The organism is Burkholderia cepacia (assembly GCF_001718835.1).
GTDB lineage: Bacteria > Pseudomonadota > Gammaproteobacteria > Burkholderiales > Burkholderiaceae > Burkholderia > Burkholderia cepacia_F.
The window spans coordinates 401,715-1,324,460 of sequence record NZ_CP013444.1 but is presented as its reverse complement, the minus strand read 5'-3'; the positions used below and the strand labels follow the sequence as shown (position 1 = coordinate 1,324,460).

General features: G+C 65.1%; 784 protein-coding genes, 3 tRNA genes, 43 pseudogenes and 1 riboswitch (2 of these 831 running past the window's edge). Of the genes and pseudogenes, 302 read left to right on the top strand and 528 right to left on the bottom strand.

All coding sequences use genetic code 11. The features are described from left to right. The 5 genes from WT26_RS26155 to WT26_RS26135 form a co-directional block, all read right to left on the bottom strand. On the bottom strand, positions 1-468 hold the start of the coding sequence (locus tag WT26_RS26155; RefSeq protein ID WP_069271138.1) for a carbamoyltransferase. It extends 1,353 nt beyond the left edge of the window; the window shows 468 of its 1,821 coding nt (coding positions 1-468); its start codon is at positions 466-468; its stop codon lies beyond the left edge, outside the window. Beyond that, positions 461-2,602: an iron-containing redox enzyme family protein gene (locus WT26_RS26150; RefSeq protein ID WP_069271137.1), complete on the bottom strand. Its 2,142-nt coding sequence runs from the start codon at positions 2,600-2,602 to the stop codon at positions 461-463. Before WT26_RS26150 ends, WT26_RS26155 begins: the two co-directional genes overlap by 8 nt. A gap of 53 nt (positions 2,603-2,655) precedes the next feature. Further along, on the bottom strand, positions 2,656-4,038 hold the full coding sequence (locus tag WT26_RS26145; RefSeq protein WP_080424596.1) for an MFS transporter: 1,383 nt from the start codon (positions 4,036-4,038) through the stop codon (positions 2,656-2,658). Positions 4,039-4,246: 208 nt separating this feature from the next. Further along, positions 4,247-5,257, bottom strand: a complete 1,011-nt coding sequence (locus WT26_RS26140) for a hypothetical protein (protein ID WP_045565141.1) — start codon at positions 5,255-5,257, stop codon at positions 4,247-4,249. Positions 5,258-5,357: 100 nt separating this feature from the next. Continuing rightward, complete coding sequence (locus WT26_RS26135; RefSeq protein ID WP_059533092.1) at positions 5,358-6,293, bottom strand: phytanoyl-CoA dioxygenase family protein; 936 nt, start codon at positions 6,291-6,293, stop codon at positions 5,358-5,360. A gap of 415 nt (positions 6,294-6,708) precedes the next feature. Between WT26_RS26135 and WT26_RS26125 the strand changes: the two genes are divergently transcribed. Then, on the top strand, positions 6,709-8,124 hold the full coding sequence (locus tag WT26_RS26125) for a PLP-dependent aminotransferase family protein (protein ID WP_059624951.1): 1,416 nt from the start codon (positions 6,709-6,711) through the stop codon (positions 8,122-8,124). Positions 8,125-8,189: 65 nt separating this feature from the next. Here WT26_RS26125 and WT26_RS26120 read toward each other — a convergent pair whose 3' ends face one another. Further along, positions 8,190-10,541 (bottom strand): cytochrome P450/oxidoreductase, encoded by a 2,352-nt coding sequence (locus tag WT26_RS26120; protein WP_069271135.1) that lies wholly within the window; start codon positions 10,539-10,541, stop codon positions 8,190-8,192. A 73-nt stretch (positions 10,542-10,614) separates the two neighbouring features. Between WT26_RS26120 and WT26_RS38610 the strand changes: the two are divergent. Continuing rightward, a pseudogene (locus WT26_RS38610) lies at positions 10,615-10,755 on the top strand (aromatic alcohol reductase); the annotation flags it as partial. Positions 10,756-11,028: 273 nt separating this feature from the next. Here the strand turns inward: WT26_RS38610 and WT26_RS36455 are convergent. The 3 genes and pseudogenes from WT26_RS36455 to WT26_RS36445 all read right to left on the bottom strand — a co-directional run. Then, positions 11,029-11,403, bottom strand: coding sequence for a cytochrome c (locus tag WT26_RS36455; RefSeq protein ID WP_080485821.1), 375 nt, complete (start codon positions 11,401-11,403; stop codon positions 11,029-11,031). Positions 11,404-11,597: 194 nt separating this feature from the next. Beyond that, positions 11,598-12,731: pseudogene (locus WT26_RS36450) on the bottom strand (IS3 family transposase). 523 nt (positions 12,732-13,254) lie between these two features. Continuing rightward, a pseudogene (locus tag WT26_RS36445) lies at positions 13,255-13,443 on the bottom strand (phage late control D family protein); the annotation flags it as partial. A gap of 20 nt (positions 13,444-13,463) precedes the next feature. Here WT26_RS36445 and WT26_RS36440 point away from each other — a divergent pair. From WT26_RS36440 to WT26_RS36430, 4 genes and pseudogenes are all read left to right on the top strand, one after another. Beyond that, complete coding sequence (locus WT26_RS36440; protein ID WP_230461741.1) at positions 13,464-13,724, top strand: glycoside hydrolase family protein; 261 nt, start codon at positions 13,464-13,466, stop codon at positions 13,722-13,724. A gap of 22 nt (positions 13,725-13,746) precedes the next feature. Then, complete coding sequence (locus tag WT26_RS26100) at positions 13,747-14,550, top strand: lysozyme inhibitor LprI family protein (protein WP_230461740.1); 804 nt, start codon at positions 13,747-13,749, stop codon at positions 14,548-14,550. 63 nt (positions 14,551-14,613) lie between these two features. Beyond that, positions 14,614-14,895: pseudogene (locus WT26_RS36435) on the top strand (PAAR domain-containing protein). A 727-nt stretch (positions 14,896-15,622) separates the two neighbouring features. After that, positions 15,623-16,255: a LysE family translocator gene (locus WT26_RS36430; protein ID WP_059630688.1), complete on the top strand. Its 633-nt coding sequence runs from the start codon at positions 15,623-15,625 to the stop codon at positions 16,253-16,255. A gap of 73 nt (positions 16,256-16,328) precedes the next feature. On the opposite strand, the pseudogene WT26_RS39165 reads toward WT26_RS36430, so the two are convergent. From WT26_RS39165 to sapR, 11 genes and pseudogenes are all read right to left on the bottom strand, one after another. Further along, positions 16,329-17,265, bottom strand: a pseudogene (locus WT26_RS39165) (DUF4158 domain-containing protein); the annotation flags it as partial. Next, positions 17,262-17,695: pseudogene (locus tag WT26_RS39160) on the bottom strand (site-specific integrase); the annotation flags it as partial. The pseudogenes WT26_RS39160 and WT26_RS39165, both read right to left, overlap by 4 nt. A gap of 627 nt (positions 17,696-18,322) precedes the next feature. After that, on the bottom strand, positions 18,323-19,606 hold the full coding sequence (locus WT26_RS26080; RefSeq protein ID WP_069271131.1) for a D-amino acid dehydrogenase: 1,284 nt from the start codon (positions 19,604-19,606) through the stop codon (positions 18,323-18,325). 145 nt (positions 19,607-19,751) lie between these two features. Then, the gene (locus WT26_RS26075) at positions 19,752-20,903 is read right to left on the bottom strand and encodes a porin (protein ID WP_069271130.1); all 1,152 of its coding nucleotides are present in this window, start codon (positions 20,901-20,903) and stop codon (positions 19,752-19,754) included. Between the two features lie 207 nt (positions 20,904-21,110). After that, the gene (locus WT26_RS26070; protein WP_059955102.1) at positions 21,111-21,896 is read right to left on the bottom strand and encodes an ABC transporter ATP-binding protein; all 786 of its coding nucleotides are present in this window, start codon (positions 21,894-21,896) and stop codon (positions 21,111-21,113) included. After that, a complete protein-coding gene (locus WT26_RS26065; RefSeq protein ID WP_059949644.1) occupies positions 21,893-22,789 on the bottom strand; it encodes an ABC transporter ATP-binding protein in 897 nt (298 codons plus the stop codon). Before WT26_RS26065 ends, WT26_RS26070 begins: the two co-directional genes overlap by 4 nt. 1 nt (position 22,790) lies before the next feature. Continuing rightward, positions 22,791-23,705, bottom strand: coding sequence for an ABC transporter permease (locus WT26_RS26060; RefSeq protein ID WP_059803924.1), 915 nt, complete (start codon positions 23,703-23,705; stop codon positions 22,791-22,793). Between the two features lie 49 nt (positions 23,706-23,754). Further along, positions 23,755-24,771, bottom strand: a pseudogene (locus WT26_RS26055) (ABC transporter permease); the annotation flags it as partial. A gap of 117 nt (positions 24,772-24,888) precedes the next feature. Then, positions 24,889-26,490 carry an ABC transporter substrate-binding protein gene (locus tag WT26_RS26050; RefSeq protein ID WP_069271129.1) on the bottom strand — a complete coding sequence of 534 codons (1,602 nt, stop codon included), beginning with the start codon at positions 26,488-26,490 and terminating at the stop codon, positions 24,889-24,891. Positions 26,491-26,571: 81 nt separating this feature from the next. Beyond that, positions 26,572-27,135, bottom strand: coding sequence for a D-alanyl-D-alanine dipeptidase (gene ddpX / locus WT26_RS26045; RefSeq protein ID WP_069271128.1), 564 nt, complete (start codon positions 27,133-27,135; stop codon positions 26,572-26,574). 24 nt (positions 27,136-27,159) lie between these two features. Continuing rightward, complete coding sequence (sapR, locus tag WT26_RS26040) at positions 27,160-28,011, bottom strand: sap1 transcriptional regulator SapR (RefSeq protein ID WP_045565153.1); 852 nt, start codon at positions 28,009-28,011, stop codon at positions 27,160-27,162. Between the two features lie 861 nt (positions 28,012-28,872). Here sapR and WT26_RS26035 point away from each other — a divergent pair. Continuing rightward, a pseudogene (locus WT26_RS26035) lies at positions 28,873-29,103 on the top strand (VOC family protein); the annotation flags it as partial. A gap of 96 nt (positions 29,104-29,199) precedes the next feature. Here the strand turns inward: WT26_RS26035 and WT26_RS26030 are convergent. The 16 genes from WT26_RS26030 to WT26_RS25955 form a co-directional block, all read right to left on the bottom strand. Continuing rightward, on the bottom strand, positions 29,200-31,209 hold the full coding sequence (locus WT26_RS26030) for an SMI1/KNR4 family protein (RefSeq protein WP_196222201.1): 2,010 nt from the start codon (positions 31,207-31,209) through the stop codon (positions 29,200-29,202). A 105-nt stretch (positions 31,210-31,314) separates the two neighbouring features. Then, a complete protein-coding gene (locus WT26_RS26025) occupies positions 31,315-32,370 on the bottom strand; it encodes a NucA/NucB deoxyribonuclease domain-containing protein (protein WP_069271127.1) in 1,056 nt (351 codons plus the stop codon). Between the two features lie 230 nt (positions 32,371-32,600). After that, positions 32,601-34,001: an MFS transporter gene (locus WT26_RS26020; RefSeq protein ID WP_059522431.1), complete on the bottom strand. Its 1,401-nt coding sequence runs from the start codon at positions 33,999-34,001 to the stop codon at positions 32,601-32,603. 30 nt (positions 34,002-34,031) lie between these two features. Continuing rightward, positions 34,032-35,276, bottom strand: a complete 1,245-nt coding sequence (locus tag WT26_RS26015) for an NAD(P)/FAD-dependent oxidoreductase (protein ID WP_059522430.1) — start codon at positions 35,274-35,276, stop codon at positions 34,032-34,034. Further along, entirely contained in the window at positions 35,273-36,235 is a 963-nt protein-coding gene (locus WT26_RS26010) for a VOC family protein (RefSeq protein WP_069274254.1), read from the bottom strand. Before WT26_RS26010 ends, WT26_RS26015 begins: the two co-directional genes overlap by 4 nt. Before the next feature lie 18 nt (positions 36,236-36,253). Then, positions 36,254-37,744, bottom strand: a complete 1,491-nt coding sequence (locus WT26_RS26005; protein ID WP_069274253.1) for an aldehyde dehydrogenase — start codon at positions 37,742-37,744, stop codon at positions 36,254-36,256. A gap of 22 nt (positions 37,745-37,766) precedes the next feature. Further along, on the bottom strand, positions 37,767-38,594 hold the full coding sequence (locus WT26_RS26000; RefSeq protein ID WP_059522427.1) for an aspartate dehydrogenase: 828 nt from the start codon (positions 38,592-38,594) through the stop codon (positions 37,767-37,769). Continuing rightward, positions 38,587-40,254: a thiamine pyrophosphate-binding protein gene (locus tag WT26_RS25995; protein WP_069274252.1), complete on the bottom strand. Its 1,668-nt coding sequence runs from the start codon at positions 40,252-40,254 to the stop codon at positions 38,587-38,589. The genes WT26_RS26000 and WT26_RS25995 overlap by 8 nt, the downstream gene beginning before the upstream one ends. Next, positions 40,247-41,044: an SDR family oxidoreductase gene (locus WT26_RS25990; protein WP_059522425.1), complete on the bottom strand. Its 798-nt coding sequence runs from the start codon at positions 41,042-41,044 to the stop codon at positions 40,247-40,249. The genes WT26_RS25995 and WT26_RS25990 overlap by 8 nt, the downstream gene beginning before the upstream one ends. Before the next feature lie 79 nt (positions 41,045-41,123). Continuing rightward, the gene (locus tag WT26_RS25985; protein ID WP_059522424.1) at positions 41,124-41,981 is read right to left on the bottom strand and encodes an IclR family transcriptional regulator; all 858 of its coding nucleotides are present in this window, start codon (positions 41,979-41,981) and stop codon (positions 41,124-41,126) included. After that, the gene (locus WT26_RS25980; protein WP_069274251.1) at positions 41,978-42,874 is read right to left on the bottom strand and encodes an alpha/beta fold hydrolase; all 897 of its coding nucleotides are present in this window, start codon (positions 42,872-42,874) and stop codon (positions 41,978-41,980) included. The genes WT26_RS25985 and WT26_RS25980 overlap by 4 nt, the downstream gene beginning before the upstream one ends. 18 nt (positions 42,875-42,892) lie before the next feature. Then, positions 42,893-43,420, bottom strand: a complete 528-nt coding sequence (locus tag WT26_RS25975; protein ID WP_034180369.1) for a cupin domain-containing protein — start codon at positions 43,418-43,420, stop codon at positions 42,893-42,895. A 33-nt stretch (positions 43,421-43,453) separates the two neighbouring features. Further along, positions 43,454-44,224 (bottom strand): SDR family oxidoreductase, encoded by a 771-nt coding sequence (locus WT26_RS25970; RefSeq protein ID WP_059668082.1) that lies wholly within the window; start codon positions 44,222-44,224, stop codon positions 43,454-43,456. After that, positions 44,217-45,287: an aromatic ring-hydroxylating oxygenase subunit alpha gene (locus WT26_RS25965; RefSeq protein ID WP_059522421.1), complete on the bottom strand. Its 1,071-nt coding sequence runs from the start codon at positions 45,285-45,287 to the stop codon at positions 44,217-44,219. Before WT26_RS25965 ends, WT26_RS25970 begins: the two co-directional genes overlap by 8 nt. A 60-nt stretch (positions 45,288-45,347) precedes the next feature. Continuing rightward, complete coding sequence (locus WT26_RS25960; RefSeq protein WP_011354711.1) at positions 45,348-45,659, bottom strand: recombinase-like helix-turn-helix domain-containing protein; 312 nt, start codon at positions 45,657-45,659, stop codon at positions 45,348-45,350. 1 nt (position 45,660) lies between these two features. Continuing rightward, positions 45,661-45,978: a non-heme iron oxygenase ferredoxin subunit gene (locus tag WT26_RS25955; RefSeq protein ID WP_021161517.1), complete on the bottom strand. Its 318-nt coding sequence runs from the start codon at positions 45,976-45,978 to the stop codon at positions 45,661-45,663. A 452-nt stretch (positions 45,979-46,430) separates the two neighbouring features. On the opposite strand from WT26_RS25955, the gene WT26_RS25950 reads away from it, so the two are divergent. Next, complete coding sequence (locus tag WT26_RS25950) at positions 46,431-47,510, top strand: porin (protein WP_069274250.1); 1,080 nt, start codon at positions 46,431-46,433, stop codon at positions 47,508-47,510. Between the two features lie 61 nt (positions 47,511-47,571). Here WT26_RS25950 and pssA read toward each other — a convergent pair whose 3' ends face one another. The 5 genes from pssA to WT26_RS38595 form a co-directional block, all read right to left on the bottom strand. Beyond that, a complete protein-coding gene (gene pssA, locus WT26_RS25945) occupies positions 47,572-48,198 on the bottom strand; it encodes a CDP-diacylglycerol--serine O-phosphatidyltransferase (RefSeq protein ID WP_059526605.1) in 627 nt (208 codons plus the stop codon). A gap of 85 nt (positions 48,199-48,283) precedes the next feature. Next, positions 48,284-49,237 carry an IclR family transcriptional regulator gene (locus WT26_RS25940; protein WP_069274249.1) on the bottom strand — a complete coding sequence of 318 codons (954 nt, stop codon included), beginning with the start codon at positions 49,235-49,237 and terminating at the stop codon, positions 48,284-48,286. Between the two features lie 225 nt (positions 49,238-49,462). Then, positions 49,463-50,587 (bottom strand): DUF2827 domain-containing protein, encoded by a 1,125-nt coding sequence (locus WT26_RS25935; protein ID WP_060153379.1) that lies wholly within the window; start codon positions 50,585-50,587, stop codon positions 49,463-49,465. Beyond that, the gene (locus WT26_RS25930; RefSeq protein ID WP_059885216.1) at positions 50,581-51,726 is read right to left on the bottom strand and encodes a DUF2827 family protein; all 1,146 of its coding nucleotides are present in this window, start codon (positions 51,724-51,726) and stop codon (positions 50,581-50,583) included. The genes WT26_RS25935 and WT26_RS25930 overlap by 7 nt, the downstream gene beginning before the upstream one ends. Before the next feature lie 29 nt (positions 51,727-51,755). Further along, positions 51,756-52,073, bottom strand: coding sequence for a YadA-like family protein (locus tag WT26_RS38595; protein ID WP_080494104.1), 318 nt, complete (start codon positions 52,071-52,073; stop codon positions 51,756-51,758). On the opposite strand from WT26_RS38595, the gene WT26_RS38590 reads away from it, so the two are divergent. Both WT26_RS38590 and WT26_RS38585 read left to right on the top strand, forming a co-directional pair. Further along, entirely contained in the window at positions 52,072-52,299 is a 228-nt protein-coding gene (locus tag WT26_RS38590; RefSeq protein WP_175551915.1) for a hypothetical protein, read from the top strand. The genes WT26_RS38595 and WT26_RS38590 overlap by 2 nt on opposite strands. Positions 52,300-52,353: 54 nt before the next feature. Beyond that, positions 52,354-61,128 carry a hypothetical protein gene (locus tag WT26_RS38585; RefSeq protein WP_069271121.1) on the top strand — a complete coding sequence of 2,925 codons (8,775 nt, stop codon included), beginning with the start codon at positions 52,354-52,356 and terminating at the stop codon, positions 61,126-61,128. 449 nt (positions 61,129-61,577) lie between these two features. Here WT26_RS38585 and WT26_RS39155 read toward each other — a convergent pair. From WT26_RS39155 to WT26_RS25830, 20 genes and pseudogenes are all read right to left on the bottom strand, one after another. Beyond that, positions 61,578-61,709 (bottom strand): annotated as a pseudogene (locus WT26_RS39155) (ESPR domain-containing protein); the annotation flags it as partial. 19 nt (positions 61,710-61,728) lie between these two features. Next, complete coding sequence (locus WT26_RS25915) at positions 61,729-63,312, bottom strand: tetratricopeptide repeat protein (protein WP_080485737.1); 1,584 nt, start codon at positions 63,310-63,312, stop codon at positions 61,729-61,731. Between the two features lie 141 nt (positions 63,313-63,453). Next, on the bottom strand, positions 63,454-63,843 hold the full coding sequence (locus WT26_RS37615; protein WP_155123214.1) for a hypothetical protein: 390 nt from the start codon (positions 63,841-63,843) through the stop codon (positions 63,454-63,456). Positions 63,844-63,920: 77 nt separating this feature from the next. Further along, complete coding sequence (gene tecA / locus WT26_RS25910; RefSeq protein WP_069274246.1) at positions 63,921-64,400, bottom strand: type 6 secretion system effector deamidase TecA; 480 nt, start codon at positions 64,398-64,400, stop codon at positions 63,921-63,923. A gap of 53 nt (positions 64,401-64,453) precedes the next feature. Next, complete coding sequence (locus WT26_RS25905) at positions 64,454-64,654, bottom strand: hypothetical protein (RefSeq protein WP_059919551.1); 201 nt, start codon at positions 64,652-64,654, stop codon at positions 64,454-64,456. A 13-nt stretch (positions 64,655-64,667) separates the two neighbouring features. Continuing rightward, positions 64,668-65,144: a hypothetical protein gene (locus WT26_RS25900; protein WP_069274245.1), complete on the bottom strand. Its 477-nt coding sequence runs from the start codon at positions 65,142-65,144 to the stop codon at positions 64,668-64,670. 61 nt (positions 65,145-65,205) lie between these two features. Further along, the gene (locus tag WT26_RS25895) at positions 65,206-66,639 is read right to left on the bottom strand and encodes a Do family serine endopeptidase (protein WP_081333766.1); all 1,434 of its coding nucleotides are present in this window, start codon (positions 66,637-66,639) and stop codon (positions 65,206-65,208) included. 35 nt (positions 66,640-66,674) lie between these two features. Continuing rightward, positions 66,675-67,043, bottom strand: a complete 369-nt coding sequence (locus WT26_RS25890) for a hypothetical protein (protein ID WP_231130522.1) — start codon at positions 67,041-67,043, stop codon at positions 66,675-66,677. A gap of 41 nt (positions 67,044-67,084) precedes the next feature. Next, positions 67,085-67,876: a hypothetical protein gene (locus WT26_RS25885; protein ID WP_069274244.1), complete on the bottom strand. Its 792-nt coding sequence runs from the start codon at positions 67,874-67,876 to the stop codon at positions 67,085-67,087. 8 nt (positions 67,877-67,884) lie between these two features. Then, entirely contained in the window at positions 67,885-68,742 is an 858-nt protein-coding gene (locus tag WT26_RS25880) for a peptidylprolyl isomerase (RefSeq protein WP_069275143.1), read from the bottom strand. Between the two features lie 17 nt (positions 68,743-68,759). Further along, positions 68,760-69,218 carry a hypothetical protein gene (locus WT26_RS25875; RefSeq protein WP_069274243.1) on the bottom strand — a complete coding sequence of 153 codons (459 nt, stop codon included), beginning with the start codon at positions 69,216-69,218 and terminating at the stop codon, positions 68,760-68,762. Continuing rightward, positions 69,215-69,781 (bottom strand): YbjN domain-containing protein, encoded by a 567-nt coding sequence (locus WT26_RS25870; protein ID WP_069274242.1) that lies wholly within the window; start codon positions 69,779-69,781, stop codon positions 69,215-69,217. Before WT26_RS25870 ends, WT26_RS25875 begins: the two co-directional genes overlap by 4 nt. A 63-nt stretch (positions 69,782-69,844) precedes the next feature. After that, positions 69,845-70,531, bottom strand: coding sequence for a hypothetical protein (locus tag WT26_RS25865; RefSeq protein ID WP_069274241.1), 687 nt, complete (start codon positions 70,529-70,531; stop codon positions 69,845-69,847). A gap of 12 nt (positions 70,532-70,543) precedes the next feature. Further along, positions 70,544-72,358, bottom strand: a complete 1,815-nt coding sequence (locus WT26_RS25860; protein WP_069274240.1) for a putative porin — start codon at positions 72,356-72,358, stop codon at positions 70,544-70,546. A gap of 93 nt (positions 72,359-72,451) precedes the next feature. Beyond that, positions 72,452-73,150 (bottom strand): TonB family protein, encoded by a 699-nt coding sequence (locus tag WT26_RS25855; RefSeq protein ID WP_053076265.1) that lies wholly within the window; start codon positions 73,148-73,150, stop codon positions 72,452-72,454. A gap of 4 nt (positions 73,151-73,154) precedes the next feature. Continuing rightward, the gene (locus WT26_RS25850; RefSeq protein WP_027780971.1) at positions 73,155-73,565 is read right to left on the bottom strand and encodes an ExbD/TolR family protein; all 411 of its coding nucleotides are present in this window, start codon (positions 73,563-73,565) and stop codon (positions 73,155-73,157) included. A gap of 24 nt (positions 73,566-73,589) precedes the next feature. After that, positions 73,590-75,426 (bottom strand): annotated as a pseudogene (locus WT26_RS25845) (DUF2341 domain-containing protein). Between the two features lie 40 nt (positions 75,427-75,466). After that, positions 75,467-77,095, bottom strand: coding sequence for a ShlB/FhaC/HecB family hemolysin secretion/activation protein (locus WT26_RS25840; protein ID WP_155774697.1), 1,629 nt, complete (start codon positions 77,093-77,095; stop codon positions 75,467-75,469). Positions 77,096-77,246: 151 nt separating this feature from the next. Continuing rightward, positions 77,247-77,900, bottom strand: coding sequence for an adenylyl-sulfate kinase (gene cysC / locus WT26_RS25835; protein WP_069271113.1), 654 nt, complete (start codon positions 77,898-77,900; stop codon positions 77,247-77,249). A gap of 7 nt (positions 77,901-77,907) precedes the next feature. Further along, positions 77,908-79,053, bottom strand: coding sequence for a TIGR03032 family protein (locus WT26_RS25830; protein WP_069271112.1), 1,146 nt, complete (start codon positions 79,051-79,053; stop codon positions 77,908-77,910). Between the two features lie 471 nt (positions 79,054-79,524). On the opposite strand from WT26_RS25830, the gene WT26_RS25825 reads away from it, so the two are divergent. Then, complete coding sequence (locus WT26_RS25825) at positions 79,525-80,040, top strand: hypothetical protein (protein ID WP_069274239.1); 516 nt, start codon at positions 79,525-79,527, stop codon at positions 80,038-80,040. A 53-nt stretch (positions 80,041-80,093) separates the two neighbouring features. Then, a complete protein-coding gene (gene gspK, locus WT26_RS25820; protein WP_069275141.1) occupies positions 80,094-81,086 on the top strand; it encodes a type II secretion system minor pseudopilin GspK in 993 nt (330 codons plus the stop codon). Here gspK and WT26_RS25815 read toward each other — a convergent pair. Continuing rightward, positions 81,076-82,752 carry a type II toxin-antitoxin system Phd/YefM family antitoxin gene (locus WT26_RS25815; protein ID WP_231130521.1) on the bottom strand — a complete coding sequence of 559 codons (1,677 nt, stop codon included), beginning with the start codon at positions 82,750-82,752 and terminating at the stop codon, positions 81,076-81,078. The two genes, gspK and WT26_RS25815, sit on opposite strands and share 11 nt — an antisense overlap. A 164-nt stretch (positions 82,753-82,916) precedes the next feature. On the opposite strand from WT26_RS25815, the gene WT26_RS25810 reads away from it, so the two are divergent. After that, complete coding sequence (locus WT26_RS25810; RefSeq protein ID WP_069275140.1) at positions 82,917-83,744, top strand: hypothetical protein; 828 nt, start codon at positions 82,917-82,919, stop codon at positions 83,742-83,744. 276 nt (positions 83,745-84,020) lie between these two features. Next, positions 84,021-84,287 carry a hypothetical protein gene (locus WT26_RS25805; protein ID WP_059982577.1) on the top strand — a complete coding sequence of 89 codons (267 nt, stop codon included), beginning with the start codon at positions 84,021-84,023 and terminating at the stop codon, positions 84,285-84,287. 10 nt (positions 84,288-84,297) lie between these two features. Here WT26_RS25805 and WT26_RS25800 read toward each other — a convergent pair whose 3' ends face one another. The 6 genes from WT26_RS25800 to gspF form a co-directional block, all read right to left on the bottom strand. Next, a complete protein-coding gene (locus WT26_RS25800) occupies positions 84,298-84,549 on the bottom strand; it encodes a FecR/PupR family sigma factor regulator (protein ID WP_059957397.1) in 252 nt (83 codons plus the stop codon). Between the two features lie 231 nt (positions 84,550-84,780). Further along, complete coding sequence (locus WT26_RS25795) at positions 84,781-85,773, bottom strand: FecR family protein (protein WP_069274237.1); 993 nt, start codon at positions 85,771-85,773, stop codon at positions 84,781-84,783. An 11-nt stretch (positions 85,774-85,784) separates the two neighbouring features. Then, positions 85,785-86,333, bottom strand: a complete 549-nt coding sequence (locus WT26_RS25790; RefSeq protein WP_011354683.1) for an RNA polymerase sigma factor — start codon at positions 86,331-86,333, stop codon at positions 85,785-85,787. A gap of 6 nt (positions 86,334-86,339) precedes the next feature. Beyond that, entirely contained in the window at positions 86,340-87,080 is a 741-nt protein-coding gene (locus WT26_RS25785; protein WP_069274236.1) for a secretin and TonB N-terminal domain-containing protein, read from the bottom strand. A gap of 183 nt (positions 87,081-87,263) precedes the next feature. Beyond that, the gene (gspH, locus tag WT26_RS25780; RefSeq protein ID WP_081333765.1) at positions 87,264-87,791 is read right to left on the bottom strand and encodes a type II secretion system minor pseudopilin GspH; all 528 of its coding nucleotides are present in this window, start codon (positions 87,789-87,791) and stop codon (positions 87,264-87,266) included. Between the two features lie 25 nt (positions 87,792-87,816). Then, positions 87,817-89,034, bottom strand: a complete 1,218-nt coding sequence (gene gspF / locus WT26_RS25775) for a type II secretion system inner membrane protein GspF (RefSeq protein WP_069274235.1) — start codon at positions 89,032-89,034, stop codon at positions 87,817-87,819. A 521-nt stretch (positions 89,035-89,555) separates the two neighbouring features. Between gspF and WT26_RS25770 the strand changes: the two genes are divergently transcribed. Together WT26_RS25770 and WT26_RS25765 are read left to right on the top strand one after the other, a co-directional pair. Beyond that, positions 89,556-90,863: a substrate-binding domain-containing protein gene (locus WT26_RS25770; RefSeq protein WP_069274234.1), complete on the top strand. Its 1,308-nt coding sequence runs from the start codon at positions 89,556-89,558 to the stop codon at positions 90,861-90,863. A 253-nt stretch (positions 90,864-91,116) separates the two neighbouring features. Next, positions 91,117-92,448: a substrate-binding domain-containing protein gene (locus tag WT26_RS25765; RefSeq protein WP_069274233.1), complete on the top strand. Its 1,332-nt coding sequence runs from the start codon at positions 91,117-91,119 to the stop codon at positions 92,446-92,448. Positions 92,449-92,597: 149 nt separating this feature from the next. On the opposite strand, the gene WT26_RS25760 is transcribed toward WT26_RS25765, so the two are convergent. From WT26_RS25760 to WT26_RS25725, 8 genes are all read right to left on the bottom strand, one after another. Then, a complete protein-coding gene (locus tag WT26_RS25760) occupies positions 92,598-105,302 on the bottom strand; it encodes a filamentous haemagglutinin family protein (protein ID WP_069274232.1) in 12,705 nt (4,234 codons plus the stop codon). 324 nt (positions 105,303-105,626) lie between these two features. Next, positions 105,627-107,888 carry a tetratricopeptide repeat protein gene (locus tag WT26_RS25755; RefSeq protein WP_069274231.1) on the bottom strand — a complete coding sequence of 754 codons (2,262 nt, stop codon included), beginning with the start codon at positions 107,886-107,888 and terminating at the stop codon, positions 105,627-105,629. Next, positions 107,885-110,137, bottom strand: coding sequence for a tetratricopeptide repeat protein (locus WT26_RS25750; RefSeq protein ID WP_069274230.1), 2,253 nt, complete (start codon positions 110,135-110,137; stop codon positions 107,885-107,887). Before WT26_RS25750 ends, WT26_RS25755 begins: the two co-directional genes overlap by 4 nt. Positions 110,138-110,185: 48 nt before the next feature. After that, positions 110,186-112,408 carry a tetratricopeptide repeat protein gene (locus WT26_RS25745; protein ID WP_069274229.1) on the bottom strand — a complete coding sequence of 741 codons (2,223 nt, stop codon included), beginning with the start codon at positions 112,406-112,408 and terminating at the stop codon, positions 110,186-110,188. A 217-nt stretch (positions 112,409-112,625) separates the two neighbouring features. Further along, positions 112,626-113,288 carry a PulJ/GspJ family protein gene (locus tag WT26_RS25740; RefSeq protein ID WP_069274228.1) on the bottom strand — a complete coding sequence of 221 codons (663 nt, stop codon included), beginning with the start codon at positions 113,286-113,288 and terminating at the stop codon, positions 112,626-112,628. Further along, positions 113,272-113,706 (bottom strand): type II secretion system minor pseudopilin GspI, encoded by a 435-nt coding sequence (gspI, locus tag WT26_RS25735; protein ID WP_069275138.1) that lies wholly within the window; start codon positions 113,704-113,706, stop codon positions 113,272-113,274. The genes WT26_RS25740 and gspI overlap by 17 nt, the downstream gene beginning before the upstream one ends. A gap of 550 nt (positions 113,707-114,256) precedes the next feature. Next, positions 114,257-114,463, bottom strand: a complete 207-nt coding sequence (locus WT26_RS25730) for a hypothetical protein (RefSeq protein ID WP_069274227.1) — start codon at positions 114,461-114,463, stop codon at positions 114,257-114,259. Between the two features lie 210 nt (positions 114,464-114,673). Next, the gene (locus WT26_RS25725; RefSeq protein ID WP_069274226.1) at positions 114,674-115,282 is read right to left on the bottom strand and encodes an alpha-ketoglutarate-dependent dioxygenase AlkB family protein; all 609 of its coding nucleotides are present in this window, start codon (positions 115,280-115,282) and stop codon (positions 114,674-114,676) included. 266 nt (positions 115,283-115,548) lie between these two features. Here WT26_RS25725 and WT26_RS25720 point away from each other — a divergent pair, with 266 nt between their 5' ends. Continuing rightward, positions 115,549-116,133, top strand: coding sequence for a malonic semialdehyde reductase (locus WT26_RS25720; RefSeq protein WP_059866387.1), 585 nt, complete (start codon positions 115,549-115,551; stop codon positions 116,131-116,133). A 65-nt stretch (positions 116,134-116,198) separates the two neighbouring features. On the opposite strand, the gene WT26_RS25715 is transcribed toward WT26_RS25720, so the two are convergent. After that, positions 116,199-117,347 (bottom strand): metallophosphoesterase, encoded by a 1,149-nt coding sequence (locus WT26_RS25715; RefSeq protein WP_069275137.1) that lies wholly within the window; start codon positions 117,345-117,347, stop codon positions 116,199-116,201. Between the two features lie 420 nt (positions 117,348-117,767). Between WT26_RS25715 and WT26_RS25710 the strand changes: the two genes are divergently transcribed. The 5 genes from WT26_RS25710 to WT26_RS25690 all read left to right on the top strand — a co-directional run bounded on the left by WT26_RS25710 (position 117,768) and on the right by WT26_RS25690 (position 123,793). Continuing rightward, entirely contained in the window at positions 117,768-118,061 is a 294-nt protein-coding gene (locus tag WT26_RS25710) for a hypothetical protein (protein ID WP_059522388.1), read from the top strand. After that, positions 118,058-119,107: a multidrug transporter subunit MdtN gene (mdtN, locus tag WT26_RS25705; protein WP_069274225.1), complete on the top strand. Its 1,050-nt coding sequence runs from the start codon at positions 118,058-118,060 to the stop codon at positions 119,105-119,107. The genes WT26_RS25710 and mdtN overlap by 4 nt, the downstream gene beginning before the upstream one ends. Beyond that, positions 119,088-121,202 carry an FUSC family protein gene (locus tag WT26_RS25700; protein WP_069274224.1) on the top strand — a complete coding sequence of 705 codons (2,115 nt, stop codon included), beginning with the start codon at positions 119,088-119,090 and terminating at the stop codon, positions 121,200-121,202. The genes mdtN and WT26_RS25700 overlap by 20 nt, the downstream gene beginning before the upstream one ends. Further along, positions 121,189-122,736 (top strand): TolC family protein, encoded by a 1,548-nt coding sequence (locus WT26_RS25695; protein WP_069274223.1) that lies wholly within the window; start codon positions 121,189-121,191, stop codon positions 122,734-122,736. Before WT26_RS25700 ends, WT26_RS25695 begins: the two co-directional genes overlap by 14 nt. Before the next feature lie 349 nt (positions 122,737-123,085). Continuing rightward, a complete protein-coding gene (locus WT26_RS25690) occupies positions 123,086-123,793 on the top strand; it encodes an MgtC/SapB family protein (RefSeq protein WP_021162348.1) in 708 nt (235 codons plus the stop codon). Between the two features lie 33 nt (positions 123,794-123,826). On the opposite strand, the gene WT26_RS25685 is transcribed toward WT26_RS25690, so the two are convergent. Then, positions 123,827-124,546, bottom strand: a complete 720-nt coding sequence (locus tag WT26_RS25685) for an autoinducer binding domain-containing protein (protein ID WP_069274222.1) — start codon at positions 124,544-124,546, stop codon at positions 123,827-123,829. 73 nt (positions 124,547-124,619) lie between these two features. On the opposite strand from WT26_RS25685, the gene WT26_RS25680 reads away from it, so the two are divergent. From WT26_RS25680 to WT26_RS25670, 3 genes are all read left to right on the top strand, one after another. Further along, positions 124,620-125,063 (top strand): DUF4902 domain-containing protein, encoded by a 444-nt coding sequence (locus tag WT26_RS25680; RefSeq protein WP_069274221.1) that lies wholly within the window; start codon positions 124,620-124,622, stop codon positions 125,061-125,063. A gap of 206 nt (positions 125,064-125,269) precedes the next feature. After that, on the top strand, positions 125,270-125,878 hold the full coding sequence (locus WT26_RS25675; protein ID WP_069274220.1) for an acyl-homoserine-lactone synthase: 609 nt from the start codon (positions 125,270-125,272) through the stop codon (positions 125,876-125,878). A gap of 47 nt (positions 125,879-125,925) precedes the next feature. After that, positions 125,926-126,723 carry a hypothetical protein gene (locus tag WT26_RS25670; RefSeq protein WP_196774826.1) on the top strand — a complete coding sequence of 266 codons (798 nt, stop codon included), beginning with the start codon at positions 125,926-125,928 and terminating at the stop codon, positions 126,721-126,723. A gap of 148 nt (positions 126,724-126,871) precedes the next feature. On the opposite strand, the gene WT26_RS25665 is transcribed toward WT26_RS25670, so the two are convergent. Then, entirely contained in the window at positions 126,872-127,099 is a 228-nt protein-coding gene (locus WT26_RS25665) for a hypothetical protein (protein WP_230461737.1), read from the bottom strand. Positions 127,100-127,243: 144 nt separating this feature from the next. Next, complete coding sequence (locus tag WT26_RS25660) at positions 127,244-127,939, bottom strand: TetR/AcrR family transcriptional regulator (protein WP_059803097.1); 696 nt, start codon at positions 127,937-127,939, stop codon at positions 127,244-127,246. 64 nt (positions 127,940-128,003) lie between these two features. On the opposite strand from WT26_RS25660, the gene shc reads away from it, so the two are divergent. Beyond that, on the top strand, positions 128,004-130,040 hold the full coding sequence (gene shc / locus WT26_RS25655; protein WP_196774825.1) for a squalene--hopene cyclase: 2,037 nt from the start codon (positions 128,004-128,006) through the stop codon (positions 130,038-130,040). Positions 130,041-130,145: 105 nt separating this feature from the next. Further along, positions 130,146-130,535, top strand: coding sequence for a VOC family protein (locus WT26_RS25650; protein WP_069274217.1), 390 nt, complete (start codon positions 130,146-130,148; stop codon positions 130,533-130,535). Between the two features lie 25 nt (positions 130,536-130,560). Here WT26_RS25650 and WT26_RS25645 read toward each other — a convergent pair whose 3' ends face one another. Together WT26_RS25645 and WT26_RS25640 are read right to left on the bottom strand one after the other, a co-directional pair. After that, positions 130,561-130,992, bottom strand: a complete 432-nt coding sequence (locus WT26_RS25645; protein ID WP_230461736.1) for a GNAT family N-acetyltransferase — start codon at positions 130,990-130,992, stop codon at positions 130,561-130,563. A 396-nt stretch (positions 130,993-131,388) separates the two neighbouring features. After that, positions 131,389-132,675, bottom strand: coding sequence for a Wadjet anti-phage system protein JetA family protein (locus WT26_RS25640; protein WP_230461735.1), 1,287 nt, complete (start codon positions 132,673-132,675; stop codon positions 131,389-131,391). Positions 132,676-133,340: 665 nt separating this feature from the next. Here WT26_RS25640 and WT26_RS25635 point away from each other — a divergent pair. The 4 genes from WT26_RS25635 (at position 133,341) to WT26_RS39150 (ending at position 138,058) form a co-directional block, all read left to right on the top strand. Then, positions 133,341-133,541, top strand: a complete 201-nt coding sequence (locus WT26_RS25635) for a CopG family transcriptional regulator (protein WP_060293093.1) — start codon at positions 133,341-133,343, stop codon at positions 133,539-133,541. A 14-nt stretch (positions 133,542-133,555) separates the two neighbouring features. Further along, a complete protein-coding gene (locus WT26_RS25630) occupies positions 133,556-136,210 on the top strand; it encodes a TrlF family AAA-like ATPase (RefSeq protein WP_060293104.1) in 2,655 nt (884 codons plus the stop codon). Between the two features lie 8 nt (positions 136,211-136,218). Beyond that, positions 136,219-137,457, top strand: coding sequence for an RNA-binding domain-containing protein (locus tag WT26_RS25625; RefSeq protein ID WP_060293092.1), 1,239 nt, complete (start codon positions 136,219-136,221; stop codon positions 137,455-137,457). Positions 137,458-137,713: 256 nt separating this feature from the next. Further along, the gene (locus WT26_RS39150) at positions 137,714-138,058 is read left to right on the top strand and encodes a helix-turn-helix domain-containing protein (RefSeq protein WP_080430798.1); all 345 of its coding nucleotides are present in this window, start codon (positions 137,714-137,716) and stop codon (positions 138,056-138,058) included. Here WT26_RS39150 and WT26_RS36400 read toward each other — a convergent pair. After that, positions 138,021-138,309: pseudogene (locus WT26_RS36400) on the bottom strand (aminocyclopropane-1-carboxylate deaminase/D-cysteine desulfhydrase family protein); the annotation flags it as partial. The gene WT26_RS39150 and the pseudogene WT26_RS36400 sit on opposite strands and share 38 nt — an antisense overlap. Positions 138,310-138,485: 176 nt before the next feature. Between WT26_RS36400 and WT26_RS25620 the strand changes: the two are divergent. Beyond that, a pseudogene (locus WT26_RS25620) lies at positions 138,486-138,917 on the top strand (Lrp/AsnC family transcriptional regulator). Positions 138,918-138,965: 48 nt separating this feature from the next. On the opposite strand, the gene WT26_RS25615 reads toward WT26_RS25620, so the two are convergent. After that, positions 138,966-139,865, bottom strand: coding sequence for a LysR family transcriptional regulator (locus WT26_RS25615; RefSeq protein ID WP_060293091.1), 900 nt, complete (start codon positions 139,863-139,865; stop codon positions 138,966-138,968). Positions 139,866-140,095: 230 nt separating this feature from the next. Between WT26_RS25615 and WT26_RS25610 the strand changes: the two genes are divergently transcribed. The 6 genes from WT26_RS25610 to WT26_RS25585 are packed head-to-tail and all read left to right on the top strand — an operon-like array spanning position 140,096 to position 146,785. Continuing rightward, complete coding sequence (locus WT26_RS25610; RefSeq protein ID WP_060293090.1) at positions 140,096-141,634, top strand: ABC transporter substrate-binding protein; 1,539 nt, start codon at positions 140,096-140,098, stop codon at positions 141,632-141,634. A gap of 34 nt (positions 141,635-141,668) precedes the next feature. Further along, complete coding sequence (locus tag WT26_RS25605; RefSeq protein ID WP_060293089.1) at positions 141,669-142,586, top strand: ABC transporter permease; 918 nt, start codon at positions 141,669-141,671, stop codon at positions 142,584-142,586. A 19-nt stretch (positions 142,587-142,605) separates the two neighbouring features. Beyond that, positions 142,606-143,538, top strand: a complete 933-nt coding sequence (locus WT26_RS25600) for an ABC transporter permease (protein WP_060293103.1) — start codon at positions 142,606-142,608, stop codon at positions 143,536-143,538. Then, positions 143,535-144,533, top strand: a complete 999-nt coding sequence (locus tag WT26_RS25595) for an ABC transporter ATP-binding protein (protein WP_060293088.1) — start codon at positions 143,535-143,537, stop codon at positions 144,531-144,533. The genes WT26_RS25600 and WT26_RS25595 overlap by 4 nt, the downstream gene beginning before the upstream one ends. Then, positions 144,530-145,357, top strand: a complete 828-nt coding sequence (locus WT26_RS25590; protein ID WP_059969665.1) for an ATP-binding cassette domain-containing protein — start codon at positions 144,530-144,532, stop codon at positions 145,355-145,357. The genes WT26_RS25595 and WT26_RS25590 overlap by 4 nt, the downstream gene beginning before the upstream one ends. 15 nt (positions 145,358-145,372) lie before the next feature. Continuing rightward, entirely contained in the window at positions 145,373-146,785 is a 1,413-nt protein-coding gene (locus WT26_RS25585) for a M20 family metallopeptidase (RefSeq protein WP_060293087.1), read from the top strand. 343 nt (positions 146,786-147,128) lie between these two features. Here the strand turns inward: WT26_RS25585 and WT26_RS25580 are convergent, their stop codons facing one another. The 5 genes and pseudogenes from WT26_RS25580 to WT26_RS25560 all read right to left on the bottom strand — a co-directional run bounded on the left by WT26_RS25580 (position 147,129) and on the right by WT26_RS25560 (position 150,404). Next, positions 147,129-147,620, bottom strand: a complete 492-nt coding sequence (locus WT26_RS25580; protein ID WP_060293086.1) for an Lrp/AsnC family transcriptional regulator — start codon at positions 147,618-147,620, stop codon at positions 147,129-147,131. Between the two features lie 208 nt (positions 147,621-147,828). Continuing rightward, positions 147,829-148,637 (bottom strand): annotated as a pseudogene (locus WT26_RS36395) (IS5 family transposase); the annotation flags it as partial. 83 nt (positions 148,638-148,720) lie between these two features. Beyond that, positions 148,721-148,855: pseudogene (locus WT26_RS36390) on the bottom strand (helix-turn-helix domain-containing protein); the annotation flags it as partial. Positions 148,856-148,918: 63 nt separating this feature from the next. Continuing rightward, a pseudogene (locus WT26_RS36385) lies at positions 148,919-149,787 on the bottom strand (IS3 family transposase); the annotation flags it as partial. Between the two features lie 89 nt (positions 149,788-149,876). After that, entirely contained in the window at positions 149,877-150,404 is a 528-nt protein-coding gene (locus WT26_RS25560) for a TetR/AcrR family transcriptional regulator (RefSeq protein ID WP_060293083.1), read from the bottom strand. A 147-nt stretch (positions 150,405-150,551) separates the two neighbouring features. Between WT26_RS25560 and WT26_RS25555 the strand changes: the two genes are divergently transcribed. Further along, complete coding sequence (locus WT26_RS25555) at positions 150,552-151,493, top strand: oxidoreductase (RefSeq protein ID WP_069271099.1); 942 nt, start codon at positions 150,552-150,554, stop codon at positions 151,491-151,493. 73 nt (positions 151,494-151,566) lie between these two features. Next, positions 151,567-152,616 carry an aldo/keto reductase gene (locus tag WT26_RS25550; protein ID WP_060293081.1) on the top strand — a complete coding sequence of 350 codons (1,050 nt, stop codon included), beginning with the start codon at positions 151,567-151,569 and terminating at the stop codon, positions 152,614-152,616. 412 nt (positions 152,617-153,028) lie between these two features. On the opposite strand, the gene WT26_RS38895 is transcribed toward WT26_RS25550, so the two are convergent. The 5 genes and pseudogenes from WT26_RS38895 to WT26_RS39145 all read right to left on the bottom strand — a co-directional run bounded on the left by WT26_RS38895 (position 153,029) and on the right by WT26_RS39145 (position 157,182). Beyond that, entirely contained in the window at positions 153,029-154,750 is a 1,722-nt protein-coding gene (locus WT26_RS38895) for a methyl-accepting chemotaxis protein (RefSeq protein ID WP_080430796.1), read from the bottom strand. Positions 154,751-154,875: 125 nt separating this feature from the next. Continuing rightward, positions 154,876-155,190, bottom strand: a complete 315-nt coding sequence (locus tag WT26_RS25540; protein ID WP_155123211.1) for a methyl-accepting chemotaxis protein — start codon at positions 155,188-155,190, stop codon at positions 154,876-154,878. Between the two features lie 496 nt (positions 155,191-155,686). Next, positions 155,687-155,935 carry a hypothetical protein gene (locus WT26_RS25530; protein ID WP_060292763.1) on the bottom strand — a complete coding sequence of 83 codons (249 nt, stop codon included), beginning with the start codon at positions 155,933-155,935 and terminating at the stop codon, positions 155,687-155,689. Between the two features lie 152 nt (positions 155,936-156,087). Next, a complete protein-coding gene (locus tag WT26_RS25525) occupies positions 156,088-156,615 on the bottom strand; it encodes a 2'-5' RNA ligase family protein (RefSeq protein ID WP_069271096.1) in 528 nt (175 codons plus the stop codon). Positions 156,616-156,694: 79 nt separating this feature from the next. Further along, a pseudogene (locus WT26_RS39145) lies at positions 156,695-157,182 on the bottom strand (nucleotidyltransferase family protein). 325 nt (positions 157,183-157,507) lie between these two features. Here WT26_RS39145 and WT26_RS36370 point away from each other — a divergent pair. Genes WT26_RS36370 through tnpB form a run of 3 tightly spaced genes read left to right on the top strand, consistent with a single transcriptional unit; the run spans position 157,508 to position 158,261 of the window. Beyond that, entirely contained in the window at positions 157,508-157,891 is a 384-nt protein-coding gene (locus WT26_RS36370; protein WP_332455132.1) for a transposase, read from the top strand. Beyond that, entirely contained in the window at positions 157,864-157,995 is a 132-nt protein-coding gene (locus tag WT26_RS38945) for a transposase (protein WP_069271095.1), read from the top strand. The genes WT26_RS36370 and WT26_RS38945 overlap by 28 nt, the downstream gene beginning before the upstream one ends. A gap of 35 nt (positions 157,996-158,030) precedes the next feature. Continuing rightward, positions 158,031-158,261: an IS66 family insertion sequence element accessory protein TnpB gene (tnpB, locus tag WT26_RS39140; protein WP_418220542.1), complete on the top strand. Its 231-nt coding sequence runs from the start codon at positions 158,031-158,033 to the stop codon at positions 158,259-158,261. A 200-nt stretch (positions 158,262-158,461) separates the two neighbouring features. Here the strand turns inward: tnpB and WT26_RS39135 are convergent. Beyond that, positions 158,462-159,247: pseudogene (locus WT26_RS39135) on the bottom strand (recombinase family protein); the annotation flags it as partial. A gap of 73 nt (positions 159,248-159,320) precedes the next feature. Next, positions 159,321-159,455 carry a hypothetical protein gene (locus tag WT26_RS38845; protein ID WP_257785715.1) on the bottom strand — a complete coding sequence of 45 codons (135 nt, stop codon included), beginning with the start codon at positions 159,453-159,455 and terminating at the stop codon, positions 159,321-159,323. A 375-nt stretch (positions 159,456-159,830) separates the two neighbouring features. Between WT26_RS38845 and WT26_RS36365 the strand changes: the two are divergent. Beyond that, positions 159,831-160,061, top strand: a pseudogene (locus WT26_RS36365) (transposase domain-containing protein); the annotation flags it as partial. An 89-nt stretch (positions 160,062-160,150) separates the two neighbouring features. Then, complete coding sequence (locus tag WT26_RS25495; RefSeq protein WP_060292768.1) at positions 160,151-160,798, top strand: glutathione S-transferase family protein; 648 nt, start codon at positions 160,151-160,153, stop codon at positions 160,796-160,798. Here WT26_RS25495 and WT26_RS38565 read toward each other — a convergent pair. Together WT26_RS38565 and WT26_RS37605 are read right to left on the bottom strand one after the other, a co-directional pair. After that, the gene (locus WT26_RS38565; protein WP_230461731.1) at positions 160,751-161,215 is read right to left on the bottom strand and encodes an alpha/beta fold hydrolase; all 465 of its coding nucleotides are present in this window, start codon (positions 161,213-161,215) and stop codon (positions 160,751-160,753) included. The genes WT26_RS25495 and WT26_RS38565 overlap by 48 nt on opposite strands. Positions 161,216-161,760: 545 nt before the next feature. After that, positions 161,761-161,961, bottom strand: a complete 201-nt coding sequence (locus WT26_RS37605) for a hypothetical protein (protein WP_155123209.1) — start codon at positions 161,959-161,961, stop codon at positions 161,761-161,763. Positions 161,962-162,226: 265 nt separating this feature from the next. Here WT26_RS37605 and WT26_RS38890 point away from each other — a divergent pair, with 265 nt between their 5' ends. Then, positions 162,227-162,661, top strand: a complete 435-nt coding sequence (locus WT26_RS38890) for an ATP-binding protein (RefSeq protein ID WP_269466179.1) — start codon at positions 162,227-162,229, stop codon at positions 162,659-162,661. Positions 162,662-163,218: 557 nt separating this feature from the next. Then, entirely contained in the window at positions 163,219-163,563 is a 345-nt protein-coding gene (locus tag WT26_RS37595; protein WP_231130519.1) for a hypothetical protein, read from the top strand. Positions 163,564-163,865: 302 nt separating this feature from the next. Here WT26_RS37595 and WT26_RS25490 read toward each other — a convergent pair whose 3' ends face one another. Both WT26_RS25490 and WT26_RS36350 read right to left on the bottom strand, forming a co-directional pair. Then, a complete protein-coding gene (locus tag WT26_RS25490; RefSeq protein WP_155123207.1) occupies positions 163,866-164,921 on the bottom strand; it encodes an AI-2E family transporter in 1,056 nt (351 codons plus the stop codon). Positions 164,922-164,957: 36 nt separating this feature from the next. Beyond that, the gene (locus WT26_RS36350; protein ID WP_060292770.1) at positions 164,958-165,575 is read right to left on the bottom strand and encodes a hypothetical protein; all 618 of its coding nucleotides are present in this window, start codon (positions 165,573-165,575) and stop codon (positions 164,958-164,960) included. A gap of 4 nt (positions 165,576-165,579) precedes the next feature. On the opposite strand from WT26_RS36350, the pseudogene WT26_RS36345 reads away from it, so the two are divergent. The 4 genes and pseudogenes from WT26_RS36345 to WT26_RS36340 all read left to right on the top strand — a co-directional run. Beyond that, positions 165,580-166,028, top strand: a pseudogene (locus WT26_RS36345) (IS5 family transposase); the annotation flags it as partial. 246 nt (positions 166,029-166,274) lie between these two features. Continuing rightward, complete coding sequence (locus tag WT26_RS25475; RefSeq protein ID WP_063806927.1) at positions 166,275-166,727, top strand: hypothetical protein; 453 nt, start codon at positions 166,275-166,277, stop codon at positions 166,725-166,727. Positions 166,728-166,975: 248 nt separating this feature from the next. Then, positions 166,976-167,302 carry a hypothetical protein gene (locus WT26_RS25470; protein ID WP_155123206.1) on the top strand — a complete coding sequence of 109 codons (327 nt, stop codon included), beginning with the start codon at positions 166,976-166,978 and terminating at the stop codon, positions 167,300-167,302. A gap of 75 nt (positions 167,303-167,377) precedes the next feature. Further along, positions 167,378-167,677, top strand: coding sequence for an H-NS family nucleoid-associated regulatory protein (locus WT26_RS36340; protein ID WP_080430756.1), 300 nt, complete (start codon positions 167,378-167,380; stop codon positions 167,675-167,677). Positions 167,678-167,697: 20 nt separating this feature from the next. On the opposite strand, the pseudogene WT26_RS38555 reads toward WT26_RS36340, so the two are convergent. Continuing rightward, positions 167,698-167,865: pseudogene (locus WT26_RS38555) on the bottom strand (P-loop NTPase); the annotation flags it as partial. A gap of 671 nt (positions 167,866-168,536) precedes the next feature. On the opposite strand from WT26_RS38555, the gene WT26_RS25465 reads away from it, so the two are divergent. After that, positions 168,537-168,887, top strand: a complete 351-nt coding sequence (locus WT26_RS25465) for a hypothetical protein (RefSeq protein ID WP_069274214.1) — start codon at positions 168,537-168,539, stop codon at positions 168,885-168,887. Here the strand turns inward: WT26_RS25465 and WT26_RS25460 are convergent. Together WT26_RS25460 and WT26_RS25455 are read right to left on the bottom strand one after the other, a co-directional pair. Then, positions 168,874-170,142 (bottom strand): IS256 family transposase, encoded by a 1,269-nt coding sequence (locus WT26_RS25460; protein ID WP_069271092.1) that lies wholly within the window; start codon positions 170,140-170,142, stop codon positions 168,874-168,876. The genes WT26_RS25465 and WT26_RS25460 overlap by 14 nt on opposite strands. Before the next feature lie 315 nt (positions 170,143-170,457). After that, entirely contained in the window at positions 170,458-171,957 is a 1,500-nt protein-coding gene (locus tag WT26_RS25455; protein ID WP_060292773.1) for an aldehyde dehydrogenase, read from the bottom strand. Positions 171,958-172,598: 641 nt separating this feature from the next. Between WT26_RS25455 and WT26_RS25450 the strand changes: the two genes are divergently transcribed. From WT26_RS25450 to WT26_RS25435, 4 genes are all read left to right on the top strand, one after another. Then, entirely contained in the window at positions 172,599-173,939 is a 1,341-nt protein-coding gene (locus WT26_RS25450; RefSeq protein ID WP_060292774.1) for an MFS transporter, read from the top strand. A 228-nt stretch (positions 173,940-174,167) separates the two neighbouring features. Beyond that, entirely contained in the window at positions 174,168-174,533 is a 366-nt protein-coding gene (locus WT26_RS36330) for a Rieske (2Fe-2S) protein (protein WP_080430757.1), read from the top strand. After that, positions 174,520-174,882 carry a hypothetical protein gene (locus tag WT26_RS25440; protein WP_155123204.1) on the top strand — a complete coding sequence of 121 codons (363 nt, stop codon included), beginning with the start codon at positions 174,520-174,522 and terminating at the stop codon, positions 174,880-174,882. Before WT26_RS36330 ends, WT26_RS25440 begins: the two co-directional genes overlap by 14 nt. Before the next feature lie 13 nt (positions 174,883-174,895). Further along, positions 174,896-176,140 carry an amidohydrolase family protein gene (locus WT26_RS25435; RefSeq protein WP_069271090.1) on the top strand — a complete coding sequence of 415 codons (1,245 nt, stop codon included), beginning with the start codon at positions 174,896-174,898 and terminating at the stop codon, positions 176,138-176,140. A gap of 91 nt (positions 176,141-176,231) precedes the next feature. On the opposite strand, the gene WT26_RS25430 is transcribed toward WT26_RS25435, so the two are convergent. From WT26_RS25430 to WT26_RS25410, 6 genes and pseudogenes are all read right to left on the bottom strand, one after another. Continuing rightward, the gene (locus tag WT26_RS25430) at positions 176,232-177,227 is read right to left on the bottom strand and encodes an aldo/keto reductase (protein WP_232442199.1); all 996 of its coding nucleotides are present in this window, start codon (positions 177,225-177,227) and stop codon (positions 176,232-176,234) included. A 179-nt stretch (positions 177,228-177,406) separates the two neighbouring features. Next, positions 177,407-178,147, bottom strand: a complete 741-nt coding sequence (locus tag WT26_RS25425) for a hypothetical protein (protein WP_230461729.1) — start codon at positions 178,145-178,147, stop codon at positions 177,407-177,409. A gap of 69 nt (positions 178,148-178,216) precedes the next feature. Further along, positions 178,217-178,471, bottom strand: a pseudogene (locus WT26_RS39130) (Rieske 2Fe-2S domain-containing protein); the annotation flags it as partial. A gap of 185 nt (positions 178,472-178,656) precedes the next feature. Then, entirely contained in the window at positions 178,657-179,412 is a 756-nt protein-coding gene (locus WT26_RS25420; protein WP_060292779.1) for a response regulator transcription factor, read from the bottom strand. Between the two features lie 74 nt (positions 179,413-179,486). Then, positions 179,487-180,884, bottom strand: a complete 1,398-nt coding sequence (locus WT26_RS25415) for an Nramp family divalent metal transporter (RefSeq protein WP_069271088.1) — start codon at positions 180,882-180,884, stop codon at positions 179,487-179,489. A gap of 503 nt (positions 180,885-181,387) precedes the next feature. Next, complete coding sequence (locus WT26_RS25410; protein WP_196222198.1) at positions 181,388-182,356, bottom strand: LysR substrate-binding domain-containing protein; 969 nt, start codon at positions 182,354-182,356, stop codon at positions 181,388-181,390. A 717-nt stretch (positions 182,357-183,073) separates the two neighbouring features. On the opposite strand from WT26_RS25410, the gene WT26_RS36325 reads away from it, so the two are divergent. Both WT26_RS36325 and WT26_RS25405 read left to right on the top strand, forming a co-directional pair. After that, complete coding sequence (locus WT26_RS36325) at positions 183,074-183,511, top strand: MarR family winged helix-turn-helix transcriptional regulator (protein WP_157654285.1); 438 nt, start codon at positions 183,074-183,076, stop codon at positions 183,509-183,511. A gap of 27 nt (positions 183,512-183,538) precedes the next feature. Then, positions 183,539-184,210: pseudogene (locus WT26_RS25405) on the top strand (IS5/IS1182 family transposase); the annotation flags it as partial. A 126-nt stretch (positions 184,211-184,336) separates the two neighbouring features. Here the strand turns inward: WT26_RS25405 and WT26_RS25400 are convergent. Both WT26_RS25400 and WT26_RS25395 read right to left on the bottom strand, forming a co-directional pair. After that, positions 184,337-185,149, bottom strand: a complete 813-nt coding sequence (locus tag WT26_RS25400) for an IclR family transcriptional regulator (protein WP_060292782.1) — start codon at positions 185,147-185,149, stop codon at positions 184,337-184,339. A gap of 166 nt (positions 185,150-185,315) precedes the next feature. Continuing rightward, complete coding sequence (locus WT26_RS25395) at positions 185,316-185,882, bottom strand: VOC family protein (RefSeq protein ID WP_060292783.1); 567 nt, start codon at positions 185,880-185,882, stop codon at positions 185,316-185,318. A gap of 146 nt (positions 185,883-186,028) precedes the next feature. Here WT26_RS25395 and WT26_RS25390 point away from each other — a divergent pair, with 146 nt between their 5' ends. From WT26_RS25390 to WT26_RS39125, 5 genes and pseudogenes are all read left to right on the top strand, one after another. Then, positions 186,029-186,880: a fumarylacetoacetate hydrolase family protein gene (locus WT26_RS25390; protein WP_060292784.1), complete on the top strand. Its 852-nt coding sequence runs from the start codon at positions 186,029-186,031 to the stop codon at positions 186,878-186,880. 57 nt (positions 186,881-186,937) lie between these two features. Beyond that, positions 186,938-188,461 carry a bifunctional 3-(3-hydroxy-phenyl)propionate/3-hydroxycinnamic acid hydroxylase gene (locus WT26_RS25385; protein WP_069271087.1) on the top strand — a complete coding sequence of 508 codons (1,524 nt, stop codon included), beginning with the start codon at positions 186,938-186,940 and terminating at the stop codon, positions 188,459-188,461. A 90-nt stretch (positions 188,462-188,551) separates the two neighbouring features. Beyond that, positions 188,552-189,877 carry an MFS transporter gene (locus WT26_RS25380; RefSeq protein ID WP_060292786.1) on the top strand — a complete coding sequence of 442 codons (1,326 nt, stop codon included), beginning with the start codon at positions 188,552-188,554 and terminating at the stop codon, positions 189,875-189,877. Between the two features lie 402 nt (positions 189,878-190,279). After that, a pseudogene (locus WT26_RS25375) lies at positions 190,280-190,984 on the top strand (IS3 family transposase); the annotation flags it as partial. A gap of 23 nt (positions 190,985-191,007) precedes the next feature. Further along, a pseudogene (locus tag WT26_RS39125) lies at positions 191,008-191,187 on the top strand (hypothetical protein); the annotation flags it as partial. A 38-nt stretch (positions 191,188-191,225) separates the two neighbouring features. On the opposite strand, the gene WT26_RS25370 reads toward WT26_RS39125, so the two are convergent. Both WT26_RS25370 and WT26_RS25365 read right to left on the bottom strand, forming a co-directional pair. After that, positions 191,226-192,440, bottom strand: a complete 1,215-nt coding sequence (locus WT26_RS25370; RefSeq protein ID WP_420480954.1) for an ABC transporter substrate-binding protein — start codon at positions 192,438-192,440, stop codon at positions 191,226-191,228. A 236-nt stretch (positions 192,441-192,676) separates the two neighbouring features. Beyond that, on the bottom strand, positions 192,677-194,176 hold the full coding sequence (locus WT26_RS25365) for an aldehyde dehydrogenase (protein WP_069271086.1): 1,500 nt from the start codon (positions 194,174-194,176) through the stop codon (positions 192,677-192,679). Positions 194,177-194,552: 376 nt separating this feature from the next. On the opposite strand from WT26_RS25365, the gene WT26_RS25360 reads away from it, so the two are divergent. The 3 genes from WT26_RS25360 (at position 194,553) to WT26_RS36315 (ending at position 197,625) form a co-directional block, all read left to right on the top strand. Then, positions 194,553-194,843: a PaaI family thioesterase gene (locus tag WT26_RS25360; RefSeq protein ID WP_335622473.1), complete on the top strand. Its 291-nt coding sequence runs from the start codon at positions 194,553-194,555 to the stop codon at positions 194,841-194,843. Between the two features lie 236 nt (positions 194,844-195,079). After that, positions 195,080-196,051 (top strand): LysR substrate-binding domain-containing protein, encoded by a 972-nt coding sequence (locus WT26_RS25355; protein ID WP_230461728.1) that lies wholly within the window; start codon positions 195,080-195,082, stop codon positions 196,049-196,051. An 8-nt stretch (positions 196,052-196,059) separates the two neighbouring features. Continuing rightward, positions 196,060-197,625: a class I adenylate-forming enzyme family protein gene (locus tag WT26_RS36315; RefSeq protein WP_080485733.1), complete on the top strand. Its 1,566-nt coding sequence runs from the start codon at positions 196,060-196,062 to the stop codon at positions 197,623-197,625. Between the two features lie 411 nt (positions 197,626-198,036). Here the strand turns inward: WT26_RS36315 and WT26_RS25350 are convergent, their stop codons facing one another. From WT26_RS25350 to WT26_RS25315, 8 genes are all read right to left on the bottom strand, one after another. Next, a complete protein-coding gene (locus tag WT26_RS25350; protein WP_069271085.1) occupies positions 198,037-198,888 on the bottom strand; it encodes an IS4 family transposase in 852 nt (283 codons plus the stop codon). A gap of 339 nt (positions 198,889-199,227) precedes the next feature. Next, positions 199,228-200,577 (bottom strand): MFS transporter, encoded by a 1,350-nt coding sequence (locus tag WT26_RS25345; RefSeq protein ID WP_080485732.1) that lies wholly within the window; start codon positions 200,575-200,577, stop codon positions 199,228-199,230. A gap of 17 nt (positions 200,578-200,594) precedes the next feature. Next, positions 200,595-200,975, bottom strand: coding sequence for a RidA family protein (locus WT26_RS25340; protein WP_069271084.1), 381 nt, complete (start codon positions 200,973-200,975; stop codon positions 200,595-200,597). A 10-nt stretch (positions 200,976-200,985) separates the two neighbouring features. Beyond that, positions 200,986-201,714 (bottom strand): CoxG family protein, encoded by a 729-nt coding sequence (locus WT26_RS25335; RefSeq protein WP_080485731.1) that lies wholly within the window; start codon positions 201,712-201,714, stop codon positions 200,986-200,988. A 34-nt stretch (positions 201,715-201,748) separates the two neighbouring features. Beyond that, a complete protein-coding gene (locus WT26_RS25330) occupies positions 201,749-202,237 on the bottom strand; it encodes a (2Fe-2S)-binding protein (RefSeq protein WP_069271083.1) in 489 nt (162 codons plus the stop codon). A 2-nt stretch (positions 202,238-202,239) separates the two neighbouring features. Further along, complete coding sequence (locus WT26_RS25325) at positions 202,240-204,549, bottom strand: xanthine dehydrogenase family protein molybdopterin-binding subunit (RefSeq protein WP_069271082.1); 2,310 nt, start codon at positions 204,547-204,549, stop codon at positions 202,240-202,242. After that, positions 204,546-205,412 carry an FAD binding domain-containing protein gene (locus WT26_RS25320; RefSeq protein ID WP_069271081.1) on the bottom strand — a complete coding sequence of 289 codons (867 nt, stop codon included), beginning with the start codon at positions 205,410-205,412 and terminating at the stop codon, positions 204,546-204,548. The genes WT26_RS25325 and WT26_RS25320 overlap by 4 nt, the downstream gene beginning before the upstream one ends. Next, on the bottom strand, positions 205,412-206,359 hold the full coding sequence (locus WT26_RS25315) for an alpha/beta fold hydrolase (protein WP_230461727.1): 948 nt from the start codon (positions 206,357-206,359) through the stop codon (positions 205,412-205,414). The genes WT26_RS25320 and WT26_RS25315 overlap by 1 nt, the downstream gene beginning before the upstream one ends. 119 nt (positions 206,360-206,478) lie before the next feature. Here WT26_RS25315 and WT26_RS25310 point away from each other — a divergent pair, with 119 nt between their 5' ends. Continuing rightward, the gene (locus WT26_RS25310; protein ID WP_069271079.1) at positions 206,479-207,240 is read left to right on the top strand and encodes an ABC transporter substrate-binding protein; all 762 of its coding nucleotides are present in this window, start codon (positions 206,479-206,481) and stop codon (positions 207,238-207,240) included. Positions 207,241-207,331: 91 nt separating this feature from the next. Then, complete coding sequence (locus tag WT26_RS25305; protein WP_069271078.1) at positions 207,332-208,360, top strand: XdhC family protein; 1,029 nt, start codon at positions 207,332-207,334, stop codon at positions 208,358-208,360. Between the two features lie 244 nt (positions 208,361-208,604). Here the strand turns inward: WT26_RS25305 and WT26_RS25300 are convergent, their stop codons facing one another. Continuing rightward, entirely contained in the window at positions 208,605-209,534 is a 930-nt protein-coding gene (locus WT26_RS25300) for an IS3 family transposase (protein WP_257785714.1), read from the bottom strand. Here WT26_RS25300 and WT26_RS25295 point away from each other — a divergent pair. Then, on the top strand, positions 209,533-210,582 hold the full coding sequence (locus WT26_RS25295; RefSeq protein ID WP_069271077.1) for an IS110 family transposase: 1,050 nt from the start codon (positions 209,533-209,535) through the stop codon (positions 210,580-210,582). The two genes, WT26_RS25300 and WT26_RS25295, sit on opposite strands and share 2 nt — an antisense overlap. Before the next feature lie 221 nt (positions 210,583-210,803). Here the strand turns inward: WT26_RS25295 and WT26_RS25290 are convergent. The 7 genes and pseudogenes from WT26_RS25290 to WT26_RS25260 form a co-directional block, all read right to left on the bottom strand. Beyond that, positions 210,804-211,079: pseudogene (locus WT26_RS25290) on the bottom strand (transposase); the annotation flags it as partial. A 168-nt stretch (positions 211,080-211,247) separates the two neighbouring features. Further along, entirely contained in the window at positions 211,248-213,050 is a 1,803-nt protein-coding gene (locus WT26_RS25285) for a feruloyl-CoA synthase (protein ID WP_069271841.1), read from the bottom strand. Between the two features lie 185 nt (positions 213,051-213,235). Next, entirely contained in the window at positions 213,236-215,005 is a 1,770-nt protein-coding gene (locus tag WT26_RS25280; RefSeq protein WP_069271076.1) for an acyl-CoA dehydrogenase, read from the bottom strand. Positions 215,006-215,017: 12 nt separating this feature from the next. After that, positions 215,018-215,779, bottom strand: coding sequence for an SDR family NAD(P)-dependent oxidoreductase (locus tag WT26_RS25275; protein ID WP_069271075.1), 762 nt, complete (start codon positions 215,777-215,779; stop codon positions 215,018-215,020). Between the two features lie 30 nt (positions 215,780-215,809). Then, positions 215,810-216,742: an amidohydrolase family protein gene (locus WT26_RS25270; RefSeq protein WP_069271074.1), complete on the bottom strand. Its 933-nt coding sequence runs from the start codon at positions 216,740-216,742 to the stop codon at positions 215,810-215,812. 93 nt (positions 216,743-216,835) lie between these two features. Beyond that, a complete protein-coding gene (locus tag WT26_RS25265) occupies positions 216,836-217,627 on the bottom strand; it encodes a crotonase/enoyl-CoA hydratase family protein (protein WP_069271073.1) in 792 nt (263 codons plus the stop codon). 662 nt (positions 217,628-218,289) lie between these two features. Continuing rightward, entirely contained in the window at positions 218,290-219,966 is a 1,677-nt protein-coding gene (locus WT26_RS25260) for a GMC family oxidoreductase (RefSeq protein ID WP_069271072.1), read from the bottom strand. Positions 219,967-220,409: 443 nt separating this feature from the next. On the opposite strand from WT26_RS25260, the gene WT26_RS25255 reads away from it, so the two are divergent. Together WT26_RS25255 and WT26_RS25250 are read left to right on the top strand one after the other, a co-directional pair. Then, entirely contained in the window at positions 220,410-221,537 is a 1,128-nt protein-coding gene (locus WT26_RS25255) for an aromatic ring-hydroxylating dioxygenase subunit alpha (protein WP_080485729.1), read from the top strand. A 45-nt stretch (positions 221,538-221,582) separates the two neighbouring features. Continuing rightward, a complete protein-coding gene (locus tag WT26_RS25250; RefSeq protein WP_060292500.1) occupies positions 221,583-222,548 on the top strand; it encodes a PDR/VanB family oxidoreductase in 966 nt (321 codons plus the stop codon). Between the two features lie 405 nt (positions 222,549-222,953). On the opposite strand, the gene WT26_RS25245 is transcribed toward WT26_RS25250, so the two are convergent. From WT26_RS25245 to WT26_RS25195, 11 genes are all read right to left on the bottom strand, one after another. Then, entirely contained in the window at positions 222,954-223,895 is a 942-nt protein-coding gene (locus tag WT26_RS25245) for a VOC family protein (RefSeq protein WP_060292513.1), read from the bottom strand. A gap of 79 nt (positions 223,896-223,974) precedes the next feature. Further along, the gene (locus WT26_RS25240; RefSeq protein ID WP_060292499.1) at positions 223,975-224,823 is read right to left on the bottom strand and encodes a fumarylacetoacetate hydrolase family protein; all 849 of its coding nucleotides are present in this window, start codon (positions 224,821-224,823) and stop codon (positions 223,975-223,977) included. 58 nt (positions 224,824-224,881) lie between these two features. After that, the gene (locus WT26_RS25235; RefSeq protein ID WP_060292498.1) at positions 224,882-225,856 is read right to left on the bottom strand and encodes an alpha/beta hydrolase; all 975 of its coding nucleotides are present in this window, start codon (positions 225,854-225,856) and stop codon (positions 224,882-224,884) included. After that, positions 225,853-227,418 (bottom strand): FAD-dependent monooxygenase, encoded by a 1,566-nt coding sequence (locus tag WT26_RS25230; protein WP_063806912.1) that lies wholly within the window; start codon positions 227,416-227,418, stop codon positions 225,853-225,855. Before WT26_RS25230 ends, WT26_RS25235 begins: the two co-directional genes overlap by 4 nt. A 28-nt stretch (positions 227,419-227,446) precedes the next feature. Continuing rightward, positions 227,447-227,809: a Rieske (2Fe-2S) protein gene (locus tag WT26_RS25225; protein WP_060292497.1), complete on the bottom strand. Its 363-nt coding sequence runs from the start codon at positions 227,807-227,809 to the stop codon at positions 227,447-227,449. Continuing rightward, a complete protein-coding gene (locus WT26_RS25220; RefSeq protein ID WP_060292496.1) occupies positions 227,796-228,743 on the bottom strand; it encodes a VOC family protein in 948 nt (315 codons plus the stop codon). Before WT26_RS25220 ends, WT26_RS25225 begins: the two co-directional genes overlap by 14 nt. 35 nt (positions 228,744-228,778) lie before the next feature. Next, positions 228,779-229,939 carry an alpha/beta hydrolase family protein gene (locus WT26_RS25215; RefSeq protein WP_069271071.1) on the bottom strand — a complete coding sequence of 387 codons (1,161 nt, stop codon included), beginning with the start codon at positions 229,937-229,939 and terminating at the stop codon, positions 228,779-228,781. 79 nt (positions 229,940-230,018) lie between these two features. After that, a complete protein-coding gene (locus WT26_RS25210) occupies positions 230,019-230,573 on the bottom strand; it encodes a cupin domain-containing protein (protein ID WP_060292512.1) in 555 nt (184 codons plus the stop codon). Positions 230,574-230,622: 49 nt separating this feature from the next. After that, positions 230,623-231,747 (bottom strand): FAD-dependent oxidoreductase, encoded by a 1,125-nt coding sequence (locus WT26_RS25205; RefSeq protein WP_060292494.1) that lies wholly within the window; start codon positions 231,745-231,747, stop codon positions 230,623-230,625. Positions 231,748-231,927: 180 nt separating this feature from the next. Then, a complete protein-coding gene (locus WT26_RS25200; protein WP_157654262.1) occupies positions 231,928-233,133 on the bottom strand; it encodes an MFS transporter in 1,206 nt (401 codons plus the stop codon). A gap of 82 nt (positions 233,134-233,215) precedes the next feature. Then, the gene (locus tag WT26_RS25195; RefSeq protein ID WP_080430728.1) at positions 233,216-234,304 is read right to left on the bottom strand and encodes a porin; all 1,089 of its coding nucleotides are present in this window, start codon (positions 234,302-234,304) and stop codon (positions 233,216-233,218) included. Positions 234,305-234,665: 361 nt separating this feature from the next. On the opposite strand from WT26_RS25195, the gene WT26_RS25190 reads away from it, so the two are divergent. The 4 genes and pseudogenes from WT26_RS25190 to WT26_RS38140 form a co-directional block, all read left to right on the top strand. Then, positions 234,666-235,586, top strand: a complete 921-nt coding sequence (locus WT26_RS25190) for a LysR family transcriptional regulator (protein WP_060292492.1) — start codon at positions 234,666-234,668, stop codon at positions 235,584-235,586. An 18-nt stretch (positions 235,587-235,604) separates the two neighbouring features. Continuing rightward, positions 235,605-236,540, top strand: a complete 936-nt coding sequence (locus WT26_RS25185; RefSeq protein WP_060292491.1) for a LysR family transcriptional regulator — start codon at positions 235,605-235,607, stop codon at positions 236,538-236,540. 559 nt (positions 236,541-237,099) lie between these two features. Further along, positions 237,100-237,681, top strand: a pseudogene (locus WT26_RS25180) (IS66 family transposase zinc-finger binding domain-containing protein); the annotation flags it as partial. After that, positions 237,673-238,017, top strand: a pseudogene (locus tag WT26_RS38140) (cation:dicarboxylate symporter family transporter); the annotation flags it as partial. The pseudogenes WT26_RS25180 and WT26_RS38140, both read left to right, overlap by 9 nt. Before the next feature lie 80 nt (positions 238,018-238,097). Here the strand turns inward: WT26_RS38140 and WT26_RS36310 are convergent. After that, positions 238,098-238,396 (bottom strand): annotated as a pseudogene (locus WT26_RS36310) (integrase); the annotation flags it as partial. 657 nt (positions 238,397-239,053) lie between these two features. Here WT26_RS36310 and WT26_RS37580 point away from each other — a divergent pair. Together WT26_RS37580 and WT26_RS25170 are read left to right on the top strand one after the other, a co-directional pair. Beyond that, complete coding sequence (locus tag WT26_RS37580; RefSeq protein ID WP_155123201.1) at positions 239,054-241,111, top strand: insecticidal delta-endotoxin Cry8Ea1 family protein; 2,058 nt, start codon at positions 239,054-239,056, stop codon at positions 241,109-241,111. Between the two features lie 797 nt (positions 241,112-241,908). Next, positions 241,909-242,196 (top strand): annotated as a pseudogene (locus tag WT26_RS25170) (IS481 family transposase); the annotation flags it as partial. Between the two features lie 4 nt (positions 242,197-242,200). On the opposite strand, the pseudogene WT26_RS39120 reads toward WT26_RS25170, so the two are convergent. The 7 genes and pseudogenes from WT26_RS39120 to WT26_RS25135 all read right to left on the bottom strand — a co-directional run. Further along, positions 242,201-242,987, bottom strand: a pseudogene (locus WT26_RS39120) (alpha/beta hydrolase); the annotation flags it as partial. 637 nt (positions 242,988-243,624) lie between these two features. Then, complete coding sequence (locus WT26_RS25160) at positions 243,625-245,718, bottom strand: PIN-like domain-containing protein (RefSeq protein ID WP_155123200.1); 2,094 nt, start codon at positions 245,716-245,718, stop codon at positions 243,625-243,627. 15 nt (positions 245,719-245,733) lie between these two features. Then, the gene (locus WT26_RS25155; RefSeq protein WP_155123199.1) at positions 245,734-247,257 is read right to left on the bottom strand and encodes a hypothetical protein; all 1,524 of its coding nucleotides are present in this window, start codon (positions 247,255-247,257) and stop codon (positions 245,734-245,736) included. A 9-nt stretch (positions 247,258-247,266) separates the two neighbouring features. After that, a complete protein-coding gene (locus tag WT26_RS25150; RefSeq protein ID WP_060292486.1) occupies positions 247,267-248,424 on the bottom strand; it encodes an AAA family ATPase in 1,158 nt (385 codons plus the stop codon). A 281-nt stretch (positions 248,425-248,705) separates the two neighbouring features. Beyond that, the gene (locus tag WT26_RS25145; RefSeq protein WP_060292485.1) at positions 248,706-250,694 is read right to left on the bottom strand and encodes a DUF3732 domain-containing protein; all 1,989 of its coding nucleotides are present in this window, start codon (positions 250,692-250,694) and stop codon (positions 248,706-248,708) included. Further along, complete coding sequence (locus tag WT26_RS25140; protein WP_060292484.1) at positions 250,694-251,188, bottom strand: three component ABC system middle component; 495 nt, start codon at positions 251,186-251,188, stop codon at positions 250,694-250,696. The genes WT26_RS25145 and WT26_RS25140 overlap by 1 nt, the downstream gene beginning before the upstream one ends. Positions 251,189-251,190: 2 nt before the next feature. After that, positions 251,191-252,264 (bottom strand): ABC-three component system protein, encoded by a 1,074-nt coding sequence (locus tag WT26_RS25135; RefSeq protein ID WP_231130518.1) that lies wholly within the window; start codon positions 252,262-252,264, stop codon positions 251,191-251,193. A 771-nt stretch (positions 252,265-253,035) separates the two neighbouring features. On the opposite strand from WT26_RS25135, the gene WT26_RS25130 reads away from it, so the two are divergent. Next, positions 253,036-253,869, top strand: coding sequence for a DUF932 domain-containing protein (locus WT26_RS25130; RefSeq protein WP_060292510.1), 834 nt, complete (start codon positions 253,036-253,038; stop codon positions 253,867-253,869). A gap of 125 nt (positions 253,870-253,994) precedes the next feature. After that, positions 253,995-256,226: a ParB/RepB/Spo0J family partition protein gene (locus tag WT26_RS25125; protein WP_069271070.1), complete on the top strand. Its 2,232-nt coding sequence runs from the start codon at positions 253,995-253,997 to the stop codon at positions 256,224-256,226. Here the strand turns inward: WT26_RS25125 and WT26_RS25120 are convergent. From WT26_RS25120 to WT26_RS25110, 3 genes are read right to left on the bottom strand one after another with little or no spacing between them, the layout of a single operon-like run. Then, positions 256,124-256,936, bottom strand: coding sequence for a hypothetical protein (locus WT26_RS25120; protein ID WP_196222197.1), 813 nt, complete (start codon positions 256,934-256,936; stop codon positions 256,124-256,126). The genes WT26_RS25125 and WT26_RS25120 overlap by 103 nt on opposite strands. Continuing rightward, positions 256,936-257,634 (bottom strand): P-loop NTPase, encoded by a 699-nt coding sequence (locus tag WT26_RS25115; protein ID WP_069271068.1) that lies wholly within the window; start codon positions 257,632-257,634, stop codon positions 256,936-256,938. The genes WT26_RS25120 and WT26_RS25115 overlap by 1 nt, the downstream gene beginning before the upstream one ends. Positions 257,635-257,643: 9 nt before the next feature. Next, positions 257,644-258,108, bottom strand: coding sequence for a hypothetical protein (locus WT26_RS25110; protein ID WP_069271067.1), 465 nt, complete (start codon positions 258,106-258,108; stop codon positions 257,644-257,646). Between the two features lie 920 nt (positions 258,109-259,028). Between WT26_RS25110 and WT26_RS25105 the strand changes: the two genes are divergently transcribed. Beyond that, on the top strand, positions 259,029-259,460 hold the full coding sequence (locus tag WT26_RS25105) for a hypothetical protein (RefSeq protein WP_060292509.1): 432 nt from the start codon (positions 259,029-259,031) through the stop codon (positions 259,458-259,460). A 229-nt stretch (positions 259,461-259,689) separates the two neighbouring features. Here WT26_RS25105 and WT26_RS25100 read toward each other — a convergent pair whose 3' ends face one another. The 28 genes from WT26_RS25100 to WT26_RS24970 form a co-directional block, all read right to left on the bottom strand. Continuing rightward, positions 259,690-260,700, bottom strand: coding sequence for a relaxase/mobilization nuclease domain-containing protein (locus tag WT26_RS25100; RefSeq protein ID WP_060292478.1), 1,011 nt, complete (start codon positions 260,698-260,700; stop codon positions 259,690-259,692). A 1-nt stretch (position 260,701) separates the two neighbouring features. Continuing rightward, positions 260,702-261,238, bottom strand: a complete 537-nt coding sequence (locus tag WT26_RS25095) for a plasmid stabilization protein (RefSeq protein WP_069271066.1) — start codon at positions 261,236-261,238, stop codon at positions 260,702-260,704. Between the two features lie 8 nt (positions 261,239-261,246). Beyond that, entirely contained in the window at positions 261,247-262,773 is a 1,527-nt protein-coding gene (locus WT26_RS25090) for an LPD7 domain-containing protein (protein WP_060292476.1), read from the bottom strand. Positions 262,774-262,830: 57 nt separating this feature from the next. Next, complete coding sequence (locus WT26_RS25085; protein WP_060292475.1) at positions 262,831-264,687, bottom strand: PriCT-2 domain-containing protein; 1,857 nt, start codon at positions 264,685-264,687, stop codon at positions 262,831-262,833. Then, positions 264,684-266,402: a type IV secretory system conjugative DNA transfer family protein gene (locus WT26_RS25080; protein ID WP_060292474.1), complete on the bottom strand. Its 1,719-nt coding sequence runs from the start codon at positions 266,400-266,402 to the stop codon at positions 264,684-264,686. Before WT26_RS25080 ends, WT26_RS25085 begins: the two co-directional genes overlap by 4 nt. After that, positions 266,399-266,773, bottom strand: a complete 375-nt coding sequence (locus tag WT26_RS25075; RefSeq protein ID WP_060083577.1) for a hypothetical protein — start codon at positions 266,771-266,773, stop codon at positions 266,399-266,401. The genes WT26_RS25080 and WT26_RS25075 overlap by 4 nt, the downstream gene beginning before the upstream one ends. Before the next feature lie 9 nt (positions 266,774-266,782). Then, a complete protein-coding gene (gene virB11 / locus WT26_RS25070) occupies positions 266,783-267,901 on the bottom strand; it encodes a P-type DNA transfer ATPase VirB11 (protein ID WP_060292473.1) in 1,119 nt (372 codons plus the stop codon). Then, on the bottom strand, positions 267,898-269,115 hold the full coding sequence (virB10, locus tag WT26_RS25065; RefSeq protein ID WP_060292472.1) for a type IV secretion system protein VirB10: 1,218 nt from the start codon (positions 269,113-269,115) through the stop codon (positions 267,898-267,900). Before virB10 ends, virB11 begins: the two co-directional genes overlap by 4 nt. Next, positions 269,108-269,932, bottom strand: coding sequence for a TrbG/VirB9 family P-type conjugative transfer protein (locus WT26_RS25060; RefSeq protein ID WP_060292471.1), 825 nt, complete (start codon positions 269,930-269,932; stop codon positions 269,108-269,110). Before WT26_RS25060 ends, virB10 begins: the two co-directional genes overlap by 8 nt. Beyond that, positions 269,929-270,633, bottom strand: coding sequence for a virB8 family protein (locus tag WT26_RS25055; RefSeq protein ID WP_060083568.1), 705 nt, complete (start codon positions 270,631-270,633; stop codon positions 269,929-269,931). The genes WT26_RS25060 and WT26_RS25055 overlap by 4 nt, the downstream gene beginning before the upstream one ends. A gap of 210 nt (positions 270,634-270,843) precedes the next feature. Continuing rightward, entirely contained in the window at positions 270,844-271,518 is a 675-nt protein-coding gene (virB5, locus tag WT26_RS25050; protein WP_418220541.1) for a P-type DNA transfer protein VirB5, read from the bottom strand. A gap of 37 nt (positions 271,519-271,555) precedes the next feature. Further along, positions 271,556-272,713, bottom strand: a complete 1,158-nt coding sequence (locus WT26_RS25045; protein WP_060083566.1) for a type IV secretion system protein — start codon at positions 272,711-272,713, stop codon at positions 271,556-271,558. Further along, positions 272,710-275,178, bottom strand: a complete 2,469-nt coding sequence (locus WT26_RS25040; RefSeq protein WP_060292470.1) for a VirB4 family type IV secretion/conjugal transfer ATPase — start codon at positions 275,176-275,178, stop codon at positions 272,710-272,712. Before WT26_RS25040 ends, WT26_RS25045 begins: the two co-directional genes overlap by 4 nt. Position 275,179: 1 nt before the next feature. Beyond that, complete coding sequence (locus WT26_RS25035; protein ID WP_060292469.1) at positions 275,180-275,500, bottom strand: type IV secretion system protein VirB3; 321 nt, start codon at positions 275,498-275,500, stop codon at positions 275,180-275,182. Between the two features lie 17 nt (positions 275,501-275,517). Next, the gene (locus tag WT26_RS25030; RefSeq protein ID WP_060083560.1) at positions 275,518-275,811 is read right to left on the bottom strand and encodes a TrbC/VirB2 family protein; all 294 of its coding nucleotides are present in this window, start codon (positions 275,809-275,811) and stop codon (positions 275,518-275,520) included. Between the two features lie 96 nt (positions 275,812-275,907). Further along, positions 275,908-276,588, bottom strand: coding sequence for a lytic transglycosylase domain-containing protein (locus tag WT26_RS25025; RefSeq protein WP_060083558.1), 681 nt, complete (start codon positions 276,586-276,588; stop codon positions 275,908-275,910). Then, positions 276,585-277,133, bottom strand: a complete 549-nt coding sequence (locus WT26_RS25020; RefSeq protein ID WP_060083556.1) for a hypothetical protein — start codon at positions 277,131-277,133, stop codon at positions 276,585-276,587. The genes WT26_RS25025 and WT26_RS25020 overlap by 4 nt, the downstream gene beginning before the upstream one ends. Further along, positions 277,126-277,983 (bottom strand): ParA family protein, encoded by an 858-nt coding sequence (locus WT26_RS25015; RefSeq protein ID WP_069271065.1) that lies wholly within the window; start codon positions 277,981-277,983, stop codon positions 277,126-277,128. The genes WT26_RS25020 and WT26_RS25015 overlap by 8 nt, the downstream gene beginning before the upstream one ends. Positions 277,984-278,738: 755 nt before the next feature. Further along, positions 278,739-278,987 (bottom strand): helix-turn-helix transcriptional regulator, encoded by a 249-nt coding sequence (locus WT26_RS36295; RefSeq protein WP_080430723.1) that lies wholly within the window; start codon positions 278,985-278,987, stop codon positions 278,739-278,741. 278 nt (positions 278,988-279,265) lie between these two features. Next, positions 279,266-279,724 carry a hypothetical protein gene (locus WT26_RS25010; RefSeq protein WP_060292467.1) on the bottom strand — a complete coding sequence of 153 codons (459 nt, stop codon included), beginning with the start codon at positions 279,722-279,724 and terminating at the stop codon, positions 279,266-279,268. A gap of 153 nt (positions 279,725-279,877) precedes the next feature. Continuing rightward, a complete protein-coding gene (locus WT26_RS25005; RefSeq protein ID WP_063806910.1) occupies positions 279,878-280,915 on the bottom strand; it encodes a porin in 1,038 nt (345 codons plus the stop codon). A 62-nt stretch (positions 280,916-280,977) separates the two neighbouring features. Next, entirely contained in the window at positions 280,978-281,532 is a 555-nt protein-coding gene (locus WT26_RS25000) for an amino acid synthesis family protein (protein WP_060083491.1), read from the bottom strand. Beyond that, positions 281,529-282,941 (bottom strand): amidase family protein, encoded by a 1,413-nt coding sequence (locus WT26_RS24995; RefSeq protein ID WP_060292465.1) that lies wholly within the window; start codon positions 282,939-282,941, stop codon positions 281,529-281,531. Before WT26_RS24995 ends, WT26_RS25000 begins: the two co-directional genes overlap by 4 nt. A 52-nt stretch (positions 282,942-282,993) precedes the next feature. Beyond that, positions 282,994-284,172 (bottom strand): ABC transporter substrate-binding protein, encoded by a 1,179-nt coding sequence (locus WT26_RS24990; protein WP_060292506.1) that lies wholly within the window; start codon positions 284,170-284,172, stop codon positions 282,994-282,996. A gap of 8 nt (positions 284,173-284,180) precedes the next feature. Beyond that, positions 284,181-284,951 carry an ABC transporter ATP-binding protein gene (locus WT26_RS24985; RefSeq protein WP_069271064.1) on the bottom strand — a complete coding sequence of 257 codons (771 nt, stop codon included), beginning with the start codon at positions 284,949-284,951 and terminating at the stop codon, positions 284,181-284,183. Beyond that, on the bottom strand, positions 284,938-285,672 hold the full coding sequence (locus WT26_RS24980; protein ID WP_060083486.1) for an ABC transporter ATP-binding protein: 735 nt from the start codon (positions 285,670-285,672) through the stop codon (positions 284,938-284,940). The genes WT26_RS24985 and WT26_RS24980 overlap by 14 nt, the downstream gene beginning before the upstream one ends. Beyond that, the gene (locus WT26_RS24975) at positions 285,672-286,745 is read right to left on the bottom strand and encodes a branched-chain amino acid ABC transporter permease (protein WP_060083483.1); all 1,074 of its coding nucleotides are present in this window, start codon (positions 286,743-286,745) and stop codon (positions 285,672-285,674) included. Before WT26_RS24975 ends, WT26_RS24980 begins: the two co-directional genes overlap by 1 nt. 3 nt (positions 286,746-286,748) lie before the next feature. After that, positions 286,749-287,624: a branched-chain amino acid ABC transporter permease gene (locus tag WT26_RS24970; protein ID WP_060292464.1), complete on the bottom strand. Its 876-nt coding sequence runs from the start codon at positions 287,622-287,624 to the stop codon at positions 286,749-286,751. 255 nt (positions 287,625-287,879) lie between these two features. On the opposite strand from WT26_RS24970, the gene WT26_RS24965 reads away from it, so the two are divergent. Further along, complete coding sequence (locus WT26_RS24965; RefSeq protein ID WP_060083480.1) at positions 287,880-288,119, top strand: helix-turn-helix domain-containing protein; 240 nt, start codon at positions 287,880-287,882, stop codon at positions 288,117-288,119. 341 nt (positions 288,120-288,460) lie between these two features. Then, positions 288,461-289,885 (top strand): amidase family protein, encoded by a 1,425-nt coding sequence (locus WT26_RS24960; RefSeq protein WP_060292463.1) that lies wholly within the window; start codon positions 288,461-288,463, stop codon positions 289,883-289,885. A gap of 229 nt (positions 289,886-290,114) precedes the next feature. On the opposite strand, the gene WT26_RS24955 is transcribed toward WT26_RS24960, so the two are convergent. Further along, positions 290,115-290,951 carry a FadR/GntR family transcriptional regulator gene (locus WT26_RS24955; RefSeq protein WP_060083720.1) on the bottom strand — a complete coding sequence of 279 codons (837 nt, stop codon included), beginning with the start codon at positions 290,949-290,951 and terminating at the stop codon, positions 290,115-290,117. Positions 290,952-291,185: 234 nt separating this feature from the next. Here WT26_RS24955 and WT26_RS24950 point away from each other — a divergent pair, with 234 nt between their 5' ends. The 12 genes from WT26_RS24950 (at position 291,186) to WT26_RS36285 (ending at position 303,383) form a co-directional block, all read left to right on the top strand. Continuing rightward, positions 291,186-292,445, top strand: a complete 1,260-nt coding sequence (locus tag WT26_RS24950) for an acyl-CoA dehydrogenase family protein (RefSeq protein WP_060292462.1) — start codon at positions 291,186-291,188, stop codon at positions 292,443-292,445. A 32-nt stretch (positions 292,446-292,477) separates the two neighbouring features. Beyond that, positions 292,478-292,756 carry an acyl carrier protein gene (locus WT26_RS24945; protein WP_060292461.1) on the top strand — a complete coding sequence of 93 codons (279 nt, stop codon included), beginning with the start codon at positions 292,478-292,480 and terminating at the stop codon, positions 292,754-292,756. Further along, positions 292,740-293,777, top strand: coding sequence for a 3-oxoacyl-[acyl-carrier-protein] synthase III C-terminal domain-containing protein (locus WT26_RS24940; RefSeq protein ID WP_069274211.1), 1,038 nt, complete (start codon positions 292,740-292,742; stop codon positions 293,775-293,777). The genes WT26_RS24945 and WT26_RS24940 overlap by 17 nt, the downstream gene beginning before the upstream one ends. Further along, positions 293,774-294,721 carry a 3-oxoacyl-[acyl-carrier-protein] synthase III C-terminal domain-containing protein gene (locus WT26_RS24935; RefSeq protein WP_060292460.1) on the top strand — a complete coding sequence of 316 codons (948 nt, stop codon included), beginning with the start codon at positions 293,774-293,776 and terminating at the stop codon, positions 294,719-294,721. The genes WT26_RS24940 and WT26_RS24935 overlap by 4 nt, the downstream gene beginning before the upstream one ends. A 50-nt stretch (positions 294,722-294,771) precedes the next feature. Continuing rightward, positions 294,772-296,391 carry an acyl-CoA ligase (AMP-forming), exosortase A system-associated gene (locus tag WT26_RS24930; RefSeq protein WP_060292459.1) on the top strand — a complete coding sequence of 540 codons (1,620 nt, stop codon included), beginning with the start codon at positions 294,772-294,774 and terminating at the stop codon, positions 296,389-296,391. Further along, positions 296,388-297,596 carry a pyridoxal-dependent decarboxylase, exosortase A system-associated gene (locus WT26_RS24925; protein WP_060292458.1) on the top strand — a complete coding sequence of 403 codons (1,209 nt, stop codon included), beginning with the start codon at positions 296,388-296,390 and terminating at the stop codon, positions 297,594-297,596. The genes WT26_RS24930 and WT26_RS24925 overlap by 4 nt, the downstream gene beginning before the upstream one ends. A 29-nt stretch (positions 297,597-297,625) precedes the next feature. After that, positions 297,626-298,735 carry an acyl-CoA dehydrogenase family protein gene (locus WT26_RS24920; RefSeq protein WP_069271838.1) on the top strand — a complete coding sequence of 370 codons (1,110 nt, stop codon included), beginning with the start codon at positions 297,626-297,628 and terminating at the stop codon, positions 298,733-298,735. After that, the gene (locus WT26_RS24915; RefSeq protein ID WP_069274210.1) at positions 298,732-299,325 is read left to right on the top strand and encodes a GNAT family N-acetyltransferase; all 594 of its coding nucleotides are present in this window, start codon (positions 298,732-298,734) and stop codon (positions 299,323-299,325) included. The genes WT26_RS24920 and WT26_RS24915 overlap by 4 nt, the downstream gene beginning before the upstream one ends. Continuing rightward, the gene (locus WT26_RS24910; RefSeq protein WP_063806909.1) at positions 299,322-300,362 is read left to right on the top strand and encodes a hypothetical protein; all 1,041 of its coding nucleotides are present in this window, start codon (positions 299,322-299,324) and stop codon (positions 300,360-300,362) included. Before WT26_RS24915 ends, WT26_RS24910 begins: the two co-directional genes overlap by 4 nt. Then, complete coding sequence (locus WT26_RS24905) at positions 300,359-301,285, top strand: 3-oxoacyl-ACP synthase (RefSeq protein ID WP_069271063.1); 927 nt, start codon at positions 300,359-300,361, stop codon at positions 301,283-301,285. The genes WT26_RS24910 and WT26_RS24905 overlap by 4 nt, the downstream gene beginning before the upstream one ends. A gap of 310 nt (positions 301,286-301,595) precedes the next feature. Further along, positions 301,596-302,408 carry a LuxR family transcriptional regulator gene (locus WT26_RS36290; RefSeq protein ID WP_335622472.1) on the top strand — a complete coding sequence of 271 codons (813 nt, stop codon included), beginning with the start codon at positions 301,596-301,598 and terminating at the stop codon, positions 302,406-302,408. Positions 302,409-302,648: 240 nt separating this feature from the next. Next, positions 302,649-303,383 carry an acyl-homoserine-lactone synthase gene (locus tag WT26_RS36285; RefSeq protein ID WP_196222196.1) on the top strand — a complete coding sequence of 245 codons (735 nt, stop codon included), beginning with the start codon at positions 302,649-302,651 and terminating at the stop codon, positions 303,381-303,383. Here WT26_RS36285 and WT26_RS36280 read toward each other — a convergent pair. Further along, the gene (locus WT26_RS36280; protein WP_196222195.1) at positions 303,368-303,946 is read right to left on the bottom strand and encodes a hypothetical protein; all 579 of its coding nucleotides are present in this window, start codon (positions 303,944-303,946) and stop codon (positions 303,368-303,370) included. The two genes, WT26_RS36285 and WT26_RS36280, sit on opposite strands and share 16 nt — an antisense overlap. 682 nt (positions 303,947-304,628) lie before the next feature. Here WT26_RS36280 and WT26_RS24900 point away from each other — a divergent pair. Next, complete coding sequence (locus WT26_RS24900) at positions 304,629-304,922, top strand: H-NS family nucleoid-associated regulatory protein (protein WP_069274209.1); 294 nt, start codon at positions 304,629-304,631, stop codon at positions 304,920-304,922. A gap of 350 nt (positions 304,923-305,272) precedes the next feature. On the opposite strand, the pseudogene WT26_RS24895 reads toward WT26_RS24900, so the two are convergent. The 8 genes and pseudogenes from WT26_RS24895 to fdnG form a co-directional block, all read right to left on the bottom strand. Beyond that, positions 305,273-306,527 (bottom strand): annotated as a pseudogene (locus WT26_RS24895) (tyrosine-type recombinase/integrase). Between the two features lie 170 nt (positions 306,528-306,697). Beyond that, a tRNA-Sec gene (locus WT26_RS24890) sits at positions 306,698-306,793 on the bottom strand. Positions 306,794-306,813: 20 nt separating this feature from the next. After that, a pseudogene (selB, locus tag WT26_RS24885) lies at positions 306,814-308,738 on the bottom strand (selenocysteine-specific translation elongation factor). Next, positions 308,735-310,174: an L-seryl-tRNA(Sec) selenium transferase gene (selA, locus tag WT26_RS24880; RefSeq protein WP_069274208.1), complete on the bottom strand. Its 1,440-nt coding sequence runs from the start codon at positions 310,172-310,174 to the stop codon at positions 308,735-308,737. Before selA ends, selB begins: the two are co-directional and overlap by 4 nt. A 26-nt stretch (positions 310,175-310,200) precedes the next feature. Beyond that, a complete protein-coding gene (fdhE, locus tag WT26_RS24875) occupies positions 310,201-311,133 on the bottom strand; it encodes a formate dehydrogenase accessory protein FdhE (RefSeq protein WP_196774822.1) in 933 nt (310 codons plus the stop codon). Positions 311,134-311,224: 91 nt separating this feature from the next. After that, positions 311,225-311,851 (bottom strand): formate dehydrogenase subunit gamma, encoded by a 627-nt coding sequence (locus tag WT26_RS24870; protein ID WP_069274206.1) that lies wholly within the window; start codon positions 311,849-311,851, stop codon positions 311,225-311,227. After that, positions 311,848-312,762: a formate dehydrogenase subunit beta gene (gene fdxH / locus WT26_RS24865; protein ID WP_059521383.1), complete on the bottom strand. Its 915-nt coding sequence runs from the start codon at positions 312,760-312,762 to the stop codon at positions 311,848-311,850. The genes WT26_RS24870 and fdxH overlap by 4 nt, the downstream gene beginning before the upstream one ends. A 10-nt stretch (positions 312,763-312,772) precedes the next feature. Then, positions 312,773-315,844 carry a formate dehydrogenase-N subunit alpha gene (fdnG, locus tag WT26_RS24860; RefSeq protein ID WP_155774696.1) on the bottom strand — a complete coding sequence of 1,024 codons (3,072 nt, stop codon included), beginning with the start codon at positions 315,842-315,844 and terminating at the stop codon, positions 312,773-312,775. Between the two features lie 175 nt (positions 315,845-316,019). On the opposite strand from fdnG, the gene WT26_RS24850 reads away from it, so the two are divergent. The 4 genes from WT26_RS24850 (at position 316,020) to WT26_RS24835 (ending at position 319,948) form a co-directional block, all read left to right on the top strand. After that, positions 316,020-316,934 carry a YihY/virulence factor BrkB family protein gene (locus WT26_RS24850; protein ID WP_069274204.1) on the top strand — a complete coding sequence of 305 codons (915 nt, stop codon included), beginning with the start codon at positions 316,020-316,022 and terminating at the stop codon, positions 316,932-316,934. Positions 316,935-317,309: 375 nt separating this feature from the next. After that, on the top strand, positions 317,310-318,485 hold the full coding sequence (locus tag WT26_RS24845; RefSeq protein ID WP_069274203.1) for a porin: 1,176 nt from the start codon (positions 317,310-317,312) through the stop codon (positions 318,483-318,485). Positions 318,486-318,746: 261 nt separating this feature from the next. Further along, on the top strand, positions 318,747-319,400 hold the full coding sequence (locus WT26_RS24840; protein WP_155774720.1) for an XRE family transcriptional regulator: 654 nt from the start codon (positions 318,747-318,749) through the stop codon (positions 319,398-319,400). Continuing rightward, complete coding sequence (locus tag WT26_RS24835) at positions 319,400-319,948, top strand: GNAT family N-acetyltransferase (protein ID WP_069274201.1); 549 nt, start codon at positions 319,400-319,402, stop codon at positions 319,946-319,948. Before WT26_RS24840 ends, WT26_RS24835 begins: the two co-directional genes overlap by 1 nt. Positions 319,949-320,128: 180 nt before the next feature. On the opposite strand, the gene WT26_RS24830 is transcribed toward WT26_RS24835, so the two are convergent. Then, positions 320,129-320,581 carry an HU family DNA-binding protein gene (locus WT26_RS24830; RefSeq protein WP_069274200.1) on the bottom strand — a complete coding sequence of 151 codons (453 nt, stop codon included), beginning with the start codon at positions 320,579-320,581 and terminating at the stop codon, positions 320,129-320,131. A gap of 257 nt (positions 320,582-320,838) precedes the next feature. On the opposite strand from WT26_RS24830, the gene WT26_RS24825 reads away from it, so the two are divergent. Together WT26_RS24825 and WT26_RS24820 are read left to right on the top strand one after the other, a co-directional pair. Next, a complete protein-coding gene (locus WT26_RS24825; protein ID WP_069274199.1) occupies positions 320,839-321,957 on the top strand; it encodes an acyltransferase family protein in 1,119 nt (372 codons plus the stop codon). A 100-nt stretch (positions 321,958-322,057) separates the two neighbouring features. Beyond that, entirely contained in the window at positions 322,058-323,053 is a 996-nt protein-coding gene (locus WT26_RS24820) for a dienelactone hydrolase family protein (RefSeq protein ID WP_069271837.1), read from the top strand. Positions 323,054-323,145: 92 nt separating this feature from the next. Here WT26_RS24820 and galU read toward each other — a convergent pair whose 3' ends face one another. After that, entirely contained in the window at positions 323,146-324,033 is an 888-nt protein-coding gene (gene galU / locus WT26_RS24815) for a UTP--glucose-1-phosphate uridylyltransferase GalU (RefSeq protein ID WP_059521389.1), read from the bottom strand. A 240-nt stretch (positions 324,034-324,273) separates the two neighbouring features. After that, positions 324,274-324,417 (bottom strand): hypothetical protein, encoded by a 144-nt coding sequence (locus WT26_RS38135; protein ID WP_006479318.1) that lies wholly within the window; start codon positions 324,415-324,417, stop codon positions 324,274-324,276. A gap of 216 nt (positions 324,418-324,633) precedes the next feature. On the opposite strand from WT26_RS38135, the gene WT26_RS24810 reads away from it, so the two are divergent. After that, positions 324,634-325,809, top strand: a complete 1,176-nt coding sequence (locus WT26_RS24810; RefSeq protein ID WP_059665542.1) for an acyltransferase family protein — start codon at positions 324,634-324,636, stop codon at positions 325,807-325,809. Positions 325,810-326,048: 239 nt separating this feature from the next. Here the strand turns inward: WT26_RS24810 and WT26_RS24805 are convergent, their stop codons facing one another. From WT26_RS24805 to WT26_RS24795, 3 genes are read right to left on the bottom strand one after another with little or no spacing between them, the layout of a single operon-like run. Then, on the bottom strand, positions 326,049-328,517 hold the full coding sequence (locus WT26_RS24805; protein WP_069274198.1) for a glycosyltransferase family 4 protein: 2,469 nt from the start codon (positions 328,515-328,517) through the stop codon (positions 326,049-326,051). Continuing rightward, complete coding sequence (locus tag WT26_RS24800; RefSeq protein ID WP_059521392.1) at positions 328,514-329,980, bottom strand: flippase; 1,467 nt, start codon at positions 329,978-329,980, stop codon at positions 328,514-328,516. Before WT26_RS24800 ends, WT26_RS24805 begins: the two co-directional genes overlap by 4 nt. Positions 329,981-330,010: 30 nt before the next feature. Beyond that, entirely contained in the window at positions 330,011-332,227 is a 2,217-nt protein-coding gene (locus WT26_RS24795; RefSeq protein ID WP_196774821.1) for a hypothetical protein, read from the bottom strand. Between WT26_RS24795 and WT26_RS37575 the strand changes: the two genes are divergently transcribed. Genes WT26_RS37575 through WT26_RS24780 form a run of 4 tightly spaced genes read left to right on the top strand, consistent with a single transcriptional unit; the run spans position 332,227 to position 335,734 of the window. After that, entirely contained in the window at positions 332,227-332,619 is a 393-nt protein-coding gene (locus WT26_RS37575; RefSeq protein ID WP_155774694.1) for a hypothetical protein, read from the top strand. The two genes, WT26_RS24795 and WT26_RS37575, sit on opposite strands and share 1 nt — an antisense overlap. A gap of 4 nt (positions 332,620-332,623) precedes the next feature. Then, entirely contained in the window at positions 332,624-333,703 is a 1,080-nt protein-coding gene (locus tag WT26_RS24790) for an acyltransferase family protein (RefSeq protein ID WP_069274196.1), read from the top strand. Between the two features lie 35 nt (positions 333,704-333,738). Then, positions 333,739-334,788: a GDP-mannose 4,6-dehydratase gene (gene gmd / locus WT26_RS24785; protein WP_069274195.1), complete on the top strand. Its 1,050-nt coding sequence runs from the start codon at positions 333,739-333,741 to the stop codon at positions 334,786-334,788. Positions 334,789-334,825: 37 nt separating this feature from the next. Then, entirely contained in the window at positions 334,826-335,734 is a 909-nt protein-coding gene (locus tag WT26_RS24780; RefSeq protein ID WP_231130533.1) for an NAD-dependent epimerase/dehydratase family protein, read from the top strand. A gap of 55 nt (positions 335,735-335,789) precedes the next feature. Here WT26_RS24780 and WT26_RS24775 read toward each other — a convergent pair whose 3' ends face one another. From WT26_RS24775 to WT26_RS24720, 12 genes are all read right to left on the bottom strand, one after another. Further along, the gene (locus WT26_RS24775) at positions 335,790-336,980 is read right to left on the bottom strand and encodes an O-succinylhomoserine sulfhydrylase (RefSeq protein WP_069274194.1); all 1,191 of its coding nucleotides are present in this window, start codon (positions 336,978-336,980) and stop codon (positions 335,790-335,792) included. Between the two features lie 245 nt (positions 336,981-337,225). Next, positions 337,226-338,758: an amidophosphoribosyltransferase gene (purF, locus tag WT26_RS24770; RefSeq protein WP_021158732.1), complete on the bottom strand. Its 1,533-nt coding sequence runs from the start codon at positions 338,756-338,758 to the stop codon at positions 337,226-337,228. A gap of 51 nt (positions 338,759-338,809) precedes the next feature. Further along, a complete protein-coding gene (locus WT26_RS24765) occupies positions 338,810-339,304 on the bottom strand; it encodes a CvpA family protein (protein WP_027782633.1) in 495 nt (164 codons plus the stop codon). Positions 339,305-339,310: 6 nt separating this feature from the next. Continuing rightward, entirely contained in the window at positions 339,311-340,147 is an 837-nt protein-coding gene (locus WT26_RS24760) for an SPOR domain-containing protein (protein ID WP_059905099.1), read from the bottom strand. 29 nt (positions 340,148-340,176) lie between these two features. Beyond that, positions 340,177-341,487 carry a bifunctional tetrahydrofolate synthase/dihydrofolate synthase gene (gene folC / locus WT26_RS24755; protein WP_059665552.1) on the bottom strand — a complete coding sequence of 437 codons (1,311 nt, stop codon included), beginning with the start codon at positions 341,485-341,487 and terminating at the stop codon, positions 340,177-340,179. 100 nt (positions 341,488-341,587) lie between these two features. After that, complete coding sequence (gene accD / locus WT26_RS24750; RefSeq protein WP_059521400.1) at positions 341,588-342,460, bottom strand: acetyl-CoA carboxylase, carboxyltransferase subunit beta; 873 nt, start codon at positions 342,458-342,460, stop codon at positions 341,588-341,590. A gap of 64 nt (positions 342,461-342,524) precedes the next feature. Next, positions 342,525-343,340, bottom strand: coding sequence for a tryptophan synthase subunit alpha (gene trpA, locus WT26_RS24745; protein WP_027791147.1), 816 nt, complete (start codon positions 343,338-343,340; stop codon positions 342,525-342,527). Positions 343,341-343,427: 87 nt separating this feature from the next. Then, on the bottom strand, positions 343,428-344,279 hold the full coding sequence (locus tag WT26_RS24740) for a DNA-methyltransferase (RefSeq protein WP_059905095.1): 852 nt from the start codon (positions 344,277-344,279) through the stop codon (positions 343,428-343,430). A 9-nt stretch (positions 344,280-344,288) separates the two neighbouring features. After that, the gene (gene trpB / locus WT26_RS24735) at positions 344,289-345,482 is read right to left on the bottom strand and encodes a tryptophan synthase subunit beta (protein ID WP_059521402.1); all 1,194 of its coding nucleotides are present in this window, start codon (positions 345,480-345,482) and stop codon (positions 344,289-344,291) included. A gap of 55 nt (positions 345,483-345,537) precedes the next feature. Continuing rightward, complete coding sequence (locus WT26_RS24730; protein WP_069274193.1) at positions 345,538-346,230, bottom strand: phosphoribosylanthranilate isomerase; 693 nt, start codon at positions 346,228-346,230, stop codon at positions 345,538-345,540. After that, positions 346,227-347,039, bottom strand: coding sequence for a tRNA pseudouridine(38-40) synthase TruA (gene truA / locus WT26_RS24725; protein ID WP_027791143.1), 813 nt, complete (start codon positions 347,037-347,039; stop codon positions 346,227-346,229). Before truA ends, WT26_RS24730 begins: the two co-directional genes overlap by 4 nt. Beyond that, a complete protein-coding gene (locus WT26_RS24720) occupies positions 347,039-349,069 on the bottom strand; it encodes a FimV/HubP family polar landmark protein (RefSeq protein ID WP_069274192.1) in 2,031 nt (676 codons plus the stop codon). Before WT26_RS24720 ends, truA begins: the two co-directional genes overlap by 1 nt. Before the next feature lie 917 nt (positions 349,070-349,986). On the opposite strand from WT26_RS24720, the gene flgE reads away from it, so the two are divergent. Next, positions 349,987-351,237, top strand: coding sequence for a flagellar hook protein FlgE (gene flgE, locus WT26_RS24715; protein WP_069274191.1), 1,251 nt, complete (start codon positions 349,987-349,989; stop codon positions 351,235-351,237). A 106-nt stretch (positions 351,238-351,343) separates the two neighbouring features. Here flgE and asd read toward each other — a convergent pair whose 3' ends face one another. From asd to leuC, 5 genes are all read right to left on the bottom strand, one after another. After that, complete coding sequence (asd, locus tag WT26_RS24710; RefSeq protein WP_027791140.1) at positions 351,344-352,465, bottom strand: aspartate-semialdehyde dehydrogenase; 1,122 nt, start codon at positions 352,463-352,465, stop codon at positions 351,344-351,346. Between the two features lie 81 nt (positions 352,466-352,546). Next, positions 352,547-352,666 carry a hypothetical protein gene (locus WT26_RS24705; protein ID WP_021158720.1) on the bottom strand — a complete coding sequence of 40 codons (120 nt, stop codon included), beginning with the start codon at positions 352,664-352,666 and terminating at the stop codon, positions 352,547-352,549. A gap of 97 nt (positions 352,667-352,763) precedes the next feature. Next, the gene (leuB, locus tag WT26_RS24700) at positions 352,764-353,831 is read right to left on the bottom strand and encodes a 3-isopropylmalate dehydrogenase (protein WP_069274190.1); all 1,068 of its coding nucleotides are present in this window, start codon (positions 353,829-353,831) and stop codon (positions 352,764-352,766) included. Between the two features lie 79 nt (positions 353,832-353,910). Beyond that, complete coding sequence (gene leuD, locus WT26_RS24695) at positions 353,911-354,561, bottom strand: 3-isopropylmalate dehydratase small subunit (protein WP_059521407.1); 651 nt, start codon at positions 354,559-354,561, stop codon at positions 353,911-353,913. 11 nt (positions 354,562-354,572) lie between these two features. Next, entirely contained in the window at positions 354,573-355,982 is a 1,410-nt protein-coding gene (leuC, locus tag WT26_RS24690) for a 3-isopropylmalate dehydratase large subunit (protein WP_059732008.1), read from the bottom strand. A 243-nt stretch (positions 355,983-356,225) separates the two neighbouring features. Here leuC and WT26_RS36270 point away from each other — a divergent pair. From WT26_RS36270 to WT26_RS24680, 3 genes and pseudogenes are all read left to right on the top strand, one after another. Beyond that, positions 356,226-356,659: pseudogene (locus tag WT26_RS36270) on the top strand (hypothetical protein). Positions 356,660-356,731: 72 nt separating this feature from the next. Next, a complete protein-coding gene (locus WT26_RS24685) occupies positions 356,732-357,898 on the top strand; it encodes a DUF1624 domain-containing protein (RefSeq protein WP_080485728.1) in 1,167 nt (388 codons plus the stop codon). After that, entirely contained in the window at positions 357,880-359,040 is a 1,161-nt protein-coding gene (locus WT26_RS24680) for a porin (protein ID WP_230461722.1), read from the top strand. Before WT26_RS24685 ends, WT26_RS24680 begins: the two co-directional genes overlap by 19 nt. Before the next feature lie 317 nt (positions 359,041-359,357). Here the strand turns inward: WT26_RS24680 and WT26_RS37570 are convergent, their stop codons facing one another. Beyond that, positions 359,358-359,654 carry a hypothetical protein gene (locus tag WT26_RS37570; protein WP_155123196.1) on the bottom strand — a complete coding sequence of 99 codons (297 nt, stop codon included), beginning with the start codon at positions 359,652-359,654 and terminating at the stop codon, positions 359,358-359,360. A gap of 74 nt (positions 359,655-359,728) precedes the next feature. Here WT26_RS37570 and WT26_RS24675 point away from each other — a divergent pair, with 74 nt between their 5' ends. From WT26_RS24675 to WT26_RS24645, 7 genes are read left to right on the top strand one after another with little or no spacing between them, the layout of a single operon-like run. Beyond that, positions 359,729-360,709, top strand: coding sequence for a 3-oxoacyl-[acyl-carrier-protein] synthase III C-terminal domain-containing protein (locus WT26_RS24675; protein ID WP_059803867.1), 981 nt, complete (start codon positions 359,729-359,731; stop codon positions 360,707-360,709). Further along, complete coding sequence (locus tag WT26_RS24670) at positions 360,706-361,719, top strand: NAD-dependent epimerase/dehydratase family protein (RefSeq protein ID WP_069271050.1); 1,014 nt, start codon at positions 360,706-360,708, stop codon at positions 361,717-361,719. The genes WT26_RS24675 and WT26_RS24670 overlap by 4 nt, the downstream gene beginning before the upstream one ends. Further along, entirely contained in the window at positions 361,697-362,503 is an 807-nt protein-coding gene (locus tag WT26_RS24665; RefSeq protein ID WP_059714845.1) for an MBL fold metallo-hydrolase, read from the top strand. Before WT26_RS24670 ends, WT26_RS24665 begins: the two co-directional genes overlap by 23 nt. Next, positions 362,503-363,804, top strand: coding sequence for a F390 synthetase-related protein (locus WT26_RS24660; protein WP_069271049.1), 1,302 nt, complete (start codon positions 362,503-362,505; stop codon positions 363,802-363,804). Before WT26_RS24665 ends, WT26_RS24660 begins: the two co-directional genes overlap by 1 nt. Then, positions 363,801-364,403 carry a phosphatase PAP2 family protein gene (locus WT26_RS24655; RefSeq protein ID WP_059528180.1) on the top strand — a complete coding sequence of 201 codons (603 nt, stop codon included), beginning with the start codon at positions 363,801-363,803 and terminating at the stop codon, positions 364,401-364,403. Before WT26_RS24660 ends, WT26_RS24655 begins: the two co-directional genes overlap by 4 nt. Beyond that, a complete protein-coding gene (locus WT26_RS24650; RefSeq protein WP_059828042.1) occupies positions 364,403-365,515 on the top strand; it encodes a sterol desaturase family protein in 1,113 nt (370 codons plus the stop codon). Before WT26_RS24655 ends, WT26_RS24650 begins: the two co-directional genes overlap by 1 nt. Beyond that, on the top strand, positions 365,515-366,642 hold the full coding sequence (locus tag WT26_RS24645) for a fatty acid desaturase family protein (protein WP_069271048.1): 1,128 nt from the start codon (positions 365,515-365,517) through the stop codon (positions 366,640-366,642). The genes WT26_RS24650 and WT26_RS24645 overlap by 1 nt, the downstream gene beginning before the upstream one ends. A 61-nt stretch (positions 366,643-366,703) precedes the next feature. Here the strand turns inward: WT26_RS24645 and WT26_RS24640 are convergent, their stop codons facing one another. Both WT26_RS24640 and WT26_RS24635 read right to left on the bottom strand, forming a co-directional pair. Then, positions 366,704-367,102 (bottom strand): DUF4440 domain-containing protein, encoded by a 399-nt coding sequence (locus WT26_RS24640; RefSeq protein WP_069274189.1) that lies wholly within the window; start codon positions 367,100-367,102, stop codon positions 366,704-366,706. Between the two features lie 10 nt (positions 367,103-367,112). Continuing rightward, a complete protein-coding gene (locus WT26_RS24635) occupies positions 367,113-368,498 on the bottom strand; it encodes an MFS transporter (RefSeq protein ID WP_069275135.1) in 1,386 nt (461 codons plus the stop codon). 170 nt (positions 368,499-368,668) lie between these two features. On the opposite strand from WT26_RS24635, the gene WT26_RS24630 reads away from it, so the two are divergent. Continuing rightward, positions 368,669-369,583, top strand: coding sequence for a LysR family transcriptional regulator (locus WT26_RS24630; RefSeq protein ID WP_069274188.1), 915 nt, complete (start codon positions 368,669-368,671; stop codon positions 369,581-369,583). 39 nt (positions 369,584-369,622) lie between these two features. On the opposite strand, the gene WT26_RS24625 is transcribed toward WT26_RS24630, so the two are convergent. The 5 genes from WT26_RS24625 to WT26_RS24605 form a co-directional block, all read right to left on the bottom strand. Next, positions 369,623-371,146, bottom strand: coding sequence for an amino acid permease (locus tag WT26_RS24625; protein ID WP_069274187.1), 1,524 nt, complete (start codon positions 371,144-371,146; stop codon positions 369,623-369,625). A gap of 113 nt (positions 371,147-371,259) precedes the next feature. Then, positions 371,260-371,724: an Lrp/AsnC family transcriptional regulator gene (locus WT26_RS24620; RefSeq protein WP_021158710.1), complete on the bottom strand. Its 465-nt coding sequence runs from the start codon at positions 371,722-371,724 to the stop codon at positions 371,260-371,262. 99 nt (positions 371,725-371,823) lie between these two features. Next, positions 371,824-372,582 (bottom strand): dimethylarginine dimethylaminohydrolase family protein, encoded by a 759-nt coding sequence (locus WT26_RS24615; RefSeq protein ID WP_069275134.1) that lies wholly within the window; start codon positions 372,580-372,582, stop codon positions 371,824-371,826. Positions 372,583-372,755: 173 nt separating this feature from the next. Then, a complete protein-coding gene (locus WT26_RS24610; RefSeq protein ID WP_069274186.1) occupies positions 372,756-374,000 on the bottom strand; it encodes a DUF1479 domain-containing protein in 1,245 nt (414 codons plus the stop codon). Between the two features lie 107 nt (positions 374,001-374,107). Next, positions 374,108-374,497 carry a VOC family protein gene (locus WT26_RS24605; RefSeq protein WP_069274185.1) on the bottom strand — a complete coding sequence of 130 codons (390 nt, stop codon included), beginning with the start codon at positions 374,495-374,497 and terminating at the stop codon, positions 374,108-374,110. A 72-nt stretch (positions 374,498-374,569) separates the two neighbouring features. Between WT26_RS24605 and WT26_RS24600 the strand changes: the two genes are divergently transcribed. Next, positions 374,570-375,541: a helix-turn-helix domain-containing protein gene (locus WT26_RS24600; RefSeq protein ID WP_069275133.1), complete on the top strand. Its 972-nt coding sequence runs from the start codon at positions 374,570-374,572 to the stop codon at positions 375,539-375,541. A gap of 90 nt (positions 375,542-375,631) precedes the next feature. Here the strand turns inward: WT26_RS24600 and gltA are convergent, their stop codons facing one another. The 7 genes from gltA to WT26_RS24565 form a co-directional block, all read right to left on the bottom strand. Then, positions 375,632-376,933 (bottom strand): citrate synthase, encoded by a 1,302-nt coding sequence (gene gltA / locus WT26_RS24595; RefSeq protein WP_011355741.1) that lies wholly within the window; start codon positions 376,931-376,933, stop codon positions 375,632-375,634. 53 nt (positions 376,934-376,986) lie between these two features. Continuing rightward, positions 376,987-377,259 carry a succinate dehydrogenase assembly factor 2 gene (locus WT26_RS24590; RefSeq protein WP_011548107.1) on the bottom strand — a complete coding sequence of 91 codons (273 nt, stop codon included), beginning with the start codon at positions 377,257-377,259 and terminating at the stop codon, positions 376,987-376,989. Between the two features lie 12 nt (positions 377,260-377,271). Then, positions 377,272-377,973, bottom strand: coding sequence for a succinate dehydrogenase iron-sulfur subunit (locus WT26_RS24585; protein WP_006479352.1), 702 nt, complete (start codon positions 377,971-377,973; stop codon positions 377,272-377,274). A gap of 21 nt (positions 377,974-377,994) precedes the next feature. Then, positions 377,995-379,770: a succinate dehydrogenase flavoprotein subunit gene (gene sdhA / locus WT26_RS24580; RefSeq protein WP_027791121.1), complete on the bottom strand. Its 1,776-nt coding sequence runs from the start codon at positions 379,768-379,770 to the stop codon at positions 377,995-377,997. Positions 379,771-379,773: 3 nt separating this feature from the next. Further along, a complete protein-coding gene (gene sdhD / locus WT26_RS24575) occupies positions 379,774-380,142 on the bottom strand; it encodes a succinate dehydrogenase, hydrophobic membrane anchor protein (protein ID WP_011355745.1) in 369 nt (122 codons plus the stop codon). Between the two features lie 5 nt (positions 380,143-380,147). Continuing rightward, positions 380,148-380,564 (bottom strand): succinate dehydrogenase, cytochrome b556 subunit, encoded by a 417-nt coding sequence (gene sdhC / locus WT26_RS24570; protein WP_034185792.1) that lies wholly within the window; start codon positions 380,562-380,564, stop codon positions 380,148-380,150. A gap of 175 nt (positions 380,565-380,739) precedes the next feature. After that, the gene (locus WT26_RS24565) at positions 380,740-381,576 is read right to left on the bottom strand and encodes a GntR family transcriptional regulator (protein ID WP_069274184.1); all 837 of its coding nucleotides are present in this window, start codon (positions 381,574-381,576) and stop codon (positions 380,740-380,742) included. A 287-nt stretch (positions 381,577-381,863) separates the two neighbouring features. Between WT26_RS24565 and WT26_RS24560 the strand changes: the two genes are divergently transcribed. The 6 genes from WT26_RS24560 (at position 381,864) to WT26_RS24535 (ending at position 391,363) form a co-directional block, all read left to right on the top strand. Further along, entirely contained in the window at positions 381,864-382,847 is a 984-nt protein-coding gene (locus tag WT26_RS24560) for a malate dehydrogenase (protein ID WP_069274183.1), read from the top strand. A 167-nt stretch (positions 382,848-383,014) separates the two neighbouring features. Next, on the top strand, positions 383,015-384,082 hold the full coding sequence (locus WT26_RS24555; RefSeq protein ID WP_231130517.1) for an HpcH/HpaI aldolase/citrate lyase family protein: 1,068 nt from the start codon (positions 383,015-383,017) through the stop codon (positions 384,080-384,082). A 169-nt stretch (positions 384,083-384,251) separates the two neighbouring features. Then, the gene (locus WT26_RS24550) at positions 384,252-384,764 is read left to right on the top strand and encodes a hypothetical protein (protein ID WP_059521420.1); all 513 of its coding nucleotides are present in this window, start codon (positions 384,252-384,254) and stop codon (positions 384,762-384,764) included. A gap of 22 nt (positions 384,765-384,786) precedes the next feature. Further along, a complete protein-coding gene (locus WT26_RS24545; protein WP_059521421.1) occupies positions 384,787-386,238 on the top strand; it encodes a bifunctional 2-methylcitrate dehydratase/aconitate hydratase in 1,452 nt (483 codons plus the stop codon). A 52-nt stretch (positions 386,239-386,290) separates the two neighbouring features. Continuing rightward, positions 386,291-389,008: an aconitate hydratase AcnA gene (acnA, locus tag WT26_RS24540; protein ID WP_069274182.1), complete on the top strand. Its 2,718-nt coding sequence runs from the start codon at positions 386,291-386,293 to the stop codon at positions 389,006-389,008. 621 nt (positions 389,009-389,629) lie between these two features. Beyond that, on the top strand, positions 389,630-391,363 hold the full coding sequence (locus tag WT26_RS24535; protein WP_069274181.1) for a S53 family peptidase: 1,734 nt from the start codon (positions 389,630-389,632) through the stop codon (positions 391,361-391,363). A gap of 103 nt (positions 391,364-391,466) precedes the next feature. On the opposite strand, the gene WT26_RS24530 is transcribed toward WT26_RS24535, so the two are convergent. The 5 genes from WT26_RS24530 to WT26_RS24510 all read right to left on the bottom strand — a co-directional run bounded on the left by WT26_RS24530 (position 391,467) and on the right by WT26_RS24510 (position 397,551). Further along, entirely contained in the window at positions 391,467-392,873 is a 1,407-nt protein-coding gene (locus tag WT26_RS24530) for an MFS transporter (RefSeq protein WP_081333796.1), read from the bottom strand. A gap of 195 nt (positions 392,874-393,068) precedes the next feature. Further along, on the bottom strand, positions 393,069-393,905 hold the full coding sequence (locus WT26_RS24525) for an ABC transporter permease (protein ID WP_069274180.1): 837 nt from the start codon (positions 393,903-393,905) through the stop codon (positions 393,069-393,071). Between the two features lie 40 nt (positions 393,906-393,945). After that, the gene (locus WT26_RS24520; RefSeq protein ID WP_069274179.1) at positions 393,946-395,208 is read right to left on the bottom strand and encodes an ABC transporter permease; all 1,263 of its coding nucleotides are present in this window, start codon (positions 395,206-395,208) and stop codon (positions 393,946-393,948) included. 107 nt (positions 395,209-395,315) lie between these two features. Beyond that, on the bottom strand, positions 395,316-396,362 hold the full coding sequence (locus WT26_RS24515) for an ABC transporter substrate-binding protein (protein ID WP_069274178.1): 1,047 nt from the start codon (positions 396,360-396,362) through the stop codon (positions 395,316-395,318). 82 nt (positions 396,363-396,444) lie between these two features. Further along, the gene (locus WT26_RS24510; protein WP_059521427.1) at positions 396,445-397,551 is read right to left on the bottom strand and encodes an ABC transporter ATP-binding protein; all 1,107 of its coding nucleotides are present in this window, start codon (positions 397,549-397,551) and stop codon (positions 396,445-396,447) included. Between the two features lie 108 nt (positions 397,552-397,659). On the opposite strand from WT26_RS24510, the gene WT26_RS24505 reads away from it, so the two are divergent. Continuing rightward, a complete protein-coding gene (locus tag WT26_RS24505) occupies positions 397,660-399,183 on the top strand; it encodes a PLP-dependent aminotransferase family protein (RefSeq protein WP_069274177.1) in 1,524 nt (507 codons plus the stop codon). A gap of 19 nt (positions 399,184-399,202) precedes the next feature. Here the strand turns inward: WT26_RS24505 and WT26_RS24500 are convergent, their stop codons facing one another. The 5 genes from WT26_RS24500 to WT26_RS24480 form a co-directional block, all read right to left on the bottom strand. After that, a complete protein-coding gene (locus WT26_RS24500) occupies positions 399,203-400,234 on the bottom strand; it encodes a lipase secretion chaperone (protein WP_069274176.1) in 1,032 nt (343 codons plus the stop codon). A gap of 3 nt (positions 400,235-400,237) precedes the next feature. Then, positions 400,238-401,332 carry an esterase/lipase family protein gene (locus tag WT26_RS24495; protein WP_069274175.1) on the bottom strand — a complete coding sequence of 365 codons (1,095 nt, stop codon included), beginning with the start codon at positions 401,330-401,332 and terminating at the stop codon, positions 400,238-400,240. Between the two features lie 221 nt (positions 401,333-401,553). After that, positions 401,554-403,629 carry a TonB-dependent copper receptor gene (locus WT26_RS24490; protein WP_069274174.1) on the bottom strand — a complete coding sequence of 692 codons (2,076 nt, stop codon included), beginning with the start codon at positions 403,627-403,629 and terminating at the stop codon, positions 401,554-401,556. Positions 403,630-403,799: 170 nt separating this feature from the next. Beyond that, on the bottom strand, positions 403,800-404,165 hold the full coding sequence (locus WT26_RS24485) for a DUF2946 domain-containing protein (protein WP_069274173.1): 366 nt from the start codon (positions 404,163-404,165) through the stop codon (positions 403,800-403,802). Between the two features lie 157 nt (positions 404,166-404,322). Continuing rightward, positions 404,323-404,859, bottom strand: a complete 537-nt coding sequence (locus WT26_RS24480) for a cytochrome b (RefSeq protein WP_069274172.1) — start codon at positions 404,857-404,859, stop codon at positions 404,323-404,325. A gap of 227 nt (positions 404,860-405,086) precedes the next feature. Here WT26_RS24480 and WT26_RS24475 point away from each other — a divergent pair, with 227 nt between their 5' ends. Beyond that, entirely contained in the window at positions 405,087-405,728 is a 642-nt protein-coding gene (locus WT26_RS24475) for a Pr6Pr family membrane protein (protein WP_069274171.1), read from the top strand. Between the two features lie 52 nt (positions 405,729-405,780). On the opposite strand, the gene WT26_RS24470 is transcribed toward WT26_RS24475, so the two are convergent. From WT26_RS24470 to WT26_RS24425, 10 genes and pseudogenes are all read right to left on the bottom strand, one after another. Beyond that, positions 405,781-406,515 carry a peptidoglycan DD-metalloendopeptidase family protein gene (locus WT26_RS24470; RefSeq protein ID WP_069274170.1) on the bottom strand — a complete coding sequence of 245 codons (735 nt, stop codon included), beginning with the start codon at positions 406,513-406,515 and terminating at the stop codon, positions 405,781-405,783. Between the two features lie 380 nt (positions 406,516-406,895). Next, the gene (locus tag WT26_RS24465; protein WP_042587395.1) at positions 406,896-407,249 is read right to left on the bottom strand and encodes a DUF4148 domain-containing protein; all 354 of its coding nucleotides are present in this window, start codon (positions 407,247-407,249) and stop codon (positions 406,896-406,898) included. 211 nt (positions 407,250-407,460) lie between these two features. Further along, positions 407,461-408,873 carry an NADP-dependent phosphogluconate dehydrogenase gene (gene gndA / locus WT26_RS24460; protein ID WP_044845293.1) on the bottom strand — a complete coding sequence of 471 codons (1,413 nt, stop codon included), beginning with the start codon at positions 408,871-408,873 and terminating at the stop codon, positions 407,461-407,463. Between the two features lie 97 nt (positions 408,874-408,970). Next, positions 408,971-409,609, bottom strand: coding sequence for a DUF938 domain-containing protein (locus WT26_RS24455; RefSeq protein WP_069274169.1), 639 nt, complete (start codon positions 409,607-409,609; stop codon positions 408,971-408,973). Next, entirely contained in the window at positions 409,606-410,508 is a 903-nt protein-coding gene (locus tag WT26_RS24450; protein ID WP_069274168.1) for an NAD-dependent protein deacetylase, read from the bottom strand. Before WT26_RS24450 ends, WT26_RS24455 begins: the two co-directional genes overlap by 4 nt. A 1,064-nt stretch (positions 410,509-411,572) precedes the next feature. Then, positions 411,573-412,502, bottom strand: coding sequence for a LysR family transcriptional regulator (locus WT26_RS24445; RefSeq protein WP_069274167.1), 930 nt, complete (start codon positions 412,500-412,502; stop codon positions 411,573-411,575). A gap of 124 nt (positions 412,503-412,626) precedes the next feature. Then, complete coding sequence (locus tag WT26_RS24440; protein WP_069274166.1) at positions 412,627-413,094, bottom strand: GNAT family N-acetyltransferase; 468 nt, start codon at positions 413,092-413,094, stop codon at positions 412,627-412,629. A gap of 140 nt (positions 413,095-413,234) precedes the next feature. After that, positions 413,235-413,558, bottom strand: a pseudogene (locus tag WT26_RS36265) (alpha/beta hydrolase fold domain-containing protein); the annotation flags it as partial. Positions 413,559-413,583: 25 nt separating this feature from the next. Next, the gene (locus WT26_RS24430; RefSeq protein WP_059666177.1) at positions 413,584-414,564 is read right to left on the bottom strand and encodes an NADPH:quinone oxidoreductase family protein; all 981 of its coding nucleotides are present in this window, start codon (positions 414,562-414,564) and stop codon (positions 413,584-413,586) included. Further along, positions 414,561-416,246, bottom strand: coding sequence for a long-chain fatty acid--CoA ligase (locus WT26_RS24425; protein WP_069271033.1), 1,686 nt, complete (start codon positions 416,244-416,246; stop codon positions 414,561-414,563). The genes WT26_RS24430 and WT26_RS24425 overlap by 4 nt, the downstream gene beginning before the upstream one ends. A 159-nt stretch (positions 416,247-416,405) precedes the next feature. On the opposite strand from WT26_RS24425, the gene WT26_RS24420 reads away from it, so the two are divergent. Next, on the top strand, positions 416,406-417,224 hold the full coding sequence (locus WT26_RS24420) for an IclR family transcriptional regulator (RefSeq protein ID WP_059528082.1): 819 nt from the start codon (positions 416,406-416,408) through the stop codon (positions 417,222-417,224). 25 nt (positions 417,225-417,249) lie between these two features. Here the strand turns inward: WT26_RS24420 and WT26_RS24415 are convergent, their stop codons facing one another. From WT26_RS24415 to WT26_RS24400, 4 genes are all read right to left on the bottom strand, one after another. Next, positions 417,250-419,079, bottom strand: coding sequence for an acyl-CoA dehydrogenase (locus WT26_RS24415; RefSeq protein WP_069274164.1), 1,830 nt, complete (start codon positions 419,077-419,079; stop codon positions 417,250-417,252). Between the two features lie 357 nt (positions 419,080-419,436). Further along, positions 419,437-420,270, bottom strand: coding sequence for a hypothetical protein (locus WT26_RS24410; RefSeq protein WP_420480952.1), 834 nt, complete (start codon positions 420,268-420,270; stop codon positions 419,437-419,439). A gap of 114 nt (positions 420,271-420,384) precedes the next feature. Continuing rightward, positions 420,385-421,202, bottom strand: a protein-coding gene (locus tag WT26_RS36260; protein WP_155123195.1) for an IS5 family transposase whose coding sequence is annotated in 2 segments (ribosomal slippage) — positions 420,385-420,854 and positions 420,854-421,202 — 819 coding nt in all. Because the reading frame shifts where the segments join, the coding sequence is not laid out codon by codon here. 453 nt (positions 421,203-421,655) lie between these two features. Next, positions 421,656-422,678: an IS30 family transposase gene (locus WT26_RS24400; protein WP_059807745.1), complete on the bottom strand. Its 1,023-nt coding sequence runs from the start codon at positions 422,676-422,678 to the stop codon at positions 421,656-421,658. A 60-nt stretch (positions 422,679-422,738) separates the two neighbouring features. Here WT26_RS24400 and WT26_RS36250 point away from each other — a divergent pair, with 60 nt between their 5' ends. Both WT26_RS36250 and WT26_RS37565 read left to right on the top strand, forming a co-directional pair. Then, complete coding sequence (locus tag WT26_RS36250) at positions 422,739-423,053, top strand: DUF4148 domain-containing protein (RefSeq protein ID WP_080485726.1); 315 nt, start codon at positions 422,739-422,741, stop codon at positions 423,051-423,053. Between the two features lie 65 nt (positions 423,054-423,118). Further along, on the top strand, positions 423,119-423,304 hold the full coding sequence (locus WT26_RS37565; RefSeq protein WP_155123194.1) for a hypothetical protein: 186 nt from the start codon (positions 423,119-423,121) through the stop codon (positions 423,302-423,304). Positions 423,305-423,359: 55 nt separating this feature from the next. Here the strand turns inward: WT26_RS37565 and WT26_RS24390 are convergent, their stop codons facing one another. The 7 genes from WT26_RS24390 to WT26_RS24360 form a co-directional block, all read right to left on the bottom strand. Next, positions 423,360-425,042 (bottom strand): adenylate/guanylate cyclase domain-containing protein, encoded by a 1,683-nt coding sequence (locus tag WT26_RS24390; RefSeq protein ID WP_069271030.1) that lies wholly within the window; start codon positions 425,040-425,042, stop codon positions 423,360-423,362. Between the two features lie 173 nt (positions 425,043-425,215). After that, positions 425,216-425,291 (bottom strand) — tRNA-Ile (locus tag WT26_RS24385). A 134-nt stretch (positions 425,292-425,425) separates the two neighbouring features. Next, positions 425,426-427,852 carry an RNA polymerase sigma factor RpoD gene (gene rpoD, locus WT26_RS24380; protein ID WP_081333763.1) on the bottom strand — a complete coding sequence of 809 codons (2,427 nt, stop codon included), beginning with the start codon at positions 427,850-427,852 and terminating at the stop codon, positions 425,426-425,428. Positions 427,853-427,940: 88 nt separating this feature from the next. Further along, positions 427,941-429,818: a DNA primase gene (gene dnaG / locus WT26_RS24375; RefSeq protein WP_069274161.1), complete on the bottom strand. Its 1,878-nt coding sequence runs from the start codon at positions 429,816-429,818 to the stop codon at positions 427,941-427,943. A 70-nt stretch (positions 429,819-429,888) separates the two neighbouring features. Continuing rightward, on the bottom strand, positions 429,889-430,335 hold the full coding sequence (locus WT26_RS24370) for a GatB/YqeY domain-containing protein (RefSeq protein WP_021160855.1): 447 nt from the start codon (positions 430,333-430,335) through the stop codon (positions 429,889-429,891). A gap of 163 nt (positions 430,336-430,498) precedes the next feature. After that, positions 430,499-430,711 (bottom strand): 30S ribosomal protein S21, encoded by a 213-nt coding sequence (gene rpsU / locus WT26_RS24365; protein WP_006479415.1) that lies wholly within the window; start codon positions 430,709-430,711, stop codon positions 430,499-430,501. 75 nt (positions 430,712-430,786) lie between these two features. After that, positions 430,787-432,007: an NAD(P)/FAD-dependent oxidoreductase gene (locus tag WT26_RS24360; protein ID WP_069274160.1), complete on the bottom strand. Its 1,221-nt coding sequence runs from the start codon at positions 432,005-432,007 to the stop codon at positions 430,787-430,789. A 130-nt stretch (positions 432,008-432,137) separates the two neighbouring features. Between WT26_RS24360 and tsaD the strand changes: the two genes are divergently transcribed. Further along, the gene (gene tsaD / locus WT26_RS24355; protein ID WP_042975834.1) at positions 432,138-433,178 is read left to right on the top strand and encodes a tRNA (adenosine(37)-N6)-threonylcarbamoyltransferase complex transferase subunit TsaD; all 1,041 of its coding nucleotides are present in this window, start codon (positions 432,138-432,140) and stop codon (positions 433,176-433,178) included. A gap of 116 nt (positions 433,179-433,294) precedes the next feature. Here tsaD and folE2 read toward each other — a convergent pair whose 3' ends face one another. The 4 genes from folE2 to WT26_RS24335 all read right to left on the bottom strand — a co-directional run bounded on the left by folE2 (position 433,295) and on the right by WT26_RS24335 (position 437,420). Further along, complete coding sequence (folE2, locus tag WT26_RS24350; protein ID WP_059521933.1) at positions 433,295-434,104, bottom strand: GTP cyclohydrolase FolE2; 810 nt, start codon at positions 434,102-434,104, stop codon at positions 433,295-433,297. Between the two features lie 155 nt (positions 434,105-434,259). Beyond that, positions 434,260-436,164, bottom strand: a complete 1,905-nt coding sequence (gene dxs, locus WT26_RS24345; RefSeq protein ID WP_059521455.1) for a 1-deoxy-D-xylulose-5-phosphate synthase — start codon at positions 436,162-436,164, stop codon at positions 434,260-434,262. Positions 436,165-436,245: 81 nt separating this feature from the next. After that, positions 436,246-437,130 (bottom strand): polyprenyl synthetase family protein, encoded by an 885-nt coding sequence (locus WT26_RS24340; RefSeq protein ID WP_059521456.1) that lies wholly within the window; start codon positions 437,128-437,130, stop codon positions 436,246-436,248. Beyond that, positions 437,127-437,420, bottom strand: coding sequence for an exodeoxyribonuclease VII small subunit (locus WT26_RS24335; protein WP_059665605.1), 294 nt, complete (start codon positions 437,418-437,420; stop codon positions 437,127-437,129). Before WT26_RS24335 ends, WT26_RS24340 begins: the two co-directional genes overlap by 4 nt. A 272-nt stretch (positions 437,421-437,692) precedes the next feature. On the opposite strand from WT26_RS24335, the gene WT26_RS24330 reads away from it, so the two are divergent. Further along, a complete protein-coding gene (locus tag WT26_RS24330; RefSeq protein WP_069274159.1) occupies positions 437,693-438,799 on the top strand; it encodes an aromatic ring-hydroxylating oxygenase subunit alpha in 1,107 nt (368 codons plus the stop codon). A 117-nt stretch (positions 438,800-438,916) separates the two neighbouring features. After that, positions 438,917-439,786 (top strand): sulfurtransferase, encoded by an 870-nt coding sequence (locus tag WT26_RS24325; protein WP_069274158.1) that lies wholly within the window; start codon positions 438,917-438,919, stop codon positions 439,784-439,786. 54 nt (positions 439,787-439,840) lie between these two features. Here WT26_RS24325 and WT26_RS24320 read toward each other — a convergent pair whose 3' ends face one another. The 3 genes from WT26_RS24320 to polA form a co-directional block, all read right to left on the bottom strand. Continuing rightward, positions 439,841-440,716 carry a dienelactone hydrolase family protein gene (locus tag WT26_RS24320; protein WP_059521459.1) on the bottom strand — a complete coding sequence of 292 codons (876 nt, stop codon included), beginning with the start codon at positions 440,714-440,716 and terminating at the stop codon, positions 439,841-439,843. Positions 440,717-441,055: 339 nt separating this feature from the next. Further along, positions 441,056-442,402, bottom strand: coding sequence for an NAD(P)/FAD-dependent oxidoreductase (locus WT26_RS24315; protein WP_069274157.1), 1,347 nt, complete (start codon positions 442,400-442,402; stop codon positions 441,056-441,058). Positions 442,403-442,679: 277 nt separating this feature from the next. Then, positions 442,680-445,433 (bottom strand): DNA polymerase I, encoded by a 2,754-nt coding sequence (gene polA / locus WT26_RS24310; protein ID WP_059521461.1) that lies wholly within the window; start codon positions 445,431-445,433, stop codon positions 442,680-442,682. A gap of 1 nt (position 445,434) precedes the next feature. Between polA and WT26_RS24305 the strand changes: the two genes are divergently transcribed. Further along, a complete protein-coding gene (locus tag WT26_RS24305) occupies positions 445,435-446,193 on the top strand; it encodes a TIGR00730 family Rossman fold protein (RefSeq protein ID WP_034185732.1) in 759 nt (252 codons plus the stop codon). A gap of 384 nt (positions 446,194-446,577) precedes the next feature. Next, complete coding sequence (locus WT26_RS24300) at positions 446,578-446,868, top strand: hypothetical protein (RefSeq protein ID WP_069274156.1); 291 nt, start codon at positions 446,578-446,580, stop codon at positions 446,866-446,868. A gap of 119 nt (positions 446,869-446,987) precedes the next feature. Here WT26_RS24300 and WT26_RS24295 read toward each other — a convergent pair whose 3' ends face one another. Next, positions 446,988-448,514 carry an AMP nucleosidase gene (locus tag WT26_RS24295; RefSeq protein ID WP_059521464.1) on the bottom strand — a complete coding sequence of 509 codons (1,527 nt, stop codon included), beginning with the start codon at positions 448,512-448,514 and terminating at the stop codon, positions 446,988-446,990. A gap of 139 nt (positions 448,515-448,653) precedes the next feature. Between WT26_RS24295 and WT26_RS24290 the strand changes: the two genes are divergently transcribed. The 5 genes from WT26_RS24290 (at position 448,654) to WT26_RS24270 (ending at position 452,100) form a co-directional block, all read left to right on the top strand. Beyond that, complete coding sequence (locus WT26_RS24290; RefSeq protein WP_021160838.1) at positions 448,654-449,049, top strand: hypothetical protein; 396 nt, start codon at positions 448,654-448,656, stop codon at positions 449,047-449,049. Between the two features lie 111 nt (positions 449,050-449,160). Further along, entirely contained in the window at positions 449,161-450,159 is a 999-nt protein-coding gene (locus WT26_RS24285) for a homoserine kinase (protein ID WP_069274155.1), read from the top strand. Further along, complete coding sequence (locus tag WT26_RS24280) at positions 450,150-450,974, top strand: BPSS1780 family membrane protein (RefSeq protein WP_069274154.1); 825 nt, start codon at positions 450,150-450,152, stop codon at positions 450,972-450,974. The genes WT26_RS24285 and WT26_RS24280 overlap by 10 nt, the downstream gene beginning before the upstream one ends. Positions 450,975-451,089: 115 nt before the next feature. After that, on the top strand, positions 451,090-451,542 hold the full coding sequence (locus tag WT26_RS24275; RefSeq protein ID WP_069275130.1) for a MarR family winged helix-turn-helix transcriptional regulator: 453 nt from the start codon (positions 451,090-451,092) through the stop codon (positions 451,540-451,542). Between the two features lie 138 nt (positions 451,543-451,680). Next, the gene (locus WT26_RS24270) at positions 451,681-452,100 is read left to right on the top strand and encodes an organic hydroperoxide resistance protein (RefSeq protein WP_069274153.1); all 420 of its coding nucleotides are present in this window, start codon (positions 451,681-451,683) and stop codon (positions 452,098-452,100) included. A gap of 109 nt (positions 452,101-452,209) precedes the next feature. On the opposite strand, the gene WT26_RS24265 is transcribed toward WT26_RS24270, so the two are convergent. After that, positions 452,210-452,386: a DUF3563 family protein gene (locus tag WT26_RS24265; protein ID WP_069274152.1), complete on the bottom strand. Its 177-nt coding sequence runs from the start codon at positions 452,384-452,386 to the stop codon at positions 452,210-452,212. 81 nt (positions 452,387-452,467) lie between these two features. Beyond that, positions 452,468-453,580, bottom strand: a complete 1,113-nt coding sequence (locus tag WT26_RS24260) for a PHB depolymerase family esterase (RefSeq protein ID WP_069274151.1) — start codon at positions 453,578-453,580, stop codon at positions 452,468-452,470. 248 nt (positions 453,581-453,828) lie between these two features. Between WT26_RS24260 and WT26_RS24255 the strand changes: the two genes are divergently transcribed. The 4 genes from WT26_RS24255 (at position 453,829) to WT26_RS24240 (ending at position 456,942) form a co-directional block, all read left to right on the top strand. Next, positions 453,829-454,527 carry a phosphatase PAP2 family protein gene (locus WT26_RS24255; protein WP_069274150.1) on the top strand — a complete coding sequence of 233 codons (699 nt, stop codon included), beginning with the start codon at positions 453,829-453,831 and terminating at the stop codon, positions 454,525-454,527. A 164-nt stretch (positions 454,528-454,691) separates the two neighbouring features. Next, on the top strand, positions 454,692-455,492 hold the full coding sequence (gene modA, locus WT26_RS24250; RefSeq protein ID WP_069274149.1) for a molybdate ABC transporter substrate-binding protein: 801 nt from the start codon (positions 454,692-454,694) through the stop codon (positions 455,490-455,492). Between the two features lie 15 nt (positions 455,493-455,507). Beyond that, a complete protein-coding gene (modB, locus tag WT26_RS24245; protein ID WP_059665621.1) occupies positions 455,508-456,185 on the top strand; it encodes a molybdate ABC transporter permease subunit in 678 nt (225 codons plus the stop codon). 55 nt (positions 456,186-456,240) lie between these two features. Beyond that, complete coding sequence (locus WT26_RS24240) at positions 456,241-456,942, top strand: sulfate/molybdate ABC transporter ATP-binding protein (RefSeq protein ID WP_069274148.1); 702 nt, start codon at positions 456,241-456,243, stop codon at positions 456,940-456,942. A gap of 91 nt (positions 456,943-457,033) precedes the next feature. On the opposite strand, the gene WT26_RS24235 is transcribed toward WT26_RS24240, so the two are convergent. From WT26_RS24235 to WT26_RS24225, 3 genes are all read right to left on the bottom strand, one after another. After that, a complete protein-coding gene (locus WT26_RS24235) occupies positions 457,034-457,867 on the bottom strand; it encodes a TOBE domain-containing protein (protein ID WP_069274147.1) in 834 nt (277 codons plus the stop codon). A gap of 34 nt (positions 457,868-457,901) precedes the next feature. Next, positions 457,902-459,566 (bottom strand): CHAD domain-containing protein, encoded by a 1,665-nt coding sequence (locus WT26_RS24230; protein ID WP_069274146.1) that lies wholly within the window; start codon positions 459,564-459,566, stop codon positions 457,902-457,904. Between the two features lie 125 nt (positions 459,567-459,691). Further along, positions 459,692-460,075: a tautomerase family protein gene (locus WT26_RS24225; protein WP_069274145.1), complete on the bottom strand. Its 384-nt coding sequence runs from the start codon at positions 460,073-460,075 to the stop codon at positions 459,692-459,694. A 109-nt stretch (positions 460,076-460,184) separates the two neighbouring features. On the opposite strand from WT26_RS24225, the gene WT26_RS24220 reads away from it, so the two are divergent. From WT26_RS24220 to WT26_RS24200, 5 genes are all read left to right on the top strand, one after another. Continuing rightward, positions 460,185-461,042, top strand: coding sequence for a LysR family transcriptional regulator (locus WT26_RS24220; RefSeq protein WP_069274144.1), 858 nt, complete (start codon positions 460,185-460,187; stop codon positions 461,040-461,042). Positions 461,043-461,083: 41 nt separating this feature from the next. After that, the gene (locus WT26_RS24215; RefSeq protein WP_059521476.1) at positions 461,084-462,007 is read left to right on the top strand and encodes a DMT family transporter; all 924 of its coding nucleotides are present in this window, start codon (positions 461,084-461,086) and stop codon (positions 462,005-462,007) included. Between the two features lie 76 nt (positions 462,008-462,083). After that, positions 462,084-462,851, top strand: coding sequence for a sensor histidine kinase (locus WT26_RS24210; protein ID WP_069274143.1), 768 nt, complete (start codon positions 462,084-462,086; stop codon positions 462,849-462,851). Between the two features lie 80 nt (positions 462,852-462,931). Continuing rightward, positions 462,932-464,275, top strand: a complete 1,344-nt coding sequence (locus tag WT26_RS24205; RefSeq protein WP_059521478.1) for a hemolysin family protein — start codon at positions 462,932-462,934, stop codon at positions 464,273-464,275. A gap of 40 nt (positions 464,276-464,315) precedes the next feature. Further along, positions 464,316-464,900, top strand: a complete 585-nt coding sequence (locus tag WT26_RS24200) for a thiamine phosphate synthase (protein ID WP_069274142.1) — start codon at positions 464,316-464,318, stop codon at positions 464,898-464,900. Between the two features lie 29 nt (positions 464,901-464,929). Here WT26_RS24200 and WT26_RS24195 read toward each other — a convergent pair whose 3' ends face one another. Further along, on the bottom strand, positions 464,930-466,561 hold the full coding sequence (locus tag WT26_RS24195) for a DUF3459 domain-containing protein (RefSeq protein ID WP_069275129.1): 1,632 nt from the start codon (positions 466,559-466,561) through the stop codon (positions 464,930-464,932). A 192-nt stretch (positions 466,562-466,753) separates the two neighbouring features. Next, entirely contained in the window at positions 466,754-467,407 is a 654-nt protein-coding gene (locus tag WT26_RS24190) for a DUF1345 domain-containing protein (RefSeq protein WP_069274141.1), read from the bottom strand. 121 nt (positions 467,408-467,528) lie between these two features. Between WT26_RS24190 and WT26_RS24185 the strand changes: the two genes are divergently transcribed. Next, positions 467,529-468,260: a metallophosphoesterase gene (locus WT26_RS24185; protein WP_069274140.1), complete on the top strand. Its 732-nt coding sequence runs from the start codon at positions 467,529-467,531 to the stop codon at positions 468,258-468,260. Positions 468,261-468,291: 31 nt separating this feature from the next. Here the strand turns inward: WT26_RS24185 and WT26_RS24180 are convergent, their stop codons facing one another. Continuing rightward, the gene (locus WT26_RS24180; RefSeq protein WP_069275128.1) at positions 468,292-468,972 is read right to left on the bottom strand and encodes an RES family NAD+ phosphorylase; all 681 of its coding nucleotides are present in this window, start codon (positions 468,970-468,972) and stop codon (positions 468,292-468,294) included. 17 nt (positions 468,973-468,989) lie between these two features. After that, positions 468,990-469,409, bottom strand: a complete 420-nt coding sequence (locus tag WT26_RS24175; RefSeq protein ID WP_069274139.1) for an MbcA/ParS/Xre antitoxin family protein — start codon at positions 469,407-469,409, stop codon at positions 468,990-468,992. A 216-nt stretch (positions 469,410-469,625) separates the two neighbouring features. On the opposite strand from WT26_RS24175, the gene WT26_RS24170 reads away from it, so the two are divergent. Beyond that, positions 469,626-470,408 (top strand): ABC transporter substrate-binding protein, encoded by a 783-nt coding sequence (locus WT26_RS24170; RefSeq protein WP_059665634.1) that lies wholly within the window; start codon positions 469,626-469,628, stop codon positions 470,406-470,408. A 90-nt stretch (positions 470,409-470,498) separates the two neighbouring features. On the opposite strand, the gene WT26_RS24165 is transcribed toward WT26_RS24170, so the two are convergent. From WT26_RS24165 to WT26_RS37560, 16 genes and pseudogenes are all read right to left on the bottom strand, one after another. Continuing rightward, positions 470,499-471,473 carry a type II secretion system F family protein gene (locus tag WT26_RS24165; RefSeq protein ID WP_069274138.1) on the bottom strand — a complete coding sequence of 325 codons (975 nt, stop codon included), beginning with the start codon at positions 471,471-471,473 and terminating at the stop codon, positions 470,499-470,501. 54 nt (positions 471,474-471,527) lie between these two features. Beyond that, complete coding sequence (locus tag WT26_RS24160; RefSeq protein WP_069274137.1) at positions 471,528-472,505, bottom strand: type II secretion system F family protein; 978 nt, start codon at positions 472,503-472,505, stop codon at positions 471,528-471,530. Between the two features lie 48 nt (positions 472,506-472,553). Continuing rightward, positions 472,554-473,921, bottom strand: a complete 1,368-nt coding sequence (locus WT26_RS24155) for a CpaF family protein (protein WP_069274136.1) — start codon at positions 473,919-473,921, stop codon at positions 472,554-472,556. Positions 473,922-473,941: 20 nt separating this feature from the next. Continuing rightward, entirely contained in the window at positions 473,942-475,150 is a 1,209-nt protein-coding gene (locus WT26_RS24150) for an AAA family ATPase (RefSeq protein ID WP_069274135.1), read from the bottom strand. A gap of 22 nt (positions 475,151-475,172) precedes the next feature. After that, the gene (locus WT26_RS24145) at positions 475,173-475,634 is read right to left on the bottom strand and encodes a TadE/TadG family type IV pilus assembly protein (RefSeq protein ID WP_069274134.1); all 462 of its coding nucleotides are present in this window, start codon (positions 475,632-475,634) and stop codon (positions 475,173-475,175) included. Continuing rightward, positions 475,631-476,164 (bottom strand): TadE/TadG family type IV pilus assembly protein, encoded by a 534-nt coding sequence (locus tag WT26_RS24140; protein WP_069274133.1) that lies wholly within the window; start codon positions 476,162-476,164, stop codon positions 475,631-475,633. Before WT26_RS24140 ends, WT26_RS24145 begins: the two co-directional genes overlap by 4 nt. Before the next feature lie 11 nt (positions 476,165-476,175). After that, the gene (locus WT26_RS24135; RefSeq protein WP_069274132.1) at positions 476,176-477,459 is read right to left on the bottom strand and encodes a pilus assembly protein TadG-related protein; all 1,284 of its coding nucleotides are present in this window, start codon (positions 477,457-477,459) and stop codon (positions 476,176-476,178) included. A 24-nt stretch (positions 477,460-477,483) separates the two neighbouring features. Continuing rightward, on the bottom strand, positions 477,484-477,777 hold the full coding sequence (locus tag WT26_RS24130; protein WP_069274131.1) for a hypothetical protein: 294 nt from the start codon (positions 477,775-477,777) through the stop codon (positions 477,484-477,486). 20 nt (positions 477,778-477,797) lie between these two features. Beyond that, positions 477,798-479,915 carry a pilus assembly protein N-terminal domain-containing protein gene (locus WT26_RS24125; RefSeq protein WP_069274130.1) on the bottom strand — a complete coding sequence of 706 codons (2,118 nt, stop codon included), beginning with the start codon at positions 479,913-479,915 and terminating at the stop codon, positions 477,798-477,800. A gap of 119 nt (positions 479,916-480,034) precedes the next feature. After that, complete coding sequence (gene cpaB / locus WT26_RS24120; RefSeq protein WP_069274129.1) at positions 480,035-480,874, bottom strand: Flp pilus assembly protein CpaB; 840 nt, start codon at positions 480,872-480,874, stop codon at positions 480,035-480,037. 35 nt (positions 480,875-480,909) lie between these two features. Further along, positions 480,910-482,308 (bottom strand): annotated as a pseudogene (locus WT26_RS24115) (ATP-binding protein). Positions 482,309-482,348: 40 nt separating this feature from the next. Beyond that, positions 482,349-482,888 (bottom strand): A24 family peptidase, encoded by a 540-nt coding sequence (locus WT26_RS24110; RefSeq protein ID WP_059955685.1) that lies wholly within the window; start codon positions 482,886-482,888, stop codon positions 482,349-482,351. Between the two features lie 31 nt (positions 482,889-482,919). Then, positions 482,920-483,102: a Flp family type IVb pilin gene (locus WT26_RS24105; RefSeq protein ID WP_042588746.1), complete on the bottom strand. Its 183-nt coding sequence runs from the start codon at positions 483,100-483,102 to the stop codon at positions 482,920-482,922. A 111-nt stretch (positions 483,103-483,213) separates the two neighbouring features. Continuing rightward, entirely contained in the window at positions 483,214-483,426 is a 213-nt protein-coding gene (locus tag WT26_RS24100) for a Flp family type IVb pilin (RefSeq protein ID WP_042588745.1), read from the bottom strand. Between the two features lie 89 nt (positions 483,427-483,515). Then, positions 483,516-483,686 (bottom strand): Flp family type IVb pilin, encoded by a 171-nt coding sequence (locus tag WT26_RS24095; protein WP_042587335.1) that lies wholly within the window; start codon positions 483,684-483,686, stop codon positions 483,516-483,518. 86 nt (positions 483,687-483,772) lie between these two features. Continuing rightward, positions 483,773-483,928 carry a hypothetical protein gene (locus tag WT26_RS37560; RefSeq protein WP_155122644.1) on the bottom strand — a complete coding sequence of 52 codons (156 nt, stop codon included), beginning with the start codon at positions 483,926-483,928 and terminating at the stop codon, positions 483,773-483,775. Between the two features lie 812 nt (positions 483,929-484,740). On the opposite strand from WT26_RS37560, the gene WT26_RS24085 reads away from it, so the two are divergent. From WT26_RS24085 to WT26_RS24070, 4 genes are all read left to right on the top strand, one after another. Continuing rightward, positions 484,741-485,979: a glycosyltransferase family 87 protein gene (locus WT26_RS24085; RefSeq protein ID WP_069274128.1), complete on the top strand. Its 1,239-nt coding sequence runs from the start codon at positions 484,741-484,743 to the stop codon at positions 485,977-485,979. Then, entirely contained in the window at positions 485,979-487,319 is a 1,341-nt protein-coding gene (locus WT26_RS24080) for a glycosyltransferase family 87 protein (protein ID WP_081333795.1), read from the top strand. The genes WT26_RS24085 and WT26_RS24080 overlap by 1 nt, the downstream gene beginning before the upstream one ends. A 65-nt stretch (positions 487,320-487,384) precedes the next feature. Next, positions 487,385-488,449, top strand: coding sequence for a glycosyltransferase family 2 protein (locus tag WT26_RS24075; RefSeq protein ID WP_069274126.1), 1,065 nt, complete (start codon positions 487,385-487,387; stop codon positions 488,447-488,449). A 22-nt stretch (positions 488,450-488,471) separates the two neighbouring features. Next, positions 488,472-488,870 carry a GtrA family protein gene (locus WT26_RS24070; RefSeq protein WP_069274125.1) on the top strand — a complete coding sequence of 133 codons (399 nt, stop codon included), beginning with the start codon at positions 488,472-488,474 and terminating at the stop codon, positions 488,868-488,870. A 22-nt stretch (positions 488,871-488,892) separates the two neighbouring features. On the opposite strand, the gene WT26_RS24065 is transcribed toward WT26_RS24070, so the two are convergent. Together WT26_RS24065 and WT26_RS24060 are read right to left on the bottom strand one after the other, a co-directional pair. After that, positions 488,893-490,380 (bottom strand): sigma-54 dependent transcriptional regulator, encoded by a 1,488-nt coding sequence (locus WT26_RS24065; RefSeq protein WP_069274124.1) that lies wholly within the window; start codon positions 490,378-490,380, stop codon positions 488,893-488,895. A 493-nt stretch (positions 490,381-490,873) separates the two neighbouring features. Further along, positions 490,874-491,794, bottom strand: a complete 921-nt coding sequence (locus tag WT26_RS24060; RefSeq protein WP_069274123.1) for a metal-dependent hydrolase — start codon at positions 491,792-491,794, stop codon at positions 490,874-490,876. 405 nt (positions 491,795-492,199) lie between these two features. On the opposite strand from WT26_RS24060, the gene WT26_RS24055 reads away from it, so the two are divergent. Beyond that, on the top strand, positions 492,200-492,541 hold the full coding sequence (locus WT26_RS24055) for an FKBP-type peptidyl-prolyl cis-trans isomerase (protein ID WP_027791040.1): 342 nt from the start codon (positions 492,200-492,202) through the stop codon (positions 492,539-492,541). 32 nt (positions 492,542-492,573) lie between these two features. Further along, positions 492,574-493,353 (top strand): AraC family transcriptional regulator, encoded by a 780-nt coding sequence (locus WT26_RS24050; protein ID WP_069274122.1) that lies wholly within the window; start codon positions 492,574-492,576, stop codon positions 493,351-493,353. 211 nt (positions 493,354-493,564) lie between these two features. On the opposite strand, the gene WT26_RS24045 is transcribed toward WT26_RS24050, so the two are convergent. Then, positions 493,565-494,026 (bottom strand): winged helix-turn-helix transcriptional regulator, encoded by a 462-nt coding sequence (locus WT26_RS24045; protein WP_069274121.1) that lies wholly within the window; start codon positions 494,024-494,026, stop codon positions 493,565-493,567. Between the two features lie 99 nt (positions 494,027-494,125). On the opposite strand from WT26_RS24045, the gene WT26_RS24040 reads away from it, so the two are divergent. Beyond that, positions 494,126-495,352, top strand: coding sequence for an MFS transporter (locus tag WT26_RS24040; protein ID WP_069274120.1), 1,227 nt, complete (start codon positions 494,126-494,128; stop codon positions 495,350-495,352). An 18-nt stretch (positions 495,353-495,370) separates the two neighbouring features. Here WT26_RS24040 and WT26_RS24035 read toward each other — a convergent pair whose 3' ends face one another. The 10 genes from WT26_RS24035 to WT26_RS23990 form a co-directional block, all read right to left on the bottom strand. Continuing rightward, positions 495,371-496,534 (bottom strand): glycosyltransferase family 4 protein, encoded by a 1,164-nt coding sequence (locus WT26_RS24035; RefSeq protein ID WP_069274119.1) that lies wholly within the window; start codon positions 496,532-496,534, stop codon positions 495,371-495,373. Beyond that, positions 496,534-497,718 carry a glycosyltransferase family 4 protein gene (locus WT26_RS24030; RefSeq protein WP_048022243.1) on the bottom strand — a complete coding sequence of 395 codons (1,185 nt, stop codon included), beginning with the start codon at positions 497,716-497,718 and terminating at the stop codon, positions 496,534-496,536. The genes WT26_RS24035 and WT26_RS24030 overlap by 1 nt, the downstream gene beginning before the upstream one ends. Further along, positions 497,715-499,181 (bottom strand): O-antigen ligase family protein, encoded by a 1,467-nt coding sequence (locus WT26_RS24025; protein WP_069275127.1) that lies wholly within the window; start codon positions 499,179-499,181, stop codon positions 497,715-497,717. The genes WT26_RS24030 and WT26_RS24025 overlap by 4 nt, the downstream gene beginning before the upstream one ends. An 11-nt stretch (positions 499,182-499,192) precedes the next feature. Then, positions 499,193-500,332, bottom strand: a complete 1,140-nt coding sequence (locus WT26_RS24020) for a glycosyltransferase (protein WP_069274118.1) — start codon at positions 500,330-500,332, stop codon at positions 499,193-499,195. 32 nt (positions 500,333-500,364) lie between these two features. Next, positions 500,365-501,324, bottom strand: coding sequence for a glycosyltransferase family 2 protein (locus tag WT26_RS24015; RefSeq protein ID WP_059665649.1), 960 nt, complete (start codon positions 501,322-501,324; stop codon positions 500,365-500,367). 64 nt (positions 501,325-501,388) lie between these two features. Beyond that, positions 501,389-503,614: a polysaccharide biosynthesis tyrosine autokinase gene (locus WT26_RS24010; protein WP_069274117.1), complete on the bottom strand. Its 2,226-nt coding sequence runs from the start codon at positions 503,612-503,614 to the stop codon at positions 501,389-501,391. A gap of 49 nt (positions 503,615-503,663) precedes the next feature. Next, positions 503,664-504,842: a polysaccharide biosynthesis/export family protein gene (locus WT26_RS24005; RefSeq protein WP_069274116.1), complete on the bottom strand. Its 1,179-nt coding sequence runs from the start codon at positions 504,840-504,842 to the stop codon at positions 503,664-503,666. Further along, a complete protein-coding gene (locus WT26_RS24000; RefSeq protein WP_069274115.1) occupies positions 504,836-505,279 on the bottom strand; it encodes a low molecular weight protein-tyrosine-phosphatase in 444 nt (147 codons plus the stop codon). The genes WT26_RS24005 and WT26_RS24000 overlap by 7 nt, the downstream gene beginning before the upstream one ends. A 15-nt stretch (positions 505,280-505,294) precedes the next feature. Beyond that, the gene (locus WT26_RS23995) at positions 505,295-506,707 is read right to left on the bottom strand and encodes a UDP-glucose dehydrogenase family protein (RefSeq protein ID WP_069274114.1); all 1,413 of its coding nucleotides are present in this window, start codon (positions 506,705-506,707) and stop codon (positions 505,295-505,297) included. A 74-nt stretch (positions 506,708-506,781) separates the two neighbouring features. Further along, on the bottom strand, positions 506,782-508,155 hold the full coding sequence (locus WT26_RS23990) for an undecaprenyl-phosphate glucose phosphotransferase (RefSeq protein WP_069275126.1): 1,374 nt from the start codon (positions 508,153-508,155) through the stop codon (positions 506,782-506,784). Positions 508,156-508,582: 427 nt separating this feature from the next. Here WT26_RS23990 and WT26_RS23985 point away from each other — a divergent pair, with 427 nt between their 5' ends. Next, positions 508,583-510,109 (top strand): mannose-1-phosphate guanylyltransferase/mannose-6-phosphate isomerase, encoded by a 1,527-nt coding sequence (locus WT26_RS23985; RefSeq protein ID WP_069274113.1) that lies wholly within the window; start codon positions 508,583-508,585, stop codon positions 510,107-510,109. A 94-nt stretch (positions 510,110-510,203) separates the two neighbouring features. Here WT26_RS23985 and WT26_RS23980 read toward each other — a convergent pair whose 3' ends face one another. The 8 genes from WT26_RS23980 to WT26_RS23945 all read right to left on the bottom strand — a co-directional run bounded on the left by WT26_RS23980 (position 510,204) and on the right by WT26_RS23945 (position 517,105). After that, positions 510,204-511,160 carry a transposase gene (locus tag WT26_RS23980; RefSeq protein ID WP_069274112.1) on the bottom strand — a complete coding sequence of 319 codons (957 nt, stop codon included), beginning with the start codon at positions 511,158-511,160 and terminating at the stop codon, positions 510,204-510,206. Positions 511,161-511,832: 672 nt separating this feature from the next. After that, the gene (locus WT26_RS23975; protein WP_069274111.1) at positions 511,833-512,414 is read right to left on the bottom strand and encodes a DUF3501 family protein; all 582 of its coding nucleotides are present in this window, start codon (positions 512,412-512,414) and stop codon (positions 511,833-511,835) included. Positions 512,415-512,448: 34 nt separating this feature from the next. Further along, the gene (locus WT26_RS23970; protein WP_059521939.1) at positions 512,449-513,786 is read right to left on the bottom strand and encodes a heterodisulfide reductase-related iron-sulfur binding cluster; all 1,338 of its coding nucleotides are present in this window, start codon (positions 513,784-513,786) and stop codon (positions 512,449-512,451) included. Positions 513,787-513,904: 118 nt separating this feature from the next. Next, positions 513,905-514,327, bottom strand: a complete 423-nt coding sequence (locus WT26_RS23965; RefSeq protein ID WP_027791020.1) for a rubrerythrin family protein — start codon at positions 514,325-514,327, stop codon at positions 513,905-513,907. A 164-nt stretch (positions 514,328-514,491) separates the two neighbouring features. Beyond that, positions 514,492-515,760, bottom strand: coding sequence for an RNA polymerase sigma factor (locus WT26_RS23960; protein WP_069274110.1), 1,269 nt, complete (start codon positions 515,758-515,760; stop codon positions 514,492-514,494). Beyond that, a complete protein-coding gene (locus WT26_RS23955) occupies positions 515,757-516,173 on the bottom strand; it encodes a VOC family protein (RefSeq protein ID WP_069274109.1) in 417 nt (138 codons plus the stop codon). The genes WT26_RS23960 and WT26_RS23955 overlap by 4 nt, the downstream gene beginning before the upstream one ends. 26 nt (positions 516,174-516,199) lie before the next feature. After that, positions 516,200-516,622, bottom strand: coding sequence for a YciI family protein (locus WT26_RS23950; RefSeq protein ID WP_069274108.1), 423 nt, complete (start codon positions 516,620-516,622; stop codon positions 516,200-516,202). Positions 516,623-516,751: 129 nt separating this feature from the next. Further along, positions 516,752-517,105, bottom strand: coding sequence for a YciI family protein (locus WT26_RS23945; RefSeq protein ID WP_069274107.1), 354 nt, complete (start codon positions 517,103-517,105; stop codon positions 516,752-516,754). 282 nt (positions 517,106-517,387) lie between these two features. Here WT26_RS23945 and WT26_RS23940 point away from each other — a divergent pair, with 282 nt between their 5' ends. From WT26_RS23940 to WT26_RS23925, 4 genes are all read left to right on the top strand, one after another. Beyond that, positions 517,388-519,283, top strand: coding sequence for an ExeM/NucH family extracellular endonuclease (locus WT26_RS23940; RefSeq protein ID WP_155774691.1), 1,896 nt, complete (start codon positions 517,388-517,390; stop codon positions 519,281-519,283). A gap of 188 nt (positions 519,284-519,471) precedes the next feature. Next, a complete protein-coding gene (locus tag WT26_RS23935) occupies positions 519,472-519,855 on the top strand; it encodes a DUF883 family protein (RefSeq protein ID WP_069274106.1) in 384 nt (127 codons plus the stop codon). Between the two features lie 51 nt (positions 519,856-519,906). Beyond that, positions 519,907-520,491, top strand: coding sequence for a YSC84-related protein (locus tag WT26_RS23930; RefSeq protein WP_069274105.1), 585 nt, complete (start codon positions 519,907-519,909; stop codon positions 520,489-520,491). Between the two features lie 486 nt (positions 520,492-520,977). Further along, positions 520,978-522,030: an AI-2E family transporter gene (locus WT26_RS23925; RefSeq protein ID WP_069274104.1), complete on the top strand. Its 1,053-nt coding sequence runs from the start codon at positions 520,978-520,980 to the stop codon at positions 522,028-522,030. Between the two features lie 117 nt (positions 522,031-522,147). Here the strand turns inward: WT26_RS23925 and WT26_RS23920 are convergent, their stop codons facing one another. The 5 genes from WT26_RS23920 to WT26_RS23900 all read right to left on the bottom strand — a co-directional run bounded on the left by WT26_RS23920 (position 522,148) and on the right by WT26_RS23900 (position 527,327). Beyond that, positions 522,148-522,657, bottom strand: coding sequence for a hypothetical protein (locus WT26_RS23920; protein ID WP_069271013.1), 510 nt, complete (start codon positions 522,655-522,657; stop codon positions 522,148-522,150). A gap of 209 nt (positions 522,658-522,866) precedes the next feature. Beyond that, positions 522,867-523,883 (bottom strand): NADP-dependent oxidoreductase, encoded by a 1,017-nt coding sequence (locus WT26_RS23915; protein WP_059665661.1) that lies wholly within the window; start codon positions 523,881-523,883, stop codon positions 522,867-522,869. 37 nt (positions 523,884-523,920) lie between these two features. Beyond that, on the bottom strand, positions 523,921-524,709 hold the full coding sequence (locus tag WT26_RS23910; RefSeq protein ID WP_059521513.1) for an SDR family oxidoreductase: 789 nt from the start codon (positions 524,707-524,709) through the stop codon (positions 523,921-523,923). 182 nt (positions 524,710-524,891) lie between these two features. Further along, positions 524,892-526,208, bottom strand: coding sequence for an Nramp family divalent metal transporter (locus tag WT26_RS23905; RefSeq protein ID WP_069274103.1), 1,317 nt, complete (start codon positions 526,206-526,208; stop codon positions 524,892-524,894). A 192-nt stretch (positions 526,209-526,400) separates the two neighbouring features. Beyond that, a complete protein-coding gene (locus tag WT26_RS23900) occupies positions 526,401-527,327 on the bottom strand; it encodes a helix-turn-helix domain-containing protein (protein WP_069274102.1) in 927 nt (308 codons plus the stop codon). A gap of 811 nt (positions 527,328-528,138) precedes the next feature. On the opposite strand from WT26_RS23900, the gene WT26_RS23895 reads away from it, so the two are divergent. After that, a complete protein-coding gene (locus tag WT26_RS23895; RefSeq protein ID WP_069274101.1) occupies positions 528,139-529,086 on the top strand; it encodes a LysR family transcriptional regulator in 948 nt (315 codons plus the stop codon). Between the two features lie 71 nt (positions 529,087-529,157). Continuing rightward, entirely contained in the window at positions 529,158-529,559 is a 402-nt protein-coding gene (locus tag WT26_RS23890; protein WP_069274100.1) for an OsmC family protein, read from the top strand. Between the two features lie 71 nt (positions 529,560-529,630). Here WT26_RS23890 and WT26_RS23885 read toward each other — a convergent pair whose 3' ends face one another. Then, positions 529,631-530,512 carry a Dyp-type peroxidase gene (locus tag WT26_RS23885; protein ID WP_069274099.1) on the bottom strand — a complete coding sequence of 294 codons (882 nt, stop codon included), beginning with the start codon at positions 530,510-530,512 and terminating at the stop codon, positions 529,631-529,633. A gap of 448 nt (positions 530,513-530,960) precedes the next feature. Here WT26_RS23885 and WT26_RS23880 point away from each other — a divergent pair, with 448 nt between their 5' ends. Further along, entirely contained in the window at positions 530,961-532,823 is a 1,863-nt protein-coding gene (locus WT26_RS23880) for an ABC transporter ATP-binding protein (RefSeq protein WP_069274098.1), read from the top strand. 59 nt (positions 532,824-532,882) lie between these two features. Here WT26_RS23880 and WT26_RS23875 read toward each other — a convergent pair whose 3' ends face one another. The 11 genes and pseudogenes from WT26_RS23875 to WT26_RS23825 form a co-directional block, all read right to left on the bottom strand. Then, positions 532,883-534,121, bottom strand: a complete 1,239-nt coding sequence (locus WT26_RS23875; protein WP_069274097.1) for a voltage-gated chloride channel family protein — start codon at positions 534,119-534,121, stop codon at positions 532,883-532,885. A 94-nt stretch (positions 534,122-534,215) separates the two neighbouring features. Beyond that, positions 534,216-534,320: riboswitch (Fluoride riboswitch) on the bottom strand. A gap of 63 nt (positions 534,321-534,383) precedes the next feature. Beyond that, complete coding sequence (locus tag WT26_RS23870; RefSeq protein WP_069274096.1) at positions 534,384-535,403, bottom strand: chemotaxis response regulator protein-glutamate methylesterase; 1,020 nt, start codon at positions 535,401-535,403, stop codon at positions 534,384-534,386. Further along, positions 535,400-537,717: pseudogene (locus tag WT26_RS23865) on the bottom strand (hybrid sensor histidine kinase/response regulator). Before WT26_RS23865 ends, WT26_RS23870 begins: the two are co-directional and overlap by 4 nt. Continuing rightward, the gene (locus tag WT26_RS23860) at positions 537,714-538,433 is read right to left on the bottom strand and encodes a chemotaxis protein CheW (RefSeq protein ID WP_069275125.1); all 720 of its coding nucleotides are present in this window, start codon (positions 538,431-538,433) and stop codon (positions 537,714-537,716) included. Before WT26_RS23860 ends, WT26_RS23865 begins: the two are co-directional and overlap by 4 nt. Positions 538,434-538,454: 21 nt before the next feature. Further along, on the bottom strand, positions 538,455-539,828 hold the full coding sequence (locus tag WT26_RS23855; RefSeq protein WP_069274095.1) for a CheR family methyltransferase: 1,374 nt from the start codon (positions 539,826-539,828) through the stop codon (positions 538,455-538,457). Continuing rightward, entirely contained in the window at positions 539,825-540,352 is a 528-nt protein-coding gene (locus WT26_RS23850) for a chemotaxis protein CheW (protein WP_069274094.1), read from the bottom strand. The genes WT26_RS23855 and WT26_RS23850 overlap by 4 nt, the downstream gene beginning before the upstream one ends. Further along, complete coding sequence (locus WT26_RS23845; RefSeq protein WP_069274093.1) at positions 540,349-542,025, bottom strand: methyl-accepting chemotaxis protein; 1,677 nt, start codon at positions 542,023-542,025, stop codon at positions 540,349-540,351. Before WT26_RS23845 ends, WT26_RS23850 begins: the two co-directional genes overlap by 4 nt. A gap of 145 nt (positions 542,026-542,170) precedes the next feature. After that, positions 542,171-543,304, bottom strand: coding sequence for a hybrid sensor histidine kinase/response regulator (locus tag WT26_RS23840; RefSeq protein WP_069274092.1), 1,134 nt, complete (start codon positions 543,302-543,304; stop codon positions 542,171-542,173). Between the two features lie 374 nt (positions 543,305-543,678). Further along, positions 543,679-545,262, bottom strand: coding sequence for a Na+/H+ antiporter (locus WT26_RS23835; protein ID WP_069274091.1), 1,584 nt, complete (start codon positions 545,260-545,262; stop codon positions 543,679-543,681). A gap of 155 nt (positions 545,263-545,417) precedes the next feature. Then, complete coding sequence (locus WT26_RS23830; protein ID WP_069274090.1) at positions 545,418-546,851, bottom strand: aldehyde dehydrogenase family protein; 1,434 nt, start codon at positions 546,849-546,851, stop codon at positions 545,418-545,420. A gap of 29 nt (positions 546,852-546,880) precedes the next feature. Next, the gene (locus WT26_RS23825; RefSeq protein WP_059665687.1) at positions 546,881-548,521 is read right to left on the bottom strand and encodes an acetolactate synthase large subunit; all 1,641 of its coding nucleotides are present in this window, start codon (positions 548,519-548,521) and stop codon (positions 546,881-546,883) included. Positions 548,522-548,933: 412 nt separating this feature from the next. Here WT26_RS23825 and WT26_RS23820 point away from each other — a divergent pair, with 412 nt between their 5' ends. Then, positions 548,934-549,251, top strand: coding sequence for a type II toxin-antitoxin system RelE/ParE family toxin (locus WT26_RS23820; protein WP_069274089.1), 318 nt, complete (start codon positions 548,934-548,936; stop codon positions 549,249-549,251). Between the two features lie 3 nt (positions 549,252-549,254). Further along, on the top strand, positions 549,255-549,554 hold the full coding sequence (locus WT26_RS23815) for an addiction module antidote protein (RefSeq protein WP_021157290.1): 300 nt from the start codon (positions 549,255-549,257) through the stop codon (positions 549,552-549,554). Positions 549,555-549,602: 48 nt separating this feature from the next. Here the strand turns inward: WT26_RS23815 and WT26_RS23810 are convergent, their stop codons facing one another. The 5 genes from WT26_RS23810 to andAc form a co-directional block, all read right to left on the bottom strand. Next, on the bottom strand, positions 549,603-550,889 hold the full coding sequence (locus tag WT26_RS23810) for a DUF445 domain-containing protein (protein ID WP_069274088.1): 1,287 nt from the start codon (positions 550,887-550,889) through the stop codon (positions 549,603-549,605). 89 nt (positions 550,890-550,978) lie between these two features. Beyond that, a complete protein-coding gene (andAa, locus tag WT26_RS23805) occupies positions 550,979-552,199 on the bottom strand; it encodes an anthranilate 1,2-dioxygenase system ferredoxin--NAD(+) reductase (protein WP_069274087.1) in 1,221 nt (406 codons plus the stop codon). Beyond that, the gene (gene andAb, locus WT26_RS23800) at positions 552,189-552,515 is read right to left on the bottom strand and encodes an anthranilate 1,2-dioxygenase ferredoxin subunit AndAb (RefSeq protein ID WP_006479527.1); all 327 of its coding nucleotides are present in this window, start codon (positions 552,513-552,515) and stop codon (positions 552,189-552,191) included. The genes andAa and andAb overlap by 11 nt, the downstream gene beginning before the upstream one ends. A 19-nt stretch (positions 552,516-552,534) precedes the next feature. Next, entirely contained in the window at positions 552,535-553,020 is a 486-nt protein-coding gene (andAd, locus tag WT26_RS23795) for an anthranilate 1,2-dioxygenase small subunit AndAd (RefSeq protein ID WP_059521536.1), read from the bottom strand. Positions 553,021-553,037: 17 nt separating this feature from the next. Beyond that, complete coding sequence (andAc, locus tag WT26_RS23790; RefSeq protein WP_059521940.1) at positions 553,038-554,309, bottom strand: anthranilate 1,2-dioxygenase large subunit AndAc; 1,272 nt, start codon at positions 554,307-554,309, stop codon at positions 553,038-553,040. A gap of 211 nt (positions 554,310-554,520) precedes the next feature. On the opposite strand from andAc, the gene andR reads away from it, so the two are divergent. Next, positions 554,521-555,480 (top strand): anthranilate 1,2-dioxygenase regulatory protein AndR, encoded by a 960-nt coding sequence (andR, locus tag WT26_RS23785; RefSeq protein WP_069275124.1) that lies wholly within the window; start codon positions 554,521-554,523, stop codon positions 555,478-555,480. Positions 555,481-555,556: 76 nt separating this feature from the next. Here andR and WT26_RS23780 read toward each other — a convergent pair whose 3' ends face one another. Further along, positions 555,557-556,447: a LysR family transcriptional regulator gene (locus tag WT26_RS23780; RefSeq protein ID WP_069274086.1), complete on the bottom strand. Its 891-nt coding sequence runs from the start codon at positions 556,445-556,447 to the stop codon at positions 555,557-555,559. A gap of 91 nt (positions 556,448-556,538) precedes the next feature. Here WT26_RS23780 and WT26_RS23775 point away from each other — a divergent pair, with 91 nt between their 5' ends. The 3 genes from WT26_RS23775 to catC are packed head-to-tail and all read left to right on the top strand — an operon-like array spanning position 556,539 to position 558,936. Next, on the top strand, positions 556,539-557,672 hold the full coding sequence (locus WT26_RS23775; RefSeq protein ID WP_059521539.1) for a muconate/chloromuconate family cycloisomerase: 1,134 nt from the start codon (positions 556,539-556,541) through the stop codon (positions 557,670-557,672). Between the two features lie 32 nt (positions 557,673-557,704). Further along, positions 557,705-558,607 (top strand): catechol 1,2-dioxygenase, encoded by a 903-nt coding sequence (gene catA, locus WT26_RS23770; RefSeq protein WP_069274085.1) that lies wholly within the window; start codon positions 557,705-557,707, stop codon positions 558,605-558,607. 38 nt (positions 558,608-558,645) lie between these two features. Next, positions 558,646-558,936: a muconolactone Delta-isomerase gene (catC, locus tag WT26_RS23765; protein ID WP_069274084.1), complete on the top strand. Its 291-nt coding sequence runs from the start codon at positions 558,646-558,648 to the stop codon at positions 558,934-558,936. Between the two features lie 163 nt (positions 558,937-559,099). Here catC and tssJ (WT26_RS23760) read toward each other — a convergent pair whose 3' ends face one another. The 16 genes from tssJ (WT26_RS23760) to tssB all read right to left on the bottom strand — a co-directional run bounded on the left by tssJ (WT26_RS23760) (position 559,100) and on the right by tssB (position 580,498). Beyond that, complete coding sequence (tssJ, locus tag WT26_RS23760; protein WP_196222191.1) at positions 559,100-559,630, bottom strand: type VI secretion system lipoprotein TssJ; 531 nt, start codon at positions 559,628-559,630, stop codon at positions 559,100-559,102. A 13-nt stretch (positions 559,631-559,643) separates the two neighbouring features. Next, a complete protein-coding gene (gene tssG / locus WT26_RS23755) occupies positions 559,644-560,783 on the bottom strand; it encodes a type VI secretion system baseplate subunit TssG (protein WP_196222190.1) in 1,140 nt (379 codons plus the stop codon). After that, entirely contained in the window at positions 560,747-562,561 is a 1,815-nt protein-coding gene (tssF, locus tag WT26_RS23750) for a type VI secretion system baseplate subunit TssF (protein ID WP_069270998.1), read from the bottom strand. Before tssF (WT26_RS23750) ends, tssG (WT26_RS23755) begins: the two co-directional genes overlap by 37 nt. 9 nt (positions 562,562-562,570) lie before the next feature. After that, positions 562,571-564,151, bottom strand: coding sequence for a type VI secretion system protein TssA (tssA, locus tag WT26_RS23745; protein WP_069270997.1), 1,581 nt, complete (start codon positions 564,149-564,151; stop codon positions 562,571-562,573). Between the two features lie 8 nt (positions 564,152-564,159). Continuing rightward, complete coding sequence (locus WT26_RS23740) at positions 564,160-567,657, bottom strand: ImcF-related family protein (protein ID WP_069270996.1); 3,498 nt, start codon at positions 567,655-567,657, stop codon at positions 564,160-564,162. Beyond that, positions 567,654-568,937: a hypothetical protein gene (locus WT26_RS23735; protein WP_069270995.1), complete on the bottom strand. Its 1,284-nt coding sequence runs from the start codon at positions 568,935-568,937 to the stop codon at positions 567,654-567,656. Before WT26_RS23735 ends, WT26_RS23740 begins: the two co-directional genes overlap by 4 nt. A 3-nt stretch (positions 568,938-568,940) precedes the next feature. Next, complete coding sequence (locus WT26_RS36230; RefSeq protein WP_080400962.1) at positions 568,941-569,198, bottom strand: PAAR domain-containing protein; 258 nt, start codon at positions 569,196-569,198, stop codon at positions 568,941-568,943. Between the two features lie 63 nt (positions 569,199-569,261). After that, a complete protein-coding gene (locus tag WT26_RS23730) occupies positions 569,262-571,502 on the bottom strand; it encodes a DUF2235 domain-containing protein (protein WP_069270994.1) in 2,241 nt (746 codons plus the stop codon). Next, positions 571,495-572,286, bottom strand: a complete 792-nt coding sequence (locus WT26_RS23725) for a DUF3304 domain-containing protein (protein WP_069270993.1) — start codon at positions 572,284-572,286, stop codon at positions 571,495-571,497. The genes WT26_RS23730 and WT26_RS23725 overlap by 8 nt, the downstream gene beginning before the upstream one ends. 95 nt (positions 572,287-572,381) lie before the next feature. Next, positions 572,382-573,173: a DUF3304 domain-containing protein gene (locus tag WT26_RS23720; protein ID WP_069270992.1), complete on the bottom strand. Its 792-nt coding sequence runs from the start codon at positions 573,171-573,173 to the stop codon at positions 572,382-572,384. A 95-nt stretch (positions 573,174-573,268) separates the two neighbouring features. Beyond that, positions 573,269-574,057 (bottom strand): hypothetical protein, encoded by a 789-nt coding sequence (locus WT26_RS23715; RefSeq protein WP_196222189.1) that lies wholly within the window; start codon positions 574,055-574,057, stop codon positions 573,269-573,271. Positions 574,058-574,152: 95 nt separating this feature from the next. Next, complete coding sequence (locus WT26_RS23710; protein ID WP_069270991.1) at positions 574,153-574,944, bottom strand: DUF3304 domain-containing protein; 792 nt, start codon at positions 574,942-574,944, stop codon at positions 574,153-574,155. After that, positions 574,937-575,929: a DUF4123 domain-containing protein gene (locus WT26_RS23705; protein ID WP_069270990.1), complete on the bottom strand. Its 993-nt coding sequence runs from the start codon at positions 575,927-575,929 to the stop codon at positions 574,937-574,939. Before WT26_RS23705 ends, WT26_RS23710 begins: the two co-directional genes overlap by 8 nt. Continuing rightward, positions 575,929-578,280 carry a type VI secretion system Vgr family protein gene (locus WT26_RS23700; protein WP_069270989.1) on the bottom strand — a complete coding sequence of 784 codons (2,352 nt, stop codon included), beginning with the start codon at positions 578,278-578,280 and terminating at the stop codon, positions 575,929-575,931. Before WT26_RS23700 ends, WT26_RS23705 begins: the two co-directional genes overlap by 1 nt. Before the next feature lie 81 nt (positions 578,281-578,361). Beyond that, complete coding sequence (gene tssC, locus WT26_RS23695) at positions 578,362-579,912, bottom strand: type VI secretion system contractile sheath large subunit (protein ID WP_059533150.1); 1,551 nt, start codon at positions 579,910-579,912, stop codon at positions 578,362-578,364. 73 nt (positions 579,913-579,985) lie between these two features. Then, on the bottom strand, positions 579,986-580,498 hold the full coding sequence (tssB, locus tag WT26_RS23690) for a type VI secretion system contractile sheath small subunit (RefSeq protein ID WP_010093655.1): 513 nt from the start codon (positions 580,496-580,498) through the stop codon (positions 579,986-579,988). Between the two features lie 590 nt (positions 580,499-581,088). Between tssB and tssK (WT26_RS23685) the strand changes: the two genes are divergently transcribed. From tssK (WT26_RS23685) to tssE (WT26_RS23660), 6 genes are all read left to right on the top strand, one after another. Continuing rightward, positions 581,089-582,441 (top strand): type VI secretion system baseplate subunit TssK, encoded by a 1,353-nt coding sequence (gene tssK / locus WT26_RS23685; RefSeq protein WP_069270988.1) that lies wholly within the window; start codon positions 581,089-581,091, stop codon positions 582,439-582,441. Continuing rightward, on the top strand, positions 582,438-583,193 hold the full coding sequence (locus tag WT26_RS23680; RefSeq protein ID WP_069270987.1) for a DotU family type IV/VI secretion system protein: 756 nt from the start codon (positions 582,438-582,440) through the stop codon (positions 583,191-583,193). The genes tssK (WT26_RS23685) and WT26_RS23680 overlap by 4 nt, the downstream gene beginning before the upstream one ends. Next, complete coding sequence (locus WT26_RS23675; RefSeq protein WP_418220540.1) at positions 583,190-584,968, top strand: OmpA family protein; 1,779 nt, start codon at positions 583,190-583,192, stop codon at positions 584,966-584,968. Before WT26_RS23680 ends, WT26_RS23675 begins: the two co-directional genes overlap by 4 nt. Positions 584,969-585,060: 92 nt before the next feature. After that, positions 585,061-585,546 carry an Hcp family type VI secretion system effector gene (locus WT26_RS23670; RefSeq protein WP_006479553.1) on the top strand — a complete coding sequence of 162 codons (486 nt, stop codon included), beginning with the start codon at positions 585,061-585,063 and terminating at the stop codon, positions 585,544-585,546. A gap of 137 nt (positions 585,547-585,683) precedes the next feature. Next, positions 585,684-588,413, top strand: a complete 2,730-nt coding sequence (gene tssH / locus WT26_RS23665) for a type VI secretion system ATPase TssH (protein ID WP_069270985.1) — start codon at positions 585,684-585,686, stop codon at positions 588,411-588,413. Continuing rightward, positions 588,410-588,835: a type VI secretion system baseplate subunit TssE gene (gene tssE, locus WT26_RS23660; RefSeq protein ID WP_059481107.1), complete on the top strand. Its 426-nt coding sequence runs from the start codon at positions 588,410-588,412 to the stop codon at positions 588,833-588,835. Before tssH ends, tssE (WT26_RS23660) begins: the two co-directional genes overlap by 4 nt. A 7-nt stretch (positions 588,836-588,842) precedes the next feature. Here tssE (WT26_RS23660) and WT26_RS23655 read toward each other — a convergent pair whose 3' ends face one another. Beyond that, a complete protein-coding gene (locus WT26_RS23655) occupies positions 588,843-589,631 on the bottom strand; it encodes an NAD(P)H-dependent oxidoreductase (RefSeq protein WP_069274083.1) in 789 nt (262 codons plus the stop codon). 87 nt (positions 589,632-589,718) lie between these two features. Between WT26_RS23655 and WT26_RS23650 the strand changes: the two genes are divergently transcribed. Continuing rightward, positions 589,719-590,612 (top strand): LysR family transcriptional regulator, encoded by an 894-nt coding sequence (locus tag WT26_RS23650; protein WP_069274082.1) that lies wholly within the window; start codon positions 589,719-589,721, stop codon positions 590,610-590,612. Positions 590,613-590,737: 125 nt separating this feature from the next. Here the strand turns inward: WT26_RS23650 and WT26_RS23645 are convergent, their stop codons facing one another. The 6 genes from WT26_RS23645 to WT26_RS23620 all read right to left on the bottom strand — a co-directional run bounded on the left by WT26_RS23645 (position 590,738) and on the right by WT26_RS23620 (position 600,687). Beyond that, positions 590,738-592,195: a TolC family protein gene (locus tag WT26_RS23645; protein WP_059955777.1), complete on the bottom strand. Its 1,458-nt coding sequence runs from the start codon at positions 592,193-592,195 to the stop codon at positions 590,738-590,740. Beyond that, positions 592,185-593,603: an HlyD family type I secretion periplasmic adaptor subunit gene (locus tag WT26_RS23640; RefSeq protein WP_060156902.1), complete on the bottom strand. Its 1,419-nt coding sequence runs from the start codon at positions 593,601-593,603 to the stop codon at positions 592,185-592,187. Before WT26_RS23640 ends, WT26_RS23645 begins: the two co-directional genes overlap by 11 nt. Before the next feature lie 15 nt (positions 593,604-593,618). Then, positions 593,619-595,745 (bottom strand): type I secretion system permease/ATPase, encoded by a 2,127-nt coding sequence (locus tag WT26_RS23635; RefSeq protein ID WP_069270983.1) that lies wholly within the window; start codon positions 595,743-595,745, stop codon positions 593,619-593,621. Between the two features lie 212 nt (positions 595,746-595,957). Further along, positions 595,958-599,200: an RHS repeat protein gene (locus WT26_RS23630; protein WP_155123192.1), complete on the bottom strand. Its 3,243-nt coding sequence runs from the start codon at positions 599,198-599,200 to the stop codon at positions 595,958-595,960. Positions 599,201-599,219: 19 nt separating this feature from the next. After that, positions 599,220-600,080, bottom strand: a complete 861-nt coding sequence (locus WT26_RS23625; RefSeq protein WP_155123191.1) for a hypothetical protein — start codon at positions 600,078-600,080, stop codon at positions 599,220-599,222. A 127-nt stretch (positions 600,081-600,207) separates the two neighbouring features. Further along, a complete protein-coding gene (locus WT26_RS23620) occupies positions 600,208-600,687 on the bottom strand; it encodes a DUF2844 domain-containing protein (protein ID WP_060156897.1) in 480 nt (159 codons plus the stop codon). 1,063 nt (positions 600,688-601,750) lie between these two features. Here WT26_RS23620 and WT26_RS23615 point away from each other — a divergent pair. After that, positions 601,751-602,155 (top strand): DUF2471 family protein, encoded by a 405-nt coding sequence (locus WT26_RS23615; protein WP_069274081.1) that lies wholly within the window; start codon positions 601,751-601,753, stop codon positions 602,153-602,155. A 27-nt stretch (positions 602,156-602,182) separates the two neighbouring features. On the opposite strand, the gene WT26_RS23610 is transcribed toward WT26_RS23615, so the two are convergent. Then, positions 602,183-604,216, bottom strand: coding sequence for an NADPH-dependent 2,4-dienoyl-CoA reductase (locus WT26_RS23610; RefSeq protein WP_069274080.1), 2,034 nt, complete (start codon positions 604,214-604,216; stop codon positions 602,183-602,185). 75 nt (positions 604,217-604,291) lie between these two features. Between WT26_RS23610 and WT26_RS23605 the strand changes: the two genes are divergently transcribed. After that, the gene (locus WT26_RS23605; protein ID WP_069274079.1) at positions 604,292-605,401 is read left to right on the top strand and encodes an AraC family transcriptional regulator; all 1,110 of its coding nucleotides are present in this window, start codon (positions 604,292-604,294) and stop codon (positions 605,399-605,401) included. Between the two features lie 134 nt (positions 605,402-605,535). On the opposite strand, the gene WT26_RS23600 is transcribed toward WT26_RS23605, so the two are convergent. The 3 genes from WT26_RS23600 to WT26_RS23590 form a co-directional block, all read right to left on the bottom strand. Continuing rightward, positions 605,536-606,042, bottom strand: coding sequence for an aconitase X swivel domain-containing protein (locus tag WT26_RS23600; protein WP_069274078.1), 507 nt, complete (start codon positions 606,040-606,042; stop codon positions 605,536-605,538). Beyond that, the gene (locus tag WT26_RS23595) at positions 606,035-607,282 is read right to left on the bottom strand and encodes an aconitase X (protein WP_069274077.1); all 1,248 of its coding nucleotides are present in this window, start codon (positions 607,280-607,282) and stop codon (positions 606,035-606,037) included. The genes WT26_RS23600 and WT26_RS23595 overlap by 8 nt, the downstream gene beginning before the upstream one ends. Positions 607,283-607,536: 254 nt before the next feature. Next, positions 607,537-607,965: a MarR family winged helix-turn-helix transcriptional regulator gene (locus tag WT26_RS23590; protein ID WP_069274076.1), complete on the bottom strand. Its 429-nt coding sequence runs from the start codon at positions 607,963-607,965 to the stop codon at positions 607,537-607,539. 101 nt (positions 607,966-608,066) lie between these two features. On the opposite strand from WT26_RS23590, the gene WT26_RS23585 reads away from it, so the two are divergent. The 5 genes from WT26_RS23585 (at position 608,067) to WT26_RS23565 (ending at position 613,701) form a co-directional block, all read left to right on the top strand. Beyond that, complete coding sequence (locus WT26_RS23585) at positions 608,067-609,005, top strand: LysR family transcriptional regulator (RefSeq protein ID WP_069275123.1); 939 nt, start codon at positions 608,067-608,069, stop codon at positions 609,003-609,005. A 49-nt stretch (positions 609,006-609,054) separates the two neighbouring features. Then, on the top strand, positions 609,055-609,486 hold the full coding sequence (locus WT26_RS23580) for a MarR family winged helix-turn-helix transcriptional regulator (protein WP_069274075.1): 432 nt from the start codon (positions 609,055-609,057) through the stop codon (positions 609,484-609,486). 64 nt (positions 609,487-609,550) lie between these two features. Further along, positions 609,551-610,642, top strand: a complete 1,092-nt coding sequence (locus WT26_RS23575; protein ID WP_069274074.1) for an HlyD family secretion protein — start codon at positions 609,551-609,553, stop codon at positions 610,640-610,642. A 31-nt stretch (positions 610,643-610,673) separates the two neighbouring features. Beyond that, complete coding sequence (locus tag WT26_RS23570; protein WP_069275122.1) at positions 610,674-612,248, top strand: DHA2 family efflux MFS transporter permease subunit; 1,575 nt, start codon at positions 610,674-610,676, stop codon at positions 612,246-612,248. A gap of 16 nt (positions 612,249-612,264) precedes the next feature. After that, a complete protein-coding gene (locus tag WT26_RS23565) occupies positions 612,265-613,701 on the top strand; it encodes an efflux transporter outer membrane subunit (RefSeq protein ID WP_069274073.1) in 1,437 nt (478 codons plus the stop codon). 28 nt (positions 613,702-613,729) lie between these two features. Here the strand turns inward: WT26_RS23565 and WT26_RS23560 are convergent, their stop codons facing one another. Next, positions 613,730-614,161, bottom strand: coding sequence for a TIGR02594 family protein (locus tag WT26_RS23560; RefSeq protein ID WP_231130514.1), 432 nt, complete (start codon positions 614,159-614,161; stop codon positions 613,730-613,732). A gap of 720 nt (positions 614,162-614,881) precedes the next feature. On the opposite strand from WT26_RS23560, the gene WT26_RS23555 reads away from it, so the two are divergent. The 4 genes from WT26_RS23555 to WT26_RS23540 are packed head-to-tail and all read left to right on the top strand — an operon-like array spanning position 614,882 to position 621,536. Beyond that, positions 614,882-616,345 (top strand): HlyD family secretion protein, encoded by a 1,464-nt coding sequence (locus tag WT26_RS23555; RefSeq protein ID WP_059715187.1) that lies wholly within the window; start codon positions 614,882-614,884, stop codon positions 616,343-616,345. Between the two features lie 20 nt (positions 616,346-616,365). Beyond that, positions 616,366-617,703 (top strand): hypothetical protein, encoded by a 1,338-nt coding sequence (locus tag WT26_RS23550; protein ID WP_059724016.1) that lies wholly within the window; start codon positions 616,366-616,368, stop codon positions 617,701-617,703. Between the two features lie 2 nt (positions 617,704-617,705). Beyond that, the gene (locus WT26_RS23545; RefSeq protein WP_069270977.1) at positions 617,706-619,673 is read left to right on the top strand and encodes a glycosyltransferase family 2 protein; all 1,968 of its coding nucleotides are present in this window, start codon (positions 617,706-617,708) and stop codon (positions 619,671-619,673) included. A gap of 45 nt (positions 619,674-619,718) precedes the next feature. Further along, positions 619,719-621,536 carry an efflux transporter outer membrane subunit gene (locus tag WT26_RS23540; RefSeq protein ID WP_080485818.1) on the top strand — a complete coding sequence of 606 codons (1,818 nt, stop codon included), beginning with the start codon at positions 619,719-619,721 and terminating at the stop codon, positions 621,534-621,536. Positions 621,537-621,793: 257 nt separating this feature from the next. Here the strand turns inward: WT26_RS23540 and WT26_RS23535 are convergent, their stop codons facing one another. The 3 genes from WT26_RS23535 to WT26_RS23530 all read right to left on the bottom strand — a co-directional run bounded on the left by WT26_RS23535 (position 621,794) and on the right by WT26_RS23530 (position 623,503). After that, positions 621,794-622,177: an avidin/streptavidin family protein gene (locus WT26_RS23535; protein ID WP_059532241.1), complete on the bottom strand. Its 384-nt coding sequence runs from the start codon at positions 622,175-622,177 to the stop codon at positions 621,794-621,796. 142 nt (positions 622,178-622,319) lie between these two features. Next, positions 622,320-622,646, bottom strand: a complete 327-nt coding sequence (locus tag WT26_RS39115; protein WP_196222188.1) for a hypothetical protein — start codon at positions 622,644-622,646, stop codon at positions 622,320-622,322. Then, on the bottom strand, positions 622,643-623,503 hold the full coding sequence (locus WT26_RS23530; protein ID WP_059956246.1) for a hypothetical protein: 861 nt from the start codon (positions 623,501-623,503) through the stop codon (positions 622,643-622,645). Before WT26_RS23530 ends, WT26_RS39115 begins: the two co-directional genes overlap by 4 nt. A gap of 588 nt (positions 623,504-624,091) precedes the next feature. Between WT26_RS23530 and WT26_RS38765 the strand changes: the two genes are divergently transcribed. The 3 genes from WT26_RS38765 (at position 624,092) to WT26_RS23520 (ending at position 626,218) form a co-directional block, all read left to right on the top strand. Continuing rightward, positions 624,092-624,703, top strand: coding sequence for a tyrosinase family protein (locus tag WT26_RS38765; protein ID WP_250637561.1), 612 nt, complete (start codon positions 624,092-624,094; stop codon positions 624,701-624,703). Then, positions 624,700-625,698: a tyrosinase family protein gene (locus WT26_RS23525; RefSeq protein WP_250637560.1), complete on the top strand. Its 999-nt coding sequence runs from the start codon at positions 624,700-624,702 to the stop codon at positions 625,696-625,698. The genes WT26_RS38765 and WT26_RS23525 overlap by 4 nt, the downstream gene beginning before the upstream one ends. An 88-nt stretch (positions 625,699-625,786) precedes the next feature. After that, a complete protein-coding gene (locus tag WT26_RS23520; protein ID WP_069274072.1) occupies positions 625,787-626,218 on the top strand; it encodes a hypothetical protein in 432 nt (143 codons plus the stop codon). 107 nt (positions 626,219-626,325) lie between these two features. Here WT26_RS23520 and WT26_RS37555 read toward each other — a convergent pair whose 3' ends face one another. Beyond that, positions 626,326-626,526: a hypothetical protein gene (locus WT26_RS37555; protein ID WP_155123190.1), complete on the bottom strand. Its 201-nt coding sequence runs from the start codon at positions 626,524-626,526 to the stop codon at positions 626,326-626,328. Between WT26_RS37555 and WT26_RS23515 the strand changes: the two genes are divergently transcribed. After that, positions 626,513-626,944: a hypothetical protein gene (locus WT26_RS23515; protein ID WP_155123189.1), complete on the top strand. Its 432-nt coding sequence runs from the start codon at positions 626,513-626,515 to the stop codon at positions 626,942-626,944. The genes WT26_RS37555 and WT26_RS23515 overlap by 14 nt on opposite strands. A 142-nt stretch (positions 626,945-627,086) precedes the next feature. On the opposite strand, the gene tssJ (WT26_RS23510) is transcribed toward WT26_RS23515, so the two are convergent. From tssJ (WT26_RS23510) to WT26_RS23475, 9 genes are all read right to left on the bottom strand, one after another. After that, the gene (gene tssJ, locus WT26_RS23510) at positions 627,087-627,731 is read right to left on the bottom strand and encodes a type VI secretion system lipoprotein TssJ (protein WP_069270975.1); all 645 of its coding nucleotides are present in this window, start codon (positions 627,729-627,731) and stop codon (positions 627,087-627,089) included. A gap of 46 nt (positions 627,732-627,777) precedes the next feature. Beyond that, positions 627,778-628,758, bottom strand: coding sequence for a type VI secretion system baseplate subunit TssG (gene tssG, locus WT26_RS23505; RefSeq protein WP_059956095.1), 981 nt, complete (start codon positions 628,756-628,758; stop codon positions 627,778-627,780). Positions 628,759-628,856: 98 nt separating this feature from the next. Next, a complete protein-coding gene (tssF, locus tag WT26_RS23500) occupies positions 628,857-630,671 on the bottom strand; it encodes a type VI secretion system baseplate subunit TssF (RefSeq protein ID WP_069270974.1) in 1,815 nt (604 codons plus the stop codon). Positions 630,672-630,687: 16 nt separating this feature from the next. Beyond that, positions 630,688-634,257, bottom strand: a complete 3,570-nt coding sequence (locus WT26_RS23495; RefSeq protein WP_231130531.1) for an ImcF-related family protein — start codon at positions 634,255-634,257, stop codon at positions 630,688-630,690. Beyond that, on the bottom strand, positions 634,235-635,395 hold the full coding sequence (locus WT26_RS23490; protein ID WP_069270972.1) for a hypothetical protein: 1,161 nt from the start codon (positions 635,393-635,395) through the stop codon (positions 634,235-634,237). The genes WT26_RS23495 and WT26_RS23490 overlap by 23 nt, the downstream gene beginning before the upstream one ends. 32 nt (positions 635,396-635,427) lie before the next feature. Next, on the bottom strand, positions 635,428-636,231 hold the full coding sequence (locus WT26_RS23485; protein ID WP_069274071.1) for a hypothetical protein: 804 nt from the start codon (positions 636,229-636,231) through the stop codon (positions 635,428-635,430). Positions 636,232-636,325: 94 nt separating this feature from the next. Beyond that, the gene (locus WT26_RS23480) at positions 636,326-636,586 is read right to left on the bottom strand and encodes a hypothetical protein (RefSeq protein WP_155123188.1); all 261 of its coding nucleotides are present in this window, start codon (positions 636,584-636,586) and stop codon (positions 636,326-636,328) included. Between the two features lie 18 nt (positions 636,587-636,604). Then, positions 636,605-637,594 carry a hypothetical protein gene (locus WT26_RS37550; protein WP_155123187.1) on the bottom strand — a complete coding sequence of 330 codons (990 nt, stop codon included), beginning with the start codon at positions 637,592-637,594 and terminating at the stop codon, positions 636,605-636,607. A 40-nt stretch (positions 637,595-637,634) separates the two neighbouring features. After that, complete coding sequence (locus WT26_RS23475; RefSeq protein WP_069270969.1) at positions 637,635-640,100, bottom strand: DUF2345 domain-containing protein; 2,466 nt, start codon at positions 640,098-640,100, stop codon at positions 637,635-637,637. A 261-nt stretch (positions 640,101-640,361) separates the two neighbouring features. Here WT26_RS23475 and tssC (WT26_RS23470) point away from each other — a divergent pair, with 261 nt between their 5' ends. From tssC (WT26_RS23470) to WT26_RS36225, 5 genes are read left to right on the top strand one after another with little or no spacing between them, the layout of a single operon-like run. Continuing rightward, on the top strand, positions 640,362-641,750 hold the full coding sequence (tssC, locus tag WT26_RS23470; RefSeq protein WP_069270968.1) for a type VI secretion system contractile sheath large subunit: 1,389 nt from the start codon (positions 640,362-640,364) through the stop codon (positions 641,748-641,750). 57 nt (positions 641,751-641,807) lie between these two features. Further along, positions 641,808-643,154: a type VI secretion system baseplate subunit TssK gene (gene tssK / locus WT26_RS23465; protein WP_069274070.1), complete on the top strand. Its 1,347-nt coding sequence runs from the start codon at positions 641,808-641,810 to the stop codon at positions 643,152-643,154. Continuing rightward, the gene (locus WT26_RS23460) at positions 643,151-643,813 is read left to right on the top strand and encodes a DotU/TssL family secretion system protein (RefSeq protein WP_060371273.1); all 663 of its coding nucleotides are present in this window, start codon (positions 643,151-643,153) and stop codon (positions 643,811-643,813) included. Before tssK (WT26_RS23465) ends, WT26_RS23460 begins: the two co-directional genes overlap by 4 nt. Before the next feature lie 12 nt (positions 643,814-643,825). After that, positions 643,826-644,257, top strand: coding sequence for a type VI secretion system baseplate subunit TssE (tssE, locus tag WT26_RS23455; protein WP_059975721.1), 432 nt, complete (start codon positions 643,826-643,828; stop codon positions 644,255-644,257). 31 nt (positions 644,258-644,288) lie between these two features. After that, positions 644,289-644,588 carry a PAAR domain-containing protein gene (locus WT26_RS36225; protein ID WP_080485725.1) on the top strand — a complete coding sequence of 100 codons (300 nt, stop codon included), beginning with the start codon at positions 644,289-644,291 and terminating at the stop codon, positions 644,586-644,588. Positions 644,589-644,728: 140 nt separating this feature from the next. On the opposite strand, the gene WT26_RS23450 is transcribed toward WT26_RS36225, so the two are convergent. Beyond that, positions 644,729-644,977: a hypothetical protein gene (locus WT26_RS23450; RefSeq protein ID WP_042587237.1), complete on the bottom strand. Its 249-nt coding sequence runs from the start codon at positions 644,975-644,977 to the stop codon at positions 644,729-644,731. A gap of 291 nt (positions 644,978-645,268) precedes the next feature. On the opposite strand from WT26_RS23450, the gene fusA reads away from it, so the two are divergent. Beyond that, positions 645,269-647,320: an elongation factor G gene (gene fusA / locus WT26_RS23445; protein ID WP_069270966.1), complete on the top strand. Its 2,052-nt coding sequence runs from the start codon at positions 645,269-645,271 to the stop codon at positions 647,318-647,320. A 34-nt stretch (positions 647,321-647,354) separates the two neighbouring features. On the opposite strand, the gene WT26_RS23440 is transcribed toward fusA, so the two are convergent. Together WT26_RS23440 and WT26_RS23435 are read right to left on the bottom strand one after the other, a co-directional pair. Then, entirely contained in the window at positions 647,355-650,831 is a 3,477-nt protein-coding gene (locus tag WT26_RS23440) for an adenylate/guanylate cyclase domain-containing protein (RefSeq protein WP_069270965.1), read from the bottom strand. Positions 650,832-650,906: 75 nt separating this feature from the next. Then, on the bottom strand, positions 650,907-652,055 hold the full coding sequence (locus WT26_RS23435) for a branched-chain amino acid ABC transporter substrate-binding protein (protein ID WP_059927399.1): 1,149 nt from the start codon (positions 652,053-652,055) through the stop codon (positions 650,907-650,909). A 333-nt stretch (positions 652,056-652,388) separates the two neighbouring features. Here WT26_RS23435 and WT26_RS23430 point away from each other — a divergent pair, with 333 nt between their 5' ends. Continuing rightward, positions 652,389-653,165, top strand: coding sequence for a crotonase/enoyl-CoA hydratase family protein (locus WT26_RS23430; RefSeq protein WP_060115535.1), 777 nt, complete (start codon positions 652,389-652,391; stop codon positions 653,163-653,165). A gap of 102 nt (positions 653,166-653,267) precedes the next feature. After that, positions 653,268-654,311, top strand: coding sequence for a lyase (locus WT26_RS23425; RefSeq protein WP_069271829.1), 1,044 nt, complete (start codon positions 653,268-653,270; stop codon positions 654,309-654,311). Positions 654,312-654,369: 58 nt separating this feature from the next. Here WT26_RS23425 and WT26_RS23420 read toward each other — a convergent pair whose 3' ends face one another. Next, positions 654,370-654,714: a hypothetical protein gene (locus WT26_RS23420; protein ID WP_069270964.1), complete on the bottom strand. Its 345-nt coding sequence runs from the start codon at positions 654,712-654,714 to the stop codon at positions 654,370-654,372. 3 nt (positions 654,715-654,717) lie between these two features. Continuing rightward, complete coding sequence (locus tag WT26_RS23415) at positions 654,718-655,515, bottom strand: alpha/beta hydrolase (protein WP_069270963.1); 798 nt, start codon at positions 655,513-655,515, stop codon at positions 654,718-654,720. A gap of 179 nt (positions 655,516-655,694) precedes the next feature. Here WT26_RS23415 and WT26_RS23410 point away from each other — a divergent pair, with 179 nt between their 5' ends. Continuing rightward, the gene (locus WT26_RS23410; protein WP_059629350.1) at positions 655,695-656,063 is read left to right on the top strand and encodes a DUF2784 domain-containing protein; all 369 of its coding nucleotides are present in this window, start codon (positions 655,695-655,697) and stop codon (positions 656,061-656,063) included. A 52-nt stretch (positions 656,064-656,115) separates the two neighbouring features. Here the strand turns inward: WT26_RS23410 and WT26_RS23405 are convergent, their stop codons facing one another. The 7 genes from WT26_RS23405 to WT26_RS23375 all read right to left on the bottom strand — a co-directional run bounded on the left by WT26_RS23405 (position 656,116) and on the right by WT26_RS23375 (position 661,218). Beyond that, positions 656,116-656,787, bottom strand: coding sequence for an OmpA/MotB family protein (locus WT26_RS23405; protein WP_069274069.1), 672 nt, complete (start codon positions 656,785-656,787; stop codon positions 656,116-656,118). A gap of 19 nt (positions 656,788-656,806) precedes the next feature. Further along, entirely contained in the window at positions 656,807-657,571 is a 765-nt protein-coding gene (locus WT26_RS23400) for a flagellar motor protein (protein WP_069274068.1), read from the bottom strand. A gap of 19 nt (positions 657,572-657,590) precedes the next feature. Beyond that, the gene (locus WT26_RS23395) at positions 657,591-658,835 is read right to left on the bottom strand and encodes a cyclic nucleotide-binding domain-containing protein (protein ID WP_069274067.1); all 1,245 of its coding nucleotides are present in this window, start codon (positions 658,833-658,835) and stop codon (positions 657,591-657,593) included. Positions 658,836-659,122: 287 nt separating this feature from the next. Further along, positions 659,123-659,551: a lytic transglycosylase domain-containing protein gene (locus WT26_RS23390; RefSeq protein ID WP_230380756.1), complete on the bottom strand. Its 429-nt coding sequence runs from the start codon at positions 659,549-659,551 to the stop codon at positions 659,123-659,125. Positions 659,552-659,598: 47 nt separating this feature from the next. After that, a complete protein-coding gene (locus WT26_RS23385) occupies positions 659,599-659,982 on the bottom strand; it encodes a hypothetical protein (RefSeq protein WP_069270962.1) in 384 nt (127 codons plus the stop codon). A gap of 14 nt (positions 659,983-659,996) precedes the next feature. Next, complete coding sequence (locus WT26_RS23380; RefSeq protein ID WP_060136759.1) at positions 659,997-660,377, bottom strand: hypothetical protein; 381 nt, start codon at positions 660,375-660,377, stop codon at positions 659,997-659,999. Between the two features lie 178 nt (positions 660,378-660,555). Then, positions 660,556-661,218, bottom strand: coding sequence for a glutathione S-transferase family protein (locus WT26_RS23375; protein ID WP_069274066.1), 663 nt, complete (start codon positions 661,216-661,218; stop codon positions 660,556-660,558). A gap of 289 nt (positions 661,219-661,507) precedes the next feature. Here WT26_RS23375 and WT26_RS23370 point away from each other — a divergent pair, with 289 nt between their 5' ends. From WT26_RS23370 to WT26_RS23360, 3 genes are all read left to right on the top strand, one after another. Then, positions 661,508-662,857 (top strand): polyhydroxyalkanoate depolymerase, encoded by a 1,350-nt coding sequence (locus WT26_RS23370; protein ID WP_069274065.1) that lies wholly within the window; start codon positions 661,508-661,510, stop codon positions 662,855-662,857. Between the two features lie 392 nt (positions 662,858-663,249). Beyond that, entirely contained in the window at positions 663,250-663,573 is a 324-nt protein-coding gene (locus WT26_RS23365; RefSeq protein ID WP_332309751.1) for a helix-turn-helix transcriptional regulator, read from the top strand. Further along, a complete protein-coding gene (locus tag WT26_RS23360; protein WP_059586986.1) occupies positions 663,557-664,816 on the top strand; it encodes a type II toxin-antitoxin system HipA family toxin in 1,260 nt (419 codons plus the stop codon). Before WT26_RS23365 ends, WT26_RS23360 begins: the two co-directional genes overlap by 17 nt. Before the next feature lie 69 nt (positions 664,817-664,885). Here WT26_RS23360 and WT26_RS23355 read toward each other — a convergent pair whose 3' ends face one another. From WT26_RS23355 to kdpF, 10 genes are all read right to left on the bottom strand, one after another. Next, positions 664,886-665,653, bottom strand: a complete 768-nt coding sequence (locus tag WT26_RS23355; RefSeq protein WP_069274064.1) for an ABC transporter ATP-binding protein — start codon at positions 665,651-665,653, stop codon at positions 664,886-664,888. 43 nt (positions 665,654-665,696) lie between these two features. Next, positions 665,697-666,410, bottom strand: coding sequence for an ABC transporter permease (locus WT26_RS23350; RefSeq protein WP_011355969.1), 714 nt, complete (start codon positions 666,408-666,410; stop codon positions 665,697-665,699). Further along, positions 666,407-667,096 carry an ABC transporter permease gene (locus WT26_RS23345; protein WP_069274063.1) on the bottom strand — a complete coding sequence of 230 codons (690 nt, stop codon included), beginning with the start codon at positions 667,094-667,096 and terminating at the stop codon, positions 666,407-666,409. Before WT26_RS23345 ends, WT26_RS23350 begins: the two co-directional genes overlap by 4 nt. A 57-nt stretch (positions 667,097-667,153) precedes the next feature. Next, positions 667,154-667,927, bottom strand: coding sequence for an ABC transporter substrate-binding protein (locus tag WT26_RS23340; RefSeq protein ID WP_059665725.1), 774 nt, complete (start codon positions 667,925-667,927; stop codon positions 667,154-667,156). A 293-nt stretch (positions 667,928-668,220) separates the two neighbouring features. Then, positions 668,221-668,946, bottom strand: a complete 726-nt coding sequence (locus WT26_RS23335; RefSeq protein ID WP_069274062.1) for a response regulator — start codon at positions 668,944-668,946, stop codon at positions 668,221-668,223. After that, complete coding sequence (locus WT26_RS23330) at positions 668,943-670,646, bottom strand: DUF4118 domain-containing protein (protein ID WP_069274061.1); 1,704 nt, start codon at positions 670,644-670,646, stop codon at positions 668,943-668,945. Before WT26_RS23330 ends, WT26_RS23335 begins: the two co-directional genes overlap by 4 nt. 42 nt (positions 670,647-670,688) lie before the next feature. Continuing rightward, on the bottom strand, positions 670,689-672,773 hold the full coding sequence (kdpB, locus tag WT26_RS23325) for a potassium-transporting ATPase subunit KdpB (protein ID WP_420480951.1): 2,085 nt from the start codon (positions 672,771-672,773) through the stop codon (positions 670,689-670,691). A 22-nt stretch (positions 672,774-672,795) separates the two neighbouring features. Further along, positions 672,796-673,494, bottom strand: coding sequence for a potassium-transporting ATPase subunit KdpC (gene kdpC, locus WT26_RS23320; protein ID WP_081333760.1), 699 nt, complete (start codon positions 673,492-673,494; stop codon positions 672,796-672,798). A 10-nt stretch (positions 673,495-673,504) separates the two neighbouring features. Then, entirely contained in the window at positions 673,505-675,208 is a 1,704-nt protein-coding gene (kdpA, locus tag WT26_RS23315) for a potassium-transporting ATPase subunit KdpA (RefSeq protein ID WP_069274059.1), read from the bottom strand. 139 nt (positions 675,209-675,347) lie between these two features. Then, positions 675,348-675,428 (bottom strand): K(+)-transporting ATPase subunit F, encoded by an 81-nt coding sequence (gene kdpF, locus WT26_RS39110; protein ID WP_010100205.1) that lies wholly within the window; start codon positions 675,426-675,428, stop codon positions 675,348-675,350. A gap of 371 nt (positions 675,429-675,799) precedes the next feature. On the opposite strand from kdpF, the gene WT26_RS23310 reads away from it, so the two are divergent. The 3 genes from WT26_RS23310 to hutC all read left to right on the top strand — a co-directional run bounded on the left by WT26_RS23310 (position 675,800) and on the right by hutC (position 678,259). Next, positions 675,800-676,150 (top strand): hypothetical protein, encoded by a 351-nt coding sequence (locus WT26_RS23310; RefSeq protein WP_230461717.1) that lies wholly within the window; start codon positions 675,800-675,802, stop codon positions 676,148-676,150. A 113-nt stretch (positions 676,151-676,263) separates the two neighbouring features. Next, on the top strand, positions 676,264-677,391 hold the full coding sequence (locus tag WT26_RS23305; RefSeq protein WP_069274058.1) for a porin: 1,128 nt from the start codon (positions 676,264-676,266) through the stop codon (positions 677,389-677,391). Between the two features lie 172 nt (positions 677,392-677,563). Continuing rightward, positions 677,564-678,259, top strand: coding sequence for a histidine utilization repressor (gene hutC / locus WT26_RS23300; RefSeq protein ID WP_059521945.1), 696 nt, complete (start codon positions 677,564-677,566; stop codon positions 678,257-678,259). On the opposite strand, the gene WT26_RS23295 is transcribed toward hutC, so the two are convergent. After that, positions 678,243-679,508 carry a glycosyltransferase gene (locus WT26_RS23295; RefSeq protein ID WP_069274057.1) on the bottom strand — a complete coding sequence of 422 codons (1,266 nt, stop codon included), beginning with the start codon at positions 679,506-679,508 and terminating at the stop codon, positions 678,243-678,245. The two genes, hutC and WT26_RS23295, sit on opposite strands and share 17 nt — an antisense overlap. 96 nt (positions 679,509-679,604) lie before the next feature. Here WT26_RS23295 and WT26_RS23290 point away from each other — a divergent pair, with 96 nt between their 5' ends. After that, positions 679,605-680,207, top strand: coding sequence for a TetR/AcrR family transcriptional regulator (locus WT26_RS23290; RefSeq protein ID WP_069274056.1), 603 nt, complete (start codon positions 679,605-679,607; stop codon positions 680,205-680,207). A gap of 195 nt (positions 680,208-680,402) precedes the next feature. Beyond that, positions 680,403-680,753 carry a hypothetical protein gene (locus WT26_RS23285; RefSeq protein WP_069274055.1) on the top strand — a complete coding sequence of 117 codons (351 nt, stop codon included), beginning with the start codon at positions 680,403-680,405 and terminating at the stop codon, positions 680,751-680,753. Positions 680,754-680,860: 107 nt separating this feature from the next. On the opposite strand, the gene WT26_RS23280 is transcribed toward WT26_RS23285, so the two are convergent. From WT26_RS23280 to WT26_RS23270, 3 genes are all read right to left on the bottom strand, one after another. Next, the gene (locus WT26_RS23280) at positions 680,861-681,763 is read right to left on the bottom strand and encodes a hypothetical protein (RefSeq protein ID WP_069270954.1); all 903 of its coding nucleotides are present in this window, start codon (positions 681,761-681,763) and stop codon (positions 680,861-680,863) included. A gap of 19 nt (positions 681,764-681,782) precedes the next feature. Continuing rightward, positions 681,783-682,583 (bottom strand): alpha/beta fold hydrolase, encoded by an 801-nt coding sequence (locus tag WT26_RS23275; RefSeq protein WP_069275119.1) that lies wholly within the window; start codon positions 682,581-682,583, stop codon positions 681,783-681,785. Positions 682,584-682,687: 104 nt separating this feature from the next. Next, the gene (locus tag WT26_RS23270; RefSeq protein WP_069274054.1) at positions 682,688-683,605 is read right to left on the bottom strand and encodes a LysR family transcriptional regulator; all 918 of its coding nucleotides are present in this window, start codon (positions 683,603-683,605) and stop codon (positions 682,688-682,690) included. 202 nt (positions 683,606-683,807) lie between these two features. Here WT26_RS23270 and catA (WT26_RS23265) point away from each other — a divergent pair, with 202 nt between their 5' ends. From catA (WT26_RS23265) to WT26_RS23245, 5 genes are all read left to right on the top strand, one after another. Continuing rightward, entirely contained in the window at positions 683,808-684,728 is a 921-nt protein-coding gene (gene catA / locus WT26_RS23265) for a catechol 1,2-dioxygenase (protein ID WP_069274053.1), read from the top strand. 101 nt (positions 684,729-684,829) lie between these two features. Beyond that, complete coding sequence (benA, locus tag WT26_RS23260; RefSeq protein WP_069274052.1) at positions 684,830-686,197, top strand: benzoate 1,2-dioxygenase large subunit; 1,368 nt, start codon at positions 684,830-684,832, stop codon at positions 686,195-686,197. Further along, the gene (gene benB, locus WT26_RS23255) at positions 686,194-686,685 is read left to right on the top strand and encodes a benzoate 1,2-dioxygenase small subunit (protein ID WP_060118255.1); all 492 of its coding nucleotides are present in this window, start codon (positions 686,194-686,196) and stop codon (positions 686,683-686,685) included. Before benA ends, benB begins: the two co-directional genes overlap by 4 nt. A 26-nt stretch (positions 686,686-686,711) precedes the next feature. Continuing rightward, a complete protein-coding gene (benC, locus tag WT26_RS23250; RefSeq protein ID WP_069274051.1) occupies positions 686,712-687,746 on the top strand; it encodes a benzoate 1,2-dioxygenase electron transfer component BenC in 1,035 nt (344 codons plus the stop codon). Then, a complete protein-coding gene (locus tag WT26_RS23245; RefSeq protein ID WP_069274050.1) occupies positions 687,743-688,534 on the top strand; it encodes a 1,6-dihydroxycyclohexa-2,4-diene-1-carboxylate dehydrogenase in 792 nt (263 codons plus the stop codon). The genes benC and WT26_RS23245 overlap by 4 nt, the downstream gene beginning before the upstream one ends. A gap of 26 nt (positions 688,535-688,560) precedes the next feature. On the opposite strand, the gene WT26_RS23240 is transcribed toward WT26_RS23245, so the two are convergent. Together WT26_RS23240 and WT26_RS23235 are read right to left on the bottom strand one after the other, a co-directional pair. Continuing rightward, positions 688,561-688,806, bottom strand: coding sequence for a DUF3717 domain-containing protein (locus WT26_RS23240; protein WP_069274049.1), 246 nt, complete (start codon positions 688,804-688,806; stop codon positions 688,561-688,563). 152 nt (positions 688,807-688,958) lie between these two features. Then, on the bottom strand, positions 688,959-690,500 hold the full coding sequence (locus tag WT26_RS23235; protein WP_069274048.1) for an amino acid permease: 1,542 nt from the start codon (positions 690,498-690,500) through the stop codon (positions 688,959-688,961). 513 nt (positions 690,501-691,013) lie between these two features. Between WT26_RS23235 and WT26_RS23230 the strand changes: the two genes are divergently transcribed. The 3 genes from WT26_RS23230 to argG all read left to right on the top strand — a co-directional run bounded on the left by WT26_RS23230 (position 691,014) and on the right by argG (position 695,378). Next, on the top strand, positions 691,014-692,549 hold the full coding sequence (locus WT26_RS23230) for a sensor domain-containing diguanylate cyclase (RefSeq protein ID WP_069274047.1): 1,536 nt from the start codon (positions 691,014-691,016) through the stop codon (positions 692,547-692,549). 142 nt (positions 692,550-692,691) lie between these two features. Beyond that, positions 692,692-693,762, top strand: a complete 1,071-nt coding sequence (locus WT26_RS23225; protein WP_069274046.1) for an FUSC family protein — start codon at positions 692,692-692,694, stop codon at positions 693,760-693,762. Between the two features lie 281 nt (positions 693,763-694,043). Continuing rightward, positions 694,044-695,378 (top strand): argininosuccinate synthase, encoded by a 1,335-nt coding sequence (gene argG, locus WT26_RS23220; RefSeq protein ID WP_069274045.1) that lies wholly within the window; start codon positions 694,044-694,046, stop codon positions 695,376-695,378. A 122-nt stretch (positions 695,379-695,500) separates the two neighbouring features. Here the strand turns inward: argG and WT26_RS23215 are convergent, their stop codons facing one another. Further along, positions 695,501-696,256 (bottom strand): hypothetical protein, encoded by a 756-nt coding sequence (locus WT26_RS23215; protein WP_059705039.1) that lies wholly within the window; start codon positions 696,254-696,256, stop codon positions 695,501-695,503. A gap of 103 nt (positions 696,257-696,359) precedes the next feature. Further along, positions 696,360-697,268 (bottom strand): hypothetical protein, encoded by a 909-nt coding sequence (locus tag WT26_RS23210; protein ID WP_230461716.1) that lies wholly within the window; start codon positions 697,266-697,268, stop codon positions 696,360-696,362. Between the two features lie 763 nt (positions 697,269-698,031). Here WT26_RS23210 and WT26_RS23205 point away from each other — a divergent pair. Further along, positions 698,032-698,403 (top strand): SH3 domain-containing protein, encoded by a 372-nt coding sequence (locus tag WT26_RS23205; RefSeq protein WP_080485723.1) that lies wholly within the window; start codon positions 698,032-698,034, stop codon positions 698,401-698,403. Positions 698,404-698,585: 182 nt separating this feature from the next. On the opposite strand, the gene WT26_RS38940 is transcribed toward WT26_RS23205, so the two are convergent. The 3 genes from WT26_RS38940 to WT26_RS37545 form a co-directional block, all read right to left on the bottom strand. Continuing rightward, positions 698,586-698,906, bottom strand: coding sequence for a VENN motif pre-toxin domain-containing protein (locus tag WT26_RS38940; RefSeq protein ID WP_327783026.1), 321 nt, complete (start codon positions 698,904-698,906; stop codon positions 698,586-698,588). 138 nt (positions 698,907-699,044) lie between these two features. Continuing rightward, positions 699,045-699,524, bottom strand: a complete 480-nt coding sequence (locus WT26_RS36215) for a hypothetical protein (protein WP_080485722.1) — start codon at positions 699,522-699,524, stop codon at positions 699,045-699,047. 223 nt (positions 699,525-699,747) lie between these two features. After that, positions 699,748-700,059 (bottom strand): hypothetical protein, encoded by a 312-nt coding sequence (locus WT26_RS37545; protein ID WP_155123186.1) that lies wholly within the window; start codon positions 700,057-700,059, stop codon positions 699,748-699,750. Between the two features lie 351 nt (positions 700,060-700,410). On the opposite strand from WT26_RS37545, the gene WT26_RS23195 reads away from it, so the two are divergent. Then, complete coding sequence (locus tag WT26_RS23195; RefSeq protein ID WP_069270948.1) at positions 700,411-700,767, top strand: SH3 domain-containing protein; 357 nt, start codon at positions 700,411-700,413, stop codon at positions 700,765-700,767. Positions 700,768-701,285: 518 nt separating this feature from the next. On the opposite strand, the gene WT26_RS23190 is transcribed toward WT26_RS23195, so the two are convergent. After that, positions 701,286-703,988: a tetratricopeptide repeat protein gene (locus WT26_RS23190; protein ID WP_231130512.1), complete on the bottom strand. Its 2,703-nt coding sequence runs from the start codon at positions 703,986-703,988 to the stop codon at positions 701,286-701,288. Positions 703,989-704,221: 233 nt separating this feature from the next. Continuing rightward, positions 704,222-705,610, bottom strand: coding sequence for a hypothetical protein (locus WT26_RS23185; RefSeq protein ID WP_069270946.1), 1,389 nt, complete (start codon positions 705,608-705,610; stop codon positions 704,222-704,224). A 448-nt stretch (positions 705,611-706,058) separates the two neighbouring features. On the opposite strand from WT26_RS23185, the gene WT26_RS23180 reads away from it, so the two are divergent. The 3 genes from WT26_RS23180 to WT26_RS23170 all read left to right on the top strand — a co-directional run bounded on the left by WT26_RS23180 (position 706,059) and on the right by WT26_RS23170 (position 709,008). Continuing rightward, on the top strand, positions 706,059-706,583 hold the full coding sequence (locus tag WT26_RS23180) for a shikimate kinase (RefSeq protein WP_069275118.1): 525 nt from the start codon (positions 706,059-706,061) through the stop codon (positions 706,581-706,583). 69 nt (positions 706,584-706,652) lie between these two features. Beyond that, on the top strand, positions 706,653-708,479 hold the full coding sequence (locus tag WT26_RS23175; protein ID WP_069274044.1) for an alkaline phosphatase D family protein: 1,827 nt from the start codon (positions 706,653-706,655) through the stop codon (positions 708,477-708,479). 253 nt (positions 708,480-708,732) lie between these two features. Beyond that, positions 708,733-709,008, top strand: a complete 276-nt coding sequence (locus WT26_RS23170; protein ID WP_059587048.1) for a hypothetical protein — start codon at positions 708,733-708,735, stop codon at positions 709,006-709,008. Between the two features lie 73 nt (positions 709,009-709,081). On the opposite strand, the gene WT26_RS23165 is transcribed toward WT26_RS23170, so the two are convergent. Continuing rightward, positions 709,082-710,392 (bottom strand): MFS transporter, encoded by a 1,311-nt coding sequence (locus tag WT26_RS23165; RefSeq protein ID WP_069274043.1) that lies wholly within the window; start codon positions 710,390-710,392, stop codon positions 709,082-709,084. A gap of 126 nt (positions 710,393-710,518) precedes the next feature. Further along, entirely contained in the window at positions 710,519-711,601 is a 1,083-nt protein-coding gene (locus tag WT26_RS23160) for a tartrate dehydrogenase (RefSeq protein WP_069274042.1), read from the bottom strand. Between the two features lie 108 nt (positions 711,602-711,709). Between WT26_RS23160 and WT26_RS23155 the strand changes: the two genes are divergently transcribed. The 4 genes from WT26_RS23155 to WT26_RS36205 all read left to right on the top strand — a co-directional run bounded on the left by WT26_RS23155 (position 711,710) and on the right by WT26_RS36205 (position 715,235). Next, complete coding sequence (locus WT26_RS23155) at positions 711,710-712,630, top strand: LysR substrate-binding domain-containing protein (protein ID WP_069275117.1); 921 nt, start codon at positions 711,710-711,712, stop codon at positions 712,628-712,630. 103 nt (positions 712,631-712,733) lie between these two features. After that, positions 712,734-713,360 (top strand): LysE family translocator, encoded by a 627-nt coding sequence (locus tag WT26_RS23150; protein WP_069274041.1) that lies wholly within the window; start codon positions 712,734-712,736, stop codon positions 713,358-713,360. An 88-nt stretch (positions 713,361-713,448) separates the two neighbouring features. Next, complete coding sequence (locus WT26_RS23145) at positions 713,449-714,852, top strand: hypothetical protein (RefSeq protein WP_069270943.1); 1,404 nt, start codon at positions 713,449-713,451, stop codon at positions 714,850-714,852. 227 nt (positions 714,853-715,079) lie between these two features. After that, positions 715,080-715,235 (top strand): hypothetical protein, encoded by a 156-nt coding sequence (locus WT26_RS36205; protein ID WP_196222187.1) that lies wholly within the window; start codon positions 715,080-715,082, stop codon positions 715,233-715,235. A 3-nt stretch (positions 715,236-715,238) separates the two neighbouring features. On the opposite strand, the gene rtcR is transcribed toward WT26_RS36205, so the two are convergent. Both rtcR and WT26_RS23135 read right to left on the bottom strand, forming a co-directional pair. After that, on the bottom strand, positions 715,239-716,861 hold the full coding sequence (rtcR, locus tag WT26_RS23140) for an RNA repair transcriptional activator RtcR (RefSeq protein WP_069274040.1): 1,623 nt from the start codon (positions 716,859-716,861) through the stop codon (positions 715,239-715,241). 35 nt (positions 716,862-716,896) lie between these two features. Further along, positions 716,897-717,214: a hypothetical protein gene (locus tag WT26_RS23135; RefSeq protein ID WP_155774690.1), complete on the bottom strand. Its 318-nt coding sequence runs from the start codon at positions 717,212-717,214 to the stop codon at positions 716,897-716,899. Between WT26_RS23135 and WT26_RS23130 the strand changes: the two genes are divergently transcribed. The 4 genes from WT26_RS23130 to WT26_RS23115 all read left to right on the top strand — a co-directional run bounded on the left by WT26_RS23130 (position 717,200) and on the right by WT26_RS23115 (position 720,832). Next, a tRNA-Cys gene (locus WT26_RS23130) sits at positions 717,200-717,272 on the top strand. The two genes, WT26_RS23135 and WT26_RS23130, sit on opposite strands and share 15 nt — an antisense overlap. 259 nt (positions 717,273-717,531) lie before the next feature. Next, positions 717,532-718,671 (top strand): slipin family protein, encoded by a 1,140-nt coding sequence (locus WT26_RS23125; protein WP_069275116.1) that lies wholly within the window; start codon positions 717,532-717,534, stop codon positions 718,669-718,671. Between the two features lie 59 nt (positions 718,672-718,730). Further along, the gene (locus WT26_RS23120; protein ID WP_069275115.1) at positions 718,731-719,954 is read left to right on the top strand and encodes an RtcB family protein; all 1,224 of its coding nucleotides are present in this window, start codon (positions 718,731-718,733) and stop codon (positions 719,952-719,954) included. A 62-nt stretch (positions 719,955-720,016) separates the two neighbouring features. After that, positions 720,017-720,832: a nucleotidyltransferase domain-containing protein gene (locus WT26_RS23115; protein WP_069274038.1), complete on the top strand. Its 816-nt coding sequence runs from the start codon at positions 720,017-720,019 to the stop codon at positions 720,830-720,832. A gap of 74 nt (positions 720,833-720,906) precedes the next feature. Here WT26_RS23115 and WT26_RS23110 read toward each other — a convergent pair whose 3' ends face one another. Further along, entirely contained in the window at positions 720,907-721,575 is a 669-nt protein-coding gene (locus WT26_RS23110) for an O-methyltransferase (protein ID WP_069274037.1), read from the bottom strand. A 132-nt stretch (positions 721,576-721,707) separates the two neighbouring features. On the opposite strand from WT26_RS23110, the gene WT26_RS23105 reads away from it, so the two are divergent. Then, positions 721,708-723,003 (top strand): O-acetylhomoserine aminocarboxypropyltransferase/cysteine synthase family protein, encoded by a 1,296-nt coding sequence (locus tag WT26_RS23105; protein WP_069274036.1) that lies wholly within the window; start codon positions 721,708-721,710, stop codon positions 723,001-723,003. Positions 723,004-723,028: 25 nt separating this feature from the next. On the opposite strand, the gene WT26_RS23100 is transcribed toward WT26_RS23105, so the two are convergent. From WT26_RS23100 to WT26_RS38530, 10 genes are all read right to left on the bottom strand, one after another. After that, positions 723,029-723,235: a hypothetical protein gene (locus tag WT26_RS23100; RefSeq protein ID WP_060227693.1), complete on the bottom strand. Its 207-nt coding sequence runs from the start codon at positions 723,233-723,235 to the stop codon at positions 723,029-723,031. A gap of 14 nt (positions 723,236-723,249) precedes the next feature. Next, positions 723,250-723,579, bottom strand: a complete 330-nt coding sequence (locus WT26_RS23095) for a DUF4148 domain-containing protein (RefSeq protein ID WP_415868043.1) — start codon at positions 723,577-723,579, stop codon at positions 723,250-723,252. 241 nt (positions 723,580-723,820) lie between these two features. Beyond that, positions 723,821-725,269 carry a GDL motif peptide-associated radical SAM/SPASM maturase gene (locus WT26_RS23090; protein WP_059805037.1) on the bottom strand — a complete coding sequence of 483 codons (1,449 nt, stop codon included), beginning with the start codon at positions 725,267-725,269 and terminating at the stop codon, positions 723,821-723,823. Between the two features lie 128 nt (positions 725,270-725,397). Then, positions 725,398-725,985, bottom strand: coding sequence for a DUF1842 domain-containing protein (locus WT26_RS23085; protein WP_069270941.1), 588 nt, complete (start codon positions 725,983-725,985; stop codon positions 725,398-725,400). Positions 725,986-726,032: 47 nt separating this feature from the next. Beyond that, the gene (locus WT26_RS23080; RefSeq protein ID WP_059958767.1) at positions 726,033-726,650 is read right to left on the bottom strand and encodes a DUF1842 domain-containing protein; all 618 of its coding nucleotides are present in this window, start codon (positions 726,648-726,650) and stop codon (positions 726,033-726,035) included. Between the two features lie 49 nt (positions 726,651-726,699). Next, entirely contained in the window at positions 726,700-726,888 is a 189-nt protein-coding gene (locus tag WT26_RS23075) for a DUF1843 domain-containing protein (RefSeq protein WP_059749228.1), read from the bottom strand. A gap of 351 nt (positions 726,889-727,239) precedes the next feature. Then, positions 727,240-729,579, bottom strand: coding sequence for a sigma-54-dependent transcriptional regulator (locus WT26_RS23070; protein WP_059805046.1), 2,340 nt, complete (start codon positions 729,577-729,579; stop codon positions 727,240-727,242). 406 nt (positions 729,580-729,985) lie between these two features. Continuing rightward, a complete protein-coding gene (locus tag WT26_RS23065; protein WP_059946194.1) occupies positions 729,986-730,192 on the bottom strand; it encodes a hypothetical protein in 207 nt (68 codons plus the stop codon). A gap of 14 nt (positions 730,193-730,206) precedes the next feature. Continuing rightward, positions 730,207-730,575 carry a DUF4148 domain-containing protein gene (locus WT26_RS23060; protein ID WP_415872275.1) on the bottom strand — a complete coding sequence of 123 codons (369 nt, stop codon included), beginning with the start codon at positions 730,573-730,575 and terminating at the stop codon, positions 730,207-730,209. 230 nt (positions 730,576-730,805) lie between these two features. Next, the gene (locus tag WT26_RS38530) at positions 730,806-731,021 is read right to left on the bottom strand and encodes a hypothetical protein (protein WP_231130511.1); all 216 of its coding nucleotides are present in this window, start codon (positions 731,019-731,021) and stop codon (positions 730,806-730,808) included. Between the two features lie 281 nt (positions 731,022-731,302). Here WT26_RS38530 and WT26_RS23050 point away from each other — a divergent pair, with 281 nt between their 5' ends. Further along, entirely contained in the window at positions 731,303-731,575 is a 273-nt protein-coding gene (locus tag WT26_RS23050; protein WP_069274035.1) for a DUF4148 domain-containing protein, read from the top strand. Positions 731,576-731,636: 61 nt separating this feature from the next. On the opposite strand, the gene WT26_RS23045 is transcribed toward WT26_RS23050, so the two are convergent. The 11 genes and pseudogenes from WT26_RS23045 to WT26_RS22995 all read right to left on the bottom strand — a co-directional run bounded on the left by WT26_RS23045 (position 731,637) and on the right by WT26_RS22995 (position 746,410). Then, on the bottom strand, positions 731,637-733,058 hold the full coding sequence (locus WT26_RS23045; protein WP_069274034.1) for a heavy metal sensor histidine kinase: 1,422 nt from the start codon (positions 733,056-733,058) through the stop codon (positions 731,637-731,639). Then, a complete protein-coding gene (gene irlR, locus WT26_RS23040) occupies positions 733,055-733,738 on the bottom strand; it encodes a heavy metal response regulator transcription factor IrlR (protein WP_034205392.1) in 684 nt (227 codons plus the stop codon). Before irlR ends, WT26_RS23045 begins: the two co-directional genes overlap by 4 nt. Continuing rightward, positions 733,738-736,962, bottom strand: a complete 3,225-nt coding sequence (locus WT26_RS23035) for an efflux RND transporter permease subunit (protein WP_069274033.1) — start codon at positions 736,960-736,962, stop codon at positions 733,738-733,740. Before WT26_RS23035 ends, irlR begins: the two co-directional genes overlap by 1 nt. A 32-nt stretch (positions 736,963-736,994) precedes the next feature. Next, the gene (locus WT26_RS23030; protein ID WP_069274032.1) at positions 736,995-738,458 is read right to left on the bottom strand and encodes an efflux RND transporter periplasmic adaptor subunit; all 1,464 of its coding nucleotides are present in this window, start codon (positions 738,456-738,458) and stop codon (positions 736,995-736,997) included. A 9-nt stretch (positions 738,459-738,467) separates the two neighbouring features. Next, on the bottom strand, positions 738,468-739,766 hold the full coding sequence (locus WT26_RS23025; protein ID WP_069275114.1) for a TolC family protein: 1,299 nt from the start codon (positions 739,764-739,766) through the stop codon (positions 738,468-738,470). 132 nt (positions 739,767-739,898) lie between these two features. Further along, on the bottom strand, positions 739,899-741,101 hold the full coding sequence (locus WT26_RS23020) for a phosphotransferase enzyme family protein (RefSeq protein ID WP_069274031.1): 1,203 nt from the start codon (positions 741,099-741,101) through the stop codon (positions 739,899-739,901). A gap of 24 nt (positions 741,102-741,125) precedes the next feature. Beyond that, positions 741,126-741,737, bottom strand: coding sequence for a nicotinamide riboside transporter PnuC (gene pnuC / locus WT26_RS23015; protein WP_069274030.1), 612 nt, complete (start codon positions 741,735-741,737; stop codon positions 741,126-741,128). 33 nt (positions 741,738-741,770) lie between these two features. Continuing rightward, a complete protein-coding gene (locus tag WT26_RS23010; protein ID WP_069274029.1) occupies positions 741,771-744,023 on the bottom strand; it encodes a TonB-dependent siderophore receptor in 2,253 nt (750 codons plus the stop codon). A gap of 408 nt (positions 744,024-744,431) precedes the next feature. Beyond that, complete coding sequence (locus WT26_RS23005) at positions 744,432-744,635, bottom strand: DUF2970 domain-containing protein (protein WP_059484177.1); 204 nt, start codon at positions 744,633-744,635, stop codon at positions 744,432-744,434. A gap of 140 nt (positions 744,636-744,775) precedes the next feature. Further along, positions 744,776-745,732 (bottom strand): annotated as a pseudogene (locus WT26_RS23000) (pyridoxamine 5'-phosphate oxidase family protein); the annotation flags it as partial. Between the two features lie 33 nt (positions 745,733-745,765). Further along, complete coding sequence (locus tag WT26_RS22995; protein ID WP_069274027.1) at positions 745,766-746,410, bottom strand: glutathione S-transferase family protein; 645 nt, start codon at positions 746,408-746,410, stop codon at positions 745,766-745,768. A gap of 126 nt (positions 746,411-746,536) precedes the next feature. On the opposite strand from WT26_RS22995, the gene WT26_RS22990 reads away from it, so the two are divergent. Further along, positions 746,537-747,493 (top strand): LysR family transcriptional regulator, encoded by a 957-nt coding sequence (locus WT26_RS22990; RefSeq protein WP_069274026.1) that lies wholly within the window; start codon positions 746,537-746,539, stop codon positions 747,491-747,493. Positions 747,494-747,516: 23 nt separating this feature from the next. Here the strand turns inward: WT26_RS22990 and WT26_RS22985 are convergent, their stop codons facing one another. Further along, the gene (locus WT26_RS22985; RefSeq protein ID WP_196774819.1) at positions 747,517-747,684 is read right to left on the bottom strand and encodes a hypothetical protein; all 168 of its coding nucleotides are present in this window, start codon (positions 747,682-747,684) and stop codon (positions 747,517-747,519) included. Next, positions 747,681-747,953 carry a type II toxin-antitoxin system Phd/YefM family antitoxin gene (locus tag WT26_RS22980; protein WP_069274025.1) on the bottom strand — a complete coding sequence of 91 codons (273 nt, stop codon included), beginning with the start codon at positions 747,951-747,953 and terminating at the stop codon, positions 747,681-747,683. The genes WT26_RS22985 and WT26_RS22980 overlap by 4 nt, the downstream gene beginning before the upstream one ends. Before the next feature lie 462 nt (positions 747,954-748,415). Here WT26_RS22980 and WT26_RS22975 point away from each other — a divergent pair, with 462 nt between their 5' ends. After that, positions 748,416-750,422, top strand: a complete 2,007-nt coding sequence (locus tag WT26_RS22975; protein WP_069270935.1) for an ATP-binding protein — start codon at positions 748,416-748,418, stop codon at positions 750,420-750,422. Positions 750,423-750,434: 12 nt separating this feature from the next. Here WT26_RS22975 and WT26_RS22970 read toward each other — a convergent pair whose 3' ends face one another. Next, on the bottom strand, positions 750,435-751,082 hold the full coding sequence (locus WT26_RS22970) for a TetR/AcrR family transcriptional regulator (RefSeq protein ID WP_069274024.1): 648 nt from the start codon (positions 751,080-751,082) through the stop codon (positions 750,435-750,437). An 88-nt stretch (positions 751,083-751,170) separates the two neighbouring features. Between WT26_RS22970 and WT26_RS22965 the strand changes: the two are divergent. From WT26_RS22965 to WT26_RS22955, 3 genes and pseudogenes are all read left to right on the top strand, one after another. Beyond that, positions 751,171-751,428: pseudogene (locus tag WT26_RS22965) on the top strand (SDR family NAD(P)-dependent oxidoreductase); the annotation flags it as partial. Between the two features lie 86 nt (positions 751,429-751,514). Continuing rightward, a complete protein-coding gene (locus tag WT26_RS22960; protein WP_069274022.1) occupies positions 751,515-753,116 on the top strand; it encodes a flavin-containing monooxygenase in 1,602 nt (533 codons plus the stop codon). A gap of 28 nt (positions 753,117-753,144) precedes the next feature. Beyond that, positions 753,145-754,131, top strand: coding sequence for an alpha/beta fold hydrolase (locus WT26_RS22955; RefSeq protein WP_069274021.1), 987 nt, complete (start codon positions 753,145-753,147; stop codon positions 754,129-754,131). A 36-nt stretch (positions 754,132-754,167) separates the two neighbouring features. On the opposite strand, the gene WT26_RS22950 is transcribed toward WT26_RS22955, so the two are convergent. Further along, complete coding sequence (locus WT26_RS22950; protein WP_069274020.1) at positions 754,168-754,566, bottom strand: carboxymuconolactone decarboxylase family protein; 399 nt, start codon at positions 754,564-754,566, stop codon at positions 754,168-754,170. A 417-nt stretch (positions 754,567-754,983) separates the two neighbouring features. Between WT26_RS22950 and WT26_RS22940 the strand changes: the two genes are divergently transcribed. The 3 genes from WT26_RS22940 to WT26_RS22930 all read left to right on the top strand — a co-directional run bounded on the left by WT26_RS22940 (position 754,984) and on the right by WT26_RS22930 (position 759,519). Beyond that, a complete protein-coding gene (locus WT26_RS22940; protein ID WP_081333759.1) occupies positions 754,984-756,762 on the top strand; it encodes a collagen-like triple helix repeat-containing protein in 1,779 nt (592 codons plus the stop codon). Positions 756,763-756,865: 103 nt separating this feature from the next. After that, a complete protein-coding gene (locus WT26_RS22935; RefSeq protein WP_069274019.1) occupies positions 756,866-758,149 on the top strand; it encodes an isoprenylcysteine carboxylmethyltransferase family protein in 1,284 nt (427 codons plus the stop codon). A 572-nt stretch (positions 758,150-758,721) separates the two neighbouring features. Next, the gene (locus WT26_RS22930) at positions 758,722-759,519 is read left to right on the top strand and encodes a histone acetyltransferase (RefSeq protein WP_069274018.1); all 798 of its coding nucleotides are present in this window, start codon (positions 758,722-758,724) and stop codon (positions 759,517-759,519) included. A gap of 18 nt (positions 759,520-759,537) precedes the next feature. Here the strand turns inward: WT26_RS22930 and WT26_RS22925 are convergent, their stop codons facing one another. The 10 genes from WT26_RS22925 to WT26_RS22900 form a co-directional block, all read right to left on the bottom strand. Beyond that, positions 759,538-759,975 (bottom strand): hypothetical protein, encoded by a 438-nt coding sequence (locus WT26_RS22925; RefSeq protein ID WP_059958811.1) that lies wholly within the window; start codon positions 759,973-759,975, stop codon positions 759,538-759,540. Positions 759,976-760,112: 137 nt separating this feature from the next. Then, positions 760,113-760,496 carry a VOC family protein gene (locus WT26_RS37540; RefSeq protein WP_155123184.1) on the bottom strand — a complete coding sequence of 128 codons (384 nt, stop codon included), beginning with the start codon at positions 760,494-760,496 and terminating at the stop codon, positions 760,113-760,115. Between the two features lie 89 nt (positions 760,497-760,585). After that, positions 760,586-761,212, bottom strand: coding sequence for a VOC family protein (locus WT26_RS37535; protein WP_155123183.1), 627 nt, complete (start codon positions 761,210-761,212; stop codon positions 760,586-760,588). A gap of 90 nt (positions 761,213-761,302) precedes the next feature. After that, the gene (locus WT26_RS37530; RefSeq protein ID WP_155123182.1) at positions 761,303-761,929 is read right to left on the bottom strand and encodes an Imm43 family immunity protein; all 627 of its coding nucleotides are present in this window, start codon (positions 761,927-761,929) and stop codon (positions 761,303-761,305) included. A gap of 350 nt (positions 761,930-762,279) precedes the next feature. Beyond that, positions 762,280-762,795 carry a hypothetical protein gene (locus WT26_RS36190; protein ID WP_080485718.1) on the bottom strand — a complete coding sequence of 172 codons (516 nt, stop codon included), beginning with the start codon at positions 762,793-762,795 and terminating at the stop codon, positions 762,280-762,282. Further along, positions 762,795-767,036 carry an RHS repeat-associated core domain-containing protein gene (locus WT26_RS22920; RefSeq protein WP_069270928.1) on the bottom strand — a complete coding sequence of 1,414 codons (4,242 nt, stop codon included), beginning with the start codon at positions 767,034-767,036 and terminating at the stop codon, positions 762,795-762,797. The genes WT26_RS36190 and WT26_RS22920 overlap by 1 nt, the downstream gene beginning before the upstream one ends. Before the next feature lie 15 nt (positions 767,037-767,051). Next, complete coding sequence (locus tag WT26_RS22915) at positions 767,052-767,525, bottom strand: DUF1795 domain-containing protein (protein ID WP_060135311.1); 474 nt, start codon at positions 767,523-767,525, stop codon at positions 767,052-767,054. A gap of 187 nt (positions 767,526-767,712) precedes the next feature. Continuing rightward, positions 767,713-768,159, bottom strand: a complete 447-nt coding sequence (locus tag WT26_RS22910) for a hypothetical protein (RefSeq protein ID WP_060135314.1) — start codon at positions 768,157-768,159, stop codon at positions 767,713-767,715. A gap of 108 nt (positions 768,160-768,267) precedes the next feature. Next, positions 768,268-768,831 carry a hypothetical protein gene (locus tag WT26_RS22905; protein WP_231130510.1) on the bottom strand — a complete coding sequence of 188 codons (564 nt, stop codon included), beginning with the start codon at positions 768,829-768,831 and terminating at the stop codon, positions 768,268-768,270. After that, positions 768,803-771,637 (bottom strand): type VI secretion system Vgr family protein, encoded by a 2,835-nt coding sequence (locus WT26_RS22900; protein ID WP_069274017.1) that lies wholly within the window; start codon positions 771,635-771,637, stop codon positions 768,803-768,805. The genes WT26_RS22905 and WT26_RS22900 overlap by 29 nt, the downstream gene beginning before the upstream one ends. A 467-nt stretch (positions 771,638-772,104) precedes the next feature. Between WT26_RS22900 and WT26_RS22895 the strand changes: the two genes are divergently transcribed. Next, positions 772,105-772,677: an NADPH-dependent FMN reductase gene (locus WT26_RS22895; protein WP_069274016.1), complete on the top strand. Its 573-nt coding sequence runs from the start codon at positions 772,105-772,107 to the stop codon at positions 772,675-772,677. Positions 772,678-772,700: 23 nt separating this feature from the next. Here WT26_RS22895 and WT26_RS22890 read toward each other — a convergent pair whose 3' ends face one another. The 4 genes and pseudogenes from WT26_RS22890 to WT26_RS22875 all read right to left on the bottom strand — a co-directional run bounded on the left by WT26_RS22890 (position 772,701) and on the right by WT26_RS22875 (position 777,786). After that, positions 772,701-773,321: a DUF2894 domain-containing protein gene (locus WT26_RS22890; RefSeq protein ID WP_155774689.1), complete on the bottom strand. Its 621-nt coding sequence runs from the start codon at positions 773,319-773,321 to the stop codon at positions 772,701-772,703. Then, positions 773,311-773,957, bottom strand: a pseudogene (locus WT26_RS22885) (OmpA family protein). Before WT26_RS22885 ends, WT26_RS22890 begins: the two are co-directional and overlap by 11 nt. A gap of 3 nt (positions 773,958-773,960) precedes the next feature. After that, positions 773,961-777,008, bottom strand: coding sequence for a DUF802 domain-containing protein (locus tag WT26_RS22880; protein ID WP_069274015.1), 3,048 nt, complete (start codon positions 777,006-777,008; stop codon positions 773,961-773,963). Positions 777,009-777,018: 10 nt separating this feature from the next. After that, a complete protein-coding gene (locus WT26_RS22875) occupies positions 777,019-777,786 on the bottom strand; it encodes a DUF3348 domain-containing protein (protein WP_069274014.1) in 768 nt (255 codons plus the stop codon). Between the two features lie 263 nt (positions 777,787-778,049). Between WT26_RS22875 and WT26_RS22870 the strand changes: the two genes are divergently transcribed. Further along, complete coding sequence (locus WT26_RS22870; protein ID WP_069274013.1) at positions 778,050-779,252, top strand: DUF1444 family protein; 1,203 nt, start codon at positions 778,050-778,052, stop codon at positions 779,250-779,252. A 14-nt stretch (positions 779,253-779,266) separates the two neighbouring features. Here the strand turns inward: WT26_RS22870 and WT26_RS22865 are convergent, their stop codons facing one another. Beyond that, positions 779,267-779,905 (bottom strand): LysE family translocator, encoded by a 639-nt coding sequence (locus WT26_RS22865; protein ID WP_069274012.1) that lies wholly within the window; start codon positions 779,903-779,905, stop codon positions 779,267-779,269. Between the two features lie 216 nt (positions 779,906-780,121). Between WT26_RS22865 and WT26_RS22860 the strand changes: the two are divergent. From WT26_RS22860 to WT26_RS22850, 4 genes and pseudogenes are all read left to right on the top strand, one after another. Continuing rightward, positions 780,122-781,505 (top strand): annotated as a pseudogene (locus tag WT26_RS22860) (FAD-containing oxidoreductase). Positions 781,506-781,537: 32 nt separating this feature from the next. Next, a complete protein-coding gene (locus WT26_RS22855) occupies positions 781,538-781,969 on the top strand; it encodes an acetyltransferase (protein WP_069270922.1) in 432 nt (143 codons plus the stop codon). A 372-nt stretch (positions 781,970-782,341) separates the two neighbouring features. After that, complete coding sequence (locus tag WT26_RS38840) at positions 782,342-782,464, top strand: hypothetical protein (RefSeq protein ID WP_257786183.1); 123 nt, start codon at positions 782,342-782,344, stop codon at positions 782,462-782,464. 58 nt (positions 782,465-782,522) lie between these two features. Further along, on the top strand, positions 782,523-783,476 hold the full coding sequence (locus WT26_RS22850) for a leucyl aminopeptidase (RefSeq protein WP_069274011.1): 954 nt from the start codon (positions 782,523-782,525) through the stop codon (positions 783,474-783,476). 13 nt (positions 783,477-783,489) lie between these two features. Here the strand turns inward: WT26_RS22850 and WT26_RS22845 are convergent, their stop codons facing one another. From WT26_RS22845 to WT26_RS22810, 8 genes are all read right to left on the bottom strand, one after another. Then, positions 783,490-783,987: a GNAT family N-acetyltransferase gene (locus tag WT26_RS22845; protein ID WP_069274010.1), complete on the bottom strand. Its 498-nt coding sequence runs from the start codon at positions 783,985-783,987 to the stop codon at positions 783,490-783,492. 86 nt (positions 783,988-784,073) lie between these two features. Then, on the bottom strand, positions 784,074-785,654 hold the full coding sequence (locus tag WT26_RS22840; RefSeq protein ID WP_069271823.1) for an aldehyde dehydrogenase (NADP(+)): 1,581 nt from the start codon (positions 785,652-785,654) through the stop codon (positions 784,074-784,076). Next, positions 785,654-786,637 (bottom strand): amidohydrolase family protein, encoded by a 984-nt coding sequence (locus tag WT26_RS22835; protein WP_155123180.1) that lies wholly within the window; start codon positions 786,635-786,637, stop codon positions 785,654-785,656. Before WT26_RS22835 ends, WT26_RS22840 begins: the two co-directional genes overlap by 1 nt. After that, a complete protein-coding gene (locus tag WT26_RS22830) occupies positions 786,615-787,562 on the bottom strand; it encodes a YncE family protein (RefSeq protein ID WP_045564409.1) in 948 nt (315 codons plus the stop codon). The genes WT26_RS22835 and WT26_RS22830 overlap by 23 nt, the downstream gene beginning before the upstream one ends. A 78-nt stretch (positions 787,563-787,640) precedes the next feature. After that, a complete protein-coding gene (locus WT26_RS22825; RefSeq protein WP_069270919.1) occupies positions 787,641-788,939 on the bottom strand; it encodes an MFS transporter in 1,299 nt (432 codons plus the stop codon). Between the two features lie 75 nt (positions 788,940-789,014). After that, positions 789,015-789,932: a dihydrodipicolinate synthase family protein gene (locus WT26_RS22820; protein WP_069270918.1), complete on the bottom strand. Its 918-nt coding sequence runs from the start codon at positions 789,930-789,932 to the stop codon at positions 789,015-789,017. A 2-nt stretch (positions 789,933-789,934) separates the two neighbouring features. Further along, the gene (locus WT26_RS22815) at positions 789,935-791,107 is read right to left on the bottom strand and encodes an L-rhamnonate dehydratase (RefSeq protein WP_059794362.1); all 1,173 of its coding nucleotides are present in this window, start codon (positions 791,105-791,107) and stop codon (positions 789,935-789,937) included. Between the two features lie 41 nt (positions 791,108-791,148). Further along, a complete protein-coding gene (locus WT26_RS22810) occupies positions 791,149-792,234 on the bottom strand; it encodes a 4-hydroxythreonine-4-phosphate dehydrogenase PdxA (RefSeq protein ID WP_059988207.1) in 1,086 nt (361 codons plus the stop codon). Positions 792,235-792,359: 125 nt separating this feature from the next. Between WT26_RS22810 and WT26_RS22805 the strand changes: the two genes are divergently transcribed. The 6 genes and pseudogenes from WT26_RS22805 to WT26_RS22780 all read left to right on the top strand — a co-directional run bounded on the left by WT26_RS22805 (position 792,360) and on the right by WT26_RS22780 (position 799,899). Next, a complete protein-coding gene (locus tag WT26_RS22805) occupies positions 792,360-793,292 on the top strand; it encodes a LysR family transcriptional regulator (protein ID WP_010097392.1) in 933 nt (310 codons plus the stop codon). 295 nt (positions 793,293-793,587) lie between these two features. After that, positions 793,588-793,767 (top strand): annotated as a pseudogene (locus WT26_RS38525) (PAAR domain-containing protein); the annotation flags it as partial. Between the two features lie 97 nt (positions 793,768-793,864). Further along, positions 793,865-796,621, top strand: a complete 2,757-nt coding sequence (locus WT26_RS22795; RefSeq protein ID WP_196222185.1) for a type VI secretion system Vgr family protein — start codon at positions 793,865-793,867, stop codon at positions 796,619-796,621. Positions 796,622-796,662: 41 nt separating this feature from the next. After that, complete coding sequence (locus WT26_RS22790; protein WP_155123179.1) at positions 796,663-797,838, top strand: hypothetical protein; 1,176 nt, start codon at positions 796,663-796,665, stop codon at positions 797,836-797,838. A gap of 1 nt (position 797,839) precedes the next feature. Then, positions 797,840-798,715 (top strand): hypothetical protein, encoded by an 876-nt coding sequence (locus WT26_RS22785; protein WP_069270914.1) that lies wholly within the window; start codon positions 797,840-797,842, stop codon positions 798,713-798,715. Between the two features lie 173 nt (positions 798,716-798,888). Continuing rightward, positions 798,889-799,899 (top strand): hypothetical protein, encoded by a 1,011-nt coding sequence (locus tag WT26_RS22780; protein WP_155123177.1) that lies wholly within the window; start codon positions 798,889-798,891, stop codon positions 799,897-799,899. Positions 799,900-800,005: 106 nt separating this feature from the next. Here the strand turns inward: WT26_RS22780 and WT26_RS22775 are convergent, their stop codons facing one another. Then, the gene (locus WT26_RS22775; RefSeq protein ID WP_069274009.1) at positions 800,006-800,908 is read right to left on the bottom strand and encodes a hypothetical protein; all 903 of its coding nucleotides are present in this window, start codon (positions 800,906-800,908) and stop codon (positions 800,006-800,008) included. A 115-nt stretch (positions 800,909-801,023) separates the two neighbouring features. Here WT26_RS22775 and WT26_RS22770 point away from each other — a divergent pair, with 115 nt between their 5' ends. From WT26_RS22770 to WT26_RS22760, 3 genes are all read left to right on the top strand, one after another. Continuing rightward, positions 801,024-801,185 (top strand): hypothetical protein, encoded by a 162-nt coding sequence (locus WT26_RS22770; RefSeq protein WP_155123176.1) that lies wholly within the window; start codon positions 801,024-801,026, stop codon positions 801,183-801,185. A gap of 255 nt (positions 801,186-801,440) precedes the next feature. Further along, the gene (locus WT26_RS22765; RefSeq protein ID WP_069274008.1) at positions 801,441-801,773 is read left to right on the top strand and encodes a type II toxin-antitoxin system RelE/ParE family toxin; all 333 of its coding nucleotides are present in this window, start codon (positions 801,441-801,443) and stop codon (positions 801,771-801,773) included. Continuing rightward, a complete protein-coding gene (locus WT26_RS22760) occupies positions 801,770-802,099 on the top strand; it encodes an addiction module antidote protein (RefSeq protein WP_069274007.1) in 330 nt (109 codons plus the stop codon). Before WT26_RS22765 ends, WT26_RS22760 begins: the two co-directional genes overlap by 4 nt. Before the next feature lie 15 nt (positions 802,100-802,114). Here the strand turns inward: WT26_RS22760 and WT26_RS22755 are convergent, their stop codons facing one another. Both WT26_RS22755 and WT26_RS22750 read right to left on the bottom strand, forming a co-directional pair. Further along, positions 802,115-804,130 carry a VTT domain-containing protein gene (locus tag WT26_RS22755; RefSeq protein ID WP_069274006.1) on the bottom strand — a complete coding sequence of 672 codons (2,016 nt, stop codon included), beginning with the start codon at positions 804,128-804,130 and terminating at the stop codon, positions 802,115-802,117. Positions 804,131-804,228: 98 nt separating this feature from the next. Continuing rightward, positions 804,229-804,681, bottom strand: a complete 453-nt coding sequence (locus WT26_RS22750) for a hypothetical protein (protein WP_069274005.1) — start codon at positions 804,679-804,681, stop codon at positions 804,229-804,231. 318 nt (positions 804,682-804,999) lie between these two features. Here WT26_RS22750 and WT26_RS22745 point away from each other — a divergent pair, with 318 nt between their 5' ends. Both WT26_RS22745 and WT26_RS22740 read left to right on the top strand, forming a co-directional pair. Beyond that, positions 805,000-805,647: a response regulator transcription factor gene (locus tag WT26_RS22745; protein ID WP_069274004.1), complete on the top strand. Its 648-nt coding sequence runs from the start codon at positions 805,000-805,002 to the stop codon at positions 805,645-805,647. After that, positions 805,644-807,410 carry a sensor histidine kinase gene (locus WT26_RS22740; protein ID WP_069274003.1) on the top strand — a complete coding sequence of 589 codons (1,767 nt, stop codon included), beginning with the start codon at positions 805,644-805,646 and terminating at the stop codon, positions 807,408-807,410. The genes WT26_RS22745 and WT26_RS22740 overlap by 4 nt, the downstream gene beginning before the upstream one ends. A gap of 29 nt (positions 807,411-807,439) precedes the next feature. Here WT26_RS22740 and WT26_RS22735 read toward each other — a convergent pair whose 3' ends face one another. The 4 genes from WT26_RS22735 to WT26_RS22720 all read right to left on the bottom strand — a co-directional run bounded on the left by WT26_RS22735 (position 807,440) and on the right by WT26_RS22720 (position 810,509). Then, positions 807,440-807,739, bottom strand: coding sequence for a type II toxin-antitoxin system RelE/ParE family toxin (locus WT26_RS22735; RefSeq protein ID WP_069274002.1), 300 nt, complete (start codon positions 807,737-807,739; stop codon positions 807,440-807,442). Next, the gene (locus tag WT26_RS22730; RefSeq protein WP_059958024.1) at positions 807,736-808,011 is read right to left on the bottom strand and encodes a YlcI/YnfO family protein; all 276 of its coding nucleotides are present in this window, start codon (positions 808,009-808,011) and stop codon (positions 807,736-807,738) included. The genes WT26_RS22735 and WT26_RS22730 overlap by 4 nt, the downstream gene beginning before the upstream one ends. Before the next feature lie 125 nt (positions 808,012-808,136). Beyond that, the gene (locus WT26_RS22725) at positions 808,137-809,447 is read right to left on the bottom strand and encodes an MFS transporter (RefSeq protein ID WP_069274001.1); all 1,311 of its coding nucleotides are present in this window, start codon (positions 809,445-809,447) and stop codon (positions 808,137-808,139) included. Positions 809,448-809,492: 45 nt separating this feature from the next. Next, positions 809,493-810,509, bottom strand: coding sequence for an ABC transporter substrate-binding protein (locus WT26_RS22720; protein WP_069274000.1), 1,017 nt, complete (start codon positions 810,507-810,509; stop codon positions 809,493-809,495). A gap of 227 nt (positions 810,510-810,736) precedes the next feature. Between WT26_RS22720 and WT26_RS22715 the strand changes: the two genes are divergently transcribed. The 3 genes from WT26_RS22715 to WT26_RS22705 are packed head-to-tail and all read left to right on the top strand — an operon-like array spanning position 810,737 to position 813,489. Further along, positions 810,737-811,402: a response regulator transcription factor gene (locus WT26_RS22715; RefSeq protein ID WP_059521686.1), complete on the top strand. Its 666-nt coding sequence runs from the start codon at positions 810,737-810,739 to the stop codon at positions 811,400-811,402. Continuing rightward, positions 811,389-812,831 (top strand): sensor histidine kinase, encoded by a 1,443-nt coding sequence (locus WT26_RS22710; protein ID WP_069273999.1) that lies wholly within the window; start codon positions 811,389-811,391, stop codon positions 812,829-812,831. Before WT26_RS22715 ends, WT26_RS22710 begins: the two co-directional genes overlap by 14 nt. Positions 812,832-812,886: 55 nt before the next feature. Continuing rightward, positions 812,887-813,489: an N-acetyltransferase gene (locus WT26_RS22705; protein ID WP_069270909.1), complete on the top strand. Its 603-nt coding sequence runs from the start codon at positions 812,887-812,889 to the stop codon at positions 813,487-813,489. Between the two features lie 223 nt (positions 813,490-813,712). Here WT26_RS22705 and WT26_RS22695 read toward each other — a convergent pair whose 3' ends face one another. Further along, positions 813,713-814,564, bottom strand: a complete 852-nt coding sequence (locus WT26_RS22695) for an SDR family oxidoreductase (protein WP_069270908.1) — start codon at positions 814,562-814,564, stop codon at positions 813,713-813,715. A gap of 139 nt (positions 814,565-814,703) precedes the next feature. Between WT26_RS22695 and WT26_RS22690 the strand changes: the two genes are divergently transcribed. Next, on the top strand, positions 814,704-815,627 hold the full coding sequence (locus WT26_RS22690; RefSeq protein WP_069270907.1) for a LysR family transcriptional regulator: 924 nt from the start codon (positions 814,704-814,706) through the stop codon (positions 815,625-815,627). 15 nt (positions 815,628-815,642) lie between these two features. On the opposite strand, the gene WT26_RS22685 is transcribed toward WT26_RS22690, so the two are convergent. Next, a complete protein-coding gene (locus tag WT26_RS22685) occupies positions 815,643-816,074 on the bottom strand; it encodes an Lrp/AsnC family transcriptional regulator (protein ID WP_059237585.1) in 432 nt (143 codons plus the stop codon). A 343-nt stretch (positions 816,075-816,417) separates the two neighbouring features. On the opposite strand from WT26_RS22685, the gene WT26_RS22680 reads away from it, so the two are divergent. From WT26_RS22680 to ctlX, 3 genes are all read left to right on the top strand, one after another. Beyond that, positions 816,418-817,437, top strand: coding sequence for an IS110 family transposase (locus tag WT26_RS22680; RefSeq protein WP_069270906.1), 1,020 nt, complete (start codon positions 816,418-816,420; stop codon positions 817,435-817,437). 288 nt (positions 817,438-817,725) lie between these two features. Next, the gene (locus tag WT26_RS22675) at positions 817,726-818,805 is read left to right on the top strand and encodes an ornithine cyclodeaminase (RefSeq protein ID WP_069273998.1); all 1,080 of its coding nucleotides are present in this window, start codon (positions 817,726-817,728) and stop codon (positions 818,803-818,805) included. 56 nt (positions 818,806-818,861) lie between these two features. After that, a complete protein-coding gene (gene ctlX / locus WT26_RS22670; RefSeq protein WP_069273997.1) occupies positions 818,862-819,797 on the top strand; it encodes a citrulline utilization hydrolase CtlX in 936 nt (311 codons plus the stop codon). 235 nt (positions 819,798-820,032) lie between these two features. Here the strand turns inward: ctlX and WT26_RS22665 are convergent, their stop codons facing one another. The 3 genes from WT26_RS22665 to WT26_RS22655 are packed head-to-tail and all read right to left on the bottom strand — an operon-like array spanning position 820,033 to position 825,274. Then, the gene (locus tag WT26_RS22665; RefSeq protein ID WP_069273996.1) at positions 820,033-822,837 is read right to left on the bottom strand and encodes an Hsp70 family protein; all 2,805 of its coding nucleotides are present in this window, start codon (positions 822,835-822,837) and stop codon (positions 820,033-820,035) included. Positions 822,838-822,842: 5 nt separating this feature from the next. Further along, a complete protein-coding gene (locus WT26_RS22660; RefSeq protein ID WP_059667008.1) occupies positions 822,843-824,684 on the bottom strand; it encodes an Hsp70 family protein in 1,842 nt (613 codons plus the stop codon). Next, positions 824,681-825,274: a DUF2760 domain-containing protein gene (locus WT26_RS22655; protein WP_069273995.1), complete on the bottom strand. Its 594-nt coding sequence runs from the start codon at positions 825,272-825,274 to the stop codon at positions 824,681-824,683. The genes WT26_RS22660 and WT26_RS22655 overlap by 4 nt, the downstream gene beginning before the upstream one ends. 507 nt (positions 825,275-825,781) lie before the next feature. Between WT26_RS22655 and WT26_RS38120 the strand changes: the two genes are divergently transcribed. Together WT26_RS38120 and WT26_RS38115 are read left to right on the top strand one after the other, a co-directional pair. Beyond that, positions 825,782-825,913: a hypothetical protein gene (locus WT26_RS38120; RefSeq protein WP_332451842.1), complete on the top strand. Its 132-nt coding sequence runs from the start codon at positions 825,782-825,784 to the stop codon at positions 825,911-825,913. Continuing rightward, positions 825,849-826,259, top strand: a complete 411-nt coding sequence (locus WT26_RS38115) for a hypothetical protein (RefSeq protein WP_059959807.1) — start codon at positions 825,849-825,851, stop codon at positions 826,257-826,259. The genes WT26_RS38120 and WT26_RS38115 overlap by 65 nt, the downstream gene beginning before the upstream one ends. Positions 826,260-826,289: 30 nt before the next feature. On the opposite strand, the gene WT26_RS37525 is transcribed toward WT26_RS38115, so the two are convergent. Together WT26_RS37525 and WT26_RS38110 are read right to left on the bottom strand one after the other, a co-directional pair. Beyond that, positions 826,290-826,475 carry a hypothetical protein gene (locus WT26_RS37525; protein WP_155123175.1) on the bottom strand — a complete coding sequence of 62 codons (186 nt, stop codon included), beginning with the start codon at positions 826,473-826,475 and terminating at the stop codon, positions 826,290-826,292. Between the two features lie 296 nt (positions 826,476-826,771). Next, positions 826,772-826,993, bottom strand: coding sequence for a hypothetical protein (locus WT26_RS38110; protein WP_157660473.1), 222 nt, complete (start codon positions 826,991-826,993; stop codon positions 826,772-826,774). Between the two features lie 40 nt (positions 826,994-827,033). On the opposite strand from WT26_RS38110, the gene WT26_RS22640 reads away from it, so the two are divergent. The 6 genes from WT26_RS22640 (at position 827,034) to WT26_RS22615 (ending at position 834,854) form a co-directional block, all read left to right on the top strand. Continuing rightward, on the top strand, positions 827,034-828,116 hold the full coding sequence (locus WT26_RS22640; RefSeq protein WP_063801521.1) for a 3-deoxy-7-phosphoheptulonate synthase: 1,083 nt from the start codon (positions 827,034-827,036) through the stop codon (positions 828,114-828,116). A 189-nt stretch (positions 828,117-828,305) separates the two neighbouring features. Further along, a complete protein-coding gene (locus WT26_RS38105) occupies positions 828,306-829,319 on the top strand; it encodes a reactive intermediate/imine deaminase (protein WP_157633529.1) in 1,014 nt (337 codons plus the stop codon). Continuing rightward, positions 829,309-830,229 carry a glutathione binding-like protein gene (locus WT26_RS22630; RefSeq protein WP_059825465.1) on the top strand — a complete coding sequence of 307 codons (921 nt, stop codon included), beginning with the start codon at positions 829,309-829,311 and terminating at the stop codon, positions 830,227-830,229. The genes WT26_RS38105 and WT26_RS22630 overlap by 11 nt, the downstream gene beginning before the upstream one ends. 17 nt (positions 830,230-830,246) lie before the next feature. Further along, a complete protein-coding gene (locus WT26_RS22625) occupies positions 830,247-831,401 on the top strand; it encodes an MFS transporter (protein ID WP_157649792.1) in 1,155 nt (384 codons plus the stop codon). 54 nt (positions 831,402-831,455) lie between these two features. After that, entirely contained in the window at positions 831,456-832,871 is a 1,416-nt protein-coding gene (locus WT26_RS22620) for a phenylacetate--CoA ligase family protein (RefSeq protein WP_155123174.1), read from the top strand. A gap of 120 nt (positions 832,872-832,991) precedes the next feature. Further along, on the top strand, positions 832,992-834,854 hold the full coding sequence (locus WT26_RS22615; RefSeq protein WP_059717085.1) for an asparagine synthetase B family protein: 1,863 nt from the start codon (positions 832,992-832,994) through the stop codon (positions 834,852-834,854). 22 nt (positions 834,855-834,876) lie between these two features. Here the strand turns inward: WT26_RS22615 and WT26_RS22610 are convergent, their stop codons facing one another. Beyond that, positions 834,877-836,076 carry an MFS transporter gene (locus WT26_RS22610; protein WP_069273994.1) on the bottom strand — a complete coding sequence of 400 codons (1,200 nt, stop codon included), beginning with the start codon at positions 836,074-836,076 and terminating at the stop codon, positions 834,877-834,879. A gap of 67 nt (positions 836,077-836,143) precedes the next feature. On the opposite strand from WT26_RS22610, the gene WT26_RS22605 reads away from it, so the two are divergent. From WT26_RS22605 to WT26_RS22585, 5 genes are all read left to right on the top strand, one after another. After that, entirely contained in the window at positions 836,144-837,214 is a 1,071-nt protein-coding gene (locus WT26_RS22605) for an AraC family transcriptional regulator (protein WP_069273993.1), read from the top strand. Positions 837,215-837,360: 146 nt separating this feature from the next. Then, the gene (locus tag WT26_RS22600) at positions 837,361-838,713 is read left to right on the top strand and encodes an MFS transporter (protein ID WP_069270900.1); all 1,353 of its coding nucleotides are present in this window, start codon (positions 837,361-837,363) and stop codon (positions 838,711-838,713) included. A gap of 5 nt (positions 838,714-838,718) precedes the next feature. Further along, positions 838,719-839,366, top strand: a complete 648-nt coding sequence (locus tag WT26_RS22595; protein ID WP_059717115.1) for an RraA family protein — start codon at positions 838,719-838,721, stop codon at positions 839,364-839,366. Between the two features lie 89 nt (positions 839,367-839,455). Beyond that, positions 839,456-840,262 (top strand): class II aldolase/adducin family protein, encoded by an 807-nt coding sequence (locus WT26_RS22590; RefSeq protein ID WP_080406071.1) that lies wholly within the window; start codon positions 839,456-839,458, stop codon positions 840,260-840,262. A 52-nt stretch (positions 840,263-840,314) separates the two neighbouring features. Next, positions 840,315-841,241, top strand: a complete 927-nt coding sequence (locus WT26_RS22585; RefSeq protein ID WP_059717081.1) for a 2-hydroxyacid dehydrogenase — start codon at positions 840,315-840,317, stop codon at positions 841,239-841,241. A 15-nt stretch (positions 841,242-841,256) separates the two neighbouring features. Here WT26_RS22585 and WT26_RS22580 read toward each other — a convergent pair whose 3' ends face one another. Beyond that, entirely contained in the window at positions 841,257-842,219 is a 963-nt protein-coding gene (locus tag WT26_RS22580) for a LysR family transcriptional regulator (protein ID WP_069273992.1), read from the bottom strand. Between the two features lie 142 nt (positions 842,220-842,361). On the opposite strand from WT26_RS22580, the gene WT26_RS22575 reads away from it, so the two are divergent. From WT26_RS22575 to WT26_RS22565, 3 genes are all read left to right on the top strand, one after another. Continuing rightward, positions 842,362-843,591, top strand: coding sequence for a Zn-dependent hydrolase (locus tag WT26_RS22575; protein WP_069273991.1), 1,230 nt, complete (start codon positions 842,362-842,364; stop codon positions 843,589-843,591). A gap of 95 nt (positions 843,592-843,686) precedes the next feature. Then, entirely contained in the window at positions 843,687-844,625 is a 939-nt protein-coding gene (locus tag WT26_RS22570) for an HpcH/HpaI aldolase/citrate lyase family protein (RefSeq protein WP_059877881.1), read from the top strand. A 112-nt stretch (positions 844,626-844,737) separates the two neighbouring features. Next, positions 844,738-846,054 (top strand): MFS transporter, encoded by a 1,317-nt coding sequence (locus tag WT26_RS22565; protein WP_069273990.1) that lies wholly within the window; start codon positions 844,738-844,740, stop codon positions 846,052-846,054. A gap of 18 nt (positions 846,055-846,072) precedes the next feature. On the opposite strand, the gene WT26_RS38100 is transcribed toward WT26_RS22565, so the two are convergent. Both WT26_RS38100 and WT26_RS22560 read right to left on the bottom strand, forming a co-directional pair. After that, positions 846,073-846,240, bottom strand: a complete 168-nt coding sequence (locus tag WT26_RS38100; protein WP_196774818.1) for a hypothetical protein — start codon at positions 846,238-846,240, stop codon at positions 846,073-846,075. Positions 846,241-846,334: 94 nt separating this feature from the next. Beyond that, a complete protein-coding gene (locus WT26_RS22560; protein WP_155774687.1) occupies positions 846,335-848,248 on the bottom strand; it encodes a DUF3857 and transglutaminase domain-containing protein in 1,914 nt (637 codons plus the stop codon). Positions 848,249-848,539: 291 nt separating this feature from the next. Between WT26_RS22560 and WT26_RS22555 the strand changes: the two genes are divergently transcribed. Continuing rightward, a complete protein-coding gene (locus tag WT26_RS22555; protein WP_010096698.1) occupies positions 848,540-848,728 on the top strand; it encodes a hypothetical protein in 189 nt (62 codons plus the stop codon). Between the two features lie 115 nt (positions 848,729-848,843). Next, the gene (locus tag WT26_RS38095) at positions 848,844-849,005 is read left to right on the top strand and encodes a hypothetical protein (protein WP_176727283.1); all 162 of its coding nucleotides are present in this window, start codon (positions 848,844-848,846) and stop codon (positions 849,003-849,005) included. Positions 849,006-849,220: 215 nt separating this feature from the next. On the opposite strand, the gene WT26_RS22550 is transcribed toward WT26_RS38095, so the two are convergent. From WT26_RS22550 to WT26_RS22475, 15 genes and pseudogenes are all read right to left on the bottom strand, one after another. Beyond that, positions 849,221-849,541 (bottom strand): DUF1840 domain-containing protein, encoded by a 321-nt coding sequence (locus WT26_RS22550; protein ID WP_069271821.1) that lies wholly within the window; start codon positions 849,539-849,541, stop codon positions 849,221-849,223. A 312-nt stretch (positions 849,542-849,853) separates the two neighbouring features. Further along, positions 849,854-850,279 (bottom strand): DUF3617 domain-containing protein, encoded by a 426-nt coding sequence (locus WT26_RS22545; protein ID WP_059958559.1) that lies wholly within the window; start codon positions 850,277-850,279, stop codon positions 849,854-849,856. A gap of 65 nt (positions 850,280-850,344) precedes the next feature. Beyond that, entirely contained in the window at positions 850,345-851,346 is a 1,002-nt protein-coding gene (locus tag WT26_RS22540; RefSeq protein WP_060021232.1) for an OmpA family protein, read from the bottom strand. Between the two features lie 168 nt (positions 851,347-851,514). Further along, positions 851,515-853,485, bottom strand: a complete 1,971-nt coding sequence (locus tag WT26_RS22535; protein ID WP_069273989.1) for an APC family permease — start codon at positions 853,483-853,485, stop codon at positions 851,515-851,517. A 169-nt stretch (positions 853,486-853,654) separates the two neighbouring features. Beyond that, a pseudogene (locus WT26_RS22530) lies at positions 853,655-854,653 on the bottom strand (glucokinase); the annotation flags it as partial. 48 nt (positions 854,654-854,701) lie between these two features. Beyond that, positions 854,702-855,643 (bottom strand): aldo/keto reductase, encoded by a 942-nt coding sequence (locus WT26_RS22525; protein WP_059667024.1) that lies wholly within the window; start codon positions 855,641-855,643, stop codon positions 854,702-854,704. Beyond that, positions 855,631-857,049 carry a maltoporin gene (locus tag WT26_RS22520; protein WP_196485564.1) on the bottom strand — a complete coding sequence of 473 codons (1,419 nt, stop codon included), beginning with the start codon at positions 857,047-857,049 and terminating at the stop codon, positions 855,631-855,633. The genes WT26_RS22525 and WT26_RS22520 overlap by 13 nt, the downstream gene beginning before the upstream one ends. 148 nt (positions 857,050-857,197) lie before the next feature. Then, positions 857,198-858,346: a Gfo/Idh/MocA family protein gene (locus tag WT26_RS22510; protein ID WP_069273986.1), complete on the bottom strand. Its 1,149-nt coding sequence runs from the start codon at positions 858,344-858,346 to the stop codon at positions 857,198-857,200. After that, a complete protein-coding gene (locus tag WT26_RS22505) occupies positions 858,343-859,152 on the bottom strand; it encodes a ThuA domain-containing protein (protein WP_059521725.1) in 810 nt (269 codons plus the stop codon). Before WT26_RS22505 ends, WT26_RS22510 begins: the two co-directional genes overlap by 4 nt. A 371-nt stretch (positions 859,153-859,523) precedes the next feature. Beyond that, positions 859,524-860,660 carry an ABC transporter ATP-binding protein gene (locus tag WT26_RS22500; protein WP_069273985.1) on the bottom strand — a complete coding sequence of 379 codons (1,137 nt, stop codon included), beginning with the start codon at positions 860,658-860,660 and terminating at the stop codon, positions 859,524-859,526. A 24-nt stretch (positions 860,661-860,684) separates the two neighbouring features. Beyond that, on the bottom strand, positions 860,685-861,515 hold the full coding sequence (locus WT26_RS22495) for a carbohydrate ABC transporter permease (RefSeq protein WP_059521727.1): 831 nt from the start codon (positions 861,513-861,515) through the stop codon (positions 860,685-860,687). 1 nt (position 861,516) lies between these two features. Continuing rightward, positions 861,517-862,452, bottom strand: a complete 936-nt coding sequence (locus tag WT26_RS22490) for a carbohydrate ABC transporter permease (protein WP_069273984.1) — start codon at positions 862,450-862,452, stop codon at positions 861,517-861,519. Positions 862,453-862,541: 89 nt separating this feature from the next. Beyond that, positions 862,542-863,819 (bottom strand): ABC transporter substrate-binding protein, encoded by a 1,278-nt coding sequence (locus WT26_RS22485; RefSeq protein ID WP_081333758.1) that lies wholly within the window; start codon positions 863,817-863,819, stop codon positions 862,542-862,544. Positions 863,820-863,967: 148 nt separating this feature from the next. After that, positions 863,968-866,559: an ATP-binding protein gene (locus WT26_RS22480; protein ID WP_231130530.1), complete on the bottom strand. Its 2,592-nt coding sequence runs from the start codon at positions 866,557-866,559 to the stop codon at positions 863,968-863,970. Between the two features lie 16 nt (positions 866,560-866,575). Then, positions 866,576-867,298, bottom strand: coding sequence for a response regulator (locus WT26_RS22475; RefSeq protein WP_059521730.1), 723 nt, complete (start codon positions 867,296-867,298; stop codon positions 866,576-866,578). Positions 867,299-867,674: 376 nt separating this feature from the next. Here WT26_RS22475 and WT26_RS37520 point away from each other — a divergent pair, with 376 nt between their 5' ends. After that, positions 867,675-868,103 (top strand): hypothetical protein, encoded by a 429-nt coding sequence (locus WT26_RS37520; protein ID WP_155123172.1) that lies wholly within the window; start codon positions 867,675-867,677, stop codon positions 868,101-868,103. 104 nt (positions 868,104-868,207) lie between these two features. Continuing rightward, on the top strand, positions 868,208-869,071 hold the full coding sequence (locus tag WT26_RS22470) for a crotonase/enoyl-CoA hydratase family protein (RefSeq protein WP_069273982.1): 864 nt from the start codon (positions 868,208-868,210) through the stop codon (positions 869,069-869,071). A 39-nt stretch (positions 869,072-869,110) separates the two neighbouring features. On the opposite strand, the gene pdeR is transcribed toward WT26_RS22470, so the two are convergent. The 4 genes from pdeR to WT26_RS22450 all read right to left on the bottom strand — a co-directional run bounded on the left by pdeR (position 869,111) and on the right by WT26_RS22450 (position 877,892). Continuing rightward, positions 869,111-871,114 (bottom strand): cyclic di-GMP phosphodiesterase, encoded by a 2,004-nt coding sequence (pdeR, locus tag WT26_RS22465; RefSeq protein ID WP_069273981.1) that lies wholly within the window; start codon positions 871,112-871,114, stop codon positions 869,111-869,113. Between the two features lie 657 nt (positions 871,115-871,771). After that, a complete protein-coding gene (locus WT26_RS22460) occupies positions 871,772-875,440 on the bottom strand; it encodes a hydantoinase B/oxoprolinase family protein (RefSeq protein ID WP_069273980.1) in 3,669 nt (1,222 codons plus the stop codon). Positions 875,441-875,589: 149 nt separating this feature from the next. Then, the gene (locus tag WT26_RS22455; RefSeq protein WP_069273979.1) at positions 875,590-876,888 is read right to left on the bottom strand and encodes an MFS transporter; all 1,299 of its coding nucleotides are present in this window, start codon (positions 876,886-876,888) and stop codon (positions 875,590-875,592) included. Between the two features lie 230 nt (positions 876,889-877,118). Further along, positions 877,119-877,892: a putative hydro-lyase gene (locus WT26_RS22450; protein ID WP_021161673.1), complete on the bottom strand. Its 774-nt coding sequence runs from the start codon at positions 877,890-877,892 to the stop codon at positions 877,119-877,121. A gap of 205 nt (positions 877,893-878,097) precedes the next feature. On the opposite strand from WT26_RS22450, the gene WT26_RS22445 reads away from it, so the two are divergent. From WT26_RS22445 to WT26_RS22430, 4 genes are all read left to right on the top strand, one after another. Beyond that, positions 878,098-879,030: a LysR family transcriptional regulator gene (locus tag WT26_RS22445; protein ID WP_069273978.1), complete on the top strand. Its 933-nt coding sequence runs from the start codon at positions 878,098-878,100 to the stop codon at positions 879,028-879,030. 452 nt (positions 879,031-879,482) lie between these two features. After that, the gene (locus WT26_RS36170; protein ID WP_230461713.1) at positions 879,483-882,176 is read left to right on the top strand and encodes a type VI secretion system Vgr family protein; all 2,694 of its coding nucleotides are present in this window, start codon (positions 879,483-879,485) and stop codon (positions 882,174-882,176) included. Beyond that, complete coding sequence (locus tag WT26_RS38520; RefSeq protein ID WP_230461712.1) at positions 882,146-883,339, top strand: hypothetical protein; 1,194 nt, start codon at positions 882,146-882,148, stop codon at positions 883,337-883,339. Before WT26_RS36170 ends, WT26_RS38520 begins: the two co-directional genes overlap by 31 nt. A gap of 1 nt (position 883,340) precedes the next feature. Beyond that, positions 883,341-884,210: a hypothetical protein gene (locus WT26_RS22430; protein ID WP_059885038.1), complete on the top strand. Its 870-nt coding sequence runs from the start codon at positions 883,341-883,343 to the stop codon at positions 884,208-884,210. Between the two features lie 32 nt (positions 884,211-884,242). Here the strand turns inward: WT26_RS22430 and WT26_RS22425 are convergent, their stop codons facing one another. From WT26_RS22425 to WT26_RS22400, 6 genes are all read right to left on the bottom strand, one after another. Further along, entirely contained in the window at positions 884,243-884,569 is a 327-nt protein-coding gene (locus WT26_RS22425) for an antibiotic biosynthesis monooxygenase family protein (protein WP_069273977.1), read from the bottom strand. 62 nt (positions 884,570-884,631) lie between these two features. Then, on the bottom strand, positions 884,632-885,618 hold the full coding sequence (locus WT26_RS22420) for a YkgJ family cysteine cluster protein (RefSeq protein ID WP_069273976.1): 987 nt from the start codon (positions 885,616-885,618) through the stop codon (positions 884,632-884,634). After that, a complete protein-coding gene (locus WT26_RS22415; protein WP_069275109.1) occupies positions 885,612-886,382 on the bottom strand; it encodes a MetQ/NlpA family lipoprotein in 771 nt (256 codons plus the stop codon). The genes WT26_RS22420 and WT26_RS22415 overlap by 7 nt, the downstream gene beginning before the upstream one ends. 101 nt (positions 886,383-886,483) lie before the next feature. Next, positions 886,484-887,533 carry a formylglycine-generating enzyme family protein gene (locus WT26_RS22410; RefSeq protein ID WP_069273975.1) on the bottom strand — a complete coding sequence of 350 codons (1,050 nt, stop codon included), beginning with the start codon at positions 887,531-887,533 and terminating at the stop codon, positions 886,484-886,486. A gap of 15 nt (positions 887,534-887,548) precedes the next feature. Further along, a complete protein-coding gene (locus WT26_RS22405) occupies positions 887,549-889,498 on the bottom strand; it encodes an arylsulfatase (protein WP_069273974.1) in 1,950 nt (649 codons plus the stop codon). Positions 889,499-889,884: 386 nt separating this feature from the next. After that, positions 889,885-890,826: a LysR substrate-binding domain-containing protein gene (locus tag WT26_RS22400; RefSeq protein WP_069273973.1), complete on the bottom strand. Its 942-nt coding sequence runs from the start codon at positions 890,824-890,826 to the stop codon at positions 889,885-889,887. 119 nt (positions 890,827-890,945) lie between these two features. On the opposite strand from WT26_RS22400, the gene WT26_RS22395 reads away from it, so the two are divergent. Continuing rightward, a complete protein-coding gene (locus WT26_RS22395) occupies positions 890,946-891,965 on the top strand; it encodes a zinc-dependent alcohol dehydrogenase family protein (protein WP_069273972.1) in 1,020 nt (339 codons plus the stop codon). A 64-nt stretch (positions 891,966-892,029) separates the two neighbouring features. Here the strand turns inward: WT26_RS22395 and WT26_RS22390 are convergent, their stop codons facing one another. Beyond that, on the bottom strand, positions 892,030-892,815 hold the full coding sequence (locus tag WT26_RS22390) for an ABC transporter substrate-binding protein (RefSeq protein WP_069273971.1): 786 nt from the start codon (positions 892,813-892,815) through the stop codon (positions 892,030-892,032). Positions 892,816-892,868: 53 nt separating this feature from the next. After that, positions 892,869-894,038, bottom strand: a complete 1,170-nt coding sequence (locus WT26_RS22385) for a M20 aminoacylase family protein (protein ID WP_069275108.1) — start codon at positions 894,036-894,038, stop codon at positions 892,869-892,871. Positions 894,039-894,173: 135 nt separating this feature from the next. Between WT26_RS22385 and WT26_RS22380 the strand changes: the two genes are divergently transcribed. The 5 genes from WT26_RS22380 to WT26_RS22360 all read left to right on the top strand — a co-directional run bounded on the left by WT26_RS22380 (position 894,174) and on the right by WT26_RS22360 (position 898,238). After that, positions 894,174-895,133, top strand: coding sequence for a LysR substrate-binding domain-containing protein (locus WT26_RS22380; protein WP_069273970.1), 960 nt, complete (start codon positions 894,174-894,176; stop codon positions 895,131-895,133). A 199-nt stretch (positions 895,134-895,332) separates the two neighbouring features. Continuing rightward, the gene (locus tag WT26_RS22375) at positions 895,333-895,623 is read left to right on the top strand and encodes a co-chaperone GroES (RefSeq protein ID WP_011356207.1); all 291 of its coding nucleotides are present in this window, start codon (positions 895,333-895,335) and stop codon (positions 895,621-895,623) included. Between the two features lie 12 nt (positions 895,624-895,635). Then, the gene (gene groL / locus WT26_RS22370; protein WP_069273969.1) at positions 895,636-897,279 is read left to right on the top strand and encodes a chaperonin GroEL; all 1,644 of its coding nucleotides are present in this window, start codon (positions 895,636-895,638) and stop codon (positions 897,277-897,279) included. A gap of 403 nt (positions 897,280-897,682) precedes the next feature. Beyond that, a complete protein-coding gene (locus WT26_RS36165) occupies positions 897,683-897,979 on the top strand; it encodes a type II toxin-antitoxin system Phd/YefM family antitoxin (protein ID WP_059717108.1) in 297 nt (98 codons plus the stop codon). Beyond that, the gene (locus tag WT26_RS22360; RefSeq protein ID WP_045564357.1) at positions 897,933-898,238 is read left to right on the top strand and encodes a Txe/YoeB family addiction module toxin; all 306 of its coding nucleotides are present in this window, start codon (positions 897,933-897,935) and stop codon (positions 898,236-898,238) included. The genes WT26_RS36165 and WT26_RS22360 overlap by 47 nt, the downstream gene beginning before the upstream one ends. A 335-nt stretch (positions 898,239-898,573) precedes the next feature. Here WT26_RS22360 and acnB read toward each other — a convergent pair whose 3' ends face one another. The 12 genes from acnB to WT26_RS22300 all read right to left on the bottom strand — a co-directional run bounded on the left by acnB (position 898,574) and on the right by WT26_RS22300 (position 913,287). Then, positions 898,574-901,159 (bottom strand): bifunctional aconitate hydratase 2/2-methylisocitrate dehydratase, encoded by a 2,586-nt coding sequence (gene acnB, locus WT26_RS22355; RefSeq protein ID WP_059522438.1) that lies wholly within the window; start codon positions 901,157-901,159, stop codon positions 898,574-898,576. A 446-nt stretch (positions 901,160-901,605) separates the two neighbouring features. Beyond that, positions 901,606-902,493, bottom strand: coding sequence for an ABC transporter permease (locus WT26_RS22350; RefSeq protein ID WP_060228398.1), 888 nt, complete (start codon positions 902,491-902,493; stop codon positions 901,606-901,608). After that, entirely contained in the window at positions 902,490-903,413 is a 924-nt protein-coding gene (locus WT26_RS22345; protein ID WP_069273968.1) for an ABC transporter ATP-binding protein, read from the bottom strand. The genes WT26_RS22350 and WT26_RS22345 overlap by 4 nt, the downstream gene beginning before the upstream one ends. Positions 903,414-903,538: 125 nt before the next feature. Continuing rightward, positions 903,539-904,594: an ABC transporter substrate-binding protein gene (locus WT26_RS22340; RefSeq protein WP_069270881.1), complete on the bottom strand. Its 1,056-nt coding sequence runs from the start codon at positions 904,592-904,594 to the stop codon at positions 903,539-903,541. Positions 904,595-904,638: 44 nt separating this feature from the next. After that, entirely contained in the window at positions 904,639-905,541 is a 903-nt protein-coding gene (locus WT26_RS22335; protein WP_069270880.1) for a TauD/TfdA dioxygenase family protein, read from the bottom strand. 242 nt (positions 905,542-905,783) lie between these two features. Beyond that, positions 905,784-906,575, bottom strand: a complete 792-nt coding sequence (locus WT26_RS22330) for an alpha/beta fold hydrolase (protein WP_069275107.1) — start codon at positions 906,573-906,575, stop codon at positions 905,784-905,786. Between the two features lie 93 nt (positions 906,576-906,668). Then, on the bottom strand, positions 906,669-907,004 hold the full coding sequence (locus tag WT26_RS22325; RefSeq protein ID WP_069273967.1) for a DUF4148 domain-containing protein: 336 nt from the start codon (positions 907,002-907,004) through the stop codon (positions 906,669-906,671). A 513-nt stretch (positions 907,005-907,517) separates the two neighbouring features. Further along, positions 907,518-908,555 carry an IS110 family transposase gene (locus WT26_RS22320; RefSeq protein WP_060093842.1) on the bottom strand — a complete coding sequence of 346 codons (1,038 nt, stop codon included), beginning with the start codon at positions 908,553-908,555 and terminating at the stop codon, positions 907,518-907,520. A 750-nt stretch (positions 908,556-909,305) separates the two neighbouring features. Beyond that, the gene (locus WT26_RS22315) at positions 909,306-909,851 is read right to left on the bottom strand and encodes a cytochrome P460 family protein (RefSeq protein WP_059521779.1); all 546 of its coding nucleotides are present in this window, start codon (positions 909,849-909,851) and stop codon (positions 909,306-909,308) included. Next, complete coding sequence (locus WT26_RS22310; RefSeq protein ID WP_069273966.1) at positions 909,851-910,891, bottom strand: alpha/beta fold hydrolase; 1,041 nt, start codon at positions 910,889-910,891, stop codon at positions 909,851-909,853. Before WT26_RS22310 ends, WT26_RS22315 begins: the two co-directional genes overlap by 1 nt. A 227-nt stretch (positions 910,892-911,118) precedes the next feature. After that, positions 911,119-912,396, bottom strand: coding sequence for an epoxide hydrolase family protein (locus WT26_RS22305; RefSeq protein ID WP_069273965.1), 1,278 nt, complete (start codon positions 912,394-912,396; stop codon positions 911,119-911,121). Between the two features lie 186 nt (positions 912,397-912,582). Continuing rightward, positions 912,583-913,287 (bottom strand): SDR family oxidoreductase, encoded by a 705-nt coding sequence (locus WT26_RS22300; RefSeq protein WP_059732361.1) that lies wholly within the window; start codon positions 913,285-913,287, stop codon positions 912,583-912,585. A gap of 134 nt (positions 913,288-913,421) precedes the next feature. Between WT26_RS22300 and gcvA the strand changes: the two genes are divergently transcribed. Further along, positions 913,422-914,315, top strand: a complete 894-nt coding sequence (gcvA, locus tag WT26_RS22295; RefSeq protein WP_069273964.1) for a transcriptional regulator GcvA — start codon at positions 913,422-913,424, stop codon at positions 914,313-914,315. Positions 914,316-914,356: 41 nt separating this feature from the next. On the opposite strand, the gene WT26_RS22290 is transcribed toward gcvA, so the two are convergent. The 5 genes from WT26_RS22290 to WT26_RS22270 all read right to left on the bottom strand — a co-directional run bounded on the left by WT26_RS22290 (position 914,357) and on the right by WT26_RS22270 (position 918,473). Further along, complete coding sequence (locus WT26_RS22290; protein WP_069273963.1) at positions 914,357-914,956, bottom strand: pyridoxamine 5'-phosphate oxidase family protein; 600 nt, start codon at positions 914,954-914,956, stop codon at positions 914,357-914,359. 56 nt (positions 914,957-915,012) lie between these two features. Beyond that, positions 915,013-915,201 carry a hypothetical protein gene (locus tag WT26_RS22285; RefSeq protein WP_059853879.1) on the bottom strand — a complete coding sequence of 63 codons (189 nt, stop codon included), beginning with the start codon at positions 915,199-915,201 and terminating at the stop codon, positions 915,013-915,015. 20 nt (positions 915,202-915,221) lie between these two features. After that, positions 915,222-916,421: a PLP-dependent aminotransferase family protein gene (locus WT26_RS22280; RefSeq protein WP_069273962.1), complete on the bottom strand. Its 1,200-nt coding sequence runs from the start codon at positions 916,419-916,421 to the stop codon at positions 915,222-915,224. Between the two features lie 386 nt (positions 916,422-916,807). Further along, complete coding sequence (locus tag WT26_RS22275; protein WP_060093447.1) at positions 916,808-917,104, bottom strand: hypothetical protein; 297 nt, start codon at positions 917,102-917,104, stop codon at positions 916,808-916,810. 346 nt (positions 917,105-917,450) lie between these two features. Further along, positions 917,451-918,473: an IS30 family transposase gene (locus WT26_RS22270; RefSeq protein WP_059807745.1), complete on the bottom strand. Its 1,023-nt coding sequence runs from the start codon at positions 918,471-918,473 to the stop codon at positions 917,451-917,453. A gap of 298 nt (positions 918,474-918,771) precedes the next feature. On the opposite strand from WT26_RS22270, the gene WT26_RS22265 reads away from it, so the two are divergent. After that, a complete protein-coding gene (locus tag WT26_RS22265) occupies positions 918,772-919,203 on the top strand; it encodes an STM2901 family protein (RefSeq protein WP_059741738.1) in 432 nt (143 codons plus the stop codon). Positions 919,204-919,205: 2 nt separating this feature from the next. Then, positions 919,206-919,565, top strand: a complete 360-nt coding sequence (locus WT26_RS22260) for a DUF1493 family protein (RefSeq protein WP_059741737.1) — start codon at positions 919,206-919,208, stop codon at positions 919,563-919,565. A 251-nt stretch (positions 919,566-919,816) separates the two neighbouring features. Here the strand turns inward: WT26_RS22260 and WT26_RS37515 are convergent. Next, positions 919,817-919,981: pseudogene (locus tag WT26_RS37515) on the bottom strand (PLP-dependent aminotransferase family protein); the annotation flags it as partial. A gap of 551 nt (positions 919,982-920,532) precedes the next feature. Here WT26_RS37515 and WT26_RS37510 point away from each other — a divergent pair. Continuing rightward, positions 920,533-921,483: a hypothetical protein gene (locus WT26_RS37510; protein ID WP_069270875.1), complete on the top strand. Its 951-nt coding sequence runs from the start codon at positions 920,533-920,535 to the stop codon at positions 921,481-921,483. Positions 921,484-921,790: 307 nt separating this feature from the next. Here WT26_RS37510 and WT26_RS22250 read toward each other — a convergent pair whose 3' ends face one another. Further along, the gene (locus WT26_RS22250) at positions 921,791-922,123 is read right to left on the bottom strand and encodes a cupin domain-containing protein (RefSeq protein WP_059806541.1); all 333 of its coding nucleotides are present in this window, start codon (positions 922,121-922,123) and stop codon (positions 921,791-921,793) included. A 139-nt stretch (positions 922,124-922,262) separates the two neighbouring features. Here WT26_RS22250 and WT26_RS22245 point away from each other — a divergent pair, with 139 nt between their 5' ends. After that, positions 922,263-922,451 carry a hypothetical protein gene (locus WT26_RS22245; protein ID WP_045565369.1) on the top strand — a complete coding sequence of 63 codons (189 nt, stop codon included), beginning with the start codon at positions 922,263-922,265 and terminating at the stop codon, positions 922,449-922,451. A 294-nt stretch (positions 922,452-922,745) separates the two neighbouring features. Then, position 922,746, top strand: partial view of a hypothetical protein gene (locus WT26_RS22240; protein ID WP_069270874.1) — a 1-nt sliver only. 698 nt of this gene lie beyond the right edge of the window; just 1 of its 699 coding nucleotides falls inside the window; its start codon straddles the right edge of the window (only 1 of its three bases is visible, at position 922,746); the stop codon falls past the right edge of the window.

Sequence of the window (922,746 nt, the reverse complement as noted above, 5' to 3'; positions counted from 1 at the left end):
GACGCCATCGATGCAGAGGACGGCCGCATTCTCGAATGGCGACGCAAAAAACGCCGAGGCCGCGTGCGAGCGATGATGAGGAATGGCGGTCGCGCGAGGGCCGCGGCCCATTCCCAGCTGATCGAGTTCCTGATCCACGGTGCGCAGCACGTTGCGCTTCCATTGGAGCCATTGAGGCAGGGCCCGGGAAAACGCCGGAAAGCCGCCTGGACCGGCACTGCCGAAGGACGACAGCATGCGTCGAAACTTGACGTTCGACTCTTCGTAATAGGTCACCGATGCAAGGTCGGACAGTTGCATCCCCGCCTCGCTCAGGCAATAACGTACGGCGTTCCCCGGAAACGCGGAATCGTGACGCTTGCGCGTGAAGCGCTCCTCCTGCGCAGCGGCGACGGGAATACCATCCACGACCAGTGCCGCGGCGCTGTCGTGATAGAACGCAGACAATCCCAGATGGGCTTTAGGCATGTGACGGCTCCCGCGCTGTCCTTGCGCGCCATGAACGCTTCTGCTGTTTGAAGAAATCGAGTTCATTACTGCGCTTCGTGACGGGTGCAAGGGCCGCGTATCCGGCCCGGATGCGATCCCATTCGTCATCCTGATCGACGAACTGAGCGGCAACGGCCATGTGCGCGTCGATGGCATCGGCTGCCCATGCCGAGTGGCCGGTCGAAACGTTGTCGATCGTGTTGTGCAGGTCGACGAACTGCGTCGAAAACCCGTGATGCTTCAGAACCTTGCGGGCGGATCGATAGCTTCCTCCGACACCGGACAGCTCCATCGCCAGGTTGAGGCCGAGAATCTCGGGCCGAAGCGTGGCGGGCAATTTCCCCAGGCACAACCAGAAGACCGGCAGCCTCAGCGACTCGCATCGCAGCCGCGGATCGTGCGCAAACTCCCGCGAACCCGTGGGCGCGAGCTCGACGCCCATCGAGACCAGGAGATCCCGGTAGATCCTCGGATGGTTGATCGACCGGTCGCCGTTGCCGAGCTCGTCCCAATAGATCCGGAAAAGCGGCGCACCGACCCGGCTCGACGCATACGCCACTTCGCTGAAGCCCTGAAGCCAGGCGCCGTCGATCAGCGTCAGCGGCGCGAGCTGCAGCGTCTGGTCGATCAGCGTCTCGCGACTGGGCATCGATTGCTCCTCGGTGCGTTGAAACGCCTCGTCGTGCAACGCGTGCGCATCGAGCAACCAGCTTCTCAGCAAGCCTTGTTGCCATTTTTCCGGCAACGATCGCGCCGATGCACCGATCGAGCGCCGCGCGACGGACAGCCAGAATCGCGCGTAATCGAGCGCAAAGCGGCGTGTGCGGGGCGCAAGCGCACGGCCCTGGAGCAGATGATACGCATCGCGAATATTCTCGGGCACCGCGCCGAGCTGGAGATCGCCGGCTTCGATCGGCCGCCGGTGCTCCGGCGGCGACGCCGTCGCGCTCACGCGTGCCGCGGCCGGCTCGGCGGGGGCGTCCGGCTCCGCCAACGACAGAATCCACCGCCGGATCACGTCGAGATCCTCGGGCTGGAAAATCCGAAACATGCGGCCGTCCGGCCGCAGCAGCGAACCGAGCAACATGCTCCGGTCAGGATCGCCTCGACAGATCAGCCGGCTTCTCGCCAGCGCGTCGACCAGCGGCTGTGGATCGCATTTCGCCTCGACGAACCAATGCTTCAGGGACTTGCCCTCCAGCGCGAAGTCCTGGTGATAGACGGCAGCCTCGCCCGCGCGCTCCTGAATCAGCCGCGCCATCGCCCGCGCCGGGTCGGCGGCAAGCCTGACGACCGCCACGAAATCGGCCGCATCGGCCGCGAGCGCGTTGATTGCCCAGACCATGCCGTCGCGGATGCGTGAATGACGCTCCGGGCTGGTGTCGTGGCGATCCAGGATGTGACGCGACAGGGAAGCCGGCGTATGGCCGCGCGGAAGCGCATCGGTTTGCTGCACGGCCAGATCAAGGCGCTCCCACCCGGACGCATGCATGGTTTCGGCCAGCACGCGCCAGACAGGAAGCAGGCCGACCGTGCGAAGCGCATAGTCCAGCCCCGCGATCTCGGGCACGAACATCTCGCTGCGCCGGCTCAGGGCAAACAGGATCGCAGGCAAACGAAAGACGCCATCCCGCAGGCTGCGATCCGCCACGATGTCGCTGGGCTGCCCGGCCGCACTCACCAGGTCGATGCTTCGCGCGATCCGGCGGAAGCCGTCGGTCCTGGACATCTCCGCCTGACCGGCGCCCGCGTCATCGGCCAGCAAAGCGAGCGCCTTGAGCTGCAGGTCGTCTTCGAAATCGCACGGACAGCTCAGGCCCTGCAGCCATCGGCCGAGCGAAGACGCGACCGGCGCACTGTGCGCGAACAGGCACCGAGCGGCATGCCGGGCATTGTCGCCATGCCCCGTCGCATGGACGGCCGAACGAAGCTCCGCCTCGTGGCGACGCGTGCTCTCGACGAGAAAATCGCGAAGCCCGTCGACGCTTTCAGCGACCGTCGGGGGCATCATGTCCACCGAAGCGAATCCCGCTTCGTCGATCAGGCGCCGCACGTTGCCGGACTCCAGAAACAGTTCAGGCGTCTGCGTCAGTCTGTAAATGTCACGCCACATCACCCGTATCCCGTTGGCCATCGTTGTCGATCACGGCATGCCCTGTTCGACCGCTACATGATTTTTCTGTCGCGCTTCCCGGTCGGACTGGAGAAGTCCGCGCTGTCTTCGGGCCGGATGCCCAGCCACACCATGACCCCGGCGCAGACGAGCATGACGACCGACGCACCGGCCGCATCGCGCAGGCCGCTCACGATGTGATCGTCGCCGCCCGCGACCAGCGCGCCGAATACCGCCACGCCAATCGCGCCGGCCGCCTGGCGCGCCGCATTGAGCACGGCCGATGCGGTGCCCGACCACGTCGGCTCGACGCTGGCCAGGATGGTCGCGGTCATCGCCGGCACCACCAACGCCGCGCCGCCGGGAATCAGCAGGAACGGCGCCAGCATCGACATATAGCTGCTGTTCTCGTCCAGCCGCGCGAGAAGCAGGTAACCCAGCGCGCCGATCGCGCTGCCCAGCAGCATCGGAAGCCGCGCCCCGAAGCGGCTGTTCAACCAGCCGCTCACCAGATTGGCGATCACGGACGTAGCGGTCAGCGGCACGAACGCCAGCCCAGCCTGCAGCGCGCTGTAGTGCTTCACGTGCTGCAGATACAGGCTCAGCACGAACACCAGGCCGTAGTAGGTCAGGTTCACCGCGACACCGAGCAACACCGCCTGGCTGAAATGAGGTAGCCGGAAAAATTTCAACGGCAGCATCGGATGCATGATTCGCCCTTCGACCAGGACGAAGGCCGCACCGCTGACGACTGCCAACGCGAAGCCGCCGAGTATCAGCGGATGCCCCCAGCCCAGCGCCCCCGCTTCGATCGTGACGCCGCACAGGCTCGTCAGCGCCAGGACCGCCAGCACCTGGCCGGGCAAATCCAGCGGACGGCGGGTTCGAAGCGTTTCGGGCAAGCGCAACGTGAGTCCGATGCCGAGCGCGCACAGCGGAAGGTTCGCGAGAAAAATGCTTCGCCATCCAAAGCTTTCGAGCAACACCCCGCCGATCACCGGGCCGACCGCGATCGATCCGCTGCCGGCAGCCGTCCACAATGCGATTGCCCGGGCACGCAGTTTCCGGTCGTGGGCGCACGCATGATTGAGCAAGGCCAGCGAAGGCGGCACCAGCAACGCCGCGCCCAAACCCTGCACGGCGCGGGCAGCGACCAATTGCGTCACGGAAGTCGCCGCACCGCACGCCGCGGACGCGACACCGAATACCGCGAAGCCAATCAGATACGCGCGCCGCGCCCCGAAACGATCAGCCAGCGTACCCGCCGACAACAGCAGCACCGCAAACGCCAGCGTGTAGGCATCCACGACCCATTGCAACCCGGCCAGCGGACTGTGCAGCGCGCCGCCCAGCCTGGTCAGCGCCACGTTGACGATCGTCACATCCAGTTGCACTACCGCGAAGCCAAGACCCGTGGCGATCACGGTCCACGTCATGGACGGATTCCGGTCGGTCATGCCGGGCACGGTGAATCTGACCAAAGGTTCGGCTGGATCATGGTGCGTCGTCTCGATTCGTCTGTTTGCAGTATTGCGACAAGATCATCCCCCCATCAAAACATCGGATAGATGGACGCATCCTTCTGTTTTCCGTTCTTCTTCTTTTTGATCCCCAATGCCCCGAGAATGAAATTCCACACCCTTTTCATGATTGATCTCCGTTGTTCAGTTCTCGAAGAAGAAGTTTCGCGACCACGTCGGAGCCCTCGTCGGTGAAGTGAATGCGATCGACAAAGAGCCACTGGTCAGGCCGAGCCGCTTTCGCCAGCACCGAAGTGAAATCCACGAAGTTGACGCCCATTTCCGTCATGCCGGGCTGCAAGCGTTCCAGGAATGCCTGGTGGGTCGTCACGGAACAGACGTCACGGTAGGTCTCCCTGAAGGAGCCCTGGGTATCGAGCTCCGCGAAAATGGCCTGTTCCTCGACCGAGCCGCGGGGGCGGACCCAGTTCGCCAGCGGCTGAAGCACGTAGGACAGCCGCGCGCCAATCGCATCACACAGCATCCGCCACGAGTCCACGTGCCGAAGGATCAGGTCCGCCGTATAGGCGATCTGCGCATCAACCGGGAGGATGTCATCCGGCTTCGCCTCCTTGACCTCTTTCTTGAACCACGTCGTCAGCCCCGACGGTTTCTTTCCCGTCAGGCGATCAAAAAATTGCTGGCTGAAGAAAAAACCGCCATGTTCGCCGCGCAAATGCGACGGCAAACCCGACAGCACGAGATCGTTGAGTCCCGAGAAAATCACCACCTCCTTGATCGGAGGCAACTGGTGGCGGTAAAGCAGAAACTGAAACAGTTCCTGCATCGAGTTGAAAGCACGGCCGCCGAAGTTGACCCATGGCTCGGGCCGGGGATCGTTCTCGGTCAATCGCGACGACAGCGTATGACGATCGGCGGTCGCTCCCGTCCCGAATACCGTAGAGCTTCCGACCAGCAAGCGCACCGGCTCCGACCGATCCAAGGTGGTCGCGGAATGCCGTTTGTTTCGAGCCTCGGTATAGCGAAACCCCGATCCGTCGGTCGATACGATGTCGGTCTTGAAATTGGCCGGATGAAAATACATGACGTAAGGCAACCAGCCAAGGTTGTCCGGGTCCATGAACTCACCGACATAACCCTGCATTTGTGGCGTGAGATCGGAAACAGCAGACATCGGTGTCCCTTATCCTTGTTTTGATGCGGTCCAGAAACGTGACGAGAAAGCACTGCCCGTCGCGCATGTCGCACGAGAAATCCACGCTGCGCGCGAAGGACTACGCTTCGGAGCGCAATTCCTTCGTCGTTCCGCTTTTCAGCCGGGCCAGCATCCGCCGCACGATTTCCTGCACCGGTTCGTCGTCGTGCCGCGACGGTACGAATTCAGGATGCCGGGCGTTGACCTCCTGACTCTTGTGCGTCCACGACTCGCAGCCCGCGAACTGCATTGACTTGTCGGCATCGAACGACGGCCACGCTCGATACTGGTTGATGCCCGGCACGGCCGCGCCTCGAACCAGGATGGGGTTCAGATAAAGCCCTTCACTCTCGATCGCCGTGGACGTACCGATGAAGGCGATATCGAGCCCGCATCGACGCTTGGACGATCGGTTCGGATCGGAACCATGAATGACATTCGGATGGTGCACGGACACATCGCCGGGCTGCAATTCGATGTTCACGGCGCTGCTGATATCGACGTGCCGATCCTCCATCGACGACATCAGCAGATTCGGCGTGTCGTCGCGCAGTATCAATTTCTGCAGCGGGAGCTTGTGGGTGCCCGGAACGACCCGCAGGCAGCCGTTCTCGGCGGTGCTCTCGTCGACGGCAAGCCACAAGGAGGTTGCCTCCATCGGAGACAGTTTCCAGTAGGCGCCGTCCTGATGCCAGAGAACCGCCTGACCGTCCCGCGGCGGCTTGCAAATGTAGTGGGCCGTAAAGCAGGCAAGGTCGGGCCCCAGGAAAAGCTCGGCAATGTCCAGCAGGCGACTGTCGGTCACCAGCCGAACCCAGAACGCATCGTCGCGCATCAGGGGATGATGAAGATGCTCCGGGCGAAATTCGGGAAATTTTTCGCGGAGCCAAAGCAAGTGATCTCTCGCCTCGGCAATCAGCTCGGGATCGATGACGTTTCTGAAAACGGTAAACCCGTCTTTATTATATTCCTCGAGATTACGCGAATATTGCTCTTTATTCTGCACGCTAAGCATATTCTCTCCTCGCCATTGCGAGACGAAACAGTCGGATTTGGATAACAGACTCGAACACACAAGACAGATGCCCCGCTCGCGACGCGAGCGGGGCCCCTATCGCACGGCCCCATGAAAATCTCGAGTTATCACGCAGAAGTTGGAATTTTTATTTTCAGAAACGACAACGACCATCACATATGAAAAAATGGCGCCTCGTGCGCGTAAGACTCAAAGCCCCCCCAATACCGGATCGATTCATAAATCCGCTGCACCGGGGTGTATTTATCTCCGCGCTTTATTGTCGGAACGATTATTGCCATGCGATGTTCGTGCGAACATGCACAGTTCGTGATAGTTTTGTCTGAACTGTTCAGCGAAAAAAAGAAACACTTGCCCAGACGACCTGGCCCGTGCGGCCGCTCAGGAGTATTTGATGAAGCTCGAACTCGTTCTTGACCGCGGCAGCAACCTTCCGCTTACCGACCAGATCGTCAACGGTGTCGTTCATTGGTTACAAAATCATGCAGTCGGCGCCGGCGTGAAACTGCCGTCGATTCGGCGGTTCGCCGCCGACCAGGGGGTCAGCCGTTACCCCGTGATCGAAGCCTACGACCGCCTGGTTGCACTGGGGCACGTCGAATCCCGGCACGGCTCCGGGTTTTACGTGGCAAGCCATCACCATCAGCACGTCGCGGCCGCACTGGGCCTGGCCGATCCACGTCGTGCGGAACACGAATCCGAGCACATTCTCGAACAGCTCAACCATCCGAGCGAATCGCTGAAACTGGGCAGCGGCTTCATCCCGGAGATCTGGCGAGACAAGGAAGGCCTCGGACGAGCCATCCGTCACGTATCGCGCACGGAGGGCGCCAATCTCGCCGACTATGCGTCTCAGCACGGTTATCCGGGGCTGCGCGCGCATCTCCTGCACCGCATCGCCCAGTTGGGCATCGAGGCGCAACCGTCCCAGATTCTGCTGACCCAGGGCGCGAGCCAGGCGCTTGATCTGCTGATGCGCTACATGCTCAAGCCGGGCGACACGATGTTCGTCGAGGACCCCGGCTATTACAGCCTGTTCGGCTTGCTCAAGCTGCACGGCGTCAAGCTGGTCGGCATCCCGCGCACGCGCATCGGCCCTGACCTCGACGTGCTGGAAGCGCAGTTGAAGCAGCATCGCCCCAAGCTCTTCTTCGTCAACACCGTGTTCCACAACCCGACGGGCACGACCGTCGCACCGCAGGTCGCGTTCCGCCTGCTGCAACTCGCGCGTGAACACGGCGTCACGCTCATCGAAGACGACATTTACGCCGACTTCCAGGCGACGCCGACCGACCGGCTCGCGACGCTCGACCAGCTCGAGCACGTGATCTATGTCGGCGGGCTGTCCAAGACCCTCTCGTCGTCGCTCAGGGTCGGCTACGTGCTTGCTCCCCCGTCGGTGATCAAGGACCTGGCCGACATCAAGATGCTGACGAGCCTGGGCGGCTCGCGTTTCATCGAAGCGGTCGCCGCGGCGATGCTCGAGCGCGGCACCTATCGGAAGTATCTCGAGAAACTGCGCCTGCGCATCCAGTACGCGATCGGCGCGACCGTGCAGATGCTGGAGAGCTGCGGTTGGGAGCTGTTCGAAAAGCCGGTCGGCGGTACGTTCATCTGGGCGCGCTTGCCCCATATCGACGATTCCACGCGCCTCGCCGAATACGGCGCGCCGCGCGGCGTGACGATCGCGCCCGGCAGGTACTTCCGGCCGAATGCCGAAAAATGCCCGTGGATTCGCATCAACGTCGCGTATGCCGGCGATCCGCGCGCGCAAGCGTTCTTCCAGTCGGCGGCCTTGCTCCGGCCCTGAGCCGCCATCATCAGCAGGCCGGCGACCCGCGTCGTGCACCGACGGTCGCGAGCCGGCCTGCGCGCCTACAGTTCGAGCACCAGCCGTTCGCCGCCGCACGCGCGCGAACAGCAGGTCATCATGCGGTCGTGCGCGTCGCGTTCCGCGCGCGTGAGCACCCTGTCGCGATGGTCGACCCTGCCCGCCAGCACCCGCACCTCGCACGAGCCGCACAGGCCTTCCCGGCAATCGCTCTGCACGTCGATGTTCGCCTGCTGCAGCGCCGCGAGCACCGTCTGACCGGCGGCAACCGGAATCACCAGTCCGGAGTCCTTCAGTTCGATCTCGAACGGCTGTTCCTTCGACGGATCGAAGGCTGGCTTCGTCGCCGTGAAATGCTCGACGCGCAGCGCGTCTTCCGGCCAGTGCGCGCAGCACGCCTCCAGCGCGTCGAGCATCCGCGCCGGGCCGCACGCATAAATGTGCGTGTGCGCGTCGGGCTGCGCGAACAGCGACGCGAAATCGTTCCGCGTGCCTTCTTCCGATACGTGCAGATGAAGACGCTCGCCATGCAGCGCGGCCAGCTCGTCGAGCATCGCCATCGATGCGCGGCGCGGCCCGCTGTAGTGAATCGCGTAGTCGATGCCGCGGGCCTTTGCCTCGCGCGCCATCGCGCTGATCGGCGTGATGCCGATGCCGCCCGCGACGAAGATCGCCCTGCACACGTCGCCGGCGAAGCGGAAGTGATTGCGCGGGCCGCGAATCTTCAGCACCTCGCCTGCATTGACGCTCGCATGAATCCACGCCGATCCGCCGCGGCTCTCCGGCTCTCGCAGCACCGCGATCTCGAATGCACCGCGATCGGCCGGATCGCCGCACAGCGAATACTGGCGCGACAGCCCCGTGTCGCCGCAGAGCACGTCGATGTGCGCCCCCGGCGCCCAGCGCGGCAACGGCTTGCCGTCGGCGCAGACGAGCCTGATCCGCACGATCCGCTCCGCGCACGCCGACACGCGCTCGACCGTCACCGCGCGGCTCACCGCATGCGACGACGGCTCGCCGATCCGCACCACCGCGCGCGGCTCCAGCACCGACGCATCGCGGCGCTCGGGGTTTTGCGCCGGGTCCCATTCGACGATGAGATGCTCCGGCCCGCGAAACGACGTGTTCGGCACATACGTGAAGCGCTGCTCGGCCAGCCGCATGTGCGGCAGCCGGCGCGTGAACTCGTCGAGGAAGACCTGCATCTCCATGCGCGCCAGGTTCTTGCCCATGCACTGATGCGCGCCGTAGCCGAACGTGAGCTGGTCGCCGGCGTTCTCGCGGCGGATGTCGAACAGATCGGCATCCGCGAACTGGCGCTCGTCATGATTCGCCGACGACGTCACGATCAGCAGCTTCGCGCCCGCCGGGATGTCGACGCCGCCGATCGTGACGTCCTTCGTCGCGAGCCTGCGCCACGCGGCGACCGAGCCGTTGTGACGCAGGCACTCCTCGACCGCGTTCGGAATGAGGCTCGGGTCCTCGCAGATGTCGCGCCACGCCTCGCGGTGCTGCAGCAGCAGCTTCATCGCGTTGGCGGTCGCGTTGGCCGTCGTCTCGTGTGCGGCGACGATGCCGGCCATCATCATCGAATGCAGATAGGAATCGGTGACGACGTCGGGCAGTTCCTGCTGCTTGCGGATGCCGTACTGCATCCAGCCCGGGCCGGACGGGTCCGCGCGCATCCTGTCGAGCACCTTGCCCGCGTACTGCCAGAACTTGCCGACCGCGTGCGCGACCGCAACCTGCTCGTCCGGCTTCGGGCGGCCCCAGGTGTTCACCGTATGCGCGATCGAATACGCGCGCAGCGTGTCCATGTCCTCTTCCGGCACGCCGAGAAAATGCAGCGCCACCGTCAGCGGGACTTCCCACAGCATCTGGTCGACGAGGTCCGCGCGGCCGTCGTCGATGAAGCGGTCCACGTACTCGCGCGCGAGCCGGCGCACCATCGGCTCGTGGTGCTCGAGCGCATCGGGCGTGAACGGGTCCATCAACGCGCGCCGGCGCGGCATGTGCGCGGGCTCGTCTTCGTTCACGAGCGTGCGGCTCATCGCGTAGCCGTACGACGCCAGCACCGCGTTCGCTTCGGGGCCGGTCGGCGTGATTTTCTCGAGCGCGATCGACGGGCTGAACGTGAGGTTGTCGCGAAAGATCGCCTTGATGTCGGCGTAGCGCGTGACCACCCAATAGCCGAGCCCGGGGCTGTAGAACACCGGCTCCTGCTCGCGGGCCCAGCGCAGGTAGTCGGGCGGGTCCTGCTGGTAGCCGTCCCCGAACGGGTCGAATGCGGCGGCGCGCGCGCTTACCTGGCAGTTGCCGGGCGCGGGCGGTGCTGCCGGCGCCGCGTCGTGGAAGGGGCACTTCGGGACACCGGGATCAGGGGTGCCTGCGGGCATGGTTGTCTCCGAATGGGATATGCGTTGCGTGAATTTAATACACGTTGCGTATCATCGGGATCGTTGTCAAACGCGAAAGTACCGTGCGGCTTTTGCTCAAGGGCGGGGTGTCGCATGGGACAAGAGCGGGACGCTCAATCAACGCCACGCCATCCCGGTCACCGACGTGGCATCGTGGATCAATGCAATCCTTACTTCGGGCCGCAGCGAGTAATCGCGAGTCCGACCATCCAGGCAACCGGCATCGACGGCAGCTTCCCTGAACACTTCAAAAAAACGACCGACCCGAATAAGTCGTCAGCCACTCCAGCGCCAACGTGCTGGTACTCCTGGAATATAACCTCGCATGAGATTTCCTTGACACCGGCAGGGCGGGCAAGTGCTGCACAGCCTTTCACGTCCGGAACCGGTCAAAACTTGTCGTTTACCAGTTCAATAAATCAGACCGAAAACGAAATTTATTTTAACCGAATTTCATATGGGCTATTCAATTTTTTAAAATCAATTCACTCATGTATTGATTCAAATCGCGAAAGTCCTTGACTGTCCAGGAGTGGGGCGGCAGTTTTATGCCATTTTCTCGTAACGTTTTTGGAATCAGGTCCCCGTTCGGGCGAAGTATGATTGATGAGACAATGACGCCCGGGTAATCGCTGAGCCGTTTTTTGAAGGCCGGTGTCGTGAGATCGGGTGTGGGTGGGCTGCTTTTGTTTGCCAATGGCCCTGTTCCTCTGGCATCTGCTCCGTGGCACATCGCACATCTCGCCAGGAAGAGTTTTTTCCCGTTGTCGCCATCCGCAAAGGTTGGTGATGTTTGGGCAAGCAACGAAATGCCTAATGAGGCAATGAGGAGCACTTTCATTTTTTGATTCGTTTTTACAAACATTTTGAATGTCTCTTTTTGGTCGGCGAGCGACATCCTCGGAATTCCACGAAGCCCCTAAAAAAAAGCGCTCTCTCGCAAACGTCGGCCCCCTCGCAGGCCACGCACTCACAAACGTGGCCTCGCTCGTTCGGACAGGTTTTCGATATTTTTAAGTGGAATGCCCAAGGCAGTCATGCTGCCGATTTGATCGCAGGCAGCGTCGCGAAGTATGCCTCATCCGGCGTCTGATCCGCCAGGCTCGAATGGAGCCGCTTCCGGCTGTACAACTCGATGTATCCGCCGATGAAACGCCGGGCATGGCTGACCGACTCGTACGCCTTCAGGTTGACCTCTTCATACTTGATGCTGCGCCATCCCCGCTCGACGAACACGTTATCGCGCCAACTTCCCTTGCCGTCCATTGACAGTCGGATGCCCCGGCCCAGCACGGCCTCGGTAAACGCGCCCGCCGTGAACTGGCTGCCCTGATCGGTGTTCATGATGTCGGGCCACCCGTAACGGGCGAACGCTTCTTCTAGTGCTTCGACAGCATGCACGGCTTCCAGCGTGGTGGCGACCCGGTGCGAGAGTACCTTGCGGCTCGCCCAGTCCACCACCGCCGTCAGATACACGAAGCCGCGCGCCATCGGAATGTACGTCGTGTCGAGTGCCCACGCCTGGTTGGCCCGGTCGATCTTCACACCTCGCAGCAAGTATGGCCAGATCTTGTGCTGGGCGTTGCGGCGGCTCCTGTTCGGCTTGCAGTACAGCGCCTCGACACCCATGCGCTTCATCAGCGTGCGCACGCGACGGCGGCCGATCTCGTGCCCCTCGCGACGCAGCAGTCGCGCCAGCATCCGCGCCCCGGCAAACGGAATCTATGGTCAGTTCGTCGATCCGCCGCATCAGTATCTGATCGACCTCGCTCATCGGCCGCGGCCGGCAATACGCGCTCGATCTTGCAATGCCGACCAGCCGGGCCTGCTGCGAAACCGACAGCGCATGCGTACGGTCGATCATCGCTTTGCGCTCAGCAATCCCGACTTGGTGAGCACGCCGCTTAAAAAATCATTCCGCAGCGTCAACTGGCCAATCTTCGCGTGCAGCGTTTTCACATCCACTGGCGGCTCGCTCGACGGCGCGCCTGCCGCGCCAAACACGTCTGCCGCGCGCCCCTGCAACTGCCGCTTCCACTCCGTGATTTGGTTCGGGTGCACATCAAACTGCTGCGCCGGTTCGGCCGGCGTCCGTTCGCCTTTGACCGCTGCAAGCGCCACCTTCGCTTTGAACGCCGCTGAGTGCGTCCGTCGGGTTCTCTTCGTCATTTCCTCGGTTCCTTTGCCAGCATTATCGCCGGCTCAGGCCCCGGCCAAACCACTTATCCGACTGTCCGAATTTGCGCGGCCACCTCTGTCCGGTGTGGCCACCGGAATCGTGGTTGCGGCGACACTCGACTGCATCTGCGATTTTGCGAATATATATGAAAGAAAATAGTTTGCAATATGTAATTGCGATGATCTTAACCACGTCAAGCCTAACCGCCTCGCAGGCAAGTGTATGGGTTTTTGTCAGACCATATTGTGGTTTTCTCGACCAAGGTACATTCTCATGACCTGTCGACGTCGCTAAAATTGCGGCGATATAACGGGGAAGCCGTTCCCGTGAGAGCGCTGGCCATTGCAGGCTTGCAAAAAACAAGAAGATGGATAACGCATGAACATGACCGAAGTGGCTCAGGCGATTCGTGGTGGCCTGATCCAGCAAGATCGCCTGCTCAAGACGAGCATTCCGTCGCTGCCAGAGAACGCGCTTGTTCCGCGCCGAGCCGTGACTTATTCCGAGCTTGGCCGACCTGGAGAATCCGACTGGATTGGGAGACACCTCATCACGCGAGTAAATGTCATCGGTCACGATGAACCTATGCGAATTTCCTTCCTTGTCCTGACGCCAGAAACCGAATAAGCCTTCTTCCTCCATCAATCGATGGACAAAATTCCAATCAGTCTCGCTCTGACGGCAGTACGAGCGCGAGGGTAACCGTCGCGGAGGCTCAGACATTGTTTGACGGCGATGTCATAGCAATCGAAGCTCGCGTCAAGAAGGCGATCCACGTACCCCTCTATCAACATGAGTACGATGCCCTTGTCTCGCTCGCTTTTAACATGGGCAGCCTCAAAAAAGCGCCTAGTCTGTGTCGCAAACTGAACTGCTGCGACTACACCGGCGCGCCCGTCGAATTCTTGGATATCGAAAACAAGACGCGTCGGGAACGAGAGCACGATATGTTTTGCCTGGCTACTTACAATTCAAACCATTGAACGAACGATGTCTATTTTCTCCATGAAGAAACTCAAGCAGTGCCTACTCCTCCTGATGTCGGTAGTCTTGGCGCCGATTTGTGCTGCGGCTCAGGACACGTATCGGATGACGGGCGCAGCACAATTTGAACAAGGCCGTGATACGCACAATCTGCCTTTTCCGGTCAATCCGCAGATAGCAGGATTTCTCACATTTAATGATGGCGCGTTCGTATTTCATTACACTGGGCACAGTTGCAGTGTAAAGGTCGACAAGAAGATGAATTTCCATGTTGATCCGGTTATCTCTCACTCATTTGGCTCCAGAGATAAATTCAATGCCTTCTTGAGCACCAAGTTTCACGCGAAAGGCACCGCACTAACTGATACCTACATCCTCGGAGATGCCGACGCACCACTCTGCTCGGGGCTAGGTTTTGCGATGATCTACAGGTCACCAGACGAAATGGTGCTGCTCGACGGTTCCTGGGCATACCTATTCGAACGTCAGACGCATGTGCCAGCAAATGCTGAGCAAAGTTTCGATTGCAGCAAAGCCAGCACGAATGTTGAACATCTCATATGTAAAAATCCGGAGCTGATTAGGCTGGATGCAACCGTCAATCGCGGCTACGTTGCGATGCTGATAACCAATTCGAAAGAAATTTCATATCAGGACCCAGTTCGATTGGATCAAATCAACTGGATCAGGACGGTGCGGAATTCCTGCAGTGATAACGCGTGCTTGCTGAAAGCATATCGCAGCCGCATAGCCTACATCAAAGGTAGGATAGCAAGCACCTACCCGTCTTATCCGGAAGAGGACTCCAATCAGGAAAGCGATTGATGTACGCGTGCGTCTATCCAGGCGACACACGGAAATTCGTTCTCAACTTTGCCGAGGTGCAAGATGGCACTACCTATCATCGTGGTCGGAGATATGACATCGCATGGGGGACGCGTGATCAGCGGTTCGGATATCCATACGATTTGAGGTAAGGCGATTGCCCGCCTGCACGATCTCGTCGACTGTCCACAGAAATACCCTGATGGCAAATCGCACGGCATCAATAAGATCATTGAGGCGCATCCAACGTTGACAATTGGCGGCGAGCGTGTTGCGCTACATGGTCATCACACCGAATGCGGTTGCATGTTGATTGGCAGCACCGCCACGCAGGTTGAGGACTAGTATCAGCCCAGTGATCGGCTTAGCTCGGATTTGCATGCTGCGCTGTGGAAACCGATCACTCACGGATGAACGATGTCCTGCACGAAACCCCAATTGAGTGGGATTTATTGTTGGTGACCTTTACATCGCAATCAACCGGCCTCCCAGGGCAACCAGTCCTTCCGAGTATGCCCACATCGTGCCGAATATCAGGGCACCCCAGTTGAAGCCGTGTTTCACACGGCGCTCGGGCATGATTAGATGAATCATCAGTCTGGTCGGCATCATTGCGCGTCCACAAAATGAGTATGGGACGATTGATTATCGTCGTGAAAATGGCACTCTTTAATGTGTTCGAGCTTGCTTGCCATATGACTGAATGTGCCATTGCCGAAAGGCCCTCTCGGAACTGGACTCAGGTCTCGGTCATCGGGTGAATCCAGCGCTCCGTCAATCCATGACGAACCAAAAACGAATCGGCCCAGACGTCGCCCGGGCCGCCTCGCTTGCATCTACTCACCGCCGCGCGCCTGCGCCTCCATTTACCGGAACACGCGGGGCAGACCGTCGGAGTTCGGCCAGTGGCCGCCATTGCCGATTACCTCGTGAACGTCCGCTTGCGATAATCTCGCGGAATTGCCGTCGCAACGGAGAGGGTTGCGAACGACTGCGACTGGCAGGTGATAGTGCAGCGCTATACTTGGCAGCCACGTGATCTATCCCATCCATTCCGCCGGAGAGAAGCGCCATGCGTGAAAGTACGTTGCTGATCTTTGCCGCTGTAGCCTTTGTAGGTATCGCAACGCCTGGACCGACGGTTCTGCTGGCGTTGACCAATGGCTCCCGCTATGGCCTTCGTCGCGCTGCTTATGGGTTTGCCGGAGCGGTCGCATCCGACTTCGTGCTGATTTTCGCGGTGGCGCTGGGTCTTGGTGCGCTGCTGGCGGCGTCGGCGTTCTGGTTCACCGTCGTCAAATGGGTCGGCGTGGTCTACCTTGCGTACATTGGCGTCAAGCTATTGATGTCAAAGGGTGCGTTGAACCTCGCGAGCACGCAGGGTGAAACAAGCCGCGAAAACAACTCGGCGATTTTCCTGAAAAGTTTCCTTACCGCAGTCACCAACCCGAAAGGGTATCTGTTCTTCTCCGCATTTTTGCCCCAGTTCATCACGCCGTCCGCGCCACTTGCGCCGCAGTACGCAGCACTCGCGATAACGTTCGCGATGCTGGATTGCCTGATCATGTTCGGCTATTCGCTGCTCGGCGCGCGAGCAATTCGCCTGCTGAAGGAGTCGGGAGCGCTATGGCTGGAACGGTCCTGCGGCGCTGTCCTTGTTGTGCTCGCGGGGTCCCTGGCCATGTATCGGCGTCACACCGCTTAACGGATTCGCGGAAGCGGCCGATGAAATTCGGCACTTGAACCGCTCGGCGTAGCGATTGCGTCGGAGGGACCGCCGACAGCGTCGCTGCAGGGTCGCCGAGCGCTTCGCGGATTTTCGGCAAGCGCTGCCGCTCGGGAACGTCTTCATCCTGCGGAATCTGCAACACGTCCCTGAACTGTCCGACGAGACCTTCCTGCACGTCGGCATGTTCAAGCTGGTATTTTTGCAGCCGGACCTGCGCATACGACTCGAACTTGCGCATCACCTTGATGAAGATCTCGGCGACATCGTCGGGCGCCTTCTGCAGCTGCGCCTGGATGAACAGCACCGCGAGCGCATGACGCTTCGCGGTCTTGAGCGATCGCAGTTCCGCAACGTCGAGCGCCCGCGCTTCGGTGACCAGTTGGGTCCGCTTGCAAACGGACAGGATCGCGGGCGGCACCGGCGAGCCTTCGGCCAGTTTCCTGATCTCGTCGATATGCTTGAGAAAGCTGGCGATCGCTCCATAGATTGCCTCGTTGCCATCGTTGCGCGCGCGCACGGCGAGGCGCTGCAGCGTCGCCAGCGGCGGCAGTTCGTACCGGCGCCGAATCAGTTCCTCGATAAGCACGTTGAAGATGTCGGGCAGTTCGGTCTTGGTTCCGGCTTCAGCCGCCGCAAGCTCGCTCAACCACGTCGTTCCGGCGGCATCGAACGCTCTGATGTCGGGCCAGCTACGCAGCAGCTTCTGGTGACGGATACGGGTGCCTGATACGTCGTATCGCGCGACCGATTTCCGGGGCAAGGTGCGGGCCCGCATCGCGGTCCGGATGTGATCGATGATGACGGGGGGCACGTCCACGAGCATCGGAAAGTAACCGAGGCGTTGCAGCAGCTTGAGTTGCACCATGATCAACACGGCGGTAGCTTCCTGCCGGGATTGCCGGCGCACGAAGCGGATTTCCGCGACGCTCGGCGGTGCCTGGATCTGCAGGCAGCACCGGGTAGATGGTCTCGTGGACGGTGCTCATGCCGGCGTGCGTCGCGCAAAGATCCGCTCGATCTGCCAGGCGCGCATAACTTCGTCGTCGTCCAGGTAGATCGACGTAGTCGTGATCGACGCGTGACGCAGGTTGTCCCGCACGCTCGTCAGCGTCGCGCGCCGTCGGCGGCCGTCCGGAAGAACCGGCGCAGAACCTCGCTCAAGCGCTGTGTGGTAATGCCGCCGGGTTCGTCGAGATGACCGAGCAGCGGCGTATCCGGTGTCCAGCTCGCCGGACTTACGGGCAGACCGCGCTGCATCAGGTACTGGTCCAGTGCGAAACGCGCGAGCGGCGGCAGCACCACCTTGCCCGCTTTCGCGCCCTTGCCAGTAAGGTGAAGCCCCCGCTCACCGCGCGCACCGGTCTCGATACCGCCCAGCGTGACGCCAACGAGTTCGCCCGCGCGCAGACCGGCCGCATCAGCGCGGGAAGATAGCCAGACATCGACCGGATCGCTCACCTGCGGCTCTGGCAGAGGTCAAGAAGAAAGGAGATCCATCGCCCGGTTGGCGGCCAGGCGGCAGCGGGTACGGTCGCCGGCCGCACACTGGAGCAGGCGGGCGAGATCGGCCCGGTGCCGGCTGAGGGCAAAACCGGCGAGCTGCCGGCGAATCCGGCCGATCACGCCACGCGCCGACTAGCCGACCCCGAGCGCCTGTGGGCAGTAGCGCTCGACAGCATCGCGCGACCCGACCACCCGCGTACCATACGCGCAGCGCGGACAGGGACGCAGGGTCGGGAAACGGTAGCGACGGCGAAACGTTCGGCATCCCGGGATTATAGGTATCAGGGTAACAACGGCGTGACGGCCAAGTGTGACGCGTTTCGCGAAACGGCAGTTTCGTTCAGAAATGCATCCATATCGCTAATACAAGTTATCGATGGGACAACGTCTTCAATACATTCAGTGCCGTGCCGCGGCGGCTGGTCGACTTTCATGCAACTAAAGCCCTTCGGCTAAAATTCGACCGTACTTGCTCGAGCGATGAAAACTTCACTTCTCGGCGAAACCGTCGGCTTTGAGAGAAGTCTTGATGCAGTGGCGTCAACCGGTGGCGAAAGCGGCCCTATCGACCGATCCAATATAACGATGGACCGATAGATCGTCTGCCTGAATCGCAGGCTCCCTGCCGGACATCAGGTCGGCTAACAATTGGCCGGCGCCGCATGACATGGTCCAGCCGAGCGTACCGTGGCCCGTATTCAGGAACAGATTCGGCAATGGCGTACGACCAACTATCGGCGTGCCGTCGGGCGTCATCGGTCGAAGTCCGGTCCAGAACGTCGCCTTCGACGTGTCGCCGCCATGCGGGAACAGGTCGTTTACGCACATTTCGAGCGTCTCACGGCGTGCCGGCTTCAACGTTGAGTCATACCCGACGATCTCCGCCATGCCGCCGACACGAATTCGGTCATCGAAGCGAGTTATCGCAATCTTGTAGGTTTCGTCGAGCACAGTCGACACTGGAGCAGCATCCCCGTTCTCGATCGGCACAGTGATCGAATAACCCTTGAGCGGATAGACCGGAATCCTAAACAGACTGCCGAGCAACTTCGTCGAATGGGACCCAAGTGCGACCACATACGCGTCTGCCTGTACAAACTCGTGACCACAATGCACGCCAACGATCCGGTTGTCTCGTATAGAAAGCGCGTCGATAGGTGTGTCATAGCGAAACTCGACGCCGATATCTTCTGCCATGGCGGCAAGACGTGTCGTGAACATATGGCAGTCGCCAGTCTCGTCGTTCGGCAAGCGTAGGCCGCCCGTCAGCTTGTGCGATACCGCTGCGAGTGCTGGTTCGGCCTTGAACAGATCGGCAGGCGTGAGTAACTCGAATGGCACGCTCTCGTCCCGCAGCACGGCGATGTCTTTCGCTGCGCCATCGAGTTGCTGCTGTGTGCGGAACACTTGTAGTGTGCCGCCCGTACGTCCCTCGTACTGTATACCCGTCTCGGCACGTAGAGATTGAAGGCATTCGCGACTGTATTCGGCAAGACGGACCATGCGGCCTTTGTTCACCGCGTAACGCGCCTTCGAGCAGTTTTGCAGCATCTGCCACATCCATTGCAACTGGAACGCACTGCCGTCGAGGCGGATCGCTAATGGCGCGTGCTTCTGGAACATCCACTTGATAGCCTTAAGTGGAACGCCCGGCGCTGCCCACGGGGAAGCGTATCCGGGCGAGATTTGGCCGGCATTGGCAAAACTCGTTTCGAGGGCGGGGCCTTGCGCCCGATCGATAACAGTGACCTCGTGCCCCGCGCGGGCCAAGTAGTACGCGTTGGTAACGCCAACGACGCCGCTTCCGAGAATGGCGACTCGCATAACTGGCTCCATGAAAACTCGAGATGGTTTCTGACCCATGCGTCTTCTACGTTCAAACGAAGATCACACGGTCAGTGGATATGCCGGCACATTAGCCGGCGAAAGGAAACCGGCCAGAATGCTCCGGCCGGCAAGGCTTGCTGCTTTAGAACTTGTGGCGAATGCCCAGCGCAACATACTCTTGCGATGCGCCGTTCGCGCCTGCAAAACCGTACGACCCAATGGAAGCCTGCGCTTGATTGCCAGCAGGGTCTTGTTGACCCGACGCATGTTGCCACGCACCAACAAGATAGAAGTCCGTTCGCTTCGATACGTTATAGTCCGCGCCCAAACTGACCTGATTGTATTTCGCCGAAGAATTGCCGGAGCTCTTCGTATAGCTATACCCGATCCCCGTCAGGAAGGCAGGAGTCACTTGATATGTGGCGAATGCGTTGCCAGTGTTGTACTTCTGGGTTTGGCCAAACGACGAGTGCGAATCGGCTGTGTACTGGGCGTTACTGTACGAGGCGCCAAGATTGAACGAACCGACGGTGTACTGTCCGGCTACACGTGCGATCTTCACCGACGCGGCGGAATCGTAGCTCGCATTGATCGGCCCGTTGAATATCGAATCACTCGTCGTGTTCGTGCCACCGTTGAATTTACGAACAACCGTAACGTTGCCGCCGTTATAGTATTGGTAGCTTGCGGCCAGAGCCACCGGACCGTTCGTATAGGCCAGCGCCGCACCCCAGGCACGACGATCACCAATCGAGCCGGCCTGATTGCCGAAAGCGTACATCGCCTCCGCCTGGAACCCTGCGAACACGGGGCTGATGTATTTCAGCGAATTGCTTACCCGCACACTGTTGTCGTAATTGTCGACGTCTCCAGGCGTGGCAAACACCGAACCGAAGTAGTTGTCGCCTGTGATGCCTTGGACCAGGTCAGTGTCCGGCACGAATTGTCGACCGGCCTTGACTGTACCGAACCTGTCGTCGGACAAGCCAATATATGCCTGGCGACCAAATTCGGCGCCACCCTGGCCCAGTTTTCCGGTGTTCGGGTCGAAGCCATTTTCCAACTGAAAGACCGCCTTCAGGCCGCCGCCGAGATCCTCGGCACCTTTCAGCCCCCAACGCGAACCCTGGAGGTTGCCGTTGACCATCGCCACCGTGTTCTTGCCGCCGTCGTTGTGTAAGTACGTAATGCTGTTATCAATCAAACCATAGAGAGTGACAGAGCTCTGAGCGTGCGCCGCTGAGGTAGCAGCAAGCATGCCGAGCGAGATAGCTGATAGCGCCATTCGTTTCATTAAAGTTTCTCCAAACTCATCGTAAAAAATTAGCTGTTCTTATTTCGCTATACTTACGCATTACATGGAACAACCCCTTCATGTTTTGACTGTCAAAAACATCGGAAAAACAAATTTCGGCATCTATATATAATTTCGCATTACTAATTCATATGCCAAAAAAAATTCCCCCGCCGTCTGCAAGCGGGGCGAAATTAACCAGCGGCACTAGCTTGCAGACTGCATATACGGGTCTTGTACGACCGATTTTCGTGTATAGCCTTCGGTTGCAAGCATCAGACGACGCGTGTATTCGTGCTCTACACGATGCTGCCGGATATCATCAACGCTCACTCGTTCGACGATCTCTCCGTTACGCATTACCGCCACTCGCTGACATAGAAAACCCACAACAGCGAGATTGTGGCTGACCAGGATCATTGTTAAGTGGCGTTCCCGATGCAGTCTCTTCAGCAGGTTGAGAATCTCGGCCTGCACCGAGACGTCCAGTGCAGAGGTCGGCTCGTCAAGCAGCAGGACGTTTGGCTCAACGATCAGTGCACGAGCAATCGCGACTCGTTGCCGCTGTCCGCCTGACAGCTGGTGTGGGTAACGAAAGCGAAACGCCGGGTTGAGGCCGACCTCCCGAAGGGCGTTGACGATGCGTTCGTCCTGTCGGTCTAAGCGATTAATCGCCAACGGCTCACGCAAGGTTTGATCAACCGTGAAGCGCGGATGCAGCGAGCCGTAAGGATCTTGAAACACCATCTGTACCTGCCGCCTAAAGGTACGGTCAATCCTGTCCGTCAGCGCATGAGAACCAATGCGCAAGCTCCCTTCGGCAATGGGCGTGAGCCCGCTCAGCGCTCGCAGGATCGTTGACTTCCCGGAGCCGGACTCGCCGACGAGACCGAATATCTCTCCCTCGTCGACATGAAAGCTCGCCTGGCGAACTGCGTCGAAATAGCCGGTGTCGGTTTTGAACCTGATCCGGACATCCTTGCCATCAATCATTGCATTGCCTCCGAAAGCCAAGCCGGGTCACGCTTGAGGGTCGGCAGCTCGTCAGGTGGATTATCGAGCGGCGGATTGGCCGCGAGTAGTCCCCGCGTATAAGGATGCCGCGCGTGGACTAAGTCGCGGGCCGCGCACTCCTCGACCACCCGTCCGGCGTACATGACAACGACGCGGTCGCAGAAAGACATCACGAGCGGCAAATCATGGCTAATGAAGATAAGGCCGGTGTCGTGCCGGGCTATCATTTCATCGAGGATGCTCAGCACCTGAATCGACACGAGGACGTCGAGAGCGCTGGTCGGCTCGTCAGCGACCAACAGCCGCGGTCCGCACGAAACCATCATTGCAATCATGACGCGCTGGCCCATGCCACCGGACAGTTCGTGCGGATACGAATCAGCGACGCGAGCGGGGTCCCGGATGTGCACCGCCGCCAAAGCGTCGACGATCTTCTCGCGCATTGCGCGGCGCCCGAGCGTCGGATAGTGCATTACGAAAGCCTCGCGCATTTGCTGAGCGACGGTCATCACCGGGTTCAGGGAGTATTTCGGGTCTTGCAGGATCATCCCCATATGTTGACCGCACAGGCGCCGATGCCCATGCGGTGGCATCGCGAGCAGATCCTCGCCGTCGAATTTCATGGTCTGAGCAGACCACTTCGCGCTGGGTGGCAAGAGCCCCATCAGCGCCCGGCCTGTCATGGATTTTCCTGACCCGGATTCGCCCACAATGCCGAGTCGCTCCCCTTTCTGAAGCTTCAGCGTCATGCCGCGCACGGCCTCTGCTATGCGACCGTCGGCACCGCGAAATCCCACGCGTAAGCCATCGATTTCACAAAGCGGCTCGGGCGATCGCTGAGACGCCAAATGCACATTCGCTACTGGTTTCATTTCACGCTCCATGTCGCGGATCAAGGACGTCGCGCAGACCATCACCAAGCAGGTTGAAAGCAAGACTCACCAGCAGGATGGCAAAGCCCGGAATGGTGGCCACCCACCACGCGTCAAGCAGGACATTACGACCTGACGCCACCATAAAGCCCCATTCCGGGCTCGGCGGTTGCGCACCGAGGCCAAGGAACCCAAGACCGGCGACCGTAAGAATGATCCCGGCCATGTCCAGCGTGGCACGCACAATGACCGATGACGAACATAGGGGCACGATGTAACGCAGGAGAAGGCGCAGAGACGATGCACCTTGTAGCCGCGCGCTATGAATGAAGTCCGCCTGCACCAGTTTCAGCGTTTCCGCGCGCGCGAGCCGAGCGTAAGGCGGCCACGCAGTAATGGATATCGCGATTACCGCATTGATTACGCCAGGACCCATCGCGGCCGCGAAAGCCAACGCCAGGACGATTTTTGGAAACGACAACGCTACATCGGTAATCCGCATCAGAACGGTGTCAACAGCGCCTCCGCAAAAGCCTGCGGTCGTACCGATCAACAGTCCGACGGGCACGACCAGTATGACGGTAAGAATCGCTATGCTCAGCGTCAGTCGGGAACCGTAGATAAGTCTGGAAAGAATGTCGCGGCCGAGCTGGTCAGTCCCAAGCCAATGCGATGGCGAGCCAGGCGGCAGGAGGCGATCAGACAATATCTGACGCAGAGGATCATGCGGCGCCATCATTGGGCCGACGATCGCAAGCACAATGAGCAGCGACAGAACGACAAACCCGAAAACGCTCAGCGGATTACTACAGAAGCGTTTCCACCGGCGGTAAGCGAGTCCCAACGCCGCTTGTCGGCGCGACGCTGGAGTGTCGCTCAGAAGCCAACTCTTCCAATGATGTGATGTAGTGCTCATCGTATGGTCCTGTGTCTTTGAGTGTAGGGGCTGTAGCACGGAACGATCCTTATGCGCGTTGTCGTGCGCGCGGATCGAAGACCCGGTACAAGGCGTCGGTAAGCAGGTTCAAACCGATGAAGGTTGCGCCAATCACAAGCGTGCTGCCAAGCACGGCATTCATGTCTGCACTAAGCAATGCATTGGTGAGATAGGAGCCGATGCCAGGCCATGCAAAGACGATTTCAGTCAGCACCGAACCTTCCAGTAAATAGCTGTAACTGAGTGCGATCACTGTCAGGAGCGGGACCGCTATGTTGCCGAATGCATGGCGCCAGATAACCCGCCGCTCCGGCAGTCCTTTCGCGCGGGCAGTGGTGATGTATTCCTGATTTAGCTGGTCCAGCACAAATGAGCGTGTCATGCGACTCAGGTAGGCGACTGAGTAGTACCCCAGGATCATCGCCGGAAGGATGATGTGCGACAGAGCGTTAAAGAACACCTCCCACTCGCCTGCCAAGACTGAGTCAATCAACAGACTACCCGTCTTGGCGTCAACCATGCCGTCATAGACAGGATCGAGGCGGCCGGACCCTGAGACCCAATGCAGCTTTGCATAGAAAAGGAGCAAGCCCATCAGCCCTAGCCAGAACACCGGCACGGAGTTCCCGATCAAACCGATAAAGCGGGCGACGTGGTCAATCCAGCGATTATGTCGAACCGCGGCAATGACGCCGAGCGGCACCCCGGTCAGTACGCCGATGAGCGTCGCAATCGTGGCCAATTCAACAGTTGCGGGGAACACACGTTTGATGTCCGTCAGTACGGGATTCGAGGTCAATAGCGAGATGCCAAGATCGCCTCGCAGCACATCGTGTGCATACATTGAAAACTGGACAACGAGAGGCCTGTCGAGCCCTAGCGCGATTCGCTCCGCCGCGTAAGCCTGAGCTGATGCCCGATCACCGAGCACTGCCAACACCGGGTCTATCGGGATCTTGCGGCTGATAATAAACGTCACTGCGAGCAGGCCGAGGAACGTGATGAACAGTGTAACGAGCCAACGCACGAGACGTAGTGTCCAGCGTGCCCAGGCATGATCGACGGATAGCAAACGGATCCGGTCGAAGAAGGCTATTGGAGTCGACATGATGGCTTTCCACAAGGATGCGGCGCAGTGGTCGACTGCGCCGACAGGCAATGCTTACTGTTTCTTCAGATCGCGATATGAGACGAGGTCGTTAATTGGGCCCACTTTCAGGCCTGTCACCCCTGGACGCACGGCTACCTGAGCGACCTTCTGGAACATGATCACGAACGGCGAATGAGCAAGAACGTCCTTTTGCATCGCCTGATACATCTGCGCTCGCTTCGTCGTCGATGATTCAGCCAGTGCGGCCTGAGTTTTCGCAGTCAGTTGCGGAATGTTCCATGCGTTACGCCACGCGAGCATCTTGTAGCTAGAGTTGTCGGAATTGTCTGGATTCCACGTAAAGCCCTGTGCATTGCTGTGCGGATCAATATAGTCTGCGGACCACTCCCCGATGTAGATGTCGTGCTGACGGGCCCGATATTTGGCCAACGTCTGCTTGTTGTCACCGGGAACGAGTTCGACCTTGATGCCCGCCTGGGCCAGGTTGGCCTGAATCGCCTGCGCAATCTCGGTGTATGGATAGTCGTTGCGGACGTCCATCTTCACCTTGAAACCATTCGGCAAGCCGGCCTTCGCAAGAAGTGCCTTGGCCTTCGGAACGTCTTTGTGATACGGATTGCTGTTCAATGCGCCAAGGAAACCTTCCGGAATGAAGGCTACATGGATCTTGTATGTAGACTTCACGATGTTCTGCTGGATGCCGCTGTAGTCCACCAACCACTTGATCGCTTCCTGAACCTCGGGTTTCGCGAGATACTGATTCTTCTGGTTCAAACCAAGATACATGAGCGTCGCTTGCGGAACGGCCGTAACGTTCACTTTCCCGGCGTTCGACAGAGAGTTGAGATCGTCCGGACTAAGATCCCGCGCCACATCAACATCGCCATTCTCGAGCAGCAGACGTTGGCTCGACGATTCCGGCACGTGCCGCAACACGATGCGCTTCATTGCCAGCGGAAAGCGATAGCCGTCGAACCGTTGCAGAACGATACTGTCGCTGGCGTTCCATTTGACTAGCCTGTAGGCACCCGACCCAGCTTCATTTGTCTTGAGCCAGCCGTTGCCGAAGTCGTTTCCATTCTGATGGGACATCAGCAACTTCTTGTCCAGTACGGAGGCTGGCCACGAGCCCAACACATTCAGCACGAACGTTGGCGCGTACTTCTGGTCGGTTTGCACCGAGATAGTTGCGTCATCGATTTTTTTGACATGCTGGAGCACGTTTTCTTTGGTCAGTCCGATGCCCTGCAACACGGCTGCGGGCCCCTTGTCGAGCAAAACGGTGCGCTGAATCGACCAAGCCACGTCATCGGCAGTCAACGGATCGCCGGAGTGAAACTTGAGTCCCGGCTTCAACTTGAACGTAAACGTCAATCCGTCCGGGCTGACGGTCCAGGACTGAGCAACGTCGCCATTGAATTTTGACGGGTCATGCAAGTCGACCCGTACGAGGCGATCGTATGTGTTCGCTACATACTCTTCCGGTACAAGTTCGTAAATCTCACCCGGATCAAGTGATGTGAATTCGTCCAACAACGTAGCCATGACGAAGAAATCTTTCGGGGTAGCGGCCTGCGCGCCACGACCAGGCATTGCTGCAAAAACCGATGCCACTGCCGCTGCAGCGAGTGCATTTCGCAACGTGAGTTTCATATGTACTCCCAAATACGATAGTTGATTTGTACGAGAATGACGGTGTGACGAAAAGCGCGAAACAAATTTGAGCAGGCAGAACTACATCAGACGCAAGGAACCACAATTGTCGTTTTCAATCATGGGAAACTGCTGCGAATCAGGGAGTTCGTAGTGCCACCACTCGCTATCAATATGGACAAACCCCGCAGCATGCATCAGCCCTAGCAGCAAGAGTCGGTTGCGCTGCACGTGAGGCGGATGGTCGTTATAAAAATGGCTCGACGCCGCAGTCATCGCGTCGAAACGAGTACCCATGTCAAGCTCCTCACCGTTAGCATCGACCAGCGTCAAATCGATCGCCGTCCCCCGGCTGTGATTTGACCCGAGTCCGAGATCGGCGACGTAGGTGGGGTCCGGGAGGAATTCCCATAACGCTCGTTGAACCTCGGGTGGGCGGTACGCATCGAAGATCTTCAAATTCACGCCGGCACTGACTGCTAAAGCGATCGCCTTGCGCAAGCAGGTTTCAGCTGGTTCCAGCAAAAGACAGCGTGCGGCCCGATAAATCGGCTTGCCGGTAAGGTTCCGCTCGCTTGCGTACACAAGATCGATCTCGACGCCGTGGCTGGCTCGGGTTACTTCGATAAGGCGATGCTGTGGCATCAATGAAATTTGAAAAAATGGATGTTAAAGATCGAACTGGTCAAGTTCCCGCTGCAATTCCTTGTTGCGGGCAACACGTTCGTCGATGCCAGGACCCAGCCGTTCAACAGTGGCTGTAATGAGGGAGTTGAACAGGCAGGTCAACGGCGCAAGCGAGTCCCAAAATTGACCAACATCAGTCTTGACCTGAAGAACGTCACACGGGAATTCGCGCGCCCAAGGGCAATAGACGTCCGTGACCAAGGCGTACTGCAAACCACGTCGCGACGCAGCTGCGCAAAGTTGACGAGCGACACGCGAATAAGCCCGTGTGTCGGTGATGATGAGGTACGGAGACTCGAATTCCGAGTTAAGCGCGTCAACGTATGATCCAGACATCCCGTCGGAATAGAAGACACGTGGACGGATATATTCGAGGTAGCTGTGAAACGCGTTACTGATGCCCCGAGTTGATTGAATTCCAAGGATGTACACTGCGTCCGCGGTGGCGATGTGGTCGGCAACCCGTGCGAAAGCGGGTGACTGGGCCAGTTCATACGCATGCCGGATAGCCCCCAGTTCGAGTTCGAGCGAGCGCGGCGACGTGTCTGCACGTCCCGCCATCCGACGATACTCGTCAAGCCGGTCCGTGATCATCCAAGGACGTTCTTCGGAGCCTCGTAACTCCAGTTTGAGGTCGTCCAGATTGCGATAGCCAACGCTACGCAAAAATCGCCCGACAGAAATGCCGCTGGTGCCGGTCTGCTGGGCAATTTGGTCGGCTGTTTCCAACCCGAGGCGGTCGAGATTCGCCAGCATATAGCTGGCAATCCGCTTGCTGGTCGGTGTCAGTTCAGCAAAGCGCGATTCAACGGTGTGGGCGAAGGTTAGCGACATGGAGCACCATCTCTGTTACTTTGTTGTCAAACGATCCACTCATGACACCGATATAACAGCGACAAATTTACCTACGCAAAGTAACAATATCTATTGTTTTCCGTAGTCAATAGAGCGCGCCTACTGCGTCGCGACTTTCCCGGGCTCGCCTTCGCGCCTACATTTGGGCCTGCTTGCTGACGGACGTGATCGCCAGCGGCGCCGACAGGCCTTCCGTGAGGTTTGCTGATCTCGTTAGATCGCGTTGTATCAGGTACTGCTCCAGCGCGACCGTGCGAGCGACGGCCGCAGTACCTTGCCAACCTTCGCGCCCTTGCCGTCGAGATGCAGCTGACGCTCGCCGCGTGCACCGATTTCGATACCCGCTGAGCGTGACGCCGACCTAGCTCGCCCGCGCTCAGGCCGCTCGTGTAACCGGAGTCGAGCACAAAGCGCAGGCGCTACAGGGTGGTCACCATCCGGCCGTGCGACCATTCGAGCCCGTCAGCAGTCGTCCGGATTAGTTCCCATTCGCCAACCGCAAATGGGCGCAGGATGTCCAGTCCCCCATTGAGCCGCGCTCACTTTGAGTGCCGGCGAATGAATTCGCGAGGACCTACTGCTGCTCGATCGACCAGCGGAACGTCGCGCCGAGGACAGATAGCGCATAGGCGATCGAATCGACCGACAGCGCCCCCGGAGAAGGGACGCCACTCGGACGACGATCTCGGCCGCCCGGGCGAGCATATCAATCGGCTCGGGAACGACCTGCTTGAACTTCAGCGTGCCGTGCCGCCGCTCGATCCGACCATCGATTTCGCTTTCAAATCAGAAGCGTAGGTCGAGATGCGGCGGATTTTTCGCTTTTCCCGGCCGACCTTCTCCTTGTGCCCGTACCAGACCGACGAGAAGCCCGCGCATCTTCACCTGGCGTTCGTGGCCGAGAATCGCCGGCAAGCTGAAGCTTTCCATCGCGCGGCGCTGGAGGCGGGCGGCAAGGACAACAGTGCACCTGGCCTGCGCCCGCACTACCACGCGAACTACTACGCAGCGTTCGTCATCGGTCCGGACGGGCACAACATCGAAGTGGTTTGCCACGCACCCGAGGCCTGATCCTTCCATCGAGCCCCGCCAACCGAACCGGATTTCGTCGAGAAATCGCCCCGACGAAACGCCGGCTTCCATTTTTTCGCAGCCCCCAGCCGCACGTCAGCCCGGCACCCCACGCGCCAACCATTCCCCCACACCCTCCGCCACGAGCTCGCGCTCGGGACTGTCGTGCCACACCCTGATCACCTGCCCGATCCTCCCACCCTCGTCCGGGTCGAGATCGACGCACAGATGATCGCCGCTGCCGTTGTGCGTGAGCGGAATCCATTTCAGGTTGTACCAGTCGCCGCGAATGCCCGGCTCAGGCTCGCCCTCGCAGTCCGCCAGATCGCCGCTCACGACCAGATCGCGCCAGATGGACCACTGCGCGAGGATCTGCCGCGCGGACAGCAGCGTCTCGCCGGCAAACGGCTCGGTGCGCCCGGCTTCCTGTCCGTCGTGCAACCGCAGGCTCGCGCGCCACGCCTCCGGCAACGCGACGCCCAGCCCCGCCTCGAGCGCGCGCAGATCGTCGTCGCTCGCCGGCCCGCGGAACGGCTCCGGCGCATCGGCCGGCAGCGTGCGCCGCCATGCGTCGAGACGCGCCCAGGCCGCCGCGATCGTGTCGCCCGGCGATGACGCGACGGCCGCGCTCGTCGCATCCTTGCGTGATGAATCAGGGGTTGCCGCATGCGATACATCCACCGCCGGAGATTGAGCCGCTTGCGCAGCGTCCCCCACAGCGCGCATCGGCCTGTGCGACTGGTCGAGCCGCATGAACAATACCGGCGAGCCCGCTGCCAGCGGCGTCGCCCCCGACTCGATCGCGACGAGCGCATCGGCTCCGGCGAGCGCGCCGAGCGCATCGGCCCGTTCGCCCGCGAGCGGCGTCACGACCGGTTCGCCCGCCGCACCCGCCGCGAGCGTCGCCCAGCGCAGGTCATGCCGCGCCGGATCGCGCGACGTCGGCGCGCCGAGTACGCCCGTCTCCCAGTACGGTCCCGGCATGTCGGCAAATTCCAGCAGATCGATCAGCCGTCGCAGGATCGTGTGCGCGAGGATCGCGACGTCGCCGGGATAGCCCGGCAGGTTGACGAGCGTCGCCTGGTCGAAATAGGTGACGACGCGCGACCCGCGCGGCCGGCCCGCCGCATCGGTCAACTCGAACGTCCGGCGCTGCGCCGGCGAACGATCCTCGCTGCGGCCGAAATTGAAGCGCGCGCCACGCACCTGCGGCAGCGTCACGCGCGCCTCGCTGACCGGAAACACCGGCAACCGGTTCAGCGCGGCATCCTGGTGCGGATCGTCCGCCAGCACCCCGGTGCCGACCAGCAGGTCGTAGCGCTGCGCAAGCGCAGCAAGCTGGCGGCGAAACGCCAGCTCGGCATCGCGGGACGCCAGCGGCGGCAAGGTCATGTCGGGCGGCGCGACATATTCGAGCGACGCGTCGTAGCCCCACTGCTTCAGGAGCGCGCACAGATAGGGGCCGTTCGCGTCGGGACGCTGCCACGGCTGCCGCTCGCAGGCAGACGGCACGAGGTCGTAGCTCGCGACGACCACGCACACGCGCGGCCGCCGGCTGACCTCGACCGTACGCACGCCGGCGGCGATCAGCAGCGCCTGCTGTTCCGCGCCGATGCGCTGTCCCTTGTCGAGCAGCAGCGCATCACATGCGTAATCCGCGCCACGCGCGATCACGCCCTCTCCCTCGACCGGCGGCGCGTCAAGGTCGAGGCGCGCATGCTGCTGCCCGTCGGGCGCGCGATTGCGCGAGCGCGGCACCACGGTGTCCGCATGCGCCGGCAACGGCGCGAGCGCCGGCAGCCATTCGGCATCGCCCGCCGACAGCGCACGCGCCGCCGGATCGCCGCCGCGATGAATCAGGATCGGATAGTGCCGGCGCACGTTCAGCGTCGCCGGCCGCGCGGGCGATGCGTGTGCGGCGTCGATCGCGCGCAGCGCATAGCCTTCGATCGCCGCGAGCGCAAGCCGCGGCAGCGCCTCGGGCGCGGTCACGGCCTGCGCGAGCACGCGTCCGCACGCGTGCTCGACCGGCACGGTCTCGACGCGCATGCCGCCCGGCACGGCGTCGGCGCAACGGCGATAGGCGTCGGCCAGCCATGCCGGCATCGGTAAAAGCTCGTTCGTCATCATCATGTCAATACACTACGGGCGCGCGCATCATCGGCAAGCAGCCCGATGATGCGTGCGTTCGATCAGCTGCAGCGTGGCGAATCAGCGCCGCTTCGACGTGGGAACGGCACCGCCCGGTTCGACGTCGACGTAGAACTCGTCGCCGTCGAGCACGCGCTGCGCGCTGAAGAAATTGCCGAGCAACGCGCCGGCGCGACGATTGTCGCTGGCGTCGATGCGCTTGACCGAGAACCTGCCGCCCGCCGCGCCCTGGTTGGTTGCCGCGAACGGATACTCGTCGCAATCGCAATCGCTCGGCGTTTCGTCGGAATCGCCGGTGAACGTGCATTGTCCGGTGACCCGGCCGTACTGCGCAATGCACTGCTGCCTGGACGCATCGCGATTGCTGGCGCGCAGCGCTGCGTCGCGGGTGCGCGTCAGCGCACGCGAGTCCGACCCCGGCAGGATCGTGCCGTCGTCACGCGGCACGAAGTTGCCCGGCAACCCCTGCGCCTGCGCCTCCTTGATATGCTTCGCGGATTCGTCGACATCCGGGTTGTTGGTCTTGACCGAGCGCATCACCGCCGGCGCCTTCCAGTAGATGCATCCTTGCGTGCCGCTTTTCGCGACGCCGACGTCGCAGCGCAACTCGGGCACGTAGCTCATGCCCGAATGCGTGGTCAGGCTCGAACCGTTCTCGAACGAGTCGCCGGTCTTCACGATCCGGTACTCGACATACGGGCGCACATACAGCGGATTGCCCCCGCTCATGTTCGGCGTGATGGTGACGATCGTTTCGCCGGACAGGCCGCCCGGCACGAGACCTACGCCGGCGCTCGGCGACACGGTGCACTGCGACCCGCATTCGATGACCGGCTTGATCTGCAATCCGCCGCCATTGCCGGACAGGGTCGTCGTGCGGAACCGGAACCGGACCTGCCACGACAGTTGGTTGAGCGGGTTATCCGAATAGGTGTAGGCGTCGATGCGGACCCGGCCGGTCTCGCTGTTGTCGTCTCCAATCAGCACCCGCTCGAAGGATTCCGACTTCTGGCAATGCGATCCGCGACTGAGCAGGGAGTTGTCGCTGGTCTCCTGGAATACCGACGTGCAAATGGGCGACACGTCGGGCGCGCCCCCCGCGTGCGCCGAAGACATGAATAACGGCCAGCATGCACTGACGACGATCAAGCCCCGTCGTATGACTCCATTCATTCATCTTCTCCTTTTTCTATTTATCGATTTCCGTTTAAAGGAGAATTGAAATTATCACCCCACTTATTGAAAGCAAACCGTCAACAATGACAGGATTGTAATAATTCCCGATTATTCCCGCATTCGGGAGTCGCACCTGTCAAAGTTTCGCCCCGGCGCGGAATCGTCCGCGCCTACGCCTCGAGCGCCTCCAGCACCTTCCCCTTCGTCTCGATCCCGACGAAGTGCACGGTCACCGCCGCGATCAGCGGCACGATGCCGATCAGGTAGAACGCCGGCGCGAGGTTCCCGCCGATGATCGCGTGCGGCACCACCATCGGCGCGACGAACGACGCGATCTTCAGCCACGCGCTGCCGAGCCCGCAGCCCGACGCGCGGATACTCGTCGGATACTGCTCAGGCGTATAGACGTACGCGGTGATGAACCCCGACGCCATCAACCCGAGCGACAGCGAGCAGAAGATCGAGACGACATACACCGACGACGCGTGATAGAAGCCCGCGAACGCCAGCGACAACGCGCACAGCACGAACGACCATACGATCACCGGCTTGCGGCCGAGCTTGTCGACGAGCAGCGCCGACGCCAGCGACCCGAGCACGCCCATCACCGAGCCGATCACCGCCAGGTTCAGCGCGAGCTGCAGCGGCGCGTGATAGAAGTTCTTGTAGATCGTCGGCAGCCACGTCGACAGCCCGTACTGGATGAACCCGCAGGTCGCCCACAACGTCGCCACCGCGAGCGTGCGCTTGCGATACGCGGCGCTGAACAGGTCGCTCATCCGGCGCTTCGGGTGCTGGCGCACCATCTCGTCGAACGCGGCCACCTGCGTGACCGGCGGCAGTTCGCCGCGCACCGACGCTTCGAACGCGCTCGTCGCCTGCCCGGCTTCCGCGAGCCGCCCGCGCGACGCGAGCCAGCGCGGCGATTCCGGCACGAGGCGCGTCAGCACCAGCGACAGGATCAGCGGCAACCCGCCGACGAAGTACATGATCTCCCAGCCGAAGCGCGGCACGAGCCACGCGCCGAGCGCCATCGACACGAGCAGGCCGATCGGGAACACGATCTCGTACAGCAGCACGAAGCGGCCGCGGCCATGTGCGCGCGTGATCTCGTTGATGTAAGTCGCGGCGACCGGCAGCTCGCCGCCCAGGCCGAGGCCCTGCAGGATCCGCAGCAGCACGAAGATCTCGAACGTCGGCGCGAAGCCGCATGCGATGCTCGTGATGCCGATCACGGCCGAGCTCCACGCGATCGCCTTCACGCGGCCGTGCTTCTCCGCCAGCGCGGGAAACAGGAATGCGCCGATCAGCTGGCCGATCGCGCCGGACGCGATCAGCAGGCCGATCTGCGTCGGCGACAGCCCCCATTTGTGAATCAGCAGCGGCAGCGTCGCCGCGATCGTGATCACGTCGAAGCCGTCGAAGAACGTCGCGGTGCCGATCAGCACGCGGGCGCGGATCTGCATCGCGTTGGCCGGAAGCCGCTCGAGCCGCGCGATGATCGCGCCGGGCGTGGAGGCGGCAGCTTCCATCGTGGCGCGACCGGCCACGACATTGTCGAAAGTGCTCATGCGGGGTGTCTCCTGTGTCTCGTCGCCCGGTCAGGCCAGTGCCTTGCTCGTGTCTGCCAGCGCTTCCGTATCCACTGCCCGGCCCTGGTTCATCCACTTGCGCGCGAGCTTCAGCTCACGCGCGTTGTTCACGGCGATGACACCTCTCACATGCCCTTCGCCCACGAAAAACAGCGTCGCGCGTCGCGCGGCAAGCTCGCCACGCACCACGAGCTGCGCATCCGCCGGCAGATCGCCGAGGATCTGCAGGTTCACGTCGTACTGATCCGACCAGAACCACGGAATCTCCGCGTACGGTGCGCGTACGCCCAGCACGGCCTTCGCGGCCGCGATCGCCTGGTTCTGCGCATTGGCCCACGATTCGAGCCGCACGCGCCGCTTCAGCCAGCCGTTGTGATGGTTCGCGACATCGCCGCACGCGAAGATCGCCGGGTCGCTCGTCGCGCCGAATTCGTCGACGACGATGCCGTCGTCGATCGCCAGCCCCGCATCGCTCGCGAGCGATGCGTTCAGCGCGAGGCCGATGCCGGCCACCGCGAAATCGGCGTCGATCGTCGTGCCGTCGGCAAGCGTTGCGCGAACCTTCGACGCGTCGTCCGGCTGCGCGTCGAGCGACGCCAGCGCCGCGCCGAGCCGTACGTCCACGCCGTTCGCGCGGTGCAGGTCGAGCAGGAAATCCGACACGATCGGCGGCACCGAGCGGCCGCACAGCCGCGGCGCGCCTTCGACCACGACCGCCTCGACGCCGAGCTTGCGCGCGGTCGCCGCGACTTCGAGGCCGATCCAGCCGCCGCCGATCACGAGCACGCGCCGGCTCGCGCGCAGCTTCTCGCCGAGCGCGGCCGCTTCGTCGAGCGTGCGCAGGTAATGCAGGTTCGGGGTCCTCACGAGTGCGTCCGGCAGGCGGCGCGACGTGCCTCCGGTCGCGATCACGAGACGGTCGTATCCGATCTCGCGGCCGCTTTCGGTCGTCACGACGCGGCGCGCCCGGTCGATCGATGCGGCGCGTTCCGGCTGCCACGCTTCGACGTCCAGCGCGTCGAATTCGTCGGGACGCACGACGCGCACGGTTTCGATGTCGGCGTCGCCGGCCAGCACGGCCTTCGACAGCGGCGGGCGCTCGTACGGCAGATGCGGCTCGTCGGCGATCATCACGAGACGGCCCGCGAACCCTTCCGCGCGCAGCGTCTTCAGCACCCAGCCGGCGGCCTGGCCGCCGCCGATCACGACGACCGTGCCGGGCGCGGGCTGCGCCTGTGCGTTCTCTTCGCTCACGATTTGCGCTCCGTCATGAACTTGCCTTCCGGCGCCTTCGCGTTCTTCTGCCGGCGCGTGTTGCCGTCGAGGCCGCCGTCGACGGCCCATTCGGCGAACACGGTCGGGCCCGGCTCGAATTCGCGCGGCTGCCACTCGGGCGTCAGCACGTCTTCGTCCGCGTAATACTCGATCAGGCCGCCGGCCGGGTTCTGGAAGTACCAGAAGTACGCGGACGACACCGGATGGCGCCCCGGGCCGAGCTGCGTTTCCCAGCCGCAGCGGTCGATGTGCATGCCGCCGCCGAACACCTCGTGGATGTCGCGCACGGTGAATGCGACGTGGTTCAGGCCGCGCTTGGCCGTAGGCAGCGCGAGCAGGAACAGGTCGTGGTGGCCGCCGTGCGGCGCGCAGCGCATGAACGCGCCGCGGCCCGGGTAGCGATCCGACGTCTCGAAGCCCAGCAGCTCGTGATAGAACTTTTCCTGCGCGTCGAGGCAGTTCGTGAAGAACACGACATGCCCGACCTCGACCGGCTCCGCACGCGCGTAGATCGGGCTCGGCTGGTCGACGCGCAGCGTCCGGCCCCACACGTTCGACGGCGAGCCGGTGATGTCGAGTTCGCGCTTGCGCGTGACCTCGACACGGATCGCCATCCCGTTCGGATCGATGCAGCCGAGCGCATCGTCCTGCACGTAATACCCGGGCTGGCCGGCGAGCTTCGTGCGCAGCGCGTCGAGTGCCTGCCGCGTCGCGACGCCCCACGTGACTTCACGCAGCGTCGGGCCCGCCTCGAACGCGGGCGGCAGCGCCGGATCGTCGGCCTTGACGGCCAGCACGGTGCAGCCGTTCAGCGTCTCGAAGCGTGCCCGCGTGTCGTCGTGCGAGACTTCCTTCAGCCCCCAGTCGGCGAAAAAGCGCCGGCAGGTCGCGAGATCGTCGACCCCATACGTGATCTGCTCGATTCCCAAGATGCTCATTGCGTTTTTCCCCTTCGCTCAGTTCGCCCACGGCAGCGGCGCGTCGTTCAAGCCCCAGTAGAGGCTCTTCTGCTGCATGTACTCGCGGATGCCGAGACGCCCCTTCTCGCGGCCCATCCCGCTCTCCTTCCAGCCCGAGAACGGCGTGGAGATCGAGAACAGCTTGTACGTGTTGATCCAGACGGTGCCCGTCTCGAGCGCGCGCGCGATGCGCCATGCGCGCTTGTAGTCGCGCGTCCAGATGCCGGCCGCCAGGCCGAACACGCTGTCGTTCGCCTGCGCGATCAGCGACGCTTCGTCGTCGAACGGCATCGCGACGAGCACGGGGCCGAAAATTTCTTCCTGGCAGATGCGTGCGCTGTTCGGCAGGCCTTCGAGAATCGTCGGCTGATAGAAGAAGCCATTCTCGCGACCGTCGCCCGACGGCCGCTCGCCGCCGCACAGCAGGCGGCCGCCTTCGTCGAGGCCGAGCGCGACGTAACGCTCCACCGATTCGCGATGCTTCGCGGTGATCAGCGGCCCCATCTGCGTGTCGGGGCGCGTCGGGTCGCCCACGCGCAGCTTGCGTGCGCCGGCGACCAGCCGCTTCATGAATTCGTCGTACACCGCGCGCTGCACGAACAGCCGCGAGCCCGCGATGCACGCTTCGCCCGACGAGCTGAAGATGCCGTACAGCACGCCGTTGACCGCGTGATCGAGATCGGCGTCGTCGCACACGATCGTCGGCGACTTGCCGCCGAGTTCGAGCGACACCGGCATCAGCTTTTCCGCCGCGATGCGCGCGATACCGCGGCCCACTTCGGTGCCGCCCGTGAACGACACCTTCTTCACGAGCGGATGGCGCACGAGCACGTCGCCGATCACCGAGCCCTTGCCCGGCAGCACGCTCAGCACGCCCTTCGGCACGCCCGCTTCCTCGCAGATGCGGGCCAGCGCGAGCGACACGAGCGGCGTGACTTCGGCCGGCTTGAGCACCACCGCGTTGCCGCCGGCGAGCGCCGGCGCGAGCTTCTGCGCATCGGACGCGATCGGGGAATTCCACGGCGTGATCGCCGCGATCACGCCGATCGGCTCGTACACGCTCATCGTCAGGTAGTCGCCGCGCGACGGCGTCAGTTCCTCGTCGAGCGTTTCGAGGCACGCCGCGAAATAGCGGAACGTGTTCGCCGCGCTCGCCACCAGCACGCGCGTCTCGCCGATCGGCTTGCCGTTGTCGCGACGCTGCAGGTTCGCGAGCCCTTCGTGGTTCGCGTGGATCAGCTCCGCGATGCGGTACAGCACCTGCGCGCGCAGGTGCGGCTTCAGCCCGGCCCAGTCGGCGCGGCGCCACGCGGCGTCGGCGGCCACGACGGCTTCGTTCGCATCGGCCGCGTCGGCCATGTGGATCTCGGCGTTCAGCGACTGGTCGGCCGGATAGAAGTTCGGCGTGCGCGCGCCGCGGCCGTTGCGCCATTCGCCGCCGACGAGAATCTCGCCGTTCGGCACGAGGGAAGAATCGAATGCAGTCATGTCGTTTGCGTCCGTGGCCGGTTCAGATCACGCAGCGGGCCGCGCGGTTGCGCAGCGCGCGGATCGCGCTGTACGCCGTCAGCGCGGACGTCTTCGGGTTGTCGGGCAGCGGCTTGCCGCTCATTTCCAGCGACATCTCGCCGAATGCGCCGCGCGCGGTGATGCGGTGCACGTTGCGCTCGACCGCCGGATCGGCGATCAGGCGCACGTGCGTCGCGTCGAGGCCGAGGCCCGCGAGCGCCACGGTGGCCGCGACGTTCGCGTTCTTCGGATACAGGCGCGCGGCATCGCGCGCGGTGCCTTCGAAGATCACCTTTTCCGCCGTCATCGCGCGCAGGTCGCACCTCTCCTCGGCGGGCGTGCCGAGCCAGCCGAGCGGCGGCTTGCGGCCGACGTACAGCACTTCGTCGAGACCGCCCTGCTTCGCGGAGGCCAGCGCGTCGATGCCGCCGATCGCGCCGGACAGCAGCGTGACCGTCGCGTCGCCTTCGTCGGCCGCCTGCGCGAGCGCGTCGAGCAGCGCGAGGTCGGACAGCGCGCCGATCGACGCGACCGCGCAATCGGTACCGGCCTTCAGCAGCGGCACGACGTGGTCGACGAGCGCACTGTGGCCCGCGCATTCGAGCGCGAACTCGGGGCGGCGGGCCAGTGCGTCGACCGACGACACGACCTCCACCGCACCGCCCAGCACGCCCTGCACCGCCGCGCGCTGGTGTTCCGGCACGATCACGTGCGCGACGCGCAGCGACGCATCGTGCTCGACCGCGTGGTACACGGCCGCGCCGATCGCACCGAAGCCGATCATCGCGACGTCGACGGGGGCATGGGCCCGCTTTTGCGCGTCAAGCATACTGGCGCTCCGTCGGCGCTTCCTTCTTCACCGGCGGGCCGGCGAACTGCGATGCGAACGAGCCTACCGACAGCATGTCGACCTCGACCATCACCGGCCCTTCCTTGGCCATCCCTTCGCGCACGATCGCTTCGGCGTCGTCGAGCGACGTGATCCGGTAATGCGTGAGGCCGAAGCTCGCGCAGAACTGCGCGAAATCGGGCTGGTGCAGCTGCACGAAGCAGCGGCGGCCGCCGTAGTGCGCGTCCTGGATGTTGCGGATCACGCCGTAGCACTGGTCGTTCATCAGCACGATCATCACGTTCGCGTTTTCCTGCACGGCCGTCACGAGCTCGCCGACGTTGACCATCAGCCCGCCGTCGCCGACCAGGCAGACCGTCTTCGCCGCGGCGCCCGCCAGCGCCGCGCCGATGCCCATCTGGATGCCCTGGCCGATGCCGCCGCCGAGCGCATGCACGCCCGAGCGCGGCTCGAAGATCTTCAACAGGCGGTTGCCCCACGTGCTGTTCGAGATCGTCACGTCGCGCACCCAGTTGTAGTCGCGGCCGACGGCACCCTGCAGCGTGTCGACCAGCTTCTTGTACGGCCCGAGGCCCTTCGACACGTCGGCCACCGCCTGCTCGCGGGCCGCCGCGAGATCGGCCGCGAACTGCGGATCGACCGACAGGCGGCCTTCGAGCCGGTCGGCCAGCTCGGCCAGCACGCGCTTCGAATCGCCATGCACGAACAGCTCGTTGCGATAGCCGCGGTTGTCGGCGAGTGCCTCGGCATCGACGCGGAACAGCGGCTGCGGCAGCGCGAGCCTGTATTTCAGCGTTTCGTTGCCGCGCAGGCGCGAACCGACGACGACGAGCGCATCGCAGGTCTTGTAGAACGCTTCGACGGACGCGTGCACGTTGAACGCTCCGAGCGTCGCCGGGTGATCCTCCGGCAGCACGCCGCGGCCCTGCACGCTCGTCACGACGCCGAAGCCGAGCTTCACGAGGCGCTCGACTTCCTCGCGTGCATGGCGCGCGCCGCCGCCGAGCCACAGCAGCGGGCGGCGCTTCGCCGCGAGGGCATCGGCGAGCTTCGCGACGCGTGCGGAATCGTGCTCGCGCACCGTGACGTGCGCCGGCGCGAGGTCTTCCGGCCATTCGATTTCGGCTGCCTGGATGTCGATCGGAATCTCGACCGACACCGGGCCGGTCGGCGCCGTCTGCGCGATGCGCACGGCTTCGCGGATCGTCGGCAGCACGGTTTCGACGGTGCGCACGCGGAAGGCGGCCTTCGAGATCGAGTCCAGCATCGACAGCTGGTCCGGCGCTTCGTGGATATACGCGAGATCCTGGTCGAGATACGGCGTCTCGATCTGCCCCGTGACGTGCAGCAGCGCGGTGCCTGCCGTCAGCGCCTCGACCATCGCGCCCGCCGCGTTGCCTGCCGCCGTCCCCGTACTCGTGAACGCGACGCCGAGGCCGCCCGACACGCGGGCCAGGCCGTCGGCCATGTTCAACGCGCCGGCTTCGCCGCGTGCGCCGACGTACCGGATGTTGCCGCGCGAGTTGATCGCGTCGAGGATCGGCATGTTGTGGATCGAGATGACACCGAATGCGGTCTTCACGCCGCATTGCTCGAGAAAGGCGGCAATCAGCTCGCCAACCGTGGTTTTTTCAGACATGGCGTGCAAAGCCTCCAGAAACGTCGATATGGCTGCCCGTCGTGTAGGACGACAGATGCGTTGCGAGATAAAAAAGTGCCCAGGCTGCCTCGTCGGGCTTGCCGAAGCGGTTCAGCGGAATGTGCTTCGTGCGGGCGATCGCGCCCGTCCAGTCCTCCCAGCTTTCGCCGGCCTGCGCCTGCGCTTCGTAACGGCGGCGCCACTGGCCCGACTCGACGATGCCGATCAGGATCGAGTTCACGCGGATACGCTGCGGCGCGAGTTCGGTCGCAAGCGACTTCACGAGGCTCAGCACGCCCGCGCGCGCCGACGACGTCGCGACCATGTGCGGCTCCGGCTGCAGCGCGAGCAGCGAGTTCACGCAGGTGATCGTCGGCGCCTGCGCATCGCGCAGCAGCGGCAGGAACGCGCGTGTCGGGCGGATGATGCTGAAATACTTCAGTTCGAGCTCTTCGCGCCACGCGTCGTCGGTCGTGTCCGCGAAGGTCGACACGCGGCCCTGGCCGGCGTTGTTGACCAGCATGTCGGCGCGGCCGAAACGCGTGGACACGGCCTGCGCGAACGCGGCGACGTCATGCTCGTCGAGCACGTTGCAGCGCGCGGCGAGCAGCTGCGCGCCCGGGTATTTTTCGTTGAGCATCGCCTCGGCACGCGCCAGGCGCTCGCCGTCGCGGCCGCAAATCGCGACCGACGCGCCTGCCTGCAGAAACCGTTCGGCAGTCGCGAGGCCGATGCCGGACGAGCCGCCCGTCACCACCGCCACCTGCCCGGTCAGATCGATCTGGATCATGTCGTCGGCCCTCGCCGGGCCGCCCCAAGAGGGCCGACCGCCCCCTCGGGGGGCAGCGTGCAAAGCATGCGTGGGGGTCTCATTTCAATCCTAAAGCCTTCAAAAACGTGTGCTCGTCATCCGAGCGGTAATTGAGCCGCCGCGACAGTTCCGCCGCCGCGCGCTGTACCTTGTCGATCAGCCCGTCCGCGATCAGCGCCGCGTCGATTTCCGGGCGCGGCACCGTCACCGTGATGCACGCGACGATCTTCTGCGTCTCGTTGCGCACCGGCGCCGTGACCACCGAGATGCCGCGCTCGAACGACGAATTGCTGACGCCGTAGCCGCGCAGCGCATCCTCGCGGATCACTTCGTACAGTGCGTCGACCGTTTCCGGTGTCGCGTTCGTCATCCGGTTCAGCGTGCCCTCCGGATAAAGCGCATGCAGTTCCTTCAGCGACAGGTCGCCCATCAGCACGTGGCCGTGGGTCGTCGCATGCGCGGGCAGGCGCGTGCCGACGTTGACGCGGATCGAGCTGAACACCGGCGCCTGGCTCTGCGCCTTCGCGACGAACACCACGTCGCGGCCGTCGCGGATCACGATGTGCGTCGTGAAGCCGGTGGCGTCGCGCAGGCTCTCGATCACGGGCAGGCCGAGATCGGTCAGCTCCAGCGAGCTCAGGTATTCGAAGCCGAGCCGCAGCACGGCGATGCCGAGCTTGTAGTTGCGATCCTTGTCCGCGCGCTCGAGGAAGCCGAGCGATTCGAGCGTCTGCAGCAGGCGAAACACCGTCGTGCGCGGAATGCCGAGCCGCTTCGACAGCTCGGGCGCACCGAGCACGGGCTCGCGCGGCGAGAATTCGGCGAGGATCCGCAGCCCGCGTTCGAGGCCGGGCACCACGTAGCTGGCTTCGGCCTTTTCGTTGTCGGGTTCGGGTCGTTGCAGCGGTTCGTTCATGCCAGCCCCCGCTGTTGGTCGCACTGACGGCAGAACGCGTCGATCAGGGCGGAATAGACGGCCGGAGCCTCGACATAACCGGCATGACCGGCTTGCGGAATCACCTGCAGCCCGACGTGCGCGGCCGCGGCGATCCGCTCGCACGCGGCGGGCGGCGTGATCGCGTCGTTCGCGCCGACGGCCACGGCCGTGCGACCGCGAAAGCCGGCGAGATCGGCCGCGAGATCGGCGTTCGCGAGCAGATGCGTGGCCTGCGCGTAACCGGCCGGCACGATGCGCGCCATGTTCCAGCGCACCCACGCCTTTGCCTCGTCGTTCGCGAAACCGGACAGCATGTTGCCGCTGCGTTGCTCGGCAAGCCCGGCCGGGCCGAGTTCGGCGAGCATCGCGAGCCGCGCGTCGCGGCGCGATTCGCGCGTTTCGGCCGGTGCGCTGCCGTAGCCGCCCGCGGGCGACACCAGCAGCAGGCCGGCGATCCGCGCGGGCATCACGCGGGCGAGGCCGCCCGCGACGATCGCGCCGAGCGAATGGCCGACCAGCACACAGCGTTCGATGCCGAGTGCCTCGAGCCACGCGTTCAACGCTGCCGCGTAATCGGCGGCGGCCGGCGACGCGCCGTGCACGGGCGTCGACACGCCGTAACCGGGCGCGTCCCACGCGAGCACGCGCCGCGATGCGCCGAGCGTGTCGAGCTGGCGAACCCACGATGCGGCGCCCGAGCCGATGCCGTGCAGCAGCACGACGGGCAGCGCACGGCCCGCATGCTGCGCGCCGGCCTCACGGTAGCCGATCGTGCCCGCCGCGCCGGCCGCGCAACGCTGCTCGGGAAACTGCCCGAGCAGCGCGGCGAACGCCGCGGTGCGGTCGCGCTCACGCTTGTCGATGACACTCATTGCTTCACCCGTTCCGTCTCAGCGCTTGATCTTCGCGAGCGGCGAATCGGGCGGATACGTCGGCGTGATCGGCTTCGGCGAACCGAGCATCACGCACATCAGCGCGTCTTCCTCGCCGATGTTGATTTCCGTGCGGTACACGCCCGGCGGCACCGAGATCAGGTCGCGCTCGCCGAGGATCGCTTCCCAGGTCTCGCCGTCGCGCTCGCAGATCACCTTCATCTTGCCGCGCAGCACGAAGAAGATTTCCTCGACGTCGATGTGGATGTGGCTCGGGCCGATGTTGCCGGCCGGGATGACCATCGTCGAAAACGTGAAGTTGCCGGCCGGCACCGTGTTGACGTCCTTCGCGACGCCCGTGCCGCCCGTGCCGACGTAGCGCATCTGCGCGCGGCGGTACTTCGGGTCGTAGTCGGCCTGGAACTTCAGTGCGTCCCAGTCGTAGCGCCGCGTCGCGTAGCGCGCGACGCGCCCTTCCATCCAGTCGTTGAAGCTTGCGCCTTCCGGCTGGTCCCACGACTTGCGTTCGAGATCGGCGTCCGCCATCGTCCTCTCCTTCATCAGAGTGAAAACTTCAATTCAATTCATTACGAAGCCGCCGTTCACCGGCAGCAGTTGGCCCGTCACGAAGCGCGCGCCGTCCGACAGCAGGAACAGCACGGGGCCCGTCACGTCGTCGGGCACCTGCGCGCGCGTCAGCGCGCGGCCCTGCATGTAGAACGCGTGGCGCTCGGCCGGCACGTAGGCCGTCGCCTCGACTTCCGTCAGCCCCGGCGCGATCGCGTTGACCGTCACGCCGTGCGCGCCGAACTCGCGCGCCTGCGCATGCGTCATCGCGATCACCGCGCCCTTGCTCGCGACGTACGCGAGCAGCTTCGGCGCGCCCCACAGCGCGGTGTCCGATGCGAGGTTCACGATCGCGCCGCGGCCCGACTGCGCGAGGTGCGGCAGCGCCGCATTGCTGACGAGCCACACGCCGCGCACGTTCACGTTCATCACGGCGTCCCAGGTCGACACGTCGAGCTCCGTCGACAACTTGCCGCCCGAGTTCGTGATCGCCGCGTTGTTGATCAGCGCATCGATGCCGCCGAGTGCCGCCGCGCCCTGCGCGACGAATGCGTCGACGCTCGCCGGATCGGCGAGATCGAGCGTGAAGAAATGCGCGGTGTGGCCGGCTTGCGTGAGCTGCGCGGCCAGCGCGCGGCCCTCTTCGGCCAGTACGTCGCCGAACGCGACCTGCGCGCCCGCCGCGACCAGCGCCTTCACGAACGCCGCGCCGAGCCCGCGCGCGCCGCCCGTGACGAGCACGCGGCGCCCCGGCAGCGACACGACCGGAGCACGCTCAGCCATTCGACGGCTCCGCCGCGGCCTGCGCCGCACGATGCGCATCGAGCGCGGAAAGATGCTCCTGGGCGCGCTGGCGCAGCATCCGGCGCACGCGCGTGATGCCGACGTCGTGCTGGTACAGGTATTCGTGATCGCGTGCGTGCGGCGCGAGGCTTTCGAGGACGTAGCGGTCCTGCTCGAGCACGTCCCAGTGCAGGCCCTCGAGGCGGTTGCGGTACATGAAGCGCCACACGTCGCGCTGCCAGCCGCTGACCTTGCGCGTGCGCCAGAAATAGACCTGGCAGTTGTCGCCGTCGACCGGCGTCGCGAAACCGATGATCCCGAAGTTGCCGCCGGGGCCGAACTTCTGCTTGTACGGAATCGCGAGGCGCATCCACAGGCAGCCCGTTTCGCCGAGCTCGACCCAGTCGAAGTTCACGTCGCGCTGGCCGATCTTCTCGAACATCAGGCCCGTTTCCGTCTTGCGCACGCGCATGTCGGCCTGCTTGTCGCCTTCGGCCATCGAATGCGACGTCGCGTGCAGGTACGCGCCGTGCATCGGGTCCATCACGTTGTCGATCGCATACTGGTAATTGCACTTCCAGTTCGACACGCACAGGAAGTGGCCGTATTCGTCGGCGACCAGTTCTTCCGGCAGGTTCAGCGGCGCCGGCTCGCCGTGCGCTTCGTCGCCGAACCACAGGAAGATCGCGCCGGCCTTCTCCTCGACCGGATACGACTTCACGCACTTCGTGCCTTCGAGCGGACAGTTCGACACGGCCGGCACGCGGTTGACCGTGCCGCCGCCGTCGACTTCGATGCCGTGATACCAGCATGCGATGTTGCCGCCGAGGTTCCAGCCGAGCGACAGGCGTGCGCCGCGGTGCGGGCAGCGATCTTCGAGTGCGTGAACCTTGCCTTCGTGATCGCGCCACAGCACGATCTGCTCGGACAGGCGCGTGAGGCCGACAGGCGCGTTCGACACTTGCCAGCTCGGCGCGACGGGATACCAGTAGTTCTTGATGCCGCGGTCGAGATAGTCACGGACCGGGTCGGGTTGGACTGCGTGTTGTACGGGGGACGTCATCAGTGTGCTCCGGATGCGGTTGTCGGGTCGGCGCTCAGGCGCGCGGCGCGGTCGGCGCGTTCATTCCGCCAGCGAGGCCATTTCGGCGCGGAAACGCTCAGGTGTCCAAACCGTGCCGTCCGGTGCGCGAAAGCCGATGCGGTTCAGGCCCGCGACGACATCGTCCAGCTCGATCGCGCCGGCTTCGAACACGCGTTCGAGCGCATCGCCGAGGTCGTTTTCGTACTGGGTCGGGGCTGCCTTGCGGTTCTGCCAGACCTGGTTCTCGACCTGACCGGGGATCTCGATCTGCCCCTTGCCGGCGACGTTGTTCGGCTGCGGCGCCACCCACGGCTTCAGGAAGGGGTTGAAGTTGACGGTCGCTTCTTTCATGTCATTCCACCTTGATCTGGATTTCCTCGCCGGCCAGGCGCACCGCGTACTGCTTCAGCGCGCGCCCGCCCGGGCCCTTCAGGCATTCGCCCGTCCTGATGTCGAACACGGCCTCGTGCAGCGGGCATTCGACCGTGCCTTCGTCGACGAACCCCTGCGTCAGCAGCGCGTACGCATGCGGGCACACGTTCTCGAGCGCATACACGTCGTCGCCGACGCGGTAGATCCCGATTTCGACGCCGTCGGTCCGCTTGAACTCGATCGGCGTGTCTTCCGACAGCGCGCCGGCGTGCCCGGCGCAAACCCATTGTTCAGACATCTCACACCCTTCCTTCTGATCGACTCTCGGTTTGTTCCGATTCCGATTTGTTCCATACCCGGAACAGCAGTTTATGGATGGTGATTATAGGAGCGACTTTTCACGAGTAAAACAAAAAGCTGCACACCCTAGGGAAAACACCGACCAACAAGTCGGCGATCGCGGAGACGCGCTTGAAGTCTCGGAAATCTGCTTATGTTTCGCGGATTTGCGGGCCATGTCCGGATGCGCTTCGGCCACGCGGGCCACCTCCGGCCGCTGCTCCGGCCCGATAAATTTATTTTTTTCCGCGTTTCCCGCCGCCCTATACTCCATTCCATCAGAGGCACATTGTTCCTTGTATGGAACATAAAAATGCCCATCTTGCGGTGGATGTGCGCGACAGGCAGGTCGGCCGATGCGCGCACCCCGCCCCGTATTCATTCGAGCGAGAGCGTCAGGAAGGAGATCAAATGGTCAAGCAAGCAGTAGCGGCGGCGGTCGTCGGGTTCGGCGTCGCGTCCGGCGCGTGGGCGCAGAGCAGCGTGGTGCTGTACGGCAGCCTGGATGCGGGGGTCGCGTACGTGAACAACGTCGGCGGCCATGCGAAATGGGCGATGATCCAGGGCAATACGCAGCCCGACCGGTGGGGCCTGAAGGGCAAGGAAGACCTCGGCGACGGCCTGTCGGCGATCTTCCAGCTCGAAAACGGCTTCTATACGAACAACGGCCAGTTCGCGACCGCGAACACGATCTGGAACCGCGCGGCCTTCGTCGGCCTCAGCTCGGAACGCTACGGCACGCTGACGCTGGGCCGCCAGACGCCGCTGTCGTTCGACTATCTCGATCCGCTCAGCACGGCCTACCTCGCGATGAGCTGGTATGCGTTCCACCCCGGCAACATCGACGGGCTCGCCGCGACCGGCAACGTGCCGTACAACAACGCGGTCAAGTATCGTTCGCCGACCTTCGCGGGCTTCTCGGCCGCGGCGACGATGGCGCTCGGCAACACGACGAACTTCTCGACCGGCAAGTCGGTCGGCGTCGCGCTGAATTATGCGAACGGGCCGTTCAAGGCGTCGGCCGTGTACTCGAACGAGCACGACCGCTCGATCCTGATCAGCACGACCGGCATCACGTCCTTCCAGGGGCAGAACACCGCGAACGGCTACATCGCGAACAAGGTCGAGAACATCGGCGCGGGCGCGTCCTACCAGTTCGGCGACTTCCTCGTGCATGGCCTGTACACGCGCACGAAAATGCAGTCGAACGGCTATTCGGACACGTTCCAGAGCTACGACGCGGGCGTGAACTATCGCAGCAGCGCGTTCAACACGATCGCGGGCGGCGCGGCAACCACGACGCTGGCCGGCCGCCGCTGGACGCAGGTCGAACTCGGCGACATCTATGCGCTGTCGAAGCGCACGCAGCTTTATGCGAACGTGTTGTACGAGCACGGTTCGGGCGGTGCAAAGGCCGCGTTCTTCACGGCCGGCGTGTCGAGCACCGCGAACCAGGTGGTCGTGCTCACCGGGATCCACCACTCGTTCTGACGCGGTGGCCGTGCATCGCGCGGCCGCGTGCGACCGCGCGTGCCGGAGCGGCTGCGGGCCGTCAGGGTTTCGGAATGCGGATGCGGCTGATCATCAGCGAGCCCGACAAGCCGAACACCAGCGTCAGCGGATGAAAGAGCCCGCCGGGCGTCGCGATCTCGCCGAGCCACATGGTCGGGCCGATCCCGCCGTAATAGGTGGCGACGGCCAGCATCAGCACGATGACGATCGAGGTCGGAATCGGCGTGCCCTCGAAGTACGTCACCTTGCCGGTTTCCTGCGACAGCGCTTCCGCCGTCACGTTGTAGCGCGCCAGTCGCGACACGCCGCACGCGACGAAGTAGACGAGCAGGAACCGGTCGACCATTCCGCGCATCCCGCACCCGTAGCCGATGACGGCCGGCGCGACGCCGAACGAAATGACGTCGGCGAGCGAGTCAAGCTCGCGCCCGAGCACCGACGACTTCTGGCGCCAGCGCGCGATCCTGCCGTCGAGGATGTCGAATACCAGCGCGGCGACGATCAGGCCGGCCGCGTAGTACACGTGCAGCACATCTTCGGTGGCGATGTACGAGATGATCGAGAAAATGGCGCTGGTGCCGCAGACGGCGTTGCCGAGCGTGAACCAGTCAGCCAGGTGGAATTCCCGGATCATCGAAAAGCGCCGGACGGGTTTGGTCTTGTTCATCGTTTCCACGAAATTTCCAGGGATCGCCATGCCGGCGCGGACCCGCTCGCGCTGCTGTGCGCGGCGTTCCCGCGCCGCCCGCGCATCAGAACATCGCGACCTTGTGGCGCGCGTGCGCGAACGTCGGGTCGCTTTCGAGCGGACGATAGTTCAGGCGCTGGGACAGGTCGACCGCCGCGCCGCACACGGCTTCGACGAGCCGCTCCTTCTCGCCGGCCTCGCCGATCTCCGAGCGCGGCACCGTCGCGGTGATCGCCGCGACGATCGAGCCCGAATGATCGCGCACGGGCGCCGTGACCGCCGAAATGCCGCTCTCGAACGCCGCCTCGCTGACCGCATAACCGAGCCGCGCGTAATGGCGCACGCGCTCGTACAGTTCGTCGACGGTGCCCGGCGTGCGCTCGGTGAACTGTTCGAGTTTCTTCTCCGGATAGAGCTGGCGCAGCGCGTCGCGCGTCAGGTCGCCCATCAACACGTGGCCATGCACGGTCGCATGCGCGGGCAGGCGCGTGCCGACGTGCACCTTCACCGAACCGAACATCGACGCGTTGCTCTGCGCCTTCGCGACGAACACGACGTCGCGCTGGTCGCGGATCAGCAGATGCGTCGACAGGCCCGTGGTATCGCGCAGCCGTTCGAGCACGGGCGTGCCGAGATCGGTCAGCTCGAGCGAATTCAGGTATTCGAAGCCGAGCCGCAGCACGCCGACGCCGAGCCGGAAATAACGGTCGCCGTTCACGCGCTCGAGGAAACCGAGCGCTTCGAGCGTCTGCAGCAGGCGGAACGTGGTCGTGCGCGGAATGCCGATGCGCTTCGACAACTCGGGCGCGCCGAGCACGGGCTCGCGCGCGGAGAATTCGGCGAGGATCCGCAGCCCGCGTTCGAGCCCCGGCACCAGGTAGGACGATGCGCCGCCGGACGATTCGTCGTCGCCGGCCGCGACGGGTTCCGGCGCGTCGTGCTCGGCCGCGGCCCGGCGCGACGGCCGCGCCTTCGCGGCAGGGGGTTTGGTCGCGCCGCTCATCGTTGTCTTGGCCATGTGGACATGGACGGAAGGAAATCAATCACGAAACGGGTCATGGATCAGCGTGGAGATTCAGCCATGCTACCTCAGCGCGCGCCGCGGTTTGCACCCGCGGGCATCGCCGGGACGCGGCACGCGTCGCCACGGTCCATTGAATAGTCAGACACGATCGAGAGGATATCAGCGATAGACGGCGCGACGCTATACGGGTCATCGAGCTTCGCCCGTCGCGATTCCCCGTCACTGATAGAGTTCCGCGAGCGCCGCACCGTATTGCTCGACATTGCGCTCGGCATGCGGATCGAGCGTCTTCAGGAATTCACGCGCGGTGCGCCTGTAATCGTCGAGTTGCGCATCGTGTCCCGCGAACGCCTGACGCAGCGCCAGCGCGCCGTCCTGGGGATCGAAGTCCGCATATCGGTATCCGCAGTCCCCAAGCAGCGTCGAATTGTGGATCAGCGGGTAGCCGCCATGCAGCGCCTCGTAATACAAATAATTCTGCGCATTCTCCCAATGGTGGGAAATGATCGCGTCGGCGTGCTGCCCCATGATTTCGTACGTCGGAAAACGTGCCTCGAACGACGCAAGCCCGTGGCGCACGAGGTCGAGGCTGGTCGCGAATCCGACGAACAGCGGGTCGTTTTTCAGATGAAACGTGTTGTAGACGCGCAGCACGTCGATGAAGCCCGGGGACTGGCGGTAGGCGACGTCCGCAAGCAGCATCGCAACATGGCTGGTCTTCACCATGCAGAGGTTGGGCTCGAGGATCGCGAGGCGCCAGCGCGCGTGGCCGGGTGCATAGCCGAACGGCCGGGCCGACACACTCCGGCCAACTGCGCGCTCGACGAGCAGCGGGCTCCAGATATGCTGGACGGTGCGCACCGGCGCACGCAATGCTGCTTCGTAATAGGCGGCGCACGTTTTTTCAAAGGCAGGCAAGGTCCAGATCACGTCGTATTCCGCGCCGGAGACCAGCATGCCGTGCGGGCGGCCGAAAATCATGCGCTCGACATCGATTGCGTAATCGTTGGCCACGCGCATGCCGACGACCCGCCCGCCGCGGGACTGGAAGTCCTGCGCCCACTGCGGATCGAGTTGCGCGCTCAGCTCGACGACCACGTCGAGCTGCGTGCGTGCCGTCTGCAGGTCGATTACCTGCGCCGGCGCGTCGGCCAGGAATTCGCCCGCGTCCTCGACGCGGCCATCGCCCCCATTGACCAGGAATACTGTCTCGACGAGCGGCGATTTCGCGAGCAGCATGACCAGGAAGAAACAGTTCTGGAAAATGCCGTTTTCCCACAGGGATTGCTGGCCTGCACGCACGAAGATCGTCACCCCTACCTTGAGCCGCCGTCCGTTCAACATGTCGCCCCCCGATCGCCCACCGATGTCAATCGCAACAGGCTGCGGGCATACGCAGCCAGGTTCGTCGTGTGAAGCGGATTCAGCGTGCCCAGGAACTGCGTTGCCGAGCGCCGGTAGGAATCGAAATTCTCGTCATGGTTTCGCGACGCTTCGATGAGCCGGCATGCGCCGCCCGGTATGTCGGAATCCGGATAGTAGTATCCCGCCGCACCCAGCCACGACGAGTTGTGGATCAGCGGGTAGCCCCCGTAGAGCGCGTCGAGATAGAGCGTGTTCTGGTCGTGCTGCCACTGATGCGTGACCACGGCGTCGCCGAACTGGCTCATGTAGCCGGCGAAATCGTGCCGCTGCTCGAAGCGCACTTTCCCGTTCTTCGTCAGATCCAGCGAATTGGCCAGATGCACGAACGTCGGATGATCCTTCATCTGAATCGTGTTGAGCAGATGCAGTTCGGCAACGGCATCCTCGTTCGTCCGGAAAGCCGCATCGCAGATCAGCATCGGAATGCTGCAAACCTTCGTCACGGAGATATTCGGCTCCAGTACCGCGACCCTGAGCGCGCGAAACGTATAGTCCTTGCGCGGCTGGGGACGATAGCCGAATTCGATCCCGTGATCGCTGCGCAGCGACGCGGCGCGCCGCTCGAGAAATTCCGGCGCCCACAAGTAGGGCACGTCGTACACCGGGCATCGGTACAGGGATTCGAGCATCCGGTGAAAGCCCCGGTCTCTCGGCAAGGTCCAGATTTCGTCGCAGCGCTCCGAACGGGAAAAAAAGCCTCCCCCACCGAAAATCGTGGGCTCAATCAGCGCGGTATAGGGCTGTCCGCAACAGTGGTAGACCACCTTCTTTCCCTGCGCGCGCAAATGGTCAAGCCAGCTCACGTCGAGCCCGCCCGCCATTTCGATGGCCACGTCGATCAGGTCGGTTGCATCGCGCGGCGCGATCAGCCGAAAGCCGGCGCCGTCCGCCTCGACGTCGCCGGGCAGGCACGACTGATCCCCGCAATTGAGCAGCAACACGTCCTCGACGAACGGCAACGCGCGCAACAACCGGGCCAGATGGAAGACGTTCTGGCCCAGGCCGTTTTCCCAGATGTTCTGGCCGGCGTGCGTGAGAACCGAAATTCCGATTCGCATGGCTGTTGACCTCCGCGAGTATGCGTTGCTTACCACTGGTACGATGCGCCGGCACCGTAAGTATTGCCGCCCGCGCCGTTGATCGCTACGCCTCCCTTGATCTTCAGGTTGTTGGTGATGCGTGCCGTGAAGCCGATGGCCACCGCCTGATAGCCCTGGTAACCGGCCGTTCCGAAGCCGACCGAGAGTGTCTTCCCGGGGTCGACCTCGGGAATCATCGTCAGCGCGGCGGCCCCGGCTATTCCGGAATAGGCGAGCCTTGCGACCTGGTTCATGTTCGACTGCACGGCGCTCAGTTGCGACATGTTGACCGCGTCCGTCGGGTTCATGCCGGGCGCCACGTTCATGATCCTGCGCTCGTTGCCCGGCGAACCCACCGACACCGTGTTCGCATCGGTCGCGATCGAGCTCGCGCCCAGCGCGACCGAATTCGGCGCCATGGCCATCGCGCCCGAGCCGACCGCAACCGAGTTGCTCCCCGACGCGACCGCATTGGCGCCCATTGCCGTCGCGGAATCGCCGGTGGCCTGTGCGCTGGCGCCTGTCGCGACCGGGCTTGCCAACGCGCTTTGAACGAGCTGCGCGGAAACGACTGCCTTCGCGCCCGTCGATTGCGAGCCGGCGCTGGTGGACAGGGAGCTCGACGCCGTCGACGTTGAACTTTGCGCGGTGCTGGTGCTGGTACTGGTGCTGGTACTTGCCGTGGTCGAGGTAGACGTAGAGAGCGCCGCGGAAGTCGACGTACTCGTCGTGCTCTGCGCTCCTTTCCCGAACCCCGGGGAGTTCATCTGCGTGGACAGGGAAGCGATTCCCGTCGACAGGGACGTGACGGCGGTACTCAATTTGCTGTTGGTCGTGCTCAAGCCGGTCGACAGCGACGCAACGCCGGTGAAGAGCTGGACCACGCTGGTCGACGTGGAAACACTCAGTGTCGAAAGGTTGTTGTTGACCGTGCTCAGACTGTTCATCCAGGAGGCGATCGAGCCGGAAAACGAGCTCGACAACGACGCCAGATTGCTGTTCGTCGTCGACAGGCCCGTGGACAGCGAAGTCACGCCGCTCACCGCCGCGCTGATCCCCGTCGAGGTCGACATCGACAGGCTCGTGAGGTTGCTGTTGGTCGTGTTCAGACTCGTGGACAGCGAACTGACTCGGCTGGTCGTCGTGTTCAGGCTCGTGGAGAGCGAGCCGACCGTGCTGTTGGTCGTGTTCAGGCTGGTCGACAGGGAGGTGACGTTGCTGTTGGCCGTATTCAGGCTGGTCGACAACGAACCCACGTCGGTCGATTCCCGAGTCGACAGCGCACCGAGGCTGCTGTTGGTGGTGTTCAGGCTCGTCGACAATGAGGTTACACCGCTTTGCGCCGTGCTGATCCCCACCGCCGCCGAGGTCGACAGGCTCGTCACATTGCTGTTCGTCGCGTTCACGCTCGTCGACAGCGAGCTCACGCCGCTTTGCGCCGTGCTGATTCCCGCCGCGGCCGAGGTCGACAGGCTAGCCACATTGCTATTGGTGGCAGTCACGCTGGTCGACAGCGAGTTCACGCCGCTTTGTGCCGTGCTGATTCCGGCTGCGGCCGAGGTCGACAGGCTCGTTACGTTGCTGTTCGTCGCGTTCACGCTCGTCGACAGCGAGCTCACTCCGCTTTGCGCCGTGCTGATTCCCAGCGCAGCCGCAGTCGACAGGCTCGTCACATTACTGTTGGTCGTGTTCACGCTCGTCGACAGCGAGCTCACGCCGCTTTGTGCCGTGCTGATCCCCACTGCGGCCGAAGTCGACAGGCTCGTTACGTTGCTGTTGGTCGCGTTCACGCTGGTCGACAGCGAGTTCACACCGCTTTGCGCCGTGCTGATTCCCGCCGCGGCCGAGGTCGACAGGCTAGCCACATTGCTATTGGCGGCAGTCACGCTGGTCGACAGCGAGTTCACGCCGCTTTGTGCCGTGCTGATCCCCAGCGCAGCCGCAGTCGACAGGCTCGTCACATTGCTGTTGGTCGTGTTCACGCTCGTCGACAGCGAGTTCACACCGCTTTGCGCCGTGCTGATCCCTGCCGCGGCCGAGGTCGACAGACTCGCCACATTGCTATTGGTGGCAGTCACGCTGGTCGACAGCGAGTTCACGCCGCTTTGTGCCGTGCTGATCCCCACTGCGGCCGAAGTCGACAGGCTCGTCACGCTGCTGTTCGTCGCATTCACGCTGGTCGACAGCGAGTTCACACCGCTTTGCGCCGTGCTGATTCCCGCCGCGGCCGAGGTCGACAGGCTAGCCACATTGCTATTGGCGGCAGTCACGCTGGTCGACAGCGAGTTCACGCCGCTTTGTGCCGTGCTGATCCCCAGCGCAGCCGCAGTCGACAGGCTCGTCACATTGCTGTTGGTCGTGTTCACGCTCGTCGACAGCGAGTTCACACCGCTTTGCGCCGTGCTGATCCCTGCCGCGGCCGAGGTCGACAGACTCGCCACATTGCTATTGGTGGCAGTCACGCTGGTCGACAGCGAGTTCACGCCACTTTGTGCCGTGCTGATTCCCGCTGCCGCCACGGTCGACAGGCTCGTCACATTGCTGTTGGTGGCAGTCACGCTGGTCGACAGCGAGTTCACGCCGCTTTGTGCCGTGCTGATCCCCAGCGCAGCCGCAGTCGACAGGCTCGTCACACTGCTGTTGGTCGCATTCACACTGGTCGACAGCGACACCACATCAGTCGATTCCTGCGTCGACAACGCACCGAGGCTGCTGTTTGTAGCGTTCAGGCTCGTCGACAGCGAGCTCACCCCGCTTTGCGCCGTGCTGATCCCCAGCGCCGCCGAGGTCGACAGGCTCGTCACGCTGCTGTTCGTCGCATTCACGCTGGTCGACAGCGACACCACGTCAGTCGATTCCTGCGTCGACAGCACACCGAGGCTGCTGTTCGTCGCGTTCAGGCTCGTCGACAACGAGCTCACCCCGCTTTGTGCCGTGCTGATTCCCGCTGAGGCCGAGGTCGACAGGCTCGTCACGGTGCTGTTCGTTGCATTCATGCTGGTCGACAGCGACACCACATCAGTCGATTCCTGCGTCGACAACGCACCGAGGCTGCTGTTCGTCGCGTTCAGGCTCGTCGACAGCGAGCTCACCCCGCTTTGCGCCGTGCTGATCCCCAGCGCCGCCGAGGTCGACAGGCTCGTCACGCTGCTGTTCGTCGCATTCACGCTGGTCGACAGCGACACCACGTCAGTCGATTCCTGCGTCGACAGCACACCGAGGCTGCTGTTCGTCGCGTTCAGGCTCGTCGACAACGAGCTCACCCCGCTTTGTGCCGTGCTGATTCCCGCTGCCGCCGCGGTCGACAGGCTCGTCACGGTGCTGTTCGTTGCATTCATGCTGGTCGACAGCGACACCACGTCGGTCGATTCCTGCGTCGACAACGCACCGAGGCTGCTGTTCGTCGCGTTCAGGCTCGTCGACAGCGAAGTCACCCCGCTTTGTGCCGTGCTGATCCCCACCGCCGCCACGGTCGACAGGCTCGTCACGTTGCTGTTGGTCGCATTCACGCTGGTCGACAGCGATCCCACATCGGTCGACTCCTGCGTCGACAGTGCACCGAGGCTGCTGTTCGTCGCGTTCAAGCTCGTCGACAGCGAAGTCACCCCGCTTTGTGCCGTGCTGATTCCCGCTGCCGCCGCGGTCGACAGGCTCGTCACGCTGCTGTTGGTCGCATTCACGCTGGTCGACAGCGACACCACGTCGGTCGATTCCTGCGTCGACAGTGCACCGAGGCTGCTGTTCGTCGCGTTCAGGCTCGTCGACAACGAGCTCACCCCGCTTTGTGCTGTGCTGATTCCCGCTGCCGCCACGGTCGACAAGCTCGTCACATTGCTGTTGGTCGCGTTCACGCTGGTCGACAGCGATCCCACATCGGTCGATTCCTGCGTCGACAGTGCACCAAGGCTGCTGTTGGTGGCGTTCAGGCTCGTCGACAGCGAAGTCACCCCGCTTTGTGCCGTGCTGATTCCCGCTGCCGCCGCGGTCGACAGGCTCGTCACGCTGCTGTTGGTCGCATTCACGCTGGTCGACAGCGACACCACGTCGGTCGATTCCTGCGTCGACAGTGCACCGAGGCTGCTGTTCGTCGCGTTCAGGCTCGTCGACAACGAGCTCACCCCGCTTTGTGCTGTGCTGATTCCCGCTGCCGCCACGGTCGACAAGCTCGTCACATTGCTGTTGGTCGCGTTCACGCTGGTCGACAGCGATCCCACATCGGTCGATTCCTGCGTCGACAGTGCACCAAGGCTGCTGTTGGTGGCGTTCAGGCTCGTCGACAGCGAAGTCACACCGCTTTGTGCCGTGCTGATCCCCACCGCCGCCGAGGTCGACAAGCTCGTCACGTTGCTGTTCGTCGCATTCACACTGGTCGACAGCGACACCACGTCGGTCGACTCCTGCGTCGATAGTGCACCAAGGCTGCTGTTGGTAGCGTTCAGGCTCGTCGACAGCGAAGTCACACCGCTTTGTGCCGTGCTGATCCCCACCGCCGCCGAGGTCGACAAGCTCGTCACGTTGCTGTTCGTCGCATTCACACTGGTCGACAGCGACACCACGTCGGTCGACTCCTGCGTCGATAGTGCACCAAGGCTGCTGTTGGTAGCGTTCAGGCTCGTCGACAGCGAGCTCACACCGCTTTGTGCCGTGCTGATTCCCGCCGCAGCCGAAGTCGACAGGCTCGCCACATTGCTGTTGGTCGTGTTCAGGCCGGTCGACAGTGAGCTGACGTTGCTGTTGGTCGTAGTCAGGCTGGTCGACAGCGAACCTACGTCGGTCGATTCCTGCGTCGACAGCGCGCCGACGGCGCTGTTCGTGGCGCTCAGGCCCGTCGATAATGAGCTCACGTTGCTGTTGGTCGTAGTCAGGCTCGTCGACAGCGAACCCACGTCAGTCGATTCCTGCGTCGACAACGCACCGACGGCGCTGTTCGTGGCGCTCAGGCCCGTCGATAATGAGCTCACATTGCTGTTGGTCGTAGTCAGGCTGGTCGACAGCGAACCCACGTCAGTCGATTCCTGCGTCGACAGCGCGCCGACGGCGCTGTTCGTGGCACTCAGGCCCGTCGACAGCGAGCTGACATTGCTGTTGGTCGTAGCCAGGCTGGTCGACAGCGAACCCACGTCAGTCGATTCCTGCGTCGACAGCGCGCCGACGGCGCTGTTCGTGACGCTCAGCCCCGTCGACAGCGAGCTCACCCCGCTTTGCGCCGTGCTGATTCCCGCTGAGGCCGAGGTCGACAGGCTCGTCACGGTGCTGTTCGTCGCATCCACGCTGGTCGATAGCGAACTCACACCGCTTTGTGCCGTGCTGATTCCCGCTGCGGCCGAGGTCGACAGGCTCGTCAAGGTGCTGTTGGTCGCATTCACACTGGTCGACAGCGACACCACGTCAGTCGATTCCTGCGTCGACAGTGCACCGAGGCTGCTGTTGGTCGCGTTCAAACTCGTCGACAGCGAGCTCACGCCGCTTTGTGCCGTGCTGATTCCCGCTGCGGCCGAGGTCGACAGGCTCGTCACATTGCTGTTCGTCGCGTTCAGGCTCGTCGACAGCGAAGTCACCCCGCTTTGCGCCGTGCTGATCCCCGCCGCCGCCACGGTCGACAGGCTCGTCACGCTGCTGTTGGTCGCATTCACGCTGGTCGACAACGACACCACGTCGGTCGATTCCTGCGTCGACAACGCACCGAGGTTGCTGTTCGTCGCGTTCAGGCTCGTCGACAGCGAGCTCACGCCGCTTTGCGCCGTGCTGATTCCCGCTGCCGCCACGGTCGACAAGCTCGTCACATTGCTGTTCGTCGCATCCACGCTGGTCGACAGCGAGTTCACGCCGCTTTGTGCCGTGCTGATCCCGGCCGCCGCCACGGTCGACAGGCTCGTCACGCTGCTATTGGTCGCATTCACGCTGGTCGACAACGACACCACGTCGGTCGATTCCTGCGTCGACAACGCACCGAGGTTGCTGTTCGTCGCGCTCAGGCTCGTCGACAACGAAGTCACCCCGCTTTGTGTCGTGCTGATCCCCGCCGCCGCCGAGGTCGACAGGCTCGTCACGGTGCTGTTCGTCGCATCCACGCTGGTCGATAGCGAACTCACACCGCTTTGTGCCGTGCTGATCCCCAGCGCAGCCGCAGTCGACAAGCTCGTCACACTGCTGTTCGTCGTGTTCACGCTGGTCGACAGCGACACCACGTCAGTCGATTCTTGCGTCGACAGTGCACCAAGGCTGCTATTCGTCGCGTTCAAGCTCGTCGACAACGAGCTCACCCCGCTTTGTGCCGTGCTGATCCCGGCCGCCGCCACGGTCGACAGGCTCGTCACGTTGCTGTTGGTCGCGTTCACGCTGGTCGACAGCGACACCACGTCAGTCGATTCTTGCGTCGATAGTGCACCGAGGCTGCTGTTCGTCGCGTTCAGGCTCGTCGACAGCGAAGTCACACCGCTTTGCGCCGTGCTGATTCCCGCCGCGGCCGAGGTCGACAGGCTCGTCACATTGCTGTTCGTCGCGTTCAGGCTCGTCGACAACGAAGTCACCCCGCTTTGTGCCGTGCTGATCCCCGCCGCCGCCACGGTCGACAGGCTCGTCACGTTGCTGTTGGTCGCGTTCACGCTGGTCGACAGCGACACCACGTCAGTCGATTCCTGCGTCGACAGTGCACCAAGGCTGCTGTTCGTCGCGTTCAGGCTCGTCGACAACGAGCTCACCCCGCTTTGCGCCGTGCTGATTCCCGCTGCCGCCACGGTCGACAAGCTCGTCACATTGCTGTTGGTCGCATTCACGCTGGTCGACAGCGACACCACGTCGGTCGACTCCTGCGTCGATAGTGCACCAAGGCTGCTGTTCGTCGCGTTCAGGCTCGTCGACAGCGAAGTCACGCCGCTTTGTGCCGTGCTGATCCCGGCCGCCGCCACGGTCGACAGGCTCGTCACGCTGCTATTGGTCGCATTCACGCTGGTCGACAGCGACACCACGTCGGTCGACTCCTGCGTCGATAGTGCACCAAGGCTGCTGTTCGTCGCGTTCAGGCTCGTCGACAACGAAGTCACACCGCTTTGCGCCGTGCTGATCCCCACCGCCGCCGAGGTCGACAGGCTCGTTACGCTGCTATTCATCGTGTTCACGCTGGTCGACAACGACACCACGTCAGTCGATTCCTGCGTCGACAACGCACCGAGGCTGCTGTTGGTCGCGTTCAGACTCGTCGACAGCGAGCTCACCCCGCTTTGTGCCGTGCTGATTCCCGCTGCGGCCGAGGTCGACAAACTCGTCACGGTGCTGTTCGTCGCATCCACGCTGGTCGATAGCGAACTCACACCGCTTTGTGCCGTGCTGATCCCCGCCGCCGCCGAGGTCGACAGGCTCGTTACGCTGCTGTTGGTCGCATTCACACTGGTCGACAGCGACACCACGTCGGTCGATTCCTGCGTCGACAGCGCACCGAGGCTGCTGTTCGTCGCGTTCAGGCTCGTCGACAACGAGCTCACGCCGCTTTGTGCTGTGCTGATCCCCGCCGCCGCCACGGTCGACAGGCTCGTCACGCTGCTGTTCGTCGCGTTCACGCTGGTCGACAGCGAGCTCACCCCGCTTTGCGCCGTGCTGATCCCCGCCGCGGCCGAGGTCGACAGACTCGTCACATTGCTGTTCGTCGCGTTCACACTCGTCGACAGCGAGCTCACACCGCTTTGCGCCGTGTTGATCCCCGCCGCGGCCGAGGTCGACAGGCTCGTCACATTGCTGTTCGTCGCGTTCACGCTCGTCGACAGCGAGTTCACACCGCTTTGCGTCGTGCTGATCCCCGCCGCGGCCGAGGTCGACAGACTAGCCACATTGCTGTTGGTCGTGTTCACGCTCGTCGACAGCGAGCTCACGCCGCTTTGCGCCGTGCTGATTCCCGCTGCCGCCACGGTCGACAGGCTCGTCACATTGCTGTTGGTCGCGTTCACGCTCGTCGACAGCGAGTTCACCCCACTTTGTGCCGTGCTGATTCCCGCCGCGGCCGAAGTCGACAGGCTCGTCACATTGCTGTTCGTCGTGTTCACACTCGTCGACAGCGAGTTCACGCCACTTTGCGCCGTGCTGATTCCCACCGCGGCCGAAGTCGACAGGCTCGTCACATTGCTGTTGGTCGTGTTTACGCTCGTCGACAGCGAGCTCACGCCGCTTTGCGCCGTGCTGATTCCCGCTGACGCCACGGTCGACAGGCTCGTCACATTGCTGTTGGTCGCGTTCACGCTGGTCGACAGCGAGTTCACGCCACTTTGTGCCGTGCTGATCCCCGCTGCGGCCGAGGTCGACAGGCTCGTCACATTGCTGTTCGTCGTGTTCACACTCGTCGACAGCGAGTTCACGCCACTTTGCGCCGTGCTGATCCCCGCCGCCGCCGAGGTCGACAGACTCGTCACATTGCTGTTGGTCGCGTTCAGCCCTGTCGACAGCGAGCTCACGCCGCTCTGCGCCGTGCTGATCCCCGTCGAGGCCGAAGTCGACAGGCTCGTCACATTGCTGTTGGTCGCATTCAGCCCTGTCGACAGCGAGTTCACACCGCTCTGCGCCGTGCTGATCCCCGTCGAGGCCGAAGTCGACAGGCTCGTCACATTGCTGTTGGTCGCATTCAGCCCTGTCGACAGCGAGTTCACACCGCTCTGCGCCGTGCTGATCCCCGTCGAGCTCGAGGTCGACAGGCTCGTCACGTTACTATTCGTCGTGCTCAACCCCGTCGACAGCGAGTTCACACCGCTCTGCGCCGTGCTGATCCCCGCCGCCGCCGAAGTCGACAGGCTCGTCACATTGCTGTTGGTCGCGTTCAGCCCTGTCGACAGCGAGCTCACGCCGCTCTGCGCCGTGCTGATCCCCGTCGAGGCCGAAGTCGACAGGCTCGTCACATTGCTGTTGGTCGCATTCAGCCCTGTCGACAGCGAGTTCACACCGCTCTGCGTCGTGCTGATCCCCGTCGAGGCCGAAGTCGACAGGCTCGTCACATTGCTGTTGGTCGCATTCAGCCCTGTCGACAGCGAGCTCACGCCGCTCTGCGCCGTGCTGATCCCCGTCGAGCTCGAGGTCGACAGGCTCGTCACGTTACTATTCGTCGTGCTCAGCCCCGTCGACAGCGAGTTCACACCGCTCTGCGCCGTGCTGATCCCCGTCGAGCTCGAAGTCGACAGGCTCGTGACGTTGCTGTTCGTCGCGTTCAAGCTGGTGGAGAGGGAGAAAAGCTGCCCGCCGTTCACCGCATCCGTCGAGCCCGACGCCACGTTCCCGCTCGACACATTGACGATCTTGCGCTGCAGCGAGCCGTTGCCCACGCTCACCACGTTTGCCGCGCCGCCGTCGGTGCTGTTGGAACCCAGCGCGACGGAGTTTGTCCCCGTAGCCGTCGCGCCGTAGCCAATCGCCGTGGTGTTGGTGATATTGAGCGGGCTGCCGCTCGTTCCCGATCCCGCAGATGCGCCCAACGCCACATTTCCGCTACCGTTGACGTACTGACCAGCGCTCGCTCCGATCGCCGTGTTGTTGCTGCCCGTGACGGCATAGCTGGAATTGGCTCCGCTTCCGGTGTTGTTGCTGCCGGTGACGTTGTAGCTCGAATTAGCCCCGCTACCCGTATTCGAGTCTCCCGTGACGTTGTAGCTCGAATAGGCCCCGTTACCCGTGTTCGAACTGCCAGACATGCCGGTGCCGCTCGCATATCCGTAGAACGTGTCATTGGTCCCGCTCCCCGTGTACATCGCCGAAGTGCTTCCACACGTGTCACTGACGGGACCCTTGTTATAACAAACGCTATCCGCCCACGCCAACTGCGGCAGGGGCATGCACGTACCGGCCGCCAAAGCTGCGGCAGCCACAACCCGCACTCGCCTGACCGCACGAGACCGCCCCCCTGACTTACCCTGCCCCGCCGTGCTCTCCGCGACGACAACCATCTGGTTCAGCCTGCGGCTGAAAATGCACTTGTAGATCCTGTTCATGTTCCCCCCCCCGTATTTGTCAGCGCCAGTTCGCGGAAAGCGCTTGCAGACAGGTTCCCCAGTCCGCGCGCGTCTCTTGCCTGTATGTCACGACGTCGCGATACCATCCGGTATCCCCACACCACCGCCAGTCCGCATGCTTTTGCAACAGCACATGCGTTTTCAGTCCGAGCGCCCCCGAAAGATTGGCGCTCGATGTGCACACCGACACGATTTCATCCAGACACTGCATCGCCGCCGCAGTCCGGCTGAAGTCGGTCAAAAAGAAAGCAAGATCGGTAACGTGCAAATCGGGCACGCCGGCCAGAGCCGCGCCATGTTCAGCGGGCATCAGCGAATAGAAGCGCACGCCGCGAATGTCCTTCAGCCACGCGTTCAGCTGCTCCGACGGCACATTGCGTGCGCGCCGATTCGATGCGCTCGAGAGCGGATTGGCCGACCACGCGATGCCGATATGCCGGCAGCCATCGCCCGCGCGAGACGACGCAATCAACCGCCGGGCGGCGCGCTGATCTTCCGGCGCAGGCTTCAGATAAGCTGCCGGCTCAGGCTTGTCCAACCACAACGGCAGATCGCCGATCGGGATGTGCCAGATACGTAAGGACTGTTTAACGATGTCGCCAAGATCCGGCTCTTTCGTGACCATCCCCCCCAATACGCGTGCCGACGGAAAACTCTCGCGGAACAACCGCACCAGTGCGGGCCTGCATACCACCACCACGCGCATGTCGGCAGACCTTGCCCGGCGCACCAGCGAAGGCAGAAACGCGGCAAACAGGATCTCGTCGCCGGCGCCCTGCTCGCAGGAGACAATCAATGTCGATCCGGCTTCGAACTGGCCGCACCACGACGGGTACGGAAAGCGCATGCCCTTGAGGCCGATCCTCTCTCCCGCATCGAAACGCCTCGCATAATGTGGCCACGCCTCCGTGAACCGGCCCCTGCCAAGCAGAAAATGCGCGTACTCCCAATGCGTGAGCGGATCGTCGTCTTCGGAGATCTGTTTCTCGAACAACGCCCGTGCGCGATCGTCCAGCCCGAGATGGGCGCAGCACACGGCCATCCGGTGTGCGGCCTTGTCGCGCAATCCGCTCTCGACACGAACCAGCCGGTCAAAGCAATCGAGCGCCTCGTCGAAATGCTCCCGGAGCCGCAGAAGCTCGCCGTAATTCCATAACGCGTCGGCACAAGCCGGATCTCGTTCCAGGCACGCGCGATATTCATCCATCGCGCGCGCCTGCTGCCCGGATTCGTGCAACGCGACCGCGAGGTTGTAGCGAATCTGCGGATCACGCGGCGCAAGTACGGCAGCCCACGCGAGTTCATCGAGCGCTTCGCGTCGTAGGCCGACCCGGTTCAATGCCACGCCGAGAATCAGCCGCACGAAGCCGCTGCCCGGGTCAATGGAGACGGCCTGCCTTGCGCACGCGGCACTTTGCTCGAAGTCCCCGCCATTCAGAAGTTGCCACGCCCGATTCGCAAGCGCGTCGGCTTGCGTCGACACGCCCGGCGCGAAGCCCCCTGGTCCGGCACGAACCGACGACACATCGGCAATGCATGCCGGCGTGACAGATGGCGCATGTAATTCTTTTCCGCCTTCCATACTCCCCCCGAACACATCGTTGATTGAATCTTCTGCGTGCGCGTGAGCGCGACTCAGTCGACGTGTACCGGGAGGTAATGCGTGAAAGCAGCCGCGTGGCTACCCGTAGCGTACTTGGACATGATTTCCCCGATCTGCGCGTTAGTTGTTCATTGCCGACATCGGGCCGTATGGCCGTGCGGCTTGTGTGTTCGCAGAAGACGAGAGCAAGGAACGGACCATCACGCAGCGGCGCAATGAACAAGGGGCTGCGCGATCGATGGTTGGTGTGATGAAACGTTCGGACCGCTGCGTTGTTTCAGTTCTGAAACGCAAGGCGAACGCACCCATTCGCCCAGTCCCGCGCGCGGCAAGGAAACGCAGCAACGGCGCGGCTTCACGGGCGACGACGAGCATTCGATTCAGCGCGCGCCGTTGCTGCGATGCATCGAGAATTGTTTCAACCGTGTAACGCGCGGCCGTTTTCGCCGACGTATGCGCGCGCGGATCTTCCGTGTCGTCCGTTACGGATGCGTCCGGGACCGCGGACATCCATGGGGATCGTGTTCAAACACGCGTTCACGCCCAAGGGCTGAGCTTCAGCCGCGATACCACGGCCATCTGGTCGTTTACAGGCGCGACAGGTGCACCCGAATGTTGGTCCTGTCATACAGGAAGGTTCCGTCGTCGCCGGGGGCAAGCACGCGCGCGAGGTCCACCGGAACCAGCCACCCGTTCCCCAGGCGCCCGCCGTTCACCGCGCGTATCCTGCTGCCTCCAATGGCTATCGCGGCATGAAAGACATTGCCGTTTCGGGAGAAGCCGATTGCGGTTCCCGCGGGAATGCTTCCCCGCCCATCCCATTGATTGCCCGCCTCGAAATTGAACCGCGGTCGCCAATTCTGAGCGTTCGTGTCGATCAGCATATTGGGCGTGATGAACGCAGGCCCCTGGAGCAGATACCTGACAAAGGCGGCGGCATCGTAGCAGATGCCCCTGGACACATACTCGGAGATGTTGGCCATGCCGTACATCAGCGCCTGCGCGTGCTTCTGCCGTTCGGCGAAACCGGATTGGGCGACATGCGAGCCCAATCGAGTGAGTTCCATGGTCAGGTCCTTTCAAGGGTGAGGGTCGCCACAGTCCGGCCAGCGGATCAAGCTCATATCATATTACGAAACCAACCGGCACTATCCGGGCGTCGGCGCAGCGCCGCCCGCTGCAAAGCAACCTCCCGGCGCAAGCGCTCGAACTGCACCCGCGCCGGCTGCCGGCCGATCCGGCCGGTCAGCGCGTCCACATGCGCGGCGAATCCGAACAGCACGCCGATCGCCAGCACGATCAGGACCAGCACGACCGTCATCGCGCCACGCCCGTCATGGAGCCGCCGCCGCTGCCCCGGAAGCCGCGACCGGCGCGTCGGGATTCGGCGTCAACCGCAAACGCACGCGCAGCGGCTGGCGCATGTCGGGCGGCGGCGGCTCGGCCAGCGGCCCGGCGGTCAGCAGCTGCCGCAACGCGGCATCCGCGTTCGGGTCGCCGAGCGACGCGAACTCGACACGCGTGACGGCGCCGTTCGGACCGATCCACGCGCGCACGACGATCGCGGGCGGCGGCGCGGCGGCGCTCGCGTTCAGCACGCGCACCTCGAGATAGCGGTGCAGCCGATCGGCCGCGTCGCCGTCGGCTTCGAGCCACGCCTGGAACTGCTGCCCGGCGAGCTGTCCGTAGCGCATCCAGGCCTGCGGTACGTCGGCGGTCTGTGCATGCGCCGGCGCGCTCGCGACGAGCGTCCATGCGACGGCGAGCGCCGCGCCCCAGCCGCGCGCGCGATACCCCTGGTTTCGCTTCATGAGGATTCCTGTTTTCCTGTCCGCTTGCGCGCCGCGCCCGTCCATCGTCCCGCTCCCGCCGTCAGCCCGGATCGACCGGCACGTACAGACGCGTGCCGCCGCGCTGGACGAGCAGCGCGATCGCGCCGCGCGCACGGTCCAGTTCGCCGATCAGCGCGCCGATGTTCGCGACCGGCGTGCCGTTGACCGACAGCACGATATCGCCGGCCTGCAACCCCGCGCGCGCGGCCTGGCCGCTCGCCTGCTCGACGACGAGCGCCTGGCCGACGCCGACGCGCCGGCGCTCCTGCTCCGTTGCCGCACGCAACGCGAGCCCGAACCGCGCGAGCGCCTGCGCATCGCCGTTCGACGCGACGCCGCTGTCGAACACCCCCACCGTCGCGTGCAGGTGCCTCGCCTGCCCCGCGCGCCACACCAGCAGATCCGCGCGATGCCCGGGCCGCATGAGCGCGACCGGGCCGAGCAGGTCCGCCGATCCGGCGACCGGCTTGCCGTCGACCGCAAGCACGACGTCGCCCGGTTGCAGGCCCGCCTGCGCGGCCGGGCCGTCCGGTTCGACCATCGTGATCAGCGCGCCGTCCGGGCTCGCGAGGCCGAACGAACGCGCGAGCGCCTGGCTCACCTCCTGCACGGCCACGCCGAGCCGGCCGCGCGTGACCTTGCCGGTGCGCAGCAGTTGATCCTTCACGTCGAGCGCGATGTCGATCGGAATCGCGAACGCGAGCCCCTGGTAGCCGCCTGTCTTCGAGAAAATCATCGAGTTGATCGCGATCACGCGGCCGCCGAGATCGAACAGCGGGCCGCCCGAATTGCCGGGGTTGATCGGCACGTCGGTCTGGATGAACGGAATCGCGCGCTCGCCGGGCAACGAGCGCGATTTCGCACTGACGATACCCTGCGTGACCGTGTTCGCGAACCCGTACGGCGAACCGATCGCCATCACCCAGTCGCCCACCTCGGTGCGTGCCGGGTCGCCGGTGACGACCGGCAGGTCGTGCGCGTCGATCCGGACCACCGCGACATCGGTCAGCGGATCGCTGCCGATCACGCGCCCCTTGAACTGCCGCTTGTCGGTGAGCTTCACGTCGATCGCGACGGCGTCGCCGACCACGTGCCGGTTGGTCAGGATCACGCCGTCCGCACTGACGATGAAGCCGGAGCCGAGGCTCACTTCCTCGCGGTTGCCGATCACGCGCCGCGCGAGAAACGGCGCGAGCGGATGATCGGGTGCAATGCCCGGCGGCAGCTGGATGCCCATCTGCGTGACTTCGCGCGTGACGCTGATGTTGACGACCGCCGCGCCATACCGTTTGACGAGCGCGGTGAAGTTCGGCGGGGCCGCCTGAGGCGGGGCCGCCGGCGTCGCGGCGAGCGCCGGCCGTTCGGCGGCGACGGCCAATCCGTCCGCATCGCCCGCGCCGGTCAGCGCGATCGCGCCCAGCATCGCGAGCGTCGCGCCCGCCCGACTGCAAATACCCGATTCCACGATGATCATCCTCGTCGTTTCACGCGCGAATGACGCGCATTCGCTCATTTCGGCGGCACCGCGACCGGCGCATCCGGCCGCTGCGGCGCCACCGACCGGCCCCAGTTCGAGCCGAACCGGTTTCGCTCGGTCGACAGGTTGAACGTGCCGAGACGGTTCGACGGCGCCGTCGCGAGCCCTTCCGCGGCCGTCTGCGACGCACCCGCGTGCGGCGTCGCCTTCGGCTCGAGCTGCGCGCTCAGGCAGTCGTACGACAGCGCACGCTTGCCGTCGACTTCCGCATCGACACAGACCGGCTTCGCCGCCGAACCCGGCTGGCTGCCAGCCGCCGACGGCCGACCAGCCTGCGCATGGACGGCGCCCGCCAGCAACGCGCACCCCCATGCCATGCTCCACTTCCGCCATTCGCCCATATCCGCCTCCTTCGATGCGCGCGGCCTCGTCGCGGCCGTCGTCAGATTGCGTCGCGCCGCGGCGAGCGGGCGACGAAGCGCGCAAACGCCGCGCGCCCGGCCGGCTCGACGGCCGGCACGGGTGCGCGCTGCTGCTGCGCCCAGGCGTCGCGCATGCCGTCGACCGGCTGCCACGCATGCACCTGCGCGCCGGTCGGATACGGCGTCGCCTGCGGTTCCCGGTAGTCGACGCGAAAGAACCGCGGCGCATCGGCGCCGGCCGCCCACAGATCGCCGACGTCGCGCACGCTCGCGTCGAACCAGAATCGCACCCAGCGTGCCGGACCGCCGGCCGACGCATCGGCCGGCTCGTGCGCCCCCGGCGTCCGCATGAACCCGGCCAGCACGAGCAGCACGGCCGCCAGATCGTCGTCGCGCAGCGACGGGTACGACCACAGGTCCTGCACGTCCGCGCAGGCCAGCACCGCCGTGAAGCGCCCGATCGTGAGCGCGGGCCACGCGCGCCGCATCAGCGCGTAATGACGCGCCCAGTCCGCTACGAAGCGCTCGCGATGACGCGCCGCCACCCGCGCGTCGCGGCCGCCGTGCACCGCCACCTCGTCCGGCTGGTACTGGCGCGTCGTGAGCACGCACTGCGCGGAGCACCGCGCGCTCCGGTGCCGCGCGCGGCCCGGCATGCCGGGCATCGGCTCGAGCGTGCCGAAACAGAGCGGGCAGTGCGACGGCAGCACGCCCGGCGCGCCGGGCCATGCGTTGGCGGCAACGGGGCGCGCGGGCGCCGGGCTGCGCGGCTCGGGCGCGGCCGGTTTCTGCGCGGAACGGGTGACGGTCATGAGCGTGCCTACCGGGCAGACGCGAGCGCTTTCTTCAGCGCGTCTTCGTTGATCGGTGCGTTCGCGGCGAGCTTCGCGAGATACGCCTGCGCATTCTGCTGCGTGCGCTGCGCGCGCAGCATCGCGCGCAGTTGCTCCTTCACGTCGGCGAGCGGGCGCGGTGCGGCCGCGCGTACGTCGATCAGCTTCACGACGTGAAAACCGGCCGGCGTCTGGATCGGCGCGGAGACCTGGCCCGGCTTCAGCGCGTCGGCCGCCTGGCGCACCGCGGGCAGCAGCATCGTCTCGGGCACGAACCCGAGATCGCCGCCGTTCGCGGCGCTCGCCTTGTCCTGCGAATTCGCCTTCGCGAGCGCCGCGAAATCGCCGCCGCGCGCGCGGTTCGCGAGATCGGCCGCCTGCTTGCGCGCCTTGTCGACGGTCGCCGCGTCCGCGTCGGGCGCGACGGCGACGTAGATCTGCGCGACGTGCAGCGCGCGCGGCGCGGTGAACGCGGCGCGGTTCCTGTCATACGCGGACTGCAGTTCCGCATCCGACGGATAGTCGGCCGGCGGCGCATTCGCCGACGCCAGGTAGCTGCGCACGACGATCTCGCGCTGCGCCTGTTCGACGGCCGCCTGCACCTGCGCCTGCTTGTCCCAGCCCTTCGATTTCGCCTCGGCCAGCACGGCCTTCTGCGCGAGCGTCGAACGCACGACCTGGTCGAGCGCCGCGGGATCGGCCGCGAGACGCTCGCGCCCTTCGTCGCCCGCCGCCTTCAGCAGCGCGGCAATGTCCGACTGCGTGACCGACGCTTGGGGCCCGTTCGCGATCACGTCGTCCTGCGCGGCCGCCATCAGCGGCACGCTCAGCAGCAGGCCGCCCATCATCGTTGCAAAGTTCTTCACGATCGTTCCTGTCCTGTCTGACTGCTGTCCTGAACCGCAACGCGCACCCGCACGACCAGCGGCTGCGCCATCCCGCGTGGCGGCGCCGCGCCGACCGCCCGGCCGACCAGCGCCGAGCGCAGGTCCGCGGCGACGTCCGGCGCGAACGCCGGCGCGCTCTCGACCCGCTCGATGTGGCCGCGCCGGTCGAGCCACGCCTTCAGCCGCAGCGCCGGGGGCGCGTCGCCGTGCTCGTCGTCCTCGCTGCGCGCCGCATCACGTTCGAGCTGCGCGCGCAAGCGGGATGCCGCCGCGTCCGTGCCGTCGAGCGCCGCTGCCAGCCGCTGCGCGACGCGCTGCGCATAGTCGGCCCACGCGGCCGGCGCGTCGCCGACCGCCACCGGGCCGCGCCGCGCCGGCCGGCCGCGTGTCAGCAGCGCACGCAGCGCCGCGCCGATCCGGCCGGCGCCGGTCATTGCGCGGCGGCTTCCGCGCGCCCCTGCCCTGCGTCGTCGGTCTGCGGGTCGCTACCCGCGCGGGCGGCGGCTTCCTGCTCGGCCATCGCGGGACGGTTGCGCAGGTGCAGCAGGAATTCCTGGATCAGCCGGTCCCACAGCTCGATCGTCGAGCGCAGGTAGCGCTCGGACACGCCGCCCGCGACGATCACGTCCATTTCCAGCGCGAGAAACTGCCCGTGGCTCGCGAGACGCGCGAAGCGCTTGGTCCGGTTCCAGTCGGCCACCAGCTGCGCGGGCAGGTCGCCCTGCACCTGCAGCACGCAGCCGAGCGTGTAGTCGAGGTAGCGCGCAATCGGCGCGCCCGCGGCCTCGCCCTGCGGCGGCGCGGCGTTGCCGAAGCGCACCGCGAAGCCGATGCCCTGGCTCGCGCTCATCAGCTGCACCGCGCCGTTCTGCTCGGCCGCCGTCACGCGGTAGCCCGCATTGCGGAACACGTCCGCGAGTTCGTCGACGCCGATCGCATCGATCAGCGCATCCTGTGCCGGGCGGTCGCCCGACGTTCCCATCTTGCTGTCCAGCATGGCTCTCTCTTCCTTGTTTCAACGAATCGATCGGGTCGCCCGCGCGATGGAAGCCCCGCTCCGTCACTGAGCGCCGGCGGGCGCGGACGCCGCAGCGGTCGCGCTTGCCGGGTTCGCCGCGCGTGCGGCCGGATCGTACTTGCCCGCATACAGCGCATCGCCGTAGCGTTGCGCGAGATCGTCGTACTTCACGCGCGCCGACTGCGCGAACGGCTGACGCGACGAGAACAGCGTGCCGATGCCGACATGCTCGTACGCGTCGAGAATCTCGTGCCCCACGCGATACAGCTCGGCATTGTGTGCCTGGCAGGTTTTCAGCTGCGTGTCACGCGCGGCAACGTCCTTCTGCAGTTGCGTGTGCTGCGCATCGCGGGCACGCGACACGGCCAGCAGGTCCTCGTAGGACGATTTGTATTTCGCCAGCGACTTCGCGTCCTGCTCGCGGCCCGCCCGCTCCTGCGCCAGCGCGCGCCTCGCGGCCGCTTCGCCGCCCGACTGCCCCTTGGCCGCCGCGAGTTGCGCCTGCGCCGCCTTCAACTGTGCGAGCGCGTCGTCGCGCTGCTTCTCGGCCGCCGCCTTGTCGCTCTGCAACTGCGCCTGGCTGTCCTGCAGCTGGCGCAGCTCCTGTACGGTCGAGCGCAACTGGCTGCGCAGCTTGTCCTCGATGCTCTGCGCGCCGGCGCCGCCGGCGGCCAGCAGCAGCGCACCGGCGAGGCCGGCCGCGACGATCGCGTGTTGCGTGGTCTTCATCCGCGGCTCCGGTCAGAAGCGAGCATTCAGCTCGATCTGCAGCACGTCGATCGATACCGGCGGCCCGTACACTTCCTTCGAGCTCAGGTAACGGGCCGACACCCACGTATCCCGCGCAACCGCGTAGGCGGCGCCGAGCACGTAGCCGCGCGCGTTGGTGCCGCCCAGGTGGAAGTCGGGATCGTTGAACGCGTCGAGCACGGCGTCCGGCTGCAGGTACTTGTATGCGATCGAGAAGTTCCACTGGCCCTTCTCGCGCGGCTCCGGCTCGCCGAACGTCGCCTTCGCGAGGAAACCGTTCGGGCCGCTGCGGTAGTCGGCACGCGTCGCGTTGACCGACGTCGATTCGTAGTTGTTGACCGGCAGTGACGCCGCCGCGAACGCCTTGTTGTCGTTGTACGCGAGGTTGCGCACGTATTCGCCGTCCAGACGCAGCTTGAAGCGGTCGGCGACGACCGTATCCCACTGCGCCTTCAGGTCGAGCAGCCGGTAGTTGTACGCGAGCCCGAAGAGCTGCGGCTGCGGCGTCATGCCCGGCGCGAGGTTCGGGTTCTGCACGATGTTGCGCAGCGCGATCAGCGTGTTGCCGCCCTGCATGAATGCCGGCGCCTCGTTGTCGGTGCTGCAGCTCGTCGCGCCGAGATACAGCGCGCACGGCGACGACAGCGTGCCGCGCATGTTCTGGAAGTCGTAGTACGCGACCGCGCCACGCAGCCGGTTCTTCGCATCGATCTTCCAGTCGGCGCCAAATTGCGCGCCGAACATCCACTTCGTGTCGCTGCCGGCCTTGTCGGTGCTGTTCGACGGGAAGTTCTCGCTCGTGTACTGGATCGGGAACACGCCGAGCGTGCCGAACAGCGTGACGTCCGGATTCCACGGCAGCGCATGGCGCAGGTTCGCGGCGAGCCCGTCCATCATCAGGTCGTCCGAGAACACCAGGTCCGACTTGAAGAACGGATTGTCGAAACGGCCGGCCGTCAGGTTCAGCCACGACGTCGGCCTGTACGCGAAGAACGCCTTGTTCAGCCAGATGTTCTTCTTCGCGAAGCCGCCGCCCGCGGTCGCGGTGGTCGACACGGGCCCGTTGTCGTTGCCGCTCGCGAGCTGGATGCCGGCGATCATCTCGTCGGACAACGTCGCCGTCACGCCGAGCCGTGCGCGGTAACGCAGCAGGTTGTTGCGGTTCTGCGTGGTGTTCTGCGTCGGCAGCTGCGTCGTGTTGGTGTTCGGGTTGATGTCGAACCCGTTGCCCTGGTTGATCGCCGCGAAGTTCGTCACGTTGTTCGCGTTGCGGCTGCCGTAGAAGTGATACTCGTCGCGCACGCGCAGGTCGCCGTCGAGCTTGATGCGCGACACCCAGTCGGGGAACGTGTTCGGCTGCGCCCAGTTCTCGGCCTTCGCCTGCGCGATCACTTCCTGCTTCACCTGGTCGCGGATCTGGTCGCGCACGAGCTGCGGTACGTACGGCACCGCGACATCGCCCGGCTGCGTCGGCGGGTTGACGATGCCCGCACCCGCCACGACCGGCGCACCCGGCGCGCGGGCCGCCTTCGCCTGCACGGCTTCCGTGCGTGCTTCGCTGATCAGCTCGTTCGCGTTCTGCTGCGTGAGCACGCCGCGCTTCACGAGCAGGTTGATCAGGTTGATCACCACGCTCTCGGTCGGCGCGGCTTTCCCCGAGGCCGCCTGCGCCTCGAGCGATTGCCCGTGCGCGGCGGACGCGCACGTCAGCCCGAGCGTGAGCACCGCCGCGCCGACGCGCGACAGGCGCGCGGGCAGCGCGCCGCTGCGGGGTACCCCACCCCGTCCGTTCATCTTCCGCTTCATCAAAGGACTCCGAACAATATCCGTTTCTTTTCCGGCGGCATCCGTGCGACGGCGCCACCCCATGATTCCTTCGTCGTTTTCGCGCGCGCATCGTCATGCCGGCTTGCGCCCCTGAAGCTTGACGAGCACCGGATACGCGGTCGCGGGCGGCGGCACCTCGTCGACCCTGCCGAGCGCCTCGACCGCCGCGACGACGGCCGCGTCGATCTTCGCGTCGCCGGTGGACTGCGCGATCGTGACCTTCGTGATCCGCCCCGACGTGTCCATCCACAGGTTCAGGCTGCCCGCGAAACGCGCGCCGCCGGCCTCCTGCACGCCCTTGTCCTGCTCGATCGCGCGCTGCAGCACGTACACCATGTATTGCGCGTAGCTCGCGTTGCCGAACTTGCCGCCCCCGCCGCTGCCCAGCATGCCCGAGCCGTCGCCCGCGCCGATGCCGAAGTTGTCGCTGCCCGCCTGCGCGTCGGCATTCATCGTCATCTGCTTCGGCTGGTTGTCCGACGGCTTCGGCGCCTCGGACGGCTTCGGCGCGATCGTCGGCCGCTCGACCGGCGTCTTGACCTCCTCCTTCACCTTCTCGGGCGGCGGCTTCTGCTTCGGCGGCGGAGGTGGCGGCGGCAGCGGGATCACCGTCGTCACCTGCGGCGCGCTCACGCGCTTCACGCCTGCCGTATCGCCCGCGAAACGCCAGATCAGCGCGGCCACGCCGGCAAGCACCAGTGCGATCGCGACGGGCTTCACGTAGCGGCCGGGGCCCTTGTCCGGCGGGCCGCCGTTGTAGGTCATTTCCATCGCGTCAGCCGCCCTGCTTCGCCTTGCCGGTCACGAGCCCGACCTGCGACAGGTCGAGGCGGCGCAGCAGGTCGAGCACGTCCATGACCTTCTGGTACTGCACGGCCGCGTCGCCCTTCAGCACGATCGGGAATTCCGGGTTGGTCGCCTTCTCGGTGCGCAGCCGGCTCTCGAGTTCGTCCATCGTCACCGGGTACGCGTCGAGGAACACCTGCCCCGAATCGGCGACCGTGATCGCCTTCGTCTTCGGCTTCGCGAGGCTCGCGGACGAGCTCGCCTTCGGCAGGTCGACCTTGATGCCCTGCACCGACGCGGTCGTCATGATGATGAAGATGATCAGCAGCACGTATGCGAGGTCGAGCATCGGCGTGATGTTGATGTCGTCGTACGGCTTGTCGTCGTCCTGAACCTGCATGGTGGTCTCCTGCGTGCGATGCGGTCAGTCGGCCAGCACCGCGTGATCGGGCGCGCGATGGGCTTCGGCGAGGCGCGTGACGAATTCGTCGACGAACACCTGCATGTTCGCGGTCACGTTCTTGTTGCGGATCAGCAGGTAGTTGTAGCCGAACAGCGCGGGGATCGCGACGAACAGGCCCGTGACCGTCGCGAGCAGCGCGGCCGCGATACCCGGCGCGATCGCGTTCACGTTGACGTCGCCGGCCGCCGCGATCGCCGCGAACGTGATCATCACGCCGACCACCGTGCCCAGCAGCCCGAGGAACGGGCCGCCCGAGATCGCGATCGTCAGCAGCACCATCGACTTCGACAGCCGCTGGTTCTCGCGCACGAGCGTCGCGTCCATCGACGCGCGGATCGCCTCGATCGATTCGGACGTGATCACCGTACGGCCGTTGCCGTCCACGCGGCTGTGGATTTCATGCACGCCGGCCTTGTACAGCCGGTACAGCGACGACTGGTACAGCCGGCGGCCGTCGGCGCTGCGCTTCGTCGACATGCGCAAGACCGACCAGGTGGCGGCCCGCCACTTCGCGGAAACGCTGCACGAAATACTGGTTCGCCTTGTCGACGGTGCCGACGTAGCGCGCCTTGGTCCACATCACGATCCACGAAACGAGCGCCATGCCGAGCAGGATCGTGATGACGACCCACGCGTCGACGGTCACCGACTGCACGATCACGCCGAAGTAGCCGAAGCCGAAGCCCGACTGCTTCTCGTCGGCGCCGTACGCGACGAGCTTCGATTCCGAACCCTGCGCGAGCGCGTCGACCGCGATCGCGGCCGGCGAGCGCGCGATCTTCGACAGGCGCAGTTCGTCGAGCGCGCCGGCGTAGCCCGTGAAGCCGGCCGGCGCGCCCGCGACGTCCGCGCCGACCGCGGCCGCGCCCGTCAGGGCCGGCAGCGCCGCGGCGACCTGCGCGGCCGGCTTGCCGTTCACGTAGACGGTGAGGTTCTTGCCGTCGGCCGTGACCGCGAGATAGGTCCACTGGTTCGCGGCGACCGGCGACGCAGCCGGCGTGCGCACCGGCGCCGGATTGCCGGCCGCGCCCTGGACTTCCGCGAACGGCACGCCGTTGTCGAGGCCGATCAGCAGCGCATTCGCGCCGTCGCGACGGCTGTAGAGCAGCGTGTTCGGCGCCAGCGCCGAGGGCTTGACCCACGCGCTGAACGTGAAGCTGCCGCCGGCGGCTACATTCAGCGATGCGCTTGCCGGCAACGTCAGCGACCCCGTACCGTCGAACCGCGCGCCCTTGCCGACGATGCCGTCCTCGACCGTCCGGAACGACGCGTTCTGCGCGTTGTTCGCATACGCGGTCGCGTCCTTCGGCGGCGCGCCCGCCGCACCGTTGAAGTGGTAGACGAGCGTGTAGTCGGCATCGAACGTCTCGGCCGGCTTGCTGCCGTCGGGCGCCTTCTTGTTGCCGTAGTACATCCAGATCGACTCCGCGGCGCCGGCCGGCATCTTCGGCACGTCGACCCAGATCAGCGCGACGCCGAGCACCGGATCGTATTGTTCGACGTGGTAGTTCAGCGGCGTCTTGTCGTCGCCGGCGACGAAGCGGATGTCGGCGCCGTTGTCGGCCAGCCCGTCGAACTGGAAATTGCCCGAGTGCAGGCGGATCAGCAGCGGCACGCGGCCGGCCGACTCCGCGAGGTTCGCGCCTTTCGCGCTCGCGTCGATCGTGATCGCCTTCCGGTACGACCAGTCGTTCTGCCACCATGCGTTCGCGATGCCGGGCAGCACGCCGAGCATCACCGCCAACAGGAAAAACAAGACTCGCTTCACGATCCACTCCCCGAATGCGCCGCCCCCCATACGCAGATATGCGGATGCGCGGCACGATCAAAAAAATCCGTCAGAACCCCAGCCTTACGTAGAAATCGAACCGCGGGCTGTACTGCCGCGTATAGACGCCCGCCTTCAACGGCCAGCCGGCCTCGAAATCCGCGCTCGCATACTTCATGATCTGCACCCGTGTGCCGACGCCGACACTCATCAGGTTGAAGCGCGCCGTCTGCTCCGGCAGCGGGCTCAGCAGCCACAGGTGTGCCGCGTCGAAGAACGCGTGGAAACGCCACTCGTTCACGCGGCTGCCGACCGCGCCGCCGAGCCATTTCGCGAGCGACGGGCTGCGCAGCTCGAGCGACGCGATCACGCCGCTGTCGGCCGTGTCCTCGGCCTGCATGTAGCCGCGCACGCTGTTCATCCCGCCCGCGGCGAACTGCTCGCTCGACACGAGCGGCGAGTTCGAGATCTGGGCGTTCACGTGCGCGTTGGCCTGCATGTCGTTCGCGAAGCGCTGCGTGTGGTTCACGTCGAACTTGCCGTACACGAAATCGGGCGTCGCGTTGTAGCGCTTGTTGTCCCATGCGCCCCAGTCGCTGCCGAGGCCGCGGACGTTCGTCGTCACCGATGCCGAGAACGATGTCTGCGAGTTCTTCAGGCTCAACTGGCCGTTGTACGACAGCGTCACCGGCACGTACGTGAGCGGCGCCGTCGAGCCACCCTGCCCCGGCAGCGACACGTCTTCGTCGTAATGCTTGCGATCGATCTCGATGCTGACCGAATGCGCATAGGTCTCCGTCGCCGGCAGCGAATAGATCGCGGTGAAGCCGTACGTGGTGCCCTTGCCGAGCACGTTGGTGTTGCCGACCGACGCGACGTTGCTGTCCGAATGCACGACCGTCGCGAGGAAGCTCCAGCGCGAATCCTTGATCGGCGCGAGATACGAGAACGCATAGACACGCGCATCGTTCGGATGCTGCGGCGCGATCACGTAGGTGCCGGAAATCACGTGGCCGAGCTGCCACAGATTCGAATAGCTGAGGCTCGCGGTCGTGCGCAGCGTCGACGTGCCCGGGCTGCTGTCGTTGTTCAGCTCGAGCGAGCCGTGCAGCGGGCTGTGATCGTCGACCTTCAGGTCGACGTCGACCGTCTGCGGCAACGCGCCCGGCTTGAGGACCGGAATCACCTGGCGGTCCGCCGAGCGGTTCAGGTCGGTGAGCTGCTGCTGGGCCTGGTTGAAATCGGGCACCTGGCCTTCGGCGAGCGCGGGCACCGCGTCGCGGATGTTCTGCGGCGAGTTGTATTTCGCGCCGTCCACGCGCAGGCGCCCGACCTTCGCCTCGGTCACCTGCAGCAGGATCACGCCGTTCTTCACCTGCTGCTGCGGCAGCTCGACGACGACCGACTGGTAACCGCGATCCTGGTACGCCTTCTGCAACGCATCGCGCGCCGCGTTCACGTCGGCGAGCGTGCGGCCCGGCCCTTCGAACGGATACACGGCCTTCTCGATCTCGAGCGTCGGCAACGTCGTGTTGCCGCGCACCACGAAGGCATTCACGTCGAACGTCCGCGGCACGCCCGCCTCCTGCGCGTGGACGCCGGGCGCGAAGCTCAGCCCTCCGACCAGCGCCGCGCCGGCCAGGCACCGGCGTCGGAGCCGCCGCGGCTCGCGTGATTTACGGTCTGCTGTTGGCGGCATGCGCCATTCCCCTTTCTGTTGCGGATCATCCTCGCGCTGACGCGGACATCCGGCACGTCCCGCTATCAAAGCGTTGTTTCAATTCGATGACGCTTTATCAGCCATCCTTAGTAAAGCGCTCAGGTCCCAGCCCTGTCCGTTTCCGCCATCGTCAGCCGGTCTCGGTCTCGCGCACGACCGGCTGCGTGTCGCCGACTCGGCCGAACCGCTGCAACGCAAAGCCCAGCAATGCGTTCAGGCAGTCCGCAAGCGGCCGGCTGCCGGTCTCCAGCACGAGGTCCGCGGCACGCGGCGCCTCGTACGGCGACGACACACCGGTGAATTCGCGCAGCTCGCCGCGGCGCGCCTTCCGGTACAGCCCTTTCGGATCGCGCGCCTCGCACACTTCGAGCGATGCGGCGGCATGCACTTCGCGAAAGCCCGCGCCGACGATGCGCCGCGCGTCGTCGCGCATCGCCGCGCGCGGCGAGATCGCCGCGACGATCGCGATGAAGCCCGCATCGGCGAACAGCGACGCTACTTCCGCGATCCGCCGCACGTTCTCGAAGCGGTCGCGCTCGGAGAATCCGAGATCGCGATTCAGCCCCGCGCGCAATCGGTCGCCATCCAGTACTGTGGCCTGCAGTCCCCGGCGCCGCAGCAGGTCGGCCAGCGCATCCGCCAGCGTGCTCTTGCCCGCGCCCGACAGCCCAGTGAGCCACAGCACGCCGCCCGCGCCGTCCACGCCACGCGCATCGCCGCGATCGCACGCGTCTACCGGTAATGACGAAACAGGCGCGGAAAACCCGCAGTGATCGGCGTTCATCGGCGGCTCAATCGTCATGATTCGCGGGCTCGTCCTGCTCGCGCGGACGCGTCTGCCAGAAGCCGCCCTGCATCGTCACGATCGACGGCGTCTCGCTCCACTGGTGCGGGCTCAGGATCTCGCCGCGCAGCATGTTCGGCATCACCTGCACGTCGAAGATCTCGTCGACGCCGTTGAAGAACTGCAGGATTCCCAGCACGTCGCCGCTGCCCGCGTCGAGCGCCGCGACGCCCGCGACGAGCGCGTCCGCGTCGCGTTCGATCGGCAGGCCCTGCGGCCCGCGCTTCTCGCGCAGCTTCGACAGCCCGACGAACAGCACGCCGCCGTATTCGGCGAGACCGTGCGTGAAGCCGGGCAGCGTCGCGAGCACGCGCTTCGCGCCCGTTTGCGGGTCGATCTGCAGCACCCGGCCGCGGCCGCCCTCGAGCACGTGCAGGCGGCCGCCGATCACACGCGGCGAATGCGGCATCGACAGGCCGGTCGCGACGACGCGCCCCGACGGCACTTCCATCACGATGCCGCCGTCGGCCATCCCGCCGCGCCAGCCGAACGGCGTGTCGGTTTGCGCGAGCGCGGTCGCATAGCGGACCTTGCCGTCGCTGAATGCCATCCCGTTCAGGTGGCAGCGGTCGTCGGGCGCCAGCGCGGTCACGAACGGCGGCTGCCAGATCGACGTGAAATTGAAGTAACCGTCGATCACGCAGATGGACGAATAGCGCGTGTTGACCGCCAGCACGACCTGCTTGTCGAACGCCATGTCGTGCAGGTCGAGATCGCCCGTGTAATACGCGATGCGCGGCACGAACACCGCGTCGTAATGCGCGGGACGGGCCGGATAGTGCGGCGCGAGCGTCGACACGTTCGCGAACACCATCAGCTCGTGCTTCGTCGCGACCGCGAGCCGGTTGCCGGCCACCGCCATTCCCATCGAGCGCGGCAGTTGACACGCGGACAGCGTCGGGACGCCGTCGTCGACGCCGATCAGCGCGACGCCGGACGGGCGGTGGCTCACCGCGAGCGAGCACTTGAGCGCGGCGAGCACCTGCAGGAAACGCCCCGTATCGCGCAGGTTGATGACCGGCGACGCGGCATCCGCGTCAGGCGACGCCGCGTCGCCGGTCGATCGGCTTTCGTCGAACTGTTCCACGTTCATGATCCTGTCGGCTGTGCGCCGCCCGATGAAATGAATGCGCGTGAGCCGCGACCGGATGCATCCGGTCGCCGCCCTCACCTACCTAGACGGAACGAGATGCGCATTGCCGCAGTTTTTTTGCACGCGGCCGCCGGCCCGTCGTTGCGGCCGCGCCGGCGAGCGACCGACGATGCGCGTGCAACGGGTTCCGCGCCGGCTTCGCGCGGCGCGTTGCGCAGGAATGTACGTGGCCCCCGTTTCGTGTGCTTGTCGTTCTGCCCGGCGCTGCGATGCGTCGGCCGCCGCGTTCTCGCGCGGCACGACAATCCTCGGGTTTCAACCGGGAAGTTTTTGTGACATCCCGCTGAAGATTCGCACGAGCTTGCGCGTGCGTCCCACTTATCCGGGTCCCCGATGCGACGAAATCCTGCGGCTTGCGGCCGGCCGTTACGTCCTAGCTATTGAGAAAAACGTCAACGATGGGGAACGCCCATGTGGCTCGCTACGATGCTCGCACGCCCGTTCGCCGCCCGCGTCGCGCACCGCCCGCTGCGCTGGCGCGCGCCCTGGCTGGTCTGGCACCTGCTGTCGTGGGTCCTGCTCACGTTGCTCGCGCCGCCGGTCTGGACGATCGGCACGCTGCTGCTGATCGACGCGTCCAGCGACCAGCCGCTGTTCTGGATGCTCGTGATGGCGATCGTGCCGGTCGCCAACGGGGCCGCGATCGTCGCGGCGAACCAGCGCCATCACCGCACGCCGTTCCTGCGCCGGACGGCGGTCGCGCTCCACGCGTTCGGCGTCGCGATGGCCGTCGGCTGCACGCTGTTCGTGCTGCTGCTGTGGCAATCGCACGCGATTGCCGGCCTCGTCGGCCCGCTCGCGGCGTCGGCCGACGGCACGCGGCGCGCGCCGCTCGCGCTCTGGGTGGCCGGGCTCACCGCGATGTTCGGCGTCACGTCATCCGCGCATGCGAGCATCGCCCATGCGTGGCTGGCATTCGAGGATTGACGGCCGGCCGCACCGGCACGGCGGGCACCGTGGGCATTGTCGGGGACACGCGAATGCATCGATACGAACGGGGGCGGACGGCAGCCGCGCGGCGCGAACGCGGCATCGCGATCGTCACGGTGCTGCTCGTCGTCGCACTGGCGGCGACGCTCGCGGCGAGCGTGCTGGGGCGCCAGCAGGTGGCGACGCGCGACGTCGAGAACCAGCGGCTCGCGACGCAGACGATGTGGGTCGAGCGCGCGGCGGTCGAATGGGCGCGTGCGACCCTGCGCGCGCAGAGCGCGACGTCGAACGTCACGTTCGTCGGCCAGCCGTGGTCGCTGCCGGCCGCCGACGTGCGGCTTGCGGACCTGCTGCCGCCCGACGCCGCGGCGGTCAACGCGGAGCTGTCGCGAGCGTGGATCTCCGGCCATGTCGAGGATGCGCAGGCGCGCTTCAACCTGACGAACCTCGTGACGCGCATCGCGCCCGGCAAGCCGTGGCAGGCCAACGGCGAAGGCGTGCTCGCGTACCGGCGGCTGTTGAGCCAGTTGTCGCTCGACCCCGCGCTCGCGCAGCAGACGGCCGACTACATGCTGCGCTCGCTGCGCGACACGAACGGCCCCGACGGCTGGCCGCTGCAACTCGTGTCCGTCGACGATCTCGCGCGCATTCCCGGCTACGATGCCCGCGCGATCGCCGCGCTCGCGCCGCTCGTGACGATCCTGCCGGACCTGACCACCGTCAATGCCAATACCGCCGCCGAGCCCGTGCTCGTCGCCGCGATCCCGACGCTGTCGCCCAGCCAGGCCCGGCGGCTCGTCGACCGGCGCGGCACCGCGTACTTCGTCAGCACCGGCGACGTCGCCGAGTATCTCGCGCCGGTCCAGGGCAACGCGACGCTGCCGGACGGCTCGAGCGTCGGCGTCGACAGCCTCTACTTCATCGTGCATTGCCGCGTGCATTCGACGCGCATCAATGCACGCGTCGACACGCTGATCGCGCGCTACGGCAGCGGCAATTTCACGTGGACGTCGGTGATCTGGGTGCGGCGCCTCACGAGCTGAGCGCGGCCACGGCGGGCACGACGGCCGCACGCGCGTCCTGATTCGGCGACGCGTCGCCGAGCGCGACCGGGCGCAGGTTCTGCATCGCGCCCGCGTAGTCCAACGACAGCCGCGTGAGGCTCGTCTCGCGCACTTCGCCGAGCAGCCGGTTCCAGTCGTCGATCGACACGAGCAACGCGATCGGCCGGTTGTATTTGGTGACCATCACGAGCGCCTCACCCGCGTGCCGCAGCGCCTTCGACGGATTGCTGCTGAAGTCGCGCGTCGCCATCGCGATCGTGCGCAGGCTGAACACGTTCGCGGCCGGATCGCCGCCGTCGTCATGCAGCAGGCGTTCAAGCGTCGCCGCGCGCAGCAGCGCCTGCGACTTCGCCGATAGCCGGTTGTCGCGGCGCCTGCGCCGCGCGCTGCGCGGATCGACCTGCACGGCGAGCATCCGCACGATCTGGCCGAGCGTCGCCGCAGGCAACCGGTCGTAGCGTCGCCACCAGTCGGGCGGCAGCGCGATCATCATCCCGGCATAGGTGGCGGCGACGCCTTCGGCGATATGCGACGGCACGCGTTCGGCGTCGCGCGCGTCGAGTTCGAGCGCAGCGCGAACGACATTCGTCATCGCGGCGAACGCGTTGTACGCGAGCGCCGCGATGCCGCTCGCGAGCAGCGACGCGCGCGCGGGCACGCCGCCGAACAGCGCGCCGTCGAACACCGGCCCGAGCGGCAGCGCGTCGCGCCACGGCCGGCACGCGAGCCGCACGACGTGCCGCGCATCGAACTGCGCGGCCGGCAGGTCCGTCAGCAGCGTCGCCACGGCGTCCGGCGCGCTGCGCCATTCGATGCGCCGCAGCGCGGCCGACGCGTCACGCTCGCCCGCCAGGCCGACCGCCTGCTCGCGCACCGCGCCGCCGTCGTGCGTCCCGGCATCCCGCCAGTCGCCGAGCGCGCGGCACGCGGCCGCGCGGCCGTGCTCGCGCACGATGAACGCGCCGCCGCGGCGCGGCCAGCCCGACACGATCGCGTCGATATCGAAACGGCCGTCGACGATCCACAGCTCGCCCGGCCGAACCGTTTCCAGCAGCGCGCCGACGAATGCGCGTTCGTGCATCCGGCCGCGCTCGTGCGGCAGCAGGTCGACGATCATTGCGAGCTCCGGATCGTAGACCGGCAGCACCCGCGCATGCGCGGCGGCCTCGCGGCCGGGATTGCCGCACCCGCAGCCGCAGCCGGCGGCGTCGTGCCCGCACGGCATGCCGCCGTCCAGCACACGCAGCCGCATCCCGCCGGTGGAGCGGGACCCTTCGCGCGGGCGCGGCGCCGTCGCGGGCAACAGCAGATCGACGCTGTCCCTGACCAGCGCACGCCCCCAGCCGGCGCGCAGCCGGCTCATGCAGTCGTGCAGCGCCGCGACGGCCGGACCGAATCCGGCTGCCAGGCCGCCGTCGAACGCGTGCGGCGCACGGGGCGAACCCGGCTGCCGCGCCGCGATCGCCACGATCGCGTCGACCGCCAGCGCGAACAGCGTCTCGCGGATCGCGTCGCCGTCCGGCTCGTCGTCCGTGCCGGCGTCCGTGCCGTCGATCCAGTCGTCGTGCAGCGCGCACTGCAGCACGAGCCGCGTCATGATCGTCATCGAGCTCTGTTCGACGAAGCGTTCCACAATCGTGCGCATCACCTGATCACCTCGTCTCGGTTGGATTGGACGCATGCGCGACGCGCTCGGGCCGGCCGCACTTGACGCGCCGCTTGCGACGCCGCAGCATCGTGAGCGACCGGATGCGCGCGACGACGTCGCGTCGCGGCGGTCCACCCGCAATCGATGCACGAGGCACCGGCATGTACGTAGATCCCCGCGTGGCCCATGGCCGCGCCCGGTTCGACCTGAGCGGCTCCCCGCGGCTCGTCGCCGACGAGCGCCGCTGGGAAATCAGCGACGTGGTCACGCGCGGCCTCGACGATTACACGGGCGCGCGCAACCGCCGCAACCTGCTGCGGCTGCTCGAACGCCAGATCGCGCCGAAACTCGCGCGCCTCGGGCTCGAGCCGTACGTCGGCGCGCTCGGTCATGCCGAAGGGTTGTTCGTCAACTTCGCGACGATGAGCGCCGAGCACGGCCTGCGCGAATTCCAGCTGCAACTGACGGTGCCCGACCTCGTGCTGCGCAGCTTCGCGTCGAACGTGATCCGGCCGCACGCGGTCGCGCGCTGCATGCAGCGCAACGGCGTGATGTCGCTGGCGGAAATCGAACATGAGACGCGCATCGCATTCGTCGCGGCGCGCGTGATGCGCTCGCTCGCGCTCGCGGAAGGCTGGCGGCAGATCGGCGTGCCGACGCCGCACGGGTTGTTCGTCGGCACGCTGACCGACGCGGACGACGTCGCGATGAACACCTATTTCCGGCCCGGCGACAACGACCGGCCGTCGCGCTGGAGCGGCTTCTCCGCGCTGTTCTCGACGATGCCGGAGTGGCGCCCGGAACAGGTCCGGCACGGCGGCGAACTGCTGCATTGGATGGTCAACCATATCGTGGCCCTGCAAGAATCCGCACCGTTCGTCGAACGCTTTCCGTTTCTGCGCGAGCCGCTGCGCGACGCGGACGATCCGCTCGATGCCGCGTGGGCACGCGCACGCGCCGGTGCGCAGGACGATCCGGCCGCGCGCTGATGCCGCCGGCGCGCGGCTCGGCCCCTGACTGCTCTTGCCTTGTCGTTGCACTCTCTCGGTCGCGGCGATCCGGGGGCCGGTCTCGCCCGGCCCCCGGTCCCGCTTCACGGCCCCTCGCTCTCGTTTACTAGGTCGAAGCGGGCTCGCATAACCCGCAGACTTTCTTGCGACGCGGGCATCGTCGCGCATCGAATCCATCGCCAAACCGACAACGTTGCGGTAGTGTTGTCGCGTCACGCTGCCGTCACATTCGCGACACTTCAACGGACCTCCGACATGCCCTTGCCCAGCATTTACCTCACTGCACCGATGGCGTCGACTGATTCGGAAATCTGGTTTTCGGCCTTCGGATTCGGATGGGGCTACGCCGCCTACGCGCTAACGCCCGACACGCTGCGCGAGCACCTCGGCGCGGCGGACACGAGCCATCGGCAGTTGCTGCTCGCATTCGAGCTGAACCGGCAGCGGATCCTGCGTGCGGTCGCGCTGTGTCCGCTGCCGCTCGACGGCGAGCGCGTCACGCTGCTGCCGTCGGACCTGTAGGGCGGTCGCGTCAATGCACCTGCGTCGAGCCGTCCGGCTCCGCTTGCCCGAGCATGCCGAGCACCGCCCATAGCCAGATCAGCTCGTGGGCGGTGCGCGCATGCTCGGCGCTGCGCATTCGCCAGCGCCGGAAAGCGTCGAGCTCGCGCGCGGTCGCGTCGCCGGCGCGCAGCCACAGCAGCCAGCGGACGGCACCCTCGCGAATCTCGTCGGCGAGCGCCTGCGCGTCGCCGGAATATTCATCCCGTTGCGAAATGCTCATGGTTACGCCACCGCCCGAAGCCAAATGAACGCGTTCTTCCCGTGCAACGCAGCGATGCGCTGCGCGGGGCGCTTGCCACCCACGCCTCGGGTCCGACGACGTCACACCGGCCGCCACGAAGGACGGCCCGGCGTTTGCCGGCCCTCATTGACGATGTCGTATCGAAGACGCGCAACCCGCAGGACACGGGACGCGATGATGGAGATGCGGCGCGTCGGCGCTCAGCTCAGCTCAGCTCAGCAGCACGATATTGCCCGGCAGGCGCGTGATGCGCGCACCGTACAGGCGGCCGACCATGTCGATCACGTCGTCGAGCCGCGTGATCGGGAACTGCGCCTGCATCCGGTTCTCGCCGAGCGATGCGCTGCGCAGGATGACCTTGCCGCGCCGGTAGCGGTTGATCTCGTCGACGACGTCCGACAGCGGCACGCCGTTGAACACCAGCATCCCGCGCCGCCATGCGCTGACGGCGCCCGGATCGATGCGCGACACGGGCTGCACGCCGCGATCGTCATAGACGACCTGATCGTCGGCGTTCAGCGTGCGCGCGCCGCGCGGATGCTCGAGCGCGACCGTGCCGGACAGGCAGGTCACGCAAACCTGCGTGCCCGTGCGCCGCACGTTGAAACGCGCGACGCTCGCCTGCATGCGGCCGCCGCCCGCCACCACGACGACCGGCTGCATCGCCGCCGCACGGCCGGACGCCGGGGTCGCGTCGATCTCGGCTTCGCCGGCGACGACCTCGACGCCGTGCGCGGCATCGCTCGCGCGCAGCACGTCGAGACGCGTCTGCGTATTCAGCTCGACCGTCATGCCCGCCGCCAGCGCGACCTGGCGCTGCTCGCCGGTGCCCGTGTGGTAATCGGCGGCGATGTCGCCAAGCGACGGCCACAGCTGCATCGGCGGGCGTACCGCGAGCCACGACGCGCCGGCCGCGACCGCGAAACCGATGAACGCGCGCCGCCCGGTGCGCATCGTGCGCTCGCGCTTTGCAACATTTGCCCACGCGGCGGCCGTGCGCTCCTCGTGCGCAAGCTCGGTCGCCGCCGTGCGCAGCGAGCTCCAGGTGTCGCGCAGCAGATCGGCGGCCTGCGGACGATCGGCGCACCAGCGCTCGAACGCATCGGCTTCGGCCTGGCTCGCGTCCCCCGAGCGCAGACGCAGCAGCCACGCACTCGCTTCGTCGAGTTCGTCGTGGGCAGGTTGGGCCTGGGCTTTCGTCATCGTCCTGATGCTCAAAATTTACGCGGGCCGCCTCGCGTGCCCGTGTACGGATCACCGTCTTCCTGCATGCGCTGCAGGCAGTACTTCATCGCCGCGCTCAGCTCGCTTTCCACGAGCCGCAGCGAAATGCCGAAATGCTCGGCGATCTCGCGGTTCAGCAGGCCGTCCACGCGGGCGGCCAGCAGGATCGCGCGACGCCGCGGCGGCAGGCCGCGCAGCACGTCCTTCAGGGTCTCGACCTTGCGGCGCGCCGCCACGATCCGCTCGGGATCGGCCAGCTCGTCGGGCATCTCGAGCAGCGTCTCGACATCGTCGTCGTGCAGATGGCGCCGTTCGCGGCGATGCTGGTCGATCGCGACATTGTTCGCCATCCCGAGTATATAGGCGTCCGCATTCGTCACCTGCGTGGAGACGTTCGCGTTCTCGAGGCGCAGCCAGGTTTCGTGCAGCGCATCGGCGGCGCCGTCCTTCGACCCCGTCACGCGTTCAAGCCGCCTGACCAGGTACGCGTAGCGCGTCGCCAGCAGATTCCGGAGCCCGGAGCGGTTGCTGTCGGACATGACCGCCTAGTTCCGTTCGGCTGTCCGCGGACAGCGGAAATGCACGCCGTTGCCGGCCGGCCGCAGCAGGATCGTGACCGGCTGCGGCAAGTCCGCAGGCGGCGCGTCGTCCAGCTTCAGTGCGCGCAGCGCGCGCATCACCGCCGCGTCGCGCGACGCCAGACCACTCGATGCCACCATGTTGACCGCCACCACCGCCCCCCTGTTGTCGATGCGCACCTGCGCGACGAGTCGATAGCTGCCCGGCACCGCCGCCGGCTGCGCGCACAGCGCATCGATCAGATGCGCCTGCAGCAGGCCCGCGAACGTGCGCAGTTCGTCCGAAGCGCCGACGCCGTCGATCGGCAGCGCGGAATCCGCCGGCGCCTCGACCGTGGCCGGCGCCGTGTCGGCCGCCGGCTGCGCGACGATGATCGCTTCGTCCGGACGCGAGAATTCCGCACGCAACCCCGTTCCGGCCAGCATCCGCTCGAGCGCGTCGCGCGGCGCGAATTCGCCCTGGACCGGTGCACTCGTGCGCCCGTCCAGCAGCGGTGCAGGCGCCAGCACGATCAGCTCGGTCAGCCGCGCGAAGTCCTGCAAGGTCTTCGCGAGCGGCTGAGCGGGCAGATCGAAGTGCGCCGTGGCGCCCGGCTGACGTCCGGCGGTTCCGGTCTCCTGCGCGTGCACGACACGCATGAACAACGCGGCAAGGGTGAACCACGCGACGAGCGCCAGGACACCGGTCGGCGTCCGTGAACGAGTCATGAATCCCTGGACGGAAGTGGAGTTGCACGTTGCCGGCGAATCCCCCGCACCCCCGTGAGCGACTCCGCGGCAAGCGAATGACGGATTGTGAGCGGAGCATGTGACAGTCAGGTGAATTGTGACGGCGAGCGGCCAGACCGCGAGGCGTTCGGCAAGCCGTTCATAGGCCGGTCGTTCGGCTGCTCAAGGCTGTTGCACGACGAAGCTGCCGATTCCCGTGCCGACGACGCGAAGCCGCGTCGAACCGGACGACAGCGTGATCGTCACCGGCACGTCGATGCTTTCGCTGCCGAGCACGACGCGCTCGATCGCTTCGCCGCCGCCCGTATGGCGGACCGACACGCCCGTCACCGCGGCGCCCCAGCGGCGCGCACGATAGAGCTCGTCCGTCATCGGCGCCCACGCGCCGCTCTCGGTGCGCTGCACGAACCGGTAGCCACCGCCCACCGGCTGCCACGCGATCGGCATCGACCGCACCTGCGCTTCGTCGCCGGCCGATTCGAGCAGGTTCGCGAGCCGCTGCGCTTCCTCGGCCAGATCCGTGCGGCGATTGCGCGACGGCGCCAGCGTCACGACCGCGACCAGCAGCCCGACGATCACGAGCACGACGAGCATTTCCAGCAGCGTGAAGCCGCGCTGTGCACGACGTGTGCCGCAGGTTCGGCGCATTGCGTCGTGCGCCGGTTCGGTCTCGTGGTCTCGCGTCATCATGTGTTCATTCACGCTCGCGTCAGGATCACTGCACCATGTTGTTCAGCTCGATGATCGGCATCATCACCGCGAGCACGATCACGAGCACCACGCCGCCCATCGCGAGAATCAGCAGCGGCTCCAGCAGGCTCGTCAGGAACATCGTGCGGCGCTCCAGCTCGCGCGATTCGCCTTCGGACGCGCGATCGAGCATCGTCGTCACGTCGCCGGTCGCCTCGCCCGAGCGGATCAGGTGCACCAGGACCGGCGGGAACGTCTTCGTATGGGCGAGCGCACGCGACAGTGCCGAGCCTTCGCGCACGCGCACGATCGCATCGTCGACGTTGGCGCTCATCGCGCGGTTCGACAGCGTCTCGCCGGCCGCCTGCAGCGCGCGCAGGATCGGTACGCCGGCGGCCGTCAGGATGCCGAGCGTGCTCGCGAAGCGCACCGTGTTGTAGCCGCGCACGAGCTTGCCGGCGAGCGGCGCGGTGAGCAGCCAGCGGTCGAACGCGAGGCGCGGGCCCGTCTGCGACAGCACCTTGCGGATCGCGAAGACCACCCCCGCGAACGCGGCGAGCGCCGCCCACCACCAGTGCCGCACGAAATCGGACAGCGCCATCATCACGACCGTCAGCGTCGGCAACTGCTGTTTCGTGCTGGTGAACACGTTCGCCACCTGAGGCACCACGTAGCTCAGCAGGAACGTGACGATGCCGAACGCGATCAGCGTGACGATCCCCGGGTACGTGAACGCCAGCAGGATCTTCTGCTTCAGCGCGTTGCTCTGTTCGATGTAGTCGGCCAGGCGCGACAGCACGACGCCGAGCTTGCCCGTGTGCTCGCCGGCCGCGACGAGTGCGCGATAGATGTCGGGGAAATCGCGCGGATGCTGGCCCAGCGCATTCGCGAACGAATGGCCGCCGACGACTTCCGCGCGGATCGACGCCATCAGCTCGCGCAGGTATGCGCGCTCGGCCTGCTCGCTCAGCACCGACAGCGATTCGTCGAGCGGCAGCCCCGCAACCAGCAGGCTCGCGAGCTGGCGCGTGAGGATCGCCTGCTCGCGCTGCGACAGCTTGCGGCCGAGCGCGAGGCGCTGGTTGCGCTCGCCGTGCAGCCGCGACGCGGCCAGCTCGACGACGAGCGGCGTGAGGCCTTGCGTGCGCAGATGGCTGCGGCCTGCGCGCGCGCTGTCGGCCTCGAGCACGCCCCTCAGCGTCTTGCCGACGCGATCGATCGCTTCGTAGCGAAATGCCGACATGTCAGCGGCCTCCCGTCACGCGCAACACTGCCTCGAGCGACGTCGCGCCCGGTGGATTCGCGGGCAAAGACTAAAGCGTGAACCGGCGCAGATTTGTGACGGATGTTGGGCTACCTTTTTGGGCGGCGGGGATTATGCGGCTTGATTCTTTTTTATCGATATTGGCGATTTGCGTTATTCAGTAAATTAGTTAATTAAATCCCATTTTTTCAGCCCGCGCGCCGATCGACAAAATGGTCCGTAACATCTGCCACGAAAATGACTCGGGGCTGCGCTAGCGCGATTCGGAGTGACGCTCCGCCACGCTCCATCGACCTCCCGGCCTGAATTTTCGTTGATTCGACGATTTATCAGCCGGAGCAACGCAATCGGCTTTTCATCAAAAATGTTACGGACCATTCTTTACGAAAAATTCACACGCGCATTGCGAATTCCCTCCTACAGTTACTCCGCGGCCGATATCGCATTCGGGCCGCAGCAGCAGGCTCCCCGTCGTTCATCTTCGTCCAAGGAAATTTCTCATGAAATCCAGCAAGCGCAAGATCTGTCAAGTCCTCGCTCTTCTCGTTTCGAGCATCGGCGCCACGGCCGCGATGGCCGCCGGCCCCGTCATTCAAGGCGGCGGTTCGTCGCTCGTCGCACCGACCCTCGGCTCGGTCAGCAACACCGCCACCGAAATCGGCCTGTTCGGCACGTCCAACGCCACGTTCACGTACTTCTCGGTCGGCTCGGGTGCCGGCCAGAACGCGTTCCTGAACAACCAGCCGACGTATTTCGGCGCGGGCGTCACGGGCACGGTCGACTTCGCGAACAGCGATGCCGCGCTGACGACCGCGCAACTCACGGCGTACAAGGCCGGCCTCGGCGCGACCAGCGGCCCGCTGATCCAGATCCCGTACATCGTCACGGCCATCACGGTGCCGGTCGTCAACGGCCCGGCCGTGACGAGCTCGATCACGCCGCAAACGACGCCGGGTCAAGCGCACAGCATCGCGCTGAACGACGACGACCTGTGCGGCATCTTCTCGGGCAAGCTGACGAACTGGAATCAGGTCGTCAACCCGGAAACCGGCTCGGCCTACGCGCTGAACGCGCCGATCAAGGTGATCTACCGTTCGGATGGCAGCGGCACGACCGAACTGCTGACCCGCCACCTCGCAGCCGTCTGTACGCCCCTCAACACGCAAACGGGCGTCACGTTCGTCGACTCGCTGACGTTCACGGCATCGTTCCCGGGCGGCGCCGTGCCGGCGAACTTCGTCGCTGCTACGGGCAGCGGCGGCGTGCGCACCCAGCTCGTGAACCTCTCGTCGGCCGGCACGTCCGCCGTTGCTTACCTGAGCCCGGATTACACGAACACGTTCCTCGCGCCGTCGAGCACGGTCGTGACGGCGGCCGGCGCGCTGCAACTGCCGGTGGCGAGCCTCGTGAACGCGAAGAACGGCGCCTACTACGCGCCGACGTATGCGAATGCATCGACGGCACTGGGCACGATCGCGGCGCCGGCAACGAAGCTCCTGGCCTCCAACCAGGCAAACTGGGTACCGAATGCCGGCAATCCGGCCGCCGGCTACCCGGTGTCGGGCACGAGCCAGATTATCCTGAGCCAGTGCTATGCGAATGCGTCGGTCAAGAGCGCGGTTCAAGACTTCCTGAACAAGCACTACACGAATGCCGGCTTCGCATCGATCGTGCATGGCAACGGCTTCGACACCGTCCCGTCGAACTACCAGACGGCCATCTCGAACGACTTCCTGAGCAACGCGAGCGGCTTCAACCTCGACATCGGCAATGCGAGCGTCTGCACGGGCACGGTCACCGGTCGTTAAGCGTTCGGCGGACTGATTTCCCGCAACATCGACGCGACTGCGCCCCTGGGCAACCAAGGGCGCAGTTTTTGTTTGCATGTTCAATCCGCGCTACCGATCGAAGCCGCATCGCGGTAGTGCTGCGAAGCCATACACGGACGGGCCCGGAATGCAATTCGCATCGACGCTCCCACGCTGGTTGCCACTCGAGGGCACGCGACAGATTCCGGACGTTCGGTTGGCGCTCCGTCTTACATTCAATGGAAACACTCACATGAGACTCCATCAGCGCAAGCTCTGTCAGATCATCACCCTTCTCGTCTCCGGCATGGGCGCGTCGGCCGCGATGGCCGTAACGAACGTGCAAGGCGGCGGTTCGTCGCTCGTCGCTCCGATGATCGGCCTCACGGGCAACCCCGCGACCGAACTTGGTCTGTTCGGCACCGCCGAAGGCTCGTTCACGTATTACCCGTTCGGCTCGGGCGCCGGCCAGAACGCGTTCCTGAACAACCAGCCGACGTTCTTCGGCGCGGGCGTCACGGGCACGGTCGACTTCGCGAACAGCGATGCCGCGCTGACGACCGCTCAGGTCACCGCGTACAAGGCCGGCCTCGGCGCGACCAGCGGCCCGCTGATCCAGATCCCGTACATCGTCACGGCCATCACGGTGCCGGTCGTCAACGGCCCGGCCGTGACGAGCACGACGACGCCGCAGACGACGCCGGGCCAGGCGCACAGCATCGCGCTGAACGACAACGATCTGTGCGGGATCTTCTCGGGCCGCATCACCGACTGGGCCGGCACGGGCGCCAACCACACCGACGCGGTCATCAATCCGGAAACGGGCGTTCCGTACACGACAGCCCGCACGCCGATCTCCGTGATCTATCATTCCGACGGCAGCGGCACGACCGAACTGCTGACCCGCCATCTGGCCGCTGTCTGTACGATGGCCAATACGGCTCAGGGCGTCACGTTCTTCGATTCGATGACGTTCACGGCCTCGTTCCCGGGCGGCGTCGTACCGGCGAACTTCGTCGCGGCGTCAGGTGACGGCGGCGTGCGTACCCAATTGGTACGCCTTGCTTCGATCGGCACGGCCGCCATCGCCTACCTGAGCCCGGCCTACACGAACACGTTCCTCGCCCCGTCGAGCACGGTCGCGACGTCGGCCGGCGCGCTGCAACTGCCGGTGGCGAGCCTCGTGAACGCGAAGAATGGCGCCTACTACGCGCCGACGTATGCGAACGCTTCGGTGGCGCTCGGCACGGTGTCGCCGCCGTCCACCAAACCAATCGCATCCAACCCGTTGAACTGGGTGCCGAACGCAGGCAACCCGACCTCCGGCTACCCGGTGTCGGGCACGAGCCAGATTATCCTGAGCCAGTGCTACGCGGATGCGTCCGTCAAGACGGCCGTGCATGACTTCCTGAACAGCCACTACACGAACGCCAGCTTCGCATCGATCGTGCATGGCAACGGCTTCGACACGGTTCCGTCGAACTACCAGACGGCTATCTCTAACGACTTCCTGAGCAACGCGAGCGGATTCAACCTCGACATCGGCAATGCGAGCGTTTGCACGGGTACCGTGACGGGTCGCTGACAGCAAACGGGCCCGCCCCGCTTGTCTGCTTCGGCGCCGTGCTCCGGTCCAGGGTCGCGGCGCGCTCGGCACCTGTCGACGTTTCATCATCCCAAGAAGACACGGGCCGCCAATCACACCGGCGGCCCGCCACACGCTTCCCGTTCAGCTCAGATCTTCCCCAACCTCGCCCGCTCCTGCGCCGTCAACGCCGCCTGCTGCGCCGGCCCCGGCTGCCCGAAGCCGAGAATCGACACCGCGTTCAATGCGTCATAGCCGATCTGCTCGCGCTTGCGCTTCTTCGACCCATCGTCGCCCGCATCGCCGAACCCCTCGACCTGCACCGAGATCGTCCAGCGACGCGTCGAACCACCGGACGCGTTGTTCTTCGCGATGTCCTGCGCGACCTGGGTCGCGGCCGACGCCGCCGCGCTGGCCGCGGTCAGCGCGCCGCTGTTCACTGCCTGCACGAGCGGAATACCGGTCGCCTTGCCCGTCACCTGGATGTTGTCGGCGTTCACCACACGCAAAGCAGCAACGTTGAGGTTGCCCGCGCGAATACCCGCATCGCCCGCATCGACGGTGCCGCGCGGTGCGATCAGGTTGATCGTGCCCGGCGGCACGCCCGGCACGCTCTGCAGCGTGGCGATGCCGGCGCCCGTCACCTGTCCGCGCGCATCGACCGTACAGTAATGGTTCGCATCGCAAACATACTGTGGCGCCGGCGTGTCGGCCGACGTCTTCGCGCCCTTGCCCGCGTTGATGTCGCCGTTCGAGCTCCAGATCGTCATGTCGCCGCCTTGCTCGGTAAAGATCCGGCTCTGTGCGAGCAGCACGCTCTGGTCCGTGAAGATGTCGACATTGCCTTTCTCGAGCGTGAGAATGCCCATCTTCCCCGGTCCCGCGACCACGTTGCCTTGCGCGTCGACGATCTGCGGCGGCGCTGTCGTACTGCCGACGAGCGCCTGCCCGCCCGGCCCGAGTATCGTCACGTCGCCGCCCTGCTGCGTCTGGATCGTCGTGCTGCGGATATCGAGATCGCCCGTGTCGCTCACCTTGTTCGCGCCATTGCTTCCGCCACCGAGATTGTTCGCGGTATAGCCGTACGAAGCCGGGAACAGCGTGTTGATCGCCTCGTATCCCCGTGCGTATTTCTGGAAATACGGACTGGCAGAATTGTTGTAATCCTCGCCGACTCGCGTCAGTACGCTGAACAACACCTGTTCCGCAAAGAGTTGCTGGACGTGCTGCGGCAGCGCCTTGAACTTCGTCCACGCGTCCGCCACGCTCAGCGGCCGGATGGCCGGCTGGCCGTTGACGAGCCCCGTGTCGACCGTGAGACCCGCCTCGTACTGCTCCATGAATGCGACCAGCGCGGGCGCCGTGCTGGGCACGCCCGCCACCGACCTCGCCGGATCGATGTACGTCGAGACAAACGCCGCCGTGTCGATGCCCGGGCCGACGCCGAACAACACGTTGACGTTCGCGCTCTCATGCGGCAGATACGGGTTGTTTGCGTTGCCGACAGCGTTGATTCCCGTCTGAAGCCCGACAACCTTCGGTCCGCCGAGGCTTGCATAGGCCTGTGCCTGACTCGTCAGCGGACCGATGTTCCTGCCTGCCTCGATGTCGAACGTCCCGGGGCCGCCAAGCGCCAGTACCGGCACGATCGCGTTGACGTCGTGCACCAGCGGCGTGTCGTAGATGTCACGTCCCGCCACGATACGCGTGACATCCGACTTGCGCAGGTTCTGACCAGTGAACGACAAGTTGACGATGTCCTGTCCGGCCTGGATCAGCGCCGGCTTGTCGATCGCGACAGGCACCAGACTGCCGTAAAAGCCGGCACTGGCCCCCGTCGTCAGCAACGTGCCGTCGACAATATTTCCGTTCAGGCTATAGATTCGCGCCGGAACGGTATCGTCGCCGTGCAGCGCGACGGAAGCATGCGCCGCCCCCGACGCATCGTTCGGGTTCGCGACGAAGACATACGGCCTCGCCGCCGACGGCATCGCCAACGGGTCGACGTCGAGCAGGCCGAATACCGGCCCGTCCGAACCCATTCCGCGCTCGCTCGACAGATTCACCGACCGGTCTGCGATCAGATTCAGATTGCCCGACGGCGACGGGTAGAGTGCGCCGCTGGCCGCCACCGTGATGCCGCCGGTGAACGCGGTCAGATTCACCGACGCGGGCAAGACGAACGACAGGTCGTTCATCCCCGGCGTCGCCGTGAAAGTCGCGTCTCCGCCAATCACGCCTGCGGTGAGCGTGCCGAGTGCCACGTCGCCGGTCGTCGACGCCACGTTGACGGCGGACGTCGTCGAGTACCCCTGCATGTCCGCCTGCTGACGATACGCGTTCAACAACGCATTGCCCTGCACATACGACGGATTGAACACGCGCCCGATGCTGACGCCCTGGCGCGCGTTGACGTCCAGCACGCCATCCTGCGTCGCCAGCAGCGTATCCACCACCGTGGGCGGCCGTCCGATGAAATTCGAAGGCACCGCGATATCCGATCCGATGCTCCCGCCAGCCGATATCGTCCCCGCGCCCTTCGCGACGAAATAATCGCCACTCAGAATGTCCCCCCCGGCATGCACGGTCAGGTTGCCGCCGCCGACCGTATTGATCGTGGGGGTGTCGGTATTGGTGCCGGTCAGGTACCACGTCGTCGGCAGCGACACCGACAGGTCGGCAATATTCCCGCCAGCCGACACGGATACGTTTCCGCCAGCGCTCATCACGCCCTGATCGAACTCGCCGAAGTTGATCGACGTTCGAACGACCTGGGTGACAGGATTGGTCGCGCCAACGGTTCCCGTCGGATTGCCGATCTGCATCCACTGCCACCAGTACTGGCTGAAGTCCTTGCCTTGCTGCCCCGTTACGGCGCCCGTCGCGTCCACCAGACGTTCGGCGCCGGCAATGTCTCCCTGTGCGCGAATCGTGATGTCGCCCGCGGAATCCGGGTTGACGGTCGGGGTAATCAAAATGTCCGGATTTCCCGACGTTTGCGGATGCAGGATCGTGATGCCGGTGCCCACGGCGGGTGCCCCCGCAGCGGGCGCGCCCGCCGTGTAGATCACCCCGGGAACGATCATCGAATTCGGGTCGTTCTTCGGCGTCTCGGTCGCATCGAACAGTGCGACGTCGTTCGCGGCGGCGACATCGATCGCCCCCATGCCGGTTCGAATCATCGTCGGCGCAAGCAACGCCAATCCACTCGCATCCACATAGGTCGTATGCGCGCCAAGCGTCACGCTCCCACTATGCGTCGTCGCGTCCGAAGGCAAAGGCGGCCGCAGCGCAAGGGGGTTCGTGCTCCCGACATCCGCGCCCGCCACCACGCGGAAGGAACTGCTCGCGCCTCCCGCCAAGGACGCCGACAACAGCGGAATCGGATTGCCCGCCACCGGGACGGGCGAAGGCGTATTGTCGGTCACCGCCGGCAAGTCGATCGTCGTCGTCGCGATCACGGCAACGGGCTGTACAGCCGGCGGCGTCACGGTATCCGCATGCGGCGCCATCACGATGCCATGTTGCACGTAATACTGCGCGGTCGCAGTCAGGTAGGTTCTGTACTGATTCAGATAGAGCAGATAGGACGCCGGATTGGCGGCCTGTTCCGCCGCCGACGGCGCAACCGGCGCGACCGGTTGTCCGGGCTGCATTCCGTTGCCGCGCATCGACGAAATGATGTCGGCGGTGGACGAGTGCGGGTTCTGTCCCAGCAACGAGCTCAGCGAGGTGGCTTGCTCCGTCAGATAGCTCGCGTATGCCGAATACAACGCGTAGTACTCGGCAATCTCGTCTGGCGTCCCGCCTGTAGGCTGCCCCGGCCCGAATGCCAGATTGTGATTCGCACTATATCCGCTTTCGCCGAAATAATTGAGCCCGAGATGGTAGAGCTCCCCCAGGACGCCCGAGGGCATCGTGTAAAGCGTCTGCGTTGCGCTGAGGGTCGACAACGGCGGCACCGGAATCGTCCCCCCGCCGCCCAGCGGGTTCGCGATCTGGAAGAACCCGTCCGTCAGGCTCGCCTTGACCTTCACGTCGTTCCCGGCGCGCAGCGTCACGATCGGCGCCTCGCCCTGGTAGCGATAAGCGAGATTCGTCGGCGACGTGCCCGCGCCGAGGTTCCAGTTGGTCAGCACCTGGATGTCGCCGCCGTTGATCGCGGCGCTCGGGTTGTCGAGCTCGATGCCCGGCACGACGCGCGCGTTCGCCACGTTCTTTCCGGCGAACGGATTCGCCGTCGCGCCGAGCCCGTTCTGCACGAACCCCATCAGCGTGCCCGGCGTCGTCGCGGTCGCGCCGCCCGCCAGATAGCCGTAGAAGCTCTGATGATCCGCGTTCGCCACGCCCGTCGCCGGGGCGAAATACATGTTGTCGAGCCCGCCGAAGCCCGGCAGGAGTTGATCGGTGACGCCGCCCTGCAACTGCGCCTGCGTCACCCTGGCCGTCGCGCCCGTCGCCTGGTTCGTCACGGTGCCGCCGCCCGTGCCGTCGGGCGTGAACGAGAACGTCGCGGGCGTGCCGGACGTGGCCTGCGCGGTAAATGTGCCGGCCAGCAAATGTCCACTGCGGTCGTACCAGCCCGCCGGATCGACGATGCCGTCGAAGTGCTGCGCGCCCGACGTCGCGTCGGTCGTGCTCCATGTCGCATACGCCTCGAGCGTCGTCGCGCGCGACCCGGCAATGCCCTTGCCGTCGTTGAACGCATCCGGCAGGCTGACCTTCACGCCGTTGTCGATCAGCAGCGGCGCGCGGAAATTCACGGTGCCGCCCGACAACCCGCCGGCCGTCCCGCCCGATACGTCGATCAGTGCATTCGCGCCCAGCGTGATCGCGCCCGCGTTCGCGCGCAGGAAATTCTCGTAACCGTACGTCGCGTTGTTCGCGATCGCGTTGCCGCCCGCATCGACGATCGTCGGATCGAACACCGCGCTCGTGCCGATATTTACCTTGCCGCCGCGCTGCGTCGGATCGGAACCGCGCGCAAGCAGCGTGCCCTCCACGTCGACGCCGCTGCGGCCATACAGGTCGATCTGCCCGCCTGCCTTGCCCGATGCGTCGATCGTGCCCAGCACGTTCACGTTGCCGTTCGCGGCGTCGGGCGCGCGGCCCGCGCCGCCGTCGGCCGTCAGCGCCACCGAGCGTGCGGTCAGCGCGTTGCCGGCCGACAGCGTCAGGTTGCCCGACTTCGTATGAACCGCAATCGACTGGTTCACGCCGCTCGACGCGAGCGTCTTCGCCAGCGAATCGAGATCGGCCGCACCCGCCGTGTCGAGGGACAGCGAGCCGCCCGCGTAGCCGTTCGTCGCACCGCCCTTGATCGTGCCGTTCAGATTCACGACCTGCTTCGGCGCCGACAACGTCAGGCTGCCCGCCGCGCCGCCGCCCTTCGCGCCAGAAAAATCGAGCGTCGAGCCGGCCTGCACGTCCACCGTGCCCGCGTCGGCCGTCAGCGTGATCGAACCGGCCGGTGCGTATTGCGTGACGTCGAAGAACTGCTTCGACACGCCGGCCGAACTGACCGTCGACCCGCCGCCGATCGTCAGGTTGCCGGTGGTCGCTTCGAGGCTCACGTTGCCGGCCGGTGCGGCGATCGCCGCGCCGTTGTCGGTCACGGCACCGCCGACGAACTTCCACGCGCCGCCGACCGCGTTGCGGGTCAGCGCCGTGCCGGACGCGCCGTTCAGCGTCAGCGCGCCGGTCGTCTTCACGGTCGACGCGGAACTCGTATCGGCGAAATACACGGGCGCATTGAGCGTCACCGGCAGCGAACCGAAGTCGAACGTCCCCGTGCCTTGCCCGACGATGCCGCCCGTCGCGTTCAGGGTCGCAGAACCGAAGCCGCTCACGTTCTTGCTGCCCGTGCCGAAATCGATCTCCTTCGCGTTGACCGTCAGCGTGCCGCCGCCCGGCACGGCCGCGCTGCCGATCGCCCCCGTCTCGTTCGTGAATGCGACCTGCTGCCCGTTCAGCGTCACGCGGCCGCCGTCGCTCGTGAACGTGCCCGCGCTCAGGTCGACGCGCTTGCCGAACGTCGCGTTCACGTCGCCGACGAAGCCCATCGCGCCGTAGCTGCGCAGCGTGACGAGATCCGCATTGGCGAGCTGCGCAAGCCCGGCCTGATCGATCACGAAGCCCGGCAGGCTCGCCGCGGCCGCGCCGCTCGCATTGGTGAACGTGATCGCCGAACCGTCCGCGGTGATCGACTTGCCGGACAGCGTCGCCGTCGGGTCGACCTTCAGGTTGCCCGACGAATCGAGCATCAACGCCTGGCCACCCGACAGCGTCGCGCCTGCGCCGACTGTCAACAACCCGGTGCCGGTGCCACCGGTGCGCGTGAGCGGCGCCATTGCACCGTTCGACACACGCAGCAGCGCACCGTCGCCGGCGATCGTGATCGGCTGGTCTTTCGCCGCCGGATAGTCGCCCGCCGCCACGATCGACGCACCCGCGTCGACACGCAAGCCGTTCGCCGCATTCGAATCCGTACCGCTCGTGTCGGTCTTCGTCACGAGCAGGATTTCCGGGCCCTTCAGCGACGAGTTCGCATCGTTCGACACCACCACGCTGTTCGCGATCGGCGTGATCGTCACGCCCTTCGTCGTCGCGACGCGCGTGCCGCCGATCAGCAGGCTGCCTGCGTTCAGCGAATCCAGCGCATCGCCACCGATCTGCAGATAGCCCGGCAGCACCGCACTGCCGTTGCCGGTGATCTGGATGTCCTGCGACGCGACGTCGACCTCGGCCGGCGCACCGCCCGCACCGGCGGCCGCGTTCAGCGTCGCGCCGAGCGTCAGCGCCTTCGTCGCGGCCAGCACGAGCTGGCCGCCGTCCACCGGCAGCGGCGGTGTGACGTTGCCCTTGCCGGCGGCAAGCTTCGTGAAGTATGCGTTCGCCCCCGTCAGCATGTATTGCGAGTACTGCTGCCACACCGGCCCGGACTGCACGCTGAACAGCGTCGGCGTCGCGCTGCGGCCGCCCGTCACCGCATCGGCGAAGTACCCGGCCGTCGTCACCGTGCCGTCCGGCAGCACCTGCGACGCGCCCGGCACGACGTTGCCGGCGGTGTTCGATACAGTGACGCGGAACGCGCCCGGCAGCGTCGCGTACTTGCCCGGCAGCAGCGTGTAATAGCCAGGCGCCAGGCCCGGCACGCCGGACAGGTACACGGCCTTGCCGATCGGGTCGTTCAATCCGGCCTGACCGACGCCGAGCGTCGCCGTCGTGGTCGTCGCCGTGCCGTTGTCATTGGTCGACGGCTGCAGCGTTTGCGCGAACGTCGGGTCATACGCGGCGACGGGCGATTGCGCGCCCGGCACGATTGCATAGACGTTGCCGGCACCGGAGTTGACCGGCACCGCCGTCGCACCCTTGCCGTTCGCGTAACTCACGTTGTATTGCGACAGCACGTCGCGCGTGCCGCCCGTGCCCGGCACCCATTCGGCAGCCTGCAGGTCGCCGCCACCGGACAGGTCGATCGTCGCGCCCTTGTTGAGCGCGACGCTGGTGCCGTTCACGCCGATGTACTTGGCCGGCGGCGCATTCAGGTCGGTCGTCGTCGTGCCGACGACCGGGTTGAACTGCCATTCGACGCCGTCGATCGTCGTGCCGTAAGGAATGATCGATCCGCCGTTCGAAACCGACGTCACGCTGCCGTTCGAGAACGTCACCGAATCGGTCGCGACGAGCGGCAGGCCGGCGAACTGTGCAAGCGTCGCGCTGCTGGTCGGATCGCCGACGCCGAACACGAGCGTGCCCGACGGCGCGCGCACGGTGCCGCCCTGCACGATGTTCGTCGCATCGACGAGCAGCGTGCCGCCGGCCGACAGCGGCGTGCCCGATGCGCCGTTCGACGCGAACGTGACCGTCGTCGGCGCCGGCTTGCCTGTCGCCGGATCGGTCGGGCCGACCGCATCGACGATGAACGTGGCGCCGGTCGCCGGATACAGGTCCGCCGCCTTGAAAGTCAGGTTGCCGGGGGTGTAGAGGATTCCCGGAGCCAGACCGGACGCCTGGGACTGGCTGGCGTTCGTCGAACCCAGGCGGATATCGCCGCTGCTGGTGAAGTTCGCCTGACCGAAATTGTTCAACTGAACCTGGTTCTTCACGTCGAGGAACGACGCGTTGACGTTCAGCGTCGCATCGGACAGCGTCGCGACCGGCGTGAACCTGGGCGACTGCGACGTGAGCGCCGGCCCCGACAACGCGACATACGGCGCGTCGATCTCGACCGTCGTGCCGAGCGGTGCTTGCGGCGGCTGCGCGAGCAACGCATCGACGGCCGACGTGCTCGTCCCGTCCGGCTTGCGCGCCGGCGTCGACAGCAGCGTCGACAACTGCCCCATGCCGATGGCCGCGATACGCCCCGTGTTCAGCGTCACCGACTCCGGCAGCGCCACCGTCACATCACCGGCAAACACGATCGGCGGCACCGGTACGCCGGACGGAGGGAATGACGCGGCATCGCCGAGCACCAGGTTGGCGATCCCGGACCCGCTCAGACGGTCGACGGCGAACTGAATGACGCCCGTCGGCTGGCCGATCGGCAACCCGGTCGTCGGATCGAGCGCCGACGTGAAGTCCTGCCCCGGCGCCAGTCCCGCCGGCACGAGCGTGCCGCCTTGCCGCACGACCAGGGCCGTGCCGGTCGCGCCGTCGTTCTGATGCGGCAGGATCGTCAGCGTGCCGCCGCGCGCTTGCGCCGCGCCCGCATGCGCCGCGAGCGTCGCATCGACGAACAGGCCGTTCGCCGCCGACAGCGTGATCGCGCCCGCATCGCTCCACACCGGTTGCGACGCAATCGTGCCGTTCGCCTGCAACTGGTCGAAGTTCCCCGACCCGCCCGACACGTCGATCGTCGAACCAGCTTGTGCAACGACGTAGCCCGAATCGCTCGACAGCGTCACCGAACCGCCCGGCAGAACCTTGCCGGTATTCGGCAAGACAGTCGCTCCACCGAGCTTGACCGGCACGGCAAGCGGATTGGCCAATGCCGTGCCCGAGACGTCGAGCGACGCATCCGCGCCCAGCCAGACCGATTTCCCCGGGCTCATGAAGCCGGCGCCGAACTGCCCCGTCTGCGCAAAGGTGCCTTTCGAATCCGCGCTCAGCGTGATCGCCCCGCCCGGCGCGACGATCGAGCCGAGCACCGTGACCTGCGCCGGCGAGCCGAGGCCGATGCTTGCGCCGGCGTCCGCATGGATCGACGCGCCGCTCGACAGCGTGACCGCGCCGGTCACACCCGGATACGACGGCGGCGCCGCGCCGGTCGTCGATCCGAGCCATGACGTGTAATTGCCGGCCGTCAGCACGAGGCTCGTCGCCTGCCGGTGATACGCATCGAGCTGGCCGATCGTCGTCAGGCCGCCCGCCGCCAGGTTCGCGCCCGTGCCGGCCTGCTGAAGCGCGATCGCGTCCGGGATGCGGTTCAATTGCGTCACGCCGACCGCGGCGCCCGGCGCGACGATCGTGTCGTAGAACGCATTCAGCACATACTTGCCGAACCCCTGTCGCGCGAAGAAGCGCTCGGGGAGATACACGTCCCACGGCGACGCTGCCGCCGCATCGCCGCCGATCCTGAAACCGAGCGCCTCGAGCGTCAACGTGCCGCCCCCCGAAAAACCTTCGCTCAGAATCGTACCGCCCATCGCGATCGTGCCGGCCGACGGCTGCGCGGTGGGCAGGTTCGCGCCGCCGTCGACGATATGGCCGAACTGTTTCAACGGCGATGCCGCATACGTGCGCAGCGACACGCTGCCGCCGCGTCCGGCCGGCACGCCGTTCCGCATCAGCAACTGACCGTTCGCGAGCATTTCTCCACCGCTCGATACGTCGAGCACACTGCCCGGTTGCAACAGGATCGAACCCGTCACATCGGCAATGTCGGTGCCGCTCGCGGCTTGAGACCCCTGGAGCGCCGACAGCGAGACCGTGCCGCCGTCGATGAACTGGCTGTTGCCGGGCGTCGTGCCCGGCGCGGCCTGCACGTCGTTGTTCACCCACTGGCCTGCGGCATTGATCGCCTGCGGCCCGACGACCACATTGCCGCCGCTCGTGATCGAAATCGAACCGGACGGCGCGGACAGCCGGCCGGCCACGTCGATGTCGGCGCCCACCGCGACGCTGCCGAGCGAAATCGAGCCGCCCGGCTGCAGGTTCAGTTGCGTGCCCTGCGCGACCGTGATGCCCTTGCCTGCGTCCTTGTCCTCGGTCACGTTCAGGTTCGCGAAACCGCCGTTGTTCAGCTTCGCGACCGGCACCACCGTGGTCGACAGCACGTTGCGCGGGTCGGTCGCCGGCAGCGCCTGCAACGTCTTCGTATCGAGCGGCGTACCGATCGAGAAACCCGGCGCGACTTCGTCGAGCCTCGGCGCGTTGTCCTGCAGCACGACGAGGCCGGCGGTGCCGCTCGCGGTATCGTGGTTGTTCGACGTCAGGTTCACCAGCGCCGTGCCGCCGAGCTTCGGATCGGCGCCGAGGTTGAACGTGCCGCCGGACGGCAGGCTGTTGCCCTGCATCTGCTTCGCGCCGCCGAACGCCTGCGCGCTGATGTCGCCATCGAGCACCAGCGCCTGCGACGCGAACAGGTCGAGCGTGCCCGCGTTGCCGCCGACGATATAGTCGGACTGGTAAGTGCCGCCCGTCTGCAGCGGGTTGAACCACGACTTCGTCACGCCCCAGCGCGGGTGGGATTCGGTGAATTGGCCCGCGATGCCGACGTAACGCTCATAGGGGCTCGCCTGCCCGATCGGCACGATCGCGCCGTTGGCGTCGACGAGCCGCGTCGTGTTGACCATCCCGCCGTTGTAATGCACATACCCGCCGTTCAGGTTCATCGACGAACCCGCTGCGGTCATCACCTCGTTGCCGGACAGCGTGATCGTGCCGCCGTTGGTCAGCAGTTGATCGACAGTGCGCGGAATCAGGTTCACGTAACCTGACAGGTTGAGGATCGGGCTGCCGACCCACTGCACGCCGTCGCTGCGCGTGCCCGTCAGCGTGCTGTCGACCACGACGCCCTTCAGCCCGAACAGGAAGCTGTTGCGCAGCAGCGGCGAATCGGCCAGCTCGTTCTGGCCGATCCGGTCGATCGTCACGAGCGTCTGCGAGATCGGCGCCTGCACGTTTGCGAGCCCCGATACGTCGATCGTCGCGCCGTCATCGACGTAGATGCGACCCGGCACCGCGGTCTGGCCGGGCGGGGCCTTCGACAACGACGTGGACGGCGTCAGCGCGGCGACGGAAACGGCCGAGCCGGGCGCCTCGATCAGCGAGCCGCCGTGGAACCACACGGAACCGGCCGTCATCGCGATGCCGCCCGGCGTGAACGTCGTGCCCGGCGTCGACGTCGCGGTCTGGCCGTTGTTGTCCGGCAGCACGGTCGTCACCGATCCCGGCCCGAAGCTCAGCAGGCCGGCGCGATGCGTATCGCCGCCGCCGCCGATCGCGTCGTAGGTCGCGATCGGGCGCCCGAGATACGCCCCGCCGGCCGGATTGTTGGCGAAGTATTCGTCGACCGTGGAGATCGTGATCGTGCCCGGCGTGTTGACGCTCGTCGTCACGCCCACCACGCCGTTCTGTGCGACCCGGCTGCCGAGCAGGTTCACGTTGCCGCGGGCGGCCTGGACGATGCCCGTATTCGTCAACGTACCGGCCGGCGTGATGTCGGTCGCCTGGCCGTTCGGTCCCAGCAGCGTGATCTGTCCGCTCAACTCCGGCAGCAGGACCTGCGGGTTCCCCCTGATGCCGCTGTTCGGCCGCAGGCTCACCCCCACGCCGGCCGCGAGCACGACCTGCCCCGACGTCGCCGAAATGCTGCCCGCGTTCGTCACGTTCGGCGCGGCAACCAGCACGAAGCCGCCATCGCTGACGTTGCCGTTCGCGTGTGTGATGATCGACGCGCCCTGTTCGATGGCGACGTCGCCCCACGGCTGATACTGGCTGGCCGACGCGAGGTTGACCTGGTTGCCGAGGCCGAGCACCTCGTTCGGAATCCTGCCGTCGCCGTTCACGCCGGTCGAACTCCCCGACTCCGGATAAGCGAGCCCGCCGGTCGTCCCCGCCGGCAAGCTCAGGAACTGCTGATTGCTCGCGACGATCCCGGCGGCGTCCTGCGCGAGACTGCCCGTGACAACCGGAACCTTGTTGACCATGGCCTGGTTGTAGTTGTTCATGTTCAGCAGGTTCAGCGACGACGCCACCAGCGAATGCACGTTGACCTGCGACCCCGCGCCGAACAGCACGCCGTTGCGGTTGATCACGTACACGGCCCCCTGTGCGGTGAGGTTGCCGAGGATCTGGCTCGGCCGCCCGCTCGGGTCGTTGATCCGGTTCAGCACGGCCCAGTTGTTCGCACCGTTCGTCTGCGTACCGCCCGACTGGTCGAAATTCAGCGTCGTCTGCCGGCCGACGTTCATCGTCTCCCACGTCAGCACCGCGTTCTGCCCGGTCTGCTTGACGTCGACGTTCACGTGCCCGTTCGCGTCGACGCTCTGCTGCGGCGCATTCGCGTTGAACCACAGCACCGGGTTGTTCGGATCGTTGGTCGCGCCCGCCGCGACCTGCAGGCCGCCCGGCGCCAGCCCGTTCGGCACGGCCGACGGCAGCTTCGCCGCCGCCGCGGCCGCATTCTGCTGCGCGGCAATCTGCGCGGCGATCGCGTGTGCGGCATACCCGAGGTTGCGGATCGACGGCTGGCTCGCCTGCAGCGCCTGCTGCGGCGACACGCCGAGATTCGGCACGCCGGCCAAGCCGCCTGCGCCGCCCGCGCCGCCGCCGGCCGCGCGCGCGCTCGCCTGCCCGAGGTTCACGATGCCCGCCGCCTGCGCGTGCGCGGTGACGCCCGCCGCCAGCATCACGGCGACCGACCGGCATAGCGGACGCAGGTCCGATCTCAGGACGGACCGCGAACGAATCGGGTCATGTTGTCGTACTGCGCGTGCGCGTGCTGCCATTCTTCACCCCGAACCCTGGAAAATTGCGCGTTGCCGCGATCGCGCCGAGGCCGGCGCCGATCCATGGCCGCGCGTGTCGATGCGCGTTGAACAGGCCACTGGAATCCGAAGACCATACGAAGCGCGCGTGGCAGCGGCATGGCGGGTGCTACGGACCATTCCGGCCGCGCATGAAAGGTCCGTAGCTTTTGTCATATGCGCCGGAGCACGCCGAGTCATGCCGGGTCATGCCGGCTCGCGGTGCGACCGCGCGAGCGCGGCGAGCGCCGCGCCGACGCGCGCCACGACCGCCGGCCAGTCGCCGGGCAGACCTTGCCGGAACAGCGTCGCGCTCGGGTACCACGGGCTGTCGTCGCGCTCGAGCAACCAGCGCCAGTCCGGCACGCGGGGCAGCAGCACCCACACGGGGCGCCCGAGCGCGCCGGCCAGATGCACGACCGAGGTATCGACGGCGATCACGAGGTCCAGCGCATCGACGAGCGCGGCCGTTTCCGCGAAATCCTTCAGCGCGTCGTCGAACGACACGACGCCGCTCGCCGCGAAGGCTTCCACATCCCGCGCGCGCACCTGCGGCTGCAGGCTCACGAACGTCGCATCGAGCGCGACCAGCGGCGCGAGTGCGGCAAACGTCATCGACCGGTTTTCGTCGTTCGCATGATCCGGATTGCCCGACCATGCGAGCCCCACCCGCAGGCGGCGCGGCGGCGCAAGCGCATCGAGCCGGCCGGCCCACGCCGCGCGTCGCCGTGCGTCGGCGCGCAGGTACCGCACGCCGGCCGGCACCGTATCGAGCGTCGTCCGGAACGCGAAAGGCAGGCTCATCATCGGGCAATGGAGATCGAAGGCCGGCGCAGGCTGCCCGTCGGCGATGACCCGACTCACGCCGCGCAGCGTGCCGAGCAGCCCGGCGAGCGCGGCCGGCACGTCGAGCAGCACGGTCGCGCCGCGATCGTGCGCAAGGCTCGCGTAGCGGCAGAACTGCAGCGTGTCGCCGAAACCCTGCTCCGCGTGCAGCAGCACGGTCCGGCCCGCGATCGACGCATCGCCGTGCCACATCGGCCGGTCCGCGTGACGCCGGTGCAGCATGACGTCGGCGGCATCCCAGCGCGATTCGTGTTGCCGCCAGCCCGCGTCGAAGTCGCCCATCACCAGGCGGCAGAACGCCTCGGAGCGCCGCGCCGCGCCGTGATGCGGATCGCGTTCGCACGCGCGCACGAAATCGGCGAGCGCGGCGTCGTAGTCGCCGAGCTGCTGGCGTGCGACTGCGCGCGTGAACAGCGCCTGCGCGGCGTCCGCGGGCGCGCCGGCCGCCGCGGCATAGCTCGCGAGCGCATCGTCGTAGCGACCGAGCTGCTGCAGCGTCAGCGCGCGCTGGTAAAGCAGTTCGGGCCGCGGCCCGGTCGTCGCGAGCGCCCGGTCGTAGTGGACGAGCGCGTCGTCGAATGCGCCGAGCGCGCGCAGCGCGGCCGCGCGGTTGCGCAGCGCATCGATGTCGTCGGGCCTGCGCGACAGCGCTTCACCGTAAGCGTGCGCGGCGTCCGCGTGTCGTTCGAGCCCGAGCAGCGCGTTGCCGCGGCCGACCCACGCGCCGACGTTGTCGCGGTCGTGTGCCAGCAGCCGGTCGCTACGCTTCAGCAGTTCGTCGCGCAAATGCAGCAGATCGAGCGCGACACAACTCACGAACAGCAACTGCATGTCGTCCGGCGTGCGGGCCAGCCCTTCGTCGACGCACGCCAGCGCATCGGCCGGACGCCCGAGTTCGGTCAGCACGACGCCGCACGCGTAGACGAGATCGGGCGTCTTGCCGCGCACCACCATCGCGAGCTGGTAGGCATGCAGCGCCTCGTCGCCGCGGCCAAGCGCGCGCAACGCATGGCCGCGTTCGGCGAGCGCAGCCGGGTCGTCGGAATCGATCCGCAGCGCGCGCTCGATGCTGATCAGTGCGTCGGCAGGCCGGCCCAGTATCCGCAGCGTCTCGCCGCGCTTGCGCCACGCGAGCGCATGCCCCGGCTCGCGGCCGAGCACGCGATCGTACGCGGCGAGCGCGGCGTCGCCGTCCCCGAGCGCATGCAGCGCGTCGCCGCGCGCCGCGTTGGCCTCCGCATGGCCCGGGTCCTGGGCAAGCGCGCGCTCGCACAAGGCGAGCGCGTCGCGATGGCGGCCGATGCCCGTGAGCGCCGCCGCATGGTTCGCGAGATTCCACGGCTGGCTCAGGCCGGACCGCATCGATCGCGCAATCAGCGGCTCCGCGCGAGCCGGGTCGCCGACGCGCAGGTATGCGAAGCCGAGCAGGTGCAGCGCCTCGACGTGGTCGGGCACCATCGCCAGCACCCCCTCGTAGAGCCGCGCCGCCCCCGCGAAGTCGCGTTGCTCGAGTTTCGCGCGCGCATGGCGCAGCGCATCGTCGAGCGCGGCTTGCAGCACGCTAATGCCCGCGCCCGGCGTAAATTCCGGCGTCGGTCCCGGCCGCGCGGTCTGCGCGCTCATCGCGCGGCTCCGCCGACCAGCGCCGGCAGCGTGTCCCGAATGCGTTCGACGACGCTCGCCCACTGTCCGCCCTCGGGCTGTCGGAACAGGCGCGCGCCCGGATACCACGGGCTGTCGTCGCGATCGAGCAGCCAGCGGAAGTCGGGCGTGTGCGGCAGCATCACCGCGAGCGACCGGCCGAGCGCGCCGGCCAGGTGCGCAACCGACGTATCGACGCTGACCACGCAATCCATCAGCGCGGTCAACGCGGCCGTTTCCGCGAAATCCGTCAGTTCGTCGCCGACGAAGCAGACCGGCCCGCCTTCGAGCTGCGGGCGCTCCTCGTCGCGAATCACCTTCTGCAGGCTGATCCATTCGTAGCGGTCGTCGAGCAGCGGCAACAGGTCGGCGAGCGTGATCGAGCGGTTGCGGTCGTTCAGGTGCAGCGGGTTGCCGGACCACACGAGGCCGATGCGCGGCCGCGCGGACTCACCGAGCCGCTCCCGCCAGCGGGCGACGCGCGCCGGGTCGGCGTGCAGATACGGCGCGCCGGACGGAATCGACGCGAGATCGGTGCGGAATTCGAGCGGCAGGCTCAACAGCGGGCAATGCAGGTCGAACGGCGGCAGCGGGTCGCCGCGCGCGACGAGCACGTCGACGCCGTCGAGCGTCGCGAACAGCGCCTTCAGCTCGACCGGCGCCTCGACCACGACGCGTGCGCCGAGCGCCTTCACGAGCGGAACGTAGCGGCAGAACTGCAGCGTGTCGCCGAGCCCCTGCTCCGGATACAGCAGGATCGTCTGCCCGTCGAGCGGCATGCCGTGCGTCCAGCGCGGCTGCGCAAAATCGCGCCGGCTGCCGTCGAGCTGGCTGTCGCGCCAGCGCCATTCGTATTCGGCCCAACCGGCCTCGAAATCGCCGATCGACAGACACAGGAACGAACGCATGCAATGCGCGTGCGCATAGTCGGGGTCGATGTCGATCGCTTGCGCATACGCGCGCAGCGCGTCCTCGTGCCGCCGAAGCGCGCGCAACGCGCTGCCGCGGTGGAAGTGCGCGAGCTTGTCGCGTGGCGTCGCGGCGATCACGCGCGCGAAGTCATCGAGTGCGTCGCCGTAGCGGTGCGTTTCGAGCCGCACGCGGCCGCGCGTGAACCACGCGGGCGTGTAGTCCGGTTCCGCCGCCAGCGCGCGGTCGCACGCATCGTGCGCGTCGCCGTGGCGGTCGATCCGCATCAGCGCGCTCGCGTAATTGCACAGCACGCCCGTGTTGTCCGGCTCGACCTCGAGGGCTCGCGCATAGCTGTCGGTCGCGTCGCGGTAGCGCGCCAGATAGCTCGCCGCGTTGCCGCGATTGGCGAGCGAGCGCGCATGGCGCGGATCGATCGCGAGCGCGCGGTCGCAACGCACCAGCGCTTCGTCGTGCCGGCCGAGCTGCTCGAGTGCGATCGAGCTGTTGAAGATCGCATCGACGAAACCCGGGCTTGCGGCGATCGCCGCGTTGAAATCGGCGAGCGCGAGCGCCGGCTCGCCGAGATCCAGATGCGCGACGCCGCGCAGGAACAGCGCGTCGGCGCTACCCGGCCGCAGCGCGAGCGCGTGGCCGTAGCTGTCCACCGCATCGCGGAAGCGGCCGAGCTCACGCAGCGCGAGCCCGCGCGCGCGCATCGCGTCGAACGTGCGGCCCGCGAGCGCGATCGCGCGATCGCAATCGGCGAGCGCGTCGTCGCAGCGGCCGAGCGCGCGCAGCATGTCGCTGCGCTTCACGTAACCGTCGGCGAACTGCGGCGCGAGTTCGAGCAGACGGTCGTAAGCCGCGCGCGCGTCGTCGTGGCGCGCGAGTTGCGCGAGCAGCCCGGCCCGCTGAAACAGCACGCGCTGATGCAAGGGATTGATCGCGAGCGCCTCGTCGAGCCGCGCGAGCGCATCGTGCTCGCGCCCGAGCCCGGCCAGCACCGCCGAGTAGTTCGCGAGCGCGAGCGGCACCGGCTGGCGCTCGATCGACTGCCGCATCAGCGTGTCGGCCTCGGCCAGCCGCCCCTGCTGGAAACGTACCGCGCCGAGCAGGTGCAACGCCTCCGGATGCTCGGGATCGAGCGCCAGCAACTCCGCGTATGCCTTTTCGGCATGGTGCAGCGCGCCCTCGTGATGCGCCTTGCGCGCACGCACGAGCAGCCGTTCGAGCTGCGCGGCATCGGGCCGACGGATCGCGGGCGGCGGCCCCGGAATCGTTGCTGCCGCGAGCGGCGTCCCTGCCCCGTTCGATGTCATGCTCTGGCCCCCGGTTGTCGCATCGTGTCGTCGTGTTTTGGGTCGGTTCTAACGCGTGATCCGGTCGAGCGCGGCGCACACCGCGTCGATCACGCTCGCCCAGCGGCCCGCAACGGCCTGCCGGAACAAGCGCGCGTCCGGATACCATGGGCTGTCGTCGCGCCCGCGCATCCAGCGCCACGCCGGCGGGTCGGGCAGCAGCACCCACACCGGATGGCCGAGCGCGCCGGCCAGGTGCGCGACCGCCGAATCGACGGAAATCACGAGATCGAGCGAGCGGACCAGCGCCGCCGTATCCGCGAAATCGCCGAGCTCGTCGCCGCAGCGCCGCACCGGCGCGTTCGCCAGCAACGCGTCGTCGCGCGCGGTCACGGCCTTCTGCAGGCTGATCCAGTCGACGTCGAGATCGAACAGCGGCGCGAGTCGCGCGAAATCGATCGAGCGGTTGTGGTCGTTGCGGTGTTCCGGATTGCCGGCCCATGCGAGCCCGATGCGCGGGCGGCGCGATTCGCCGAGCCGCTCCGTCCACTGCCGGACGCGCTGCGGGTCCGCATGCAGATAAGGCGTCTGGCGCGGCATGTCGGGCAGCGTCGCGCGCAGCGCGAACGGCAGGCTGGGCAGCGGACAGTGGCAGTCGAACGGCGGCAGCGATTCGCCGCGCGCGATCACCTGCGCCGGCCCTTGCAGCGACGCAACGAGCTCACGCAGCGGCGCCGGCACTTCGAGCACGACGCGCGCGCCCTGCGCGGCGAGATGCGGCACGTAGCGGCAGAACTGCAGCGTGTCGTCGACGCCCGGTTCCGCATGGATCAGGATCGTCCGGCCGGCGAGCGGCGCGTCGCCGCGCCACGACGGCTGCGCGAACGCACGGTCGTGGCGCGCCAGCGCCGGATCGCGCAACCGCCATTCGTACCCGCGCCAGCCGCGCGCGAAATCGCCTTCGACGAGGTGCAGCGACGCCCGCGCGACATGCGCGTCCACGTAGTCCGCGTCCAGCGCGATCGCGCGATCGTAGGCCGCCAGCGCATCGTCCGCGCGTCCGGTCGCGTAGTGGAGATTGCCGCGGTTGAGCCAGTTCGCCGCATGGTCCGGGCGCAGTTCGAGCGCGCGGTCGAGCGAGCGCAGCGCGTCGTCGTAGCGATGCAGGTCCTGCAGCACGCTGCTGCGATGAGTCCAGGCCTCGCCGAAGCGCGCGTCGTTCGCGAGCACGGCGTCGTAGCTTTGCAGCGCTTCGTCGAAACGTTTCAGGAAGCGCAATGCGGTGCCTTGATTGCAGCGGACCTCGTGCGCGCCCGGGTCGATGTCGAGCGCGCGCGCATAGCTGTCGAGCGCGGCGTCGTGGCGCTTCAGCTGCAGCAGCGCGTTGCCGCGGCACGCGTGCGCGCGCGCATGCGCCGGTTCGAGCGCGAGCACGCGTTCGCAGCGCGCGAGCGCCTCGCCGGCGCGGCCCAGCCGTTCGAGCGCGACCGCACTGTCGTAGAGCGCCTCGACCAATGAAGGGTCGGCCGCGATCGCTTCGTTGAAGGCGCTCAGCGCTTCGTTCAGGCGTCCGAGATCGACGAGCGTCTGGCCGCGCATCGACAGCATCACCGCGACGCCGGGCCGGATCTCGATCGCGCGGTCGACGCACTGCAGCGCGTCGGCCGGGCGCTGCAGCGCGCGCAGCACCAGCGCGCGGTTGAACCACGATTCGAACGAATGCGGATCGACCATCAGTGCGCGATCGTAAGTGTCGAGCGCTTCCTGATGACGCCCGAGCGCGCGCAGCGCGCCGCCGCGATTGCAGAGCGCGTCGAGCACGAGCGGCGACACCGCCAGTGCACGGTCGAACGACGCAAGCGCGTCGTCGTAGCGGCGCAGGCCGATCAACGTGTTGCCGTGGCGCACGAGTGTCTGCACGTCGCGCGGATCGACGCGCAGCGCCGCGTCGAACTGCGCGAGCGCTTCGTCCGCGCGCCCGCCGTCGCCGACGAGCGCGCCGAGATCCGACAGCGCGCGTACGTCCGGCGCGATCGCGATCGACCGGCGCAGCAGCGCTTCGGCCTGATCGGCCTCGCCGCACTGGAATTGCAGTACGCCGTACAGGTGCAGCGCCTGCGGATGATCGGGTTCCTTCGCGAGCACCGCGAGATAATCGCGTGCGGCGTCGTCGAGGCGCCCCGCGCTGTGCCAGTTCAGCGCGCGGGACAGCATCGCCGCCGGCGCGCGGGTTCCGGACGCATCGCGCGCGGATGCGCGTGCGTGTGCACCTTGTGAGTACTCGCCCGCCACGTTGGCCCCCTTGCCGTCTCGCGGAATCCGTTGCCGGTCGACCGTCCGGAGCGGCGGGTCGCGGCAATCGCTGTCGAAGCGAGACTAGCGGACGAGCGGTAACACGCGTATGACGAAAGTTACGGACCATTTTGACGGGCGGGCCGGACGCGCACCCCGTGCCGCCCCGCGCGGCCGATGCATGCGGTGCGCGGTGTGTGCGCATCGGCCGCCGTGCTTACTGCCCGATCGGAATCGTCCGTTCGTATTCGACGGACGGCGTGCCGAGCGCGACCGCGAAGCGGACGCCGCGCGGCAGCGGCATCCCGAGCGACGTGATGTTGCTGATGCCGTGCTGCGCGAGAAACTGCGCGTAGCTCTGCTCGATGGCGGCCTGGCTGGCGGTCCATCCGCCCGGCGCGATCCACACCGCCAGTTGCATCGCGCGCGCGTCGCGGCTGACGACCACCTTCGCAAAATCATCCATGTGACGCAGCGCGTCCTCGACTTCGGCCAGCGACGCGAGCGGCTGCGACGCGCTGCGCACGAGCTCGCGCCCCTTGAGCTGGTAGCGCACGACCTGCATCTGCGCCGGCCCGCCGCCGACGCCGAGATGACGCACCATCACGAGATCGTTCGGGCGAATGCGCAGCGGCGGCCCGAACACTTCGTCGGCCGTGACGAGGTTCATCAGATCGAACTGCAACTGGGAGAAGTAGCGGCCGAGCAGACGCGTTTGCGCCAGATTCGACGCGATATCGTCGCGTCCTCGGATCGTCGCGTCGAGGCCGCGCCACGACAGCAGCGCGATCACGGCGAGCAGCGCGATCGCGACCAGCATCTCGATCAGCGTGAAGCCGCGGGCACGCGCCGCCGCGCGCGGATCAGCGGCGCGCTTCATTCTGGATCACCGTGACGACTTCGGCGAGCACGTTGCGGCTCGACGCGGACGGATACACGCTCACGGTCACGCGCCGCACGAGCGGGCTCGGCAACGCGGCCACCGACTGGCGGCACACGAACCGGTACGGCCCTTGCGGACACGCGAACGTGCTGGCGCCGACGGGCGGCCAGTTCGCGGCGATGCGGATCTCGCCGAGCGCGTTGTCGGCGCTCCACAACGCGAGCAGGCGCATGCGCGCCATGTCGGTATCCGACGCGAGCGCGCCGATCGCGCGCATCACGGCACCCAGCGCCACCGCGACGATCGCCAGCGCGATCAGCACCTCGATCAGCGTGAAACCCGTTTGCGGCCCCCGCGCCGCCGACGCCCCGCCGCGGACCGGGCGATCGTCACAGCCTGTCTTGTCGTCGCACATGAACCACGTCCGTCGGTTGTCCGTCATGCCGGCGCGGCTCGCGCAGCGCGCGTCCGGCCGGATGCGCGCCTACGTTAGGCGAAACCTGTGGCAGTCGCGTGTCGAAAGATACGGACCATTCCTGACGGGACGGGAAGGCGCACGCGCGGCGCGGCGGCCGGCGTCGCGACCCAGGGCCTGTTCACGCTAATAACGGGCTTGCGCTGGCCGCCAGAAGGGCCGAGCGCGAGGAATGCGACGCAGCGAATACCGGGCGTATTCGCAAGGAGCATGACGCGGCGATCGGCCCTTCTGGCGGCCAGCCCCGCGAATGAATTTTTTAAGATCAGGGGAACTTGCCTTGCCGGCCGCATTGCGGCGTCGCGCGTCGCTTGTTTGGCTCGGCCAAACGGCGCTCCTTGCTTCTTGCACTGCAGCCGGCAAGGCAAGTTCGCAAGCCCGTTATTAGCGTGAGCAGGCCCTGGGATGAAGAAAAAGCGGAAGACCCGGCCGCCGCGGCAACGCGCCACGGTCGGCGTGCGCCGCAGTCTACGGGAAACGACGGGAAGCGTCAGGCGAGCACCGCGCCGTCGAGCGCCGCGCGCGCGCGTTCGCCGGCGGCGTGCGCGTCGGCCTCGCGAACGAAACCTTCCCGGCTGAACGCCACGACTTTCACGCCGACGCCGGTCGCCCGCTTCACCGTCAGCGCCCATTGCCATCCGCCGTCTTGTTCAAAGACGTGCAGCGAGGGTTCGAGGGATTCACTCAGTCCGGTCACGCGAAGTTCTCCCGCCGCCCGTCGTCCGGCGCCGGCCGGCCCTCGGGCATGCGATGCAATCATTCCGGCAGCGATCGGTACGCGCCGGTCCATCAGACAGTCTACACGGAATATGTTGCGACGCACCATCAGAGGTTTCACTGGGCTATCTCAAAATAAAACCGATAGCCGGGCTGCATGGGCCATCGGCATTCGCGCGCCGGGCTTGCGTCAGGCAGCGTCCGCCGGTCCCGCGACGACCCGCCGGAACGTCAGGTTCACGCGCTCGCCCTGCACGCCCGGCGCCTTCGGCACGCGATGCTGCCATTCGGCCTGCGTGCGCCCGCGCATCACGAGCAGGCTGCCGTGCACGAGGCGATACGCATGCGTGACACCGGTCGCGCGATGGCGCAGGTCGAACACGCGCATCGCACCGAGGCTCACCGACGCGATCACCGGCGCCTCGCCGAGCTCGGGCTCGTTGTCCGCGTGCCAGCCGAGGCTGTCCAGCCCGTTGCGGTAGCGATTGAGCAGCACGCTGTTGAAACGCGCGCCGCACGTCGCCTCGACCGCGCGCTTCAGGTCGAACACGGCCGGCGTCCACGGCGCCGGCACGTTGCGGATCCCCGAATACACGTAGACGGCATCCGGCTCGCCCTGCCATGCGGTGAGCCGCGGCAACGGAATGCGTCCGCGCGGCGTGCGGATCGTGTCCTGACGCCACGCAACCTCGTCGATCAGCGCGTCCAGCGCGCGATCGGCATCGGACGGCGCCAGCCAGTCCGGGTACCAGTCCACGTCGGGCGCGGGCGTGTCAGCAAAGAGATCGAACGTGGACATATCGGGCGGGTCAGGCGGAAAACATCGACGGGCGACGCATGATTGCATGGTAGCGAACCGCGCACGCGGCCGCCATGCTCGTTCATTCGCGGCGCGAGGCCGTTCCAATCCGGTGCCGCTGCCCGGCCGACGGCTGCCGCCGGGCATGCGCAGGCGCATCACGCTATCATCGCGCCATGTCGCGCGGCCGCCCCTGCCCGGCCGCGCCACGTTCCCGTTCAACCCGGCCGGCGCGCTTCGCCGGCCCTTTTCCGGACCTCATCATCATGACGCTTTCCGATTCCGCGCTCGACCAGTTGTTCCTGACCGCGCGCACGCACAACACCTGGCAGGACAAGCCGGTCGAGGACGCGCTGCTCCACCGGCTGGTCGACGTCGCGAAATTCGGCCCGACGTCGGCGAACTCGAGCCCCGCGCGCTTCGTGTTCGTCAAGTCGCCGGAAGCGAAGGCCCGCCTGAAGCCGGCGCTGTCCGAAGGCAATCTCGCGAAGACGATGGCCGCGCCCGTCACGGTGATCGTCGGCATGGACATGGCGTTCTACGAGCAGTTGCCGCGCCTGTTCCCGCACGCGGACGCGCGCAGCTGGTTCGCGGGCAACGACGCGCTGATCCAGGCCACCGCGTTCCGCAACTCGTCGCTGCAGGGTGCGTACCTGATCATGGCCGCCCGCGCGCTCGGCCTCGACGCCGGCCCGATGTCCGGCTTCGATAACGCGGCGGTCGACGCCGCGTTCTTCGCCGGCACCACGGTGAAGAGCAATTTCCTCGTCAACCTCGGCTACGGCGATCCGGCCGGCCTGTTCCCGCGCAGCCCGCGCTTCGACTTCGACGACATCGCCCGCATCGCGTGACGCTCGCGCGGCGCGCATGAACGCGCGCGCCGCGGCGAGTGCGCCACGCCGGCGCGGGGCGCCGGCTACGCACCCCGCGTCAGCCGGATCAGCGTGATCTCGGACGGCACGCCGAAGCGGTTCGGCGGCCCCCAGTATCCGGTGCCGCGGCTCGTATAGAGCCACAGATCGCCGAAGCGGCTCAGCCCGCCGATCACCGGCTGCTGCAGCCGCACGAACGGCGGCCACGGCAGGAACTGGCCGCCGTGCGTATGGCCCGAGATCTGCAGCGAGAACCCGGCCCGGCTCGCCTGTTCCGCGCTGCGCGGCTGGTGCGCGAGCAGGATCTTCGTGGCCACCTCGCGCGGCGCACCCGCCAGCGCGCGCTGCGGGTCGCTGCGGTGTGCCGGGTCGAACGCCCCGGCCGTAAAGTCGGTGACGCCCGCGAGCACCGCGTGCGCGCCGTCGTGCTCGATCAGCACGTGCTCGTTGAGCAGCACCGTCAGCCCGATGCGCCGGAATTCGTCGATCCACGCGTGCGCGCCCGCGTAATACTCGTGGTTGCCCGTCACCAGGAAGCTGCCGTGCCGCGACTGCATGCGGCCGAGCGGCGCCGTGTGCTCGCGCAGGCGCTTGACCGAGCCGTCGACCACGTCGCCCGTCACGACGACGAGGTCGGCATCGAGCGCATTGACCGCGCGCACGATCCGCTCGACATAGGGCCGCTTGATCGTCGGCCCGACGTGGATGTCGGACAGTTGCACGATCGTCAGCCCGTCGAGCCCCGCCGGCAGCCCGTCGACCGGGATCGACACGCGCTTGACCGCCGCCGTGCGGCGCGCGTTCACGAACCCGATTCCCGTGATCAGCAGCGCGCCGGCCAGCACGCCCGACGCGCTGTCCGCCGCCGCCCCGCCCCATGCGCCGGCGTGTCCGAGCGCGCGCCACGCGGCCACGCCGAGCAGCATCAGGTCGCGCACGAACGTCAGCAGGAGCAGCGACGAGAAGAAGCCCATCACGACCGAGCCGGCCCAGCCGGCCAGCGTCGCGGCCCAGCCTTCGTCGAAGCGGCGCGAGAACATGCCGACCGGGATCAGCACGACGAAGCTCGCCAGCACGAGCGCCGCGATCGTGCGCGCGACCGGCGACGCGAACGCATCGGGAATGATCCGCATCCCGACGTACAGATGGAACAGCACGCCGATTGCAATGAACCGGACAAAAAAACTTCGCATGGCGCGCTCACCCACGTTGCGGCGCGACTGGCCAGCGAGGCCCGCGCCGTACGCCCGATGGTACACACATCCCGCCGAACCCGACGCCGGCGGCAGATGACGGGCCCGGCCGGCAGGATCGCGCGGATTCACGCCGGTTCACGCCGGTTCACGCGGGAATGCGCGGTTCGCGCGCCGATTCGATCGCGACGGCGCATCAAACGCATCGATTCAACTTGCCTTCCGCGTCCTTGCAGTCATAAGCAGCCCTATACGTCCGTGCGCCCGCGTCGCGCGGCCCTGACGAAAGCGCCGCCCGCCATCGCGGATGCCGAACAAGCCCCGGCTGGCCGTCCACGTCGCGCTGATTTATTATCGGCTCCGTATCCCGGAATCGTCGCCACGGCGCGCCCGGCCCCCATTCGTCAAGCTCGTCACACCATGAGAAAAACAACGCCGCGCGCGCCCGTGCGCGTCGCCGCCGTCCTGGCGCCCGCCCTGCCGCTCGCGGGCTGCGCATCGCGCGGCGCACCGTCGTACGTCCTGTTCGGCGCGTATTTCCCGCTTTGGCTCGTCAGTGCGATCGTCGGTGTCGTCGGCGCGATCGTCGCGCACCGTATCTTCGTCGCGACCGGCTGGGCCGCCACGGTGCCCTACCAGCTTGCCGTCTGCACCGCGATCGGGCTCGTGGTCGCCGTGATCGTGTGGCTCACCGGCACGGGGCCGTTCGCATGAAACTCGCCGGCATCAGCCAACCCTCGACCAAAGGCCGCGTGATCGCACTGGCGATCGTCGCGCTCGGCATCGCCGCGCTCGCGTACGCGTACCACCGCACGACGGCCTACCCGTCCACCGACGACGCGTCGATCGACGCGGACGTCGTGCACGTCGCGTCGCCGGTCGGCGGCCGCATCGTGCAGCTCGCGGTGCATGAAAACCAGCGCGTCGCGAAGGGCGACCTGCTGTACGTCATCGATCCCGTGCCGTACCGGCTGACGGTTGCGCAGGCGCAGGCCGACCTCGAGCTCGCGCGCGCGTCGCTCGACACGCGCCGCCGTTCGCTGATCGGCGAGCGCTCGAACGCCGCCGTGGCCGCCGAGCAGGTCAAGCGCGCGACGCAGAACCACGATCTCGCGACGCGCGACGTGAACCGGCTCGCACCGCTCGCCGCGCAGGGCTACGTCAGCGCGCAGCAGTTCGACCAGGCGAAGGTTCGCCAGCGCGACGCAGCCGTGTCGCTCACGCAGGCGCAGGAACAGCAACGCGCGTCCGCGCAGACGATCGGCGACGAAGCCGACGCGATCGCGACGCTGCATGCGCGCGAGGCCGCGCTGGCGCGCGCGCAGCACGCGCTCGAGGACACCGTGGTGCGCGCGCCGCACGACGGCCTCGTCACGGGCCTGTCGGTACTCGCCGGCGAAACCCTGACGCCGAACCAGTCGATCTTCACGCTGATCGACGCGCGCGAATGGTTCGCGGTCGGCAACTTCCGCGAGACGTCGCTGAGCCGCATCGCGGTCGGCGACTGCGCGACCGTCTATTCGATGATCGACCGCAGCCGCCCGCTGACGGGCAAGGTCGTCGGCATCGGTGCAGGCATCGCCGACAGCGCGCGCATCAACCTGCCGCGCTCGCTGCCGATCGTGCAGAACTCGGTGAACTGGGTGCACGTCGCGCAGCGCTTCCCGGTGCGCGTGAAGCTCGACGAACCCGACGGCACGCTCGTGCGCGTCGGCGCCAGCGCGATCGTCGAGGTCCGGCATGGCACTGCCTGCCGCTGAGGTTCGCTCGCCGGGCCCGCGCGAAGTCCTGCGGCTGCTCGCGCCGTTTCCGGGGCGCGCGTCGATCGCCGCGCGGGTCGCACTGATCTGCGCGCTGACCGCGTTCGTGACGGCCGCATACGGCACGCCCGAAGCCGCACTGTCCGCGTACGTCGTGTTCTTCATGATCCGTGCCGACCGCGTGACGAGCGTCGTGCTCGCGGCCGCGCTGCTGCTGATCGTCACGATCGTGATCGGGCTCGTGCTCGGCATCGCGATCTTCAGCATCGACTATTCGATCCTGCGGGTCGCGTGCATGGCCGTGCTGTCGGTCGCCCTCCTGTACCTGACTTCCGCCAGCAAGCTGCGCCCGGTGGGCGCGATCCTCGCGATGATCGTCGGCTTCGGGCTCGACCAGCTCGGCCTCGCGCCGTTCGGCGAAGCCGCGACGCGCGCGCTGCTGTACATCTGGCTGACGATCGCGATCCCCGTCGGTGTCGCGATCGTCGTCAACCTGCTGATCGCGCCGTCGCCGCGCAAGCTCGCGCACGCGCAGCTCGCGAAGCGCCTGCGGCTCGCCGCGCAGCGGCTGCGCGGCGACGATGCGGCGCGCGACGCATTCGATGCCAGCCTTCACGAAGGCGACAAGCAGCTGCTCACGTGGCTCAAGCTGTCGACGCTCGAAGGCTCGTCGTCCGCCGCCGACTTCGCGGCGTTGCGGCAGGCCGTGGCATCGAGCACGGCGATCCTCGTCGCGGTCGCGCTGGCGGATCGCGAACCGGGCGCGCGCCTGCCCGGCACGTACGCCACCCCGATCGCCGCGACGCTCGACGAGATGGCCGACATCCTCGACCAGGGCGGCTACCCCGTCGACGTGACGCTCACGCTGCCGCCGGCCGATGCGCTGGCGCCGCTCGCCCGCGTCGTCGCGACGGACCTGCACGCGGCGATCACGCGCTTCGCGGAACCCGGCGCGACGGCCGCCGCGCCGCCCGTCGACGCGAACGCGAGCGCCGCGTGCAACGCCGCCGAACCTACCGCGCCGCCGCCCGCGCCGCGCGGCGGCTTCTTCCTGCCCGACGCGCGCACCAACCCCGACCACATCCGCTACGCACTGAAGACGACCGCCGCCGCGATCTTCTGCTACCTGCTGTATTCGCAGCTCGACTGGTCGGGCATCCATACCTGCGTCGTCACCTGCTATATCGTGTCGCTCGGCTCGACGGCCGAGACGGTCGAGAAGCTCACGCTGCGGATTCTCGGCTGCATCGTCGGCGCGCTGCTCGGCACGGCGGCACTCGTCTTCGTCGTGCCGTCGCTGTCGTCGGTCGGCCACCTGATGGCGCTGGTGTTCGCCGGCGGCTGGCTCGCCGCGTGGGTCGCATTCGGCTCGCCGCGCATCGCGTACGCGGGCTTCCAGATCGCGTTCGCGTTTTTCCTGTGCGTGATCCAGGGCGCCGGCCCCGGTTTCGACCTGACGATCGCGCGCGACCGCACGATCGGCATCCTGCTCGGCAACGTCGTCGTGTATCTCGTGTTCACGCGCATCTGGCCCGTCAGCATCGGCAAGCAGATCGACGCCGGGCTCGCCGCGCTGACCGACCAGTGGCGGCGCCTCGCGCAGGTCGCGCAGCCGGCCGAGCGGCGCGCGCTCGCGGCCGACGCGTTCGCCCGCCACGGCGCGATCGCGCAGGCGCTCGGGCTGGTTCACTACGAACCGTCGTGGGTGCGGCCGGCCGCCACGTGGCTCGCCACGCGGCGGCGCGCGCTCGCGGAACTCGGCGCGCTCGAAGGCCCGCTGTTCCTGCTCGCGGAACGCAGGCCCGGCGACACGGCGATCGCCGCGCAGCTCGCGCGCGTGGCCGGGCTGCGCGACGCGGAGTCAGAGACGGGCGCCGAGCGTCATGCGCCCGCCGCCGCGCGCACGCCCGACGACGCACGGCCGCCTGCGCCGGACGCGCGCCCCGACGCCCCGCCGTCGTCCCGACCGTCCGGCGAGCGCGCCGACCCCGCGCGCGACGCGCTGCTGAACCTGATCGACACGCGGCTCGCGCACATCGCCGACGCCGCCCGTCAAGCCACACCGAAGGAGCCTGCCCCCCATGCGCCTACCTGAACCGCCGGCCGCCTCGATCGCCGCCGCCGCCCTCGCGACCGCCGTCGCGCTGGCCGGCTGCGCGACGTCGTCGATCGATCTGGCGCCGGAGGCGTCCGACCGCCCATGGCAGCCGCAAACGTCGGCTGCAGGCGACATCGTGCCGGGCGCGGCGCCCTCACACGCGCCGCGCGCGCCGCACGACTACACGCTGCCCGCGTCGCCCGCGCTCGCGTCGGTCTCGCCGCCGGCCGCGCTCGATGCCACGCACGCGTATACGCTGCCCGAACTGATCGATCTCGCCGAATCGGCGAACCCGCTGACCCGCATCGCCTGGAACGACGCGCGCAACGCGGCGCTCGCGGTCGGCATTGCGAAGACCGCGTATCTGCCGCACCTCTCCGCGACCGCGATGGGCGCCTACCAGAGCAGCCACGGCTCGACCTCGACGCCGCTCGGCACCGGCTCGAGCGACACCACCGTTCACGGCACGATCTCGGCGCTGTCGCTGCAATGGCTGCTGTTCGATTTCGGCGGCCGCGCGGCGCGCGTCGAGGCGGCCGAGCAGGCGTCGATCGCATCGAACGTCGCGTTCACGGCCGTGCACCAGCAGGTGATCCACGACGTGACCGTCGCGTACTACCGCTACGAAGCCGCGCGCTCGCGCGCCCTCAGCGCGCAGCAGGGCCTCGCGAACGCGGACGCGATCCTCGCGGCCTCCCGCGCGCGGCTCAAGCACGGCGTCGGCACGGTCGTCGAGCTCGCGCAGGCGACGCAGAATCGCGCGCAGGCGAACCTCGCGCTCGTGCAGGCGAACGGCGCGGAGAGCGACAGCTACCTCGCCCTCGTCTCCGCGCTCGGCATTTCGCCGCTGTCGAAACCGACCATCGCCGCGCTGCCGAAGCGGCCGCTGCCGCCGGCGCTGCGCGCGTCGGTCGATTCGATCGTGTCGGACGCAATCGCGCGCCGCCCCGACCTGCAGGGCGCGTTCGCGCTTGAAAAAGCCAATCGCGCAAAGATCAAGGCCGCGGAAGCCGCGTTCATGCCGAAGATCTTCCTGTCCGCGTCGACGTCGTACGCGAGCGGCGGCACGTCCATCTCCGCGCTGCCCGCGATCGGCGACCAGTCGCCGACCGTCAACCTGAACGGCAGCCGCTACGGCGGCGGCGTGTTCCTCGGCGTGACGATCCCGCTGTACGACGGCGGCCTGCGCTCGGCCGTGCTGATGCAGGCGCGCAACGACGCGGAAAGCGCGTCCGCGCGACTCACGCGGACCAAGGAGGAAGCCGTCCGCCAGGTCGTCGCCGCGCAGAACGCGGTGCAGACGAGCCTTGCGTCGCACGACGCCGCGAAGGCGCTCGTCGATGCCGCGCAGACGAGCTACGACGCGGCGCTGACCGCGTACCGGAACGGCGTCGGTTCGGTCACCGATGCGACGATCGCGCAAAGCCAGTTGCTCGCGGCGAAGAATGCGGACGTCGACAGCTACTGCGGCGCGTTGTCGGCCGCCGCCTCGCTCGCACTCGCCACGGGGACGATCGGGTCCGCGCAATGAGCGGCGCGGGAGACGGCTTGCGCCGCGCCGCCTCCCGGCCGCCGCCGAACCCGCCGCCGACCGGGTTGACGCGCCCGAGCGCCGCCCACTAGAATGCCGCCCATTCTTCCTTCAGGAACCATCGTGGACAGTTGCAGCACTCCGTTGCGTGCGCCGCTTGCCGCCTGAACGCCTGTCCGACGCAGTTCTCCTGCCCGGCTCGCGTTCCGCGAGCCGCACGCCTACCGTTTCACACTGAATGACGCATTCGCGCGGTACAGTACCGCGCGGCGACCGCCATCGCGCCGCCGCCCGGCCGGGTGTCGACGCGATGCCGGGCTGCATGCGCGCCCCGTACGGCAGGACAACCATGACTTTCGATTTCGCACTCCGTCTTTTCACCGCATTCGCCTGCGGCGTCGCCATCGGCCTCGAACGCCAGATGCGCCAGCGCACGGCCGGGCTGCGCACGATCACGCTCGTCGCGAGCGGCGCATGCCTGTTCGTCACGCTCGGCGTGCTGACCGGCAACGGCGTCGCGGGGGTCACGCAGATCGCCGCGTACGTCGTGTCCGGCGTCGGCTTTCTCGGCGGTGGCGTGATCATGCGCGACAAGGGTTCGATCCAGGGCATCAACACGGCGGCGACGCTGTGGTGCTCGGCCGCCGTCGGCGTACTGGCCGGCTCCGGTCATTACGTGCCCGCGCTTGCCGGCACGGGCGTCGTACTCCTCACCAATACCGTGCTGCGCGGCGTCAGTCAGGCGATCAACGCAACCCCGGTGTCGAACGCCGATCTCGTGCGCGAATACCAGATCACCGTGATCTGCCTGACCGCCGACGAAGTGCACATCCGCACGCTGCTGTCGAACTCGATGTATGCGAAGCCGCTGTCGTTCCAGAGCCTCACGAGCGAGGACGTGCCCGACCAGCCGGACCGGCTGAAGGTGACCGCGACATTGAAGCTGCATCCGAAGGATCAGCAGAAGCTCGAGCAGATCGCGAGCCGGATGAGCATGGAGAAGAGCATTTCCAGCGTGAGCTGGACCGCGAAGGAAGCGGAGCCGATGATGGAGTGACGCGGGCGCAACCGCGCGCGCCCGCGCCGCCCGTCAGGGCGCGTCGATCAGCCCGGCCGAGATTGCCTTGACGACCGCCTGGACCTTGTTCGTCGCGCCCAGCTTCTCGAGGATGTTGTTGACGTGGAAGTTGACCGTTCGCTCCGAGATGCTGAGGATCTGGCCGATTTCGCACGCGGTCTTGCCCTCGGCCGTCCAGCACAGCACCTCGCGCTCGCGCGCGGTCAGCGTGACGCCCGCTGCCGGCGACAGCTTCGGCACCATGAAGCGGCTCATCAGCGAATGCGACAGGTTCGCGAGCCAGTTCGTCTGCAGCGTCAGCATGTTGATTTCGGCCGGCGTCAGGCGGTCGGCATGGCGTGCGATGCTCAGCAGGCCGAACGCGCCACGGGCCGCCCAGCTCGATTGCGCGACGCCGACCGCGAGGCCGGATGCACGCGCATCCGCCCACAGCGGCGACGCGCCGGCCTTGTCCGCGTCCGGCCAGACGATCATGTTGGTGCTGAGCGCGCCGTCGCGAACCGTCGAATCGATCTCGATGTAGTTCTGCGCCTGATAGTGCGCCATCCAGCCGTCGGGATAGGTATCGAAGATGGCTACCGACGGCTTCGATACCGGCAGCGGCACGCGAATGCCATAACAGCAGTATTCGAATCCCAGCCGTTTGGAATAGGCGGCGATCCGCTGGAAGAGCTGCTGCTCGTCTTCCGCGGCACTGAATTGTTGATAGGCATCCTGCCAGCGCAGTTCCATTCATTCTCCGACAGCGTCACGCTGTCATACTTGTCAGGTTCCAGCACCCGTTCGACGCTGATACATTCCGCGCATGACTTCACCTTTGCTGCACCCGGTCCCCGGCCCGTCCCCGGACGGCTACGTACGCCTGTCAGAAAGCGCACTGGCCGTGCTTGCGCTCGACCATGTCGCAAGCGGCCTGGATCCGGCGCTGCTCGCGGAGCTGCAAAACTGCGCGGTCGATGCCCGCCTCGCCGGCTACACCGAGTGGCAACGTCCCGCCCGCGCCGGCGTCGCTTACGTGACGGTCGGCTGGGACTGGTACCTCGAACGCGCGACGGGCACGTTCGTGATCGCGGGCGGCGACGTCCGCAGCAACGTGATGGCCGTCGACGCCACGGGTGCCGATATCGGCATGCTCCGCACGGCCGCCGCGCTCGTGGCCCGCCTCGCCCGCCTCGACTGGCCCGCCGCCGTCGCGTCCGCCGTCTTCGCGCATCACGACGCGCATCATGCCCGGCCGACGCTCCAGTGACGACCCGATGCAGGAATTCATCCGACGATTGACGCCCAGGCGCTCTTTATAAGCAAAAGCGGCACGGTTTTCAATCCCGTTGATCAAGAAACCGTTACCACGTCGCGGTCGGTTTTTTTCGCTCGTCACCTGTAAGAGTTACCAGTTACCCCCCCTCGGGACGCGCGCTGTAATGCACGCACTCCAAGCAAAGACCCGAGGACACCATGCGGACCTTCGTTCACGAGGAAGGGCGGTTGCCACACGAACTTGCAGCGGATCTCGGGCGCTATCGGCGCCGTGTGTTCGTCGAACAGCTCGGTTGGGCGCTCCCGTCGGCGAACGAAAGCTTCGAGCGCGACCAGTTCGATCGCGACGATACCGTCTACGTGTTCGCGCGAAACGCCGGCGGCGACATGTGCGGATGTGCGCGCCTGCTGCCGACGACGAGCCCCTATTTGCTGAATACCTTGTTCGCGGATCTGCTCGCGGAAGGCGTGACGCCGCCGCAGTCGGCCGCGGTGTGGGAGCTGTCGCGCTTTGCCGCGACGGGCGAGGCCGGTTCGGCGGAAGCCGCCGCGTGGGCCGTGCGCCCGATGCTCGCGGCCGTCGTCGAATGCGCGGCGCAGCTCGGCGCGCGGCAGCTGATCGGCGTGACGTTCGCGAGCATGGAGCGGCTGTTCCGACGGATCGGCATACACGCGCACCGCGCAGGCCCGCCGAAGATGATCGACGGCAGGATGGTGGTCGCGTGCTGGATCGACATCGATCCGCAAACGTTTGCCGCACTAGGAATCGAGCCGGGGCAGGCCGCCCGGCAAGCCATCGCCGCCTGAGCACATCCATGCCGCTCGGGCGCAATCGTATTCGAAGGAGAATCAACGTGGACCAGTCTCAGGTCTTTCGCGCGATGATGCCCGGGTTGACGAGCGCCAGCGGCGCCCGCATCGCGGTCGCCTACCCGTCGTTTCCACGGCCGCTGCCGCTCGTGCGGCTCGACCGTCGCGGCCTCGTGTTCCGTGCCGCCGGCGCGGCGCCGCTGGTCTGCGGGCTGCCGCGTGCGGCGACGTTGCTGGTCGCGGACGAGCCGCTCTGCTCGCTGCGCCTCGTGATCCGCGACGTCGCCCCGGCCGGCGAAGGCCGGCATGACCTGACGATGCAGCCATCCGGCGCCGCCGGTGACGAATTGCTGTGGCATGCGCTGCGCGATCGCGAGCCTTACCGGCACATCCGGCACCCGCTCGCGCCCGTCGCCGGCTCGGCAGCCGGCCCGAAACACGATCGGCACGACCCGGCGCCCGCGCTGATCGCAGGCGCCGACGGCACCGCGCGCCTGTCGCGCAGCGCGGCCTTCCGGCTGCCGTGCCACAGCGACGCGCTGTTTTTTGCCGACTGGCTCGAATATCACTTCGACGAATTGCGCGCGCTGTCGCAACAGCACGGGCCGCAACTGCAGCTCAACCAGCTCGAGCGACAGGTCGCCGACGACGAGGTCGGCGTGCGCTTCGTCTACGACATCGACGGGCACGCGACCCGGCACGAATTGAACGACTGCGCGCGCGAGGCCTGTGCATGGATCGAGACGGAGATGCGCGACAAATTCGCGTTGCCGATCGCCCACGAACGGCTCGGCAGCAATCGGGCGCGCGGCATGGACATGCGTGCGCACCGGGCCCATTGAGTTGCAGGAATACAACAGACGATCGATTGCCGGTTGCCGACGCTAGGGTTTTCCCTTAAATTCACGTCTGTCTCCTCCATGTCTCCAAACATGGATTCAGCCCGCTCCAGCAGCGGGCTTTTTTATTGCCTGCGCGCGGCGCACCGCACTACTTGCCAGCGAAATCCGCGCTGCCCGGCTCCATGAAGTAAAACACGGCAAAGACGAGCGCAATCACTGCCGCCAGCACGAGCAGCAAGCGCATCCATCCTTTTTTCGTTGTCGGCAGACTGACGAGTTCGAGCCCCTCGCCGGAAAGGATCGCAAGAACCACGGCGATCAGCGCAGCCAGCGCCATCGTGCCCTTCGCGACGAATCCGAACAGGCTTTCCAGCACTGCCGCCCATCGAGACTGACGGTATGGCCCTGCGACGGGCCGTCGAAGCTCCGGCTTACGATCGTTCACATTGTTTACCGGCAACCGGGTTCGTCCCAACGTGCGGCAAGCGCATCATCGGCGCGCACACGAGCCCAACATCCGTCATCGTGTCGGCGCCGAACCTGCGTCGACGGTCATGCGCTCCAGTTGCCGGATGATTTCCGCACGCAGTTGATCCGGCATGCGCTGGCAACCCAGCAGATCCCAGAGCCACAGGCCGTCGGCGGCGAGCCGGCAGATCATCAGCGTCGCGGCCTGCTCGAGCGGCACCGGGTCGGGGCGGCTCAATTCGCTGATCGGCGCTGACCAGCGTTCGCGCGCCTCCGGTTCACTCACCATCGACGCAACCAGGACGCGCAGCACATCCGTGCTGGCCGCCGGATTCTTCTGGTCGAGCATCGTGTGCATATAGGCGCGCGAAGCTGCGCCGGCCGGCTCCGGATCCGCGGCGATCCGTTCCGCCATCTGCCCGGAAAACCGCGCGACCGTTTGCTCGAAGAGCGCGTCGAGCAACCCTTGCTTGTTCGCGAAGTGATACTGCAACGCGCCCTTGGTCACGCCGGCGCGCTCGGCCACCGCGTCCAGCGTGAGCGCCTGCACGCCATGCCGGGTGGCAATATCCGACGCTGCAGCGAGAAGCTGCGAGCGCACCTGCTCCGGCGCCTTCTTGCGCCGCACGCCGGAAGCGACCGACGCGGCTGGCGTCGATGCTCGTTCTGCGGCGTGTGCGCTGGCGGCCTTCGCCACTTCGGCCTGCATGGACGCGTTGCGCGGCGCTGTGTCGGGATGTTTTTTCATAGGCGGATCTTAGCATCGCCCCCTCTCCGATCAAACATTCCATCCAGATGGTATTATTCGCGCCATGAAACCGAACCACGCCTTCTCCCCGTCCGCGCTCGACACCGCCATCGCCCGCGGACGCGACGCCCTCGTGCGTCTCCAGCAGCCCGACGGCAGCTGGTGTTTCGAACTCGAATCCGACGCGACGATCACCGCGGAATACATCCTGATGATGCATTTCATGGACAAGATCGACGACCTCCGCCAGGAAAGAATGGCGCGCTACCTGCGCGCGAACCAGCGGCTCGACACGCACGGCGGCTGGGCGCTGTACGTCGACGGCGAGCCCGACGTGTCGTGCAGCGTGAAGGCGTACTTCGCGCTGAAGGCGGCCGGCGACAGCGAGCACGCGCCGCACATGGTCCGCGCGCGCGACGCGATCCTGAAGCTCGGCGGCGCGGCACGCTCGAACGTGTTCACGCGCATCCTGCTCGCGACCTTCGGCCAGGTGCCGTGGCGTGCGGCGCCGTTCATGCCGATCGAATTCGTGCTGTTCCCGAAGTGGGTGCCGATCTCGATGTACAAGGTCGCGTACTGGGCGCGCACGACGATGGTGCCGCTGCTCGTGCTGTGCTCGCTGAAGGCGCGCGCCCGCAACCCGCGCAACGTCTCGATCCGCGAGCTGTTCGTCACGCCGCCCGACGAGGAGCGCCACTACTTTCCGCCCGCCAAGGGCATGCGCAGGCTCTTTCTGGCGCTCGACCGCACGGTGCGTCATGTCGAGCCGCTGATGCCGAAGGGCCTGCGGCAGCGCGCGATCCGCCACGCCGAGGCATGGTGCGCGGAACGCATGAACGGCGAGGACGGGCTCGGCGGGATCTTCCCGCCGATCGTGTACAGCTACCAGATGATGCAGGTGCTCGGCTACCCGGACGATCATCCGCTGCGGCGCGATTGCGAGAACGCGCTGGAAAAACTGCTGGTCACGCGGCCGGACGGCAGCATGTATTGCCAGCCGTGCCTGTCGCCGGTGTGGGATACCGCGTGGAGCACGATGGCGCTCGAACAGTCCCGCGGCGCGACGCCCGCCGCGCCGGACGCGCAGGTCTCCGATCGCGACCTCGACGCGCGCATTTCGCGCGCGTACGACTGGCTGGCCGAACGCCAGGTGAACGACCTGCAAGGCGACTGGCGCGAAAACGCGCGGCCCGGCACGCAGCCGGGCGGATGGGCATTCCAGTACGCGAACCCGTACTACCCCGACATCGACGACACCGCGGTCGTCACCGCGATGCTCGACCGCCGGGGCCGCGCGCAGGCCAGGACATCGGGCGAGAATCCTTACGCGGAACGCGTCGCGCGCGCACTCGACTGGATGCGCGGGCTGCAATCGCGCAACGGCGGCTTCGCGGCGTTCGACGCCGACTGCGACCGCATGTACCTGAACGCGATCCCGTTCGCCGATCACGGCGCGCTGCTCGATCCGCCGACCGAGGACGTGTCGGGCCGCGTGCTGCTGTGCTTCGGCGTGACGAAACGCGCGGACGAACGCGCGTCGCTCGCGCGCTGCATCGAATACGTGAAGCGCACGCAGCAGCCCGACGGCAGCTGGTGGGGCCGCTGGGGCACGAACTACATCTACGGGACGTGGAGCGTGCTGGCCGGCCTCGCGCTCGCCGGCGAGGACAAGTCGCAGCCGTATATCGCACGCGCGCTCGACTGGTTGCGCGCGCACCAGCATGCGGATGGCGGCTGGGGCGAGACGAACGACAGCTATATCGACCCGAAGCTGGGCGGCACCAACGGCGGCGAAAGCACGTCGAACTTCACCGCGTGGGCGCTGCTCGCGCAGATGGCGTTCGGCGACTGCGAGTCCGACTCGGTGAAGCGCGGCATCGCGTATCTGCAGTCGGTTCAGCAGGACGACGGGTTCTGGTGGCATCGCTCCCACAATGCGCCCGGCTTCCCGCGCATCTTCTACCTGAAGTATCACGGCTATACCGCGTACTTCCCGCTGTGGGCGCTTGCGCGCTATCGGCGCCTCGCCGGTGCGCAGACCGCGCCATCCGCGCCGGGCCCCGGTACGGCCGCAACGATCGCCGATCCGGCTGTCGCGTAACTGCGCGGCCCGGCCGGCACACGCGGCATCTGGAGAATGCCGCGCGTGCTGCGCGCCGGCCGGCGGCCTATCATTGCAGCTTCGCCGACCGCGTCATCCCCGCTCATGCATGCCCATCTGCGCATTGCCCGCCCGGTCAGCAACCTCGCCCGAACCGAGCGCATGTATTGCGATGCGTTCGGGCTCGCGGTACTCGCCAGGTTTCAGGACCACGACGGCTTCGACGGCGTGATGCTCGGGCGCGAAGGCATGGACTACCACTTCGAGTTCACGCACTGCCAGACGCACCCCGTCGCGCCGACCCCGACGCCGGAAGACCTGATCGTCTTCTATCTGCCTGACGGCGAAACGTGGAAGGCCGCATGCGACCGCGCGACGGCGCACGGGTTCGTCCGCGTGACGGCGCTCAATCCGTATTGGGAAGCGTCCGGCCAGACGTTCGAAGACCTCGACGGCTACCGGATCGTGCTGCAAAACGCCGCGTGGCCTCGATGAGCCGACGCATCGATACGCGGATCCGTCAGCGGGAAGCCGCGCGCGACCACGCGACGTACACGACATGCCGGCGCAACGGATGCCCGCCCGCAAGCGCCGGGTGGTCGAAATCCAGCATGGGCTGCCGCTGCATGCCGATACGCTGCATCAGGCGTTGCGATCGAAGATTGGCATCCGCCGTCCACGCGAAGATGTCCGCCAGCCCGATCCGCTGAAACCCGTCGGCCAGTACGCACGACGCTGCTTCGTTCATGTACCCGTGCCCCCATGCGGCACGCGCTTGCCGCCATGCGATCTCCACACAAGGCGCCAGCGGATGACCGTCCCGCTTCTCGTGATGCCAGCCGCAGAGGCCGATCAACAATTCGTTGCCCGGATTATTTCGTCGACCGCACTGCCGCCGCAAAACGTTGCGCACGCGACCATCTCGCCGCGCATCACCATCGGCACGACGCATGAAAAAAGCCGGACGAACCGGCTTCGATTGCGTACCGCGGCGATCCGAAGCTCCGCATTGAAATGCAGGTCACGGCGACGCGCCGATGCGCGTCACTCGTTTTCTTCAAAGTAGTGAAGAGGCCTTTTGCGGCGAGCCTTCGCCTGCAAACCTACGCCAAAACCTACGCTGAATTCCCTCGCGACTCTTTGGCATATTAGCGTCGCATTTCGGCAACAGAGGATCCGAAAGTTCAGCATTTGCCCCTAAATGACCGGACAGGATGTGCCCATTGGCCACCCCGCCCGCGCCACATCCAGCTGACGCCGTAGGAAAAAAGTCGAATGAGCAGCTCCCGGAAGCGTTCCTGCTTCATGTTGATCAGCGCCAGTTGGTCGCGAATGACGGAGGACAAGTTCATTTTTTCAGTTCGATTTCGTAGTCACTGCCGGAATAAGCCGGATTGTCCAGGCGCGTGGGCAGCCTGCGCACCAAGAAGTCATCACCACTGGCCCGCGCAGCTTCGACAGCCTGCATAGCCTTGAGCACATCTTCCGCGCTTTCGGCTGGAAGAGCTGAGAGCCTCACCGGATGCCGGAAGATGCGCAGGTCCGCGCGGAGGCCTTCGGCCACAAGTTCGTTCGGGAGTGAGAAAGCCTCTGCCTCTGCGCGTGCGAGAACGGCTGCGAGGCGTTCCTCTCGCGTAGCCCGCGGTCGAATGGTCACGGTGACGGCCTTGCGGCGCTGCGTCGCGGTGCGCAGCCTGAAGCTGGCCGGGTCGAGCAGACGGACCTCAGCATCGGTGAGGTAAGCGCCGTAGTGCCGGAGAAGCCGGTCCTGCTCCTCCCTGTCTTCAGCCTGCGCCACGCGCTGAATGCCTTGCAAATAGGCATGGCGGGTCTGACCTGCTCGCAGCATCAGCGATTGCATCGCCAACCCGTTGATGCGCTTCAGGTAGGTCTCCATCGCCTTGAGAAAGCCGGGCTGCTTGGTCTCACAGGCGGCGTCGACAATGGCCTCTATGCGGCCGAGGAGCCACTCATAGACCGAGGCACCGGTGTGCTCCTTCACTGCCCAGTGTGCAATGTCGTGAAGCTGCTCGTCCATTCGGCTGAACTTCGCGTCGTTTACCTGGCGAAGCCTGTCCAAGTTTTGACGGATGGCCTGCCGGTTTAGCATCGCGTTGTCCGCGGTCAACTGCTTGGAGTACTCCCGCTGGAACCGGTCGAGGAACTCAACGAACTCGCCCCACTGGCGCTGCGCCGATGCGGCCTGCATTAGGTGGCGCACAAGCTCCTGGAAATAGTCGATGCCCTCAGTCAGGTCCTCGATGACCTTCTCGGCGTATTCATAAGCGTCGACCAGGTCATGGGCGTCACCGCGAGGCTGCAGGGCCGCTTCCAAGGCGTTTCGGCAACCGCGCATGTTTCGCTGCCGGCTTCGGCTCGGGCGGTCCAGCGTCCACAGCGCCTCGGCGAAGAGCTTGCCCGGGCGTGAGAACCGGAACGCCGTGACCAACCCCTCTCGGTCGGCGAACTGCTCGAGCCAACCGTCGGTAAGCAGCGTCCTCATCACGAGGTTTGTCAGTTGTAGAGGCTCATCGTCAGCGATACTGAACTCGTCGGCTTCTGCTTCTGTGATCAATCTGTCGGGGTTATCTCGCGCGACTGCCATGAGGAGCTCGCGCAGCGAATCTCGCGTCATCGTGTGCGCGTAGTCAGCTGCCGGCCCGTGCAGGCGCTCATACAGGGCACGGAGGCAAGCGACAACGAACTCCCTACGGGAGCTATTCAGGGGTCGGAAGAAACGCTTGCGCTCAGCCTCGAAGAACGCGGGTTGACTCATGGAATGGTTGCCCCGGGGTATGGTGCCATGCCGGCCATGGCTGCTCAGCCGCCACTATGATAAAGCTCAATAGCCGCTGTCACGAACGGTAACTCCCGTTGGGTCCTATATGGTCGCTGTCGAACACGAACATCTCGCCTGCCTCGATGATCTTGGCCCAGGCCTCGGTGAACCAATGGTTGGTGCGGTGTCCCGACGCCAGGCATCTTGTTTCTTGATATTCGCCGCCGTGCTCCATGTTGTACTAATTCAATAGCGAAAGAAGGTAGCTTTCCGTGACTCCGGGTTTGGCATGCTGCCGCATCTGGCCTATCGTGGGACTCGATGCCCAATCTGCGGCGTTATCGCTTCTAGGCGACCTAGCCATCGCGACTTTTGCTCGCCGGGTCAACGCAACGCGTCCACAGTTTTTGCTCCAGTCCCGCCCCGGCCCGACGCCCCCATCTTCTCCTGCGATTCCAGCGCCCGGTGCAGGACATTTGCAGTAAAATTATGCGCCCTGATGCAAGTTGCAGCAATCAAAAATGACCCGTCCAATCGACCCGGAAATCAAACGCGTGACCGTCACGCTGCCCAAACACCAACTCGATGCGCTGCAGGCGATTGCGCAGCAGGAGGATGTTAGCGTTGCATGGCTCGTGCGCAAGGCCGTAGATAAACTTCTGCGTCAGGGTCCGGCAGCCCCTTTGACCAACTACCGCTCGGAAGGCAAGGCGCGCCCATGAAAAACGAGGTTCTCATGCCTGCCCAGTACACGATGGCGCGATTCTGGCGCTGCGCCCTGCAGGTCAATCCGTCGGACTACCAGGCACGATATCGCGGCAGTGACCACGGGCTGAGCGAAGCTGACTACAACCAGCAGTTGCTTGACCAGTGTTTCGCCCGGGGGATAAGGATTGTCGGTCTCGCCGACCATGGCAACGTGGATGCTCTCGATGGTTTGCGAAACTTTCTCGAGCCGCACGGCATCGTCGTCTTTCCCGGGTTCGAGATCGCCTCGAGCGAGAAGATCCACATGGTGTGCCTGTTCCCGGAGGGTACTACCCGGGATCAGCTTAACCGCTATCTGGGCAAGCTCGATCTCACGCAGGTGCAGGACACCGTGGCACCATCACGCAAGACTTGCCTAGATCTTGCCCAAATCATTTTTGATCTCGGCGGGTTCTGGTATGCCGCACATATGACGGGGAGTAACGGCCTGCTGCGGCTTAATCAGGACGGCGGAGGCCTGTCGCACGTTTGGAAAGACGAAATGCTGGTCAAGGCCGGACAAATACCGGGGCCGACCACTGACCTGCCTGTCAACTACCGCGACATCATCCTGAACCGGAACCCGGATTATCGCCGCGTACATCCCATCGCCGTGCTTAACGCGAAGGATGTCGCCAAACCGGAAGATCTCGCCGACCCGGGCGCGACCTGCTGGATCAAGATGACGCGACCGGGCTTCGAAGGCTTCGTGACAGCATTCAAGGACCCTGAGTCACGCATCCGGCTCGGTCAGTTGCCCGAAGCCCACTACTCGCGAATTGAGCAGATCAATTTTCATGGGGGATACCTCGACGGCATCGCAATAGCCCTATCTGCGCACCTGAATACCGTGATCGGCGGTCGCGGAACCGGCAAGTCCACGCTGATCGAATGTCTGCGGTACGCGCTCGATCTGCCACCGCGTGCCGCCACGGCACGCCGGCAGCATGAGGACATTGTCAAGGCCAATCTCGGCGCAGGTGGTCGCATTGAACTGTCGATATGCTCGCACGCACAGAACGGTCGCGGATATCTCATCTCCCGCCGCTATGGAGAACCACCCGTCGTCAAGGATGACGATGGGCAGGTGTCGACCCTGCAGCCGCATGACCTACTGCCCCGCATCGAGATCTACGGCCAGAACGAGATTTTCGAGCTCGCACGCGACCCTGCCAGCCAGACGGCGATTCTCAACCGCTTTATGCCCAGCGGCACTGCATTGACGGGCGAGCTTCACACGGTCGGCAGGCGACTGGCAGAGAACCGGGAAAAACTGCTGGCAGCCGCCCGGCAGAAGGATGATCTGCAGGCCCAGGTCGCACGTCTGCCCAAACTCATGGAGCAGGTTCAGCAATTCCAGTCACTCGGACTCGAAGACAAGCTCGCGCTGGTGCCAAAACTCGAGCGCGAGCGGCAGCTTTCCCTGCGGGCAAGTGAAGAAATGGATCGCGTCGGAGAAGGTCTGTCCGTTCTCGAAGGTAACCTTCCAGACACTGCCTTCCTCAGCGAAAAGGCTCTGGAAGGAATGCCGCATGCGGACATACTCGCCCGGATTCGCCATGCACTTGATACCCTGCGAACGCAGATCGCACAGCAACTGGTGAATTTGCGCACACTGCATGGTGAAAACAACGCAGCCATCAGGGCGCAGCAGACGGAACTCAATGCGCGGCTCGCCGAAGAGTCGGCGACCCTCGAAAAGGTTTTTGCCAGCCTGCCCGCCTTTGCTGGCAAACCAGGTCGCGATGTCGGGCGCGCCTATCAGGAACTGCTGCGCGAAATCGAAACTATCCGCCCGGGTGAAGCCCGAATGGCGACAATCGACAGACTGCTGGGAGAACTCGAAGCCCAGCGACGTAACCTGCTGGACGAATTCGCCCAAGTGCGCGACAGACGTAGCGATGAACTACGCACCGCCGTCAAGAAGCTCAATCGCAAGCTTGATGGCAAACTAAGGCTGAATCTCAAGATTGGTGGTCAGCGTCGGGCGCTGAAAGAACTGCTGCTGCAGCTACCCGGTCTCGGTGAAAAGAAGCTCGCGTGGATCGACCAGTCCGGTGATGAGCTGACCATCCCTGCCCTCGTAAAGGCCATCCGGGAAGGGGAATCCGCGCTCAAGACGTTGACCTACGACTGGGGCATGCAGAACTCAGTCGTCGAGGCCCTCGCGCGACTCGACCGTGGCCGCGTACTGGAACTCGAAGAGATCGACCTACAGGACCGAATCCTGATCGAATTGAATGTTGCCCATCAGGGCGAAGTATTCAAGCCGCTGGATCAGCTATCCACTGGACAGCAATGCACGGCAATCCTGCACCTGCTGCTGCTCGACAACGATGATCCGCTCATCATGGACCAGCCCGAGGACAACCTGGACAATGCATTCATCGCCGAGCGAATCGTGACTCAGTTGAGGGAAGCCAAGACTGAGCGCCAGTTCCTCTTTGCCACCCACAATGCGAACATCCCCGTCTTCGGCGACGCAGAGTGGATCGGGATATTTTCGGCATCCGAGGCGCAGGCACATATGTCTCCTGACGCGCAGGGTTCCATTGACGTCCCGCAGATCCGCGAGCGCGTGGCCGACATTCTGGAAGGCGGTCGCGAGGCATTCTCCCAGCGCAAAGAGAAATACGGATTCTAGGAACGACCATGCTCAAGACGGAATTGCTGGAGATTGTCGCCAACGGAGAGAATTCCGGCATCGAATTTAAGCGCGACGACCTGCGCCCCGAAGCGCTTGCCCGTGAAATTGTCGCGATGGCAAACCTGCGCGGCGGCATGATCCTGCTGGGTGTAGATGATGACGGAACGATCTCCGGCATCCAGCGCGAGGATCTCGAAACGTGGGTCATGAATGCGGTGTTTGCACACGTGCATCCGATGCTGCTGCCCTTCTATGAAGTTGTGACCATGGACGACGGTCTTCGTGTCGGTGTCGTGTCCTTCACGATGGGCACGAGCAAACCCTATGTGCTTCGCCACAATAACCGGGAAGATATCTACATTCGCGTCGGCAGCACGTCCCGGCTCGCGGATCGTGAGACCCAAGCCCGCCTTTTTGCAACGGGCGGCCTCTTTCACAGCGAAACCTTGCCGGTATCCGGCGCCGCACTCGACGCACTCGATCGCGCGCGGCTCGAAGATTACCTCGTGACTTTTGCCGGTGACCGCGAGTTACCGCAGACCGATGACGCCTGGCAGCAGCGCCTGGTAGGGCTCGGGTTCATGACCGACGTCGAGGGCCGTACACCCGTCTGCAGCATCGCCGGACTGGTGCTGTTCGGACGCTCACCACGCCGTTTTCTGCGCCAGGCTGGCATCCGCTGGATGGTATTCAATGGCATCGACAAGGGCTACCAGGCACTCGACGATACGCTGCTGGATGGTCCACTCGTCGGACGGTTTGCACGTCGCGAAGGTGGCGGACTCGGCGAAGTCGTCGAAAACGGTCTGATAGAAGATCTGCTGGATCGTATGCAGGGTCAACCTCTCGTCAGTACCGAAGGGGAAGACCTGGGAGACGGGCTACGGCGCGAGCGCATCTGGCACTACCCACCTGATGCGCTTCGCGAGGCGATTGTCAATGCACTCGCGCATCGCGACTGGACTCGCAATCTCGAAGTCGAGATCGTTGCCTACTCCAATCGCCTGGAAGTACTCAGCCCGGGCGCCTTACAAAATTCGATGACCGTGGAAAAGATGCTTGCCGGACAACGCTCGCCCAGGAACACCACAATCGTCGGCGTACTGCGCGACTACGGCTACGTGGACGCGAGAGGTATGGGCGTGCGCAACAAGATCGTTCCGCTGGTAAGGGCCGCAGCCGGCATCGAACCCGCCTTCGAAGCAACGGAAGACCATGTGCGGGTGGTCCTGCCGCGTGCCTGAACATCCCACGCCGCTTCGTATCCGTGCGACGATCACCGCACGCTCACCGGCTCGGGATTCATGCGCACACCGACGCCACCTCGTTGATTGTGACAACCGGCAGGAATGCCGATGGTAACGCCTCGACGCTTACCGCCGCAGCAGCGTAAGCGGTCCAGTAGCGACATCTATCCGGAAGTGCTCTGAACGAGGAGCATAGGTGTCCACCTATTCGTGAACTGAACCCCCGAAGGTTGGACCCTGACCTGAAAGGGCTATGGGAAAATACACGGACCGAGCCAAGCTAGCGGCCGTCAGAGCTTACTGTTCCGGCGAGGCCGGCCTAAAGGCTGTTGCTCAACGGCATGGCGCCAACATTTCATTGCTGCGGCAATGGATTGCCCGCTATCGGGCTCATGGTGAGGAAGGCGTGCGGACGAAGAAGCGAGCTCCCACGAATTTCAGCGCTGAATTCAAACTTTCGGTCCTGAAGCGGATGCGCGAAGGCTTGTCCCAGCGACAAACGGCAGCCCTGTTCAATATCCGCCGCTTCAACGTGATCGGCGAGTGGGAAGATAAATTCAATTGCCAACGCGGTCATACACGGCATCCGAATAATTGACCCAGTTCTCTTGCACCAGCACGCACTTAATCCCGAGATGCGCGGCAACGGCAGCCACCTGGCGCGTCTGGTTCGACTGAATACCGCCGATCGACACGAGCGTGTCGCAACCTTGCGCGAGCGCTTCGGGAATCAGGTATTCGAGCTTGCGGGCCCTTGTTGCCGCCGAGATGGGCGCTCAAACGCTTCGTCGGCTGAATCGGCGTCGGGCCAAACGTGAGCGGATAGCGGAGGAAACGTTGCAGGTTCATGGGGGAGATTCCTCTCGATATGTGGTCGGACATCGCCACGCGGTCGTCGCAGCAGGTGTGTATCATCATGGAGAAGCCGGCGTTCTGACGGGTTGCGAAAAAATGTTTACGCATAACGTCATGAAACGAAACACCGCTTCAATCCATTTTTGTTTCTTCCGATTCACTTCATCGCAATGAAAAAAACTACAGCCTCCACGAAGCCACACCGACCGGACGTCCAGACCGACCACGCGTATCACGCGATCCTGCGGCAACTGCAACACGATGCATGTCACACTGGCGGCGAAAGTCAAGTTGAGCGCACCGGCGTGCCTGCGCCGCGTCGAGCGGCTCAAGGAGGCCGGCGTGATCCGCGCGACGGTCGCGCTGCTCGATCCGAAGAAGATCGACGCGGGCATGTTGGTGCTGATCGGCGTGATGCTCGACCGCTCGACGCCGGAGTCGTTCACGGTGTTTGAAAGAGTTGCATGCTGATCCGCACGCGTGACAGCGACAGCTTCAACCGGCTGCACGCAGAAAAGCTGCTGTATCTGCAGGGCGTGCGGCAAGTCCGAGCCTTTATCGTGCTGCGAGAAATCCTGACGACCACCGAACTGCCGGTCTGAACACGAGAGCGGCGCTGCTCAGATCCTCGGAAAAGACGCGCTCGGAAGTCACAGCAGCGTGAGGAGGAACTCCACGAACAGCTGCACGTTTTTTGGCAGCGTGCGCCCGACGAGCGTCTGCACCTCGATATAGCGCTCGCCGAGCCCGGGATCGCGGATAGGCACCGCGGCAATCTCGCCACGTGCGGCGCGATGCCGGATCGTGACCTCGGCCGCGATCGACACCGCGTCCGACGCCGCGACGAAATTGTGCAGCGACTCTGCGTAATTGCTGACCATCACCGGCTCGAACACGAGACGTTGCTGGCTCGCGGTAATGTCGAACAATTGCCTGATCGTCGTGTTCGTATCCGACAGCGCCAGCGGATACTCGCGCAGCTGCGCGAGGCTCAGGCGCTCGAAACGCGCGAGCGGATGCTCGCGGCGCATCACCGCCACCACCGGCGCCGGGCTGCGATGCACGACCTTGATGTCGCCGTGCGTGGTCCGGCTGAAGGTCAGCCCGATGTCGACTTCCCCTTCGCGCACGCGCCGCGTCACTTCTGCCGGAGCGCTGACCGCGAGGTGAAAGTGAATGCTGGGATAGTCCTTCCGGAATGCAGCCATCGCCTTTGGCAGTAGCTCGATCGCGCCGCCGTCAGACGATGCAATCCGGATCTTGCCGCGGCGCACGCCCTGCAACGCCTCAATGTCCTGCACGATCCGATCCGCCTCCAGCGCCAGCCGCGATGCATAGGCGGCGAGCAATTCGCCCGCCGCGGTCGCGACCATCCCGCGCGGCCGGCGCTCGAACAGCGGCGTGTCCAGCGCGCTCTCGAGTCCGGCGATCTGCCGGCTGATTGCCGACGCCGCCACGTTCAGCCGCACCGACGACTCGCTGATCGATCCGGTGCGCACGACGTCGAGGAAATAGCGCAACGCCGTTTCCTGCAGATGATGCTGTTTCATTCCCGATCCTTACCGGCATGGCGCTTTCGGCGCCGGCCGAACTAGTTCGCTACGCGACGACGACCTCGCCGCGCGGCGCGCGCCGCGTAGCGAGGGGGCTCGAACCGCCGCTTTGCCGATCCGGCAACGCAAAGTTATTTAATCAATAATAGTCTCGGCAAAAATCGCCCGATAGTCTCGCTACCAGCATCCGACGTTCAACAGCGAAGTCCTGTTCCGGGGGGCGATTCATGAAGCTTCATGCTGGTCTGATCCGCAACGCAAGGCGTGCATTCGTATGCGTATCCGTACTGCTCTATACCGCGCACGCGGTTGCAGGCAAAGCGAACGATACGCTCGTGTATGCATCGGATAGCGAAGTCGAAAATATTTCCGCGTATCACAACAATTTGCGCGAAGGCGTGATTCTCGCTCATCTGATCTGGGACAACCTGATCTACGCGGATCCCGCCACCGGCCAGTTCAAGCCCGCGCTAGCCACGTCGTGGAAATGGGAATCGCCGACCTCGCTGCTGGTCGATTTGCGCCGCGATGTGAAGTTTCAGAACGGCGATCCTTTCAGCGCCGCCGACGTCGCATTCACCTTCAACTACATGAGTTCGCCGAACTCGAAGGTCGTGACCCGGCAAAACGTCGACTGGATCAAGCGTGCCGAGAAGGTCGGCGATTATCAGGTGCGCATTGTGCTGAAGGCGCCCTTCCCCGCCGCGCTCGAATATCTGGCCGGCCCGCTGCCGATCTACCCGGAAGCCTATTTCAACAAGGTCGGCCTGGACGGCTTCAGCAAGGCGCCGATCGGCACCGGACCGTATCGCGTCACGTCGATCCAGCCCGGCGTCGGCGTGACACTCGCGAAGAACGCCGCCTATTTCAGCGGCAGTCCGCTCGGCCAGCCGAAGATCGGCACGCTGCGCTTCGTCGTGATCCCTGATCCGGAAACCCGTGCCGCGCAATTGATGACCGGCGCGGTCGACTGGATCTGGCGCGTGCCGGCCGATCAGGCCCAGTCGTTGAAGGCCATCCCGAATCTGACGGTGGCCGGCGGCGAAACGATGCGCATCGGCTTCCTGACGATGGACGCCCAGGGAACCTCGGCGCCGAACTCGCCGTTCAAGGACGTGCGCGTACGCGAAGCCGTCAACCACGCGGTCAACCGCGCCGCACTGGCGACGAACCTCGTGCGCGGCGGCAGTCAGCCTATCCATGCGCCGTGCTTTCGCACGCAGTTCGGCTGCGACGCGAGCGTCGCGGTCAAATACAACTACGATCCGGCGAAGGCGCGTGCGCTGTTGAAGGATGCCGGCTACCCGAGTGGCTTCGAGACCGACCTGTATGCATATCGCGAGCGCGAGTACGCGGAAGCCATCATCGGCGACCTTCGCAAGGTCGGGATCGTCGCGCACCTGCACTACCTCCAATATGCGGCGCTGCGCACCGCGTATCGCGCCGGCAAGACGCCGATGACCTTCCAGGCTTGGGGTTCGTATTCGGTCAACGACGCGTCCGCGTCGCTCGGCGCGTTCTTCAAGGGCGGCCCCGACGACTCCGCAAAGGATCCGGGCGTGATGAAGGACATCGGCATCGCGGACGCATCGAACGATCCGGCCGAGCGCAAGGCCCGCTACGCCACCGCGCTCAAGCGCATCAGCGAGCAGGCGTACTGGGCGCCGCTGTTCTCGTACTCGACGAATTACGCATTCACGTCGGACCTAAAATTCCAGCCTTGGCCCGACGAACTGCCGCGTTTCTCGCAGGCGAGCTGGAAATAACCGGGCCCCGCCCCTTCACGTCACGGAGCCCGTCATGCTCTCCTACGTCGCACGCCGCTTCGCGCTCGCGCTCGCGGTGGCCTTCACGGTGTCGCTCGTCAGCTTCGCGCTGCTGCACTTGTCCGGCGATCTGGCCACCTCGATCGCGGGGCCCGAGGCGTCCGCGCAGCAAGTCGCGGAAATCCGCGCGCAGTACGGGCTCGACCGGCCGCTCCCGGCGCAATATCTCGACTGGTTGTGGCGGGCGGTTCACCTGGATTTCGGCCGCTCGTTCTTCTTTCAGGACACGGTGATGGACCTGATCGGACAACGCCTGCCGATCACGCTGAAGCTCGGCACGGTGTCGCTCGCGCTGGCGGTGGCGATCGCGATTCCGCTCGGCGTGCTCGCGGCGATCTTCCGCGACACGTGGATCGATCGCCTGTCGCTGTTCGTCGCGGTCGTCGGGCAGGCGATGCCGAGCTTCTGGTTCGGCCTCGCGCTGATTCTCGTGTTCTCGATCTGGCTGCGCTGGCTGCCGGTCGCGGGCAACGCACAGTGGCAGAACTTCGTGCTGCCCGCGATCGCGCTCGGCTATTACGCGACGCCATCGATGATGCGCCTCACGCGCGCCGGGATGCTCGACGTGCTCGGCGCCGACTACATTCGCACCGCGCGCGCGAAAGGGCTCTCTCCCGCGCGCGTGATCTTCCGCCACGCGCTGCGCAACGCACTGATCCCGGTGGTCGCGCTCGCGGCCGTCGAGTTGGGCTTCATGCTCGGCGGCTCGGTCGTGATCGAATCGGTGTTCTCGCTGCAAGGTCTTGGTCAGCTCGCGTGGGACGCGATCGCGCGCAGCGACTTCCCGGTCGTGCAGGCGGTGGTGCTGCTGATCGCGATGTTCTATATCGGCCTCACCTTTCTCGCCGACGTCGCGAACGCCGCGCTCGATCCGTGCCTGCGCGTGGGCTAACCCGAGGACCCGACTGATGATGACAGGACACTCTTCGTCACGCAGTGACGCAACCGCTATCAACCTGTGCACGCCCGCGCCCGCATGGCATCGGGTGCTGCGGCGCATCGTCGGCCATCGCGGCCTCGCGATCGGTGCGGCGCTGCTCGGCGCGATCGTGCTCGCCGCGCTGCTGGCGCCGTGGCTGGCGCCGCACGATCCGTATGCGCAGGACCTCGGCAGCCGGCTGATTCCACCGGTCTGGCACACGAACGGCGATTGGCAGCATCCGCTCGGCACCGACAAGCTCGGACGCGATTACCTGAGTCGACTGCTGTACGGCGCACGCGTGTCGCTGACGATCGGTGTCGCGGCCGCCGCGCTGTCCGGCCTGATCGGCACGACACTCGGCGTACTCGCCGGCTACTTTGGCGGCCGCGTCGACAGCGTGATCAGCTACGTGCTCACGACGCGCCTCGCGATGCCGGTGATCCTGGTGGCGCTCGCGCTGTCGTCGCTGCTCGGCACGTCGCTGAGAACGGTGATCCTGCTGCTCGGCTTCCTGATCTGGGATCGCTTCGCGGTCGTATCGCGCTCGGTCACGCAGCAACTACGCGACGCGGAATTCATCGCGGCCGCGAAGGCCGTCGGCGCGTCGACGCCGTACATCCTGCTGCGCGAACTGCTGCCCAACATCGCGAACGCACTGATCGTCGTGCTGACGCTCGAAATGGCCCACTCAATCCTGCTCGAGGCCGCGCTGTCGTTTCTCGGGCTCGGCGTGCCGCCGCCGCTTCCTTCGTGGGGGCTGATGATCTCCGAGGGCAAGACGTACATGTTTTTCCAGCCGTGGGTCATCGTCATTCCGGGCGTCGCGCTCGCGGTGCTCGTGCTCGCGGTCAATCTCGTCGGGGACGGCCTGCGCGATCTGAATGCGCCCGACGGCCGCCATCATGGAGGAAACGGGCGATGAGCGCGCTGCTCGAAGTGCAACAGCTGCAGGTGGAACTGCCCACGCCGAACGGTCCGCTGCGCGCGGTGCGCGGCATCGACCTCGAGATCGCGCGCGGCGAGATGCTGTGCCTGGTCGGCGAATCCGGCTGCGGCAAGTCGATGACCTCGCTCGCGCTGATGGGACTGCTGCCGCGCCGCGCTCGCCGCACCGCGCAGCGGCTGCGGCTTGCCGGCGAGGATCTGGGCGCGCTTTCGGACCGCGACATGGCAAGGCTGCGCGGCAACCGGATCGCCATGATCTTCCAGGAGCCGATGACCTCGCTGAACCCGTCGCACACGCTCGGCAGCCAGCTCGTCGAGGCGCTGCGCCAGCATCACCGGGTAACGGCCAGCGAGGCCCGCGACCGCGCTGTCTATCTGCTCGAACGGACCGGCATGACGCACGCCGCGCAACGGCTCGGCCAGTATCCGCACCAGCTTTCCGGCGGCCTGCGGCAGCGCGTGATGATTGCGATGGCGCTGATGTGCGAGCCCGATCTGATCATCGCTGACGAGCCGACCACGGCGCTCGACGTGACGATCCAGGCGCAGATACTCACCATGCTGCGCGAGCTGCAGCAAGAGTTCGGCACCGCCGTGCTGTTCATCACGCACGACCTCGGCGTCGTCGCGCGCATCGCCGACCGGGTCGCCGTGATGTACGCGGGGCAGATCGTCGAGACCGCGGCGGTCGGAACCTTGTTCGCGCAGCCGGTGCATCCGTACACGCGCGGACTGCTGAACTGCATTCCGGTGCGCGGCAGGCAGCAGCCTGGCACTCACCTGAGCGCGATCCCGGGCGTCGTGCCTTCGCTGCTCGGCGAGCTGGCGGGCTGCGCATTTGCGAACCGCTGCGCACACGCATGCGACGCGTGCTCGCAAACGCCCCCTTACCTCGAAACCGGGGCCGGCCATCGAGTGCGCTGCCTGCTCGCCGCCGAGCCCGCGCCGATGCCGGCGGAGGTGCCGCAATGAACGACGAAATCGCCCTCGAACTCTGCTCGCTCGCGCGCACGTTCACGCTGCGGCGCGGCTGGTTCGGCCCGGCCACCGAGTTGCGTGCGGTCGACGACGTGTCGCTGCGGCTATATCGCGGCGAAACGCTCGGACTGGTCGGCGAATCGGGTTGCGGCAAGAGCACGCTCGCCAAGATGCTGCTCGGCCTGCTCGAGCCGACGGGCGGCAACGTGTTGATCGGCGGCAGGGAAATCGATCCGCGCGAACGGCGCGCGATGGCTCGCCGGATCCAGCCGATCTTCCAGGATCCGTACTCGTCATTGAACCCGCGCAAGACGGTCGAGCAAATCGTCGGCCTGCCGCTGAAGCTGCACAGCGAAGGCGATGCCGCAGCGCAGCAGGCCGAAGTCCGCAGGATGCTCGATCTCGTCGGGATGCCGGAGCGCACGCATGGCCAGTATCCAAGCCAGTTGTCCGGTGGCCAGCGGCAACGCGTGGCAATTGCGCGCGCACTGATCCTGCGCCCGGACATCCTGATCTGCGACGAACCGACTTCCGCGCTGGACGTGTCGGTCCAGGCGCAGATCCTGAATCTGCTGCTCGACCTGAAGGCGGAATTCGGGCTCAGCTATCTGTTCATCAGCCACGACCTCGGCGTCGTCGAGCATCTCGCGGACCGCGTCGCGGTGATGTATCGCGGACAAATCGTCGAGCTCGCAGACCGGGGGACGATCTTCGAACGCCCCGCTCACCCGTACACGCGCCGACTGTTGTCGTCGGCGCTCACGCCCGAGCCCGGCCTCGGGATTCCGAAACTTGCGCCCCTTCTTCCCACGAACTGACCGAGGATTTTCTTCATGAGCCGCGAGCAAGCCATTGCATACGCAACGGGGTATTTCGACGACGGCAGTTTCCGGCAAGTTTTGAGCGAACGCGTCGCACACCGAACCGAAAGCCAGTCGAAAAACAGCCTGCCCGCGCTGCAGGCCTATCTGGACGAGAATCTGATTCCCGCATTCGAAGCGCTTGGTTTCACGTGCCGCTGCGTCGCCAACCCGGTGCCGGGATGCGGCCCGTTCCTGCTTGCCGAGCGAATCGAGGATCCGACCGCCCTCACGCTGCTCACGTATGGGCACGGCGACGTCGTCCACGGCTACGACGCCCAGTGGCAGGCCGGCCTCGCGCCGTGGCGACTGAGCGTCGACGGCGATCGCTGGTACGGCCGGGGCACCGCCGACAACAAGGGACAGCACACGATCAATCTTGCCGCGCTGGCGCAGGTGTTGCGCGCGCGTGGCGGCAAGCTCGGCTATAACGTGAAGGCGATCATCGAGATGGGCGAGGAAGCCGGCTCGCCGGGCTTGGCCCGGATGTGCGAAATCAATCGCGATGAACTGCGCGCCGACCTGTTCATCGCGTCCGACGGGCCGCGCGTGAGCGCCGCGCGCCCGACGCTCTTCATGGGCTCGCGCGGCAGCGCGAACTTCACGCTGTCGGTGGAATTGCGCGACGGCGCGCATCACTCCGGCAACTGGGGCGGGCTGCTGCGCAGTCCCGGGATCCGACTCGCGAACGCGCTGGCGTCGATCGTCGACGCGCGCGGGCAGATTCGTGTCGACGGCCTGCGTCCGCCGCCGATTCCGCCGAGCGTGCGCGCCGCACTCGCGTCGCTGTCCGTCGGCGGCGGTTCGAACGATCCGGCCATCGACCCCGACTGGGGCGAGGAAAGCCTCACGCCGGTCGAGCGGGTATTCGGCTGGAATAGCTTCGAGGTGTTGGCGTTCAAGACCGGCAACCCGGAAAGTCCGGCCAATGCGATCCCCGGACACGCATACGCGCATTGCCAGATGCGTTTCGTGGTCGGCAGCGATGCCGCGCATTTTCTCGCTCACTTGCGCGCCCATCTGGATGCGCACGGCTTTACCGACGTGCAGGTGTCCCCGTACACGAGCTTCATGGCGGCGACGCGCCTCGATCCGGACGACCCGTGGGTCGAATGGTGCGTGCGCTCGATCGCCGCGACGCTCGGCGTGGCGCCTGCGCTACTGCCGAATCTCGGCGGCTCGCTGCCCAACGACGTGTTCGCCGACATTCTCGGCCTGCCGACGCTGTGGGTGCCGCACTCGTACCCGGCCTGCTCGCAGCACGCGCCGAACGAGCATCTGCTCGGCAGCGTCGCCCGCGAGGGCCTGCAAATCATGGCGGGACTGTTCTGGGACCTCGGCGAAGCAGGCCAGCGGATCGGCGCGGAGCGACAGAACCGGCGGTGAATGTGCTCAACTTCTCGGTCAGCATGCCCTGACATGGCCCAGCCATCTCGGGCGTTTTCGCTTGGAAAATGGGAGCGCCGATGAGGTCCAGAAATCTCGTTGCGACGTTGATTCGAACCATAGCGGACGGAGTATTAATCTGATGCCAAGTGAAGGCTAGCCGTACCTCAGGTTTTAGACTTCGGTACAGGCAAGTTTTGCTGCAAGACGCCCCCTTAGCAAAGTACGTCGTCACCTTTCGAGGAATTTCGATATCCAGCTTTACACTGGTGGCTGCTTGGCCATCAGTTTATGCCACACACACAAAATTTCTGATAGGCTCGTTGCGGCAAGTCTCACGACTTCATTCCGCAGGAGAACTTGCATCAAGACGAAAGCCGCTCTTTACTATTGGCGACGCAATGACCACATAGCTGAAATACTTTTCGATACCGATATCACGTTTCAACAGCCCCTCCATCACGTCACGGAAATGCCCGATGTCACGCGTGACGAGCTTGAGCAAATAATCGTAGTTACCCGTCGTATGATGGCACTCCATGATTTCATCGACGTCGTTTATTGCGTCGATAAAGCGCACGAAGTATTCACGACGATGATCGGTGAGTGTAATCTTGGCAAACACGATTTGGTACGCGCCTATCTTCTCGATCCGGATTGTCGCGCCGTATCCAGCAATGAATCCCGCGCTCTCGAGCCGCTTGATGCGTGCCAGGCATGGGCTCCGAGAAAGGCCGACGGCGTCAGCCAGCTCCACATTCGTTATGCGACCGTGGCTCTGCAACTTGGCCAAAATGCGCAAGTCCAGCCGGTCAAGTATGCTATTCGCTTTCATATTCGCCCTGCCGTCGTCCGGTCCAATTGACTCTAGACGAGCGCGTCGGCGCTCGCCTCATGATGGATAGTATCCCAGCCCACCAGCACAAAAATATCGTTATCTTGCGTTCTGTCCCTCATGCTTAGCATCGCAGATCTCACATCGCAGAAGCCGCGTTGTTGCATAAGTCAGGCGTGAGGACGAAGTAGTGCCTATGTTCATGATCTCAGGCGATGCGGACGGACTGCGGGCAGGCGAGCTCAATCATGCGGCTGAGCTCGCCCACTCGAGCAGCATCTTCGGTCGCCTGCGTATCGGTACGACGTGCCCACAGCCATGGCCCCGTGAGCGTCTTGAGTCGCTACATCGCGCGCTCGGCCAGCGAACGACGATGGTAGTCGCTTTGTAGCCTCCATTCGCCTCAGCTGCCTCGATCAATGGCGTCACCAGCATCGTTGCGCTGAGCCGCACCGGGCGTGATGGGCGGTCAGTGAACGGCACCTTCGCGAGGCGGAATCGAGGGCATCGCGTCGCGCGCGGCGATTGCGGTGTAGCAGTCCTGCGTGTCGTATGCGCCATCGCCGCCGATGGTGTCGATAGGCTCGTCGGTCGGGGTTTGATCAAGCAATTCGGGCAGCACCTCGCCGTCCGCGATATCCTGGTGCGTCATGAACGCCGCGCGCAGTTGGCCGGTGTTCGCGCCGAGTGCAAGATGGACCTTGCGCCAAGTGCGGCGCTTCGAGTAACCATGCCGGCGAACCTTCCATTCGTCTTCGCCGTAGACTTTCACGCTCGTGCTGTCGACGACCAGGTGCAACGGTTCGCCGCTATGGATGACTCGCAGTTTCACCGGTAACGGCTGTGCACAACGGCACACGGTCGTGTAATTTGCTGCAGGCAAATCGGCAAAAACAGATCGCACAGGCTTTCTGCAAAGCCCTGGAAGGCGCGCAGCGGTAAATGGAACACGGTCTTCAAGCCGAGCAATTCCTGAACCAGTGCATCGCTACTCAGCCGCGGACGGCGCAAGGCAGGGGGATAAGCATGGTGAATCGGCTCGATCGCTCGACCAGCGTTCCGATCGCAGATCGGTTCAGGGTCAACCCGGCAAACAGCGCCGCCTTCCGCTGTGCGACTGATGCCTGATAATCGAGGCCGCCGCTACGAGTTGCGGCATTACGCGTGAGCTCTCGTGAGACCGTTGATGCGCTGCGGCCAATACAGCAAGCGATCTCACGCACGCCGACTCCTCGATGGACGACCCATGAAACACCTCCTAGAGTAAGGTGTTACGGCGACCGGTTGAATTCACCTAGGGCATCGCGATCGGAATGCAGCAACAATCCCGGTAGCGGTTTGCGTTGCCAGCACGCGCTACGCAACGCCTGGCAGACCTGATCCCGCTTTGATCCGCTCGGACATCGACCAGCCGACGATGCGTCGGCTTGCCAGATCCAGGATCGCCGCCAGTTGCGACGAACGCTCGCCGGTCTTCAAGAACCTAATGTCGCGTACTCAGGCATGATTGGGCCGCCAGCCATCAAAAAAAACGCCGATCTAACAGATTCGGCGCAACCGACAGGCGATGCGTCGAATCCGTCATCACCCGATATGGGCGCTTGTAGAACCGGACGAGCCCCTGACGTTGGAGGCTGCGGCGCACGTGTTCGGCGCTCACCGGCCGGCCTTGAGCACGCAACTGCCCCACGATTCGAGGACGGCCATTGCGGCCACGGTTGACCGGGTGAATGGCGACGACCTCAGCGTCCAACATGGCATTGGCCAGTGACTTGGATTTCGGCTGCGCCACTGGCAATAGTCGTTGCGCGACACACCCGAACCCGGTAAAGCCGATCTACGCTGTAACGGTCGCGATGTGCGTCAATCCAGGCCAACCTCACCACGCCCCCTTTGTCAAGTACGCCGTCGCCCTTCGAAGAATTTCGATATTCAGCTTTGCGCCGGCCAGTTCCTTCCGCAGACGACTGCTCTCGGCCTCCGGGTCGCTGACCGGACGACGACTGGAGACGGTGCGCTCGTCGCCGGCCAGCTGTGGCCTGCGAGCGCCTTCATGCTGGCAGACGCTCTCAGCAAGCCACATCACTTCAACCTTGAATTCCTTCGTATATTGCCGGCCCAATACAACGTTCTCCGCTATCCTCTCCGTATAGAGCGTTTTATTCAAATACCAGGAATCAACTGGGAAATCTGTACCCTAATTACCCTGCGCTCTCGCTTGAACGTGAAACGATCTCGTTCGCTTTCCTCGCATTGTCAACGTCCTGTCGTAATCGGGCATGTGATCGCACTGATCAATATTTCGATCAACTTCGCCATTTCAGCGCCGGTTTGCGCAGTGTCCTTGAATCCACGAATGCTGAAAACGATCACGCGCGCGAGTTCGTCGACAGACTGGCCAGCCCATTGCGCGTCGGCGGACTCGCGCAAGATTTCGGCCAGCAGTTGCCCGAACCGCGCGTAGCTGGCACGAATCGACGGAAACGCGAGATTCATCAGGTCACGAGCGTCGGGATTCGCGAGCATGTTCTCGAACGCGTCGACGCTCCATGTCGTGCAGGCAAACAGCAGCTTGTCGTGCAAAGTCGGATGCCCGTCGAGGCCGGCGCGGATGAGCGCCAACTTGCTGTTCGTAAACGCGTCGGCGACCGCCGCGAATATCTCGTCCTTGCCGGGATAGAGTGTGTAGACGGACGGGCGCGAGACACCCGCTGCCTGGGCGATGTCGCCCATCGTGGTGCGTGCGAACCCGTATCGGCCGAACATCTCGGCGGCGGCAGCCACGATTCGGGCTCGTTTGGGGTCAAGTTGGGTCGATTCGTTCATACCTGCATGTTGACACATTGACAAAAAATGTCCATGATCCCGTTTGCCTTGACGATTTGACGAAAAACGTCATGGCGTATTTTCGCTGTTATTAAGGGGCTCAACATGAGCAAATGGTCAGAACAGGATGTGCCCGATCTCCACGGCAAGGTTGCCGTGGTGACCGGTGCCAACAGTGGCTTGGGACGGGAAACGACGCGCGTGCTGGCGAGCCGCAATGCGACGGTCGTGATGGCGTGCCGCAGCACCGAGAAAGGGCAAAAGGTCGCATGCGAGATTCGTCATGTATTTCCAGGTGCGGACTTGAACGTCCTGTCGCTCGATCTCGCCAGCCTGGTATCGATCCGCGGGTTCGTCGACGCATTGACCGCCAGCTTCCCGGCGATCGATCTGCTCATCAATAACGCGGGCGTGATGGCGGTCCCGCTAAGCCGGACGGAGGACGGATTCGAGAGCCAGTTCGGCACGAACCACCTCGGTCACTTCGCGCTCACCGGATTGTTGTTTGACTACATCCGGCCGAACGGTCGGATCGTCTGCGTGTCTAGCATCGAACATCGACGCTCGAAGGGCATCGACCTATCCGACCTGAACTGGCAGAAGCGCCCGTACAGGCCGTGGGCGGCCTATCGCGACAGCAAGCTGGCCAATCTGCTCTTCATGCTCGAACTGAGCCGCCGCGCCAAGGTGGCCGGGCGTACCGTGACGGTGGTCGGCGCACATCCGGGCTATTCCGACACGAACTTGCAGTACGTCGCGTCCGAGCAGAAGCGCTCCACCCTGGAGGCATGGTTCTGGCGGGTGGCAAACGGCATCCTTGCCCAACCCGCGACGAAGGGCGTACTGCCTCAGCTCTACGCGGCGACCACGGCGGACGTGATCAGCGGCGATTACATCGGTCCCGACGGCTTTCTGGAATTGCGCGGTTATCCGACAAAGGTCGGCCGGACAGCCGCCGCGCGCGACGAGCAGGTTGCTCGGCAGCTTTGGAGCTTGTCAGAGCAATTCACTGGCGTACATTGCTTATCGGATCACGTCGGAGCGTGATCGACTCAGCTTTTTCCTGTGGACGGGCCGCGATCGTCGTGATGCCGTCCATTCAGCCCACGGAGTCCAGCTCATGAAATACAAGCAGCTTGGCCAGACCGGCCTGTTCGTTTCGGAAATCTGTCTCGGCACCATGACCTTCGGTGGTAACGAGGAAGCCGGCATGTGGAAGGCCATCGGGGCACTGGAGCAGCGTGAAGTCGACGCGATTGTCGGTACCGCGCTCGAGGCTGGCGTCAATTTCATCGATACAGCGGACGTGTACTCGTTCGGCGCATCCGAGCAGCGGCTCGGCCAGGCGCTGAAGAATCTCGGTGTCGCGCGCAAGGACATCGTGATCGCCACCAAGGTCGGTAGCCCGGTCGGCCCCCGCCCTAATGACCGCGGCGCATCGCGCGGACACATCATGGACAGCGTACAGGCCAGCCTCGACCGACTCCAGCTCGATCACATCGACCTTTACCAGATTCACGCGAACGACAGCGTGACCTCGGTCGACGAAACCCTGCGCGCACTTGACGACCTGATCCGGCACGGGCTCGTGCGCTATGTGGGTGTCTCGAACTGGGCTGCCTGGAAGATCGCAAAGGCACTCGGATTAAGCGATGCGAAGGGCTACGCGCGCTTCGCTAGCCTACAGGCCTATTACTCGATCGCGGGTCGAGACCTTGAGCGGGAACTAGTGCCGATGCTGAATGAGGAAAAGCTCGGTCTGCTTGTCTGGTCGCCCTTGGCAGGCGGCCTGCTGTCCGGCAAGTTCGGTCCGGGCACGAGTGCACCGGAAGGTTCGCGGCGCATCGGCTTCGATTTTCCGCCGGTCGATCGTGATCGCGCGTGGGCCAGTGTCTCCGTCATGCGCGAGATCGCCGCCGCACACGAGGTGTCCGTTGCGCGCGTCGCGCTGGCGTGGGTCTTGGCGAAGGCGCACGTGACGAGCGTGATTGTCGGCGCGAAGAGCATCGGACAGCTCGAAGACAATCTAGCGGCCGTCGACCTCGTGCTTTCTCTCGATGAGATTGCCAAGCTTGATGAAGTGAGTGCCTTACCGATCGAGTACCCGGGATGGATGGTCGCGATGCAGGGAGCGGTACGCGTACCACAACCATTCAAACCGAAAGATTGATACGTTACCTCGCTGACCGCGATTGCCCGCTTAGATATTTTTGCGTTCACGACTTTTTCGTCCGATAACCTGAAAGGGAAACATAGTCTTTACTATGTTTCCCCTTTCAGATTTTGCCATCGGGGGTGCAACATAGCAAAGCCGATATCCCCTCCCGCGAACTCGTCTCCATCCTAGATTTTGACGGCCCAGGGTCAGTGTCTGCATCAACCTAAACCAACCGACCTCCACGATTTCCGGTGTAGTTCAGAGAGGAGCCGATCAACGGGCCAACATCGGTTGGATGCGCTGCAAAATGGTCATTTTGAATTGCCGTCCTGACAGATCGCACCCAAGCCATCCGGTTCCAATTTCATACCTTCAGTGAAGTCAGTTCAGTACCGGCACAACATCTCTACCCGTGGGACTCCCGTCAGAACGTTTCCCACGCGTCGGCGGTCGAGCCTTGCGATGCCACGGCAACAACACTCGTCGCGTTGTCGGATTTCTGCAGAGCCGGGTTAGTTTTCGTCCGCACTGCTGATACTTGAAGCACGGGACTGCGGGGCTTGCCCTGCGGCAAAACCTCGCGCGACAAGGACGGTGCGGTGTCAGCAACCTTGAATACCGATACCGCTTCCTTCAGATTATTCGCCTGCTCTTCAAGCGAGTGCGCCGCCGCTGCCACCTGTTCGACAAGCGCGGCGTTCTGCTGCGTAACTTCGTCCATCTGGCTGACCGCCTGATTGACCTGTTCGATGCCACGGCTTTGCTCTTCGGATGCAGCGGCGATCTCACCGACGATATCGGATACCTGCTTGATCGCCTGCTTAACCTCCCCCATCGTCGTACCAACTTGCGCGGCCTGCTTCGCGCCGCCCTGAATCATCGAGACGGATGAACCGATCAACTCCTTGATTTCCTTGGCGGCCGACGCGGAACGCTGTGCGAGACTGCGAACCTCGCTTGCAACCACGGCAAAGCCGCGACCCTGCTCGCCGGCACGTGCGGCTTCAACGGCCGCATTGAGTGCGAGAATGTTTGTCTGGAATGCAATACCTTCGATGACACCTGTAATTTCGGAGATCTTGGTTGAACTCCCATTGATCTGACCGATGGTCTTAGCCATCTCTTGCACGGCCTCGTTGCCTGCGTCGGCCATGTTCGTCGCACGGCTCGCGAGTGTGTTGGCCTGTCGCGCGTTATCGGCATTTTGCTTTACTGTCTCGGTCAATTGCGTCATGCTCGCGGCAGTCTCCTCTAGTGAGGCGGCCTGTTCTTCCGTCCGCCCGGAAAGGTCGGTGTTCCCGCTCGCGATCTCCTGCGATGCAACTGTGACTGATTCGGCATTCGTCTGGATTCCGCGCACGGTCGAACCTAGGCTTTGCTGCATACCGCGCAAGACTGTCAACAATTTACCTATTTCGTTATTGCTGGTAATCTGAATATCTGCTGCCAAATTGCATTGAGCGACCAGGCCAAGCTGGGTGACAGCATAGTCAAGTGGCTTCATGACGACGGTCCTCAGTAGATAAAGCACCGCTGCAGCGAGGACGAGCGCAATGCAGATGGATACCCACACAACCCAACGCATGGTCTGGAATTCCTGACGGCGTGCGCTCTGCGTCTGGGTGATATTATCCTTCTCGACCTTTTGGTATCTCTCAAGCGCCTTGGAAAAACGGCCTCCGGCCTTGTCGATCTTGTCAATATTGAGCGTATAATAGCCGTCGGCATCACTGGACTTAAGTAACTGCTGCCCCTGGTCGAGAAGTCGCGCCAGCGAGTTGGCTGAATCGATCAGTTCCGCTCGGAGGGCTTCATCGTCGGTAGGCAAGATTGGCAGGCTGTTAAATTCCTGCAATTTGCTCAGCATTCGATCACGGGTCGTCTTGATGTTGTCAAACACCCACGGCTCCGCCTTGGTGCCCTTCATCAAACCGGCATAGGCCAGTGCAAACCCAGCGCGGGTACGCGCCGAGTCTTTATAGACATCGTTGATAAGAATGACCCGCCCCGAAGTGTCATGCACAAAATCCGTCGACTCGTTTGATCTCGTCAGCAAGACAATCCCGGCGATCAGGCAGGAGACGACCAACAGCGTAAAGATCGCGATGACAGCTGTAATGGTAAACCGGACGGAAATATTATTCATACTCCAACACCCCCATCAATATCGGAATAAATACAAGATAGATTTTATAAATTCGTATAAAAACGCATGAAAATTACAGTTTCCGCCCTTGGCCTATAAGTGCCCCGATTTAGATTTTCGTTGCATTATTTGTGCGCGAATGCAACGTTCTGCTGCGTAGCTTCGTCCATCCGACAGATTGCCTGATTGACCTGTTCCGGCGCGAGGCGTTTCAAAGTCGCATTAAGTGCGAGAACGTTGGTCGGGAACGCAATACCTTCGACGGCTCCGGTGATTTCGGATATCTTTATCGAACTCCAATTTATTAGGCCTATTCTTCCGATTATTCCCTGCACGGTTTCGTTACCCGCATCGGCCATGCTCGTCGCACGGCTCGCGAGAGTGTTGGCCTGACGTGCATTATCAGCGTTGTGCTTTACTGTTTCAGTCAACTGCGTCATGCCGGCGACTGTCTCGTCAAGGGAGGACGCCCGCGCTTCCGTCCGCGTGGCGAGGTCAGCGTTCCCGCTTGCGATTTCCCGCGACGCAACCGTAACCAACTAGTGGTAGTGCGAATGCCAGTCAAGACATTAGTCAGCTTGCCATTCATCGTCTTCAGCGATTCCAAGAGTTTCCCTATTCTGCAAGGACTTCCTGCAAGCTTCGCAGAGCAACCAATAACCTCTTATCGACCACTACGTCCTCTTTCTTGAGTAGACACACCTTGCCTACTGCGCGAATCCGATCCAGAAGATCGGGCCCTGTTTGCGTTTGAACGTCACGGGAATCCGAAACGGCGCAGGACACCCCTTGGAAGTCAGCCCCTCTACGGACGCGAAGCGCATGTCGCAGGCAAGAACGAATTCGCTGCCGGCACCACGCACGCGCCCATCGATCTGAGCGATGGTGACGGCTCGAGTTGTGCGCAAACGCCGGAACAGCAGCCCAAATGAATTCTCACCGATCAGGGCTTCTGCTTCTTTTTCGATACTCCTTCACCTGCATTACATCTACGTGCGGAATGAAGAAGTCGGCGTGCGCGCTGGTGAAGAGCACGACTCTGTAATCGCCACGGTCCAACACGTTGATGATCGACACAATGTCCCTCACGAACTTCGTGCCAATCAGGTTCATCGGCCCGCTGTCGATCTCGGCGAACAGTACACCGGCATCGCTATGGGTTCGTAGCGTTTCAAAGGCTTCCACTGTGGCTCCCCAAAAAAGTTCAATAACGAAACCTTTAGACAGCGTAGAACCATGTTTTAGATTGCAACACATGAGAAAGCGGCCGGTCACTCCAAACGGGCCTGACGCCTAGTGTCATGGAACTGTCCAGACCGGACTGCGGTCGATCGTCACTACACGTCGACCTTTAGAAGCTCAATCACATGCATCTTCCTCCAGCAGCCCGACGAGTTCTCCAGTAGAGCGACCGAGCTACAGCACGTTTGAATCGTCTCCCGCGCAGACAGACGATATTCGAGCTCGACGGCAGCCAATAGTGCTGTCGCAGCATCCCCATGTGCGACAGTCAGATGCGGAACGATGCCGTCGTGTGCACCACCATAGGGCCAAAACATGGGGAAGCGCTCGACCAGTGCAGTCGTCAAGGCGACGAACGGTTCTGGCGGATCGGGTGCAAGATAAGTGGTGACCGCAAACCGCTCGACCCTCGTCAACGAAAATTCGAATGGCTGCACAACACTCAGCGCGCTTTGGGCTTGACGAAGGACGTCGGGCGTAATTTGGTCAGGCGGCATGAAGGGAAACAGAACCGTGACATGCGCCGGCACGCCTAGGTTGGAGGTAGCATCAAACCGACTCCGAAGGTCCGCTACAGCTGATTCGGCTGCGGGAACCTCAACGACGAACGCTGTTGTGAGCATTCAGGAATCCTCTCACGTCGATTGGCCATTGATGATGGACTTCTTTCGGTAACACGCCCTTTGACTGCCTGCGGCATTTCTACACGATGATGGTCACACGGGGCCAGCGGTCCTTGTATCTTTTCTGCTGGATTCGCCGATGATAGGTATCCACGCTGACACGCACTGGATTGCGTCGTACCACCATGGAAAAAAGGTCGTCGAGTCCGTATGGCGCGCAGACATCGACTGTCCCGTCGCCCAGCAGAGTGAGTCCCACCGCCCTCGTGTACTCCGACCACGACGCAACGGCTTGGGTCAATGAACTGAACGGGGACACCGGATGCCCCAAGGCGCCCTCGAACCAGAGATGAACAGCGGCCTGATTTGTGACCTCCACGGAATTTCGGGACATTGCGCCGTGAGGCTGCGCTGGATTTCGGCATCGCGAATCGACGACAAATCGGACGGGTCGAAGTAGGCCAAATCGACGTCGGCTGGACGTGCCGGAGTCACATATCCGTGAAGCGAGTCCCAGACCAAATTTCGAATGGCCCCGGCGCCAATGCACCAGGATTTCAGGCCCATCGCACGTGCCGCCGACAGCGCAGACATACACCAAGATGACTGTCGGGCTATGTCGATTAATCTTTCATCGAGATTCATCGCGGATCTACATGACCTAAACGAGCAGGACGGTTGAGATGGTCACCAAATTCGATCGCCCCGTCGAGTCACCGAAACCGGCCCATTCTTCCCCGGCAGCTTCGTCCTTTTCTAATCTGACTGCGATACCGTGAACCGGGCTACCGACAACTTGCTCGATCGTAAGCGATCGAATAACGGCGCCCTTGTGTAGAAATCGCTGCACTCTGATGCTACGTGTCCACGTGGACAGCTGGTATCAGAGTGTATGAGTGAGAAACAAGACCTACGGAGCCGACTGGTCGTCGGACGGAAACGAGATGGCCGCCGGGAATATGACGATGCGGCTCGTGATGAACTGGTACAGATCTGCCTCCAACCAGGCGTTTCAATAGCCCGGACTGCGATGGAGCACGACCTCAATCCGAACCTGCTACGCAGCTGGATTGCGCGCTACCAAAAGATCCAGGCCCGGCTCGAACATGAGCTGGTAGCCCGGACGCCTGCAATTTCCGACGGCGTTGCGATCGACCTCCCTAATGCACCATCGGCGTTCGTGCCAGTTGTCGCGGCTCCCCCTTCGTCACCAGCACTGCTACAGAGCCGTTACCTCCGATTCGAGCAATGGCACTATCGCTGCACGTGCGTCTGACCAATGGTGTCGAGCTTGAGCTTGGCGAAGCAAGCTTCGATGAGCTCGCCACGGTGATCCAGATGCTGTGGAGGTTACCGTGTTCCGGTTCGACGAAGCGCTGAAGATCTATCTGCATCGCGATCCGGTCGACTTCCGCATGGGCATCAACGGGCTGTCAATCCTGGTCGAACAGGCGATGCGCCTTAACCCGATGACCTCGGCGCTGTTCGTGTTTGGCAACCGACGTCGTGATCGAATCAAGATTCTCGGCTGGGGTGGCAACGGCTTCTGGTTGCTGCTCAAGCGTCTCGAAGCCGATCGCTTCATCTGGCCAAACGGAGGTGAGCCGCCGAAGCTCATGCACTTCGGTGGCAGGTCAAAGCGATAGCATCGGTAGACCGGTCGCGGTGTGCGTCCAGTATAGGCCACCGATAGACGGCGTCCGCAGCGCGCGCATCCAAGTAGCCCTGCCAGCAGGGCTCGCCCACCACGCCCCGATTTTACGTCGCCTGCCTTGCCATAGGCGTTGGCGGCGAGCAGCTTCTGATTACGCTCGAATTCTGCCCAGTCGATGTAGCCTTCGTGGTGCTCTTTGAGCAGAACCTCCCACTCCTCGAACGGCTTGCGGTGCTTGTAGGTCTTGTGTGCACGGCCATCGACGATGGTCGTCTGCTTCCCGCTCTTGCCATATGCGTAGGCCCCGGCATAGAACGGATTCCTGAGCACCGAGATCACGGTGCGGTAGCGTATCAGCGTCCAGTCGAAGTGCGTCAGGGTCCTGCCATCGGTCGGACGCGGAAAGTGGACCTGTTCGGCCCGTAACGACAGGAATGCCTGCCGTGCGCTACCCAGTTCACGAAAGCGAGTGAAGATCAGGCGTATCACTTCCTGCAGCCGCTGGTTGGGATCAAGACCCAGGCCGACCTCACGATGCCAGAGATAGCCAATCGGCACGCTGATGCGCAATTCACCGCGCTGAGCCTTGGCACGCGCGGCATCCAGCATGCGCGTTCGAAGCACGTTGAGCTCGAATTCGCTAATGCTGCCCTTCATGCCAAGCAGCAGTCGGTCGTTCGGCCGGCAGGGATCGTACACGCCATCAAGGTCGATGACCCGCGCCTCGACTAGACCACACAGTTCGAGCAGATGGTGCCAGTCGCGCCCGTTACGGGCAAGACGTGATGCATCCAGGCAAAGGACGGCGCCGACTTCGCCGGCACAGAGCAATGCCACCAGGCGCTCAAAGCCGGGCCGGGCCACCGTTCCGCTCGCCGATCGACCCAGATCATCGTCGATGACCTCGATATCGCGAAACCCGCGGCGCTTTGCTTCTCCCACGAGCTCGTACTGGCGACGCTGGCTCTCGAGGTTCATCTGGACCTGGGCCTGCGTCGACTGACGGACATAAACTACCGCCTTGCGCTGGAGAAGGGGCGCCGGCAAACGATCAGCGTTCGTCATCGTCATGCTCCTTCCCGGTAGTTACGCCGGCGGCTTGGATCAGCAGGCTTGCAAGACGCGCGACTACCTTTGCGCGCTGCGCCGCGTTCATTCCCTGAAGCTCGGCGTTGTCGAACACCATGCTCATCTGGCGTGGTGTCACCGCCGGCGATTGCGGTCGTGCTGGAACACCCCTTGGTAGCTGGCCCATTGCGTTTCTCCCGGACGATGGTGGAACCGTCCGGCGAGTTTGCTCGCAAGCGCTGATCAACAAGCAGCCGATGCAGGGCGCATAGCACCGCCACGGTAACCCTCGGCTCGCCGAGCTCCATGGCTGAACACACGGCCCGATCGAGCATCCACGCTGCCACAACCTTGACTACGCCAGGGCCGGCGTCGACATGCACCACGCGGCCGCCGCTGCGTTGCTCGACATCTCGAACCTTGACGCGGTGACCATACAGCGGATGCCAACGATAATGGACTTCAACTTCTTGCCCGATAAGGGCAGAATGAACGCGAGCTTGCCGTCGGCCGCAAGGGCTGGCTGTTCTCGGATACGGTTGCCGGCGCGCAGGCCAGCGCCAACCTGTACTCCCTGGTCGAGACGTGCAAGGCGAACGGCGTCGAGCCGTATCACTATCTGGTCTCGCTGTTCACCAAGTTGCCGCTCGCTGCCACTGCTGACGACTATGCGACACTTCTTCCTTGGAACACACCTGTTTCAGCTAATACTCCCCGAGATTGAAGAACGCAACAGGCACAGTTGCCGCATCAACTGGCGTCCTCCATTGCTAACATAATGCCGGCAGCTCAACCCTAAACCGGAATCAGACTATGTCCTACATTCTGTATTACACACCGGGTGCGGCAAGTATGGTGGTGCACTGGATGCTACTTGAACTGGGCGTACCCTTTGAAACAAGGCTCGTTGACCTTGACGCGGGTGCACAGCGCAACCCTGAGTATTTACGCTTGAATTCCTCCGGTCGCGGGCCAACTCTCGTAATCGATGGCATACCACGAGGAGAATCGACCGCATTGCTGATGCTCCTTGCTGAACGACATCCTGAGTCCGGGCTTGCACCACAACCGAACTCACCTGAGCGTTCCGAGTGGTTCGAGATGATGATCTATCTCGCGAACACGTTGTTACCGGCGATGCGAAGCTGGTCCTATGCGGAGGTTGACGGTGAACCTGGAAAAGCCGCAGCAGTGAAGGAGTTTGCGCGTGGGCAAATCGAAGGGGCCATGGAGCATCTGAATTGTTTGCTCGGGGATGGCCGCCTGTATCTGATCGGCAATCAATTGAGTACCGTTGACTTTCTGGCGCTCATGCTTATGCGCTGGACGCGCAATATGCCACGCCCAGCGACATCGTGGCCGAACCTCATGCGCTACATACAGCGACTTCGTGGAAGGCCGACGTTCGTCGAGCTAAATGCGCGGGAAGGATTGACAGAATGGTTGAACGAGACGCCGTGAGAGGGTGAAAGCCAGGCGGACCCGAGTATTTTGCGCCGTCGCCTTCACTTGATGGGCGCCGCAGAATGATCGCTTACGCTCGATCAGCCAGTTTCGAGAAATGTCGGTGCAGAGCGATGGCCGCTCCAGCGTTGGAAAATGCCCGCATCCTTCCAGCGACTCGAATCGAGCATGGGGCATCAGCTTGGCGATACGAAGGCCGACATCGACCGGAACGAAATGGTCCGCCTTGCCCCATATGAGCAACGTTGGAATCGTGCTGGTTGCCAGCGTCGGCCACCGATCCGAACGGGTCAACGTCGCATCGGATTGTCGCGCGAACATGTCCGAACCGGCATCGTGAGCCATTTGAACGAACGCTGCTCTCGACCCGACATCTTCCGAAGGATTGGCATTCTCGGCGAATTCAGCAATCACCTGCTCATGCTCGCCCGCCCGCCCGAATCCTGCGACTCGTGGCGCGAACCCTGTCCGGATACGGATGTACCCCCGGCTGACAATTCATCAACCAGAGCCCACGTACACGTTCGGGCGCGCGCGCCTGCACTTCCATCGCGAGACAGCCACTGTAGGCGGTGCCTGCAATGATGAATGGGCCGTCAATGGAAGCGAGCAAGCGCTCGGCACTTTCCGCGAACGTAGGACAGGCAAGCACTCGAACAGACGGCGCGACCAGATCGCTCAACCTTTCGAGTTGATCGGCATACATCCGTCCGTCGCACGGCATTGTAGGCAAAAATATGAGCGGTAGAGGCATGACTACTGGCGAGGACGAGTTGGACAACGCCGAACACAGGTTCACGACCTCGCGCAACCAGGCAAGGCCCCGACGATTGTCGCGGATCCGGATCGGCGACTGACCGCTTCCGGCCGAACTGAGTCAGATGAACTGACGCTGTCTGTTTGGTCTAGTCCAGCTCGATACATATATCCCCGAGCAACGTCTCATTCAGGCGCCACAATCAATCGCATTGTCGGTTCGCGGCCGCGGTCGTGCCTACCGGCAAATCGGTCCATCGTGCGGCCGCCGGATCGGCCGGCACCAACCAGCGCTTTTCGCTGACCGAGAGCCCTGCCTCGATTGCCGACGCAACACTACGCAGCGCCAGCGTGATCTCCGGAACCGCCAAACCACGTTGCGCGGCGCAGCGGTGCAAATCCATTGCGGTCATTCGTTCTGAGGCACGCCATCGCCCGTTTCGTACATCAGCACGAGATCACTTTCCGCCTATTGCGCCCCAGCGGCGACCCCGATTTCGAACCATGTCGATGCGGCCTTCGAGTCGCCGGCGACGCCGCGACCGTGAAGATAGGTATGGACCTGGCAACTTCCGGCTCGCAAGGTCTCCAACCACCGGCGTCCCGTCTTGCCCGCGAACAAGATGGGTGCTCGCTCAAATAGAAGCCATCCGATACGCCGGCAGCTTGATGGCCGGCATCAACCACCTGCGTCGGATAGCGCTGGCCCATTTGTTCGTCGCACGGCACGCCGGTAATTCCCAACAGATACTGATAGCCGATCCAGCGTGCCGCATCGACGTTGCCTCGATCTGGGCAGACCTGAACCATTCCATTCCTTGCGTACGGTCGATGCTCGTACCCTCTCCGCCATGCCACGCCGGCAGCCATGAGTATGGCCGATCCGTCACCGCGATCCGCGCCGTGCTTCGCCAACCGAAAGGCCTTGCGCAATCCAGCTTCGGCGAATGGGGCGAAGTGTTCAGCGACAGCGTGATCGCTACAGCGCTACTCGATCGGCCGCTGCATCACGCGGTCGTAGTGCAGATCGAAGGCTCATCGTTCCGCCTGCGAGCACACGCCGATCTGCTGCCGGACATTTACGTAACCGTCCGCCCACCTTGAATCCCGTGCCGGCCGAACCAGTTCTCCGGAACCTGGGCCGGCCTCGAAGGAACCAACCCGATCACACCGCCGGTTGATTACCGTTCGGACAGGTGGGGGATTTTACTTCGATACTGGAGAAATTACGTCCGACGTTGACACTCGAGGCACGTCGTCCTTTCCAAAGACGAGATGAAGCAACTGGCTATCGGTGCCCTGCGCCGTGTCCAGAAGTTGCTAGCACTGGTGAAGTCCCTCTTCCGCCAAACCGAACATCAGTACGTCCCCGCGTAATATTTCTTTCAGAAATATTAGTAAGTTAATTGCTATTCAATTGGAATTTCCAGCGTGCTAGCCTGACTCCATCATACAAGGACTAGGTAGGTTTCGGTATTCAGTTCGTCCCCGCGACGAGACAGACAACACCGGGCATATCTCGCTCCACGGAGGTTAATTGAATACCTTCCTATCGAATTGGTTTGCAACAAGCATGGAATCAAGCGCCTCACCGCAATGGACAAGGTGTGAATTTTATTCTCATTGAATAATATTGTTCATATTTAAAATGCGCCGGACAGTTGGCTTTCCTCGGCGAGCAGTCACTGCAGCAGCATTCGTTGGAAGAAGTAACCTGCCGGCCAACAGACACCTCTGTCGGACGGAACAATGAAATTCTTCATTTTTCAAATCAACAAGCCGGAATCCGCCGGCTTACGCCATGGAGAAAAAAGGAAATGGCCTTGAGCGATCACGACGCACGTAACCTTGCTGCGGACCTTGTCAAACAAGCATTGGCGACCAACATCCTGGAGCCCGCCCCTATCTCCAATTGGATTCGCGGCCCCGATGAATGTGGGAAACGATTTGGTCTTTTCTTGGCTGCCGCCGTTGACGCGCTAGCGAAGGAACTCCAAAAGGAATAAACAAAAATCCCGCGGGCTTTCGCTCAATAGGCCATTAATCCGTCTGATTTATTGGGGCCAGTTCAGTTTGAGAATTGGCCTCAGAAATCGGCGCAAACAGTGCCTCATGCGTAACTCTTCGCTTGAATCTTCTCTTGCGTATTCGGCGGCACGCAATAACCCGCGTCACAATCTTTATAATCGTATACGACAGCTAGGCGTGCTCCTATGCAGTTGTTCTTTTCGTAACATGCCACACCTGACCAAGGGATGGGCGTTGGTGTTCCTGCAGCCCAACGAGGTACGGGCGGCTTAGCGGATGACTACTCCGCGTCGCTCCCCGTCGCCGGTCGTCCATCATGCGAGAGCAATGCCGCAAACCACCGGCTACTCTCGAATTGCGCCATCGTAATCATGATCAGCATCATGAGCGGCGTGGCAAGCAGCGCACCCCACACACCCCATAACAACGTCCAGATTCCAAGCGCGAGCAGCCCGGCGATCGGATCGATGTTCTGGCTTTTCGCCTGGAGCTTCGGCAGCACGAGATTGTGAAGCACGGTAAAAATCACCTGCACCGCTACGAACACGGCAATCGCTTGCCATTCCGTCGACGACTGAACGAGTGCCGAAAGCGCTGGCAACACGCTCGCAACGATCGGCCCGACCACGGGAATAAACGCAAGAATAAACGATGTGGCCCCCCAGAACATCGCGGCTTTCAGCCCAATCGCAAGGCACGCAACGGCTACCGCGATCCCGATCGCCCCGTTGGTCGCCAGTTGCACGACCATATAGTTCTGAATACTGCTTGTAATGTGCGCAATGATCGCCCGCTGTCTCGCCGCTCTCGCGGCGTGACGCACGACGAGATCAAGCTTTGGATTGTTCTCCGCATTGGGCGCAGTCAGCATGAAAGCGGACATGAGCAATGTCAGCAATACGATCTGGAACGGCTCGTGGATGCCCGAGGCCAGCCACTGCAAGAGGGCCGGTCCGTCGACGTGACGGATGGCGGCACTGAATAAATCGGCGTCTTTCGAACCCGTCACGAACGCGAAGTGCCGCGAAATGGCGTCGAGCTTCGAGACGATTGCCGGAACTTGCGAGACAACCGATCCGATGCCCTGCGTGACCACGTAGCAGATCGCCATGATCGCCGTGCCCATCACGCCGCCTGTCGTCAGTCTGATCGTCCATCGGGGGGCTTTGGGCAGCACATTCGCTACCAACTGCACGACAGCATCCACCCCGATCCGAAGGAGCGCCGCAAGAAAAAATGGGACGAGCACGGGCCGCAGATAATGCGCGAGCGCCATGCCGGCCGCAATGCCCGTAATCGTCGCTGCGACCGAAGAAGGCGCAGTCGAATTAGCCATACCGAATTCCAATATCAAGTCGTCGCACGACCCGGCTCAATGCGCGTGAGTCGTATCCGCCGCGCGCTGCGGCCGCGGTGCGAACCACACGGCAATCGCGGCCAGCACGAATGTGACGCCCGCAATGGCGAAGAGCTGTGACGTCGCAATCGTCACGGCCTGGCCCTGTACGACGTTGTTGATCTGACTTCGGGCCACCCCGAGCGGTGTTCCCGAATCCACCAGAGCATTCAAGTAGCGATACGAACGGTCGACGATATCGGCCAATTGCGCAAGACTGACTTTGGTGCGATCTTCCCACATTTTATTGACGAGCGCAGTCGCAATCGCACCCGAAAATGTCCGGCAGAAGCTCGTCAGCCCGACAGCCGATGCCGTCTCGGGCTCGTCCACGCTCGCAAGTGCCAGCCCCGTCAACGAAACGAAGAAGAACGGTAAGCCCAGCCCGAGCAGCAGCAACGGAATGGCGATCTGCCAAAGCGTCATGTCGGTATCCGCATACGAACGCGCGAGCGTCACCACGCCCATCCAAAACATCCCCGCAAACACGAGCGAGCGGCCGCCGAACCGTGATGCCATATTCGGCGCCATCGGTGCGGCAAGCACGGCCAGCACGCCCGTCAGCGCGCTCGCGCAGCCGGACCAGGTCGCCATGTATCCCGCCCCGACTGATCGAGGCAAGCTCGGATCGGAGCGACACGTCGTCGTAGATGCACGCGGCATCCCGCTGGCTGTCACGATTGCGGTAGCCAACCGGCACGATGCGATTGCATTCGAGCCCACGCTTGATTCCATCCCTGCGGTACCAGGCCTGAACGGACAGCCTCGCAAACGTCCGAGCAAACTGCACGCCGACAAAGGGTATGACTTCGCTCGTTGCCGGCGCTATCTGAGACAGCGCGGCATCAAGGCCCGTATCGCCGCCGTGGTATCGAAAACAGCGAGCGGCTCGGGCGGCATCGTTGGGTCGCCGAGCGCACGCATGCCTGGTTCGCCGGATTCGGCAAGCTTCGGATTCGCTTCGAACGGCGCCTCGATATTCATGCCGCTTTGCTTGTTCTGGCTGCCGCCGTCATCTGCCCGAGATTTGTGGATGACCTATATTAGCGGCTCGAAGCAAGGGGATTCATCCGCTCGAGGTTGCACGGGTGTCCGGCTATCGAGCCGTTCAGATGCTCTTCCGGTACGACCGCTTGTCTGCTGCCGACCAAGCCGAAGAAATAGACTGTTGACGCGCATTAGCACAAGCACCTCTGCGATATTTGCGTCAATCTAATTGGGCACACCCTCGGTTACACTCGACCTACTGAATCCACCAATACCAAGGCGTACCGAACGTACGTCACGATCAAAATGAAGCACCGCACGAAATCGACGTCCCATCGCAGCAAAAAGCCGCTGAGCAAAGACCTGTTGCTGCCTCTGCCAGCGGATGTGGCCCGAAAAAAGTCATTGGAACATCATCTTGCACTTGCTTCGTTGCAGAGCGGCAACGGCAGCACGGACGCGATCGGGAAGCTGTTTCACGCGCTCTACGTTGCGTATTACGTGCACGTAGCAACGATCGGGTATCTCGATCTTGATCAGTTCCGGACGGCCGAAGTTGCCCTGCACGACGGTGCAGCGATCTGGAAGGAAACCGGAAATTTCGACATTCCGGAAGGCAGTCGAGTTGCGATTGAGTGCGTACTACTTTTGTACGATCAGCAACTGGCGGACCAGCCCGCCCACCGATTTTCGTCTGCTGCTGACAAGTTGGCTCGCTTTCTTACGACACCGGACATCTCGCCGATCGTAACCGGGTAGTCGCACGTTGTTGAATGCCGTACCTGCCCCCCATCAACACATCCAAGCCCACGCGGCGCTTGAATTTGCACTCGCAATTCTAGCGTCCTACACTCGTTCCATCGACTTCACTTTGGCTCGACGCCGTGCGATACAGCCACCATCTGACGCTCGACGAACTTCAGCAACCGTTCTCTGCTGAGATATCACACGCTAAGTGCGTCCAGACCGCTAACACGTATTACACGCTAGCAGCAGGCGAAGGCGACATGCTGACTGTCTCGTATCTACTCGGTGTTGTTTACACCACTTATTTTATTGATGAGATGACGGACGGCAATTTCCCGCTCGAATTGTTCCGTGTTGCGGAAACAGCGCTGCGCGAGTGTAAGGCCAGAGGGCAACGCTCAGGGAAATTTGACATGCCTGTCGCCTTGCAGATTGCGATACAGTCTGTGTTGGGCCTGTACATTCAGCATCTTACGCACGCGCCCATTTTTGTTCACATTTATGCCGCAGAACGCGCTGCCGAATTCCCTTCGTCCGACTCCGCTTCGCCGATCCCACGGGAACCCACGCAACATTCGACACGCTAATTTTACTGTGACCGCGCATGATAATGGCGCTCCAGCATCCGCGCTCTTTTCCCACCACTACCGAGAACCTATCAAATGGCGACATACACCGAACTGAAAGCACAACTCGCAGCGCTGCAACAAGAAACGGAAGCGGCACGAATTACGGAGCTACAGACCGTCATCCAACAGGTCCGCGATATTGTTCAACAATACGGGATCACCGCCGAAGATATTTTCGGCCGTCAACGCGTACCGCGCGGGAAGGCTGCAAAAGCTCCCGTGCCACCGAAATACCGCGATCCGAAAACCGGCGCGACGTGGAGCGGTCGCGGTCGTGAACCGTCTTGGATTAGGGGCAAGAAACGCAAACCGTTTTTGATCGAGTCCGAGTAGGTTCGCGTGAAGTTATGCCCCTCGTCCTGAATCGCTTTCATCACGTCGGGATTGGACGTATCGGTTTCGACCAGCGCAACAGGAAAATCACGACGCTGGAGGTGGTCGGCCAGCGCAAGCGAGACAAAGATTTTGCCCACACCGCCCTTGCTGCCACCCACCAGATCGATAGGGTATGTCGTTGCCACGCTCGTTCTCTACAGGCTCTCGGTGTCCGGCGCGATCTCGGACGAGAACGCATCCTGAATTGATCTGCTCTAGAAATCCGGGACACAAATGAGTGTTAGTGTTTCGGAGGCAAATATCGCCACAAAAAATGTATGGTCCGCCCCGGCTTTGCAAGGCGAGCGTTGTCGATTCGACGCTGTCAGTTTGCGTAAATGTATCCAACCTCTCGCGAGTCGAACGCTTTTGGCGTTCAGGCCATGATGATGACCCTGAACCAGAATTAGTCCCTGTCGGAAGTGGAGATTTCCGGTTTGGTTGAGTTGTCAGGCGAGGCGGATTCCCTTGCCTACTAAAAAAAGCAGACCCATAAAAGCGGTCCGCGAAAAGGTCCTGGCGATACGAGGATGATGTTTGCCAGAACCAAGGCACTGAACTACAACGTCCTTTCCGCCGGCACAATTAAAATGTGGCCGGGTTGCGATGCAGTGAGCGGACACGTCCTTGAAGTCCCGAGCCGCTCGCGGCACGTCAGTATCGCGACTGCCATGTCGACATCACCCAAAAACAACGTGTTGAGTTTGCGTGACAGCTTTGGCGCTTGTCCGAGCAACTCACCTGCGCTCATTACCTATCCGATCGCGCCGGAGCGTGATCGACACCGCTTTCCTTTTGACGGGCCCCAATCGCCATAATGCCGTCCACTCAGCGTACGGAATTCATTTCACGAAATACAAGCAGCCAGACTGGTCTGCTGGTTTCGGAAATCTGCCTCAGCAACATGACCTTTGGCGGCAACGAGCATGCTGGCATGTGGAAAGTCATCGGCGCACTGGAGAAGCGCGAAGTCGATGCAGTCGTCGGCACCGCTCTCAAAGTCGGCGCCAACTTCATCGATACGGCGGATGCGTGTTCGTTCGGTGCGTTCGAGCAGCGGCTTGGTCAGGCGCTGAGGATTCTCCGCATCGCTATGTCCGGCCCTCCGTTGCCAGCCACGGCGGCACACCAGGGGGGTGTCAGGATTTCCGTGTTCAAGGCAGGTTGAGTAATTGCACGGAAGGCCGAACGAATCGATCTGAGTAAAGGATAGCGAACTGGTTCATGGCCGTCTTCCAGTCATGCGCGGCACTTCCCCAATTCGCGGTGATGTTGCGCAAGGCCAGCCAGATGAGTTTGGTCGCGGCCTCGTCGCTCGGGAAGTGACCACGGGTCTTGATGATCTTGCGCAACTGCGAGTTGATATTTTCAATCGCGTTCGTCGTGTAGATGATCTTGCGCACACCCGGCGGAAACGCAAAGAACGGGATCACCCGATCCCAGGCGTTGCGCCACGCGCTGCTGACGGTCGGGAATTTCTGGCCCCACGGCCCATCAGCAAACGCATCGAGTGCGGCCTGGGCCGCTTCCGCGCTGGGCGCGGCATAGATCGGTTTGATCGCGGCAGCCAACCCCCGGCGGTCTTTCCAACTGGCGTAATCGAGGCTGTTACGGATCAGATGGACGATACAGGTTTGCAGTGTGGTGGCCGGAAACACCGCTGCCAAGGCTTCGGGCATGCCCTTCAGACCGTCGGTGACGGCGATCAGGATGTCGTGAACACCGCGCGTCTTCAGATCGTTGAATACCTTCATCCAGAATTTGGCCCCCTCGGTATTCTCGATCCACAGGCCCAAGATCTCCCGCGTGCCGTCGGGCAGCACGCCTAGCGCCAGGTACACCGCCTTGTTGCGCACGACGGCGTCTTCGCGAATCTTCACCCGCAGTGCGTCGAAAAACACGACGGGATACATCGGCTCGAGCGGCCGGGCCTGCCAGGCGGTTACTTCGGCTATGACCTCGTCGGTGACCGAGCTGATGAAGTCGGGCGAGACCTCGGTGCCGTACTGTTCCAGCAAGAAGCCCTGAATCTCGCGTACGGTCATGCCTCGGGCATACATGGCGACGATCTTGTCGTCGAAGCCGGTGAAGCGCCGTTCGTGCTTGGGAATCAGGATGGGTTCGAAGCTGCCATCGCGGTCACGCGGCACCTCGATACGGATCGGACCGTCTTCGGTCAGAACCGTCTTGGCCCCTTTGCCGTTGCGCTGATTCGTGGCGTTGGCCGGCTTGGCAGCACCGGGAGGGTAGCCGAGATGATGATTCATCTCGCCGCCCAGTGCCCGTTCGATCAGCGCCTTCTTGAGCGCCAGCGTTGCGGCGTTGATGGCTTCGGCCGTCATCGGACCGTTGCCGAACTGCTCGAGCAGCTCGGCCGGAATCGCCGGCAGTGCCACCGGCAGGGCTTTCGGTTTGCGAGGCATACACTCTCCTTGGGAGCATGTTATGCCTTAAACACAAAATTCCTGACAGGCCCGCACACCAGTTGCCCAGCGGCGCAGCACCGTCTAGCCGACGCCGACCGAATGACTCACCTCCATATGGCTATAGCCCTGGTCGAGCACGAGACACGCGTCGGCTGTTTGAACCCCGGGGGAAAATGTCCGACGCTGCTTGGTCATCAGACACCTCTTCATGGCGAGCATCCTTTCCAAAATCAGTGTCCGGATTCATTAGACCAATACACATCCCCCTCCTCCCGAAGGTTCAAAAACGAAAAACGTCGGCCACCATCCGAACTAGCCCATCGTGAACGGATCACGAAGAGCCCCGCTAAGCTCAACCCAGACCGTCTTTGTTTCTAGAAACTCAGACATACCATCTCGACCATTCTCCCGCCCGATGCCACTGTGTTTGAAGCCTCCGAAGGGCGCAAACGGCGCCGTCACGCGATAGGCATTGATCCAGACATTGCCCGCGCGCAGCTGCGCTGCAACACGATGTGCTCGTTGCACGTTGAGTGTCCACACTCCGGCTGCCAACCCGTAGCGAGTATCGTTTGCCAGCTGCACAGCTTGCTCTTCGGTATCAAAAGTCAGCACTGATAAGACGGGACCAAACACTTCATCTCGCGCAATGGTCATGGAGTTTGTTACGCCAGTCAGCACCGTCGGTAAGACAAAGAACCCGCCCTCTGGAGCCGGTTTTCCACCGTAGGCAACCGTCGCTCCCTCGGCTTCAGCGGCCTTAACCATCGAGAGAACTTTGTGGAATTGCGGCTCAGTGGCGGTCGGCCCCATCTCCGAACTCAGATCCATGGGATCGCCAAGCTTGATGCTTCTGATGCGGTCGACCACTCGCTCAACTATCTGGTCGTGCACGGAACGATGTACGATTAGTCGCGAGCCTGCCATGCAGGTCTGTCCGGTTGCGGCGAACACCCCCGATATAACGCCGTTAGCGGCTGCCACCACATCGCAATCGTCGAAAACGACTTGCGGCGATTTGCCCCCTAGTTCGAGCGAGACGCGTGTGAAGTTCTCCGCGCCTGCATGGGCGATCGCCTTGCCTACTCCGTCCGAACCAGTAAAAGTAATTTTGTCCAAGCGCGGGTCGGACACTAGCCACTTCCCAACATCGGGTCCACCAGTCACGACATTGAAAACACCGGGGGGGAACCCAGCCTCTTCCATCAACTCTGCGAACTTCAACGTCGAGACGGGGGTGTGCTCCGACGGCTTCACAATAAAAGTACAACCCGCAGCAAGCGCCGGTGCTAGCTTGAACATCATGAGCAGACACGGGGAGTTCCAAGGCGTAATCGCCGCGACCACACCGATCGGCTCTTTTCTGGTAAAGGCAAGATAGTTCGGGCGGTCGCTCGGCAAAACCTCACCGCATGATTGCGTCGCGAGGCCCGCAAAGTAGTACAGCCATTCGGGAAGGTACTTCCACTGGCCAAGCATCTCTCGTAGCAGCTTCCCATTGTCGGACGATTCGACTCTCGCCATTCTTTCAGCATTGCTAGCAATCAAATCGCCAAGCTTACGCATCATCGCGGCGCGTTGCTGCGGCGTGGTACGCCGCCATGGCCCGTTATCGAAAGCGGCTCTTGCTGCAGAAACCGCGGAAGCAACGTCCTCTTGCGATGCGTCCGGCACAACAGCCCAGACCTTCTGCTGATATGGATTCAAGCTCATCAACGTTCGACCGTCTGACGAGTCCACCCATCGCCCGTCAACATACATTTTGAGTTGCTCTGGTGTTTTCAGTTGGCTCTCAAGATTCGCGCTCGTCATAGAAAAGTAGCCTCAGTTCGGTAAAGTAGAAGTTGGCGTTGAAGTGAGTGCACCACGTTAGAACACAAGAAGAGCGTACCCGGGACGAATCGGTTGCACGAACGATAATTTTTCATCACACCATGAGCGCTTGCTTGTACGTTCGCACATGAATATCGGCCACCAACGGACTGAACTGCCGCGCGTCTAAAGCAAATGACCTTCTGAGCTTCGCCACGTTCACCAAAGCGGTCCGTCGTTCATTCCGCTTGTGGGAGAGGCGGCTGATATCGCCTGCCGGCCGTCCGCTATTGCTTCGGTGAATCCACTCCGAGCAGCCGCAAGACTTCTTGCCCTTCTGCCTGTTCGCTGACCTCGTCCGTGGCCGTGATGAAAACGTCATTCCGCCATGACAATCTTTCGTAACAGTCGAATTTTTGCTGTCCTAGCATCGCTTGACTCAGCACGCATCGATCCAAACCTTCCGTTAAAGCACAGCAACGATCGAATCGAGTCGGTCAGGATCAGCGAATTTGAGAAGAAGCCCTGAGTATGGGCGTACCCTGCTTGGATCTAGCCTCAATGAGCGTTCGTTCAAATCCTGCAAGGTCACACTTCCACGTACTTCAGGTAAGCGACAAAACAGAGACTTAGGAGACGATATGAATGATATTCAAAAATCTGGTAGCGCTCTGGCTACACCGCAATCTCGCGATATATACCACTCCGATCTTGAAGCCTCGCGGCGCGTCAAGCGCATCATTTCCGCTGGCGCGTTCGGCACGATCGTCGAGTACTTCGACTTTAGTGTGTATGCGTTCCTCGCGACCACGATCTCCGATGTCTTCTTCTCATACAACAACTCAAGCGCAGCATTGCTCTACACCTTGGGGGTCTTTGGCGCCGCCTTTGTGTTGCGCCCCGTGGGCGGCATTCTGATCGGCCACGTGGGTGACCGGTACGGCCGTAAGCCGGCCCTGACGTTCTCCGTCGCAGGCATGGCCTTCGCAAGTACGTTGATCGGCCTTTTGCCCTCCTATGCGGCCATCGGCATCGGCGCTCCAGTGCTACTGCTGTTGCTTCGGTGCGTTCAGGGCCTGTCTGCCGGCGGTGAGCTGGGTAGCGCAGCATCCTATGTCGTGGAGGCGTCGCCTGGCAGGAAACGCGGCGCATTCACCAGCATGATGAACATGGGGGCCTTGATTGGCACGATGTGCGGCGCATTGATCGTTGCCGTTCTTCGTGGCGTGATGCCTACCGGCGCGTTTCAGGATTGGGGGTGGCGAATCCCGTTCCTCGTATCCTTGCCGCTCGGCGTGATCACGTTGATCTTGCGCTGGCGCATGGAAGAGTCCCAGGAGTTCGGGCGCATCGAGGCAACGGGTACCGCAGTGCGCGTCCCCGCTCTGGAGGCACTCAAGTCCAACCCGAGAGGGGTCCTTGGCGTCTGTGGATCATCGCTGGTGACGCTCATATCGTTCTACATTACCTTTGCCTATTTGCCCACGTACTTTCAGCGGCAACGCATCATGCCGGGCACCGCGGCAGCCTGGTCAACAACCGCCACGCTGTTTCTGGCCGCGCTTGCGATCCCGCTGTGGGGAAGGCTCTCAGATAAGGTCGGCCGCAAGCCGCTGCTCATCGCCGGTTGCATCACACACCTCTTGGCGGCCTATCCGGCATTCGTTGTCATGTCGCATTCCACGAGCGCGGCCATCGCTGCTCAAATCTTGCTCGGACAGCTCGAGGCCCTATACATGGGCGTCTTCATTTCGGCCTACTGCGAACAGTTCTCCACGCGCGTTCGCGTGAGCGGATTCAACCTCGGCTACAACACCGCCGCCGTGCTAGCAGGCACGGGCCCGTACCTGGCAACGTGGTTGATTGCCTCAACAGGACAGCCTCTTGCTCCCGTATGGATCCTGCTCGTCGCCGCCGCAATCTCGCTTGTTGCGACACTCACGCTGCGAGAAACCGCCAACCGACCGCTGACGAGGACTTGATCGCGGACAACCCGCAACTCCACGAATAGCGTTGAGTATGGCTTTGATCCTCCTCATGAACAACGCTGCGCGCGCAAAACCCGCAGCGTCAATCGATCAACGCGTGCTTGCGAGATCGATGGGCATTGGCCTATATGACGATACGTCATCTCTCGATCAAGAAAGATCGTTTGAGATGCGAATATTAATTCTCTTTAATATTCCCACGACTAACTCTGTGGAGCAGATATGACTGAGATATTCGTCGCGCCATCCGACGAAATTCACGAGGGCCAGCGTCAATTGGTGACGCACAACGACCGTCAGATCTGTGTGATGCGGGTTCAGGGGCAACTGCGCGCCTACCTCAATGTCTGCCCGCACCAAGGCGGACCGGTTTGCGATGGTTTGCTGATTCATAAGGTCGAAGAAGTCATCGACGAGCGTCGCTGCTATCGCGGCATGCGCTTCAACCCAGACACACTGCATGTGGTATGTCCGTGGCACGGTTGGGAGTTCAATGCCATCACCGGAGCCAATGCAGGCGATGAAAGCGTGACATTGAAGCAATTTGAGGTCACTGAACGGGACGGAAATGTCTATGTCGTTCTCTAATCCAGCCGTCACGGCGACGTCTTCAATGGCCGTTGAGAAGGGGCTTCCGGCCACATGCACCGCATCTCGACTGGATGAAACGGCGACTGCGCTGGCAGAACAACTGCGCCAAGCGACTAGTGCCGACCCATCGCAAGGCATCACGCTACTGGCCCTGCAGAAGCTGTTCGCAGCGCTGTGCGAGTTCTATGCACATGATGTCGCACAGCGCGGGGCAATTACCCCACTCAATACGCTGGACGGTGCCAGTCCCACAGCGATTCTCATGACAACGACAGCCCTGCTACGCGGCGCAAACCTAGAGCTTTTTGAGCTTGGCATGTGGCAGACGTGGTCGGGCATGAAGTAACAGGAGCCAAACGATGCTGATCGAATCCAGCGAAGCAACCTATCACCAAACGATCGATAACTATCACACCGGCAGACATCTCAAAAACGCTCGGAAGCAAGCCGAACAGCGTGGACTCGATGATGTACTCATCATTGACGTCGACTGCCATCACTACGAAACCGACAATCTTCTGCCGATTATCGAGCGCATCGAAGACCCCGCGTTGCGGCAGAGCGCGCTAAACATGTACAAATACAGGGGCGCGTCAGCTGTTCTTATTGACCAGCCGGGATATCAAGATGGCGGTGGCCGGATCGCCCGCTATCTGGGACGGAAGGTCGAGAACATTCCCAATGCTCCGGGCGTTCAGCGTGATCTCCAGCAAGCCTATCGCTGGATGGATGCACTCAGCGTCGACTACGCCTGCCTGTTCCCAACACCGATGCTGTTCCTTGGCCTTCATCCTCAGGTTGAAATTGAGGTCAATATGGCGAAGGCCTACAACAGCTGGATGGTTGAAGAAGTCTTGCCCGGCAACAGTCGCCTGCGATCGATGCTCTATCTGCCGTTCAATGACCCGGAGGCGACGTATGAAATGGTCAAGAAGTATGCCGGCACAAAAGGGGTGATTGGATTCATGGTGGTGTCGACCCGCTATCGGCCAATTTACCACAACGACTACATGAAGACCTACGCGCTTCTCGAGGAAGCCGGGCTGCCCATCTCATTCCATGCGTCCTACAGCTGGAGTGACCCGCTGACCTCGATGACCAACCGCTTCATTACGGCACACGCGGTGGGTTTCACGTTCTTCAATGCTGTGCATTGCGCGAACTGGGTGATCAACGGACTGCCTGAGCGCTTTCCGAAGTTGAAGGTGATCTGGATCGAGTCGGGGTTGGCATGGATTCCGTGGCTCATGCAGCGTCTCGACCACGATTTCCGGATGCGTACCTCGGAGTGTCCGTCATTGCGCAGACTGCCAAGCGAGTACATGCGCGAGATGTTCTACACCAGCCAACCTATGGAGATGGTGAACAACCGCGAAGCGCTGGAACTCACGTTCAAGATGATCAACGCAGAGTCCCAACTCCTCTACTCGTCTGACTATCCACATTGGGACATGGACTTGCCGAGCGTGATCTGGGATCTGCCATTCCTGTCGGATGATGCACGTCGACAAATCTTGGGAGGCAATGCCAAGAAACTGTTCAACATTGATACGTCCGATCGCTTTCCCGCCTCTACCGAAAATGTCGCTGTGGCAACGCGTTGAGACAGCAGCTCAAAAAGAAAACCCCGCGATTCGTTCGCGGGGTTTTCCTTTCAACTACGGGTAACGCGAGTCGTGTCGAAATCTTCGCAATCTAAACGTTCACGCTTGCCATTCCTGCCGCCGGCAGGCGTTCACCACGTACGGACATGAGCTGCAGTACGTCATCGATTCGTCTGACTTCTTCGTCGCTCAGTGACATGGTTGCCGAGGCGGCGTTCTCTTCCAGTCGTTCAACATGTCGCGTCCCCGGAATCGGAACCACGCCTCGATGCAGAAGCCAGGCCAAGGCCAGCTGGCCAGGGGCACAACCACGCTGCTTTGCCAACTGCACTACGGCGTTCACGAATAACAGGTTTTCTTTCAAATTGTCAGATTGAAATCGTGGAACCTGCCGCCTCCAGTCACTCGGATCCAGTTCGTCCTCACTCTGGAGGGTCCCCGTCAGGAAACCACGACCGAGCGGGCTGTATGCCACAAAGCCGATGCCCAATTCCTGGCATACCGGCAGCGCATCATTCTCGACCTCACGCGTCCATAGCGAATACTCGCTCTGCAGTGCGGAAATCGCGTGCACTTTGGCGGCGCGACGCACGGTTTCCCCGGAGGCTTCAGATAAGCCCAGATAGCGGACCTTCCCTTCCTTCACCAAGTCCGCCATCGCGCCCACCGTTTCCTCGATCGGGACATTGCGATCAACGCGATGTTGATAGTACAGGTCGATATGATCCACACCCAAACGCCTCAGGCTTGCGTCGCAAGCTTGTCGCACATACTCGGGTCGACCATTGATGCCGAGATAGGCGCCTTCGGGCGATCGGACAAAACCAAACTTCGTGGCGATTGTCACTTCATTGCGGCGCTGGCGCAGCAATTGGGCCAGCAAGCGCTCGTTGGCACCCATTACTCCATACATGTCGGCAGTATCGAGAAAATTCAAGCCGATATCCACTGCATGATTCAACACCTGCAAGGAAACCCGATCGTCCGCCGGCCCATAGAAATCCGACATTCCCATGCATCCTAAACCCATAGCCGAAACCTCTAGCCCGTGAACGCCGAGTTTCCGGCGGGGGATCGCTACATTCATGGTTCCTCCAATTTGCGTAGCAGTTGACAGTTCAGGCGGCCGCAACGCCCTCGCGGTCCGTGACTAGCGTGCCTTACACTCCCAAGAGATTTCGACCGCTCACGCGCGAAATGCATAGCAGTAGCCGGCATTAATGACTGAGCCATATCCGTACTTACATGCCAACCAACACCCCAGCGCTAGCCATCTTGGCCAGCCAGTTGCTCGGCCTCGATCAGGGAGCGGAGAACACGTTGGTACCTCACCGGCCCGACATCGATTTCCAAATGCACGCCGCTATCCGATTGATTGCGTGTCTTCAAACCACGCAAGATGGCTTGTTGCGCTTTGATAATGGCTTGGTCTTGGTCTTGGAAGGCGATACGTCGTAGCTTCGACACTTGCGCCTGGATCTCACTATCAAGTGCCCCACCCCAAGAGATGGGATTTCTCCGCACGGCGACAAACAGGTAGTACGTGGTGTGTTCGGTTTCTGGCGTCAAGAAGTGCATCCCATAGAAGCCCGTGCCCTGCTCTCTGGATGCCCCTGGATCTGTTACACCCGTGTCATTGATCAAACAGCCGGGGACATGCCACGTCATATCCATCCAGAGGTCCACATCGCGTCCGTCGCGCTTATAAAGCAGATCATAGAGGCCCACCGCCGGAGCGTTTGGCACACTGCGTCCGACAGTCACCGCGGTCCCGTTCTGAGCGATCGTCAGATCCGCCTTGACTGTGCTTTCGTCACCCAATATGCCCTCATGAACGACGGCCGTGTGGCTGAGATCCATCAAGTTGTCCGTGATCAACTCGTACCCTGCCTCCATGAGGATCCAGTCGCGCTTGCTGACGACCTTGGTGGGGTCCGGGTCCAGGATGCTGAAGTCAGGAATCAAGGACGCGTCCGCCTCTTTGCTTCCTAACCAGATCCAGATCATCGAGTGCTTCTCGACAACGGGGTAGCTTCTCACCTTCATCTGAGGAGAGATCCGTCCACTGCCATGCGGATTGAAAACACAGGCGCCAGACCCATCGAACTCCAATGCGTGGTATGGACACCGAATGTTACCGCCTTTGACGATTTTCCCCATGGACAGGGGGGCAAATCGATGTGCACAAGCGTCCGCCAGCGCAGCAACTGTCCCATCGTCTCGCCTAAACAGCACGATAGGCTCATTGAGAAATGTTCGAGAAATTGTCTGTCCCGGCAAGAGATCCTGGGACCACAGTGCGACATACCAAGTGTTACGCAAGAATGCCATTTCGACTCCTCTCTAGCTCCCGGTACATGACCGTCTCGCCGTCCAACAATGACGTCCGGCAATGTCCGCTTTGGTGTCGTGGGTCAAGCGATTCGCGAAGGCTTCCACGAGAAGCAATGCTCCATCGATACCGCCGTACTGACAAGTCACCCCGATGAGGGACAGAGTTCATGCGCTACGAAGGCTCACTGGGTCAACCTCGAGGCGCCTCGCTCCGCGTTCAGGATGATCGAGAAAAGCTCATTTTGGGAGGTCACACCCAACTTCCAATAGGCCCGCTTTCTGTACGTTCGAACGGAATGCACCGACAACACCAGATCGAGCGCAATGGCCTCATTCGAATACCCGGACACAATCCGGGCACATACTTGCGCTTCGCGTTGGGATAGATCGCGACCGCTTTGAAGCAGCAGTGCAATATGCATTAGATTCTGGGCACGGCTCGCGGGTGTCAATTCGGCATGGCGCTCGCTTGCTGCAGCAAGCGGTGCCTTGACGTTGTCAATGACGTTTACCACACAAAAATCTCCCTCTTGCTTGTCCCGGTAGAGCGACAAACAGATGGCGCCATCTGGGCGTTGGACGATCACGCTCAACTTCCCGACAATTCCGGGTTCGACAAACATCCTCTGGGAATATTCGTCTTCGGCGATCTCCCTCACGGTGAATCGCATCCATTTCACGTTTCGCGTGGGAGCTGCGATGCATTGCTTTCTGAATGGGTCGAAAGCATGGTAACGCGTAAAATACTTCTGAACCAACAACAACGCAGAATGGTCATCGCGATCATCTCTGGCTGCCAAGGATGCAATCGAAGACGGATCCGAGAATTTAAACAGCACAACTTGGCGGACGCGCATTTCCCTACGAAACGCATCAAACAACACATCGCCGAACTCCGGTCGTCCGATTGAAAGAATGATGTTGTCCAGCACATCCATCTCCTCGCCACGTCAAGAGAGAGTTCAGCGACGCGTCGGATCAGCGCCATCTATCTCTATGGTTTCTTCTGCTACTAGGCGGACAGTTCGGCGAGTTCGTCGGTTGCGGCATCCGCCCGACCGTGCATCAGTGGCACCAAAGCGATCCAGACCAGCAACCCACAAAGAGGTGCGAGCGAGCAAACAGCCCACCACCACCACCCCACCACCGCTTCACTGATGACACCGATCACCAACCAGGCATTCATCGCGATGATGGCCAGCGCCGCCCCCCAGATCAGACACTGTATCGAGCGCGAGATCACAAATTCGCCCATGATTCCTGCGTGAGTCGTGCATCTGATAAGAGGGACCATTGCAAATGGAAGCTGGAGGCTCAACACGATTTGGCTGAGCACTAACAGGCTAAGCCCACCTCGCTCTCCACCAATGGCAAGCGCCATCGTGGCGGGAACCACAGACAGACTGCGCGTGAGGAGCCGACGTCTTACCGGGCTCATCCGCAGTTGAATGAAGCCCTCCATCACCACTTGGCCTGCCAATGTCCCCGTGATCATCGAACTTTGTCCGGAAGCCAACAACGCAATCGCAAAGATCAGGGCAGGCAACATGGTGCCCAGCATCGGCGTCAGAAGCTCATGGGCTTGACGCAACTCGGTCACCTCAACACCTCGAGTGTGGAACACTCCCGCAGCAAGAATGAGAATCGCTGCGTTGATAAACAGCGCCACATTCAGTGCCAACACGATGTCTATGCAACTGAATCGAAGTGCGAAACGCTTCTCCTCGGCGGTCCGTTCGATTCGTTCTGCCTTCACTAGCCACGAATGCAGGTAAAGGTTATGGGGCATCACCGTTGCTCCCAGGATACCGATAGCAATATACACGCTCTCCTCTCGTACGCGGGGTACCAACCCGGTCACCACTTCGCCCCATACCGGGTGAACAAAGAACAACTCAGCGACCATGCACGCGCCGATCGTGAACGCCAATACCGCGACAAACGCCTCCAGCTTGCGTATTCCATATTTCTGAAGCACAAGAATCAACATGACATCTAGACCTGTCACCGCAGCCCCCCACGCGAGGGGAATTCCGAAGATGAGATTGAGTGCGATCGCGCTACCCAGAACTTCTGCAAGGTCACATGCAATGATCGCGCCTTCGCTAAGCACCCAGAGTGCGATTGCAATGGGTGGGGAGTAGTAGCGTCTACATGCCTGTGCCAGATCCATTCCGGCCACAATACCCAATCGCGCTGATAGGCTTTGCAACAGAATAGCGATCAGGTTCGAAACCACTACCACCCACAACAATTGGTACCCGAATCGTGCGCCGCCCTCCAGATCAGTTGCCCAGTTTCCCGGATCCATGTAACCAATGCTCACCATGGTTGCTGATCCGATATAGCCGAACAGATAAGATCGCCTCACAGGCGAGCGCAATTTCCCTCCGTTTTCGAGAGGCATCATCGAGCGGAAACTCCGTGTGAATCATGCGGTCCGCACGCGTCATCGATCACGAAACATCGTTTTGAAAAGGACGAATTGAAATAATGAACAACTTGGGGCACCTGTACCGCGATACCACCCGCGACGATTGCAGCGCCCACCATACGCTTGCACAGTCGCCTCATACGAAGCGAGTCGATGAAAAGCGCTCTCTTTTGCATTGCACTCATGTTGCCTTCCTTGCGACAATCCGCGCGGCACCCGCGCGAGACGTGGATTAGGCTCCCGTGTGGCCGCCAATAAATTGAGCCGTCGTACAAGCTCACGAATCAGCGTAATTCCATCTGCGGCGCAAGGAAAATGAAAAAACATGTGGGAACCGTGACAAATTTTCATCCGTCGGCCCATCGTCACAACAGTGGTGCGACTGCGCCGCCGAGTGCTCCCCTAAAATCACCCCACCATTTTTTATGCTGACGTCGGCCAATGGCTTCTGCACAAAATCAACTCGCCCTGTATTCCAATCAGGATTCGGCATGTGTGAACTGCTCAAGCAGCCACTCCACGAACATCTTCACCGTCTTTCGCCTTGCGTGTTCTGGCGTGCTGGTGACGTAATACCCAGTATTCGACTTCAAACGCCGCTGGAAAGGCTCGATCAGTCGTCCTTCCCGGATATCGCGATCGACTAGGGGTGTTCTCCCCATGGCAAACCCGAGTCCGTCGATGGCGGCCTGCGACGCCGAGAGCATGGTGTCGCAACAAACCCAGTCGGCGAACTCGTCAGGAGAGCAACCGTAAAGGGCTAGCCATTCCGGCCAATCGTCCCGGAATGCCAATGAACTGGTGCAGATGGCCGTGTGTCGCAACATGTCGCGGTGCGATGTCACGTTCGAACTTGCGAGAAGGGTCGGGCTGCACACTGGAAAGAGTTCTTCAGGTGCAATGCGATGCGTGACCATACCCGGCCAGTCACCAAAGCCATAACGTATCGAAACGTCGTAGTTGTAGCTCGCTTTAGCATCGTGGGAGACCACGCTCTCGAAGCGAATACGTATGCTCGGATACCTGCGCCGGAAGTCTGGCAGCAACGGAAGCAGGCATTTCAAGCCAAATCCGGCAAGCGAAACGATGGAAAGCGTTCCTTCATCGCTCTGGTCGACAATTCGCTGAGTGGCTGCAGACAGCATGTTCAGCGCGCCCCTGACTGCAGGCAGATACTGCCTGCCTGTATCGGACAGCCGGACGGCATCACGATCTCGAACGAACAACTTGGCTCGAAGGTGGTGTTCCAGCTTGCGGACTTGGTGACTGACGGCGGTTTGCGTCAAACTCAATTCAACCGCGGCTTTCGTAAAGCTCTGGCGGCGTGCAACCGCTTCGAATGCTCGCAGACTTGCCAGTGAGTTTGGAAGACGACGGGGTCCGATATAAGGGCGGTCGTCAGACCCCTCCTCGTCACTGCCGTCATGGACCGCTTGAGCTGATTCCATCGCCGAACCAAATTCATTGTTGAGCGCACCGAAGTGCCCGAAGGTCCACCTCGTAGCCGAAGTTACCGGACTACAACTATACGATTCAATCTCATACCTGCAGCACAGGCTAGCAAGCCGGATTGGCGATCGCCAACGAAAATTGCTCATATCCAGTATGAGATCGTCCTTATCCAGGTGAGCGGAACGAAGCTCTTTTGCGCAAAACCCAAGGTGCCGCGCTTGTCGGCACCTAGCAGCGATCCGAGGACGGTGCTGGTACCAGGAAGTGTTCGCACCGATTACTTACACGCCAGGACCTGCCACACGGACACAGGTGGAGAGTACGCATTGGAACAAACGATTTAACGCCATCAAGCCTGGCGTGTGCCCACGTGGCGGCATACCAGATGTTGCGGATAAAGCGATCGGTCGCCGCAATGGCGGCTGGCGCGCGTTGCGGCGACTTGGCCACCACGACCGGATTGACGGTCGTCGGTACTTCGCTCATCGCGTCCACGCCGAGCATCACATCACGATGCAAATTAATGATTACCTTAGGTAATCATTATAAGTGCTACACTACCGATACAAGTTCCCGCGTTTAAGTAGATTCCCTACCCCACACCCAAGACGATGGCTAGCCGCAAGAAAACCCTTGAAACGGACACACCGAACCGAGCCCGCGCCAACACGTCAGCCGTGAACGGTCAAGCACGGCGAACGCCAAAGACGACGTTGGATCCGCTGCAGCAACCAGACCTGCTGGATTGCTCACTTGGTTATGCAATCAAGCGCGCACAAGTGCGCTGCGTGGATGCAATGTTTCAATTGCTGCCTCCTGAGCTGTCACCCGCCCGCCTGACTGCCTTGCTGACGATTGACGCCAATCCTGGTATCAGCCAGGTAGCGCTGGGAACGGCATTGAACATTGCGGGGCCTAATGTAGTGAAGGTCGTCGATGCTCTTGAAGCGCTGTCTCTAGTCACGAGACAGCCGAGCGAGACGGACCGCCGCGTATATGAACTTGAGTTGACCCCTGAAGGGCGGTCCGAGGTCAAGCGCGGCCGCGCCATCATGGCTGAGTTCGAGCATGTCATCGCCTCCCAACTGACGCGCGCCGAACGTGAACAACTACTCACCTTGCTTCCCAAGGTCGCGGGAGCAGTTCAATAGCGTGCGGTTTCACTGACTTCGAAAAGGAGAAAAGCCGCACACCGTGTGATGCGCGACTTCGAGCGACAGCTCGATGGCGTGGCGCAGCAAAGCCGCGCGGCGCTGGAAGAACTGATCGGACACACGAAACGGATTGTGTCGCAGAAGCAAAAGGACAAGAACAAGCTGTACACGCTGCACGCGCCGGAAGTTGAGTGCCTGGCGAAGGGCAAAGCGCGAAAGCCTTACGAAATCGGCGTGAAGGTGTTGATCACGACGACGCACCGGGAGGGCTTGGTGGTAGGAGCACGCCCGATGCGGGGCAATCCGTACGGTGGGCAGACGCTGGCCGAAGCGTTGGAACAAGCGGCGATCCTCAGCGACGTTCAGCCGGAGATTGCTGTCGTCGACCGAGGCTACAAGGGAGTCGCCGTCGATGGTGTGAAGGTCTATCACCCAGGCTTGCGACGCGGTATTACGCGCGGGCTGCGAGCAACGATTCGGCGTCGCAGCGCGATAGAGCCGGCCATCGGCCACATGAAGGCCGACGGCAAGCTGGATCGCAATTGGCTCAAGGGTTCGTTGGGCGATGCGATCCGCGCAGTGCTGTGCGGTGCCGGCCACAACCTGCGGATGATCCTGCGCAAGCTGCGGCTTTTTTACGCCCTGATTCTCGCCGCTTTGCTCAACTTCCAAACCGCTGCGCTGTCGGCGGCATAGCTTCAACTGCGCGACAAAACGAATTGTTCAGGGCCGACTAGCTAATGCCAGGTGCAGCGGCAACGAGTTGAGTCTTCGAAAGCGATCCAATTGCACCGAACCCTTGTAGGCGCAAATGGTCATGAATTATGCCGAGCGCCTTGTTGAAGACACGGCGTGCGACGACCCAGACGTCGCGATCGCCCGGCTTTCAATAGCCGCGCGCGTGCGCTGCGAAGTGCGCGCCGCGGCTTCGCGCAGCGATTCGACGAGACGCTCCAGATTAGCGAACTCAAGACGTTGAGTCGGGACGATCAACGCAAGCGATCCGACCGCTTCACCGGCGTCGTCGGTGAACAGCGGCGACGCGAGTGCCGAAACCCCGTGCTCCAGTTCGTCTTTTGAGAGATAAAAACCCGCGCGTCGGATTTTGAGGAGCGAAGCCCGAAACTCTTCAAGCGTCGTCCCAAGGCCGCTTTGTGCAATGTCCTCGGGATATTGTTCGAACAGGATCGCGAGCTTGGCCTTCGGGAAGGTGGAAAGGATCGCCTTCGGAGCGGCGCCAAGAAACAGGGGCCTCGGTCGGCCTCGGCCGTAGCGGAGGTCAAGCGCCGCGTCGTGAGTCTCCCGATGCGTGTCAACAAGCTCGTTTCCGTACCAGCGCGACATCACAACATCGAAGCCGGAATGCTCGCTTAACTCGTGCATGATCGGCTGGCCAACGGCAAGCAGCGGATCCGACGCGCGCAGGTGGTAATCCAGCCTGATGATGCGAGGACCGAGACCGTACTCTCCGCCCGTGAACCGGACGAGCAAACCCGCATCCACAAGCTCACGCACGTAGCGATAAGCCGTCGGCGCCGAGCAATCGAGTTCGGCAGCAACGTCTTCGGCGGACAAGAACGGCCTGGCCTCCGAAAACAGTTCGAGTATGGATAACAGCCGGGTGATGCTCGACATCTGGATGCTGAACTCCTTCTATGTGAGCGGATTATGCCACTAGCGCGTTTGCCCGTCGGTCTTCCCGGTTCACGGAAAGCGGTTGGATGCGCGGCTGCCAACCCGTTTTGCGCCGGGCACTGCGTTTGCGCTTGCCCGATGCGCAGCCGATCGGGCAGGCAACATGTTAGACAAGGCCCATGCGCACGGCCATCTCGGCCTGCCAATCGGTTCGTGACCTGAATCCCGGCAGCGCACTCGCGTGGTGCTCAACGGCCGCCATCAGTTCCGCGTCAGGCAAGTCAAAATCGACCGGTACCCGCATCGGTTGATCGACGTACCAGGGCGTGTCGATGAAGATCTCCAGCCGGTTGCCCTCGGGGTCGCGCACATAGATCGAAATCGCGTTGCCATGCGTGACGGGGCTGATCTCTTGCAAACCTTCCGAGACAAAGCGCGCGTGAAACTGCCTGAGCGTGTCAAGACTGTCCGCTTCGAACGAAATCTGATTGATCGGATTGAACGCCAGGTGCTCCGGCCGACCGCTCGCAAGCACGATCTGGTGATGAACCGCGGGATCACGGCTCAGGAACACCAACCGCATTTCGCCGTGCGGCGCCTGCAGCGTCCCACGATCCGTCACGGTGAACTCCAGCACCCGCGAATAGAAGTCTTCCACCCGTGCCATGTCGCTCACGTAGAAGCCCATATGGCTCAGCGATAGCCCGCGTCGCGCTTTCTTCGTACCTTCCATGCCTGTCTCCAGTAGTGATAACCCCTAACGAAAAACACGTTGCACCCACCGATAAATATATTTTATTCTCAAATAATGATAAATGCACGACTTTTTGTAGGTCGTTAGCATCGATCTGCCTGGATCTTTATCTACTTGGAGCATCAATGAAACTCGTCAGCTTTTCTACCCATCAAGGCCCCTCCTTCGGCACCGTTCGCGACGACAGCGTGTTTGACCTCGGCAAACGCCTGAACGGCCGTTACGCCGACCTGAAGGCACTGATCGCCGCTGACGCACTGGATGAGGCTGTCCAAGCGGCCCAAGGCGCTCAGGGCGACTACCTATTGGCGGCAGTGACGCTTCTGCCGGTGATTCCCAATCCCGGGCAGATATTCTGCGTGGGCCTCAACTACGCGGAGCACGTCAAGGAAACCCATCGCGAAACCACCGAGCAGCCCGTGATCTTCATGCGGCTTCCGGCTTCGCAAGTGGGCCATGGGCAGCCAATGTTGCGTCCGCCCGAGTCGCAACAGTTCGACTACGAGGGCGAAATCGCCGTGATTCTCGGGCGCGGTGGGCGGCGCATCGCTGAAGCCAACGCATGGAATCACGTCGCCGGGTACGCCTGTTACAACGATGGTTCAGTGCGTGACTGGCAGCGTCACACCACCCAGTGGGGACCGGGCAAGAACTTCTATCGCACGGGCGCCTTCGGACCGTGGATGGTGACGAGCGACGAGATCGAGCCGAACGCGCTCATGACCGTCGTCACTCGCCTGAACGGGCAGGAAGTGCAACGCGCGACCACGCAGATGCTGATTCACGGCATCGCCAAGCAGATCGCCTACTTGTCGACCTTCACGCCGCTCGCACCGGGCGACGTCATCGTCACCGGCACGCCCGGCGGCGTCGGTGCAAAGCGTAATCCGCCGTTGTTCATGAAGCCCGGCGACCGGGTCGAAGTCGAAGTAGACCGGATTGGCGTCCTCTCCAATCCGATTGCCGACGAAGCCTAAAGATTCGTTGCCGGACGCGCCCCTGCGAGTCCGGCGCCTCATCAAGCGGATGTAGACATGTCAGATAAAACCATTTCGATGCACGCATGCGACTACGATGTCGCCATCATCGGCCTCGGTCCGACCGGTGCGACGCTGGCCAACTTGCTGGCGATCGAAGGCGTGCGGGTACTCGTGCTGGAGCGAGACAAGGACATTTTTGCGCTGCCCCGCGCGGTGCATTTTGACGGCGAATGCATGCGGGTGTTTCAGAGCATTGGGCTCGCAGACACACTGCTTCCCAAACTGTTTGTCGGTCCCGGCATGAAATTCGTGAATGCCGCGGGCCAGCTTCTCATCGACTGGGCACGCCCCACGTGCATTGGCCCGCAGGGCTGGTGCGCAAGTTACAAGTTTCATCAACCGGACCTCGAAAACGCGTTGCGCGATCGCTTGGCTGCTCAGGCAAACGTAGACGTACGGCTGCGTCACGAAGTGTTTGTGCTTGACGAAACGGACGATTGCGTCCAACTGCGCTTTGAAGACACCAGTTGCGGCAAGCTCGGGCGTGCGACGGCCCGCTACGTAGTCGGCTGCGATGGCGCGCGCTCGATTGCGCGTCGGTTCATGGGTACCGAACTCACCGATCTGAAATCGCATGAACGTTGGGTCGTGGTCGATGTCTTGCTCGACACCCCGCGACCCGATCTCGGAGATTTCTCCATTCAGTATTGCGATCCGGCGCGCCCGACGACCTATACCCGTGGTCCGGGAAATCGCCGCCGCTGGGAAATCATGGTCATGCCGGACGACGATGCGACGCAACTCGCGTCTCCCGAATGGCTGTGGGATAAGCTCGCCCGCTGGATTTCCCCGGCCAACGCCCGACTTGAGCGTTCCGCGATTTATACCTTCCACTCGGTCGTGGCGAACGGCTGGCGCCGCGGACGACTGCTGCTTGCTGGCGATGCCGCGCATCAGACACCGCCCTTCATGGGACAGGGGATGGCGGCCGGCATCCGCGACGCGTCGAATCTTGCATGGAAGCTCGGCACCGTCATTCGCGGCACTTCGCCCGACGGTCTGATTGATACCTACGAATCGGAGCGTTCGCCTCATGTGCGCGAGTTTATCGAAACCGCGGTGCAACTTGGTTCGGTCATTCAGACGACCAGTCCTGAGGCCGCGAACAACCGCGATAGCGAAATGAGCGCCGCGATTCGCAACTTCGTCACCCCGCAACCGAAGCTGGGCCCGGGAGCCTGTCTCGACGCATCCTCGTCGGCCGTGGTTGGACAGATCGCGCCCCAACCGCGCCTGGCGGATGGACGTCTGATGGATGACGTCGTCGGATACCGGTTTGCACTCGTCGTGTTGCCCGAATTTCTCGCCGGACGTGACGACATTGCCGATCGTGCTGAACGGGCGGGGGTCCAGATCGTCAGCGACGGGGATGCGGTGAATGCGTGGTTAGTGGTAACAGGCGCCGCAGCGGTACTGATCCGTCCTGACCGCTATGTGTACGGCGTCGCACATGACATCGCATCGTTGAACAGCTTGCTCGAACACGCATTCCCTGCACTGCAGACAGCCTGTGCGTAACCGGCCCGGCGCACCGACGGCGTTGAGCCGCTGATGCGTCCGACCACACAAACCTATTAGACGAAGAAGCCAACAATTTTTGGAGGAGTCATGGAGCTATCTCATCACCCGGTTGGCGCCGCTGACCATTCACACTCTGCCGGCTTATCGCGGGCGCAGTGGAAGATGATTCTCATCGCGAGCCTTGGCGGGTCGCTGGAATTTTACGACTTCATCGTATACGGTTTCTTCGCCCATTACATCGCGGCCCAGTTCTTCCCGAACGCCTCGTCGTTGATCAGCATGCTGGCCGCGTTCTCGGTGCTAGCGATCGGCTATTTCATCCGACCGCTTGGTGGTATCGTCCTCAGTAGCTGGGGGGATCGTTACGGCCGTCGTCCGGTCTTCCTGGGCTCCATCATCGTGGTCACCTCGGCTACGATCTGTCTGGGCTTGCTGCCCAATTACCAGAGCTGGGGCGTCACGGCTTCAATCCTGCTCATCTTGTTGCGCATGCTGCAAGGCTTCTGCGTCGGCGGTGAAATGCCGGGCGCAATTACTTATGCGGTGGAAGCGGCGCCACATCGTGCAGGATTGGCCGCAGGCATAATCATCTGTGCAGTCAACGTGGGCGTCTTGCTTGCGACGTTCGTTAATCTCGGCATCCAGAGCTACCTCTCCAGCGCTGACGCGGCGGCCTATGGCTGGCGGATCGCGTTCCTGTTCGGCGGCTTCTGTGGACTGTTGTCCTACTGGATGCGTCGCAATCTGGACGAGTCCCCCGAGTTCAAGGAGATGCATGGTGCGGTCGTCAAGCGACCATTTCGCGAGACGCTGCGACATCATGGCAAAGCTGTCGTCGCGGGAGCGCTCACGATCGCAGTGATGGCTGGCGTCAACGGCATCCTCTACGGTCACATGCCGGCCTATCTGGTCCAACAGCTGCACTATTCGCCACGCACGGCGGCGATCGCCCAGAATGCCTATCTGGTTGTCAGTTCCTTCGGGCTGCTCGCTGCGGGCTGGCTGGGGGACAAGGTCGCGCGCCGATACCTGTTGCGAACGTCAGCGGCGCTGCTGATTGTGCTGAGCTACCCGTTTTACTTGGCGCTTGTGAATCACACCGTCAATCCGGTCGTTCTATTCGTCCTTGCGGCGGTGGTCTTTTCACTGGCAAGCGGTACGTGGCCCTCTGTCCTCGCCGATCAGTTCCCGGTCCAGGTCCGGTTCAGTGGCATCGCCCTGGCGTATAACATCTCGGTGGTCGTGTTCAGCGGTTTTGCACCGTTGCTCGCCACCATGCTGGTTCGTGAGACAGGGGCCTTGACCACACCCGCTTACTACGTCATCGGTGCATGCGCAGCCGCCTTGCTCGCGAGCTTTGCCTTGCCAAAGGCAAGTCTGCTGCCGAGCTCAGTTCACCGGGAAGCCGAATGACGTGTGTGGTTGGCTCGAACCATCGCGAAACAACCTAGCCGCCCGACACCGCTCTCCGATTCTGTTTTTTTCCCGAGCCGAAGGGCGACCTGCTGGTAGATCGTCTGCCGTGATCCGTGCTTCGGCGGCTCTCGCCTGTCTGCACGGATGCCGATTCGTGAATACAAGTTGGGCCGGTACTTCGGTCCAAAGAGCCCCGCACATCAGCGCCAATCTTCTCAAAACCTATGTTGCCAAATATAACGAGACCCAGAATGAAGGTAAGTGCCTTCCCTCCACCGTCTTGCAGAAAAACCGCCATAGCAGGCGGAATGCTAATCTGATACCAAGTGAAGGCGGCACACGAAGCGGATTTCCGCGGAGCTCGGCGTGAACGCCGCTTTCAGCACTGACCTGACGTTTCGGCGTCTGGGCGAGCAACTGATTGCGGCCGCGCAGGAGGTGCCGCGCTTCGACTACCGGCGGATGTCGGCTTGGCTGACGCTGGGCGAATCGCGTGTGCGACGAATGTGGCGAGCCTTGCAGCTCAACATTCCGCGGCGGCGCCCTCGCCGACGTCGTTGTGGCAACGACATACGCCTGCCAGGCACCGCCCAGCCCAATTCGGTCTGGAGCTACGACTTTGTGCACGACCAGTTGGTGGATGGGCGGGCGTTGAAGATGCTTTGTGTGATCGATGAATACACCCGCGAGTGCCTGGCGATCGAGGTCGGCGCCAGCCTGCGTTCGCAGGATGTGATCCTGACGCTGTCGCGACTGATGCGCCTGTACGGCAAGCCGGTATTTGTGCGGTCGGACAACGGCGCCGAATTTACCGCCGCCAAGGTCATGTGCTAGCTAAGAGATGCTGCAATCGTCCCGGCCTTCATCGCGCCCGGCAGCCCGTGGCAAAACGGATTCGTCGAGAGCTTCAACGGCAAGCTACGCGACAAATTGCTGAATCGCGAATAGTTCCGCAGCCGGGCCGAGGCCAAGGTACTCATCGAACGTTGGCGACAGTTTTACAACGAGCGTCGGCCCCATAGCGCTCATCGCTATCAACCTCCTGCCACGGTCCATCGAGCCTGGCTGGATTCCGATAATATCGACGCGAGACTCACTGCTTGATTGGTCACAAAATTCCACCTCAGGTAACAGCGACTGCTGCACGAAACCTGGCCATCGCGTTCGAGCACTACAACGAAAAACATCCCCATAGCGCGCGGAAATACCGCTCGCCTCGCGAGTTCCGGCGCTCGATGGATTCAGCAATCCTTAGTGTGACGCTTTGTCCGGAGTTACAGGGTCAACTCCACCTGTTCTCCTCCTAGTTCTATTTATTTGAGTCGATTTTAAACTCAAAAGACAATCATTTCCAGAGAGAACATTTTGACTCCGCCTTCGTGTTGAATGCTTGCTCCCCTGGCACCGTTTTCACCACCTTGTAGTAGTCCCATGGATACTTGGATTCCGACGGCTTCTTCACCTCCATTAGGTAATAGTCATGCACCATGCGCCCATCCGACCGGATGTAACCGTTTTTTGCGAAAATGTCGTTAACCTTCGATTCCTTCATCTTTGCCATCACCTTGTCCGCGTCCGTCGCACCAACGCTTTTCACCGCATTCAGATAATGCAACGTAGCGGAGTAGGCGCCCGCCTGAAGCACGGTCGGCATTTTTTTTGTTTTTTCGAAGAACCGCTTTGACCATGCACGCGTCTGGTCGTTTAGATCCCAGTACCAGGCATCCGACAAGTACATGCCTTGGGTCACACCGAGCCCCATGGCGTGCGTGTCGGAAATGAATTGCATGAGCGCCGTCATCCGCATGCTCTTATTGATGCCGAACTCGGTTGCGGTCTTGATCGCGTTGTGCAAATCGCTGCCGGCATCGGCCAATGCGAGCACTTGCGCCCGGGAACCTTGCGCCTGCATCAGGTAGGACGAAAAGTCTGAAGCCGAAACAGGGTGACGCACCGAACCGATTACCTTGCCACCGTTGCTCCTCACTACTTCGGAGGTGTCTTTCTCAAGCGAATGTCCAAAGGCGTAGTCGGCAACCAAGAAGAACCAGGTTTTCCCGCCTTGATTCGTGACTGCCTTTCCCGCCACGCGAGCTTGCGCAATGGTGTCAAGCGCATAGTTGATGGTGTACGGCGTACATTCCTCGTTAGTCAGCCGTGCCGTACCGGCACCGACCGAGATATAGACCACCTTCTTCTCGGCCGCGATCTTCGACATTGCAAGGCCAACGGCAGAGTTCACGCCGCCCAGCAGCAGATTGACCTTCTGAACATCAATCAGCTCTCTTGACCTTGTGGAGGCAACGTCCGGCTTGTTTTGATGATCGAACGCAAGCAGTTCGATCTTCTTGCCCGCGACTTGCCCGCCAAAGTCGGAAATCGCCATCTTCACTGCCTCCACCCCGCCTGCACCATCGATATCGGAATAGAGTCCGCTCATATCCGTCGCGAATCCAATCTTCACGGGAGTTGTGGGCACCTGTGCCCGAACCGGGTACGCAGTGGCCACACCAAACGTCGCCACAGCCATCATTACGGCAAAGAGTTCCATTCTCTTCATCGCCTCCTCCGATAGTTAAATAAATATTCTATTTTTATCAGACATAACAAGCCATCGCCACTTGCATGGCAATATGAAAATACAAAGATTTATCTCATAATTAAAAACCTTGTGCCGACACAAGCGGCACATCGCGACACTCGCTTTCAAGTGCAATGGAAATAGAGCCGCGATACCACTCCTAAAGTGCCGTTTTCTACGACACAGGCGACACCGCAGGAACAATGATGAATGGGCTAGCCCATGGTGAACGGGTCGCGCAAATCCCCGCTCAGCTCGACCCAGACAGTCTTTGTCTCAAGAAATTCAGCCATGCCGTCGTGGCCGTTTTCACGCCCGATACCGCTGTGTTTGAAACCACCGAAAGGCGCAAAGGGTGCGGTCACCCGGTACGCATTGATCCAGACCGTGCCGGCGCGCAATTTCGAGGCGACGCGATGCGCCCGCTGCACGTTCAGTGTCCAAACGCCCGCGGCCAGGCCATATCGAGTGTCGTTGGCGATGCTGACAGCCTCATCCTCACTGTCAAAGGTCAGGACTGACAACACCGGCCCAAACACTTCATCCCGGGCAATGCTCATGGAGTTCCGGACACCGGTCAGCACCGTGGGCAGGACAAAAAAGCCGCCCTCCGGAGCCTGCCTGCCGCCATACGCAAGCGTTGCCCCCTCCGCTTCGGCCACCTTGACCATTGAAAGAACCTTGTGGAACTGTGGCTCTGTCGCTGCGGGCCCCATTTCCGTCGCCAGATCCATGGGATCACCAAGCCTGAGCTCCCTGATTCGGCTGATGACACGCTCAACAACTTCGTCGTGAATAGATCGATGCACAATCAAGCGGGAACCGGCCATGCAGGTCTGCCCGGTCGCCGCGAACACGCCCGAAATGACACCATTTGCAACCGCCTCGACATCGCAATCGTCGAAGACGAGTTGCGGTGACTTTCCACCGAGTTCAAGCGAAACGCGCGCGAGGTTTTCTGCTCCCGCACGGGCAATGGCTTTGCCAACGCCATCCGACCCAGTAAACGTGATCTTGTCCAGGCGGGCATCGGACACCAGCCACCGGCCCACGTCCGGTCCCCCGGTGACAACATTGAAGACGCCAGGTGGGAATCCCGCCTCTTCCATCAGTTCGGCAAACTTCAAGGTGGAAACCGGTGTGTGTTCCGAAGGCTTGACGATGAAGGTGCAGCCCGCTGCAAGCGCAGGCGCGAGCTTGAACATCATCAGCAGGCACGGTGAATTCCATGGCGTAATTGCTGCCACCACACCAACCGGCTCTTTACGGGTAAAGGCCAAGTAGTTCGGTCGGTCGCTGGGCAGGAGCTCCCCACAAGCTTGCGTAGCAAGGCCGGCAAAGTAGTACAGCCACTCGGGCAGGTATCGCCACTGGCCGAGCATCTCTCGATACAACTTGCCGTTGTCCGAGGACTCGATTCGCGCCATTCGTTCAGCATCGCGGGCAATCAAATCACCAAGCTTACGCATCAAGGCGGCACGTTGCTGCGGCGTAGTACGCCGCCAGGGGCCGTTATCAAACGCATCCCGAGCCGCGGTTACCGCCGACTTGACATCGTCCTCCGATGCGTCCGGCACGACCGCCCACACCTTTTGACGATACGGATCGATGCTCTCGAGCACCTTGCCACTTGAGGACTCGACCCAAGCCCCACCAATGTACATGTTAACGCGTTCGAACGTTGTTAACGGATTTGCGGAAGACGTGATTGCCATGGGAGGGTAGCCTCATGAGTCGCTTTGGAAAGTGAGAAAAGACTAGCTCCTGCGCCGCACCCGTGCGAACGATAGTTTTTCATCCCAGCTATGAGCGGTCATTGGAGTCGCCCCTACGCCAACAATACTGCTGTTGGCTACGCAGTGCTCGCAGCAATCAAGCCGATCTCATGGCTCACATGAATGGCTTTCGTTCGCCATACCTGCCCGGACCTACTACGCTACATGAGTCCTGCGTGCATATAGAGAGTGAGATTCCGTGGAAATTCACGACAGTCCCATCATCATTGACAATCCATTCCTCGCCTTAGTCGGTGCGTCATGCACCGAATGGTTCGAGGGCTACTGCGAATTCCACCTACCAATCGGTGCGAGTATGCTCAATAGACAGCGGGTTCTTCAGGGCGGGGTCATCTCCACGCTTCTGGACGTCGCGTGCGGGTACTCCGGGTTGTATAACCTTGCGTCGCACGAACCCGTTCATGGGCGCACAGTGTCCTTGGCACTGAACTTCCTCAACAGTGGGACAAGCGGTACGGTCATCGCTAAAGGTTTTCTCGAACAACGAGGCCGGTCGCTATATTTCGCGCGCGGGGAGGCTTGGTTGGATCACCGAGTCCTTCTGGCGACAGCGCAAGGTAGTTTCAAAGTGACTAGACAGCAGTGATTCCCCGCCATACGCAGGCTCGAACTGTGAAAAATCGTTGTGCCACGGCAAGCAACGCACCGGATCACTCTCATCTCTCCATAGGGTCGAATCGAAACGTTTCGGTCATGGATGTACCTAGGGAATTTACCGAGCCCGGATTTCCTTGCTTTCAACACGCCCTGCAGTAAACTAATTATACTGGGTAACAATTATTTATTAAATGTGCTGCGACCCGACTGGCTACGTAGCGCACGATGCCAACGCCGCAATTGCACACCATGAGACCGTTTATCCCTTCCCTTCAGAGTCTGATCGCCTTCGAGTCGGCGGCTCGTCACTTGAGCTTCACGAAGGCTGCTCGAGAACTCGACATCACCCAAACCGCGATCAGCCATCAGGTGAAAACGCTCGAAGATCGGCTCGACACGAAGCTGTTCGTCCGCCAGCGGAACATGCTGACGCTTACGCCTGCGGCGGTGGAATACCTGCGATCAGTCAATGAGGCGATCAGCATGCTCGCCATTGCCAGCGAGAACACGCGCAAAAAAAAGGCCAATACAGTGCTCACGATCGCGTGCTTGCCGACCTATGCCGTCAAATGTCTGATTCCAAAGCTCCCCGACTTCCAGCGCAAACATCCAGACATCGCGCTTCACTTGTCGACGAGCTCAAACTTCGACGACTTCGAAAGCAACAACTACGATGTAGCCATCAGATATGGGGCGGGAAGATGGGGAGGCATGCGCGCCGACCTCATCCAGGGCGAAGAATTCTTCCCGGTTTGCTCCCCTCGCCTGCTTGAAGAGATCGGTTCCCATGGGAGCATTGAAGACAAGCTAGCCCGGTTTGTGAGGATCCGGACTTATTTCTACTCCCTATACCAGGACGACTGGCCGGCATGGCTCGATGCCGCGGGCTACAGTGAAGTAAACTTCGCTGGCGAAGCCGTTTTCCAACTCCAGCTGACCTCACTCACTGCGGCGATCGAGGGCAGTGGCCTTGCGATTGGACGTACTCCGCTAGTCGACCGCGACCTCGTTCAGGGTACTCTCGTCCAGCCCTTTGGTCCGCGTGTCTCGTCTGGTTCCAGCTACTACATTACGTCAACGATGGCCAAAGCGAAGGTCGGGAAGGTCGAGCTTTTTAGGGAATGGGCACTGACACAGCTGACACACGTGGATACTCAGCCCATCCCTCACAAGCTCACTGCTGTTAACGACTCTTGAAAGGTGCGATGGACAAGTCAAGCACTGGAACACCATGGCGCTCCCTGGCCGAAGTGCTAGCCGGGCATCGCAATCGGCACCCCGCCAAGATTGCTATCGTAGACGTCGAGCGTGAGCAGCACATCAGCTTCGCTGAGCTTGCAGGTGTGGTGGATGGCATAGCGCTTCAGCTGAAGAAATTCGGCGTATCTGAGCGTGTCCGAGTTGCCCTACTGATTGATGACGGCATTGAGACCGTACTGATGTGGCTTGCATTGTGGCGCCTTGGCGCCATCGTGTGCCCCTTCGACACCTCTCAACTTGGAGCCGTCGCAACGCAAGTCGCATTCAATGCGTTGAACCCGGCACTTGTACTCTACGGTGCCAGCATCATGGCGGCTGATTTGCCAGCGGGTATTCGCGCAAGCGCTCGATATGGCCGCTGGGGAAGCTGCTCGAAACCATCGCAGCAGGCAGAAACAATCCATCTTTCGGCATTGCCTTCAAATACCACCCTGGCCATGCCAAACACAAAGCCGGACGACATTGCCGCGGCGTGCTGCACCTCCGGTAGCGCGGGAGCGGCAAAGATTGTCTTGCACGATCACGCATCGTACTGGCTCAACGGCCTGGATAGCGCTTACCTACTGGAACTTAGCGAAAGCGATCGCATTCTCGAATACCGCTCACTCAGTTGGTATTCGCCCCAGATTCTTTCGCTGATGCCCTTTCTCCAAAGCGGCGCAACCCTGCATCTTGCACGTCAATTTTCACGCAGTCGATTTCCTGCCTGGATAGCGAACCACAAAATCACGATCTCCGCCGGTGTACCTACCGTTCTCAACATGCTGCTGAACGGCCCAATCGAGGAGCTACGGGCTTGTGCGTCGAGCCTGCGTCTAATGACCTGCAGTTCTGCACCATTGTCACGCAGCACTTGGCTACGCTTCGAGCAGGAAACCGCTATCGCAGTTCTCAACATGTATGGCTCAACAGAAGCCGGCTGGATCTGCGGCAATCGCCTATGCAATCGCAAGATCGGGACCGTGGGTCTGCCCGTTCCATATACGGCTTTCGACGTCGTGGATTTCGAGGGCCAATCATGCCCCGCTGGAATGGCAGGACAAGTTGTATTGGAAGGCCCAAAGTTGGCCGCTGGAATACTTGAAATCGACGGTTCAATACGTGCCGTCCGCGGGCGACGGCTCTACTCCCGTGATCTCGCACAACGCGATGAAGATGGTTTCGTACAACTGCTGGGGCGCATGGACGACCTGGTGATACGAGGAGGCATCAAAGTCGCACCAAGTGAAATTGAAGATGCCCTGTTGGCGCATGGTGACGTTGTAGAAGCCGCTGCCGTGGGTGTCCCTGATCCGATCTATGGACAGGACATCGTTTGCTATGTTGTCCTACGCGAAGATGCTAGCACTAAGCCGGACATGCTACGAGCCTACTTGGCAACCAGACTGCCGAAAGAAAAGCGCCCCGCCAATATCTGGTCAATCGAGGCACTTCCTCGCTCCTCCCGGGGCAAGCTGCGGCGGGACGCGCTCCTTGCTCGATGGCATCGAGTAGTTCTACGTCGTCAATAGTCGGCCCGACAAATCTCATCTGCCGGCCCTGGCCAGACGGCCCTCGCGAGTTTCTCTGATCCCCATCGCCGCTATCCGAGCAAGCAGAGAACACGGGCATGGCCCGTACGCTGACAGTTGCAACGCAACAAAGCCTCTGAGTGCAGACGGGCAGCACTCAGCGGATGGCCGACGCGTGCCTGGTGGTGATATCGGAACACGGTCTGGTGCCTTCGGTTCAGGCGGCACGCGTGACCTTGGCCTCTGCCCCGAACACCCCGAAGGCGCAGTCGCGGCCGGGCTGCTCGGACGCGGGTCGGGGATTCTAGGTGCGGCCGAAGACGTCGGAAACATGCTGGTTGACGTCCTCAGCAACACGAACCGGTCCAGTATGGAAGCCTTCGCCTTGAATGCTGGGTTTTACCCGCAAAGTTACGGACCTGAATTAAAGATGCGAAACATCTCGGTGATTTCTTGCAGGACGAGGAAGCCTCTCCAGATGACAGTTGCGCCGGGCGGAGGATCATTGTGACGATTGAGGTAGCCGCCCACCAGCAGTTCCATGTGACCGGCTGCTGGGGTATCGAGCACGACTTGCCAAAGATTGCCTTGGGGATCGCGGGCGCGGCGGTTCCATGCCGCGCGCACCAGCCAGTGCACGCCCTCTGGTCGTTGTGCGGCGAACAGTTCATAGACATCGCGTTCACGATCGCCGATGCCAATGAGTTGCGTGTGTGCACATCGCGCCTTCAGGGCCGACAGATGCGCAAGCCCCTCGAGCCACTTGACGCTTTCCTTCTCGTGGATGGGGCGGGACTTGCGCTGCGCGGCACTGCCCATGGCTGCTGCAGTGCGCACCCATGTCTTCATGCCGAGCACGCCCAAGGACAAGCCCTCCGGACTGACCGCCAGCAGGCTGTGCATCAGGAAACCACGCTCATTGCCCCCGGTACAGGGACCCAGGCCGTCAGTGGCATGCAGATGCGTCAGGTTGAATTCGGTGGTGTCCTGTATGGCCAGCACTACCGGAATCTGCTCCATGCGGCGCAGCGTTTGTGCGATATGCGGCGCCAGCACACCATCAGTGTCGACCAAGTCGTTGTCGAAGAATCGATAGCCCGCCTTCAGTTCAGCGGGCGACAGCGCTTGGGGCAGCGACGTGTGCGGACTTGCAGCAAGTTGACGAGCCAAGGCCACCAGGTGCTGCGACAGGCCCGCATCGCCAAGTTTCGCCTGCGCGAACTCCTCACTCGCCCAATCGGCCGTGTCGTTCTCAATCGCCAATTTGCCACCGATGCATCAACAGAACGGGAAAAAGTTAACACCGACGGCCGAGGTTTACAACCTCACTTATGGGTAATCCTCAGGCCTTGAATGCGATGCAGCAACGCACAACGGCGCAATTGTCGGTGCCAGGGTTTGGCCATTCCGTACATAAGAACGGAGATCCTAGGGCGGAGCGCCTTTTGGCACTCGCGCCAGCGTTAGACGTGGACGGCCGATACGTGGGAACGACATCACGTGCTTGGCAGAGCGGATAATGGTATTCGTGCAACTTGCCGGGCGGCTCTGCGAAGGCTGCGTACCACTGCTTGAGACCGACACTGCCTCGTCCCCGAATGGCTACCGTGGTAACGGCTTGCCATTCGTTTCGGGTAAGGCCGGTGCGGCAAAGATACCAACCAGGTAGACGCACGCCAGCGCCAGAGCGGCTTGACCATATCCGCCGAACGCGTGGATCATCGTACCGGCGAGCAACGGGCCAAGAAATGCCAAAAAGCGTGGCGCATTGAACGCGAAAGCAAGCGCCGTCGAGCGCATCCGTGTCGGATAGAGTTCCGGCAGCCACACCGGCATCCACGTGTACTGGCCATTGGCAAAGATACCGCTGACAAACGCAAAACCCAGCAATACGTACACATCGGTGGTCGTGAAAAACAATACAGGCGTCGTCAGCAAGGCCAGGACGTAGAACGCGATCGTGACTGGTTTGCGGCCGTAGGCATCGGACAGGAAGCCCAATGCGACATAGCCGGTGATTGATCCGACCGTAAACGCCATTCCGGCGTAGCTCGCCCACTTGGCCGCCACCAAGCCATTGGCGCCAGCCGTGGCAGCGATGAATGGCGGCACCCAGGTCGAAATACTCCAGAAACCTACCGTCGTAGCCAAGGACATGAGGAACACGGCAACTGTCCGCCCACGGACTGCCCGGTCGACAAATAAATCGGACAGCGTGAATTTGACCAGATGCGCATCCTCCGAGGAGAGCGCGACTCCGCTCTGCTGCTTTTTTTGTGCAGCTACGCGCTTCGCCTTCACCGCTTCCCAAAGCGCCGACTCTGGAATGGCGCGGCGAATCCATAGCGTGAGGAGCGCAGGCAACACACCCAACAAGTACATGTAACGCCAAGCATGCTCACCCAACGGTGCGATGAGCAGCCACGCCAGGGAGGCAAAGAAGAACCCCAAGCCGAGTCCGCACTGCATGAGCCCGGCGCCTTTTCCTCGCGCATGGTCCGGCCAAAGTTCCGCCATCATGGAACTGCCTGTGGCCCATTCCGAGCCGACGGCCACGCCGACCAGGAAGCGCAGCACAGCCAACGACTCAAAACTCCATGCAAACCCGGACAGGCCCGTCGTCACCGAGTACGCCAGAATGGAGGCGATCATCATGCACTTGCGTCCGATGTAATCCGCAAGGATCCCGCCCAACATGCCGCCAACACCCCAACCTAGTAGATTGATGGCGATAAGCGCGCCGATGTAGACCGGCAAGGAGCCTTGCGCGGAGGGCTCGACCAACTGGTGCAATGCTACGCCAGCCGTCAGGATGAGTGCATAGTTCTCGAAGCCATCGAACATCCAACCAAAGTTCGAGGCGGCGAGAATGCTCCATTGCCTGCGCGAGAGCGTCTTGTACCAGGGAAGCTCGCGCGTTCGTGACGCGTCAACGCCCATGTTCGTCGTCATGTCAAACCCTATGCTTGCTACGCGTCGTGGCCACGGTGAGCGACCAATTGAATCTCCGTGAGCCACCCGTGATGGAGCTCCGCCACAGGCACAACCGTACGGGCGGGGCGATGGTTGCCCAGAACCTCGGCATAGACCGCGTTGAATTGCGGCCAATGGGCCACGTCGACGATGTAAGCCGTGCACTGCACGACATCCGCCAGACGATATCCAGCGGCCTGCAAAACACGCTCGCACTGCGCAAGGGTTGCCCTGACTTGCCGCTCGAAATCGTCCTGCTCACCCGGAAGCGGAGATGTCGGCAACACACCTGAGAGAAAGAGGAAGCCGTTCGCCTCCACGGCGTGGGAATAGTGGCCAACCGGCGTCGGCGCCCCTTCAATTGATACGGTTCTCACGCGTCACCCATTAACGTGCGCCATACACAGAAGCGAATGCGGCAAGCACCGCGACAGCTGCGGCGATCGTGGAAACGGCCGCGCTCAGCGTGGCCAGCATCGTCGCAAGCGTACTTGTGCGCCGGGCATCGTGCAGCGTCACATGTACTGCTGGGCTGCCTGCGGCACCTGTGAAACTCACCGGCACCGCGCTCGCACTAGCCAAGCTCTCCTCGCCCAACGCCGTTGACGCTGTCGTCGCGGAGGGCCTTGCGGCAGTGGCGCCCACCTGCTCCGTGTCACCACTCGCCGTCTCACCCGGCTCAATCGCCCTCGCAAAGCGGCCAAAGAATTCTTCCGACATTTTCTTGGCGACACCGTCCACCAAACGCGCACCAACTTGCGCTAGCCGTCCACCCACTTGCGCGTTCACGCCATAAACGAGCTTCGTACTGTCGGCGCCGTCGGCTTCCAGTGAAACCTGCGCGGAACCTTTCCCAAATCCAGCCGCCCCGCCGGACCCTTCAAAGGCGAGTGCGTAGCTGACCGGCGGCTGAATGGCAGACAGCGCGAGCTTTCCGTGAAAGCGAGCCTTGATGGGGCCAACCGTGGCAGTCATACCGACCTTGTAGCGATTCTCTCCTTCACTCTCAAACAACTCGCAACCCGGCAAACAGCGCTTCAAGATTGCTGGATCATTCAAGGCTGCCCACACACGCTCACGTGAAAGCGCAAGAGTCCGCTCCCCAGTTATTTCCATGTTCTTCTCCGACCTCAAATTTCGAAGATGCGCTTCAGCGCGCACCACCACGAATACGTTCAGCTGCGAGCTTCACTGCCGCGATGATTTCTGGATACGCGCCGCAGCGGCAAAGGTTTCCAGAGAGATAGTTGCGGATTTCAGCATCCGTCGGATCGGAGTTCTGCTCCAGCAACTGCTTGCTCATCAGAATGAACCCGGACGTGCAAAACCCGCATTGAAATGCACCGCATTCGATGAAAGCTTGCTGTACCGGGTCAAGCTCACCATCCTTTTCAAGACTCTCGATGGTAGACACCTCTGCGCCATCCGCGTGGATGGCAGGGTAAATGCATCCTGTAATGGCGTTGCCGTTGACCCGGACAGTGCAACAGCCGCACAACCCCTGGCCGCAGCTTTCGCGCGCGCCATACAAATCGAAACGGTTTCGCAGTACCTCCAAAATCGTCTCGTAGCCTTCAATGTCAGCGGTGACACGCTCACCGTTAAGAACGAACTGAATCTGTGTACTGGTGTGGCTCATGTTTACTCCTGGCCGATCGCTTCGCCGCAAACCTTCGCCATCGCGCGGAATACGGCTTCCGGCTTGAGTGGCAACGATTTCAGGCGAACGCCAACTGCATCTTCGATTGCGGCTGCAATGGCAGAGGCCACACCGAATGTCGCGCTCTCACCAACGCCCTTTGCACCATACGGACCATTCGATTGCGTGGCTTCAGCAATCTCGCACCCAATGGTTTCCGGAATATCGTGAATGCCGGGGATCTTGTATTCGGAAAAGGATGCGTTGCGTAGCTGACCTTCGTCGTCGAACTCCATCTGTTCCTGGAGTGCCATTCCGAGCTGCATTATCGCGGCACCTGAGATTTGGGTCTCAACGATCTTCGGATTGATCGGCGTACCGCAGTCCACAACGTTCTCGAAACGAATCAACCGAAAATGCCCTGTCTCGGTATCGACTTCTACCTCTACCCCTGAGGCGCCGATCATCCAGTTCGGCGTAATGTCACGTGACTGTCCGCTGTCGTGGTCCGGCGACTGGTAGCGAGGGATAAAGCTACCGATCCCGATGATGTTTCCAGCCTGCATACCGTACTTTTTGCGCAGCAGGTCTCCGGCAGACGAAACGCCCCGCCAGGGTTCACCAAGCTCCTCGGCAAGCTGTTTCAGTTGTGCCACCACATGTTCCGCCGCAAGACGCACGGCGTGTCCCATATGAAACGTCGATCGCGAACCCAGCGTCGCCATGTCATAAGGCGTGGTATCTGTATCCGGCCGCGTAACGTGAATGCGCTCGGCCGGCATACCAAGGACTTCGCCCGCAATCAGAGCCATCGCCGTGTCGGACCCTTGGCCCATGTCGACCGTGCCGACCTGCAGAATGCAACTGCCGTCACCTTGCAAGCCGATCGTTGCCAACGACGTGGTGGGCGCAACCACCGCTTTAAAGCCGATCCCAATCCCTCGCCCGCGACGCAGTGAGCCATTCCCCTTGTCGAAAGGCGCGGTCCACTGCATTCGCGCAGCCACCCGGTCCAGCACCAACTCGAGTGCTGCGTCCTGCATCACGGTTCCCGTCGCATGCGGACGTCCATTCTTCAACAAGTTACGTCGCCGAAATTCAATCGGGTCGATCTTCAACGCGCGAGCGATGATGTCTGCCTGGCATTCGTAACCCCACACGACCTGAGTGATGCCGAAACCGCGGAATGCCCCTGCAGGAGGGAGGTTCGTATAGACTTGATACGAATCAATCTGAACGTTCTCGATGTCGTACGGCCCTGAGGCTGTAAATCCCGACTTTTGCGTCACACGCGGGCCAATGTCCGCATATGCGCCGCCGTTCCACCAGACTTCACATCGACGGCCGGTGATGATCCCGTTCTTGTCCACCGCACTTTGAATACGGAACGTGGTGGCATGCTTGGTAATGGTGAAGAACTGCTCTTCCATGGTCAGCGCCACTTTCACGGGACGCCGAGCCAACAGCGCGAGCGCCACAGCCAGTGCCTCCAGCTTGATGTAAAGCTTGGCGCCAAACCCACCACCCAAATGGCGCGTTTTCACTTGCACTTGGTTCTCTCGCCACCCCAGCAGTCGGGCAATCTCAATACGCACGAATGAAGGGCTTTGCGACGCGGTGTGCAAAATCATGGTTCCGTCACCTGGCTCCGCGATGGAGATCATGGGCTCCAACGGGACGTGCATCACCTGTTGCGTCGTGAATGTGTCATCAAAGACGTGTTCCGCCTCCGCGAAGGCTTTGTCCACATTACCCCGCCGAACACGGAAGTCCAGCGCGACATTGGTCATCCTGCGTCCCGCCAGATGCTTGAGATCGGGAAACGTGCCCGCGGGCTTCAGTTCGTCGTGAACCACAGCAGTCGAGCTTGCAGCTTCAACCTCATTGAATACAGCTGGCAACGGAGCGTACTCCACATCGATCAGATGCGTCGCCGCTTCTGCCACGTGCGGGTCTACGGCGAGCACCACTGCAACTGGCTCACCCACATAGCGCACCTTGTCGATCGCCAGGATCGGCTGATCGTGAAACGCCGGGCCAAAGTACGGTTCGGGAATCACGCGCAAAACGTCTGCGCCCGTGACGACCGAATGCACCCCTTCCGTTGCCTTTGCGGCTTGCGCGTTGATCGAGACAATGCGCCCGTGAGCGACTGTGCTCCGCAGGATCTTTGCATGCAGCATGCGAGGCAGCACGACATTGTGCGTATAGTCTGCCCGCCCAGTGACCTTGGTCCTGGACTCCAGTCGTTCCATGCGACGCCCAACCTGGTGGATCGCGCTATCGGCCGTTTCGGGAGGAAATTTCGTCATGAAGCGCTCCTTGACTGAACAGCGAGACGTACGGCGCGCCCCAGCATGACCTTCAACAGTTGGCGCTTGTAGGCGGCGGAGCCATGTTGATCGCCAATCAGATCGACTTCCTGTACTCCGGCTTCACCGGCCCGCAGCAGCGTAGCGTCTTCAATTGTCGCCCCGTCGAGCACAGCCTGTGCCGCCGTCAATCGTGTCGGCCGGTCCGTCGCTGCACCAATGAATACACTCGCCTTGCTGATTATGTTGTCGCGGACATCCATGGCGAGCGCGAGGCCGAGCGCCGGCCAGTCATGCGACGCTCGCGTTGTAACTTTCATGTAAGCGGTATGACTGGGCTGCGCCGGCACCGTGACCGCCGTAATGAGTTCATCGCGCGCAACAACTGTTTCGTAGTACCCCGTGCAAAGATCCGCCACTGGAACACTCCGCGTACCGTGGGGCCCCGAAATGGATACGATTGCCCCAAGGGCCGACAACACGGGAGGCAAATCCATATGGGGGTCGGCATGTGCAAGCCCTCCCCCGATGGTGGCCACACTGCGAACCCGTACATTCGAGAGCGTTCGCATCGTCCGCGCGAGCATGGGCCACCCACGCTTGACGTCGGCATCGTTCTCGATGGTTGAAAGGCGCGTGAGACCGCCGATTACCAATGCTCCGCTTGCATTGACGTGGAGCTCAGTGTAGCGGCGCTCGACAGCATGAAGACTCACGAGCCGCGTTGGCCTTAGCACACCAGCTTTCATCATCAGCATGACCGCCGTTCCACCGCCAACAGGGCGAATGCCAGGGTCTTCCGCATCCAGCAAACTCAATGCTTCTTCGATTGAGTAGGGAACTAAAAACTCAAACGGGACCATTACGCACCCCTCCTTCCTTCGCGAATACCGGCGCCTGCGATGAGCAGTTCGCGCAGCTCCGACGCAATGACATCGGGAGTCTCCAAGGGCGTGAGATGACGCGCTGCTGGAATGACCGTCAACGTTGACCTGTCGATACCATCATGAAGTGCTTGTGCCATCGGAAGCGGAGCCGCATAGTCCTCCTCCCCAACGATGACTGCCGTCGGCATCCGCAGGTTTTCCATCAGGGCACGGCCATCGAACCTCCCGAGCATTTCGCATGTCGCGGCGAACGCTTGCACATCGTTGCGCAGGAATGTCTGCACGCAGGCTTCGACGACTTCCGGTCGTGCGGCTCGAAACGCGTCGCTGAACCAGCGCGTCGTTTGGAAATCGACCATCGCGGCCAATCCTTCGGTACCCGCGCGCTCGGCACGCGCGCTCCAGTTCTTTTTTGCTTCGGGGCCATACCACGCCGTGGTGTCAATCAACCCTAACGCGCTCGTCCGATCGCTATGCGTACCCGCAAACTGGAGTGCCACGCATCCACCCATCGAAGCACCGGCAACGACGACGTCAGGCCAATCGAGCCAGTCGATCACATCCTTAAGATCCCCAGCCATTTGCTCAGCCGTATAAGGCCCGACCGGCTTATCCGACGCTCCGTGACCTCTCGCATCAATGGCCAGCACCGATGCTTCGGCTGCCAATCGCTCAAACATTGGCGCCCAAAAGGCTCGGTCCATGGCTAGGGAGTGCAATAGCACTATTCGAGGCAGATCCGCCGGCGCACGAGACACACTGGCAGCGATCCGTACCCCATCACGGACAACGATGCTCTCTGACGATGTTTTCATGTTCATTTGTTTCCGATATTCAAGATTGCAGCGTGTAGTGGCATCGTGAATCTCGAAAGAAACATCCGCAAACGACAAATTTGAAGAGCGCGCATGAACTGCGCTCATGCCGAACCGCATGTCTAGGACAGGCTATGAGGGACTGTCATAGTGAGGGCAAAAAAATTTCGTTTGCTGTGCCTGATCGGGACGACACATGATCTCTTCGAGACGATAAGGTGATTCGTATGGCGCACATTGACCATTCCATTGCAGACCTGTTTACATCAGCTGGCAAGCTGCGTGCCGCCATCAATCTCGGTAATCCAATCCTCGCGCGACGCGATCCGGCAACGGGAACACCTGCTGGCATCTCGGTGGACCTGGCACACGCGTTCGCGCACCGCCTTAATTCCTCTCTCGAAATGGTGGTGGTCGAATCCGCAGGGAAATCGGTCGATGCTGTCGCAAACGGCATCGCTGATATCGGTTTCTTCGCGATCGATCCTGTCCGAGCCAAGGACATCGCATTCACGGCGCCGTACATCGTCATTGAAGGCTTCTATCTAGTACGAGACACCTCTTCGATCACCCAAAATGATGAGGTGGACCGCGAGGCGCAACGAGTCGTTGTTGGTAAGGGAAGCGCTTACGACTTGTTCCTAACCCGAGAACTAAAGCACGCACAGATTGTTCGGGCCCCGACATCTCCCGCAGTCGTAGACACGTTCGTTAGCCGGAATCTGGATGTCGCGGCAGGCGTCAAGCAGCAACTGGAAGCTGATGCGCGGCGCGCTCCTGGCTTACGGCTGTTACCAAGCCGCTTCATGGAGATTCACCAAGCGGTTGGATTGCCCAAGCACTTTGGTGGCGAAGCAGCGCTGGTGCTCCGCACGTTTGTCGAGGAAATGAAGGCCAGCGGTTTTGTCGCCGCGAGGCTTGCCCACCACGGCATGGACCCGGCACTTGCTGCACCCGCGGAGTACGAAAAGCAGCGCGGTGGGGCGTAAGTTCATCTCCGATCCGCAGCTAAGCAGGGCTTGACTACGAGCCGAGCCCATCAACCTCTGGCCCACAATCCCACCGAAGGAGGCACCCTCAGTGGACAGCGTCGACCTGGAAGTCCTAAAGGCCGCGACACAGTGGATCGAATCGGGTTACGGCGTAACACTCGTCACCGTCATCCGTACCTGGGGTTCGGCACCACGCCCCGTTGGTTCCATGCTGGCCATTCGTGAAGATGGATATTTGGTTGGTTCGGTATCTGGAGGATGCATTGAGGACGACCTCGTGGAGCGGGTTCGGGCTGGCGATTGGCCACGTCAATCGCCCGAGTTGACGACCTACGGCGTGAGTGCCGACGACGCACACCGATTCGGCCTGCCGTGTGGTGGAACACTGCAACTCGTACTGGAGCCTGTTCGGAAGCACTCGCACATTGAAGACTTGCTCGCTGAAGTCTCCCAGTTTCACCTGGTCACGCGTGAACTCGACATGACTACGGGTAAGACCTGCCTGAGGCCAGGACAATACGTTCCCGCTGTCTATTTTGATGACAAGCGCCTGATCACCTCGTATGGCCCGCGGCATCGCCTGATCATCATCGGTGCTGGACAGCTGTCGCGCTATGTTGCAGAGATGGCGCTGGCGCTGGACTATCACGTTATCGTCTGCGATCCACGCGAAGTGTATGCGGACGAATGGAGCGTAAAAGACACCGAACTGTCACGCGAAATGCCGGATGACCTTCTGCTGCGGTTGGGTCTCGATCCGCACAGCGCTGTGGTCACATTGACGCACGACCCCAAGCTCGATGACATGGCACTGCTGGAGGCACTCAAGTCGTCCGCGTTCTACATCGGAGCCATCGGGTCACGTCTCAACAATTCAAAGCGACGTGAACGTCTTTCGCTGTTTGACCTGTCTGCTGAAGAAATTGCACGTTTGCACGGCCCAGTGGGTCTTCATCTAGGCGCGCGTACGCCCGCGGAGATTGCAATCGCGATTCTTGCCGAAATCACGGCGATCAAAAACGGCATAGCTGTAACACAGACGTTCCCTGTTGGAGCAACACAAACGTCCATGATGGAAGACACCGCCAACTCCACAATCTGTCAGCCGCAACCGTAGATTGACCAATCTGCAGCTGTCGTCTTGCGGTGGCCAGACCTCAACTGTCACCATCCACTGAAGCTAAGACGATCTGCTGCGCACGCGGCGCGGCATGTAGCCTACGCCGAACGCCGCGCCGAGCGAGCAGGCGGCGGCGCCCAATAGCTCGAAGAACATCAATCAAGCTCAAGGGAATTGTCTCGTCATTCACGTGAACAGAGACCGCGGGAGCGTCTGACCTGCCTGATTTCTTCGTGCCATTTCAATCTTGGAGAACGGCCTCGGTTGCTTCAGTTGAACAATGCCGCTGCTTGGACTCGTTGGGCGTCAGATAGGCCAGACTCGAATGTGGTTGGATGGCATTGTAGTGACGTCGCCACTGCTCGATCACAACTTTCGCTTCCATACGGGTTCGAAACCATTCCAGGCTCAGGCATTCATCTCGGAGCTTACCGTTGAAGCTCTCGTCCGCGCCGTTCTGCCAAGGCTTGCCGGGGTCGCTGAGTGCCATGTCCATGCCGTTCTGTGCAGCCCACCTCAGGATGGCCCTCGATACGAACTCTGGGCCGTTGTCCGAACGCAAGTAACGAGGCGCACCATGAAGGCTGACCAATTGGGACAGGACTTCGATGACACGTCCGGAACAAATCGATCCGGCCACGTCGATTGCCAGGCATTCACCCGTGTACTCGTCGATCACCGTCAGACACTTCAACTGTTGGCCGTTGGCGCACGCGTCGAATACGAAGTCGTACGCCCAGACGTGTCGTGCCGCCGTCGCCGGCTGCGGCCGAGGGCGATGGATCGACACGCGCCGACGGGGTCGCTTGCGCGGCACCTGCAACCCGGCAAGACGCCACAGCCGCCAAGCCCGGTCGGCGCTCATCGGGTGACCCTGCCGCTCCAGAAAGATCTGGATGCGGCGGTAGCCATAACTCGGATATTGCGCCGACAGGATGTTCATCGCTGCCAGCACCGGCGCGTCCCGCGCGGCTAGTGTCGATTCGTAATGCAGCGCCGATCGGGCGACAGACATCAGCGCGCACGCACGCCGCTCCGACAGGCCCCGGGCTTTCGCGTAGGTGACCTGCTGGCGTCGGGCGGGCGTGCTCACCACTAATAGGATGGTCCGCCCCTCCCGTAATCGCGTAATCTGGGCCGACGCCTGTTTCCGTCCTCGGAGGTGTGCCATGAGCCAACAATGCTCTACTGCGATCGCCCGCATGGGCATCGATATCGGGAAGTCCGTGTTCCACGTCGTCGGACTCGATGCCAACGGCAAACCGGTGTTCCGGAACCGATTTACGCGTGAGCGACTGCTCGAGTTCCTGGCGCGTGCATCACCAACCATCATCGGGATGGAGGCGTGCCCTGGTAGCAACTGGCTCGCTCGTAAAGCGATTGGCCAGGGACATCAGGTCCGTATCGTGCCCGCACAGTTCGTCAAACCGTTTGTTAAGTCGAACAAGACCGATATCGTCGACGCGGAGGCTATTGCCGAGGCGATTTCCCGTCCCACAATGCGCTTCACGCAGCCGAAGACAGAAGCACAACTCGATCTGCAGGCACTACATCGAGTTCGGCAAAGACTGGTTTCCAGCAAGACCGCCATCGTCAATCAGGCTCGTGCATTTTTGCTTGAGTACGGCCTGACTATCGGAGCCGGCCCCGCATACTTTGTTCGCGATATGCCAGGCATCCTCGCCGACGACGGCAACGGTCTAACGCCTGCGATGCGCGATCTGTTGCAGGAGCAGTGGCAGGAATACCGCTCCATTGAGGCACGTCTTTTGCAATTACGCCACCAGATCGAAGCAATCGCAGGGGCCGACGATGTCACCACACGATTGATCTCGATACCGGGTATCGCGCATCTGACCGCAACCGCGATTACTGCCTTCGCAGGTACCGGTACGCAATTCAAATCCGGCCGCCATTTCGCTGCCTGGCTAGGCCTTGTTCCCGGTGAATTCTCCACCGGAGGCAAGCAGCACTTGCTCGGGATCACCAAGCGAGGCAATCCATATCTGCGCAAGCTGTTGATTCACGGTGCCCGAGCGTGCGTGCTGCACCTCGATCGGACCAAGGATCATCTCGGGCTCTGGATCTCGGAGATGGAGGCGAAGGGCATACACCGCAACAAGGTCATCGTCGCACTGGCCAACAAGCTCGCGCGTATCGCGTGGACCATTCTCACGCGACGAGGAACGTTTTATCTTCGGCAGCCGCAAGCACAGTAGGCTGCCGATCACCCGTCAAGGTTTGCAGACGTGCAATTGATGACGAAACAGCGCACCGGCGTTCGGTAAGCCCGGGACAAAAAAACGGCCTTCGAGGTCAGTCCACTTATTGGGAACCGAGCGCGCATATCCCATCATGGCCTTGCCGCCAAAAGCGGCTGACTCGCGAGAGGCCGGATACATTTACGCAAACTGTCTCGTCGGAGAACGCCCGCTTGCAAAGCCGGGGCGAACCATACATTTTTTGCGTTGATCTCTTTCATCACGTCCAACTCGAGATCGCGCTCGGCAAGCATCTTCTTCAGCCGCGCATTCTCTTGCTCGAGTTGCTTGAGCCGCTTCACGTCGGTAGCTTCCAGCCCGCCGAAATGCTGGCGCCAGTTGTAGATCGTCTGCTCGCTGATCCCGTGCTTCTTCGCGACCTCAGCCACAGGCGCCTTGTCGGCCTCGCGCAGGATGGTGACCATCTGTTCTTCGGTAAACCGGCTCTTCTTCATGACTTCCTTTCTCCGTTGGAAGCCATTCTCTCAAGTTTCAACTGGTCCGAAAATTCCAGGGCAGGTCACGTCCACACTGATCCTGAATTGACCGAGGGTCTCCGGGAACTGGATTATTTAGGAATGGAGTGGACTTCCATCGATCGGACTGGCAAACCTATATGACGATCAGGAGAGAGTGATTACGCGCGGATCACAAGGCGTGGTGTACAGTGTTTCGACATCTGCCGCCCGCCTGTCAATCACAGCGCGCTGGTTGATGTATCCCTTATCCGTGATCTCCCCTGCCTCGATACTCGGCGGTTCAGTCAGCACGAGCGCCCGAGAGGGGCACTGCGACGACCCGCCGCCCTCGCTGCGCAGCGCATGGAGCGCAGCGCCGACCTTGGATGCCACCTGCTCCACTGGCAAAGCTTTAAGTTGAGGGCTTGGGAAAATCAATACACCGAGTTCGACACGATCGTGTCCCGTGATCACAACATCCTGGGCAAGCGGGGCAAGCGCCGAGACAATCTTCACCCTCAGCGTCCCGACCGACACCCATGTGCCGGACGTTAGCTTGAAGTCTTCAGCAACGCGGCCATTGAAGACAATGCCCTTTTCCGGGTGGTTCTCGTCGACAAGGAAGCCAGCATCGCCAATACAGTAGAACCCCTCGTCATCAAAAGCTTGGGCCGTTTTTTCTGGCGCATTGCGATAGCCTGGGAAGACGGAGACACCCCGAACACGCATTTCCAACTTGCGGCCGTTTGGCACAAACTTCAACTCAACGCCTGGTAACGGCAAACCGACAACACCGGCACGCTCAAGCCACCAGTGCGGATTCGTTGCGACCGGGGCAGTTTCGGTGGAGCCCCAAGCGGTGGTAAACCAAATCGGCCGCCCACGCACTCGACGAGCCAGCGCATCCAGCCGCTCCCACGTCGACTGAGGTAGCGTAGCGCCCGCGTAGAACACCATTCGGATACGCTTGAAAAAGTCTCTCGCCAACGACTCGTCCTGCTCGAGCAAAGGCAAGATCATGTCAAAACCGCGGGGCACATTGAAGTACAACGTCGGCTGAATTTCGCACAGATTCCGCACGGACTTTTCGACTTGCCCTGGCAACGGTCGGCCTTCGTCAATGACCATCGTGCCACCGTTGCGCAGAATCATGTTCATGTTGTGATTACCGCCGAACGTGTGGCTCCACGGCAGCCAATCTACGGTGATCGGCCTTTCGAACTCAAGAAAGCGCCAAACCTGCGCGATCATCTGCTGATTAGCACACAGCATCCGGTGAGTGTTGATCACCAGCTTGGGCTGGCCACTTGAACCCGATGTCAGCAGATACTTAGCCGAATCGTCTGGCTCAATCCCATGGAAAGCCTCCATGACGGCTGAACGCTCTACAGTGCGGGTCAGATGGTCGAACGCGAGTGCACCTGGGTATTTGTCGGCGCCCTGGCTAAACACTGTCACCGGCCGCAACCCGGAGCTTGCCAGAGGCGTCCCGTAGACTGAGGCATCGGACGCATACACCAGCGCCGGCGAAAGTGACTGGAGAATGCCGTGAATTCTTCCAAAATCCTTCGCGACCCGGCAATACGCACTGGAAACACTGCAGATCGTACGCCCGACATGCATGGTCGCAAGCATGAGAAGTGCATGATCAATCGCGTTATCCGAAAGCACAACAATCGACTGCTCCGCAGGCAGATCGAGGTCAATCAAACTCTGCCCGATGGCGCCAACGAGCCTCCGTAGCTCTTCGTAACTAACACGCCGCCATTGCCCATCAGGATCACGCTCTGCAAAGGCTATAGCGTCTGGCGTTTCCACAGCCCAACGTTCCACCCATTCGCCAATGCAACGCGCATACGGCTTGAGTGGTTCTGGAGACCTCAAAGTGAAGGTTCCGTCTCCACGATCGACCTTGACTGTGCGCGGCGGCGCCAGTGAATCGGCATCGATGAATTCCTCAGTGCTCATCGTTGTCTCCTGTTCTATATATAGACTCATTGGCAAGCGGATGCTACCGACTCACTTTCGCACCAACGCGCCAGGAATCACTCACGTGCGGTGATACGAACGGCCGGTGGAGGCAGCTCCCAGGATGCGCGGGGTCTCGGTGTGCCTCGGTTTGATCAACCCAGGACGTACCACGCATCGCGACCTCAGACAAAGCAATCGATGGATAACGCGCCAGGATCGTTATGTATTCTCAGTACAGACTGTTCCACCTCCGGCAGTAAATAGGTGAAGTAGAACTGAGCCGTCTCGATCTTGTTCGCATAGAAGACGTTCTCGCTTTGCGGCAGCTTGAGCGATGCAACTGCTGCAGTACGGGCCCATGCCACGGCTAGCATTGTGTGCCCCAGCATGCGAAGTACATCGGAAGCAACGCGATAAGGATAAGCGGCGTCTTGACCTGTACGCTGCCCGACGAAATCGACCGCCTCCAACACAGTCGCGGACAACGCTGAAAGCTTGTCGGCAATGGCCTGAAGTCGCTCATCATTGACCGCCGTCTCCCTGCACTCGCCCAATGCTGTCTCAACGAGATCTTGAATGTGTGCAAGACCCCGGCGCGTCTGCAGAAGCTTACGGACCAATAGGTCGATGGCTTGTATTCCTGTCGTGCCTTCGTAGATTGGAAGAATGCGGGCATCGCGCACAAACTGGTCGATGCCCGTCTCGCTGATGAAGCCATGCCCTCCATGGATTTGCAGAGCGAGGGACGTGCATTCCTGCACGTTCTCGCATAAGAATCCCTTCAGGATCGGCGTGAATAGTGCAACCAGTTCGGCTGCCTCGCTGCGGACAGCCGCGTCGGGGTGCCGCTCCGAGCGGTCCATCTCAAGCGCGCTCCAGTGAATCAACACTCGCGCTCCCTCGTTGTACGCTTTTTGCACCATCAGCATGCGTTGAACATCTGGGTGGTCGCAGATACGCGAAGGGCCATGCTCAACGGTGGCAGAGCCCGCCGCCCTACCTTGCCGACGCTCCAAAGCGTACGCGAGTGATTGCTGGTAGCTGACCTCTCCAAGCCCGACGGCCTGGGCCGCACACATCAAGCGAGCAGCATTCATCATATGAAACATGGAGGCCAAGCCACGATGAGGCTCGCCCACCATCCACCCTTGTGAGGCTTCGAAGCGCAGCGAACACGTAGCGCTCCCACGCAATCCCAGCTTGTGCTCGACACCATCACAAAACACCCCGTTCCATTGACCCTCTTCCGTGAGCTTTGGCACGAGGAACAGCGACAACCCCTTGGTTCCCTCCGGAGCTCCAGGCAATCGAGCCAACACGAGATGTGCGATATTCGCCGTCAGATCCTGATCGCCTCCGCTGATAAAGATCTTAGTCCCTGAAATCGCGAACGAGCCGTCCGGCTGCGCAACGGCACGCGTTCGAATCTGGCCGAGATCAGAACCAGCACCCGGCTCCGTCATCGCCATCGTTGCGAGGACACTGCCGTCTAGAAGACGAGGCAACCAGCGAGCCTTCAACTCTTCCCCGGCCTCATTCCACAGGCATTCGGATGCGCAGCAGTTAATCCCGGCGTACATGGCGAATGCGTGTGACGCGCCGCTCAGGAGCTCGATCAGAATGCTGAAAGTGACTCGCGACAGCGCCTGGCCACCGTAGCGCTCTTCGGCACAAAGCGACGACCAGCCTTGTGCTCTAAATTTTTCGTACGCTTGCCGAAAACCGGGAGGGGTCAATACATGTTCCCCGTCGAAACGACACCCCTCCCTATCCGCGACTCGATTCAGAGGCTGAACTACTTCGCTGGCAAAAACCCCTGCAGCCTCGACAATCTGGCGCAGGGTGGTCTCATCCAGCGCCGCTTCCGCGCCCATCGACGCAAAGTGTCGCGTTACATCCAGCAGTTCGAATAGGACAAAGCTTTGGTCCGCGCCCGGCGCTCGAAAGGCCATCCTTCTCTCCTCTTACCGTGGTGCCAAGCGAATGGCACCGTCCAATCGAATCACTTCGCCGTTGAGATAGCGATTGACCACGATATGCCGAACCAGGTCAGCAAACTCGGAAGGATCACCAGTGCGTCGCGGAAACGGAATTGCGGCCGACAATGATTCCTGCACCTCTTTCGACGCGGCTTGCAGCAGAGGTGTCTGGAAGATGCCGGGCGCGATGGACATCACTCGGATACCAAACTGTGCGAACTCTCTGGCCAGTTGAATGGTGAGCGATACGATTCCCCCCTTCGAGGCTGCGTACGCGGATTGACCAATCTGGCCTTCGTAGGCGGCCACGGACGCGGTCGACACGATAACGCCGCGCTCGCCGTCGCCGCTGTCTGCGAGACCCGCCATGTCGGCTGCAGCCAGGCGGATCATGTTGAAGGTGCCGAACAAGTTCAGGCTCACGATTTTCACGAAGTCATCGAGCTGCATCGGGCCGGCCTTTCCGACAACACGCTTTGCGTGCCCACCGCCCGCACAATTCACGAGAATCCGCGCATGGCCATGGGCCTCACGCGCGGCTGAGACAGCAGATTCCGCGCTCGTGAGATCCGTCACGTCGCACTCCAGCGCGAGACCGCCAATATCGTCGGCAATCCGCTTCGCTCCATCGGCATTAATATCCAAGAGCGCCACGCGAGCGCCCTGGCCGGCAAGGTGACGCGCGGTCGCCGCCCCAAGCCCGGACGCAGCACCTGTGACGAGTACGGGAGTATCTTCCAGCCTCATTGCGTCGACTCCTTTGAAAATCGATGATGGTCAGCAAAAGTCACCGTCTCTCTGGGACGGTGGTTGCAGCCGGCGGTATACCCCAAGCTCGCCTTCACGATCGAGCCCCAGAAGACGAATCGCGTTCTCTTTAAGCACCAGCGGTTTGACTTCCGGTTTGATCGGAAGGCCTTCGAAATCCTCCATCCAACGATCTGGCGTAATCACTGGGAAGTCCGAAGCAAAAAGCATCTTGTTCTTCAGCAACCCATTGATGTACTGAATCAAAATCGGAGGGAAATACTTTGGCGACCAGCCTGATAGGTCGATGTAGACGTTCGGCTTGTGCGTAGCCACTGCCAGAGCGTTCTCTTGCCATGGAAATGAAGGATGAGCAATCACAATCTTCATATCCGGAAAATCCACTGCCACGTCGTCTAGGTAGATCGGGTCCGAGTACTTCAGGCGAATTCCGCCGCCCGCTCGCATGCCGGCACCAGCCCCAGTCTGGCCGCTGTGGAAAACGGCTGGCAGGGCGTACTCCGCAATCACCTCGTAGAGGTCATACGCACAGCGATCGTTTGGGAAAAACGCCTGCAGCGAGGGATGAAACTTGAAACCTTGAACCCCATACTCCGTGATAAGCGTTTTTGCCTCGCGTGCTGCCATCTTTCCACGTCTAGGGTCAATGCTGGCAAAGGGAATGAGAACGTCTCTATTCTCTGCAGCCTCCTCTGCAATCTCCTCATTCCGTATCCGTGTCTGCCCAGTTGCGCTTTCAGTGTCAACGGTAAAGATGACCGCCATCATCTTTCTGGCGCGATAGTAGGCTGCAGTCTCCGAGATCGTCGGCTTCGGCATGGCCTGTTTGAAATACTGCGCCATTGCGTTGTCAAACTCGATTGCAACGGGATCCGGCGGATTTCTCGTTGAGACCATGGCATGCGTGTGCACGTCAATGGCAACCACATCTTGGAGATTCATGGAGATATCATCCTAAGATTGATGTAACCGTTAACGCTGACTCCCCTCATCGAGTGAAATCGTTGTTAACCGGATCAATTCCCTTCGATCGATTCATTCAGGCATGACTTTTGCTGCTCGCTTTCCAAGGAATGCGCAAATACGGGAATGCGCCTCTTCTTCTGCTTCCGTAACGCCGGCCATTAGCGCTTCAGTTAGCAAGCCATGCTCCATCGTCTGTTCCGCTATCAACGGCAGAGCATGCATAATCGCGAAATTGGATACGGCGGCGTTTGACGCAACATGCTCAGCAAGTGCGAGCGCCTTATTGGGCCCTTGGCCAGGCCGCATAACGTAGTGCACTAGGCCAATACGAGATGCATCTTCGGCACCGTAGACCCTACCTGTCAGCATCATCTCCATCACCCGAGAAAATCCGATCAGCTTCGGGATACGCACCGAACCTCCGCCGCCAAGGAAAATGCCGCGCTGGCCTTCCGGCAAGCCAAAGTAGGCTGAATCTTCAGCAATTCGGATATGCGTGGCGGAAGCCAGTTCGAGTCCACCACCGATGACCGCTCCTCGCATCACGCAGATGACCGGGACTCGCCCGAATTGAATGCTCCGGAATGCTTCATACCATTGTCGCGAGTGGTAAACGCCCTCCGCCGCTGTGACCGATTGAACCTCGGCGAGGTCTAAGCCAGCGCAGAAATGCTCGCCACGTGCATCGAGAATGGCCACTTTGACCGTATCCGGGAGAGACTCAAAAACAGTCTTCAGCTGGCGAACGGCCGACAAGCTGAGTGCATTCCGCTTATGAGCGCGATTCAACGTAACCTGCGCAACCGCTTCATTAATTTCGACCACAATCAACGGGTCGTCGATCGAATGTGAACCGTGCATATACGTCCCCCTTAAACGCACAATCGTTGCCTACCGATCATTCGCCGTGATTCATGGCGAGCCATCTTGAGCAAGCGTGGAGTTCCTGCGAACTCCAAGGTCGGCCAAGGCGCTTCGGTAGATAGACTCCTTGGCTCGCTACACACGGCATGCATATCTCATATAATCATTACTCTATATATGCATACTATGCAGACCTTCCTCTGTGAGGCAAGCGCGCGCAACTAGGTGAATTCCCCAGTTTCGATTGATAAGGAAAGGCGCTGGGCTTGACCTATGCGACCGTACGATCGGAGCGAGAAGCGACTGGAGCACCAAACGGCGTTAGGAAGCGTTGTGGCGATTAGCTGATGGCGTATCAACTCCGCGCTGTCCATCGCGATGTGACGGACCATTCGGCACGGTGCGCAAACCCCAGCCGCGTCTGCCCCAAGGGCATTCACAAACACATAGCCAGCAATCGAGAAGTACCACGCCTTGCCGCCTAGCTTAACCACCGTACGCGCCGTGCCATTTGCCAGTACATAGGTATCGAACGCATAGTTCACTGCGTCTGGGGAGCGCACTCAGCGAACAATGTCGGGATATCTCGGGAAACTGGCGACCGGCCCATTGACCGAAGATGAAGCTAATTCCCGGTTGCACCGACATGCGAGCCGTCGTCAGATCATTGGCACATCTAATCCGCGGAAGGGTGCTTGCTCTGATTTTTCCGCGGCCATCTTCGATGAAATCAAGTCCTCACGAATCATGTCGGCAGCTTTTTCCGCGATCATGATCGTCGTTGCATTCGTGTTGCCCGAGATGATGGTCGGCATGATTGAAGCGTCGACGACTCTCAGCCCGTCGACGCCATGGACGCGCAAGCGCGAATCGACGACCGCTAGAGGGCCGTTTCCCATTTTGCACGTACCAACCGGATGGAAGATCGTTCCGGCGAGTTTGGAGATGCCTTGGATGATTTCCTCGTCGCTTTGGAGATTCGCGCCGGGCGCGAACTCCTCAGGCGCGTAGCGGCTCATTGCCGCAGACGCACACACTTGGCGCACCTTCCTCAAGCCAGTGATTGCCTTCGCCCTATCGGCCGGCTCGGTGAGGAAGTTCAAGCGGATCGCAGGGGCATCAAAGGGATTGGCACTCTTCAACTTGATTTGCCCCCGGCTCTCCGGATGCAGCAGACAAACACTTGCCGAGAAGCCCGCAAACTTATGCGGAGGATCGCCCACCGCGTCATACGTCAGCGGATAGCAGACCAATTGCAGATCCGGCGTTGCGCGTGATGCGTCACTCTTGAAAAAGGCCGTGACAAGGGCGGGCGGAATGGTCAACGGCCCCCTGCGATGCAGCAAGTACTCCCAGCCCATCTGCAACCGTCCCCAGAGGCTTGAAGCTTGCTGGTTCAGTGTCGTGGTATTGTGGACCCTATACATGGTGCGCATCGCCAGATGATCCTGTAGGTTTTCACCGACACCTGGCAAGTGACGAATGCTACCTATCCCGAGCTCCTGAAGGGCAGCGCCATCCCCGATACCTGATAGTTGCAGGAGTTGTGGCGAACCGACCGTACCACACGCCAAGATCACCTCCCGTTCTGCACGGACAAAGGCATCTTTTCCGCCATGCTGCAGTTCGATGCCAGTCGCCCGGCACCCGTCAAACCGAATGCGTTTCGCCTGAGAATTCGATAGCACTGTGAGATTTAGCCGCCGGCGGGCCGGTTTGAGGAACGCGCGAGCGGTACTCATTCGGAATCCCCCCTTCTGCGTGACCTGAAAGTAACCAGCGCCCTCGTTTTCTCCTGCATTGAAATCGGCGGTAGGCGGTATTCCGCACTCAACCGCAGCAGCACAAAAGCTATCGAGCACGTCCCACGAGGCTCGAAGATCTTCAATGCGAAGCTCTCCCCCTACACCATGAGCCTCGCTCGCACCTCGCGCCTGATCCTCTGACTTCTTGAAGTAAGGCAACACGTCGTTCCAAGCCCAACCCACATTGCCCTGCGCACGCCACCCGTCGTAATCTGCTGCGTGTCCGCGGATGTAAACCATGCCGTTGATGGAGGACGACCCGCCAAGTACCCGTCCACGTGGATACTTAATACTGCGCCCGCTAAGGCCTGGTTCAGGTTCAGTACGGAACCGCCAGTCCGTTCGAGGATTGTCGAACGTATGGAAGTACCCCACCGGGATATGAATCCACGGGTACCAATCCGCGCCACCAGCCTCGATTAGGCACACCTTGACATTCGGATCCGCGGAGAGACGATTCGCCAGGACACATCCAGCCGAGCCCGCGCCAACGATGATGTAGTCGAATCTCCCGAGCAAAGCCTCTTTCATCGTCTGGATCTCTTTTATTTGCTGATGCGTGGTGACAAGGAATCGGGGTACTAGAGCCTTAACTCGTGAGCAGACAAGGACGTGAGCAAGGCCGCAACAACGCTCTGTCGTCTATACGAGGCGATCAGGTACCTCATTTGAAGCGAAGGCTAGCAAACCGCTTCAAAGTTCACCAACGAAAGTTGCTCATAGCAGATATGAATCAGGACGAAGCAAGGCACTCCCGTCAGACATCGAAAAACCTTGGTAAGACCGAGACCGCGAAAAGACCTTGCACTGGCAGCTGACCTGGAACGACATCTCCTCATGCTCGGTATGAAGAACTGTCGTTTGCCAGCTTCCACGCATTTTTATAGCCTTTGGCCTACACCGATCGCACATGCCTTCCTCTTTATCGTGGCGTGCGTCGATCGCCATGACTATTGGCTAACAAGGAGACATCGATGAGCGAAGCACCCACCACCGTCATTCCCGTTGCGGTGGCCAAGCCGCTGCAACGCGCGCCAGCAGCCGTTGCGGCAACTGATCGCTTTATCCGCAACACCTGGTATGTCGCCATGTGGGCAAGCGACCTGCCGCCAGGGAAGCTGGTCTCCCGCACCATCTTGAACGAACCGGTCCTGCTCTTCCGCAAAGAGGACGGCTCCGTCGCCGCGATCGTCGACCGTTGCTCGCACCGGTTTGCTCCTCTCTCCATGGGCAAGCTGTTACCCGGCGATCGTGTGCAGTGCATCTATCACGGGCTCGAATTCGGCCCAGACGGCGCCTGCGTCAAGAACCCCCATGGCAATTGCATGATCCCCGCGGCAGCGCATCTGCGCAGCTACCCGGTCGAAGAACGGCATTCACTGATCTGGATCTGGATGGGCACCAAGACAGCTGATCCGGCGACCATCCCGGACTACAGCTGCCTGGACAACCGCCCTGTCCTGCACGTGACACAGCCGGGGTACCTGAAGGTCCACGCCAATTACGAGCTGGTTGTGGACAATCTGCTGGACCTGAGCCACACCTCGTACGTGCATGCCGGCATCCTGGGCACCTCTGACACGGTTGAGGCGGAGATCAGCGTGACGCAGCAGGGCGACGTTGTCAGCGTCAGCCGACCGTCCAAGAATGCGGACACACCGGGCATTCTCAAGATGATGAGTCCCTCGGGCTTTGAGAAGGGTGACCAGTGCAGCACCATTTCCTGGTATGCGCCGAGCAATCTAATCCTGGAGTTCGGTGTGAGCAAGCCTGGCCAGCCCAAGGAGAAAGGCACCGGCTACTACGCGATTCACCTGCTCACCCCCGAGACAGAGCGCACAACCCACTATCACTACACCGCCGCACGCTGGAACGTGCTGACCGAGGGGGATGAGAAGAATGCCCAGATCCGGGACAGGATCTTCGAGATGCGCACCTTTGCCTTCGCCCATCAGGATGTGCCGGTCATCGAGGCGCAGCAGCAGCTCATGGATCAGGCCCGCGAGCCGCTCACCCCCACGCTGCTGGCCATCGATGCTGGTCCTGCTCGCTATCGCCGCATCCTCGAGCGCTTGCTTAACGAGGATCAGAAGGCGGACTAACGGCATGACACGCTCTCATACGCCAAGCAACCACGCGAGGTTGGCATGATTACTCACGAACGTTGCCTGAATGTTCTCATCGCAAATCGAGATGACACTGCCGAGGGAATCATCTCGCTGGAACTTGTCTCGCCGGACGGTGGCAATTTGCCGCCCTTCGAGGCTGGCTCCCATGTAGATGTCCATATTGCCCCCGGACTCATACGACAATACTCACTATGCAACGACCCCTCTGAAAGTCGTCGCTATCGCTTGGGAATACTGCGTGATGAAGCATCCAGAGGCGGTTCCGTAGAAATCCATCGCACATTCGTGCCCGGTCAGGTCATTCGAATCAGCGAGCCGCGTTGCAATTTCCACCTTGCGACAGCCACTGACCGGGCGGTTCTGCTCGCAGGGGGAATCGGTATCACCCCTTTGCTGTCGATGGCGTATAGGTTGCATGCGCTGGACGTACCCTTTACGATGCATTACTGCACGCGGAGCAGTCGTCGCACCGCTTTCGCGGCTGAGATCGCGTCGTCTGCCTTTGCGCCTCAGGTCGATTTTCACTATGACGAAGGCGCTCCTGCGCAGCGTTTCTCGCTGGATACATGTCTGCCGGATGTAAGAAAAGGGACACACCTTTATGCCTGCGGTCCGGAAGGTTTCATTCGTTTCGTCACCGATGGCGCCATCTCACGCGGTTGGGAGCCGGAGCAGATCCATTCCGAGCATTTCAAGGCTGAGATTTCGACCAACGGCAGCACCTTTACGGTTGTCGCCGCAGTGAGCGGGGTTTCGGTGACTGTACCCACTGGCGTCACGGTCGCGCAGGCCCTGATGAACGCGGGCGTTTCGGTCCCACTTTCATGCGAGCAAGGCGTCTGCGGGACCTGCCTGACGCATGTTATCGAGGGGGTCCCCGACCATCGCGATCAGTATCAGACCGACGATGAGAAACGAACCAATACTCAGATGACACCATGTTGTTCACGCTCACTCAGCGAAAAGATCGTGCTCGAAATTTAGCAGTTGGAGCTTTCATCTTTTTCGAGTCTTGCTGGCCCTCGCAGCTGGCAGCAAGGGCCAGCAAGACTCCTCCTAAGTTACTATGAGCGCGCCCTCAAAGTCGGTTCCGCGATCACCTTTGACACGGATTCATGTGACGAGCTCGGATACGGCATGGAAATGCTTGCAGCAGCGGCAGACCTCCTCTCAAACATTTAACTTTTCGCTATCCGAATTATTTTTCACCGCGGCCAGACGTTCCCAGCACGTCGCGTGTGCCGCCGATTGGTTCCGAATCCAGGCTCAAGCCCTTGCCCGTTCAATGGTCACTTCTTCCTTGCGTTTACGTGCCATAAAGTGGCTGCTTAGCCATCAGGCTATACCGCACACAAACGTCAGGATAGGCTCCGATCTGACGCATCCCGGCTACGCCTCACTGTTGCGTGTGAAGTTCTCAGGAACTGCCGGTCCCCACAAATACAATGAATCTTCCGGCTCGTAATTTCCCGCTCGCCACGTTCTGCCAGCAGAAATGTAATCGATATCTGCCGAATATTCACAGAACGAACCCCACGGATCCTCAACGTAATGGAAATAGTTCGATCCGAGCACATGTCTTCCTGTACCCCAACCACGCACATATCCTGCCGTCGCCATCTGGGCCGCTCCTTCGCCGACACGATCAACGTTGTCAACGTCCCACGACGAGTGATGCCATCCGCGTGCCGAGCTTTTGGCGAACGCGATCAGATGGTGGTCGCTGCCGTGCGGCGCATGAGTAAATGCAATCAGGTCCGCTGAGCGGTCAGAAAGCCGCAGCCCGAGCGCCCGTTCATAGAAATCGACGGCCCGCGGCACATCCGGCGTGAACAGCAATACGTGGGACAGGCGGTTAGGCCGAATCCTCGACATCGACGATCGCGTACACGCGCCTCGCTCGTCCGCGGCCACACCACGGGTAACACAACGCGCTTTCGATGCAGGGGTCGTCTTCACCCCTGGCCGGACATGAACGCGATTGCCGTCCGGGTCGCTGAACCAGAACCCGGACGAATCGTCTGTCGGGGCACCCGGCTCGATGACGGCGCGAGCCGCCTCGACCTGATCGCGCAGCACAGCGAGGTCCGCATCGAAACAGTTGAAGCTAAGGTATGCAAGCCGCTTGCCGTCCGACGGCAAGATGCGTGCCCATCGGTGACCATCGCCCGCGCGCAATTCGAGCATGTCTCCACGCTCGCCAGTGCGTACGACATCCAGGCCGAACGCGTCGAAAAAGCGCTCCGCGTCCCCGATCGACGGCACGCTGAGCGCGAAGTGGTCGATCGAATGCACCGCAGCACGCGCATGCATCGCGTTAAAGTCGTTCATTTCCGTCTCCTGCTCAAGCATCCCGTTTCGTGTCGGCGTCGTGGCGGCGATGAAGGCCGTTCAGCACCGCCGCGCTTGCTCAGGCAGCCGGCTCGTCAATGATTGTGTTCCGCAGCGTTCCGATGCCTTCGACGCTGATCTCGCAAACATCCCCTGCCTTCATCAGTCGTTTCGGCTCACGTGCCCAGCCGATGCCGGACGGCGTGCCTGACACGATCACGTCGCCGGGTTCCAGCGTCATCGCTTCGCTGACGATACTGATCAGCGTCGCAACGTCGAACACCATCTGATCGGAATTCGCCGACTGTACGACTTCCCCGTTCAGGCGAGTTTCGAGACGAAGCCCCTTGGCACCCAGAGGCAGTTCGTCCGACGTCACGAGATCCGGCCCAAAGGCGCCGGTACCATCGAAGTTCTTTCCGACCGTCCACTGCGGCGTCTTGAACTGATATTCGCGAACTGAACCGTCGTTGAAAAGCGCGTACCCCGCCACATGCGACAACGCTTCATCCTTCGCGATATGCCGGCCCCCTTTGCCGAGCACGACGGCAATCTCCCCCTCGAAGTCCAGCCCAGCGGAATCGGTCACGCGTGGGCGCACCATCGGCTGTTCGTGCGCGATCAGGCTCGTATTGACGCGGAAGAACAGCGTCGGATAGCCCGGCTGCTCGTACTTGCTTTCCTTCGTGTGATCCGCATAGTTCAACCCGACACAGATGATCTTCGGCGGCCGGCGCAGCGGCGGCAACCAGGTGACCGCGCCAGGATCGACGAATTCCGCGTTCGAGCAGGGTTGACCATAGCTCACCAGATCAACGCCACGTGCGAGCAACGATTCGAGACTTTCGTCGCCAACCAGGCGAATACGCGCTGCGTCGCGCACACCCAAAAGCGCCTTGCCGTCCTTCAGAAATGAAACAAAACGCATACGCGCCTCCGAAATAATTTGAATTGAAACAGTTGCCGGTCTATTCGGCGCTTGCCTATCACGATGATTGCCCACGCAGCAACCGGGAAAATTCCCGGCAAATCTCGTCATTGGCCCGACGTGCCGAAGTGGATACCTCAAAGAACGCGAAGAACGGATGGAACATGTCGTCGAATTGCAATAGCCGGACTGGAACGCCAGATTCGGCGAGACATTCGGCATAGGCACGCCCTTCGGCGCAAAGCGCGTCATGCCCTGCCACCGCGACGAGCGCTGGCGGCAGCCCCGCGTGACTGTCCGCGCGCAGCGGTGATGGCGGGCTGTATTCGGCGTCGCCCCTTCGCTCGCCCATGTAGAGCCGCACGATATCTTCCAGATCCTGCGGAGCAAGCATCGGGAAGTCGCGTTGCAACCTCCTCAACGCAGCAACGTCGCGGGCCATGTCGACACCCGGCACGACCAGTAGCTGGGCCGCGAGCGCCTGCCCCCGATCGCGTAGCGCCAGCGTCGTCGATGCGGCCAGGTTGCCTCCCGCGCTTTCCCCCGCCACGGCCACGCATGCAGCGTCGCCGCCCAGCACAGCTGCGTTCTCGATCGCCCAGAGCGTCGCCGTCAACGCGTCGTCGTGCGCTGCGGGATACGGATGCTCGGGCGCGAGTCGGTATTCGACGGAAACGATCACTGCTTCGATATCGCGGCACAACTTGCGAGCGATGTCGTCCATCAGTTCAACGCTGCCCAGCACGAACCCGCCGCCATGGAAGAACACGACTGTCGGGAGCCGTCCCGTCGCTGTCGGTCGATAGATTCGAACCGGAACACTGGAATCCGCGTAGCAAGCAACGGCATCTTCAACCGCCCTCACCAGTGGCATCGGCGTACACTCTCGTGCAGCCATGATCGCCAAACGCATCCGTTCGCGGGCCTCCGTCGGCGTTCCGGAAAACGGCGGCGGGGCGCGCCGTGCCCGCATGGCCGCCACCATTCCGGCCAATTGCGGATCGAGCGGTGTAGCGTTTTTCTCCTGACTCATTCGATCCCCGATCGGTCATCTCGCGATGCCGTGCCGGTCGCCTGAAACGCGGCGCGCGTCGCCGGCCCATGCATCCACTTGCATATCTGCACCCGCAAATCGTCCACTCGGCCAACCTCCGACGACGCCCACGCGACATACGCGTCCGGCCTCACCAGCATGCCGGTCACGCCGTTCATCGAGGCGGGTACGCACGCAAGCCGGGCCGGCACGAGATCGACCGGCAGACCTTGCGTCGCGATCGACGCAAACTGGTGGCTTTCTCCCTCGAGGTCGAGCAGCAAGAAGCGCCGATTGCGAAGCAGCTCCGCGACGCGCACCGATTGCCCGTCCAGCATGACGACGTCGAAATCCGGAACACGTTGCCCGGTGAGCGGATGACTGCCAGCCTCGCGTGGATAGGGTTTTTCGAGGCCGCTCAATTCGAGCACGAGCTTGCGCTGCACATCCGGAAGCGGAATGACGTGTTCTGCCATGCGCCGCTTGAGTGCGACCGCATCCGGCTCGAAGTTGAACTGCAGCGCACATTGGGCCTTTACACTTTCGAGCAGCGCGCGCATCACCGGCTGCCGTTCCGCGTCGTAGCTGTCAAGAATCGACTCGTCGGCCGTCCCGTTGATCACGTTCGCGAGCTTCCAGCCGAGGTTGAACGCATCCTGCAGGCAGAAATTCATTCCAACCCCGCTCGCCGGGTAATGAATCCGTGCAGATTCGCCGACGAGCATCACCCGCCCTGATCGGAAGGTCGGCACGCTGCGCATCGTGTCGTCGAACCGCGATGCCCAGCGCAATTCCTCGATGCCGTAGTCGGTTCCGTGGATGTCGCGCAGGCACTGACGAATTTCGTCGACAGTGACCGGTTCGTCCTTCGGTGCGCGACGCCGGTCGCGATGGACGATGTTGAATCGGGTGATGCCCGCGCCGAACGCGTAACCACGTGCCCAGCCCATCTCATTGTTTACGTCGGTGCGCTTTCCGTGCCAGGGTGCATCCAGCACGGTATCGACCGCAATCCCGCGAAACGTTCCGGATTGTCCTTCGAAAGGAATGCCCGCCTGGGTGCGAACCACGCTGCGACCACCGTCCGCACCGATCAGGTAGCGCGCACGAAATGTCGTGGTCGTCCCCGATTCGCCAACCGTCTCGACATCGACGCCTTCGTCGTGCTGCCGCAACTCGCGTACCGCCTCTCCCTTGCGAATTTCAGCACCGCTTTCGAGCGCCCAGGACCAGAGGATTTCCTCGGTCAGATTCTGCGGCAGGCCCAGCGTGAATCCAAAACGCGAATCCAGGTACTGCCACTGGATCCCCGGAAAACCCGCCCAGATATGCGCGCGGCGGAATGGAAAATCGACGATGGTTCGCGTGCGCTCGATAAAGCGGTCCGCGATGCCTCGTGCATCGAACAATTCCAGCACGCGCGGCAAAATCGTCCCAGCGCGTGATTGGACACCACCGGATCGACGCTCCAGCACGAGCGTCCTCACCCCCATGCCGGCGAGCTCCGCCGCTATCGTCAATCCCGACGGCCCGCCGCCGACCACAATCACATCCCATTCCATCCTTCGTCTCCTTTCACTGATTCGTCGATCACGATCGAAGCCATACGTCGTCCCGTTCGTCGACGTCCAGACTCAACGGTGTCAATGCCTGACCGAGGCACGGTCCAAGCACGCAGGCTCCGGTCGCAATGTCGAACTGCGCGCCATGTCCGTGGCACACTATGCGCGTGCCGTCTCCGTTCAGATACGCGTCCTTGCGCCATGCCATCGGCGCGCCCGGGTGATGAGGGCAGGAATCCGCGTACGCATACACGCTGGCACCGTCGCGCACCACGAGCACCATGTCCCTGCCGATCGCATGCGGATCAAACCCTCTCGATCCGCGGTCGGGCAGTTCATGCAGATTGCACAACCTCACGCACATGACGCGCGGTGCGTTACTGGTCGACATGCTTGGGTGCGGGGCGTCCCGGCGCCCATCGCTCCTTCGCCGCGAACAGGAACAGTTGCGACGAGTCAGCACCGGCTTCGGCCTCCCGCGGCGTCCAGTGTTCGTCATGCAAATCCATGTCGGCGTCGTATTCGACGTGACAGCCGAGCGGGCTGTTGAAATACCAGAACCAGTTCGAGCCAAACTTGTGACGCCCCGGCCCCCAGAACGACTGGTATCCGTTATTCGCAAGCCGGGTGCCGGCCTGCATCAGCTCGGTCGGACCACCGAGGTGAAACGTGAAATGCTCGCAGCCCTGCATGAACGGCGGGGTTTGCAGCAGGAACAGCGTGTGGTGATCGAGCGTGCCCGCCGGCCGCAGAAACGGTCCCACGCCCGTAAAGCGGTCTGTGCAAACGAAGCCCAGCCGCTCAACATAGAATGCTTCTGCCTTCGCCGCATCCGGCACGAAACACACCACGTGCGACAGGGTCCGCGGCAGTGCCACGGCATGCTCGTCGGCCGCGACGGCGTTGACTGCTCTTCCGGCAGGCGCGCCGGGCGCGTTGATCGTTTCGGCGGGCAGCTTGATCGTCCGACGACGCGTCACCCGGAACCCCAACGCGAAACCGACATCATCCACCGTGTCGAGCGAACCGTCGGCAAGGCGCGTAATCGTCCGATCCCGGCCCAGTTCGTCCATGATCGCGTGAAGCGTCGCCTCGTCCGCCACGCCATAGACGGTCTTGCGCAACATCGTTGCGGTCGGGAGGGGCGCCGGCAACGACGGATCGTCCTTTTTCCGGAGCGTGATCGCGGTGCCGTCCAGCGCCTCGAAGCGACCGCCGTCGGCAGTCGCATCGACCGGTCTCAAACCATAGTCAGTCAGGAACCGCGCGCATGCGCTCACGTCGTCCACGCCGAAAACCAACTCGTCCAGTCCAATGATGTTCATCTGTATCCTCCAACTCGGAAATCAATCGTTCTCGATCAATATGCGGTCCTGCCACCGAGCGTTTCAGCGACCCAGTCAGCGATGTATGCGCAAGCGTTCGCCGAGTTGTCGAAGCTGCCGTGCTGAACACCGCCTTCGCGCTCGGTAAACACCTTCAACTCCCGCTTCGGGCTATTGGTCAGTTGCTCGTAAGTTTGCATCGCCCAGTGCAGCGGAATCTGCGAGTCCTTCTCGCCATGCGTGACGAGAAAGGGAACCTTGATCTGGTCGAGAACACCGTCGAGATGCACGTTCTCCGCAATGCGCATGAAATCATCGAGATCCTTCGCTCCCCACACCCATTTCACGTGCTCCCAGTAATGCGGTACCGGGAAACTCCCTTCCCGTGCGAGCCGTTTTTTCTGCACATCTCGCCAGTCGTGGTTCGCGCCGAGCGTCACGCCGCACGCGAAACGCGGCTCGAACGCGACCGCACGCGGGCAAAAATACCCGCCGAGCGAAACGCCCTGCAGCCCAATGCGCGCGGCGTCGACGTCTACGCGCGTCTCCAGCCAATCGACGATCCTGCTCGCCCACCTTTCGCTGTCGTAGACCGCAGTCATCCCGTTCAGGCGCAACGCTTCGCCAGTACCGGGCTGATCGACGATGAGGGAAGCTACGCCGCGCTGCGCGAGCCATCGCGGCAGACCGACTCGATAAAGCATTTCTTTGGTCGAATCGAGACCGTTGATCTGCACTAGGATCGGCGCAGGTCCGTCGGTGTTCTCGGCACGCACGTAAAGTCCAGCCAAGCGCGCGTCTCCATATGGAATCTCGACGCGCTCGCAGTTCTCGCCGGTTTGTGCGATGCCTCGCGCGAACAAGTCGAGAAAGCGCTGGTAGAGCATGACGCGGCCTTCTGCGCCGTGCGCCTGAAGTCGTTCCGCCGTGATGAGGTAAATCGCCGCGCGGTTGTACTTCTCGCCGGCGGAGATCAGCCGGCCGCGCGACTCGTCCTCTTCGGCAAGTTCGCACAGCTTGTCCGCCATGCGGACCCACGTTTCCCGGAACGCCTGCGTACCGGTGGCATCCGGTTGCCTCGATGCATCCTGCAGCGGCGCGCACATCTCCTCGATTTCGCCGATACGTGCGCCCATCTCGATCGCCAGATCCACCGACAGGTTCCAGACATAATTGCCAGGAAAATACTTGAACACCGTGTTTGCTCCCGTATGTGACAGATTCGATGGCAGCTCGGAATCGATGCGCCATCGACTTGATGCGACGCCGCAGCCTTCAGGTGAGCGGTGCCAGTTCCGGCGCGAATCGCCCGTCGAGCAGAATGAAGACCATGCGCGCGTTCCGGTCGCTGCGATTGCTCCATGCGTGATTCGTGCCTCGTTGCACGACGATGTCGCCGGGCTTCAACAGGGTCTCGCCCTCATCGACGACCAACCAGATTTCACCTTCGATCACGATCCCGTAGTCGACGGTCTCGGTACGATGCATCAACTTATCGGCCGACTGCCCCGTGGAGGTCGATGCGCTTGCCGCGGCGATTTCCGAAAACAGTTCATCGGCCTTGAAAGTCGAGTGATCGGGATCTGGCGGCATGTCGACGACGCGAATCACCGAACCGCTCCGGTTCGGTGCGAGACGCAGCGGACCCACAGTCGGATCGACTCCGTTATCGATCGGCACCGGCATGCCGACCGTGCGCCATACCTCGGAGAACACGAGCCCGGGCAACGCCTGGAGCGGGAATACGGCCGCCGGCGCGCCATCGCTGACGATGATCGCGTTGCCATGCCCGTCATGTCCGGTCACAACCCGGCGAACAGGAGAATTCATGTTGCTCTGCTCCATATGATTCGATTGAAGGCACATCTTGACCCGTGGGTCATAACGGCTGCGCCGTCACCTCGACCATTTGCTTGAGAATTTCGATTCGCCCGTGCGGGGGTTCACCGTGCATCTCCCATTCGCCGATCTGCACCGAGCTTTCGTGGATGAACCTGCATCGTCCGAGACGCCGACTCATGAACTGCTCCATCAAGCGTTCGATCGGCTCGCCGGAGGGCAGCAGTTCGGCAAGCACGACTGCATCCTCGATCGCCATGCCCGCCCCCTGCCCCAGATGCGGCGTCGTCGCATGCGCTGCATCGCCGATTAGCAGCACACGCCCGCGGTACCAATTTCCGGGTACGAAAACCACTTCCAGCGGCTTGTAGACGACCTGCGCCGGGTCGACGATCTCTTCGCGCAACTCACCGATCAATCCGCCGAAATCCCTCAGCCGCTCGCGCATCTGAACGGCAAGTGTGGATGGCTCCATCCACGGATTACCGGGCTCTTGCGACGTGACGAACATGTACATCAGATCCTCGGCGAGTGGCACGAGCCCCGCGTTCGCGCCCGATCCGCGAAAGCCCGCAAGGTGATCGATCTGCGGCACGCGCCCGAAGTTGTGCCGCCAGACCGCCTGCCCGGTGTAACGAGGCAGGAATTCATCGCCGAACAGCAACTGTCTGACTTTCGAGTAGACGCCATCGGCACCCACCACGAAATCGTATTTACCAATGCTGCCGTCGGTGAACGTCACGTCGACGTGATCGGCGGCCTGGTCGAACTCTGCAACCGTCAGCCCAAGCCTGATCTGTACGCCCTTTTCTCGCGCCGCATCGCTCAACACCTGATGCAGCGCGAGCCGCGAAATCCCGACGTTCGCCGGATATTGCGGCCCTGCGAGTCGCAGTCCCGGAATGACGCCCGTCCTGTTGCCTGCCGCGTCGTAGAGCATCGCGTCATCGAACGGAAACGCAACCGGCAAATAGCGATCGAGCAGACCGAGCTTTGCCATGTCGCGCACCACGTTGCTTTGCTGAATGATCCCGACACCATAGACCGTCCATTCACGCTTGATCTCGACGAGATCGACATCGATACCACCGTCGCGCAACCCGATCGCCGCCGACAACCCGCCGATGCCGCCGCCGACAATCAAAACCTTGGTGACACGTGCCATCTATTCCCCCTTTTCTTTCAATACGAGTATTCGAAAACACTTCGCCATCGATACCAGCTGCCGCGAATCGACATCGGCCGAACAGCGCCTTGAATGGAGGTCATTCAGGCAGGTTCGCCTGCCGGAGCGACAGATTTCCACTCGACATCCGTACTGCTCTCCGTCAATTTTCGCGATCGCTCATGCTTGTGCCGACGACGCCTTGCGATCGGCCAGCCACTGCGCCGCACAGATTGCTGCAAGCACAAGCAGCACCAGACCCAGCACCTTGATCGCTCCCATCAGTCCTCCGACAACAGCCGCGACCCCCGCGACAACGAGTGGGCTCATGAATTCGCCGAAGTAGATGCTCGCCATGAAGCCACCCGATCCGCGACCGCGCAATTCAGGCCGCAAGCCGGAGAGCGCCCAGGCGACCAGCGTTGGAATCATCAATCCGGCACCGAGCCCGTTCAGCAATACGGCGATCATGACCTGCGGATACCTGGATGCCCCCGACAGCGCGAGCAGGCTGCCTCCGGCCAGGGCAAAGGCTATGCACAGGGCACGCACCGGCCCGAGACGACCCAGCCAGCGCGTGCAGATTGCGCCGGCGAACACCGCCGCATGAGAGGTGCCGATCGCGGCCCCGATCATTCCGGGCGCGCGCACGCCCATGCCGCTCAACAGGAATCCGAGTTGAACCGCGACGATGAACAGGCTGACCCCGCCGCACCAGCTCAGGACATACAGCCATGCGTGACGTTGCCACGGAAAGGCCGCGACATGCGTCGTGCCGCCTCGCTGGCGAGTGTCGATGCGGAGCGGCTCCCACAACGCCGCGCTCGAGAACGGAACCATCAGGACGCCCGCGAGGTAAAGCCAGAATGGCACGCGCCACCCCAGTTCACCCACCACACCGCCGACGAAGAAGAAGATCGCCGCGCACACGGATCCGGTCATGGTCTGCCATGCGAGCATCCGCGCTCGCGATTCGTCGGCGTAGTAGTCGCCGATCAGCGCAGTGCAGCACGTGATGATGACTGCCTCGGCAACGCCCAGGCCGAGCCGGCTGGCGAGTACGCCATAGAGGTTGTCGAGCCAAAGCGGGGCCGTGCCGAGCGCGCTGTAACAGAGCAGCCCGACGATCAATGGCGTCTTGCGGCCGAACTTGTCGACCACGAGCCCGGCGAAGGGGCCGAGAAGGCCGACCATCAGCGCCGGCGTGGTCAGGACCAGCGGCACCAGCACATCGGCGTGAGCGACGGCTGCGAAATGCAGCACCATCTGCGGTAGCAGCGGCGCGATCAAAACCGCTCCCAGAATCGGAAGGCAACTGCCTATGAGAAGCAATGCCCCCTGCATCGTATGCGGCTTCTTCACCTGGCCACCCAACGTCGATTCCATACTCATAAGGATTCCTCTTTTCATTGCCCGATTCCGCTCTGTCAATTCAGCAATGCTTCCGCCGGCCCTGCGCGGCGGACGTTCAGAAAAAATGACGGATACCGGCGACGGCGCCAACGGTCGTACCCGCTGGCGCATAAGACGAAGTCGGGGCATCGCCAAGCGCGAGGCCGAGATTAGACGCGCCGTGATTGTTGACCACGCCGACCTGCGCGTAGAGAGCCGTCGCCTTCGAAAGAAAATACCCGGTGCCGAGCGAAGCCATCAGCGCGTGGCTCGACGTGTCATTGCGGTTGCTCACGTACCACACGCCGCCGTTCAGATCGACCGCGGGCGTCAACGCATAATCGATGCCGCCGCCGTAGACGTTGTTGTTGGTCCCGGTACCGGTGACTTTGTAGTTCGTGAACGACGCCTTGGCTGTCAGTCGACCGAATGCGTAGCTCGCGCCAATCATGCGACCTTCGAATCCGACAGTCGTCGGAGGAATCGTCTGAATCGTGCCTCCCGGATTGCCGTTGTAGTAAGCGGCATTGAGCCGCAAGCCGCCCCATTGATACGACAGACCAGCCGAATACTGTCGACCTGCCGAAAAATTCCCGGCCTCGCCGCCGAGTGCCAACATCGCGCTACCGCGCAGGCCGGCAATCAGCGGCGTTGTATACGATAGTGCATTGGAATTGAATGCGCCCGTCGCGCCGATGTTGTTCGCGTAGATCAACAGGCTGCTGCCGAAGTTCGACATACCGACGGGATCAAGTGCGAACAACGCGTCGAAAAACGGGGAGAACTGCAGACCGGCCTTGATCTCGCCGAATGCGCCCGTCAACCCGACATACGCTCGGCGCCCGAGAAAGTTCCCATTGGAATTGTTGTAACCTCCGCTGCCTATATTGATTCCGCTTTCGAGCCGGAACTCGGCCGACAGGCCGCCTCCAAGATCTTCGACCCCTCTTAGACCGAACTGCGACGGAAGTTGGCCGCTGTCGGTAAAGGCAAACAGCTTTCCCCCTTTACCGCCCGACGCATTCACGGTCTTGTTGAGATAGAGCAGCCCGCCATCCACGATGCCGTAGAGCGTAACGCTGCTTTGCGCGCAGGCTTCGATCGCGCACGTCAAACCTAGTGCCAGAACCGTTGCCTTGCCCAACAGATGCTTGTTGACACCCATGCCTTGTCTCCGGATTTTTCAGATTTTTTGTGATTGACTCCACCCGAGCTCGGGATCGGTCGAATCCTGGAAGTCATTATTGCGACGAGGATGCTCGCCGTAAAATCGAACCGTTCAATGCCAGGTATTGATCCGGCCGATGGTTCCCGCACAAGCGTAGCCGTGCCACCGGCCGACCACGTCGGCACGACCACCCTACCCTTTTAGGGTATTCCCCGAACTGCTCGAGCCGGGAGGAAGATCACAATAGGTGGGCGCTCCGAGTCACTTGCGGGTGACGCGCCCTTCCGCCCCAAGGTGATTGAACGGCGCTCGGATTGCCACGAACTATTGACGACGTTGATGATATGGAAACCGCTGTATGCGACTCAAAGGCCTCGACCTCAATCTGCTGAGGGTCCTGGATGCGTTGCTGAAGGAGCGCAGCGTATCGCGCGCGGCGACGAGCCTCGATCTCGGTCAGTCGGCCGTCAGTTCCGCTCTTGCGCGGTTGCGCGAGCATTTCGAAGACGAGTTGCTTGTGCCACTCAACCGCCAGATGGCGCCGACTGCGCTGGCGCTCGATTTGCACGGCCCGGTCAAGGAATGGCTGCAAGGAATCGACTCGATCGTCCATGCTCAGCCAGAATTCAATCCGCGCGACCTCCGCCGCGAGTTCGTCGTGCTTTGCTCGGACTACGTCGCGGAAACTTTTATTCCGCGCTTGATCCGCCTGCTCACCGAAGAGGCGCCCGGCACGACGATCGCAGTGCGACCGCTCGACGCATCGGTGACGGCGCTCCCGGAAGGATTGGCGCGACGGGGCGCACACTTCTGCATCCTCCCGAGTGAGCACTGTTCTCCGGCTCGCCCTCGTGCACATCTGTTCCATGAGCGCTTCTGCGCGGTCGTTTGGCAGGACAACCCAAACATAGGTGAGACGCTGACATTGGGGCAACTGCGTGAACTCCCGCACGTCGCCGTTCAGTTCTCCGACGATAGTCCTGACGCGCTAGACGCAAGGCCGCTCGTTTTATCGGGGGTCGTTCGCAAGACGCGCGTCGTGGTCGATCAATTCATGCTGGCGGCGCAGGCCGTCATCGGGACCACCTATATCACGCTGATTCCCTACCGCCTCGGACGTCAATGGGCAGACTCGCTGCCGCTACGCCTGCTTGATTTGCCCGAAGGGTCGCCAAACATCGAATTCGACGAGGCACTCCAATGGAACGAGGCACAACTCGCCGATCAGTCGTTGCACTGGTTTCGCGACCTGATCCGCGAAGCCGCGAACAACCACTAAATTATCGTTGCAGCCCACATGAACTACCGCGACCTCGACCTGAATCTGCTAATCACGCTGCATGCGCTACTCGAAACCCGAAGCGTGAGCCGGGCTGCGGAGATGTTGCACATCGGGCAGCCAGCGTGCAGCGGTGCTCTCTCCCGCTTGCGCGATTACTTCAGTGACGACCTTCTGGTGCCTGTCAACCGGCGCATGGTTCCCACACCGCTTGCCCTGCAACTGCAGCACCCCGCGAGCGAAGCGATCAAGCGCGCCGAAGCGATTGCAGCAACGCGAGCCGGATTCGTTCCGAACTTCGCAATGCGCCGCTTTTCGATAATCTGCTCCGACATGGTGACCAAGCTCGTACTGACACACGTGATACGCGCGCTCGAACTCAGCGCGCCGAATGTGTCGTTGATGATCCATTCGGCCTCGCCCCTGCGCTCGTCGCGAATGCTGGTGGAAGAGGCACTCGACCGACGCGGCGCAGATTTCGTCGTCGTGCCGGCGCGCTACGTCCCCCCCGGATATGCAAGCCTGCCGCTATTAGGCACCGACTATAGCTGTATCGTGTGGACCAAAAATTCGCTAGTGCATGAAACGATCACACGCGATCTGTTCTATTCCCTCAAGCATGTCGCGCCTACGTTCGGCGACGGTCGCGTGATGTCGGTCGAGAGCGAGGACGGGCTGCGCCGACGAATGTTTTCGGCGAAGAGCGAATACGCGCTTTCGCTGCCGTCAATGGTGGTTGGAACAAATCTCATCGCAACGATTCCGACGCTACTCGCACGCGCTTATGAATCGCAGTACGACCTGCGGGTCTTTCCTGTACCGATTCCAGTGCCAATGCTGGAAGAACGGTTGGTATGGCCCAAACATCTCGATGGCGATCCAGCTTCTCTTTGGCTGAGGAAACTGATCCATAGCTGTGCGGCGAATAGCACACTGCACGTCGCGGACGGCTGAATATGGTAGCCTTCCACGCCTCCAACAAGTACATACCGGATGTGATCAATCGGGCAAGTCAGCTGCTGACGTTCCGATTCTGACCTGCGCCAACACCTTCAAATTTCTCTCGACCAATAGTACCTCCAAAACACGAGCACTAGGACTGTGCATGTCTGGACCGGCCATCGGTGTAAGCGCGCCGTTGACTGTGCCAAATCCGAGGATTTTGTGATCGACTCGATTCCCTTCTTCGAAGGGACAGACTGAACCGCTTTTAGATTGTTCTTTCATCTGATACGGGTCCTCGTAGATGCGGTCACTTACCCCCTGAAGGTCGGTTGCGCGATAAACACCGGGCTGACCACGTCGCGAATTTGGTTAAGCCCCGCGAAGAGCAAGTCATACTGCTCAGTCCCCACTAAAACTACGTACGGCCGCAGGCCACGAGCGGGACAGTCGTGCTTAGCCCGGTACAACGTCGATGCTGCTCGAAGGTGTCGACTATCGTCAGCCCACGCGCACTGCGCAACCCACTTCCGCGTTGTAAACGTCGTTGCCAGCACGTAAACTGTCGGCCATGAGTTCCAACGCCCTTACCGATGACATCGAAAGCTCAAGGCGTTGCTGTGCGCTCGCGATGCGCACGTCGGGCACTGCAGGATGTCGTCGATTTACAGAAGGCGGTCATCGCCACCGGCAAGGGACAAAGCGAACACTTGACGCTGCTGATCGCGAAGCTGCGTCGCATGAGTTCGGTCGCAAGTCGGAGAAGCTCGATCGCCAGATCGAGCAGCTTGAGCTGCGCCTGAAAGAACTCGAGGCCAACGTAGGTGTCGCACCCATCGAAATCCCGAAGATGCCACGCACGGCGCCGGAGCAGATCCAGCGCAAGCCATTGCCGGAACACCTGCCGCGTGAGATTCAGACGCACCTACCAACGTCGGGCGAAACGTGCACCGAATGCGGCGCGACGATGAAGCTGCTTGGCGAGGATGCCTGCGAGCAGCTCGAATACGTGCCGGCAAGCTTCCGCGCGATCCGCCACATACGGCCCAAATCCGGCTAATCGCGCTGCGATCACATCTCGCAGGCGCCGGCGCCGAGCAGGCCGATCGAACGCGGCATGGCGGGTCCAGGGCTGCTGGCGCATGTACTCATGGTGACTTCAAAAGGCTCTGTCGCTGTGATGGGCTCAGGCTTCGTTACGCTGGCTGCCACCCTTGCATCTATGGGCAAGATCCCTGTGGCCGGCATGGTGCTGCTACCTGGTGTCGAGCGCTTCATATCTGAGGCGCAGGCCATTACAAATACGATCGGCAATGCAGTCGGCACCCTGGTCGTCGCACGCGGGTTGGATGCAGTCGACCGCTTCAGGATGAAGCGAGTTCTTGACGGTGAAGCGGTCGAGGTCGAACGGCTCTCCGGCTCGCTGGAGAGCGCGGCACACGACGACAGCGCAGGCGAATTGATAAAGCAACAGAATGCACAGACCTGATCTGGCAAGAAAGCGCGGTTGGCTCTCGTAGATCAAAAGAAAGACGTCAATTCGAGATGCTGGCTGCGGATCGGGGGTGTCAGGCTCGCGACAAATAGCATCCCTGATCTCCAGCGTGTCGGCGTAACCAGCAGCCCGCGCTGCACGATATATTAATCCAGCGCGAGTCGAGCGAGCGATGGCAACACCACCTTACCGCGCTTGCCTCCCTTGCCCGATTACGTGCAGCCAGTGATCGCCGCGCTCGTCGCGGCGGATATTGCCGAGCGTCGCGCTGACCAGTTCGCCCGCGCCCAGACCGGTCGTGTAGCCGAAATTCAGGAGAGACCGCAAGCGCTGCCCCGCCGGTACTCCAGCAGCATGACCACTCGAGACCATCGGTAAAGCGTAAGCCCCCCGGTGAAGCCATCTTGTCCAGTCGCCTCATGACCGCGAGAATCGTGTCCACCAGATTGAAGTAACGGGCATCACTTTGGACACCGGCTTCAGCTCTGTCCATGCGGCCACGAAATGACTCTTACACATAATTGACACTCTCGTCCGGAACGCATACCGCAACCTTCGCGATCCCGTGCGCGACCCCGACACCACAGCCGCTCACTCGGAGTTGCGCATTCGTCGACCGTGCATTCCGTGTCGATTAATGTTCGCCTATCCGCGGCGGAATTGACGACCCCAGCGCAACATACTGTTTCAAAAACAACGACAATCGTCTCATTTTTTTATTGTTAGCCTGCGCTAGCCAACATTTCGTCTAGTGATTTCTAGAAAGAGCATCCTGCGATCGCGCGAAAGGATGTTCCGCGATTTGCAGCAGTCTTGCGGTTTCCGCCGAAGTACGGGCTTCACTGCCGATAAATCGGCTTGACGTTGGCATTGGCGCCTTTAGATGATTTCGCGCCATTACGCAATGTTTTAATAAATAAAAATGAATTGCCGGACATTGGGCTTGATTTTTATATTTTAAAATAAATACGGCCACGCATCATGGCATCGGCAACATTAAAATTGCTATATTAACTTAACAGGTGGGTTTATGAAGAACTTTAAATATCTTAACTCCAGGCGAAAATTCCTTATCTACGCGTCCACTTCCGTTTGCGTGCCATTTCTTCACGGATGTGGCGGCGACAACGACAAAAGTTCGTCCAATCCGAGCACGATGGACTCGGCTGCCGCCCAATTGGCTAGTGTGCATGCTGCATCCTCAGCATTAAATTTCAACGTTTTATCACTAAGGCCGGCGAATTTTTTAAATTCCATTGACAACACGATGACCCAACTTTACAAGTCAATTGGAAGCGGTGGGTTTTCCAATGTAACCTTGGTTAAAGACGTAACATCTGGAGACACATGGGGTGAACTTGCGGTACTCGGGGAAACTGCAACGCTAGCATTTACTTTAGCCACATTCCCAGATGCGTTTCTATTAACCGGAATTTTAACAACATTATTTAATGCACTAAACTCCGCGATGAGTGGAGGGGCAACCCAGCAGGAAAGCTATAGCGACATAATTAACAGAATAACAGCCGAGAAAATTTCCTCTTCCAATCTCAGCAGCTTGACGAGCCTCATTACTGGAATTGATAACACGCTGAAAGATTACGAAACGTATCTTCAATCGATTTCTGGCACGTCGTCATATAGTAGTTCGCAATCCAGCACGCTAAAAACTAAGGAAACCACTTTTTCAGACAGTTCTTGTGAAACGAACCTCCCGCAATTCATCAATAGCAACGTAGGTGTGTCCGGCGCTCCTCTGTATGCTCACGTCGCCGCTTGCCAGCTCATGGCAAATTATGAATTCCTTGCGAACAGTGGCAAGATGGATAAGGGTGTTCTTAGTTCGTCTGATGCGCAGAACTATCGAAATGAGTCGGTAAATAGATTTTACCGACACCAGAACGCACTGGCCACGCTGGTAAATAACTGGGTTGCGCCTTTGAATACTTCATCAAATGATGCGGACGCGGCCAAGAAGTTTAATTTGCTAAATGGTCTGATTGTAAATGGATTATCCGAGTTTTATCAGGCATATAAAACACTATTGATGACAAAATACGGATCAAAAATAAAAACAAGAAATTCGGTGGAAATATATCGGTACGTCAATATGTACATCAATGATACAAATTTTTCAATGACTAACGTTGAGGCGGCCCTGAATCGAGATCTCGTTTCCAGAACGTCCCTTCTCACCAATCTGAATGTCGTCGGCCACCAAGGAACGGGTGACCCAGCGGTGCTGAGAATCGCTCAGAGTTTTGTTGATGGCACGGGGAATTTGAGCTCTTTTTCAGTCGAGACTTGCACCGGGAATCCTCCCTCGACAGGAACTACAATAATTAATTCGACGTTCCCCACCAATCAATTTTCAACCTTCACCGTCGACGGCACCGATATACCAGATTCAATTAAGGTCTGGAACGGTGGATCAATACTTCATGCGCTCAATATCTCCTATTCGAATTCCAATCTGCCGGCCCTAATTTCAGGGCAGACATTGAGTGGCACCAATTTCCCAATATCTTGCGAAACCGGATATTACATCGGATCGATTATTACTTATCCCCGCTCGGCAAGTGCAACGTGTTCAGCGAACTCGGGCGAGCCAGTGAATATTGCCGCCATATCGTTTCGTCATTGGAGTTCAGTTGAACACATCGCGAAAGTGAACAAGGTGCTTGGTGTCGAAGTTGATCTCACGTGCGGATTTGATAAGAAAAATAGCTCTCCCGGAGTTTCAGCATATTCCGATTCGCTCGTTGCGAAGAGTGTTATTAATATCCCAAGTGGGAGTAGCATTGTATTTAATATAAATAATACCGAGACGGTGGCCGTTAATGTTAAAATTGTTATCTTTGCTGGCGCGGCATCTTCAAATCAAAATTCAACGATGGTTGTGAATGGCCAATCCACTTCAATTCCAGCAAATCCGACAAATTTTCATATTGGATTGTATGGAAGAAAATACGCAGAGATTGAGTTGCCGCAGGTTGTTTCGCTAAATAGTGGAACGAATAGCATAAAAATTAATGCACAATCTGGCGGCATCAATTTTATGGGAGCTCTACTATTCCCGGTATCGTAGGCGCTTATGCGCGAAGCATGCTTAATTAAACTTCACGGATGAGGTAACTGACCCTGAGCCGGAATGCGTCCCGGTAGGAAGTGGAGATTTCCGGCTTGGTTGAGTTGTCAGGCGAGACGAATTTACTCGCCTGACTCCTCTCTTGGCAAATTTAACACTCCTAATGATTGGAATGGCGATCTGAGGCCTTCGACTACCGCCCGCTTCAGGTTCATCTGATTCATCATCGCGTGCACAGCGCCCGTCAATCTACGTGATGTCACGTGCAACTGCTCGGCTTGATCAAAAAAATATGAAATTGGGACGCTATAAGCGTCGTCGTTTTTACAATCATCCGCTGACGCATGTCGGAGGCAGGGATATTTTTTGTTTTCACTAGATGAGTCGAATCACCATGAACAACGTCGACACGACGGAAGATCTCACCATCCGCGCTCTACTATGACGACGCAACTCAGGTAGTCAACGTTGGCGATGCCCCGGCATCACGTCCATCACACGACAGCCATGAAAGAAAGCGATATGAGCTTGGCCAAGACTGCATGGATGGACGCACAGGGGCGCGGCTGGACGGCACCCGATACCTACGTGTGCGCTAACTGCGTGGACGACGCTATCTCAAATTGCTGATTCAAGACAACGCCAGTTCTAACACCTGCGATTACTGCGAGCGTCAGGGCACTGAATACATTGGTAAGCGCTCGACACGTACCATCTGTTCATGAGAGCGCGGCACAGGCAATCTGATTCCCATCAGATGTAATGGGAATCAGATTGATGAACCGAGTGGTGCATGGAAGACAACCGGGATCGTCGAACGACTGCACAAGACTATGCTCAACAAGTTCTATCGCATCGTCTTCCGCAAGAAGATCTACGACTCGATCGCCGCTTTGCAGGCAGACCTTGATGGATGGCTCGACCAGTACAACTATAAACGAGAGCATCAGGGGCGCTGGTGTTACGGCAAGACGCCGATGCGCACTTTCCTCGATTCGCTCGAGCTCGCCAAGGAGAAACCCATCCCCCAATTGATGACTCGTTCTTTGTCGGTCCGACTAGCTGTCAGTTCGAGTCCCGGCTAATACATATAAGCGGCACGCGCAGATCCGTTGCTCTCTCGTTTTGGAGCCCCTTGGTCTTGTGTTTCGGGACAGTCCACACGAGGGCCGTCAGCCTCCTCCGCGACCTCGGTGCTCTCCATGGCAACGATCTCGCCGCCCCTCGTGCCGGTCCAAAGGTAGAGCGTCAACGCATCGGCCACAGTCAAGCTGAAATTCGTCAGCCACCGGATCAGTGTGCCCAGTTCGTCCATCGAAAGCACTCGCTTCTGTGTCCCGGTGTATCCCCCCTTGACCTTGCGCCCTTTGCTCTTCAAGCGCCCTTTTAGAACATCCTTCCACCAATTCGCGGTGTTTTCGGGAAGGCGCCCGGCATCAAGCGCATAGTTCTAGGCACCGCCGAGCTTCATGCGAAGACGTGCCGCGAGAACAGGCGTCGACCGGTACGAATCAAGGAAATCAAACGCTCAGGCTCGCGTGATACTCGCCGCGCTAGCGTCTGCGATCGGTCCCAGCATCGCCTTGAATATTCGGGCGACTTCGACCGCTCCCTTCGACTTCCGATGTACTTCTACATGCCCTTCCAGATAGTCGCGGCACAGCTGCCTGACTGTATAGGTAGCCGGGAATGGGAGAGCAGTCGGATCTCCCTTCTTTCGACGCAGTGCAGATAGTTCAGCGTCAGAATCGCGCTCAACGCGGTTCTCTTCCCACGCGGAGATCGCCCCAGCAAATGCCATCGCGGGCCACTCGCCGAGTTTCACTTGCCGCATGCGGCCATGGAGCGGCGACTTGTAGCAATATGTCCACGACTTCGAAGTAATGAATTGGCCTTATCTGGCAACACTCCCGTCGACAGACCTACGCCAAAACCTACGCCGGATCACATCGTCAGTTTTTGGCACCTTGTGTCGCGTTTCCACAACAGCCTCTGCACGGCGGGATAAGCAGTCACGAAGCAAGTGTGCTCGCGCCGCCCAATACCCACTCGATTGTCAACCCAATGGCTGAAGCCTTGCAGGCACGGCGTTTTCGCCTGGTCAGCAACGTGGATACCGTCAGCGATACCGCAAATCCTGCTCAGCACTCAACGGCTTTCGTCGGACCGCACCGGAGAATCCACGCTCACTTTGCTTTCAAAAATCGCGGACACTGGCCGTCTCGGGGCGATTTGTGAGCGCGATACCGTCGCTGATACCGTCAGCCTCTTTCGAACGCGCTCCTCGATCCCGTCACACCACACCAAACGAGGGAATGAAGTCAGGAAAGAAGCCTGAAGAGACAACCGGTCGCAGTCGGTGCATACGGGCCCGCCCTGAAGTCTGAGCGCCCGCCAGCTCCTTGACGGCCGCGACTGCCACGCATAATCTGCCGCCGTCCATCGTGAACTACTGGCTGCAAACTGACGAGCTCTCCTCAGATTGTCAACCAGATCTGCTCCGGTTCATGCGTTCATGCTGGCAGCGGGGCACTGACAAGCTCCGTATTGATGAAGTGGTCCGCTGGCAACACCAGTACTGGCGCACTTTGCGTGCTTCCCGGAAGCTGAATTTCAACCCGCTCATCTGGCAGCAACGACAATCGCGAGAGTGCCGCTCGAAGCGTCGCCAGGTTGACCGTGTTGGCAAGATAGCTCGACTGCAGTTCGCTTTGCTTCGGTCGCAGCAGTTCGATGTCTTCCCTTCCCGGGTAAGCTGCCGTTACGCTGCGGACGATAATCGATTCGCCTTCAGGTTCGCTGGCAATGCGAACCTGAAGCACCTGTTGCGCCGTACCAGGGATCCAGAAGAATCTCGCGGCGAACGGAGCAAGCTGCGCGTTAATGAATTGCCGTGCTGATTCCCAACCCGGCTGCGAAACGCGATCCAACAGCATCGGCAGGCCTTCCCTCAAAACGCTTTCCCGAAGTTGCCCTATGGATTCGAAGAAGGCCTCGAACAGTCCCCCTGCGACAAACGCCTGCTCGGCAGGCGAAACAGTCGAGCCCGCCATGTGCGCTCCGCCAAACAGGCTTGCCGCCTTTGAAGCACCATATTGCAGGGCGACAAACATAGCCCGGCCAACGGCGAATGCAGCATCCGGCCGCGGCGGCGCGCCCATGAGCAGAACCCTGCGCACCGCCATCTCCTCCGTCTTTCGGCTCTCCGAAAGAAGATTCGTCACCACCTGTACGTAGTCGGTCACCAGCGGCATCGTAGCGAGCCGGTTCCTCTCGACCATGACCGCCTCGTCTATCGGCAACACGAACGCGGCTTCGGTGTCGACTGGCACAATCTCTGGCGGCAAGGCACCCTGTTCCGGCACTACGGCCGGGAGCTCTGGAGTTGACTCAACACCGCCCTGCGCATCGCTATCGACCGGCAAATCCACGGAGACTTCGCCTGCAGGCACCTCTTCTCCAGCGTCTCGCCGCGTGTCGGCAGCGCGCTTCTGCTTGCGAATCGCGGCAATGAACAGCCCCACAGAATCCTGGAATTCCCTTTCCGCTATCGAAGCTAGTGCTCCCGCGGCGAGTGACTCCAGGTTCACGAATGCGACACGGCGGTGGCCAACCCGATGTTCGAACTCCGAGACGAGCCGCGGGTCAATCAGCCTGATGTCGGGATTTTCTTCGATCCCGATCTTTTTTGCTGCTTCGGCTATGCGTAGCCTCGGCCGATATAGGAAGTCCTCTTTCTTCTCCTGGGAAATGACAAGGACATTGAAGGGCGACTGCGCGTCAGCGGACGACTTGCCGGTCACCGAGTGTGTTTCGGACAGGGAGAGAATCTCGAGCCAAACCGCAAGGTCACCGTCTGCATTGCCTGCGGCCTCTTCGTCGCCTTGGGCGACGCCCTTTTCGGCGTCGGTCAATCCCGGAGGAATCCGGCTTGCCCGGCGATGGGCAGCCTGTTCGGCAAGCATTCTGGCAATCTGACCAAGGTCATTTGCCACAAAAGCAGGACGCAGTTCCGTTAGCAGTTCTCGGTGCACGGCGTCGATCGCGAGGTCGCCGCCTGCATCACCCAGCGCGTTCGTCAGTTGCTCAACGCGAGCGTTCAGTTCACGGCTCGCCTCGGCAGGTGTGACGTTCAAACGCTTCGCGATTCTCTCCATGTCCCGCACGGACGCAACTTGGTGCAAAATCGCGGATAACTGCTTCGTCGCTGGCAGCGAAGCACGCAAGCGCTCCAGATCCGCCTCGCGAAAACCATGCGTTTTTTTGGCGGCCTTGAATGCGTTATGCACATATTCGTTCGCGACCCACGCCGGCACAACGAGGCGCTTGGCCGCCAGTGGTATGCGCAGCAGCTTGAACAGCCCTTCCCTTGCCTCCTGATGAAGCCTGAAGGCCGCAGAGAGAACGTTGGTGTCCAGGAATACCAGCGTCCTTTCGTTCACCAACGCCCGAAAGCACGCAGCTTCGTACTGGCTGGGCGAAAGGGGAAGCTCCCACAGTCCGATTGGCTCGTTAAGATCGAAGAGACTCGACACAGCGAATTTCACGCCTTTGAATGACAGGTTGCCTGTACTGCCGCCCATTGCGCCCTGCCGGGCAGCACCCATGTTCCACGCGGCGCATCACTTGCGCGCGCTCGCCTTCCTCGACGTCTTTCGGCTCGCCGAAGTCCTCTTCGCGGCAGCAGGTGGTGGCTTGAGCTCGAAGTCCTCATCGGGGACAGCGGGCTGCGGGCTGCGGGCTTCATCGAGCAGGGACGACAGCGTCGCCACGGCTTTGGCGATGGCGTCAATTTGCTCCGGCCGCAAGGACCCGCGAGCAGGCTCGCGAGTCGGCACAGGGGCAGTCGACGGGCCAGGCGTGCCAGCAGTAACAGCCGGTTTCAACTGTCTTGTTGCGGCTGGCTCGAACCGGGCTGCATCGCCATGGGTGCCATGCCCCTCGTCGGCCGACAGACGGAATGAGGCTGGCGCGCCGGGCAACACATCGACAGAAACGACTTTCGGGGAAGCACGCGGAACGCGTGATAAAAGGTCAAACTGCCCTACGGACAGCAGCCACTCGAACTCCGCCCACGCGAGGTCTGCGGTTGACGGCGCTGCAATGTCGAAGCCATTGCGCAACTGCTTCGAGATGGCTGCAGTGGTCCGCGCCCAGTCCGCATGCCAGCAAGCTGGGCCCAGAGCACCAGCGAACGCGCCGAACCAGGCATACGTCGCCGGCAGCTTTTCCGCCACCTCCGCCAGCAGGCTAACATGACCTGTACCGGATCCGACCCACAGTGCGAGTGCAGCCAGCAGTGCGGGCAGCCGTGCATGCGCGACGCTGCCCACTGCGTGACTGTTCGCAAGCAGGGCAAACGTGGCGCGCTCGAACTCCTCCACACGATATTCCAGCGGACCGGTTGCCAGCTTGCGAAGATTCAGCGATATCGCCTGCAGTTCCTCGGGCAACGGCGGCTGCGGCCCCCGCTGTTCGCGTTGCCGTTCGAACGTCCAGGAAATGAGACTCACGAGTTCGCGTGTGAAGACATCTTGCCCGAACGCATCCTCTGCCAGCCCCCAGGTCGCGCGCAGTACGTCGACGCCGACCACACGCCATCTCTTCTCGGCTTTTTCCAGCAGTTCAATCCGGTCGGCTGCGACCCGAAGCGCGTGGCTGTCGCTCCGGAAGAGCGCCGAGACTCTTGCCTGGGTAAAGCCAAGACAGAACTGCACCCGGGACAGGGGGACGGCTGTTATCCCGGACTCCGGATTGCCACCCTGTGCGAGCAGTTCGCCAAGGATGAGCGATGGCCAAATGGCGTCTGCACCGACTGATGCTGACGCCGTGATTGGCTCGGACAGCCTGAATTCATCGTGGTCCAGCAGGCGCACGTACTGGCTGATCGGGAACACGTCGGGCGAATAGGTCGCCAGCCACGCGAAAAGGTCGTCCGATCTGAACCGGTCGAGGACCGCCACCGCTGGAAACGGTGCCCCGGTGTTACCGCTGAAAAAACCAACAGTAAGGTCACCTTCGCTGGCCGGACCGCTCAGCGGCGTTGCGCAGTCGTCGTTACCGGACGCCGGGTACGAGGCACCAAGAAGCGCCTTCGAAATGTCGCTCCGTTCAACGGCAAACCAGGTAATTGAGCGTGAGGTCATTATCGGATGTTAAAAAAGGTCTTCTAGGGTAGGCTCCGCAGGTTCCGCGAACGCGGCGTCCAGCAGCGGTGGCACCGAGCCAGTCGAATAGGCGGAAAGGCTCGTCTTGGCACGCGTCACGGCCGTGAAGAGCTTTTCGGGACGTGCGGTTCGCAGCTTTTCCACAAACATGAGATGCGTCGCGCGAAACTCCAGCCCCTTGGCCGAATCGATTGTGACCACACAGACTCTCTGGTTCGCGGTGAAGGAGCGGTCCCCATCCCGTCCGCTTTCGTGGTAGCCAACGACGTTGGCAAACTCGCAGCCTGACAGGCACTCCTTCACGCGCTGAACGTCGTTATTGGATGGCACCAGCACACCAATCAGTTCATTGGGATAGGCTTTCAGCTGCCGCCGGATCGCAGCCACGAGTTTCTCAAGCTGCGCGTCGATGGAGGCGCACGGAAAGAGCTTCGCAGAGGACGGCAGTGCATCTTCATCGTACCTGCACGTTGCGAGCAGACTTTCTGCCGGCGGGACCGGCGGACGAATCCGGTCTGCGACTGTGCAGATTGCATGTCCGATACGATAGTGGAACGGCAGAGTGAACTGCTGAAGGCCAAGACCCATCGCCGAAGCAATGCCCTTTCCTGCCTGCAGCTGCTGGTTCCCGTCGCCTGCGAGAATAAGTCGCGGCGTAATCTTCCTCATGAAATCCAGTTCCTCGCCGCCAAGATCCTGAACTTCATCCACAAGGATCGCCTGATATCTTTCAGGGCCCAATTCCGCCGCCACCTCTGAAAGAATTTCTGCGCAGCGCCGGCTGCTCTGTCGGAAGTCCCCTTCCGTCGCTTCGGACAGTCGATGCGGCCTGTTCTGCCGGATAAGGTCAATAGACCATTGCCGATGCGTAGAGATATGATCGATCTCAAGCACCTGCTTGACCGCAATGCCCGTTCTGATGAACTCTGTCAGGGACCGCCCCACGGTGAGCACGACGATGTTCTTGAATCGCTTCAAATAAAGGTACTGGGCCCGAAGCAGCAGGATGTTTGTCTTCCCTGAGCCGGGACCTCCAGTAACGAGAAACGAATCGTCAACGCCCACCTTGTTGACGATGTGAGCCTGCTGCGGATCCAGTTGCTCTGATTTTGTCCACCATCCCGCGTCCACGATTTCCCCCCGCATGTACTGGCAACGTACCTGATCAAGCGGCCGTCGCCGCACAGATCGGAGTCTGGAAGCCTCTTTATTGACTGCTTAGCAGTATATCCATTTCGCTCGCCGCACCGCGAGCATAACCATGCTAAATCGCTGCACGCATGAGAAGCATGGCGACGTTTCAAGGTAGGCTGATTGGTTCGACAGCGGCTGGTCCTATAGCCGCTGACGGCAACATCGACGCTCCAGCGCACAGACCACGACCTGACCGTATAATTGTTGAGCGGCGTTGTTCCCTGCGTCGGGCCTCATGCATTATCCAGCCAGGTCATCGGCACAAGCTTCACACCGTTGCGCCACTCGGGCAGGCCGACCACGCCACCAATATCGCCCCACACGTCGTGCGAAGCATGGTCGAGCACGATGAGCTGCAGACCGCCTCGGGCGGCCAGCGTCACCTGCCCCATCACCTGGAACGCTTGTCGGACCGCGTGCACGTCTTCGTCGCGCAACAGTGGCTCCTCGAGCGGGTCGTCGTCCGCATCTTCCGCCCGTTCCACGACGCGCTTTGGGAAGTAAACCTGGCTCGGCTGGTCAAGCACGAGAAACGCTGGAACAGGACTTTTGCGCTGCGACAAGAAAAACTGGTGCAGCGCCAGCAGCACCGCCAAGTGATACGAGAGCCAGTTTGAGCCACTGCCAATCTCGGACAGGTAATCGTCACGCTCGCTGCCATGCACCTTGATCGTCAGGTCGTTGATTTCGAGCGAAACCGGATCGTTCGGGCTCTCGACATCAAGATGCGGCAGCAATCGTCCCGCATTGTTGCTGATCGCATGCAGCGCCCGGCGTTTGTGCGCCTCGATATCCTGCTCCCGCAGCTCAGCGTCCAGCTTCTGTACCAGCTCTCTCAGCCGCGCGACCTCATCGACAAGCTCGCTGTCACTGCCCAGCCGTCGATGTAGATCCAAGGCAGATTCGAGGTTGCCGACAAACCGCTCCGCCCGTTGCGCAGCAAACTGTCGCTGCCGCGCCGCGTCCGAACGGCCCGCCAGGGCCCGCTTGCGAATCTGGACCGACCGCAGCCGCTCGGTTGCCTCTCCGACTTCCGCGGTTACCCGCTGCAGTTCACGGTCAAAGGCTGCCGGCAACTCCTTGTCAAGGCCAGCCTCCGCCTCGACTTCCTGCAGGCGCCCGGACAATGCCGTAAGCCTTCGCCTGGCTGAATCCGTTTGGCTGCCGCACACCGGACAATCCGCCTCGTCGTCGGCGTGCGACAACAGCCAGTTCGACAACTGCAGACGACCGCGCTGCAGCACCAAGGCACTCTGATACTGGTCGACGCCAATGCGCATGCGGTTCATCTCACCTAACCGGTGGCGCAAGGTCGTCAGCTCACGCGAGACCTCACGCTCTTCGGCCTCAAGGTCGCTGAGCTCATGCAACGCCTCCGAGATGGTTGAGGTAGTCACCGACAGGGTGAGATCCGTGCGCGCAACGACTTCTTCCAGACGCTCGATCATCTGGTCACGTGAGAGCTTCTCCTGTGGCCTGGCGGCAAGCCCCAGTTCCTGCGCCTCACTGAATTTTGCCTCCAGGTCGGCCAGCCAGCGCGCGGACACCTCCAGGACGTCCTTGAGTTCCCGCTCCTTGCGGCGCAGTTCCTGTCGCACGCGCGCGAACTCGAATTGTCTCGCCATCAACGCGGGCGTCACGGCGCCAAGCACATACGGGAAGATCTTGCGCAGCTTCTCCCGGTGCTCGTAGGTATTGGCCTTGAAGAAGAGCACATCGGGATTGGCGACGACGTTCTGCGGCTGAAATGTGAACGCAGCAAGATCGCGGAAGCTCGCGCGACCGTCAAATCCCGCCGGCTCGTCACCGCCGGAAAAATCGAGTCGGGACAAGCCCGCAAGTTCGTCCAGCAGGCGCTTTACCGCGTCCGCGTTAGTGTTTCTGGTAATGCGCCGAGGGATCTCCGCAATCCGCGAGGCTTCCAGCAGGTACATGTCATCGGTACTGCGCTGCGCACCGGGTTCGCGCCGGGCAAGCAGCTTGTCGCCCTGGGCCGTCGCCAACACGACGCCGAACCACTCGCAATGCTTGCGGATGGTTTTGACAGGGATCGAACAGGTGCCCGCTCCAAGGCAATAGTCGATGATGGGAATGACAGCGGACTTGCCGGTGCGAGACGCACCGCTGATGACGTTGACTTTCCCCAGTTCGAATTCAAGCCGGCGCGGCTCGAAGTTCGCATTGCGCGGCCAGAGCACAATCTCACGGATCTGCAGAAACATCAGAGCCTTACCTTTAGCGTTGTCGTTATCTCGTGCAGCGTCAGTTGGCCGCACCAGGCGCCGAGCTTTTCTGCATCGGCCATGAGTTGTTTCACGTCATCGGGAAGACCGCGCGCCCTGGTGCGCGACAACGGACTGACTTCACCGTCGTGGGACAGCTGGACTAAGTGCCCGGCCGCAGCCAGTTCGACCGACTGCAGAGTGAGCTCACGCCAGCGCACCGCGCGCTCGTGAATCTGAAGCAGAAGGTCCTGCTTTGAGACCTGCGAATCCCCGAATTTCGTTGCGAAAGCGCGAAGCCCTGAGCTCTGCCGGGTGCGCCGCAGCAGCTCTGCCGTCGCGCGGTGCAACACAACGGGCAGGACAAGGAACAGCAACGGCAATTGCGGCGAGGCACTCTCCGGATGGCTTTCGACATATCCGCAGCAAAAGCGCCAGACGATGGCCGCGCCCAGCGCTGGATTCTGGATGTTCTGCGCTTCACGGGCTAGCATCGTCACGCAGCCTTCCAGAGCTTGATCTGCCGCTCGTAGTCAGGATGCCAGCCGATCAACAGGTCATCGGCGAGCCGGTGAAGACATCCCGGGATGAAATGACCGGGCGGCTGCATCGCCTGCACCGGCACGGAAATATCCATGCAATCCGCATACAGTGCCTGCCCCTGCTGTTCATCGACCTTGCTGCCGTGCGCAACTGTGCAGGCGCGCTTCTTGTTTTTCCAGCCGCGCTTCAGCACCGCGTCCAGTTCATCGAAAGACGACGGATCGACCTCTCCGCTCAGTGCCCAGATTGTCCGGTCGGCAGCGGCCATCAGATAGTCACCGACAGCTTCGAGCTTGTCCTCGAAGTCCATGCCAATCAGATCGAGCTGCTGCACGAAGACCTTCGGCAACTGGCCGCGCGACTCCTCCTCGCTCGGTCGCCTAGCGCGGCTAAGCAGCACCGTGTCCCGATCGATCCTGCGTACGTAAGAAGCATAAGCTTCATGAAATGCGTCACGGGCGATGACCGCCGGCTTTCCCTCCTCGAGCAGTTGGTCCACCATCCGCTTGACGACGCCACACATATGGTCGGCAATGTCGCCGACCCTGGCGGGGGAAACCGGATGCGTGCGGATGATCGCCTCGACGTCAGCCTGCGGGCTACCGGTACCGACGGTGAGCTGGAAATTGCATATGATCAGCTCCAGACAGCGGGCATGCGCATTGAATACGCATTCCAAGTACGGGGCAATATCGTCGGCCACCGTGCCCTTGAGCGCAAAATCGGGCGGCGGCCCCCATAACATGTCCCGTGCATGGGCGATGGCCGCCCGCGCCTGCTCCTGCGTGCGTGCTCTCGCAAATGCCTCGACGATCTGGCCGCCAACCGGACGGGAGACATAGATCTCGAAAGCCACCCTTTTCAGGTCGCACCCGGTGTCCGTCGCCAATGTCGCCCAGTTCGATAACGTCTTCCACAGCGACTTTGCGCGATCGGCGACTGGATTGGCCGTCAACGCGCTCTTGCTCTGGATCAGACGCACGCCTGTGTCGGTGTGCTCTTGCGCAACATCGTCAAGATGCTCCATGCTGCAAAAGCTTCCCGCTGGTGCCTGAAGGAGCAGTTGCGTCAAGCGTGTGTACTGCAAGCCATAGCCCAACGCCTGGCCTGGCACCTCGGTTCTTCGACTTCTGGCGCGGGAAGACCCGCCCCGCCTGGATGTCGCCATTCAGTTCGCCCCCGACTGATCTGCATATCATCTTACAACAGACAATCCGGCGCGAGTACGCTGAGAAGGGGATCAAAGCCCGTTTTCAATGCCAGAACCGCAGGTCCCGTCCGTGAGGCCGCGTGGAAGATCAAGTGGCAGGCTGGTTCTCTCTCACGGAAGCGGTTACCCCCTTGCGCGGGGGCTCACGCGCCGTGACCGGGCTTTCGCGCTAAGCGTCAAGCCCCGTTCCGCGTCTCGCCCCTGACGGGCATCAATCCCTGGCTCAGCAGTCAACCCCGTCGCTTTCGAGGTAGGCGTGGCGCACGGCCGCGCCTTCTGCGCGACACCACTACTCGGTCTGCTCGGGACGCGGCATGCATCCGACTCCCAGCTTCCCGCCCTTGACGCGCGACCGTAGCCGATAGCGGGCAAGCATCAAGGGGCGAGGGACCGTGTTGCCCGCACCCCTCCCTCGCCTTTCTCCTTGACGCCTGCCCGCTATCGGCTCCCCGAGTCGCACGGGCGGGAACCCGGGAGTCAGGCGGCAGCAAAGCCAACCCCGAGTTCCACCGGGAGGTGTCCAGCCGCAACGACAAGGCATCTCTCTTCGCCCGGTTCAGGTCCTCAACCTTGACTGTGGAGATCACCATGCAACTCGCTTCCTCTTTCCATTACAGTGCACCGATGCTGCGCGCCGAGTCGCCCCTCTCGGACGATCAGATTCGACGCGTCGCCCCATCCATTTTCGCGGACGGCAAGCACGAAAGCCGCTCCGAACGCTACACCTATATTCCCACCATCGACGTGCTGCGCGGCCTGCGCAACGAAGGCTTCCAGCCGTTCATGATCTGCCAGACCCGCGTGCGCGATGCCCGCAAGCGCGAATTCACCAAGCATATGCTGCGGCTGCGCCATGCCGACCAGATCACCGGCGAGGAAGCCGACGAGATCGTGCTGCTGAACTCGCACGACGGCACCAGCAGCTATCAGATGCTCGCAGGCACATTCCGCTTTGTGTGCCAGAACGGCATGGTCGCGGGCGAGAACATCGCCGATATCCGCGTGCCGCACAAAGGCAACGTAGTGCAAAACGTGATCAACGGTGCGTTCGACGTGCTCGACGGCTTCACCCTGATCCGCGAGCAGAAGGACGGTATGCGTGCCGTGTCACTTGAGCGCGACGAACAACATGCGTTCGCGCGCTCCGCGCTCGCGCTGCGCTATGACTCGACCGATGCCGACGTCCCAGCCCCCATCAGCGAAAGCCAATTGTTGGCCCCGCGCCGCTTCGAGGATCGCCGCGACGATCTCTGGACCGTCTTTAACCGGGTGCAGGAAAACCTGACCAAAGGTGGCCTGCATGGACGCTCCCGCTCGGGCCGCGCGATGTCGACACGGCCCATTACGGGTATCGACCACAACGTGAAGCTCAACCGTGCACTGTGGATGCTCGCGGACGCCATGCGCCAGATGAAGGCGTAGCGACTTCAGGGCGACGCATTTGCGTCGCCCTGCTTCGTAGCTTTGCGCCATGACGCCCGTCGGGTCACGTCCTGACGCATCCAGTCCTTACTGGCCCGGCATCTTCTTACTCTCAGGAGTCGATCATGCAAGCCCCATCTGTTGAAACCGTCGCCTCGGCCGATGACGCCGTCGAATTCACCGCCGAACCCGCGGCCGCGCTCGAAACGAACTTCGGCAACGAGCAGCCAGTCGTGACGGTGCCGTATTCCAGCCTGCAACGTTCGCCGCTGAACGTGCGCACGAAGGCACCATCCGGCATTGCCGGATTGGCCGCCAACATCCGTGCCAAAGGCCTGCTGCAAAACCTCGTGGTCCATGAAATCAAGGGGGCACGCGGCAAGCAGCGCAAATATGGCGTGTGCGCGGGTCAGCGGCGCGAAGCCGCACTTGACCTGCTGTTCGAACAGAAGCACATCGCGGCCGACTATCCGGTGCCGGTGCGCATCGTCAGCGAAGGCGAGGCGCTCGCCATCTCGCTGATCGAGAACAGCGAACGCGAAGGACTGGACCCGCTCGACGTGCTGCGCGCCTACCGGATGCTGGCCGATGAAGGCCGCAGCGTCGATTACATCGCCGCGCTGTTCTCCGCGTCGCCCCTCACCGTCAAACGGCGCATGAAGCTCGCCAGCGTGTCGCCCACGCTGCTCGCGCTGCTCCGGGAGGACGCAATCACGCTCGACCAGCTTGCCGCCCTCGCGCTTGCCGACGATCACGATACGCAGGAACGCCTGTGGTTTGAGGCGAACGAGTGGCAGCGCCAGCCGCACTATCTGCGGCAGGCAATCACCCACGCCGAGATTGATGCGAGCCGCAACCGCCTCGTGCGCTTCGTCGGCCTCGCCGCCTACGAGGCAGCCGGGGGCTACGTGCGCCGCGATCTCTTTTCCGACGACGAGCATGCGGGCTATATCGCCGATGCCGACCTGCTGCAGCGTCTGGTCGCGCAGAAACTCGATGCAGCGGCGGCAACGGTGCGTGCCGAAGGTTGGGGCTGGACGGAAACGCGCGTGGAGCGTGACGTGCTGGAACTGAACCGTTACGGCCGACTGCGCCCGGGTCAGCGCCCGTATACCGACGGCGAGCAGCGCGAAATCGACGCCCTCACTGCGCGCCATAATCAACTGACCGCCACGCTCGACGCGCTGCCGGAGGACGACGAGGACGCCTACAACGAAGCCGAGCGCCTCGATGCCGAAATCGGGAACGTGGAAGCCGCGATCCGTGCGCTCGAAAGCCGCGCCATCGAGTGGGATGCGTCGCAGATGGCGGAATCCGGTGCGTTCGTGATCGTCGGCCCGCAGGGCGAATTGGTCATCGAGCGGGGTCTTGTGCGCCGCGAGAACTGCGCGGCACTCGACGCAGCAGGCGCGACCGTGACCGGCACACCCGAAGCGGATGCACCGGACACGACGGATCCGGCTGATGCAGCTGACACGCCGGCCAAGGCCAAGCCGATCCATAGCGCGACGCTCTGCCAGCGGCTGACCGCGCACCGTACCGCCGCCATCCATGCTGAACTGGTCGCGCAACCTGCCGTCGCGCTCGCGGCACTGTTGCGCCATCTGATCCCGCAGGCACTGCCCGAGCACTATCGCCCCGCTTTCGCACCCCGCTATCTGGCGCTGACGGGCGATAACAACCGCGACCGCCTGCTGCACGCGGCCGACGACTTGCCGGTCAGCCCGGCGTGGAACGCCATCGAGACGCAGCGCACGCGCTGGATCGGCGAGTTGCCGGCGAACCCGGCCGATCTGCTACCGTGGCTGCTCAGACAGGATGCGCATACGACGCTGCTCGACCTGCTCGCCTTCTGTACAGGCACCCTGCTCGACGACATCGCGACGTCCGACACGCCGCACGCGATCAACGCGCTCGCCGACGCGCTGAACCTCGACATGACGCGATATTGGGCACCGACCCGCGCCGCGTACTTCGACCATGTCAGCAAGGCGCGCATCGTGGAAGTCGTCTCCGACGCGGTGTCGCCCAAGATAGCGGCCGACCTCGCCAAGATGAAAAAAGGCGACGCGGCGGCCGCCGCGGAACTGCGCCTCGCGAACGTGGCATGGCTCCCGAATATCCTCACCGATCGCGCGCTTCCGGCGACGCCCTCATGGACGGTCACGGACGACGACGAGGATAGCGACGGCTCCGAGGAAGTGGATAACGATGAGGATGCAGAACATGACAACAAGCGCGTCAATCATGCGGCTCACAATATTGAGCGGTCCACCGACACCGCCGAACGGCCGCCGTGGCCCTTCCCGACCACCGAATCGGTAACGGTCGCACGCACTGATCCGGACGTCGCGTAACCCGATTGCGCCGTCTGACAGTTCGTGCCCGACGGGTGGCGCCCCAGCCACCCGTCCATCCACCCGCCTGTTACCAGCAACGTCACACTGAGGATGGCTACGCCCGTCGGCCATAGGCGGCGCATCGCGCGTGCAAAACGCCGCTCCATTGCCGCTGTCATCGCATCCACCCGCGCCACCGCCGCGTCAGTCGATTGTTCGAACGCACCCATCGCCTCATCCAGCCGCGCGCGTTGTTCGCGCCCCGAAATCGCCGCCGCGCCGAGCAGCCGATTGCCCGCCGAGCGCGCGACCTGACTGGCCAATCGTTCGCTTAGGGCGGTCAGTGCCGTCTCGTTGAGCGTGCCCAACGCTTCCCGGTACCGCGCCTCATGTTCCTGTATCAGGTGCTCCGCCAACGTGATCGTTGCCTTGCACCGCTCGAGCGCGTCGCGATGCTGCTGCAACAGCGCGTCAGTGGTACCACCGACTTCTCGGCGTGCAGCTTCGAGGCTGCCCTCGCTCGCCCATCGAATACGCTCCGGCATCGCCTCGTACAGGCGCGCATAGTATTCGAGCACCGCGAGGATCGACCAGAGCGCGTCGTTGTCTTTCAGATTCAGGACGCTCGACACCCGACGCATACGGGCCAGACTTGCCTCGTCTGGCACTTCGCCGGACACCGCCTGAAACAAACCAACGAGCGGATCGACTGACCGCCTACGACTCATTACCCTTCCCCGGTGGTGCCGATCATGGTCGAGAACATCGCGTCGCACCGCGATCGCCAGCGCAGCAGTTCCGCCCGTTCGCCGATATGCAGGGTTTCCGACGCCGCGCGAATCGACATCCGCTGGCTACGCAGCTCATCCGCTACGCGGTCTGCCAGATCCGGGAAGTCGAGCGTGTGGCCTCGTGCTTCGATCGTCTTGCGAAGCTGCGACGCCTGATAGAGCGTGAACTTGTCCGGTGCACCGAAATAGCCGTTACGCACCACATGGATCGTCGCGTCAGGAAAGGTTGGACTGAACGCCCGCAGCAGTTCCAGACTGTCGCGCTGCCGGTTGATCACCCATAGCACGACGAGCTCACGCCGCAGTTCACCGAGCGTGTCCGCCAGCGTCGCGCCAAAGCGCGCGACACCCGTCTGGCTGCGCGCCGCCGTGTTCACAACGATCGCAGCATCGCGGCGTTCGTCGCAGAAGTTGACCAGGCCGATCCAGCCCGCGGCCTCGTCCAGGCTGTAGGCGATGCACGGCAGCTCATCCTGAACCGCCTTCATCACGTCTGGATTGGACGTATCGGTTTCCACCAGGGCAACGGGGCAGTCGCGACGCTGCAAATGGTCGGCCAGCGCGAGCGAGACCAGGCTCTTGCCCACACCGCCCTTGCTGCCGCCCACCAGATAGATCGGGTAAGTCGTCGCCATACGCGTCCTCTACAGGTTCTCGGTGTCCGGCGCGATCTCGAACGAGAACGCGTCCTGAATCACCATGGTCCCCGGGTTGGTCGCCGCGCTTCCCCCGTCCTGCCGACCTTGATCTTGTGCGTGATCCACGCGCGGCGGCCTCGTTTGCTGGGGCTTCTTGGTGCGCGGCGATGGAGTCGTCCGAGCCGCCTGGCCGGTCTTTGCTGCGAGCTTGGCCCGGCTGTCTTTCGCAGTGCGTTGCATTGCGTAACGCAAGGTGCTGGCGCTGATTTCGACACCCGCTTCCGCCAATTGCTGAATAATCTCGTCGAGCGTGTAGCCCTTTTGTTGCGCGCCACGGATCTGCGGTTGCATCGACTGCACCGCATCGCGCACCGTGACGTGATGCTCGTGTGCGGGCTTGTCCGGTAGTGCGTCGAGACGACGCGCGGCGGCGTCCCATTGAGCCTGAGTAAAGCGCTTCACGACCGGCATGATCCACCTCAATGCACTGCCTTCATGTCATCTTGCTGATGCGACTGACGGCCGTCAATGCCCGAAAACAGGCCCGATTTGTAGCATCGGAATGCATGAGAACGGCCTGGAATGGCACGGCATCGGAAATTATTTTGTGTCGTCGCGCAGAGGCAACATGAACGCACGATCCATAGGTTATGCCCTGCGCTTGAAGACGAGCGTTCACGATTGTGTGAGCGATGATTCGCAGAGCCGCAGCGGTGTATGCGACCGGCACCCTCTCCTGCACTTGTGCTTGAATGCCGACTTGTTCGGTTTGCGTTCGCACCGACAAGTTCACGTACTCGATCCGATGCTTTTCTTGCGCCACACGAGGCCGACTCGATCGCTGAGGTCTTGCGCACCGATGAGTTTTCCTACGACAGGTGGTCGACGGATTGCCATGACGCGACTCATATTGTTCGCGTTTTTTCCGCTGCCTTCAGTTCATCTTGTTGCGCGAAAGACGCGTTTTTCCTGCGCGTATGAACGCGTCTTTTCACGGCTATGGCTCCATCTTTCTGCATGACTACCGCTCGCTACGCTCAGCAATTGATGAACAGCGAGAATAAAGACAATAGAACAAGGGAGCGCAGGATAGGCGACCGCCGGTTTCGGGCGCCATTGCGATACACCGAGAAAAACAATCCCTTCCAGCTGACTCAAGCATGCGAAATCTGCCTCCTAAACACCTGTACCATCCCAAGCACCTCGGTGTTTCCCGAATACATGCCAACGTAAATAGCAGCGTCGAAAATTCTGGATAACAAAGTTTTGTGTTCACGACACGGCCTCCTATATTGGAGGGAAGGACAGTCGACACATCACCTTTCATTGCGGATCCCCTCCTGTCGACAAAGGAGGCGGACCGACCGAGCCGAGCTCTGGGGAAATATTCCGTGGGATTTCTTAAACTTGCGATCGTCTTTGGTGCAATCGTCGTGATTGCAAAGAGCATTCAGCTCTTTAGTCGTCACGCGCGACGTCAGTACCGTCACAGCTTTTTCGCGGCACGCGGATTTTGGCTTGCCGCGATCGGCATTAATCTCACATGGTGGGGATACATCGGCTGGGGAACCGCATTGCTGCATCACGAACCGACTTGGGGCGGTCTCGTCCTCATAGCAATGGGGATTGCAGCAGTCGTCCGGTTGATCTACGAAAACGTCCGGAACACGGGGCCTATATACGGTTTTTTCGGGTCGATTCTGCAACTCGTCCTGTTTTTCCCGGTGGCGCTCTACGGCATCCCGCTTCTCGCAATCACCTTACTGTTTCTGCTTTTCGCGACGTTCAAGGCCGGACCAGCGTGGTTTGCGGATCATGAATGAATCCGGCGCCCCGAGACAGCAGTCGCGAGTCGCCACACAACGGAAATATCGTCGCCACCGATCAAGATCACCGTCAAAACGGAGCCTACAGGTGCCCCTCTGGTTGGAACTGTAGAAGATCGCTCTCCACGTGGAGCAAAAGACGCCGCGTACCCGAACGTGTACTGGATTCCACACACATGGAATCCAACCCCGCAGCACAATAGGTACGGCCAAACCGCTTCGACCATCAACGCTCCACATCCCGCCCGGCGTCGTCTAAACGATCTATATCGGGCACCCGCCGGTCCGGCTGCTCGCGCCTATCACCGGGCTCACGCCGTACAGCCGGACGATCTCGTTGCACCGGCATGGATCCTACGAAGTACGCCATTTCAATGGCCATCGCGCGATCCTCACGCGCGGGCGATCTCGCCATCGCGTAGGCCATCTCTCGCCACGCGGCGAATACGCCGCCCTGCGCGATCCATCCTGCGTCGCGTTGAGCGTCAGTCTGCATTGGATTCCAGTATCGTGGCGTTTCACCGCGCGCGACCAGATGGACGACGGCAGGCTTTGGATAGCGCTGCGTCACGCCGCGCGCACGGCGAGGCGTCGCGTTAGCCTCGATACCGTGCTCGCGCAACATCTCGGCAAAACGCTCGCGCCAGCGCTGAAGGTCCTTGTGGCGCGGATTCAGACGACGACCGTCCGGACCACGCACTTGGACGCTCAGATGTACGTGTGGATGCGCTTCGTCGTCGTGCGCCGCGAAGACATACGCGCGGCCGTCGCCGAACTCCAGCGCCGCGAAGTCCCGCGCCGCATCACGCACACCCTGCCGGTCCGTTGCCGGCGGCATCGACAACAGGATGTTGAAGACCTCGCGCCGTGTGCTAGTTTCCGGGATGCCCCACCCGCCCAGCTGCCAGGTCTTCGTGAGATCGCGCAGCGCGTCCTTGCCAGCAACGCGGTCACCGTTCTGGTCTTCCAGTTCGACCCTGCCGTTACGCGAGATATAGCGCAGGTGCCGACGCACCGCCCCCATGCCCTGCGCGCTGGCTGCCTTGTTGGTGATCTTGACCATGACCTCCGGACTGCGCCTGAGCGTGCGGGCGAGCTGCGCGCGCACGCGGGCGGCACTATCCCGAATGTCCACACGCGAGAGCCTCGATGCGCGAGCATGCCGCAACGGATCCTGAAACAGTCGGTCGCCCCAGTTCACAAGCATCGCGTCAATGTAGATTTTCGGGTAAGGCATGTCAGCGGCTCCAGCGATCGAGGTTCGCGCGAATGACGGCCGCCGCTGTACGCAGATGGTCGTCAATGTGTTTTCGCATCTCCGCCCAGTCGGGCATCGGATCCCGACGCGCGAGCTCCGTTCCGCCCCCGCGCGCAAACTGACCAAGCAAGCGGCTGATCCCGGCAAGCTGCTGACTGGATACTGACAATGCATGCAACTCGTGCTCGCCCAACTGAGGTTCCCGCGTCAACTGCGCACGGACCAGCGACACGATCCAGCGATTGCCACTCAGGCCCAACGCAGCCGCGCGCTGTTCGACTGCGCTCAGTTCCGCCGCGGTCAGTCGGACTTCGATGCGACTGCGCGGCTCCCCGACGATCGGCCGGGGCAGGCCCGAGATAATCGTGCAGGATTCCTCATTCATATCGTCGCGGATGGCGATTGCGATCAACTGGCGAACGCCCTCGCCCGCCGTCAAACCGCGGCGGGCGCACCAGTCGTCCCAGCGCAACCTGATTGCCCCGAGTTCGACACACAAACGCTCGCGCACGATCACGATTCACCTCAACGAGACGGTGATGGGGGTGACGGTTCGAGTGGCGTCCGGTCGATCTCGCGGGCAGACGTGCGCTCCTGAGCAGGACGCTTGCGACGATCCCGGCCCGATGGCGCGTTCGGATCGAATACCTTCGGTGTCGGGACCGGAATGCCGTCGTGCTGGAACGCAACCAGCATGCGTTCGGCACGCTGCTGCACGCGGGCAACGGAACGTTCGCTGAAACCCTGCTCGCGCATGGCTGCCGTCAGCACGGCCAGATGCAATGTCCGTTCGCTTTCGGAATACTGCGCGTCACGACGACGATGCGGTGCTTGTGCCGCAATAGGCTCCGCGTGGGCATCAAGGGAACGTGGCTCGCCGCCGGCAAGACCGCCGGATTGTGACGGCGAGACGGAGGTGGTGCGATCTCGCTGCACGACTTCTACCTGCCAGGTATTGCGATATACGTCTTTCTCCTCTTCGCCGATCACCCTGCCTTCATCATCCAGGATGGGTGCACGCACAATGACGAAGCGTTTGCCAAGATTTTCGAGCGTCACCTGATGTCCGATTTGAGCATTCGCTTCACGCACCGCGCGCTCGAGATCCACGCCCCACACGACCTGATCGATTCCGGCGTCATCGCGAAACACCACGTAGTATGAGTGGCTGCGTGCCGGATTATGCTGGTACGGGGCGCCACCGTGTTCCCGCAGTTCGCCGGCGTACCGCCGCGGTGCGTCAGCCTCGTCATTTGCGCCGTTCCGGTTCACTTCCGGAATAATAGGTGCCGACGTGGACACATCGACTGGCGCGGATGGAGAAGTTCCGTTGACGGCCGCACCTCGGTCACTCTGAGGCGCTGACGAAGCCACGGCCTGAACCTCTGCGCGACCCTGCGCGCCCGTGGCAGCCGTCGCACCGACATCCGCCGCGACCTCGATGCGGTTGTCCAACCGCGCCTGTCGAGCTTCCGCCAGACGAGCCAGGTCCGCGGCCTTCGGCTCGTAGCCGCTCACCTCGATGCCGAGCAGCGTGCCCTGCAGCCACGCCTCGCTGCGAAATGCCTCGTGACCCGACACGCGAATGCGCAGCCACGATTTCGCGCGCACCATGTCGATCATCGACTCGACCACGTCCGGGCGGTTGTGCTCGGTGACGAGGTACGGCCCGAGATCCTCGAACGCAAGCTGATACGGCGCATCCTTCAGGAAATACTGATTGCCCGCACGCAGGTAGCGCTTGCGCACGCGTTCGGGCGGCTGGTCGAGCGGTGCACGCCCGCGATCCACCTCGGTCGTCGTCCCGCTCCGCGATCGGGTGTCAGCCTGTTGCGACGCAGCCACATCGTCACGGATCGCCTGATCCCGCAATCTCGCCCGGGCAGCATCGAACTCACGTCGGCGCCGAGCGGATACGGCGTCCATCGCGGCCGATTCCAGTCTATCCCGACGTTCGTCCGACGGAGCCTGGCCGCCACTGTTGTCCGGCACGTCCTGTTCGATCACGTTGATGACCGGATCGGCCTCGTGAGCGGAGTTTGTCTGCGCCATGTCATCACCTCGCATCCTCAAAATCGACGTTGCGCTTAGGCACTACGCCGCCGCACCTCATCGTTCAGGCGACGAACCCGCCTCACGGGACGCATCCTGTTCCCTGGATTTCTCCAGCGCGGCCGCTCGCGCCTCCCGGATACGCGCCCAGGATCTCGTCTGCAACTGATCGAGCATCCCTTCCAGATTGGGGCTGTAATTCAGCTCTCGGGCGGATTTCTTCAGCGAGGCCACCGTGCGCTCCAGCAGATCGCGCGCACGGTCCCACGGATAGACCTTGGCCTGGGCGCCGTCATAACCGACCTGCAACTCGGAACCGTTCAGCCGCGCGTTTTCGTCCATCCATTTCAGGCGATCGGACGTAAACGTCATCTGATCCTTGCGATGGAACACGACGCTGCGCGTCGCGACTTCCTGGATCAAATAGTGTTCCGTGTTGAACACCTCGCCACGATACGGCCCACCGTTCTCACGCGGCGTCCCCATCCTGAGCGGCGAGCCGAACCGGTGTTCCGCCAACGCCCTGACTTCGTTGGGAACGTCACCCACGCCAAACAGCGGCTCACCGACCGGCGGGCGCGTCGACGCAAACCGAGGTGGATCGGAAACAGGAGGGACAGTTGGTGCCGATGCAGCAGGCAGGGGATCAGTCACTGGTTGCGCTGAGCCGGATGCGCCGTCCGTTGCCGGCACATCCGGCACGGCCTGCTTCGGTGCACTGCGCTTCGAGGACCGGCGACGCGGCGTCCCTTCGTCGTCGGCCAGCAGCTTTTCCTTGACGTTGCCCATTTTTCCGTCCTCCTCGCGATGCTCCACCTCAACCACAGTCATGCCGGATACGGTGGAGACATCCGGTTGACCATTCGCCCTCACAACCGAACGGACCACGGCGCGCAGGTGTTCGCCGACCGCATCGAATCCCGACAACACCGCCATATCGCTGAAATCGTTCGGTACCTTGTCGTTGATGCGCGCGTCGGCGGCGAACTCCGGCCAGGCCACGCGTGCCTGCGCCGCTTCCGCAGCCAGCCGGGCCTGCGCCTCGCCACTGCCCAGTTCGCCCAGCACGATCAGATCCGCATCGGGATACCGTTCGCGCAGGCTTTGCGCCACCAGCACCAGATTCCCGCTCGACAGTGCCGCCACTGCGAACCAGTCGGTCGCGCGTGAAGCGGACAATGCCGTCGCCATGCCTTCAGCGATCAGGATCAGCGAAGATTCGTTGGCCGGAACCAGCGTCGGCTCCGTCATCCAGTAGCCGCCCTTCTTCACGCCACCGGCCAGTGACGATTTCCACCCGTGTTCGTCGATCAGTTCCAGTGTCGAGATCGGTCCGTTCCAGACAGGCACGATCAGCACGCGCCCGGTCAGCGGTTCCTCCTCGCTGGCTGGCATATAGCCGAGCAGTGCACGCAACTCCAGTGCATCTAGTTCGCGCAGCGTGTCCATCGGCTCAAGGTGCTTGCGCACGAGATAGGGATGCTCTGGCCCAACCGGCCTCGCCCACTGCCAGATCGACGTGGCCTCGCGGGCGACAGCCGCATGGCGTGCCTGCCGCAGCGCTTCCTCGCGCTCCCGCTCCGCCAGTACCTCGGGAGATGGCGCAAGTACGGCGGTCATGCGGTCCGGATAATTCGTTCGCTTCAAGTCGAAGCCGTGCTGGCGCGCCTGCCAGAACAAGGTGGCAAGCGTCTTGCCGCCCGACGCGCTGACCGAGCGCCACGTCGTCCGGGCCGCGCGCTCGTTATAGTTAGCGGCCGTGCGACTCCACGCGTCCCAGATTTCAAAACCCTCGTCGCCGAATCCCTGCTTGAGTGCGAACGCCATGTCGACCCAGGTCTCGTAGTCATCAGCCGGAATCACGGCAAGCGCGGCGCGCGCACGGTCCGCCTCATCCACGTGGGGTATCGTCATTGCAAGGCTCCCATGACTCGCGAGGCGCTCGCGGCTGCGCGCCGCGCCGGCTCAACAAAATCGAGTTCCGCCACGTCAAGATCGTCCGCGCTCAGGTGACGTCTCGCCTGCACAACCTTGCTGGCCGGCACACCCAGCAGCATGAAATGCCGTTCCACATAGGCCACGGCCTCCTCCTCGCTGATGTCGGCCAGGTTCGGCGGCAGATCACGCGGATCCCACGCCTGCAGCACTTCCAGGTACTCGGGCGGCAGATGGATCAGCCCCGCGCCGTCTGGATCGATCTCATCAAGATGCAGATCGCGCAACCGACGCTCGACCACAGCACTGAAGTGGGTCAGGTTCATGGCCGGCACGGATGGCGCGGCCACGACGCGCGACGCAAACTCAGGATCGCGCCAGTAGCAGATTTTGTTGGCCAGGATCGGCTTGGTGTTTTCGAGCACGATGATTTCCTTGTCTCGCCCCAACTCCTTGAGCTCCTGCGGCAACAGCAACGGCCGGCGCTGCTCCGACACGCTTTCGCTCAACCCACCCCGGCCGCCGAAGAACGCATTGGGGCGACTCACGCTGCGCGACTGGTCGGTGAACGTGCCGAGCATTTCCGAGTATTCGTTTGCGTCCTTCTGCTCGCGCGGCGCATAGAGGATCTGCATCGCGTGATTCGTGATGAAGGTCCGCGCATCGGCTCGCCCGTAGACGGACTCGAGTTGCGCGATCGACTGGACGATTGACAGCAGGCGCAGGTTGTAGCCCGCCATATAAGCGACCGCGCGCGCGATGATGTGGATCTTTCCGATCGAGGTCATCTCGTCGAGTAACACGAGGCATTGGAATTTCAGCGTGGGATCGGCTTCCGGCAATTGCTTCGTGTTCAGATTAACGAGTTGCGAAAACACGAGATTGACGAGCAGCGCCGCCTCGGACAGATGGTCAGGTGTGATGCCGATATAGACCGACATGCGGCGGCGGCGCACTTCGCCCAGATCGAAATCGTTCGCGCTGGTTGCCGCGTCGACGATCGGATTAGCCCAGATCGTGAGCGGCGCGTTGAACGTCGCGAGAACGCTCGCCAGCACCTTGTCGTCATTCGACAGGAAGCGATTCAGCGCATCAACGCATGGCCCCGAGAGCAGATCACGATGTTGGACCAGCGCACGCTGCAGGTAGGTTTTGACCGGCATGCCATTGCCTGACGACTGCCGCAACACCTCGCCCATCGTGACGGGGAAATCGGGAATCGACGTCCCCTTGCCGGACCGGCGCGCATCACGCCATTCGCACAGCAGGAGCACGATGCCGAGGAACAGGTTTCGTGCCTGATCCTTCCAGAAATCGTCGTGGCCGCCTGGCGGATACAGCGCGTAGCCGATCGCGAGGATGTCGCCCACCTGGAACAAGCCATCCGAGATCGCCGACAGCGGGTTGTAGCGATGCGTGCGGCCGTCTTCGGCAAACGGGTTGAAAAGGTACACGTCCTGTCCGTGCGCACGCCGGAAGCCGGCCGTGGCAGCATAGTTTTCCTGCTTGACGTCGAGCACCACCACCGAATCGGGGAAACTGAGCAGATTCGGAATCACGATGCCGACGCCCTTGCCTGAGCGGGCAGGCGCCGCGAGCAGCACAAACTGCTGACCGGCGAAGCGCAGGTAGCGACCGCGCCATACACCCACGACAATCGCAGGCGGAGTATCGAGGTGCGTGCGCATCGTCATAACAGCCCCGCCTGACGGATTTCCGACCCGCTCGCAAAGCGAGCGCTACCGTAGAGGCGACGTCTGCTCGAGCTCGCCCATAGGGCATGCAGGCCGAGGACCGGGCCACCCAAGGACAGGAGCACGCCAAACAGCGCCGCCCCCGCGAGCTTGCGACCGACGTTCGGCATCATCCCGTGTCGCCAGGCCAGCACCGCATCGGACCAGCCCCACAGTCCCGCGTGCAGCGGATTGATCCGCAGGCTTGCATACAGGAAGAACGACGCGAGCCAGAGCGACGCGGCCAGTCCGCCAAGGAGGCAAGCCAGCACGGCCAACGTCATTGCGGCCGCCCGGGAATGCTGAAGCAAAGGGGAAGACGGATGATTCATGGCCGCTCCCTACACGAACGCGGTGCGCGCCTTGCGCACCGGATCGAACCAGACTTCCGTCATGCCCCACTGCCTGCCGGTCCGCTCGCCCGCCGCATTGAAGACCGGACGCACTTCCATGTGCGCGACGACGTCGATGGTCAGGAACAGCAAACGCTTGAGCGCGGTATCGTCCCAGGTGGCGGCTTCCGGGTGTTCCTTCGCCATCAGCGCGAAGCGCTCGATCGCGACCGTCACATTGGGCGCGTGGTAGCTCGTGATCGAACCCGCGTGTCCCGTCGTCAGGAGTTTCAGGAAGTCGTAGGCTTCGGCGCCGCGCAACTCAGCCAGCAGCACGCGATCCGGACGCATGCGCATCGTGCTCGCGATCAGATCAGCGGGCGTCACGCGGGCCTGGCCGTGCCCGCCCTTGCTGTACAGCAGGTGAACGCAGTTCTCGATGTGCCGGATGAATAGCTCGCGGACATCCTCGATCGTCACGATCCGCTCGGTCGCCGGAATCGAGCGGCACAGGGTTTTCATGAAACTGGTCTTGCCGGACCCCGTATTACCGACGACCGCGATGTTGAGCCGGCCCGTCACCGCGCCGACAAAGAATGCCCCCCAGTCCCGCGCATCCAGACACTGTACGAGCCTTCGATCATCGGCACGCAGTCCGGGCAATACCGAGTCGAGCCCATCCGGGCGATGCCAGGCCGTGTCGTCAAATAACCCCTCGTCACGGTAGGCATCGAGCGTCTTCTCGCGAGCGGACGGACGGCGGATCGTGACCGACACCGTTCGCGGCGGCACGACCGGCGGCACCACGATCTGGATGCGCCCGTCCCCCGGCAGCAGCGCGGACAGAACCGGATGCTGGGCCGAGATTTCCTGGCTGGTCAGCGTGGCCACCGCTACGGCGAACGACATGAGCCGGTCGAAATCGAGATCATCGCAATCGTGACCGTGCCAGCCGAGTTGGTTCTCGGTCATGACACGCTGCGGCCGGTTGATCACCAGTTCCGTCACGTCGGGATCGTCGAGCAATGGCGCGAACGGTCGCATCAGTTCGCGGACCGACGCGTCGTCGGGCAGCCGAGCGAATACGGCATCGGCGGATCGATCCTGCATGTCAGCACGGGCAATCATGGCGCACGCTCCGGTTGAAGCGCATAGACCGTTCCGAAATCCAGATCACGCGCGACGACGATGGTGAATTCGTCCCCCTGGTTCTGCGTCAGCGTCGGTGGGATGTTGATCGTGCTGTCGAGCACGCGCGTGGCCATGTCGTTGCCCTGCTGCTGCGTGCTCTGGAACACCACCGATCCGTTGGTGTTGCCGCCGCGTGTCGACAGATAGCCAATCGCGTCCTGGGTGATGCCGAGCAGCATCGCTGCACCGATGCGCTGGCGCCAGTGGTTGTCCACGTAGCCGTCGATACCCATGCGGCCGAGCGCGTCGGCCGCGGGCGAGTCGATCTCGACCGTGACGCCGTGAGGCGTCTTGATGCGGGCCGACAGCACGAACACCCGTTTCTGGCCCGGAGACAGGTTCGAGCGATACTGGCTGTTGATCTGCGAACCCCGCTCGATCAGCACCACGCGGCCATCGTCGGAATACACGTTCTTCGTCACCGTGCAGGTCGAGATGCCGGCCTCGGTCGAATCGAAGGCCGTATCGCCCACACAGTCGATCTTGGCGCCCTGCGCGACCACCAAACTCCGGTTGCCCAGCGTCCCGGCCTGAACGCGGGACGTGACGGTCGGCGTCAGCGCCTGGGCGAGCGCGCCGCCCGCCTGTCCCGGCCCCTGGGCTGAAGACCCTGCACCACTGCTCATCGCGACCGCAACTGATGAAGCTGGGCCCGCCATCCCGTCCACAAACTCCTGTCCGCCGCCCGTGGCCAGCAGCGGCGCGTCGTAGTAGCTCCGGGACGCGACAGCGTGCTTGGTGCGCACAGGCCCGGCAGCCACCGCCGTGCCCGACGCCGGCGTGGAGCGAACAGCAGCGGCGCTCGCGGGTACCGAGGCCGAAGCCGCACGACCGACCGCCGACGCGGGCAGATCCTTGAACTCGCGCCCCTGAGACGACGTATCGGCTACCGAATCGCGCCGCGCCTTCGCTTCAGCATCATGCCGCGCGAGAAAACCGTGCACCGTCCAGACGGCACCGGCGCCGACCACCAGCACGATCACGACCGGCGTCAACCACCAGGCGCGCGGACGGGCACCGCGGTATTGGCCCAACGCCGGCATACCACGATCCGCAGATGCGCCCGATGCACCCTCGGCCTGGCCGCGTCCAGGCTGCGAGCCGGAGGCATCGTCGGGCTCGATCACATTGCGCGGAGTATCGTCATTCATCGCCGTGACTCCGCATAACACGCTTCACGCCGTTGACCGTCGTGCCGTCATGGGGCGGCACGCCGTCCATGTCGTAAGCGTCGTTCCAGATTCCAACGACCTCATTGCCGAGCCGCAGCACGAAACGTTTCGCGACCTCGTGCACGACGATCGTGTCGCCTTCGACGTGTTTGTCGACCACGCTTTCCGTGCCATCGTCGGCCACCCGGAAAATCGCCGGCATGCGCCGGTTGTTCGGAATGCGCAGATAGGTAAAGCGCCCGTCATCCCATGCTGCGGTCGGCGCGATGTCGTCCGAGTCCGGCATGACCTGCGTCGAGTACCGTGCGTTGCGCACGGCCGGCAGCTGCGCCAGGCGCTTCGCGACCCACCCAGCATCCGAATCCCCATGCGCCTGTTTCGCCAGTTCGTCCGGATAGACGAAGGTCACGCGGTACATCACACGGTCGTTGCCGAACTTTGCCTTGAGCGGCAACACCACCAGATCGAAGCTGTAGCTGCGCCGGTCAGTACGGATCTCGAGGTTCGAGTCGTGCGCGGCGAGCTGCGGCTTCAGGTATACGTCGTGATCACCCTTGTTCGCGACCACCTGCCAGCCATCCCGGTCTCCGGGCGCGACGACCTGAATGTGCTCGTGTGGATCGAGCGCAATGTGCGTCGCAAAGCCGCGCTGCGCCTCAACGCGTACGACCTCATCCGCGCGATAGATCGCCTGACGGACGCGCGAGTCGTCGTTCCACCCCGGCAGATCGAACGCGCGAGCCACACCCGCAAACAGCAGGCTCGCCAGCGTGATACCAAAGGGAAGCGTCTTCATGGCGTGCCTCCGGTAGCCGCTGCGGACGCCGGTGGCGTATATTCCGCGTCACGGCTGTAGGCCGTCACCTTGAAGCCGAACGGGTTCGCAATCGCCACGCTCTCACGTGTGAATACGGGCGGCCGGTACGTATAAGCCAGTGTGATCACGAAACGCTGCGCGGGTACGGTATGGGCTTCACCATTCCTGAGCGACGTACGTTCGACATGCACGACCGCATGACCGGGTTCGTCGGGCGGCAGCGTAACCGACAGAATCCGGATGCGCCGCTCGAGGCCGGGCCCCAACTGCCGATCCAGTGCATCGGGACCGCTGTAGATACCGCGATAATCACGGGCGACCACGTCATCGCTCATCGCGAGCACGCTGTCGTAGTCCATCTGCAGCAGGCCCCAGTCGTAGCGCTCGCGTGCGCGCACATAAGTCTCGACCCAGTGCTTGTCCTGGATTTCCTTCGTATGCACATGGCGCGCGTCGAGCACGTCGATCACTTGGGATTCGCCCGTCAGGCGATCGACCTCGATGGGAAGCGGTACCACGCGATAGAACGGCACCATCACCGCGAGCGCCGTGGTGCTGAGCACCGCGACGCCAATCGCCGCATAGGTGACATGCCACGCGCGCCGTTCGGAGCGCTCCTGCAGGTGGGTCAGCGACGCCTCAATGTCGAGCACGCGCCCATAATCGTGCGACGCGCTCATGACCGGTCTCCCGCGTCCGGGAAAGTGGCCCGGTCCGGAGCGGCCGGCACTGTAGTTGGCACATCAGGCGTCGGCGGCACGCGGTTGACCGGCACACGATGCAAGCCGTCCGGCAATACCAGCTTCGGCGGCCCGCTGCTGCAGGCGGCCAGACTCCAGGCAAGGCACCCGGCCAACGTCAGGGAAGTCAGCATGGACATGGTGATCGCCTCAGTTTCCGAATGACGCGGGCACCATCCGATCCTGCAGCCGGTTGGTCTTGCCCGCTCGGCTCAACACCAGTTCGCTCTGCTGCTCGACCATGAGCTTGTCCTCGGTCTCGGCCAGCATCCGGAAGAGCTGCAGTTTCGTCATCTCGTTGCCGACCGCCGTGGATTCGGCCTGGATGCGCGCCTGCAACTCCGCGACGCCCTTCGGGTCCTGGGTCGCGTCGATCTGTTGGGCCAGGCTCTGGATCTGGTTCAGTTCCTGCAATTCGGTCTGGTAGGCTTGCAGGCCGAACGCCTTGTCCTGGTAGGGCTTGTTGAGCGCGCGCTGGCACACCTGCTGATCGACCCCGGTCTGGTCCTCGCAGTTGTAGATCTGGCTGGCCGAACGCAACGCCTGTGCGTTGCCCGTCAGGCCTGCGTAGCCGCCGTTCTGGATCGCCGTATAGACGCTCTGCCAGTTCGATGGCAACGAGTTGGCGACGACCGGATTGCTCAGGAGCGCGCCGAAGCCACGCGTGCCGACCGTCGATTGGAAGATCTGGATCTCCTGCTGCACTTGCTGCTTGAGCTGACCGACGGTGGCGATGGCCTGCACCACGTTCTGCGCGTCATAGACCGGGATACCCTGCGACTGGGCACCGGCGCACCCTGCCGCCCACATGAATGCGGCACTCATCCATCTGCTTCGTCCATTCATGGTCATCACCTCCTCTTCAACTGACCTGCTGGCCCAGATTCGCGCATGCAGCGCGCTGGTATGCCGGCACCCCACTACCGCCCGATCCTCCACCTGAACCCGTCCGGTCGTGAATCTCTCCACCGGGCCGTGGCCCGCGGCCGTTGCGGCTGACCGCCCGTCCGATCGCCGTGACGAGGCTTCGCGACGCCATGCCCGCCACGAACGCGCCGAAGCCCGACAGGGTCGCGCCACCAGACAGCCCGGCCGCAACGGATGGCAACTGCCAACCGACCATCGCGAGGAACACACCGGTCGCAAACAGACCAATCGCGGCAGCCGCCGGGGCGGTATCGTCAAGGGAGGCGGAAATGGCTTGCATCAGGGCCGACGCATCAGCACCGGGTGAACTGCTCGTCGCATGGAGGGATGTGAGATCGGCCGAGAACGCCGTGAGCGCCATACCGAGAAAGGCGGCGACGAGAACCTGCAGCAACGCGTAATTGGCGAGCTTTGCGGTCCACGCTTCGAAAAAGCGTGCGGTCGGCGCAAACGCTGCACAGGCAATAAAGATCGGGCCGAGGCCGAGCACGAGTTCGAGCAGCATCCTCGCCATCACGACCTCGAAGGCCAGGACGATCAAAAAGATCGAGCCGCCGAGCGCGGCAATCAGGCCACACAGGAAATCCCCAATCGCGGCGGCCAGGCCGCTCGGGCTGATTCCCTCGTGTGTCGCCTTGTTGAAGTAGGCGTCCATCACGAGGTCGACCTGTTGGTCGTAGCAGTCAAGCGTCTGGTAGATGGTGGTCGCAGCACCCTGTCCCGTCACACTGCTGCCGTTGGCCGAGCCGCATCCCGGATTGCCACCGCCCGTCGTGTTCGCCGCGTTCTGGATTGTCTGGGCCAGCCCCGCCGTCGCGCCGTTGACAGCGCTGACGACTTGCTGCTGGTAAATCCCGGAGCTCAGCGCGAACGCCAGCGTGATCGCCACTTTCAGCCCACGCCAGGCAAAGGCCGGCACCGCCTCGTGGGCTTCGCCACGCACCACCGCGAGGCCATAAGAAAGTACCCAGATCGCGACAGCCGTCGTCACAACAGGTACGAGCGCACCGGAAAGCGCCGACGACACGTTCGTAACGTAGGTCGACATGCCGTTCTCGAGGGTGCCGCCCACGGCGGTAAAGAGGCCGCTCATCGCCCACCTCCCGGCCCCAGCAATTGAGCCTGGCGCGCGCTGACCTGAGCCGCGCGACGCTTCGCAAGCCGCTCATGGAACACGGGCAACCAGTCTCGCGGCGCGTCGCCGACCTGGGCGCGGATCGTGTCGAGCAACTCCACGTTGTCGGTCGTACCCGATAACACATCGAGCACATCGCCAAGACCCGCGAGATCGAGTCGGCCGATGGCCGAGCGATGGCCCTGCTTGACGAGGAACAGGCGGCTGTTCTCGCCCAAGTTGCGCACGATGTTGAATTCGGCCTCGGTCAGCTTGAAGCCATGCACGTAATCGTCGTAATCGGCACGTGGATTCGGCAGGAAGAAGAATGTCGCGCTCTGCTCGATCAGCGCGCTCGCGATCTCGCTGCGCAGCACGTCGGCCGGTGACTGGGTATCAAAAATTCCGAGCCCGTTCTGCTTGCGGATCGTCTTCTGCTTGTTCTTCGCAAAATCCGTGAAGACCGGATCGCCCAAGCGCTTCCAGAACTCAGTCATCACGTAGATGAAGCGCCGCCCATCGATCAGGTTTTCGGTCCGGTGTAGCAGGTACATCGTGACGGGCGTCGAGACCTCTGCGTCGTCAAGCAGCTCGGTGTCATCGAAACCGAACACGTCTGCATGCGCCAGATCGATATGGTCGGTCGGGTTGTCGAGCACCCACCCCAGACGCCCGCCCGCACACCATTTCGCGAGGCGCGCATGCAGGCTGTTCTCGCCCACATTCGGCAGGAGTTGCCGTACCATCGACAGGCGACGCAGGGGCTTGTCCATGCGCGCGACCTCGCGCACGGCGCGCGAGATGTCGAGTTCGTCCCTCGCGAACAGCGGCTCACCGATGTCGACGAGCTTGCGTACCAGACGCTCCCAAAAATCGATCACCGGCTCATCCGGTACCATCTGGAACGGGTTCAACCCGGTTGGCTCACCACGGCGGAACACGGTATAGGTGCCGCCCATCGCCCGAATCGCAATCTCCGTGCCGCGATCCTTGTCGAACAGCACCGCGGTGATGCCGTACTTAGTCGCCATCGCTAGCAGGAACAGCTCAAGCACCGTCTTGCCCGCGCCAGCCCGGCCGATGATCTGGGTGTTGGCGAGCGCCTTCTCGTCGAGCGAGTCCTGCTTATCCGATGTCGCGTGGAAGTTCAGATAGAGCGGCTGGCCGCTGGGTGTCTTGACGATCGTGATCGCCTCGCCCCATGGATTGCCGTCTCGCTTGCCGGTTGCGAAGTTGTGCAGGCTCGACAGGCCGCAAAAATTGCGCGACGTGAGCTTCGCCTCGCGCGGCCGGTAGCGCCAGTTAGCCGGCAGTTGCGCGAACCAAGCAGCATCAGCCACGAGATCGATCAGCGCCGTCTGGAAGCCGGCATCGGCCAGTTGCGTACGGGCCTTCGCGACACTTCGGGACACCTCGTCCAGCGAGTCGCCAAGCACTGCCAGCGAATAGTGATACTCGCCGAGAACGAAATTCCCGTTGATCAGGTCATCGAGCGCGTGGTCGATCGCCTCGACTTGGGACACGGCCACATCCTCACCCGCGATGAGCTGATTGCGCTGCCGCTCGAGCGCTTCCTTCGCCGTGGGCTTGTCCAGGATCGTGAAACTCTGCGTCTCGATATACTCGAAGTCGCCGTACAACAGGCCATTAAGCAGGCCGGGTTCGGTATCTTCCGGGTAATCCTTGAGGTCGAGCATCGCCGCGAAGCGCGTCGCCGTCGGCATGCGAATCTCGATTTTCTCGGCGCCGACGAAGAGCCGAGAAATCGGCAGTGCCTCGCGAATCGGGCCGGCTGGCACGGGCTCGAACTCCCAGACCCCGTTGACCAGATAGCCGAGCAGTTCCAGCGCTGACGAAAAGCGGCGCGCGGTCGGCGCGGCGGGACTCAGCCGGCGATAGACGCCGAGCGCAACTGGATCGTAGGGTTTGAGGCTCGATTCGACCTGAGCGGCAAGCTCCGCCATTACCTTCAGTGCGTCGAGCTGATCGCGACGGATATCGTCGCGCGTACGGCGTGCCGCACGGCTGAAGACACGTCCGAGGCGAGTGCGGTTTGGCCGGTAAACCACCGTCAGATACAACTCGTTGGCCATCATCCGGTAGCCCGCAAAGCTCGCGTAGTAGCGTGTCGCGAGCTCCTCGCAGAAACGGTTGCGGTAGTGCGTCGAAAACCGTTCCGACACCCGTCGACGCAGACGATGCGACCACAGCGCGACATGGCCGCCCGCGAGCCCGCGCACGAACTGGTTGAACCCGTCATGCCGCGCGAGGATGTCGGCGGGGTCGGCCGCCTCAAACGCGATGCCGGCGATCTTCCAGATCTGCAGGTAGTCGCCTTCGCGCGTCTTGATGACATGGTCGGTCACATGCGTCGAGTACGGGATATAGCCAGCCAGCGGTACTTCCCGGCTCGCGACGGACATGATTTGTGATTTAGCCCGCATGTCACGCCCTCCTCTTCAGGCGCACCGGCACATAGGCATGCACGCCCCAGAAGCGGCGATTGCGCTGGCGCAGCGCCATGCGAACACGTTGCGCGCGCTGCGCTAGCCGCTGGTCGTCATGGCGCGTGATCACCCGCATCGCAACGAACACGGGAATCATCAGAAGGAGGATCGCGACGCCCAGCGGGGGGCTAGCTAGCAATGCCCAGATGGCAGGAATCAGCATGCCGCCGCCGACCATCAGAAAAGGCACCAGCGGCACCCCCCAGAGCATCGCGGGACGCGTGCAGCCCTTGAAGACGGGATCCTTGAGTGCGCGCATGGTTCGGCGCCCCCGAATCAACTCGTCGGAATCAGCATGCCGGCGATGACGGTCGCGCAACCGACGAACAGGCCGCCGATAAACACATTCGCGATATCGCCGAACCGGGCGTGCTGGAACATCATCCGGAAACCCGCCCAGATGATGGCAATCGAACAAATCACGCCACCGACGCCCAACAGCGTCGTCTGGATCGTGTTCAACAGCGTATTGACCTGGGAGAGTTGCGCCCAAGCCGGAGTCGTGAACATCAGGGACGAAGCAGCAAGAGCAATTACGCGCGCCGCCGTTCGGTCGGACCGCGATTGCATCGACCATCCACCGAATCTTCGTGATTTGAATCGCATTCCTAAATACACGTTTTGCTCCTGTTCGCTTGATCGCTACTCGATTCTTTAAATGGCGAGTTAGAACACCACTGCACTACCGTCCGGTTCGCGCTGCGGATCCGTCGCGGGCGACGCCGCATTCACCCCATCCTGACCTTGTCGCGATGGCTGCGGAATCGCAGATCGAGACCAAGGTGCCCGGATTGGTGCCGCCGAATCAATCGGCACGACCGGAATAGGAGCGATCGCCGGCACGGACGGCTTCGGAGAGGATTGCGCCGCCGCGTTCTCCACGACACGGTGTACGTATCTCGTCTGGTAGCCGGTCGAGAAATTGCCACTCGCATAGCAGGACAGGCCCGCGCGCAGCGCTGTCTGTACATCAACCTGATAATCGGCCGCTGGATGGAACTGTCTGAACTTCAGCGCCGCGGCAAAACAGCGCTCGAGGATCGCGGCGCCTGTCGTCAGGTTGCGGCAGGGCTCGAACGCGTTCTCGGGGGTCAACCCATAGGCCAGCCAGTTCGCCCGATTCACCTGCGCGAGTCCGACACTGAAGTTCCAGCCGGCCGCCTCTAACATGCGCACCGTCGCCACTGCTTCGGCGGCATTCGATGGCTGTCGACGCAGCCGGCCATGTACGACGCCGATCGCGTAGGGATTGAATCCTGATTCAGTACGCACGATCGCCGTCATCGTGGCCGGGGCGATCTGCGGCGCGCACTGTTGCGCGAGCGACAAGAAATCGAGCGGCATCATCGATTCTCCCGGCCAAGGCGATCGACCTGCTGCAGGAAATACGCCGCTGACTTCGCAGGGTCATAGGCCAACTGCGTGCTGCCCTCGCCATAGAATTCCGTGATCGTCGGTCCCTGTCCGTCGACGCCCCACCAAACGCGGGTATAGAGTTGATTGCCGAACGTGACGTTGATTGCGCCAGTTGCTCGGCACAGCAGTTCGCTCTGCTCCGGCCCGCCCCAGACCAGCAAGTCTTCACGGCAATAACCGACGCTGGCGAACGTGTTGGTTGCCGATCCAACCTGCGTGCCACCTGTACCGAAATCACAGCTTGGAAAAGGATCGCCGTGTCGCAGCGCGGCCCACAATCTTTCGATTGGTGGCTCGCATTCGGTGTATTGCTCCGAGCCACCCGGGTTCGACAGACACAACATCACCTGACAGCCCCATTCATCCGCCCGAACAACATCGGGCCACGTCATCGACATGCCAAGTACGACAGCAAGCGACGCCACACCACGCCAAAGCGCTCGTCGCACGTCCAGAATCAACGCGAAATTACGCATGGCACGCCTCGACCCGTTTCGGCTGCGACGCCACTTCATCAGCCGATACACCCGCCGAATCGAGCCGCCGAGCGAGCACGTCGAAACACGCGCTCAGGCCCTCCCACTCGCGATTAGTTGCCAAATCAGCGTGAACGAGATCCGCAATCGATATCCCATCCGCCTGAGCTTGCGAAATGACGTCGAGCCGAGGCAGCAGTAGAGAGCCCCCAGGACTTTGATCGTGCGGAACCAGCCATGCGCCCATGGACGCCTCGAACCACTTGAGCTGGGTCTGCTGCCGTGGCGTTGGCTCGACGCAGTTGGGGACCATGCCGATAAAGCACAGCGACGGGTTGAGCCGGGCTCGTACATTGCGCACACCGTTGCCGCCATTGATGAAATCGACGACCTGCTCCAGCGTGTCCGGCGACAAGAAAACCGGACTGACCAGCGCGTCCACCAGCGCTGCCGCGCAAATGGCACGCGAATCAGGCCACGGCGGACTGTCGATCAGGCAGACGTCGAACAACGGAGCGACCTGGGACAGCAAGTGTCGCAAGTTGGCGTAACAACGCGCGCCAGCCGGATCGGCGTGATACGCGATGCCCGCAATGGCGTGTGCGGCAAGCACGCCAATGTACGGTATGGTCGTATCAGGCAGTCGGTCGGACCGAACATTGAGCGGCCGGCGCTTCATCATGCGTGTGCCCGCGCCTCGCGTGAGCGAAATGGCACTACATGCCGGCTCGGCCAGATCAATCACCAACACCCGATATCCACGCACGAGGCGAAGATAATGGGCGAACTGACACACCAGCGTCGTTCTGCCTGTACCACCATGGGCCGAAGCCACCAGAAGCGATTTCATGACCGTCGTTCCTCGGATTGAGCTCCGAGCATCGACGTCATTGCATGAAAAAGAGAACCCGCAGCACCACGAAGGCCACTGCGGGTTCAACGGGGAATCTTGAAACCACGTCAGAAAACGTAAAAGCCTGCGGTTGCAGGCTTTCTCACGCGCGCTACGGCACGCCACTCCATCAGTCAGACATTGATGCTGCGGGGCCGCTGACGCGTACTCGGTCGTGCTACGCACGTTGACCGGATCAGATTGTTGGCTTCACTGTAGGTCAGCCGTCACGCCGATTCAAGAGCCGACGTTCGTCAACGGGATGACCCGAGTTCCCTGTCGCGTCGCGGAGCTCCTCGCTGTTCCTATATTTATTTCGCGTTTGGAGTGAACGCGAGCTTGTCCACGACGCATCATCATGAAGCGGCTACGATTCATACCGCACGAGCAGCGCCCATACAATGGAAATCGCCTAACACTCGTCCCGGGAATGTCCCTGTTGTGTCTCGCCCGCCTCAAGGGCGCGAGCAAGCGCGGACCGCGCCGCACGGAGTTCGAGATCGAAAAGGTGACGGGGGTGGCGAACAATCTTCAGCCGTCGACACACGACTTCTCGGCTCGCATGCCAGAGGTAGACCATCTGCAGAAAATCCCGATGTCGTGGCGACAGCGTTCGCCATGCGCGGGTCACGCACTCGGCATCGACGGGATCGTACGCACCGCGATTCGACTGCCCCCAGTTACGAAGACGCTCATCGAGCGACAGCTGCTCATCACGCTTCACCGCCGCCTCCCTGCTCTTCCGCCTCGTGCACCTGGGAAGCCCGATATCGCGCAGGATTTGCCAAGAACTGTTCGATATCCGCTGCCCGCCACCCTACCATCCTCCCGCCGAGCGGAATGGCGGGCGGGAACGTTCCGTCTCGCATGCGTTTATAGATCGTCGATCTGGATAGACCCGTGCACTGCTCGACCTGTCGTCGGCGCAAGATCGTGCGCGTTCCGTCATCATTCCAAGACATGATTCGCCCTCCATACCCGGCACGAACATGGCCGGAACTGAAGGGCATTCAAGCAGTAAAGGCGACCCGTCGCCAAACCCGTCTTATCGACGGGACATTCCGTCGGTTCAGCACGGCATCTCGGCGAAGATCGCATATCGCGTGCCCGTGGCCCGTCGCATCCGTGTCGCTGCAAGGCCATTGCGCGTTGACGCGACCTTCCGCAGCGACCGACGTCGCGCTTGCCCCGCAGGCTGGGAGGAAGATCTCAGGGTATTTTTGCGAGAGACTGTTCTATCTCACGACGGCACATTCAGCGTCGGAATGGGTGACCGGATCTGCCCGGTCATGAATCGTTGAAGGTTTTCCCAAGCGGCGCAGTACCTGTGCATCGGCACGGCCGCCAACTGTTCGTCATGAACGACCAAGATCTGCTCGATCGTCGACTGCTCACGATCGAGCAACAGCCAAGCGGTGCCCTGCTCCGCGCGTGCAATGCATGCGTCCAAAGCGGCCTCGGCTTGCCGGTAAACACTCAGATCTGCTCCCGCCTCGGTCTCGCCGCGCATATAGAACGCGAGATAGACGACTCGTAGCAGACAACTGATTTGCTCTTCTCCCCCATGACCGGCCCGTATCGCGGCTAGCGCCATATGATTTTCGAGAGACAACGCACGGACCTTCGCAGTCGGCAAAGGCAGGAGGTCGCTTTTCGTGAGCGGCTTGCGATCAGCGCGCCTGACTTTCGGCAAAACCATGAGCCATGAAGTATTCGTGATGACGTTGCGACATGATACCGCGAGCCTCACATCGAGCCGAATGCATCCGGTTATCTCGAATCGAGCACGCACGAGGCGGCCGAGGTCGGATAGCCGGCCCGGCCGCGTTCCGCCGCAACGGCATAGTGCGGCTCAAAACTTGACCCGTATCCCGGCGCCCACGCTATTTCCTGACGACACACGCGTGATCGTGTCATAACGCCAAGCTGCATACACATCGGTCCGCTTCGACAGTGGGTAGTCGTAGCCGAGCGCGGCCGTCGACCAACGGATACGATTCCCAACCGACGGGCGTCGCTGTGTTCCCGCCCACGACATCAGTACGCTCCCGAGCCCGATTCGAACGCTTGCTCCGATCTGCACCGTGTCGTCCGTGACGTGATTGTTGTTGTCCACGCGTTGGTACTGCGCGAACAGCTTGACCGCACGCAACCGATACGCGCCACCCACCATCCAGGCGGTCTGGGCCGTGGCGCCGTTGAGAAACAGCGATGCCGTGTGCAGACTCTGCACGGCGGCCGTAGCCGAAAACGGGCCGGCGAAGTACAGCACGTTCGCGCTATAGTTGGCCTGCCCGACATGACCGGCGACGCCGGCGTTGCTGTAAAGCAGGCTGCCCGACAGGCCGCCCACCTCGGGCGTCTGATAAAGGATCGAATCGTCGATCGCCGTATCGCTCTGGAGCGACGCAGCGCCCATGGCCGAGCCGAGAAAACTGTGCACGACGATCGGCGAGAAGACGAATGAATTACCGAACGGATTGAACAGCAGCGTCGAGACGAACAGCGGCGCCGTATTGCGCCCCAGCGTCAACTCCCCAAAATGGCCGCTCAAACCAACGAAGGCATTCCGCCCAAAAAATGACTGCCCCGGAAACGAGCCGGCCTGACCGCCGTTGATACGATAGAAACTCTCGAGCGTGAAGATGGCCTTCATGCCGCCGCCCAGATCCTCCGCGCCGGACATCCCCCAGTACGAAGTCGTCATCCCGCCAGAACCCACCTGCCATGCATTGCCAGCTGCACCAGCCGGATGCAGTTCGCCAACGAATGCGTCAGCCAAGCCGTACAGCGAGACCGATGATTGTGCATGTGCGATCCCGGCGGATGTGCACATGCCCAACATGACCGCCCACTTCCCTGCGCTACCCCGAAATTTTCTTATCTGCATGACGTCTCCTTCCTCTTTGTGATTGTTTGTCCGTGTCGCGGTATCTAGGCGGCGGCTGTGGTTCAGTCCGGTCGCACCCGCGCGAGCGGTCGACCGCTGTCGGCCAGCGCGACCGCCACCACGATCTCGTTCGACGCAGGCGCGTCGGCCAGCGCCAGCGATACCGTGTCGAAGTGGTCGAAGCTCCACATGTCGGTGCTCCCGTGCAACGGGATGTCCAAGCACGCGCCTGGCGCGGCGCGCTTGGTCACCGACGGGATCAGCGACGTGGCGCCAGGCAAGCTCGCGCGCATGGCCTTACCCATGCGCGGATGCAGGAGCGCCGCCGCACACTCCAGCGGCACCGCACTGCCCACCAGCGCGGCCTTGCCGTAGGCTTGGATCGCCGATGGCGCGACATCCAGTACCCATCGCGCACGTCCAGTCAGCAACGTACCGAGCTCGGCGCCGAGTTCATAGAGCGGCTCGAGCGCCGTGCGCGGCGCGTCCGCGCGCCATTTGTCGAATCGGAGAACTGCCGCCGCCACGACCTGCCGATGTGGCGGGTCAACCGGTACGTGCAACTCGGTGCGCCGCTCGAGGAGGTGGACGACAATTTTGGTGATGGGTGAATTCACGCGCGAACCTCCGCGTCCCCAGTCTGGTCTCGCATGGCCTCTACCGGCGCCAGAAACGGACCGCGTGCGGATTCGTACGCACGGGCCGCACGCAGGACTAGCGCATCGCGGCCCCGCGGTCCGATGATCTGTAGTCCGGTTGGCACTCCCGCCGGCAAACCACAGGGCACGCTCGCCGCAGGCAGCCCGGTCTGGTTGCACCATGACGTCAAGGGCGGCGCCATGCGCTGATGTTCGGGCAGCCCCGGCGCGAGCGGCGGGCCGCAGTGGAACGTCGGTGTCACCAGCAGGTCGTACGCTTCGAAGAACGCGGCCATTGCAACCGTGAGGGCGTGGCGCGCCTGAAGCGCATCGACGAAGCTCGAGGTGCTGATGCTATCGCCCGTCTCGGCAAGCACACGCACGTCCGAATCGAGCTGCGGCCGCGCGGAAAAATGGAGCTGCCTGACCCGCTGGGAAAAGAACACGGCCCACTGGATCGCGTGCATGCGGCTCTCCACATAGCCCGCGAGCGGCGCCACGTCCGTTTCCTCGATGGTTGCCCCGAGCGCCTCAAGTAGCTCCACCGCGTGCCGGACGGCATTGGCAATGTCGGGCTCAACCTGTACACCCGCAGGCGCGGGGCAATAGGCAATACGCAAACCGGCGATGCCGTCGTCCAGACCGACACGGACATCCAGGCAGGCACAAGCGGGACAGCGCGCGTCGCTTTCGCGCGCCATCACGGTGAGCATCAGCGCCGCGTCGCTCACGGTGCGCGCCATCGGTCCGAGCGTTGACAGGCCAGTCCAGCTCCCTGCCGCCCCGGTAGGCACCCGATCGAACGTCGGTTTCATTCCCACCACGCCGCTCCAGCAGGCTGGAACGCGGATCGAACCGCCACCGTCGGTGGCCAGCGACAGCGGCCCTACGCCGAGCGCAACCGCTACCGCGGATCCACCGCTGCTGCCGCCCGGCGAGCGCCGCAAGTCCCACGGATTGCGTGTAATGCCGGTAAGCGGACTGTCCGTGACAATCTTATTGCCAAACTCCGAGGTCGTGGTTTTGCCGAACAGCAGTGCACCGGCCTGCCGCAGCCGCGCAACGGCGGGGGCATCCTCGACTGCCGGGGCGCTCGCCGACGTACACGAACCGTACCGGGTCGGTAATCCCTGCACGGCAATCAGGTCCTTGACCGAGACCGGCACACCATCCAGCAATCCGCTGGGCTCGCTTCGCATCCAGCGCCGCTCCGACTCACGGGCGGCAGCGAGCGCACTGTCCTCGTCAAGACTACACACGCCGTTCACGATGGGATTGAACCGTGCGACCCGGTCCAGCACCGCACACATGACCTCAACGGGTGAAAGTGCACGGCATCGATAGGCAGCGATCAACTGACTGACGCTCATTTCGATTACGTCGCTCATATGTATTCCTAATTATCAGAAAGAAAAAATGCCGAATCGACACGTGCAGCAGCTATCCTTCGCACGTGGGCAGGATCGGCCTGGCCGAGTCCAGAATCGCAAAGCTGTTGTCCGCCAGGGCGCGCCCGATGCGGGTTTGACACATCACGTGATCGCCGTCCCGGCTCACGCCCGTCTTGCCACGCGGCAGGCTCAGCGATACGCCCGGCAGCGCAGCCTTCACGCGAGCCACGTCGACGCTGCCAGCCGCCTTGACCGCCTCTGCGAACAGGCGTATCCCGGCGTAAGTACACTCCCCGTGTGGCAGCACCGTCGCATACGGGCCCAGTCTCGGATCATGTGGGCCGGCCGCGTGCGCGGTATAGCGCGCGAGAAAATCCCGGTTCTCGGGGTTATCCAGACTCATGAAGTAAGACGACACCCCTACGATCCCAGTCGACGCGCCAGCGGTCGCGATCGACAGTGATTCGTGTGCGATGTCGGTCGCGAGCTGCGGCTTCATGCCGAAAGACCGATACTGCTTCACGAACGTAACCGGATCGTCGCCGATGCTGTGCCAGACAATCTGCGGGTGCTCGCTGGCGAGCTGCTGCAGCACGGCCCCGTAGTCGCGCGTGCCGAACGGCAACCAGTACACGTTGAGAAACTGCCCGCCGTGACGCTTCACCGCCGCCTGCAGCTCGGGCACCAGTACCTTGCGGTTGCTGCCAATGTCCGAGACCACCGCACAGACCGAGCGGCCACCCTGGCGCATCAGCCAGCCGATCAGCGGGTCGACGCGCTGGTTGACGGCCAGGCCAGTGGTCAGCAGGTGCGGGTCGCATCGCCCCTCGTCGAAGTTCGGGTAGATGACGAGGCGTCCGGCGGACTTGGCGGCCTGCAGTGCGGCTTCACGCTCCGACGGCAGCACCATGCCGGTCAAAACCGCGACCTCGTCGCGCATCAACAACTGCCGCGCTTTTTGCAGCGTCACGGCAGTCGACATCTGGGTATCCTCGACGCTCAATTGCAGCGGACGGCCCAGCAGTCCGCCAGCAGCATTGATTTCGTCGATGGCCAACTTCGCGCAGTTGCGGTTGGTCTCGCCCACGCGCGTGAGCGGGCCGCTCAGCGGCGCAAGCAGGCCGACCTTGAGCGGCGTAGCGGTCCGCGCCCACGACGGTACGGCGGAAGTCGTGAGTGCGCCGACGGCGCTGAATAAGGCGGTTCGGGTAAAGGCACGGCGGTTCATCGTGGTCTTCATCGGGTGAGATCCAGGTGAGAATGCGTCGAATGTGGCGCAGGCATTGAAGGTGTGTCCGGCTCGGCAGCCGGCGACAGGTATTGCGCTAACGGGTGAGCGCCGGCGGCGCCGCGTCGGGGCTCAACGGGTCCTGCATGTGCGAGTCGCCCGTTCTTGAGCACAATGCAGCGCTGGGCGCTACGCAACACGAGATCAAGGTTTTGCTCGACGAGGAGCACGGAAAGCTGCGATCGGCGACACAGTGTCGGGATAACCTCGCCGATCAACTCGACCAGATTCGGCTGCACGCCGTCGGACGGTTCGTCCAGCAACAGCAGTTTCGGCCGGCCGCACAGCGCGCGGGCAATCGCCAGCACCTGCTGCTCACCGCCTGATAGCGTGCCGCCGTGCTGCCCAAGCCGGGACTTGAGAATGGGGAAATACTCGAACACCTCATTGAGGATCTCCCCACCGCCAGCGGCCTGCGTGCCCATCATGAGGTTCTCGCGCACGGTCAGCTTGGGGAAAATCCAGCGCCCCTGCGGGACCAGCCCGATGCCGCGCCGGGCGATCGCATGGGTACGCAGGCCGTTAATGGATTGCCCCTGAAACTGCATCTCGCCTTTCACGCGTGGCAGCAAGCCCATGATCGCTTTGACCAGGGTCGTCTTGCCCGCGCCATTGCAGCCGAGCACGCCGACGACTTCGTTTGGCCTGACGTCGAGGTCGATCTGATGCAGCACCGCGACGTCGCCATAACCGGCCGACAGATTCTCAACGTGTAACATGGCCTGCTCCCTGACCGAGATAGATGCGCCGGATTTCTTCATCGCGCGCGATGTCTGCATAGGAACCTTGTCGCACGATCTGGCCGCGGTGCATGACCCAGGTCTCGCACTGCAGTGCCTCGACAAAGCTCAGGTCGTGCTCGATCGCGAGCACCGCACAGTGCTCGCGCAGACGATGGATCAGGCGCACGAGACGCTGGGCGTCATTGGCCGACAGGCCGGCGGCCGGCTCATCGAGCAAGAGCAACGCGGGTTGGCACATCATCGCCATGCCGATCTCAAGCCACTGGCGTTCGCCATGCGGTAGGGCCATCGCGCGCAGATCCGCCTGGGCCGACAGTCCGATCTCGTACAGAATCGCGTCCGGGTCGGGCATAGGCGTGTCCCGGTACGCGGCGACGCCGAGACCGGCGACGATGAGGTTCTCGCGCACGCTCATTGAGAGGAATGTGTTGGTGCCCTGGAACTTGCGGACCACGCCGCTTCGGCAGAACTGGTGCATCGGCCTGCCGGTCACCCGCTCGCCGGCAAGATACAACTCCCCGGAGCCCGGTGCGTTCGCGCCGGACAACAGTCCGACCAGCGTGCTTTTGCCAGCGCCGTTCGGGCCAATCACGCACAGCAGGTCGCGCGCACCAATCGAGACGTCGACGTTGTCGACCGCGTGAATGCCGCCGAACGTGCGTTGCAACCTCTCACCTTTCATCAACGGCGTGTCCATTACCGCCCTCCTTCCACACGTCCGGCACGATGCAAGGGACTGCGTCCCCGTCGACTCCGACCGAATCGACGCGCGCCAGCGATCAAGCCACCGAGCCGTACACCATTGGGCAGGAACAGCACGCAGCCGAGGAACAATGCGCCGAGCAGCAGCGGCCATCCGTCAGTGCTTGCGCTCGATACGGTCTGCTTGAGCAGCGTCAACCCGACGGCGGCGAGCACGGGACCGCCGAGCGTACCTCTACCACCGACGGCGACCCAGAGAATCACTTCGGTGGCCAGTACCGGCGAGAACACGTCCGGCGCCACTACCCCCGAGCAGGCGGCCATCAACGTTCCCGCGACCGCAGCGAGTCCGGCTGAGACGACGAACACCAGCAACAGGTGTCCCGACGTGTGATAACCGCAGGCCTTCGCGCGCCATTCGTTGGTCGCGATCGCAGCCAGAACCTTGCCGTACCGACTGCGGCACACGAGCCAGATCGCGACGAGCAGCACGGCGAGCGCGGCCGTTACCGTGTACCAGGAGCCGCGCGCTCCGCTCAAATCGAGCGTGTGCCCGGCCAGTGACAAGGACAATCCCGGAATACCTAGGAGGCCCGTGTCGCCGCCCGTGACCGACTGCCAGCTCGTCGCCAGTTGCTGGACAATAATCAGCACGGCCATGCTGATAATGGCGAAGAAGTGCAGCCGGACACCCGCGAACAGGAGAAAGTAGCCCAGCACGGCCGCGACGGCCATCGCGCAGACCAGCCCCGCGATCATTCCGATGGCGGCCGTCTGCCCAAACTGCACGGTGGCGACTGCAAAACCGTACGCGCCGAGTCCGAAGAAGGTCGTATGCCCGAGCGTGAGCACACCGGCCCTGCCCCACAGCAAGTCGTAGCTCAGTGCGAGCAGCCCCATGATCAGCGCGTCGCGCACGGTCGAGAGCAGGTAGGGCCCCAGGCAAAACGGCAAGATCAATGCGGTAACAACAATCGCTACGCCGATTGCCATTGGAGAGGCGTCTTCGATACTGATCGCCGGCTGCGACAGCCAGCGGCGCGTGCGCGCAAAAGGTTGTTGGAGCATGACTTAACCTTTACCGTGGAGCTGATGAGCGGCGCTGAAGCTAGGCAACAGGCCTTGTGGGCGGAACCGGATCAGAACAATGGACAGGATCAGCACGATCGCCGAGGCGAGCGACGGATCTACGTGATAGCTGAGCAGCGTTTCGGCGGTGCCAACGACGGCGCTGCCCAGCAGACTGCCGGCGATCGAACCGATACCACCCAAAACGATCACGAAGAACGACTTGGCCAGATAAGCGACGCCAAGGTGGGACTCCACCGAGACCATCGGCGCGACAAGTACGCCGGCCAGCGACGCGAGCGCGGCCCCGCCACAGAACGCCAGTCGGTTCAGCCGCCGCGTGTCGATGCCGACCGCCTCGGCCATCGCAGGATGCTGGATCACTGCACGCAGTTGCGTACCGAAACGCGTGTAGGCGAACAGCAGCCAGCAACCGGCCGGCACCGCCACTGCCACGCCAATCACGAAGAGTCGATAGGCCGGATAACTGCCCCCGGGCACGGGAAGCGCCCCGCTCAACGGCGCGTACACCAGCATTGGATGGGTGCCGAAGATCAGCTCGAGGGCCTTCTGGACGATCAGGCTGATCGCGTAGGTGGCAAGCAGCGTGTCGAGCGGCCGGTCATAGAGCAGCCGGATCACGAGGCGCTCAAGGCACCATCCGAGCACCGCACCCACCGCAGGCGCCGCAAACAACGCCAGCCAAAACGCATGCGGCCCGCCCAACGATTGCGCCACTGCCAGCGTGTAGGCGCCGATCGTGACCCACTCTGCGTGCGCGAGATTCACGATGTCCATCATGCCGAAAACAATGGCGAGCCCCAAAGCGATCAGCATCAAGAGGCAGACATAACTCATTATATTTAGGATAACTACCATATAACCCTCACTTGCTCACATTAATCAAAGGGGCACGTCCCCTCTCAACGTGGTACGTCGCTCTAGGGGTATCGACTTCCAGCTACCGGTGCAACGCGCGATGACGCCCCACCGTTCGCCTCTCGACGAACATCACGATCGAAACTCACAATATATTGTTAATCATAGGACAAAACAGATCGAATTCACAATTTGTTGTGAATTTCAGGGCGAATGCTCGCCGATACTCGATTTGCCTAATCAAATCGAGTTGGCATGACCACAGAATCATTCATCAAGGCGCTCGGCAACGAGATCCGCAGCCGTCGCAAAAGAAAAAAGCTGACCCAGGTCGGACTCGCCGTTCGCGCACAGGTCCACCCCAATACCGTCTCGCTCATCGAACGCGCAGAGACCGTTGCCGGACTCGACGCCCTGCTCGTTTTGGCCGAGGCACTCGACACGCCGCTATCACAAATAATCAAAGGCGCCGAGGATCGCATCAGCTCTCGTTGACCTGCTCTATTTCGGCTCCCCACCTCTGCAGAACACCTCCGCTGTCGCAATACCTCCCGAAGACCCAACCACAAGCGCACCGCTGCCGGTCGGCGTGACACGCGTTCGCCGATCATATTGGACTGCACCCATCCAGTGGGTGGCGAGCACTGGCCATACACACTCGGCTCGACCACCAGATCGTTACGCCCCAATTTATTATCATCAATTTACGGGCGTGAAAATTACCTGTCAACGCCGACATTCATCACGTTTACCCGACAAAATTTGCCAATCTCTCGCGCTTGACATACGCCATGGCCACGCCTATCGTAAATTTATTATAATTAATTGGAGTCACCATGGCTGGCAACCTTTGCGAGCTGACGACGCGCGAGCTCACCACACTCTACGAAAACGGCGAAGTGTCGCCAGTCGACGTCATGCGTGACGCGCTCGACCGCATTCGGTCGCTTGACCGCGCAGTCAACGCGGTCTGCCATGTCACCGACACTGCGCTCAGCATGGCGCGGGCCTCCGAGGCCCGATGGCAACGTGGCATACCGCTTAGTCCGCTCGACGGCGTACCGGTCAGCATCAAGGACAATGTTTCCATCGCAGGTGTCGCGACGCGGCACGGCTCTCGCGCTACCACGCCGGAACCGGCGCAGTCGGACAGTCCCTGCGTTGCAAGACTGCGTGAAGCAGGCGCAATCTGTTTTGCCAAGACCACGCTACCCGACTTTGCACATAAGATCGTCACCGACAGCCCGCTTACCGGTATTACACGCAATCCGTGGGATCTCACGCGCACACCCGGCGGAAGCAGCGGTGGCGCTGCAGCAGCAGTTGCGCTCGGGATGGGCCCCGCAGCGATCGGGACCGACGGAGGGGGCTCCATTCGTATTCCCGCCGCATTCACCGGAACCTTCGGGTTCAAACCTAGCTTCGGGCGGGTCCCGCACGCACCTCGCGGCCCATTCGGGTTGTTCAGCCATGTCGGGCCCATGACGCGCTGCGTCGAAGATGCCGCTCGTATCCTCACCGTGATCAGCCTCCCCGACAGCCGCGACTGGTACGCCCTGCCGTTCGATGGTGGCGACTACGCACGCGGGCTGCAATGCCGGCCCGTCCCCAACGGCATCCGTATTGCCTGTAGCCCAACGCTCGGGCTACCGGTCGCGGTTGAACCAGAAATCCACGCCGCCGTGATACGTGCCGCAGCAATCTTCCGCGAATTGGGCGCTCGGGTTGATGCTGCCGACCCACCGACCATTTCTCGATGCAATGCCGTCCACGCGACCCTGTGGCGCGCGTGCTGCCGACAGCTTACGTCCAGCCTGCCACGCGGCACTGACGAACTGGATCCATCGCTGCAGGCGTATGCTCGCGCAGGAGATGACTTGTCGCGTGAGGCATTGCTGGGCGCGTTGATCGAACGCGGTGACCTGGGTGCTGCGGTCAATGGCTTTTTCGAGCAACACGATATCCTCATCTGCCCCGTGTATCCGCGGGTCGCCATGCCGCTCGCCGAGTTGACGTCAAACAAAGAACTGTTTCCTCATTTCACGGCATGGTGCAATCAACTAGGCTTACCTGCAGCCAGCCTCTATGCCGGCTTAACGGAGCGGCAACTCCCCATCGGCATACAGATTGTCGGCGGTCGTCACGCCGATGCATTGGTCCTGTGGGCGAGCCACGTTCTCGAGCTCGCGTTCGGACGAGCACCGTTTGCCGAGATGACGCACGCCCTGTTTGCTTCTGCTGCCGTCACGGCGCCCAAGTGAGAACGAGACACTCACAACTGACCACGCCCGCGCACAGCTATCGTGCGCGGAAGTCTCGTGCGACTGACGGTCGCCAGCGGAAAAAGCCGCGATCTCCGTGCACTCTCGAATCGATCAAACCGAAGCCGCCATTGCTGTGGCTTCAGGTCGGTAGCCAAGCTCCCGCATGTGCGGGAAGTGCGGCAACGTCGTTCCGCTGAACGCAGCGAATGTCGAGTTCTTCCGGCATTCACGGCGCGCTACGGCCCGTGTCCAAATCTAGTTCAGAGTCCAGCACCAGCTTCTGCTGCAGCGCAGCGTGGACCGTGCGTAGCTGCGCTTGCGCTTCGTCCATGTGCGCCGCCATGAGCTGTGCGACCGCATCGGCATCTCGTCGCCGCGCGGCGTCCAGGATCGCGCGATGGGCGGCGACCGTGTGACGGCCGAACGCCTGATAGTCCTGCTGCGTCACGTTTCCGGCCACGATCACCAGCGTGTGCAGCATCTGGTTGATGATCTGGCATAGGCTGCGCAGAAACGCGTTCGGATGCGCAGCCGCCAGTACGTCGTGGAAATGGATGTCCTCGTGGCGCTGGTCGAGTGCCTCGGCGTGACGCGCCTCGAACGGCTCGCAGACGGACACGCTGCGCTCGAGCGCTTCGAAGTCCGCGTCGCTCAGATAGGGAACCGCGCCCGCCGCCACCATGGGTTCCAGTGTGCGACGCACCGCATAAATGTCCTCAAGCGTGACGCTCTCGAAAAACAGATAGTTCTGCAGCGACTGGAACGCCCGCGCGAGCGGTACGCGTGTGATCGTCGCCCCGCCATCCGGACCGGTGCTCAGGCTCACGAGCCCCTGTATCTCCAGCGCCTTGAGCGCGTCACGCATCGAGCCTCGGCTGACGTTGAACATCTGCTGGAGCTCGGCCTCCTTGTTCAGGCGCTTTCCCGGCCGTGCCTGTCCGTCATTGATCCAACGCTTGATCTGCTCAGCCACCTGATCGCCGCGCTTGATCGCGCGCGTGCCCCGTTTATCCGGCTGCGCCGGCGGCATCTTCTTTTCAGTTGTCGGTTTTCGCCCTGCCATATCCGTCACGTCCGTCGTTGGCCATTCGCTGCTGTATCCCGGCGCCATTATCGGGCATCCGCGTTCAACACGACCAGATTTCTGGCTCCATGACCCAGCCCCTCCCAACGTTGGGAGGTAGCCAAGACGACGACCAGCACCTAGGCTGCAGTCCGAGCGCCATACACCAAGCGCCTGCTACTTCCGTACATGTCGGTCGTGCGATATAGCGGCACCAACAGGAGGAAATCGCGCATGTCACAGTCGATGAAGCCGCCCCAGGTGCCGCCCTCGCTTGCGGCAATCTGGTCAAACCTCTCGGCCTACGGGCTGGAGCTGGATCGGCTCGCAGCGCGCATGCGTGTGCACGGCCCCGAAGCTGACCGGACACGACAGATTCCGGACGCAGTGTGCGCGCCTCAGGACCTACCCGCACTGAATCTGAATCTCGTCCCGTCCGCCTACGGGGGGTGTCCGGACGTACAGTCGCTGACATCACGCGTCACACTGATGGAATATCTCGGGTACGCCGACGCCGCACTGGCGCTCGCCCTGCCCGGCCCCGGTCTTGCAATGCCGCCTGTTCTCGCGCTCGGCAGCAGTGAGCAACAGGCTCGCTTCTTCGAACGATTTCGCAGCCATACACCACGTTGGGGTGCATTTGCTATCACGGAGCCTGATTGCGGTTCGGATGCCACCGCGATGCGGACAACCGCCCGCAAGACAGCACACGGCTGGGTGCTGAACGGCACCAAGTGCTTCATCACCAATGGCGCACGCGCGGACGACGTGATCACGTTCGCCACCATCAACCGGCACGCTGGTCGTTTCGGGGTTCGAGCGTTCCATGTCGATCGCAACATCCCGGGCTTCTCTGTCGATCGCGTCGAGCAAATGGTGGGGCTGCGCGCCAGTCAACTCGCGGTTCTCTCCTACAACGACTGCGAAGTACCTGACGACGCGCTTCTCAGACGCGGTGACGAAAAGCCCCTCAACGACGCGTTTTCGGGCGCACAACACGCATGGGACTACTTCCGCCCCCTACTTTCCTCGGTCATGGTCGGCGCATGTCGACGAGTACGCGACGATCTCGCGGCCTACTTCGAGGCAGGCGGACATCCTGTGAATCAACGTCAGCGCACTGCCGACGTGAACGAAGCGCTGCTCGATATCGATCGGCAAATCACCACAGCCCAGTCGCTGTTCCGACACGCGGCGTGGAAAACAGATCAAGGAATGGTCACTTCGGTGGATGCATCGATGGCCAAGGCGTATGCATCACAAGTAGCCGCCCGCGTCACCCGAGCGGCGATCGATCTCGCCGGCCTTGATGGCGTCGCTGCCTTTCCGTCGCTCGAGCAAAGCTATCGCGATGCAAAGGCCTTCGACATCATGGAAGGCACCGGGGACCTGCAGCGGCTCATGATTGCTCGCGCCGCACTACGCTCGGCATCACTACCCTGGGAGGCCATCTCTCCCACGTCGCACCGTTCGACGCAAGCGCACCCATCCTGACCCCGTCCGAAATTTCGCACTGGAGATCGTTCATGGCAACCCATCCCGCCTCCCCCGGCTCCGCCAGCGTGTCCGAGACAGTGAAAGCTTGCTTGCTGTCGGTACTTGGCAGCACTCTGAGCACCGATCTCATCGTAGACGACACCAACCTCTTCGATGTCGGCGTGGATTCGATGAATATGACGGACCTGCTGCTGCAACTCGAACAGCGCTTCGGCTTCACGCTAGCGCCCGAGGATCTGTCCGCCGATCTATTCCTGCGTTTTGGCAATCTCGTCTCGTTCGTCGAATCCCATGCGTCCTTCGACTAACTTCACTGGTGTCGAGCCGCGCATTGTCGCCACGGCACGATATATCCCATCGCCCGATGTCTCGCCCGATGCACATGTCGAACCATTCATGGTTTCGGGCGGGTCCGCACGGGAGGATGTGATGCAAGCAGTGTATGCCGATACGCTGCGGTGGCGCGACAGTGGTGCCCCGTTCGGCGTGGCCGGTATGCCGTTGCCGCAAGTATCACCGGCTGCCAATAACCGGGGCGCTGTGGAATCCGCCCTGACATTGTCCGACATGGCACTCGCCACAGTGCGAGCGCTGCTTGACTCGTCGCCTCAGGTCGCCGCGGCCACACCCGATCAAATCATCGTATGCACAACGAGCTTCGAGCATGATCTGGCATTGTCGTGTGCCTGCCGTCTCCATAGCGAAATTGGATCAACCCGAGCCCCGCTCGCGATCGGTCAGCTTCAAGGCGTGTCGTTCCTGATGGCGTTGGAGATTGCCGTGGCGATGATGGCCGATGACTCCCGACTGAATACCGTCGTGATTGTCGCCGCGGAACGCTGGCGCCGGCCGTTCTCGCGTCGGATCGGCGCAATGATCGACATGGGAGACGGGGCCGCTGCTGTACTGATCGCGAGACACCCCGGCCCGGGATGGCGCGTGAGCGGGCTCACCGTACGGACGCCCGGAATCCCACCTCTCGCAAGTGAGCGCGAACCCATCTATACATCTACGCTCACGGACGTCATTAGCGAGACGTGCGCAAGCGCGGGTTTTCAACCTGCCAATGTCGACTGGGTACTTCCGGCGCCAATCGACACTCATCTGGCTCGCGGAATCCACACGCGCTGTGGATTGCGGCCCGAACGTGCCTGTCACATACGCATGGACGCGCCCGGCCATTTCTGCGCCGCCGACACGCCTGCGCGGCTCGACGCACTGCTGCGGTCGATCAACCCTAGCGAGGGACAACATGCCCTCGTTTGGTCCGCCGGCTTCCAAGGGCAGGCTGGTTGCGCTCTCCTTGAGTTTCGTGGAGGTGGATCATGATTGCGTCGCAACAGGCCAGCTCGCTCGTGCTGTCTGCCATCGCATGCAGTCTACCGGAGCAAACAGTGGATGCACATCGCTGGGCGGAGCGATGTGGTCAGCCGTCGGCTCGCGCGCGTGCACTGATCGAAAACGGCGTGACGCAGTTCCATGACGCAGCTGGCGAATCACCGGTGACGCTTGCCGTCGACGCCATATCGTCCCTGCTGCGCGACACCGGAATAGCGCCTGAAACAATCGATGCGTTCGTGTACACGCACACGATTCAGACCAGCGTTATCGCACCACCAGCAAGTACCGCCCAACAGATTCAGTCCCAAACGGACCTGAACCGTGCGCTGGCATTCTCAGTCACGCAGCAGCACTGCGTCTCACCAATGGCCGCGATCCGTGTATTGCAGGCGCTCGTCATGCGACGGCCCTCCATCCGGCGCGCCATTGTGGTCTGCGCCGATGTGATCGGATCCCACTGCGACCGGCTGCGAGCAATCCAGGATCTTGCCCTCCATAGCGACGGTGCCTGTGCGCTGTTGCTCGATCGAGACGGTCATCGAAACGCCATTGCGGGCCTGCACTTGTATACAGACGGACGATTCTTCCACGGCACCGACGAGGATCTGCAGCCCGTTCCCGACGATCGGTACTACTGGTCTGCATTCACGACCATGCGAGCCGCCATTCAACAAGCAGGCATCACGACACGTGAGATTACGCACGTACTGCCTCATCACGCCAATCTTCCTGGCTGGTCCAGGCTGATGGCAATGCTGGCCATCCCTCGCGAGCGGCTGTTCACTGCGAACTTCGCACCAATCGGCCACGTCTTTGGCGCCGATCCCTTCATTAACTTCCAGACGTGCTCGAACCGGGAACCGGGCGGTTGGTCGTTGCTGTTCTCGTGTGGCCTGGCAGGTTGCTTCGGTGCGATGGTGGTCCGCCACTGATCATCTGAACGATTTCCTTTCAACGCTCGACATTCGATCCGGATACCATCATGAGAAACATCCTCGACCTCGTGCACGCCACGGCAAACCGCACCCCTGATGCGGAAGCGCTCGTCTGCGGCTCCTCCCGAGTCACCTATCAGGACCTGGTACACCGCGCGCGAGGCATGGGCAATGCGCTCTACGCGCTTGGATTCACCGGCGGCGCGCGCATTGCGATCTATCTGGACAAACGAGTCGAAACCGTCGTGTCGATGCTGGGTGCCGCCGCCGCGCAATGCGTGTTCGTTCCCATCAATCCGCTCCTCAAACCCCAGCAGGTCACACACATCCTGCACGACTCCGGTGCCGATTGCCTGATTACGAGCGCGCTACGCGCGCGGGTCCTTGACGAACATGGACTCACAGGCGTTTCCTACACGATCCTCGTCGACGATGCCGGCTCCGCCAGCCGGCACCTGCGAACAACAACGCACATCCAGACCTGGCCCGAATCGGCAGGCGTGGATCGCGCAAAAAGCGATGGTAACCATCCGCCGCACTCACCGGCGCCGACCAATGTCGACACGGATCTAGCCGCCATCCTCTACACCTCAGGCTCGACTGGACTGCCAAAGGGCGTGATGCTAAGCCATCGCAACCTGCTCGAGGGCGCCTGGAGCGTTGCCCATTATCTGAAGCACACATCATCCGATCGAATCCTCGCCGCCCTGCCGCTCAGTTTCGATGCTGGCCTGAGTCAACTCACATCCGCCTGGGCGGCGGGGGCCACTGCCGTGCTCATCAACTATCTTGCACCGCAAGACGTGATCGATGCCTGCGTGAGCGAGCGTATTACGGCAATCACAGGCGTACCGCCCTTATGGATGCAACTGGCGCGTGTGGCCTGGCCTGAGCCGGCACGCCGGGCACTGCGCTACTTCGCGAATACCGGCGGCAAGCTGCCGACGCCCGTCTTGCAGCGACTCCGGGCGTTGTTTCCGCAAGCCAAACCCTATCTAATGTATGGCCTGACCGAGGCATTTCGCTCGACGTTTCTCGATCCCTCAGAGGTAGACCGCCGTCCCGATTCAATCGGAAAAGCTGTCCCCAACGCCCGAATTCTGGTCGTGCGCGATGACGGCTCGCCTTGTGGGCCCGACGAAACCGGAGAACTGGTCCATGTCGGAGCCTGCGTCACGCTCGGTTATTGGAACGACGCGACGCGCACAGCCCAGCGCTATCGACCGTCGCCCGAACTGAAACCTGGCGGCGCGCCCCGCGATCGTGCGATCTGGTCAGGCGATCTGGTACGGCAAGACGCGGAAGGATTCCTGTACTTCATCGCGCGCAACGACGCGCAAATCAAGAGCTCCGGGTATCGCATCAGCCCTGAAGAAGTCGAAGAAGTCGTTCACGACAGTGGTCTGGTCACGGAAGCGGTTGCCTTCGGCATCGCTGACGATGAACTCGGCGAAGCTGTCGTTCTGTTGGTCGTGCCGGCCGCCACGGATTTCGATACTCAAACGCTTCATGCCTGGTGTGTCGCGCATTTGCCGCGCTACATGGTGCCGCAGCGCATCGTGGTACGCGAGACAGTTCCGCGCAACCCCAACGGGAAATTCGATCGAGCCGCATTGCGCGCCGCCCTCGCCGGTCCTGACACCGCCTCCGAAGTGAGGCAATCATGAACGCGCGGTTTGGCGAGCGTGAAGGTATCCTCACCGTCGGCGGCGTCGAGATCAATCGCCTGGCCGATCGCGCAGGGCGCACGCCGTTCTTCGCCTATGATCGCGCAATACTCGACGAGCGCGTATGCACGCTGCGCGATACGCTGCCGGCCGGTATCGACCTACATTACTCGATCAAGGCCAACCCAATGCCCGCGGTCGTCCATCACCTCGCGCCACAGATAGACGGGTTCGACGTGGCATCGGCCAACGAGATGGAACTTGCGCTGAATGCGGGCATGCCCGCAGAACTGATTGGCTTCGCCGGCCCCGGAAAGAGTCGCGACGACTTGCGCCGCGCCGTCGCAAGCGGTGTCAACATTCACCTCGAATCGATTACCCAGCTGCACCTCGTGACAGCACTTGGCTGGGAGCTCGGCGTTCAGCCCAAGGTCGCCATTCGAGTCAATCCAGACTTCCACATCGATCGCAGCGGTATGCGCATGGGCGGCGGGGCCACCCCTTTTGGGATCGATGCTGAGCAGGTACCCGTGCTACTTCGCGAGTGCGATGCCAGAGAAGTATCGTTGGCCGGTTTTCATATATTTTGGGGATCCCAGTGTCTACACGCCCCGACCGTCATCGAAGCTCAACGCAAGAGTGCCAACCTGATCGTCAGATTGGCCAGTAACCTCTCGGCCGCGCCGCAATACGTCAATTTTGGGGGCGGTTTCGGCATCCCCTATTTCCCAGGGGAAACGCCACTCAACCTCGCCGCGGTCACCGGGGCCATGCATGATTGGCTCGAGGTATTTCGCAGCCGCTTTCCGGCCACGCGCGCAATCCTGGAATTTGGGCGATATGTAGTCGGGGAAGCCGGCATCTATGTCTGCCGCGTGATCGATCGCAAGGTATCCGGAGGGCGAACGTTCCTGATCACCGATGGCGGCCTGCACCACCATCTGGCTGCGTCCGGGAACTTCGGGCAGGTCCTGCGCCGCAATTTCCCGATCATCCTCGGCAACCGCCAAACAGAAGTCCCGACGGAGCGCTGCCATATCGTCGGATGCCTATGCACGCCGCTCGACCGAATCGCTGATGACGTGCTGCTTCCCGAAGCTCGCATCGGAGACTTCGTGGCTATCCTCCAATCGGGCGCGTATGGACGCTCGGCCAGCCCCAGAGACTTTCTCGGCCACCCTGATGCAATCGAGATGCTCGTCTGACACCCCCTTGTTCCTTGTGGAGGATTGTGATGTTCTCCCCTGATTCCTTCCCGCCGGGGCCAGCTCCGGCGCCGTGGGCACTGACCGATGATCAACGCAACCTTTATATGGCGAGCCAACGCTTCGCCCGGGACCGACTAGAGCCCCTGCTTGCCGGACCGCCCAATGAAGCTGCGTGGCAAGAAACCGTCAGACTGGCCTCAGCCGCACTTGATCTCGGCGCAATGGTTCTGCCCGAGGCGTTGGGCGGCCTGGGGATCGATCGTCACGGTCTGGCACTTGTAGTCGAAGCGCTCGCGGCTGGACCGCTCGAGCGTGCGTTGGAGTTGACGCTGACCGTGCCCGCGATCATGGTACTCCGGACACACCATGTGCTCGGTCCGGTGCTGGCTCGGCCAATTCAGGCATATTTCGATGGCACAACAGCGATCGCGTTGTGCGTGCCCGGCATCGACAACACAACAATATGGCAACTCGGTCCACTGGTCGGTGCGGTGCCCCTCACCATGCGAATCGATGACAAGCGGCGGCTCATCCTCGCAGAGCATCCATGTAATCAGCAATCTTCGCGATCGGCAGGCATCGCCACACTCGGCGGCCTCGTGTTGGAGCAAGTGCATTCTGACGAGGCCGCGACGGAAACGCTGCTCGCCGTGATTGCGCGCGCTGACGGCGACAGCGCTCCTCCCGCGCAAACGTACATGATCGAAATCGGTCTCCATCTCTCTGCGCTCGTGACGGGCGCCATGCAACATACGGTGCGGTTCGCGTTCGATTACGCGGCGAGTCGGCAAGCGTTCAGAAAGCCGTTGGCAAACCATCAACTCGTCGCGGCGCGATTATCTGACATGTTGATCGCCGTCCATGGCACCCAGCTCTTTCTGCAAGCGATCAGTGCAGCCGGCCCGTCGGCGCCGGTCTCGCTGGTCCGTCAGTTGCTGCGACACGTCGCGGCCGAGTCAGTCAACGTCAGTCGAGAATTCGTGCAGCTTTGCGGCGGCCACGGCTATGTTGAAGGTCTTCCGCCGGCCGCCCGCTTTCAAACCAGCCATTGGTTTGCCCAACTCCTGCTGCGCATCGACACAGCGCTCGAGTGGCTCGCGGAACCGCGGAAGGCAAATGGGGAGGTCGACGTATGAAGGGCCGCGCCCCTACGGACAGCACGCTTCAGCCTTCAATGGACAACGCTGCATCGCATGCAACGGCCTCCACGTGCTGGTTACGCGATCCAGGGCCGAATGACATCGACGACATCGTCGCCTGGCTCGCGCAGCCGACCATCAGTCGCTGGTTCGACTTCGGGCTCGGCCGCCAAACCCTACCCGCATTGGCGGTGCAAGCGATGGTCCATAGCAGACAGCATCGAATACGCGTGTTCGGTTCGGCTGGCTATACCGTGCCGAGCGGTCTAGTCGCCGTCAGTGATGTCACGCACCGCTTCGCGACCGGCTCATTCTGGATCCTTCGCGACCGATTGCGACCAATCAGCATCAATATGGCTTACAACGCCGCGACATATCTCCTTCATGAAGCGTTTGCCCGTGATCAGCTGCAGTGCATCACTGCATGGGCTGTCGACTGCAATGTTCCGTCGCAACGTCTGCTCGCGCGCTTGGGTTTTCATCTAATCGGACTGCAACGAGACTGCCATCTCGTCGATGGCACGCGCGTCGGGCGGCTTCTTTATGACCTGCTGCCCGACGACCTCGCGCTACCACGCGCACCATGAATACACCCGTGATCACGGCACTTGCCAGCTATGTGCCGCGCTCAGTCGCTATACATCGCGAGTGCGGAATCAAGCCGACGCACGGTGCTTCGATATATTCCGGTTGGCGCGCGTGGGTCGCGTCGTGGCAAGCCGATTACGCCGCCCACCCGACAAATAAAGCGGCTGTAACCAGACTCGCTGCAGTCAACGCAGCGCCGGACGAATTATGTTGCGTGCCTGTTGAGCGCGATACCGATCTATCCGGGCTCGCCGCCAAAATGGCGCGGACAATATGTGCTGCGCGGCCAGCCAATGCAGCGCCGATCGATATTGCAATGTTCTGCCACAGTAGCCTCAACGAGCACGTGTCCACAACAACCGCTGGACGCTTGCGTGCAGTAATCGGCGCGCCGTGCTTCCCGTTCTCCATCTCCCAACAGCAGGGGGCCTCCACGTTCACGGCCCTCCAGCTGGCGAGTGATCTGCTGATTGCGGAGCCCGAAATCCACACCATCTTGATCGTCGCTGCAGAAAATTGGCGTCCGCCGTTCTCGCGATGGACCGACCAGGGAATCGTGCAGGGCGATGCAGCCGGCGCCATCCTAATTGAACGCTCCGGACCCGCGTCTTGCGGACTGATGGTGATCGACGCGCGCGCCAGCCGCCTCCGCCGGCTCGCGACACCCGCCTCGCTCTCAAGCCTAGACATCGGCACCGATTGGCTTGCGGCGCTGCGATCGACGATCGACGCGATACTGCACCGACACGCGCTTCAACCCAACGACCTTGGCACCGTCGTGGGCGGAGGCTTCAATCCTCACCTCGATGCAGCCATCTGCCGGTACCTCAATCGCCGTGCCATCGAATCGCCCAGCCGCGGCTGCGTCCATCTAGGTGCGGCCGAGCCTATTGCGCAGCTCACCGATACGCTCAAATCTCGTGACCTGCCAATGCGCGGGCGAATCCTGATGTGGGACATCGGCCTCAGTGGTTTCGTCGGTTGCGCACTGTTCGAATCGCATGGCAGGCCGCTCTTATATCGTAATCCGTCATGAGCGCTTCTATCGGGATCGTCCATACCACTTACTATCTGCCTGAGCCGGCCGAGGATGTCCGCAGTTGGGCCCAACGAACAAGGCAGTCCGCTGAGACCATCAAACGCCTCGAAGAAGCGGGAGTGCGCTCGTTCTACGACGCTCGGGGACAGACTGCGCTCTCGCTAGCCGCTAACGCCATCCAATCGCTCGTCCGAGCGACCCAGCTTGCGCCCGACACGATCGACTTTCTCATCTATGTTCATACGCTTCAGGGCAGCGTCGCCCCACCGCCCCTGTCCTTGCCACGCCTGCTGTGCGAACGCTTTGGTTTCGAAAAGGCTGAGACGTTCTCGTTGGCGCAACAGCATTGCGCCTCATCACTGGCAGCCCTACGGATCATTCGCGCGATGTTTGCCGCCCGTCCGGCGATCAACCGCGGCCTGCTGGTCGGAGCAGACATCATGCGACTCGCAAGCGACCGGTCAATCGCCGGAGCGGGATTGCTCAGCGACGGCGCATGTACTGTGCTCATCGAACGCGATGCTTCGATCAATCGATTGGTCTCGCTGGCATTTCACGCGAGTGGAGAAGGTTGGCGCGGCACACTGGGGGAAAATGAATCGCGGTTCGCGGCGCAATACTTCTTTGCGGCGCGTCGACTCGCGACGCAAACGAGCGCTGAGGCGAATGTGCCGCTAGCCGAGATTCAGCGAATCTTGCCTTCCCATCTTGATCTGCCAACCTGGCGCCGAACTGTCGCATCGCTTGGTCTTCCAGCAAGACGCCTGTTTACTGATAACTTTACCCGCGTCGCGCATGTAACGGTCAGCGATCCATTCATCAATCTCGCCGACTGCGATGATCTTGTTTCCGGTAAGCCTTTCCTGCTATGCGCCCGCGGAGTGGGAGGATTTTCCGCAGCGGCGCTCTTCGTACGCTAACAGGATCTTGAATCCAGGCAATTACGCCGGGAACACGGCACACGATCACTAATACGTCTCAATAGCGTTTCCGCTCCGGACGGTGCCTTTTAAAAACAAAATCACGTATTAAATTATTACAATCCATAAGATGACATTCCGATCCAAACCATTAGACTCCATACTAGTTACACGCACAACGTCCGTCTCGACGCAACCTCCGGCGTCCGCCACAGCATAGTAAGTTCGTGGGCATTCATCGCCCCATTACCATACTGTTTGTCCGAGTCGCTGCCATGGTGCTGGAACCCTGCCTCCGAATTTATCTTGAATGCCACAAGGCTTAATTAAGGTAGAAGCCATGAGAATGCGATTTCGGCATCGTACGAACAAAAAATTGTTCAAGCCGCCACCATGGAATGTCACATTAGCCGACCGAATGTCGCCACTTCTGTCACTCTTTACCAACGCAAATGATATTTCTTCGCTTTCTGATTTGCTTGGCAATGCGGTACTTCCATTAGGTTTTCCATGTTACGCCGTCACCCGGATCTCCCTGACTTGCATCCACTCTCGACCGAGCATGTCTATGGAGGCAATCTGCTCGCATTATCCCAATAATTGGGTGCAGCACTATCTACAGCACGACTATGGCCTCGTCGATCCCGTACATCGAGTGGCTTTTACTGCCTCCGGACCTTATCGCTGGGGTGATATTACCGATTTGAATCCCACAGAGCGACATGTGCTGGCGGAAGCATGCGACGCCGGACTCAAAAACGGCCTGAGCATCCCAATTCGCGAGGTCGGGGGCAGTGTTTTGCTCATCAATCTATCAGGGCCGTCATCCCGTATCAACGCAGAGACGAGCCGGCGGTTCGCGAGCGTAATCAGCAACCTATTTCGTCTAGAGTTGGACCGGCTCGCGCCTCCCCATCCGAAGGCATTCGTTGAACTTTCTCCGCGCCAGCGTGAATGTCTTTCATGGGTCGCACGAGGAAAAACGTCGGCGGATATCTGCATGATTCTCGAAATATCCCGACATACCGTCGAATATCATATCACTGAAGCAATGAAGATCTTGAATGTGAATAGCAGGATAGCAGCCGCCGTTATTGCCTCCAATTACGGCCTACTTGATTAGCCCCCTTATTTTCAGTCAAATTTTTTCGGTATGTGAGCACGCCGCTGGCATGATTTAACCATGCCCCGAGAGTCTCTCGAATCCCATATATTGAATAATTCTGAACCAGCCATAGATATTCAATATCGCACGGATAATTCGTGGCCAATGTTCATTTGCGCCTCCTCCCAACATCACTAGTTCCAGCCTTGGTTTCGACTTGATACGGTGGCACCCATTGATAAACGATGGAGAATACAAATGCCACTTATTATCGCGGGTAGGTTGAGCGACCTGCCGCTTGAACTTCGTGATGGACTTGGCGCGTTCCGGTACGACGTGTTCGTGCGCCGCCTCCGCTGGCCGCTACCCGATGTCAAGGAAAATGAAACCATAGAATGGGATCACTTCGACGGTGAAACCACCATCCAGATTGTTGAACTCACTTCCGCAGGGCAGACTTCCGAAGGGCAGGTATGTGGTTGTGCACGTCTGATGCCAACTATTGCCCCGTACCTGTTGCGAGAACTACTTCCTCGATCGTCGAACCTCGACTTTCCCTCCTCACCCACCGTATGGGAGCTCTCGCGGTTCGCCAGCTCGGGCATGCAACTCTTTCCTTATGTCATGGCCGTCGCGGCATCGCTCGGCGCGACCCGCATCATTGGTGCCGTCACCCACGCCATCGCACGACTGTATCGCCGCTTTGGCCTTGATCTGCAATATATTGGACCGCATCCGGAGACCGCTACCTCTCCGTTCGTGGTCTGCGCGATTGATCTGACGCCCGTCGCGTTCGCCAGCCTTGGAGCGAACATCGACAGCCTCCGATCGTCAATCACGTGGTGTCGACCGCTCACGCAGAATGCTCCTGCCTCGCTGGGGGCAGCGCCACGTGCCGCGCGTTGTGCGGCAGATGTGCAATCGATCCCGTCCCGGCCGGGACCATCACACTGCGCCGAGATTGGTGCGCTCGACAGTCAAGGCCGCGACTGAGATGTGGATCGCCGGCGGTGATGCCGATTATCCCCATCCTTTACCCAATCCGGTCGGATGGCGGACGCGTAGGCCTGGCCGGTGCGTGAACCTTCGCCGCTTGCCTGTGCACGCAGTCCGAGACGTTCGTCAATGGCATGAGCGACAGCCGACGATTTTGGAAGGCGGCCGCCATCGCAGCCCCCCCAAAACACATGCATCGTGTCGAACAACACTGACAGGATCTCGGTCAGATAAGGCAGCCTGACGATCACACCGCTTCCCATTGAATCGGCATCAACAGGGCCGTAGTGCTCGCTCGGCACGCCGGCTGGCATATCAATCCGTAGCGCATCGAGTTCGCGCTGCAATCGTTCTTCAATACAATAGTGCGCGCTCGCCGAGTTCGCCAGGACCTTGCCAAGCTCGCACAGCTTCTCATCTTTCAGTTGAATACATCTCGTGAGGCGCCGAATCTGCGTTTCGGCCCTTCGCAAACGGATCTGTAAGGCCTCGCAATCGCAGGCCGGTGCCGAGCATGTGCTTGTATCGCTCGATCGCCAAACATTATCGCGTTGCTCCATAACGTGCCTCGCCTGAAACGTGGCGATATGTACGCCACACACCGCGAGAAATCGGACCAATGAAGCACCGAGCTAACCGGAATCATCGCCTCAGCCCGAATCGCTGTGTCTTTTTTCGTTCCTTCGCGCAGCAGTGTCAACTGTGAGGATTGGGGGGTACCGATCAGCGCGTCTGCGAAGTTGAACGATATGGAACAACGAAACGTCCCATCACAACATCGCCGGAGAATTGGGCTGTCAAATGCACGGGACCACGCACGTCCCGAAAAAGTAAGGTGGCTGTCTGAAGTTTTACACTTTGGCAGAGCTGGCGATCGGCAGGTTTCCTCATTGTGCCTCCAACGCGACCCGATGGATACGATCCCAATGCGCACTGGCGGAACAGCGTGGTTGAGCGCACGTCGGCACACAGCGTGCGACCGTCTAACAATCCGCTGATGATCATCGGCAATTTTTGTATCCAACTGCAATAGCCCAATGTACGGTTTTCGATTGCCTCGCCAGATTCACGGCCTCGGAAACGATAAATGATCGACTCCAGGCCCAAACGATGAGAAAATCGCGGAATTGTTCTAATTGCGCTGCCGACAATGACATGTCGCAGACATGGTGCGTCGCGCCGAATTGGACTCTTCGAAGCGACCATTTCAATACTGTTTCCTTTAACCACGTGGAGTGAAGAATGGCCACCTATCAAGAGTTGAAAGCCAAGGCTGAAGCACTGCTCGTGCAAGCAGAAGAAGCCAGGCAGGCCGAACTAGAGACCGTGCTCGAAGAAGTTCGTGCGCGCATTCAAGAGTATGGCCTCACGCCGGAACAGCTCTTCGGCCGTAAGCGCGCACGTGGCGCGAATGGCCGTCAACCTGCGACGGCGAAGTATCAGGATCCGAAAACGGGCAAAACGTGGAGCGGGCGTGGCCGCGAACCGTCATGGATCAAGGGTAAGAAACGTGATCGCTTCTTGATCGCCGAATGATCGCCGCAGCGTAGCGATCCGTCGCCCTACGGACGCTCTCTGGGCCAACAGCTTCATGCTGAAGGCCCGGTTGAATCTGTATCAAGCCGTTCCGGCTCAAGCGATTCCGATTCGTCTCAGCAGCCCCAACGCGGAAGACTCCTCCGCAGTCCTTGGGAATCCATGTCGTTCGTCTCGGCAGTGACTCTATTTCATACATAGCAGCGATACCGCCAGATATCGGTGAATTCAGCCTCCATTGCATCGGGATCAAGCGACATACTGACGACACCACCTCGCACTCGCGATACGCGGCGAGCGCGAACCTGCCCGGCCCGCAGCACCGTTTCTAGAACAGAAGCAGCGTCGATTCAGGCAGCGAACGTTTGCGGCACGACCGGCGCCATTGACTCTTCAAGGATACGTGCACTGGAACAATACGCACCCCAGTCTTCCATCATGAGCCGCCGTCTTTCGAGTTGATCGCGACGCCGATAAGCCGCTATCGTCTGCGAAGTAATGATGTGCGCCAAGGCTTCCTCTGCCAAAGAATCCGGATAGTCAGTGCATTCGGCGACCCAGTCACGAAATGTTGACCGGAAACCGTGCACGGTGATGCCGGAGTACGACATGCGTTTCAGCAGGGACAGCATCGCCATGTTCGACAGTGGACGCCCTTCCGTGCAACCGGGAAACAAATATCCATACTTCGCCTTCGGCAGCGCACTGCGCACGATCTCGACGGCCTGCTTGCAAAGCGGCACGCGCAGCGGTCGACCGCTCTTCGTACGATCGCCCGGGATACTCCAGACACGGTTGTCGAGGTCAAACTCCTCAACCCGCGCAAACCGCGCCTCGTTCGTGCGAGTCGCCGTCAAGACAAGCAAGTGCAACACTCTTGCCGCCCGTCGCGGGCGTTGTTCCAATTCCCGAATGAATGTGGGGAGGTCCTCCCAAGGCAACGCAGCGTGATGCCGGACCTGCGAGCGCTTCTTCGAGCCCGGCAATACTAATTGCAGATGGTCAACGTACCGGGCAGGATTGCTGCCGGTGCGGTGCCCCATCACGGTCTCCGCGTCCAGGATCGCCTTAATGCGCCCCCGCACACGGCGAGCCGTCTCTGCCTTTTTGGTCCAAATCGGCTGCAGAATGCGGACAATCATCGCTGTATCGATGTCGCGCACCCGCACATCGCCGATGATGGGATAGGCGTAGGTCTTGAGCGTATTGCCCCACTGCTGACTGTGCGTTCGGTTTCGCCACTCTGGTTCGTGTGCTCGAATGAACCCTTCAACTGCCTCACGGAACGTCACGTTGGTATCAATGGAGATATCGAGCAATCGCCGATGCTGCTCTTCGCGCCGTGCGAGGATGGGGTCAATCTGGTCCCGAACCATCTCGCGGTACTGAGTGGCCAGCGTTCGTGCTTCACCAAGCGAGACTCGCGAAAGCGGTCCGAGGCCCATTTCGCGCACTCGCCTGTCGAGCGTGAAGCGAAACACCCACGATCCGTGCGCCACTGCCGGCAATCTGCATGAAAAGGCCACCGCCGTCGGCATAGTGTCCCGGGTCCACAGCCTTCGCGACACGCAGCGCGCCAAGCCGATGCAATTGTCGTCCTGCCATGCCGCCGTCCTTTCCTACCCACAAAACCCATGTCGCCACCCATGTTTCGTGAGGAAATTGTGGGGGACGCGGCCGGACCTCGCAAGCACATCGTCACCCACAAAACCACGCAAAATCATGGGGTTACGGACTTTCAGAGGAAGTTCAAGGAACGCCGCGGAAGCCCGGCATGGCGGAAGGCAGCAGGAGTCGAACCTACCCGGGAGTGTCTGACACCCCCAACTGGATTTGAGGTCCAGCCGTACCACCGGATACGAATGCCTTCCTTGGGGGAAAAAACAGATACCTACGCCGTCGTATCGAGCCAGCCGCTGTCAGGCCGCAGGAAGTGAAGATCGCGGTGGAAGCGAGTATACCCAACCCGATCGAAGAACTCGAGAATCTGGATCGCACGCTTGCGGCCCAGCCCCGTCGCGTCGCGGAACGTCGCGGCATCGAGGCCGCCTTCGCGCGACGGCGCGAGATGCGCAACCAGTTCCGCGAGTTCGCGCACGACGTCCGCGTGATAGAACAGGTCGCGCACGACCTGGTGCGCGTCGCCGCGACGTGCGAGCTTGCGCAGCAAGGTACGCACCGCCTCCTCGGCCGCACCGGTCGTGCCGGCGAGATCACGCACCCACGGCGGATCGAAACGTCCCGCGCGCACGAGCGGCAACAGCGTCTGCGCAAGCGCTTCCTCGCGCGGCTCGAGGCTCACCGAATGCGACGGCAGGTGCAGCCACGGGCCGCTTCGCGCCACTTCGCCGCCGGTCACCAGCGCATCGACGAGCGCGCGCCACAGCACGTCGTCAACGAGCGGCGCGGCCATCCGGCGCAAACGCGCCGCATCGAGCCCCTGCTCGTCGGGCATGCGTTCGTGATACGCGCGCAGCGTGTCGAGCGTTTTCACCTGCAGCGCGCGCCAGTGCTCGCGCGCGATCACGCAGCCGTCGTTCGCCGCGGGGCCGTGCTGGCCGATCGCCAGCGCGTCGTCCGGCAAGACCAGCGCGTTCGGCGCAAAACCCGTCAGATGCGTGAGCATCGCGCGCGGGACGCCGAGCGGCGCCTGCGCGAGCAGCGCATCGAGACGGCCTGCGTCGAGCCATTCGGCCAGCGCGTCGAGCCACGCGCGGCGCTGGGGCGTACGACGCTTGCGCGCCGGCCCGAACGGGTCGAGCACGCGGCCGCCGCCGACCGTGCGCGTCGCCTGCGGATTGCGGACGATGAAGCGGTCGCCCGGCAGCGCAAACACCGGCTCGTCGAAGACCAGTTGCACGCGCATCCGCTGGCCGGCCGCAAGCGTATCGCCGTCGAGCAGTGCGACATGTGCGACGCGATGCAGCGTGCCGAGATGCACGTGCAACGGTGCCCAGTGCGTGAGCGTCAGCCCCGCATCCGCGAGCAGCGTCAGCTCGACGTCGAGACGCGGCGACGTCGCGACGAGCCGCGCATCGGCCACGGTATCGCCGCGCTCGACATCGGCCTTGTCGACCCCGGCCAGGTTCAGTGCGCAACGCTCGCCCGCGCGTCCGGCCTCGACCGGACGGTTCTGCGCATGGATGCTGCGCACGCGCGCCGCGCCGCCCGTGCGCACGATCGCGAGCGTGTCGCCGGTCGCGACGCGGCCCGCGAACGCGGTGCCCGTCACGACGGTGCCCTGCCCCGCGAGCGTGAACACGCGATCGACCGCGAGCCGGAACAGCCCGTCGTCGCGGCGGGCGCGCCACGCGATCGCCGCGTCGGCGAGGTGACGCTTCAATGCGGCGACGCCCGGATCGTCCACGGCCGTCGCCCGCGTTTCGAAGATCGGCACGCCGGCCAGCGTCGAATCGCTCAGCCACGCGGCGATCTCGTCGCGCACCTCGGCCACGGCGCGGCGTCGACGCGATCGCACTTCGTCAGCGCGACGGCGCCATGCGTGACGCCGAGCAGCTGCAGGATCGCGAGATGCTCGCGCGTCTGCGGCATCACGCCGTCGTCGGCGGCAATCACGAGCAGCGCGAAGTCGATCCCGCACGCGCCGGCCGCCATCGTGTGAATCAGCTTCTCGTGGCCCGGCACGTCGATCAGGCCGAGCACGTCGCCGTTGTCGAGCGGCGTATACGCGTAACCGAGTTCGATCGAGATGCCGCGTGCCTTCTCTTCCTTCAGGCGGTCGGTATCGACGCCCGTCAGCGCGCGCACCAGCGTCGTCTTGCCGTGGTCGATGTGTCCGGCGGTACCGACGATCATGCAGCGGGCCCCGCGAGCGGCACGCATTGCGCGACGAACGCCGCCTCGTCGGCCGCTTCGAGGCAGCGCAGGTCGAGCCGCAGTGCATTGTCGGCCACGCGGCCGATCACCGGGCGCGGCCATTCGCGCAGCCGCTTCTCGAGCTGCGCAAGCGCGCGGCCGCCGCGCTTGCCGTCCGCCGTGCGCACGACGAGCCCGGCGCTCGGCAGCTGGTCGACCGGCAGCGCACCGCTGCCGATCTGGCTGAACATCGGCTCGACCGCCACGACGAAACCGCTGCCGAGCGCGGCCTGCAGCGCCGGACGCACGCGCTCGGCGGCCGCGGCGATCTCGCCGTGCGGGCGCGTCAGCAGGCGCAGTGTCGTGAGCCGGTCGCGCAGGAATTCGGGGGACTGGTAGAGGCGCAGCACGGGTTCGAGCGCCGCGAGCGTGAGCTTGCCGACGCGCAGCGCGCGCTTGAGCGGATGTTTCTTGATCTTCGCGATCAGCGCGCGATCGCCGACGATCAGGCCGGCCTGCGGCCCGCCAAGCAGCTTGTCGCCGCTGAACGTGACAACGTTTGCGCCGGCGGCGACGGTTTCCTGCACGGTCGTCTCGTGCGGCAGGCCCCATTGCGTCAGGTCGGCGAGCGTGCCGCTGCCGAGATCGACGGCGACCGGCAGCCCGTGCTCGCGCGCGAGCGGCGCGAGTTCGGCGAGCGACGTCTCCTTCGTGAAGCCGCTGATCGCGTAGTTGCTGCAATGCACCTTCATCAGCAGCGCGGTGCGCGGGCCGATTGCCTCCGCGTAGTCGCGCGGATGGGTGCGGTTGGTCGTGCCGACCTCGCGCAGCCTGGCGCCCGCGCGGCTCATGATGTCGGGAATGCGGAATGCGCCGCCGATCTCGACCAGCTCGCCGCGCGACACGACGACTTCCCGCTTCGTCGCCAGCGCCGACAGCGCCAGCAGCACGGCCGCCGCGTTGTTGTTGACGACGGTCGCGGCTTCCGCGCCCGTCAGTTCGCACAGCAGATCGTCGATCAGGTCGTCGCGATCGCCGCGGCGGCCCGTGGCGAGGTCGAATTCGAGGTTCACGGGGCGCGTGAGCGCGTCGACCACCGCGCGCACCGCGTCGTCGGGCAACAGCGCGCGCCCGAGGTTCGTGTGCAGCACGGTGCCGGTCAGGTTGAACACGGTGCGCACCGCGCCCGCGCTCTGCGCGGCCAGCGTGCGCGCGACGGCCGCGGCGATGCGCGGTTCGTCGAGCGGTTCGGCCCGCGCCGGATCGTGCTGCGCGTCGGTACGCCAACGTTCGAGCTCGGCGCGCACCGCGTTCAGCACGCGCGTACGGCCGTAGTCGGCGAGCAGCGGTTGCAGCGGCGCCGACGACAGCACGCGCTCGACCGACGGCACACGCGCCAGCAGCGCGTTCAGCTCGTTGAGGCCTGGTTCAGTCACGTGGGGGTGAGCTCCATGCAAAACCTTCAACCTTCGCGCGGCGCTTCAGGCCACAGCAGCGGGTTCGGCGAACTGCGCTGGTAGCCGGCCTCGTTCATCAGCAGGTCGAGCGTGAGGCTCGCGAGATCGTCCGCCAGCGGCTCGAACTCGTAGTCCTTGTCCTGATAACCGATCTTGCGATAGGTCTTGCACTCGTCGCACGATTCGGCCTTGACGGCTTCGCTGCCGCCCTCGATCCCGTGATACGCGATGCCCTTCGTCGAATCGCAGTGCGAGCACTTCGTGCGCACCATGTGCCACTCGGTCGTGCACAGCCCGCATTGCAGGAAACGGTAGCCCTGGTACTGGCCGCCGACCCGCACGACGCTCGCGACCGGATGCGTGCCGCACACGGGGCACAGGCCCGGCTGGTCGAGGAACGGCACGTCGGCCGGCCGCGTGCGGCTCGCGAGGTCCGTCCAGACGACCTGCAGCGCGGCCATCAGGAACGGCGCGGTGGCCGGATCGACTTCGGCGAAGCGCAGCGCGAGGATCGCGTCGGCCTGCGCGTCGAGTTCGGCGGGCGCCATCAGGCGCAGCCGGTCGAGCAGCTTCGCGAGCTGCGGGTTGACGAGCCCGGCGCCTTCGACGCGGTCGAGCAGTTCGTACAGCACGGCACGCCATTGCGGGTTGCGCTCGCCGTCGAGCGCCGGTATGAGCGGCATCGAATGCTGCTGCGCGAGCGCGATCGCTTCCTTCGACGGCATCTGCGCGGCGAAGTCCTGCAGCACCGCATGCTGCGCGTCCGCGACCACCGCCATCAGCCGCAGGTAGCCGCTGATCGGGTTCAGGTCGGCCAGCTTGCGCAGGCGCGCGGCGCGCGCCGAGAACGCGGTGGCGCGCTCCGGCAGGCGAAAGCGCGGGATGGCCGAATGATCGAGTGCCGATATCTCGGTCGGTTCGAGGATGCGTTGAGTCACGAGAGTGTTGTCCAAAAAACAAGCGCCGACGTATCGGCGCTTCGGCGGTTCCGACGACGGACGGAGCGGCGCACCGCCCCGTCCCGGCGCACTACTTCACGCTTTCACGGAACCACTTCGGGTGATGCTTGCGAGCCCAGCCCAGCGTGACGGTGCCGCGCACCATCGCGCCGATCGAGCCCTTCACCCACAACGCCGCATAGATATGCGTGACGATGCCGACAATCAGCACGAACGCCGCGACGGCATGGACTACCGCCGCGAGCCGGATCACCCCGATCGGGAAGTAGAACGAGAAGTAGCGCCGCCAGATCACGACGCCCGACAGCAGGAGCAGCAACAGGCACGCCACCAACGTGAAGAATAGCAGCTTCTGCCCGGCGTTATAGCGGCCGATCTCCGGCAGCTTGTCCTCGCGGTTCGCGAGCACGTCGTCGATCTGGCGCAGCCACTGCACGTCGTCCCGGTCGAGCACGTTGTGATGCCAGAAGCGCACGACCAGGATCGCGAACGACACGAACATCACGAGTCCGACGAACGGATGCAGGATCCGCGTCCACTGGCCGCCGCCGAACAGCGCGGTCAGCCAGAACATCGACGGATGAAACAGCGCGAGCCCGGACAGCGCGAGCAGCACGAACGTGATCGCGGTGATCCAGTGGTTCGTGCGCTCGTTCGCCGAGTAGCGGACGATCAGGTTCGGGTCGTCGTGGTTCATTTCGCGTCCTCCTTGATGCGTCGCGCCTCGTCGCGCGCGGCCGATTCCTCTTCGTCGCTCACCTCGTTCGGACCGACGCGGACGTAGTGGAAGAAGCCGGCGAGCGCGGTCAGCGCGATGCCGGCCACCGCGAGCGGTTTCGCGATGCCCTTCCACAGCTTCACCATCGGGCTGATCGACGGGTTGTCGGGCAGCCCGTGGTACAGCGACGGTTTGTCGGCGTGGTGCAGCACGTACATCACGTGGGTGCCGCCGACGCCCTGCGGGTCGTACAGCCCCGCATGCTCGAAGCCGCGCTCCTTCAGGTCCTCGATCCGCTCGGCCGCGTGCTGCTTCATGTCCTCCTTGGTGCCGAACACGATCGCGCCCGTCGGGCAGGTCTTCACGCAGGCCGGTTCCTGGCCGACCGCGACGCGGTCGGAACAGAGCGTGCACTTGTACGCGCGATGATCCTTCTTCGAGATCCGCGGAACGTTGAACGGGCAGCCGGTCACGCAATAGCCGCAACCGATGCAGTTCTCCTCGTGGAAATCGACGATCCCGTTGTTGTACTGCACGATCGCACCCGGCGACGGGCACGCCTTCAGGCAGCCCGGATCCTCGCAGTGCATGCAGCCGTCCTTGCGGATCAGCCACTCGAGGTCGCCCGCCGGGTTCTCGTATTCGGCGAACCGCATGACCGTCCACGAATGCTCGGTCAGGTCGGCCGGGTTGTCGTACACGCCGACGTTGGTGCCGACTTCGTCGCGCAGGTCGTTCCACTCCATGCATGCCGTCTGGCATGCCTTGCAGCCGATGCACTTCGATACGTCGATCAGCTTCGCGACGCTCCCGGTCACCGGTTCGCGCACCGTGGGCGGTGGCGTCGTGGTGGCCGAGACGCGCTTGATATCCAGCGATTGCAATGCCATCTCTTTCCCCTTACGCCTTTTCGACCTTCACCAGGAACGACTTGAATTCCGGTGTATAGGAGTTGCCGTCACCCACGGACGGAGTCAGGGTATTCGCGAGATAGCCGGGCTTCGTCAGACCCTTGAAGCCCCAGTGCAACGGGACACCGACCGTCTGGACCTTCTTGCCGTCGACCGTCAGCGGCTTGATCCGCTTCGTGACGAGGGCGACCGCGATGATGTAGCCGCGCTTGGACGACACCTTCACGCGATCGCCATGCACGACGCCGACTTCCTTCGCGAGGTCTTCGCCGATCTCGACGAATTGCTCGGGCTGGATGATCGAGTTCAGCCGCGCATGCTTGGTCCAGTAGTGGAAATGCTCGGTCAGCCGGTACGTGGTCGCCGCGTGCGGGAACTCCGGCGCCTGGCCGAACGACGCCCGATCGTCCGGGAACACGCGGGCGGCCGGGTTGTTCAGCGCCAGCGGGTTGTTCGGATGCAGCGGGTTCGTGCCGATCGGCGTTTCGAACGGCTCGTAGTGCTCGGGGAACGGGCCTTCGTTCATCCCCGCACGCGCGAAGAAGCGCGCGACACCCTCCGGATTCATGATGAACGGCCCCATCCCGTTTTCGGGTGGTTCGTCCGCCTTGAAATCGGGGATGTCGGCGCCCTTCCACCCGCTGCCGTTCCAGCCGATCAGCTTGCGGGTCGGGTCGAACGGCTTGCCGCTCACGTCGCACGATGCGCGGTTGTACAGGATCCGCCGGTTCGCCGGCCAGGCCCACGCCCAGTTCAGCGTCTGGCCGATGCCGGTCGGATCGGAGTTGTCGCGCCGGCCCATCTGGTTGCCGGCCTGCGTCCACGCACCGCAGAAGATCCAGCAGCCGCTCGCGGTCGTCCCGTCGTCCTTCAGTTGCGCGAACGCGGCCAGTTGCTCGCCCTTCTTCACGAGCGTCCTGGCCGGATCCTTCGGATCGGGCAGATCGGCGAGCGCGCGACCGTTGAACTCCATCGCGAGCTCTTCGGGCGTCGGGCTTTCCGGGTTCGCGTACGGCCAGGTCAGGTTGACGATCGGGTCCGGATACTTGCCGCCGTCCGTCTGGTACATCTTGCGCATGCGCAGGAACAGCCCCGACATGATCTCGAGGTCGCTACGCGCTTCGCCCGGCGGCTCCGCGCCCTTCCAGTGCCATTGCAGCACGCGGCTCGAACTCACGAGCGAACCGTTTTCCTCCGCAAAGCACGTGGTCGGCAGACGGAACACCTCGGTCTGGATCTTCGACGCGTCGACGTCGTTGTAGTCGCCGTGATGCTTCCAGAACTCGGACGTCTCGGTCGCGAGCGGATCCATGATCACGAGCCACTTCAGCTTCGCGAGCCCTGCCGCCGTCTTCACCTTCGACGGCGCCGCCGCGAGCGGATTGAAGCCCTGGCAGATGTAGCCGTTCATCTTGCCGGCATTCATCAGCTCGATCGCCTGCAGCAGGTCGTACTGCTTGTCCAGCTTCGGCAGGTAGTCGTAGGCCCAGTTGTTCTCGGCGGTCGCCGCGTCGCCCCACCAGGACTTCATGAAGCTGACGTGGAAGGCCTTGTAGTTCTTCCAGTAGCTCAGCTGGTTCGGCCGCAGCGGCTGCTGCACGCGCTTCTTGATGTAGCCGTCGAAATCCTGCTCGGCCTGCATCGGCAGCGTCATGTAGCCCGGCAGCAGGTTCGACATCAGCCCGAGGTCGGTCAGCCCCTGGATGTTCGAGTGGCCGCGCAGCGCGTTCATCCCGCCGCCGGCGATGCCGATGTTGCCGAGCAGCAGCTGCACCATCGCGCCGGTGCGGATGATCTGCGCGCCGATCGAGTGGTGGGTCCAGCCGAGCGCGTACAGCACCGTGCCGGCGCGGCCGGGAACGGCGGTGGTCGCGAGCATCTCGCACACCTTCAGGAACTTCTCCTTCGGCGTGCCGCAGACCTGCTGGACCATGTCCTGCGTATAGCGCGCGTAGTGCTGCTTCAGCAGGTTGTACACGCAACGCGGATGCTGCAGCGTCGGGTCGACCTTCACGAAGCCGTCGTCGCCGCGCTCGTAGTCCCAGCTCGATTTGTCCGGGTACGCGTGTTTCTCCGCGTCGTAGCCGGAATAGATGCCGTCGTTGAACGCGAAATCCTCGCGCACGATGAACGAGAAGTCCGTGTAGTTCTTCACGTACTCATGCTGGATCTTGTCGTTCGTCAGCAGATAGTTGATCACACCGCCCAGGAAGACGATGTCGGTGCCGGTGCGGATCGGCGCGTAGTAGTCGGCCACCGAGGCCGTACGCGTAAAGCGCGGGTCGACGACGATCAGCCGCGCCTTGCGGTGCGCCTTCGCCTCCGTTACCCACTTGAAACCGCACGGATGGGCCTCGGCTGCATTGCCGCCCATCACGAGAATCACGTCCGCGTTCTTGATGTCGACCCAATGGTTCGTCATCGCTCCACGGCCAAACGTCGGGGCAAGACCTGCCACCGTCGGGCCATGTCAGACACGCGCCTGATTGTCGAATGCGAGCATCCCCAGACTGCGGATGGTCTTGTGCGTCAGGTAGCCGACCTCGTTGCTGCCCGCCGACGCGGCCAGCATGCCGGTCGTCAGCCAGCGGTTGACCTTCGCACCGTCCTCCGCCGTCTCGACGAAGTTCGCGTCGCGGTCGGCCTTCATCAGCTTCGCGATGCGGTCGAGCGCGTCGTTCCACGAGATCGGTTCCCACTTGTCCGAGCCGGGCGCGCGATACTCGGGGTGCGTCAGGCGGTTCGGGCTGTGGATGAAGTCGATCAGGCTTGCACCCTTCGGGCACAGCGTGCCGCGATTGACGGGATGGTCGGGATCGCCTTCGATGTGGATGATGCTCGGCTGCGCGTTCTTCGCGCCGTCTCCGAGGCTGTACATCAGGATGCCGCAACCCACTGAACAGTAAGGACAGGTATTGCGCGTTTCGACGGTGCGCGCCAGCTTGTACTGTCGGACTTCGGCGAGCGCTTCGGACGGAGAGAAGCCCATCAGGGCTAGACTCGATCCGGCAAGCGACGTAGCCGTCACCTTCAGGAACTGGCGCCGGGACATTTGTAGCATGACTGGTCTCGGCGTTATTGTGGGGGTGGGGAAACTGAAAGGAATTATAGACAGTTCGCGCAACTATGGCCGTTTCCTCGGATCAATACGAAATTGTCCTATTAAAAAACGCGAGCGTCTCGAACTTGTCCCGCTTCCAACGCTCACCAGCACACTGCGCTGCGACCGACTACGCATGAAACGACAGATCACCTCCGAAGCCACCCGTCTCGCGCAACAACAGGCCAACTGGGCCCTCACGGCGTTCAGGCGCTTCTCGTCCGACCGCTGCACGACGATGGCCGCGAGCATCGCGTTCTTCTCCGCGTTCTCGCTCGCGCCGATGCTCGTGATGGTGATCGCCGTGGCCGGCTGGTTCTACGGCGACGATGCCGCGCGCGGCCAGGTGTTCGAACAGGCGCATCAGCTGATCGGCGACGACGCGGCGGCCAGCATCCAGACGATCGTGCAGAACGCGCACCGCAGCGGCAACCGCGGCGGTCTCGCGGCGCTGATCTCGTTCGCCGCGCTGGCCATCGGCGCGTCGGCCACCTTCGCGTCGCTCAGCGCCGCGCTCAGCGTGATCTGGCCGGCCACCGAGAACCGCTGGTCGAGCATGCTCGGGCTCGTGCGCGTGCGGCTGATCTCGTTCGGGCTCGTGCTCGGCGTCGCGTTCCTGCTGATCGTGTCGCTCGTGCTCGACACCGCGATCACGTTCGTCGGCACCTGGCTGTGGGGCGATTCGCCCTATATCGCGATCACCGACCTGCTGCAGTTCTTCGTCGGCATCGCCGTGCTCGCGGGCGCGTTCGCATCGCTGATGAAGTTCCTGCCCGATGCGCGCGTCGCGTGGCGCGACGCCGCGATCGGCGGCATCGTGTCCGCGATCCTGTTCTCGGGCGGCAAGAAACTGTTCGCGCTGTACCTCGCGCACGCGGGCACCGCCAGTGCATTCGGCGCGGCCGGATCGTTCGCGGTCCTGCTGATGTGGCTGTACTTCTCCGCGATCGTGCTGCTGCTCGGCGCGGAATTCGCGGCGGCCCGCGGCGCGGTGCGCGAACGGCGGGCCGAAACGCAGGCCGAAGCGTCGCCGGGTGACCGGTCGCGCTGACGCCGGCGCATATAGCACAACTCGGCCATCCAAGTCTCTTCGTGTCGTCACGCAGTCGCGTGAGGAGCGGACTGCATCCATCGCGCGCGCAAGCGCGGCCGCAAACGTTTGTCTACCCCACTTTCCTCGCATCATTGCGCGAAATCCGTTCGCTCCCCATGCACCACGATGGAACGCGCAACAATCGCGCCGCAGCAAATGTCAACTATTTCAAAAATCGGAATGACCGCCAATGCCCTTGATCTATATGGCTTTTTCGTCGCTGTGATGTTTTGGAGACACTTTATTTTTTAAGCTTTCTTGCGTCTACGGCACTGAGCTATTCTCCAATCCGCAACAAATAACGACGAATCACTTGCGTGGAGAAACTCAACGATGAAGAAACTTGCTCTCTCGACCCTCTCGCTCGCCCTGCTGGGCGCCGCCGGCGCTGCTCAGGCACAGTCGAGCGTGACGCTGTACGGCGTGATCGACACGTCGATCGCGTGGGTTCACGGCAATAACGGCCAAGGCAACAACGCGTGGAAGATGCAGTCGGGCAACCTGTCCGGCAGCCGCTGGGGCCTGAAGGGCTCCGAGGACCTCGGCGGCGGCCTGAAGGCGATCTTCCAGTTGGAAAACGGCTTTGACGTCGGCAACGGCACGCTCAACCAGGGTGGCCGCATGTTCGGCCGTCAGTCCTACGTCGGCCTCGAGCACGCCCAGTACGGTACGGTCACGCTGGGCCGCCAGTATGACCCGCTCGTCGACATGGTCCAGGCAGTCACGGCAGACAACTATTTCGGCAGCGTGTTCGCCACGCCGGGCGACGTCGACAACAACGACAACAGCCTCCGCGTCAACAACGCGATCAAGTACACGTCGCCGGTCTTCTCCGGCCTGCAGTTCGAAGGCATGTATGCACTGAGCGGCCTGGCAGGCCAGCCGGGCACGGGCCAGTCGTGGAGCGCGGGTGTCGCCTACAACAACGGTCCGTTCGGCATCGCCGCGAGCTTCCTGCGCGTGCAGAACAGCAACGATCGCACGATCAAGAGCGACGGCTCCGGCGGCTGGAACAGCCCGACGGCGACCGGCATCGGCACCGATAGCAACCCGATCCTCGGCGCATACGCAACGGCAAAGGCAGCCAACATCGCGCAAGTCGCAGCCCAGTACGGCATCGGCCCGGTGACGGTCGGCGCCGGTTACAGCAACGCGCAATACAAGGCGGACAGCCTGTCGTCGTTCACGTCGCAAGAGAAGTTCAACACCGGCCGCGGATTCGTGAACTACCAGGCAACGCCGGCGCTGCTGCTGGGCCTCGGCTACGCGTACACGAAGTCAAGCGGCGACACGGGCGCGACGTACCATCAGGTTTCGCTCGGCGCGGACTACTCACTGTCGAAGCGCACGGACGTCTACCTGCTTGGTGCCTACCAGCACGCCAAGGGCCAGCAGCGCGACGGCGTCACCGGCGCGGTGCACGACGCGCAAGCGTCGGTCGGCTCGTGGGGCTACGCCGGCAAGAGCTCGCAAGAGCTGGTCGCACTCGGCCTGCGCCACAAGTTCTAAAAACAACATTCCCGGCACGCGGCGTCTCCGGACGCCGTGCCGCCGGCCTGCAAAGCCAGTCATCGGTTTCGGCCATGGCTGGCTTTTTTCTTGCTTGCTTCCCGCCGCGTGCCGTCGCAGCACGGCCGATACATTCCGACCGCTATCCCCCAACTGCAGCCGACAGGCCGGACCGCTAACCAACGAACGCGAACGGCCTCGAATCAACCGGGACATTTGCCGCCGCGATATTCCACTATACTGGATCACAAATTCATCATGATGGAGTCGCCCGTGTCCACCGACACCCCTGCCGACACCGGCATCAACGAACGCATCGCCCGGCGCGTGCGCGCATTGCGGGCGACGCGCGGCCACACGCTCGACGCGCTGGCCGCGCGCTCCGGTGTCAGCCGTTCGATGATCTCGCTCATCGAACGTGCATCGGCCAGCCCGACGGCCGTCGTGCTCGACAAGCTCGCGGCCGGGCTCGGCGTGTCGCTGGCCGGGCTGTTCGGCGGCGACCAGGACGATGCACCCGCGCAGCCGCTCGTGCGCCGCGCGCAGCAAGCGCAGTGGCGCGACCCGGCCTCCGGCTATGTGCGCCGCAACCTCTCCCCGGCTGGCTGGCCGTCACCGATCCAGCTCGTCGAGGTGGATTTCCCGCCCGGCGCGCGCGTCGCGTACGACAGCGGCGGGCGCGAAAGCGCGTTGCATCAGCAGGTGTGGATCATCAGCGGCCGCGTCGACGTCACGTTCGGCGATCAGGTCCACGCGCTTCGCGACGGCGACTGCCTGGCCATGCGGCTCGACCAGCCGCTGGTCTTCAGCAACCCGACGTCCCGTCCCGCGCACTACGTCGTGGTCCTTTGCGAAGGACACGCCGCCACGTCCATCCGCTCGAACAACACTTCCTCCAGTCAACAGGAACGCTAATGCCCCCCACCGAACATCACGACGACGTGCGCCTGATCGATTGCAGCGAGGCCGAGCATGCGCCGGCCATCCTCGAGATCCTGAACGAGGCCATCGTCAATTCCACGGCCCTGTACGACTACGCGCCGCGCCCCCCGCAGGCGATGGCGACATGGTTCGCGACGAAGCGCGCAGGCGCCTTCCCGGTCATCGGCGCGGTCGACGCGTCGGGCACGCTGCTCGGCTTCGCGAGCTGGGGCACGTTCCGCGCGTTTCCCGCCTTCAAGTACACGGTCGAACACAGCGTGTACGTGCATCGCGACCAGCGCGGCCGCGGGCTTGGCGAGCGCCTGTTGCGCGAGCTGGTCCGCCGCGCGCGCGACGCGCAGGTCCATGTTCTGGTGGGCTGCATCGATGCGAGCAACGCCGGCAGCATCCGCCTGCACACGCGGCTCGGGTTCACGCATGCGGGCACGCTCGCGCAGGTCGGCTTCAAGTTCGGCCGCTGGCTCGATGCAGCGTTCTATCAGTTGACGCTCGACACGCCCGATCAACCGCAGGACGGTTGATCGAATGGCGGCGCGGCAGCAGCGCGTGCGTCGACGTATCGTGCCCGCCGTCGTTCGCCACGTCGCCCAACCCGCTTCCCGTTGCGCGCCGCAATAAAAAATCCCCATGCGCTTTCGCGCACGGGGATCGTGGGACACTCGACGGCCACCTGCACGCAGCAGGCAACCGTTGCGCCGCAGTTAAGCAGCCGCGTCCTTCAGCTTCTTCAGCGCACGTGCCTTCACGCGCACGCTGGCCGGCTTCGCCGGGAACCAACGCTCTTCGCCCGTGAACGGATCCTTGCCGAAGCGCTTCTTCTTCGCCGGCACGACTTGTGCCGTGATCTTCAGCAGACCCGGCAGCGTGAACTCGCCCGCGCCCTTCTTGTGGACCGAGCCGAGCACGACGTTCTCGAGTGCGACGAGCACTGCCTTGACCGCCTTCACTTCGACAGCCGCGCGCTCAGCGATGTGCGTTGCGAGCGATGCCTTCGTGAACTTGTCCTTCAGCGGCGTCGGAGCGGCCGGTGCTGCCGCCTTCGCGACAACCTTCTTTGCCACTACTTTCTTCGCGGGCGCAGCCTTTTTGGCAGCCACTTTCTTGGTGGCCGGTGCGGCAGCCTTCTTGGCCACCTTTTTTGCGGAAGTCGCCATGTTTCTCCTACCAGGTGTGGTCGTTGGATACACGAAGCGTGCAACGCGCGCGCTTCAACGCCGGATTCTACAAGCGCCTTGACGCTTCGTGCAGTACTTTTGTGCGTTTTCGCGGGGTTTCCCGCAGGTTTTTTTGCATGCGGGCGATTTCATCGACGCTCCAGCATCAGAAAACGCCTTCACGTATGCATCCGAACGCGAATTACGTTCGATATTTGCGCACCTATACTGGGCTCGCTCAATGCCCGGATGTCTCCATGCGCGAAGCCCGATACGTCAAAGGACTCGACGGCCTGCGAGCCCTCGCCGTCATCCTCGTTTTCCTGTCCCACAAGGGCCACGTCCTTGCCGTCGACGTCGGCAAGCTTGGCGTGTGGACGTTTTTCCTCATCAGCGGATTCCTGATCGTCGGCGAGCTGCATCGCAATCGCCAGGCGGTCGAGTGCGGCACCATGACGCGCCGCCATGCGCTCGCGCTGTTCCTCGCGAAGCGCGCGCTGCGGATCTTTCCCGTCTATTACCTGCTGCTCGCCGCGCTCGCGATCGCGCACGCGCTGTTCTACCAGCGCGGCGTCAATCTCGGGCTCGCGTGGCACGCGGTGTTCCTGTCGAACTACTGGATCGGCGTCGTGAAGGACGGCTGGCCGGGCTCCACGTCGCATTTCTGGAGCCTCGCGGTTGAACAGCAGTTCTATCTGATCGCACCGCTCGCGCTGCTCGCGGTGCCGGCCGCGCGACACGTCGCGCTGGGCATCGCGGCCGTCGTGCTGTGCGCGCTCGCGCATCTCGCGCTCTACCTGTGCGACGCGTCGCCGGTGCTGATCTACGCATTTTCCCCGTGGAATTTCGCGCTGATCGCGCTCGGCGGCGTCGGCGCGATGGCGCTCGCCGAGCACGGCCCCGCGGTGGCGCGCTGCGCGCCGCCCGGCTGGCTCGGCGCGGCAGGCGTCGTGTTCTTCCTCGTGCTGCCCGCGTGCGTCGCGCTGCCAGGCGCCGCTTCGGCGCTCGCGGATCTCGGCCTGTCCGCGTCGCTCGGCGCGCTGCTGCTGTGGATCGTCAGCGAGCCCGGGCATCCGGTCGTGGCGCTGCTCGATCGGGCGCCGCTCGTCTATCTCGGCACGATCAGCTACGGCTTCTACCTGTTCCACAACCTGATTCCCGCGCGCTTCGGTGCGACGCAGGCGCTCTACCAGCACAAGCGGCTGCCGCCGTTCGCGCTGGACGTGCTGCCGCCAATGCTGCAGTTCGCGCTCGCCGTGCTGCTCGCGCACCTGTCCTGGCGCTACCTCGAAAAGCGGCTGCTCGACTTCAAGAAGCCGATTGCCGAACGGCTGACGCGCCATTTCGCGGCGCCGCAGCGCTCGTCCGCGCGCTGACGGCAGCGCCCACCCGCCGGCCGGCTTGCAACGAGCCGGCGATGCACTACGCTTTCAGCAGCAGGTCGGCCGCCGATACGCGGTGAACGAGGACGTCGCCATGCTTACGCGTGAAAGCCATTGTGCGTGTTTCCGCCGTGTCGCGCCGGCCTTGCTCTGCCTCGTGCTCGCACTCGCGCCGCCGATCGCGCGGGCGCAGGCGCGGATGGAAGTGATTCCGTTCGAGTCGCTGACGATGACCGACGACGCGTTTCTCGCGGGCCGCGAGGACGGCAAGCCCGTCACGATCGCCGGCGAACTGCGCCTGCCGCGCGCCGGCAGCGAACGCTTCCCGCTCGTGATCCTGCTGCACGGGTCCGGCGGGATCAGCAGCTACGTAACCGACTGGGAACGCGAACTCCTCGCGATGGGCGTCGCCACCTTCGTGATCGACAGTTTCACGAGCCGCGGCCTCGTCAGCGTGAACGACGATCAGGCACAGCTCGGCCGGCTCGTGCAGATCGAGGATGCGTACCGCGCGCTCGCGGTGCTGGCGAAGCATCCGAGAATCGATCCCGCCCGGGTGATGCTGATGGGTTTCTCCCGCGGCGGCCACAGCACGCTGTATGCGAGCCTCACGCGGTTCCAGCGGATGCACGCCGTGTCCGCGGCCCGCTTCTCCGCGTACGTCGCGTTCTATCCCGGCTGCCCGACCGCCTACCGCGACGACGAGGACATCGCCCCCCGGCCCGTGCGCGTGTTCGCCGGCACCAGCGACGACAACACGCCGATCGCGCCGTGCCGCGCGTACGTCGAGCGGCTGAAGGCCGCGGGCCGCGACGTCAGCCTGACCGAATACCCCGGCGCCCGGCACGTCTTCGACGGACGCGCGTTCAATCCGCCGCTGACCATGCCGAAAGCACAGACGCTGCGCCACTGCCGGCTCGCGGAAAACGACCTCGGCCAGGTGATCAATGCCGACACCAGGCAACCGTTCTCGTATGCCGACGCGTGCGTCGAGCGCGGCACGACCATCGGCTATGACGAAAAGGCCGCGGCCGACGCGAGGAAGGCCGTCGCGGCGTTCGTCGCGGAAACGCTCAAGCCGGCGCGCTAGGGCCGGCCCGCGCCCATGAAAAACGCCCCGGCGCACAAGGCGAACCGGGGCCAACGGAACAACCACCACCTGAAACGTGACGCGCAGGGCTGCTAAGCGACAGCAGCCAGCGCGGGCAAGCAGGTACGCAGGTAGGCCTCGAATTCGCGGCTCACTTCCGGATGCTGGAGCGCGAGCTCGACGGTGGCCTTGAGATAGCCGATCTTGCTGCCGCAGTCGAAGCGCGTGCCGTAGTAGCGATAGGCGAGCACCTGCTCGTTCGCGAGCAGCGACTGGACCGCGTCGGTCAGCTGCAGCTCGCCGCCGGCGCCCGGCTTGAGCTTGCGCAGGTGATCGAAAATCGTCGGCATGAACACGTAGCGGCCGACCACGCCGAGATTCGACGGCGCATCCTCGGGCGCGGGTTTCTCGATGATGCCCGACAGCTTGATGATGTCCTCTTCCCATTCGCGGCCTTCGACGACGCCGTACGAACGGCTGTCCTCGCGCGCGATCGTCTCGACCCCGATCACCGAGCTGTGATAGTGGTCGAACACGTCGACGAGCTGCTTCAGCACCGGCTGTTCGCCGTGCAGCAGGTCGTCGGCGAGAATCACCGCGAACGGCTCGCCGTGCACCAGCTTCTCCGCGCACAGCACCGCGTGGCCGAGGCCCAGCGCTTCCGGCTGGCGCACGTAGAAACAGTTGACGTGGCTCGGCTTGATGCCGCGCACGAGCTCGAGCAGCTTTTCCTTGCCGCGCGCCTCGAGCTCGGCCTCGATCTCGTACGACTTGTCGAAGTGATCCTCGATCGCGCGCTTGCTGCGCCCGGTGACGAAGATCATCTCGGTGATACCGGCGTTGATCGCTTCCTCGACCGCGTACTGGATCAGCGGCTTGTCGACGACGGGCAACATTTCCTTCGGGCTCGCCTTCGTTGCCGGGAGGAACCGCGTGCCGAGACCGGCGACGGGGAACACGGCCTTGGTGACTTTCAACATGTTCGCATCCTGATTGCGTTGACTGCGCCGCGTCGCATCGTTTCGCGACACGGCACAATGAATGTCCGGATGGCGCGGCACGATTCAACGGCACATTGAATTCAGCCCGCCGCCGCTATTTACGACAACGCTTAATCGCGCCGCCGGTTCGATTAATGGATAATCGTCGCCAAACCGGTCGATATTGCCGGTCAGCCGTTTCGACCAGCGACAATTTACCGATTTTCCAGATACAAATTCTTACGATTCGAATTCCTCGATATAGGGCACGCCGCCCCGTTCGAGCCCCGGGCGAATCGGTTCGTTCTTCAGCGCCTCGCGGTACGCCGACAGCACGGCCATGACCAGCAGTACTGCAGCGCTCGCGATCCAATGCATGTCCATCTTGCCGCTCCTTGCATCAATCAACTGGAGCTTCAAACTATCAGAAAAAAATCGGTAAATAATTGGCCGCGGGCTGAAACCGATATCGTCCCTACATAAGACCGCAATCCGGAATGCGATTATTCCACGACGAGATTTTTTTATTCATTGATCGAATTCTTGCGCATTACGATTGGATGAAACTTCCCGTCCATCCGTCGCAAGGAATCGAATCGCATGCAAGCTTTCAGCGGATCGTCTCTGGCCGCGCCGCCCGTCGCCGACCACAAGGAACACGTGATCGACGCGATGCGCGGCTTCGCGGCGCTGCTCGTCGCCTATTTCCACTGCCGGCAGGTCGTCTGGGTCGGCATGCAGAGCTTCCATCACGCTTACGGCCATGCGCTCAACCCGGGCGCGATCGCCGGCTACCTGACCTTTCCGTTCGCGTGGGGCTCCGCCGGCGTGCCGATCTTCTTCGTGATCAGCGGCTACTGCATCCACCGCAACGCGGCGCTCAAGCTCGCGGCCGATCCCGCGTACCGGCTCGACGCGCCGAACTTCTGGATGCGCCGGTTCGCACGCATCTACCCGGTGCTGCTCGCCGCGCTGCTGTTCACGCTCGCGCTCGACTCGGTCAGCCTGCAGATCGAGCCCGTCAGCCATAAGATCCGCGACGTCGGCCTCGTCGCGTTCCTCGTGAACCTGTTCTCGCTGCAGGGCGTCGCCGGCTACACGTACGGGTCGAACGGCGCGCTGTGGACGCTGTCGCTCGAAGTGCAGTTCTACGCGGTGTACCCGCTGCTGTTCGCGGTACGCCGGCGTATCGGCATGCCGGCGGTCGTGGCCGCGGTCGCGCTCGTCAACGTCGCGTCGGCGTGGCTGCTCGAACGGCACGACCTGCAGTTCTTCACGTCGTACTGGCTGTCCTGGACGATCGGCGCGTGGATCGCCGACGTGCGCGCACAGTCGCCGCGCGACGCGGCCGCCGCGCCGTCGCGCGCGTGGTACGGCGCGGCCGCCGTGCTGCTGGCCGCCGGCTGCGGCGCGTTCCATTTCGGCCAGTACGGCGCGTTCCAGCTCTGGTCGGCCGGCTTCGCGTGCTTCCTGTACCGCGCGCTCGCCCGTCCGCCGCGCACGACGCCGCCGCTGCGCGTGCTGAGCTGGTTCGGCGACTTCAGCTATTCGCTGTATCTGATTCACCTGCCGCTGTTCGTCTGCCTCGGCTCGGTGCTGTTCCATTCCGAACTGCAGTTGTCGATCTGGCCTTCGTTCGCGTTCATGGCCGTCGCGATCCCGGTCGCGTACCTGTTCTACCGGATGTTCGAACGGCCCGCGATGACGTGGTCGGCCAGCTTCAAGCCGACCCGACCCGCCCGCGTCGTCGCGCCGGCGCCCGAACGGGCCGCGTGATCGCCTGACCATTGCCGGTCGCAAGCAGGCTCCCGCGCGGCACGTCGCTGCGCGGGGGCTTTTGCATGGCCGCTGTCGTGCCCGACGCGAATCGCCGCGGCGGCGCCCTTCGGCACGCCCTCACATGAGCAAAGCCCCCGCGCAGCGCATCGCCGCGCGGGGGCCGATTCATCCCGCCGATTCATCCCGCTGCTTGCCGCCGGGGCCGAACGCCGGCCCCCGCATGCGACGCGCTACCGCTACTTCTTCGCCGCCCGCGCGGTATCCGAGAGAATCTTCTCGACCCGCTCCACATAGGTCTCCGTGCCGAACCGGCGCACCGCCGTCGCACGCCCGCTCGCGACGAGCCGCTCGCGCAGCGCGCGATCCGACTGCAGCGCGGCCAGCGCATCGGCCAGCGCGCCCGCATCGCCCGGCGCGCAGAGCAGCCCGTTGTCGCCGTCCTCGATGATCTCGACGACCCCGCCCGCGCGGGCCGCGACGACCGGCCGGCGCGCGAGCATCCCCTCGACGATCACGCGCCCGAACGGCTCGGGCGTGATCGACGTATGCGCGACGACGTCGACCGCCGTCATGCACGCGGCCACGTCGCGCTGGAACCCGAGGAAATGCACGCGCTCGTCCATCCCGTGCCGGGCGACGAATTCGTGCAGCTGCGCGGCGTAGTCGTCCTCGCCGAACAGCGGCGCACCGACCAGCACCACGTGCATGTCGGGATGCCGCGCGGCGGCCTCCAGCAGCACGTGCTGCCCCTTCCAGTGCGCGAGGCGGCTGAACGAGCCGACGAGCCATGCGTGCTCGGGCAACCCCAGCCGTGCGCGCAGCGCGGCCTGGCTGACGCCTTCCAGCGCATCGAACGGCTCGGCCGAAATGCCGTTGAACACGACGTCGACATGCTGCGGCGTGAAGCCCGTCAGTGCGCGGAACGCCTGCGCGGACGCGTCGGAGTTCGCGATCACGCGCGTGACGCCGAGCCGCGCGCAGTACTTGATCGCCAGCAACTGCTTGCTGCCGAAATGGTCGGTGCTGACGATGTCGCGCAGGTGCCACACGACCGGCTTGCGCGCGAGCCGCCCGGCCAGCGCGGCGACCACCATCGCGCGCTGCGTGTTCGCGTAGATCACCTCGGCGCGGCGAGCACGGCGCGCGACGTCGCGCACGAGCCGCACGAGCTGCTTCAACGCGCCGACCGACACGCCGCCCTGCTTGCGCACGCCCGCGAGCGCCCCCTGGTCGACCACGTCGACGCGCGCGCCGATCTCGTCGAGCGCCGCACGGAACGGGCCGTCGTCGAACAGCAGCACGTCGGCGTTCGCGCGCATGTGCTTCATGATCTCGAGCAGCGACAGCTCGGCACCGCCGAGCACGCCGCTCTGGTCGAGCACGAGCGTCGCCGGGCCGCGCGCGGCCGGCGTCGGCGCGGACATCTGCGCGACCCCGGCGCCCTGCTGCGCGGTCGAGCCGGGCAGCGCGGCTTCCACGTAGTCGAGAAAGCGCCGCCGGAACGTATCGGCGGAAAACCGCTCCGCGTTCGCGCGGCATGCGTCCGGCGTGAAGCGCTGCGGTGCGCGCTCGAAATCGTCGACGGCCGCAACGATCGCATGCGGCGTCTGCTCGTCGAAAAAGAGCCCGGTCGGATTCCGGTTCGATTGCGGGTCGAGCACGGTTTCGAGCGCGCCGCCCTTGCCGTACGCGATCACGGGCGTGCCGCACGCCTGCGCCTCGACGACGGAGATCCCGAAATCCTCCTCGGCCGCGAATACGAATGCCTTCGCGCGCCGCATCCGGTCGTGCAGCACCGCGAACGGCTGGTAGCCCATGATCTCGACGTTCGGGGCGGCTTTCGCGCGGATCTTCTGCATCTCGGGGCCGTCGCCGATCACGACGAGCTTGCGCTCGGGCGTCTTCGAGAACGCCTCGACGATCAGGTCGATCTTCTTGTAAGGCACCATCCGCGACGCAGTCAGGTAGAAATCGTCCTTCTCCGCGTTCAGCGAAAACGCGTCGACGTCGACCGGCGGGAAGATCACCGCCGCGTCGCGGTGGTAGACCTTCCTGATGCGCCGCGCGATGAACGCGGAGTTCGCGACGAAACCGTCCACCGCGTTCGCGGTGCGCGTGTCCCAGTTGCGGATGTAATGCAGGATCATCCGCGCGAGCAGCGATTTCGGCCCGTGCGTGAGGTTCGACTGTTCCAGGTACTGGTGCTGCAGGTCCCACGCATAGCGGATCGGCGAATGCACGTAGCTGATGTGCACCTGGTCCGGCCCCGTCAGCACGCCCTTCGCGACCGCGTGGCTGCTCGATATCACCAGGTCGTATTCCGACACGTCGAGCTGCTCGATCGCGAGCGGCATCAGCGGCAGGTAGCTACGGTACTTGGTGCGCGCGAACGGCAGCTTCTGGATGAACGACGTCGTCACCGGCTTGCCGCGCACGAACGCGCGATCGTCGAGGAAATCGACGAGGCTGAACAGGTCCGCGTCGGGAAAACACGCGACGATCTGTTCGAGCACGCGCTCGGCGCCCGCATAGGTGACGAGCCAGTCGTGGACGATCGCCACGCGCAGCGCGCGCGCCGGATGGCGCGCGCTGGCGCGCTCGGCCGGCACGGGCCGGCGCAGTGCGGCGACATCGCCGGCTTCGGCCGCGGCGGCATCGGCCGTGGCGAGATTCATCAAGGCGTGTTCCGCCAGGTCGCGATTCATGCAGTTCTCCTCGCATTGAGACGGACAAACAGGTCGCGCACGAGCGCGCGCAGCCCCGGCGTCATCGTGAGCGACCACGCGACGTTCAGCAGCAGCACGACCGCGCACATGCCGATCGATTCGACGAGCCCCGGCCACGCCTGCGCCAGGAACAGGCTCGCCAGCAGGAAGGCCAGGTGCGCGAGCATGTCGAGCACGATCGCGCGCATCCGGATCGCCGACAGGTACAGCAGCACGCCGTAGTCGACGAACGCGCGCGCCGCGACGACCACCGCCGCGCCGATCAGCCCGAAGTGATGGATGCCGAACCACAGGCCGCCGACGAAGAACGGCATCTGGACGAGCCCGGCAAATGCCGCGCGGGACGGATTGACCTGCGACTGGATCAGGATGCGCGTGACGCTCGCCTGGCCGACGAGCCACACGCTGATCACCAGCACGCGGCCGACCGGCGCCGAATGCGCGGCGAGATCCGCGCCGACCCACAGCGTGAGGAACGGCGCAAGCGCGAAGATCGCGACGATGCCGACCGGCGTGAACACGCCGTTCAGGAATTCGAGCGACTGGCGCGCGAGCGTGTCCGCGTGGTCGCGGCCGACCGCCGACAGGCGCGGGAACAGCGTGCGCACGAGCGCGTTCGGCAGCATGTTCAGGCGCGTGACGAGGTTCTGCGGCACCGTGTAGTAAGTGACGAACTTCGCGCCCATGCCGGCGCCGAGCATCACGCGGTCGAGCGTGTCGGCGATCATGCTCGTCGTGCTCGCGATCAGCATCCAGCCGCCGAAATTGAACAGCCCCTTCGCGGTGCCCCACTGCGGCGGATCGATGCGCCGGATCCCGAGCACCTTGATGCTGGCATGGCCGAGCATCGCCGCCGCGATCAGCCGCGCGACGACCGCCGCGGCGAGCACCGTCTGCAGGTTCGGCGCGATCCACCACGCCGCGCCGAGCGGCAGCAGCTGGAACAGGAACGTGCCGATCGTCTGGTTCGTGTTGAACACGCCGAAGCGTTCGGCGCCGTTGATCGCGCCGGCGAACACCCACGACACGTTCGCCAGCGGAATCGCGAGCGCGAGCCAAGGCAGCGCGAGATACACCTCGTGCTGCATCGCCGCCGACACCTTCGTGAAGTAAGCGGTGTAGATGAACGCGCCGAAATAGATCAGCAGCCCGCCCACGATGCCGGTGCCGAGGTTCAGCCAGAACGCGCTCCAGAACACGCGCGCGCTTTCGTCGTCGTTGCCGCTCGCGAGCGCCTTCGAGATGTGGTTCTGCGCGGCCATGCTCATCCCGAGATCGAGGATCCCGAAATAGCCGATCAGCGTCCACACGAGGCTGACGACGCCATAACGTTCGACGCCGAGCGCGTGGATATACGCGGGCACCGTCACCAGCGACACGAAGGTCGGCAGGATCAGCCCGATGAAGTTGATCGAAACGTTCTTGAGTATGCCCTTGTCCATGCTTGTGTGTGCCTCGAGTGACGTCGTCCGTCACGGTTTCCAGCGATACATCAGCACCTTGCCGCGCGCATCTTCCTCGACGAAGACGAGGTACTCGCCGTTCTCGCGCCGGAACGCGCTGATGCCGAACGGCACGTCGACCCAGCCGGATGCCTTGCCGACCTCGGCGCCCGGGCTCATCACGCCCACTTCCTTGCCGGTTTCCTTGTCGTACACGTGGATCTTGCCGACCGGCTCCACCCCGAAGAGGTAGCGGCCCTCGACCGTGATCCCGATCAGGTCGAAGATCGGCTTCGCGTCGAGCTGCCACGGCAGCGCGACCTGGTAGCGCACGACCGGCGAACCCGTCGACCACTTGTCGAAGCGGACCAGCACGCGGCCCACCTCCTTGTTGATGCCCGGCTGCGGCGGGGCATCGGCCGTGTAACCGGTCACGTACAGCGTGTCCGTCTGCGCGTCGTAGATCGAGCGGCGCAGCTGCGTGAACGGCTGCGGCATCGGATAGGTCGTGACCTTGTCGTACGCGTAGATCGGGTTGCCGGCCTTGTCGACGCCGCCGTACTGGAAGCGGTGGATGCCGCGCACGTCGCTCGTGCGCCAGATGTCGCCCTTCGTGTCGACCCACCAGCCCCAGCCGCCCGCCTTCGCCTTGCCGGTGGTATTGATCTCGAACTCGTCGGCATCGAGCCGGCCGTTGCCGTTCGCGTCGCGCCACAGCCAGTCGCCGCCCGGCGGTTTGTTCGGCACGTTGTCGACCGGCCGCGCGCGGCCCGCGATCAGGCCGGACGGAATCGCGACTTCGCCGTCGCGCTTCGCGTCGAAGCGGTAGATCTTCAGGTGATCGGCGTACATGTCCGTCAGGTACAGGAACGTGCGGCCGTCGAGGCGACGCGCGATCGGCATGCCGGGCCACTGGTCCGTATGGAACACGGGGTCGTCCGGATACTTGAAGCGGTTCGACAGGAAGCCGGCGTATTTCCAGTCCTGGCCCGGCGGCTTCGACAGGTCGAGCTCGAAGCGCTTGTTGCCCGTGTACACGCTGTTCGGCCGCGCCGGGTCGAGCCACGCGCCGTCGACGAACAGCAGCCCCTGCACCTGCCAGCGCAGCTTGCCGTCCGGCGTGTAGCTTTCGAGCACCGCGCCGAGGCCCGCACCGATCGTGTCGTGACGCGGCCCGATGCCGTTCATCGACACGTAGATGTTGCCCGCCCGGTCGACGCCGACACCCGTCAGCCCGTTGAAACGCTGCGGCCCGGGCCGGCCCGGCACCGGGCCCGCGAAGATGCCGCCGCGCTCGCCGAGCGTGCCCGACTGCGCATAACCCTTGCCGCCTTTCGAGAAAATCAGGATCTGCTGGCGCGGCCCGTTGTCCGCGACGAGCACGCGCCCTTTCGCGTCGACGGCCACGTCCACCGCGTCGGTGCCGTCCGGCAGCGTGGGGGCATCGTCGAGCTTGCGGCCGTCGGCGCGCACGTGCGCGAGGTGCGCGGGCCCCTTGATCGTGTCCGTGAGCAGCCACAGCGTGCCGTCGCCCGCGAGCGCGATGCGGCCCGGCTCGTGCGCGCTCCACGTGCCCTTCTGCTGCATCGTCTCCGCGTCGTACACGTCCACCGCGTCGCGCGACGGGTTCGTCGCGAACAGCGTCTTGTCGTCGGCCGCGAGGCCGCCGACTTCCGCCTTCTGCTCGCCCGCGTCCGGCTTCGCGCTGGCCGGCACCTCGTTCATCACCATGAAGCTCGCGGCCATCCGTGCGCGGCCGGCGTCGGCACGCCCGCCCGGGGCCACCTGCGGCGCCGCGCGGAACGGCGCGGGCTGCTTCATGTCGCCGATCGTGCGGCGCGAGATGCCGAACCACTGCTTGCCCTTGTCGGGCCAGATGCCGGGCGACTGCAGGTGGCCGCGCTCGTTGCCGACACCGATCGCGACGTACGCATATTTGCCGTTCACGGCGATCGCGCTGCCGCCGAGGTTGCCCCAGCCGTGCGTGCCGCCGGCGAAGCCGAGCATCTTCCCGTCCTGGTAGACGCTCGCCTCGGCGCCGCTCTCGTCCCATGGCGCATTCGTATACACCTTGCCTTCAGGCGTCACCGCGATCGCACGGATGTCGATCTGCGTCCAGCTGCCGTCGCCATAGCCGAACGTATTGCCGATCCACGACGTCGTCGCGGGCAACACCGTTTCGGCCGGCGCGGCCCACGTCAGCCATGCCGCGCCCATCGCGATGGCGGCCAGTATCAGACGTCGCAATGCGCTTCTCCACTCGATGCTTCAGCGATCCGGCACAGCGGCCGCAGCCGCGCGAATGCCGCATCGCTAAATGGGTTTCAAACGTCGCGATGCAGGTTACAAGCAAAAATAATCACAAGAAATTTGGAAATATTTGGGGATGTTTCCGCCTGAAATATCGAACCGGAACCCATTCCGAAATACCCGGCGAGGCGGCAAGAACGACCGCCCGATGCGCTCGAAGTTGTAGAAAATGCCGCGCGGGAGCGTCCGGCCCAGGCATCCCGGCCGTGAAATTATCTTCAAGCAATGCGCGTGAAAGGAAATCGGATGATTTCCATCAACCCAATGACGCGCGTTTTTTTGCCGATTTCTTTTCCCTAGAATCGATTTCGATTCGATATATCACCTAATCGCATGAATGACGTTCACGCATCGATTGCGCGGCGCGCCGCCGACACGCCCGTGCCGCAACACGGCCGCATCGTGCAGCTCGACGGGCTGCGCGCGATCGCGGTGGGCGCCGTGTTCCTGCAGCACGCGCTGAAGGCGCCGCTGTGGATGGGCGTCGACCTGTTCTTCGTGCTGAGCGGCCTGCTGATCACCGGCATCCTGCTCGATCGCAAGGCGCGCGGGCAATCGTACTTCAGCCACTTCTACGCACGCCGCGTGCGCCGCATCCTGCCGCCGTACGTGTTGCTGCTGGCGGTGTCGACGATCCTGTTCGGCGCGGGCTGGCTGCCGCACTGGCCATGGTTCGCGTTCTTCTCGACCAACATCGGGCTGTCGCTCGGCAGCATCGGCCACGACAGCCTGAACGTGCTGTGGTCGCTCGCGGTCGAGGAGCAGTTCTACATCTTCTGGCCGTTCGTCGTGCTGTGGTGCTCGGAGCGCGCGCTGCTGTGGGTCGCCGCCGCGCTGATCGTCGCCGCACCGGTGCTGCGCGCGATCGCGACGCCGTGGTTCGACTCGTTCTGGCCGATCTACTACCTGACGCCGTTCCGGATGGACCTGCTCGCCGCCGGCGCACTGCTCGCGATCGTGCTGCGCCGCGACCGGCGCGCGCTGGAACCGTTCTATCCGCTCGCGATCGTCGGCGCGCTCGTGTCGCTCGCGATCCTCGGCTGGCTGCACCTGTCGTTCCCGCGTTTCCGCGCCGCGAACACGCCGCTGTCGAACGCCGCGCTCTACAGCATCTCGCTGCTGCTGTGCACGTCGATCGTCGTGATCGCGCTGCGCGGCCGCGGCCTCGTGCAGCGCGTGCTGACGAACCCGATGCTCGTCTACGTGGGCACCGTCAGCTACACCGTGTACCTGATCCACCTCAGCGTGCTGTACGCGCTGTGGCCGCTGCACCTGAACCGCTTCGTCACGGCCGCGCTGGCGCTCGCGATCACGCTCGCGTACGCGACCCTGAGCTGGTACGGCTTCGAACGGCGCCTGACGCGCGGCCCCGCACGCCGCGCGCTGCCGGCCGCCGCCGGCACGACCGCCTGACTTTCACCCTCCATCGTTTCTACCAGGACAACGTCATGAGCCAAACTCGCAAGAAGAAGGCCATCATCACCGGGATCTCGGGGCAAGACGGCGCTTACCTGACCAAGCTGCTGCTCGACAAGGGCTACGAGGTCACGGGCACCTATCGCCGCACCAGCTCGGTGAATTTCTGGCGCATCGCCGAGCTCGGCGTCGACACGCACCCGAACCTCACGCTCGTCGAACACGACCTGACCGACGCCGGCTCGAGCCTGCGCCTGCTCGAACGCACGCAGCCCGACGAGCTGTACAACCTCGCCGCGCAGAGCTTCGTCGGCGTGTCGTTCGACCAGCCGGCGACGACCGCCGAAGTGACCGGCCTGGGTCCGTTGAACCTGCTCGAGGCGATTCGCGTCGTGAGCCCGACGACGCGTTTCTACCAGGCGTCGACGTCGGAGATGTTCGGCAAGGTGCAGTCGATCCCGCAGACGGAAGCGACTTCGTTCTATCCGCGCAGCCCGTACGGCGTCGCGAAGCTGTACGCGCACTGGATGACGGTGAACTACCGCGAGTCGTACGGCCTGTTCGGCAGCAGCGGCATCCTGTTCAACCACGAATCGCCGCTGCGCGGCCGCGAGTTCGTCACGCGCAAGATCACCGACACCATCGCGAAGATCAGGCTCGGCAAGGCGACCCGCCTCGAGCTCGGCAACCTCGACGCGAAGCGCGACTGGGGTTTTGCACTCGAATACGTCGAAGGCATGTGGCGCATGCTGCAGGCCGACGAACCCGATACCTACGTGCTCGCGACCAACCGCACCGAGACCGTACGCGATTTCGTGCGGATGGCGTTCGCGGCGGCCGGCTACCAGATCGAATGGACCGGCAAGGGCGAACAGGAACGCGGCCTCGACGCGTCGAACGGCAACGTGCTCGTGGAAGTGAATCCGAAGTTCTACCGCCCTGCCGAGGTCGACCTGCTGATCGGCTGCGCCGACAAGGCCAGGTCCAAGCTCGGCTGGGAACCGAAGACGACGCTCGAACAACTTTGCCAGATGATGGTCGAAGCCGATTTGACGCGGAATCAACACCATGACACGTTCTGAAGCCTGACGCCCGTCGCGCCGTGCGTTCGTCACGGGCCTGACAGGCTTCACGGGCCGCTACATGGCGCAACGCCTCGAAGCGGCCGGCTATGAGGTCTGGGGCACGGTCGCGCCCGGCGCGGCACGCCCCGACGATCCGGCCTTCGCGCACTGCACGCTGCTGCCCGTCGACCTGCTCGACGCGCAGGCGCTGCGCGCGGCGGCCGCCGACGCCCGGCCCGATGCGGTCGTGCATCTCGCCGCGCGCGCGCATGTCGCGCAGGACGAGCCGTCGCAAACCTACGCGGTCAACATCGTCGGCACCCGCAACCTGCTGGCCGCACTCGCGGGCCTCGACCGCCGCCCGTCGGCCGTGCTGCTCGCCAGCAGCGCGAACATCTACGGCAATTCGACGGCCGGCGTGCTCGACGAAACCGTCGCCCCCGCCCCAGCGAACGACTATGCGGTCAGCAAGCTCGCGATGGAATACGCGGCGAAACTGTGGGCCGACCGGCTGCCGATCGTGATCGCGCGGCCGTTCAACTACACGGGGGTCGGCCAGAGCGATGCGTACCTGCTGCCGAAGCTCGTCGCGCACTACGCGCGCAACGCCCCGCGGATCTCGCTCGGCAACCTCGACGTGAGCCGCGATTTCTCCGACGTGCGCGACGTGACGGCCGCGTACCTGAAGCTGGTCGAAGCCGCGCCGGCCGGCGAGACGTTCAACGTGTGCTCGGAGCGCGCGTATTCGCTGAAGGAAGTGCTGGCGATGCTGTCGCGTATCGCCGGATACGTGATCGACGTGACGATCGATCCGCGTTTCGTGCGGCACAACGAGGTGAAGAGCCTGTCCGGGTCGCGCGACAAGCTGCGGCGCGCGGTGGGCGAGCTGCCCGTCACGCCGCTCGACGACACGCTGCGGTGGATGGTGGAGGCGATGCGCGGCGCGCAGGCCGCGCACGGCTGACACGTTCCGGCGGGTGGCGAGCGTCGTCAACCGCCCGCCACGCCGCGTGCCGCGCTCAGCCTTCCAGCCCGCGCGCGAGATCGCGGCGCAAGTCCGTCGCGTCTTCGAGACCGACCGCGAGCCGGATCAGCCCTTCGCTGATCCCCGCTGCCGCGCGCGCCTCCGGCGTGATGCGGCCGTGCGTGGTGGTCGCCGGATGCGTGATGGTCGTACGCGTGTCGCCGAGGTTGCCGGTGATCGAGATCAGTTTCGTGTTGTCGATCACGCGCCATGCATTCGCGCGCTGCTGTTCGGGCGTGTCGCCCTTCAGCTCGAACGACAGGATCGCCCCGCCCGCCTTCTGCTGACGCTTCGCGAGTTCGTGCTGCGGGTGCGATTCCAGGCCCGGATGAAACACGCGCGCGACGGCCGGATGCGAATCGAGCCAGCGCGCGATCTCCAGCGCGTTCGTCGATTGCTTCTCGACGCGCAGCGACAGCGTCTCCATCCCCTTCAGCAGCACCCACGCATTGAACGCCGACAGCGTCGGGCCCGCGCTGCGCACGAACGGGAACACCTTGCCCATGATGAATTCCTTCGAGCCGACCAGCGCGCCGCCGAGCACGCGGCCCTGGCCGTCGAGGAATTTCGTCGCCGAGTGCATCACGACATCCGCGCCGAGCTTCAGCGGCTGCTGCAGCACCGGGCTGCAGAAACAGTTGTCGACGACGAACAGCGCGTTCGATGCCTTCGCGATCTTGCCGATCGCCTCGATGTCGGCGAGTTCGGTCAGCGGGTTCGACGGCGTCTCGAGGAAGAACATCTTCGTTTCCGGACGCACGGCTTCCTTCCACGCGTTCAGGTCGGTCGGGTCGACGAAGGTCGTCGTGATCCCGAACTTGCTGAAGATCTGCGAGAACATCCCGAGCGTCGAGCCGAACAGGCTGCGCGAGCTGACGAGGTGGTCGCCGGCCTGCAGCGCGGCCATCACGGCCGACATGATCGCGGCCATCCCGGATGCCGTCGCGATGCAGGCCTCGCCGCCTTCGAGCGCCGCGAGGCGCTCCTGGAACATGGTGACGGTCGGGTTCGTGAAGCGCGAATAGGTGAAGTAGTCTTCCGAATTCGCGAAGCGCTCGGCCGCGTCGGCCGCGCTCTGGAAGCAGAAGCTCGACGTGAGGAACAGCGCTTCCGAATGCTCGTTGAAGTCGCTGCGCAGCGTGCCCGCGCGCACGGCAAGCGTGTCGAAGTTGAGGGAGTCGTCCATGTTCCGTTTTCCGTATTCGATGGTCGCGCGCGAGGCGCGAATCCGGTCAAGTCCAGGCCAAAACAAAAAGCCCGCTATGCGTCGGCATCAGCGGGCTTCGGTGCGGTACGACAGCGATCGACTCGGGCCGGTTGCCACCGGCCTTCGCTTTAGCTGTTTTGGGAAGTCGCCCCGCGTCCGCAAGCTGATATCAAATCGACGCAAGGCCACATCCTATCACGCTTCGTCAAAAGCGTGCGCCGGTGTCACTCGACCGACAGCTGCAGGTTCATCTGCGAGCGCTCGGTGTCGCCGGCCGTGTCGCGATCGGCCTGCGATGCCGGCGTGAGGCGCGCGCGCTCGATCGCATCGAGATACTCGGGCGTCACGTCGCCGGTGATGTAGTTGCCGTCGAAGCACGACGCCTCGAAGCGTTCGAGCTTCGGGTTGATGTCGCGCACCGCGCGGCGCAGGTCGTCGACGTCCTGGTAGATCAGGTGGTCGGCGCCGATGATCTTCGCGACGTCTTCATCGGTGCGGCCGTGTGCGACGAGTTCGCCGCGCGTCGGCATGTCGATGCCGTACACGTTCGGGAACTTCACGGGCGGCGCCGCCGACGCGAAGATCACCGACTTCGCGCCCGCATCGCGCGCCATCTGCACGATCTCGTGCGAGGTCGTGCCGCGCACGATCGAATCGTCGACGATCAGCACGTTCTTGTCCTTGAACTCGATGCTCATCGCGTTGAGCTTCTGGCGCACCGACTTCTTGCGCACGGCCTGCCCCGGCATGATGAAGGTGCGGCCGACGTAGCGGTTCTTGAAGAAGCCTTCGCGGTACTCGACGCCGAGCTTCGCGGCGACCTGCATCGCCGCCGGGCGCGACGAATCGGGAATCGGCATCACGACGTCGATCGGCACGTTCGGCAGTTCGCGCTTGATCTTCTCGGCGAGATAGTCGCCCATGCGCAGGCGCACGTTGTAGACCGGCACGCCGTCGAGGCACGAATCCGGACGCGCGAGGTACACGTATTCGAACATGCACGGGTTCAGCGTCGGGTTCTCCGCGCACTGCTGGCTGTGGAAGTTGCCGGCCTTGTCGATGAAGATCGCTTCGCCCGGCTCCAGGTCGCGCACGAATTCGAAGCCGATGCCTTCGACGGCCACCGACTCCGACGCGACCATCCATTCGGTACCGTGCTCGGTCTCGAGCTTGCCGATGCAGAGCGGGCGGATGCCGAACGGGTCGCGGAACGCGAGCAGGCCGTAGCCGGCGATCAGCGACACGATCGCGTACGAACCCTGCAGGCGGCGATGTACGCCCGAGACGGCCTTGAACACCGACGCCGGGTCGAGCTCGAGGCCCGTGGTCGACAGTTGCAGCTCGTGCGCGAACACGTTGAGCAGCACTTCGCTGTCGGAATTGGTGTTGATGTGCCGGCGGTCGATCCGGAACATCTCGTCCTTCAGTTGCTGCCAGTTCGTCAGGTTGCCGTTGTGCGCGAGGATGATCCCGAACGGCGCGTTCACGTAGAACGGTTGCGCCTCGGCTTCGCTCGACGCCGAGCCGGCGGTCGGGTAGCGCACCTGGCCGATGCCGTAGGTGCCGGGCAGGCTGCGCATGTTGCGCGTGCGGAACACGTCGCGCACCATGCCGTTCGCCTTGTACATGTGGAAATTGCTGCCGTCCGCCGTCGCGATGCCCGCCGCGTCCTGACCGCGATGCTGCAGCAGCAGCAGGCTGTCATAGATCAGCTGGTTGACCGGGGATTGGGAGATAACGCCTACGATGCCGCACATGGCATGTCCTTCAGAATGACAAAATCGGTTCCGTCCTGCCCGGCCGCGTCGTCACACGCGTACGTACTGGGCCATGCCGTCGGGCAGGAGCTGCTTCAGCTCGTGCACGCCCTGTTCGGCGAAAGGACGCAATAGCGCATTGCGCCAGAAATCCTGTTTGGGCAGTTCGGTCAGCCCGGCCGCCGCGACCAGCAGCACCACCAGCACGCAGCCGCGGACGAGCCCGAACATCATGCCCAGCGAGCGGTCGACGCCGCCCAGGCCACTGGCCTGCGCGATCCGCGACAGCAGCGCGTTGGCGACGCCGGCGACCAGCACCACGCCGATCACCAGCAACGCGAAGGCGATCACCCACTGCGTCAGCGCACCGCCCGGCCAGTTCGCCGGAATATACGGTACGACCAATCCGACGTAGCGGCCCGCGATCACGATCGCCGCGATCCAGCCGATCAGCCCGAATATCTCGGATACGAAGCCGCGCCACGCACCGCGCAGCGCCGACAACACGATCACCGCCAATACAGCGTAGTCGAAAGCCGTCAGCATCGTGCGTTACTGCGTCAGACCGGCTTCGCGCACCTTCGCGATCGCGGCGGAAGCCGCCGCGCGATCCGCGAACGGGCCTGCACGCAAGAGTGTAGCTGTGCTGCCATCCGACTGCTTGCGATGCTCGACATATGCGGGCACGCCCGCCGATTTCAACTTGGTGGCCCATGAACGGGCCGTCGCGTCGTCCTTGAACGACCCGAGCTGCACCGCGAAGCGCGCACCGGCCGGCGACGACGGCGACGACGCGTCGCCGCTGTCCGGGCTCGCGGCGTCGGCATTCGCGACGGCCGCGGGGGCGGGCTTCGGCGCAGCCGGCTTCGCCGCGGGCGCAGCCGGTTTCGGCGCGGGCTTCGGCGGCGTCACGCTCGCCGTGGTCGTGGTATCGGGTTTCGCGGCCGGCTTGGCGGCATCCTTCGGCGCGGGCGCCGGTGCGGCCGCAACGGCCGTGTCGGATGCCGGCGGTTCGTCATGCGCGACGCCGGCCTGCACGTCGGACGCATCGTCGTCGCGCGGCGCGACCGCCTGATGCGCGGGCCGGTTCGGGATGTCGATCGCGATGTCGTCCGTCACCGGCTTCGGGTGCGAATCGAGCACCATCGGCAGCACGATCACGGCGGCGACGACGAGCGCGATCGCGCCGACGAGGCGACGGCGCGCACGTTGCTTTTCTGGAAGGGTCGGATCGAGGAGCAGTGCGTCCGATTCCGGACGCTCGGTGCGGCGCGAGCGTCGCTCGACGCGTTCAGTGCGCTCCGTGCGCACGTTCCGGGAGGCCCCGGTGCGACCGCCGCGCCGCGGGGGCGCGTCGTCGTCTTTCTTGCCGAACGAGAAAATTCCCATGAATGGCTGAGTCCGAAACTGCCCGTCAGTCAGTGTTGCTGCGATTTACGGTAGGCCAGCACGCCGGCAACCGTATGGAAACTGCCGAAAACCACGATTCTATCATTCTCGGATGCTCTTTTTAGTGCATCGCGAAACGCTTCGGCGGGCGACGTGTAACGCGTGACGCTCGAATCGGGCCCCTCCTCCACGCCGGCCTTGCGCAGCGCGGCTTCGAGCTGCTCGGCGGTGGCCGCACGCGGCAGCGGCAGGTCGGTCACGCACCAGTGGTCGATCTCGCCCTTCAGGTGCTGCAGCACGCCGTCGATGTCCTTGTCGTGCATCGCGCCGAACACCGCGTACGTGTACGGGAAGAAACCCATGTTGCCGAGGTTCTGCTCGAGCACGGCCGAGGCATGCGGGTTGTGCGCGACGTCGAGCACGATCGCGGGCTTGCCCGGCAGCACCTGGAAGCGCCCCGGCAGCTCGACGTTCGCGAGGCCGAGCCGGATGTCCTGCGCCGACACCGGCAGCACCGGGCGCAGCGCCTCGAGCGCGGCGAGCGCGGCCGAGGCATTGATCAGCTGATTCGCGCCGCGCAGCGCCGGATACGCGAGCGCCGGATAGCGCTTCTCGCGACCGAGGTAGCTCCACTGCTGGCGCTCCGCGCCGGCCTGCGCCTCGTAGCGGAAATCGCGGCCGACGAGCCACAGGTCGGCGCCGATCGCTTCCGCGTGGTCGATCAGCGTTTGCGGCGCGGCCGGATCGCCGCAGATCGCCGGCTTGCCGGCACGGAAGATCCCGGCCTTCTCGAACGCGATCTTCTCGCGCGTGTCGCCGAGGTATTCGGTGTGGTCGATGTCGATGCTCGTGACGATCGCGCAATCGGTATCGATGATGTTGACCGCGTCGAGCCGCCCGCCCAGGCCGACTTCGAGGATCACCGCGTCGAGCCCGCGCGACGCGAACAGGTGCAGGATCGCGAGCGTCGTGAATTCGAAGTACGTGAGCGACACGGGCTCGGGCAGCGACGTGCGCGCAGCTTCGACGGCCTCGAAGTGCGGCAGCAGTTCGTCATCGGTGACGTTCTGCCCGTTCACGCGCGCGCGCTCGTTGAATTCGAGCAGATGCGGCGACGTATGGCAGCCGACCTTGTAGCCCGCGCGGACGAGGATCGTCTCGAGGAACGCGCACGTCGATCCCTTGCCGTTCGTGCCGCCGACGGTGATGACGGGGCATGCGAAATCGAGCTGCAGCGCCGCCTTGACCTGCCCGATGCGGGTCAGGCCCATGTCGATGCCGACCGGGTGCGCGCGTTCGAGATGCGAAAGCCACGCGTCGAGAGTGGGAAAAGTGCTCATCGGATCAAATCTGGATCGGTACCGCCACTACGCCAAAAAACGAAGCGCGCCGCCTGACGCTGGAGCCAGGCGACGCGCAGAGTTCACAACCTTGCGCCGGTCAGGCCAGCGCGTCGGCCGGCTGTCGCTGCAGCAGCGCGAGCAACTGCGCGATTTCGTCGCGCATCTTGCGACGGTCGACGATCATGTCGATCGCGCCCGTCTTCAGCAGGAATTCGGCGCGCTGGAAGCCTTCCGGCAGCTTCTCGCGGACCGTCTGCTCGATCACGCGCGGGCCGGCAAAGCCGATCAGCGCCTTCGGTTCGGCGATCACGACGTCGCCGAGGAATGCAAAGCTCGCCGACACGCCGCCCATCGTCGGGTCGGTCAGCACCGAAATGAACGGCAGCTTCGCTTCGGCCAGCTTGGTCAGCATCGCGGTGGTTTTCGCCATCTGCATCAGCGACAGCAGGCTTTCCTGCATCCGTGCACCGCCCGAAGCGGTGAAGCAGATGAACGGCACCTGCTGTTCGAGCGCGTTCTGCGCGCCGCGTGCGAAGCGCTCGCCGACCACCGAGCCCATCGAGCCGCCCATGAACGAGAACTCGAAGCAGGCCGCGACCACCGGCAGCGTGTGGATCGCACCGCCCATCACGACCATCGCATCGGTCTCGCCCGTGTCGTCCATCGCTTCCTTCAGACGATCGGGATACTTGCGGCTGTCCTTGAACTTCAGCGTGTCGACCGGCACGATTTCCTGGCCGATTTCATAGCGGCCTTCCGGATCGAGCAGCCCGTCGAGGCGCTCACGCGCGCCGATGCGCATGTGGTGATCGCACTTCGGGCACACGTGGAGGTTCGCGTCCACGTCGTTGCGGTACAGCACGGCCTCGCAGGACGGGCACTTGACCCACAGGCCTTCCGGAATGCCCTTGCGGCTTTTCGGGTCGGTCTGCTTGATCTTCGGCGGCAACAGTTTGTCGAGCCAGCTCATCGTATGGTTTCCTGTTCCGTGGCGGGCCGGGCCGCATGGCCCGTTCCCGCTTCCTGTGTTGTGTTTATCGCGCCGTCTTGCCCGCGCCGTCCAGGGCGGCGCGCAGCTCGGCGATGAAAGTCTTCAGCGCGGCGGCGGCACCCTCCGGCGCAGCGCTTTCGAGCAGCTGCACGAGGCGGCTGCCGATCACGACCGCGTCCGACACCTCGGCCACCGCGCGCGCCGTTTCGGCGTCGCGGATACCGAAGCCGACGCCGACCGGAACCGGCACGCGCGACTTGATGGCCGGGATTTTACCCGCAATGCTCGAAACATCCAGATTTCCTGCGCCGGTCACGCCCTTGAGCGACACGTAATACACGTAGCCGCTCGCGATCTTGCCGACGTCGGCGATGCGTTCGTCGGTCGACGTGGGTGCGAGCAGGAAGATCGGATCGATCTGCGCGGCGCGCATCTTCTCGGCGAACACGCCCGCCTCTTCCGGCGGATAGTCGACGACGAGCACGCCGTCGACACCGGCCGCCTGCGCTTCGGCCGCGAACGCGTCGACGCCCATCCGCTCGATCGGGTTCGCATAACCCATCAGCACGACGGGCGTTTTGGGGTCGGTTTCGCGAAAGCGCTTCACGTCGGCGAGCACGCTTTTCAGCGTGACGCCGCGCGCGAGCGCGCGCTCCGACGAGCGCTGGATCACGGGGCCGTCGGCCATCGGGTCCGAGAACGGCACGCCGAGTTCGATCACGTCCGCGCCGCCTTCGGCGAGCGCATGCATGAATTCGACGGTTTTCGCGGGATCGGGGTCGCCGGCCGTGATGAACGGGATCAGGCCCTTACGGCCTTGTTCGGCGAGCGCGGCGAAGGTCTGCTGAATACGGGACATGGCAATTTTCCTGTGTCGATCGGAGTCAGCGCTTGCGCGCTGATTCGATCCCATACAAAGTAGCGTTCGGCGAGGCGGCGGCGCGATTCACGCGCACGCCGGCGCAGCGAGCGCGCTCACGCGCTCGTGCGCGATCGCACAATAGCTTTCGTTGATCTCATAGCCGACGAAGTCGCGCCCCTGCCGTGCGCAGGCCACCGCGGTCGTGCCGCTGCCCATGAACGGATCGAGCACGCGGCCGCCCGGCGGGCAGCTCGCGAGCACCATCCGCTCGATGATTTCCAGCGGCTTCTGGGTCGGATGATCGACGCGCTCCGCGTGCTGCCGGTGCAGGCGCGAGACCGACCAGACGTCCTTCGGGTTGTAGCCCATCTCCAGCCACTTGCTGCCTTCGAACAGCTTGCGCGAGCGGGCCTTCTTCGTGTCGGCGTCGTACGGGATGCGGACCGGATCGAGATCGAAGTAATACGCCCTGGAAACCGCGAAAAAGCCGATGTTGTCGTGCACCGACGTGAAACGGCGCGTCGTGCCGCCCATGCTCGGCACGCGTCGGTCCCAGATGATCTCGTTGACCATCGTGAGCTGCGTCTTCAGGAAACTGAAGATTTCCGGCGCGTACTGCCACGTGCAGAAGATGTACATCGACCCGCTCGGCTTCAGCTTCGGAATCGCGAGCTCGAGCCACTCGCGCGTCCACGCGAGAAAATCGTCGCCCGAACGCTTGTCCGAGTCGTTGCCGTAGTCCTTGCCGAGCCCGTACGGCGGATCGGCGACGATCAGGTCGATCGACGCGTCCGGCAGGTGCGCGGCATCGGTCAGGAAATCGCGGTTGTGCAGTTCGATCCCGGACGGCAGCGCGCGCGGCACGGCGACGGCGGGCTGAACCGCCCCCGCCTCGCTCGCGGCACCGCCGCCCGGTTCTTCGATCAGGTCACGCATCGGTCGGGGTCAGAGCTCGATGCCCGATCGCTCGGCGACCGTGTGCATGTCCTTGTCGCCGCGGCCCGACAGGTTGACGAGCAGGATCTTGTCCTTCGGCAACGTCGGTGCGAGCTTCACGCCATACGCGATCGCGTGGCTCGACTCGAGCGCGGGAATGATCCCCTCGATCCGGCAGCAGTCGTGGAACGCCTTCAGCGCTTCCTCGTCGGTAATACCGACGTACTGCGCGCGGCCGCTGTCCTTCAGCCATGCGTGCTCGGGGCCGACGCCCGGATAGTCGAGGCCCGCCGACACCGAATGCGTCTCGATGATCTGGCCGTTGTCGTCCTGCAGCAGGTAGGTACGGTTGCCGTGCAGCACGCCCGGGCTGCCGGCGATCAGCGACGCCGCGTGATGACCCGTGTCGAGGCCGTCGCCGGCTGCTTCGACGCCGATCAGCTGCACCGACGTGTCGTCGATGTACGGATAGAAGATGCCCATCGCGTTCGAGCCGCCGCCGACGCAGGCGATCACCGCGTCCGGCTGCCGGCCCGCGAGCTCGGGCATCTGCACCTTGCACTCGTCGCCGATCACGCGCTGGAAGTCGCGCACCATCATCGGGTACGGGTGCGGGCCCGCGACCGTGCCGATGATGTAGAACGTGCTTTCGATGTTCGTGACCCAGTCGCGCATCGCTTCGTTCAGCGCGTCCTTCAGCGTGCGCGAGCCCGATTCGACCGGCACGACCGTCGCCCCGAGCAGCTTCATCCGGTAGACGTTCGCGGCCTGGCGGCGCACGTCTTCCGAGCCCATGTAGACGACGCACTCCATCCCGAAGCGGGCGCAGATCGTCGCGGTCGCGACGCCGTGCTGGCCGGCGCCCGTCTCGGCGATCACGCGCTTCTTGCCCATGCGCTTCGCGAGCAGCGCCTGGCCGATCACGTTGTTGATCTTGTGCGCGCCCGTGTGGTTCAGGTCCTCGCGCTTCAGGTAGATCTGCGCGCCGCCGAGCGTCTCGCTCCAGCGCTGCGCGTGATAGATCGGCGACGGGCGGCCGACGAAATGCTTCAGCTCGCGCTCGAATTCGGCGACGAAATCGGGATCGTTCTGGAATTGTTCATACGCCGCGCGCAGTTCGTCCAGCGCGTGAATCAGCGTCTCGGCGACGAACACGCCGCCATACGGGCCGAAGTGGCCGCGGTCATCAGGAAGGTTGTACATGGTGTCTCTCTCGATCGGTCGGGGCGCCCCGCGTTCGGGGCCGCGCCGGCTTGCATCACCCGGCGTCCGCTTCGCGCACCGCGCGTACGAACGCCGCCATCCGGGCATGATCCTTCACGCCCTTCGCGCCCTCCACTTCGATGCCACTCGAGACATCGACAGCAAACGGGCGCAACTGGCGAATCGCATCACCGACGTTTTGCGCGCTCAAGCCACCACTCAAAACGGCCCGATGCGCGAGCTCTGCGGGAATAAGAGACCAATCGAAGACCTTGCCGCTACCGCCGTAATCCGGCACCAGGGTGTCGAACAGGAGGCCGCGCGCTTTCGAATAATGAAGCCCCGATTCTACCAAATCGGCCGATTGCGTCGAGGGGCCGACGCGCACCGCGCGCAACCACGGCAGGCGTGCCGCGCGACCGAGCGCGTCGCACTGCCCCGGCGTCTCGTCGCCATGGAACTGCAGCAGCGTGAGCGGCACGTCGCGCACGACGGCCTCGATCTCGGCTTCGGTCGCATTCACGAACAGCCCGACCACCGACACGAACGGCGGCGCGAGGCGCGCCAGCTCGGCCGCCTGCGCGATCGTCACCGCCCGCGGGCTCTTCGGGTAGAACACGAGACCGATCGCGTCGGCGCCGAGCGCCGCCGCGTGCAGCACGTCCTCGGGGCGCGACAGCCCGCACAGCTTGATACGCGTGCGCGGCGGCGCGGCGGCGGGATCGGAAGAGCGCGCGGTGTCGGTCATGGTTGTGGATCCAGATCGGCCCAGACGCTGCTCCACGGCACGCTGCCGAGCTGCGCGGGCGGGACGGCGAATTCCGCCGGGTAGCCGACGTGGGCGAGGTACAGCCCGTCGGCCATGAACGTGGGTGCCGCGAGATTGCGGTCGCGCCCGGCCAGCACGTCGGCCAGCCAGTCGGCCGGATAGCGGCCGCGACCGACCGCGACGAGGCAGCCCATCAGGTTGCGCACCATGTGGTGCAGGAACGCGTTGGCGCGGAACCGGAAATGAATGAAATGGCCCACGCGCCGCACGTCGATCTGGTACAGGTGTTTGACCGGCGTCTTCGACTGGCATTCCGACGACCGGAACGACGAGAAGTCGTGCTCGCCGATCAGGTGCGCGGCGGCGGCGCGCATCGCGTCGTCGTCGAGCGGCGTATGGATCCAGCCCGCGCGCCCCGCCAGCATCGGCGAGCGCACGGGATGCACGTACAGCGCGTAGTAATAGGTGCGCTCGAACGCCGAGAAACGCGCGTGAAACGTCTCCGGCATCGGCTTCGCCCACTGCACCGCCACGGTCGGCGGCAGGAACGCGTTGGTTCCGCGCACCCACGAGAACACCTCGCGATCCAGGTCGGTATCGAAATGCACGACCTGCCCGAGCCCGTGCACGCCCGTATCGGTCCGCCCGGCCACCGTCGTATGCAGCGGCACGCGCGCGAACTCCGCCAACGCGTGCTCGAGCCGATCCTGCACGGTCTTGCCGTGCGGCTGCGCCTGCCAGCCGCAGAACGCCGCGCCGTCGTACTGAATGCCGAGCGCGATCCGCATCACACCTCGTCCGCCAGTTTCGCGAGCAGCGCACGCGCATCGTCGCGCGTCGCGGTGTCGTTCGCGTCGACCACTTCCTGCAGCAGCGTCCGTGCGCCGGACAGGTCGCCCAGCTCGACGTATTCGGTCGCGAGGTCGAGCTTGTTGCGCGCGATGCGGGCAAGCTCGTCCGGTGTCAGCGCCGGCAACGCGGCGCCCGGCGTCGACGGCAGGTCCAGATCGAAGTCGAGCTTCAGCGCGCCGAACTGCGCGCCGCCGAGCGGTGCGAACGCGGGCGCCGAGGACGTCGCGCCCGAACGGCCGTGCAGGGTCGCGCCGCCGTCCCATTCCGGCTCTTCTTCCTGCTCGGCAAGTTGTTCCGGGGTCTGATCGCCAGCGCCAACCGGCGGGCGCGAGGCGGATTGACCGTTAGTTGCGCCCTTGTCGTCGACAAAAAGCCCTGCCTTCGGGGCCGGTTCGGTCGTCGACAGCGACGCTTCGTCCGGCATGCGCGGCGGCAGCGGCATGTCGAGACTGTCGAGCGCGGCGATCGCGCTCTGCATGAGCGCTTGGTGCGTGTCCGCCGTCGGGGCGGCCGGCGCGTCAGCCGGTGCGTGGGCAGGCGCTTCGAGCGGCTTGTCGGCCGGGGCGTCGACCAGGGTGTCGGCCGGCTGCTGCTTGTCGTGGCCGGCGTCCACCGCTTCCGCCACCTCGCCCGCGTCGTGCTCGTGCGGCGTGGAATCGACATGGCCAGGCTCGGCGGACGGCAACGCCACCTGAGCATCGTGGGCTTCGTGCGCCTCCCCAGTCTCCACCGCCTCCGCGGTCGCGGCCGCCAGATGCACGTCGGCTGCCGCATCGCGCGACACCGGCGTCTCGGGCTGGATCGGCAACTCCTCCACGACCGACGGCTTCACGTCGTCGGCGCCGGAAGCCGCCTCGGCAGCGCCGCGCCGCGCGTTGCGGCGCTTGCGCCACATGAAGCCGGCCACCAGCAGCGCCGCTGCCGCGCCGGCCGCGGCAACGGGGCGCCAGTCGACCCGCGCGGCCGCGCCGGTCGTCGTCACCGGACGCACCGGCGGCGTCTGCGGTTGCGCCGCGCTTGCCGCGCCGCCGGTCGCCGCGGCCTCGCTGGCTCCCGGCGCAGCGGCGGACGCGCCTGCGTCGCCGGCCGCCGGCCGCGGCGCGGACGGCGCCTGCGGACGCCCCGCGTCGGCCGCCGCGCCGGTTGCGGCCGGCTTGCCGATCCCGTGTTTCTGCAGTTCCATCAGCACGCGATTCTTCAGTGCGAGCAACTGCTGCAGACTGGACGGACGCGCCTGCGACGCGGCCGCCACCGGCGCCGCGCCCGGGGCGGCATGCGAGCCGGCCGCCGGAACGCCCGGCGTCGACGGCGCAACCGCTTCGCTGGCAGACGACGGCGCAGCCTGGATCGAGCCGCTCCACACGTGCGGCCCGCTCGCGCCGGCCTGCTGCGCCGCAGGCTCGGCGCCGGGCCCGGACGCGCCGACGGCAGCCGACGCGCCTGCGGTTGCCGCCGCAGCATGCGCGTCGCTCGTCTGCGCCGGATGAACGGCGGATGCCGCGGGCGCGCCCTGCACCGCCGACGCCGCATGCGCCGCCGAAGCGGGATGCGGCGCGGACGCCGCGCCGGCGGACGCCGCCGTCGTCACGGAAGCCGCCGACGCGCCGGACGCGATCGCCGCGCCTGTCGCATCGAGCGCGGGCACGGTCAGCGTCGCACCGACTTTCAGGCGGCTCGCGTCGTGCTTCATGAACGCCTGCGGATTGGCGTCGAACAGCGCGCGGCCAGCGCGCGCGAGCACACCGGGATCGCGCGACTGCGTGGCCGCTTTCGCGATGTCGTTCAGCGACTGGCCGGACTGGACCGTGATCGTGAGCGGCGCGGCAGCGCCAGCAGCGGTCGCCGCGGTGTCGCTGGCGCCGGCCGCCCAGGCCGGCGCGACGGCGCCGAGCGCCAGAATCGCCAGCGCGCCACGCACGGCGCGCGACAGACGGGACTGACGCGGAAACAAGGAAATTCGGGACATCGTTGGCTCTATCGCCGCGCGTGGGCACGGCTCGGATTCGCGGTTGAAAGCGTCAATAAAGTTGCCGCAGAAATGCAAAAGCGTCGCGTTGAACGCGACGCTTTCGGCGGGTCTGTGCGTCGTAACCGCGTAGTTTACTTCACGTGATCGGGTTCGGGCCGAATTCGTCCCCGGTTGCTGCGCACCGGCCCGCACGCACGCGGCGTTTCAGGCGGCGCCCGCACGGTCCGGCGGCCAATCGGGGCCGCCCCGCCCGGTTCGCAAACAAAACCTCGGCAATTGCGGCAACCCCCTACATTAACCTCCTGCCGGGAACGAATCCACCGGCTTATACTTCGCGACGCATCCTCTCCTCGTGCCAAAGGAATCGATGCAAGAAAGCCCCGGCCGCGCAAGCGGTTCGGGGCTTTCACGTTTTTGCGCCGGGCATTTCGCGCGCGACCGGCGCCGCCCCCAAACCGCCGGCGAAAACCCGCAGCCCGAGAACAAAGTGTCATCTCCACCATCAATAATTCGCCGCGCCTGCCGTTAATGAAATCAAGGCAGAAAATTCAAATAAATCCAGCCCCCGCATCCAAATCACATTCAAAATAATTTCAATCGATCGATAAGAAGTCAATTCTTCCATCTAATCGACGAATTGACCATTCGTCCCATCAAATCTCCCGCCCAGCAAGGCTCACAAGCCCATCAGAGCGCCCCCAGCCCCCTCAAAAATCGACCTTTCGTTTGCTATTCACCCGCATTACACAAATTTACACAAATTCGAGAACGATCATCGCTACGATCAACCGCAAATAAGAATCAGCGCAATTCGACCATTCCGATCGGCCGGACTGACGCGACGAGATTTCAGGGAGTTTTACCGTGCAGTCGCGCGACTGCATTCCTTTACCAGCTCGTTACGGGGATCGAACATGGGCTATCAACAGGGTTTGAGCGGGTTGGCCGGCGCGGCGAACCATCTCGACGTGATCGGCAACAACATCGCGAACGCAAACACGGTCGGCTTCAAGCAGGGTCGCGCGAACTTCGCCGACATGTACGCGAATTCGGTTGCGACGTCGACCAACACGCAGATCGGCATCGGCACCCGGCTCGCGTCGATCAATCAGCAGTTCGGCCAGGGGACGATCAACACGACGAAGTCGTCGCTCGACATTGCGATCAACGGCAACGGCTTCTTCCAGATGTCGAACAACGGCGTGACGACGTATTCGCGTGACGGCGTCTTCCACCGCGACAAGAGCGGCGCCATCGTCGATTCGCAAAACCGCAACCTGATGGGCTACAACGCGACCGCGGGCGGCGCGATCAATACGGCGGCGACCGTGCCGCTGCAGGCGCCGACCACCAACATCGCCCCGACCGCGACGACCAAGATCACCGGCCAGTTCAACCTGAATTCGCAGGACAAGGTGCCGGCCAAGACGCCGTTCGACCCGAACGACAACACGACGTACAACTACAAGACGTCGATCCAGGTCTACGACACGCTCGGCGGCGCGCAACAGGTCGACATGTATTTCGTGAAGAGCGGGGCGCCGGCGCCGGCCGGCACCTGGCAGGCCTACGCGGGCGTGCAGGGCCAGACGCCGACGAATCTCGGCACCGTCACGTTCGACACATCGGGCCAGATCGCGAGCACGACGCCGGTCGCGCCCGTCACCGGCTCGACCGGCCAGTTCCAGTTCACGATCCCGGCCACCGGCGGCTCCCTGACGCCGCAGAAGCTGACGCTCGACCTGGGCGGTACGACGCAGTTCGGCGGAAAGAGCGGCGTGACCAACCTCGCACAGGACGGCTTCGCGAGCGGCACGCTGACGACGTTCTCGATCGGCACCGACGGCAAGCTCACCGGCAACTACTCGAACGGCCAGAGCGCGGTGCTCGGCCAGATCGCGCTCGCGAACTTCAACAACCCGAACGGGCTCGAGAACATCGGCGGCAATCAGTACGCGGAAACCGCCGCGTCGGGCGTGCCGCAGATCTCCGCGCCGGGCAGCACGAATCACGGCACGCTGCAGGGCAGTGCGCTGGAAAACTCGAACGTCGACCTGACGTCCGAGCTCGTGAACCTGATCAAGGCGCAGCGCGATTACCAGGCCAATGCGCAGACGATCAAGACCCAGCAGACCGTCGACCAGACGCTGCTGAACATGCGCTGACGCGCACATGAAAAACGCGCCGCGCCAGCCTTGATAGCGTCAAGGCCGGCGCGGCGCGCTTGTTGCGTGGACCATTCGTCCCGCGGGCCGAATGCCCCTTTCGGGCTTACTTGTCGAGCAGGATGCGCAGCATGCGGCGCAGCGGCTCGGCCGCACCCCACAGCAGCTGGTCGCCGACCGTGAACGCGGACAGGTATTCGCCGCCCATCGCGAGCTTGCGCAGGCGGCCGACCGGCACCGTCAGCGTGCCCGTGACGTTCGCCGGCGACAGGTCGCGCATCGACGCTTCACGCTCGTTCGGCACGACCTTCACCCAGTCGTTCGCCGACGCGAGGATGCCGTTGATCTCGTCGAGCGGCACGTCCTTGTTCAGCTTGATCGTCAGTGCCTGCGAGTGGCAGCGCATTGCGCCGATCCGCACGCACAGGCCGTCGACCGGGATCGAACCCGGCTCGCCCATCGCCGGCTTGCCGAGGATCTTGTTGGTTTCCGCGCCGCCCTTCCACTCTTCCTTCGACATCCCGTTGCCGAGATCCTTGTCGATCCACGGGATCAGCGAGCCGGCGAGCGGCACGCCGAAGTTGCTGGTCGGCATCGCATCGCTGTTCATCGCGGCCAGCACGCGGCGGTCGATGTCGAGGATCGCGGATGCCGGATCGGCGAGCTGCTCCTTCACCGCGCCGTTCAGCGTGCCCATCTGCGACAGCAGTTCGCGCATGTTCTGCGCGCCCGCGCCCGATGCGGCCTGGTAGGTCATCGCCGTCATCCAGTCGACGAGGTTCTCGCGGAACAGGCCGCCGAGCGCCATCAGCATCAGGCTGACCGTGCAGTTGCCGCCGATGAAGTTCTTCGTGCCCTTGACGAGCGCGTCCTTGATCACGTCGAGGTTGACCGGATCGAGGATGATGACCGCGTCGTCCTTCATCCGCAGCGACGAGGCCGCATCGATCCAGTAGCCGTTCCAGCCCGCTGCGCGCAGCTTCGGGAACACGTCGTTCGTGTAGTCGCCGCCCTGGCACGTGATGATCACGTCGCACTTCTTCAGCTCGTCGACGTTGGTCGCGTCCTTGAGCGTAGTCTCGTTTTTCGCGAACGACGGCGCTTTGCCGCCCGTGTTGCTGGTGCTGAAAAACACCGGTTCGATCAGGTCGAAATCGCCCTCTTCCTGCATGCGCTGCATCAGGACGCTGCCGACCATGCCGCGCCAACCTACGAGACCTACGTTCATGACTAACCCTTTGATGGAGCTTCCCCGCCATTTCCGTCCCCGGTGTGACCGCGCGGGGAAATAGGCGGGCACGACGGACGATCAGCGTTTAATGATCGTTTTCGTGGTAATGGTTTTCGTGATGACGATGGCGCGCGCACCCGCACGGGCAATGTTGCCGTGGAGTTTCAAGACCGGGGAGATCAGGGAAATTTGCGCCATCGTTCGAGTCTACACAAAGCCGGTTGCCCGCACAACGGCCAACCGCGCGCGAACCGGCCGTTTTTTCACGGCCGCGTTCGCACCCTTTACCGCCTTCTTACAGCGCCGCGACCACCGCGTCGCCCATCGCCGTCGTGCCGACCTGCCGGCCGCCCGGCGTCGCGATGTCGCCCGTGCGGTAGCCCTGTTCGAGCACCGTTTTCACCGCGCGCTCGATGCGATCGGCCTGCTCCACACGATTCAGCGAGTAACGCAGCATCATCGCGGCCGACAGGATCGTCGCGAGCGGGTTCGCGATGCCCTTGCCCGCGATGTCCGGCGCCGAACCGTGCGACGGTTCGTACAGGCCCTTGTTGTTCTTGTCGAGCGACGCCGACGGCAGCATGCCGATCGAGCCCGTCAGCATCGACGCTTCATCCGAGAGGATGTCGCCGAACATGTTGCCGGTGACGATCACGTCGAACTGCTTCGGCGCCTTCGCGAGCTGCATCGCCGCGTTGTCGACGTACATGTGCGACAGCTCGACGTCCGCGTACTCCTTCGACACGTCGATCATGATGTCGCGCCAGAACTGCGACGTTTCGAGCACGTTCGCCTTGTCGACCGACAGCAGCTTCTTCGCGCGCTTGCGGGCCGCCTGGAACGCGACGTGCGCGATGCGACGCACTTCCGGTTCCGAATAGCGCATCGTGTCGAAGCCTTCGCGTTCGCCCGCGAACGGGCCGTCCGGCGCGGCACGCACGCCGCGCGGCTGGCCGAAGTAGATGTCGCCGTTCAGTTCGCGCACGATCAGGATGTCGAGGCCCGCGACCAGTTCCGGCTTCAGCGGCGATGCGTCGACGAGCTGCGGGTAGCAGATCGCCGGGCGGAAGTTCGCGAACAGCTCGAGATGCTTGCGCAGCCCGAGGATCGCCTGCTCGGGGCGCAGCGCGCGCTCGAGCGAGTCGTACTTCCAGTCGCCCACGGCGCCGAACAGGATCGCGTCGGCTTCCTTCGCGAGTTTCAGCGTCGCCTCCGGCAGCGGATGACCGCTTGCCTCGTAGCCCGCGCCGCCGACCGGCGCCTGTTCGAGTTCGAACGTCTCGTCGAGTGCGTTCAGCACCTTCACCGCTTCATTGACGATTTCCGGACCGATGCCGTCGCCGGGCAGCACTGCAATCTTCATGCGAAATTCCTGACTGGGTAGGTTTTTATGGAGGCAGGCCGGCGAACGCGCCTTCGGCGCGCCCGCCCGAAAGGCTCGATCAGCCGACCAGCTTGGTGTCGAGCCACGGCTGCTTCACGAGGCGCTCGGCCTCGAACTGGCGAATCTTGTCCGCGTGGCGCAGCGTGAGGCCGATGTCGTCGAAGCCGTTCAGCAGGCAGTACTTGCGGAACGCGGTGATCTCGAACGGATACTCGCGGCCGTCGCCCGCACGCACGACCTGTGCGTCGAGGTCGATCGTCAGTTGAAAACCGTTGAACGCCACCGTCTCGTTGAACAGGTGATCGACCTGCTGCTCGGTCAGCACGATCGGCAACAGCCCGTTCTTGTAGCAGTTGTTGAAGAAGATGTCCGCGAAGCTCGGCGCGATGATCGCGCGGAAGCCGTACTGCTGCAGCGCCCACGGTGCGTGCTCGCGCGAGCTGCCGCAGCCGAAGTTCTTGCGCGCGAGCAGCAAGGATGCGCCCTGGTAGCGCGGCTGGTTCAGCACGAAATCGGGATTCAGCGGACGCTTCGAGTTGTCCTGGCCCGGCTCGCCGTGATCGAGGTAACGCCATTCGTCGAACGCGTTCGGACCGAAGCCCGTGCGCTTGATCGACTTCAGGAACTGCTTCGGGATGATCGCGTCGGTGTCGACGTTCTCGCGATCGAGCGGCGCCACGACGCCGGTATGCACAGTGAATTTTTCCATGATCCGTCCCGTTACCCCAGCTGGCGAATATCGACGAAATGACCTTCGATCGCCGCGGCCGCCGCCATCGCGGGGCTCACGAGGTGCGTGCGACCGCCCGCGCCCTGCCGGCCTTCGAAGTTGCGGTTCGACGTCGACGCGCAGCGCTCGCCCGGATCCAGCCGGTCCGCGTTCATCGCGAGGCACATCGAGCAGCCCGGCTCGCGCCATTCGAAGCCGGCATCCGTGAACACCTTGTCGAGCCCTTCGCGCTCGGCCTGTGCCTTCACGAGGCCCGAACCCGGCACGACCATCGCGAGCCGCACGTTCGACGCGACACGACGGTTCAGTTTCTTCACGACGTACGCGGCTGCGCGGATGTCCTCGATGCGCGCGTTCGTGCACGAACCGATGAAGATCTTGTCGACCTTGATCGACTCGATCGGCGTGTTCGGCTCGAGCGCCATGTAGGCCAGCGCACGCTCCATCGCGTCGCGCTTGACCGGATCCTTCTCGCGTTCGGGATCGGGCACGCGACCGTCGATCGACGTGACCATTTCAGGCGACGTGCCCCACGTGACCTGCGGCACGATCTCGGCCGCGTTCAGCTCGACCACGCGATCGAACTGCGCGCCTTCGTCCGACTTGAACTGACGCCAGTATTCGACGGCCTGATCCCATTCCGCACCGGTCGGCACGAACGGACGGCCCTTCAGGTAATCGATGGTCGTGTCGTCCACCGCGACCATGCCCGCGCGCGCGCCGGCTTCGATCGCCATGTTGCAGACGGTCATGCGGCCTTCCATCGTCAGCGCGCGGATCGTCGAGCCGCCGAATTCGATCGCGTAGCCCGTGCCGCCGGCCGTGCCGATCTTGCCGATGATCGCGAGCACGATGTCCTTCGCGGTACAGCCGCGCGGCAGCGCACCCTCGACCTTCACGAGCATGTTCTTGCTCTTCTTCTGCAGCAGGGTTTGCGTGGCGAGCACGTGCTCGACTTCCGACGTGCCGATGCCGTGCGCGAGCGCGCCGAACGCACCGTGCGTCGACGTATGCGAATCGCCGCACACGATCGTCATGCCCGGCAGCGTCGCGCCCTGCTCCGGCCCGATGATGTGGACGATGCCCTGGCGCACGTCGTTCATCTTGAACTGCGTGATGCCGAACGCATCGCAGTTCGCGTCGAGCGTGTCGACCTGCAGCTTCGAGACGGGATCGGCGATGCCGTGGCTGCGATCGGTGGTCGGCACGTTGTGGTCCGACACGGCCAGGTTCGCGCTGATGCGCCACACAGGACGCTGCGCCATCTTCAGCCCTTCGAATGCCTGCGGGCTCGTGACTTCATGCAGCAGCTGACGGTCGATGTAGAGCAAAGTCGTGCCGTCTTCCTCGGTGTGGACCACGTGGGTGTTCCACAGTTTGTCGTAGAGAGTCTGTGCCATGGGTATGCGGGGTCGTTGTGACTACAAGCCTTGCGGATGCGGTCGATTATGCCACGCAGATCGCGCCCCGGCGCGCACCTCGCGAGAAAAAACCCAATAAAAACAGCATCTTGGCTGGTAGTGCCAATACCTGTATCGGCATTACCCGGCAATCGTTGTCGAACTTGATCAGATGTGGATACATCTCTCGATTAGATCTGGATACAGCACGTCGGAGACGCCTGCGAAGCCTTACACGGCAAGGTGTATCCAGAACCATTCGAGGACACGAAGCATTCTTTCCATCTACATGGGCAGGATCGCGCGCGCAAAGTCGTGTTTCGCAAGAAGATCTCGCGGAAGCAGCTGCTTGAGTTCTTTGCCACGTTCCATCCTTGTACCGTTGTCGTGAAGGCCTGCGCAGGTGCGCATTGGATGGCACGCAAGCTCAGCGAGTTCGGACACGCCGTCAAGGGGACAAGAATATTCGGCACCTGTTGGTCCAGTGTGCCAGAGCATTTATGCTTCGGCTGGACAAGCAGTCCGGCCGCATGGCCGACTGGGTTCGCTCAATGCTGGCGCGACGACATTCCAGCGTGGTCGCCTGTACGCTGGCCAGCAAGCTTGCACGAATTGCATGGGCGATCGTGATCCGGCAAAGCGACGACGCGAACGTGACGGTCCGCACACAGCGATGAATATTACAATGTGTAATGCAATGTTATATCATCTCGATACCATTCGCTTCCGCTCATCGAGCGTCCCATTCAATGTCCGCTTTTTCCGCGACCGCCGCCCCTGCGGCCTCCCACCGCCTGATCGCGATCGACGCGCTGCGCGGCTTCGTCATGCTGCTGATGCTCATCGATCACGTGCGAGAGACGTTCTTCCTGCATCAGCAGGTATCGGACCCGATGGATGCACTGTCCGTCGATCCCGCGCTTTTCTTCACGCGGCTGACGAGCCAGCTCTGCGCGCCGGCGTTCGTGTTTCTGACAGGACTGTCGGCCTGGCTCTACGGCCAGGACCGCTCGCCCGCCGCGACCGCCGCGTTTCTCGTGAAGCGCGGCGCGTTCCTGATCGTCCTCGAGCTGACGCTCGTCTCGTTCGCGTGGACGGCCGAGTTCCCGCCGTCGACGCTATGGCTGCAGGTGATCTGGGCGATCGGCCTGTCGATGGTCGCACTCGCGGCGCTGCTGCGCTTGCCGCGCGGTGCGCAGTTCGCGCTCGGCGCCGTGATCGTCGCCGGCCACAACCTGCTCGACGGCTTCCGGCTCGGGCCCGATTCGGCGGGCTTCGTGCCGTGGTCGATCCTGCATCAGCGGGTGTTCATCGATCTGTGGGACGGCATGCGCGCGCGGACGACGTACCCGGTGCTGCCGTGGATCGGCGTGATCCTGCTCGGTTACGCGGCCGGCCCGTGGTACGCGCGCGGCACCAACCCGCACGCGCGGATTCGCCGCCTCGCCGGCGTCGGCATCGGGCTCGTCGCGGCATACGTCGCGTTGCGCGCGCTGAACGTCTACGGCGACGCGCCGTGGCGCGCGACCGGCGACGCGTTGCGCACGGCCATGAGCTTTCTCGCCGCGACCAAGTACCCGCCGTCGCTGATGTTCCTGCTGCCGACGCTCGGCGCATCGCTGCTGTTGCTCGCGTGGTTCGAGCGGCGCGAGCGGTGCCCCGTCGCGCATCGCCTCGCGCTGCTCGGCGGCGCGCCGATGTTCTATTACCTGCTGCACCTGTACGTGCTGAAGGCGTTGTATCTGGCCGCACTCGCGACATTTGGCGCGAACCAGGGCGTCGTATTCGGCTTCAGCGCGCTGTGGGGCGTATGGCTCGTCGCCGCGCTTCTTGTCGTGCCGCTCTACTGGCCAGTGCGGTGGTTCGCGCGGCTCAAGCAGCGCCGCAAGGATCTCCCGTGGCTGAAATACCTGTGAGCGGCCGCGCGCGATGGCGCGCGGCCGCTCCCGCCGGCGCCGCGCTTGTGCTGATCGCCGCCGCCGACGTGCATGCGTCGTCGGTCACGCTCTACGGCATCGTCGATACGAGCTTCGTCTACACGCGCAACAGCGGCGGAACGCCGGATCGAATCGAACTGCAAAGCGGCAGCCTGTCCGGCTCCCGCATTGGACTGAAGGGCGTCGAGCAGCTCGGTGGCGGTGCCGTGGCCGTGTTCCAGCTCGAGAACGGCTTGAACGCCGGCACCGGCCAGATGAACCAGGGACGCCGGCTGTTCGGCCGCCAGAGCCATGTCGGCCTGCGCTCGGCGGGCGGCCACATGATCGTCGCGGGCCGCCTGTACGACCCGCTGACCGATCTCGTCCAGCCGCTGCAGGGCGACGGGTATCTGGGCCAGACCTTCTCGACGCCCGGCGACGTCGACAACGCGGATGCGAGCGCCCGTTTCAACCACGCGGTCAAATGGACGAGCCCGCGCGCGGGCGGCCTGCAGGCGTCGGCGATGGCCGCGCTCGGCGGCGTGCCGGGCGCGGCGGGTTCCGGGCTCTCGCACGGCGCCGCGCTGGCGTACCGGCGCGGCCCGTTCGCGGCGGCGGCCGGCTATCTGCATGTCGACCTCGGCAACCCGGCGCATGTGCGGCGCGGCGCATCGAGCGCCGATTCGCTGTTCAACAGCGCCGTGAACGCCGCGTACGCGTCGGCGGCGGCCGTGCGCATCGTCCGCGTCGCCGCGCAATACACGTTCGGCGCGGTCACGGCCGGCGGCTACTACAGCGACGCGCGTTACCTGCCCGACGGCGCGTCCCTGTTCGGCCGCGCGCAGCACTACCGCAACGTGTCGATCCACGGCGTGTGGCAGGCCACGCCCGCGCTGAACGCGGTGCTCGCGTACAACCACCTGCATGCATCCGGCGATTCGTCGGCCCGCTATCGGCAACTGAGCGCGGGCGCGGCCTGCCTGCTCAGCAAGCGCACCGATCTCTATGCGATGGTCGGCTACGCGCACGCGACCGGCTCGAACGGCAGCGGTTCGGCGCAGGCGGTCGTCGGCGCGACGGGCGTCGATGCGGGCGGGCCGTCGCAGCTGCGGGTGAACGCCGGGCTACGGCATCGCTTCTAGGCAGTGTTCTGCCCCAGAAACAACTTTGCATAGCCGAGCCACTTTCTGAACGATGGAATCGGCGGTTGCCGTCCAGACGAATGGACGTTTGTGCTGGTTGTACTGCTAGCGGCTTGTATCCGCTTCTAATCGAGTTTTTCATCGTGCGTGCCGAACCGCCGAACCGTTGCCGGGCGGCGGCGTCGCTGGTCCGTTTCTCGTCTGAGTGAATCGCCGTGATGACAGCGACCGGCGAAATCATTCGCAGCGCGACTTCGGACGCGAAGATGGCTCGATATAACGACTGGTAAGCACGCGTCATATCTCGCCGGTCACGTCTAAAATTCCAGGCCGGCCAACTTCATTGCGAAAGTGATTTCTGCTCCAAGACTCTCGTCAGCACCATAATGCGTGCCGCGGAGTAACGCGAGACGGCCTTGCGCAACTGCGCCACCCTGTCGGCAACCAATTTTGGTAGCATTCGGCCGGCTGGCGATATCGCATCCCGGTTTCGTCAGCAGCGCGCTCCCCGCACCAGCGCGATAACGATCAAGATAATCAAACTGAGAGAAAGAAAGGTGTCCTGTTTCATCGAATGCTTCTCGCCTGACATCCATTCCGCAGGAATCGGTCATCGGCCCTCGAAGTCAAGCATCGCGCGCCGCGTTCGCGCATGACCGCAGGCATCCCGCTTCCACTGTTCCCCGCCATGCTGCCCATTCGAATCATTTGCACCGGCAAGGCGCTGCCGTCGCGGCGCGTCACGTCCGGCGAGCTTGACGCGCTGCTCAAACACAAGCCGGGTTTCTCGCGCAAGAAGTCGGGCATCGACGTCCGCTACTACGCCGACGACGCCGAAACGCAATCCGGGCTCGCCGCGGCCGCGCTGCGCGACGCGCTGCGGCGCGGCCAGGTCGCGCCTGCGTCGATCGACCTGCTGCTGTCCGCGTCGGGCGTCGGCGAGCAGGCGCTGCCCAGCACCGCGAGCCGGATTCTCGGGCCGGCCGGGCTGCCGGCCGGCACCGCCGCATTCGACGTGAACGCGAGCTGCCTGAGCTTCGTGGCCGCACTGCAGGTCGCGGCAAGCCTGCTCGCGAGCGGCGCGTACCGGCGCATCGCGATCGTCGCGTCGGACCTGGCGTCACGCGGCATCGACTGGAACGACCCGGAAGCGTCGCTGATCTTCGGCGACGGCGCGGCCGCCGCGATCGTCGAACGCGGCGACGCGGCAACCGGCATCGAGGCGTTCCGGATGGAAACCTACCCCGCAGGCAACGCGTTCTGCGAAATCCGCGCGGGCGGCACGCGCCGCAATCCGCGCATCGGCGCCGAGCCGGCCGACTACCTGTTCCGGATGGACGGCAAGCGCGTGTTCAGGCTTGCGTCCACGGTGATCGGCGGCTTCCTCGAGCAGCTGTTCGGCGGCAACGCGCACGCGGCGCGCGACGTCGACGTCGTGATCCCGCATCAGGCGAGCCACCTCGCGATGGAACACATCCGCAAGCGTCTCGGCATGCGTCCGGACTCGCTCGTCGACATCTACGCGCAGCACGGCAACCAGGTCGCGGCGTCGATCCCGACCGCGCTGCACGAAGCGATCGAGCAGGGACGCTTCACGCGCGGCACCCGCGCGCTGCTGATCGGCACCGCGGCCGGACTGACGGTCGGCGGGATGGTGCTCGTCGCATGAAGATCCTCGTGACCGGCGCGACGAGCGGGCTCGGCCGCAACGCCGTCGATGCGCTGCTGGCGGACGGCCGCGCCGTGCGCGCAACCGGCCGCAATCTCGAAGCGGGCGCCGCGTTGCGCGCGGCCGGCGCCGAGTTCGTGCCGGCGGAACTCGCGACGCTCGACGACGCGCAGGCCGACGCGCTGCTGCGCGACGTCGGCGCGGTCTGGCACTGCGCGGCGCTGTCGTCGCCGTGGGGCCGGCGCGACGATTTCGTCGCGTCGAACGTGACCGCGACCCGCCGGCTCGCGCAAGCGGCCGTCGCGCGCGGCGTGCCGCGCTTCGTGCACGTATCGACGCCGTCGATCTACTTCGACTACCGGCATCACCGCGACATCGACGAGTCGTATCGCGCCGCGCGCTTCGTGAATCACTACGCGGCGACCAAGGCGCAGGCCGAAGACGAACTGTGCGCGCTCGCCGGCGCGCATCCCGGCACGACCTTCGTGCTGCTGCGCCCGCGCGGGCTGTTCGGCCCGCACGACCGCGTGATCGTGCCGCGCATCCTGCAACTGCTGCACGCGCGACGCGGCGTGCTGCCGCTGCCGCGCGGCGGCACCGCGCTCGTCGACCTGACCTACGTCGGCAACGTCGTGCATGCGCTGCGCGTCGCGACGCACGCACAGGTCGCATCGGGCGCCGCGTTCAACATCACGAACTTCGAGCCGTGCACGCTCGCGTCGCTGCTCGCGCGCCTGCTCGGCGATGCGCTGAAGCTGCGCTACCGGATCCGCGCGCTGCCGTATCCGCTGCTGGACGCGCTCGCGCGCGCGTCCGAGCTGAGCGGCCACCTGCGCGGCCGCGAGCCGCTGCTCACGCGCTACGGGATCGGCGCGCTCCATTTCGACATGACGCTCGGCAACACGCGCGCCGCCGCGCTGCTCGGCTACCGGCCGCCGATCTCGATCGACGACGGCATACGTCTCACCGCGGACTGGATTCGTACGCATGGCAACCATTACGGCATTTGAGGCAGGCTACTGCACCCATCCCGGCTGCGTCGCGCTGCAAGGCGCCGGCTTCTCCGCGTGCGCGTTCCCGTCGCGCTGCTACCTGCTGCAGGCGAACGGCCGGCGCTGGCTGTGGGACACCGGCTACGCGTCGCACTTCCTCGACCACACGCGACGCGGCGTGTTCGCGCTGTACCGCAAGGTGACGCCCGTGCATTTCGACGCCGCCGACGCGATCGCCGCGCAGCTCGCGCGCGAAGGCCTGCGCCCCGCCGATCTCGACGGCGTCGTGGTGTCGCACTTCCACGGCGACCACATCGCGGGACTGCGCGACTTCCCGGGCGTGCCGATGATCTGCTCCGGGGACGGCTGGCGCGCGACACGCCCGCTGCGCGGGATCGCGGCGCTCAGGCGCGGCTTCGTGCCGGGCCTGATGCCGGACGACTTCGACGCGCGCGCGTGCTTCGTCGAAAGCTTCGAGCGCGTCGCGCTGCCCGCCGAGCTCGCGCCGTTCGAGCACGCTTACGCGCTGCCGAACGCCGGCGGCGACATCCTGCTGGTCGAATTGCCCGGCCACGCGGCGGGCCATCTCGGCGCGTTCGTCGCGACCGACAGCGGCTGGGTGCTGCTCGCGTCGGATTCGGCGTGGTCGCCGCAGGGCTACCGCGAGCCGCGCGGACCGTCGCGGATCGCGCACCTGATCATGGACGATCCGCGCGCCTATTACGCGACGCTCGACCGCCTGCATCAGCTCGACGCCGGCGGCCGCGCGACGATCCTGCTTACACACGAGGGCGCACTGTGATGCAACCGCACCGCCTGCTGTGGGCCTACGCCCGCACCCGCACGCACCGCTTCGCGGACCGCGCGGCGCTCGAGCGCCACCAGGCGCGCGGGCTCGAACGATTCGCGCGCACCGTGCTCGCGCGCAGCCCGTGGTTCGCGCCGCACGCGAGCCAGCCGCGCGACGCATGGCCGCTGATGGACAAGGCGGCGATGCTCGCGCACTTCGACGCGATGAACACCGCGGAGCTCAAGCTCGACGATGTGCTCGCGTGCGCGCATCGCGCCGAGCAGTCGCGCGACTTCAGCCCGATGCTCGGACGCTACAGCGTCGGCCTGTCGTCGGGCACGTCCGGCAGCCGCGGCGTGTTCGTCGCGAGCCCGGCCGAGCGCGCGACATGGGCCGGCGTGCTGCTCGCGAAGCTGCTGCCGCATGGGCTGCTGCATCGCGAACGGGTCGCGCTGTTCCTGCGCGCGAACAACCGGCTGTACACGACGGTCCGCACGCCGTGGCTGTCGTTCGCGTTCTTCGACCTGTTCGAACCGTTCGAGTCGCTGGTCGCGCAACTCGACGCGTACCGGCCGACGATCGTCGTCGCGCCGGCCCAGGTGCTGTGCTCGCTCGCCGTCGCCGTGCGCGAAGGCCGGCTGGCCGTGCGCCCGGCTCGCGTCATCGCGGTCGCCGAAGTGCTGGAGCCGCTCGACCGCGTGCTGCTGGCCGAAACGTTCGGCCGCGTCGACGAGGTCTACCAGGCGACCGAGGGCTTCCTGGGCGCGACTTGCGCGCACGGCACGCTGCACCTGAACGAGGCATTCCTCCACGTCGAGCCGCAGTGGCTCGACGACGCGCGCTTCGTGCCGGTCATCACCGACTTCACGCGCGCCACGCAGCCGATCGTCCGCTACCGGCTCGACGACGTGCTCGCGGTGCGCCGCGCGCCCTGCCCTTGCGGCAGCCCGGCGCTCGCGATCGAGCGGATCGAGGGGCGCTGCGACGACATGCTGGTGCTGCCCGCCCGCGACGGCACGCCGCGCACCGTGTTCGCCGACGTCTGCGCGCGGGCGCTCGCGCAAGCACTGCCGCTGCACGCCGACTACCGGCTGACGCAGACGGCGCCCGCCGCGCTCTCGCTCGCGGTCGACACGTGCGTGGACGGTGCGGGCGCCGGCGCGCTCGCCGCGTGCCGGCAGCATCTCGTCGACGTGTTCGCGCGGCTCGGCGTCGCCACGGACGCGCTCACGTGGACACTGAGCCCGGCCGTGCCCGCGCGCGACTTCACGCAGAAGCGGCGCCGCATCGTCCGCGCGAAGGAGGCGCGATGATCGCTCTGCCGCCGCGACTGCGCGCGCTGGCGCTCGGCTGGGGCGCGGTCGGCGTCGCCTATACCCTGTCCAGCCTGCTGCAGGGCCCCGGGACGGTGCTCGCCGAAAGCGCGCTCGACCGGCTCGTCCCGTTCGATCCGCGCGGCGTGTGGCTCTACCTGTCGTTCTTTGCGCTGATCCCGTACGCGTACCTTCGCGCGGACGCCGCACGCGTGCCGTGGCTGATGCGCGCGATGCAGTTCGGCGCGCTCGTGTCCGGCATCGTCTTCGTGCTGTTCCCGACCACGCTGCACTACCCGCCCGTCGCCGGCGCGTCGTTGAGCGCCGCCGCGTTGCGGCTCCTCGCGGCGGGCGATTCCGCGCAGAACTGCCTGCCATCGCTGCACGCGGCGCTGACCTGCCTCGCGGCGCGCGCGCTCGTCGACGCGCGCCGTCCGTGGCGCAGCGCGCTCGTCGTGCTGTGGAGCGCGGCGATCACCTGGTCGATCGTACAGACGCGCCGCCACCTGGCGCTCGACATTTCGGCGGGCGTGCTCGTCGCGCTCGTCTGCGGGATGCTCGCCGCAAGGCTGCCCGCGTTCTCCCGGAGGGCCATCTGATGAATGTGTTCGCTTTGCCGCTCGCCGTGATGCTGGCGCTCGTGGTCGCCGACGTGGCCGGCCTGCGCTGGCTGCGCGGGCAGCGCGCGCCGTGGCGCGACGTGATCTTCAACCTGAATTCCGGGCACATCGTGCTGTGGCTGTTCCGCGGCGCCGAGGTCGCGGTGTTCGCGTGGCTGTCCGCGCACGCGAACCTGCACTGGGTCGACCGGCTCGGCGTGCCCGGCGTCTGGATCTTCACGTTCTTCGCGTGGGATTTCTGCTTCTACTGGCTGCACCGGCTGCATCACAAGATTCCGCTGATGTGGGCGGTCCACGTCGTCCACCACGAAGGCGAGCACTTCAACCTGTCGCTCGGCGTGCGCAATTCGTGGTACTCGTCGCTGACGTCGATCCCGTTCTTCGCGGGCCTCGCCGTGCTCGGCGTGCCCGTCGAGGCGTTCGTGCTGGTGGGCGGGTTCCACTATTCGGTGCAGTTCTACAACCACTGCGGCACGATCTACCGGTCCGGCTGGCTCGACCGCTTCTTCGTGACGCCGGCAAACCACCGGGTTCATCACGGCCTGAACCCGGAGTACATCGACAGGAACTTCGGCGGCACGCTGCTGATCTGGGACAAGCTGTTCGGCACCTACCAGCGCGAACTGCCGCATGCGCCGATCCGCTACGGCGTGCACGACGCGGTGCGCTCCGACAACCCGTTCTGGGCGAACAACATTCCGGTGCTGCGCTACCTCGGGCTCGCGGCGCCCCGGCTGCCCGCGCGCGATCCGCTGCGGATCGGCGACGGCTGGATCGCGACGGGAGGGCTCGCGTTGTTCGCGGTCGTCATTTACTACGTGCACCGGCAAGGCACCTTCCCCGCGCCGCAGGAGCCGCTGCTGTTCGGCTGGATCGCCGTGCAGACGATCGCGCTCGGCGCGCTGTCGGACGGACGCGCGTGGGCGCGCGCCGCGTGGAGCGTGGCGGCGCTCGCGATGCCGGCCTGTTTCATCGTCGGGTTCGGCTGGCGCGATCCGCTCGGCTGTGCGCTCGTCGCGCTGGTCGGGCTGCACGGCGCCGCCTGCCTGTTCGCGCGCGAGCGGCACCGCGCGATGCTCGGAGCGCGCTGATGGACCCGCGGCCCGCCACCTACGTGTGGCCCGAAGGCACACCGCCGTTCGACACCGAGCTGCGCGTCGCATCCGCCGCCTACCTGCGCGGGACGGGCGACCACCGCTACGCGGACGCGCGGCAATGGCTCAAGGGCGCCCTCCTGCTGACCGCCGCGCTCGGCGCAGGCGGTGTCGCGCTGACGGCCGGCGGCCCGGCACGCTTCGCGCTCGGGTACGTCGCGTTCGTGTTGCTGTTCGCGGTGCTCGCGATCAACTTCATGCATGACGCCGTGCACGGCACGCTGATCGGGCCGCCTCGCGTCTCGCCCGCCGCGGGCCGCCGGCTGAACGCGTGGATCGCGCGCGCGGTCACCGTGCCGCTCGGAATCGAGCCGGCGTACTGGCGCGTGCGCCACATCGCGTTTCATCACCCGTACGCGAACATCGAGGGCCGCGATCTCGATCTCGAGGAAAACTTCTTCCTGTGCCAGACGCCGTTCCAGACGCGCCGCCCGCACCACCGCTACCAGCACCTGTACTGGCCGCTGATCGCGGCACTGTCGATGCCGTACATCGGCTGGATCTACGACTGGTCGGATCGGCTCGGCAAGACGCCCGTCGCGCGGCACCGCGCGCTGCCCGGCGTGCGCGGCTGGCTCACGTTCGTCGGCACGAAGCTCGCGCACTTCGCGCTGATGCTCGCGCTGCCCGTCTGGGCACTGCACGGCACCGGCGTCGGATGGGGCGGCGTCATCGCCGCATACGTGTTCGCGCAGATGTGCGCATCGTGCTTCGTCGTCGGGCTGCTGCTCGGCACGCATTGGGCCGACGTCGCGTTCTACCGCGCGCCCGACTGCGAGCCGCTGCCGCACGGCTGGCGCGAGCACGGGCTGCATACGGCCGTCGACTGGCTGCCCGAGCCGCGCTGGCTCGCGTTCTGGCTCGGCGGGCTGCACCGCCACGCGACCCATCATCTGTTCCCGACCTGGCACCATCGCCACTGCGACGCGCTCGCGGCGCTCGCCGCGCCGATCGCCGCGCGCCACGGCGTGCCATACCGGGTGCTCACCTACCGCGAGCTGATCGCCGCGCAGCGGCGGTTCCTGAAGCAAATGGGCGGGGCGACCGGGACGGAATCGGAATGACGTCGCCGAGGTCCGGTCCTCCTCTTGCCGATGCGCAAGCTGGAGGCCACCCGACGCGGCATCAGCCGGCAACCGGCGTCTCGTGCAGATGCCGCCACACGATGCGCCCGTGCGCATCGCGCTCGAATACGACGGTCGAGCGCCTGACGGTGCGTCGCCCCGTCCCGTCGGTCTGTGTCTCGCGATAGCCGATCACCGCGCCGCCATCGCATGCGGCGATTTCCCGACATTCGTCGATCTCGATCCGCAGCCCGGGACGCGCATTCCATCCCTGCGAAAACAGCGCGTCGACACCCGCGTAATCGATCGGCGCGCCTTGCAGCGCAATCATCGAGAACTGCGGCGAGAAGCGCGCCATCAGCGTCGCGAGCCGCCCGGGCTCCGCGCGGCCGGACAGCCATGCTTCGATGTCGACGTGCGCGTCGACGACTTCCTTGAAATACGGATTCGGCAAATTCATGATGTGACTCTCAGGATCGTTGGGAAACCGGTTGCGCGAGCGCAGCGGGACGAGTTGCAAGCCGCGCGACGAGCCACAGCGGGATCAGCGTCAGCGCGGCCGCGAGCGCGAAGCTCTGCCGGTAAGGCAGCAACGCCGGGCCGCCCGCGTCGAACCCCAGCAACGCATTGAGCGCGCTGCCGAGCACGGCCACGCCGACGCAGAAGCTCAACTGGCGGTTGATGTTCCACAGTGCGCTCGCGTCGCCCATCCGGTCAGCAGGCACATCGACGAACGCCGCGCTTTGCGACGTGCTCGTGCACAGGCTCGCACCGAACCCCATCGCCGCGAACGCGGCCACGCGCCCCGCCTCGAGCGCGGCCAGCGGCGTCGCGAGCAGCACGATGCCCGCGCAGTCCACCACGATGCCGACGACGAACAGCGGCTTCGCGCCCCAGCGCGGCAAGCCCCGGCGCGTCGTCGCGATGGCGGCGAACGACGCGATCGCCCACGGCAGCATCAGCGCGCCCGCGTGCGTGGCGCTCAGCCCGAGGCCGTTCTGCAGGTACAGCGCGGCGACGAGGTTGACGCCCGTGAAGATGCCCGGCACGCACAGATAGACCACCACGCCGGTTCGCAGCAGCGGCTGGGCAAGCAGGCCGAGATCGAGCAGCGGCGCGGCCGCGCGGCGCGCGTGCCACACGTAGCCGATGCCGGCGGCAAACGCGGCCGCGAGCGTCGGCATCGCGAGCCGTCCCGCGCCGGGCTGGCCGGCGAACGTCAGCCCGAGCAGCAGCGCGACGAGCGTGACCGCGCTCAGGCCGAGCCCCGGCCAGTCGAGCGGCTCGGGCCGCGCTCGCGCGCCGTCGCGCGGCAGCCATGCGAATGCGAGCGCGCAGGTCGCGACGGCGAGCGGCAGCATGCCGGCGAAGATCGTCCGCCACGACACCCGGTCGACGACAATGCCGCCGATCGCCGGCGACAACGCCGGCACGAGCAGCGCGACCATCATCACGACCGACGTGAGCCTCGCCCGCGCCTGCGGCGGATACGCGCGATAGGCCATCGTCTGCCCGACCGGAATCAGCAACCCGCCGCCGAGCCCCTGGACCAGCCGCCACGCGAGCAGCGTCCCGATCGACGCGGACAGCGCGACGCCGAGGCTCGCGCATCCGAACAGCAGCAGCGACGCCGACAGCACCCGCCGTTCGCCGAACCGGCGCGCGAGCCACGTGCCGAGCGGAATCACGACGGTCTGGCCGAGCACGTACATGTTGCCGACCCACGCAAGCTGCGCGACCGACGCGTGCAGTTCGCGCTGCAGCGCCGGATACGCGGCATTCAGCATGAACATGTTCGCGAGGTCGATCGCGAAGCCGAGCAGGTAGACGGCGGCGATCCTGGAGCGGTCGGACATGTCGGCGGAACTCGAACGAAACGCCGCAGTGTAAGGTCCGAAGGCCGCGCGGATAAGGCCGGCGATGCGAACGGTCCGGTCGAAAAATTTTGACAATCCGCGCGCGCCGCCGCGCATTCCCGGTACCCTTCGATCCGGATATCGTTTTTCGCACGGAGATCGACACAACCATGGTGAGCCTCGATCGTTTCGCCGTTTTCCGTGCCGTGGTCGAAGCCGGTTCGTTCACGGCCGCCGCCACCGCGCTGAACCAGGCGCGGGCGGCCGTCAGTTTCAACGTGAAGCAGCTCGAAGCCGAGCTCGGCGTCACGCTGCTCACGCGCACGACCCGGCGTGTCGAGCTGACCGACGCGGGCGAGCGCTTCTACCAGCGCTGCCTGCGCGTGCTCGACGAAGCCGAAGGCGCGATCGACGAGGTGCGCGGCGAGCATGGCGGGATGCAGGGCATGCTGCGCGTGACGTCGACGGTCGAATATGCGTCGATGGTCGTCGCGCCGGCGCTGCACGCGTTCACGCAGCAGCATCCCGCGTTGCGCGTGCGGCTCGAAACGCATACGTCGCAGGCCGATCTCGTGCGCGACCGCTTCGACGTCGCGATTCGGCTCGGACGCGCGGAGCAGTTCTCGGACCTGCCGTATCGCGGCGTGTGTCTCAGCAGCTACGACGTCCGGCCGGTCGCGTCCCCGGCGCTGCTCGCGACGGTGGGCGCGGCGCGCATCGACACGCCCGATGCGCTCGCCCGCCTGCCGCAGCTCGGCCACAGCCGGCTCGAGCGCGTCGCCGCGTGGCCCCTCGTGAGCCGCGACGGCAGCGAGCACGTGTTCCGGCCGAACGCGAAACCGCGGCTCGTCGTCGACAATGCTTCGGTGTTGCGTGAGCTCGCGCGACAGGGCAGCGGCGTCGCGCTGCTGCCCGAATGGCTCGTGCGCGACGATCTCGAAAGCGGCACGCTGGTCGACGCGCTGCCCGCATACCGGTTTCCGCAGCAGAATGTCTACGCGCTGTACGTCGCGACGCGGCACGTGCCGCAGAAAGTGCGCGCGTGGGTGGACTTCATGAAGGCGTACCTGAAGAAAGCGCGCTGACGCGGCGGTGCTGGCGATGCCCCGGCACCCGGCGTCCGGTCAACGCTTCGTGCCGGCCGCCGCGTCGACCGCTTCGACGGACCGGTTCAGCCACGGCCCGATGTCCATCTCCTCGTAGCGCACGAGCCGGCTCTTGCGCGCCCGGCGATAGGCCCACCAGATCGCGACGAACAGCGGAATCCACACGTAGATCGACAGCACTTCCATCCAGTCGGTTTTCTCGGCGAAGAACGCCTGGTAATCCTGTCCGAGCGAGATCACGATGCAGATCGCGATCGCGAACAGCGGCCCGAACGGGAACCATTTCGCGCGGTACGGCAGTTGATCGAGCCGGTAGCCCTGCTTCAGGAACCCCTTGCGGAACCGGTAATGACAGACCGCGATGCCGAGCCACGCGATGAAGCCCGTGATGCCGACCGTGTTCAGCAGCCACAGATAGATGCTCTGGTTGTTGGCCAACGACGTGAGGAAACACAGCCCGCCGACGGCCATCGTCGCGTACAGCGCGTTGCGCGGCACGCCGCCCGGCGACAGTGTCGCGAACATCGCCGGCGCGCGCCCTTCCGTCGCGAGGTTGTACAGCATCCGCGTCGCCGCGTAGGTGCCGGAGTTGCCGGCCGACAGCACGGCCGTCAGGATCACGAGATTCATGGCGCCGGCGGCGAGCCGGAAACCCGCATGGCTGAACACCAGCGTGAACGGGCTCACGCCGATGTCGGTCACGTCGCTCTTCAGCAGGTTCGGGTCCGTGTACGGCACCAGCAGGCCGATCACGAAGATCGCGAGCACGTAGAACAGCATGATCCGCCAGAAGATCTGCTTCACCGCGCGCGGGATCGTCTTGCGCGGATTCTCCGATTCGCCGGCGGTGATCCCGACCAGCTCGGTGCCGAGAAACGAGAATCCCGCGATCAGCGCGACGCTCATCATCGCGTGCACGCCGCCGACGAACGGCGCGTCGCCGGTCGTGAAGTTGCGCAAGCCGACTGGACGCCCGTTCCCGATCAGGCCGGCGGCGATCAGCAGCCCGGCCGCGATGAACGCGACCACGGTCACGACCTTGATCAGCGAGAACCAGTATTCCGATTCGCCGAAGCCGCGCACCGACAGCGTGTTCAGCAGGAAGATCAGCACGAGGAAGCCCGCGCCCCACCAGATGCCGGGCACGGTCGGAAACCAGTAGCGCATCACGATCTGCGCGGCGACCAGCTCGATCGCGATCGTCACGGCCCAGCTGTACCAGTAGGTCCAGCCGAGCGCGACGCCGAAGCCTTCGTCGACGTACTTCTCGCCGTAGATCGCAAACGAACCTGACACCGGCATCAGTGCGGCCATCTCGCCGAGGCCCGTGACGACGAAGTACACCATCAGCCCGATCGCGATATACGCGGCGATCGCACCGCCCGGCCCCGCCTGCGCGACCGACGCACCCGACGCGACGAACAGCCCCGTGCCGATCGAGCCGCCGATCGCGATCATCGCGATGTGGCGGCCCTGCAGACGGCGCTTCAGCGTCGTTGTCGACGGCGCGACCGCCCGTTTTGTCGCTTGCAATGCATCCATGTCGTTCACCCAGGGAAGATCCGATTCGATCCTTTCGATTCGGGATGCCAATTAACCGGCATGATCTTTTGCGTCGATTGCCTGCGGATTCAGATTCGAAGCAGCGCGCGACGTTACACGACGCTACGCTTGATCGCCTGCAGTTCGGCCGTCGTCACGATCTTCTCGATCCGGAATCGCGGGCTTTCCAGCCACACGTTCGCGATCCGCCGGTATTCGTCGAGATCCTCGCACGCAAGCCGCACGAGAAAATCGAACGTGCCGCTGACGAGCCAGCAATCGAGCACGGCCGGATTCGCCCGCATTTCGTCTTCGAACGGCGCCTGCGAACGCCCGTGGTCGGCCAGCACGATCTGCGCGATCACGACGATCGGCTTGGTCGCGCGCGGCGCCTTGATCACCGCGCGGTAGCCCTCGATCACGCCGAGCGCCTCGAGCCGCTCCACGCGCGCCTGGCAGGGCCGCGGCGTGAGGTTCACGAGCTCCGACAGCTTCCGGTAGGAAATGCGCCCGTCGGTGCGCAGGATGTCGAGGATCCGGAGATCGATCTTGTCGAGCTGCATCTTCTTGTCGGTCATCCGCGTTCGCTCCGGTCGGGTGATGGCTGGCGCACGCCGCCGCTCCGGCTTCGCACGCGCGCCCCATTATCCGGCCGAACCGCAGCGCATGCCATCCGGTCAGAACCGCAGCGACAGGCAGGTCAGGCCGCCGTCCATCTTGCGGAATTCGCTCGTATCGATCACGTGCAGCGGCAGGCCCAGCGGTTCGAGGCTGGCATGGACGCGCGGGTAGCCGGCCGGCGTGATCAGCGTGCCGTTCACGCGCAGCGTGTTGCCCGCGTATTCGTCGGCCGGCGCGACCACGATCCGCCGGAACCCCGCGAACGCGGCGTGCCCGGCCAGCGCCTCGGTCACGAGCAGCGTGTCGTCGCCGAGCGCGTTGACGACCGACTTCAGGTGCAGGCCGGCGCCCACCGGCACCGCGACGACCGAATAGCCGTAGCGCGACACCAGCGATTCGAACGCGGCGATGCCTTCCGCGTCGGTGCGGCCCGTCAGGCCGATGTAGAAGCGCTTGCCGACCAGCATCACGTCGCCGCCGTCGAGACGGCCTTCCTGCATCGGCAGCAGGTCGCGATGCGCGGCGAGCGCCGCTTCGATGTGCGCGGTCTCGCCGCGCCGGGCGGGCGCCCCGGGGCGCGTAATCACCGCGAATTCGGGTGTCACCACCGCGACGTCCTCGACGAAGTGCGAATCGGGAAACGCGTCCAGCGGCGGCAGTTCGGTCAGATCGACGCCGAGCGTACGCAGCGCGTCGCAGTATGCGTGGAACTGCGTGAGCGTCTTGTCGTAGTCGGGCGCGCCGAGCTGCGCGGTCGTGAGGCCGGCGGCGCACGATGCGGCCGGGCGGCGAACGATCGCTTGCGTGAATTGCATCGACTCCTCCATGGTCATGGGTCGCGGCGGGCGCGAAGCGCCGTGCCGCCGCCCTGTGTTCCAGACCATTATCGGGAGTCAAAATAGGCCGGTTGCGTCGATTTCGGCTGCGCCGACAGCCGATTGCGTCGAATTGACGAAGGCTCGCGGCCGATTCGGCGGCGCGCCGGGCGTTACAGCCCGCACCCCATCTGCGCGCGGCCGAGCGGCGTCAGGTCCGCTTCCCCGCCACGTCCGTCGAACTCGACCTCGAAATGATCGGCCGGGAAATCGGGCGGGCTCTCGCCGCGCAGGAACGCGGCCCGCTGGCGCAGCAGGTACGCGTCGTTCTTCGCGCAACCGGGCGCGGCCGCGATGTACATCACGTTGCTGTCGCCGCTGCCGCGGTGCGCATCCTCGACCGCGTGCACGACGTCGCCGTGCCAGAACACCGCGTCGCCCGGCTCCATGTGCGGGATCGGCACCAGCGCGTCGAGCAACAATGCGTGCCATTCCGGTCGGATCGACAGCGCGCGGCCCGGACGCGCGCCGCACAGGTCGTCGTCGGCGACATCGTCCTGCAGCGCGCGCAGCACGACATAGGCCATCGCGTTCGCAACCGGGATCAACTGCAGCGTGCCGTCGCCCGGCCCCTGCGGCGTGAGCGCGGTCCAGCCCTGGAACGTGCGGAACATCGAGCACACGGCCGGCGACGGAATCTCCTCGACGTCCGGACGGAACGCCGCATCGAACGGGTCGTAGTCACGCCAGCGGCCGGCCAGCACGTGACGGTAGACCTGGCGGAAGTTCGCACCGAGCCAGCGTTCGACGGAACCGCCGTCGACATGCGGCGACAGCCCGAGCGACGTCGAACCGGGCGGGCGGCGGCGAATCCGGTCCACATAGGCCGGCACCTGATCGGGATCGAAGTGCATACGCCCGCCGTCGGCGTGCCGCCACAGGCGGTTCAGGAACACGCGCGCCTGCGTCAGTGCCGGCGACTGGCGCGCAGCCACCTGCGGCTTCGACCAATAGACGCCGTAGATCTGCGGCTTGCCCGACGCAAGGTTGCCGAAATAGCGGTCCTCGGCGCGCGCGTCGAGCCGCTCGGCGAAGCGGTTCGCGTCCAGGTAGGCGCCGATCTCGTCGTTCCAGTCGCGCGCCTGCCGCGCATCGAACACGCCGCGAATCACGCACGCTCCGCGCGCGCGGAGCGCGTCGATCGCGAGTGGATCGACGGTCCCGCCCGCGATGTCCGCGAACGGCACCACCGGAATCACGTCGTGGCCATGCGCATGCGCGCGCCGGATCGCGTCGACCTGCCGCGCGATGTCGCCCTCCAGCTCGCGGAACGTGGCCGCATAACCGGGCAGATCGGTGCGCAGCCCCTTTTTCGCGTCGCGAATCGCGGCAGGCAGGTCGTCAATCGTCAGTTGCATCGTGGTCTCCAGTCCTGGGGTTGGAACTTGACGCCAGCTTAGTGCCGCCGCATCCCGCCCCCTACCGCGATCCGGCCAACTATCGATACAATCCTGACAACCCTGGATCACTCGGGACGATGACAGACCACACACAGCTTGTTGCCGTCCGGATCGCGGAAATAGGCGCCGTAGTAATCGCGGTGATAGTCCGGCCGCAGGCCCGGCGGCCCTTCGCAGGTGCCGCCGTGGCGCAGCGCGAGCGCGTGGCAGCGATCGACAAGTTCGCGCGTGGCGGCGTCGAACGCGATCGTGTGACCGTTGCCCGGTTCGGGCGCGCGGCCGTCGAGCGGCTGGCCGAAGAAGAACAGCGGCCGGTCGGCGTCGGCCGGCATCCAGCCCGACCAGCCGTCCGGCTCGCGGAATTTCAGGCGCAGCCCGAGTTCCGCGAACAGCGGCGCGTAGAAATCGTAGGCGCGCGCGGTATCGCTGACGCCCACGCAAACATGTGAAAACATGGCATTGCTCCGTCGTGACGATCGACCTCGATCATGCCACGGCGCGACGCGTGTCGCAGCCCGGAGGCCGCGATGAAACCGCAGTACGAGCACGTGACGTTCGCCCCCGGCTGTTCGATCCGTGTCTATCACCGCCAGCTCGCGCGCATTCCGTTCGAATGGCATCGCCATCCCGAGTACGAACTGACGCTGACGCTCAACAGCCGCGGCCGGCGCTTCATCGGCGACCACGTCGCGCACTATGCGGACGACGACCTGGTGCTCGTGCCGCCGAACCTGCCGCATACCTGGTCGTCGAACGCGCGCATCGATCCGCACGCGCCGCAGGTCGCGCTGGTGGTCTGGTTCGACGGCGACTGGGTACGGCGGCTGGCCGACTGTTGCCCCGAATACGCGCCGCTGCGTTCGCTGCTGCGGCGCGCCGCACCGGGCTTGCGCTTCGACACGGACACGGCCCGCGCGATGCGGGCACGGCTGCCGCACTTGCTCGATCCGTCGCCGCGCGAACGACTCGCCGCGGCGCTCGATACGCTCGCCGATCTCGCGGAAGCCGGCGGCGAACCACTCGCGACCGCACCGGCGTACGACCGGACCGACGAGCGCACACGCGCCTCCGACGCGCCCGAAGCCGAGCGCCTCGACCGCGTGCTCGACGCGATCGACCGGCACTTCCACGAACCGCTGCGCGTCGACGCGCTCGCTGCCGCTGCGCACATGTCCGAACGCACGCTGCAGCGCCTGTTCGTCCGGCATCTCGGCGAAAGCGTCGGGCGCTACGTGCAGCGGCTGCGGCTCGCGCACGCGTGCCGTCATCTCGTCGGCACCGACTGGCCCATCGCGACCGTGGCCGCGCGCTGCGGCATCCCGAATGCCGCGAACTTCAACCGCCAGTTCCTCGCCGCACGCGGGATGACGCCCGGCGCCTACCGGCAGTTCTTCGTGCGGCACGGCCATCCGCCCGCGGACGACGCGCGGGCGGATCTCGACACACGGCCGCCGTCGCTGGAGCGCGCGGCTACGACTGCAACCACGCCGCGCAAATGAAAACACCCCGACGGGATGACCCGTCGGGGTGTCGTGGCGTTGCGATTGCCCGACGCGAGCGGCCTGCCGGCCGTTCGCGCCGCACACGGCTTAACGTGCGTTGAGCGGCTTCGCTTCGCGCGGCGTATCGCCGATGAACAGCTGACGCGGGCGGCCGATCTTCTGCTCCGGATCGCCGATCATTTCGTTCCACTGTGCGATCCAGCCGACCGTACGTGCCATCGCGAAGATACACGTGAACATCGACGTCGGAATGCCCAGCGCGCGCTGGACGATGCCCGAGTAGAAGTCGACGTTCGGGTACAGCTTGCGCGACACGAAGTATTCGTCTTCCAGCGCGATCTTCTCGAGCTGCATCGCGAGCTTGAACAGCGGGTCGTCGTGCAGGCCCAGTTCGTTCAGCACTTCGTAGCACGTTTCGCGCATCAGCTTCGCACGCGGATCGTAGTTCTTGTACACGCGGTGACCGAAGCCCATCAGCTTCACGCCCGAATTCTTGTCCTTCACCTGCTTGATGAATTCGGGGATGTTGTCCGGCGAACCGATCTGCTCGAGCATGTTCAGCGCGGCTTCGTTCGCACCGCCGTGCGCCGGGCCCCACAGACATGCGATACCGGCCGCGATACATGCGAACGGGTTCGCGCCCGACGAGCCGGCCAGGCGGACGGTCGACGTCGATGCGTTCTGCTCGTGGTCGGCGTGCAGGATCAGGATGCGGTCGAGTGCGCGGACGAGCACGTCGTTGACCTTGTACTCTTCGCACGGGTTCGAGAACATCATGTGCATGAAGTTCGCGCTGTACGACAGCGAGTTCTTCGGATACACGAACGGCTGGCCGATGCTGTACTTGTAGGCCATCGCGACGAGCGTCGGCAGCTTCGCGATCATGCGGATCGCCGACACTTCACGGTGACGCGGATCGTTGATGTCGAGCGAGTCGTGGTAGAACGCCGACAGCGCGCCGACGGCAGCGACCAGGATCGCCATCGGGTGCGCGTCGCGGCGGAAGCCACGGAAGAAGAAGTGCATCTGCTCGTGCACCATCGTGTGCTTCGTGACGGTGTCGACGAATTCCTTCTTCTGCGCGGCGTTCGGCAGTTCACCCTTCAGCAGCAGGTAGCAGCTTTCGAGGAAGTCCGCGTTTTGCGCAAGGTTGTCGATCGGGTAGCCGCGGTACAGCAGCTCGCCCTTGTCGCCGTCGATGTACGTGATCGCCGAATTACAAGCTGCCGTCGACATGAAGCCCGGGTCGTACGTGAACTTGCCGGTCTGGCCGTACAGCTTGCGGATGTCGATCACGTCCGGGCCCATCGTGCCCTTGTAGATCGGCAGTTCGACGCTCGGCGAGTTGTCGCTGAACGATAGCGTGGCTTTAACATCAGACGGAGTCATGGCACATCCTCAATCGAAATAAAGAAACGGGATTCGATAACGGGCACAACGTGTTACACGTTGCGCAGCATCTCCAACAGCCGGTGAATGTCCGGGCTGTCTAGGTCGCCTTCTGGTTCCTTGCGCGCGAGGAGCAAGTCCATCAGGTCGTTGTCGCTCAGATCGAGCAGGCGCGACAACGCGCCTACGTCTGCATCGGTGAGGTCATGCTCGTATCTGCCGAAGAAACGCTCGAATACGATGTCGTTTTCCAGCAGACCCCGCCGCGCGCGCCAGCGAAGGCGCGCGCGGCGGTGCGGGTCGGATTGATGCGAATCGTCGCTCATTGCAGCCCGGCCTTAAACCGCGCGGCGGACCATCAGTTCCTTGATCTTGCCGATCGCCTTCGTCGGGTTCAGGCCCTTCGGGCAAACGTCGACGCAGTTCATGATCGTGTGGCAACGGAACAGACGGTACGGGTCTTCCAGGTTGTCGAGACGCTCGCCGGTGGCCGTGTCGCGGCTGTCCGCGATGAAGCGGTAAGCCTGCAGCAGGCCGGCCGGGCCGACGAACTTGTCCGGGTTCCACCAGAAGCTCGGGCACGACGTCGAGCAGCTCGCGCACAGAATGCACTCGTACACGCCGTCGAGCTCGTCGCGCTCTTCCGGCGATTGCAGGCGTTCCTTCTCCGGCGGCGGCGCGTCGTTGATCAGGTACGGCTTGATCGAGTGGTACTGGTTGAAGAAGTGCGTCATGTCGACGATCAGGTCGCGCACGACGGGCAGGCCCGGCAGCGGACGCAGCACGATCTTCTGCGGCAGGTCGTTCAGGTTCGTCAGGCACGCGAGACCGTTCTTGCCGTTGATGTTCATCGCGTCCGAACCGCACACGCCTTCACGGCACGAACGGCGGAACGACAGCGTCTCGTCCAGTGCCTTCAGCTTCACCAGTGCGTCGAGCAGCATGCGCTCATGCTGGATCTCGAGCTCGTACGTCTGCATGCGCGGCGCTGCGTCCTTGTCCGGATCGTAGCGGTAGACTTCAAAAATGCGTTTTGCCATTTCGGATTCCTTTGACTCGGCTTAGAACGTGCGCGGCTTCGGCGGCACGGAGTCGACCGTCAGCGGCTTCATTTGAACCGGCTTGTAGTCGAGGCGATCGCCTTCGCTGTACCACAGCGTGTGGCGCAGCCAGTTCTCGTCGTCGCGGTGTTCGTAGTCGCTGTGTGCGTGCGCGCCACGGCTTTCCTTGCGCGCTTCCGCCGACACCATCGTGGCGCGGGCCACTTCGATCAGGTTCTCCAGCTCGAGCGCTTCGACGCGCGCGGTGTTGAACACCTTCGACTTGTCCTTCAGGTGGATGTTTTCCACGCGCGCCTTCAGGCCGGCCATCTGGTCGACGCCTTCCTTCAGCAGCTCCGACGTGCGGAACACGCCTGCGTGCTTCTGCATCGTCGAGCGGATGTCGTTCGCGACGTCCTGCGTGTATTCGCCCGAGGTCGACTTGTCGAGCTTCGCCAGGCGCGCCAGCGAGAATTCGCCTGCATCGGCCGGCAGCGGCTTGTGTTCCTTCTGGTTCTTCACGTGCTCGACGATGTGGTTGCCGGCCGCACGGCCGAACACCACGAGGTCCAGCAGCGAGTTCGTGCCGAGGCGGTTCGCGCCGTGCACGGACACGCACGAGCACTCGCCCACTGCGTAGAAGCCGTTGACCGGATCCTTGTGACCGCGCGACGTGCCGACGACCTGGCCGTGGATGTTGGTCGGGATGCCGCCCATCTGGTAGTGGATCGTCGGGACGACCGGGATCGGTTCCTTGATCGCGTCGACGTTCGCGAACTTCAGCGCGATTTCACGGATCGACGGCAGACGCTTCATGATCGTCTCGGCGCCGATGTGCGACAGGTCGAGCAGCACGTGATCCTTGTTCGGACCCACGCCGCGGCCTTCCTTGATTTCCTGGTCCATCGAACGCGACACGAAGTCACGCGGCGCCAGATCCTTCAGCGTCGGTGCATAGCGTTCCATGAAGCGCTCGCCGTTCGCGTTGCGCAGGATACCGCCTTCGCCGCGCACGCCTTCGGTGATCAGCACACCCGCGCCGGCCACGCCGGTCGGGTGGAACTGCCAGAACTCCATGTCCTGCAGCGCGATGCCCGAACGCGCGGCCATGCCGAGGCCGTCGCCGGTGTTGATGAACGCGTTGGTCGATGCCGCGAAGATCCGGCCTGCGCCGCCCGTCGCGAACAGCGTCGTCTTGCCTTCCATGATGTAGACGTCGCCCGTCTCCATCTCGAGGGCCGTCACGCCGAGCACGTCGCCGTCCGCGTCGCGGATCAGGTCGAGCGCCATCCATTCGACGAAGAACTGCGTCTTCGCCTCGACGTTCTGCTGGTACAGCGTGTGCAGCAGCGCGTGACCGGTACGGTCGGCGGCCGCGCATGCGCGCTGGACCGGCTTCTCGCCGTAGTTCGCGGTGTGGCCGCCGAACGGGCGCTGGTAGATCGTGCCGTCCGCGTTGCGGTCGAACGGCATGCCGAAGTGTTCGAGTTCGTACACGACGTTCGGCGCTTCACGGCACATGAACTCGATCGCGTCCTGGTCGCCGAGCCAGTCGGAGCCCTTGATCGTGTCGTAGAAGTGGAAGTGCCAGTTGTCTTCGCTCATGTTGCCGAGCGACGCACCGATACCGCCCTGCGCGGCCACCGTGTGCGAACGCGTCGGAAACACCTTCGACAGCACGCCGACCGACAGGCCCGCGCGCGACAGTTGCAGCGCTGCGCGCAAGCCGGAGCCGCCCGCGCCGACGATCACGACGTCAAACTTGCGGCGCGGGAGGTTAGTTTTGATTGCAGCCATTCTTTACACTCTCCAGAGAATCTGCGCGGCGTAGCCCGCACATGCGAGCAGCCAGACGATGGTCAGCGATTGCAGCAGCAGGCGCACACCGACGGGCTTCACGTAGTCCATCCAGATGTCGCGCACGCCGACCCATGCGTGGTAGAAGAGGGAAAGCAGCATCACGAAGGTCGCGAGCTTCATCCATTGCGCGGCGAAGATCGACGCCCAGCCTTCGTACGAGAAATCGTGCGCGCCGAAGAAGAGGACGAGCAGAATGACCGTGTAGACCGCCATGATCGTGGCGGTGATGCGCTGCGCAAGCCAGTCGCGCAGGCCGTAATGTGCGCCGACGACGAGGCGCTTCGAGCCGATTCGGTTATTGGCTGCCATTTTTCTTAGAATGCTCCGAACAGTTTGAGTGCCATGGCGATCGTCAGGGCGATCGAGACGACAAAGACGACGACTGCCGTCCGCTTGCCGCCTTCCTTCGTGACGGCGTCGTGGTTGACGTCCATCAGCAGGTGGCGAATGCCGGCGCAGAAATGGTGGAAGAAGGCCCACGACAGTGCGAGGACGATCAGCTTGACGATGATGTTGGAGAGGAAAGCCTTGAAGACTTCGAAGCTGAGCTCGGACGTGAGGCTCTGGTCGAAGAGGAACAGCAGGAACGGCAGGAACAAGAACAGCAGCGCGCCGCTGACTCGATGGAGAATCGACAATATCGCTGCCAGCGGCATGCGATATTTCATCGTGATATCGCCGAATCCGATGTTCCGGTATTCCGGCCTCGGCTTTCTTACTGCATCAGTCATGCTAGACCCCTACTATGTTGTCACACTAATCCGCGATTTTAGCGCCTTTTTATATCGCGCTGCAGCGAAAGTCTGCTCTGGATAGTTGCGCGAACTAGAACAAAAGGCGGCCCGAAACGTGCTTCGCGAGCGTGGGGAACGCGAATGCACGAGACACGAGCCGATACCCGCATCGTCAGCTCAAGTCATTCTGATAGTAGTACCCGGTTGTGACATACCAGCCGCGACGCACCTCCACCGGCCGGTCACCATATGTATAGGACACGCGCTCGACCGACAGCAACGGAAAACCCGCCGGCACGTGCAGCAGGTCGGCCACCGCCGGCTCCGCCGCCACCGCGCGGATCTTCTCCGTCGCGCGGATCATCCGCGTGCCGAACTCCGTCTCGAACATCGCGTAGAGCGGCCCCTTGTACTCGCTCAGCCGCTCGAACGTGAGCCCGCGGAACATCGCGCCCGGCAGCCAGATCTCGTCGAGCACCGTCACTTCGTTCTCGAACTCCAGCAGGCGGCGCACCTGCACGACCGGATCGGCCGGCTTCAGGTCGAGCTGCCGCGCGATCTCGGCCGGCGCGCGCAGGCGCCGGCATTCGAGCAGGCGGCTCACGTGCGGATGCTCGGCGCCGTCGTCGGCCAGCAGGCGCAGGAAGCGGAACTGCGCGCGATCCTCATTGTGCGTCGCAACAAACGTACCCTTGCCCTGCCGCCGGACCACGAGGTTTTCCGCGGCCAGTTCGTCGATCGCCTTGCGGACGGTGCCCTGGCTGACCTTGTAGCGGGCCGCGAGCTCCACCTCGCTCGGGATGATCTCGCCCGGCTTCCATTCACCGGATTCGAGACTTTGCGTGATCAATGACTTAATCTGCTGGTATAACGGGCTGAACGTCGGCGACGGCGGCGCCGCGGGCGAAGGTGCGGGAGAAGGTGCGGGATCGCTCGCGCCCGGCTGCCCTGGGCCGCCTGCGCCGGTCTGATTCGCGGTATTCGCCTGGTTCGATGTCATGGCGCGCATTTCATCACAAACCGCACTTTTTCGTCCACTCAATTTCCGCAAAACATCTGTCTTATATAAGACATATGATACCGTTTGACTTTGCGCGTGACGGCTCCTACACTCCGGGTCGAGCAAGGGTTCGCGGGTGCAAAAGCGCGTCCCCGGCTACGTGCCACGGCGTCTCCAGGTTCACCGCGTCTGCCATCGCGAGTCCTCCGCCCTGCTTCAATGCAACGCTACGCACAACGCGCATAGAATGGCGTTTTCGCTAGCGTCCAACGCTTCACCCGTCCTGGAGATTTTCAATGGCTAAGCCCGCAAAGCGCGTTGCCGTCACCGGCGCCGCAGGTCAAATCGCTTACTCCCTGCTGTTCCGCATCGCGAACGGCGACCTGCTCGGCAAGGATCAGCCGGTCATCCTGCAACTGCTCGACCTCCCGCAAGCCCAAGCCGCCGTCAAAGGCGTCGTGATGGAACTCGACGATTGCGCGTTCCCGCTGCTGGCGGGCGTCGTGATCACCGACGATCCGAAGGTCGCATTCAAGGATGCCGACGTCGCACTGCTGGTCGGCGCACGTCCGCGCTCGAAGGGCATGGAGCGCAAGGACCTGCTGTCGGCGAACGCCGAAATCTTCACGGTTCAGGGTGCTGCTCTGAACGAAGTCGCCAGCCGCGACGTGAAGGTGCTGGTCGTCGGCAACCCGGCGAACACGAACGCGTACATCGCGATGAAGTCGGCTCCGGATCTGCCGAAGAAGAACTTCACGGCCATGCTGCGCCTCGACCACAACCGTGCGCTGTCGCAGCTCGCGGCGAAGTCGGGCAAGCCGGTCGCATCGATCGAGAAGCTCGCCGTGTGGGGCAACCACTCGCCGACGATGTACCCCGACTTCCGCTTCGCGACCGCCGAAGGCGAATCGCTGCTGAAGCTGATCAACGACGACGTGTGGAACCGCGACACGTTCATCCCGACCGTCGGCAAGCGCGGCGCGGCGATCATCGAAGCGCGCGGCCTGTCGTCGGCGGCGTCGGCAGCCAACGCGGCGATCGACCACGTGCGTGACTGGGTCCTCGGCACGAACGGCAAGTGGGTCACGATGGGCATCCCGTCGGACGGCTCGTACGGCATCCCCGAAGACATCATCTACGGCGTGCCCGTCACGTGCGAAAACGGCGAGTACAAGCGTGTCGAAGGCCTGGAAATCGACGCGTTCTCGCGCGAGAAGATGGACGGCACGCTGGCCGAGCTGCTCGAAGAGCGCGATGGCGTTGCCCACCTGCTGAAGTAAGGCGCCGGCCGTGCCGCCCGCGGGCGGCACGGCTGCGGCGCGGGCCGGCGGCATGCCGCCGGCCCGCTGCGCCCCCGATCCGATCCGGACGCGTTTTGCCGCCACCGGCCCAGAACGCGCCCGAATCCGATTTTTCCACGCTGGCCTGCCTTCTAGACGTAGAGACGATGTCCGCGCTCACTCCTGCACAAGTGCTGTACGACGGGGCGTCCCCGCCCGCGATCCTGCCCTGTTGCGATCACTACGCGGGCAGCGAAAAGCTGATGCGCAAGTCGCTCGCGCTGCAGGCCGAAACGGGCCCGGTGTTCGACATCACGCTCGACTGCGAAGACGGCGCGGCGGTCGGCCAGGAAGCCGCGCACGCGGCACTCGTGGCCGACCTGCTCGGCAGCGACGAGAACCGCTTCGGCCGCGTCGGCGTCCGCATCCACGACTTTTCCCACCCGCACTGGCGCGACGACGTGCGCATCGTGCTGCGCGCGTCGCGCGCACCCGCCTACATCACGCTCCCCAAGATCGCGACTGCCGCCGACGCGGCCGAAATGACCGCGTTCATCGAAGGCACGCGCCGCGAGCTCGGCATCGCGCAGCCGATCCCGGTCGACGTGCTGGTCGAGACGCACGGCGCGCTGGCGCAGGCGGCCGCCCTCGCCGCGCTGCCGACGGTCGGCACGCTGAGCTTCGGGCTGATGGATTTCGTCTCCGCGCACCATGGCGCGATTCCCGATGCCGCGATGCGCTCGCCCGGCCAGTTCGAACACCCGCTCGTGCGCCGCGCGAAGCTGGAAATCGCCGCGGCCTGCCACGCGCACGGCAAGACGCCGTCGCACAACGTGACGACCGAGGTACGCGACATGAGCGTCGTCGCCGCCGACGCACGCCGCGCGCGCGACGAATTCGCCTTCACGCGGATGTGGAGCATCCACCCCGCGCAGATCCGCCCGATCGTCGACGCATTCGCGCCGCGCACCGACGAGGTCGCGCTGGCCGCCGAGATCCTGCTGGCCGCGCAGGCCGCCGACTGGGGGCCGACGCGCCACGGTGATACGCTGCACGATCGCGCGAGCTACCGGTATTACTGGTCGGTGCTGCGCCGTGCGCGGGCCACCGGCCAGCCGGTACCGGCCGAGGCCGCGCCGCTGTTCGGCCCGGCCGCCGCGGGGCAGCGCGCCGTAAGCGCGCGGCGCCGGCCGATACGCGAGTTTCATGCATTCGACGATGCGCGAACCGGATAGAGGTTTGCGAAACGACAAAAAACGTAACGGAGCCCGAAAACCTGATATGGACGCGGCCAAATAGGTGAAAATAGCGGCCGCTGCGCGCTTTCGGGGCGCGTGCAGTTTCAAACCGGCCGGCAGTTCGATGCCGGCCCTTGTCAACTGATTATCGAAAGGTTCTGACTCCATGAAGAAACTCCTGATCGCTACCGCCATCGGCGCCTTGTCCGCCACGATGCTGGTGTCGGCTCCGAGCGCGTTTGCCCAGGGTACGACCACGACGGCGAAGAAGGCAACGGCCAAGCGCCCGGCGCCGGCCAAGCGCATCATCCCGCGCAGCAAGAAGGCGCAGGCACGTGCCGCAGCCAAGGTCGATCCGGTACCGGACGGCGCGGTCAAGTGGTCCTGCAAGGAAGGTCTGTCGTTCGACCTCGCCGGTGACATGAAGCGCGACCAGGTGGTCACGGTTCACTGGGCGAAGAAGAACTACAAGCTGCCGCGTCAGGCCACGACGACGGGCGCCGACACGTTCTACGATCCGGCAGCGGGCTTCAAGCTGATCGTGATCCCGACCAAGGCGATGCTGTTCTCCGACGCAAACGGCGGCGAACGCCTCGCGGACGAGTGCGTGACGCCGGAAATGGCACAAGGCACGCCGGCACCGACGCAGTCGAACGAGCTGAAGCCGGCAACGAACTAAGCGCGTTCCCATCGGCCCCTCGATGTCCGCCCCGGTCTCCAACGTCCGCCCTGCTCCGGATACGGTACTCGTCGATATCGTCGACTACGTGCTGAATGCCGGCATCGACAGCGCGCTCGCGCTGGAGACGGCGCGTCATTGCCTGATCGACACGCTCGGATGCGGACTCGAGGCGCTGTCCTACCCTGCCTGCACCAAGCTGCTCGGCCCCGTCGTGCCCGGCACGATCGTGCCGAACGGCGCGAAGGTGCCCGGCACGTCCTTCCAGCTCGATCCCGTCCAGGCCGCGTTCGGCATCGGCGCGATGATCCGCTGGCTGGACTTCAACGACACCTGGCTCGCCGCCGAATGGGGCCATCCGTCCGACAACCTCGGCGGCATCCTGGCGACGGCCGACTGGCTGTCCCGCACGGCCGTCGCGGCCGGCAGGAAGCCGCTTGCCATGCGCGACGTGCTCGTCGCGATGATCCAGGCCCACGAGATCCAGGGCTGCCTCGCACTCGAGAATTCGTTCAACGCGGTCGGGCTCGACCACGTGCTGCTCGTGAAGGTCGCATCGACGGCCGTCGTCGGCCGGCTGCTCGGGCTCACGCGCGACGAGCTGATCAACGCGGTGTCCAACGCGTTCGTCGACGGCCAGGCGCTGCGCACTTACCGCCACGCGCCGAACACGGGCTCGCGCAAATCATGGGCGGCCGGCGACGCGACCTCCCGCGCGGTGCGCCTCGCGCTGATCGCGAAAACGGGTGAAATGGGCTACCCGTCGGCACTCACCGCAAAGACCTGGGGCTTCTACGACGTGCTGTTCGACGGCAAGCCGTTCCGCTTCCAGCGCCCGTACGGCACGTACGTGATGGAAAACGTGCTGTTCAAGATCGCGTTTCCTGCCGAGTTCCACGCGCAGACGGCCGCCGAGGCCGCGCTGCAGCTGCATGCGCAGCTCGCCGCCGCCGGCCGCACGACCGACGACATCAGCCGGATCACGATCCGCACGCATGCGGCCGCGATCCGCATCATCGACAAGCAGGGCCCGCTCGCCAATCCGGCCGACCGCGACCACTGCATCCAGTACATGGTCGCCGTGCCGCTGCTGTTCGGCCGGCTGACCGCGGCCGACTACGAAGACTCGGCCGCCGCCGATCCCCGCATCGACGCGCTGCGCGCGAAAACCGTGTGCGTCGAGGATCCGCAGTTCACGAAGGATTACCACGACCCGGACAAGCGCTCGATCGCGAACGCACTGACGATCGAGTTCGCGGACGGGTCGAAGCTTGCCGAGGTGGCGGTCGAATACCCGCTCGGCCATCGGCGGCGGCGTGCGGAAGGCATCCCGCTCCTGGTCGAGAAGTTCAGGACCAACCTTGCCCGCCGCTTCCCGGCAAAGCAGCAACAAGCGATTCTCGACGTGTCGCTGGACCAGGCAAAGCTCGAAGCGATGCCGGTCGATGAGTACGTCGACTTGTATGTGATATAGCCGTCAGATACAGGACTGTTTGTTTCCTAGCCTTAAACCCAGGAAAATCACCATGGCCCACAATCTCCACAAGACCCTCAAGGAATTCGACAGCGGTTCCGGCAAAGGCAAGTTCTACTCGCTGCCGCAGCTCGGCAAGGAACTGAAGACGAAGATCGAACGCCTGCCGGTGTCGATCCGTATCGTGCTCGAGTCCGTGCTGCGCAACTACGACGGCAAGAAGATCACCGAAGAGCACATCGAGCAGCTCGCGAACTGGAAGCCGACCGCGAAGCGCGTCGACGAGATTCCGTTCGTGGTGTCGCGCGTCGTGCTGCAGGACTTCACGGGCGTGCCGCTGCTCGCCGACATCGCGGCCATGCGAGGCGTCGCGGAGCGTACGGGCAAGAACCCGAAGAAGATCGAGCCGCTGGTGCCGGTCGATCTCGTCGTCGACCACTCGGTCCAGATCGACTACTTTCGCCAGAAGGACGCGCTCGACCTGAACATGAAACTGGAATTCCAGCGCAACAACGAGCGCTACCAGTTCATGAAGTGGGGCATGCAGGCGTTCGACACGTTCAAGGTCGTGCCGCCGGGCGTCGGCATCGTCCACCAGGTGAACCTCGAATACCTCGCGCGCGGCGTCCACAAGAAGGCGGACGGCGGCGACACCGTGTACTACCCGGACACCCTCGTCGGCACCGACAGCCACACGACGATGATCAACGGCATCGGCGTGGTCGGCTGGGGCGTGGGCGGCATCGAGGCCGAAGCCGGCATGCTCGGCCAGCCGGTGTACTTCCTGACGCCGGACGTCGTCGGCGTCGAGTTGAAGGGCAAGCTGCGCGAAGGCGTGACGGCCACCGACCTGGTGCTGACGATCACCGAAATGCTGCGCAAGGAGAAGGTCGTCGGCAAGTTCGTCGAATTCTTCGGCGAAGGCACGAAGTCGCTGTCGCTGCCGGATCGCGCAACGATCGGCAACATGGCGCCGGAATACGGCGCGACGATGGGCTTCTTCCCGGTCGACGAAAAGACGATCGACTACTTCGAAGGCACGGGCCGCACGAAGGCGGAAATCGCCGCGTTCGAGAACTACTTCAAGGCGCAGAAGCTGTTCGGCATCCCGAAGGCCGGCGACATCGACTACACGAAGGTCGTGACGCTGGATCTGACGACGGTTGCCCCGTCGCTGGCCGGCCCGAAGCGTCCGCAGGACCGCATCGAGATCGGCAACGTCAAGTCGACGTTCACCGACCTGTTCTCGAAGCCGGTCGCGGAAAACGGCTTCGCGAAGAAGGCGGACGACCTGAACGCGCAATACACGACGAGCAACGGCGTCGACGTGAAGAACGGCGACGTGCTGATCGCCGCGATCACGTCGTGCACGAACACGTCGAACCCGAGCGTGCTGCTGGCCGCCGGCCTGCTCGCGAAGAAAGCGGTCGAGGCCGGCCTCACGGTCGATCCGAAGATCAAGACCTCGCTCGCGCCGGGATCGCGCATCGTCACCGAGTACCTGACGAAGACGGGCCTGCTGCCCTACCTGTCGAAGCTCGGTTTCGAAGTCGCGGCCTATGGCTGCACGACCTGTATCGGCAACGCGGGCGACCTGACGCCGGAACTGAACGAAGCGATCACGAAGAACGACATCGTCGCGGCAGCCGTGCTGTCGGGCAACCGTAACTTCGAAGCGCGTATCCACCCGAACATCCGCGCGAACTTCCTCGCGTCGCCGCCGCTGGTCGTCGCGTACGCGATCGCCGGCAACATCACGCGCGACCTGATGACGGAACCGGTCGGCAAGGGCAAGGGCGGCCGCGACATCTACCTCGGCGACATCTGGCCGACGAGCGAAGAAATCCACGCGCTGCTCAAGTTCGCGCTCGATCCGAAGAAGTTCGAGGACAACTACTCGAAGCTGACCAAGAAGGGCGACCTCTGGAGCAAGATCGAGGGCGAATCGGGCCAGGTCTACGACTGGCCGAAGTCGACGTACATCGCCGAGCCGCCGTTCTTCGGCAGCGACTTCTCGATGGAACCGGCTGCATCGATCCCGACGGTCAAGGGCGCGCGCGCACTGGGCATCTTCGGTGACTCGGTCACGACCGACCACATCAGCCCGGCAGGCTCGATCAAGGAAGACTCGCCGGCGGGCAAGTGGCTGAAGGAAAACGGCGTGCAGAAGGCCGATTTCAACAGCTACGGCTCGCGCCGCGGCAACCACGACGTGATGATGCGCGGCACGTTCGCGAACGTGCGGATCAAGAACCTGATGATCCCGGCGAAGGCGGACGGCACGCGCGTCGAAGGCGGCCTGACGATCCACCAGCCGAGCGGCGAACAGCAGTCGATCTACGACGCGGCGATGCAGTACGTCAGCGCCGATACGCCGACCGTCGTGTTCGCGGGCGAGGAATACGGCACGGGCTCGTCGCGCGACTGGGCCGCGAAGGGCACGCAGCTGCTCGGCGTGAAAGCCGTGATCGCACGCAGCTTCGAGCGTATCCACCGCTCGAACCTGGTCGGCATGGGCGTGCTGCCGCTGCAGTTCAAGGGCTCGGACAGCGTCCAGTCGCTCGGCATCACCGGCGACGAGACGTTCGACATCGAAGGCCTCGGCGACGACTTCAAGCCGCAGCAGGACGTCACGCTCGTGATCAACCGCAAGAACGGCGAAACCCAGCGCGTGCAGGTACTGCTGCGCATCGATACGCCGATCGAAGTCGACTACTACAAGCACGGCGGGATCCTGCCGTTCGTGCTGCGCTCGCTGCTCGCAGCGTAAGCGCTCCGCTTTTGCAGGTGCCGTATCCCGCTTCGGCGGTTGCGGCCGATTTGGATGCCCGACCTCGTGTCGGGCTTTTTTTCGCCCGCGCGTCCGATAGAGCGTTCACTCTAAAGTGGGGTCCGGACGCGTAACCCGAAAGCCGCCTGCAAGACTGCGCCGCGCACTGTTCCACCATTCGGCACGCCTCGCCCCGTTCAGGCGGATTTCTCCATGTTCCGGCGACGCCGAGACGCCATGGCGGAAAGCTTGCCGCAAGCCCCGACCACATAGTGCGACGCGGCGCGGCGCACGCGACTCACGGCCCGAACCACCGTGCGAACCATCGCACGCCGCCGCAACGCACGATTCGCCGTCCGCGCGGCTGCCGCGCCTGCTCGATTGACGCACGCGCCGCCCGCCGCCACGCGATGCACGCGCGAACCGGTTCCGCCGTCCGCCCCGACGCGCCGCCCGCCACTGCCCCGCGCGACCGTCGCGCAGGACGCGCCTTGTCAGAACTGACAGCTGACGTTTCTCTCAGCTACCCGAAGTGATATGGCGTCCTACGCTCCACTGCGCTCGCGACCCCACAAGGGTCGAGGGCTCCAGCAACGTCGTCTCTCCTAAAAAGGACTCCCGATGAAAAGGAACGCCTGGTTTGCCCTGCCCCTGCCGTCGCCCCGCCGTCTCGCCTGCGCATGGCCGCTCGTACTTGCCGCCGGCGCGGCACACGGCGCGACGGACTGGGTCGATACCCATACGAAGGCCTTTCTGACCGGCCCGCAGTTGATGGCGCGCAGTGCGGCGCCGTCGCTCGAACTCGCAGCCGGCGAAACGACCCACGTCGTCGTCAGCCTGAAGCTGCGCAATGCCGCGCAACTCAAGCAACTGGCGCGCGACGTGAACCGGCCGGGCAGCGCGCATTACCGCCAGTACCTGACGCACGAGCAGTTCCTCGCCAGCTACGCACCGACCGAAGCGCAGGTGAAGTCGGTCGTCGACTATCTGCACAAGAGCGGCTTCGTGAACGTCGAGGTCGCACCGAATCGGTTGCTCGTATCCGCAAGCGGTACGGCCGGCACGGTGAAGACCGCATTCAACACGTCGCTCGTGCACTTCGAATACGCGGGCCGTTCGGGCTTCGCCAACACGTCGACCGCGCAAGTGCCGCGCGCACTCGGCGATGTCGTCGGCTCGGTGCTGGGGCTGCAGAGCGTCGCACACGCGCGGCCGCTGCTGCGCATCGGCAACGTATCGAAGCCGCAGGCACTCGCGGCCGGCACGGCGACCGGCCACTATCCGAAGGAATTCCCGGGCCTCTACAATGCAACCGGCGTGCCGACTGCAGCCGGTGTCACCGTCGGCATCATCACGATCGGCGGCGTATCGCAGACGCTGCAGGACCTGAAGCAGTTCACGTCGAGCAACGGTTACGGCAGCGTCTCGACGCAGACCGTCAAGACCAACGGTTCGGGCGGCAGCTATACCGACGACCAGGACGGCCAGGGAGAATGGGATCTCGACAGCCAGTCGATCGTCGGCTCGGCCGGCGGCCAGGTCGGCAAGCTCGTGTTCTACATGGCGGACCTCAACGCCAGCGGCAACACGGGCCTCACGCAGGCGTTCAACCGCGCGGTGTCGGACAACACCGCGAAGGTGATCAACGTGTCGCTCGGCTGGTGCGAGACCGACGCGAACGCAGACGGCACGCTCGACGCCGAGGAGCAGATCTTCACGACAGCCGCGGCGCAAGGCCAGACGTTCTCGGTGTCGTCGGGCGACGAAGGCGTGTACGAGTGCAACAACCGCGGCTATCCGGACGGCGCGAACTACACGGTGTCGTGGCCGGCTTCGTCGCCGCACGTGCTCGCGATCGGCGGCACGACGCTCTACACGACGTCGTCGGGTGCGTTCTCGAACGAGACCGTATGGAACGAAGGGCTCGACGGCAACGGCAAGCTGTGGGCGACGGGCGGCGGCGTCAGCACGATCCTGCCCGCACCGTCGTGGCAGTCGGGCAGCAACCGCCAGTTGCCGGACGTGTCGTTCGACGCCGCGCAAAGCACCGGCGCGTACATCTACAACTACGGCCAGTTGCAGCAGATCGGCGGCACGAGCCTCGCCGCGCCGATCTTCACGGGCCTCTGGGCACGCCTGCTCGCAGCGAACGGCACGGGCCTCGGCTTCCCGGCCGGCAATTTCTACGCCGACATTCCGTCGAACCCGTCGCTCGTACGCTACGACGTGGTGTCGGGGAACAACGGCTATCAGGGGTATGGCTACAACGCAGGCACCGGCTGGGATTACACGACCGGTTTCGGCAGCCTGAACATCGCGAACCTCAACCAGCTGATCAAGTCGGGCGGGTTCTAAGCGAGGTGTGTAGAGCCGGCGCGCGGGGCGTTTCTCCGCGCGCCGGTTTTTTGCTTCTTCACTTGGATGCAACGGACCGACCGGGCGTCTGCACGCCCCGCCGTCACTTCGTCGCCCGCTCCGATGCAACCGCCACGCCGGCCCGATGCGACGGCGCAAACAGCCGCAACCCGCTCGCGACACTCGCCGCCCCGGCGAATCCCGCACCGAGCATCAGCGCAAGCGTCGGCCCGTGGCGCCCCGCGATGCCGAACGACAGCGCGACGAGTGCCGCGCCCGTCGCCTGCCCGATCAGCCGCGCGGTCGCGATGATCCCGCTCGCGCCGCCGCTGCGCTCGGGCGGCGCGCTCGACATCAGCGCCTTCAGGTTCGGCGACTGGAAGAAACCGAAGCCCGCGCCGCACAGCATCATCCGCCAGCCGATGTCGATCACGCCCGGCGCCGCCGGCAACGCCGCGAGCGACACCATGCCCGCGCTCAGCAACGCAAGACCGATCGCGCCGAGCAGGCCCGGCGGATAACGATCCGACAACCGCCCCGCGATCGGCGCGGCAAGCGCGACGATCGCCGACCACGGCGTCATCAGGAACCCCGTCTCGACCGCGTTGCGATGCAGGACGGTTTCGAAATAGAACGGCAGCGACACGAACGCGAGCCCCTGCGCGGCGAACGCGCACACGGCGGTCAGCGCGGATAGCGTGAACACCGGCCGGCGAAACAGGTCGACCGGCAGCATCGGCGCCGGGTGCCCGGCCTGGCGGCGGATCAGCAGCCAGCCGAATGCGAGCGCGACCGCGGCCGACGCGAACACGATCGAAAGCGGCCCGCGCTGCGCGAATTCGCCGAGCGCGAAGATCAGCGACGCGAACGTGATCACGTTGAACAGCGCAGCGACCGGATCGAATGCATGCTTGCCGCGCGCCGTCTGCGGCAACGACGGAATCGCCACGGCCAGCGCGAACACGCCGAGCGGCACGTTCACCGCGAACAGCCACGGCCACGCGGCGACCGACAGGATCAGCGATGCGATGGTCGGCCCCACCGCGAACGACACGCCGACCACGAGCGCATTGAAGCCGACACCGCGCCCGAGCCGGTGCGCGGGGAACAGGCCGCGGATCAGCGCGACGTTGACGCTCATGATCGCGCTCGCGCCGAAGCCCTGCACGATCCGCGCGGCCGTCAGCATCGGCAGCGTCGACGCGAGCGAGCAGCCGAGCGACGCGAGCGTGAACACCGCGAGCCCGGCGATATACACGCGCTTGTGGCCGACGATGTCGCCGAGCGACGCGAACGGCAGCAGCGTCGCGACCATCGCAAGCTGGTATGCGTTGATGATCCAGACGGACGCTGCAGGCGACGCATGCAGGTCGGCGGCGATCGCGGGCAGCGCAGTGTTCGCGATCGCGGTGTCGAGCGTCGCGAGCGCGACGGCCAGCAGCACGGCGGACATCGCGCGCCAGTTGACGGCCGGCTCCGGGGTGCGGGCGGCGGAAGCGGTTTCGGACAAGATGTGACTCTGCTGGCGGGCGACGCGATGCGACGCGTCGCGGTTGGACCGGCTCGGCATCGCGCGTGTCGTCCGGTACAACCGGTGCGCGCGCCGCCGCGCCCCGTATTGTTGCAGAGCCGCATCGAACGTGCAGGCGGTCGCTTCGTCGGTCAGCCAAACGAAAGCCGGCGCCGCCCCCGGTTCGTCACCGCGTCACGCAACCGCGCGCCGCGCATTGCGCCCGCGCAGCCATTCGAGCGCAAGCAGCAGGCTCGTCGAGAAAATGATCAGGATCGTGGCGAGCGCGGCGATCGTCGGGCTGATGTTCTCGCGGATGCCCGTGAACATCTGGCGCGGCAGCGTGGTCTGGTCCGCGCCCGCGAGGAACAGCGTGACGACGACTTCGTCGAACGACGTCGCGAACGCGAACAGCGCGCCCGACATCACGCCCGGCGCGATCACCGGCAGCGTCACGCGGAAGAAAGTCGACACCGGGTTCGCACCGAGCGACAGGCTCGCGCGCACGAGGTTCTGGTTGAAGCCCTGCAGCGTCGCCGCGACCGTCGTCACGACGAACGGCACGCCGAGCGCCGCGTGCGCGGCGATCAGCCCCGTGTAGGTGTTCGCGAGCCCGAGTGGCGCGAAAAACAGGTACATGCCGACGCCGACCACGACGACGGGCACGATCATCGGCGACAGCAGCACGGCCATCAACAGCCCCTTGCCGCGGAAGTCGGCCTTCGTGAGACCGATCGCGGCGAGCGTGCCGAGCACCGTCGCGACGACGGTCGCCGACGGCGCGACGATGAAGCTGTTCTTCGCGGCCATCCGCCATTCGTCCGACGCGATCAGGTTCTCGTACCAGCGCATCGAGAAGCCCGGAATCGGATAGACGAGGAACGTGCTCGACGAAAACGACAGCGGCACGATTGCGAGCACCGGAAGGATCAGGTACAGCAGCGTCAGCACGACGAGCACGCGCAGCGCGACGTACCACGCGCGCTCGACGAACGACATGTGCGGCGCGAACAGCGGCCTGGCGAGTTTCATGGTCGGATTCCCCTTCCCGTTTCGTTGTGCGCGGCGGCGCTCAGCCGAGGCTCACGTTCGTGCGCGTGAAGCGCCCGTACACCGCGTACAGCACGAGCGTCGCCGCGAGCAGCAGCCCGCCGAGCGCGCACGCCATGCCCCAGTTGATCGTTACGTTCGTGAAGTACGCGACGTAGTAGCTGACCATCTGGTCGTTCGGCCCGCCGAGCAGCGCGGGCGTGATGTAGTAGCCGATCGCGAGGATGAACACCAGCAGCGCGCCCGCGCCGACACCCGGGTAGGTCTGCGGTACGTACACGCGCCAGAACGCGGCGAACGGATGGCTGCCGAGCGACACGGCTGCGCGCTGGTACGTCGGCGGAATCGACTTCATCACGCTGTAGAGCGGCAGGATCATGAACGGCAGCAGGATGTGCGTCATCGAGATGTATACGCCGACGCGGTTGAACAGCAGCGTCAGCGGATGCGAGATCAGCCCGCTGCCGATCAGCGCCTTGTTGACGAGCCCTTCGCTCTGCAGCAGCACGATCCACGCGGCGACGCGCACCAGTACCGACGTCCAGAACGGAATCAGCACGAGGATCATCGCGAGGTTCGCGCGGCGCTCCGACAGCGTCGAGATCCAGTACGCGAGCGGATAGCCGAGCAGCAGCGCGAACAGCGTGACGGCAACGCCGATCACGAACGTGCGGCCGAAGATCGCCAGATAGATCGACTGGTCCGGATCGGCCTGCACGATGTGGCCGAAGCCGTCCTGCTTGTGGTCGAGCGCGGCGAGCAGGTAGAACGGCGACACGGTGCTGCCGTTCTTCGCGATCGACTGCCAGTAGGCGACATCGCCCCAGCGCGCATCGAGCTCGACGAGCTTGCCGCGCTGCTGCGCGGGCGTGAGCGCTTCGCCGTTATCGCCCTTGAGCGGCATCGCGCGCGCCGTCTTCGCGACGAGCGAGCGATAGCCGGGAATCTCGGTGTTCAGGCGCCGCGCGAGCGCACCCATCGCCTCGCTGTCGGCCACCTTCGTCATGTCGGCCGCGAGCGCGACATACGCGGCGTCGGCCGGCGGCGCCTTGCGGTCCCAGCCCGACAGCGCGGCGACCGTGCCCGGCAACGCGGTCGCGATCTCCGGGTTCTGCACTGCGCGCGTGAGCAGCGTGCCGATCGGCACGACGAAAATCAGCAGCAGGAAAATCGCGAGCGGCGCGACCAGCAACAGCGCCATCGTGCGCTTGCGGGCTTCGGCGGCCTTCAGCTCGCGCTTGAGCGCGGCAGTCGACTGCGTCGACGAAGAAGTGGCGATCGTCATCGTATTCAACGTTTCTCTCCGGCCGGACCGGAGTCCGGCGGCATGCCGCGCGAAGCGCCGCGACGCGTGCGCGCCGCGCGGCCGGTTGCGTCACGACTGCGACGCGCTTACTTCGATGCCCAGGCGGCGAAACGCTGCTCGAGCTCGTCGCTGTGGTCGGTCCAGAAGCCGATGTCTTCCAGCACGGCGTTCTTGCCGTTGGCCGGCGAGTTCGGCAGGTTCGCGAGCGTCTTCGCGTCGAGCGACTTGATCGCCGCGATGTTCGCGGGGCCGTACGCGATGTGCTGCGCATACCCTTGCTGCGGCTTCGGTGTCAGCGTGTACGCGATGTACTGCTCGGCCAGCGCCTTGTTCGGCGAGCCCTTCGGAATCGCCCAGTAGTCGAGGTCGTAGATGCTGCCGTTCCACACGACCTTCAGGTTCTTGCCTTCCTTCTGCGCGGCGTCGATGCGGCCGTTGTACGCGGTCGACATCACGACGTCGCCGGCGACGAGGAACTGCGGCGGCTGCGCGCCCGCTTCCCACCACTGGATGTACGGCTTCAGCTCGTCGAGCTTCTTGAACGCGCGGTCCTGGCCGGCCTTCGTGCCGAGCACCTTGTAGACGTCCTTCGGCGCGACGCCGTCGGCCATCAGCGCGAATTCGAGGTTGTAGCGCGCACCCTTGCGCATGCCGCGCTTGCCGGGGAATTTCTTCACGTTCCAGAAATCGGCCCAGCCGGTCGGTGCCGACTTCAGCTTGTCCGCGTTGTACGACAGCGCCGTCGACCACACGAAGAAGCCGACGCCGCACACCTGCGGCGATTCCGGAATCAGGTCGGACTTCTTCGCGATCTTCGACCAGTCGAGCTTCTCGTACAGCCCTTCGTCGCAGCCGCGATTCAGGTCGCCCGACTCGACTTCGACCACGTCCCAGTTGACGTGCTTCGCCTCGACCATCGCCTTCACTTTCGCCTGCTCGCCGTTGTATTCGACGGCCGTGACCTTGTTGCCGGTCGCCTTCTCGAACGGCTGGTTGAACGCGGCCTTCTGCGCGTCGCCGTTCGCGCCGCCGAAGTTGACGACCGTGAGCTCGGCGGCCGATGCCGATACGCCGACGACGGCGAGCGCGAGTGCCAGCGCGGTACGGCGCGCGGTAAAGCTTGCTCGGTTCATGGTGGTTCCTCTCCTCTCCTCTCGTGGTGGAAGTGGACAGTTGTTGTTGACGACGTACAGCGGGAAATCGGGAAAACCCTGCTCAAGCGAACACGCGCAGGTGTTCGGGCGCGAACGCGAGTGCGACCGGTGCGCCGGGCGAGAACGCATCGAGCGCGCCGGTGCCGAGCGGCACCTTCACGAAGCACTCGTCCTGACCCGGCAGCGCGCAGCGCATGCGCACGTGGTCGCCGAAATAGATGAGGCTGCGCGCCTCGCCGCTCAGCCGGTTGGCGGCTGGGCCGTTCGCGTGCCCGTTCGCGCCGTGCGCGGCGAGACTCATGCGTTCGGGGCGGATGCACGCGACGGCCGGCGCGCCCTCGGCCGCATCGCCGATGCGGCGGCCGACGAGCTGCGTGCCGTCGTCGAGCCGGAATTCGCAGAATTCGCCGTCGACGCGCGCGATGGTGCCGCGCAGCCGGTTGCTGTCGCCGATGAAGTTCGCGACGAATTCGTTGCACGGCGATTCGTACAGGCGGTCAACGGTGTCGAGCTGCTGCACGATGCCCTTGTCGAACACGGCGACGCGGTCGGACATCGTCAGCGCCTCGCCCTGGTCGTGCGTCACGTACACGAAGGTCACGCCGAGCTTTTCGTGCAGCGCCTTCAGTTCGTACTGCATGTGTTCGCGCAGCTGCTTGTCGAGCGCGCCGAGCGGCTCGTCCATCAGCACCAGCTTCGGCTCGAACACGAGCGCGCGCGCCAGCGCGATGCGCTGCTGCTGGCCGCCCGACAGTTGCGCCGGGTAACGTTTCGCGAAGCGCTCCATCTGCACCATCTTCAGCGCGTGCGCGACACGTTCCGCACGCTCGGCGGCCGGCAGCTTGCGCACGGTCAGCGGATACGCGACGTTCTGCTCGACCGTCAGGTGCGGAAACAGCGCGTAGTTCTGGAACACCATGCCGATGTTGCGCTTGTGCGGCGGCACGTTGTTCAGCAGCTCGCCGTCGAGGCGGATTTCGCCGCCGGTCGGGAATTCGAAGCCGGCCAGCATCATCAGGCAGGTCGTCTTGCCGGAGCCCGACGGCCCGAGCAGCGTCAGGAATTCCCCGCGGTGGATATCGAGGTCGAGCGATTTGACGACCAGCGTTTCGCCGTCGTAGGTCTTCCGCACGCCGCGAAAGCTGACGATCACATCATCGGACTTCATCGTGGCTGTCCCCTTGCTTCGCGACAATTGATTTTGAGATGCGAGCCACTATACGGTGCCCACGGTTCTACAATAGGGAACCATTTCAATATTACTAGTAGGACCACTTTGGATACCGTGATCCTCGCCGACTGGCTCTCCGCGCGCCTCGACCGTAGCTCGCCCGAGCCGATGTACCGGCAGTTGCTGCAGTGGATGCAGCAGGCCATCCTGACCGGAGAATTGGGGCCAGGAACCAAGCTGCCAAGTTCACGCACGCTCGCGGCCGACCTGTCGATCGCGCGCAATACCGTGCTGCACGTGTACGACCAGCTGACGGCCGAAGGCTATGTGCTGACGACCACCGGCAGCGGCACCTATGTGGCCGACACGCGGCCGGATGCCGCCGCGATCCACGTGCCGGGCGCCGCGCCGCCGCCGTCGAGCGCCGATGCAGCGCCGCAGCCGGACGCGCAGGGCGGCCTGTCGATGCGCGGCCGGCAACTGATCGAGCATGCAGGGGTATCGCGACGCCAATGGGGCGCGTTCATGCCGGGCGTGCCGGACGTGTCGGAGTTCCCGAGCCGGACGTGGAGCCGCCTGCAGGCGCGGCTGTGGAAGGAAGCGAATCCCGAGCTGCTGACCTATGCGCCGGGCGGCGGCTACCGGCCGTTGCGGCGCGCGCTCGCCGATTACCTGCGCGTCGCGCGCTCGGTCAAATGCTCGCCGGACCAGGTGATCATCACGACGGGCATCCACCAGTCGATCGATCTCGCGGTGCGGCTGCTGTCCGACATCGGCGATCGCGCGTGGGTCGAGGAACCGTGTTACTGGGGGGTGCGAAGCGTCTTGCAGGCGGCCGGCCTCACGCTGACGCCGGTGCCGGTCGACCAGGAAGGGCTCGACCCGCGCGCCAGCGACATGCAGCATCCGCCTCGGCTCGTGCTCGTCACGCCGTCGCACCAGTACCCGCTCGGGATGGTGATGAGCCTCGCACGGCGCCGGATGCTGCTCGAATACGCGCGGCAGCACCGCTGCTGGATCATCGAGGACGACTACGACAGCGAGTTCCGCTACGGCAGCCGCCCGCTCGCGTCGCTGCAGGGGCTCGACGACGGCGGCCGCGTGATCTACGTCGGCAGCCTCGGCAAGATGCTGTTCCCGGGGCTGCGGATGGGCTACATGGTCGTGCCCGAGCATCTGGTCGACACGTTCCGCACCGGGTTGTCGGAGCTGTACCGCGAGGGCCAGTTGATGCAGCAGGCCGTGCTCGCCGAATTCATCATGGACGGCCACCTGACTTCGCACGTCAGGCGGATGCGCACGCTGTACGGCGAGCGCCGGCAGCTGATGATCGACGCGATCCGCGCGCGCTTCGGCGACGCGCTGCCCGTGATGGGTGACGAGGCCGGCCTGCATCTCGTGCTCGGCCTGCCCGACGCCTGCGACGATCGCGCGGTCACGCAGAGCGCGTTCGATGCGGGCGTGATCGTGCGCCCGCTCACCAGCTACTACAGCAGCCTCGACACCGCGCGGCGCGGCCTGCTGCTCGGTTATGCCTGCGTCGCGCACGAAGGCATCGGGCCGGCGTTCGACACGCTCGCGACGACGATCGAACGGCACCTGCCACGGCGGGCGACGCGCGCGGCATGAGCCCCCTCGCGCGGCGCGGTTACCGAGGGGCCGCCGCGCCGCGATCGAGCGACGCCGCGCGCACGGCTTCGCCGGGCTTCGTGAACACGCGCTGCCGCAGCGCGGCGATCTGCGCGTCGCGATCCTGCGGCGACAGCCCCAATGCGGAAATCTGGTCGCGTTGCGCCGCATAGTCGGTGTAACGGCGCTGCCACGCGACGTCGTCCTGCTGCATGCGCGCGGCGCGCTCCGCCACCTCCGGGCCGAGCGACTGGGTCAATTGCGCGCGCATCGCGTCCGGCGTCGCACCCGACTTCTGCAGCTGCGCGATCTGCGCGATCGCAGCCTGTTGCTGCGCGACGCGCTGCCGTTCGGCGCGTGCGCCGGGCGGCAGCTGTTGCTCCAGCGCGGCAAGCCGCTCGGCTTTCTGCGCGTCGGTCAGCGTGCGGTCCTGCGCGATCTTCAGCCGCGCGAGGTCGTAGCGCTGCCGCCACTGTTCGTCACTGAAGAACGGTTCGTTCCATTCGCCGAGCGTGCGCCGCGCGATCGACATGCGCTGGTCGAGCGCGAGCTCCAGCGCGCCGATATCGGACTTGTCGGCGACGGCGCCCGCGGCCGGCAGCTTCGCCAATTCGGCCAGGTACGTGCGGTACCGGTGCCAGACGTCGAGCGCTTCCGGCTGCGCAACGGTACCGTCGAGCTGCGCGGCGATCTCGCGCGCGACCAGCGCGTCGAGCGCGGCCGCACCCAGGTCGCTCTGCGCGGTCAGGCAGTAGTCGAAGAAATCCCGCACCGCGCGCGACTTCGCGAGATGGCCGCCGGCCTCGAGCGGCAAACGGGGCGCGCTGGAGCCGGCGAGCGACGGCGGCAGGCCCGCGCTCGCCGCGTCCGGCGGCAGCGCCGGGGCCGCGCCGCCGAGCGTCATTGCATCCGCCGATGCGCGCGCGGAACCCGCGTCGTGATGCAACGCGGCGCCGCGCCCGATCCACACGCCGCCCGCGACGACCAGCGCCGCGACGGCCACCGCTGTGGCGCGCCGCCAGCGCGGCGCGCGATCGTCACGTGCCGTCATCGATTACACGCCCGCCAGCTTCAGCCGGTTCGCATGCGCGCGGATCACCGCGACCGGATCTTCCGCATATGCGCCACGCACGCCGAGCAGCTGGTTGATCTCGTCGAGGTGGTTCCACTTGTAGTTCGTGCTCAGCACCTTGCCGAACAGCGCACTGCATTTCGACACGACGCCGTCGTTCGGACCGGCGCCGCGGTTGATCATCACCGTGCCGCTGCCGAGCAGTGCGAGCGTCGACGAGTCGAGCGCGTTCGCCGGATCGACGAGCGCAAGGGTGCTCGTGTCCGTCGCGCCCGTGACGCCGAACACGGAGATCGTCGGCTGGATCGCCGTGCCGGCCCACGAATACAGCAGGTGCGTGTTGCCGCCGACGGTTTCGGTCGGCGCACCGGTCTGGCACGAGCCCGGCGCACCGAGACCCGCGCTCGGGAATTTCTGGTTATAGGTCGCGGCCCGCGCCGTGGTCAGCGTCTGCAGTGCGGCGAGCGCGTCCTGGTTGGTGTTGTGGCTGCTGCTCGTCAGGAGACCGAACACATTGACGAACGCGGCGATCACCGACGACGACAGCCCGGTCGGATCGTACGACAGCACGTTCTGCACGAAGTCGGCGAATTCGGAGCCGCGATGCGGCGTGCCGATCGTCGTCACCGACGCAACGAGATCGGGCGCGACGGCCGCGACGTAGCGCGACGTGAGGCCGCCCTGGCTGTGGCCGATCAGGTTGACCTTGGTCGCACCCGTCGCCGCGAGCACCGTCTTCACGTAAGCGAGCAACTGTTCGCCGCGCCCGTTCGGGCCGTCGTCGCTCTGGAAACCCGACAGGTTCGCGACGTAGACGGTCGCACCGTTCTGTTGCAGGTCCTCCTGGATGCCGTACCAATACTCGAGCACGCCGGCGTACTTGTCGGTGCCCGTCAGCCCGTGCACGAGAATGATCGGGTAACGCGTCGCCGCGTAATCGTCGGCCGGTGCGGTTGCCGCCACCGCCGCGCGTGTCGTCGCAACCGTCGCGAGCGCGGTCATGCCCGCGAACGGCGCGATGCTCATCGCGCATGCCACTGCCCCTGCCGCCACCCTGGAACGCATCGTTCTGGCCATGCATGTTCTCCTGTTTATATCCTGCTGGTGCGAGAGAGATTGTCTCGGCGCGGCAGGCGCCCTCGTCCGGCCCGCGCGTCGAATGCGGGAGTGAATCACGACTCGCGAACGTTTGCGCCCCCTTTAGACACGGCTCTCTAGTCGATTGACGCGGGCGGCCGAAACCGGCGGGCCGCCGCCCGCGGATGCGCATGCTGCGCCGCACACAGCATGCGCACCGTTCACATCTTCGCGCTGACGCGCACCCACGCCGTGCGCCCCGGCTCGGTCACGGGCGTGTTGGCCGCGTAGCCGAAGCCCGCGTTGCCGGCGAGGTTCAGGTGCTCGGTATAGGCCTTGTTCAGCACGTTGTCGACGCCCACCGAGATCTGCACGGTCTTGCTCACGTTGTACTGCGCATGCAGCGCGAGCACGCCGAATCCGGCGCTCGGGCCGAAGTCCTTGCCGACCACGTTGCCCTCGTTCAGGGCATAGCGATGCTGCGGCGCAACGATGCGCCACAGGCCCCCTGCCGACCACGCACCACGCGTGTATTCGAGCCCGACGCGCGCCTCGAGCGGCGGCATCTGCGGCAGCGGATCGCCGCTTGCCACGTTGCGCCCCCACGCATACGCGAGCGACGTCTCGACGCGCAGCGGCGCAACCGGCCGCCACGACACGCCCGCCTCGCCGCCCATGATCTGCGCATTGACGTTGGTCGCCTGCGTGGTCGGGCCCATCATGCCGGCCGAATAGTTGAACAGGATGAAGTCCTGCACGTAGCCCGCGTAGGCCGACACCCACGCATCGAGCCGGTCGCTCTTGTATTGCGCGCCGATGTCGAGCTGCGTGGTCTTCTCCGGCTGCACCGCCGAGAACGCGTTGACCGAACCGGCCGGCCCGCGCTTCGCCGAGAACAGCTCCCAGTAGTCGGGATAACGCTCCGTATGGCCGATCCCCGCGTACCACGTGACGGGCAGCGACGCGAGATCGCGTTCGTAGCGGATGAAGCCGCTCGGCAGCACGCGCGTGCGATCGTCGTCGAAGGTCGGATTCGGCTTGCTCTTCATCATGCCGCTCGTCGTCGCGCGCTTGTCGCGTGCGCCCGCATGGTCGACGCGCACGCCGCCGATCACGCGCGACACTTCGCTCGCGTACCACGTCAGTTCGCCGAACACGCCCGCGTTCCACATCGTCGCCTGCGCATCCCACGGCTGGTCGCCGTAGTTCTGCCGCCCCATCGCCGAGCGCGAGTCGAGCCGGTTCGACTGCGCATCCATGCCCGCCACGAGCTTGAAGTCGTCGGCAAAACGGAACGTCGCGGCTGCGCGCGCGCCGAACGTGCGACGCCGCACTTCCGACGCCATCCGCATCGGCATGCTGCTGGTCGGGTCCGGTTGCCGCAACGTGTAGTTGTCCATCACGTGATCGGCTTCGTTGTAGTACACGCGCGCCTCGATCCGGTCGAGCACGTCGCCGATATGCTCCTTGTCGAACGACAGGCCGAACGTCTCGCGGCGGAAATGCGCGCCGTCCATTCCGCGCCCCGCGTAGCGCGCATAGCCGTCGCCGGTGCCGGCGGTCAGTTCGACGCGCGTGTGGTCGTCCGGCGTCCAGCCGAGCGCCGCATCGGCGTTCCATTTGTCCCACTGCGACGGCACGGTGTTGCCGTTGCCGTCCTTGTAGTCCTGCGAATGCGCGTGGTTCGCGGTCACGCGGCCGTAGACGTCCGGCGTGCCGGCCGTCACGTCGATGTTCTGGTCGTTGCGGCCGAACGACCCGCCGACCAGGCTGCCCTCGAAGCGCATGCCGGGCTTGTCGAATCGCGGTGTCACGCGCTCGAACAGCACGGTGCCGGCCGATGCGCCGGGGCCGTACAGCACGGTCTGCGGCCCCTTGAGGACGGTGACCTTGTCATAGCTTTCCGGTGCGATATACGACGTCGGCGCATCCATCCGGCCCGGACATGCGCCGAGCGTCGACATCCCGTTCGCCAGGATGTTCAGCCGCGAGCCGAACATCCCGCGCAGCACGAGGTCGCCGTTGGTGCCGCCGCTGCGGATCGACGTGAAGCCCGGGATGGTCTTCAGGTAATCCGCGCCGTCGCTGGCGGGCAGCGGCTGGCGCGGGGTCTTCGGATCCGTGACGACGACGAGCGGCGTCGTCAGCGGCGATGCGACGACTTCGATGGCCGGCAGCAGGTCGGCTGCGCCGGCTTGCACGGCCGGCGCAGCGCCCTCCGCACGCGCGGCGCCGGTTGCCGCGCAGGCGGCCGTCATCGCGCTGGCGGCCAGCGCGGGCATCGTGAGTTTCAGCATCAGCGGCAGGCGCCGCGAAGGGGTATTGCGGGTTATGCGCGAAGCATTGCGCGACGCCGATTGCGCGCACAAGGGGAAGCGAATCATGATCGAAAGCCCGAGTGACGCCCTCCACGCGATCGACGGATCGCACGGATGGCGGCAAGAAAATGAGACCGGAAGAAAACGCGTCAGGCGTTCTCGGGCGGCGCGCGTGGATAGGCGCGCGGATAGCGTGCGACGCTCGCGGCGACGGCGACAGGCGCGGCCGCGGACGTGGCAGAAATGACGGAGAGAGGCGCCGGCGCGGCGGAAACGCCGCCGATCGCGGGACTGTGCGCGAAGAAGCCGCAGTAGCCGCACGCATCGAGATGCAGCGCATGGTGCGCATTGCCTGCGCCGGACGCGCGATGACCGCCATGCTCTGCACTGCAGACGATTGCGTCGGGCGCAGCCGCCTGCGCGACGCGCCACTGCGACACCAGCGGCGCCGCGATCGCGAACCAGATCGCGAGCACGCCAAGCCAGGCGGTCAGGTTGCGATGTCGGTTCGTCATGCGTGGCGCCGGGTAAGCAGAATGTAAATCAGACGGGATGTTACAGAATGTTCAGCACAATGGCCAGCCTGCGCATCCACAATGCGAACCGGGGGCGCATGGTTGCATGAACAACCATGCGCCCCCGGTTCGCTTGTGCGGTGGCCGCGACCGCAGATCAGGGCGCCATGCGCTTCAGCATGCCGTCCCGCAGGAAGAAGTGATGGTAGAGCGCGGCCAGCGCGTGCAGTCCGATCACGAAATAGAACGCGTTGCCGATCAGCTCGTGCGCTTCCTTGATCGTCGGCCGCAGCGCCTTGTCGGGGCCGAACAGCGTGAACGACACGCCGAGCCAGTCGAGCGACACGGGCTTCCCGCCCAGGTTGATCATCAGGATGCCGAGCAGCGGCTGCGCGATGATGAACGCGTACAGTGCGACGTGGGTCAGCCGCGCGAGCCATTGCAGCAGCGCGGGCTGCCGCATCGGCTCCGGCACGCGGCTGACCGCCCGCCAGACGATCCGCAGCACCGACAGCACGAGCACGAGCGTGCCCGCGGTGAGGTGCACGTTCATCCAGAACACCCGGCTGTCGCTGCCTTTCGGCCCGCGGATCTCGATGGCCAGGTAGGCCAGCGCCACCAGCAGGAACACGGCCCAGTGGAAGAAGATCGCGGGCGAGCTGTAGCGCGTCTGTTTCGCGAGGATGTTTCTCATGCTTCGTCTCGTGTTGTATGCGGGGGTGGGACAGCTTGCCGTGGGCCGGCCGGTGCACGGCATGCTGCAGCGATTGTAGCGGCACGGGCAGCGGGATTCGACGGGCGGGATCAAATATCCGACGATTCGGTCGCGCCGACCTCGCGCGACGAGGGTGCAGAATCGTGCGCCATGCGGATCCGACTGTGGCACGATGGAGTCTTCAGCGTCGTCCGTCGTACCGCATCATGAGCAAGGCGTTCTTCGTTGCGGCCTACCGGCTGACTGCCGCGTTGCTCGCGGTGTCGACGACGTTGCACAGCATCGCAGGCCGCCTGGACATGCCGATGTCTCACGTCGGCAACTACCTGAGCTACTTCACGCAACTGAGCAGCCTCTACGCGGCCGCGATGCTGTTCGCGGGGCTGCGGCGGGCGGCTCGCCTCGGGTCCGCGCGCTACGAATCGATGCGCGGCGCCGCGGTGCTGTACGTCCTGATTACCGCGATCGTCTACGAGCTCCTGCTCGCGCGGTCCGACGCGCTCCTGCACATCACACCGGCCTACCACAACTGGGTGCTGCACCGGATCGTGCCGCTCGTCGTGCTGTGCGACTGGCTGTACGTGGAGCCGCGCCTGCCGATCCCGCGGCGCAGCGCGTTCGCGTGGCTCGCCTTTCCGGTCGTCTATCTCGGTTACACGCTCGTGCGCGGTGCGCTGGAGAACTGGTATCCGTACCCGTTCGTCGATCCGCGGCCGCATGGCTACCTGCCGGTCGCGCTGCAATGCACGCTGATCGCGCTTGGCTCGGCCGCCCTCGCACTGGCAATCTGCTGGCTCGGCAACCGGTCGAAACCGGCCGTCGAAGTGCCGGCGACGAAGGACGGATGAGCGGCGGCCGACGCATGCGCACGCTGCGGCGCACACGCCCCGGCCAGCCCGGTCAGCCGCCGTTGCGCGGCAGGAAGTTCATCGGATCGACGACCTTGCCGTTCTGGCGCACTTCGAACTCGAACGTCGCCCGCCCGCTCGCATCGGTGTCCATCTCGGCGACCGGCTGCCCGGTCCGCACCGCGTCGCCTTCGTTGACCAGCAGTTTGCCGTTGTGTCCGTAGGCCGTGATGAGCCCGTTCTCGTGCTTCAGGATCACGAGCGGGCCGTAGGCCTTGACGCCGGAACCCGCATAAACCACGCGTCCGGCCGCCGCGGCCCGCACCGAATGGTCGGGCCCGGACGCGGCGATCACGATGCCGCGCGACCTGCCGGCGGCGAACGGCGCCACCACGACGCCGGATGCGGGCCACGCCAGCGTACCCGGCTGGGCCGCCGCCGCGGCAGCAGGCGGCGTGATCGACGTCGCCGCAGGCGGCGGCGCGACGCGCAGCACCTGGCCGGGATACACGGCATCGGTCGGCGCCATGTGGTTCCAGCTGGCCACGTCCTGCACGCGCTGCCCGTACGCGTTCGCGACGCCCGCGAGCGTATCGCCCGGATTCACGCGGTAATAGCCGGCGATCACGCTGCCCGCCGGCGCGGCCGACGTCGACGGCCGGTACGGCTGCCAGGTATCGGTCCACGGCGTCATCGTACAGCCCGTCAGCGCGATGGCCGCCGCGGCCAGCGCCAGCCGCGGCAGCCAGCGTTGCGGGGAAAAGTGGATGGGATCATGTTCTCTCAAGGGTCCTCCCGGATTTGCGTCGTTGCGCCGCCCACCGCCCCCCGGCGCGCGACGCACGATGTCCGGCCGGACGGCCGGACCAATCAGTATCCGACCGCGGATGCGGCCGGCAGTTTCCGAATCGGAAACGGCGCGCGGGTTCGTGAGCCCGTTTTGCGTCGTTCCGATCGGCAAAGATACCATTTGTGGCGGTCGGGGCTGCGTCAGGCGCCTGCGGCCGGCAACAGTCTTGCGGTGCGCCGGGTCGTCGCAGCCCGCGCCGCGCCACAAAAGAGAACAGCCCATCGTTCCTTATCGTGGAACGATGGGCTGCGGGAGACGACCGGGACGGGAGGATCGAATCCGGCGGGCAGCCGGTCGCGGCCTCGCGGCCGCGTCGATCAATGACCCTTGTAGACCGGCGCGCCGTCGGCGACGCGCTTGATCCCGTTCGGCCAGCCAGCGGCCGGGGCGCCCGACGGCGCGCCCGATTCCTGCTGGGCTGCCGGCTGCGCGCCGTAGCCGCTCGTGTCGGCCGCGGCAACGTTCTGCTGCGGATGCACGCGCGCTTCGGCCGCGAGGATGCCTTCCGGATAGGTGGTGCGGTCGCTGCCCAGCTTGTAGCCGGCCTGTTGCAGCGCCGACAGCTCGGCCTTGACCTGGTCGCGGGTGACCGGGCCGTTTTGTTGGGCGAACGAGACGGCGGGAACGGCGAGAACGGCAGCTGCGGCGAACGTTGCGATCAGCGATTTCATGATGACCTCCGGGATTTTTTTGCTCCGCCGCACACACCATGTCTGCAGCGATGGAACAGAGTTTAGTCCCGGGAACACCTAGGGAAAACCATGAAACAACGAAAACACTGTTTCCCCGGAGCCAACAATGTCACGATCTAGTGCGAAAAGACCCTATCGATACGATAGGTTTTCGCAACAATTGCCACCCTCGGCCACCCTCGCGGGTCCGTTACGACCAGTTTGCGTGGAAGCTGCCCGGCTTGTCGGTACGCTCGAACGTGTGCGCGCCGAAGAAGTCTCGCTGCGCCTGCACAAGGTTCGCCGGCAGCCGCTCGGAACGATAGCTGTCGAAGTACGCGACGGCCGACGCGAACGCCGGTACCGGCACGCCGGCCTTCACCGCGGCCACCACGACGTCGCGCAGCGACGCCTGGTAATTCGCCGCGATGTCCTTGAAGTACGGATCGAGCAGCAGGTTCGCGAGCGCCGGATCCTTCGCGTACGCGTCCGTGATCTTCTGCAGGAAGCGCGCGCGGATGATGCAGCCCGCGCGGAAGATCTTCGCGATCGTCCCGAGATCGAGGTTCCAGCCGTACTCTTCGGATGCCGTGCGCAGTTGCGCGAAGCCCTGCGCGTACGAGATCACCTTGCTCAGGTACAGCGCGCGGCGCACCGCTTCGACGAACGCGGCGCGATCGCCGTCGAACGGCGCGGCGGCCGGGCCCGACAGGATCTTGCTGGCCGCGACACGCTCGGTCTTCAGCGACGACAGCACGCGCGCGAACACCGACTCGGTGATCAGCGGCAGCGGCACGCCGAGATCCAGCGCGTTCTGGCTCGTCCACTTGCCCGTACCCTTCTGCGCGGCGCGATCGAGGATCACGTCGACGAGGTGCTTGCCGGTCTCTTCGTCCTTCTTGCCGAAGATCTTCGACGTGATCTCGATCAGGTAGCTGTCGAGTTCGCCCTGGTTCCATTCGGTGTACACCGCGCCGAGCTCGTCGTTGGTCAGGCCCGCGACGTCCTTCAGCACCGCATAGCTTTCGGCGATCAGCTGCATGTCGCCGTATTCGATGCCGTTGTGGACCATCTTCACGTAATGGCCCGCACCGTCCGGGCCCATGTAGGCGACGCAAGGCTCGCCGTCCGACGGCGCCTTCGCGGCGATCTGCTTGAGGATCGGCTCGACGAGATCGTACGCGTCACGCTGGCCGCCGGGCATGATCGACGGGCCGCGCAGCGCGCCCTCTTCGCCGCCCGACACGCCGGTGCCGATGAAATGCAGGCCCGATTGCGCGAGCTCCTGGTTGCGGCGGATCGTGTCGGTGAAATGCGTGTTGCCGCCGTCGATCAGCACGTCGCCCTTCTCGAGCAGCGGCTTGAGCGATGCGATCGTCGCATCGGTCGCTTCGCCGGCCTTCACCATCATCAGGATCCGGCGCGGCGTTTCGAGCGACGCGACGAATTCCTCGAGCGTATAGGTCGGCACCAGGTTGCGGCCGGGGAATTCGGCGATCAGTTCGTCGGTTTTCTCGCGGCTGCGGTTGTACACAGACACCGCGTAACCGCGGCTCTCGATATTGAGTGCGAGATTGCGGCCCATCACCGCGAGCCCGATCACACCGATTGCTTGTTTGCCCATTAGTCAATTCTCCGGAAAAAACGGGGCGCGACCCGAACCGGGTCGCGCGCACAGGCGAAAGGATAGTGGAAACCCGGCGGCGATGCGCGGCTGCGTGTCATTGCTCCGCGTGCGGCAGCCGCCGGAACACGACGCTCAGGTTGTTCGCCGGCATCTCGACCACCTCGATGCAGTCGAGCCCGCGATCGAGGCCGAGCGCGACGACGGTTTCGAGATCGCGCACACCCCACGACGGGTCGCGGCTTCTGAGCTGCGCGTCGAATGCCTCGTTCGACGGCGCCGTGTGCCGGCCCTCGCGGCGATACGGCCCGTACAGGAACAGCACGCCGCCCGGCCGAAGCAGGCGCGACGCACCCGCGAACAGCGCGTCGGTGCAGGCCCACGGCGAGATGTGGATCATGTTGATGCAGACGATCGCGTCGAGCGTATCGACCGGCCAAGACGCGTCGCGTACGTCGAACGCCAGCGGCGCGTCGACGTTCGACAGCCCCGCCTGCGCGATCCACGCGGCGATCGAGCGCCGCGCCTGCGCGTCGGGATCGCTCGGTTGCCAGTGCAGGCCCGGCAGCCCCGCCGCGAAATGCACGACGTGTTGGCCCGTGCCGCTCGCGATCTCGAGCACGCGGCCGCTCGCCGGCAACACGCGGCGCAAGACGTCGAGGATCGGCCCGCGATTGCGTTCGGCCGCCGGCGCGGAAAGCCGCATCGACGGATCGTCAGGGGTCGTGCCGGTCATGGTGCGCAACACTCCGTTTCGGAATCGGCAATGCCCAGTCGCGCGGTCAGCGCGTCGAGCGCGGGTGCGCAGCGCGCCTCGACCTTCAGCGTCAGCATCGGATCGGCGCGCGTATGGCCGAGATTGAGCGCGGCGACCGGCTTGTGCTGCGCCTGCGCCCACACGCAGAAGCGGTAGCCGGAATACACCATCAGCGACGAGCCCACGACGAGCAGCGCATCGGCCGCATCGAGCGCCGCGGCGGCCACGGCGACGCGCTCGCGCGGCACGTTTTCGCCGAAGAACACGACCGCCGGCTTCAGCATCCCGCCGCACGCGGGGCACGCCGGGATGCGGAACGTATCGAGCCCCGCCCATTCGAGATGCGCATCGCCGTCGGCGGCGGGCTGCGCCTGCGCGCCCAGCAGTTCGGGGTTCTCCGCTTCGAGCACGGCCTGGATCGCCGCGCGCGCATGATGCGCGCCGCAGTCGAGGCACGTGACGCCGTCGATGCCGCCGTGCAGTTCGATCACGTCGCCGCTGCCCGCGCGCTGGTGCAGGCCGTCGACGTTCTGCGTGACGAGACGCTCGATCCGCCCCGCGCTGCCGAGCCGCGCGAGCGCGACGTGCGACCCGTTCGGCTGCGCGCGGCCGACGACGGGCCAGCCGATCATGCTGCGCGCCCAGTAACGCCGCCGTGCGGCATCGGAGCCGAGGAATTCATGGAGCTGGATCGGCGGCGAGCGCATCCATTGGCCGTTGCGGTCGCGATAGCCGGGAATGCCGGAGTCGGTGCTGATGCCCGCGCCGGTCAATACCAGCAAGCGCGGATGACGTTCGACGAACGCGTGGAGCGCATCGAGCGCAGCGGGATCGATGGAAACGGCGGAAGACGGGCCGAGCGCGGCGGAATCGGTCATGACGGCGGCGGATGAGCGGGCGGGATCGGCCGGCCGGGAACGCGCACCGGCGGGCCTGCATGTCCGCACATGATACCGAACCGCGACGCGCCCGGTGCCGGCGGTCCGCGGCACACCCGAACCGCGCGCCGCAAAAAAAGGCGCCCATCCTCCAAAGGGTGATGGGCGCTTCAACAATTGATCCATCGGGGTAGTGGATCAACTGGAAACCTGGCGTTGTTGAATCCGCGAAGCCGTGCCCGGCGGATGATCCCCGGTCAACGCCAATTCTTGTGTGTCATGCGCGTCGCCGCACGCTGCCTACCCTCCCTGCTCGCTCCGGTTGTCGTCTCCCGATGTCTTTCAAGGTGCCTCCCTTCGGCAGGCGCGTTCGGTTTCGGTTTTGAATCACACCGCCCGGCCGTCGCGCTCGATGCCGGTTCGGGTCTGCCGCGCCGCCCGCCGGCATGGCGTACGGCTTGCGAGACCCGCACCAAGTTCATCAGGATGACAAATCAAATTTCGTGGTTGGCCGTCCGTCGGCCGGAGCCTGCTTCGATGTCCGTCGATGCCGGCGGTGTGCGCCTGGCCGGATGGTCATGCGCGCGACGCATGCGCGTGGCGAACGGATGAAACGGACGCGGATTGTCGGACGGGATTCGGTGCCGAGCGTGATCAGGTCACTTCGGACGGAAGCGACACGGGCACCCGAGGTTTTCGGCGGTTCATGCTTGCAACGCAGTGCCTTGCGACTCGATCTTTTTTCATTATCTTGTCCCCGATTGGAAGTACTCCCTGACCGCCGGCTTGCGATCGTCGATCCAGTTCGGTCGACATGCACGCTGGCGGCATCCGGATATACGCAAGGAACGCACCATCTGGCGTAGCGCCATGCCTGGCGGGCCTCCGTAATCGGACGCCGCGGAACGCGGGGGTCCGAAGGGGCGGAATGTTTCAGAGTTGAAACACGGCGCCGGAAAAATCGTTTCGGGAACGCGTCGCGGCAGGCCGTGGCACGCCCGTCACGCGACGTGGCGGGCCGCCGTCGACCGGCTCGCGCAAGCCGGACTTTCGCGCAATCCGGCTTACGGACGCGACGCCCATCCGGACGGCTGCCGCGTCGCCCCGTTGGCGTCGATCGCGTTGATCAGGTAATCGACGAACGACGCGATCCGCGACGAGATCGCGGTATTCCGGTAATACACCGCATGGATCGGCTGCCGCACGTCCTGCGTCTGGCGCGCGAGCACCTGCACGAGCCGGCCCGCGTCGCGATCCTGCGCGGTCATGAAATCCGACAGGCAGACGACACCCGCGCCTTCCAGCGCGAGCTGCCGCAGCGTCTCGCCGCTCGACGAACAGATGTCCGGCTCGATGCGGCACGCTTCGCCGTCCGCGCCGAGGATCGGCCACACGTTCAGCGATTCGGGCTGCGTGAAGCCGAGCAGCGTGTGCTTGTCGAGATCCTCGGCCTTGCGCGGCTGGCCGTGCGCTTCAAGATACGCAGGGCTCGCGAAGATGCGCAGCCGGCTGTTGCCGATGCGCCGGCTGTGCAGCGTCGAATCCTTCAGCCGCCCGATCCGGATCGCGACGTCGGTGCGCCGCTCCAGCAGGTCGATGATGCCCTCGTTGCTGTTCAGCTCCAGCTCGACTTTCGGAAAGCGTTCGCGATAACCGCGCACGAGCGGCACGATCACGTGCAGCATGAACGGCGTCGCCGCGTCGACGCGCAGCCGCCCCGACGGCATCTCGCGCCGCGCGAGCATCTGCTCTTCCGCCGTCTCGACCGATTCGATGATCGCGCGCGCGTCCTGCAGGAACGCGCGCCCTTCCTCGGTCAGTTCGAGCCGGCGCGTGGTCCGGCGCAGCAGCGTGGTCTTCAGCTTCTCCTCGAGCCGCGCGAGCGTGCGGCTCGTGGCCGACACGGTGAGGTCGAGCTGCTGGGCCGCCGCGGTGATCGAACCGGTGTCGACCACGGCGGCAAAGGCCTGGAGTTCGTCGAGCGTGATCTTCATTGTTGATCTGAAATCAAAACAGGCTCTTTTATATTTCAGCTTTTGTGCAAAAGTAAAGCACGCACGCCGTGCGCCATCGGTCGCCGGAACCGGGAAAGCTCAGCGACGCTGCACAAGGAAGGCATCAGATCGGTGCAACATCCTGCTGACGCGCCCCACAAGGCGGTCTGACATAGTAGATATCCCATTCCGCGTCAGCGACTTTCACAAAACCATGCTGCTGGTAAAAGCGGTTCGAATCGCTGCCGCGCAGCGCGCCGACCTTGACCGGCAGCGCGCGCGAATCAGCATCGGCGAAGACCGACTCGAGCACGGCCGAGCCGATTCCCCTTCCCTGATGCGCGGGCAATATGTACAGGTGTTCGAGCATCAGATGCGTGTCGGCCGGCCTCACCAGAAGGAAGCCGACGGTGACGCCGTTTGCGACGATGAACCGGCAGCATGCAGGATCGAAGGACGACAGGAATCGCGCCCTCGCACGCTGCGGATCGAAGCGGCCGATGCGCTCGAGGCTGTCGCGCATCGCGGCGATGCGCATCGCAACCAGCGTTTCGGCATCGTCGTGCGTCGCTTTTGCGTATGTCAGTTTCATCGGCCAACCCTCTTGTCGGTGCGCGTCGCGATTCACTATCCCACGGAAATTGTCGCCGACGATCGCGCCGAATTCCAGCACCACGCTCATGCCGTCGTCGCCGGCAAGTTGACGGCGACAGGCAAAGCCGGCCGGCGCGCTCATCGCCGGAAAGCCGCTCCGATGCGCGCGCCCGCCACATCGAACACGCGTCGCGCCCCGGGCGTCAATCCGCTCATGTGGATGCATGCGTGGATCATCCCCGGCAGCCGTTCCACTGCCACCGGCACGCCAGCCTGCCGCAGCTTTTCCGCATATGCGTCAGCCTCGTCGCGCAACGGATCGCATTCGCAGACCAGCAGCGTCGCCGGCGGCAGTCCCGCATGACTTGTCGCCAACAAGGGCGACACATATGGAGAGCGTCCTTCAGCCGGATCGGTCAGGCACATGTCGAAGCAATACCGCATGACGTCGGATGTGAGGTAGTCGCCTTGCCCGTCAGAAGCCGGCTCACGCGTCCGGCAGAATCACCACCTTGCCCTTCACCTGCCGGTTCGCCATCCGCGCGATCGCGTCGGTCGCACCGGCCAGCGGCACGCGCTCGGTGATCGCGGGCCGCACCTTGCCGGCCGCGAACCATTCCGCCAGCAAGCGCATGTTCGCGACATGCTGCGCCGGGTCGCGACGCACCGCGTCGCCCCAGAACACGCCGAGGATGTCGCGCTCCTTGAGCAGCGCGAGATTCAGCGCGATCTTCGGGATCTCGCCCGCCGCGAACCCGACGACGAGGAACCGGCCGCGCCACGCAGTCGCGCGCAGCGCCGCCTCGCTGTATGCGCCGCCCACCGGATCGTAGACGACGTCGGCGCCGCGCCCGCCGGTCAGTTCGTCCACGCGGCGGCGCAGGTCTTCGTTCGCATAGTCGATCGTTTCGTCCGCGCCGGCTTCACGGCACAGCGCGAGCTTGTCCGCGCTCGACGCCGCCGCGATCACGCGCGCGCCGAGCGCCTTCGCGATCTCGATCGCGGCGAGCCCGACGCCGCCCGCCGCGCCCAGCACGAGCAGCGTCTCGCCCGCCTGCAGCCGCGCACGCTGCTGCAACGCGTGCAGCGACGTGCCGTACGCGAGCACGAGCGCCGCGCCCTGCTCGAACGTCATTCCCGGCGGCAACGGGGCGATCCGGTGCGCATCGGCCACGCACTGCTGCGCGAACCCGCCGTGCCCCGTGAACGCGACCACCGAATCGCCGGGCCGCCATGCGGTGACACCCTCGCCGACCGCGTCGATCACGCCGGCAAACTCGGCGCCCGGCGAAAACGGCAGCGCCGGCTTCACCTGATACAAGCCCTGGACGATCAGCGCGTCGGGAAAATTGAGCGACGCGGCCTTCACCTGGACCCGGACCTGGCCGGCCGCCGGTTCGGGAATCTCGACGTCTTCGATGCGCAGGCTGTCGATCGGGCCAAATGCGGTACACAACAGGGCTTTCATGCCTTCCTCTCTTCGTGCGCGGCCCGGCGAGCCGCTTCCTGTTCCTGCAACTGGCGCCACTGGATCTTGCCGGTGCCCGACTTCGGCAGCGCATCCACGAATTCGACGATGCGCGGCGCCTTGTATGACGCCATGTGCTCGCGCGCCCACGCGACGATCGCGTCTTCGGTCAGCAACCCGCGCCGCGCCGGGTCCGCCACGATGACCGCCTTGACCGTCTCGCCGCGATACGGGTCGACCGAGCCGATCACGCAGACCTCCCGGATATCCGGATGGCCGTACAGGATCGCCTCCACTTCCGCCGGCCACACCTTGTAGCCGGACGCGTTGATCATCCGCTTGAGGCGGTCCACCATCAAAAAGTAGCCGTCCTCGTCCATGTAGCCGAGATCGCCGGTACGCAGGAACGCTTTCCCGTCGATCTCGACGAATGCATCGCGCGTCGCGTCGGGGCGCCCCCAGTAGCCGCGCATCACCTGCGGGCCGTGCACGACGATCTCGCCCGTCTCTCCGCGCGGCATCGTGTCGAACGTGACGGGATCGACGACCCGCGCGTCGACGTCGAACACCGGAATGCCGAGGCATTGCCGCTTCGGCCGCTGCGGCGGATTGATATGGGTGGCCGCGATCGTCTCCGACAGCCCGTAGCCTTCGATGTAGTCGATGCCGATGCGCTCCGCGAGTCGCTGCGCGACTGCGTCCGGCATCGCCGCGCCGCCGCCGCTCATCCAGCGCAGGCTCGACAGGTCGAATTCGTCGAGCCGCGGGTTCCACAGGAAGTCGACCGCCATCGTCGAGATCGACTGCCAGTTGGTCACGCGGTAACGCTCGATCGCCCATGCGGCCGCGTCACGGTCCCAGCGCGGCAGCACGACGACCGTCGCGCCGCTGTACAGCGGCGCGTTCATGCCGCCCTGCATGCCGGTCACGTGGAACAGCGGCAGCACCGACAGCATGGTCGCGTCCTGCGTGCAGCCGAACCACTGAACGCCGCCCACGGCCGTGCACATCACGCTGCGATGCGTATGCATGCAGCCCTTCGGCCTGCCGGTCGTGCCCGACGTATAAGGCATCACGCACAGGTCGTCCGGCCCGGTGGTAAGCGGCCCCGGCGCGAGCTGCGCGTCCAGTACGTCGCGCCAGTGCGTCACGCCGGGACCGCTCGCATTCCGCGGCGCCGTGATGAAATCCGGCGGCACGAGGCCCGGCGGCCGCTTGAGGTAATCGCTGTAGGTCGCGACGACCACGTGTTCGAGCCCGCTCGCGCCGACGAGCGGCCGCACGCGCGGATACAGGTCCTGCGCGGCGAACATCACGCGCGCGCCGCTGTCCTCGATGTAATGCTGCAGTTCGTCCGTCAGGTTCATCGGATTGATCGGCACGACGACTGCACCGGCGCGCAGGATGCCGTAGTAGGCGATCATCCATTGCGGGCTGTTCTGCATGTACAGCAGCACCCGGTCGCCCGTGCACACGCCGTAGCGCTGCTGCAGAAAACCCGCGATGCGCTCGGCCTCGTCCTTGAACTCCGCGAAGGTGACCGCCGTGTCGTAGAAGACGATGAACGGCTTGTCGGGATAGCGCGCCGCCGCCACCTCCGCGTTGTGGAACAGGTTCGTTTCCGGCAACGTCAGATGGCCGGGCAGATGCGCCGGCCAGTTCGGCGACCTTTCGATGGGCATGGTTCGGCTCCTGTTTCAGTAGCGGGCGCGATCAATCGCAGCGCGGACGTCGCGACGGCGGCCGCGCGCGTGCCGGACGCTTTCCGGTAGAATCCTCGCAGCCCGCCGCCCGGCACTCGCCGGCCGCGCCGGGCCATCTCGATCCCGCACCGCACACGCATGGGTAATCCGAAGCGCGACGCCATCACGCTGCTGTCCGCCCCCAACGAAGACCATCCGCAATTCATCACCGCGCTCGCGCGCGGGATGGCGGTGCTGCGTTGCTTCACGCGCGGCGAGCGCTTTCTCGGCAACCAGGACATCGCCCGGCGCACGCACCTGCCGAAGCCGACCGTGTCGCGCATCACGTTCACGCTCACGCAGCTCGGCTACCTGCATTACTCGGCGGAGCTCGAGAAATACTCGCTCGGCATCGGCGTGCTGAATCTCGGGCACGCGTTCCTGCAGAGCAACGAGGTCGTCGACATCGCGCGCCCGTTCCTGCAGTCCTATGCGGAGTACACGCAGGCGGCAGCGATGCTCGGCGAGTTCGACGGCAAGCAGATGATCCTGCTCGACGTATGCCAGGGCGATCCGCTGTTCCAGCTGCGGTTCGAACCCGGCTCGCGCGTTCCGCACGGCGCGACCGCGCTCGGCCGCGCGCATCTCGCGGCGCTGCCGGACGAGCTGTTCGAGCGCTATCTGCGAACCACCCGCGCGAGCAGCCCGCCGGACCAGTGGCCGCAACTCGAGGCCGGGATCGTCGCCGCACGCGAAGACTACGAAAAGCTCGGCTTCTGCCTGTCGCTCGGCGACTGGATGCCCGACCTGTTCGCGGTGGGCGTGCCGATGGTGTCGGCCGATCGCTCGCGCATCCTCGCCTTCAGTTGCAGCGGCCGCGTGTCGACCGTCACGCGCGCGCGCCTGATCGACGATTTCGGCCCTCGGCTCGTTGCGCTGCGCGACGAGGTGTTCGCGCGCGTCGGCGGGCATTTCTAGTCGCCGTGCCGGCATCGGCGCGCGCTCAGAACCATTCATCGCGCATGTCGAGCGTCGTCGTGTCGACGCTCGACAGCAGATCGAGCTGCGTGTCCACTTTCGGCAACTCCCAGCGGAAGAAGTAGCGGGCGGCCGCACGCTTGCCGTCGTGGAAATCGCCGGCCTGCCCGTGCGCGGCGAGCGTCACGTCGAGCCACAGCCACGCGACGACGAGATGTCCGAACGCTTCCAGATAGACACTCGCGTTCGCGAGCCGCGCCTGCTGATCGCCGATCGCGCCGAGCTGCCGCGTGACGTCGACCAGCCGTGACCAGCGCCGCGCCAGCGCATCGGCCTGCTCGCGCAGGCCGGCATCGGATGTCCGCGCGCGTTCGACGGTCGCGCCGATTCTCGCGTCGAGTACGCGCAGCAATGCGCCATCGTCCTGCGCGACCTTGCGGCCGAGCAGGTCGAGCGCCTGGATACCGTGCGTGCCTTCGTGTATCGGGTTGAGCCGATTGTCGCGATAGAGCCGCTCGACCGCGTAGTCGCACGTGTAGCCGTAGCCGCCGTGCACCTGGATCGCGAGGTCGTTCGCCGCGAGGCACCACTGCGACGGCCAGCTTTTCGCGATCGGCGTCAGGATGTCGAGCAGCCGCTCGGCCTGGGCGCGCACGGTCGCGTCGTCGTGCGCGCGTGCTTCGTCGACCAGCTTCGCGCAGTACAGGATCAGCGCGAGGCCGCCTTCGACATAGGCCTTCTGCGCGAGCAGCATGCGCCGCACGTCCGGATGCTCGACGATCGGCGCCTGCGGTGCGGCGGCATCCTTGCCCGCCGGCCCCAGCGGACGCCCTTGAGGCCGGTTCCGCGCGTAGTCGAGCGCGTGCAGATAACCCGTGTAGCCGAGCGCCACCGCGCCCGCGCCGACACCGATGCGCGCCTCGTTCATCATGTGGAACATGTACGCGAGGCCGTGGTTCGGCCGGCCGACCAGATAGCCGATGGCACCCGCCCGTCCTTCCGGCCGGTAGCGCGTGCCTTCGCCGAAGTTCAGCAGGCAGTTGGTGGTGCCGCGGTAGCCCATCTTGTGGTTCAGCCCGGCGAGCACCACGTCGTTGTGCTCGCCCTGCGCGGCGCCGTCGGTACCGGGCAGGTACTTGGGCACGATGAACAGCGAGATGCCGCGCGTGCCGGGCAGCAGCCGGCCGTGTTCGTCGGGGATCTTCGCGAGCACGAGGTGGACGATGTTCTCCGTCAACTCGTGTTCGCCGCCCGAGATCCACATCTTGTTGCCGGTCAGCCGGTAGCGCGGGCCGAGCGGCGAGTCGCACTCGAAGTCCGCGCGCGTCGCGATGTCGGACAGCGACGAACCGGCTTGCGGCTCGGACAGGCACATGGTGCCGAAGTAGCGCCCTTCCAGCTCCGGGCGCGCGAACGCGTCGATCTGTGCGGCGGTGCCATGCGCGACGAGCAGGTTCGCGTTGGCGACGGTCAGGAACGGATAGGCGGCGGTCGCGATGTTCGCGGCCTGGAAGAACAGGAACGACGCGGCTTCGACCAGCTTCGGCAAGCGCATGCCGCCGAGCGCTTCGTCGTGGCCCGCGGCGATCAGCCCGGCGTCCGCGAAGGCGCGCACGGCCGGTTCGACGTCCGGGATCAGCGTCACGCGCTCGCCGTCGAAATGCGGCTCCTCGCGATCGCCGCGTGCCGCATGCGGCGCGAACAGGTCTTCGGCAATCCGCTCGCTGGTATCGAGCACCGCGTCGAAGGTCTCGCGACTGTGCTCCGCGTAGCGCGGCAGCGCGACGAGCGCTTCCGCATCGAGCCAGTCGTACAACAGGAACGCGAGATCGCGTCGCGACATCAGAAGGCTCATAGCGCGGCCTCCTGGCGTGCCTGAATCGCTGCGGACCGTCGCTCGCATCGTGCGCTATGGGCATACGAGTCGGTCTGCATGCGCTCGATCGGGGCATGCTCCATCACTTGTCTCCTGTCGGGCGGTACGATGGCGTACGACCTGATAGTTCCGACTGTCGAAACTTCTTGATTGGCTTTTCGGCTGGAAGTGCTGGCGAAAAATTTAGCACTGTCGTTCGAAAATCGCAACGCTCGATTCACCGCGGCGATATTTACGCTTTTGCAATTATTCCGTTGACCCTCTCTTGGCCAGTTGGATGAGAACTCGCGGCAGCGTTTTAGTTTTGTCTGTCGAAACTATCCTGCTAATCGCCGATCACCGTTGCTCGCTGCGCACGTCGTGCGAATCGACTCTGGAGAACCCGTTTCGCAGCAGGCCTGCTGCAAAGGCAGCCCCAATCAGCGACAGATAGCCGATGACGAGAAAATGTCGCCATGTGTCGAGCGCGGCGCGATGCGCGACCAGCGCCGCATCGGGCGCCGGTACGGCAAGACTGTCCGGCACGATCGCGCGGGTCATCTGCACGAAGCCCGCCGCCGACAACAGCGGCAAGAGAACGAGCACGGCCAGCAGCACAAACTTCGCGCGACGCACAAGCGCGTGACGGCGCAGATGAAACCACAATCCGAGACTGCCGTGCACCCACCCCGGTGCAAGCAGCGCGATCTGCAGCCCCTGCGTGCCGCTCGTGAGGAGCGACACGATGACCCGTTCGTAACTTGGATCGAAGCCGTAGAACGAGGTCGCCACGCGGGTCCCGACGACATGGCGGATCAACAGCATGGGCAGGCTGAGTCCCGCCCAGAGACGCAGCCATTCGGCGGGCGGCAGCGACCAGTGCCGGCGGCCGTAAATGGTGCGAATCGCCAGCGCGAAATGCAGGCCGGCCGCGCCGTACAGCGCAATCGTTCCGGGCAGGCTTTGCCAGAGGCCGATCGCCAGGTGCAGCCCGCGCTCGGCGATATCGATGGACCAGATACCGAGCGCGTGATTGACCATGTGAATCGAAATATAGAGCCACAGCAGGATGCCGGACCCGAGCTGCAGCCTTCTTGCGGCCTGTCGTATCACGCCGTACTCCGGTGTCGGCTTTCCGGCATCGGAGCCATTCGCGTGCTTCATGGCGGCCAGCCTCTTTTCGTCGCTCATCGGCATATCCCCCAGTGCTCTCGGCGCCTGATCGACATACCGGAGAGCGGGCCGATTTATTCCAGCGATGTGCTTTTGTACATGCCCACGGAACTGAAGGAATAAGAGGCCAGTTCAAAACCCCTGCTCAGCACGCCTGAAGATATTCCAGCAGACGAGCGAGCAGCCGAGTTTCAAGAATGCTTCGTGAATGTCTGCGCGACGATCGAAGCGCGTGCGTAGACGACGGAAATTATGGAGCCAGGAGTGAGTACGTTCGACCACCCAGCGATAGGTACCAAGGCCGCTACCGTGTTCGGTGCGACGCTTCGCTATCACGGGTTTGATGCCGCGCTCGCGCAGTGCGCGTCGGTGTCGCGTGGAGTCGTAGCCGCGATCAGCGTAGACGACGCCGGGCTTCTGAAGTGGTCGGCCACGCATGCCCAGAATCGGTGGAATCGCATCAACCAGGGGCAGCAGTTGCGTGACGTCATTGGCGTTCGCACCGGTCAGGATCGCAACGACGGGAACGCCGTTGGCATCTACGAGGATGTGGTGCTTGGAACCCGGGCGCGCACGATCCGTGGGGTTCGGGCCAGTTTTTCGCCCGCCCCAACGGCCCGTACCGATGATGAATCGACCACGGCATATGAGAGATCGAGTTGGCCAGCCGCACGCAATTTGTCGAGCAGCAACTCGTGCAATCGCTCCCACACACCGGCCTTTTGCCAGTCGTCCAATCGTCGCCAACAAGTTGCGCCCGAGCCGAAGCCCAGCCGGGTCGGCAAATGGTTCCAACGGATGCCCGTCTTGAGCACGAACAGGATGCCGTTGAGCGCCGCGCGATCTGACACACGCGGCCGCCCCGGATCGCTCTTCGCGCGAGGCTTCACGACAGGCAGCAAGGGCTCGATCAGTTTCCACAATTCGTCGTCAATGATCGGCGCTTCCATCCTTGGGTTCCCGTTGCTCAGGTGCCCAAGGTTAACAGTTCGCCGAGAAAGTAAACAGTCCCCTCACGGGGTTTTTGAACTGGCCTCTAAGTGGCGACCGTGCCGGGTATACCGTCGTGTGAGCACGCCGGATGACGACTGCAGCGTTTCGGTTCCCTCACATCGAAGCGCGCAGAGAAAAGGAGACCGCCGTGTCCAACGTTCTGTCCCACTGGATTCTGATCGGTTGCGACGCATACGACGAGTATGTGTTTGTGCCTTGGCTCAATCAATCCGTGTATCAGCGAACGGTCTCTTTGCGTCGGGTCTGTCTTTTATAGGCGCAGCCGCTCGTGTTTTCCGCGCACTTCCTGTTTCAAAGTTTTCACCTTTCCGTCATCCATATCGGAGTCCAAAGTGAATAAGCGAACCATGATTGGGCGGTTTCAAGGGCGAAGTGCAACACCTCGCGGGTTACTGAACGGGAAGCCGGTCTATGGGGTTAGCCAGGACTTGGGCAAGGATTTCCAGAGGGGTGTGCCAGTTCAGTGTGGCGCGCGGTCGGGTATTGAGTTTGTCGGCAATGGCGTCGAGGTCATCTTGAGAGTAGACGGACAAATCAGTGCCTTTTGGCAGGTACTGCCGCAGCAGGCCGTTGGTGTTTTCGCAGGTGCCGCGTTGCCAAGGGCTGTGCGGATCACAGAAATAGACGCGCACATTGGTCGCGGCGCTCAGTTCGGCGTGTCGCGCCATCTCGCGACCTTGATCGTAGGTCAGCGTCTGGCGCAGCGGTTCGACGAGCGATTGCAGCTTGGTCGTGAACGCGGCCAGCGCCGAAGCGGCCGTCGCGTCGGGCATCTTCGCCAGCAGGACGGCGCGGCTCATGCGTTCGACCAACACGGCCACCGACGATTTGTTCTCGGCACCCTTGATAAGGTCGCCCTCCCAATGGCCCGGCATGAGGCGATCATCGATTTCGGGCGGACGCACGTGGATGCTGATCATGTCGGGAATCGTCGCGCGCCGATCGGCGCCACGCGATCGCGGCAGGCGTTTGTTGCGATGCTGGCGCAGGCAGGCAATCAGTTCGCGGCGCAACTCGCCGCGAGGCTGGGCGTAGATGGCGTTGTAAATCGTTTCGTGGGACACGTGCAGGCTCGGGTCGTCGGGAAAGACACGCTTCAGAGTACCGGCGATTTCCTGCGGCGACCACTGACGTTCGCAAAGCAAGCGACGAACGAGGCCCCAAAGGATCGAATCTGGTGCGAGCTTCGGATCCGGCCGTCCAGCCTGTCGGCGCGCGTCGCGAGATGCCTGCGCGGCGCGCGGGCAGTACAGGCCGTTGGATTGGGTATTGCGGGCCAACTCGCGACTGAGCGTCGACGGCGCGCGCTTGAGCTTGCGGGCGATCGCCCGCAAGCTCAAGCCTTCGTCCCGCCAGAAATCGATTCGCATACGTTCTTCAGGTTGCAGTTGTTGGTACGTTCTCTTTGCCATTCGCGGACATTACCGGATGGCGAGAGTGTTGCACTTCAGATTTGAGGCCGCCTTGCCTCCCTGATTCTCTTCGCCGGAGCAGCCATTGCCATCAGCGCACCCGCTCAGGAAAAGACCCGAGCGCAGGTACGCCAGGAACTGATCGACGCTCAGCGCAATGGCCTGAATTTCATAACAGACACGTCGTACCCCGTCGTTGCACCGATCTTCGAACAACAAGTCAACCGGCTCAAGCAGCAAAACAGCGATAGCGGCATGGGCGCCGCCATGACTGGCACAAGCGAGACCGGTCGCGTCAAGCGGCAAACGCCTCCGTCCGATCCGGCGACCTGCGTCGGACCGGTCAGCTTCTGCGACATATATTCCGGCTCTTGAGCCGCACGCTACTGTTCCGCTCATCTCCTTGAAAATTTAGCACTTGATTGGCAGGAGTCCGCATCATGAACGACGCGAACTATCCTGCGGATATCCAGGCCGCGGAGGCAAAGGCAGCCGCTCACGACGCTGCCAGCAGCGACCAGCAGGTGGCGACTGAATCGATGGGCGGAATGCCGGAGCACGGCACATCCGAAGCCGGGAAACCAACGGTGAGGAGTCCGGTGCGTTCCATCCATTCCGGCCATTGACCTTGCCGCGCTCGGGGCGGCGTCGCGAAATCGCCTCGGTGCTGCCGGTCAAGGATCAGCGTCGAGGCATCTGCGCCGCCCTGGACAGCACCCGCACGGGCACCGGGTCATCGCGGCCTCTTACGCGCGCGGCAAGCTGCGGCAGACCCTCGGCTGAAATTCCGGCATGCACGAAGACCAGGTCCGAGATGATCGCCTCGCAGGCGACTTCCTTGGTCAATTGCTCGAGTCGCGACGCCACGTTCAGCGGATCGCCGATTGCGGTGAAGGTGACATGCTCGCGAAAACCAATCTCGCCCATGACCGCGCGACCGCAATGCAATCCGATGCCGAACCGGATCTTCGCATTCAGCTGCTGCTCGAGCGCTGCGTTGAGCGCGTCGATATTGGCCGCCACCAGCGGCACCGCGTCGATCGCCTGGCGGCACGCGGCGGCCGGATCGCTGCTCAAGCCGAATATCGCGAGCACCGCATCCCCCATGAACTGGTTCGGCAGGCCGCCGGCCTGGACCACCGCGGAGCTGACTGCGCTGAGGAAGCGACTGACCACGAACAGGCTGTCGAACGGCAGTTGCGCCGCTGCAAGATTCGTGGAATCTCGCATATCCACGAACATGAACGCCGCGAATCGCTCTTGCGGCATGACATCCCGCTGGCGCCGCTGCAGGAAGGCCGCAGAGGCCGCCGGCGGCACCAGCGGCCACACGGAGAGATCGTGGGTTGGCCGCAACTGGCAGGCAAGGCGCACGACCCGCAGATCGGCGCCCAGCCGCTCCAGTACGCGACGCTCGGTCTCGCCAGGCTCGGGCAGTTGTACATCGCTGAGTACGCGCACCCTGCACAACGTACATCGGGCGCGCCCGCCGCAACTGCTGGCATGGGGAATGCCGGCCATGCGGCTTGCCTCGAGCACCGAGAATCCGAGTGGCGCCCGTACCTTTCGTCCATCCGGATACAGGACACTGAACCGTCCTGCGCGGCGTTCACGCACCGTGCGCGCCAGTCTCGCACCGAGCACCAGCAACAGCGCCCCGCCATCGAATATCAGGAAGTCGTTGCGCAATTCGGCGAGCCACCGGTTCTGCAATCCCGTGCCGACCTTGGCCGGCCGAATCGCCACGGCACGCCAGACGGGATCCCGCGCAAGCGCTACCACTTCCCGTCCGCCCTGCAGGAAGCCGAGCAGTGCGAGCACCGGGAGCAGAACGGCGGCGCTCAGCAGCACGCTCCGCCATGCGCCAAACCATGGCTTCAATCGCAGCCAGAACCAGATGCCGTAGCATCCATGCAGCCATGCGACAACCAGGAGCGTCAGCTGCACGCCGCCGAAGAACGGCGAATCGATCCAGAATGCGTAGAGCAGCTGCGCATACCCCTTGTTCAGGCCGAACTCGGCAAAGGCGATCCGCGTGTTCACGAGATGGTTGGCGAGCAGCGGCGGGATACACAGGCCGAGCACGAGTTGCGCCAGCTCGGCCGGCGTCCAGTGCAACGCGCGCCGCTCGTATAGCGCCCATAGACCGAGGAAGAAATGCGTTGCCAGTGCGCCATACAGCACGGTCGTGCCAAGCCATCCCTGCCAGACGAACTTCTGCACGAGCAGATCGCGCTCCATCCACGCGAGCGAGACGTTCCCCAACGCATGATTCACCAGGTGCGTACCGACGTAGGTGAACACGACCAGCCCGGTGGTCAGCCGGATCGATCGAATACCCACCTGCCGCAGCCGTTGACGCATGGGGCAACTCCTTTCCACCGCATCGAGTTACCGCTAAAGCTACCCCCATCGAATGGAGGAAATCAACGGAGCCAGCCAATCGTCCCGAGAACCGGGGATGCCCGAAAACGCATTTGCAGCAAGGGCTTGGGAACCCCTGGCGGAATGCCGAGAAACCTGGCGAAAGAAGGAGATGGTGGGCCCGGCGGGGTTCGAACCCGCGACCAATCGATTATGAGTCGACTGCTCTAACCGCTGAGCTACAAGCCCTGATGAGAAGAGAAGTGAAGCGTGCTGCACGCCACCCGGGCGAAGACGCCGGGCCGGCATTGTAACAACAAAGGAGACAAACGCCACCGGTACCGTATCGATACCGGTGGCGTTCAGAGGGGAAACGCCGGAAATCAGTTCCCTTCGAGGAACGACTTCAGCTTGTCGGAACGGCTCGGGTGACGCAGCTTGCGCAGCGCCTTGGCCTCGATCTGACGGATCCGCTCACGCGTGACGTCGAACTGCTTGCCGACTTCCTCGAGCGTGTGATCGGTGCTCATCTCGATACCGAAACGCATCCGCAGCACCTTCGCCTCGCGCGGCGTCAGCGAATCGAGCACGTCCTTCACGACGTCGCGCATGCTCGCATGCAGCGCGGCATCCGCCGGCGCGACCGTGTTGGTGTCCTCGATGAAGTCGCCGAGATGGGAATCGTCGTCGTCACCGATCGGCGTTTCCATCGAGATCGGCTCCTTCGCGATCTTCATGATCTTGCGGATCTTGTCTTCCGGCATCTCCATCTTCTCGGCGAGCGTTGCCGGATCCGGCTCGAGACCGGTTTCCTGCAGGATCTGCCGCGAGATGCGGTTCATCTTGTTGATCGTCTCGATCATGTGAACCGGAATACGGATCGTGCGCGCCTGGTCCGCGATCGAGCGCGTGATGGCCTGGCGGATCCACCACGTCGCATAGGTCGAGAACTTGTAGCCGCGACGGTATTCGAACTTGTCCACCGCCTTCATCAGGCCGATGTTGCCTTCCTGGATCAGGTCGAGGAACTGCAGGCCTCGGTTCGTGTACTTCTTCGCGATCGAGATCACGAGACGCAGGTTGGCCTCGGTCATTTCACGCTTCGCCTGGCGCGCCTTCAGTTCGCCGGCCGCCATCTGGCGGTTGGTTTCCTTCAGGTCCTTCAGCGGCAGCACGACGCGCGCCTGCAGGTCGAGCAAGCGCTGCTGCTGCTCGCGGATCGCCGGAACGTTACGCGACAGCACCGCGCTGTACGGATGGCCTTCGGCCGTGATCTTCTCGGCCCAGTCGAGGTCGGTTTCGCTGCCGGGGAAGCGCGCGATGAATTCCGAGCGCGGCATGCCGCACTTGTCGACGACGATGTGCAGGATCTGGCGTTCGACCTGACGCACTTCATCCACCTGCGCCCGCAACGTGTCGCACAGGCGTTCGACGGTACGCGCGGTGAAGCGGATCGTCATCAGTTCGGTCTGGATCGTTTCCTGCGCCTTCAGGTAGGCCTTCGACTTGTAGCCTTCCTTTTCGAACGCGCGGCGCATCTTGTCGAACCACTCGCTGATCTGCGAGAACTTCTCGAGCGACGCACGCTTGAGGGCTTCGAGCTGGGCGGCGTTGGCCGATGCCTGTGCGGCACCGTCATCTTCCTCCTCTTCCTCTTCTTCCTCTTCCTCTTCGGCTTCCTCGTCCTCGTTCTCGATGGCTTCCGCTTCCTTCGCGGAGAAGCCGTCGGTATCGGCGGAGTCCGAAGCATTCGGATCGAGCAGGCCGTCGACGAGCTCGTCGACGCGGATCTCTTCGTTCGCGACGCGTTCGGCCATCGCGAGGATGTCGGCGATCGTCGTCGGGCACGCGGAGATGGCCATCACCATGTGGCGCAGGCCGTCCTCGATCCGCTTCGCGATCTCGATTTCGCCTTCACGCGTGAGCAGTTCGACCGTGCCCATTTCGCGCATGTACATCCGGACCGGATCGGTCGTGCGGCCGAATTCGGAATCGACGGTGGACAGCGCGACTTCCGCTTCCTCTTCGACTTCATCGTCCGACGACGCGGCGGGCGCGTTGTCGTTCAGGAGCAGCGTTTCCGCGTCCGGCGCCTGCTCGTAGACCGCCACGCCCATGTCGTTGAACGTGCCGATGATGCCCTCGAGGGCTTCGGTCTCGGTGAAGTTGTCCGGCAGGTGGTCGTTGATTTCGGCGTACGTGAGGAAGCCGCGCTCCTTGCCGAGCTTGATCAGCGCGCGCAGCTTCACGCGGCGCTCTTCGAGCTCCTCGGCCGTACCCGGCGTGCTCGTCGCGAACGCTTCCTTCAGCAGCGCCTTTTCCTTGGCGCGACGGTCGCGCACCTTGGATTTGCCCGGTGCAGCCGCTGCTGCTGCGGCTGCGGGCTGCTCGTCGCTCTGATTTGCGTCGTCTTCGACGGATACTTCGTTCAGCTTTTTGGTCATGGAGTTCGCCGTACCGGCTATATCGACTCGCGGCTGCTGGACGACAGCCGGTTGAACCGTGGGTGCATGAGTAGTACGTACTGCCGTTTCGTCCGCGGCGGCAGTCGTGTCCCTTGCGCTTTTCGCACTTGCCCGCTTCGCCGCCGGCTTGGCCGGCCCGGAGTCGGGTCTGGCGGCAGCCCGTGTTCTGGCTGCCGGCGCCGGCGCAGCCTGAGCAGTGCCGGCCGCGGTTTTTTTTCCTGCAGGGGCTGACGTGGCTGAAGACGTTGTCCTGGTGGAAGAAGCAGACTTGGCCGCTGTGACCTTCTTGGTCGGCTCCGTCGAGCCCTTGCCTGTTGCTTTCTTTCCGCCTGTCGTCTTTGCCATCGCGATTCTCGCCTCTGCTTGGAAAACAAACCGCTGGAAACCTTATATTATAGCACGCTGGGGAACCCTCTCTAAGCTCCCCGGCCGCCTACAGCCCGAGCCGACGCTTCATGTCGGTTCGCTGCTGGTTCAATTCCGTCAATTCGGCCAATTCCTCGGGTGTGAAGGTGGATTGCCGCGCCAGCCTGTCAAGCCGGTCGCAGCAGGCGTCGTAACGCATCTTGAGCACCGCGGCCTGCAACTCCTCCCCCGCGATCCGTTCCTGTTCACGCTGCCGCTCGGGCACCGTTTCGTCTTCCGGATTCTGTAACAACAAATCGCGGACGTTTTCATCATAGTCCAGAATTTCGCGGAAGATTTCCTCGTAAGTCGCTCCATTCGAGGACGTCCGCAGGACATCGGAAAGCAGCCGGAACTCCGCGCCGTCGCCTAGCGCCCGGGCATGATCGACGACCTCCGCGAACAGTTCGCCGATACGCGGCAACGCACGCAGGGTCGCAAGCTGTTCATCGTCGAGCTGCGACGCGATGCGCGGGTGCATCACCAGCGTGCGCAACGCACGCTTTTCGCTGTCCGTCACGCGGCGCCGCTCGCTGCGTGCAGGCGCCTGGCGCGGCGGTGCCGCGATCCGCGTATCGACGTCGGACAGCCCCGCGACCTCTTCGAACGGGATATCGAGGCGGTCGGCGAACATGTGCATGATCTGCGCGCGCAACGCGTTCGCGGGCAGCGCCTGCAACATCGGCTTCGCATCGAACAGCGCCTTCGCGCGGCCTTCCGGCTGATCGAGCGCCTTGCCGGCAATTGCTTCGTTCAGCAGAAATTGTGACAGCGGCATCGCGCGCTCGACCTGTTCGGAAAACGCCTCCGCGCCGAATTCGCGCACGTAGCTGTCCGGATCGTGCTCGGCGGGCAAAAACAGGAACCGGATCGTACGGTTGTCGCCGGCATGCGGCAGGCATGCCTCGAGCGCGCGCCGGGCCGCCCGCCGCCCGGCCGAATCGCCGTCGAAACTGAAAATGACCGTATCGGTCTGGCGCAGCAGCTTCTGCACGTGAATCGGCGTACACGCGGTGCCGAGTGTCGCGACCGCGTTCGGGAACCCGAGCTGCGCGAGCGCGACGACGTCCATGTAGCCTTCGACGACCAGCACGTACTTGCGCTCGCGAATCGCGAGCCGCGCCTCGAACAGGCCGTACAGCTCGCTCCCCTTGTTGAACAGCGGGGTTTCAGGCGAGTTCAGGTACTTTGGCTCGCCGCTGCCGAGCACGCGGCCGCCGAAGCCGATCACCTGCCCCTTCACGTTGCGGATCGGGAACATGATCCGCTCGCGGAACCGGTCGTAGCGGCGCGCGACGCCCTGCGCGTCGGTCTTCTCGCTGACGATCACGAGCCCCGACTCGACGAGCGACTCGTCGCGATAGTCGGGGAACGCGGCTTCGAGGTTCTGCCAGCCGTCCGGCGCATAGCCGAGCCCGAAGCGCGCGGCGATCTCGCCGGTCAGACCCCGGTTTTTCAGGTACTGGATCGCGACGGCCGCACCGCGCAACTGCCTGCGGTAGTAGTCGCACGCGGCGGTCATTGCATCGGACAGCGCGGTCGAAACCGATTTCGACACCGGCGCCGGATAGTCACCACCGCCGCCTCCGCCCCCACCGCCGCCACGCATCGACGGCTCGTGCGGCACGGTCAGGCCGACCGACTGCGCGAGCTCCTGCACGGCTTCCGGGAACGTGAGCCCCGCGTGCTCCATCAGGAAGCCGATCGCCGTGCCGTGCGCGCCGCAACCGAAGCAGTGATAGAACTGCTTGGTCGGGCTGACCGTAAACGACGGGCTTTTCTCGTTATGGAACGGGCACAGCCCCATGAAGTTGGCGCCGCCCTTCTTGAGCTGCACGTACCGGCCCACCACGTCGACGATATCGACGCGGTTCAGCAAATCCTGCAGGAACGAATGCGGAATCACCGTGGGATCGAGCGAAAAAAGACAATACGACACCCCGGCGCACGCACCGCGCGCGCCGGGGAAACAGGTGTTACTTCGAGAGCGCGGCCTTGACCAGCGCGGAAATGGCCGTCATGTCGGCACGGCCGGCGAGCTTGCCCTTCAGGACGCCCATCACCTTGCCCATGTCCTGCGGACCTGCGGCGCCCGTCTGCGCGACCGCGGCCTGGACTTCGGCGGCCACCTCCGCCTCCGACAGCTGCTCGGGCATGTAGCCGCTCAGCACGACCAGTTCGGCCTGCTCCTTCGCGACGAGGTCGTCACGGCCGGCGGCCTGGAACTGGCTGATCGAATCCTTGCGCTGCTTGATCATCTTGTCGATCACGGCCGTGATGCCCGCGTCGTCGAGGGTGATCTGATCGTCGACTTCGCGCTGCTTGATCGCGGCCATCAGCAGGCGAATCGTTGCCAGGCGCTCGCTTTCCTTCGCGCGCATCGCGGCCTTCATGTCTTCGCTGATCTGCTCTTTCAAACTCATCTTTCACCCGGGAAGGAAACGTGAATCCGACGCCCACTCACAGGGCGTCAACACAAAAACCCGCTTGGGACAGTGTCTCAAGCGGGTTGCTCGAATCCGGCATCGGCGGCTCGCGACGGAACCGCCGGTGCGCCGCTCAGCGAACCGCGCGGCGCCCAATCGTTCAGTACAGTTTCTTCGGCAGCGTCTGGCTGCGGATACGCTTGTAATGACGCTTCACCGCTGCCGCCTTCTTGCGCTTGCGCTCCGCGGTCGGCTTCTCGTAAAACTCGCGCGCGCGAAGCTCGGTCAGCAGACCGTTCTTCTCGATCGTGCGCTTGAAGCGACGCATTGCAACTTCGAACGGCTCGTTCTCTTTAACGCGAATGATCGTCATGATCCGACACGAATAAAGGTTTGCAGGGAAAGATTATTAAGTATAGCAGACCCTTTACACAAACGCATTATTGCGTCAAGCGCCGCGTGCGAACTCCGCGGCAGCCTGCCCGGCCGCCGTGCCGGACGCCCACGCCCACTGGAAGTTGTAGCCGCCGAGCCAGCCCGTCACGTCCACCGCCTCGCCGACGAAGAACAGCCCCGGCACGCGCGCGCTCATCATCGTCGCCGACGACAGGTCGCGCGTATCGACCCCACCCTTCGTCACCTCGGCCTTCTTGTAGCCCTCGGTGCCGTTCGGCGTCAGCGTCCAGCCGCCGAGCGCCTCCCCGACCTGCCGCAGCACCTTGTCCGGCAGATCGGCGAGCCGCATGTCGGCGGCCACCCGATGCGTGTCGAGCCACGCATGCGCAAGGCGCGACGGCACCCAGTCCGCGAGCAGCGAACCGATCTGGCGCTTCGACGTGCGCTTCGCGTCGAGCAGGTCGGCCACCGTATCGCGCTGCGGCAACAGGTCGACGCGGATCGGGTCGCCCGGCTGCCAGTAACTCGAAATTTGCAGGATCCCGGGCCCGGAGAGGCCGCGATGGGTCAGCAACAGGTCCTCGACGAATTCACCGCCGCGCTTCTTGTCGCCGGTCGATACGCGCACTTCGAGCGATACGCCCGACAGCGCCGCGAACGGCTCCCAGTCCTGCTGCGCGAACGTCAGCGGCACGAGCGCGGGCCGCGTGTCGATCAGCTTGTGGCCGAACTGCTTGGCGAGCCGGTAACCGAAGTCGGTCGCGCCGATCTTCGGAATCGACAGGCCGCCGGTCGCGATGATCAGCGCACGCGCGCCGATCGTCCCCGCCTGCTGCGTGTCGAGCGCGAAGCCGTCGGCCGGCGCGTGGCGCACCGCGTCGACGACGACGGGCCTGCGCCACGCGATGCCGCCCGCGTCGCACTCGTGCTTCAGCACGTCGATGATCGCGTCGCTGCCGTGGTCGCAAAAGAGCTGGCCCTTGTGCTTTTCGTGCCAGGTCACATGATGGCGCTTGAGCAGCCCGAGGAAGTCGCGCGGCGTATAGCGCGCCAGCGCCGAGCGCGCGAAATGCGGATTCGCCGACAGATAGTTGTCGGGGCCCGCGTAAAGATTCGTGAAGTTGCAGCGGCCGCCGCCCGAGATGCGGATCTTCTCCGCGAGCCGCGGCGCGTGGTCGATCAGCACGACGCGGCGGCCGAGCTGCCCGGCAACCGCAGCGCTCATCATCCCGGCGGCGCCCGCGCCGATCACGGCGATGTCATAAGTTTCCATGGCGCGGATTGTACCTGCCCGGCCTCCGGCCCGGGCCGCCTGCGGCGGCGGCCCACCCTCGCCTGCTATAATTTCCGGTTACGTTGACCTTCCTGCGGCGCGCTCGATACGGCGCGCCCTGCCCGCACCCATGCTCGTTCTCGGCATCGAAAGCTCCTGTGACGAAACCGGCCTCGCGCTCTACGACACGCAGCGCGGCCTGCTCGCGCACGCGCTCCATTCGCAGATCGCGATGCATCGCGAGTACGGCGGCGTCGTGCCCGAGCTTGCGTCGCGCGACCACATCCGCCGTGCGCTGCCGCTACTCGAGGAAGTGATGGCGCAAAGCGGCACGCGCCGCGACGACATCGACGCGATCGCATTCACCCAGGGCCCCGGCCTCGCCGGCGCGCTGCTGGTCGGTGCGAGCATCGCGAATGCGCTCGCGCTTGCATGGAACAAGCCGACCGTCGGCATCCATCACCTCGAAGGCCACCTGCTGTCGCCGCTGCTCGTCGACGAGCCGCCGCCGTTCCCGTTCGTCGCACTGCTGGTGTCCGGCGGCCACACGCAACTGATGCGCGTGACCGACGTCGGCGTGTACGAGACGCTCGGCGAAACGCTCGACGACGCGGCCGGCGAAGCATTCGACAAGACGGCCAAGCTGATCGGCCTCGGCTACCCGGGCGGCCCGGAAGTCTCGAAGCTCGCCGAAACCGGCACGCCGGGCGCGGTCGTGCTGCCGCGCCCGATGCTGCATTCGGGCGATCTCGATTTCAGCTTCAGCGGCCTGAAGACGGCCGTGCTCACGCAGATGAAGAAGTTCGAAGCGGCGAAGCTGGAGGGCGTTGCGCTCGAACGCGCGAAGGCCGACCTCGCGCGCGGCTTCGTCGACGCGGCCGTCGACGTGCTCGTCGCGAAATCGCTCGCCGCGCTGAAGAAGACGAAGCTCAAGCGCCTCGTGGTCGCGGGCGGTGTCGGCGCGAACCGCCAGCTGCGCGCCGCGCTGTCGGCCGCCGCGACCAAGCGCGGTTTCGACGTGCACTACCCCGACCTCGCGCTCTGCACCGACAACGGCGCGATGATCGCGCTCGCGGGCGCATTGCGGCTCGGCCGCTGGCCCGAGCAGGCGAATGCCGACTACGCCTTCACGGTGAAGCCGCGCTGGGATCTCGCGTCGCTCGCACGCTGAGCACGCCGACCCGCGTCGCGCACGCTGCCCGCACAAACGAAAGGCCGCTCGAACGAGCGGCCTTTCTCTTTCTGCCTGAGCGAACGAAACGGTGCGAAGCGGCGCGAAACGGCGTGTTATGCCGCCTGCCGCTTGTCGCGTTCGATCAGTGCATACGCGCTGTGATTGTGGATCGACTCGAAGTTTTCTGCTTCGAGCACATACGCGACCACGCGCTCGTCCGCGTCGAGACGCTGCGCGACGTCGCGCACGAGATCCTCGACGAACTTCGGGTTCTCGTATGCGCGCTCGGTGACGAACTTCTCGTCCGGACGCTTCAACAAGCCCCACAGCTCGCACGAGGCCTCTTCCTCCGCGATGCGGATCAGCGCCTCGACCGGCAGGTCGGCCGCGAGCTCCGCGTCGATCGTCACGTGCGAGCGCTGGTTGTGCGCGCCGTATTGCGAGATCTTCTTCGAGCACGGGCACAGGCTCGTCACCGGCACGAGCACCTTGAGGAACAGGCGCGTGTCGCCGTTGCGGCTTTCGCCCGCGAGCGTCACTTCATAGTCGAGCAGGCTCTGCACACCCGACACCGGCGCCGTCTTGTTCACGAAGTACGGGAACGTGACCTCGATGCGGCCCGCCTCGGCTTCCAGCTTCTCGAGCATCGACGCGAGCATCGCGCGAAAACGCTCGACCGTCAGCGGCGCGCGGTTCTCTTCGAGCAGCGCGACGAAGCGCGACATGTGCGTCCCCTTCTGGTCGGCCGGGAGGCGGACGTCGAGATTCCAGACGCCGACGGTCGGCTGCACGTCGCCGGCTTCGGTACACACCGTCAACGGATGCCGGACCGCCTTCACGCCCACGCGCTGAATCGGAATCTGGCGGGTATCCACCGTGCTCTGCACGTCGGGCATCACGAAGGCGGGATTCATCTGGTTCATCTTGTTCAATCCTTGTAAGCCGCGCGTTCGATGACGCGCACGCCGCGTCATGCGGCAGGCCGGAAAAGCAACATGGGCCCGCAGGCCCATGTTTTCCGCATCAATGAAGACCGGTTGCGCCAGTCGCATCGACGCCGCCTTGCGGCGGCGCCAGCTTATGCGACGCGCTTCGCCTGACCGGCGACATCGGCCGCCGGATTCAGAAAGCGTTCGCGAATCGATTTCGCGATACCCGCGCCGTCGAGGCCGCATTGCGACAGCAGCTTCGCGGGGTCGCCGTGATCGATGAACAGGTCAGGGAGGCCCAATTGTAGTACGGGTCGGATAACCCCACTCTCCATCAGGGCTTCCACGCAGGCCGAGCCCGCACCGCCCATCACGCAACCTTCCTCGACCGTGACGAGGTAGTCGTGCGTCTCGGCGAGTTCACGCACGAGCGCCGCGTCGACCGGCTTCACGAAGCGCATGTTCGCGACGGTCGCATCGAGCTCCTCGGCGGCGGCAAGCGACGGCGCAACCATCGTGCCGAACGCAAGGATCGCGACACGCTTGCCTTCCGGCTGCGACGTGTGGCGACGCACTTCACCCTTGCCGAGCGGGATCTCGGTGAACTCCTTCACCGTCGCCACGCCCGTACCCGCGCCGCGCGGATAACGCACCGCGGTCGGGTTCGGCTGTTGCAGCGCCGTGTGCAGCATCTGGCGGCATTCGTTCTCGTCGGACGCGGCCATGATCGTCATGTTCGGGATGCAGCGCATGAACGCGAGATCGTATGCGCCCGCATGCGTCGCGCCGTCCGCGCCGACGAGGCCCGCGCGGTCGATCGCGAACACGACCGGCAGGTTCTGCAGCGCGACGTCGTGGATCAGCTGATCGTACGCACGTTGCAGGAACGTCGAGTAGATCGCGACGACCGGCTTGAGCCCTTCGGTCGCGAGACCACCGGCGAACGTCACCGCGTGCTGCTCGGCGATGCCGACGTCGTAGTAGCGATCCTTGAAGCGCTTCTCGAACTCGACCATGCCCGAGCCTTCGCGCATTGCGGGCGTGATGCCGACGACGCGCGTGTCGCGCTCGGCTTCATCGCACAGCCACTCGCCGAACACCTGCGTGTACGTCTTCTTCGCGGGCGTGGCGGACGGCTTGATGCCTTCGGCCGGATTGAACTTGCCCGGGCCGTGGTAGAGCACGGGATCGGCTTCGGCGAGCTTGTAGCCCTGGCCTTTCTTCGTCACCACGTGCAGGAACTGCGGGCCGCGCAGCTCGCGGATGTTCTGCAGCGTCGGGATCAGCGAATCGAGATCGTGACCGTCGATCGGGCCGATGTAGTTGAAGCCGAATTCTTCGAACAGCGTGGCCGGCACGACCATGCCCTTCGCGTGCTCCTCGAGCTTGCGCGCGAGTTCGAGCACCGGCGGCGCAACGCTCAGCACGCGCTCGACGCCCGCGCGCGCAGCCGCGTAGAAGCGGCCCGACATCAGGCGTGCGAGATGGCGATTCAGCGCACCGACCGGCGGCGAGATCGACATGTCGTTGTCGTTGAGGATCACGAGCACCTTAGCGTCTTCCGACACGCCGGCGTTGTTCATCGCCTCGAACGCCATGCCGGCCGTCATCGCGCCGTCGCCGATCACGGCGATCGAGAAGCGGTCGTCGCCGTTCAGCTGGCTGCCGATCGCCATGCCGAGCGCGGCCGAGATCGACGTGCTCGAGTGCGCGGTGCCGAACGTGTCGTATTCCGACTCCGAACGGCGCGGGAAACCCGAGATGCCGCCCTGCTGACGCAGCGAATGCATCTGGTCGCGGCGACCCGTCAGGATCTTGTGCGGGTAGGTCTGGTGACCCACGTCCCAGACGATGCGATCGTTCGGCGTGTTGAACACGTAGTGCAACGCGATCGTCAGCTCGACCGTCCCGAGGTTGGACGACAAATGGCCGCCCGTCTTCGACACGCTGTCGAGCACGAACGCGCGCAGTTCATCCGCGAGCGGTTGAAGTTGGCGACGATCGAGGCGGCGCAAGTCCGCCGGGTCGTCGATGGTTTTCAGCAAGTCGTACATCGTCGTTCCATTGTAGGAAATCAAACGCGCCCGCATTCTGTTGCACGCACCGTAGCATGTGCGCGGCGGCGGGCTTTCGCGTCAGCTGACCCGGTTCACTACCAGGTCGGCAAGTTCGGCGAGACGCTGAGCGCGTGCGCCGAACGGTTTCAGCGCGTCGTGCGCTTCGGCGCGCAGTTGTGCTGCAAGCTCGCGCGACGCGTCGAGGCCGAGGATCGATACATAGGTCGGCTTGTCGTTCGCCGCATCCTTGCCGGCCGTCTTGCCGAGCGTCGCCGAATCGGTCGTGACGTCGAGAATGTCGTCGACGACCTGGAAGGCCAGACCCACGGCCCCCGCGTACACGTCGAGCGCCGCCATCGTTTCCGCCGACGGCGTCTCGCCGGCCAGTGCGCCCATCCGCACGGCCGCGCGCAGCAGTGCGCCCGTCTTCATCCGGTGCATCGTCTCGAGCTGCTCGCGCGTCAGCTTGAGGCCGACGCTCGCCAGGTCGATCGCCTGCCCGCCGGCCATGCCGATCGAGCCGCTCGCGAGCGCCAGCTCGCGCACCAGCGCGGCCTGCTGCACCGGCGACAGCGCAGCGGCGTCGGTCAGCGCGACGAATGCCTGCGACTGCAGCGCATCGCCGACCAGCAGCGCCGTCGGCTCGTCGTACTGCACGTGCACGGTCGGCTTGCCGCGACGCAGTGCGTCGTCGTCCATACATGGCATGTCGTCGTGCACGAGCGAGTAGACATGGATCATCTCCAGTGCCGCCGCCGCCGCATTGCGCGCCGCTTCCGTCGCGCCGGTCAGTTCGCCTGCTGCATGGCACAGCAGCGGGCGAACGCGTTTGCCGCCGCCGAGGACCGCGTAGCGCATCGCCTCGTGGAGTTTCACCGGCACCGCGGTTTCAGCGGGCAAATAGTGGCCGAGTGCGTCCTCGACACGGTCAAGCACGGACCGCATCCATTGTTCGAATGTCATAGATCGTCGTCTTCGCCGTCCGTGGCGGCCGCTCCGGACGAAAGCGGCTTCAGCGTCGCGCCGTCGAGCACACGAACCTGCTGTTCCACTTTCTCGAGCTGCTGTTGGCAAAACGCAACGAGGGTCGCACCGCGGCGATAAGCCGTCAGCGAATCCTCGAGGCTCAACGCGCCGCCTTCCATCCGGGCAACCAGCGTCTCGAGCTCCGCGAGCGCCATCTCGTAATTGTCCGGCAACGGTTCGGTGCCATTACCGGGCGGCGTGGCGCCTGGGGATGCGGTTTTCGCCATGGACGAGGGGTGTCAAATTTCAAAACAAGTCGGACATTCTACGGCAAAAGAGAATTTTCCGACCTGCCGTCTTGGGCACCCGGCTACATATTCCGGCCCCACCTTCGACGCACATTGTGCGCCTTCCGATTGTCGCCCGACAAAAAATTGACACAAATCAGGCACTTAATCCTAGCCTTGCGAGGCGAACCGGGTATAATTCCCCGTTTCCCTAAATCGATTTTTCGATGGTTGGGTTGTTCACTGCTTTCACGCTAACACCGGGAGTGGGAATGTCCAATCTGAGCGATGCGCTTCAGTTGAAGTCGGCCCACAGCCAGCTTCCAGTCACTGCATATTTCGATGAGGCGCTACTCGAGCGCGAGATCGAAACCCTCTTCAAGAAAGGACCTCGTTACATCGGGCACGAGTTGATGGTGCCCGAGGCGGGGGATTACTTTGCGCTGCCGTCCGAGAAGGAAGGCCGCGTGCTGGTCCGCAATCCCGCGAACCAGATCGAACTGCTGTCGAACGTCTGCCGCCACCGGCAGGCGATCATGCTCAACGGGCGCGGCCATACGCAGAACATCGTGTGCCCGCTGCACCGCTGGACGTACGACCTGGAAGGCCAGCTGCTCGGCGCGCCGCACTTCCCCGACAAGCCGTGCCTGAACCTCGGCAAGAGCCCGCTGCAGAACTGGCAGGGGCTGCTGTTCGAAGCCGAAGGCCGGAATGTCGCGCGCGATCTCGCCCATCTCGGCACGAAGCATCACTTCGACTTCTCCGAGTACCACTTCGACCACGTCGAAGTGCACGAGTGCGATTACAACTGGAAGACGTTCATCGAGGTCTACCTCGAGGATTACCATGTCGTCCCGTTCCACCCGGGCCTCGGCAGCTTCGTGTCGTGCGACGACCTCAAGTGGGAGTTCGGCGACTGGTACAGCGTGCAGACGGTCGGCGTGCACAACGCCCTCGCGAAACCAGGCAGCGCGACTTACCAGAAATGGCACGAGCAGGTGCTCAAGTTCCGCAACGGCGTGCCGCCGGAGTTCGGCGCGATCTGGATGGTCTACTACCCGGGCCTGATGATCGAGTGGTATCCGCACGTGCTCGTCGTGTCGTGGCTGATCCCGCGCGGCCCGCAAAGGACGACCAACATCGTCGAGTTCTATTACCCCGAGGAAATCGCGCTGTTCGAACGCGAATTCGTCGAGGCGGAACGCGCCGCCTATATGGAAACGGCCGTCGAGGACGACGAGATCGCCATGCGGATGGACGCAGGCCGCCGTGCGCTGATGGCACGCGGCGAGTCGCAGGTCGGCCCGTACCAGAGCCCGATGGAAGACGGCATGCAGCACTTCCACGAGTTCCTGCGCCGCCATCTCGGCGACCTCTGACAGCCGGTGCGGCGCTTTGACGCCGCACGGCATCCGGCAGACGAAAAGACGGGCTTCGGCCCGTCTTTTTTTGTTTAGACTTGGAATGTCAGGCCATTCGCACTCCAGGGAGCCGTCATGCCACACACCCACTACACCACGCTCATTTCCGCCGCCAATCTCGCCGAGCGCCTGGCGGCGGCGCCCGGCAGCGTCGCGCTGTTCGACTGCCGCTTCGATCTCGTCGACCCCGCCGCCGGCGAAGCCGCGTATGCGACCGGCCATATCCCCGGCGCACAGTATCTTCATCTCGACCGCGACCTGTCGGGCCGCAAGACGGGCACCAACGGCCGCCATCCGCTACCGACCCGCGACGCGCTCGTCGCCACGCTCGTCGACCGGGGGCTCAAGCAGGGCCAACAGGTCGTCGCGTACGACGCGCAGGGCGGCGCCTATGCGGCGCGCCTGTGGTGGCTGCTGCGCTGGCTCGGCCACGATTCGGTCGCCGTGCTCGACGGCGGCCTGCAGGCCTGGGAAGCAGCCGGCCAGCCGCTGGCGACCGAAACGCAGCATCCGTCGCGCGGCGACTTCCGCGCGCAGGCGCCGCTCGAATCGACGGTCGATGCGCAGGCCGTGCTCGCGAACCTGACGTCGCATGCGCGCGTCGTGATCGATGCACGCGCACCCGAGCGCTACCGCGGCGAAAACGAAACGATCGATCGTGTGGGCGGCCACATCCCCGGTGCGCGCAACCGCTTCTTCAAGGACAACCTCGCCGCGGACGGCCGCTTCAAGACCGGCCATGAACTGCGCGAAGCGTTTTCCGCGGTGCTGGCGGGCACCGAACCGAACCGCGTGATCCTGCAATGCGGCTCCGGCGTCACCGCATGCCACAATGCGCTTGCACTGGAGGTGGCGGGCCTGCACGGCGCGTCGCTGTATCCGGGCTCGTGGAGCGAATGGAGCGCCGATCCGTCTCGACCGGTCGCAACCGGCCCGAATCCGTAAGCCATCCGACGGACGCACGTCGACGACGCGGCGGCCCCGGCCGCCGCGTTTCGTTTACATCACGCCGTACTTGTGGAACCACGCGATCGCGCGCTTCCAGCTCTCCTCCGCATCGGCCTTCACATAGCTCGGCCGGTAATCGGCAAAGAACGCATGGCCGGCATCCGGATACACGACGATCTCCGATTCGCGCGCGAGCTTCGAATCGCTCGCCTGGATCGCCTTGCGCATGTCGGCGAGCGATGCCTGCGTAATGTTCGCGTCCTTCTCGCCATAGAGCCCGAGCACGGGCACCTTCAGCAACGACGCATGATCGACCGGGTTGAACGGCGTCATCTCGTCGGTCTTGCCTTCGACGAACCCGTACCATGCAACGGCCGCGCGCACGTGCGGGTTGTGCTCGGCATACAGCCAGCTCTGACGGCCGCCCCAGCAGAACCCGGCCACACCGAGACGCGACAGGTCGCCGCCGTTCTTGCCGGCCCACGCGACGGTCGCATCGAGATCCTCGGTCACCTGCCGGTCCGGTACCTTGCTGACGATGTGCTCGGACAGATCCTTGATCGTCGGATACTTCGCCGCATTGCCCTGCCGTGCGAACAGGTCGGGCGCGATGGCGAGATAACCGAGCTTCGCGAAGCGGCGGCAGACGTCGGCGATGTGCGCGTGCACGCCGAAAATCTCGTGAATCACGATGACGACCGGCAGGTTCGTCTTGTCCTTCGGCTGCGCGCGATACGCGGGCACGCTCGCGTCTCCCGAGCGGATCTCGACGGTGTCGACGTCCAGCCCTTCGCTGTCGGTGGTGACCGTCTGCGCCGACACGGGCAGCACCGCCGCTGCGAAGGCACCGCCCAGCGCGGCCTGCATGAACTTGCGGCGCGAAAACGGAACGTGGGGAACCAGGCTGTCGACTTCGGGTTTCAACATGAATGCACTCCTCGATTGGGCGCCGCCGTCACGCCGACGACGGCTTCGACATGACGGGGCATCGCGCCGGCCCACGACGCGGGCGCTGCGGTTGTTGGCACACGCCGCAAACGGAAACCCGGACAAGATGCCCAATAATCCGTTGTCACGTCAACTGTCCGAGCGCAAGAGACCATCTCGATACGCGCAATCGACGTGTCGCCCGATCAGGCTCGACGCACTCGGCACGCGTCGCCGGAACGACTGAAGCCGGCTGCGCGCGTACGCCCCCAAACGGCGACGGGCGGGGAATCCGCTCGTCGCGCATTCCCCGCCCGCCAGGACCGCATCACGCCGTCGTCAGTGCAACTTGACGCGCGGCAGCGTCGTGCGCCGCAGCCAGTGCGCAACCGTGTCGAGCATCATGCGCGGATAGCCGTGCAGCGCGGCGATGTGCATCCGGTACAGCGACATGTACATGAAGCGCGCGAACAGCCCCTCGATCAGCATGTTGCCGCCGATCAGCCCGCCCATCAGGTTGCCGACCGCGCTGAAATGGCCGAGCGACACGAGCGAGCCCAGGTCGCGATAGGTGAATTCGGGCAGCGGGCGCCCGTCGAGCCGACAGCCGATCGCCTTCAGCAGGAAGCTCGCCTGCTGGTGAGCAGCCTGCGCGCGCGGCGGCACGTTGCGCTCGTTGCCGGGCCATGCGCATGCCGCACAATCGCCGAGCGCGAACACGTTGTCGTCGGTAAAGGTCTGCAGCGTGCGGCGCACGTCAAGCTGGCCGAGCTTGTTGACCTGGAGGCCATCGAGGCTGGCGAGCACGGACGGCGCCTTGATGCCCGCGGCCCAGACCGTCAGGTCGGCCCGCACCATCTTGCCGCTTGCAGTGCGCACGACGCCCGGCGCGACTTCGGTCACGCGCTCGCTCAACATCAGCCGCACGCCGATCTTTTCGAGCAGGTCGGCCGTCGCCGACGACACGCGCTCCGGCAACGCCGGGAGTATCCGCGGCCCCGATTCGATCAGCACGATGCCGACGTCGTGCCGCGGGTCGAGCTTGTGCAGCCCGTAGGCCGACAACACCTGCGCGGTGTTGCGCAACTCGGCGGACAACTCGACGCCCGTCGCGCCGCCACCGACGATCACGACCTGGATGCGCGGCTCGGCCGGCGCCGACGGGTCGCCCGACACCTCCACCGGCGCGGGATTCTGATGCTCGGCGCGCATGCACGCGGCGATCAGCCGCTTGCGGAAACGCTCGGCCTCGCCGACCGTATCGAGCGCGATCGCGTTTTCCGATGCGCCCTGCACGCCGAAGAAGTGGGTCGTGCTGCCGATCGCGATCACGAGCGTGTCATATTCCAGCTCGCGCGCCGGCAGCAGTTCCTCGCCGTCGCTGTCGTTGATGGGTGACAGCGTCAGGCGTTTCGCCGCGCGGTCGAGCCCGGTCAGCTCGCCCTGCTGGAATTCGAAACCATGCCAGCGCGCCTGCGCCGCATATTCGAGCTCCTGCGTGAACGGATCCATGCTGCCGGCCGCGACCTCATGCAGCAGCGGTTTCCAGATGTGGGTCGGATTGCGGTCGACGAGCGTGACAAGCGCACGCGCGGGACGATTGCCGCGCGCGCCGTAACGGTCGCCGAGCCGCGTCGCCAGTTCCAGGCCGCCCGCGCCTCCGCCTACGATGATGATCCGATGCATCTGTTCCCCCTTGCTGTTCAAAACCGGCCGCGGCCGCGCGATACCGATCGCGGCTGGGCGGCTCCGTGGCGAACCAGTTCGGACATCATCGATGTGCAGTTCGAACCACATCCGCGCGCCCGCTCCCGGCGCACGAAGCGCGCCGCGCTTCGCCGTCAGGCGATGCCTGACATGCATTGTCCGGGAGCTTGCGCGTTGACCACAAGCAAACAGTTTCAAGAAGTGACGCCTCTGCAACAATATGTCGCAGGTCACAGGGGGCGCGTAGCGGCGCCGGTCAGTGTGCCTCTTCCCAGTTCGCGCCGGCACCCACTTCGGCGACGAGCGGCACCTTGAGCTTCGCCACGCCGCACATCATTTCCGGCAGTTTCTCGCGCACCAGCGACAGCTCGCCGTCGGGTACCTCGAGCACCAGTTCATCGTGTACCTGCATGATCATCCGCGACGCCAGCTTGTCGCGCGTGAGCCAGTCGTCCACCGCGATCATCGACAGCTTGATCAGGTCGGCCGCCGTGCCCTGCATCGGCGCATTGATCGCCGCCCGCTCGGCTGCCTGGCGACGCGGCCCGTTGCCGCCGTTGATCTCGGGCAACCACAGGCGGCGACCGAAAACGGTTTCGACGTAGCCCTTCTCCTTCGCCACCGAGCGCGTGTCTTCCATGTACTGCGCGACGCCCGGATAACGGGCGAAATACCGGTCGATATAGAGCTTCGCCGCATCGCGCGTAATGCCGAGGTTCGACGCGAGCCCGAACGCGCTCATCCCGTAGATGAGCCCGAAGTTGATCACCTTCGCGATTCGGCGCTGGTCGGAATTGACCTCCAGCGGCGTCACGCCGAACACCTCGGCGGCCGTTGCGCGGTGAATGTCCTCGCCCTGCGAGAACGCGCGCAGCAGCGAAGCGTCGCCCGAGATATGCGCCATGATCCGCAGTTCGATCTGCGAATAATCGGCCGACACGATCCGATGGCCCGGCGATGCGATGAACGCCTCGCGGATCCGCCGGCCTTCGGCCGTGCGCACCGGAATGTTCTGAAGATTGGGATCGTTCGACGCGAGACGGCCCGTGACCGCGACGGCCTGCGCGTAGTTCGTGTGCACGCGGCCCGTTGACGGGTTCACCATGCGCGGCAGCTTGTCGGTATAGGTCGACTTCAGCTTCGACAGCCCGCGATGCTCGAGCAGCAGCTTCGGCAGCGGGTAGTCCTCGGCCAGTTTCTGCAGCACTTCCTCGTCGGTCGACGGCGCGCCGCTCGGCGTCTTTTTCACGACCGGCAGTTGCAGCTTCTCGAAGAAGATCTGCCCGATCTGTTTCGGCGAGCCGAGATTGAATTCGCCGCCGGCCAGTTCGTACGCCTGCCCTTCGAGCTCGATCAGGCGCGTCGCGATTTCGGTGCTCTGCGCCTGCAGGCGCGCATCGTCGATCAGCACGCCCGTGCGCTCCATCTTGCGCAGCACGAGCGACACGGGCATTTCGATTTCGCGATACACGCGCTCGAGGCCCGGTTCGCGTGCAACCTGCGGATACAGCACGTGATGCAGCTGCAGCGTGATGTCCGCATCTTCGGCCGCGTATGCGGCGGCCTCCGCAAGCGCCACTTCGTCGAAACCGATCTGCTTCGCGCCCTTGCCGGCCACGTCTTCATACTTGATCGTCTTGACGCCCAGATGACGCAGCGCGAGGCTGTCCATGTCGTGCGTGCGGTGCGATTCGACCACGTACGATTCGAGCAGCGTGTCGTGCTCGATGCCGTTCAGTTCGATGTCGTAGTTCGCGAGCACCTGCGCATCGTATTTCAGGTGCTGGCCGACCTTCTTGCGATCGGCCGATTCGAGCCACGGCTTCAGGCGCGCGAGCACTTCGTCGAGTGGAAGCTGCTCGGGCATGTCGGGACCGCGGTGCGCGACCGGCAGGTACGCGGCCTTGCCCGGCTCGACCGAGAACGACAGGCCGACGAGCCGTGCGAGCATCGGGTCGAGCGAGGTCGTCTCGGTGTCGAACGCGGTCAGCGCAGCCGTGTCGATCTTCGCGAACCACGCGTCGAATTGCGCCCAGGTCTGGATCGTGTCGTATTCGCGGACGATGTCGGCCGCCACCACCGGCGCCGGCTCGCCTTCCGGCGCATCGGCGCCGCCGCCTTCCGCCGGCGCGCTGTCGACTTCGCGCAGCCAGGTCTTGAAGCCGTAGCGCGCGAAGATGTCGCGCATCAGGTCGCGGGCTTCGCCGTCGGTCTTCAACGACGCTTCGATCGACTCGAGATGCGGCGCGAGATCGCAGGCCGTCTCGACGGTCACGAGCTTGCGGCCGAGCGGCAGGAAGTCGAGCGCGCGGCGCAGGTTGTCGCCGACCACGCCCTTGATGTCGCCCGCGTGCTCGATCACGCCGTCGAGGCTGTCGTATTGGGCCAGCCATTTCACGGCCGTCTTCGGCCCGCACTTCTCGACGCCCGGCACGTTGTCGACGGTGTCGCCGATCAGCGCGAGGTAATCGATGATCCGCTCGGGCGGCACGCCGAACTTCGCGATCACGCCGTCGCGATCGAGCGTCTCGTTGGTCATCGTGTTGACGAGCGTGACGCGGTCGGTCACGAGCTGTGCGAGATCCTTGTCGCCCGTCGACACGATCACGTTCATCCCGTGCCGCTCGGCTTCGCGCGCGAGCGTGCCGATCACGTCGTCGGCCTCGACGCCTTCGACCATCAGCAGCGGCCAGCCGAGCGCTCGCACGGCACCGTGGATCGGCTCGACCTGCAATGCAAGGTCGGGCGGCATCGACGGACGGTTTGCCTTATAGTCGGCATAAAGGTCGTCACGGAACGTCTTGCCCTTTGCATCGAACACGCAAGCGCTATACTCTGCACTGACTTCCTTGCGCATACGGCGCAGCATGTTGATGATTCCGTAGAGCGCTCCGGTCGGCTCCCCGCCAGGGCCACGCAAATCAGGCATCGCATGGTAAGCCCGATACAGATAGCTCGAACCGTCAACCAATAGCAGGGTCTTACCTTCCAGATTTCGTTCTTCAGGCATTATGAACAAGAGAAAAGTGATTCCGAGTCTGCGTTCGCTCGCAGATCAAGAACGCGCGACGGCCAAGAAGGCGCGCGCATCGTGGCAGATGTTCACGATTATGGCAGAGTTTATCGAGGCGACCGAGTACCTGTCGGAGATCCGCCCGGCCGTCAGCATCTACGGTTCCGCCCGCCTCAAGCCCGACACGCCGCACTACAAGCTCGCCGTGCAGATCGCACGCAAGCTGTCCGACGCCGGCTTCGCCGTGATCTCCGGCGGCGGCCCCGGCATCATGGAAGCCGCGAACAAGGGCGCGCACGCCGGCAAGGCGCCGTCGGTCGGCCTGAACATCGAGCTGCCGCACGAACAGGCCGGCAACCACTACCAGGACATCTCGCTGCGCTTCCGTCACTTCTTCACGCGCAAGGTCACGTTCGTGAAGAATTCGGATGCGGTGATCGTGATGCCGGGCGGCTTCGGCACGCTCGACGAGCTGTCGGAAGTGCTCACGCTGATCCAGACGAAGAAGTCGCGCCTCGTGCCGATCATCCTCGTCGGCAGCGAATTCTGGAAGGGGCTGCTGCAGTGGTTCCGCGACCAGCTGATCCCGATGGGCCTCATCAATCCGGACGACATGGACCTGATGCAGGTGATCGACGATCCCGACCAGGTGCTCGACGCCGTGCTCGCGTTCTACGAGGACAGCGGCGAGGAAGAAGGTTCGGACGACGATGGCCATCCGCCGCGCCCCGAAGAAGACCGGATGTTCTACCTGTAAATCGCCCGGCCCGAGCCCCGCCACCGGGGCTCGCCGGGCACGCGCGGCGCGGTTGCCCGCCGCGCCCGGCAGCGGGCGATTTGCGTCATTTTGTAACGCCGCGCGAAGCCGTTCGGCGCAAAAACGTCAAATCCGGCTGCCGTTCGCCGCATGCTGCGCTACAGCAAATGCAGCGTTGCCGCGCGCCATTGTCAAATCACCTGATCCCGCCCGGCCCCGCGTCGGCGACGCGCCGTCAATCTGCGGTAACAGAACCTGCTCGCTTTTCCCTCGGTGCAACGGCACACTGCGATCCAGCGGTGCGCATTGCGGCGCGGAACAGGTCCGCTGCCTCCGGCGATCCGCTTCGTCGCCCGCGATCTCCACACCATTCGGGAAAACAACATGAAACGCTCGCTGCTCGCCGCCGCCCTCGCAGGTCTCGGCATCTCGCTGTCCGGCCTCGCCCACGCCGTCAACGTCGACGTCAACATCGGCACGCCCGCACCGGTCGTCGTTGCCCCTGCGCCCGTCGTGGTCGCGCCGGCGCCCGCGGTCGTGATCGGCTGGCACGGCGACCGCTACTGGGACGGCCACCGCTACTGGGAACGCCGCGAGTGGGAAGATCACGAGCGCCATCGCGGCCACGGCGGCTATCACTGCCCGCCGGGGCACGCGAAGAAGGGCGAGTGCTGAGTCGCCGTTGACGTCCGGGCGCCGTGCGCGCCCGGTGCTCCAGCAACAAGGCCGCTCGCGAACCGAGGTTCGCGAGCGGCCTTCGTCGTTGCGCGGACGGAATGCCGGTGCGTCCGCCGTTACTGAAACGCCACTTCCGCAAAGCTGCGCAGCTTGCGGCTATGCAGCTTGTCGAGCCCGTTCGTGCGCAGGATTTCCATCGCCCTCACGCCGATCTGCAGATGCTGGTCGACCTGCCCGCGATAGAACGTGTCGGCCATGCCCGGCAACTTGAGCTCGCCGTGCAGCGGCTTGTCCGACACGCACAGCAGCGTGCCGTACGGCACGCGGAAGCGGAAGCCGTTCGCGGCGATCGTCGCGCTTTCCATGTCGAGCGCGATCGCGCGGCTCTGCGACAGGCGCTGCACGGGTTCGCGATGATCGCGCAGCTCCCAGTTGCGGTTGTCGACGCTCGCGACGGTGCCCGTGCGCATCACGCGCTTCAGTTCGACGCCGTCGAGCTGCGTGACGTCGGCCACCCCGCGCTCGAGCGCGAGCTGCACTTCGGCGAGCGCCGGAATCGGCACCCACAGCGGCAGGTCGGCATCGAGCACGTGATCCTCGCGCACGTAACCGTGTGCGAGCACGTAGTCGCCGAGGCGCTGCGTGTTGCGCAGCCCCGCGCAATGACCGAGCATCACCCACGCGTGCGGACGCAGCACCGCGATGTGATCGGTGATCGTCTTCGCGTTCGACGGACCGACGCCGATGTTGACCATCGTGATCCCGCTGCCGTCCGCGCGCTTCAGGTGATACGCGGGCATCTGCGGCAGCCGCGGCGGCGCGGCGCCCTCGGCCGGCTCGCTGCCGAGGTTCGCGTTGTAGGTCACGACATCGCCCGGCTCGACGAACGAGCTGTACTGGCTGCGATACGCGCGCACCTCGGGATCGTCGCTCTCCGTCATCACCGTGCGGCCCAGCTTCACGAACTCGTCGATGTAGAACTGGTAGTTCGTGTAGAGCACGTAGTTCTGGAAATGCGTGGGCGACGTCGCCGTATAGTGGCGCAACCGGTGCAGCGAGAAGTCGACGCGCGCGGCCGTGAACAGCGCGAGGGGATGCGGCTCGCCCGGCGCCGGCTCGAACGTGCCGTTGACGATGCGATCGTCGAGATACGACAGGTCGGGCGTATCGAAGATGTCGCGCATCGCGAGCAGGCGGTCGCGGTCGAGCTCGCCCTCGAGATGGATGCCTTCGGGAAACGCGAAATGGATCGGAATCGGCTGCGACGACACGCCGATCTCGATCTTCACATGGTGGTTCTTCGCCAGCAGGCGCAGTTGCTCGCGATAGTAGTTCGCGAAGAGGTCGGGGCGCGTGACCGTCGTCTCGAACACGCCGGGGCCCGCGACGAAACCGTACGAGCGGCGCGAATCGACGTGCGTGTTGACATCGGTGCGGATCCGCACGAACGGGTAGCACGCGCGCACGTGCTCGGTGATCGGTTCGTGGCGGCGATAGCGCGCGAACGCGTCACGCAGGAAGCCCGTGTTCGTGTCGTAAATGGCGGACAGCCGCGCGACGGCGGCGACCGGATCGTCGAAAGCCTCGACCGACGGGCTCTCGGGCGTCAGCACACGGTGCCGGCGGCTCAAATCGTTCTTCATTTTCATCACCTCGTCTGATCCGACGACATTACCACGGAACCTTGTCGCGCAGACGGTCGCGCCCCGCCAAGCCGACAGCCGGACAGCCGGACAGCGCGCAGTATTTGCTAAAATTGAGCAGTTAATTGGGAGAGTCACAATGAAGCCGCTCATTCTCGTCGTCGCTGCCGCCGCGTTTGCCGCCGCCAGCGCCGCTTACGCCGCCGGCGGCACGCCTGACGCCGACGCGCAGGCACGGGCCGAGGCCAACGAGGCCGCCGGCCTGCCCGATCTCCGCAAGATCAACCGGCCGGGCGCCGAAGTCACGTCGAAAGTCGACTTCGCCGACATCCGCCGCACGCCGAGCTTCCACGAAAAGAGCAAGAACGGCACCGAAGTCACCGAGTACCGCGATCGCGGCAAGCCGGTCGAGATCGACGTGAAGTCGAACTTCGGCACGCGCTACCAGATGAGCTCGACGCCCGACACGTCGCCGAAGCCGCACGACGCGGGCATCCCGATCACGCGCCTGCCGTCGCTGAACCTGCGCTACTGACGCTCCGCCCGCGCCGCGCCGGCCCCGGCGGCGGCGCACGGGCTCTCCCCGCTTCCCTTTCGCGCCGCACGCGGCACGCGTGCCCGCCCAACCTGACTCGACGTATCTCGCATGGCCGTTTTCACTGCTGTTTCCGACTCCGATCTCGCGCAATGGATGCGCCACTACGAACTGGGCGACGTGCTTGCGTTCCGCGGCATTCCGTCCGGTATCGAAAACAGCAATTTCTTCCTGACGACGACGCGCGGCGAGTACGTCCTCACGATCTTCGAAAAGCTGACGGCGCAGCAACTGCCGTTCTACCTCGACCTGATGCGCCATCTGGCCGGCCACGGCGTGCCGGTGCCGGATCCGATCCCGCGTGACGACGGCGCGCTGTTCGGCGAACTGCACGGCAAGCCGGCCGCGATCGTCACGAAGCTCGACGGCTCGGCCGAACTCGCGCCGGGGGTCGAACACTGTATCGAGGTCGGGCAGATGCTCGCGCGCATGCACCTTGCCGGCCGCGACTATCCGCGCAACCAGCCGAACCTGCGCAGCCTGCCGTGGTGGCAGGAGAACGTGCCCGCCATCCTGCCGTTCATCACCGACGCGCAGCGCGCGCTGCTGGAAAGCGAACTCGCGCACCAGGCCGGCTTCTTCGCGTCGGACGATTACGCGGCGCTGCCGGCCGGGCCGTGCCATTGCGACCTGTTCCGCGACAACGTGCTGTTCGCGCACGCGGCGCCCGGTACCGGCCATGACGTGCGGCTCGGCGGCTTCTTCGACTTCTATTTCGCGGGCTGCGACAAGTGGCTGTTCGACGTCGCGGTCACGGTCAACGACTGGTGCGTCGACCTCGCGACCGGCGTGCTCGACGTCGCGCGCGCCGATGCGCTGCTGCGCGCGTACCAGACCGTGCGGCCGTTCACGGCCGGGGAGCGCCGTCACTGGAGCGACATGCTGCGCGCGGGTGCGTACCGCTTCTGGGTGTCGCGCCTGTACGACTTCTACCTGCCGCGTGCGGCCGAAATGCTCAAGCCGCACGACCCCGGCCATTTCGAACGCATCCTGCGCGAGCGTATCGCGCATACGCCCGCGCTTCCCGAGATCCAAACCGCATGCAACTGATCGAAGTGCCCGCGAAAACGGGCTATGTCTGGTTCCGTCAAGGCATCTGGCTGTTCCGCCGGAATCCGCTCGCGTTCATCACGCTGTTCTTCACGTACCTGCTGGCGATCACGCTGGTGTCGATGGTGCCCGTGATCGGCTCCGCGCTGCCGCTGGTGTTCATTCCCGGCATCGCGGTCGGCTTCATGGCCGCCTGCCGCGACACGGTGGCCGGCAAGCCCGTGATGCCGACGATCCTCGTCGACGGCTTCCGCTCGTACGGTACCGTCGCGACCCAGCGGCTGCTCGTGCTCGGCGTGATCTACGTCGCGTCGATGGTGCTCGTGGTCGCGGCGGCGGCGATGGTGGACAGCGGCGCGATGTTGAACGCGATGGTCGGCGCAACGAGTGACGCAAGCACGAACACGAGCCCGGACGCGCTCGTGGTGCCGCCGGGCTCGCTCCTCTCGCTGCTGGTCGCGACGCTGCTCTACCTGCCGGTCGCGATGCTGTTCTGGTTCGCGCCGGTGCTGGTCGCGTGGCACGACGTGCCGCCCGCCAAGGCGCTGTTCTTCAGCGTCGTCAGCTGCTGGCGCAATCGCGGCGCATTCGTCGTGTACGGCGTGCTGTGGTTCGGCGTCGCGCTCGGCACGTCGCTCGTCCTGTCGCTGGTCTTGCAGGCGGTCGGCGCGGGCATCGATACGCTCAAGCTCATGATGCCGGTGTTGATGGCCATCATCGGCGCGATGGTCTATTGCTCGTTCTACGCGACCTATCGCGGCTGCTTCGGCGTGCAGGAGCCGAATGCGCCGGCCACGCCGTCGTCGGGCCGCTGATCCTTCCCCACGGCCGGCGCATCCGTCGCCGGCTTCGCTCCCCTGTTCAAGCGAATCATTTGCGCGCAAAATCATTTGCATGCAAATCTTTTGCGCCGACACCGCACGCCGCATCATGGACCGCCTACCCACCCTGCCCCAGACGCTCGACGAGCAACTCTGCTTCGCCCTCTACTCGACTTCGCACGCGATGACGAAGGCGTACAAGCCGCTGCTCGACAAGCTCTCGCTGACCTATCCCCAATATCTCGCGATGCTCGTGCTGTGGGAGCGCGATGACATCGCCGTCAAGGACATCGCCGCGCGGCTCGACCTCGACCCGGCCACGGTCACGCCGCTGCTGAAACGGCTGGAGGCGCTCGGCTACGTCGAGCGCGTCCGCAGCGCGGCCGATGAACGCGTCGTGAACGTGCGCCTGACAACGGACGGCCGCGCGCTCAGGGAAAAGGCGCGCTCGGTACCCGCCGATCTGTTCTGCGCGATGCAGCAGTCCCCCGAGTTCCTGGTCAGGCTGCGCACCGATCTCCACCAGTTGCGCGACGCGCTGTCGGCCGCCAACGAACGCTGACCATCCGAGCCCGGCCTCGCCGGGCAATTTTTTTGAAATTTAGTTTGCACACTAATGATTTGTGTTCTATATTTTGTCCGTGGCCGGTAGTAAGCATCTGACCGGACCGCTTCCCTCTATCCCGACAGGAGCTGCACGATGAACATTCTGTACAAGACCAGCGCCACGAGCACGGGCGGCCGCGACGGCCGCGCGGTATCCGCCGACAACAAGCTGGAAGTGAAGCTGGCCGCGCCGCGCGAACTCGGCGGCACGGGCGCGGAAGGCACGAATCCGGAGCAGCTGTTTGCCGCAGGTTACTCGGCCTGTTTCCTGAGCGCGATGAAATTCGTCGCCGGCCAGGACAAGAAGGCGCTGCCGGCGGACACGCAGGTCACGGCGGAAGTGGGCATCGGCCCGAACGATGCAGGCGGCTTCGGGCTCGACGTCGAGCTGCGCGTGTCGCTGCCGGGGCTCGACAGGGCCGACGCGCAAGCGCTGGTCGAAAAGGCGCACCACGTGTGCCCGTATTCGAACGCGACGCGCAACAACGTGCCGGTGCGCCTGACGGTCGTCTGATCGCCCGCTGCGCCAAATGCAAAAAGGGCGCGTGCGGCATGTGGCCGCACGCGCCCTTTTTTGCGCGATGCCGGATCGGATGGCGGGCTGTGCTCCCGCCTGACGACGATTAACGCGCGGTCATCCAGGACGGACGGCCCGATACGCCTTCGCGATCGATCTTGCGCATGCGGAATTCGAGGTCATACAGGTCGGAAGCGCCGGCGAGGTAAGCATCGGCGCGCTCTTTGGCGGCCTGCTCGGCATTCTTGGTCAGCATCAGGAAGAGGTGGCTCAGCAGGTACATGATCGATCTCGCAATCCAAGGGTTCTTTGACTAGGGTTTTCCCGAATTATAGGGAAAACCCTAGTCCTTGGCCAGCGTCGATCAGACGATGCGTCGTTCGGTCGCCACAGTGCGCCGCTGTGCCTCGAAAAAGGCCCAGATCATCGCGCTCGCGTCAGGGCCGACCGCGGCATGAAACGGCACGGCCTCATCGCCGCCGGCCCACGCATGCTCGAGCCCCTTGACGTGACACAGCCGGACGACGGAGGCGCCGCCGCGGCGATAGTCGCGGACCTGCGCGCCGCGCTCGGGCATGTCGACCCGCTCGCCGCCGCGCAATGCACCGCGGCTGTCGGCGAGCCCGTTCAGCCGCAGGAACTGGATCGCAAGCTGATCGGCGTTCTTCGGGGCAACCACATGATCGCCGTCGCCCTGGACGATCAGCGCGGGCATGCCGGGATGCGCGTCGTTCGCGCTGATCAGTGCGTCGACGGCCGCGGCCGGGTTCTGCCGCACGCCGCGCCGCATCACGTCCATCGCGGTAATGCCGGAATTCGCCTCGCCGAGCGCGGGGCCCGAGTGCAGCGCCACTGCCGCGAAGCGGTCCGGGAAATGCAGCGCAAGAAGCGACGCGAGACCCGCACCGGCCGACAATCCCGCGACGTAGACACGCGACGCGTCGAAACCGTGTTCGTCGACGAGCGCGTCGACCAGCGACGCCACCGCGTTCGCCTCGCCGCGGCCCGCGCGGTCGGTATCTTCATACCAGTGCCAGCAGCCGTGCGCGTGCGCGCGCAGCGACTGCTCCGGATACAGCACCGCGAAACCATGCTTGTCGGCCAGCAGGTTCATCCGCGTGCCTTGCACGAATTCGTCGACGGACTGCTGGCAGCCGTGCAGCATCACGACGAGCGGCATCGCGCCGCGCCGGCGGCCGGGCGGCACGTAAAGGCCGTAAGCGAGGTGCTGGACGAGGCGCCCGAGCGCGGGTGCCATCGGATGTTCGCCACGCGTCCACTCGCCTGCCGCCCACGCGGCCGCACGTGGCCGGACCCGCGACTCGCGCACGGGCGGTAGATCAGCGGCGGCAGGCGGCGCGGCGGCTTCGATCACGTCGAGCGCCATGCGCTGCGCATCGCGCGCCGCGCGTTTGGCGGCCGGAGACAGCATGCGTTTCATGCCGCCCAGCCACACCTTGGTCAGACTTTTGGTCATCGATCGGGCTCGCAGTCAGGAATTGGGGACGCTACAAAGAGCGCATCGTTCCGGGTTTGTGCAATGCACAATAACACTGTTTGTGGGATTTATCCTGCGCAGGGAGAGTTCCCGCCCGCGCAAAAATCGGGCGCCATGCATACGCGGCGCTATACTGGGGCTTCGCCGCTTGTATCCGTTGTAGTCGTTCTTTCCGGCTCGCGCGTTAATTAAGCATTCGTCCCGCCCCTGCTTGCTCTCCTGCCCCGATGTTCGACCTGTCGTCTCACCTGTGGATCATGATCACCGCGTTCGGCGGCGCCGGCCTGACCTTGCCGCTCGCGATCACGATCGCCGTCTGGCTCGCGCTCGGCTACTCGTGGCAGCGCGCGGCCGCGTGGCTCGGCGTGCTCGCGGCCGCGATCGGCGTGGTCGCGCTGACGAAGATCGCGTTCCTCGGCTGGGGCATCGGCATCCGCAAGTGGGATTTCACCGGCTTCAGCGGCCATGCGATGCTGTCGACGTCGGTTTATCCGGTCGCGATTTTCCTGGCGCTGATCCGCACGCGCGCGCCGGTGCGGATCGCCGGCATCGCGCTCGGGCTCGCGGCCGGCGTCGCGGTCGGCGTGTCGCGCGTCGCGCTCGACGCGCATTCGCCGTCCGAATCGATCACCGGCTGTATCGTCGGCGCGATCGCCGCGCTCGCGTTCATCGCGGGTTCATGGCGCGCGGTGCCGCACCGCTGGTCGGTGCCCGCGGTCGTCGCGAGCCTCGCGCTCGTCACCGTGGCGCTGCACGGCATCACGGTGCCGTCGCATCGCTGGGTCACCAAGGTGGCGCTGCAGCTGTCGGGCCACGAGCGCCCGTTCGTCCGCGCGCGCTGGAAAGCCAACCCGAACTACCGCCCCGCATCGCAGCCGTCGTCGCTGCAGCGCACCGACTCACTGCCCGGCGCGCTGCACGCGTAGCCCGCGACACGTCGCCGCAGCCGGCGGCGGCGTGTGCGCCGCCGGGCCCGCCCACTTCCCGCTCCGCAACATGACCATGCCGTTCGCCGCATGTGCGGTATGTCGAGCGTTATAACCCGCCCTATATTACGATTACGGTTTCCGCCCATTCAAACGAACTCGCCATGCGCTCAACCGTCCGTCCGCTTCGCCGCACCCTGCTTCGCCTGCTGCCGATCGCCACGCTGGCCGCCGGGGTCGCGTTCAGCGCGCCCGCTTCCGCCGCCGATGAACTCGTCGTGTCGGCCGCCGCCAGCCTGACGAACGCGTTCAAGGCCGTCGGCGATGCGTACGAGAAGCAGCATCCGGATACCAGGGTGCTGTTCAACTTCGGCGCGTCGGACGTGCTGATGCAGCAGATCGCCAAGGGCGCGCCGGCCGACGTGTTCGCGTCGGCCGACCAGAAGGCGATGGATCGTGCAGCCGACGAAAAGGTGATCGTGCCCGGCACGCGTCGCGATTTCGCAGCGAACTCGCTCGTGCTGATCGTGCCGACGGACAGCCACGCGGCCGCGCCGACGTCGTTGAACGACCTGACCGCGCCCGGCGTGAAACGCATCGCGTACGGCGACCCGGCGTCGGTGCCGGTCGGCCGCTACACCGAAGGCGCGTTGCGCGCGGCCGGTGTGTGGGACGCCGTCAGCGCGAAGGGGGTGCTGGCCGCCAACGTGCGCCAGAGCCTCGATTACGTCGCACGCGGCGAAGTCGACGCGGGCTTCGTGTTCGGCACCGACGCGGCGATCATGCCGGGCCGCGTGAAGGTCGCGCTGACGGTGCCGACCAAGACCGCCATCACCTACCCGATCGCCGTGGTCAAGGACAGCCGCCACGCCACGCAGGCGCAGTCGTTCATCGACTTCGTCGCGTCGCCGCAAGGCCAGGCCGTGCTGTCGACGTTCGGCTTCAAGCCGGCCACCGGCAAGTAACAGGCGAGTTGCGACATGCAAGACGCCTGGATCCCGCTGATGCTGTCGCTGAAGGTTGCCGGCTGGGCGACCGCGCTCGACATCGTGCTCGGCGTCGCGGCCGCGTTCATGCTCGCGCGCTGGCGCTCGCCGCTGCGCGACGTCGTCGATTCGGTGCTGACGCTCCCGCTCGTGCTGCCGCCGACGGTGCTCGGGTATTACCTGCTCGTGCTGCTCGGCCGGCGCGGCGTGTTCGGTGCGTGGCTCGACAGCCTCGGCATCGAGCTCGTCTTCACGTGGCAAGGCGCGGTGATCGCGTCGATGGTCGTCGCGTTTCCGCTGATCCTGAAATCGGCGCGAGCGGCGTTCGAAGGCGTCGATCCGCAGCTCGAACGCGCCGCGCGCACGCTCGGGCTCGGCGAAGCGGCGGTGTTCTTCCGCGTGACGCTGCCGCTCGCCACGCGCGGCATTCTCGCGGGCGCGCTGCTCGCGTTCGCACGCGCGCTCGGCGAGTTCGGCGCGACGCTGATGATCGCGGGCAACCTGCCCGGCCGCACGCAGACGCTGTCGGTCGCGATCTATGCGGCCGTGCAGGCCGGCGACGACAACACGGCCAACTTCCTCGTGCTGGTGACGTCGATCACCTGCGTGCTCGTACTGCTCGCGACCGGCTGGCTCGTGCCGTCGCGTGCCCGGCGGAGCCAGCTGACATGACGCGCCTGCCTCGCCCATCGTCTTGCGGGGCCGGCCGGCTTCGGCGGAGGCCCGCATGAGCCTCGTCGTCGACATCCGCAAGACCTACGCGAACGCCGAGCGGCGCTTCACGCTCGACATGTCGTTCACCGCGGCGACGCAGCGCGTCGTGCTGTTCGGGCCGTCCGGCGCGGGCAAGAGCATGACGCTGCAGGCGATCGCCGGCCTGTTGACGCCCGACGAAGGCACGATCGTGCTGAACGGCGAACCGCTGTTCGACGCCGCGCGCCGCATCGACGTGCCGACCCGCGAACGCCGCGTCGCGTACCTGTTCCAGGACTACGCGCTGTTTCCGCATCTGAACGTGCGCCAGAACATCGCGTTCGGGCTCACGCCCGGGCTGCGCAACCCGCGCGCGAAAACAGTGTCGCCGGAAGTCGCATACTGGCTGCAAGCGTTCGATCTCGAGGCGCTCGCGGGGCAGTATCCGTCGCAACTGTCGGGCGGGCAGAAACAGCGCGTCGCACTCGCGCGCGCGCTGGTGGCGCAGCCGCGGATCCTGCTGCTCGACGAACCGTTCGCCGCACTGGACGGCGCAATGCGCCAGCGCATGCGTTACGAGCTCGCCGAGCTGCAGGCGCGGCTCGACATCCCGATGGTGCTGATCTCGCACGATCCCGACGACGTCGCCGCGTTCGGCGACCAGGTCGTGCAGTTGAGCGAAGGACGCGTGCAGGCGGCGACGCCGCACGCCGGGTGGCCGACGCGCGTCGTGTAACGACACGCGTGTAACAGTCGCGTGTAACAGTCGCGTGTAACGGACGTGTGTAACGGACGCGTGTAACGGGCGCGTGTAACGGGCGCGGGCCTCAGCCCGTCACCGCAAGAATCACGCTCGACGCCTTGAACAGCGCGATCGCGCGCCGGCCGGCGCCGAGCTGCAGCGCATCGACGCTGTCGTTGGTCACGACGGCCGTCAGCGTCCCGCCGCCGTCGAGCGCCAGGGTCACCTCGCTGTTCACTGCGCCGCCCTTCACGGTCTCGACGGCGCCACGCAGCTGGTTGCGCGCCGACACCCTGACCGGCGCGCCGTCGTCGACCGCGAGCACGACCCAGGACGCCTTCACGAGCGCACAGGCGTCGGCGCCGACCTGCAGTCCGAGCGCCTCGGTGCTTTCATGCGTGACGACCGCGACGATCGTCTGGCCGCCGGGCAGCGTGAGCGTGACCTCGTCGTTGACGGTGCCGCGCACGATCGCCGCGACCTTGCCGAACAACTGGTTGCGCGCGCTGGTCTTCATCCCGATCCGGCCGATCAGCGCCCAGTCGACGTCGAACCCGGCCACGGCCGCGCTCGCGGCCTCGATGAACCGCCGATGCTCGCGCTCGATCGTGCGGAACGCGGCGATCAGCGACGTCGCGCGCGGCGTCAGCGTCGTGCCGCCGCCGCCCTTGCCGCCCGTCGAACGCGCGACGAGCGGTTCGCCCGCGAGATTGTTCATCGTGTCGACGGCATCCCACGCGGCCTTGTAGCTGAGGCCGACGGCCTTCGCCGCGCGCGTGATCGACCCGGTGTCGCCGATCGCCGCGAGCAGCGCGATGCGCGTGGCGCCGCCGAGCGTCTGCTCGCCGGCGCGCAGCCACAGCTCGCCGCCCAGTTCGAGCGGCTCGGTACGGGAAGGCGGTGGCGGATCGGCACTCATCGGTCGGCGTGGCAAGGACGGGCCGCCATTATAGTCAGCGCCCGCGCCCGGCCACCGCCTTGCCGCCGAGCTTCGGCGGCCGCAGGCCGGCAAGCAGCGCCTCGGCGTCGCGTGCGGCGCGCTGCTCGAGCGCCGCACCGTAGCCGCGCACGAAACCGAGCTGATACGGCGGCGCCGCCAGTTTCTCGAGATGATGCAGCGCGACCATCGTGTCGTTGGCTTCGCCGAGCACGCTCTGCACGCGCGTGAGCGTCTTGACCGTCTCGGTGCGCGTGCGGCGCGACGCCAGCGACGCGAAGAACTCGAGCGCATAGCGCAGCCGCTTCGCATCGATCCGCACCTGGTGGCGCGCAGCCGTGTCGAGCGACGTGAGCGATGGCGACGCGTACAGATGGCCGAACAGCCGCCGCACGCGCCTGGTCACGTGCCGCTTCAATGACGGCGCATCGTCGCCGTCGGCGGGCGGCAGCACGAACGCGCTCAGCCATTCGAGCCAGCCGAGCGTCAGCCGCGCGTAGCGGGCCGAATGCAGCGCCTGCCGCAGCTCGCCCCGCGCCGCGACACACTGCGCGCGCGCGGCGTCGAGCGTGCCGTTCCATTCGCCGTCGCCGCCGTCGGCTGCGATCAGCGCGGGCAGGCTTTCGGTCGCGAACACGTCCCAGTCGCGCACCGTGCCGAGCAGCGCGGCAAGCCAGCGCAGGTCCGCCCCGAACGCATCTTTCCAGCCTTCGTTCGCATAGCGCGGGAAGAAGCGCATCAGCGTACGCAGGCGGCGCAGCGCGACCCGCATCTGGTGCACGAATTCGGGATCGTCGTACTCGAGCACGCCGCCCTCGTTGCCGAGCCATTGCGCGGTGATGTCGCCGGACAGCGCGAACAGCGCGGCGCGCTGCGTGCGGACACCGCTCAAGTCGACGAGCCGCGCCTTCACCGGCGCGGCCTCGGCCAGCGCACCCGCGCACGCGCGATCGATCACGCTCGTCAGCTGGACGAACGCGGGCCACGCGCCGCTCAGTTCGCGCGCCGCGGCAAACAGCGCGTGCAGCGCGGCCGTGCGCGCGTCCAGGGTTTCCCAGTCGGGCGCGGCAAGACGCAGTTCGCAGTACCGTCGGGGCGATGCGTCGACACCATGGATCTCGACGTCGTCGAGCGTCATCTCGACCACGACGCCGCTGTCGTCGGCCCACCGCCCGCGCCGCCGCTCGCTGACGAGCCGCACGCGCGCGGCCGCGGCATCGGCCTGCGCAGGGGTTTCGCTCGCGACGGCAATGGCCACGTCCGCCGCCTCGGCCTCGTCGGCATCGGGCGACGGGTTCGAATCGGACGGACCGTCCGGCGCAGGCGCCGCCGGCTGCGGCGCCGCAACGACGATGCCCGCGTGTTCCGTGTCGAACACGTCGCGCAGCGTCACGCCGGGCGCGAGCGTCCGCGTGCGCGCCGCGATGACGCGCCGCTCCCGCGCGGTCGATTCGACCCAGGTCCACCAGCTTGCGCCGGGGCTCGGCTCGGCCTCCTCGATCTGGCACGGCTCGATCGTCACTCGCTCATGGCCGCGGCGCATCCGGACCTGCGGGCAGATCCGCCATGCGCGCACGAGTTCGGCGCCGAAATCGCGCTGCGCGCTCCGGGCCCGGCTCGTCGATGCGGCCGGCCACCCTTCCAGCGACAGCGACAACACGATTTCCAGCACACGCGACATGGAGGCTCCTGCACATGAAGAATCGCCGGCGTCTCCCCTGAGCCGGCGTCGATCGTGATGCAGTCTCCATAGTACACGTCACCAAACCGCACGCGAGCCGGACCCGGCCGGCCGCTTGCCGTGCGTCAGACGACGTATTGCGCGAGGCCGTTGCCGAACGACCAGTCCTCCTTCAGCACCTCGACAAGACTGATGAATACGTCCTGCTGCCGCACGCCGGGCTGCTGCGCGAGGTTGTCCGCGATCGCCCGGTACAGCGCGCGCTTCTGCTCGAGCGTGCGCGTGTTGTTCGCGGTGATCTGGATCATCACGAGATCGTCGCTGCGTTCGATGTCGAGGTAGTGGCGGCCGTACACGAAGTTCTCGGCCGCATGCTCGGTGACGACCATGAAGATGTCGTCCTCGGGCACGTTGAACGTGTGCATCAGCGCGCGATGCACGCCGTCGACGAGCGCCGCGCGGTACGCGGCCGGTTTGCCTTCGCGGACTGCGATACGGGTGAATGGCATGGTCCTGCTCCTGTCGGTGACGTTGAGGGATGGAAACGCCACGTCAGGTTAAAGACGCCGAACTATAATGAACAGTCATTGATAAATATTTCATCAATTTACATTGAAAATGAAAGTCCTCGACCTCGATGCCGTACGCGCGTTCGTGCTGGTCACCGATCTCGCCAGCTTCACGCGCGCCGCCGATGCGCTCGGCACCACACAGTCGGCCGTAAGCCTGAAGCTGAAACGGCTGGAAGCGCACCTCGGCAAGCCGCTGCTCGCGCGCACGCCGCGCGTGGTCAAGCTGGCTGCCGACGGCGAGAATTTCCTGCCGGCCGCCCGCGCGCTGCTCGACGCGCACGACCACGCGCTCGGCGCGATCTCGGCCGGCACGCACCGGCTCGCGCTCGGCGTCAGCGAGCATGTCGCCGTGCCCGACCTGCCGGCCGTGCTCACGAGCCTGCATCGGCAGGACCCGGGGCTGTCGCTCGAGATGCATCTCGGCATGTCCGCCAGCCTGCTCGCGCTGTACGACGAGCGCCGCCTCGACGCCGCGATCGTGCGGCACGAGCCGGGCGAAGACCCGCCGCGCGAAGACGGCACGCTGCTGTTTTCCGAGCCGCTGGCCTGGCTCGCCGCGCCTGACTGGGCACCGCGTGCGGGCGAACCGCTGCCGCTCGCGGTGCTGGCCGGCCCGTGCGGCGTGCGTGCGGCCGCGCTGCGCGCCCTCGATCACGCGGGGCGGCCGTGGCGAGAACGCTTTACGGGAGGCGGCGTCGCGGCGGTCACGGCCGCCGCTGCCGCGGGGCTGGCGGTCTGCCCGCTCGCGCGGCGTGTCGCGCCGCGCACGTTGGCCGACGTCGGTGCGAAATTCGGGCTGCCGCCGCTGCCGCTGTCGCAGGTCGTGCTGTATTCGCGCGTGCGCGACCCACGCGCCGCCGCCGCGCTGCGCAGGTTTGCCGACAGCCTTGCAATCTCGGCGTAAACTAGCGGGTTCCGCCGCCCGCAATCTCCAGAAGAATTCCAATGAAGCCCGAAGCCCGCAAGCACCTCCGTGCCAACCTGCTGATGCTCGCCGCCGCCGCGATCTGGGGTTCGGCTTTCGTCGCGCAACGCCTGAGCCTCGACGTGATCGGGCCGTTCCTGTTCACGGGGCTGCGCTTCCTGCTCGGCGCGCTGGTGCTGGTGCCGCTGCTGACGCTGAACTCGGCGTCGCGCGCGCAGCTCGCGGCGATCCGCCGTGCGCCGGCGCTGCTGCTGCCCGGCCTCGCGCTCGGCGGGCTGCTGGCGGTATCGATATCGCTGCAGCAGATCGGCCTGCAGTACACGCGCATCGCCAATGCGGGGTTCATCAGCTCGCTGTACGTCGTGATCGTGCCGCTGATGGGTGTGTTCGCCCGTCACCGGATCGGCGCGGGCACGTGGTTCGGCGCGCTGCTCGCGGCGATCGGCCTGTATTTCCTCAGTATCGACGAGCACTTCTCGGTGCTGTACGGCGACTGGTTCCAGCTCGCCGGCGCCGTGATCATCGCCGCGCACGTGATGGCCGTCGGCCATTTCGCCCAGCGCCACGATCCGCTCGTGCTCGCGTTCCTGCAATTCCTCGTGTGCGGCGTGGCATGTCTCGCGGTCGGTCTCGCCGTCGAGCCGGTCAGCGGCGCCATGCTGCGCGGCGCACTGCCGACGCTGCTGTACGGCGGGCTGTTGTCGGTGGGCGTCGGCTACACGCTGCAGGTCGTCGCGCAACGCGACGCCGCGCCCGCGCACGCAGCCGTGATCTTCAGCATGGAAGGCGTGTTCGCGGCGATCGCCGGCTGGGCGGCACTCGGCGAAACGCTGACGCTGCGCGCGCTCGTCGGCTGCGCGCTGATGCTGGCCGGCCTGCTCGCGTGCCAGTTGCTGCCGAACGGCGACGCCCGGAAAAAGGACGAGGACGCGCTGCCGGCGTGACGCGCACCGTCCCTATAATGGCAGTTGCCGATTCACTTCCCGATTCAGGTCCAACCGCTTCCGACAGGCCCGCTCCGTGACGCCCGACCCCGCCGACCTGCTGCGCGAACGCGCAGCGCACTACGCCACCCAGGCGGCGCTGTTCCTGCGCGACCAGGCGCTCTCCATCGCGTCGCACGACCTGCGCAGCCCGCTGAATGCCATGCATAGCTGGGCGTACGTGCTCGAGCGCCAGCTCGCCAACGCCGATCCGACCCTGCAGCGCGCGCTCGCGGGTATCCGCACCGGAATCGACCAGCAGGTCGCGCTGATCGCCGACGTGCTCGATGCGCCGCGCGCGGAAACCCGCACGCTCGCACTCGTGCCGCAGCCGTCCGCGCTGCGCGCGCTGCTCGACGACACGCTCGCACTCGTCCGTTTCGCGCTCGCCGACGCGCGACAGGTCACGCTCGACGCGACGCTGCCGGACGGCGAACCGTCGCTGACCGCCGACCGCGAACGCATCGCGCAGGCGCTCTGGACGATGCTGACGGTCGCGGTCGAAGCCAGCGCCGCCGGCGGCCGCGTGACATTCGCGTGCGCGCGCGACGGCGCGCGGCTCGTCGCGCGCGTGGCCTGCGGCGTGGATGTCGCGGCGCTCGCCGATCCGGCCCGCCCGCACGTGTTCGAGACCTTCGCGCGCCGCGAGCTGCTGCGCGAGCGCGACGCGAAGCGCGTCGCCTGGGCGCTTGCGCTCTGCCAGCGCGTCGCGCTCGCACACGGCGGCACGTTCTCGCACGACGCGTTCGCCGATGGCGCGGCGGTCACCCTCGCGCTCGACCTCCCGTGCGAGGCGCCCGTGTAAGCCTGCAGCGACATCCACCCAATATTACGTTTGCCTTTCTGGCTCTATACTGACGGGCCTGTCATAACCGGAGTGATTCTTTGTTACAGATCTTCGCGCTCATCGGCGCGTTGTTCCTGGTGGCCCTGAACGGGTTCTTCGTCGCGGCCGAATTCGGCCTGGTCAAACTGCGCGCCACGCGCGTCAAGACACTGGCCCGCAAGCACGGCCTGCGCGGCCGCATCCTCGGCATCGTGCACGGCCGGCTCGACGCGTATCTTTCCGCCTGCCAGCTCGGCATCACGCTCGCGTCGCTCGGCCTCGGCTGGGTCGGCGAACCGGCGTTCGCGCAACTGCTCACCCCGCTGCTCGACCTGATCGGCGTGCAGTCGGAGCGCGTCGTGCACCTGATCTCGCTGGTGTTCGCGTTCTCGCTGATCTCGTTCCTGCACATCGTCGTCGGCGAACTGGCGCCGAAGTCGATGGCGATCCGCCAGTCGGAGAAGGTCGGCCTGTGGGTCGCGCTGCCGCTCTATGCGTTCTACTGGGCGATGTACCCGGCGATCTGGGTGCTCAATACCAGCGCCAACGCGGTGCTGCGGCTCGCCGGGCTGTCGACCGACCATGGCGGCGACGCGCACTACTCGACCGACGAATTGAAGCTGATCCTGCGCAGCCGCCGCAGCACGGCCGGCAACACCGCGCAGCCGGCGCGCGGCACGTACAGCAACGACGAGTGGAACACGCTCGCGCATTCGCTCGATTTTTCGTCGATGACCGTGTCGGACCTGATGCGGCCGGCCCATGAAATGATCGGCCTGCGCCGCGACCTGCCGCTGCCCGACAACATGGAGATCGTCGCGCGGCACCGCTTCAGCCGCTATCCGCTGTTCGAGGATGCGTCGCGTGAACAGGTGAGCGGGCTGATCCACCTCAAGGACCTGCTGCTCGCGCGTCACGCGGGCGCGGCGCTCGAAGACCTGTCCGACTACGTGCGCCCCGTGCAGTACGTAAAGCCCGACACGCCGGCCCTCGACCTGTTCCGCCGTTTCCGCAAGGGCGCACCGCACTTCGCGCTGGTCGGCAACAAGGGCGAGAAGCCGATCGGTTTCCTGACGCTCGACAACCTGCTCGGCGCGCTGGTCGGCCAGATCCACGACGAGTTCCGCCAGGGCGACGCCGACTGGAGCCGCCTCGACGACGGCACGCTGATGGGCAAGGGCAGCCTGCCCGTCGTGTCGCTCGAACAGGCGCTCGGCATCGACATCGACGAAGGCCGCGCGGAATCGGTCGGCGGCCTCGTGATCCAGGCGCTCAGCGACCTGCCGACCGAAGGGCAGCGTGTGTCGTTCGACCGCTTCGACGTCGTCGTGAAGAAGATGAACGGGCCGCGCATCGTGCTCGTGCGCGTCTACCCGAAGATCGCGAAAGAGGCCGACGAATGACGGCGCCCGCCCGCCGCTCCGGCCGCCGGCGCGTCGCGCGATGAGCACGCCGCTGCCGCGCTGCTATGTGATCACGCCGGAGCCGGCGTCCGCGTCGGCCGCCGATTGCGCGGCGTTCCTCGACCGGCTGTCGGCCGTGCTCGCGCACGGCGAGACGCTCGTGCAACTGCGCGTGAAATCGCTCGACGCTGCGGCGTTCGCGCGGCTCGCGGCCGACGCGCTGGCGCGCTGCGAACCGAGCGGCGCCCGGCTGGTGCTCAACGGCAGGATCGATGCGCAGACGCTGGCGCAACTCGGCGGCGCCGGCTGGCATCTCGACGGCCCCGCGTTGCGCGCCGCCGCGCAGCGGCCGTTGCCGCCCGCGCGGCTCGTGTCCGCCGCATGCCATACGCTCGACGACCTGAAGCACGCCGAGCGCATCGGCGTGGATTTCGTCACGCTGTCGCCCGTGTTGCCGACGCTCAGCCATCCCGGTGCGCCGACGCTCGGCTGGGCCCGCTTCGCGGAATGGGCCGCGCAGGTCGCGGTGCCCGTCTACGCGCTGGGCGGGATGACCCGCGACCAGCTCGCCGACGCGCGCCGCCACGGCGCACACGGCATCGCGGGCATTCGCGGGTTCTGGTAGCGGGTTCGCGCGCGGCAGAACCCGGACACTCAGGCAAGCATCCCGCGCCACGCACCGTCGTCGATGCGACGCGCGTCGTGCGTGAGCGCATACCGGTTGACGTCGCCCGTCAGCCACGCGACGAGCGAATACGGCGGCAACTCCCCTTCATCGACCCGGTCGCGCGCACGCGCCGGCGTCTCGAACACCACCATCCCCGCCGGCGCATCGAACGGCACCGCCTCGGGCGACAGGTTCAACGCGATCGTCAGCGTCTCGTCGTCGGCGAGCCGCCACGATGCAAGCAGCGCGTCGGCATCGCCGGTGCTGCCCGTGCGCAGCGGGTGCGCATCCTGCGGCCGGCAATCGGACAACCTCGGCGCGATCAGCTTCGCGCGCACCGCCAGCGCCGACTGCACGAAATGCGCGCGATCGGCGTCGCGCGCGGTTTCGTCGAAGATCAACGGAATCTGCGGCGTGAGCAGCGACAGCGCAAGCGCGGCGAGGCCCACTTCGCGATCCTGCCCGCTGTCGCGCCACGCGCCATCGGACAGCACCAGCGACGTCAGCGGCAGTGCCGTATCCGCCGGTCCGCCGTCGCTCGGCGCCGCCGGCTGGAATGCGGCCCCGGCCGCGGTCAGCGCGCGGGCGAGCGTGTGGATCGACTGGTGCGCGGAAATGCCTTCGTGACCCGACGTGTCGCGCCCCGTCAGCCGGTGCAGCGCGCGTTCGCCGCAGCCGTTCCACTGCGCATCGAAATGGGTATCGCCGAGATGCGCCGGATGCCGCTCGCTGCCGAGTACGAGATGGATGAGCCGGTCGGCCGGCACGGCCGCGCGCACGCGGTCCGCGATTTCGCGCAGCCACGACACGCCGATCCGGTCGGCTTCGCGCAGGCGCAGCCCGTCGCAACGGTATTCGTCGATCCAGTACAGCGCGTTGTCGCAGAAGAAATCGCAGACTTCCGGATGATCGAGCGCGAGCGGCGGCGCCTGCAGCGGATCGTCGCGCGTATGGAAGAACGGCGCCGCGTAGTGGCGCAGCGCATCGGTGCCGCTGCCGAAGCGCGCGTAGTCGAGCTCCAGCAGCACCGCGAGGCCGTAGCCGTGCGCATCGTCGATCAGCGCCTTCAGCGCGTCGGGGCCGCCTTCGGCCGCGAGCGGCGCGAACGGCAGGCTGTCGTGCGGCGACGCGAGCAGCTCCAGCGCGGTCACGCCGAGGCGCGCGAGTTGCGGCAGGCGCCGGCGCACGCCGCCGAAGCCGCCCACCGCGTGCGGCTGGATCGCGTACAGCGAGATGTCCTCCCATGCGCGCCCGCGCCAGAACGTGTTGCGCCACGTGAACGCGCGCGGATCGACGACCTCGCTCGGGCCGTTGAGCCCTTCGGGTTGCGAGCGCGATGCGGGATCGGGAATCGATACCGTATCGTCGAGGCGGTAACGATAAAGCGCACCCGCGCCGCAATCGGCAAAGACTTCGAACCAGTTCGTGCCGGCGGGCGTCATCGGCACCAGCGTCATGCCGCTGCCGGTATCGAGTTCGAGCTGGACCTGCGTGCTGCCCGGGGCCCACACGCGAAAATGCGTGCGCGGCGTCGCGCAGAGCGCGCCACAGGGCTGTGCGCCGAACGGCAAGCAGTGAATGTAGTGCTGCGCATACGGGTCGTGCGGACAATCGGACATCATGCGCTCCTCGTGCATGCCGGGCTGCACGGATGCGCCGTCGCGGCGGCGCAGTGGGACTGGCATGCGGGTTGCCAAGCGGGAGGGAGAAAGTGAGTATGCGCTGCTTTTTCCGGTGGCGACGCGCGCCGCCGGACATTATTAAATGCGAATCGACCCCGGCGGGGCGCCGGGCGCGGCGCGCTACGCGGCTCAGCTCAGCAGGCCGGCTGCCACGTTGATCGACAGCCCGAGCACGGCCATGTTGAAGTAGAACGACAGGATCGACTGCGCGAGCACCGCGCGCCGCGCCGAGCGGTTCGCCAGCGACACGTCGGCCGTCTGCGACGCGACCGCGAGCGTGAACGCGAAATACAGGAAATCCCAGTAATCGGGTTCGAGCTTCGTGTCCGGGAAGCGGAGCGCACGCTCGCTGGCCGGCGACGCGTAGTAGAGCCGCGCGTAGTGCAGCGTGAAGATCGTCGGAATCAGGAACCACGCGCCGAACAGCGTCGCACCCGTGATCGCGTAATGGCTGAGCCCCGCGCGGAAGCCGACGCTCTTGGCGGTCGCGAGTTCGATCGCGATCGCGGCGACGCTCGCGACGGTCGCGATGCAGATGACCGTGAGTACGGTCGTCGCGTTTTCGTCGTCGCGGATCGCGATTTCGCGCACCTTGTGGTGGTGCGCGGTGACCATGCGCACCCACATCAGCGCGAGATACAGCCAGATCGCGCAATCCCAGCCGATCAGCGCACGCACGGTCGGGCGCAGCGGAAGCGGCAGCAGCAGCGCACACAGCACGCCGGCGGCGAACGCCGCGACCATGCGCGGCCGGTTGCGTAATACCTGCGGATAAAGGGTCATAGTGCGTTTCCGAAAGCGAATGAAAGGCGCCGGTCAGTCTCGGGGATTCCGGCGGGTACCGCCCCGATTATCGTCATTCCGTCGTGACGTGGCGATGGGCGCGAGCGCCTAAGATAATGGGATGACTGCCGCCCCTGCCCTCTGCCACCATCCCGCGAATACAGCCGGCCGCGACTTCGTCGTCGGCGACCTGCACGGCTGCGTGGATGTGCTGCGCGCGCTGTTGCACGACATCCGCTTCGACCCGGCTCGCGACCGCCTGTTTTCGGTCGGCGACCTCGTCGACCGCGGCCCCGCCTCCGAAACCACGCTCGACCTGCTCGACCGCCCGTGGTGCCACGTCGTGCGCGGCAATCACGAGGAAGTGCTGAGCCTCGTGGCGCGCGGCAAGCTGTCGCCGGACGCGTGGCGCGGGATCGGCGGCGACTGGGGCGCCGACCTGCCGGCGGAACGGCTGCACGCCCACGCGGCGCGCGTCGACGCGCTGCCGCTGGTGCGCGTCATCGGCGACGGCCCCGGGCGCTTCAACGTGCTGCATGCGGAATTCTTCGGCTCGGACGCCGATCTCGACACGGGCAGCTATTCGCACGACGTGCGCGAACGGCTGATCTGGGGCCGCGATCTCGTCCAGGGGCTCGCCGACCCCGGCCTGCAGCACGGATTGTCGCTCACGTGCAGCGGCCATACGCCGGTGCGCGCGCCGCAGCGGATCGGCGCGCAGTGGTTCATCGACACGGGTGCGTTCGCACCGGCCGGGCGGCTCACGCTCGCCGAGCCGCGCACCGGGCGCACCTGGTCGATGACGCAGGCGCAAGCGCGCGAAAGGCGCGCGGAGCAGTGGCCGTTGCCGTGACGCGCGGCAGCGCCCGCCCTGCCGGCCGGCGCTACCCGACCTGGTTCAGTTCGAACACCGCATCGACGGCCGAGCCGTTCCAGTTGTATTCGAGGTATGCCGCGTGATGGCAATCGCGCAGCAGCGCGGTGCGGAACGCCGCCAGGCACTCGCCGCGCGGGTCGCGCACCGACGGATAGACGATCCCCGCACCGCCGGCATTGCGCACCGCGCGACCGAGCGCCTGCCCGGCGCTGTAATCGAGCGGGTGCAGCAACGCCGGATCGCGTGCCGGCCACATGCGCACGTCGGCCACGTCGCCTTGCGCGATCACCGTATAGAGCCGCATCTGCTGGCGCATCGGCGGCTCCTTCGTCGCCGCCAGGAACAGCGCGCTGTGATAACGCGTTTCGGCGATCGCCGTATCGCGCGAGCGCGCGCAGTAGAACACGCCGTAGCTGCCGTCGGAAAAACGGCTGCCCTGCGGATTCAGGTGCGTGAACGCGGCCATGATCGGCCCCCAGCCCTGCCCGTAGCGACGTTCGGCGGGCGGGACGAGGTCGAGCGTGCCGACTTCGTTGCGAATGCGGTCGTTGGTCAGCGATTCGAGTGCGTAAAGCGCGTCGAAATCGTCCGCCGACGCCACGCGGTCGAACAGGTTGATCGCCGGGAAACGGGTGGGGATCACACGATAGGCAGGCGCCCAGTCGAGGGCCGTCGTCGGCCAGTTCATCAACGCGTCGGGAGTGTTCACGCCCAGCCACCTCGCATCGCGTCGAGATATTGCCGGACGGCGACCAGATCGCCGACGTTGCCGGCGAGCATCCGGTCGAGTGCGCGCTTGCCGCCGAACGGCGCCGCGTCGTTGGGCCGCTTGACCCACGCATCGGCCGCGGCCGGCTGCGGCAGCAGGATCTGCAACGCCTTGTAGATGCCGAGCAGCAGCGATAGCCGCTCGAGCGTATCGCGCGGCAGCCGCGCCGATTCCGGCGTGGCCTTCCACTTGAAGAACGTCGAACGGCCGGGCGACCCGAGCAGCACGATCTGTTCGTCGATCGTCAGTTCCCAGTCGCGCGCGATGTTGAAAAACGCACGCAGGCCGGCCGCCGACATCTGTGCGACCGAGGCCTGCGGCGGGACGGGATGCGGAACGTGAGCGGGCCGGGACATGATCGTTAGTCTCGAAACGAATTTACTAACAAGATTAGTCCATTTTCGTATTTTTGCAAGGGTCGGCACCCGGCATTCGACGCTTGCGTGCGCCGAATCGATATTTTTTGTCCATTCTGGACTCATATTTTATTTTCTGCGCTAATAGCGGCACGGGACAGCGCGGATGTCTCCCGTCCGCGCCGGAACCGGACAGACCACGCCAAGGAACGCACCATGAAGAGACTGATTGCCGCTGTTTCGATCGCCCTGCTCGCGGTATCCGCAGGCCCCGCCGCCGCGAAGGACTGGACCACCATCCGCTTCGGCACCGACGCCAGCTACGCGCCGTTCGAGTCGAAGGCGCCCGACGGCAAGCTCGTCGGCTTCGACATCGACCTCGGCAACGAGATCTGCGCACGCCTGAAGGCGAAGTGCGTGTGGCTCGAGAACGATTTCGACGGGATGATTCCGGCGCTGAAGGCGAAGAAGTTCGACGCGGTGCTGTCGTCGATGTCGATCACGCCGCAGCGTGCGCAGCAGATCGGCTTCACGACGAAGATCTACAACCAGCCGACGCGGCTCGTCGTGAAGAAGGGCTCGCCGCTGCTGCCGACGGCCGAATCGCTGAAAGGCAAATCGATCGGCGTCGAGCAGGGCACGACGCAGGAAACGTACGCAAAGGCGTACTGGGGCAAGCAAGGCGCGAACGTCGTGTCGTACCAGAACCAGGACGGCGTATACGCCGACCTGACCTCGGGCCGCCTCGACGCGGCGCTGCAGGATGAGGTGCAGGCCGCGATCGGGTTCCTGAAATCGTCGCGCGGCGCGAACTACGCGTTCGTCGGCCCGGAGCTCGTCGACGAGAAGGTGCTCGGCATCGGCGCCGGCATCGGGCTGCGCAAGGAAGACACCGACCTGAAGGCGAAGATCGACGGCGCAATCCTCGACATGGTCAAGGACGGCACCTACAAGCGGCTCGCGTCGAAGTACTTCGACTTCGACATCTACGGCGGCTGACGCGGCGCGCCCCAAAAAGACGCGGCCGGACAAGCCGGCCGCCTCCCCTCCCCGCCGCCGTGATCCGGCGGCGCCCGTCGTCCGGAATTCTCAGCCGCCGTTCATCGACGCAAAGGTCGGCAGCAGGATCCGGTAGATGTGGATGAACGCCGGCCCGAGCAGCACCACCATCAGCGCGGGGAAGATGCAGAAGATCAGCGGAAACAGCAGCTTCAGCGCGATCTTCGCGGCCCGCTCCTCCGCGCGCATCCGGCGCCGCGTGCGCAGCATGTCGGACAGCACGCGCAGCGATTCGCTGATGCTCGTGCCGAACCGGTCGGCCTGGATCAGCATCGCGCAGAACGCCTCGATGTCCTCCACGCCGGTACGCAGCGCGAGATTGCGCAGCGCCGTCTCCTTCGTGAAGCCGGAGCGCATCTCGAGCAGCAGCAGGTCGAGTTCGCTCGCGACCACCTCGCTGCTGAACCGCAGCTCCTCGCTCACCTTCATCAGCGCCGCGTCGAGCCCGAGCCCCGCTTCGACGCACACCGTCAGCAGGTCGAGCGCATCCGGGAAATCCTCGAAGATCGCGCGCTGGCGCGACGCGATCCTGCGCGCCAGCACGACGTTCGGCAGGTAATAGCCGATCGCGCCGAACAGCACGAGGATCATTGACAGCGTGTAGCGGCTCTCCGCGAGCCTGGTGGTGATCAGCGCCGGCAGCAGCATGGCCGGCAGCGCGATCGCGAGCAGCGTCTTCGCGCCGAAGTACACGCTCGCGGCGTTCGGCGTGCGCCAGCCGGCATTCATGAGCCGGATGCGCAGCGGCGAATTCTCCCAGCCCTGCTTCGGCACCGACAGCCTCGAGATCGGCTTCGACATTTCGGCGAACTTCGCGATCCATTCGGACGCGCCGCCGCCCGTCGAGCTGCCGTCGCCGAGCGTCACGGCGCTGCCGCCCGCCTGCTGCACGCGGCGCTGCATGTTGCGCGGCACGAACACGAGCAGCGCCACCAGCGCGCCCGCGAACACCGCCGCGAACAGCCCGCCGAGCATCAGGATTTGCATCAGGTTCAGGTTTTGCATGACAACTCCTCGATCAGAGCGTGAAGCATCCGGCCACGTTGCGCGCGCCGCGCGTCAGACACGGATCCGGATGATTCGGCGCATCCACAGCACGCCGAACGCCATCGACACCAGCGTGGAGACGACCAGCTTGATCCCGGCCGGATCTTCCCAGAGCACCGACAGGAATTCGCGGTTCAGCAGCATCATCGCGCCGGCGGCGGCGAACGGCAGCAGCCCGAGAATCCATGCCGACAGCCGCCCTTCCGCGGACAGCACGCGCACCTTGTCGAACAGCTTGAAGCGCTCGCGGATCAGCGCGGCGATGCTGTCGAGCAGCTCGGCCAGGTTGCCGCCCGTCTCGCGCTGGATCAGCACCGCGATCACGAAGTAACGCAGGTCCTGCACCGGCACGCGCGTGGCGAGGTTCATCAGCGCGTCGTGCAGCGACACGCCGTAGTTGACCTCGTCGAACGTGACCCGGAACTCGCCGCCCATCGGGTCGGGAAACTCGTCGCCGACCATCCCGAGCGTGCTCGTGAACGAGTGACCGGACCGCAGCGCGCGCGCGATCATGTCGCAGATGTCCGGCAACTGCCGCTCGAGCTTGCGCATCCGGCGCCCGCGGTTGCGCATCACGAACAGCAGCGGCAGCACGCCGGTCGGCAGCGCGGCCAGCACCGCCACTGGGAACGGCAGCGTCGTGAAGCTGAGCGCCGCCAGCGCGAGCGGCGGCAGCGCGAGGCTCATGCCGACCAGCTTCGCGACCGACCAGCTCATGCCGGACTGCTGCAGCAGCAGGTCGAGCGCGTGCACCCGCGGCATCGCCATCAGCAGGCGGTCGAACGGCTTCGATTCGTCGAGCATCCGCTTCTTCAGGATCGACAGCCGTTCCTGCTGGACGTTGCCGCCGGCCGACATCGAGCGGATGCGCGCCTCGATGCGCTTGGCCGCGACGCCGTGCCGGGCGTTCCACCACTGGTAGAGCCCCTCGAACGCCAGCACCACCGCGACGAACAGGAGAATCACAAACGCGTAGAAGATCGGATCCATGGTCGTTCCTCGTCTTCGGAACGCGGCCGGCGCACGCCGGCCGCGCCGTCAGTTCGCCTCGTAATGGCGCGCCGGGTCGTACAGCGAATCCGGCAGGTTGATGCCGAATGCCTGCAGCCGCTCGACGAACTTCGGCCGCACGCCGGTCGCGCAGAAGTGGCCGCGTACCGAGCCGTCGCGATCCACACCCGAGCGCTTGAACGTGAAGATCTCCTGCATGTTGATGATGTCGCCTTCCATCCCGGTCAGCTCCTGGATGCTGACGATCTTGCGCTTGCCGTCCGTCAGCCGCGCCGCCTGCACGACCACCGAGATCGCGGACGCGATCTGCTGGCGCATCGTCTTCGGCGGCAGCGTCAGCCCGGAGATGCTGATCATGTTCTCGAGCCGCGTCAGCGCGTCGCGCGGCGTGTTCGCGTGGATCGTCGCGAGCGAGCCTTCGTGGCCGGTGTTCATCGCGTTGAGCATGTCGAGCGCTTCGGCGCCGCGCACTTCGCCGAGGATGATCCGGTCGGGGCGCATCCGCAGCGCGTTGCGCACCAGCGTGCGCTGCGTGATCTCGCCCTTGCCCTCGATGTTCGGCGGGCGCGTTTCGAGCCGCAGCACGTGCGGCTGCTGCAGTTGCAGCTCGGCGGCGTCCTCGATCGTCACGATCCGCTCGTTGCGCGGAATGTAGCCGGACAGGATGTTGAGCAGCGTCGTCTTGCCGCTGCCGGTGCCGCCCGACACCAGCACGTTCACCTTCGCGCGCGACAGCGCGTCGAGCAGTTCGGCCATCGGCGGCGTCAGGCTGTGATAGCGCACGAGGTCGTCCATCTTCAGCGGGTTCACCGCAAAGCGCCGGATCGACATCAGCGGCCCGTCGATCGCGGACGGCGGGATGATCGCGTTCACGCGCGAGCCGTCCGGCAGGCGCGCATCGACCATCGGGCTCGATTCGTCGATGCGGCGCCCGACGCGCGACACGATCTTCTCGATCACCTTCATCAGGTGCGCATCGTCGTAGAACGTCACGTCGGTCAGTTCGAGCTGGCCGGCGCGCTCGACATAGACCTGCCGGTACGTGTTCACGAGGATGTCGGAAATGCCGGGGTCGCGCAGCAGCGCCTCGAGCGGGCCGAAGCCGAACATCTCGTCGTACACGTCGATCGCGAGCTGGCGCCGCTCGATGTCGTTCGCGGGCAGCCGCTCCTCGTCGAGGATGCGCGCGATCAGCATCGAGATCTCGTGGCGGACCTGCTCCTGCGGCAGGCGCGACAGGCGCTCGAGCTCGACGCGTTCGAGCACGGCCAGGTGGATTTCGCGGCGCAGCTTCTGGTATGCGTCGCGCACCATCGCGCCGCCGGGACCGCCGTGGTCGGCGCGTGCCGCGACCGGCGGCAGCCGTTGCATGGACAACTGTTCGCGCAGTGACATGGTCGACTCCTCGAATGAATTCACATGGACTTGAGCTTCGGCGTGGCCCTGCGGCCGAACAGCCGCGACATCAGCGGTTCAGTGCGTGGCGCGCCGTGCCCCGCGCGCACCTCCCCGTCGACCAGTTGCTTCGCACAGCCTTGCAACGCGCGGGCCACCGTGCAGTTGCGCGCGAGGCGCGAAATCGGGTGCCCCTGGTTGACCGATTCGAGCACGGTGGCGGGATCGTCGGGAATCACGTCCGTCGCGCGCATGCCGAGCACTTCCTCGAGCGCGGACCGCGTGCGCTCGCTCGCGCGCGCGTTGCGGTTCACGATCAGGCGCAGGCGGTCGAGCGGATAGCCGAGCGACACGAGGATTTCCAGCAGCCGGCGGCCCGCGCGCACGTGCGGCATCGCGGGCTGCAGCACCAGCTGGATCTGGTCGCTGCGATCCAGTGCGACCATCGACAGCGGATTGATGCAGACGCCGACGTCGAAGATCACGAAGTCGTAGCGCGGCGCGGCAACACCCAGGATCCATTCGAGCGCGTCCTCGCGCATCTCGGCGGCCTTGACCGGGTCGCCTGCGCCCGCGAGCACGTGGAAGGTGTCGCTGACCCGCGCGACGCTCGCGTCGAGGAATGCGCTGTCGAGCCGCTCGATCTGCGTGCACAGCTGCGGCAGCGTCGACGGCGGGGTTTCGTCGCTGACGAGAAAGGCCGCGTCGGCGAACTGCTGGTTCAGGTCGATCAGCAGCACGCGCCGCTTGAAGCCTTCGGCGATCTCGAACGCGATGTTGCTGGCCGCGAAGCTCGTGCCGGCCCCGCCCTTGCACGACATGAACGACACGATCCGCGTATCGTCGGTGTCGCGCCGCGTGCTTTGCGCGGCCGCGCGCTGCAGCGCATCGGTGAGCGAATGGACTTCGAGCGGCCACTGCAGCACGTCGCGCGCGCCCGCGCGCATCGCGTCGAGCAGCATGTGCTGCGACGTGTCCGCCGTCACGAGAATGCAGGTCAGGCCCATGTGCAGCCGGCACATCCGTTCGATCGCGGCCAGCTCGGCCGCGTCGAGCGACGTGCCGTCGACCAGCAGGATGTCGAACGCGTCGAGCCCGTCGGTGCGATGTTCGATCTGCGACGGGCGGCCGGTCGCGCGCGTGGCGCGATAACGTCCGCAGTCGGCCACGAGGCGCGCGATCTGCGTGAGCCGCGCGGTATCGTCGGAAGCTACGAGGATGTTGATCATGTTGTTCCCCTCGCCAGTTCGGTTAATTGCAGACCGTTCCGCCCGTCGAAGACGCAAGGCTTTCGCGCGGCAGCGTCGTCGCGAACGCCGGCATCCTGACCGAGACGTTCACGAACGGAATCAGAGTGGTGACGGTGATGTTCGTCACGCTCACCGTGACGAACTCGCAGGTGCTCCGCGCGGTGGCCGCATCGGAATCGCAGCCCGCCGGCGCGTAGCTGAGCGCCACGTTCGCGGACTTCAGGAGCGGCATCAGCGACGTGATGCGCTTCTTGATGACCGTCGCGTCCGCATCGCAGACCGTCGCGGTGCGCGCGCCGAGACGCACGGCTTCGCTCGCGGTGTTCCAGTAGAACAGCACGCGGCCGAATTCGAAGATGCCGATCAGCACGGTGCAGAAGATCGCCGCGATCATCGCGAATTCGACGGCAGTCGCGCCGCGTTGCATGCGGCGGCGCAGCGGGACATGAGCGCGCGATTTCATGACACTTGCCTCATCACGGTGACGATGTTGCCGAAGGTGAAGGCCTGCAACCCGTAGAACGCGGGAATCGGCTGGTACTTGTAGCCCGCGATCTTCACTTCGACGACGTTGATGCTGCCCGACGGCGTGCCGGTCGATGCGCCGTTGTTCGAGTCGTAGGTCGGCAGGTTCGCGAACTGCGACGGATCGGACGTGTCGCTGCACCCCGTCGTGTGCGCGGAGTCGCAGACGATCACCATCGAAGTCGTCAGGCCGGGCGCGAGCTCGGTGCCCGACGAGCCGCACGTCGTGCTGCCGTAGACGACGAGACACTGCGCCGACGCGATCGGATAGGCGGGGTCGCTCGGCTGGAATGTCGACAGGTAGCGTGCGGCATTGCGCGTCGACTTGGTCAGCGACTCGTACTGGTAGATCGCGCGGCCGAACTCGGCCACGCCGGTGACGAGCAGCACGAGCGGGATCAGCACGAACGCGAACTCGACAGCAGCAACACCGCGCATGCGGGAACGGCGAAGCGGGGACCGTTTCATGATCGTCTCCGTTACTGGATGAGCATCGGCACTTTCGGGCCGGCCGACGTGGAATCGCCCGGCACGCCTTCCGACGCACATGGGTTGTTCGCCGCCGAGCTCGACGAGCCGAGGTATTCGAGGTGCGCGGTGATGCTGCCGGAACCGCCGGAACTGTTCGACTGCACGGGATCCAGCATCAGCACGCAGTCCCACTGCAGCACGGCTGTCTTGTGAGCACCGCCCGTGCCCAACGACGAGCAATCGACTTCGGGGGCGATCACGATGCGGCGGTCGGCGCCATAGCTCTGGTAGCCGCTCTTGGTCAGGGCCGTTCCGGCGGTGCTGATGCCGGTGGTCGAATCGCCCTGATAGACCTGGTTCTGCGACCGGTCATTCAAGAAATGCGCATAGGCGTCGGGTGCGGCGTCGGGGTTCGACGTCTGCGAGAAGCCCGTCGCCGCGTTGTACGTATAGCCGGTGAAGTCCGGCGTATTGCCGCTCGACCCGGCCGTCGGGGCCTTGAAGCCGTGCCCGTAGATGCCGAAACGCGTATTCCACGCGTCCGCGCTCGCGGACATGTTCCCGGGCGAGCCGATCTGCGCGGTGCCCGACGGCAGGTCGCAGTAGTTGCCCGTGAGTTCGTTGGTGATCGACGAATTGCTGTTCGATCCGTCGAGCGCCGCCCAGCCGAAATTCCCGCCCGACCACGACGTCGCGCCGCCCAGCGCGGTGATCCAGTTGCCGGGCGCGTAGCCGCCCGCCTTCTTGCAGATGAACACGGGAATCGCGCAGTTGGTCTGCGCGGGGCCCACCGTCGCGACGGCCATCGCCGACACCGACGCGTTCGCGATGTTCACTCCCGGCATGGTGTTCAGCACTTGCATGAACCAGTGCGCGATGTTGCTCAGCGTCGCGGTGCACTGCACGTACTTGATGCTCGACGGCGACCCGACCGAACCCTTCGGCAGGAACGAATTGGTCAGCGAATCGCTGAAGGTCACGTTGGAATCGGTGTTGAGCTGCACCGGCGCGCCCTGGAAAAACGCGTAATTCAGATGACCGGCCGTAATGCCGTCCGCTTCCGCGATCGACAGGTTGATCGCGCTCGTCAGGTCACGCGCAGCCGACAGCGCGCATGCATCGGCGCTGTTCTGCAGTTCGCTGCGCGTGACGTACAGCTTGCCGAGATCCAGCGCCAGGCCGACGAACCCGATCATCACCGCCAGTGCAAGACCGACGATGATCGCGACGGCACCGCGCTGGCGGCGCTTGCCGCGACCGGCGATTCGAGCATGTTGAGCGACGCGGGACATGGCACTCTCCCTGGTTGACTGTCGTTACTGGGTGGCCTTGCCGATGCCGATCACGAACGTGTTCGATTTCGGCTCGATCGTCTGGAACGACTTGTCGTAGTTGTCGAGCGCCGACGCCGCGGCGCTGCCCGACACGGCCGGCTTCGGCGCGTGCTCCGCGGCATGCGGATCGATGATCTGGGCCTGCGTCACGGCGCGGACCGATTCGCCGAAGCGGGTGTCCCACACCGGGGTCGACGACATGCAGCCGGCAAGCGCGAAGGCAAGCGGTGCGGCGAGCGCCGCACGGCGCACGAATACGAGGTAGGCGGATTTCATGAGTGTCCCCTTGGATGGCATCAACGATCGGTGGACGACGGCGCGGCGTTCGCGCCGGCAACCTGTTGCGGGTGGCGATTGGCCGGGCTCGGCGGGTTCGCCTGGGTCGCCGCGGCGATGCGGGCCGCGGCCGCCTCGATGCGGGCGACGCGGGCCGCCGTCGCGTCGGCGGTGGACGGTGCCGCGGCGGCGGCCGGTGCCGGTTCGGCCTTCACCGGGGCCGGCGTTGCCGCGACCGGCTTGGCCGGCTCGACCTTCACCGGCGCCTGCGCTGCCGCGACCGGCTTGGCCGGCTCGACCTTCACCGGCGACGGTGCTGCCGCGAACTGCTTGGCCAGCACAGCCTTCACCGGCGACGACGACGCGATCGGCTTGGCCGGCACGTCCTGCGTCGTCACCGGCAGCGCCGTCACGGCCGGCTGCGCGGCCGGATCGGCGTGCGGCGCGCGCGGCGCCGGCAGCGCGGCGGAGGCGGCGGGCTCGTCCGACTGCGGCGCGGGCGCCGGAGCCGGCACCGGCGCAGGAGCCTGCGACTGCGGTTGCGCCGGCGCGGCCTCGCTCGCCGGCGCCCTGCCGTGCTTGCGCAGCCCGCCGCGGCCTTCCATGTCGCCCGTCGCGTACACGTCGACTTCGTTCGTCCGGGTGAAGCTGTCGGTCGGCAGCGGTACGTCGGCGGTCTGCAGCGGCTTCACCAGGTGCGGCGTGATCAGGAAGATCAGCTCCGTGCGATCCTGCTGGAACGACGTGCTGCGGAACAGCGCGCCGAGCACCGGCACTTCGCCCACGCCCGGGAGTGCCTTCAGCGCGCCCGTCACGTTGTCCTTGATCAGCCCGCCGATCGCGAACGATTCGCCGTCGCTCATCTGCACCGTCGTCGATGCGCGCCGCGTCGTGATCAGCGGCAGGATCGACGTGCCGCCGATGTTGGTCGCGCTCAGCGTGACACCCGTCTGCGACAGCTCCGACACTTCCGGCGCCACCTTCAGGCTGATCCGGCCGTTCGCGAGCACGGTCGGCGTAAACTTCAGCGCGACGCCGAATTCCTCTTCCTGCAGCGTGATCGACGACGTGCCGTTGCCGCTATTGCTCTGCGGGATCGGGATGAAGATCTTGCCGCCGGCGAGGAACGTCGCCTCCTGGCCGCTGATCGTCACCAGGTTCGGCTCCGCGAGGATCTTGACCAGGTTGTCGGTGTTCTGCGCGTCGGCCGCGAGGTTGAACGGCTTGTTGTTCGCCTTGTTCGCGACGATGCCGCTCGCCACCCCCGCGAGCAGGTTGCTGACCAGCGCGCCGCTCCACGAACCGAATCCGCCCTGGATGTTGAGCGCGCTGCCCATCTGGTTGATCAGCGTCTTCGACACCTCGGCCACCTTCACCTCGAGCATCACCTGCTGCGGCGACGTGACGGCCAGCATGTTCAGCACGCCGCCGCCGCTCTTGCTGTCGCCGTTGGCGCCGCCGCCGCCCGCGTTCGCATACGCCTTCGCGATCGCGGCCGCCTGCTGCGCGGCCTGCGAGCTCGACACGGTGCCCGACAGCACGATCGTGCCGGCCGCGGTCGTCACGCGGATGTCGCGCTCGTTCGGCATCAGTTGCAGCAGCGACGCCTGCAGGCCGCCGGCGTCCGCGCCGACCGCGACGTCGATCACGCGGCATGCGCCGCTCTTGCCCTGCACGATCATGTTGGTCGTGCCGACCGCGAGCCCGAGGATGTACAGCGTCTGCGGCGACACCATCGTGGCCTGCGCGACCGCCGGATTGCCGATCGTCCGATTGCGGACCGGCTCCGGCATCGGCACCAGCAGCGACTTGCCGAGCGGCACGCTGACGCTGGTGGATTCGCGCACGGCGCCGACGCAATTCGGCCCGCGCAGCGGCCCGTTCGCGGCGGCGGCTGCCGCTGCCCCTGCTGCAGGCGCCGGCGCCATGCTGATCGTCATCTGCATCGGCCCCTTGCCGACCGCGGCCGGCGCGCTCGCCGGGCCGCCCTTGAGCAGCGCCCCCGCCTCGGCGCCGACCTGCGCGACCGCGCTGTAGACGTTGAACCAGCCGGCGCAGAGAATTGCCGCCACCATCGCGCCGTGCAGGGCGCGATGGCGCGCCGGTCCGGCTCCAGAACTTTGCGGTTTGATCTTCATTTCGTCTGATCCCCCGAATTCCCGGCGAAGCGCCGGGCTTGACTGTCAAAGGCCGCCGCTTGCGGCGAGCGGCCTGGTTGCTGTCCGTGTTGTTGACGCCATGCCTGTTGTTGACGTGCTCAGAAGCATTCGACGCTGCCGGCCACGCCCGTCAGCACGCCGACGCAGTCGCGCCGCGCTTCCGGCGCCGCGTGCGATGCGACGTGCACGCGCACCGGCTTCGCACGGGCGGGCGCCGGCGGAGCCGACGGCGCCACGGGCCTGCCGAGCAGCGTCAGCTTGGTCGCCCCGTCGGTGTTCAGCGTCTTCTGGTCGACCTGGTTGCGCAGCACGAGCGACAGCGTGCCGACGCTGCGCGCGAGGTCGAGCCGTTCGGCCTGGTCGGGCGTGACTTCCAGCGTCACCGCGTTGACGACCTTCGGCGCCGTGTCGTCGCGGCTCACCTGCTGCGCGACGGCGAGCACGAGGATGTGCTCGAGCACGATCTTCGAGATGCTCTGCCCGTCGGTCTTGCCCTGCTGTTCCTGCGTGTTGACGATCACGTCGACGTAGTTGCCCGGCAGCGCGAAGCCCGCGACGCCGACCACGTCGTTCACGCGCACCGTGATCGCGCGGCTGCCGTCGGCGATCACCGCGGACAGCCCGCCCTTGGTGCCGACCGGCGCGAGCTTCGTCTCGATCACCGGCTCGCCGCGTGCGAGGCTGGTGCGCACGACGCGCCCTTCGAGCGCCTTCGTATCGGTGAACGCGCCGGTGGGCACGCTGCCCGACGGCCAGCTGACCATGTGGATCTGGTTCGGCCCGAGCGGTTCGCCCAGGTTCAGGTCGGTGGCCGCGACGGCAACTTGCGTGACGGCGCTGGTGGACGTTTGAACGAGCCACCGCGATGCGAACGCGACAGCGGCAAGGCCGGCCACCATGGCGATGATCAGCATCGTGATTGCGCGAGTGTTTTTCATGGCAATGCTCCTCGACGAATCGTGAAAGAAACGGCTCAACCGGAAATCAGCGTGCGGCCCATCCGCTCGCCCGCCGGCGGATGCGGGCTGTCGCGCTCGGGCGCGGAGCCGAAGTAGCCGGCCCAAGCCTCATGCAGCCCCTCCGGCGTGACTTCCATCGGGTCGCCGCGATAGCGCGCCGGCGGCCACGAGACGCAGCAGGTCCGCCGGGAAACAGGCGAGAAACGCCTTGCCGGTCGGCAGGTGCAGCTTGTGCGCGAGGTAGTCGAACGCGTCGTTGGCCGGCACGAGGCCGAGCGAGCGGCACATCGCGTCGAACACCGTGTGGTAGTCGTCGATCGCCATCGCGCCGACGTGCAGCTTCGAGCCGAGCCGGCGCAGGAACGCGTCGTCGCAGAACTGCTCCGGCGCGAGGTTGCTCGAGAACACCGGCCAGACATCGAACGGCATCACGAAGCGGTTGCCGGATTCGAGCGTCAGGTAATCGACGCCGCGATCGAGCGGACGCAGCCAGCGGTTGAGCAGGTCGCGCGGCTCGACGCGCTGGCGGCCGAGATCGTCGACGACGTACATGCCCATGTTCGCCTTCATGTGCGGCGGCGCCTGGTAGAAGCCGGCGGCTTCGTCGCGGCGCAGGTCGAGCTCGTCGAGCGTCAGTTCGCCGCCCGACATCACGACCGGCCGTTCGCACAGGCGCCAGCGGCGGTCAACCGACTGCCCGTCCGGCTGCTGCGCCGCGTCGACGTGCACGAGCGGGTCGTGGATCTGGATCACTTCGCCGGCCGCGCAGACCGCGTACGGCACCGGCACGCAGCCGCGCATCAGCGAACCGAGCCGCTCGGCGAGGAAGGTCTTGCCGCTGCCGGCGGGGCCGTAGATCAGCAGCGGCCGGCCCGCGTTCAGCGCGGCGGCCGCGGCTTCGATGATCGCCATGTCGTACACGATGCCCTCGAACGCGGCCATCACGTCGGCGCGCGCGATGCGCTGCCTGCGGACCGAATGGAGGTCGACCATCTCGATATACGCGTCGAGCGTCACGGGCGCGGGCCCGCTGTAGCCGCTGCGCGCCCGTTCCTCGAGCGCCAGCACGCGGCCCGCGTCGGTCAGGCGGAACGTCACGTCGAGATCGGTCGCGCCTCGATGGGTAAGCTCGACGAGATGCTCGCGCACCAGGAACGCGAAGACGTCGTCGAGCACCGCGAGCGGCAGGCAGTGCCGTTCGACCAGGTCGCCGTACGACGGGCGGCCGAGCATCAGCGTCGACTTCAGCACGAGACCGGCGACGAACGTGTCCTTGAGCCCGGTATCCGCGAGCGTGCGCGGCGCGCGCGGCAGGCGCGGCTGGAATTTCGTGTGAGACCCGCGCGACGGCGCCGGATCGGGCAGATGAGCGATCTGCGCGTCGCGTCTCGGCTCGTTATGGTCTGCGTTCATGATCGCTCCGTTGTCAGCATCGATTGCGCAGGCGGCCCGCTTACACGGCGGCCGCGAACAACATCCCCAGCGTGCCCGCGGCGATTGCGACGCCGTATGGCAACGCCCCCACCGACGCGACCTGCGCCGGCATGTCGGCCGCGAGGCCCTGCTGCCTGAGCGCGCTGCGCGCGAGCAGGTAGCGGATGTTCGCGAACAGCTGCCGCGCGCGGCCTCGCCACAGCACCACCGCCAGCGCGCCGACGCCGCCCGCGACGAAGGTCGCGAGCACGATCCAGACCGTGAGCGCGGGGCCGACCCACGCGCCGACCGTCACCATCAGCTTCACGTCGCCGGCCGCCATCCCGTGCATCAGGTACAGCGGCAGCAGCAGCGCGAGCCCGGTCGCGGCGCCGGCGAGCCATGCGAGCACACCGGCCCACGGCCCGAGCAGCACGCACTGTGCGGCCAGTGCGCCGCCGAGCCCGACCGCGAGCAGGCGGTTCGGAATGCGACGGCACGTCAGGTCCGTGCTCGCCGCGACGATCACGAGCGTCGTGACGCACAGCGGCACCGGATGGGGCGGCATGGCAGGCAGCATGACTGGCCTCTTCGATCGTGAGCGGGATGATTCAGGTCGCGGCCGTGATGCGGGCCGCGACGTCCTGGTAAAGACCGTCGAGCGACGTGCCGAGCGTCGCCACGGCAGCGACGATGGCCATCGCGATCAGCGACGCCAGCAACGCGTATTCGATCGCCGTGACCCCGCCCCTGTCGTCAATCCATCTCGCTACCGCCTTGATTCCCGTTCGCATGGCGATCTCCGTTTCTTCAGTATTCGTGCTGCTGCACATGCGCGACGTGTCTGCCGATACACGTCCGGGCTGGCCTGCCCGGACGCCAGACCGTGCACCATGTCATGTGCGCTACAGTTCGTTCCCTATGGTCGTGAACACTCCGTTCAGGTCCTGGCCGACGAGCTGCACGGCGCCGATGATCACCACCGCGATCAACGCGGCGATCAGGCCGTACTCGATCGCCGTGACGCCGCTGTCGTCCCGAAGGAAACCCGAGCGGCGCACACCGGCCAGCAGCTGACGCAAACTGCTGGAGTGCTGCACAAGGACTGTCTGCTTCATGACATGCTCCTCATCGCATACGAAAAACATCACTCATCGAATCGAGGGAATGACGGGCGAATCAACCGTGAACTCGCCCGTCGGCGGGTTCACAGTTCGTTGCCGATCGTCGTAAAGACGCCATTGAGATCCTGGCCGACGATCTTCACCGCGCCGATGATGACGACGGCGATCAACGCGGCAATCAGGCCGTACTCGATGGCGGTCACGCCGTCTTCGTCACGGACGAACTGCTTCAGTTGCTGAACGAGCTTGGACATGTCTTCTCTCCCTTCGGATCGCTAAACAAAACCCCTTGCCACCATTGACGCGGGGGACCTACTTCTACTGCTGGCACTGCAAAAAATCAGAACGTGAAAATCGGCCGCATCGGCACGGGCGCGCGGGCGCACATGCCCTTGCGGGCCGTTTCGACGAACGAGGAACTGCTGCTCGGGTGCGCATGCGTGGCGATCTGCCGGATGCGCTTGCCGCCCGAAGCGGCCTGGAGCCCGGTCGACACACGCCGGCCGGAAGAATGAAGCGCAGTCGCCCGGCGTGGCGCCGTTGCGCTGCGTTGGCGGCTCGCGAGCCGCGGCATGGCTTGGTCAATCATTTTGTTACCCCCGACTTCGGTCCTGCTCCTTGTTCTGGCGACCGGACGATGCCGGCGCCCCGCTGGCCAGACGGCGACTTGCCCAGTGAGACCGGATGCGGCGCTGTTCTGCGTGGCTCCGGACTCCAACCCCGTGGGCGCGCCGGCGTCGATCCTGGTGTAGTCGATGTCTGGATCGGCCGGACGTCGCGTCGTCGACTTCCGCGAGTCAGCTATCGCAAAGAGCGGGCCAGCCGGCCCACGATCCCGCCCGCGCAAGGGGTTCGGGACGGGGGGTGGTCGAACGGGGGGAGCGCGGCCGGCCGGAAGTTGCGCTTCTGATACATCCGCGCCGCCGCACGCAGCCGCACGACCCGCGCAGAGCCCCGCCGGACAAGGCTCAAAAAATTTTCTCGGGATTTTCCCGGATCGCGCGGGCCGCGAGCGCACGGCAGCCGGTGTACGGGTTTGCATCGGCCGGCCACGAGAAATGTTTCATGCCCGTAACACCGAGGCCCGATTCGTCCTATCACGAGCCCGCCGCCGGCCCGTTTTCGCCGGATTTTCCTTGTTTAAACATCCGGTTAAACCGGGGGCGATTTGCATCGCCGGACGTTTTTTTCTATCAATGGAATGGCCGGACGCTGCCAGAAAGCGAACACGATTCGAAGTCCGTGCGATACCACACGATACCAACGGGCTGCATCGACGATGCAGCCACCACCTGCAGGCGGGGCATCATGTACGTAGCAAATCGGGGGGCGCGCTGGCGCGCGCTGCGCAGCACACAGTGGCTGACAGCCGACCGGATCGTTCCGTACAGCTGCGCGATGCTGCTGCTCATCGCGCTCACGCTGGGCGCATGGGCGTGGACGACGCACGGCTTCAGCGCCGACACGGCGGTGCGCCCTGGCGTCGACTTCGCGGTGTTCTGGACGGCCTCCGACCTGATCCTGCACGGACAGGTCGGCTCGATCTACGATTTCAGCTTCTTCACGCACGCCGAACTGCTGCGGTTCGGCGCGTACCTGCATCGCGGCTTCCTGCCGTGGCTGTATCCGCCGACGATGCTGCTGCTCGTCGTGCCGCTCGCTTTCGTGCCGTTTCTGCCCGCTTTCTTCCTCTTTTTCGCGGGCAGTCTTTTATGCTATGCGCGAGGCGTCGCCGGCCTGTCCGGGCTGCGCGCGCACCTCGCGCAACCGGGCGCCGTCACGCTCGCGCTGCTGGCGTTCCCCGGCGTGTTCGTCGCGATCGCGAGCGGCCAGAACGGCCTGCTCACCGCCGGCATCGCGGCGCTCGCGCTGCGCCATCTCGAACGGCGGCCGGTCGCAGCCGGCCTGCTCGTCAGCCTGCTCGCGATCAAGCCGCAACTGGCCGTGGTGTTCCCGGTCGTGCTGATCGCCACGCGCGCGTGGCGGGCGTTCGCCGCCGCAGCAGCCGGCTCCGCGCTGTTCGCGGCGGCCAGCGTCGCGCTCGGCGGCGGCGCCGCGCTGCGCGGCTTCGCGAACGGCATGACGATGGTGCGCGAGATGATCGTCGAGTACGGCGTGGAGTACTGGCTGGTGTCGCCTTCGCCGCTCGCGGCGCTGCGGCTAGCCGGCGCGTCGCCGACGCTCGCGTACGCGGCGCAGGCCGCGATCGCGCTGGTCGCCGCGACGGCCGCGGTTGCCGTGTGGCGCCGCACGCCCGACATGCGCCTGCGCGGTGCGGTGCTGGCGGTCGCCACGCTGCTGACGACGCCGTATCTGTGGAACTACGAACTGACGTGGCTCGGCATCGCGATCTTCTGCCTGATCGCGCACGGCCTCGACGAAGGCTGGCTGCCGGGCGACCAGCCGGTGGTCGTGCTCGCGTGGCTGCTGCCCGCGTTCGAGTTCGTCAACCGCCTGTTCCTGCTGCCGCAAATCGGCCCGGTCGTGCTGCTGAGCCTGCTGTTCGTCGTCCTGCGCCGCGCGTCGCTCGCGCCGGGAGCCGCATGATGCAGCTCCGTCACTCCGGCCGCGACGCGCTGCCCGCGTTCGACGCGCATCCCGAACTGCCGGCGGCCGGCCCGCGCCGCCGGCCCCACTGGCTCACGCTGCGCCGCGTGCGCGCCTATGCGTGCATCGCGCTGTGCTGCTACCTGCTGTTCGCCGGAATCTACGTCGTGCGCCTGCTGGGCCCGCACGGCGACACGCTGACGCCGCCCGCGTCCGATTTCGCGCCGGCCTGGAGCGCCGCGTGGCTCGCCGCGCACGGGCGTGCGCTCGACGCATGGCATGGCGCGGCGCTGCACGCGGTCGAGGCGCAGGCGATTCCGGCGCTGCACGGCGCGTCGGCCGCGATGCCGTGGCGCTACCCGCCCGGCACGCTGTGGATGGCGATGCCGCTCGGCTGGCTGCCCTACGCGCTCGCGGCGGCCCTGTGGCTCGGCGGCGGGTATGCGCTGTTCGTCGCCGCGAGCCGCCTGATCGTGCAGCGCCGCTCCGCCGCGCTGTGCGCGTGGGCGTTCCCCGGCGCGTTCCTCGCGACCGTCACCGGGCAGGACGCGCTCGTCACCGCATCGCTCGCCGGCTTCGGACTGTTGCTGCTGCAGCGGCGCCCGCTCGCCGCCGGCGTCTGCTTCGGGCTGCTGAGCATGAAACCGCAGCTCGCGGTGCTGTTCCCGCTCGCGCTGCTGTGCGCCGGCCAATGGCGCGCACTGGCCGCGTGGGCCGCGACGATCGCGGGCAGCGCCGCGCTCGCGACACTCGCGTTCGGCCCGCACGCGTGGCTCGCGTTCGCGCAGGCGATCGACGACGCGCGCCGCGCGGCCGGCGCCGCGCCCGCGCTGCTCGCGCGCATGCCGACCGCACAGGCGATGGCGGCGCTGGCCGGCTGGCCGCCGTTCGTCGCGCGGACGCTGCAGGCGCTGTCGATCGTGTGCGCGGCGGCGGCCGTCGTCTACGCGTGGCGCGGCGACTGCGCGTACGCGCTGCGCGCCGCGACGCTCGCGTGCGCGTGCCTGCTGGCCGGCCCGTCGCTGATCGACTGCGATCTCGCGTGGTACGGCCTCGTGATCGCGTGGTACGCGCGTCACGCGTTCGCGTTCGGCTGGCGGCGCTTCGACCGGGAGTGGCTGGCGCTGCTGTGGGCCGCGCCGCTGGCGAGCCTCGCCATCGCGCATCTGCACGTGCAGTTCATGCCGCTCGTCACGGCCGTGTCGCTGTTGCTGCTCATCACGCGCATCGCGCACGAACGCCACGACGCGCCGTGCATGCCGGACGCGCACGACAGCGCGACCGACACCGATTTCGCGCACGCCGTGCGGCCGCGCCACGCGGCGCCGCGGCTTCATTGATTCGACCGCTCGGCCGCTGCCGTCCGGCAGCCGGCACCGAAGCGGCATACACAGGGGGAAACGTCATGCGGGCTCAACCACAACCACCACTCGTCTCGCTGGTCGTGCCGTTCTATAACGAAGGCGAGGCCGTCGAGCGCTTCTTCGACGTCGTGATGCCGCTGATGACGTCCATCGACGGCATCCGGTTCGAGATCGTCTGCGTGAACGACGGCAGCCGCGACGACACGCTCGAGCGGCTGATCGCGATCGGTGCGAAGGACCGCCGCGTGCGGGTGATCGACCTGACCCGCAACTTCGGCAAGGAAGCGGCGCTCACGGCCGGTCTGGACGAAGCGCTCGGCGACGCGGTGATTCCGCTCGACGCCGACCTGCAGGACCCGCCGAGCCTGATTCCCGTGATGATCGAACACTGGCGCGACGGTGCGGAAGTCGTCGCCGCGAAGCGCAGCAACCGCGCGTGCGATTCGTTCGCGAAGCGCACGGCGGCCGCGATCTACTATCGCGTGCACAACCTGCTGTCGGACGTGAAACTGCCGGAGAACGTCGGCGATTTCCGGCTGATGGACCGCAAGGTCGTGAACGCGCTGCGCAGCCTGCCCGAGCGGCATCGCTTCATGAAGGGGCTGTTCGCGTGGGTCGGCTACCGGACGGTCATCGTCGAATACCAGCGCGACGCGCGCAGTGCCGGGCACTCGAAATTTTCCGGCTGGAAGCTGTGGAATTTCGCGCTGGAGGGCATCACCAGCTTCAGCACCGTGCCGCTGCGCAGCTGGACCTACATCGGCGTCGGCATCGCCGCGCTCGCGTTCCTGTACGGCGCGTTCATCATCTTCCGTACGCTGCTGTTCGGCAATCCGGTGCTCGGTTATGCGTCGCTGATCTCGGTCACGCTGTTCATCGGCGGCATCGAGCTCATCGGGATCGGTGTCGTCGGCGAATACATCGGGCGGATCTACGACGAGTCGAAGCAACGGCCCGTCTACCTGATCCGCCGCCGCTACCAGGCGCACGGCAAGGTGACGACGCTGCCCGTGTCGCGCGACTCGCTGCGCCAGGCGGCGGCCACCGCGCGCGCCGACCTTGCGCGCCGCCGCGCGCTGACGCGTCATCGCGTCGCTGTACACTGAACACCGCGCACCGAACACTGCCATGGAGATCCAGGTGATTCGCGCCCTCTACGCCGCCGAACGCGGGCGGCTCATCCGCTTCGGCGTGTCGGGCCTCGGCTCGACCGCGCTCCACGCGCTCATCGCGTCGGCGATGTTCGCGCTGCTCGACGCGACGCCCGTGACCGCGAACGCGGTCGCGTTCGTCTGCGCGACCGCGTTCTCGTATCTCGCCAACACGCTGTGGAGTTTTTCGTCGACCGTGCAATGGAGCAACCTCGTGCGCTTCCTCACGGTCGCGGTGTCCGGGCTCGCCGAGACGATGCTGCTCGCGCGCGGCACCGAGGCGCTCGGCCTCGCCGCCGGATGGAGCGTCGTCGCGGTCGTGCTGTGCGTGCCGCCCGTCACGTTCGTGCTGCACCGGCTCTGGACCTATCGCTAGTCAGCGCGGCCGCCACCGCCGTTCAACCGACCCGGCGATGGCCCTCGTCGCCTGACGGCGGCTCGGTCGGCGCGCCGTCCTTGCCGCCGTCGCCGTTGTCGTGATCGTTCAGCCCGTGCTCGATCATCATCCGGTAGAGCGTGACGCGCGAAATGCCGAGTTCGGCGGCGGCCTTGTTGATGCGGTGATCGTTGCGCAGCAGCGCATTCTCGATCGCGGTGCGCTCGGCGAGCGCCCGCGCCTGTTCGAGCGTCACGGGTTCGGTCTCGCCCGGCGTATCGAGCCCGAGATCGTGCGGCGTCAGCAGCCGGCTCTCGGCCATCACGATCGCGCGCCGCACGCGGTTGATCAGCTCGCGCACGTTGCCGGGCCACTCGTAGCGCCGCATCGCGTCGAGCGCGGCCGACGTGAAGCCGCTGATCTTGCGGCCGCTATCGGCCTTGTACTTCTGCAGCACGTAGTGCGCGAGGATGTCGATGTCCTTGCCGCGCGCGCGCAGCGGCGGCTCGTGGATGCGCAGCACGCACAGGCGGTGATACAGGTCAGCGCGAAAACGCCCGGCCTCGACCGCGCCGTCGAGATCCACGTGGGTGGCCGAGATGATCCGTACGTCGACCGGAATCGATTCCTGCCCGCCGAGCCGCTCGATCTTCCCTTCCTGCAGGAAGCGCAGCAGGCTCGCCTGGCTTTCGACCGGCATGTCGCCGATTTCGTCGAGGAACAGCGTGCCGCCGTTCGCCGATTCGATCCGGCCCGCGCGACGCTGGTTCGCGCCGGTGAACGCGCCGCGCTCGTAGCCGAACAGTTCCGACTGCAGCAGGTGATGCGGAATCGCGCCGCAATTGATCGCGATGAACGGCCCCTTGCCGCGGCCGGAACGCTCGTGAACCGCGAGCGCCGTCAGCTCCTTGCCGGTGCCCGACTCGCCCGAGATGAACACGCTCGCGTCCGTCTTCGCGACCTTGCGAATCGTGCTGAACAGCTGCTGCATCGCCTCGCAGTTGCCGATCATCCCGTGTTCGCCGATCGACGCCGCGTAGGCCGCGCCATCGACGCGATCGAGCGCGGCCATCCCGCGCGCGTGGCCGAGCACGTGCGAAATCCATTCGTAGGGCAACGGAAGGGTCACGTAGTCGAAGCAGTAGCTGCGGATCAGCTCGCGCACGGCCGGGCCGATCGTGACGCCGGCCTGGGCGATGGAAATCCAGCCGATCGACGGCTGGCTCAGGCACGCCTTCAGCGCGGGATAGTCGCGCGACGTGAACCCGGAGAAATCGACCAGCCCCGCGGCGACGCTCACGCCGGACGTCATGTTCTGCGCGGCGCCGGCTGTCTTCGCGACGGAGATTTCCCAGCCCAGCCCGCGCAGTTGCGCAAGCAACGGCTCGTCGGGCGAACGCATGATCACGAACAGCTTGCGTCCGTCCTCGGGCGCGGTGATGGATACCGGCGGCGCGTCGGTTGCAGCGGACGCCGCCCCCCTGGTTGCATCGGGTGACTTTGACACCATCGTTGTTCCCCGCTCTGCGTTGGTCGCGCGCTTCGGCTCGACGCCGTGGCGCGCGACAGACCAGACAATCGAACCGACATATTGGCCGCATTTCCGTCCGAATAAAATACCCCGGCGCAATAATTGCCTCGGCTCGAAGCCTGCCTTAAGCGGTATATCGGCGCCGGCACGGTGCGGCTAGATGGGTGTTATCCCGGTGGCACAGCGGCCGCGAAACGGGCTGGCGCCGCGCGGAGGTGGCCGGGCGTTGGGGGCCAGGGTCGGACGCGTGGCGCAGAAGGCCGCGCAGCCGGCGCCGTCCGCGATGCGCCGGGCATGGCGGCGGCCGCCGCGCCCGCCACGCCGGCGACCGTCGATTCCGGGTCCGATTCGAAGCGGGCGAACGCGATCGGGGGCGGATCGCGACGATTGACCGAGGTCAATCGTCAGACGCAGCCGACTGATGTGCGGGCGCAACACGGCGCCCTCGGCGGTCAATGCCGATCAGCGCCCGTCAGCGTCCGGACGTCAGCGGCGCGAGCGCATTCGCGCGGCCACGGCCGGCCGGCGTGCCGCCGTGTTCGCCGTAGGTGGCGGCAAGCGCGTCGACCCGCGCGAGATGGTGATGATTGTCGTGGTCCCACGGATGGAAGCCCGGCCGGAAGAAGCTGAGCCATTCGCCGGCGATGCGCGGGAACAGCCCGCGGCGTGGCCCGTACAGGAACGCGATCATGCTCAGCGTCCCGCGCACGCGGTGGCGCCGGGCGGCCGGATCGCGCCACAGCAGCGTCGCGTGCATCAGGAACACGGTCGGCCAGAACGTCAGCGTCGTCAGCAGGTACACGCCGATGCGCACGCAGTAGCGCCGCGCGCCCGGCTTCATCACCGCGTTCCACACGTCGAACGACACGGCCTTGTGCTCGGTTTCCTCGAGCGCGTGCCAGATCCACATCTGGCGGTAGCCCTCGACCGAGCCTTCCAGGCGCGTCGGATCGCGCAGCAGCCAGTCGGCAAGCATCGCCGTGTAGTGCTCCGCCGCGACCGTGTGCGCGAGCTGCACCGAATGCGGCAGCTTGCGCTTCATGTAGCCGAGCACCGCCCATACGCGCTTGTCGAGCTTGCGCGCGGGCAGGCGGTTCGCCTGCATCAGCTCGTTGTACTCGACGTGCTCGCGCGTGTGCATCGCCTCCTGGCCGATGAAGCCGAGCACCTGCTGCTTCAGCACGGGATCGTCGATCCGGTCGCGATAATTGCGCACCGAATCCATGAAGAAGCGCTCGCCGGCCGGGAACAGCAGCGACAGCGCATTGAAGAAATGGGTCACGTGCGACCCGAGGCCATGCCAGTCCTTCGCGCGTTCGACCGGCAGGTCGAAGCGCAGGTCGCGGCGCACCGGCATGATCCCGGCTGCGGTGGCGGAAGCGGCAGACTTCATGTTGGTTCGTCTCCTGTCCCATGCTTCGTGCACGGGTCTCGTGCCATGCCGTTCCGGGCCGGTCCACGCCATCGGCAATGTTGACATTGACAGATGTAAAGATAGGTCGCAGCGCCCCGCACGCGCAAGCCGCGCGGTAGACGCACGCTTCCAAACACCTTGCAGTGCAAGCGACGGAACGAACGGCGCCGAAACGGCGCGCATCGACAGGGAAATTCGAACGCGCGTCCGGCGTCGCAGGAGGTGCGTGCGCCTACGCGGAACCGGATTCATACGCGCGCGCCGGCCGTGCGCCGCGAGGCGGGCCATGCGGCCGCCGATCGGTCCGGAACGATTCAAACGGGCCGGTCGAGCGCCGTGCTCGCCTACAATAGCGGTTTTACCCATCCTTTTTCAGGAGAAGTCATGTCTGTCATCACGACCGAATCGGGCCTCAAATACGAAGACCTGACCGAAGGCACCGGCGACGTAGCGCAAGCCGGCCAGACCGTCAGCGTCCACTACACGGGCTGGCTGACCGACGGTCAGAAATTCGATTCGAGCAAGGATCGCAACGACCCGTTCGCGTTCGTGCTCGGCGGCGGCATGGTCATCAAGGGCTGGGACGAAGGCGTACAGGGCATGAAGGTCGGCGGCGTGCGTCGCCTGACGATCCCGCCGCAACTCGGCTACGGCCCGCGCGGCGCTGGCGGCGTGATTCCGCCGAATGCGACGCTCGTGTTCGAAGTCGAACTGCTCGCCATCTGACGCCCCACGGCCCGCCGTCCGCCGTCCGCCCGATGGAACGCGTCGCGTCCCCCACCGTCGCGCTGCAACGCTACGACGCGCTCGAAGCGTCGGACGTGCACGACTTTCACCAGATCGTGCTCGGCATCGACGGCGCGATGGTGATGGCGGTGGACGGCGTCAGCCAGCGGCTCGACCGGCACCGCGCCTGGCTGGTTCCAGCCGGCGCGCGCCACGATTACGCGGGCCTCGGCGAGAATCGCCAGCTCGTGCTCAATCTTCCCCTCGCGTCGCTCGCGGTGCCGCAGCGGCTGTTCGACAGCGCGCGCGCCGTGGCAATCGATCCGGCCCTGACGTCGCTGGTCGCGCGGGTCGCGGCCGCCGCCGAACGGCTCGACGCCGCGGCCGGCGACGCGCAGCGCGCGGCCGCGCACCGTTTCCAGTGGCAGGCCGCCGCCCGGCTGTGCGGCGCACTGCTGGGCGGCGGCGGCCTCGCAGCGGCAGCGCCCGCGGCGGGCCTCGATTTCGCGCGCATCGACCGCTGGCTGCGCGCGCGGCTCGCCGAGCCGCTGCGCATCGCCGATCTCGCCGCGCACTGCGGCTACGGGATGCGCCGCTTTCATCAGCTGTTCGTCGATGCGTTCGGCGAAACGCCGCATCGCTACCTGCAGCGGCTGCGTCTCGACGCGGCCGTGATCCTGCTCGCGGACGGCCGGCATCCGCTCGTCGATATCGCCGGGATGGTCGGCTTCGCGGATCAGAGCACGTTCACGCACGCGTTCACGAAGCGCTTCGGCGTCGCGCCGGGTCGCTGGCGCGGCGATCGTCATTGAGCGGCTGATTCGCGCGTTCGCGCGCATCGTCGCGGCCGTCAGCGCCGGCCTTCGTCGTCACGCTTCGCCGGGATCCTGCTGAACCAGATGCCGCCACGGAAAGACGTCGCGCTTGAAGTGGCTCACGTATCCGCCGTGCGCGGCCTGGATCACCATGAATTGCAGCCGGGAATGCTGCGCCTGCCGCGCCTCGAGCTCGGCAAGACCGTCATCAGGCCTGGCCGTCGCCGCCGACCTTCCTGACGACCGTCTCGCCCGCCTTCACCGGCCGGCCGTCGTCGTGGCGCAGCGCGAGCTTGCGGATCGCGCGCCCCGTCTGGCGGTCGACCAGCACCGAATGCGGCTCGCCTCGCGCGAACAGGTTCGCCTCGCCCCACTGCCGCAGCATCACGATCACCGGGAACAGCCCTTCGCCCTTTTTGGTCAGCGCGTACTCCTGATACGCGCTGCCGTCCGACGCCGGCACGACGTCGAACACGCCCGCAGCCACGAGCATCCTGAGCCGGTCGGACAGGATGTTGCTCGCGACGCCGAGGCTCGCGCGGAAATCGCCGAACCGGCGTACGCCGTCGAACGCATCGCGCACGATCAGCAATGCCCAGCGATCGCCGACGATATCGGTCGCCCGTGCCACCGGGCACGGCGAATCCGCAAGACTTTTCTGCTTGGCCATCCGTTCCTCCGCTCACACGTCAACAGGTTGCATTTTAAAACTACTTTTCCTACACTCACACCAGTTTCAATTTGCAACTACTTTGCACGAGGGGCAACGATGGATACTTCCGTGACTTCAGCGACGGCCGGTCGCGCGCCCGACGCCGATGCCGCGGGCAACCGCCTGTCGACCGCGCGCGTCGCGTCGCTGGCCGCGTGCTGCGCGGCCAGTGTCGCGAATGTCTACTACGCGCAGCCGCTGCTCGATTCGATCGCGCGGGATTTCGGCGTGTCGCAGGCGGCCGTCGGCGGCGTCATCACCGCGACGCAGCTGGGCTGTGCGCTCGCGCTGCTGTTCGTCGTGCCCCTCGGCGACCTGCTGAACCGCAAGCGCCTGATCGCCGTGCAGCTTCTGTTGCTGACGGCGGCCTGCATCGGCGTCGCCGCATCGTCGACGCGCATCGCGCTGCTGGCGGGGATGGTCGCGGTCGGGCTGCTCGGCACCGCGATGACACAAGGGCTGATCGCGTGCTCGGCCGCGCTCGCGGGCGCCGGCGAACGCGGGCGCGTGGTGGGCGCCGCGCAAGGCGGTGTCGTGGTCGGGTTGCTGGCCGCACGCTCGCTGGCCGGCGTCGTCACCGACATCGCGGGCTGGCGGGCCGTCTATCTCGCGTCGGCGGCGATCGCGATCGTGATGGGGGTCGTGCTGTCGCGGCTGCTGCCCGACGCGCGTGCGCCGCGCGAGCGCATCGGCTATGCGGCACTGCTCGCATCGATGGGCTTCCTGCTGCGCCGCGACCGCGTGCTGCAGGTGCGCGGCATGCTCGCGCTGCTGATGTTCGCGGCATTCAGCATCTTCTGGAGCGCACTGGTGCTGCCGCTGAGCGCGCCGCCGCACGCGATGTCGCATACGCAGATCGGCGCCTTCGGCCTCGTCGGCGCACTGGGCGCGGCGGCCGCCGCCCGCGCGGGCCGGCTCGCGGATCGCGGGCGCGGCGAAACGACGACCGGCGCCGCGCTCGCGCTGCTCGTCGCGTCGTGGCTGCCGCTCGCGTTCACGACTTCGTCGATTCCGCTGCTGATCGTCGGCATCGTGCTGCTCGACGTCGGCGGGCAGGCCGTCCACGTCGTCAACCAGAGCATGATTCTCGGCACACGGCCCGATGCGCACGCGCGCCTCGTCGGCTGCTACATGCTGTTCTATTCGGCCGGCAGCGGGCTCGGCGCGATTGCGGCGACGATGATGTATGCGCGCGCCGGATGGACGGGCGTCTGCGTGCTCGGCGCGGCGGTCAGCACCGCCGCGCTCGCGTTCTGGGCGGCAACGCTGAAACGCGCGCGCTGACGACGAACGCAGCGGCGCTCAACCGGCCTGGATCGCCTCTTCGTACACGCCGGCAACGCGCCGCGCGATCACCGCGTTGTCGAAATGATCGCGTGCATAGCGCTTGCACGCGGCCTCGTCGGGCAGCGTGATCGCGCCCGACAGCGCGGCACCGAGCCCTTCCGCGATCGCGTCCGCGCCGGTGGACGGCAGCACGAGATCGTCGGACAGCCCGGCCACCGCCTCCGGCAGCCCGCCGACCGGCGTGACCAGCACGGGCGTGCCGGACGCGAGCGATTCGACGGTGATCAGCCCGAAGCCTTCGAGCGCGACCGTCGGCACGACGCTGACCGTCGCCGCGCGGTACAGCGCCGCGAGATGGTTGTCCGGCACGAAGCCGAGCAGCTTCACGTTGTCCTGCAGGCCCGCCGCATCGATGCGCTGCTGCAGTTCCTCGCCGATCTTGCCCTTGCCGGCGATCAGCAGCAGCACGTCCGGGTGACGGTGCTTGAGGAGGCCGATCGCGTCGATCAGGTCCTCCAGCCCCATGCGCCGCACGAGCCGGCGCACGGCCAGCACGATCGGCCGGTCCTGCGGCAGTTGCAGCTTGTGCCGCGCCTCGGCAGGCGTGAGCGGCGTGTCGAACTGCGCGGTATCGACGCAGCCGGGAATCACGCGCACACGCGACGGGTCGATCCCGTAGCGGTTCGTCAGGATCTGGCCGAACGCCTGCGACAGCACGATCAGCCGTGACGAGCGCGTATAGACGGCCTGCTCGAGATAACGCTTCGCGCGCTGGCCGAGCGACGCGGCGCCCTCGACCTGGCTTTCGTCGGCCCACGGCCCCTGGAAATGCGACACCTGCGGAATCCCGCGCGTGACGTCGAGGCCCGGGAACGTGTAGAGCGCGAAGTGCGACGAGATCACGTCCGGCCGCTCGCTGCGGACTTCCTCGCGCAGCGCGCGTCGCGCGGCGAGCATCCGCCGTGCGAGCGGCTCCGATGCAGGGCCGAAGCCCTGGATCGCGCCACCCGTGTCGTCGGAGACTTTCGGCGAGCCGGCGACGAGCCCGCGCACCTCGACACCCGCGCCCGGCAGCGCGCCGACGAGCGAGTAGTACATCCGGTCGAGGCCGCCCGCGCGTTCGGGGAACCAGTGCATGCCGATCTGCAACGATTTGATCGGCCGGGAAGAGTGGGACATTACGATTGCTCCTGCGTCACTGCATGCTCGACCCGCTCGAAGGCGGACGGCTGCGTGGGTTGGCCGATGCGCCGGTAGAGCGCGACATACTGGGCGCCCATGTGCGCCCAGCCGAAACGGGTCATCAATTCGCGGGCCGCGTCGCCCATCGCGCGGCACGTGTCGCGCGACGCCGCGAGCGAGCCGATCGCCTGCGCGAGCGCGGCCGGATCGTCCGGGTCCTCCAGCACGATCCCGCATTCGCGCGTGATGATTTCGGCGCCGCCCGCCGTACGCGCGGTGACGACCGGTAGCCCGGCCGCCATCGCTTCCAGCAACGACAGGCTCATCGCTTCGTAGCGCGACGGGAACACGTAGGCGTCGACCGAGCGCATCAGCGTCGGCATGTTTTTCACGAGGCCGAGGAAATGCACGCGCGCGTCGATGCCGAGCGCGCGCGCCTCTTCCGGATACGGGCTGCCGGGCAGATAGCCGGCCACCGCGAGGTGCACGTTCGCCGGCAGCTTCGTCAGCGCCTTCAGCACGGTGCCGAGGTTCTTGCGCGGCGTGCGCAGGTCGCCGACGAACAGCAGCAGGAACGCGTCGTCCGGCAGCTTGAACGCCGCGCGGTCGGCCTGCGCACCGGCGAACGCGCTGCCGTCGACGCCGTTGTAGATCACGCTGATCTTGCGGCTGTCGATGCCGAGCCCGGCGATCTCGTCGGCCACCTTCTGCGACACGGCCGTGATCGCGCGCGAGCGCTTGTACGCCCAGCGCTCGAGCGTGGTGTTCACGCGCGTATAGACGTACTGATAGGCCGACCACAGCCCCTTCGTCGGCCCGAACGGATAGTACGGACTCTTGAACCAGCCGCCGTGCACGAAGTGCGCGGTATTTACGTCGGCCTTGATCCACGAGATGAAGCCGTTCACGTGCAGCACGTCGTATTCGCTGCGGTGCGCGCGCAGCCAGGCCGCGCTCTTCAGCGCGAACACCTGCTGCTTGACGAGATTCGACGGCCAGAAGCCGCCGACCTTCACCGGCACCCAGCGCACGCGCGGGTCGGCCAGCAGCTCGGGCGCGACGTGCGACGCAACCAGCGTGACCTCGTAGTTCTCGGCCAGCGCCGCGCGCGCGATTTCGTAATTGACGCGGCCCTGGCCGTCGTTATGTCGCACGACGTGCGTGACGATCGCGATTCTCAATGGTCGCCTCCCCGTGAATGCGCGGCGGCCAGCAGGCGTTGTGCCTTTTGCCAGTGCGCCGCGGCTAGTATCGAAAAAATGGCCGTGAACATCAGCAGGCCGCCCGTGCCGATCAGCGAGTTCGTGAATACGAGCATCGCGAAAGTCGACAGGCACAGGCTCAGGCACGCGCCGACGAACTTGTCCTTGCGCAGCCTGAACGCCGCGCGCAGCGTGCGGCCGAACAGCATCACGACGCCGGAGAGATACAGCAGCGTACCGGGCCAGCCGAGCACGAACGGCACGTTCATCACGCCGCTGTCGAAGCTGCCGTACTTGCCGAGCTCGCCGCTGTCGCTCGACAGCTTCGTGGATGCACCCGTCGCGCCCATCCCCTCGCCGGCGACGTCGGTGAACGCCGTCTGCGCGAAGGTCGCATAGAACTTGTTGCGGTCGTCGTAGCTGCGGTCGTCCTTCAGGTTCGTGATCGACTGCAGGCGCGCGCCGAGACGGTCGGCCACCGGCCCGACGGTCAGCAGCGGCACGCACAGCCCGACCAGCACGACGCCGCTGATCAGGATCCGCATCCGCACGCGGTTGCTCGACTGCACGAGCTGGATCGCGAGCGCGATCACCCAGCCGCCCCACGTCGAGCGCACGAGACACAGCGCGAACGACACGAAGCCGGCCGCGCCCGCGAACCAGCGGATCTTCTGCGGCGCGGCGAACACGAACACCAGCGCGCCCATGATCGCGAACGCGAACGGCCCGGACGAATTCATCGTGCTGAACACGCGCACGCCGTACGGCACCGGCTCGCCCTGCGAACCCATGTCGGAGCCGATCATCCACAGCACGTCCCACTGCGGCATCACGAAGTACTGCACGACGCCGTACAGGCCCATCACGAGCATGCCCCACATGAACGTGGACAGCAGCACGTCGCGGTATTCGGGATAGTCGCGTGCGTTGACCATGATGTGGAAACCGATCAGCACCGGGTACACCCAGTTCGCGAGGTCGTAGGTCGCGGCCATCACCCCGCTCGACACGATCCCGACGAGATACGCGTACGCGAGCCCGAACAGCATCAGCAGGATCGGGATTCCGCGCCGCTGCGCAAGCACGCGGTAATGCCGGATCAAGCCCAGGCCGGCGATCATCGTCACCGCGAGCGGCGCGACCTGGATCAGGCTCGTCGGCGTGAACGCGCCCTTCGACCAGTCGGCGAGACGCCGCACTTCCGGGCTCAGGAACCACACCCACCACATGAAGCCGACGTAGCGCGCCGGGCTCTTGAAATACAGCCAGATGCCGACCGCGATGGCCAGCACCGGAAACGCGAGCGTCAGCACCTTGCCCTGGTGAATGGCGATCAGCGCGGCGGTAAACGACCACAGCGCGGCCTGCCCGACCCAGTGCTTCGGCTCGGCAAACCGGCGGCGCGCGCGGGACGGTTCAGCGGCGGCGATCGACGTACTCATCGCACCCGTGCTCATCGCGACGACGACGCACGGGAATCCGCGAGCGGCATCGCCAGGCCCGCCGCCGCCGGCGTCCGGCGCCGGCGCAGCATGTCGCGCGTGATCCGCACGTGCTGCTCGGCGAACGCCTGCGTGGTCAGGTCGCGCTCGCGCAGCCGCGCCGCCGCGGCCTGCGCGGTCGCGAGCGCGCGGCGCGGGTCCGCCGCGAAGCGATCGGCGGCCTGGCGCATCGCCTGGGCGTCGAAGGCCGGCACATAGGCGGCCGTGTCGTGCGGGAAGTAGTCGCTGAGCCCGCCGACGTCGGACACGATCATCGGCTTGCCGACCGCGGCCGCCTCGAGCATCACGGTGATGCCCGACGCGTGGAAGTTCGGCCGCAGCGGCACGACGATCACGTCGGCCCACGCGTACAGCTCGTGCTGCTTCGCGAGCCCCGACGCCGAGCCGATCTTCACGTTCGGCGCATGCCACTCGCGCGGCACGCGGCGCCGGGTCGCCAGCCGCACGTCGTAGCGCGCATCGCCGCCGAACGCGGCGAGGAACGTGCGCCAGTCGCGGTCGCGGTCGTTGCCGATCGCCGCGATCCGCAGCGGCCGGTTCGGTTGCCATTGCTGCGGCTCCGTGATCGGGAAATCCTGCGTGTTCAGCCCGTAATGGACGAACAGCGCGTCGCGATGCAGATAGCGGCGGCACAACTGGGCGTTGTCGCGGGCCAGCGTGGTCAGCGCGTCGGCGCGCGCGATCAGCTTGCGGTACAGCCAGCGGCGCGGGCCGCCGAAGCTGCCCCACTTGTCGAACAGCCACACGCTCTGCGCGAGCAGCAGCGGACGCTTGCCCTGCGCGCCGGCCAGCTTCAGGATCAGCGAGGCGGCCAGGTGCTCCTGCTCCGTGTGCGTCCAGATCACGTCGGTGTTCAGCAGCGCGGCACGGTTGCGCCATGCATGCACGACGTCGAAGCCGAGCGCCGCCTTCAGCGCGCGGCGCGCGAGGCTGGCGACGCGGCCCTCGCCGCCGTCCTGCGAATAGGTCAGCCGGAATTCGTCGGATTCGGCGTGGTGATAGCCGTACAGGCAGCCGATGTTCTCGCCTTTCCGGTAGGTACGCGGATCGGCGCCGTGGAACAGATGGACGTGCACTTTCGTCGCAGTCATGCGAGTCCTCCAGATTTGGCCGCGCGAGCCGTTCAAGACGTCACCGGCGGCATCGCCGCACGGTGGGGGGCAAGGTTCGCGCGGCGGGCGTCGCGCGCGCCGCGGCGCACCGCGCGCCAGTGCTCGCGGATCCGCTCGCGCTTCGCCGTATGCAGCGACAGCAGCACGTGCGCGAGGCCCGGATAGACGCGCGTACCGACCAGCGTCCACCACCACCAGGCGATTTCGCGCCGCACGGGCGGCAGGTGCTCGCGCAGGATCAGGTGCAGGTTGTATGCGCCGTTGCTGATCGCGTTCAGCGACGCGGCATCGCGCCGGTCGTCGTCGAAGCGTTCCGCCGGAAAATGATCGACCGCGATCGCCGGGTCGTAGACGAGCTTCCAGCCGTCGCGCTGCACGCGCATGCTGAAACCCATGTCGTTGTGCACCTGCGCACCGGCGCCGCGCAGCCGCGTGTCGAAGCGCAGCCGCTCGATCGCGGCACGGCGGTAGCTCATGTTCGCGCCTTTCAGCATGTCGACTTCGCGCATGCCGCCGACGCCGAGGTGATGATTGCCGACGATCTTGCCCGACAGCGTGAGCTGGCCGACGAGCTCGCGCGATTCGTCGAGCACGCGGCCCTTCTCGTGCACCCAGTCGCGCCCGCCGACCGCGCCCACGCGCGGGTCGGCCTCGAACGCCGACTCGACGCGGGCGAGCCAGTCGGGATGCGGCGCCGCGTCGTCGTCGGTGATCGCGACGATGTCGCCGTTCGCCGAGTCGAGCCCCTTGTTCAACGCGGCGACCTGGCCCGGCACATCGACCGGCACGATGCGCAGCGGCAGCGCGCCGCCGACCGCCGGATCGGCGAGCCGTTCGTGCGTGGCATCGTCCTCCGGGCGCGCGACGACGATCACCTCGTCGGGCAGCCGATGCTGCCGCTGCAGCGCCAGCAGGCAGCGCGCGAGGTCGGCGGGGCGCCGATAGGTCGGAACGAGCACGGAAATTTTCATCGTTGGTTCTCCTGTCGACCGGGCAGGCGGCACGCGCGGCCAGCCCGGTTACGTGCGATTCGGATCAGGCGCTCAGGTATTCGTGCACGGCCGCATAACCGCGGCCGTAGCCGCGCGCCTTCGGCGGCACGCCGTTGAAGATCCCGCCTTCGAGGTCGACGCCCGCGGTGCGCAGGCGCTTGATCGCGTCGGCGATCTCGCCTTCGGTATGCATGCCCGAGCGCAGCACGAGGAACGTCGAGCCGGCCATGCGGCCGATGATGGTCGCGTCGGTCACCGCCAGCACCGGCGGCGAATCGATCAGCACGACGTCGTAGCGCTTGCCGAGCCCTTCGAGGTATTGCGGCAGGCGCGTCGACATCAGCAGCTCCGACGGGTTCGGCGGGCGCGTGCCGGCCGAGATGAACGACAGGCCCTGCACCGGCGTCTCGCGCACGGCGTCCTCGAGCGCCGACTGGTCGCTCAGCAGCTCGGACAGGCCAGGCTGCGACGTGAGGCCGAAGTAGCGGTCGAGCAGGCCGCGGCGCATGTCGGCGTCGATCAGCAGCACGCGCTTGCCCGAATGCGCGAGCAGCACCGCGAGGTTGACCGTCAGGAAGCTCTTGCCGATGCCGGGCGTCGGGCCCGTCAGCACGATCACGCGGTTCTTCGCGTCCATCATCGCGAACTGCATCGCGGTGCGCAGGCTGCGCAGGCTCTCGACGCTCAGATCCTTCGGACGCAGGCTCGCGAGGATCGGCCGTGTGCGGCTGCCGCCCTTCTCGGCCGCCGCGTCGAGCTTCACCTGCTCGGCGCTTTGCGGCACCAGCCCGTACAGCGGCAGGTTGAACGCGCGCTCGATGCGGTCGGGATCCTCGATGCCCTGGAACAGGTTGCGGCGCAGGAACACGACGCCGGTGCCGAGGATCAGCCCGAGGAACACCGCGGCCGACAGGATCAGCACCTTCTTCGGCTTGACCGGGTCGCCCGGGCGCAGCGCCGAGTCGACGAGGTGGATGTTGCCGCCCGTGCCGGCCTTCTGCACCGACAGCTCCTGCACGCGGTTCAGCAGCAGCACGTAGATGTCCTCGGCGACCTTCGCGTCGCGCTGCAGCTGGACGGCCTTCACTTCGGTGGCCGGCAGGCTGCGGAAACGGTTGCTGAACTTGTCCTTCTCGCCCTGCAGCTCCGCGAGCTGCTGCTTCGCGGCGATCACCATCGGGTGCGAATCGGTGAAGCGCTGCGCGAGCGACGCGAGCTGCAGGCGCTGCGCGGCGATCTGCTGTTCGTACTGCACGCTGCCCTCGAGGTAGACCTTCGCCTCGTCGCTCGCGTTGATCGACCCCGACGTGCGCTGGTACTGCGTCAGCGCGGCTTCCGCCCGTTCGAGGTCGGCCTTCAGGCGCGGCTCCTCGCCCTTCAGGAAGTCGAGCATCTTGGTCGCTTCGGCCTGCTTCGCGACCACGTGCTGGTTCAGGTACGACTGCGCGAGCGCGTTCGCGATCGCGGCGGTCTGGTCCGGGTCCTTGCCTTCGAGCGAGATCTGCACGACGCCCGTCTGCTTGCCCTGCTCGGTCACCTGGATGCCGGTCTGGAAGCCGCTGATCGCGTCGAGATCGTTGTAGCGGACCACCGTGAACTGCGTGCCGGGTCGCGCGACGAGTTTCGACACGAGCAGCGTCACGCCGCCGCCCTGCTCGGCCTCGCCGACGCGGCCCGACAGGATCCGGCCGCCGTTCGCGTCCGCGAGCGTGTAGGTGCCGTTCGGGCCGGCCGTCAGCGTGAGCTTCTTACCTTCGAGCGCGGGCACGACGCTGATCGAATCGACGTCGGCCACTTCACCGCCCCATGCATACGATTTCAGGCCGAGCCACGCGTTGGCCGGCTCGCCCGGCGTCGCGACGCGCGCGGCGAGGCTGCCGATCACCGGCAGCGTCTTCGGCACGACCGAGAAATTCAGCTTGAACTGCTCGACCACCGGCGAGACCACGCCGCGGCTCTTGATGATCTCGATTTCCGCGTCGGTCTGCGCCTGCTGCGGACCGGTGTTGATCGTCGCACCGGTCTGCGTCTGCGTGAGCGCCTGCGACGTGTTGTCGTTGCTCTCGACCCGCACGTGCACGTCGGCCTGATACACCGGCTTCGCGACATAGCAGTAGAGGCCGGCGAGCGCGACGACCGTCACCGCGATGCCGAGCAGCAGCCAGATGTCGTCCATGATCACCTGGAGCAACTGGCCGAGGACGACATCCTCTTCCTCGGTTTTCACGGACAGATCCGCGTAGGAGTGTTTCGCTTGCGTGTTCACCATTCGTTCCCGCTTGAGTTGGGCTGGGACGGCCGGGCCGTCCCGCGATTCGTCAACGCGTGATTTGCCGCATGTAGAAGATCGTCTGGATCGTCGGCAGCACCTGCTGCAGCACACGGTTGAACTGCACCGAGCTGGCCGTGCTGACGTAGACCACGTCGAGCGGCTGAAGCGGGAAGCGGCTCGACAGCATCAGCGCATCGGGCTGCGTCATGTCCAGACGGAACACTTCAGGCTTCGTCGGGTTGTCGCGCATGCCGCGCATCACGTAGATCTTGCGCGGGTTCGCATCGGTGTCGAGGATGCCGCCGCCGGCCGTCAACGCGTCGGCGATGGTCAGCTTGCCCTTGAGCATCGGCACCGTGACCGGCGTCTTGACCTCGCCCATGATGAACACGCGGCTGTCGCTGCGATCCGGCACGTTGACGATGTCGCCCGGCTGCAGCATCACGTTCTGCCGCACTTCGCCGCGATCGAGCACGCCGTTCGCGTCGAGCGTGTAGAGCTTGCCGTCGCGCGTCAGGCGCACGCGCTGCAGGTCGGCGTCGGTGGTCGAGCCGCCCGAACGCGAGATCGCGTCGACCAGCGTCAGCGGCACGTCGCTCATCGCGAGCGGGCCCGGCGTCTTCACCTCGCCCGTCACCTGCACCTTCTGGCTGCGGAACGACAGCACGCGCACGTCGAGCTGCGGATTCTTCACGTAGCGCGCGAGTCGCGTGGCCAGCTCGTCACGGGTCTGCGCGATCGTCTTGCCCGCCACGTGGATGCGGCCGACGAACGGGAAGAAGATCGTGCCGTCGGCGGCCACCGTCTGGCCGTACGGATCGGCCTGGCCCGGCAGCGACGACGAATAGGGTTGCTGCAGCGCGCCCGCGATCGTCTGCGTCGTGTTGCCGCCGCTCGAGAACGATTGGCCCTGCGGCGTCGTCAGCTCGGGGTGGTCCCAGACGGTGACGCCGAGGATGTCCTGCGGACCGATGCGGTACACGTATTGCGACGGGTCCGCGAAGCGCGACGGCGGCAGCGGGTGCGACACGCGCTGCTGCTGGAGCTGGTCCATGATCAGCTTCGCGTCGATGTAGTGGACCGTGTAGGTCTCGGACGGTTGCGCGCGCTCCTCTTCCTTCAGGCGCGACGCATCGAGGTAGTTGCCGGGCGCGGTTGCACAGGCTGACAGGAAGGTCGTCAGCGCGACGGCAAGCGCCACCGGGCGCATCGGGCGTTTCAGCATAGTTTCTGTAGCCATCCTTGAACCAGACGTTCGATCAATGTGTAGCTTCGGCGATAGCCGGCTTCAGGGCCGCCGTGCGGATCGGCAATCTCGGCCCCTTCCCACTTGCCGAGCAGGTGGACCTTGCCGCGCGCGAACGGATCGACCTGTTCGACGGCCGCGATCTGTCCGCGCTCGCTGACGAGAATCAGGTCGGCGTCGCGCACGATCCGGCGCGACAGCCGCCGCGAGCGGTGGGTCGTCGCATCGACGCCCCGCTCGGCGAGCAGCTGGCGCATCACCGGATCGATGCCGTCGCCGTCGTTCGCATGCACGCCCGCCGAGTGAAACGTCGGGCGCGGGCCGCCGCGCGACGCGGCGTGCGACTTGAACAGCATCTCCGCTGCCGGGCTGCGGCAGACGTTCGCGTGGCAGACGATCAGGATGTTCCGGAACATGGCGTATGACCGGCCTCACGCGTTCGCGCGGGCGGCTCCGGAAAGGCGTGCGGCGAGCGCCTGGCGCGAGCCCGGCCGGCCGATCGGGTGGTACTCGATGCCTTGCTCGCTCATCGTCTCCGGCTCGTACAGGTTGCGGCCGTCGAAGATCACCGGCGCTTTCCACAGACGGCCGAGCGCGACGAAGTCGGGGCTCTTGAAGATCTTCCATTCGGTGACGATCACGAGCGCGTCGGCATCGCGCGCGGCCTGCGCCTCGTCGTCGACGAAGCTCAGGCGCTCGAGCCAGCTCGGGTGATCGGCGAGATCGAGCGCGATCACGCGGCGCGCTTCCTGCTGCGCGACCGGGTCGTACGCGGCGACGCGTGCCCCGCGCGACAGCAGCTCGGCGATCAGCTCGCGGCTCGGCGCTTCGCGCATGTCGTCGGTGTTCGGCTTGAACGCGAGGCCCCAGATCGCGAACGTGCGGCCGGTCAGGTCCTCGCCGAAGCGCGCGACGATCTTGTCGGCGAGCACGCGCTTTTGCGTGGCGTTGACCGACGACACGGCCTTCAGGATCTGCAGCGCCTGCCCGTGCTCGTCGGCCGTGCGGATCAGCGCCTCGACATCCTTCGGGAAGCACGAGCCGCCGTAGCCGCAGCCGGCATACAGGAAGTGATAGCCGATGCGCGGATCGGAACCGATCCCGCGGCGCACGGCCTCGATGTCGGCGCCGAAGCGATCGGCGAGGTTCGCCAGCTCGTTCATGAACGAGATGCGGGTCGCGAGCATCGCGTTCGCCGCGTATTTCGTGAACTCGGCCGAGCGCACGTCCATGTACAGCGTGCGTTCGTGGTTGCGGTTGAACGGCGCATAGAGCTTCTTCATCAGCTCGCGGGCGCGTTCGCCCGGCACGTCGTCGTCGCAGCCGATCACGATGCGGTCCGGCCGCGTGAAATCGTCGACCGCCGCGCCTTCCTTCAGGAATTCCGGATTCGACACGACCGAGAACATCTGGTCGCCGCCGCGCTTCGCGAGCTCTTCCGCCACCGCCGCGCGCACGCGCTCGGCCGTGCCGACCGGCACCGTCGACTTGTCGACGATCACCTTGAAACCCGTCATGTAACGGCCGATGTTGCGCGCCGCCGCGAGCACGTATTGCAGGTCGGCCGAACCGTCCTCGTCGGGCGGCGTGCCGACCGCGATGAATTGCACGTCGCCGTGCGCGACCGCGGCCTCGATATCGGTCGAGAAGCGCAGGCGGCCCGCCGAGCGGTTGCGCGCGATCACTTCCTTGAGGCCCGGCTCGTGGATCGGCACGCCGCCATTGTTCAGGACGTCGATCTTTGCCTGGTCGACGTCGAGACAGAACACGTCGTGCCCGATGTCGGCGAGACAGGCGCCGGTGACAAGACCTACGTAACCGCTGCCGATGATAGTCAGATTCATGATGTGTCGGGACCTCTTGACCAATGATTCGAAATTCGTAAAACCGCGATGCCTGCGTGGCGCGGCCTCGGTACTCAGTACGCGTTGCTGCCGGTGAAGCCTTTCCAGAGCGTCAGCACGACGATCTTGATGTCGAGCCAGAACGACCAGTTCTGCATGTAGTACAGATCGAGCTTCACGCGTCCCATCATCTTCTCGATCTGGTCGGTCTCGCCGCGATAGCCGTTGATCTGCGCCCACCCGGTGATGCCCGGCTTGATCCGGTAGCGGAACATGTAGCCCTTGACGAGATCCTTGTAGATGTCGTCGTGCGCGAGCGCATGCGGACGCGGGCCGACGACCGACATCTCGCCCTTCAGCACGTTGATGAACTGCGGCAGCTCGTCGAGGCTCGTGCGGCGCAGGAACCGGCCGACGGGCGTCACGCGCGTGTCGTTCTTGGTCGCCTGCGTGACCTGCCCGGCCACTTCCTGGTGCACCTTCATCGAGCGGAACTTGTAGATCTCGAACTCGTGCCCGTCGATGCCCTTGCGCTTCTGGCGAAAGAACACCGGCCCCGGCGAGGTCGCCTTGATCAGCAGCGCGATCAGCAGCATCACGGGCGCGAGCACCACGAGCGCGTTCAGCGCGAACAGCCGGTCGAACACGAACTTCGGCAGGATCCGCACGTCGGTGATCGGCGACGCCGCGAGGTTGATCGCCGGCACGCCGAGCACCTCGACCACTTCCTGGTTGAAGAACGACAGCGTGCGCACGTCCGGAATGAAGCGGATGTTCACGAAGTCGTGGCGAAACACGGTCACGATCCGGTTGATCTGCGGCTCTTCCGACAGCGGCAGCGTGAGCCACAGCTCGCTGATCGCGCGGCTGCGCACGAGGCGCACGAGCGTGTCGAAGCGGCGCTCGATCGCCACGTCGTCGAGCATCGCTTCACCGGGCGGCGCGCTTTCGTCGTACACGCACACCGGGTTGAAGCCGGCTTCCGGCCGCGCCCGCATCTGCGCGATCAGCCGCCGCGCCGCCGGCGTGCCGCCGACGATCGCGACCGCCTTCAGGTTGTAGCCGCCGCGGCGCAGCTGCCGCAGCACGACGTGCACGCAGGCTTTCGAGCCGGCGAGCAGCGCCATCGTCACGAGCGCCCAGTAACCCAGCCACAGCCGCGACAGGTCGCCCGACTGATGGAAGCTGAAGCTCATCAGGATGCCCGCGAGCTCGACCACCAGCCACGCGAACGCGACACGCCCCACCAGCCCGACGAGACGCTTGCCACGCCACGACTGGTAAATGCCGATGGCCGGAAAGAACACGACGACGAGCAGGCAGTCGAACAGCACCGTCGTGCGCTGCAGGTCGTTGAGCCAGATGCTGCCGCCGTGCAGTGCGGCGGCGATCAGCGCCCCCGCTACGACCATCGCGATATCGATGACTCTCGCCAGCACGCTCAACATGTCTGCTTCCTCTTTGAACAGGCGTTTGCCGAACAGCTCCTTGTGCGACCCGTGCCGCACATTCGATTCAAACGTTGCATGACGCTATTGAAGCGGTAAGAAAATTCCGCCTCAAGCGCACAAGTATTTCGAAAAATAATCGGTAATTACTGCCCGACCGAAGGCGATTTATATCGGCATCTTTTCCCGGACCGAGAAAAGATAAAGATGTTCACGAATCGGCCGAATCGCCGCGTCAGCCATGATGGACGGGCATCAGACCCGAATTTTCCGAATTATTTTTTTATTTTTTATTTGCGCCTTCCGGCATCTGGAAAATTTTTCTCTTACGGGCGATCGACGAATATCGAACGAGCCCCCACGGTTTTATTGTCGATTTACTTCATGCTACAACGACAGGCATTGACATCAAACGAGGAGTGCGATCATGAATGCTCCGGCCGTGGCTGCCGAAACGCGCCATTCTTCTTCCGCCGCCGCGCCTGCCGGCACGCGCGTCGCCGTGCAACCGGTGATTCTCGCCGGCGGCTCCGGCACGCGCCTGTGGCCGATGTCGCGCGAGCGCTTTCCGAAACAGCTGATCGGCTTGCTCGGCGAACATTCGTTGCTGCAGTCGACCGCGCTGCGCCTCGACGGCCTGGCGGGCGATCATCCGCTCGCCGACGACGTGCTGATCGTCTGCGGCGAGGATCACCGCTTCACGACCGCCGAACAGCTGCGCCTGACCGGCAAGTCCGCGTCGATCATGCTCGAGCCGGTCGCCCGCGACACCGCGCCCGCGCTGACGCTCGCCGCGTTGCGGCTCGTCGCCGACGGCAACGACGCGGTGATGACCGTGATGCCGGCCGACCATGCGGTGGCCGACCTGCCGCGCTTTCACGCCGCGGTCGCGGCCGGCGTGCACTGCGCGAAGCAAGGCCGGATCGCGACGATGGGCATCGTGCCCAGGCACGCCGAAACCGGCTACGGCTACATCCGCGTCGGCACGCCGCTCGGCGACGCCGCGACGGGCGGCCTCGACGTACGCCGCCTCGATCGTTTCGTCGAGAAGCCGCATCTCGAACTCGCTCGGCAGTACGTCGCATCGGGCGAATACTGGTGGAACAGCGGGATCTTCATCGTGCGCGCATCGGTATGGCTGAAGGCGATCCGCCAGCTCGAACCCGCGATCTACGCGGCCTGCGAACAGGCCGTCGCCCAGGGCAAGGCCGACGGCGATTTCTTCCGCGTCGATCGCGACGCATTCGCCGCGTCGCCGTCGAACTCGATCGACTACGCGGTGATGGAGCCGCTCGCGAGCCTGCCGCAACTGTGCGAGAGCGTCGTCGTGCCGCTCGACGCGGGCTGGTCGGACGTCGGCTCGTGGGATGCGATCTGGCAGATCTCGGAGAAGGACGAAGCCGGCAACGTCGGCCGCGGCCACGTGCTGCTCGAAGACGCGGAATCGACGTTCGCGCATTCGGAAAGCCGGCTCGTCGCCTGCGTCGGCACGCAGAACCTCGTCGTCGTCGAAACGCCCGACGCCGTGCTCGTCGCGGACAAGTCGCGCGTGCAGGACGTGAAGAAAATCGTCGGGCGCATCAAGGCGCAACGCGGCGCGGAAGCGTCCGATCACCGCAAGGTGCATCGCCCGTGGGGCCACTACGATTCGGTCGACATGGGCGAACGCTTCCAGGTGAAACGCATCGTCGTGAAACCGGGTGCGCGACTGTCGCTGCAGATGCACCACCACCGCGCCGAACACTGGATCGTCGTGCGCGGCACCGCGCGCATCACGCGCGGCGACGAAACGTTCCTGCTGTCCGAAAACGAATCGACGTACATCCCGCTCGGCGTGTCGCATCGCCTCGAGAACCCGGGCAAGATGCCGCTCGAGCTGATCGAAGTGCAGTCGGGCGCGTATCTCGGCGAGGACGACATCGTCCGCTTCGACGATACCTACGGACGGCAGTGACGAGTGCCGGATGAACAAGGGCGCCGTCGACGGCAGCGCCCTTTGTTGCAAGCATCGCGCGCGGCGCGCAACGCACCGCGCGCGGGACTCGACCTCAACCGACCCGATAGGCGAGCCGGTCGCTCTGCACCGGATCGTTGCGGCCGTCGGCCAGCGACGCCGAGTGGCGCTCGGCGATGAAGCGCTTGATGTCCGACTCCGCCTGCGCGAGCGCGGACAGCCCGGCGAGCACGGGCACGCTCTGCGGCGCGCGCGCCGGTTCGTCGCTCGCGCCATGGCGATCGATCCACTGACGTGCCCAGTCGAGCGCGAACTGCTCGGCTTCCTCGGCATCGGTGAAGCGCGGGCCGATGAGACCCGAACGCTCGACGCGCCGGTCGTCCTGCGAGATCTCGGCCCACGCGCGATACATCAGGTTCTGCACGGGCTGCGCGATGCCGCGGATCGTATAGCCGCGATACGTGTCCACCTGCGGCTCGGTCGTGAAGCTCGCGGTGGACGCGCGCGAATGATGGCGCTCGCTCAGGCCCGCGGCCGGCTCGGCGGCGGCAGGCGCGCCGGGCACGATGAACGCCGGCTGCGCCGGCACGTCCGTTTCGCTGCGCGACGTCGCATCGTCGCGACGCCAAACGTTTGCCTGCATGCCCTGCAATTGCGGCAATTGCCACGACTCGGGGTTCTGCCAGAACACGCCGCGCAAGCGATCGTTGTCGGGCACGGGCTCGGCACGGCGTGCGGGCACGACCGGCACCGGCGGCGGCGGGATATACGCGAACGTGCGCCCGCTGAACTGGGTCAGCACGTCGATCATCTGCAGCAGCGTGCCGGACGCCAGCCACTCCTCGTAACGGCGACGGCACGTCGGCCCGGACGGATAGCGACCGGGCAGCTTCGACCAGGCTTCACCGGTCGTCAGGATCCAGAGCACCGCGTTCGCGACGACGCGCGGTTCGGCTCGCGGACGCCCACGACGGTTCAGCCGGATGGGTTCATCGGCGATCAGCGTTGAAAGACGAACCCACTCTTCATCGTTAAGCTCATCGAAGAACATAGTAGATCTCTCCACGCAGCCAGGCCGGGGCTGCGATTGGCGGCGCCGTCGCGACACATCGCGTCGCGGGGCGGCCAGGTTGCACATTATGGTTATCCGGTGTTGTGCATGCCATCGCAACACGCACTAAGGCGGTGCCGCGAATCGCGGCAATGATGCACAAATCACGGTCTCACTCCAATGTGGGAATTTTTGTGCACGAAGCATACCATCCCTAGGGTTTATCTCAATATGACAATGACTTAATGTTACGCACTGAAACAACATGGGATCGATCAAGATCAAATTTATAGATGAATTTCTTTACGCGAACTTTATTCGACCGCCTGCGAAGCCCCGTCTGGCGGGGCTGTTCCGGATGCCTGCCGCGCCCGCCCGGCGGCGCTGCCGATACGGTTCAGACCCCTTCAAGTAATATTCACCGGATCAATGGCTCAAAATCGGTAATTCACGGAAAATTCGTAACAAGATATTTTCCGATCGGTAATTCATTCGATTGCACTTGATTGGACTTTTCCTTGTGCACAATCTTTTTATTGTTTCTCGCCGGACAGTGACAGGGATCTGACGCCGCACGCGTCATTGCAGGAATGCGAATGCAGCGAAGCGCCGCTGCATGTTTCGATGCAGTGGCGCGCAGGCGCTTGCAATATGCCGAGCCTTGTCGCGCAGCTAGCGCAGATCTCCGACGAGCGATGCCGCGACGTCTTCCTCGATGCGTCGTGCCGGCACGGCGTAGGCCGGGTGATCGCAGCCGATCGACAGCGCCGCCCCGCCCTTGAGCGCCGCGCGCATCGGCGCGTCGAGCTCGAAGCGCACGAAGTGCACGGCCGACGTCTTCTCGGCGTTGTCGCGCTCGAGATCCTCGTCGGCGATCGCATAGATGCGCGCGTGCCCGTCGACCTGCAGGTACACGCGATCCTCGACACCGATCAGCCGCGCGAGCGCCGCGCGCCGTTCGACCTCGTGCTCGTACTCGATCTGCATCGTCGCCTTCAGGTTCGTGCCGTCGGGCACGAGCGGCAGATACGCTTCCAGCTCCCCTTCGATGCCGGCCTGGTCGAAGATCTTCTCGATGTGCAGCATCTCCTGGATCTGATAGCGGATCGTCGTCTCGTCCTCGAACAGGAAGCGCAGGTGGTTGCCGAGCGCTACCGCGCGACGGCGCTTGTACGCGACGAGCCGCGCGTGTTCGGCCTTGCGGATCTTCGCGTACGCTTCGAGCGTCAGCAGGGAGTCGCGGGTGAGCGTCATGAGCTGTCCTTCGTTGATCTGGAATTGATCTGGATCAAATGCCGTACGCGCGGCGCAGCAGCGTGAGCGGATGCGCGAGCGGCGCGGCCGGCAGCCCGTTGTCGTCGATGCCCTGCACGATGTGATGGCCGGCCAGTGCGCAGTCCGACGACACGAAATCCGGCTGCGGCTCGGCCATCGCCTTGAACACGGGCCCGCCGATCCGCATCGCGTCCGCATGAAACGCCTTTTTCACGCCGAACGTGCCCGCGTGGCCCGAGCAACGCTCGACGACGTTCACGCGCGTATCGGGCACGAGCGACAGCGCGTCGGCCGTCTTGCGGCCGATGTTCTGCACGCGCGCATGGCACGGCACGTGATACGACACGGTGCCGAGGCCCGTCTTGAAATCGGTCTTCAGCAACCCGTCGCGATGCCGCGCGATCACGTATTCGAACGGATCCCAGAATGCGTCGGCCACCGCGCGCACCGCGTCGTCGGCGGGGAACATCAGCGGCAGCTCGCTCTTGTACATCAGCACGCAGCTCGGAATCGCGCCGATCAGCGCATAGCCTTCGCGCGCATAGCGTTCGAGCACGGGCAGGTTCACCGCCTTCTTCGCGGCCACGCCGGCGAGATTGCCCTGCTCGAGCAGCGGCATTCCGCAGCAGGCTTCGCGCGTGACGAGCTCGTAAGGGATGTCGTTGTGCGCGAGGATCGCGAGCAGGTCGTGGCCGATGCCCGGCTCGTTGAAATTCACGTAGCAGGTCGCGTAGATCGCGACCTTGCCTGGCGTGCGTTCGCCGTCGCGCACGGGCAGGCCGTCCGACGGTTTCGCCGCGCGCCGGAACTTGCGCGGCGCGAATTCCGGCAGCCACGCGTGGCGATCGACGCCGAGCGTCGCTTCGAGCGCGTGGCGCGCGGGCGGCGTGCGGTTCACCGCGTTCACCGCCTGCGTGACGATCGGAATGCCGGCAAAGTGGCCGAGCGCGTCGGTGTTCGACAGCACCTTGTCGCGCAACGTCGCTTCGCCGCGCTGGTAGCGCGCGGCCTTGCCGCGCAGCATCAGGTGCGGGAAGTCGACGTTCCATGCGTGCGGCGGCACGTACGGGCATTTCGTCATGTAGCAGAGGTCGCACAGGTAGCACTGGTCGACGACCTTGCCGAACGCCTCCTTCGGCACTTCCTCGATATCGCCCATCGGCGTGTCGTCGACCAGGTCGAACAGCGTCGGAAACGCGCCGCACAGCGACACGCAGCGCCGGCATCCGGCACAGATGTCGAACACGCGCGTCATTTCCGCGTCGATCGCGGCCTGGTCGTAGAACGCGTCGGACTGCCAGTCGAGCGGATGCCGGGTCGGGGCTTCGAGACTGCCTTCCTTGTGAGGCATGGGGCGCTCCAGCGGGACGAAGAGGCGCGCGCTCGCGCGCCGCCCGCGTCACGCGAGCGTCACGTGAACTGCGAGCAGCGGCGCACGGCAAACGGCGGGCGGGCGCCGGCCGCGCGGGTCAGTCGACGAGACTGTCCAGCGCCTTCGTATAGCGGTTCGCGTGGCTGCGTTCGGCCTTCGCGAGCGTCTCGAACCAGTTCGCGATTTCGTCGAAGCCCTCGTCGCGCGCCGTCTTCGCCATGCCCGGATACATGTCCGTGTATTCGTGCGTTTCGCCGGCGATCGCCGATTCGAGATTCTGTCGCGACGAACCGAACGGCAAGCCCGTTGCCGGGTCGCCGACGGCTTCCAGGTATTCGAGATGGCCGTGCGCATGGCCGGTTTCGCCTTCGGCGGTCGAGCGGAACAGCGCGGCGACGTCGTTCTGGCCTTCGACGTCAGCCTTCGAAGCGAAATACAGATAACGCCGGTTCGCCTGCGATTCGCCCGCGAATGCGGCCTTCAGGTTCTCTTCGGTTTTGCTGCCCTTGAGTTGAGCCATTTGCGCCTCCGTGCATGCCGGCGCGGCCGAGCGCCGAGCCAGCCGTGGATATGTGGGGAACGATGCGTGCGCCACGGCGCGCGCATCGTGCTCTTCAATCTAGGCGTTGACGCCGGCATCCCCCAATAGGCTTTTTCAATCCGCACGATAGCCGGGCGGCGGGCTCACGCGTCCGTCGCGCGCCTGAGCAGCAATTCGCGCTCGCGCTCGTTGCGCGTCATTTCCGCCGCGCGGCGGAATTCGGCCTTGGCCTCGTCGGCGCGGCCAAGCTTCGCCAGCAGGTCGCCGCGCACGCTCGGCAGCCAGTGATAGCGCGCGAGCGCGGGATCGTCGCGCAGCACGTCGACGAGTTCGAGCGCCGCGGCGGGCCCGAACGCCATCCCGACGGCCACCGCGCGATTCAGCTCGACGACGGGCGACGGCGCGACTTCCGCGAGCGCATCGTACAGCGCGACGATCTGCGCCCAGTCCGTATCCGACGCCTGCCGCGCGCGCGCATGGCAGGCGGCCAGCGCGGCCTGCAACGCATACGGCCCGCGCATGCCGCCGAGCTTCGTCGCGCGTTCGAGCGCCGCGAGGCCGCGCCGGATCAGGAGCGGATCCCAGCGGCTGCGATCCTGGTCGAGCAGCAGGACGGGCCGGCCCTGCGCGTCGGTACGCGCGTGCATGCGCGACGCCTGCAGTTCCATCAGCGCGACGAGCCCGAGCACCTCGCTCTCGTCGGGCACCAGCCCGGCCAGCACGCGGCCGAGCCGCAGCGCCTCGTCGCACAGCGCCGGGCGCGTCCAGTCGTCGCCGGCGGTCGCCGCGTGGCCTTCGTTGAACACGAGGTAGATCACCTCGAGCACCGACGCGAGCCGCGCGGGCCGCGCAGCGGCGGCCGGCACCTCGAACGGCACGCGCGCGGCCGCGAGCGTGCGCTTCGCGCGCACGATCCGCTGCGCGATCGTCGGCTCGGGCGTCAGGAACGCGCGTGCGATCTCGCCCGTCGTCAGCCCGCCGAGCAGCCGCAGCGTCAGCGCGACGCGCGCATCGGTCGACAGCACCGGGTGGCACGACGTGAAGATCAGCCGCAGCAGATCGTCGCCGATGTCGTCGTCGCTCGCGTCGGCGAGCACCTCCGCGATGTCGGGCACGACGTGCGCTTCGAGCGCGTCCATCTCGTGGCCGAGCTGGTCGCGCTTCGCCGCGTGGAGCGACTCCTGCCGGACCCGGTCGAGCGCGCGACGCTTCACGGCCGTCATCAGCCACGCGGCCGGGTTGTCGGGCACGCCGTCGACGGGCCAGTGCTCGAGCGCCGCGACGAGCGTGTCCTGCGCCAGCTCCTCGGCCACGCCGACGTCGCGCACCACGCGCGCGGCGCGCGCGATGATCTTGGGCGCCTCGATCCGCCAGACCGCTTCGATCGCACGGTGAGTCGCCTCGAGCGTCACGACGCCGGCCCCGGCGCGGTAGCGTCCTGCGCAATATGCGTCAGCTCCCATGCGTGGCCGTCCGGATCGTCGAACGAATGGCCGTACATGCCCGGATACTCCAGCGGCGGACGCGGCGTCGTGCCGCCGGCCGCGAGCGCCTTCGCGACGATCGCGTCGACCTCGGCGCGGCTGTCGCACGACAGGCACGTCAGCGCCTGCACCTGCGTCGCCGGATCGACGATGGTCTTGCCGGTGAAGGTCTGGAAAAACGGCCGCACGAGCAGCATCGCGAAAATCGTGTCGCTGATCTTGATGCAGGCGGCCTGTTCGTTGGTATAGGCCGGCACCGGCTCGAAGCCGAGCGCCGCATAGAATGCCTGCGCGCGCGGCAGGTCGGCCACGGGGAGGTTGATGAAGATCTGCTTGTGCATCGCTTGCGCTCCTCGTGAATGTGCGTTCAGCGGCCGAAGCCGCGGGCGGCCTGAAGCTCGCGGAACCGCTCGACCGCTTCGCTCGGCGTGAGGTCGTCGAGCTCGAACAGCGGCCGCACCTCGATCTCGCAGTCCATTTCGGCGCCGAACGGCGCGGGGAACCGGCGCGTCCATTCGAGCGCCTCGTCGCGCGAACGCACCTGGATCAGCGTATAGCCGGCGATCAGTTCCTTCGTTTCGGCGAACGGGCCGTCGATCACCGTGCCCTTGCCGCCCGTGTAGCGCACGCGCCAGCCGCGCGCGCTCGGCCGCAGCCCGTTCGCGTCGAGCAGCACGCCGGCCTTGGCCAGTTCCTCGTGGTAGACGGTCATGGCTTCGACCAGCCGGTTGTCCGGCAACGCGTCGGATTCGCTGACGGCGTTCGCCCGGATCATGATCATGAATCGCATCGTTCGCTCCTTGTTTCGATGGTCGGAGGCGCCGCGCGCCGGCGCCCTATCCGAACGACGCGCGAGTCGCCGGCGGATCGACGCACGGCACGATGAATCAGGGTAAACACCAAGACGATTCGCTCGACGTCACAGGAAGCACGGGCCGACCGCGCGCACCTCGACCGTGCACCATTGCGCGGCCGGGCACTGGCGCGCGATCTCGATCGCTTCCTCGCGGGTGTCGACGTCGACAAGGAAGAAGCCGCCGACCATCTCCTTCACCTCCGCGAACGGGCCGTCGAGCAGGCGCGTCTCGCCGTCGCGCACCTGCACGCGCGTGCCGCGCTCGGAACGCTCCAGCGACTCGACGCCGCGCAGCACGCCGCGCGCCTTCAGGTCCTGCGCGAAATCCTGCATCCGCGCGTACAGCGCCTGGCCTTCGTCGAGCGTGCGCTCGGCGCGCTGGCCGGTCGGCTCGACAATCAACAGCATGTACGCCATGAAATTCTCCTCTGGGTAGTCCGGTGGTGTGGCTGCGGGCGCGGGGTACGCCGCATGGCCCGCTTCATCGATGGCCCGCCATTCCGGGCCGGCGCCGCCCGGCGGTCCATTCGATCGCGCCGGGCGCGGACGCCCGAACGCCGTCACGCGACCGCATTGCGCCATTCTCCGCCGGACGGCCGCCGCCCGACACCTGTCCGGACGGCCTATTTCGACCACTTCATTACATCTTCCTGTCACCATGCGACCCTGACCTTTCGATTTTTTCAGCCGAGTCGCGCCATGGATCTCTCTTTGCCGTCATACGCCCTTGCCGCTTCCCTCGTCACGTCCGCCCCGGCGCTCGCGGCCGCGCCGCCGGTCAGCGCCGGCTGCGGCGGCGCGGCGACGCCCATCGCCGCGATTCAGGGCGGCGCAGGCCCGTCGCCGCTGGCCGGGCAAACGACCTCGATCGAAGCGGTCGTCACCGCGGACTTCGGCGGCGCCGACGGTTTCGGCGGGTTTTTCGTCCAGCAGGCCGACGCGCAGCGACGGCACCGGCCGGGCGTATCGGAGGGCCTGTTCGTCTATGCACCGAAGGCGCGCGCGACGGCCGGCGACGTCGTCCACGTGACCGGCAGGATCGAGGAGAAATACGGGCAGACGCAATTCACGCTGTCGGGCGGCGTGACCGTCTGCGCACGAGGGCAGACCGTCACCCCGGCGACGCTCACGCTGCCGGTCGACGCCGCGTCCGTGTTCGCCGCTCACGCGGGCATGCGCGTGCGCCTGCCGCAAACGCTGACGGTCAGCGATACCCACGCACTCGGCCGCTACGGCAGCGTCGTCCTCAGCCACGGCCGGCTGCGCGCGCCGACGCATCTCGTCGAGCCGGCCCGGGCCGCCGCGCAGGCGGACGCGAACGCGCGCAACCGCATCGTCCTCGACGACGGCTCGAGCAAGCAGAACCCCGCGACCGTGCGCTATCCGCCACCCGCGCTCAGCGCCGCCAACACGCTGCGCGCGGGCTACACCGTGCGCGGCGTCGAGGGTGTGCTCGAGCGCCGCTACAACACGTGGCGGCTGCAGCCGGTGCCGGGTGCGGCCGCGCCGGTATTCGAGCGCGCAGCGAATCCTCGCGCCGACGCGCCCGCGCGGCATCCCGATGCCGACGTACGCATCGTGTCGTTCAACGTATTCAACTATTTCAATGGCGACGGCCACGGCGGCGGATTCGATGCGCCCGCCAACCGCGGCGCGAAGACGCCGGCCGATTTCGCGCGGCAGGAGGCGAAGATCGTCGCGGCATTGCGCGCGCTGCGTGCCGACGTGATCGGGCTGATGGAAATCGCGAACAACGGCCACGGCGACGCGAGCGCCGTGCGGCGTCTCGCCGCGCAGCTTGGCGAAGGCTGGCGCGCGGTCGAACCGGGCGCCGCGCGCCTTGGCGGCGACGCGATCGCGGTCGCGCTGCTCTACGACAGCCGCGCGGTCGCACCGGCCGGGCGCGCGGCGACGCTCGCGATCGGCAACCTGAACCGTCCGCCGCTCGCGCAGACATTCCGGCGCATGGGCGGCACGCGCGCGTTGACGGTCGCGGTCAATCACCTGAAATCGAAGAACTGCCCGAACGCGACCGGCGCCGATCTCGACCGGTCGGACGGCCAGGGCTGCTGGAATGCGGCGCGCACGCGCGCGGCCGAACGCATCGCCGGCTGGCTCGCGGGTAATCCCACCGGCGCGACCGCGGAAGGCGTACTGCTGATCGGCGACCTGAACAGCCATGCGAAGGAAGATCCGGTTCGCGCGCTCGAATCGCGCGGCTACGCGAACCTCGTCGCGCGTTTTCGCGGCGACGACGCGTACAGCTACGTATTTGGCGGCGAGGCCGGCAGCCTCGATCACGCGCTCGCGACGCCGGCCCTGACCGCGCGCGTCAAAGCCGTGCACGTCTGGCACATCAACGCCGATGAACCGGTCGCGCTGCAATACACGCCGGGCTACAAGACGCGCGAGCAGCAATCGCGCTACTACGCGCCTGACCCCTACCGCTCGTCGGACCACGATCCGGTCGTGATCGATCTCGCGCTCGGGGATCGCGCCTGCGGCCATCGCCGGCTAAATTTACCTGCATTCCTTACAAATTCCGTCATTTTTACCTGCGCGACGGATTCACCTGAATCGGCCGCGCGTCGTTGACTGCACGCCGGCCCTGCGGGCGAAAAAAAATGCTCCTCCCGTCGCGCCATGCCTGGCGGGGCTTCGCGCGTCGTGCACCGACGAAACTGAAAGCGTGTGACGAAACTCCCCCGCGTCGGGCGAATCACATAAGTTGGAGCGACTTTTTCGTGTCTTCAATTCTGCTTGGTTCACGGAGGATAAACACCATGGCGCTCACCGACTCGATCGAACACAAGCTGGACCGCGGCCTGTCCGACATCCGTCGCACCGGACGCCGCGTGGGGCGCAGCACCCGTTCCGCTGCGCGTAACCTGAACGCGGATACGCAGGACGATCTGCGCGAACTCGTCAACGAACTCGAGGATTTGTTGAAGAACGATGGAGACGACATCGCCGCGCTGCGCAAGCGCGTGCAGTCGCGTCTCGATGAAGCGCGCAGCACGCTCGACGTCGCATCACATTCCGCGGCCGCCCGGCTGCGCGATTCCGCCGAACGCGTGTCGCAGGTCGTGCAAGACAACCCGTGGCAAACCGCCGGCGTCGTTGCCGGCCTCGCGTTCGTTGCGGGCCTGCTCCTTGCTCGTCGTTGATCCCGATCGGCCATTGCGTCGTTCCCAACCCGACAACGAAGGAGAACAAACATGCGAAAGACTCTCGTGTTCCAGGCCGCCGCCGCCGTCCTGCTCGGCAGCCTCGCGCTCGCCGGCTGCACGACCACCCCCGACAAGAGCCCGCCCGCCGCGGCGAGCGCGTCGAAGCGCCAGTCGATCGACGCCAGCGTCAACGCGACGCTCTCGCGCCTCTATTCGACGGTGCCGGGCTCGCGTGAACTCGTCGCGAAATCGCGCGGCGTGCTCGTGTTCCCGAGCGTGCTGCAGGCCGGCTTCATCGTCGGCGGCCAGTCCGGCAACGGCGCGCTGCGCGTCGGCGGCAGCACGGTCGGCTACTACAACACGTCGTCGCTGTCGGTCGGCCTGCAGGCCGGCGCGCAGTCGAAGGCGATCGTGTTCCTGTTCATGACGCAGGATGCGCTCGATTCGTTCCGCAAGTCCGAAGGCTGGTCGGCTGGCGCCGACGCGTCGGTGGCGGTCGTGAAGGTCGGCGCGAACGGCGCGGTCGACTCCAACACGGCCACCGCACCGGTCGAGGTGCTGGTCCTGACCAACGCTGGCCTGATGGGCGACCTGTCGGTGAACGGCACGAAGGTCACGAAGCTCAACCTCTGACGCCGGGCGGCCGCGCGCCGCACCCGCGTCGTTCCTCCAGCGCCGCTGGCTGAGGGCCTGTTCACGCTAATAACGGGCTTGCGCTGGCCACCAGAAGGGCCGAGCGCAAGGAATGCGACGAAGCGAATACTCGACGTATTCGTGAGGAGCATGACGCGGCGATCGGCCCTTCTGGCGGCCAGCCCCGTAGGCCGGCCCCCACGAATGAATTTTCAAGATCAGGGGAACGTGCCTTTCCGCCCGCATGGCGGCGTCGTTCGTCGTTGCAATAGCTACGGCTATTGCGCCTCCTTGTATCTTTAAGTCTGCGGGCGGAAAGGCACGTTCGCAAGCCCGTTATTAGCGTGAACAGGCCCTAGCCCGCGGCGTTTTCATGCGCACGCCGTCCGCGGCAACTATGACTTCCGCGCCTTTGCGGGCATACTCCGGTTCGGGCCGTCCCGGACACGCCGGGCCGACGGATTTCACCCTCACGCGGTTGCCACCATGGATAGCGGACACGACCACCAAAAATTCTTCTATTTCCTGCTGGCCGCGGTCACCGTCGGACTCTGCTGGATCCTCGCGCCGTTTTCCGGCGCCGTGTTCTGGGGCACCATACTCGCGATCCTCTTCCAGCCCGTGCAGCGGTGGCTCGCCGCACGCTTCGGCAAACGGCGCAACCTGGCCGCGCTCGTGACACTGTCGCTGATCGTGCTGATCGTGATCCTGCCGCTCGTGTTCGTCGCCGCGACGCTCGTGCAGGAAATCGCGTACGTGTACCAAGAAATCAAGACCGCGCAGCCGAACTATTCGCAGTACTTCCAGGACATCATCCACGCGCTGCCGACGTCGATCCAGCACCTGCTGCAGAAGTACGGGCTGACCAACATCCCGGGCATCCAGAAGAAACTGACCGACGGCGCCGCGCAGATCAGCCAGCTCGCGGCCACCCAGGCGCTCAGCATCGGCCAGAACACGTTCCAGTTCGTCGTGAGCTTCGGCGTGATGCTGTACATGGTGTTCTTCCTGCTGCGCGACGGCGGCGAGATCGGCCGACGCGTGCGCCGCGCGCTGCCGCTCGACGACGAGCACAAGAACCTGCTGCTGGCCAAGTTCACGACGGTCGTGCGCGCGACGGTGAAAGGCAACATCGCGGTCGCGCTCGTGCAGGGCGCGCTCGGCGGCCTGATCTTCTGGATCCTCGGGATCGAAGGCGTCGTGCTGTGGGGCGCGCTGATGGCGTTCCTGTCGCTGCTGCCCGCGATCGGCGCGAGCCTCGTATGGGTGCCGGCCGCGCTCTACTTCCTGATGATCGGCGCGGTGTGGAAATGCGCGATCCTCGTCGCGTTCTGCGTGGGCGTGATCGGCCTCGTCGACAACCTGCTGCGCCCGATCCTCGTCGGCAAGGACACGAAGATGCCGGACTGGGTCGTGCTGATCTCGACACTCGGCGGGATGGCGCTGTTCGGCATCACCGGCTTCGTGATCGGGCCGCTCGTCGCCGCGCTGTTCATGGCGAGCTGGGACATCTACGCACGCGCCGAACAAGCCGAGTGACGCAAGCCGCGCCCGCGGGCGCGGCTTGCGTCACATTATCGCCGGCCGGTTGCGAATGACAGGCCGCGCAATGCAATATCCACATCCGGGCCGGGAAATACGGGCGAGTTCCGCCCGTCACGGATGAAGAATCTTCATCACGATCGGCCCGGCCGCACCGGCATCCGACGCCGCAACCGTCATCGTTCCGCCATGCGGCCCGACCCGATACGCGCCGTCGGCGCGCGGCGGCACGATCCGCCGGCTGGCCGCATCGCGCCACGTCGCGCGCACGCCGAACGCTTCCGGCTGCCCCAACGGCACGCCGAGCACATCGGCCAGCACGATGCGCGCGCCCGGCAAGCGCCGGTCGTGCGCATCGAACGTCACCGCCACTGAAGCGTCCCGTACATCGACATCGGCTGCCCGTTCGCTCACGGCGACGGACGGCGCCGCGAGCGTGACGTCGTATTGCGCGACGAGCGCGCCGGAAAAGCTCACCTGCCCGGCCGCACCTGCCCCCGATGCGAACAGCGCGGCGCACATGCCCGCCAGCAGCGCGCACAGCGTGCGGTTGCGCGATACCGCACCGGTTGCGCCCGTTGCGTTCGTGATCGCCGTTGCTTCCCGCTGCCGCGCTGCCTGCATCTGTCGCCTCTCCCTTGCCGTTCATCCGGAAACGGCGGCGTGACGCACGGGTCATGCCGCCTTGCATGTCGGCATTCACTTTAGGGAGAAACGTCGAGACAACATATCGGACGAGTCCGAAAACGAGATCGGACAATACAGACACCGTCCCGATATGACGTTTCATGACAATCTGGCCGTCGCGGCAGCACGCGCTCGGCTCATGCGGCTCACGCGTCCGGATCGACGCGCAGCACGAGCTTGCCGCGATGGTCGCCGTCGAACAGGCGATTCAGCACGTCGGGCGCGTTTTCGAGACCATCGGCAACGGTTTCCTCGGCCTTGAGCCGGCCGTCGCGCAGCCAGCCGGAAAGCGTCTGCACGGCCTCGCGGCTCTTGCGATAGTCGAGGATCAGGAAGCCGCGCATCGTCAGCCGCTTCGAGATCAGCACGCCGACGTCGTCCGCCGCACGGCCGCTGTTGTAGTTCGAGATCACGCCGCACAGCGCGACGCGCCCGCCGATCACCATCCGCGAAAGCACCGCGCGCATCACCTCGCCGCCGACGTTCTCGAAATTCACGTGCACGCCGTCCGGCGTCGCGGCCTTCAGCTGCTGACGGAAATCGTCGGCCTTGTAGTCGACGGCCGCATCGAAGCCGAGCGTCTCGGTCAGGTAGCGGCACTTGTCTGCACCGCCCGCGATACCGACCACGCGCGCGCCATGGATCTTGCCGATCTGGCCGGCGATCGAGCCGACCGAGCCGGCCGCGGCCGACACCACGAGCGTCTCGCCCGGCTGCACCGGCGCGATGTCCGTCAGCCCGTAATACGCGGTCAGTCCGCTCATCCCGCACGCGCCGAGCAGCGTCGGCAGCGGCAGGCCCGACTGCGCGGGCAACGTCACGAGCTGCGCGGCCTGGTCCGCCGGCACGAGCGCGTAGTCCTGCCAGCCGACGAGCCCCTGCACGAGATCGCCTGCCGCGAAACCCGCGTTGCGCGACGCCACCACGCGCCCGATGCCGAGCGCGCGCATCACCTCGCCGATCGCCACCGGCGGCAGGTACTGCGGCACGTCGCTCATCCACACGCGGTTGGTCGGGTCCATCGACAGGTACAGCACGCGCACGAGCACCTCGCCGTCCGCGAGCGCCGGCACGGGCGCTTCGACGAGCGAGAAATGTTCGCGGCCGACCCGCCCTTCCGGGCGCGTCTTCAGCAGCAGTTGGCGGTTCACGGGTGTGGACACGATGTTCTCCTCCGGTCGTTGTTGTTCGGGGTGCGCGTCAGACCGCGCACATGCCGCCGTCGATCACGAGTTCGGCGGCCGTCACGAAACGGCTCTCGTCGGACGCGAGATACACGGCCGCGTGCGCGACGTCGTCCGGCTCGCCGAGCCGGCGCAGCGGAATGCCGCGCGCGAGCTTGCGCGTCGCGTCGCGTTCGCCGAGCGACTGGAACAGCGGCTCGACGATCCCCGTGCGAATGAACGCCGGGTGAATCGAATTGCAGCGCACGTCGATCTCGCGGCGTGCGCAGTCGATCGCGACCGACTTCGTGAGCGACGCGACCGCCGCCTTCGATGCGTTGTACGCGGTGAAATCCGGCTCGACCTTGAACGCGGCGACCGACGAGATGTTGATGATCGATGCGGGATGGCTTTCGGCCAGATACGACAGCGCATGCTTGCAGCCGAGCACGATGCTCTCGACGTTGATCGCCATCACGCGCCGCCATTCGTCCAGCTCGATTTGCGCGGGCGAGCCGATCGAGCCGACGCCCGCGTTGTTGACGAGCACCGACAGCCCGCCCATCGCATCGACCGCCTGCGCGAGCAGCGCCTGCCAGCGCGCTTCGTCGCGCACGTCCTGGGTCGCGGCGAACGCGACCGGCGTCGCATGGCCTGCGTTGAGTTCCTGCGCGAACGCGTCGAGCACCGCCGCGTCGGCGATGTCGGTCACGAACACGCGCGCGCCCTGCTCGACCATCCGGCGCGCGATCGCGCGGCCGAGGCCGCCTGCGGCGCCCGTGATGTATGCGCACTTGCCGGCAAGGCGCGAAGAAACCACAGTCATCTGTCCGACTCCCGTAAATGATCCGGCGCCGCCGCAGCCCTGCGCAGCGTGCGCCCGGCGGCAAACGCACGGCCAGCGTACGCGAATGCCGCCAATCGATGAAATGAATATTCGTTATGCCCGGTCATAGGCCGTGTTCATGACCGGCGAAGCGGCGCGCACCCCGGCCGCCCCGCCCGCGCTCACCCGGCGACGCCCGTGATCAGCAGCAGGTTCGTGCCGGTGATGACGACGAACAGCGCCCACGCGACGGCCTGCATCCCGCGCCCGATCGTGTGCTCGCCCATCGTGTTGCGATCGCTGACCGAGCGGATCAGCGGCCACATCGCGAACGGCAGCTGCAGGCTCAGCAGCACCTGGCTCCATACGAGCAGCTTCCCGACCGAGCCGTCGCCGAGCCACAGCACGCCGATCAGCGCCGGCACGAGCGCGAGCCCGCGCGTGATCAGCCGGCGCTGGTAGCACGGAATCTTCGTGTGCAGGAAGCCGTCCATGATCACCTGGCCGGCGATCGTGCCGGTGAGCGTCGAACTCTGCCCCGACGCGAGCAGCGCGATGCCGAACAGCAGCGCGGCCGCGCCGCCCGCGATCGGCGTGATGAGCCGGTACGCCTGCTCGATGTCGGTCACGTCGTGCTGGCCCGTCGCATGGAATGCCGCGCCCGCGACGATCAGGATCGCCGCGTTGACGAGCATCGCGACGAACAGCGACACGCAGGTGTCGATGCGCACCAGCGCGAGCGTGTCGCGGATCACCCCGCGCGCACCGCCGACCACCCGCCGCGTCTGCACGACCGACGAATGCAGGTACAGGTTGTGCGGCATGATCGTCGCGCCGACGATGCCGAGCGCGAGCACGATCGCGTCCTTGCGGTCGTGGCCCGGATCGCCCGGCACCAGCCCGCCGGCCACCGCGTGCCAGTCGGGCGGCGTGATCGCGACCTGCGCGACGAAGCAGAACGCCATCGTCGCGATCAGCGCGAGCACGATCGCCTCGATCTGCCGGAACCCCTTGCCCTGCAGGCCAAGCACGATCACCGTGTCGAGCGCGGTCAGCACGATCCCCCATGCGAGCGGCACGCCGAGCAGCAGCTTGAACGCGAGCGCGCAGCCGAGGACTTCCGCGATGTCGCACGCGATGATCGACACCTCGGCGGTCACCCACTGCACGACGCGGCCGAACCGCCCGTAGCGGTCGTAGCTGGCCTGCGCGAGATCCCTGCCCGCCACGAGGCCGAGCCGCGCCGCGAGCATCTGCAGGAAGATCGCCGCGAGGCTCGAGAACGCGACGACCCACAGCAGCGAATAGCCGAACTGCGAGCCGGCCTGGATGTCGGTCGCCCAGTTGCCGGGATCCATGTAGCCGATCGCGACCAGCAGGCCGGGGCCGAAGAAGCGCTTGAGCTTCTGCCAGCGCGGCGCGCCGGCATCGATCGTGATGCTGCCCTTTACTTCCGACGGGCAGAAAGGGGCGGTGGCGGTGGTGGGAAAAAAGGGCATGGCGCGGCGTCACTGAGACCGGAACGCCGTGATTGTACGAAAGCCGGCCCGCCCGGCGCCAACACCGCTCGCCGTTCGCCCGTCGGGGCGAGCGTCAACCGCGATGCTCCGCCATCCTTGCCGCCTCGGGGAAAACGCCGTGAAATCCGCGGGGCCCGACCTCGATCACGCCGCGAACCGCTTCGCCCCCCGTCAGGGCGCGAGCCCGCAGGACCGCTGCATCGGCGGCGCATACGGCAGTGCGATGCCGACCTTCGAGATCCGCGCGCGCTCGCTGGTGCGGTATTCGGTCGGCGACATCAGCATCCGCTGGCGGAACAGCTTCGCGAGCCGCTCGCCGCTGCCGAACCCGGTGCGGCGCGCGACCTTGTCGGCCGGCAGCGTCGTGTGGACCAGCATGTGGCAGGCACGCTCGAGCCGCACGTGCTGGACGAATTCGGTCGGCGTCACGCCGATCTCCTTCTTGAAGCGCCGCAGGAAATTGCGCTCGCTCATCGCGGCGGCCTGCGCGGCGTTCGCGATCGAGATGCGGTTGACGCTCTGCGCGCGCAATTGCTGCATCGACGTGCGGATCGACGGGCTAGCGCTCAGTTCCCGGATCGCCCACATCGACTGGACGAACCGCTCGTCCACCGGCCGCGAGATATGGCGGGTGATCTCTTCCACCGCGCCGTCGCCGAGATCGTGCCGAAACATGTCCATGACCGCCGACAGCACATCCGCCGCCTGCTCGGACGGCTCGACGTCCTTCGCCGCCGATACGAGGCTCGCGGTGGCGAGCGACGCGGCGTCTTCGCGCGCGCTCTCCCACTTCGACGCCGCGATCGTCGCGAGCTTCATCCCGTCCGCGACCCAGCGGGCATTCGCCTGAAGGTCCCGCAGCCGGCGCAGCAGGTCCTCGTTCCACGCCACGAGCGCGTGATCGCCGTGCAGGTGAAAGAATGCGTAGGCACGCCTGCCATGATCGTCGTCCAGCGCATCGGTCGCGACCTGCACGCCCGATGAAGACTGGAGCAATCCGCCGTTCGCGGACACGAATCTCAACTGATACGCCGCGCAGACGGTCTGCGAGCGATTGGCGAGATTGAAGGCCTCGACCAGACGCGCGGCCTGTGCCATCGAAAACCCCGCGCTCAAAAAAATGACGACTATGCGTTGTTCATTTGCATCCACTTGCCGAGCCCTCGACTCTTACTGCCTTTTCTCTCAGACACGCTTATGTATTTTTCGAAGCTTGCGCGCGACAGCCACCTGTTCCAAAGCGTTCGCATCATATCTTCTGAGGTACGTTTCTTGACAGTATTGTCCGACCCGGACAGGGTTATGGCGGATTGAAACAAGACGACCCGCCACCTGATTCCCGCCATTCCACTAAGGAGCGGAACAACGCGCGATCCTATATTCCGCCCGGCCGCTGCTTAATATCGATGCAAACGAGGCCCCGTGGCGCTTGCGCCAATCCCTCCAATTCAACTTAACGATCTCAATATTTCTTAAACACAATCCATCCGAAAGCATCCTTCACTTAAATCAATCAAAATTGAGCAATTAAACCAACGACGCAATCGCAAACGTGCAAACGTTTTCGTTTCAAAATTGAAAGCCCTTTGAATACACATATTGCGGCGGGAACCCGTCCATGCATTGTCGGAACTCGACAGGACGTCGACATATCCGTGTGCGCGTGCGCCTCTTATACTCGCTGCGCCGATCCAGCCCCATCTGGATCGGACGCATATCCTACGGATATCTGGCCTGGGTTCCGGCTCGTCCCTCGTGCGGTCGGGCCCCATTGCGCCGACCGGCCGCCGGTCGGCTTTTTTTTCGTCCGCCGGGTCTCCGCCGAACGCGTCGAACGCCCGCACGCCGCGCGGCGCCACGACGCGCATCCATTAGAATCGACCTCCGCGATCCACCACTCCCGCGTCCCGTGCCCGTCGATCTCCGTCTCGACCTGAACCTGTTTCGCGTGCTCGACGCCGTCTACGTGCATGGCGGCATCGGCGCGGCCGCCCGCGCACTGCACCTGACGCAACCCGCGATCACGCACGCGCTCAATCGCCTGCGCATCCAGTTCGACGATCCGCTGTTCGTGCGCCAGGGCAACCGCGTCGTGCCGACCGAGCGCACCCGCGCAGTCATCGCCGATGTCCAGCGCCACCTGAAGGGCCTGCAGGGCACCGCGCGCACGCCGTCGGCGTTCGATCCCGCGACGCTCGACCTGAGCATCGCGGTGGGCATTCGCGACGTGCTCGAATCGATCGCGCTGCCGCGGATCGTCGCGGCGTTCGCCGACGAGGCGCCGGGCCTGCGGCTCGTGAGCCGGCGCGTGCCGATCCGCGACGTCGAGCGCGAACTCGCAGCGGGCAACCTCGATCTCGCCGTCGATCGCCGCGTGCCGACCGGCCCGCGCATCGCCACCGAACACCTGCTCGACGATTCGCTCGTCGTCGCACTGCGCCGCGATCATCCGCTCGCGAACGGCCCGCTGCGGCGCGGCGACTATTTCGCGGCGCAGCATGTCGCGGTATCGTCGCTCGGCGAGCCGCAATCGCTCGACGTGCTGCTCGGCAACGACGGCCGCTTTCGCGATATCCGGCTCACCTGCCAGCACTATTTCGCCGCGCGCCAGATCGCCGCGACCGGCAACCTGCTGGTCACGCTGCCGCATTCGTACGCGCTGCGAATGACGGACCTGCTGCTGATCGCGGTGCGGCCGCTGCCGTTGCGGCTCAAGCCGTTCCCGCTCCTCGCGTACTGGCACGAATCGCGCGACGTCGATCGTGCGCACCAGTGGGTACGCGAACGCGTGAGCGCGCTCGTGCGCGGCTGCGTCCCGCCGGCCCAGCCGGCGCGCATCGGCACGCCGCGCGCGTGAACGGGTATGCTGGCGGCTGCGGCCGCCGCGCAGCGCGGCCGCTTTTCGTTTATTGCCATCGGAGCTCCGCCATGTCGCTCATCCATGCCGCCGCCGTCCTCGACGCCGATGCGCCCGATTACGTCGTCAACCTGCAAGCCGGCTCGCATGCGCTGACCGGCGACGAAGCGGAACGCGAAGGCGGCCGCAACCGCGGGCCGGCGCCCTATGAATTCGTGCTGGCCGGCCTCGCGCAATGTACGGCCGCGACGTTGCGCATGTACATGCAGCGCAAGGCATGGCCGGCCGCACGCATCGACGTGCGCACCGAGCTGCATGCCGATCGCGAAGGCACGCAGTACGTGCGCCGCGTCGTGACGCTCGACGGCCCGCTCGACGACGCGCAACGCCAGCGCCTCGCTGAAATCTGCGAAAAGACGCCGGTCACGCAGTTCATCAAGCGCGGCACGCGGATCGAGACCACGCTGCGCTGACGCGCCGCCACAATGAAACGGGCGGGCCGCGCAGCGCGCACGGCCCGCCCGTCAACTCCGTCGCGCGGCGCTTACAGCCCGAGCGCGGACAGGTCGAGCTTGCCGTCCTTCATCGGCGGGCACCAGAAATACGCGCCCGTCAGCGGCCGCGTGAAGCGGAACAGGCCGTCGACGATCCCGTCTTCCGCGCCGCTCATCCGGCGCATCTGCACGTCGAACGCGCGGAACGAGCAGCCGAACGCCACGAAGTAGAGGCCCGCGCGGCGCGCGTCCGCCCACGGCGACGAACGGCGCAGCATGAACGCTTCGGGCTCGAAGCTTTCCTGCGCGGTGCGCTTCACGTGCGCGAACTCGGGTGCGTCGTCGAGTTCTTCGTTGTCCGAGCGGCGGCGCCCGATGATGTTGTCCATGTCGCCCGACGGAATACGCTCCATCTGCTCGAAGTCGTGCAGCCATTGCTGGACCGCGACGAAGCTCGCACCGTCGAGCCCCGCGCCCTGCCCGGCGACGATCGCCGCGGCCACGGCTTCGTCGCCTTCGGGGTTCTCGGTGCCGTCCTCGTAGCCGGACAGGTCGCGATCGTTCGAATAGCGGAAACCGTCGACCGCATCCTGCAGCGCAAACGCCGGCGCGAGCGCGCGTTCGATCGCCCGCGCGCGCAGCACGATCTCGCCGCGATCGTCGCCGCGCAGCCAGACCCACACGTCGGCCGGCGTCGCCGGCAGCGCGCGGTCCTTCACCGCGAACGCCGGGAATCCGGTCAGGCCCGCGATCGAGCGGCCCAGGCCCGACGCGAGCGAACGGCCGAACCCGACGACCGTGTCGCGTCCGTCGACGATCTCGCGCAGCGCGGCCAGCGCCGCCGCCACATTGCCGTCGTTCGACATCGTGAAAGTGAGGTATCGGGCCGCCGTATCGATCGGGGTCAGGATGCCTTGCTGAACGTCGCTCATCGTTTCCTCAGGAATGTATCGTGAATCTGCGAATCTGCGTTTGGCGGCCGCTTGGGCCGGCGCGCGCCGGGCCTGCGTCAGGCCTTCGCACGGCGCGCAGCCAAGCAGTTTAATCGATGCGCACGCCCGTATCGACGCCGCAACGCCGCATTCGTCAGACATTGCAACCGCCTTGCGACTGCTGATAGAATCGCTCCACGTCTTTTCGGCGTCCTTTCAACCGTTCACTTCAGGGGAGGTGCAGATGTTCCCAATGCCAGCATCCTTCCCGAACGTGGTCCCACGGCGCAGCTGATCCAGCCCGCCGTCCGCGCCGGCGCCTGAAGGCCCGCGCACGTTCCCGACAGCCCACTCTTTCGATCCGCGTCTCGCACGCGGGTCCGGCTGTCGCGTTTCGACGTTCTCTGATCCGGAAAGTCCCGTCGCGCGATGCGCCGGGCAACGATAAATGACCAGAAAAACCACCCATCTGGGCGGCCAGGCATTCCAGGCCGTCTTCGGCTTCACGTTGCACTACTGGCGCCGGCAACCGGCGCGCATCGCCGCCGTCGTGGCGTTCTCGCTGCTCGCCGCGCTCGCCGACGTGCTCACGCCGCTGTTCGCCGGCCGCCTCGTCGACGCGCTGTCGACCGGCCTCACCGACCGGTCGGCCGCCTGGCACGCGGCGCTGTCGGCGTTCGGCACGCTCGCCGCGCTCGGCCTCGGCGCGACGGTGTTGCGGCAAGGCGTCTACCTGAACATCATCACGCTCACGCTGAAGATGATGAGCGAGATCGCGGCCGCATCGTTCCATCGCGTGCAGCGCTTCTCGACCGACTGGCACGCGAACAGCTTCGCGGGCTCGACCGTGCGCAAGATCACGCGCGGCATCTGGGCGCTCGACCTGCTGAACGACACCGTGCTGATCGCGCTGTTGCCGTCGGTCACGATGCTCGTCGGCGCAACCGTGCTGCTCGGCACGCACTGGCCCGTAATGGGGCTCGTCGTCGGCGCGGGTTCGCTGCTGTACATCACGGTGACGGTCGCGGTGTCGCTCGGCGTCGTCGCGCCGGCCGCCCGGCTCGGCAACCTGTGGGATACGCGCATGGGCGGCGCGCTCGCCGATGCCGTGAGCTGCAACGCGGTCGTGAAGGCGTTCGGCGCGGAAACGCGCGAGGAAGCGCGGCTCGCCCGCGTGATCGGCAAGTGGCGGCAGCGCACGCGCCGCACCTGGGTGCGCGGCACGCTCAACGGCGGGTTGCAGGGCGCGATGCTCGTCGCGATGCAGGCCGCGATGATCGGCGTCGCGCTGCGGCTGTGGGTCAACGACGAGGCGAGCGTCGGCGACATCGCGTTCGCGCTGACGATGTTCTTCATGCTGCAGGGCTACCTGCGCGACGTCGGCATGCACATCCGCAACCTGCAGCGCTCGGTGAACGACATGGAAGAACTCGTCGAGCTCGAACGCCAGCCGCTCGGCATCGACGATCGTCCCGGCGCGCCGGCCATCCGGATCGGCCAAGGCGAGATCCGCTTCGAGCACGTGACGTTCCGCTACGGCAACCATCCGGTGCCGCTGTACGACGATTTCTCGATGCGCATCGCGCCGGGCGAACGCGTGGGCCTCGTCGGCCACTCGGGGTCGGGCAAGACGACGTTCATCAAGCTGATCCAGCGCCTGTACGACGTGTCGGGCGGCCGCATCACGATCGACGGCCAGGACATCGCGCAGGTGCGGCAGGATTCGCTGCGCAGCCAGATCGCGATCGTCCAGCAGGAGCCCGTGCTGTTCCACCGCACGCTCGCCGAGAACATCGCGTATGCGCGCCCCGGCGCGAGCCGGGCCGACATCGAGCGTGCCGCGCGGCTCGCCAGCGCGCACGACTTCATCGCTACGCTGCCGGACGGCTATGACACGCTGGTCGGCGAACGCGGGATCAAGCTGTCGGGCGGCGAACGCCAGCGGGTCGCGATCGCGCGCGCGTTCCTCGCCGATGCGCCGATCCTGATCCTCGACGAAGCCACGTCGAGCCTCGACAGCGAAAGCGAGCTGCTGATCCAGCAGGCGATGGAGCGGCTGATGGTCGGCCGCACGACGCTCGTGGTCGCGCACCGGCTGTCGACCGTGCGCGCGCTCGACCGGCTGCTGGTGCTCGACCACGGCAAGGTGATCGAGGAAGGCAGCCACGACGCGCTGATCCGCATCGACGGCGGCATCTATCGCCGGCTGTTCGAGCGGCAGGCGCTGGAGCTCGCGAAGGGGCTCGCGGACACGCCGCGCGGCCATGCGTCCGATGGCGCCGAACCGCGCGGGCAGCCGGCCGAAGCCTGACGGCAAGCCGGACGCGACGCGGGGCGGCCATACAGGATGGCCGCCCCGCCGCTCACGCGTCACTCGCCCGGCCCGTGCACGCCCTTTTCGACGGCCACGCGCTGCGCGCGATAAATCCCCGCGTGCCCCGAGAACAGATACGCAACGACACACGCGACGATCGCATACACGCCGATATCCGCCCCGAACAGTTCGATCGCCATGATCGTCGACGCGATCGGCGTATTGGCCGCGCCGGCGAACACCGCGACGAAGCCGAGCCCCGCAAGCACGGGCACCGGCAGCGCCAGCACCTGGCCGAGCGCGTTGCCGAGCGTCGCGCCGATGTAGAACAGCGGCGTCACTTCGCCGCCCTTGAACCCCGACGCGAGCGTGACGACGGTGAACGCGAACTTGCCCGCGAAATCGTAGAGCGGCAACGGGCCGTGAAACGCGGCCTCGATCGTCGGAATGCCGAGGCCGAGATACCGCGGCACGTTCAGCGCGCTCGCCGCGACCGCCACGAGCAGACCACCGACCACCGGCTGCAGCGGCGCGTAGCGGATGCGCCGGCGAAACAGCGCCGACAGCGCATGCGTCGCGAATGCGAACAGCCGCCCGACCACGCCGAACGCCACGCCCGCGACGACCGTCGCGCCGAGCCCCGCCGCGCTGACGGGCGGCACGAACGGAATCGCATAGGCCGTGTGATGCACGCCCCATGCGCGGCAGACGACGTCCGCGACGATCGCGGAGGCGACACAGGTCAGCAGCGCGTCGTACCGCACACGCCCGATCGCCAGCACCTCGAGCCCGAACACAGCGCCCGCGAGCGGCGTGCCGAACACCGATGCGAAACCGGCCGCGATGCCGCCCATCAGCAGCACGCGGCGATGTTCGCGATCGAGACGGAACACGTGCGTGACGCGATCGGCGAGCGCGCCGCCCATCTGCACGGCCGTGCCCTCGCGGCCCGCCGAGCCGCCGAACAGGTGCGTGACGACGGTCGCGACCAGCACGAGCGGCGCCATCCGTTTCGGCACGAGCGCCTTCGGGTCGTGGATTTCGTCGATCAGCAGGTTGTTGCCGCGCGCGACGGACTGGCCGAAGCGATGGTAGACCCAGCCGGTCGCGAAACCGGCCGCCGGCAGCCCCCACAGCAGCCACGGGTGCGCGACGCGCGTGCCGGTGGCCCAGTCGAGCGCGATCAGGAACAGGGCGGAAGCCGTGCCGGCCAGTGCGCCAAGCAGGGCCGACAGCGCGAGCCAGCGGCACACGTAGCGCACGGTCGCGAGGAAGTCGGCAGAAGTGTTGAACATCGGGTGATTCCAGATTCGACGGAACATCAAAACCTGGGCGGCGGGATGCCGCTTGGATGGTGCATGACCGGCCTGCGACCTCCTGAAGACCCAGGAACACGCAGGCATCATCAGCCGGACGACCGGCGGTTGAGGGCCTGTGCGCGCTCGTGGCGAGCAAGCCCGGACCCCGGGGAGGCATGCCATCTCCGAAGCGCGCATTTTACGCGACGGCCGACGCCCCGCGCAACGCGCGAGGCCGGCCGCGAAATCAGCCGCGAAATCAGCCGCGCGATCGGCCCATCACGCGCGCGACCAATTGCGGCGCGATCCGTTCGAGCGGCAGGATCGCCGACGCCGCCCCGATCGCGGCGGCCGCCTTCGGCATTCCGTACACGGCGCTCGTCGCTTCGTCCTGCGCGATCGTGTAGCAGCCCTTCGCGCGCATCGCCTTCAGGCCGAGCGCGCCGTCGCGCCCCATGCCCGTCAGCAGCACGCCGAACGCTTCGCCCTGCCAGCCGTCGGCGACGCTGTTGAAGAACACGTCGATCGACGGCCGGTACGGTGTCTCGACCGGATGCCGCGTATAGCCGAGCACGCCGCGCGGCGACAGGTAAAGGTGATCGTTGGTCGCCGCGAGCAGCACCTCGCCGGCCTGCGGCACGCTGCCCTGCCGCGCGACGCGCACCGGCAGCCGCGTATAGCCGTCGAGCCACTCAGCCATCCCGAGCGCGAACGCCTGGTCGACATGCTGGACGATCACGATCGCCGCCGGAAAGTCGGCCGGCAGCGCGCGCAGCAGCGCGGTCAGCGCGGTCGGCCCGCCCGCCGACGCGCCGATCGCGACGAGCGTCGGCTGGCCGCGCTCGGGCGCGGGCCCCGGCGGCACGAGCGCCGCGGAACGGCTTTCGAGCAGCCGGCCGATCTGGTCGATCTTCGCGAGCAGCGCCTGCGGCGACGCGTCGGCCGACAGCCCGAGCGCGAGCGTCGGCGTGTCGACCGCATCGAGCGCACCCGCGCCCATCGCCTCGTAGACCGACGACGTGTTCGCGCTGACGCTCGCCGTCACGATCAGGATCGCGCACGGCGCACGCGCCATGATCCGGCGCGTCGCCGCGACACCGTCGACCTTCGGCATCACGAGATCCATCAGCACGAGGTCGGGCGGATGCGCGACGCAGAAATCCACCGCCTCGTCGCCGTCGGTCGCGACCCACAGCACGCGATGGTCGGTGCGCAGCGCGATCACGCGGCGCAGCGCCTCCACGGCCAGCGGCAAATCGTTGACGATGCCGATGTTCATCCTCGCGCGTCCCCGATCAGGTCGTGCACGGCGTCGAGCAGCGCCTCGTCGTGGAAGCTGCTCTTCGCGAGGTAGTAGTCGGCGCCCGCATCGAGCCCGCGACGGCGATCCTCGTCGCGATCCTTGTACGACACGATCATCACCGGCACGCGCTTGAGCATCGGGTCGCCCTTGATCAGCGTGACGAGTTCGATGCCGTCCATGCGCGGCATGTCGACGTCGGTGACGACGAGATCGAACGCATCGCTGCGCACCGCGTTCCAGCCCTCCATCCCGTCGACCGCGACCGTCACGTCGTAGCCGCGCTTTTCCAGCAGCTTGCGTTCGAGCTCGCGCACCGTCAGCGAATCGTCGACGACGAGCACGCGGCGGCGCCGGTCGGCCAGCGCCAGTTGCGGGTCGCGCGTGAGCCGCGCGAGCTGCCCGCCGCGCACGAGCTTGTCGACCGAACGGATCAGGTCCTCGACGTCGACGATCAGCACCGGGTCGCCGTTCTCGAGCAGCGCGCCGGCCGCGATGTTCTGGATCTTGTGCAGGCGGCTGTCGAGCGGCTGCACGACGAGCATCCGCTCGCCGAGGAAGCGGTCGACCGCGACGCCGTACAGCTCGGGTTCCCCGCCGACGACCACGACCGCCGTGCTCGTGTGCGCGCGACGTCGGGCTCGCCCGCGTCGAGCAGCTGATGCGCGGCGACGAGGCCCGCGCGCCGGCCGTCGAACGGGAAATGCGGCTGCCCTTCGAGCACGTCGATATCGTCGTGCGAGAGTTCGAGCGTGCGGCGCACGTGCGCGAGCGGGAACGCATACGGCTCGCCACCGACCTCGACGAGCAGGCTGCGGATCACCGACAGCGTGAGCGGCAACTGCAGCACGAAACGCATGCCCGCGCCCGGCTCGTTGAAGATCCGCACCGCGCCGCGCACGCCGCGCACCATCTCCTGCACCGCGTCGAGGCCGACGCCGCGGCCCGACACGTCGGTCACCGCATCGCGCATCGAGAAACCCGGCAGCAGCAGGAATTCGAGCAGTTCGGGATCGGACAGCCGCGCGGCGGTCTCGTCGTCGGTCAGGCGCTGGCGCACGACGGCCGCGCGCAGCGCGTCCATGTCGACGCCCGGGCCGTCGTCGATCACGCTGACCAGCAGCGAGCCGGCACTGTGGCGCGCCTCCAGCGTCACGCTCGCCTCGGCCGGCTTGCCGCGCGCGCGCCGCGCCTCCGGCGAATCGACGCCGTGGTCGATCGCGTTGCGCAGCAAATGGCCGAGCGGTGCGTCGAGCAGGTCGAGGATGTCGCGGTCGACCTGCGTGCCCTCGCCGACGATCGAGAAACGCACCTGCTTGCCGAGCGAGCGCGCGAGATCGCGGACGATGCGCGGATACGCACGCGTCGCGTCGCCGAACGGCCGCATCCGGCATTGCAGCGCCTCGTCGTACAGTTGCTCGGCGATATGCGTGCTGCGCCGCTCGAAGCGGTCGAATTCGTCCATGCGCTCGGCGAGCGAGCGCTGCAGGTCGTTCAGCATGTGCCGCACTTCGTTCATCGACGCGAGCATGCCCGCGTCGAGATCGTCGGCGAAGCGCTCGACCAGCGTGTCGAGCGAACGCGCGGCGTCGCGCTGTGCGCGTTTCACGCGCAGCATCGATTCGGCGAACGGCTTGAGCCAGCGCGATTCGACCAGCGATTCGCCGGACAGGCTCAGCAGCCGGTTCAGCGTATCCGCGCGCACGCGGCGGATTGCGCCCGTGCTTGCGCCTGTGTTTGCGCCCACGCCGCGCGCGGACTGCGCCGGATCGGCGGCGCTCGCGGCCGGGGGCGGCGCGGCGTCGCCGCCGAATTGCGCCGCCTCGCGCGCCGGCCGGCCGGATTCGCGCGGAACGTCGTCGTGCGGCGGCGACACCGCCGTCAACGTTTGCGTCGTGCCCGGATCGCCGGCCGCGGCCAGCGCCGCGGCGAACGTCTCGATCTCGGCCGGCGCGACCGGCTGCGCCTGCGGATCGCCGACGCGCACCAGCAAATCGACGCCCGCCAGCAGCACGTCGACGTGCGTGGCCGTCAGTGCGATCGTGCCGGCCTGCGCGGCGACGAAGCACTCCTCCATCCGCCCCGCGATGTCGACGCCGAGCGGCACGCCGACGATGCGCGCGGCCCCTTTCAGCGAATGCGCGGCGCGCATGCATGCCTCGAGCGCCGCCGCGTCCGGCGCGCCGGATTCGAGCGCGAGCAGCCGTTCGGACAGCGCCTGGGTCTGCGTGCGCGTCTCCTCGCGATACAGCTCGAGCAGCGACAGGTGGCTCAGGTCGTCATCGCCGCTCATCGCATGCTCCGTGTGACTGCGTCGAACAGGCGGTCGTCGTCGAGCAGGCCCACCGACTTCCCGCGCCACGACAGCACGCCGCGCGACAGGCCGGCGCTCGCGCGCCCGACCGTGGCCGGCACGGGCACCCAGTCGGATGCGCCGAAACGCAGCACGCCCTCGACTTCGTCGACCGGAAACACGACCGGCTCGCCCTGGTGCGCGGCGACCAGCAGCCGCGTGAAGCGGCCGTCGGCGCCGGTGCCGCCCTGGCCGACATCGAGTCCGAGCAGCGCGCCGATCGAGATCGCGATGCGCAGCGTGCCGCGGATGTTGACCACGCCGCGCACGGCCGAATGGCGGCGATGCGGCAGCGAATGGATCGGGCGCGTGCCGGCGATCTCGCGCAGCACGCCGATCGGCAGCGCGAGCCATTCGTCGGCCACGCGAAACGCCAGCGCCGCATGGCGCGTATCGGCGCCGGCGTCGCTGCGCTCGCGCCCGGCGCCATACGCGCCGTTCGTGTCCATGCGGCGCGTGGCGTCGGCCATCTCCGCCCCGTCGAGCGGGCGCTCGAGCAGCTTCGCCGCGTGATACGCGTACACCGGGCAGTTCAGGCAGCGCAGGCACTCGTTCAGCCGCTCGCACGTGCGGTCGCCGCGCGTGCCGATCCGGTTCCAGCAATCGTCGACGTCGATCGCCGTGTCGTCGGTTGGGTCAGCGGCCTCGCGGTTCATCATGTTTGTCATGCCTTCGTATTATCCCGCCGAGCGCCGTGCACGCTCGAGCAGCCATTGCGCGCCCGCGCGATCGCCGCCGACGTCGAGCAGCGTCGCGAGATGGGTCAGCGCTTCGTGATGCGTGGGCCGCAGGTACAGCGCCTTCCGGTAGAAGTCGCCGGCTTCCGATGCGCGCCCGCGCGCATCCGCGATCAGCCCGTTCAGGTAGAACGCATCGGCATGCGGCCCGACGCGCGCCGAGAACTGCGCGAGCACGCGCTCCGCCTCGTCGAACGCGCCGGCATTCGCCAGCGCCTGTGCGTCTTCCAGCGTCGGCGGATCGCCCCCGGCCGCCTGCGCCTGCACATCTCCGCCATGGCTTCCATGACCGCCGTCCGCCGCCCGTTGCGGTGCGGCGGCGAGCGCGGGCGCGTGCGCCGCCGCACCGGCGAACCACCCGGACGGCGCCACGCGCGGCGCGGCGACACGCGCCGCCGTGAAGCGGTCGGCGCGCCACGGCCGCACGGCCGGCGGCAGCGCGGCGGCGAGCCCGTCGGCCAGCCGTTCGGCGACGCTCGCGCGCTGGAACGCGAATGCCAGCGGCACGCGCGCCGAGCGCATCCCGTGCCGCATCGCGACGCCCGTTTCGGCCGGCCCGACGAACAGCACGCCGTCGTCGGCAAGGCGGTCGCCGAGCGAGCGGATCACGCGATCCTGCGCGTCGCGATCGAAGTAGATCAGCACGTTGCGGCAGAACACGAAATCGTAGCGGGTGAGCGCGTCGCCGACCGGCTCGAGCAGGTTCCCCTGCCGGAACTGCACACAGGCGCGCACGCGCTCGTCGAGCAGCCAGCCCTCGCGGGTCGGCGTGAAATGCCGCGCGCGAAACTCCGTCGCGGTGCCGCGAAACGCGTTGCGCCCGTAACAGCCGAGCCGCGCCTGCTCGATCGCGCGCGTGCTGAGGTCGATCGCGTCGATCGTGAAACTGGCCGGGTCGAGCCCCGCGTCGAGCAGCGCCATCGCCGCCGAAAACGGCTCCTCGCCCGTCGAGCACGGCGCGCTCAGCACGCGGATCACGCGGCCGGGCTGCGCCGCGAGCCGTTCGGCCGCGAGCCGCGCGAGCGTCGCGAAGGCCTCGCGGTCGCGGAAGAACCAGGTCTCGGGCACGACGAACAGCTCGATCAGCGCACGCCGTTCGTCGGCCGACGCGTTGAGCTGCTGCCAGTAGGCGTCGAGCGCGTCCGGCGAGACCGGCGGCCGCGCGGCGCAGGGCATCCGCTCGCCGTCCGCCGCCTGGGTCGCGTAGATGCGCTCGGTCACCGCGCGCAGCAGGAAATCGTTGCCGAGCGAATCGGGGTCGATGCCGGTCTCGCGCAGCAGCCACGCGCGAAAATTCGATGCGATGGATGTCATGCCGGCGCCCCTCCGTTGGCCGATGCGTCGTCGAACAGGTGCAGGCACGCGACCGAATCGACGATGTCGCGCACCGATACCTGCTGCACGACGCCGTCGGGCGTATGCGCGACGGGCCCGAGCCAGCGCGTACGCGCGGTCGAGATGCCGCTCGCGCGAAACGCCGCGCGATCGATCCGCATCGTCTGCGTCGCACGCTCCACGATCAGGCCGAGCATCCGCTCGCCGGCGTCCGCGTCGTTCGCGCAATCACGAACCCTGTATCGGACCATCACGAGCCGCGTCGAGCGCAACGCATGCGCGCGGCGCCCGAGCGCCAGCATCGGCACGTCGATCACCGGCACCGGCTGGCCGCCGCGCATCAGCAGCCCGGCAATCCATTCGGGTGCGCCGGGCACGGCCTTCGTGGCCGCGAGCGGCAGCACCTCGTCGATGCCGGCCGCGTCGAGCGCATAGCGTTCGCCGTCGAGCTCGAACATCAGGAACAGCGCATGCGCGCCGTTCTGCGTGTCCGCGCGCATCACGCGTCGACCTTGAAGCGCGACACGCTGGTGCGCAACTGGTTCGCGACGAGCGTCAGGTCGTCGATCGCCTGCGACGACTGGCGCAGCGACTCGGCCGTCTGCTGCGCGGCCTCCGACAGCTGCGACAGCGCCTGCGTGATCTGCTCCGCGCCGTTCGCCTGCGTCTGCATCCCTTCGTTGACCATCTGGAAGCGCGGCGCGAGCGTCTGCACCTCGGCGATGATCTGCGACAGCTGCCCGCCGACCTGCTGCACGTCGAGCATCCCCCGGCGCACTTCCTCCGAGAATTTGTCCATCCCCATCACGCCCGCCGATACCGCCGACTGGATTTCCTTCACCGTCTGCTCGATGTCGTAGGTCGCGACCGCCGTCTGGTCGGCCAGGCGCCGGATCTCGGTCGCGACGACCGCGAAGCCGCGGCCGTATTCGCCGGCCTTCTCGGCCTCGATCGCCGCGTTCAGCGACAGCAGGTTGGTCTGGTCGGCCACCTTGGTGATCGTCGCGACCACCTGGTTGATGTTCAGCGCCTTCTCGTTGAGGATCGCGAGCTTCGCGTTCACCGAGCCGGCCGCGTCCATCACGCTGCGCATCGTCTCGCCCATCCGCGTGAGCCCGCTCTGGCTCACGCCCGCGAGCGTGGCCGACTGCTCCGCCACGCCGGCCACTTCGTTCATCGTGCGCACCAGGTCGCGCGAGGTCGCGAAGATTTCGCGCGAGGTCGCGCCGATCTCGGTCGTCGTCGCCGCGGTTTCGTTCGCGGTCGCCTGCTGCTCGCGCGACGTCGCCGCGATCTCGGCGACCGACGTCGTCACCTGCAGCGACGACTGCTGCGCACGCGCGACGAGCTCGGTCAGTTCGTCGGCCATCCGGTTGAAGCCCGTCTCGAGCGTGCCGAATTCGTCGCGGCGGCGCAGGTCGAGGCGGCGCGTCAGGTTGCCGGTACGCATCACGTCGTGCACCTCGACGAGCCGCGCCATCGGCACGGTCACCGAGCGGTACAGCATGTAGCCGAACCCGAGCGCGGCCAGCAGCACGACGGTCAGCGCGACCGCCAGCACCACCTCGGTGTCCTGCACGGATTCACGGATCAGCTTCGCCGACTGATCGGCGAACTTGCGGTTTTCCTGGACCATCGTATTCGCGTTGCGCACCACCTCCGCCCACGCGGGCAGCACGGCCGCATATGCGGCGGGCGCGTCGCCGCGCGACCCGCGGCTCTTCTGCACCGCCTCGTTCAGCAGCGGCAGGTAGTGGTCGTACGCGGAGCGGAACGACAGGAAGCGCGCGCGGTCGTCTTCGCGGAACGTCGTGTTCTGATAGTCGATCGACAGCTTGTCGATCTCCTTCGTCACGTCGGCGATCTTCGCGAGGTCGCGGCGCGCGGCGTCGGGATCGGTCTCGACGAACGTCGCCTGCTGCAGCTGCATGAATGATTCATTCACCGCGCCGCGCAGCGACGACGCGAGGTAGACGCCTGGCAGCGAGTCGCGCTCGATGCTGACGGCTTCGCTGTTGATCGCACGCAATCGCTCGTAGGACACGCCGGCTGTCACCAGCATCAGCACGAACAGCACGCCGAAGCTGAGCAGGATGCGATTGCCGAGCGTCAGCCGGGCAGCGCCGATCGTCGGATGCAGGCTTTCATTGGTCGCGCGGGGCGTCACGGTGGCCATGTTCGTTATGGGCTTTCAAAGTCTGCGTTGAGAAAAGGTCCGCGCCGGCCGGCGCCCGCCGGAGGCGGCGCGACCGGTGCGCGTGGGGAGCCGGGCGCGCATGCGCGCGGCGGGGCCTGCGGGCAAGGCCGCACGGCCCGCGGGTTCACCGCTCCGCTTGCGCCGGCAGCCGAAGCGCGACCATGAAGCCGCGCGCCGTATTGCGCATCAGGATCTGGCCGCGATGCCGCGCCGCCGTCGCGCGGACGAACGCGAGCCCGAGGCCGAAGCCGCCGCGCGCCGCGCCATGCGCGGATTCGAGCTGCACGAACGACTCGGTCGCGGCCGTGCGCTGCTCCGGCGCGATGCCCGCGCCGGTATCCTCGACGCCGATCAGCCAGGCACCGTCCTCGCTGCTCAGCGTGCAGTGCACGTCCGTACCGGCCGGGCCGTACTTCAGCCCGTTGTCGATCAGGTTCGCGACCGCGCGCGTCAACATCATGCGGTCGCCCATCGTCACGCACTCGGTATCGGGCACGTGCGCGGCGACCCGGCTGCCGAGCCCGGCCGCCTTCTCCCACAGCTGGTCGACGGCGTCGAGCACGATCTCGTTGAGACTCACGACCTCGTGCGCGCGGCGCTCGGACTGCGCACGGGTCAGGTGGATGAAGCCGTCGGCAAGCGCGAGCGCGCGCCGCGCATGGCCGGCAATGCGTTCCATGATCGCCGGCATCTCGCCGTGCTCGGCCCGGTAGACGTCGAGCAGCGCGAGGATCGACGTCTGCGGCGAACGCATGTCGTGCGACAGGAAATCGAGCGCCTCGTCGCGCTGCCGGGACATCAGGTACGAATTCGAGTGATAGCGGATCCGTGCGGCCAGCTCCATCGCGTCGGGGAGCTTCACCAGATAGTCGTTCGCGCCGGCGATGAACGCCTCGCGCTTGACGATCGGCTCCTCCTTCGCGGACAGCACGATGATCGGCACGCGAGCCGTGCCGGCGTCCGCGCGCCACGCCCGGACGAGATCGAGGCCGTCGATATCCGGCATCACGAGATCCTGCAGGATGACCGTCGGCTTCACGTCGCGCGCGACCGCCATCGCCCGGTGCGCGTCGGTGCACACGTGCAGGTCGATGTCGTGTTCGTTGCGCAGCGCGCGGCGAATCACCTCGCCGACGAACGGTTGATCGTCGACGAGAAGGACCGATAAACCGGACTCGAGGTAATCCGATACCTTTTCACCACTCGATTCGTTCATAAAAGTTGTTTCAAACGCCGATTCTCCAATCGATTCTTTCATGAGAGTTGATTATCCGACTTAAGCACGATCTTATTCTTGCGGAGGAATGATCCGCTTGCTGACGCCGACCGGGCCCGTCGGCGCTAACGCGCAAGGCCATCGGATGCCGATTTTCCCCGTCGACAGCCGGCGCTCGCCCCGCGCGATTTCTCTCAATAAACATAACCGGCTGATTCTAAATGAAATTAGAACACAGCATCTATCTGCGTCCTGTTTGGTTAAGCCACGCGGGCAAAAATCCCCTCGCGTCGGATTAAATCCGATCATTTACCAAATTGAAATGACGCATGCGAATGCAGCAGGCGCGTGCATGCTCGCGCGCTGCCGACGGGCGAGGCGGGAAAGACGGCGGGCGCGCCGCGCCCGCCCGGCGTTCATCCGCGCGCGTGCTGCGCGGACACTTCCTGCAGGTCGAGGTCGCGTTCGAGCGCGTGCAGCATTTCGTCGTGAATACGGCCCGAACGATGCAGGCGCAACAATTCCGCTCGCCCGGCCCGGATCGCGGCCAGCACGACGTCGTAGTGCGAGGCGCGATCGCTGTCCGGAAACGCGGGCTCATGCTGCAGGCGCTGCGTCAATTCCGCGCGATACGTGTACTGCTCGAGCAGGCGCGGATGGATCACGACCCCGTTCTCGTCGCGCACGAGCGGCTGGATCGCCGCGAGTTGCGCGGCCTCGACGTACGCCCACGTCTGCGGCTCGGTCAGGTGATGCGCCGCGCGCGCTTCGCGCTGCGGCAGGCGCAGCAGCCGGATCAGCGGCCCGATCGTCGTGCCCTGCAGCAGCACGGTGACGAGGATCACCGCGAACGACGCGACCAGGATCACGTCGTGACCGGGCATCGCATCGGGCAGCGACAGCGCGATCGCCAGCGTGACGACGCCGCGCATCCCGGCCCAGCTCATGATCGTCGCGGCCCGCCAGTCCGGCCGGCACGCGCTGCGCGTGAGCCGGCGCGTCGGCCCTTTCAGCGCCTCGACCGCGTAGATCCACACGAAGCGCGACACGATCACCGCCGCCAGCACCGCGAGCGTCGGCGGCACCATCGTGGCGAGCACCTGCTCGAAGCCGCCGAGCCGGTGGATCGCGCCGCGCAACGACAGCCCGATCAACACGAACACCATCGCCTCGAGCAGGAACACAATGACCTGCCAGAACGCGGTGCCGCGCGTGCGCACGGCCGCCGAGAACACCTCGTGCTGATGCCAGCCGACGATCATGCCGACCACCACGGTGGCGATCACGCCGGACACCTCGACCATTTCACCCGCGATATAGGCGATCCAGCCGGCGATCACCGCGACGGTGATCACGAGGTAGTCGTCGTCGAGCTGCTTCAGGAACCACACGACGAGCCAGCCGATCACGAAGCCGACCACGACGCCGCCCATGCCCAGCTCCGCGAAACGCACGACCGCGTGCTCGAGGCTGAACGCGCCGGTGAGCGCGGCCGCGACCGCGAAGCGGAACAGCACGAGGCCGGCCGCATCGTTCAGCAGGCTCTCGCCTTCGAGCAGCACCATCAGCCGGCGCGGCAGCGCGACGCGCTCGAGCACGGCCTTCGCGGCGACGGCGTCGGGCGGCGACACGATCGCGCCGAGCGCGAAGCACGCGGCCCACGGCAGCGACGGCGCCACCCAGTGCACGGCCAGGCCGACCGCGAACGTCGTGAACACCACCGCGCCGATCGCCAGCAGCAGGATGCCGCCGACGTTGCGCTTGAACTCCTCCCACACCGAGAAGTACGCGCCGTCCATCAGCAGCGGCGGCAGGAACACCAGCAGCACCAGTTCGGGATCGAGATCGATCGGCGGCAGGCCGGGAATGAACGCGATGCCGATGCCGCCGACCAGCAGCGCGGCCGCGGGCGGCAGCCGCAACCGCTTGGCGAGGCATTCGAGCGCGACGATCGCGAGAAATGACAACAAAACCAGCTTGAATGCCGAGACGGGAGACATGAATCGACCTCGTGAAGAAATAATCCGCCGGCGGCCGGTGTCATGCCCCGGCGCGCCGTGTCGCGCGATTACATCACGATGCCGTGCGTGCGGTCGAGACCGTTCAGCGGATGGGCGGCGCATTCGCGCGCCGCCCGATTTCCCCCCGCCCCGCGTTACCGGCGCCGCACGACCATCAGCCGCGGCTCGGTCATATCCTCGATCGCGTAGCGGATCCCTTCGCGGCCGAGGCCCGAGTCCTTCACGCCGCCGTACGGCATGTTGTCGACGCGGAACGACGGTACGTCGTTGATCACGACGCCGCCGATCTCCAGCTCGTCCCACGCGCGCTGCGCATGCGTGAGCGAATCGGTGAACACGCCGGCCTGCAGCCCGAAGTCGCTGTCGTTCACGCGGGCGAGCGCATCGTCGAACCGGTCGAACTTCTCGAGGATCGCAACGGGGCCGAACGCCTCCTTCCGGTACAGGTCCTGCTCGTGCCCGACGTTTTCCAGCAGCGTCGCTTCGAACATCGCGCCGTCGACCTTGCCGCCCGCGACGATCTTCGCGCCCGCCGCGACGGCCGCGTCCATCCATCCCGACAGCCGGCGCGATTCGGATTCGGAAATCATCGGCCCGACGAACGTCGACGGATCCTTCGGATCGCCCATCTTCAGCGAACGCGTCTTCGCGATCAGCTTCTCGCGCAGCGCGTCGTACAGATCGGCATGGACGAGGATCCGCTGCACGCCGATGCAGCTCTGGCCCGACTGGTAGTACGCGCCGAACGCGAGGCGCTCGACCACGTAGTCGAGCCGGTCGAGCTGATCCGCATCGACGATCGCGGCCGCGTTGCCGCCGAGCTCCAGCACGACTTTCTTCTTGCCGGCCTTCTCCTTCAGCGCCCAGCCGACGGCCGGCGAGCCTGTAAACGACAACAGCTTGAAACGCTCGTCGGTCGTGAACAGGTCGGCGCCGTCCCGATGCGCGGGCAGCACCGAGAATGCGCCCTTCGGCAGGTCGGTTTCGGCGAGTACCTCGCCGATGATCAGCGCGCCGACCGGCGTGCGGCTCGCGGGCTTCAGCACGAACGGACAGCCGGCCGCGAGCGCCGGCGCAACCTTGTGCGCGGCGAGATTCAGCGGGAAGTTGAACGGCGAGATGAACGAGCACGGGCCGACCGGCACGCGCTTCGTGTAGCCCGTATAGCCCTGCGCACGCGCGGAGATCTCGAGGTTGATGATCTCGCCGTCGATGCGCACCGACTCCTCGGACGCCACGCGGAACGTGTCGATCAGCCGCGTCACTTCGCCCTTCGAATCGTTGATCGGCTTGCCGGCCTCGATGCACAGCGCCTCGGCCAGCTCGTCGAAGCGCTCGCGAAAACGCGCGACGCAATGGTCGAGCACGGCCTGCCGCTTGTAGGCCGGCAGCTCGCGCATCGGCTTCGCGGCATCGACCGCGGCGCCGATCGCCGCGTCGATGGCCTTCGCGTCGGCCAGCGCGACGCGCGTCGCGACCTCGCCGCTGAACTTGTCCGTCACGTCCAGATCGGTGTTCGCGTAGACGGCTTCGTTGGCGAGGTAGTACGGATAGGTTTCCTTCAACATGGAACGACTCCTTCCTGTGGACGGGACATTCAGAGTTGCGCCGACAGGCGCTTGATCTCGCGGTTCAGCACGCGCTCGTTGTCCGAATAGTCGATCGGCACGTCGATCACGTGCACGCCCGGCGTCGAGAAACACTCGCGCAGCAGCGGCTCGAGATCGTCGGCCGATTCGACGCGGTGCCCGTGCGCGCCGTAGCTTTGCGCATACGACACGAAATCGGGGTTCTGCAGCGTCATCGCGAAATCGGGGAAATTCATGTTCTCCTGCTTCCAGCGGATCATCCCGAAGGCATCGTCGCGCAGGATCATCACGACGAGGTCGAGCTTCAGCCGCACGGCCGTCTCGAGCTCCTGCGAATTCATCATGAAGCCGCCGTCGCCGCACACGGCGATCACCTTGCGCTGCGGGTGCACGATCTTCGTCGCGATCGCCGACGGCAGGCCCGCGCCCATCGACGCGAGCGCGTTGTCGAGCAGCAGGGAATTCGGCTCGTGCGCGCGCCAGTAGCGCGCGAACCAGATCTTGTACATCCCGTTGTCGAGACAGACGATGCCGTCGACCGGCAGCGCGTTGTAAAGATCGTTGACGATCCGCACCGGGTACATCGGGAAGCGCGGATCGTGCTGGCCCTTCTCCAGATGGGCGTCGAAATGCGCCTTGATCATCGTGAAGCGCGAGAAATCCCAGTGCGGCTGCGGCGCGAGCGCCTCCTTCATCTGCCACACCGCGTTCGCGATGTCGCCGACCACCTCGATCTGCGGGAAGTAGACGGGATCGACCTGCGCGCCGAGGAAGTTCACGTGGATCACGGTCTTGTCGTCGGTACGCATGAAGAACGGCGGCTTCTCGATCACGTCGTGGCCGACGTTGATGATGCAGTCCGCATGCTCGATCGCGCGGTGCACGAAGTCGCCGTCGGACAGCGTCGCGTTGCCGAGCCACAGCGGGTGCGTTTCGTCGATCACGCCCTTGCCCATCTGCGTCGTGAAGAACGGGATGCCCGTCTTGTCGACGAATTCGAGCAGCATCTTGCAGGTGGTCTTGCGGTTGCCGCCCGCACCGATCATCAGCAGCGGATGGCGCGCGGCCTGGATCGCGTCGACCGCATGCGCAACCGCCTTTTCCTCGGCCACCGGCCGCCGGCTGTAGCTGCGCGGAATCGGCTTGCCGTCGCCCTCCTCGTGCGCGATGTCTTCCGGCAGCTCAAGGTGCGCGGCGCCCGGACGCTCCTCCTCCGCGCGGCGGAACGCCTCGCGCACGGCCGACGGGATGTTGCCGATCGACACGATCTGCCGCGTGAACTTCGTGAGCGGCTGCATCATGTCGACCACGTCGACGATCTGGAAGTGGCCCTGCTTGCTGGACTTGATCGGCTTCTGCCCGGTGATCATCAGCATCGGCATCCCGCCGAGCTGCGCATACGCGGCGGCCGTCACGAAATTCGTCGCGCCGGGCCCGAGCGTGGCGAGACACACGCCGGTACGGCCCGTCAGGCGGCCGTAGGTGGCGGCCATGAACCCGGCCGCCTGCTCGTGCCGGGTCAGCACGAGCTTGATCTTCGATCGCCGCAGCGATTCGAGCAGATCGAGGTTTTCTTCGCCGGGAATGCCGAACACGTACTCGACGCCTTCGGCTTCCAGCGCCTTCACGAACAGATCCGATGCTTTCATGGGGGACTCTCGGTTGATGCCGCCTGCCCGGCCTACGGACACGCAGCGTTCAGAACGCGCGCCGGCCTACGGCACGCGGACGCTTTACCTACCAGACACTGACCACACTGCACTTGCCCGCCGCGCAGCGCGCGGCGGCGTCTCCGGAAACCGGAGGACGAACGGATCCGCCGCCGCGCAACCCATGCGCGCCGGCGGCAAAGACGTGATTGATTGTAGACGGATTCGGACATTCCCGACTTCCGTCACCGCCCCGTCCGATCGCCGCGGAGGGATCGTCCCAACGGCCAATCGGACCGGTAAACAACGCAGACGGCTCTATAGTCAGACGTCGCGCCGCCCTCCGAGCGACGGAAAAGGGGCGCGGCGACCCGTTGACATTCTGTGAACCGTGGTTGACACATCTCGATCGATGCCCTACAGTCCTCCTGTATTCACCATCCGAACCACCGAGTTCTTCGACGCCTGGTTCGACGCGCTGCAGGATCGCGTCGCGAAGCGACGCATCCAGGCACGCATCGACCGCCTGTCGATGGGCAATCCGGGCGACTGGAAATCCGCAGGCTCGCCGGTCGTCGAAATGCGGATCGACCACGGCCCAGGTTATCGCGTCTACTACGTGCGGCGCGGAACGATCTGGGTCATCCTGCTCTGCGGCGGCGATAAATCGACGCAACAGGCCGACATACGCGCCGCGCACGCGATGCTCGCGCACCTCGACATGGAGTAATCGATGGACAAGATCAGCACCCGGCCGTGGGATTCGGCCGACCATCTGAAGACCGAAGACGACATGGCCGACTACTTCGAAGCGTGCCTGCAGGAAGCCGGCGACGATCCGGCCTTCATCGCGCACGCGCTCGGCGTGATCGCACGCGCACGCGGCATGTCTCAGGTCGCGCGCGACGCGGGCCTGTCGCGCGAAGGGCTGTACAAGGCGCTGTCGCACGACGGCAACCCCAGCTTCGGCACCATCCTGAAGGTCATCAAGGCGCTCGGCCTGCAACTGCACGGCGCGAAAGCGCACGCGTGATACGCGGGCGCGCGCCATTGCGCCGTCTGCGCGATGGCCGTGGCCGCATCAATGCAGCCAGCCGGCCGCCCAGCGCGGCACCAGCGACACCAGGTACAGCCCGAGCCCGATCAGCCCGCCGACCAGCGTGCCGTTGATGCGGATGTATTGCAAATCCTTGCCGATGTTCAGCTCGATCTGCCGCGACATCTCGCGCGCATCCCAGTTGCGCACCGTGTCGCGGATATGGCGCATCAGGAAATCCGCGAAATCCGGCGCCATCTCGTGCACCGCCTTCTCGACATGTTCGTTCAGCGACGCGCGCAATGCCGGGCTCTCCGCCAGCCGCGCGCCGAGCCAGCCGCCGAGCGTCGCGGCCTGCCGGTGCAGCACCGAATCGGGGCGCGCGAGATCGGCCTTCAGCCACGCGCGCAACTGATCCCACAGGTCGCGCGCATATTCGTTGAACGCGGCGCCGTCGCGGACATAACGCTTGATCTCCTCGCCCTTCGCGATGAACGCGGGATCGTGCTTCAGGCGCTCGACCAGCTTGTCGACCGTCGCGTCGAAGCGCTGCCGCAGTTCGTGCTCGGGGTCCGCGGCGACCTGTTCGAGCACGCGGTTCACCGCGTTCGCGATCAACTCGGCGCCGTTCTCGCCGAACCACTGCGTGGGCATGATCTTCTCGACCTTCGGATACTGCGTCTTCAGCCATTCGACGATGAAGCCCGCGATCACCTCGCGGTTTTCCGGCTGGTCGAGCAGGTTCGTCACCTGCCCGATCGCGTCGTCGAGCAGCGCCTGGTGGCGGCCGTCCTTCGTCAGCGTGTCGAGGATCGCGCCGGCCGATTGCGACAGGTCGACCCGGTCGATCACCGCTCGAAACGCGTCGTGGACGAACGACTGGATCCGCGCGTCGTCGGTCATGTCGAGCGCGAAACTCATCAGCTTCGTCACATAACCGCCGAGCGCATCGGTGTTTGCCGGCTCGCCGAGCCACGCGCCGAGTTTCTGCGCGGGATCGTGCTGGCGGATCTGCGCGGCGAGCGCATCGGGGCCGAGGAACTTCTCGCGTACGAATACCGCGAGGTTGTCGGCGATCTTGTCCTTGTTCTTCGGGATGATCTCGGTATGACGCGACACGAACGGGATCGGTACACGGCGGAACAGCGCGACGACCGCGAACCAGTCGGCAAGCGCGCCGACCATCGCGGCTTCGGCCACGGCCTTGACGCCGTCGACCCACGGGCCGCGCGGCAGCAGGATCGTCGTGACGAACACCGCGACGGCGGCCAGCAGCAGCCATAGCGCGCGGCGCTTGCTGCGTTTCAGTTCGAGGGCTTTGTCTGGCGTCATGGCGGCAGGCGAATCGGCGATGCCGCTAATATCCCCGATTTCGCACCGGCCGACAAACGCGACATGCCCGCGCCGCCCCCTCCCCGCCGTCAGAGAAACGCCTTCAGGTTCACTGCCGGATCGGCCAGCCGCTCCGGATCGGGCACGGCGTCCGCCGCGATCAGCCGGCGCGATGCGCCGATGTCGCGCCCCTGGTTCGCCGCGGCCACCGCGACGATCCTGCCGTCGTCACGCAGCCCGAACACCGTGAACGAACCGTTCGCCGGATCGCCGCGCACGACGATCGTGCGTTCGTTGCCGAACAGGCCGAGCATCTGCAGGTTGCAGTCGTACTGATCGGACCACAACCACGGCAGCTCGGCATAGGTTTCGTCGGCACCGAGCAGGTTCGCCGCCGCGACGGCCGGCTGGTTTTCGGCCACCTGCCACGATTCGATCCGCACGTGACGCCCGAGCAACGGATTGAAGTGCATCGTCACCTCGCCGGCCGAGAAGATCGCGGGATCGGCCGTGCGGCAGCCCGCGTCGACGCGTATCCCGTTGTCGACCTCGAGCCCCGCTGCCTGCGCGAGCTCGACATTCGGCACCACCCCGATACCGACGACCACGATATCGGCCGTCACGTCCCCGCCATCCGTCTCGACCACCGCGCCGCCCGCCGCGCCGCGCCGGATCGCGCGCGGCAGCGCCGACAGCCGGAATTCGACGCCGCGCCCGTCGTGCAGGCGCCGCGCGAACGCGCCGACGACTTCCGGCAACGCGCGCTGCAGCAGGCGCGGCGCCGGATCGATCACCGTCACCTCGCAGCCGAGCTGGCGCGCCGCCGCCGCGACCTCGAGGCCGATGAAACCGCCTCCGAGCACCGCGACGTGCCTGCCGGGCGCGAGCGCCGCGCGCAGCGCCCGCGCATCGGCGACCGTGCGCACGTAATGCAGCGGCACGCCCGCGTCCACCGGCCCGCCGAACGTGCGCACCCGCGAGCCCGTCGCCAGCACGAGCCGCGCATAAGGCAGCGTCGTGCCGTCGTCGAGCCGCACACGCAGCGCATCGCGCTCGATCGCCTCGACGCGCGTGCCGAGCCGCAGCTCGATGCGCTGCGCGTCGTACCACGCGGCATCGCGCACGAACGCACGCTGCTCGCCGCCCTCGCTCAGCAGCGCATCCTTCGACAATGCGGGCCGGTCGTACGGCAGCTCGCGTTCCGCACCGATCATCACGATGCGCGCCGCGGCGTCGCGCTCGCGCAGCGCTTCGGCCGTGCGCCGCGCCGCGTGGCCGGCGCCGACGATCACGAAAGGATCAGCCGACATTGACTTCCACCTGCCCGTCGACGATCCGGATCGGATAGGTCCGCACCGGCTCCGTGATCGGCGCGCATTTCGGCGCACCGGTGCGGATGTCGATCAGCCCCTGGTGCAGCGGGCATTCGACGCAGCCGTCCTCCACATAACCCTCGGACAGCCGCGCGTGGCCGTGCGTACAGAGATCGTGCATCGCGAACAGTTCGTCGCCGATCCGGAACACGGCGATCGGCTTCTGGCCGGCGACGCGCGCCGCCGGTTCGTCTTCGGAGAATTCGTCGAAAGCGCCGAGCGGATGCCACTCGGCGAGCGTTGCTTCGGTCATGTCGTTCCTCACATTCCGCTCAGATCGGGGTCGCGAGCAGCGTCTGCACGCGCGACGTGTCGTAGATCACCCGCTTGGTCTTGTAGCGCAGCCCGTCCGGCGTGCGCACGACCGTGTCGTAGTACTTGCCGGCCTGGTACACGTTCGACTCGCCGTTGCTGCGCGTCTGCACGACGACGTAGTTGCTCTCGGTGTCGATCTCGCCGTCACGTTCCGCAACGATCGTCAGGCCCGACGTCATGTGCCGGTACGTATGCTCCTCGTAGATGTTCGCGTGCCGCAGCGACACCACGCGGTCGCGCAGCATCCGCTGGTTCGTGCAGTGGACGATCCCGACCGGCAGCCCGAGGTCGGCGTTCTCCTTCGGCACGATTTCGTACGTGCAGTCCTCGGTAAACATCGTCGGCCATGCCTCGAGCCGGTTGTTGTCGAGGTGCCCGATATAGCGGTTCTGGAGCATGTAAATCTCGAACCACGTCTTCATGTCTTCCGTCAGGTTTTCCATCGTTCCGCGCTCCCGCTTCAATAGCCCATCAGCTTCTGGTAGCCGACCCAGAACTTGCGGATCAGGCTTTCGGTGATCACCGTGTCCTGCTGGTCCGGATTGCCGCGCGACATCTCGATCACCGACGTCGCGTCGCCGTCGCGCACCGTGCCGCGCTGCACGAGCTCGGTCGCCTCCGTGTCCTCCATCGAGATATAGCCGGCCGGCCCGACGAGGTTCGCCTGCTTGATGCGCAGCGCGCGCAGCTCGGGCGTATCGTCCGCGTAGCCGAAGAAATGGAAGATCAGCTCGAAGTTGTCGGGGCCCTTCGGCAGGATCTGGCGTGCGACCAGCGTGTTGTGGATCTGCTGGATCACGAGCTGCGGGAAGATCGGCTGGATATGGTTCGTGCAGTCCTCGTCGTATTCCGACACGAGATCGAGAATCGATTCGTCTTCCAGATGGAAGCCTTCGTCGAACGAGCGAATGTTCTGCTGCTTGTACGCGGCCGACGTGTCGTCGCCCGTCTTCGTCACCGTGATGATGCTGTGCAGCCCGTGATTCGCATCCGGAATCGAGCGCGCCTTCATCCCGACGCGGAAGATGTTGAAGGTCGTATGGAACAGGTGCAGCATGCTCGCGTGATACGGGTCCTTCACGTTCTCCATGTACAGCTTCCAGTTCGACTTCGAATACTGGCGCGTGCAGCCGAGATACTCGATCGGCTTGTGGAAGATCCGGTCGATCCACGGGCGCATCTGCTCGCCGAGATAGTCGGGCAGCGGCATCACGTCGTCGCTGAAGGTGGCGAACACCAGCCCGCGATAGCTGTCGACGCGCAGCTTGCGCAGCCCGTGCTGCTTCGGGTCGAAGTCGGCCGGCATCCCGGACATCCCCTTCTGGCCGCGCCGGAACGGCACGCCGAGCAGGTTGCCCGCGTTGTCGAAGCTCCACTGGTGATACACGCACGTGTGCGAGCTCGCGTTGCCGCGCGACTTGCGGCACACCTGCGCGCCACGGTGCGCGCAGCGGTTCACCCACGCGGAAAGCGCGCCGTCCTCCGTGCGCGTGACGACCACCGGCGTATCGCCGACGAACGTGCTCTTGAAGTCGCCGGCCTTCGGGATTTCCGCTTCCAGCGCGACGAAGTTCCACGTCGGGCCGCGGAAGATGCGTTCCTGCTCGCGATCGTAGACCGCGCGCGAGCTGAACACCTTGTACGGCACGCGCGAGCCGTCTTCGTGCGGAAAGCTCACGTCGGACGCGTCGTCGCGCGCGGCGAATACGACGGGCGATTCTGTCTGCTCCATGTCGGACTCCTTGTCGATCCGTTTCGTTGAATGCATGGAGCCGATTTTTGAAAAGCTAATATTCCCCGTCTATCCGGAAAGTGCGATTGCGGCGGCGCAATATCCACTTTCGGCGGATTTCTGCGCTAGCATGACGGCACGCGTGACGCCGGCACGCGATCCCGCCCCATTCGTCGGATCGAAGCACGCGTCCAAAACCAGACTGATGCCCATGTCCCCAACGTCGTTCGAGCCGCTCGCGCTGCGCGCGCACCGGCTGTTCGAATCCCGCGATCTCGACGAGACGCGCGAGCGCATCTCGCGCGTGATGCAGCCGCATGCGCTGCTGCCGAACGGCCGCACGCACGGCGCGTCGCACATGGATTTCGTCAGGCTCGGCGGGCTCGGGATCGGCACGATCGCATTCGGCGACGCGATGCGCGTGCAGGTCGACGCGGTCGACGGCTACTACCTGCTGATGTTCTGCCTGTCCGGTCAGGCCGAGGTGCGCGCGATGGGGCGGCAGCTCGGCGTCGACGGCCAGACCGGCGTGCTGTGCGCGCCCGGCGAGCGCTTCGACGCGGTGCTGTCGGCCGATTGCGAGCAGTTCGTGCTGCGCATCGATGCGGCCACGGTCGGCTCGCTGACGGGCGACCCGCGCGCGACGCTCGATCCCGTACTGCATGTCAGCGACGCCGCGCTCGCCGCGTGGCGCCAGCAACTGATGCTCGTCGCACGCTCGCCCGAGCTGCTCGAGCGCGCGAACGCGAACCCGCGCGTCGCGTCGCAGCTCGAGCACCTGCTGATCGACCTGCTGATCGAAGGCCACCCGCCGTCGGTCATTCCCCCGTCGCGCCACGACCCCGTGCCCGGCTTCGTGCGGCGCGCGCAGGAGTTCGTGAACGCGCACTACGCGCAGCCGCTGCAACTCGCCGATATCGTCGGCGCGGCCGGCGTGCCGGAGCGCACGCTGCGTGATGCGTTCATCCAGTTTCGCGGGATGAGTCCGATGCAGTACCTGCGCCACGCACGGCTCGAGCATGCGCGTGACCTGCTGCGCGCGGCGGGCAGCGAGCAGCGGATCGCCGACGTCGCGCTCGATTGCGGGTTTACCCACCTCGGACGGTTCGCGATCGCCTATCGGGAAAAATTCGGCGAGTCGCCGTCGGAAACGCTCGACGTGAAGCGCTGAGGCGGCGTCCGTGGCTGCGCCTGCGCAGGGCTCCGAAATCGACCGTTAGTTGCGGTATACGGCGCAACAGCGGTCGTCAGCCCGCCGGCGCGATCATCGCGCGGGCGATCGCGCAGAACGCGGCCGTGGCGGCGCTTTCGCCGTGCAGCCGGCGGCTCATGATGATCGGCGACGTCGCGCCCGGCTCCGGCAACCGCCGGTAGACCACGCCCTTCACGCGCACGCCCTCCACGCTCTCCGGCACCAGCGACACGCCGACCTGCGCGGCCACGAGCCCGAGCGCCGTCTGCAGCTCGCGCACCTCGTGCACGGCCGCCGGCACCAGCGCGCCGTCGCGCAGCGCGGACAGCTGCTGATCTGCGAAGCTCGGCCGCGGCGTGCTCGGATAGACGATCAGCGTCTCGCTCGCGACGTCGGCCAGCACGAGCGGCCGATGCGGATCGGCGAGCGGATGCCCGACCGGCAGCGCCGCGATCAGCTTTTCCTCGATCAGCGCCTCGCGCACCAGCTGGTCGTCGTCGAACCGCAGCCGGCCGAACCCGACGTCGATCCGCCCGCCCTTCAGCGCACCGAGCTGTTCGAGCGTGAACATTTCGATCAGCGACAGCTCGACGCCCGGATGCGCCTCGCGAAACGCACGGATCACGTCCGGCAGCGCGCCGTACAGCGTCGACGGCACGAAGCCGATCACGATCCGATCCGACAGCTGCGCGAGCCGCCGCGTCAGCGGGCCGAGCTCGTCGGCCTGGTCGACGAGGCGCTTCGCCTGCGCGTAGAACACGCGTCCGGCATCCGTCAGCTTCAGCGGCCGCGCGCCGCGCTCGAACAGCGGCAGCCCGATCTCATCCTCGATCGCCTGGAGCTGGCGGCTCAGCGGCGGCTGCGTCATGTGCAAGCGCTCGGCCGCCCGCGTGATGTTCATTTCCTCGGCGACGGCGATGAAGTAGCGGAGCTGACGCAATTCCATTGCATGCCTCAAAGGTATGGAAGTAGTCGGAAAGAGTGTTGGACGGCGCGGGGCGGGAATTCCTACCATGTGCACCAACAGGAGGAATCGCATGATAGCAACTGCCGCCACCATCGAACGCATCGAGACGCTGCTGGTCGACGTGCCGACGATCAGGCCCCACAAATTGTCGGTCGCCACGATGAATTGCCAGACCCTCGTGCTGGTTCGTGTTCGATGCACGGACGGTATCGAAGGCGTCGGCGAGGCGACGACCATCGGCGGCCTCGCTTACGGCGAGGAGAGCCCCGAAAGCATCAAGATCAACATCGACACCTACTTCGCGCCGCTGCTGCAGGGCATGGACGCGACACGCCCGGGCGCCGCGATCGCGCGCGCGCGCAAGCTGTTCCAGGGCAACCGCTTCGCGAAGTGCGCGATCGAGACCGCGCTGTTCGACGCGCAGGCGCGCCGCCTCGGCGTGCCGCTGTCGGAACTGTTCGGCGGCCGCCGGACCGATGCGGTGGACGTCGCATGGACGCTCGCGAGCGGCGACACGCAGCGCGACATCGCGGAAGCCGAAGCGATGCTCGACGCGCGACGCCACCGCGCGTTCAAGCTGAAGATCGGCTCGAACGCGGTCGCCAGCGACGTCGCGCACGTCGTCGCGATCAAGCGCGCGCTCGGCGAGCGCGGCGACGTGCGTGTCGACGTGAACCAGGCATGGAGCGAAACCGACGCGATCTGGGCCGGCGCACGGCTCGCGGAAGCGGGCGTGAGCCTCGTCGAGCAGCCGATCGCCGCGACCAACCGCGCGGGGCTGAAGCGCCTCACGCAGCTCGCGCAGGTGCCGATCATGGCCGACGAGGCGCTGCACGGCCCCGTCGATGCGTTCGCGCTCGCGCAGGATCGCGCGGCCGACGTGTTCGCGGTGAAGATCGCGCAATCGGGCGGCCTGCAGGGCGCGGCGAGCGTCGCGTCGATCGCGGCGGCGGCCGGCATCGAACTGTACGGCGGCACGATGCTCGAGGGTGCGGCCGGCACGATGGCGTCCGCGCAGCTGTTCAGCACGTTCGACTCGCTGAAATGGGGCACCGAGCTGTTCGGCCCGCTGCTGCTCACCGAGGAAATCCTCGTCGAGCCGCTGCGCTACGCGGATTTCAAGCTGCACCTGCCGGCGACGCCCGGCCTCGGCATCACCTTCGACTGGGCCCGCATCGAACGCATGAAGCGCGACGCCCGCTGATCCCCACACGACAACCGAAACCGGAGACACACATGGACAAGCAAGCCATCGACGCCCTGCTGAAGACGTTCGACGACGCCGCGGAGAAGCCCGGCAACCCGCGCGTGCGCGCGATCGTCAACCGGATCATGAAGGACCTGTGCTACACGATCGAGGATTTCGACGTGCAGCCGAGCGAATTCTGGACCGCGCTCAACTACCTGAACGAAGCGGGCAAGGAGCTCGGCCTGATCGCCGCGGGCCTCGGCCTCGAGCGCTTCCTCGACGTGCGGATGGACGAAGCCGAAGCGAAGGCCGGCATCGAGGGCGGCACGCCGCGCACGATCGAAGGGCCGCTGTACGTTGCCGGCGCGCCGGAATCGGTCGGCCATGCGCGCCTCGACGACGGCACCGATCCGGGCCAGACGCTCGTGATGCGCGGCAAGGTGCTCGGCCACGACGGCGCGCCGATCGCGAACGCGCTCGTCGAGGTGTGGCATGCGAACCATCTCGGCAACTACTCGTACTTCGACCAGTCGCAGCCCGCGTTCAACCTGCGCCGTTCGATCCGCACCGACGCCGAAGGCCGCTACAGCTTCCGCAGCGTGGTGCCGGTCGGCTACAGCGTGCCGCCGGGCGGCAAGACCGAGCAACTGCTCGACCAGCTCGGCCGCCACGGCCATCGTCCGGCGCACATTCACTTCTTCGTTTCGGCGGACGGTTATCGTAAGCTGACGACGCAGATCAACATCGAGGGCGATCCGCACCTGTGGGACGACTTCGCATTCGCCACGCGCGACGGGCTGATCCCGGCCGTGAAGCAGGCCGAAGGCGCGGAAGGCAAGCCGTATGGCGTCGACGGGCAGTTCGCGCTGATCGACTTCGATTTCTCGCTGGTCAAGGATCGTTCGAACGTGCCCGAGAGTGAAGTCGAACGCGTGCGCGCGCAGGCCTGACGGGCGTCGCGGCAAAACGATAACGCAAGGAGCGTGTGATGCTGTTTCATGTGGAAATGACCGTCCGTCTGCCGACGGACATGGATCCGGTCAAGGCGGCCACGCTGAAGGCCGAAGAAAAGGCGATGTGCCAGCGGCTGATGAACGAAGGTGTCTGGCGTCATCTGTGGCGGATCGCCGGGCAGTATGCGAACGTCAGCATCTTCGACGTCGACAGCGTGCAGCAGCTGCATGACCTGCTGAGCCAGTTGCCGCTGTTCCCGTATATGAGCGTCGAGGTGCGCGCGCTGTGCCGGCATCCGTCTTCGGTGCGGGACGACGATCGGTGATGAGAAGCGGATGGATGCCGTCGGCGACCGACTGCATCCATCCGCTGTTGCAGACAGCGCGCGGTTACGATACCGAATCCTGGCTGTCGTATCGGAATTGGGCGCACTCCTGCATCTTATGAGCCGGATTAGCGCTACAACGGCCCGCAAGAATGCGTATGTGTCACCTTGATGCCTTCCTCTGCGCATCGTCATCGGCAAGCCGAAGCTGATCGGCCAATTCAACTTTCAACGGCTTGCTCGGGTCCAGTTTCTTCTTTCCGATTACATATTTCCAGCCATCTCCGTTGCCAGGGTTACGGTAAAACGCAACGATCGCGATGTACATCGTGTCGGCCTGCATCGGTTGCGAGAGGCTTGCGGACGCGCCCGGATTCAATACCGTCGACATGTTCGCCTGCTGATCCTGCGCAAGCACCGTCTTGTCGTTCTTCAGCAGGTCTTCGTATGAGGCGCCATCGAACATCTTTCGATCCTTCAATTGGTAGACCCGCACGGCAACCGACGTCGCCCGGCCGGATTCATCGGGATTCAGCGCGGCGCGTGCCGTGAAATCGACATTCAGCACCTTCACCTGCTTGAAGAACACGGCGCGATAGGCGCTCGCCGACGCATCCGAGACGGATTGCCACGCGCCGCAGGCAGACAGCAGCACGACGGCTGCGATGGTTGAAACGGCAAAACGGATGGTCATGAAAGTTTCCTGGTCAGGCATGTTGGGTCAGGTGCGGATTGGGTCCAGGGGAAGGAAATGCCTGATAGACCCCAAGCGCGATATTGATCAGACGCGCTTCATCGGCAGGCAGCACGGTCGTCCAGCCGAGGCGTGGCGCCGAGCCGTGATGCGTCGGACCGATTGCCGGCAATGGCGCAAGTCGCGACGACACTTCCATCCGCAGATGCACATCTGCCTTGACGCCGACATAAAGCTGCATGAAGGCCATCAGCTCGCGATGCAGCGATGCGCCCGGCAGCAGTGCCTGAGCCTGTTGCGCATCGGCAGGCTGCAGCGTCACACGAACCGCGCGGCCGCGATACGCCATTCGCTTGCCGAGCACGTAGCCGCGACCCAGCCCCTTGCGCTCGCCATTCACTTGCGTCTGCGCGATGCGATCCACCGCCGTGAGCGGCTGCGGCCGCCCCGTCGACGTCACGACGGGCCAGAACTCGTCAACGCGAACGCCGACACGCGGAACCGCCAGCGCAATCACGCCTGCCAACCCTTCCGGGGTACGGGTTCGCTGAATCAACAGCCCCAGCAGCGCCAGCATCCGCGAATCGGGTAAGCCGGCTCGCTTCGGCTTGTCGCCCCAACCGAACCCGACCAGCGACAGCAGGTTGCGCGAATGCGCGTCGCTGCCGCCCGGTCGAAAGCTCTCCGGATAGCGGTACTTTTTCCATGCGCGGTACAGCAGCGTGACGAATCGATGATTGAACTGGTCGAGAAATGCCTCGACGACCTCGTGCCCCTCTTCGCGCAGCGCGATCTCGTCGACCATGTGCGACGGTACCGCTGCGTCGACGCCATACAGCCCCATGAACGTCGTGCGCAGGGTCGGTCGAGCATCGAGGCCGAATGCGTCAGACCCGTCATCGAACTCGACCGACGCGACTTCGCCAGCCGGAAAACCCATGCGCGGCCTCGGTCGGAAACGCACCGGCTCATGCTCGACCGCATCCTGCATGCCGAAAACCGGCCGATCCGACACGCGCAGTTCGAGCAGTCTGCACAATTGCATGAAGCTCATGCGCGGCGCGCGCGCCAGCAGCGACGCAACCAGCGGATCGAGATTGGGCAATTCGACCGATCTCATAGCGGGGCCCGCTGCGCCTTGCTGCGCGGCCATTCGATCCGGGCCTGCGTCGGCAGGCTGATGATCGCGAGCTTCGTGAACAGGTTGATATCGGCATACAGCGCGAAGAACCGGTGCAACAGCTCGCCGAACAGCATGACGTCGCCGTCGCCCGCGAACGCATGACTGTCGAGCGTGACTTCGATCAGCGCGCCGCGCTCGACCGAGCCGCCCGACACCTCCTCGATCAGCTCCTGCGATACCCAGAGAATTCCGGCAAGACGCCGGCGATTCAGTTCGTCGTTCGTCCAATCGTAGAGTGCGAGTGCGCCGCGCAGCACCTCTGCATCCATCATCGACAGGAAGTTCGGCGCCAGGTGCGACAACACACGCCACTGGAACCGGTCTCCCGTGGGCGGATACAGCGGCAACGTCGGCGGCACGAGATTGCGCACGCCGGCGACGTTCTGCGTGCTGACCGAAATTTCATCGAGGCTCGCCTCCCGCAGCCCCTTGCGCGGCAGCATGCCGTTCGTGCCCGTGACACGCAGCGACAGGCTTTCCTCGGGCAGCGTGTCCATGCTTTCCCACGCATGACCACCGAGAATCACCCACGTTTCGTGCAGCCCGGTCACGCCCGGTCGCACACGCGTGTGGAAATAGCGCTCCGGCGCCTCGTGCCGCAGCATGCCGCCGCGGTGCCTGAACGTCGCGAACGGAACGTACTCGTACCGCTCGGCGGTGTCGTGGTCGAACGTCGCGATCGCGTCGACCGAATAGGTTTCGACATGCTCGCCCTGATGGCCGGCCGGCACCACGCGATACTCGGTTTCGTGATGGTCGATCTCGATCGGTTCGGCATCGAGTTCGAACAGGTTGATCACGGGACTGCAGAACAGCCGCACGTTCTCCGCGCTGAAGCGCTGGTCGGACGGCCACGCATGTTTCAGCACGATCTCCAGTTCGAAACGGGTCGATTTTTCGGGCAGTTTCGCGATGTCCAAGCCGCACAGATCGACGAACAGGAATTTCTCGCGGAACGTGAAGTACTCGAGCAATAGCTGATACCCGGAGAAAGCCGCATCGGCCTTCGGCCACAACCGTTCTTCGGTCGAGAAGCCGGCGGGCTCTATCGTGATGCCGGCGAGCGGCACCGCTTCGCCGTCGCGGACTTCCGGAATGCGCCAGTGGATTGCATCGATCTGCCGTGTGAGCGCGAGGTGCATCGCGAACGCGGTCGGCAAATCCGCGCTCAGGTGCAGGCGCAGCCGCGACAGATCCGTTTCCGTGCGCAGCGCAGATCCTTCGACCGCGAAGCCGATCCGGATCACCGAACGGCCGTCGTGGCGCACGGCCGGTCCGGCGTGCGTGATCACGACCGGCTGCAACGCGACGGCTTGCGTGGTTCGATACATGCACTGGACCGCTCGCGGTGTCGTGCGTTCCGCCCCCTCCGGGGATGGCACGTTGATCGGCGCCGAGCGTACGGGCACGCCGGCCGGCACTATTTCGGTTTTCTGCAATTTTTCCGCGGGCGGAATCAGCTCGACGATCGACAACGACGGGATCATTCGCAGATAGTGCGGCCACAGAAGGCTCACGAACCCCTCGGTAAGTTCCGGCAGTTCATCGTCGAGCTTCTGGCGAAGCCGGCCGGTCAGGAACGCGAAGCCTTCGAATAGCCGCTCGACATAGGGATCGCGATCACCGACGCGGTCGAGGTTGAGCAGGCGTGCACGGTCAGGATGCGCTTTCGCGAATTCCTTGCCGGACTCGCGCAGGTAGCGCATTTCCGCTTCGTAATAGCGCAGGATGGGATCGTTGTTGTCCATTGAATACCGTTATGAAAGAGTCAGCGCGCGGGCAGGATCGAGCACGGTCAGTTCCGCCTGCAATTCAACGATGCGGCGTGCGAGCGCCGGCTTGTCCGCGTCCTTGCGGTTGCTCGTCGCCTTCAACGCCCGGACCAGCTGCTGCTTGACCTCGAAGACCAGCGCCGGCTCCCAGCGCATCAGCGGCAGCGATCGGGACGACGCGTCGAGTTCCGCAAGCAGCGCGAGCGCCGTATCGGGCCGGCCGGAATGATCGGCGAGGCGCGCCATCACGAGCCGTTGCAGGTAGCGATGGCGATCGGTCCTCATGCCGGGAAGCGCTTCAAGCCACGCGAAAGCAGCCTCGACACCTTCGCGCGCAGCCAGCTCGCGCGCCTGCGCCTCGATTTCCGGCCAGTCGCCGGCGGCATCGCCCTCGCTATCGGCCGACACCGGCAGCGGCGCAACGGTCTCGCCCGCTTCGAGGTCACGCACGACGGCATGCCGCGCGATCCATTCGAGCGTTGTATCGTCGGCGAACGGCGTGCCGTCGTTGAACGCCAACCGCTCGATGCCCGGCAACCGTTCGAGGAACAGCGCGAAATCCGCCCGCAGCAACGCACGCCAAGTGCTGTACGGCGCGCCGACGTGATCGAGCGCGACGTGCTGGAAGTACTGCAAGTCGAACCAAAGGTGATTCACGCCCTCCATGAACGCGCCTTCGACACGTTCGAGCAACTCGTGCCACTGCTTCTGCAACACAAGCCGCTTCATCTGCTGGCGCAGCTCGCTCCGCGGCGGCACGAGACGCGTCCGGGCCGCGACATCCGCCGGCGGAACCTCGTGCAGCGTGTCCCAGCGGACACTGCGCACGAGTCGAACCGAGGGCAGATAGCCGCTTTCCTGATCGCGTAACCAAATCGCCATCCTGCGCGCCTGATCCAGCAGGTCGCGCGTCGACGCGATTGCGTCCGACGAAGCGTGAGACGTCGCAGTCAACGACGTCACCGGCTCATGGGTCGTGTTCCGTGCAGATTCATCGTTGCGCGCGAACCGGGCAACGAGTGGCTGGAGGTTCGGGCGCGCGGCTTCGGGCCAGGTAGCCATGTCGGCCGACAACACATCGAGCGCGGCGAGCGCCCGCTCGAGATCGGCCGGCGCGAACGCGCCGCGGCTGTCGAGCAGATCGAGCATGCGCGTCGTCGCCAGCATCTCGAGCGCGCCCTTCTTCGCCTCGGCGCGCGCGGGCAGCACTGCCGCACCGAATCGGTCGACGAGCGCGGCTGCCAATTCGAGTGCGTCCGCGAAGCCGGCCGGCCCATCCTGCCTCAGCCGGGCGAACGCGTAGTAGCCGGCCAGTCGCAGGTCCTTTCCGGTTTCCTTGATCAGTTGCTCGCAAGAGCGGACGATCAGCCCGTCGTCAATGCCGGAGAGCTTTTGCGTTTCATCCCGCAGTTCGAAGAACGCGTCCTCGTAGCCGGGGTCGCGACCGACGCCGGAGTCGCCCGCGAGTGGTTGCAGCCACGCATCCCACGCGTCGAGCCGCGCTTTTTTGAGGGAATCGTCGCGATTCCCGCCGACGAGTGTTTTGACAAAATTGGCAAGCGTCATGGGAGACCTCAATGAAGGCCCGGCGGTAACGGCACCGCGGCATGTCGTGCAGCCGCGATCGCCGACGGCGGCAGCGGCGGCGGATTGATGGCCGAGAGATTGGGACCGCCCGTTGCCGCCCCCGTCACGAATACCCGCTTCGGCAATGAAAAATTGCGCAACTGGAGCACGTCGAGGGGCCCGGCGCCCGCTTCGCTGCGTAATTGCACCTTGAGCGGAATCCCCTGACTCGTGTCCGGCGTCCAGGTCAGCAGATAGCGCGCGTTATCCTGCTGCGACACCTTCGCACGCTCCAGCAGCCGGATCAGGCCGAACCGGCCCTGTGAATCGAGTGCCGTGCGCAAGCCGCCCTGCTCGGTCTGCCATTCGATATGCGACAGGTTTTCGAGCGACTGGCCTGGCCACTCGAACGGCACCCACTCCTGCTTCTGGTTGAAATAGTGCAGTTCGCGTCCGGACAGCACGAACTTCATGTCGGTGACGCCCGGCGTCTGCACGGCCTGCAACTCGTAACGCACGCGTGCGTCGCCGGCCGGGAACAGCACGGTTGCGATGCGCGTGAGCTTGTTCAGTCCGGACAGGAACGCCGGATCGATCGTCAGCGCGCCATGGTTCGCGCCCTGCGCGACGACCCAGCGGTCGCCTTGCCGTTCGACGACACCGGCGAGCTGGGTCGCCACGAATTGCGTGATCACGCCATTGTCCGGCCGCATGAAGCGCGCCATTTCGGGCAGCGATGCGTCGTTGTCGGAGTCCGCAAACGGATAGCGGCCGCCGAACGTCTTGTTCCAGTCGGCCGCGATTGCGGTGCTCCAGATTTCGTTCAGGCTCGACGCAGCCGGTCGCACGACAACCTGCCAGGCCTGATCGAACGGTGCGCGAAACAGCTCGCCGAAACCCGACCATTGCTCGCCGAGGCTCGCGGCCAGGCGGCTCGCATAGTCACGGCTGTCGGCAATGTCGGACGTCTTGCCCTGCAGAACTGTCTGTGCGGCCAGCCGCGCCATCGCGTCCGGATCAGCGTGCGAGACGATCTGCGACGCCTTGAGACGCATCGCCGTGACCCTCTCGAGGTAGCGGGCGAGACTCAGGTCGCCCGTTGCGGCCAACTGTACGGCCGCCTTGCCGGCGGCGGGCGTGACTGAAACCAGATCGCTGCCGGTCAAGCGCAGGATCGGCCCGAATGCCGCTGCCAGCGGCGCGAACTGAGGTTGGACCTGCTTCGACGGATCTTTCTCGTCGGCGCCGACGAGTTGTTGAGCCTTGCTGATCAGGGTGTCCGACAAAGATTGCGCGTTCGCGCCCGCTCCGGCCTGGTAAATGATCGCGTTCATCAACGCGACGAGCGGCGAGCGTTGCGCGTCGCCCAGCAGCGTCAACTGATCGGCCGTCGCGGACAGCGTCGGCGCCTGTTGCCAGCGCAGGCTATTGAGGAACTGCGCCCAGGCGCGTGCGTAATCGTCGAAGTAGCGCTGGCGGAGTTCGGCTTTCAGCGTCGGCGGAGCCTGCTTGCCGGTTTTCGCGTCCGAGAGCACCCAATCGCCTGCCGTGTCGTGCTGCCCGCTCGCGTCGTCGATCGCCTTCGAAATCCGCTCATCCCACGCCGCGCGCGTAAACACGCCGGGAACGGTCGCTGTCGTATTGAACAGCCCCCGGCTGGTCGTATCGCCTAGTAGCGTGGCGAGCGACACTGGCGGATACTTCGGCGTCGCGTCGTCGAGGATTTGCTGGTAAACCGCGTCGGTCGAGTTCTGAATGCCACGTACACCGATGACCGTCTGGCGCGTTGAAGCGACGAGTCCGAGATCCGGAGTAATGGCGGGCAACTTGCTTTGGCCCAGGTGATTGGCGAAGAATGCGATCGTCCGCCGGCGGAGGTCATCCCAAGCGCCCGGCGACAATGACGAGTCGGTCGGACGTGCGGGCGCGGCCGTCGCCACGAGCTCCGGCGTCAGGAAGGCGGCCATGGCGCGCTCGGGCTTCGCCAGCATCATGTAGGCCTTGAGCGTGTCGTAGGCGGCCTGTACCTGGGTATTGCCGCCGCTGGCGATCTCGGCGTCCGACAATGACGCGAGTTGATGCAGCCGTTGTTCGAGCTTCTCGCGGATTGGCGTAACGAGGATGCGGTTCACGGCCAGTGTGTAGCTCGGCCATAGCGCGTCGAGCAGCGCACCGTCGCGGTTCAGGCCGAAACGTGACGTCAAGGGGGCACCGTCGCGCCGGTGGACTTCCAGCGTATCGATCTGCCGTCCGAGGCCGTCGAGCGCTTGCATCGCTTGCGTGCGGTTCTGCACGGCGGACAGTGTCGCGACCGTGTGGGCCGCGCTTTCGATCGTTTCGCGGTTCACGAATCCGGACAGCATCGTGCCGGCCATCCAGCAGCCGATCAGGGCGGTGGTTGCCCAGGCGGCCGTGTTCGACAGTGAGAAGCCGACGCGGCGACCGTCAACCTTGCGGCTGTGCTCGGCGACGGTTTGCCAGATCGTTCGGTGCAGAGGCGCGAGAGGCGGTTCGTCGTCGCTCGTCTCGCCGGACGACGGAGGCGCCAGCTCCCGCGCCTTGAACAACGGAGCAAACAGGAGGCCGTGGACTGCGTGCCGCCAAACGCGAGAGTGGGTGGTTTGCAGCACGAGATCCGAAAGCGCGCCGCGGAGATTCGCAATGTGCTGCGACAGTTCAGCGGGATAGCGGTCATGCGCATTGCTGGCGAGGCGCACGACGCCTGCTTCGGCAAGGTTTCCGGAAAGCGCTTGCAGCGACTTGTCGATGTCGTCTGCGTTCACCGGCGCGGTCGACCACGTGAAACCGATCGCTTCGTCCGCATCCGGTGATTCGCCCCCGAAATCCGTGACGTTGAGCAGATAGGCGGGCGCGGCCCAGCGCAGCGCGCGCGCGTGGCGGGCGAGCCGCTGAGCAAGTTCGTCGGCGTCGAACGACCCGCCTGCAGTGCGGCGGTTGCGCGTCACGGCTACGATCGCGTCGATCGGGCGACCGCGACGCAGGCGGCGAATCTGATCAAGCCACTCGGTATCGAGCGCGTCGGACATTTGCCTTGCAGACAGCAAAACCACGTCACCGGTGATCGCATAACCGGTTTCGACGATGCCTGGCGCCAGTCGCCTGACGAGAGGCTCGTCGCCGGCGATCAACACCCAGCGCTCGCGATAGCGCCACAACCAGCCATTGCGCTCGATCAATGCGCGCTCGAGCTTCTCCGCTCGGTCCCGCGCGTCGCCAACTTGTTTGCCGCTCGAAGCGGAAAATGCGCTGTGGCCGCGGTCACGCAGCCATTGTTGAACCGCGCGCCACGCAACGGCCGCTCGCGACGAATCACTGTAGCTGAAGACGAGCAGCAGAATCACGAATACCACGCACAGCGCGGCTATAGCCGGTCCACGCTCCGATGCAGACAGGCCAACCCATTGAGGCTGCGTCCAGATGAGCATCCCGGGTAGAGCGACAACGAGAATGGATCCGAGAAGGTCGATTTTGAATTTCCGGTTCATGCCAATGCGCGTCTGTTCATTGATTCGCTATCGATAGTCGTCGTCACGGCGACGAACGTACGGTCTTCGAGACGTTGCGCTATAAGCTGCGGTGTCGACGACTGTTGGGTCTGGTGCGACGCACAGGCTGCTGCGAGCCAACCGGATGAAGAGCCTGCGTGCCCTGCTGTTCGGTCCAGGTTGAATTCCGGTATCGCGTCGTCGCGTTTCCTGCCTTGGTCCACATGGCTTAGTGATGCGTGCAGAGGCCCGACTGAATCCCCATCAAATCCGCTTATCCAGAGTGCCCCCACGTCACCGAGATCAACGCCTCCCCAGCGAAGCGCATAAGTCAGGGCATGCTCCAGATTCCCGTCAGCCGACTTCAACGGCCTATGCAACGCCGCGATGGCTTGCAACTCGAATCGTGATGCGACCGCGCCTGAAGTGAGCAACAATCCGACACCGGCCTCCGACATGCCGTCCACGGGCGGCTCGTCGATCACATTGCTCAGCGTCACGGATACGAAAAGCAACGCACGCCGGCTGAGTGACCCATTCTCATCATCCAGCCATGCGTCGATCGTCATCAGATCGAGCGCTATCGGCGCCCGGCTGGCATCGGCCGCCCGGAATTCGCGACTCTTCCATTTCGTGCGCCAGAGCTCGACCGCATCGGCCTCTCCGGCGTAGCCTGATATATCGAGCAGCACACGCAGTGGCAGTTCCACCGGAAGTGCCGCAATCGATTCGCTCAGGTCGGCCAGCAAGCGGTCGTACAGCCATTCGAGAACGATTGCCTGACGTTCGGGGTCATCCGCAGCCAGACCCGCCTCGATTGGCTGAAACCATCGCGCGGTGGTCGTTTGGTTCTCCTCGTGATCGGATGCTTTTGCATCCAGCACCAACGCCCCGTCGACGATCTCGTCAACCTCGTTTTCCACGTCGCTTGCGGTTACGCGAATGGTGGCCCCCAGAATGAGTACCGGGACACTTTCCCTGGCGAACGCGAGTTCCGCGCATTGCTTGCACGCGGCATTCCAGGCCTGCGCATTGAGACGCCGCCCCTCGTACATGCTGTAGGGCCGTGACACGACGAACGCCGCGAACCCTGCCGGATAGAGCGTGACGCTGATCCAGAACCACGGCGTACGTGTCGATTCCCCGGCGGGCCAAAGCAGCAGCACTGCAAACACGCCGAGCAAGGTCAGAACCAGGAAAACCACGGTCCACAGGAAGCGTGACGGCGGCTTGTCCGGAACCGGCTTTTCAGGCGGCAGCTTCGAGAAATCCAGCGCCATGGCTTAGCGGCGCCCGCTGTTCGGAAGCGAAGAAATCAGCCGGCAACCGCACTCGCACAAGTCATCGTGCTGGGCGACTTCGCGGCCGTCATCGAACGCCCCCGAGGTCGCGGTGGCGATACGGTTGTCGCCGTGTCGAGGACAAGTCACAGGATCGTGCACGCGAGCCACTGGACGGTTCATGAAAAATCGCGTGGCCGAGCCGGCCGTTACGGTGCCGCCACCGGTATGGCTATCTCCAACCCGAATGATGCCTGCCATGGATATCCCCCGAATAAAACCGGCATCGCCACCGCGGTACGGTGACGAACGATAGAAGTGTGGTTAGAAGCGCGCCGGCAATCGGTTGCCGGGCGCCATCGCGTCGCTCATCTGCTTGACACGCTCTCCGTGCTTTTCGTCGCGCTTGCGCTTCTCCTCCTCGCCGACGTAATCGCTGCGTCCGAACGTGTCGATGGCGCGCGTCTGGAAATACAGGTTCGACGACAGCACGTGGTCGTGCCAGCTCGTCAGCATCGTGTCGTGAACCAGCAGGTCGAATAGCGCCATGACCTTGGGCGGCAACGGGTGCTTGCCGCTCACGCCCATCTTCCATGCCTGCAGCAGCGCCTCCTGCTCGGGCGTCATCATCATGGCTTCGATCATCGTGGCGCTGAGTTCCGGGGCGGCGTCCCAAGGCAATGAACCGTCTTGAGCCACCTTGCGCATGTTTTCCGCCGATTTCCGCATCGCGGATTGCCTGGCTTCGCGTCGCATCAGTTCTTCGGATTCTTCCTTGATGCGCTCCCAAACACCTACGAATGGACGCGCTTTCTCGACACCTGCGTCTCGGCCGGCGACCATCTCGGGCATGAGCGCGTCCTGCCAGCGCGCATAGGCCTTGCCAAGCGTCACGGCATCCACCGGCGGCCGCTGGTTGCGCAGTGCAAGATAGGCCGCCTCGGCGTCGCTGCGCTCCTTCAGAAGCTCACGGTGCCGGGCGGCGAGCCCGTCGAAGTGACTCGTCACCGTTGCGCGGAACGCAGGAGATTGATAGCGAACCGCAATCCAGCGCAGGAATACCTGCATGTGCTCGACGAAATTCAGGCGCGCGACGTAGGGAACGATCTGGCGGTATGCGCCGATCAGTTCCCAGATTTTGTAAGTTGCGTTGCCGTCGGAGATGGGGTTTGCAAGCGTGAATTTCTGGAACACCTCGGGCTTCCATTCCGCCAAATCCTCCATCGCATCGACCACGACACCATGCGAGACCGCCTCGTTGAGCATGTCGCGCAGAACGACGCGTTGCAGTTCCGCACGTGCTCCAAGCGTTCCGGGCGGTGCCCCTCCGGTAATGTCTTCACTCGTTCCGGGATACAGGTACTGAAGGCCCCGCGTGTTTTCAAGACTGTCCAGCCGCTGGTAGAACCGCAGTTCATGAGCCGCAGCAAAATGCACGCACCGCTGCACCGAAGCCGGTACCGATAGATTGCGATCTCCATAGTTTTGCTTGAGCATGCCGAGAACAGGCACCATACCCAGTACCTTGTTTTCTTCCATCAACGAAGAAACGGCATCGAGCAACCCAAGGAACTTGATCTCGATCGGAACAGCCGTGTGATTGGGGTCCTTCGGGTCAACAAAGGCCAGCTTCGTGTCACTCGGGTGCTTGAATTTTTGAGTCAGTTCGTTCGCCAGCGCCCGAGCGAGAACGCAGCCGCGATCCGCGCCGAAGATGGATACCTGAATCCGCTGGATCTTCGGCATTTTCAGCTTGACGTCTTCGATCGCCTTTTCAAACTGGTTCATCGCGGCCGTCAATCGATCGTTGACACCCGTGCCCAATACAAGCGCGATCGCACGATTGTCCCGGAACCAAGGCACCGAATCGACGACGACATTCAGGAACACCGACTTGGCGGCAGTCCAGCCGATCGACAGTACGTTCTTCTTCGCGTCGTAGAGCATCGCGCGAGTCGCCGCGCGACCACGCCGAAGCCAGCGATTGTCGCGCTGCAGGCGCAACACTCGACCGATATTGCGCGGCGCGGATTTGACCGAATCGACCAGATCGTGGAAGGACTGCACGACCGGGCGGAACGAAAATTCCGCAAATCCCTTCTTGACCGCATCCGTGATGGCACGTTCCGGGTTGATGGGGAGCCGGTTCAGTCCGGTGACGTTCTTGCCGACGCTAGCCGCAGTCGCTCCTGCTGCCTTGACGCCTTCGTTTCCAAGTTTAAACATCGCAGAGACGATCAAGCCGTCCGTGGCTTCCTTGTTCAGCTCAGTGCCGAGACCGGAGTAATAGAATGGGTACCAAAACTGATTCACCATCCACTCTCGGCGCCGATCTTCGTTATCTCGATGAGCTTCCCACAGGCGACAAATATTCGAGTATCTGGACGTTTCAGGGTCGTCGTAGTCGCGATGCCTGCCAAACCCGTCGAAGAAGAAGCCCATGTGTACAACAGCGCCACAGGGAATGCATGAGTCACTTGGATACGCTTTCCGACTCTCTCCAATCGCAGCACGAACTTCGAGCGGAGTTTGATCCGCCGAGTCAAGGCGATTTTTGTCAGTCATGGCGACCTTCCATCGTGGCATGCTCGAAACGATTACTTTTGATTTCCTGAACGACAGCGCCAGGAAGACTCTGCATCGCAGCGCCGAACGCGCCAGGTTTGCCCTTCGTCTCCTGCAAGATCCGCTGAACGGCCGGATGCTCATCAAACTTCGGATTGACGAGCCGCGTGAAGTACACGTACTGCTCAAGATCTGTCGTATCAGTCAGGCGGTACTTCAACCAACCCTGCGACGCAACGCGGGCCGTACGTCTAAACTCGACAGCCATGTCTTCATCATCCGGCGTGGCCACCTTTCCATATTTGGTTTGAAACCAGTGGTCCACTTTCGTGTAAGCGATCCTCGTTCCGCTCATGTCGTTTCGGAACTCGAACTCGATGTGATCGTCGGGATAGAAGTGCACGGCAAGCACGACTTCCCCGACTCTGCCAGCGACCTTGGTCGGTGGAAACTTGACCTCAGTCCTCTTGTGGATCTTCTTGATGGGGGCGTATAGATCCTTGATAGCCTCATCCGCGTCATACACCTCCCAGTCAACCGTAAATTCCGTCCCTTTTAACTTGTAGCAACAACTCAACCGGCCCGCACCCGCGCTCGGCGGCAGATCACCTCCACCACTTGCCCTATTGCCATATTTGTCGCGGATAGTGAACCTGCTCAGGTTGAACGGCGTGTAATTGAGCCCCATGACGCTGACGCCACGGTACGTCGGCTCGGATGAAAACGCATCGCAACCGGCCAGCGTCAGCGCGGCGAACAGCAAGATGACAAGCCGTTTAAGCATGGGTGAAATACTCCAAATTCCGGAAAACAATTCGATATCCCGGCTCCGTCTTGCGAGCCATACACGCCTGATCGTCGGAATCTGGTCGATCGAGATCAACCATGCTGTCCCTCATTCGATATGCGATCAAAGCGATTGCCCTTGATTTCCCGGACAACGGCGTCCGGCAAGCTCTGCATCGCAGCGCCGAACGCACCAGGTTTGCCCTTCGTCTCCTGCAAGATCCGCTGAACGGCCGGATGCTCATCAAACTTCGGATTGACGAGCCGCGTGAAGTACACGTACTGCTCAAGATCTGTCGTATCAGTCAGGCGGTACTTCAACCAGCCTTGCGACGCAACGCGGGCCGTACGTCTAAACTCGACAGCCATGTCTTCATCATCCGGGGTGGTCACCTTTCCATATTTGGTTTGAAACCAGTGGTCCACTTTCGTGTAAGCAATCCTCGTTCCGCTCATGTCGTTTCGAAACTCGAACTCGATGTGATCGTCAGGATAGAAGTGCACAGCAAGCACGACTTCCCCGGCTCCGCCAGCGACCTTGGTCGGGGGAAACTTGACCTCAGTCCTCTTGTGGATCTTCTTGATGGGGGCGTATAGATCCTTGATAGCCTCATCCGCGTCATACACCTCCCAGTCGACCGTAAAACTCGTCCCTTTCAGCTTGTAGCAACAACTTAGGCTGCCCGCACCCGCGCTCGGCGGTAGATCACCTCCGCCACTTGCCCTATTGCCATATTTGTCGCGGATGGTGAACCTGCTCAGGTTGAACGGTGTGTAGTTGAGCCCCATGACGCTGACGCCACGGTACGTCGGCTCGGATGAAAACGCATCGCAACCAGCCAGCGTCAGCGCGGCGAACAGCAAGATGACAAGCCGTTTAAGCATGGGTGAAATACTCCAAATTCTGGAAAACAATTCGATATCCCGGCTCCGTCTCGTGAGCCGTACACGCCTGATCGTCGGAATCTGGTCGATCGAGATCAACCATGCTGTCCCTCCGTGGCCAAACGGTCGAATCGATCGTTCTTGACATCGCGAACGGTCGCGTCCGGCAACTTGCGCATCGCAGATGCGAAGCGCCCCGGCTTTCCTTGTGTTTCCAGCAAGATGCGCCGGATGTCGGGATGCTGGTCAAACTTGGGATTGAGCAGGAAGAAATAGCAGTACTGCTGCAGATCTTCCGTGTTCGTGAATCCATACTTCAACCACCCTTGAGCGGCAAGTTTGGCCACACGCCTGAAGATGATCGAGTCATCCTCGTTTTTCGGATCGATCAGTTGCTTATGAGTTTTCCGTAGCCAGTCCCATACTTCGTCGTATTCGATTCGAGTTCCACTTAGATCGGTTCTAAACTCAAATTCAACATGATCGTCCGGATAGAAATGAACTGCCAGCACGACCTCTCCGGCCCCACCCGAGATTTTTGTCGGGGGCAACTTGATCGATGAATTTTTTTTGATTTTTTTGATTGGAGCATACGGATTCTCCATAAACTTATCTTGGTCGTAAATTTCCCAGTCAACCGTAAAATCCGTTCCCTTCAACTTGTAACAGCAACTTAGACTTCCTTCCCCAGATCCTGGCGGAAGATCTCCCCCACCGCTCGCGGTGTTGCCGTACTGATCTCGAATAACGAATCGCGTGAGATTGAACGGCATGTAGTTGAACCCCTCGACGCTGAAGCCACTATAGGTTGGCACCGGTGACAAGGCGTCACATCCCGCCAATGCAAACAAAACCAGCATCAAGGAAACTATCTTTTTAAACATGGTCCGGATTTTCAATTTTCAAAGGAGCGAATCGATGATCGGAAAGTCCCTCGCACCCAAAGCATCGCTAATCGTCAAAATCAAGTTGATTCGGATCAGCCATGCTTTCCCTCATTCGACCTGCGATCAAAGCGATTGCCCTTGATTTCCTGGACAACGGCGTCCGGCAAGCCCTGCATCGCAGCGCCGAACGCGCCAGGTTTGCCCTTCGTCTCCTGCAAGATCCGCTGAACGGCCGGATGCTCATCAAACTTCGGATTGACGAGTCGCGCGAAGTACACGTACTGCTCAAGATCTGTCGTATCAGTCAGGCGGTACTTCAACCAACCCTGCGACGCAATGCGGGCCGTACGTCTAAACTCGACGGCCACGTCTTCATCATCCGGGGTGGCCACCTTTCCATATTTGGTTTGAAACCAGTGGTCCACTTTCGTGTAAGCGATCCTCGTTCCGCTCATGTCGTTTCGAAACTCGAACTCGATGTGATCGTCGGGATAGAAGTGCACGGCAAGCACGACTTCCCCTGCTCCACCTGCGACTTTTGTCGGCGGGAACTTGACCTCGGTTGTCTTGTGGATCTTCTTGATTGGTGCGTATAGATCCTTGATGGCCTCATCCGCGTCGTACACCTCCCAGTCGACCGTAAAGCTCGTCCCTTTCAGCTTGTAGCAACAACTTAGGCTGCCCGCACCCGCGCTTGGCGGCAGATCACCTCCACCACTTGCCCTATTGCCATATTCGTCGCGGATAGTGAACCTGCTCAGGTTGAACGGTGTGTAGTTGAGCCCCATGACGCTGACGCCACGGTACGTCGGCCCGGATGAAAACGCGTCGCAACCGGCCAGCGTCAGCACTACGACCATCGCCAAACAGAGTCGTTTAATCATGCGCCGGCACCCCACGTTCGTCCGAGCCCGGCTCCATCCGAGACGCCTCGCGCAAGACGTCGCCATCAATCTGACTCAACGCGTCCCGATACGTCTGCTCACCATTCATCGCGCGCACCAAGCGCTCCCGAATGACCGGGTGTTCGTCGAATCGAGGCGACACGACAACCCCCTTCGAAACGTAGTTCAGGAGATCGTCATCTCCCGTAACACGGTGCCGCGCAGCGCGTTCAAGCTGTTCCGAAACGCGTCGGTAGAGCACCGAATCCGGAAGGTCATCAAGCATCGCCCCATACATCGTGCGCAATTGCATCGCGAGTTTGTCGGCACGACCGAGCCGGAGCAACGCCATGTGCTGCTCGACCGTCAGCACCTGCTCTCCATCGACCACGCCATCCGCCGCGTCTGCATCATTGCGCCAGACGATCTCGTTCAGTTCGCGATCGCGATACCAGATTTCGGCACACGGCGACAGAAACGCCTGGGCCTGCTCCGCGCTCCAGACGGCACGCAAGCGGGCGAGAATTCGGTTGTCGTAGAAATGCAGGAAGAACGCGCGCTTGTCCGGCGTCGAATAACGGCAGAACGATTGGAAGTGTTCGGTCAGAATCCGTGTCGGGAACGGGGACCATATCCACGTCAGCATGTGCAGCCCGGAGGACTCTTTCCAGAGCCGTCGAACGAGCCGGCTCTGCAGGTCGTGCGGATCGTCGAAAGCGAAACGATCGATCGCGATCAGGTATGGTGCGATATCCGCGTAGGATTCGACGACGGTACCCTGCCATAACGACACCCACTCGAGCTTGGGCACCCGTGCCAAGAGCTTGCCGAGGTCCGGATTCGCGCGCGCATCCGCGAGTATGTACAGATACCCCGAAGCATCGCTTGCGTCGAACGCTTCGAATTGCGACAACAAGCGCTTGCGCCACTGCTCCCACGCCGCCTCCGTGTCACCGGCCGACATGATGCGATTTGCTTCGAGCATCACGCAACCTCCGTCATCGCTTCAACCCCTCGGTGCGCGTCCAAGAAGCACTCCTTGCATGGGCCGATCGGCATGGCGGGCAGAGGAACCGAGAGATTGCCGGGGCCGGTCCAGTGAAAGTTGCCGCACTTGAGCGTGATATCGCCGGGGCACCCAAGCTCGATGTTGCCGCCGTCAATCTTGAGGTACGCGCCGCCGCTGGTCAGCGTAAGCGCGCCGCGAGAAGTCGCGAGAATCGAGCCATCGGTACTGGTGAAGCGCATATCCTTCGACGACGACAGCGCCATCGCGCCCGTACGGGCCTGGACGACGACGTCCTGCTTGGCCGCGGTGACTCGCACGCCCTGCGCCTGTGCGAACAGCGACACCTGTCTGCCCGCCGCAACGGTGAAATTCCGCATGATTCCAACGTCGAAGTTCCCGCCGGCAGTCGCGATCAGATTTCGGTCCGCGTTGACCTGCAGGTGCTCGCCTGACGTGAGTCCGATACCTGACGGCGCGCTCATGAGGATTGCAGCGCGCTTCAAGCCGTCAAGCGCTTCCGCATAGAACGCCTTCTGCTGCTTCAGCTCGGCCACCGTCGCCTCGGCAGCCCGGACGGCCTCGGACAGCGACTCCATGCGATCAATCGCCCGCTGCAGTTGCTCTTGCGCACCGCCCATGTCGAGCTGGCGACCCGACGCTCCCGGCTGAGCTTCGGTAGTCAGCAACATGCCCTTCGGACCGCGCGCCGCGAGATGCCCATCCGTGCGCAGTTCGGCTCCCTGACCTCGCTCTCCGCGAGCTTCATCGACCATATGCCCCAGATTCAACTCGCTGGTCTGATTCGGCGTGGTCAGGTGGATATGTTCGACGCCCTCCTTGTCCTCCATCCGCATCTCGTTCTTCGCGGCGGTACGGATCAGGTTTCGGGTGTGATTCAGATTGTTGACGAGATCCGGGTGCAGGCTGTCATGCATCGCGCCGATGATGACGGGCCGATCCGGATTCCCTTGCGTAAAGACCAGCGCGACTTCCGCACCGTCGATCAGCGGAAAGTGATGCCCGTAGTTTTCGCCGCTATACGGCTTGGCGAACCGCACCGGCCGACTCGTGCCGCCTGGACTCCATTCGTCGAGATCGAACGGCAGCTTGATCACGTACCAGCCCTGCTCCGTCAGGTACGCGTACTTGTAATCCCCAGGGGACGTGATGCGGGCCGGCAGAATACCGTCGATGGAGGGGCGCTGGATCGATGCAACGTGGGTCCGCCAGACACGATCAGACGGAATCCCCTCGAACGACACCCAATACGACTCGTTGCGACCGCCGTGCGACTCGACCGACGTCACGAATATCCCATGCTTCGCGTCGGCCGGCTTCGGATCGACCCGCATCACCTCGCCGGCTTCGAGCCAGAACGGATTGCCGGTGCCTTTGAACGTAATCTGGCTGGCCAGATATGCCTCGTGCCTGAGACGAGCAACGCGCTTGCCTTCCTCCGGCGTCTCGTAATGTTCCCCCCATCGGTAATCGACAGCGTTGGTCGTCTTGTCTTCGCGGGCAGCGTTTTCCTCGACCAGCAGCGAAACACCTGCCAGCCGGTGGTTATAGTCATGCAGCCGTACCGACTCCGGCACACGCCGCGTTTCCCGCCCAAGCGTCTTGATTGCGTCTGCTCCAACACTCTCAAGCCCCGAGTCGCGGCGATACGGAACGGTGCGCTGCTTGCGCGCATACGCATCCAGATCATCGCCGAACACGACCACCGCGCGATCCTTCTTCTGCTCCCAGCGGAACCAGATTCCCTCTTCCGCGCAGATGCGCCGGATGAAGGCAAACGTCGTCTCGTGATACTGCGTGACGTACTCGCGGCGTTTGTACTGCCCGCGCAACTGGAACACGAAGTCGACGCCCGCGCGGTAGCCGTAATGCCGCAGCGTATCGGTAACGATCTCCTCGACCGACTGTTTCTGGAACAGCCGGCTGGTCACGCCGCGATCGAGGTCCGCGAGCGTCGGCTCCAGCACCACCCGATAGCGTGTCTCGTCAGCCGACGTTTCGAACTCGTCGAACTTCGTGATGATCCCGTGGACCGTATACGCCGGCGGTTTCTTGCTGAACTGCGCCGCGTTCTCCCCGAACATCTTTGTCAGATAGTCCATGTTCGGATCGATCGGGTCGACGATGAACTTGGCCGGCCGTCCAAGCACCTGGTCCATCGGAATACCGGCCACCGGGCTTGTGAATTCAATCTCGTACCTGTACAACTGGCTGACCTGGTCGAGTCCAGTGAATTTCAGGATCGAGAACGGCGCCGGGTGCGGCGCCAGCTTCAATTCATAAGCCTGCGAGGGCAAGATCATCGACATGGAATCCTCTCGGGTGCACGATCGCAATGCCCCGCCGGGGCGACCATCATCGCCCCGGCGGTTCATGCGGGAAACGTCAGATCAGCTCTTCGCCTTCGGCATCTGCGAAACGAGCGACAGCCCGATGTCCATCCCTTCGACCTGGAAGTGCGGCACGATGAACAGCTTGATGCGGAAGAAGCCCGGGTTGTCCTCGATGTCCTCGACCGTCACCTTCGCCTCGCGCAGCGGATGCGACGCCTGCAGTTCGTCGCCCGGGTCCTTCATCTCGGTCACGAGCCCCTTGATCCAGTTGTTCAGCTCGAGCTCGAGCAGACGACGGTCCTTGGTCGTGCCGATGTTCTCGCGCTGGATCAGCTTCAGGTAGTGCGCGATGCGCGACAGCAGGAAAATGTACGGCAGGCGCGCGTTGATGCGGCTGTTCGCGGTCGCCTCCTTGGTCTCGTACAGCGCAGGCTTCTGCGTCGAGTTCGCCGAGAAGAAGCACGCGAAGTCGTGGTTCTTGTAGAACGACAGCGGAATGAATCCCAGATTCGCGAACTCGAACTCGCGCGTCTCCGGAATCAGCACCTCGGTCGGGATCTTCGGCTGATAGCCGGTGCCGAGGTCGTACAGGTGAACCGGCAGGTCCTCGACCTTGCCGCCCGCCTGCGGCCCGCGAATCTGCACGCACCAGCCGTTGCTCACGAAGCTGCGCACCATGTTCGCCGCGAACGCGAACGACGCATTCATCCACAAGTACTTGTCGTGATCAGGGCCCTTGACGGCTTCCTCGTAGTTGAACGCCCGCACCGGCGCCGTATCCTTGCCGTACGGCAGACGGCCGAGCACGCGCGGCATCGTCAGGCCGACGTAACGCGCATCGTCGGTATCGCGGAAGCTCTTCCACTTGATGTACTCGGCGCGATCGAAGTAGTTGCCGATGTCCTGGATCGCCGCGACTTCTTCCATCGACTGCTTGCCGAAGAACGCCGGGCCGACCGAGCCGATGAACGGCATGTGCGCGGCAGCGGCGACCTTCGAGATATTGCGCAGCAGCGCAACGTCCATCGGCGAGTTGTTGAATTCGAAGTCGCTGATCATCGCGCTGATCGGCTGACCGCCCGGCGTGTCGTATTCCTCGATGTAGGTCAGACGATACAAGCCGCTCTGGATCAGCTCCGGCGTGTCCTCGAAGTCGCGCTGCAGCGCGTCCTTCGACACATCCAGCACCTCGATCCTGGCGTTCTTGCGGAAATCGGTGCGGCTCACCAGCATCTTCAGGCCGCGCCAGCGCGCTTCGAGCGCCTGGAACGCCGGCGTATGCATCACGGCGTCGAGCTGGCGGCTGATCTGCCGGTCGATCTGGCCGATATGGAAGTCGAGCAGCGACTTGTCGAGCCGGTCGACCGGCTGGCTCGCGCCGGCCACGAGCTCGAGGAACGCGCCCATGCCGCGCGCGATCCGCTCGTCGGCGGACGCCTCGGACAGCATGTCGTTGTCGCGGAACGCCTCGAGCGGACGCGCCTCGCTGACGGGCTTCAGGTTGATCTTGCTGCACAGCGATGCGTACACGCTGTCGATGTCGCCGTGCGGGGCGTCGAGCACGACGGTCTCGGTCGCGCCGGTCTGCTGCGTTTCAGTGGATTTCATCTCGTGTCCTGTCTGCGATCGAATCGCAACCTGTTTTCGGAATGCGGTAAAGGCACGCTTGGCCCGGCTCCGCTCACGCATGCCCTTCCGGCTGCGTCGCGGCGGTGGCGATCTGCGACAGTTCGCCGCGCAGCTTGTCGGACAGGCGCTTGTCCTTCAGCACCTTCTCGAACTCGCGGCGGAACGTGCCGTTGTCGAGCAGGTTCGATTTCAGGTCGCGCAGCAGGTTGCGCATCGCCAGCAGTGCCTGAAGCTCCGGAATCTGGCGTGCGACCTGCTCAGGCTCAAAGTCCTTGATCGAGCGGAACGACAGGTTGGCCGCCAATTCCGACCCATCGCCCGCCAGCGTGTTGTCCGCGGCGATCTTCAGGTCCGGCGCATAGTCGGCAAGCACCGCGTCGAAGTTGTTCTTGTCGATGTTGACCTTTTTCCGCTCGGCAAGCGGCGCCTGCTCGCGTCCGGCGCTGAAGTCGCCCGCGACGAGCAGCTTCAGGGGCAGCTCGACCTTTTTCTGCGCGCCGCCGGTGTGCAGGTCCAACGTGATCGAAACCCGGCTCTTCGGGATCTCTCGCTGAAAGCTATCCAATTCGTTCTCCTTATCTCAGGATGCTTGAAGATTCCGCAATGCACGTCCGTGGTACGTGGCCAGCAGATGCCCAGTCGCTCGCGACGCCGATGCCCTCGGCCCCACGGTGCTCATTGCGAAGGACTGACTCGGATACCCCGTAGCACTGCATCCGATTCACGGAGCAGGAAATTACCACGACACATTACATGCAGTAAACACCAACCCATCAATTCACATTTGTTCAACAATTAAGACACGTCAAATCCTCAACCACATACTCAAGCAATTCTGTCAAAAACCACTCGCAAACCAGCCAACCCTGCCGCCCAACCCGACTGACACATAAGCAAACACCGCAAACAACACAATGATTTGCAAAGACAATTTCACTTAAACTATGCCGCAAAACAGCACCCCATTCTCAAAACTTATCGCGACAATATCTCAATAAATATTACTCAAACAGACTCCAATCATCGCCACCCGCAATATCTCAAAATAGATCATTCTCAGAAAAACATGGATTTCCACAAAATTAGGTATACGAAATCCATATCGAGACTATAGAATCGCCGCACCATAATTCCTAAATTCCAATAGACCACACCATGCGGATCGAAAAACCGCTCTGGCATGAAGGGCTGATCCTGACGCAACAGCATTTCCAGCAGCAGGACCGCTGGGCTGCGTTCGCATTGCGCCAGCTCGCGAATTCCGTCGTTTCGTCTCCATGGGGAACGCTTGGCGTCGATATCGACGAAGACGCGCTATCGTCAGGACGCCTGAAGCTGACGCGGCTCCAGTTGCGCCTGCCGGACGGCACCCCGATCGACACGACCGTCACCGACACGTTGCCTCCCGCACGGGACCTGACTCAGGGAATATCTTCCGACGTGCAGAGCGTCGTCGTGCTCGCAGCACTGGCGCTGCCCGACGCGAACGGCGGCAACTGCCGCTTCGACGAGACCACGCTGGCCCGGCCGAAGCGTGCGTATCGCGAGTTCGTCAAGGTGATCGATCTCAACGGCGGCGGCGAATCCGAAATCGCCGCGGAACGCCACGCAGTGCGTCTGCTGTTCGATTTCGAGCCGCATGACGACGATACGGTGTGCGCGATTGCGCGGCTGACACGCACGACGAATGGACAGTTCCACGTCGATCGCCGCTTCGTGCCGCCTTGCCTCACGCTGTCCGCACACGCGCTTCACGTCGAACGGGTTCATCGCCTCGCCGACATCCTGAGCGCCAAGAGCGCCGCGCTCGGCGCGCGCCGCAGCGAACGGATCGAACAAGTGGCCGAGTATGGCGTCGCGGACGTCCAGCTTTTCTGGCTCCTGCATTGCATCCACAACGCGTGGCCGCAACTCCGCTTTCTCGCGTCGCATCCGAGCCAGCCGACCGACCGTCTTTATCAGGTTCTGTCCCAGCTCGCGGGTGCACTGATCACGTTCTCGACGAGCACACGGCTCGCCGACATTCCCACCTATGATCATGCCAATGCCGACGAGGTGTTCGCGACACTCGAGATGCTGATCCGCGACCTGCTCGATGCAATCATTCCGTCGCGTGTCGTCTCGATCGGACTGGCCCACACAAGCCCGACGACGTGGACCGGTCAGGTTCTCGACGAACGCCTCGCCGAGGGCACGGCGGACTGGTATCTGTCCGTCAATGCCGTCTTGCCCGCATTCGAACTCGTCGAACAATTCCCGCGCCTGTGCAAGGTCGGCGCCCCCGACGACGTCGAGCACATCGTCAATTCCGCCGTCGCGGGCATTCCGCTCAAGGCGGTCCAGCGCGTACCGGGCGCCATTCCCGTTCGGCTCGACAATCATTATTTCGCGCTCGATCCGGCGGCGCCGGCACTGGCGAGAATGCTTGCCGCACGCGCTTGCCAGATCTATTTGCCCGCGTCGATCCCCGATGCATCGATCGAACTCTACGCCGTGCTGCGCTCATGAACACCATCATTTCCACGCGCGCCCAGGTAGCGCTGCTCGAGCGCGAACCGGGCTCCGGCCACGCAACCGGTACATCGATTCGCGCGTTGCTGCGCGACACCGCCCTGCTCGTTACGCATTTATCGAGCGAAGGGCAGGCACAGAACGTCGGCGAATTGCGCCAACGCTGCGTTCAGCTCGTCGCGCAATTCTCGACCGCGCTGGATGCACTCGGCATCGCTCCGGACGTGCGTGACGATGCCGTAATCGCCCAGTGCGGCCTGATCGACGAGGCCGCCCTGCGGCACCTGCCACCCAGCGACCGCGCGCAGTGGGAACAGAAGCCCTTGCAGGTGGATCGGTACGGTATCCATGATGCGGGCGATCGCGTATACGAGCGGATCGAATACCGGATGCGCGAGGCCGCACCCAATGTCGAATTGCTCGAATGCTACGCCGCCATTCTTGGCATCGGATTCCGGGGCCGCTATGCGTCTCCGGCGGGCGCGACGGCGGCATCACATGATGGCGAAGCGAAACGCCAGGCCCTGATCGCAGCGCTCGCCGAGCAGATCGATCGACTGCGTCCGGCTCCGCCTCCGCCGTTCCTGACGGACCGCTCCACGACGCGGCTGATCGACCGGCTGAAGTGGCTTTCGCCCTGGGCAATCGCGGGCATCGCGTGCGCCACTGCCACACTGACATGGCTCGTCTGGCACCAGATCCTCGATGCGCAACTGGCGCACCTCATTCAGCAGGCGAAACGGCCGTGAGTTCCGATCTGTACGCTCGGCCCGCCATGCCAGGCCCGGGGTCACATGCTGCACGGGAAACGCTTGCGGGGCTCGGATATCCGCTGCGCACCGTCGTCACGTTGACCGCCATGCTGGCGCTCGCGGTCATCTGGCTCGTCCTGTCCATCGACCGCGGTACGGCATGGGGATTGACCGCCGTCATCGTCGCCGCTTCGCTTCTGGCCGGTTGGCTGCACATGCGCAAGCTGGCGCGCTTGCGTGAGCAGCATGCACACGTGCTGACCCAGCTCGGCGCCGCAACGGTCGACCTCACGGTGGGCCTCAGAACCAGAATGCCGGTCGCGCTGGTCGTCGGCGACGGTCTGGCTGCGCTCTTCGATCGCGAAGACACCGTCACGCGCTACGTGCATGTCGGCAACGGCGCGATCTGGTTGCGGGTGGATCAACCTCAGGACCTGTCGCGGCTCGCCGTCGCGATCCGGCAGTGGCGCGACGGACATGCGCCCGATTGCGTCGTGCTTTCGGTCGCTCCCGCGATGCATGCGAACAGCGATGTCCTCGCGCAAAGGCTGCGCGTCATCCGTCAGGCGACGGCCGATGCATCGAAGGCGCTGGGCACGGCATTGCCCGGCTACGTCGCGATCTACCAGCGGCTGACCGACGATCCGGCGACGAACCCGACGCAGTCCGGCGATTCGACGGCACAGTGGTACGGCGCGTCGGCCGCGTCGCCCATCGTCGACGCGCGCCGTTTCGACGCGGCGATCGAAGCCGCCGAATCGGAAGTGGTCCATGCAGGCGGCAACCACGCGACGGCCGCGCGCGCCGCCGGTCTGGCCACCATCGTCGCCTGGACGCAGCGAAACGTGTTCGACGTGCTCGCCGACCGGCGGCAGCCGGCGCCGGTGTGGCGCCTGTTCGGTGCGGGCTGGATCGATTGCGGGCCGGAAACCGGCCCCGGCAAGCCGTGGGAGCGCGATGTCCGGACGCGCGTCGCCATCGCGCCGCGCGCCCTTCCCGGCTCGACGCCGCCGTGGCCGCTTCCGCAGCCGTTGATCGAAGCCGCGCCGCAACGGGCATGGCGTTCGCCGCGGATCGCAGCCGTCGGGCACGCGTTTGCGATTGTCGCGTGCGCAACAGCCGTCGCCATCTGGGGAGCCGCAAAAAACAACGAAGCAATGTTGGCCCGCATCGGCGAGCACCTCGCACGCTACAACGCAATTCCCCAAACACACGACGCAGCGAAGCGCGATGCGCTGCGGGCACTGGTCGCGGATCGCGATCAGCTGGATCGCTTTGCGCGTACCGGCGTGCCGCTGCGGCTGTCGTTCGGGATGTATCACGGTCGCAGCCTGCTCCCGGCGCTCAACGACGCCATCGCATCCTACGAGCCACCTTCGCCGCCACCGTCCGTCGTGACGCTGGACAGCATGTCGCTGTTCGACAGCGGCAAGGCGGCGCTGAAACCCGACTCGACGCGCGCGATGGTGGGCGCACTCGAACTGATCAAGGCTCATCCGGGCAAGCGGATTCTCGTCGCCGGGCATACCGACGCTGTCGGCAAGCCGGATCGCAACCTGAAACTCTCGGTCGATCGTGCGGCCGCCGTGCGGGACTGGCTCGTCGACGCATCCGGCATTGCGCCGACCCGGTTCGCGATCCAGGGCTACGGCGATACCCGGCCTGTCGCGGACAACGCGACGCAGGAAGGCCGGGCGAGGAACCGCCGCGTGGAAATCACGCTCGTGCCCGATGCTCCGGCGCAGGCGTCGTCGGGAATTCCGGCGAGATAACGGCGTAGTTTGGTTCCCGAGGCGAGCACCTCGGGTTTGTCAGCGCCGGGCTCCGGTTCCGGCGATTCGCAGTACAAAGAAGGAGAGAACAAATGGCAATTCCCGCCTACATGTGGCTGAAGGATGACGGCGGCGCGGACATCAAGGGTTCGGTGACCGTTCAGGACCGTGAAGGCAGCGTCGAACTCGTCGCGTTCGACCACGGCGTCCACATTCCGACCGACGGCAACACCGGCAAGCTGACCGGCACGCGCGTCCACAAGCCGATCACGCTGACGAAGGAAACGGACGCGTCGACGCCGTACCTGTACAAGGCCGTGACGAGCGGCCAGACGCTGAAATCGGTCGAGATCAAGTGGTACAAGATCGACGACGCGGGCAAGGAGAAGGAGTACTTCAACACGAAGCTCGACAACGTGAAGATCGTCGCGGTGAAGCCGAAGATGCTCGACATCAAGAACCCCGACTACGAAAAGCACAATCACCTCGAGGACGTCGAGCTGCGCTACGAAACCATCACGTGGTCGTACAAGGACGGCAACATCATCCACAAGGACACCTGGAACGAACGTTCCTGACGTCCTGACCGACAGGCGGAAACCGGCTGCGGCGCAACCGGTTTCCGCCGGGCCGGCCGGCAATTCGCGCCGGCCCGGCCGCCGAAAGCGGGCGCCAACGGATGCCCGCCCCTTCCTCTCCCTTTCCAGCCCTCGACATGACGCTGCGCGACGACCGAACGCCCGCCCTCCGGGACGCCACTCATCTCCTTCGCCGCCTCAATCCCCATTGCACGCGGGCGCTTGAAGCCGCCGCGAGCCTTTGCCAGGCACGACTCGCGGACGAGATCGCCGTCGAGCACTGGATGCTGAAGCTGCTCGAAGCGGACGACGGGGACATTCCCGCAATCCTGCGGCACTACGATCTCGACATCGACACCGTTTGGGATGCCCTGATCCAGGTGATCGATCGCATGCCGCGCACGTTGCGCGGCAAGCCCGCGTTGTCGCGACAGCTCGCCGCCGTCGTCGAGGATGCATGGGCGCACGCATCGTCCGACGATCCGGACGGCATGATCCGCTCCGGCCATCTGCTGCAAGCCGTCGTCGAGGCGCCGCATGTGCTGCGCACGCAACGCGCGTGGCCGCTGCTGTCGGTCTCCAGCGCCCAGATCCGCCGCGTGCTGCCACGTTTGGGCCGGCGGTCCAGCGAGAACGACGCTGACGACGCCGCGCCGCCGCAACGCGATGCTGCCCATGCGGCTCAGGTTGCCAGCCGGCAGACGCCAACCGCCGACGCACCGGTCAAGCATGTTGCGCAACGCTCGATCGACGGCGACGCACTCGCACGCTTTGCACTCGACCTGACGGAAAAGGCCAGGAACGGGGATATCGATCCCGTATTCGGGCGCGACCGCGAAATCCGGCAAATGATCGACGTGCTGGCCCGCCGCCGCAAGAACAATCCGATCCTCGTCGGCGAACCGGGCGTCGGCAAGACAGCCCTCGTCGAAGGACTTGCGCTGCGGGTGGTCGAAGGCAGCGTTCCGGAGACGATTCGGGACACGCGCATCCTGACGCTGGATCTCGGCTTGTTGCAGGCCGGCGCGGGCGTCAAGGGCGAATTCGAACAGCGGCTGAAGAACGTGATCGACGAGGTGCGCGCGTCCACCACGCCGATCCTGCTGTTCATCGACGAAGCGCACACGCTGATCGGCGCAGGCAACGCGGCCGGCGGCGCCGACGCGGCGAATCTGCTCAAGCCGGCACTCGCGCGCGGCGAACTGCGCACGATCGCGGCCACCACGTGGGCCGAGTACAAGGAGTACTTCGAACGCGATGCGGCGCTCGAACGGCGCTTTCAGGTCGTCAAGGTCGACGAGCCGGACGACGACACTGCGTGCCTGATGCTGCGCGGGCTTGCCGATCGATACGCACGGCATCACGACGTCCATATCCGCGACGAGGCGATCGTCGCGGCCGTCAGGTTGTCACGCCGCTATATCCCGGCGCGGCAACTGCCGGACAAGGCCGTCGACCTGATCGACACGGCGGCGGCACGCGTGCGCATGGGTCTCGACGTGCCTCCGGCCGAACTGCAGCATGCGCGCGCAACGCTGGCAGCGCTCGCACTGGAGCGCGCCGCGATCGATGCCGACACACGCGCCGGACTCCCGGACGCGACGGCCCGCCGCGAATCGATCGACGCATCGCACGATGCCATGTACGCCAGCGCCGACGCCCTGGAGCGCCAGTACACGCGCGAGCGAGAACTCGTCGAATCACTGCGCGCCATCCGCCTTGCAGGGCATGCGCAGTCCGATCCCGGGCCGATCGCGACAACGCTCCAGTCACTGTCGTCCGTTCAAGGCAAGGCGCCGATGATCTTTCCTGACGTCGATGCACAGGCGATCGCGCGCGTCGTCGCCGAATGGACCGGCGTGCCGGTCGGCAACCTGGTCGAAGACGAACTGAGGAGCCTGCTCACGCTCGAATCCGCGCTGGCTGCGCGCGTGGTCGCGCAAGACGATGCGATCGCCGAGCTGGCGGAAAGCCTGCGCACGGCGAAGGCCGGCCTGAAAAGCGAGCACGCGCCGCTCGGCGTATTTCTCCTCGCCGGCCCGTCCGGCGTCGGCAAGACCGAGACCGCGCTGGCGTTGGCCGACCTGCTGTTCGGCGGCGAAGCCGCGCTGACGACCATCAACATGTCCGAATACCAGGAAGCGCACACGGTATCGCAACTGAAAGGCTCGCCGCCCGGTTACGTCGGCTACGGGCGCGGCGGCCTCCTGACTGAAGCCGTACGTCAGCGGCCTTATAGCGTCGTCCTGCTCGACGAGGTCGAAAAAGCGCATCGCGACGTGCTCGACCTGTTCTATCAGGTGTTCGACCGCGGCATGATGCGCGACGGCGAAGGGCGCGAAATAGATTTCCGCAATTGCGTGATCGTGATGACGTCCAACCTCGGCAGTGCGCAGATCGACGATGCGACGGCCGTCGATCCCGAAATCGCGCAAGCGGCGCTGCGCGAAGCGATTCATCCGCAACTGCTTGCACACTTCCAGCCCGCGCTGCTCGCGCGCTTCCAGACGCTGGTTTATCGGCCGCTCGACGCTACGGCGCTTGCGTCGATCGTACGGATCAAGCTGGCCAAGGTTGCCGAACGGCTGCATCGGCAACACGCCGTGACGCTGACGTGCGCGGACGACCTGATCGATTCGATCGCGCAGCATTGCGTATCGCGCGAGTCCGGTGCGCGCAACGTCGATGCGTTCATCAACCAGCGCATTCTGCCGACCGTTTCGCGTGAGCTGCTGACGCGCATGGCGTCAGGCATCACGCCGCACGCAATCGACCTTTCCGCGGACACGGGCGGCAAGATGACGATCGATTTCGTCGATGCGCCGTTGCCGGTCGATGTCGATCTCGCATCGCGGAACTTCGCATGACCGCCGGCCCGTCTCTCTACGACATGCTGCTCGGCCAGATCGGCGGCGAGCCGATCGACGCGTACGACGACAGGACGCTCGAATGCCTGAGCGTCCAGCAGAACGTGCGACGCATCCTCAATACGCGGGCCGGCGCGCTCAAGCATCTGCCCGACTACGGGTTGCCCGACCTGACCAACATCTACAAGGCGCTCCCGGCATCGGCACACGTCCTCAAGCAGCAGATGGAAGCGACGCTCTTGAGATACGAGCCGCGGATCCGATCGATCGACGTCGAGATCATCGACAACCAGGATCCGGGGATCCTGGTCAGCTTCGAGATGACGTGCCATCTGAAGAACGCGGGGCTCGTCCGGTTCGGCACGTACTTCGAGCCGCCCGGCCGCCTGCGTGTCGAGCGCCGCCTGCGCGGCCAGCATTGACCGGGCGTCAACGCCCCGCCCCATCCACGTGCGCCGCGAACCCCACCCGCCCCGGCGCGATCTCCTCCTTCAACGTCAGCGCCGGAATCTCGTAATCGCCCGCGTTCTGCCGGCGAAACGGAATCGGCGGCGTCGCCCACAGGCTGTCGAGGCGTTCGCCGAGCGCGTCGCGCGTCTGCGCAAACCGCGCGTCATCCATCTTGCCCGTCCGGTAGATCACGAACGGCGGCAGCACGTCGAACCCCGGGTAATACAACACCCCGTGCTGGATCGGAAACAGCACGTCGTCGATCGGACCGTTGATGCCGCGCGGGCTGTAGTGCGACTCCCACCCGCCCGTCGTGACGACGATCATCGCCCGCTTGCCGGCCAGCGAACCTTCGCCGTAGCGATCGCCCCAGCGCGTATCCGAATGCTCGCCGACGCCATACGCAAAACCGTACGCATACACACGCTCGACCCAGCCTTTCATGATCGCCGGCATCGAGAACCACCACAACGGAAACTGCAGGATCACCGCGTCGGCCCACTTCAGCTTCTCCTGCTCGCGCGCGATGTCGTCGCGCTGCGTTCCTTGCGCGAACGCGCGCTTCGAATCGAGCGACGGATCGAACCGCGCGTCGAGCGCGCGATCGGTCACGTCGTTCGCATCGAATGCCGCCTTCCAGTTCATCGCATACAGGTCGGTCACCTGCACCGCGTGGCCGGCCGCTTCGAGATGGCCGACGGCGAAGTCGCGCAGCGCGCCGTTCAGCGAACGCGGTTCGGGATGGGCATAAACGATCAGCACATTCATGGCCAGACACTCCGTTGCTTGAATGTCGGCAGGATGCCGCGCCGCCAGGTATATTTGAAATGAATTCCTGATATTCCAGGTATAGCCATGAATAATCTCAGACGACTCGACCTGAACCTGCTCGTCACGCTGGACGTGCTGCTCGCCGAGCACAACGTCACGCGCGCGGCCGAGAAGCTGAGCATGTCGCAGCCGTCGGTGAGCGTGCAGTTGCAAAAACTGCGCGACCTGTTCGGCGATCCGCTGCTGCTGCCGGGGCCGCGCGGGATGCGGCCGACCGCGCGCGCGGAAACGCTGCGCGAGCCGTTGCGCGATGCGCTCGAAGCCGTCGAGCGCGCGGTGGTTCCGGCCACCCCGTTCGATCCGGCGACCGCGACGAACACATGGCGCGTGGCCGCGACCGACTACGGCGAATCGACGATCGTGCTGCCGGCGCTGCACACGCTGCGCTCGGCCGCGCCCGGTACGCGGCTGGCCGTCGTCGAACTCGTGCCGCCGCGCATCGAGAAACAGGCGGAACGCAGCGAAATCGACCTGGCGTTTCACACGACCGAAGGGTCGCCGGCCGGCATGCGGCGCCTGCCGCTGTTCGCCGAGCGTTACGTGCTCGTCGGCCGCGCCGGGCATCCGAAGCTGAAGCGGCGCCCGACGCTCGCGCAGTTCGGCATGCTCGAACACGTGATCGTGTCGCCCGATGGCGGCGGCTTCTTCGGCGTGACGGACGAAGCGCTCGCGAAGGTCGGTGCCGTGCGGCGCGTCGTGCTGTCCGTGCCGCACTTCCTGTTCGTGATGTCGGCCGTCGCCAGTACCGATCTCGTCGCGATGCTGCCCGAGCGGCTGGTGCGCGACGTGCCTGCGTTGCGTGTGGTGGACGCACCGGTAGAGGTGCCCGGCTATGAAATGTCGATGCTGTGGCACGAGCGCGTGCATCGCGATCCCGCGCATCGGTGGCTGCGGGAAACCATCGCGGCGTCGGTGTGATATCGAACATACTCAAGCCGGCGGCCAGGGCACGCGCGGCGTTGCAGTTTCCGCCTTCTGATGCCAGAAGTTCGACCGGCTAGAAGCACAATATGCGGCACCGCGCCAACGATCATGGATCTTGTTCAATGCGGCACGACATTGTCGAGACTCCACATCCCGAGTTTTCCCAGCTTCGCCGCCAACTGCAGCCTCGCCGAGCGCCAGTCGGTCAGCGCCTGGATCCGTTGCCGCTTCGCACCCGCGAGCGCGGACTGCGCATTGAGCAGTTCGAGCATGTTTCCGACCCCCATCCGATAGCGATGCCCGGACGCGTCATAAGAACGCTGCGCAAGCGACTGCAGCGTCGCGCTGTTGCCGAGGTTGTGTGTCGCGCTTTGCAGTGCCTGATACGCGTTCCACACATCCAGCCCGACTTCCTGGCGGATCTCGTCGAGCATGCCGATCTGCAGCTCGGCTTGCGCGTTCGCCTGCCGGACCTGATAGGTACGGGCGAATCCCTCGAAGAGGGGAATCGTCACCTGAATTCCTAGATACCATTCCCGATGCGATGCGGGAAACACAGGAAAACCAAGCTGCAGACTAGTTGGCTGATTGTTGTAATTGTATTGGCCAACTAGATTGAGACGCGGCAACCCTTCGGCGCGGATCTGCATCGTCTTCGCGTGTGCAGCGGTCAACTGAGCTTTGGCGGCAAGGACACCCGGATAATTGCGCTGCGCCTCCTTGATCAGTTCCTCGATCGAATCATTGAACGCGCGATCTGCGGTCACTCCCTCGCCGACGCCGGGCAGCGTGATCCCGGTCGTCGGCGCCAGGAACATATCCGACGCGAGCGCTCCCATCGCGCTGCGCAAATCGCTTTCCGCCTTGGTGCGATTGACGACGGCCTCCGCGTACGCCGTTTGCGCCTGCAGTTGATCGCTGATCGACGCGACGCCCCTGTCGACTCGGGCAGTCGCCGCATCCGCGCTCATGAGCGCCGCCTGCTCGATCTCGCGCGCTGCCGCGAGCGTGCCTTGCGCGGCCTGCGCTGTGTAGAAGTCCTTTGCAACAAGCGCGAAGACAGTCTGCAGCGCTGCCTGCTGATTCGCCTGCGCTGCGGCAAGCAGTGCGGACGCGTTGCGCAGCGCCGCCGAACGGCCGCCGAAGTCATACAACACCCAGCTGAGGGACACGCTCGCATTTTGCAGATTAACCCGGTAATTCGAATCGAATTGCGAATAACCGGTGACGTGATTGTCCACGTTGTCACGCGTGCCCTGCCAGTTGGCGTTCACGGTCGGCAGAAACGCCGCGCGAGCAACGCCCACCGCCGCGGCCTGAATTTTGACGTTCGCCCATGCCTGCCGCGACTTGGGATGACCGCACAGCGCGCGTTCGACCGCGTCCTGCAGCTGCAGCGGTTGCGGCAAATCGCCGAAAGCGCAGATGCCGGGGCGTTGATCCAGCATGTCTGCCGCCGGCGTCCCGGATAGTGCACGCTCGGTCAGAAACGGATCGAAAGCATGTGCGGAACCTGCCCCGCACAGCCCGATCCACAGCGCAGCGGCGGCAATGCACCTGTTAAGCTCAACGCTCACGCAAACTCTCCTGCCCGGTCTGGACAAGCGGATCGAGGAAGTACTGCGCGACGGTACGCTTACCGGTCTTGATCTCGGCCGTGACAGCCATCCCTGGCGTCAGGTTGATCCAGGCGCCGTTCGCATGGATCCGGTTGCCGGCGAGCCGGATACGCACCGGAAACGTCAAGCCCCGCCTGCGGTCCTGAACCGCGTCGTTCGAGACGGTTTCGACCTTGCCTTTCAGATAGCCATAACGTGTATAGGGAAAGGCTTCGACCTTGACGATGACGGTCTGTCCCGTCTTGACGAAACCAATATCCTTGTTCTCGATATTCGCGTCGACCTCGAGCGTATCGTCGGGCACGATGTCCATCACCGGCGATGCCGCGGTCGCTAAGCCGCCGAGCGTGTGAATGCGAAGTTGCTGAACCGTGCCCGTAACCGGCGCGGTCAGGCTCAGCAATTTCTGTCGCGTATCGGCCTTGGTTTCGTCATTTCGGCTCTGTGCGAGCTGCTGTGTCGCCTTGTCGAGCAGATCCATCTGCTGGCGGCGAAACTGCGACGAAACCGACGCGATCTCGGCCCGCTGCTGAGCAATCGCTGCCGCCAGTTCCGTGGCGTGGCTGCGCTGCGCCGCCAGTTCATGCTCATGATTCAACGCCGCCTGCTCCTTGTCCAGGTACTCCGTCCTGGCAACATATTTGTCGGCAGCGAGTATCCGGTAGTCGTCCGCCTGTTGCCTTGCGAGCGGCGCCACCGCAGACAGTTTCGCGATCTGCTGCCGGACGGTGGCGAATTCGGCCTCCCGTCGCGCCAGTTCGGCCTGCGCGCCGCTCAAACGGTCCCAATACTCGCGATGGAAGCCTTCCGCGAAACGCTGGGCTTCAAGCTGCTGCTGCTCGCTTGCGCCCTCGACCTTGCCGACCACGGGCGGCTTCGATTGCGTTTGCGCGAGCAGCAGCGAGCGCGATCGCTCCACGGTGAGTGCCGCATCGAGCCGGCTCAGGCGAGCCTTGTCCGCATCGGCCGCCGCCTGTGTCGTATCGAGCTCCATCAGCAGTTGGCCGGCTTGCACACGCTGCCCGTCGCGCACCAGGATGCGACGCACGACGCCCGTCAGCGCCGGCTGAATCGTCTTCACCTGTTCCTTCGGAATCAGCTTGCCCGGCGCGACCGCGACGATGTCCAGTTTGCCGACCAGCACAACCCCGACGATCAACACGCCGAGGGTCACGATGATGCGCATCGTCCACATCGGCAACGGGTGAACGGGAGACTCCACCAGCTCCAGATGCGCGGGCAAAAACGCCCTCTCGTACGCGAGCTTCGGCTCGCCGTCGAGCATGCGTCGGATCTTCCACGACTCCCGGAACACCGCTGCGTATCGCTCGAGCAATGCGCCGAACGCTTGGAATTTCAGCATCATCGATATCCGGGAAAATCACATGTTCTGGAGCGACACCAAGTGCGCGTAATAGCCTTGCATGGCAAGCAACGACTCGTGAGTGCCCGTCTCTACAATGCGTCCCTTGTCCATTGCGACGATGTGATTCGCGCGGCGCACCGAGCTGAGCCGGTGCGCAATGATGATCACCGTCCGGCCCTCGCACATCGATTGCATGTTGTTCTGGATCACGCGCTCAGTCTCGAAGTCGAGCGCGCTCGTCGCTTCATCGAAGATCAGGATGCGCGGATCAGTCACCAGCGCCCGCGCAATCGCGATACGCTGCCGTTGTCCGCCGGACAGATTCGAGCCGTGCTCGCCGACGACGGTGTCGTAACCTTCCTGCAATTCAGAGATGAAATCGTGCGCGCCGGCGAGCTTCGCGGCGCGAATGACGGTGTCGAGCGGTGCGCCCGGATCGGTAACGGCAATGTTCTCGCGAATCGAACGGTTGAACAGCAGATTCTCCTGCAGCACGACGCCGATCTGTCGGCGCAGCCACGCCGGATCAGCAAGCGCCAGATCGATGCCGTCGATTCGGACGCGCCCGTGCTCGGGAACATACAACCGCTGCAGCAGCTTGGTGAGCGTACTCTTTCCCGAACCTGAACGGCCGACAATGCCGACGACCTCACCCGCCGCGATGTCGAGCGACACATCGTCGAGAACCGTCGGACCGTCAGGACGATACCGGAAGCGAACATTCCGGAAGTTGACATCGCCGCGCACGGCCGGCAACGTCTGACGGCTCTGCGACAGCTCGGTGCGCGTGTTGAGGATGTCGCCGAGCCGGCTCATCGAGATCCCGACCTGCTGAAAGTCCTGCCACAGCTGCGCAAGCCGCAGAACGGGCCCCGCGACGTGCTGCGACATCATGTTGAAGGCCACGAGCTGGCCGACCGACAACCTGCCCTCGATGACGAAGCGCGCGCCGAGATAGAGCGTCACGAGCGACACCAGCTTGCCCACCAGCTGGATCAGTTGCTGGCCCACGTTGCCGAGCGACGTGACTCTGAACCCGGCCGACACGTAGCCGGCCAGCTGGTTGTCCCAGCGGCGCGTAAACTGCGGTTCGACAGCCATGGACTTGACCGTTTCGACTCCCGACACGGTCTCGACGAGAAACGAATGATTGTCCGCGGTGCGCGCGAACTTCTCGTCGAGCCGCTTGCGCAAAACCGGCGTGATCGATATCGATATCGCCGCGTAGACGGGCAGCGAGAGCACCACGACCAGCGTGAGCCACACGCTGTACATGCACATGACCGCGATGAAAATGATCGAGAAGAACAGATCGATCACGGCTGTCAGCGCCTGCCCGGTCAGAAAGCTGCGGATGTTCTCGAGCTCGCGGACGCGGGCAACCGTATCGCCGACGCGGCGCACGCCGAAATAGGCGAGCGGCAACGCCAGCAAGTGCCGGAACAGCCGTGCACCCAGCTCGACATCGATGCGGCTCGCCGTATGCGCAAACACGTAGTTGCGCACACCGCCCAGCAAAACCTCGAAGACAGCGCTGATCAGCAGCGCGATGCACACCACATTGAGCGTATCGAACGCGTGATTGACCAGTACTTTGTCCATCACGACCTGAAACATCAGCGGCGAAACGAGACCGAACACCTGCAGGACCGCCGACACCGCGAACACCTCCAGCAGCAGGCGACGATACTTGACGACGGCCGGGATGAACCACGAAAAATCGAATCGCGCGAGCTCGCCGGCAAGCATCGCGCGCGACGCGATCAGCAGCGCATGCCCGTCGGAACGGGCGATAACGTCGGCGGGCGTACAGACGGTCGGATTCGATTCATGCGCTTCGGCGATCAGCGCCTTGTCGGCATCACAAGCTGCAAGCACGAAATGCGCGCCGCTTGCGTCGAACACGAGCGCGGGCTTGGGTAGCGATGCCAGTCGCTCGGCCGTCACGTGCACGCGGGATGTCTTGAGGCCGAGCGAGCGCGCAGCCAGTTCGAGTTCCTCGACGCCGAGAGCGCCTGCAGGCAGCCCGCTCGCATGCCGCATCTGGTCGGCATCGGCAGCAATTCCGTGAAATTGCGCGATCAGGACTAGCGCCGCCAAGCCTGGATCGGGTGACGCCAAGGTCAATTGGACTTCGTTCATGTTGAGTTGAGCGTGGCAGTTCGGCGTGGACTACCGTCGCCGCCCGTCGTTTCGGCGGCGGACGGCGACGGTGCTTGCGGCATGGGAGTTGAACGGCAACCGATCGGAGTGCGTTCGTACGACTCGTGCAAAGCCGTCGCCCGATCAATCCGGACGACGCGTCGCCCCGCAATACCGACATCTCCCCGCCGCCATTCCGACGGGGAGGCGCCTCAATGGATGTTGGCGCTCAATACCGAATGGGTGGAACGCTCCTGGGGAACGGGCATCGTCAATTCACCCGACACGACCGGATTGAAAGCAGCCATCGACTGGGTGAGCAGGCTGACGTTCTGTCGCATCGTCATGGGCGCGAAACCGCCTCCCCCGCCGCCATCTCCTCCGGTGCCGACGATCACCACGCACACCTCACCCGGGAAGCAGTCCGGTTCCGACACGCCGACGGGATAATTCGGTTTCGGCGCGGGACTCTGGCCGGGAAGCGGCGTCGGGAGCTGGATCTTGAGTATTGGCAAAGGCGCATTGGTGCCCGGAGACGACCCCGGCGGCCCGATGATGCGTCCCGACCCGGTCAACCCGGGCGGAGACACGATCGGATTGAAAGGAATCTTCGTCGAAGGCAACCGGGGGGGCCCAAGGGCCTTGCCGAAGTCATAATTCGCTGGAGCAGTCGGGTTGTAGCTGACGATCGACCCGTCCGGCCGGACTTCCGTTATGTATTCGGCGCCGTGCCCCATGAACTCGACCGCTCGGACGAACTTTCCGGACGCGTCGTAGTACCAATCTTTCTTGAGTCCGCCGCCTTCGTCAAAATCCTGGATCTTGGATACATTCCCCGTGCTCTGGTTGTATTCGTATTTCCGCCTGATCCGTCCGGCGTCGTCCATCTCGACCGTCAACGTCAGATGGCTCGTCGCATCGTACGTGCCCCGGCTGAAGATGTTGCCGCTCGCGCTGAAAATGTCCTTCTCCGCCAGCGATCCGTCGGGGCGGAAAACCCCGCGATCACGCAGGTGGCCATCGAGACCGTAGTAGTCCGATGTCCGGCTTCCGTCGGCGTTCAGATTCTGGACGTTCCGTCCGTCCGGGAGCTGTGTCGTGATCCGCATGCCTCCGTCGACAAAGTACTCGAAGCTCGCGACCGCCGGGAACCCGTTCTGCCAATTCGTGACCTGAACGATTCTGCCGCTTCCGTCGGTGACGGTCGTCACCGTATTGTTGTTGCTGGAACTGAACGTCGTGGTCGAGACGTTGCCGTTGCCGGTCGCCTCGATGCTCTTGGTCGCGAGGCCAGCGGCGTCAAACTCATGCGTCCATACCCACTTCCCGCTCGCCGTATTGAACATTTGCTCGCTTCGGCTGCCGTCCGGGTTGTACGTGACTGTAAATACGTGGTCGACTCCGCCCGTCGCCGTCATGCTGACTTTCCGCCCCGATGCGTCATAGAGGGTCTGCGACTGAAAGTTCATCTGACCGTTCGGCCCGAACTGCTGTTCCGAAATGTCGCGCGCATACTGGTCGGCGGTTCGCACCGCAATCCCCGGACTGTTTAAATAGTCAATCCGCGAAGCGGAAACGCCGGAATGATCTGCGTTGATTCTATAAACCCCTGCGGACGACATCGCAATGAGCGCGCCGTCTCCTGCCTTCAGCACGTTCGCGTTCACGAGATCGCCGTGAGCCGCTTTCCATTCGGCAGGGATCTGCGACGGATCCGCGATCGTGCCGGGCATGCCGAGCGCATTCGCGACGATCGCCAGGACCTGATTGAAATTCTGTCCCGTCTTGGTCGCGTACGCGCTCCACGTGCTGCTTCCCATCAGCAGGAAATACAGCCCGCCGGTCGTCCCCGTCATCAGTCCAGGCGCAATCGCGGAGGCCGATCCCATCATGCCGCCGACAAGCATCGAAAGCCCGATGTCGGCCACGCCGGGAACGGACCGCGCCCAACCCGCGGCCGCCGCCGCCGGGTTGCCCGTGAACGCAAGCAACTGCAGCGCGCCGGCGATCGTGCCCAGCTTTTCACCGAACACCTGGAGCGATTCCGTCAGCTTGTTGACGAGACGCCCCCAGACGAGAACCTTGCTCATCGAGGAAAGGTCCGCCTTGTACGCGGCCAGTTGCCCTTGCAATTCCGGCGTGAGACCGGCGGCATCGATTCCGTTCAGCGCATCCAGCAGGTTCTTGCCGATCGCATTGATCTTCGAAATGAACGCGTCGAAATTACTGTAGGGCGCAGAAAGCGCCGCACGGCTCGCCGCGTCGGAAATGATCCGGCTCGATGCGTCGTACGCGGCCTGAAGAACGTTGGCGAGATTCGTCAGCCCACGCTCCCTGATCGCCTGGATCGTTGCCGCACCCGCGTCACGCGAACCGATATCGTTACCGTTCAACGACGTAGCGTTGTTGTACACGCCGGATACCAGCACGGGGAGAGCGATCCCGCCGTTGTCGTTCGACGCAACCTTCTGGTCCCCGGACGATGCCGTGAAATTAATGCTGTGTCCCGGAATCTCGTTCGCGATGAAACGGGGCACGGTCTCGTTGTAATCCAGCCCCGCGCCCGTCCAGGAGCCGTTGTTAAGCCGAATGTCGAACCCGCCGGACGAATTTCTCCTGAAATTGTCCGGGCTCACGTCGATTTCCTTGCCGTTGTAAAACGCTTTGCCGCGCCCCGACCGGTCGATCATCGCGGCCGTGCCGGTCTTGTTGTTGTAGTAATAACTGAAGCCGCCCTGCGTTTCCACGCGGATGTCGTTTCCGCCCGGGAAAAGATTGCCCAGTGTGGTCATCTGGACCATCACGTCCGACAGCGACTGTCCACTCGGCAGCACGCCCTTCTGGAACAGCGAATACAGCATATCCACCATCGTCTTGCCGATCAACGCGGTGGCGGAGCTTCGCGATACGCCGGATGGGTAATTCTCGAAACTGGATACCCGCGCCGCCTCGAATCCGAGCCCGATTGGACTGTGCCCATACCACGCAAACGGAACCAGCCCACGATTGATGACCAGATCAATCGCCGTCTCGGGCTTCATTCCCGCCGCGGTCAAGGCTGCGCGATAGGACTCTTCGATCGGCGCCGTCTTCGGCAACAGCAGCAGACCGTCGCTGCTGCGAGCGTTTCTCGGATCGTTGTTGACCGCGACCTGTCCGTCCGACAGCCAAAGCTCCGACTGCCCTTTCTCCTTGCCGATCATGTCCACGTACTGACGCACGTGCTGCAGCGCGACTTCCTGGAACTTGCCGAAATCCGCGCCGGTGTTCGCCCAGTGATCGCGCACGGCGATGCCGTAGAACGAGGTGGGGTCGGAGATCACCGTGTACGCTTGAACCGCATAGCCGTCGCCGTAGCTCGCCAGCAATTTCCAGGCGCCCGCCACATCCTTGTTGTTCCCGTCTATCTTGGCAAGAACCTGATTCAACTGATCCTGCGTGATTCCAATAGCCATATGACATCCTCGAGACAGATTAATAGACCTTCACCATGAACGAACCAATCAGACTTCTCAAATCGGCAGTCAGGCTCGGCAGTCGAGAAAGCAACTTCATATGAAACGAAAATGACATGCCGTATAGATCCGATGCCTTATCGGCATCGATCGACATGTTGCATTGCGGCCTCGCGTCGCTCGGATAGCAACGCATGAATCGGTTGATCTTGCCGTCGCGACTCCAGAGCATATAGGTGTCGATCACCCGATCGTCGCCATTCGCCATGCCGCGAACATCCACCTCCCGAATGCCCGATGCGCGATATTTCTCCGGCGCGCCGGCAGCGAATTCGCTAGGCACCTTGATTTCGGAAAAGTGAACTTCGTCCTTTTTCTTCTCATATCGCCTCATTCTCTCCTTCAGTCCGGCGACTTCATTCTCAGACGAGGTTCCAGGCGACTGAATGCTGAAGTGCACTTCATCGTCTAGAATATGCCCGCCATTTCTTTTCATCGATTCGATCACTTCCGGATCGATGATGCTTATCATCCTGGGGTAGATCACCGCAAAGGAAAATTGAGTGGCGTGTCGCGGCGGCAGATTTTGCGTGAAATGCACGTAATTTTTCGGAAAGCGCATGTGCACGACGCGCCCTTTCAAAAGTCCATCCGGATAAAAGAAAGCATCGCGCTTGCCATGAGCGTCGATAATCGGCGGCAAATCTGTCCGGACGCCGTCTGGAATGGCGTTCGGATCGTAATGTGAAATCCGTTGCGGCTCCAGTTTCGGAATCGCGGCATCGAAAGCCGATATTTCGGCCGTCGAAATCGAAAAAGTAAGCGCAACCAACGTGCGAACAAAGGTTGCACGAACACTCACCCCTTTAGCGAATCTCATGATTGCTTTCTTTATTCCGTGCGTTCGATCTTCAATCGGACTGCGTGCTCGTACCCACTCCGGTCAGTCGTCCGCAAGCCGTGCAAGCACCGCCACGGGCCGATCCGGCCAGCGGTCCTGCTCGTCTTCAATTGAAGTCGCCTTCATTGACGCCTACGGGCAAATAGTCGGGCAACCACGCACCACCCATGTAATAGCCAAAACGTCCACTCTGACTCGACACGAAATCGTCCAGACGGACGATCACCACTCCGCCGCGAGGACGTGACCGTGGATTGGCTTCCCAGGCCGCCTGCAGGTCCGCCAAACCCTTCTGATATTTGGCCATATATGGGCCGAACAACTCCGCGAGATTCGGAGTGAACGGTCCATTCCAGGCGACGGCGAAAACGATGCCATCCGAGTCAAGGTACTCTCGAAGTGCGGTGCCGCCTACGAGATTCGTTTGTTTGACGGTATAGGAAGGCTTTTGATTGAGCGAATAAGTCTCACCGCCTTGCAATACCCTGGGATCACCACCCAGTACGGCGTGTGCGGAAACGCTGAAAAAGGCAAATACGATCGAAAGCGCAAACTCAACAACGAACAGCAGCTTGAATTTATTCATTTTTTCGCTGAAATGAAATATCGAACCTGGCTATGCCATTAGACCGACTCCAACGGCCCCGAGGAGTCTTTCGTATGCCGACTACTTTCTTACAAATACATTTCATGCAACATCAAAATTCCTTCCGATCGTACCATCTCGTTTTTGTAAACGAAAGGAAATTAATGGTCTTTCAGTGTATTGAAAACAGCGAATGGATATGCTACGGCACATGAGATTGCGGACAGTGGCATCGGATTTGTCGAAAGGACGTTGCCGGTCGACAACCTACCGGCACAGTGGTGCACTTCCGGATGCGCGCGCCTGATCGACTGTGAAGAGACCGCTCGTCACGTGAAAGTCAAATAAATGCTCAATCACCCTTTCTGCGGTCCTTCTCAAACTCGGCCTCTGGAAATCAGTCTTCCAGTTGTTCAAAAACAGCCGCAGCGTACCGTGCCCGACCCAGCTCGCGCGAAGCCATTATCCTGCGGTTGGTTCTCTTGCGCAGTTGGCATTCTCCGATTTCCTTGATCGTTGACAGCATTGCTTGCACATCTGGGAGAACGCAAATCGCATGCAAACACCATTCAGAAATCCGTATCGACATATCACATGCCAGCCATGTTCACACCTTGATTCGGATTCCAAATTTCATTTCGGCTGGTAATGTACGTCGAGTCGAAGCTGGCAAGCGGTAAGCAACCCCATTGTCAGCACCGCTACTTGATCGAGTCGCCGAGTCCAGCGTTTGCAGTGCTCACCATACGTCGCCGGGGAAAACATAGAGCGAATTCGATCGATCGCGCCCGCGAGCCCTCGGTCCCGTTTCAAGCATCAAGTCCGTCTCGGATTGCCGGCCAAAATTGCAAAAAACTATTAAAAAAATATATTCAATAGCTTTGACTAGCCTGCCTGCCTTGCCGTCCGGCGATCGTCTTTCCGTGATTGCCCATCATGCCAACGGACCCATCTTCGTTATCCAGGGCTTGAAACCAATCGAATCACTGTATATATTTACAGTGCTTTTGGCCATATGACCCGATTTCAGTCACTTTCGACGAACGGACTTTGTGAGGCGACCATGTTTCAGTCATCCGCATTCGATCCCGAGCAACCCGGCTTCAATCCCGTCCACTTCGAGCGCGCCGCGCGGCAGGCGGTCGTCGATCTTCAGCGTGTCGTCGGCGGCCCCGCGCAGCGGGCGCTCGGCTTGCGGCGCCGCAGCCATCCGGCCGCCGTCCGCACGATGAGCTGGCAGGCGCTGCTGAATGTCGAGGAGCTGGCGTTCTCGAACGCCGGCTTCCTGAACCGCAACGATCCGATGGTCGTCGACGCGTTCATCCGGCTGCGCGACAGCCGGATGGTCGCCGCGGATGTCGACGAAGCCGTCGACTGGAAACGCGACGACGACGATCTGCCCGCCGTCTATCTGATCGTGCGGGCCATGATCGAGGCTGAAGCGGAGGAACGGGCCGAAGCCGCGTAACCCGCTCACTGCGCGGTCACACGCCGGTCACAGCCGCGCCGCGAGGCGCGCACCCTGATCGATCGCGCGCTTCGCGTCGAGTTCGGCGGCCAGTTCCGCGCCGCCGATCAGGTGCACCGCGCGCCCCGCCGCCCGCAGCGGCTCGACGAGCGCGCGCTGCGGCTCCTGCCCCGTGCAAAGCACGATCGTGTCGGCTTCGATCAGTTCGTGATCGGTGCGCTGCTCGCCGTACGACACGTGCAGCCCGCGCGCATCGATCCGTTCGTAGTTCACGCCGCCGATCATCTTCACCTGCTTCATCTTCAGCGTCGCGCGGTGAATCCAGCCGGTGGTCTTGCCGAGCCCCTTGCCGAGCGGCGCGGCCTTGCGCTGCAACAGCGTCACCTCACGCGCCGGCGCCGTGACCTGCGCACGCGTCACGCCGCCACGCATCGCGGCGGGGTCGGTCACGCCCCACTCGGCCTTCCACTCGTCCAGATCGAGCGCCGGCGATTCGCCGTCCTGCACCAGATATTCGGCGACATCGAAGCCGATCCCGCCCGCGCCGACCACCGCGACACGCCGTCCGACCGGCTGCCTGCCCGCGAGCACGTCGATGTAGCTGAGCACGTTCGGCCCGTCCTGCCCCGGAATCTTCGGGTCGCGCGGCGCGACGCCCGTTGCGAGCACGATTTCGTCGTAGCCGCCCGCGATCAGGTCGCTTGCGTCGACGCAGCGGTTCAGGTGCAGGTTCACGCCGGTCAGCTCGACCTGGCGGCCGAAGTAGCGCAGCGCTTCGTGAAACTCCTCCTTGCCCGGAATCCGCTTCGCCATGTTGAACTGGCCGCCGATCTCGGCCGCGCCGTCGAACAGGTCGACCCGATGGCCGCGCTGTGCGAGCACCGTCGAGCACGCGAGCCCGGCCGGCCCCGCGCCCACCACCGCGATGCGCTTCGGCTGCGGTGCGGGCGTGTATTTCAGCTCCGTCTCGTGGCATGCACGCGGATTCAGCAGGCACGACGCGATCCTGTTCCTGAACGCGTGATCGAGACACGCCTGGTTGCAGCCGATACAGGTGTTGATCTCGTCGGCGCGGCCCTGTGCGGCCTTGACCACGAACTCGGCATCCGCGAGCAGCGGGCGCGCCATCGACACCATGTCCGCGCAGCCGTCCGCGAGGATCTGCTCGGCCACTTCGGGGCGATTGATCCGGTTGGTGGTCACGAGCGGAATGCCGACCTCGCCCTTCATCTTCTTCGTCACCCACGCGAACGCGCCGCGCGGCACCGACGTCGCGATCGTCGGCACGCGCGCCTCGTGCCAGCCGATCCCCGTGTTGATGATCGTCGCGCCCGCGCGCTCGACGGCCTTCGCGAGCTGCACGGTTTCGCTCCAGTCGCTGCCGTCCGGAATCAGGTCGAGCATCGACAGCCGGTAGATCAGGATGAAGTCGCGGCCGACCGCTTCGCGCGTGCGCTCGACGATCTCGATCGGCAAGCGGATGCGGTTCTCGTACGACCCGCCCCACTGGTCGGTGCGCTTGTTCGTATGCATCGAGATGAACTGGTTGATCAGGTAGCCTTCGGAGCCCATGATCTCGACGCCGTCGTAACCGGCTTCACGCGCGAGCTTTGCGCAGCGGACGAACGCGCGGATCTGCCGCTCGACGCCGCGCGCACTCAGTTCGTGCGGCGCGAACGGCGAAATCGGCGACTTGATCTTCGACGGCGCGACCGCGAACGGGTGATAGCCGTAGCGGCCCGTGTGGAGGATCTGCAGCGCGATCTTGCCGTCCTCCGCGTGCACGGCGTCGGTGACCTCGCGATGGCGCCGCGCGGCGGCCGACGTCATCAGCGTGCCGCCGAACGGCTTGGTCCAGCCGGCCACGTTCGGCGCGAAACCGCCCGTCACGATCAGGCCCACGCCGCCGCGGGCGCGTTCGGCGAAATATTCGGCGAGCCGCGGCAGCGTCTTGCGGCTGTCCTCGAGGCCCGTGTGCATCGAGCCCATCAAGACGCGGTTCTTCAGCGTCGTGAAGCCGAGATCGAGCGGGGCGAGCAGGTGCGGAAAAGGTGTCGTCATGATGATCGTGCCGGTAAGCGATGCGTGACATCGTAGGCGCGCGCCGCCTTGAACGTGAGGGGGCAAACAGCCATAATGCTTGTCATTTCCGGCCAAAACGACATGACTTCCCCTCTCGCCAAGGACCGCCTCGGGCTGCGCCGGCCGACGATTCCGGTCGCCTACACGCGCCTGCTGCTGCAGGCGCTGGCCGCGCGCGGTGTCGACCTGGCCGCCGTGCGCGCCGGCACCGGCCTGCGCGATGCGGTGCTGGCCGAACCGGACGCGCGCGTCGCGCCGTCGCAATGGGGGCGGCTCGTGCTCAATGCGATCGAGATCGGCGGCGATCCGGGCATCGGGCTCGCGTTCGGGCTGCTGCTGAAGCCGACCGTGCACGGCTTTCTCGGCTACGCGACCCTGACCGCGCGGGACATCCGCGAGGCGCTATCCGTCACGCAGCGCTACTTCCGGATGCGCAACCGCCAATATCGCCTGACCTGTGAAGAAGACGAGCGCGGCGCGACGCTCGAACTGCACGGCGTGCAGGCGAGCCCCGTGCTGCAGCATCACGTGATGTTCGAATTCGTGCTGACCGGGCTCGCGCAGAACATCTCGCAATGGGCCGGGCGCGCGTCGCCGCCGATCGCGCTGCGATTCACGTGGCCGGAGCCCGCCTACTTCGCCCGTTACCGGCGCCAGTTGCCGCCGGTGCGCTTCGGCTGTGCCGCCAACGCGCTGTGGATCGCGCGCGACGTGCTCGACTGGCCGCTGCCGCTCGCCGACGAAGTCGCGCACCGGCAGGCGCTCGTGCAGGTGGAACGCGAGTATGCGCAGGTGCGCCAGGAGGAAGGCGATCTGGTCGAACGCGTGCGCGCGGAGCTGGCACGCGGGGCCGGCGATTACCCGGGGCCGGAGACGCTCGCGCAGCAGCTGCTCGTGTCGACCCGCACACTGCGGCGCCGGCTCGAGGAAGCCGGGTCGAGCTATCGGCAACTGCTCGACGAAGCGCGGTTTCGCGACGCGAAGCAGTTGCTCGCCGCGTCGGATCTCGACCTGAAGACGATCGCCGAGCGGCTGCAATTCACCGACCCGGCGAATTTCACGCGCGCGTTCCGGCGCTGGGCCGGGCAGACGCCGAGCGCGTATCGGGAGGCGGCCGCCGGGCTGGCCGGCACGGCCCGGCATCGCGAAGGCGAAGGCACTTGAGACGTTGCGCCCGGCGGACGGGCCGACGGCAGGCGCAGGCCGATCACGACGCCGGCGTCTTTATTAATACGATGTACTGATGTATCGACAGGCGCCGACGCCCACGAGCCGCGACCTCGGCAACCGCCGGCCGGCTAATCTCGGCGCGCGGCGTCGCCGACGCTGATCGTCGCGCCGCCGATTCCACCGGCCGCCTCGATCCGCACCGGCCCCGACGCGCGGACGATCGCGTCGTACACGTCGTCGCTCACGCACACCACCGGCACCGCGATCGCATAGAGTTCGGCGGCCACGATCGCGCCGATCGAGATGATCAGGTCGCGCTCCTTCAGCACGATCCCGACCGGCCCCGTGCCGTTGCGCACGGCTTCCGCGAGCACGCTGCTGCTCGAACTCGAGCCCTTCGCGTGCGGCATCACCATCAGCTTGCCGGCGAGGCTTGCGCCGACGAGCGGATGGCCCCGGTCGATGATCCGCCCCGCGCCCGAGTCGTAGCCGCCCCAGAAACTGAGCGGCTTGTCGAGCACGAGCACGTCCGCGAACGCGTTGCCGGCGACGAGCGTATCGCCCGACAGCACCGTGCCCGTCGTTGCATCTCGATCGCCCGTCGACGCCGAACCGCCGCCATATGCTTCAGTCATCGAATCGCACCTTTCCTTCGAACGCCGACCGCACGCATTCGCGCATGCTGCCGTACGCGACCGTCACGCCGATGTTCGCGGGCGCATACGACGCCCATTTCCCCGAATTGGTCATCACCAGCCCCGACAGTTGCTTCATCACCGGCGTGATGTACGTGCAGGTGTCGACGACGATCTGAATGCCGCGCGCCTCGAAGCGGCTCGCGAGGCCAAGCTCGCCCAGTTCCCACAGGATGAAGCGGCTCGTGTTCACGTAGAAATCGCAGGCCGGCTTGCCGTCGAACGCGTCGAGCAAGGTGTCGAGCGTGCGGAATTCCGCCAGCGAGAAATGCGGCGTGCCGAGCGCCACCGCGACGAGCGCGTCGCCGGCCGCGCCGTGGTTCAGCGTGCGGCGAATCTCGTCGAGATCGGCCATCGCGACGTCGACCGTTCGATGCGGCGCACGTCCATGAAGCGCGGCGTCGAGCGTCGGCGCCTCGGGGGTGATGCCCACCGCATGGAACAGCGCGACGGCGCCGCTCGATGCGGCCGCCGCGCCGAGCGCCTTGAGTTCGTCTTCGGTGGTGTCTGCCGGCAGCCCGACGATCGCCGGCACGACCGCGCCCGCGACCCTGCCGATCAGCAGGCCGAGCGCGGCGAAATGAATGTCGCGCGACGGCAGGCGGCTGAAGTCCGGCGCGTTGAACACGATCCGCGCGGCGCGGTTCGCTTCGACGTGCAGCCCCGCATACGGCGCGCGCCCGGTGATCGCGGCGGCCAGGTCGAGAAAATCGCCGTACCGGCTCGTGCGCGCGCCGAGCACCGAGTTCGCGAACACGATCGCGTTCGATTCGGCCCACGCGATCTGCTCGCCTTTTCCGGGACGGTTCTTCAGTTGATACGGCGCGCACGTGAAGCTCGATTCGCAGCCGAGTTGCAGATGCGCGTCCATCAGGCGCTGCGCGTCGCGCTGGATCGTGCGGTCGCCGTGGTACAGCTCGGGATGGATCAGGTCGAGCGACCCGACGTTCAGTGTGGTCGGCACCGCGACCTTCGCACCGGTGTCGACGAAATACTCGACGAAGTCGAGGCTCGTCCGGCCGTGGTAAAGGCAGCCGTCGATATGCGCGGACGTGATGTCGATCAGGTGCGGCGCGGACATCACTTGCGCCGTGCGTGCGACGATCCGCATCGCGCGCGCGACGCCATCGCCGAAGTCACCATGCAACATCGCCTGATCGCGATCGCTCAATTGCAACATCGGGTTGCTCCTCCTGACTCGCTCGACAGGCACCGGCCTGCGTACGCGTGGGAGGAATGTACAACTGGAGACAAAAACCGTCCAGACGGGTCCTCAACCAGTTCAATCCCAGACCACATCATCGATCCGATCGGCCCAATCGCCCGATTCAGGTGGCTGGACGGTCCCGATGGCTCGGTTTTGTTTCCAGTCGATCGGGATATGGATTGCGTCCGGCGGAAACTTCCCGGCACGGCTTCCGGCGCACGCCCCGCTTACCGCTTCCCCGTCATGCTGAACAGCTCGTCGCGCAGCGCCTTCGCACGCCCTTCGCCGAACTGCGTCTCGAATTCGTCCTGCGCCGCCTGCCATGCGCGCTTTGCGTGCCCGAACGTGCGCTGCCCGAGTTTCGTCAGGTTCAGCGCATGTGCGCGCGCATCGTGCTCGGACGCGGCCGTCGCGACGAAGCCGTCGCGCTGCAGCGGCTTGAGCGCACGCAGCAGCGTCGTGCGATCCATCACGAGGGTATCGGCGAGTTCGCTCATCAGCAGGCCGGGCCTGCGCGTCAGGTTCGCCATGATCGAGAACTGGGCGGGCGTGACGCCGACCGGGGCCAGATGGCGTTCGTACAGTTGCGTGACGAAGCGCGCCGCCTGACGCAGCGCGAGACAGTTGCACGCACCGGCAATCTGAATATCGTCCATGCGTGGCAATCTATATGTGCATATGCATAAAGTCAATGTACACTCCGCCGTACACGCCGGCGACGCGGCGCGCCCCCTTCTTCGACGTCGAGGACATGCACATGGACTACATCGACAAGCTGCGGATCTTCCGGTCGGTGGTGGAGCTGCGCAGCTTCACGCGCGCAGCCGACACGCTCGGCCTCGCCCGGCCCGTCGTGTCGCGCGCGGTCGCTGATCTGGAAGCACGTTTCGGCAGCCGGCTGCTGCATCGGACCACGCGCCAGGTGTCGCTGACCGAAACCGCCGAGCGCATCTACGAGCGCTGCGCGGCCGTGCTGGACGAACTCGACTCGCTCGAAGCGGAAGCGCAGGCGCCGACGCGCGAGCCCGAAGGCCTGCTGCGGCTCGTCGCGCACACGACGGCCGCGCTGAACCGGCTGGTGCCGCTGATTGCCGGCTTCAAGGCCGCGCATCCGAAGGTGCGCCTCGACGTGACGCTGACCGAGCGCCCGGTCGATCTCGTCGGCGAAGGCTACGACATCGGCATCGTCGTGCCGTACATGCTGACCAGCGAAACGACCGTCGTGCGGCTGGTCGAACGCATTCCGGTCGTGATCGTCGCGACGCCGCGCTATCTGGAGCAACACCCGCGCCCGGCCACGCCCGCCGACCTCGCCGACCACCTGTTCGTGTCGATGTCGCCGGCACTGCGACGCCCGGCGCTGGCGTTCCGCATCGACGGCGACACGCTGACCGTGCCGTTCCGCTTCGACATCTCGTCGAACAGCCCCGTCTTCAACCGGGAGATGGTATTGCGCCACTTCGGAATCGGCGTGGTGCCGCGCGCGCTGGTCGAGGCGGAACTCGCATCCGGCGCGCTCGTCCGGCTGCTCGAGGATGCCGATCTCGTCGATGCCTTCGTCGAGATCAAGCTCGCGTACGCGAACCGCGCGCTGCTGCCCGCGAAGGTCAAGGCGTTCATCGCCTATGCGGCGACCTACGGCGACGCAGGGGAAGCGCCCGTCCGGCCGATTGATACAACCGGCGCACCAATCTGATCGCGCCCGGCGCATCGCTCCACGCCCGCCCGCCCACTAACATGTGCACATGCACAAGACAACGCTCACCGATGACGATTGCTTCGCAGTCCGGCAAGCCGCCCGCCGGATTTCGCAGTTCTACGAGCGTTATCTGTCGCGGGTGGGCGTCACGCCGTCGCAGTACAGCATTCTCGCGCTGCTGCGCGACCGGCCGGGCCAGACGATGGCGATGCTGTCGACCGTGCTGGTGATCGAACGCACCGCGCTGCTGCGTGCGCTCAAGCCGCTCGTCGCCGCGGCGCTGGTCGCGGGCCGCTACGCGGGCGACGGCCGGCGGCTGAGCTTCGCGCTGACCGGCGACGGCGAAGCGAAGATCGCACAGGCGCATGCGCACTGGCTCGAAGCGCAGGAAGCATTCGAACAACGGTTCGGCCCGTCGGAAGCGGCGCGGCTGAGAGACGAATTGTTCCGGATCACGCACAACATCCCGGAGCGTTGAAGCAATCCCCCGATCGATGCGCCGCATCGGTCGCCCAAAAAAGTGCATATACATAGGTGAAACGATGGATACGACCCAGACTCCTGTTTCCCGAGAAGCGGCGCCGGCGCAAGCCGTCGCACGGCAGCGCCGGCGCGTGCCGTGGATGACCGTCGCGGTGCTGGCCGTCGTCGCCGTCGTGGCGTCGGCGGCGCTCTACTGGGACCTCGTGCTGCGCTTCCAGGAAAGCACCGACGATGCGTATGTCGGCGGCGACGTGACGGTGCTCGCGCCGAAGGTCAACGGCTTCGTCGACAAGATCCTCGTGACCGACAACCAGCGCGTGAAGGCCGGCGACGTGCTCGTGCAGCTCGACGCGCGCGACTACGACGCGAAGCTCGCGCAAGCCGGCGCCGAAGTCGACAGCGCACGCTCCGCCGTGACCGAACTCGAGGCGAAGCAGCAACTGCAATATGCGGTGATCGGTCAACAAACCGCGGAGAAAGGCGCGTCGGCTGCCGAACTGACGCGCGCATCGTCCGACAGGGTGCGCTATCGCGAGCTCGTGAAATCCGACGCCGTGTCGAACCAGATCGTCGAACGCGCGGACGCCGATTACTCGAAGGCCGGCGCCGCCGTCGAACGCAGCGACGCCGCGCTGCTCGCATCGAAGCGGCAGCTCGACGTGCTCGGCGCGCAGCTCGCCGATGCGCGGGCGCGCGTGAACACCGCGCTTGCCGCGCAGCGGGTCGCCGCTCTCAACGTCGAATACACGACGATCCGCTCGCCGGTCGACGGTTACGTCGGCAATCGCACGGGCCGCGTCGGGATGCTCGCGAACGTCGGCGTGCCGCTGCTGACGATCGTGCCGGCTTCCGGACTGTGGATCGACGCGAACTTCAAGGAAGACCAGCTTCGCAAGATGCACGCGGGCGACCGCGTCGACGTGTCGCTCGATGCGTCGAGCACGCGCCTGCACGGCCGCGTCGACAGCCTCGCGCCCGCGACCGGCGCGACCTTCAGCGTGCTGCCGCCGGAGAACGCGACCGGCAACTTCACGAAGATCGTCCAGCGCGTGCCCGTGCGCGTGCATCTCGATCCGCAGCCGGGCCTCGAGCGCGTGTTGCGCCCGGGTCTCTCCGCGGTCGTGACCGTGCATACGGCGCGCGCGGACTGAGCGGCATGCCGAGCGAATGACGGAGCGGATCATGACTACAGGCTTTATCGGCGACCCCGCGTCGCAACCGACGAAACAGCGCGTCTTCGCCTTCGCGCTGATGTGCGTCGGCTTCTTCATGGCGACGCTCGACATCCAGATCGTCGCGTCGTCGCTGCGCGACATCGGCGGCGGCTTGTCCGCCAGCCAGGACGAATTGTCGTGGGTGCAGACGGCCTACCTGATCGCCGAGATCATCGTGATCCCGATGTCGGGCTGGCTGTCGAAGGTGATGTCGACGCGCTGGCTGTTCGTCGCGTCGGCCGTCGGCTTCACGATCACGAGCATGCTGTGCGGGCTCGCGTGGGACATCAACTCGATGATCCTGTTTCGCGGGCTGCAGGGCGCGCTCGGCGCCGCAATGATCCCGACCGTGTTCACCACCGCATTCGTGCTGTTCCCGGGCAGGCAGCGGCTGATCGCGTCGACGACCATCGGCGCGCTCGCGTCGCTCGCGCCGGCGATCGGCCCCGTGATCGGCGGCTGGATCACCGATCAATGGTCGTGGCACTGGCTGTTCTACCTGAACCTCGTACCGGGCATCGCGGTCGCCGCACTCGTGCCGCGCTACGTGCATATCGACGAACCCGATCTCGGCCTCATCAGGCGCGGCGACTATCTCGGCATCGTGCTGATGTCGGGTTTCCTCGGCTGCCTCGAATACGTGCTGGAGGAAGGCCCGCGCAAGAACTGGTTCGGCGACGACGCGATCGTGATCTGCGCATGGATCTCCGGCATCTGCGGCTTCCTGTTCCTCGTGCACGCACTGACCGCGAAGGACCCGATCGTCGACCTGCGTGCGCTCGCCGTGCGCAACTTCGGGATCGGCAGCCTGCTGTCGTTCGTGACCGGCATCGGGATCTTCGTGACCGTGTTCCTGACGCCGCTGTTTCTCGCACAGGTGCGCGCATTCAGCTCGCTGCAGATCGGCATCGCGCTGCTGTCGGTCGGTGCGTTCCAGTTGCTCGCCCTCTGCGCGTACGCGTTCGCCGCGCGATTCTTCAGCCTGCGCACGCTGCTCGTGTTCGGGCTCGTCTGCTTCGGGCTCGGCTGCTACCTGTACACGCCGATCACGCACGACTGGGGCTGGCGCGAACTGCTGCTGCCGCAGGCGCTGCGCGGCATCGGCCAGCAATTCAGCGTGCCGCCGATCGTCACGATGGCGCTCGGCTCGCTGCCGCAGTCGCGGCTGAAATCGGCGAGCGGGCTGTTCAACCTGATGCGCAATCTCGGCGGGGCGATCGGCATCGCGGTGAGCGCGACGATGCTCAACGACCGGCTGAATTTTCACTACCTGCGGCTGAACGAACACGTGAGTGCCGGCGAACCGCAGATCGCGTCGCTGCTCGATCGACAGGCGGCTTACTGGGGCTCGGTGGCCGGCAATACGCTGAACACCGCGCAGGCCGGGCTCGCGAACCTGCATCGGCTGATCTATCGCGAGGCGCTGACGCTCACCTATGCGGATGCGTATTACGCGCTGTCGCTGTGCTTCGTCGTCGCACTGCTCGCCGTCGTATTTTCCAAACCCATTACGTTGAACGCGCCGCCGCCGGACGCACACTGAGGCCAGGGTCATCATCATGAAAAAGCTACTCGTCGCGCTGGCCGTCAGCGCATTCGCCGCCGGATGCGCGGTGCAGCCCGCGCAGCATCCGGCGCTGAACGAATCCGTCCGGACGCTCGCCCCCACCGCGTGGGATACCGACGTGCCGCGCGCGGACATCGACGCGGCCGCATGGTGGGCGCAATTCCACGATCCCGTGCTCGACAAGCTGATCGCCACCGTGCTCGACGGCAACCTCGACCTGCAGGCCGCCGCCGAACGCGTGAAGCAGGCGCAGGCGCTGACGGTGCAAAAACGCGCGGTGCTGCTGCCCGAACTCGACGCGACCGCGCATGCGGCCGACGCACGCCAGAACACGCCGCCGCCGCTCGGGTATGTGCGGCAGGCCGGCGCGGGGCTCGCGCTGAGCTGGTCGCCCGATGTGTTCGGCGGCGAACGGCTCGACCTGCTCGCCGCGCAGGCGGAACTCGTCGGCCAGCAGCATGCGGAAGACGCGATGCGGCTCGCGCTCGCAGCGGATGCGGCCTCCGCGTATGTCGATCTGCGCTGGGCGCAGCAGGAACTGAAGATCCTGCAGGACAACGCGAAGATCCGCCAGCATGCGCTCGAACTCACGCGCAAGCGGCAGGCGTTCGGGCTGTCGACGGAACTCGACGTCACGCGTGCGCAGAACCAGCTCGACGCGCTCGAAGCACGGATTCCGCCGACGCAGGCGCAAATATCGCATCAGCTCAACCTCATTGCCGTGTATTCGGGGCGCACGCCGGAATCGGTCGACCGGCTCGTGCTCGCGCAGGCGGGCGACATTCCCGCGCCGCCGGCTGGCGCGCCCGGTACGCTGCCTTCGCAGGCGTTGCTGCGGCGGCCCGACGTGCTGACTGCGTATGCGCAGGTCGAGCGGCGCGCGGCGCAAGTCGGCGTGGCGAAGGCCGAGCGGTATCCGAAGTTCTCGTTGAACCTGACGGACGGGATTCTGGCGGCTTCCTATCTCGGGTTGCCGACGTTGACCGACAACCTGTTCAGCGCGGCGTTGAGTGCGACGAGCCCGATCTTCAATGCGGGGCGGATTACGGCCGATATCTCGCAGAGCGAAAGCCGGATGCGCGAGTCGGAACTCGGGTTGCGGCAGACGATGCTGCAGGCGTTGCGGGAAGTCGAGGATGCACGCGCGAATCTCGTCAGCACGACCGCCGCGACGCAGCGCTTGAACAGCGCGCTTGCCGCGTCGGACAAGGCACTCGGTCTCGCGAACCAGCTCTACAAGGGGGGCGCGACGGATTTTCTGGATGTGCTGTCGGCGCAGGAGGTTTATCTGCGGGATTCGGATTCGCTCAACCAGGTCAGGCGCGAGCACGCGCTGGCGGCGGTCGCGCTTTATCGGTCGCTTGGGGGTGGGTGGAGCCGGAATGATGAGGCGGTCGGCGCGAACGCGCAGGCCGTGGCCGCGAAGTGAGCGACGCGGGAGCGGATCGCCGCGCCCGCTATGCGGGCCACCGGTAGCCGATCACGGTATCGAGCGGATACGCGAGCTCGCGCACCTCTTCCAGTTGATTGCCGCCGAACAGATGCACGTGCTCGTCGTCGTGACGCAGGTAGAAACCGACATGCCCTTTCCAGCTCGCGGGATCGTCGCGCGTCAGGATCGCGACGCAGCCGTACACCGGGCGCTCCAGCGGCCGGCCCCATTCGAGCCACGAACGCGCGAGCGCGGAGCCTGTGCCGCGAATGCCCGCGTGCGTCATGCACCAGTTGACGAACGACGAGCACCAGGAAATCTTGTCGTCATAGCCGACGAGGTTCGTGTGGTTGTTGTACTCGACGATGCGGGGATTCGTCGCGCCCGCGGGGAAACGACGCACGCCGCGCTCTCTCATCGCGACGGGCATCCAGATCGGTTGGTGATCGACGGTCATGTGCGTGACGTCTGGCTGTTGTTTGCTCGATCGTCGCCGATCCCTGCGCGGATGTCGAGTCGTCCGCGCCAATCCTCAGCACAATGACCGCTCGACAGGTACGGATCGTGCGATCGAATCGACGCGCAATCGCGGCGACGCATGACGCCCGCGCCGCATCGGTCGCTGCCAAGCGTCGCATCGGGCCCGAACGCCCCGAATATCGTCGGATTCCATGATTCGCGCTCCACGTCCAATTGCGCGCCGGACTGCGCCACAAGCATTACAGACTACCAACAATGATCGACGGTTAACCAGGCAGTCACTTAACACGCGCGTTTTAGGGTCTCAAAGAAATCATCTTTTACACACACTTACAGTACCGCCGCGGCGACTTCACTAGTCTGAATTGACTCGCAGCACCTCTGCCGGACGTGCCGCGCAGACGCATGCGAGTCGTCAATACGTTGTTGCAAGACCACGTTCAACGGGGCGCCGCGCAAGCGGGGCCGATCAGGTGGCCGGTGAAGCCGGCCAGTTCAGACAGTGTGTCGATCCGACGCAAGCTCGGAGCAGGTGCACTGCGGACAACAAACGATACAGGCAGGCCGGGACCGGCGCGCACGCGCTCGTGCGCAACGGCGCCGGCTTGTCTTCGACGACGCCCACGGCTGACACCAGCACCGGGCTTGCGATGACGTTCGTTCGCTCGTTCGCGCGTTTGCCATGCAGGAGAGCCTTATGTCTGACCAACAACTCGACCACCGCCCGCCCGAGCCCGTCCCCGACGCGCCCTCGCCCGCGCCGCACGACGCGCCCGTCGCGCGCCGCCAGTCCGCCCTGGGGCGGCCGCTGTGGCACTTCGCCGTGCGCTCGATCGGCTACGGCATCGTGGTGTTCATCGCCTGGGTCGTGCTGACCGTCATGTTCCCGAACATCTTCACGCGTTCGTCGGAGCGGGCCGTGGTCAACAGCCAGGTGACGCTCGTCACGTCGCCGGTCGAGGGAATCGTCACGCAGCAGCAGGTCGGGATCGGCAAGCCGTTCGCGGCGAACCAGCCGCTGATGACGGTGCAGAATCCGAACATCGACCGCGCGCTGCTGATCGACCTGACCGGCAAGGCGCTCGACAACCAGCAGCACTACGATGCCGCGCGCGCGCAGCTCGCCGGCGACGAGAGCCAGCTCGCCGCGACCAGCCGCGACCTGCAGCGCTACCAAAGCGCATCGCAGCAGGAACACGCGGCGAGCATCCGCGCGCTGCAGGCGCGGCTCGACGTCGCGAAGGCGCAGGTCGACCAGCAGGCCGACGTCGTCAACCGCAACCAGGCGATGCAGGAGGCCGGCGCGGTGAGCGAGGCCTATACCAATGCGTCGCGCTACCAGCTGTCGATCCTGTCGAACGCGAAGGCCGCGGCCGCCGCCGAGCTCGATCACGCGACGGCCGCCGGCAATGCGTCGCGCAACAAGGTCTACGCATCCGCCAGCGACGGCGCCACCTCCACGCTCGAGCAGCGCAGCCGGCTGCTCAGCGCCGACATCGTGCAGCTCAAGGCGCAGATGACGCAATACGACGCGTATGGCCAGTCGGTCGGCAAGATGATCGACGCCGAGAAGGCGCGGCTCGAGCGGCTGTCCAATCTCGAGATCCGCGCCAGCGAACCGGGCGTCGTCGAAGACGTGCTCGCGCCGCCGGGCACGCGCGTCGCGGCCGGCGCGACGCTGATCCGCGCGAGCAACTGCAGCCAGTCGCGGGTCGTCGCGGTGTTCCCGCGCAGCTTGAGCGACGACCTGCTGCCCGGCACGCGCCTGAACGTGCGGATGGACGGCGTGCCGTTCAAGGTGCCCGCGTCCGTAGCCGAGGTGCTGCCGCGCGCGTCCGAAGGCGAGCAGGCCCGCTACTTCGTGCCGTTCCCGCCGATCGAGAAGAACGAGATCTACGTGATCGCGAAGCTCGACCGGCCGCTGTCCGCACTGCCCGTCAGCGCGCGCGCCGATCCGGCCGACCGCTGCGCGATGGGCCGCTGGGCGAAGGTCAGCCTCAACCGGAGCTGGCTCGGCAGCGGCATGTCCGACCTGGTTCCGGACAGCGTGAACGCGCAGGGCGGCTTCCGGTCGATCGCCGATCGCGCGCAACCGTGGTTCGACGCGCTGCGCTCGGCCGCCGATCGCGGCCTGCACTGGCTGCGCAGCCAGCTGGCGTAACGCCGCGCGCACCGGGACCGATGCCGATGAAGCCGCCCTTCCTGCACCGTCTGCGCAAGATCGCCCCGCTCGTGATGCTGCCGCTCGCGCCGCTGATGTTCGCCGCCCCAGCCGCCCATGGCGCCGACAACGCGCCGCCGCAGCGCGCGGAACTGCTCGCGTCGGGCTGCAAGACGCTGGCCGGGCGTGTCGCGGCCGTGCCGGGCGCCGGGCCCGTCTTCCTCGACAGCTACGAGGCGGCGCCGGGCGGCCCTCCGCTCGCGCCGGCGCTCACGCACGCGGCGTTCGTCTACGACAACGCGCTCGCCGGCATCGCGCTGGTCGCGTGCCGTCGCACCGACGACGCGCGCCGCATCGCCGATGCGTTCCTGCAGGCGAGCGCGCAGGACCGCCATTTCCACGACATGCGGCTGCGCAACGCGTATCGCGCCGGCGCGCTGCCGGCCGGGCCCGCGCCGCTGCCGGGCTGGTGGGACGAACCGAGCAAGCGGTGGTTCGAGGATGCGTATCAGGACGGCACCGCGACCGGCAACGTCGCATGGGCCGCGCTCGCGCTGCTGACCGTCCACGAGGCGACGCACGACCAACGCTATCTCGACGGCGCCGCCGCGCTGATGGGCTGGATCGATCCGGGCCGGCTCGATGCGACGGCGCCGGCCGGCTACGTCGGCGGCGAGTTCGGGTACGAGCCGAAGCAGATCCATCAGGGATGGAAATCCACCGAACACAACGTCGATACCTACGCGGTGTTCCGCTGGCTCGCCGAGCGCACCGGCGACGCGCGCTGGCGCACGGCCGCGGACCGCTCGCGCAGCTTCGTTGCGGCGATGTGGGATGCGCGGCAAGGCCGCTTCCTGATCGGCACGCGCGATGACGGGCATAGCCCGAACGTCGGCCCGTCCGCGCTCGACGCGTCGCTGTGGCCGCTGCTCGCGATTGCCGACGCGCCGCCCGACTGGCGCCGCAGCATCGCATGGGTCGACGGCGCGCACCGGATCAACGGCGGCTATGGCTTCAACGCGCATCCCGACGGGGTGTGGACCGAAGGCACCGGTCAGGCGGCGCTCACGCTGCAGGCGGTCGGGCAGAACGCCAAGGCCCAGCCGCTGTGGGCGCTGCTGCTGGCGCAGCGCGCGCCGGACGGCCTGCTCTATGCGACGCCCGACGCGCGCATTCGCACCGGGTTGTCGATCGGTCCGACGTCCACGACCGAGGACTTCTTTTACTTCCACCTGCCGCACCTCGGCGCGACCGCATGGGCCGTGCTCGCGGCAGCCGGGTGGAATCCGTTCCGTCCCGGGGGGTGCCTGCCGGGCGGCGGCTGCCCCGGCGGCGGCACCACGCACGCTCTGGAGTGACGATGTTCGATTTCTTTCTCGCAAGCCGATCCCTGCTCGTCATCAACGGCGGCGTGCTGCTGATCGTGCTCGTGCTCACGCGGCTCGGCAAGCGCGAGCGCGCCGTCGATCGCATCCTGTTCGGCGGCGTCGCCGCGACGCTGCTGCTGACTTACCTGTATTGGCGCACGACCCAGACGCTGCCCGACCCGCGCATGGATTTTCCGAGCGTGTGGGCGCACGTCTTCTACGGCTTCGAGTGCATCGCGCTGACGTATACGCTGATCTCGATCGTCGTGCTCACGCGCACCAGCGATCACTCGCCCGACGCCGACGCCGGCGAAGCCCGGCTGCGGCGCACCGCGAAGGCGCCGCGCGTCGACATCTTCATCGCGACCTACAACGAAGGGCTCGAGATTCTCGAGAAGACGATCGTCGCGGCGCTCGCGATCGACTATCCGGACTTCCGCGTGTGGGTGCTCGACGACACGCGCCGCGACTGGCTCAAGGCGTTCTGCGAACAGGTCGGCGCGCACTACGCGACCCGCCCCGACAACACGCATGCGAAGGCCGGCAACCTGAACAACGGCCTGCGCGAAAGCGCGCAGGGCCCGGACGGCGGCGCGCCGTACATCATGGTGCTCGACGCCGACTTCGCGCCGCACCGGAAGATCCTGATGCGCACGATCGGCCTGTTTGCCGATCCGACGGTCGGCGTCGTGCAGACCCCGCAGTTCTACTACAACGCCGATCCCATCCAGTACAACCTGCGCTCGACCGAATGCTGGGTCGACGAGCAGCGCGCGTTCTTCGACATCATGCAGCCGGCGAAAGACGCGTGGGGCTCGGCGTTCTGCATCGGCACGTCGTTCGTCGTGCGGCGCGACCTCGTCAACCACATCGGCGGGTTTCCGACCGGCACCGTCACCGAGGACATCCACCTCACCTACCGGCTGATGCCGCACGGCTATGTGACGCGCTGGCTCAACGAGCGGCTGTCGGTCGGGCTGTCGGCCGAAGGGCTGCCGGAATACATCAGCCAGCGCAGCCGCTGGGGGCTCGGCACGATCCAGGTCGCGCTGACGCCCGACGGCCCGCTGCGCGGCCGCGGCTATACGTTCACGCAGCGGCTGCACTACGTGCACGGGCTGCTGCACTGGCTGAGCCGGCCGTTCACGCTGATGCTGCTGCTCGGGCCGCTGCTGTACTGGTATTTCAACGTGCCGACGCTGTACGGCGAGCCGATGCAGTTTCTCGCATACGGCGTGCCGTCGCTGATCGCCTACTGGGCCTACAGCATGTGGATCACCGGACGGCGCGCGCTGCCGATCTTCACCGAGGTCACGCAGATCGTCTGCGCGATGGCGGTGACCGCGTCGCTGGCGAGCGCGATCCTGCGGCCGTTCGGGCGGCCGTTCAAGGTGACGAACAAGGGGCTGGACCGCTCGAAGCTGATCGTCCACGGCAAGTTCGCGGCGTTCTACGGCAGCCTGATCGTGCTGTCCGCGCTTGGGCTCGGGCATGCGCTGTCGAGCGACCCCGACGCGCCGGGGCTCGTGTTCAATTCGGCGTGGACCGGGATATCGCTGCTGCTCTATCTGACGTCGATGCTGGTGTGCGTGGAATTGCCCCGGCCTCGCAAGGAGGAGCGCTTTCCTTATCGCGCGTCCGCGCGGCTGCGCATCGGCCAACAGGAATACTCGGTGACGACGCACGATCTGTCGTGCAACGGCGCGGCCGTGCTCACGCCGCAGGCCGGTTCGTTGCCGGTCGATGCCGAAGGCGCGCTGTGGCTCGCGCCGATCGGCTGGATCCCGTGCCGCATCGTGCGCCGCCAGGGCCGCCTGCTCGGCATCGCGCTGCACGTCGATACGGCGGCGCGCCACGGGCTGATCCGCATGCTGTTCGGCGATCCCCCGCACAACATCGCGGCGCAGGGCCAGCCGAAGCTGGCGATCTCGCGCCTCATGCAGCGCGCGCTGTCGGACTGAGTCCGTGCCCTCGCCCTTCTCTTTCTCGTTCTGGAATCGTCGATGATGCGTAGCCTTCCGTTTCCCTCTCCGCCGATACGCGTGCTGCCGCTCGCGCTCGTCGTCGCGCTCGCGGCCTGCTCGATGGAGCCGACATACCAGCGGCCCGATGCGCCGATCCCGTCCGCTTATCCGAGCGGGCCGGCCTATTCGACGCCGGGCGCCAATGCGGGTCAGCAGAACGGTCCGGCGGCGGCCGATCTCGGCTGGCGGCAGTTCTTCGTCGATCCGCAGCTGCAGCAGCTGATCGCGCGGGCGCTCGCCAATAACCGCGACCTGCGCATCGCGACGCTCAACATCGACGCGGCGCGCGCGCAATACCGGCTGCAACGCGCAGCCCAGTTTCCGGAAATCGACGCCAACCTGGGGCTCAACAGCCAGCGTCTGAGCCCGGGGCTGCGTGCGCCGGGGCAGTCTCCGTTGATCAACACGTTTGCTGCCGGCGTCGGGCTGACCAACTTCGAGATCGACCTGTTCGGGCGCGTGCGCAGCATGAGTCATGCCGCGCAGGAGCAATATCTCGCGACCGTGGAGGCGCAGCGCAGCGTTCACATCAGCCTCGTGGCCGAGGTCGGGAATGCCTATCTCACGCTGATGGCCGATCGCGAGCTGCTCAAGCTCGCGCAGGACACGCTCAAGAACCAGCAGGATGTCGCCGCGATGATCCATCGCGGCAAGCTCGCGGGCGGGATGGCGCAGCTCGACGAGCATCGCGCCGATACGCAGGTGCAAACCGCGCAGGTTGCGGTCGAGCAGTACACGCGGCAGGTTGCGCAGGATGAGAACGCGTTGACGCTGCTGATCGGCGGCGGCCCGCTGCCGGCCGGGGTGACGAATGCGATGCCGCTCGGCAACCAGCATGTGCTGGCGGAGTTTCCCGAGGGGCTGCCGTCGACGTTGCTGGAACGCCGGCCGGACATCATGGCGGCCGAGCATCGATTGATCGCGGCCAATGCGAATATCGGCGCGGCGCGCGCGGCGTTTTTCCCGAGGATCACGCTGACCGGGATGCTGGGGGTTGCGAGTGCGACGCTCGCCGGGTTGTTTTCAGGCGGGGCGGCGTGGTTGTTCGCGCCGCAGTTGACGATGCCGATCTTCGATGGGGGACGCAATAGCGCGAATCTCGATCTCGCGACGGTGGAAAAGGATGTGAACGTCGCGAATTACGAGCGCACGATTCAGAGCGCGTTCCGGGAAGTCGCGGACAGCATGGCTGCGCGGACGACCTTCGAGCGCGAAGTGAACGCGCAGCAGAAAATGATTCACGATATCAGCGAGACCCAGCGGCTCGCGCAGATGCGGTTTCAGAATGGGGTCGATGATTACTTCGGGGTGTTCGATGCGCAGCGGCAGTTGTTTCAGGCGCAGCAACTGCTCGTCACTTACAAGCTCGCGGGGTTGACGAGTCGGGTGACGCTTTACAAGGCGTTGGGGGGTGGGTGGCAGGAGTCGGGGCAGATGGCGGGCGCGCAGCCTGCGGCGAAGGCTCAACCTGCGGCGGCAGCGCGGCCGGTCGCAACGCAATCGAAAGCCGTGGCGCAGCCGACTGCAGCAGCGCAGCCGCGTGTGACGTCGGTTGTGGTGACGGAGCCAGGGGCGCAGACGCGGCCGGGTGCCGCGGCTCAACCGGGAACTGCGGCGCAAACGGGAACCGCCGCGCAACAGGGCGCAGCGCGCGCGGCCGCTCCGTCCGTGACGACAAAACGCTCGGTTGACTCATCCGGCGTCACCGCCATCATCGAGACGACGGTTACGCCCGGCACTACGGGTGGTGTGGCAAGGCCCGGGGGCAGTAACGGACGTTCGTCACCTCCGCAGGACTAGGCGGCATTTTGCTTGTGCATCTGCCGCATTGCATTGCTCGCTGACAACTGCCTGCTGAAACCGCAGAAATTGGCGTGCCTCGCCAAAGAGAAACTCATTCCTCATTGACCGCTTCTTCTCTAAGCCCGACTACCTTTCAGATCGAGTTCCGGCTAATACAGCTGACCGTCTTCTCGGAATCTCTCTCTTGTCTTCCGTTGCTTATCTTCGTTCGATGTCCCCGCGTTGCATGCCGCGGGGACATCGAACAGGCAACGCTAGGCTCTCACGAATACGTCCGCGCCGGCGTTGATTGACGCCCATTCGTCACCTTCCGCAACTTGCTTCGTCATCTGCCACAAGGTGTTGATCTTTCCGTTGTTCGAGTTCGGCTCGCATTGCCCAACCCAGGAGGTGATCGCCTGGAATTCCCGCCAATGAACCACGAAGGCGATCAGGTCGCCATCGACGTAGCCGCGCAGATCGCCGGTTGTCTCTGATTCGGTGGCACTGACAGCGCTGCCGTATGTGCCGGTCAGTTGATCCCCTTGCTGCGTGATCTGCATCGTTGAACCCAATTCGTTCTTCCACAATCCCGAGAAGTCGATCGAGGGACCCGTACCCGCCTTTGCATACTTGAGTGAGTGTTCCAGATGCGGCATCTTTAACCTCCACGGTGCAATTCGACGGCGACCGGCCGACGAGCGGGGCGCATTGCGCCTTTATGCTTCTTCTATTCGGTTCCAGCACTTTTCCTACGTCTTCTCTGCAGCAAAAAGCGGGGCAACAGCCTCGAGTCCGAGCTTAATGCAATCGCGTGCGAGACCGAAAGCCGACTCGAGATATTCGAATGCTGGGCCGAATTGCGAAACGCGCGGGGCCTTTCCGATCGCGTGCCCTGCCACCGCGGGCGTCGAATGCGCCGCTATCAACGAGAACGTGCGCCACGCACCGTGATGGATACCAGCCAGTCACAAAATTCCGCCGCAGGTCAGCCGCTTCAGTCGATAAACAGATCCGGCATGCGCGAAGCAGAACATTTGGCGCGCACATCGCCAGCGAGCAGATCGCGAAGTATGGATTCGGCGCCAGCCCCGAGTCACTCGCCATCACGTACTTGAGCAGTTTCATGCGTTCCCCCTGATCAGATCGGCCACCCACGCTTCGAGCTCCGGGTAGACGGTTCCATCGACGACAAACTCCTGCCCCTTGGCGACCGATCGGAGTATGACTCCATCCTCCCGGATCTCCCACCGATTCGCTTTCGCGTGATAGCTCATCGGCGCTCGTCCGTCAGGTGCGAACCATCGGGGCAACGACCAGACGCTGCGCGAATGGCCTGGATGTGTCAGTTGCAACTCGGGGCGCATCGACACGAAGCGGCCGCCCCCCACCGCTGTCGTTCGCGTATAGGCAGATTGCCTGCGGGCGATGTAAAGCGTATTCCGAGCATCCGTGTACCAATCCGGCGCCGCGACATGTGGATGTACTGCAATCCATGGATGGCGACGCAACACTTCCGTGCGCTGCGTCACGACCGGCAGCACGTCATCAACTTCCAGCCATCCGAAAAGCACGTGCAGATCGGGCGCACCCGGCGCAAACCGCCACTTTCCGCCGGTGCGCTCGGTCAGTCGAAACCAGCCGAAGAACAGGAAGACATCGCCCGCCCCGATACCGTGGCGACTCAGGTGGCTTTGTGCGGAACCCGTCTGCCCGAGCGCTGGTCGCCAGTTCACCAAGTTGGCGACATGCCTGCCGCCGAGGTCCGGATCGAGGTGAACATGCGTCTGCAAGCCATGCTTGCCGGCAGACAGATCACACAGGAGCTGATCCAGTGATGCATCCGCGAAATCCAGATCCGCCAATGTAGCGCTGTCGCGAGTGCTCGGAATCGGCAATGGAAGAAGCCGACCGTCCGGCAGGATTGGGCTGGGCATACCGCCGTACTGTGAATCGAAGCCTTTGCGGGAAAAAACGACTTTCATCGACGTACCAGCCGGGAAGGGCGAAATGATGCCGCCTGGAAATTCACCACTCTACACCTAGAATGGTTCCTGTCGGCTCCCATCTCGGTATGCCACCGCTTCCGTGGCGTCGCCAATCGCTACGATAATTTCGATAAGCTGATCGATCGCGCGTCACCTCGACTTGCAATTCCCCCCACACCGCACCCCCCATATTTTCCTTGCGGAAACAAATCCGATTTGCTTTATTTACTCGTATCAAAATCATGATTAGACGCCACGGGGATATGACGGAGACCTTACCACTGTAATTGCGCGTGGCGAATTGCTGCCAATCCGCCGCGACCTTCCCCGCGATTCGAATGCATCGCGCCTTTTTCCGAGGGCGCGCGGCGCCGTCGCGCATGTCCGCATTGCACAAGGAGGTGGTGGAAGACCGACAGGACCCGCCTATGCCCTGTCGGGTGACACGTTTCAAAACGCCTGCCGACACCCTGACAAACCGAATCTGATTGGCCGTGAGCTCCGATCGTCATCCGCATCGTCCGCTCGCGCTCAAACCCTGGCAGTCAAACCGCAACGCTGCTTACAAAAGAGAGAGGCCGAGTCATGAATAGCGCAACTGGAGTCCGGGTCCGCCCGTCGATCGAATCGCTGCAGGCCGAGTACTTGAAAGGCAACAAAAAGCCGCTGGAAGACCTGATGCGCGCGTGGAAAGGCATCAAGGCATTGCCGCCCGACGATCCGAACTCGTTCTTCATGATCGGCGGCTTCCACGGCGAGCCGTTCCGCGGCGCCGGCTGGGGCTCGGCGTCATACTGGGGCGGCTACTGCAACCACGGAAACGTGCTGTTCCCGACCTTGCATCGCGTTTACCTGCTGAGGCTGGAACAGGCTTTGCAGAGCATTCCCGGTTGCGAACAGGTGATGCTGCCGTTCTGGGACGAAACCAGCGAAGAGTCGCTCAAGCACGGCATTCCGTGGGCGCCTGACGAAGAAGGATGTCGAGCTAGACGGGCAGACGATTCCCAACCCGCTGCGTTCCTTCGTGTTCAACAAGGGCATCACCGACAACATCAACGGCGACAATCCGAACTACAGCAAGCCGCTCGGCTACGAAACGGTTCGCTATCCGTTGGTCGGGGCTGGTCGGCACCGAAAAAGACCGGGCCGCCACCGAGAAACACAATGCCCGATTCCCGCACTATCACGAGAACGTGAAACTGCTCGACCGGAACGTGGTGAACTGGCTCACGTCCTTCATCGTCGTGCACGGCAAGAAGATCGAGACCCACGTGAAGGCCCAGTACGAGGCGTGCCTGAATGCGCCGAACTACACGGTGTTTTCCAACACGACGTCCGCGGCCCAGTGGAACGAGAACCTTCCGCAAGGGGCTGCGCAAATCGTCCCGCTCGAGTCGCCGCACAACGACATTCACCTTGCCGTCGGCGGTTACGACGTCCCCACCGGCCCGAACGCCGGCGACGACTCGCCGATTCCGGGCGCCAACGGCGACATGGGCGAAAACGACACGGCGGGCCTCGACCCGATCTTCTATTTCCATCACTGCTTCATCGATCGCGTGTTCTGGCTGTGGCAGAAGCGGCATGGCTACACGCAGCACCTCGACGTCGTCGCCGAGTATCCGGGCACCAATTCCGTCGACGCGCAGGGGCCGACGCCGGGCACGGTGCCGAACTCGTGGCTCACGCTCTCGTCGCCGCTCGATCCGTTCAAGAAGAGCGAGAACGGCAAGGCGCGCGCCTATACGTCGCTCGACTGCATCAACATCGAGGAGCAGCTCGGCTACACGTACGGCCCCGGTTCGCTGGAGGACCTGCCGAAGCGCTCGCTGGCGGCGACGACCGTGCCGGCCGGCAACAGCAGCAAGGTCGTGCGCGTGTCCGGGCTGAATCGTGCGCCGATCCGCGGGTCTTTCCTCGTCGCCGCCTACGTCGTCCTGGACGGCGAGCGGCACCTGCTCGGCACGGAGGCCGTGCTGAGCCGGTGGAGCGTGCAGTCCTGCGCGAACTGCCAGACGCACCTCGAAGTGAAGGCGTTCTTTCCGCTGCACCATTTCACGGAAGCATCGGTGAAGGATGCCAGCTACGAAGTCGAAGTCCATACCCGTGACGATGTATTCGGCCAAGGACGATCCTTCGCTGCCGCAGCAGCCAAACCGGGTCAGCAACGGTTCCGGGTCGAGGTCCGGTAGCCGCGTCATGCGCTGAACCGGCGCCATCGGTCCGGCGCCGGTTCAGCGGGGGATATCAGCGCAGTGGAAGCGACGGGGGGAAGCTGGGATGAGCTACGCACCCGAAACCGGCAGCCTGGTGGGCCAGTGGACCTATCGCAGTTTCCTGAACGATCCTGACCTGGCGACGCCATTCAATGACCTTGAATTCGGCCGCGCCACCATCGAGCTCGAGCCGGCGCCGATGGGCATACTCAGGGGACGCATCTTCGGACCGCGATGGGAGCTGCAGCTCAGCGGCTCGATCGGCTATGGCGATCCCTGGACCGTGCGCTTCCAGGGGCAGGGCGTCGTCAGCGGCGAGGAATGGGTCTATGACTACGTCGGGTACGTGAGCGCACCCTGGCCCAACGGCATCGACCAGCGTCCGGCGCTGACCGGGTCGATCGTGCGCGCCGTCCCGCACGCAAGCGGTGGCGGCGGCGTCTCGCCGGCCGGGGTGGTGTGCTCCTGGTATGCGGTCCTGAACGATCCTGCGTGAACGGCCATGATGCCTCCGACTGCGCCACCGGCAGGCCGGTTCGGGCGAATCGCGGTCGTTTCGCTATCCGCACGGCTGCGCGGCTTGATGTCGTTCGCACTCCTCGGTTACGTCGCCTGCGATTTTCCGACCCGGTTACAGGATTCATATTCCAGCTGGACCTGGAACTGCGCTGGCGCGATTGCATGCGCCAGCGCGGGATATATGTCGGGAAGCAGCCCGTCCGGCCGGTGCGCCTGCCGGTCGATGCGCTGGTGCATTGCCGCCGTCTGCGTCGGGTTGACGCTCGATGCGTTGCGCACGCCCATCGATACGATCCTCAATGTGTGCGGCGGGGCGCTGGATACGGGCGTCGTGTGGAATACGCTGATGCTGCATCTGCGCTGGTTCCCGGTGTCGACGTCCGCGATGCTGGCCGTGGTGCTCCTGCACTACGCAGGCCGCCTCAACATGATTCGACTCGACAAGGTGCGCGTTGCCGCCAAGGCCCTGGTTTGGATCGGAATCGAGATTGCAGCGATGCTGCTTGCCATGACCACCGGCATGGCCGCGACCCAGGCAACGGCGTTCAGTCTCGGCCTGCATTGGGACGCAAGCGGCGTCGCTTTCGCGATGCTGGCCAGCATGTTGGCATTTTACGAACTGAGCCATCGGGCAGCCCGCTTGGCGGAACGCATCCAGAACAAGCGTCGCTCGACGTGCTGCGTTCGTGGTGAGCGCGGATGAAACCGTCCCGATCCGCAAATGTTCAGTGTCGCTGCCGGCGGACAGGCGCCATCGCTCCGTTTCGGCACGCCGACGCGTCAATACGCGCGATAAGGGTCCTGCGCTACCCCGTTCCGGTTCGGGGTGGCGTTCCCGTTGGCCTTCATCCAGTGTGCCCGGTTACGTCAACCGCTTTCGGCTTCGGCTCGGGCGCGGCCGGCGCACTCTGCCGAGGCGCGGCCCGGGTGACGGGCTGATCCTCGGCATCGAGCAGGACGAGCACGTTGTCGCGCACTTCGACCCTGACCGGATCGGTCTGCTTCCATTGCTTTTTCGGCACGGCCAGCTTCCAGACCGCACGCTCCCCCGGCTCACGGAAGAACGCCACGACACCCACCACGTGCGCATCCGGGTGCATCGGTTCGCTCACGCTGGCGTTCGCACCGGGGCGAAGCACCACATCCTTCGTAGCGAGCAGATCCGCCTTGAGCGCGTCCAGGTCATTGGTCTGCAACTGGGTGTAGTCGAGTTGGGCGAAGGTCTTTGCATCCTTCAACTGGTAGAGCCTCACGACCGTCGACAAAGGCTGTCCAGCGGCATTTGCGTTCAACGACGACCGGGCGACGAGGTCCACATTCATCGTCTTCACCTGCGTCGTGAAGACCCATTTCGCCGCGCCCACCGTGCTGTCCTTCACGGCTTGCCCGACGCCGCAGCCGGCGGTTGCAAGGATGACCAACACGGCCGCTGCTCCGACCAGGCTTCGCACGGTCGGTGTCCTGAGAGGGTTCTTTTGGTGCTTGTCCATATTTCGTGTCCTGCATCGCGTTGTCCTGCCGAATGGTGTATCGGGCTTATGCAGCTTCCGTCACGCCGCGCCAGCGACCCAGCTGTACCCATGTCGCGCGTGGGCGTCCGTGTCGTACCCTGGGCGGCGAGCCCAGTTGCGTGGTCAGACCCAGCTTCGCCTGACCGGACGCCAGCAACGGCTCGGGCATCAGGTCCGGCTGCACCCGCATCTCCAGCAGCGCTTCGCTTTCGTAGCCGAGGTAGAAGCGCAGCAGCGCGATGATCTGGCGGTAAGCCGGTTGTCCCGGCACGAGCGCCGCGACTGCGTCGCGCGTGTGCGGCGTGATCACGATGCGCAGTGTGTTCGCCCGATCGTAAAACCCGCGTCCGAGCAAGCATTGCTCGCCGAGCGCCGCCGGTTCGAAGTCGTTGACGGTACGCCACACCGGATAAAACTCCTCGACCGCAATGGCGGCATCTGGAACCGCCGCGCCCAGCACACCGGCAAGCCCTTGCGCGGTGCGCGTCTTCTGAGCGGCCAGTCCGAGCATCGACAGCAGCGTGCGCGCACCCACGCCCGGCGGAAATCCCCAGTCCGGCGCACGCGTGTCCGGCGAGCGGAACCCGAGACCCACCAAGCTGAGCACGCCGCGCGAGACCGTATCGAAGCCATCCGGCCGGAAACCGGCCGGATACCGGTATTTGCGCCAGATCCGGTAGAACTGCGTGGCAATGCGATGGTGGAACAGGTCCAGGAACGCAGACAGCGGCTCGGCGCCGTCGCGGTTCTGCGCAACCTCGTCAACGAAATACGCCGGCATGCGCGCATCGACGCCGTACAGGCCGAGGAATGTCGTGCGAACGGCGGGCGGTGTCGCCGGATCATCGAGATCGAATTCGACCGCATCGATCTCGCGCGCCGGAAATCCCAACTGCGCACGGGACCGGAAGCGGACCGGATCCGTCGCAGGCGAATCGGTGGTACCCAGCGGCGCGGCATCTAATGCGGCCAGTTCGATCAGCGCGCAGAAGCGATGGAAATTCATCCGGTGCGCCTGATTCAGCAGCGCCGGGAGCAACGTACGGTCCGCCCGGGCCGGCGGCAAAGTCGTCAGACTGCGCTCGGGCGCTTTTGCGGAGTCGTTCAAAACGGCGCTCCTTCACCCTTCGTATCGGGCCATTCGAGTTGCCGGCCGGTCGGCTGCGACACGATCACCAGCTTCGTGTACAGGTTGACCGTCGCGTACAGGCCCAGAAACCGGTTGAGCATGGCGCCGAACAGCTCGAGATCGCCGTCGCCCGCGAAGCGCGTGCTGTCGATCGTCACGGCAATTTCGACGCCGCGCATCAACCCGCCTTTCACGAGCTTTTGCAGCGGCCGGTGCCGCACGTCGACGATCGCCTCGATCCGGCGGCGATTCAGCTCGCCGTCGGTCCAGTCGTACAGGGCCAACGATCCGCGCAGGATTTCCGCATCGAGCAGCGACAGGTAATTCGGCGCCAGATGCGAGAGCACCCGCCACTGGAAACGATCGGCTGTCGGCGGATAAACCGGCGACGTGGGCGCGCTCAGGTTGCGCACCGACGCGATGTTCGTGAAACCTGCCCGCATGCGCGTGATGCTCGCTTCCCGCAACGCCTTGCGCGGCAGCATGCCGTTGGTGCCCGTGACCGACAGCGACAGTGTTTCCTGAGGCAACGCGTGCTCGGTTTCCCAGGCGTGGCCGCCGAGCACGACCCACGTGTCGAAGCGTCCGGACGGCGCGCGCCGCACGTGCGTGTGGAAATACCGCTCCGGCATCGCATGGCGCAGCATGCCGCCGTGGTGGCGGAATGCTGCGAACGGCACATATTCAAAGCGTCGGCCGCGCTCGATCCCGCGCACCGCGTCGACCGAGTAGATGTCGACCAGCGGCCCATGCTGCTCGCGCGCCCGCACCCGATATTCGGTCTCGAACTGCGTGACCTTGACCGGATCGGCCTGGACGGGAAACAGGTTGATGATCGGCGTGCAGTACAGCCGCACGTTCTCCGCGGTGAAGCGCATGTTGTCCTGCCACGGCTTCGCCAGCACGATCTCGACGTCGACGTATGGAGCGGACGCGGGAATCGCCTGGATGTCGAGCCCGAGCAGGTCGACGAACATGAACTTCTCGGGGAACGTGAAATACTCCAGCAGCAACTGATAGCCGCCGAACGCGTTGTCCGCCTTCGGCCACAGGCGCTCGTTGCCCGCGAAGCCGGCCGCCTCCATCCGCAGGCCCGGCATCTCCTGCGGCGCGCCGGGGCGATCCGCCGGAAAGCCGGGTACGCGTACGTGCATCGCGAGTGGTTTCCCCGTGAGCGCCGCGTGCAGTGCGAGGGCGACGGGACGATCCGCATCGAGATACAACCGCAGGCGCGGCACATGCAACCGTTCGCGCTGGGCCTGCTGCTGGATAGCCAGGCGAAGCCGGATCACGGAACGACCGTCTTCGCGCGCCCATGCCCCGGCCTCGGTGAGGGTCACCGGATACAGGTCGATCGGTTGTGTGGTGCGGTAGACGCATTCGACGTGCGTGACCGCCCCTTCGCCTGCGCCCGTCGCGATCGGTCCGGACGTCGCCTCGAGCCCGGCCGAGAGCGTCTCATGCTTTTGCAGCACGCCCGTGTCCGGCGTGAGCTCGAGAATCGACAGCGACGGAATCATGCGCAGGTAGTGCGGCCAGAGCATGCTGACGAGCCCTTCGGTCAGTTCGGGCAGTTCGTCGTCGAGCTTGTGGCGCAATCGCCCCATCAGGAACGCAAAGCCCTCGAGCAGCCGCTCCACATGGGGGTCGCGCTCGCCGCCGCGGTCCAGCCCCAACTCGCGTGCCCGATCGGGGAAGGCATGGGCGAACTCCCGGCCGGCTTCGCGCAGATAGCGCATCTCGGCCTCGTAATAGCGCAGGATCTCGTTGTCTTTGATGGGATTCGTCATTCGGTGTCCTGTCGTGTCATTCCGGCATCGGTCCGCCCGGGACGGGCACGGACGCGTGGCGAGCTGCCGCGAGTGCGCCCGGCGGCAGCGGCGGCGGTTGCGAGGCGGAGCCGCCCGCGCGCGGCGTGGAAGCCCGGGGCACGAAAATGCGCGACGGCAATGCGAACCCGCGAAGCGATAGCAGCTCGAGCGGCCCCTTGCCCACGTCGGTGCGCATCAGGTAGGTCAGCGGATACGCGAGAGATGACGGCGCGGACGTCAACGGCCCCTGCGCCGTCAATGCATCGTGATCGTCCGTCTGCGCGGTCGCTGCGTTGAATTGCGGTGCCGGCGGCACGGCCTGCCAGGTAATCAGGTAGGTGGCCGTATCCACGGGGGTCACCTGCGCCCGCTCCAGCAGGCGCACGAGCGCCCACCGCCCGCCGAATTCCAGATTCAGGTTCGTACCCGACCGCTCGGTTTGCCACTCGAGCCGGGTGCCGGCCTTCTGCGGCTCGTTCGACGGCCACGTGAGCGTCTGCCACGTTTCCTGCTGGTTGTAGTAGTGCAGTGTCTGACCGTCGACGCTCAGGCGCGTATCGGTCACGCCCGACGTGGGAACGGGCTTCAGGTCGAACGCATACCGAGGCTCGCCCTGCGCGAGCAGGTGAGCGGCGATCCGCTGCAACATGTTGATCGCGTTGAGGAAGGCCGGATCGATCGTGCGTGCCGCACTACTCGCGCCGGACCCGCTCGACGCCGGCACCCATTGATCGCCCTGCAGTGTCAGCACGCCCGCAAGCTGGGTCGCCAGGAATGAACCGACGAGCCCGCCCTGCGGACGCAGGAAGCGCGCCAGTTCGGGCAGCGATGCATCGTTGGCCGTGTTCGCGAACGGATAGCGGCCGGCAAACGACCGATTCCAGGTCGCGACGATCGTCTGCCGCCACGCGTCGTTCAGGCTGGCCTGGGCCGGTTCGAGCACGGCCTGCGTGGCCTGCGCAATGGGCTGCACGAACAGCGCCTGCCCCATCCCGACCCACTGCTCGCCGAGGCTGGCGGCGACCAGCTGGGCATAGGCGAGCGTATCGGCCAGCTCCGAACTCCTGCCCTGAAACAGCGCCTGTGCGACCTGCCGGGCTTCGCTGTCGGCGTCCGGACTGTCGGCGATCTGCTGCAGCTTCAAGCGCAGCATCGTGATGCGCTCGGTGAAGCGCTGCAGGCTCAGATCACTGGCGGCGCTGGCCGCGGCAGCGTTGCCGGACGCAACCAGGCGCAGCACCGGCCCGAACGATGCCCCCAACGGCCCGGCCTGATCGGGGCTTGCCGCTTGCGGCGCGTCGTCCTTGCCGGCGAGCATGCTCTGCGCTTTGGTCACCAGCGTGTCGGACAGCGAGGTCTGCACCGCGCCGGCGCCGCCCTGGTATTCGACCGATTTCATCAGTGCGATCACGGGCGACTGCCGGGAATCGGCGATCAGCTTCAACTGCGCAATGGCCGCCGGCAGCGTTCGCGCCGGCTCGCACACGATGCCGTTCATGAAGGTTTGCCAATGTTCCGCGTAATCCGCGAAGTAGCGCGCGCGCAGCGCGGCGCGCAACGCGTCGGGCGTCATCGCCGACGCGTTGCGATTGGCGCCGCCCGTTCCGAGCACCCAGTCGGCGGCCACACCGTTGCGCTTGGCCGATGCATCGATTGCGGCCTCGATCGTGCCGTCCCACGCCTGGCGCGTAAACGCACCAGGGACGCTCGCCGAGGTCCGCAGCAATCCTCGCGTGTCGGTTCCGGCGGTCAACGACGCGAGCGTCTGATCGGGGTATTTGTGTCCGACCGAATCGAGGATCCCCTGGTAAATCGTGTCGTCCGAGTTCTTGACGCCGATCACGGCGAGCAGCGTCTGGCGAGCGCCGCCAACGAGCTCGTCACGCGGTGCGAGACGCCAATCGGGATGCGTGCTCAGGTGCTGCGCGTAGAACGACAGCAGCCGCCCGGACAGGTCGAGTTTTTCGCCCGGCGACAGTCCGGCACCACCGGTCCAGTACCGGACGAGCTGCGGCGTCAGGAACGCGGCATCGGCACGCGTCGGCTCGGCCAGCATGAGGTACGTCTTGAGCGCGGCGTGACCGTCGCGCGCGAGACGGCTGAGCTGATCGTCAAGCTCGGTGGTCGGCATCTGGGTCAGATCGACCAGCTGAGCTTCGATGTTCTGCTGCACGGGGGCGATGAGTTGAGGACGCGCTTCGCGCGTGTAGTGGGCCCACAGTGCGGTAAGCACGTCCTGATCATGATTCAGGCCGAAGCGAGAGTAGAGCGTCGGATGCTGGACGCGCCCTTCATGGAATTCAATGCGCTGCTGGAGCGCGAGCAACGCGCGCAGACGGGTCGCCGGATTGTTGGCGCCGTCGAACGTGCGCAGCACGTCGTGCGTGAGCGCGAGGCCGCGCGCGTTCGTCAAGCCTGAAGTCAGCATGCCTGCGCCCCACAAGCCGACGGCCGCCAGCGCAATCACCGATAGCACCGTGATCGGGTGCGCTCCCGTGCGGCGCCCCGGCGAGCGCATCGCAGCGTCAGCGAGATAACGCCACAACGGGAAGTGGGCGCTTTCGGTGCCGGCCGCGGGCCACGGCGAGAAGAACGCACCGGCTATCGGCAAAGGGCGACGCTGCCACTCCGACAGATTCACGATCCAGCGCGCCAGCGGCCCGCTGCGCGTATCGAGCCGGGTCGACAGGTCCGATGCGTAGCGGTCGTCGCCGTTGCGCGCCAGTTGGCCGACGCTGGTGTCAGCCAAGCGGTTGCGCAATTCGAGCAGCGCGGCCTCGATCGCGGGCGCGTCGTTGGATCGGGAAAATTCGCAGCCGGTGACGGGGGGGGCGGCGTGGTGGACGGGATCGTCACCGGCGAGATCGAGCACGTACACCGGTGCGGACCAGCGCAGGAGGTGCGTGATGCGCGCGAGGTGGAGGCCCCAGGAGCGCGTGCCGCGGACCGCATCCGGTAGCGGCGTTGTGCCATCGAGCATCAGCACGATCGCATCGAGCGGGCGCGCGCGGCGAAAGCGACGGATCTGCTTCAACCACACTTCGTCGAGGCAACCGTCTGGCCCGTTGCGCCCCCATAGCAATACCGCGTCGTCGGTGAGGAGCCAGCCGCGCTCTTTGAGCTCGGGCAATAGCCGGTCAATGATAGTGTCATCACCAGTCAGCAGCAGCCAAGGACGCGAATAGGCCCATCGAAACCATCGGATTTGCTTGAGCTGGAACCGCAGATTCTTCAACTGTAGGACGGCCGCTGCGTCATGCTTCTTCCTTGCATCAGTTGCCGGGTTAGTCGGTGCCGGCGGCTCGAGCCCCTGATCCTTCGATGCCTGTTGCGCGGAGAACTGCACGAGCCCGCGTCGCTGCAAGGTGAACCCGAGCGCAGCCAAAACTATCACACCAGCCCCGATGACGGGTAGTCGGTTCTGAGAGAACCACGTCTCGAGAACCTTGAGGTCGACGGTATACAGGATCAACGCCGCCACGACAGCGATCGCCGCGATGACGAGCAGGCACCGGCCCAATATGCGTTTTTTCAACGTCAACTCAGAATTCCTTTTGTGAGGCATGGGGTTGAGCGGCACCAACCATGCACAGATGCAGCGACTCGTCATCTGGCTCGCGCCAGGCGACAACCTGTGGTCCGCTTTCATGTGACGCTTCCAGCGCAGTGGCAAGCGCAATCCAGCTGGTAGCCGGTCCGGGTTCGCCCGTGATGTGATCGAAATGCCGTTCAATCAGCCGTGCTTTGGGATCCGAGATGAGCGCCGAGGTAATCGCGCCGGACTCGGCTTCGCACCTTGTGAACCAGGTGTGTGTGATGCGATCGGGCGAGATTTGCATGTGCACAAGTTGCTGCAAAGCGGCCTCGAGCGTGTTGGCCGCAGCGGTCATCGGACGGAACACGTGACCGGCCCGCCCACCCGCCGGCTCGATCAGCAGAGCCGCGGCTCCCTCGCTGAAGGTTTGCTTGGTTTCATCGTCGGGCCAGAGTTGCGCAGCAATGATGAGCTGCGGCGCAGCGCCAACGAGGTCGACCTGTTGCGTGAGAAACGATGCACAATCCCCTTCCCGCTCTATGTCAACGCTGAACTTACAGTCGGGCGCGATCTTGCCCAAAGCATCCTGAGCGGCGGCTTTCCAGTCGCGCAGGGATTCTGCCGAGGCATCGGCAAGCAGTAGTCTGACTCGCATTTCCTTCCGACTTGTTAGTGGGGTCCGCAAAGCATCAGCTATCTGACCGAGCAACTTCGCGCGCCGTAACTCCAGTGCCTTGTTCTTCGACCAGGCGAAAGCGCTCGCGCGCCCCATGTTCACGGGCAGGTCCGTATCGACGTCCCCCAGCTTTGCCGCCGGAACAGGTATCGGCAGGATCGCCACTGAAGCCTCAACGCAAACCTGACGACGACTCCACGATCGCCAAAGGGACATGATCCGCTCTTGCTCACGTTGGGCCTCCTCGGCGATCGTCTGTTCGTGCTCCCAGCGGTCGAGCCGAGCACCGAGCGCGATCACGCAGGTGACGAGCGGGATGCCGATGAGCAGCCCCCAGAATTGAAGGCCGTGCGTTGACTTTCCGTGCGGCCATAGCAGCAGCACAGCGCCGGCCATTCCGAGCGCCACGGCCGTAAGCGCTGGCAACCACACGCGCAAGGCAATCGGCGCAGGCAGTTCGATTTTCCTAAATGTCGGGATCGGCCAAGACATAGATCGATAACCAAAGAATTCGTCGTTCGATCCTAGTGCCGTTGCGGCGGCAAAATCCGGTCCACCAGCCTTTGAGCCTGACTAATCAGGCGAGGGTATGTACTTTGAGAGAGCAGCCTCTTTGCAAAGCACTGCTCGAAACTGATCGAGGCATCCCGACTTGACTCAGCACATCCCGGGATATTTCCCACCGTGGTTTTTTCGGTGAAGATATAGATCCGATCGTTCCACATAACCGTAACGGCGATACTGTCAGGTGGATTCGGTGCCGGGTCATCCTGACCCAAAGCAAACAAGATGGCGCGCGCGATCGAACCATCGCCTCTGATGGCCACTGGCATTTCCCCGTACCCATAAACCGCCGCGGCGCCGCTGATAGTAGCGGCGGCGTTATAAAAAGCTTCTGTTCCCAACAATTTCTGGAGGCTTGAATAGTTCTTGACCTCTTTACGGTGACTTGCCAGCCATACGCGCACCAATGGGACCGTTGTGACAAAGAGGTTCGTTTTCTTGTCAAGCGAGGTGACGGCGATTCCATCCAGCCCCTCGTATTGATCATCCTCTCTCGATCCGATAATGCTATCCCCGCTTCGTGGGAAACCAGTCACGTCGATCGGGCCCACGAGCTCTTTCAATTTGGTCCGCACCGCTTGCAGAGACTTATCGGCGACACGACTCAACCGCTCATTCCCTTGATCAGAGTATTGTGCATGGATGGCGTCAACTGCCTTGCTCCGCAAATTGACGTAATCACGAACAGCGGTCTGCGAGCTGGCGGAAATTGATGCCGAAACAAGAGCAACCCCAGCAATAAGCCTAAAGAATTTATTTTTCATTTGTTGGAAGAAAACATACTAGTCAAGCCCACAATATGATCCCGCCTCAATTTTATCAGTGCGCTCGACGGGAAATGAAGGACGCCGCCACCCCTCATTTCCTTTTCCTCATTACCAAAATAAATGCAACCAGGGAAACACCCCAGACAACAAGAAATATAGGAAAGGGAATAAACAGCGTCAATTCAAGCGTCTCCCTACAATCCGCCGCAAACTCACCCCATTCTCTCACGCACCGCGCGATCGGATAAAAGAGATAGATTGCAACACCGATGAAAATCACCAGGAAAATCAAAACAACGATCTTCAAGGCCCACGGCCAAATATATTTACCAGGAAAAATCATGATGCTCACTGCCATCCTTAGAGATTTTTACGGAATAACGATGTAGGGTCCGTATCCAGCTTCAAGCAGCTTCGCGATGTCGTCAATCGCACTAGACAAGCTCAAAATTTGCTTTTTTTCGTCGCGAACAAAATCCGCCCGCTTCTTGACCTCCACATAAAAGCGTTTATGCGGATCGCTATCGCGATATCGCTCCAATATTGTCGTCAAATTAACCCAAGTTTTGTTAGAGAAAAAACCCGTTTCCAACGTTGTCCTGGCTGCATCCTCAGGGGTCGAGCGAATGCTTTCCTCAGGAATAAATGCAAAGCACCCTTCTGAGCCACCTAGCCACTTTGCATGAAGAAACAGAGCTGACGCTTCATAGAAGCCGCCAATATGAAACATTATGTTGCTCGCGACGGACTCGTCTTTTCGAAGTGGGATCGGTGAACCGTAGGGATTTGCATTGACGACCTTTGCGGCGTGCAACAGTCGATGCGCATGTCCGCGCTGAGATTCGTCTTCCATCAAGAAATACCCATGGATAATTGAATCAGCGGCGGGAGACGGAAAGTGGATCTGCTCCGTCAAATATCTGTTCTTGCTTGCATCCGCGGGTTCAAATGCAATATTTCTGCACCAAGTGGCACCCGCATTATCTCTTCCGAGATAGTACCACGCATCACGTGTAACGTTTATGTTGTACTGCTTGAGACTTGCTTCGTCCTTGGACGAATCGAACAATGCCAGCTTTGCGCGATATGTCGGAACGACAACAGCCGGTTGACTCTCTGTCATTTTTTTCCACGTCGAAGACACATTAGGATGGCCGTACACCTTTTGAAGTGTAAAGCCGGTCGTGTCAGCTGTTATCTTGAGTATCGCGTACCTTTCCGGAACAGCGACCGACTTGACACTCCCATCACTAAATATGGTGGTGTCTTTGGTGCACATGTAGGTGAGATTTCGACCAGAAGGGCTGGTAATCCAAAATTGATCACTCCCGGTTTCCGGGAAAAGAAGGTTTTCGTCCATTGTGCATTCTCTGTCCGCGAGGTTAGCTTCTCAGGTCATCCTAAGCGTAGATCTTCACCGACTCGGCCTTCACGGTTTGGCTGAGCAGGTGTGTTCGACCCTCGTCGTCTGTAACGCCATGCTCGACTGACCCATCGGCCCGGACAATTGCGTATTCGTGGCGCTTCAAAGGCTGACTGGTTTGGCGATCGACCAGTCTATATCGGTCATCGAACCCGTCTTTAGATGCCGGCATGGATGGAACCGGAATCGCCAACGATGCAGGTCCCTTCTTCTGGATCGTGATTACTTTCAGGAGGAGGTCCAACGGACCACCAAGAGTAATGTTTCCGCCCTTGAGCTGGATGAAAGCCCCTCCACTTTCAAGCGTCAGTTCTTTTTCGGCTCGTACGTATACGGCACCATTGACGCTTGCCACCGTCACATTCTTGTTGGCGATCAACGACATCGCGTCACTCTGCGCCTGCAATTCGACCGGCCCTTTCGCCGCGACGATCTTGATACCGAGCTTCTGGGCGAACAGCGAGATCCGCTCGCCCGCCGCCGCCGTGAAGCGCTTCATCACACTGAAATCTGCGTTCCTCCCGGCCACGGCCGAGAGGTTGTCCCGCGCGGCCACCTGCACCCCGGCACCCGACACAAGCCCGATCGATGCCGGCGCGCTTGCCAACAGGCCCGGCTGCTTCAGCCCGTCGAGTTCGTCCTTCACCTGCTGCTGAGCGTCGGTGTCGGCCGGTACCGCTTTCGCGGTGCGTGCAGCATCGGCGAGCGACTTCGCCAGTGCCAGCGCCTGCTCGAGCTGCGCGATCGTCTCCTGCATGTCCAGCTGCTGGCCGGTCGCGCCCGGACGGTCGTAAGCCGTCAGGTGCAGCCCCTTGCCCGCCCGCTCCACGCCGTGGCCGGACGTGCGCAGCTCGTACCCCTCGCCGCGCCGCGCCAGCTTCTGGTCGACCAAATAGCCAAGGTTCAACTGCGACTTGCCCGAGTGCTCGGTGCTGAGCTTGATCCCCTCCTGCCCGGCCCAATCCTCCATCCGCAGCTTGTTGTTCGCCTGGGTGCGGATCACATTGCGCGACAGCCAGCGGCGATCGTTCGTCACCAGATCCCGCGCTTGACTGTGGTGATGGAAGCCGATGATCTCGGGCTTGTCCGGGTCCGCATCCCGGAACGAAACGACCGCTTCGTCGTTGTCCAGCGCCGGGAAATGCAAACCGGTCTGCAACTTGCCCGCGAACGGCTTGGCCAGCCGCAGCGGCACGCTCTCCCCGCCCGACGGCCAGTCCGCGAAGTCGACGTCGAACCGCACCGTGTAGTAGCCGGCCGCCGTCAGGTACGCGTACTTGTACTTGTCCGGCGACGTCACCCGCGCGCTCAGCGTGCCGGCGATCTTCGGCCATTTCTCCGGTTCGAGCCGGAGCCGGAAGCGCCGGTTGGCCGGAATCGCCTTGTAGTGGTTCGTGTAGGCCCGATCGCGCGCGCCGCTGTGCGTCACCTCGATCACGACTTGCCCGTCGGGCGCGTCGGGCAGCGCGGTGTCCAGGTCCAGCACGCGACCGGCCTGCAGCGCGAGCACGTTGCTCTCGCCTTCGTAGACGACCTGCTCGGCGATCGCCGCCTCGTGGCGCAACTGCGCTTCCCACTTCGCGCCGGCCTGGTCCAGATGGTGCGTGCCGTAGACATACGGCTGGCCGTAGGTGGTCGAATCCTGCGGCGCGACGTTCGCTTCGTCCTTCAAGCGCTCCCACGCCTGCTCGGGGTTGTAGTCGGCCACTCGGAACGCCTGCGGCACCGTCACCGAGTGGGTCTTGAGCGCCGTCACAGCCTCGGCACCGGCCGCCTCCAGCCCTGCCACCTCGCGATAAGGAGCCGACAGGTGCGGATCCCACAGGTAGTGGTCAACGTCGTCGGCGAACACGACCTGATCGCCGTGCTCGGTCTCGACGATATAGCTGTAGATGCCGGCCTTCTGCATCAGCATCTGCACGTACGACAGGTCGTCGGTCTTGTACTGGAAGCGGAACAGGTGCTGCGGATACTCGCGGCGCAGGCGAAACGCGAACTGGTGGCCTTCGAGGCCGTGGCTGCGCAGCACCGCCTCGATGATCTGCGGGGTGGTCTGGTGCTGGTAGATGCGGCTGGTGGTGACGGCCTCGAGACGCGCGAAGTGCGACTTCAGGACGACCTCGTACATGGTGAAATCGCGCGTGGTCTGCAGCGTCGAGAAGCGGGCGATGAAGCCTGAAAACCGGCGGGGCGCGCCGTCGTCGGGGACGATCGTGCAAGCCGCGTCGCGATTCAGGTACTCGGTGCGCGCGAGCCGCAGCGGATGCGTAAGCACGACGCGCACCTCGGTGGGCGCGCCCATCCGCTCGGTCGCCTCGATCGACACGACCGACAGCGCGGCCGCGGAATCGGTGCCGGGCACGTCGAGGAAATACGTCTGACGCCCCGATACATCTCTCAGGTTCGACACGAACCGCTTCGCATCGTCAAACAGGCTGGCCATTGTTGTTCACCCCGTGTCCAGATAGCACTGCTACGCACTGCCGTCATGGGCAGAATCGTTGCTTGCGTGCGATGCATGGATTGAGCGACAAACGATAGCCGCACGCACCCAGACTCGGGAAGCGCGGGCTCCTATTATTCGAGCGGATTGTTGTATTTGGTCGAAACGTAACAGTTGTTCACGTATGCCCTGTTTTTGAGATGATTGCCATGTTATACGTCGCTCTCCGCTGATGTCCGGCCATACCCGATACGACGTCCAATGAGCGCAGGATTTCAGAGCGATCAGTACACCCAAACCGCTGCAGTTTCCGATACGCATGCAAGAGCAAATTCGAATGCGATGAATTGCGTGGATCCGGATTTGCTCGATTGGTGTCTGGCAGACCTGGACGAGCAACTCGGCCGACAGCTCGATGCCATCCTGCACCACCCAGCATTTCAAGCGCTCGAATCGACTTGGCGAGGCCTGCAATTCCTGGTCGATCGCACCGATTTCCGTCAAAACGTCAAAATCGAAGTACTCGACGTTTCAAAGGAAGCACTCCATCAAGACTTCGAAGATACACCCGATATCATCCAGAGCGGCTTGTTCAGACTGACCTATGTCGGCGAGTACGACATGCCGGGCGGACAGCCCATCGCCGCGATTATTTCGGCGTTTGAATTCGACCATCGCGCGCAGGACATCGCGCTGTTGCGCAATATCTCGAAAGTCGCCGCGGCCGCTCACATGCCGTTTATCGGCGCGGCCTCACCGGCTTTCTTCGACAAGCCTTCGATGGAGGCGGTCGCGGGCATCCGTGACCTGCCGATCTGGTTCGAGCGGGCCGAATACCTGAAATGGAAAGGCTTCCGTGAAACCGACGATGCGCGCTACGTCGCGCTGACGATGCCGCGCTTTCTCGCCCGCTTGCCCTACGGGCCCGATACGCTGTCCGTGCGCACGTTCAATTACACGGAGAACGTGCGGGATGCCGGGCGAAGCGCATATCTGTGGACGAGCGCGGCATTCGCCTTCGCGGTCAACATCGTACGCAGCTTTGTGCGCAACGGCTGGTGCGTGCAGATTCGCGGTCCATATGCAGGCGGTCTGATCGACGATATCCCCGTGCATCGATACGACCTTGGTGCAGGACAACTCGGCAAGATCTGCACCGAAGCCCTGATCTCCGAAACACGCGAGAATGAATTTTCCGATATCGGCCTGATTCCGCTTTCGTACACCAGCAATCACGACCAGACATGTTTTTTCTCCGCGCATTCGACACAGCGACCGCGAACCTACGATGCACGCGACGCATCAGCCAATAGCCGAATCAATGCACGTCTGCCGTACATTTTCCTGCTGTCACGCATCGCACATTATCTGAAGCTGATCCAGCGCGAAAACATCGGCACGACGCGGGATCGCCGATTGCTCGAGCTCGAGCTGAACAACTGGATCAAATCGCTCGTCACGGAAATGACCGATCCGGGCGACGATCTTCAGGCTGCACATCCGCTGCGCGAGGCGAAGGTGACGGTCGAGGACATCGAGGACAACCCAGGCTTCTTCCGCATCAAGTTGTTCATCGTCCCGCATTTTCAGATCGAAGGCGTCGACATCAACCTTTCCCTCGTTTCGCAGATGCCGAAGGCGAAACAGTGACATGCGCACCGGTGCACACTTTCGCATTGCGCCTTTTATTCAAGACCAACCAATAAGATGAAGATAACCAGACCGCTGTGGGCCAAGGGGATTTTCATGACGCCGCAGCACTTCCAGCAGCAGGCGATATGGGAACAGTACGTCCACGACCAAGTTGCACGCATCGCGAGCCCCGACGCCTGGGGTGCGGTGCATGTGGCACTCGACGACCAGGCACTGAGCGTCAATCGCCTGCAATGCACGGCGCTCGCGCTGCGCCTGCCCGACGGTACGCTGATCGACAGCGAAACCGCCGACTGGCTTCCTGCGGCGCGCAGTCTTGACGACGTGCCTGCAACGGTGGACACCGTGACCGTGCTGGCCGGCGTGGCGCTGATGGACGCTCAGGGCGGCAACTGCGTCGAACCCGGCGAAAAGCCGGCCCGCCCTCGCCGCGTGACCCGCGAGTACAAGCATGTTGCCGATCTGAACGGCGACGGGCAGGAAGAAATCAGTGTCGAACGTAACGTGGTGACGTTGCTGTTCGACTTCGAGCAGGGCGGCGACTACGTGACGTGTCCGGTCGCGCGACTCGTGCGCACCCCGCAAGGACGCTTCGAGCCCGACACGGCGTTTGTCCCGCCGTGCCTGTTTCTGTCCGCGAGCGATCGCCTCATGCATCGCGCGCAGCGCCTGTCGGAGATTCTGTCCGCCAAGAGTGCCAGCCTTGCGGTGCGCCGCAAAGAGCGCTCGGACCAGATCGCCGACTTCGCCGTGTCCGACGTGGCGCTGTTCTGGCTGCTCCACAGCGTCAATAGCACCTGGCCCGAACTCGCACGCCTCGTACAGGCGCCGGATCAACATCCCGAGCGACTGTACGCGGTGCTCGCCCGACTGGCGGGCTCGTTGCTGACGTTCTCCACGACCGAATCGCTCCAGGCGATTCCACTGTCCGATCACCGCGCACCAGAGCCGACGTTCGCCGAGCTCGAATCGCTGATTCGCACGCTGCTCGATGCGGTCATTCCGTCCCGCGTCGTACCGATTGCACTGGAACGCGTACGCACGACCACATGGCTCGGCCGGATCAACGACGAAAGGCTGACCGAGGGCGCCGAATACTATCTTTCGGTACAAGCGGCAATGCCGGCGCACGCCCTCATCGACCATCTGCCGCGTCTGTGCAAAGTGGGCGCACCGGACGAGGTCGAGCAGATCGTCAATTCCGCGCTGCCGGGCATCGCCTTGCGGCCGATGTCGCGGCTGCCGGCCGCGATTCCCGTGCGGATCGAAAACCAGTACTTCGCGCTGGACAGCAATGACGCCGCGTTCAAGCGGATGATCGACGCGCACGCCTGCCAGATCTATGTGCCTGCATCGATTCCCGAGGCGTCGCTCGAACTGTATGCGGTGCTGCCGTCATGAGCACGATGCCCGTCGCGGATTCCCCTCTGCTCCCCGTCGCGCTGCGTGACACGGCACGCACGGTCACTGCATTGGAAAAGGAGCCACTGTCGTATCAGGCGCTGCGCGATCAGTGCAACGCGCAGATCGCGCAGTTGCGATCCGAGTTGAATGCGCGCGGCCTCCCGGATGACGCGATCAGCGATGCGATCTATGCGCAGTGCGCGCTGCTTGACGAGGCTGCGCTGAAACACCTGACGGGGGAGGTGCGCGACGACTGGGAGCACGAACCGCTACAGGTGATGCATTTTTCGAGCAACGATGCGGGCGACGAACTGGTGCGGCGCATCGAGCAACGCTTGCGTGAACCTCGACCGGCTCGGGTGCTGCTCGCGATATTCGCAGCGGTGCTGTCGCTCGGGTTCGTCGGCCGGTTTGCGGTCAACGGCGGGACGGCGCGCGAAGCGCTCGTCCGCACGATCGACGAGCGCCTGGGACGCACAAGCGCGGACGAAGTCAATGGTGCTCCTATCGCTCCGATCGTCGTAAATCACGCCAACGCGCGTCCGCTGCGCATTTCCCCGCTTACCTGGGTAGCGGTCTCGTGCGTCGCGGTCAGTCTCGTCTGGTTTGCGGTCGATCGATGGTTCATCGCCTCGATTGCCCAGCTCACGCGATAAAGGAGAAGGACGATGTGGGTGGGACCCGGGTTATTCGAGCGGATCACCGGACACTTCGCGGACGGTTCGGCGGTGGACGATTTTGCCGCGGAGGTGCAGGTATTCCTCTCGGTCCGCGACAACATCGAGCGCATCCTGAACAGCCGGCGTGGATCGCTCGCCCATCTCCCGGACTATGGGCTCGACGACCTGTCGGAGATCTATCGGCATCTGCCATCGTCGGCACACAAGCTGCAGCGTGCGATCGAGGCGACACTGCTGACCTACGAGTCGCGGCTGAAGAAAGTGGAAATCGAGATCCATCCGCCTGAACCGGGCATGCTGATCAGCTTCACGATGGCCTGCCATTTGCACCGGGAAGGACTCGTGCGCTTCGGCACGAATTTCATGCCGGACGGGAAGACGCGGCTACGCATGCTGCAGGCTGCGCACGATCGGTGCTAGATGCCTTATCGAGAAACGGGAGGATGCACGAATGCCGAAAATGATGGCACTGAAAGGAAATCTCACGACGACCGGCGGTCAGGTGCTGGATGGCGATCATTCGGATCTGGACAATGGCCAACCGTACACTTACCACATGGGATTGGCATCCTGTGGGCGTTGCGGTCAGACCGGATCGATCTTGGGTACAGCCAGTACGTGGAGCGTAGGCAATACGCACGGCGTACTCGACGGCGATATCGTCATGTGCGCATGTCCCCATGGAAATAATCGTGTTGTCGCGCGTTCCACGACGTACTACAGCGAATCGTCGAATGCCGCATTGCCGTGATCGGGTTTGAGGGACACGTCGCGCAACGCGGTCCGTCCCGATTCGGCTCCAAACGGACTGCCGACCCGACAGTCCGTCAGCGGTTCTTCCCGACGTGAAGCGGTCGTGAGCATGCCGAATCGCCCCCCGCCTGCGTCACCTCACCCAAACGCCCCCCGCGTCAGATCACGGTCGAATTCCGCTATCCACGCCGTGCCGTGCCCGACCGTGTATCCCTTTTCCTTGTGCGTCGAGCAGCAAACGACGGTAACGTAACCCTGCAGCGGATAGACCTCGTCCACGATCTCCGGCGCACCGGCTTCCTGAATCGTGAAATCGGACTCGGCGAGGTGATGGCGATGCAAGACGGCGACGAAATCGGCCCTTTCGTCTGGAGCAATGACTGACATTTTGCGTCCCTCCTTGCGGAACGATCGAAGCACGATCGACGCTTTCAAGCTAGCACACGTCCATCCGCGCTGCGGTGCGACAACACGCGCGATCCGCGCCGAGACGCACAACCGCATGGCCGCCGGAAGACTGATCCGTTATCCGAATCATGTCCGGAATTCATCGGAATATTGCGCCGCAACGAACGCCAACCCGATGTCGCGCCGCCCGCCTGCTCGCTTGCCGCAACTGGCAGACCACCTGATTTTCGCGAATAATGGCCGCACATCCACTACTGGACGATTGCGGTCATGGACTACTCTCCCGAAGCCATCCGCACCGTCGCTCTGGTCGGGCATGCCGGATGCGGAAAGACATCGCTTGCCGAGGCGCTGCTGCACCAGGGCGGCGCGCTTCATGCGCCCGGCAACGTGAACAACGGCACCGCCCTGTGCGATTTCGACCCGCTCGAACGCAAGTACCACCACTCGCTCAGCTCCGCCGTCGCCCAGCTCCACTATCAGGACACCCGCATCTACCTGCTCGATACGCCGGGCTATCCCGACTTCGCCGGCCTGTCGATCAGCGCGCTGCCGGCCGTCGAGACGGCGGCGATCGTGATCAACGCCCGCACCGGCATCGAAATGACCACCCGCCGAATGATGGCGTACGCGCAGCAGCGCAAGCTCTGCCGGATGATCGTCGTGAACGGCATCGACGGGGAGAAGGTCGACCTGCCGGCGCTGTTGGCGGAGATTCAAGAACTGTTCGGCAAGACCTGCCTGCCGATCAACCTGCCTGCGCAGGGCGGCAGCGAGGTGGTGGACTGCTTCTTCAACCCCGCGGGCGAGGCCGACTTCCATTCGGTGGAAGCAGCGCACGACGCGCTCGTCGATCAGGTGATCGAACTGGATCCCGCGTTGATGGAGCTGTATCTGGAACAGGGCGAAGCGATCCGTCCGGAACAGCTGCACGAGCCGTTCGAGCGCGCGTTGCGCGAAGGCCATCTGGTGCCGGTCTGCTTCACGTCGGCGGCCACCGGCGCGGGCATCGCGCAGTTGCTCGACGTGTTCGTGCGCCTGCTGCCCAACGTCACCGAAGGCAATCCGCCGCTGTTCTATCGCGAAGTCGACGGACAGATGAAAACCATGCATGCGGAGCCCGACGCCGACAAGCACGTGCTCGCGCACGTGTTCAAGATCGTGATGGATCCCTACATCGGCAAGATGGCCGTGTTCCGCATCCACCAGGGCACGGTCGCGCGCGACAGCCAGCTCTACATCGGCAACGGGCGCCAGCCGTTCAAGGTCGCTCGGCTGCTGATGCTGCACGGCAAGGAACACACGGACGTGCTGCGGGCGGGCCCCGGCAATATCTGCGCAGTGACGAAAGCCGACGACATCAGCTTCGACGACGTGCTGCACGACGCCCCCGAAGACGGCAACGTGCACCTCACGCCGCTCGATTTCCCCACGCCGATCTACGGCCTCGCGATCGAGCCGGCGCGCCGCGGCAACGAACAGCGTCTGTGGGAGGTGCTGCAGAAGCTCGCGGCCGAAGACCCGTGCCTGCTGATCGGGCACCCCGTCGGCGCCAACGAGACCGTCGTGCGCGGGCTCGGAGAATTGCACCTGCGCTTCATGCTGGAGCGCCTCACCGACCAGTACAAGCTGGACGTCGTGACGCGGCCGCCGACCATCGCGTGGCGGGAAACCATCGGCGGCAAGGCGGAAGGCCACTATCGCCACAAGAAGCAGACCGGCGGCGCCGGCCAGTTCGGCGAAGTCATGCTGCGCGTGGAGCCGTTACCGCGCGGCGCCGGGTTCGAGTTCGTCGACGTCGTCAAGGGCGGCGCCATTCCTTCGCAGTTCATTCCGGCGGTGGAGAAAGGCGTCCTGCAGGTGATCGACAGCGGGCCGCTGGCCGGCTTCCCGATGCAGGACGTGCGCGTCACCGTGTTCGACGGCAAGAGCCATCCGGTCGACTCGAAGGAAGTGGCGTTCGTCACCGCCGGACGCAAGGCCTTCATCGACGCCGTGCTGAAAGCGCAGCCGATGGTGCTGGAGCCGATCGTCGACATCGAGGTGATGACGCCGGAAGCGGCGATGGGTGACATCATCGGCGACCTGTCCGCGCGGCGCGGGCAGGTGCACGGCACGCGCACGGTCGGCGGCCACGCGATGGTCGTCGCCGGGAAGGTGCCGCTTGCCGAGCTCAACGACTACCAGTCGCGCCTGAATGCGCTGGCGGGCGGGCACGGCAGCTACAGCATCGAGCTGAGCCACTACGATCCCGTGCCGTCCGCCCAGCAGGAGCGGCTGGCGGCGCAGCACCGGAACCGGGGGGACAGCAGCGCCGAATGAATCCCGCGGCAGCGTAACAAGCCGGCGCGCGGCGTCACCGGTTCGCCTGAGCGGGCGCGAGCGCCTCCAGCAATGCCTTCGCCTCTCGCAAGTCGGCGGTGTCGAACCCTTCCGTAAACCCGCCGTAGACGTCGGACAGCACTTGCCGGGCCTCGTCGATCCGGCCCTCGCGCTGCCACAGACGGGCCAGGCTCGACGCGGCGCGCAATGCCAGCGAGCGGGCGCCCTGCTCGCGCGCCACGGCGATCGCGTGGCGGAAACAGGCTTCGGCTGCGTCGTTGGACGCCGCAGCGCCGTCGTCGCCGCTCGGCTCGCCGAGCAGCATGATCCCCTTGAGCCGATGCAGCTCCGCCTCGAAGCAGCGCTCCCCGGCGCGATCCGTGATCGCCAGCGCGTCGTCGAGCAGCCGCAGGCCGGTTTCGCGGTCGCCGGCGCGCCTGTGGCTGTCGGCAAGCAGGGCCAGAAAGTACGAGCGCTGATCCTCGCCTCCAGCGGCGCGGTCGGCGGCGAGACCCTCGCTCATCTGCGCGATCCCCGCCTGCAGGCTGCCCTGCTCGGTCAGCGACCAGCCCCGGAAAATCGTTCCCCATGCCAGCCAGTACGGCAAGCCGTGCTCGTTCGCGAGCGCGATGAGCGCGTCCGCATGCTCGCGGGCCAGCGACGACTCGCGCCGCAACTGATGCAGCTCCGCCGCGTAAGCCAGCGTGAACGCGAGGGTCGGGCCGTAGGCGAGCTTCTGCGCGAGGGCAAGCGCCTCCAGGCTGCGCTTGAGCGCCTTGTCCGGGTAGCCCTGCAGCCACAAGGTCAGCGTCAGGAAATTCAGCGCGCGGATGCCGGGGTCCACGCCGTGCGCGAAGACGTGGGCCTGATGCTGCTCGGGATCGTAGATCGCCAGCGCCTGTTCCTGATGGTTGCGAGCGGTGTCCAGGTTCCCCTGCAGGAACAGGCACGCGCCCAGCGCGCCATGCGCCTCCATCAGCAGGCCCGGGTCCGCCGCCTGCCGCGCCACGTCGAGCATCTGCTTGCCCAGCTCGCGCGCCGTCGCGTACTCCGCGCGCGTCAGGTGGTGAATCCGCAGTCCGAGCTGCGCCGCGAAGCGTTGCGACGTGTCGCCGGTCTGCTCGCACAACGCCAGCGCGCGCGTATAGGTCGCGGCCACCTCCGGCGCGCCGTAGCCGCGCACGTCCATCAGGGCCGGCCCCAGCGCGAGCAGCAAGGTCAGTTCCCGATGCGCGCGCTCGGGCGTATCGGGCAGGCGCTCGAGCAGTTCCAGCGCCGCGCCGAGGTGATGCATCGCATCCGGATGGGCAGCATGGCGCAGCGCCTGTTGCGCGGCCTGGTACAGATACTCGACGGCCTTCGGGATGTTGCCGCTCAGGCTGTAGTGATGCGCGAGTTCGCTGCAATAGTCCGCGATGCGGGTCGGGAACAGCGCCTCGATCGCCTGCGCGGTGCGCTCGTGCAGCGCGCTGCGCCGCTGCGTGAGCAGCGAATGGCCGGCGACTTCCTGCGTCAGCGCGTGCTTGAACGAATACTCGACCTCCGGAAACGCCGGCCGCTCGTAGATGAATTCCGCCGCTGCGAGATGGGCGAGCAGTTCGCGCAGCGCGTCGTCGGCATAGGCGACCCGGCCGTCGCAAATGTGGCGGATCAGGCTGTACGGAAACTCCTTGCCGATCACCGCGAGCATCTGCAGCAATTCCTTCTCCGCGACCGGGAGCCGGTCGATGCGGGCGGCCAGCACGCCCTGCACGGTGGTCGGAATGTGCAGCGCGGCCGGGGTCCGTCCGAGCCGGTAGCGGCCTGGGTCGCCGAGCAGCGATTGCTCCTCGGCGAGCGTCTGCACGACCTCTTCCATGAAGAACGGATTGCCTTCCGTCTTCTCCAGGATCAGTTGCTCCAGCGGCGCGAGGGTGGGATCGTCGCCGAGCAGCGCCGCGAGCAGTCCCCGGGCCTCGGTCGAACCCAGCGGCTCCAGCCGGAGCTGGCTGCCGTGGGCCGCGTGCGTCCAGGCCGGCTGGTACTCCGGCCGGTAGTTCACGAGCAGCAGGATGCGGGTCGCCGGCACGCGTTCGCTCAGGTGCGCGAGGAACGCTTCTGTCTCGCGATCCAGCCATTGCAGGTCCTCGAACAGCAGCTCGACCGGCTGGTCGCGGCTCTCGCGCGCCAGCAGCTGCGTGATCGCGTCGAAGGTGCGCTCGCGGCGGATGCGCGGGTCCATCTCCGCGAGCGCCGCGCCGGGCTCGCCGATGCCGAGCAGGTAGAGCAGATAGGGCACGAGATCCTCGAAGCTGCGTTCGAGCGTCAGCACCTTGCCCATCACCTTTTCCCGGCAGCGGCGCTCGTCGTCCTGCGCGGTGATCTGGAAATAGTTCTTCAGCAGCTCGATCAGCGGCAGATACGCGAACGCCTTGCCGTGCGACACCGAGAAAGTCTCGAGCAGCAGGCAGCCGCGCCGCGTGCGCTCCTTGAATTCGTGGAACAGCCGCGATTTGCCGACGCCAGCCTCGCCGCGCACGCCGACGATCTGCCCGCGGCCCGCCCTGACCTCGTCCAGCGACCGGTTCAGGTGCGCCAGCTCGGCGTCGCGGCCGACGAAGCGCGCGAGGCCCCGGTGCGCGGCCAGCTGCAGCCGCGTGCGCAGCGCGCCGAGCCCCAGCACCTCGTACACGGGCAGCGGCTCCGGCACGCCCTTGACCCGGGTGGCGCCGAGCGCCTTGAACTCGAAATAGCCTTCGGCCAGCTTGTGGGTCGACTCGCTGACGAGGATCGACGACGGCGTCGCGATGCCCTCCATCCGCGACGCGATGTGGATCGTGTGCCCGACCGGATCGTAGTCGGTGTGCAGGTCGTCGGTGCGGATCGAGCGCACGACGACTTCGCCGGTATGCACGCCGACGCGAATCTGCAGCGGAATGCCGCTCTCCAGACGAATCCGGTCGCCGTGGCTGCGCATCGCCTGCTGCATGCGCAGCGCCGCGAACAGCGCGCGCTGCGGATGATCCTCGTGGGCGATCGGCGCGCCGAACAGCGCGAGGATGCCGTCGCCGAGCGATTTCGCGACGTAGCCTTCGTAGTAGTGGACGGCTTCCATCATCAGCGCGACGACCGGCTCGATCAGCCGATGCGCTTCTTCCGGATCGAGATCGTGGATCAGCGCGGTGGAGCCGGCCATGTCCGCGAACAGCGCGGTGACGGTCTTGCGCTCGCCGGCGGTTTCGCCGCGCGCTTCCATCGCCGCCTGTTCGGCGCGGATGCGCTCGGCAAGATGGTGCGGCGTGTAGTGGATCGGCGCCGGGGACGGCACGGCTTCCGGCCCCGGGCGTGGCGGCGACGGCGCGGCGCGCACGTCGGGCGCATCGTCCAGCGACGCGCCGCACGCATTGCAGAAGCGGGCGGAAGGGCTCGCGTCGTGGCCGCAGCGCGGGCACGCGCGCGACAGCCCGGCGCCGCACGCTTCGCAGAATCTGGCCCCGGCGAGGTTCTCGAATCCGCAGTTTGCGCAGTGCATGCCACCCTTCTCCTGCCGAGCGCCGGCATGGGGTCATTATGCGCCGGGTCTACTTGCATAAAAACCGGGGCGGCGTCACTCGGCGCCGATCGTCGTCACCGGCACCCAGCGTCCGCCCTTCACCTGATAGAGCGTCGACGTCGGATGCTCGAGATCGCCGTTGGCGTCGAACGCGATTTTCCCCGTGATGCCTTCGTAGCGCGTCGCGCGCAGCGCCGGCAGGTATTCGTCCGGCTTCGCCGAATTCGCCTGCTGCATCGCATGGACGACCACCCCTACGCAGTCGTAGGCGAACGGAGCATACGTGAGCATGTCGACGCCGAAGCGCTTCTTGAACTTGCGCGCGAACGCCTTGCCTTGCGGCAGCGTGTCGATCGGCCGCCCGTATTCCCACGCCATCGCGCCTTCGGCCGCCGAGCCGGCCACGTTGATGAAGATGCTGTCCGCGATGCCGCCGCTGCCGACGAACTGGACGCGCATCCCGAGCTGCCGCATCCGCTTCGTGATGAGCGCCGCCTGGTTGTCCAGGCCGCCGAAGTACAGCAGGTCCGCGTTCGCCGCCTTGATGTTGGTGAGCTGCGCATTGAACTCGACGGCCTTGTCGTTCGTGAATTCGGCCGCGACGATCTTCCCGCCGGCAGCCGCAACGGCCTTCTTGAACTCTTCGACGGCCCCCTGGCCGAACGCGGTCCGGTCGTCCATCACGGCAATGCGCTGCGCCTTCGTGACGTTTACCGCGTAGGTGCCGGCAACGCCGGAATTCTGCGCGTCGGTCGCGATGATGCGGAACACCGTCTTCAGGCCCTGGCGGGTGATGGCCGGATTGGTCGCCGCCGGGTCGATCAGCGGGATGCCGGCCTTCGCGAAGATCGGCGCGGACGGCAGCGCGACCCCGGAGTTGTAGTACCCGACGACCGCGGCGACGCCGTCGTCGACCAGCTTCTGCGCGACCTGGACGCCGATGCGCGGGTCGCCCTGGTCGTCGACCGAATCGAGCTCGAAACGCACGTCCTGTCCGCCAAGCTTGATGTGCCGCGCATTCGCTTCCTCGACAGCCAGCCGGACGCCGTTCTCGAGGTCCTTGCCGTTGGACGCGCTGATGCCGGTGAGCGGGCTGGACGCGCCGATCCTGACGACCTGCTGGCCATATGACGAGCCGCAAGCGAAACACAGCGCAACGGCACTCAGGCCCATGGCGAGCCAGCTTCGACGAAATCCGCGCATGGTGGCACTCCCGATGATCAAGCGAGGCGCCCACGAACCGGAAACGGCGTCCGGCGCCAACCTGCGCCGCTGTCGTTCACAGCCGATTTCCGGACGCATCCGTGACGCCCCGATGCGGCGCGCATCACTACATTCCATCGAACAATCTCGTCTCGTGCAGCGCAGCCGGTGTTTACCCTCGGCAGCGACGCTGACGCAAAAGGCTCGACCGACACGCCATGTCAAGCATCGCGCCCGCCGTTACGTCACAATGAAGCGCGCAAGGATCTCGCTCGATGTCAGCAGGCACGCCGCCACCGTGATGCGCGCAGGCCTGCTTTCCAGGGGGAAGCAATGGACGACGTTATTTACTCAACGGATGGCGCAGTCTGCACGATCACCCTCAACCGGCCGGAGCGGCGCAACGCCGTCGACGGCCCGACCGCCCGGCAGCTCGGCGAAGCGTTTGAACGGTTCGAGGCCGACGACGCACTTGGGGTGGCGATCCTGACGGGCGCCGGGGGCCACTTCTGTGCCGGCGCCGACCTGAAGGCGGCCGGCGATCCCGCGCTGCGCAACCGGGTCGACGACGCGGGAGACGGCCCCGGCCCGATGGGCCCGACCCGCATGGTCTTGTCGAAGCCGCTGATCGCGGCCGTATCCGGCTACGCGGTCGCGGGCGGGCTGGAGCTCGCGCTGCTGGCCGATATCCGCGTCGTCGAGGAGGACGCCGTGTTCGGCGTGTTCTGCCGGCGCTGGGGCGTGCCGCTGATCGACGGCGGGACGGTCAGGTTGCCGCGCATCGTCGGCATGGGGCATGCGATGGACATGATCCTGACCGGACGCCCCGTCGACGCGCCGGAAGCCATGCGCATGGGGCTCGCCAACTATGTCGCGCCGAAGGGCGAAGGGCTGGCGCACGCGACGCGCCTCGCGCGGCAGATCGCGCAATTCCCGCGCCGGTGCCTGCTCGCGGACCGGCGCTCCGCATACGATCAATGGGATTTGCCGCTGGCGGACGCGCTGCGTCGCGAGGGTGCCCGCGGCGCGCCGATCGTGTTTGCCGAGGGCGTGGCCGGCGCCGCGCGCTTCAGCGCCGGTGACGGGCGTCACGGAACGTTTTCCGGCTGAAGCGCGTCGATCGTTATCGCGCATTCATTCGGAAACCGTAGCAAATTCCGCAATGAAACCGTCTGCGCGCGTCGAAACGCGTCGCAGCACATGGAGGCGGACATGCTGGAAATCGCAAAGGACAAACTAACGGCTGCGGTGAATCGCATTTCCGCATCGCGGCTCGCGTCGTGTTGCGTCGCCGCGTTGGCAAGCGCCGTGCTCGCCACGGGTTACTCGCACGCGCAGCCGACGTCGTTCGACTCGTTCGCCGTTCCCGCCGGCAGCGCACCGCACGACGTCGCGCCGGCGCCCGACGGCAGCGTCTGGTTCACCGCGCAGGCGCAAGGCTCGGTCGGACGGCTGGACCCGCGCGGCGGCAAGACCGACTGGGTGCCGCTCGGCGACGGCTCGGCGCCGCACGGCGTGATCGTCGGCCCCGATCGGGCCGCATGGATCACCGACGGCGGCCTGAACGCGATCGTGCGCGTCGATCCGAAGACGCTTGCCGTCACGCGCTTTCCGTTGCCGAAGGACCGGACGGACGCCAATCTGAACACCGCGGTCTTCGACAAGCGCGGGCATCTGTGGTTTACCGGGCAGAGCGGCGTGTACGGCGAGCTCGACCCGGCGAGCGCCAGCATGCGCGTCTTCGATGCGCCGCGCGGGCGCGGCCCCTACGGCATCTGCGTGACGCCCGACGGCAGCCTGTATTTCGCGTCGCTGGCCGGCAACTATCTCGGCCGCATCGATCCCGCAAGCGGCAAGGCGCAGGTCATCGAGCCGCCGACGCCGAATCAGGGCGCACGCCGCGTCTGGTCGGATTCGAAGGGGCGCGTGTGGGTCAGCGAGTGGCATGCCGGCAAGGTCGGCAGGTTCGACCCGGCAACGCATCGCTGGCGCGAATGGCGGCTGCCCGGCCACGATCCGCACGCATACGCGATCTTCGTCGACGACCGGGACGTCGTCTGGCTCAGCGAATGGAGCGCCAACGCGCTCGTGCGCTTCGACCCGCGCACCGAACGGTTCGACGTCCTGACGCTGCCGCGCGCGCATGCGAACGTGCGGCAGATGATGGGGCGTCCGGGCGAGGTCTGGCTGTCGGAGTCGGGCACCGATCATCTGCTGCGGTATCGGTCGCGTGAGGTCGATGCTGTCGGCAACTGATGGCGCACTGCCCATGCATCGAATGCCGCGTGATCATGCAGGCCGATCGCAACGACGCTCACCGCCCGGTCAATTTCCGGAAAATCTCCTGCAACAGCCGCTCGTGCTGCTCCAGCGCATCGTCGAGCGTACTCGCCGCATAGCCCTGATCGTCCTGCGCGTCTGCCATGCCGGCGACGCGCGTGACGAACAGCAGCGCCTCCCCGCTCTTTGCATCCGACATCCCTCGGAAGCGGGTCGTGATCGTCACCCCGGATTCATCCAGCACGGTGCGACGGAACACCAGCTCGTTCTCGGACATCCAGCGCGACCACGCGTCATGGTCGAACACTTCGACCGGCGTGTCCTTCGCATCGAGGATGTAGAGGCGTCGCCCCTTGGGCGAACTGGATCGGGACGTCATCGTTCAATGCGACGGCGCGATCAGCAAGCCCATCGCGTCTCGCCACCACGTATCGTCGACCCGGCCGATCCAGTCGTTATGCTCGGCCGACTTCACGACGATCAGCTGCTTCGGATCGGCGAGCGCGTCGTAGAGCGCCTCGCCGAAACGCGCGGGAACGATGCTGTCGCGCTCCGCCACCACGACCAGCACGGGACGGCCGAACGACGCCAGATGGGCGACGCTGTCATACCGGTCGCGCAGCAGCCACTTCACGGGCGCCCACGGATAATGATGCGCCGCCACATGCTCGAGCGTATCCCACGGCGTGATCAGCATCAGGCCGGCGATGCTGTCGCGCTCGCGCGAGCCTGCCGCGGCAGCCACGCCGGCCCCCAGCGATTCGCCGACGGCCAGCAGCGGCGAATCGTACAGGCGATGCGCGAGCACGATCGTCTGCTGCGCGTCGGCGACCAGCGTTTCTTCGCCTGGCGTGCCGCCGCGCGGCCCGTAACCCGGGTATTCGGCGAGGATTGCGCGCCATCCCATTCGGGTGAACGCAGCGGCGTAGTATGAACGGTGCCCGACATGCCCGGCGTTGCCATGAAAGACGACGACCGTGCCGCGCGCGACTCCCGCCGGCTCGGCCACCAGCCCTCGAAATTCCTCCGCCGACGGCCACGCGCGCAGGCCGTCGGATACGACGTCATCGATGGCGGCCTTTTCCGGGAAATAGATCAGGCGATCCTGCATCAGCACGACTCCCGCGAAGACGATCAGACACACGACGGCGACACGCAGCACGGTTCCGGTGAGTTTCATCGCATCGAGCCCAATCCCCCGTCGCCCGCCGGCGAATTCGCAATCCGCTCCACGCTTTTCCGCTACCCTGTGCGAAATTTCGTCACGGATGCCGTTGCGCCGCCGATCAAGCATACGCCAGCCGGCCGGTTGGCGTGCGGCGTGGGCGGCTGGCGTCGCCCCTCCCCGACAAGGACATCATGATCTGGCTGGCCAATGCGGTTCTGGTGTTGCACGCGATGCTCGTGCTGTTCATCGTCGGCGGGCTGGTCGCGATCTGGGTGGGCGCCGAGTTCAAGCGCGCGTGGGTGCGCAACCGCACGTTCCGGATCGCGCATCTCGCGGCCATCGGCATCGTCGCGGCACTGGCGGCGCTCGATGTGCGCTGCCCGCTCACCGTCGTCGAGGACTGGCTGCGCACCGGGCAGGCCGGCCAGCAGGGCTTCCTGCAGCGCTGGGTAAGCGCGCTGATTTATTACGACCTGCCGGGCTGGATGTTCGCGCTCGCCTATGTCGCGTTTCTGGTGGTCGTCGTGATCACCTGGCGGCGCATTCCGCCGCGGTCGTAATCCTGCGACGGCCCGGCCGATGCGCCCATGCCGCCAAGCCCATGGCGCTGTCTCAATACTGCACCAGTATCGTCACCCGCCGATTCATCGCCCGCGCCGCCGCATCGCCCCCGGCCACCAGCGGCAGGTTGTCCGCGCGGCCGATCGCGGCGAGCCGATGCGGTTCGACGCCCCGCTCGACCAGATACCGCACGACGGCCCCCGCACGCGCCGACGACAGCTCCCAGTTCGATTCGTATTTCGCGTTCGCGATCGGCACGCTGTCGGTATGCCCTTCGACGAGGATGCTGGTCGCCGGATGGGTCTTCAGCACGCTCGCGATGCGCGCCAGCACGCCGGACGCATCCGGCAGCAGCCGCGCATCGCCGACGTTGAACAGGATCTTCGCGTCGATGCCGATTTCAACGCCGTGCGCGGCATTCACGACGGTCACCTGCCCCTGCTCCTTCAGCGACTTCAGCAGCGCGGACCACGCCTGCGCGGCATCGGCGTGCGCCGGCGCATTCGTCTTCCCGGCCGCCTGCTGCGCCAGCGCCTGAAACCGCGCGTCGAGCGCGTTGGTTTTCGCGAGCTGGAGCACGTACAACGCGAGAAACAGCACCATCAGCGTCGTGATGAGATCCGCGTACGAAATCAGCCAGCGGCCGGACTGCGCGCCTTCGCCGTCCGCGTCGTGATCGGCGGCGTCGGCCGCGAGGCGCTTGCTGCCGGATTGCGTGTACATAGGCTGGAATCCGGGTTCGTCACGCAAGCGATTCCGCCGCGCGCCCGCGCACGTCGCCGGTCAGGCGCGTTTCGATCGTATGCGGCGATTCCTTGCGCGATATCGCCAGGAAACCGTCGAGATACAGCTTGCGAAACCGCAGCTCGCTGTCGATCTGCGCGCGCAGCTTGCCGTAGAGCGGCAGGAACACGAGGTTCGCCAGCGCCAGCCCGTACAGCGTCGCGATGAACGCGACCGCGATGCCCGGCCCGAGTTGCGCCGGTTCGAGAATGCGGCTCGTCACCTGCACGAGCCCGAGCACCGACCCGAGGATGCCGAACGTCGGCGCATACCCGCCCGCCTGCTGCCACACGCGCGCGGCGGCCAGGCGGCTGCGTTCGTACGCATCGAGTTCGCGCTGCAACGCGTCCTCGAGCACGGCGGTCGACACGCCGTTCGCCAGCAGTTCGAGCCCGCGGCGCGCGAACGGATGAATGCCGCTCACGTCCATCGATTCGAACGCGAGCAGCCCGTCGAGCTTCGCGCGGTCGCCCCACTCCAGCAGATCCGTCAGGCTCTGCCGATCGACCTGCCGCGCCCGCACGAACGCGAGCCGCAACTGTTTCACCGCGTCGAAGAAGCGCGCCCAGGTGTTCTGGATCATCACCGCGCCGAGCGTGCCGCCGAGCACGATGACGAGCGCCTCGAACTGGAACAGCATCGTGAAATGCCCGCCTTCGAGTGCGAAGCCGAACACGATCGCCGCGCCGCCAAGCACCACACCGGCCAGGGTCAACAGATCCATGTCTCTCTCCGGCCGGCGCTCACGCCGCCTGATCGGGAAGGTTCGCCGCGACGGCGGCCGGCGCCTTGAGCGCGCGAACGGCATCCAGCACGCGCCGCTCGATGTCCTCGATCTCGACCGGATCGAGCTTGAGCTCGCGACGCATCACCCACGACACTTCGTTGCGCCGCGCCTCGGTCATCACGGAGAACAGCCGGTCGACGACCGCCTGATCGTCCGCGCTCGCAAGCAGCTTCGCGAGATCGTAGGTATCGAATGCGCTGATGACGTCGAACAGCGTGCGCTGATCGACCCAGGCCAGGTCTTCCAGCGCGTTGAGCTCGCCGCCGCGCCGGACGTTGCGCCGCGTAAAGTACGCGACACCCTTCTGCTCGACGTAACTGAGCACCTTCGATTTGCGGAACGCGAACACCTCGTCGGCAATCTCGCCGTTCGACAGCTTGTTGAGCAGCATCGTCTTCTCGACGCCGATCAGCGATTCGAGATCGGCGAGCTCGATGAGCTCGAGTTCGCTGTTGATCGACAGGTCGAGATCGTGATCGGCCACCTGTTGCGCGCGATCGATCACGCGCGCGGCGTCGAACGTGACGACCTGGCGCGCGTCGGCGGACGCCGCGTAATCGGCGGCCCCGCCGCTCAGTTGATCCGCCTGCGCCGCTTCGATCGTGACGAGATTGAGCTTCTCCATGCGTCGCAGCATCGCGAGCACGTGCGGCCGCGAGTGGCCGGCGATCGCGCGGCATTTGCGGATCACTTCGGCGAGCGGCACCGACGCCTGCTCGGCATACGTCTGCATCGGCCGGCGCGTCCACGCGTCGTCGCCGCCGCGGCGCTCCCCGCCCGCCATCAGCGCCAGCACATGCGCATACGACAGCACGCCCGGCATGAAGTCGGCATGCGTATAGGTCGCGAGCTGGTCGTCCTTGCGCTTCACGCGGCGGATCATCGTGCGCACGATATGACGCAGCAGCGCCGACACACGCTCGATTTCCTCGTCGAGCATGCCGGCCGGCACGACCGTCAGCTGACAGAATGAAAGCGCCTTCGCGGTATGGGCACGCGGCTCGGCCGCGAGCAACGCCGATTCACCGAAGAACTCGCCCCGACCGAGCGTCGCGACGACGACCTTCTTCTCGTCACAACGGGTCGACAGTTCGACCTTGCCCTCCGCGATCAGATAGATGACCGCCTCTCCCCCGAAACCTTCCGAATAGATGACTTCGCCGGGCGCCGCTGTGCGTGTCCACGACTGTTGACGATTCACGATGTTCCCCTGCTGCGCTTACTTTGTTTTCGGCTGCGCGTCGCGCTTCATGCGTGATCGTGGCTGCCGTTCCCCGTGCTCCCGTTTACGACACGGGATGCACGGTTCTTTAACGTCCTCGCAGGGGTTTCAGGGGGCGGGATCTGATACGAATCGTTTGCGCCGCGGATACGGGGACTTCATCCGGGAAAACGACAGGTCCCCGCGCGTCGCGCGAATCGGCCGCGCCTGCGCCGATCCTTACTCTTGGCCTTCAATGCACGCGATTGTGCGCTGTCGCGCGCCGCTCACTCGTGCAATCCCCAGGACACGAGCACCGCGTGGATGTTTCGCGCGTATTCGTCACGCAAGTGCGGCGTTTCCGAGTGATACGCGCCGATCGCCTGCCATGTGTTCCCGTAGCGGACCATCTTGCGCTTCAGCATCCACGCCGCGACGTAGACGTTCACGCACGCGTCCTTCAGCGCGCCCGGCGGCACGCCGTAGCGGCGCAGCTCGCCGAAGTGCACCGAGTTGATCTGGGTCTGGCCGACGTCGATGCTGCCATCCGCGTTGCGATGCACCGCGCCCGGGTTGCCCTTCGATTCGTACCACGCAATCGCGCGCAGGATCTGCGGGTTGACGCCCTGGTAGCCGGCCGCGCGCTCGAAGCATGCGTCGGCCGACGCGGCATCGTCCGCGCGCGCCGGCGCGATGAAGAGCACGCTCGCCGACATCGCGAACGCGCCGATCATGACGCGCCGGCCGATTCGATTCAGCCGCTTCATTGCGCCATCGCCAGCGCAGCCGCGCCGGCCCCCGTCGTGCGCCGATCGCGCACGCTCTTCGCCATCGCGTCGTCGAGCTTCTTGTCCACGGCGGCAAGCGCCGCGCGCGACGCCTCGGTCACGACGAGATGCACCTGAAACTCCGGTGCTCGCTTCACGGGCGGCGCGTGGCGCGGTTTCTTCGCATGACGCCCGCCCGCCGGCGCTAACGCCGGCGCCTCGTCGTCGCCGCCCGCCCCCGGCGGCAGCGACGCGAATGGCGGCAGCGGCGGAAACACCTGGTGGGACGCGGCGGGCGCAGGCGGCGCGCCGTCAGCGGGTGGCGCGGCAAACGCGGCGCCGCACACGAGCATGGCCGCGCAGATCGACAGTCGTAGCATCGCGAGATCTCCTGTCACTGCGTCGGACCGACCTGAACGCTGTACGGCCGGCAACTGCCGGCCGCCACGTTCTCGACGCGCACCGACCCCGCGCGCTGCGTTGCGATGCCGCGCCGGATCGACTGGTTCAGATAGCCGAAATCCTGCGGCAGCGCGGCCACGCGAATCGTCATCGGTTGCGGCTGCTTCGACGCCAGCGCGCCGACTTTCGCGAGCACGGCGGTCAGTTGCGGATCGCGTGCGCCGAGCGCATCGGCAGGGATGACGAAATCGACGAGCGGCGTCGACGAAGCGGGCACGTCGTTGTGCGCATTCGCATCCTGACGTCCGGGTTGGAACTGGGCGCAGCCGGTGAGCGCAGCGGCGGCAAAGGCAAGAATGACGAACGGCTTCACGTGTTTCTCATGCGGTCACTGGACCTGCGTTATCGGCAACGCGCCCGCGATGTTTACCCCCTGTCGCGCGCGAGGCCCGCCGTGACGAGGGAACGCGCTGCTCGTCGATTCTCCCGATTTAAGCGCGCTCTGGTCAGACGCCATTCGTCCGATATTTGAGCGCCGCACGCTGCGATACTCAGAACTCCATGTCGAGTTCGTCGATGTCCTCGTGCTCCGCCTTCGCCGCATCGATCCACTCCGCCACGAACGGATGCGCGAGCACCTGCATGCAGTATTCCGCGATATCGGGCTCCAGCTTCACGTCGTAGGTCAGGAAGCGCGTGACGACCGGTGCATACATCGCGTCGGCGATGCCGATCTCCGCGCCGAACAACCAGGGCCCGTGATACTGCGCGAGGCATTCGCGCCAGATCGTCACGATCCGCTCGATGTCGTGCTGTGCGCGCGACCAGATCCGGAAGCCGGGGAAATGCGCGCGCAGGTTCATCGGCAACGCGGATCGCAACGCGCTGAAACCGGAATGCATCTCGCCGCAGATCGACCGGCAATGCGCGCGTGCTTGCCGGTCTTCAGGCAGCAGCCGCGCCTGCGGCCGAATCTCGTTCAGGTATTCGGCGATCGCGAGCGTGTCCCACACCGTATTGCCGTCGTGCGTCAGGCACGGCACGAGAATCGACGGCGACAGCAGCAGCAACTCCGCGCGCGACGCGGCATCGATCGGCACGCTGACCGTCTCGAACACGAGCCCGCTCAGCTTCGCCAGCAGCCAGCCGCGCATCGACCACGACGAATAGTTCCGACTGCTGACGGTCAGCGTCGTTTCTCCTGCGGATTTCATGTCGCGTCCCCTGTGAATGCCTGTCGTGCACGTGCACCGAAAACGACTGGCGCCGCACCTATGCCGCACCATCGCCGTGCGCCGAATTCGCCGGTCTGGCGCAACTTCGCGCCAACGCTGCCGCGCGTTGCATCGATGAAACGTCTTGCATTGCGTCGCATGCGACCTTCGGGCCGAGCGCCCGCCTGCACGCCGCTGTGCGCTGTCAGGACGCGCAACGCGCGTGCCAGCCGCGGGCTGGCACATGGCTTGCCTCGTTCGACAAACAGCGGCACGAGGCGCGACGGTCATGAACTTGCTTGCCTACCCTTGCTATCAGTGGTTCGCCGAATGCACGCGGCCCGCGCGCGCCTGGGCCGCGTGCATGCGCGTTTCGATGTCGATGTGGCCCCTGTCGACATCGACATCGTCCGGCCGCATGCTCGACGCGCTGTGCGAACTGCTCGAATGCTGCGCGTTCTCCCACCGGCGTCCGCCGTTCGGCATCGACGCGGTGGACGTCGACGGCGCAACGGTGCCGATCGTGGAGCACGCGGCGGCCGGCACGCCGTTCGGCACGCTGCTGCATTTCCGCAAGGCGCTGCCGGTCGCGCGCCAGCCGCGCGTGCTGATCGTCGCGCCGATGTCGGGGCATTTCGCGACGCTGTTGCGCGGCACCGTGCGTACGATGCTGGCCGATCACGACGTGTACATCACCGACTGGCACAACCCGCGTGACATCCCGCTGACGGCCGGACGGTTCGGCTTCGACGAATACGTCGCACACGTGGTCGACTTCATCCGCCAGATCGGCCCGGACGCCCACGTGCTCGCGATCTGCCAGCCGACCGTCGCCGCGCTCGCGGCGGTCGCGCTGATGGCCGCCGGCGGCGATCCGGCACAGCCCGCGAGCCTGACGCTGATGGCCGGGCCGATCGACTGCCGCGTGAACCCGACCAAGGTCAACGCGCTCGCGACGAGCCGGCCGATCGAATGGTTCGCGCGGAACCTGATCAGCGTCGTGCCGGCGGGCTTCGTCGGCGCGCAGCGATGCGTGTATCCGGGCTTCGTGCAGGTCGGCGCGTTCATGTCGATGAATCCCGATCGCCACGCGGCATCGTTTGCCGACCTGTATTACGAGCGCGCGAAAGGCGACCCGGCGAAAGCCGACACGCTGCGGCACTTCTACGACGAATACTTCGCCACCGCCGATCTCACCGCGGAGTTCTATCTGGAAACGGTCGAGAAGGTGTTCCAGCAATACGCGCTCGCGCGCGGCGAGTTGACGGTCGGCGAGCGGCTCGTCGAGCCGGCGGCGATTCATCGCACCGCGCTGCTGACGATCGAAGGCGAGAAGGACGATATCTGCGCGGTCGGCCAGACGGTCGCCGCGCAGGAGCTGTGTTCGGGGTTGCCGCCGTACCTGAAGACGCACCACGTGCAGACCGGGGCGGGCCACTACGGCGTGTTCAACGGCAGCCGCTGGGAAACGCAGATCTATCCGATCGTGCGCGCGACGATCCATGACAACGAGCCCTACGATCGCACCGCGGGCGAGACGGACGCGGCCACGGGCACACGCTATGTGACGCTGCACGCGCTGCTCGCGGCGCTGATGGCGGGTGACTATCGGGCGACGGGAGAATTGTCGCCGAACTGAGGTCGCGCGCCGGGCCTGCTATTGCTTGCCGCGCCCGGCGGCACGCGCGATGGATCAGGAAGTCACGTCCATCCAGGCCGCGGTGCCCCCTCCGCGGAAAATCAAATCAATTCAATTCATTGGATGACGCTGCCAAGTCCTGGGTCTGCAGGCTGTCGTGAACGTAATGCCCGACGATCTTGCGCGAGAACCCATCAGTCACGAGGCTCAGCCCCCCGGGCGGGGCCTTGCGATCGGCATCTCAACATGCTAAATCCATCAAATGGTGTGCTATGTGCGTCACATAGACATAAGCCCCCGGATAAGGGAATTACGTTTCTTGACTGGTGTTTTTCGATAACTCTATAATTTTGTGCGTTAACGGTGCCTATTGCGACTTAAGGGGCTATATGTTGGATTTAAGCCTGAGCAAGCCGAGTGAGATCGTCAAGCGGCTTTGCGAACGCCTGCGCACGGAGCGCTTGGCCCTGCAGATGACGCAAGCCGACGTGGCCGGACGCGCCGGCATCGGAATCAATACGGTGTCCAACCTGGAGGCTGGACGCAATGTGGGTTTCGAGAACGTGGTCCGCGTGGCCATGGTGCTTGGGCGGAGCAAGGAACTCGAAGGGTTGTTCTTGCCCAGGCTGGACAGTCTGGAAGACGTTCGCCGCTACGAAAACAGCGCCAGGCGCCAACGTGCCAAGAGGAAGTCCAGTCATGCTCGAGCAGGTTGACGTCTACTACAACGGCTGGGGTGAACATTGGCGCTGGGGCACGCTGGTCTCGACGACGGCCATCACGGGTCGTCCACTGATCGTGTTCGAGTACAGCGACGAGGCGAGAGATAGAGGACTGGAACTGTCGTCCTATACGCTACCTCTGAATGGCCCCAAGTTGCGCAGGAACTTCCCGCCCCATCAGCTGGCACTACCCGGGCCCGTCTATGACTCGCTGCCCGACGGTTGGGGCATGCTGCTGATGGACCGCTTGTTCAAGCGCCGCGGTCTCAACCCTGCGCGTATCGGCCCGCTGGAGAGGCTGGCCTACATCGGCAACCATGCCATGGGAGCCTTGTCGTTCAAGCCGGTGGCACCAGAGGGGCAAGCGCCGGAAGAGGACATCCCCCTTGACCGACTCGCGGCAGAGGTGCGGGAGGTGCTCCAGGGCGAAGGCGGGGAGTTCCTGCAGACATTGCTGCGGGTGGGGGGATCTCCGCAAGGCGCCAGGCCCAAGGTCCTGGTTTATCGTGACCCTCGAACCGGCGCCTTTACTACCGCCGCCATGCCGGGTTTCGAGGCCTGGTTGATCAAGTTCCCGGCCAAAGAAGAACATGCCGAAGTCTGCGCTGTCGAAATGGTCTATGCCGAGTGCTTGCGCATGTGCGGCATACAGACCCCGGACACGCTGCATTTCAGCTTGCCCAACGGGCTCGCGGCCTTTGCCACCCGACGCTTTGATCGACACGACGGTTTGCGCGTGCCCATGCAAAGCCTGGCCGCCTTCACCGGCGCCGACTACAAGACAGCGGGGACCCTGGACTACGTCAACTTCTTGCGCGCGACCCAGATATGCACCAACGATTTGCGGGAGAAAGCGCTTGCATACGAGCGTGCAGTCTTCAATGTCGCGTTCAACAATCGAGACGACCATCCCAAGAATTTCGCCTACGTCATGTCACCATCCGGTGAATGGAAATTGGCGCCGGCCTACGACGTGACGTTCTGCGAGGGACCAGGCGGGTACCACCAGATGGACGTGATGGGCGAAGCGCTGGCGATTGACCGACAGGCGATGCTGAGCCTTGCTGATGAAGCGGAGATCTCGGCCGACGTTGCCGGCGGGATCATCGACAGGTTCTGCGACGTGGCCAGCCAGTTTGCGGCCATGACCGAGAACCTGTTCCCAGGGGAAGTGACGCAAGACACCTTGCACGCCATTCAAGCTCGAATCGACGACAACATCGATCTACTTCGCTGAGGCCGCGCAGCCACGCCCAACGGGCAGTGGCTTTCTGCATTGCTTATAGATGTCGCCGCGAGCCCCCCCCTACTTCAACCGCCCCGACAGGAACTGCCCGAGCCGTTCGCTCTTCGGATTCACGAGAATCTCCTGCGGATTCCCTTCCTCCTCGATCTTTCCCTGATGCAGGAAGATCACGTGATTCGACACGTTGCGCGCGAAGCCCATCTCGTGCGTGACGACGACCATCGTGCGCCCTTCCTCGGCGAGCGTCTGCATCACCTTCAGCACTTCGCCCACCAGTTCCGGATCGAGCGCCGACGTCGGCTCGTCGAACAGCATCACTTCCGGCTCCATCGCAAGCGCGCGTGCAATGGCCACGCGCTGCTGCTGGCCGCCCGACAGGTGCGACGGATACATGCTCTCGACGCGCGGCGCGAGGCCGACCTTCTCCAGGTACTTGCGCGCCCGCGCGATCGCTTCGTCCTTGCCCACCCCGAGCACGGCCATCGGCGCTTCGATCACGTTCTCGAGCACCGTCATGTGTGCCCACAGGTTGAAGTGCTGGAACACCATCGACAGCTTGGTGCGCATCCGCTGCAGCTGCTTCTGGTCGGCCACGCGCAGCGAACCGTTGCGGTCGCGCGTAGTCTGGATCGGCTCGCTGCCGATCGTGATCTGCCCCGAGCACGGCTGCTCGAGGAAGTTGATGCAGCGCAGGAACGTGCTCTTGCCGGAGCCGCTCGAGCCGATGATGCTGATCACGTCGCCGGCCTTCGCCTTCATCGACACGCCCTTCAACACCTCGTTGTCGCCGAACTTCTTGTGCAGGTTGTCAACGGTAAGCTTGTACATGCTGGGTCCTTCCTTGCGAATCGTGCGAATGCGTTAATGGCCGTTAATGGCCGCGCGGCGAGAGGTACGCGAGCCAGCGCGTCTCGAGCTTGCGGAACGCCCAGATGAGCGTGAACACGACGACGGCGTACAGCACGGCCGCGATGCCGTAGGCCTGGAACGACATGTACGTCGCCGAATTGACGTCGCGCGTGACCTTCAGGATGTCGGGCACGGTCGCGGTGAACGCGAGCGTCGTCGCGTGCAGCATCAGGATCACTTCGTTGCTGTAGCTCGGCAGCGAACGGCGCAGCGCGGACGGCAGGATGATCCGCGTGTAGAGCTTGAAGCGCGACATCCCGTAGGCCATGCCGGCCTCGATCTCGCCGGCCGACGTCGCCTTGATCGCGCCCGCGAAGATCTCCGTCGCATACGCGCATTCGTTCAGCACGAACGCGAGCAGCGTGCAGTTCATCGCGTTGCGGAAGAACGTGTCGAGCAGCACGTGGTTGTGCACGACCTGCAGGCTGTAGATGCCCGTGTAGCACATCAGCAGCTGCACGTAGAGCGGCGTGCCGCGGAACACGTACGTATAGAGCCACACCGGGCCCGAGATCCAGCGGTTCGACGATGCACGCGCGATCGCGAGCGGCACGGCGAGCGCGAAGCCCAGCGCGATCGACACGACCAGCAGCCACAGCGTGATCGCGAGGCCGCTGAAGCGGTAGCCGTCGGTGTAGAGATAGCTTTGCCAGTACTGGCTGACGAGTTCGATCACAGTGCAAGCCTCCGGACGCCGACGGAATAACGCTTCTCGAGGTGATGCAGCACGACGTTGGACACCGTCGTGATCGCGAGGTAGATCGCGCCTGCCGCAAGCGTGAAGAAGAAGAAATCGAGCGTGCTCTTGCCCGCGTCCTGCGACGCCTTGACGACGTCGGCGAGGCCGATGATCGACACGAGCGCGGTGGCCTTCACGAGCACCTGCCAGTTGTTGCCGATACCGGGCAGCGCGAAGCGCATCATCTGCGGGAACAGGATGCGGCGGAACACGCGCCAGCCGCTCATCCCGTACGCGAAGCCCGCTTCGAGCTGGCCGCGCGGCACCGACAGGAACGCACCGCGGAACGTCTCGGTGAAGTACGCGCCGTAGATGAAGCCGAGCGTGATGACGCCGGCCACGAACGGGTCGATGTCGATCTGGTCCCAGCCGAGCATGTCGGTGAAGTCGTTCAGCAGGATCTGGATCCCGTAGAACAGCAGCAGCATCAGCACGAGGTCGGGTACCGCGCGGATCAGCGTCGTGTAGAAGGTGCCGACCGCCGCGCACGCGCGGTTCGTCGACAGCTTCGCGCTCGCACCGACGAGGCCCAGAACGAGCGACGCAGCCAGCGACAGCACCGCGAGCTTCACGGTCTCGACCGTGCCGGCCCACAGCAGCGGGCCAAATCCTTGGAAGATCATGTGAGCGTATCCGGAAAGGCGCGCGGCGCGGCTCTCGCGAGCCGCGCCGCAAGGCGATCAGCCGCCGTAGACGTCGAATGCGAAGTACTTCTTCTCGAGCTTCTTGTACGTGCCGTCCTTGATGATGTCGGCGATCGCGTGGTCGATCTTCGCCTTCAGGTCGGCGTCGTCCTTGCGCAGCCCGATGCCGGCGCCGTTGCCGAGCGTCTTCGGATCGTCGATGTCCTTGCCGGCGAAGTCGAAGCTCGCGCCGCGCGGCGTCTTCAGGAAGCCGATGTCGGCCTGCACCGCGTCCTGCAGCGCCGCGTCGAGGCGGCCCGACATCAGGTCCTGGTACACGCCGTCCTGGTTCTGGTAAGGCACGACCTGCACGCCCTTCGGCGCCCAGTACGTCTTCGCGTAGGTTTCCTGGATCGTGCCCTGCTCGACGCCGACCGACTTGCCCTTCAGCGATTCGGCCGTCGGCTGCAGGTTCGCGCCCTTCTTCGCGACGAGGCGCGTCGGCGTGTTGAACAGCTTGTCGGAGAACGCGATCTGCTCGGCACGCGCCGGCGTCATCGACATCGACGACAGCACGCCGTCGAACTTCTTCGCCTTCAGCGCGGGAATCATCCCGTCGAAGTCGTTCTCGATCCACACGCACTTCGCCTTCAGGCGGGCGCAGATCTCGTTGCCGAGATCGACGTCGAAGCCGACGACCTTGCCGCTCGCGTCCTTCGATTCGAACGGCGGATAGCTGGCGTCGACGCCGAACCGGATCGTCGACCAATCCCTGGCGTGGGCACCGACCGCGATGCAGGCAAGGGCAATACTGAGCGCGAGTTTCTTCATGGCGTTCCTGTGAATGACGAACTGAACGACGGGCCCGCGGCCGGGCGGGCGACGCCCGCTCTGCCGGCGCGGCGCTGCCGCCGCGAACCCGATCCAACCGGCGCCTCGAATGGCCGCCCAAGTTGTACATACAACTTTGCCGTTTACCCCGTTCCATCAGCAATCCGTGTTTATCTCTAATTGTCAGGGGATTGTTTTTCGCCGGCGGAATTTCCTTGTATTTCAATTAACTACGCATTACGGACGGCTGAATGAACGCGCTCTGGAATGGCGTCGCCCGGTAGCGCGCTTGTCTATACCGCATGCGGCGCGGCACCGACGGCCTCCAGACCGACCAGCCGGTAGCCGAACTGCAGTTCGGTGAGCAGGTAACGCGGCGTCGCCGGCGTCTCCTCGAGCTTCTGCCGCAGGTTCGTCATGTACACGCGCACGTAGTGCGCGCGTTCCGCGTCGTGGATGCCCCAGACCTCGGCCAGCAATTGCCGTGCGGCGATCACGCCGCCGCGCGCGCGAATCAGCGCGGCGAGCAGCCGGAATTCGAGGCGCGTCAGATGAACCGGTTCGCCGCCGCGGGCGACCTCGTGCTTGCCGAGATCGACGGTCACGTCGCCGAAGCGCACGATCGACGACGATTGCCCGTCGGCCGACACGAACGCCGCGCGCCGCAACTGCGCGCGCGCCCGCGCGAGCAGTTCGGGCACGCCGAACGGCTTCGGCAGGTAGTCGTCCGCGCCCGCGTCGAGCGCCGCGACCTTCTCCACCTCCTGCTGCCGCGCCGACAGCACGATCACCGGCACCGTCGACCATTCGCGCAGTTCGCGGATGAACGTCTTGCCGTCGTCGTCCGGCAGCCCGAGATCGACGATCACGAGATCGGGCTTGCTGCTCGACGCGTACATCCGCGCCTCGCGGGCCGTCGACGCCTCGCAGGTGTCGAGCCCCTCGTGTTCCAGTGCCATCCGCACGAAACGGCGGATGTCCGATTCGTCCTCGACGATGAGTACGCGCGATCTGATCATGTCCGGCTCTCGTGTTCGATGTCGGGCGGCGCACCCAGTGGCAGGCGAATCTCGAACCGCGCGCCGTGCGGATCGAGCGGCACCGCGCGGATCGAGCCGCCGTGCGCGTTGACGATGCTGCGGCACAGCGCAAGCCCGAGCCCCACGCCGCTGATCGACGATTCCTTGCGTTCGCGCTCGAACGGCTCGAACAGCGGCTCGGTATTGCGCGCGACGAAACCGGGCCCGTCGTCCTCGACGAACACGTACAGCGTTTCGCCGAACACGCGTGCGCGCACCGCCACGGCCGCATCCGCGCCCGCGTACTTCGCCGCGTTGTCGAGCAGGTTCATCAGCACGCGCTCGATCAGCAGCGCGTCGACGTCGATCAACGGCAGGTCGGCCGGCAGGTCGGCGCTCACGTCGCGGCCGGCCAGCACGCCGGCCGAATGCGCGAGCGCGCTGCCGACGATCTCGTCGAGCATGTGCCACTCGCGATTGAGCCGCACGCCCTCGCTCTGCATGCGCGCGAGATCGAGCAGGTTCACGACGAGCCCGTGCAGCGCCTCGGCCTGGTTGCGGATGCCGTGCGCGAGCGCGGCCGGCTGCCCGTCGGCCAGCCGCTCGGGCCGCTCCAGCGTCTCGGCGAGCCCGCGGATCGCGGTCAGCGGCGTCTTCAGGTCGTGCGACACGGCGGCGAGCAGCGCATTGCGCAGCCGCTCGCCTTCGATCCGGACCAGCGTGTGCTGCGCGACGCCGACGTAGTGCACGCGTTCGAGCGCCATCGCGATCGACGAGCACAGCGCGTCGATCAGGCGCCGGTCGTCCGGGGACGTCGGGATCGGCTGCGCGTCGCCGAACAGCACGAGCACGCCGCGCACGCGCATCGGCGCCTTCAGCGGCAGGTAGAGCGCCACCGCACCGTCGAGCGTCGGCGTGCCGCGTCCGGCGGCCTGCGCGCGATCGTAGGTCCAGCGGGCCGCCGACGGATCGACGAACCACGCGTCGCGCGCGATCCGAAGCCGGTCGTCCGCGTCGGGCAGCACGAGCGCGACGCGCACGCCGAGCAGCGGCGCGATCGTGCCGGTGCAGATCGATGCGATCTGTTCGGTTTCGATCGCCGCCGACAGGTCGTGCGCGACGCGCGCGAGCGCGGCCGAGCGTTTCTCGTTCGCGCGCGCGGCCCGCGCCTCCGCGCGCAGGCGCGCCGCGAGCTGGCCGATCGCGAGCGCGACCGCCAGCATCAACGCGAACGTGAACACGTACTGCGTATCGGACACCGCGAACGAGAGCCTCGGCTCGACGAAGAAGAAGTCGAAGCAGCCGACGCAGACGAACGCGGCCCACGCGCCGGCCAGCCGGCCGAGCCGCAGCGCGATCAGCACGACGGTCATCAGGAACAGCATCACGACGTTCGACAGGTCGAACACGCGCAGCAGCGCGCTCGCCACGACGGTCGCCGACCCGCAGATGACGGTGGCCCACGCGAGCGGCGCGTAATAAGGCGAAGCGCGATCGTGCAGGCGCGTTCGCACGTGCGCGCGCGTGCCGCTGTCGGGCCGGGCCGGCCCGCCGCCCGGGTCGGCCCACGCGAGCCGGGCCGCGCCGCCCGCGCAGGCGTCGAGGATCGTCCGCCATCGGCCGGGGCCCTGTCGCGCCGGCTCCCGGGCGGCGATCTCACGCAGGCGGTTCGTGTGTCGTTGCGTTTCGTTCACGTTCATGCGCAGTCCCCACAAGTCGAATGCCGTCCGGCTCCGCGCCGGTCAGACGAACGGCGTCAACAGCATGTCGATCAGCTTGATGCCGATGAACGGTGCGACGACTCCGCCCACGCCGTAGATCAGCAGGTTGCGACCCAGCAGCTTCCCGGCCGGCTCCGCGCGATACGTCACGCCCTTCAGCGCGAGCGGAATCAGCGCGACGATGATCAGCGCATTGAAGATCACCGCCGACAGGATCGCCGACGTCGGGCTGTGCAGCCCCATCACGTTCAGCGCGCCGAGCGCCGGATAGGTCGCGACGAACGCGGCCGGGATGATCGCGAAATACTTCGCGAGATCGTTGGCGACGCTGAACGTGGTCAGCGCGCCGCGCGTCATGATCATCTGCTTGCCGACCTCAACCACCTGCATCAGCTTCGTCGGGTTGCTGTCGAGGTCGACCATGTTGGCCGCTTCCTTCGCCGCCTGCGTGCCGCTGTGCATCGCGACGGCCACGTCGGCCTGCGCGAGTGCGGGCGCGTCGTTGGTGCCGTCGCCCGTCATCGCGACGAGATGGCCCTTCGCCTGGTGCTCGCGGATCAGCCGCAGCTTGTCCTCGGGCGTCGCTTCGGCCAGGTAGTCGTCGACGCCGGCTTCCGCCGCGATCGCGGCCGCGGTGAGCCGGTTGTCGCCGGTGATCATCACGGTCTTCACGCCGACCTTGCGCAACTCGGCGAAGCGCGCGGCGATCCCGTGCTTGACGATGTCCTTCAGCTCGATCGCGCCGAGCACGCGGGCGCCGTCGGCGACGACGAGCGGCGTGCCGCCGCGCCGCGCGATGTCGTTGACGGCCGTCTCGACCGCCTGCGGAAACGCGCCGCCGAGCGCATCGACGTGCGCGCGGATCGCCGACGCCGCGCCCTTGCGCACCTGCCGCTCGCCGATATCGAGGCCGCTCATCCGCGTGCGCGCGCTGAACGGCACCGCGATGCCGCCGTCGACCGTCTTGCTCTCCAGCGAGAACCGCTGTTTCGCGAGCGCGACGATCGAGCGCCCTTCGGGCGTCTCGTCGGCGAGCGACGACAGTTGCGCGGCCTCGGCCAGCGCACGCTCGTCCACGCCCGGCGCCGGCCTGAACTGCACGGCCTCGCGGTTGCCGAGCGTGATCGTGCCGGTCTTGTCGAGCAGCAGCACGTCGACGTCGCCTGCCGCCTCGATCGCGCGGCCCGACGTCGCGAGCACGTTCGCGCGCATCATGCGGCTCATCCCCGCGATGCCGATCGCCGACAGCAGCGCGCCGATCGTCGTCGGGATCAGGCAGACGAGCAGCGCGATCAACACGGTCAGGCTCACCGCCGAGCCCGACGCGTTCAGCAGCACGCTGAACTGCGAGAACGGCAGCAGCGTCGCGCACACGAGCAGGAAGATGATCGTCAACGCGACGAGCAGGATCGTCAGCGCGACCTCGTTCGGCGTCTTGCCGCGCTTCGCGCCTTCGACCATCGCGATCATCCGGTCGAGAAAGGCCTCGCCCGGCTGCGCGGTGATCTTCACGATGATCCAGTCGGACAGCACGCGCGTGCCGCCCGTCACCGACGAGAAATCGCCTCCCGACTCGCGGATCACCGGCGCGGATTCGCCGGTGATCGCCGATTCGTCGACCGACGCGACGCCGTCGATCACTTCGCCGTCGGCGGGGATCGTGTCGCCGGCCTCGACGAGCACGATGCTGCCGGCGGCGAGTTCGTCGCTCGGCACGCGATGAGTCGTTGCGCCGTAGCGCTTCGGCTCGTCGAGCACCTTCGCGTACACGCGCTTGCGCGCCGCGCGCAGCGCATCGGCCTGCGCCTTGCCACGCCCTTCGGCCAGCGCCTCGGCCGCGTTCGCGAACAGCACGGTAAACCACAGCCAGCACGCGACCGCGAAGATGAAGCCGGCCGGCGCATCGCCCGTGCCGCTCAGTGCCTGCAGCCACAGCACGGTCGTGACGATGCTGCCGAGATAGACGACGAACATCACCGGGTTCTTCAACTGCACGCGCGGCGCGAGCTTGCGGAACGCCTCGCGCAGCACCAAGGTCCGGCGCATCGGCGCAATGCCGCCGATCGGGGCGGCCGCCTGGTTGATCGGGGTTTCGATATGGGACATGAGTTGACTCCTTTGCCTTCCCTTAGCGCGCGCCGGCCGCTTTGCCGAGCGCGCGGTCGAGCGCCATGTTCAGGTCGAGCACGCGCACGCGCGGTTCGCCGAGCACGCCGAGCTGGCGCGGCGCGGCGACCCGCTCGACGAGCGCCGTCACCTGGTCGGGCGCGACGCCGCGCGCTTTCGCGACCCGCGCGGCCTGCAGCCGCGCATTCGCGATCGAGATTTCCGGATCGAGCCCGGACGCGGACGCCGTCACCGCGTCGACCGGCACCGGCGTGCCGGCGGCGAGCGCGTTCTCCTGCCGGTACGCGCGCACCCGCTGCGCGATGTCCGCAAGCAGCTTCCTGCTGGTTGCCCCCTGGTTGCTGGCGCCGCTGCCGGCCGCGTTGTACGGCTGGTCGACCGTCTTCGACGGATCGGCCGGGTCCGTGCCGACCGTGGCGCTCGGGCGCGGATGGAAGTATTCCGGGCGCGCGAACGACTGCCCGATCACCGTCGAGCCGACCGTCGTGCCGTCGCGCGCCACGAGACTGCCGCGCGCCTGCGACGGGAACAGCACGTTCGCGACGCCCGTCGTGAGCAGCGGATACCCAATGCCCGTGACGAGCATGAACAGCGCCGACGATGCGATCACGGGCCGCACGAGGCCGCCGGCGGCGGCCATGAACGACGATCCGGAGACCGGCGCGGCGGCCGGCGCCGCGTGGCGATTGCTTCGAGACATGATGTTTTCCTCAGAACAGTTGGCCGCCCGACATCAGCAGGTGCTCGACGACCGGGCCGAGCGCGAGCGCGGGCAGGAACGTGAGGCCGCCGACGACCAGGATCACGAAGACCAGCAGGCCGGCGAACAGGCCCGTCGACGTCGACAGCGTGCCCGCGCTTTCCGGTACGTTCTTCTTCGCGGCGAGGCTGCCCGCGACCGCGAGCATCGGCAGCAGCGTCAGGTAGCGGCCGATCAGCATCGCGAAGCCGATCGTCGTGTTGAAGAACGGCGTGTTCGCGTTCAGGCCCGCGAACGCGGAGCCGTTGTTGGCGGTGCCCGACGTGTACGCGTACAGCACTTCGCTGAAGCCGTGCGGGCCGAGGTTCGCGAGGCTGTCCATCGTCGAGTGCAGCATCGCGGCCAGCGCGGTGAAGCCGAGGATGCTGAACGGATGCGCAAGCACCGCGATCATCACGAGCTTCATCTCGCGCGCCTCGATCTTCTTGCCGAGGAATTCCGGCGTGCGCCCGATCATCATCCCGACCAGGAACACCGTGAGGATCGCGAACGTGAACAGGTTGATCAGCCCGACGCCGTCGCCGCCGAACACGTTGTTCAGCATCATCTGCGCGATCGGCACGAGGCCGCCGAGCGGCGTCAGCGAGTCGTGCATCGCGTCCACCGAGCCGGTCGTCGCGGCGGTCGTGACGGTCGCGAACAGGCTCGTCTGCGCGATGCCGAAGCGCATCTCCTTGCCTTCCATGTTGCCGCCCGGCTGCGCGGCGCTCATCTGCTGGTCGACACCGAGCCCCGCCACGAGCGGATTGCCGTGCTGTTCGGCCGAATAGATCACGGCCAGGAAGCCGACGAACATCACGACGAATGCACCGAGGATCACCCAGCCCTGGCGGCGCCGGCCGATCATCGTGCCGAGCGTGCAGGTCAGCGCGGACGGAATCAGCAGCATCGACAGCATGTGCAGCGTGTTGGTGAGCGGCGTCGGGTTCTCGAACGGATGCGCGGCGTTCATGCTGAAGAAGCCGCCGCCGTTCGTGCCGATGTGCTTGATCGATTCGAGGCTGGCAACCGGCCCCGTCAGGATCTGCTGGCGCGCGCCTTCGAGCGTGGTCGCCCATGCATCCGATGCGAGTGTCTGCGGCATGCCCTGCCACACGTATACGAGCGCCATCGCGAAGCTGAGCGGCAGCAGCACGCGATAGGTCACGCGCGTGAAGTCGACCCAGTAGTTGCCGATGTCCGCCGCGCTCTTGCGGCTCAGCCCGCGGATGAAGCCGCCCGCGGCCGCGACGCCGGTCGCCGCGCTGACCACCATCAGGAACGTGATGACGGCCATCTGCGAGAAGTTCGACAGGCTGCTCTCGCCCGCATACGCCTGCCAGTTCGTGTTCGTGACGAACGACGCGGCGGTGTTGAACGCCAGGTCGGGGCTTTGCGCGGCGCGCTGCAGCGCATCGAACGGCAGCGTGTCCTGGATGCGCAGCAGCAGGTAGCCGAGCAGCATCATCCCGGCATTGCTGAGCAGCAGCACCATGCCGTAGCGCTGCCACGACATCGTCTCGGCCGGGTCGACGCCCAGCAGCGCGTAAGTGCGCTGCTCGGCCCACGCGTGGCGCGGGCTCGTGAAGGCGTGCGCGAGCCATTTCCCGACGACGGGCACCAGCGCCAGCATGATCGCGAGAACGATCGCGAATTGAATGAGATTGTTGAACATGTCGACGCTCGCTCAGATCCGGTCAAGGCCGGTGATGAAACCGGCCGTCAAGGCAAAGAACGCGAGCGTGAACAGAATGAAAAGCAGATCGCTCATAAGGTTCACCGATATTTTTCCTATTTCCGTTGCAATACGCGAATCAATACCGCTCGGGTTTGATCAATGCATGAAACAGATAGATAAAGAGCGCGACCGAAATGCCCCCCGAAATCCACAACATGGCTTTCCCCTTTTGTCTTGCTTGCCCGGAAAACCCGCGGCACTTGTCGATATCGCCGGCCCGCGCCGCTGCGGCGGCGCATCAGGCCGGACGACGGCCACCCCACGCTCGACGGGAGAATGGGATGCGACAGTGTAGAAATCCGCGTATCAAAGCGGTGTTCAATTTCCTTTCGTGAAGTAAAAAACCCGTAAAGACGCGAAGCGTGCATTTCATATGCGTGACGGGGCGATGCGCGGCGCTTTTATGTGATTTTTTCGAGCGCGCCGTCAGTCTATACACCGTATCTTCAGCGCCATTCCTAGAATGAGCACCATGTTCCAGACGGAATCCCCGTAACGCAGGCAGTGATGCGGCGCGGGGATACATGCATGAAATCGCCCAGATCCGAAGCCGTTTCGATCACGTTTGCGCACGTTCTCCCGGCGCAGCCGGCCGTATCCGGCCCGCGCATCGCGCCGCGGCCGCGCAGGCGCATCTCGGACTACCCGGTGCTGCTGTCGATCCGGGTCGAGACCGGGAACCTGGCCGCCGCGCGCCGCATGCTGCACGATGCGCTCGGCCCCGCGCTGAACATCTACACGGCGGAGATCAATCGCCAGACCGGCCGCGCGTGCCTGCAAATCGAGCTTGCGAAGTCGCTCGTGTCGCAGGTGATGTCGTCGATCATCCGGCTGCTGCCCGAGGCCGAGCTGGGCGCGATCCGCCCGTCGCGGCGCTGAACGGCACGCGCCGCCTTCCCTCTTTTACCGGTTCAGACGCGCGCCATCGACGCCGATCGCGCGCGTCATTCGCAGCACGCCCGTCGAAACGGGTCTTTCCAGGAAGTCAAACGATGAAAAAAGAAGTCGTCGGCGCCCTCGCGGTCGCCGTATTCAGCGTCACCGCACACGCACAAAGCAGCGTCACGCTCTACGGGATGCTGGATGCGGGCATCGTCCATACGAACAACCAGTCGGGTAAAAGCGCGTGGCAGCAAGGCAGCGGCCTGCTGTCGAATACGGTCTTCGGCCTGAGCGGCAACGAGGATCTCGGCGGCGGCCTGCATGCGCTGTTCCGCCTCGAGAACGGCTTCAACCTGAACAACGGCACGCAGTCCTACCGGAACACGATGTTCGGCCGCCGCGCGTACGTCGGCCTGCAGAGCGACCGATACGGCGCGCTGACGCTCGGCCGTCAATACGATGCCGTGGTCGACTACCTCGGCCCGCTCGCGATGGCGAACAACGGCGACGGCAACAATCTCGCGTCGCATCCGTTCGACAACGACAACGTCGACGATTCGTTCTACATCGACAATGCGGTGAAATACACGAGCCCGACGCTCGCCGGCTGGCAGTTCGGCGGCCTGTACGGGTTCAGCAACACGGCCGGCGGCTTCGCGAACAACCGCGCGTACAGCGCGGGCGTGTCGTATGCGAACGGGCCGGTCAGCCTCGGCGCCGCGTACCTGCAGCTCAACCGCGGCGGGCTGACGGCCGGCGGTGCATTGTCGACCAACGACAACGCGAACTTTCCGTCGGCCCGCCAGCGCGTGATGGGCGCGGGCGGCAGCTACGCATTCGACCGGCTGACGGTCGGCGCGCTGTGGACGCACTCGATGTTCGATGAAACGGCCGCGTCGTCGCTGCCCGGCGCGCTGAACGCGCTGCGCTTCGACAACTTCGAGGTCAACGCGCGCTACACGCTGACGCCGGCCGTCTCGTTCGCGGGCGCCTATACGTTCACCGACGGCCGCTACGACGACGCCACCGGCAGCCACCGGCCGAAATGGCATCAGGTGACGCTGATGGCCGACTACGCGCTGAGCAAGCGCACCGACGTGTATGCGGAAACCGTCTACCAGCACCAGTTCGGCGTGCCGTCGGGCGCGACGCTCGGCTTCGCGGGCATCAACGGGCTGGGCGCGTCGTCGACGAACACGCAGGTGGTGGCGACGGTCGGCATCCGGCATCGGTTCTGACGGGCCACCGACGCGCGGCTCTGTGCAATCCCGCATGGACGCGCGCCGGCCGAACAGGGATCATTCGGGAAATCCGGGCCCGCTCGCCCGCGAAACCGGTACACTCGGCGCCGGGCGCGCGCCGGATCGGCATTCGGCGGCGGGCCGCCGCCGACTCTGGAATCGTGATCCCATGACCACACCGATCTATCAGGAAATCAAGGACTTCATCCTCGCGCGCATTCATGCCGGTGAATGGGCGGAAGGCGACCAGGTGCCGTCGGAAAATGAACTCGCGCGCGAATTCAACGTCGCGCGGATGACCGTGAACCGCGCACTGCGGGAACTGACCGCCGAGCAGGTGCTCACGCGCACGCGCGGCTCCGGCACGTACGTCGCGTCGCCGAAGTACGAATCGACGCTCGTCGCGATCCGCAGCATCTCGGACGAAGTCGCCGCGCGCGGCCACGGCTATCGCGCGCAGGTGCTGCTGGTCGGCGCGGCCGTCGCCGACGCGAAGCTCGCCGACGAACTGCAGCTCGACGCGGGCAGCCCGATCTTCCATTCGCGCGTGCTGCACTTCGAGAACGACACGCCCGTGCAGCTCGAGGAACGCTGGGTCAATCCGGCCTGCGCGCCCGAATACGCGCTGCAGGACTTCACGACGACGACGCCGAACCAGTACCTGACGCGCGTCGCACCGCTGCAGCGCGTCGAATACCGGATCGAGGCCGCGATGCCCGACGCCGAAACATGCCGCCACCTGACGATGGACGACCGCGAGCCGTGCCTGCTGCTGCATCGGCGCACGTGGTCGCAAGGGATGGTCGCGTCGGTCGCCAATCTGTGGCACCCGGGCAGCCGCTATCGCTTCACCGGGCATTTCTGACGCGGGCCTGCGCCCGCCCGCTCGCGCCCCATCGCTCGATCGCGGCGACCGCCCGCCGCAACCCGTGCTCTTGCGCGATGCGCCGCCCCAGTTCGGCGGCGCGCGCCTTCACGTCGTCGCGCTGCGCAAACGCGATGCCGCGCGCAAGCTCGGCGGCCCGCAGCCGCCTGCCCGCCACCGGCGCGCCGGCCACGCCGAGCCGCTGCAGCCGGTTCGCCCAGAAGAACTGGTCGCCCGCGAACGGCACGACGACCGACGGAATGCCGGCCCGCGCAGCCGAATGCGTGGTGCCCGACCCGCCATGATGGATCGCCATCGACGTGCGCGGAAACAGCCAGCGATGCGGCGTGTCGCCGACGACGAACACGTGCTTCGGCAGCGCGGACGCGTCGATACCGCTCCAGCCCGGATGGAACAGCGCACGCCGGCCGGCGAGCGCCGTCACCAGCGCATCCGTCAGCGACGCGCGATCGAAGCCGGCCATGCTGCCGAAGCCGACGTAGACCGGCGGCTCGCCCGCGGCGAGAAACGCGTCGAGCGCCGGCGGCGGCGTCCACGCCGGATCGTCGACGCTCCATTGCCCGCACGCGCACGCGTTGTCCGGCCAGTCGGTCGGGCCCGACAGCAGTGACGGCGATACGCCGTACAGCATCGGATGATCGGTCCACACCCGCCTGCGCGGCGGCAACCCGCACACGCTCGCGCGCGCCGCGTTCGTCGACTGCCTGAACGCCTGCCACAACAGCGCGTTCACGAACCGGTGGCTCGCGCGGTTCAGCCAGCGCGGCACCTTCCCCGGCGGCAGGAACGGCGATGCGAATTCCGCGGTGGGCGTAATCGGGATCATGCCGGCGCCGATCGCCGGCACGCCGCGATACTCGGCAACCGACAAGCCGACGAACGATACGAGCCCCGAGACGAGGATCGCATCGCATCCGGCCGACGCATCCGCGACCTGCCGCATCCACGCGGCCGTGTTCGCATTGGCGATCGCCGCGAGCGCCTTCGACGTGTCGTTGAAGCCGCCGCGCCCGCGCACCGCGTCCGACAGCGCTTCGCCCGGTGCGAGCGCGCGGCGGATATCGCCGGACAACGGCGCCGACGGCACGCCGAGCAGGACGGCCGACCCGAGCGTCGCCGCGTCGGCCAGCAGCCTGACGTCATGGCCGGCATCGATCAGCGCACGGCCGAGCGCCGCGAGCGGGCGCGTGTCGCCTTCGGTGCCGTAGGTGGCGATGACGAGCTTCATGCGTGAATTCCTTGTGCGCGACGCGCCGGAATGGCGCCATAAAAATACACGTCGTATACTAATGCAATTCGTACACTTTCCGTAAAGACCTTCGCCATGACCTCCATCGCCGACGATCCGGGCCGCCGCGCGCGCAAGCGCATCCAGATGCTCGCGCACCTCGCCGCCACCGGCGCACGCCTGTTCGACGCGCACGGCTACGATGCGGTCACGATGGAGCAGATCGCCGCGCAGGCCGATGTCGCGAAGCGCACGCTGTACAACCACTTTGCAACGAAGGAAGCCGTGCTCGCGCACTGGCTCGAAGCTGAACTCGCGCGCGATCTCGCCCATCTGCAGCGCGACGTCGCACGGCGCAAGACGTTCGCGTCGCGCATCGGCTGCGTGCTCGATGCATCGGCAGCGTGGTGCGAGCAGCATCCCGCGTACCTGCTCGCGTATCTGCGCCATCGCTTCCTGAGCATCGGCGTAGCGGAAGCGGAAAGCGGCAGCGACATCGCGTTCGTCTGGAAACAGCTGATCGTCGCCGGGCAGCAATCCGGCGAACTGAACCGCACGCTGCGGGCCGACCAGCTCGCGACGTGGTTCCATCACCTGTATCTCGCGGCGATGCTGCGCTGGCTGACCGTGCCAGGGCTGTCGCTGAAACGGGAGTTCCAGGCGGTCGCCCGGCTGTTCGTCGAAGGGGCGAAGGCGTAAGCGGCGCGGCATCGCCGCCGATGTATGGCAACCGTAAGCCCGCGTAGCCGTTGCGACACACCGGCCATGCCAAATTTCCCGCGCAGCAGTATGCTGGCGACGTACGGCTGCGCAAAGTGCCCCGGGCAAACCCTGCATGCGCGTGTTGCGCGTCGCCGTCGCGATCGCAAACCTGTTTGCAAGGAGGGATTCGTGATGGCAACCACGCATCATCACTTCCACCTCGAACTACGGCACGCCACCGCGCCGACCTATTTCATCAGCTACCTGTTTCCCGCCTTGCTGTTCGTCTACGAACTGCTGCGCGTCGGCCAATGGATCCGCGATCACGGGATGCAATTCGCCGCGTTCAAGCAGATGGGTTACGAGTATCTGCTGATGCTGCTGTTCGTCGGGCTGCAGATCGTCGTCGAGGCGATCTTCCTGCTCGGCGCCGCGATGCGCAGGGACCGGGATTTCGAGCACCGGCTGCCGAACGTGATTCTCGGCATCGGCTGTTCGATCGCACTGCTCGCGATCGATCTCGCGATCCAGCTCGCGTTCTGAACGCCCGCTGCGCGCCGCGGGCTCGGGCGCTCAGGCGCCCGAGCGGTGCGGCACGCGCCCGCGTTCCTTCAGCGTCGTGATGGTTGACGGTCCGGCCACAGGTAGCGCTAACGGGCCGGGCTCGAAATCACCAGGATCGACAACGCCGCATCCGCATCGTCGATCACGCCGGTGGCGGGAAGCGCCGCACCGTCGCGCGAGGTCAGGCCGCACACCAGCGACAGCAACGGTTGTCCGCCCATCCAGTCGGGGCTCGGCTGCGACAGGCTCACCTTGACCGGCGATCGGTTCATGAAGGAAACCGGCACGACGTATCGCTGCACCAGGATCTGTCCGGAACCCGTCTCCATCGCGCGCAGCCTTTGCGTCACGCGCGCTGCGTCGCCGCAGTGCTGTTCGACCAGACGGGCAAAGCGCGCACTCGTCACCTCTTCCAGGCTGAACTGCGGCAGCGCCTGATAGCGGATCGTCATTACGCCCGTCGAATCAGGCGACGCCGGAACGACCCAGGAGTACGACACGAACCCTTCCCAATCGCGGCCATCCTCCAGCTTCATGCCCAGTTGCGGCTTGATTCGGGCGACCTGCGCGGGATCGCGCTCTTCGCTCGGCAGCGTATCCAGGCCAGCCGCCCTGACCTCGCCAGTCACGTCCTTGCCGAGAAAGAACGCGCGCCGCTCGGCGACAAGCGGAATCGCCGTTCCGTCAAAGGCCACCGTCAGACCGGAAAAGCGCTTGTCGTCATGCTCCTCGCCGGCGCCGAGGCGGTGAAACAAAGGCGTGTACGCGTAGTACCCGCTCTTCACCCAGGCATGCGTTTCATTGCGCAAGCGTGCGGCAACCGTGACCGTTTTTCCGTCCAGCGACACATCGATATCGGATGGCCGGGCATTGCGTTGCATCGCGCCGATCGTCAGCGGCACCGCATCCTCAAACTCGAATGCATGTGCACAAGTGGCCGCCATCATCGCAACCGCCCCGATGAGCGTTCGTTTCGCGTTCTTCATCATTTGGCACGCCATCCAGCGCTCAAACCCCATGCCGCGTCAGGAAATCCTTCACCGCGTCGAGCACGTCGGCCGTGCGCTCGCGGTGCGGCATGTGCCCGCATTCCTTCAGCATCATGACGGACGACGGTCCGGCCACGCGCGACGCGATGCGGTTCGGGTGCACGGACGAGCCGTATTCGTCCTGCGAACCATGGATCGCCAGCGTCGGGCAGCGCACGTGCGGCAGCACGTCGTCCAGGCTCCAGTCGCGAAACGCCGGCGACAGCCACGTGTCGACCCACGCGCGCAGCACCCATTCGGCCTTGTCGCCGTGATAGCGCGCGAGCCGGTCGAGCTGGCCGGGCTCGGCGAACTGGCGTTCGCTCTCGCGAATGCCGGCCAGCGTGCGATCCTCGACGAACGCCTGCGCGGCGATCGTCACGAGCGCGCGGCATCGATCGGGATAAGCCGCCGCGCATCCCACCGCCATCCCGCCGCCGACGCTGTGCCCGAACGCGACGAACGACGCGAAGCCGAGCTGCTCGCGCAGCGCGCGAAATGCGTGGTCCGCCTCGTCGCGCACGAACGTCGCGGTCAAACGCGCCGGATGCGGATCGGAGCGGCCGAAACCGAGGCGGTCGTAGGCGATCACGTCGCGCTGCGTGGCGCGCGCGAGCTGCGCGGGGAAGTCGCGCCACAGGTCGACGCAGCCGAGCGAATCGTGCAGCAGCACGATCGGGCCCGCGGCCGCATCGGCCGCCGGCGCGCCGCGCCAGCGTTTCGCAAAGAGGCGCCCGTGCGGCGTCTCGATCCAGGTCTCGTCGTGTGCGGTATGCGTCATGTCGATTGTCGTTTGCGTGAAAGCGGCCGGCACCTTCCGGCCGCGCCGAACGCCGGCCATGTTGGCGCGGCGATGCGCATCGCGTCAAGCCTGCGCGCCGGCGCTCACGCCTGCTGCGGCGGCAGATACTCCATCTGCGCTTCGTCGTACAGCCGGTAGATCAGCGCCTGCATCGCGCGGATGTCCTCCGATTCGTCGAGCATCCGCATGCTCATGATGATCGGCGACACGAGGTTCGGATCGTCGAGCGGCTTGTAGCTGATGTCGTCGCGCTTCAGCCCGTACACGCTGTGCGGCACCACCGACACGCCCTCGCCCATCGCGACGAGACCGAGCGCGATCTGCAGTTCGCGCGTCTCGTAGATCTTGCGCGGCTGCAGCGCGCGATCGTGAAAGGCCGCGAGCACCTGGTCCGCATAACTCGGGCGCGGCGCCTTCGGAAAGATGATCAGCGTGTCGTTGACGAGATCGTGCAGCGACAGCACGGGCTTCGCGCTGTCTAGCACATGGCCGACCGGCAGCGCGACGATCATCCGCTCCTCGCGCAGCACGACGCGCCGCACGCTCGGGTCCTCGTGGCGGATGCGCCCGAACCCGACGTCGATGCGCCCTTCCTTCAGCGCCTTGATCTGGTCCATCGTCGACATCTCGTGCAGGCTCAGCTCGACGGCCGGATACTCGCTGCGAAAGCGCCGGATGATCTTCGGCAGCATCCCGTACAGCGTCGAGCCGACGAAGCCGACCGACATGCTGCGTTCGATCTTGCCGACCCGCTTCGTCATCGATTCGAGCTCGGTCGTCTGCGCGAGCAGTTGCACCGCGTGCGAATAGAAGAAGCGCCCCGCGTCGGTCAGCTTCAGCGGCCGCGCGTTGCGCTCGAACAGCGGCACGCCGAGCGCTTCCTCGAGCTGCTGGATCTGCCGGCTCAGCGGCGGCTGCGCGATATGCAGCCGTTCGGCCGCCCGCGTGAAATTCCGCTCTTCGGCAACCGCGACGAAGTAGCGGAGGTGTCTCAACTCCATTTCAATACCTCTTGGATATGAAACTGATACTAAATCAGTGTTGGACGACGCATTTTGCGCGCAACTATCCTTCAACTGCCTGCTCGGAGCCCCACAACTATACCCCCAGGGCATCAACGCTCCAATCGGTCCGGGCCGGCGAAGATCAGAGGAAATGCGCGCATCCCGCCGGATCGCGGCCCATCAGAGTCAGGAGAAGACAGTGACCCACAGTGACATCGAAGCCCTCGTCGAAGGGTTCATCGTCGGCGCCGCGCACGGCGAAGCCGATCCCCGCATCCGGCAGGTCGTGGTCCGCCTGACCGCCGACCTGTTCAAGGCGATCGACGATCTCGACCTGACCCCGTCCGAGGTGTGGAAAGGCATCGAATACCTGTCCGAAGCCGGCGCGACGCACGAGCTCGGCCTGCTCGCCGCGGGCCTCGGCCTCGAGCGCTTCCTCGACATCCGCATGGACGAGGCCGAAGCGCAGGCCGGCCTGACGGGCGGCACGCCGCGCACGATCGAAGGGCCGCTGTACGTGGCCGGCGCGCCGGCGAGCATCGGCTTCGCGCGCCTCGACGACGGCGCGGACGATGCGCACGGCGACATCCTGTTCATGCAGGGCACCGTGTACGGCGACGACGGCGCGCCGCTCGCGGGCGCGAAGGTCGAGGTCTGGCACGCGAACCTGCAGGGCAACTACTCGTTCTTCGACCAGACGCAAAGCGCGTTCAACCTGCGCCGCACGATCGTCACCGACGCGCGTGGCCGCTACCAGTTTCGCAGCATCGTGCCGGTCGGCTACGGCTGCCCGCCGGACGGCACCACGCAGCGCCTGCTCGACAAGCTCGGCCGCCATGGCCGCCGCCCTGCACACATCCATTTCTTCGTGTCCGCGCCGGGCCACCGCAAGCTGACCACGCAGATCAACATCGACGGCGACGCATACCTGTGGGACGACTTCGCGTTCGCGAGCCGCGAGGGCCTCGTGCCCGCGATCCAGCGCGTGAGCGCGCCCGCGGTGCTCGACGGCCACGGCGTCGACCGGCCGTTCGCGTCGATCGATTTCGATTTCCGGCTGCACGGCGAGCGCGCCGCGGCGCCGGACGCGGAAGTGACGCGCATCCGCGCCGCCGCCTGAACCGCTTCGGCGGTGCGCGCCGGGAGCGCGCGCCGCCCGCGAGCGCCTTACGTGGGACCGGCCCCGACACTCGCCCCGGCCGACGCAACTGGAGACACCCGATGATCCCGATCTACCTGAAACGCGCACCCGCCGTGCGCACGCTCGACGACTTCCTCATCGAGGACAAGGCGCGCGGCGACTATCGCCTGCATCGCAGCGCCTTCACCGACGAAGCGCTGTACGAGCTCGAGATGAAGCACATCTTCGAAAGCAACTGGGTGTACCTGGCGCACGAAAGCCAGATTCCCGACAACAACGATTACTACACGACGTGGATCGGCCGCCAGCCGATCTTCATCGCGCGCAACCGCCAGGGCGAGCTGAACGCGTTCGTCAACGCCTGCACGCACCGCGGCGCGATGCTGTGCCGCCGCAAGCACGGCAACAAGGGCAGCTTCACGTGCCCGTTCCACGGCTGGACGTTCTCGAACACCGGCAAGCTGCTGAAGGTGAAGGACCCGGAAGACGCCGGCTATCCCGAGTGCTTCAACAAGGAAGGCTCGCACGACCTGAAGAAGGTCGCGCGCTTCGCGAACTATCGCGGCTTCCTGTTCGGCAGCCTGAACCCCGACGTGCCGCCGTTGCAGGACCACCTCGGCGAAGCGGCGCGGATCATCGACATGATCGTCGATCAGTCATCCGAAGGACTCGAAGTGCTGCGCGGCGCGTCGACCTACACGTACGAAGGCAACTGGAAGCTGACCGCCGAGAACGGCGCGGACGGCTACCACGTGTCGGCCGTGCACTGGAACTACGCGGCGACGACGAACCATCGCAAGGAGCAGAACGCGCGCGAGGACAAGATCCGCGCGATGGATGCCGGCAGCTGGGGCCGCCAGGGCGGCGGCTTCTATGCGTTCGAACGCGGCCACATGCTGCTGTGGACGCGCTGGTCGAATCCCGAGGACCGCCCGAACTTCAACCGCCGCGACGAATTCGCCGCGCGCTGCGGCAGCGAGCGCGCCGACTGGATGATCCGGCACTCGCGCAACCTGTGCGTGTACCCGAACGTGTTCCTGATGGACCAGTTCAGCACGCAGATCCGCGTGGTGCGGCCGCTGTCGGTGAACCGCACCGAAGTGACGATCTACTGCATCGCGCCGAAGGGCGAGGACGCCGACGCGCGCGCGCGCCGCATCCGCCAGTACGAGGATTTCTTCAACGTCAGCGGCATGGCGACGCCCGACGACCTCGAGGAATTCCGCGCATGCCAGCAAGGCTATGCGGGCATCGCGGTCGCGTGGAACGACATGTGCCGCGGCTCGACGCACTGGATCGACGGCCCGGACGACGCCGCGCGCAGGATCGGCCTGAACCCGGTGATGAGTGGCATGAAGACGGAAGACGAAGGGCTCTATACGGTGCAGCACCGCTACTGGGCCGACACGATGAGGAAGGCTATCGAAGCCGAAAGGAGCCACGCATGAACCCGATCTCGATCGCCGACGTCCAGGCGTTCCTGTACCGCGAAAGCCGCCTGCTCGACGACGAGCAATGGGACGAGTGGCTCGCGTGCTACCACCCGGACGCGCAGTTCTGGATGCCGTCGTGGGACGACGACGACGCGCTCGTCACCGATCCGCAGCGCGAGATCTCGCTGATCTTCTACCCGAACCGGCAAGGCCTCGAGGATCGCGTGTTCCGCATCAAGACCGAGCGCTCGAGCGCGACGATGCCCGACACGCGCACGAGCCACAACATCGCGAACGTCGAGCTGGAAAAGCACGAAGACGGCGTCTGCACGGTGCGCTTCAACTGGCACACGCTGAGCTTTCGCTACAAGACCGTGTCGACCTATTTCGGCATGTCGCGCTACGTGATCGATTTCAACGGCAATGCGCCGCAGATCCTGAACAAGTACGTCGTGCTGAAGAATGACTACATCAATCAGGTGATCGACGTCTATCACATCTAGTCCATCCGGAGATCGGGGAGACGATCATGGAACACACCATCGCGCTTCAATTCGAAGACGGCGTGACCCGCTTCATCGCGTGCCGCGACGGCGAAAAGCTGTCCGACGCCGCGTACCGCCAGCAGATCAACATCCCGCTCGACTGCCGCGACGGCGCATGCGGCACCTGCCGCTGCCATTGCGAATCGGGCAACTACGAGCTGCCCGAATCGAGCTACATCGAAGACGCGCTGACTGCCGACGAAGCGTCGCAACGCTACGTGCTCGCATGCCAGACGCGCCCGCGCGGCGACTGCGTGATCCGCGTGCCGGCGTCGTCGACCGCCTGCAAGACGGGCGCCGCGCGTCATGAAGGCACGCTCGCGGCCGTCGACCGGCTGTCGGACTCGACGATTCATTTCGCGATCGACCTCGACGCGCCCGACCAGCTCGGCTTCCTCGCCGGGCAATACGTGAACGTCGAGATTCCCGGCACGACGTCGTCGCGCTCGTATTCGTTCAGCTCGCAGCCGGGCGCGTCGCGCGTGTCGTTCATCGTGCGCAACGTGCCGGGCGGCCGGATGAGCGGCTATCTCGCGCAGGACGCCGCGCCCGGCCAGCGGATCGCATTCTCGGGCCCGCACGGCAGCTTCTACCTGCGCGACGTGCAGCGGCCGCTGCTGTTCCTTGCGGGCGGCACGGGGCTCGCGCCGTTCCTGTCGATGCTCGACGTCTGCGCGGCGCGCACGAACGGCGATCGCGATGGCGCACCACCGGTGCGCATGGTGTACGGCGTGACGAACGACGCCGACCTCGTCGCGCTCGACCATCTCGACGACGTCACGCGCCGCCTGCCCGGCTTCGAATACCGCACCTGCGTCGCCGACGCCGGCAGCGCGCATCCGCGCAAGGGCTACGTGACCGCGCACGTCGATCCGGCGTGGCTCCACGACGGCGACGTCGACGTCTATCTGTGCGGGCCGCCGCCGATGGTCGACGCGGTGCAGGCGTGGCTGCGCGAATGCGGCGTGACGCCGGCCAACCTGTATTTCGAAAAATTCTCGTCGAGCAACGCCGCATGAACACGCTCCATCCGAACCGCTTCGCGGACAAGGTCATCGTCGTCACGGGGGCCGCGCAGGGCATCGGCCGCGGCGTCGCGCTGCGTGCCGCGCGGGAAGGCGCGACGCTCGTGCTCGTCGACCGCGCGCCGACCGTGCGCGGCGTCGCCGCCGACATCGAACGGGAAGGCGGCCGCGCGATCGCCGTGCTCGCCGATCTGGAAACGGCCGAAGGCGCCGCGCAGATGGCGCAGGCCGCGCTCGACGCGTTCGGCCGCATCGACGCGCTGGTCAACAACGTCGGCGGCACGATCTGGGCGAAGCCGTTCGACGCGTACGAGCCGCGCCAGATCGACGCGGAGATTCGCCGCTCGCTGTTCCCGACGCTGTGGTGCTGCCACGCGGTGCTGCCGGCGATGATCGCGCGCAAGCGCGGCGCGATCGTCAACGTGTCGTCGATCGCAACGCGCAGCATCCACCGGATTCCATACGCGGCCGCGAAAGGCGGCGTCAATGCGCTGACCGCGAGCCTCGCGTTCGAGCAGGCGCACCACGGCATCCGCGTGAACGCGGTCGCGACCGGCGGCACCGAAGCCCCGCCGCGCATCGTGCCGCGCAACACCGAGCCGCAGAGCGAACAGGAAACGCGCTGGTATCAGGCGATCGTCGACCAGACGGTCGCGTCGAGCCCGATGCATCGCTACGGCACGATCGACGAGCAGGTCGGCGCGATCCTGTTCCTCGCATCCGACGAGGCGTCGTACATCACCGGGTCGGTGCTGCCGGTGGGGGGTGGGGATCAGGGGTGATGCCGGCTGGCGGCATCGTCGGCAGGCTAGACTTCCGTCGCGAACAGCGCATCGCGCTGCTCCGCATTCAGCGCATCGAGCGGCACGCTCGTCTGCTGATGGCAGATCATCGTGCCGTACAGTTCCGCGAGGCAATTGCTGCCGGCATCGAGCGCGTAGCCGTCCTCGCCGTCGGGCGCCGGCGGGTACACTTCGCGCCACGCGTTGATCGCGGCTTCGATTCGCACGATGGACACGGCGTCGGCCGTCTGCCCGGCAGGTGATGCGCTCATGGATTCCTCTGGGTTGCGCGCCCGGCGCGCCGTGATGGGTCGGGCAATATAACCGGCTTTGACCCCGGACCGAAAGATACCAGCGAAAAAAAACGGGAAGCGCGCGGCTTCCCGTTTCATCGCGCGGTTGCGGCGCCATCGCGCCGCGCCCGTCATGCCGCCGTTTCCCGCGCCGGCACCGGCTGCATGCTTCGCTGCCCGTCCCGGTTCGCATCCACCCACGGCGCGATTTCCATGTCTTCGTAGCGCACGAAACGGCTCTTGTTGACGAGCCGGTAACCGCCCCACACGGCGAGGAACAGCGGAATGCCGACATAGGTCGCGGCCACGCCGGCCCAGTCGATCCGGTTCGCGAGGAACGCCTGATAGTCCTGCCCGAGCGCGATCACGAGGCACAGCACGAACGCGAACAGCGGGCCGAACGGGAACCACTTCGACTGGTACGGCAGCTGGTCGAGCGCATAGCCCTGCTTCACGTACCCCTTGCGGAACCGGTAGTGGCTGACCGCGATGCCGAGCCATGCGATGAAGCCCGTCATCCCCGACGTGTTCAGCAGCCACAGGTACACGGTCTTGTCGCCGTACAGCGACGTGAAGAAGCACAGCGCGCCGACGGCGGTGGTCGCGTACAGCGCGTTGCGCGGCACGCCGCCGCGCGACAGCTTCGCGAAGATCCTCGGCGCACGGCCTTCGGTCGCGAGGTTGTAGAGCATCCGCGTGGACGCATACATGCCCGAGTTGCCGGCCGACAGCACGGCCGTCAGGATCACCGCGTTCATCACGCCGGCCGCGAAGGCGAGGCCCGCGTGGCGGAACACGAGCGTGAACGGGCTCACGCCGATGTCGGTCACGTCCGTCTTCAGCAGGTTCGGGTCGGTATAGGGAATCAGCACGCCGATCACGAAGATCGCGAACACGTAGAACAGCAGGATCCGCCAGAACACCTGGCGCACCGCGCGCGGAATCGTCGTGCGCGGGTTTTCCGATTCGCCGGCCGCGACGCCGATCAGCTCGGTGCCCTGGAACGAGAAGCCTGCGATCATCGCGACGCCCATCAACGCCGGCAGGCCGCCCGCGAACGGGGCGTCGCCGATCGTCAGGTTGCCCCAGCCGTTGCCCGGCGCGCCCTTCAGAATGCCGAAGATCATCAGCAGGCCGACGCCGATGAACGCGACCACGGTGACGACCTTGATCAGCGCGAACCAGTATTCGGCCTCGCCGAAGCCGCGCACGGTCAGCGCGTTGAGCAGGAACATCACGCCGAGGAACGCCGCGCTCCACCACACGCCCGGGACGTCCGGAAACCAGTAATGCATCACGAGCTGCGCGGCGACGAGCTCCACCGCGATCGTCACGGCCCAGTTGTACCAGTAGTTCCAGCCGAGCGCGAAACCGAAGCCCTCGTCCACGTATTTCGCGCCGTAGGTCGCGAACGAGCCCGATACCGGCATGAACGCGGCCATTTCACCGAGGCTCGTCATCAGGAAATAGACCATCAGGCCGATCAGCATGTACGCGACCATCGCGCCGCCGGGGCCGGCCTGCGAGATCGACGCGCCGGACGCGACGAACAGGCCCGTGCCGATCGAGCCGCCGATGGCGATCATCGTCAGGTGGCGCGCCTTCAGCGCGCGATGAAGCTTGGGTGGGTTCGCGGACGAACCGGGTTGGTCGGATTTCGGAAGTGCGGACATAAACGAGACGAACGTTGAGCGGGCCGGCGGCATGCATGGGCGGCGCCCGCGCGAAATCGAGGCGCGATGCGCCCCCTGGCCAGCATGCGATGCAGCCCCGGAGCGCGTCGCGCACCGGGCGCCTGCGGCGAAGCGCGGATTCTACCTGATTCGTCGGCAGGGACAGCGCACGCGGCGAGCGGTGCGCGACGCATGGCGGGCCGGCCCCCGCCGGCACGGCCGACTGCCGTCCGGTCCCAAACCGCCAGAATGCCGATTAATCAGAAAATAATACAAACAGGCTTCTAATAATCAGACAAAATGGCGGCTTGCGAGAGGCGGATTCAAATCAGATTCCCACCACGTGCCCTGCCAACGTCATGACAGGTAGCCGGGTCGGATGTCATTTAAAGCATGAACGGCTTTGACGAGATGGCAAAATCGTCAAAATTCGCGAGATAATATGGATTATCTTGAAATAATCGTGCGGAATCATCGAAACCATGCATCTTCCGCCGTCTTACGCCCGCCAGGATGATGCAATTCCCGCTGCTGCCCGCGTTGCGCCGCCACATCTCGTCGACGGTCGCACGGATCCTGTCGCCCGCCGGCGTCATCGTCCTGGGCGTCGCGCTGCTGTTGTTCAGCTGGAGCTTGTGCGCGTCGTTCCTGATCGACACGCGCCGCGACGCCTACCACCACGCGATTGAAAACGCCCGCAGCCTGATGCTGCTGATCGAACGCGATATCGCGCGCAATATCGAACTCTACGATTTGTCGCTGCAGAACGTCCTCGACGGCGTGGCCGATCCGGCCGTGATGGCGCTGCCGCCCGCACTGCGCGACCGCGTGCTGTTCGACCGCGCGGCGACCGGCAACTACCTCGGTTCGATTTTCGTGATGGACCCGCACGGCAACATCGTGATCGATTCGCGCTCGACGCACGCGCGGCGCGGCAACTTCGCCGACCGCGACTATTTCACCGCGCACCGCGACAAGCTGGCCCACGGCCTGTACATCAGCAAGCCTTACGCATCCCGGCTGCGCGGCGGCGCGCCGACGATCGCGCTCAGCCGCCGGATCACGCTGCCCGACGGCTCGTTCGGCGGCATCGTCGTCGGCACGCTCAGCATCGACTACTTCCGCGCGCTGCTCGACGGCCTCGCGGTCGGCAAGCACGGCAGCGCGGCCATCGCCGAGCTCAACGGCATGCTCGTGAGCCGCCTGCCGTACGACCCGGCCCTCGTCGGCCGCGACCTGCATACCGGGCCGCTGTTCATCCAGGCGATGGCACATCGCGAAGGCGTGCTGAACGGCACGGCGGCCATCGACGGCGTGCGGCGCTACTTCGTCTACCGGCACCTGAGCGGCCTGCCGCTGATCGTCGACGTCGCGCCCGCCGAGGTCGACATCTACGCGTCGTGGCACCACCGCGCGATCTGGATCGGGGTGCTGATGGCCGCCTTCACCGCGATCATCGCGGCGGGCTCGCTGCTGCTGTCGCGCGAACTGAAGCGGCGGCAGGTCGCCGAATCGAAGCTGTACCGGCTCGCGCACACCGATGCGCTGACGGGCCTCGACAACCGCGGCACGTTCGACACGGTGCTCGCGAAGGAGGCGCAGCGCGCGTCACGCAGCGGCCGCCCGCTGTCGGTGCTGTTCGTCGACGTCGATCACTTCAAGGCGTTCAACGACTACTACGGCCACCCGGCCGGCGACGACGTGCTGCGCCAGGTCGCGCAGTGCGCGCTGCGCTGCCTGCGGCGCCCGAGCGATCACGTCGCGCGCTACGGCGGCGAGGAATTCGTCGTCACGCTGCCCGACACCGATGCACAAGGCGCGGTGACCGTCGCCGAAGCTATCCGGCGCGCGATCGCGGAGCTCGGCATCGAGCACGTGATGAGCCCGTATGGGCTCGTGACCGTCAGCATCGGCACGGCGACCACCACGCGCGACCGCGCGCTGAGCGCCGCGATGCTGCTGAAGCTTGCCGACGAAGCGCTGTACGAGGCGAAATCCAGCGGCCGCAACCGCGTGTGGGACACCGCGCGCAGCCGGGCCGCGGCGTGACGGGCCACCCGCCGCCCGCATCCCGCCGTGGACAGCCGGTGCGCGTTGGGCTAGCGTTACGTCTCCGGTCGCAGCCGCCACGGGACGCCGGACGCCGGCCGGGTTTGCGCCGGCGCGCCAGTTCGTCACCCCGCTTTCCGTCATGACCACCCTGCCCCACACCCGGCTGCCGCCCCTCATCCGTCACGCGCTCCGCCCGCTGCTCGACCCGTACCGCCGCTACCGGCACGCGAAGCTGATCCATGCGGCGCGCGTCGCGCTCGCGATTCTCGTATCGATCGCGCTGTCCACCGGCCTGAACGTGCCGCACGGCGAGTGGTCGACGATTACCGTGCTGATCGTCGTCGGCGGGCTGCAGCATCACGGCAACATCCGCAAGAAGGCGGCCGAGCGCGCGCTCGGCACGTCGATCGGCGCGCTCGCGGGGCTCGGGCTGATCCTGCTCCATTCGGTCGTGCACGCGCCGCTCGCGATCTACCTGCTGATGGCGATCGCGTGCGGGTTCTGCGCGTATCACGCGATCGGCAAGGCCGGCTACATCGCGCTGCTGTCGGCGATCACGATGGTGATCGTCGCCGGGCACGGCGACAACGAGATCGTCGACGGCCTGTGGCGCGCGGTGAACGTGCTGACCGGCATCGCGATCGCGCTGGCGTTCTCGTTCGCGCTGCCGCTCTATGCCACCTACTCGTGGCGCTACAAGCTCGCCGACGCGCTGCGCGCGTGTGCGGCCGTGCATGCGCGGCTCGCGGGCGACCGCCAGGTGAGCGACGACGCGCACCTGAAGGAAATGGCCGCGCTGAGCGCGCTGCTCGTGCAGCTGCGCTCGCTGATGCCGTCGGTGTCGAAGGAATGCGGAACGTCGATGATGCAGCTCGAGGCGATCCAGCGCAGCCTGCGCCTGTGCATCGGCTATCTGGAGATCCTGTCGAGCGCGGTGCCGGCCCGCGACGATACGGCCGCCCGCGACTACCTGCGCGTCGCGATGAAGGCGACCGACCTGAACATCCGCGACCGGCTGGTCGGCGCGAGCCGCGCGCTCAAGTTCGGCACGCCGAGCCGACTCGGCGGAGCGCGGCGGCGCCCGGACGTGCCGCACGACGCGCCGCCGGCGCAACTGTCCGGGTATGTGTCGATTTCGGCGAAGCTCGCCGGGGAAGTGGATCAGCTAAGGGAGCGGCTGCTGGATACCGCGCGGTCGTGGAATATTTGATCCGGGCTGCGGCTCTTGAGCGTTGACGTTGGCGTTGCGCACCCGTTTGGTGCATTTGCGCCTGCATGCGCGGCCGCACCGGCCGTCCGCCACCGATCCGGCCCCTGAACTGGCGTCGAACCACACCCGCTCCGAGGCCCGCCGGCTGCACACAAGGCCGCCGCGGCAGGCCGGACGCGGCTGTCGGCCCGAAATCAACCCTTGCTCCAACCTCCCGGACAGCCGATACTCGCATATTCCGCGAAATACGATCCCACCGGCTTCAATCCACGGTAATTCCTATGAGCACGATTCTCGAAAGCCTCCCGACCGGCCAGAAGGTCGGTATCGCCTTCTCCGGCGGCCTGGACACCAGCGCTGCGCTGCACTGGATGAAACTCAAGGGCGCCGTCCCGTACGCATACACGGCGAACCTCGGCCAGCCCGACGAAGACGATTACGACGCGATCCCGAAACGCGCGATCGAATACGGCGCAGCCGGCGCCCGCCTGATCGACTGCCGCGCGCAGCTCGTCGCCGAAGGCATCGCGGCGCTGCAAAGCGGCGCGTTCCACATCACGACAGCCGGCGTCACGTACTTCAACACCACGCCGATCGGCCGCGCCGTGACGGGCACGATGCTCGTCGCCGCGATGAAGGAAGACGGCGTCAACATCTGGGGCGACGGCAGCACGTACAAGGGCAACGACATCGAGCGCTTCTACCGCTACGGCCTGCTCGTGAACCCGGATCTGAAGATCTACAAGCCGTGGCTCGACCAGACGTTCATCGACGAGCTCGGCGGCCGTGCCGAAATGTCCGAATTCATGAACCAGGCCGGTTTCGCGTACAAGATGTCGGCCGAGAAGGCCTACTCGACCGATTCGAACCTGCTCGGCGCGACGCACGAAGCGAAGGATCTCGAAAGCCTCGAAAGCGGCATCAAGATCGTGAACCCGATCATGGGCGTCGCGTTCTGGCGCGACGACGTGAAGATCGCCGCCGAAGAAGTGACGGTGCGCTTCGAGGCCGGCCAGCCGGTCGCGCTGAACGGCGTCGAGTTCAAGGACCAGGTCGAGCTGCTGCTGGAAGCGAACCGCATCGGCGGCCGCCACGGCCTCGGCATGAGCGACCAGATCGAGAACCGCATCATCGAGGCGAAGAGCCGCGGCATCTACGAAGCCCCGGGCCTCGCGCTGCTGTACATCGCGTACGAGCGTCTCGTCACCGGCATCCACAACGAAGACACGATCGAGCAGTACCGCGAGAACGGCCGCCGCCTCGGCCGCCTGCTGTACCAGGGCCGCTGGTTCGACCCGCAGGCGATCATGCTGCGCGAAACGGCACAACGCTGGGTCGCGCGCGCGATCACCGGCGAAGTGAAGATCGAACTGCGCCGCGGCAACGACTACTCGATCCTGAGCACGAAGTCGCCGAACCTCACGTACCAGCCGGAACGCCTGTCGATGGAGAAGGTTGCGTCGACGTTCTCGCCGCGCGACCGGATCGGCCAGCTGACGATGCGCAACCTCGACATCACCGATACGCGCGACAAGCTGCGTGTGTACTCGCAAGTCGGGCTGCTGACGCCGGGCGAAGCGTCGGCGCTGCCGCAGATCAAGAACGAAAGCAAGTAAGTCTTCTTTTCTTGTGGCCGGACGGGAAAACCGTTCGGCCGCATGTCGAACTATCCTTCCCGTTTCCTTCAGATACTGCCGGTTCGCGGTAGTACCGCGTCATTCCTGCGCTCGACCGGGTGTCATTGTGTCGAGATCGTCGCCGGGGCCTTTGGCGCTCGCACCAGATCCTGGCCAATCATCGTCGCGATGGATGTCTCGCAGGACTTGATGCCCTCCACCGACTTGTCGAAGGACTTCTCGAGGTCGCCAAAGCTGCCGTAGGTGTAAGCCACATCACTCTCGACGTGGACGCTGTTCGACCGGATGTCGTAGCCGCAGGCGAACGTCTTGAAGTAAATGTCCTGCTTCGTCTTTGCGTCGAGCATGCGGGCGCGAACGACCACCCACGGAATGAAATCGATCTTCTCGGGCGGCGAGATATAGCCGAAAGACGTGAACCACACGTTCATGATGGCGTCCGCGTCGGTCTGGATGCCGGAGTAGTCATCCGTCTTGCCGTCATCCGCAAGCTTCACTTTCTGGCCATCCAGCTTGACGACCTGATAGCCGTTCTCGGTGAGTTGACCGATCACGCGATCGGCAACGACCGGCGCGAAGACGATCTTGTCGTTCGCCACGCGTTTGGTGTAGGTGCTCGTGTGGCTCGCGTTGACGGCGGCTTGCGCCAGTCCGCCGATCAGGCCAAATGCGCCTGCCGCCCCACCAATGTTGACGACAGCGACACTTTTTGGCTCGTTGACGTCAAGGACGGCGATCGTATGCAGTTTCTGGCGATTGTCGGCATTCAGATCCATCTTCGGTACATTGGCGCAGCCGGACAGCAGCGTAACCAGTAGGCCGCAACCGAGTAGTGTGGCTTTGGACGAGTTCTTCATTGGGCGAATTGAGGTTCTTGGTGCTGTAAGGGGGTTTCGATCGGGCCAGGACTTCGCGACGCACGCGGCCTGTCAAAGCACCGCGCACGATTCGATCCGATGTTTATTGCTTCACGACCTGGCCGTATGCGACGAAGCTGTAATCGGCCGCGCGCAGCACGTACAGGATGGATCTTTGGAAACCGTTGGTCCCGCGGATCGGCACGAACATGATGGCGGCGCTCCCCGACAGCGGAACGCCTGCCGGCACCCGGCAGCCCGTCGACGCCGATGCCGTCAAGGTCATGTCGTACATGTTCTGATTCGAGCCGGGCGTGGCGAGCATCAACGTGCCGCTCATGTTGCAACCGCTCAGCGTGCCGCTCACCGTGCCACCTGTTCCGATCGTGAACGACGCATTCGTCGTTGCCCAAGTGCCCACGACGCTATCCTGTGTGACGCTCAGTGCGTTTTCCGCGTTGTAAGTCCACGTGAAGTTCGACGCAGTACCGCCTTGGCTCATGGTTCCGGACAAGGTTTGCTTCGCGCTGTACGCCCCGGATCCAGAGTCGATTCTCGTGGTGAATCCGGTCCTGGCGTTGAAGTTGATTCCCGAATTCAGGGACCACGTCGTGCCATTCACCGTCAGATTCGTGAAATCGTCGGACATCACGAACGATCCCAGCGTATTCATCGTGGTCAGGTTGTTGCGTGGATCGACGAGGGCAATGGTCGTGTAGCCGAGGGTGCCGGAGGCTGTCCAGATTCCGGTTGGGGTGGTCGCCGTCGCGGCGGTCGATCCGGGCTGCGGGGTCGTCAGGCTGGGTAATGCTTCGCCAACCGTTACCGGTTGCGAAGACGCGACCGGAGCGCTGGCCGCGACAGGCGTGGACGCGACGACGGGCGCACTGGCCGCAGCCGCCGTACCGCCGGTGTTTGCGTTCGAAGAACCATCGCCGCCGCCGCCACATCCCGCGACAACGAACATCGAGATCGCACCAGCCACCAACAAACAAAGAGAACTCTTCTTCAATTCAACCCCCGATTTACGATGCATCTTTAGTAATTAGAATTTCAATTGCCTTGTATTGCATACATCAAAAAACCGTATCATGCTCTGCCTTTTTACGCCCCCCAAAAACTTTCCGATTGAAAACTTCAGTGCAACTGAGGATTTTCGTGTGGTCGCATCAAGGACGCGTCAGGCGTAATGTCGGCCGACGAAACGTTGAACGACGAATAGGTATTGCTCGACATGCCCGCCACGGCAGGCGCGATCCTGACAATTCGCCGACCGCCCGGCACGCTGGGATCGCCGGCATCGCGCGGCGGGAGGCTTGCGACGGCAAGCACATGCAGACGACGCGCAGTCGGCCAATGCCTGCGCGCCAGATCGGAAAACGACGGGCCATTTGATTGTCATCCACGCGGCTGGTCAGCACGCGAGGTCCTCGGTTGTTGGTCGTGTGGTTGCTTCGGTATTGCCTTTTTTAGTTTCTGCTCCGAAGTAACGGCACCGTCTCCGAGTTCTTTAGGGTGACATTTCGAGGAATTTTCTTTCAGAAAACATTTATATGATTACCGATTCCTTTCAGATCGAAGAGCCAACGCATGGCCGCTCGTTGCTCGAATTCATTCAGAGCCTGCGGAGCCTGGCAGGTAACCCGTTCCTCCGGCAAACAGGGAGGTGATGGCCGAGATTGACATCATGGCGTAGTTCGCGGATTTTCCAGGAGAACGGCTAATGCTAGTCTGTTCGGCGAGTCGGATCTCCGGTCAATCCCAATTACAATCGAATGCAAAAGATCGCTATGAACTATGTCGTGACCAAACCGCATCGAAGCGAGTATCCGAATCCCATCACTCTCAACAAGGGCGATCCGCTTGTCGTTGGCGAAAAGTATCAAGGCCCCGAGGGCTGGGATGACTGGTTTTTCTGCACCACGCCCGGTCAGGCGGGTGGCTGGGTTCCGCTGCAAGTCATCGAGCGGCTTGACGACGGCACGGGTCGTGCGCTGGAAGACTACACGGCTCGGGAACTGGATGTGGATGCCGGCGAAATGCTGATCGGGGCCCGGACGTTGAATGGATGGGTCTGGTGCGAACGCCTGTCTCGCTACGATGCGGGGTGGGTGCCGTTGCGGAATCTCGAGGCTCACGGCGAGTAATAAGGGCCACGGTTCGAAAGTTCACATCTGTCCGCATTGATAGCCCGATTGTTGTAGCTCGTCGACTGCGTGATCATGCCGTTGTTCGTCACAGTCACGCTTTGGCTGCCGTTGTAGAGATCATCTCGGATCAAAAGCGCAATGACGGCACTGGTCGCGCCACCAATCGCGCCAAATGCACGTCAACAAGGACGTGCGCCGGGAAGTCGCGAGACGGATTTTCTAGCGACCGGGTGTCGGCTCGCAGCCGACGACGCATCGGGTATATTGGAACAACAACGATGCAACGCTCGCCGGCGCCATGAAGCACAAACCCGGAGCGCGACCGGGTTCGTCTCACTGCTGAGTTGCGTGCAGCTTTCCGGATGGCCCAGACAGTTGTTGATCGTCTCGTTTTGCGCTGCAAGGGCGCCCGCCGCGGCATTCTGTCCAGCCAGCCCAGCCGCCGCGCCTCCCGCAAACGTCGCGAAGGCTGCAATCGCAGCCGCCTGTCCCGGCGTCACATTTGGATCGCCACCGGTGATCGCACCGGCTGCGAACGGTGTTAATGCTGCACTCGTCGCCCCGCCGACCGCCCCACCCGCGCACCCGGTGCCAACAGCCGCGGAACCTCAGCGTTTCCTAAACGGATCGCATACGTTCTAATGGCTGACTGCTAGAAATCCTTCGCTCGCAATCAAATCTCGCACCGCGCGACGCAACATTAGCACCACATCCAAAGCACTGCCCCTAACAAATGTCGCTAATCTATCGCCTTCAGGTGCGCACAGCACAGCCCAAAAATGGAGCTTGTTCAACACTTCAACAAGTGAGTTCTCGAACACGCCGAGTGGAGCAAACTCGTCATGTTCTTTAACCCACAACAGGTATTTGTCCAAACCAGCACCGGTCATCCACGCATATTCGAGGTCAGCGGCCCGCTCACGGGCAGGTATCCGACTGAGAATGAAGCCAGTGACCGGATATATTTGGAACTCGACATCATCGAGCCCGTGAAAGCCATATCGTTTATCACCCACTTCCGCGACCTCATCCCCCCAAGATCTGACTTGTCGCGCTAATTGCGACAAGACCGCTTCTCTATCACTCTTGCGAAGAACGATTCCAACGTTAGCGTTCATATGTCTACTTAATGTCCGTAAAACGGAGTAGCGGGACCAATCTGCCACTGTTTTTGTACGGTGTCGGCGAGAAGGAATTTCCAGTGGTCCGGCACCGGCGCGCGGACGACGACGAATCGAGCAAATCAGCAGCCGCGCTGTCACGCTCGCCGACACCATAAAGCACGAACCCGCGCGCGGCCGGGTTCGTCTCCATGTGGCTAGGGCAACACTCGACACATGCCTATCCCGCCAAATAAGCTCTTGCGGGAATCGAGGATGCATCGCCAACGACAGAGATCTTTGCTGTCATGCCTGAATAAAGCAGGTCCCACTCTCTTCCATACGACTCGATTCGATCAATGACAAGATCGATGGCGAATGACACACCTTCAACATGAGTACAAGAACTGCGATCCGCGCTAAACGTCACCGAATAAGGCGTGGCCATTGATAAGTGCCCGCCCTTCCGAATGTCAGTCACGCATCGAATCGCAATTTCCCAACACCCCTTTTCCTTCTCGATTGGCGCGTCCTCAGCGATCAATTTCATCATCTCTGCTTCCCGCTCATTTACCGCCCAGTTGCTTCGCCTGTTGGACAAACTGCTGAATCTGGGCCGCCGTGAGTCGAAGTGTCGTTTGCAACGTGGTCGTGATGTCTCCAACCCCAATATTCGCGGGAACCGAAATTCCTATTTTAGACAAGATCGAGCGAGCTTGGGTTGACGTGATCGTTGTCGATGCCAAGTTCGTGAACTGAGAAGGAGCAACAGAAACAGCGAACTCACTCTCTAGTTGGGCAAGAGTTGAAGTGCTCGCATTTCCGAGTGGCAAAACCTCGCTCTGAGGTTCGATGAATCGGGGCTCCGGTCAATCCCATTAACCAACGAACGCAAGAGATCACTGTGAACTACGTCGTGACCAAACCGCATCGAAGTGACTATCCAAATCCCATCACGCTCAACAAAGGCGATCCGCTCGTCATTGGCGAAAAGTATCAAGGCCCCGAGGGCTGGGATGACTGGTTTTTCTGCACCGCGCCCGGTCAGGCGGGAGGCTGGGTTCCGCTGCAAGTCATCGAGCGGCTTCCCGACGGCACGGGTCGTGCGCTGGAAGACTACACGGCCCGGGAGCTGGATGTTGATGCCGGCGAAATGCTGATCGGGGCCCGGACGTTGAATGGATGGGTCTGGTGCGAACGCGTGTCGCGCGAAGATGCGGGGTGGGTGCCGTTGCGGAATCTGGAGGTTGCCGGGGAGTGAGACTTGTTGTGTTCGCGGAACCGAACCTGATCGTAGATTTTATGTGCGACCATCGCCAGTAGCCTCGGCAACACTCCGTTCCACCTTCGTCAAAGATGCAAAGATAGAGTCCCGTCGGCGGCTTTCTCGAAAAATGTGGTGCCGCATCGCGTCATCGATTTAGCACCAACAGATACCATTGATGCCCCACCAGCTCATCGGGCTGCAAGCAACGCGAGAAGGTATGCCGATCGCGAGTGGCCGAGGACGCGTCGCGTGATTCGCCGGGTTCGTTCCACTCGGATTCACAATCCTCGCAGAAGGCAAAGAGAGAATGACCGTCCTTCTCGGCAGCCACCAGGACTCTACCCTGCCCGCAGACCGGACACGATTCGTTTACAACAGCACAATGCACATAAGCCATAGTCAAAGCGCCCTGGACACTCACTATTTCGCAGTCCGACAAACCATCAATTTCAACCCCTGCCGACACTGCCGATTTCCCGGTTCGCGTGAATTCGACGCGGGGCCACCCCGCCCTAACGCACCGTCGCAACCAGATTCGCTCCGATATCTGCCGCCCGCCGCTTCTCGTCGTCCCCCAATCGCTGCGCAAGCCGCTGTTCGATGATCGCCGTCGCGGCGCCATACTTCCGGAACTCGGGTACGGCGTCAAAACTCTTGCGAGCCCGTGCGATCCACGCGGCACCGAGCGCCCTGTCTCTCGGTACGCCATTACCGACCAGAAACCGCATGCCGACGGCGTACTGCATGAACGGATCCCCCAACAGGGCAACACTCAGGCACGACAGTCCATCCCAGCTGCGATCGGTGGCGCCGCTCCACAGGGTCGAGGTCGCATCGGCAGGCACCAGCCACCGCGTCTCGTTGGACGGAAGCCGCGACTCCTCTCCCGCCTCCACGCCGCGCAACGCGAGTGCGATCTCCGACACCTCCGAGCCGCGTCCGGCAGCGCGCCGATGCCAATCCAGCGCGGTTGCCTCATCACGCCGCACACCCGCTCCGGTTTCGTACAACAACGCAAGATCGCTTTCGGCCCACTGCGACCCGGCACTCACCGCCTTTTCAATCCAGGTATGGGCCGCGGTCAGGTCGCGCCCCACGCCGCGGCCGTAGAGATACGCGATACCCGCCATCCGCTTCGCCTCGGCGCTCGCCGAAGCGGCACGCAGCGCCCACGAAAACGCTTCGTATTCGTCGGTCCGCCCGCCAAAGCCGACCGACAGATGCCAGGCGAGCGACGCCTGGGCCGACACATCACCCTGTTCCGCTGCCCGGCGGAACCAGTACATCGCGGCATCGAAATCCACCGGCACGCCGTCGCCCAGATCGTACGCATCGCCCAGCATCGACTGATATTTCCGCTCGCCGCGATCGGCGAGCTTCCACTGCCAATAGGCGCGTTCGTCAGCAGCAACAAGGTTGACTTCGGCTGATGCAAGCACGCGCATCGCACCGACATTGCCTTTGTCTGCGGCCATTCGGCACCAGCGCGTTGCGTCGGGCCGCCGGCTCGACTTGCTGCCTTCGTCCGCATACGTGGCACACAGCCAGGTCTGTGACGCCGGGTCGCCCAGTTTCGCCCCGCGCGAAAACCAGTCGAGTGCAGCCTTCGGATCGGGCCCGCCGGACTTTCCGCGCCAGTATGCGTAGCCGAGCGCGAAGTAAGCGTCGGAAACCTGCCGGCTCGCGAGCGCCTCCAGCCATTGAAGGCCCGTCTTGCCGGCATGGGACATCTGGTGTTCGGCCAGATAGGCGCCCAGCCACACGCCGGCGGTCGGGTCGCCGGCGTCCGCCGCAAGCTTCAGGTAGTGCAGCGCGACTTGCTCATCGCGTGGCACCGCGGCGCCGGACAGATACTGAAAGCCGATCCACCGCGCTGTCTCGACATTGCCGCGATCCGCGGCAAACCGGAACCATTGCATCGCTTGCGTTCGATCCGCCGGCGTGCCCTGGCCCTGCCATGCCATGTTCGCGGCCATCAATGCCGCGGCGACGCTGCCGCGCTCCGCGCCACGGCTGGCAAGCTGAAACGCCTTGTGAAGATTCACGGGCTCCCCGTCGCCGCGGGACGCATAACGGGCGAGATTGAGCGACGCGATCCCGTAGCCTTGTGCGTCGGCCTTTTCAAACCACATCCTGGCGGCGGCGCGGTCCGGCTTCGTCCCGGTGCCGTTCTCCAGCATCACGCCAAGGTCGTTCTGAGCGACGACCAGCCCCGCATCCGCGGCGCCCTGCATCCAGCCAAGTGCCGCCTCGAGGTCGACCGGGCCGCCGCGACCGTCGCGGTAGTAGTTCGAGAGCGCGAACCGCGCCCACGTGTCGCCACCGATGGCCGCTTCCTGATACCAGACGCGCGCCTTGGCATCGTCCCGGGCGATGCCCGTTCCACTTTCGTACAGTTCGCCGAGCCTGCGCTGCGCATACACGGAGCCACGCCGGGCCGCGGCTGACATCAGGCTGAAGCCTCGACGGTCATCTCGCGGCCGACCGATGCCCTTCAGATAGAGATTGCCCAGTGCCGCCCACGCGTCGACGTTGTCCTGAGCGGCTGCCATGCGCAACCATGCCGCCCCTTTGTCTGCGTCCTGCGGCACGCCATCGCCGCGCACGAGCATCAAGCCGAGAAGGAGCTGTGCACTCGCATCGCCGCCTGCCGCGCCTCGCGACAGCCAGGCCGCCGCGACAGCGGGATCTCGCGATACGCCGCGCCCGGTCAGGGCGAGCTTCCCTGCATTGGTTGCACCATTGACGGAACCTCCGTCAGCTGCCGCTACGAAATACCGGTAGGCGGCAACATCGTCGACCGGCTGCCCTTCCCCGTTGGCGCTCATCTGGCCGAGCAGGTTCGACGACTCGACGTCGCCGTCGCGCGCCGCCGACGCGAAAAACGCCTGCGCTCGCGCGTAGTTCTGCGGCAACATGGCGCCGTCGCGATAGAGATTGCCGAGCGACCGCCGCGCCAGCACCGACCCGTCGCCTGCGGCCGACGTCAGGATCGCCACACCCCGTGTCAGGTCCGGCCGGGCGGCGTAGCCGTACAGCATCATCTCGCCGTAAATGGCCCTGGCAGTCAGGTTGCCTGCCGCCGCTTCCTTCCGGCAGGTGTCGCGTCGCACCCCGGGCTTGTCGAGCGGCGAAACACTCCAGGACGGGCCTCTCATCGTCAGCACGCATGGCGTTGTGTCGTCGACGAGCGGCAGCGGAAATGCCTGCGTCATCGCGCCATCCATACGCGGCATCAGCGGTAACGCCGGGACAGCCTCCGGCCAACCTGCCAGCGCGGCGATCAGCCCGACGACGCCAACCGACCGCTTCAACGCATGATGAACGAAGTCGGTGCGTTGACAACCCGCCGTCGCAACACCTGCAGACGCGTCGCCTCCAATAGCATCATCACCGCATGACGCTCGCGCACTCGTATGAATGCGCGGTCGATACTCACCCGTCACCGTCATGGCTTCACGATCGTGACGTTCTTGATGATGACGTCGGTACGGCCATCTTCGTCGTCAATCGTCCTGGCCAGTTCGATCCCGTAATCGGTCAGCCAGACAGCACGGACACGGGATGTCGTGCCGTTCTTCCGGACCCTACTGCAATCCAGCTCGACCGCCTCCCCCGTCAATGTGCCGAAGATCGTCGACGCGGATACCGTCTTCCCGATTTCGCAGCGCCGTGACAATTGGCCTTTTCTTGACGGCTGAGGAACGGAGATCTCGATATGCATTCCGTTGAACATCGGCTCGTTTGCAATGGCGATCGCCTTGTCGTCCTTCAACGTGGCGAGCCTGGATACGTTGAGATTGCTCTCGACGGTCTGGGAAAGCAGCTCAGCAATGCCGTAGGTCAGGGTGAAATTCGACCAGTTCGTTTTTCCCGAACTGTTCGGCGACGTAATGAGCTCGGCCAGGACGCCGTTATTGCGTCGATTGACATAAGTATCCGTGTACGGCGCTGAGTCTGCGGGCGTCGTCTTGTTCACCCATTCTCCGTCCACGATCAAACGCGAATAGGGCAGCGGACGGCTGCCGTCGGGCGGCAGGTGACGCCGAATGGAATCCGGCAGGCGGCGCTCATCGAACACGTCATCCAGGTACGCGACCGGGTCGCCGAGCACACTGTCGCTCGCCGACTTGCCGCCGATGATGAACCTGTAGAACTCGTATGTCGTGCGTTGCCGCTCCGGCTCCGGCAGCGTTTCGATGGTCTCGATCGAAAACGCGAACAATGCGCAAGAATTGAGTTCGCTGCCGTTCGCAAGCGATTTGGGCGGCTCCATTGCATTGAGGCGCGCGTCCACGTCGAGCAACTCGGCTACGGTATAACGCTCGCCCTCACCCGGCTGCGCGCTCCGTTGCCTCAGGACGAGGTCAATCAGATCCAGCGTATTCCGGAATTCCTTCGGCGAGAGAGTTTTCGCGATCGCCCCAAGATCATTTCCGGACGGCTGCACATTTTTGCAGTCGTTTCGCGATGCGTTTGCCCGCTCCTTCATCAATCGCAGCATCGCCAGCCGGCCCTCCGGAGACGGCATGATGTTCGCGAACGCGCCGCCGCGTTCCGGTATCGCAACCAGGTTGGCGCGATATTCCGGATCTTGCGCGATCTTGGCCAGCCAGTGCACAAGCATGCGCCCATTTTCAGAATCAGGATCCACCCCGATGCCAACGACATATGCACGAGCCCGCGCGCCAATCTGCGAGATGGCGGCGTCTGAAATCGCAGGAGCGGACGACGCAGGCGCCGATGATTCCGCTTGCCCGCTTTGTGCACCCAGTCCATATGCCGTTGCAGTCGCAAGCAACAACAACGCCCCGCAGAGTCCAGCCTTTATTTTCATGTTTAGTGAAACCCGATTGCATGTGAACGAACAGACCGCTGTTTCGAATGTGGCGTCTGCGTGGAAATTCAGGAATGAGGGTCCCGCATGGTGCCTTGCCCAACGCAGCCCTTGGAGAAATCACAGGAGAAGAAGGGGAGATCGTCGATATGATTCGGCCCGGGCTTCTCGAGGCCGCGCGTGCAATCGCCTGCACCGCCATCCGCAGATTGGATTCGCGCTTGTCACCTGATTGACGATCGCTCGCGCGTTGATATCGGCTGCGTCGGCCGCGCGCTCCTCGGTTGTTTGGTCGTGTGGTTTGTTGTTGCCTTGATGCTTTTTAAACTTCTGCTGAACACTAACGGCGCCGCCCGATAATTCTTTAGGGATGTTTACCGATTATTTTTCTTTCCGAATTCATACACTTATACTTACTTTTTGCTTTCATTCCGACGTTATGTCTTCGATGCCACCCCTGACCGTCATCCACCTGAACGGCCCGATCAACAGCGGCAAGACGACGATCGGTCTCGCGCTCGCTCGCGTGCTGCCCGATGCGCGCTTCATCGACGGCGACGATCACGATGCGCCCGAAGACGCACCGTTCGACGTGCAATGGGCGATCGCGCTGGAACGCATCGTTCGCTGCATCGCGGAAGAGCGCAAACGTTTTCTGGTCGTCGCATACCCGATCGGCGACATGGAATTCGAGCGGCTGCGCGCCGCATGCGGCGCACGCTCGGCGCGTCTGTTCGTCGCGACGCTGGCGCCGCCGGAAGCGGTCGCGCTGTCGGACCGCGGCGAGCGTGTGCTGACGGATTGGGAGCGGGAAAGAATCGCGCAGATGTATCGCGAAGGTTATGCGTCGCGGCCATTCAGCGATTGTCTCGTCGATACGGCGCGGTTGTCGGCAGACGCGTGTGCGGCGGATATCGCGCGGCGTGTCGAAGCGGGGTTCTCACGACTTTTCAGGCCAGGGTCTTCGCAGTAGCCTCGTCTATCGATTGCTCCCTCGCGTGTGTTCGGTGGCGGGAGCCAGGACTGCCGTGCGGGAGGATCGATGGATCGTCGCCATTTCCTCAAGTCGTCGGCCTTTTTTACCATTGCGGCTGCCGTCGGCGCGCTCGATGCGCCGCGTGCGGCCCCTTCTGCCGGCGACGAACGCAAGAGCCGCTACCAGTTCCCGCAGGGCGTCGCCAGCGGTGATCCGCGCGATCGCTCCATCGTGTTCTGGACACGATGTGTGCCGGTTCCCGGAAACACACCGCACCGCCGCGCGAAAGGGGTTGCACGCGCGATACCGCTACGACTCGAAGTGTCGACGCTGCCCGATTTCTCGGCGCTCGTCGCCAGCGTACCGCTGAAGGCGCTGGCCATCTACGACTTCACCGTGCGCGCGAAGGTGACGGCACTCTCGCCGAAGACGACCTATCACTACAGGTTCGTCGCCGGCGACGACGTCAGCATGACCGGTGTCGCGCGCACGGCACCGGAGGCCGGCGAAGCCAACGAACAGGTTCGCTTCGCGTGGCTCACCTGTCAGGACTGGAGCGTCAACCACTGGCAAGCGATGACGCTGATGGCCGCCGAACGCGATCTCGATTTCGTGGTGCACGTGGGCGACTATATCTACGAAACGGTCGAGGCCGCAAAACCCGGCGCTGTCGAGGCGGCGCATCCTCCGCTGCGGCTGCCTGACGGCAAGCGGCTCGCGGACGGCCGCGCGTATGCCGATACGCTCGAAGACTACCGGACGCTCTATCGCACCTATCGTACCGATTCGCGCCTTCAGACACTGCACCGGCGCCTGCCGATGATCGCGATCTGGGACGACCACGAATTTTCCGACGATTGCTGGCAGGATCATCAGGTCTACACCAACGAGGAGCGACAGGAAACGCGGCGGCGGCGCAACGCCAGCCGCGCGTGGGCAGAGTACATGCCGGTGGATTGGGGCGACGTGCGTTTCGAGCCGGACAATCCGTCGTACACGAATATTCGCATCTATCGCGATTTTCGTTTCGGCATGCTGATGCATCTGGTGATGACGGACGAGCGGCTGTATCGCGACGACCATGTCGTGAGCGAAGCTGACGTCGCGCGCGCACACGGGCACGACCCGGTGCACGGTGACGACGCCGCCGGCTCGCGCTACTTCGTCAAGCAGGACGTGCTGCAGCGCTTCGAGGCGCGCGATACCGCGCAGCTTGGCCGCGCGCCGTCGATGCTCGGCCCGGTGCAGACGCAATGGTGGAAAACCGCGATGAAGGGCTCGCCGGCAACCTGGAAGGTATGGGGCAACGAGGTGATGTTGAACCGTCTGTGGTTCGTGATGCCGGGCGCGCCGAAGGATGCGGCCGCACGCCTCGTGGTCGATTGCGACGCATGGGACGGCTATCCCGCGCACAAGCACGAACTGCTCGCTTACTTGAGGGAGCACGGGATCCGTAACGTCGTCGCGATCACCGGAGATCTGCATGCATTTCAGTGCGGCATCGTGCGGGACGATCCCGATCCCGCGACGGGGGTGCCGGTCATCGTCGATTTCGTCTGCGCCGGCATCAGCAGCACGTCCTTCTATTCCTACATCAAAGCCGCATGGCGCGGTACGCCGTTCGCATTGCTGGCGGCCACTCCGGCCAAGCTCGACGCGTTCCTGATGAAGAACAACCCCGACCTGCTTCACGCCGACCACGACGCGCAGGGTTATGCGTCGGCCACGGTCACGCCGGACTACTTTTCCGTCACGTTCAACAAGATGAAACCGTTGAACCCGGACGGCACCGCGCCCGCGGATGCACTGCTTGGCCGCACGCGATTGACCGTGCCCAGGGATTCGGTCGAGGTACGCGTCGAGCATGTCCAGGGGTTGCTTACATACCCTTGAACATGCAGCGCGGCGGCCGCTCGAATGCTTGAAAATTGGCTGTGGACTTCCATCCGCATACGCGTATGATGGTCCGCATCAGTGTGGCGGCTTCTCTCCACTCACCACCTGACTGCTCGTCGCGCGGCACTCGCTAGCCACGCATCACGCCCTCCTACTCCTTCCCCTCCAGCTTCTTGATCTGCCCCGCGCCTGGCGTGCGCCGGAAAGATCGTCTTCGTCCGGCGATCTCGAGGATCGCGAGGAGTTCGTCATGAGCATGCACCTGTATCGCGGGTTCGAGATTTACCCGCTGATCTACCCCCATTCCCCGACTACCCTGCAAGCCGGACACGATTACGACGACGGCTTCGACGCCGCGGTGAAAATCTGCCTTCGCGGCACGGATTCCACGCTGACACGCAGCCTGACATTCAGAATCACTGGCGTCACCCCGTTTTCCAGCTCGGGGGCGGCACGCAGGGCATCGATTCGATATGCTGAAAATATGATCGACACGAACGATGGTGAACGCTGGACCCTTGGCTGATACGTAGCGGTACCGAAAGCGCAGCTTCTGAACTTGTCGTGAGGACGCGTTCAAGCCGATTGCCGCACGCCCTTCAATGATTGTGCCGCACCCCCGACACGACCTCCCGCTGTGCGCCCTTGCGGCTCAGCATCAGCGTGACGACCGCCGACACCGCGAGCGTGCCCGCCACCACGTAGAGCCCGGCGGCGTAGCCACCCGTCACGTGCTTCAGCCAGCCGATCGCGAACGGCCCGACGAACCCGCCGAGGTTGCCGATCGAGTTGATCATCGCGATGCCGGCCGCCGCGCCGGCACCCGACAGGAACGCGCTCGGCATCGCCCACAGCGGCGCCTTCGCGGCACTGATCCCGATGTTGACGACGACCAGCGCGAGCACGGTGAGCAGCGCGGTGCTCGCCTGCCCCGCGAACACGAAGCCGATGCACGCGAGCACGCACGGAATCACGACGTGCCACGTGCGCTCGCCGCTGCGATCCGAATGCCGCGCCCAGGCGATCATCGCGACGACCGCGGCGACGCTCGGGATCCCGGTGAGCAGGCCCGTCTGCAGCGCGGTGAAGCCGAACTGCCTGACCATCAACGGCGCCCACAGGCCGAGCGTGTACAGCCCCGCCGACGTGCCGAAATAGATCAGCGCCAGCGCCAGCACGCGCGGATCGCGCAGCGCCTGCCACGCGCCGGCGGTATGCCCGGCATGCGTGTGGCGCGCATCGGCTTCGGCCTTGAGCTTCGCGACCAGCCAGTCGCGCTCGTCCGCCCGCAGCCACGCGGCCTTCGACGGCGAATCGGTCAGGCACCTGAGCACGACGAAGCCGAGCACGACCGCCGGCAGCGCTTCGACGATGTACAGCATCTGCCAGTCGGCGAGCCCGAACATCGGCGGCATCTGCATGATCGCGCCCGACAGCGGCGAACCGATCGCGGTCGAGATCGGCGCGGCCGCCATGAACCACGCGGCGGCCACCGCGCGCTGCTTCGCGGGAAACCACAGGCTCAGGTACAGGATGATGCCGGGAAAGAAGCCGGCCTCGGCCATGCCGAGCAGGAAGCGCAGCACGTAGAAGCTCGTCGGCCCGGACGCGAATGCGGACACGGCCGACACGATCCCCCACGTGATCATCACGCGCGCGATCCAGAGGCGCGCGCCGATGCGATGCAGAATCAGGTTGGACGGCACTTCGAACAGGAAGTAGCCGATGAAGAACAGGCCGCCGCCGAATCCGAACGCGGTCGGCGACAGGCCGATCGCCTTGTTCATCGTCATGGCGGCAAAGCCGACGTTGACGCGATCGAGAAAGCTGACGAAATAAAGCAGCATCACGAACGGAATGATGCGCCACATCAGTTTCCGCGCGACGCGGGTTTCCAGATCCGCTTGCATGTGTCTCCTCCTTCGAGGTCGAGCCGTGCTCTATAGGGTTAAGCCATTCGACGCCCGCCGATGGCGCAGGCGCCGCTGCCCGGCTCGCGTCGGATGCGCGAGTCGCGGGCAGAAGATCGCCGCCGCTTACGCCGCGACCTCGACTTTCCCGACGCGCTCGCAGACAGCCGCCGTCACCTGCGCGGTCGTCGCACTGCCGCCGAGATCGCGCGTGTGCAGCGACGGGTCGGCCGTCACCGCCTCGATCGCCTGCATCACGCGCGCGGCGGCGTCCGCTTCGCCGAGGTGTTCGAGCAGCATCGCGACCGACCAGAACGTACCGACCGGATTCGCGAGCCCCTTGCCCATGATGTCGAACGCGGAGCCATGGATCGGCTCGAACATCGACGGATATCGGCGCTCGGGATCGATGTTGCCGGTCGGTGCGATGCCGAGGCTGCCGGCGAGCGCGGCCGCGAGATCGCTGAGGATGTCCGCGTGCAGGTTGGTCGCGACGATCGTGTCGAGCGACGCCGGCCGGTTGACCATGCGCGCGGTCGCCGCGTCGACAAGCTCCTTGTCCCACGTCACGTCGGGAAACGCCTGCGCGACCTGCTTTGCGATCTCGTCCCACATCACCATCGCGTGCCGCTGCGCATTGCTCTTCGTGATCACGGTCAGCAGCTTGCGCGGGCGCGACTGCGCGAGCCGGAACGCGAAGCGCATGATGCGTTCGACGCCGGCGCGCGTGAGGATCGACACGTCGGTCGCGGCCTCGATCGGATGGCCCTGATGCACGCGGCCGCCGACGCCCGCATATTCGCCCTCGGAGTTCTCGCGGACGATCACCCAGTTCAGGTCGCCGGGCCCGCAGCGCTTCAGCGGCGCGTCGATGCCGGGCAGGATGCGCGTCGGGCGCACGTTCGCGTACTGGTCGAAGCCCTGGCAGATCTTCAGGCGCAGCCCCCACAGCGTCACGTGATCGGGCACGTCGGGGTCGCCCGCCGAGCCGAACAGGATCGCGTCCTTGCCGCGCAGCGCGTCGAGGCCGTCGGCCGGCATCATCGCGCCGTGCTCGCGGTAGTAGTCGGCGCCCCAGTCGAAATCCTCGAACTCGAACGCGAAGCGGTCGCTGCCGCGGGCCAGCGCCTCCAGCACCTGCTTGCCGGCCGGCACCACTTCCTTGCCGATCCCGTCGCCGGGAATCGTTGCGATACGGTAGGTCTTCATGCGCACATCCTCGATTGATCGTCAGCGTGAACGCACTTTATCCAACCAGGAATGCAGGAACCGGCGCTAGAATCAAAGCATCTTTAACTTGAATTCATGAATCCCGTCATGGCGGATACCGTCCAGCCGGCCGATCTCGGCTTCTTCTCGACGCTCGCCGCCTCCGGCAGTCTCAGCGCGGCCGCGCGCGAACTCGGGCTGACCGCGGCGGCCGTCAGCAAGCGGCTCACGCTGATGGAGCGGCGCGCGGGCGTCACGCTCGTGAACCGCACGACGCGGCGGATGATGCTGACGCCCGAAGGCGACGTGTATCTCGACTACGCGCGCCGGATCCTCGACCAGATGGACGAACTCGGCGAACTGCTCGGCAGCGCGAAGCAGCGCCCGAAGGGGTTGCTGCGCGTGAACGCGACGCTCGGTTTCGGGCGCAGCCACGTCGGCCCGGCGATTTCGCGCTTCGTCGCGCGGTATCCGGAAGTGTCGGTGCAACTGCAGTTGTCGGTGATGCCGCCGCCGCTCACCGACGACGCGTTCGACGTGTGCATCCGCTTCGGTGAGCCGCCCGATTCACGCGTCGTCGCGCGGCGGCTCGCGCCGAACCGCCGGCTGCTGTGCGCGGCGCCCGCGTATCTCGCGCGGCACGGCACCCCGGGCACGCCGCACGACCTGACGCGACACAACTGCATCGGCATCCGCCAGGGGGACGAGGGTTACGGCGTCTGGCGCCTGACGAGCGGGCGCGGCACGGCGCGCCATACGGAAGCCGTGCGGATCAACGGCAACCTGACGACGAACGACGGCGAGATCGCCGTGAAGTGGGCGCTCGACGGGCACGGGATCCTGATGCGCGCGGAATGGGATCTGCGCGACTACCTCGCCGACGGGCGCCTGGTCGTCGTGCTGCCCGATCATGAAACGCCGGGCGCCGACATTTATGCGGTGTATGCGCAGCGTCACCAGATGTCCGCGCGCATTCGGGCGTTCGTGGATTTTCTGGCGGAGGAGCTGGGGCGGTTGCGCAAGACGTAGGCGTGCGCGGCGGCCACACGCCGTCGTCCGCGCCGGCAGCGCGGATTCGAACGGACTACAATGCCCCGATCCGTCATCCCAACGCCGTGCCCCGGAGCCCCGCATGTTCGACCTGACCACGCTGACCACCTTCACGGCCGTCGTCCTGGGCCTGTTCCTGATTCCCGGCCCCGCCGTGCTGCTCGTGCTGAGCCGCACCGTGCAGGGCGGCCGCAAGACCGGCATCCTGACCGGCCTCGGCGTCGCCAGCGGCGACTTCGTGCATACGCTGTTCGCGGCCGTCGGCCTGTCGGCGCTGCTGATGACGTCGGCGCTCGCGTTCAACGTCGTGAAGGGGATCGGCGCCGCGTACCTGATCTATCTCGGCGTGCGCGCGCTGCTGGAGAAGCAGTCCGATCCGTCGCTGCCGAAGATGCCGTCCGTCACCCCGCTCAAGGCATACCTGCAGGCGATTCCCGCCGAGGTGCTGAATCCGAAGACCGCGCTGTTCTTCCTCGCGTTCATGCCGCAGTTCGTGCATCCGGAACGCGGCTCGACGTTCGTGCAGTTCGCGGTGCTCGGGCTGATCTTCGTCGTGCTCAGCTCGCTCTACACGACGCTGATCGCGTGCTCGATCCGCCCGCTCGGCCGCATCGTGAAGCGGCTCACGTGGCTCACGCGCTGGCAGGGGAAGATCATCGGCTCGATCTTCATTTCGCTCGGGCTGAAGGTCGCCGCGCAGCAGCGGTGACGGCGGACGCGGCGGCCGATCCGGCCGCCCGCCGAATTCAAATGATCCCGCGTACGAAGCGGGACGCACGACAACAACAATCGACGACATGTCCTCCTCCCCCGATGCGCGCCGCGAACGGCCCACCCGCCGCCGCGTCGTGACGATCGCCGTCGTGGCCGCGCTGGCGCTCCTCTCGTGGCGCGTGCTGTCGCCCCGCGACCCGAAGCCGCGCGACGTGCAGGCGCCGCCCGGCACGTCGCACATCACGATCGCGCTCACCGATCTGTACATGCCGTTCCTCACGCCGGCGGAAAATGCCGACCTGCGCAGCCGGCTGCCGGACCACGTCGAAGTCGTCGCGCATTACGTGCGCACCACCACCCGATACCGCCTGTTCTCGTGCAGCCCGGGCCTGGGCTGCCTGCCGGAGCCGCAGTGGCACCAGCAAGTCGATGACGAGATCCTGCGTCTTCCCGCGAAGGTCACGCCGCGCGCCGGCGCCGACGCGGCACGCACCATCAGCTTCGACCTGCCGCACCGGCTCGACGGCGGCTATTCGATCGCGTGGTTCCTGGTCGACCTGTCGCTCGACGCGCTGACGCGCCAGCCCGGCTACCGCACGCTCGTCACGAAGACCGACACGCCCGACTACAAGCAGCTCGATCCGATCGCGCCCAGCCTCGAATACGGCGTCAGCTTCGAGGACCATGACCTCGGCGCGGCGCCGCGCTACGCGCAGGATTGCCTCGACGCGCTGCTGCCGGTCAACGTGCCCGAAATCGCCATCCCGATCGTGACGGCGCTCACGACCAGCTCGCCGCGCATGTCGCTGTCGGTCAGGAACGTGCGCTGCCCGCTGTCCGATATCGGCAGCGACTTCCACACGACGGCCGGCGTCAGGATCGGCGCCGCGCCCGGCCGGCTGCCGCCGGGCCGGATCGCCGCCGCGCAGGTCAAGCTGGATCTGGACGGCACGCACGGCGTCACGCGCCTGTACGGTTCGATCCGGCCGACGCCAGCCATGACGCGCTGGTATCGGCGCAACGAGGCCGGCATCGACGCGTCCCTGATCGAATTCGGCCCGTACCGGCGACTGGAACTGCGCACGCGCTTCGACAACGCGTATCCGGTGAAGCAGACGCTGCCGATCCGGACCGAGACGTGGACCTTCTTCGACGACGCGCTCGTCGGCTACGGCGCCGACATCGATTACTACATCGACACGGCAGACCGCTCGGTCCTGTTCCGCATGCAGTGGAAGCAATACTTCCGCGACGGCCGGACCGTGTGGACGCAGACGACGACCCGGCCCTGCGACGACGTGTTCTGCGACACCGAAGTGACGGGCAACCCGGAAGCGGAGGCGATCAGTCATGACGTGCTGGCCGCCAGCCGCAAAGCGCTCGGCGAGTTGCAGGGTGCGATGGCGAAGCCGTACGATGCGCTGCAGGCGGACGCGCGCGCGTACCTTCAACTGCGCAGCGCATTGAAGCCGGACGATGCACATTGACGTACACACAGATCGAACCGATCAGTTGACGATCCGGGTCGAGCCGGAATGCGCCGATAAACGCGCCGTCCGCGATCGCTGCCGGCACGCCCTCCCTGCCGCTCGCGAACAGCACGACATCGGCGTCGTTCGCGTCGGCCAGCGTGCCGTGCGGGTTGACCGGCAGGCCGTGCGCCGAGCGAATCCAGGGATAACGGGAAACATCAACGAAGCCGCACTTTATCTCGGTGTACCGCACGCGAATCGACGGCCCGGCCGATGCGGACCTCGCCGGCCGCGTCGCCCACCTGTGCCTGATCGGCGGCCAGCGTGCCGGTGCGCGCAACCAGGCGGCAGACTTCGCCCGGCTCGCGCAACAGGCGCTTGCGATGCTGCGTCGCTGACGTTTACCGGTCGACGGAACGCACCCCGTCGAGCGCGCCCCGCACCCCCTCCCAATCCAGCCCGAACCGCGCGAGATACTTGCGCAGCCTGTCCGCATCGTTCGGCTGCTTCTTGCTCTGCCGCGACACCGCGAACAGCGTGCGTCCGGCTTCCGACAGGCTTGCCGACGTGCGGCACACGTCGAGCACGCGTTCGAGCTGCGCACGGTCGAACAGGTCGAGCGCCGCTGCGCGCTCGCCGAGCACCGTGCCGACGAGATCGCCTGCGTCATCCGCCGCCGACCACGTGCGCGCGAGCCGTTCGACCTCCTGCTCGACGATCGTCTCGGTGATGCGCCCTGCATCCGCGAGCGTCGCCATCCGCGTGACCGACGCGGACAGCTCGCGGAAGTTGCCGGCCCACGCCGCACGCGGCGACGCGGCGAACGCGAGATAGCGCCGCTTCGCCTCGACGTTGAAACGCACCTGCTCGCCCTGCTCGCGGCCGAAACGGTCGAGTTCGAATTCGAGGTTCGGCTCGATGTCCTCGCGGCGCTCGGCCAGCCCCGGCAGTTCGTACGTCCACAGGTTGATCCGCGCATAGAGATCCTCGCGGAACGTGCCGGCCGCCACCATCTGCCGCAGGTCGCGGTGCGTGCCCGCGATCAGCTCGAAATCGCTGGTCGCCTCGACGTCCGCGCCGACCGGCAGGAAACGCTTCTCCTCGATCGCCTTCAGCAGCATCGCCTGTTCGTCGAGCCCGAGTTCGCCGATCTCGTCGAGAAACAGCAGGCCGCCGTCCGCCGCGCGCAGCAGCCCGGCCCGCGCCGACTGCGCGCCCGTGAACGCGCCCTTCACGTGGCCGAACAGCGTCGACATCGCCGCGTCGCCGCGCAGCGTCGCGCAGTTGATCTCGATGAACGGCCCCGCGAGCCGATGGCGGCCGCGCTTCAGCTCGTACACGCGCTTCGCGAGAAACGACTTGCCGGCGCCCGTCGGCCCGACCAGCAGCATCGGCGCGCGCGAACGCACGGCCACGCGCTCCAGTTGCTCGATCAGCGCATTGAAGCGCGCGTTGCGCGTCGCGATGCCGGCCTTCAGGAACGACACCGTCTCGTCGCGCTCGCGCGTGAAGCGCTGTGCGATCCGGTTGTAGCGCGACAGGTCGAGATCGATCACCGACATCGTGCCGGGCCCGCTCAACCCCTCGTCCGTCTTCTGCGGCGGTGCCGTCTGGGCGAGACGCGCCGGCAGGTAGCGCGCCTCCGCCAGCAGGAACCAGCAGATCTGCGCGACGTGCGTGCCGGTGGTGATGTGGATCAGGTAGTCCTCGCGGTCGAGATCGAACGGGTAGGCGCGCGCGAAATCGTGCAGCGTCGCGTAGACCTCCTCGAAATCCCACGGATCGCGAATCTCCATCGGAACGAGCCGCACGTCGGTGTGCGGCGACATTTGCGCGAGATCCTCCTGCACGCGGTTCGCGAGACGCGCGTAGTTCGGCGCGTGCAGCAGTTCGAGCCGGTCGACCGGCATGTCGCGCTGCTCGCACAGCGAAATCGTCGGCCGCCAGTTGCGCCAGCGACGCTGCGAGCCGCCGCCCTGATCGAGCACGGTACCGAGAAAACCGATCGCGACGGTCTTGCGCATGTTTATCCAGATTTATAAGACACGATCGGATCGTATCAGAATTTCTGGATATTGCTGTCCACGGAGAACGCGGTCGCTTCCACGTCAAATAAAAAATTCCCGTTTCCATTCAACGCATTGCAAATTTTTTCGGCCACCGCCACGCGCGCTGGCACGCTCCTCGCTATGTATTTCGGGCCGGATGTCCCGCTGGCCCGCGAGCCAGGGTTCACAAAGCCCTGCTGGTGCGCCGCCGCCGAACCTGGTTCGTCGCGGTCGCGCATGCCGCCATGGGCAGACGAAGGCAAACGGGCGCGCTGGAACTTCGTAAGCCCGGGTTCGAATCCCGGGGCGCCCTCCGTTCGGTAGCTCATTCGGGTAGAGCAGCCGGCGCAAGCCGGTGTGTAGCGGGTTCGAATCCCGCTCGAACGCTGTCCGCAAGGACAGCCTTGTAATGAAAGCAGTACCCGCCGGTGCGGGCCGCAAGGCCCGCCGCGCGTCGGGCCGGTTGCGGTTCCGCGCGATCGGCCGGACGGCCGCACGGCCCGCGCGAAGGCGCACGACGACGCGAAGCAGGATGCGTCGCCGCGCGCGCCAGTGCGGCGCCCGAAGCCCCGCCCGCCCGCTCGCGCCGCACCCCGATCCGTGCGATGCGCGTCCGCCGGCGGACCTTGAAGAAAAGGACAAGAATATGTGGATGCGACATGTAGTGAAAAAGAACGAACGCGCGCTGCTGATGAACGAGGGCGATTTCGTGAAGGTGCTCGAACCGGGCGTGTTCAAGGCCTTCGATCCGTTCAAGCGCCTGTCGGTGCAGACCGCGCGTCTCGACGCGCCGCTCGCCGACGCGGCGCTGGCCGATTACCTGCGTCACGACGCACCGGACGTGCTCGCCCGCCACTTCGTCGCGATGGATCTCGCCGACGACGAAGCCGGCCTGCGCTACGAAGACGACGTGCTCGTCGAGATCCTGGCGCCGGGCACGCGCCGGCTGTACTGGCGCGGCCTGACCGCGCACCGTCTCGAGCGCGTCGATCTCGCGCAGGGCGGGACACTGCCGGCCGAACTGGCGAAGCGCCTGACGCAGCCGGCGCTGCGGGCGCGCGGCGTGGCGGGCCTGGCGGGCGTACTGCTGGCGCAGGTGCCGGCGTACCACGTCGGCGTGCTGAAGATCGACGGCAAGATCGAGCGGCTGCTGGACGCGGGCGTCTCGGCGTTCTGGCGCTTCAACCGCGACATCGCGGTCGAACTCGTCGACCTGCGCGTGCAGGCGCTCGAAGTCGGCGGACAGGAAATCCTGACGCGCGACAAGGTCGCGCTGCGCTTGAACCTGTCGGCGACGTGGTGCTATGCGGACGTGCTGCACGCGTTCGGCCAGCTGCAAAAGCCGGTCGAGCACCTGTATCGCGAGCTGCAGTTCGCGCTGCGCACGGCCGTCGGCACGCGCTCGCTCGACGAACTGCTGGAAGACAAGCAGTCGATCGACGACGTCGTGATCACGCAGGTGCGCCCGCGGCTCGCCGATTCGGGGGTCGACGTGCGCAGCGTCGGCGTGAAGGATATCGTGCTGCCGGGCGACATGAAGACGATCCTCGCGCAGGTGGTCGAAGCGGAAAAGTCCGCGCAGGCGAACGTGATTCGCCGCCGCGAGGAAACGGCGGCCACGCGTTCGCTGCTGAACACCGCGAAGGTGATGGAAGAAAACCCGACCGCGCTGCGGCTCAAGGAGCTGGAAACGCTCGAGCGCGTCGCGGAACGGATCGACCGCATCTCCGTGTTCGGCGGTCTCGACCAGGTGCTGAACGGACTCGTCAGCATCAAGGCCGCGTAATGAACGCGGCGGCGCGGCGCACGGGCGCCGCGCGATACGTAACTGAGCAGGTGAAGCAAATGAGTGCAATGGATTACCAGGTGATGGAACTGGCGAACGGCAAGCCGGTGAAGATGTGGACGCAAGGCGTCGCCGTCGAGGACGAAGCGCGCGCGCAACTGCGCAACACCGCGCAGATGCCGTTCATCTTCAGCCACGTCGCGGTGATGCCGGACGTCCACCTCGGCAAGGGCTCGACGATCGGCAGCGTGATCCCGACGAAGGGCGCGATCATTCCGGCCGCGGTCGGCGTCGACATCGGCTGCGGGATGATGGCCGCGCGCACGACGCTGACGGCAGCCGACCTGCCGGATTCGCTTGCGGGCCTGCGCAGTGCGATCGAACGCGCGGTGCCGCACGGCCGCGCGCCGGGCCGCCGCGATCCGGGCGCGTGGGGCAATCGCGCGCCGCAACGGGTCGACGAGATGTGGAAGGAACTGCTGCCCGGGTTCCAGCGGATCGTCGACAAGTATCCGAAGCTGGAAAAGACGAACCATTACGCGCATCTCGGCACGCTCGGCACCGGCAACCACTTCATCGAAGTGTGCGTCGACGAAGCGGACCACGTGTGGTTCATGCTGCACAGCGGCTCGCGCGGCGTCGGCAATGCGATCGGCAGCCTGTTCATCGAACTCGCGCAGGCCGACATGCGGCAGCACATCGCGAACCTGCCGGATCGCAACCTCGCGTATTTCACCGAGGGCAGCCGCCACTTCGACGACTACGTCGAAGCGGTCGGCTGGGCGCAGGACTACGCGCGGCGCAACCGGCAGGCGATGATGGATGCGGTGATCGGCGCGGCGCGCGGCGTGATCGCGAAGCCGTTCTCGGTCGACGAACACGCGGTGAACTGCCACCACAACTACGTGCAGCGCGAACGCCATTTCGGCGAAGACGTGCTCGTGACGCGCAAGGGTGCGGTGTCCGCGCAGAAGGGGCAGCTCGGGATCATTCCGGGCTCGATGGGTGCGAAGAGCTTCATCGTGCGCGGGCTCGGCAACCCGGAGAGCTTCTGCTCGTGCAGCCACGGCGCGGGCCGGACGATGAGCCGCACCGAAGCGAAGCGCCGCTTCACGGTCGACGACCAGGTGAAGGCAACCCGGGGCGTCGAATGCCGGAAGGACGCGGGCGTCGTCGACGAAATTCCGATGGCCTACAAGGACATCGACGCGGTGATGGCGGCCCAGCGCAGCCTCGTCGAAGTGGTGCATACGCTGCGCCAGGTGGTGTGCGTGAAGGGTTAGTGCGGGGTTAGTGCGGCGCGCGGCCGAAGGCCGGCGGGCCGCGCGCAATACGAGAGAACAAGATGAAACGAGAAGAAGAAATGAAAACCGTGCACGGCGCGCATCCGGTCGACCCGGCCGTGCGGGCACGCGTGATGGCGGAGCTCGCGGAAGTCGAGCGCCGCCACGACGTGAGCGTGCTGTTCGCGTGCGAATCGGGCAGCCGCGGCTGGGGGTTCGCGTCGCCGGACAGCGACTACGACGTGCGCTTCGTCTATGCGCACCGGCGCGACTGGTACCTGAGCGTCGAAGCGCAACGCGACGTGATCGAGCGGCCGCTCGACGACGAGCTCGACGTCAGCGGCTGGGAACTGCGCAAGGCGCTCCAGCTGCTGCGCCGCTCGAACCCGACGCTGCTCGAATGGCTCGACTCGCCCGTCGTGTATCGCGAGGATGCGCTTCTCGCGTCGCGGCTCAGGGCGCTGGCTTCGGCGTTCTTCTCGCCGGTGCGCGGGCGTCATCACTACCTCGCGATGGCGAAGAAGAACTTTCGCGGCTATCTGCAAGGTGACACGGTGCGCTACAAGAAGTATTTGTACGTGCTGCGGCCGCTGCTCGCGGTGCGCTGGATCGACGCGGGGCTCGGGATGCCGCCGATGCAGTTCGCAAAGCTCGTCGCCGGGACGGTGCATGAGCCGGCGGTGCTGGCGGAACTCGATGCGCTGCTGGAACTGAAGATGCGGGCAGGCGAAGGCGAGTACGGGCCGCGCCGGCCGGCGATCCACGCGCTCGTCGAGACGATGCTCGCCGATGCCGAACACGATCGCGAATACAAGCGGCCGTGGGGCGACGTGGCGATGCTCGACGCGTTCCTGCGCGACGTGATCGAACGCGGGTGACGGATGGACGGCGTGACGCGAATCGGCGTCACGCCGTTTTTTCTGGCGGCGGCCGGCATCAGCGCCGCCCCGCGTCACTCCCTCACGATCGAGATCGAGAACCCGTCCCAGCCCTTCTGTCCGACCGTCTGCACGGCCGTCGTCGTGAGGCGCGGTTCCGCCGCGATGAACCGGAACCCGTCGCGCACGCCGACCACATCGGGATCCTGATTATCCGGGTCCGCCACCCTGCCTCGCCGCACGACGTTGTCGACGACGATCACCGTGCCGGGCCGCGACAGCTTCAGCGCCGCGTCGAGATAGACCGGGTTGTTGTCCTTGTCGGCGTCGATGAAGATGAAATCGAACGGCGCCTCGCCTGCGTCGACGAGCCGCGCGAGGCTGTCCTTCGCGCTGCCGACCACCACCGTCACGACCTCCGCGAACCCGGCACGCGCGATGTTCCGCGTCGCGACCTTCGCATGCTCGGGGTTCAGTTCGAGCGTCACGAGCGTGCCGCCCGGCGGCAATGCGCGCGCGAGCCAGATCGTGCTGTAGCCGCCGAGCGTGCCGACCTCGAGGATCCGCCGCGCGCCGCGGATCGTCGCGAGCAGTTGCAGCAGCTTGCCCTGGTTCGGCGCGACGTTGATCGCGGGCAGCCCGGCCGCGTCGCTTGCCGCCAGCGCGGCGTCGAGCGTGGCGTCGGACGGCACGAGCGTCGCGGAGAAATACGCATCCACCTGGTTCCAATGATCCTGATCCATTGCGGCCCCTTCGTCACTGGAAAAAGGCATTCTATGCCGCCCGCGTCAATAAGCAACGAACCAATCGTTCTAAACCTTGCAGACCGCCGCTTCTATAATCGCTCGACCACCACAACAACAGACGGAGCACCCATGACCGATCAGGCCTCTTCGAACTGGCGCCTCGAAACCATCGCCGTGCACGGCGGTTATCGTCCCGACCCGACCACGCGCGCGGTCGCCGTGCCGATCTACCAGACCGTTGCGTACGCATTCGACGACACGCAGCACGGCGCCGACCTGTTCGACCTGAAGGTGCAGGGCAACATCTACACGCGGATCATGAACCCGACGACGGACGTGCTCGAGCAGCGTATCGCCGCGCTCGAGGGCGGCATCGGCGCGCTCGCGCTCGCATCGGGACAATCGGCCGTCACGTACGCGATCCAGACGATCGCCGAGGCCGGCGACAACATCGTGTCCGCGAGTTCGCTGTACGGCGGCACCTACAACCTGTTCGCGCATACGCTGCCGCAATACGGGATCACGACGCGCTTTGCCGATCCGCGCGACCCCGCGTCGTTCGAGCCGCTGATCGACGCGCGCACGAAGGCGATCTTCGCGGAATCGGTCGGCAATCCGCTCGGCAACGTCACCGACATCGCCGCGCTCGCGGAAGTCGCGCATCGCCACGGCATCCCGCTGATCGTCGACAACACGGTGCCGTCGCCGTATCTGCTGCGCCCGTTCGAGCACGGCGCGGACATCGTCGTGCATTCGCTGACGAAGTATCTCGGCGGGCACGGCACGAGCCTGGGCGGCGCGATCGTCGATTCGGGCAAGTTCCCGTGGGCCGAGCATGCGGACCGCTTCAAGCGGCTGAACGAACCCGACGTCAGCTATCACGGCGTCGTCTACACGGAAGCGTTCGGCCCGGCCGCCTATATCGGCCGCGCGCGCGTGGTGCCGCTTCGCAACATGGGCGCGGCCATCTCGCCGTTCAATGCATTCCAGATCCTGCAGGGCATCGAGACGCTGGCGCTGCGCGTCGAGCGGATCAGCGACAACGCGCTGAAGATCGCGCAGCATCTCGCGCGCCACGCGCAGGTCGAATGGGTGAACTATGCGGGCCTGCCCGACCACCCCGACCATCCGCTCGTCGCGCGCTACCTGTCGGGCCGCGCGCCGGGGATTCTGACGTTCGGCGTGAAGGGCGGCCGCGACGGCGGGGCGAAGTTCCAGGACGCGCTGAAGCTGTTCACGCGGCTCGTCAACATCGGCGACACGAAATCGCTCGCAACGCACCCGGCATCGACGACGCACCGGCAACTGTCGCCGGCCGAGCTCGCGAAGGCCGGCGTGAAGGAAGAAACGGTGCGGCTGTCGATCGGCATCGAACACATCGACGACCTGCTCGCCGATCTCGACCAGGCGCTCGCACAGCTTTGACTGCATCGCGCCTGCAAGCGGCGGGCTACCACGTCGTGGCGCCCGCCGGATTCGTATCGACGATGCGGACGCCGTTGCCGGATGCGACGACCTCGTCACGCGCGGTCAACCGCAATTGCTCCGCGGTCCCGCGCGTCTCGTGGGACAGCACACGTTCCGGCCAGCCGTCGGCCATCGCGGCAGACGGCGACAGGCATGCCGCGACCACGAACCATCTTGCGAAACTTCGCATGGCGTTCTGCGAAATCAGCGAACCGTAAAGCGGTCGTCGTGCGCATCGAACATCGGCGCCTGTTCGCCGCCATGGACGGTCGCGCGGTGAATCTCCCGATTGCGCTCGATGAGCGCGGGACTCGCCGGGTAGTCGTGCTTCGTGCCCGGGATCACGCCATCGTTCCGCGCCTGCAGGAGTTCCCGGAGGACCTCTTGCCGAGTCTTCGATTGCGCGGCCGCGCCTTCGGAAAATGCCGCGATCGAAAGCGACGCGGCGCCAATGGCGATCATGAGTCGCAGGCGTTTCATGTTGTTTGCTAGTTGCAGGAAATCGATGAAGGGAGCCTTCACGATGATCCGCAAGCGGTGCGCGTTCGTGATCTCGACATGACGGTTCCGTCACGCGGCGCTCGCCCGGTGCCGGCGCGCAGGTGAAACCACATGCACATGGCGTTGCCGCGAGACGCGACCACGCATTCAGCCCGGACGCGCGATGTGTCCGGGCTTTTTTCATGCCGTCGTCCATACGGAAGCGTCCGGCCCGGCAGCGTATATCGTCCGCACGGCCGTCGTCCCGGGCACGTGTGCGCACCGCCGCGCCCGGTCAATTCAGCAGCCGCTCGACTTCCTCGATAAGCGCGCGGCGGCGTTGCGCATCCTGCTCATAAGCACGCGCGGCGCCCTCGATATCTGCGCCGCAGTGCGGACACTGGCGCTCGTGCTGATGGACGTAACCGTTGCAGGCGCGGCACAGACCGAGTCTGGGCGGGATTCTCCCGATATCCGGCGCACGCTTGCCCGCGTGTTTCCACGCGAGCTCGACGACCTGCCCCGACCGGGAAATGCTCGACACGGGCGTGCCGTCCGAGATGCGCTCGGTGACGAGATCGAATCGCCCCACCGCGAATGACGCAGGCGCCGCAGCCTCGATCTTTTCGATACGTTCGCGCAGCCCCCGCTTTTTCAGCTCGAGCACACGGTAGTGGCAGTAAGGGTTGTTGCCCGGCTTGCCGAGCAACGAATGCGAGGTCCACGTGCAGCCGCCGCGGCACACGTCGGCGTAATAACACGTGCGGCAGAATCCCCACAGGTCGTCCACGGACCGCAGCCTGCCGAAATGTATCGCCTCGCTCGTCCGCCATATCTGTTCCAGCGACAGCTCGCGGATATTGCCGCCCGCAAAGCCGACCGTCGCGAGCGACGGGCAGCCCTTCACGGTTCCGTCCGCTTCGAGCGCAATCACGGTCTGCCCGGCCGCGCACCCGGTCCAGTGCACCCGCTCGTCCCCGAACCCGCGCCACAGATGCTCGTAAGGGCCGTAGTAGCCGATGTTGTTGCCGACGGTCATCAACAGGCCGCGATCGAGCCCTCGCTTGTAGAGATCGGCGAGCAGCGGCATCAGCTCCTCGAGCTGGTACGGCTGCAGCAGCAATTCGTCGTGATCGACCGCGTTGCCCATCGCGACCGTCAGCTGAATCTGCCAATGCGTGACTCCGATCTCGATGATCGTGTCCATCAGCGCCGGAAGATCGCGCATCGTCGCTGCGCCGATCTGTGTATTCACGCTGATGGCTAGACCGTGCGCGCGGGCGCGCTTGAGCGTATCCACAGCCCGGTCGAACGACCCCGGGACGTTGCGGACCTTGTCGTGCAGCGGCGCCAGGCCGTCCAGCGACACGCCCAGGCCGTTCAGGCCCGCTTCGACGGCTTGGGCAAGCCGTGCCGGCGTCAGATTGCGGCCGCCCGTCTGGATCGCGCAGTACATCCCGTGCGAGCGGATCGCCTTGATGAGCTGCGTCCAGTCCTTGCGCAGGTAGGCCTCGCCGCCGATCAGCGACACCTCGCGCGTGCCGAGCCTGGCCAGCGACTCGATCACGTCGAGGCACTCGCTCGTCGAGAGCTCGTTGGGACGCCGGCGGCCCGCACGGGATCCGCAATGCAGGCACTTCAGATCGCAGGCCAGCGTGATTTCCCATACGACATGAACCGGGATGAAACGTTGGTAATCCTCATCGCCCAGGAAACGAACCGGGCGCACTTGGGTCTCGTCCATGCCGAAGTCCTTCGATTGTCGTTTCACTCGCGTGGACCGCTCGGGCGATCGGGCTGCCCGCGGCTTTCCTGCCGGGTGTCCGGGACGCGCGCCGCGGCGGCGGCACGCTTCCCGCTCGCCGCAATCGCTCAGTGCCGCGCTTCCAGCCGCGCGATCTCGGCAATCAGGCCGGCCAGCGCTTCCTCGAGGCGTCCGGCATCGGCGAGCTGTTGTTCCGCCTCGCGGGCAAGCGCCTTCATGCGGCTGAGGTCACCCGATTCCCGCGCCTGCTGCAGGCCGACGCCATACAACGGCACGACGGGCTGCTTGTCGGACTCGAGCGGCTGCAGCGTGCCGACGGCGGTCATGATCGCGTGTTCGACTTCGCGCCAGCGTTCCCCGTCGAAGAACCGGTAGCTGGCGACACCCGACTTCCAGTCCGCGTCCACGATGCCCTGGAGCTGGAACGTTTCGGCCAGACGGCTGGTCGGCCCCGATGGGCTGCCCTGCAGGCTGAGGACCAGTTGCGTCCTGGCGCCGGGCACCAGCACCATCGGGTTGAATTGGCCCCACACCTGCGCACGAAATTCGAGCGTCGGCCAGGTCGTCTGGCTGATGCGGGCGACGCCGCTGACTTTCTTGGCCGGCGGGTTGACGACCAGCGCCAGCGTGAGGACCGGTGCGCCTATCACCGGCGTTGCGACGCGGAAATTCACGGGAAAAAGTGCGGCGGACATGACGGTAGCTCCTGTAGCGAATGGTGATCGGGAAAGCCCGGCCGGGCTCAATGTCCGGCTTCCAGGCGGGCGATTTCCGCTTTCAGCGCAGCCAGCGCCGCCGTGATTTCGTCGCGGCTCTGCAGCTGATGATTCGCCGCAGCGGCAACCGTCTTCATGTGTGCGAGGTCACCGGAGGCCGTCGCCTGGTGAATGCTCACCCCGTACAAGGTCTGCGATCTGCCATACAGGCTCGGGGTCACTGGACCCGGCTCGAGCGTCACGAATTCCCGATCGATCCTTGCCGGTACGTTCTCGATGTCGTGCCAGCTGCCGTTGTCGAAGTAGCTGTAGGAGGCCACGCCTCGCTGCCAGTCGTTTTCGAGCACGAGTTGCAGCTTGAACGTCACGACGGAATTCGAGGTCGGCCCGCCGTCATTGCCCTGCAGCGTCACCAGAATGCGCGTATTGACGGGCGGCATCAGTGCCATGTAGGTGAAGTCGCCCCACACGTCGGCATGAAAGTCGACGGGCGGGTTCACCGCCTGCGTGACGGTCGCGGTGCCGACCAAACTGCGCTCGGGGGTGTCGACGAGCAGCGCGAGCCTGAGCGTCGGCGCGCCGGGCATCTCCGTGCCGATGACGTAGGCGACCGGGAACAGCCCTGCAAGTGTCTTCTCGGACATCTGATCCTCCTGGGTGGTGAATGAAACGGCAACGCGCGTCGACGACCGGTCAGGCCCGTTCGCGCTTCACGATTTCCTGCTTGAGCTTGCCGACCGCTGCGGCAAGGTCGCCGTGCTGCTTCAGGACCTCTTCGGCCTGGCTCAGCAATGCCTTCATTTTTGTCAGATCCCCTTCCGATATAGCCTGGTGGATCGCTACACCGTAGGGCGGAATGACGTGCCCGGTTTCCCTGTTCATATCGTTCTCGCTAAAAAGAGGGTCGTCCTGATTCGCGGAGCCTCCGCGAGCATCAGATAAAGCAACGCATGTGCCAGGCCCCGTGCGTGCCGTGCGCGCGCGCAAGACCCGCGGCGGCTCGTCGATCGACGGACGAATTCGTCCGGTCGCACGCCGTGCGATGGACGCATTCGTCCATGCGCGGCGGGTTGAATCCGCGTGACGGATGACGCGACGGCGGCGCCCCCGGGCTAAAGGAAGGAATGCTTGAATGAGCGCCGTGAGCGAGGCGGAAAACGGAGCGGCGCGAAGGTAGCGCGCCTGGCCTGGGCGCACCGGCACTGACGACAGGCGCGAAGCATGACGACCAGGTCAGCGGCCCATTCCGTCGTGCGACGCGTTCAGGAAATCGCCGTAACGCAGCCCCGGCAGCAGCCCGGATGGCTGAATCAGGCCAGTGCCCGGGCACGCGGCCGCAGACACGTGCAGCACCCGCTCGGGCGTTTCGACGGCTGGCGCCGTCCGCCCGGTCTGTCGCAGCAGCTCCGCGAGATAGGTCGCCGCGGCAAGTCGCGCGGGTACCGAGCCGAGGGCCAGCGCCGTCGAGATCGCGATGCGCAGCCCTTGCTCGGCCGCGCACGTGTCGCCGAGCATCCATTGCGCACGTGCCTTGATGATCAGCAACTCGCCGAGATAGGCGCGCTCATGCCTGCGGATCGCTTCGTCGATCGCTTCGGAAACGAGCGCTTCGCATTGCCGCGCACGCCCCGTGCTCAACAGGATCTCTCCATGCTTCCAGGTCTTGATCGAGTAGAAGAGCGCACCGCCCTGCTTCGCGATGTCGTTGTCATAGCCGTCGATCAACAGCGCCTCGGCTTCGCCGTGCTTTCCGATCGCGCTCAGATAGCAGGCGCTGAATATCCGTCCCGCGCCACCGCAACAAGGCGGACCACCGGCCGACGGCGCCGCATCGAGCGCGCTCATCAGATTCCCGAGCCGATCGACGTCGTCGAAGCGCATCGCGAGCCATGCGGCGCCTTGCAGATCGACGACATGACCGGGCGAATGCGGATGCTCGTCCTCCGTTCGCGCGATCAATACGTCCAGCGCGCGGCGTGCATCGTCGACGGCCCCGGTCTGGTAGGCCGCGAGCCCCTCGAACGTCAACGCGAGTCCCGCGACATCGACGCCCTGGAGCCCGGGCCGGCGGTCGGTGCGGCCGATGCCGCGCAAGCCGCCGCGGGACAGCGATGCCAGCGCCTCGTCGCTGTCGCCGAGCCAGAACAACGTCATGGCGAGCGCCACGTTGGCCTCGTCGAGCATGGGTCGATTGCCCATCGCATGCGCCCGCTGGAGCAGTTCCTGTGCCGTCGCGCGCGCCTTGTCGAGCTGCAGTGTCACCAGCTGCGTCGTCCAGATGCCGAATTGCACCACGGCGAGTTCGCACGGGTTGCACACGCCGTCGCCAATCGATAACGCCGCCGTGTAACAAGCCATCGCATCGGGAAACAGCCAGCCGTGGATGCCGCGCAAGCCGACGGCGAGCAGGCGATACGCGCCGAACTGCAACTGGCGGCTGTCTTCGGTCTGGCTGCCTTTTTGCAACAGGTCGAGACACCGGTGCAGCAACGGAACCGCATCGCGCAACTGCGCGGCGCAGACCAGCGCTTCCGCGCGCTCCAGGCACCGCGTCGCTTCCCCGTGTTGCGATTCGCGCGCCTTGAGCCGGCGCTCGACCACCTTGCGGCCGACGCCGAGCAACGCGGCCGCCGCGCTCTTGTTGTACGAAGTCCTCTCCAGCGCGCGATCGATCAGCAGGCTTTCGGCTACGGCCAGCTTGTTGTCGCCGTCGAGCGCCAGCAGACGATCCGCGAGATGGACACGCGCGGCGTCATCACACGCCTCCGTTGCCAGAAATGGCTCGAGGGCGCCTGCGTCGACCCGAGCCTGCGGGGCGAATACGCTCACCTGACTGACGAGGTTGTGCAACTGGCGGACATTGCCTGGCCACGGCTGTTCGCACAAACGCTTGAGGGCCGCCGGCGTGAACGCGATTGCGCGCGCCTGCTGGGCAGCAAAATGAGCGACGAGGAGCGGGATGTCCTCGTTTCGTTGCGCGAGCCCCGGCACGTTGAGAATGCATGCCGCGAGCCGGTAGAACAGGTCTTCGCGGAACCGGCCGGCGCGCGCTTCTTCCTGCAGGTTGCGATGCGTCGCCGCGACGACGCGTCCTTCGAAGCGCACGCTTGCCGATGCCCCGATCGGCCTGAACGTGCGCGTTTCAAGCACGCGCAGCAATTTCGGCTGCAGCGCAAGCGGAAGCTCGCCGATCTCGTCAAGAAAGAGCGTGCCCGCCCCCACTTGCTCGAACAGGCCATGATGGTGTTCGACGGCGCCCGTGAAGGCGCCTCGCACATGACCGAAAAACTCCGCTTCGATCAGGTCGTGCGGGATGGCGCCGCAATTCACGTCGATAAACGGCAGGTCGCGACGCGGCCCGTTTGCGTGTACACGCCGCGCGACCAGTTCCTTGCCGGAACCGGTCGGCCCGACGATGAGCAGCGTGTGCTCGGTCGGCGCGACACGGTCGATCATCCCGACCAATTGGCGAAATGCGGACGACACGCCGATCAGCGCCGGCGCTTCACGTGCGGTCGTGTCGCATGCGCGCGCCGCCGGGCCGAAACCTGCCCCGTTCCGTATCGAATTCATTGCGCGATGCGCGGAAATCGCGCGACGTCGTCGGCCCGCCAAACGGCGGTGACGGCACATGCCGTCGCGCCTGGATCGGGCGATCTGCCCGCGTTGCGGATTTCTGTCCCCGGTCTCGCCATGCTCTTTCCTGTTCTGTCGAATTCGAGAGCGATGTTCTTTCAAGTTTCCTTCTTTCGACAAAGCGCGATGGCCGCCCCTGTCGAGTCAACCCGCCAACGCATTTCTTGTTCAAGAATCCTGATGTTGCCGATCTTTCAACCGCAGGTTGGGTGAGGTTTCAAATAGTGTAGTGGGAATTCGCAGCGCTTGAATCAAAAGAAACGGGGTGTGAATAACCAATTCGAAGCGCATATTCTGAACGCGCAACAATCTTCACGTTTGTGCACGACAAGCGGATGGATGGCTACCACGTCGTCGCGCCCGCCGGATACGTGTCGACGATGCGAGATCCGCTACCGGGCGCGACGACCTCGTCACGCGTAGTCAACTTCGATTGCTCCGCGCGCTTGCGCGCCTCGTGGGACAGCACACGTTCCGGCCAGCCGTCGGTCATCGCGGCAGATGACGACAGGCATGCTGCGACCACGATCCATCTTGCGAAACTGCGCATGGCGATCTCCGAAATCAGCGAACCGCAAAGCGCTCGTCGTGCGCATCGAACATCGGCGCCTGTTCGCCGCCATGGACGGTCGCGCGGTGAATCTCCTTATTGCGCTCGATGAGCGCGGGACTCGGCGGGTAGTCTTGCTTCGTGCTCGGGATCACGCCGTCGTGCCGAGCCTGCAGGAGCTCCCGGAGAACTTCCTGTCGAGTCTTCGATTGTGCGGCCGCGCCTTCGGCAAATGCCGCGATCGAAAGCGACGCGGCGGCAATGGCGATCGTGAGTCGCAGGCGTTTCATGTTGTTCGCTCCTTGCAGGAAATCGTGAAAGGAGCCTTCACTATGATTCGCAAGCGGTGCGCACGCGTGATCGCCACATGACGTTTCCGTCACGCGGCGCCCGCCCGATGCCGGCGAGCCGGTGAAGCCACACGCACATGAAAAAAATGTCATCTACGAATCAGGTTCGCGCAGCGTCCCGTGGTTAGGATCGGCAGTGGTGCGGGTGATATCCGTCCCTGAACCACGCGACGCATGGCGCTGCCGCAAGGCACGGCCACGCATTCAGCCCGGACGCGCGATGTGTCCGGGCTTTTTTTCATGCATGGCCGCGACAGCGGCGATCATTGCGCCGCGCGGGGTTGCGGAAATACGCACGGATGCGTCTTGACGTGCAGATTGGGATTGCCGCAGCGGTGTCCCGCATAGTCGACCTGTTCGCCGGGCGCCGGATACCCGGCAACCGCCTTCCTATCGCCGACACCCGAGGAAACGCATCCGGCGAGCAACGGAATGATCAGGACTGCGATGACGGAAAGACGACGATCGATGTGATTCACTTTGCGGGTCGGAATTGAAGTGGAAGCAGGACCGTCCGCTTTCCGGAGCGCAAGCGCGAACGGCATGGATGCCACGGCTACCGCCGGGCAGCGATCCGTGGCCCACTTCATCTTCGTCCCGGCGCGCATCGCATCGATGACGCGGGCATGACGATTGCGTCATGTCGGCCACGCGCCCGAATCTGACGCAATTCTCATTTTCCGATCATGGAAGCGCACGGCCGGCTGCGCATACTGGCTTCACGGCTCGCCAACCGGCGGCCACGTTCAAGGAGAACGCAATGAAAGCAGCAAGGATGGCAGCACTGTTCGTCACCGCCACGCTGTCGCTCGGCATCGCGGCCCAGGCCGCGCATGCGCAGGGCAAGACCCGCGCGCAGGTCGTCAACGAACTGAAGCAGGCGCAGCACGACGGCGTCGTGCCGACGAGCAAGACGCAGTATCCTGCGACCACCGGCATCGTCACGCGCAACAAGGAGCTTCACGGGATTTCGGTGCATGCGGGCGACGCGTCGCCGCAGGCCGACCGCCATGACAATCTCGCCGGGCGCTGACACCGCGCCCTCCCCGCATCGGGCACCCGCACGGCGCACGCGCCGGTGCGCGAGCGCGACGTCACGCGCGAGGCAGCTTCGCCACGACCACCCGGTGCGGAAAGCGCAGCCAGAACGTCGTGCGCCGGCCGGGATCGCTGTCGACGCCGCATTCGCCGCCGTGATTGTCCATGATCGACCGGACGATCGCGAGGCCGAGCCCCGTGCCCGATGCGGAGTTGTGCCGCGACGGATCAACACGATAGAAGCGCTCGAAGATCCGCCCGACATGCTCCGCGGCAATGCCCGGCCCCGTATCCGACACGGCGATCGTCGTCGCGCCGTCCGCGCCCATGCAGTCGATCGCGATCACGCTGCCGCGCGGCGCATAGGTCAGCGCATTCGACAGCAAGTTGCTCAGCGCGCGCTGGTACAGCGTCAGGTCCGCGTCGACCCACGCGTGGCCGTCCACCTTGACCGACACGCCGGCGTCCTCGGCGAGCGGTTCGTAATAGCCCGCGACGCGTTCCGCCTCCACGGCGGCGTCGAGGCGGCGCACGTCGATCGACGTGCCGGCCTGTTCCGAGCGCGCGAGAAACAGCATGTCCTCGATCATCCGCGACAGCCGCTGGTATTCGTCGATGCTCGACTCGATCACGTTCCGGTATTCGTCCGCGCTGCGCGGCTGCGACAGCACGACCTGCGCGGCCGCCTGAAGGTTCGTGAGCGGCGTGCGCATGTCGTGCGCGAGATTCGACGAGAACTGGCTCAGCCGCGTGAACGATTCGTTCAGCCGCTCGAGCATCCCGTTGAATGCATGCTCGAGCTCCTTCAGCTCGCCCGACGTATCGAGTTCCGGCAGCGGATGGGCCAGCCGGCTCGTCGACATCTGCTCGGCCCGCGCCGCGAAGCGCCGCAGCGGGCTCAAGCCCAGCGCCGCGATGCCGTACGCGATCGCGGCCGCGAGCACCACGCCGAACACCTCGATCACGACGATCGTATAAGCATGCGTGCGCAGTTGCTGGATGTCCGCGCGCCGGTCGTACTGAACCACGACGCGCACGACGGGCGCGGGTGCGGCTGCGCCGGCAAGCGGCGCGGTCGCGACGAGATAGCTCAGGGTCGAGCGCGGCGCGACGAAGGCCGCGGGCATGTTGCGCGCGTCCAGCGACAGCAGCGGCGCATAGGCGCTGAATCCGTCGGTGCCGACGAGGCGAGTGCCGGCGGCGTCGTAGATGGCCAGCTCCATGTTCGGATGACCATGCAACTGGTCGATCCAGATGTCGGTATTGCGCGCGACGTCGGCCGTCGTGCGCGCCTCGGCTAGATGCGTGCGCAATGCGGCGACGATCCCGCTCAACTGCTCCGCGGCCGTCGTCTCGACGCGATTGCTCAGCGCTTCGTAGAGCGCGACACCGCTCGACGCGAGGATCACCGACGTCGACAGGATGATCAGCGCGGTCAGGCGTCCACGCAGCGTGCGCGGCAGCAGGCGCGCGATCATGCGGCCGCGCCGCCGCGCGTTTCGAGCACGTAGCCCATCCCGCGCACCGTGTGGATCAGCTTCGGTTCGTACGCGTCGTCGATCTTCGAGCGCAGCCGCCGGATCGCCGAATCGACGACGTTCGTGTCGCTGTTGAAGTTCATGTCCCATACCTGCGACGCGATCGTCGCGCGCGGCAGGATCTCGCCTTCGCGGCGCATCAGCAGCCACAGCAATGCGAATTCCTTCGCGGTCAGCAGGATCGTGTCGCCCTGCCGGGTCGCCTTGCGGCGCGTCAGGTCGAGTTCGAGGTCGGCCACGCGCAGCGTGTTCGAGTCGCGCGGCTGGCCGCGCCGCAGGATCGACTTGATGCGCGCGGTCAGCTCGACGAAGTCGAACGGCTTCGCGAGATAGTCGTCGGCGCCGAGCTCGAGCCCCTTCACGCGATCGCCGACATCGTCGCGCGCCGTGAGGAACAGCACGGGCGTCGACTTGCTGCGCCGCAGGTTCTGCAGCAGTGTCCAGCCATCCTGCCCCGGCAGCATCACGTCGAGCACGAGCAGGTCGTACTCCTCGGTCTCGGCCTGATGCTGGCCCGTGATGCCGTCCTCGACCCAGTCGACGACGTAGCCGGCCTCGGTGAGGCCCTTGCGCAGATACGCGCCCGTCTTCGGTTCATCTTCGACAATCAGAATTCGCATCACGCATTACCCTTGAAGAGACCGATCCGTCTCAGCATCCGAATCGGCGCACCGGCGCCGAGCCCGGCCCTGAACGCCGTTCGCCACGACATCGCATGGCTGACGCGATACAGCACGGGCAGCACCAGCAGCGTCAGCGCCGTGGACGACAGGATACCGCCGATCACGACCGTCGCGAGCGGGCGCTGCACCTCGGCGCCGGTGCCGGTCGCGAACGCCATCGGCAGGAAGCCGAGCGACGCGACCAGCGCGGTCATCAACACGGGCCGCAGCCGCGTGAGTGCACCGTCGCGCACGGCAGCATCGAGCGGCATCCCTTCGTCGCGCAGGTTGCGGATGAACGAGATCATCACGAGACCGTTGAGCACGGCGACGCCCGACAGCGCGATGAAGCCGACCGCCGCCGTGATCGACAGCGGAATCCCGCGCAGCCACAGCGACACGACGCCGCCGCTCAGCGCGAACGGAATGCCGGTGAACACGAGCAGCCCGTCCTTCACGTTGTTGAACATCACGAACAGCAGCACGAACACCATGAACAGCGCGAGCGGCACGACGAGCTTCAGGCGCTCGCTCGCGCTTTGCAACTGCTCGAACTGGCCGCCCCACGACACCCAGTAGCCGGCCGGCACGCGCACGTCCTGCTGCAACCGCTCGCGCGCATCGGCGACGAACGAGCCGACGTCGCGGCCGCGCACGTTCGCGCTGACGACCACCCGCCGCTTGCCGTCCTCGCGGCTGATCTGGTTCGGGCCCGGCGCGACGTCGATCGTCGCGAGTTCGGCCAACGGCACGTACGGTGCCGCCGCGAGCGGCGCGCCGGCGCCGGCGGCCGGTGCGGGCAACGCGATCGGCAGCCGCTTGATCGCCTCGATGTCCGAGCGCAGTTCGTCGGGCAGCCGCACGACGATGTCGAAACGGCGGTCGCCCTGGAACAGCGTACCGGCCTTCTGCCCGCCGACGGCCGCCGCCACCGAGTCCTGCAGGTCGGCAACGCTCACGCCGTAGCGCGCGAGCTTGTCGCGGTCGAGGTTGACCGTCAGCACCGGCAGCCCGGTCGTCTGCTCGACCTTTACCTCCGACGCGCCCGGCACCTTCTGCAACGCGGCCGCGATCTGTTCGCCGGTCTGGTTCAGCACCGCCATGTCGTCGCCGAAGATCTTCACCGCGACGTCGCTGCGCACGCCCGAGATCAGCTCGTTGAAGCGCAGCTGGATCGGCTGAGAGAACTCGTACGCGTTGCCCGGCAGCTCGGCGAGCGCCTCCTCGATCTCGCGCACGAGCTGGTCGCGCGGCTTCTTCGGGTCGGGCCACCGGTCGGCGGGCTTCAGCATGATGTAGCCGTCGGACAGGTTCGGCGGCATCGGGTCGGCCGCGATCTCGGCCGTGCCGGTGCGCGCGAACACGCGCTCGATCTCGGGAAAGCGCGCCTTCAGCGTCTTCTCGATCGACTTCTGCATCTCGACCGACTGCGACAGGCTCGTGCCGGGAATCCGCAGTGCGGAGACGGCCAGATCGCCCTCGTTGAGGCTCGGGATGAACTCGCTGCCGAGCCGCGTGGCGAGCCCGAGCGTGAGCGCGACGATCGCCGCCGCGCCCAGCATGACCCGCGCCGGACGCACCATGAACGCGGCGAGAACCGGTTCGTATGCGCGCCGCGCCCAGCCCATCAAACGGTTCTCCTTCTCCTCGACACGCTCGCCGATGAACAGCGCGACGGCTGCGGGAATGAACGTGACGGTCAGCACCATCGCGGCCGCGAGCGCCATCACGACGGTGATCGCCATCGGGTGGAACATCTTGCCTTCGACGCCGGTCAGCGCAAAGATCGGCAGGTACACGACCATGATGATCAGTTGCCCGAAGATCAGCGCGCGGCGCGCTTCCTGCGATGCGCCGAACACTTCCGCAAAGCGCTCGTCGCGCGTGAGCGGCCGGCCGGCCGCCGCCTGCGCATGCGCGAGCCGCCGCACGCAGTTCTCGACGATCACCACCGCGCCGTCGACGATGATCCCGAAGTCGAGCGCGCCGAGGCTCATCAGGTTCGCGCTCACCTTCGCGTTGACCATGCCGGTGAAGGTCATCAGCATCGATAGCGGGATCACCAGCGCGGTGATCAGCGCCGCGCGGATGTTGCCGAGGAACAGGAACAGCACGGCGATCACGAGGATCGCGCCTTCGAGCAGGTTCTTCTTCACCGTCGAGACGGCCTTCTCGACGAGCACCGTGCGGTCGTACACCGGAATCGCCTTCACGCCGGCCGGCAGCGTGCGGTTCACGTCCGCCATCTTCGCCGCGACGGCATTCGACACCGTCCGGCTGTTCTCGCCCATCAGCATGAAGACCGTGCCGAGCACGACTTCCTCGCCGTTCGACGTCGCGGCACCGGTGCGCAACTCGCGGCCGATGTCGACCACGCCGACGTCCTTCATTCGCACCGGCACGCCGCCGACGTTGGTCAGCACGATGTTCGCGATGTCGTCGACGGTGCGCGCCTGGCCCGGCACGCGCACGAGATACTGCTCGCCGCGCTTTTCGATGTAGCCGGCGCCGACGTTGTCGTTGTTGCGCTCCAGCGCGCGCACGACGTCGGCGAGCGTCAGCCCGTACGACATCAGCTTCGCCGGGTTCGGCGCGACACGGTATTCCTTCACGTAGCCGCCGATCGAGTTGACCTCGGTCACGCCGCGCACGTTGCGCAGTTGCGGCCGTACGACCCAGTCCTGCAGCTCGCGCAGGTCGGCCGCCGTATAGCGCGTGCCGTCGGGCTTGCGCGCGGCGGCGTCGGCCTCGACGGTCCACAGGTAGATCTCGCCGAGGCCCGTCGACGTCGGCCCCATCGCGGGCGCGATGCCGGCCGGCAGCTTGTCCTTCGCTTCCTGGATGCGCTCGTTGACGAGCTGCCGCGCGAAATAGATGTCGGTGCCGTCCTTGAAGATCACGGTGACCTGCGACAGCCCGTAGCGCGAGATCGAGCGCGTCTGCTCGAGGCCCGGCAGCCCGGCCATCACGGTCTCGATCGGGTAGGTGATGCGCTGCTCTGCCTCGAGCGGCGAATAACCGGGCGCGGACGTGTTGATCTGGACCTGCACGTTCGTGATGTCGGGCACCGCGTCGATCGGCAGCTTCTGGTAGCTGAACACACCCAGCGCGGCCACGGCCGCGACCGCCAGCATCACGAGCCAGCGGTGCGCAATCGCAAAGCGGATCAGGCGTTCAAACATGGCAATGATCCTTTGAAACCGAAAACGGCCGCTTACTCATGTTCGGCGCTCCCCTTGCCGAGTTCGGCCTTCAGCACGAAGCTGTTCGACGCCGCATATTCCTGGCCCGGCTTGAGCCCCTTCAGCACTTCGGCGGACTGCTCGTCGCGACGGCCGATCTCGACAGCCTGCGCGACGAATCCCTTGGGCGAGCGCACAAACACGGAAGGTGCGCCGTCGACGTCCTGCAGCGCGTCGCTCGCCACCGCCAGCGGCACGCCCTGCTTGCCCGCGTCGACCGACACGTTCACGAACATCCCGGGCCGCCACACGCCGTCAGGGTTCGGCAACACGACGCGCGCCGGCGCGGTGCGCGTCTGTTCGCCGAGCAGCGAGCCGACGTATGCGATCGGGCCGCTCGAACGCGATTCGAACGCGGTCGCGATCACGGTCGCGTCGCGGCCGACGCGCACGTCGTTGAGCCGCTGTGCCGGCACGGCCATTTCGGCCCACACGGTCGACAGGTCTGAGATCACGAACATGCTCGCATCGGCGGCGATCGCTTCGCCGGGCGTCGCATGCTTCTCGACGATCGTGCCCGCGAACGGCGCACGCAGTTCGTAGCGGTTCAGCGCGCCCGCGCCGATCGGCGCGTTCAGCGCGGCGAGCTTCTGCCGCGCGTTCTGCACGGCGATCTCGGCTTCACGCAACTGCACCTGCGCCTGCTGGTAATCCTGTTCGGCCGAGATGCGCTCCTTCCACAGCGTCTTTTCCCGTTCGTAAGTGATGCGGGCCGCGGACAGGCGGCGCTCGGCCGTCAGCAGCTCGCTGCGCCGGTCGGCGAGATCGGTGCTCGCGATCACGGCGAGCACCTGCCCCTTCGCGACGTTCTGCCCCAGCGACACCGACACCTGCTCGACGATGCCGGCCACGCGCGGCACCACGTGCGCGGTGCGGTCCTCGTTGAACTTGATCTCGCCCGGCAGCTGGAACGGCGTCGCGATCTGCGCGGGCCCGGCCTTCGCGAGACCGATCCGCGACGCCGCGATCTGCGCGTCGCTCAGCGCGAGCGCGCCGTCCGCCCGCGAGATCGGGAACGCGGCTGTGCCGCCGGGCCACTTCACGTCGATCGTCGCGTCGAACACGTGCGGCTTCCAAATCGGCTGCGCGGACGTGAATTTTTGGCCCGATGGGTCGAACCGCACGGCTTCGCGCGAACCATCGTGCCGGACCAGCGCACCGGTTATGGACACGCCGTCGCCGGCCGGCTTGCCGTCGACGAACGGATAGACGACGAGGCGCGCGTCGCCGGGCTTCTCCGTCATCACGATCTCGACGGACAGCTTGCCGTTCTTCAGCGCGACGCCGCCGTATCGACCGGCGGCTTCGGAGGCTGGCGCGACGCCGGCCGCGCCGGGCGCGGATGCCTGATCCGCACCGCTGCGGGCGATGGCGACTGCTGCGACGATGACGCCGGCGACGGCCACCGTGATGACGAGGAGTTTGCTGCGCGACATGAGGGTCCTTCAGGGTGAGGTGGGCGGCGTTTGCGCGACGCCCGCCAGCGGCGTACCGACGAGCCGGCCGATGTCGGCGCGGGCAGCATGTGCATCGGCAAGCGCCCGCACGTACTGCGATTGCGCCTGGAACAGCGTGCGCTGCGCGTCGAGCACGTCGAGGAAGCTGAACTTCCCGAGTTCGTAGCCACGCGACATCGCGTCGAGCGCGAGACGCGCGGCCGGCAGGATGTCGGCCTTCAGCCGCTGCGCTTCCTGCGCGGCGGCCTCGAAATTCGCGTATGCCTGCGTGAGCTCGAGCCGCAGGCGCGTGCGTTCGCGATCGAGATCGGCGTTCGCGCGCGCGGCCTTGTGCGTCGCCTCGAGCAGCGCGCCCTTGTTCGTGTTGAACAGCGGAATCGGGATCGACACGCCGACCACGGCCTGGTTGTCCGGCACGCCGCCCGTCACGACCCGCTTCATGCCCGTGCTGACGGTGACGTCCGGAATGCGCCGCGCGCGTTCGAGCGATACGGCCGCGTTCGAGCGCAGCATCTCGGCGCGCGCGATCCGCGCGAGCGGCGCGTCGTCGAGTTGCGCGGTGAGCGCGGCAAGCGGCGCCACGGCCGGCATGGCTTCGAGGTCGCCGACCGCGACGCGCGCTTCGGTGCGCACGCTGCCCGTCGCCGCGTTCAGCTTCTCGCGTGCGACCTCGACACGGCCGCGTGCGGTCACGACTTCGATCTGCACGCCGGCCGCCGCCACGTGCGCCTTGGTCGCCTCGACCGGCGACACCTTGCCGGCCTGTGCACGACGGCTCGCGAGATCCGCGGAGCGCGCGGCGATCGCGGCCGATTCCTCGGTGACCTGAAGCTGGCGCTGCGCGGCGAGCAGCCCGTAGAACGCGGCGATCACGTCGGCGCGCACGACGGCGCCCTGTTCGTCGAGCGTCGCGACGGCGGCTTCGCGGCCGTAGGCGGCGACGTCGAGCCGCGCGCTACGCTTGCCGCCGAGTTCGATCGTCTGGTTGACCAGCGCGGTCGTGGTGCGCTCGGTGCCGCCGAAGCCTTCCTGCAGCAACGACAATTCGGGATTGGGCCGCGCGCCGGCCTGCATCAGCGCACCGACGGACGCGTTCGAATCGGCGAGCGCGCCGCGCAACGCAGGGCTGTTGCGGTCCGCGATGCCGAGCGCGTCGGCGAGCGTCAATGGTGGGGAAGAAGCGGCGGTGGCCGCGTCGCCGGGTGGCGCTTGAATCAGAGAAGGCTGGGCATGAGCCAAAGCGACCGCCGCGAGAAAGGCGAACGCAGCCAGGTTGCGCATGAGCATGTTCGAGTCTGCATTGACAGTTTCGCGACCGATGCTACGGTCCGGCCGCAGTGCGAACATGAGGCGAAGATGACATTTCCGTCATTTTTGGCGCGCGTTCGTGCTGCGCGGCCGCCGCATGCGACGCATCGTTCAGGCGATTCGATTGCGTGTGCGCCTGCGGTGTTCGAGCCAATCGAGCAGTTGCCGCCCGTCGCGTTCACCGAACCACCGCGCGTGCCCGATCAGATACCCGTCGTACGCGACATCGACCGTCTCGGGCGAACCGACGATGCCGTCGAAATACGCAACCTCGGACAGCGCGAACTCCGTGTGCACGATCGGCAGCATCGCGACCAGTGCCGCATAGGCTTCGTCGCCCAGTGGTTCGAGTGACTCATACCCGTCGAGCAGCGCGTCGATCTGCGCATACTCGACGCGGCGCGCATCGGCCGGCGCCATCCAGTCGACCGTATTGCGCTCGATCGCGAGCGCAAGGTCCATCACGGCACAGGTGCGATCCGACAACCCGAAATCGAGCACCGTCCGCACCTGTGCGCCGGGCCCCGCCTCGGTCCACAGCAGGTTCGACGCATGCCAGTCGCCGTGCGTCCACAGCGGCGGCAGCGCGGGCAGCAGCGGCACGAGACGCGCGTGATACGGGCCGATCGCGTCGGCCACGTCGCCGCGCCAGTCGCGCGAACCGAGCGCACGCACCAGCAGCGGCTGCGCCTCGACCCAGCGTTCGAGCGCGCCGGGCAGATCAGCCGACGACAGCACCCTGAAGCTCGACAGCAGCAGCCGCACCGGCCGGGCCGGCGCATCGAAGCCGGCCGCCGCATGATGCAGGCGCGCAAGCGCTTGCCCGGCCGCGTAGGCGTGCGAAGGATGCGTGAACGGCTGCCACGACATCACGCCGCGATACGCATCGCATCCGGGCGCCGCCGCGTGCACCTCGTAGGTCCAGTCGCCGAGCGTCACGGCGGTCGCGCCGTCGCGGTCCGCCAGGATGTCGGGGACCGGAATGCCGCGTTCGCGCAGATGCGCGATGAAACGATGCTCCTCCTCGAGCCCCTCGACATCGCGCAGGCTCACGTGATGACGCTTGACGAACAGCGCGCGGCCGCGCGCGGCATGAACCAGCACGGCCGCCGCGAACTGCCGCGGGCTGTGCCACGCGAGCTGCGCCGGCGGCCCGGCGTCGTCGATCCGCGCGAGTATGGCCGCCACCTCGTCGTGCGTCATCAGCGGCCAGTCGCGTTCGGCCTGTTCGCCGTCGACACCGAATTGCGGCGGCGCGATCGCGTCGGCGTCCGCGTGGGCCACGAGCGCGGTCGACTCGGTCGGATTGGACATCGGCGACAGGCCTCCGGAAATGAATCAGCTCGCTGCCGCGCGCACCGCCGCGGCCGTGCGGCTCCAGTCGCGCCAGCCGACGACGGCCAGCCCGATGAACAGCGCATAGAGTCCGGCCGTCAGATACAGCTCCTTGAACACGAACATACCGACGTACACGACGTTCACGACGATCCACAGCCCCCACGAAGCGATGTATCGCCGCGCGGTCCAGTATTGCGCGACAAGGCTGAATGCGGTCAGCGACGCATCGACGAACGGCAGCGCCGCATCGGTCCAGCGCGCCATCATGCCGCCGAGCAGCGCACTGCCGACGACGGCCGCGATCAGGTCGGGCAGCACCTTCGCGGGCGTGACGCCGCTGACCGGCACGACGGCGCCGTGCGACGCGGCGCCGCCGGCCGTGCCGTGCGCGCGATCCACGCGCTGCGCGAGCCAGCGTTGCCAGCCGTACACCTGCAGCACCGCGAACGCGCCCTGCAGCAGCATGTCCGAATACAGCTTCGCGTCGAAGAAGATCCAGCCGTACAACGCGACCGACACGAGCCCGACCGGCCAGCACAGCATGCGCCGCTTCGCGGTCAGCCAGATTGCGAGCGCGCTGACGATCACGCCGGCGATTTCGAGGGTGGACATCGTTCGTACTCTCCAGTGTAGGTCGAACCGCGATCAGAAATCATAGGTCAACGACACGCGCGCGGTGCGCGGCGCGCCCGGGAACAGGTACGCATCGCCCTGCTGCTCGCCCGCGTCGCGCCAGTAGAACTTGTTGAAAAGATTGTCCACCGACACGCGCAACACCGTGCGATGGCCGCCGATCTTCGTCGTATAGCGCGCGCCGAGATTGAACACGAACCACGCCGGCACCTGCGCGGTGCCCTCCTCGTTCGCGTTGCGGGCCGCGCTGTACTCGACGCCGCCCAGCACGTTCAGCCCCGCGACGCCCGGCACCGCGTAGTCCGCATACAGCGATGCGCGCAGCGCGGGCACGTTGATGATCTGGTGCCCTTCGTACGCCGGCGAACCCGAATCGTACGCGCGCGCGCGGATCGCCGCCACGGTCGCGGTCAGCGACAGCCGCTGCGTGACCTGCCCGGCCGCGCCGAGTTCGATCCCCTGGTGCCGCTGCGTGCCGCGCTGCACGAACGTGTAGCTGCCGTTCGACGCGTCGGGCTGCGCGAACTGGAACGGCTTGCTGATCGAGAACACGGCGGCCGTGAGGCTCAGCCGGTCGAGCCAGTCGTATTTCGCGCCGACCTCGAACTGATGCGATTCGACGGGCGGCAGGAACGCATACGCATTGGTCGCGCGCACGGGCGCCTGGTCGCCGAGCGACAGCGCCTTGCTGTACGACGCATACAGCGACAGCACGTTCACCGGCTTGTAGACGAGCGCGACCTGCGGCAGGAACACCGAGCGGTCGGTGTGCGTCGCGGCGCCGTCGAGGCTGCTCCAGCTGCGCTGGCGCAGCAGCACTTCCTTGCCGCCCGCGAGCACCTGCCAGTGCTCGCCGATGCTGATGCGGTCGAGCCCGAACACGCCGTACTGCCATGCATCGAGGCGCGGATACGACGGCCCGGGCACGTTCGGCGACGGCGCGAACGTGACGTCCGGGCCGTAGATGTTCTCGCTGCCCACGTAGTCGTACACGGCATCGGCCATGCTGACGACGCGGCGCTGCACGCTCACGCCGAGCGTCAGCTCGTGGCGCACCGGCCCGGTCGAAAACTTGGCCGTAGTTACGGCGCGCAGGTCGTCGTTGCGCCGGTATTCGCCGGGGCTGCGGAAGTCGTACACGTCGTAGTCGCCGTTCGCGCCGAAGAAGAACGGCGACGTCGCGCCGGCCGCGCAGCTCGCCGCATACGAACAGCCATACGCGAACGCGCTGTTGTCGTCGATCATCGTGCGGCTGCGGCCGGCGGCGATGTACGCCTTCCAGTCGTCGTTGAACTGGTAGTCGAAACGCGCGTTCAGGTTCAGCGCGTCGGTCGTCACCGGTTTCGCCCACGGCTGCGTGCCGAGCGCCTTCGACGTCGTCTTGACCGACGGCACGACGGTGCCGCCGAGCAGCTGGTAGCCGGGTGCGGAACGCTGGATCCACTGCTGGAATTCGGCATTGAGCTGCAGGCTCGCGCGCGGGCTGATGTCCCAGTCGGCGGCGATCGAGCCGAACGTGCGCCGCCCGTTCGTGCCGTCGATGTAGGAGTGCATGTTCTCCTTCGCGGCGTTGATCCGGAAACCGAACTGATTGTCGGGGCCGAAGCGGCGGCCGAGATCGACGGCCGCCGACGTCGAGCCGCGGCTGTCGACGCCTCCCGTCAGGCTCGCGACGTTCGCCGAGCGCTTCGTCACGAAGTTGATCACCCCGCCGGGCGCGACGACGCCGCTGTCGATGCCGGCAAGCCCCTTCAGGATCTCGACGCGCTCCTTGTTCTCGAGCGGCACGTTCTGTTCGCCGGACACCGTCAGCCCGTCGATCCGGATCGCGCTCGCGAGATCGACCGGAAAACCGCGGATCGCAAAGCCTTCGAAATAACCGACCGGCGCATAGTCGTTGACGACCGACGCGTCGTTGCGCACGACGTCGCTCAGCCGCTTCGCCTGCTGGTCGTCGAGCTGCGCGCGCGTGACGACGCTCACCGACGCCGGCGTATCGCGCAGCGGTGCGTCGTCATGGCCGGCGACCGACGCGGTGCGCGCACGCAACGTATTGCCGCGCGCGCCGCTCACGCTGATGGCCGGCAGCGTGCCGCCGCCGGAGGCCGCATCGGCGTCCGAAGCGCTCGCCGATGCATCGACGGAAGCCGCGCCTGCCTGCGCGGCGAAAAGCGAGATGCCGAGACCGACGCCAATACCGATACCGACGCCGACACGCGCGCGCCGCCGCAGTGCCGGCGACATTCTTCTTCTGTTCACAGTCATCTTTCTGGATTTGAAACTCGCCGCTCAACCTGTCGCACGCGCTCGATCATGCAAGATGGGCGCGGGCTCGTGCGGCTGCGCGCGATGGCCCCGGATGTCGTCGTCAACGATGCGGCGCATCGCGTATCGGAAGCCGGTCCGCGGTGGGCCCGGGCGTGACGCCCGGGCGCGCCACGCATTGCGGCGCGCATTTTACCCCGTGGCGGCGGACCGGCGGCGGAATCGGGCAGGAAGGGTGGGAAGCAGAACAGAAAGCGCCATCGCTCGATGGCGCGTATCGCAACGACGAAATCGTCGCTTGCAGGCGGGCGGGCAGCGGCCGTTCAGGCGATCACGACGGCGACTCGTGCGGAGCGCCCGATGCCGGCGCATCGTCGCGCCGGCATCGGGTCGGCGAGGCAATCGCGCTCAGAAGCCCTGCATCGTCGCGGTCGGCTCGACGACGAGGTGCACGACGCCGTAGATCACCGCGCCGACGAGCAGCGCGAGCACGATCGCCACGAACGGCAGCAACGTGTAGTTGACGTTCGCGAGATCGGCCGCGTGCGCCTTGCTGTTGCGTACGCCGAAGAAACTCCACAGGACCAGCTTGATCATGCCGAGCAGTTTCATGGCCTTGCTCCTTTCACTTTCATCGTATCGGTTGCCGTTATGGTCGATCCGATCCGTCGATGAAAACAGAAGCAGTTGCGAACGCTTTTCGGGCAGCACATGGCGTGCGGCCCACCAATCCGTCACGCGAGGCGAACCCTGAACTGCGGCGCGCGTTCGACCGCCGACCACCGGAACGGCAGCACCGCGACGCCCCGCCGCACTTCCTGCACGCGATACCGCACGACCCGCTGCGCGCCGTCGAACGACGCGACGAGCGGCCCGTCCCACACGATCTCGGCGCGAGCGGCCACATACAGCAGGTCGCCGTTGTCGAAATCGACGAACAGCAGCCCCGCGCGCGGGTCCTGCTGCAGGTTGCCGAGCGTGTTGAAGAAGCGGTTGCCGCTGAAATCCGGCGTCGTCAGCGTGTGCGCATCGTCGACGCGCACGAAGCCCGGCATCCCGCCGCGGTGCGACACGTCGGCGCCACGCGCGGCGCCCGCGTCCGCCGCCGTGTTCGCGCTCGCGACGAAGAACGTATCGGCCCGCGCAAGCAGCGCGCGATCGGCATCGCTCAGCCGGGCCGAACGTTCGAGCCGTGGCGGCGCCGCATCGCCGCGCGGGTCGAACACCGGCGTGCGGCTCTGGATGTACTTCGCGCAGTTGCCGAAGCTCTGCTCGACCGCGATCGTCAGCGCATCGCCGTCGACCGCGCGCACGACGCCGTTGACGCGATTGCGCCGCCGCGTATCGAATTCGATCCCGAGCCCGCCGAGCGGCGCGCCCGGCTGCCACGCGCCGTCCAGCGGATCGCCCGGCAATGTGTCGCCCGCGATACGCAGCGTGCGCGGGTCCGGCGATGTCACGAACCCCGGCGCGCCGGCCCGCAGCGTCGCCCACGGCTGGCCGTTCGCATCGATGCCGCCGAGCACGAAGAACGGCAGTTGCGCGAAAAACGTCCGGTGCTGGTCCGGCATGAAACGCCGGATCCCGCGCAGCCCGACGGCGCTCGCAGCATCGGCAACGCCCGCGCGCTGCTGCACGGCGAGTTCGCCGGCATGAAACGGTGACACATCCAGTTCCCAGCCCGGCGGGGCGACGGTTGGCGCAGTCATCGTTTGATCTCCTGAATGAAGCGGCCCGTCGCGTTATGCCGCGAGCAGGCCGGCGCGCGTCGTCGGCATCGCAACGAAGCCCGGCAGCGCCTCGACGCGCGCCAGCCACGCGCGCACGTGCGGATACGGCTCGAGCGACACGCCGCCTTCCGGCGCGTGCGCGATGTACGAGTACGCGGCGATATCCGCAATCGTCGGCTGCGCACCGGCCGCGAACGGCTGCTTCGCGAACTCCGCGTCGATCGCGTCGAACAGCCGGACGGCGATGCGCTTCGCCTGCTCGTGATCGAGCGGCGCGCCGAACACGGTCACGAGCCGCGCGGCAGCCGGCCCCGCTGCGATCGGCCCGGCCGCATACGAGAGCCAGCGCTGCACGACGGCCGCGCTTGCCGGGTCGTCGGGCAGCCAGTGCGCGTCGCCGTAGCGCTTCGCGAGGTACACGAGGATCGCGTTCGAATCGGCGATCACCGTGCCGCCGTCGTCGATCACGGGCACCTGCCCGAGCGGATTGAGCGCAAGGAAGGCCGGCCGGCGCTGCTCGCCGGCCGCGAGATCCACGTCGACGGTCTCCGACGGCAGGCCGAGCAGCGACAGGAACAGGCGGACGCGATGCGCATGCCCGGAGAGCAGGAACGAGTAGACGCGAATCGGAACGGACGGCTTCTCGGCAACAGGCATGGGAACACTCCGGCAAAGGGCGTCGCCGCGAACCGGCAACGAACGGCCCCAGCGTAACGCGCGCCCTCTATCGACAGAAGACGGATAATCGCTGAAACATTATCCTTTTCCATAGGACAATCGACGATGGCCGATCTGCGCGACGTGAACCTGAACCGGCTGGCGATCTTCGTCGCGGTGGTCGACGCCGGCTCGCTGACGGCCGCGGCCGAGCGGCTCGGCCTGGCGAAGACGGTCGTCAGCACGCACATGCAGCGCCTCGAATCCGAGGTCGGCGCGAACCTGCTGGTGCGCACCACGCGGCGGCTGAGCGTGACCGACGCGGGGCGGGCGTTCTACGACGCGTGCCGCGACATCGTGCGCGCCGCCGAAAGCGCGCTCGACGCTGTGTCGTCCGACGCGGGGCCGCTGCGCGGCACGCTGCGCGTGAGCGTGCCGATCGACTACGGCGCGCTGGTCGTCGCGCCTGCCGTCGTCGCGTTGCGCGACCGGCATCCGGGCCTCGACGTCGAACTCGTCGCGAACGACCGCGTCGTCGATCTCGTCGCGGACAACCTCGACGTCGCGATCCGCATCGGCCGCCTCGCCGATTCGAACTATCGCGCGGTGCAGCTCGGCACCTACGAGAAATGGCTGGTCGCGAGCCCCGCGTTCGTCGCGCGCTGGGGGTTGCCGCGCGATCCGGCGGCGCTCGCCGCGCTGCCGTTCGTGATGCTGTCGACGCTGCCGCGCCCGCATACGTTCGAGCTCGAGAGCGCGCGCGGCGGCAAGGCGTCGGTGCGCTGCACCGCACACGTCGTGTCGAACACCGCCACCGCGTGCCGCGCGATCGTGCTCGCGGGCGGCGGCTTCGGGCTGCTGACGGACTTTTCGACCGCCGACGACGTCGCGGCCGGCCGGCTCGTGCGGCTGCTGCCCGCGTGGCGCTCGGCGCCGGCCGGGATTCATGCGGTGTATCCGTCGACGCGGCTGCCTTCGCCGAAGGTGCGGGCGTTTGTCGATGCGATGCGGGAGAAAATTGGCGCGGCGCCGGTGCGGGCGACACGCGGGCGGTCGACGAAGTCGAAGCGTGCTTCCGGATGAATCGTGCCACGCGCGGGCGGCATTCAATCGCTACGCAGCAGCCTTCTCAAGAGAATGGACTTCAGATCCTTGCGGGTGTCGCAAACGACATGGATATAGGCGATATCGCCGCGAACCTCGTAAATGACGCGATTCATTCCCGCGATGAAAGCCGTTTCCGCAGAATACAGAATCGCGACACGGGGCGTCATCGCTCGCCATCTTCGTCGAGTTCCGTGAAGACATCCTCGACAGCACGAAAGTGACCTTGCTCGATCTCACGATTGCCGAGGGCGAGAAGCTTCAGGAGCGCCAGCGTTACTTCACGTTCCTCATAGGACTTGACGTCCATGACGACGAGTTTCGCCTCGCCATTCTGGGTAATCAACATCGGCTCCCGGCTCTCCGAAATATCCTTGACGATCTCCGCGGCGTGGCTCTTCAGGTAGCTGATCGGCTTGACTCGGGTGGGAAATTTCATTGCGACACCTTGTCCTGTTTGGCGACAACCGGACCGACTATAGTTCGAATTTGGTCGCTACATACGACGACCGACCCGAGGATTGACCGACCCGGCATACCCCAAGTCGGCTCACCACCCGCGACCCCGCGCCCCAACGAAGTCATTCGAGCTTTGACGATTCGAAACAATGCGACTTTGGGCGTAAATCCAGCGCCAAACTCGGAAAACCCACTTCCCCCTCCCAGCACCTCAACGACAAGATGCGTGACCAATTCGTCGATAGGCGGAGCGACGACGCTGGAGTGAGACGAGCGGTTCATAGAGGCGTTAAACAATGTATGCTTATACAGTACCTAATAACTGCGGACTAGCGCCGCTGACACTCGCAAACGGTGAGGTCAGGGCGCGCACCGGCATGAGATTCCGGCGGAACAGCATCAGGACGACAGTCAGAACGGACCACATTACGGGAGTAGACGCATGGCAACGGAAGAATATCCGGTAGAAGTCCAATCGGACTTCCTCGAAAAGATGACCCGTGCGAAGCCGATTTCAGCGCTGTCGGAACTCGTCTGGAATGCCTTCGACGCCGACGCGAAAAACGTTGATATCTCGTTCGAGTACAACGATCTGGATACGCTCGACACGATCATCGTCAAGGACGATGGTGAGGGTATCCCGCGCGCTGAGGCAGCCGGCTTCTTTCGTTCACTGGGCGGCTCATGGAAGAAGTCCAGAACACAGACCTCTGGTGGACGTTTCCTGCATGGGCAGGAGGGCCGTGGACGATTCAAGGCCTTCGCCCTCGGAAGCGACGCCGAATGGGCAGTCGTGTACAAGCGCGACGGCAAATTCTGGTCGTACACGATTCGCATGTCCGCCCTCGACATCCGACACGTCCGAATCAGCGACGAGACCAAAGCGAAGGATGCGACGGATACGGGTGTGACGTTGACCATCCGCAACGCGCTGAAAGACTTCCGCACGTTCACAACCGAAGACGGTCGCGAGGAGTTGACCGAGGTCTTTGCTCTATACCTCGCCGACTACGAGGACACGAAAATCGTGCTCGATGGGCGCGCCATCGATCCGGGGTCAGCCATCACGGACAAAAAATCCTTTCCTCTGTCTGACATCGAGATAGACGGGAAAGCGTATTGGGCGCGACTACAGGTAGTCGAATGGAAATCGGCCGGAAATCGAGCCCTTTACCTGTGCAACCAGCAGCGTTTTCCTCTCGTGCAGGTGGATCGCCGCTTCCACATTGGTCAGTTCCAGTTCTCCGGCTACCTCCACTCGCCGTACTTCGATCAGGCGCAAATGGAAGGCACGGTCGATCTCGCCGAAATGCAGCCGGCGGTTCTGAGCACAATCGCGGAAGCGCAACAGACAATCAAGGACCATTTTCGGTCACGGGCAGCAAAGGAAGCCCGCACGGTCGTGGAGGAATGGAAGGACGAGGAAGTCTACCCGTTCTCTGGCGACCCCGCGACGGCGGTTGAGAAGGTCGAACGTCAAGTATTCGACATTGTGGCGGTGAACATCGCACGACATCTGCCGGACTTCCGCACAACCCAGAGCAAAACCAAGGCTTTCCAACTGCGGATGCTGCGGCAGGCGATCGAGCGCAGCCCCGAAGACTTGCAGGTCATCCTGGACGAGGTGCTACGACTGCCAAAGCGGCAGCAGGAGGAGCTAGCCCAACTGCTTCGCAACACCTCACTATCGTCGATCATCGGTGCGGCGAAGGTGGTGTCCGACCGGCTCAAGTTCCTGAGCGGCTTGGAGGCAGTACTGTTCGACCCCGAACCGAAGAAGCGATTGAAGGAGCGGACTCAGTTGCACCGGATCATTGCGGACAACTGCTGGCTCTTTGGAGAGGAGTTCGCGTTGTCAGTGGATGACCAATCGCTGACCATGGCTTTGGTGGAGCATAAAAAGTTGCTCGGCAGCGAAGTGGTGATCGACGAGCCTGTGAAGCACATCTCGCAAATGCGGGGAATCATCGACCTGATGCTGTCGAGAGCGACGAAGCAGCATCGTGCGAATCAATTGACGCACTTAGTCGTCGAATTGAAAGCACCGAAGGTCAAGATCGGTTCGGACGAGGTTACGCAGATACAGGGTTACGCGTTCTCGGTAATGAGCGATCCCCGCTTCGATAAGGTTGGGGTAACGTGGAACTTTTGGGTGATCAGCGACACGCTCGACCGCTACACCGAGCATCTAGTGCAGGATGAGACCGGCGTGATCCTATCCAAACCCAACGTCAACATCTACGCAAAGACGTGGGCGCAAGTCCTTGATGAGAATCGCGCGCGGTTGAAGTTCTTCCAGGACCACCTGAACGTACAGGTGGACCGGGAAGCCTCCCTGCAATATTTGCAAGAACGGTACGCGGCGTACCTCGAAGGCGTGTTCGAGGAGAGCAACGACGCTACCGCACCGGTCGCGGAGGAGGACACGGCTGGCACTACATCCGAATGAAGTAGGGCAGCCCTACCCCAACGTCCCCAGCAACACCTTCCTGCAACTCGCGACCATCTGCGCTTCCGGATCGCGATACTCCGTGAGCAGCCACGCCGCGCCGACGTTGGTCATCGCGCCGACGAGCGCGAGCCCGATCAGCCGCTGCTCGGTGCGCTCCGGCCCCGCAACCGCCTCGCCCCGCCCGCCGATCGCCATGATCAGCTTGCCGAAGTCGATCAGCATGCGCTGGTAGGTCATGTCGGTGTCCGCGCTCACGCCCATCACCTCGAGCAGCAGCACGCGCGCCGCGCACGGGTCGCGCAGGAACGCGAAGAACGCGGCGAGCCCGGCATCGACGCTCTCGCGCAGATCGCCGCCGCGCTCGGCCACCGCCCGCGCGACCGCGTCGTGCAACTGCTGCGCGTGATGCAGGTAGGTGCAGCGCAGCAAATCCTCGATGCTGTCGAACGCCGCATAAAAATAGCGATCGTTCAGCTTCGCTTCCTGGCAGATCGACCGTACCGTCGCCTTGCGGAACCCGACCGTGCCGAACACACGCGTCGCCGCGCCGATCAGCGCGTCGCGCCGCTCGGCGGCCCGCACCTCGGGCGCCACGCCGCCATACGAGCGGCCCCGTTTTTCCGTTTCGAGTGCTTTCTCCATTCCGCTATTTGACATCAGGACACCCGAAAACTAAAGTGGTGACGACCAACACCACATTAGACGCGCCGCCGGCACAGGGCAAGCAGAACGGGAGGAGCAACGGATGAACGGGTTTTCCGGCAAAGTCGCCGCGATCACGGGCGCCGGTTCGGGCATGGGCCGCAGCCTCGCGGTCGAGCTTGCGCGGCGCGGCTGCGAGGTCGCGCTCGCCGACGTCGACGAAACCGGGCTCGCCGGCACGGCGGCCGCCTGCGCTCAGCATGGCGTGCGCGTGAGCACGCGGCGGCTCGACGTCGCCGACGCACGCCGGCTCGACCGGATCGCGCGCCTGCTCGGCGCCGGCTACCAGCGGCTGATGCTGCGCCACGTGCGCCGCGCCCGCACACGCAACCTCCAGCGCGCGCATGCTCCGGCCGCGCGCCCGACCACGCCCACCAAGGACCCCGTATGACCACGACGACGACCGACCGGCGCGACGCGCCGCCCGCCTTCGACCGCCACGCGAGCGCCGGCGGCACGCGCCGCGACGGCGCCGATCTCGACGTGCTGATCGTCGGTGCCGGCCTGTCCGGCATCGGCGCCGCGTATCACCTGAAGCAGCGCTGCCCGTATGCAAGCGTGGCCATCGTCGAGGCGCGCGACGCGATCGGCGGCACCTGGGACCTGTTCCGTTATCCGGGCGTCCGTTCGGATTCCGACATGTTCACGCTCGGCTACAGCTTCCGCCCGTGGCACAGCGACAAGGCGATCTCCGACGGCCAGACGATCCTCGACTATATCCGCGACACCGCGCGCACCTACGGCATCGACAAGACGATCCGCTACGGCCAGAAAGTCGTCGCGGCCGACTGGGATTCGAACCGCGCGCGCTGGACGGTGCGCGTCGAACGCGGCGGCGGCAGCGACGCTCCGGCCGAGACGCTCGCGCTGACCTGCCGCTTCCTGTTCATGTGCAGCGGCTACTACGACTACGACGCCGGCTACCTGCCCGACTGGGCCGGGATGGACACGTTCGAAGGCAAGCTCGTGCATCCGCAGCACTGGCCGAAGGACCTGTCGTACGCGAACCGGCGCGTCGTCGTGATCGGCAGCGGCGCGACGGCCGTCACGCTCGTGCCGTCGATGGCGGCCGACGCGCAGCACGTGACGATGCTGCAGCGTTCGCCGACCTACATCGTGTCGCTGCCCGCGCGCGACAGGATCGCGAACGCGTTGCGCCGCGTGCTGCCGTCGCGGCTCGCGCACCGGCTCGTGCGCGTGAAGAACGTGCTGCTGACGATTTACCTGTACAACGTGTCGCGCCGCAAGCCGGAGCAGACGAAGAAGTTCATCATCCGCGCGGCCAGCAAGCAGCTCGGCCCCGGCTTCGACGTCGCGAAGCACCTGACGCCGCGCTACATGCCGTGGGACCAGCGCGTGTGTCTCGTGCCGAACGGCGACCTGTTCAAGTCGATCCGCGCGGGCCGCGCGTCGATCGTCACCGACGAGATCGAGCGCTTCACGCCGACCGGCCTCAAGCTGAAGAGCGGCCAGCAGCTCGACGCGGACGTGATCGTCACCGCGACCGGGCTGAAGGTGAAGATGCTCGGCGGCGCGCGCGTCACGGTCGACGGCCGCGCGGTCGACCTGCCGCAGACCGTGTCGTACAAGGGAATGATGTACAGCGACGTGCCGAACCTCGCGTCGTCGTTCGGCTACACGAACGCGTCGTGGACGCTGAAGGCCGAGCTGATCGCGCGCTACGTGTGCCGGCTGCTCAACCACATGCGCGCGAACGACTACGACACGTGCGTGCCGCGGCTCGGCGCCGGCGAGCTCGGCGACGTGCCGGCCGTCAACCTGAGCTCGGGCTACATCCAGCGCGCGGCCGGCATCCTGCCGAAGCAGGGCCATCGCAAGCCGTGGAAATTCCACCAGAACTACGTGCGCGATCTCGCGTCGCTGAAGTTCAGCGCGCTCGCCGATTCGGCGATGCATTTCGAACGCCGCGCGAAGCCCGACGCGTGCGCCGCATCCGTCCCGCAACCCGCGCTCGACACCCGCGCTTGAACCCGCGGTCAAACCTGATGAGGCCGACATGACCCCTACGCTCCATCTGATCCAGCAGGCGCTGATCGCCGTCGCGGCCGTGTGCGCGGCGCTCGCGGCGTTCACGTGGTACATCGCGCACCGCGTGACGCGCGCGTTTCCGCCCGAAGGCCGCTTCGTCGACGTCGGCGGCGATCGCATCCACTACGTCGAATACGGCAACGGCCCGCCGATCGTGTTCGTCCACGGGCTCGCGGGGCAGTTGCGCAACTTCGCGTACCTGCCGCTGCAACAGCTCGCGGAACGCCATCGCGTGATCCTCCTCGACCGCCCGGGTGCCGGCCGCTCGCTGCGCGGCGCGGCCTCGCAGGCGAACGTGTTCGCGCAGGCCCGCACGGTCGCCGCGTTCATCGACGCGCTGAAGCTCGACAAGCCCGTGCTGGTCGGCCACTCGCTCGGCGGCGCGATCGCGCTTGCCGTCGGCCTCAACCATGCGGACCGCGTGAGCCGGCTCGCGCTGATCGCGCCGCTGTCGCATCTGGAAGCCGAGCCGCCGGGGCCGTTCCGCCCGCTGCTGATTCCGTCGAAGCTCGTGCGGCGCTTCGTGTCGTGGACCTTCGCGATCCCGCTGACGATCCTGACCGGCCGCAAGGCCGTGCGCCAGGTGTTCGCGCCGGAAGACGTGCCGCGCGACTTCCCGGTCAAGGGCGGCGGCCTGCTCGGGCTGCGGCCGCGCAGCTTCTATGCGACGGCGTCGGACCTGATCGCGGTGCCCGTCGACCTGCCCGCGATGGAACGCCGCTACGCGGATCTCGCGCTGCCGGTCGACGTGCTGTACGGCCGCGCCGATCCGATCCTGAACTGGCGCGAGCACGGCGACGCGCTCGCGAAGAAATCGGCGCGCGTGCGGCTGAAGGTCGTCGAGGGCGGGCACATGCTGCCGGTCACGATTCCGGGCGCGACGGCCGAGTGGCTGGCCGAAGTGGCCGCGGCGCCGCTCGAAGCGCACGCGCCGGTCGCGCAGGCCGGGCGCTGACGCCCCGGCGCCGCGCATCGGCGCGCGGCGACGCGTTCAGTCCTCGCTGTCGGGCACCGACAGCCCGAGATCCGAGATCACCTCCCGCGCGCTGCGGAATGCCTCGACCGCGGCCGGCGCGCCCGCGTACAGCGCGCTGTGCAGCAACACCTCGCGGATCTCGACGAGGCTCGCGCCGTTGTTGAGCGCGCCGCGAATGTGCCCCTTGAGTTCCGTGCTGCGGCCGAGCGCCGCCAGCATCGCGCACGTGCACAGGCTGCGCGTCTTCAGGTCGATCCCGCCCCGCTGCCACGTGCTGCCCCACGCGTGCTCGTTCAGCCAGTTCTGCAGCGGGCGCGAAAAACCGTCGAGGTCGCGCATCGCGCGCTCGACGAACGCCTCGCCCATCACGTCGATTCGTCGCGCCTTGCCGTATTCCCTGTCCTGTTCGCTCATCGCTCTGTCCTGTTCGTCCGGCTTCCGTTTCGGGGGTGCTTCGGTTGCGCCGTCGATTGCCGGTGTGTGCGGGTTGGCCCGCCGGACGGCGCGATCCTCCTCCCATGTTCGCGAGGCGCGGGCATTTCGTCAAAGGCGCGGGCGTCGGTCGGGCAAACCGCTGCGCCACAGTAAGTGTGTCAACGCGCGCGCGTCGCCGGACGCCGACGCTACGTAACGTTCCCACGCACGTTACGGCGCCTTGCGGGAACATCGCGCGGTCCATTGCGCCACCGCTTCGCGAAATCGCCATTACTCAGAACAAAAAGCCTCAAACGTCGGACATTCCATAAGAAAAATTCAACGCCCATCGCGCATGCCACGGTGGCGCGGAAATTGCAGTTCTGGCCGGGACAAACACCAATTGTTGAGGCCAACATGCAGAAATACTTCACAAGAACGACGCTCTCGCTCGCCATCTCGTCGCTGCTCGCGCTGTATGGATGTGGATCGATCGACGGACCGACCACGGCTACCTCGCTGAAGCCGAGCACGTCGGGAACATCAGGCACGTCCGGGACGTCCGGGACCTCCGGCAGTTCGGGAAGCTCAGGGACGTCGGGCGGGAGTTCGGGGTCTTCGGGTACGTCCTCTGGCACATCCTCGGGTACGTCCTCGGGTACGTCCTCCGGCACATCCTCGGGTACGTCTTCCGGTACGTCCTCGGGCACATCCTCGGGTACGTCCTCGGGTACGTCCTCCGGCACGTCTTCCGGCACGTCTTCGGGTACGTCCTCCGGCACGTCTTCGGGTACGTCCTCCGGCACGTCCTCGGGTACGTCCTCCGGCACATCTTCCGGCACATCTTCCGGCACGTCCTCGGGTACGTCCTCGGGTACGTCTTCCGGTACGTCCTCAGGCACGTCCTCGGGCACCTCAGGCTCCGCCCCGCTCGGCAGCATCTTTCAGCAGACCGGCAACCTCGTCACGTCGCTCGGCACGACCGTCGCCAACGGCGGTACCCAGGTGGGCAGCGTGTCGAACAACCCGGCTGCCACCAGCGTCGGCAATGCGGTCACGAGCCTCGGCAACGGCGTGCAGGCGCTCGGCAACGGCGTCGCGGCCGGCCTCGGCTCGATCGGCGTATCCGCGAATCCGCTCGGACCGACGCTGACGTCGACCACCGGCCTGCTGAGCGGCGCCAGCGCTGCCGTCAACAATGTCGGCAACGCGGTGAAGAGCCTCGGCTCGGGCCCGCTGTCGCCGCTCGCACCGGTCACGTCGACCGTCGGCGGCCTCGTCGGCACGGTCGGCAGCGTCATCAGCACCACCGCGTCGGGCCTCAACACCGCGCTGAACAGCGCGCCGGTCCAGCAGCTCGAGACGCAGGTCGGCAAGGTGATCAACCCGATCACGAATACGCTGACCGGCGGTGTCACGACGCCGGGCGCCACGCAGAACGTCGGCGCCACGACCGGCCTCGGCACGCCGGTCGGCAACCTGCTGACCACGGTCGGCACCGGCCTCGGCACGGCCGGCGCTCAGATCGCCGGCGCGACGACCAACCCGGCCGGCACCGATCTCGGCAACGTCGTGACGCAACTCGGCAATACGGTCACGAGCGTCGGCGGCCTGCTCGGCGGCAGTACGGGCAGCTCCAGCAGCGGTTCGGGCGGCGCGAGCGGGACCAGCGGCAGCCCCCTCGCGCCGATCACGGGCCTGCTCGGGTCGCTGGGCGGCAGCAGCGGCTCGACTGGTTCGAGCGGAACCGGCGGCAGCGGCCCGCTCGCACCCGTGACGAACCTGCTCGGTTCGCCCGGCAGCGCCGGCGGTACGAGCGGCACCGGCACCGGCGGCCTGCTGGCGCCGGTCACGAACCTCGTCAATTCGCTGACGCCGCTCGGCGCCAGCCTCACGGGCACGGTCACGACGCCGGGCGGCGGGTTGACGGGCAACCTGACCGGCGCGCTGACGAACGGCCCGGTCGGCACGCTCGCCGGTTCGCTGACGTCGCCGGCCGGCACCACCGGCGCCGGCGTCGCGGCGAGTCCGGGCGGCGTGATCACGACGATGACGACGCCGGGCGTCAGCGGCACCAGCACCGCGGCGGGCGGCCTGAGCGGCAGCTCGAGCGGCGGCACGGCCGGGGCGACCAGCCTGCTCGCGCCGGTGACGAACCTCCTCGGCGGTCTGCTGGGCGGCGCCTTGCCGAAGTGATCGACCCGCAGCGCCAGGCGGCCGGGCACACAACATTCCAAACCCCGGCCGCCCGCCGGCGCCGCCCACGTTGCGGCGTCGGCCTCATCCATACGAGGATCACATGAACTCGACGCTCGAAGGCATCTCCGCCGTCCAAGACCGGCCGCCCCACTCCGCCACCCCCCTGCGCGCCGGCCTGCTCGGCATCGCCGCCGGACTGTTCGCTCTGTGGATCACGCGCGGCCAGCCCGCCCTCGACGGCGCCACACGCGCGGTCATCGCCAGCCTCGCGATCATCGGCACGATCGCGCTGCACGAAATCTTCATCTCGCGCGTCTACCTGCGCCCGAGCGCGGGCCTGTCGCGGCAGGCCGTCCGCCCGCTCGGCATCGCGCGCGTCGCGACGCGGCTCGGCGCGTTGGCGTCGATCTATGCGGGCATCGGCGTGGTCTACTGGCTGCTGCCCGAATACCACGGCACGTTCTACCGGCCGTTCTGGTCGCTGCTGCGCTCGCTCGCGCCGTACGTGATCGTCGCCGCGCCGTTCTACTTCGCGTGGATGGATCGCCACCAGCGCGAGACCGACGATGCGTACCTGCTGTGGGGCCGCTTCCTGTTCCGCCGCGAGCCGCCCGCGAGCTGGAAGCCGGTGCGCGAGATGCTGGCCGGCTGGGGCGTGAAGGCGTTCTTCCTGCCGCTGATGACCGTCTACCTGTCGAAGGACGCCGATCACCTGACCGCATCGCTCGCGAACGCGATGCACGCGCCGGCGACGATCGCGACCTTCGTGTTCATGTACGACCTGTCGTTCACGATGGACCTGATGTTCGGCACCGTCGGCTACCTGTGCACGTTCCGCATCCTCGACAGCCACGTGCGCACCGTCGAGCCGACGACGCTCGGCTGGGTGGCCGCGCTGATGTGCTACCAGCCGTTCTGGTCGCTGTTCTCGAACAACTACATCCGCTACGAAGGCACGTTGTTCTGGGACAACTGGCTGCTCTGCGCGCCGGCGATTCGCGTGGCCTGGGGCGCGGTGATCATCCTGCTGCTGCTGACCTACGCGCTGTGCACGATCTCGTTCGGGCTGCGTTTCTCGAACCTCACCAACCGCGGGATCATCACGTCGGGCCCGTACCGCTTCACGAAGCATCCGGCGTACATCACGAAGAACCTGTCGTACTGGATGGTGTCGGTGCCGTTCGTCGAGCCGCTCGGCTGGCAGGTGGGGCTGATGCACTGCGCGGGGCTCGTCGCGGTCAACCTGATCTACTACACGCGCGCGAAGACCGAGGAACGGCACCTGATGCGCGACCCCGACTATCGCGCGTATGCCGAATGGATCGCGCAGCACGGGTTGTTCGCGCGAATCCGGCGCGTGTTCGGGCAGCAGCAGGCGGGTTGATTTGCCGCCGGCACGGGTGGACCGCAGCCTCGCAAGGCGGTCGCACGCGCCGCTTTCGTCGGATGCAAAACGGCAGGCCTTCTGCCGCCCCCGAAGCAGGCGCTTTGCTCGCTCAACTCATCTCAAAAATGGCCAGCTTGCGGCCAATTGTCGCGAAACACGGGCAATTTACGCCTTTTACGGACAGCGGGATTGCCGGATGCGCGATGACCGCGTATGGTGCTGGCCGTCCGCGTGCGTAGTGGCTCGCCCGGTTGCTTGCACCGCTCGCATCGTTCGGACATTCCGACCGTCGCCCTGCGCGACGGCCGCGCGGGCCGTGCCCGCCGTCACCGTCTCCGCGGCACCGCCCTTCGGCGCCGCGCATTCATGAGGAGAGAGACGTGATTCACAAAGTCCTGATCCTGTTCGCACTCTGCATCGCGGGCCTCGCCGCGATCGCCGCCGGTTTCCAGCACATCCCCAGCTGATTCGCGGCCCCGGCTCGCTTCGCCGAGCCGCGGGGCCGCTTCCTCCGTTTTCCATCGCCATGACCCATTCATTCGACACGCTCGACACGATCTCCCTTTGCCATGCGCATCGACGTACAGCATTCCCAGCACGACATCGACGATGAACTCGACTCGCTCTACGCACGCCTGCACCAGCCGGGCCATCGCCTGCACGGCCTGCCGGCCGTCGCGCTCGGCCGCTCCGGCCTGATCGTCCGCCACCGCGAGGCGGACGGCGAATATTTTCTCTATGTCGAAGATCCGGCGACCCGGCAGCTCGCCGGCTATACGGTGTTCAACCGCCTGCCCGAAATCCCGCGTCGCGCGGATCGCTATTTGCGGGCGCCGCATTCCAAATTTCGCGCTTCGTTCCAGCGCAAGGGGCTTGCGACCACGCTGTATCGCTGGGGACTCGACGCCGGCCTGTGCCTGATCAGCGGCGCGCGGCAGTCGGTCGGGGCGGCAAGGCTGTGGACGATGCTCGCGCGGGAGTATCGGCACGGGTTCGTCGATATCGAAGGGCGGGAATTGCGTTATCTCGGGGAGTGCGTGTCGGATGACGTGCACGGTGCGTTGCATACGCGGCGGCTGTTGCTCGGGACGGGGTGGACGATGGGGGAATTTGCGGAGGTGGTCGGCATGACTGACGGGCCGGCGATTGCACACGATCGATCAGTTCGCACGTCGGCGCGCTGGCCAGAGTGGCCGGTTCGGGTGCCGCCGAACGGCGACGCGCCGGACGCTCGATCCATCGTGCCGGGAGCAAGCACAATCGTGGCCAAACAATCAGGGGCCGCTAGCCGCCGGCAAGCTGGACCGGGCCATGACTGTCGTGCATTCCAAACGGAATCGCCGATACGCTTGCGGAAAGACACCTGAAGCGCTGTGTTCGGAATTTCACGCTGACAGTGTGTAAAAGGAGACAAACTGGCCAAGCGCCCCACTCGACATTCCGTCGCGCAGCCATGCGAAGAAGTCGATCATGCGTTCATCATCGGACCAATTGTCGACAACGATGCCGGATGGCTGATATACGACATCCAGCACGCGCTCGTTCCGTATTGTCACCACGAATCGTTTCCGTCCGTCGGGCAACAACTTCATTTCCGTCAGAACTTGGTTTTCACACAGCATCCATTGCTGTGCGTCGCGAAACGCCACCGGTCCCGTAGCAGACGCAAAGACGCCGTAGTAGTGCCCGTCCACAACCGTGAAATAACCGCGATCCGGCTGGCGCGCCGGGTCGTGAGTGACCAAAGCCTTCGGACCATGGTCTGTCGCGTACTGGAGCACTTCGCGCGCGCAATCGAAATTTCTCAAAAGGAGCAGAGGCATGCCACGTCCTGTTCAAATTTCACGCTTCACTGTCGCACAGCGTGCTGCAAAACGGATCTTCCACTATGACCGCTTCCTTCCACCTGATGTGTTACCTATGCTTTGCCGCCTACTTCCAATACATCGGTCCACGAACCTTACAGCGCGCTCGGATGCCATTCGGTGATCAGAAACAGATTTCCACTTGCATCTCGTAACGATATGGTTTGACCGAGGGGATATTCATACGGCTGAGCACCTGCCCCTGCATCAGGAACAAGCCCTCCCTTCTGGAAGGCGACCACCGAAAGGCGTGCGAACTCCGAGCGACAATCTTCCGTCGTCATGCAAAAAATTGGCCAATCGCCAGACGGACTTCGATTTGGTTGAAGTTGCAAACAAAACGATGGGCAATCAATATGCCGAAGCAGAATTTCTCCCATACCGTAGTCTTGCGAAACGACAAAAAGGCGCAATTCTTTCACATAGAATCGAACCTGCTCGTCCACGGAAACTGTTGGCACAAAAATATCTGCTCTCATCACACTTTAGCAATCACCGCCCACCACGTCTCAAGACGAATATCGGCCACCTCACGCGACCTCCGCATCTCACTGACATGCCCATCGCCCTACACATACCATTCACTCAAATCAAATACATTTCCAGCGGGATCCCTTATTTTTAAAAATTTACCCAGCGGCCACTCCACAAACCCCGGATTCGAGAGGATTTCCGCCCCACTCTTGAAATCAAAGCCTTTTAGACGATTATACTCACCAAAACAGTCATCAACCCAGACAGAGAATATCGGCGCATCACCTTCTCGCACACCCAACTCCAGAGAAAGCATCAAATAAAAATCCTCACTCCGGATATATCGGAGAAATACATTCCCCCGGCCAAGATCATCGGCAACCTCGAACAGCGCCAGTTCATTGACATAAAACTCCACCGACTCCTCAGTCGATTTCGATGGAACAAAAACGATATTCTTCAATTCAGCACCTGACATAGCTGGTACACGTGCCTCGAGCCGTACCGCAGCGTCTGCAGTGGCTGCTTGTGCGGCAATGACAGCGTCGACACGTTGTCCAACTCTCCGACACGTATCCAGCCGGCCGTCGGCGCTCGTGAAGTAGCCTCGGCTCAACAGCTGTGCCGAATCACTTGCAGCTAAAGCCTGTGAGCGTCCGTCAACTTCGTTCCGAAGGATTTCGGTCGTGCGATCGAAGCTTCTCAGCAAAAGCAAAGCCAATTCACCTTGTGCATGAACATCGGTTCGCCATCACCTTGAAGATCGATCTCGACAAAATGCAGCGGGAGAAACGTGAACAACAACGCAGCCCTATGAAGCCTCGCCCCACGGGTCATAAATATAATTACTATCGATTGGAATAAACTCTATACCCTTCAACACCGCCCGCTCCGCCGCCTCCTTGAATTTCTCATTACAAACAAGCTCCATTATCTCGACACTCCGAAACAAGGCTGACGTACAATCATCACGGGGAACAAATCGCTTGATCCAGCTGTACATTGGAGTACCGGGAAAAAGATTGTTCTCAGCAATTTCCCCTGATTCCATATCCCTATCTTCCAAAAATTCAGAACTACTCCGATCAAGCAACGCAGCGCGTTCCGCCGGAAGAAATATCGAATAGCGCTTATCTCCAACATCTTTACCATCGCACGTGATCCGCAATGGAATTGCACGATAACGAACCTTCATCGCGTCACATACTTGCAAAAACTGCTCTGACACAAAATTCGTTTGACTTCCGTAAAAATCAAAATCAACCGAATCCTTAGAGTCCGCAAGCTGATATATGTAATCGTGCTCCACTGCCACGCTGAATGGATCACCAACATACATTGACCACTCCCACTCGTCGCGATTTACTGCTCCCGACAAGAAGTGCGGGCACCCAAACTCACCCTGACGATATTGAACGACATAGAATCGAGCATCCATCAAAGTAGCCTTCCAGTTATTACATCAATCACATGCTTCCCCGTCTCAAGCCTCTCTCGCGCCATATTTTGGATGCGTCCAACACCGAGAGCGAGTTGGGTGTCGCTGAGCCGTCCAGCGAGGAAGTGCTGATTGAGTTTTTTCAGCTCGGCCTCGATAGCAGCAGTGTATTGACTATGACTCGAGCAGTGCCCTGGCGGCCCCATGTCCTTCGCGAGTCCGGAAGCAGTGACGGTCAACGATCGCAGATTTGCCGTGATCGATCGGCCTCGGCCGATCACGGGCGGCCTCACGTCGACGCCCGTCGTTCCGCACGCTGCCCTGCCCCCTGACGACGCGCTCACACACCATTAAGAGACGCGGCTATCTTGCCGAATCTGTGCAGTTCTCTTTGGCAAATCTTCTACTCGGTTAACAATAACATCATAGCCGATGCTACCAACTGAACCATCGTCGCTTATATGTTGAACACCTTCAATTTTTACGGAGTAGTATCCACGTGGAATCGCGACCTTCGTCCACCCAAGATATTCCCCCCAATCCCAAAACACGGCAGCGTCCGCTATGTAAAGATCGCCATCAATCTTCAACACATATCCCGAGTCTGAAAATACAACTCTACGACGCACGGAGCTCTCAGGATCACCCTCAAAAAAACGAACAAGGTAGCCACCGTCATCAATATTAATGATAGGAAGCACAACACCGCCATCAACGACCTTGTCACCCAAGTCAGTTTGAGTAAAGTCGCTCAGAATGTTTTGCCCATTAACCACTGGATCGGCAAAAAAATTCATCAAATCCGGATACGAAAAAATAACTATTCCATTAAAATCAACGTCTATTTTCACCGAATCGAGCAGCATCAGCACCCTCCGCCTTTCTTTGATTTAAACCAGTCAACTAGCTTCGCATGCGCCTGCTTGGGAGTAACGTTTGTAGCAAGAACCTCACCGGTCGCTGGTATTCGAAGATCACCCTTTATGTGGCTCACACTATCCAACCCCTTTGATGTTGCCTCGAATAACTCTTCTGCAGTTCCCGTCCACGGCCCCTGAAGTTTACCGACATCACCCTTGATAGCGCGATGCAACTCCTCGTGCATGCCGGCTTCATATGGATCGGGAAAGAATGTCGGTGTGTTTCTCTCCGTACCTAACGCATCGAGCCCGATACTGTTCGCCTTGCCACGCGGAATCAGATGATGCCCCATCCCGTTGGGATTCCACGGCCATGGCATCCATCCAAGCGGATCAATCCAGCTCACCGGATTCGGGACGTACGCATACAAGTTATTTCCACCGCCCAACCCAATCGGATCCTGATTAACGAACCTCCCCACATCCGGGTCATAAAACCGGAACGTGTTGTAATGCAGCCCGGTACTGTCGTCAGCATACTGCCCCGCATACCGCAACGGCTGCTCTATACGCGGCGCCGCCAACTGCCGATCCCCAGCATCGACCTTCCCCCAAGCCGAATACCGACCGGCCCACGCGACCTCTCCTGCCTCGTCCGTCACCTCCAGCGGCGCACCGACCAGATCCGTATGGAAATGGTAGACCCGTGCCGCGTGTTTCGCCTCGTCGATCGCAACCGCCGCAACCGCGTCCGCGATCACCGCGTCGACACGCGCCGCCGGCGTATACGGCGCATCCGGGCTGTAAACATAGCTGCTGACGCCGGTTTCGCGAATCTCTTGCGCGAGCCTCAACCCTTCCCACACGAACCGCTTGCGCTCGGCACGCAGCTCCACGCCGCGATGATCGAAGCAAGTTTCGGTCTTCGCCGTCCGCCGTCCAAGCGGGTCATACTCGAACCGCGCTTCGACCACCCCGCTCGCATCTTCCGTCCGCACGGCAATCAACCGATCCTGCCCATCGTAGCCAAACCGCTGCGTCCGATTCGGCCCCTGCTGTTTCGTCGCAAGATTCCCGAACGCGTCATAAGCGAACCGCAAGTCCTGCCACATCCGCAGCCGGTTGCCTTCCACGTAACCGCGGCTGCGACGCTGTCCGTCATCCAGCAGATTGCCGGCCGCATCCCACGCGAATTCCTCGAGATGCCGGTCCGCCGTGCGGTACTGCCGCATCAACCGCCCCGCCGGGTCGTAGCTGTATTGCGTGCTGCCCCGCAGGCTGTCGCTCATCTCCGTCAGCTCGCCGGCCGCGTCGTAACCGTAATTGCGCCACAACTGCCCACGCATCCGGCCGGTCGTCTCCGGCGACAACCCGGCCGCCTGCCAAAGCTTGCGTCCCAGCAAGTCATAACCCGACCGTTCGACCAGACGCCCTTGCGTCCGCAAGATCTCGCGATGCAGGTCGTCCCGTTCGAAATCGCTGACCACCTGGTCGCCGCAGCGAATCTGGTGCACGTGGCCCGAGCCGTATCGCAGCATCTGCAGCGTCTGCTCATGCGGCAACGACAGCGTCGACACGTTGTCCAGTTCGTCCAGCGCGTATCCGACCGTGCCGTTCACGCCATGCTCGGCAATCAGCCGCCCGCCCTTGTCATATTCGAACCTGACCGCATCCGGCTCGATACCGAGCGCGACACCCGCATCGGTCGGCGTCCGCTCGACGGCAAGCAGCCGGTCTCCCGCATCGCGCTCGTAGCGAGTCACGTCGGTCGGCGTATGCTGCGCCGTCAGATTCCCCATCAGGTCGCGCTCGAAGCGAAGCACCCGAACGGCCTGCGCATCACGACGATTCGCATCGTCAGCCGCACCGACGATCGTCAGCTCCCGAAGCCCGCCGGCATCGTCGTAGGCAAAGCGCCGCTTCACGCCATCCGGCCGCGTTTCGGACAGCAAACGCCCGCCCGCGTCATAGGCGAACGCATAGCGCGCATGATCGTTCAGCAGCTCGAACAGCCGCCCTTCGGCATCGTAGCGATACACGAGCCGGCGCCCCGCCGGATCGATCGCTTCGCGCAACTGGCCACGCGCATTGCGGATCGATTGCCGGATGCGTCCGCCCAATCCGACATGTCGCACGACGAGCCCAGCCGCATCGTATTCGAAGGACTCCTCGCTGCCGTCCGGATAGGCGATGCGCACCGGTTCGCCGGTCGGCCGCATCGCGTACGAGACGCGCTGCCCCAATGCGTTTTCCGTGGCGACCGGCAGTCCGAACGCGTCGAACTCGCTGCGCGTGGTCTTCCCCGAGCAATCCGTATAGGCGACGAGCTGACCGAGCCGGTTCCACGCCAGCGCCTTGCGTCCCCCGCGCGCATCGACATGCGCGGCGGGCTGCGACGTCAGCCCGTCGGGATACTCGTACCGGTTGATCCGGCCAAGCGGATCGCGGCTGAGCAGCAGGCGCCCCTGACGGTCATATTCCGCCTGCCAGACGCCACCGTCCGGCGCGGTGATTTCCACCGGACGCAGGCTGTTGCCGTCGTACCGCGTGCGCGTCGTGCGCCCGAGCGGATCGGTTTCGGCGACGATGCGCCCCGCGTCGTCATATTCCAGCGCGACCTTGCGCTCGCCGGGCAGCATGAACGCAATCGGCCTGCCGGCATCGTTGTACTCGATCCGGTACTGCGCGCCGTCGAGATCCGTGCATTCGACGACCTGGAACTGCGCGTCGTAACGCCATCTCGCCGAACGTCCGTCGAGATGGCGAACGCGGCTCTCCCGCGCGTCGAGGTCGTATTCGAACGTCCAGTGCTCGCCCTCGCTGGTCTGCGTCGCGACGACGCGCGGCTGCCCGCCGATCGCCGCCCACTTGTAGCTCGACACGAATCCCAGCGCGTTCGTGTGGCTCGTCATCAAGCCGTCGGCATACGCAAAGCGGCGCACGACCGCGCCGTTCGCGTCCGTCACCGACGCCATCTGACCGTTGTCGTCGTATCCATAGGCGACGGCGAGACGGCGCTCGTCACCGTGGACAAGCGTGACCGTTGCGAGCCGGCCGTGGACGGCCTCGTAATCGAGCACCGCCTGTATGCCGCCGCAGGTGAGGATCTCGCGCACGCGCCCCTGACTGTCGCGCTCGAACTGCGTCCACTGCCCGGCCTGGTCCTCGATGCGGCGCACCCACGCGATCCGGTCCGTGTCGGGATCGAGCCGCCCGAAGTCGTAATACGTTTCGCCGACGTCGTGCAGCACGTAACGCCCGTCGGGCGTGCAGGTCAGATAGCGCTGCTCGCTCTCGCTGAACGACGACTGCCCGTTGCGAACCAGCGGAAACCCGCTTTCGCGCCCTTGCGCGTCCGTGTACCAGAGCCGCCCGTCGCGCGCCTGCAGCCGCAGGTCCCACGGCAGCACCCAGCCGCGGCCGAGCGTGCCGACGTGGTCGAGGCCGCTCGAATAGAAGCGCCTGATCGCGACCGGCAGCGGAGCCGGAATGACGTAATCGGTTTCCGATTCGGCGAGCAGGATCTTGCGCCCGGTCGTGACGTCGACAGGATTGCCGAACATCCCGCCGATCGCGCGATTGATCGCGGGCCCGGCCACGTAGCGCCCCACGGCCTCTCCGAGCACGAAGCCGCCGATGAACTTCGCCGCGCACGGCAAGACCGCGCGCGACAGTCCGCCGGCGGCCTTCACGAGGCCGGCGAGCCCGCCGACCAGCCCCGCCAGCGCGAATGCCCAGTCGACCGTGGTACGGAGCCACGGCGGCACCTCGTCGTCCACCGGCAGGTAGGTTTCCGTGCCGCCGTGAATGAACGTATCGTGCGAGCCGTCGCCGATCGCCGCGCCGCACGTGATCTTGTCGTCCTTGCGCGCGGCGGGCCGCCCGTTGATGAAGACGTTGGTCGAACCCTGCGCGACGAGCGGCACCGGATTGTGCTTGTCGCAAGCCGTGCCGCTCAGCGTGGCGTACGCGGCGGGCTTGCCGTTGATGAAGACGTTGGCGGAGCCGGTGACGATCGCACCGGACGGAGAACTGAACATCTTCCCTATCGCCTCTCCTAGCGACAGGATCGCGCCGGCTCCGACGCCGGCAACCAGGCCCGCCAGCAACGCCACGCCGAAGCCGCACGTGAAGGTCGCAAACGCGACCGCGGCGATCAGCGCGACGCCGATGACGGCGCCGATCAGGAAACCCGCGAGCGCGCTGGTGTGCTCGATCGGATCGGTGACGCGTGCGGCCTCGAACATGGTGTTCGTTCCTCGTCAGGCCAGCCCGGCTTCGCCGGTTTCGTCCGCAGGCCGATAGCCGTCGAGCCATGTGCGCCACGACGCGTCCAGTTCGTCGTTGAAGGCCCTGGCGCTCGATGCGGTAAAGATCAGCACGCGCCCCGGCGCAACGATGAATGCCGCCTGCCGCTGGAACACGACGCGCGTACCGTTGCGGTGGCTCGCGTCGATGCGCTCGCCGGCGAGCGCCCGGTGGTCATCCGGGCCGAGCCGTTCTGCTTGCCGCGCGATCAGCTTGTGCCCCTGCAGCCGCGACTTGAGCAGCGCGAGCTGCCGGTCGACGTACGGCGCGAGCGTCTCGCCGTCCTTCAGCCAGTCGCGTGCGACGCTCAGGTTCGGCTGGTTCGCCGGATCGGCCGGCACGAACAGGTTGGTGGTGCGGTCCTCGAATCCGTCAGGCAGCGTGATGCTGCCTTCGTGAATGCGGATGCGGTTGTCTGGATCGGTCATGCTGGTTATCCGATGAAACTCGTTGGATGAATCGGTCTTGAGGCCGGCTTGCCGTTCAGTACGGGAGGACGCCGGCGGCAGTGCGTCAATTTGCGAGCCGTCGTTGCAGCTTCAGCCGTGTGGTGCGTGAATGCCCCGGTGTCCGTGCCTCGCGTTGCGGCACGGAACACCGCATGAGGCGCCGGACTCAGTCTTGCTTTTTGGGCTTGAACGAGACAGTGGCGAGACAGGCGGGATTGCGCTCCTCGAAGCCGAACGACAGCTGCCCCCAGGGCAACTGCGCCGAATGCGTCGTTGCCTCTTCGAGCGACCGGCCGCGCGGCACGTCGGTGATTTCGAGGTGGCTGTAGCGTGCGCGCACCGCATCGAGTCCGACGCACGGCCCGCCCAGCTCCAGCACCATGAAACCCGGATGCGCGCCCTGCCGCTTGACGCGCAAGTCCACGTTCTTGATGACCACGCCGTCCGTCAGCGTGACAGGCGTGCTCTTGAAGAACTGGAACACGTCATTCCCCTCTTCGTCGGTCGCGGTCAACCGGGTCGACAGTGCATGTTCGACCTTAGCCTTCGAGAACGGGACCTGCAGCGCCAGCGCGTCGATCGCCTGCCACAGGGTCATCGTTGATTGCGTCATGTGTGAATCCTGTACGTCTTTTCCATCGGCCCGGCTGCATCCGGCAAGCCAGATCACCACGCCAAGCGTCGTCAGAACCCGTCGCAAGTTATTCACGGCGCGCCGGACTCAGTCTTGCTTTTTGGGATCGAACGCGACGAAGGCGAGACAGCCGGGATTGCGCTCCAGGAAGCCGAACGCCAGTTCCCCCCAGGGCAGCTTCTCCGCATGCGTCGTGGATTCGTCGAGCGAACGACCGCGCGGAACGTCGACGATTTCGAGGTGACTGTAGCGTCCACGCACGGCATCGAGTCCGACGCACGTGCCGCCCAGCCGCAGCACCATGAATCCCGGGTGCTCGCCCTGGCGCTTGATGCGCAAATCCACGTTCTCGATGACCACGCCGTCCGACAGCGTGACCGGCGTGCTCTTGAAGAAGTGGAACACCTTGTTCCCCTCCCGATCGATCTCGGTCAAGCGGGTCGGCAGCGTCTGTTCGATCCTGGCCTTCGAGAACGGAACCTGCTGCGCCAGCGCGTCGATCGCTTGCCACAGGGTCATCTTTGATTGCGTCATGTGTGAATCCTGTACGTTTTTTCCATCGGCCTGGCTGCATCCTGCAAGCCAGATCACCACGCCAAGCGTCATCAGAACCCGTCGCAAGTTATTTCTTGGGCGGGAAATTGTTGTCATACCAGCCTCCGTAATATTCTGCATAAGGTTGCTTCGTGTTCGACGTGATTTCGCCCCTGCCGAATTGCGCGCCGATCGCCTGCCGGGCGGCGTCGGCGTTGCCGTCCTTCAGGAACTGGTCGTATGCCTTGTTGTACGCCGCGTGGTTGGCACTGTTGCCGGCAATGCCGATATCCGCGCCGCCGTTCGCGAGAATTTCGCGCCGGGCCTTGATGTTGTTCAGCGTCGCCGCGCCTTCGTCCGCCAGTGTGCCATTGACGTACGCAGTTTTCGACGAATAGTCCGGCGTGAACCCGTAGGTCGCGTGGCCTGCTTCGTGCGCCAGGGTTTGCGTGGTTTCCGCTACCTTGCCCTTGAGGTTGCCGTCGAACGTGACGGTCTTGTTGCGGCGATCCGCAAACGAACCGCCGCCCGGCGCGCCATAATCGAATGACCAACCTTCATCCTGGAGCTTCTTCAGCTCACCCTGCAGACCCGGCGATTTCGCGGCAAGCTGGTCGACGTCGTGACCGAGCCCCGTCTCCACCGGGGGCGCGGCCGATCCCGCAGCCGCGCCGGCACCGGCCGCACCTGCGCCTGCCGCCCCGCCTTCCGCCGCAGCAGGACCTGCCCCACCGGCCCCACTCGCTGCCGGCGCCGACGGCCCCGACGACGCGCCCTGGTTCAAATGAATGACCGGACCGTCGATGTAGATGCCGCTCGCGTCGATGCGAATCGTGGACGCCCCGTGCGTCAGCGTGATGCTGCCTTGCGTCAGGATCACGACGCTGTCGCCGACGCGATGCTCGATGCCGTCGCTCGCCAGATGGCTCTGCATGCCGGGGCCGGCCTTGCTCGCGACCGCGTTGGTGTTGATCACGTTGGCGGTCGACGATCGCGTGAGTGCGACCATCTCGGTCATGTTGCCCTGCGCCACATGCTTCGTCTCATCCCCCTTCAGCACCGACACCTTCCGCGCGCCGCCTTCGACCGTATGCGACTCGTTGTTCTCGACGACGGTGTTCATGTCCTTCTGCGCGTGCATGAAGAATTCCTGCGCACCGTCCACGTCGGAGAACCGCAGCTCGTTCGACCCCTGCCCCTTGTGCGTCTGGCTCTTGATCCCCATCGTCTGGCCGGCCGCACCGTGATACGGGTTGCCTTGCTCGCCGTTGAACACGCGGCCGACGATCACCGGGTTGTCCGGATCGCCCTGGTTGAACGCGACGATCACCTCCTGCCCGATGCGGGGAATCGCGGAGCCGCCCCAGCCCTTGCCGGCCCACGGTTGCGACACGCGCACCCACATCGAATCGGAGCCGTCCTTCTTGCCGCGCCGGTCCCACGGAAAATGCACCTTCACCGCGCTGCCGTTGGTATAGATTTCCTCGCCCTTCGGCCCGACGACGATCGCCGACTGCGTGCCGTGCATGGACGGCTTGCGGGTGCGCCGTTCCGGCCGGAACGGAATGTCGAACGGCAAACACGTGAACGAGTTGCGATACGGCAGCTCGGCGCCCTGGCGCGTGTAATCGTTGACCGCCCGATGGCGCACGCGCAGGATCACGAACTCCTTGCCGTTGTAGGACGACGACGCGTGATTGGCGAGCGTGAAGCGCCCGTTCGTCGTCATCCCGCGCGCATAGCCGCCGCCGTTGAAACGCCGCGCCTGCGCCTCCTCGGCCTCCATCGCAAAGCGGGCGTAGCGGTTGCCGTCGTCGCCGTGGTCGTACAGCGAGTGGAATTGATAACGTTCGGTCGCCTGAATGTTGTCGTGCTTGAGGTTGACGGTCGGCACCTCGACGTGCATCAGCGACGACGACGGCTGGTTGTAGTTGAAGTCGCGGAACGTGACCTTGCCGACCCGGAAGCTGAACGCCTCGTCCCAGCGATCGATGCCGTTCAGTTCGCTGGCCGCGCTGTCGGCGTAGTACGAGATCGTCTCGGCTTGCGGGATCGGACGGAACAGCGAATTGCTGTCGCCGATCACGAGGACATGCTTGTCCTTCTCGTAGCGGTGCGTCCAGACGAGCCCCTCCTGCTCCATCAACCGCGCGCAGAAGTTGTAGTGCGACTCGTCGTACATCACGATGTATTCGAGCGGCGACTGCTTGCCGCGGATGTCGAATTCGAAATCCGCGAAGCCCATTTCCTGGAAGATCCCGCGCAGGAGGTCCTGCGGCGTCTTGTTCTGGAAGATCCGGCAGTCGGTCGAGCGGGTCAGAAACCAGAACCACGGCACGACCGACATCTCGTAGCGCGTGACCGTGCCGGAGTTGCCGACCTTGCCGAACGACGCGACATAGCCGTCGAAGTAGCGGCGCACGTCGGTCTCGGCGGACGCGGCCACGATCTTCGTCAAGCTGAAATTCTTGCTCTGCGGGTCCAGCACGATCTTCACGCGCTGGCCGACGATCTGCTCGGGCCCGATGTTGTTCCGGTGGGACAGCAGGTCGAGGTGGATCTCGGGCAAGCGGTTCACGTGCTCGTCGATGACGGCGGCGCTGACGAGCAGCACGTCCGGGCCGAGCGGCGTATCGAGCGTCACGTAGCGGTTTTCCTGGGTCAGTTGCGGGCGCGCGCCCGCCATGGCGTTGAGCGCATCGGCGATCGATTCGGGGGTCTTGCCCAGCATCGCCATCCCGGTCTGCGCGAGCCGGACGGCGCTCGCCGCGCCGCCGAGCAATCCCGCGCCCGGCATGCCGGTCAGCGCGCCGAGCTGCCCCGCCATGCCGGCAATCGAACCCAGACTCGCCAGGCCACCCGCCGAAGCCGGGACGGCGCCGCCGGCAATCCCGCCCGCGCCCCTGTTTTCCGCGAAACTCATGATTAACCTCTTTGTTATCGGGCGGGGCGAATGCCTGCCCCGCGACGCGCCCGTTTGTCACGGTCTCTCAGCCGCCGGACGCGCCGCCAAATATAACAAATCGAAAGGAAATTCATAAGCATCCGCAAGCTTTTGACGTTCTTTTAAATCGCCGCGGAGATTCGCAAGCCGATCGAACCCGGTTCGGGAAACCGGTTCCGGGATGCCGCCGGCATCATGGCCAAATCAATCGGCAAATAAATACCGATCGAAATCAAAATGCAGTCAGCATCAAAGTCATATTTACCGATTCACGACATTGCGCATTCGGAATCGATTCGATTCAATTCGACGGCTCACACGCGATTTATCGATAATCCGGAAATGATGGTCCGCTGCTTGGGCAGTCATCCCGCCGCCCCGATGCGATAATCCGCCCGGTTCCCACCCAACGCAGCCTGCCTTCGCCGCCCTCCCGGCGCTCACCGATGCCGATCGAACCTCGAACCTCAACTTCCACGCGCATGGAGATCGTCGCGTTGTGCGGCAGCCTCCGCGCGTGTTCCTGCAACGCGGCGCTGCTCGACGCCGCGGCCGCCGTTGCGCCGCCGGACATGCATGTCGCCCGGTTCCTGCATCTCGGACAGTTCCCGCTCTTCAATCCCGACGTCGAGCACCCGACGCCCGAACCGGTTCGCGACTTCATCGACCGGATGAACGCGGCCGACGGCGTGCTGATCGCGAGCCCGGAATACGCGCACGGCGTGACCGGCGTGATGAAGAACGCGCTGGACTGGGTCGTCGGATGCGAAGCGTTCGTGTACAAGCCGGTCGCGGTGCTGAACGCATCGCCGCGCGCGACGCATGCGGACGCGGCGCTGAAGGAAACGCTGTCGGTGATGTCCGCTCACGTCGTGGACGAAGCGTCGATCACGCTCCCGATCCTCGGCAGCCAGCTCGACGCGGCCGGCATCGCCGCGCATCCGCCGTTCGCCGACGCGCTGGCGCGCGCGTTGCACGCATTGCGCGCGGCGATCCTGCGGCCGGCCGCGCCGGGCTGAGCGCCCCGGCACGCCGCCGCGCGCTACCGCGCCTTGCTCCGCGCGCCCTTCTTCACACCCTTCGCGCGCGGCGCTTCCTTTTCCGCCTGCGCGCCACCGCCGGTGAGGTCTTCGAGCCACGCGAGCGCATCGACGTACGACAGGAACTGCTGCAGATATTCCGGCGACAGCTCGCGCATCGTCGCGAGCGACCGATGCACGAGGCTGTTCGAATTGAGCGGCCCCGCGTTGCGCGGCACCTGGTCGAGCGACTTGCGGTACTGCTGTTCGGTGCGGACCTTCGACCAGGTTTCCCTGAAGTACTCGATCAGCGCCGGGTCGATCCCGGCCCGGTCCGCCTGCGCGTCGCGCGCGATGTGCGTCACCAGCCCCGCGAGCGCGCCGCTCGCCGGCCTCGCCTGCGCGACGTCGTCTGGTTCGTTCGCGTCGTCCGCGTGCGCGCCGGCACGCTCGACGTCGTCGGCATAGCCGGCCAGCAGCGCGTCGAGCCGCGCATCCAGCAGGCGTCGCGCATCGCCGTCATGGCCCGCAGCACGCCGCTCCAGTGCGTCGATCCGATGAAAGCGCACCGGGTCCAGCCGATCGGCGCCGGATGCGCGCCATGCATCGAGCATCGCGCGGGCGCGCGTCGCGTCACGGTTCACGGCGGCCACCGTTCGATGCCGACTTGCGCGGTACCGGCGCGATCTCCACGCGGCGGTTCTTCGCGCGGCCTTCATCGTCCGCATTCGAGCTGACCGGCTGTTCGGAGCCGAACGCGGCCGCGAACACCGACGACGCCGGCACGCCGGCGTCGATCAGCGCACGCGTGACCGTCAACGCGCGCTTGGCCGACAGCTCCCAGTTGTCCGCGAACAGGCGGTTGCCGGCATGCACCTGCTGGTCGTCGGCGAAACCGCTGATCATCAGGATCTCGTCGCGGGTCTTCAGGTAGGCGGCCAGCGGTGCGGCCAGCGTCTTCAGCAGCGCCTTCCCTTCAGGCTGCAACTGGTCGGAGTTCAGCGCGAACAGCACGTTGCCGCTGATGCCGATGCGCCCGTTCACGAGCGTCACGCGGCCGGCCGCGAGCGGCCCGGCGAGCGCCTGCTCGAGCGACTTGCGCTGCTGCGCTTCCTGCTGGCGCGCGCGCACGGCTCCTCGAGCTTCGACGTGAGCTGCAACTGCATGCCGATCACGCCGACGAGGATCAGCACGAACGCGCCGAGCAGCACCGACATCAGGTCGGCGAACGCGGGCCACACCGGCGCGGAAGGCGCGCCGCCGTCGATTTCGTCGTGCATGCGTTACGCTCCGACGGACGCCCGCCGGCCGGCGAGCTGCTGCAGGTCTTCGACGATCTGCTTCTGCGACATCATGCTCAGGTCGATCACCTCGCGCGCCTGCGCGACGTAGTATTCGAGCTGCTCGTCGCTGCGCGCGAGCGATTTCTCGAGCGCGGCCTCGATGCGTTGCAGATGGGTCAGCAGCTTGTCGTTCGACTCGCCGAATACCTGCACGGCCATCGCGAACGCATCGCCGAGGCTCGCGACTTCGACCGCGCCCGCCGTGACTTGCGCGGCCACCGCGTCGAGCTTGCGCGTTTCCGCATCGACGGTGTCGTTGAAGCGCGCGCCGACGCGGTCGAGCAGGTCGGCCGACGTGCTGACGAGCGCGTCGATCGCGGTGCGCTGTTCGGTCGACGCGTGATTGACCGCGCCGAGCAGCGTTTCGAGCGTCGCGAGCAGGCGGCTGCGTTCCTCGAGCATCGCGGTGTCGTGTACCAGGCTGTCGGACAGGCGCTGGCGCAGCTCGGCCACGACGTCGGCCGCGGCCTTCGGCGCCTCCGATGCAGCCTGCACGAGGCGCGCGATCTCGTTGATCGTGTCGCTCGCATGCACCTGCGCCTGCGCGGTGATGTCGTTCGCGGTGCGGGCCAGCGTGTCGCAGATGTCCTGCTGGCGCGTCGCGGCCTGCGCGCTCGTGTGCGCCCATTCGTCGCGCAGCTTCGCCGCCATCTCCGCAAGCGAAGCGCTCCATGCCGCGAGACGCTGTTCGTCGCGCGACGCCAGTTCGGTCTGCAGGTTCGCGTGCGAGTCGCGCATCGTGTTCAGTAGCGATGCCGAATGCTGTTCGAACGTCGTGGTCTGTGCGCCGATGTCGGTTGCCGTTTGCGCCAGCGCATCGCAGATCGCCTGTTGGCGGTTCGTGTGGTTCGCGCTCGTCTGCGCCCACTCGTCGCTCAACTTTGCTGCCATCTCTGCAAGCGAAGCGCTCCATGCCGCGAGACGCTGCTCGTCGCGCGAAGCCAGTTCGGTTTGCAGATTCGCGTGCGACTCGCGCATCGTGTTCAGCAGCGATGCCGAATGCTGTTCGAACGTCGTGGTCTGTGCGCCGATGTCGGTTGCCGTTTTCGCGAGCGCATCGCAGATTGCCTGCTGGCGACCCATGTGGCTCGCACTCGTTTTCGCCCACTCGTCGCTCAACTTTGCTGCCATCTCTGCAAGCGAAGCGCTCCAAGCCGTGAGACGCTGTTCGTCGCGCGACGCCAGTTCGGTTTGCAGATTCGCGTGCGACTCGCGCATCGTATTCAGCAGCGACGCCGAATGCTGTTCGAACGTCGTGGTCTGCACGCCGATGTCGGCTGCCGTTTTCGCGAGCGCGTCGCAGATCGCCTGCTGGCGGTTCGTATGGTTCGCGCTCGTCTGCGCCCACTCGTCGCTCAGCTTCGCCGCCATCTCCGCAAGCGAAGCGCTCCATGCCGCGAGACGCTGTTCGTCACGCGAAGCCAGTTCGGTTTGCAGATTCGCGTGCGACTCGCGCATCGTATTCAGCAGCGATGCCGAATGCTGTTCGAACGTCGTGGTCTGCGCGTCGATGTCGGTCGCCGTTTTCGCGAGCGCGTCGCAGATCGCCTGCTGGCGGCTCGCGTGATGTGCGCTCGTCTGCGCGAGGTCGTCGCGCATCGCGGCGGCCATCGCCGCGAGCGATTCGCGCCACGCGGCCAGCCGCTGTTCGTCGCGCGACGCGAGCTCGCCCTGCAGGCCCGTGTGCGACTCGCCGATCGCGCGCAGCAGCGACGCCGAATGCTGCTCGAACGTCGCCGCGGCGGCCTCCAGCGCGCGCGCGTTGTGGCCGGCCAGCGTCTCGCCCACTTGCTCCTGGCGCGCCAGCGCGTGCTGCCAGCCGTCGGCCATGCGCTGCTCGGTCGCTTCGAGGCGCGTCGCGACGCCGTCGAGCAGATCCGTCGAACGCTGCGCGAAGGTCTCGGTGAACTGTTCGAGCGCGGCATGCAGATGGCCGGCCGCGGCCTCGCTCGAGCGCCGATGCTCGTCGAGCGCGCGGCTCCAGACGGCCGTCACGTTGCCGGTGGTCTTCTCGAAGCCGCTCGACAGGCCGTCCAGCTGCCGCTCGACCGCGTGCGTGACGGCGTCGCGCAGCACGGTCATTTCGCGTGCGAGCCCGGCCATCGTCGTTTCCATCACCGGCTGCAGCGCGGCACCGGCCACGCGCGCGCTTTCGGCGGCGCTTTCCTTCAGCGACTGGCCGACCGACGACGCGAGCCGCGCATAAGCCTGCTCCGTCCGGTCGAAGAACGCTTGCTGGCTTTCGATCTGGCGATCGTGCAGCGCGACGCTGCGCGCCTCGAGCGACGTCATCATCGTCTGCAGGCGGTCGACCAGCGCCGGCATCACGTCGGCCTGGCGCTGCAGCAGCCGGAACGATTCGTCGCGCCGGTGCGCGGACGAATGCACGCGCAACGTCGTCGCGATCCTCGCGTCGAGCTGCTGGCCCGCATCGATCCGCTCGCGGCGCACGAGCGCGGACAGCAGGCCGAGCATCGCGGACGTCGCGACACCCGCGATCGACGTGCCGAATGCGAAGCCGAGGCCCTTCACCGGCGCGATCAGCGACGCGCGGATCGCGTCGAGATCGGTCGCGCTTTCGAGCGCGGCGCCCGTGCCCTTCAGCGTGACGACCATCCCGAGCAGCGTGCCGAGCATGCCGAGCAGCACGAGCAGGCCGACGAGATAAGGCGTGAGCGACGGGCCCGGCAGCGCGACGCGCGCGCCTTCGACCCGCGCGCGCACGGCGCCGCGCAGGCCGGGGTGCAGCGTGTCGAGCCACGTGTCGAGCGCCGGCGGCGGCCCGGACAGGCCGTTGACGGCACCGGCGAGCGTGGCGGTGGCCTGCCGGTAGCGCAGCAGTTCGGCCGCGCCCGTGAGATAGCACGCGGCGATCAGCAGCGTGACGGCCGACGCCAGCGGGTTCGACGCGACATAGCCGACGCCGATCCAGCACACCGCGACGAGGCCGGCCATAAATACAACGAGATCAAGGCGAATTCTGGACATAGCGTGTTCATTAGCAGGTGCGAAGGGCCGCGAGCAGCCCGTCTACCGTTTGAAACCGGACTTCGAGTTCGGCAAGCAGCACGCTCTGCATGTCCTTGCGGAATACGTCCAGCCATGCGCCGGGCGTGACGGCCGGATGCTCGGGGTGTTGCGGATTTTCCGGACGTTCCGGGTCTTGCGCGTCGGCAAGCGCCTGCTGCTCCGCCGCGCGCAGCCGCCCGAAGCGCGTACCGAGCAGCGCGGGCACGGCCGACAGCAGGCTGCGCTCGCGCGCGCCGAGCACGCGCTCCATGATCGCGTCGAGCGTCGCGAGCCGCGCCATCCCGGACGAGCGCGCGGCGAGCGCGACCCGCAGCCGGCCACGCAACTGGCCGATCGCCGTTTCCATGTCCTGCTGCAGGGTCAGATAGCGCTGCCGGAAATCCGCATAGTCCGCGTAATCGGCCGTCTCGCCTGCCGGCGGCGCCTGCCGCGCGCCGTTGCGGCGGCTCGCGGCGGCCGGGCGGGCGACCATCATCGCCTGCGCGAGCTCGTGGCGCACGCGCGCGCAGTCGCGCTCCGCGTCGCCGCCGGCCGGGCGCGCGCCGCCGGCCGCGACCGCGGGCGGACTGCCGTTCAGCGCGGACGACAGCGTGATCGCGTCGGTCCAGCCGAGCCACTGGCTCAGCCGGTCGGACAGCGTCTGCCGGGATTCCGCGACGTCGGCATCGGCCAGGCGCGCGAGCAGCCGGACGAGCGCCGGGCCGCTCAGCGCCGGGCGCGGAGGTGCTTGCACCATGCTGCAAACCGTCAAAAAAGGCAGCAGTTTACACGTCGCGGGCCGGTCGGCCGCCGGATTGCGGTCGGCGAGCCGGCCGCCGGAGCGGGTGCGGCGGCGCGAACGCCCGCCGGACAAGGCCGGCAGCGCGATCGGCCGCCCCCGGCCTTCAAGAAATTCGCGCGGCCGGCCGATATCACTAGGGTGGTAGGAAGCGGGCCCGCCCCGCGCCACTTCCTCGCCGGTGCGCGTCGACGGACGCGAACCCGACCCGCTCACACACGATGCTCACCGAATTCGTCACGCGCCTCCTCGACCGCTTCCGCAAGCCGCCCACCCAACAGATCTTCGCCGAACGGCTGATGGCCGCGCTGCGCGCGGCCGGCGACACGCGTGCGTGGATCTACGAAAGCGAGAAGAGCCGCCTCGTGCAGCCGGATGCCCCATCGAACATCATCAACCTGCACAACCTGTTCCGGGAATACGCCGGCGCGAAGCCGGCCGACCGGCACGCGACGCTGAAGCACCAGGCGAGCGCCGTGGTCGGGCACGCCATTCCGTCGCGCCTGGCGGACGCGAAAGCGCAGCTGCGGCCCGTGATCCGCAGCGCGACCGAGCGCGGCGGGATCCATCTGCAGATGGCAACCCGCCCGGAGCTCGCATTCCGGCCGCTGTGCGAGAACATCGAGATCGGCATCGCGTACGACGGCGAGTTCAGCGTGTCGCGGCTGACGACGACCAAGCTGCAGGAATGGGGCATCTCGTTCGACGACGCATGCGAGATCGCGATCGACAACCTGCGGGCCGCATCGTCCCGCCCGTGGCTGGCGTTGCAGAACGGCGTGTTCCTCGCGCAGTTCGGCGACTACTACGACGCGGCGCGGCTGCTGCTGACCGACCTGCTCCACCGGCAGCCGATCGCCGGCGCGCCGGTCGTGATGGCACCGAACCGCGCGGTGCTGCTGCTCACCGGCGACCGCAATCCGGCAGGGTTCGACACGATGCTGCAGGTGGCCGAACGGGCGTTCGCGCAGCCGCGCCCGCTGCCGCCGCTGATGCTGCGCTGGGATGGCACCGCGTGGCGGCGCTTCGTGCCGGAAGGGTTCGCAACGCGGCTGCAGCAATTGTGGGTCAGCGATCTCGCCGGCGATTACCGCGACCAGCAGGCCCTGATGGACGAGGCCCACGCGCGCGACGGGCTCGACGTGTTCGTCGCGCAGTACAGCACGTACCGGCGGCCGACCGGCGAATTGTTCAGCATGAGCGTGTGGACCGAAGGCGTGCATTCGCTGCTGCCCGACACCGACAGCGTCATGCTGTTCCGGCCGCGGACACAGCAGTCCGCCACCGTGCCGATGGCCGAGCTGCTGCGCCTCTGCGGCGACCTGATGACGGCCACCGGGCATCGCCCGGTGCGTTACGAGGTGAAGGCCTTCCCGGACGAGGCGCGGTTCCGGGCGCTGATGGAGAAATACCCGAAGCCCTGAGCGCCGCCGGCGCGTCAGAGCCCCGCGTGCGGCGCCGCCGCGAGCAGCCGCAGCCCGAGCAGCGTGATCGCGCCGGCCGCGACGCGGTCGACCCACTTCTTCGCGCGCAGGTAGAGCTCGCGCGGCCGGCGCGTGGAGAAGCACAGCGCGACGATCGTGTACCAGCCGAACTCGACGCCGAACACGAGCGGCGGCAGCGCCAGATAGCACCACAGCGGCGGATGCTGCGGGAGCAGCGCCGCGAAGATGCTGCCGTACCAGATCGCCGTCTTCGGGTTGCTGAGCTGGGTCGTGAGGCCCGTCCAGAACGACTTGCGCGGGTTGCCGACGCGGGCCGCGGCCGGATCGGCGACCTCGATCGGGTGAGCCGCGCCGCGCCAGATCTTCGACGCCATGTAGATCAGGTACGCGCCGCCCGCCACCTTGAGGCCCACGTACAGCCATTCGACGGCCTGCAGCAGCGTATAGAGCCCGGCCAGCGCGACGCCGCCGAACACGATGCCGCCGATGCCCATGCCGAGCGCGGTGGCCAGCCCGTCGCGGCGCGACAGCCCGATCGCATTGCGGGCAACCAGCACGAAGCTCGGGCCCGGAATCATCGCGCCGAGCCATAGCGCGACCAGAATGCCGAAAACGGCGGTCATTGCGGTCATCCGTCTCTCCTCGAAATAGCGGCCCCGCCCGCCGGAGCCCGGCCGGCCCGCGATGAACGGGCCGAACGGCGATTCTGGCACGCTTCCCGCTACGCCGGCAGGGGCGCGCCGCGCGCCCGAACCGCTCGCGGGCCCCCGCCGGCAGGTCTACCATAGGCGGACGCCCGGGCCGTGCACGCGGCCCCGGCCCACCCCGCAGCAGCGAAGGAGAATGCCATGACCCAGCACTTCGACGCGATCGTCATCGGCACCGGGCAAGCCGGGCCGCCACTCGCCGCGCGGCTGTCCGCCGCCGGAATGAAGGTCGCGATCATCGAGCGCGGCCGCTTCGGCGGCACCTGCGTGAACACCGGCTGCATCCCGACCAAGACGCTGATCGCGAGCGCGTACGCCGCGCACCTCGCGCGGCGGGCCGGCGAATACGGCGTGTCGGTCGGCGGCCCCGTCACCGTCGACATGAAAGCCGCGCGTGAAGGCGCGCAAGGACCAGATCTCCGGCCGCTCGAACCACGGTGTCGAGCAATGGGTGCGCGGGCTGGAACGCGCGACGGTGCTGCAGGGCCACGCGCGTTTCGAGAGCGCCCGCACGGTGCGCGTGGGCGACGCGCTGCTCGAGGCGGAACGCATCTTCGTCAACGTCGGCGGCCGCGCGCAGGTGCCCGCGATGCCGGGCCTCGACACGGTGCCGTACCTGACCAACTCGACGATGATGGACGTCGACTTCCTGCCCGCGCACCTCGTGATCGTCGGCGGCAGCTACGTCGGGCTCGAATTCGGCCAGATGTATCGCCGCTTCGGGTCGCAGGTCACGATCGTCGAGAAGGGCCCCCGCCTGATCCGCCGCGAGGACGAGGACGTGTCGCAGGCCGTGCGCGAGATCCTCGAAGGAGAAGGGATCGACGTGCAGCTCGATGCGACCTGCCTGAGCGCACGGCGCGACGGGCACCGCGTCGTCGTCGGCCTCGACTGCGCGGGCGGCGGCCGCGAGGTCGCGGGCTCGCACCTGCTGCTCGCAGTCGGACGCGTGCCGAACACCGACGATCTCGGGCTCGACCGCGCGGGCGTCGCGACCGACGCGCGCGGCTATATCGAGGTCGACGAGCAGTTGCGCACGAACGTGCCCGGCATCTGGGCGCTCGGCGACTGCAACGGGCGCGGCGCGTTCACGCATACCGCATACAACGACTACGAGATCGTCGCGGCCAACCTGCTCGATGACGATCCGCGCAAGGTGTCCGACCGCATCACGGCATACGCGATGTATGTCGATCCGCCGCTCGGCCGCGTCGGCATGACACTCGCGGAAGCGAAGCAGACGGGCCGCCGGCTGCTCGTCGGCACGCGCCCGATGACCCGCGTCGGCCGCGCGGTCGAAAAAGGCGAAAGCCTCGGGTTCATGAAGGTGATCGTCGACGCGGACAGCCATGCGATCCTCGGCGCGACGATCCTCGGCGTGACGGGCGATGAAGTCGTGCACGGGATGCTCGACGTGATGGCCGCTGGCGCGCCGTACACGACGATCAGCCGCGCGATGCACATCCATCCGACCGTGTCGGAGCTCGTGCCGACGCTGCTTCAGGATCTGCGCCCGCCCGGTTAGAATTCGCGGCGTTCAACCTGACTACAACAACGATGAGGATCCGAGAACGCACCCCCGAGGACAATCCCGCGCTGCTGGACATCTGGCACCGCGCCGTGCAGGCCACGCACACGTTCCTCACCGAACACGACATCGCCGCGCTCTACCCGCAGGTTCGCGATCTCTACCTGCCGAGCGTCGCGGTATGGGTCGCCGAAGCCGACGACGGCCGCGTCGCCGGCTTCATCGGCGTGAACGACGCGCAGGTCGAGATGCTGTTCGTGGATCCCGAGCGGTTCGGCCAGCGCGTCGGCACGCGCCTGCTCGATCATGTCCGCGCGAAGCATGCGCGCCTGACGGTCGACGTCAACGAGCAGAACCCGGGCGCGCACGCGTTCTATCGCCGCTACGGCTTCCGGGACGTCGGACGCTCGGCGACGGATTCCGCCGGCCGGCCGTTTCCGCTGATTCACATGGCGTATTGATTCATCGGCAAGCCGGCGCCGCGGGATGGCTTGCCGAATTCAATCATTCGAAACGATTCGGCCAATTGAAATCATGATCGGCAATTCCAATTGCCTATCCGGATTCCTCTTCCATTAATTTATTAAAATCCTTCCCGGTTTTATCGATTCATGCGTTCCGCCCGCGCGCCGTGTAGCCCGATAACACGGCCAATTCCCCGTGTTTAGTGCGCATCAGGTAAAAACAATGCGCCTGATTGCATTCGCCAAAATCGTCAATTAATATCGACTCCGCTTGTAAGGCATCGACAATAAATGTCGCACAGGCAGTGGCGGCCAACCCGCTGTGTTTCCGTGTAGAAGGTCTCGTATATATCGAATAGGAGAATTGACATGCAGGATACCCAGCAGATCGAATTGCTCGACTGGATGCAGGAAGACACGCACCCCGAGGCCGTCGACATGATGGTCGAGGACGCCGTGGTGCCGTTCGGCACCGCGCTCTGGCCGCTGTAAGCGCGCCATTCGACCAGGCGGAAGGGCGCCGTCCCTTCCGCCGTTTCCGGAGACACGCATGCTGAACCTGCACCGCGCACTCGGCTTCCATCCCGCGCTGCGCGACAAGCTGGCGCGCGCAGACCAGGGCAAGCTGCTGGTCGCCTACGACGCGCGCAACCGCGACATCGCGTTGCGCGCATTTGCCGCCCTGCCCGATTCACTCGACGCCACGACCCTCTGCCTCGAAAGCACCCCGCCCGCCGAGATCGTCGCGGCAATCGGCCGCGCCGACCTGTTCGTGCTGCTGTACGACTCGTCGTGCCTGCCGACACCGTCGCCGAGCGGGCCGCCGTTCCTCGCCGCGATCCGCCCCGCGATCGTCGAGCACTGGAGCAAGTCGGTGCTGTTCAAGGATTACGGCCCGCATCTCGACGAGGCGTTCGCCGAATCGCTCGACGACATCGCGGCACGCAACGGCCGGCTGATCGACGCGGCCGCGCGCGCAGCGCAGATCCGCTTCATCGACGAAGCCGGCAACACGCTGACGGGCTCGCTCGCGCCGGACCAGAAATGGACGAGCGTGGACGGGATGGGCAACCTCGACGTCGTGCCCGGCGAGATCGCGACGCACGTGACCGATCTCAACGGCACGATCGTCTTCAGCGGCACGTTTCTCGGCACCGTGCCGTTCGCGATCAAGTACAAGGTGGCCGAGCGGCTCGCGACGCTGCAGGTCGAGAACAGCACGATCGTCGGTTTCGACAGCGAGCATCCGGACTTCCGGCGCGATTTCTCGGCCTATCTCGACCGGCATCCGAATCACCGGCGGATCGAGGAATTCGGCATCGGCACGAACCTCGGCATTCGCGGCCTGTACGGCCGCAATGCGGGGTTCGAGGAACGCCATCCTGGCCTGCACCTCGGGCTCGGCGGCGGCGAAAACGGCAGCCACCATCTCGACCTGATCTTCGCGCGCGGCACGCTCGCGCTCGACGACCGGATCGTGTTCGACGGCGCGTTCGCCGTCTGACGCCGGCGCAAGCCTATGCGCGCGCCCCCAGCCACTTGGACATCACGAGGCAATCGACGAACCCGAGCCGCGCGTGTCGATACGCACGCGGCAGGCGCCCGACGATTTCAAATCCCAGCTTCTGCCACAGCGCGACCGCCACCTCGTTCGTCGCGACCACCGAGTTGAACTGCATCGCGAGGAAACCGCGCTCGCGCGCAACCTGCTGCGAGTGCTCGCACATCAGGCGCGCGACGCCACGGCCGCGCGCGGCCTCGCTCACCATGTAGCCGCAATTGCACACGTGATTGCCGGGGCCGGCCGCGTTCGCCTTCAGGTAGTACGAGCCCAGCACCACGCCGTCCTCCTCGGCGATCCACGTGCAGAGCGGCGCATCGAGCCATAGCGCGCGCGCGGCGTCCTCGGTCTGCGCGGGGTCGAATGCATAGGTTTCCTGAGCAGCGACGATGGCGCGATAGGTCGGCCAGAACAGCGCAAAATCCTCTTCGGTCATCGGACGAATCGTGAGCATGGGGTTCCTCGAAAATGGGGATGGCGTCGTTGCAACGCCGTCGATTCTAGACCCGGTTCACGCTCGCCGGCTTCACCGACCGTCGCTCATTCCCTCCCGAACCGCCCATCCTTCAGTCGCCACACCCCGAGCGGATTGCCGTCCTGCAACGCCGCCGGCAGCAGCGCCTGCGGCAACGCCTGGTAGCACACCGGCCGCAGGAAGCGCTCGATCGCGAGCGTGCCGACCGACGTCGTGCGTGAATCCGACGTCGCCGGGAACGGCCCGCCGTGCACCATCGCATGCGCGACCTCGACGCCGGTCGGATAACCGTTCGCGAGTATCCGCCCGGCCTTGCGCTCGAGCGTCGGCAGCAGGCGGCGCGCGAGCGCGTAGTCGTCCGGGTCGAGATGCAGCGTCGCGGTCAGCTGCCCTTCGACGTGCTCGGCGAGGTCGATCATCTCGTCGATGTCGCGGCACGTGACGATCAGTGACGTCGGCCCGAAGATTTCGTCCTCGAGCCGCGGGTTCGACACGAACGCGGGCTGCGTCGTCGCGAACAGCGCGGGCACCGCGGCCGCCTGCGCGCCAGTCTGCGCGCCTTGCGCGACCGCGCTCACGCCGTCCGCCGCCGCGCGTTGCGAGACGCCGCGCGCGTAGGCGTCCGCGATTCCCGTCGTCAGCATCGTCTGCGCGCCCTTGCTGCCAAGCGCCTGCGCGGCCGCGTCGATGAACGCCGGCGTGTGCGGCCCGTCGAGCACGACCACGAGCCCCGGGTTCGTGCAGAACTGGCCGACGCCGAGCGTCAGCGATTCGACGAAGCCGCGCGCGATCTCGCCGCCGCGCGCCGCGAGCGCGCCGGGCAGCACGAAGCTCGGATTGATGCTGCTCATTTCCGCGTAGACCGGAATCGGCTCGCGCCGCTGCGCGGCGATGTGCATCAGCGCGAGCCCGCCGCCGCGCGAACCGGTGAAGCCGACCGCCTTGATCGCCGGATGCGCGACGAGCGCCTCGCCGATCGCGTTGCCCGCACCGATCACGAGCGAGAACACGCCTTCCGGCAGGCCGCACGCGGCGACCGCCTGCCGGATCGCGCGCCCGACGAGTTCCGACGTGCCGAGATGCGCGGGATGCGCCTTTACGACCACCGGGCAGCCGGCCGCGAACGCCGACGCCGTATCGCCGCCCGCCACCGAGAACGCGAGCGGGAAATTGCTCGCGCCGAACACCGCGACCGGGCCGACCGGAATCTTCTGCAGCCGCAGGTCGGGACGCGGCAGCGGCTGCCGGTCCGGCAGCGCGGCATCGAGCGTCGCGTCGAGCCAGCGGCCGTCACGCACCAGCGCCGCGAACAGCCGGAGCTGGCCGACCGTGCGTGCGCGCTCGCCTTCGAGCCGTGCGACCGGCAGCGCCGATTCCTGGTGCGCACGCGCGATCAGCGCGTCGCCGAGCGCGACGAGATTGTCGGCGATCGTCTCCAGAAAACGTGCGCGCACGTCGAGCGGCATCGCGCGAAACGGATCGAACGCCGCCGCCGCGAGCGTGCATGCCCGATCCACGTCCGCCGCGTCGCCCGCGCCGTACTCGGGTTCCAGTTCGACGCCGCGCGCCGGATCGAACGCGCGCAGCGTCCCTGCCGTGCCGCGCACCGACGCAGCGCCGATCAACATCTCTCCAGTGATCTGCATCATTCACCTGCCTGCTTTCGCTGTTCGTCCATGCCGATCCGGTAGATCCGGATCGCGTTGTCATGCCAGATCGCGCGCCGCGCCGTGTCGTCGAGGTCCGTCAGCGCGTCCGCGAAGGTGCGCAGCAACGCGGGATACGTGACCCGCAGCCCCGCCACCGGGAAATTGCTCGCGAACATGCAGCGCTCCCAGCCGAAGATCGCGATCGCGTCGCGGATGATTCGCCGGTTCTCCACGTCGTTCCATGCGGCGTCGCGCAACCCGAATTCGGACAGCTTCACCGACACGCGCGGCAGCGCGGCCAGCGCTTCCATCCCGCGCCGCCATCGCGCGAGCCCCGCGTCCGAGCGGTCCCACGGCAGCCCCGCATGTTCGAGCACCACGTCGACGCCCAGCGCATCCGCGAGCATCGCGGCCGCGTCGCCGAGATGCCAGAACGGCACCCGCAGATCCCAGCATAGGCCGTGCACGGCGAGCCGTTCAAGCGCCGCGGGCCAGCGCGGATCATGCAATGTACCGGGGCCATCGGCCGTCGCATCCGGCGCCGGCGCGGTGCACGGCTTGAAGCGCACGCCGCGCACCCGTGGCCATGCGGCCTGCTCGGCGAGCCGTTGCGCCGCGTCGTCGGCGAGCAGGTCGACCCACGCGACGACAGCCGACGGCAGCCCGTGCGCGGCCGCGACGTCGTGCAGCCAGCGCGTCTCCGCCAGCGCCTCGTCGTGCGCGCGCTCGGCCTCCACATGCACGCTCGCGACGAGCGGCGCGCGTTGCGCTGCCCGCCGGTAGTCGTCCACGTCGAAATCCCGGCACAGCGCCGCGTAGTCGCCGAGGATGAAGCGCGACGGATCGTACCGATCCTGCAGCCACGGATAGTGCGCGCCCGCATCGAGCCGCCACAGGTGGTGATGCGCGTCGACGAGCGCATCGGGCATGCCGTCCAGGATGCACTCCCCGCGCATGTCAGCGCGGGCCGGCGAGCACATACGACGCATCCGGCTCGCGCAGCGTCGGCATCGCGCCGACGAAGCGCCACGCGTCGAGATCGAGCTCGCGCACGTAGTCGTCCTGGAACGACACGTAGGCCGCGCGCCGCGACGGATGGAACGACAGCGCGGTCGGGTTCGCGGGCAATGCCACGCGCTCGATCTCCTCGAGCTGCTGCGCATCGAACACGGAGATCGACTGCTCGCCCGAATTGGTCAGCAGCAGCAGGTCGCGGCCGTCCGGCGCGCTTGCACGGTAGATGCGGTTCGGATCGCTGCGCGTCTTCACGCGGCGGCCGCACGTCATCGTTTCGGTGTCGATCGCGACCAGCGTGTCGTCGCCGCGGTTCGCGACGTACAGCGTGCGCTCGTCGCTCGACAGCGCGTTGCCCTCCGGGCGCGGCCCCGGCATCACCGCGCGCGGCGCGACCGTCGCGTCGCGCGGGTGGAACTGCGTGACCGTGTTCGACAGCAGGTGCACGCCGTATGCGCGGCTTGCGTCGCGCGTCAGCGTGACGAGGTGGGTCTTCACGCCGCCGGACGGCACCGCCAGGTTCGGCACCGCCTGCTCCGTCGGACGATCGAACACGAGCAGCATGTCGTGCGCCTCGCTCATCGCGTACAGGCGGCCTTCGCGATCGCTCGCCATCCCGTGCGGCCGGTAGTACGGCCACAGGTCGAGCATGCGCGTATGCGTGCGTTCGACGAGGTCGATCTCGGCGATCCGGTGATCGCCTTCGTGGCCGCGCGTCCACGCGGTCTCGATCCCGAAGATGCCGACGTACGCGTAGCGGTCGTTCGCGTCGACGGTGAATTCATGCGGGAAGTTCGGCAGCACGATGTGCTTGAGCGCGGCCCGCGTTTCGAGGTCGTAGAAGCTGAAGGTGTGCGCGCATTTCTGGACCAGCAGCAGGATGTCGTTCATGTGAGTCTCCGTCCTTCGATCTTGCCGCCGCGGCGCATGGAAGTCGCCGCGGCGAAATAAGGCGCATGTCGCGCGAGCTCACGCCTCGCAGCGCTTCGGCAGCGTGAACGTCAGCAGCCCGGCCACCGCGAGTGCGCCCGCGAGGCTGTACACGCCGGCCGCCGTGCTCACGTGCTGGGTCAGCACGCCGACCGCATACGGGCCGCAGAACCCGCCGAGATTGCCGAGCGCATTGATCAGGCCGCGTGCGCTGCCGGCCGTCTCGACGCTGCACAGCTTCGGCGGAATCGCCCAGAACACGCCGGCCGCCGCCTGCAGGAAAAAGCCGCAGCCGATCAGGAAGGCGTACGACACCGCCATCGTCGCCTGGAACCGCACCGACAGGAACAGGCAGGCGGCGAAGCCGAGCAGCGGCAGCACGATGAACAGCCGCCGCCGGCCGGTCTTGTCCGACAAATACGACGTCGCGCTCATCCCGAGCATCGTGCCGACGTACGGCAGGATCGCCAGCATCCCGACCTGCGCCATCCCGCCGTGGGTGAGGTTTTTCAGGAGCGTGGGCAACCACAGCGTATAGCCGTAGATGCCGACCTGGTAGCAGAAGTTGATCAGCACGAGCCGCCAGATCGTCCCGTCGCGCAGCAGCGCGCCGAACGACGCCGCGGCCTTCTGCTCGCCGACGCGCGCGGCTTCCCGCTCGGCGGCGAGCGCCTCGGCGATGTACGCCTTCTCGCGCGGCGAGATCCAGCGCGCGGTCTCGGGGCTGTCGTCCGCGAACGGCAGCCAGATCGCGAGGAACGCGAGCGACAGCAGCCCCGCGCCGTAGAACAGGTGGCGCCAGTCGTAGGTCGCGAGGATGTAGCCGGACAGCGGCGCGGTGATCATCCCGGCGAGCGGCACGAACATGATGACCATCGCGTTCGCGCGCCCGCGCTCGCGATCGGGAAACCAGTTGCTGACCATCGTCAGCACGACGGGCAGCATCCCGCCTTCGGCGACGCCGAGCAGGAAGCGCAGCGCCAGCAGTTGCCACGCTTCGGTGACGAGCCCGGTCAGCGCCGACAGCACGGCCCAGCTCACGAGCGACCACGCGATGAACTTCTTGCCGCCGCCGAGCGCCGCGAGGCGGCCGCCCGGAATCTGCAGGAACAGGTAGCCGAAGAAGAAAATGCCGCCCGCGAGGCCGGCCATGCTCGCGCCGATGCCGAGGTCGGCGTTCATCCCGCCGGGCATCGCGAACGCGATGTTCACGCGGTCCATGTACGAGATGATGCACGCCATCAGGAGCGGCGGAATCACGCGCAGCCAGCGGCGGCGCGGAACGGGGGCGGCGACGTCGGCGTCGTAGGCCGGGCTCGCCTGATTCAGGGTGGTCATGGTGTCTCCAATATTTGTCTGCGTGAACGCGGCCTTCTCGCGGGCCTTGCGTCATCGTGTCGTTTCGCCGCGCGCCTACCGCCCCCAGCGCAGCACGAGCGGATCGAGCCGCCGCGCCGCGTCGAGCAGCCCGGCGCGCGTGTCCGGATGCAGGTCGGGCCACGGCGCGCGCGGCCTGTCGCACGCGATCACGCCGCCGGCCTTCATCAGCGCCTTCGCCGCGAGAAAGCCCGCCTGCCGGTTCTCGTAGTTGATCAGCGGCAGCCAGCGCGCATACTGCTCGCACGCCTCGTCGCGGCGGCCGGCGAAATACGCGTCGGTGATCCGGCGAATCCCGTCCGGATAGCCGCCGCCCGTCATCGCGCCCGTCGCGCCCGCATCGAGATCGGCCAGCAGCGTGATGCCCTCCTCGCCGTCCCACGGCCCTTCGACCGCGTCGCCGCCGACGCGGATCAGCTCGCGCAGCTTCGCCGCCGCGCCGGGCGTCTCGATCTTGAAGTACGACACCGCGTCGATCTCGCGCGCGAGCCGGGCGAGGCAGTCGACCGGCAGCGTCGTGCCGCTCGCCGGCGCGTCCTGAATCATCAGCGGAATGTCGAGCCCGTCGCTCACGTCGCGGAAGAACGCGTGGATCGACGCCTCCGGCACGCGGAACGTCGCGCCGTGATATGGCGGCATCACCATCACCATCGACGCGCCCATGGCGTGCGCGCGCCGGTTGCGTTCCGCGCAGATCCGCGCGCTGAAATGCGACGTCGTGACGATCACCGGCACGCGGCCGGCGACGTGCTCCAGCACGGTGCGGGTCAGCAGGTCGCGTTCGTCGTCGCCGAGCGCGAACTGCTCCGAGTAGTTCGCGAGGATGCAGATGCCGTGCGAGCCTGCGTCGATCATGAAGTCGATCGCGCGGCGCTGGCCGTCGAGGTCGAGCGCGCCGTCGTCGGTGAAGATCGTCGGCGCCACCGGAAAGACGCCCTGGTAACGTGCGCGCATGGTCACTCCACGATGTCGAACTGGTCGAGGAACTCGGTCTTCAGCGTGAGGCCGAGGCCGGGCACGTCGTCGCGCAGCTGCAGGAAGCCGTTCTCGGCCGCCGGCTCGCCGTCGAAGATGTAATAGAACAGCTCGTTGCCGACCTCGACGTCGAACATCGGGAAGTACTCGCTCATCGGCGAAGCGAGCGTGCTCATCGTCAGGTGGTAGTTGTGCATCTGGCCCGCGTGCGGAATCACCGGCACGCTGTACGCCTCGCACAGCGCGTTGATCTTGTGCGCCATCGTGATGCCGCCGACGCGGTTCGTGTCGTACTGGACGACCGACACCGCCTTGCGATCCAGTAGCTGCTTGAAGCCGTACAGCGAGAACTCGTGCTCGCCGCCCGAGATCGGAATGCTCGTCAGCCGGTTCAGCTCCGCGTAGCCGTCGATGTCGTCGGCGATCACCGGCTCTTCGAGCCAGCGCGGCTGGTACTTCTCGAGCTTCGGCAGGATGCGCTTCGCGTACTCGAGGTTCCAGCCCATATAGCACTCGAGCATCAGGTCGTTGTCGTCGCCGATCACCTCGCGGATCGCCGCGACCGACTTCAGGTTCTCGACGACGCCCTGCTGCCCGTGCGCGGGCCCGTAGCCGAAGCGCATCTTGAACGCGCGAAAGCCTTCGTCGAGATAACGCTGCGCTTCCGCCTGCATCTCGTTCAGGTCGGTGCGGTACAGCTTCGAGTAGTAGCAGGGAATCTTCTCCTTCGTGCGGCCGCCGAGCAGCTTGAACACCGGCTTGCCGACGCTCTTGCCGAGAATGTCCCAGATTGCGATGTCGACCGCCGAGATCGCCGCCATGCCGACGCCCTTGCGGCCCCACGCGTGGGTCGCGCGGTACATCCGCTGGTTCAGGTATTCGTAGTCCCAAGGGTCCTGGCCGATCACGAGCGGCGCGAGATACTGGTCGACGATCGCCTTCGCGACGTGCGGCGCGAGCGCGACGTTGCCGAGGCCGACGATGCCGTCGTCGGTTTCGACCTCGACGACCGTCCATGAATGGAAGCGGAACGTGCTCATCGTTTCCTGCGGCGCGTACAGCAGGTCCATCGCGTTCGAGCAGAAATTGCCCTGCGGCGGCACGGTCTTGCCTTTCCACTGGTACACGCGGGCGCGCACAGCCTTGATCTTCATTGTGTCGTCTCCTGATTTTCGGTTTCGTTTCCGGTGGGTCGTCACGCGGAGGTGGTCTGCCGGCGATGCGCGGCGCCCATCCGGCACGCGATCTGCAGCGCCTGCCAGGTCGCGCCGACGTCGGCCGCGCCGCGCCCCGCGATGTCGTACGCGGTGCCGTGCGCGGGCGTCGTGATCGGCACCGGCAGCCCGCCCTGCACGGTCACGCCGCGCGAGAAGCCGAGCAGCTTGATCGCGATCTGCCCCTGGTCGTGGTACATCGTGACGATCGCCTGGTAGTCGCCGGCCTGCGCCTTCAGGAAGATCGTGTCGGCCGGGAACGGGCCGTGGAACGGCGCGTCGGTCGGCCATTCGCGCGCCTGCAGCGCGCGCACGGCCGGCGCGATCACGTCGATCTCCTCGCGGCCGCACATGCCGCCGTCGCCGCCGTGCGGGTTGAACGCCGCGATCGCGACCTTTGGCGCCGCGACGCCGTTCGCGAGCAACGACCGGTAAATCAGTTCGGATGCCTGTTCGATCCGCTCGACGGACAGGTAGCGCGCGGCGTCCTTCAGCGGGATGTGCGACGAGATCCGCGCGGTCCACAGTTCGCCGAGCGTGTTGAATTCGCAGAAGTAGCCGGTCACGCCGAGGTAGTCGGCGAAGTGATGCAGCTCGTCGTCGTGCGCGAGGCCGCCGAGCTTCATCGCGTGCTTGTTGAGCGGCGCGAAGCAGATTGCGTCGACGTCGCCGGCCAGCGCCGCGTCCATGCAGCGGTTCAGCACGTCGAGCACCGAGCGGCCGCCTGCCGGGCCGGCCTGAGCGAGCGTCACCTGCGCGGGATCGACGGTATCGATCGCGACGAACGCGGGCCGCGCGACGGACGGCCGGTCGCGCACGTCGGCGAGCGACGCGACCGGCTCGACGTCGACCTGCACGCCCGCGGTGCGCTGGCCGGCTTCCCACAGCCAGCGGTCGCCGATCAGCACGAGATTGGCGCGCGTCACGGCATCGGGGCGCGCAAGCAGCTTCGCGATCAGCTCGGGGCCGATGCCGGCCGGGTCGCCGAGCGTCAGCGCGACGACCGGCAATGCCGGGTCTGCCGCGCGCGCCGGGCCGTGTGCCGGAATCGCCGAATTCGTCTGCATATTCGTCTCCTGTCTCTGCCTCTGGCCGGAAAGCGGCCGTTCGTCATGTGGGGTTCATGCTAGGTAGACGGAACACGCCGGTAAATTGAAAACTCTTGATGAATTGATAACCTGGGGTAATCGAATTGGGTTCGATCGACAGAAAGGATTCGACGCCGCAACTGCTGAACCGGCTGCGGATGCGCCAGGTCGCGCTGCTACTGGCGGTCGAGGAGTGCTCGACGCTGCGCGCCGCGGCCGACCGGCTCGGCCTCACGCAGCCGGCCGCGACCAAGATGCTGCGCGAGCTCGAGGATGCGCTCGGCCAGCCGCTGTTCGAGCGCGTCGGGCGCGGGCTCGTGCTGAATCCGGCCGGCGAGCGGGTGCTCGGCTACTTCCGCGGAATCCGCGGCAGCATGGAGGCGCTCAACCGCGAGCTGGCCGAACTGCAGCTCGGCAGCGCCGGGCGGCTCGCGATCGGCAGCATCATGGCCGCGACGCCCGGGCGGCTCACCGAGGCGCTCGTGCAGCTGAAGTCACGCTATCCGCTGCTCGCGATCGACATCGCGGTCGACACCAGCGACAAGCTGATGCCGCAGCTCCAGGAAGGCGTGCTCGAAGTGGTGATCGGGCGCAACGTCGGCGCCGACTGCGAGTTCCGCGCGGTCGACGACGAAGCGCTCGCGATCGTCGCCGGCCGCGACCATCCGCTCGTCGGCGGCGGGCCGGTCGAGTTCGCGGCGCTGCTCGACTATGCGTGGATCCTGCAGCCGACCGGCAGCCCCGCGCGCGAAGTCGTCGAGCGCGAGTTCCGGATGCACCACCAGCCGATGCCGCGCGGGCTGGTCGAGACCGGCTCGATCCTGACGACGATGAGTCTCGTCGATCGCTCGCGGATGCTCGGCGTGATTCCGAGGACGGTCGCCGAATTGAATGCCGAGCACGGGATGGTCGCGATCGTCGATTACGCGCTCGCGCAGAAGCTGCCGTCGTATGGGAGCCTCGTGCGGCGGGATCGGCCGCTTTCGGTTCCTGCGCAGCAGTTTCTCGCGTTGTTTCATCGGGAGGCGGGGGCTTGATGAGAGCGAGTCGTAGAACGTAATAGCGCTGGCGATACCAATGCAGTGCCTTATTCGGCGCGGCGGCATTTTCACTTCATTGTTGCGCAGTGCGGGATGTGTGCGTGGCGTGCTGGATAAGGGACGCAAGCCAATAGGAATAAACTCAATTCACATCGATGGATTGAGATAAGTCGCAATCCTTAATTGAAACCCTTGATTTTGATTGTCACCAATCGTCAATAATCATCTCAATAATTGCACTCCATTTCCGGGCGAGGTAAAAGAACGACTTCCACCCTCGCACGAGTCGTTGATGAAAACCGAGCAAGGCCGCGAAATGGCCCGTTTGGGCGACACCACCGACCACGTGGGCAACGTCATCGAAGCCGCTGACGATCTCGAGCATCACGGCATCGGCGTGGCGCTGGACGGCCATGCGGTGAGGTGTCCCAAGTGTGGCGGCGTCTTCCCCGTAATTGCGACCGGGCGCATGCATCGCGGTCGACGCGTGGCCTGCATCGGCGACAAAACCGCTTGCAGCGTGACGCTTGTGCATGCCTGGTGCATTTCGTACTCCGACTGGAGATTTCATGTTGGAACCGACTCAAGCCCGCACATTGACCGTGTCGGGTTCCGCGCTGCCGACCTGGGGCGGCCGGCCGGTGCTGTCCGCGCGGCGCCTCGTCGGCACCGACAAGCTCGGCAAGCTGTATCGCTACACGCTGGAACTGACGACCGTCGCTGACCCGACACTGCCCTTGTGGGAAGCGAAACAGCTCGTGTCCTCTGAGTCCCTGATCGGTCAGGAAGTCAGCGTCACGATTGAGTTCGACGGACGCGGCACGTTCATGCCGGGCATGCCCGGCGACGCCGGACTCGGTAAAGTGGGCGCAGGCCAACGCACAATCACGGGTCTCGTGACAGGCGTCACCTGCACGGGCGAGGACGACCGGCGCGTGTTCTGCCGTTTCACCGTGCGGCCGTGGCTGTGGTTCGCCACGCGGAATCGGGACAGCCGGATTTTCCAGGACATGAGCGTGGTGGACATCACCGACGCGGTGCTCAAGGAGCGGCGCTATGGCGGCTTTCCCTTCGAACTGCGGTTGGCCGCGACAGGGCTGAACGGGCGCTATCCCGCGCGCGACTACGTGCGGCAGATGTGGGAGTCCGACTATGCGTTTCTCACGCGGCTGTGGCGCGAGTGGGGGCTGACCTTCTTCATGGATGGCCACATGCTCGTGATTGCCGATTCGCCGGGCGCGCACCACCCGCACGGCGACATGTACGACACGATTCGTTATCACGCGCCGGAGGGCGCGCGCATCGACGAGGAGCACATCGATCAGCTCGACGTGTCGCATACATTGACCGCCGGTGCGGTGCATCTGGCCGACTACGATTACACGAGACCGCGTGCCCGGTTCACGACCGACGAGAATCGCCACGGCGAATCCGCATTCGCCAATGCCGAACACTATGCGTTCGGCGACTATTCGCAGCCGCTGGCGGGCGCGTCGGGGCTGACGGGCGAGCCGAACGACCATGAGCGCGAGGCGCGCCATCTGGCCGGCGTGCGCGTCGACGCGCTGCGCGCCAAGGCTCTGCGAGTAACGGGCAAAGGCAATCTGCGCGGGCTGGCGGTCGGGCATACGTTTCATCTGGACGCGCATCCGCTCGAAGCGGCCAATACGGAGTACCTGGTCGTCTCGACCGATCTCGACCTGCGCAATATGGACGAGACCACGCGGCCGGCTGGCGAGGATGCGCAGTACGCGTGCGTGACGAAGTTCACGCTGCAACCGGCCGACGCGTTCTTCCGGAACAAGCCGCGGAAGAAGCCGCGGTGCGGTGCGGAAACCGCGATCGTGGTCGGGCCGGCCGACCAGCCGATGTGGGTCGACGGCTATGCGCGGATCAAGGTGCGTTTCGTATGGGACCGGCGCAACGGACCGGACGAAAATGCAAGCTGCTGGATACGCGTCGCGCAGCCGTGGCAGGGCAACGGGTTCGGCTTCGTGGCGCTGCCGCGCATCGGACAGGAAGTGACCGTGCTCTATCACGAGGGGGACTCCGACAAGCCCTTCGTGATGGCACGGCAGGTCAACGCGTTCAACCAGCCGCCATGGGAGGTGCCGAAGAACCAGGCGCTCACCGGGTGGCTGAGCCGCTCGCTGACGGACAACCAGTCCACCGCGGTGGTGTCGGACGACACCCCGGGCAAGCTGCAGGTCCAGGTGACGAGCGATCACGCGAAATCGCGCCTGGTGATCGGCTACAACACGCGCATCGAAGCGAAGACCGGACGCATGGATGCGCGTGGCGAGGGCTGGGAGCTGTCGACGGAGGCCTGGGGCGTGGCGCGCGCCAACCGGGGCCTGCTGCTGACCACCGAGGCGCGCGAGGGCGCCGCCGCGCCGGTCAAGGACATGGGTGAAACGATTACGCGGCTCACGCAGGCGCGTGACATCCAGGAAAGTCTCACGGAGCAGGCGCAGCGGCATGGCGCGCAACGGAAACACGCGGACCAGAGCGAGGTTGCACGCGCGATCAAGACGCAGAACGATGCGATCCGGGGCGGAGCCGCTACGCCCGAGCAGCCGTTTCCACAGTTCGCCCGTGCCGACATGGTGTTGGCCAGTGCCGAAGGCGCCGCCATCACGGCTGCGCGCAGCGTGCATGTGGCGGCCGACGAGCATATCGCCCTCACCAGCGTCGGGCATATGGCCATCGCGGCCGGCCGCTCGATCTACGCGAGCGCGCGCAAAGCGTTCTCGCTGTTCGTGAAAAAGGGCCTGCGGCTGATCGCCGGCGGAGGAAAGGTCGAGATCCAGGCACAGCAGAACGGCATCGAGATCATCGCGAAGCAGGTTCTCGACCTGATCAGTACGACCGACAGCATCCGGCTGAGCGCCGCGAAGAACATCGAGCTCAAGGTCAACGGGACGGCCGTGCGGCTCGGCCCGGATGGCTTTCAGGTGCTCACGGGCGGCAAGTGCCATTGGTACGCGGGCGATCACCAGAGGTTCGGGCCGCAAGCGCCACCCGTGAAGATGCCGGTGGCCCATATCGAGGACGCCAAGGTGGCGGAGCACTTCGTGCTGGTGGAACGCGAATCGGGTTGGGTCCTGCCGCAGCAGCGCTATCGCATCACGCTCAACGATGGCCGAGTGATCGAGGGCACGAGCAGTTCGCATGGCGAAACCGAGTTGGCGATGAGCGAGAGCTTGCAGATTGCCACATTGGAGTTGCTGCGCCAGGACGGCTCGCTGTTGGCAACGTCCTGCGCTGCCATCACGAAGGATGCGAAATCGAAAGAGGCCGATGCTCCAGAGGGAAACGCCACATGACTCGAACACGCAAGCACAAGGTTGGACCACACGAGATGCTGGTGAACAAGGTTCAGCCCACCAGCGCGGGCCTGATGCCGCAGTATCCGCTGTGCACGCCGGATCGATGGGGACTGCGGCATTCGGACGCCGATCCGGAACGGCGCGGCCAACTGATGTATCCGGTGGCCCGCGACTATGCCAGGGCGATCCAGAATGTGCTGGTCAAGCAGGTGCAGTGGGGGAAGGCGTACTTCGGCCCATCAGGCACGGTGCCGGCATTGACGCTGCGATGGCCGCTCAATAGAGATTCGATTCGGGAGCTGTTTCTGCTGATTCGCCCTGTCATCGCCGCCGCGTTGACCGATCCGGCAGCTGGCTTCGGGATTCCTGCCGACGCTGTTCCGGTCAACATGGGATTGGCCGTTCCGTTGGCCCATGCACCCGGCCAGCAGGGGGTGTTCACGCCGAACGACTGGAGCTTGATCCTGAATGTGGAGCAACTGGCGCCGATGTTCCGCATCGACGCTGTCGTCGCTGCTGACAGTGGCAATCAGGCCACGCAACTGGGGGCGTTGAAGATGTTTGCCGACACGCTCTATCACGAGGCGCGGCACTGCCAGCAGTGGTTCTGGATGTATGCGCTGGTACAGCAGTACCCGGACAACTTCGAGACGCTTCCGAACATCGCGAAGTGGCCGGCCGCCGTATCTGGTGGAGAGCAGCCAGAACTAGGCCGAAGAAAATTCGAACAAGCGCCCGCAATGATTGCACTGACTGCCAGGCAGGCGATTCCCAGCGAGCCGACCGCATTGGCCAGCCTCAAGCGGATGGCGATCGGGATGTATGTATACACGCTAAATATCTGGCGACATGACAAGAATGGATATCGGCCGGCATACCTGCCGGACGTTGCGACGTTGGAACACGAGTTTCAGCGCGCTCGCGCGCTGGCGAAGGAACTGTTGCAAAACGTAGGCATGGGAGGAACCCCGATTGATATCGATGAGATGGTGGCCGAGCCGAGCCGGTGCTATTACGACTACACGGCACGGCCGTGGGAGAACGATGCCTTTGTATGCGGTGACATGGCTTCGGCCTACTGGGATGCCGAACTGGGGCTGGCGCTCAGGACGTATCCGGCGGATCAGTGCAGCCATGCTTATGAGTTGGCTGACCGTGCTCGCCGGTTGGAGTTCCGCTTGCCAGGCGCAACCGACACCGAGGGAGGGCAGTGAAATGCAGGAGAAGCCGGTCCGGATGATGACCGAAGCCCAGCAGGCAAAGCTGATGCAGTTCGTGCGCGTCGGGCTGAAATGGGTGGTGGGACAGATCCCGTTCGACGAGGTGGTGCGGACGTTTGGTCAGCCAAAGAAGTACGAGGCCGAGGGTGTCCGCATGATCGAATATGCCTACGACTTCGACGATGACACGATGTCGGTAACCTTCTCCTACGACAAGCTGCATCCGATCGACGGCATGCCACGCCTCAACGGATTTGAATTGGAAATACGAGGGGATGTCTACACGAATATTCCCTATGAGACTTGGGACGGCTTGGGACTGGTTCGTGTCAAGCGTGGCGAACTGATTGACGGGGCACGCGCAATTAGAGGAGATTTTTTCGATCCGACCGGCCGCAGAGACATTACCGGTTGGGACCCGAAGAACTATGTCACGTTCAATTACCGCCTGCCAATGCCGCCGGATGCCCCCTTCGACGTCGGAGCAGGTTTCGGCTACTTGGGCGAATGGATAAATGAGCGCGGTGACGCCACACTGAGCAATTTCCGCAATGCGGTCAATCTGCGCGACCTTGGCATAGGTCGCCACTACCTGACGCCAGAGGAACTACAGCAGCGCCAACTGGCGAAGCGCCGGAAGTACGGCGAGATGAACCTCTGTACGGGCATGGTCTGCCCGGAAACGGCGATATGGCAAGCCTGGACATCCAACGGCCCGACCGATGCACACGTCGTGTTCAAGGACCGGCCGTTTCCCACGGCGCGCAACCTTACCTACGAGGAAGCAAAAGAGCAGCGGAGATATCCGACGTGGGAGCATGCGCGCTGGATGTGGCTGAGGGAATACAACGTCCCTGAGATCGATCTTTAAGGGCAGTGTGCGAGAGCTGGATTCTGCCGCAGCAGCGTTATCGCATCTCGCTCAATGATGGATTGATATCGATGGATGGTAGCCGAACCGTTGTGGCTACGACTACACGGCCTGGCCGTGGGAGAACGACGCCCTTGTCTTTGTATGCTGCGACATGGCTTCGGCCTACTGTGATGCCGAACTGGAGCTGGCGCTCAGGACGTATCCGACGGCTCAGTGCAGCCATGCTTACGAGCTGGCTGACCGTGCTCGCCGGTTGGAGTCCCGCTTGCCAGGCGCAACCGGCGCCGAGCGCGGGCAATGAAATGCAGGAGAAAGCGCCGGTCCGGATGATGACCGTGGCCCAGCAGGCAAAGCTGATGCAGTTCGTGCGCGTCGGGCTGAAATGGGTGGCGGGGCAGATCCCGTTCGACGAGGTGGTGCGGACATTTGGTCAGCCAAAGAAGTATGAGGCCGAGGGTGTCCGCATGATCGAATATGCTTACGACTTCGACGATGACACGATGTCGGTAACCTTCTCCTACGACAAGTTGCATCCGATCGATGGCAAGCCGAGCATCAACACATTTGGGATCAAGGTGGGGGACGGTGTCGGCGGGGACGTATACACGAACATCCCCTATGAGGCGTGGGATAGTCTGGGACTGCACCGATTGGCGCGGGGCGAATTGATTGACGGGGTGCGCACGGAGATGGGGGATTTTTTCGATCCGACCGGCCTCAGAGATATTTCTGGTTGGTATCCGACAAACTACGTCACGTTTGGTTACCGCCTGCCGATGCCACTGGACTCCCCTTTTGATGTGACTGCCGGCTTCGGCTATCTCGGCGAATGGGTAAGCGAGAAAGGTGGCGCCACGCTGAGCAATTTCCGCGGTGCGGTGAATCTGCGGTCAATTGCCATTGGCCGTCATTACCTGACGCCAGAGGAACTACAGCAGCGCCAACTGGCCAAGCGCCAGAAGTACGGCGAGATGAATCTCTGCACCGGGATGATCTGCCCCGAAACGGGCCTCTGGGAAGGCTGGTCGCAGAACGGGCCGACCGGCCAGTTTTATTTGGAGGCCGGCCGGAGATTTCCTGATGTTCGAACCATTCCCGCTCATGTTCATTGGTATTGCGAACACGTTCCCGGCCGGTGGATGTGGTTGAAGGAGGATGATCGACACAAGACCTTGAGCTGAACCCCGTCATCATGCAGTCGCTGGCAATTGGAATGCTTTTCAGACTATTTACCGGGCGCCTTCGCGCCGTGCCGGCCGCAGTCGTCGTTGAAGCAGCCCGCGACGATTACGTCAGCGCTCGCCCGGGCGCCACGTCGACAGGCACGTCGCGCCCCAATGCCCGGGCCGCGAGTTCCTCGACCCAGTCGGCATCGCAGGGAGCCACGACGCCATATTGGTCCGACGGAAAAAAACCATAGTGGTGAGCCGCCGCAGCCAGGCGCTCACATTCGGCGTGAGACAGCAGGCAGGAAGTCACGGTCGATGGCGCCGCCGGTCCACTCCATCTCAATCCGATGCGGACATTGGTGCGTGGCGCAAATGCGATTGCCAGTTCTTGCTGCGGGACCAATCGTTTCGTTTCCAAGGGGAGCGCGGGCGGCCCGTACCCACTGTCTGCCGCAATTCGATGATCCAGCACCAGCCAATGACCGACGGACGTCCGGGCCAGGATCCACTGCCTTAGTCGGGCCCTGCTGGATTCGAGCTTGCCGTCGATCCATTCCTCGACGTAGAGGGGTTCCGGATCGTAGTCGTCCGACCACACGATGATTGCCGCACGGAGCGTATGGCGCTCCAGTTCGACACGTCCGTTGAATGGCATTTCACGCCAGTACCGCTGTCGGGTGCCGTACGTCGCGACGTACCAGTTCAGGCCGATCCAGGCTGCAATGAAGAGCGCCGTGACCCATATGACGGTGAAGGATGTTTCGCCAACCGCACGATCGATATCGAAGGCCGGATCGACCATTCCGCGGTATGCGAGCATGCCCGCCATATACGCGAACAACGGGATCAAAGGCCCGACGGCGACCGGCGTCACCAGAATGGCGAGCCAGTTTCGGACATGCACGCTGCCCGCCGACTGGGCGCGCGCGCGCTCCTCATCGCTCATCGCCGCGACTTCCCGCGCGGCAACTTCGTCGCTCGGGGTGTGGAAGCGCTCATACGTATTCTGGCATTTGGGCATTCGACGGGGCGTTCGGTGAAAGGGGGCGATGAAGCAGGGGTTTCCTCAAGAAATTGATTCTTGCATACGTTAAGTCGCAGTGAACGACGTCAAGCATTCCAACGTGATTTCGACGATGACAGACAAGCACAAGGAGAAAGGCGCGCCGTGCCGTCTCGAAGTCCACGCGGCGCGCTGTCACGTGTTCCACCTGCAGTCGTTCTACCTGCGCTCGGCGCGCGATGCGCTGCGCACGCTCGCGGGATTCGCGCGGGAAAGGGTGATCGCGTTGCCGTGACGAAAACGTGACCGCGTGGCCGTTGCCCGTTCGGCCAATAGCGGCCGGCCGTACCGGATGAAAGAATCGATCTCGTCCGGGTAGCGGGTTTCATCGCTTGGTTTATCGATCGAGACTCCGAATGAAAGGCGCTGCATGCCCTCGGGCTGCAGCGCCTTTTTCTTTGCGGCTCGCTATGCGCCCTCCGTCATTCCGCCCGGCAAGCCGCGAAATCCGCGCCGCTTTCATTTTTCTTTTTGTAGCTTATAAGTTACAATGCCGCCTGTCGTCGAACTCCTTCGCTATCGATGCGATGACGGCCACGAGCCGTTTACCGAATGGCTGCTTGCCGTGCGCGACAAGCTTGCACAGGCCCGGATTCGCGAACGCCTGCGCCGCGTGCAGACGGGCAACTTCGGCGATTGCGAGCCTGTCGGCGAAGGCGTGATCGAACTGCGCGTCCATGTCGGCGCCGGCTATCGCGTGTATTTCGGGCGGTACGGCGGCGCACTGGTGCTGCTGCTGAGCGGCGGCGACAAGGACAGCCAGACGGCCGACATCCGCTACGCGAATGCACTCTGGCATGAATGGAAACGGAGGCAAACATGACCAAGCTCAAAGGTGCGGTATCGCACCACGACGCGGAAGTCGCCGAACTCGGCGCCGACCGCGAACTCGCCGTCGAATACCTGAAGGCGGCCATGGCATCGCTCGACGATCCCGACAACCGCGCGGCCGGCCTGCTCGCGCTGCGCACCGTCGCGGAAGCGTACGGCGGGCTCGGCGCAGTCGCGGCCGAAGCCGGCATCAGCCGCGAATCGCTGTATCGCACGCTGTCCCCCAACGGCAACCCGACGCTGAAAACGCTGCTCGCGGTGCTCAAGACCGTCGGCTTGCGCCTGTCCGTCGAACCGGAACAGCACGCGCGCCCGTAAGCGACGCACACCCGATCACGGCATCGCCATCCACACCAGCAGCACGTCCGCGGGCGCCGAGCTTGCGCCGGCCGGCGGATGCACGATCTTCGCGTCGACCGCGAGCGCCTGCGCGATGTCCGCGGCGCCGTTGATCGTCGCGCTGCTCACGATCGTCATCAGCCGCGCCGGCCGATGCAGCGTCTCGCGATACAGCGCGCCGTACCACAGCGGCCGCATGCCGAGCGCATCCTGCAACACGTACGGATAACGCCACAGCCGCAGCACGAGGCGGCTGTCCGGCTGGCCCGGATCGACGCGCACGAACACCCGCCGCGTATCCACGCCCTGCGAATAGCGCGGCAGCACCGGCAGCGTTTCGGCCGGCGCCTGCGGCAACAGCCAGCGCAGCGCGGTGGCGGGCGACCACGGCGTCGCGCGCTGCCAGCCGGCCTGCGCGAGATGCCGGTCGAGCGTATCCGACGTCGCGCTCCATTGCAGCGGCAGATATTCCTCGCGGTCGCCGCCGATCTCGGTGCGCCGCACCGGCACGCGCTGCCATCCGCCGCGCAACCATTGGTCGACGGTCATCGCGACCACCCTGGCATGTGCATGCTGGACCCGGTCGGCGCGCCACGCCGCCGGAATCGTCCATACGCCGGCCGTCGCGAGCACCACGCTCACCGCGACGAGCGCGCCCCTCGGCTGCACGTGCTCGCGCACGCGCCAGTACGCATAGGCGCCGGCCAGCAACGCGAACCACGCCAGCCCGAGGCTCCAGCCGCCCAGCAGGCCCGACAGCCACGTGTCGCCGACATACAGCCGCGCGAAGCCGCCGAGCACGATCCACAGCATGATCGCCATCGCGACGCCGTTGCGCCACAGCACCGCGCGCCCGCGCGTCAGCGCCCAGCCCATGCAGCCGGTCGCGAGAATCGCGAACGCGGCTTCGGCATCGGGCAGCGGCACGTGCGCGCCGCCGGGCTCGAAGGTCGCGGGCGTGCCGCCGATCGGCGCGATGCCGAACGCCGGCACGAGCACGACGGCGACGCCGACGGTCGCGAGCCACCACGCGGCGGTCAGCCAGCAGCGATGGATCATCAGCCAGACGAGAAACGCGGCCGCGACGATCAGGCCGACGTCGCGACCGCTCAGCACCGCGATTGCACGCATCGCGGCGTCCACCGGCGGGGTGCGCAGGTTCTGCAGGAACGCATACAGCGCGATGTCCGCGTGCGTCAGCGGATCGTTCGCGACGACATCCTGCACGAGGCCCGCGAACAGCCACACGCAGCCGACGAACAGCAGCGCCAGCAACAGGATCGCGCCCGGCAGCCGGCGCACGCGGGCGACCAGCCTGCGCAGCCGCACGGCGACGCCCGGCCAGCGATGCGCGCACGCGTGCACCGCGGCGGCGGCGCCGCCGCGCAACAGCGGCACGCCGCGCCGCAGCGCGACGCGCACGCCGATCCACACGAGCGCGACCAGCGCCGCGACGACCAGCAGGATCACGGCGACCCGCACGCTGATCGCCGCGGCCAGCGCGGCCGACGCGCCGAACACGATGCCCGGCGCGACGTGCACGGGCGCCCAGATGAGTGCCGAGACGACGTTGACCGGATAGAACGACCGGCGCGGCAGCGTCGCGCAGCCGACGACGACCGGCACGACCGCGCGCACCGGCGCAAGAAAACGGGCGAGCACGATGCTCTTCACGCCATGGCGCAGCACGAACTCCTCGCCGCGTTCGTACGACGCGGCGAGCCCCCTGCGCGCCCACCACTTCCGGACCTCGCTGTGGTAGTGCCGCCCGAGCTCGTAGCTGATGCCGTCGCCGATCACGGCGCCGACTGCCGCGACACCGATCGTCGTCCAGCCATCGAGCGCGCCCGCGCCGATCAGCGCACCGGCCGCGAACATCACGGCGCCGGCCGGCACGACCGTGCCGATCAGCGCGATCGCCTCGGCACACGCGGTCACGAACACGATCGCGAGCACGAGCAGCGGATGCGCGCCGATCGCGCCGATCCACGCGTGGATCGTGTCGCTCATCGCCTGTCCTGTCGGGGGGTGACTCCGCCGCGCATGCGCCGGCAACGCCGGGCGTTCGCCGCCGTCGCGGCTGTCATGAAGGTGTACACGCCCGTGCGTCAGCCGATCTCGTGCTGCCGCGCGTCGGCCTCGAGCGGCGCGTCGTGGTAGCCGACCGTCGCGATCTCCTGCAGATAGCGCGCGAGAAACGCGCCGATCGATCCGGCGGCCTCGTACTGATGCACGTGGCGAAATTCGTGGGTCAGCAGGCGGCGCGTGTCCTGTCCGCGCAGCACGTACACCGCATGACCGAGCGTGAGCCCGATCGTCCCCGGCGACAACAGCCCGGCTTCGCGTGCGAGCTCGGCGAGCGCGGGCTCGTCGGGAAACGGCAGCTGCGCGGCGCTGACGACGCGGATCCGCTCCGGCTGCGCGACGCCCACCGTGCGCGCGTCGTCGGCTTGCGCCGGCGTCAGCGGCGCACCCTGCGCGATCCCGCGCGCCGCCTCCGCTTCGGCCCATGCGACGGCGGCGGGCAGTGCGGACGGCAGGATTTCGGCAAGATCGATCATCGATGACTCTCCTTGAAAGATGGGGGCGGCATCAGATTCAGTGTAGTCCCGAACCGGCACGGGCCGTGCCGCTCGGCGCCGCCTCGTCATTTAATCAGATGAATAGGCCGCCGCGCCGATCATTTAGTTCTGGTACCGATTTCGTCTGTTGTGTCGCAGAAAATTTCCTCGACGTGTACCGTTTTCGGGTTCGGCGGAATATATTGGTCAGAAGAACGGCCGGTGCGCGGGCGTCTCGCGCCCCGGCCGTCACGCAATGCCGTCCGCACGACACCGCGCCCTCGCGCGCCGAAGCGTCATCCCGAAGAGGATCGCTAGATGATCAGGGTAATTCTGGCTGACGATCACGCAGTCATGCGGGACGGACTGCGTCACATCCTGGAAACGGCCGGCGGCTTCGAAATCGTCGGCGAGGCGAGCGACGGCACGGCCACGCTCGCGCTGGTCGAGCGCGGCACCGCCGACGTGCTGCTGCTCGACCTGTCGATGCCCGCGCCGACCGGCATCGAGCTGGTCCGGCTGGTGAAGCACCACGCGCCGTCGCTGCGCACGCTCGTGCTGACGATGCACGCGGAGGCGCAATACGCAGCGCGCGCGTTCAAGGCCGGCGCAACCGGCTACCTGACGAAGGACAGCGCGACCGCCGAGCTCGTGGAGGCGGTCTGCAAGGTCGCGGCGGGCGGCGTCTACGTGAGCCCGTCGGCGGCGGAGAGCCTTGCCCGGACCCTGCACGCGCCGGTCGAGACGCCGCCGCACGAACGGCTGTCCGCGCGCGAGTTCGACGTGATGCGCCGCATCGTCGCGGGCCAGACCGTCACGCAGATCGCGACCGAACTCGCGCTGAGCGCGAAGACGGTCAGCACGTACAAGACGCGAATCCTCGAGAAGATGGAACTGCCGCACGAAGCCGCGCTGGTCCGCTACGCGGTGCGCCACGACCTCGGCATCGACCTGGACGACGCATGACGGACGCCGCGACGCGCGACGCCGATACGGACACGTCGCCCATGTTCATGTCGTCGCTGCCGCCGGGCCGGCGCGAACGGCGGCTCGCGCTCGCGACCGTGCTCGTGTCCGCGGTGATCTTCGCCGCGCTTGCGCCGTTCGCGAAGATGCCGCTCGCACAGGAGTGGGGCTTCATCCCCGTGTACCAGTCGGCGATCGTCGTCAACGACATGGTGACGGCCGGCCTGCTGCTCGGCCAGTACGCGATCCTGCGCGAGAAGCCGCTGCTCGTGCTCGCGGGCGGCTACCTGTTCACGGGCTTCACGGCCGGCACCCACATGCTGACCTTTCCCGGGCTGTTCGCGCCGACCGGCCTGCTCGGCGCCGGCGACCAGACCACCGCCTGGCTTTACCTGTTCTGGCACGGCGGCTTCCCGCTCGTGGTCGCGTGCTATGCGCTGCTGCGCGACGCCCCGCGCACGCCGCCGAAGCCGGTCCGTCACGCGGCGATCCCGATCGCGGGCTGCATCGTCGCGACCGCGCTCGCGACCGGCGCGGTCGCGCTGTTCACGACCGCGGGGCACGACTACCTGCCGCGCGTCATGCGCGGCAACCGGATGATCGAGCCGCTGCAGAGTCCGGTCGTGGCGGTCTGGGGGCTGAACCTGGTCGCGCTGATGCTGATGTGGCAGCGGCGGCGGCGTCATTCCGTGCTCGACCTGTGGGTGATGACGGTGCTCGTCGCGTGGCTGTTCGACATCGCGCTGTCGTCGATGCTGAATCACGGGCGCTACGATCTCGGCTTCTACGCGGGGCGCGCGTACGGCCTCGTCGCGTCCGGCGTCGTGCTGTTCGCGATGCTGTTCGAAAACGGCCGGCTGCATGCGCAGACGGTGCGCGCGCTGGCCGGCGAACGGCACGAGCATCAGCTCGTGCTGCAGAAGAGCGCGCAGCTGAACGACGCGAACGAACGGCTCGAACAGCGCGTCGCCGCACGCACCGCGCAACTGAGCGCGTCGAACCGCGACCTGCGGCGCGAAGTCGAGGAACGCGTGCGCGCCGAGCGTGCGCTGCAGGCGTCGCGCGAGGAGCTGCGCGAGATCGCCGCGATCAGCGCCAGCGCCCGCGAAGCCGAGCAGCGCCGCATCGCGCGCGAACTGCACGACGAGCTCGCGCAGACACTCGCGACGCTGAAGAACGATCTCGAATGGCTGCTCGACCGCGTGCCGCAGGACGATGCACTGCTCGCGCGCAAGATCGCGGCGATGCACGCGCTGGCGCGCGGCGCGGTGGCCGCGACGCGCCGCATCGCTTCGGACCTGCGCCCGCTGATGCTCGACGACCTCGGCTTCGCCGCGGCCATGCAATGGCTCGTGGAGGATTTCCGGCACCGCCACGGCATCGACTGTGCGCTGCACGTCGACCCGCCCGAGCTGCAACTCGGCGAGCCTTACGCGACGGCAGTGTTCCGCATCGCCCAGGAAGCGCTCGCGAACGTCGCGCGGCACGCGGCCGCGTCGCAGGTCGAAGTGGAGCTGGTATGCGGCGACGACGGCATCGCGCTGACGATCCGCGACGACGGCGCGGGATTCGATCCCGGCGTGCCACGCAAATCCGGATCGTTCGGGCTGGTCGGGTTGCGCGAGCGCGCGTATCTCGTCGGCGGCACGCTGCGGATCGACACCGCGCGCGGCAAGGGCACGACCATCGACGTCCACATTCCGTTGCAGCCCGCGCACGCGACGTTCGTGGCCGGCGAACATCACACGGGGCACACGGGTTAGCGCAAGCGCAGGGCCGCTGCGTGAGCGGGTCAGTGGTAATCATCTTCCCGTTGATGTCGTACGGCCAGAATCGTGACTTGCTCGGCCGCTTCGATCTCGAACAGCAGGACATAGCCCGACGTGCCGAAAGACACGATCAGCTCACGCAGAAACGGATTCGCCGCATTGGCCTTGCGGCAGCTGAACGGAAACGTCCGCAGCACGGACACACCCTGCTCGAGCGCTTCCAATGCCCGCACCGCGGCTTGCGCATCCCGTTCGAGCAGAAACTTGTACAGCCGCAACAAGTCCTCACGCGCCACGCGCGTGTATCGCACCCGATAACTCAATCCTGTTTCCTCGCCGCGCGCGAGGCGGCCAACAGCCCGTCAAGTTCCGCATGCACGTCGGCAGCATCGAAATATTCACCGGTACGGCGCGCCTCGTCGCGTGACGCAAGGCCGCGGGCAATGAACTCCCGCTGAAAACGCCGACGCGCGATACCATCGCGCAGCGCCGACTCCATGAACGCGGACAACGTCTCGTTTTCATCCAGTACGGATTCGGCCGCGTCGCGCAGTTCCGGATCGACACGCAGCGCCGGCATGGTCGCGGTTTTCATCGCACACTCCACGCATTACATATGCAATGCATGGTAGCACATCGGTCGGCGCGTGCGCAGTCGTCCGTTCGGCGTAGCGTCATGTGCGCCCGAACCGCCCGGCCTGACGCGCCGCCGTCACACGCTCACACCCGCACCGCCACCATCCCCCGCTCCGAGCGCGTCCACGCGACCAGCGCGCCGATCCCGAGCAGCGCAAGGCATACGATCGGCACGATCATCGGCCCGAACGCGGTGCCCGTCACCTTGCCGGCAAACGGCATCAGGTTCTGGCTGAAGAAGCCGCCGAGGTTGCCGATCGAGTTGATCGCCGCGACGCTCGCCGCCGCCCGCGCGCCGGTGAAGTAACGCGGCGGCATCGACCAGAAGCACGGATACAGCAGCGGGATGCACGCGCCGCCGAGCACGAGCGCGACGAAGCGCAGCGGCGTCGACGGCAGCACGAGGCTCAGCAGGAAGCCGAGCGCGCCGAGCGCCGCGACGATCGCGATCGTGCGCAGGATGCTCTTCGCGCGGCGCAGCTTCGACGGCAGCCACACCAGCAGCACCACCGCGAGCGCCCACGGCAGCATGCTCAGCAAGCCGTTCGTGCTGCTCGACACGCCGAACGACTTGACGAGCGTCGGCAGCCAGTACGTGACGCCGTACAACGACGTCGACATCAGCATGTAGGTCGCCGCGAACAGCATCACGCGCGGATCGAGCAGCGCCTTCCATGGCTGCGCATGCTCGGCCTGCACCGGCTTCTCGCGTTCCAGCGCGGCCGCGACGACCTGCTTCTCGCGTTCGTCGAGGAACGGCGCATCGCGGAACGACGCCGGCAGCACGCGGAACACGACGATCGCGACGACCACGGCCGGGATGCCCGTCGCCACGAACACCCACTGCCAGCCCGCGAGCCCCCACACGCCGTTCAGGCTCAGCAGCACGCCGCCGACCAGCGAGCCGAGCATGTTCGCGAGCGCGCTGCCGAGCGTGAAGATGCCGAGCACCTTCGCGCGATAGCTCTGCGGAAACCACAGCGTCAGGTAATAGATCACGCCCGGATAGAAGCCGGCCTCCGCGATCCCGAGCAGGAAGCGCAGCGAACAGAACGCGGGCATCGACGTCGTGAAGCCCATCAGCACGGTAATGAGGCCCCACGTCAGCATGATCCGCGCGAGCCACACGCGCGCGCCGTAGCGATGCAGCGCGAGCGTGCTCGGCACCTCGAACAGCAGGTAGCCGATGAAGAACAGCGACGACGCGAGCCCGAACGCGGCTTCCGTCATCCCGAGGCTGTGCACCATCTGCAGCTTCGCGAAACCGACGTTCTGCCGGTCGATGAACGCGATCAGGAACATCACGACGAGGATGGGCAGCAGGCGCCGCGCCATCTTCGACATGATGCGCTGTTCTTCGGCGGACGCGGGGTCCAGGGTTTCGGTGGCGTTCACTGCTTGCTCCTCCGGGGTGTCGGTTGTGAGTGTGTGGGGTTGCGCCTACGACGGCCGGAAGCCGTCGAGCATCGGCGCGAACATCTCGTGCCATGCACTCGGCTTCGCCTTGATCGTGCCGGCCAGGTACAGGAATTCGACGTAGTCCATCAGCTGGTTCGGCACTACCGAGAAACGCGTGTCGGGCGCGGCGAGCATCCGCATCACGTCGTCGTGCGACACGCCGACGCCCGACGACGCCGCATACAGCGCGGCCGCCGCGCGCGCGTCCTGCGCGATCAGGCGGTTCGCTTCGTCGAGCGCGCCGAGAAACGCGATGGCCAGCGCGGGCTCCGTATCGACGAGCCGCTTCGGCGCGAACACGACGTCGAGCGTCAGCGGGCCGAGCACGTCGACCGAATTCACGACGCGGTGAATGTCCGGCTGCCGCAGCTCGAGCGTCGAGAACGGCGGCGACGTGAAGTGCGCGGTCACGCCGTTCTCGCGCCGGATCAGCGCCTGCATCGCCTGCGGGTGCGGGAGGTTCACGGTGATCGAATCGAGCTGCGCAAAATGCTTCGCGCCGAGCTGCCGGCTCGCGACCATCTGCAGCACCACCGCCGACAGCGACGTGCGGATGCCGGGCACCGCGATCCGGTCGGACGGCGTGAAGTCGCGCAGCGACACGAGGCCCGGCCGGTTCGCGTTCAGCGACAGCGACGTGGTGGACAGCCCGCTGATGCCGATCACCTCGACGTTCGGAATGCCGCGCGCCCGTGCCCACAGCTCGATGAAACCCGGTGCGCCGGCGCCCGCGAAATCGAGCGTGCCGGCCATCATCGCGTCGTTGACGGAATTGCCGCCGTCGAGCAGCACCCAGTCGACCGCGACGTCGCGCATGCCGTGGCGCGCCGCGTGCCGCTCGAACAGCCGCTGCTTCTCCATCACGAGCAGCGGCAGGTACAGCACACCATAGCCTTTCGAGATCCGCACGGTGCGCGGCTTCGCGCGCACCAGCGGCGGCGCGGCCAGCATGCCGAGCCCGGCGGCGATCAATGCGCGGCGGCGCGGCGACGTCGTCATGCGCGGGCCGCCGTGCGACGGACGGCAAACGGCCAGGCGACGGCCCGCGTCGCGCGTTCGTCGTGCCCGTGACATGCTGCATGTTGCCGTCTCCTTGAATATTTCTGGTATTAATGCCGTCCTTGCGTGCTGCATCCGGCTCGACACAGGTTATCGACCGAGTCTGAGAAAATGCTGACACCCCGGCCCCGGGAAAACCCCTAACCACCCATCTGCGAAACGGCACCATGCGCATTCTCGTCGTGGAGGACGATGCCGAAATCGGCGCGGCGATCCGCAGCCGCCTGGCGCGGCTCGGCCATGCCGTCGATCTCGAGACCGACGGCGCGACCGCGAACGGGCTGCTGCGCGTCGAGCGCTTCGACCTCGTCGTGCTCGACGCGAACCTGCCCGGCATGGACGGCTTTACCGTGCTGCGACACCTGCGCGCGTCGGGCAGCACGACGCCCGTGCTGCTCGTCACCGCGCGCTCGGCGATCGACGACCGCGTGAGCGGCCTCGGCCTCGGCGCCGACGACTACCTGGTGAAGCCGTTCGACTACCGCGAGCTCGATGCGCGCGTGCAGGCGCTGCTGCGCCGCAACAGCGGCCACGCGAACGACGTGCTGACGCTCGGCGGCCTCGTGATCGACCGCAGCAGCCGCCTGGCGGAACTCGACGGCCAGCCGCTGTCGCTGTCGCGCCAGGAGTTCGCGCTGCTCGAAATCCTCGCGAGCCGGCCGCAGCGGATCTTCTCGAAGGACGAACTGCTGAACCAGCTGTTCAGCTTCGGCAACGAGCCGACCGCGAACGCGGTCGAGCAGTACGTGACACGCGTGCGCAGGAAGCTGCAGGGCAGCTCGGTCGAGATCCGTACCGCGCGCGGGATGGGGTATCAGATTGCGGCGCACTGACTGGTTCCCGAAGACGCTGTTCGGGCGCACGCTGCTCTTCATCGCGCTCGTCGTCGCGTCCGGCGCGCTCGCGCTCGCGGCGATCGCGCGCTACTACGCGGGCGTCGCGGCCGAACGCGCGTACGACCAGCTGCTCGCCGGCGCCTCGATCCAGGTCGCGGAAAACCTCTACGTGCAGGGCGGCGTGCTCGCGCTGAATCCGCCGGTGGCCGCGCTGTCGACGCTGTCGCGCTACGACCTCGTCTACTACAAGGTCGTCGATTCGCGCGGCATCGTCGTGGCCGGCTACAACGACCTCGCGAGCCCCGTGACGCTCGCCGCCGCGAAACAGGGCCCGGCGTTCGCGAACGGCCTGTACCAGGGGCACCGGATCCGCACCGCGACCATCGCGCGCTACATGCCCGAAGAAAGCACGCCGGGCTGGGCACTCGTGACCGTCGCGCAAACCACCAACGCACGCCAGCAGCTCACGAACGACATGAGCTTCAAGGTGTGGACGCTGATCCTGCTGATGAGCGTGCTCGCGATCGGCGCGAGCGGCCTCGCGATCCGGCGCGGCCTGCGCCCGCTCGCGCAGATCGGCACGATCATCGCCGCGCGCGACCCGGCCGACCTGCGGCCGGTGGCCGTCGACACGCCGAGCGAGATCGACGCGATCATCGGGTCGATCAACGGGCTGATGCGCCGCCTCGGCGAGCGGATCAACGCGATGCAGCGCTTCATCGCCGACGCGGCGCACCAGATGCGCACGCCGCTCGCGCGGCTCGACGCGCAGATCGAGCTGCTCGACGGCGAAGCCGATCCCGCGCGCCACGCGGCACGGCTCGACGCGCTGCGTGCGACCTGCTCGGATGTCGGGCGGCTCACCGGCCAGCTCCTCAATCATGCAATGGTGATACATCGTACCGAGGCCGTGCCGCTGCAGCCGGTCGAACTCGTCGCGCTCGCGAAGGACGTGCTCGGCCGCACGATTCCGCTCGCGGGCGAGCGCGATGTCGCCGTCGCATTCGCGAGCGACGCGCCGCTCGCCTGGATCGACGGCGACGCGATCAGCCTGCAGGAGGCGTTGTCGAACGTGCTGCACAACGCGCTGCTGCACGGGCATGCGGACGACATCGCGGTATCGGTTTCAACTGCCGGCGACGCGGTCACGCTGACCGTCACCGACAACGGCCGCGGCATTCCACGCGAGCATTGGGACGCCGCGCTGCAGCCGTTCGTGCGAATCGCACCGGACGGCAGCGAACGGCGCACGGGGTCGGGCCTCGGGCTCGCGATCGTGCAGGAAGTGATGAAGGCGCACGGCGGGCGCATCGGGTTTGCGTTTCCCGAGACGGGCGGGTTCGCGGTGGTGCTGACGTTTCCGCGTGCACAACGTGTCGCGGGCCAACCCGATACCTCCATGACGTGCGATCGTCCGACGGACTGAGCGTGACCCTGCATTGCGATTCCACGGATGCAAAACAAACAGAAGGACGAGTGTGATGACGTTACCACCTTCACCAGAGCCCGCTATGGTCGAGGCAATACGCTACGGATGGGCCTCTGATGCCTTGCGGCATGCCTTCGCCGAGCTGCAATGCCGCGTCTATCCGGAGCCCGAATCAAGCGGTGCGCCTGCGGATGTGGTGCTACACGATCCGTCGTTCGACTGCCTTTCGTTCTACATCTGCATCGCTGACCGCATCGTCAGCTATGCCGCAGCAGCGCGAAAGACGATCATGCACGCCGGCGCGACTTTCGAGATCGCTGGCTTGAGTTGCGTCATGACCGATCCGGTCTGGCAGGGCCGCGGCCTTGGACTGCAGACGGTTGCCGCCGCCACTCGCTGCATGGCGCGCAGCAATCTCGATATTGGCATCTTCACTTGTGATCCGCACCTTGCGCACTTTTATGCCCAGGCCGGCAAATGGGAGGTCGCGCGCAACGTGGTCGTGATCGGCAGCCGCGACGAGCGGGCGCTGCGCAGCGACATCTTGGGCAAGGTCGTGCTGATGCGTCTATTCTCGGCAAGAGCCGTTGCAGCCGCGACGACACTCGACCATGCCACCATCGACCTCGACCTGCCGGTCGGGCAGTTCCTGTGACGGCGGGCTTCGGCGACAAGGGGCACGGCCGTCGCAGGATGCATTCGGTGCGACTGCACGTACTGCGCGGGGCCTTCCGGTCCGTCGGGCCGATGCGCATCAGCGACCTTTACCGCAGCACTTCCCGCCTCGAGTCGAGCATCACCAGCATGGACCTCGCTGTGCGTGAGTTCGGTCGGCATGACGGGACGCGCAAGGCCTGCCGTTCGACGTCAGCCCCCGCTCACCGCCAGCTCCCGACGTAATCTTCAACGAACCGCTCGAACGCAATCGGCGCCCGCCCCAGCAGCGTCCGCACGTCCGCGCTGATCGCCGCCGCATGCCCGGCCGCGATCAGCCTGCTCAGGCTCATCAGCGTATCGATCGACCACGCATCCATGCCCGCGTCGCGCATCGACGCGATTGCCGCATCATCCGACACCGCCACATAGTCGATCTTGCGCCCGAGCGCCGCGCCGATGCGCGCGGTCACGTCGGCATTCGACAGCGCTTCGCCGCCGGTTACGTCGTAAGTCCTGCCCGCATGTTGGTCCGGGCGCAGCAGAATCACCGCGTTGACGGCCGCGATGTCGCGCACGTCGACGAACGATACCTTGCCGTCGCCCTGCGGCAGGTACAGCGCGCCCGCCCGGATCATGTCCGCGTAGAAGGTCACGAAATTCTGCATGAAGCAGTTCGGCCGGGTGATCGTGTATGCGACACCCGATCCCGTCACGAGCCGGTCGATCTCGCCCTGCACGCGCCCGATCGCGAACGGCGCGTCCGGATCGGCGCCCGCGCCCGACGAACGGACGATGTGCCGAACCCCGGCCGCCCTGGCCGCAGCGACCGCGTTGCCCGCGAGCGTCACCATGTCGGCCTGCAGCGGCAGCAGCAGGAACAGCGTGTCGACGCCGCGGAACGCGTTCGCCAGACTCGCCGGGTCGGCGAAATCGGCATGGCGGGTTTCGACGCCTTCGACCGCCTTGCCGCTCGCCGAACCGGCGATCACGTGCGCGCCGGCCGCCTTCAGTTGCGTGACGAGTTCGCGGCCGATCGTGCCGGTCGCGCCGGTCACGAGGATGGTGCTGGACATGATGTGTCTCCTGATAGCCAAAGAGGGGCGCGCCGGTCGGCCAGGACACGGAGCGATGAACCTCATCCTAGCCACCCCGATTCATGCCGGGTAGTCCATAATCCATCGAATCAATTTCAACGACCTGGATCGAATCGCCATGGACGACCTGCGCGCGCTCGAAAGCTTCCTGCGCACCGTCGAGGCCGGCAGCTTTTCCGCGGCGGCGGGCCGGCTGGGCGTGACGCCTGCGGCCGTCAGCAAGCACGTCGCGAAGCTGGAGCGCGATCTCGGCACGCGGCTGTTCCATCGCACGACGCGCAGCCTCGCGCTGACGGAAGCCGGCGAGCGCCTGTATGCGGAAACGTCGGCGGCCGCGCGTGCGCTGAGCCGGGCGATGGCGACGCTGACCGAGCGCGATGCGCATCCGGCGGGCACGCTGCGCGTGAGCATCGCGCCGGGGTTCGGAAGGCAGTACGTGCTGCCGCTGATGCCGGCGTTTCTCGAACGCTATCCGGGCATCCGGCTCGACTGGAGCTTCGAGAACCGCCATGTGGATCTGGTCAAGGAAGGTTTCGACGCCGCGATCGGCTCCGGCGTCGAGGACGACGCGAACGTCGTCGCGCGCGAACTGGCGCCGATCCGGCCGCTGATCGTCGCGTCGCCCGCGTACCTGGCGAAGCACGGCGCGCCCGCCACGCTCGCCGACCTGGCGCGCCACGATTGCATCCGCCTGCGCTCCGCGACGACGGGCCGGATTCGCGAATGGGCGTTCACGGTGGACCACGAGACGGTGACGGCGCCGGTCGACGGGCGCGTCGTGCTGACCGACCTGGACGCGATCTGCGACGCCGCCGTGGCCGGCATGGGGCTCGCGCGGCTCGGCGCGCATCACGTGCTGCCGTATCTCGACGACGGCCGGCTCGTGTGGGTGCTCGCGCAGTATCCGGCGACGGGCGGCACGATCCATGTGTATTACGCGCACGCTCGGCTCACGCCGCCGAAGGTGCGCGCGTTCATCGACTTCCTGACGGCATCGTTCGCGCAAAGCGCGTGGCGCGCGCGGGTCGATGCATTCGATTGACCGGCGTCGCGCGCGTCACGCCTTGTGCGTCGACAGCAGGATACTCGTCTCGGTATTCGCGATCCCGTCGATCAACCGGATCGCGCCGAGCACGCGATCGAAGTGCTCGAGCGAATCGGCATGCAGCTCGGCGACGAGATCCCAGCGCCCGTTCGTGCTGTGGATCGACGCCACGTTCGGATGCCCGCGCAGCACCTTCACCACTTCCGCACCACGATTGCCCTGCACGGCGATCGACATCAGCGCGCGAATCCGGTGGCGTTCCGCCGCCGGCTTGAGCCGCACCGTATAACCGACGATCACGCCGTTTTTCTCCAGCCGCGTCAGCCGGTTCTGCACGGTCGCGCGCGCGACGCGCAATGCCTTCGCCAGCGCGACGACGGGCAGTCGCGCGTTGTCGCGCAGCAGTGCGATGAGCTGCCGGTCGACATCGTCGAGCGTGATCATCGAGTTTGCTTTTCCTTCCGGATGTGAACCAGCCGCAAGCCTGCCGCGCGTCGCCCAGCTTGACCAGCGGAAACTGATCAGATTGCTTTATCGGGCTGGCATTCTGCCCAGTCTATCGATAAATCTGCCACTTTTGCTGGCTTTTTGTTGGCTCGACTCGCGGAAATAATGTCTTCATCGAGCGGCCCGCCGTGCCGCGTCCGGATCATTCAAGGAGAATTGAAATGAACGCGTCCCACCCGTGAATGTGAGTGCGGAGGAAGAGGTGGATCCTCACGGGCCAACGGCATCGATGTGCCCAGGTGGAAAATGCACGCATTTCCCGGCAACCGGAGGATCCACGATGAACAGTATGGCCGTAGGCGTGGACATCGCCAAGCACGTTTTCCAGGTGCATTACGTCGATCAGGAAAGCGGAGAGATCGTGAACAAGCCGCTCAAGCGGGCCAAGTTTCTTGAGCACTTCGCCAACCGTACGCCCTGTCTGATCGGGATGGAAGCATGTGGCGGAGCGCACCACTGGGCGCGGCAACTGACGAAGATGGGGCACGAGGTCAGGCTGATGCCGGCCGAGTTCGTGAAGGCGTTCAACATCCGCAACAAGAACGATGCGGCGGATGCCCGTGCGATCTGGCTGGCGGTGCAGCAGCCGGGCAAGCCGGTGGCAGTGAAGAGCGAGATGCAGCAGGCCATGCTGGCGCTGCACCGGCTGCGCGAGCAGTTGGTGAAGTTCCGGACGATGCAGAGCAACGGACTGCGTGGGTTGCTGACGGAATACGGTGAGGTGATGAGCAAGGGGCGAGCCAAGCTGGATAAGGAGATACCGGCTGCGCTTAAGCGGATCGCGGAGCGTCTACCTGCCGTGCTGATCGATACGTTGCGCGAACAGTGGAACGGCCTGGCGAAGCTCGACGGGCAGATCGCCGAGATCGAGCGGCGCATGCGCGAGTGGAAGAAGGCGGATGCGGCCGTAAAAGCGGTCAGCGAGATTCCCGGAGTCGGGCTGCTGACGGCCACGGCCGCGGTGGCCATGATGGGCGATCCGAAGGCATTCAGCTCAGGCCGGGAGTTCGCCGCCTGGGCGGGCCTGGTGCCCAAACAGACCGGCACGGGCGGCAAGGTGAACCTGCACGGGATCAGCAAACGCGGTGACACGTATTTGCGCACGCTGCTGATTCACGGCGCGCGCTCCGTGTTGAGTCATGCGAAAGAACCCGGTCCTTGGGTCGAGCAGATGAAAAAGCGGCGGCCGCCGAATGTCGTGATCGTCGCGCTGGCCAACAAGATGGCGCGGACGATCTGGGCGGTGCTCGCCCATGGGAGACCGTACCGGAAGGACTACGTGAGCGTGAAACCGGCCTGATTGGTTCATGCGCAGTAGAACATCAACGTTTAACACAGGGTGAACGTCGAAAGGTTGCGCAGCAATCGAGTGTGATGACAAACCAGGTAGGACCGGGACTCGCTAAACCTGAATGGGTTGGAGAGCTTCGAGCTCGCCCGGAGAATGAGGTGCGAGTCAGCGTATTTCATAGGGGCCCGCAGCGGCAGTACCGGCTGCAACAAGGCCGGATATAGAGCTGCTGCCCATCCTGTCTGTCGTAACACACGAGAACTGTTGCAAACGGGACGCGTTCATATAGACAGACCGATGACCCGCTTCCTCGACGTTCCCGCCACCGCCCGACTGATCGCCCGAACCGGCGTCACGACGTTCCTGCGCGAACTCGTCGACACGCTGCACGCCGATTACCTGCACTGGGCCGACTTCGACAAGTCGCCGCGCGTCGCGTGCCATTCGCGCGACGGCGTGATCGAACTGATGCCCGTCGCGAACGCGTCGCTGTTCGCGTTCAAGTACGTGAACGGCCACCCCGTCAACGCCGCGCGCGGGATGCACACGGTGATGGCGTTCGGCGCGCTCGCCGAAGTCGACACCGGCTACCCGCTGCTGCTCGCCGAACTCACGCTCACCACCGCGCTGCGCACGGCCGCCACGTCGGTGCTCGCCGCCCAGCTGCTGGCGCGGCCCGATTCTCGCAAGATGGCGCTGATCGGCAACGGCGCGCAGAGCGAATTCCAGGCGATCGCCTTCCATACGCTGCTCGGCATCGACGAAATCCGCGTGTTCGACGTCGATCCGCGCGCGACCGACAAGCTGGTGCAGAACCTCGCCGCGTACCCGGCGCTGCGCGTCGTGCGTGCCGCATCGACCGCCGACGCCGTGCGCGGTGCCGACATCGTCACGACCGTCACCGCCGACAAGGCATACGCGACGATCGTCACCGCCGACATGATCGAGCCCGGCATGCACCTGAACGCCGTGGGCGGCGATTGCCCGGGCAAGACCGAGCTCGAAGCGGGCGTGCTGCATGCGGGCCGCGTGTTCGTCGAGTTCGAGCCGCAGTCGCGCATCGAGGGCGAGATCCAGCAGATGCCGGCCGACTTCCCCGTCACCGAACTGTGGCGCGTGCTGCAACGCGAGGCCACTGGCCGCGACAGTGCCGGCCAGATCACCGTGTTCGACTCGGTCGGCTTCGCGCTCGAGGATTATTCGGCGCTGCGCTACCTGTATGCGCTCGCGCAGCAGCACAACGCGGGTGTCGAGATCGCGCTGATTCCGCCGGCCGTCGACCCGAAGAACCTGTTCGCGCTGATCGACGACCCGGCCGCGATCGCGCAGGGTCACGCGGCGTACGTGACCGAAGCCGTCGCCGCGTTCGCGCGCTGACCCGAGCCGGTGCGGCCCGCGCGCCGCACCGCCCTTTGCCTCTCCCCCCGCTTGCGATGAATCTCGTATCGATCCAGGCGCCGGCCGCCGTCGTGATGATCCGGCCGCACCGCTTCCTGCCGAACCCGCAGACCGCGGCCGACAACGCCTTCCAGCGCAGCGGCGGCGCAGGCGACGCGCGCGCGGTGTCCGCCGCCGCGCGCGACGAAGTCACGGCCGCCGCGCAGACGCTCGCCGATGCGGGCGTGCGCGTGCATGTATTCGACGACCACGGCGAGCGCGACACGCCCGATTCCGTGTTCCCGAACAACTGGTTCTCGACGCACCCGGGCGGCCATATCGCGCTGTACCCGATGCACAGCCCGAACCGCCGCCGCGAGCGACGCGCGGACGTGATCGAAATGTTGAAGGCCGAGTATCGCGTACAGGACGTGATCGACTACTCGGGCCTCGAATACGACGACGTGTTCCTCGAAGGCACCGGTGCGATGGTGCTCGACCACGTCGCGCGGATCGCTTACACCGCGCGCTCGCGCCGCGCCGACCCGGTCGCGCTCGAACGCTTCTGCACGCACTTCAATTTCGAACCGATCTGCTTCGATACGGCCGATGCCGACGGGCGCCCGATCTATCACACGAACGTGATGATGAGCGTCGCGACCGAGTTCGCGATGGTCGGCCTCGACCTGATCAGTGATCCGAACCGACGCGGCGAAATCCGGCGCCGGCTGGCCGAGACGGGCCGCACGGTGGTCGAGCTCGATCCGTCGCAGATCGCGAATTTCGCCGGGAATGCGCTCGAACTGTCCGGACGCGACGCTCGCGTGCTCGCGCTGTCGCGGCGCGCGTTCGATTACCTGACGCCGCACCAGCGCCGGCTGATCGAACGCTCGGCGCAATTGCTGCCGCTCGACGTGCCGACGATCGAGCTGGCCGGCGGGTCGGTGCGCTGCATGCTCGCGGGGATTCATCTCGCGCGGCGGGAGGGTTGAAGTTTCGTTGAAGTCGACGGTCGGCGCGCGCTGCCGACCAGCTTCGCAAACCTTCTCCAAGTCGCGACGGTTTGATCAGGAAGAAAAAAGATCACCCACAGTGATCGTTTTGCGAGAACGATAAACCGGATGTGGTCCAAGCCGCACTCGCTGCAAGAAAGGCCATCATGCCCTCCTGGCCCTTACAACGTCGAGGTCGGTTTATTTCGGCTGTCTCAAGGGCACCCGTGCGCGATCACTCCCCGATCAGCTTCAACCCCGCCGGCAGCGTCTCGCCGAACACGCGCATCGTGTCGGCTTCGTCGAACGCGATCGCCTCGCGCACCATGTCGACCCACTTCGCCGACGCGTTCGCCGCCGCGAGCCGCCGGATCACCGCGTCGCGCACGTCGGGCGGCAGGTCGCGCGAACGGTCTCCGGTCATCCGCGCAATCTGCGCAGCGGCAAACGCGGCCGGCTCGACCTGCTTCCAGTCGAGCGCGAACAGCGCATCGAGCAGGCGGCCTGCAACGTCAGGCGGCACGACGCTGTGCGCACTGCCGTAAAACGGCCGGCGCGCGCCGATACGCCCGAGCGCCCACGCGCCGAGCGCGCAGTCGGCCGGCTTCTGCAGCAGCGCGGTCAGCCGCTCGGCAAGCTCGATCTTGCGCTCGACGGGCAGCCGTTCGAGCGACGCGGACAGCCGCGTCATGTCGGCCGGGCCGACCTTGCCCGGATCGAACGGCAGCTTGCGCCGCTTGTCGTCGGACGGTTCGAGGAACGCGATCGCGTCGCGCACCTGCGTCTGCGCGTCGTCGTCGAGGCCGCCGGCCACGCGCCGCCACAGCGTCCACCACTCCGACCACACCTGCCCGTCGGTCACGTACTGGATCCCGTCGTCGAACAGCGGCCACAGCTGCTCGATGCGCCATGCATCGAGCGGATGACCGAAACCCGGACGCAGGCAATAACCGGCAAGGTTCAGCCACGCACGCTCGTGATCGGCCGAGCGGCGGCGGCGGCGTGCGCGCGCGAGCAGCGCATCGAACAGCTCGCGCGCGCACGCAACGTCCCACGCTTCACGCGGGCCGAGCACCTGCTCGAGCTGCGCGCGCAACCGGCGCGTGTCTTTCGGCGTGACGTCCGCCGAGCGGCCGCCGAACGAGCGCTCGATCAGCTCGATCGCCTGGTCGAGCCGCGGATGCCGCAAGGGCATGTCCACGTCGCCTTGCGTCGCCGCGTCGCCGCGCAGCTGGAATTCGAGCTTCCAGCGGCGCGCCGCGTCGTCGGTCGCGATGCAATGCATCTCGAGCGTGCCGACCTCGGTCAGCGACGCGGTGAGCTTCACCGGCGTTTCGCGTGCGTCGCGCGCATCCTGCCGCCCGACCACTGTCGCGATCGGCGGCAGCCGCACGAAGTCGCCGTCGCCGAACGTCACCAGATCGCCGGGACGGTATGCCGTATCGGCAACCGTCGACACGAGGTGGAAACGCACCGGCTGCCCGAGCTGCAACGCGAACGTGCGATCGTCGAGCCGGATCTCGCGGCCCTCTTCCGCACCGCGCGGCAGCAGGCAGACGCCGCGCGCTGCGGAATCGGCCGCGCCGTCGTCGAGCACGAGGAAATAGCTGCGCGCGGACCCGCCGCCGATGCGCGGCGCATGCCCGGCGCGCGCGAGCCCGTACGCGACGGCGCCACGTGCGACGGCGATGTCCGGCTGCGTGTTCTGCAACACGTTGAGCGGCGCGCCGCGCCATGCGCCGAGCGTCTGCGCGAGACGGCCGGCAAGCGCACCCGCGCGGAACACGCCGCCGTTGAGCAGCAGCGTGTCGGGCAGCGGGCCTTCCGCATGACGATTCAGGAACGCGGCGACGTGCCGCGTGACGGCCGCGTCGCTCGCATACGGCAGCCCGAATTCGACGATCGCGGCGCGCGCACGGCGCGGCAGCTCGCCGGCTTCGACCTGCGGAAAGAACCCGTCGACGACGATCTGCTCGACTTCCTGCCGCGTCAGCTCGGCCGAGCGCGCGCCGCCGACGAGCTTGCTGCCCGCGCCGAGCAGCGTGACGGTGACCGACGCCGGCGCATCGTCGCCGAGCAGCCGCTCCTTCGCCGCGCGACATCGCTCGACGAGTTGCGACAGGCTCGCGGCCGACAGCCGCGTGCCGGGCTCGGTCAGCCGCGTCTCGACCAGGCGCGCGAGCGCGAGGTCCATGTTGTCGCCGCCGAGCATCAGGTGGTTGCCGACGCCGACACGCGTAAAGGTGGGCTCGCCGTCGTCGCCCGGCGCGACATCGACGAGCGTGAGGTCGGTCGTGCCGCCGCCGACGTCGCAGATCAGCACGCGCCGCGCGGCGGCAAACGTGTCGCGCAGCGTGTCGCGCTGGCCGTACAGCCAGTCGTAGAACGCGGCCTGCGGCTCTTCCAGCAGCCGCAGCGCCGGCAGCCCTGCGAGGCGCGCGGCCTCGACCGTCAGTGCGCGCGCGCCGTCGTCGAACGACGCGGGCACGGTCAGGATCACGTCCTGCTTCGCAAGCGGCGCATCGGGAAAACGGGCGTCCCACGCATCGCGCACGTGCGCGAGGTAGCTCGCGCTCGCGTCGACCGGCGACACCTTGTCGACACCGTCGGCCGCGCCCCACGGCAGGATCGCCGCGAGCCGGTCGACCGACGCGTGCGACAGCCAGCTCTTCGCGCTCGTGACGAGCCGGCCCGGCACCTGCGCGCCGAGCGTGCGCGCGTAGCGGCCGATCACGGCCGGCAGCGCGCCGGCGGCGTTCGCCGCATGTGCCCCGCCAGCGCCAGCCGCACCTGTCGCCCCCGCCGCACCCACTGCGCCGGCCGTCTCGACGACCTGCCACGGCAACCTCAACGCGTCCGCCGCGAGCTCGCCCGCCGCCGGGTGATAGCGCACCGACGGCAGCAGCGGCTGCGCGGCCACCGCGCCGGGGCCGACCAGTTGCTCGACGTCGAACACGCGGATCGCGTCGGAACCGGCCTCGACGTATGCGACGACCGTATTGCTCGTGCCGAGGTCGATCCCGACCGTATAGCGCTTCATCGCGCTCAGGCGGCGCCGCGCACGTCGAACTCGACCTTCCAGCGCTCGTTCGTGCCGCTCGGGATCGCCTCGAGTTCGAGCGTGCCGGCTTCGGTCACGCGCGCATGCAGCTTCACGGGCACGACCTCGCCGACGGTGCGCCCTTCGGCGGGCAGCGTCGCCTGGATTTCTTCCAGTTCCTGCAGCTCTTCCGGCGACCAGTAGTCGAGCAGCGTGCCGACCTGGTCCTGGCGGCGCACCGACGAACCGAAGAAACGGAACTGCACCGGTTCGCCGACGACGAGGCCGAACTCCTGCGGCGGCAGCGCCGCGTCCGAGCCTTCCTCCATCCCGAACGGCGCGACGCACAGTGCCTGCACCGGCGGCTCGAGCCCCGGCACCGCGGGCATCGCGGATTCGATCGCGACGTAGTACGCACGCGCCGTGCCGCCGCGAATGCGCACGCCACGGCCGCGCTTCACGTAGCCGTAGTACGCGGCGCCGCGCGCGACCGCGAGATCGAGATCCGCGCCTTCGAGCAGGCGGGCGGGCGGCGCGCCTTCCGCGGCCAGCCAGCTGTTGAGCGTATCGAGCACGCGCTGCGTGAGCAGCGTCGACTTGAACACGCCGCCGTTGAACAGCACGGCGGTCGGGTGCAGGAACGTCGCGCCCTGCGGCAGGGTGCGCTGCACGCCCTCGAGCGAGTCGAGCGCCGCGACCTGGCGGCCGAGGAACGCCGCGAGATGGCGCGTGATGCCCGCGTCCTGCGCGTACGGCAGGCCGAGCTGCGTCAGGCCGACGCGTGCGCGGCTCACCGGGCGCGCGGCTGCGTCGACCTGCGGGAAGAAGCCTTCGAGGATCGTCTGCGTGAGTTCCGCGCGCGTGAGTTCCGTGCGGATCGACCCGCCGATCAGCTTCGAGCCGCGGCTCGGCACGACGAGCGGCACCGCGTCGGTCGACGGATCGGACAGCAGCGTTTCCTTCGCGGAGCGGCATGCGTACGTGAGCGCCCGCAGCTGCCACGGATCGGCCTGCGTGCCCTGCTGCGCGAGCTTGCGCGCGACGACGTGCGCCAGCGCGAGGTCCATGTTGTCGCCGCCGAGCAGGATGTGCTCGCCGACCGCCACGCGATGCAGCTCGAGATTGCCGTCGCGCTCGACCACCGCGATCAGCGACAGGTCGGTCGTGCCGCCGCCGACGTCGACGCACAGGATCAGGTCGCCGACCTGCACCTGCTTGCGCCAGCCGCCCTGGCTCTTCTGGATCCAGCTGTACAGCGCGGCCTGCGGCTCCTCGAGCAGCGTCATCCGCGAGTAGCCGGCGGCGCGCGCGGCCTCGGCCGTCAGCTCGCGCGCGGCCGGGTCGAACGACGCGGGAATCGTGACCGTCACGTCCTGGTCGGCGAACGGCGCGTCGGGATGCGTGTGATCCCACGCTTCGCGCAGGTGCGTCAGGTAGCGGATCGAGCTTTCCAGCGGCGACACGCGCGACACTTCCGGCGGCGCATCGCTCGGCAGGATCGCCGCGCGGCGGTCGACACCCGGGTGGCACAGCCAGCTCTTCGCGCTCGACACGAGGCGGATCGGCGTGCCGGCGCCGCGCGTGCGCGCCATTTCGCCGACCGCGAACGCGCGCGAGGCCGTCCACGGCAGCGTCAGGTCGCCCTGCGTGAGTTCGCTTTCATGCGGCAGGTAGAGAAACGACGGCAGCAGGTCGCGCGACTCCAGCGCGCCGGGCGCGGTGAGCTGCGCGATCGGCAGCACCTGTTGCGTGATGGTTTCGCCGTCGCTCGCGGCGCTGTCGACATACGACAGCGCGCAGTGGGTCGTACCGAGATCGATACCGATCGAATAGCGCGGATCGCTCACAGTTCCACCTCCGCCGGTGCGACGACCGAGGCGTCGTGGCTGCCCGTCAGCTTCGGCAGGCGCACGTCGGCCACGCGCCAGCCGCGATGGCTGACCGTGCCCGTGAACGGCGCGGCGCCGACCACGTTGCCCGTCACGCGCACGGCCGTCGCGTCGAAACCCGCCGGCAGCGTCACGCGGCTGCCTTCCGCTTCGTCGCGTACCGGCACGATCGTGAAGTGTTCGCGCAGCGCCGCACGGCAGCCGTCGTGCACGAGGCGCGCGGCCGCGCCGATCTCGGCGTCCGCATAGCCGGCGATGTCTTCCTCGACGAAGTCGATGAAGCGCGCATCGCGCTGCAGCAGGCCGAGCAGTTGCAGCGCGGCCTGCGGGCTCGCTTCGCGCAGCTCGGGGGCCGGCGCCTTCACGGGCGCGGCAGCCGGGGTAGGCATCGCGACGGGCGCGGCGGCCGGGGCCGGTTGCGCGGCGACGGGCGCGCCGTCGCGCACACGCAGCACGCCGGCCGCGAACTCGCGGTTGCCGAGCACGGAGAAGAACGTGCCGACGGCCAGCGACAGCCGGCCGAAGAAGGACAGGTTGGATTCGGGCATGAGGTCTTGGACTCCTGTGGGCTCGCGCGCGGCGAGCGATCTTGCCTGGGCAGCGGGCGCGCGGCCGCCGCCCGGAGCGCGATTCTGGGCCCCCTCGCGGGGTGCGGAAAACCCGTATTTTGCCCTGTGGCGGGCGAATGGTGCGGAAGTTGGGGGACGGAATGGGTCCGCGCGGCGCGGATCGCGTGTCGCGCACCGCATCCGGCTGCCCCCTGCCATCGCCTCTCGCAGACGGTCATCGATATACAACTTTAGGGTCTGTTTACATACGGAACGCGCATGCGTTGCCACGAGAACGGCCGCTCGCGAGGCGTGCGACGCCGCGAATACTGGACGTATCGCCAAGGAGCACAACGTGGCGAGCGGCCGTTCTCGTGGCAACCCCAAACTTGAAATTCATTCCAGGGGAATGCCCGAAATCGCCCGTATGGCGGCGTCGGGTCTGCCGTCGGACTCTTCATCCGCGCGATGTATCCGTTTTCCTTCAACGCTCCCGACAGACGGCCCGTGGACGAATTCATCCTGCTGGTCATGCCGGAAGAAGACCATCGCGAACACCTCGAATTGCTGGCCGATGCCGCCCGCTTCTTCGGCGAGCGCCACTTCAGGCTGGCCGCGCGCGGCACAGGCGCCCAATGATGTACGCCGGCTGCTGCACCCGGAGCGGCTCGGCAGCGTCATCGCGCAGCGCACCGGGGCGGTGACGCTCGTGGTGATGGTCGATCATCCGCGCTCCGTTGCGGCGCCTCATGTTCGCGACGCGCTCGACGCGCTTGCGCACGGCGTGCAGCACGTCCACCTGGCCTATGTCGAGCAGCCCGAATCGCTGGCCGACGCGCTGCTCACGGAAGAAGGTTCGGGCGTCGTGCCGTGCCGTCGCGGCAACGCGGACCTGCTGCTGGAAACCCGGCGCTACTTCGCCGATTCCACGTGCACGCTGCGCCGGGATTTCAGCGTCGAGCGCACGACGATCGTGCGCTTTTGACGACGCGCTGCCGCCGCTACACGGTCGACATCAGCCGGACGATCTCGCGCAGCAGATAGTTCGCCGCCCCGCGCGGGTAGTCACGTCGCGATCGAACGTGCGCGCGATCGGCACGGCCTTGACCTTGCCATCGGCGACAATGCTTTGCAATCCAAAGTAAAAACCACTTCGCGCAACAGCACGCAATGCGCGCCGGATGCCGTCGTCACGCAGCACGCTCGGCGCGATTTTTCGCCACGCTCAAATGACGCGTGCAGCAGGCCGCTGCCTGGCCTTCAAGGTGCGCATTCATGAAAAATTCGCCGGATTAATGCCAATTCCGAAACCATTCCCGGATTGCGAAACTGTATCCAGATTCCGAAACTATAATCGGATTATTGCTATGCTTTAAATCACAAAATCGAATAAAACCGTAATATTTCTTTCAATACAATAAAGTTTTCCGCAGCACAAAAAAATGCTTGACGGAATTTCGACTCAAGTTGATCATCAACGCAAACCAAAAACAGATTTCATTCACACCGAGGGAATACCCAGGCCGATTCGCCCTGCCACCGATCCGGATAACCGGCGCGGCGGGCAGTGATGCGCGTTGAAAGCGCGGCGTGAACAATCTGTCGATTTTCGATAAGCAATTCTGGAATCACGCAATCCGAAAACTCGTTATTGATCCGAAGCCGATATTTTTTGGAATCGAAGCCGGAGTCCGGCGCGGGCATCTTTTTGTCTTTCAAAAATTACACCCCATCCAAAATCATTTCCCGGGAGATTCAATTGTCATTGGATACCGATACTCACTTCAGCAGTATAGCGACGCGACTGAGTTCTCCATTGGAATTGATCCGGTCGCTTCCGGCGAGGCACGGGATGCTGCGTTTTGTCGAGCAGGCCCGCATCCATGTCAGGGACGTGCTGGCCGGACATTCCGACAAGCTGCTCGTCATTACCGGACCTTGTTCGGTGCATGACGTCGATGCGGCGCGTCAGTATGCGCACTATCTGATCGACATGCGCCGGGCGTTCGGCGACGAACTTGAAATCCTGATGCGGGTCTATTTCGAGAAGCCCCGCACCGTGCTGGGGTGGAAAGGGCTGATCAACGACCCGCATCTGAATGAAACCTACGATATCGAGCACGGGCTGCGCAGTGCGCGGCAACTCCTGATCGACATCACGGAAGCCGGCGTCCCGATCGCCACGGAACTCCTCGATTCGCTGTCGCACGGTTATTTTTCGGATCTGCTCAGCTGGGGCGCCATCGGCGCCCGGACCACCGAATCGCAGGTGCACCGGGAGCTGGCGTCAGGCATGCCATTCCCGATCGGGTTCAAGAATCGCACCGACGGGAACGTCAAGGTGGCGGTGGACGCGATACGCGCCGCTGCCAGGTCGCATCACTTCCTTGCCGCGTCCGAAAACGGGCATTACATCAAGCGCAGCACGGCCGGCAATCACTACGGCCACCTGGTGCTGCGCGGCGGCGAGACGCCGAACTACGATGCCGTGAGCGTGGATGTCGCGTGCGCCATGCTGGCGTCCCACGGACTCCTTGCCCGCGTCGTCATCGACGCGAGTCACGGCAACAGCGGCAAGAATCACGAGAACCAGCCGGCGGTCTGCGAATCGCTCGGATTCAGGATCGCGTCCGGCGAGCGGCGCATCGCCGGCATCATGATCGAATCCAATCTCGTTTCCGGCAATCAGCCGCTTGTTCCTGGCGAGCCGCTGGTATTCGGAAAAAGCATTACCGACGCCTGCATCGGCTTGCAGGAAACCACGCGGGTCCTGAGCAATCTCGCGCAATCCGTCAGATTGCGGCGGGAAATTGCCTATGACGCCGCCCCGGCTTCGATCTGAGCCAATTACATAGGAAAGTTTCACCTGTTCGTCGCCGCGCAGGCCCGGGCGAATCCGATTCTCCGATCGTGTCGCCCCGTCTGTCGCAGCAGAATTTCCAGAATATTTCAGCATTCAGATTTCCCGTCGAAATGAAATGACGCGTCTCTTTCGACAGGCAAAACCTCGTCTGTTAATCGGAATATGGGGATGGCATTCATGGAAATGCAAGAAGCGTTGAGCGTGACATATGATCCGCCGAAAAGCACCAGATCCGGCGATCTGGTGGAAATCAATTTCAATTCATCCCGCGGCGGCCTGGAACTGGCGCACGACAAGATAAGGATCGATATCCCCGGTTTGGGGCACGCCGTCCGAGAGGTGTGGTCCCTTGGCCAGGAAGCGAATCCTGCGATCGAATATGGCGGCGAGGGGCCCATCGTTTGGGGGGATACCGGCACGTCCTTCGTTTGCGCCGCGCAGATGGATGACGAAGACGTGCTCGCCGATCGCGTCGCACAACTCTATCGCTGCGCGCTCGACGTGATCAAGGCGAAGGGCTACTCGCACCCCTATCGCATCTGGAACTACATCGGCAACATCAATGCGCCGAATTCGCGCGGGCTGGAGCGGTATCGGGACTTCTGCAAAGGTCGCGCGGAAGGGTTCGATACGTCGAGAACCCCGTTCAACGACTTGCCGGCCGGCACCGGGATCGGTTTCGCGTCGGGAGGCGTCACCGCCATCTTCTTCTCGTCGAAGCAGGGGCGATTCTTCCATATCGAAAATCCGCTTCAGATGCCCGCGTATCACTACCCGGATCAATACGGGCCGCGATCGCCGTCCTTTGCGCGCGGCACCATCCATGCGCTGTCCGGCGAGGCTCGCCTCTTTATTTCGGGTACGGCGAGCATCCGTTCGCATGAAACGATCGGCTCGACGGTCGACGAGCAGTTGAGGATCACGTTCGAGAACATCGAAACCCTGATCGAGAACGGTCGGCTCAAGCTGATCGGCGAAGGCCGCCGGATTCGGGGCGGAGGCTTCGAGTCCGCAAAGATCTATGTCCGCCACGAGAGCGATCTGCGTCGTGTGGCGGCGCGGGCCCGCGAGCATTTCAAGCTGGACGCGGAACAAGCCCCGGCATTGCTGTCCGATATCTGCCGCACGGACCTTCTGCTCGAGATCGAGGGCGTCTATAAATTTTCGCTTTATGAAAACTGATTATTTTTCTCCGCCGGAAGACTACGAGCTCGGGATTCGCGGCGGTCCGATTCTGCAGCACCAGATTTTTCGTTCGCCATACCAGGAGCGCCGCTTGCAACCCGGCAGGAACCGCTATTGCCTCGTCTATTCGGCGGTTGCGCCGTCCGGGCAGAAGCTCGCACTGGCCGTCGTCTGCGCGGCCGTGCTCGGCACGATCCGCGTCCTGTGCGTCGAGGAAGGCAAGCTGTCGCAGGTGTCGCCCGAAGATGCCGATGCGCTGACATGGACGCCATTCGATGCAGTCGACGCGGCGATCGTCAATATCGCGAGGCAGTACCGATTGCCGGCTCTCGTCGATCTGGAAACGCAATCCGTCGTCAGCAACGATCCGTACGCGTTGCCGTACAAGATCATCCTGGATCTCTGCAGCGAAAGCGACGGCAACGGCGCGGTTTTGAGTGCAGCACGCGTGCGCCGGGAAAATCACGTCGAAATCGAGCGGGACCTGTTTTACAACCTGCATGCGGCGGTATACCGCGCCGGCTTCCTCGGCAGTCAGGATGCCTACGACGCCGAAGTGGAAAAGGTATATGGCTATCTGCACCGGCTGGATTCGACGCTGCGCAGCCAACGGTATCTGTCCGGCGATTCGCTGGCCATCGCCGACTTATGGCTGTTCAGCCTGCTGATCCGGTACGACAACGTCTATGCGACCGCATTTCGATTGCACCGGTACCGGCTGAGGGACTTTTCCGGAATCTGGCGGTACGTCCGGGCGCTTTACCGGCAACCGGCTTTCTGCCTGACGACGAATTTCGACATTATTTCGAAAGGGTATTTCCTGGGCATTCCTTCGCTCAATCGCGGCGTGGTGCCGCGCGGGCCGGATGACCTCTTCTTGACCGAACAGACGGAAGGTTTGAAATGAAACTGAAATTATTCGTGTTGTGGGCAACGCTGTTCGTGATCGGAAGCGACGGCTTCGTCGTCGCCGGCCTGTTGCAGGACATTGCCGCACATGCGTCGATTTCCGTGTCGACGGCCGGTCAGCTGATCACGGTGTTTTCACTGGTCTATGCGTTCTGCGGGCCGATCCTGGCGTCCGCTTTCGGGAATGCCGATCGCAAGAATCTCCTGATCGCCGCGATGCTGGTGTTTGCCGCGGGGAACCTGCTGATCGGCTTGACGAGCGATTACGGCGTGATGGTGGCGGGCCGCGTGATCGCCGCGCTCGGCGCCTGCATCCTGACGCCGACCGTGATGATGATCGCGGCGCTGCTGGCCCCGGCGGAGCGCAGGGGCAAGTACATGTCCTACGTCATCGGCGGCATCACGGTCGCAACCATCGTCGGCGTGCCGCTCGGCACCTTTGCCGGACATTTGCTCGGGTACCGATACGTCTTCCTCGCCATCGCCGCGGTTTCCGTGCTGATCATCGTGCTGCAACTGGCGATCTTTCCCCGCACGCCGTCCCCGTTCAACGTTCCGCTGGCAGCCCGACTCGGCGTGTTGAAACTGCAGGGGGCCAAACGGACGCTGCTCATCACCTTCCTGGTTTTCCTGGGCGCATTCACCGTGTACTCCTACGTATCGGTCTATTTCTCCAGCCGCGCGAACGTTTCGGCCGGAGAAATCGCGGAGATCCTGCTGGCGTTCGGCATCGGCGGAAGCATCGGGAACCTGCTCGGCGGGCATCTCACCGACCGTTGGGGCGCCAGGAAAACCGTATTCGTCAGCGTCAGCGGGCTCTTCCTGTCGTTCCTGCTGATCAGCCTGTTCGGCAAGGACATGCCGACGATTCTCGCGCTGACGTTCCTGTGGGGCGTCTTCGGATGGCTGCTGGCGCCGGCGCAGCAACACCGGCTCGTCGGGATCGGCAAGGAGCGATCCCAGCTGCTGATTTCGCTGAACGCGTCGGGCATGTACTTCGGGATAGGCGCGTCGGGTATCGCCGGGGCGCTCGTCATCAAGCATCTGGGGCCGGCTGCCTTGACGTGGGTTGCCGCATTCATCGCCGTGCTCTGCGCCGTATTGGTCGTGGCGATGTACCAGGACGAACACGCCGCGCTCGAATCGGCCGGCACGCGGCGCTCGTCCTGAACGAACGGATTGCGGCACACCACGATTCACTTCTGATATTTGGAGGGCATGACAATGCACCAGAGTCTCGCGGTTCGAGAGCATGTCAACGCACTGATACAAAGCCGGCAGGATTTGATTCGGAATTGGGGGACGGTGAACCCGGACGAGTATTACTTCCACGGTCTGCGAACCGTGCTGTCCGCCGCGCTCGCGCTCCCGTCCTATCGCAAGCTCTATCGGGAAAGCGGCGTGCCGCAACTGGACGCGTTGTTTGACGGACGCGCGGCCTATGACGACATTCTCCGGCAATTGCCATTCATCGCCAAAGCCGAGAGCCGAGCAGTCGGCAACGACGTGCTCGATTTCAATCGCGGCACGCTGATCAACTACTTCGAGACCTCCGGGACGACCGACGTTCCAGTCTCCGCGCCCAAGGCGCTCGACGATCTGGTGCTGAATACCGTCAACTTCGGCGAAAGCTGGTCGTCCTTTCTCGGGTCGGGAGACTCGGCCGTGATACTCATCAATACGCCGCAAGGACCGGCCGCCTTTCAGTTCGAGAAAGCGCTGAACTATCTGGGCATCTTCACGTTCAGGACATGGGTCGATACCGTTCGAAACGATTACGGCAGGGTGATCGAGACGATCTCGAAGGTTCGCCCGACCGTGTTTGCCGGCCCGCCGTCTCAACTGCTCAACCTGTACGAGTTCGCAAGCACCCGGAAGCTGGCAGCGCCGAAGTTCGAGAAAGTGCTGCTGACCGGCGAGAATTCGAGCCGTTCGCTGAAGGCGCGGATCGCCAACCTGACGGGCGGGAGCGTTTTCGACGCGTCATATGGCTCATCGGAAACCGGGACGACGGCGGTGGCCATCTCGACCAGCGCATTGAAGCTTCAGGAGCACAGCTACATCGTCGAACTCCTCGGCGCCGGCAAGGAATCGTTGCGGCCTTCGGACACGCTGGCGATGACGGGCGAGCTCGTCGTGACGTCGCTGGACAACGTAACCAAGCCGCTGATCCGCTACCGCACCGGAGACCTGGTCACGATCGAACCGCTCGCTTCCGGCGGGAAGGCGCTGATCCCGCTGGGCCGCCTGAGCGACAACCAGAAATTCGAATGGCTGAATGCGGATCAGGCGACGATCGAAGCGCTCATCTGGGGGCGCGACGGGCGCGTTCGCGTCTTCAACTACCTGATCGCGCGCACCCCGGAACAGATTCACTTCATTGTCACCGGGGACTACGCGAGTAGCGACGAGCTGCACGACGACATGCCGGAGCTGCGGAACGCGTTTCCGGAAGCGTCGATCGAATTGGTGCCGAAGCTCCCTGAAATTGCCAGCCTTGGGTCCGCGATCGGCTGGAAGATGTCGCGCATCCACGATCTGACGAAGTCCTTTGACGAGTATCCCGCGCATACGGCCCATGCGATTCGGGAGCTGAAGCACTTTGTCGATGCAATCGGCGCGTCGACGGCCCGGATCTGAATGGACGGCGTGATCGACATGGCGCCGGCGGGCCGCTCGCCAGCGTAAGGCATCGCCCGGCATCGAAGCCGTGAAATTCGTCAATTAATTTGCACCACTTATTGTTACAGGAAACGGGCAATGAGCGCGATTGTTTTTGCATGGAACGAGAAGCCGTCAATCAATGGCATCACGACCGAAAATTACGTCCGGAATGCGTTGTCCGGCATGACCGGGCGCGCGCCGGGCACCGTCGACGTCGCGGCTCATGGCCGGCATGCGTGCGTCGGGTTCAGAAAGTCCCGGCCCTTGGCGAAAGGCCCGTGGCGATCGGCCGGCATCGCGTCGCGAACCCGAAACGGCCGGCAGGTCTCGCTGGCGGTAAGCGGGTTCATCGATAACGCGCACGAAATATCGGGCAGGCTCGGCCTGCATGACGGACATGACGCGCGCTCCGTGGCGGACCTGTTGATCGACCTGTATTTGGCATTCGGGCGGGATTTCGTCTCGGACGTCGGCGGCTCGTTCGCGATCGTCATCCACGACGATTTGCGGGACGAGACGCTCCTGCTGCGGGACAGATTCGGCATCGAGCCGTTCTATTTCTGGATCGGCGAGAACGGCGCGAAATTGATCGCGGCGTCCGAGCCGAAAGCGATCATCGAGGATCGGGAATTCAGGCGCGTGTTCGACGAGTCCGCGATCACGGACTTGCTGAATTCGACGTCCAGAATTCCGGGCACGACGGTGTACAAGAACCTGAACGAGGTACGCCCGGCCGAAATCCTTACCATCCGGCAAGGCTATCTGTATAGCGCCCGGTATTGGTCCCTGCCGCTGAGCTTCGGCCGTGCGCCGGCTCCGGAGGAAGCCTCCCGGGCCCTGTCCCAGCTGCTGCAGCAGGCGGTATCGCGACGCGTGGACGTTTCGCGCGAAACGCAGGCCTTCCTGTTGTCCGGAGGGCTCGACTCGAGCGCCATTTGCACGCTGGCGAACAAGATCGTGCCGAACGCGGAAGGCTTGCGCACCTTTTCATTCTCCTACCCGGAAGACGAAGCGAACTTCCAGGCGGATGCGCTGCACATCACGTCGGACAGTCCATACGTCGAGGTGATGGCCAGGTTCCTCGGTTCCCGGCATGAAAATATCGCCATCACGCAGGTCGACTTCCGAAACGCGCTCGAGGAAACGGTTCACGCCCGGGACCTGCCGGGGGTAGGCGACCTGGACGTCACGCTGCTGCAACTGTTCAAGGGCTTGCGATCGCGCGGCTATACGGAGGCATTTTCCGGCGAAGGATCGGATGACGTGTTCGGCGGATATCCCTGGTTTCACGGGGAAGCCGTGGAGCCCACCCGCTCGTTCCCGTGGCTGAAAGGAACCGAGGCGTCGAAATTCCTCAATGGCGGCCTGCTCAAGCGGCTCGACGTAAAGGACATCCTGCGCGAACGATGGTCGGCCGCGTCGAGCGAACAGCCGTATCTGCGCTCGGCGGATCGATTCCAGCAGCATATGGACCGAGTCTTCTATATGGAGATCACGCGGTTCCTGCCATTCCTGCTGGACCGCGTCGACAGGATGTCGGCGGCCGCGGGGGTCAGGGTTCATCTGCCCTTCCTCGATCACCGCTTGATCGAATATGCGTGGTCGCTCGACTATTCGAAGATCAAGACGGCGGGTGCAATGGAAAAGGGAATCCTGAGGAAAGCGCTCGAAGACAAGCTGCCGTCCGACATCACGCTTCGAAAGAAAAGCGGGTTCGCGGTCACGCGAAATGCGCGCTACCTGTCGGCGATTCGCGATTACCTGTCGGAAAAGGTGATCCACGGCGATACCGCAACCCGGGAGATCGTCGATGTCGACGTGCTCAAATCCTTCATCGAAGGCCAGGCATGGTTCGACGGCAAGTTCAGCGCCCCGCCGATCCTGCCTCGCATCGTGCTGCTCGACATGTGGATCAGGCGCTACGGCGCCGAGTTCGAACCGGCGGGCGCCGTGAGCTGAACGGCGACGCGCGCTTGCGCCCCTACGACGCGGCCCCCAACCGCTTCGGCACGCCCGTCACGATCGCCGCGACCGCGACGGCCAGCACGACGGCCGCGCCCACGAACACGCCGGCCGCGCCGTTCGCGTCGAACACGATGCCACCGGCCGCCGCTCCCGTTGCGATGGCGAGCTGGATCGCCGCGACGATCAGCCCGCCCGCGCTTTCGGCTTCATCGGGCACGGTGCGCGTGACCCAGGTCGACCACGCGACCGGCACGCCGCCGAAGGCCATCCCCCACAACGCGACGAGCACCGCATCGATCATCGGCGCGCGGCCCAGCGCGACGAGCGCGATGCCGAGCACGACCATCAGCGCGGGCATCGCGATCAGCATCGGCCGCAGCCGGTGTTCGAGCACGCGGCCCGCGAGCGACGTACCGACGAAGTTGGCGATGCCGTAGCCGAGCAGGATCGCCGACAGGCCGTTCACGCCGACGCCCGCGACCTGTTCGAGGAACGGCCGCAGATACGTGAAGAACGCGAAATGCCCGGTGAACACGAGGATCGTCGCGAACATGCCGAGGCCGACGGTCGGCCGGCGCAGCACGTCGATCAGCGTGCGCAGCCGCGTCGTGCCGGACGGCGCCATGCCGGGCAGCGTCGCGACCTGCGCCGCGAGCGCGACGACGCCGAGCGCGCCCGCGATCAGGAACACGTTGCGCCAGCCGATCAGGTGACCGAAGTAGCTGCCCATCGGGGCGGACGCGATCGTCGCGACCGCCACGCCGCTGAAGATGATCGACAGCGCACGCGGCACCATCGCCGTCGGCACGAGCCGCATCGTGGTGGCCGTCGCCATCGTCCAGAAGCCGCCGAGCGCGACGCCGAGCACGACGCGGCCGATCAGCAGCATCGTCAGGCTGGTCGCGAACGCGACCGCGAGGTTCGACGCGACGAGCAACACCGAAAACGCGAGCAGCACGCGCCGCCGGTCGATCGTGCGCGTCACCGCGGAGATCAGGAGGCTCGTGACGAGCGCCACCGTCGCGGTGGCCGTGACGGCCTGGCCGGCGACGCCTTCGGTCACGCCGAGGCTGTCGGCCATCGGCGTCAGCAGGCTCGCGGGCAGGAATTCGGCCGTGACGAGCCCGAACACGCCGAGCGCCATCGCGAATACCGCACCCCAGGCCGGTTCGCGGGGGGCCGCCGTCGCGCCGGCAGGCTGGTTGATCGGATTCATGCGTCGTTCCATTCCGTAAAAAGGTGCCAATGACCGCGTATCGTAAGGAACGACGTCAGGACGGTCTATGACATACAATCCGCGAATATTGATCGATCGTCCGAAACCGATGGCAGACCCGCACATCGCCGCCCCGCCCGCCGCACCCGTGCCCGACACGCACGACCTCGTCAGCGAGTTGCTGCTGGGGATGCGCCTGAGCGGCGTCCAGTACCGCCGCATCCAGGTCGCACGGCCGTTCGGCGTGCGCTTCGACAACGCGCGCGGCCGCGCGCAGTTCCATTTCGTCGTGCGCGGGCCCGTGCTGCTGCGCACGTCGGGCGGCGCAACCTACCGCCTCGAAGCCGGCGACGCGATCCTGCTGCCGCACGGCGGCATGCATGCGCTGGTCTCCGACCCCGATGCGCCGTGCCGCGAGATCAACGGCTTCGAGGTCGCGAAGATCTGCGATACGGTCGCGTCGGTCGACGCCGCAACGCACGCCGCCGCGGGCGCGGACGCCGGCGACGCGCTGATCTTCAGCGCGTGCATGGAACTCGATCTCGGCGGCATGCAGCCGCTCGTCGGCACGATGCCCGAGTTCATGCACGTCGGCACGCTGCTCGCGCGCTACCCGGAAATCCGCCCGATGCTCGACGCGATGGAGCGCGAAGCGTGCACGGCGCGCGCGGGCTTCGCGGGCATCCTCGCGCGGCTCGCGGATGTGGTCGCGGCGTTCATCGTGCGCGGCTGGGTCGAGTGCGGATGCGGCGACGCGACGGGCTGGGTGCAGGCGCTGCGCGAGCCGAAGCTCGGCCGCGCGATCGTCGCGCTGCATCGCGACCCGGGCCGCAACTGGAGCGTGGCGGAACTCGCGACCGAAGCAGGCGTGTCGCGCTCGGTGTTCGCCGAACGGTTTCTCGCGGCGACCGGGATGACGCCCGTACGCTACCTGACCGAGCTGCGGATGCGGCTCGCCGCGCAGTGGATCGCGCGCGACCGCGAGACGATCGAAGCCGTCGCGTACCGGCTCGGCTACGGCTCGCTCGCCGCGTTCAGCCGCGCGTTCAAGCGCGTGGTGGGCAAGCCGCCGGGCGCCGTGCGGGCCGAAGGCGGCCCGGACGACGACGCACGCAGCGCGCAGCAAGCGGCCGGTTAGCGCCGCGCCCATCATCAACGTCATTAATACAAAGGATCAGAAAAGACACTTTTACTGATTGTTTTTGGCTTCCGATAAAGGCGCCAGTGCCGCGCGCGCCGCGCGGCCCGTCACTTCAACGCTGACCGCCCCACCCGGAGAACGCCATGGCCACGGTTCGACCCGCCGCCTCTTCCCCCGCGCATCGCAGCGGCCCGACCGACATGACGCGCATCGCGATCGCGAGCGTGATCGGCACGACGGTCGAATGGTATGACCTGTTCGTGTTCGCGACGGCCTCCGCGCTCGTCTTCAACAAGGTGTTCTTTCCGGGCTTCGTGCCGCTCGTCGGCACGCTGCTCGCGTTCGGCACGTTCGCGTCCGCGTATCTCGCGCGCATCGTCGGCGCGGCGCTGTTCGGCCATTTCGGCGACCGTCTCGGGCGCAAGTCGATGCTGCTGGTGTCGCTGATCCTGATGGGCTGCGCGACATTCGCGATCGGCCTGCTGCCCGGCTACGCGGCGATCGGCGTCTGGGCGCCCGTGCTGCTGCTGACGCTGCGCATCGTCCAGGGGCTCGCGCTCGGCGGCGAATGGGGCGGCGCGGTGCTGATGGCCGTTGAGCATGCGCCCGCAGCCCGGCGCGGCCTATACGGCTCGTGGGTGCAGATCGGCGTGCCGGCAGGAACGCTGATCGCGAATCTCGCGTTCCTGGTCAGCGGCGCCGTGCTGTCGCCGGCCGACCTGCTGTCGTGGGGCTGGCGCATTCCGTTCCTCGCGAGCGCGCTGCTCGTCGGCGTCGGCCTCTACGTCCGCCTGAACACGTCGGAAACGCCGGGCTTCGCGAAGATCAAGAAAGCATCCGCGCAGATGAAGCTACCGCTCGCGACCGTGCTCGGCCGTTACGGCCGACAGGTCGTGCTGGGCGGCGTCGCGACAATGTCGACCGGCACCGCGTTCAACCTGATGGTCGCGTTCGGCCTCACGTACGGCACGCAGACGCTCGGCTTCACGCGCAACGCGATGCTGTCGATCGTGCTGATCGCGTGCGCGCAGTGCATCGCGATGCTGCCTTTGTACGGCCGCCTGTCCGACCGCGTCGGCCGCAAGCCCGTGATCGTCAGCGGCATGCTCGCCGAAGCGCTGCTCGCGTTCCCGATGTTCTGGCTGCTCGACACGCGCATGTTCGCGTTCGCGCTCGCCGGCTACCTGTTGATGATGACCGCGTTCGCCGCGAACTACGGCCCGATCGCGACATTCCTCGCCGAGCTGTTCGGCACCGAGGTGCGCTACTCGGGGCTGTCGGTCAGCTACATGCTGTCCGGCCTGCTCGGCAGCGCGGCCACGCCGATCGTGACGACCGCGCTGCTGTCCGCGACCGGGCGCGGCGCGTCGGTCGCGTGGTACATGATCGCGTCGGCGCTGGTGTCCGCGATCGCGCTGCTGTTGCTGACCGAGACGCTGACGCGTGATCTCTCCGCGCACGCGCATCGCGACGCGGCCGCCCCAGCCCAACGGTGAACGCGATGGCGCTTCCGCTTGATCCCGAACTCGCGCAACGCCTGCGCGACGTCAGCCTGCCGACGCTCGGTCACTTCCTCGAAACGGGCTTCGCGCACGCGACGCTGCGCGCGCTGGTGCCGCACGCGAAGCTGGTCGGCCGCGCGGTCACGCTGCAGTTGCGCAGCCCCGACGCGATCGCCGTCAACCGCGCGCTGGCGCGGCTCGCGCCCGGCGACGTGCTCGTGATCGACATGCGGGACGACCACGCGCACGCGTGCGTCGGCGCGGTCACGGCCACCGCCGCGCAATGCGCGGGCGCAGCCGGCATCGTGATCGACGGCGTCGCGACCGACGCCGTCGAGTTGCGGCAGATCGGCCTGCCGGTGTTCGCGCGCGGCACGAGCGCGCTGACGACCAAGCGGCTCGACGACGGCGCGAGCGCGTTCGGCGTGCCCGTGCAATGCGGCGGCGTGACGGTCGCGCCCGGCGCGATCGTGATCGCCGACGACAACGGCGTGCTGTTCTCCGACGCCGCGACGCTCGCGTCCGTCATCGATGCCGCACTCGCGTCCGACCGCGCGGAGCCAGCGCTGCTCGCGCGGCTGCGGGCCGGCGAGCCCGCGGCCGACGTGCTGTGCGTCCCGTCGCACAACGAGTATTCGCCGCGCTAATGCACACCATTAGGACAATGAAATTGACGCCCCGCCATGCGCGGGCGAACACTACGATGCCTCATTCGCAAGACCATGGAGAGACACTGATGCGATCCCTCGAAGCCGCGCGCCCGCTCGCCGGCGCGCCCGACTGCCCGCTTGACTGCCCGCCCGACGAATGGGCGATCCGCACCGACCTCGCCGCGCTGTACCGCCTCGTCGCGCATTTCCGGATGACAGACATGATCGACACGCACATCTCCGCGCGCCTGCCGGGCGACACGCCGACGTTCCTGATCAACCGCTACGGCATCCTGTTCCACGAAATGCGTGCGTCCGACCTCGTGAAGATCGACGCGCACGGCAACGTGATCGACGAACGCGCACAGCACGACCCCGCGCGCTTTCGCGTGAACGCGGCCGGGTTCACGATCCATTCGGCGATCCACGCGGCGCGCGCCGACCTGCACTTCGTCGTGCATACGCACACGGCCGCCGGCATCGCGGTGTCCGCGCAGGAACACGGGCTGCTGCCGATCAGCCAGCACGCGCTGAAGTTCTACGACAAGCTCGCGTACCACGACTACGAAGGCATCGCGCTCGATCTCGGCGAACGCGAGCGGCTCGTGCGCGACCTCGGCCCGCACAACGCGATGATCCTGCGCAACCACGGGCTGCTCGCGGGCGGCGCGACGGCCGCCGGCGCGTTCCACGAAATCTACTTCCTCGAACGCGCGTGCCAGGCGCAGGTGCAGGCGATGGCGGGCGGCGCGAAGCTGGTCGTTCCGCCGCTCGACGTGTGCCGACGCACCGCCGCGCAGTTCCAGCGCGACGAATCGGGCGAGATTACCGACACCGCATGGCGCGCGGCGCTGCGCCTGATCGACAACCCGGCTTCCGACTACCGCTGCTGATGCCGTCCGCCACCGGCCAGCGGCACGCGCCTGCGCCTTCCTCGATTCGACCATGACAACCATCGCACTGCTCAGCAAAAGCTACGACATGTCCCATCTCGCCGAGCCGATCCGGCGCGCCGCGCCCGGATTGCGCGTAGCCGTGCACGGCGAGCCGGGCGCCGCCGACGCGGAGATCGCCGCGTGCTGGGACCCGCCTCCGGGGGCGCTCGCCGCGATGCCGAACCTGCGGCTCATCCACAGCATCGCGGCCGGCGTCGACAACATCCTCGCCGATCCCGCGCTGCCGGCGCTGCCGCTGTGCCGCGTCGTCGATCCGCAGCATGCGCGCGGGATGAGCGAGTTCGTCACGTGGGGCGTGCTGCACTTCCATCGCCGGCTCGATTTCGTGCTCGACAATCAGCGCGCCGCGCGCTGGTTCCGCCCGACGCAGGCGCATCCGTCGGCATGCACGGTCGGCATCATGGGGCTCGGCGAGATCGGCTCGCGCGTCGCCGTCGATCTGCGGCAGCTCGGCTTCGCGGTGCGCGGATGGGCGCGTCAACCGCGGGCGCTGCCCGGCATCGACCTGTTCGAGCACGAAGACGGCTTGCGCGCGTTCCTCGCGGGCACCGACATCCTCGTGTGCCTGCTGCCGCTCACGAGCGAGACGCGCGGCATCCTGAGCGCGGCGACGTTCGCCGCGCTCAAGCCCCGCGCGAAGCTGATCCATGTCGGCCGCGGCGAGCATCTCGTCGCGCCCGATCTCGCGGCGGCGTTGTACGACGGTCAGCTCGGCGGCGCGATCGTCGATGTGTTCCCGGTCGAGCCGCTGCCGCCCGGCGATCCGCTGTGGCGCACGCCGAACCTGATCGTCACGCCGCACATGGCGTCGGTCGCCAGCGACGACACGATCGGGCAGCAGGTCGCGCAGAACGTGCTGCGGCTGCTGAACGGCGAGCCGCTGCGCAACCTGGTGGACGTCGCGCGCGGCTACTGACACGCAGCGCGCGCGTCAGGCCACGTCTGCCGCACCGGGCGCGTCCTGCCTGTCGAGGAATGCATGCAGCGCGTCGACGAACGCCGTCTCGGCCGCGCTCAGCCTGCGGTCCTGCGCCCACAGGAAATGGATGTCGACGTCGGCGACGCCGCCGTCGGGCGGCAGTTGCCGGAACCGTCCTTGCGCGACGTCGTCGCGCACGAGGTGTTCCGGCATGCAGCCGATGCCGAGCCCCGCGAAGATGAAACGCTTGACCTCGGCCATGCTCGACGACGTTGCAATCACGGGCCCCGTGAAGCCCATCTCGTCGCGAAAGATCGTCAGCAGCGACATGTGGTCGCCGACCTTGTCGCCCGAGAACGATACGAACGGCTGCACGGCGAGGTCGTCGGGAACGACGCCGTCGCGATCGAACAGCCGGTGATGGCGGCCGCAGTAGATCGCGTAGCGCTCGCGCTGAAAAATGCGGCCGTCGATACGCTTGGGCAATGCGCGGCGCGGCGTCAGCCCGATCGTCGACGCCTTCTGCTGAAGGCTGTTCACGACGTCGGCGCTGCGCATCACCTGGCTTTCGAACTCGATGCGCGGGTAGGTCCGATGAAATTCGGCGAGGAAATCGTCATACGCGGGAAAGTCGACACCGCTCACCATCGCGATCCGCACGGTGCCGGAGATGTCGCGGTCGCGATCGACGTCCGCGAGCGACAGCCGCGAGATCGTGCCGTAGATGTCCTCGGCGATCTTCTGCACCTCGACGCCGGCCTGCGTGACCGCGATGCGCGGCCCGTGCCGGTCGACGAGCCGCAGGTTCAACTGCTCTTCCAGCCGGCGCAGCGCCTGGCTCACGGCCGGCTGCGTCACGTGCAGGCGCACCGCCGCCCGGCTCACGCTCTTCTCGCGCGCGATCGCGAGGAAGGTGCGCAGCAGGTTCCAGTCGAGACGGTCGTTCAGGTAGGTATCGGGACGGTCTTTGCTCACGGCGGGCCTCGCGGATTCAATATTCGCAAAAATTATACTCAGGATAACGATTAAAAATTGGACTGATTATTTTGAATTTTCGATAAAGACAATCTGACGAACTCCGGCCGTTCGACGGCCGCCCCCACGGGAATACACGACGATGCTGAAGATCAATGCGAACCGGCTCTGGCAGAGCCTGATGGAAATGGCGAAGGTCGGCGCGACCGCGAAAGGCGGCGTGCGCCGTCTCGCGCTGACAGAAGCGGACGCGGCCGGCCGCGCGCTGTTCGAGACGTGGTGCCGCGACGCGGGGCTCGCGCTGTCGGTCGACCGCGTCGGCAACCTGTTCGCGCGGCGCGCGGGCACGCGGCCCGACGCAGCGCCGGTCGCGAGCGGCAGTCATCTCGACACGCAGCCCGAAGGCGGCCGGTTCGACGGCGTCTATGGCGTGCTCGCCGCGCTCGAGCTCGTGCGCACGCTGAACGATGCAGGCATCGACACCGAACGGCCGATCGAGATCGTCGTCTGGACCAACGAGGAGGGCGCGCGCTTCGCGCCGGCGATGCTCGGCTCGGCCGTGTTCACGGGCGCGTTGCCGCTCGACGCGGCGCTGGCGGCACGCGATGCGGCGGGCGCGAGCATCGCCGACGCGCTGCGCGAGACCGGCTACGCGGGCGAGCGCGCGGTGCCCGGCGCCGTGTTCGACGCCTATTTCGAAGCGCACATCGAGCAGGGCCCCGTGCTCGAGGAAAGCGGCGTGCCGATCGGCGTCGTCACGGGCGGGCAGGCGATCCGCTGGCTCGACGTGCGCGTGACGGGACAAGCCGCGCATGCCGGCACCACACCGATGCAATACCGGAAGGACGCGCTGTTCGCGGCGGCCGACATGGCCGCCGAACTCGAAGCGATCGCGGCCGATTTCTTCCCGCAGGGCTTGACGACGATCGGCGAATGGCGGATCGCCAATGCGTCGCGCAACACCATCGCCGGCGACGTCACGTTCACGGTCGATCTACGCCATCCGGACGACGCCATGATCGCCGACATGGAAGCCGCCGTGCGGGCGCGCTTCGGCGCGGTGGCCGCGCGCCGCGGCGTCACCGTCGAGATCGGCCGGCACTGGGTCAGCCCCGCGACGCCCTTCGATCCGGCCTGCATCGACGCGGTGCAGCGTGCGGTCAAGGCGCTCGGTTACCCGAACCAGCACATCATCAGCGGCGCGGGCCACGACGCGATCCATCTCGCGAGGCACTGCCCGACCGCGATGGTGTTCATCCCGTGCGTTGACGGCCTGTCGCACAACGAAGCCGAGGACGCGCTGCCGGCCGACGTGACGCGCGGCACGGACGTGCTGCTGCACGCGATGCTCGCTCGCGCAGGCAGCGCGTAATTCAGCGCCACATCGACGTTGCCGTATCGCGCCATCGCGCCGCGAACCGCACCGTTCGCGGCGTCACCCGTTCCATTCCCCAAGCCCCCCAAAGCATGCCGGCACCCTATCCTGCCCGCCCGCTCGCCGCGCTTCGGCGAGCGTGGCTGTTCGCCCCCGGCGCCGATCCCGGCGCCCATGCCGCCGCGTTGCGCACGCAGGCCGATGCGATCGTCGCCGACCTGGAGGAAATGACCGCGCCCGCCGACCGGCCGGCGGGCCGACGCCTGATCGTCACGCTGCTCGCCGACGCGGCCGCCTGCGGCGCGCTCGGCGCGGTGCGGATCAATCCACTCGAGCGCGGCGGCTACGCGGACCTCGAACACGTGATGGCGGGACGACCGCACGCAGTGTTCCTGCCGCATGCCGAAGCGCCGGAACAGCTCGTGCTGCTGGCAAACGCGCTGGCCGCGCTCGAAGCACGCCACGGCATCCCGGACGGCTCGACGGAGATCGTCCCAACGATCGAATCGGCGCGTGGGCTCGTCCGGCTGAACGCGATGCTCGGCGCGAGTCCGCGCATTCGCCACGCGATGCTCGCGGTCGAAGACCTTGCGGCGAGCCTCGGCGCGCGCCGCACGCCCGGCGGGCAGGAGCTGCTGTACGCGCGCAGCCGCTTCCTGGTCGAATGCGTCTCGGCCGGCTGCGGAGCGATCGATCTGCCATGCACCTACCGCGCCGCCGACGTCCTTGCGCGCGACCTCGACATGTCGACGCAGCTCGGCTTCCGCTCGAAGTGCGCGGTGTTCGCGGAACACGTCGACGCGATCAACCGCGCGCTGACGCCGTCCGCGGCGGACGCAAGCGCGGCGCAAACGCTGCTCGACGCCTATCGAGCGCAGACGATATCCGGGGATCGCGACGTGCGCGGCAGGATCGACGCGCCCGACGCGAACAACGCGCGGCGCGTGCTCGAAAGGTACGACGAATGCCGGCTCTCCGCCGCGAACGCATGCGCGAACGCCGGCATAAGCGCCATTGATGTTTCGGATTAGAAAACAGAATTTTACGCACGCATATCGGCGACGGATAAACCCGTCAGCGGCGTCGTGAATGCTGCATCCGGCGCCGGTGTGCCGCCCCCCAATACGATCAACAGGACTGCCCATGTCTCACCCTGCTCTGCCCAACGCCCAGCCCGTGCGCGCCGCGACCGCGGCGTTCATCGGTACGGCCGTCGAGTTCTACGACTACTACACGTATGCGACCGCCGCCGCGCTCGTGCTCGGCGACGTGTTCTTCCCGACCGGCAACCATTTCCTGAGCACGATGGCGTCGTTCGGCACGTTCTTCGTCGGCTTCATCGCGCGGCCGCTGAGCGGCGCGGTGTTCGGCCACCTCGGCGACCGTGTCGGCCGCAAGAAGATGCTCGTGCTGACGATGTTCCTGATGGGGATCGCGACGACCGGCATCGGCCTGCTGCCCGGCTACGCGACGATCGGCGTCTGGGCGCCGGTCCTGCTCGTGCTGCTGCGAATCCTGCAGGGCATCGCGGTCGGCGGCGAATGGGGCGGCGCGGTGCTGATGGCGGGCGAGCATGCGCCGCAGGGGCGCCGCACGTTCTTCGCGTCGTTCGCGCAGCTCGGCAGTCCGGCCGGGCTGATCCTGTCGCTGCTCGCATTCCGGTGCGTCACGTCGCTCGATCACGACAGCTTCGTCGCATGGGGCTGGCGGCTGCCGTTCCTCGCGAGCTTCGTGCTGCTGCTGGTCGGGATGGCAATCCGGCTCGGCGTGAACGAGTCGCCGGAATTCGCGCGCGTGCGCGACACGCATGCGGTCGCGAAGTATCCGGTCGCCGAGGTGCTGCGCACCGCGTGGTGGCCGATCGTACTGGCCGCGGCCGCGACCACGATCGGCTCCGCCGGCTTCTTCTTCACCAACACCTTCATGATCTCGTACGTGACGACCTATCTCGGCATGTCGAAGTCGTTCATCCTAGACTGCCTGTTCGTCGTCACCGTGATCCAGCTGCTGTCGCAGCCCGTCTCCGCGCTGCTCGCTCAGCGTTTCGGCGAAACCCGCTTCCTCACCTGCGCTGCGATCCTGTCGATGCTGACGCCCTACCCGATGTTCCTGCTCGTGCAGACGCAGCACCCGGTCGCGATCGTCACCGGCATTTCATTTGCGGTCGTCACGCTGTCGGCGATCTACGCGGTCATCGCCGGCTTCATGACGCCGGCGTTCCCGACGCGCGTCCGCTACTCGGGCATCTCGATCGCGTACCAGCTCTGCGCGATGATCGCGGGCGGCACGACGCCGATGATCGGCACCATGCTCGCCCAGCAATACCGCGGCGAATGGCTGCCGCTCGCGGCGTTCTTCACGCTGCTGTCGTTCGTGTCGCTGGTCGGCATAGTCGGCCTCGGACGCTACCGCCGCCGGCAGCGGGCCGACACGCCCGCGCCGCTCGCCGTGAATCCGTGAGCGATCGGCGACGCACGCTCAACCGGTCTGTTCGGCCAGCCTGTCGACCAGCGCCGTCGCGCACTGCACGGCGAGCGCCGCGCTGCGCTGCGCATCGACCGTCGCACCGTTCGCCAGCGTGCCTTGCACGATCCGGCCCAGCAATTCCTTCGAGAGATCGGCGATCTCGTAGTCTCGTTCGGTCATGATTCGCCTCCTGCGCGCCAGCCCCTGCGGACGGCGCGCGTCCATGATGCCGGCACACGCGCCAAGCCGCGCCGGCCCGTTGCCGCGCAGACGCTCAGCGCGCCTTCGCCCGCACGACGATCTGCGCCTGCGTGTCGCGCTCGATGCGTTCGAGCGACGCGCGCAACGCCGTGAATTCGTCCGGCGTACACACCTGGCGGCCGAAATCCGCGCGCAGCCGCCGCGTGATCTGCACGACGCGCGCGCTGGCGTCGAATACGTAATGCGACGTGAAGTCGACGAAGCGGTCGTGCACGGCCGTGTCGGCCGGCAGGTCGGTCACCGTGACGTCGGCCGGCAGCGCGATCTGGCCGGTCTCGTCGAACGTGCCGCCGATGCAGCCCCACGGCTGCGTGCGCACGGGTTCGGCCAGCCAGCTCTCGACCTGCGTCGCGATGCCGCCCGTCAGGCTCGACAGCGCGGGCAACGCGGTCGTGCCGTCGGGCCAGACGGCGTGGTCGAGCGTGCCCGTCATCGTCACGCCGAACGGCCCGGCGGTCGCCGCCAGGTCGGTCGTGACGAGGTCGGCCGTGCCGCGCAGCCCGCTTTGCCGCAGACGCTCGACGGCGAGCTGCCGCACGCGCTCGCGCGTCGCGCGGCGAAACAGGTTGCGCTCGAGTTCGGCCGTCCAGCCGTCGTCCTCGACGTACGACTGGTAGCGCTGCGCGTCGAGCCGCGCGGCGTCGATCGCGAGGCGCGCGGTGCGGGTGCGCGGCTGCGTGGCCGGCGTGCGCGACAGCACGCCCGTATCGACGAGCAGCGCGGGGCGATCCATCACGATGGGCGGCAGATAGCCGAACGCGATGCCGCCGGTGGTCGTGTCGGCGTACAGCCCGAGATCGGGCAGCCACGTGATCGCATGATTGATCGCCCCGCCGCCGTAACCGGGCACCGACGGCAGCGTGTAGACGGACCCGAGATTGATCAGCACCGGTTCGCTGCGGATGCCGACCGCCGCGAGCAGCGCGCCGAACAGCGCGACATGATCCTTGCAGTCGCCGTAGCGGTTGCGCAGGATGTCGGTGACGCGATGCGGCGCGGCAGCCGTTTCGCCGAGAAACAGCCCGACGTAGCGCACGTTCGCCTGCATCCAGTCGTACAGGATGCGCGCCTTGTCGTGCGGGTCGGGCGCGTTCGCGGTGAGCGTGCGCGCAAGCTGCGCGACCGCGGGATCGTCCGTGCCCGGATCGACGGCCGCGTTGCGGTAGCGCGCAGCGAACGCCGCATAGTCGGGCAGCGTCGACACGACGAGCCGGTCGCCGTAGGTCGCGTAGCCGACCGCACCGCTCTCGATGCGCTCGTACGGGCCGTGCCGGTAGTCGAATTCGTAGCGCGTGCGGCCGTTCGCGGTGACCGGCGGCCGCGCGACGTAGCCGCGCGCATCCGCGTACAGCGGCATGTCGGCCGGCACGTCGAAGATCAGCCGCTGGCTGTCGACCGGCTCGCGCGACGGCTCGACGAAGTAACCGAAATATCCGGGATTGAGCGGCCGGGTCCGCACCTTGCGGAACGCCACGCGCGTGCTCGACCCGGCTTCGACGCCGGGAAACACGACGGTGCGCAACAGCCCGTCCTGGAACGTCGGCGCGCCGGCCGAGCGCGGTTCCTGCACGTCGCGGATGCCGTCCGCGCCGACCGGATGCACGACACCGTCGCGGTCGATCGTCTCGGCCGCGAGCAGGTCCACCTTCTCGAGATTCTTGTCGAACCACACGTAGCGCTGCGCGACGGCATCGATGCCGTTCGCGTTGTTCGCGCGCAGCGTCGAATCGTCGTGCTCGTCGAGCGAACCGTCGTGCCGGATCACGAATTCGTGGACGTCGCGCTCGAGCGTCGTCGGCGGGGTGTCGTCGATGCCGGCTGCCGGCGGCCGGGGCGCGGCCGCGTCAGGCGCGGACGGCGACGCATGCGCGCCGCACGTCGTCAGACAGAAACAGGCAACGCCGAGCAGGCGGACCGGAATGCGCATCGGATCGAACCTCGCGGCACGGTGGCCGGTGAGACCGCGGCCGAACGGCCGCCTTCGCCGACAGACTACGCCAATCGGCCCGCCGCCGCAGCGATGCGGCATCGGGCTGCCGCCGGCTCCGACGGCAGGCATCCCGGGGTCGAACCGGAATTCGCGCGGCGCCGCCTCGGCCGCTGTCCCCGGCGGTCATCTGCGTCATTTCGCGACATATACTGCAAACATGACCCGTTAAGCGCAAAGCCTGCCGCGATGCACCGAAAGCGACGGCGAGGAGCGGGCGAGGAGGCGGTCATGGCGATCATCAACAGCGACTATGAAGTCGGCTTTCTTGTCGTCGTATTCACGTTGCTCGGCGTCATCCTGATCGGCGCGCTGCTGATCAGGCTGCATCTGGGGCGCTGGCATCCGCGGCTGATCGGCGCCGCGATCGGCGCGCTGATCGGCATTCTTCTGGTCGAAGCGGTGCCGATGCTGACCTGAGCGCACGCGCCGGCCCGCGCGACGCACGGACGGGCCTGACGATGCATCGACGCGGCGCGGCGATGCGCAATCGCGCGGCGCACGCGTTTCGTCGATCCTTCCGGGGGGAAGCAGCATGGAACACAGCATCGTGCAAATCATCGTGATTCTCATGATCGTGGCGCTCGCGCTGCTGTTCGTCATCCAGCGGCGCAGTCGCGACCGGATTCGCGAGCGGCTGCTGCACCGATCGTCGCGGCGGTCGCATCGGTCGCATACGCACCATCATCACCCGTGATTCGGGACGCCACGCAAGGATCGGTTGCACGCATGGACATGCCGGAATCCTGAACAATGCCGTCGCCCGCGCGTCGCGACGCCGCATAAAAATCGGCCGGCGATCCGTGCGTCACACGACGCCGAACCGTCGGCCTTTCAGCGGAGGTCGATCATCATGGCGGCCATACGATACAGGCCGCCGCCTCCGTGCTTCGGCGAGCGCGCCGCGCCCGCCTACATCACCCACATCACGTTCCGCCCCTGCTTGCAGGCTTCGCGCATCATGTCGAGCAACGGCCATGCGCGCTGCGCAAGCTCGCCTGGGTGCGGCGGCTCGTCCGTGTGCAGCATCCGCGTCGAGCGCTCATGGGCGTTTTCCCGGGCGGTGTCCTCCCGGATCGCCTGCTCCAGCCGCGCGATCGCGCCGGGCAGCTCGTCGGCGAGAATCACGCCCCGGACATCGAGCGTCTTGCCGGCCAGCCCCAGCAGATAGTGCGCCAGATCGCGCAGCATCACGATGTCGGGTGCGGCGGATGACCGAAACGTAACCACCATCGCGCGCTCCTTGCGTGTGTGCCGCGGCGCGGTCTGCCCCTCCCGGGCAGGCATTCGAACGGCCCGCGGGCCTGTTTCGATTTTATGTCGCGCCGTGATGCATGCAAGCGAATAGGGCCTGTTCCCGCTAATAACGCACGTTCCCCTGATCTTAAAAATTCATTCTTGGGGCTGGCCGCCAGAAGGGCCGATCGCCGCGTCATGCTCCTTGCGAATACGTCCAGTATTCGCTGCGTCGCATTCCTCGCGCTCGGCCCTTCTGGCGGCCAGCGCAAGCCCGTTATTAGCGGGAACAGGCCCTAGCCCGATACGCTATCGGCAGTCGCCGACCCGCTTGCCGCGCCAGCTCCACGCCATCGTATAGGGGCCGCCCTGCGCGGTCTGCCCGCCGCCCTGCCCCTTCAGGTCGTAGCTCGTCGGCGTGACCGTGCCGGTCACCTTCGCCGTGCCGCGGCCCTGCGCGTTCGCGCACGACAGCCCGACCTGCAGCGCCGAGCCCGCATAGTCCCAGTTCGTGATCGTGCAATGAATGTTGTCGCGCTTCATCCGGTATTCCATCGTCTTGCGGATGTTCTTCGCGTCCGCCTCCGCCAGGCACTCGTCGGGCGCCTGCGTGGTCGGCAGCGGCTTGCCGTTCAACGTGTAGGCGGTTTCGTCGTGCCACATGCCGGGCGACACGGTCTGGGCGATGGACGACACGGCGAAGCCGGCGAGCACGGAGGCGATCAGGAGTTTCATGGTTTCGAAGCGGCGATAGGACACGCGGCGGCACATGCGACCGCCGGTGCAGGATCGAAGAACGGTTACTGCTGGACGAGCTCGACGCGGCGGTTCTGCGCGCGGCCGGCGTCGTCGCCGTTGGACGCGACCGGCGACAGCGACGCGACGCCCTTCGCGACGAGGCGCGCCGGCGCGATGCGATAGGTCGTCGCCAGCGCCTGCGCGACCGCTTCGGCGCGCTTCTGCGACAGGTCCGCGTTGCGCGCGAACGCGCCTTGATTGTCGGTATGGCCGACGATGTACACTTTCAGCGCCGGGTTGCCGGTCAGCAGCTTCGCCATCTCGTCGAGCTGCGGCTTCGATTCGGGCTTGACCTGCGCCTTGTCGGTATCGAAGTAGATGCCGTACAGCGCAACCTTGCCGGTCGCCGCGAGCCCTTTCTGCAGCGCGCTCGAATCCATCACCTTGACCTGCCCGGTCTGCATCGGCTTCACCTCGACGACTTCCTCGTAGACGAGCGCGCGCTTGTTCGACGCCGAATCGTCCATGATGTGCAGGAACACATACGCATCGCCGGATGGGCGCGGCAGCTTCGCGAGGATCGTGCGGTGCTTGCCGCCGAAGTTCGCGTCGCCGCCGCCCGCCTGCCGCATCCGGCCGGAATTGATCACGATGCTCTGGAGCTCCCCACCGCCGCCCTTGCCGCATTGCTCCGCCGTGCAGCGGAACAGGATCTGGAAGCCGCCATTCTGCAGCGCGTCGAGGTAGTTGCGCTCGACTTCCAGCGTCGACCGGCCCGCGCCGATCGCGTATGAGATCCGCGTGACCTTGCCTTCGAGATTCAGGCCCTTGGCGGTCTTCTCGTCGTCGATCGGCTGGTTCGGCAGGAACGCCTCGTCGAAGGGCGTCTGCGAATACGCGGTGATGGTCGCGCCTGCGAAACGCGTGAGCAGCGGATGATCTTTCGCACCCGGCTTATCGCCGCCAGCGCTCGCCAGCGACGAAAGCGACAGCAGCGCGGCGGCGAACAGCGCGTGGCGGCCACGGCGCGCGACACGGAATACGGACGATACTGCGTTCTTCATTGAGCCCCTCGGAAAGGATTTGTCGTTCTGTTGATGGCGACGAAGCGCGCGCATCTTATCAAATCTTTCCGAAAAAACGGGCAATTGTTTTCGTATACCGAACGTTCTGACGCATCGCGTCATGTTGAATCGTTTTCACGCTTGTGCGAGCGCCTTCCGTGCGCTTCGCTAACCGACGTTCATCGGCAGCAGCACCATCTGCTTGCCCTCGACGTGCAGGCGCGCCTGCAACTCGACCGGCGTCTGGTTGTGCAGCCAGGCCGTGAGGAAATTCACGCGACGGAAGATCAGCTTGCTCGCGAAGCACACGGCGTTCGGGTACGCGTCGAGCGTCGACGACGCGAGGTTCATGAATTCGACGACGGGGTTCGTGCCGAACGCGATCCGGTAGTCGGCCGCGATGCCGCTGCGACGGCAGTGCGCGACATAGTAGTCGAGCGCTTCGGTGATCGAGCGACGCAGCCGTTCGAGATGTTCGGGCCCGTCGTACGCCTTCGCATCGACTTCGCCCACCGCGAGGAAGATCACGTTGCGGAAGTGTCCGGGAAACAGCCGGTTGACCCACAGCAGCGCGTGCATGCTCGCGCCGCGATGCTTGCCGACCAGCAGCACGGCCGTCGGTTGCGACGGATCGGGCTTGCCCGGCGCGGCCGTCTCGTCGACTTCGGGCGCCTTGCCCGAGAACAGTTCGTCCTCCTTGGCGAGCTGTGCGCGCGTATACGCGTAGTGGCGGTTGATCATGAAGCACAGCGCGATCACCGCGCTCGTCACGAGCACCGTGAGCCAGCCGCCCGCCGTGAACTTCTCGATCAGCGTGATGACGAGCACGGTCGCCGTCACGCTCAGCCCGAGCGCCGACAGGAAGAAGTGCTTGAGCCAGCCCGGCTCGCTGCGATGGCGCCACCAGTACGTGCACAGCCCGAGCAGCGACAGGCTGAACGTGAGGAACACGTTGATGCTGTACAGCACGACGAGCACGTCGACGTTGCCGTGCGTCCACAACAGGATCAGCAGGCTCGACAGCCCGACGACGATGATGCCGTTCTGCCGCACGAGGCGCGTCGACAGGTCGCGGAAATGGCGCGGCACCCACGAATCCGACGCCATGTTCGACAGCACGGCCGGGCCGTCGAGGAAGCCCGTCTGCGCGCCGACCAGCAGCAGCCCGGCCTCGAACGCGAGCACGGCCGCGAGCAACGCGTGGCGCGCGAACGCCGAGCCGAGCCCGAGATGGTCGATCACGCTGCCGAACACGACCGCGTTGAGCGTCTCGCCTTCGACGGGCCGCGCGTGCCACAGCATGTACAGCAGGATGATGCCGCCGGCCGTGAACGCGAGCGAGGTCGACATGTACCACATCGTCACCTTGCCGTTCGGCACGCGCGGATCGGCAAGCATGTTCACGTTGTTCGACACGGCCTCGAGGCCCGTATAGGTGCCGCCGCCGAGCGAGAACGCGCGCATCAGCAGCGCGAGCATCACGAATACGCCGAGCGACTGCGACATCCCGTGCGCCTCGTGCACGGCATCGGGCACGATCATCGCGAGGTTGCCGCCGTGCACCGCGACGCCGTACACGATCAGCCCGAAGTGCAGGATCACGAAGCCGATGAAGATCGGCAGCAGCACCATGATCGATTCGCGCATCCCGCGGAAATTGAGCCCCGTCATCAGCAGGATCAGCACGATCTCGGTGGTGAGCTTGAACGCCTGCGCGCTCACCGGCAGCAGGCTGAAGAACGCGTCGACGCCGCTCGCGAGCGACGTCGCGACGGTCAGCACGTAGTCGACCAGCAGCGCCGCGCCCGACACGAGCCCCGGCTTCGACCCGAGCAGCGACGTCGCGACGCGGTAGCCGCCGCCGCCCGTCGGGAACAGCTCGATCACCTGGTTGTAGCCGAGCGCGATGATGAACACGGTGGCCGCCGTCGCGAGTGCGAGGAACAGCGCGAGCGGGGTATGGTGCGCCAGCGCGAGGAACGCCTCCTCCGGGCCGTAGCACGACGACGACAGGCCGTCGGCGCCGAGCCCGACCCAGGCCAGCAGCGGCGTCACGGCGATCGCGTGCCGCGTGCGCGGATCGAGCGGGTCGAGCGGCTTGCCGACGAGCGTCTGCCAGACCTTCTGGAGTGCGGCCATGATCCCTCCGGAACACGCGACGCGTCCGCGCCACTGCATTTAAAAATAAATGAGTTCCGGGACGACTTCCAGTCGGCGTATTCCATGACGCCGTGCCGGAAATCGGCCGCTTTCTTTCAGGATGCCTACGGACGGCAGACAATGCGGCGACGCGTCAACCGGCCTCGCCCAACGCACGGGCGAGCAGGTGCGACACGCCGACGAAGGCCGGATGCGGCGCGGTGATCACGAAGGTTGGAATCTTCGCGAGATAACCGGCAAAGCGGCCCTTCGCCTCGAAGCGGGCTCGAAACGGCGACGCATCGAACCATGCGCCGAGGCGCGGCACGACGCCCCCGCCGATATGGATGCCGCCGGTCGCGCCGAGCGTCAGCGCCAGATTGCCCGCGAACGTGCCGAGCATGCCGCAGAAGCAATCCAGGGTCGCCGCGCAGCGTGCGTCGCCGGCAAGCGCACGATCGATGATGGCGGCCGTATCGACGCCGGCCGCGTCGACGCCGTCGCGCGCGGCGAGCGCCGCGTGAATGACCGCGATACCGGGGCCCGCGACCAGCCGCTCGAACGACACGTGTGGCCAGCGCGCCCGCGCGTAGCGCAGCACGTCGGCTTCGCGTGCATCGGCGGGCGCAAACGACACATGCCCGCCCTCGCCGGACACCGGCACCCATGCGTCGCCGGCGCGCACGAGCGCCGAGACGCCCAGCCCCGTTCCCGCGCCGAGCACGCCGATCGTGCCGCCGGGTTGCACATCGCCGCCGCCGACCTGCCGCCGTTGCTCCGCGGGCAGATGCGGCACGGCCATCGCCAGCGCCGCGAAGTCGTTGAAGACGTGCAGCGTGTCGAACCCGAGCGCGCGGCGCGTCGCGTCGATCGAGAAGCGCCAGTCATGATTGGTCATGCTGATCAGGTCGCCGTCCACGGGGTTGGCGATCGCGATCGCCGCATCCCGCACCCGCGCGCCACCCGTGTCGCGCAGGAACGCACGCATTGCATCGGCAACGCTTGCATGGTCGCCGCAGCGGTAGACACGCACGTCGCCGATCCCGCCCAGCGCGGTCTCCAGCGCGAAGCGCGCATGCGTGCCGCCGATGTCGGCCAGCAAGCGGGTTTCGGCGGCGCGCGCGGCGCACCGCGCAACAGGGTCGCCGTTGAGGGTCGCTTCGCTCATCGTTTCTCCCGGATCGTCATCGCGTGTCGGTCATATCGAGCGTGCCGGTCATGGCACCTCCACGCCGCGCGCCGCGTCCAGCAGTTCGAACCAGTGCTCCCGCCCGAGCGCGAGGCGGGTCGCCGCAACCGCTTCGCGCAGCGCCGCAATCCGGCTCGACCCGACGATCGGCAGCGGCCGGCACGGCAGCGCGAGCAGCCACGCGAACAGCACCGTCGTCGCGGGCACGCCGAGCGCGTCGCCGATCCGCGCCGCGCGCTCGCGCACCCGCGTCGCGGCGGGCGACGCCTCCGTCAGCAGCCGTCCGCCCGCGAGCGGCGACCACAGCATCGGCGGACAGCGCCAGCGCTGTGCCTGGTCGAACGTGCCGTCGTCGAGCGGCGCGAGATGCAGCAGCGAGCATTCGACCTGGTTCGTCGCGAGCGACATGCCGTGCGCCGCCATGCGGTCCTGCAGCAACGCTGCCTGCGCCGGCGTAAAGTTCGATACCCCGAACGCCTTCACCTTGCCGTCACGCCGGAGCGCATCGAAGGTCGCGGCGACTTCGTCGGCATCCATCAGCGGGTCGGGACGATGCAGCAGCAGCAGATCGAGCCGGTCGGTACGCAGCGCGCGCAGCGACTGCTCGACCGACGCGACGACATGCGCGGCGCGCGTGTCGTAATGCTTGATCCCGTGCGCGGGCCGGCGCGCGGACACGAGCCGGATCCCGCACTTCGTGATGATCTGCATCCGTTCGCGCAGGTGCGGCGCATCGGCCAGCACGTCGCCGAACAGGCCCTCGGCCGTGTAGTCGCCGTAGATGTCCGCATGGTCGAAGCTCGTCACGCCGAGTTCCAGCGCCGCCTCGATCAGCGCACGTCGCTCGCGGATCGACAACGCCCAGTCGCCGATCCGCCACATCCCGAACACGATGCGCGAGAACGGCACGGCATCGGCCCCCATCGATATCGTCGTACAGCGTTCCGTCATCGCGCTCACCACCACCATTCGACCTGCGCACCGACCGTCGAACCGGTGCGCGACGTGCCGAAGATGCCCGTCGTCGACAGCGGATCGCCGGGCGCCGCCGCATCCTGCGCAGCCTGGTTCCAGCGCGCATACGTGTAGAACACGCGGAATTCCGGTCGCGACCAGAACGAGCGGTCCATCGCGAGCGTCAGCGCGACGCTCGCCTTCAGCAGCGTACGCGTCGGGCCGCCGGACGGCGTCACGCGGTCGTGCCCGAGGTCGCCCTGCAGCTTGATGTGCTGCGTGAACGCGTACACCGGCCGCACGCCCATCGAGATCCAGGTCTGCGACCCGCCCGACGGCGCGATGTCGCGCTGGTAGATGCCGACCACCTGGCCGCTGAAGTCGCGCGTGGCCTGCCAGTCGAACGCGTCGAGCACGCGGAAACTCTTGTAGCGGTTGTCGTTCGTCAGCGTGCCCGTGTAGCCGAGGCCCGTGCCCGGACCGACGCCGTACTGGAACGCGAGCTTGTTCTTGCCGCCGAGCAGGTTGGTCTGCACGTGCTGGACCGTGAACGACCAGCCGCCGTGTGCGTCCTGCAGCACGCCGCCCGCGTTCAGCACCGGCGCACGGGCCGGGATGTACGACAGCCCGAACTGCAGTTCGCCGCCCGGGTTCGGGTGCACGCCCGACAGTTGCAGGTCGTGGCGCGTCGCGTAGTTGGGCTGGTCGATATAGTCCTCGCGGAACAGCGCATAGCTGAGCTTCAGGCCGCCGCCGATCGGCACGTTCTCGATGCCCGCGCCGAGGCCGCTCGGGTTCCAGTAATAGAAGTCGTTCATGTGGACGTCGTTGCGCCGGTAGTAGATGCGCCCGAACCAGATCCGCATGTCGTCGAGCCCCGGAAAGTTCGTGAGCTGCACATACGATTGCGGCAGGCGCACGCGGCCGTGATCGCCATTGAAGGTCGGCGCGCGATCGAGATCGTTGACGAGGCTCGCCATCCCCACCGCCGACAGCTGCATGCCGTTCGAGAACTTGTACAGCGTCTGGTCGATCTCCAGCTCGCTGTAGACCTGGCATTCGTTGCCGAGCCGGTATTTGCTCTGCGCGCCCGGCAACTGGAAGCAGGCCTGCGAATGACCGTCGCTCGTGCCGACGCCCGCCCGCATGTAGCCATGGAACTGCGTCCACGGCGTCAGCTGGTTCCAGGCCGACGACGGCGTCGGCGTCGCCACGTTGGCGGGGCTCGTGTCGGCCGGCACGACGCCGGTGGCCTGCGAGAGGCCGCCCGGCGCGGTGTCGGCGGCGATGGTCGCCGCCGGATCCGGCGCCGCGTGCAGCGCGGCCGATGCGACCGCCAGCGAGAATGCGGCGGCGAGCCGCGTGAGCCTGAACGGGGTGCGTGCGGGGCCGCGTGCGGCGCAGCCTGCTTCGTCGATCATGAACGTGTCTCCAAACGTTGTCTGTGCGTCGCGTGCGATGCGCGGCGTCATCGAATAGGTGTGTGTGCTGCGTCGTCCGTCATGTTGCCGACGGGCCGGCGTGGTGGACGATCCGCGCGCCGGCCCGGTACGAAATCGGTGCTCGACTTCAGCCCGCGACGTCGAGATCGAGCACTGGCGGCGCATCGGCGGCCGCCTGCGCCGGCGCGTGAATGCGGATCGGCTCGCCCGCGGCCGCGCTCGCATAGATCGCGTCGAGAATCTCCATCACGATCAGCCCTTCCTCACCGGGGGCGGGATGCGGGACGTCGCAAAGAATCGCTTCCGCGTAGTCGTACATCGCGGAATGCGCGCCTTCCGCGGGCGGATTCAGGCGCATGTCGAACTGCGCACCGCTCTGCTCGATGAACACGTGCGCATCGAACGTGTAGCCCTCGTTCAGGTTCTTCTGCAGCAGCCCCGCACGCGTGCCGAGCAGGCGGGTTTCCATCAGCTCCGCTTCCTGGATGTTGGTTGCCCACGATGCCTCGAGCGCGAGCGTCGCGCCGTTGTCGAAGCGGATCATCGCGGCGGCGAGATCCTCGACGTCGAACGTCTTGCCCGCACGCGCCGCCAGCTCGCGCGCGATCGGATCGTAGGTGCTGCCCATCACCCACACGGGTTTCGGATAACCCATCAGCCACAGCGCGAGATCGAGACGATGCACGCCGAGATCGATCAGCGGCCCGCCGCCCGCCAGCGCCTTCGTGCCGAACCACCCGCCGAAACCGGGCATCCCGCGCCGGCGATGCCAGACCGTGCGCCCGAAATAGAAATCGCCGAACAGGCCGCTCTCGACCTGCGCCTTCAGCGCGCGCGACTGTGCGCTGAAGCGGTACGAGAAATTGATCATCAGCCGCTTGCCGGCGCGGTGCGCGGCGATCAGCATTTCACGCCCCTCGTCCGCGTTCATCGCCATCGGTTTCTCGCACAGCACGTGGCAGCCGGCGTCGAACGCGGCGAGCGTCAGCTCGCGATGGAACTTGTTCGGCGTGCACACGCTGACGACGTCCAGTTTCTCCGCCGCGAACATCGCGTCGGCCGACGCGTAGCGCGCATCGATGCCGAACACGTCGCCGACCTTCGCGAGCCGCTTCGCATCGGGGTCGGCAATCGCGACCACGTCGACATCCGGATGCTCGCGCCAGCCTTCGATATGCTTGCGGCCGATCCCGAGCCCGATCACGCCCACGCGCAGGCGACGGCCGCGTGCAATCGCCGCCGCTTCCGGCAGTTCCACCTTGTAGTCGTCGTTCATGCGAGGTCTCCGGCGGTTTGCTGGATACCGACGTGCGCGAATTGCCCGCTCTTCTCGCTGAGCTTCTCGAGCGGCGGCGAGTTCGGGCAGCGGTCGGCGAGGTTCACGCGCGGCGCGGCCCACTGCACCGCGTTCGCGATCACGCGCTGCACGTTGCGGTCGTGATAGGTCGGGTAGGCTTCGTGCCCGGGTCGGAAATAGAAGATCCGGCCGTGACCGCGCTCCCAGCAGCATCCCGAACGGAACACCTCGCCGCCCTCGAACCACGAGATGAACACGGTGCTGTCCGGCTGCGGGATGTCGAAACGCTCGCCGTACATTTCCTCGTGCTGCAGCTCGAAGTACTCGCCGAGCCCGGCCGCGATCGGATGCGACGGTTCGACGACCCACAGCCGTTCCTTCTCGGCCGCCTCGCGCCACTTCAGCGAACAGTTCGTGCCGAGCAGGCGGCGGAAGATCTTCGAGAAGTGCCCGGAATGCAGCACGATCAGGCCCATCCCTTCGAGCACGCGGCGTTGCACGCGCTCGACGATCTCGTCGGAGACCTTCGCGTGCGCCTTGTGCCCCCACCAGATCAGCACGTCGCACGCGGCGAGCCGCGCTTCGCTGAGGCCGTGCTCGGGCTGGTCGAGCGTCGCGGTGCCGATCTCGAGCGGCAGCGCACCGTGGCCGAGCGCCGGCGTCTCGGCGAGCGCGGCGGCGATCACCTGGTGCAGGCCGTCGGGATAGATCGCGCGCACGCCCGCGTTTTCCCGTTCGTGCTCGAACTCGTTCCATACGATCACTGAAAGCTTCTTGTTTAGCATGACTATCCTTTATCGATGATTTGGCGCCAATTCGACAGCGGCCATGCGCCCCGGCCGCCTGAAAGCTTTAGGGTCTGTTTACATACGGAACGCGCATGCGTTGCCACGAGAACGGCCGCTCGCGAGGCGCGCGACGCCGCGAATACTGGACTATCGCCAAGGAGCGCAACGCGGCGAGCGGCCGTTCTCGTGGCAACCCCAAATTAAAAAAATCATTCCAGGGGAATGCCCGAAATCGCCCGCATGGCGGCGTCGCGCGTCGCTCGTTTGGCTCGGCCCAACGGCGCTCCTTCCTCCTTGCCCTGCGGGCGATTTCGGGCATTCGCATGTGCGTTCCGTATGTAAACAAACCCTAGTCCGGCCCGCCGCGCTCAGGCCGTGGCGAGCGCCGGCGTCGCGGCGTCGCGCAGCATGCGCTCGGCCGCACGGCCGTCCGGATGAAACAGATGCAACGCGGCGGCCGGCAGATCGACGCGCAGGCGCTCGCCGACCCGCGCACCGGCGGCATCGGTCTTCGCGACGATCGGCTGGTCGCACAGCGGCGTGTCGAGATACAGATAGGTGTGTTCGCCCATCTGCTCGACGTGCGCAACCTGGCCCGTCACGGTGCCGGACCCGACCCGCACGTGTTCGGGGCGGATGCCGAGGGTCACGCCGGCGCCCGTCTCGAGGCCGTCGCCGGACACGTTCGCCGTCAACCCGTGCTCGCGGGCCAGCGCGCGAACCTCGCCCGCGCCGGCCGACGCGACGGCCGCCGGCAGGAAGTTCATCGCGGGCGAGCCGATGAAACCAGCGACGAACTGGCTCGCCGGACGGTGATACAGGTCGAGCGGCGTGCCGATCTGCGCGACGCTGGCGATCCCGCTGCGCCCTTCGAGCGGCCGCAGCAGCACGATCTTGTCGGCGAGCGTCATCGCCTCGACCTGGTCGTGCGTCACGTAGATCATGCTGGTGCTGTCGAGGCCGCGGTGCAGCTTCGCGATCTCGACGCGCGTCTTCACGCGCAGCGCGGCGTCGAGGTTCGACAGCGGCTCGTCGAACAGGAACACTTTCGGCTTGCGCACGATCGCGCGGCCGATCGCGACGCGCTGCCGCTGGCCGCCGGACAGTGCGCCGGGCTTGCGTTCGAGCAGCTCGCCGAGGCGCAGCGACTCGGACGCGAGCCGCACCCGCCGGTCGATCTCGTCCTTCGGCAAGCGCAGATGACGCAGGCCGAACGCCATGTTTTCGTAGACGGACATGTGCGGATAAAGCGCATAGCTCTGGAACACCATCGCGATGTCGCGCTGCGCGGGCGCAAACGTGTTGACGCAGCGGCCGTCGATCCATACGTCGCCCGCGCTCTGTTCCTCGAGGCCCGCGACGATCCGCAGCAACGTCGACTTGCCGCAGCCCGACGGGCCGATGAAGACGCAGAACTCGCCCTGCTCGACCGTGAGATTCACGTCGCTGAGGATGGGGGTCGTGCCGAACTGCTTGCGAAGACCACTCAACTTGATCTGACTCATGCTTGCTCTCCTGATCCTGACGACTCAACCCTTGACCGCACCGGCGGTCAGGCCGGAGACGATTTGCCGCTGAAACACCAGCACCAGCAGCACGAGCGGCACGGTGACGATGACCGACGCGGCCATGATGGTTCCCCACGGCAACTCGTAGCTGCTCGCGCCCGAGATCATCGTGATCGCGACGGGTACCGTGCGCTGGCTCGACGAGATCATGAAGGTCAGCGCGAACAGGAACTCGTTCCAGGCCGACACGAACGCGAGCAGCGACGTTGCGGCCAGCGCCGGCCGCAGCAGCGGCATGAAGATCCGGAAGATCAGCGTGAACACGCCGACGCCGTCGACGAGCGCCGCTTCCTCCAGCTCGCGCGGCAACTCGCGCATGAACGTGACCAGAATCCAGATCGTGAACGGCAGCGTGAAGATCAGGTCGGACAGCACGAGCGCGCCGAGGTGATCGTACAGGCCGAGCGAGCGGACCAGCTCGAACAGGCCCGACAGGATCGCGACCTGCGGAAACATCGACACGCCGAGAATGCACATCATCAGCACCCCGCGGCCGCGGAACGACACGCGGCCGAGCGCATACGCGGCGAGCACCGACACGGCGAGCGACAGCGCAACCGCCCCGCCCGCGACGAGCGCCGAATTCAGCAGGTACGCGCCGAACGGCTGGTCGCGAAACAGCTGGCGGTAGTTGTCGAGCGACGGGCTCGCCGGGAACAGCGACGTGTCGAACAGCGCATCGCCATGTTTGATCGACGTACCGATCATGTAGACGAACGGGAACAGCGCGATCACCAGCACGAGCGCCGACAGCAGCCAGTAAATCGCGATATCGAGCGGATGCTTCTTCATGTCAGGCCTCCTGCATCCGGCGGCGGCTGAGCGCCATGTAGCCGATGGTGAACAGCACGATCGTGACGAACAGCAGCATCGCCGACGCCGAACCGAACCCGACCTGCTGGAAATCGATCAGCTGTTCGCGCACGTAGATCGACATGCTTTTCGTGATCCGGCTGTTCGACGTCATCACATAGATCAGGTCGAACACGCGCAACGCATCGAGCGAGCGGAAGATCATCGCGACCAGCACGCCCGGCAGGATCAGCGGCAGCGTCACCGAGCGGAACACGCGCCAGCGCGGCACGCCGTCGACCCGCGCGGCCTCGTAGCAATCGCGCGGCACGGTCTGCAGCGCCGCGAGCATCAGCAGCGCCATGAACGGCGTGGTCTTCCACACGTCGACGAGCACGATGGCCGGGAAGACGAGGTGCGCATCGGCGGTAAACGCGAGCGGCTCATGGATCGCGCCGATCGACATCAGCATCGCGTTGACGATCCCGAATTGGTCGTTGAGCATCCAGCTCCAGATCTTCGCCGACACGACGGTCGGGATCGCCCACGGCACGAGCACGGCCGCGCGCAGCAGCGTCCGCAGCCGCGACGGCACGTCCAGCAGCAGCGCGACGCCGAGGCCGGTGGCCGTCTCGAGCACCACCGACACGACGGCGAACAGCACGGTATTGCCGACGGCCTGCCACCACGCCGGGTCGCGCAGCACGCCCGCTGCGCCGAGATAGTTGTCGAGGCCGACGAAATGACGCTGCGACAGGTCGGACAGTTGAGCGTCGGTCAGGCTGAACCACGCCGTGCGCAGCAGCGGCCAGCCGGCAATGGCCGCCAGCGCGAGCAACGCGGGCGCCACCAGCAGCCACGCCTGGCGCCGGCGTGCGCGGGCAAGCCCGGCCCGGGCCCGCACGGGTGCCTGCACGAATGCAGGACTACTACTCATTTCGATGCTTCCGGTTCTCATTCGATGTCTCCTGTCGGGCCGGCACCCTGCTAAGGCCGGCCCGATCGATCAATCGCGCGCCGCGGCGCTCAGTGCCAGTTGCCGCCCGGCGCGAGCCGGTTGAGCGTGGCGGCGAGCCGTGCGAGCGCGCTCGCTGCGGTGTCGCTGCCGGCGAGCACGTCGTGCACGGCATTCCAGAACTGGTTGCTGACCTGGTTGTACTTCGCGCCGGTCACGGTCGACGGCCGCGCGACCGCCGTGCTGAAGGTCGGCAGCAGATCGGCCATGAACGGGCTGGCCTGCAGGATGTCCTTGTCCCGGTAGAGCGCCGGCATCGTCGGGTTGTACGACCCCTGGATCGCGCGCATCTTCTGCACGTCCGCGCTCGCCATGTACATCACGAGATCGGCGGCCAGCTTCGGGTTCGGCGAGTAGCGCGACACGGCGAGCTGCCATCCGCCCAGCGCGGCGGCCGGACGGCCGTCGGCGCCGCCCTTCGGCAGCGGCGCGATGCCGACCTTGCCCTTGATCGGGCTGCCCGCGCGATTCGCGATCGCCCATGCATACGGCCAGTTGCGCATGAACACGGCGTTGCCGGCCTGGAACACGCCGCGGGCTTCTTCTTCGCCGTAGTTCAGCACGGCCTTCGGGCTGATCGTGCCGACCCATTTCGCCGACTGCTCGAGCGCCTTGATCGCGCCCGGGTTGTCGATGGTCACGCGGCCCTTGTCGTCGACCACCGTGCCGCCGTTGTAGCTGCTGACCCATTCGAGCGCCGCGCAGGTCAGCCCTTCGTACGCGCGCCCTTGCCACACGTAGCCCCAGACCTTCTCGTTGCCGGCGGCGCGCTCGCCTGACTGGATCTTGCGCGCGGTGGCGTCGAGCTCCTCCCACGTGGCGGGCACTTTCACGCGGTACTTGTCGAGCAGGTCCTTGCGGTAGTAAAGCAGCCCCGTATCGATGAACCACGGCATCGCGACCAGCTTGCCGTTCACCGTATCGTTCGCGACGATGCTCGGGAACGACTGGCTTTCCAGCCCCTTGCTGTACGGCTTCAGGTCGATCAGGTGGTTCGCGAGGATCCCCGGCCAGACCGTATCGATCTGCATCACGTCGATCTTGTCCGAGCCGCCGCCGAGCAGCTGCTGATAGAGCGCCAGCGTTTCGCTCGAGTTGTTTGGCATGCTGATGAACTCGACCTCGTTGCCGGTCTTCTCGGCCCACCGCTTCGCCGAGACCTGGCAAATGTCCTGGTCGACGCCGGCTGCGCCGCATGCGATCCGCAGCGTCGCCGCGCCGGCGCTGGTGGCCGTGGCGGCCGCCACCGCGAGCGCCATCGTCAGCAAACCTGCCTTGAGCTTCATCATTCGGTGTCTCCAGTTTCGTTCGAATCGTGCGCCGCGGAGTCGCGAGCGCGTCGCCGGGTGCCGTGGGTCTATGAGACTCCAGTCCGGTTAATCGAAAATTTCGGAAACGCGCCGCGCCATTAACAATCGAAACAATCGCCGTCGCGCGTCAGCCCAGCAGCGCGGCGAGGGCCGCCAGATCGAACGGCTTCGGCACGAACGGCAGGTCGGCGCGCCAGTCGGGATGGGTCTGATGAATCTCGGGCGGCAGGCCCGAGGTCAGCGCGACGCGCTGTGCCGGCCAGCGCTCGGCGAGCCGCGCCGCGAACGCGATGCCGCTGCCGCCCGCGCCGAGCGAGATGTCCGACAGCACGAGCGTGACGGGGCCGTGTTCGGCCAGCCAGCGCAATGCCGCGTCGCCGGTCGCCACCGCGTCGGCCCGCGCGCCGAGCGCCGCGAACTGGCTGAGCGCCGTGTCGCGCACCTCGGGATCGTCGTCGACCACGAGCACGCGGGTGCCGGCCCGCAACGCAGCGGGCAGCGCAGGCGCGGCAGTCGGCGCGCCGCGCCGTTCGGGCGGGGCGCTCTCGGGCAGCCACAGCTCCACGCACGTGCCCCGGCCGACCTCGCTGTGGATGCGCAGATCGCCGCCGCTCTGGCGCACGAAGCCGTAGACGCTGCTGAGCCCGAGCCCGCTCCCCTCGCCGGCCGCCTTGGTCGTGAAGAACGGCTCGATCACCTTGTCGAGCAGCACCGGGGCGATCCCGCACCCCGTGTCGGTGACGCTCAGCACGATCGCGTGCGGCGCGGCGGCACCGTCGGGCGCCGGTGCGCGGCGCGCGGCCAGTGCCAGCGTCCCGCCATCCGGCATCGCGGCGGCGCTGTTGAGCGCCAGGTTGAGGACGGCGTTCTCGAGCTGGCCGCGGTCGACGTTCACCCACATCGCGTCGGCGGCCGGCTCCAGCACGACGGCCACCCGCTGGCCCGCCGAGTATTCGACGAGATCGAGCATCTCCGCGAGCATCGCCCTGACCGACACGCGTTCGGCCTGCAGCGGCTGGCGCCGCGCGAACGCGAGCAGCCGCCGCGTGAGCCGCGACGCGCGTTCTGCCGCGCGGCGCGCCCGCTCGGCCATCGTCTGCGCATCCTGCTGGCCGTCGAGCCGCGGCAGCAGCAGTTCCAGGTTGCCGAGTATCGCGACCAGGAAGTTGTTGAAATCGTGCGCGACGCCGCCCGTCAGCTGGCCGAGCACGTCCATCTTCTGCGCCTGGCGCAACTCGGCCTCGACCGCGCGCCGGCTCGTCAGGTCGCGGCAGACCGCCACCCAGCCGCCGTCCGGAAGCGGCTGGCAGTGGAATTCGAGGGTCCGCTGGTCGCGCAGGTGCAGTTCGGCCGACGCGGCAATGCGTGCACCGTCGGATGTGCGGGTCGCGGTCTCGCGCGACACCTGGCGCCAGCGCGCGGGCTGATGCATGGCCTGCCGCAGCATCGCGAGCGACAGGCCCACGTACAGCGAGCCCGGGTCGATCCCGAGCAGCGTCGCGAAGGTCGGATTCCACGCGATCAGGCTGCCGTGCGTGTCGTGGACGGACACCCCGTCGTTCATCGAGTTGAGCACCGACTCCTGCAGGCGGCGCTGCGACTCGAGCCCGTGGGTCAGTTGCTCCTTCTCGATCAGGTTGGTGCGGAACACCTCGAACGCGCGCGCCAGCTCGCCAATCTCGTCCGGCCGGTGCGTCGACGGCATCCGGTCGGACGTGATCCCTTTCGCGAGTCGCGCCATCACGCGCGTCATCGCCTGCAGCTTGTGCAGGATGCGGCTCGCATACGCGACGCCGAGCAACGCCACCACGACGCCCGCCACCGCCAGCAGCAACAGGCCCGACTGGCTGGAGACCGCGACCTTGCGCACCTTGTCGCTGCGCTCGCTGGCGATCTGCCGCAAGCGCTCGACGTAGCGCGCCGACTTGCCGCTCAGGTGATCCGCGTGGCCGCGCAGGAGCGTGACGAGATAACCCGTCTGCGCTTCGCTCGACAGAAACTCGCGGCGCACCGCGAACACGCTGCGCGCGCCGCCGTCGAGTTGCTGCAGCGCCTCGGCAAGCGCCGGCTGGCGGCGGTCTTCGGCGCGTTCGCGCACGCGCAGCCACAGCGCCTCGTTGTCGCTTTCCGCGCTGCCGAGCTCCGCCGCGTTGGCCGCCTGCAGCGCACCGGCCGTACGGGCCCAGATCTCGAGCAGCGTCGGCGCCTGCTGTGCGATCACGCTCTTGTCGCGCGCGATGTCGTCGCCGATACGGTCGTTCGCGAGGCGCAGCGCGCTCAACTCCTCCTTGAGCTGGCGCTGCCGGCCCGACACGATCAGCAGCCGGGCGAGATCCTGGTCGATTGCGTCGAGATCGTCGATCACAGCGAGCTGCTCGCCCGCCTTCGCGGCGGGGCCCGGCTGTTTGCCGAAGCCCGGCGACAGCCGCCGGATATCGCCGAGCAGCCCGCGCATCAGCTCGGTGTCGTTGTGCAGCAAGTCCGGCGAATCGGTCAGCATCATGCTCGGCGCGACCGCGGCGAGTTGTGCGACCTTGTCCGACAGCTCGAGCGCGCGGGCGATCTCGGGCACGACGTTCGCCTCGTATTCGTCGAGCGCGTTCTGGTTCGCGCGCATGCCGAGCACGCCGACCACCACGACCGCGAGCGTGATGCCGAACAGCAGCAGAAACGTCGCGATCAGCTTGGCCCGGACACTCCAGGGCGGCAACAGCCTCACCGTCGTGCGCATCGCATCACACGCGCACGACGGGCACCGCGAACACGTAGCCGATGCCACGCTGCGTGCGGATATAGGTCGGCTGCTCGGGGTTCGGCTCGATCTTGCGGCGCAGGCGCAGGATCAGCACGTCGATCGTCCGGTCGTACACGTCGATGCCGAAGCCGCGCGTATGTTCGAGCAACTGGTCGCGCGACCAGACCCGCGAGGGCTGCTGCACCATCGCCGCGAGCAGCTCGAATTCGCCCTGCGTCAGCGCGCACGGGCCGCCGTTGTGCGTCAGCGTGCGCGCGGCCAGGTCCATCGTCCAGCCGTCGAAGCAATAGCGCGGGCCGCCGCCGTTCGACGCGGGACGCGGCATCGACAGCTCGATCGTGCGCCGCAGCTGGGCGCGCACCCGCGCGATCAGTTCGCGCCCGGAGAACGGTTTCGTGACGAAATCGTCGGCCGCGGTCTCGAGGCCGAGCACCCGGTCCGTCTCGTCGCCCAGGCCGCTGATCATGATGATCGATACGTCGGACCGGCGCCGCAGCTCGCGGGCGACCGTCAGGCCGTCCTCGCCGCGCAGCTTCAGGTCGAGAATCACGAGCGCGTGCGGCGCGGCCGCGAGCCGCTGCTGCATCTGCGCGGCGCTGTCGACAGCCGAGACCTCGAATCCGGCCTCTTCCAGCACGCTCTTCAGCCAGGCGCGCACTTCCGGATCGTCGTCCAGCACCAGGATCCGATGTTTTTCTGACATGGGTGTTCTCCTCCAAGCCGGTCGCGCGCGCCGATTCACGCGGCGTCCGGTTGTCGACCGGCGCCATCCGCCGGGTTCGGGCCGGCCGCCGTCGAGTGCGCGGTCCGGCCGGAAGCGAATGGTGGCCGATACCGGGCGACCCTGGCAAGCGCCGGCAGCGGCGAAGGCCATGGCGGCGGCTGGAAAGCGCGGCGGCGGGCCCCGTCGCGCCGATGCGCCGAAGCGCCGAAACACGGCGATCGGTGAATACCCTGCCCCGGCACTCGCACCCGCGACCCGGCCTCGCGATCGAATCCGGCCACGCGCGCATCGCGACATCCGGCCAACCGCGTTGCGCCGACAAGCGAATCCCTCTGCATGACGAACGACACCGCCGTTGCATCGCGGCTTTCCGCTTGCGATTGCCGATACCGCAAGCGATATCCGGACGCCATTCGCACGCGCACTCGCGCGCGGCCGCGCGGAATTCGGTCGTAAAGATGTCCGCACCGCGTCGCCGCGAGCGGGATATTCGGAAAAGACTTTCAAGCGAAACGTCGGCGCTGCCGTCCGGCATGCCGCGCAGCGCCCGCGTGCCGGCGCGCATCCGCGCCGCATCGATCATTCAGCAGAGGAAACGTTTGCGCGCCTCGGTTCACGTGATCTCCACCGGAAATTCGTAAAAAATCGCGTGTCGCCTATGACGCCCCATTCGCGCATCCATTCGACCGCGCGCCCCCGAAATGCCATTGGCTTTCACCCTCGAAAAACACGCGTTCAAGCGGTAAACCCGACGCATCCGGCGATTTCGTGCGCGCAACAATGACGATGCCGCGCGACCGTGGGCCATGCGGCCGTCTTGCCATTCGCATGGATCGGTTACGCGGCGTTTGACCAACGCCAATCACTTAACTAATCGAGGACACATCCATGCAACTCCAATCACACCCCGCATGCCGGCCGTTCCACGAAGCCGGTGAATTGACGCAACTCGTGGCCTACTATGAAGAAGGCCGCAATGTCATGTGGATGATGCTGCGATCGGAGCCGCGGCCGTGCTTCAACCAGCAACTCGTTACCGACATCATCCATCTCGCACGCGTCGCACGCGACTCGGGCCTGCCGTTCGACTTCTGGGTGACGGGCTCGCTCGTCCCCGAGCTGTTCAACGTCGGCGGCGACCTGAGCTTCTTCGTCGACGCGATCCGCAGCGGCAAGCGCGACCTGCTGATGGCCTACGCGCGCTCGTGCATCGACGGCGTGTACGAGATCTACACGGGCTTCGGCACCGGGGCGATCTCGATCGCGATGGTCGAGGGCAGCGCACTCGGCGGCGGCTTCGAGGCCGCGCTCGCGCATCACTACGTGCTCGCGCAGAAGGGCGTGAAGCTCGGGTTCCCCGAGATCGCGTTCAACCTGTTCCCGGGCATGGGCGGCTATTCGCTCGTCGCGCGCAAGGCCGACCGGGGCCTCGCGGAGCAACTGATCGCGACCGGCGAAGCGCATGCATCCGAGTGGTACGAGGATCGCGGCCTGATCGACCAGACGTTCGACGCGGGTGACGCGTATCTCGCGACGCGCACCTTCATCGACGTGACGAAGCCGAAGCTGAACGGCGTGCGCGCGATGCTGCGCGCACGCGAGCGGGTGTTCCAGCTGACGCGCTCCGAGCTGATGGACATCACGGAAGCCTGGGTGCATGCGGCGTTCACGATCGAGCCGAAGGATCTCGCGTACATGGAACGCCTCGTGATGCTGCAGAACCGGCGCGTGTCGAAGCTGCGCACGGTGTAGTGCCGGCCGTCGCCTGACGGCACGGCATGACGGGAAAGTTCAGGCGATCAGCCTGAGCTTTCTCGTCTCCGCGAGCCACGCCTCGAACGCCTGTGCCGGCATCGGGCGCGCGTAGTAGTAGCCCTGCGCGTGATCGACGTCGAGCTGCTTGAGGAATTCGGCTTCCGCATGCGTTTCGACACCTTCGGCGATCACCGCGAAATTCAGCGCCTTCGCGAGCGACACGACCGAGCGCACCAGCGCCTGCGAGCGCGGATTGCGGTCGATGGCCGTGATGAAGCTGCGGTCGAGCTTGATCGCGTCGAGCGGCAGGCGCGACAACTGCGACAGCGACGAATAGCCGGTGCCGAAATCGTCGAGATGGATCTCCGCGCCGAGCTGGCGGAACTGCTTCATCAATGCGAGCGCCGCGCCTTCGTCCTCGATGAAGCAGCTCTCGGTCAGCTCGATGTCGAGCAGGCCGGGCTTCAGCCCCGCGGCATCGAGGATCGACGCCATCTGGTGCACGATGTTCATGTCCTGCAACTGCCGCGCGGACACGTTCACCGCGATCCGGATACCGAGCCCCTTCGCCTTCCACGCGGCGGCCTGCGCGGCCGCGGTGCGCATCACCCAGCGCCCGAGCGGCGCGATGAGACCCGACTCCTCCGCGAAGCGGATGAATTCGACCGGCGCGACGAGCCCGCGATCGGGCGACTGCCAGCGGATCAGCGCCTCGACGCCATGCACGTCGCCGGTCGCGATATCGACGACCGGCTGGTAGTGCAGCACGAACTGCTCCTCTTCGAGCGCCTTGCGCAGGTTCGTGTCCAGCCACATGTACTTCGCGACCTTCTGGTTCATCTCCAGCGAGAACACGCGGTACGTATGCTTGCCCTCTTCCTTCGCGACGTACATCGCGGTGTCCGCGCTGCGGATCAGCGTCTCGAGCGAGTCGCCGTGCTGCGGATGCATCGCGATGCCGATCGAGCAGCTCGTGTAGACCTCCATCAGCCCGAGATGGATCGGCGTGCGCAGCCGCTCGAGAATGATCTGCGCGGTCGCTTCGAGCAGCGGCCGCGTGCCGTGCTCGAACAGCACGAGGAATTCGTCGCCGCCGAGCCGCGCGAGCGTCGCGCCGGACGGCAGGCAGCCGCTGATGATCGCCGACACGTCCTGCAGCAGCCGGTCGCCGGTGATGTGCCCGTAGTGATCGTTGACGCGCTTGAAGTTGTCGAGATCGAGGAACAGGATGCCGACCTGCCCGCGCGTCGCGGCGGTTTCGGCGGCGATCGCCGCGTGGATGCGCTCGCTGATCGCATGGCGGTTCGGCAGCCCGGTGAGCACGTCGGTGTTCGCGAGTTCGCTGAGCCGCTGCTGCGCGCTGCGCTCCTCGGTGATGTCGATGCCCGAGCAGATCAGGAACTGCTCGTCGACACCGCTGCCGCTCTGGACGAACTTGTTGCGGAACTGGAACAGGCGCGGCCCGTTGACCGTGTTGATGTAGCGCTCGACCGCGAACGACTGGTTGCTCGCGAAAAAGCCGGTGATGTTGGTGCGCGACTGCGCGCCCTGCTCCGGGCTCATGAACAGCTCGAACGCACTGCGGCCGATCACGTCGACCTCGCGCTTGCCCGTCACTTCCTCGCACAGCCGGTTGAAGCGCTGCACCATCCCGTTGCGGTCGAGGATCACGACGAGCGAGTTCACTTCCGACACGACCTGCTCGGCGAACGCAAGCCCGTGCGCGAGATCGCGTGCGACCGACTCGGTGTCCGAATATGCGCATGCGGTGCCGGCCCAGTCGGCCGTCGTGAGCTTCTTGCCGACGAGATGGAGCCTGACCGGTTCGCCGAACAGCGCGATGTCGAGCACGAGGTGCGACGTGACACCGGTCAGCGCGCGAATCCGCGCAGCCTGCTCGGCGCTCAACGCCACGCTGATGTTGGTCAGGCCGCGGACGGCCGCCAGTTCGAGTGCATTGCTGTCGCTGCCGAGGCGCCAGCAGGGGCTGCGCGTACCGACGTGCGCCTCGAGCACCGCGCTATCGTTTTCGTCATCCATGGACGAGCCCCGACCAAAAAAACGCTCAGTTTAGACGAGGCGCCCCATCCAATCGCATGCGCGGACGCCCGCTAGGCGCCCGGCGGTTCGACTGGGGTCGCGGCCCTCGCCCCGTTTTTTGCTCCAGACAATTCCGAACCCGCGTCCGCGCGTGTCGTGCGCGGGTTCTGCCAGACGAATGATGGGCTCATCTTATCAAATGACGGACGGGATTTGCACACACAATTCTCACAGAGTGTCAAGCAAGCGGCCGCCGTGTCGGCGCTGGCAACAGTCTCCCGTGTCGCATCGGAAAACGGCATGACCGGGCTCGCGACAGCGGGTTGCAACCGCGCGTCGAATGCAGGTTGCGACGCGCCCGGCGCGGCTTCGCCGGCATTTCATCGTTGCACGAACCGGTTCCGCGATGAATGCGCGATCAGGGTCGGAACGTTACGGCGACGCGTTGCGCCGAACCGACATTCCGCCCCTGTCATCCGCGTTCGCCGGACTTATTCAGGAATGTTTCGCAATATCGGCGTCAATCGGCGCACGCATTTCATCACCGATGAACGCACTTGCGTCACGCCGCGAAACATTCCGGACTGCCGGGCATGTCTGCGCGCCGAATGAATGAGCCGCTTGCTTCATTGCGCGCACGCCCGTCGAAACGCACGGTCATTCGGCATCGCATCCGGGCGGCGCACCATACCCGCCGCCGCCCGGGGTTTCGACGACGAACACGTCGCCCGGCGCCATCTGCGCGCGGCCGATATGGTCGAGCGCCTCGACCGTGCCGTCCGCGCGCTCGATCGTGTTGCGGCCGAGCGCGCCGGCCTCGCCGCCCGCCGCGCCGAACGGCGCGTGGATCCGGTTGTTCGACAGGATCGACGCGGTCATCGGCTCGAGAAAGCGGATCCGCCGCACCGCGCCGTCGCCGCCGCGCCAGCGGCCGCCGCCGCCCGACCCGGCGCGGATGCGGTGCGAATCGAGCCGCACCGGGTAGCGCCATTCCAGCACCTCCGGATCGGTGAGCCGCGAGTTCGTCATGTGCGTCTGCACCGCGCCGACGCCCGCGAAGCCGTCGCCGGCACCGCTGCCGCCCGCAATCGTCTCGTAGTACTGGTAGCGATCGTTGCCGAATGTGAAGTTATTCATCGTTCCCTGGCTCGACGCAACGCAACCGAGCGCGCCGTACAACGCGTTGGTGATGGCCGACGACGTCTCGACGTTGCCCGACACGACCGCCGCCGGATACTCGGGATTGAGCATCGAGCGGGCCGGCACGATCACCGTGAGCGGCTTCAGGCAGCCGGCATTCAGCGGGATGTCGTCGCCGACCAGCGTGCGGAACACGTACAGCACGGCGGCCATGCACACGGCCTTCGGTGCGTTGAAGTTGTTGTCGAGCTGCGCGGACGTGCCCGTGAAATCGATTTCCGCGCGCCGCGCGGCCCGGTCGACGCGGATCGCGACACGAATTTCCGCGCCGTTGTCGAGCGGGTAGCGGTACGCGCCGTCCTGCAGCGCGCCGATCACGCGCCGCACCGCTTCTTCCGCGTTGTCCTGCACGTGCCCCATGAACGCGAGCACGACGTCGCGACCGAACTGCGCGACCATCCGGCGCAGCTCGTCGACGCCCTTCTGGTTCGCGGCGACCTGCGCGCGCAGGTCGGCCATGTTCTGCTCGACGTTGCGCGCCGGGTAGCGGCCCGACGCGAGCAGCGCGCGGGTTTCCGCATCGCGCAGCGTGCCGGCCGACACGAGCTGCCAGTTGTCGATCAGCACGCCCTCCTCGTCGATATGCGTCGAATCGGGCGGCATCGAGCCCGGCGTCGTGCCGCCGATGTCCGCGTGGTGGCCGCGCGAGCCGACGTAGAACAGCGGCGCGTCCGAACCGTCCGCGAACACCGGCGTGATGACGGTCACGTCCGGCAGGTGCGTGCCGCCGTGATACGGATCGTTCAGCATGAACACGTCGCCGTCGCGCATGCGGCCGCGGTTGCGCTCGATCACGGTGCGGATGCTCTCGCCCATCGAGCCCAGGTGCACCGGCATGTGCGGCGCATTCGCGATCAGGTTGCCGTCGCCGTCGAAGATCGCGCACGAGAAGTCGAGCCGCTCCTTGATGTTCACCGAGTACGCGGTGTTCTGCAGCCGCAGCCCCATCTGCTCGGCGATCGACATGAACAGGTTGTTGAAGATCTCGAGCCGCACCGGGTCGGCGTCGGTGCCGAGCGAGCGGCGCGTCGGCAGCGGCGTCGTGCGGGTCAGCACGAGGTTGCCCTGCGCGGTCATCTGCGCGCGCCAGCCGGGCTCGACGACGGTCGTGCCGTTCTTTTCCGCGACGATCGCCGGGCCGTCGATCGCGTCGCCGGCCAGCAGCGTGTCGCGCACGTAGAGCGCCGCGTCGTGCCATTGGCCGCCGGAATAAAAGCGCACCGCGGAATGGGCGCGCAGCGCGCCAGCGCCGCCGTCGTTGCCGTTGCCGCGCGGTGCGAGCGGGGCGATCTCCACCGGCGCGTCGGAGCGGCCGATCGCCTCGACCGACGCGAGTTCGGCCACCAGCGGCGTGCCGGGCATCAGGAACGCGTAGCGCTGCCGGTACGCGGCCTCGAATGCCTGCTGCATCGCGGCGACGCTGCCGGCCGGCACGTCGAGCGCCGAATCGGTGCCCTGGTAGCGCAGGTGCACGCGGCGCTCGATCGCGATCCGCGCCTGCGGCACGCCCTGTTCGAGCAGCGCGCCGATGGCCTCGTCGGCCAGCCGGTCGAGCGCCGCGTTCAGCGCCGGCAGCGACGCGTCGGACAATACCGCCTCGACCGCGCGCTCGCGCATCGCGGTCTGGTCGGCGAGGCCCATCCCGTAGGCGGACAGCACGCCCGCGAGCGGGTGCGCGAACACCTGCGTCATCCCGAGCGCGTCGGCCACGCCGCACGCATGCTGGCCGCCCGCGCCGCCGAACGTCGTCAGCACGTAGCGCGACACGTCGTGGCCGCGCTGCACCGAGATCTTCTTGATCGCGTTCGCCATGCTGCCGATCGCGATTTCCAGGAAACCTTCGGCGAGCGCCTCGGGCGTCTCGCGCCGCCCGGTCGCCGCGTGGATCTCGTCGGCGAGCGCGGCGAACTTCGCGACCACGCCGTCGCGGTCGAGCGGTTCGTCCGCATGCGGGCCGAACACGCGCGGGAAATGATCGGGCTGGATCTTGCCGAGCATCACGTTGCAGTCGGTCACCGTCAGCGGGCCGCCGCGCCGGTATGCGGCCGGCCCCGGGTTCGCGCCGGCCGACTCGGGCCCGACGCGCAGCCGCGCGCCGTCGAAGCCGAGCACCGAGCCGCCGCCGGCGGCCACCGTATGGATGCTCATCATCGGCGCGCGCATCCGCACGCCGGCCACCTGCGTCTCGAACACGCGCTCGAACTCGCCGTGGTAGTGCGACACGTCCGTCGACGTGCCGCCCATGTCGAAGCCGATCACGCGTTCGAAGCCGGCCGCCTGCGCGGCGCGCACCATCCCGACGATGCCGCCCGCCGGGCCCGACAGGATCGCGTCCTTGCCCTGGAACGCGTCGGCACGCGTGAGGCCGCCGCTGCTCTGCATGAACTGCAGGTTCACGCCCGGCATCTCGTGTGCGACCTGCTCGACGTAACGGCGCAGGATCGGCGACAGGTACGCGTCGACGACGGTCGTGTCGCCGCGCGACACCATCTTCATCAGCGGCGACACCTCGTGCGACACCGATACCTGCGTGAAGCCGATCCGGCGTGCGAGCTGCGCGAGCGCTTGCTCGTGCGCGGTGTAGCGATAGCCGTGGATCAGCACGATCGCGAGCGCGCGCACGCCCGAGTCGTACACGTGCCGCAGCGCCGTTTCCGCGGACGCGAGATCGAGCGGCACGACGACGTCGCCGTGCGCGCCGATGCGCTCGTCGATCTCGACGACGGTTTCGTACAGCGCGTCGGGCAGCACGATGTCGAGATCGAACAGGCGCGGCCGGTTCTGGTACGCGATGCGCAGCACGTCGCGAAAACCGCGCGTCGTCGCGAGCGCGGTGCGTTCGCCCTTGCGTTCGAGCAGCGCGTTGGTCGCGACCGTCGTGCCCATCTTCACCATGTCGACGCGCGCGGGCGTGATCGGCTCGCCGGCCGCGAGGCCCAGCAGGTGGCGAATCCCGGCCACGGCCGCGTCGCGATACTGCTCGGGGTTCTCCGACAGCAGCTTGTGCGTGACGAGCGTGCCGTCGGGCCGGCGCGCGACGATGTCGGTGAACGTGCCGCCGCGGTCGATCCAGAATTGCCAGCGGCGCGCGTCGGAAGGAACGGAAGAACTGTGTCGGGTCGTCATGGCGATGGAATCACTGTGTCGTGGAATCGTGAATCGGAGGACGAACGCCATCCGCGCGGCGCGCGCTCACGCGCGTCGCGACAGGCGTCGTCGGGAATGGAAGGCGAGCTGCGCTCGCGCGGCGCGCAAGCCGCGCCGGAGCGCCGGCGTCAGGCGTCCTCGAGTTCGCGGCCGCGTGTCTCGGGCAGCGTCAGCGCGGCGACGATCACCACGCCGTAGGCGGCGACCGCGAAGATGCCGATGCTCATGCCGAGCCCGTATTGCTTGGACAGCGCGCCGATCAGGAACGGGAACAGCGCACCGATCGCGCGGCCCACGTTGTAGCAGAAGCCCTGGCCGGAGCCGCGCACGCGGGTCGGGAACAGTTCGGTGAGGAACGCGCCCATCCCCGAGAAGATGCCCGATGCGAAGAAGCCGAGCGGGAAGCCGAGCCACAGCATCGACGCGTTGGTCAGGTTCAGCGACGTGTACGCGAACGCGATCACCATCGAGCCGAGCGCGAACAGGATGAAGTTCGGCTTGCGGCCGAGGCGGTCGGTCAGGTACGCGCTCGTCAGGTAGCCGACCCACGAGCCGAAGATGATCATCGCCAGATAGCCGCCGGTGCCCATCACCGTGAGGTGGCGTTCCGTCTTCAGGAACGTCGGCAGCCACGTCGTGATCGCGTAGTAGCCGCCCTGCGCGCCGGTCGTCAGCAGCGCCGCGCGCAGCGTCGTCGTGATCAGCTTCGGCGCGAAGATCTCGGTGAGGCGCGGCGCGTCGGCCACTTTCGCCTGCGCGGCCTTCTCCTTCTCGTAGACGTCCGGCTCCTTCACGTAGCGGCGGATCGCGACGACCAGCAGCGCCGGTGCGAGCCCGACGAGGAACAGCGCGCGCCACGCCTGCTCGGCGGGCAGCACCGAGAACAGCAGCGCATACAGCAGCGCGCACAGCCCCCAGCCGATCGCCCAGCCCGACTGCACGAGGCCGACCGCCTTGCCGCGGTCGCGCGCGCGGATCACTTCGCCGATCAGCACCGCGCCGGCCGTCCATTCGCCGCCGAAGCCGAAGCCCATCAGCGCGCGCGCGGCGAGCAGCTGGTGATAGTTCTGCGCGAGCCCGCACAATGCGGTGAACACGGCGAACCACAGCACGGTGAGCTGCAGCGTGCGCACGCGGCCGATCCGGTCGGACAGGATGCCGGCGATCCAGCCGCCGGCCGCCGACGCGAGCAGCGTGATCGTGCCGATGAAACCCGCATCCGCGAACGAGATGCCCCAGGTCGCGACGAGCGTCGGGATCACGAACGACAGCATCTGCGTGTCCATCCCGTCGAGCATGTAGCCGACCTTGCAGCTCCAGAACGCACGGCGCTCGCGCGGCCCGGCCTCCGCATACCACGAGAACAGGCCGTTGCGCTCGGGGCTCGCGGGCTCTGCGGCGCTCGCCGCGAGGGTCTTGCTTTCCATGGTGTCGCTCCAGTCGAAGTGCGCCGAATGACTCGTCGAGCCGTCGTCGAGTCGTTGTCGGGTTGTCGTCATCGGCCGCCGGCTGCCGGGACGCGGATGCGCGTCGCCCTCCGGCCGGACGGATCGGGTCAGGTCGCGGCGCGCCGCCGCGACGGGTCCGGGCGGGACGGCAGGTTCGCCGCCCCCGCCTGGCCGCCCGATGCAGCCGCCTCATGCGGCCGCATCGGGCGTCAGAACACCGCGAGCGACGCGTTCGTGATGTCGGTCATCAGCATGTGGCCGGGCGTGTGCGCGATCGCGATCGGCAGCTTCGCGTCCATCAGCGCGGTTTGCGGCGTCACGCCGCACGCCCAGAACACCGGCAGCTCGCCGTCGCGGATCGTCACCGCGTCGCCGAATTCGGGCGCGTTCAGGTCGGCGATGCCCAGTTCGCGCGGATCGCCGAGATGGATCGGCGCGCCGTGCACGCCCGGAAACCGGCTCGTGACCTGCACCGCGCGGATCGCGTCGGCGCCCCGCATCGGCCGCATCGACACGACGAGCTGGCCACCGAAGATCCCCGCCCGGCGGTTCGGGATCGACGTGCGGTACATCGGCACGTTGCGCCCCTCCTCGACGTGGCGCAGGCCGATCCCCTCTCGGGCGAGCATGTCCTCGAACGAGAACGAGCAGCCGATCGCGAACACGACGAAATCGTCGCGCCACAGCGCTTCCAGCGACTCGACGCGCTCGGTCAGGCGGCCGTCGCGGTAGACGTTGTAGCTCGGCACGTCGGTGCGGATGTCGAGATCCTCGCCGAGCGCGTCGACCCGGAACGCGCCCGGTTCGCCGACGCCCAGCAGCGGGCAGGCTTTCGGGTTCGCCTGGCAGAAGCGCAGGAAATCGTGCGCGTACGCATCGGGCAGGATCGCGAGGTTCGCTTGCGCGTACGGGCCGCAGTGGCCCGCGGTCGGGCCGCGGAAGGCGCCGCGGCGCACGGACTGGCGGAATTCGGAAGGCGTCATGAGGTGCTGTCGCTAATCAATGTGTCGTCGGGATGACGGTGCCGTGTCATCGGATACGGCGAAGAATAGAAAAGAAAAAATTTTGTCGCCAACGAGTTTTTTTGCGCTTCGTGTATAGAATTTCTTAACGGATCTTCGGGTTTTCCCCGGCTCCGTTCACTTTTCCTCACCGGCAAAGTGCGCATCCACGCTCCGTCCGACCGCCATGAACACGCGTTTTCTCGAAACCTTCGTCACGCTCGCGAAGCTGCGCAACTTCCGCACGACGGCCGCCGCGCTGCACGCGACGCCGGCCGCGATCTCGCAGCGCCTGAAAGCGCTCGAGGACGAATTGCAGACGATACTCGTCGACCGCGACAGCCGTGAGTTCCGGCTCACGCCGAACGGCGAATACCTGCTCGGCTATGCGAAAGCCGTGGTCGAGGCGACGCAGGAGCTGCAGGCCGCCGCGTCCGGCGAAAGCGCGCTGCGCGGCAAGCTGCGGCTCGGCGTGATCGAGACCGTCGTGCACAGCTGGCTGCCGCACTACATGCGGCGGCTGGCGGCCGACTATCCGCAGCTCGAGATCGACCTGACCGTCGATGTGAGCGTCGTGCTGCAGCGCCGGCTGATGGCCGGCGAGCTCGACCTGATCATCCGCGTGGAAGGCAGCGACGAGGCGTCGGTCGTGTGCGATGCGCTCGCGAACTATCCGGTGCGCTGGATCGCGCGGGCGGGGCTGCTGCCGAACACGCGCACGGGCCTCGCGCGGCAGGTGCTGCGCCAGCCGATTCTCACGTACGGGCGCGGTACGGCGCCGCACCGTGCGCTCGAGGATATCGTCCGGACCCTTGCACATGCGCACGGCGTGCCGCTGTCGGACACGCGCATCACCGGATCGCCTTCCATCTCGGTGATCGTGCAGCTCGTGCGCGACGGCTTCGGTGTCGCGGCGATTCCGGTGCTGTTCGTCGATGCGCTGATCGAAAGCGGTGAGGTCGTGGAGCTGCCGCTGCAGCCGTCACCGCCGTCGATCGTCGTGTCGATGTCGCGGCGCGCGGATGCGCAGAGGTTCGTGCACGGCGCGTCGATTGCGGCGCGCGTCGCGTGTCATGAGTATTGCGAGAAGAGCAACCGGCGGCTGGTCGAGGTGCTGTGACGCGGCAATCGCCCCGACCCGACCTGTGTGAAAAAGCGACGCAAAGCGCACGACGGGCCGTCGGCTGGCCCGCAAGCGACAGAAGACAAAAACGAATCACGCGTAATGGGTTCAAGCTGAAACTGAATCGAAAACCGCAATCGATTCTGAATCGATGAGATTCAACAAGCTTGACTGCCGGGATATTAGGTTCTTTCCGATTACAAGAACGGTGAAAATGGAACAAGCGACTATTTTTTAACGAAAATCAAAATCAGAAAAATCGTATTCATCCTATAGGCGACGCTGCATTTCCACGTTATCAATCTCGGCATATGTGACATGCGAGATCGTAGATGAGGAATGCATACGGCCATGAAATGGTCCGCCCGCGTGGCCGGGCCGACAGCCATTGCTGCGGCAAAATCCGTCGCAACGCCGCCGCCATCGGCAAGTGAGCAAAGAGGAAATCAATGACGACTCTTGCTCAGGAACGCGCGTTGTCCATCTCCGGCGCAGCCCTGCCGACCTACGGAACGGATGCGCTTCCGGTATTCGTTCCCGTGCGGCTGCAAGGCACCGAAACGATCGGCCGTATCGACGAATACCGCTATCTCGTCACATTGCGCACTGACGACGCGTATGCATTTTCGCCGAGCCTCGCGGCGAATCACGATCTGGATAAGATGGTCGGCACTGAAGTGACGGTCTCGATCTGGCTCGACGGCAACGGGCATTTCACGCCGGGCTTGGCCGGCAGTGCCGGCCTCGGCAACCTCGGCGCGGGCGTGCGCGAAATCACCGCGCTGGTCGAGGCAGCACGGCTGGTCGGACAGGACCACGATTCGATTTTGTATGAACTGGAACTTCGCCCGTGGCTCCATCGGGCGACGCTCACGCAGGACTGCCGCATCTTCCAGGAGATGACTGTCGTCGAAATCACCGACGCCGTGCTGTCCAGATATCCGTACAGAGTCGACAAGCGCCTGGCCGGTGTGTCTCGCGGCATCTACCCGAAGCGGGACTTGCAGCGTCAGGCGTCCGAATCGGACTGGGCGTTCCTGCAACGCCTGTGGGAGGAATGGGGCATCTGGTGGTGGTTCGAGCATGACGACGGCCATCATTGTCTGGTCTTGTGCGACACGATGGGCGGCCACCAGCCGCATGGCGATGCCTACGAAACGCTGCGCTATCTGCCGCCCGACGGCAAGCGCATCGACGAAGAGCACATTCATGCACTGTCGGTGACGAGCCGCCTCACCATCGGCCGCGTGACCGTGACGGACTACGACTACACGCGCCCGCGGGCGAAGCTGGCGGTCACCGAAGCCAATCCGCGCGAGACGGCGAACGCCGACGGCGAAATCTACGCGTGGGGTGACTACGGCCAGCCGCTGGCAGGCGCACAAGGTCTCGCGGGCGAACCGAACGAGACGGAGCGCGAAGCGAGCCATCTGGCACGCGTGCAACTTGAGGCGCAGCGCTGTGCCGGGCTGCGCGCCCATGGCGCGGGCAACCTGCGCGGGTTGAGCGTGGGCCGCACGTTCATGCTGACAGGCCATCCGCAGCAGGCCGCGAACCGCGAATACGTGGTGGTGTCGTGCACGCTCGACATCGAGGAAATCGGCGATCGTGCCGGCCGCGCGCAAACCTGTCGCGTCGATACGCAGTTCGAACTGCTGCCGGCAAACGAGCCGTTCCGGCTTACGCGCAGCGTCGGCAAGCCCGTGTTGAGCGGCCCGGAAAAAGCCGTCGTCGTGGGGCCGGCCGGACAGGAAATCTGGACCGACCAATACGGCCGGGTGAAGGTGCAGTTCGAGTGGGACCGTCAGGGCCGGCTGGACGAGCATTCCGGAATCTGGCTGCGCGTGTTGTCGCCATGGCAAGGCGTCGGCATGGGCGCGACCTTCATTCCGCGGATCGGCCATGAGGTCGCGGTGATGCACTATCACGGCGATCCGGATTTGCCGGTGATTGCCGGCAGTGCCGTGAACGCGTTCAGTCAGCCTGCGCTGGACCTGACGCACAATCAGGCCGTGTCGGTGATACGGGGCCGCGAGTTCCATGGCACGGCGTCCGGCCACGTGGCCATCGACGATACGCAGGGGCAGATCCAGACGCAGATCGCCAGCGACGCGGGCGCATCGCAGCTCAGTCTCGGCAACCTTCGGCGCATCGTTCGGAAGGCGGGCCGCGCCAACGCGCGCGGCAAGGGATTCGATCTGCGCACCGACGATTGGGGCGTCGTGCGGGCGCTGAAGGGGCTGTTCGTCACGACGGACGGCCAACCGGGCGGCGCGGGTCATGCGAAGGATATTCGCGAGGCTGTGGGCAGGCTGACGCAGGCGCAAGAACTGCAGGCGAGTCTGTGCGGGCTGGCGCAACGGCATGACGCACAACAATACGGCGCCGACCAGAGCGACGTAGTGAAGGCGATCGATGCGCGCAACGCTGCAATCCGGGGCATGCCGTCGGGCAGGCCGGACGACTTCCCGGAACTGACGGAATCCGACATGGTGCTTGCCGGGCCGACGGGCATCAGTCTGGCCGCCGGGCGCAGCGCCCATCTCGCCGGCAACGAGGACGTCGCGGTGACGAGCGGCCGGCACGTTGGCCTGGCGGCCGGCCGCTCGCTGTTCGCGAGCGTCGCGCACACCTTCTCGCTGTTCGTGCACAAGGCGGGCATGAAACTGATTGCCGCCGCCGGCAAGGTGCGCATCGAAGCGCAGACCGACGGGATCGATGTGACGGCCAAGCAGGCGGTCACGATCACGAGCACGACCGATCGCATTCATCTCCATGCAGCGAAGGAGATCGTGCTGCACGCGGGCAGTACGGAAGTGCGCATCAGCGAACGGGGCTACGTGGTGCGCACCGCCGGCGAACACACGGTCCATGCAGGCAGTCATCAGGCCGACGTTCCCCAGACGCGGCCGATGCGCTTGCCGGTCACGCCGGACAATCCGGGGCGGTTCGCCGCGCAGTTTGTGCTGATGGAGCATGCGAGCGGCTTCGCGCTGCCGAATCAACCGTATCGGGTCACGCTGGACGACGGGCGCGTGATCGAGGGGGTGAGCAACGCGCGTGGCGAAACAAACGTGGTAACGGGCCATGAGGTCACGTCGGCACGGTCGAAGTGCTGGCCGCGAGCGACCCGGACAAGGTGATTGCCGTCAATCGGGCGGCCATCGTGCGCGACAACTCGACGCCCTACACCGCCAAGGCGCCGAATGCCGATAAGCGGACCGCGACGATCAGGGGCGCGAAAGCTAGTACGCCGGAACAGGGAGCTACCTCAGAGCATCAGCGCCCCATGTTCGCGGCCTGCGATCCGCTGAACTTCGGGTTGCGCTTTCATCACTTCATCAACGGGGCGAAACAGAGCGATGTGCCTAACGATTTGGTGGTGCGCCGCGATGTTGAGTATTCGGTGACGAAAGCCTATACGGCAGCGATCAAGGACATTCTTCGTCGCATCCAATGGGGGAAGTACAAGACGCTGGATGGTTCGGTGCCGCTTGAAGTGAAGACTGGTATTGCAAAGGTGGTCGGCCGAGTTCTTTCTGACGCCTTGGGCGAGGGACCATTTGGTTTGCCGAAGGGCTATGTCAACGAATCCATGCAGCCAAGCGGAGCCATGCCGATCATTGACATTGTCAATGCGCAACAAGGGCAAGACCGATACAACATGCGCACCGATGTCAGTGCTTCATTCGTCGCGTCGAAATGGGTCATTGCCATTCAGGAGAAAGAAGTCGCTCAAATTATTGCTGTGACGAACGACGCCGCCGCACTGGATAGCAAGCTGCAATCATTTGCTGAGCTGCTTTATCATGAGGCGCGACATTGCCAGCAGCTTTTTTGGATGATGGCGCTGCTTCGACAACACCCCGACGACTACGTTAAATTCACAAAGATCCTCAATCTATATAAAACATACATACAAAAAAACATCTACGAGGCCACCCAGAAAATCACTATCCCAGATGGCAACCTCATCACCACCGGGTTGCATCGAATGCTTATTTTTCACTATTATTGGATGATTTTGTATATACAACCCCAAGCGGGCGGAGCTTATGTGAAACCAGATCTGCCGATTGCACAATCCGAAGTATGCAAGTTGCTCAACGTGTCGCCTGAAGCGGCGACGAAGATGGCGAGTTTTGAAGCGGGCTACCGGAGCCAGTTACATGAAGAAGATGCTTACGCATGCGCAGAAGTGGTTCGAGGCTATTGGAACCGTCCTGATCACCCTCTCGTGCGTAATCCAGGCACATGCACAGCAGACTACGCCTCTGCCCTCAGAACCATCGGCGCTAGGAATTGACATGACGAAACATGCTGACGAGCAGCGTGCGATGGTACGTAGCCTTCTGAAGGAGGCAATGGCGATCTTGCGTGATGACAAGCCATTTGATCCAGCGCATATCGCCTTTGGTCGAATTCGCGATAAGGAACCGCATGAGCGTGAAAAAGGAGCACGCTATCTATATACCAATCCCGTACTGTCGTCAGCGAGGATTTCATTTTATACAGGCGATGATCCGGAGGACTACAGCGCTGACCGCTCGAAGGTGAAGATCGTTCCGGGAGGAGTGACGATCCGGCTTGACCCGATGTTAGCGGATCTGCCTCACACGGAAATTGAATCACTGCTACAACTCGGTAACTATTGGGTCGACCCTGATGAAGAACGCATATTCGGAAATGAAATATTTCCCAGATTTCCAGATTCCCCAAACCTACAGGAATTTCGGTATCGAGCTAAAGCAATCGCCACCAGCAAATTCCCCGTTGATGTCGAACTATTTTACGTAAATCCATTGAACGGAACACTTCCACCGATGCTGGACGAAGTCAGAATAAGACGCGCATACAAGATCTTGACTCCGGACGAGCGCAGACAACGTCGCCTCGAAGAACGGCAAGCAAAGCGACAGAAGTACGGGGAGATGAACCTGCGCACCGGCATGCTGTGCCCCGAGACGGGCTTATGGCAGGGATACGTCCACGGCTCCAGCTCGTGCCGATTTGTGATCCGGGAAGGGCAAAGATTTCCCGTAGTCCGCACACTGACGCCTAGCGAGGAACTCGAACAGCGACGACGCAGCGAGTTCCTCGCAGGCCAGTGGATGTGGGTACGGGGAGAATACGACGATCCAGCCTGGTCGATGAAGGATCCGGAGTTTGACGCGTGAACCGGATCAAGGAACGCAGCCGCCCCCTCCACTCACCCCGCCTGCCCCCCAAGCGGCGGCACAAGCCTGCCGTCGCCGTACTCGCGCAGCACCTTCGAAATCACGACGCGATAGCCGTCCAGCCAGCGCGCCTGCTTCGCCTTTGCCTCGAGATGCGCCGGATGCTGCATCAGTTGCTGCAGCGCCGCCTCCGACTCCCAGTAATAGACGTTCTGAATGAGTCCCCCGTCAGCGCTCTCCCAAGTCTCCTCGCCGAGATAGCCGGGCGTCGCGCGTGCCATGTCGGCGATCCGCCGGTCGAGCCGGTGGAATTCGTCGTCGTACTGCCCGGCACGGAAAATGAAGGTCGACGCGTACATCGAAGCCCCTCGGTTGTTATTGGACAAGCGCCGAGTTTAAGGCACGACGACCTCGGGGATCGTCAGGCCGCGTTGAGGTCGAAATCGGGTCGATCGGCGAGCCACGCCTCGATGCGGGATGCATCGGCGCGCGGCGCGGCATCGTGCGCCGGCATCGCCGCCAGCGCCTGCCGCGCGCGCTCGAAAGCCTGCGCGAAGCCGCGCAACTCGCGCGTCGCGGGCCGGTCGTCAGGCCGCCGGCGCGCGAGCGCCGCCGCGACGCTCGCATCGATCAATGCACGCTGAGCGTCGATGAAGTCGATGCACAACGCGCAGCACGGCGCGGAGATCGACGCAACGGCCAGCAGGACGGGCACGATCGACACGGTCAGGTACCCGCCGGGCGCGAGCCGGGACAATGCGCGCCGCACCTCCTGCCCGCCGCCGGTCAACGATGCGTACACCGCATCGCGCCACACCGCGCGCTCGAACACGAGCGCATCGCGATACGCATCGAGCGCCGCGCGGTCGGCCACGCGCTCCGCCGTCACCAGCGGGATCGGCGACGAAGGTCCAACGGTAGACGACACATCTCGCCCTTCGAGAATGCAGTTCGCGCCAAGCCATCCCGCATCGTCGCGCCGCGCGGCCAGCACACGGGACTGCAACCGGTCGGGCAGCATCGGATCGAGCGGTGCCGCACCGCAGATCGACGGCTTGTCCGCATGCACGCTGCAGCGGCCGTCGTCGGCGAGTGCCGCGCAACGTCCAAGCGACGGATAGTCGTAGCCCTGCAGCGTCAGCGCGATCCATTCGCTCCCCGCGCCGCCGGCGCGATGAAACAACGTGCCCGCGAGCGCATCGGCGGCCGATACGTCGTCGGCATCGAACGCGTGCTCGCGGCCGCCCGCGCGCCAGCGCTCGCCGATCCGCCGCTTCGGCACGCGACCGATCGTCAGCGCGCCGACGAAGCGATGCCGGTGCCGGAACAGTTCGCGCAACGACAGCGTCGGCGCGCTGTTGCAGCAGCGTCCGCATGCGTTGCACGCGAGCAGGTAGGTGTCTACCACGGCCGTCGCACCGAATCCTGATAGCGCGTGAGAATGAAGCGGGCGACGTCGTCCGAGTGATAGGCGGCGACGAGTTGCGTCACCCACGGCTTCGCGCGATCGGCATCGCGCACCGTCAGCACGTTCGCGTACGGCGAGCGCGCGTCCTCGAGGCTGATGCTGTCGCGCGCGGGTTGCAGCCCGGCCCGCGCGGCATCGTCGCTGTCGATCGCGACGAACGCGGCCCGGTCGAGCGCCGCGTAAAGGCGTTCGCGGCGCAGCGCGACGAGCTTCAGCCCGAGCCGGTTGCCGGTCACGTCGCGCAGCGTCGCATGCAGGCCGGCCTGCTCGCGCAGCGTCACCAGCGTGTCGTTCTGCAGCAGCACGAGCGCGCGCGCCATCCCGCGCGGATCGGCGGGAATCGCGACCGTCGCACCGGGTTGCAGTTCGTTCAGGTTTTTGAGCTTGCGCGAATAGAGCGCCATCGGCAGCGTCACCGTCGTCGCGACCGCCGTCAGCGCGTACCCCTTCGCGGCGCGCGTCGCCGCGAGGCGCTGCGCGTCCTCGAAGCTGGCCGCGTCGATCCGGCCATCGGCCAGTGCCGCGTCGATGCGCGATGCATCGTCGAATTCGACGACGTCGACCGGCAGACCGCGCGCGGCAGCGACCCGCTTCACTTCGTCGAGGATCTGCGCATGCACGCCGCGCGTCACGCCGACGCGCACGGGCGCACCGGCCGCCTCGACCGCCGGCGCCGCATGCGTCGCGCCGCACGCGAGCCACATCAGCGCGGCAATCGAACGGCGCGCACGCTTCGTCATCACGCGCGCGTCACGCTCGGGCAGAGCCGGCCACCACGCGGCGGCGCGCCGGAACAATGTCCGCGTCACGGCGCATCCCTCAGAATCGTGCGAAACCCGATATGCGACGCGCCGAGATCGGCCTCCTGCTGTTCGCGCGACGACGCGCGATAGCGCACGCAGTAATCGCGCGAGCACAGGAACGAGCCGCCCTTGATGACCATCGGCGTATCGTGCCGGCGCGTCGGCGGCGCGACGGCCGCCGTGTCGCCGTTGGTATGCGACTGGTGCGGGCCCGTATAGGCGTCCTTCGTCCATTCCCACGCATTGCCGATCATGTCGTAGAGCCGGAACCCGTTCGCCGCGTAGCAGCCGACGGGCGCGAGCCCCGCATGGCCGTCCTCGGCCGTGTCGAGCACCGGGAACGCGCCCTGCCAGTAGTTCGCGGCCGGCTTGCCCTGCGCGTCGCGCGGCGCCGCGTCGAGCGACGCGTCGTCGCGGCCGGCCTTGCCCGCGTATTCCCATTCGGCCTCGGTCGGCAGGTCGCGGCCGAGCCAGCGCGCATAGGCGAGCGCATCGCGCTGCGTGACGAGCGTGACGGGCAGGTTGCCGATCCCGTCGACGCCGCTGCCCGGCCCGCGCGGATGACGCCACGACGCGCCCTTCACCCACGACCACCACGCGAGGTCGCGCGCGTTCATCTCGTCGCGTGTCGGCACATGGAACACGGCCGCCCCGCCCTGCTGCTCGGCCTCGGTAACGTAGCCGGTCGCCTGCACGAACGCGGCGAACTGCGCGATCGTCACGTCGGTCTGGTCGATCCAGAACCCGCCGACGCGCGTACGGCCGTCGCCCACCGGGCGCTCGTCCGCGTAGCCGCGCGTGCTGCCGAACACGAACGCGCCGCCGCGCAGATGCACCATTCCGGCCTTCGGGTCGTCGCGCCACTTTGCCGGCAGCCCCGAGTAACGCTCGCACTGCCGTTCCGAGCCGAGCGGCGCGAGCGCGCGGCCGCGATTCGCGTCGTCGAATGCGTCGCCCCCCGGCGCAACGGGATTCGCATAACCGGCCGCGAACGCCGCGGCGAACAACGTGGCGGCCAGCGCCGCGCCGATCGTCCAGAACCGGAACCGCATCGTGTCGCCCCGGTATCAGTAGTAGCCGCGCGGACGCAGCGGTTCGACACCGCCGACGTTGCTCATGTAGGTCTTCCACTGGTCGACCAGCGTGCCGATCACCGACGGGTTCTGCGCCGATACGTCGGTCGTCTCGCCGCGATCCGACGCGAGGTCGTAAAGCTGCCAGTGACCGTCGGGCGGCCCGAGCGGCGGTTCGGTCCACAGCGCCTTCCAGCGGCCGTCGGCGCTGCGCAGGTAGGCGCGGCCGTATGCTTCGTCGCCGAACGGCGTCGTATGCACCTCGCCCGTCGCCGATCCCGTGAGCACCGGCAGCAGCGACTGGCCGGTGACCGGATACACGTAGCGGTTGTTGTAGATCACCTTGCCCTTGTTCTGGTCGACGCCCGTCAGCGTGTTGACGAGCGGCGGCGCCGGCTGCGACGGCGGCGTGACGCCCGCGACCGCGAGGAACGTCGCCGTGTTGTCGGTCACGTGCGTGAACGCGCGCAGCGTCGGCAACTGCTGCGTCTGGCCCGGCAGGCGCACGATCGTCGGCGTCGATACGCCGCCTTCGGCCGAATACCCCTTCGTGAGCCGGAACGGCGACGCGCTCACCTCGGCCCAGCGCAGCCCGTACTGCAGGCGCTGCGCATTCTGCTTGCCGTTGTCGGTGCCGAGGGTCGAGTAGACCGGCTCCTGCCCGTTCGCGGTGTCGGTCGCCGTCGGGTCCGCGCCCGAGTCGATCGGCCAGCCTTCGGCGCCGTTGTCCGACTGGAACATGATGAACGTGTTGTCGTATTCGCCGATGTCCTTCAGGTGCTGGATCAGGCGTCCGATGTTGTAGTCGAGGTTCTCGACCATCCCCGCGTAGATCTCCATGTAGCGCGCCTGCGCCTTGCGCTCGGCCGGCGACAGGCTCGACCACAGCTTGTCGACCTTGCCGGGGCCGTAGTCGCTGTAGCCGTCAGCGGCCGAATGCACCGCGCTGATGTATTTCGCGCTGGCCGTACCGTTGTTCGCGGTCGCGGGCGACGCGGCCGTCGTTTCAGGCAGGCCGTCGAACGGCTTGAAATCGGCGGGAATCAGCCCGAGCGCCTTCTGCCGTGCGATCCGCGCGTTGCGGATCGCGTCGTAGCCGGCGTCGTACACGCCCGCATACTTGTGCAGCCATGGTTCGGGCACCTGGAGCGGCCAGTGCGGCGACGTATACGCCGCGTACGCGAAGAACGGCTTGCCGTCGCGCTGGTTCGAATCGATGTACGAGATCAGCTTCTGCGTATAGAAATCGGTCGAATAGAACACGGCCGGGCTGCCGCCCGCACCGCCCGGCTGCCCGGGCTGGCCGGGCTGCACGTAACGGCCGTCTTCGGTGTAGTTCGACGAGCCGGCCGGCTCGTGCGCGAAGTGGTTGGTCGCCGCGCCGCCGAGCAGCACGTAGCTGCGCTCGAAGCCCCACTGGTCCGGCGTCTGCCCGCTGCCCGTCGCGCTGCCGACGATCCCCGAGCCGATATGCCACTTGCCCGCGATGTACGTGTGGTAGCCGGCATCCTTCAATAGTTGTGCGAACGACAGTGCACGGTCGTTCAGGTAGCCCTCGTAGCCGGGCAGCCCGCGCCGTTCGTCGGTCGGCACTCCCATCGTGCCTTCGCCGACCAGATGGTGATCGGTGCCGGACACCAGCATCGCGCGCGTGATCGCGCAGACGGTGCCCGTGTGATGGTTCGACAGGATGCGGCCCGACGCGACGAGCGCATCGAGGTTCGGCGTGTTGATCTCGCCGCCGAATGCATGGATGTCGGAATAGCCGAGATCGTCGGCCATGATGTACAGGATGTTCGGGCGTTTTGCCGACGCGCCCGCGTTCACCTGCGGCGGCGTACTGTCGACGTCGCCGCCGCACGATGCGAGCGACAACGCGCCGGCCATCGCGGCGCAGATCAGGCGGAAGCGGGAAGCAGGCTGGGGCGCGGCGGGCTGGGTCATCGCGGTATCGCTCGTTCGTCGGGATCGGCGATCTTAGCGTTGCCGCAGCGGGGGCCAAAGTCCGATTCGTCACATGCTAACGGGGCGGCGGAATATGACGCGACCGCGCACGGAGGGCATCGGCGGGATTGCGGGAAGCGCAACCGGCGCCCGCCGCGGGCGGTACGCGCCGATGCTCAGGAATGCATGAAATGATAGGCGACGCTCATCGCGACGAGGCCGACGATAAACACGATGACGACCTGAAGTTTCTTGTTCACGGGCATGTCCTCTCGGGAAGCAAAAGCCCGCAATCATACGCACCGCCGCCCGGCGTCGTCAGCCTGTCGATGCTGACAGGGCGGGCCCGGAATCCCGCCGGCGATGGCGATCTTGCGGCGGCCCGGTCACCCATGCGCTCCGTGCCCGCCGTCGACGGACGAACTCCGCGCGAGCATGTGCGGTATCTCGTCGACGAGCGCGTCGATGACCACACGCACCTTCGACGGCACCTGGCGCGATGCCGGCCGCACCGCGAACACTTCGGCGCCCGACACGCTGTTGCTGTCCATCACGAGCGAGAGCCGGCCGTCGCGCAGGTAAGGCGCCATCAGCCAGCACGGCAGCCACGCGAGGCCCGCGCCGGCGGCGGCCGCATCGGCGATCGCCAGCAGGTCGTCGAAGCGCAGGCGGGCGCTCACGCGAAGCTCGCGCGCATCGCCGTCCGCGCCGACGATTCGCCACGGCACGACCTGCCCGCCGCGCGAATACGCGATGCCGACGTGCGACGCGAGTTCGTCGAGCCCCGCCGGCCGGCCGTGTTGCGCCAGATAGGCCGGCGACGCGCAGATGCCCATCTGCTGCATGCCGAGCGGGCGGCAGACGAGCGCGGTCGTGTCGACGAGCGGGCCGACGCGCACCGCGATGTCGAAGCCGTCGTTGACGAGGTCGGCCACGCGATCGCTGAACGACACGTCGATTTCGAGCCGCGGATGGCGCTCCACGAGGCGCCGCATGACGGGCGCCACGCATTGCCGCCCGAACAGCACGGGCACGCTGACGCGCAGCCTCCCGGATGGCTCGCGGCGTCCCGCGTCGAGCGCGGCCTCCGTCTCGCCGAGTTCGGCGAGCAGCCGCCGGCACTGTTCGTAATAGACGAGCCCTTCGTCGGTCAGGCCGAGCTGGCGGGTCGTGCGCTGCAGGAGCCGGGTGCCGAGACGGCGTTCGAGCCGCGCGACGACCTTCGCGACCGCCGAACGCGTGACGCCGAGCCGCAGCGCGGCCGCCGCGAAGCTGCCCGAATCCACCACGTCGACAAACTCGGCGATGCCGCCCAGGCGATCGTCCATGCGCTTTCTCTCCTTATCGATTCGTGTCCATTTTGGCGACAGTCAGTGGCCGAACTCTCTCCAATGCATCCTCTCCGGCAACACTATCATGAGCCCGTCAACCACGAACAGGAGTCGACATGCACGCATGGCAAGTGAAACCCGGCACCGGCATCGCCGGTTTGCAGCGCATCGACGCACCGCGCCGTCCGGTGGGCCCGAATGACGTCGTCGTGAAGATCCACTCGGCCGGCCTGAACTATCGCGACCTGATGTTCGCGCGCGGCGACTATCTCGGCATCGGCAAGGAAGCGCTGATTCCGGTTGCCGACGGCGCCGGCGAAGTCATCGAAACCGGCCGCGACGTCACGCGCTTCAAGCCCGGCGATCGCGTGATCAACACCTACTTCCCGCGCTGGATCGACGGGCCGCCGACGCCGCAGAAAACCGCGGGGTCGCCCGGCGCGCAATTCGACGGCGTGCTGGCCGAACACTTCGTGTCCGACGAAGCGGCGCTCGTCGCGATTCCCGCGCATCTGGACTACGACGAGGCGGCGACGCTGTCGTGCGCGGGCATCACCGCCTGGAACGCGCTGTTCGCCGACGGCGGCCTGCGGCCGGGCGCCACCGTCGTGCTGCTCGGCACCGGCGGTGTGTCGATCGTCGCGCTGCAGCTCGCGCATGCCGCGGGGCTGCGCACCATCGTCACGTCGTCGAGCGACGCGAAGCTCGAACGTGCCCGCGCGCTCGGTGCGGACGCAACCATCAACTATCGCGCCGCGCCCGAATGGCAGCACGACGTGCTGCGGCTCACCGACGGCGCGGGGGCGGACCTGGTCGTCGAAGTCGGCGGCAAGGATACGCTGCCGCGCTCGGTCGCCGCGACGAAGATGGGCGGCACCGTATCGGTGATCGGCGGCCTCAGCAGCTTCGGCGGCCCCGAACTCGGGCTGCTGTCGCTGATCGGCGGGATCCGGCGGCTGCAGGGGATCATGGTCGGCAGCCGCGCGATGCTCGATGCGGTGGCCGGGCTCGTCGACGCGCGCAAGATCAAGCCGGTGGTCGATCGCGTGTTCGGCTTCGACGAAGCACCGCAGGCGTACGCGTACCTGCAGTCGGGGCAGCACTTCGGCAAGGTCGTGATCCGGGTCGCCCGGTAACGCGCATGGCCGGGGCCGCGTGGCGGCGTCGACGCTTCGGCGGCTCGGCGCCGGCGTGCGCGGCTTACTTCGCGCCGTAGATGTCGAAATCGAAGTACTTCCGGTTGATCTTCTGGTACGTGCCGTTCGCGAGGATCGTCGCGAGCGCGCGATTGAACGCGTCGCGCAGGTCGTTGTCCTGCTTGCGCAGCCCGAGCCCGTCGCCCTGCCCGAAATACTTCACGTCGTCGATCGCCGCGCCGACGAACGCGAAATCCTTGCCCTGCGGCTTCTTCAGGAAGCCGTCGCTGGCCGCGATCGAGGCCTGGAACGCCGCGTCGAGCCGCCCCGTCACGAGGTCGGCGTACACCTGGTCCTGGTTCTGGTACGACACGATCTGCACGCCGGCCGGCTGCCAGTTCGCGATCGCGTAGTCGGCCTGCGCGGAGCCCTGCTCGACGCCCACGCGCTTGCCCTTCAGCGCGTCGGCCGTCGGCAGCAGCGGCGAGCCCCTGCGCGCGATCAGCCGCGCCGGCGCGTTCGAGATCCGGTTCGTGAACGCGATCTGCTGCATCCGCTTCGGCGTGATCGTCATCGACGACGCGATCACGTCGAACTTGCGCGCGAGCAGCCCCGGGATCATCCCGTCGAAGCTCGACTCGACCCACACGCAGCGCGCATGCAGCTCCGCGCACAACGCGTTGGTGATGTCGATCCCGAAACCCGTCAGCGTGCCGTCGGGCTGCTTGTATTCGAGCGGCGGATAGGTCGGATCGACCCCGAGGCGGATCTCCTTGCCCGCCCAGTCGCCGCCTGCGTGCGCCGCGCCCGCCGCGAGCGTCATCGCAACTGCCGCCATCCACTTCTTCATTGCCTGTCTCCTTGTGTGTACCTGAACGTATGAACCGGAATCGCCGTGCCGCGTCAGCCGAGAAACCGCTCCGCCAGCGCAATCCAGTAGCTCGCGCCGGTGGCCAGGCACGCGTCGTTGAAGTCGTAGCCGGGGTGGTGCAGCCCGCAGCCGGCCGCGCCGTCGCCGTTGCCGATCGACAGGTAGCTGCCCGGGCAGGCTTCGAGCATGAACGCGAAATCCTCGCTCGCCGCGATCGGCTGCATCTGTTCGATCAGCGCGCCATCGCCGCCCCATTCGCGGGCGACGTCGCGCGCGAAGGCGGTTTCGGCCGGGTGATTGACGAGCACCGGATAGTCGTGCCGGTAGTCGATCTCGGCCGTCGCGCCGTAGCTCGCGGCCTGCCCGTGCACGATCTCGCGAATGCGCCGTTCGAGCAGCGCGCGCACGTCCGGCGACAGCGCGCGCACGCTCAGCGCCAGCTCCGCGTGCGGCGGGATCACGTTCGACGCGGTGCCCGCATGGATCGAGCCGGCCGTCACGATCGCCAGGTCCTGCGGGTTCACGTTGCGCGACACGACGGTCTGCAGCGCCATCACGATCGACGCGCAGACGACCACCGGATCGATCGTCGTATGCGGCGCCGCGCCATGCCCGCCGCGCCCGGTCACGCGCACGCGCACCTCGTCGGCCGATGCCATCGCCGGGCCGTCGCAGAAGCCGAGCACGCCGGCCGGCAGGCCCGGCACGTTGTGCATCGCGAACACCGCGTCGCACGGAAACTGCTCGAACAGCCCGTCGTCGATCATCCGCTTCGCGCCGCCGAGCCCTTCCTCGGCCGGCTGGAAAATCAGGTTCAGCGTGCCGCGGAACCGTTCGCGTTCCGCCAGGCAGCGCGCCGCCGCCAGCAGCATCGCCGTATGGCCGTCGTGGCCGCACGCATGCATCACGCCGTCGCACCGGCTCGCATGCGGCAGCCCGGTCGCCTCGCGGATCGGCAGTGCGTCCATGTCCGCGCGCAGCCCGAGCCGCTTCCCGGCGCCTCGCGTCAACGTGCCGACCACGCCCGTGCCGCCGAGCCCGCGCGTCACCCGATAACCCCACGTTGTCAGGTACTCGGCCACGAGGCCGCTCGTCGCGTGTTCCTCGAAGCCGAGCTCCGGATGCGCGTGCAGCCGTCGGCGCAACGCGATCATGTCCGCTTCGATTGCCGCCATTTCGGGCGGAATGCGTGTCGAATCCAATTTCCCGCTCCCCGGTTCCGTATCGCCGACGATCGCCGGATGGCCGATCGTTGGCCGCATCGTAGGCAGCGAAAATCCCGGCGAACAGCCGCGGTTTCGTTATGATGACAACCTTTCGTTGTTGGGTATCGCACCATGGGTACGATCAAGCTGCATCAGCTTCAGGCGCTCGTCGCGAGCGCGGAGGCCGGGAGCATCCGCGGCGCGGCGCGCACGCTCGGGTTGTCGCAGGCGGCCGTCACGCGCGCGCTGCGCGAACTGGAGGCCGGCGAGCGCCTGCCGCTGCTCGTGCGCGCGCCGGAGGGGATCGGCTTCACCGACTACGGCAAGACACTGCTCACGCACGCGAAGCTCGTGCTGAAGCAGCTCGAACACGCACAGAGCGATCTCGAACGCATGCGCGGCCGCATCGAGGGCCGGCTGAGCATCGGCGTGACGCCGTGGCTCACGATGACGTTCCTCGCGGAAACGGTGCTGCGCTTTCGCGAGCGGATGCCCGACGTGCGCCTCGAGCTCTACGAAGCGCTGATGGCCGTCGCGCAGCCGCTGCTGCGCGACGGCAGCATGGATTTCGCGCTCGGGCACGTGCAACCGGGCGGCACGCAGGAATTCGCGTTCGAGCCGATGCTGCGCTACGAGACGTCGGTGATGGTGCGCGCCGGCCATCCGCTCGAACGCGCGCGCTCGATCCACGACCTGCTCGATAACGACTGGGTGCTGAATTTCCCGGCCGACGGGCAGGCCGCGCTCGTCGACTACCTGTTCACGCGCCACGGTGCCGACATCGACGAACGGCGCATCGTCCGTGCGCAGTCGGTGGCGATGCTGCAGACGATGCTCGAACAGGCCGACATGTGCACGTGGTGCCCGACGATCCTCGCCGGCGTGCCGCCGTTCGGCGAACGGATGCGCGCGTTGCAGCTGAAGGAGACGTTCGAGCCGCGCGACCTCGGGATCGTCACGCGGCGCAGCAGCACGTTGAGCGACGCGGCGCGCTGCTTCATCGACTGCCTGCTGCACGTGATCCGCCGCCATGCGCGATCGGCACGCAAGGAAGACCTCGCGTTGTTCCGCACCCTGACGCTGCTGATCTGACGCGGCGCGCTTCTATCTGGTTTTCATCTGCGCTTGTCGGCTCGCCGCCGCGCGCCGCTCCCGCTCGCCGCGCGCCCCAATTCACGCCCGCGCAAATGCATTTCGCAATCCGTTATTGGATCGCGCCGGCGCGCATTTTTATACTCGTCAGCACTCTCCGATGCAGAGTGCCAATCACACATTCCGACAGGACGAACCAATGAGCCTACGCCCCTTGCACGACCGCGTGATCGTGAAGCGACTCGACCAGGAAACCACCACCGCTTCGGGCATCGTGATCCCCGACAGCGCCGCGGAAAAACCCGACCAGGGTGAAGTGATTGCCGTCGGCCCCGGCCGCAAGGATGCGGACGGCCAGCGCATCGTGCCCGACCTGCAGGTCGGCGAGCGCGTGCTGTTCGGCAAGTACGCGGGCCAGGCCGTCAAGGTGGACGGCAATGAGTTCCTCGTGCTGCGCGAGGAAGACATCGTCGCAGTCGTCAATCAATAACGGAGCGCAATCATGGCAGCGAAGGAAATCATTTTCAGCGACGTTGCACGTGCGAAGCTGACCGAAGGCGTGAACATTCTCGCGAACGCGGTGAAGGTCACGCTCGGGCCGAAGGGCCGCAACGTCGTGCTCGAACGCAGCTTCGGCGCGCCGGTCGTCACGAAGGACGGCGTGTCGGTCGCGAAGGAAATCGAACTCGCGGACAAGCTGCAGAACATCGGCGCGCAGCTCGTGAAGGAAGTCGCGTCGCGCACCAGCGATGCGGCCGGCGACGGCACCACGACGGCCACCGTGCTCGCGCAGGCGATCGTCCGCGAAGGCCAGAAGTACGTCGCGGCCGGGCTCAATCCGCTCGACCTGAAGCGCGGCATCGACAAGGCGGTCGCGGCGGCCGTCGACGAGCTGAAGAAGATCAGCCGCCCGACCACCACGAGCAAGGAAATCGCGCAGGTCGCGACGATCTCCGCGAACGGCGAGGAGTCGATCGGCCAGCGCATCGCGGAAGCGATCGACCGCGTCGGCAAGGAAGGCGTGATCACCGTCGAGGACGGCAAGTCGCTCGCGGACGAGCTCGATGTCGTCGAAGGGCTGCAGTTCGATCGCGGCTACCTGTCGCCGTATTTCATCAACAATCCCGACAAGCAGATCGCCGAGATCGAAAGCCCGTACATCCTGCTGCACGACAAGAAGATCTCGAACATCCGCGACCTGCTGCCGGTGCTCGAACAGGTCGCGAAATCGGGCCGGCCGCTGCTGATCATCGCGGAAGACGTCGAAGGCGAAGCGCTCGCGACGCTGGTCGTCAACAACATCCGCGGCATCCTGAAGACGGTGGCCGTGAAGGCGCCGGGCTTCGGCGACCGCCGCAAGGCGCTGCTCGAAGACATCGCGATCCTGACCGGCGGGCAGGTGATCGCCGAGGAAACGGGCCTGACGCTCGAGAAGGCGACGCTGGCGGAACTCGGCCAGGCGAAGCGCATCGAGGTCGGCAAGGAAAACACGACGGTGATCGACGGCGCCGGCGATGCGAAGAACATCGAGGCGCGCGTGAAGCAGATCCGCGTGCAGATCGAGGAAGCGACGTCGGACTACGACCGCGAGAAACTGCAGGAACGCGTCGCGAAGCTCGCTGGCGGCGTGGCGGTCATCAAGGTCGGCGGCGCCACCGAGATCGAGGTGAAGGAAAAGAAGGACCGCGTCGACGACGCGCTGCACGCCACGCGCGCGGCCGTCGAGGAAGGCATCGTGCCGGGCGGCGGCGTCGCGCTGATCCGCGTGCGGCAGGCGATCCGCGAACTGCAGGGCGTGAACGCCGACCAGAACGCGGGCATCAAGATCGTGCTGCGCGCACTCGAGGAACCGCTGCGCCAGATCGTCACGAACGCGGGCGAGGAAGCGAGCGTCGTCGTCGCGAAGGTGGCCGAAGGCTCGGGCAACTTCGGGTACAACGCGCAGACGGGCGAATACGGCGACCTCGTCGAGTCGGGCGTGCTCGATCCGACCAAGGTCACGCGTACGGCGCTGCAGAACGCGGCGTCGGTGGCCGGGTTGCTGCTGACGACCGATGCGACCGTGCATGAGGCACCGAAGGAGGCGGGGCCGGTGGGCGGCGCACCGGAAGCAGGGGCCGGCGGGCCGGGGTTCGGCGGATTCTGACGGGAAAGCCGGTGCGTCCGTTCGCGGGGGTGCCGGTGTGAAACACAAGGCGCGCGATGCCTCGGGGTGTCGCGCGCTTTTTTATTGGTCCGTCACGAAATAGCGTGAACGACAGATAAGAACTCGACTTGGATACGTCGAAGACCAAGCTCGTCCATCGCGACAGGGATGGATGGCAGAATGGTACAAAACTATGTACAATAGCGAAGCATTCGCCCCCTTTGTCAGGGTCGATCCTTGGACTATAGGAATGCGGAAGCGATATGGCGCATAACGCCTTCACTGGATGCCGTCCCCATCAAACTCGGGACGGCGAACACGCCGCTCTTGCCTTCTCGGGCGGGAGCGTGAACGTAGACGCTTGCGCCCGGAGCCGGGTAGCAGGCAAGCGAGAAAGCTCGATATGAACATCCTGACTTTTAGTGAGGCGCGAGCCGGCTTCAAGCAGGCTCTGGACGCGGTGTGCAAGGATCACGAACCGACGATAATCACCCGTCAGCGCGGGGAACATGTCGTCATGATTTCGCTGGAGGACTACAACAGCCTGCAGGAGACACTGCATCTGTTGGGCACCCCGACGAACGCTGACCGACTGCGCCAATCCATTGCTGAATTCAAGGCCGGCAAGACCTCTGTAAAGGAATTGCTGACACATGACACAGAAAAAGAAGGCGAAAAACAAGGCCGCAGCGGTAAGTAACTGCAAGGTTGCATGGTCGACGAACGCTTGGGACGATTACCTGTACTGGCAGGAAAAAAACCTCGCAATCGTCGCCGAGATCAACGGCCTGATTGAGGAGATCTCCCGAGATCCTTTCAAGGGCACTGGCAAGCCGGAGCCCTTGAAAGGCGACCTGACCGGTTTCTGGTCACGTCGCATCACGAAAGCTGATCGCCTCGTGTACATCGTCCAGGACAGCATCATCTACGTGATGCAGTGTCGGTACCATTACGACTGATGTCGTACCCGGAAAGCACCGGCGACGGTGCTTTTTCGTTCTCCGTGGCTATGGTCAATGCCCACGGCATTCCACAGCGCACCCCAAGGACGATCGCCGAAGGTCATCCGGCAATTGATTTGAGTTTCAAGTCGCACTGCTGTTAACGCCTTGTAGCCGGCTTCCCTGCAGCGGTCGCGATAACCAGTCTATTCCTTCGGACACCGCTTTCCTTTTGGGCGCGCCTTCACGCTAATCCGTGAAGAACCCAAAAAAACGGCGCCGCAAGCATTCCGCCTGCGGCGCCATTGCGTGGCGCTACGACGCGAACCACACGCCGTAGCCCGACAGCACGCTTACATCTGCACGGTGTCGGCGACTTCCTTGAAGTCTTCGATCTGGTCGAAGTTCATGTACTTGTAGATCTTGTCGCCGTTCGCGCTGAGCACGCCCATGTCGGCCATGTACTCTTCCTTGGTCGGGATCTTGCCCAGACGCGAGCAGATCGCGGCCAGTTCCGCCGAGCCGAGATACACGTTCGTGTTCTTGCCCAGACGGTTCGGGAAGTTGCGGGTCGACGTCGACATGACCGTCGCGCCTTCGCGCACCTGAGCCTGGTTACCCATGCACAGCGAGCAGCCCGGCATTTCGGTACGCGCACCGGCCGTGCCGAACACGCCGTAGTGGCCTTCTTCCGTCAGCTGCTTCTGGTCCATCTTGGTCGGCGGCGCGACCCACAGCTTGACCGGGATGTCGCGCTTGCCTTCCAGCAGCTTCGACGCGGCACGGAAGTGACCGATGTTGGTCATGCACGAGCCGATGAACACCTCGTCGATCTTCGCGCCGGCGACGTCCGACAGCGTCTTCACGTCGTCCGGGTCGTTCGGGCACGCGACGATCGGCTCGTGGATGTCGGCGAGGTCGATCTCGATGACGGCCGCATACTCGGCGTCGGCATCCGGCGACAGCAGTTGCGGGTCGGCCAGCCACTGTTCCATCGCCGCGATCCGGCGCTGCAGGCTGCGCGGATCCTGGTAGCCCTGCGCGATCATCCACTTCAGCAGCGTGATGTTGCTGTTCAGGTATTCGATGATCGGCTCCTTGTTCAGGCGCACCGAGCAACCGGCGGCCGAACGCTCGGCGGACGCATCCGACAGCTCGAACGCTTGCTCGACCTTCAGGTCGGGCAGGCCTTCGATTTCGAGGATGCGGCCCGAGAAGATGTTCTTCTTGCCTTGCTTGGCGACCGTCAGCATGCCTTGCTTGATCGCGTACAGCGGGATCGCGTTCACGAGGTCGCGCAGCGTGACGCCCGGCTGCATCTTGCCCTTGAAGCGGACCAGCACCGATTCCGGCATGTCCAGCGGCATCGTGCCGGTGGCGGCCGCGAACGCGACCAGGCCCGAACCTGCCGGGAAGCTGATGCCGATCGGGAAACGCGTGTGCGAATCGCCGCCGGTGCCGACGGTGTCGGGCAGCAGCATGCGGTTCAGCCACGAGTGGATCACGCCGTCGCCCGGGCGCAGCGCGATGCCGCCGCGCGTGCTGATGAAGTTCGGCAGCGTCTGGTGCGTCTTCACGTCGACCGGTTTCGGATACGCGGCGGTGTGGCAGAACGACTGCATCACGAGGTCGGCCGAGAAGCCGAGGCACGCGAGATCCTTCAGTTCGTCGCGGGTCATCGGGCCCGTGGTGTCCTGCGAGCCGACCGAGGTCATCTTCGGTTCGCAGTACGTGCCCGGGCGCACGCCCTGGCCTTCCGGCAGACCGCACGCGCGGCCGACCATCTTCTGCGCGAGCGAGAAACCCTTGCCGCTGTCAGCCGGCTGGTGCGGCAGGCGGAACAGCGTCGACGGCGCGAGGCCCAGCGCTTCACGCGCCTTCGCGGTCAGGCCGCGGCCGATGATCAGCGGAATGCGGCCGCCGGCGCGCACTTCGTCGAACAGCACGTCGGACTTGACCTGGAATTCGGCGATGACCTTGCCGTCCTTCAGCGCCTTGCCTTCGTACGGGCGCAGTTCGACCACGTCGCCCATTTCCATCTGCGACACGTCGAGCTCGATCGGCAGTGCGCCGGCGTCTTCCATCGTGTTGTAGAAGATCGGGGCGATCTTGCCGCCGAGGCACACGCCGCCGAAGCGCTTGTTCGGCACGAACGGGATGTCTTCGCCGGTGAACCACAGCACCGAGTTGGTGGCCGACTTGCGCGAGGAGCCGGTGCCGACCACGTCGCCGACGTAGGCGACTAGGTGACCCTTTTCCTTCAGCGATTCGATGAACTTGACCGGGCCGCGCTTGCCGTCTTCTTCCGGCGTGATGCCCGGGCGTGCGTTCTTCAGCATCGCCAGCGCGTGCATCGGGATGTCCGGGCGGGTGGTGGCGTCCGGGGCCGGCGACAGGTCGTCGGTGTTGGTTTCGCCCGTCACCTTGAACACGGTGATGGTCAGGCTTTGCGGCACTTCCGGACGGCTCGTGAACCATTCGGCGTCGGCCCAGCTTTGCAGCACGGCCTTCGCGTGCACGTTGCCCTTGTCGGCGAGTTCCTTGACGTCGTGGAACTGGTCGAACATCAGCAGGGTTTTCTTCAGTGCGTCAGCGGCGACGGCAGCGACTGCCTCGTCGGACAGCAGCTCGATCAGCGGCTGGATGTTGTAGCCGCCCAGCATCGTGCCGAGCAGTTCGGTGGCGCGTTCGCGCGAGATCAGCGGGCAGGCGGTCTCGCCCTTGGCCACGGCGGCCAGGAAGCCGGCCTTCACGCGCGCGGCTTCGTCGACGCCGGCGGGCACGCGATGGGTGATCAGGTCGACGAGCGTCTGCTCTTCGCCGGCGGGCGGGTTGGTCAGCAGTTCGACCAGTTCGGCGGTCTGCTGAGCCGTCAGCGGCAGGGGAGGAATACCGAGCGCGGCGCGGGCGGCCACGTGAGCACGAAAGTTTTCAAGCATGGGGAGACCTGCTGATATTGCGTTTGAGGGGAAGGCCTTGCCGGCACTCCGGGCTGTTCCAGGCACTGCTTTGACGATCGCGATTCTAATCGCAATATCCCGCAACGTCAAATGTCTTATGTCTTATATAAGAGTTGAAAGACGAGGCATCGGAAATCGTGGCTGCAAGGGGGAACCAACCGAATCGGCCTTTGCGCGCGAAATCCGGCTGCTTGCATGGGAGCCTTGCCGCACAAGGCATGCCGGGAAATTCCGGCTATCGTCGGCAGGAACGGAGACGATCTGCGGCAAGCTGCCCGACCGCGATTTTCGATCGTCCTCTGACATGAGGCAGCCCCTGTCGGGGCTGAATTTCGTTATGTGATATTGGGGCGCGAGCCGTTCGAGGCCGCCACGGCGACCGCATTCCCATGCGTATGGGAGGTGCGGCCGACCATGCCGCTGCTTCAGTGCTGCACACCCCACCGCCGCACCGTCAGCCGCTCGAGCGTATCGAACACGAGATGCTCGACGAGCAACCCGATCACGATCACCGCCGCGAGCCCCGCGAACACGCGGTCCGTATACAGCTCGTTGCGATTCTGGAAGATGTACCAGCCGAGCCCGCCCTGCCCCGCGCTCGCGCCGAACACGAGTTCCGCGGCGATCAGCGTGCGCCACGCGAACGCCCAGCCGACGCGCAATCCCGCGAGAATCGACGGCAGCGCGGCCGGCACGAGGATCAGCGCGACCTGCTTCAGCCCCGTGAGTCCGTAGTTGCGGCCGGCCATCCGCAGCGTCGCGGGCACGCCGAGAAAACCCGTGTACATGTTCAGCGCGAGCGGCCACAGCACCGCGTGCACGAGCACGAACAGCAGGCTGCCGGTGCCGAGGCCGAACCACAGCAACGCGATCGGCAGCAGCGCGATCGACGGCAGCGGGTTGAACATCGACGTCAGCATCGACAGCAGGTCGCGGCCGATGCGCGTCGACACGGCAACCGACGTCAGCGCGAACGCGAGCACCACGCCGAGCGCATAGCCGCGCAGCAGCACCGACAGCGAGATGCCGGTCTTCACGAGCAGCTCGCCCGACGCGATGCCCTGCACGAATGCGACGAACGTCGCGCCGAAGGTCGGCACGAGCAGGTCGTTGGCGACGAGCCGCGCGGTGAGTTCCCATGCGCCGATCAGCACCAGCGCGATCAGCGCACGGCGAAACCAGCCGGCGTCCAGCACGCGTCGCGCGAGCGGCACGGGAACCGCGCGTTCGACGTCGAGCGGCGCCTGCAGCGGCAGTTCGTATTCCGCGCGCACCGGCGGCAGCGGCGGCAGAGTCGGATGCGGCGTGCTCATCGTTCGGTCTCCTGCGCGAACTCGTCGTTCGTCTCGAACAGCAGCCGGTGAATGCGCGCGACGCTGTCGCGGAAATCGGCGCGGCCGACGCTGTCCTGCGAATACGCGTGACTGTTGAGCTCCGCGCGCACGCGGCCCGGGTGTGGCGACAGCAGCAGAATGCGGTTGCCGACGACGAGCGCCTCCTCGATCGAATGCGTGACGAACAGCAGCGTGAAGCGCACGTCGTCCCACAGCCGCAGCAGCTCCTCCTGCATCTTGCGGCGGGTCAGCGCGTCGAGCGCACCGAACGGCTCGTCCATCAGCAGGATGCGCGGGCGGTTCGCCAGCGCGCGGGCGATCGCCACGCGCTGCTTCATGCCGCCGGACAGCGTGTGTGGATACGCATCGGCGAATGCCGCGAGGCCCACCTTGTCGAGATAGTGCAATGCGCGCTCGCGCGCTTCGGCGCGCGGCAGCTTCTTCGCGACGCGCAGCGGGAACGCGACGTTCTCGGCAACCGTCTTCCACGGCGGCAACTGATCGAATTCCTGAAACACGACGACGCGATCGGCGCCGGGCCCGCGCACCGGCTCGCCGCCGAGCGCGATCGTGCCGGACGCCGGCTCGATGAAGCCTGCGATCGCCTTCAGCAGCGTCGACTTGCCGCAACCGGACGGCCCGAGCAGCACGAAGCGGTCGCCGCCGTACACGTCGAAGCTCACCTGATGCGTCGCGCGGACGATGCGCGCGCGGCTGCGGTATTCGAGACTCACGCGGTCGATCGCGAGCAGGCGCTCGCTGGGCGTGGATGGCGCGGCTGCGTCCGGCGCGGGCCGGACGTCGGCGGCCGGCGCGCCGGCCGCGGCCCGCGTGACAGGCGACGGCCCCGGACGCGCCGCTGCGGGCAGCGTCCAGCTTCTTGACGTGGTGACGTTCACGATAAGGATTCCTGCAAGCAAAACGTCACCATACGGTCGGCCGGTGCACACACCAACCAATCATTGCGCATATTCAAACCATCGCGGCGCATAAACATCGATTGCGCCGCTCGAACGGCCGCCGCTCAGCTCCCGCCCGCCGTCGCGGGATCATCGAAGAAGTAATCGCGCCACGATTTCGGCTCGTTGCGGATCGCGCCGATCCGGTACATGAACTGCGCGAGCTTGAACGTGTTCTGCGGCGCGGTCTTGAATTGCACCTGTGGATTGCGCACGATCTTCAGCAGCAGCGCGCGGTCGATCTTCGAGCCGTTCGCGCGGATGTAGGCGTCCGCCGCGCGCTCGGGGTCGGCCACGATCACGCGTGCGGCTTCCGCAAGCGCCGCGACGAATGCGCGATAGGTCTTCGGGTTCTCGTTGCGGAACTTCTCGGTCGCGTAGAGCACGGTCGCCGAGCTCGGGCCGCCCAGCACGTCGTATGAATTCAGCACGATGTGCGCGTTCGGATTGCCCGCCAGCTCCTGCTCCTGGAACGGCGGATTGCCGAAGTGGGCGGTGATCACGCTGCCGTTCGCCAGAATCGCGGCCGTCGCGTCGGGGTGCGGAATCGCCTGCGTGAGGCCGTCGAGCTTCGCGTATTGCTGGTCGCCCCACTGCTTCGCAACCGCATACTGCAGCACGCGCGACTGCACGGACACGCCGACGGCCGGCACCGCGATGCGGTCCTTCGCGGTGAAGTCGGCGAGCGTCTTCACATTCGGATTGTTGCTGACGAGGTAGTACGGCAGGTTGCCGAGCGACGCGACGCCCTTCACGTTCTGCCGGCCATGCGTGCGGTCCCACACCGTCAGCAGCGGGCCGACGCCCGCGCCCGCGATGTCGACCGCGCCGGACAGCAGCGCGTCGTTCACGGCCGCGCCGCCCGACAGGCGCACCCAGTCGACCTTGATGTCGAGGCCCGCCTTGCGGCCTTCCTTCTCGATCAGCTGCTGGTCGCGCGCGACGTTCAGCATCAGGTAGACGACGCCGAACTGCTCGGCGATGCGGATCTGCCCTTCGGCGCGCGCGGGCCGCGCGGCCCCGAGGCCCGCGACGGCGAGCGCCGCGGCAAGCGTGGTGACGGCCGCACGGCGTGCGGACAGCGTCGTGCGGCCCAGTGCCGCGCGAATCGAGAACGACATCGGAACTCCAGTCGGAAGGAAGAAGGCAGGCAGCGGCGCGACGGTCAGAACGGCGCGTCGCCCTCGATCGTCGTGCGATACAGCTTGCGGCGCAGGTGGTCCGGCGTGCCGGCCGCGAGATGCATCAGCGAACGGTTGTCCCAGAACACGAGATCGTGGTCGCGCCACACGTGCCGGTATTGATGTTCGGCGCGCACGCTGTGCGCGAACAGTTCGTCGAGCAGCGCGCGGCTTTCGTCTTCGGGCAGGCCGACGATGCGCGTCGTGAAATGCTCGCTGACGAACAGCGCCTTGCGGCCCGTCTCCGGGTGCGTGCGCACGACCGGATGCACGACCGGCTTCACCTGCGCGATCTGCTCGGCGGACAGGTTCGGCCGCCACGGATTGCGCGCCTGCAGTTCCGCATAGCGCGCGAGATACGTATGCTCGGCGCGCAGCCCTTCGGCCGCGCGGCGCAGGTGCGCGGGCAGCGTGTCCCACGCGAGATGCATGTTCGCGAACAGCGTGTCGCCGCCTTCGGACGGCAGCTCCTGCGCATGCAGCAGCGAGCCGAGGCTCGGCTTTTCCTTGTACGACAGGTCGGAGTGCCAGAATTGACCGGCATCGCCGAGACCGATCGGCCGGCCATTCTCGACGACGTTCGACACGACCAGCACTTCCGGGTGCCCGGCCAGCCCGAACTGGTGCAGCACGTGGATCTGCAGCGGGCCGAAGCGGCGGCTGAACGCGATGTGCTGTTCCGGCGTGATGCGCTGGTCGCGGAACACCAGCACGTGATGATCGAGATGCGCGCGATGGATGCGTGCGAAGCCGGCTTCGTCGAGCGGCTTCGACAGGTCGAGGCCGATCACCTCTGCGCCCAGCGGCCCGTCGAATGCGCGAATCTCGAAGTGCTGCGGCGTCGCGCGCTGCGACGGCTCGGCGGTATGGGTAGCGATGATGGTCACGAAGCCGGCCCCGTCGAATGCGATGAAAACGCGAATCTACGATCGCACGTCGCGGCCCGTCAACGAAGCATATTCGATACGTTTATCTGCTGAACTGATAAGGATGACTGCTCGAGCATACGCGGCTGAGCCAACGCGGCGTACGTATGGCGATGGGCAAGGGGAAGCGATGGGTAACGCCGGCGCGCGCGCAACGACGTCGATGGGCCGCCGCGCGCTGCGCGCGGCGGCGCCGCGTTCGCTCAATGCGCGTCCTGCTTCGCGCGTTCCGCCGCCGCGATGATCGCATCGGCCACGGCCTTCGGCTGGCTCAGCATCGACACATGGCTGCCGTTCACCCGCGCGACCGTCGCGCCGATCCGCTTCGCCATCGCTTCCTGCAGCGTCGGATCGATCATCCTGTCCTGCGTCGCGACGACGAACGTCGACGGCTTCGCATGCCACGCGGCTTGCGCGACCTTCTCCGAAATGCAACCGCCGTACCACGGCCCCTGGGTCGCCGCGACGATGCGCTGCTGCGCGGGCGGCAGGTCCGGCGCGAAATCCTGCGCGATCGCCTTGTCCGACAGCCGTGCGAAGCCGGCCGCGTCCTTGCTCAGCTCGCCCGCCCACGACGGCGGCGGCAGCCCCTGCGTGACGTCCGCGATCGACTGGCCGTTGTCGGGCGCGAACGCGGCGACGTATACGAGCGACTTCACCTTGTCGTCGTTGCCCGCATCGGTGATCACGACACCGGCCCATGAATGGCCGACCAGCACGACCGGCCCCTTCTGCTCGTCGATCGCGCGCTTCGTCGCGGCTGCATCGTCGGCGAGCGAGCTCAGCGGATTCTGCACCGACACCACGTGCAGCCCGCGCGCCTCGAGCAGCGGGATCACGCGGTTCCAGCTCGACCCATCGGCGAATGCGCCGTGCACGAGCACGACGTTCGTGCCATTCAGGTCGTCCTTCGGTGCGGCATGGGCCGCCGCTGCGCCGAACAGTCCGCCGATCACCGCGGCGGAAATGAGAACCCGTTTCATCAAACGAACCATGGTCATGCTCCTTTCTGTCGTGTTGTTCACATGAAGTCCTGCGATTGCCGCCGCGCTGTCGAGATGTGGCGAAGGCGGCGGCGCGGCGACGGATCAGGAATGTGCGTAGATGTCATCGGACGGGATTGCATCGTGGTGCACGGCGCGCGCCTGCGTCATGTCGCGATGCCGGACCGGCGACGGCGTTTCGGCGACGTTGTCGCCTTGCGACTTCGCCGGGCCGTTCTGGTCGGAACGCGCGACCTGCAGCGCGGCGGCAATGTCTTCCGGGTAATGCGGGTCGCTGCGTGCCGGGTTGTAGCCGGCCTGCTCCAGGCGGACGAGTTCGGCGCGCACGTCGGCACGCGTGAGGCCGTGGCCGGCATCGGCGAAGGACAGCGCAGGGGCGATGGCAAGTGCGGCAGCAGCGAGGATTCGGGCGGTTTTCATGAGGGTTCTCCTGAAGGGAAGTGGGCAGGTCGATCATTCGGCATCCGATGCAACGTCGCATGTCGAACGTTTCCTGCATGTCGACAGTAGAACCCGCCCACGTATCCGGCATGTTTCCGTCACCGGGGCCGGGTGCATGCCAGTTTTTCAGGAATGGCCGCAGATACAGTGCGATACACAATCACGCGCCGCATTCGCCGCGCAAATCGGGATAGGGGCGGTCAGGTAATCTGACCGGTCCCCTCCCACATACATGGACGCCTCCGTTTTGCAAGGCAGCCGTACACGATCGGCAGATAGATTGAGATTGCGGCCATACATCCGGACTGTTCAGGAGGCTAGCGAGACGCCTCTGTCCCTGATGGAATCAGCTGATCGGACTCTAATCACCACCTCGCGCTCGAAGCGCCTGTGGGAGGGCAGAGTATTCCGATCCCGGTCCAACCTGTCTTGCCATCACGTCACGATTGCCCAAGCAACCTCCTGGGAGAGCCTTAACCGAACCCGATCGGATTACGCAGCGGCCACGGACGGCGCGTAATCCGATCGGAACGCAGTGCCTTGCGTGAGCAGCGCCCAGGCAATCCGGGCGTTCCTATTCGCCACTGCCACCACGGCGACGTTCTTGTGCCGGCGCGTGAGCAAGCGATGAAGCCAGCCCGAGAACGCATCGTCCTTGTTGGCGCAATAGCGAACGACAGCCCGCGCGCCGTGCACCATCAGTGTCCGCAGGTAGGTATCGCCGTGCTTGCTGATACCCAGCAGCGTCGGCCTGCCTCCGCTCGAATGCTGTCTGGGTACCAGACCTAACCACGCCGCCAGTTGCCGGGCATTGCTGAAGCACTTGCCGTCGCCGATCGAGGCAACCAGAGCGCTGGCCGTAATCGGGCCGATGCCGGGAATCTCTGCCAGTCGGCGACTGGCGTCGCTCGCGTGATGCCACGCCTTGATCTGCGTCTCGATCTCTGCGACCTGCCGGTCAAGCTCCTTCAAGTGGTCCGTCAAGCGCTGTATCAACAGACGGAATGACCCCGGCAGTTCATTGCTGGCGTCTTCGATGAGCTGAGGTACGTGCTGGGCAATGCTGGTGATCCCCCGCGGCATCACCAAACCGAATTCCCCCAGCAGCCCGCGGATCTGATTGGCCTGCGCGGTACGCGCCCGAACGAACCCTTGGCGGGCTCGGTGCAATGCAAGAACCGCCTGTTGATCGACGTTCTTGATGGGCACAAACCGCATGTTGGGTCGCGCCACCGCTTCGCAGATCGCTTCGGCATCGGCAACGTCGTTCTTGTTCGTCTTCACATAGGGTTTAACGAACTGGGGAGCCATGAGCCTCACCGTATGGCCGAGCGTCTGCAGCTTGCGTGCCCAGAAGTGGGCGCTGGCGCAGGCTTCCATGCCGATGAGGCACCCTGGAAGGTTCGCAAAGAACGCGACTATCTGGTGCCGTTTCAGTTGCTTCCTCAATATCGGCTTGCCGTGCTCGTTCACACCGTGGACCTGGAAGATGTCCTTGGCGAGGTCAATGCCGATCGTAGTAACGTTCATGGTGACGCCCTCCTCCGGTGAAGGTGGTGTTTCGACAGCCTCACCACTTTGACACGGCAATGCCGCTTCGGACGGGGGCGTCCATTCCATTACCACCTGGCATGCGGGTCCGCACCAGGCGGTTGGAATGGTTGAGGTCGTCAGGCTTGTGTTGCTCCCGACCCGACGCCCAGGCTTGCCGTGGTCCGGTTCGGCGGAACTGATTCCTCGCTGCCGGGGCCTGTCGGGCTTCACCCTATCCACCTGACCGGCGAGCTTCGCTCTCGCGAACATCTGAGGCGCTTCACTTCCGATAACCAGAGGGCTCCCCCTCCCATCCCTTCGGCCCTTCGCCGGCAGCTTTAGCTTTCCCAGCCACACCGCCCAACTACTATGGCCTCTGCTGACTCCTCGCTCCGACTCGACGTCGTTGCCCTTTCAGGCATGAGGCGAGGCCTCCCCAGGTAAGAACGCACTCCTTCATCGCACAACCGCTGCATTTACGCCGCCGCGCCTTGGTCACAAGAGCTTCGCGGTTTGTTGCCCGCTCGCCCTGCTCGGCAGCGCCTTCTATGCAGTTCTTGTCCATCGGCTCGCGATTTACGCTCCACGCTTCCTCCCCACATTCGGTCGCCCTCGTGCAGTTGCGCTTCACTTCATTCGCCGTGACCAGCTCATGGCGGGACTTGCACCCGCAGGAGTGCGCCCATGCTGGGCGCACAACAAAAAAGGCGTGCCGACTGCGGCACGCCTTGCTCGCGCGACATCACGTCACGGCGCCAGCCGCGTGAACACGTAGTCGTGATTCTTCACCCGCGCCTGATGGCACGCAAAGCACGTCTGATGCTGGCCGATATCGGCCGGCACGCCGTTGATGAACCGCCCGAAGCCCCAGCCGCCCGTCGACGCATAGCGGCGCGAGTCCTTCACCATCACCTGCACGGTCGTCGCCTGTCCGGGCACCGTCGCCGGCGCGAACGCGTCGGACTGCTTGCGCTTGTACGCGAGTTTGACCAGGATCGTGCCGTCCGGAAACGGCAGCGTCGCCTGCTCGAGCGCACGGATCGCGACGGGATTGCCGAGCACGACACGCAGTTCGTCGAGCGGCGCCGCTTCTTCGGCCGGGGCGACCATTTCCCACTGCCGGTAGCCGGGCGGGATCGTCACGCCGTAGATCGGCGACGCGGCGGCGGCAGCCGGCTTCGGCTGCTCCGCGAACGCGGCCGGGCCGCTCGCCGACCACGCGCCGGCCAGCAGCACGCCCGCGACGAACCCGCGGCGCACACCGCGACGCACCCCACCCATGCACGCCCGCATCACAGTTGCTCCACTTGCAGGATGGCATCCGCGAACGCCTGCGGCGCTTCCTGCGGCAGGTTGTGGCCGATACCGCCGGTGATCGTGCGGTGCTGGTACTTGCCGGTGAACTTCTTCGCGTACGCGGCCGGCTCCGGATGCGGCGCGCCGTTCGCGTCGCCTTCCATCGTGATCGTCGGTACCGTAATCGCCGGGCCGGCCGCCAGGCGCCGTTCGATATCGTCGTATTGCGCCTCGCCCTTCGCGAGCCCGAGACGCCAGCGATAGTTGTGGATCACGACGGCCACGTGATCGGGGTTCTGGAACGAGGCGGCCGTGCGCGCGTAGGTTTCGTCGGAGAACGGCCATTTCGGCGACGCGAGTTGCCAGATCAGCTTGTTGAACGCATCGCGGTTCGCGGCGTAGCCCAGCGCGCCACGCTCGGTCGTGAAGTAGAACTGATACCACCACTGGAATTCGGCCTGCGGCGGCAGCGGCTTGCGGTTCGCCTCCTGGCTGCCGATCAGGTAGCCGCTCACCGACACCAGCGCCTTCACGCGCTGCGGCCACAGCGCCGCGATGATGTCGGCCGTGCGCGCCCCCCAGTCGTAGCCGCCGAACACCGCGCGGTCGATCTTCAGCGCATCCATCAGCGCGATGATGTCGACGGCCGTCACGGCCTGCTGGCCGTTGCGCACCGTGTCGGCCGAGCGGAACGTCGTCGACCCGTAGCCGCGCAGGTAAGGCACGATCACGCGATAGCCGGCCGCGACGAGCAGCGGCGCGACTTCCGCATAGCTGTGGATGTCGTACGGCCAGCCGTGCAGCAGGAACACGGCCGGGCCGCTCTTCGGCCCGAGGTCCGCATACCCGACGTTGAGCACGCCCGCGTCGATCTGGTGGATCGTGCCCAACGACGCGCCGCCGCCGGCCGCACGCGGCGTCGGCGACGCATCGGGCGCCGCTTGCGCGTGCGCGAGATTGCCGAGCCCCAGGTCGGCAAGGCTCGCCAGCGTCGTACCCAGGATCAGGCGGCGGCGGGTGTTCACGGTTTCGGGCATGACTCGTTCTCCATGGTCGATAGCTGAGGATTGGGCCCACGGCACTGGGCGGGCACGCTGGAATCGCTTCACCGGATTTATATCCGAACCGCGCAGACGCTTTGTATCTCAACGTATCTGCGTTCGAATACGACATACATCGATTCAAAATCCTGCGCAAAGCGGCGCCTGCGGACGAACGCGAGCCGTGTTTGCGCAGGCTCGCGTTCGTCCTTCAGACCACGCCCCTACGCGCGGCGCAGCGGCCGGAACCCGGCACGCACTTCACGCGCGAACAACTCCGGCTCTTCCCACGCCGCGAAATGCCCGCCCTTGTCGACTTCGTTGAAGTAGATCAGGTTGTGATAGCTGCGCTCGGCCCAGCTGCGCGGCGCCTGGTAGATCTCGCCCGGAAACACCGTGATCGCGGCCGGCAACGCGATATCCACCGCGTTGAAGTTGTTCGAGTGATCCTCCCAGTAGATCTGCGCGGCGGACGTCGCGGTGTTCGTCAGCCAGTACAGCGAGATGTCGTCGAGAATCTCGTCGCGCGGGATCGAACGCTCGGGCACGCCGCCGCTGTACGTCCACTGCGAAATCTTGTCATACATCCACGCGGCCTGCCCCGACGGTGAATCGGCGAGCGCATAGCCGACCGTCTGCGGGCGCGTGACCATCATCGCCGAGTAACCGCAGTTGTCGCGATAGAACGTCGCGAGCTTCTCGTACGCGGCCTTCTCCTTCGGCGACAGCGACGGCGGCACGGGCGCATCGGTTGCGAGCAGCGTCGCGATATCCGGCGGCACCGTCGCCGGCATGTTCACGTGAATCCCGGCCAGGCCCTGCACGCGCTGCATCGCCATCCGGTGCGAGATCACCGAGCCGCAGTCGCCGCCCTGCGACACGAAGCGCGTATAACCGAGCCGTGCCATCAGCTCGCCCCACGCGCGCGCGATGTGGTCGGAACCCCAGCCGGTCTGCGTCGGCCGGCCCGAGAAGCCGAAGCCCGGCAACGACGGCACGACGACATGGAACGCATCGTCAGCGCTCGCGCCGTGCGCGGTCGGGTCGGTCAGCGGGCCGATCGCCTTCAGCAACTCGAAGATCGAACCGGGCCAGCCGTGCGTCATGATCATCGGCATCGCGTTCTCGTGCCGCGAGCGCACGTGGATGAAATGAATGTCGAGCCCGTCGATTTCCGTGATGAACATCGGGAATCCGTTCAGGCGCGCCTCGCCCTTGCGCCAGTCGTAATCGGTGCCCCAGTAGCGCAGCAGCGCCTGCATGCGCGCCAGCCGCACACCCTGCGATTCGTCGGCGACGGTCTCGCGTCCCGGCCAGCGTGTGGCCGCGATGCGGCGGCGCAGGTCGGCGACGGCTTCGTCGGGAATGTGCGCGGTGAACGGGCGTATGCCGCTCGCGCCGGTCGCGGCGTGCAGCGCCGTGGGCAGCATCGCCGCGACCCCGGCGGCCACGGACGTGGCAAGCAGGTGGCGACGCATCGGGGAAAACGGTGTGGAAGACATGTTCTACATCCTCCTTTCCGAAATTGGACATGCCGCGCGATCGGTACGGCGGCGTAGGCAATTGGAAAGGTCTGATGTATCCCGGATTTGTCTGCTTTGTACGGTTTTGTAGCACGCGCAGGCGCGATGCGATGCCGTGCTGTGCGACGGCGGGCGGCCCGGAACGGACGCGCCCGCCGCCGGCGCTCAGAGCGCCTTGACGATCGCGCCGTCGACGCGAATGTTCTGCCCGGTGATGTAGCCCGCGCCGTCGGACAGCAGGAACGCGACCGTCTTCGCGATCTCGCCGGTCTTGCCGAAGCGGCCGGCCGGGATGCGTGCGACGATCTCCGGCGTTTCCGGCCAGCTGTCGATGAAGCCCGGCAGCACCGCGTTCATCCGGATGTGCTCCGCCGCATAACGTTCCGCGTAAAGACGCGTCCATGCGCTCAGCGCCGCGCGCAGTGCCGACGAAACGGGCATCGGCTGCTCGGGCGCGTCCGCCGCGAAGCTCGAGATGTTGACCACCGCGCCGCCGCCCTGCTTCTGGAAAATCGGCGTCACGCGGCGCATCACGCGCACCACGTTCAGCAGGATCAGGTCGAGCCCGGCATGCCAGTTGTCGTCGGTGATCGCCAGCAGCTCGCCCTTCGGCGGATGCCCGGTGTTGTTCACGACCGCATCGATGCGGCCGTAGCGCGCGAGCGTTTCCTGCACCAGCCGGTCGATGTCGGCTTCTTCCGTCACCGAGCCCTGGATACCGAATCCGCCCAGTTCCTCGCCGAGCGCCACCGCGCTGCCCGACGGCGACATCAGCGCGACGCGATAGCCCGTCGCCGCCAGTTCGCGCGCGATCGCCGCGCCCATGCCCTTGCCCGCCGCCGTGATCAACGCCACTTTTTCTACAGTCACGATCTGCTCCTCATTCGAATCCTGCCGCCGCGCAGCCGCCGTTCGGCGCGCCATGGTGGTAATGTAGGCGCATCGATACCGACTGTCGAACCAGTATTTCTGCCTCCAGCCGATAGTTTTTCTACAGCCTGACGATGCCGCCCCGCCCCTCCCGCCTGCCGCCGCTGAATGCGCTTCGCGCGTTCGAAGTGTCCGCGCGGCACCTCAATTTCCGCGCCGCCGCCGACGAGATCGGCGTCACGCAGGGCGCCGTCGCGCAGCAGGTGCGCCACCTCGAGGACGTGCTCGGCCTGAAGCTGTTCGAACGCCTGCCGCGCGGCCTCGCGCTGACGCACGACGGCGCCGCGTATTTCTCCGACGTGCAGCGCGCGCTGCACGCGATCGCCGACGCGACCGACAAGCTCGTGAAGCGGCGCGCGGCGCTGACCATCAGCACGACGCCGTCGTTCGCGTCGAAGTGGCTGATCCCGCGGCTCGCGCAGTTCACCGACGCGCACCCCGACTACGACGTGCGCGTGATCGCCGACCCGCAGATCGCGACGTTCCGCCACGACGGCGTCGATCTCGCGATCCGTTACGGCAAGCCGCCGTTCGGCAAGCATCTCGCCACGCATGCGCTGTTCCCGCTCGACGTGTGTGCCGTGTGCAGCCCCGCGCTGCTGGCCGCGCCGGCGTCGCCGCGCGCGCTTGCAAGCCACGTGCTGCTGCATGACGCGCACGACCTGTGGCCCGAGTTCCTCGCCGCGATGCCGGCGCCCGTCGACGTCGATCCGCACAAGGGGCTGCGCTTCAACCAGACGTCGCTCGCGATCGATGCGGCCGTCGCCGGCCAGGGCATCGCGCTCGCCACCGATCCGCTCGTCGAGCGCGACATCGCCGCCGGCCGGCTGTGCAAGCCGTTCGACTTCGCGTTTCCGCTGTCGGTGGGGTTCTATCTCGTGTATCCGGCCGAGCGGCGCGATGACGACGCCATCGTCGTGATGCGCGAGTGGATGACCGCGCAGGCGGCGCAGGATGGGCGGCCTTGAGTCTTGAGTCGGGCTGGCGACGGCACGCGCGCTTGCTTGCGTCAGGGTGCGACCCAGCGGCCGTCGCAGCCGCCTGCATGCAGGTCGAATATCGCGCGGCGATGCCCTTCTGAAGGCGCGAGATCGAGAAAATCGATACGCGTCGCCGTCACGTGGATCAGGCAGAAATTCGCGTAGCCGTCGTCTGCCGTCATCGGGCCCGCGTCGGTTGGCGGGTGCGCGTCGGCCGGCGTCGCGACCGGCGTGCCCGGCGGCAACGGTGCGCGATACAGCAGCAGCGTATGCGGGCGACTCGATTGCCAGATCGAGCGGCGTTGCGCTTCGTCGTCGCAGACCGATGCAACGCCCTCCACGCGAATCTGCACGAGCGCATCGAGATCGCTGGCGACGAGCGCGATGCGCGGATCGCGGCGCAGCTCCGCGACTTTCTCCGAGCGCACATCGGTATGAAACGACAGCACGTGGCCCGCGCGGCGCACCTGACGCAACACGATCGTGCGCACCTTCGGCGCGCCGTCGATACCGAGCGTCGCGGCCTGCAGCATCGTGAACGGCGAACGCTGCGCGCTCACGCCGGATTCGAGGCAGGACCAGAGGCGGTCGTAGGTAGATTGAAGCGATTCGGTGGCGGAGTCGGACATGGACGATGTACGGCGTCGATCGTGCAAGCTTAACCGTTCCGTCCGCGACCGGTTGCTCAGTTGTAGCCGAGGACGACCGGCGCCATGTCGGACGCCTCCGCGTGTTCGACGCCGAATCGCCCGAGCACTTCGACGACGTATTCGGGGCCGGCGCTGATCTGCGACGACAGGTGCGCGACCGGCCGGACGTCGGCCATGCCCGGTGCTTCATCCAACCATGCGGTTGCATTGACGGTCGTGTTCATCGATATAGGTCTCCTCATCCTCACGCGGCCAGCGCCGCTCCATACGCGCGCACGAGGCGCGCGACGCCTTCCCGGATCGCATCGACGTCCGGCGCGGCGAACGACAGGCGCAGCGACGCCGCGTCGACGTTGTCCGCGAAGAACGCCTTGCCCGGCACGAACACGATCTTGTTCGCGATCGCGCGCTGTAGAAGTTGCGCCGACGACACCGCGCCGATCCGCGCCCACACGAACATCCCGCCTTCGGGACGATGGAATTCGATCGCATCGCCCAGGCCGTCGCGCAATGCGTCGCACATCGCATCGCACTTGCGCTGATAGGCGGCCGTGATGCGCGGCAGATGACGTTCGAGCGCGCCGTCGGCCAGATATTCGGCGGCGGCCGCCTGCGTCCACGGCGTGCTGCACAGATCGACCGTCTGCTTCGCGATCACGCAGCGGCGCGCGATCTCGGCCGGCGCGATCGTCCAGCCCACGCGCAGCCCCGGCGCGACGATCTTCGACAGGCTCGCGAAATGCACGATCCAGTCGCGTGCGCCGTCCACTTCGTCGGCCAGCGCAAGCATCGACGGCACGGCTTCGCCCGCGAAACGCAGGTCGCCGTACGGATCGTCCTCGACGATCAGGAAGCGGTATTGCACCGCGAGACGCAGCAGCTTCAGCCGTCGTTCGCGCGTGAGCGTCGCGCCCGTCGGGTTCGCGAAGGTCGGGACCGTGTAGAGCAGCTTCGGCTGCGCGATCGTGCCCGCGGCCAGCAACGCGTCGAGGCGGTCGACGTCGAGCCCCGCGCCGTCGACCGGAATCGTCACGATGCGCGCCTGCTGCAGACGCATCGCCTGCAGCGTCGCCGGATAGGCCGGCTGCTCGGTCAGCACGAGGTCGCCGGGCGACACCATCACGCGCAGCAGCAGGTCGAGCCCCTGCTGCGAACCGGTCGTGACGAGCAGCTCGGCTGCCGTGCATGCCACGCCGCGACGCGCCATCAGCGCGATCAGTTGCTGCTTCAGTTCGGCGAGGCCGTCGGTCGGGCCGTATTGCAGGCAGCGCACGGGCTGCGCATACGCGCGCCCGGCGGCCGCGTTCAGGCCGTCGACGTCGAACAGGTCGCTGGCCGGATAGCCGCCCGCGAAGGAAATCATGCCCGGTTCGGACAGGTACTTGAACAGTTCGCGGATCGGCGAGCCGGCGGGATTCTGGAATGAGGGAGTGAACGCGTACATGTCGTCGTGGGCTCGGGGGCGGATGGCGGCCGGCGGTGCGCTTTTCTGACGCGCCGGCGACGAATTCAAGCCACGATTGTCGATAGTCATTAAGGCCGCGGCAAACGATATCTATGCACTAGGTCTTGCGGTTTGATCATCAAATGGGGGGCGGCGGGAATCGTTGGGAAGCCCATGCACTGCCGTTGAGCGAATCCATTCGATTGTTTCGACATGCGCATTGCTGCTTCAAAGCCCTTGCGGCCATGACAGTTGTTAACGATAACGGTCGGCACGCTCCGCAGCATCCGTGGCAAGGGCCAGGGCGATAGCGCCCCGGCGGTCAGTCGCGTTCGTGCAAAACCGGCAATCCAGCAACAAGGGCCGCGCGAAGCGGTCGTTGTTGTTTATGCCGTTTCCGCTCGTTCGACAGGCTGATGGTATGGCTGCTCTCGCTGCGCAAGCTGGCTGTAGTCAGGCGTGATGCTGATTTGCCGGGTCTTGTGATTGATGTCGAGGAAGACGCGGTCACCCGGTTCGAATCCGAACAGCTTGAAGTGGGCATCGATGACGCTCATCCACGGCATGTACGGCCAGCCTCTCCTGGGCCGGTCAGGCGTGCTGCGGAGGATCATCGCAAGCACGGTGTTCGGCTTGCGCGGTTTACGCTTGTTTGGACGTGACTTACTATTGGCTTCAGCCATGGTCAACTCCTCGGGACGTATGAGTTGGTTGTGGTCAGCGGGTCGTATGGGTTGCCGCCCATCCGGCCCGCGCTTCTTTGCTGTCGTGAATTTCCTTCCCCCTTCGCTACGTCTTGTTGGGCACGACGGTTTTCCGATCACCGGTGCAAAGGGGACTCCGTTCAACAGCCGATGATCGAGAAGCAAAGCTTCGAGACCAGTTTAGCTGCGCTGACGTCTTGAAAATGGATTGTTGATCAGGATTGGCCGAAGGGTATAGGGACGCGCAAGACACAAGACTGATGTGCAATTCCGGCCACAAGGCAACAGCGGGCGGTTTCAAGGGCGAAGTGCAACACCTCGCGGGTTACTGAACGGGAAGCCGGTCTATGGGGTTAGCCAGGACTTGGGCAAGGATTTCCAGAGGGGTGTGCCAGTTCAGTGTGGCGCGCGGTCGGGTATTGAGTTTGTCGGCAATGGCGTCGAGGTCATCTTGAGAGTAGACGGACAAATCAGTGCCTTTTGGCAGGTACTGCCGCAGCAGGCCGTTGGTGTTTTCGCAGGTGCCGCGTTGCCAAGGGCTGTGCGGATCACAGAAATAGACGCGCACATTGGTCGCGGCGCTCAGTTCGGCGTGTCGCGCCATCTCGCGACCTTGATCGTAGGTCAGCGTCTGGCGCAGCGGTTCGACGAGCGATTGCAGCTTGGTCGTGAACGCGGCCAGCGCCGAAGCGGCCGTCGCGTCGGGCATCTTCGCCAGCAGGACGGCGCGGCTCATGCGTTCGACCAACACGGCCACCGACGATTTGTTCTCGGCACCCTTGATAAGGTCGCCCTCCCAATGGCCCGGCATGAGGCGATCATCGATTTCGGGCGGACGCACGTGGATGCTGATCATGTCGGGAATCGTCGCGCGCCGATCGGCGCCACGCGATCGCGGCAGGCGTTTGTTGCGATGCTGGCGCAGGCAGGCAATCAGTTCGCGGCGCAACTCGCCGCGAGGCTGGGCGTAGATGGCGTTGTAAATCGTTTCGTGGGACACGTGCAGGCTCGGGTCGTCGGGAAAGACACGCTTCAGAGTACCGGCGATTTCCTGCGGCGACCACTGACGTTCGCAAAGCAAGCGACGAACGAGGCCCCAAAGGATCGAATCTGGTGCGAGCTTCGGATCCGGCCGTCCAGCCTGTCGGCGCGCGTCGCGAGATGCCTGCGCGGCGCGCGGGCAGTACAGGCCGTTGGATTGGGTATTGCGGGCCAACTCGCGACTGAGCGTCGACGGCGCGCGCTTGAGCTTGCGGGCGATCGCCCGCAAGCTCAAGCCTTCGTCCCGCCAGAAATCGATTCGCATACGTTCTTCAGGTTGCAGTTGTTGGTACGTTCTCTTTGCCATTCGCGGACATTACCGGATGGCGAGAGTGTTGCACTTCAGATTTGAGGCCGCCGCGCCTTCCTGAGAAACGTGTGGCGAGACAGGATGGCAAAAAGTCGCGTCGAACCAGATGGGTTCAATCGACCACGGTGTTTCCATGTTGAGCCATTTTTGTCTGCCAGCTTTTAGCATGGACAAAGGGAGGAAAAACTTTAGCAACAGTACATGACATGCTGTCGCAATTGTCTGCCTGTTGGCGAGCAAGCCTGCTTGATTCTGGTAATCTCGCTTTCTCATTAAAAGAATACCTGAGGGCCGCATGTCGAAAAACACCTATACGTATGGTCAACACCGGGACTTGAAGCCGGTCGATTTGTTCTTCTGGATCGCCATCGACCAGACGCAGAAGCGACTCGGATTCGATGACCTTGCTGCCGCATCGGCAGTTTTACTTGGCCAGGCGGATGTCCCGGCGCCAGGCAAGTTTGCTGGCGCGACCAAGGGAACGTCAGTCGCGTCGATCGCTGCCCGGAAGTTGCTGCCAATTCAACTGCGCATACGTCTGCCGATGATCATGACGGTGGGCGTGAGGGGTGTGCGCATGGCATTCACGCGAAACCTTGGAGCGTGGGTAGGTCGGACGATCCCTGTCGTTGGGGAGGTGTTTCTTGCCGTCGACGCCAGCATGATCATGTTGAATACGGTGCGTGCCTACAACGCGATTGCCAAACCAGAAGACAGAGTGTTCTGACGATGACAAACGATATGTGGAATCGGCTCGAAGCGTTTGCGCGTGAGGAGCTGGGGCGTCCGTTGTTCGGGGGGCAACTTAAACTCGAGCCATCAACGCGACTTGAAGATGACCTGGGTCTTACTGGTCTCGATGCCGTGGAGTTCATCGACAAATGGGCGACGACGTTCAACGTCCAGGCCGACGGGTTTCCGTACGATCGCTATTTCGGCCCGGAGGGGCAGGAACTGCTCAGTTCGTTTCTTGGCCTGTTCTCCAAGAAGTACCGGCGGCCAGAGCGTGTTCCATTGACCCTAGGGATGCTGGCGGAGGCGATGGCGATCGGCCGATGGGATACCGAGGCAATTGAGCGCGCCGCCTGATACAGCACGACGTGCCGTCGCTGAAGTGGTTAGTGCGCGATGTGCAGCCTAGGGAAGCGCTGATTATTGGACCGGCTGTGCAAGTTGCAGGCGAAATGGTGTCGAAACGAGATGCTGCCGGCGAAACTTTAAGCAGCCAATCGCATCGACTGGTCCCGTGGCGGTCATCTGTTGTGCGATTCGCAGACATCGTTTTCACGCAGCGCAGCGCGATCTCAGCGGGCGCGATCGTCCAGCCGACCCGCAGGCCCGGCGAGGCCGCCGGTCGGACCGTATTGCAGGCAGCTGGTCGGCTGCGCATAGGTGCGCGCGGCGGCCGCGTTTAGGCCATCAACGTCGAACAGGTCGCTGGCCGGGTAGCCGCCCGCGAAGGAAATCATCCCGGGCTCGCCGAGATGCTTGAACAGCTCGTGGATCGGCGAGCCGGCAGGTGCTGGAACGGGGGGTGAGCGTACATGTCGTCGTGGGCTCGGGGTAGCAGTTGGCGGCCGGCGGTGCGCTTTCGACGCGCCGGCGGTGAATTCAAGCCCCGATTGTCGGCAGCCGTTAAAGCAGCGGCAAACGATATCTATACACTATGTTTTGCGGTCTGGTCATTAACCGGCACGATGAGGTGGTCACAAAATCTGCCGAACGGCGGCGCACGTATGCGTCCGCGTTTCGCAGTCGCACGAAATCACTCAGGTGACGCGCGACGTTTTCGGATCGACAACGGGAGCGAAACCGGAGAATCGAGAACACCAGGGGCGCGATTACATTTCGGAGCTTCAGATAACCAAAGCCTTCGATTTGGCCCCACCAAACTACGCTATGCTTCGTCGATTGCTCGTTCAACTCCACACGACTTATGTCAGAACTCAATCCCCGGACATATTTTTTCCGCCCAAGTCGACGAACCGGCAATGAGCCGGTTCTGGATCCCGTTCTGGTTGCAGTGAACGCGTCCCATGGAATCGAGACTACGCTCGTGCTCGATACGAATTTGCTCATCGCGATGGAACGGGTTGTCAAAGATGGGAATAAAACCTCGCTCCTGAAGAAGTACGGATTGCACAATCTCGTCAGCTTGCTGAACCGTTGTCCGCCAAACAGTATCTGCATATCACCGGGGCTGGCCCTCGACGAAATGCCACCTGCCTTGGCGGAAAGGTGCCGGCTGCATTACGAGGCGTTCTGCCTCCAACATCTGCCGTCATTTTGCGACACGCCGAACTGCATCCACGCGACCTTCTCTGGAAAGGAAGCCGATTACGGCTTTCTCGATCTCGAATCCGTCGCGCAAGCACTGCTGGCGATCCCTTTCACCGCGCTCCTCTATCTAAATATCGTCGACAAGCAATTCAAAGGCAGCCCGATTCAGAAATTTGAGGCATTCATGGCTCGCATGGCTAATGACCTCGACATGTTGAGTACGAAGGAAATCGACATCGCAAAATATTGCCTTGCCGAACCACCAGCCACGGCGACCGAAACAATCCGTCTAAAGAGGCTGTTTCGTACCAATTTCCTGAAAATGAAGAAGGACAAGGCCATTCGTACAGCGCAGGATGCGATGGCGGTGGCCTTTAACGGCGCATGTGACCTGACGCTCATCAACTCCGCCAACGTCATCCAATCCCGTGGCCTGGATGAAATACCGCAGGATTGCTGGATAGCCACTCGGGATAAAAAGCTCTTTGAATTTTCACGAGTCGCACACTATCTGGACCTGGATGGCAATGCCGGACAGTTCTCTCTATCCACTGTATTGACCGAGCATATGAACGACGAATACTGGATCGCCGCTAACGATCTACATCAATCTGTCAGCAGGACGCGATTGAACTACCACCTGTCAAGGAAGATCGATCCATTTACCTATGTCGATACGGCGAAGGCTGCCATCGAAGAAACTCGTCTCGCTTTCCAGAATGACTAGCATCGTGGTCAGCCGGACACCCGTCGGCTTCCCAACGAACAAAAAAGGATCTTCGTGGATTTCTGTGGGCGTCTATTACCGCCCCGAAGCGATCATTCATTCTCGGCGATCTAATGAGAGTGCACAACCAAGGGGCTTAGTTATCATTTGTAGCCCCAGGGACACAAAGGCCGACGAAACGGTGAATTATGTAGCCCGAGGGCTACCACATCTGTTGAAGTGAGGTTCCCCCGGATTCGTGCAGGTACGAGGGTCGCCATGGAACAAGCAGGAGCGCACGTCAATAAAATATGAACCGGCCTCCAATTCACCGTTCGTGATAAATCGCAAGCCAGACAGTCTGCTCTTCCGCATGCGTCCACGCGACGCGATGCCGGCAATGCGGCTCGATCAGCACGTAGTCGCCGGGACGCATCTCGTGCAGCGTCGAATCCTCTTCGAACTCGAGCACGGCCGCACCCGACAGCAGCGCAACCCACTCGGCGCGCGAATCGTCATACCAGAATCCCTCGGGACTCGCGTGTCCCATCGACACGATCCGCTCCACGTTCAGGCGTTGCCCCGTGACGAGCACGTCGATCCGCTCATCGCCGCCGCCCTTCCCTTCGGGGCTAAACAGGTTACCGGCTTGAAGTTGCATTGCTTGACCTCGCGTCAGCCTTCGTGCGAAGGCGGTTGGTTCAAAGGTGCAGAAACAATGTCCACTATAGTCCTCGAACCGCCCACCCCCTTCCCGCCTGCTAGACTGAAAGTTCCCCCGGCAAACCATGGAGGGAGACATGACGACCATCTATGTCGTGAAAACCGGTGAGCACTTCCTCTGCTGTGCCGAGGACGGAGATATCGGCATAGCACCGGCGATTGAAGACGCCATGTCCTTTCTCTCGTATGAGGAAGCAATAAAAGCGGCGAACGCGCACGCCGACACCGGATACGAAATCGTGGCCATCAACCTCGTCGCGCGTTGATGCTGAATCCGCTGCCGGGGCGGCCCGTGAGGGAGGGCACCGGCAATTTTGCTGGCGCCGTGCGATAAGGCGCGCCGGTTGGCTGCGTCCAAAATCATCCGCGAGCGGGCGGCCGCGAACGACGAACTGTCTTCCACGAACGCTCCCGGAACTGAATAGCTCAAGGTCGAGAAACCCGCGCCCTAAATCCGAACCGTTTGCCGCCGTTAAAGAACATTACAAAATACATTCATTGCAGCGGCAGGGCCGGCTTCGCGCTGTCCGTCCGGTGCCGCCGCCAAAGACGAGGGTTCCA

What these genes read in the sequence shown, in the direction of transcription:
- WT26_RS22930 (WP_069274018.1), top strand. Translation starts at nt 758,722, where the DNA reads ATGCGCATCGACGTACAGCATTCCCAGCACGACATCGACGATGAACTC.
- andR (WP_069275124.1), top strand. Translation starts at nt 554,521, where the DNA reads ATGTCCCCAACGTCGTTCGAGCCGCTCGCGCTGCGCGCGCACCGGCTG.
- WT26_RS23345 (WP_069274063.1), bottom strand. Translation starts at nt 667,096, where the DNA reads ATGATCTTCCAAGGATTTGGCCCGCTGCTGTGGGCCGGCACGGTCGAG.
- WT26_RS23810 (WP_069274088.1), bottom strand. Translation starts at nt 550,889, where the DNA reads ATGACGCCAGACAAAGCCCTCGAACTGAAACGCAGCAAGCGCCGCGCG.
- WT26_RS25085 (WP_060292475.1), bottom strand. Translation starts at nt 264,687, where the DNA reads ATGACGATACCCCACGTGGATGAGGCGGACCGTGCGCGCGCCGCGCTT.
- WT26_RS22415 (WP_069275109.1), bottom strand. Translation starts at nt 886,382, where the DNA reads ATGTGGCTCGCGTGCGGCGCGACGCATGCGGCGCCGGCGGTCGAGGCG.
- WT26_RS25855 (WP_053076265.1), bottom strand. Translation starts at nt 73,150, where the DNA reads ATGGAAATGACCTACAACGGCGGCCCGCCGGACAAGGGCCCCGGCCGC.
- WT26_RS24440 (WP_069274166.1), bottom strand. Translation starts at nt 413,094, where the DNA reads ATGAAACTGACATACGCAAAAGCGACGCACGACGATGCCGAAACGCTG.
- tsaD (WP_042975834.1), top strand. Translation starts at nt 432,138, where the DNA reads ATGCTCGTTCTCGGCATCGAAAGCTCCTGTGACGAAACCGGCCTCGCG.
- tssK (WP_069274070.1), top strand. Translation starts at nt 641,808, where the DNA reads ATGAAGATAACCAGACCGCTGTGGGCCAAGGGGATTTTCATGACGCCG.
- WT26_RS24285 (WP_069274155.1), top strand. Translation starts at nt 449,161, where the DNA reads ATGGCCGTTTTCACTGCTGTTTCCGACTCCGATCTCGCGCAATGGATG.
- WT26_RS23185 (WP_069270946.1), bottom strand. Translation starts at nt 705,610, where the DNA reads ATGAAAATAAAGGCTGGACTCTGCGGGGCGTTGTTGTTGCTTGCGACT.
- WT26_RS23115 (WP_069274038.1), top strand. Translation starts at nt 720,017, where the DNA reads ATGAAACGAGAAGAAGAAATGAAAACCGTGCACGGCGCGCATCCGGTC.
- WT26_RS25360 (WP_335622473.1), top strand. Translation starts at nt 194,553, where the DNA reads ATGCTCAATAGACAGCGGGTTCTTCAGGGCGGGGTCATCTCCACGCTT.
- WT26_RS22455 (WP_069273979.1), bottom strand. Translation starts at nt 876,888, where the DNA reads ATGGAAAGCAAGACCCTCGCGGCGAGCGCCGCAGAGCCCGCGAGCCCC.
- WT26_RS22900 (WP_069274017.1), bottom strand. Translation starts at nt 771,637, where the DNA reads ATGAGTTTCGCGGAAAACAGGGGCGCGGGCGGGATTGCCGGCGGCGCC.
- WT26_RS24330 (WP_069274159.1), top strand. Translation starts at nt 437,693, where the DNA reads ATGTCCAATCTGAGCGATGCGCTTCAGTTGAAGTCGGCCCACAGCCAG.
- WT26_RS24360 (WP_069274160.1), bottom strand. Translation starts at nt 432,007, where the DNA reads ATGGAAACTTATGACATCGCCGTGATCGGCGCGGGCGCCGCCGGGATG.
- WT26_RS22270 (WP_059807745.1), bottom strand. Translation starts at nt 918,473, where the DNA reads ATGGCAAAGAGAACGTACCAACAACTGCAACCTGAAGAACGTATGCGA.
- WT26_RS24685 (WP_080485728.1), top strand. Translation starts at nt 356,732, where the DNA reads ATGTCCGCTTTTTCCGCGACCGCCGCCCCTGCGGCCTCCCACCGCCTG.
- WT26_RS24800 (WP_059521392.1), bottom strand. Translation starts at nt 329,980, where the DNA reads ATGGACAAGGGCATACTCAAGAACGTTTCGATCAACTTCATCGGGCTG.
- WT26_RS23740 (WP_069270996.1), bottom strand. Translation starts at nt 567,657, where the DNA reads ATGAACCGGAAATTCAAAATCGACCTTCTCGGATCCATTCTCGTTGTC.
- WT26_RS24915 (WP_069274210.1), top strand. Translation starts at nt 298,732, where the DNA reads ATGAAGGGCCGCGCCCCTACGGACAGCACGCTTCAGCCTTCAATGGAC.
- WT26_RS23030 (WP_069274032.1), bottom strand. Translation starts at nt 738,458, where the DNA reads ATGTCGCGCAGCAAACTCCTCGTCATCACGGTGGCCGTCGCCGGCGTC.
- WT26_RS23935 (WP_069274106.1), top strand. Translation starts at nt 519,472, where the DNA reads ATGGCGCTCACCGACTCGATCGAACACAAGCTGGACCGCGGCCTGTCC.
- WT26_RS25385 (WP_069271087.1), top strand. Translation starts at nt 186,938, where the DNA reads ATGTCAGATAAAACCATTTCGATGCACGCATGCGACTACGATGTCGCC.
- WT26_RS25325 (WP_069271082.1), bottom strand. Translation starts at nt 204,549, where the DNA reads ATGACGAAATTTCCTCCCGAAACGGCCGATAGCGCGATCCACCAGGTT.
- WT26_RS24905 (WP_069271063.1), top strand. Translation starts at nt 300,359, where the DNA reads ATGAGCGCTTCTATCGGGATCGTCCATACCACTTACTATCTGCCTGAG.
- WT26_RS25270 (WP_069271074.1), bottom strand. Translation starts at nt 216,742, where the DNA reads ATGAATCTCCAAGATGTGGTTGCCATTGACGTGCACACGCATGCCATG.
- WT26_RS22770 (WP_155123176.1), top strand. Translation starts at nt 801,024, where the DNA reads ATGACAGACAAGCACAAGGAGAAAGGCGCGCCGTGCCGTCTCGAAGTC.
- WT26_RS36430 (WP_059630688.1), top strand. Translation starts at nt 15,623, where the DNA reads ATGCGTGAAAGTACGTTGCTGATCTTTGCCGCTGTAGCCTTTGTAGGT.
- WT26_RS24585 (WP_006479352.1), bottom strand. Translation starts at nt 377,973, where the DNA reads ATGGCAAAACGCATTTTTGAAGTCTACCGCTACGATCCGGACAAGGAC.
- WT26_RS22495 (WP_059521727.1), bottom strand. Translation starts at nt 861,515, where the DNA reads ATGAAGAAGCATCCGCTCGATATCGCGATTTACTGGCTGCTGTCGGCG.
- WT26_RS22720 (WP_069274000.1), bottom strand. Translation starts at nt 810,509, where the DNA reads ATGACGACGTCGCCGCGCCGCCGCGCATTGATCGCCGCCGGGCTCGGC.
- WT26_RS24275 (WP_069275130.1), top strand. Translation starts at nt 451,090, where the DNA reads ATGGACCGCCTACCCACCCTGCCCCAGACGCTCGACGAGCAACTCTGC.
- WT26_RS25155 (WP_155123199.1), bottom strand. Translation starts at nt 247,257, where the DNA reads ATGACCTCACGCTCAATTACCTGGTTTGCCGTTGAACGGAGCGACATT.
- WT26_RS24320 (WP_059521459.1), bottom strand. Translation starts at nt 440,716, where the DNA reads ATGTTGAAACCCGAAGTCGACAGCCTGGTTCCCCACGTTCCGTTTTCG.
- WT26_RS24675 (WP_059803867.1), top strand. Translation starts at nt 359,729, where the DNA reads ATGCTGCCCATTCGAATCATTTGCACCGGCAAGGCGCTGCCGTCGCGG.
- WT26_RS25030 (WP_060083560.1), bottom strand. Translation starts at nt 275,811, where the DNA reads ATGCAATCGCGGTCCGACCGAACGGCGGCGCGCGTAATTGCTCTTGCT.
- sdhC (WP_034185792.1), bottom strand. Translation starts at nt 380,564, where the DNA reads ATGACTGATGCAGTAAGAAAGCCGAGGCCGGAATACCGGAACATCGGA.
- WT26_RS25870 (WP_069274242.1), bottom strand. Translation starts at nt 69,781, where the DNA reads ATGCTGGACAGCAAGATGGGAACGTCGGGCGACCGCCCGGCACAGGAT.
- WT26_RS24975 (WP_060083483.1), bottom strand. Translation starts at nt 286,745, where the DNA reads ATGCTCCAACAACCTTTTGCGCGCACGCGCCGCTGGCTGTCGCAGCCG.
- mdtN (WP_069274225.1), top strand. Translation starts at nt 118,058, where the DNA reads ATGAAACTCGCCGGCATCAGCCAACCCTCGACCAAAGGCCGCGTGATC.
- WT26_RS26030 (WP_196222201.1), bottom strand. Translation starts at nt 31,209, where the DNA reads ATGCCGGCATGGCTGGCCGACGCCTATCGCCGTTGCGCCGACGCCGTG.
- WT26_RS24650 (WP_059828042.1), top strand. Translation starts at nt 364,403, where the DNA reads ATGAATGTGTTCGCTTTGCCGCTCGCCGTGATGCTGGCGCTCGTGGTC.
- WT26_RS23870 (WP_069274096.1), bottom strand. Translation starts at nt 535,403, where the DNA reads ATGAACATCGGCATCGTCAACGATTTGCCGCTGGCCGTGGAGGCGCTG.
- WT26_RS24520 (WP_069274179.1), bottom strand. Translation starts at nt 395,208, where the DNA reads ATGACGATCGCCACTTCTTCGTCGACGCAGTCGACTGCCGCGCTCAAG.
- WT26_RS24390 (WP_069271030.1), bottom strand. Translation starts at nt 425,042, where the DNA reads ATGCGTCAACGGCTGCGGCAGGTGGGTATTCGATCGATCCGGCTGACC.
- WT26_RS23580 (WP_069274075.1), top strand. Translation starts at nt 609,055, where the DNA reads ATGCACAAGACAACGCTCACCGATGACGATTGCTTCGCAGTCCGGCAA.
- WT26_RS24525 (WP_069274180.1), bottom strand. Translation starts at nt 393,905, where the DNA reads ATGAAACTCGCCAGGCCGCTGTTCGCGCCGCACATGTCGTTCGTCGAG.
- WT26_RS22750 (WP_069274005.1), bottom strand. Translation starts at nt 804,681, where the DNA reads ATGATCGATCTTGCCGAAATCCTGCCGTCCGCACTGCCCGCCGCCGTC.
- WT26_RS25195 (WP_080430728.1), bottom strand. Translation starts at nt 234,304, where the DNA reads ATGGGTGTCAACAAGCATCTGTTGGGCAAGGCAACGGTTCTGGCACTA.
- WT26_RS24945 (WP_060292461.1), top strand. Translation starts at nt 292,478, where the DNA reads ATGGCAACCCATCCCGCCTCCCCCGGCTCCGCCAGCGTGTCCGAGACA.
- WT26_RS25885 (WP_069274244.1), bottom strand. Translation starts at nt 67,876, where the DNA reads ATGACCGTCACCCGTTCCGCGCAGAAACCGGCCGCGCCCGAGCCGCGC.
- WT26_RS23620 (WP_060156897.1), bottom strand. Translation starts at nt 600,687, where the DNA reads ATGAATAAATTCAAGCTGCTGTTCGTTGTTGAGTTTGCGCTTTCGATC.
- WT26_RS24195 (WP_069275129.1), bottom strand. Translation starts at nt 466,561, where the DNA reads ATGTCCGATTGTCCGCACGACCCGTATGCGCAGCACTACATTCACTGC.
- WT26_RS23715 (WP_196222189.1), bottom strand. Translation starts at nt 574,057, where the DNA reads ATGTTTAAAAAGATAGTTTCCTTGATGCTGGTTTTGTTTGCATTGGCG.
- WT26_RS23080 (WP_059958767.1), bottom strand. Translation starts at nt 726,650, where the DNA reads ATGTCCGAGAAGACACTTGCAGGGCTGTTCCCGGTCGCCTACGTCATC.
- WT26_RS22895 (WP_069274016.1), top strand. Translation starts at nt 772,105, where the DNA reads ATGCCGATCGAACCTCGAACCTCAACTTCCACGCGCATGGAGATCGTC.
- WT26_RS26120 (WP_069271135.1), bottom strand. Translation starts at nt 10,541, where the DNA reads ATGCCCGCAGGCACCCCTGATCCCGGTGTCCCGAAGTGCCCCTTCCAC.
- WT26_RS25950 (WP_069274250.1), top strand. Translation starts at nt 46,431, where the DNA reads ATGGTCAAGCAAGCAGTAGCGGCGGCGGTCGTCGGGTTCGGCGTCGCG.
- WT26_RS24410 (WP_420480952.1), bottom strand. Translation starts at nt 420,270, where the DNA reads ATGAGCGACGAAAAGAGGCTGGCCGCCATGAAGCACGCGAATGGCTCC.
- WT26_RS23305 (WP_069274058.1), top strand. Translation starts at nt 676,264, where the DNA reads ATGAAAAAAGAAGTCGTCGGCGCCCTCGCGGTCGCCGTATTCAGCGTC.
- WT26_RS24010 (WP_069274117.1), bottom strand. Translation starts at nt 503,614, where the DNA reads ATGGTGAACACGCAAGCGAAACACTCCTACGCGGATCTGTCCGTGAAA.
- WT26_RS25355 (WP_230461728.1), top strand. Translation starts at nt 195,080, where the DNA reads ATGCCAACGCCGCAATTGCACACCATGAGACCGTTTATCCCTTCCCTT.
- WT26_RS22330 (WP_069275107.1), bottom strand. Translation starts at nt 906,575, where the DNA reads ATGGTTCGTTTGATGAAACGGGTTCTCATTTCCGCCGCGGTGATCGGC.
- WT26_RS24465 (WP_042587395.1), bottom strand. Translation starts at nt 407,249, where the DNA reads ATGAAATCGCTGATCGCAACGTTCGCCGCAGCTGCCGTTCTCGCCGTT.
- WT26_RS25940 (WP_069274249.1), bottom strand. Translation starts at nt 49,237, where the DNA reads ATGGCCAAGACAACGATGAGCGGCGCGACCAAACCCCCTGCCGCGAAG.
- WT26_RS24515 (WP_069274178.1), bottom strand. Translation starts at nt 396,362, where the DNA reads ATGAACCGAGCAAGCTTTACCGCGCGCCGTACCGCGCTGGCACTCGCG.
- WT26_RS26135 (WP_059533092.1), bottom strand. Translation starts at nt 6,293, where the DNA reads ATGCTTAGCGTGCAGAATAAAGAGCAATATTCGCGTAATCTCGAGGAA.
- dxs (WP_059521455.1), bottom strand. Translation starts at nt 436,164, where the DNA reads ATGTACGACTTGCTGAAAACCATCGACGACCCGGCGGACTTGCGCCGC.
- WT26_RS22740 (WP_069274003.1), top strand. Translation starts at nt 805,644, where the DNA reads ATGACGGACGCCGCGACGCGCGACGCCGATACGGACACGTCGCCCATG.
- WT26_RS26050 (WP_069271129.1), bottom strand. Translation starts at nt 26,490, where the DNA reads ATGAAACTCACGTTGCGAAATGCACTCGCTGCAGCGGCAGTGGCATCG.
- leuB (WP_069274190.1), bottom strand. Translation starts at nt 353,831, where the DNA reads ATGAAGATTGCAGTGCTGCCCGGCGACGGCATCGGTCCGGAAATCGTC.
- WT26_RS24400 (WP_059807745.1), bottom strand. Translation starts at nt 422,678, where the DNA reads ATGGCAAAGAGAACGTACCAACAACTGCAACCTGAAGAACGTATGCGA.
- WT26_RS23050 (WP_069274035.1), top strand. Translation starts at nt 731,303, where the DNA reads ATGAAAGCAGCAAGGATGGCAGCACTGTTCGTCACCGCCACGCTGTCG.
- WT26_RS26140 (WP_045565141.1), bottom strand. Translation starts at nt 5,257, where the DNA reads ATGTCTGCTGTTTCCGATCTCACGCCACAAATGCAGGGTTATGTCGGT.
- WT26_RS24805 (WP_069274198.1), bottom strand. Translation starts at nt 328,517, where the DNA reads ATGAATCGCGACCTGGCGGAACACGCCTTGATGAATCTCGCCACGGCC.
- WT26_RS23400 (WP_069274068.1), bottom strand. Translation starts at nt 657,571, where the DNA reads ATGGATCTGTTGACCCTGGCCGGTGTGGTGCTTGGCGGCGCGGCGATC.
- ctlX (WP_069273997.1), top strand. Translation starts at nt 818,862, where the DNA reads ATGAATCTCGTATCGATCCAGGCGCCGGCCGCCGTCGTGATGATCCGG.
- WT26_RS24660 (WP_069271049.1), top strand. Translation starts at nt 362,503, where the DNA reads ATGCAACCGCACCGCCTGCTGTGGGCCTACGCCCGCACCCGCACGCAC.
- WT26_RS22935 (WP_069274019.1), top strand. Translation starts at nt 756,866, where the DNA reads ATGAACTCGACGCTCGAAGGCATCTCCGCCGTCCAAGACCGGCCGCCC.
- WT26_RS23385 (WP_069270962.1), bottom strand. Translation starts at nt 659,982, where the DNA reads ATGCTACGACTGTCGATCTGCGCGGCCATGCTCGTGTGCGGCGCCGCG.
- WT26_RS23560 (WP_231130514.1), bottom strand. Translation starts at nt 614,161, where the DNA reads ATGACCGTCGATCACCAACCGATCTGGATGCCCGTCGCGATGAGAGAG.
- WT26_RS23495 (WP_231130531.1), bottom strand. Translation starts at nt 634,257, where the DNA reads ATGCCTCACAAAAGGAATTCTGAGTTGACGTTGAAAAAACGCATATTG.
- kdpC (WP_081333760.1), bottom strand. Translation starts at nt 673,494, where the DNA reads ATGTCTCGAAGCAATCGCCACGCGGCGCCGGCCGCCGCGCCGGTCTCC.
- WT26_RS24265 (WP_069274152.1), bottom strand. Translation starts at nt 452,386, where the DNA reads ATGTACCTGCTGAGCCACCTCTTCCTGATGCTGACCAAGAATGCCGAG.
- WT26_RS25235 (WP_060292498.1), bottom strand. Translation starts at nt 225,856, where the DNA reads ATGAGTCAGGAGAAAAACGCTACACCGCTCGATCCGCAATTGGCCGGA.
- WT26_RS25840 (WP_155774697.1), bottom strand. Translation starts at nt 77,095, where the DNA reads ATGCCGCCAACAGCAGACCGTAAATCACGCGAGCCGCGGCGGCTCCGA.
- WT26_RS36190 (WP_080485718.1), bottom strand. Translation starts at nt 762,795, where the DNA reads ATGCTGCTCGATTCGGTGAAAATAGACGTTGATTTTAATGGAATAGTT.
- flgE (WP_069274191.1), top strand. Translation starts at nt 349,987, where the DNA reads ATGGGCTATCAACAGGGTTTGAGCGGGTTGGCCGGCGCGGCGAACCAT.
- WT26_RS22445 (WP_069273978.1), top strand. Translation starts at nt 878,098, where the DNA reads ATGAACACGCGTTTTCTCGAAACCTTCGTCACGCTCGCGAAGCTGCGC.
- WT26_RS24445 (WP_069274167.1), bottom strand. Translation starts at nt 412,502, where the DNA reads ATGAAGATCACGCTCGACGAACTCCAGGCCTTTGCCGCCGTGGTCGAC.
- WT26_RS23900 (WP_069274102.1), bottom strand. Translation starts at nt 527,327, where the DNA reads ATGGCACAGGCCGCGCGTCTGGTCGAGGCCTTCAATCTCGCCAATCGC.
- WT26_RS25800 (WP_059957397.1), bottom strand. Translation starts at nt 84,549, where the DNA reads ATGAGCATTTCGCAACGGGATGAATATTCCGGCGACGCGCAGGCGCTC.
- WT26_RS23725 (WP_069270993.1), bottom strand. Translation starts at nt 572,286, where the DNA reads ATGCTTAAACGGCTTGTCATCTTGCTGTTCGCCGCGCTGACGCTGGCC.
- WT26_RS22685 (WP_059237585.1), bottom strand. Translation starts at nt 816,074, where the DNA reads ATGATCACGCTCGACGATGTCGACCGGCAGCTCATCGCACTGCTGCGC.
- acnA (WP_069274182.1), top strand. Translation starts at nt 386,291, where the DNA reads ATGGCCCACAATCTCCACAAGACCCTCAAGGAATTCGACAGCGGTTCC.
- WT26_RS38095 (WP_176727283.1), top strand. Translation starts at nt 848,844, where the DNA reads ATGGAACACAGCATCGTGCAAATCATCGTGATTCTCATGATCGTGGCG.
- WT26_RS23880 (WP_069274098.1), top strand. Translation starts at nt 530,961, where the DNA reads ATGACCAGAAAAACCACCCATCTGGGCGGCCAGGCATTCCAGGCCGTC.
- WT26_RS25240 (WP_060292499.1), bottom strand. Translation starts at nt 224,823, where the DNA reads ATGCGTTTTGTTTCATTTCTGAAGGACGGCAAGGCGCTTTTGGGTGTG.
- WT26_RS23530 (WP_059956246.1), bottom strand. Translation starts at nt 623,503, where the DNA reads ATGAAAGTCGTTTTTTCCCGCAAAGGCTTCGATTCACAGTACGGCGGT.
- rpoD (WP_081333763.1), bottom strand. Translation starts at nt 427,852, where the DNA reads ATGGCAAAGACGACAGGCGGAAAGAAAGCAACAGGCAAGGGCTCGACG.
- WT26_RS22485 (WP_081333758.1), bottom strand. Translation starts at nt 863,819, where the DNA reads ATGATGAAGCTCAAGGCAGGTTTGCTGACGATGGCGCTCGCGGTGGCG.
- WT26_RS23650 (WP_069274082.1), top strand. Translation starts at nt 589,719, where the DNA reads ATGAATAATCTCAGACGACTCGACCTGAACCTGCTCGTCACGCTGGAC.
- WT26_RS23075 (WP_059749228.1), bottom strand. Translation starts at nt 726,888, where the DNA reads ATGAACAGGGAAACCGGGCACGTCATTCCGCCCTACGGTGTAGCGATC.
- WT26_RS36225 (WP_080485725.1), top strand. Translation starts at nt 644,289, where the DNA reads ATGCCGAAAATGATGGCACTGAAAGGAAATCTCACGACGACCGGCGGT.
- WT26_RS23310 (WP_230461717.1), top strand. Translation starts at nt 675,800, where the DNA reads ATGAAATCGCCCAGATCCGAAGCCGTTTCGATCACGTTTGCGCACGTT.
- acnB (WP_059522438.1), bottom strand. Translation starts at nt 901,159, where the DNA reads ATGCTTGAAAACTTTCGTGCTCACGTGGCCGCCCGCGCCGCGCTCGGT.
- WT26_RS36315 (WP_080485733.1), top strand. Translation starts at nt 196,060, where the DNA reads ATGGACAAGTCAAGCACTGGAACACCATGGCGCTCCCTGGCCGAAGTG.
- tssJ (WP_069270975.1), bottom strand. Translation starts at nt 627,731, where the DNA reads ATGGACAAGCACCAAAAGAACCCTCTCAGGACACCGACCGTGCGAAGC.
- WT26_RS24305 (WP_034185732.1), top strand. Translation starts at nt 445,435, where the DNA reads ATGAACAAGAGAAAAGTGATTCCGAGTCTGCGTTCGCTCGCAGATCAA.
- WT26_RS24260 (WP_069274151.1), bottom strand. Translation starts at nt 453,580, where the DNA reads ATGACCAAAAGTCTGACCAAGGTGTGGCTGGGCGGCATGAAACGCATG.
- WT26_RS24845 (WP_069274203.1), top strand. Translation starts at nt 317,310, where the DNA reads ATGAAGAAACTTGCTCTCTCGACCCTCTCGCTCGCCCTGCTGGGCGCC.
- WT26_RS24000 (WP_069274115.1), bottom strand. Translation starts at nt 505,279, where the DNA reads ATGTTCCGGAACATCCTGATCGTCTGCCACGCGAACGTCTGCCGCAGC.
- WT26_RS22665 (WP_069273996.1), bottom strand. Translation starts at nt 822,837, where the DNA reads ATGAAGCGCTATACGGTCGGGATCGACCTCGGCACGAGCAATACGGTC.
- WT26_RS23295 (WP_069274057.1), bottom strand. Translation starts at nt 679,508, where the DNA reads ATGAAGCTCGTCATCGCCACCTACGGCACCGAAGGCGACACGCGCCCG.
- WT26_RS22855 (WP_069270922.1), top strand. Translation starts at nt 781,538, where the DNA reads ATGAGGATCCGAGAACGCACCCCCGAGGACAATCCCGCGCTGCTGGAC.
- WT26_RS22425 (WP_069273977.1), bottom strand. Translation starts at nt 884,569, where the DNA reads ATGTACGCGTCGACCTTCATTTTCCGTGCCGGGCAGTACGACGACGAA.
- WT26_RS23905 (WP_069274103.1), bottom strand. Translation starts at nt 526,208, where the DNA reads ATGCCCTTTTTTCCCACCACCGCCACCGCCCCTTTCTGCCCGTCGGAA.
- WT26_RS22825 (WP_069270919.1), bottom strand. Translation starts at nt 788,939, where the DNA reads ATGACCACCCTGAATCAGGCGAGCCCGGCCTACGACGCCGACGTCGCC.
- WT26_RS23825 (WP_059665687.1), bottom strand. Translation starts at nt 548,521, where the DNA reads ATGAAAGCATCGGATCTGTTCGTGAAGGCGCTGGAAGCCGAAGGCGTC.
- WT26_RS22565 (WP_069273990.1), top strand. Translation starts at nt 844,738, where the DNA reads ATGTCTCACCCTGCTCTGCCCAACGCCCAGCCCGTGCGCGCCGCGACC.
- WT26_RS23430 (WP_060115535.1), top strand. Translation starts at nt 652,389, where the DNA reads ATGGACGACGTTATTTACTCAACGGATGGCGCAGTCTGCACGATCACC.
- WT26_RS24930 (WP_060292459.1), top strand. Translation starts at nt 294,772, where the DNA reads ATGAGAAACATCCTCGACCTCGTGCACGCCACGGCAAACCGCACCCCT.
- WT26_RS22540 (WP_060021232.1), bottom strand. Translation starts at nt 851,346, where the DNA reads ATGAAGAACGCAGTATCGTCCGTATTCCGTGTCGCGCGCCGTGGCCGC.
- WT26_RS24600 (WP_069275133.1), top strand. Translation starts at nt 374,570, where the DNA reads ATGAAACCGCAGTACGAGCACGTGACGTTCGCCCCCGGCTGTTCGATC.
- WT26_RS25540 (WP_155123211.1), bottom strand. Translation starts at nt 155,190, where the DNA reads ATGACGCAGTTGACTGAAACAGTAAAGCACAACGCTGATAATGCACGT.
- WT26_RS25285 (WP_069271841.1), bottom strand. Translation starts at nt 213,050, where the DNA reads ATGAGCACTGAGGAATTCATCGATGCCGATTCACTGGCGCCGCCGCGC.
- WT26_RS24670 (WP_069271050.1), top strand. Translation starts at nt 360,706, where the DNA reads ATGAAGATCCTCGTGACCGGCGCGACGAGCGGGCTCGGCCGCAACGCC.
- WT26_RS25020 (WP_060083556.1), bottom strand. Translation starts at nt 277,133, where the DNA reads ATGCGTAATTTCGCGTTGATTCTGGACGTGCGACGAGCGCTTTGGCGT.
- WT26_RS22550 (WP_069271821.1), bottom strand. Translation starts at nt 849,541, where the DNA reads ATGGTGGTTACGTTTCGGTCATCCGCCGCACCCGACATCGTGATGCTG.
- WT26_RS22275 (WP_060093447.1), bottom strand. Translation starts at nt 917,104, where the DNA reads ATGGCTGAAGCCAATAGTAAGTCACGTCCAAACAAGCGTAAACCGCGC.
- WT26_RS25915 (WP_080485737.1), bottom strand. Translation starts at nt 63,312, where the DNA reads ATGGAAGGCGGAAAAGAATTACATGCGCCATCTGTCACGCCGGCATGC.
- WT26_RS24005 (WP_069274116.1), bottom strand. Translation starts at nt 504,842, where the DNA reads ATGCTGAAACGCCCGATGCGCCCGGTGGCGCTTGCCGTCGCGCTGACG.
- WT26_RS24850 (WP_069274204.1), top strand. Translation starts at nt 316,020, where the DNA reads ATGAAACGACAGATCACCTCCGAAGCCACCCGTCTCGCGCAACAACAG.
- WT26_RS25710 (WP_059522388.1), top strand. Translation starts at nt 117,768, where the DNA reads ATGAGAAAAACAACGCCGCGCGCGCCCGTGCGCGTCGCCGCCGTCCTG.
- WT26_RS24495 (WP_069274175.1), bottom strand. Translation starts at nt 401,332, where the DNA reads ATGGCCAGAACGATGCGTTCCAGGGTGGCGGCAGGGGCAGTGGCATGC.
- WT26_RS37545 (WP_155123186.1), bottom strand. Translation starts at nt 700,059, where the DNA reads ATGATGAAATTGATCGCTGAGGACGCGCCAATCGAGAAGGAAAAGGGG.
- polA (WP_059521461.1), bottom strand. Translation starts at nt 445,433, where the DNA reads ATGCCTGAAGAACGAAATCTGGAAGGTAAGACCCTGCTATTGGTTGAC.
- WT26_RS22675 (WP_069273998.1), top strand. Translation starts at nt 817,726, where the DNA reads ATGACCCGCTTCCTCGACGTTCCCGCCACCGCCCGACTGATCGCCCGA.
- WT26_RS24990 (WP_060292506.1), bottom strand. Translation starts at nt 284,172, where the DNA reads ATGAACCGCCGTGCCTTTACCCGAACCGCCTTATTCAGCGCCGTCGGC.
- folE2 (WP_059521933.1), bottom strand. Translation starts at nt 434,104, where the DNA reads ATGAACCAGATGAATCCCGCCTTCGTGATGCCCGACGTGCAGAGCACG.
- folC (WP_059665552.1), bottom strand. Translation starts at nt 341,487, where the DNA reads ATGAGCACTTTTCCCACTCTCGACGCGTGGCTTTCGCATCTCGAACGC.
- WT26_RS25475 (WP_063806927.1), top strand. Translation starts at nt 166,275, where the DNA reads ATGAAGCACCGCACGAAATCGACGTCCCATCGCAGCAAAAAGCCGCTG.
- fusA (WP_069270966.1), top strand. Translation starts at nt 645,269, where the DNA reads ATGGACTACTCTCCCGAAGCCATCCGCACCGTCGCTCTGGTCGGGCAT.
- WT26_RS25985 (WP_059522424.1), bottom strand. Translation starts at nt 41,981, where the DNA reads ATGAACGAACCGCTGCAACGACCCGAACCCGACAACGAAAAGGCCGAA.
- WT26_RS23020 (WP_069274031.1), bottom strand. Translation starts at nt 741,101, where the DNA reads ATGTCCAATCCGACCGAGTCGACCGCGCTCGTGGCCCACGCGGACGCC.
- gmd (WP_069274195.1), top strand. Translation starts at nt 333,739, where the DNA reads ATGAGCCAAACTCGCAAGAAGAAGGCCATCATCACCGGGATCTCGGGG.
- WT26_RS24910 (WP_063806909.1), top strand. Translation starts at nt 299,322, where the DNA reads ATGAATACACCCGTGATCACGGCACTTGCCAGCTATGTGCCGCGCTCA.
- WT26_RS23980 (WP_069274112.1), bottom strand. Translation starts at nt 511,160, where the DNA reads ATGTTCTTCGATGAGCTTAACGATGAAGAGTGGGTTCGTCTTTCAACG.
- WT26_RS24220 (WP_069274144.1), top strand. Translation starts at nt 460,185, where the DNA reads ATGAAAGTCCTCGACCTCGATGCCGTACGCGCGTTCGTGCTGGTCACC.
- WT26_RS24820 (WP_069271837.1), top strand. Translation starts at nt 322,058, where the DNA reads ATGCTTACGCGTGAAAGCCATTGTGCGTGTTTCCGCCGTGTCGCGCCG.
- WT26_RS23135 (WP_155774690.1), bottom strand. Translation starts at nt 717,214, where the DNA reads ATGAGCTACCGAACGGAGGGCGCCCCGGGATTCGAACCCGGGCTTACG.
- WT26_RS25080 (WP_060292474.1), bottom strand. Translation starts at nt 266,402, where the DNA reads ATGACGATGCGCACGCACCTCGATACTCCGCCTGCGATTGTCGTGGGT.
- WT26_RS23435 (WP_059927399.1), bottom strand. Translation starts at nt 652,055, where the DNA reads ATGCGCGGATTTCGTCGAAGCTGGCTCGCCATGGGCCTGAGTGCCGTT.
- WT26_RS22755 (WP_069274006.1), bottom strand. Translation starts at nt 804,130, where the DNA reads ATGAGCGACACGATCCACGCGTGGATCGGCGCGATCGGCGCGCATCCG.
- WT26_RS36295 (WP_080430723.1), bottom strand. Translation starts at nt 278,987, where the DNA reads ATGTCTTGGAATGATGACGGAACGCGCACGATCTTGCGCCGACGACAG.
- WT26_RS24555 (WP_231130517.1), top strand. Translation starts at nt 383,015, where the DNA reads ATGTCCGCGCTCACTCCTGCACAAGTGCTGTACGACGGGGCGTCCCCG.
- WT26_RS24085 (WP_069274128.1), top strand. Translation starts at nt 484,741, where the DNA reads ATGTACGTAGCAAATCGGGGGGCGCGCTGGCGCGCGCTGCGCAGCACA.
- galU (WP_059521389.1), bottom strand. Translation starts at nt 324,033, where the DNA reads ATGTTGAAAGTCACCAAGGCCGTGTTCCCCGTCGCCGGTCTCGGCACG.
- WT26_RS25690 (WP_021162348.1), top strand. Translation starts at nt 123,086, where the DNA reads ATGACTTTCGATTTCGCACTCCGTCTTTTCACCGCATTCGCCTGCGGC.
- WT26_RS25525 (WP_069271096.1), bottom strand. Translation starts at nt 156,615, where the DNA reads ATGCTCACAACAGCGTTCGTCGTTGAGGTTCCCGCAGCCGAATCAGCT.
- WT26_RS22690 (WP_069270907.1), top strand. Translation starts at nt 814,704, where the DNA reads ATGGACGACCTGCGCGCGCTCGAAAGCTTCCTGCGCACCGTCGAGGCC.
- WT26_RS24635 (WP_069275135.1), bottom strand. Translation starts at nt 368,498, where the DNA reads ATGTCCGACCGCTCCAGGATCGCCGCCGTCTACCTGCTCGGCTTCGCG.
- WT26_RS24925 (WP_060292458.1), top strand. Translation starts at nt 296,388, where the DNA reads ATGAACGCGCGGTTTGGCGAGCGTGAAGGTATCCTCACCGTCGGCGGC.
- WT26_RS23355 (WP_069274064.1), bottom strand. Translation starts at nt 665,653, where the DNA reads ATGTACAAGCTTACCGTTGACAACCTGCACAAGAAGTTCGGCGACAAC.
- WT26_RS25345 (WP_080485732.1), bottom strand. Translation starts at nt 200,577, where the DNA reads ATGACGACGAACATGGGCGTTGACGCGTCACGAACGCGCGAGCTTCCC.
- WT26_RS25120 (WP_196222197.1), bottom strand. Translation starts at nt 256,936, where the DNA reads ATGAGTCGTAGGCGGTCAGTCGATCCGCTCGTTGGTTTGTTTCAGGCG.
- WT26_RS25015 (WP_069271065.1), bottom strand. Translation starts at nt 277,983, where the DNA reads ATGAAATCGCTTCTGGTGGCTTCGGCCCATGGTGGTACAGGCAGAACG.
- WT26_RS23045 (WP_069274034.1), bottom strand. Translation starts at nt 733,058, where the DNA reads ATGATCGCGCGCCTGCTGCCGCGCACGCTGCGTGGACGCCTGACCGCG.
- WT26_RS25010 (WP_060292467.1), bottom strand. Translation starts at nt 279,724, where the DNA reads ATGGTTTTGCCGAAAGTCAGGCGCGCTGATCGCAAGCCGCTCACGAAA.
- WT26_RS22585 (WP_059717081.1), top strand. Translation starts at nt 840,315, where the DNA reads ATGACAACCATCGCACTGCTCAGCAAAAGCTACGACATGTCCCATCTC.
- tssJ (WP_196222191.1), bottom strand. Translation starts at nt 559,630, where the DNA reads ATGACCATCCGTTTTGCCGTTTCAACCATCGCAGCCGTCGTGCTGCTG.
- WT26_RS24055 (WP_027791040.1), top strand. Translation starts at nt 492,200, where the DNA reads ATGTCTGTCATCACGACCGAATCGGGCCTCAAATACGAAGACCTGACC.
- WT26_RS36370 (WP_332455132.1), top strand. Translation starts at nt 157,508, where the DNA reads ATGAGTGAGAAACAAGACCTACGGAGCCGACTGGTCGTCGGACGGAAA.
- WT26_RS22695 (WP_069270908.1), bottom strand. Translation starts at nt 814,564, where the DNA reads ATGTCCAGCACCATCCTCGTGACCGGCGCGACCGGCACGATCGGCCGC.
- WT26_RS25625 (WP_060293092.1), top strand. Translation starts at nt 136,219, where the DNA reads ATGCTCAAGACGGAATTGCTGGAGATTGTCGCCAACGGAGAGAATTCC.
- WT26_RS24110 (WP_059955685.1), bottom strand. Translation starts at nt 482,888, where the DNA reads ATGCTGCCTGCCATGCCGCCCCATCCGGTGCCGCTGTGCGTCACGACG.
- WT26_RS23985 (WP_069274113.1), top strand. Translation starts at nt 508,583, where the DNA reads ATGAATGCTCCGGCCGTGGCTGCCGAAACGCGCCATTCTTCTTCCGCC.
- WT26_RS22315 (WP_059521779.1), bottom strand. Translation starts at nt 909,851, where the DNA reads ATGCGGGCGTGCATGGGTGGGGTGCGTCGCGGTGTGCGCCGCGGGTTC.
- WT26_RS24430 (WP_059666177.1), bottom strand. Translation starts at nt 414,564, where the DNA reads ATGAAAGCCCTGTTGTGTACCGCATTTGGCCCGATCGACAGCCTGCGC.
- WT26_RS24415 (WP_069274164.1), bottom strand. Translation starts at nt 419,079, where the DNA reads ATGAGCCTTCTGATGTCGCGACGCGATCTCGCGTTCCTGTTGTACGAC.
- WT26_RS23590 (WP_069274076.1), bottom strand. Translation starts at nt 607,965, where the DNA reads ATGGACGATATTCAGATTGCCGGTGCGTGCAACTGTCTCGCGCTGCGT.
- WT26_RS25640 (WP_230461735.1), bottom strand. Translation starts at nt 132,675, where the DNA reads ATGACGCGAGATTCGCTGCGCGAGCTCCTCATGGCAGTCGCGCGAGAT.
- WT26_RS24200 (WP_069274142.1), top strand. Translation starts at nt 464,316, where the DNA reads ATGAGCACGCCGCTGCCGCGCTGCTATGTGATCACGCCGGAGCCGGCG.
- WT26_RS23575 (WP_069274074.1), top strand. Translation starts at nt 609,551, where the DNA reads ATGGATACGACCCAGACTCCTGTTTCCCGAGAAGCGGCGCCGGCGCAA.
- WT26_RS26145 (WP_080424596.1), bottom strand. Translation starts at nt 4,038, where the DNA reads ATGACGTGGACCGTGATCGCCACGGGTCTTGGCTTCGCGGTAGTGCAA.
- WT26_RS22520 (WP_196485564.1), bottom strand. Translation starts at nt 857,049, where the DNA reads ATGATCGACGAAGCAGGCTGCGCCGCACGCGGCCCCGCACGCACCCCG.
- WT26_RS26125 (WP_059624951.1), top strand. Translation starts at nt 6,709, where the DNA reads ATGAAGCTCGAACTCGTTCTTGACCGCGGCAGCAACCTTCCGCTTACC.
- WT26_RS24425 (WP_069271033.1), bottom strand. Translation starts at nt 416,246, where the DNA reads ATGCCCATCGAAAGGTCGCCGAACTGGCCGGCGCATCTGCCCGGCCAT.
- WT26_RS24175 (WP_069274139.1), bottom strand. Translation starts at nt 469,409, where the DNA reads ATGTCCCGGCCCGCTCACGTTCCGCATCCCGTCCCGCCGCAGGCCTCG.
- WT26_RS24190 (WP_069274141.1), bottom strand. Translation starts at nt 467,407, where the DNA reads ATGACCCTTTATCCGCAGGTATTACGCAACCGGCCGCGCATGGTCGCG.
- WT26_RS25600 (WP_060293103.1), top strand. Translation starts at nt 142,606, where the DNA reads ATGACAGGACACTCTTCGTCACGCAGTGACGCAACCGCTATCAACCTG.
- WT26_RS23780 (WP_069274086.1), bottom strand. Translation starts at nt 556,447, where the DNA reads ATGGAATTGCGTCAGCTCCGCTACTTCATCGCCGTCGCCGAGGAAATG.
- WT26_RS23065 (WP_059946194.1), bottom strand. Translation starts at nt 730,192, where the DNA reads ATGCGCAGTTTCGCAAGATGGATCGTGGTCGCAGCATGCCTGTCGTCA.
- trpA (WP_027791147.1), bottom strand. Translation starts at nt 343,340, where the DNA reads ATGTCCCGTATTCAGCAGACCTTCGCCGCGCTCGCCGAACAAGGCCGT.
- WT26_RS25130 (WP_060292510.1), top strand. Translation starts at nt 253,036, where the DNA reads ATGCAACTCGCTTCCTCTTTCCATTACAGTGCACCGATGCTGCGCGCC.
- WT26_RS22430 (WP_059885038.1), top strand. Translation starts at nt 883,341, where the DNA reads ATGACGAAACATGCTGACGAGCAGCGTGCGATGGTACGTAGCCTTCTG.
- WT26_RS23920 (WP_069271013.1), bottom strand. Translation starts at nt 522,657, where the DNA reads ATGCAGGCAGCGCGGCAGCGGGAAGCAACGGCGATCACGAACGCAACG.
- WT26_RS23710 (WP_069270991.1), bottom strand. Translation starts at nt 574,944, where the DNA reads ATGATTAAACGACTCTGTTTGGCGATGGTCGTAGTGCTGACGCTGGCC.
- WT26_RS25460 (WP_069271092.1), bottom strand. Translation starts at nt 170,142, where the DNA reads ATGCCTCGCAAACCGAAAGCCCTGCCGGTGGCACTGCCGGCGATTCCG.
- WT26_RS36280 (WP_196222195.1), bottom strand. Translation starts at nt 303,946, where the DNA reads ATGGAGCAACGCGATAATGTTTGGCGATCGAGCGATACAAGCACATGC.
- WT26_RS24625 (WP_069274187.1), bottom strand. Translation starts at nt 371,146, where the DNA reads ATGGATGCATTGCAAGCGACAAAACGGGCGGTCGCGCCGTCGACAACG.
- WT26_RS24300 (WP_069274156.1), top strand. Translation starts at nt 446,578, where the DNA reads ATGAAACGCTCGCTGCTCGCCGCCGCCCTCGCAGGTCTCGGCATCTCG.
- WT26_RS24950 (WP_060292462.1), top strand. Translation starts at nt 291,186, where the DNA reads ATGTCACAGTCGATGAAGCCGCCCCAGGTGCCGCCCTCGCTTGCGGCA.
- WT26_RS22815 (WP_059794362.1), bottom strand. Translation starts at nt 791,107, where the DNA reads ATGAAGATCAAGGCTGTGCGCGCCCGCGTGTACCAGTGGAAAGGCAAG.
- WT26_RS24025 (WP_069275127.1), bottom strand. Translation starts at nt 499,181, where the DNA reads ATGAGTACGTCGATCGCCGCCGCTGAACCGTCCCGCGCGCGCCGCCGG.
- WT26_RS24230 (WP_069274146.1), bottom strand. Translation starts at nt 459,566, where the DNA reads ATGTCGCGTGTGCTGGAAATCGTGTTGTCGCTGTCGCTGGAAGGGTGG.
- WT26_RS22610 (WP_069273994.1), bottom strand. Translation starts at nt 836,076, where the DNA reads ATGAATCCGATCAACCAGCCTGCCGGCGCGACGGCGGCCCCCCGCGAA.
- fdxH (WP_059521383.1), bottom strand. Translation starts at nt 312,762, where the DNA reads ATGGCATTGCAATCGCTGGATATCAAGCGCGTCTCGGCCACCACGACG.
- WT26_RS24170 (WP_059665634.1), top strand. Translation starts at nt 469,626, where the DNA reads ATGAAGAGACTGATTGCCGCTGTTTCGATCGCCCTGCTCGCGGTATCC.
- WT26_RS25495 (WP_060292768.1), top strand. Translation starts at nt 160,151, where the DNA reads ATGTCCTACATTCTGTATTACACACCGGGTGCGGCAAGTATGGTGGTG.
- WT26_RS23815 (WP_021157290.1), top strand. Translation starts at nt 549,255, where the DNA reads ATGGACAAGATCAGCACCCGGCCGTGGGATTCGGCCGACCATCTGAAG.
- WT26_RS22595 (WP_059717115.1), top strand. Translation starts at nt 838,719, where the DNA reads ATGGCGCTTCCGCTTGATCCCGAACTCGCGCAACGCCTGCGCGACGTC.
- WT26_RS24500 (WP_069274176.1), bottom strand. Translation starts at nt 400,234, where the DNA reads ATGACGGCACGTGACGATCGCGCGCCGCGCTGGCGGCGCGCCACAGCG.
- WT26_RS22835 (WP_155123180.1), bottom strand. Translation starts at nt 786,637, where the DNA reads ATGTGCTCGCCGGCCCGCGCTGACATGCGCGGGGAGTGCATCCTGGAC.
- WT26_RS22380 (WP_069273970.1), top strand. Translation starts at nt 894,174, where the DNA reads ATGGGTACGATCAAGCTGCATCAGCTTCAGGCGCTCGTCGCGAGCGCG.
- WT26_RS22975 (WP_069270935.1), top strand. Translation starts at nt 748,416, where the DNA reads ATGGCAACGGAAGAATATCCGGTAGAAGTCCAATCGGACTTCCTCGAA.
- WT26_RS22830 (WP_045564409.1), bottom strand. Translation starts at nt 787,562, where the DNA reads ATGAACGACATCCTGCTGCTGGTCCAGAAATGCGCGCACACCTTCAGC.
- WT26_RS22570 (WP_059877881.1), top strand. Translation starts at nt 843,687, where the DNA reads ATGCCGGCACCCTATCCTGCCCGCCCGCTCGCCGCGCTTCGGCGAGCG.
- WT26_RS24485 (WP_069274173.1), bottom strand. Translation starts at nt 404,165, where the DNA reads ATGACGAACCGACATCGCAACCTGACCGCCTGGCTTGGCGTGCTCGCG.
- WT26_RS36285 (WP_196222196.1), top strand. Translation starts at nt 302,649, where the DNA reads ATGCCACTTATTATCGCGGGTAGGTTGAGCGACCTGCCGCTTGAACTT.
- WT26_RS22545 (WP_059958559.1), bottom strand. Translation starts at nt 850,279, where the DNA reads ATGAAACTCCTGATCGCCTCCGTGCTCGCCGGCTTCGCCGTGTCGTCC.
- WT26_RS25815 (WP_231130521.1), bottom strand. Translation starts at nt 82,752, where the DNA reads ATGCGCACGATTGTGGAACGCTTCGTCGAACAGAGCTCGATGACGATC.
- WT26_RS25740 (WP_069274228.1), bottom strand. Translation starts at nt 113,288, where the DNA reads ATGAAGCGCGCCGCTGATCCGCGCGCGGCGGCGCGTGCCCGCGGCTTC.
- WT26_RS25930 (WP_059885216.1), bottom strand. Translation starts at nt 51,726, where the DNA reads ATGCGAATCGGAATTTCGGTTCTCACGCACGCCGGCCAGAACATCTGG.
- WT26_RS22705 (WP_069270909.1), top strand. Translation starts at nt 812,887, where the DNA reads ATGACGTTACCACCTTCACCAGAGCCCGCTATGGTCGAGGCAATACGC.
- WT26_RS22360 (WP_045564357.1), top strand. Translation starts at nt 897,933, where the DNA reads ATGACACAGAAAAAGAAGGCGAAAAACAAGGCCGCAGCGGTAAGTAAC.
- gndA (WP_044845293.1), bottom strand. Translation starts at nt 408,873, where the DNA reads ATGGGCAAACAAGCAATCGGTGTGATCGGGCTCGCGGTGATGGGCCGC.
- WT26_RS22875 (WP_069274014.1), bottom strand. Translation starts at nt 777,786, where the DNA reads ATGGTGCAAGCACCTCCGCGCCCGGCGCTGAGCGGCCCGGCGCTCGTC.
- WT26_RS24510 (WP_059521427.1), bottom strand. Translation starts at nt 397,551, where the DNA reads ATGAAGTCCGATGATGTGATCGTCAGCTTTCGCGGCGTGCGGAAGACC.
- WT26_RS38765 (WP_250637561.1), top strand. Translation starts at nt 624,092, where the DNA reads ATGAATAGCGCAACTGGAGTCCGGGTCCGCCCGTCGATCGAATCGCTG.
- WT26_RS22290 (WP_069273963.1), bottom strand. Translation starts at nt 914,956, where the DNA reads ATGTCCGACTCCGCCACCGAATCGCTTCAATCTACCTACGACCGCCTC.
- WT26_RS24185 (WP_069274140.1), top strand. Translation starts at nt 467,529, where the DNA reads ATGACTGCCGCCCCTGCCCTCTGCCACCATCCCGCGAATACAGCCGGC.
- WT26_RS25685 (WP_069274222.1), bottom strand. Translation starts at nt 124,546, where the DNA reads ATGGAACTGCGCTGGCAGGATGCCTATCAACAATTCAGTGCCGCGGAA.
- WT26_RS39150 (WP_080430798.1), top strand. Translation starts at nt 137,714, where the DNA reads ATGGGAAAATACACGGACCGAGCCAAGCTAGCGGCCGTCAGAGCTTAC.
- WT26_RS24295 (WP_059521464.1), bottom strand. Translation starts at nt 448,514, where the DNA reads ATGAAGAACGATTTGAGCCGCCGGCACCGTGTGCTGACGCCCGAGAGC.
- WT26_RS23035 (WP_069274033.1), bottom strand. Translation starts at nt 736,962, where the DNA reads ATGTTTGAACGCCTGATCCGCTTTGCGATTGCGCACCGCTGGCTCGTG.
- gspF (WP_069274235.1), bottom strand. Translation starts at nt 89,034, where the DNA reads ATGTCGGCATTTCGCTACGAAGCGATCGATCGCGTCGGCAAGACGCTG.
- WT26_RS23070 (WP_059805046.1), bottom strand. Translation starts at nt 729,579, where the DNA reads ATGAATTCGATACGGAACGGGGCAGGTTTCGGCCCGGCGGCGCGCGCA.
- WT26_RS25205 (WP_060292494.1), bottom strand. Translation starts at nt 231,747, where the DNA reads ATGGCACGTGTCACCAAGGTTTTGATTGTCGGCGGCGGCATCGGCGGG.
- WT26_RS25615 (WP_060293091.1), bottom strand. Translation starts at nt 139,865, where the DNA reads ATGAAACAGCATCATCTGCAGGAAACGGCGTTGCGCTATTTCCTCGAC.
- tnpB (WP_418220542.1), top strand. Translation starts at nt 158,031, where the DNA reads ATGGGCATCAACGGGCTGTCAATCCTGGTCGAACAGGCGATGCGCCTT.
- WT26_RS23535 (WP_059532241.1), bottom strand. Translation starts at nt 622,177, where the DNA reads ATGCCGCATCTGGAACACTCACTCAAGTATGCAAAGGCGGGTACGGGT.
- WT26_RS25420 (WP_060292779.1), bottom strand. Translation starts at nt 179,412, where the DNA reads ATGGATGTGCTGGACAACATCATTCTTTCAATCGGACGACCGGAGTTC.
- WT26_RS25250 (WP_060292500.1), top strand. Translation starts at nt 221,583, where the DNA reads ATGATTACTCACGAACGTTGCCTGAATGTTCTCATCGCAAATCGAGAT.
- WT26_RS22505 (WP_059521725.1), bottom strand. Translation starts at nt 859,152, where the DNA reads ATGCTAAACAAGAAGCTTTCAGTGATCGTATGGAACGAGTTCGAGCAC.
- WT26_RS23885 (WP_069274099.1), bottom strand. Translation starts at nt 530,512, where the DNA reads ATGAGCGACGTTCAGCAAGGCATCCTGACCCCGATCGATACGGCGGCC.
- WT26_RS23410 (WP_059629350.1), top strand. Translation starts at nt 655,695, where the DNA reads ATGATCTGGCTGGCCAATGCGGTTCTGGTGTTGCACGCGATGCTCGTG.
- WT26_RS38115 (WP_059959807.1), top strand. Translation starts at nt 825,849, where the DNA reads ATGCCGCCCGCTTCTTCGGCGAGCGCCACTTCAGGCTGGCCGCGCGCG.
- WT26_RS25660 (WP_059803097.1), bottom strand. Translation starts at nt 127,939, where the DNA reads ATGAAAAAACATCCCGACACAGCGCCGCGCAACGCGTCCATGCAGGCC.
- WT26_RS25725 (WP_069274226.1), bottom strand. Translation starts at nt 115,282, where the DNA reads ATGTCCACGTTCGATCTCTTTGCTGACACGCCCGCGCCCGACGTGGAC.
- WT26_RS24655 (WP_059528180.1), top strand. Translation starts at nt 363,801, where the DNA reads ATGATCGCTCTGCCGCCGCGACTGCGCGCGCTGGCGCTCGGCTGGGGC.
- WT26_RS22810 (WP_059988207.1), bottom strand. Translation starts at nt 792,234, where the DNA reads ATGCAGACGAATTCGGCGATTCCGGCACACGGCCCGGCGCGCGCGGCA.
- WT26_RS22775 (WP_069274009.1), bottom strand. Translation starts at nt 800,908, where the DNA reads ATGCCCAAATGCCAGAATACGTATGAGCGCTTCCACACCCCGAGCGAC.
- WT26_RS25875 (WP_069274243.1), bottom strand. Translation starts at nt 69,218, where the DNA reads ATGACCGGCGCCGGCCGGATCGGCGCGGCGCTGCGTGCGCTGCTGACA.
- WT26_RS23150 (WP_069274041.1), top strand. Translation starts at nt 712,734, where the DNA reads ATGTTCGACCTGACCACGCTGACCACCTTCACGGCCGTCGTCCTGGGC.
- WT26_RS25115 (WP_069271068.1), bottom strand. Translation starts at nt 257,634, where the DNA reads ATGGCGACGACTTACCCGATCTATCTGGTGGGCGGCAGCAAGGGCGGT.
- WT26_RS25395 (WP_060292783.1), bottom strand. Translation starts at nt 185,882, where the DNA reads ATGGAAGGTACGAAGAAAGCGCGACGCGGGCTATCGCTGAGCCATATG.
- WT26_RS25140 (WP_060292484.1), bottom strand. Translation starts at nt 251,188, where the DNA reads ATGCTAGCCCGTGAAGCGCAGAACATCCAGAATCCAGCGCTGGGCGCG.
- WT26_RS23875 (WP_069274097.1), bottom strand. Translation starts at nt 534,121, where the DNA reads ATGTTCAACACTTCTGCCGACTTCCTCGCGACCGTGCGCTACGTGTGC.
- WT26_RS23160 (WP_069274042.1), bottom strand. Translation starts at nt 711,601, where the DNA reads ATGAAGACCTACCGTATCGCAACGATTCCCGGCGACGGGATCGGCAAG.
- WT26_RS37605 (WP_155123209.1), bottom strand. Translation starts at nt 161,961, where the DNA reads ATGGATTTGCACCGCTGCGCCGCGCAACGTGGTTTGGCGGTTCCGGAG.
- WT26_RS22470 (WP_069273982.1), top strand. Translation starts at nt 868,208, where the DNA reads ATGCAACTCCAATCACACCCCGCATGCCGGCCGTTCCACGAAGCCGGT.
- WT26_RS24165 (WP_069274138.1), bottom strand. Translation starts at nt 471,473, where the DNA reads ATGCAAAACCTGAACCTGATGCAAATCCTGATGCTCGGCGGGCTGTTC.
- WT26_RS37530 (WP_155123182.1), bottom strand. Translation starts at nt 761,929, where the DNA reads ATGGATGCTCGATTCTATGTCGTTCAATATCGTCAGGGTGAGTTTGGG.
- WT26_RS24050 (WP_069274122.1), top strand. Translation starts at nt 492,574, where the DNA reads ATGGAACGCGTCGCGTCCCCCACCGTCGCGCTGCAACGCTACGACGCG.
- WT26_RS25770 (WP_069274234.1), top strand. Translation starts at nt 89,556, where the DNA reads ATGAAATCCAGCAAGCGCAAGATCTGTCAAGTCCTCGCTCTTCTCGTT.
- WT26_RS24040 (WP_069274120.1), top strand. Translation starts at nt 494,126, where the DNA reads ATGGATACTTCCGTGACTTCAGCGACGGCCGGTCGCGCGCCCGACGCC.
- WT26_RS23155 (WP_069275117.1), top strand. Translation starts at nt 711,710, where the DNA reads ATGGCGGATACCGTCCAGCCGGCCGATCTCGGCTTCTTCTCGACGCTC.
- WT26_RS22785 (WP_069270914.1), top strand. Translation starts at nt 797,840, where the DNA reads ATGCAGGAGAAGCCGGTCCGGATGATGACCGAAGCCCAGCAGGCAAAG.
- WT26_RS26005 (WP_069274253.1), bottom strand. Translation starts at nt 37,744, where the DNA reads ATGACTGCATTCGATTCTTCCCTCGTGCCGAACGGCGAGATTCTCGTC.
- WT26_RS23170 (WP_059587048.1), top strand. Translation starts at nt 708,733, where the DNA reads ATGAGCATGCACCTGTATCGCGGGTTCGAGATTTACCCGCTGATCTAC.
- WT26_RS22390 (WP_069273971.1), bottom strand. Translation starts at nt 892,815, where the DNA reads ATGAAGAAGTGGATGGCGGCAGTTGCGATGACGCTCGCGGCGGGCGCG.
- WT26_RS36350 (WP_060292770.1), bottom strand. Translation starts at nt 165,575, where the DNA reads ATGGCGACCTGGTCCGGCTGCGCGAGCGCGCTGACGGGCGTGCTGGCC.
- WT26_RS25810 (WP_069275140.1), top strand. Translation starts at nt 82,917, where the DNA reads ATGTACGTAGATCCCCGCGTGGCCCATGGCCGCGCCCGGTTCGACCTG.
- WT26_RS23375 (WP_069274066.1), bottom strand. Translation starts at nt 661,218, where the DNA reads ATGAAATCCGCAGGAGAAACGACGCTGACCGTCAGCAGTCGGAACTAT.
- WT26_RS25185 (WP_060292491.1), top strand. Translation starts at nt 235,605, where the DNA reads ATGAACTACCGCGACCTCGACCTGAATCTGCTAATCACGCTGCATGCG.
- virB5 (WP_418220541.1), bottom strand. Translation starts at nt 271,518, where the DNA reads ATGAGTGCCGCATTCATGTGGGCGGCAGGGTGCGCCGGTGCCCAGTCG.
- leuC (WP_059732008.1), bottom strand. Translation starts at nt 355,982, where the DNA reads ATGGCACAGACTCTCTACGACAAACTGTGGAACACCCACGTGGTCCAC.
- WT26_RS23425 (WP_069271829.1), top strand. Translation starts at nt 653,268, where the DNA reads ATGCTGGAAATCGCAAAGGACAAACTAACGGCTGCGGTGAATCGCATT.
- WT26_RS25865 (WP_069274241.1), bottom strand. Translation starts at nt 70,531, where the DNA reads ATGAAGACCACGCAACACGCGATCGTCGCGGCCGGCCTCGCCGGTGCG.
- WT26_RS24665 (WP_059714845.1), top strand. Translation starts at nt 361,697, where the DNA reads ATGGCAACCATTACGGCATTTGAGGCAGGCTACTGCACCCATCCCGGC.
- WT26_RS23955 (WP_069274109.1), bottom strand. Translation starts at nt 516,173, where the DNA reads ATGCACAAGCAGATCTTCATCAACCTCCCCGTGGCCGACCTGCCGCGC.
- WT26_RS25605 (WP_060293089.1), top strand. Translation starts at nt 141,669, where the DNA reads ATGCTCTCCTACGTCGCACGCCGCTTCGCGCTCGCGCTCGCGGTGGCC.
- WT26_RS38100 (WP_196774818.1), bottom strand. Translation starts at nt 846,240, where the DNA reads ATGACCGAACGAGACTACGAGATCGCCGATCTCTCGAAGGAATTGCTG.
- cysC (WP_069271113.1), bottom strand. Translation starts at nt 77,900, where the DNA reads ATGAACGCCGATCACTGCGGGTTTTCCGCGCCTGTTTCGTCATTACCG.
- WT26_RS25160 (WP_155123200.1), bottom strand. Translation starts at nt 245,718, where the DNA reads ATGGGTGCTGCCCGGCAGGGCGCAATGGGCGGCAGTACAGGCAACCTG.
- WT26_RS25310 (WP_069271079.1), top strand. Translation starts at nt 206,479, where the DNA reads ATGGCGCACATTGACCATTCCATTGCAGACCTGTTTACATCAGCTGGC.
- WT26_RS23540 (WP_080485818.1), top strand. Translation starts at nt 619,719, where the DNA reads ATGCGTAGCCTTCCGTTTCCCTCTCCGCCGATACGCGTGCTGCCGCTC.
- WT26_RS23995 (WP_069274114.1), bottom strand. Translation starts at nt 506,707, where the DNA reads ATGAATCTGACTATCATCGGCAGCGGTTACGTAGGTCTTGTCACCGGC.
- WT26_RS24095 (WP_042587335.1), bottom strand. Translation starts at nt 483,686, where the DNA reads ATGTCCAAGCTCGTTCAGCAACTGAAGCAGTTCGTCCGTGACGAAGAC.
- WT26_RS25900 (WP_069274245.1), bottom strand. Translation starts at nt 65,144, where the DNA reads ATGAAGCGAAACCAGGGGTATCGCGCGCGCGGCTGGGGCGCGGCGCTC.
- WT26_RS23105 (WP_069274036.1), top strand. Translation starts at nt 721,708, where the DNA reads ATGACCGATCAGGCCTCTTCGAACTGGCGCCTCGAAACCATCGCCGTG.
- WT26_RS25045 (WP_060083566.1), bottom strand. Translation starts at nt 272,713, where the DNA reads ATGAGCGGCCTCTTTACCGCCGTGGGCGGCACCCTCGAGAACGGCATG.
- WT26_RS24060 (WP_069274123.1), bottom strand. Translation starts at nt 491,794, where the DNA reads ATGAAGTCTGCCGCTTCCGCCACCGCAGCCGGGATCATGCCGGTGCGC.
- WT26_RS23275 (WP_069275119.1), bottom strand. Translation starts at nt 682,583, where the DNA reads ATGACGCATACCGCACACGACGAGACCTGGATCGAGACGCCGCACGGG.
- WT26_RS23615 (WP_069274081.1), top strand. Translation starts at nt 601,751, where the DNA reads ATGTTTCAGTCATCCGCATTCGATCCCGAGCAACCCGGCTTCAATCCC.
- WT26_RS24900 (WP_069274209.1), top strand. Translation starts at nt 304,629, where the DNA reads ATGGCCACCTATCAAGAGTTGAAAGCCAAGGCTGAAGCACTGCTCGTG.
- WT26_RS23370 (WP_069274065.1), top strand. Translation starts at nt 661,508, where the DNA reads ATGAACTTGCTTGCCTACCCTTGCTATCAGTGGTTCGCCGAATGCACG.
- WT26_RS23290 (WP_069274056.1), top strand. Translation starts at nt 679,605, where the DNA reads ATGACCTCCATCGCCGACGATCCGGGCCGCCGCGCGCGCAAGCGCATC.
- WT26_RS22575 (WP_069273991.1), top strand. Translation starts at nt 842,362, where the DNA reads ATGCTGAAGATCAATGCGAACCGGCTCTGGCAGAGCCTGATGGAAATG.
- WT26_RS24560 (WP_069274183.1), top strand. Translation starts at nt 381,864, where the DNA reads ATGGCTAAGCCCGCAAAGCGCGTTGCCGTCACCGGCGCCGCAGGTCAA.
- WT26_RS23205 (WP_080485723.1), top strand. Translation starts at nt 698,032, where the DNA reads ATGCAAAAGATCGCTATGAACTATGTCGTGACCAAACCGCATCGAAGC.
- WT26_RS26000 (WP_059522427.1), bottom strand. Translation starts at nt 38,594, where the DNA reads ATGCTTGACGCGCAAAAGCGGGCCCATGCCCCCGTCGACGTCGCGATG.
- WT26_RS23025 (WP_069275114.1), bottom strand. Translation starts at nt 739,766, where the DNA reads ATGCTCATGCGCAACCTGGCTGCGTTCGCCTTTCTCGCGGCGGTCGCT.
- WT26_RS22510 (WP_069273986.1), bottom strand. Translation starts at nt 858,346, where the DNA reads ATGAACGACGACTACAAGGTGGAACTGCCGGAAGCGGCGGCGATTGCA.
- WT26_RS25715 (WP_069275137.1), bottom strand. Translation starts at nt 117,347, where the DNA reads ATGCGAAGTTTTTTTGTCCGGTTCATTGCAATCGGCGTGCTGTTCCAT.
- WT26_RS24830 (WP_069274200.1), bottom strand. Translation starts at nt 320,581, where the DNA reads ATGGCGACTTCCGCAAAAAAGGTGGCCAAGAAGGCTGCCGCACCGGCC.
- WT26_RS22310 (WP_069273966.1), bottom strand. Translation starts at nt 910,891, where the DNA reads ATGCCCGAAACCGTGAACACCCGCCGCCGCCTGATCCTGGGTACGACG.
- WT26_RS23640 (WP_060156902.1), bottom strand. Translation starts at nt 593,603, where the DNA reads ATGATGCTGAAATTCCAAGCGTTCGGCGCATTGCTCGAGCGATACGCA.
- WT26_RS24790 (WP_069274196.1), top strand. Translation starts at nt 332,624, where the DNA reads ATGAATGACGTTCACGCATCGATTGCGCGGCGCGCCGCCGACACGCCC.
- WT26_RS25380 (WP_060292786.1), top strand. Translation starts at nt 188,552, where the DNA reads ATGGAGCTATCTCATCACCCGGTTGGCGCCGCTGACCATTCACACTCT.
- WT26_RS25975 (WP_034180369.1), bottom strand. Translation starts at nt 43,420, where the DNA reads ATGGCGGACGCCGATCTCGAACGCAAGTCGTGGGACCAGCCGGAAGGC.
- WT26_RS23670 (WP_006479553.1), top strand. Translation starts at nt 585,061, where the DNA reads ATGGCAATTCCCGCCTACATGTGGCTGAAGGATGACGGCGGCGCGGAC.
- WT26_RS23925 (WP_069274104.1), top strand. Translation starts at nt 520,978, where the DNA reads ATGGATAGCGGACACGACCACCAAAAATTCTTCTATTTCCTGCTGGCC.
- WT26_RS23775 (WP_059521539.1), top strand. Translation starts at nt 556,539, where the DNA reads ATGATAGCAACTGCCGCCACCATCGAACGCATCGAGACGCTGCTGGTC.
- WT26_RS25630 (WP_060293104.1), top strand. Translation starts at nt 133,556, where the DNA reads ATGCCTGCCCAGTACACGATGGCGCGATTCTGGCGCTGCGCCCTGCAG.
- WT26_RS24760 (WP_059905099.1), bottom strand. Translation starts at nt 340,147, where the DNA reads ATGGGAATTTTCTCGTTCGGCAAGAAAGACGACGACGCGCCCCCGCGG.
- WT26_RS25335 (WP_080485731.1), bottom strand. Translation starts at nt 201,714, where the DNA reads ATGGAAATAACTGGGGAGCGGACTCTTGCGCTTTCACGTGAGCGTGTG.
- WT26_RS37550 (WP_155123187.1), bottom strand. Translation starts at nt 637,594, where the DNA reads ATGGACGAAAACCTTCTTTTCCCGGAAACCGGGAGTGATCAATTTTGG.
- WT26_RS22970 (WP_069274024.1), bottom strand. Translation starts at nt 751,082, where the DNA reads ATGTCAAATAGCGGAATGGAGAAAGCACTCGAAACGGAAAAACGGGGC.
- WT26_RS23585 (WP_069275123.1), top strand. Translation starts at nt 608,067, where the DNA reads ATGGACTACATCGACAAGCTGCGGATCTTCCGGTCGGTGGTGGAGCTG.
- WT26_RS25225 (WP_060292497.1), bottom strand. Translation starts at nt 227,809, where the DNA reads ATGTCGACCAGTAACGCACCGCGCGTCATGTGCGTGAGGTTGTGCAAT.
- WT26_RS36455 (WP_080485821.1), bottom strand. Translation starts at nt 11,403, where the DNA reads ATGAAAGTGCTCCTCATTGCCTCATTAGGCATTTCGTTGCTTGCCCAA.
- WT26_RS26070 (WP_059955102.1), bottom strand. Translation starts at nt 21,896, where the DNA reads ATGATTGATGGCAAGGATGTCCGGATCAGGTTCAAAACCGACACCGGC.
- WT26_RS22475 (WP_059521730.1), bottom strand. Translation starts at nt 867,298, where the DNA reads ATGTCAGAAAAACATCGGATCCTGGTGCTGGACGACGATCCGGAAGTG.
- WT26_RS23165 (WP_069274043.1), bottom strand. Translation starts at nt 710,392, where the DNA reads ATGCAAGCGGATCTGGAAACCCGCGTCGCGCGGAAACTGATGTGGCGC.
- WT26_RS24225 (WP_069274145.1), bottom strand. Translation starts at nt 460,075, where the DNA reads ATGCCATTCACCCGTATCGCAGTCCGCGAAGGCAAACCGGCCGCGTAC.
- WT26_RS25150 (WP_060292486.1), bottom strand. Translation starts at nt 248,424, where the DNA reads ATGCGGGGGGAAATCGTGGACGCGGGATGGTGGACAAAATCAGAGCAA.
- WT26_RS38105 (WP_157633529.1), top strand. Translation starts at nt 828,306, where the DNA reads ATGGCATTCATGGAAATGCAAGAAGCGTTGAGCGTGACATATGATCCG.
- tssF (WP_069270998.1), bottom strand. Translation starts at nt 562,561, where the DNA reads ATGGACAACAACGATCCCATCCTGCGCTATTACGAAGCGGAAATGCGC.
- WT26_RS22250 (WP_059806541.1), bottom strand. Translation starts at nt 922,123, where the DNA reads ATGCAACTTCAAGCCGGTAACCTGTTTAGCCCCGAAGGGAAGGGCGGC.
- andAd (WP_059521536.1), bottom strand. Translation starts at nt 553,020, where the DNA reads ATGGAAAACCTGACGGAAGACATGAAGACGTGGTTCGAGATTTACATG.
- WT26_RS25635 (WP_060293093.1), top strand. Translation starts at nt 133,341, where the DNA reads ATGACCCGTCCAATCGACCCGGAAATCAAACGCGTGACCGTCACGCTG.
- WT26_RS24535 (WP_069274181.1), top strand. Translation starts at nt 389,630, where the DNA reads ATGAAAAGGAACGCCTGGTTTGCCCTGCCCCTGCCGTCGCCCCGCCGT.
- modB (WP_059665621.1), top strand. Translation starts at nt 455,508, where the DNA reads ATGCAAGACGCCTGGATCCCGCTGATGCTGTCGCTGAAGGTTGCCGGC.
- WT26_RS25590 (WP_059969665.1), top strand. Translation starts at nt 144,530, where the DNA reads ATGAACGACGAAATCGCCCTCGAACTCTGCTCGCTCGCGCGCACGTTC.
- WT26_RS24070 (WP_069274125.1), top strand. Translation starts at nt 488,472, where the DNA reads ATGGAGATCCAGGTGATTCGCGCCCTCTACGCCGCCGAACGCGGGCGG.
- WT26_RS24235 (WP_069274147.1), bottom strand. Translation starts at nt 457,867, where the DNA reads ATGAGTGCCGATCCGCCACCGCCTTCCCGTACCGAGCCGCTCGAACTG.
- benB (WP_060118255.1), top strand. Translation starts at nt 686,194, where the DNA reads ATGAACCCGATCTCGATCGCCGACGTCCAGGCGTTCCTGTACCGCGAA.
- tssA (WP_069270997.1), bottom strand. Translation starts at nt 564,151, where the DNA reads ATGACGCTTGCCAATTTTGTCAAAACACTCGTCGGCGGGAATCGCGAC.
- WT26_RS25260 (WP_069271072.1), bottom strand. Translation starts at nt 219,966, where the DNA reads ATGAAAGAGGCTTTGCTCGGGAGATTCGACTACATCATCGTTGGCGCG.
- WT26_RS24130 (WP_069274131.1), bottom strand. Translation starts at nt 477,777, where the DNA reads ATGAAATCCGCCTACCTCGTATTCGTGCGCCGTGCGGCGCTCGCCGCA.
- WT26_RS22920 (WP_069270928.1), bottom strand. Translation starts at nt 767,036, where the DNA reads ATGTTCGAGGCCGCACGCGTCACCGATCCGATCGAGCACACCAGCGCG.
- WT26_RS24335 (WP_059665605.1), bottom strand. Translation starts at nt 437,420, where the DNA reads ATGGCGAAAACCGCATCCCCAGGCGCCACGCCGCCCGGTAATGGCACC.
- WT26_RS24775 (WP_069274194.1), bottom strand. Translation starts at nt 336,980, where the DNA reads ATGGACGACTCCCTCAACTTCGACACGCTTGCCGTGCGCGCGGGCACG.
- irlR (WP_034205392.1), bottom strand. Translation starts at nt 733,738, where the DNA reads ATGCGAATTCTGATTGTCGAAGATGAACCGAAGACGGGCGCGTATCTG.
- WT26_RS24135 (WP_069274132.1), bottom strand. Translation starts at nt 477,459, where the DNA reads ATGTCCCGCGTCGCTCAACATGCTCGAATCGCCGGTCGCGGCAAGCGC.
- tecA (WP_069274246.1), bottom strand. Translation starts at nt 64,400, where the DNA reads ATGGAACTCACTCGATTGGGCTCGCATGTCGCCCAATCCGGTTTCGCC.
- WT26_RS22905 (WP_231130510.1), bottom strand. Translation starts at nt 768,831, where the DNA reads ATGACAACAATTTCCCGCCCAAGAAATAACTTGCGACGGGTTCTGATG.
- asd (WP_027791140.1), bottom strand. Translation starts at nt 352,465, where the DNA reads ATGAACGTAGGTCTCGTAGGTTGGCGCGGCATGGTCGGCAGCGTCCTG.
- WT26_RS25650 (WP_069274217.1), top strand. Translation starts at nt 130,146, where the DNA reads ATGCATGCCCATCTGCGCATTGCCCGCCCGGTCAGCAACCTCGCCCGA.
- WT26_RS24180 (WP_069275128.1), bottom strand. Translation starts at nt 468,972, where the DNA reads ATGAACTGGCCGACGACGGCCCTCGACTGGGCGCCTGCCTATCGTGTG.
- WT26_RS25785 (WP_069274236.1), bottom strand. Translation starts at nt 87,080, where the DNA reads ATGACTCGTTCACGGACGCCGACCGGTGTCCTGGCGCTCGTCGCGTGG.
- accD (WP_059521400.1), bottom strand. Translation starts at nt 342,460, where the DNA reads ATGAGCTGGCTCGACAAACTGTTGCCGCCGAAGATCAAGCAGACCGAC.
- hutC (WP_059521945.1), top strand. Translation starts at nt 677,564, where the DNA reads ATGACCACACCGATCTATCAGGAAATCAAGGACTTCATCCTCGCGCGC.
- WT26_RS24620 (WP_021158710.1), bottom strand. Translation starts at nt 371,724, where the DNA reads ATGACCGACAAGAAGATGCAGCTCGACAAGATCGATCTCCGGATCCTC.
- WT26_RS24565 (WP_069274184.1), bottom strand. Translation starts at nt 381,576, where the DNA reads ATGCGCGCCATGACATCGAACCAGGCGAATACCGCGAATCAGACCGGC.
- WT26_RS23845 (WP_069274093.1), bottom strand. Translation starts at nt 542,025, where the DNA reads ATGGCCACCGTGACGCCCCGCGCGACCAATGAAAGCCTGCATCCGACG.
- WT26_RS25490 (WP_155123207.1), bottom strand. Translation starts at nt 164,921, where the DNA reads ATGGCTAATTCGACTGCGCCTTCTTCGGTCGCAGCGACGATTACGGGC.
- WT26_RS25210 (WP_060292512.1), bottom strand. Translation starts at nt 230,573, where the DNA reads ATGAATTCTCCTGTTCGCCGGGTTGTGACCGGACATGACGGGCATGGC.
- WT26_RS22865 (WP_069274012.1), bottom strand. Translation starts at nt 779,905, where the DNA reads ATGACCGCAATGACCGCCGTTTTCGGCATTCTGGTCGCGCTATGGCTC.
- WT26_RS25320 (WP_069271081.1), bottom strand. Translation starts at nt 205,412, where the DNA reads ATGGTCCCGTTTGAGTTTTTAGTTCCCTACTCAATCGAAGAAGCATTG.
- kdpB (WP_420480951.1), bottom strand. Translation starts at nt 672,773, where the DNA reads ATGTCCCATATCGAAACCCCGATCAACCAGGCGGCCGCCCCGATCGGC.
- sdhD (WP_011355745.1), bottom strand. Translation starts at nt 380,142, where the DNA reads ATGGCAGCCAATAACCGAATCGGCTCGAAGCGCCTCGTCGTCGGCGCA.
- WT26_RS23965 (WP_027791020.1), bottom strand. Translation starts at nt 514,327, where the DNA reads ATGGCTCAACTCAAGGGCAGCAAAACCGAAGAGAACCTGAAGGCCGCA.
- WT26_RS23110 (WP_069274037.1), bottom strand. Translation starts at nt 721,575, where the DNA reads ATGGATCAGGATCATTGGAACCAGGTGGATGCGTATTTCTCCGCGACG.
- WT26_RS25400 (WP_060292782.1), bottom strand. Translation starts at nt 185,149, where the DNA reads ATGTCGAGCATCACCCGGCTGTTATCCATACTCGAACTGTTTTCGGAG.
- WT26_RS25905 (WP_059919551.1), bottom strand. Translation starts at nt 64,654, where the DNA reads ATGACGGTCGTGCTGGTCCTGATCGTGCTGGCGATCGGCGTGCTGTTC.
- WT26_RS26075 (WP_069271130.1), bottom strand. Translation starts at nt 20,903, where the DNA reads ATGAAACGAATGGCGCTATCAGCTATCTCGCTCGGCATGCTTGCTGCT.
- WT26_RS23190 (WP_231130512.1), bottom strand. Translation starts at nt 703,988, where the DNA reads ATGACGCAGGCATTTCCGCTGCCGCTCGTCGACGACACAACGCCATGC.
- WT26_RS24840 (WP_155774720.1), top strand. Translation starts at nt 318,747, where the DNA reads ATGGAGTCGCCCGTGTCCACCGACACCCCTGCCGACACCGGCATCAAC.
- WT26_RS37540 (WP_155123184.1), bottom strand. Translation starts at nt 760,496, where the DNA reads ATGAGAGCAGATATTTTTGTGCCAACAGTTTCCGTGGACGAGCAGGTT.
- WT26_RS22620 (WP_155123174.1), top strand. Translation starts at nt 831,456, where the DNA reads ATGCACCAGAGTCTCGCGGTTCGAGAGCATGTCAACGCACTGATACAA.
- WT26_RS25695 (WP_069274223.1), top strand. Translation starts at nt 121,189, where the DNA reads ATGCGCCTACCTGAACCGCCGGCCGCCTCGATCGCCGCCGCCGCCCTC.
- WT26_RS24370 (WP_021160855.1), bottom strand. Translation starts at nt 430,335, where the DNA reads ATGAGTTTGAAAGAGCAGATCAGCGAAGACATGAAGGCCGCGATGCGC.
- WT26_RS24065 (WP_069274124.1), bottom strand. Translation starts at nt 490,380, where the DNA reads ATGGTGTCAAAGTCACCCGATGCAACCAGGGGGGCGGCGTCCGCTGCA.
- WT26_RS23630 (WP_155123192.1), bottom strand. Translation starts at nt 599,200, where the DNA reads ATGGCTATTGGAATCACGCAGGATCAGTTGAATCAGGTTCTTGCCAAG.
- WT26_RS24965 (WP_060083480.1), top strand. Translation starts at nt 287,880, where the DNA reads ATGACCACAGAATCATTCATCAAGGCGCTCGGCAACGAGATCCGCAGC.
- WT26_RS23990 (WP_069275126.1), bottom strand. Translation starts at nt 508,155, where the DNA reads ATGTTGAGCGTGCTGGCGAGAGTCATCGATATCGCGATGGTCGTAGCG.
- WT26_RS22490 (WP_069273984.1), bottom strand. Translation starts at nt 862,452, where the DNA reads ATGAGTAGTAGTCCTGCATTCGTGCAGGCACCCGTGCGGGCCCGGGCC.
- WT26_RS23595 (WP_069274077.1), bottom strand. Translation starts at nt 607,282, where the DNA reads ATGTTGCAATTGAGCGATCGCGATCAGGCGATGTTGCATGGTGACTTC.
- WT26_RS22940 (WP_081333759.1), top strand. Translation starts at nt 754,984, where the DNA reads ATGCAGAAATACTTCACAAGAACGACGCTCTCGCTCGCCATCTCGTCG.
- WT26_RS23270 (WP_069274054.1), bottom strand. Translation starts at nt 683,605, where the DNA reads ATGGAGTTGAGACACCTCCGCTACTTCGTCGCGGTTGCCGAAGAGCGG.
- WT26_RS23605 (WP_069274079.1), top strand. Translation starts at nt 604,292, where the DNA reads ATGCTTGTCATTTCCGGCCAAAACGACATGACTTCCCCTCTCGCCAAG.
- tssH (WP_069270985.1), top strand. Translation starts at nt 585,684, where the DNA reads ATGACGCTGCGCGACGACCGAACGCCCGCCCTCCGGGACGCCACTCAT.
- WT26_RS22715 (WP_059521686.1), top strand. Translation starts at nt 810,737, where the DNA reads ATGCGCATTCTCGTCGTGGAGGACGATGCCGAAATCGGCGCGGCGATC.
- WT26_RS36230 (WP_080400962.1), bottom strand. Translation starts at nt 569,198, where the DNA reads ATGGCAGGCATCATTCGGGTTGGAGATAGCCATACCGGTGGCGGCACC.
- WT26_RS23945 (WP_069274107.1), bottom strand. Translation starts at nt 517,105, where the DNA reads ATGGCGTACATGCTGTTGATTGTCGAGCCGACCGGCCAGCGCGCCGAG.
- WT26_RS22870 (WP_069274013.1), top strand. Translation starts at nt 778,050, where the DNA reads ATGCTCACCGAATTCGTCACGCGCCTCCTCGACCGCTTCCGCAAGCCG.
- tssC (WP_069270968.1), top strand. Translation starts at nt 640,362, where the DNA reads ATGAGCGCAGGATTTCAGAGCGATCAGTACACCCAAACCGCTGCAGTT.
- WT26_RS24480 (WP_069274172.1), bottom strand. Translation starts at nt 404,859, where the DNA reads ATGAGAAACATCCTCGCGAAACAGACGCGCTACAGCTCGCCCGCGATC.
- WT26_RS22590 (WP_080406071.1), top strand. Translation starts at nt 839,456, where the DNA reads ATGCGATCCCTCGAAGCCGCGCGCCCGCTCGCCGGCGCGCCCGACTGC.
- WT26_RS24215 (WP_059521476.1), top strand. Translation starts at nt 461,084, where the DNA reads ATGAAGCCCGAAGCCCGCAAGCACCTCCGTGCCAACCTGCTGATGCTC.
- kdpA (WP_069274059.1), bottom strand. Translation starts at nt 675,208, where the DNA reads ATGTTCAACAATCTCATTCAATTCGCGATCGTTCTCGCGATCATGCTG.
- WT26_RS25425 (WP_230461729.1), bottom strand. Translation starts at nt 178,147, where the DNA reads ATGATCTGGATCTGGTTAGGAAGCAAAGAGGCGGACGCGTCCTTGATT.
- WT26_RS25265 (WP_069271073.1), bottom strand. Translation starts at nt 217,627, where the DNA reads ATGCACGGTTCACATTCGATCGACGACCCGTTGATTGTGGTCGAAATT.
- WT26_RS22395 (WP_069273972.1), top strand. Translation starts at nt 890,946, where the DNA reads ATGCACGCATGGCAAGTGAAACCCGGCACCGGCATCGCCGGTTTGCAG.
- WT26_RS22350 (WP_060228398.1), bottom strand. Translation starts at nt 902,493, where the DNA reads ATGAGCACGCCGCATCCGACTCTGCCGCCGCTGCCGCCGGTGCGCGCG.
- WT26_RS36290 (WP_335622472.1), top strand. Translation starts at nt 301,596, where the DNA reads ATGCCACAAGGCTTAATTAAGGTAGAAGCCATGAGAATGCGATTTCGG.
- tssG (WP_196222190.1), bottom strand. Translation starts at nt 560,783, where the DNA reads ATGGCCGCGCAGCAAGGCGCAGCGGGCCCCGCTATGAGATCGGTCGAA.
- andAc (WP_059521940.1), bottom strand. Translation starts at nt 554,309, where the DNA reads ATGGAGCAGACAGAATCGCCCGTCGTATTCGCCGCGCGCGACGACGCG.
- WT26_RS25555 (WP_069271099.1), top strand. Translation starts at nt 150,552, where the DNA reads ATGAGCAAATGGTCAGAACAGGATGTGCCCGATCTCCACGGCAAGGTT.
- catA (WP_069274085.1), top strand. Translation starts at nt 557,705, where the DNA reads ATGGACAAGCAAGCCATCGACGCCCTGCTGAAGACGTTCGACGACGCC.
- WT26_RS23005 (WP_059484177.1), bottom strand. Translation starts at nt 744,635, where the DNA reads ATGAAACTGCTCGGCATGATCAAGCTGGTCCTGTGGAGTTTCTTCGGC.
- truA (WP_027791143.1), bottom strand. Translation starts at nt 347,039, where the DNA reads ATGCGGATCGCGCTCGGCATTCAGTACGACGGCGCGGCGTTCTGCGGC.
- tssF (WP_069270974.1), bottom strand. Translation starts at nt 630,671, where the DNA reads ATGACGAATCCCATCAAAGACAACGAGATCCTGCGCTATTACGAGGCC.
- WT26_RS23360 (WP_059586986.1), top strand. Translation starts at nt 663,557, where the DNA reads ATGCTCGAGCAGGTTGACGTCTACTACAACGGCTGGGGTGAACATTGG.
- WT26_RS24270 (WP_069274153.1), top strand. Translation starts at nt 451,681, where the DNA reads ATGAACATTCTGTACAAGACCAGCGCCACGAGCACGGGCGGCCGCGAC.
- WT26_RS25060 (WP_060292471.1), bottom strand. Translation starts at nt 269,932, where the DNA reads ATGAAGACGCTTCCCTTTGGTATCACGCTGGCGAGCCTGCTGTTTGCG.
- WT26_RS36330 (WP_080430757.1), top strand. Translation starts at nt 174,168, where the DNA reads ATGACTGAGATATTCGTCGCGCCATCCGACGAAATTCACGAGGGCCAG.
- WT26_RS24980 (WP_060083486.1), bottom strand. Translation starts at nt 285,672, where the DNA reads ATGGACACGCCGTTGATGAAAGGTGAGAGGTTGCAACGCACGTTCGGC.
- WT26_RS23475 (WP_069270969.1), bottom strand. Translation starts at nt 640,100, where the DNA reads ATGGCCAGCCTGTTTGACGATGCGAAGCGGTTCGTGTCGAACCTGAGA.
- rpsU (WP_006479415.1), bottom strand. Translation starts at nt 430,711, where the DNA reads ATGACGATCATTCGCGTTAAAGAGAACGAGCCGTTCGAAGTTGCAATG.
- WT26_RS36170 (WP_230461713.1), top strand. Translation starts at nt 879,483, where the DNA reads ATGACGACTCTTGCTCAGGAACGCGCGTTGTCCATCTCCGGCGCAGCC.
- WT26_RS36215 (WP_080485722.1), bottom strand. Translation starts at nt 699,524, where the DNA reads ATGAACGCTAACGTTGGAATCGTTCTTCGCAAGAGTGATAGAGAAGCG.
- WT26_RS23820 (WP_069274089.1), top strand. Translation starts at nt 548,934, where the DNA reads ATGCCCTACAGTCCTCCTGTATTCACCATCCGAACCACCGAGTTCTTC.
- WT26_RS23405 (WP_069274069.1), bottom strand. Translation starts at nt 656,787, where the DNA reads ATGTACACGCAATCCGGCAGCAAGCGCCTCGCGGCCGACGCCGCCGAT.
- WT26_RS23420 (WP_069270964.1), bottom strand. Translation starts at nt 654,714, where the DNA reads ATGACGTCCCGATCCAGTTCGCCCAAGGGGCGACGCCTCTACATCCTC.
- WT26_RS25890 (WP_231130522.1), bottom strand. Translation starts at nt 67,043, where the DNA reads ATGGGCGAATGGCGGAAGTGGAGCATGGCATGGGGGTGCGCGTTGCTG.
- trpB (WP_059521402.1), bottom strand. Translation starts at nt 345,482, where the DNA reads ATGTACAACCTTCCTGATGACCGCGGCCACTTCGGCCCGTATGGCGGC.
- WT26_RS25825 (WP_069274239.1), top strand. Translation starts at nt 79,525, where the DNA reads ATGTGGCTCGCTACGATGCTCGCACGCCCGTTCGCCGCCCGCGTCGCG.
- sdhA (WP_027791121.1), bottom strand. Translation starts at nt 379,770, where the DNA reads ATGGCTGCAATCAAAACTAACCTCCCGCGCCGCAAGTTTGACGTCGTG.
- gltA (WP_011355741.1), bottom strand. Translation starts at nt 376,933, where the DNA reads ATGACTCCGTCTGATGTTAAAGCCACGCTATCGTTCAGCGACAACTCG.
- WT26_RS22400 (WP_069273973.1), bottom strand. Translation starts at nt 890,826, where the DNA reads ATGGACGATCGCCTGGGCGGCATCGCCGAGTTTGTCGACGTGGTGGAT.
- WT26_RS24340 (WP_059521456.1), bottom strand. Translation starts at nt 437,130, where the DNA reads ATGACATTCGAACAATGGATGCGGTCCGTGCTTGACCGTGTCGAGGAC.
- WT26_RS38590 (WP_175551915.1), top strand. Translation starts at nt 52,072, where the DNA reads ATGATCCTGCGCTCGTTGCCCGGCGAACCCACCGACACCGTGTTCGCA.
- WT26_RS22990 (WP_069274026.1), top strand. Translation starts at nt 746,537, where the DNA reads ATGGCCGATCTGCGCGACGTGAACCTGAACCGGCTGGCGATCTTCGTC.
- WT26_RS24015 (WP_059665649.1), bottom strand. Translation starts at nt 501,324, where the DNA reads ATGAAAATTTCCGTGCTCGTTCCGACCTATCGGCGCCCCGCCGACCTC.
- WT26_RS37570 (WP_155123196.1), bottom strand. Translation starts at nt 359,654, where the DNA reads ATGACCGATTCCTGCGGAATGGATGTCAGGCGAGAAGCATTCGATGAA.
- WT26_RS24240 (WP_069274148.1), top strand. Translation starts at nt 456,241, where the DNA reads ATGAGCCTCGTCGTCGACATCCGCAAGACCTACGCGAACGCCGAGCGG.
- WT26_RS25055 (WP_060083568.1), bottom strand. Translation starts at nt 270,633, where the DNA reads ATGAGCGCGTCGCACGATTATGGGCGCGTGCTCGACATTGAGGCGTCG.
- WT26_RS24730 (WP_069274193.1), bottom strand. Translation starts at nt 346,230, where the DNA reads ATGACCGACACCGCGCGCTCTTCCGATCCCGCCGCCGCGCCGCCGCGC.
- WT26_RS25805 (WP_059982577.1), top strand. Translation starts at nt 84,021, where the DNA reads ATGCCCTTGCCCAGCATTTACCTCACTGCACCGATGGCGTCGACTGAT.
- WT26_RS24955 (WP_060083720.1), bottom strand. Translation starts at nt 290,951, where the DNA reads ATGGCAGGGCGAAAACCGACAACTGAAAAGAAGATGCCGCCGGCGCAG.
- leuD (WP_059521407.1), bottom strand. Translation starts at nt 354,561, where the DNA reads ATGGAAAAATTCACTGTGCATACCGGCGTCGTGGCGCCGCTCGATCGC.
- WT26_RS23555 (WP_059715187.1), top strand. Translation starts at nt 614,882, where the DNA reads ATGTCTGACCAACAACTCGACCACCGCCCGCCCGAGCCCGTCCCCGAC.
- WT26_RS38890 (WP_269466179.1), top strand. Translation starts at nt 162,227, where the DNA reads ATGGCCGGCATCAACCACCTGCGTCGGATAGCGCTGGCCCATTTGTTC.
- WT26_RS24610 (WP_069274186.1), bottom strand. Translation starts at nt 374,000, where the DNA reads ATGCAACTGACGATTGACGACCTGCCTGCCGCGATTCGCGACGCGAAA.
- WT26_RS24645 (WP_069271048.1), top strand. Translation starts at nt 365,515, where the DNA reads ATGGACCCGCGGCCCGCCACCTACGTGTGGCCCGAAGGCACACCGCCG.
- WT26_RS24150 (WP_069274135.1), bottom strand. Translation starts at nt 475,150, where the DNA reads ATGATCAACATCCTCGTAGCTTCCGACGATACCGCGCGGCTCACGCAG.
- WT26_RS24020 (WP_069274118.1), bottom strand. Translation starts at nt 500,332, where the DNA reads ATGACTGCGACGAAAGTGCACGTCCATCTGTTCCACGGCGCCGATCCG.
- WT26_RS24935 (WP_060292460.1), top strand. Translation starts at nt 293,774, where the DNA reads ATGATTGCGTCGCAACAGGCCAGCTCGCTCGTGCTGTCTGCCATCGCA.
- WT26_RS24545 (WP_059521421.1), top strand. Translation starts at nt 384,787, where the DNA reads ATGTCCGCCCCGGTCTCCAACGTCCGCCCTGCTCCGGATACGGTACTC.
- WT26_RS22605 (WP_069273993.1), top strand. Translation starts at nt 836,144, where the DNA reads ATGACATACAATCCGCGAATATTGATCGATCGTCCGAAACCGATGGCA.
- WT26_RS25585 (WP_060293087.1), top strand. Translation starts at nt 145,373, where the DNA reads ATGAGCCGCGAGCAAGCCATTGCATACGCAACGGGGTATTTCGACGAC.
- WT26_RS24160 (WP_069274137.1), bottom strand. Translation starts at nt 472,505, where the DNA reads ATGGATCCGATCTTCTACGCGTTTGTGATTCTCCTGTTCGTCGCGGTG.
- WT26_RS22795 (WP_196222185.1), top strand. Translation starts at nt 793,865, where the DNA reads ATGTTGGAACCGACTCAAGCCCGCACATTGACCGTGTCGGGTTCCGCG.
- groL (WP_069273969.1), top strand. Translation starts at nt 895,636, where the DNA reads ATGGCAGCGAAGGAAATCATTTTCAGCGACGTTGCACGTGCGAAGCTG.
- WT26_RS24870 (WP_069274206.1), bottom strand. Translation starts at nt 311,851, where the DNA reads ATGAACCACGACGACCCGAACCTGATCGTCCGCTACTCGGCGAACGAG.
- WT26_RS23655 (WP_069274083.1), bottom strand. Translation starts at nt 589,631, where the DNA reads ATGAATGTGCTGATCGTTTATGCCCATCCCGAACCGCGTTCGCTGAAC.
- WT26_RS24280 (WP_069274154.1), top strand. Translation starts at nt 450,150, where the DNA reads ATGCAACTGATCGAAGTGCCCGCGAAAACGGGCTATGTCTGGTTCCGT.
- WT26_RS22410 (WP_069273975.1), bottom strand. Translation starts at nt 887,533, where the DNA reads ATGCGGTTCCGGTTCTGGACGATCGGCGCGGCGCTGGCCGCCACGTTG.
- WT26_RS25595 (WP_060293088.1), top strand. Translation starts at nt 143,535, where the DNA reads ATGAGCGCGCTGCTCGAAGTGCAACAGCTGCAGGTGGAACTGCCCACG.
- WT26_RS37555 (WP_155123190.1), bottom strand. Translation starts at nt 626,526, where the DNA reads ATGGGCGTGCGCAACGCATCGAGCGTCAACCCGACGCAGACGGCGGCA.
- WT26_RS24825 (WP_069274199.1), top strand. Translation starts at nt 320,839, where the DNA reads ATGCGCGAAGCCCGATACGTCAAAGGACTCGACGGCCTGCGAGCCCTC.
- WT26_RS23280 (WP_069270954.1), bottom strand. Translation starts at nt 681,763, where the DNA reads ATGATGAAGAACGCGAAACGAACGCTCATCGGGGCGGTTGCGATGATG.
- WT26_RS25470 (WP_155123206.1), top strand. Translation starts at nt 166,976, where the DNA reads ATGCTGACTGTCTCGTATCTACTCGGTGTTGTTTACACCACTTATTTT.
- WT26_RS24100 (WP_042588745.1), bottom strand. Translation starts at nt 483,426, where the DNA reads ATGAAGCAGACAGTCCTTGTGCAGCACTCCAGCAGTTTGCGTCAGCTG.
- WT26_RS25390 (WP_060292784.1), top strand. Translation starts at nt 186,029, where the DNA reads ATGAAACTCGTCAGCTTTTCTACCCATCAAGGCCCCTCCTTCGGCACC.
- WT26_RS23090 (WP_059805037.1), bottom strand. Translation starts at nt 725,269, where the DNA reads ATGGACGAGACCCAAGTGCGCCCGGTTCGTTTCCTGGGCGATGAGGAT.
- WT26_RS22745 (WP_069274004.1), top strand. Translation starts at nt 805,000, where the DNA reads ATGATCAGGGTAATTCTGGCTGACGATCACGCAGTCATGCGGGACGGA.
- WT26_RS22305 (WP_069273965.1), bottom strand. Translation starts at nt 912,396, where the DNA reads ATGTCTTCCACACCGTTTTCCCCGATGCGTCGCCACCTGCTTGCCACG.
- WT26_RS25880 (WP_069275143.1), bottom strand. Translation starts at nt 68,742, where the DNA reads ATGGGCGGCCTGCTGCTGAGCGTGCCGCTGATGGCGGCCGCGCAGGAC.
- WT26_RS24105 (WP_042588746.1), bottom strand. Translation starts at nt 483,102, where the DNA reads ATGCGAACGGGAATCAAGGCGGTAGCGAGATGGATTGACGACAGGGGC.
- WT26_RS25580 (WP_060293086.1), bottom strand. Translation starts at nt 147,620, where the DNA reads ATGAAAGCGAATAGCATACTTGACCGGCTGGACTTGCGCATTTTGGCC.
- benA (WP_069274052.1), top strand. Translation starts at nt 684,830, where the DNA reads ATGATCCCGATCTACCTGAAACGCGCACCCGCCGTGCGCACGCTCGAC.
- WT26_RS22680 (WP_069270906.1), top strand. Translation starts at nt 816,418, where the DNA reads ATGAACAGTATGGCCGTAGGCGTGGACATCGCCAAGCACGTTTTCCAG.
- WT26_RS25145 (WP_060292485.1), bottom strand. Translation starts at nt 250,694, where the DNA reads ATGTTTCTGCAGATCCGTGAGATTGTGCTCTGGCCGCGCAATGCGAAC.
- WT26_RS24290 (WP_021160838.1), top strand. Translation starts at nt 448,654, where the DNA reads ATGAAGCCGCTCATTCTCGTCGTCGCTGCCGCCGCGTTTGCCGCCGCC.
- WT26_RS22765 (WP_069274008.1), top strand. Translation starts at nt 801,441, where the DNA reads ATGCCGCCTGTCGTCGAACTCCTTCGCTATCGATGCGATGACGGCCAC.
- WT26_RS22460 (WP_069273980.1), bottom strand. Translation starts at nt 875,440, where the DNA reads ATGACGACCCGACACAGTTCTTCCGTTCCTTCCGACGCGCGCCGCTGG.
- WT26_RS24705 (WP_021158720.1), bottom strand. Translation starts at nt 352,666, where the DNA reads ATGGCGCAAATTTCCCTGATCTCCCCGGTCTTGAAACTCCACGGCAAC.
- WT26_RS22535 (WP_069273989.1), bottom strand. Translation starts at nt 853,485, where the DNA reads ATGGCCGCACTCCAGAAGGTCTGGCAGACGCTCGTCGGCAAGCCGCTC.
- WT26_RS24640 (WP_069274189.1), bottom strand. Translation starts at nt 367,102, where the DNA reads ATGAATTTGCCGAATCCGTATTTCAAGGAAGTCGTCGACGCGCACGTC.
- WT26_RS38895 (WP_080430796.1), bottom strand. Translation starts at nt 154,750, where the DNA reads ATGAATAATATTTCCGTCCGGTTTACCATTACAGCTGTCATCGCGATC.
- WT26_RS24615 (WP_069275134.1), bottom strand. Translation starts at nt 372,582, where the DNA reads ATGCAATTCACGCAAGCGATCGTTCGCCGCCCGGCCGCATCGTGCGCC.
- WT26_RS23485 (WP_069274071.1), bottom strand. Translation starts at nt 636,231, where the DNA reads ATGAAAAATAAATTCTTTAGGCTTATTGCTGGGGTTGCTCTTGTTTCG.
- WT26_RS37580 (WP_155123201.1), top strand. Translation starts at nt 239,054, where the DNA reads ATGAAGAACTTTAAATATCTTAACTCCAGGCGAAAATTCCTTATCTAC.
- WT26_RS26060 (WP_059803924.1), bottom strand. Translation starts at nt 23,705, where the DNA reads ATGAGCACTACATCACATCATTGGAAGAGTTGGCTTCTGAGCGACACT.
- WT26_RS23600 (WP_069274078.1), bottom strand. Translation starts at nt 606,042, where the DNA reads ATGACTGAAGCATATGGCGGCGGTTCGGCGTCGACGGGCGATCGAGAT.
- WT26_RS24080 (WP_081333795.1), top strand. Translation starts at nt 485,979, where the DNA reads ATGCAGCTCCGTCACTCCGGCCGCGACGCGCTGCCCGCGTTCGACGCG.
- WT26_RS25410 (WP_196222198.1), bottom strand. Translation starts at nt 182,356, where the DNA reads ATGGAATCAGCTCAAGCGGTCCATGACGGCAGTGACGAGGAGGGGTCT.
- catC (WP_069274084.1), top strand. Translation starts at nt 558,646, where the DNA reads ATGCTGTTTCATGTGGAAATGACCGTCCGTCTGCCGACGGACATGGAT.
- WT26_RS23700 (WP_069270989.1), bottom strand. Translation starts at nt 578,280, where the DNA reads ATGTCGATGATCTTGCCCTCGCAGGCTTATGAATTGAAGCTGGCGCCG.
- WT26_RS25760 (WP_069274232.1), bottom strand. Translation starts at nt 105,302, where the DNA reads ATGCTGGCGGCGGGCGTCACCGCGCACGCGCAGGCGGCGGGCATCGTG.
- WT26_RS25750 (WP_069274230.1), bottom strand. Translation starts at nt 110,137, where the DNA reads ATGACATCGAACGGGGCAGGGACGCCGCTCGCGGCAGCAACGATTCCG.
- WT26_RS23125 (WP_069275116.1), top strand. Translation starts at nt 717,532, where the DNA reads ATGTGGATGCGACATGTAGTGAAAAAGAACGAACGCGCGCTGCTGATG.
- benC (WP_069274051.1), top strand. Translation starts at nt 686,712, where the DNA reads ATGGAACACACCATCGCGCTTCAATTCGAAGACGGCGTGACCCGCTTC.
- WT26_RS22925 (WP_059958811.1), bottom strand. Translation starts at nt 759,975, where the DNA reads ATGCCTCTGCTCCTTTTGAGAAATTTCGATTGCGCGCGCGAAGTGCTC.
- WT26_RS25755 (WP_069274231.1), bottom strand. Translation starts at nt 107,888, where the DNA reads ATGAGCGCGCAGACCGCGCGGCCGGGACCGACGCCGGAATTTACGCCG.
- WT26_RS23440 (WP_069270965.1), bottom strand. Translation starts at nt 650,831, where the DNA reads ATGCACTGCGCAAACTGCGGATTCGAGAACCTCGCCGGGGCCAGATTC.
- WT26_RS23860 (WP_069275125.1), bottom strand. Translation starts at nt 538,433, where the DNA reads ATGAACCGCGAGGCCGCTGACCCAACCGACGACACGGCGATCGACGTC.
- WT26_RS36340 (WP_080430756.1), top strand. Translation starts at nt 167,378, where the DNA reads ATGGCGACATACACCGAACTGAAAGCACAACTCGCAGCGCTGCAACAA.
- WT26_RS22555 (WP_010096698.1), top strand. Translation starts at nt 848,540, where the DNA reads ATGGCGATCATCAACAGCGACTATGAAGTCGGCTTTCTTGTCGTCGTA.
- WT26_RS26150 (WP_069271137.1), bottom strand. Translation starts at nt 2,602, where the DNA reads ATGTGGCGTGACATTTACAGACTGACGCAGACGCCTGAACTGTTTCTG.
- WT26_RS23890 (WP_069274100.1), top strand. Translation starts at nt 529,158, where the DNA reads ATGTCGCTCATCCATGCCGCCGCCGTCCTCGACGCCGATGCGCCCGAT.
- WT26_RS26025 (WP_069271127.1), bottom strand. Translation starts at nt 32,370, where the DNA reads ATGTCTTCGGCGCACGCGGGGGGCGCGCCCGACGTGTCGCCCATTTGC.
- WT26_RS25280 (WP_069271076.1), bottom strand. Translation starts at nt 215,005, where the DNA reads ATGGCCTTTCGAGCGCCGGGCGCGGACCAAAGCTTTGTCCTATTCGAA.
- WT26_RS24450 (WP_069274168.1), bottom strand. Translation starts at nt 410,508, where the DNA reads ATGACCGATTCCGCCGCGCTCGGCCCGTCTTCCGCCGTTTCCATCGAT.
- gspI (WP_069275138.1), bottom strand. Translation starts at nt 113,706, where the DNA reads ATGTGCGACGACAAGACAGGCTGTGACGATCGCCCGGTCCGCGGCGGG.
- rtcR (WP_069274040.1), bottom strand. Translation starts at nt 716,861, where the DNA reads ATGCGCAAGACCGTCGCGATCGGTTTTCTCGGTACCGTGCTCGATCAG.
- WT26_RS38945 (WP_069271095.1), top strand. Translation starts at nt 157,864, where the DNA reads ATGGCACTATCGCTGCACGTGCGTCTGACCAATGGTGTCGAGCTTGAG.
- WT26_RS23390 (WP_230380756.1), bottom strand. Translation starts at nt 659,551, where the DNA reads ATGTCGGCGAGCGTGCTCTTCATCGCGCCGGCGCGCGCGGACGATGCC.
- WT26_RS25610 (WP_060293090.1), top strand. Translation starts at nt 140,096, where the DNA reads ATGAAGCTTCATGCTGGTCTGATCCGCAACGCAAGGCGTGCATTCGTA.
- WT26_RS25370 (WP_420480954.1), bottom strand. Translation starts at nt 192,440, where the DNA reads ATGAAGAGAATGGAACTCTTTGCCGTAATGATGGCTGTGGCGACGTTT.
- WT26_RS22375 (WP_011356207.1), top strand. Translation starts at nt 895,333, where the DNA reads ATGAGCCTACGCCCCTTGCACGACCGCGTGATCGTGAAGCGACTCGAC.
- WT26_RS25980 (WP_069274251.1), bottom strand. Translation starts at nt 42,874, where the DNA reads ATGAGTGTCATCGACAAGCGTGAGCGCGACCGCACCGCGGCGTTCGCC.
- WT26_RS22615 (WP_059717085.1), top strand. Translation starts at nt 832,992, where the DNA reads ATGAGCGCGATTGTTTTTGCATGGAACGAGAAGCCGTCAATCAATGGC.
- WT26_RS36165 (WP_059717108.1), top strand. Translation starts at nt 897,683, where the DNA reads ATGAACATCCTGACTTTTAGTGAGGCGCGAGCCGGCTTCAAGCAGGCT.
- WT26_RS23085 (WP_069270941.1), bottom strand. Translation starts at nt 725,985, where the DNA reads ATGTCCGCCGCACTTTTTCCCGTGAATTTCCGCGTCGCAACGCCGGTG.
- WT26_RS24490 (WP_069274174.1), bottom strand. Translation starts at nt 403,629, where the DNA reads ATGCTGAAACTCACGATGCCCGCGCTGGCCGCCAGCGCGATGACGGCC.
- WT26_RS22525 (WP_059667024.1), bottom strand. Translation starts at nt 855,643, where the DNA reads ATGGTGGTGGTGAGCGCGATGACGGAACGCTGTACGACGATATCGATG.
- WT26_RS23545 (WP_069270977.1), top strand. Translation starts at nt 617,706, where the DNA reads ATGTTCGATTTCTTTCTCGCAAGCCGATCCCTGCTCGTCATCAACGGC.
- WT26_RS25790 (WP_011354683.1), bottom strand. Translation starts at nt 86,333, where the DNA reads ATGTCCGACAGCAACCGCTCCGGGCTCCGGAATCTGCTGGCGACGCGC.
- WT26_RS24920 (WP_069271838.1), top strand. Translation starts at nt 297,626, where the DNA reads ATGTTCTCCCCTGATTCCTTCCCGCCGGGGCCAGCTCCGGCGCCGTGG.
- WT26_RS25455 (WP_060292773.1), bottom strand. Translation starts at nt 171,957, where the DNA reads ATGACGAGCGCGAATCTTGAGAGCCAACTGAAAACACCAGAGCAACTC.
- WT26_RS25675 (WP_069274220.1), top strand. Translation starts at nt 125,270, where the DNA reads ATGCGGACCTTCGTTCACGAGGAAGGGCGGTTGCCACACGAACTTGCA.
- WT26_RS25040 (WP_060292470.1), bottom strand. Translation starts at nt 275,178, where the DNA reads ATGCGGGCTAAATCACAAATCATGTCCGTCGCGAGCCGGGAAGTACCG.
- WT26_RS22780 (WP_155123177.1), top strand. Translation starts at nt 798,889, where the DNA reads ATGCCGAACTGGAGCTGGCGCTCAGGACGTATCCGACGGCTCAGTGCA.
- WT26_RS23100 (WP_060227693.1), bottom strand. Translation starts at nt 723,235, where the DNA reads ATGCGAAGTTTCGCAAGATGGTTCGTGGTCGCGGCATGCCTGTCGCCG.
- WT26_RS25895 (WP_081333766.1), bottom strand. Translation starts at nt 66,639, where the DNA reads ATGATCATCGTGGAATCGGGTATTTGCAGTCGGGCGGGCGCGACGCTC.
- WT26_RS25965 (WP_059522421.1), bottom strand. Translation starts at nt 45,287, where the DNA reads ATGACGTCCCCCGTACAACACGCAGTCCAACCCGACCCGGTCCGTGAC.
- WT26_RS25300 (WP_257785714.1), bottom strand. Translation starts at nt 209,534, where the DNA reads ATGGCACACCTCCGAGGACGGAAACAGGCGTCGGCCCAGATTACGCGA.
- WT26_RS25680 (WP_069274221.1), top strand. Translation starts at nt 124,620, where the DNA reads ATGACTTCACCTTTGCTGCACCCGGTCCCCGGCCCGTCCCCGGACGGC.
- WT26_RS25440 (WP_155123204.1), top strand. Translation starts at nt 174,520, where the DNA reads ATGTCGTTCTCTAATCCAGCCGTCACGGCGACGTCTTCAATGGCCGTT.
- virB11 (WP_060292473.1), bottom strand. Translation starts at nt 267,901, where the DNA reads ATGATTGCCCGTGCTGACATGCAGGATCGATCCGCCGATGCCGTATTC.
- cpaB (WP_069274129.1), bottom strand. Translation starts at nt 480,874, where the DNA reads ATGAAAAACACTCGCGCAATCACGATGCTGATCATCGCCATGGTGGCC.
- WT26_RS38845 (WP_257785715.1), bottom strand. Translation starts at nt 159,455, where the DNA reads ATGGTGTTCGACAACGCCGAGCTTCAGGGAATGAACGCGGCGCAGCGC.
- WT26_RS25415 (WP_069271088.1), bottom strand. Translation starts at nt 180,884, where the DNA reads ATGATGCCTCTCGAAAACGGAGGGAAATTGCGCTCGCCTGTGAGGCGA.
- gcvA (WP_069273964.1), top strand. Translation starts at nt 913,422, where the DNA reads ATGCCGCCCCGCCCCTCCCGCCTGCCGCCGCTGAATGCGCTTCGCGCG.
- WT26_RS23940 (WP_155774691.1), top strand. Translation starts at nt 517,388, where the DNA reads ATGGATCTCTCTTTGCCGTCATACGCCCTTGCCGCTTCCCTCGTCACG.
- andAb (WP_006479527.1), bottom strand. Translation starts at nt 552,515, where the DNA reads ATGACCGAAGCAACGCTCGCCGAGTGGCATCCGCTCGGCGCTTTCGAC.
- tssK (WP_069270988.1), top strand. Translation starts at nt 581,089, where the DNA reads ATGCGGATCGAAAAACCGCTCTGGCATGAAGGGCTGATCCTGACGCAA.
- WT26_RS26020 (WP_059522431.1), bottom strand. Translation starts at nt 34,001, where the DNA reads ATGAGCACTTTCGACAATGTCGTGGCCGGTCGCGCCACGATGGAAGCT.
- WT26_RS24765 (WP_027782633.1), bottom strand. Translation starts at nt 339,304, where the DNA reads ATGCTGACGGCTTTCGACTACGCTGTATTGGCGGTGATCGTGTTGTCG.
- WT26_RS24455 (WP_069274169.1), bottom strand. Translation starts at nt 409,609, where the DNA reads ATGACCGGCACGACCCCTGACGATCCGTCGATGCGGCTTTCCGCGCCG.
- WT26_RS25125 (WP_069271070.1), top strand. Translation starts at nt 253,995, where the DNA reads ATGCAAGCCCCATCTGTTGAAACCGTCGCCTCGGCCGATGACGCCGTC.
- WT26_RS23215 (WP_059705039.1), bottom strand. Translation starts at nt 696,256, where the DNA reads ATGAAGAACTCGTCCAAAGCCACACTACTCGGTTGCGGCCTACTGGTT.
- WT26_RS22260 (WP_059741737.1), top strand. Translation starts at nt 919,206, where the DNA reads ATGACAAACGATATGTGGAATCGGCTCGAAGCGTTTGCGCGTGAGGAG.
- WT26_RS22915 (WP_060135311.1), bottom strand. Translation starts at nt 767,525, where the DNA reads ATGACCGATCCAGACAACCGCATCCGCATTCACGAAGGCAGCATCACG.
- WT26_RS23680 (WP_069270987.1), top strand. Translation starts at nt 582,438, where the DNA reads ATGAACACCATCATTTCCACGCGCGCCCAGGTAGCGCTGCTCGAGCGC.
- WT26_RS22265 (WP_059741738.1), top strand. Translation starts at nt 918,772, where the DNA reads ATGTCGAAAAACACCTATACGTATGGTCAACACCGGGACTTGAAGCCG.
- WT26_RS24940 (WP_069274211.1), top strand. Translation starts at nt 292,740, where the DNA reads ATGCGTCCTTCGACTAACTTCACTGGTGTCGAGCCGCGCATTGTCGCC.
- WT26_RS22850 (WP_069274011.1), top strand. Translation starts at nt 782,523, where the DNA reads ATGCTGAACCTGCACCGCGCACTCGGCTTCCATCCCGCGCTGCGCGAC.
- WT26_RS26065 (WP_059949644.1), bottom strand. Translation starts at nt 22,789, where the DNA reads ATGAAACCAGTAGCGAATGTGCATTTGGCGTCTCAGCGATCGCCCGAG.
- WT26_RS24045 (WP_069274121.1), bottom strand. Translation starts at nt 494,026, where the DNA reads ATGGCCAAGCAGAAAAGTCTTGCGGATTCGCCGTGCCCGGTGGCACGG.
- WT26_RS22960 (WP_069274022.1), top strand. Translation starts at nt 751,515, where the DNA reads ATGACCACGACGACGACCGACCGGCGCGACGCGCCGCCCGCCTTCGAC.
- WT26_RS24125 (WP_069274130.1), bottom strand. Translation starts at nt 479,915, where the DNA reads ATGAAGATCAAACCGCAAAGTTCTGGAGCCGGACCGGCGCGCCATCGC.
- WT26_RS25960 (WP_011354711.1), bottom strand. Translation starts at nt 45,659, where the DNA reads ATGAAAGAAGCGACCGTCAACTTCAACCCCTTCCTGAAGCCGTGGGTG.
- WT26_RS22600 (WP_069270900.1), top strand. Translation starts at nt 837,361, where the DNA reads ATGGCCACGGTTCGACCCGCCGCCTCTTCCCCCGCGCATCGCAGCGGC.
- WT26_RS26100 (WP_230461740.1), top strand. Translation starts at nt 13,747, where the DNA reads ATGAAGAAACTCAAGCAGTGCCTACTCCTCCTGATGTCGGTAGTCTTG.
- WT26_RS24995 (WP_060292465.1), bottom strand. Translation starts at nt 282,941, where the DNA reads ATGAGCGACGTAATCGAAATGAGCGTCAGTCAGTTGATCGCTGCCTAT.
- WT26_RS24550 (WP_059521420.1), top strand. Translation starts at nt 384,252, where the DNA reads ATGAAGAAACTCCTGATCGCTACCGCCATCGGCGCCTTGTCCGCCACG.
- WT26_RS22655 (WP_069273995.1), bottom strand. Translation starts at nt 825,274, where the DNA reads ATGCCCGAATCCAACCTGTCCTTCTTCGGCCGGCTGTCGCTGGCCGTC.
- WT26_RS23010 (WP_069274029.1), bottom strand. Translation starts at nt 744,023, where the DNA reads ATGACTGTGAACAGAAGAAGAATGTCGCCGGCACTGCGGCGGCGCGCG.
- WT26_RS24630 (WP_069274188.1), top strand. Translation starts at nt 368,669, where the DNA reads ATGGTGAGCCTCGATCGTTTCGCCGTTTTCCGTGCCGTGGTCGAAGCC.
- gspH (WP_081333765.1), bottom strand. Translation starts at nt 87,791, where the DNA reads ATGATGACGCGAGACCACGAGACCGAACCGGCGCACGACGCAATGCGC.
- WT26_RS25220 (WP_060292496.1), bottom strand. Translation starts at nt 228,743, where the DNA reads ATGAACATCATTGGACTGGACGAGTTGGTTTTCGGCGTGGACGACGTG.
- WT26_RS22985 (WP_196774819.1), bottom strand. Translation starts at nt 747,684, where the DNA reads ATGACGCCCCGTGTCGCGATTCTGTATTCTGCGGAAACGGCTTTCATC.
- WT26_RS26080 (WP_069271131.1), bottom strand. Translation starts at nt 19,606, where the DNA reads ATGCGAGTCGCCATTCTCGGAAGCGGCGTCGTTGGCGTTACCAACGCG.
- WT26_RS23120 (WP_069275115.1), top strand. Translation starts at nt 718,731, where the DNA reads ATGAGTGCAATGGATTACCAGGTGATGGAACTGGCGAACGGCAAGCCG.
- pssA (WP_059526605.1), bottom strand. Translation starts at nt 48,198, where the DNA reads ATGAACAAGACCAAACCCGTCCGGCGCTTTTCGATGATCCGGGAATTC.
- WT26_RS25850 (WP_027780971.1), bottom strand. Translation starts at nt 73,565, where the DNA reads ATGCAGGTTCAGGACGACGACAAGCCGTACGACGACATCAACATCACG.
- WT26_RS25935 (WP_060153379.1), bottom strand. Translation starts at nt 50,587, where the DNA reads ATGTTGAACGGACGGCGGCTCAAGGTAGGGGTGACGATCTTCGTGCGT.
- WT26_RS37575 (WP_155774694.1), top strand. Translation starts at nt 332,227, where the DNA reads ATGCGCTTCTCCACTCGATGCTTCAGCGATCCGGCACAGCGGCCGCAG.
- WT26_RS25700 (WP_069274224.1), top strand. Translation starts at nt 119,088, where the DNA reads ATGGCACTGCCTGCCGCTGAGGTTCGCTCGCCGGGCCCGCGCGAAGTC.
- WT26_RS25255 (WP_080485729.1), top strand. Translation starts at nt 220,410, where the DNA reads ATGAGCGAAGCACCCACCACCGTCATTCCCGTTGCGGTGGCCAAGCCG.
- WT26_RS24960 (WP_060292463.1), top strand. Translation starts at nt 288,461, where the DNA reads ATGGCTGGCAACCTTTGCGAGCTGACGACGCGCGAGCTCACCACACTC.
- argG (WP_069274045.1), top strand. Translation starts at nt 694,044, where the DNA reads ATGAGCACGATTCTCGAAAGCCTCCCGACCGGCCAGAAGGTCGGTATC.
- WT26_RS22840 (WP_069271823.1), bottom strand. Translation starts at nt 785,654, where the DNA reads ATGCAGATCACTGGAGAGATGTTGATCGGCGCTGCGTCGGTGCGCGGC.
- WT26_RS23225 (WP_069274046.1), top strand. Translation starts at nt 692,692, where the DNA reads ATGACCACCCTGCCCCACACCCGGCTGCCGCCCCTCATCCGTCACGCG.
- gspK (WP_069275141.1), top strand. Translation starts at nt 80,094, where the DNA reads ATGCATCGATACGAACGGGGGCGGACGGCAGCCGCGCGGCGCGAACGC.
- WT26_RS23460 (WP_060371273.1), top strand. Translation starts at nt 643,151, where the DNA reads ATGAGCACGATGCCCGTCGCGGATTCCCCTCTGCTCCCCGTCGCGCTG.
- WT26_RS23285 (WP_069274055.1), top strand. Translation starts at nt 680,403, where the DNA reads ATGGCAACCACGCATCATCACTTCCACCTCGAACTACGGCACGCCACC.
- WT26_RS22845 (WP_069274010.1), bottom strand. Translation starts at nt 783,987, where the DNA reads ATGCTCACGATTCGTCCGATGACCGAAGAGGATTTTGCGCTGTTCTGG.
- WT26_RS23450 (WP_042587237.1), bottom strand. Translation starts at nt 644,977, where the DNA reads ATGTCAGTCATTGCTCCAGACGAAAGGGCCGATTTCGTCGCCGTCTTG.
- WT26_RS25990 (WP_059522425.1), bottom strand. Translation starts at nt 41,044, where the DNA reads ATGATCCAGATCGATCTGACCGGGCAGGTGGCGGTGGTGACGGGCGGC.
- shc (WP_196774825.1), top strand. Translation starts at nt 128,004, where the DNA reads ATGAAACCGAACCACGCCTTCTCCCCGTCCGCGCTCGACACCGCCATC.
- WT26_RS24145 (WP_069274134.1), bottom strand. Translation starts at nt 475,634, where the DNA reads ATGAAATCGCGCGCTCATGTCCCGCTGCGCCGCCGCATGCAACGCGGC.
- WT26_RS23550 (WP_059724016.1), top strand. Translation starts at nt 616,366, where the DNA reads ATGCCGATGAAGCCGCCCTTCCTGCACCGTCTGCGCAAGATCGCCCCG.
- purF (WP_021158732.1), bottom strand. Translation starts at nt 338,758, where the DNA reads ATGTGCGGCATCGTAGGCGTTATCTCCCAATCCCCGGTCAACCAGCTG.
- WT26_RS24810 (WP_059665542.1), top strand. Translation starts at nt 324,634, where the DNA reads ATGCAAGCTTTCAGCGGATCGTCTCTGGCCGCGCCGCCCGTCGCCGAC.
- WT26_RS25025 (WP_060083558.1), bottom strand. Translation starts at nt 276,588, where the DNA reads ATGATGCCGCTCGATTTCTTGTCGCTCGCGCAACAGTGCGCGCCGCAG.
- ddpX (WP_069271128.1), bottom strand. Translation starts at nt 27,135, where the DNA reads ATGCCACAGCATCGCCTTATCGAAGTAACCCGAGCCAGCCACGGCGTC.
- WT26_RS25110 (WP_069271067.1), bottom strand. Translation starts at nt 258,108, where the DNA reads ATGCCGGTCGTGAAGCGCTTTACTCAGGCTCAATGGGACGCCGCCGCG.
- WT26_RS25550 (WP_060293081.1), top strand. Translation starts at nt 151,567, where the DNA reads ATGAAATACAAGCAGCTTGGCCAGACCGGCCTGTTCGTTTCGGAAATC.
- WT26_RS25035 (WP_060292469.1), bottom strand. Translation starts at nt 275,500, where the DNA reads ATGCGCGCACTCAAGGATCCCGTCTTCAAGGGCTGCACGCGTCCCGCG.
- WT26_RS23625 (WP_155123191.1), bottom strand. Translation starts at nt 600,080, where the DNA reads ATGAGATTCGCTAAAGGGGTGAGTGTTCGTGCAACCTTTGTTCGCACG.
- tssE (WP_059975721.1), top strand. Translation starts at nt 643,826, where the DNA reads ATGTGGGTGGGACCCGGGTTATTCGAGCGGATCACCGGACACTTCGCG.
- WT26_RS25075 (WP_060083577.1), bottom strand. Translation starts at nt 266,773, where the DNA reads ATGAATCATCCGTCTTCCCCTTTGCTTCAGCATTCCCGGGCGGCCGCA.
- WT26_RS23230 (WP_069274047.1), top strand. Translation starts at nt 691,014, where the DNA reads ATGATGCAATTCCCGCTGCTGCCCGCGTTGCGCCGCCACATCTCGTCG.
- WT26_RS23520 (WP_069274072.1), top strand. Translation starts at nt 625,787, where the DNA reads ATGAGCTACGCACCCGAAACCGGCAGCCTGGTGGGCCAGTGGACCTAT.
- WT26_RS22955 (WP_069274021.1), top strand. Translation starts at nt 753,145, where the DNA reads ATGACCCCTACGCTCCATCTGATCCAGCAGGCGCTGATCGCCGTCGCG.
- WT26_RS23335 (WP_069274062.1), bottom strand. Translation starts at nt 668,946, where the DNA reads ATGATCAGATCGCGCGTACTCATCGTCGAGGACGAATCGGACATCCGC.
- WT26_RS23910 (WP_059521513.1), bottom strand. Translation starts at nt 524,709, where the DNA reads ATGACTGTGGTTTCTTCGCGCCTTGCCGGCAAGTGCGCATACATCACG.
- WT26_RS22980 (WP_069274025.1), bottom strand. Translation starts at nt 747,953, where the DNA reads ATGAAATTTCCCACCCGAGTCAAGCCGATCAGCTACCTGAAGAGCCAC.
- WT26_RS23180 (WP_069275118.1), top strand. Translation starts at nt 706,059, where the DNA reads ATGCCACCCCTGACCGTCATCCACCTGAACGGCCCGATCAACAGCGGC.
- WT26_RS37615 (WP_155123214.1), bottom strand. Translation starts at nt 63,843, where the DNA reads ATGTCCGCGGTCCCGGACGCATCCGTAACGGACGACACGGAAGATCCG.
- kdpF (WP_010100205.1), bottom strand. Translation starts at nt 675,428, where the DNA reads ATGTTGTGGATTTCGGGGGGCATTTCGGTCGCGCTCTTTATCTATCTG.
- WT26_RS39115 (WP_196222188.1), bottom strand. Translation starts at nt 622,646, where the DNA reads ATGAAACTGCTCAAGTACGTGATGGCGAGTGACTCGGGGCTGGCGCCG.
- WT26_RS25720 (WP_059866387.1), top strand. Translation starts at nt 115,549, where the DNA reads ATGACGCTTTCCGATTCCGCGCTCGACCAGTTGTTCCTGACCGCGCGC.
- WT26_RS25135 (WP_231130518.1), bottom strand. Translation starts at nt 252,264, where the DNA reads ATGGAGCATCTTGACGATGTTGCGCAAGAGCACACCGACACAGGCGTG.
- WT26_RS22280 (WP_069273962.1), bottom strand. Translation starts at nt 916,421, where the DNA reads ATGTACGCGTTCACTCCCTCATTCCAGAATCCCGCCGGCTCGCCGATC.
- WT26_RS24140 (WP_069274133.1), bottom strand. Translation starts at nt 476,164, where the DNA reads ATGAAACGGTCCCCGCTTCGCCGTTCCCGCATGCGCGGTGTTGCTGCT.
- WT26_RS26010 (WP_069274254.1), bottom strand. Translation starts at nt 36,235, where the DNA reads ATGAGCATCTTGGGAATCGAGCAGATCACGTATGGGGTCGACGATCTC.
- WT26_RS25005 (WP_063806910.1), bottom strand. Translation starts at nt 280,915, where the DNA reads ATGCAGATAAGAAAATTTCGGGGTAGCGCAGGGAAGTGGGCGGTCATG.
- tssE (WP_059481107.1), top strand. Translation starts at nt 588,410, where the DNA reads ATGACCGCCGGCCCGTCTCTCTACGACATGCTGCTCGGCCAGATCGGC.
- WT26_RS23490 (WP_069270972.1), bottom strand. Translation starts at nt 635,395, where the DNA reads ATGTCTTGGCCGATCCCGACATTTAGGAAAATCGAACTGCCTGCGCCG.
- WT26_RS38595 (WP_080494104.1), bottom strand. Translation starts at nt 52,073, where the DNA reads ATGAACGTGGCGCCCGGCATGAACCCGACGGACGCGGTCAACATGTCG.
- WT26_RS25860 (WP_069274240.1), bottom strand. Translation starts at nt 72,358, where the DNA reads ATGAAGCGGAAGATGAACGGACGGGGTGGGGTACCCCGCAGCGGCGCG.
- WT26_RS25645 (WP_230461736.1), bottom strand. Translation starts at nt 130,992, where the DNA reads ATGCGTCGTGCCGATGGTGATGCGCGGCGAGATGGTCGCGTGCGCAAC.
- WT26_RS24605 (WP_069274185.1), bottom strand. Translation starts at nt 374,497, where the DNA reads ATGTTTTCACATGTTTGCGTGGGCGTCAGCGATACCGCGCGCGCCTAC.
- WT26_RS25090 (WP_060292476.1), bottom strand. Translation starts at nt 262,773, where the DNA reads ATGGCGCAGACAAACTCCGCTCACGAGGCCGATCCGGTCATCAACGTG.
- WT26_RS23570 (WP_069275122.1), top strand. Translation starts at nt 610,674, where the DNA reads ATGACTACAGGCTTTATCGGCGACCCCGCGTCGCAACCGACGAAACAG.
- WT26_RS25245 (WP_060292513.1), bottom strand. Translation starts at nt 223,895, where the DNA reads ATGAACGACTTTAACGCGATGCATGCGCGTGCTGCGGTGCATTCGATC.
- WT26_RS37565 (WP_155123194.1), top strand. Translation starts at nt 423,119, where the DNA reads ATGAACGACGCGAACTATCCTGCGGATATCCAGGCCGCGGAGGCAAAG.
- WT26_RS24325 (WP_069274158.1), top strand. Translation starts at nt 438,917, where the DNA reads ATGCCACACACCCACTACACCACGCTCATTTCCGCCGCCAATCTCGCC.
- WT26_RS23830 (WP_069274090.1), bottom strand. Translation starts at nt 546,851, where the DNA reads ATGTTGAAGGAAACCTATCCGTACTACCTCGCCAACGAAGCCGTCTAC.
- WT26_RS25295 (WP_069271077.1), top strand. Translation starts at nt 209,533, where the DNA reads ATGAGCCAACAATGCTCTACTGCGATCGCCCGCATGGGCATCGATATC.
- WT26_RS25200 (WP_157654262.1), bottom strand. Translation starts at nt 233,133, where the DNA reads ATGGAATCGACGTTGGGTGGCCAGGTGAAGAAGCCGCATACGATGCAG.
- WT26_RS23240 (WP_069274049.1), bottom strand. Translation starts at nt 688,806, where the DNA reads ATGAGCGCATCACCTGCCGGGCAGACGGCCGACGCCGTGTCCATCGTG.
- pnuC (WP_069274030.1), bottom strand. Translation starts at nt 741,737, where the DNA reads ATGTCCACCCTCGAAATCGCCGGCGTGATCGTCAGCGCGCTCGCAATC.
- WT26_RS25795 (WP_069274237.1), bottom strand. Translation starts at nt 85,773, where the DNA reads ATGACGAAAGCCCAGGCCCAACCTGCCCACGACGAACTCGACGAAGCG.
- WT26_RS25230 (WP_063806912.1), bottom strand. Translation starts at nt 227,418, where the DNA reads ATGGAATGGGATGTGATTGTGGTCGGCGGCGGGCCGTCGGGATTGACG.
- WT26_RS22500 (WP_069273985.1), bottom strand. Translation starts at nt 860,660, where the DNA reads ATGAGTCAGATCAAGTTGAGTGGTCTTCGCAAGCAGTTCGGCACGACC.
- WT26_RS24420 (WP_059528082.1), top strand. Translation starts at nt 416,406, where the DNA reads ATGGGTAATCCGAAGCGCGACGCCATCACGCTGCTGTCCGCCCCCAAC.
- WT26_RS24590 (WP_011548107.1), bottom strand. Translation starts at nt 377,259, where the DNA reads ATGAGCGACGATTCGCATCAATCCGACCCGCACCGCCGCGCGCGCCTT.
- WT26_RS22630 (WP_059825465.1), top strand. Translation starts at nt 829,309, where the DNA reads ATGAAAACTGATTATTTTTCTCCGCCGGAAGACTACGAGCTCGGGATT.
- WT26_RS22560 (WP_155774687.1), bottom strand. Translation starts at nt 848,248, where the DNA reads ATGCGCATTCCGGTCCGCCTGCTCGGCGTTGCCTGTTTCTGTCTGACG.
- WT26_RS23730 (WP_069270994.1), bottom strand. Translation starts at nt 571,502, where the DNA reads ATGACTGACAAAAATCGCCTTGACTCGGCGGATCAAACTCCGCTCGAA.
- WT26_RS22760 (WP_069274007.1), top strand. Translation starts at nt 801,770, where the DNA reads ATGACCAAGCTCAAAGGTGCGGTATCGCACCACGACGCGGAAGTCGCC.
- WT26_RS25435 (WP_069271090.1), top strand. Translation starts at nt 174,896, where the DNA reads ATGCTGATCGAATCCAGCGAAGCAACCTATCACCAAACGATCGATAAC.
- WT26_RS22450 (WP_021161673.1), bottom strand. Translation starts at nt 877,892, where the DNA reads ATGACGCCTTCCGAATTCCGCCAGTCCGTGCGCCGCGGCGCCTTCCGC.
- WT26_RS24475 (WP_069274171.1), top strand. Translation starts at nt 405,087, where the DNA reads ATGAGCAAGGCGTTCTTCGTTGCGGCCTACCGGCTGACTGCCGCGTTG.
- virB10 (WP_060292472.1), bottom strand. Translation starts at nt 269,115, where the DNA reads ATGAATGACGATACTCCGCGCAATGTGATCGAGCCCGACGATGCCTCC.
- WT26_RS25275 (WP_069271075.1), bottom strand. Translation starts at nt 215,779, where the DNA reads ATGAGGCTGGAAGATACTCCCGTACTCGTCACAGGTGCTGCGTCCGGG.
- sapR (WP_045565153.1), bottom strand. Translation starts at nt 28,011, where the DNA reads ATGTCGCTAACCTTCGCCCACACCGTTGAATCGCGCTTTGCTGAACTG.
- tssG (WP_059956095.1), bottom strand. Translation starts at nt 628,758, where the DNA reads ATGAATTTCCATCGCTTCTGCGCGCTGATCGAACTGGCCGCATTAGAT.
- WT26_RS23840 (WP_069274092.1), bottom strand. Translation starts at nt 543,304, where the DNA reads ATGAAAGAATCGATTGGAGAATCGGCGTTTGAAACAACTTTTATGAAC.
- WT26_RS22995 (WP_069274027.1), bottom strand. Translation starts at nt 746,410, where the DNA reads ATGCCTGTTGCCGAGAAGCCGTCCGTTCCGATTCGCGTCTACTCGTTC.
- WT26_RS23415 (WP_069270963.1), bottom strand. Translation starts at nt 655,515, where the DNA reads ATGAAACTCACCGGAACCGTGCTGCGTGTCGCCGTCGTGTGTCTGATC.
- WT26_RS23175 (WP_069274044.1), top strand. Translation starts at nt 706,653, where the DNA reads ATGGATCGTCGCCATTTCCTCAAGTCGTCGGCCTTTTTTACCATTGCG.
- WT26_RS24985 (WP_069271064.1), bottom strand. Translation starts at nt 284,951, where the DNA reads ATGTTACACGTTGAGAATCTGTCGGCCGGTTATGGCGACGTCGCGGTG.
- modA (WP_069274149.1), top strand. Translation starts at nt 454,692, where the DNA reads ATGCGCTCAACCGTCCGTCCGCTTCGCCGCACCCTGCTTCGCCTGCTG.
- WT26_RS24255 (WP_069274150.1), top strand. Translation starts at nt 453,829, where the DNA reads ATGTTCGACCTGTCGTCTCACCTGTGGATCATGATCACCGCGTTCGGC.
- WT26_RS23930 (WP_069274105.1), top strand. Translation starts at nt 519,907, where the DNA reads ATGCGAAAGACTCTCGTGTTCCAGGCCGCCGCCGCCGTCCTGCTCGGC.
- WT26_RS25315 (WP_230461727.1), bottom strand. Translation starts at nt 206,359, where the DNA reads ATGAGCGCAGTTCATGCGCGCTCTTCAAATTTGTCGTTTGCGGATGTT.
- WT26_RS38135 (WP_006479318.1), bottom strand. Translation starts at nt 324,417, where the DNA reads ATGGACATGCATTGGATCGCGAGCGCTGCAGTACTGCTGGTCATGGCC.
- WT26_RS24835 (WP_069274201.1), top strand. Translation starts at nt 319,400, where the DNA reads ATGCCCCCCACCGAACATCACGACGACGTGCGCCTGATCGATTGCAGC.
- WT26_RS22880 (WP_069274015.1), bottom strand. Translation starts at nt 777,008, where the DNA reads ATGTCCAGAATTCGCCTTGATCTCGTTGTATTTATGGCCGGCCTCGTC.
- WT26_RS22325 (WP_069273967.1), bottom strand. Translation starts at nt 907,004, where the DNA reads ATGAAAACCGCCCGAATCCTCGCTGCTGCCGCACTTGCCATCGCCCCT.
- WT26_RS23340 (WP_059665725.1), bottom strand. Translation starts at nt 667,927, where the DNA reads ATGAAGAAACTCGCGCTCAGTATTGCCCTTGCCTGCATCGCGGTCGGT.
- WT26_RS23950 (WP_069274108.1), bottom strand. Translation starts at nt 516,622, where the DNA reads ATGCGATTCATGATCATGATCCGGGCGAACGCCGTCAGCGAATCCGAC.
- WT26_RS23235 (WP_069274048.1), bottom strand. Translation starts at nt 690,500, where the DNA reads ATGTCCGCACTTCCGAAATCCGACCAACCCGGTTCGTCCGCGAACCCA.
- WT26_RS23705 (WP_069270990.1), bottom strand. Translation starts at nt 575,929, where the DNA reads ATGCTCGAAGCAAATCGCATCATGTCGGCCGGTGACACGGAGGCGGCG.
- andAa (WP_069274087.1), bottom strand. Translation starts at nt 552,199, where the DNA reads ATGTCGGCTGATCCTTTCGTGATCGTCGGCGCCGGCCACGCGGCGCGG.
- WT26_RS38840 (WP_257786183.1), top strand. Translation starts at nt 782,342, where the DNA reads ATGCAGGATACCCAGCAGATCGAATTGCTCGACTGGATGCAGGAAGAC.
- WT26_RS24315 (WP_069274157.1), bottom strand. Translation starts at nt 442,402, where the DNA reads ATGCATCGGATCATCATCGTAGGCGGAGGCGCGGGCGGCCTGGAACTG.
- WT26_RS25330 (WP_069271083.1), bottom strand. Translation starts at nt 202,237, where the DNA reads ATGAGCCACACCAGTACACAGATTCAGTTCGTTCTTAACGGTGAGCGT.
- WT26_RS25995 (WP_069274252.1), bottom strand. Translation starts at nt 40,254, where the DNA reads ATGTCTGAAAAAACCACGGTTGGCGAGCTGATTGCCGCCTTTCTCGAG.
- WT26_RS24740 (WP_059905095.1), bottom strand. Translation starts at nt 344,279, where the DNA reads ATGCGTGACCTGATCGAAGAACCGGGCGGCGGTGCCGCGAGCGAGGCG.
- WT26_RS25830 (WP_069271112.1), bottom strand. Translation starts at nt 79,053, where the DNA reads ATGAACGTGGAACAGTTCGACGAAAGCCGATCGACCGGCGACGCGGCG.
- WT26_RS25465 (WP_069274214.1), top strand. Translation starts at nt 168,537, where the DNA reads ATGCCGTCCACTCAGCGTACGGAATTCATTTCACGAAATACAAGCAGC.
- WT26_RS23735 (WP_069270995.1), bottom strand. Translation starts at nt 568,937, where the DNA reads ATGGCGCTGGATTTCTCGAAGCTGCCGCCTGAAAAGCCGGTTCCGGAC.
- WT26_RS24075 (WP_069274126.1), top strand. Translation starts at nt 487,385, where the DNA reads ATGCGGGCTCAACCACAACCACCACTCGTCTCGCTGGTCGTGCCGTTC.
- WT26_RS22820 (WP_069270918.1), bottom strand. Translation starts at nt 789,932, where the DNA reads ATGCGCGCACGTTACCAGGGCGTCTTTCCGGTGGCGCCGACGATCTTC.
- WT26_RS23330 (WP_069274061.1), bottom strand. Translation starts at nt 670,646, where the DNA reads ATGAACGTGAACGAAACGCAACGACACACGAACCGCCTGCGTGAGATC.
- WT26_RS22245 (WP_045565369.1), top strand. Translation starts at nt 922,263, where the DNA reads ATGACGACCATCTATGTCGTGAAAACCGGTGAGCACTTCCTCTGCTGT.
- WT26_RS24970 (WP_060292464.1), bottom strand. Translation starts at nt 287,624, where the DNA reads ATGGTAGTTATCCTAAATATAATGAGTTATGTCTGCCTCTTGATGCTG.
- WT26_RS23720 (WP_069270992.1), bottom strand. Translation starts at nt 573,173, where the DNA reads ATGCTTAAACGGCTTGTCATCTTGCTGTTCGCCGCGCTGACGCTGGCT.
- WT26_RS23835 (WP_069274091.1), bottom strand. Translation starts at nt 545,262, where the DNA reads ATGTCTCCCGTCTCGGCATTCAAGCTGGTTTTGTTGTCATTTCTCGCG.
- WT26_RS25970 (WP_059668082.1), bottom strand. Translation starts at nt 44,224, where the DNA reads ATGGCTGAGCGTGCTCCGGTCGTGTCGCTGCCGGGGCGCCGCGTGCTC.
- WT26_RS25100 (WP_060292478.1), bottom strand. Translation starts at nt 260,700, where the DNA reads ATGCCTTACCCGAAAATCTACATTGACGCGATGCTTGTGAACTGGGGC.
- WT26_RS24035 (WP_069274119.1), bottom strand. Translation starts at nt 496,534, where the DNA reads ATGTCCCACTCTTCCCGGCCGATCAAATCGTTGCAGATCGGCATGCAC.
- WT26_RS25955 (WP_021161517.1), bottom strand. Translation starts at nt 45,978, where the DNA reads ATGTCTGAACAATGGGTTTGCGCCGGGCACGCCGGCGCGCTGTCGGAA.
- WT26_RS22285 (WP_059853879.1), bottom strand. Translation starts at nt 915,201, where the DNA reads ATGAACACGACCGTCAATGCAACCGCATGGTTGGATGAAGCACCGGGC.
- WT26_RS24155 (WP_069274136.1), bottom strand. Translation starts at nt 473,921, where the DNA reads ATGTCACTGCGCGAACAGTTGTCCATGCAACGGCTGCCGCCGGTCGCG.
- WT26_RS23635 (WP_069270983.1), bottom strand. Translation starts at nt 595,745, where the DNA reads ATGAACGAAGTCCAATTGACCTTGGCGTCACCCGATCCAGGCTTGGCG.
- WT26_RS25450 (WP_060292774.1), top strand. Translation starts at nt 172,599, where the DNA reads ATGAATGATATTCAAAAATCTGGTAGCGCTCTGGCTACACCGCAATCT.
- WT26_RS22950 (WP_069274020.1), bottom strand. Translation starts at nt 754,566, where the DNA reads ATGAGCGAACAGGACAGGGAATACGGCAAGGCGCGACGAATCGACGTG.
- WT26_RS25190 (WP_060292492.1), top strand. Translation starts at nt 234,666, where the DNA reads ATGCGACTCAAAGGCCTCGACCTCAATCTGCTGAGGGTCCTGGATGCG.
- WT26_RS23245 (WP_069274050.1), top strand. Translation starts at nt 687,743, where the DNA reads ATGAACACGCTCCATCCGAACCGCTTCGCGGACAAGGTCATCGTCGTC.
- WT26_RS23975 (WP_069274111.1), bottom strand. Translation starts at nt 512,414, where the DNA reads ATGACGCTCACCCGCGACTCCCTGCTGACGCTCGAAGCGTACGCGAAG.
- tssC (WP_059533150.1), bottom strand. Translation starts at nt 579,912, where the DNA reads ATGAAATCCACTGAAACGCAGCAGACCGGCGCGACCGAGACCGTCGTG.
- pdeR (WP_069273981.1), bottom strand. Translation starts at nt 871,114, where the DNA reads ATGGATGACGAAAACGATAGCGCGGTGCTCGAGGCGCACGTCGGTACG.
- WT26_RS23970 (WP_059521939.1), bottom strand. Translation starts at nt 513,786, where the DNA reads ATGCCTCACAAGGAAGGCAGTCTCGAAGCCCCGACCCGGCATCCGCTC.
- WT26_RS23565 (WP_069274073.1), top strand. Translation starts at nt 612,265, where the DNA reads ATGAAAAAGCTACTCGTCGCGCTGGCCGTCAGCGCATTCGCCGCCGGA.
- WT26_RS22405 (WP_069273974.1), bottom strand. Translation starts at nt 889,498, where the DNA reads ATGACCCAGCCCGCCGCGCCCCAGCCTGCTTCCCGCTTCCGCCTGATC.
- WT26_RS22730 (WP_059958024.1), bottom strand. Translation starts at nt 808,011, where the DNA reads ATGAAAACCGCGACCATGCCGGCGCTGCGTGTCGATCCGGAACTGCGC.
- WT26_RS22340 (WP_069270881.1), bottom strand. Translation starts at nt 904,594, where the DNA reads ATGTCGTTCTCGATTCGCGCGGCACTGGGCCGCACGACGCTGTCCGCA.
- WT26_RS25365 (WP_069271086.1), bottom strand. Translation starts at nt 194,176, where the DNA reads ATGGCAATCACGTCTTCCGCAAATCCGTTAACAACGTTCGAACGCGTT.
- WT26_RS23855 (WP_069274095.1), bottom strand. Translation starts at nt 539,828, where the DNA reads ATGACATCCATCGCATCGAATTTTCGCGCGTGGCTGCTGCGCGAGACC.
- WT26_RS23610 (WP_069274080.1), bottom strand. Translation starts at nt 604,216, where the DNA reads ATGACGACACCTTTTCCGCACCTGCTCGCCCCGCTCGATCTCGGCTTC.
- WT26_RS24720 (WP_069274192.1), bottom strand. Translation starts at nt 349,069, where the DNA reads ATGTCCCGAATTTCCTTGTTTCCGCGTCAGTCCCGTCTGTCGCGCGCC.
- WT26_RS23145 (WP_069270943.1), top strand. Translation starts at nt 713,449, where the DNA reads ATGTCCTCCTCCCCCGATGCGCGCCGCGAACGGCCCACCCGCCGCCGC.
- WT26_RS25765 (WP_069274233.1), top strand. Translation starts at nt 91,117, where the DNA reads ATGAGACTCCATCAGCGCAAGCTCTGTCAGATCATCACCCTTCTCGTC.
- WT26_RS22320 (WP_060093842.1), bottom strand. Translation starts at nt 908,555, where the DNA reads ATGAACGTTACTACGATCGGCATTGACCTCGCCAAGGACATCTTCCAG.
- WT26_RS22910 (WP_060135314.1), bottom strand. Translation starts at nt 768,159, where the DNA reads ATGACGCAATCAACGATGACCCTGTGGCAGGCGATCGACGCGCTGGCG.
- WT26_RS25430 (WP_232442199.1), bottom strand. Translation starts at nt 177,227, where the DNA reads ATGAATGTAGCGATCCCCCGCCGGAAACTCGGCGTTCACGGGCTAGAG.